The sequence below is a fragment of the Pseudomonas sp. WS 5027 genome (genome assembly GCF_012985695.1).
Classification (GTDB): Bacteria; Pseudomonadota; Gammaproteobacteria; order Pseudomonadales; family Pseudomonadaceae; genus Aquipseudomonas; species Aquipseudomonas hygromyciniae.
Genome location: NZ_JAAQWU010000001.1, coordinates 1 through 646,174, shown reverse-complemented (window position 1 = coordinate 646,174; position 646,174 = coordinate 1). Strand labels below are relative to the sequence as shown.

The window sequence follows — 646,174 nt, the reverse complement described above, 5'->3', positions numbered from 1 at the left end:
GTAAACCGGCAGGACGCCGGTTTAGCCGCGCTGGGCCATGGATGGCCCATCGCGGCGGCCCCCCAAATCAATGTCGGATTACGGGCACACCGAGCCTAGGCGAGGTGCCGAGTGGTGGGGCAAGAGCGTTTTGCTTACTTTTGCGCTGTTCAAAAGTGAGCCGCCGTAAGGGCGGAACCCATACCCGCCGCGACCGCAGCAACGGATATGTACACATACCCAGAAGAGCGAGTTGTGTAGATACTCATGCTGCGATAGCGGTGTATCAGTTGGCAGATAAGTTGCTGACCCACAGCGATCGCAGGCAAGCCAGCTCCCACATTTTGGTCGGCGTATGCCCTACCGCCGCCGATCCTCTCGCGGGCATTTGGCAAACCGTGCCCGGTAGCTGCGGGTGAAGTACGACGGTGACTCAAACCCACAGGCAATGCTCACTTCCAGCACGCTCATACCACTCTGGCGCAGCAGTTTGCGGGCCTTCTCCAGGCGCAGGCCGAGGTAGAAGTTGCTCGGGGTGTCGCTCAGGTGCAGGCGAAACAGACGCTCCAGTTGCCGCCGCGTGACCTTGATCATCTGCGCCAGCGCCAGGGTGCTCAGGGGTGGTTCGGTGTGTTGCTCCATCTCGCCGATCACCTGCACCAGCTTCTGGTTGTTGATCCCGTAGCGCGTGGCGATCTGCATGCGCTGGTGATCCTTGCGCGGGCGGATGCGGCCCAACACAAACTGTTCGGAGACCTGAATCGCCAGTTCCGGGCCGTGGGCCTGGCTGATCAGGTCGAGCATCAGGTCGATGGAGGCGGTACCGCCCGCGCAGGTGATGCGCCGGCGGTCGATCTCGAACAGTTCCTGGGTCACGGCCAGTGCGGGATAGGATTCCTTGAAGGCATCGATTGCCTCCCAGTGCAGGGTCAGGCGGTAGCCGTCGAGCAGGCCGGCCTGGGCCAGGACGAAGCTGCCGGTGTCGATGGCGCCGAGGGTCACGCCGTCATGCTCGAGGCGGCGCAGCCAGTGCTCCAGGGCTGGCGTGACGAACTCCAGCGGTTCGAAGCCGGCGACCACCAGCAAAGTCGCGTCTTTTTTCAGTGGTTCCAATCCGCCGTCAGCGTTGACCGACATGCCATTGCTCGCCAGCACCGCGCCGCCGTCCGCGCTCAGTACGTGCCAACGATACAGCTCGCCGCGAAAACGGTTGGCCACGCGCAGCGGTTCAATGGCAGAGATAAAGCCGATGGCTGAAAAGCCGGGCATCAGCAAAAAATAAAAGTCCTGGGACATGCAAGCGCTCTCGTCAGGCGGGCAGCGTGTGTTGTGTGTACGCCAGTTCAATCGCCCATTCAAGGGCACAGGTCGCTGCAGTGCAAGAGCGGGTCGCCGCCGTGCGTTTTACCGGGCTGCAAGGTGGGTAACTTGGCGACACGGTGCACAAAGACACCGGCCCCCACAATAACGACCTGCCGAGGGATCCATCATGAACCGACTGATCAGCCGCTGCGTGCTCGCGCTCAGCGCCGTCTTGAGCACCAGCCTGTGGGCGGCCGATGCCGCCTCCTGTAAAAACGTGCGCATGGGTGTGGTGAACTGGACCGACGTGATCGCCACCAGCGCCATGACCCAGGTGCTGCTCGACGGCCTCGGCTACACCACCAAGCAAACCAGCGCCTCCCAGCAAATCATCTTCTCCGGCATTCGCGACCAGCGCCTGGACCTGTTCCTCGGCTACTGGAACCCGCTGATGACCCAGACCATCACGCCTTTTGTCGACGCCGGCCAAGTAAAAGTCCTCGACGCGCCCAGCCTCAAGGACGCCCGCGCCACCCTCGCGGTGCCGACCTACCTCGCCGACAAGGGCCTGAAAACCTTCGCCGACATCGCCAAGTTCCACAAAGAGCTGGGCGGCAAGATTTACGGCATCGAGCCCGGCTCGGGGGCCAATACCCAGATCAAGGCGATGATCGCCAAGAACCAGTTCGGCCTGGGCAAATTCCAGCTGGTGGAGTCCAGCGAGGCCGGCATGCTCGCCGCCGTGGACCGCGCCGTGCGCCGCAAGGAGGCCGTGGTGTTCTTCGGCTGGGCGCCGCACCCGATGAACGTCAATGTGCAGATGACCTACCTGTCCGGCAGCGAGGACGCCCTGGGCCCCAACGAAGGCATGGCCACGGTCTGGACCGTGACCACACCGACCTACGCCGAGCAATGCCCGAATGTGTACAGGCTGCTGAGCAACCTGACGTTCACCGCCGCCGACGAGAGCCGGATGATGCAGCCGCTGCTGGAACACAAGGATGCCTTGGAATCCGCCAAACAGTGGCTCAAGGATCACCCCCAAGACCTGCAGCGCTGGCTGGAAGGCGTGACCACCTTCGACGGCAAGCCGGCTGCGGACAACCTGCAACTGAGCAGCAAATAACCTCTTTCGAATCACCGCTTCGCAGCTGATACCGGCTGCGAACGGCATCACTACGCCCGCCTGTAAGGAACCTGCCCCATGAACCACGACGTCATCATCACCTGCGCACTCACCGGTGCTGGCGACACGACCGCCAGAAGCCCACACGTGCCGGTCACCCCCAAGCAAATCGCCGCTGCGGCGGTAGAGGCCGCCAAAGCCGGCGCCACCGTGGTGCATTGCCATGTGCGCGACCCGCAAACCGGCAAGTTCAGCCGCGACGTAGCGCTGTACCGCGAAGTGATGGAGCGCATCCGCGAGGCGGATATCGACATCATCGTCAACCTCACCGCCGGCATGGGCGGCGACCTGGAAATCGGTGGCGGCGAGACGCCTATGGCGTTCGGCCCCAACACCGACCTGGTCGGCCCGTTGACCCGTCTGGCCCACGTCGAAGAACTGCTGCCGGAAATCTGCACCCTGGACTGCGGCACCCTGAACTTCGGCGATGGCGACACCATTTATGTCTCCACCCCGGCCCAGTTGCGGGCGGGCGCCAAGCGCATCCAGGAACTGGGGGTGAAGGCCGAACTGGAGATTTTCGATACCGGCCACTTGTGGTTCGCCAAGCAGATGATCAAGGAAGGCCTGCTCGATAACCCGTTGTTCCAACTGTGCCTGGGCATCCCCTGGGGCGCCCCGGCCGACACCACCACCATGAAGGCCATGGTCGACAACCTGCCGGCTGATGCGGTGTGGGCCGGCTTCGGGATTGGGCGCATGCAGATGCCGATGGCGGCGCAAGCGGTGCTGCTGGGCGGCAATGTGCGGGTCGGGCTGGAAGACAATTTGTGGTTGGACAAGGGCGTGCTGGCGACCAATGGGCAACTGGTGGAGCGTGCCGGGGAAATCCTCAGCCGCCTGGGCGCACGAGTGCTGAGCCCGGCTGAAGGCCGCATAAAAATGGGCCTGACCAAACGCAGCTAATCCCCCTGCCGCAACCAGCTCCCACAGTGAGCCTCTTTAGCACTGGAAATCACCGAACTTCTTTAGGACACCACCATGAGCTTTATCACCGAAATCAAAACCTTCGCCGCCCTGGGCAGCGGTGTCATCGGCAGTGGCTGGGTATCCCGCGCCCTCGCCCACGGCCTGGATGTGGTGGCCTGGGACCCGGCGCCCGGCGCCGAAGCAGCCCTGCGCAAGCGTGTCGCCAATGCCTGGGGCGCCCTGGAACAGCAGGGCCTGGCACCGGGCGCCTGCCAGGACCGTCTACGGTTTGTCGCGACCATCGAGGAATGCGTGCAAGACGCCGACTTCATCCAGGAAAGCGCCCCGGAACGCCTGGAACTGAAACTGGAGCTGCACAGCAAGATCAGTGCAGCGGCCAAGCCCGATGCGCTGATCGGTTCCAGCACCTCGGGCCTGCTGCCCAGTGAGTTCTATGAGAGCGCCACCCACCCGCAGCGCTGCGTGGTCGGTCACCCGTTCAACCCGGTGTACCTGCTGCCGCTGGTGGAAGTGGTGGGCGGCAAACACACCGCACCCGAAGCGATCCAGGCCGCCATAAAAGTCTACGAGTCCCTCGGCATGCGCCCCTTGCATGTGCGCAAAGAAGTCCCGGGTTTTATCGCCGACCGTTTGCTCGAAGCGCTGTGGCGCGAGGCGCTGCACCTGGTCAACGATGGTGTAGCGACCACCGGCGAGATCGACGATGCGATCCGCTTTGGCGCCGGTTTGCGCTGGTCGTTCATGGGCACGTTCCTCACCTACACCCTGGCCGGCGGCGACGCCGGGATGCGGCATTTCATGGCGCAATTCGGCCCGGCGTTGCAACTGCCATGGACATACCTGCCGGCACCGGAACTGACGGACAAGCTGATTGATGATGTGGTCGATGGCACTCGCGAGCAGTTGGGCAGCCATAGCATTGCGGCGCTGGAGCGCTATCGTGATGATTGCCTGCTGGCGGTGCTGGAGGCGGTGAAGACCACCAAGGCCAAACACGGCATGAGCTTCACTGAATAACCCTGTGGGAGCGGGCTTGCTCGCGAAAGCGATGCATCAGCACCGAATGCACCAACTGACACACCGCTTTCGCGAGCAAGCCCGCTCCCACATTTTGACTGCGTACACCTTGGGATTCATGACATGCCTACGCTGACCACCTACACCACCAAAATCATCCCCGACTGGGTCGATTACAACGGCCACCTGCGCGATGCGTTCTACCTGCTGATCTTCAGCTACGCCACCGATGCATTGATGGACACCCTGGGCCTGGACAGCGACAACCGCGAAGCCAGCGGCCATTCGCTGTTCACCCTGGAACTGCACCTCAATTACCTGCACGAAGTGAAGCTGGGCGCCGAGGTTGAAGTGCATACCCAGTTGATCGCCCATGACCACAAACGCCTGCATCTCTATCACAGCCTGCATCGGGTCGGCGAAGCACGGGAACTGGCGGGCAATGAACAGATGCTGCTGCATGTGGACCTGGCCGGGCCACGTTCAGCACCGTTCAGCGAGGGGGTTGCACAGCGCTTGGCGGCAATCAGTGCCGAGCAGGCAGATCTACCCCGGCCCGCCCTCCTCGGTCGCGTCATCGGCCTGCCCCAACGCTAACCCTGTAGGAGCGAGCTTGCTCGCGAAGAACGTCAACGATAACGCGCGCGGCCTGGTTAGACGCGGCGCCCTTGAGTTTTTCGCGAGCAAGCTCGCTCCTACAGACAAGCAGCCATAAAAAAGCCCCGATCAAGCCGTGACAGGATCGGGGCAGAGTGCTGTGTGAGCGTGCGGACTGAGGGTGACCAAACCTTCATGCTGCTTGCTTGAAAACCAGTGTGCCTGCAACCACCCTCGGTAACTGGCCCGAAAACGACCTGCTCATAGTCGTTCCAGCCATTGCGTCATTCAGCCCTTGCCGACCCGCTGGCAGCCCACCAGAATCAAAGGCTCCCCTAACCAGGATGAACGTCATGATGCACGCGGATTTGATTGATCAGGATGACCTGTTGAGCCAACTGCGCTCCCTGGGTTTCGAGGTGTCCAGCGGCGCCACCGCCGAGCAGGCCTGTGAATGCGCAGTGCGCGGCTTGAGTGAAGCGCGGGCCAAGGCGCTCAAGGGCATGGTTGAGCAGATGTACACCGGCAGTGCGACGATTCTGCCGGCGGTGCGCCAGGCGATTGATAAGCAGCTGTTGCCGGCATTGGTGCAGTTCAAGCAGAACTCCGGGGCCTGATACACCGCATTCGCGAGCAAGCCCGCTCCCACACTTGACTGCATTTCAAAGGTGGAACTCGGTCAAATGTGGGAGCGGGCTTGCTCGCGAATACAGACGCCTCGGTCTACAACCTTACACTGGCAAACGTCGACTCATTGCGCGCCTGGCTCAGCGCCGACATCGGCCCGGCCAACGGTGACAACACCAACGCCTGCGGAATCGGCATCATCGCCACTTGCTGGGTGGTGTTGGAGCCTACGCGCTCATCCCGTGGTGGGATGCCGAAGTATTCGCGGTAGCACTTGGAGAAGTGCGGCGTGGACACAAACCCGCATACCGAGGCCACTTCGATGATCGACATTGGCGTTTGCTTGAGCAACTGCCGCGCACGAATCAGGCGTAGCTTGAGGTAGTAGCGCGACGGCGAACAGTGCAGGTATTTCTGGAACAGCCGCTCCAGCTGGCGCCGCGAGACGGCGACGTACACGGCCAGTTCATCAAGGTCGATCGGCTCCTCCAGGTTGGCTTCCATCAGCGCGACGATTTCCTGCAGCTTCGGCTGGTTGGTGCCGAGCATGTGCTTGAGCGGTACGCGCTGGTGATCCTGTTCGTTGCGGATGCGCTCGTAAACGAACATCTCGGAAATCGCCGCCGACAGTTCACGGCCGTGGTCGCGGCTGATCAGGTGCAGCATCATGTCCAGCGGCGCGGTGCCGCCCGAGCTGGTGAAGCGATTGCGGTCGAGGGTAAACAGGCGTGTGCTCATGGACACCCGTGGGAAGGCTTCCTGCATCGACGCCAGGCATTCCCAGTGCACGCTGCAATCAAACCCGTCGAGCAGGCCGGCGCAGGCCAGGGCCCAGCTACCGGTGCATACAGCGCCGAGGCGGCGGGACTGGCGCGCCTGGCTTTGCAGCCACGACACATGTTCACGGGTCACAGTGCGCTGGATACCCACGCCACCGCAGACAATCACGGTGTCCAGGGCCGGGGCTTTGTGCATGGAGCAATCGGGGGTGATTTGCAGGCCATCGCTGGCCCATACCTGGTTGCCGTCGACGCTCAAGGTGGTCCAGCGATACAGCTCGCGGCCAGACAATTGGTTGGCCATGCGCAGCGGTTCCACTGCGGACGCCAGGGAAATCAGCGTGAAATTGTCCAGCAGCAAAAAGCCGATGGATTGAGGCGCACGGTTCTGGGGTTGGGCCCCGGAGTTGAACGACGTCATCGCGGTATCTCCTCACACAAAGCAGGTGATGGCCTCAGGCGAGGCTCTTGTTATTGCGCTCTTCATCCATCAGGAGAGAGGCTTTGGATTGATAGAGCAAATGCCATGCCTAAAGTTGAATAGGTATTCAATAACTCCTGAAAACGACCTGTTGAGGTGTCTATATAAGCCCACGCCCGGCGTGAGGATATGACTCGGAAAAAGCCTACGCTCAGGGTCTGTGAGCAGATCGGTAGCACTTGTGGGAAGGCGCTTTCAGGGCGTAGGAAAAGTGTGTCACCACACGCACAGGTGACGGGTGGTAGGGAGGGAGATCGTTCGCAAGCTACTTATCTGTTTGCGACGCGCTAAAAGGTGGCGATTTTGGTTGGAGTGTTCACTTTATGAGCAGTGTTGTTTGAACTACCGCCATCGCGGCATCGGTACCTACACAACTTTCAGACACTGACGCCCCCCCTGTGGCGAGCGGGCTTGCCCCGCGCTGGGCTGCGAAGCAGCCCCAAAACCAGCCGCTACGGAGTATCTGATACACCGCACTCGGCTTACTGGGGCTGCTTCGCAGCCCAACGCGGGGCAAGCCCGCTCGCCACAGGGGGGGCGTCAGTGTCTGAAATTGTGTAGGTACCGATGCTGCGATAGCGCTATCACCGGTTCAACACTCCACAGCACTCACCGCCAACCCACCCCGCGATGTTTCCTTGTACTTGTCATGCATATCCGCGCCGGTATCGCGCATGGTTCGGATCACTCGATCCAGGGAGATAAAGTGCTGGCCGTCGCCGCGCAGGGCCATTTGCGCCGCGTTGATCGCCTTGACCGCCGCAATCGCGTTGCGCTCGATGCACGGCACTTGCACCAGGCCACCCACCGGGTCGCAGGTCAGGCCCAGGTTGTGCTCCAGGCCGATTTCGGCGGCGTTGCACACTTGCTCCGGGGTCGCGCCGAGAATCTCTGCCAGCCCTGCCGCCGCCATGGCGCAGGCCGAACCGACTTCACCCTGGCAACCCACTTCGGCGCCGGAGATCGAAGCGTTCTTCTTGCACAGGATGCCGATCGCCGCCGCACCGAGGAAGTAATCCACCACATTGGCCTCGGTGACTTGCTCACTGAACTTCATAAAGTAGTGCAACACCGCCGGGATGATCCCCGCCGCGCCGTTGGTCGGTGCGGTGACCATGCGCCCACCGGCGGCATTTTCTTCGTTGACCGCCAGGGCAAACAGGTTCACCCACTCCATGGCGCTCAAGGTCGAGCCGATCACATTCGGCTTGCCCAATTCCTGCAGGCTGCGGTGCAACTTGGCGGCGCGGCGGCGCACATTCAGGCCGCCGGGCAGGATGCCTTCGTGCTTGAGGCCCTGCTCGACACAGTCCTGCATGGCGCGCCAGAGTTTCATCAGGCCACTGCGGATTTCTTCCTCGGAGCGCCAGACCTTTTCGTTGGCCAACATCAATTCGGCGACGCGCAGGTGGTGGGTCTTGCACAACTGCATCAACTCCACCGCGCTGGAAAACTCGTAGGGCAGTTCGGTGCGATCCATATCGGCCACGCCGCTGCGCGCCTGGGCTTCATCCACCACAAAACCGCCCCCCACCGAATAGTAGGTATCGCGATGCAACTCGGTTTGGGCGCCGTAGACCACCAGGGTCATGGCATTGGGATGGAACGGCAGGTTTTCGTCGATCAGGCGCATGTCCCGCGACCATACAAAGGGCACCGGCACGCGGTTGTCCAGCAGCAGCGTCTGCGTCTCGCGCAGGGTCTCGATGCGCCGGCCAATCTGCGACGGATCAATCGCGTCCGGCCACTCACCCATCAGCCCCATGATCACCGCATTGTCGCTGCCATGGCCGATGCCGGTGGCCGACAACGAGCCATACAGCTGAACTTCGACGCGCTGCACCTGTTCCAAAAGAGCACGTTCACGCAAGTTTTGGACAAACAACGCCGCGGCACGCATGGGGCCGACGGTGTGGGAACTGGACGGCCCGATGCCGATCTTGAACAGGTCGAAAACGCTGATAGCCATTGCGCGAAACTCCTCGATAGCACGGGCCAGGCGCAATAACGCCTGGTGGCGGAGCTGCTACGCTCAAGTCGCCCAGATGGCGGCATCATCAAGCTTTCGTTGCGCCGTCCGGCGTCTCACACCGACATACCCATGCTCACCAGCGTCGTCCCCGCGCAATGGGGCGTAATCGCCGTTTTTTGCGGCGCAGATCGAGAAAAAGTGCAGTTTTGACTGTGGAAAAACCTGTATGCGACGTCACCGACACTGGATACGACCATCCCTGTACTGGATACGACGCACCCTGTAGGCGTCAGATTTTCACTGGTACATGATCAGTCTCGACTCGTTTGCAAGGCACCGAGGCTGCACGTTGCTCGCACGCCCCAACTGCAACACTTATAAGCGCGGTCTAGCACCGCCGGAAAAACACCAGGAGTCCAAACCCATGAAAGGTTCCCACCCGTTGTTGTTGGCCGCCATGCTGAGTCTTCCCTTTGCGGCCCACGCTGCTGATCCCGAGCAGTGCAGCACCGTCAACTTCTCCGATGTCGGCTGGACCGATATCACCGTCACTACCGCCACCACCAGCGAGATCCTCAAGGGCCTGGGCTACAAGCCTCGCACCACGATGATTTCCGTACCCGTGACCTACAAGTCCCTGGCCGACGGCAAGAACATGGACATCTTCCTCGGCAACTGGATGCCGACCATGGAGAACGACATCAAGCAATACCGCGATGCCGGCACCGTGGAAACCGTGCGCGCCAACCTGGAAAACGCCAAGTACACCCTGGCAGTGCCACAAGCGCTGTACGACAAAGGCCTGAAAGACTTCGCCGATATCGTCAAGTTCAAGACTGAGCTGGATGGCAAGATTTACGGCATCGAGCCGGGCAATGACGGCAACCGCACCATTCAGACGCTGATCGACAAGGATGCCTTTGGCTTGAAATCGGCCGGTTTCAAGATCGTCGAATCCAGCGAAGCCGGGATGCTCTCCCAGGTCGAGCGCGCCAGCAAACGCGACAAGGCCATCGTGTTCCTGGGCTGGGAACCGCACCCGATGAACACCCGCTTCAAGATGAAGTACCTGACTGGCGGTGATGATTCGTTCGGCCCCAACTATGGCCAGGCCACCATCTACACCAACACCCGCAAGGGCTACTCCGAGGAATGCAGCAACGTGGGCCAGTTGCTGAAAAACCTGGTGTTCACCCTGGACATGGAAAGCACCCTGATGGGTAACGTCCTCGACGACAAAATGAAACCCGATGCCGCCGCCAAGGCCTGGCTGAAGAAGAACCCACAAGTACTCGACACCTGGCTCGCCGGGGTCACCACCCTTGATGGCAAACCAGGACTTGCCGCCGTGAAAGCCTACCTCGACAAGTAATCGCTGACCCTGGGCCGGCGTGCCGGCCCAGGATGTTTTCCCTCTTCGCATGTGGACATTCACTACCATGCTGACTGAACAGAAAATCCCACTAGGCCAGTACATCGCTGCCTTCGTCGAATGGTTGACGCAGAACGGCGCCGATTATTTCGACGCGATCGCATCGACACTGGAAACGATGATCCACGGCGTGACGTTCGCGCTGACCTGGTTCAATCCGCTGGCATTGATCGGTCTGATTGCGCTGCTTGCACACTACATTCAACGTAAATGGGGGCTGACTGTTTTTGTGATTGCCTCCTTCCTGCTGATCCTCAACCTGGGGTACTGGCAGGAAACCATGGAGACCCTGGCCCAGGTGCTGTTCGCCACCCTGGTCTGCGTGGTGATCGGCGTGCCGCTGGGCATTGTTGCCGCGCACAAGCCGATGTTCTACACGATGATGCGGCCGGTGCTCGATCTGATGCAGACCGTGCCGACCTTCGTCTACCTCATCCCGACCCTGACCCTTTTCGGGCTGGGTGTGGTGCCCGGCCTGATCTCCACGGTGGTGTTCGCAATCGCCGCGCCGATCCGCCTGACCTACCTGGGCATCCGCGATGTACCGCAAGAACTGATGGATGCCGGCAAGGCCTTTGGCTGCTCGCGCCGCCAGTTGCTCTCGCGCATCGAACTGCCCCACGCCATGCCGAGCATTGCTGCCGGCATTACCCAATGCATCATGCTGTCGTTGTCGATGGTGGTGATCGCGGCCCTGGTGGGCGCCGACGGCCTCGGCAAACCCGTGGTCAACGCGCTGAACACCGCCGACATTGCCCTGGGCTTTGAAGCGGGCCTGGCGATTGTGCTGCTGGCCATCATGCTCGACCGCATCTGCAAACAACCCGACGCCAAAGTAGGGGGTGATGCATGAGCATTATCCGATTCGACAATGTCGATGTGATCTTCTCCAAAGACCCACGCGAAGCCCTCAAGCTGCTGGACGAGGGGATGCACCGCAACGAAATCCTGAAAAAGACCGGGCAGATTGTCGGCGTGGAAAAGGCCAGCCTGGATATCGAGAAAGGCGAGATCTGCGTATTGATGGGCCTGTCCGGTTCCGGCAAGTCGAGCCTGTTGCGCTGTATCAACGGCCTTAACACCGTGAGCCGTGGCCAGTTGTTTGTGGAGCATGAAGGTCGCCAGATCGACATCGCTTCATGCACACCGGCAGAGCTGAAAATGATGCGCACCAAGCGCATCGCCATGGTGTTCCAGAAGTTCGCCCTGATGCCTTGGCTGACTGTGCGCGAAAACATCAGCTTTGGCCTGGAGATGCAGGGTCGCCCCGAGAAGGAGCGGCGCAAGCTGGTGGACGAAAAGCTCGAACTGGTCGGCCTGACCCAATGGCGCAACAAGAAGCCCGACGAACTCTCAGGCGGTATGCAACAGCGCGTCGGCCTGGCCCGCGCCCTGGCGATGGACGCCGACATCCTACTGATGGACGAACCGTTCTCGGCCCTCGACCCGCTGATCCGCCAGGGCCTGCAGGACGAGTTGCTGGAGCTGCAACGCAAGCTGAGCAAGACCATCGTGTTCGTCAGCCACGACCTCGACGAAGCACTCAAGCTGGGCAGCCGTATCGCGATCATGAAAGACGGCAAGATCATCCAGTACAGCGTGCCGGAAGAGATCGTGCTGAACCCGGCGGATGACTATGTGCGCACCTTCGTCGCCCATACCAACCCGCTCAACGTGTTGTGCGGCCGCAGCCTGATGCGCACCCTGGACAACTGCAAGCGGGTCAACGGTTCGGTGTGCCTGGATCCGGGCGGCGACTCATGGCTGGACCTGGCTGAAGGCAACACCATCCAGGGCGCACGGCAAAATGGCGTAGCGATGAACCTGCAGAACTGGGCGCCAGGGCAAGCCGTGGAAGGCCTGGGGCGGTTGCCGACGTTGGTGGATTCGAATATCGGCATGCGCGATGCGTTGCAGATTCGCTACCAGACCGGCAACAAGCTGGTGCTGCACGACAACAACAGGGTGGTGGGGATTCTGGGGGACAGCGAGCTGTACCACGCCCTGCTGGGCAAGAACCTGGGCTAATAAGGCTTTTTGTAGGAGCGAGCTTGCTCGCGAAAAACGTCAACGATAACGCGTGTTTCCTGAAGGAACCCGGTGCCTGTGAGTTTTTCGCGAGCAAGCTCGCTCCTACATTTGACCGCATTGCCACGTTTGAACAGGCGGTGTCAGTGACGACACCGCCGGCTTTCAACTATCAGCTATAGACACGGCCAAGGAGCTGCCGATGGCTTTCAAACTGATCGAGCACATCCCGGGTGATCTGCTCCTGGGTGAAGCCCATCAGGTCGTATTCCTGACCGCCGTTGTGCAGGTAGACCTCGGCGCGGTAGTAGCGCGCACGCTCCTCGTCCGCCTCGATCGACTCACTCGGCGCCGCCAGGTAACCGTCCAGGCTCACCTCGTAGACAAACGGGTTGCCTTCCATCTCGATCCGCACGCCAATGCAGCGCTTGGATTTACCCAGCAGCGTCTGCACATCCAGCCCTTGGGCGCGCAGGGCCACGGCGGCTTCTTCCAGGGCCGGGGTGACTTTCTTGTCCATGAAGCGCTGCACCACAGCCTGGCTCGGTTGCAGGTCCTGGGCAGTCAGGCGCTCGCTGAAACCACGACGGCCGCGTTCGGCCAATTGCGCCTGCTCCTGTTCGATGGCCACGTCCTGGCGCATGGCCTTGTGCAGACCGAACATAAAGAAGATCAACACCACCGAGAACGGCAGGCCCGCCAACACCACCATGGTCTGCATGGCTTCAAAGTTGCCGGCAAACAGCAAGCCGATGGTCACCAGGGTGATTACCGCCGACCAGAAGATCCGCAGCCAGTGCGGCGCATCCTCATCCACGTTGCCGCCTTTGCACGACAGGTTGGCCATCATCACCGCGCCGGAATCCGCCGGCGTCAGGAACAGCACAAAGCCGACAAAGATCGACACGCCGATCACCACTTTCGACGCTGGGTAGTATTCCAGCAACTGGTAGATCGCCATGGATGGCTGCTCCAGCGCGGTCTTGCCCAGCTCCACGGCACCATGGTTGAGCACCAGGTCCAGGGCCGAGTTGCCGAAGATCGACAGCCACGCCAGGGTAAAGCCCAGCGGGATCAGCAGTACGCCCGCCACCAGTTCACGCACGGTACGGCCACGGGAAATACGCGCGATGAACATACCCACGAATGGCGCCCAGGAAATCCACCAGGCCCAGTAGAACAGGGTCCACAGGCCCATCCAGCGCTCGGACTTCTCGCCATCGCCTTCGTACACGTACAGGTCGAAGGTCTTGAGCACCAGGCCGTTCATGTAGTCGCCGATGTTCTGCACAAAACCGTTAAGCAGGTGCAGGGTCGGGCCAAACAGCAGCACGAAAATCAGCAGGCCGCTGAACAGCACAATGTTCAGGTTGGACAGGCGGCGAATGCCGTTTTCCACACCCGACACAGCAGCGATGGTCGCCACGGTGCTCATCACGATGATCACGATCAGCAGGTTGGTGTTGCTGTGCTCCATGCCGAACAGGTTTTCCAACCCCGACGACACTTGCATCGAACCAATCCCCAGGTTCGTCACCAGGCCCAGCAGGGTCACGAACATGCCGAAGCCGTCCACCGCGTGACCGGCCGCGCCTTTGACCCAACGCTCGCCCATCAATGGGTACAACGCCGAGCGCAGCGCCAACGGCTGGTTATGCCGGTAGGCAAAGTACGCCACGGCCAGGCCGACCAGTGCGTAGATCGCCCAGCCATGCAGGCCCCAGTGCAGGAAGGTCAACTGCAACGCCTGGCGTGCGGCCATGTGGGTGGCGGCGGCGCCTTCAGGCGGGTTGAAGTAGTGGTCCAACGGCTCGGACGCGCCGAAGTACAGCAACGAAATGCCGATGCCCGAAGAGAACAACATGCCGGCCCAGGCGCCGTAGCTGAAGTCTGGAGTGTCGGCCTTGCTGCCCAGCTTCAATTTGCCGTAGGAGGAAAACGCCAGGCCCACCACAAATACCAGGTAGGCGGCGATGACCACCATGTAGTACCAGCCAAAGCTTTTCGAGAGCCAGGTCTGGGCGACTCCCAGCATTCTGCCGGCCTCTTGCGGGGCGATGATCAGAACGGCGGTCAACAACAGGATCAACGCGGTGGAGGTGTAGAACACCCAACCGTTGACCCGCACCTTTTCCGGTGGGGTCTTTATTAGAGAGGCAGAACTCATGGCACAGAGGCTCCGGGCAGTGCGAGAGAGGACACAAGGCAGCGCTTGACCCGCGCCATCGATTTTTCGGCAGTCGACGGACGGGTGTTATAAAGACATCCCGAAAAACCCCGAACCCCAGCGAAGCGCTGTCACGGGCTGTTTCAGGGGTTTTTATGGATGTCAGATGTGCCTGCCTACATGTAGGAAATACCTGTAGGCAGCGACCATTTGTCGCAGATCTTATTCTTTGTTGATTGAACGTTCAATCAAAACAAAATAGACTGGCCCTCAAACCGACGAACGTTTACGCCCGTCGGCAGGCCTAAGGAGAGGTGCTACATGCCCAAGGTCGGTATGCAACCCATACGCCGCCAGCAGTTGATCGAAGCCACATTGACGGCCATCGATCAGGTTGGGATGGGAGATGCCAGCATTGCGCTGATCGCCCGTCTGGCCGGAGTCTCGAACGGCATCATCAGTCACTACTTTCAGGACAAGAATGGCCTGATCGCCGCAACGATGCGGTACCTGATGAATGTGCTGATCGAGAACGTCCACGAACGCCGGCAGGCATTGAAGGAAGACAGCCCACGGGCGCACCTTCAAGTGATTATTGGCGGCAACTTCGACGCCAGCCAGGTCAACGGCCCGGCAATGAAAACCTGGCTGGCCTTCTGGGCCACCAGCATGCACCACCCGTCTTTGCACAGGTTGCAGCGGATCAACGATCACCGCCTGTATTCCAACCTGTGCTGCCAGTTCCGCCGTGTGCTGCCACTGGAAGATGCACGCAGCGCAGCCCGAGGCCTGGCGGCCCTGATCGACGGCTTGTGGTTGCGCGGCGCCCTGTCGGGAGACGCTTTCGACACGGAGCAGGCGCAACGGATCGCTTACGAATACATGGATTTCCAATTGGCCAAGCAGGTGAGTTAGAGCACACATAAACGCTCAACCCCTGAACGGCTACTGAGTGGGCTATGCCCCTCAGTGGTTAACGCCAACCACTTATGCACTTGCGAGGACTTTATGGCCCGTTTCGAACTGCAAAAACTCTACATTGACGGCGGCTACAGCGACGCTGGCAGCGATGCCACCTTCGAAGCCATCAACCCGGCTAACGGTGAAGTTCTCGCCAACGTGCAACGCGCCACTTTCGAAGACGTTGAGCGCGCCGTGGTCAGCGCCGAAAAGGGCCAGAAAATCTGGGCCGCGATGACCGCCATGGAGCGCTCGCGCATCCTGCGTCGCGCCGTGGAAATCCTGCGCGAGCGCAACGATGAACTGGCTGCCCTGGAAACCCTGGACACCGGTAAATCCTTCTCCGAAACCAAGTACGTCGACATCGTCACCGGTGCCGACGTGCTGGAATACTACGCCGGCCTGGTGCCCGCCATCGAAGGCGAGCAGATCCCGCTGCGTACCACTTCGTTCGTCTACACCCGCCGCGAGCCGCTGGGCGTGGTCGCCGGCATCGGCGCTTGGAACTACCCGATCCAGATCGCCCTGTGGAAGTCTGCCCCAGCCCTGGCTGCCGGCAACGCCATGATCTTCAAGCCAAGCGAAGTGACGTCGCTGACCACCCTGAAACTGGCCGAAATCTACACCGAAGCCGGCGTTCCGGCTGGCGTGTTCAACGTCCTGACCGGCAGCGGTCGTGAAGTCGGCACCTGGCTGACCGAGCACCCGCGCATCGAAAAAATCTCCTTCACCGGCGGCACCGACACCGGCAAGAAGGTCATGGCCAGCGCTTCGAGCTCCTCGCTCAAAGACGTGACCATGGAACTGGGCGGCAAATCCCCGCTGATCATTTTCGACGACGCCGACCTGGATCGCGCCGCCGATACAGCCATGATGGCCAACTTCTACAGCTCCGGCCAGGTCTGCACCAACGGCACTCGCGTGTTTATTCCAAAGCACCTGCAGGCCGCCTTTGAAGCCAAGATCGTCGAGCGCGTCGCGCGCATCCGCGTCGGCAACCCAGAAGACGAAAACACCAACTTCGGCCCACTGGTCAGCTTCGCCCACATGGAAAGCGTGCTGGGCTACATCACCAAAGGTAAAGAAGAAGGCGCACGCCTGCTGTGCGGCGGCGACCGCCTGACCACTGGCGACTTCGCCAAGGGCGCGTTCGTGGCACCGACTGTGTTCACTGACTGCACCGATGAAATGACCATCGTGCGTGAAGAAATCTTTGGCCCGGTGATGAGCATCCTCACCTACGAGACCGAAGAAGAAGTGATCCGTCGTGCCAACGACACTGACTTCGGCCTGGCTGCCGGCCTGGTCACCAAGGATCTGAACCGCGCCCACCGCGTGATTCATCAGCTCGAAGCGGGTATCTGCTGGATCAACGCCTGGGGCGAGTCCGACGCCAAGATGCCAGTTGGCGGCTACAAGCAGTCGGGTGTTGGCCGTGAGAACGGCATCAGCTCGCTGAACAACTTCACCCGCATCAAATCGGTACAGGTTGAGCTGGGCGACTACGCCTCGGTGTTCTAACAGAGCCGGGATTCGCCTTTGTGGTGAGCGGGCTTGCCCCGCGCTGGGCTGCGCAGCAGCCCCATCCCGGACACCACTGTTTGACTGACCTGACCATCTCCAAAGAGGGTGCATTTATGTCCCAAGAATACGATTACATCATTGTGGGTGCCGGCTCCGCCGGTAACACCCTGGCGACCCGTCTGACCGAAGACGAAGGCGTCACCGTCCTGCTGCTGGAAGCCGGTGGCCCCGACTACCGCCTGGACTTCCGTACTCAGATGCCCGCTGCCCTGGCGTTCCCGCTGCAAGGCCGCCGCTACAACTGGGCCTACGAAACCGATCCAGAGCCACACATGGACGGCCGCCGCATGGAATGTGGTCGCGGCAAGGGCCTGGGTGGTTCTTCGCTGATCAACGGCATGTGCTACATCCGTGGCAACGCCATGGACTACGACAACTGGGCGAAACTGCCAGGCCTGGAAGACTGGAGCTACCTCGACTGCCTGCCGTATTTCCGCAAGGCCGAAACCCGCGACATCGGCCCCAACGACTACCACGGTGGCGAAGGCCCGGTCAGCGTGACCACGCCTAAAGCCGGCAACAACCCGCTGTTCCACGCCATGGTTGAAGCCGGCGTGCAGGCCGGTTACCCGCGCACCGAAGACTTGAACGGCTACCAGCAGGAAGGCTTCGGCCCGATGGACCGTACCGTGACGCCGAACGGCCGTCGCGCCAGTACCGCCCGTGGCTACCTGGACACCGCCAAGAAGCGCTCGACCCTGACCATCGTCACCCATGCCCTGACCGACAAAGTGTTGTTCGAAGGCAAGCGTGCGGTCGGCGTGCGTTACCTGATCGGTGCCGCCGAAGAACGTGTGGAAGCCCGCGCGCGCAAGGAAGTCCTGGTGTGCAGCGGCGCCATCGCGTCGCCACAACTGCTGCAACGCTCCGGTGTCGGCCCGGCCAAACTGCTGGAAAGCCTCGACATCCCGGTGGTCCACGACCTGCCAGGCGTCGGTGAAAACCTGCAGGATCACCTGGAGCTGTATCTGCAGTACGCCTGCACCCAGCCGGTCTCGCTGTACCCCTCGCTGCTCTGGTACAACCAGCCGGCTATTGGTGCCGAATGGCTGTTCAACGGCACCGGCATCGGCGCCAGCAACCAGTTCGAAGCGGGCGGTTTTATCCGTACCCGTGAAGAATTCGAGTGGCCGAACATCCAGTACCACTTCCTGCCGGTAGCGATTAACTACAACGGCAGCAACGGTGTGAAAGAGCACGGTTTCCAGGCGCACATGGGCTCCATGCGTTCGCCAAGCCGTGGCCGCGTGCAAGTGAAGTCGAAGAACCCACGGGACTACCCGAGCATCCTCTTCAACTACATGGCCACCGAGCAGGACTGGCAGGAATTCCGCGATGGCATCCGCCTGACCCGTGAAATCATGCAGCAGCCGGCACTGGATGCGTTCCGTGGCCGTGAAATCAGCCCGGGCATCGAGGTGCAAACCGACGAGCAACTGGACAAGTTCATCCGCGAGCACGCCGAAACTGCGTTCCACCCGTCCTGCTCGTGCAAGATGGGCACCGACGAAATGGCCGTGGTCGATGGCGAAGGCCGCGTGCATGGCATGCAGGGCCTGCGGGTGGTCGATGCGTCGATCATGCCGATCATCACCACCGGTAACCTGAACGCGCCAACCATCATGATCGCCGAGAAAATCGCCGACAAGATGCGTGGCCGCCAGTTGCCGCGCAGCACCGCCGACTACTACGTGGCCGGCGATGCGCCAGTGCGTGGCAAGCCGTTGCGTGAAGTGGGTCCTAGCGCGCAGTAATCGCTACACCGCAGCGCCCCTTTCGCGGGCAAGCCCGCTCCCACATTTGAATGTGTTCACAAATCAAAATGTGGGAGCGGGCTTGCCCGCGATGAGGCCCGTCCAGCCTACACACACCTTCCCAGACTCTTCCTACACCGCCACACCCTTGATCCCACCCCCTGCGCCGGCCTAATCTAGTCCCTCGCGCAAACGTTTCACCTTCCTACCGACACGCCGGCTTCTGCCTGGCCACGAGGCTTTCTCATGTTTGATGTCGTTTCTTCGAGCAAATGGCCTACCGGCTTCCTGATCAATCCAAACGTTGAGCCGCTGGACCCGAAATGGCTGAAGGAATTCAGCAAGATCCCGGCTGCGGCCGTCAGCGACTGCCTGGGCCGTAACGTCGGTGGCCTGGGCCTCAAGGCCTTCCACGGTAACGCACCGATGCTCGGCAGCGCCCTGACCGTACGTGTGCGTCCCGGTGACAACCTGATGATTCTCAAAGCCATGCAAATGGCCCGCCCGGGCGATGTGCTGGTGATCGACGGCAGCGCCGACCTGACCCGCGCCGTGTTCGGCGGCATCATGCGCGCCATGGCCCTGAAAGCCGGCATTGTTGGCGTGGTGATCAACGGCGCCCTGCGTGACCTCGACGAATGGCAAACCGGCGAACTGCCGGCCTACGCCATCGGCGGCGTACATCGGGGGCCGAGCACCGACGGCGGCGGCGAGATCAACGTATCGATCTCGTGCGCTGGCATGCTGGTAGCCCCTGGCGACCTGATGATCGGCGATGGCGACGGCGTAGTCGCCGCCCCGCGCAGCGAGCTGCCGGAACTGCTGGTGCGCTGCCATGACCTGCTGGCACGCGAGCAGGCTACACTGGCGGCTATCGAAGCCGGCACCCTGGACCCTGATCGTTTTGATGCGATCCTGCGCGCCAAGGGTTGCCCGGTCTAACCTTGTAGGAGCGAGCTTGCTCGCGAAAAACCCAAGAGCGCAGCATTTATCCAGAATGCCCGCGCCATCGTTCGCGACCTTCGCGAGCAAGCTCGTTCCTACAGTGATGAGGGCCTGCGCTGCCCACAAAGAAGGCCCCATGTTCGACGCCCACCCGCAACTCAAACAACATTTCGCCGCTCTGCGCAGCCGCGCCGAGTTTTTCTCTTTGCGCTACGTGCGCGAGTCCGGCCAGTACCTGTCGGTACGCAAGAACGTCGCCGAACCCCCGCACCTGAGCCGCGACGAAGGCGCCATGCTCACCGTGCGCCTTAACGGTGTCGAAGCCTACGCCGCCACCCATGATATTTCCCTGGCCGGTCTGCAAGCCGCGCTGGAGCGGGCCGAAGAGCAAGCCCTTCGCATCAAGCCCCATGCCCTGCTCGACCTGCGCGACCAGCCGGTGTCCAGCGACATCGCCGACTACCTGTCGCCAGATCTCGACCAACCCTTCCCGTCCCTGAGCGACTGCTACCAACTGCTCGGCGCCGAATCGGCCGCTGTGCCCAAGGACGAGCGCCTGGTGAATTGGGAGGTCAGCCTGGGCACCACCCACGTCGAGCAGATTTACCTCAACAGCGCCGGCGCCGAGTTGCGCCAGGCCCAGCGCTTTGTGTTCCCCGGCGTCAACGTCACTGCCTACGACGGCAACGACAGCCAGACCCGCACCCTGGGCGGCAGCAACTTCGGCCAGCAAGGCGGCTTTGAGGTGATCAACCGTTTCGGCCTGGTCGGCGCCGCGCCACGGATTGCCGACGAGGCCCTGCAACTGCTGCTGGCCCCAAACACACCCCAAGGCCCGCGCGACCTGTTGCTGATGCCCGACCAGATGACCCTGCAGATCCACGAATCCATCGGCCACCCGCTGGAGTTGGACCGCATCCTCGGTGACGAGCGCAATTACGCCGGCACCAGCTTCGTCAAGGCCAGCGACTTCGGCCACCTGCAATACGGCTCCAACCTGCTGAACGTGACCTTCGACCCCAACATTCCCGAACAACTGGCCAGCTACGCCCATGACGATGACGGCACGCCCGCCAACAAGCAGTTCCTGATCCGTAACGGCCTGCTGCTCAAACCCTTGGGCGGGGCGCTGTCGCAATACCGCTCGGGCATGGACGGCGTGGCCAACAGCCGCGCCAGCAGTTGGAACCGCGCGCCCATCGACCGCATGGCCAACCTCAATATCGAGGCCGGCGACCAAAGCCTGGCGCAACTGATCGGCGCCATCGAGCACGGCATCCTGATGTCGACCAACCGTTCCTGGTCCATCGACGATGCGCGCAACAAGTTCCAGTTCGGCTGCGAATGGGGCCAGTTGATCGAGAACGGCGAACTCAAGGGCGTGGTCAAGAACCCCAACTACCGGGCGATTTCCGCGCAGTTCTGGCGCAAGCTCAGTGCCGTGGGCGATGCCAGCACCTTCAAGGTGTTGGGCACGCCCAACTGTGGCAAGGGCGAGCCAAATCAGGTGATCCGCGTCGGCCATGCTTCGCCTGCGTGTGTATTCAGCGATGTGGATGTGTTTGGGGGAGACGTCTGATGAATGCTTTCAAGGAACTGGTGGAGTGGCTCAAGCAGGCCATCACCGCCGAGGAACAGTTTCATCTGGGCTACGCGGCGGAGTCGTCCGAATTCGTGCGCTTCAATCACGCCAAGGTACGCCAGGCCGGCCAGGTGCAGCAGGCCAGCCTCAACCTCAAGCTGATCAATGATGGCCGGCATGCCGACCTTGGCATCACCCTCGCCGGATCCCCTGAAGTCGACCGCCAACGCCTGGCCGAGGGCCTGCAGCAATTGCGCGAAACCCTGCCCTTGCTGCCCAAGGATCCTTACCTGCTGCTCAATCACACAGCCTGGCAAAACAAGAGCGATAAGGCTCAGGCGTTGCCGGACCTCGATCAGGTCCTGGCCGAAATCAGCCAGGGCGCCCAAGGCCTGGACTTGGTCGGAATCTATGCCGCCGGGCCGATCAGCCGCGGGTTCGCCAGCTCGTCGGGGGCTTTTGGCTGGCATCAGGCCAATAGCTTCAACTTTGATTTCAGCCTGTTCCATGCCAATGGCGAAGCGGTAAAGGCCAGCTACGCCGGCGATGCCTGGGACAGCGCGGCGTTTGCCCAGCGCTTGCAGCAAGCCCGCGAACAACTGGAGTTCCTCGGTCGCCCCTTGCACACCCTGGCGCCCGGCCAATACCGTGCCTACCTGGCGCCGGCGGCTCTGGAAGAAATCGTCGACATGCTCACCTGGGGCGGTTTTTCTGCGCAGGCCATCGCCAGCAAGGGCAGCCCGTTGCAGCGCCTGTATGCCGGTGACCAGGCCCTGAGCCCGTTGGTGGGGATGAGCGAACAGATCACGGCCTCCCTCAGCCCGGCGTTCTCCCGTGACGGTTATCCGCGCAGCGACGTGACCTTGATCGCCAATGGCCGGGCGCAAGGGCAACTGGTCAACTCACGCAGCGCCGCCGAATACGGTTTGAGCACCAACGGCGCCGATGGCGGCGAATCCCCCAGTGCGCTCCAAATGGCTGCCGGCAACCTGGCCCAGGCCGATATCCTCAAGCAACTTGGCACCGGCCTGTATATCAGCAACCTGTGGTACCTGAACTACTCCGACCAGCCGGCGGCACGCCTGACGGGCATGACCCGCTTCGCCACGTTCTGGGTGGAAGACGGCGAGATCAAGGCGCCGGTCAGCACCATGCGTTTTGACGACAGCGTCTACCACCTGCTGGGGTCGCAGTTGGAAGCACTGACCGCCGAGCGCGAGCTGCGGCTGTCGGCCAGCACCTACGGCGAGCGCAACACCTCATCCAGTTTGCTGCCCGGCGCGCTGGTAAAACGCCTGACCCTGACCTTGTAAACCCTGGGCCGGCTTTGGCGAGGGCAGACTTGTTGTAGTGAAGACGGGCTTGTTGTGGCGAGGGGGCTTGTCCCCCGCTGGGCTGCGCAGCAGCCCCAAAACCAGCCCCCTCGGTCAACCTGACACAACTCGGTGCACCTTACTGGGGCTGCTGCGCAGCCCAGCGGGGGACAAGCCCCCTCGCCACAACAAGCCCGCCCTGACCACAACAAGCGCCTTGGCCACATCAAGCGCCTTGACCACGGTTTAGGCCGGCTCCTACAGGGCAATCCCCTGCATTCTGACGAACCTTCCCTGGCAGCATCCCGTTGGTTGGCGGGCTGTTGTCGACTCTCCAAAAGCTCGTTATAACGGTTAGTGGCATCCCGCCACCTTTCAACCCGCTTGCCTGCAAGCGATGCATGACCTCGCCCGGGATAGGGCGAGCCGGAGCGTTGACATGTACCAAGGAAGTTTTGTCATTGATAAGTTGTTCAAGCACTACAACGTTCACGTAGAGCAACTGGGTAACGATCCGCAACGCAAGACCGTGCTGTTGGTCAACGGCGCGCTGTCCACCACCCGCTCATTCGCCCGCACCAGCAAGTGCCTGGCCGAGCATTTCAATGTGCTGATGTTCGACCTGCCGTTTTCCGGCTATTCGCGCCCGCACAACACTGACCTGGACCTGGTGACCAAGGACGACGAGGTCGAGATCCTGCGGGCGCTGGTGGAGCGTTTCCAGGTCAACCATCTGGTGTCGGCCTCCTGGGGTGGCATCTCGACCCTGCTGACCCTGGCGCGCAACCCGCCTTCCATCGAAAGCTCGGTGGTGATGGCCCTGGCACCCAACCTCAACCAGGCAATGCTCGAATACGTGGAGCGGGTGCGGGTGCTGATCGAGGCCGATGACAAGTCCGCCGTCGGCCACCTGCTCAATGAAACCGTCGGCAAATTCCTCTCCAGCCGGCTCAAGCGCAATAACCATCGGCACCTGTCGACCATGGCCACCACCGAGTACCGCCAGGCGCGCTTTCATATTCATCAGGTGCTGGCCCTGGGCGATGGCAACTACCTGCCGCAATTGCGCCAGATCGAGACGCCGGTGCATTTCCTCAACGGCACCCTGGACGAGTACACCCCGGCCAATGAAGCCCAACTGTTCAAGCACTATGTGGGGCGCAGCAGCTTCGCCAGCGCCGAACACACCGGCCATTTGCTCGACCTGGAGTCGCGGGAGGCGGCACTGGCGGTGCATCGGGCACTGATCGATTTCCTGGTGGGCAAAGACGTAGCCATCGCCGATATAGACGAACCGCCAGTGGGAAAACCGGCCGAGGTTGGCGCATAATCGGCAACACATAGCCTGCTAACAAAAAGGGATCTCATGCCGAATCGTGTCGTGCTCGATGCCAAGACCGCCCGTTGGTTACCCTGGGTGGTAGCGATTGCCTTCTTCATGCAGTCGCTCGACGGCACGATTCTCAACACGGCCCTGCCCGCCATGGCCGAGGACCTGGCGGAAAATCCGCTACGTATGCAGGGCGTGATCATCGCCTACATGCTCACCGTGGCCTTGCTGATCCCGGCCTCGGGCTGGATCGCCGACCGTTTCGGCACCAAGAAGATTTTCTTCGGCGCGATCATGCTGTTCAGCATCGGCTCGCTGCTGTGCGCCCTGTCCAGCAGCCTGACCATGCTGGTGGGCGCGCGGGTGATCCAGGGCCTGGGCGGCGCGCTGATGCTGCCGGTCGGGCGGCTGGTGGTGCTGCGCGCCTACCCGCGCTCGGAGCTGGTGCGGATCATGGGTTTTATCACCATTCCCGGCCTGCTCGGCCCCCTGCTCGGCCCGACCATGGGCGGCTGGATGGTGCAATACCTGACCTGGCACTGGATTTTCCTGATCAACCTGCCGGTGGGCATGCTCGGCTGTTACGCCGTGTGGAAGTTCATCCCCGACCTGCGCGGCAGCGAGCGTACACGCTTCGACAGCCTGGGCTTTTTGCTGTTTGGCGCGGCGATGGTGCTGATCACCATTGCCATGGAAGGCCTGGGCGAGCTGCACCTGCCGCACTTGCGCGTGATGTTGCTGCTGTTCGGCGGCATGGCGTGCCTGGCGGCCTACTGGCTGCGCGCCGGGCATATCGAAAACCCATTGTTCTCACCGGTGCTGTTCAAGACCCGCACCTTTGCCGTGGGCATTCTCGGCAACCTGTTCGCCCGCCTGGGCAGCGGCGCCCTGCCGTTCCTCGTGCCCTTGCTGTTGCAGATCGCCCTAGGCTATTCGCCGTCACAGGCCGGGATGAGCATGTTGCCCCTGGCGGCTGCGGCCATGGTTGCCAAGTCCATCGCCCGGCCGCTGATCGAACGCCTGGGCTATCGCATTGTGCTCACCGGCAATACGTTGCTACTGGGCATGATGCTGGCGAGCATGGGCCTGGTCAGCGAGCAGACGCCGTACCCGCTGCTACTGGCCATGCTCGCGGTGCTGGGGGCGATCAACTCCCTGCAATTTACCGCGATGAACACCGTGACCCTGATCGACCTCGACGATGCCCAGGCCAGCAGCGGCAACAGTTTGCTGTCGGTGGTGGCGCAACTGGCCCTGAGCCTGGGGGTGGCCTGCGCCGGTGCCCTGCTCGGCGGGTTTACCGCCGAGGCCGGTAACGATGGGGTCAATACCGTGCTTGAAGCGTTCCAGTTGACGTTCCTCACGGTGGGCATCATGGCGATGCTAGCGGCGGCGATCTTCCTGCAATTGTCGCCAAAAGACGGCAAAAGGCTGGTCAGCCGCGAGCACGACATCGAGCATTAAGCGGCGTCTCGTCTAGAACTTGCAGGGAAATTCCCACGGGGCTGGTACACTGCGCGACATTTTGTTTTTGCAGAGCCAGTCCCGTGACCACCATCGCCACCGCTTTTAATACTTTGCCGCTCTCCGCCGCCATGCTGGCTAACCTCGACTCGCTGGGTTATGCCGAGATGACGCAGATCCAGGCGCAAAGCTTGCCGGTGATCCTCAAGGGGCTGGACCTGATCGCCCAGGCCAAGACCGGCAGCGGCAAGACCGCCGCCTTCGGCATCGGCCTGTTGAACCCGATCAACCCGCGCTACTTCGGTTGCCAGGCCCTGGTGATGTGCCCGACCCGCGAGCTGGCTGACCAGGTGGCCAAGGAAATCCGCCGCCTGGCCCGCGCCGAAGACAACATCAAGGTCCTGACCCTGTGCGGCGGCGTGTCCCTGGGCCCGCAGATCGCTTCCCTGGAGCATGGTGCCCACGTCATCGTCGGCACTCCGGGCCGCATCCAGCAACACCTGCGCAAGGGTTCGCTGGTGCTGGACGGCTTGAATACACTGATCCTCGACGAAGCCGACCGCATGCTCGACATGGGCTTCTACGATGCCATCGAATACATCATCAGCAAGACCCCAGCCCGTCGCCAGACCCTGCTGTTCTCGGCCACCTACCCGGTGAGCATCAAGCAACTGGCCTCCAAATTCATGCGCGCGCCGCAGCAGGTCAAGGCCGAAGCGTTCCACTCCGACGAGCAGATCGAGCAGCGTTTCTACGAAATCTCCCCGGAAGAACGCATGGACGCGGTGACCAAGGTGCTGTCGCACTTCCGTCCAGCCTCCTGCGTGGCCTTCTGCTTCACCAAGCAGCAAGTGCAGGAAACCGTGGATCACCTGACCTCCAAAGGCATTTCCGCGGTCGGCCTGCATGGCGACCTGGAACAGCGCGACCGTGACCAGGTGCTGGCGATGTTTGCCAACCGCAGCACTTCGGTACTGGTGGCCACCGACGTCGCGGCCCGTGGTTTGGACATCGACTCGCTGGACATGGTGATCAACGTCGAACTGGCCCGCGATTCGGAAATCCACATTCACCGCGTGGGCCGTACCGGTCGCGCTGGCGAAACCGGGATCGCCATCAGCCTGGTAGCGCCGTCCGAAGCGCACCGCGCCCAGGCCATCGAACTGCTGCAAAAAGCCCCGCTGAACTGGGACCAACTGAGCAACCTCAAATCCCAGGGCGGCGCGCCGCTGCTGCCGGTGATGAGCACGTTGTGCATTGCCGCCGGTCGTAAAGACAAGGTTCGCCCAGGCGACATCCTTGGCGCACTGACCGGTGAAGCCGGGATCCCGGGCGCCCAGGTCGGCAAGATTGCGATCTTTGACTTCCAGGCCTACGTGGCAGTGGAACGCAGCGTCGCCAAGCAGGCGTTGCAGCGTTTGAACGACGGCAAGATCAAGGGCCGCTCGTTGCGCGTGCGGATCCTGTAAAGCTCTTCGGTTCAATGGAGATCCAATGTGGGAGCGGGCTTGCTCGCGAATGCGGTGTACCAGTCGCCAGATGGGTTGGCTGACAGTGCGCATTCGCGAGCAAGCCCGCTCCCACATTTTTGATTGCATTTCAAATTAGGTTTTTGTGAGGACACCGTTTTGCGCTCGACCGAAGTTGTGATCATTGGCGCTGGCGCCGCAGGCTTGATGTGCGCGCTGACCGCCGCCGGGCGTGGGCGCAAGGTGATGTTGATCGACCATGCGAACAAGGCCGGCAAGAAGATCCTGATGTCCGGCGGTGGCCGCTGTAACTTCACCAATATGTACACGGAGCCTGCCAACTTCCTCTCGCACAACGCACACTTCTGCAAATCCGCCCTGGCCCGCTATACCCAGTGGGATTTCATCGGTTTGGTGGCCAAGCACGGCGTGCCGTACCACGAGAAAAAACTCGGCCAGCTGTTCTGCGATAACAAATCCAGCGACATCCTCGGCATGCTGCTCGACGAGTGCATCCAGACCGGCGTGAGCCTGCACCTGGACACCTCGATCCAGGAGATCACCAAGCTCGACAGCGGTTATCAGTTGCAGACCACCCTCGGCGAGTTGTGTTGCGAGTCGTTGGTGATTGCCACCGGCGGCCTGTCGATTCCGACCCTGGGCGCCACCGGCTTTGGCTACCAGGTGGCCAAGCAATTCGGCCATGAGTTGCTACCGACCCGCGCAGGCCTGGTGCCATTTACCATTACCGATCAGCTCAAGGAGCTGTGTGGCGAGTTGTCCGGCACCTCGGTCGATTGCCTGGTCAGCTGCAACGACCAGAGCTTTCGCGAAAACATTCTGTTTACCCATCGCGGCCTGAGCGGGCCGGCGATTTTGCAGATTTCCTCGTACTGGGAGCCCGGCGACACGGTTGAGATCAACCTGCTGCCCGACCACGACGCCCACACCTGGCTGCAACAGCAACAGGCCGAGCGCCCCAACAGCGAGCTCAAGACCCTGCTGGGGGAGATCTTCACCAAGAAGATGGCCAACCTGTTGGCCGAGACGTGGTTTGTGTCCAAGCCGATGAAGCAGTACACCCACGCCGAACTGGCGGATATCGCCACTAAATTGGGCAGTTGGCAGTTGGTCCCGGCCGGTACCGAAGGCTACCGCACCGCCGAAGTCACCCTGGGCGGGGTGGATACGCGGGAAGTGTCGTCCAAGACCATGGAGTCGCTGAAAAGCCCCGGCCTGTACTTTATCGGCGAAGTGCTGGACGTGACCGGGCACTTGGGCGGGTTCAACTTCCAATGGGCCTGGGCATCGGGCTATGCGGCGGCGCAGTACGCCTGAGCCCCGCCCTCTAAAACGGTAATGCGATCACCTGTGGGAGCGGGCTTGCTCGCGAATGCGCAGTACCAGTCAACTGATCCGGTGGCTGGCACACCGCATTCGCGAGCAAGCCCGCTCCCACATTTTGATTGGGGTGTGCCAAAAACATTTTTTGCTTATGAATGTGATCGCCACGCTTGCCGTGGCGTCATTACTGGCTCAATTTAGCGGCATTGTCCCGGAAGACCCCAGACTTCATGTCCTCGACCTCGTTCAAGCAGTCCATGCGGCGCCTTTGGGCACTGGATAAGTTCAGTTACAGCGTACGGGTGTTTATCGCCCTCACCGGCAGCATGGCGCTGTGCTGGTATCAGGATGAGATGTCGCTGCTGATCCCGCTGTTCCTGGGGATTATCGCCAGCGCCCTGGCCGAAACCGATGACAGCTGGCAAGGCCGCCTCAACGCCCTGGCGGTGACGCTGGTGTGTTTCAGCGTGGCGGCGCTGTCGGTGGAGCTGCTGTTTCCGTACCCGTGGATTTTCGCCATCGCCATCGCCCTGGCGAGCTTCTGCCTGACCATGCTCGGCGCCCTCGGCGAGCGCTATGGGGCGATCGCCTCAGCGACTTTGATTCTGTCGGTCTACACCATGATCGGTGTGGATCAGCGCGGTGGCGCCGTCACCGATTTCTGGCACGAACCCTTGCTGCTGGTGGCCGGCGCCGCCTGGTATGGCGCGCTGTCGGTGCTGTGGCAGGCGATGTTTTCCAACCAGCCGGTGCAACAGAGCCTGGCCCGGCTGTTTCGCGAGCTGGGGCGTTACCTCAAGCTCAAGTCATCGCTGTTCGAGCCTATTCGCCAACTGGACGTAGAAGCGCGGCGCCTGGAATTGGCCCAACAAAATGGCCGGGTGGTGGCCGCACTCAATGCGGCCAAGGAAATCATCCTGCACCGTGTCGGCAACGGGCGGCCGGGGTCCAAGGTCAGCCGCTACCTCAAGCTGTACTTCCTGGCCCAGGACATCCACGAACGCGCCAGTTCCTCCCACTACCCCTACAACGCGCTGGCCGAGGCGTTCTTCCACAGTGACGTGCTGTTCCGCTGCCAGCGCCTGCTGCGCCAGCAAGGCAAGGCCTGCCAGGCCCTCGCCGAGTCGATCCAGTTGCGCCAGCCGTTTGTCTACGACGCCAGCTTCGCCGAGGCCCTGGGCGACCTGAATGCATCCCTGGAACACCTGCGTATCCAGAGCAATCCGGCCTGGCGCGGCCTGTTGCGTTCGTTGCGGGCGCTGGCGGCCAACCTGTCGACCCTCGACCGCCTGCTCAGTGACGCCAGCAACCCCGACAGCCTGGCCGATGCCAGCGACAGCAGCCTGTTGGACCGTTCGCCGCGCAATCTCAAAGAAATGTGGACGCGCCTGCGCACCCAACTGACCCCGACTTCGCTGCTGTTCCGCCACGCCCTGCGCCTGCCCCTGGCGCTGAGTGTGGGCTACGGCATGGTGCATTTGATCCACCCGTCCCAGGGCTACTGGATCATCCTCACCACCCTGTTCGTCTGCCAGCCCAACTACGGCGCGACGCGGCGCAAGCTCGGTCAGCGGATCGTCGGCACGGCCATCGGCCTGACGGTGGCCTGGGCGCTGTTCGATCTGTTCCCCAGCCCCCTGGTGCAATCGATGTTCGCCATCGCTGCCGGGCTGGTGTTCTTTATCAACCGCACCACCCGCTACACCTTGGCCACCGCCGCCATTACCCTGATGGTGCTGTTCTGCTTCAACCAGGTGGGCGATGGCTACGGGCTGTTCCTGCCGCGCCTGTTCGATACCCTGCTTGGCAGCCTGATCGCCGGGTTGGCGGTGTTCCTGTTCCTGCCGGACTGGCAGGGCCGGCGCCTGAACAAGGTGCTGGCCAACACCCTGACCTGCAACAGCATCTACCTGCGCCAGATCATGCAGCAATATGCCGCCGGCAAGAGCGACGACCTGGCCTACCGCCTGGCCCGGCGCAATGCGCACAACGCCGACGCCGCGCTGTCCACCACCCTGGCCAACATGCTGATGGAACCGGGGCATTTCCGTAAGGAAGCCGACGTGGGCTTCCGCTTCCTGGTGCTGTCCCACACCTTGCTCAGCTACCTGTCGGGGCTGGGTGCGCACCGCGATACCCAACTACCGGCAGACGTGCGTGAACACCTGATCGAAGGCGCGGGCAAGACCCTCGCCAGCAGCATCGACGAAATTGCCACAGGGCTTGCGAACAAACAGCCGATCGCGGTGCAAAGCGATGCCGAGGAAGCGCTGGCGGTAGAGCTGGAGCAAATGCCGGATGAGATCGACGAAGCCCAGCGCCTGGTGCAGACGCAGTTGGCCTTGATCTGTCGGCAATTGGGGCCGTTGCGTACGCTGGCGGCGCATTTGATCAAGGAGACTAGCGCGAGCAGATAGGGCTGTTGTGGCGAGCGGGCTTGTCGGAACGCCGCATCGCCCGCGCTGGGCTGCGAAGCAGCCCCAAAACCAGCCGCTACGTTTTATCTGATACAGCGCATTCGGCTTACTGGGGCTGCTGCGCAGCCCAACGCGGGGCAAGCCCGCTCGCCACAAGGGGGTGTTCGTCATTGCGATGGAGCGCTAAAGCCCCCCTACATCCCATGCTGCTTCAGCAACCGCGCATAACTGCCATCGGCCTTCATCTTGCTGATCTCCCGATCAAACCCGGCAACGATCTGCTCATGCTTGGGGTTTTTCAGGCTGACCAGGATATGCAGGCTGTTTTCGCTCAAGGGTTTGGGCAGGAACTCCACGGCATTGCGCACCCTGGGCGATTCCCGCGCCAGGTAGAAACGTGCGACATATTCATCCTCGACCGTCAGCCTCACGCGCTGGGCAGCCAGCATGCGCACGGCCATGGCGAAGTTATGCACCGGGACTTTTTGCAGTTTTGGATCAGCATCGAACTCCGCCGAATAGGCGTAGCCGCGCACCACCGCGACGGGGTAGTCGTGCAGTTGCTGCAGGTTCTGGAACTCGATGGGATCGGCGCGGCGCTTGATAAAACGCACACGGTTGAGCAGGTATTCGGCGGAAAACTGCCCCAAGTGCGTGCGCGCCTCGTCGTACCAGGCATTGATCAGCACGTCATAACGCCCATCCCCCACGCCCATCAACGCGCGCGCCCACGGCACCTGCTCGAAATCACTGGCATAGCCGGCACGCGCCAGGGCGGTGCTGACGATATCGGTAGCCAGGCCGCCATTGATCAGGGTCGCATCGGTAAACGGCGGCCACGCATCCGCCACCAGGCGCAAGCGTTCCGCGGCCACTGTAGGGCCCAGCAACAGCAATACGATCAAAGCAACGGCACGAGATAATCGCAGCATGCTTATTGTCCTTGCACAGCGGGCAGTTTCTGGCGGGCGATGACGCTGGCGGGAGTACTTCCAGGTTCTGACTGTAGCTTATCGCTCGCGGTGTACAGCAGATTACACAAAGAATCAGGCCGCGAAAGCACTCAATGATGGCAAATTGACGCCACTCACAAAAAACAGGGTTTTCCAAGTGTTTGCACTATCGCCCAAGACAGTCGCCGGCCAGGGCACTACTATTCGGCTCAGGTCTTTAAGCGAGATGGAACGATGACTGTCGATTGGGTTTGCAAGCACCACAATGATCTGGGCAAGGAACAGCTCTATGCCATTTTGCGCCTGCGCTCGGAGGTGTTTGTGGTAGAGCAGAAATGCGTCTACCAGGACATCGATAACCAGGACCTGGAGGGCGATACCCACCACCTGATGGCCTGGCAGGACAATCAACTGGTGGCCTACCTGCGCCTGCTGGATCCGGAGCTGAATGGCGGCGACGTGGTCATCGGCCGCGTGCTCGTGGCCGAGGCTGCACGGGGCAACGGCCTGGGCCACCAGATGCTGAAAGAAGCCCTCAAGCAGATCGACGATATCTGGCCGCAGATGCCGATCTTTCTTTCAGCCCAGGAGCGTTTGCAGAGGTACTACGCAAGATATGGGTTCAAGGTCGAGGGTGAGGTCTACCTTGAAGACGACATTCCACATATTGGTATGCGGCGCGCTTGAGATCGCCATCGCGGGCAAGCCCGCTCCTACATTTGACCGCAATCAACCTGTAGGAGCGGGCTTGCCCGCGATAGCGTCAGACCTGTCACCCCAACCTCAGGGGTAGCCCAACACCTGCTTGACCTGCACCAGGTGGCGCTCGATCCAGCCCCGGTCAATCGCCCCCCAGTCGCGAATCCGATAGCGCCCGGCATGGTTGCGGGCGCCATCTTCCTGCTCGAATTCACAGACGATATCCAGATCCGCCAACGCCGCGATGGTGTCCTGGGCCGTGCGCCGAGGCATGCCCGTCACCTCGGTCAACGCCGGGACACTGCTGGCCAATTGGCTGTCGATCAGGTACGCCACATACAGGCGGCGGTAGAAACTGCTCTTGGTCTTACTCACGTCCATGATCGGTCGCCTTGTGATTAGCACTTGCCCTGCAAGTCGCGATAAGTCAGGTACACCCGCAGGTCGAACTCCACCTGATGGTAGCCGGGCATCATGTATTCGCAGAGTTTATAGAACGCCTTGTTGTGGTCCGATTCCTTGAAGTGTGCCAGTTCGTGGACGACGATCATTTTCAGGAATTGCGGCGCCGCTTCCTTGAACAACGCGGCGATGCGGATCTCTTTCTTGGACTTGAGGTTGCCACCCTGCACCCGCGAGATCGTGGTGTGCAGGCCAAGGGCGCGGTGGGTCAGGTCCAGGCGGTTGTCGAACAGCACCTTGTCGATGGCCGGCGCGTTGCGCAGGTGCTCCTGCTTCAGAGCCTGGGCGTAGCTGTACAGCGCCTTGTCACTCTGCACCGCATGGCGCTCGGGGTAACGCTGCTGCAGGTAGTCGCCCAGTTGATCCTTGGCGATCAATTGGCGTACTTGCTCTTGCAGGGCGGCGGGATAGGCCTGGAGGTATTTCAGCGCAGTCATGGGTTCGAACGGCAGGGGCTTGAGGCCGCCAGTGTAGCGAATTCAGCAGGGGCCTGCGCGTAGCGCGAAACGCTGCGGCCACAGGGAAATCTCTTCGGCGGTCAGGGGCAGGGCCACCAGCGGCCCCTGAATAAACTGGCAGCCATTGGCCTGCAGCCAGTGACATTGCTCAAGGGTCTCTACACCTTCGGCAATCACCAGCAAGCCGAAGTGCCCACACAGTTCGATAATGCTGCGGGCCAGCGCCGCCTCCCGTGGCGAGCCGAGCACGCGGGCCACCAGGCCGGGGTCGAGCTTGAGGGTGTCGAACTCCAGGTCACGCAGATGGGCCAGGGAGCAGTTGCCCGAGCCGAAGTCATCCAGGGCAATACGCACCCCCAGGCGTCGTAGCTGCTTGAGTTGCTTGGTCGACTCTTCAATATTGTGCATCAGGCTTTCTTCTGCGATTTCCACTTCCAGCTGCCGCCCGTGCAGCCCATGTCGCTCCAGTGCCTGCTGCAGTTGAGGTACCAGGTTGGGCATATTGAACTGGCTGCTGCTCAGGCTGACGCTGAGCACCCAGTCGTCGCTCATGACCGAAGCCCAGGCCTGGCGCGCCAATGCCACCTGATGGTAAATCCAACTGCTGAGCTGGCTGATCAGGCGCGCCTCCTCCAGCAAGGGCATGAACAACCCAGGCGGCACGTCGCCCACACTCGGATGCTGCCAGCGCAACAAGGCTTCGACACCGCGCAGGTGCCCGTCCAGCAGGGACACCTGGGGCTGGTACACCAACGTTACCTGCTTGTGGTCGATGGCCTCGCGCACACTGCTTTCAAGCATCAGGCGCGAGCGGGCTCGGCCGTTCATTTCCTGATCGTAATAGCGATATTGCTGACGCCCTGCCCGCTTGGCTTCGTACATCGCGATATCGGCGGCACGCAGCAGGCCGGACAAATCGCGGCCGCAATCGGGGAACGTGGCGATGCCAATACTGACCCCCAGCATGACCTCCAGGCCATCCACCTGCTGGCAGATCGATACCCGCTCGATCAACTGTTCGGCGAGCTTGGCGGCCTGTTCCGCGTATTCCAGCTCCAGCAACGCGACAAACTCATCCCCACCAAGGCGGCCAAGAATGTCACTACTGCGCAGGCACAGTTCCAATTGCTCCGAGACCCAGCGCAGCACCCGGTCGCCGGCGTCGTGCCCCACCGAATCGTTGACCCGCTTGAAACCGTCCAGGTCCATGTACAGCAGCACCATGGCATGCTCGCTGCGCTCGTTGCGCAGCAGGATCGTCTCCACGGTCTGGTAAAAACCACGCCGGTTGAGCAACCCGGTGAGCGGGTCGGTGACGGCCTGGGACTCCAGTTGCTGATGCAAATGGCGCACCTGCGACATGTCTTGCACAGTCACCACCATGGCCCTCTGCTCCGGGGGCAACGGCGCACAGGACATCGCCACCGGCAACTGCTGGCCGGGCGCGGTGCGCAGGATCGCATCATGCAGGCGCCAGGTTTCGCCACGCACGTAGCCGGCGTACAGCTCGCAGCCAAACCAGTCGGGCATATGGGGTTTTTGCAGGAAGCCCAGAAACGCCTGGCCTTGCAACTCGTCCACCGTGGCATTGAGCAATCGTGAAATGGCCGGATTGGCGTAGCTGACTACCCCGTCTTCGCCCACCACCAGAATGCCCTCGGCGGCGTTGTCGAGCACCGAGGCATTAAAGGCCCGAGCCGCCTCCAGATCATGACTCAGACGCTGCAAGGCCCGGCGGTTACGCTGATGCTCCAGCAAGGCCTGGACCTTGGGCTTGAGAATATTCGGGTCAAAGGGTTTGAACAGGTAGTCGATGGCGCCACTGGCATAGCCTTCGAGCACGGCGGCGGGCGATTGCTCATTGGCGCTCAGGAAGATGATCGGCGTCATGCAGGTGCGCTGGCTGCCGCGCATCAAGCGCGCCACTTCAAAGCCATCCATGCCCGGCATCCGCACATCCAGCAGTACCAGGTCGACATCACGCTCCAGTAGCAGCCCCAGGGCTTCCTCGCCGGAGCCCGCCGTCAACACCTGCCAGTCCTCGCGCTGCAGGAGCGCGCGCATGCTGATCAGGTTTTCCGGGTAGTCATCGACCACCAGGAGCACTGAAGAGCCTTCGGCCAGGGTTGGAACGGATTCCATGCTGCATCTCTTCCTTGAGGGTTCGTTCCGGTCAATTTTGAGACAAAACCGGACACTTAATGTGGAGTCACTCTAGCCTTGGATCCCTTAAAGCAGAAGGCACGACGGGAGCATCATTGCGCCAAAGCGCACACAACCGACTAACGGTCAGGCGCTACAGCTCCCGGATTACGGGAAAGATGGCTTTTTGACAGGCTATTGACGCCAATAAACCGCCTAAAAATCATTAACAAACAGTTACCAGCCGCTTATAAAGAACGCGCCACCCCTCGGGCCAAAGCCTTTTGACCCTTCTTTCGTACAGCAAAGGCGCACTCCATGATTGATCTGTCCACCTGGAACCTGAGCATCCCTGTTGGCACTCCACCGGCCACCATCGACACCCCTAAACTGCTCAGCGGCTTCAAGGGCAAGTACTTCCAGGCCGAAGGCAGCAGCGTGCAATTCTGGTCCCCGGTCACCGGCACCCGTACCGAAAACGCGATCTACCCGCGCAGCGAACTGCGCGAAACCTATGCCGATGGGCGGCTGCGCAATTGGACTTACCCTGAAGCCGACAACTACCTGCGCGCCACCCTGGCCATCAACCAGGTGCCGTCCTCGGGCAAGATTGTGATCGGTCAGATTCACGCCTATGACAGCCAGAAACCGCTGGTCAAAGTCGAATACCAGTACAAGGAAAAAACCCAGACCGGCAGCATTGTCGCCAAAGTGCGCATGCGCCCGGATGACAGCAAAGGTCGGGTGATCATCGTGGCCGAGAATGTGCCACTGCAGCGCAACTTCACCTACGTCATCCACCTGAACAAGGCCGGCCTGCTGAGCATTGAAGCCGCCAACGGCCAATGGAACGAACGCCTGGGCGCGGCCTGGGGCAAAAAGCCTTTGTACTTCAAGGCCGGTGTGTATGTGCAAGACAACAGCGGCGACAGCAAAGAGGGCGGCAAAGTGACATTTGCCAAACTGGATATCGATCACAACTGACAGTCCGATCATTCTCACGACGCTTTAGGACAGAACAGCGACCCTGGGTCTCGACTTTTTTGTAGGACAATTCGAGTATGGCGCCGCGCACGCGCAATGCTTCCCTATAAGAAAGTCATGGAGACTCACCAATGCCCTTCACTCGCACCCTACTCGCCCTTTCCATGGGCATGGTTCTGCTGCAAAACCCGGCCTTCGCTGCTCCGCCGTTGTCGATGACCGACGGGGTGGCCCAGGTCAATATCCAGGACAGCAACGCCTGGGTTGAAATCAGCAAAGCCGCGTTCGAACACAACATCCGCACCCTGCAAACCAGCCTCGCCGACAAGTCGAAAATCTGCGCCGTGCTCAAGGCGGACGCTTATGGCCACGGTATCGGCCTGCTGATGCCGTCGGTGATCAAGCTCGGCGTACCTTGCGTGGGCGTGGCCAGTAATGAAGAAGCCCGCGTCGTACGTGAAAGCGGCTTCAAGGGCCAACTGATCCGCGTACGCACCGCCGCGCTGAGCGAACTGGAAGCAGCACTGCCATACAACGTCGAAGAGCTGGTGGGCAACCTCGACTTCGCCGTGCGCGCCAGCCTGATCGCCGAACATCATGGCCGCCCTTTGGTGGTCCACCTGGGCCTGAACTCCAGCGGCATGAGCCGCAACGGCGTGGAAATGACCACCGCCCAAGGCCGACGCGATGCCGTGGCCATCACCAAGGTACCGAACCTGGAAGTGAAGGCGATCATGACCCACTTCGCCGTCGAAGACGCCGCCGACGTACGCGCCGGCCTCAAGGCCTTCAACGAGCAGGCCAACTGGCTGATCAACGTCGCCCAACTGGACCGCAGCAAAATCACCCTGCACGCCGCCAACTCCTTCGCCACCCTGGAAGTGCCCGAGTCTCGCCTGGACATGGTGCGCCCCGGCGGCCTGCTGTTCGGCGACACCGTGCCATCGTTCACCGAGTACAAGCGGGTGATGCAGTTCAAATCCCACGTGGCCTCGGTTAACAGCTACCCCAAGGGCAACACCGTCGGCTACGACCGCACCTACACCCTGGCGCGGGATTCGAAACTGGCCAACATCACCGTGGGCTATTCCGACGGCTATCGCCGGGCGTTCACCAATAAAGGCATCGTGCTGATCAATGGGCATCGGGTGCCGGTGGTGGGCAAGGTGTCGATGAACACCTTGATGGTGGATGTGACCGATGTGCCGAGCGTGAAGAGTGGGGATGAGGTGGTGCTGTTTGGCAAGCAGGGGAATGTGCAGACCACGCAGGCGGAGGTAGAGGATATCAATGGGGCGTTGTTGGCTGACCTTTATACGGTTTGGGGGAATTCAAACCCCAAAATACTGGTCGATAAATAAGCCGAACACCATCCAAATGTGGGAGCGGGCTTGCCCGCGATGAGGGCGTACCAGTCACCCATTTATCGACTGATACACCGCTATCGCGGGCAAGCCCGCTCCCACAATGGTTTGTGAGTGCCTGAAAACCCCTAGTACAACAAAATCAACTCTAGGCAAAGGACACAGCTCTCTTTAGCAGTTAAATATATCTGCCCCCTTTACAGTCAAAATCTCCCTAAAGTTCCACCATTACATTCCTGCCTTGCAATGCGACAGCACTTTGCCACCGAATAAGACTACGGCGTGATGAATTTACTTAAGGCTTGAGCCTCGCGCTATGAAACGAAGGCCCAGCCTTAACCAATGCAAATGCATGCGCGTTGGGCGGCAAGAGCCGACGTCAGGAAAAAGGGGCATCCGAAGAAGGTTAAGTATATACCACTCCCCTCTAATGCGTTTTTCCTAGCATACTTCGACCCCTATACAGTTGGCGATAGCACATCCAACATCACGCCCGATTAAATACTATAGGCACGGAAACCTTTGTCTGCTTATTATAAAGTGTCCCTTCTAGCCTCTTATACTCATAGTCACTAGCTAGCAAAATACATCGTTCATTGCCAAAATCGAAACCAATGCTACTTTCTTGAGACTCGTCAAGCCTGTGATAACCTGACTGCCCAAGAGCAGTTGAAGGCCCACTGTTCTTACCCCAGACACCCGTTATGGAACCGGTGTCATAGTCCGCAAACTTAACAACCACCGTATAATAGGAACCATCAGCAACAGTTTCAGAAATAAACGCTTTCTGAAGAGCTGGATTTTGTTGTCCCGCCATTATTCAACCCTCATAAAAATATAAACAAAAACACGAACAATGAAGCCCAAACAATCTTTATATATCACCACAAAAACTTTTACTTTAATCACTGACAATTTGATCTTTTGACTTATTGAAAACAATCGACGAAATCACTTCATCATTAAACATATTAACCAAATTACCTGTTAACCTATTATATTTATAGTCTGTAGCTACCAACACACACTTCTCAAAAATAAAATTTAGTGTCATATCGGTGGTTGTTCCGTCAGCGGCGCGATGATACCCAGATCGCCCCATAGAATGCCCCAAAAATCGACCTTTACCCCACCTACCTCTTATCACTCCGGCATCATAATCTGCAAAAGTTATGTGAAACGTATAATACGTGCCGTTAACGCCCTCACTAAAATAAGTCCCCTGAAGTGCAGTATTTTCATTTGCCATTTTTTCCACCCTCACCGCAGCTTAAAAATAAATAACAATCAAGACGCCACTCTCTGCCTGACCATACTTAATTTGCAAGACCAACTTTATGTGAACCTTATAAAAATGCACCTGTGAAAAATGACAGTTTTTTATAATTTTTTGAAATAAATCCAAGAGCCAAATCTTGGGTGGCTGACGATAAATATCCTAACGGTGGATGTAACGGTTAAGCCGTGAAAAGCGGTAGACAGACAAAGTGGTGTCGTGCAAACCAGATAGGCTGAGGTAGAGAGATCAATGGAGCTTTGTGGGACGACCTTGACCAGTGGATGGCCAACCACAATGATCAACCGGCTCACAAAGGAAAATGTACCGTGGCTGTGCGCCGCCCCGGACACTTAAGGAAAGAAAGAAAATCTGGCAGGTCAAAATGACCAACTGAATTGGGCCTGACAGTCACGGTCGCAAATCCGGTAACTGTCAGATCAAGTATGGGCTTCTACACCTAAGTGTTTTAGTAGTTTTCGGGGAAGCGCACAGATCCGTTGCCGTACAGGCTTCCATCACCACAACACAGCTTGGGAAGTTACTGAAAACTGTCTCATCTGTGTCCGTGTAAGCTTATTGCGAAACACCTCACCGCCCGATTTATTCTGACCGTGAAGGTGGAAATTATGTTTGCCGAGATCGATTCCGATCAGTGCTGACTCGCTCATGATAATGGCCTCCGAAAACAAAACACCCCGTGAAAGCGTAGCCCTCACAGGGTGTTGGGGGTGACCATCTCATTAACCCGCATCGCTGCGGGTTTCTTTTTAAACGCTTTAGGCTTAGTTCACCTTAGCGTTCAACTCACCTTTCAAATACCGCTGGTACATCGCTTCCAACGACACCGGCTTGATCTTCGAAGCATTGCCGGCAGTGCCGAACGCTTCATAACGTGCGATACACACATCACGCATCGCAGTCACGGTAGCGCCGAAGAATTTACGCGGGTCGAACTCGCTCGGGTTGGTGGCCATCAGGCGACGCATTGCACCGGTGGACGCCAGGCGCAGGTCGGTGTCGATGTTGACCTTGCGTACGCCGTGCTTGATGCCTTCGACGATTTCTTCAACCGGTACGCCGTAGGTTTCTTTGATGTCGCCGCCGTACTGGTTGATGATCGCCAGCCATTCTTGCGGTACCGAGGAAGAACCGTGCATCACCAGGTGGGTGTTGGGGATGCGCTTGTGGATTTCCTTGATGCGGTCGATGGCCAGCACGTCGCCGGTAGGTGGCTTGGTGAATTTGTAGGCGCCGTGGCTGGTGCCGATGGCGATGGCCAGGGCGTCGACCTGGGTGCGCTTGACGAAGTCAGCGGCTTCTTCAGGGTCGGTCAGCATCTGGCTGTGATCCAGCACGCCTTCGGCGCCGATGCCGTCTTCTTCACCGGCCATGCCGGTTTCCAACGAACCCAGGCAGCCCAGCTCGCCTTCTACCGACACACCACAGGCGTGAGCCAGGGCTACGGTCTGTTGGGTGACGCGTACGTTGTAGTCGTAGTCGGTCGGGGTCTTGCCGTCTTCGCCGAGGGAGCCGTCCATCATCACCGAGCTGAAGCCCAGTTGGATCGAGCGCTGGCACACGTCAGGGCTGGTGCCGTGGTCCTGGTGCATGCACACCGGGATGTGTGGGAACTCTTCGATTGCCGCGAGGATCAGGTGACGCAGGAACGGGGCACCGGCGTATTTGCGCGCACCGGCCGAAGCCTGGACGATCACTGGGGAGTCGGTCTTGTCAGCGGCTTCCATGATGGCGCGCATCTGCTCAAGGTTGTTGACGTTAAAGGCTGGGACGCCGTAGCCGAACTCGGCTGCGTGGTCCAGCATTTGACGCATGCTGATAAGTGCCATTGTGTTGTCTCTCCCGGTCGAGGGTCGTTAATCGTGCAAGCCTGCCGTAGCGGCGGCTGCTATTCAAGTTATTGCAGATCAAGGGGTTGAGCCTTGGTCTGCTGAATCGTTATTGCTACTGGGGCTGACCCAAATTCCAATCTGGAACCGAATCATGTGAGAGCTGGCTTGCCTGCGAAAGCGGTGTGCCAGACACCGAATTCGCCAACTGACCCACCGCTTTCGCGGGCAAGCCCGCTCCTACATGAGATCTTCAGTGTTCTGTATTACTGGGCCTTGCAGCCCCGGCCGATCAAATCGTCGGTGGCGACCCAATACACCAGGCCTTCCTCACCCTTTGTGTGAAATGCCAACTGCTCATTGCTATACAGCGCGCCGGAGGCCGCCACGTCTTCCTTGAGGCGATACACCTGGTCGGAGCCGCCGAGGCGCACATCTACCTGCTTGCGGTCGCTATCGACGAACCGCCAGTTCACCTGGGCCTGGCTGTCGCATACCCAGGTGGTCCATGTGTCTTGCTGGGGCTGTGCCTTGTTGAACATGTTCAGGTTGGCGCAACCGGCTAATAAAGCCAGTGCTGCCAGGGCGATAACGCCTTTCATTGCCAATCCTCGAACGGCGGCCTGGGGCCGCCAGTGCTGTCGGTTAGTGAATCAGACCCATCAAGGGCAACCCTGTTCCTTACCTTTGGGCGGGGAATCGTACTTCTCCAGCCTGTCGGGCCCTATGCGCTTGCTGATCACCGGCATGGTCTCCGCCTGCCAGTCGGCCTGGTAGCAGCCCTTGTGCGGCGCAGCCCCTGGGGCCTCTGGCGACTCCTTGGGCGCGCTGCCGCAGCCGGCCAACAGGCCTGCCGCAATCACCAACGCGAATGGCTTGATCATGGGAATGCTCCTTTTCCAGACCCTGGGCCTCAGCCCTTGGCTCGGCTTTCCAGCACTTCAACGGCTGGCAGTACCTTGCCTTCGACAAACTCAAGGAATGCGCCACCACCGGTAGAAATGTAGGAGATCTGCTCAGCAACGCCATATTTATCGATGGCCGCCAGGGTGTCGCCACCGCCGGCAATCGAGAAGGCCGAGCTTTCGGCAATCGCCTTGGCCAGCACTTTGGTGCCGTTGCCAAACTGGTCGAACTCGAACACACCGACCGGGCCGTTCCACAGGATGGTCTGGGAGGCTTTCAGCAGTTCAGCGAAGTTCGCTGCCGTCTGCGGGCCGATATCCAGGATCATGTCGTCAGCCGCCACGTCAGCAATCAGCTTGACGGTGGCTTCGGCGCTTTCGGCGAATTCCTTGGCCACCACCACGTCCACCGGCAGTGGCACGCTGACCTTGGCCGCGATGGCGCGGGCGGTGTCCAGCAGATCCGGCTCATACAGGGACTTGCCTACCGGATGGCCAGCAGCCGCCAGGAAGGTGTTGGCAATGCCGCCGCCAACGATCAGTTGGTTGCAGATCTGGCTCAGGCTGTTGAGCACGTCCAGCTTGGTCGACACCTTGGAGCCGGCCACGATGGCAGCCATTGGCTGGGCCGGTGCGCCCAGGGCCTTGCCCAGTGCGTCCAACTCGGCAGCCAGCAACGGGCCAGCAGCGGCCACCTTGGCGAACTTGGCCACGCCATGGGTCGAACCCTCGGCGCGGTGAGCGGTGCCAAAAGCGTCCATCACAAACACGTCGCACAGCGCCGCATATTGCTGGGCCAGTTCGTCGCTGTTCTTTTTCTCGCCCTTGTTGAAGCGCACGTTCTCGAACAACACGATGTCGCCGGCCGCAACAGAGACGCCGCCCAGGTAGTCGGCCACCAACGGCACTTCGCGGCCCAGGGCCTTGCTCAGGTAATCGGCTACAGGCTTGAGGCTGTTTTCGGCAGAGAACTCACCTTCGGTCGGACGACCCAGGTGGGAGCAGACCATCACGGCCGCGCCTTTTTCCAGGGCCAGCTTGATGGTCGGCAGCGAAGCCAGGATTCGCGCATCGCTGGTGACTACACCGTCCTTGACTGGGACGTTGAGGTCTTCGCGGATCAGTACGCGCTTACCTTGCAGATCGAGGTCGGTCATCTTCAACACGGTCATGGGTCGCAGTTCCTGAATTACTGTTGAGGTTGTTTAGTAGCGATGTGCAGATAGTGCTCTGCTACGTCGAGCATGCGGTTGGCAAAGCCCCATTCGTTATCGAACCAGGCCAGGATATTCACCAGCCTTGGCCCGGAAACACGGGTCTGGCTGGCATCCACGATGGCCGAATGCGGGTCGTGGTTGAAATCACAACTGGCGTGCGGCAACTCGGTGTAGGCCAGCAAGCCTTTGAGCGGGCCGCTGGTGGCGGCGTCACGCAGGATCCGGTTGACCTCGCCGGCATCGGTATCGCTGACGGTCTGCAAGGTGATATCCAGGCACGACACGTTCACCGTCGGCACGCGCACTGCTTTGGCCTGGATTCGCCCGGCAAGTTCCGGCAGCAGGCGTTCGATACCGCGAGCCAGGCCGGTGGACACCGGAATCACCGACTGAAACGCCGAACGGGTGCGGCGCAGGTCTTCATGGTGATAGGCGTCGATCACCGGCTGGTCGTTCATCGCCGAGTGAATGGTGGTAATCGACACGTACTCCAGGCCAATCGCCTGGTCCAGCAGGCGCAACAGCGGTACGCCGCAGTTGGTGGTGCAAGAGGCGTTGGACACCAGCAACTCGTCACCGGTCAGGCAGTCCTGGTTGACGCCGTAGACGATGGTGGCGTCGACATCCGCCTCGCTGGCCATCGGCTGGGAAAACAGCACGCGTGGTGCGCCGGCGTCGAGGAAGCGCTGGCCATCGGCACGGGTGTTATAGGCACCAGAGCATTCCAACACCAGGTCGACGCCCAGCGCCGCCCAGTCGATGCCCTCGGGCGTGGCACTGCGCAAAACCTTCACGCAGTTGCCATTGATATGCAGACAATCGCCGTCGATCCGCACTTCGCCCGGAAACCGGCCGTGGGTGGAGTCGAAGCGTGTCAGGTATTCGATGCTGGCCATATCAGCCAGATCGTTGATCGCAACAATTTCAAACCCGGCCGCCGCCCCTCGCTCGAACAGAGCACGCAAGACGCAACGACCAATTCGGCCGTAGCCGTTGAGTGCAACTTTGTAGGGACGGGGTTGAGGCATGGGGTTCTCGATTACCTTGGGTAATGGGGTGAATGTGCCGCCGCCTTCGCGAGCAAGCCCGCTCCCACAGTTGAAATGCATTCCAAATGTGGGAGCGGGCTTGCTCGCGAAGGCGTCAGTACAGCTACCCCAATCTACAGCCTTAGTCTTCCAGCAGCTCTTCAGCCTGACCCAGGATGTTTTCCAGGGTAAAACCGAACTCTTCGAACAACGCTGGCGCCGGCGCCGACTCACCGTAGGTGGTCATGCCGATCACGCGGCCTTCCAGGCCAACGTACTTGTACCAGTAGTCGGCGTGAGCCGCTTCGATGGCGATACGCGCGCTGACCTGCAACGGCAGGACCGATTGCTTGTAGTCCGCGTCCTGGGCTTCGAACACGCTGGTGCACGGCATGGACACAACACGTACGTTGCGGCCTTGGGCGGTCAGCTTGTCGTAGGCCTGAACGGTCAGGCCCACTTCGGAACCGGTGGAGATCAGGATCAGCTCCGGCTCGCCGATGCAATCCTTGAGCACGTAGCCGCCACGGCTGATAGCGGCGATCTGCGCGTCGGTACGCACTTGGTGCTGCAGGTTCTGACGCGAGAAGATCAGCGCCGAAGGGCCGTCCTTGCGCTCGATCGCGTGTTTCCAGGCCACGGCCGATTCGACCGCGTCCGATGGGCGCCAGCAGTCCAGGTTCGGGGTAGTACGCAGGCTGGTCAGTTGCTCGACCGGCTGGTGCGTCGGGCCGTCTTCGCCCAGGCCGATGGAGTCGTGGGTGTACACGTGGATCACACGCTTCTTCATCAGCGCGGCCATGCGCACGGCATTACGTGCGTATTCCATGAACATCAGGAAGGTCGCGCCGTAAGGCACCAGGCCGCCGTGCAGGGCAACGCCGTTCATGATGGCGCTCATGCCGAACTCGCGTACGCCGTAGTACATGTAGTTGCCGCTGGCGTCTTCAGCCGAGACCCCTTTGCAACCTTTCCACAGGGTCAGGTTGGAACCGGCCAGGTCAGCCGAACCGCCAAGCAGCTCAGGCAGCAGTGGACCGTAGGCATTCAGGGCGTTCTGGCTGGCTTTGCGGCTGGCAATGGTTTCGCCCTTGGCGGCCACTTCAGCGATGTACTCGTCGGCCTTGGCCGAGAAGTCCAGCGGCAGGTCACCATTGAGGCGGCTCTTGAGCTCAATGGCCAATGCCGGGAATTCAGCGGCGTAGGCTTCAAAACGCTGGTCCCACTCCGCTTCTGCAGCGCGACCGGCTTCCTTGGCGTCCCACTCGGCGTAGATATCAGCCGGGATTTCGAACGGGCCATGGTTCCACTTCAGCGCTTCACGGGTCAGGGCGATTTCCGCGTCACCCAGTGGGGCGCCGTGGCAGTCTTCCTTGCCTTGCTTGTTCGGCGAACCGAAACCGATGGTGGTCTTGCAGCAGATCAGGGTCGGCTGCTCGCTTTTACGCGCGGTTTCGATGGCGGTCTTGATCTCTTCCGGATCGTGGCCGTCCACATTGCGGATCACCTGCCAGTTGTAGGCTTCGAAACGCTTTGGCGTGTCGTCGGTGAACCAGCCTTCGACTTCGCCGTCGATGGAGATGCCGTTGTCATCGTAGAAGGCGATCAGCTTGCCCAGGCCCAGGGTACCGGCCAGGGAGCTGACTTCGTGGGAAATGCCTTCCATCATGCAGCCATCACCCAGGAACACGTAGGTGTGGTGGTCGACAACGTTGTGGCCCGGACGGTTGAACTGCGCCGCTAGGACTTTTTCTGCCAGGGCAAAACCCACGGCATTGGCCAGGCCTTGGCCCAGGGGACCGGTGGTGGTCTCCACGCCTGGGGTGTAGCCGAATTCCGGGTGGCCCGGGGTGCGGCTGTGCAGTTGGCGGAACTGCTTGAGATCGTCGATGGACAGGTCATAGCCGGTCAGGTGCAGCAACGAATAGATCAGCATCGAGCCATGGCCGTTGGACAGCACGAAGCGGTCACGGTCGGCGAACGATGGGTTGCTCGGGTTGTGTTTCAGGTAGTCACGCCAAAGTACCTCGGCGATATCCGCCATGCCCATCGGGGCACCGGGATGGCCGCTGTTGGCTTTTTGCACGGCATCCATGCTGAGGGCACGAATGGCGTTGGCACGCTCACGACGGCTGGGCATCGCTGATCTCCTGGGGTTGAATAAAAGAAACGGAAAAAAGGACCGGCATTTTCCCTCAGCCAAGGCCTCAGGGGCAATGACAGATACCGACTTATGTGGGTTTTTCCTGTGGTTTGGACTGCATTGACAGCAAGAACACTTCCCGCCGTTCGTCTAAAGGTTATAGCGCCTGCTTATAACCACCGATTATCGACCAATATCAAAACTTTTTGATATTGGCCTTGCGAGGATTTGACCTCATCACTAGACTGCTGCCCTTATGAACTTACCTGCGCCTTCCATTCGCCCCGACGATTGCGATGAGCTGGCGGCCCTGTGCAAGGCCGGCGGCGATCCGCTGCGCCTGAATGTACTGCGCGCCCTGGCCAACGACTCGTTTGGCGTGCTGGAACTGGCGCGGATCTTTGCCATTGGCCAGTCCGGCATGAGCCACCACCTGAAAGTGCTGGCCCAGGCTGACCTGGTAGCCACCCGCCGTGAAGGCAATGCGATTTTTTACCGTCGCGCCCTGCCCCACAACGATTTGCTGGGTGGCAAGCTGCACGCGGCATTGCTCGAAGAAGTGGACAACCTGGCCCTGCCGGCTGACGTGCAATCGCGCATCGCTCATGTCCACGGGCAACGCGCCGCCGCCAGCCAGGACTTTTTCTCACGGGTGGCGGACAAGTTTCGCGCCCAGCAGGACCTGATTGCCGGGCTGCCTCAATACCGCGAAAGCGTGCTGGCGCTGCTCGACAAGCTGGGCTTCAACCCAGGAGCCACGGCGCTGGAAGTCGGGCCGGGCGATGGCGGGTTCCTGCCGGACCTGGCACGGCGCTTCCACCAGGTGACGGCGCTGGACAACAGCCCGGCCATGCTGGAGCTGGCGCGCCAGCTGTGCGAGCGCGAGCACTTGGGCAACGTCAGCCTGCGGCTGGCCGATGCCTTGAATGATGTAGGGCTGCAAGCCGACTGCGTGGTGTTGAACATGGTCCTTCACCATTTCGCCGCACCGGCCGATGCGCTCAGGCAGATGGCCGGTTTGCTGCAACCGGGCGGTAGCCTGCTGGTAACTGATTTATGCAGCCACAACCAGAGTTGGGCCAGGGAGGCCTGCGGTGATCTATGGTTGGGGTTTGAACAGGACGATCTGGCCCGTTGGGCCACCGCTGCGGGACTCGTTCCCGGGGAAAGCCTCTATGTAGGCTTACGTAATGGTTTCCAGATTCAGGTCCGCCACTTTCAGCGGCCATCTGGCGACACTCACCATCGGTAAATATCAGGAAAACATCGAGATGAGCGAATATTCCCTTTTCACCTCCGAGTCCGTGTCTGAAGGGCATCCGGACAAAATCGCCGACCAGATTTCTGATGCGGTGCTGGACGCCATCATTGCTGAAGACAAGTTCGCCCGCGTGGCGTGCGAGACGCTGGTGAAAACGGGCGTGGCGATCATCGCCGGTGAAGTCACCACCTCGGCCTGGGTCGACCTGGAGCAGATCGTCCGTGACGTGATCACCGACATCGGCTACACCAGCTCCGACGTCGGCTTCGACGGCGCGACCTGCGGGGTGATGAACATCATTGGCAAGCAGTCGCCTGACATCAACCAGGGTGTCGACCGTGCCAAGCCAGAAGACCAGGGCGCCGGCGACCAGGGCCTGATGTTCGGCTACGCCAGCAACGAAACCGACGTTTTGATGCCTGCGCCGATCACCTTCTCCCACCAACTGGTCAAGCGCCAGGCCGAGGCCCGTAAATCCGGCCTGCTGCCTTGGCTGCGCCCGGACGCCAAGTCCCAGGTGACCTGCCGTTACGAAGGCGGCAAAGTAGTGGGCATCGACGCCGTGGTGCTGTCGACCCAGCACAACCCGGAAGTCTCCTACAAAGACCTGCGCGAAGGCGTGATGGAGCTGATCGTCAAGCACGTGCTGCCTGCCGAACTGCTGACCAAGGACACCCAGTTCCACATCAACCCGACCGGCCAGTTCATCATTGGTGGCCCGGTGGGCGACTGCGGCCTGACCGGGCGCAAGATCATCGTCGACAGCTACGGTGGCATGGCCCGTCACGGCGGTGGCGCGTTCTCCGGCAAGGATCCATCCAAGGTTGACCGCTCGGCAGCCTACGCCGGTCGTTATGTGGCCAAGAACATCGTCGCCGCCGGCCTGGCCGAGCGTTGCGAGATTCAGGTTTCCTACGCTATTGGTGTAGCCCAGCCTACGTCGATCTCGCTGAACACCTTCGGTACCGGCAAGATCAGCGACGACAAGATCGTCAAGCTGGTGCGTGAGATCTTCGACCTGCGTCCGTACGCAATCACCACCATGCTCGACCTGCTGCACCCGATGTACCAGGAAACCGCGGCCTACGGCCACTTCGGTCGCACCCCTGAACAGAAGACCGTCGGCGACGACACCTTCACTACGTTCACCTGGGAAAAAACCGACCGCGCCGACGACCTGCGCACCGCTGCCGGCCTGTAATCGCTGCTCGCAACACCCAAGGCCCTGCCCGGTTCGCCCGGCAGGGCTTTTTATTGCCTTAAATTGTAGGAGCGAGCTTGCTCGCGAAAATCTCCAGAACTCCACGGGGCATCAGGCTTCCCGCGTTATTGTCGACGCCCTCGCGAACAAGCTCGCCCCCTACAAGTTCACATTAATTGGATCCAACCCTTGCAGGCCAAATGATGGCCTACTAGAATCCGCGCCCTCCCGAGCGTTCAACCACACTGGATATTGCATTGCGCCCGCTCGGGACAGCCAAGTGCGCAGGCAATCGAACATTGAGGTTTTTCATGCGTATTTCCACGTTCGCCCCTGCCGCCGTCCTGTTCAGCCTGTTCGCCCTGCCAGTGCAAGCCGCTGACCTGAGCGGCCTGACTGGCGCCCTGACTTCCCAACTGGGCGGCGCAACCGGCAACTGCGAAAAACAGAGCCAGGAACTGCAAGCCAAGGTCGATGCCGCCAAAGCCAATGGCGAAGATCTGAAGGTGAAGGCCATGCAGGCTGCACTGGACCAGGTAAACAAAGGTTGCAAAAAAGTCGGCGAGTCCCAAGGCAAGCTCGACGAAGCGTCGCAAAAGCAACAGGCCAAGGCTGACAGCAACGACACCGTGAAAGCCCTGGGCGGTCTGTTCAAGTAAGCAGAAACACCCGGTAAAAAGCCTCGCGCCTGCGGGGCTTTTTTATGGGTGTTTGCTTGCTTTAGGCTGGGCGCCCCCTTCAGAGCAAGGATGCTCATGATGACGCCACGCCTGCTGCACTACCTGCTGTTGATGCTCTTCCCTATCGTCGCCTGGGCACAGGACTGCCCGGACTGGCCAGCCGACAAGGCCCGGGACGAAACAGCCGCCCTGCAACGGCAAATCAGCCTGTGGGATGACAGCTACCATCGGCTCGGCCAATCCCTGATCAGCGATGAGCTCTACGACCAGGCCCGCAGGCGGCTGGAGCAATGGAGGGGCTGTTTTGCGCAGGTGGCATCACCGGCCGACAACCCACTGTCCAGCGCACGGGGCACCATCGCCCACCCCGTCCCGCACACGGGCCTTGAAAAGCTGATCAACGACCGCGCCGTGGAAGACTGGATCCGCACACGCAGCGACCTGTGGATACAACCCAAGGTCGATGGCGTGGCCGTTACCCTGGTCTACCGAGGAGGCCGCCTGGCCCAGGTCATCAGCCGCGGCGATGGCCTGCTAGGCCAGGACTGGACCGCTTCGGCCCGCAGAATCCCCGGTATTGTGCAACGACTGCCCGAGGCCATTGACCTGCTTGTGCAAGGTGAGCTGTATTGGCGCCTTGAGGCCCATATACAAGGCGAGGCAGGCGGCATGAATGCCCGCAGCAAAATCTCCGGGCTGATGAATCGCCAACAACTCAGCGACATCGACGCCGCAGGTATCGGCCTGTTTGTCTGGGCCTGGCCCCAAGGGCCGGCAGACCTCAAGCAGCAATTGGACAGCCTCGCACGCTGGGGTTTTAGCGACAGCCAGCGCTACAGCCAACCTATCGATAACTTCGAACAGGCCCGTCACTGGCGTGCCTTTTGGCATGGTCAGCCGTTGCCGTTCGCCACCGATGGGGTGGTGCTGCACCAAAGCCAGCGCGCCCCGGCCGAACGCTGGCAGGCCAGTACGCCGTATTGGGCTGTTGCCTGGAAATACCCGGTTATCAAAGCCCTGGCCCATGTGCGCCAAGTGCAGTTCAAGATCGGCCGCACCGGCCGTATCACGCCGATCCTGGAGCTGCACCCGGTGCTGCTCGACGACCGCCAGATCAGGCGCGTCAGCATCGGTTCGTTGAAGCGTTGGCAGGCGCTGGATATCCGGCCTGGCGACCAGATATCCATCAGCCTTGCTGGCCAAGTGATCCCAAGGCTCGACCAAGTCATCCTGCGTAGCCACCCACGCGCTGATATCAAGGTGCCCGTCGCGAGTGATTTCCATCACCTGAGCTGCTGGCGGCTGACCCCAGCCTGTGAAGAGCAACTGCTGGCCCGGCTGTCCTGGCTCAGTGGCAAGCAGGGACTGGACCTGCCACATATAGGCCGCGAGACTTGGAACAGTTTGATCCAGGCCGGTCAAATCAGCGGCTTGGTGGATTGGTTGAACCTTGATGAGACAGAGCTTGCTACCATTGACGGATTCGGTGAACGCAGCAGTGCGCGCCTGCTTGCGGGCCTGCGAGTTGCGCGCCAGCGACCGTTCGCACAATGGCTGATGGCGCTGGGGGTTCCACCTACCGCCCGTAACAACCTCGCGGGCGGCTGGCAGGCCCTGGCCGCCCGAGACACTCAAGCCTGGCAGGCCGAAGCGGGAATCGGCCCGGGACGCGCGGCGCAGTTGAGCGCCTTTTTTCGCGACCCTCAGGTGGTGGCCATGAGTGAAACACTACGGGCTGCCGGGATAGACGGCTTTTAGTCCCGGGCCCGCTACATTAACCGGTGCCGGCAGAAATCATCCTGCCCACCTGACAACGATCTTGTTTACTTTGGAGTTTCCATGAAGTTTCTTGCACCGCTTGCCCTGCTGACCGTCACCAGCTTACTGAGCACGCCATTGCTGGCTGCCGAGACTGCCCCGCAACTGACCGGCTGCGCCGCCAAGCGCCAGGCCATCAGCGTGCAGATCGAACAAGCCAAGGCCCACGGCAACAGCGAACAACAAGCCGGCCTGGAAAAAGCCTTGAGCGAAGTCACCGCCCACTGCACCGACGCCTCCCTGAAAAAGGAACGCGAGAACAAAGTGCTGGATGCCAAGCACGAAGTCAGCCGCCGTCAGGCCGACCTCGACAAGGCCATGAAAAAGGGCGACTCCGAGAAGATCAACAAGCGTAAGGACAAGCTCGCCGAATCGCGCAAAGAGTTGCAGCAAGCCCTCGACGACCTGGACAAGTAAGGCGTATTCGACTTTCTTGCCCGATCAGGCTCAATGGTCGCGAAACTGCTTATGACAGGCGCTGCAGGCATCTTCGACTTTCTGCACGGCCGGCCCCAGGTTACTGGCCTTATAAGGCTGTACCTGGCTGGCGATCACCAATTCACCGGTGGCCGCCTCAAGGTTGCGCGCCAGTTCCTGGAACTGCGCCTGTTTTTGCCATACATCGTCCTTGGCGCTGGTGTGATCTTCTTCGCGCACCGTTGGAAAATGCTTCCACGGCTCATGGGACAGGGCGTCGAGCTTGACCGCACCTTCGGCAAATTTCGCCCCGTCGAACGGGATGCGACCGCGCAGCATGCCACCCAGGTCTTCGCCAGTCTTGAGCATCTGCTTGAAAATGGCCTTGCGCTGGCCCAGTGGCGAGTTCGGATCAACGCCACCGCAGGCAGTCAGCGTCAGGCAGGCCAGCAATACAACAGTCAGTTTTTTAAAAGTCATGGTGGCTCAGGGTCACGGGAAACGGCGGCCAGTATCCTCGCCCCGCCCGCAAAGACCAATAGCCCTATTAATAATATGGATGCTTGCGCCATAACCTGCGCGGGCAATCGCCTTGGGAATTTACTTGTATGAATAACCTGTTGAACCCCTGGAACCGCCGACTGGCGTGGGCTCTGCCGATGATCGCGCTGCTCGCCGGATGCGACGGCGGCAACACCCCCGCCCCCACGCCTGCGCCCGAAAAACCCCACGCCGTAGCGACCTATGTCAGCGCCACCTGGGACGCCCTGCCAGTGGTTTCGGACAGCGACCTGCAAGCCGGCTTCGAATCCTGGCGCAGTGCCTGCCAACGCCTGAAGAACGATCCGATATGGGGCACCACCTGCGCTGCAGCGGCCAATGTGCCGGGCAATGCCGGCGATATCCGCGGCTTCCTCAAGCAACAGTTGGACGTCTACGGCTTGCGCTCGGCGGACAATACGCCCAATGGCCTGATCACTGGCTACTACGAACCGGTCTATCCAGGCAGCCTCACCGAAACCAAAACCGCCCATGTGCCCGTGTTTGGCGTACCGGACGACCTGATTATCGTCAACCTCGAAAGCATCTACCCCGAGCTCAAGGGCAAGCGCCTGCGCGGGCGTCTGGAAGGCCGGGTCCTCAAGCCCTATGACGATGCTGGCACCATTAACCAGCAAGGTTCCAGTGCCAAGCCGATTGCCTGGCTGACCCACCCGATGGACCTGCAATTCCTGCAGATCCAGGGCTCTGGCCGCATCCAGCTGGCTGATGGTCGCCAATTGCGTGTGGGCTATGCCGACCAGAACGGGTTCCCTTATCGTCCTATAGGCCGCTGGCTGGTGGAGCAAGGCGAATTGAAGAAAGAAGAAGTCAGCATGGGCGCAATCAGTACCTGGGCCAAGGCAAACCCGCTGCGGATCCCGGAACTGTTGGCGAGCAACCCCAGCTACGTCTTCTTCAGCACCCGCCCCGACAGCAATGAAGGCCCGCGTGGCTCGCTGAACGTGCCGCTGACCGCAGGCTACAGCGTGGCGGTAGACCGCAAGGTCATCCCCCTGGGCAGCCTGTTGTGGTTATCGACCACCCGCCCCGATGGCACGCCGGTCGTACGGCCGGTAGCGGCCCAGGACACGGGGGGTGCGATTGTCGGCGAGGTGCGTGCGGACCTGTTCTGGGGCACGGGTGATGCTGCGGGCGAGTTAGCCGGGAATATGAAGCAGCAGGGCCAGATCTGGATGCTGTGGCCCAAGGGCGCAGCGCTACCCAAAGTGCCGGATACCCCCCTGTAGGAGCCGGCCTGCTATGGCAAGCAGGCTTACTGTGGCAAGGGGGGCTTACTGTGGCAAGCGGGCTTCTGTGGCGAGCGGGCTTGCCCCGCGCTGGGCTGCGAAGCAGCCCCAAAACCAACCGCTACGGAGTATCTGATAGACCGCATTTGACTTACTGGGGCTGCTTCGCAGCCCAGCGCGGGGCAAGCCCGCTCGCCACAACAAGCCCGCTCGCCACAATAAGCCCCCTCACCACAGTAAGCCCGCTCGCCACAGCAAGCTGGCACTGCCTGCGCGCCTTAGATCGAGACGAAGAAGAAGCTGGCAATCAACGCCATGCCCACAAACCACACCAGCGAACGCAAGATCGCCCAGTCCGCCAGGTAGCAGATGATGTACAGCAGGCGACTGGTGATAAACAGCACCGCCAATACGTTGATGGTCACCAGCTCCGCGTTGCCCGCCAGGTGGGCAATGATCACCGCCGCCGCAAACGCCGGGGTCACTTCAAAGCTGTTGAGCTGTGCGCTATGGGCGCGCTTGGCAAAGCCTTCCAGGGTCTCCAGGAAGGCCCGGGGGTCATGGTTCTGCCGGGGCCCGAATTTGCCGCCACTGAACTTGGCCACGCCGGTACACAGGTAAGGCAGAAAAATTGCGATCAACACACACCAGAAAGCGACAGTCATCACTCATTCCTTTTTTGGTTTTATCCGCTGGTTAGAGTTTCATCACGAACATGCCGATCAGCACCAACCCACAGGCTAAGAGCCGGGGCCGGCCGAAAGGTTCTTTCAGGTAGCGCATACCGAACAACACCACCAGGATCACGCTGACTTCCCGCAGCGCGGCGGCCTCGGCAATCGAGCCCAACTGCATGGCCCAAAGCACCAAAGCGTAGCTCAACAACACACACAATCCCACGCTCAGCCCCAACCGCCATTGCGTGCGCCAGAACAGGCTGAACGCCGCACGCTTGCGCACCATGGCCAGTAATGGAAAGGGCCAGGCGCTAAGCAGCGTCAGCCAGACCAGGTAGTCCAAAGGGTGCGACCAACGCCGCAGCGCCTGCCCATCAAGGAAGGTGTAGCAGCCAATACACAGGCCGATCAGCGCTACCACCGGCAACATCGACCACGGCAACCGATCCCCACCACCGCCCTGCCACAACAAGCACAGCATGCCGAACGGGATCAGCAGGATGCCGACAATCTGCTGCGTACTCAGCACCTCCCCGGCAAACACCAGAGTCAACGCCAGCACCACCAAGGGTGATAGACCACGCATCAGCGGGTACACCAACCCCAGGTCGCCGACGCGATAGGCCTGGATCAGCAAGTAGCGGTAAAGCAACTCGAACAGCGCCGAAGCGATGATCCACGGCCAGATTTCCAGGGGCGGCAGCGACACAAATCCCACCGCTAGTAGGACAAACAGCAGCGCGACGCTGTCCATGCAGGCGATCACCAACAGGCGCTCGCCGCTGAATTTGATCAAGGTGTTCCACGTCGCATGCAACAGCGCCGCTACCAGAACAAGGGCCGTCGCCAGCAATGGAACCTCCTTAAAGTGATTCGCGATGTATCAGCACCTATTTATACGAAATATCGTGCGGATGCACCCGCGAAACCTGGGTCTCACTGATCCTTGTCGATCTGCTGCGGATGCCTCGGGTCCGCAGCGTTCTTGCCTGGCAGGCTGCCTTCGCTGCGAATCTGCGCATGGCTGATCAACGCGAAGATAAAGCTGCCGCCGATGATATTGCCCGCCAGGGTCGGTCCGGCAAACACCAGCCAGAAGTCCCGCCACGGCAACTCGCCGGCAAATACCAGATAGGACACCTCTGCCGAACCGACGACGATATGGGTGAAATCGCCCAGGGCCATGAGGTAGGTGATCAGGATGATGATCCACATCTTGGCGCTTTCCATGGACGGGATCATCCATACCATAGTGGCAATCATCCAACCGGACACAATGCCCTTGGCGAACATCTGACCGGTGTCGTTTTCCATGACCTTGCGCCCTATTTCAAGAAAGGCCAGGTCGGTCTTGGTGTCGAAGATCGGCAGGTGCAACATCACATAGGCCACCAGCAAGGTGCCACACAGGTTGCCCACCAGCACCACCGTCCACAGCCGTAACAGGCGCCCGGCATTGCCCAAGGTGGGCTTGCTCATCACCGGCAGCACGGCGGTCAGGGTGTTTTCGGTGAACAGTTGCTGGCGCGCGAGGATCACCGCGAGAAAGCCTGCACAGTAGCCAAAGCTGGCGATCACCTTGAAGGCTTCGCCGTCGGGCAGGCGTGAGTTGAGCAGCCCCATGGCCATCAGCGACAAGCCCATGGTCAGGCCGGCGGCAAGCGCCGACCACCACAGTGCCGCTACGCTGCGCTCCAGCTCCTGGTCGCCCTGGGTGCGGATGATTTCATGCAGCACCGCCGCCCGGGGTGGTTGGTTCTTGTCCACATCCTGCTGCTCTTCCTGCGACAGGTTGGGAGTTTTGCCGTCTTTGTTGGTGGCCATGATGCTCAAGTGTCCAAGGGAAGCCTGTAGCTACGACACGCTGGCGCCATGGCTGTTCAGTGACCCGGCAACTAAAGCGGTAGGCGCCAGGCCTTGGCCATTTCTACTGTGGTCGAGCGCAATGGCTTGGACCAGGGTTTATTACGCGCGCCATAGTGTTCAATGATGTCGTTCAGCACCCGATTGAACTCGGCCGGCGTCGTCGCCTCGGCCAGGTCGCGCGCGGCCCGTTGCAGAAGTTCGACGTTGGCGGCCGGCTGGCCCGCACGGTAGAGGGAGGGGTAAATGACTTCGCGAATGAAGTTGTCGGCCTTTACGGCGATATCCCGCCGCTGCATTTCAGCCAGCGCACTGGCCATGACCTTGGAGGTTGGCGTGGCAGCCCCCTGATGGCGCCTGGCAACCACCTGCAACAGTTGCTGGAAATTATGCTGCCCAGGGGCGTTAAGCCGCCGCCCCAGCCACTCGATATGCTGGGGCCGAGTCACGAGCGCATCCAGGTTACGCAGCGCAGAAAGCAAACCAGGCGTGAAGCCCAAGGTATTGCCTGCCTTGTTGGCCTCGGTAATTGCCGCGTCCAGGGCTTGCAACGCCTGCTGTGCCTGCTTGCGAAAGCGCAACACATTCGCTGCGGCGGGATCCTTTTGGAGCGCCGCTTGCACACTGGCAAGCATTGCGTCGTCCATCGCCAGTACCGCGTCGTCCAATGACCCGAACAAATGCTGCTCACGCACCTTGCTGCGCTGCTCCTGGTGTTGCATCACCGCTTGCCGGGCCTGGACCTGCAAATGCTTTTTCTGCTCGGCGGTCATGGTGAAGTTGACCGTGCCACTGAGCAGGCCACGAAAGTCACCTTTGTCGGACTTGAGCGGCAGCACCACGGTCTGCTGATCAAATTCCTTGAGTCGTTGCTGTTGATAGGCGCCTGCGGCCGTATGAGCAGTGCCTGTCAGTTTGTCGGCAATGCTGCTCATGACGCTGCCGCTCTTTTTCTGCGCCGCAGGAGCCTGGGACTCAAACTTGACGATCAACGACTCCTGCTGGCTCAGCGGGCTCTCGGGAAAGGAGCGCTCGATCACCCCGGGCGCTGGGGTGTTGAGTAACAAACCACCGTCCTGGAAAAAAGTGACTTCACCCCGCGCCTGGAATCCATGGCCTTGCTCGGCAGGGCTTTTGAACAGCACCGGCAAGGAGCCGGAGATATGCGCGGCACGGGCAATGTCCATATCCGGAGTCAGGCTGGCGTTGAACACCACCAACTGCGGGCGGCCATCGAACATGCCGGTTCCCGTGATGTTCAGTTGCTTGATCGCCGGGATATGCCTGCTCAGCACCTCAAGATCACCAAAGGTAGGCGCCCCTCCGGCGCTGAGTCTGTCGGCGATTTTCATCACTTCACCGGGGCGGCTTGCCCTGGGCATGTCGGCGATATGGGCCAGGATCGACTTGCGTGACTCGTTACGGATCATATCTTCGAGCGAGTGCGCCTGGGTTTGCAGGCGCGGCATCATGGTCAGCAGCAATTGGGAAATATTGCCCGCCGGGCCTGGCAGCCGCCCGGCAAGTTTGCCGAGGCTTGCCCCGGCATTTTGCAGCCAGGCCGTCACAGGGTCTTGGCTGTTGAGCAGGCTGGGCAGGTCAATGCAATTTGAGAGCGTGCCAAAGGCCTTGGCCCCCATGCCACTGGCCAGCAGCGCTGCAGAAATCGCTCCGGCAGATGAGCCAGAAATGGTGTTGATGCCCGGCAGCCTCCCGGTTTCTTCAAGCGCCTGCACCATCCCAGGAAAGGCGATGCCCTTGGCCCCACCGCCGCTGAGCACCAGATGGCTAACCGCAGGTGGTGACAGCACCACCTCCACCTGGCCCTTGCTGTCTCGAAACAGGCTCAGCCTTCGGGGGCCGACGCCCTCGACCAAGGGGGTCTTGATGCCTTGGGCGGGGGGTGGCGGCAGTAGCTGCGATGACGACTGCGCGTTGGCAGCCGGGTTGGCGGTCACTTTCATTGCGTGCTCTCTCTACAGGATGTGGCCCTGAGTGCAGAGAAAGCCTGGAAGCGATCCGCCCGGACAGATTTGGTAAATCAAATCAGGCCGGGCCGAGGTTATTCAGAGAGGTTGTCGTCCTGGAACTGATCCTTCACGTACTTGATCTCGGTACGTCCATGGGGGGCCGGCAGGCCGTCTTCGCCGAGGTTGACGAAGACCATTTTTTCCACGGTCAGGATGCTTTTGCGGGTGATTTTGTTGCGCACTTCACAGGTCAGGGTGATGGAGGTGCGGCCAAATTCGGTGGCAGTGATGCCCAGTTCGATGATGTCGCCCTGGCGCGAGGCGCTGACAAAATTGATCTCGGAGATGTACTTGGTCACCACGCGCTGGTTACCCAGCTGAACAATCGCATAGATCGCCGCTTCTTCGTCGATCCAGCGCAGCAGGCTGCCACCGAACAGGGTGCCGTTGGGGTTGAGGTCTTCGGGTTTTACCCATTTGCGGGTGTGGAAGTTCATGTTCACTCCAAAGCGTCTTGCCGAATGATGGGCGCCATCATGGCAGAGCGCCGGCCCAAGCTCTATGCGCCATTGCCTATCACGGCCATGAGCGATCTTCATGAGCCCGACAGAAAGGCTTGGGAAGTCGGGCGCAGGCGGCTATAATCGCCACCGTTTCAAAACGGTCATCTGCGATTGATACCGTTCTCCCGCCACCTGTCCGAGGGGCGCTGCAGCAGGCCCTGGCCTGTCAGGCTCGGATGGGGCGTTGCCCAGCCGGGTTGTCTTGGCTGGATACTAAACGCACAACGGCGCCCATTCGCACACTACGAATGGAGGCTCTTCATGAGCGCTGTAATCACGCCTGCAGGTTTTACCGACTACAAAGTCGCCGATATGTCCCTCGCTGCCTGGGGCCGTCGCGAAACCTTTATTGCCGAATCCGAAATGCCAGCCCTGATGGGTCTGCGTCGCAAGTACGCCGCTGAGCAACCGCTCAAGGGCGCGAAGATTCTCGGCTGCATCCACATGACCATCCAGACTGCCGTGCTGATCGAAACCCTGGTTGCCCTGGGTGCCGAAGTGCGTTGGTCGTCGTGCAACATTTTCTCGACTCAAGACCAGGCCGCTGCCGCCATCGCCGCTGCCGGTATCCCGGTGTTCGCCTGGAAAGGCGAGACCGAAGAAGAGTACGAGTGGTGCCTGGAGCAAACCATCCTCAAAGATGGCGCGCCTTGGGATGCCAACATGATCCTCGACGACGGCGGCGACCTGACCGAGCTGCTGCACAAGAAATACCCGGCCATCCTCGACCGCGTCCACGGCGTGACCGAAGAAACCACCACTGGCGTACACCGCCTGCTGGACATGCTGGCCAAGGGCGAGCTGAAAATCCCGGCCATCAACGTCAACGACTCGGTGACCAAGAGTAAGAACGACAACAAGTACGGCTGCCGTCACAGCCTCAACGATGCAATCAAGCGCGGCACCGACCACCTGCTGTCGGGCAAGCAAGCCCTGGTGATCGGCTACGGTGACGTGGGCAAGGGTTCGTCCCAGTCCCTGCGCCAGGAAGGCATGATCGTCAAGGTTTCCGAAGTTGACCCGATCTGCGCCATGCAAGCCTGCATGGACGGCTTCGAAGTGGTCTCGCCGTTCATCGATGGCGTCAATGACGGCACCGAAGCCAGCATCGACAAAGCCCTGCTGGGCAAGATCGACCTGATCGTGACCACCACCGGTAACGTGAATGTCTGCGATGCCAACATGCTCAAGGCCCTGAAAAAGCGCGCAGTGGTGTGCAACATCGGTCACTTCGACAACGAGATCGACACCGCTTTCATGCGCAAGAACTGGGCATGGGAAGAAGTCAAACCTCAAGTGCACAAGGTTCACCGTACCGGCGCTGGCGATTTCGACCCGCAAAACGACGACTACCTGATCCTGCTGGCCGAAGGCCGCCTGGTTAACCTGGGCAACGCCACTGGCCACCCAAGCCGCATCATGGATGGCTCGTTCGCCAACCAGGTACTGGCCCAGATCTTCCTGTTCGGCCAGAAATACGCCGACCTGTCGCCAGCCCAGAAAGCCGAGCGCCTGACCGTGGAAGTACTGCCCAAGAAACTCGACGAAGAAGTGGCCCTGGAAATGGTCCGCGGCTTCGGCGGCGTCGTGACGCAACTGACCAAGACCCAGGCCGACTACATCGGCGTGACCGTCGAAGGTCCGTTCAAGCCGCACGCCTACCGCTACTGATTTGCCTGCTGCCTGCTCCCCATGTGGGGGCAGGCTTTTGTGGGAGCGGGCTTGCTCGCGAAGGCGGTATGTCAGTCGACGTATCTACTACTGACATACCGCATTCGCGAGCAAGCCCGCTCCCACATTGACGGTGTATGTCTTCCGGTTTTATGAGTTTTCAAGGGTATTACCATGTCCCAAGACCGTCGCTACAGCTTCGAGTTCTTCCCGACCAAGACCGATGCTGGGCATGAAAAACTAATGGCGACTGCCAAGCAGTTGGCCAGCTACAACCCCGATTTTTTCTCCTGTACCTACGGCGCAGGCGGCTCGACCCGTGATCGTACGATCAACACTGTGCTGCAGTTGGAAAGCGAGGCCAAGGTGCCCGCCGCTCCGCACCTGTCCTGCGTGGGCGACAGCAAGGACGATCTGCGTGGCCTGCTGACCCAGTACAAGGCCGCCGGCATCAAGCGTATCGTCGCCCTGCGCGGTGACCTGCCATCCGGCATGGGCATGGCCAGCGGCGAGCTGCGCTACGCCAATGACCTGGTGAGCTTCATTCGTGAAGAAACCGGTGATCACTTCCATATCGAAGTGGCCGCTTACCCGGAAATGCACCCGCAGGCGCGTAATTTCGAAGACGATCTCAACAACTTCGTACGCAAGGCCAATGCTGGCGCCAACAGCGCGATCACCCAGTACTTCTTCAACGCCGACAGCTACTTCTACTTTGTCGAGCGCGTGCAGGCCCTGGGCGTGAATATCCCAATCGTGCCGGGCATCATGCCAATCACCAACTACAGCAAGCTGGCGCGCTTCTCTGACGCCTGTGGTGCAGAAATCCCACGCTGGGTACGCAAGCAGCTGGAAGCCTACGGCGATGACGTCAAAAGCATCCAGGCCTTCGGCGAGCAGGTCATCAGTGAAATGTGCGAAACCTTGCTGCAAGGTGGCGCACCGGGGCTGCACTTCTACACCCTGAACCAGGCCGACCCAAGCCTGGCGATCTGGAACAACCTCAAGCTGCCACGCTGAGGCTGCACCTTGTACCGCCGGCCCGAATTCCTTGCGGGTCGGCGGCACAATAAAAGTTCAGGTTTACCGCCCGCAGATCCCCGATCCAGAGCTTCTCTTTAACCTGAGACAGTCGTAACCTCAGGGTATGCCCGCCATTCTCCAGTTGTTGAGCGCTATTCTTTTCACTTGCCTGAGCCTGACCGCCCATGGCGAGAAACTGCGCATTGTCACCGAACCCTGGGCACCTTACGTCTACGAAGAAAACGGCCAGATGCGCAGGCTCGACTACGAGACCACCGTTATCGTGTTCCAGCGCCTGGGAATCGAGGTGCAATGGCAGTTCCTGCCCTGGAAACGTTGCCTGGCGATGCTCGACCAGGGCCTGGCCGATGGCGCGCTGGATATTTTTCACAGTCATGAACGCGACGCCGCGCTGCTTTACCCCAGCGAACCGCTGTCCCAGGTTGAGTTCGTGATGTTCTACGCCAACGAACGCCCGCATCCGTTCCAGACCCTCAATGACCTCAAAGGGCTGACCATCGGCACCTCCCCCGGCTACCTGTATAGCGCCGGGTTCAGCGAATCCAGCCTGTTTATCCGCGAGCCGGCCCCCAGCCACGAGGCCAACTTCGGCAAGCTGGCCCGTGGCCGGATTGATCTGGTGATCACCGACCGCCGGGTCGGCCAGCATGTGATCAAGGAACTGGGCCTGGAACACCAGGTCACCCAGGCCTCGCCGGTGATCAGCAGCCAGAAGCAATTCCTCGCCGTACGCCGGGGCGCGGGCATGGACCTGCTGGTGCAGCGCTTTGCTGCCGAGCTCAAGCGCTTCAAGCAAGAGCCCGGCTATGCGGCCCTGAGCGCGAAATATGCCGGCGCCAGCGTACAAATACCCCCGGCGCCGCGGCTGGACGACACCGTTGAGCAGCAGGAAAGCAGCGCGCAGTGATTGCTCTGTTATACTCCGGCCTTTCCGCCAGGCTTACGCCCGGCCGCTGTGGTCGTATCACAGGCATCCAACCCCGCTACTGCGCAGCTTTGCAGCCCGCGCGAGCCGCTGGAGTGCCTGCCAGCCCCAGCAGGACCGGACGGGGTTGCGTTCCTCTAAACGCCATTCGCGCCCGGCAAGATTATCCCTTTGGGCCAAGCCCTAACTACAAACAGGATTACTCATGTCCTTTGCTTCCCTCGGTCTCTCCGAGGCTTTAGTCCGCGCCATCGAGGCAGCGGGCTATACCGAGCCTACTCCGGTGCAACAGCGGGCTATTCCCGCCGTGTTGCAAGGTCGCGACCTGATGGTCGCGGCTCAGACAGGTACTGGTAAAACCGGCGGCTTCGCCCTCCCGATTCTGGAGCGGTTGTTCCCCAACGGTCACCCGGACAAATCCCAGCGTCACGGCCCGCGCCAACCTCGCGTACTGGTCCTGACCCCTACCCGCGAACTCGCCGCACAGGTGCATGACAGCTTCAAGCTGTACGCCCGCGACCTGAAGTTCGTCAGCGCCTGCATCTTCGGCGGCGTCGGCATGAACCCACAGGTTCAGGCCATGTCCCGTGGGGTTGACGTGCTGGTCGCCTGCCCTGGTCGTTTGCTCGACCTGTGCGGCCAAGGCAGCGTCGACCTGTCCCACGTGGAAATCCTCGTGCTGGACGAAGCCGACCGTATGCTCGACATGGGCTTTGTCCATGACGTGAAGAAAGTCCTCGCGCGCCTGCCGGCCAAGCGTCAGAACCTGCTGTTCTCGGCAACGTTCTCCAACGACATCACCGCCCTCGCCGGCAAGCTGCTGCACAACCCCGAGCGCATCGAAGTCACGCCGCCCAACACCACGGTCGAGCGTATCGAGCAACGGGTGTTCCGCCTGCCAGCCAGCCACAAGCGCTCGCTGTTGGCCCACCTGATCACCGCCGGCGCCTGGGAACAGGTGCTGGTGTTCACCCGCACCAAGCACGGCGCCAACCGCCTGGCCGAGTACCTGGACAAGCACGGCCTGACCGCCGTCGCCATCCACGGCAACAAGAGCCAGAATGCGCGGACCAAAGCCCTGGCCGACTTCAAGGCCGGCTCCGTACGGATCCTGGTCGCCACCGATATCGCCGCCCGCGGCCTGGATATCGACCAACTGCCACACGTGGTCAACTTCGAGCTGCCAAACGTCGATGAAGACTACGTGCACCGTATCGGCCGTACTGGCCGTGCCGGTCGTTCGGGCGAGGCTATTTCCCTGGTCGCCCCGGATGAAGAAAAACTGCTGAAAAGCATCGAGCGCATGACCAAGCAGAAAATCGCCGACGGCGACCTGATGGGCTTCGATGCCAGCACCGTAGAAGCCGAAAAACCGGAAGTGCGCGAGCGTCCGGATGTGCGTAACCCGCGCAACCCACGTGGTCCCAAGGGCGATGGCCCGAACGGCGGCGGTGGTGGCGGTGGTCGTCGCGACAAAGGCAAGGACAAGGGCGGCAAGGACAAGGCGCCTACCAACGGCCGTGGCGAACGCCCAGCCCGCGAGCAAAAGCCCCGTGAAGGCACCCCGGCCCGCGAACAGCGCCAGCCGAGCCAGCCGCCACGCGCCGCAGCCGACCGCGCACCGGACGAGTTCCTCGACGATGATGTGGATAACTTCGGTAACCGCGTTGACTACGTGCCCCAGGCCAAACCGGCCCAAGGCCGTGGCCGCCGCCCAGGTGCCCCGGCACAGGGCGCCGCCGCAGGTGCTCCGCGCACCGGTGGCCAGCCGCAGGGTCGCCAGAACGGTCCACGCAGCAGCAACGGCGCCACCACTGGCACCCCGCCTGCCAAGCGCAATGGTCCGCGTAACGGCGCTCCGCGTGATGGCCAGGCCCGTCGCGAAGAGTCGCGCAACCGCCGTCCCGCTCGCGATGAACAGCCACGCGCCTCCGAGCCGGCTGTGCAGAACCCGCGCAGCGGCACTACGCCGAAGATCATCCACAAGGAGTCGAAAAGCGATCGCTTCCCGACACCTGAACAGTTGGATCAACTGCCAGGCCGCCCTCGTGGTGAAAAACCAGCGTTGCTGACTCGCAACCGCTAGGTTGTCAAAAGCATAAAAAACGCCCCGTATCCTGCGATACGGGGCGTTTTTTTATGCCTTCAAACTACTGTAGGAGCGAGCTTGCTCGCGAAGATCGTCAACGATGACGCAGACCTGCTGAACGCACGCGGCGCTCATGCGTTCTTCGCGAGCGAGCTCGCTCCTACAGACGAAGGATTACTTCGCTTTTACACCTTCAAAGGTGATGTACAACTCAACTTTGTCGGACTGTGGACCAACGTCCATGCCGTCTTTATGGAAATCTTTGCGACTGATGCTGGTGGTGCCTTCAAAGCCTGCACGGTAGCCGCCCCATGGATCCTTGCCTTCACCCAGGAAAGTAGCCTTGACCACGATTGGCTTGGTGACGCCGTGGAAAGTCAGGTCACCGGTCACATCGGCGGTCAGCTTGCCATCAGCATTTTTGCCGGTTGGCTTAACGCTGGTGGAGACAAACTTGGCGTCAGGGAATTTGCCCGCCTCCAGAAAGTCCTTGCTGGTCACGTGCTTGTCACGCTCAGCATGGTTACTGAAAACACTGGCGGTACGCACATTCACTTCGATTTTGGCATCTTCAGGCTTGGCAGCGTCGAAGCTGAACTTGCCATCCAGATCCTTGAAGGTACCGGTGATGTAGCTGTAGCCCAAGTGGCTGATCTTGAAGTCGACGAAGGCGTGCTGGCCTTCCTTGTCGATCACGTAGTCAGCAGCCATCACCTGACCAGCAGACAGCAGAGCAGTACCGATTGCCAGAGCGGCGAGAGTTTTTTTCAACATACTTTCTATTCCTTGTGAGTCGAGGTTGAACATCAGGCTTTGCGCCCCAGCATACGAACCAGGGTCGCGTCACGATCGATAAAGTGGTGCTTGAAGGCGGCCACGCCATGCAGGCCGGCAAACACCACCAGCACCCAGGCCAGGTACAAATGCACCAGGCCGGCTACGTCTGCCTGGTCCGGTAGACCGGAAACCACGGCAGGAATTTCAAACAGGCCAAACACCGGGATCCCGACACCGTCTGCGGTGGAAATCAGGTAGCCGGCAATCATCACGGCAAACAGCCCGAGATACAGGAACGCGTGGCCAAACGCCGCGCCGATACGGGTCATGCGGCTATAACTGGCCAACGCTGGCGGCGGTGGGCTGAGCAGACGCCAGACAATGCGCACCAGCATCACCGCGAACAGCGTAATGCCGATGCTTTTGTGCAGGTCCGGCGCGTCTTTGCGCCACATGCTGTAGTAGTCAAGGCCGACCATCCACAGGCCCAGCGCAAACAGACCGAACACCACCAGTGCCACACTCCAGTGGATAACAATGCTGACCCAGCCGTAGCGGGTCGATGTGTTTCGTAGTTGCATTCCCCAAATCCCGTAAGAGCCGTGCCCAAGACTAGCGTTTTACCTATCGATATAAAGCGGAAAATTTTGCTGTGAAATATCGATTTATCCGATCTTGAGCCTATGAACACTAAATTAACCAGGGATTAAGGACTATTGAGCACAAACGTGACAGACCGTCCTGCATTTACTGCCAATTCACCGTTCATGGGTTGTGACACAGCCCGCCATTGCATAGGCTTGCGCGATTGTTTTGCCTGCGCAGGTCGTGGCAGCGCTTCGAGGAGACGCAAAGATGGGCTTGAATAACCAGTGGATGCAACGCGATCTCGCCGTGTTGTGGCACCCCTGCACCCAGATGAAAGACCACCAGCAACTGCCGCTGGTGCCGATCAAGCGCGGTGAAGGCGTATGGCTGGAAGACTTCGAAGGCAAGCGTTACCTCGATGCCGTCAGCTCGTGGTGGGTCAATGTGTTCGGCCACGCCAACCCGCGCATCAACCAGCGCATCAAGGATCAGGTGGACCAACTGGAACACGTGATCCTCGCCGGCTTCAGCCACCAACCGGTGATCGAGCTGTCCGAGCGCCTGGTGAAGATCACCCCCGAAGGCCTGACCCGGTGCTTCTATGCCGATAACGGTTCGTCGTGTATCGAAGTCGCATTGAAGATGAGCTTTCATTACTGGCTCAATCGCGGCCAGCCGAACAAAAAGCGCTTTGTCACCCTGACCAACAGCTACCACGGCGAAACCATCGCCGCGATGTCGGTCGGCGATGTGCCGCTGTTCACTGAAACCTACAAGGCCTTGCTGCTGGACACCATCAAGGTGCCAAGCCCGGACTGCTACCTGCGCCCCGACGGCATGAGTTGGGAAGAACACTCACGCAACATGTTCCAGGCCATGGAACAGACCCTGGCAGACAACCACGACAGCGTCGCCGCCGTGATCGTCGAGCCGCTGATCCAGGGCGCTGGCGGCATGCGCATGTACCACCCGGTGTACCTCAAGCTGCTGCGCGAAGCCTGCGATCGCTATGGCGTACACCTGATCCACGACGAAATCGCCGTCGGCTTCGGCCGTACCGGCAGCATGTTCGCCTGTGAGCAGGCGGGCATCCGCCCGGACTTCCTGTGCCTGTCCAAGGCCCTGACCGGTGGCTACCTGCCGCTGGCCGCCGTGGTCACCACCGAAGATGTGTACAGCGCCTTCTACGACGACTACCCGACCCTGCGCGCCTTCCTGCATTCCCACAGCTACACCGGCAACCCGCTGGCGTGTGCCGCGGCCCTGGCGACCCTGGATATCTTCGAAGAAGACAACGTCATCGAGAACAACAAGGCCCTGGCCCAGCGCATGGCCACGGCCACCGCGCACCTGGTGGATCACCCCCATGTCTCGGAAGTGCGCCAGACCGGCATGGTGCTGGCCATCGAGATGGTGCAGGACAAGGCCACCAAGACCGCCTACCCCTGGCAGGAACGGCGCGGCCTGAAAGTGTTCGAGCATGCCCTGGAGCGCGGTGCATTGCTGCGGCCCCTGGGCAGCGTGGTGTATTTCCTGCCGCCGTATGTGATCACCCCGGAGCAGATCGACTTTTTGGCCGAAGTGGCCACTGAAGGCATTGATCTCGCCACCAACAGCACAGTCAGCGTGGCCGTACCGAAAGACTTTCACCCAGGCTTTCGCGACCCCGGCTGATTGAACCCACCCCATTAATCTGGCGCCTGGCCTGCCGCATCGCGGGCAAGCCCGGCTCCCACAGGTTTTGCATTTTCCCGAGAACAGAAATGAGACTGTCCCGTTTTTTCACCGATACCCCGCTAAGCCTTGGCGACCACGAGTTGCCCGAAGCCCAGGCGCATTACATCAGCCGCGTGTTGCGCATGAACGAAGGCGATGCCGTGCAACTGTTCGACGGTTCTGGCCAGGAATTTCGCGGCAGCCTGCTGGAAGTCGGAAAAAAACGCGTGACCGTGCAACTGACCGAAGCCTTCGCCGGCCAGGTGGAATCGCCTTTGCACATTCATCTGGGTCAGGGCTTGTCCCGTGGCGAGCGCATGGACTGGGCAATCCAGAAAGCCACCGAGCTTGGGGTCAACGCCATTACGCCGATCTTCAGCGAGCGCTGCGAGGTGCGCCTCAAGGACGAACGCGCCGACAAACGCCTGCTGCACTGGCGCCAGGTCGCGATCAGCGCCTGTGAGCAATGCGGCCGCTCCACGGTGCCGGTGATTCACCCACCGCTGTTGCTGGCCGATTGGTTGAAACAGGCCGAGGCAGATTTGAAGTTGGTGCTGCACCCGGTGGCCGAGCCGCTGGTGAGCCATGCCAAGCCGTCGAGCCTGGCATTTTTGATCGGGCCGGAGGGTGGCTTGACCGATGGTGAAATCGAGACCGCGCAAGACAATGGCTTCCACGCCGCAAGGTTGGGGCCGCGGGTGCTGCGCACCGAGACCGCGCCCGTAGTCGCGTTATCAGTCGCTCAACAACTCTGGGGCGACTTCTAACCCCACTATGCAAACCCAATCAAACTGTAGGAGCTGGCTTGCCTGCGATGGCGTCATCAAGGTCTGCGCAAGACTTGTGGGCCTCATCGCAGGCAAGCCAGCTCCTACAATTTTTTGATCGGGCGCTCGCCTGTTTATTCCACCGGATCACTCACCGGCTTGGCAATAATCGCCTTCAGCTCGCTGGTCATGGGGAACTCCAGGTTCAAGCCCTTCGGCGGAATCGGCTGCTCAAACCAGCGCTGGTAGATCCCATTGATTTCCCCCGAGCTGTACAGCTCGCCCAGGGTTTCGTTGACCACCGCCAGAAACTGCGGGTCGTCCTTGCGCACCATGCAGCTGTAGATTTCCCGCGACTGCTCCTCGCCCACCACCACCCACTTGTGCGGGTCCTTGGCCTTGGCGCGCTCGCCATAGAGCAACGCGTCATCCATATAGAACGCCACGGCTCGACCCGACTGCAGCATCTGGAACGCCTCGCCATGGTCCTTGGCGCTGATCACCGCCATATCCAGCTTGTGCTCATGGTTGTAGCTCTTGAGGAACCGCTCGTTGGTGGTGCCGGCGGTGGTCACTACGTTCTTGCCGCGCAGGTCGGCAAAGCGCTGGATACCGCTGTCGTTGGCCGTGAGCAACTGGCCCTTCACGTAGATAAAGCCATAGGAAAACGCCACCTGCTTCTGCCGCTCGGCCGTCACCCCGGTGGAACCGCACTCCAGGTCCACGGTGCCGTTGATCACCAGCGGAATACGCGTCTGCGAGGTGACCAGGTTGTACTTCACGTTGAGCTGGGGCACGCCAGTCTTCTGCTGGATGCGCTCGACAATCTTGCTCGCCAGGTCTACCGAATAGCCCATGGGTTTGCCGGTGTTGTCACCGACATAGGAAAACGGCACCGACGCATCGCGATAACCCAGGGTGATGCTCTTGGCATTCGCGACCTTGGCCAGGGTGCCCGTCAGCGGCGCTTCATTGGCCTGGGCCTGGGCCGTCAACAACAGCCCCAGCGCAGTGCCGATCAACGTGATTTTTTGCATTGTTATTCTCCGTTGGTGTTTTTGTTATGGGCGGCGAACAGCGATAACGCTGATTTCCACCAGCACGTTCGGACGTGCCAGCTCCGCCTGCAGGGTGGTGCGGGTCGGTGCCTGGCCGGGCGTCAGCCAGGCGGACCAGACATCATTCATCGGCGCAAAGCCCTCCTGGATGTTCTTCAGGTAAATGGTCGCGTTGAGCAGATGATCCTTGTCGCTGCCGGCCTCGGCCAGTAGCGCGTCAATCTTGGCCAGCACCTCGCGGGTCTGGGTGGTGACGTCCTGGCCTTCGTCCGGCACTTGGCCGGAGAGGAATACCAAATCCTGGAAGGTCACGGCGCCCGACAGGCGACTATTACTGTTGATCCGGGTGATGGTCATTGCACTGTCCTATGCGGCGCGGGGCGCGAGGCCCTGCATATCAATGGAAGGGGGATGCTGGCCGATCAGTTCGGCCAATACCTGGCCGCTGCCACAGGCCAGGGTGAAACCCAAGGCACCGTGGCCAAGGTTGAGCCACAGGTTGCGGTAGACGCTGGCGCCAATCAGCGGCACACCGCTGGGGGTGGCCGGGCGCATGCCGGCCCATTCGATGGCCTGGCTGTAATCACCGGCCAAGGGGAACGTCTCAATGGCTTGGCGCTTGATCAAGGCCAGGCGCTTGGGCTCAAGGCCCGTATCAAAGCCGACGATGTCGACCATCGCCGCCACCCGCAATTGCTCGCCGATCTTTGCGTAAACGATCTTGCGGTCATAGTCGGTGATACTGATTTTCGGCGCGGCGTGCTGTTCGCCAATCGGCACGCTCAGGCTGTAGCCCTTGAGCGGGTACAGCGGCAGTGCGATGCCCGGCAAGGCCAGCTCGGGGCTGCGCACCCCGGCTGCCAGCACCAGGTGCTCCACCGGCATCACCTCGTCGCCCAGCTCGATTGCCTGCACCGTGCCGTTGGCATGGCGGATACCCGTGACCTTGCGCCCCAGCACAAACCGGCAACGGCCCGACGCTTCAAGGCGCGCCGCCAGTTGCTGGCAGAAGCGGTGACAGTCCGCCACTTCTTCATTGGGCGTGTAGATCCCGCCAACAAAATCTTTCGCGCCCAGGGTCGGTTCCAGGCGCGTGCAATCGGCCGCCGACAGCACCTGCTGCTGCAGGCGATCCAGCACTTTGCCCCGGGCATGTTCGAAGGTGTGATGGCTACGAAATGTCACCAGCTTGCCGTTGCGCTGCCAGTCGAAACCGTCCAGCCCGTCTTCTTCGCGCCACTGCTGCAAGATGCCTTGGCTCAAGGTGGCCAGGCGCAACAGGTGGCCGGCGTTGCGCTTGTTGACCGAGGCCCGGCAAGCGCCTAGGAACGCGGCCATCCAGCGCCATTGCGCCGGGTCCAGGCGCGGGCGCAGCTTCAACGGCGAGTCACCGCGCAGTAGCCAGCCAATGGCTTGCAGCGGCACGCCCTTGTCCGCCAGCGGCGCGACGTAGCGATAGGACAACTGGCCGCCATTGGCAAAACTGGTCTCGCTGCCCAGGCTGTCGCGGGCTTCGACCACTGTCACGTCCATGCCGGCGCGCACCAGGGCATAGGCGCTCGCCAAACCGATGACCCCACCGCCAATGATGCAAACCTGCTGAGCCATGTCGATTCCCGAGCCTTGTAATGAGTGTCCAAGGTTAGGGGCAGGTGACAGGCGCCGGACAATGAATAAAGATGGGCCACCTATAAACAAAGGTTATGGACTCGTCATGCGCTTGCGTCATATCGAAATCTTCCAGGCCATCCGCCAGACCGGCTCAGTCAGCGCCGCCGCGCAGTTGCTGCATGTCTCGCAGCCGGCGGTGACCAAGGTATTGCAGCATGCCGAGCTGCAGCTGGGTTTCCCGCTGTTCCTGCGCATACGCGGCAAGCTGCAGCCGACCCCGGAAGCCCTGGCCCTGGAGCGCGAAGTCGATAAGGTCAGCGAATGCCTGCAAGGCGTGCGGCGCCTGGCCCAGAACCTGCGGCGTGCACCCGGCCAAAGCCTGCGCATTGGCGCCACACCGGCCCTGGCTTTGTCATTGTTGCCGCCGGCAATTGGCGAGTGGACCCAGCGCTACCCGGACATCGCCTGCGAGCTGTCCAGCGCCCACAGCCGCGAGCTGGTGCAAAACCTGTTGATGCGCGAGATGGATGTGGCGCTGACCCTCAAGTCCCCAGACCATCCAGGGCTCAAAGCCCAGGCGTTGGCCCACGGCGTACTGGTAGCTCTGGCGCCACAGGGCTTCTGGCCTGCGGCGGAGCGGGGCAAGCCCCTGCCGTTGATGGCCCTGGCAGGCGCGCCGTTGATTGGCCTGTCGAGTGCCGACCCGCTGTCGGCGCGGCTCGACAGCTACCTCGAAGCGGTCGAACCGCCGCCCAAGGTGCGGATCTCGGTGCAGACCTATTCCCTGGCCCGGGCCATGGTGGAGTCCGGCGCCGGCCTAGCGGTGATCGACCCCTTCACCGCCCTGGGCGCATCCACCGACAGCACCTGCATCCGCCCATTGGCGCCACCGCTGCCCATCACCCTGTATGCCCTGACCCGCGCCGATGAACCGCCACCGCATATGTTGGCGAGCCTGCTGAAGATCTTTGGCAGTCGTGCCCAAGAGCAGCTAGACCGCCTCTAAAACACCACAGCTCCCACATTCAGAGCACGTAGCCCATGATCGCCACAAAGTGCAGCAGGCTGCCGCCGATCACGAACAGATGCCAGATCCCATGGGAGTGCCGCAAACGGTGTTCCAAGGCAAAAAAGATAATCCCCACCGTGTACAACACCCCACCCGACGCCAGCCAGATAAACCCATCCGTACCCAGCGCGGCAATCAATGGCTTGACCGCCACCAACACAATCCAGCCCATCACCGCATAAATCACAATCGACAAGATACGCGCCTCGGAGCGCGGCTTGATCTCCTGCAAGATCCCGATCACCGCCAGCCCCCAGACAATCCCGAACAGCGTCCAGCCCCACGGCCCGTTCAGGGTCACCAGGCAAAACGGGGTGTAGCTGCCGGCGATCAGCAGGTAGATCGAAAAGTGATCGACCTTCTGCATGATCGCTTTCTTGCGCCCGCGCACGCTGTGATAAACCGTCGAGGCGCTGTACAGCACCAGCAGCGTAAAACCGTAGATCGCCACACTGACGATTTTCCACGGGCTGCCATCCATGCTCGCCACCACCAGCATCCACACCGCGCCGATAAAGGCCGCCACGGCGCCGAGCAAATGGCTCCAGGCGTTGAATCGTTCTCCGTGATACATATGTCGCCAACCTCCAAAACTGCTGCATCTACCCCGTAAGGCTCAGGCCTGACAGGCCAGAGTGCAAGACCGTTATGACGGTTGCGACGCTTTAAGGGCACAATCGAACGCATTCGAATAAGAGCCATCGCCATGCTGATCGACGAAGAGTTCACCCTCAAGAAGCTGGAAATCTTCCTGGCCTTCATGCGCACCGGCAACCTGGCCCGCGCCGCCGCCGAGTTGCAGACCAGCAATGTCAGCGTGCACCGGGCCATCCACTCCCTGGAAAACGCCCTGCGCTGCCCACTGTTCAAGCACGAAGGGCGCAACCTCACGCCCCTGGAAAGCGCCTACGTACTCGAAGAACGCGCGCAAAAGCTGGTACAGGACGTAGTCGACAGCGTGCGCCTGACCCGCGAAGCCGCCGGTTTCTCCGCCGAACGCTTCAAGCTCGGCGCCCTGTATTCGCTGACGGTCAAGACCGTGCCGCAACTGATCATGGGTCTGAAAATCCGCCGCAGCGAGCTCAATATCGACCTGATCCTGGGCTCCAACGTCGACCTGATGTACAAGCTCAAGAACATGGAAGTCGACGCGATCCTGATCTCCCTCGACGACCAGGCCGTGGAGCCGGACTGCGCGCAGATCCAGTTGTTTTCCGATGATATCTACCTCGCCACCCCCGCCGACTCGCCCTTGGACCGCGAACAGGAAATCGACCTGGCCCAAGTGCGCGACGCCACCTTCATCACCCTGACCCAAGGCTTCGCCACCCACCAGGACGGCGAACGAGTGTTCAAGCAGGCGGGCTTCGAGCCGAAGGTGGCGATGCAGGTCAACGACATCTTCACCCTGCTGAGCATGGTCAGCTCGGGGGTGGGATATGCATTGCTGCCGGGAAGGATTGCGGCGGTGTATGAGAACCGGGTCAAGCTGATCCCGTTGCAGGCGCGCTACCGGCTGCAGCAGCACATTGGCGTGGTGTTCTTGAAGGCCAAGGAGCGCGATCCGAATTTGCTGGCGTTGTTGGCGGAGTGTCGGATGTATGCCAATCGGCAGTTGGCAGTCTGAAAGACCACCATCTCGAGGCGGGCGAATTCTAGCGAGAGTTCGTCGCGAGAAACAATACGGCCCTTTGCTTCGCAACATTTACAGTAAACCCGCACAGCAGCCCCAAAAGACAATATAGGGGCATCTATTTTATGTCCCACCACACATAAATAAAAGCAAGATATAGCCATACTTGAACTCAGTGACTCTCCAAATCACTTCAGAACATATCATGATCTTTCTAACAACAGCACTCGCACGAAATTTGTATTTTCGCGCCTTATGCATGTCAAGCTAAACTTTCAACCCATACTTCATTTCCCTCTCTTTGAATGCTGTGACACCACCCTCCAGTATTTCGCAAACGTGTTGGCGGATACCTTGATTTCTAAGCACCCCATCATCAATCACCTTTTCAAATGAGCACTCTAAACTACCACTAAAATAATCAAAGCGAGGCAAATCAATATCAGCATCAACTTGCTGACCAGCCTGATTCGCAACAACGACACACTCTGCGTCAGCGGCAACAACTAGATTCGCATTATGTGTAACCATAATGATTTGCCTTGCGGATTTTTTGTGCCTAACAAAATCTTTGAGTTCATCATAAATAGTACGATTATCGAGATTATCCTCAGGTTGATCAATCAGTATTGGGTGAGATGAGTTGCTTAAGTGCAGAATGAGATTAAGCAGGACCAACCCACGCTTGCCTGGGGACATTGTAACAATGTCGTCATCTCTATAGCGAACTACGTAGCTTATATAGAAGCAATCACTATAAAGTTTTTTGATCAGATCGATATCCTCAATACCTTTCCTAACTGACGGAACGCTCTGCTTTTTAATTATTTTGGTACGTATGCTTTCTACACGCTCGGCATGCGAGCCTAGAACAAAGTTTAAGCTTCCATCACCCGATAATAAGCCGCTAAGCAAAGCATCTAAATTGCCCCGCCTATCAAACATAAATAGAAACTCGTTAAATCTTTCTTCATTAAACTCTACAACAGCCGAAATATGGAGGCCAGACTCAAACTGGTACTCCGGCTTATCAATCTCTGCAGCGTAGTCTTGATAAGCACACACAAGGCCTTTATAGAGTCCGGCCAATTCCTCCAAGCACTCACTACCAAGCGCCTTTATCGAGTCCTGCCTTTCTAATATCTCATTAAGAGATTTTAACTTAGCCTCCTCATCTGCTAATTTTTTTATCGTAAGATTTGACAGCTCTTGATCAGTGATTTTTATCAGTAACGGCTGGAGACTTTTTTCAATTTCAACGTACTCAAGTGAAATTTTCTTTTTACGACTCTCAATGGAAATGACTCTAGCCATGACCTCCATATTAAATTCAGCAATTGCACCACTCAATTTATTTTCAAGCGAACTTAACGAGCTCATTAAATATGAGGAATCAAACGGAAGCCCCACTTCAGAAATCAGCCCCTCTTTAAAGTCAGTTAATAAAGAGTCAAGCAAAGTCGACGAAACGTTCACCATTTTGGCAGCTGCCGCTTCTACCTTATCAAAGGCCAACCCACGATTATCAAGTGAAGCCTTCCTAGAAACCAAGTACTTATAAGCGTTTTCTTCCGACTCCGTAAAACCGGATTTTTCGCGCAAGGCTTTAATCTCTTGCCGTAGCCTATTGATTTCTAAAACGACTGCAGCCTTGATACCAAACTCTTCTGATTGCTTTGCTAGAGCTTTGAATTTCTCTCTCAGCTCAAAATAATAATCAATCTTTGAGACAATCTCTTTTCCTAAGGAAAGGATCACCCCCTCCTGAAACTCGGAAAACTCTCTAAACCCTTTACTTTGCAAGAGTATATCTTTTACCAAAGAGTTTAGCTGCCCCTTACCGTCCTCCTCTGCCAAGTGATTTATATACAATTGAGGTATATAAGTTATAGGCTTCTTGTCATCGCTATCTGAGAGCTTGCTAACATCACCATTTGACCAAACAACCTCAAAGTCCGCCAAGTCAACCCCACTATAACTTGACGACTTCGAAAGCCGAATTTTACTATCAACTTCATCTCGATTAACCGAGCGCGCGATATGATATAAAAGCAGCGACTTTCCCGATGACTTCCCACCTATTATTGTATTTAGATCTGGATTCAGAACTATCCAGCTATCGCTGAATGTTTTAGACCCCACCTTATTCAAAAACCGCACTCGATCTATAGTTTGGTAGCCGTTTTTTTGTTGCGGAGACAATTCCTGCACAACAACTCTTGAGCTAGGATCATAAACAACCTGTTTTAAACCTTCAAACGTCGGATCGCTTTTAATCCAAGTATGCCTGTTATTGTCTGGCTTGAATAGTTTCTCTTCGGAATGTGCATCAGATCCCCACAAGCACGCTTTAATAGCTCCAAACTCTTTAACAAATCCTACCTTATCCTCGCCACCCAGAAAGAATTTTGCTGTATTGGGATTCGATGAAAATATAAAGTGAGCTTGTTTTATTAAACTCTTACGAAACATGTGCCCCTGAGAATCCCAGCTAACAATGCTAAGATCTTCATCACAAGGAAGAGCAACCAAATGCTTCTCCCTAAACATTGCATTATTACGGAGCAACCTAATTAATGCGTTTTCATCAACAGAGGCATTCATCATTCCAACGAACAGGGCACTACTATACTTCTCAAACTTTGAGTGCTCACCAATTAGCCTCTCACCTAAATCCTCAAGATTCGACCTTGTTAGTGGCCTGTGCTCTAATTCGGCTCCAGCAGACGCATTAAAACAGAACTGTATTTGCGAAATGAAATCGCTTTTTATTTTTTCGATCGAAAGCTCATCAGATAACACAACATGATAATTAACTTTTCTATTCCAGGATAAATCTCGTTCCTTCCCGACCACAAGCCTTGAAATTCTAAACTCTATATTTGGAAAAACTCTTATTTTTTTAATTAGAAAAATAGTTTCATCATCAAACAGTTCTTTTAGCTTCTCGGCATTCTCAAGGTAATCCCGCCTTAATATCTCGTAGCCTTCCGGGAGATAATAATCGGTAATACCTATCACGCTAATATTTTCTTCGATAGCACGATGGAATAGAGCTACCACATATCTGTCCCAATCCTGACCAAACTCGCTTTGTAAAACCGATGCTGGAGTATGGACGTGTAAGTCCCATTTACGCCACTCAGAGCCTCTAGGATACGTAATCAATTTCCATCTCCATTCTGCAGGTCAAGGCCGAATTATTAGCCTTGCGCTTGCTACCATGCTGATCCTGCATGGCACCGAGCCATCAAGGTGGAGATTGACTCAAATAACTCGTTATAAGCAATAGCCCACACTTGGGCCAGGTACTGCCCAAAGCTGCATGAATCCAGCCATCCCTTTAAGCTTCCTCGGGTCGCTGCTCACCAGCGATCTGGCGTGGAATCCCGAGGAGGTCTGGGATCGCAAGCAAGCCAACTCCCACATTTGAATGTATTCACACATCAAAATGTGGGAGCGGCGGTGCGACTTGCCCGCGATGAGGCCCGATCATTCAATCGAAATGTTGTGCCCTACCCCACCAACCCCCGCATCAGCAAAAACAACAACGAAGGCCCCAACAAACACCCCAGCGCCGTATAAAACGCCGCCGTCAGGCAGCCATAGGGCACCAGCTTCGGATCGGTCGCCGCCAACCCGCCGGCCACGCCGCTGGAGGTGCCCATCAGGCCGCCGAAGATCACCGCACTGCGCGGGCTGTTCAGGCCAATCAACGGCGCCACGAACGGGGTCATCACCATCACCAAAATGGCCTTGATCAAGCCCGCCGCAATGGACAGCGCCATCACCTCGGAACTGGCGCCAATCGCCGCCCCGGTCACCGGCCCGACGATATAGGTCACGGCGCCGGCACCGATGGTGGTCAGGCTCACTGCATCGGTGTAGCCAAACGCCATGGCCACGCCCACGCCGGCAATAAATGACGAGCCAACGCCCACAAACAGTGCGAGCACCCCCACGTATCCGGCACGCTTGAGCTCTTCGACGCTTACCCCAAACGCGGTCGCCACAATGGCAAAGTCGCGCAGCATCGCCCCGCCCAGCAGGCCGATGCCCGACAGCAGCGGGATATCCACCACGCCCTTGGAGCCGCCGGTAAACGCACCGCCCACATAGGACAGCACCAGCCCCAGCAGGATCGCGATAGCTGACCCATGCAAGCGGCCTTTGGTGAAGGTGTCGCTGATCCAGTAGGACACCCACATGGTCAGGCCGATCACCGCAAAACCACTGATCAGGCCGTAGCCGGTGATGACTTTCATCAAGGATTCGTACATGGCGCTCACCCTGCCGACTTGGTAGTGACGACTGCATCCGGCTCGCGGTTGCCGATGCGTACCAGCACCGGCACTAGGGCAAATGCCACCACTACCGCACAGGTGCCGGCGAGGATCGCCATGGGGCCGCCACTGATGGCGCCATAGACGTTTTGCTGGGCGGCCATGGCCACCACAATCGGGATATATACCGCCGCCCAGAAGCTCACACCCTGCTCCGACTTGCCGGTAAACAAGCCACGCTTGCCCAGGTAACTGCCAAGCCCGATCAGCAACAACATCGCAATGCCCACCCCACCGACGTTGGCCGGGATGCCCATCCATTGGCCCAGCAGCTCGCCGACAAACAGGCCCGCCAAGGTACACAAGGCCAGAAACGCCACACCGTAAATAATCATGCTGGTAGTCCTCTTGATGCTTGATCGAAATTGTTGTTTTTGTGCTTCGAAAGCCAAGGTCATGCTTTATCGGTGATGGCGGCCCTCCTGTTCCAGCAAGGCCTGCAAGGTGTCCAGGCGCGCACCTTCGAAGGCGATCACGGTGCCCTGTTCAAACACTCGCCGCGCCAGGCCGGTAAGCACCGCGCCGGGAGGCAGTTCAATCTGCAGGCGCACGCCACGCTCATAGGCGCTTTGCACGGTGCCGCGCCAATCGACGACACGGCACATGTTGAAGGCCAGGTCGTCGCGCAACTGTGCGGGATCACGGATCGGCCGCGCCCGGGTGCTGCTCAGGTAAGTGATAACCGGCGCCTTGAGCGTGACCTTGGCGAAGGCCTCGGCCAGTGTTTGCGCAGGCGTATCCAGCAACGCGCAATGGGACGGCACGCTGACGGCCAGGCGCTTGGCCACGCCCTGGCCTTTGACACAATCCGCGACCCGTTGCATGGCGGCATCGCTGCCGGCAATCACGCACTGGTTGTCGGCATTGATATTGGCCAGGTACACCGGTGAATCGGGGCCATGGACTTCGGCCAGCACATTTTCGACGGTGGATAACTCCAAGCCGATCAGCGCGGTCATGCCGTAGCCCTGTGGATAAGCGCGCTGCATCAGCTCACCGCGCAGGCTGACCAGGCGCAGCGCATCGGCAAACCCCAGGGCGCCGGCGATCACGGCCGCCGGGTAAGCGCCGATGGACAGGCCCGCCACGTAATCTGGCGTGTGCTGCAACTGACGGGCGTGGGCTACGCCGGCAATCAGCAGGCACAGTTGCACGGCACGGGTACTGCCCAGAGCTTGCGTCGAGTCGAGCTGGCGCACGTCTTGCGCCAAGGCATCGCTGGCTTCGTCGAGGACGTTGGCGGGCAACTGCTGGAGCATGCCCGGGCGCTGGGCGCCCTGCCCTGGGAACACCAAAAGGCTGCTCATGCCACCGCCTGCCAAGGGTCGCTGACCAGGTGCGCGCCGCTGGCGCTTTTCAGCAGCACCCGCGGCGATGGGCCCGCCCATTCCCGCAAGGCCACCGCGCCATACGGCGTTTGCAGTTGCAGATCCACGGCACACGGCGCAGTGTCCAGCAGCGCCAGCAGATCCTTGGCATCGCCGCGATCAAGGCGCTCGGGGGTGCGCAACAGCAAATCCAGATCGCTCTGGGCATGCAGCGCTTCAATGCCCGTGGCCAACTCGAAACCCGCACTGCCAGTCACGCCCCACACCTCTTGCGCCAGCACCGGCCGCAATTGATCGAGGGCGCGCAACGCCGGCAGATCCCGGGGCGAGATCACCCCGCACAGCGCTTCCGGGGCGACTCGCCGTTGTACCGCAGCTACGGGCATCAATGCGCCAAAGCGCTGCTCACGCAAGCGCCCGCGCACACCCACCGCCACATAGCCCGGCTCGGCCAGCGCCCGGCGCACCACCACCGGCTGCCCGGCACCGATCACCGCCAGTGCCCAGCTCGGTGCGTCAGGCGGCAGATGCGCCGGGGTCATGCCCCAGAGCAAGTCGTGAGCGTTCACCATTGCTCCCGCAGCAGCTCGCGTACATGGCTGGACGCCGCACGGTTGGCAGCGCCCAGGCGCTCCCGCAAATCCCGCACGCCGCTGTTCTGTACGTCCTTGATCGCCTGCACCAGGCAATCACTGACCCGCGCCAGATCGTCGGCCGTCGGTTGTTCAATCTGGCTGACCGTCAGGGTTTCCCAGAGCAGACCGAGGCTGGCATAGCTGTCGATGTCATAGGCCATGGGCGGCACGCTGGCGGCCAGGGCTTCCAGTTCTTCGACGCTGCGCAGGGTCACCCGCGCCGCCGAGGCCTTGCCCATGGCGTGCACCATCACTCCTGGGTCACGCAGGGCAATCAGGCGATTGGCTTGGTAGCCATGGGCAAGAAACGCCCCGGACATGGCCTTGCCCACCAGCAACCCGATCACCGGGTGCCCGGCCAGACGCGCACGGGCATAACTGTCCGCCGCCGCCGCCAGGGCTTGATGAATTCCCAACGCTTCTTCGCGGCGACCATAGGCCTGGCTCGGCACGTCGACAATGGCAATGATCGGGCGCTGATCGCCACTGGCGATGGCTTCATCCACCGCCTTGGCCAAGCCCCAACCTTCCAGCAAACCGACCTCACCCTGGCGTGCGCGGGGGAAGCGGTTGGCAGCATCCGGCACCACCGCGATAAACCGTACGGCTTGCTCGCCGAGCACGCCATCCGCCACTTTCAACGAAGCCGGTAAACCCGCCACCGGCGCCGCACCGGTGCTCAATGCGTTGAACCACTGCAAGCCTCTCATGGGCGTTCTCCCTGATACAGGTCACGAACCGTGGCCGGCTCGATCTGCGGTGCGGCGTCCAGCGCAGCCAGGCGCGCCAGGTAATAATCGGCCTGGCGGCTGCGTTGCGCGGCCGGCAAACCTTGCTGCAACAGTTCACTGATCTGCTGGCGGATCTGCGCTACATCGTCCGCCACATAACGGTCGGCCAAGCCAGTGTTGAAGCGCTGCTCGCCGCCGGTCAGGCTCCAGATAAAGGGCCGATCACGGGAGTCGTATTCTTCAAGGCCGGCTTCCTGCTCGATCACTTGCGGGCCGTTCAGGCCCAGGCGCGCTTCGCGGGTCACCAGCAGGTAGCTGCACAGGCCAGCGGCAATCGACATGCCGCCAAAGCAGCCAACGCTGCCGGCCACCACGCCGATCACCGGTTGGTACTGGCGCAGATCGACAATCGCCGCGTGGATATCGGCAATTGCCGCCAGCCCCAAGTTGGCCTCCTGCAAGCGCACACCGCCGGTTTCCAGCAGCAGCACCGCACGCGTCGGCACGCCCTTGCGGTTGTCCTCGGCGGCCAGTTCCAGGGCCCCGGCGATTTTCGCCCCGCCCACTTCACCGAGGCTGCCGCCCTGGAAGTTGCCTTCGATGGCGGCGATCACCAGCGGCAGGCCGTCGAGAGTGCCCTTGGCGATCACCACGCCATCGTCGGCCTGGGGGACCACGCCTTGGCGGCTCAACCACGGCGACATTACGCGTTGGAACGGGTCGATCAGTTCCCGATAGCTGCCGGCATCGAGCAACGCCTTGGCCCGCTGGCGGGCGCCGAGTTCGACGAAGCTGTGTCGGTTGAGTAAGTCAGTCATGGCCAAGCTCCTCGAAACCTTGTTCCAGGCGCAAGCGCACCACGCCGGGAGTGGCGCCAAAATCGTGGATCTGAATGTTCAAGGCCGGTGGTGTCTGTTCCTGGAAAATCCGCTGGAACAGGTGTTGCCAACGTTGCTCGGCGCCGTTGACCGAGGTTTGCACCTGGATGCTCAAGGTACCCGCCGTGCCCGGTTCCAGCAGCACTTCAAGGTCGCCGGAACCGACGCAACCCACCAGCGCACGGCCTTTGGCCGGCTGCCCGGCGGGAAATTCAAAGGATAGGGTTTCCATCAAAACGCTCCGTCGCAAGACTCGATGCGGTCGATAAACAAGCAGGCGGCCAACAGGTCGGCGGCGCCACCGGGGGAGGCATTGAGTGCCAGCAGTTGTTGGTCCAATTCATTCAGACGACGGCGCCCGGCCAGGCTCGCGCTACCGCCTGCATCCAGTACGGCCTGGGCCCCCAGTTGCATGGCCTGCAGGCCATTGGTGCCGGCGCGGTAGAGCACGCAGGTATCGGCCAGTTGGGTCATGATCGCCAGCAGCGCATCGAGGCGTGCGTTCTGCTCGCCGTGCTGTTGTGCACGACTTGCATGCAATTGCGGCAGGCCCCGTTGCAGCACCGAGGGGAAGCCCAGTTGCGCTTCTTCGCGGGCGCCGCGCACACCATAGCGTTGGGCGACTTGTACGCCATGGCTCAACGGTTGCGGCGCATAGCGGTCGTTGAGCAAGGCTAGGCGCGCGGCGCGCAGGCTCACGGCACTGGCGTTGCGGGAGGTGGGATCCAGCGCGGTGGCAGCCACCAGCAGGCCGAGGGCCCAGATCGCGCCGCGATGAGTGTTCACGCCTTGGGTGGTGATCAGCATCGCTTGCTCACCCTCGCGCCCGATACGGCCGAGGGCTTCGCGCAGTGGCAGGCCGACTTCACCTAACTCGATCGCCGCCTCGGCCATTTCCTTGAACGCCGGCCACAGGGACAGCGCCGAGGCATGCATCAGACCCAAGTGCAGATCGCTGTGAGCGCCATTGCCGCGCCGGTCCACCAGCGCCGGCTTGGGCGACAGGTCCGCTTCGTCGATCAGCGCGTCGACCGCCAGGTCCGCCAGTTGCTCGGCCAGGGTCAGTGTGTGCAGTTTGAGTGCGTGCATTTACCAGCTCCTGAACTTGGCGGGCGGGTTGTACAGGCCACCGGACCAGTCCACCAGGTCGGCCACGCTTTTGGCCGCCAGCAGTTCACGGGTCGCGTCGGTGCGGCGGATGCCGAGGTCTTCGGGCAAGGCGATCAGGCCTTCGCGGCGCATACGCGCAGTGTCCTTGGGGTTGTGGCGCAGACCGATGGCGGTCACCCCGGCTACCGCGGCGATCATCGCCTGGCGTTCTTCCAGGGAGCGCGCCTTGTACAGGTAGGCGATGCCCTCTTCGGTGAGCAGGTGGGTCACGTCGTCGCCGTAGATCATGATCGGCGCCAGGGGCATGCCGCTTTTGCGCGCCACTTCCACCGCGTCGAGGGTTTCGACGAAGGTCGGTTTGCCGCCCTCCTGGAAGGTCTCGACCATCTGCACCACCAGCTTCTTGCCGCGCTCCAGCAGCGCTTCGGGGGCATCGTCGTGACGCATATCGAGCCAGGCCGGGGTGCCGTGGCGGCGCCCACGCGGGTCGTGGCCCATGTTCGGCGCGCCACCGAACCCGGCCAGTCGGCCACGGGTCACGGTGGAGGAATGACCGTCGCCATCCACCTGCAAGGTGGCGCCGATAAACAGGTCCACCGCGTATTGGCCCGCCAGTTGGCAGAACATGCGGTTGGAGCGCAATGAGCCGTCGCGGCCGGTGAAGAACACATCCGGGCGGGCGGCGATGTAGTTTTCCATGCCCAACTCCGTACCGAAGCAATGCACGCTTTCGACCCAGCCGCTTTCGATGGCGGGGATCAGCGTCGGGTGCGGGTTGAGGGTCCAGTTGCGGCAGATCTTGCCTTTGAGGCCCAGGGACTCGCCGTAGGTCGGCAGGATCAGTTCAATGGCGGCGGTGTTGAAACCAATGCCATGGTTCAGCGACTGCACATTGTGTTTTTCGTAGATGCCACGGATCGCCATCATCGCCATCAACACATGCACCGGCTTGATATGCCGGGGGTCGCGGGTGAACAGCGGTTCGATGTAGAAGGGCTTGTCGGCCACCACCACGAAATCCACCCAACTGGCCGGGATGTCCACGCGGGGCAAGTCGCTGACGTCGTCCACCAACTGGTTGACCTGGACGATGACGATGCCATCGCTGAAGGCCGCCGGTTCGATCAGCGCCGGGGTGTCTTCGGTACTGGGGCCGGTGTAGATATTGCCGGCGCGGTCGGCCATGAAGCCGGCGGACAGCACCACGTTGGGGATCAGGTCGACAACCAGCCGTGCATACAATTCGATGTAGGTGTGGATCGCGCCGACTTCCAGCAGGCCGTCTTCGAGCAACTGGCTGATGCGCAGGGATTGGGTGCCGGCGAAGGAAAAGTCGAGCTTGCGTGCGATGCCCTTTTCAAACAGGTCCAGGTGCTCGGAGCGCCCGACGCTGGGCATGATCATGTGCAAGTCATGGAGCACAGCCGGGTCGGCCTTGGCCAGGGAGCGCGAGAGAAAATCGGCCTGCTTCTGGTTATTGCCCTCCAGCACCACACGGTCGCCGGGCAGGATCAGGGCTTGCAGGGCCTCGACGATCCTGTCGCTGGGCAGCACCGCCCCGTCGGCAAACGCCTGGACCAGCCCGAGGCGCCGCTGCTTCTCGTCGCGGCGCCGCGTCCAGCGCGAGTCGGGGGTTATTGTTGTTGTCATGATCGCTCCACGGGTTCGCTGTCGTGGGGCTCACCATAGGAGTGAATCGGGGGGGCATCAATCAAGCTCGGCGGCGAACCGTTACGGCTGGAGTAACGATCCCCCTGTAGGAGCGAGCTTGCTCGCGAAAAACGTCAACGATAATGCAGCGCTATTAGGTAACGCGCGGCGCCTATGCGTCCTTCGCGAGCAAGCTCGCTCCTACAGCCATTCCATACGCTGGCGCCATACGGTCCAGCCCATGGCGATGCCTGCCACAGTATGAAATCCCAGCACCGCCGCCAGGCTCCAGCTCACCAGCCCCCCAATCGCCTGCACGTAGATCGGCACAAGCAGCAGCATCCACCCAAACAACAGGCACGCCCCAAGCTGCTCCCACTTCTTCAACCTACGCAGGTAGGCGACGATGACACAGCCCAACGCGGCGGCCAGGAACACCACCAACAGGCTCGTCACTGCATGTCCTGTCATCACCGGCCAGCCCAGTGACCACAAGGGCAGGCAGACGACCGACAGGCTGAGGGCGCACACCAGAATAAACACAAACACATATTCAAAGATCGTCAGGCCCAGGCCACGGACGAAGCTGCGTGCCTGCTCGCTTTCGTCCTTGGTCGGACCTTCCGAGATCGCCACCGCAAGCAGGCCCGAGCCCAGGCCACCCAGGGTCATGACTACAAAGTTGGTCACAACCCCTTTGATTTCTTTGCCGGTGGCGCTGAGCGTCAGCAGTTCCAGGTACCCCAGAATCAACACCGCACCTACGGTCGTGATCCCAAACCCCAAGAGCTTGCCGCGCCTGGTCGGGTATTTCATCGTCACGCTGGCGGTGATTACCAGCACCACAAGCCACATTATGAAAGCGAAGGTAAACGGGTTGAGGTTATACAGCCGGACAAATACGTCAAATAGCCACATTGCGTTATTGCTTCCACCGAAAGACTCCTTGGGGTTATCGGCGGGTTTGCGTGGGGCTTTATCCGAGAAAGCATTTGAGCTGCGCATCCACATCACTCAACAACGCTTGTGTACTGTCGATAAGTTGCCTTAGCAGCGCCTCGTCCTCATCCATATACCCTTCGTATTCCGCCAGGTTTCGCCGCTCATGACATAACGCAAACAGTCGAACCTGAACCTTTGTGGTATCGGTGGTATGAGTCAGGCATTGGAAGACCAGATAGCGCTTGTCAGAGCGGTAACCTTGCAAGCGCAAGGCAGTCAGTGCGATGGCATGGGCGGCGTTGTAAGCCAGGTCAAAGCGACTCGAAAAGGATAACTGCGCAGTACCCGCGTCCCTTAACCGATCCTTGCCCGAGCGCATCAAACCTTCACATTCCTTGCAATCCGGCGGCTCGGCCTTCAAGCCACCACTACGGAGCAGATTCTCCAGATTGGTTTTGCTGTCCATCCTTGGACTCCACGGGGTTCACCCCAATGAGATTGATCTTTTCTTGCTCCGCGACCCGCCGCACAAAACTGTTCCCGGCAGTCCATTTGCCAATCCAGTCCTCAGGGGTGTAGAGCGTTGGGTTGATGGTGCGGCCCAATTGTTCTTCCAGCGGCATGAGCTGCGCCATGACTTCACTGTAGTCGAGGCTTTCACCGATCAGCATCAGATCTATGTCACTGGATGAGTGCGCCTGCCCCTTGGCAATCGAGCCGTAGATAAAGGCCCAGCTCAACTGCTTGGCGAATGGCGCCAATGCGTTGCGCAGAGGTTCATCCAGGCTCAGGGTCTTGCGCACGATGTTTAGCAACTCAGCGTAAATCGGGCATTGCGGGTTGGCTTGGTAGTGGGTCTGGTTGCCCTGACGGGTCATGCTCAGGACACCCGCCCGTTGCAGGCGCTCCAGCTCACGGGTCAGGCTGCCCTTGCCCACTTGGGCCCAGCGGGCTATTTCATTGGTAAAAAAGCTCTGCTCAGGTTTGCCAAAAAGCAGGCCCAGGACTTTTTGCTGGGTCACGGTAAACAGGGCTGTGCTGAGGGGCAGGGTTTGCATGGCGACGACCAAAGAGTCCCAAAAAGGGAACGATAGGTCCCTTTTTGGGACCGATCAAGTTTTACGTTTTTTTCGATGTCCGACGAAACCTAGGCTCGAAGGCGGCGAGCAACAAGTTCATGGGCGACGAAACCGTGCGGGAAAAAACTGAGCGCATCATGCAGCACGGTCATTGCTACAGGTTTTAGAGGTTGTTGCTCGGAGGTCAGACTAGCCTTTTGTATCCGAACCCTCTTGCCCATAACAGGAAATGAATGTCTAAAGACATACATAAGACCTGGCTTGTGTGGGAACTGGCTTGCCTGCGATGCAGACGCTTTGGTGTGTCAGTTAAACCGAGGGGATGCTATCGCAGGCAAGCCAGCTCCCACACAAGCCAGCTCCCACCTTTGATCTCCATTGGCCGCCGATATTTTGTTCAGGCCAGGCCAGCCTCGACCAGCAGCGCTTCCAATCCCAACAGGTCCGGCACTTTCGCCACCTGCTCGCCGACCTGTACCGCCGCCAGTTCCAGCGGCGACAGAGGTACGTCCACATAACTCAACTGGCTGTCGAGCTTGTAAGAACGGGGGATGCCCTGGATCACCAGCGCAATAAACTTCAATGTGGGCCGCCCACCCAAGGTGTTGAGCACCACAATCCGCGCGCGTTCGCTGACAACACTGGCGCCACCGCACGCCGCTTCAAAGCTGATCAGCGGCAGGTGCTGGTCACGCCAGGTCACTTGGCGCAGGTACCACGGCGGTGCGTCACTGGCCGGTTCGCCGCGCTGGAAGTCGATCAACTCGGCCACCGCGACGTTGGGTAGCAACAGGTGACGGTCGGCCAGGGGCAGCAGCAAGCCGGTGAGTTGACTGGTGCGGTGGTCAACCATGTTTCGGGCTCCAGTAGGCGATGCTTTCGAGCAACACCGACTCTTGATAGGGCTTGCCGAGGTAGTCGTTGACGCCAATCGCCATGGCCCGGTCGCGGTGTTTCTGGCCGGTGCGGGAGGTGATCATGATGATCGGCAGGCGTTTGAGTCGCGGATCGTTGCGCACCTGGATCGCCACTTCAAAGCCATCCATGCGCGGCATTTCGATATCCAGCAACATCAGGTCCGGGGTGTGTTCTTCGAGCAAGGCGATGGCGTCGATGCCGTCCTTGGCGGTCAGCACGTTCATGCCATTGCGCTCCAGCAGACGGCTGGTGACTTTGCGCACGGTCACCGAGTCATCCACCACCAGCACCAGCAAGCGCTGTTTTTTCTGCGGCTCGTTGACCGCCAGCACGCTGTCCGCCGCCTGGGCCGGCAAGGCCGGGGCCAGGGCGCGGATATGCGCCAGCAGGTCGATGATCAACACGACCCGGCCATCGCCAAGGATGGTCGCCCCGGACAATCCTTGCACCGCCGCAAACTGCGGGCCCAGGCCCTTGACCACGATTTCCCGGGTGCCGGCCATGTCGTCCACCTGCACCGCGATGTGCCGCTCGTTGCACTGCATCAGCAGCACCGGCAGCGGCTGGTTTTGCCCCAGCAACTTGGGACGAGCCACGGTGTGCAGCAACTCGCCCAGGTAATACAACTCGTAGCGCTGGCCCGCGTATTCATACACCGGCGGATCCAGTTGGTAATGCCCCTCCAGCTCATTGGGCAATACGCGCACCAGGCCCTGGATGGTGTTCAGCGGAATCGCGTACTGGTCCTCCGCACACTGCACCATCAACGCCCGGTTGACCGACACGGTAAACGGCAGGCGAATGCGAAAATGCACGCCCAGCCCCGGCGTGGAGTCGATCACCATGCTGCCGCCCAACTGGCGCACTTCTTCATGTACCACGTCCATGCCCACGCCGCGCCCGGAAATCTGGGTGATTTTTTCGGCGGTGGAGAAGCCCGGCTGCAAGATGAACTGCAATACGTCGCGGTCGCTGATCTCCATATCCGGGTCCAGCAGGCCCCGCTTGATCGCCTTGCGCCGCACCGCATCCAGTGGCACACCGGCGCCGTCGTCGCGCATATCGAAGATGATGTCGCCGCCTTCGTGGCTCAGGTCCAGGGTGATCCGGCCCTTCTCCGGCTTGCCCGCCAACAGCCGCGCATCCCGCGACTCCAGGCCATGGTCAACGGCGTTGCGCAGCATATGCTCCAGGGGCGCGGCCATGCGTTCCAGCACGTTGCGGTCCATCTCGCCCTCGGCATTGCCGACTACGAACTCCACGTCCTTGCCCAGCTCACCGGCCACTTGCCGCACGATGCGCTTGAGGCGCGGCAGCATGCGCTCGAACGGCACCATGCGCGTGCGCATCAGGCCTTCTTGCAGTTCGGTGTTGATCCGCGCCTGTTGCTGCAACAGGTTCTGCGCGTCCTGGTTACGCTGGTCGAGGGTTTCCTTGAGGTCCAGCAAGTCCGAGGCCGACTCGGACAACGCACGGGACAATTGTTGCAACTGGGAATGGCGATCCATTTCCAGCGGGTCGAACTCTTCGTAGCCCAGGCGCTCGGTTTCGGCGTGCTGGCGACTGACGAGCCGCCCCTGGGTCTCGGTTTCGAGGCGACGCAGTTGGTCACGCATGCGCTCGATGGTGGTTTGCACCTCGGTGAGGGCGCTGCGGGCGTCGTTGACCTGCTGCTCGATACGCCCCCGAAAAATCGAAGTTTCACCGGCGAGGTTGACCAGGTCATCCAGTAGCTCGGCGGATATTTTCACCATGTCCGCGCCCGGCTCGCTGGCCGCCGGCGCTTCGGGTTTGCCGGTGGGCATCGCGACCGGGGCAACCTGGGTTTCGGTGGGCTGGACCAGGCTCTTGATGCGTTCGATCAGACGCTCTACCGAGCCGACCGGCAACCCCGCCGCCACCGCCTCGACCATCTGTGCCAGGCGGTCATGGCAGCCTTGCAACAACGCAAACAGCTCAGCCGTGGGCGCCAGCAGGCCCGCCGAAAGGCCTTCGTAGAGAAACTCCAGTTCGTGGGCCAGATCGCCGATCGGCCCAATCTCGACCATGCGCGCACCGCCCTTGAGGGTATGCAGGTCGCGCAGCAGGGTCTCGACCTCCTGGCGGTTCTGCGGCTCGGCCTGCCAACGCAACAGCGCCGCGCCGGAGCTGTCGAGGATATCGGCCGCTTCTTCGAGGAAGATATCCAGCAGTTCGGGATCGCTGCCTGCACCCTGCGCCTCAGGCGCTACGGGCACAGTTACTGGCGCCGCGTTCTGGCGCACATCGCGCAAACGGTTGATCAAGGCGCTGGAGTCACTCAACGGTTGCTGCTCTTGCAACTGCTCCAGTTGCAAGGCCAGGTGTTCATGGCTGTCCATCAACACTTGGGCCATTTCACCGGAGTAACTGTAGCGCCGGTCCACCAACCCTTCGTAAAGGCTTTCCAGCTCCTGGGCCAGATCGCCCACCGGGCCGATTTCGGCCATGCGCGCGCCGCCGCGCAGGGTGTGCAGGTCGCGTTGCAGGGACGACAGCGGTGCCACGCCGTCGGGTTCCAGCAACCAGCGCTTGAGGGACTGCCCGGCGCTGTCGAGGATATCGACCGCTTCCTCAAGGAAGATCTCGACGATCTCATCATCCACCGCCCAGTCTTGTTGCAACTGTGTGGTGGCCGCGCCCAATTCGGCAATGCTCAGGGCGCGACTGCCATCGCTTTTGATCAGGCCGGTGGCGCTGGGATCGAGCCCTTCATCGAGTAGCTCGCGCAAGGCTTTCATGCGTGCCGGCACCGGGCTGACTTCCTGGCCGGCGGCCAGTTGGTCGAGCATGTTGATCAGCGCTTCATGGGCCAGTTCGGCCTCATGGAAAAACCGCTCGCTGACGGCCAGGCTGCTCTCTTCCACCGCGCCATACAGGTCGAGCAACGCTTCGCACAGCTCATCCATCGGGTGCAGGTCGGCCAGGTGCGCGCCCTCACCCAGGGTGGTCAACTCGTCCAGCAGCGCACTGAGCTCCTGGCGCTCGCCAGGGTGTTGTTGCCAGCGCCGCAAGAGGCTTTCGACGTCGAGCAGGATATCCATGCCCTGGGCCAGGAAGTTGCTGATCAACTGGGGGTCGCGCTTGACCCGCAGGCCCTCGCTCGGGGCGTTGAGGAAGGCTTCGAGCTGGCTGTCGAGACGCGCCTGGGTGCGCTCAATCAAGGACTGCGCGCCGTCGATGGGGGCCAGCGGATCACTGTCCAACTGGCGCAAGCCGCGCTGGAACAGGGCTTCGCCCTCCAGCAGCAGGTCGATTTCATCCAGGTCCAGCGCCAGGCGATGGGCCTTGTACTCGCGGGTCAGGTGGTCCAGCGGACGCGCCAGCTCGGCGATGGGCAAGACCCCCGCCATGTAGGCACTGCCCTTGAGGGTATGCAGGGCACGTTGCAACTCATCGCTGACGGGCAGCGGCATCTGTTCGGTGGCCTGGTGCAAAAACCGATTGAGGCTGTCCAGATGGCTTGACGCTTCGTTGCGAAAAATCTCCAGCAGCAGCGGGTCGAGCGCGCCGTCATCCTGTTCCACGGCTGGCGGTAACGGCGCGCCACTGGCCAGGGCATGGGCGCGTGCGGCAAGGTGGTCGACATCATCGCGCTGGCGCTGGGCGTCGGCGGCAAATTCGGCGATCAAGGTCGGCAACAGCAACAGCACGTCATCGAGCACGGCCTGGACCTCGGCGCCCGGCGCGACCACCCGCTCCAGCACGCGGTTAAGCAGGTTTTCCACGGCCCACGCCAGTTCCGCCAACACTAGGGCACGCACCATGCGCCCGCTGCCCTTGAGGGTATGAAACGCGCGGCGCATGTCGCTCAGGGCGGTCTTGTCTTCGAGGCTGACGGCGCCCCGGGGTATCAGGCGCTGCAGCACTTCCAGTACTTCGGCGGTTTCTTCCAGGAACACTTCGCGCAGTTCGTCGTCCACCGACTCTTCGTCGGCCGGTGGCGGCAGCAAGCTGCCCGGGCGTTGCAGCGCGGGCGGGTTGAGACGCGGGGTCGGGCTGGCCAGCGCCTGCGCCAAGGTGTTGTCCGTTGATTCTTCGCTCGACGCCGACCGTTCCTGGCGCCAAGCCTGCGGGGATTGCACAGGCGCGTAACCCAGCGCCGCGAGGCCTTCAAAGGCGATGTCCAACACCCGCTCGCCGGGCGCGTCCGGGTCCTGGAGCATGCGCTCCAGGTAGTGCTCCAGGCTGCTGAGCACATCGGCAAAATGCTCGAGCTGCGCGGTGGGCGGCGCAGTGTCCTGAACCATCAACTGCTCGTTCACGTAGTCATTGAAGCCACGCATCAGGTTGGCCGCACGGGGCAACGGAATCATCGCCAGGGCGCCGCGCACCTGGGTCAGCAGCTCGGGCAAGGATTCCAGACGCTGTGTGTCCCAGCCTGCATCGAGGCAATCGATGACCAACTCCCGGGCCTGCTTGAGGCACTGGCATGACTCCTTGATCACCAACTGGTGGATCTGGGTCAGGTCGGTGGTGGGCAGGCGGCTGTCTTCGCGACTTTGCGGCTCGACGGTGCCCACCATCCCGGCCAGGGTCGCCTCGACATACAGCAACGCCCCGGCCACATCCATCAACACGGCATCATTGGGCTCGCGCTGCCCTTGGGCCAGGCCCTGGACCACCGCCAACTGGTCGATGATCACTTTGCGCGGCTGGCCAAAGCCGAGCACCGCCAGGGTGTCGGCGATCTGGCGCAGGGGCGCCAACAAGCTGTCCAGGTCCGCTGTGTGCTGGCGGTCGCTGCGTACAAACAGGTCAAGGCGTTCCTTGACCCGCACCAACTCCTCACACAACGCGCCGAGCACCGAGCCCATGGCATTGCGATCCGGGCCGGCCAGGCGCGCGCGCTCGGCATCGACCACGGTGCTGTCGGGCAAGGCTTCATCCAGGCCGTAGCGCTCCTTGAGGCTTTGCATGCGCGGCGTCGGCCGGGTGACTTTGGCGATGTAAAACAGCAGGCTCTTGAGCAGTTGATCCGGCGCCGGGGTGTTGATCCCTTCGATGCCCTGGATCTGCAGGCGCTTGAGCACCTTGTCACAGCTTTTAAGCAGGCTGCGCAACGCCGGGCTATTGGCGATAACGCCGGTGAGCATGCCTTCGGCCAATGCCGAGGTGACTTGCCACAACGCCAGCAACGGCGCGCCGTGGCATAGCGCTTCGAGTTGGGCGAAGACTCGCGCCATGTCTTCCAGGTTGCTGGGGCCATGATCCTCACGCAGCAGCCCGGCCAACCCTTGTTGCAGCATTTGCCGCCACTGCTGCAGTTGCTCGGCAAAATCCGCCGGCGCACGTTGGGCCAGGGCTTCATCCGGCAACGGCGCGATCACCAGCAGTTGCGGGCTGAACAGGCTGGTTTCCGAGAGCAGGCTTTTACCGTGCACGCTGCGCAGGTCGTTGAGCAGCGGCAACACCACCAGAGGCAGGTCGCGCCGCGCGCTGTGCACACGGTCCAGGTACAACGGCAGTTGCCCGAGGGCCTGTTGCAGCAGGCGAATGCCTTCTTCGCGCTGGCTGACATGCCCCGCTTGCAGGGCCAGGGCCAGGTGTTCCATCTCTTCGGCAAGCAGTGCCGCGCCGTAGAACTCGACCATCTGCAGGGCGCCGTGGACCTGGTGAATACCCTCCAGGCACTGCGCGAGGGCCTGCGCGCGGGCGTCGTCGGCAAAGGCGTCCAGCGCCGCACGGGCCTGCTTCAGGGTGTCGGCGATCTCGCCCTTGACCCATTCGAGGGCGACGTAGTCGTGCCGGTCAACCATAACGACTCCCGTCTGAATGGATGAAGAGTGAACGTTCATGTGGGAGCGGGCTTGCTCGCGAAAGCGCTGGGTCAGTCGGCACATTAGGTGACTGATACACCGCTTTCGCGAGCAAGCCCGCTCCCACATTTAGATTGCGGTGGTTTTGAGGGGGCATTTCATTCATTGGGCTTGCGCACGGGCGGCAAGGTGAAGCCCGATACCGAACGGCGCAACTGGCTGGCCATTTTGGCCAGGTTGCCGATGCTCTCGGCGGTGGCCGTGGAGCCCGATGAGGTCTGGCTGGTGATCTGCTGGATCACGTTCATGGTCAGGGAGATCTGCCCCGCCGACGAGGTTTGCTGCTGCGCGGCGTTGGAGATGCTCTGGATCAGCGCGGCCAGGGTCTTGGACACCCCTTCGATTTCTTCCAGGGCCACTCCGGCGTCCTGGGCCAGCCGCGCGCCACGCACCACTTCGGTGGTGGTCTGTTCCATGGAGATCACGGCTTCGTTGGTATCGGTCTGGATCGCCCGCACCAGGTTCTCGATCTGCCGGGTGGCGGCCGAAGAGCGTTCGGCCAGGCGTTGCACTTCATCGGCCACCACTGCAAAGCCGCGCCCGGCATCGCCAGCCATGCTCGCCTGGATCGCGGCGTTGAGGGCGAGGATGTTGGTCTGCTCAGCAATGTCGTCGATCAGGCTGACGATATCGCCAATCTCCTGGGACGACTCGCCCAGGCGTTTGATGCGCTTGGCGGTGTCCTGGATCTGTTCGCGAATGTTGTCCATGCCGTGGATGGTGTTGTGCACCACCTCATTGCCTTTGTTGGCGATCTCCACCGAACGCTCAGCCACGGCCGAGGACTCGGCAGCGTTGGCCGACACCTGGTCGATGGATTGGGCCATCTGGTTGATCGCCGTCGAGGCTTCGGCGATCTGCTGGGCCTGGTGTTCCGAGGCCTGGGCCAGGTGCATGGCGGTGGCCTGGGTTTCCTGCACGGCGCCGGCCACTTCACCGGCGGTGAGGTTGATGGTCGCCACCAGGTCGCGTAACTGGTCCACCGAATAGTTGATGGAATCGGCGATGGTGCCGGTAAAGTCTTCGGTCACCGACGCGGTCACGGTAAGGTCGCCGTCGGCCAGGTCTTCGATTTCGTCCAGCAGGCGCATGATCGCGTTCTGGTTGCGTTCGTTTTTCTCGGCGGTTTCGCGCAACTGGCGATTGGTTTCGCGCACCATCACCAGGCCGATCAGGATGATCGACGCCAGCGCCAGCAAGCCCAGAACATAGCCGCCGATGGTGTCGAGGGTGCGCCCGCCGGCCAGGTTTTCAAAGCCTATGGCCAGGTGCGAGGCTTCATCGAGCAGGGTCTGCGAGAGGCTGAAGATATTGCTCGCCGAAGCGCGCACCTGGAACAGTTGCGGCGAGGTTTCGAGGATTTCATCCACGGAGCCGGAGACAAACTCGAACAGCTCGGCAATCTCCGCCAGGCGCGCACGGGCGTCCGGGTCTTGCACCTCGCTGATCTTCAGGCCAGCGCTGCCCTGGAGCATACCGGCCAGGACCTGGCCAAAGCGGTTGGCATCGCGGCCAAAGGCGTCGGCGGCCTTGACCGCCGTGTCATCCCCCGCCAGCACCGTGTTGACCGCCCCCAGGATGCGCTCGGCCAACAGCGATTGGCGCTGGGCCACGGCCACCTGGCTGGCGGGCGCGCCGCGCTGCAGCAGGATCTCGACTACCTTTTCCGATTCCAGCTGCAATTGCGGCACGGTTTCGGCCAGGGTCGCCGCCACTTGATGCAGGGACAGCACCGTCTGCTCGCTGGCCAGGATCACGTCGGTGTTCTTCAGCAAGGCTTCCCAGTCATGCTGCACGGCGCGCATTTCGCCACGCACGGCGCTTGGCGCAGCGGGCAGGCCGGTGGCCGGGTCGCCTTTTTTCAGGTAGCCCCAGCGCTGGGCAAAATCATTGCGCGCCTCGCTCAACAGCTTGAACGCGGCGGCCTTGCCGGCCGCAGCCTCGGTGGCGTTCTTGGCAATGCGCTGGGACAGCACCCGCAGTTCGCCGGCATGGCCGATGTACTGCTTGTCATAGGTGGACTGGGTGTTGAGGTACGCGAAGTTGGCGAACAGCAGCATGATGAAAATGATCAGCGCAATAAACAGCACGATGATCTGCGAACGGCTACGGGAGGCTTCCTGCGGTTTGACGGGCGTGGCGGTGCTCATGCGGCAACATCCAGAAAGCCCGGGGCCTGGGCCAGGGCGAAAGGGCTGAAGACCTGCCACAGCGGGTCGCCGCTGAACTGGCCTTGGATAAACGCAGCGCTGGCGGCGGGCACACTGGCGGATACCGGGCGCAGCAGGTCCTGGGCAAAATGCTGCAGGCCGACCACTTCATCCACCAGCAGGCCGACAAAGGTGTCTTCGTGTTCAATCACCAGCACCCGGCGCTGCTTGCGTGCGGCCGACAGCTCATAGCCGAAGAACCCGCACAGGTTGATCACCGGCAGCAAGCGCCCGCGCAGGTTGGCCACGCCCCGAACCCAAGGCTTGACCCCGGGCATCAGGGTACAGCGCGGCTCATGCAGCACTTCGGCGACTTCGCCCATGGGCGCCACATACCAATGCCCGCCCAGGCGAAAGCCGATGCCGCTCCAGCTGTGCGAGCGGGTTTCCTGGGACGGCAGATCAGCGGCCAGCAGGCGGCAGCGGCGGTCGATGTCCAGCAGCAGCTCAAAGGCGGTTTGCGACTCGGTCATGGGAGCGTGCCGTCAGAGTTTGAGCACCTTGTTCAGGACCTCAATCAGTTTGTGTTCTTCCACCGGCTTGATCAGGTACTCCTTGGCGCCCTGGCGTGCGCCCCAGATCTTGTCGGTGTCCTGGTCCTTGGTGGTGACGATGATGATCGGGATACCGTTGGTTTCCGGCTCCTTGGACAACTGGCGCGTGGCCTGGAAGCCATTGAGGCCGGGCATGACGATATCCATCAAGACGGCGTCGGGCTTTTCCTGGCGGGCCAGGGCCACGCCATCGGCACCATTTTCGGCCTTGAGGACCTGGTGCCCGTGCTTTTCCAGCATGCCGGTCAGTTTGTACATTTCAGTCGGCGAATCGTCGACGATCAGAACGCGTGCCATGGTTTTCCCCACTACATTGGTTGACGCAAGCCCTGGGGGCTGGGTCAATGTGCTTGTTCTACTGCAGCGAAACCCGGCACATAGGCCTTGATCGCACTCAGCAGTTCTTCCTTGCTGAAAGGCTTGGTCAAAAATTGATCGACGCCGACGATGCGCCCCTTGGCCTTGTCGAACAGGCCATCCCTGGACGACAGCATGATCACCGGGATGGCCTTGAACGCCGGGTTGTTCTTGACCAGAGCGCAGGTCTGATAGCCATCCAGGCGCGGCATCATGATGTCGACAAAGATGATGTGCGGGTGATGGTCAACGATTCTGGCCAGGGCATCAAAACCGTCGATGGCCGTGATGACTTCGCACCCTACGTTCTTCAACAGCGTTTCAGCGGTGCGGCGAATCGTTTTCGAATCGTCGATCACCATCACTTTCAAGGCGTTGGAATGCTGTTCCATATCTGCTCTACCATCGCCACAGCGAATCGGTTTTCGGTGTGTACTGCCGGCTACTGCCTGGGACGAGCGCCAAAACCCTTGCCGTGCAAGGGCCGACACGCCATGGCAGCCTTTTTAGCACAGACTGGGGAGGCAATCTATCGGCCGACCGGCAAGGTGGTTTTTCCTTGACCCACAACAGCCGCAGCGCCACTCTGACGCCACTTTTATGCGCCCTTATTTGCTAGAGGAAATCCCCCATGAGCGTTCGCGTCGGCATTGTCATGGACCCTATCGCCAGCATCTCCTATAAAAAGGATAGCTCGCTGGCCATGCTGCTGGCCGCCCAGGCCCGCGGCTGGACCCTGTTCTATATGGAACAGCGCGACCTTTACCAGGGCGACGGCGAGGCGCGGGCGCGGATGCGCCCTCTGCAGGTGTTTGCCAACCCTGAAAAGTGGTTCGAACTGCAAGACGAGATCGACAGCCCCCTGAGCGACCTGGACGTGATCCTGATGCGCAAGGATCCGCCGTTCGACATGGAGTTCGTCTACTCCACCTACCTGCTGGAGCAGGCCGAACGTGCGGGCGTGCTGATCGTCAACAAGCCCCAGAGCCTGCGCGACTGCAACGAGAAGTTGTTCGCCACGCTGTTCCCCCAGTGCACGCCGCCCACCGTGGTCAGCCGCCGCGCCGATGTGCTGCGTGAGTTTGCCGCCAAGCACGGCGATGTGATCCTCAAGCCGCTGGACGGCATGGGCGGCACCTCGATCTTCCGCCACCGCGCAGGCGATCCGAACCTGTCGGTGATCCTCGAGACCCTGACCGCCCTGGGCACCCAGCAGATCATGGGCCAGGCCTACCTGCCGGCGATCAAGGACGGCGACAAGCGCATCCTGATGATCGATGGCGAGCCGGTGGATTACTGCCTGGCACGTATCCCGGCAGCCGGCGAGACCCGTGGCAACCTCGCGGCGGGTGGTCGTGGCGAAGCCCGTCCGCTGAGCGACAAAGACCGCTGGATCGCCGCCCAGGTTGGCCCGACCCTGCGGGAGAAAGGCCTGCTGTTCGTAGGACTTGACGTAATTGGTGAGCACCTGACGGAAATCAACGTCACCAGCCCGACCTGTATTCGCGAAATAGACAACGCGTTCGGCACCAACATCGGCGAAATGCTCATGGCAGCCATTGCCGACAAGCTACAAGCCAAGTGACATAGAACAGCCGGAGGTCAGCCAACATTGCGCTATCATGCCCCACCTGTGAAACGCGCGATGTTGGTTTTCCTGTTATGACGCTTCCGTCCGACCTGCCCCCCGAAATCAGCCACAGCGGCGTACGCCCGGCTGATCGGCTCGGATTCACCCTATTTCTGGCAGCGCTGATTCATTTGGCGCTGATCCTCGGCCTGGGCTTCACGTTCGTCGAACCCCAGCAAATCAGCAAGACCCTGGAAATCACCCTCGCCACCTTCAAAAGTGAGAAGAAGCCCGAAAAGGCTGACTTCCTGGCCCAGGACAATCAGCAGGGCAGCGGCACCCTGGATAAAAAGGCAGTGCCCAAGACCACCGAAGTGGCGCCCTTCCAGGACAACAAGATCAACAAGGTCACGCCGCCTCCGGTGGCCAAGCCCGAGGTCAAGCAGGCCGCGCCCAAGGCCGCCGTCGCCACCATTGCGCCAAAACCCCAGAAGGCCGTGACCCAGCGCGAAGCCGTGAAGACCGAACCTGCGCCAAGCAAACCCGCCCCCACATTCGACAGCTCGCAACTTTCCAGCGAAATCTCCAGCCTGGAGGCCGAACTGGCTAACGAACAGCAGCTGTATGCCAAGCGCCCGCGCATCTACCGGCTCAACGCCGCCTCGACCATGCGCGACAAAGGCGCCTGGTATAAAGACGAATGGCGCAAGAAAGTCGAGCGCATCGGCAACCTGAACTACCCGGATGAGGCTCGTCGCCAGCAGATCTACGGCAACTTGCGCTTGCTGGTGTCGATCAATCGCGACGGCTCCTTATATGAAGTGCTGGTGCTGGAGTCGTCCGGCCAGCCATTGCTGGACCAGGCGGCACAACGCATCGTGCGCCTGGCCGCGCCGTTCGCCCCGTTCACCGGCGACCTGAACGATATCGACCGCCTGGAAATCATCCGCACCTGGCGGTTTGCCAAGGGCGACCGGCTTTCCAGCAACTGATCAGCCCAACGCTGTAGGAGCGAGCTTGCTCGCGAAGAACCTGAGGCCGCCGCATGCATTCTGACTGCCCGCGTTATCGTTGACGATCTTCGCGAGCAAGCTCGCTCCTACAGCCCAAGCAAACCCGCCAACCGATTTCCTACACATCCCCAGCTTGTCAGTTCGCCCCTCCAACGCCACACTAGCGGACATGAAAAATGTCAGCCCGACTTACCTCAAGCACCAATTCCTGATCGCCATGCCCCACATGGCCGACCCGAACTTTGCGCACACCTTGACCTATATCGTCGAGCACACGGCCAATGGCGCCATGGGGCTGGTGGTCAACCGCCCGCAGGACCTGAACCTGGCCGATATCCTTGAGCAACTGCGCCCGGAGATCGATCCACCTGCCAGTTGCCAGGCGGTGCCGATCTATTTCGGTGGCCCGGTGCAGACTGACCGGGGCTTTGTGCTGCACCCCAGCGGCCCGACGTTCCAGGCAACCGTCGACCTGGATGGCGTGTCGCTGTCCACCTCCCAGGACGTGCTGTTTGCCATCGCCGATGGCGTCGGCCCGCAGCAGAGCCTGATCACCCTGGGTTACGCGGGGTGGGAAGCCGGGCAACTGGAAGAAGAGCTGGCCAACAATGCCTGGCTGACCTGCCCCTTCGATGCCGAGATTCTGTTCAATACCGCCAGCGAGCTGCGACTGAATGCCGCTGCAAAGCAACTGGGGATCAACCTCAACCTGCTGACCAGCCAGGCGGGGCACGCCTGATGGCCTTGCGACTGATCCTCGGATTTGACTACGGCACCAAGCAGATCGGTGTTGCCGTGGGCCAGGTCATCACCGGCCAGGCCCGCGAGCTGTGTACCTTGAAGGCGCAAAACGGCATACCGGACTGGAATCAGGTCGAAGCCCTGATCAAGGAGTGGAAGCCGGACGCGGTGGTGGTCGGCCTGCCGTTGAACATGGACGGCACCCCCAGCGACATGTGCCTGCGCGCCGAAAAATTCGCCCGCCGCCTCAACGGTCGCTACAACCTGCCCTTCTATACCCACGATGAACGCCTGACCACCTTTGAGGCCAAGGGTGAACGTCGCGACCGTGGCGGGCAGAAAGGCAGCTACCGCGACAACCCGGTCGACGCCATTGCCGCCGCCTTGCTGTTGCAGGGTTGGCTGGATGAAAACACCGCTTTATTTGAATCCTGACTGACGCGGCTTGCCGCGTCTTCTTACGTTTGAGCCCGGACTTTGTCAGCGTCACGCTGCCCGAGCCCTTGAAGGAGCCACCATGAGCCTGCCCAATCCCGCCGAACTGATCCGTCAGATGGCGACGAGCCTCACGACCCATCTGCAACACCGCGCCATCAGCGAGCCGCGTTTCATCGGCATCCGTACCGGTGGTGTGTGGGTCGCCCAGGCGTTGCTGCAAGAGCTGGGCAGTGACTCGCCCCTGGGCACCCTGGATGTGTCCTTCTACCGCGATGACTTCAGCCAGAACGGCCTGCACCCGCAAGTGCGCCCGTCTGCGCTGCCCTTTGAAATCGAAGGCCAGCACCTGGTGCTGATTGATGATGTGCTGATGAGCGGCCGCACCATCCGTGCTGCCATGAACGAGCTGTTCGACTACGGCCGCCCGGCCAGCATCACCCTGGTCTGCCTGCTCGACCTCGAAGCTGGCGAACTGCCGATCAGCCCGGATGTGGTGGGTGCAACCCTGTCGCTTTCAGCCCAACAGCGGGTAAAATTGTCCGGTCCCACGCCGCTCGAACTCGAACTGCAAGACCTCGCCCTTTAAACCGCCTTGTAAAGAGTCCCCGCGATGACGCCTCTAGATGCCAAGCGCCCGCTGCAGCTCAACGCTCAGGGCCAGCTGCAACACTTCCTGTCCCTCGACGGCCTGCCCCGCGAATTACTCACCGAAATCCTCGACACTGCCGACTCGTTCCTTGAAGTCGGCGGCCGGGCGGTGAAGAAAGTCCCGCTGCTGCGCGGCAAAACCATTTGCAACGTGTTCTTCGAGAACTCGACGCGCACCCGCACCACCTTCGAGCTGGCGGCCCAACGCCTGTCAGCCGACGTGATCACCCTGAACGTCTCCACCTCGTCGGCGAGCAAGGGCGAAACCCTGCTCGACACCCTGCGCAACCTGGAAGCCATGGCGGCCGACATGTTCGTGGTCCGCCACGGCGACTCGGGCGCGGCGCACTTTATCGCCGAGCACGTGTGCCCGCAGGTGGCGATCATCAACGGCGGCGATGGCCGTCACGCCCACCCGACCCAGGGCATGCTCGACATGCTCACCATCCGTCGACACAAGGGCGGCTTTGAAAACCTCTCGGTGGCCATCGTCGGCGACATCCTGCACTCGCGGGTGGCACGCTCGAACATGCTGGCCCTGAAAACCCTCGGCTGCCCGGATATCCGGGTGATCGCGCCGAAAACCCTGCTGCCGGTAGGCATCGAGCAATACGGGGTGAAGGTCTATACCGACATGGCCGAAGGCCTGAAGGATGTCGATGTGGTGATCATGCTGCGCCTGCAACGCGAGCGCATGGCCGGTGGCCTGCTGCCCAGCGAAGGCGAGTTCTACCGTCTGTTCGGCCTGACTACCGCGCGCCTGGCCGGCGCCAAGCCGGATGCCATTGTCATGCACCCTGGCCCAATCAACCGGGGGGTGGAGATTGAGTCGGCGGTGGCCGACGGCCCGCACTCGGTGATTCTCAACCAGGTCACCTACGGCATCGCGGTGCGCATGGCCGTACTGTCCATGGCCATGAGCGGGCAAACCGCCCAACGTCAATTCGAGCAGGAGAACGCCCAGTGAAGCTCAGCATTCTCGGCGCCCGAGTCATCGATCCGGCCAGTGGCCTGGATCAAGTCACCGATCTGCACCTGGAAGCCGGCAAGATCATTGCCATCGGCGCCGCCCCCAATGGTTTCAACCCGGTCGAGAGCATCGACGCCAAAGGCCTGGTGGCCGCGCCCGGCCTGGTAGACCTGAACGTCGCCCTGCGCGAGCCGGGCTACAGCCGCAAAGGCAGCATCGCCAGCGAAACCCGCGCCGCCGCTGCAGGTGGTGTCACCAGCCTGTGCTGCCCGCCGCAAACCAAACCGGTACTGGACACCTCGGCCGTGGCCGAGCTGATCCTCGACCGCGCCCGCGAAGCCGGTAATTGCAAAGTATTCCCCATCGGCGCCCTGAGCAAAGGCCTGGATGGCGAGCAACTGGCCGAGCTGATTGCCCTGCGTGACGCCGGTTGCGTGGCCTTCGGCAATGGCCTGGAGAGTTTTCGCAGCACCCGCACCCTGTGCCGGGCACTGGAATACGCCGCCACTTTCGATCTGACCGTGATCTTCCACTCCCAGGACCACGACCTGGCCGAAGGCGGCCTGGCTCACGAAGGCCCCACCGCCAGCTTCCTCGGCCTTGCGGGCATCCCGGAAACCGCAGAAACCGTAGCCTTGGCCCGTGACCTGCTGTTGGTGGAACAAAGCGGCGTACGCGCCCACTTCAGCCAACTGACCAGCGCCCGTGGCGTGGCCTTGATTGCCCAGGCCCAGGCCCGTGGCTTGCCGGTGACCGCCGATGTAGCGCTGTATCAGTTGATCCTGACGGATGAGGCGCTGATCGACTTCTCCAGCCTGTACCACGTGCAACCGCCCCTGCGCACCCGCGCCGACCGTGATGGTTTGCGAGCGGCGGTGAAGTCGGGGGTGGTTTCGGCGATCTCCAGCCATCACCAACCCCACGAGCGGGATGCCAAGCTGGCACCATTTGGCGCCACAGAGCCTGGGATCAGCAGCGTCGAACTGCTGCTGCCGTTGGCGATGACCTTGGTGGAGGATGGTTTGCTGGACCTGCCAACATTGCTCGCACGCCTGAGCTCAGGCCCAGCGCAAGCACTGCGCCTGCCGGCGGGCAAGCTGGCAGTAGGTTCGGCGGCAGATCTGGTGCTGTTTGATCCGGCCAGCTCCACCGTCGCTGGCGAGCAGTGGTTGTCCAGGGGTGAAAACTGCCCGTTCATCGGCCATAGCTTGCCGGCGACTGTGCGCTACACCTTGGTGGATGGGCGGATCAGCTACCAGGCTTGATCCAGAACTGAAGCGGGCACAATCAAATGTGGGAGCGGGTTTGCTCACGAAAGCGGTATATCAGTTAACAAATAGGTCGACTGATACACCGCTTTCGCGAGCAAGCCCGCTCCCACAATTAGATCCTCACAAGGCTGGAGCTGATCAGCGACCGCCCAACCGCTCGGCATTGCGGATCGAGATCTGCGTGTTCAGCGTCCAGAAGTCATACAGCACCCCGATCAGGAACAAGCCACCGGTCACCAGGTACAACAGGCCGGTGAGCCATTTGCCCTGATACATGCGGTGCAAGCCAAACACCCCAAGAAACGCCAACAAAATCCAGGCCACGTTGTATTCAATGGGCCCAGCGGTAAAACGCAGGTCGGCTTCGCGGTCCATTGCCGGGATCAGAAACAGGTCGATCAACCAGCCAATACCCAGCAAACCAAAGGTGAAGAACCAGATCGTCCCGGTCACCGGCTTGCCGTAATAGAAGCGGTGCGCCCCGGTAAATCCGAAGATCCAGAGCAGGTAACCGATCATCTTGCTGTGGGTGTCCTGTTGCGAAACATCCTGTCGATAGGTGTTCATGAATGACCTCTTTTACCTCGATAGATAAATATTTCTGGTTTCTTTGTGACTTTTTTACAGGCACCCGACGTACGGCAAATGGTATCGTCCCTTCCCTCAAAGCCTTATGCCACCTGACTTGTGTAGGACAATTGCGACAGTTCGTCGCGGTTTTCCTGATTTTGACGTCAAGGTTCAGTCGACAAACGGCCTGAGAAAGACACTAAAAGCTGTTATAAAGTTGCGCGCAAACCAACAAGAGCCTGCCTTATGCGACCATTTTTAAAGACATGGCTAACCATTTGCCTATTGATGCCACTGGCCGCCCACGCCACCAATCGTGAGCAACGACTTCCGAACGTTAATGGTTTCACCCCTAAAGTTCATGCCACTACCAATTCTGCCAAATCGGTAAAACTCACGGTCAAGCGCCCAGCTCAACTGAGCAAGGCCAACGTTAAAGCAGTTCCCGGCCTGGTAGCGAGCAATAACCAGCAAAGCAGCAAAGTCCTCAGCCGTGCCGTCAACGTGCTCGGTACGCCTTATCGTTGGGGCGGTAGCAGCCCAAGTAAAGGTTTTGATTGCAGCGGCCTGGTGAAATACGCCTTCAACGATGTAGCTGCGGTGGATTTGCCACGCACCTCCAATGCCATGGCCAGTGGCCATGGGCAGAAGGTTGATCGCAAGGATTTGAAGCCCGGCGACCTGCTGTTTTTCAAGCTCAAGAGCCGCCAGGTCAACCATGTGGCCATCTACTTGGGCAACGACCGCTTTATCCACGCTCCGCGCCGTGGCAAGTCGGTCAGCATCGACACCCTGAAAAAGCCGTTCTGGAACAAGAACTACGTGATTGCCAAGCGCGTACTGCCTAAAGAGCAAAACAACCTGCGCATTGTGCAACGCTGATTCAAGGCTCAAATGCGGTAACACATGTGGGAGCGGGCTTACTTGCGAATGCAATAGATCAGCCACCAAAGAGGGTGACTGACACACCGCATTCGCGAGCAAACCCGCTCCCACATTTGATTTTTATTGCCCGCAAGACCTCACATGTCGGTAGGCACCCTCGCCTTCTGCTGCGCCTCTTCCCGGCTGACCAGCCCCTGGCTGACCAACCCCTTCAAGCTCATATCCAACGTCTTCATCCCCAGCGCCCCTCCCGTCTGGATCGCCGAGTACAACTGCGCCACCTTGTCCTCGCGGATCAGGTTACGGATCGCCGGTGTACCGAGCATGATTTCATGGGCCGCCACGCGCCCGCCGCCAACTTTCTTCAATAACACCTGGGACACCACCGCCTGCAGCGACTCCGAGAGCATCGAGCGGACCATGGCCTTTTCCCCCGCCGGGAACACATCCACCAGACGATCCACGGTCTTTGCCGCCGAACTGGTGTGCAGGGTGCCAAACACCAGGTGCCCGGTTTCAGCTGCCGTCAGGGCCAGGCGGATGGTTTCCAGGTCGCGCAACTCGCCGACCAGGATCACATCCGGATCTTCGCGCAGCGCAGAACGCAGGGCGGCGGAGAAACTGTGGGTATCGCGATGCACCTGGCGCTGGCTGATCAGCGCCTTGCACGGCTCATGGACAAATTCGATAGGGTCCTCAAGGGTCAGGATGTGTTGCTGATGGCTGTTGTTGAGGTAATCGATCATCGCCGCCAGGGTGGTGGACGTGCCCGAGCCCGTGGCCCCGGTCACCAGCACCAGCCCCCTGGGCAGTTCGGCGATGCGCCGGAACACATCGCCCAGCCCCAGGGATTCCAGGCTCTGCACCCGGGAGGGAATCGCGCGAAACACCGCGCCCATGCCCCGATGCTGCTGGAACACGTTGGCGCGAAAGCGCGCCACACCGGGCAACTCGAAGGCAAAATCCGTTTCAAGAGATGTTTCGAAATCCTTTTGCTGGTGTTTATTCAGGATCGGGCCGAGCAAGTCCGCTACTTGCGTAGCGCTCAATGAGGGCCAATCGAGTGGCACGACCTCGCCATCGACTCGCATCCTCGGCGCCAACCCTGCCGACAGATGCAGGTCAGAGGCGCCGCGGCTGACGCTTGCGGTCAGCAGTTCAGTGATGTCCATAGGGCTATCCATTTCCAGTAGAATGCCGCGGACTCCATATCCACGGGCGCAACTTGAATGTCGACCATAGCAGACAATATTGGCCTGGTTAGTCAGCGGATCCGTGCTGCGGCCCAGGCCGTGCAACGCGATGAATCCAGCGTGCATTTGCTGGCGGTCAGCAAGACCAAGCCCGCGCAAGCCGTGCGCGAAGCCTATGCCGCCGGGATGCGCGACTTCGGCGAGAACTACTTGCAGGAAGCCCTCGGCAAACAAGCCGAATTAACCGACCTGCCCTTGAGTTGGCACTTCATCGGCCCCATTCAATCGAACAAGACGCGCGCTATCGCCGAGAACTTCGCTTGGGTGCATTCCGTGGACCGCCTGAAAATCGCCCAACGCCTGTCCGAGCAACGCCCGGCCGACCTGCCGCCGCTCAATATCTGCATTCAGGTCAATGTCAGTGGCGAAGCCAGCAAGTCCGGCTGTACACCCGCCGATTTGCCAGCACTGGCCGAGGCGATCCAGACCCTGCCCCGCTTGAAGCTGCGGGGCCTGATGGCGATCCCCGAGCCCACCGACGACCGTGCACAGCAAGATGCGGCGTTTGCGAGGGTGCGTGACTTGCAAGCGAGCCTGAACCTGGGGCTCGACACACTTTCCATGGGCATGAGCCATGACCTTGAGTCGGCCATTGCCCAAGGGGCCACCTGGGTGCGGATCGGTACCGCGCTGTTTGGTGCCCGCGACTACGGCCAGCCATGAAATGGCTGACTTCCATCTGAGTAAGGACCTGTCATGAGCAGCACGCGTATAGCCTTTATCGGCGCCGGTAACATGGCGGCCAGCCTGATCGGCGGCCTGCGGGCCAAGGGCCTGGAAGCTTCGCAGATTCGTGCCAGCGATCCGGGTGCCGAGACCCGCGCCCGGGTGAGCGCCGAGCACGGTATCGAAACCTTCGCCGACAACGCCGAGGCCATCCAGGGCGTCGATGTGATCGTGCTGGCAGTCAAGCCACAGGCCATGAAGGCCGTGTGCGAAGCGCTGCGCCCAAGCCTGGCACCGCAGCAACTGGTGGTGTCGATTGCTGCCGGCATCAATTGCGCCAGCATGAACAGCTGGCTCGGCGCCCAGCCCATCGTGCGTTGCATGCCCAATACGCCTTCACTGCTGCGCCAAGGCGTGAGCGGCTTGTACGCGACTGCACAAGTCAGCAGCGCACAGCGTGAGCAGGCCCAGGAGCTGTTGTCGGCCGTAGGCTTGGCCCTGTGGCTGGACGAAGAACAGCAACTGGACGCCGTCACGGCAGTGTCCGGCAGTGGCCCGGCGTATTTCTTCCTGCTGGTCGAAGCCATGACCGCCGCTGGCGTGAAGCTGGGCCTACCACGGGAAATCGCCGAGCAACTGACTCAGCAAACCGCCCTCGGCGCTGCGCATATGGTGGTGTCCAGCGATGTGGACGCAGCCGAGTTGCGGCGTCGCGTGACCTCGCCCAATGGCACCACACAAGCTGCCATCGAATCGTTCCAGGCTGGGGGCTTTGAAGCCCTGGTCGAAAAAGCACTGGGTGCCGCCGCGCACCGCTCGGCCGAACTGGCCGAACAACTGGGTCAATAAGGAGCCAATATGATTGGTTTGAACACCGCAGCCGTCTACGTGCTGCAAACCCTCGGCAGCCTGTATCTGCTGATCGTGCTGTTGCGTTTTGTCCTGCAACTGGTACGCGCCAACTTCTACAACCCGCTCTGCCAATTCGCCGTGAAGGCCACCCAGCCGCTGCTCAAGCCGTTGCGCCGGGTGATCCCGAGCCTGTTCGGCCTGGACATGTCGTCGCTGGTCCTGGCGATCCTGGTGCAACTGGCGCTGATGGCCCTGACGCTGCTGCTGACCTACGGCACCATGGGCAACTTCCTGCAACTGCTGGTCTGGGCTGTGATCGGCGTGACCGCACTGTTCCTGAAGATTTTCTTCTTCGCCCTGATCATCAGCGTGATCCTGTCCTGGGTCGCGCCGGGCAGCCATAACCCTGGCGCCGAACTGGTCAACCAGATCTGCGAACCGGCCCTGGCGCCGTTCCGCAAGATCCTGCCGAACCTCGGCGGCCTGGATATCTCGCCGATCCTCGCGTTCATGGTGCTAAAGCTCCTGGACATGCTGGTGATCAACAATCTGGCGGCCATGACCATGATGCCGGACATCCTGCGCCTGCTGATCTGACCGGCCCGCACCTGGTATAGATATCTGTGGGAGCTGGCTTGCCAGCTCCCACTTTTTTGTAACTGTGTCTTGAAGTGAATCCATGCAGGCCTTTGCTTGCCGCTAGCCCCCCCGCTCTTTAGACTTACGCCTCATTTAAACGAGAGCAGGGTCGATGCCAGCTGCCTTCCCCCCCGATTCTGTTGGACTGGTCGTGCCCCAAGTGGCGCATTTCAGCGAACCCCTGGCCCTGGCCTGCGGTCGATCGCTGCCGGCCTATGACCTGATCTATGAAACCTACGGTCAGTTGAACGCCACGGCCAGCAATGCTGTGCTGATCTGCCACGCCCTGTCTGGCCATCACCACGCCGCCGGCTACCACAGCGCCGACGAGCGCAAGCCCGGCTGGTGGGACAGTTGCATCGGCCCCGGCAAGCCCATCGACACCAACAAGTTCTTCGTGGTCAGCCTGAACAACCTCGGCGGTTGCAATGGGTCCACCGGCCCCAGCAGCCTCAACCCGGAAACCGGCAAGCCGTTCGGTGCCGACTTCCCGGTACTGACCGTGGAAGACTGGGTGCACAGCCAGGCGCGCCTGGCCGACCTGCTGGGCATCCAGCAATGGGCCGCCGTGATCGGTGGCAGCCTGGGCGGCATGCAGGCCCTGCAATGGACCATCACCTACCCGGATCGCGTGCGCCATTGCCTGGCCATCGCCTCGGCCCCCAAGTTATCGGCGCAGAACATCGCCTTCAACGAAGTGGCGCGCCAGGCAATCCTCACCGACCCCGAGTTCCACGGTGGCTCGTTCCAGGAAGCCGGGGTGATTCCCAAGCGCGGCTTGATGCTGGCGCGGATGGTCGGGCATATCACCTATCTGTCCGATGACTCCATGGGCGAGAAATTCGGCCGTGGGCTCAAGAGCGAGAAGCTCAACTACGACTTCCACAGCGTCGAATTCCAGGTTGAAAGCTACCTGCGTTACCAGGGCGAGGAGTTCTCCGGGCGTTTTGACGCCAACACCTACTTGCTGATGACCAAGGCACTGGACTACTTCGACCCGGCGGCAAACTTTGATGACGACCTGGCGAAGACCTTCGAGGGGGCCAGCGCCAAGTTCTGCGTGATGTCGTTTACCACTGACTGGCGCTTCTCGCCGGCCCGTTCGCGGGAACTGGTGGATGCGCTGATGGCCGCCCGCAAAGACGTGTGCTACCTGGAGATCGATGCCCCCCAAGGCCACGACGCCTTCCTGATCCCGATCCCGCGCTACCTGCAGGCGTTCAGCAACTACATGAACCGCATTACATTGTGAGAAAGCCATGAGAGCCGACCTGGAAATCATCCAAGACTGGATCCCCGCCGGCAGCCGCGTGCTCGACCTGGGTTGCGGCGATGGCGAACTGCTGAGCTGGCTGCGCGACAACAAGCAAGTCACCGGCTACGGCCTGGAAAACGACCCGGACAACATCGCCCAGTGCGTGGCCAAGGGCATCAACGTGATCGAGCAGGACCTGGACAAGGGCCTGGGCAACTTTGCCAGCAACAGCTTCGATATCGTGGTGATGACCCAGGCCCTGCAGGCCGTGCACTACCCGGATCGGATTCTCGACGAGATGTTGCGCGTCGGCCGCCAATGCATCATCACCTTCCCCAATTTCGGCCACTGGCGCTGCCGCTGGTACCTGGCCACCAAGGGCCGGATGCCGGTTTCGGATTTCCTGCCGTACACCTGGTACAACACACCTAACATTCACTTCTGCACCTTCGAGGACTTCGAAGCGCTGTGTGGCGAACGTGAAGCCAAGGTGATCAACCGGCTTGCCGTCGATCAACAGCATCGCCACGGCTGGGCAAGTAAGCTATGGCCTAATCTTTTAGGTGAAATCGGGATTTATCGGGTCAGCAGTCCTGGCCTGACCGATCATCAGATTGCCGTCTAACCATTTTCGAGGAGGACGATCATGAGTCGCCTGGCTATTTTTCTACTCACCGCGTGCCTGGGTGCCAACGCCATGGCCGCCGATGCTATCGACAGCAAACGCCTGAAAGAATTTGGCGATATTACGGTGCACTACAACACCTTCACCTCCACCTTCCTGCAGCCCGAAACAGCTCAGGCCATCGGCGTGGTGCGCGACAAGAACAAGGGTTTGATCAATGTATCGGTGATCAAGGGCGTGGAGCCCGTGGCGGCGCAAGTGACCGGCACGATCAAGGATTTGACCGGCAAGATTGAAAGGCTGAACTTCAAGCAAATCATCGAAAAAGGCGCGATCTACTACCTCGCCACCTATACGGTGCCGCAGCAGGAACACCGCACCTTTACCATCAATGTTGAAACCGGCGGCAAGGCCCACGGTTTCAGTTTCACCCAAGAACTGTTCCCGGCCGAATAATGAACCTGACACAACTCGTACTGGCCAGCCATAACGCCGGCAAACTCAAGGAACTGCAAGCCATGCTCGGCGAATCGGTGCACTTGCGCTCGATCGGCGAGTTCAGCCAGGTGGAACCTGAAGAAACCGGCCTGTCGTTCGTCGAAAACGCCATCCTCAAGGCCCGCAATGCCGCGCGCATTTCCGGCCTGCCGGCATTGGCCGACGATTCAGGCCTGGCCGTGGACTACCTCGGCGGCGCGCCGGGCATCTACTCGGCGCGCTATGCCGACGGCAAAGGCGACGCGGCCAACAACGCCAAGCTGCTTGACGCCCTCAAGGACGTGCCGGACGCGATGCGCGGCGCGCAGTTTGTCTGCGTGCTGGCCCTGGTGCGGCATGCCGATGATCCGCTGCCGATCCTCTGCGAAGGCCTGTGGCACGGGCGCATCCTGCATGCGGCCAGTGGCGAGCACGGGTTTGGCTATGACCCGCTGTTCTGGGTACCGGAGCGCAATTTCTCCAGCGCCGAACTGAGCCCCGCCGATAAGAACCAGATCAGCCACCGCGCCCGCGCAATGGATTTGCTGCGCCAGCGTCTGGGCTTGAAATGACCCACGACACCCCGGCGCTGCCGCTGATTCACGGTGGCGCGCAAACACCTCGGGCGGCCCTGCCCGTGCTGCCGCCCCTGGCGCTGTACATCCACATCCCGTGGTGCGTGCGCAAATGCCCCTATTGCGACTTCAACTCCCACACCGCCAGCAAGGTGCTGCCGGAACAAGAGTATGTCGATGCGTTGCTGGCGGACCTGGATCAGGATCTGCACGCGGTGTATGGCCGCCAGTTGAGTTCGATCTTCTTTGGCGGCGGCACACCCAGCCTGTTCAGTGCTGCGGCGCTGGGCCGACTGTTGGAAGGCGTGGAGCAACGCATCCCGTTTGCCCGCGACATCGAGATCACCCTGGAAGCCAACCCCGGCACCTTCGAGCAAGAGAAGTTCGTCGCCTACCGCAAGCTGGGGATCAATCGCCTGTCCATCGGCATCCAGAGCTTCCAGCAGGAAAAGCTCGAGGCCCTGGGCCGCATCCACAACGGCGACGAAGCCGTACGCGCCGCCGGCATGGCGCGCCAGGCCGGGTTCGATAACTTCAACCTGGACCTGATGCACGGCTTGCCCGATCAGTCCCTGGACGATGCCTTGAGCGACCTGCGCCAGGCCATCGCCCTCAAGCCGACCCACCTGTCGTGGTACCAACTGACCCTGGAACCCAACACGGTGTTCTGGAACCAGCCGCCGGTGCTGCCGGAAGACGACACCCTGTGGGATATCCAGGAAGCCGGCCAAGCCCTGCTCGCCGAGCACGGTTACGCCCAGTATGAAGTCTCGGCCTACGCCCAACCGGGCCGACCTGCACGACATAACCTCAATTACTGGAGCTTTGGCGACTTTATCGGCATCGGCGCCGGCGCCCACGGCAAGCTCAGCCATCCAGACGGGCGCATTGTGCGCACCTGGAAAACCCGTGCACCGAAGGACTACCTCAACCCGGCAAAAAACTTCCAGGCCGGAATGAAAGAGCTGACCAATGAAGAGCTGCCTTTCGAGTTCTTGATGAATGCCCTGCGCCTGACTGACGGTGTTGAAGCCAGGCTTTATGCCGAACGCACTGGCCTGGACCTGGCCAGCCTGGATGAGGCCCGTCGCGAGGCAGAACAAAGTGGCTTATTGCAGGTCGAACCGTCACGCCTGGCGGCCACGGACCGTGGGCAACTCTTTCTCAATGACCTGCTGCAGAAGTTTTTGAGCTGATCGCTCTAAGGAAATCGAATGGATCTGGTACTAGACCTGCTCGCCACCGTATCCCGCTGGAGCCGTAGCAACCTGTCGGAAATCTCCCTGGCACTGGTAGGCTGCCTATTGGTGCTGTTTGGCGCCGATATCAAGGGCTGGGTCGAAGCGCGCCTGGGCAATATCGCCGGCGCCTTGCGCGTACCGTTGATGGCCCTGCTGTGCATGATCGGCAGTGGTGCCGCGCTGATCTACGCCACACCGTGGATTGTACGGGGCTTGAGCCAGTTCAATAACTACAGCCTGGCGCCGGTGCTGTTGGTGGTGCTGGTGTTGATTGGCGTGGTTGCCGACCGCCGCTGACCAAAAGCCCAACACCACAAAACTGTAGGAGCGAGCTTGCTCGCGAAGAACGTTAACGATAACGCAGAGCTATCAGGTAGCCCGCGTCGCCTGTCCGTTTTTCGCGAGCAAGCTCGCTCCTACAGTTGATCGCATTTCAGTCTTCTAGCTGGTCAAGCCAGCTTTTCGAACTTCAAATCCCAAACCCCATGCCCCAATCGCTCGCCACGGCGTTCGAACTTGGTGATCGGGCGCTCGGCCGGGCGTGGCACGCATTGACCATCTTCGGCCAGGTTGCGGTAGCCAGGGGCGACGTTCATCACTTCCAGCATGTACTCCGCGTACGGTTCCCAATCGGTGGCCATGTGCAGGATGCCGCCCACTTTCAGCTTGCTGCGTACCAGTTCCGCGAAGGAGGCCTGGACGATGCGGCGCTTGTGGTGGCGGCTCTTGTGCCATGGATCCGGGAAAAACAGCATCAGGCGGTCGAGGCTGTTGTCGGCGATGCAGCGGTTGAGCACTTCGATCGCGTCGCAGTCATATACCCGCAGGTTTTTCAGGCCCTGGGTCAGCACGCCGTTGAGCAATGCACCCACGCCCGGACGGTGGACTTCCACGCCGATAAAATCTTGCTCGGGCGACGCAGCGGCCATTTCCAACAGGGAATGGCCCATGCCGAAGCCGATTTCCAGGGAGCGCGGGGCTGAACGGCCAAACACCTGGTCGAAGTCCACCGGCGCATCAGCCAGGGGCAGGACGAACAACGGCGTGCCCTGGTCCAGGCCCTTTTGCTGGCCTTCGGTCATGCGCCCGGCACGCATCACAAAGCTTTTGATGCGGCGGTGCTTGGACTCGTCGCCTTCTTCCACGGGGTTCGGCGTTTCGTTTGATTCAGTCATCAATGGCTCTTACTTGATCAGACCATCCAGCGGCGAGGAGGCGCTGGCGTAAAGTTTTTTCGGCATACGCCCGGCGAGATACGCCAGGCGGCCGGCGACAATCGCGTGTTTCATGGCTTCGGCCATCATGATCGGCTGTTGCGCGTTGGCGATGGCCGAGTTCATCAGCACCGCCTCGCAGCCCAACTCCATGGCGATAGTGGCATCGGACGCGGTGCCGACGCCGGCATCCACCAGCACTGGGATCTTGGCTTCTTCGAGAATAATCTGCAGGTTGTACGGGTTGCAGATCCCCAGGCCAGTGCCGATCAGGCCGGCCAGCGGCATGACTGCGATGCAGCCGATTTCGGCCAGTTGGCGGGCGATGATCGGGTCATCGCTGGTGTAGACCATCACGTCGAAACCTTCCTTGACCAAAGTTTCGGCGGCCTTGAGGGTTTCGATCACGTTGGGGAACAGGGTTTTCTGGTCCGCCAGCACTTCCAGCTTCACCAGGTTGTGGCCGTCGAGCAACTCACGGGCCAGGCGGCAAGTGCGCACGGCTTCGATGGCGTCGTAGCAACCGGCGGTGTTGGGCAGGATGGTGTAGCGGTCCGGCGGCAGGATATCCAGCAGGTTCGGTTCGCCCGGGTTCTGGCCGATGTTGGTGCGGCGCACGGCCACCGTCACGATTTCGGCGCCAGAGGCTTCGATAGCCAGGCGGGTTTCTTCCATGTCGCGGTATTTGCCGGTGCCTACCAACAAACGCGACTGGTAGGTACGACCGGCCAGGACGAAGGGCTTGTCGCTACGAACGATGCTCATGGGAAATCCTCGAGTTGGGGTGAGGTTCTGCAGAATTCGGGTAGTTGCCCCAGGGCTAGCCGCCGCCGATGGCGTGGACCACTTCAACCTGGTCGCCTTCAGTGAGGGCGGTTTCGGTGTGCTGGCTACGCGGGACGATATCCTGGTTCAGCTCCACTGCGACGCGACGTCCGGTCAGTTCCAGACGGGTCAGCAGGGCCGCGACGGTTTCACCGTCGGGCAGTTCATAGGATTCGCCGTTCAATTGAATGCGCATGCCACGGGCCGCCATCGTTTTTAGGGGCCAGCATTCTAGCCTGATCGTGACCTGAAGGTCAGCTACAAGCGTCAGGCGGTCAGTTGCAGGCGCCAGGCGGCGAGCCCCAGGCACAGCCAGCCAATCAGGAATGCCAGGCCGCCAAACGGCGTGATGATCCCCAGTTTGCCGATGCCGACGGTGGTCAGCAGATACAGGCTGCCGGAGAACAACAGGATACCGATGCTGAACGACACCCCCGCCCACATCACCAGGCGCCCGGGAACATGCGCGGCCAGCAGGGCCACGCCAAACAACACCAGGGCATGCACCAACTGGTAGGTAACGCCGGTATGGAAAATCGCCAGGTATTCAGCACTCAAGGTTTTTTTCAGACCGTGGGCCGCGAACGCACCCAGGGCCACACCGGTAAAACCGAAAAAGGCAGCCAACATCAGAAAGCCACGCAGCATGAGGAACTCCAGTCAGACTCAAAGGGCCGGGTCTGTATAATGGCCCGCTCAACGGGTTCGGCCAAGCCATCTCTATGCTGCGTGTCCTCTTCAGTCGTTTTCTCAAAGTCGTGAAATGGTTTGTCATCGCCAGCGTTTTGCTGGTGCTGCTGTTTCGTGTCGTCCCGCCACCGTTCACCGCGCTGATGGTCGAGCGCAAGATCGAATCCTGGATCGACAGCGAGCCTATTGACCTGCAACGCACCTGGGTGCCGTGGGATGAGATCTCCGACGACCTGAAATTGGCGGTCATGGCCGGCGAAGACCAGCGTTTCCCGCAGCATTGGGGTTTTGACTTTGGCGCGATCCAGGCCGCCCTGCTACATAACGAGCGCGGCGGCTCGCTGCGTGGCGCCAGCACGTTGAGCCAGCAGGTGTCGAAGAACCTGTTCCTGTGGGCCGGCCGCAGTTATCTGCGCAAGGGCCTGGAAGCCTGGTTTACCGGATTGATCGAGATCCTCTGGCCCAAGCAGCGGATCCTTGAGGTGTACTTGAACAGCGTGGAGTGGGATGAAGGGGTGTTTGGCGCAGAGGCGGCGGCGCGGCATCACTTCGCAGTGAGTGCCAAAGGGCTTTCGCGGCAGCAGGCCAGCTATCTGGCCGCGGTGCTGCCCAATCCGCGGGTGTGGAGTGCCAGCCACCCAACCGCGTATGTGGCGCGGCGGGCGGCTTGGATTCGTCAGCAGATGGGGCAGTTGGGTGGCACGGGTTACTTGAATGAGCTGAACACTACGCGAAAGGCGCCGTGGTCCAACTGATACAGGACGCGACACAAACAAAAATGCCCCGATCTTTCGATCGGGGCATTTTTTTGGCCGTTCGCTGCGTGTTAGGCGGCGATCGACAGTTTTAGCTTGTTCATCGCGCTCTTCTCAAGCTGACGAATCCGCTCGGCCGACACGTTGTACTTTTGCGCCAGGTCGTGCAGCGTGGCTTTTTCTTCTGCCAGCCAGCGCTGGTAGAGGATGTCACGGCTGCGGTCGTCCAGCACTTCCAGTGCTTCGTGCAGGTTGTGGTTGGAGTTGTCGCTCCAATCGGCATCTTCCAGTTGACGCGCCGGGTCGTACCGGTGGTCTTCCAGGTAGTTGGTCGGCGATTGGAAGGCGCTATCGTCGTCCGCTTCGGCGGCCGGGTCGAAGGCCATGTCATGGCCGGTCAGGCGACTTTCCATCTCGCGCACTTCCCGAGGCTCCACACCGAGGCTTTCGGCCACACGGTGGACTTCCTCGTTGTTGAGCCACGCCAGGCGTTTCTTCTGGCTGCGCAGGTTGAAGAACAGTTTGCGCTGGGCCTTGGTGGTCGCCACTTTCACAATGCGCCAATTGCGCAGGATGAACTCGTGGATTTCCGCCTTGATCCAGTGCACGGCGAACGACACCAGACGCACACCCATTTCCGGGTTGAAGCGTTTTACAGCCTTCATCAGGCCGACGTTGCCTTCCTGGATCAGGTCAGCCTGTGCCAGGCCGTAGCCGCTATAGCTACGGGCGATATGTACGACAAAACGCAGGTGGGCGAGCACCATCTGCCGAGCCGCCCCCAAATCCTGCTCATAGTAGAGACTCTCGGCCAGTTCACGCTCCTGCTCGGGCGTCAGCAAAGGAATGCTGTTGACCGTGTGCACATAGGCTTCCAGGTTCGCACCTGGGACCAGAGCATAAGCAGGTTGCAAAGAAGTGGTCATACGAAAAAACCTCCGACTCACATAACTCGTGCAGTTCAGCACTGCGAAAATTGACCGGGAACCGTAGGACAAGTTCCCTATAAACGCTGAAAGGTCAATACAAGCAAAAAGACACTATTTCGGCGCCAGCTCCCTGAGATGGCGTGCGACTGCGATCCATGCACCGATATAACCCAACAACACCGCGCCAAGCAAGAGTGATAGACCATCGGCAGCGGGTACGCCAGCCAGGGCAAAGTCACTGCCATACAAACCGGCCAGGCCGACTACCGCGTCGTTCAGCCAATCCAGGCCAAACGCCAATACGCCCCAGGACAGAATCCCGGCACCGAAGCCATAAAGCGCGCCCATGTACAGAAAAGGACGACGCACATAGCTGTCTGTGCCGCCCACCAGTTTAATCACTTCTATCTCGGTGCGACGGTTTTCAATATGAAGACGAATGGTATTGCCTATCACCAAAAGTAATGCAGAAACCAGCAACACCGTCAGGCCGAAGACAAACCGGTCGCCCAGCTTGAGAATCGCCGCCAGACGCTCGACCCAGACTAAATCAAGCTGCGCCTGTTGTACCTTGGGCAGTTCAGCCAATTTTTGTCTTAATGCTTCAAGGGCCGTCTTGTCGATTTCATTTGGCGTCACCAACACCACGCCCGGCAGCGGGTTCTGCGGCAGCTCCTTGAGCGCCTCGCCCAGGCCGGATTGCTGCTGGAATTCTTCCAGGGCCTGGTCGCGGCTGATGTACTCGGCATCCGCCACGCCCGGCAGGTTCTTGATCTGCTCGCGCAAGGCCTCGCCTTCTGTGGCGCTGGCATCCAGTTGCAGGTACAGGGAAATCTGCGCCGCGCGCTGCCAGGAGCCGCCCAGACGCTCGACATTATTAAGCAGCAACGACAACCCCATCGGCAGGCTCAACGCCACAGCCATTACCAGGCAGGTAAAGAAGCTGCCAATCGGCTGTTTGCCCAAGCGGCGCAGGCTATCCACCAGGCTGGCGCGATGGCTTTCGATCCAGGCGTGCAGCAAGGTGCTGAAATCGGGACCATCGTCTTCGTCGCGTTTCTTTTTCTGCGGTTGCGGATCGGCTGCTTTCGGCGCTACGCGCTCGGAAACTTTAGGGCTGCGTGTGGCACTCATACGCCGGCCTCCCCATCACCAATCAGGCGGCCGCGCTGCAGGGTCAGCATGCGATGGCGCATGCGCGCGATCAATGCCAGGTCGTGACTGGCAATCAGCACGCTGGTGCCCAGGCGGTTGATGTCTTCAAAAACACCCATGATTTCTGCGGCCAGGCGCGGGTCGAGGTTACCGGTGGGTTCGTCCGCCAGCAGCAGGGCCGGGCGATGGACGATGGCGCGGGCAATGCCGACGCGCTGTTGCTGGCCGGTGGACAGGTCGCCGGGATACAGATCGGTCTTGTCCGACAACGCCACGCGCTCAAGGGCCGAATCCACACGCTTGACGATTTCGGCCTTGGACAGGCCGAGAATCTGCAATGGCAGGGCGATGTTGTTGAACACCGTGCGATCGAACAGCAACTGGTGGTTCTGGAACACCACACCGATCTGCCGGCGCAGGAACGGGATTTGCGCATTGCTGATGGTGGCCAGGTCCTGGCCGGCCAGCAGCAGTTTGCCGGTGGTCGGGCGCTCCATGGCCAGCAACAGGCGCAGCAAGGTACTTTTGCCCGCACCGGAGTGCCCGGTAACAAACAAGAACTCGCCACGGCGCACCCGAAAACTCAGCTCATGCAAGCCGACATGCCCGTTGGCGTACCGCTTGCCCACCTGTTCAAAACGAATCATGAACGCTCCCGCTCGGCAAACAGTGCCTGGACAAAGGGTTCGGCCTCGAACGTGCGCAGGTCATCAATACCTTCGCCGACACCGATATAACGAATCGGCAGCCCGAATTGTTTAGCCAGGGCGAAAATAACCCCGCCCTTGGCCGTGCCATCGAGCTTAGTCAATGCCAGGCCAGTCAGTTGTACCGTCTGGTTGAATTGCTTGGCCTGGCTGATCGCGTTCTGCCCGGTACCGGCGTCCAGCACCAACAGCACCTCGTGCGGCGCATCGGCGTCGAGCTTGCCCATCACCCGGCGGACTTTCTTCAACTCTTCCATCAGGTTGTCTTTGGTATGCAGGCGACCGGCGGTATCGGCGATCAGCACATCGATGTTACGGGCCTTGGCGGCCTGCACGGCGTCGAAGATCACCGAGGCGGAGTCGGCGCCGGTGTGCTGGGCGATGACCGGGATCTTGTTGCGCTCGCCCCACACCTGCAATTGCTCCACCGCAGCGGCGCGGAAGGTGTCACCGGCGGCGAGCATGACTTTCTTGCCTTCCAGTTGCAGCTTCTTCGCCAGCTTGCCGATGGTGGTGGTCTTGCCGGCGCCGTTGACGCCTACCACCAGGATCACGAAAGGCTTTTTCTCGGTAATCACCAGCGGCGCTTCCACCGGCTTGAGCATGGCGGCCAGTTCAGCCTGCAATGACTTGTAAAGCGCATCGGCGTCAGTGAGCTGCTTGCGCGCCACCTTCTGGGTCAGGCTCTGGATGATCACGGCGGTGGCTTCGACGCCCACGTCAGCAGTCAGCAGGCGGGTCTCGATGTCTTCGAGCAACTCGTCATCAATGATTTTCTTGCCGAGGAACAGGCTCGCCATGCCTTCGCCGATACTGGCGCTGGTCTTGCTCAGGCCTTGCTTGAGGCGGGCAAAGAAGCCGGTCTTGCTGACTTCGGCAGGCGCTTGGACAGGCTCAGGTACTGCGACAGGCTCGATGACTGCGGGAGCAGCAGCGACCACCACTGCAGCGGGCTCGACTATCAGCGGGGCCGGCTCAGCGACGACGGGCAGCGGCTCGACAGGCTCGGCAATAGCAGGAGCAGGGATCGGCGGCGTCACGTGCTCGGCCTGCACATCCTCGACCAGCGCCACAGGCTCTTCAGCCACCGGCAATGACGGCCATGGTTTTTGCTCTGGCTCTGGCGCAGCTTCCACCACAGGCTGCAAGACCGGCTCGGCCATAGGCAACACCACCGGCGCCTCGGCGACAGCCTCGGCCACCGGCTCAATCGCAGGTTCCGCCTGCAGAACAGGCTCGGGCACAGGCTCAGGTTGGACTTGCGGCTGTTCGACGACGGTTTCCTGCGGCTTTTTGCGCAGCCATCCGAACAGGCCTTTTTTCTCGCCAGCCGCAGCTGGGCTCTTCTTGTCGTCGTTGGAACCAAACATGGAGGACGGCTATCTCACGGTAGCGACGCGCCTAGGTGGCGCCTCGGTAAATAATATTCGATGCGCAACAGACTGTTTTTTAGCCAGCTTGTTCATGCGCAGCATTTTGTGAGGCGTGAATACAGCCTCAACAAATCGATTCAATATAGGACTGAAGCGATAAAATCGGCGAAAAGCGGATTAAAACCGGGGAAACCCACCGATAACTCCATCTTTACGACGACTGGATCCGAAACGATATGACAGCCGCAGTGGCCGCCGCTAATACGGATCAGTATCCTAGCACCTCCTCGCCCGCCGACGCTAAGACCAAGCGGGCAGCCCAACAGGTTTAAAAACGAATGAATGCTCTAGCCCGCCGCGCCGCAGGCCTGCTGCTCAGCACAGTTTGTCTGCCCCTTTCAGCCTTGGCTGCCGACCCACAACCCACCCATGAATTCACCCTGGACAACGGCCTCAAGGTCGTCGTGCGCGAAGACCATCGCGCCCCGGTAGTGGTCTCGCAGGTCTGGTACAAGGTCGGCTCCAGCTATGAAACCCCTGGCCAGACCGGTTTGTCCCACGCCCTGGAACATATGATGTTCAAGGGCAGCTCCAAGACCGGCCCCGGTGAAGCCTCGCTGATCCTGCGCGACCTGGGCGCCGAAGAAAACGCCTTCACCAGCGACGACTACACCGCCTACTACCAAGTACTGGCCCGCGACCGCCTGGGCGTTGCCCTGGAGCTGGAAGCCGACCGCATGGCCACCCTGCGCCTGCCGGCCGACGAATTCAGCCGCGAGATAGAAGTCATCAAGGAGGAGCGCCGCCTGCGCACCGATGACAACCCGATGTCCAAGGCCTTCGAACGCTTCAAGGCCATGGCCTACCCGGCCAGCGGCTATCACACGCCGACCATCGGCTGGATGGCCGACCTGGACCGCATGAAGGTCGAGGAACTGCGCCACTGGTACCAATCCTGGTACGTGCCAAACAACGCCACGCTGGTAGTGGTCGGCGACGTGACCCCGGATGAGGTGAAAACCCTGGCCCAGCGTTACTTCGGCCCGATCCCCAAGCGTGACGTGCCACCGGCGAAAAAGCCCCTGGAGCTGGCCGAGCCGGGCGAGCGCCTGCTGACCATGCATGTGCAGACTCAATTGCCGAGCGTCATCCTGGGCTTTAACGTCCCGGGCCTGGCCACCGCCGAAGACAAACGCTCGGTCAACGCCCTGCGCCTGATCTCGGCACTGCTCGATGGCGGCTACAGCGCGCGCATCCCGAGCCAGCTGGAACGCGGTGAAGAACTGGTGTCCGCTGCCTCGACCAACTACGACGCCTACACCCGTGGCGACAGCCTGTTCACCTTGAGCGCCACGCCCAACCAGCAGAAGAAGAAAACCGTGGCCCAGGCCGAAGCCGGGCTCTGGCGCCTGCTGGATGAACTCAAGGCCAAGCCACCGACCGCCGAGGAGCTGGAACGCATCCGCGCCCAGGTCATTGCCGGCGTGGTCTACGAGCGCGACTCCATCACCAGCCAGGCCACGGCCATTGGCTCCCTGGAAACGGTCGGCCTGTCGTGGAAACTCATGGACACCGAACTTGCCGAGCTGCAAAGCGTGACGCCCGAGGACATCCAGAAGGCCGCTCGCACGTATTTCACCCGCGAACGTCTGAGTATCGCCCATGTCCTGCCCGAGGAGACCACTCATGAGTGATCGCAAAAACAACCGCCTGGTACTGCCCGGCCTGATCGTCGTGACCCTGGTGGCGGCGGTCGCGTTGTATATCGGTCGCCCGGACGACTCCGTTGCGAGCCCGGCACTGGAGCAGGCCAAGTCCAGCAAGACCCTGCAATCCCTGGCAGAACTGGACGGCAAGAACCCGACCAACCGCCAGCTCAACGTGCAGACCTGGAATACCGCCGAAGGCGCCAAGGTGCTGTTCGTCGAGGCCCACGAACTGCCGATGTTCGACATGCGCATCCTGTTCGCCGCTGGCAGCAGCCAGGACGGCAACACGCCAGGCCTGGCCCTGCTGACCAACGCCATGCTCAACGAAGGCGTGCCGGGCAAGGACGTGGGGCAGATTGCCGCCGGTTTTGAAGGCCTGGGTGCCGATTTCAGCAACGGCGCCTACCGCGATATGGCGCTGGTCTCGCTGCGCAGCCTCAGTGCCGCCGACAAGCGCGACGCCGCCCTCACGCTGTTTGACCAGGTGATCGGCCAGCCGACCTTCCCCGCCGATTCCCTGGCGCGGATCAAGAACCAACTGCTGGCCGGCTTCGAGTACCAGAAGCAGAACCCGGGCAAGCTGGCGAGTATCGAGTTGTTCAAGCGCCTGTACGGCGACCATCCCTATGCGCACCCGAGCGAAGGCACGCCTGAGAGCGTTCCGGCTATTACCCAGGCTCAGTTGAAGGCATTCCATGCCAAGGCCTATGCCGCTGGCAACGCGGTGATCGCGATGGTCGGCGACCTGTCCCGGGCCGACGCCGAGGCCATGGCGGCCAAGGTGTCCGCATCGCTGCCCAAGGGCCCGGCACTGGCGAAGATCGCCGAACCGACCGAGCCCAAGGCTGGCCTGGGGCATATCGAGTTTCCATCCAAGCAGACGCACCTGCTGTTCGCACAACTGGGCATCAACCGCGCCGACCCGGACTACGCCGCCCTGTCCCTGGGCAACCAGATCCTGGGTGGTGGTGGTTTTGGCACCCGCCTGATGAGCGAAGTACGTGAGAAGCGTGGCCTGACCTATGGCGTCTATTCGGGCTTCTCGCCGATGCAGGTGCGTGGCCCATTCATGATCAACCTGCAGACCCGCGCCGAAATGAGCGGTGGCACCTTGCGCCTGGTGGAGCAAGTGCTGGCCGACTACCTCAAGACCGGGCCAACGCAAAAAGAACTGGATGACGCCAAGCGCGAACTGGCCGGCAGCTTCCCGCTGTCCACCGCGAGCAACGCCGATATCGTCGGGCAACTGGGCGCCATGGGTTTCTACAACCTGCCGCTCAACTACCTGGAAGATTTCATGAAGCAATCCCAGGCCCTGACCGTAGAGCAGGTCAAGGCCGCCATGAACAAACACTTGAGCAGCGATAAAATGGTGATCGTGACCGCTGGTCCCACCACCGCGCAAAAGCCACTACCGCCCCCCACTGATAAACCTGCCGAGCAGCCGCTCGGGGTTCCGGAGCATTAATGGCCAGTCCATCGCGCCCTAAAAAACCTGTCCATAACGTTCATAACGGTGTGGGCCAACTGCGCATCATTGGCGGCCAATGGCGCAGCCGCAAGCTGAGTTTCCCCGATGTGGTGGGCCTGCGCCCCACCCCGGATCGAGTCCGCGAGACCCTGTTCAACTGGCTCGCACCGTACATCGAAGGGGCCAAGGTACTTGACCCGTTCGCCGGCAGTGGCGCGCTGTTCCTGGAATCCCTGTCCCGTGGCGCCGCCCTGGGCCAAGCCCTGGACGCGAGCAACGTGGCGGTTTCCAGCCTGCGTGAACACTTGGGCACCCTGCGTTGCACCACCGGCCATGTACAGACCGCCGATGCCCTGCGCTACCTGGAAACCCAGGCGGCCAGTGCATTCGACGTGGTCTTCCTCGACCCGCCGTTCAACCAGAACCTGTTGCCAACCGTCTGCGCGCTGCTGGAAGAGCGCCAATGGCTGGCCGATGACGCCTGGGTCTACACCGAAAGCGAAACCGCGCCGTCGACCCTGGGCTTGCCGGGCAACTGGCGCCTGCACCGCGAGCAAAAATCCGGGCGGGTGTATTACGCGCTGTGGCAAAGAACGCTGCCGACCGCTTAAATCGTGGCGAGGAGGCTTGCCGGGACGCCGTATCGCCCTTAAGAGTTGTGTCGAGACCCTTCATCGTGCCGAAACCCTCAGACCGTTTCACCCCAGCCTTCGGCCTCGGTAACCCCCACCTGCAAACGTTGTGGGGCCCACTCTGGCGCCCCACCACCCACCTCGATCGCCAGCGCGAGCGTCTGTGGCTGGAGGATGGTGACTTTCTCGACCTCGACTGGCATGGCCCCCATGACCCGCACACGCCACTGGTGCTGGTGCTGCATGGCCTGACAGGCTCATCCAACTCGCCCTACGTCGCCGGCCTGCAAAAAGCCCTGGCCAGCCAAGGCTGGGCCAGCGTCGCGCTGAATTGGCGCGGTTGTTCCGGCGAACCCAACCTGCTCGCCCGCAGTTACCACTCGGGCGCCAGTGAAGACCTGGCGGCCGCCATCGCGCACCTGCGGGCCAAGCGCCCGCTGGCGCCTCTGTATGCCGTGGGTTACTCCCTGGGTGGCAATGTGCTGCTCAAGCACCTGGGCGAAACCGGTGAAAACTCCGGCCTGCAAGGAGCGGCAGCGGTGTCGGTGCCGTTTCGCCTGGACCAGTGCGCCGACCGCATCGGCCTGGGGTTTTCACGGGTCTATCAAAAGCATTTCATGCGCGAGATGCTCGACTACATCCGGGTCAAGCAGCGCCAGTTCCTGGCGGACGGACGCGAAGAAGCGCTGAAGACCCTGGCCGAACTGGGCTCGCTGGATAAAATGCGCACCTTCTGGGATTTTGACGGCCGCGTCACCGCACCGCTGCATGGCTACCTGAGTGCCGAGGACTATTACCGACGGGCGTCGAGCCGTTACTTTCTAGGGGCGATTCGCACGCCGACGCTGATCATCCAGGCGGCGGATGATCCTTTTGTGTTTGCCCACAGCTTGCCCCTGGCCAGCGAACTGTCGGACTGCATCGAGTTTGAACTACAGGCCAAGGGCGGGCATGTGGGGTTTGTCGATGGTTCGCTGAAGGCGCCTGGCTACTACCTGGAGCGGCGGATACCGCAATGGTTACGGGTAAAACACGGTTAATCATGTAGGAGCGGGCAAGCCCGCTCCTACATTTGATCGGGGATTACCCGCTCAATCGCCGGTAGCAATTTCGCGCTGCGGATCAGTGATCCACTCACTCCACGATCCCGCATACAACTTGCCCAACGGATACCCCGCCAGGCTCAGGGCAAACAGGTTGTGACACGCTGTCACGCCCGAGCCGCAATACGCCACCAACTCATCCGGCGAACGACCTTGCAATTTGTCGGCAAACCGCTGCCGGAGCTGCTCCACCGGCAAAAAGCGCCCATCACTGCCCAGGTTCTCGCTGAACGCCGCACACTGCGCCCCGGGAATATGCCCGGCAATCGGGTCGATCGGTTCCATTTCGCCGCGAAAGCGCGGCAAGGCACGGGCGTCGATCAGCGTCAGGCCCGGCTGGCCCAGGCGTTGTTGCAGGTGTTCGGCATCCAGCAGCAGATGGTTGTCCGGGCTGCCGGTAAAGGTGCCGGACTCGGCGCTCGGCGCATCCAGGCTCAAGGGGAAGCCGGCGCTATGCCAGGCCTTCAGCCCACCGTCGAGGATCGACACGCCGTCGCGCTTGCCCAGCCAGGCCAGCAGCCACCAGGCACGGGCGGCATACGCGCCTGGGCCGTCGTCATACAGCACGATCTCGCTGTCGGCGTTGATGCCCCAGGCCTGCAACTGCTGGACCAGCGCCTGAGGCGCCGGTAGCGGATGGCGACCGGTCACGCCCTTGGTCACCGGCCCGCTGAGGTGGCGCTCCAGGTCCGCATACTGCGCGCCCTCGATATGCCCCTCGGCGTAGCTGCAACGCCCGTAATCCGGGTCTTCCAGGGCAAAGCGGCAATCGAGGATGACGAGGCCTGCGTGCTTCTGGCGTTCGGCCAGTTGTTGCGGGCTGATCAGTTGCGCAAGCGACATAACGGACTCCTGGAAATACGTTCGGGAAAGGGCCTACTTCACTTCTTCCAGTGCCTGACTCAACGGCACGTAAAACTCCTTGAACAACGCGTCCACGGCCTCTTTGGCCTGGGGCGTGATAAACCCTGCCTCCAGCACCAGCACCTGGTACACCCCGCGCTTGATTGCCTCGGCACTCAGGTGTGCGGAGTTCTCGTTGGTGGTGCACAAAAAACGCACCCAGGAGGTAAGGATAATCCAGGCGTTGAGGGTCAAGGCTTCGGTCTGCACCGGGTCCATGTTCAGGATCCCTGCCTCGACAAATCCCCTGTAAATCGCGCCACCCTGGATCAGGCAGCGCTGGGAGAAGCGCCGGTAACCGGTGGCCAGTTCCGGGTCGCTTTCCAGCAGATGCTCCAGATCGCGGTGCAGAAAACGATAGCGCCACATGCCCGCCAGCACCGCCTGCAGGTAGAAACGCTTGTCCTCGACCACCATGGCGCGCCCCTGGGGCGGGCGCAGGAAGCTGTCCACCAACGCTTCGTACTCGCGAAACAGCACCGCGATAATCGCCTGCTTGTTCGGGAAGTGGTAGTACAGGTTGCCCGGGGATATTTCCATATGGGCGGCAATATGGTTGGTGCTGATGCTGCGCTCGCCCTGCTGGTTGAATAGCTCCAGGCTGGTTTGCACAATGCGTTCGCTGGTCTTTACTCGTGGTGCCATGGGGGATCGGCTTCTTGAATCCTGATACAAACATCTTACGGTCTATCCTTGCCAGGATAAAACTGCATGTTGCAGCGAAGGCATTTGACAAAATAGAGTAATGACTCTAAAAACGCAGGTATTCCAATAATAATCGGGAACTGCGTCATGTCTGCCAACGTTGCTTACTTGCAAGATTCCCAGGCGCTGGACCAACTCCAGGACCTGTTCGCTGCCCAGCGCCGCGCCTATGCAGCCAACCCGATGCCACCGGCGGCGCAGCGCCTGCAGTGGCTCAAAGCCTTGCGCGACCTGCTCAGCGATGAGCGTCAGGCGCTGATCGAGGCCATCAGCAACGATTTCAGCCATCGCAGTGCCGATGAAACCCTGTTCGCCGAGCTGATGCCCAGCCTGCATGGCATCCACTACGCCAGCAAACACCTCAAGGGCTGGATGAAACCGTCGCGCCGCGCTGTAGGTATAGCCTTCCAGCCGGCATCTGCCAAAGTGATCTATCAACCCCTGGGGGTCATCGGGGTGATCGTGCCCTGGAACTACCCGCTGTACCTGGCTATCGGCCCGCTGGTCGGTGCGTTGGCGGCAGGTAACCGGGTGATGCTCAAGCTCAGCGAATCCACCCCGGCCACTGGCCAGTTGCTCAAGAACCTGCTGGCGCAAATCTTCCCCGAAGACCTGGTGTGCGTGGTGCTCGGCGAAGCCGAAGTGGGCATGGCGTTTTCCAAACTGCCTTTTGATCACCTGCTGTTCACCGGTGCCACCAGCATCGGCAAGCACGTCATGCGCGCCGCCGCCGAGCACCTGACCCCGGTCACCCTGGAGCTGGGCGGTAAATCCCCGGCGATTGTCTCGGCGGATGTACCGCTCAAGGACGCCGCCGAACGGATCGCCTTCGGCAAGGCATTGAATGCCGGGCAAACCTGTGTGGCGCCGGACTACGTGCTGGTACCCGAGGATCGGGTAGATGGCTTCGTCGCGGCGTACACCCAGGCGGTACGCGGGTTTTATCCGACCCTGGCCGATAACCCGGACTACACCGCAATCATCAACGAGCGACAACTCGCCCGGCTCAATGCTTACGTCAAGGACGCCACCGACAAGGGCGCGACCCTGGTGCCGCTCTACGACCAGGGCCAGGCCCGGCGCATGGCCCATAGCCTGCTGCTGAACGTCAGCGATGAAATGACCGTGATGCAGGACGAGATTTTCGGCCCGGTGCTGCCCATCGTGCCCTATCGCGGGATCGACCAAGCCTTCGCCTACATCAACCAGCGCCCTCGCCCACTGGCGCTGTATTACTTCGGCTACAACAAGGCTGAACAGAATCGCGTACTCCACGAAACCCATTCCGGCGGCGTGTGCCTGAACGACACCCTGCTGCATGTGGCCCAGGACGATATGCCTTTTGGCGGCATCGGCCCCTCGGGCATGGGCCACTACCATGGCCATGAAGGGTTCCTCACCTTCAGCAAGGCCAAGGGCGTGCTGATCAAACAACGCCTGAATGCGGCCAAGCTGATTTACCCGCCGTATGGCAAGGCCATCCAGAAACTGATCCAGAAGCTGTTCGTGCGCTAAAACCGTTATCACTGGGACAACAATAAAAATGAACCCTAGCCTGACTGAATCACCTGCGCTGTCGCGGCGCGGCGTCTTGAAAATCGGCCTGTGCGCCAGCGCCTTCCTGGCGACCGCAGGCCTTGGCGCCAGCCTCAGCGGCTGCTCCAGCAGCACCCCCGCCAGCGGCTTTGCCATGCTGCGCAACAGCGACCTGCCGTTTTTGCGCGCAGTGATCCCGGTGTTGCTGGAGGGCGCGGCAAGCGCCGAGGTCGTGGCGGCGGGTATCGAAGACACGCTGAAAAAACTCGATTACAGCCTGCAGCACCTGTCGCCAGAGATGTTCAAGCTGACCCAACAGTTGTTCGACGTGCTGGGCATGGCCGTCACCCGTGGTCCACTGACTGGCATCTGGGGCAGTTGGGAAAACGCCAGCAGCGAGCAGATCCGCAACTTCCTGCATCGCTGGGAGAACAGTTTCCTCAACCTGCTGCGCATGGGCCAGGGCTCGCTGCTCAAGCTGGTGATCATGGCCTGGTACTTCCGACCCGAGTCCTGGGCCCATTGCGGGTACCCCGGGCCACCGAGGATCTAGCCTGGGTAACCCACGTTGATAGCCACTCCGTAGCCAAAACAATAAGAGAACAAGCTGATGCCCGTACCTGATGTGTTCCGCGATGGCATGGCCCGCGGCTGGAAGACCCATAACGGCGCCGCCCTCGACCAGGACCTGGTGCTGGAAGCCGATGTCGCGATCATCGGCAGCGGCGCAGGGGGCGGCACTACCGCAGAGATTCTCAGCGCCGCTGGCTACAAGGTGCTGCTGATCGAAGAAGGCCCCCTCAAGACCAGCAGCGATTTCAAGCTGCTGGAAGACGAGGCCTACGCCAGCCTGTATCAGGAAGGCATCGGCCGCATGAGCAAGGACGGCGCCATCACCATCCTGCAGGGCCGCGCCGTGGGCGGCACCACGTTGATCAACTGGACTTCGAGTTTTCGTACACCGGACCCAACCCTGTCCCACTGGGCCAGTGAATACGCGGTCAAAGGCCATAGCAGCGCCGAGATGGCGCCATGGTTTGAAAAGATGGAGCAACGCCTGGGCATCGCCCCCTGGGCCCTGCCGCCCAACGCCAACAATGACGTGATCCGTAAAGGCTGCGAAAAGCTCGGCTACAGCTGGCACGTGATCCCGCGCAACGTGCGCGGCTGCTTCAACCTGGGTTATTGCGGCATGGGCTGCCCGGTCAACGCCAAGCAATCGATGCTGGTAACCACCATTCCCTCGACCCTGGAGCAAGGCGGTGAGTTGCTGTACCTGGCCCGCGCCGAACGCCTGAAGTTCAGCGGCGACACCATCACCAGCCTCGAATGCGTGGCCATGGACGCACGCTGCGTAGCACCTACAGGCCGCAAGATCACGGTCAAAGCCAAGCATTACGTACTGGCCGGCGGCGGTATCAATAGCCCGGCGCTGCTGATGCGCTCGGATGCACCCGACCCACACTCGCGCCTGGGCAAGCGCACCTTCCTGCATCTGGTGAATTTTTCTGCGGGGTTGTTCGACGAAGTGATCAACCCGTTCTATGGCGCGCCGCAGTCGATTTACTCTGATCACTTCCAGTGGCAGGACGGCACCACCGGCAAAATGTCGTACAAGCTCGAAGCACCGCCCTTACACCCGGCCCTGGCCAGCACGTTGTTCGGCGGTTACGGCACGCAGAACGCCCTGGACATGAGCCAACTGCCCAAGACCCACGCGATGCTGGCGTTGCTGCGGGATGGCTTCCACCCCGACAGCCAGGGCGGCAGCGTCGGTCTGCGCGGTGATGGCACGCCGGTGCTCGACTACGAGGTCTCGCCCTACGCCTGGGACGGCCTGCGCCGGGCCTTCCACAGCATGGCCGAGATCCAGTTTGCCGCCGGCGCCAAGTCGGTCAAGCCGCTGCACCATGACGCGCGCTACGTCAGCACATTGGCCGAGGCACGCAGCCTGATTGATGGCCTGAACCTGGAACTGCATCGCACCTGCCTGGGGAGCGCCCATGTGATGGGTGGTTGCGCCATGGGTGAAGAACCGAAAAATGCCGTGACCGACAGCCTTGGGCGGCATCACCAGTTGCGTAACCTGTCGATCCACGATGGCTCATTGTTCCCCACCAGCATCGGCGCCAACCCACAATTGTCGGTGTATGGCCTGACCGCACAACTGGCGACAGCACTGGCCGAGCGTCTGAAAACAGCATGAAAAACCGATTATGCGCCCGTGTAGGAGCGAGCTTGCTCGCGAAGTACGTCAACGATAACGCAGCGCTATCAGATAGCCCGCGATGCCTATGGGTTCTTCGCGAGCAAGCTCGCTCCTACAGGGGGTTCATGAGGGTATTCGCGGTGTCTATAGTGCTTTCTTCTGAATAAGTTGACTTGGCCGACCGGGATGGCTGCGATACCATCCGGTTCCCCAACGGACTCCGCCAGGACGACGCGATGAACCGAGTGTTGTACCCAGGTACCTTCGACCCGATTACCAAAGGCCATGGCGATCTGGTCGAACGCGCCTCGCGCTTGTTCGACCATGTGATCATCGCGGTCGCTGCCAGCCCCAAGAAAAACCCGCTGTTTCCTCTAGAGCAACGTGTGGAGCTGGCCCGCGAGGTCACCAAGCACCTGCCCAACGTTGAAGTGGTGGGCTTTTCGACGCTGCTGGCGCACTTTGCCAAGGAACAGAATGCCAATGTGTTCCTGCGTGGCCTGCGTGCGGTGTCGGACTTCGAGTACGAATTCCAACTGGCCAACATGAACCGCCAACTGGCGCCGGACGTAGAGAGCCTGTTTCTCACACCGTCGGAGCGTTATTCGTTCATTTCTTCGACCCTGGTGCGGGAAATCGCGGCATTGGGTGGAGATATCACCAAGTTTGTGCACCCTGCGGTCGCCGATGCGCTGACTCTGCGCTTCAAGAAGTAATGTGGCGAGGGGGCTTGTCCCCCGCTGGGCTGCGAAGCAGCCCCAAAACCAGCGCCTGCAGTCAACCTGGCGTAACTCGGTGGACCTTGTTGGGGCTGCTTCGCAGCCCAGCGGGGGTGCAAGCCCCCTCGCCACAAGCAATCCACTTCAACCGCAGGTCATGCCCGCTCGCACTGCGGGCGCCAATGCGGCACAATTGCGCGCATTAGTTTTCCAGATGCCTTGGCAGAGTGCCCTGGCAGGAGTTTCCATGTCCCTGATCATCACCGACGATTGCATCAACTGCGACGTCTGCGAACCCGAGTGCCCGAACGCTGCCATTTCCCAGGGTGAAGAGATCTACGTGATCGACCCCAACCTGTGCACCCAGTGTGTCGGCCACTACGACGAACCCCAGTGCCAGCAAGTGTGCCCGGTCGATTGCATTCCGCTGGATGAGGCACACCCTGAGACTGAAGAGCAGTTGATGGAGAAGTACCGGTTGATTACCGGCAAGGCCTGAGACCTTGTGGTGGCTGGGCGGGCCTCATCGCAGGCAATCCAGCTCCCACATTTGAAAGTGTCCACAAGTCAAAATGTGGGAGCGGGCTTGCCCGCGATAAGGCCAGCCGCAGCGCCCGCGGTCTTCAGCTCTGGCACTTAGGGCAAAACACACTCGCCCGCTGCCCCAGCATCACATTGCGCAATTCGCTCCCGCAGACCTTGCACGCCTCGCCCCCACGCCCGTAGACAAACAGCTCCTGCTGGAAATACCCCGGCTGCCCGTCGCCGCCAATAAAATCACGCAAGGTCGTACCGCCACGCTCGATAGCGGCCGCGAGGATGCGTTTGATCTCGATCGCCAGCTTCAGGTAACGCCCACGGGAAATGCCCTTGGCTTCCCGGCGCGGATCAATCCCGGCGGCAAACAGCGCCTCGGTCGCGTAGATATTGCCCACGCCCACCACCACCGCGTTATCCATGATGAACGGCTTGACCGCCATGGAGCGCCCACGGGACAGCTGGAACAGGCGCTCGCCGTCAAACAGGTCGGTCAACGGCTCCGGCCCCAGGCGCAGCAGCAACTCGTGGTTATGCGGGTCCTGGCTCCAGAGCATCGCGCCAAAGCGCCGGGGGTCGGTGTAGCGCAGGGCCAGGCCCGATTCCAGCTCGATATCCACATGCTCATGCTTGGCTGCCGGCAGACCGACTTCCACCAGGCGCAGATTGCCCGACATGCCCAAGTGGCTGATCAAGGTGCCGACTTCGGCGTTGATCAGCAGGTACTTGGCCCGCCGCTCCACCAGCACGATGCGCTGCCCGGACAGGCGCACATCCAGGTCTTCGGGGATCGGCCAGCGCAGGCGCCGTTCACGCACCACCACGCGGCTGACCCGCTGGCCTTCCAGGTGCGGCGCAATCCCGCGCCGGGTGGTTTCGACTTCTGGCAGCTCAGGCATATTCGTCTCGCGATAAAAAAGTTAGTGCGCGCCCAATTCGCGGATCGACAACTTCAAGCTCTCGAAGTCGTAGTCCGACAGGCCCACGTAATCCAGGACCAGATGGCCGATGCTTTCCCACTCATGGTCAACCGTCTGGTTGCCCAGTACCCGATAGGACGCGCAGATATGCTCGGCCATTTTCAGGATCGCCAGCAGGTTTTTCAGCGGGCTGTTGCGCGCCGACTCATCGCTGAAAATCGCCAGGGCGTTATGGTGGTTGGCGATGGCGTTGGTCACATGCTCAGGCAGGCGCCAGGACTTGGCGGTGTAATAACCCACCACCGCATGGTTGGTGTGGAACGCGCGGTTCTCGGTGTCGACCACCCGGCAATCAGGCCCGGCCTTGGCGTAGGAATCTTCCAGCACGCTCATGTAGTCCGGGAACCGCTTGAGCATCAGCGGCACACCACAATCGTGGAACAGCCCCAGGGCATAGGCTTCGTCCACCGCCTGGGAGCCGGTGCGCTTGGCCAGGGTCAGGCAGGTCATCGCCACATCCTGGGCGGTGTCCCAGAATCGGTTGAGGGTGACGATAGTGTCATCGCTCATCTCACCCTTAATCGACTGCGCGTTGATCAGGTTGACGATGGAGCGGCTGCCCAGCAGGTTGACCGCGCGCTGGATCGAGGCAATTTTGTTGCTCAAGCCGTAATACGGCGAGTTGACGATTTTCAGCAGCGAGCCGGACAGGCCGGGGTCCTGGGAGATCAACCGCGCAATCACCTCCAGGTCCGGGTCGGGCATGTACTGCTCCATCTGCAAATCCACCATGATTTGCGGTTGAGGCGGCACGCTGATGCCTTGCAGGGCCTGTTGGATCTGTTCGGCGGAAAGCTCTTGGGACATAGGTACATACTCTGGGCTAGGCGGCGATTCTAACCCCGATGGGAACCTGACCGACACCTCAAAAGCCGGATTGGAAACCGAAGCAAAATGTGGGAGCTGGCTTGCCTGCGATGGCATCGCTGCGGTGCGACAGACAGACCAAGTCGCCTGGATCGCAGGCAAGCCAGCTCCCACATGTCCGGCGGCGCGGCCAACAACGACACAACACGGTATACTCCCGCTCTTTTTTCCGGAGCGACGTCATGTCCCTGCCAAGCCTGCGTCTCAAAGCCAACGCCGATCGTCGTTTGCGCAACGGCCACCTGTGGGTCTACAGCAACGAAATCGATGTAGCCGCCACCCCACTCCACGGCTTCCAGGCAGGCGACCAGGCCATCCTCGAAGCCGCCGGCGGCAAGACCCTGGGCATCGTGGCCATGAGCCCGAACAACCTGATCTGCGCGCGCCTGCTGTCGCGCGACATCAAGTTGCCGCTGGACAAGTCGCTGCTGGTGCACCGCCTCAACGTCGCCCTGTCCCTGCGCGACCGCCTGTTCGACAAGCCGTTCTACCGCCTGGTCTACGGCGATTCCGACCTGCTGCCGGGCCTGGTAGTCGACCGTTTCGGCGACATCCTGGTGGTACAGATCGCCTCGGCGACCATGGAAGCCCATAAAGAAGACGTGATCGCCGCACTGACCCAAGTGCTCAAGCCCAGCGGCATCCTGTTCAAGAACGATTCTGCCGCACGCGACGCCGAAGGCCTCAACCGCTACGTCGAAACCGTGTTCGGCCTGGTGCCGGAATGGGTTGCGCTGGAAGAAAACGGCGTGAAGTTCGAAGCCCCGGTGATCCAGGGCCAGAAGACCGGCTGGTTCTACGACCACCGCATGAACCGCGCACGCCTGGCCCCATACGCCAAAGGCAAACGCGTCCTCGACCTGTACAGCTACATCGGCGGCTGGGGCGTGCAAGCCGCAGCGTTCGGCGCCAGTGAAGTGTTCTGCGTCGACGCTTCCGCATTCGCCCTCGACGGCGTCGAGCGCAACGCCGCGCTGAACGGCGTTGCCGAGAAGATGACCTGCATCGAAGGCGACGTGTTCGAAGCGCTCAAGGAACTGAAAGCCAGCGAAGAACGCTTCGACGTGATCGTCGCCGACCCACCGGCCTTCATCAAACGCAAAAAAGACATGAAAAACGGCGAAGGCGCCTACCGCCGCCTGAACGAGCAAGCCATGCGCCTGCTCAGCAAGGACGGCATCCTGGTCAGCGCTTCGTGCTCCATGCACCTGCCGGAAGACGACCTGCAAAACATCCTCCTGACCAGCGCCCGCCACCTGGACCGCAATATCCAGATGCTCGAACGCGGCGGCCAGGGTCCGGACCATCCGGTGCACCCGGCGATTGCCGAGACGCGCTATATCAAGAGCATTACGTGCCGGTTGTTGCCCAATAGCTAAGGCTTCACCCACCCTGTAGGAGCGAGCTCGCTCGCGAAGAACGCCAACGATAACGCAGCGCTACCAGGTAACCTGCGTCGCCTATGGGTTTTTCGCGAGCAAGCTCGCTCCTACAGTGGGCCGTGGCATATTCAGAATTACTGTTTGAACACCCATAGACGCTGGCGCCACCTACCTTTTCTCTTCTAACCACAGAAGAGAACGAAGGAATGTCCACCCCGCAAAATGCGCATCGGCTGCGCGCAGGGCGCTACTCAGAACCTGGAAGAATCTATCTGCTAACCGCCGTGACTCACCAGCGGCAGACAATCTTCAAGGACTGGCGTATCGGCCGCCTACTTGTCAGCGAGTTCAGAAAGGCACATGAAGACGGCGAGGCAACTTCGCTGGCCTGGGTAGTCATGCCTGACCATTTCCATTGGCTGGTCGAATTGCATAACGGCGATTTGCCTAGGCTAATGCAAATCACCAAATCGCGAAGTGCCCGCGCCATCAACCAGGCGAGACGCTCCTTCGGGACGATTTGGCAAAAAGGTTACTTCGACCGAGCACTGCGCAGGGAAGAGGACTTGAAGGTTATGGCCCGCTACATCATTGCTAATCCTTTGCGAGCCGGTCTGGTCGAACACATCGGCCAATACCCACTGTGGGATGCCATCTGGCTTTGAAACGCCTCCCTGTAGGAGCTCGCTCGCGAAGAACGCCAACGATAACGCAGCGCCCCCAGGCAACCTGCGTCGCCTATGGGTTTTTCGCGAGCAAGCTCGCTCCTACAGGAAGACGGTGTAGAATCGGCCCTATTCATCGCCAGTCATCCCCCGGCGGGTTTATGAGCTCAAGGCCAATGCGCACGGCGATCCCGTCACGTTTGCGGCAACTTCCGGACACCAGGGCCATTTTTCGGGTGTTCCAGACGTCAATAGAAGCTCACTCCCCTTTGATTCCTGATTAGCCGCCCGGAGTGCTCCATGCCAGATTACCGCTCGAAAACATCCACCCACGGCCGCAACATGGCCGGCGCGCGCGCACTGTGGCGTGCCACGGGGATGAAAGATGACGACTTCAAGAAGCCGATCATCGCGATTGCCAACTCCTTCACCCAGTTCGTACCGGGCCATGTCCACCTCAAGGACCTGGGCCAACTGGTCGCCCGCGAGATCGAACGCGCCGGCGGTGTAGCGAAAGAATTCAACACCATCGCCGTGGACGACGGCATCGCCATGGGCCATGACGGCATGCTGTATTCCCTGCCGAGCCGCGAGATCATCGCCGACTCCGTGGAATACATGGTCAACGCCCACTGCGCCGACGCCATCGTCTGCATCTCCAACTGCGACAAGATCACCCCCGGCATGCTGATGGCCTCCCTGCGCCTGAACATCCCCGTGATCTTCGTCTCCGGCGGCCCGATGGAAGCCGGCAAGACCAAACTCGCCTCCCACGGCCTGGACCTGGTCGACGCCATGGTCATCGCCGCCGATTCCAGCGCTTCTGACGAGAAGGTCGCGGAATACGAGCGCAGCGCTTGCCCAACCTGCGGTTCGTGCTCCGGCATGTTCACCGCCAACTCGATGAACTGCCTGGTGGAAGCCCTAGGCCTGGCCTTGCCGGGCAATGGTTCCACACTGGCGACCCACAGCGACCGCGAGCAGTTGTTCCTGCAGGCCGGCCGTACCATCGTCGAGCTGTGCAAGCGTTACTACACCGAGAACGATGAGTCGGTGTTGCCGCGCAATATCGCCAACTTCAAGGCGTTCGAAAACGCCATGACCCTGGATATCGCCATGGGCGGTTCCACCAACACCATCCTGCACTTGCTGGCCGCTGCCCAGGAAGCCGAGATCGATTTCGACCTGCGCGACATCGACCGCCTGTCCCGCAACGTGCCGCAACTGTGCAAAGTCGCGCCGAACATCCAGAAGTACCACATGGAAGACGTGCACCGTGCCGGCGGGATCTTCTCGATCCTGGGCTCCTTGGCCCGTGGCGGCCTGCTGCACACCGACCTGCCGACCGTGCACAGCAAGTCCCTGGCCGAAGGCATCGCCAAGTGGGACATCACCCAGACTGACGACGAAGCCGTGCACACCTTCTTCAAGGCCGGCCCGGCCGGGATCCCGACACAGACGGCATTCAGCCAGTCGACCCGTTGGGACACCCTGGACGACGACCGTGAAAACGGCTGCATCCGTAGCGTCGAACACGCCTACTCGCAAGAAGGTGGCCTGGCCGTGCTGTACGGCAACATCGCCCTCGACGGCTGCGTGGTGAAAACCGCCGGCGTGGACGAGTCGATCCACGTGTTCGAAGGTCGCGCCAAGATCTACGAAAGCCAGGACAGCTCGGTACGCGGCATCCTCGCCGACGAAGTCAAAGAAGGCGACATCGTGATCATCCGCTACGAAGGCCCTAAAGGCGGCCCGGGTATGCAGGAAATGCTCTACCCGACGTCGTACCTCAAGTCCAAGGGCCTGGGCAAAGCCTGCGCACTGCTGACCGATGGTCGCTTCTCTGGCGGTACGTCCGGCCTGTCCATCGGCCACGCTTCGCCAGAAGCTGCCGCCGGTGGCGCAATTGGCCTGGTACAGGATGGCGACAAGGTGCTGATCGACATTCCGAACCGCTCGATCAACCTGTTGATCAGCGATGAAGAACTGGCCGCACGCCGGGCTGAGCAGGACAAGAAAGGCTGGAAGCCGGTGGAGAAGCGTCCGCGCAAAGTCACCACCGCCCTCAAAGCCTACGCCCTGCTGGCCACCAGCGCCGACAAGGGTGCGGTGCGTAACAAGGCCATGCTCGACGGCCTGTAAGCCCCGCCCATAAAAATGCCCCGCCAAGTGCGGGGCATTTTTTTGCCTGCTAAAAACACCAGAACACTGAAGATCAAAATGTGGGAGCGTTTAACCTGTTACTGGATTTCATCGGGTTTGACGATCACCCACTTCTTGTCCGCCGTCACCGCCAGCCCTTCTTTGGCCTGGGCCGCAGCGTGCTTGGCGATCATGCCGTTGAGTTGGGTCATGTACTTGTCCTTGCGGTTGATCCACAAGTGAATGCCGCCCTTGGCCACGTCCACATCGTGGAACAGCATGTAGCCGTCGCTGGTGGGGGTGTCGCCACCGACCAATACCGGTTTTTTCCATTCGTCGATGTAGGTGAGGATCGCCGCGTGTTTGCCGGCCATCCAGGTTGCCGGGGTCCACAGGTAGGGGGTCAGCTCCAGGCCCAGGTTGGCTTTTTCGTCGTATTTGCCGGCACTGATCTGCTTGCGGGCGGTGGTCAGCTCGCCGGTCTTGCGGTCCTTGAGCAGGGTGGTGACGCCAATCACGTTCTGCGGCTTGACGTTGTAGCCGTACTTGGGATCCGAGGCGACCATGCGCACCAGTTCTTCAGAGGCCGCCGTCATCACGTACACGTCGATGCCGTTTTCCATCAGCTTGTTGTACAGCTCGGTCTGGCCGGTGAAGATTTTCGGTGGTTGCACCTCCATGTTCTTCACCACGTCGCCTTCAAAGTAGGTGACCGGTACCGGCTTGCCAGAGGCCATCAGCTCATCGACGTAGCCCTTGAGTTCCTTGAGGGTAAAGCCTGAAAACACCTGGGCAACCCACGGGTAGCAAACCATGTCGTCCACTTCGCACAGGCGATAGTAGTAACTGAACAGACTTTCCTTATGGTCGGCGGTGTCTTTGAACGGCATAAGCTTGAGCGACGGGTCGAGACTGTCGCGGGTGATCAGGCCCTTGTTTTCCATGTACGGCAGCAGCGACTCTTCGAGGTCGAAGCGGTAGCTGGTGTTGTCCATGTCAAACACCGCGTAGTTACCCTTGTTGGCGTTGGCGGTGATCATTTCATTGAGTTGCTTGGCGGCGGGGGCCGGCCAGTGTTTCAACTCGGTGGCGGCCATGACCTGGCTGACAAGGCCCAGGCATAGCGCGGCGGCAAACAGTCTCGGCGCGAGCTTCATGTGCGTTTTCTCCCTGAGTGAAAGGCACCCACGCTAGCAAATCTGTATGACAACCCCCGCCACACGCACGACCGACGGCGTCCTGATCCCGTCACCCACGTACACAGGAGCGTCAACGCCTTATTCCAAAAACGACGGTCGCCATTCCATCTTGTTATTAATTCATTAGATATCAAGCTGTTAGGCTTCCCGGTTCGCAATCGCTGGCTCACGCGATTGGCAGCCTTCTACTCGGAGCTTCAATGAATCTGCCACTGATTCTCAACTTACTGGTGTTTCTCGCCCTTTTGCTGGGCCTGGCCCAAACCCGCCGCATCCAATGGAGCCTGGCTAAAAAAGTCCTGCTCGCCCTGGTGCTCGGGGTGATCTTTGGTGTGGTCCTACACACCATTTATGGTGCCGGCCACCCGGTGCTCAAGGCCTCGATCAGTTGGTTCGACCTGGTGGGCAATGGTTATGTGCAACTGTTGCAGATGATCGTGATCCCGCTGGTGTTCGCCTCGATCCTCAGCGCCGTAGCCCGCCTGCATAACGCGGCCTCCCTGGGCAAGATCAGCTTCCTGACCATCGGTACGCTGCTGTTCACCACCGCCATTGCGGCGCTGATCGGTATCGGCCTGACCAACCTGTTCGGCCTCACCGCCGAAGGTCTGGTGGCCGGTACCCAGGAACTGGCGCGCCTGCAGGTGATCCAGAGTGATTACGCGGGCAAGGTCGCCGACCTGAATATCCCGCAGTTGCTGCTGTCGTTCATCCCACAGAACCCGTTCGCCGACCTGGCCCGAGCCAAGCCGACATCGATTATCAGTGTGGTGATCTTCGCCGCGTTCCTGGGCGTTGCAGCGCTGCAACTGCTCAAGGACGACGTGGAAAAAGGCCAGAAAGTGGTCAACGCCATCGACACCCTGCAAGCCTGGGTGATGCGTCTGGTGCGCCTGGTGATGAAGCTGACCCCTTACGGCGTGCTGGCGCTGATGACCAAAGTGGTCGCCAGCTCCAACCTGCAAGACATCATCAAGCTCGGCAGTTTCGTGTTGGTGTCCTACCTGGCGCTGGGGCTGATGTTTGTAGTCCACGGCGTGCTGCTGTCCCTGGCCGGGATCAACCCGCTGCGTTTCTTGCGCAAGGTATGGCCGGTGCTGACCTTTGCCTTCACCAGCCGCTCCAGCGCGGCGAGCATCCCGCTGAGCATCGAAGCGCAAACCCGCCGCCTGGGCATCCCGCAGTCCATCGCCAGCTTCGCCGCCTCGTTCGGCGCGACGATTGGCCAGAACGGCTGTGCCGGCCTGTATCCGGCGATGTTGGCGGTGATGGTGGCGCCGACCGTGGGCATCAACCCGTTGGACCCGCTGTGGATCGCAACCCTGGTGGCAGTCGTGACCCTGAGTTCGGCTGGTGTGGCGGGCGTGGGCGGCGGTGCAACGTTTGCCGCGCTGATCGTGCTGCCGGCCATGGGCTTGCCGGTGGCGTTGGTGGCGTTGCTGATTTCCGTGGAGCCGCTGATCGATATGGGCCGTACGGCGTTGAACGTGAATGGTTCGATGACGGCGGGGGCGATTACCAGCCAGATCATGCAGCAGACCGATAAAGAGCTGCTCAATGCCGATGAGCATCCTGAGTTGGCGCAGGCCTAAAGCCCCTTGTGGTGAGGGGGCTTGTCCCCCGTTGGGCTGCGTAGCAGCCCCAGTAAGCCGAGTGCGGTGTATCAGATACTCTGTAGCGGCTGGTTTTGGGGCTGCTTCGCAGCCCAACGCGGGGCAAGCCCGCTCGCCACAGAGATTTAGGCCTTTTCCCAGACCTCGAAGTTGTACGCCGGCTTGTCGCCTTCTGCCGGATTCTGCACATTCGACACCAGCTTCCACCGGTTCAAGTCAAACTCCGGAAACCACGCATCCCCCTGCGGGCTCAACGCAACCCGCGTCAGATACAGGCGATCCGCCTGGTCCAGCCCTTGCGCATACAGTTGCGCACCGCCGATCAGCATCAGCTCATCCACGCCCTGCTCCAGCGCCCAGGCTTCGGCCCGCGCAACGGCTGCATCCAGTGAAGGAAAAACTTGCGCACCTTCAAGCTTAAGATCGGTCTGACGGCTGACCACAATGTTCAAGCGACCCGGCAACGGTCGACCCAGGGAGTCCCAGGTCTTGCGCCCCATGATGATCGGCTTGCCCAGGGTGGTGGCCTTGAAATATTTGAAATCCCCCGGCAAATGCCAGGGCATGCTGTTGTCGACGCCGATCACGCGGTTTTCACCGAGGGCTGCGATCAGGCTTAAAGGGAGAGTTTTTTTCATGGCAACGAGAATACCAGAGGCGCGGGCCAGGGGTTATGCTCCAGGCTCACTGACACAACAGGACGGCGCGTGACTGCTCTGAACCCCCTGCACAAACTCTGGCTGACGGAAACCGTGCGCCTGCGTGAAGAACACGCTGGCCCCCTGGAAGACCAGGAAGCCAATCGTCTGGCCCGCAGCAATGGCGGCGACCTGCCGACACGCATTCAAAACCGTGCACTGTGGCTGGCCGAGCGCGACGGCCTGAGCGCTGCCCTGCTGCACTGGTTGCAAGGTGCGCGCCTGGCGCTGATCGTGCTGATGGTGCTGGCCGTGGTCAGCGGCGCCGGCCTGGCCTTCGCCGCCCTGGGCAACGGCCTGGCCCCGGTCAATGTGTTCTGGGCCTTGGGCAGCCTGCTGGGCTTGAACCTGATCCTGCTGCTGAGCTGGGCCCTGGGCCTGGTGTTTGCCGGCGAGCACAGCGCCAGCCTCGGCCGCCTGTGGTTGTGGCTCAGCGAAAAATTCGCCCGGGATGCCAAGGCCGCGCAACTGGCGCCGGCGTTGCTGTTGCTGCTGCAACGCCACAAGCTCAACCGCTGGGCGGTCGGCGTGCTGGTCAATGGCCTGTGGCTGCTGGCGCTGTGTAGCGCGCTGGTGATCCTGCTGACGTTGATGGCCACCCGGCGCTACGGCTTTGTCTGGGAAACCACCATTCTGGGCGCCGACACCTTTGTCAGCGTGACCCAGGCCCTAGGCAGCCTGCCCGCCCTGCTCGGCTTCAGCGTGCCGACCTTCGAGATGATCCGCGCCAGCGGCGACTCGGCGCTGAATATCGAAAGCGCCCGTCAGGCCTGGGCCGCCTGGCTGGTGGGCGTATTGCTGGTCTATGGCCTGCTGCCCCGGCTGATCCTCGCCCTGCTGTGCCTATGGCGCTGGAAACGCGGGCGCGCAGCCTTGGGCCTGGACCTCAACCTGCCCGGCTACGCCCACTTGCGCGAAGCCTTGATGCCCAGCAGCGAACGCCTGGGTGTCAACGATGCGGCTCCAGAACAATTGCATCACGTCAGCGGCGGCGCCAGCGAACTGCACAGCGATGGCGCCTTGCTGGTGGCCATCGAACTGGACGATCAACACCCGTGGCCGCCCAAACTGCCGGCCACGGTCAAAAACGCCGGCATCCTCGACAGCCGCGAATCACGCCACAAACTGCTGGAACAGTTGACCCGCTTCCCCCCCGCGCGCCTGGTGATCGCCTGCGATCCACGTCGCTCGCCGGATCGCGGCAGCCTCGCGCTGATCGGCGAACTGGCCCGCAGCGCCAGTGCCACCCGGGTCTGGCTGCTGCAAGCACCACCGGGCCAGGCGCTGGATGCCGAGCGCCTCGGCGATTGGCACACCGCCTTGCAGCAACTGGACCTGCCCTTCGCCGACTGCGCGCCACTTACCTGGCTGGAGACTGGTCATGACTAAACCCCTGAAACTGGCGGTGGTCGGCCACACCAACGTCGGCAAGACCTCGCTGCTGCGCACCCTGACCCGTGACGTGGGCTTTGGCGAAGTGTCCCACCGCCCCAGCACCACCCGGCATGTCGAAGGCGCGCGGTTGTCGGTCGACGGCGAGGCGTTGCTGGAGCTGTACGACACGCCGGGCCTGGAAGATGCCATCGCCCTGCTCGACTACCTCGAGCGCCTGGACCGACCGGGCGAACGTCTCGATGGCCCGGCTCGCCTCGCCCGTTTCCTGGAAGGCAGCGAAGCCCGTCAACGCTTCGAACAGGAAGCCAAGGTGTTGCGTCAATTGCTGGCGTCCGATGCCGGCCTGTACGTGATCGACGCCCGGGAACCGGTGCTGGCCAAATACCGCGACGAGCTGCAAGTGCTGGCCAGCTGCGGCAAGCCATTGCTGCCGGTGCTCAACTTTGTCAGCAGCAGTGACCACCGCGAGCCGGACTGGCGCGAAGCCCTGGCCCGCCTGGGCCTGCATGCACTGGTGCGCTTTGACAGCGTGGCGCCCCCCGAAGATGGCGAGCGGCGGTTGTATGAAAGCCTGGCCCTGTTGCTGGAAAGCTCACGACCACAGCTGGAACGGCTGATCCTCGACCAGGAGGCTCAGCGCCAGGCGCGCCAGCAAAGCGCCGCACGTCTGATCGCCGAATTGCTGATCGACTGCGCCGCGTGCCGACGCAGCGTGGTCACGGAAGATGAACAGCAAGCCATCAGCGATTTGCGCAAGGCCGTACGCCAGCGCGAACAACGGTGCGTCGAAGCCCTGCTTAAGCTGTTTGGCTTCCGCCCGCAAGACGCCGCCGCCAGCGACCTGCCGCTGCTGGATGGACGTTGGGGCGATGATTTGTTCAACCCCGAAACCCTCAAGCAACTGGGGGTGCGGGTCGGCGGCGGGATTGCGGCGGGGGCGGCGGCCGGGGCCGGTGTGGACTTGCTGGTCGGCGGCCTGACCCTGGGCGCCGCCGCCCTCGCCGGAGCCATTGCCGGTGGCGCGCTGCAAACCGCCCGTAGCTACGGCAGCCGCCTGCTGGGCAAGATCAAGGGCCAGCGCGAACTGACCGTGGATGACAGCGTGCTGCGCCTGTTGGCCCTGCGCCAGCGCCAGTTGCTCAAGGCCCTGGACCTGCGCGGGCACGCGGCGATGCACAGCATCAAGGTCGATACACCGCAAGACAAGACCTGGCGCGAAGGCAAGCTGCCCGACGCCCTGCACAAGGCCCGCGCCCATCCGCAATGGTCGTCCCTCAACCCCCATGCAAGGTTGAGCCAGGCCGAGCGCCAGGAGCAGATCGAAACCTTGGCGACCCAGTTGGATGAGACCTGATCCGGCCTAGGCCTGATGCCAGTTCATGGACAGGAACGAGGTGCCTATCGCGCGGATCAGCTCTTTATCGGCATTGTTGGCAATGCCGTTATGATCCACATCGCTGTTGGTGAAAGACTCCAGTACGCCATCACCGTCGCCGTCGTAAGCCGCAGCCTTGTAAATCATGGAGGCCCTGCGCGTGGCGGGATCACACGCATGGAAGGCAAGCGTGACGGCATTGGGCCTGGTGGTTTTTGCATAGTGGGCCACGAACACGTTCAATGAACGCGTCCAATACCCTGCCCGATTGAACCAGCCCAGTTTCAACACCGCTTCGGCGAAGGTCTTGAGCTGATGTTTATCAAGTGTGCTGCTCCCGTCTTGGGTCCATTGCAGATCAATCTCGCCATTGCCCGAGACGTCCACGGCCAACATTTCATCCATCAATTCGTCAGGACCGTCCGGATGCTTTTGATAGAAATGCAGAATGACCGTATCCGCTCGTCCATTACCGCTTATGTCTTGTGCAGTCGCTTTCAGATAGCGCATTGGCGTAGCTCCTTGCGTCAAAGAAGCAGACACCTTAAGACCACGCCAACCAGAGCTCTAGGAGGGAAGTCGGGGAGTACCGTAAGACGCCTCTACACCACCAGTAGCTGTTGAGCCTTGGTTTTGAGCAGCTGCAAATCAATCAGCGGTACGTGCATCTCCTTGGCCTGCTCGTCCCAATGGCGCATGCGCAGACTCACCGCGCACAGCGGGTCCTGCTCGAACGCCCGGGCCTCCTCAGCCGTCATCACTCCCCCCTGGTAGCCCAAGGTGCGGCGGCTGGCCTCGCTCAAGCGAGCGTAATAGTCCGGCTGGCTGAAGGTCAGATAGCGCTTGGCTTGTACGTGATATTCCACGAGTTTCGCCAGGCGCTCGCTGAAGCCGGCACGCCGTAGATAGTCGGCACCCAAGCGTTCATGGCTGACTACGCCGTAGCCGCCCATATTCTCGCCACCCAGCGCGCAGATATGCCCGATATCGTGGAAGAACGCCGCCAACACCACTTCATCGTCGAAGCCCTCGGCCATGGCCAACTGCGCGGCCTGGGACATGTGTTCGATCTACGAGACCGGCTCGCCGATGTAATCGGCAGCGCCGTGCTGTTCGTACAACGCGAAGACTTCGGCGACCACCTGCTCAGCATTCATCACGCCTCTCCCCATAGCTCTGTGATATTGCCCTCGGCCAGCGCCGGCCCCACGCTCATGCCCACGCCGGTATGCATCAAGGCCGCGCTGACCCCGTCGGCGGCGCGCAGGAACGAAAACGGCCCCGGCCCACGGGAACCATAGACGCCCTGCCAGCGTTCCACGACCTGAATCTGGCAGCCCAGGGTGTGTTCGGCCAGTTCGATCATCCAGTTGTCCACCTGTTCGGCGTTGAACGGCGAAGGATCGCTGCCGTAATGGTGGGAATCACCAATGATCAACTCGCCATGGGGCGTCGGGCTGATCAGCAGGTGGATGCCATGTTCGTCCAGGTGCGGTGTGTCGCGCAGGATCTGTGCCTGCACGGCGGCAGCTTGCGGCAAGTCGGCAAAGGCGCCGTAGTGCACGCAGCTCAGGCCGGTCAGCAGCGCATGTTGCAGGTTCAACTCGACCTTGGGCCGAGCGCGCAGCATCTGCAACTGGCAGATTTGCGGTGTGAGTTGGGCGATCTGCTCGGCCAGCAGGGTCTGGTAGTCGTGGCCGGAGCAGACAATGATCTGCTCGCCGCGAAAGCTGCCGGCAGTGCTGTGCAGTTGGCCGGGTTCGATGTCGCGTACCAGGGTGGAGAAGTGAAACTCTACCCGCAGTTCGCGGCGCAGGTAGTCGATCAGCGCCGGCAGCGCCTCACGGGAATACAGTTGCTGATCGTCCAGGCCATGCAGCGCGGCGCGGTGATGGCGGAACTGGCCGCCATACAGATCATTCATCGCGGCGCCTTGCAGCAGGTTGACGCGGTAGCCGTGCTCCTTGGCGCGACCGGCGCAAAAGGCCTCCAGCAAATGCTCTTCGGCTTCGGTGCGGGCAAACAGGTAAGAGCCATTGCGCTTGAGTTGCAGGTTCGCCAGTTGTGCCCACTGGCCCCAGATCTCGCGGCTTTGCCGGGCCAGGTCGAGCATCTGCCCAGGCGGTTGGCCGGTGACCAGGGCCTGGCCGAAGTTACGCACCGAGGCGCCCAGGGGCGTGGCCGTACGCTCGAAGACCTTGACCTTGAGACCGCGCTTGGCGGCGGCGTAGGCGTGGGACAGGCCGAGGATACCGGCGCCGACGATCAGCAAATCGCTGTGGTGTGTCATGGTGTTCGCCCCCCTGTAGGAGCGAGCTTGCTCGCGAAAAACCCGAGGGCGCCGCATGTATTCTGACTGCCCGCGCTATCGTTCACGTTCTTCGCGAGCAAGCTCGCTCCTACAGTTTTAGAAACGGTTGAAGTTATTGTTTTTCCGACTTGCCGTCATAGCGCTTGCGCCATTCAGCCAGGATGTTGTCACGGTTTTTCGAGGCCCAGACAAAGTCATTCTTGATCAGGCGCTGCTCGTAGTCCGCCGGCAGCTCGGTCTGCGGCTTGGCGATTCCCGGTTGGGCCAGGACCGCAAAGTTTTCCTTGTACAGCTCCATCGCCGCCGGGCTTGCAGAGAAGTCGGCTAGCTTCTGTGCCGCTTCCTGGTGGGCCGTGCCCTTGATCACCGCTGTGGCTTCGATATCCCAGCCCAGGCCTTCCTTGGGCAACACGATATCCAGCGGCGCGCCCTGGCGCTTCAACTGCACGGCCGGGTATTCGAAGGAGATACCGATTGGGAATTCGCCGGACGCCGCCAACTTGCAAGGCTTGGAACCGGAGTGCACGTACTGGCCGATGTTCTGGTGCAGGTCATCCATGTACTGCCAGCCCTGCTTCTCGCCGAAGGTCTGCAACCAGGCGCTGACGTCGAGGAACCCGGTGCCGGACGACGCCGGGTTCGGCATGACGATCTTGCCCTTGTATTCCGGCTTGGTCAGGTCCTGCCAACTGATCGGCTTGCTCAGGCCCTGTTTTTCGGCTTCGACGGTGTTGAAGCAGATGGTCGCGGCCCATACGTCCATGCCGACCCAGGCCGGTGGGTTGGCGGCGTCGCGGTAGTTCTTGCCGATCTTGTCCAGGTCCTTCGGCGCGTAGCTTTGCAGCATGCCTTGCTGATCGAGGATCGCCAGGCTGGAGGCCGCCAGGCCCCATACCGCATCGGCTTGCGGGCGCGCTTTTTCCGCCAGCAGCTTGGCGGTGATGATGCCGGTGGAGTCACGCACCCATTTGATCTCGACGTCCGGGTTGGCCGCCTCGAAGGCTTTTTTGTAGGTCTTCAACTGCTCGGCTTCAAGGGCCGTGTACACGGTCAACTCGGTCTTGGCAGCAAAGGCATTCAGGCTGAACGCGGTGAGCACAGCAGCGGCGAGGGCCAGGGGCTTGAACATGGTGCGTTTCCTTTTGGGGGCAGTGTTATTGACCGGGCGCGGTTTGGCGCCAGGCCTGGGAGCGGCGCAACAAGCCGCGTGAGGCCCACGCCAGCAGCAGCGAGACGCCGGCTGAAGTGAACAGAATCAGGGTCGACATGGCCGCCGCGCCGCCAACGTTGCCGGCATCGTCCATGTTCAACACGGCGACTGCGGCGAGGATGGTGTCGGGGCTGTAGAGAAAGATCGCTGCCGACACGGTGGTCATCGCCGAGACAAACAGGTAGCGCAGGATGTCCAACAGGGCCGGTAGGCAGATCGGCACGGTGACCCGCAGGTAATGTCGGTATAGCGGCGCCTTGAGCGATAGCGCGGCGGCTTCGAACTCGGCGTCGAGTTGGCGCAGGGCGGTCGTGGCGGTCATCTGCGCAGTGGTCAAATAGTGCGCAATGGTGCACACCACCAGCAGCGTCATGGTCCCGTAGAGCACATGCAGCGGGTTGCCATTGAGGTTGAAAAAGAACACGTAGCCCAGGCCCAGCACCAGGCCCGGCACCGCCATCGGCACAAAGCTGAGCATGCGCAGCGCCAGGTTGAGGCCTTTTTGCCCCTTGGTCTTTTCCATCAGGTAAGCGCCGGTGAAGATCAGCACACTGCCGATCAGTGCGGTGCAGATCGCCATGGTCAAACTGTTGCGATAGGCCAGCCAGCCGCCACCGGCGGTGTCGTTGAACTGGTAATGGTTGAGCGACAGCGACAGGTTGTACGGCCAGAATTTCACCAGCGACGAATACACCGCCATGCCGAACACCAACAGCAGCACCGCGCAGATCAGCAACACAATCGCCAGGTAGCAGCCATCCCGCAGGCGCGACGGTGCTGGCTGGAACACTTGGGCGCGGCCACTCATGGAATCGCCGTGGCGTCGGCGCAGCCAGGTATCCACCGCAAAACTGAGCAGCGCCGGCAGCAGCAACACCATGCCGATCAAGGCGCCGCGCCCGAATTGCTGCTGGCCGACCACCGCCTTGTAAGCTTCCAGCGCCAGCACTTGATAGTCACCGCCCACTACCACCGGCACGCCGAAGTCGGTGATGGTCAGGGTGAATACCAGGCAGAAGGCGGCGAACACGGCCTGGCGCGTTGCCGGCCAGGTGATACTGCGAAATGCCCGCGCCGGGCTGGCGCCCATGCTCGAGGCAGCATCGAACAGCCGCGCATCCGCCAAAGACAGCGCCGACAGCAGGATCATCAGCGCATGGGGAAAGGTGTAGATCACTTCACCGAGGACAATCCCCCAGAAGCCGTAGATGTTGTCTGACAGCAGGCCGCGCAACATGCCCTGGTTGCCGAACAGATACACCAAGGCGATGCCCGGCAACATCGAGGGCGCCATCAGCGGCAGCAATGACAGGCCACGCCAGATCGTCTTGCCGGGGATCAGCGTGCGTTGCAGGGCGTAGGCAAACAGGTAGGCCAGGGGTACGACAATGGCCGCAACGCTCAGGGAAACCTTCAGGCTATTGCCCAGCAGCCAGTGGAAGTTGGCGCTGGTCAGCAGCTCGCGCGCCGCCACCAGCCCGCCGCCCTGGCCGTCTTCGGCGCTGAAGCCACGCCAGAAGATCGCCAGCAACGGCAGCAGCACGGCGATGCCCAACAGGCACAGCAACAGCACCTTGCCGCCCACTACAAAGATACGGTCGCCGATTTCGGCACGGGAAACCTGGCGAGCCGCGCGGTCGGGTATCGGCAGGGTCATATCAGCGGCCATCTCAGGCAAACACCTGCAGACTGCGCGGCGGCAGCGCGACCCAGATATCCTGGGCGCCCAGGCGCGGCATGGCTTCCGGCGCCAGTTCGGCGAGCAGCGGATGGCCGGGCAACTGGTCCAGTTCAAAGCTCATGCGGCAACGGTTACCAAGGAATGTGATCTCGCGAACCTTGGCCGGAAACAGGTTTTCTTCGTGTACCGGCGGGTTGACGCTGATTGCTTCCGGCCGGCAGAACAGGCGGCCCGAGGCGGCCTTGCCGCTGTCTTCTGCCAGGCGCACGTTCATCCCGCCGACCTGGGCGTGGCTGGCGCTGTTGCGGCTGAACGGCAGCCAGTTGCCCTGGCCGACAAACTCGGCCACGAACGGCGTGGCCGGGCGGTCGTAGATTTCCTGGGGGGTGGCGTACTGCTCGACCTTGCCGTTGTTCATCACGGCGATGCGGTCGGCCATCAGCATGGCCTCGTCCTGGTTGTGGGTGACCATCAAGGTGGTGATGCCCAGGCGGCGTTGCAGTTGGCGCAGTTCGGTACACAGGTGCTCGCGCACCCGGGCGTCGAGGGCTGACATGGGTTCGTCCAGCAGCAGCAGCGACGGGGCCGGCGCCAGGGCACGGGCCAGGGCGACCCGTTGCTGCTGACCGCCAGACAATTGGCCGGGGTATTTCTTTTCGCTGCCGGTCAGGCCGACCAGTTCCAGCATCTGCGCCACGCGCTTGCGCACTTCATCGCGGCCGCTGCCGGTCAGGCCGTAGCCGATATTGGCCTCGACGCTGAGGTTGGGAAACAGCGCGTAGGACTGGAACAGAATGCCGTAGTCCCGCGCCTGGGGTGCCAGTAGGGAAACATCGCGATCACCCAGGTACAACTCGCCGCTGTCCTGGCGCTCCAGGCCGGCGATGCAGCGCAGCAAGGTGGTCTTGCCGCAGCCCGAAGGGCCAAGCAGGCACACCAGCTCACCGGCGGCGACGTCCAGGGACACATGGTCCAGGGCAGTAAAGGCGCCGAAGCGCTTCTGGATACCACGCACCTTCATCGGCGCGCCGGGGTTGAGCTGGGCTGTGTTCATGGTGGCACCTCATCAAACTGATGAAGGCCATGCTAGGGAGCAAATGCGTCCCTGGTGTGGCAGGAAGGCAAAAGCGGGTGATAGTGGTATTGGTGGATTTGGGTAGGGTTATAGCCATGTGGTGTGTGGTCTACCGCCATCGCAGGCAAGCCAGCTCCCACATTTGAATGTATTCGCAGCTTCAAATGTGGGAGCTGGCTTGCCTGCGATGGCGATTTCAAAGCCACCGATAATCTCAGAGCGGCGACATTTCCTGCGCCAACCCGAGAAACGCCGCCGGAAACCGCGCACCTTTGCGCTCTTTAAGGCAGTACAGATACTCAGGAATCTGCGGCGCATTCTCGATGGTCAGTACCCGCAGTTGCGGATCATGGGGCACTTCCTGGCGGGCAATGATGCTGATGCCGATATTGCGCAGCACCGCCTCGCGAATCGACTCGCGGCTGCCGATCTCCAGCAGCGGCCCATAACTCACGCCCGCGCCATCGAGCATTTCCTCGGTCAGGCGCCGGGTGGTGGAGCCCGCTTCGCGCATCAACAGGGTGTGCCCCACCAGCGCACTGAGTGGCACGTGTTCCAGCACGGCCAACGGGTGATTGCGATGCACCGCCAGCACCAACGGGTCGCTGCCCAGTACCCGACGGATCAGGCGCGGGTCTTCCAGCAGTTGCGAGGACGCGGCGACATCCACCCGGTAATCATCCAGCGCTTCGAGCACCTGCTGGGAATTGCCGATTTCTACCGCCACTTCCACGTGAGGCAAGCGTTCGCGAAAGGTCTTCACCAGGTCGAGGATGTAATAGGGCGCCGTCGCGGCGATCCGCAAAGTGCCCTGGACCTGGCCGCTGTTGCGCAGGAAGAACTCGATATCCGCTTCCTGCTGCAACAGCGCCTTGACCATCGGCAGCAGCCGCGCACCCTCGTCACTGACAGTGAGGCGCCGGCCACCGCGATAGAACAGCTCGACCGAGTACTGGCTTTCCAGATGGCGGATCTGGGTGGTCACCGTGGGTTGGCTCAGGCCGAGTTTTTTCGCCGCCTGGGTAATGCTCCCCAGGCGGGCAACCATGTAAAACGCCTTCAGCTCGGCACTCAGCACACCACCCTCTCATCGACTATTTGCGCAACAGGCGCAGACCATTGAACACCACCAGCAGGCTTACACCCATGTCGGCGAACACCGCCATCCACATGGTGGCCATGCCCAGGAAGGTCACCGCCAGGAAGATCGCCTTGATCACCAGCGCCAGGGCGATGTTCTGCTTGAGGATACTCGACGTTTGTCGCGACAAACGTATGAATGCCGGAATCTTGCGCAAATCGTCGTCCATCAGCGCTACGTCGGCGGTTTCGATGGCGGTGTCGGTGCCCGCGGCGGCCATGGCAAAGCCAATCTCCGCACGGGCCAGGGCCGGGGCGTCGTTGATACCGTCGCCGACCATGCCAACCCGGTGGTTTTTCCCGTACAGATCCTCGATGGCCTTGAGCTTGTCAGTGGGTAGCAGGTCGCCTTGAGCCTGGTCGATGCCCACCTGGGCGGCAATCGCCTGGGCGGTGTGGGTGTTGTCGCCGGTGAGCATCAGGGTCTTGATGCCCAGGTCGTGCAACTGCTGGATGGCTTCGCGGCTGCTGTCCTTGACCGTATCAGCCACGGCGAACAGCGCCAGCGGGCCGGATTTGTCGAGCAGCAGCACCACGGACTTGCCTTGTTTTTCCAGGGCGAAGAGTTTTTCTTCAAGGGCCGGCGAACACAGGCCCAGTTCTTCCACCAAGCGGTGGTTGCCCAGGTGATAAACCTCACCGTTGATCTCGCCACGTACCCCGCGCCCGGCCAGGGCTTCGAAGTTATCCACAGCCAGCAGCGCCAGTTTGTTATCCACAGCCGCGTTGGCAATCGCCAGCGACACCGGGTGGTCGGAGCGCCCGGCCAGGCTCGCGGCCAGGGCCGGGGCGTTTTCTTGGGTGGACAGTGTCAGGTAGTCGGTCTGCACCGGCTTGCCGTGGGTGATGGTGCCGGTCTTGTCCAGGGCCAGGTAGTCCAGTTTGTAACCGGCCTCCAGGTACACGCCGCCCTTGATCAGGATGCCTTTGCGCGCGGCAGCGGCCAGGCCACTGACGATGGTCACCGGGGTGGAAATCACCAGCGCACATGGGCAGGCAACCACCAACAGCACCAGGGCGCGGTAGATCCAGTCAAACCAAATGCCGCCCATAAACAGCGGCGGGATTACCGCCACGCCCAGGGCAAACAGGAACACCGCCGGGGTGTAGATTTTCGAGAAGCTGTCGACAAAGCGCTGGGTCGGCGCCCGTGAACCCTGGGCTTGTTCCACCGCGTGGATGATGCGCGCCAGGGTGGAGTTGCTGGCGGCGGCGGTCACCCGGTATTCCAGGGAACCGGCCTGGTTGATGGTGCCGGCGAAGACTTTATCGCCGACGGTTTTCTCGATCGGCAGGCTTTCGCCGGTGATCGGCGCCTGGTCGATGGTGGACTGGCCGGCGGTGACTTCACCGTCCAGGCCAATGCGCTCACCGGGACGTACCCGTACGATGGCGCCCAGTTCAATGACTTTGACCTCCTGTTCGACCCAACTACCATCAGCCTGGCGCACCGTGGCCTGTTCCGGGGTCATCTGCATCAGGCCACTGATGGCGTTGCGCGCACGGTCCAGGGACTTGGCTTCGATCAGCTCGGCCACGGTGAACAGGAACATCACCATCGCCGCTTCTGGCCACTGGCCGATCAGGATCGCACCGGTCACGGCGATGCTCATCAGCGCATTGATGTTCAGGTTGAGATTCTTCAGGGCAATCCAGCCCTTTTTGTAGGTAGTGAGGCCGCCACTGAGGATCGACACCAGCGCCACCAGAGCCACCACCCAGGTCGGTGCGGCGTTGGTGAAATGGATCACCTCCGCCGCCAGGGCGCCAACGCCGGACAGGGCCAGCGGCCACCAGTGTTTCTTGGCTGGTGGCGCGGCGGCAGGCACGCCCTCTTCGACTGGATCAGCCTGCATGCCCAAGGATTTGATGGCCTCGATGATCGGCGCAGTGCTCGGCAAGTCGTGGGTCACGCCGAGGATGCGGTTGATCAGGTTGAATTCCAGTTGCTGCACACCGGCCAGCTTGCCCAGTTTGTTCTGGATCAGCGTCTGCTCGGTGGGGCAGTCCATGGCTTCGATGCGGAATGTGCTCAGGCGCGCGTTGGCGCTGGGCGCTTCGGTCAACGTCACCAGAGAAGGCGCAGCCGCGCCGGAACAGCAGGAGCCGCCATGATCGTGCTTTTGCACAGGCTGCAGTTTTTCGCCGTGATCATGATCGTGATCGTGGTCATGCTTATGCGGGGTGTGAATGGAATCGCTCATTGTCTCGCGTCCGTGAAGGTGCCTGTTGCCAAGTAAAGACCCTGTAGCCACTATAGGGTCAAGCACCCTTTTGGAGATTGCTACGATGAAGATCGGCGAACTGGCAAAACTGACCGACTGCCCGGTAGAAACCATCCGCTATTACGAGAAGGAAGGCCTGCTGCCGCCCCCGGCGCGCAGTGAGGGCAACTATCGGCTGTACACCCAGGCGCACACCGAACGCCTGACTTTTATCCGCAACTGCCGCAGCCTGGACATGACCCTGGAGGAAATCCGCAGCCTGCTGGGCCTGCGCGACAGCCCCCAGGACCAGTGTGAAAGCGTCAATGCGCTGATTGACGAGCATATCCATCACGTCAAGGCGCGGATTGATGGCTTGCTGGCCTTGCAGGCACAACTGATCGACCTGCGCCAGCGCTGTGGCGAAGGGCCGGAGATTGACCAGTGTGGGATTTTGCAGCGGTTGGAGGTCAGTGGGAGTGTGGCGGTCAGTGAGGCGGAGCATTCACATGTGGGTAGAAGCCACGGCCATTAACTAATGTGAACACGGACTAAATGTGGGAGCGGGCTTGCTCGCGAATGCGGCGGATCAGTCAATTAAGATGTCGACTGACACACTGCTTTCGCGAGCAAGCCCGCTCCCACATTTGCCTTAGACCGCCATCGGCGCGGTCATCGGCGCATGGTGCTCATAGCCTTCGAGCGAGAAGTCGCCAGGCTCGACCAACTCCAGCCACTCCGGCTGGTACACCCCAGTCTTGGCAAACTCCGGCACACGCTCGCTGATCACCAGCTTCGGCGCGGCGAATGGCTCGCGCTTGAGCTGTTCGTTGAGCATGTCCAGGTGGTTTTCGTAGACGTGCGCATCACCGATGAAATAGGTGAACCAGCGTGGCGTGTAGCCGGTCAGGCGGCCGATCAGGCTCAGCAGCGCGGCGCCTTCGGTGAGGTTGAACGGCGTGCCCAGGCCCAGGTCGTTGGAGCGGATGTAGAGGGTCAGGGAAATTTCCTTGGTCTCGACATTCGGGTGGAACTGGTACAGCAGGTGGCACGGCGGCAAGGCCATTTCATCGAGCTGGGCGCAGTTCCAGCCGTGGAACAGGATACGCCGGCTGCCCGGGTCCTTGATGATGGTGTCGACACACTGGCGGATCTGGTCGATGGCCTTGTACAGCACCACATAGGCCTGGCCGTCCTCTTCGCCTTCAGCGATTTGGCGATAGCCCTGGGCCAGGGTCTGCTCGATGGCAGCCTGGTTGCTCAACGGGATCTGCTTGTACGCCGGCCACTTGCGCCATTGCACGCCGTAGATCTCGCCCAGGTCATCCTCGCCCTGGCGGAACGGGTTGGCCAGCCACTGCGCGTTTTCGTTAGCGTTCTGGTCCCAGACCTTGCAGCCCAGGGCGCGGAATTCGGCGGCGTTGTTCACCCCGCGCAAAAAGCCGCACATCTCGCCAATCGCTGACTTGAAGGCCATTTTACGGGTGGTGATGGCCGGGAAACCTTCCTGCAGGTCAAAGCGCAACATCGCACCGGGGAAGCTGATGGTGTTCACGCCAGTACGGTTGGCCTGTTTGGTGCCGTTGTTGATGACGTGGGAAACCAGCTCGAGATATTGCTTCATGACATTACCTGTATCGGTGAAGCCGAGGCCCAGAGGCCTCGGCGTTCGAATTTATAGCGCGGTGTTCTTGATCGCCTGCGGGCGATTGTAAGCCCACCAGAGCAAGCCCAGGCCTGCGAGTATCATCGGAATGCTCAGCACCTGACCCATGGTCAGCCAGCCGAACGCCAGGTAGCCCAGTTGCGCATCCGGCACCCGCACGAACTCGACGATAAAGCGGAAGATCCCGTAGAACAGCGCGAACATCCCGGAAACCGCCATGGTCGGGCGCGGTTTGCGCGAGAAGATATAGAGGATCAGGAACAGCGCCACGCCTTCCAGGGCGAACTGGTACAGCTGCGATGGGTGGCGCGGCAGTTGTGCCGGGTCGCTGAACGGCGGGAACACCATGGCCCACGGCACGTCGGTCGGCTTGCCCCACAATTCGGCGTTGATAAAGTTACCGATCCGCCCGGCACCCAGGCCAATCGGCACCATCGGCGCGACGAAGTCCATCAACTGGAAGAATGACTTGCCGTTGCGCCGGCCAAACCACCAGGCCGCGAGCATCACGCCGATAAACCCGCCGTGGAACGCCATGCCGCCCTTCCACACCTCGAAAATCAGGGTCGGGTTGGCCAGGTACGCGCTCAAGTCGTAGAACAGCACATAGCCCAGGCGGCCGCCGACGATCACCCCCATCGACATCCAGAACACCATGTCGGAGAGTTTCTCCTTGGTCCAGGTCGGGTCGAAGCGGTTCAGGCGCCGAGAAGCCAGCAGCCAGGCACCGCCGATGCCGATCAGGTACATCAACCCGTACCAGTGGATTTTCAGCGGACCGATGGCCAGGGCCACCGGGTCGATCTGCGGGTAAGGCAGCATTGCGACTCCTCGTTAAATCATTCGTTATTGCGCACGGACCATGCCGGTGGGCGATTAAGCCTGCGTTACAGCAGTTCGATCAAATGAAGAAGTTCGCCCCCACGCCAAGCAGCCTGGCATGTTAACGGATGGGAGGCATCTGGCCCAACTTCGATACGATGGATAGCCGTCGGTTCTATGGGTAGAGTGAACAAAACACAAAAGGATCGCCTTATGTGCCTGATAGTTTTCGCCTGGAGGCCGGGCCACGCCCAGCCGCTGATCGTCGCGGCCAACCGTGACGAATTCTACGCCCGGCCCAGCCTGCCCCTGGCCCAGTGGCCGGATGCACCGCAGGTTTATGCCGGCCGCGACCAGGAAGCGGGTGGCACCTGGCTGGGGATCGGCGCCGATGGACGGTTTGCCGCGCTGACCAATATCCGTAATCCGCACCAGCCACCGGCGCGCAAGTCCCGGGGCGAGCTGGTGGCACGCTTTCTCAACGGTTCGCTACCGGTTGATGAGTATTTAGCCGATGTTAACGGCAGATCGATTGAATATGCCGGGTTCAACCTGTTGATCGGCACGCGGGACGAGTTGTGGCATTACAACGCCAATGAGTCGACGCCCAAGCAACTGATGGACGGGATCTATGGGTTATCCAATGCAGGCCTGGACACGCCGTGGCCCAAACTGCTCAAAGCCAAGGCCGCGCTGGACGAAGTGCTGGACGATCCGCACCCTGAAGCCTTGCTGGGGATTCTGAGCGACCCGCAGACCGCACCGTTTGCCGAGCTGCCGGATACCGGGGTCGGGCTGGCCACGGAAAGTTTGCTGTCGAGTGTGTTTATCGCCAGCCCCACCTACGGAACACGGGCGAGCACCGCGCTGATTGTGCATGCCGATGGGAGGCGGCGGATGGTGGAACGTAGCTTCGGGCCCCATGGTGGGCGACTCGGCGAGGTAGACATCAACCTGTAGGAGCGAGCTTGCTCGCGAAAAACCTGAGAACGCCGCGGGAATTCAGGCTTCTCGCGTTATCGTTGACGTTTTTCGCGAGCAAGCTCGCTCCTACAGGGTTTTCGTCGCGGTCGGATTGATCATCCGCGCCAACCCGAGGCTTTTCAGGGCCAATTGCAGCGAGCTGTGGATAACTTGCGGATTGTCGATGGTCATCAACTCCGCCAGCAGTTCCTTGGCCTTGCTCAGGTTGATCTGGCGCAGCATCCACTTGACCTTCGGCAAGTTGGTGGCGTTCATCGACAGGCTATCAAAGCCCATAGCCATCAACAGCACCGCCGCTGCCGGATCACCGGCCATTTCCCCGCAGATACTCACCGGCTTGCCTTCGGCATGGGCGTCGCGCACCACGTGTTGCAGGGCTTGCAGCACCGCCGGGTGCAGGTAGTCGTAGAGGTCGGCCACCCGTGGGTTGTTACGGTCCACGGCCAGCAGGTATTGGGTCAGGTCGTTGGAGCCTACCGACAGGAAGTCCACCTGCCGCGCCAGCTCCTTGGCCTGGTATACCGCTGCCGGTATTTCGATCATTACGCCGATCGGTGGCATCGGCACATCGGCGCCTTCATCACGCACTTCGCCCCAGGCCCGGTGGATCAGGTGCAGGGCCTCTTCCAGCTCGTGGGTGCCGGAGATCATCGGAAGCAGAATGCGCAGGTTGTTCAGGCCTTCGCTGGCCTTGAGCATGGCGCGGGTCTGGACGAGGAAAATTTCGGGATGGTCGAGAGTAACGCGGATGCCGCGCCAGCCAAGGAAGGGGTTGTCTTCCTTGATGGGGAAATAAGACAGTGACTTGTCGCCGCCGATGTCCAGGCTGCGCATCGTCACCGGTAACGGATGGAAGGCGGACAGTTGCTCGCGATAGATCGCCAGCTGCTCCTTCTCGCTCGGGAAACGTTGGTTGATCATGAACGGCACTTCGGTGCGGTACAGACCCACCCCTTCAGCGCCACGTTGTTGAGCACGCGCCACGTCCGCCAGCAGGCCAGTGTTGACCAGCAGCGGTACACGGTGGCCGTCGAGGGTCACGCAGGGCAGTTCGCGCAGGGCATCGAGCCCCTGGGACAGCTGGCGCTCCTCCTCGACGATTTCGGCGTACTGCTTGCGCAACACCTCGCTGGGGTTGGTGAAGACCTCGCCACGGTGCCCGTCGACGATCATCGAGATGCCGTCGACCTTGGAGTACGGCAGGTCCACCAGGCCCATTACCGTCGGGATACCCATGGCCCGGGCCAGGATCGCCACGTGGGAGTTGCCCGAACCCAATACCGAGACCAGGCCCACCAGTTTGCCTTCCGGCACTTCGCCGAGCATGGTGGCGGTCAGTTCTTCACTGATCAGGATGGTGTTGTCGGGGTACACCAGGTTGGTGGTGCGGTCTTCCTGCAGGTAGGCCAGCAGACGGCGGCCGAGGTCGCGCACATCCGAGGCGCGCTCGCGCAAGTAGGCGTCGTCCATCAGTTCAAAGCGATTGACGTGATCGGTGACCACCTGGCGCAGCGCGCCCTGGGCCCACTGGCCGGTCTTGATCACGGTCTTGACTTCGTTGCCCAGGGACGCGTCGTCGAGCATCATCTGGTACACGTCGAACAGCGCCCGTTCTTCGGGGCGCAACTGGGTGGCCAGCTTGGTCGACAGGTTGCGCATGTCGGCGCGCACGCCTTCCAGGGCGGTCTTGAACAGTTTGATTTCCGCGTCGATGTCGTCGACGGATTTGTCCGGCACCACGTCCAGGTCGGCCGGGGGCAGCATGACCACTGCGGTACCGACCGCCGCGCCCGGAGAACCCGGCACGCCGACAAACTTGGCCTCCTGGATGCCCTTGCCCTGGCGACCCAGGCCACGAATCGAACCGGTGGCTTCAGCATGGGCGATAACCCCAGCCAACTGCGCACTCATGGTCACAAGGAAGGCTTCTTCCCCTTCGTCGAACTGGCGGCGTTCTTTCTGTTGGATGACCAATACGCCGACAACGCGGCGGTGGTGGATGATCGGTGCGCCGAGGAAGGAGGCGTAGCGTTCTTCGCCGGTTTCGGCAAAGTAGCGATAACGCGGGTGATCGGCCGCGTTTTCAAGGTTCAGGGGTTCTTCACGCGTCCCTACCAGGCCCACCAGACCTTCATTGGGCGCCATGCTGACCTTGCCGATGGAGCGCTTGTTCAAGCCCTCCGTGGCCATCAGCACAAAACGGTTGGTCTCGGGGTCCAGCAGGTAAACCGAGCAGACCTGGCTGCCCATGGCTTCCTTGACGCGCAACACAATAATCCCCAACGCCGCCTTGAGATCCTTGGCGGAGTTAACTTCCTGGACGATCTTGCGCAGCGTATTGAGCATGGCTCGGGGTCGAACTCCGTCGTCAGTCGCGCGCTAAAAGGCGCGGGGCAAGCTCTTTGAGAGCGCGACGATAAACCTCGCGCTTGAATGTCACCACCTGGCCCAACGGATACCAATAACTGACCCAGCGCCAGCCATCGAACTCCGGTTTACCGGTCAAATCCATCCGCACCCGCTGCTCGTTGGAGATCAGGCGCAGGAGAAACCACTTTTGCTTCTGGCCGATGCACAGTGGTTGGCTGTGGGTACGCACCAGGCGTTGCGGCAAACGATAGCGCAACCAGCCTCGGGTACAGGCGAGAATTTGCACATCTTCGCGTTCCAGGCCTACTTCTTCGTTCAACTCGCGGTACAAGGCGTCTTCAGGGGTTTCGTCGGGATTGATCCCGCCCTGGGGAAACTGCCAGGCATCTTGGTTGATACGGCGAGCCCATAGCACCTGTCCGGCATCATTCGTAAGAATAATCCCGACATTTGGACGGAAACCATCGGGGTCGATCACGGCAACAACCTCGCAAACGCATGTCGCCGCATTGTTCCACAAAGCTTGTTGCAGCGGCAACGAGGCTGCTTACCTTATGTGCACTCTTGTGAAAAGACCGTATTCTGGACGCCTTTTTACAGACTTTTCAGCGAGTAACCGCAATGCGCCTGGCTTTATTCGACTTGGACAACACGCTTTTGGGCGGCGACAGTGACCACGCCTGGGGTGATTACCTGTGTGAGCGCGGCATCCTCGATGCCGTTGCCTACAAGACCCGCAACGACGAGTTCTACCAGGATTACCTGGCCGGCAAGCTGGACAACGCCGCGTACCTGAACTTCAGCCTGGAAATCCTCGGCAGCACCGAGATGGCCCAACTCGACGAATGGCACCGCGACTTCATGCGCGACTGCATCGAACCGCTGATGCTGCCCAAGGCGGCTGAACTGCTGGCCAAGCACCGCGCCGCCGGTGACACGCTGGTCATCATCACCGCCACCAACCGCTTTGTCACCGCGCCGATTGCCGCACGCTTGGGGGTAGAAACCCTGATCGCCACCGAGTGTGAGATAGCCGATGGCCGCTATACCGGGCGCAGCACGGATGTGCCGTGTTTCCGCGAGGGCAAGGTGACGCGCTTGAATCGGTGGCTGGAAGAGACCGGGTACAGCCTGGAGAACAGCTATTTCTACAGCGATTCGATGAACGACCTGCCGCTGCTGGAGCAGGTGACTCATGCGGTGGCGGTGGATCCGGATGCGAATTTGCGGGCTGAGGCCCAGAAGCGTGGATGGCCGGTAATCAGCCTGCGCAGCTGATCACCCAAATCCCTGTAGGAGCGAGCTTGCTCGCGAAAAACCTGAGCGCGACACGTTTAATCCGTGGGTACGCGTTATCGTTGACGTTTTTCGCGAGCAAGCTCGCTCCTACAATGGTTTGACGGACGCTAGACCGGCTTGGCGCCCATCAACCCGGCAATCGCCACAAACCCCACCAGGCTGACAATCGCCAGAGCCAGGGTGAACTTCGCGTTGCCCGTACCGCCCAGGCGCAGGCGATTGAGGCGTACCACCAGCCAGAACCAGGCCAGCGCCGCGACGGTGTAGATCACACTGGAGCCCAGGATCCACGTCTGCCCCAATGGCCAGCCGACCAAGTGCACCAGCCACCAGCCGGTGAATGGCATGCTCACCAGGCTTACGCCCATCAACAACCACACAAACAGCCATGGCCGTTGCAATGTAATCGCCGGCCCGGCTGCGCGCTTGCGCCAGCTCAGCACCGCCAGGGCCAGGCCACTGGCCAATAGCAGCACCGTTGCCAGCATGTGGATAGTCTTGAGGGTTGTCAGATATTCCATACTCTCGATTCCTTAAAGGCCGCCCAATCAGCGTAGTCGCTCAACCGAGGAACAGTTGATAGGCCGGATTGTCGCTTTCATCCCAGTACGGGTAGCCAATGGCTTCCAGCGCCGCCGGCACCAGGTGCCGTTCGTTGGCTGGCACTTGCAGCCCCGCCACCACCCGGCCGTCAGCTGCGCCGTGGTTGCGATAGTGGAACATCGAGATGTTCCAGCGGCCGCCCAATTTGTTAAGAAAGTTGAACAAGGCTCCCGGACGCTCCGGGAATTCGAAACGGAACACCACTTCATTGCTGACATGTGCCGCATGCCCACCGACCATATGGCGGATATGCAGCTTGGCCAGTTCGTTCTCGGTCAGGTCCAGCACCGGGAAGCCCTGCTCGCTCAGGCTGGCAATCAATGCGCTGCGCGGGTCGGTTTCCGGGTGGGTCTGCACCCCGACAAAAATGTGCGCCTCGCTGCCGGAGTGGTAGCGGTAGTTGAATTCGGTGATCTGGCGCTTGCCCACGGCCTCGCAAAAGGCCTTGAAGCTGCCTGGGCGCTCGGGGATGGTCACGGCGATGATTGCTTCACGGCCTTCGCCCAACTCGGCGCGCTCGGCCACATGGCGCAGGCGGTCGAAGTTGACGTTGGCCCCGGAATCAATGGCAACAAAGGTCTGGCCGCTGACACCACGGGTCTCCACGTACTTCTTTATCCCGGCCACGCCCAAAGCCCCTGCCGGCTCGGTGATGGAGCGGGTGTCGTCGTAGATATCCTTGATTGCCGCGCAGATTTCATCGGTGCTGACGGTGATGACTTCATCGACATAGTCTTTGCAGATATCGAAGGTGTGCTGGCCGATCTGCGCCACCGCTACGCCATCGGCAAAGATCCCCACGGCCGGGAGTACCACGCGCTCGCCCGCGGCCATGGCGGCTTGCAGGCAGTTGGAGTCGTCCGGCTCGACGCCGATGATCTTGATCTCCGGGCGCAGGTACTTCACGTACGCCGCGATACCGGCGATCAGGCCACCACCGCCGACCGGGACGAAAATCGCGTCCAGCGGCCCCGGGTGCTGGCGCAGGATCTCCATCGCCACGGTGCCCTGCCCGGCAATGGTGTGCGGATCATCGTAAGGGTGAATGTAGACGTAGCCTTTTTCGTCGACCAGTTTCAGCGAGTACGCCAGCGCTTCCGGGAAGGAGTCGCCATGCAGCACCACTTTGCCGCCACGGGAGCGTACGCCTTCGACCTTGATTTCCGGAGTGGTCTTGGGCATCACGATCGTGGCCTTGACCCCCAGCACCTTGGCCGCAAGGGCCAGGCCCTGGGCATGGTTACCCGCCGAGGCGGTGACCACGCCACGCGCGCGTTCTTCGGCGCTCAGTTGGGTCAGCTTGTTGTAGGCGCCGCGAATCTTGAAGGAAAACACCGGCTGCAAGTCTTCACGCTTGAGCCAGACCTTGTTGCCCAGGCGCTCTGAGAGCTGGCGGGCGGTCTGCAACGGGGTTTCCACGGCAACGTCGTAAACGCGCGAGGTGAGGATCTTTTTGACGTACTGTTCGAGCATCGGAAAGCATCACTGGGCGGGTTGGGCAGGGCCGAGGAGTCTAACCCGGCTTTTGGCCGGACGACCACACGAATCCAGAGGTTTTGTTGGGTTATACTCGCGCCCCTCTTTACTCCCCGCCCGTTCCGGAGCCCGCATGACCCAGGATCAACTCAAACAGGCAGTGGCCCAGGCCGCCGTCGATTTAATCCTTCCTAAACTCGACGATAAAAGCATCGTCGGTGTTGGCACCGGCTCCACCGCCAATTGCTTTATCGACGCGCTGGCCCTGCACAAGGGCGCGTTCGACGGCGCCGTGGCCAGTTCCGAAGCCACCGCCGCGCGCCTCAAGGGCCATGGCATTCCGGTGTATGAGCTCAATACCGTGAGCGACCTGGAGTTCTACGTCGACGGCGCCGATGAAAGCGACGAGCACCTGAACCTGATCAAGGGCGGCGGCGCAGCCCTGACCCGCGAGAAAATCGTCGCGGCCGTGGCCAAGACCTTTATCTGCATCGCCGACGCCAGCAAGCTGGTGCCGGTACTGGGCAACTTCCCGCTGCCAGTGGAAGTGATCCCCATGGCCCGCAGCCACGTAGCCCGCGAGCTGGTAAAACTGGGCGGCGACCCGGTGTACCGCGAAGGCGTGCTGACCGATAACGGCAACATCATCCTCGATGTGTTCAACATGCAGATCACCAACCCGGTGGAGCTGGAGACCCAGATCAATGCGATCGTCGGCGTGGTCACCAATGGGTTGTTTGCGGCGCGCCCTGCGGATGTGCTGCTGCTGGGTACCAGTGAAGGCGTGAAAACCCTCAAGGCCTAAGTACACGCAGAACCCCTGTGGGGGCGGGCTTGCTCGCGAATGCAGTGTGTCAGCCAGCAGTTCGGTGACTGGCACACCGCATTCGCGAGCAAGCCCGCTCCCACATTTTTGACCGCGCTCCGTTCGATGGACATGTAACAAAAACGCTACTTTTCGCAGCAGCCTCTCCCCCGCCCGCCCCAATTTGTGCGCCAGGTCACGGCATCTACCGCCGTATCTGGTATCCAATCCGTTACAACTTATAGCCAGGCGACCCTCACTTCCAACAACGCGCCAATTTGCGACCGTCCCACGGAATGAGGCGCGCATTGTGCAATCGGTCCCGCCGAACCACTCCCTCAACCACCTCAAGGAAGACCTTGTGATCAAGCCCCTAGCTCTCGCTGTCAGCGTTGCCTGTGCCCTGCTGTCGACTCAGTCCCATGCCTACGACTACGGCGAGCACGCCAATATCACCCTGGAAAAGCTGATCACCGACTACCCCGGCCGCTACCGAGGCACGGCCAACTTCGCCGGGGCCGCCGACTGGATGCAGAGCCAGATGGGCAGCGCCTATAACATCAGCCGCCAGGACTTCACCTGGAATGGCGGCAGCCGCGCCTCGCAGAACGTCGTGGCCTACGCCGCCGGCACCAAACCGCAATACGTGGTGATTGGCGCGCACTTCGATACCTATTTTGGCCGCCCGACCCTGCAAGGCCTGGACGACAACGGCTCCGGCGCCAGCGTGCTGACCGAAGTGGCGAAGAACCTCGGCGGCCTGCAATTGGAAAACGGCTTGCAGATCGTCGGCTTCGGCGCCGAAGAGGAAGGCCTGCGCGGTTCCCGGGCGTTTGTCGATTCGCTGAGCGCCAGCCAGCGCGCCAATATGCTGGCCATGATCAACCTCGACAGCCTGATCACCGGCGACATGATGTACGCCCACGCCGGCCAGAACAGCACCGCCAACCCGGCCCTGGCGTCGTTGCGCGAGCACACGTTCCAGATAGCCAAGGAATTGAACATCAACCTGTTCACCAACCCCGGCCTGGACGCGAAGTACCCCGCCGGCACCGGTTGCTGCAGTGATGGCGAAGCCTTCGAGGCGCTGAATATCCCGATCCTGTATATCGAAGCCACCAACTGGGAACTGGGCGATCTGGACGGCTACACCCAGACCGACAACCCGGCGATCCCCGGCGGCTCGACCTGGCACGACCCCAAGGAAGACAACAAGACAGTCCTGACCAATGCCTTCGGCCAGGAACGCATCGACCAGCGCCTGCGCGACTATTCGCGCCTGCTCAGCCGCCTGGTGCTGGAGCTGACCAATGCCGACTTGATGGCCTCCACCACCTCCGGCGGCGCGGTTGCGCGCAATATGCAGGACAACCTGCAGCGCCAGCACCAGGCCATGGTGCGTTTGCACGATCGCCGCTGGCTGACGTTGCAATCGGCCAGCCGTGAAGTGGGCAGCTTCGATGGCGAGATCGGCGTGGACGGCGAGTACAACCCGGACAGTGGCTTCGACACCGCTCCCAACCCCGAAGCGCGACGCCTGGGCCTGCATGCACTGGGAGACTATCAACTGAGCAGCAGCTTGAACATCGGCGCCAGCCTCAGCTACCTCAACGGTCGCGACAAACTCGAGCACCGTGGCAAGCTGGAAAGCGACACCTGGCAAGCCGCAGTCTATGCCTTGTTGAACGATGGCGGCCCGACCTGGCTGGCCGGCGACCTGAGCGTGGGCCACAGCAGCTTTGACTCAAAACGCAACCTGGTGATCCAGGCCAATGGCGGCCCCGTGCTGCTTAACCAGCAACTGACTGGCGAGACCGATGCCTTATCCCTGGGCGCCCGCGTGCTTGGCGGCTATGACTTCGACCTGGGTGCGATCAAGACCGGGCCGTTTGCCGGGCTGGATTACAGCCACTCGCGCATCGACAAGTTCCACGAGAAGCAGAACCTGCGCACTGCCCTTGAATATGAAGAACAGTCCTTCGATTCCCTGGAAGCCAGCCTCGGTTGGCGCGTGCGCGGCGCCGTGGCCCTGCCTTACGGCCTGAGCCTGATGCCCTACGGCGACATCGCCTGGGTCAAGGAACTGGCCGACGGCCGCCTGGACGACCTCGACCTGACCGCCCGCGCCGATGGCCAGGCCCGTACCGCACGCCTGGGTTCAGTCGACAAGAGCTTTGGCCGCGCACAGGTCGGCAGCCAATTGGCGATCACCCCGCAGCTTGGGGTGTACGCCGAAGTGAACGGCCGCCTGGGCCACGCCGAAGGCAGCCAGACCGGCTACTCCCTGGGCGTACAGTGGATGTTCTGATCCTTGTAGGAGCGAGCTTGCTCGCGAAAAACTCAAGAACACCGCGCTTAACCAGACACAACGCGTTGGGGTTGACGTTCTTCGCGAGCAAGCTCGCTCCTACAGTGGGTCGGTTTTCTTCTTGAAGACGTAGAACAAGTTCGGCTCACTGACCAGATACAGCGTGCCCTCGTCATCCATGGCAATACCCTCGGCCTGAGGCACGCGCTTCTTCAGGCCATGGCGCCCCTTGAGCAGTGACAGGCTGCTCAAGGGCCGACCGTCGATATCCAATTCCAGCACCAGATACGACTCATCGGACAGCGCCAGCAAGTGGCCGCTGCGCTCATCGTATTGCAGGCTGGACAGGTCGCGCACAAACAGCCCGGCATCGCGCCGGGGGTTGTTGACGACATGGACCGAGTAGGTTTTTTCGGGTTTGAAATGCGGAAACCCATGCACTTCGTAAATCAGCATCGGGTCCCGCTCCTTGGCGACAAACAGGCGCTTGCCCACCGAGTCATAGGCCAGCCCTTCAAACCCTTTATTGCCCTTGAGGTGCACACCCAGGGTCATCTGCTCGGCGTCCGCCGCGTCGAGGAACTGCGTGTCGTCCTCCAGGTGGATCTTGATCAAGCGCTGCTGGCGTTCATCGCTGACCACATAAGTGTTCTCGCTGATGAACTCCACCGCTTCGGCATCGCCAAAACCCACCAGGTTGATACGCCGCAGGATCTTGCCGTCCAGGGACAGCTCGACCAGTTCGGCGTTTTGGTTGGTCACGGTAAACAAGCTCTTGCGCACCGGATCAAAGGTCAGTGCCGACACATCATCGTCCAGGCCGTCGATCACCTGGGCTTCCAGCACCACTTGATAGTCCGCCAGGCCAATGGATCGTTCGTCCACCGGCTGGCGCCAGGTCTGCCAGTTAAACCAGGCACGCTCGAATAAACGAAACTGCTGGGCGACCACGCCCACGGCAACCAGGGCGATCAACAACAGGATAAACAGGGCGGGTTTGGGGCGGGCAAATCGGCGCATGGGGGCTGGCTCAAAGTCAAAACTGGCAAATGAATATCACAGCCATCTGAATTTAAACTTAAACGCAGCGCAGTGTCTGGGGAATGCCGCGCAGAGAGAAGAATCCGACGTAATCAATCGACTATTTCTGTTTCTCGAAGCGGTAGAACAGATTGGGTTCACTGACCATGTACAGCGTGCCGTTTTCGTCCATGGTCACGCCTTCGGCGCGGGGGATCGTATTTTTCAGGCCATTGAAGCCACCAAGCACGGTCATGAAGCTGACTTGCTCGCCTTTTTTGTCCAGCTCCAGCAGCAGGTGGGAGTCGGCGGACAGTACCAACAGGTGGCCGGTACGCGGATCGACACTCAGGGCCGAAAGGTTGCGGATATCCAGCTCGGAGCTGGGCAATTTCTGCTTGTCGCCAGCCAGGGTCTGGCTGCCGTCGCTGGCCCAGGTAAACAGCTGCGCTGGCCGCTCGATACCCAACACCAGCTGTTGATTGCGCTTGTCCCAGGTAATGGCCTCGAATGCCTTGTTCTGGTTCTTGGAGGGGCCCAGGTCGTAGCTCGGGTAGTCTGAGAAATCCAGTTGCCGCGTGTCGGCATCAACCTTGACCAGGGTCACGTTGTGCCGGCGCTCATCCACGATGCCCAGCACGCCGTTTTCCATGACCGTCACGCCTTCCGGGTTGCTCCAGCCCACCAGCGCAATCTTGCGCAGCACATCGCCCTGCAGGCTCAGCTCCACCAGAAACGGGTTCCTGCCCATGACCGCGAACAGGGTCTTGGTCCTGGGGTCGTAGGCCAGATCCGAAGCTTCGTCCTTTTCCATGCCGGGCAACGGCTTGGCGTCGATCACCACCTGATAATCCGGAAGCCAGACGCTCTCCCGACGCTCCATCGGGCTTTCAAACCGCTCCAACACCCACAGCGCGCCCCGGTCATCCCAGTGCATCAACCAGGAAATCCCATACATGACCGCCCCGGCCAGGAACAGCCAGGAGTACCAGCGCATATTCAGGCGCGGGGCGGGTTTCACAGAAGGGAGAGGCACGGCCATGGAGGCATTCCAGATAATCGACTGTAGGTGATAGCCCAGGCTCAGAGCGCCTGCGTGCCATATGGCCAAGGATTATCCGGATGGAGTGTGAAAAAAATGCAAAGCGCCGATTTGCGCAGTACGCACAAATAATCTGTGTACGAGCTTGTGTGGGAGCCGGGCTTGCCCGCGATGCAAGCACCGTGGTGTATCAGGCACACCGCGGTGATGCTATCGCAGGCAAGCCAGCTCCCACACAAGCCGGCGCCTGCAGAGGGATGGGGTTAGCGTACGGAGCTTTCGAAGCGGCTCACGCCGGGCAGTTCCAGCACCAGTTCATCACCCACTTCCAGCGGGCCCACGCCCACAGGCGTACCGGTCAGGATCACATCACCGGCCTGCAGCGAGAAGCAGCCGGCCATGTGCTGGATCATCGGCACGATCGGGTTGAGCATCTGCGCACTGTTGCCGTCCTGGCGCACCTGGCCATTGATGGTCAGGCGAATGCCGATATCGGTCAGATCCGGGAAGGTGCTGCCCACCACGAACGGGGCAATGACTGCCGCACCGTCGAAGGACTTGGCAATTTCCCACGGCAGGCCTTTGGCCTTGAGCTCGGACTGCTTGTCGCGCAAGGTCAGGTCCAGGGCCGGGGCGAAGCCGGAGATGGCGTCCAGCACTTCTTCACGGCTCGGGGTTTTCGACAGGGGTTTGCCGATCAGCACCGCGATTTCAGCTTCGTAGTGCACCGAACCGCGCTCGGCTGGAATGGCAAAGCCGCCTTCCAATGGCACCACGCAACTGCCCGGCTTGATAAACAGCAGGGGCTCGGTCGGCACCGGGTTATCCAGCTCCTTGGCATGTTCGGCGTAGTTGCGCCCGATGCAAACCACTTTGCCCAGCGGGAAGTGGATATTGGTGCCGTCGACGTACTTGTGCTGATAGCTCATGGACCGCTTCCTCTTTCGTGATGGTTAAACAGCGAAGATCTTGCCCGGGTTCATGATCCCGTTCGGGTCGAACACCGCTTTCACTGCCTTCATATATTCGATTTCAACCGGGGAGCGGCTGTAGGTCAGGTAATCACGCTTGGTCATGCCCACGCCGTGTTCGGCGGAGATCGAGCCGTTGTACTTCTCGACGGTTTCAAACACCCACTTGTTGACGGTGGCGCACTTGGCGAAGAACTCGTCCTTGGACAGGTTTTCCGGCTTGAGGATGTTCAAGTGCAGGTTGCCATCGCCGATGTGGCCGAACCAGACGATTTCGAAGTCGGGGTAGTGTTCGCCGACGATCGCGTCGATTTCCTTCAAGAACGCCGGCACTTTCGACACGGTGACCGAAATGTCGTTCTTGTACGGCGTCCAGTGGGAGATGGTCTCGGAGATGTACTCACGCAGCTTCCACAGGTTGTGCAGCTGGGTTTCACTCTGGCTCATCACGCCATCCAGCACCCAGCCCTGCTCGACACAGTGCTCGAAGGTTTCCAGGGCGTGGTTGGCGACTTCTTCGGTGGTGGCTTCAAATTCCAGCAGCGCGTAGAACGGGCATTCGGTTTCGAACGGCGCCGGCACATCGCCACGGCCCATGACCTTGGCCAGGGCCTTGTCGGAGAAAAACTCGAAAGCCGTCAGATCCAGCTTGCTCTGGAACGCGTGCAGCACCGGCATGATCGAGTCGAAGTCGGTGGTGCCGAGCACCATGGCCGTCAGGTTTTTAGGCGCACGGTCCAGGCGCATGGTGGCTTCGACCACAAAACCCAGGGTGCCTTCGGCGCCGATAAACAGCTGGCGCATGTCGTAGCCGGTGGCGTTCTTGATCAGGTCGCGGTTGAGCTCCAGTACATCACCCTTGCCGGTGACAACCTTCATGCCGGCCACCCAATTGCGGGTCATGCCGTAGCGAATAACCTTGATCCCGCCGGCATTGGTGCCGATATTGCCGCCAATCTGGCTGGAACCGGACGAGGCGAAGTCCACCGGGTAGTACAGGCCGTTTTCTTCAGCGACGTTCTGCAATTGCTTGGTGACCACGCCCGGCTGGCACACGGCGGTGCGGTCGGTGAGGTTCACGTCGAGGATCTGGTTCATGTAGTCGAACGACACCACCACTTCGCCATTGGCCGCCACGGCAGCAGCCGACAAGCCGGTGCGCCCGCCGGATGGCACTAACGCCACCTTGTGCGTGTTGGCCCAGCGGACAATAGCCTGCACCTGCTCAATGGTCTTGGGGAAGACGATGGCGGTCGGCGCGGGGGCGAAATGCTTGGTCCAATCCTTGCCGTAAGCCTCCAGGGAGTCGGCATCGGTCAGCACTTTGCCGGGCTCAACCAGGGTCTTTAGCTCATCAATCAGGGCAGGATGGGTCATCGACAGAACTCTCGAACAATTCATGGTCATCCTGAGAACGCTTCACGTCGCAGGAATGAGTGTTTAGCGGGGCGCGTATGCTAGCATACCGCCCCCGCAGGACAGAGCCCAAGGGCGTTTCTGCGGTGACGGCTTTCCTGCCGTCCGGGTCAGCTCTGTGCCCTGATTTACCAATACGTTTCTGTTTGGCGAGTGGCTGTTGTCGTCAGGCAAGGCCCCGCGACGACTCATAGCCTGGCTATGGGGAGGAGCGGCAACGCAGCATGACGGCAACAGACGCCGTCAAACGGGAACAGTATTGGTGAATCAGGGCACATCCGGCGATCCGATTCCCTGCCATTTTTCTCCGGGACACAGGTTTACGCAGATGAGCAAGACTTCTCTCGATAAGAGCAAGATCAAGTTCCTTCTTCTGGAAGGCGTCCACCCATCGGCCGTCGACGTCCTAAAGGCCGCCGGGTACACCAGCATTGAGTACATCACCAGTTCTCTGCCGGAATCCCAGCTCAAGGAAAAGATCGCCGACGCGCACTTTATCGGCATTCGCTCCCGCACCCAGCTGACCGAAGAGATCTTCGATCACGCCAAGAAGCTGGTGGCTGTCGGCTGTTTCTGCATCGGCACCAACCAGGTCGACCTCAATGCGGCGCGCGAGCGCGGTATCGCGGTGTTCAACGCCCCGTACTCCAACACCCGTTCCGTGGCGGAGCTGGTATTGGCCGAAGCCATCCTGTTGCTGCGCGGCATCCCTGAGAAGAACGCTTCCTGCCACCGTGGCGGCTGGATCAAAAGCGCGGCCAACTCCTTCGAAATCCGGGGCAAGAAGCTGGGTATCGTTGGTTACGGCTCGATTGGTACCCAGTTGTCGGTACTGGCCGAAGGCCTGGGCATGCAGGTGTTCTTCTACGACACCCTGACCAAGCTGCCTTTGGGCAACGCCACCCAGGTGTCGAGCCTGACCGAGCTGCTGGGCATGTCCGATATCGTGACCCTGCACGTGCCGGAAACCGCTGAGACCCAGTGGATGATCGGCGAGAAGGAAATCCGCGCCATCAAGAAGGGCGGGATCCTGATCAACGCCGCACGCGGCACCGTGGTCGAGCTCGATGCCCTGGCCGACGCGATCAAGGACAAGCACCTGATCGGCGCCGCCATCGACGTGTTCCCGGTGGAGCCGCGCTCCAACGACGACATCTTCGAAAGCCCGCTGCGTGGCCTGGACAACGTGATCCTGACCCCGCACATCGGCGGTTCCACCGCAGAAGCCCAAGCCAACATCGGCCTGGAAGTGGCAGAGAAGCTGGTCAAGTACAGCGACAACGGTACGTCGGTGTCCTCGGTCAACTTCCCGGAAGTGGCCCTGCCGGCTCACCCTGGCAAGCACCGCCTGCTGCACATCCACCAGAACATTCCTGGCGTGATGATGGAGATCAACAAGGTCTTCGCGGAAAACGGCATCAACATCTCCGGTCAGTTCCTGCAGACCAACGAGAAGGTTGGCTACGTGGTGATCGACGTCGACGCCGAGTACTCGGACCTGGCGCAAGAGAAGCTGCAGCACATCAGCGGTACTATCCGTAGCCGCGTGTTGTTCTAAGGTTTCAAGCGCGCCACAAAAAAGGGAGCCCCGCGGGGCTCCCTTTTTTCGTCTGAACAAATCTTACTTGACGGTAACGGTGATCACTTTTGAAGCTACAGTAGGTTCAAACTGACGGTGAACGTTATCGCCCGCCACCAGTTGCAGGGTGTGCTTGCCTGGGGCCAGGGTCAGTTCGGTCTTGGTTTGCGCCTTGCCGAAGTGGATCACGGTATCGGTGGCCGGGATCGGCTGGCTTGGGTCAGGCAATTGCGCCTGGTCGACCAGCAGGTGGTGATGGCCTGCACCCGGAACTTGTTTGTCGATGGGCTCAAGGTCCATGCCCTTGATGCCAAACTCAACTGTGAAGGTCTTGTCGACCGTAGCGCCATCCTTGGGCGAGACAATAAACACTTCAGCGCCCTTGGGCGCAGGTGTACGTGGGATATCGGCGGCAGACGCCAGCATGGAAGCCCCCAGCAAAAGACTGGCCAGGGTTGCACGAGACAAAATGGCTTTCATTAACTTCTCCAGTTTTTCTGTGAAATCTGTAGGGTTATGACAACTTAGTGACGAAACGTTGTCCAAGGCACTCGACACCATAGCAAAGCGAGCCTGAACCGCGTCTCGCACCTTCGAATTCTTTAGGAGTGACCATGCGTTTTTTGCCTGGCCTGTTACTTGTCCTGCCTTTCTTGAGCCCCTTGGCCCACGCCGAACTGTTTGACGACGTGTTTGACCGTGGGGAGTTGCGTATTGCCCTGGAGGCCGATACGCCGCCCTTCAACTTCAAGGAAGGCGACAAACTCACCGGTTTTGAAGTGGAACTGGGTGAGTTGCTGGCTCGGGAAATGGACGTACGCCCCTCCTTTATCACCACCGACGCCACTGACTTGCTGCCCGGAGTAGAGAGTGGCAAGTACGATGTGGCGATCAACCACATCGCTGTGACTACGCAACTGCAGGATCGTTTCGATTTCAGCGTGCCGTATAGCTATGCCAATGCCCAGATGCTTGCCAACAAGCAGAAAAAAAACCTGTTGAGCGGCCTGAATACACTGACGAGCAGTCAATTTGCCGCCAAGCCCACCGAGGGCGTGGATCTGCACAGCCGCGTCGATGCCAAGGCCACGTTGACCCTGGCCATCCCGTTCCAGAAGGGCAACCCGGCGTTCAAATCGAGCCTGGACAACGCGCTGGAGCGGATCAAGGCCGATGGGCGGCTGACGGCGCTGTCGGAAAAGTGGTTTGAGGCTGACATCAGCAAAGCCACCAAATAACCAATGGGGGGCCAGCATTGTGTGGAGTGGGCTTGTGTGGGATTTAGGTGGGATTTGAAAGTTGGGCCAGGGCCGCAGCCGCCTCGGCCAACTCCAACTCGCTGAACACCTGCACCCCATGGCGCTTGAGCAACGCCGCCGTCACCCCTTCGCCGGTGACTTTCACCCCACTGAAAGTGCCGTCATACGTCAGCAGGTTGCCGCATGACGGGCTATTGGCCTTGAGCACCGCGATACGGATGCCATGGCGCTGCACCAGGGCCAAAGCCTGCCGCGCACCCTCAAGGAAGGCTTCGCTGAAGTCCTCGCCATCGGCGGTCAGCACTTGGGCGCGGCCTTCCCACACAGCTATCCCCTGCCCGCCGGGAATCTCGGCGGACGGTCGTGGCGTAGGCAGGCCCCCAGCGACCTCCGGGCACACCGCAACCACCCGCCCTTCGGCCTGCCAGGCGGCCAGTTGGTCGAACGGCCCGCTGGCGCCACCGTCATAACGTACGCGATGCCCCAGCAGGCAGCGGCTGACCAGAATCTTTTGCATGCTCAAAACGGCTCGCTGCCCCGCCGGCGAAACCAGCCGGTCAGGGACAGGCGCTCGCGGTGGGCGGGCAGGACTTCATGGGGCACTTCCCCCGACAGAAACACCACCAGGCAACCGCCGGTGGGGTCCACATCGTGTTCAATGCCATCCTTGAGGTACATGCGCAACTGGCCGCCATGTTCGGGCAGCCAGTCCTGGTTCAGGTAGACCACCGCCGAGACTATGCGCCGGTCATCATCGCGAAAACGGTCGAGGTGCTTGAGGTAGAACGCTCCCGGCGGGTACATGGCGAAGTGGCATTCAAACTCTTCCAGCCCCAGGAACAGCCCACGGTTCATCGCCAGCCGCAGGCTGTCCATCAACGCCAGGTAGCGGTCGCAGATAGCCGCCTGGCCGGGCTCCAGCCATTGGATATGATCGCCCCGGATCCCCTCGCGAATCTCCTGGGCCGGCCCGCGCCCGACAGCAGCCGGTGCCAATTCACCTTCAGCGGCACGTTTATGGCACTCAGCCGCCAGTTCCAGGGTCAGAGCCTCTGGCAGGAAGATGTTCTGCTGCGACCAGCCTTTCATGGCCAGGTCGTCGACGATGCTTAGCAGCAGCGGGTCATCAGGGGATATTTGCATGGCGCGCATAGTATCCATACGCCTGGCAAACCGACAGCGCCGCCTAGCGCCTAAACACACTTTAGTCAGGTGACTGATAGGACTTCTCGACAAATCCTACGCCCGACACGGACAATAGTGGCCGACTGACAGGAGTCCCTATGCGTCGTTTGTTTTTATCCTTGCTGATGTTCTGCGTGTTGCCCGCCTGGGCAGACAGCCATGACCAGTTGTACGCGGTCGCCGGCTGGCCGGAACAACGCGCGCATTTTAATGACGCCTTGAGTGCCGCCCAGCAGCGCTACCGCAATAGCTTGCCGCCGGCGGTGTACCAGGCGCTGGTGGACAACAGCAATAAACGCTTCGCCCCCAAGGCCATGGATCAGCGCGCCGAAGCCCAGTTGCGCCAGAACCTGGCCGATCCAAAACCGGCGCTGGCGTTTTTCCAGTCGCCTCTGGGACGCAAGATTGTCGCCGCCGAGCTGCTGGCGACCCGTCGCGACCAGTTGGCCAAGAACGCCAAGGGCCTGCCGCAGATCCAGGCCGACGCCACGCGTAGCCTGATCATCGGCCACTTGGCCCAGGCGCTGCCCGCCCGCGAAGCCGGAGCCGAGGTCAGCCTGGCGATTGCCGGTGTGGCAGCGGACAGCCTGAGCCAGATGATCCCCGGCCTGTTGGGCGGCGGTCAGGCGCAAGGCATGCTCAACGGCCAGCGCGAGCGGTTGATGCAGCAGATCGGCAATGACCTGAATAACACCTTGCTGTACGTCTATCGGGATCTGTCGGACCCGGAGTTGGAAGAGTTCGCGACATTTGCCGAATCGCCGGAAGGCAAGGCTTACTACCAGGCAGCGCTGGCGGCGATCCGCGCCGGCCTGGCGGTCGGCCAAAGCACCTCAAGCCTGGCCCCCTGACACCGCCCCCCTGTAGGAGCGAGCTTGCTCGCGAAAAACTCAAGGACACCGCGTTTAACCAGACAGCACGCGTTATCGTTGACGTCCTTCGCGAGCAAGCTCGCTCCTACAGGGGGAGGGTTATTTCAGGTGGTCGGTGAGGAACTTGAAGTATTGCTCGCGGATTTCAGGCAACTCATTCGCCAAGTGATGCCGCCCACGCGGCAACATCAGGACCTGCGGCTGATCGAACTTGCCGCGCAGCACCTGCAAATTGTGCTGCCAGTCCACCGTCATATCCTCCTCGCCCTGCACGATCAACGGCCGCCGCATACTGCGCGGGGCGGCCTCGATGCGCTTGATCCAGCGCGCCAGCGCGCCCACCCAGGCGGTGGGCAGTTGCCGGGGCTGCAGGGGGTCGGCTTCGAGGAACGGACGAAACGCCGGGTCATTGCTGTTATCGCTGAAGCGCCGGGCGATGCCTTTGACGAACGGCTTGAGCAGGTAATAGCTGAGCTGCGACCAGCCCCAGGCACGCGGTCGCACCAGCGGCGACAACAGGAAGGTCTGGCCTTGCGCCGGGCTGTCCGGGCCATGGTTGAGCAGATGGTCCACCACAATCGCCCCGCCGGTGCTTTGCCCGAACAAATGCCAGGGCTTGGGCAGTTGCAGCGCGTCGGCCTGTTCGAACAAGCCGTTCAGCACCTGCTGGTATACCGCGAAATCATCGATGCTGGCGCGCGGGCCACTGGACAGGCCATGGCCCGGCAAGTCGCAGGCAATCACCACGAAACTCTGGTCCAGGCCCCACTCCACCACGCTGCGGTACAGCCCCATGTGGTCGTAGAAACCGTGGAACATAAACAGTGTGGCCACCGGTTGCGCCGGCCACCAGACCTGGCTGACCACCTCGAACCCATGCACCTCGAAGCGCCCCAGGCGACTGACTACCGGCTCTTTGCGCGCAGCCAGGTCCAGCCCATAGAAGCGCTGGTAGACCCTCGCCTCAGCCGAAAGCGGCTGCGCGTCCACCAGGGGCCGCAAGCTTTCGCGCAGATGATCGGGGTCAAAGGTAACGGGCATAAGAACTTCCAGACTAGGGCTTCACAGCATTGAACAGATGAATATCGAGTCGCGATATTCATCTGTCAGGGCAAGCATGGCAAGCTACGCCACCGTCGAGGATTGTTCTGAATGCGAAAGCCCTACCGCAACGCCCTGCTCGCCAGCCTGATCCTGCTGATCTGCGCCGCCGTGCTGTGGGCCGCGTATGACTGGTTCCAGGGCCGCTATCTGCGGGCATTCAGCGAACATACGGCGGTGTTTTCCGGAGACCCGCTGCGCCTGCCGGACGAGCTGGCAGGCCCCGGTCCGATCCGCCTGGTGCACTTCTGGGACCCGGCCTGCCCGTGCAATGTCGGTAACCAACAGCACCTGAGTGAACTGATTGAGCAATACGCGCCCCAGGGCGTGGAATTCTATGCCCTGCAAAAAGCCGGCAGCCACGGCCAATTGCCCGCGACCCTTGGCGCCATGAAAATCCTCACCACCTTGCCCGGCGCCGACCAGGTGCCCGCCAGCCCGGCAGTGGGCATCTGGGACAGCAACGGCAAACTGGCATACTTCGGCCCTTACAGTGAGGGCCTGACCTGCAATTCGAGCAACAGCTTTATCGAACCGATCCTGCAGGCGCTCAAGAGCGGGCGGGCGGTGAATGCGACCCACACCCTGGCGGTTGGCTGCTATTGTTCCTGGCCACAAGGCTAAAAGTCCCACTTCTAATAATAAGGATTGTTCATGAAGCGCGTCTTGTCGGGTCTCGCGGCCCTGCTGGTGTTGATCGCCCTCGGGGCCGGCTGGTATGTCTACAGCAAGCAACCCACCCGCCAGGGCACGTTGGAATTGGCCAACCTGCAAGGTTCGGTCACGGTGCGCTACGACGACCGGGGCGTGCCGCATATCCGCGCCGAGAACGAGGCTGACCTGTATCGCGCCCTGGGTTATGTGCACGCCCAGGACCGCCTGTTCCAGATGGAAATCATGCGCCGCCTGGCCCAAGGCGAGTTGGCCGAGGTGCTCGGCGTCAAGTTGCTGGACACCGACAAACTGTTCCGCAGCCTGCGCATCCGCGAGCGCGCCGCTACTTATGCAGCGCAGATGGACCGCCAGTCGCCGCACTGGAAGGCCCTGCAAGCCTATCTGGACGGGATCAACCAGTATCAGGACCACAACGCCAGCCCCATGGAGTTTGACGTGCTGGGCATCCCCAAGCGGCCGTTCACCGCCGAAGACACCATCAGCATCGCCGGTTACCTGGCCTACAGCTTTGCCGCAGCCTTTCGCACTGAGCCCTTGCTGACTTATGTGCGCGACCAACTGGGCAGCGACTACCTGAAGGTGTTTGACCTCGACTGGAAGCCCAAGGGCGACCTCGGTCTGGCCGCCACCGATTGGCAAGGCCTGAGCGCCATCGCCCGCCTCAGCGAGCAGGCCCTGGCCGACAACGGCCTGCCGCAGTTCGAAGGCAGCAACGCCTGGGCCATCAGTGGCAACCGTACCAAGAGCGGCAAGCCGTTGCTGGCGGGCGACCCGCATATCCGCTTCTCGGTGCCGTCGGTGTGGTACGAGGCGCACCTGTCGGCGCCCGGCTTCGAACTCTACGGTTATCACAACGCCCTGATACCGGTGGCGTTCCTGGGCCACAACAAAGCGTTTGGCTGGAGCCTGACGATGTTCCAGAACGACGACCTCGACCTGATCGCCGAGAAGGTCAACCCGGACAACCCCAACCAGGTGCGCTACCACGACCAGTGGGTCGACATGACCACCAGCGAGCAGCAGATCGCGGTCAAGGGCCAGGCGCCAGTGACGCTAACCCTGCGCCAGTCGCCCCACGGCCCGATCATCAACGACGTGCTCGGCGCCAATGCGGGCACCACACCAATTGCCATGTGGTGGGCCTTCCTCGATACCGAAAACCCGATCCTCGACGGGTTCTACCAACTCAACCGCGCCGACACCCTGGCCAAGGCCCGCCAGGCAGCTGCCAAGGTGCATGCGCCGGGGCTGAACATCGTCTGGGCCAATGCCAAGGGTGATATCGGCTGGTGGGCCGCGGCGCAGTTGCCGATCCGCCCGGCCGGGGCCAATGCCGGGTTTATCCTCGACGGCAGCACGCCTGAGGCTGACAAGATGGGCTTTTACCCGTTCAGCGCCAACCCCCAGGAAGAAAACCCGGCCCGTGGTTATGTGGTCTCGGCCAACGCCCAGCCGGTATCGCCCACTGGCATGCAGATTCCCGGCTATTACAACCTCGCGGACCGCGGCCAACAGTTGAACGCGCAATTGAGCGACAACCAGGTCAAATGGGACCTGGACAACAGCCAGGCCCTGCAACTGGGCACCACCACCGCCTACGGGCCCCGCCTGCTGGCGCCGCTGTTGCCGGTGCTACGTGAAGTGGTCAAGGATCCGGCCGAACTCAAGCTGCTGGAGCAACTGGCCGCGTGGAAAGGTGACTACCCGGTGGAGTCGATCCCGGCCACGCTGTTCAACCAGTTGTTGTTCGACCTGACCGACGCAGCCTTTCGCCCCAAGCTGGGTGACGACATGTTCAAAACCCTGATCACCACCCGCGTGGTCGATGCCGCCTTGCCACGCCTGGCCGCCGCCGCCGATTCGCCGTGGTGGAACGGGCAGCGGGCCGAGACGGTCAAGCGCGCCTGGGACAAGAGCCTGGCCCACCTGAAAACCACCTTCGGCGATGACCCGGCGCAATGGCAATGGGGCAAGGCCCATACCCTGACCCATGGCCATCCGCTGGGCATCAAGAAGCCGTTGGACCAGATCGTCAATGTCGGCCCGTTTGCCTCACCGGGCAGCCACGAAGTGCCGAACAACCTGTCCGCAATCATTGTCCCGGCGCCATGGCCAGTGACTTACGGCCCGTCTACCCGACGCCTGGTCGACTTCGCCGACGCCGCCCACGCACTGACCATCAACCCGGTCGGGCAAAGCGGCGTGCCGTTCGACAAGCACTATGCCGACCAGGCCGAGACCTACATCGAAGGCGGGTACGAGCAGGCGCATTTTGATGAAGAAGAGGTCCAGGCCAATACGCGCGGCACCCTCAAGCTATTGCCCGCCCGGCCCCCACAACAGCCCTGACGAAACGCCATCAAAAATGTGGGAGCGGGCTTGCTCGCGAATGCGCAGTGTCAGTCACCACATGTATAGACTGACACACCGCATTCGCGAGCAAGCCCGCTCCCACAGTTTTAATCTGCGTTGCGCATCCGACCGGGTGCCTGGCCATACGCCTCCTTGAATTTCTTGCTGAACGCCGCCTGGGATTGATAACCCACCCGGGCGGCGATATCCGTCAGGCTCAAGCGCGACTGCTGCAACAGATTGAACGCCAGCTCCATGCGCAACTGGGTCAGCAGCACCCACGGCGATACGCCCGCCACTTTGACAAACGAGCGCATGAACGTGGCCCGGGACATCGACGCCGCGCCGGCCAGGCTGTCGATGGTCCAGTCATGCCCGGGCTCGGTCAGCATCGCCTGCCAGGCGCGGCCCAGGCGTTTGTCGGTGAGCAAGGCAAACGTCCCCGTCAGCGACGCTTGTTGTGCCAGCCAGGTGCGCACCAGCAAGGTGAACAGCGCCACCGACAGCGCATCAATGAACGAGCGCGCACCGAGCCGTTCGCCATCCGCTTCGCTGCGCATCAGCGCAATCAGGGCCGCCAGTTGCCCATCGGCCTGCCATTGCCGACTGGACACCACCAGATACGCCGGCAAGGCCGCGAACAGCAACGACTGGCGATTGTAGTGAAAGCTGCCACAGAGCATCTCCACCTCTGGCTGATCGCCACCCAGGCGATGCACCGTGAGGACACCGTCATCGATCACCCTGGGCAACATCGCCGGCACCGTCGCCCCCTGGCTGCGCAACAGGTGAGTCGCACCGCCGGGCAGCAACAGGATGTCGCCTTCTTCCAGGGTCACTCGTTGCCCGCCCGAAAGCTCGGCGTGGCAGGTGCCACTGACCACAATGTGGTACGGGGCCACGCCCATGGCCTCGGGCGCATGGTCCAGGGCCCAGTCGCCCTGGAACTGGCAACGTACATCGAGGTTGCCGCGCAGGTTGGCCATGGTGATCAGGGTGTCGATAGCGTTCATTTGCGAATATCGGTCAAAAAGTTGAGCGGATCGAACAATACCGCCAAACCTGAACGGCACACACTGGCTTCACACCCAACCCGTTCAGGAGTCATCGTAATGTTCAACAACTGGTCCGACTTGCTGCCTACCGTGAAGAAAGCCTTTGGCACACTGGGCAAGAGCAACCCGAAGATGGTCAAAGCCTACATGGCGCTTGGCGAAGCAGCCGAGGAAAACAACGTCCTGGATGCCAAGACCCGCGAACTGATCTCGATTGCAGTGGCGATCACCACTCGCTGCGACGGTTGTATCGGCGTGCATGCCGACGCCGCGATCAAGGCCGGCGCCACCCGCGAAGAAGTCGCCGCAACGCTGGCCACTGCCATCTCACTGAATGCCGGCGCCGCCTACATCTACTCGCTGCGCGCGCTGGAAGCCTACGACACGCTTAAGCCGGCGCCGCAAAGTTGAGCCGAAACTGCTGCGGCGTCACGCCCAGCCGGCGGTTGAATACACTGCGCATGTGCTGGGCATCGCGAAAGCCGCATTGATAGGCCACGGTCTTGAGCGGCGCGCCGCTGCTTTCGAGCATCACCCGCGCCGCGTCCACCCGTGCCCGCTCGACAAATTCCGCCGGGGTGATCCGCGCCTCCCGGGCAAATACCCGCGAAAAGTTGCGCGCACTCATGTTGGCTGCACGGGCCAGATCAGCAATGCCCAAGTCGCCGGTCAGGTTCGCCAGTACGTACAACTGCACCTGCGCCACGGTCGAATGGGCTTCGGCGTGTGGCATTAGAAACGGGCTGAACTGCGACTGGCCACCGCTGCGCTGGGTAAACACCACCAGGCGCTTGGCCACGCTCAAGGCCACTTCGGGACCGTGGTCCTGGGCCAGCAGATACAGCGACAGGTCGATGCCCGCTGTGACCCCGGCCGAGGTGTAGAGGTTGCCGTCTTGCACGTACAAGCGGTCTGCCTCGACCTGGGCTGAGGGGCACAGGCGCGCCAGGTCCGCTGCGTCGCCCCAATGGGTGGTGACGGTTTTGCCATCCAGCAATCCAGCCCGGGCCAGCATAAAGGCGCCGTTGCAGATCGAACCAAAGCGCCGGGCCCTGGCGCTGGCGTCCTGCAGCCATTGATTGAACCCCGGGCCGAAATCCTCGAAGGGCAACTGCGGGCCGCCGGCTACCAGCAACAGGTCATAGGCTTGCAATGCCTCGCTGTAATGGATGTGGGCCTGCAAGGACAGACCGTTGGAACAGGCGATCTGGCCCTGGACCTGGCCGATGACTTCGAGCTGGTAATGATCCGCAGGCGCCAGGAAGCGATTGGCCTCGCAGAACACGTCCATGGGACCGGTCACATCCAGTGACTGGACGCCGGGGAAGATCAGGATCGCGACGGTCTTGTGCATGGGTAAACCTTATCTGAAACCCTGTAGGAGCCGGCTTGCCGGCGAAAAACCCGAGAACCCCGCTGGGTGCCAGGTACCCCGCGTTATCGTTGACGATTTTCGCTGGCAAGCCAGCTCCTACAGGTGATCGTGTGGATCCTGGCACGAGATGAAGGCACATTGGCCGAGATCGCGCCCCTACGGTTGTGGCTGCCTCGCGGGTGGGCGACCAGACTGCACTCATCAGCGCCAACCCGGCGCCTTCGTGAGGAGCATGACCATGAGCACCACCATCGCCGGCATCAAAATACCCGACAGTGCCCTGGCCAAGGCTACCACCGAATACATCCGCGACATTGAATCCGACCTGCTCTACCACCACTCCCGCCGCGTCTTCCTGTTTGGCGCCTTGAGCGGCGAACGCAAGCAATTGACCTACAACCCGGAGCTGCTCTACGTCGGCGCGATGTTCCATGACCTGGGTCTGGTGGCTGGCCATCGCAGCGACAACGAGCGTTTTGAAGTGGACGGTGCCAACGCTGCCGCCGAGTTTCTCAAGCCCTACGGTTTGAGCGATGACGATATCGAACAAGTGTGGCTGTCCATTGCCCTGCACACCACGCCGGGGGTGCCCAAGCACCTGCGCCCGACCGTCGCCCTGGTGACTGCTGGCGTGGAGATGGATGTGCTGGGCATGGACTACGCCGCGTTTACCCACGTGCAGCGCGAGGCAGTGGTGCATGCGCATCCACGGGGTGAAGGGTTCAAGGAGTGCATCATCTGCGCCTTTGCCGACGGCTTGCGCCATCGTCCGCAGACCACGTTTGGCAACGTGAAGACCGATGTGTTGGTGGATCAAGAGCCGGGGTTCACGCCGATGAACTTTGTCGAGGTGATTCGCCAGTCGCCGTGGACTGCCTAATCAACTTGAAATGCAATCAAATGTGGGAGCTGGCTTGCCAGCTCCCACATTTTGACCGAGTACCGGGCTTTAGACCGGTGCTGGCGCCCGGCGTACATCCGGCTGTTTCCAGCCGTCCGCTGCCGCTTCTTCGATGGCTTGCTGGATGGCTTTCTTGCGCCGCTCTTCAGCGCGACGGCTGAAGAACCACACCAGGAACGTCACCAACGACACCGCCAGCAGAATCAAGCTGGCCACGGCGTTGATCTCGGGCTTGACCCCAAGACGCACCGCCGAGAACACTTCCATCGGCAAGGTGGTCGAGCCCGGGCCCGATACGAAGCTGGCCAGTACCAGGTCATCCAGGGACAGCGCGAACGACATCATCCCGCCCGCTGCCAGTGAAGGCGCGATCATCGGGATGGTGATCAGGAAGAACACCTTCCACGGCCGCGCACCGAGGTCCATGGCCGCCTCTTCGATCGACAGGTCCAGCTCACGCAAGCGCGCCGACACCACCACCGCCACATACGCCGCACAGAACGTGGTGTGGGCGATCCAGATGGTGACGATGCCACGCTCCTGGGGCCAACCGATCATCTGCGCCATGGCCACGAACAGCAGCAACAGCGACAGACCGGTGATCACTTCCGGCATCACCAGCGGCGCCGTCACCAGGCCGCCAAACAGCGTACGGCCCTTGAACTGGCTGATACGGGTCAGCACAAACGCCGCCAACGTACCCAGCGCCACCGCGGCCACCGCCGTGTAGCAGGCGATTTCCAGGGAGCGCGCCACCGAGCCCATCAACTGGGTGTTGTCCAGCAGGCCCACGTACCACTTGATCGACCAACCGCCCCACACCGTCACCAGTTTCGATTCGTTGAACGAATAGATCACCAGGATCAGCATCGGCAGGTAGATGAACAGCAGCCCTACGACCAGCATGAAGCTGGAGAAACTGAAGCGCTTCATACCTTGCCCTCCATCTCTTTGGCTTGGCTGCGGTTAAACAGAATGATCGGCACGATCAAGATCGCCAACATCACCACCGCCAGGGCAGAAGCTACCGGCCAGTCGCGGTTGTTGAAGAACTCTTGCCACAACACTTTACCGATCATCAGGGTTTCCGGGCCGCCCAGCAGTTCCGGGATCACGAACTCGCCCACCACCGGGATAAACACCAGCATGCAGCCGGCGATGATGCCGTTCTTGGACAGCGGCACGGTGATTTTCCAGAAGCTGTTGAAGGTGCTCGAACCCAGGTCCGATGCGGCTTCCAGCAGGCTCTGGTCATGTTTGACCAGGTTGGCGTACAGCGGCAGGATCATGAACGGCAGGTACGAATAGACCACGCCGATATACACCGCGATGTTGGTGTTGAGGATCTGCAACGGCTCGTTGATCAGCCCCATGGACATCAGGAAGCCGTTGAGCAAGCCGTTGTTGCTGAGGATGCCCATCCACGCATACACGCGGATCAGGATCGCGGTCCAGGTCGGCATCATGATCAGCAGCACCAGCACGGTCTGCATCTCTTTGCGCGCACTGGCGATGGCGTAGGCCATCGGGTAGCCGATCAGCAGGCACAAGGCCGTGCTGAAAAACGCCATCTTCAACGAGCCCAGATAGGCGGCGATGTACAGTTCGTCGCCGGCCAGCAGGCTGTAGTTGGCCAGGTTGAGCACCACCTCCAGCTTCTGCTCGATGTAGGTGTAGATCTCCGTATAAGGCGGGATCGCCACGTCGGCTTCGGCGAAGCTGATCTTCAGGACGATGAAGAACGGCAGCATGAAGAACATGAACAGCCACAGGAACGGAATCCCGATGACCACCTGCTTGCCGCTGGGAATTATTCGGTGCAGTCGCCGTTTGAATTTCTTCATGTTCATGAGCGAAGTACCACGCCGCTGTCGTCTTCCCACCACACGTAGACCTGGTCACCCCAGGTCGGCCGCGCGCCACGGCGTTCGGCGTTGGCGACGAAGGACTGCACCAACTTACCGCTCGGCAGTTCGACGTAGAACACCGAGTGGCCGCCCAGGTAGGCAATGTCATGCACCTTGCCGCTGGACCAGTTGTGCTCGCAGGTCGGCATCTCGGTGGTGACCAGCAGTTTTTCCGGGCGAATGGCGTAGGTCACCGACTTGTCTTCCACCGAAGTGGCGATGCCATAACCCACGTAGATATCGCGGTCCAGATCGGCACACTTGAGCACCGCGTGGCCTTCGGCGTCATCCACCACGACTGTGTCGAAGATGTTGACGTTGCCGATGAACTCGCACACCAGGCGGCTGGTGGGGGTTTCGTAGATGTCGATCGGGCTGCCGATCTGCGCGATCCAGCCCAGGTGCATGATCGCGATGCGTTCGGCCATGGTCATGGCCTCTTCCTGGTCGTGGGTCACCATCACGCAGGTCACGCCGACACGCTCGATGATTTCGACGAGCTCAAGCTGCATCTGCGAGCGCAGCTTCTTGTCCAGTGCGCCCATCGGCTCATCGAGCAGCAGCAGTTTCGGGCGCTTGGCCAGGGAACGGGCCAGGGCCACCCGCTGACGCTGACCGCCAGACAACTGGTGCGGCTTGCGCTTGGCGTACTGGCTCATCTGTACCAGCTTGAGCATCTCGGCCACGCGGGCCTCGACTTCGGCCTTGGGGATCTTGTCCTGTTGCAGGCCGAAGGCGATGTTCTGCGCCACGGTCATGTGCGGGAACAAGGCGTAGGACTGGAACATCATGTTGATCGGCCGCTCGTAAGGCGGCATGTCGGTGATATCCACACCGTCGAGGAAAATCCGCCCTTCGGTTGGACGCTCGAAACCTGCGAGCATGCGCAGCAAGGTGGACTTGCCCGAACCCGAACCGCCGAGCAAGGCGAAGATCTCGCCTTTCTTGATTTCCAGGGACACATCGTCCACGGCAATCGTCTCGTCGAACTTCTTCGTGACCCGGTCGATTTTGACCAACACCTTTTTCGGTGTCTGGTCGCCCTCGAGGGCTTTCTTATAGGCGCCGGAGGCAACTGCCATTTACGAAACTCCCAGAAAAAAAGACTGCAGAACGTCCCATACGGACGAACCTTGGATAGTTTGAGCCTTACTTGCCCGTCTTGACCTTGGTCCAGCTACGGGTCATCAAGCGTTGCACTTTCGGGGGTAGCTCGAAGTTGACAAACGTCCGGTCGAGAACCGCCTGCGGTGGATAAACCGCTTCGTCGGTGCGTATCGATTGCTCCATCAGCGTGTCCGCCCCAGGGTTAGGGTTGGCGTAGCCGACGTAATCACTGACCTGAGCGATCACTTCAGGTTGCAGCAAATAGTTGATAAAGGCGTGGGCCTCCTTGACGTTGGTCGAGTCCTTGGGGATCGCCAGCACGTCAAACCACAGGTTGCCGCCTTCTTTGGGAATCGCGTAGGCGATGTTCACGCCCTTGCCAGCCTCGCTTGCGCGAGCCTTGGCCTGGAACACATCGCCGGAGAACCCGGCGGCCACGCAGATATTGCCGTTGGCCAGGTCCGAGATGTATTTGGAGGAGTGGAAGTAGGTCACATAGGGCCGCACTTTCAGGAGTTTTTCCTCGGCCTTTTTATAGTCGGCCGGGTTGGTGCTGTTAGGGTCCAGGCCCATGTAGTTGAGCACCGCCGGCAGCATTTCATCGGCCGAGTCCATGAAGGACACACCGCAACTGGCCAGCTTCTTCATGTTTTCCGGCTCGAACAGCACGGCCCAGGAGTCGATCTTGTCGACGCCCAGTACTTCTTTGACTTTGTCGACGTTGTAGCCAATGCCGTTGGTGCCCCACAGGTAAGGCACGGCGTATTGATTGCCCGGGTCGTTCTTTTCCAGGCGCTTGAGCAGCGTCGGGTCGAGATTGGCGTAGTTGCTCAGCAACGACTTGTCGATTTTCTGGAACGCGCCCGCCTTGATCTGCTTGCCCAGGAAGTGGTTGGACGGCACCACCACGTCATACCCGGTGCGCCCGGCCAGCAACTTGCCTTCCAGGGTTTCGTTGGAATCGAACACGTCATAGATCGGCTTGATGCCGGTGGCCTTTTCAAAGTTGGCCAGGGTGTCGGGGCCGATATAGTCCGACCAGTTATAAACATGCACGGTCGAAGCCGCCTGCACGCTGACTGCCAACGTGAGGCCCGCCCCTACCAGCAAGGCTTTGCGAAATAAAGAAATTGGCAAGTGGAGGTCCTCTTAAATAGTTGGGCCTAAAGTTGTTGCCCGACAACAAAACCGGCGCGCAACTTACCCTCGATAAACCGATCCGGCAAAACTTTCTGTCATTTAATTTTTTGTAGGAGCGAGCTTGCTCGCGAAGGTCGTCAACGATAACGCGGGGCATCAGGCGCCCCGCGGCGCATTTGAGTTTTTCGCGAGCAAGCTCGCTCCTACAGGTTCTTGCTTACTTGCCTGACTTGATCTTGGTCCAGCTGCGCGTCATTTCACGCTGGGTCGCAGCCGGCAAGTCCGCAATGGCGTAGAGCTTGGCTTGCACATCCGCAGGCGGGTAGATGCCTGGGTCGCTGCTGATGTCTTTATCGACCAGTGCGGTGGCTTTCTCGTTACCGTTCGGGAAATGCACGCTGTTGGTGATCGAGGCCATCACTTCTGGCTTGAGCAGATAGTTCAAGAACGTGTAGGCCGCGTCGACGTTCTCGGCATCTTTAGGGATAGCGACCATGTCGAAGAAGCTACCAGCGCCTTCTTTCGGAATGTCGTAGGCCACCTTGACCTTGCCACCGGCTTCAGCCGCGCGGGTTTTGGCCTGCTCAATGTCACCCGAGTAACCCACGGCCACGCAGATGTTGCCGTTGGCCAGGTCGGAGATGTACTTGGACGAGTGGAAGTAGCCAATCGAAGGACGGATTTTCAAGAACAGGTCTTCGGCCTGCTTCAGATCGGCCTTCTTCTGAGTGTCGGTCGGCAGGCCCAGATAATGCAGCGCAATCGGCAGCATTTCGGTTGGCGAGTCGAGGAAGCTCACGCCGCAGCTTTTCAGCTTAGCGATGTTCTCAGGCTTGAACAGCACGTCCCAGGAATCGATCTTGTCCACGCCCAGTGCGGCCTTGACCTTCTCCGGGTTGTAGCCGACGCCGATCGAGCCCCACATGTACGGGAAGGCGTGCTTGTTGTCCGGGTCGCTGACCGACACGGCTTTAAGCAGGGATTTGTTCAGGTTGTCATAGTTAGGCAGCTTGGACTTGTCCAGCTCCTGATACACACCCGCCTTGATCTGCTTGGCCAGGAAGTTGTTCGACGGCACCACCACGTCGTAGCCGGACTTGCCGGCCAGCAGCTTGGCTTCGAGGGTTTCGTTGCTGTCGAAAACGTCGTACACCACCTTGATGCCGGACTCTTTCTCAAAGTTGGCAATGGTGTCCGGTGCAATGTAGTCGGACCAGTTATAGACATGCAGTACTTTACTGTCCGCCTGGGCCGCGCCCGCCATCACGCCCATCAGGGACAAGGCCAGGAGGGTCTTGCCAGCGTTCTTCAAACCTAATGCCTTCATTCGGTCATGCTCCAATTTTTTCTTTTTTGGGCCACATTTTTCTACGTTTCATGGCCCGTCGAAGGGCAACAAAACAGGGCGACAGTCTGGCAAGTTCAGGGGCCGGCTTTCAACCAAAGCCCCGCATTTATCATTGCCCGAATGCAACAGCCGCAAGCCGCTGCATTCTGAGCCTAGCACTTAGCCCTGCAATGCCGCCAAAGTCAGGTCCAGGCACTGGCGAGCCTTGGTCACCAGCTCGTCAATCTCGGCCTTGCTGATCACCAGCGGCGGCGAAATGATCATGGTGTCGCCCACGGCGCGCATGATCAGGCCATTCTCGAAGCAGAAGGTGCGGCAGATCATGCCCACGCCCTTGCCTTCATAACGCTTGCGCGTGACCTTGTCCTGCACCAGCTCGATCGCACCCAACATACCGACACCACGGACTTCGCCCACCAACGGATGATCCGCCAGCTCGCGTAGACGCTTTTGCAAATACGGTGCCGTTTCGTCATGCACGCGGCTGACAATTTTCTCATCGCGCATGATGCGGATGTTTTCCAGGGCCACCGCAGCCGCCACCGGGTGCCCGGAGTAGGTGAAGCCGTGGTTGAAATCGCCACCTTCGTTGAGCACTGCCACCACTTCGTCGCGCACGATCAGGCCGCCCATGGGGATGTAGCCCGAGGTCAGGCCCTTGGCGATGGTCATCATGTCCGGCTTGAGGTCGTAGAAATCGCTACCGAACCACTCACCCGTGCGGCCAAAGCCACAGATCACTTCGTCGGCGACAAACAGGATGTCGTACTTGGCGAGGATTTCCTTGATGCGCGGCCAGTAGGTCGCTGGCGGCACAATCACACCGCCGGCACCCTGGATCGGCTCGGCGATAAAGGCACCGACGTTGTCCACGCCGACTTCCAGAATCTTCTCTTCCAGTTGGTTCGCGGCCCAGATCCCGAACTCTTCAGGGCTCATGTCGCCGCCTTCGCCGAACCAGTACGGCTGGGCGATATGCACGATGCCCGGGATCGGCAAGTCGCCCTGCTCGTGCATATAGGTCATGCCGCCCAGGCTGGCGCCGGCCACGGTGGAGCCGTGGTAGCCATTCTTGCGGCTGATGATGGTTTTCTTGTTTGGCTGGCCCTTGATCGCCCAGTAGTGGCGGACCATGCGCAACATGGTGTCGTTGCCTTCGGAGCCGGAGCCGGTGAAGAACACATGGTTCATGCCGGCGGGGGCAATATCGGCGATGGCCTTGGCCAGTTCCAGCACCGGCGGGTGGGCGGTCTGGAAGAACAGGTTGTAGTAAGGCAGTTGTTTCATCTGCTTGGCAGCGGCGTCAGCCAGCTCGTCGCGGCCATAACCGATGGCCACGCACCACAGGCCGGCCATGCCGTCGAGGATCTTGTTGCCTTCGCTGTCCCACAGGTACACGCCCTTGGCGTTGGTGATGATGCGCGGGCCTTTCTCTTTCAACTGCTTGAAGTCGCTGAACGGTGCCAGGTGATGCTCGTTGCTCAGGGCTTGCCATTCACGGGTTTGCGGGTTGTTGCTGGACATACCAATCTCCAATAGGTAGGTGAAGGTGCGGCGTATCCCGGCCGCACCCGGCGCATCAGACGGCGAAGAGCAGGAATTCCCGCTCCCACGAACTGATCACGCGCTTGAAGTTTTCATGCTCGGCCCGCTTGACCGCGACGTAGCCAGTGATGAATTTGTGACCCAGGTATTTCTCGATGGTCTTGCTGTTTTCCATGCGTTCCAGCGCGTCTTCGATGGTCAACGGCAGGCGCAGGTTGCGCCGCTCGTAACCACGCCCCACAACAGGCGCGCTTGGGCTGATGCCTTCGACCATGCCGATATAGCCACACAGCAGGCTGGCGGCGATCGCCAGGTACGGGTTGGCATCGGCGCCCGGCAAGCGGTTTTCCACGCGACGGTTCTGCGGGCCGGCATCCGGTACGCGCAGACCGACGGTGCGGTTTTCTTCGCCCCACTCCACGTTCACCGGCGCCGAGGTGTCGGGCAGGAAGCGGCGGAACGAGTTGACGTTGGGCGCGAACAGCGGCAGCAACTCGGGGATGAACTTCTGCAGGCCGCCGATGTGGTGCAGGAACAGCTCGCTCTTGGAACCGTCCTCATTGGAGAACACGTTCTTGCCGGTGGCGATGTCGATGATGCTCTGGTGCAGGTGCATGGCGCTGCCCGGCTCACCGGTCATGGGCTTGGCCATGAAGGTGGCGGCCACGTTGTGCTTGAGCGCGGCTTCACGCATGGTGCGCTTGAACACCAGGATCTGGTCGGCCAGGGACAGGGCATCGCCGTGACGGAAGTTGATTTCCATCTGCGCCGTGCCGTCCTCGTGGATCAGGGTGTCGAGGTCCAGTTCCTGCAGTTCGCACCAGTCGTAGACGTCTTCGAACAACGGGTCGAATTCGTTGGCCGCTTCTATAGAGAAGGACTGGCGACCGGTTTCCGGACGGCCGGAACGGCCAATCGGCGGTTGCAGCGGGAAGTCCGGGTCTTCGCAGCGCTTGGTCAGGTAAAACTCCATCTCCGGCGCCACGATAGGCTGCCAGCCTTTGTCGGCGTAGAGCTTGAGGACTTTCTTGAGCACGTTGCGCGGCGACAGCTCGATCGGGTTGCCTTGCTTGTCGTAGGTGTCGTGGATCACCTGGGCGGTGGGCTCGATGGCCCAGGGCACCAGGAACACGGCGTTCTGGTCGGGGCGGCAGATCATGTCGATGTCGGCCGGGTCGAGCAGTTCGTAATAGATGTCGTCTTCGACATAGTCGCCGGTCACGGTCTGCAACAGAACGCTCTCGGGCAGGCGCATGCCTTTTTCGGCAATGAACTTGTTGGTCGGCGAGATCTTGCCCCGGGTGATCCCCGTGAGGTCGCCAATCATGCATTCGACTTCTGTGATCTTGTGGTCTTTCAACCAATCGGTGAGCTGGTCGAGGTTGTTACTCATAAATGCCTCTGGGCTGGGTTTCCTGACATCCATTAAAGGTCAGGCGTTGTTTGACGCGTGTGCGTCTCTTTGTTTCGCCCGCGTTCGGCAGGCATCGCCAAATGCCTGGAAGATCGCGAGGTAGTACGGGTTGGAGCTTACCTGCCATTCAGGGTGCCATTGCACTCCTATTGCAAAAGCCTTGCCCTGTTTGAGCGAAAAAGCCTCGATCAGGCCGTCCGGCGCGGTCGCTTCGACTTGCAGGCCAGGCGCCAGGCGGTCAACGCCCTGGCTGTGGATCGAGTTGACCTGGATCGTGTCCGGCAAACCCAGGCTCGCCAGCACACCGCCCGGGGTGATCGCCACGGCATGCGCCGGGCCGTACTGGACGTCCAGCGGCTGGGTGTCGTCTTCGCGGTGATCCATCATGCCCGGCAGTTCATGAACCTTCTGGTGCAGGCTGCCGCCCAGGGCAACATTCATTTCCTGGAAGCCCCGGCAGATCCCTAGCACCGGGACGCCCGCGGCGATCGCGGCGCGAATCAGCGGCAGGGTGCTCTGGTCCCGTGCAGGATCATGGGCAGTCCCAGGCGCGCTGGCCGGACCGTCGTAATGAAAGGGTTCGATATTGGAAGGTGAGCCGGTAAAGAGAATGCCGTCCAGACCGTCAAGAATATTGGCCGGTTCGAACAGCTCCGCCAGGGACGGAATAATCAATGGCAGGCCCTTGGCAGCGACTGCCACGGCGCGAACGTATTTGTCGCCACTGATGTGATAAGCATGCAGACCAACCTGTTTGGAGCAGGCGGTGACGCCGATTAACGGCAGGCCAGACATGAAGCACCCCGGTATTATTGCTGTTATGGGTTTGAATCGAGCTTAGCCTTGTTCATTTTTTTACACAACACCCCCGTAAAAAATACAACACGGCCCGCTCAAGCCTGCTAGTCCCAAGCCGGTCAAACCGATAAAACTGCCCAAAAAAGCCGCAAAAAAGCCCTCAGGGCGCTTTTTTAGGGCAAAAAAGGCCTCGCTTGACTTCGGCATGCCGTTCGGGTTGACTGAAACCAGAAAAGATCAATGATTGATATTTTTAACAACAAAGGTGTTGCATCATGTCGGTACCCCCGCGTGCCGTTCAGCTTAACGAAGCGAACGCGTTCCTTAAGGATCATCCTGAGGTTCTGTACGTAGACCTTCTAATTGCGGATATGAATGGTGTGGTGCGCGGTAAGCGCATCGAACGCACCAGCCTCCACAAGGTTTACGAGAAAGGCATCAACTTGCCGGCCTCTTTATTTGCCCTGGATATCAATGGCTCGACGGTGGAAAGCACCGGCCTGGGTCTGGACATCGGTGATGCTGACCGAATCTGTTATCCAATCCCCGATACCCTGTGCAATGAGCCCTGGCAAAAGCGCCCTACCGCGCAACTGCTGATGACCATGCACGAACTTGAAGGTGAACCTTTCTTCGCCGATCCGCGCGAAGTGCTCCGCCAAGTTGTAACCAAGTTTGACGATATGGGCCTGACCATCTGCGCAGCCTTCGAGCTTGAGTTCTACCTGATCGACCAGGAGAACGTGAACGGCCGCCCACAACCTCCCCGCTCGCCGATTTCCGGCAAACGCCCGCATTCGACGCAGGTCTACCTGATCGACGACCTCGACGAATACGTCGACTGCCTCCAGGACATTCTGGAAGGTGCCAAAGAGCAAGGCATCCCGGCTGATGCGATCGTCAAGGAAAGTGCCCCGGCGCAGTTCGAAGTGAACCTGCACCACGTCGCCGACCCGATCAAGGCATGCGACTACGCGGTACTGCTCAAGCGTTTGATCAAAAACATTGCCTACGACCATGAGATGGACACCACCTTCATGGCCAAGCCTTACCCGGGCCAGGCAGGCAACGGTTTGCACGTGCATATTTCGATCCTGGACAAAGACGGCAAGAACATCTTTGCCAGCGAGGATCCCGAGCAGAACGCCGCATTGCGTCACGCGATCGGCGGTGTGCTGGAGACCCTGCCTGCACAAATGGCTTTCCTGTGCCCTAACGTCAACTCCTACCGTCGTTTTGGCGCACAGTTCTACGTGCCGAACTCGCCGTGCTGGGGCCTGGACAACCGCACCGTGGCGATTCGCGTACCTACCGGTTCGTCCGACGCGGTACGTATCGAACACCGCGTGGCCGGCGCCGATGCCAACCCTTACCTGCTGATGGCTTCGGTCCTGGCGGGCGTGCACCACGGTCTGACCAACAAGATCGAACCTGGCGCACCGGTGGAAGGCAACAGCTACGAGCAGAACGAACAAAGCCTGCCGAACAACCTGCGTGATGCCCTGCGCGAGTTGGACGACAGCGAGGTGATGGCCAAGTACATCGATCCGAAATACATCGATATCTTCGTCGCCTGCAAGGAAAGCGAGCTGGAGGAGTTCGAACACTCCATCTCCGACCTTGAGTACAACTGGTACCTGCATACCGTGTAAGCGGACTGTGGCAAGCAGGCTTGCTGGTGGTGAGCAGGCTTGTTGTGGCTAGGGCTTGTCTGTGGCGAGCGGGCTCACCACAAACAAGCACTAGCCACAACAGGCCCACTCACCACAGACAAGCACTAGCCACAACAGGCCCACTCACCACAAACAAGCACTAGCCACAACAGGCCCACTCACCACAAACAAACCTGCTCCCCACAACAAGCCCTATCTGTACCGATATGGATCTCTGCGTACAATGCGCTCTGCCTTGTAGGAGACTTCCATGACCACCCGCCCCGCCGCCCCTCGCAAACCCCGCGCCCGCAGCCAGGCTCGGATCGACGCGATCCTCGACGCCGCCCGCACCTTGCTGGCCGCCGAAGGCGTGGCCAGTCTGTCGATCTACAGCGTGGCCGAACGGGCACAGATTCCGCCGTCATCGGTGTATCACTTTTTCGCCAGCGTACCGGCCCTGCTCGAAGCGCTGACGGCTGACGTACACGCCGCATTCCGCGCTGCGCTACAAGCCCCCATCGACCACGACAGCCTGCATCACTGGCGCGACCTGTCGCGCGTGGTGGAGTTGCGTATGCTGACCATCTACAGCAACGACGCCGCCGCCCGGCAACTGATCCTCGCCCAGCACGGCCTCACCGAAGTGACCCAGGCCGACCGCCAGCATGACTTGGAGTTGGGGGATTTGATGCTGCAAGTGTTCAACCGCCACTTTGAAGTGCCGGTGCTGCCGGCGGATGTGGACGTGTTTGCCCTGGCGCTGGAGTTGAGCGACCGCGTGTACGCACGCTCGGTGCATCAACATGGGCAGATCACCCCGCGCATGGCGGAGGAAGGGATGCGGGTGTTTGATGCGTATGTGGGGCTTTATTTGCCGGTGTTTTTGCCTAAGCGATAAGGGTTGTGGTGACTGGGCCGGCCTCTTCGCGAGCAAGCCCGCTCCCACATTCGACCGTATTCCGATGTTGGAAATCGGTCGAATGTGGGAGCGGGCTTGCCTGCGATAGCGGTCTGAAGCCGATCACAGCTTGGCGATCGACACCTCAGTGGACTTCACAAACGCAATCACTTCACTGCCAATCACCAGCTCCAGCTCTTTCACCGAGCGGGTGGTAATCACCGAGGTGACGATGCCGGACGCGGTCTGCACGTCGATTTCCGACAGGACGTCGCCTTCGACGATTTCCTTGATGGTGCCTTTGAACTGGTTACGCACGTTGATCGCTTTGATAGTCATGGTGTTACTCCTTAAGGGACAAGTGAGCTATTGCGCCCAACGCAATTGCGTAGGCAACGGTGAAACAGGTTCCGGCGCAGGCGGGGTGCCGGGCAGTGACAGCACACGGTTGAGCACTTCGGTTTCCAGGGCCGCCAGGCGATGGGAGCCACGGACCCGCGGGCGTGGCAGCTCCACATGCAGGTCGAGACCGATTTCGCCGTCTTCGATCAGGATTACCCGATCGGCAATGGCCACGGCTTCGCTGACGTCATGGGTCACCAGCAACACGGTAAAACCGTGCTTGCGCCACAGGTTTTCGATCAGTTGCTGCATCTCGATGCGGGTCAGGGCATCCAGCGCACCCAAGGGCTCATCCAGTAGCAACAGGCGCGGCTGATGAATCAGAGCGCGGGCCAGGGCCACCCGTTGTTTCTGGCCACCGGACAATGCCGCCGGCCATTCATCGGCACGCTCGGCCAGGCCGACCGCTTCCAGCGCCTCAAGCGCCTGGGGCCGCCAGTTGCCTTTTAGGCCCAGGCCGACGTTATCGATGATCTTTTTCCACGGCAGCAGGCGCGCTTCCTGAAACATCAGCCGCGTGTCTTCGAGCGCTTCGCTCAAGGGGGCAGAGCCTGCAAGCAACTCGCCACTGCTGGCGCTATCAAGGCCGGCCAGCAGGCGCAGCAAGGTACTTTTGCCACAGCCACTACGGCCCACTACAGCCACGAACTGGCCCGCCGGGATGTGCAGGTCAATCTCGCGCAGGACTTCCCGCGCGCCGAACGCCTTGCGCAGCTTGCGCACCGCCAACGGGATGCCCCGCAGCAGGCGTGGAGGTTGTTGAGCGGTCATGCCGTACCTCCTTTATGCACTTGATAGGCCGGATGCCAGCGCAGCCACACCCGCTCCAGGCCACGCGCCGCGAGGTCCGCCAACTTACCGAGTACCGCGTACAACACAATCGCCAGCACCACCACGTCGGTTTGCAGGAACTCCCGGGCATTCATCGCCAGGTAACCGATACCAGAACTGGCGGAGATGGTTTCCGCGACGATCAGCGTCAACCACATAAAGCCCAGGGCAAAACGCACCCCCACCAGAATCGATGGCAAGGCGCCGGGCAGGATCACCTGGCGAAATAGACTGAAGCCGGACAAGCCATAACTGCGCGCCATCTCCACCAGCGCCGGATCGACGTTGCGGATGCCGTGGTAGGTGTTGAGGTAGATCGGGAACAACGTGCCGAGGGCAACGAGGAAAATCTTCGCCGTCTCATCAATACCGAACCACAAAATCACCAGCGGGATCAGCGCCAGGTGCGGCACGTTGCGAATCATCTGCACCGAGCTGTCCAGCAGGCGCTCGCCCCATGTCGACAGGCCAGTGATAAAGCCCAGGGCCAGGCCGATGCCGCCGCCGATCACAAAACCCAGGCCCGCGCGCCAGCCGCTGATGGCCAGGTGGGTCCAGATTTCACCGCTGCTCACCAAGTGCACGCCAGCCGCAATTACCGCGCTGGGGGCCGGCAAAATCCGCGTCGACAACCAGCCTGCCGACACCGACAACTGCCACACCACCAGCAACAGGACCGGCAGCGCCCAGGGCGCCAGCCGATGCAGAATCCGTTGACTATTCATGACGGCGCCTCAGCTCTGCGACGCGGCTTTGGGAAGAATGTCGTTGGCCACCATCTCGCCAAACGGGCTGACGTAACCGGCGCTTTTCGGCAGCTCGGGACGTTCAATATCCAGGTGCGGGAACAGCAATTCCGCAACCCGGTACGACTCTTCCAGGTGTGGGTAACCGGAGAAAATAAAGGTGTCGATGCCCAGGTCTGCGTACTCCTTGACCCGCGCCGCCACGGTCGGCCCATCGCCCACCAGTGCCGTGCCGGCGCCGCCGCGTACCAGGCCGACGCCGGCCCACAGGTTGGGGCTGACTTCGAGGTTGTCGCGACTGCCGCCATGCAAGGCGGCCATGCGCTGCTGGCCCACCGAATCAAAGCGCGCCAGCGAGGCCTGGGCACGGGCGATGGTGTCATCGTCCAGATGGGAGATCAGTTTGTCGGCGGCCTTCCATGCCTCGTCGTTGGTTTCACGCACGATCACATGCAAGCGAATACCGAAGCGCACGGTGCGCCCGAGCTTGGCCGCCTTGGCCCGTACCTGTTCGATTTTTTCCGCCACCGCCGCCGGTGGCTCGCCCCAGGTCAGGACCATTTCCACTTGTTCGGCTGCCAGGTCCTGGGCCGCTTTGGAAGAGCCACCAAAATATAGCGGCGGACGTGGCTGCTGGATCGGTGGGTAGAGCAACTTGGCACCTTTGACGCTGATGTGCTGGCCGTCGTAGTCCACAGTTTCGCCTTCCAGCACGCGCCGCCAGATGCGGGTGAATTCCACCGAGGCCTGGTAGCGCTCTTCATGGCTGAGGAACAGGCCGTCACCGGCCAGTTCTTCTGGATCACCACCGGTCACCAGGTTGAACAGCGCCCGGCCACCGGACAGCCGATCCAGGGTCGCGGCCTGACGCGCCGCCACCGTCGGGGAAATGATCCCGGGGCGCAGGGCAACCAGAAATTTCAGACGCTGGGTCACCGGGATCAGCGAGGCGGCCACCAGCCACGAGTCTTCGCAAGAACGACCGGTGGGGATCAGTACCCCGCCAAAACCCAGGCGATCAGCGGCCTGGGCCACCTGTTGCAGATAACCGTGGTCCACGGCGCGAGCGCCTTCGGCGGTGCCAAGGTAATGGCCGTCGCCGTGGGTAGGCAGGAACCAGAAAATATTGAGGCTCATGGAGTTGTCTCCTGAAGAAGTCGGATTACGGCGCTTTGGCAACGGTCGCAGGTGGCGTCCAGATCACGTCCTTGATGCTCAAGGGCTTGGGAATCAATTTGAGCTGGTAGAAGGTGTCAGCGATTTTCTGCTGCGCGGCGACCACTTCCGGGGTCAGGAACAGCGCACCGTAGCCCTGGCGTTTGACCGAGGTCAGGGTGATGTCAGCCGGCAAGCCGAGCAGCGGCGCAACTTGTTCGGTGACTTCCTGGGGATTGGCCTTGGACCATTCGCCCACGGCCCGCACTTCTTCCACCAACGCCTTGATCACGTCCGGGTGTTTTTCGGTGTAAGGCTTGGTGGCCAGGTAAAACTGATGGTTGTCGGCAATGCCGGTGGCGTCACGCAGGGTGCGGGCTTGCAGTTGTTGCTCGGCGGCCGCCTGGTATGGGTCCCAGATGACCCAGGCGTCGACACTGCCACGTTCGAAGGCGGCACGGGCGTCGGCGGGCGGCAGGAACACGGTCTGTACGTCGGTGTATTTCAGGCCGGCGTCTTCCAGGGCGCGTACCAGCAGGTAATGCACGTTGGAGCCTTTGTTGAGCACGACTTTCTTGCCCTTGAGCTCGGCCACCGATTTGATCGGCGAGCCCTTGGGTACCAGGATGGCCTCGCTGGTCGGCGCTGGTGGTTCGTAGGCGACGTAGAGCAGATCGGCGCCGGCGGCCTGGGCGAACACCGGTGGGGTTTCGCCGGTGACGCCAAAGTCGATGGAGCCGACATTCAGCCCTTCGAGCAACTGCGGGCCACCGGGAAACTCGGTCCACTGCACGTTCACGCCCTGGTCAGCCAGGCGTTTTTCCAGGGTGCCCTTGGCCTTGAGCAGCACCAGGGTGCCGTATTTCTGATAACCGATCCGCAGGGTTTGCGCGGCCTGGGCTTGAACAATGGCGCCGAAGGACACAGCCGCAGCAAACAGTGCGACCAGGCCCCGACGCAAGATGATAGTGCGCATGGCGCTCTCCAAATTGACGATTAGGGTTGTGGCTGCACCTGCTTGGCCGTTGGCGGCTGAGTAAGGTGAGGGATTCTGGTAATGGGGTGTGGCTCAAATGCTCCAGCGAGCACTCAACAAACGTTCATTCAACACATGGGGGTCCAGCGGTTGCGGGCGGCGGGCCATGGCGCTGTAGAACTGCTCCAGGGCTTCGCTCAAGCGTTGTTCAAGGATCGGCACCAACTGCGCCTGGGCACTGCCTTCGCCGTAGGCGATCTGGCTGTCCTCGGCAAAAATCCCGTGCAGCAGCTCCTGGGCTTTGAGTGCCGACAGCACGGGCTTCAAGGCGTAGTCCACCGCCAGCATGTGGGCAATGCTGCCGCCGGTGGCCATGGGCAGTACCACCTTATGGGCCAGGGCGCGTTCCGGCAGCAGGTCGAGGACGGTTTTCAAGGCGCCTGAAAACGAGGCCTTGTACACCGGCGTGGCGATCAGCAAACCATCGGCATTGGCCACCTGGGCCAGCAGGTCGAGGACCTTCGGGCTGTCGAAGCGGGCATACAACAAATCTTCGGCCGGGAAGTCCCGTACCTGATAACTCACCACTTCCACGCCTTGCTGCTGCAACCAGCGCCGGGAGTGATCCAGCAAAACCCCGGAGCGGGAACGCTGACTGGGACTGCCACCAAGTGTTACGACCAGCATCGGGAGTTTCCTTGAGCAAGTGTCGGCGGTTCGCGGTACAGCGATGGCGCCAAGATGGAACAGACCTTATCAGCAGATTTATATATCTATAAATCTTATTTTTTCATTTGTTTATTCTTTAAATGCATATACAGAAGAGCATTCAGCGGGCGAAAAAAAAGGCCGTCGAAACGGCCTGAAAACCCCTGCTATGTGAGCACTGAAATGCGATCAGCCTGTGGGAGCGGGCTTGCTCGCGAATGCGGCGTATCAGTCAGCACATTTCTTGCTGATCCACCGCATTCGCGAGCAAGCCCGCTCCCACATTGGATTCGGGTTAACGATTAGGTTGTGGGGTCAGCCGCAGATACGGCTTGACCGCGCGATAGCCCTTGGGAAAGCGCTGCTTGATCTCTTCCTCATCCTTGAGCGACGGCACGATCACCACTTCATCACCGTCCTGCCAGTTGGCCGGGGTGGCGACTTTGTAGTTGTCGGTCAGTTGCAACGAGTCGATGACCCGCAGGATTTCGTGGAAATTGCGCCCGGTGCTGGCCGGGTAGGTGATGGTCAGGCGAATCTTTTTGTTCGGGTCGATCACGAACAGCGAACGTACGGTCAGGGTGTCGTTGGCATTGGGGTGGATCAGGTCGTACAGGTCCGAGACCTTGCGGTCGGCATCGGCCAGGATCGGGAAGTTGACGAGGGTGTTCTGGGTCTCGTTGATGTCCTCGATCCACTTGTGATGGGAGTCCACCGGGTCTACCGACAGGGCAATGGCCTTGACCCCACGCTTGGCAAACTCGTCTTTGAGCTTGGCGGTGAAGCCCAGCTCGGTGGTGCACACCGGGGTGAAATCCGCCGGGTGGGAAAACAGCACGCCCCAGCTATCGCCCAGCCACTCGTGGAAACGAATCTTGCCGGCGCTGGAATCCTGTTCAAAGTCGGGGGCGATATCGCCCAGTCTGAGGCTCATGGTGTGGCTCCTGATGAGTGCTTATGGGAACCACTGTGCCTGTGCCGATGAGATTTTAAAAAGAATAAATATCCATTTATTTAGACGATAAAGGAATATAAAGCAGTGCGTTGATTGACCAATTTCTGGGCAAAAAAAACCTCGCAATTATCGCGAGGTTTTTTTCTCAACGGCTCTTACAGGAAGCTGTAAGTGTAGTTGAAGATCAGACGAGTCTGGTCCTGATCCTGAATGCCGGTACCGCTACCGCGGTAGGCACCATGACGCAGTGTAGTGCCAAAGCCTTTCAGAGCACCCTGCTGAATGGTGTAGTCGATACGCATATCGCGTTCCCACTCGGACTGGTCACTGCCACCTTTCGCGGATTTGATGTTGTCGCCATGCAGGTAAGCAATCGAGGTTTTCAAACCTGGAACGCCCAATGCAGCGAAGTCATAGGAGTACTGACCGAAGGTGGTGTTTTCACCCGCACGCACGAAGGAGTTGATCATGCTATCGGTGAAGAGGTAGAAGCTGGAACCGCCGGCGCCTTCGTTACGGCCATTGCCGTCAACCACACTGCCCTGGTTCAACCAAACGAAACCGCCGTCATCATTGACACGCTGATGACCGACCATGAACGCACTGCCACCCAGGGAGTAGGTGAACATGGCGCTCCAGGTTTTGTTGTTAACTTCTCCATCGTCCTTGGCGTAACCACCATTGTTGTTGAACTTGTAGCCAGCCTGGCCATTCTTGCCATCGGAGCTACTGTCAAAGTAACGCAGGTCGGTTTTGAACGACTGACCTTCGGTGATCGGGTAGACGTGGACCAGACCCAGGAAGTGTTGCTTATAGAAGTCTTCCAGGTTGGCGTAGTAGTACTGCAATGTCAGGTCTTTAGTGACTTTCCAATCAGCACCGCCAAAGCGGAATTGGTTGCTTTCCTGGGTAGCACCGTTGACGGACAGGCCAGTGCTATTGCTTGAGGCACGCCCGGTGGCGTGTTCAAGTTGACCTGCGTTAAACGTCACATTGTCGATTTCTTTAGAGGTGACAGTGCCGCCTTCAAAGGTCTGAGGCAGCAGACGACCGTCGCTTGCAATCAGAATCGGCAGGTTTGGCGCCAAGGCACCACCCAGGTGGGCTTCGGTCTTAGAGAAGCGGGCTTTTACGTTGGCGCTCGCGCTGCTCCAGCTACTGACGGCCGAACCATCAGTATCGCTTGGAACAAAGGTGTTGCTATTTGGATGATGACCACGGCCACCGTCCAAGTGAATACCGACCAATGCCTGGGCATCGATACCAAAGCCGACCGTGCCTTCAGTGAAACCAGACTGGACGTTGAACTTCAGGCCGGTGGCCGTTTCGCGCTGGTCAGCACCGCCTTCACGCTGATCGTTATCAAAATACAGGGTCCGAGAACTTACGGATGCCTTGGTGTCTTCAACAAAACCAGCGGCGCCAGCTTGCTGAGCCAAAACCCCAGCCGCGACGGCGATCGCCAATGTGTACTTCTTCATGTACCGCTCCTCTCGTTTCTAATTTTTGTAGTTCTTTGGTCTCGGGTCTGACGCCCTCGATCCACAGATGCGCGATTAGCGCCAGATCGTGACTGACAAGTCAATCGTAACCTTGTATGTCTACTACCTTCGTCTAACCGCAGTTGATTTGGTCCCTGCAGGGTAATGAGTTTTTCATACACCCAAAAAGAATTATTTCATCCTTTTTCATACTGTTCAGGAATAACACTTTCCATGGTGCGACGGTCCCGCAGCGGGGTATCGCTCCATAAGCTAATTCCTAAAGGGTATTTGTTGGCCATTTTTTAGATCGTTTAGTGTGAACAGAATCTTGCACACGTCACTCACGATCAAAAAGGCGACGCCATCATGGCCAAACGCGCATCCTCTAGTCAATTTGTTACAGTTTTACTATCACTTACACTTTCTTTTGGCGTACAGGCAGCCAACCTCACTATCGGCTACCAGACCGGCATTGATCCGAGCAAAGTGCCCCAAGCCGACGGCGTCTATGAGCAGGCCATCGGCGAGAAAATCGACTGGCGCCGCTTCAATAGCGGCCCGGAAGTAATCACCGCGATTGCCTCCGGCGATGTGCAGATCGGCAACCTCGGTTCCAGCCCGTTAGCGGCCGCCGCATCCCGCAATCTACCCATCGTAGCGTTCATCGTATCGGCTCAGATCAATGGTTCTGAAGCTTTGGTAGTGCGCAACGGCAGTCATATTGACGCACCCAAGGACCTGATCGGCAAAACCATCGCCACGCCTTTTGTCTCCACATCCCACTACAGCCTGCTCGGGGCCCTGAAACACTGGGGCCTGGACACAAAGCAAGTGAAAGTGGTGAACCTGCAACCGGTGCAAATTGCCGCAGCCTGGAAACGCGGGGATATCGACGGCGCGTTTGTCTGGTCGCCGGCCCTGGGGGAAATCCGCAAGACCGGCAAGACGTTGACCGACGCCGCCGAGGTGGGCCAATGGGGCGCGCCGACGTTCGAGGTCTGGGTGGTGCGCAAGGATTTTGCCGAGAAGCACCCTGAGGTGGTGGCCAAGTTTGCCAAGGTCACCCTGGATTCATTTGCCGAGTATGCGGCGCACAAATCCGAGTGGACGGCGGATTCGGTACCGGTACAGAAGATCGCCCGGTTGACCGGCGCAAACGCTGCGGATATCCCAGAACTGCTGGAAGGCAGCACCTTCCCCGATGCCCGGGCGCAGCAAACCGACGCCTTGCTCAATGGTGGGACAGCCAAGGCCATTGGGGAGACGGCGAAGTTTCTTAAGGAACAAGGGAAAGTAGAGACCGTGTTACCGGACTATTCGGCCTATGTGACCGGAAAATTCATCAAAGAATAAACCCGGACAAAGAATGTGGGAGCGGGCTTGCTCGCGAAGGCGGTGTGCCAGTCAATAAATGTGCTGACTGACACACTGCCTTCGCGAGCAAGCCCGCTCCCACATTAGGTATTGGGTGTACCGAATACCGTGTTTACAGGGTCTTCTCGAAGATCTTCGAATTACGCTGGAAGTTGTACAGCGAAGCCCGCGCCGACGGCAGGCGATCCACGCTGCTTGGCACAAAGCCGCGCTCGCGGAACCAGTGGGCGGTACGGGTCGTCAGCACGAACAGGGTCTTCAAGCCTTGGGTGCGGGCGCGGGTTTCGATGCGCTCGAGCAGCTCATCACCACGGCCGCCATGACGATATTCCGGATTGACCGCCAGGCACGCCAGTTCACCGGCATCTGAATCGGCAATGGGGTAAAGCGCGGCGCACGCGATGATCATGCCTTCGCGCTCCACCACGCTGAACTGCTCGATTTCCCGCTCCAGCACTTCCCGCGAGCGGCGCACCAAAATGCCCTGCTCTTCCAGTGGGCTGATCAGGTCCAGCAAGCCGCCGACATCTTCAATCGCCGCCTCACGCACCAGCTCGAACTGCTCCTGGGCCACCAGCGTACCGCCGCCGTCCCGGGTAAAGAGTTCGGTCAACAGCGCACCGTCTTCGACATAACTGACGATGTGGCTGCGCCCCACGCCCCCACGACAGGCCTCGGCTGCTGCATCCAGCAGTTCGGCCTGGTAGTTGTTGCCCAGGCGTTGCAAATGCGCCGGTACTTGTTGCGGACGCAGTTCGCGCACCAGTCGGCCGTTTTCGTCGATCAGGCCCAGGTCGGCGCCAAACAACAGCAGCTTGTCGGCACCCAGGTCGATGGCGGCGCGGGTAGCGACGTCTTCACAGGCCAGGTTGAAAATCTCTCCGGTCGGCGAATAGCCCAAAGGCGACAGTACGACGATGGAGCGTTCGTCCAGCAGGCGGTTGATGCCCTTGCGGTCGACCCGGCGCACTTCGCCGGTATGGTGGTAATCGATACCGTCCAGCACGCCGATCGGCCGCGCGGTCACCAGGTTGCCGCTGGCCACCCGCAGGCGCGAGCCCTGCATCGGCGAAGACGCCATGTCCATGGACAGCCGTGCTTCGATAGCAATACGCAAGTGGCCGACCGCGTCGATCACGCACTCCAGGGTCGCGGCATCGGTGATGCGCATGCCATCGTGGTAATGCGGGGTCAGGCCGCGAGCGGCGAGGCGGGTTTCGATTTGCGGGCGCGAACCATGCACCAGCACCAGACGCACGCCGAGGCTGTGCAGCAGCACCAGGTCGTGGACGATGTTGCCGAAGTTGGGGTGATCCACACCGTCGCCCGGCAGCATGACCACAAAGGTGCAGTCACGATGGGCATTGATGTAGGGCGAAGCGTGACGAAGCCAATTGACGTATTCGGGCATAAAACCTGGGCCTGTAATAAAAAGCAGCCAAGAAAGGGTGAATCGCTAAACGCACAGCGGGCTGATGGTTATCGTCGGAACAGGCTTGGCGACACGCTCGCTCTCCTTTTAAGTACGGGATGCAATGGGGTTAATTTATGCAGGCTTGAGGCAGTAGTGTTCAATCAATTCCCGCAATAGACGCACTGTAGGCGTCAAGCGTGACATTTCAAGGTACTCGCCCGGCTGGTGGGCGCAGGCAATATCCCCAGGGCCGAGCACCAGGGTTTCACAACCAAGGCGCTGAAGATAAGGCGCTTCAGTGCCGAACGCTACTGCTTCGGCACGATGGCCGGTCAATCGTTCCGCGACCAGTACCAGCTCGGCGTCCTCAGGCTGCTCGAAGGGCGGCACTTCGGGGAACAGCGGCGCATAGTCGATCTGCACCTGATGGCGTTCGGCGATGGGCCGAAGTTTCTGCTGGATGGCGTCGCGCAGTACCTGCGGATCCATGCCGGGCAAGGGCCGCAGGTCGAATTCCAGGGAGCATTGGCCGCAAATGCGGTTGGGATTGTCGCCGCCGTGGATACATCCAAAATTCAAGGTGGGCTGGGGCACGCTGAATTGTGGGTTGCGATACTCCCGCTGCCAGGCCAGGCGCAGGCCACGCAGTTCGCCCATGGCGTCATGCATGGCTTCTAGGGCGCTGTGACCCAGACTCGGGTCCGACGAGTGACCACTGCGCCCGAGGATGTCGATACGTTCCATCATCACGCCCTTGTGCAGGCGGATCGGCTTGAGGCCCGTGGGCTCGCCAATCACCGCAGCACGCCCCAGTGGGCGACCGGCCGCAGCCAGCGCGCGGGCGCCGGCCATGGAGCTTTCTTCATCACAGGTGGCAAGGATCAACAGCGGCTGCTTGAACGGTTGGTCGAGCAGCGGCAGGACTGCTTCGATGGCCAGCGCGAAAAAACCTTTCATGTCGCAGCTACCCAGCCCTACCCAGCGCCCGTCCACTTCCGTCAACTTCAAAGGATCGGTCTGCCATAGCGCTTCATCGTACGGCACGGTATCGCTGTGCCCCGCCAGCACCAGGCCACCGGGGCCGCTGCCGAAGCTGGCGAGCAGGTTGAACTTGCCGGGGCTGACCTGCTGGATCTCGCAGGCAAAGCCCAGGTCGCCGAGCCAGGTGGCGAGCAGATCGATCACCGGACGGTTGGTCTGGTCGAGAGATGCTTGGGTACAACTGACAGAGGGCGCGGCAATCAGAGCGGCAAATTGTTCTTTCATGGACGGTAAAGGCATGCGCTGTCTCTCAACTTCCACAGATGAAACCCATCATAGAACCATCTGCGCTGCACAATAAACCCGTTGCGGCACGTTGCCGGGCTCAGTCCTGTACACTGCACGACCTTGGCAGCCACATATTCCCCCGGCTGCACTCCCGATCCTGGATGTTCCGGCCATGCAAAAAGAAACCGAAATCAAGCTCCGCGTCAGCCGCGAGACCCTCGCCGCGCTGCGTGAGCACCCGCTCCTGAAAAAACGCAACAAAAGTGGCTGGGAACGCCGTGAGTTGATGAACCAGTACTTCGATACCCCCGAGCGTGACCTGGCCCAGGCCAAGGTTGCCCTGCGCCTGCGCAAGGATGGCGACGAAGTGATCCAGACCCTCAAGACCCGCGGCCACAGTGTTGCCGGCTTGTCGGAACGTAATGAATACGACTGGAAACTGCCCAAAGCCAAGCTCGACGTGAAGAAACTCGACGGCGAATGCTGGCCCGAGCAACTGGCCGAGCTGGACAAAAAGACCCTCAAGCCGATCTTCACCACTGACTTCGTGCGCGAACGTGCCGAGATCGCCTGGGGCCGTGGCAAGGCCAAGGTGGTAATCGAAGCCGCCCTGGACCTGGGCCATGTGATTGCCGGCAAGCAGAAGGAAGAAATCTGCGAACTGGAACTGGAACTGCGCGAAGGCGAGCCCGCCGCCCTGCTGGAACTGGCTGCCGAACTGGCCCAGACCCTGGCGCTGATGCCGTGCGATATCAGCAAGGCCGAGCGCGGCTATCGCCTGTTTGACGCCAACAGCTATTCCCTGAGCCTGCCGGCCCCGCAACTGCAACCAGAAATCCCCCTGGACGACGCCTTCGCCGCGCTCACCTGGCATCTGCTGGGCAGCAGCCAGCGCCTGGCCGAGCAGTACCGTTTCAACGGTCACTGGCGCCTGTTGCAGGACTGGGTAGAAAACCTCGCTGAAATGCGTGCCCTGATTGGCAGCCTCGGCCAGGCCGCGCCACGCCAATCCACCAGCGAACTGCGCAGTGCACTCGATGCCCTGCTGGAAGACTGGCGCCCGCTGGTCCAGGCCGGCGAAGACGATGAGGACGTGCGCAAGGCCGCGCCGGAACAGTTCCTCGAAGAATTGACCGACGTGCGCTGGGGCCTGTTCTCACTGAATACTTCGCGCTGGCTGCTGGCCCGCACCTGGACCCTGGACCGTAATGTGCGTGGCAACCGCCAGGGCGCCGCCCAGGTCGCCAACTGGCTGCCGCGCCTGCTGGCCGACGAAGCCGTCGCCCTGCGCCTGCCGCGCTACCAGCAACAGCCCGAAGATCTGGCCGAGCAACTGCCGCGCATCGAGCGTCTGCAGGCTTGGCTGCACCACGCCCGGCACCTGTTGGAGATTGCCGAAGTGGATCGCCTGTACGGTGAACTGAACAAGTTGGCGGCCCTGGCCAACCAACCGATCACTGACGAATCGCTGGATGCGCGGATGCATCAGGTGATTGCGGTGTATCAGAACCGTGCCTGGAAGACTTTGCTGCGTCTGTAAGCGCCCCAGGCTTGTTGTGGCGAGCGGGCTTGCCACAACAAGCCCGGTTGCCACAAGCCGCCGCTCAGCGCAACACTGGCAGGCTGGTGGTGGACTTGATTTCCGACAATGCCACAATCGAATTGACCTCCTGTATCCCCGGCACCATCGACAGTTTCTCAAAGAAAAACCGCTCATACGCCTCGATATCCGAGGTGACAATGCGCAACAGAAAATCCACCGCCCCCATCAGCACATAACACTCCAGCACCTCCGGGAACCCACGAATCGCCTCGGTGAACTCCGTGAAGTTGGAGCGCCCGTGGGCGTTGAGTTTGACCTCGGCAAAGATCTGCGTGTTAAGGCCGATTTTCTTGCGGTCGAGCAACGTCACCTGGGCGCGAATCACCCCCTCCTCCTTGAGCCGCTGGATCCGCCGCCAGCAGGGCGACTGCGATAGCCCGACCTGTTCGGCAATCTGCGCGCTGGAGAGTGACGCGTCTTCCTGGAGCAGTGCCAGGATCCGGCGATCGTAGACGTCCAACTCACTGTGCATAAAAATTCCCTTAAAGCCTTCTTATTCGAATTACTCGATTCATTTATAAGGCATATCACTCAAACATAGATAAGAAATACCCCACACCCCATGTAAAAATTTCTCCAGTCAAATCTGGAGAACGGCCATGCATTCAGTCCCAGCCAACCCCACCACCCGCGTCGATGCCTGGGCTGTCAGCAATAGCCATTGCCAAGCGCACTACCAGATCCTCGCCGAAGCCGAGCCCGATGTGCTGTGCCGGATCCTCAACTACTTCGCCTTGCAGTTCCTCGTGCCGCAACAGGTGAACGTGACACGCGACGATGACCTGCTGCACATCGACGTGGTGATGGACGGCCTGAGCTGGCACCGCGCCCAGGTGATCGGCGAAAAACTTCGTAACCTGATCAGCGTGTGCTCGCTGGAGCTGCAACCTGTTGAATCCACAAGGCTGCAAACCGTACAGGCGGTGGCTCAGTAAAACCCGGCAATAACCCTCTGGGCGACAGCGACCAGGATGGAACTAGCCTTGGCGCTACTGCATGAAACCGCCCAGGAAACCGCCATGTCCGCTGCGCCACAACTCCAGGATCGCAGGCTTTGCCTCGACGAACTGCTGCCTGCCCTCACCGCCCATGGCTTGATCGACACCGCCCTGGCCGAACGCTTGCGGTGTATCCCGACCAATGACCTGCACCCGCTGGAGTTTCTCGCCGGCCAGTCACTGCCCGACCCCGCACGACCCGGCCTCTCGCTGTCGCTGGAACAGCTGACACAGTGGCTCGCCGGTCATGTGGGCCTGCCCTATCTGCGCATCGACCCGTTGAAAATCGATGTGGCGAGCGTGGTTCCATTGATGTCCCACGCCTTCGCCCAGCGCCACCATATCCTTGCCGTCGCCGTCGATCGCGACAGCGTGACCGTGGCCAGTGCCGAACCATACCTGCGTGAATGGGAAACGGGCCTGGCTCATGTGTTGAAACGCTCGATCAAGCGCGTGGTGGCCAACCCCCAGGCGATCCACAGTTGTACCCAGGAGTTCTTCAGGCTGGCCAGGTCGGTCAGCGGGGCCGACCAGACCAACCCCACGGCGCTCCCTGCCGAACAGTTGCTCAACCTCGGTGCCGGCGACCAGGAACCCGACGCCAATGACGCGCATATCGTCAATATTGTCGACTGGCTGCTGCAATTTGCCTTTGGCCAGCGCGCCAGTGATATCCATATCGAACCCGGCGGCGACCAGGGCCGCGTGCGCTTTCGTATCGACGGTTTACTGCACGATGTCTATCAGTTTCCGCCCCAGGTCACGACCGCCGTGGTCAGCCGCCTGAAAAGCCTCGGGCGGATGAATGTCGCCGAGAAGCGCAAGCCCCAGGATGGCCGGGTCAAGACCAAGACGCCCACGGGTATTGAAGTGGAGTTGCGTCTTTCGACCCTGCCCACGGCCTTCGGCGAGAAGCTGGTGATGCGGATTTTCGATCCCCAGGTGCTGCTCCAGGATTTCCAGCAACTGGGGCTTTCAGCCGATGACCTGCAGCGCTGGCAGCACATGACCGCCCAGGCCAACGGTATCATCCTCGTCACCGGCCCCACCGGGTCCGGCAAGACCAGCACCCTCTATACCACCCTGCGGCAACTGGCCACCCGCACCGTGAACCTGTGTACGGTAGAAGACCCCATCGAGATGGTGGAGCCGGCCTTCAACCAGATGCAGGTCCAGCACAATATCGATCTGACCTTCGCCAGCGGCATCCGCGCGCTGATGCGCCAAGACCCGGACATCATCATGATCGGCGAGATCCGCGACCTGGAAACCGCAGAAATGGCGATCCAGGCGGCTTTGACCGGTCATCTGGTGCTGTCGACCCTGCACACCAACGATGCTCCCAGCGCGGTAAGCCGCCTGCTGGAACTGGGCATTCCCCATTACTTGATCAAGGCCACCTTGCTTGGGGTCATGGCCCAGCGTCTCGTGCGGCGGTTATGCCCACAGTGTAAAAGCCCGGTAGCGCTGACCCAGGCGGATTGGCACAGCGCTACCCAGTCCTGCACGCCGCCACCTGTCAACGTCTACCGGGCCAATGGCTGCTCGGAATGCCGCGAGAGTGGCTATCGCGGGCGCATCGGCGTCTACGAAATCATGCTGATGAACGACGGGGCCAGGGCCCTGGTAAGTGCCGACACCGACTTGCAGGCACTGCGCCGCGAGGCGCTCAAGGGCGGCATGCACAGCCTGCGTCTGGCGGGTACGCACAAGGTGGCGGCGGGGCTGACCACCCTGGAAGAAGTGCTACGGGTCACGCCCATGAACGAGTAAACCGTTCTTATCTGCGGCAAGCCCGTTACAATCGACAGACTTCGCGTCACCCGCCACCACCAGACAAGGAATCGTTATGCAGATCGGAACAGTGCTTCTTCTCTTCGTAGGCTTGGCCATCGCCATCCTGTTCATGGGCTTCAAAGTCGTGCCCCAGGGCTACCAGTGGACGGTGGAACGCTTCGGCCGCTACACCAACACGCTCAAGCCTGGCCTGAATATCATCATTCCTGTGATGGACCGCATCGGGCGCAAGATCAACGTGATGGAAAGCGTGCTGGATATTCCGCCCCAGGAAGTGATCACCGCCGATAACGCCACGGTGCAGATCGACGCAGTGTGTTTCTTCCAGGTGGTGAACACCGCCCAGGCGGCCTACGAGGTCAACAACCTCGAACACGCGATCCGCAACCTGCTGCAAACCAATATCCGTACGGTGCTCGGCTCGATGGAACTGGACGCCATGCTCAGCCAGCGCGACGGCATCAACGAGAAGCTGCTGCGTACGGTCGATGAAGCCACCGCACCGTGGGGCATCAAGATCACCCGCATCGAGATCAAGGACATCAGCCCACCTGCCGACCTGATGGCCGCCATGTCCGGCCAGATGAAAGCCGAGCGGATCAAGCGTGCCCAGATCCTCGAAGCCGAAGGCCTGCGCGCCTCCGCCATCCTGACCGCCGAAGGCAAGAAGCAGGCGCAGATCCTTGAGGCTGAAGGCGGTCGCCAGGCTGCGTTCCTGGAGTCCGAAGCCCGTGAGCGTCAGGCTGAGGCAGAAGCCCGCGCCACCCAGGTGGTATCGGAAGCGATTGCCACCGGTAACGTGCAAGCCATCAACTACTTTGTCGCGCAGAAGTACATCGACGCCCTGGGCAAGCTGGCCTCGGCCAACAACAGCAAAGTCATCCTGATGCCGCTGGAAGCCAGCCAGGTTATTGGCGCGGTGGGTGGCATCGGCGAAATCGTCAAGGCCACCTTCGACAACAAGAAAGCCTGAGGCCCGCGCCATGTGGGAATTCCTGCAACACCTGTCGTTCTGGGATTGGCTGGCACTGGGCACGGTGCTGCTGATTCTCGAAGTGTTTGGTGCCGGCGGTTATCTATTGTGGATGGGGATCGCGGCGGCGGCCGTCGGTGTGCTCAAGTTCCTCATTCCGGGGCTTGGGCTGGAGCTGCAACTGCTGCTGTTTGCGGTGCTGTCCATCCTGACGGCGGTGTATTGGTGGAAGCGCCAGCGCAGCAGCGCCAAGGCCAGCGACCAGCCGGGCCTGAACATGCGCGGTTCGGAGCTGATCGGCCGCACCTTTGTGGTGCATCAGGCCATTATCGACGGGCGGGGCAAAATCAAGGTCGGTGATGGCGTATGGATGGTGACGGGGCCTGACGCGTCTGTTGGGGCTCAAGTGCGGGTGATTGGCCAGGATGGTGTGATTCTGCGCATCGAAACTGTTTAGTCAGCCATGGAACTCGACAGGGTTATCTACAATCAAACTGTCCAGATAACCCAGTCGGAGTCACCCATCATGCGTCTCAAATATGCTGTCGCCACCCTCGCCGTGCTTTCCCTCCCAGTTGGATCGGCCATGGCCGACAGCTTCTGGCGTAATGTCATCTCATCGGGCGCCACCACCGGCTCGACGTACCTGACCTTCAAAGACCACAAGCTGGTCGTCGCCGCACAGGACGACGCCGGTAGCTTCGTCGCCAGCGACGGCGGCATCCGTGGCCCTTACCTGGAAGCCGCTATGCAGAAAGTGCGTGCGGACAACCCAGGCCTGAAGGCCACTGACATGGAGTTGGCCAACGCCATCCTGGCGAAAAACGCAGTGGCTGCCGAGTAAATTCGGGGGCATGAAAAAAGCCGCTTTAGAGCGGCTTTTTTTTGCCTGTTTTTCGACGATACGTTTACAGGCGACAGGCTATATTCAGTTCCCCCGTGCGACGATGTCGGGGTTGATTTGAGTTTTTATTCTTGGTCTTTCTCCAGCGGGTACCTTCAACATCATGAGCCAACTGCCTTTCCTGCCGTTTTCAAAACCCACCATTGATGAAGCCACCATTGCGGCGGTCGGTGATGTGTTGCGCTCTGGCTGGATCACCAGCGGGCCAAAGGTCCAGGCGTTCGAAGCACAGTTATCGGAATACTTTGGTGGACGGCCAGTGCGCACCTTCAACTCCGGCACTTGCACCATGGAGATTGCCCTGCGCATCGCCGGGGTTGGTCCAGGGGATGAAGTGATCACCACACCGATTTCCTGGGTAGCGACGGCCAACGTGATTCTGGAGGTGGGCGCCACGCCGGTGTTTGCCGATATCGACCCCGTGACTCGCAATATTGACCTGGTTCAACTGGAAGCCGCTATCACACCGCGCACCAAGGCGATCATTCCGGTGTATCTGGCGGGCCTGCCACTGGACATGCCGATGCTCTACGCCCTGGCCAACAAGTACGGGCTGCGCATCATCGAAGATGCCGCACAAGCGCTTGGGTCCAGCTGGGACGGCCAGAGGATCGGCGCCACCGGGGATTTTGCCTCGTTCAGCTTCCAGGCAAACAAGAACATCACCTCTTGCGAAGGCGGCTGCCTGGTGTTGAACAACGCCGAAGAAGCGCGCCTGGCGGAAAAGTACCGGCTGCAAGGCGTTACTCGCAGCGGCTTCGATGGCCTGGATGTGGATGTACTGGGTGGCAAGTTCAACATGACCGATGTCGCCGCGGCGATTGGTCTGGGCCAATTTGCCAACATCGAGCAGATCACTGCCCATCGACAGGCCCTGGCCCGGCATTATTTCGAGTGTTTTGGCCGTGACTTCGAGGCAACGTACGGCGCGCAGTTGCCGCCTGCCGACTTCGAAAACAGCAACTGGCACTTGTTCCAGTTGGTACTGCCCGAGCGCCGGGACGGCTTGCCTGCCCGCGCTACGTTCATGGAACAGATGCAAGCCCTGGGCGTGGGCATTGGCTATCACTACCCGCCGATCCATCTGCTGAGTTTGTACCGGGCACAAGGGTTCAAGGAGGGCATGTTCCCGGTGGCAGAGAGAGTCGGGCGTTTGATTGTGTCGTTGCCGATGTTTACGGCGATGACCAAGGCAGATGTGGAGCGCGCTGTTGCGGCGGTGAAGCAGGTGCTCAAGCCTTGAGCTTTGTAGGAGCCGGCTTGCCGGCTCCTACACAAGAGGGGTGTTACTCGCCGATGGCGGCCTTATAGCCAGCGGCATCCAGCAGTTTTTCCAGTTCAGCGGGATCGCTTGGCTTGACCTTGAAGATCCAGGCATCGTACGGCATTTCATTGAGCGACTCAGGGGCAGCGTCCAAATCCTCGTTGACCGCAATCACTTCACCCGAAACTGGTGAGTAGATATCCGAAGCGGCCTTCACCGACTCCACGACGCCAGCTGCGTCGCCTGCGGCAAACACCTTGCCCACTTCAGCCAACTCTACGAAGACCACATCACCCAACGCTTCCTGGGCATGATCGGAGATCCCGACGGTCACGGTGCCATCAGCTTCCAGGCGGGCCCATTCGTGGCTTTCGGCAAAACGCAGTTCGGCAGGGATATTGCTCATAGTCTGTGTCCTCAAAAGAAATGTCAGCGGCCATTGGCCTGCCGGAAAAGGTTAGATCAAGGTTTTGCCATGGCGCACGAAGGTCGGCTTGACCACTCGCACTGGGTACCATTTGCCGCGAATCTCTACCTCGGCGCGGTCGGCAGTTGCCATCGGTACACGCGCCAGGGCAATGGATTTGCTCAGCGTAGGAGAGAAACTACCACTGGTGATCTCTCCTTCGCCAACATCGGCGATACGAACCACTTGATGAGCGCGTAAAACCCCGCGTTCCTCCAGCACCAGACCCACCAGTTTGAGCTGTACCCCGGCCTCACGCTCGGCTTCCAGGGCTGCGCGCCCGATGAAGTCGCGGCTGGCGGGTTCCCAGGCGATGCTCCAGGCCATATTGGCGGCCAAAGGTGACACATTCAGGTGGATATCCTGGCCGTAGAGGTTCATGCCGGCCTCCAGGCGCAGGGTATCGCGCGCGCCCAGGCCGATGGGCGAGATGCCCGCGCCCACGAGGTCGTTGAAAAAACCCGGGGCCTGGTCGGCGGGCAGGACGATTTCCAGGCCATCTTCGCCGGTATAGCCAGTGCGCGCGATAAACCAGTCGCCGTCGGCACGGCCCTCGAACGGCTTGAGCTGGTGGATCAACACGCCACGGGACTGGGTGACCAGCTCGGCAATCTTGTGTCGGGCCTGAGGACCCTGGATAGCCAGCATGGCCAGATCCGGGCGCTCACGCATCATCACCTGGTAGCTGCCCAGCTGGGCCTGCATCCAGGCGATATCCTGGTCGCGGGTGGCCGCATTGACCACCAGCCGGTAACCGTCTTCGGTGCGGTAGACAATCATGTCGTCCACCACCCCGCCCTGCTCGTTGAGCATGGCGCTGTACAGCGCATGGCCGCAGCCATGCAAACGATCGACATCATTGGCCAGCAGGTACTGCAGCCACTCCCTGGCCTGGTGGCCCGAGATATCGATCACGGTCATGTGGGAAACATCAAACACCCCGCAGTCACGGCGCACCTGATGGTGTTCCTCGACTTGCGAGCCGTAGTGCAGAGGCATATCCCAACCGCCAAAATCGACCATTTTCGCGCCGAGGGCGAGATGCAGGTCATACAGAGGCGTACGCTGTCCCATGGGTTTCTCCTTCCGGGCGTGGCGAAGGTGCGGACGGTTACCGTCGGGCTACACACCTTGAAATACAAGGCCTGCAGCCACAATCAGCCACCCTGCCCGAAAGAAGGGCCGCACCGAATGCCGCGCATTGTAGCCTCAAGCCGTAGGACTGGCACCTAACCGATTCGTCGCGCCGAACGTCGAATCAGGCCGATGACCGGCAACAGGCCGACCAATACCAGGGTCAGCGCGGGCAAGGAGGCACGCGCCCACTCGCCTTCGCTGGTCATCTCAAAGATGCGCACCGCCAGGGTGTCCCAGCCGAATGGGCGCATCAGCAGGGTCGCGGGCATTTCCTTGAGTACATCGACAAACACCAGCAAGGCGGCGCTCAAGGTGCCTGGCAGCAAGAGTGGCAGATACACTTTGCAAAACAGTCGTGGCCCACTGACCCCCAGGCTGCGCGCTGCTTCCGGCAAGGACGGGCGGATGCGTGCCAGGCTGTTTTCCAGCGGGCCGTAGGCCACGGCCAGGAAGCGCACCAGATAGGCCATCAGCAGGGCCGACAGGCTGCCCAGCAGCAAAGGCTTGCCCGCGCCTCCCAACCAGCTGGAAAGCGGAATCACCCACTCGCGATCCAAATAGCTGAACGCCAACATGATCGACACCGCCAATACCGAACCCGGCAAGGCATAGCCCAGGTTACCCAGGCTCACCCCGGAGCGGATGGCCCGGGTCGGTGCCAGGCGGTTGGCGAACGCCAGCAGCAACGCCACGCTGACGGTGATCAGCGCGGCCATGCCGCCCAGGTAGAGGGTATGCACGATCAGCCCGGCATAGCGCTCGTCGAGGTCGAACCGCCCGCGCTGCCAGAACCAGGCCAGCAGTTGGATCATCGGGATGACAAAGGCACAGGCAAACACCAGGGCGCACCAGCCAGTAGCGGCGGCGGCCTTGAACCCTGCCAGGTGATACAGCGCCTTGCCCCGTGGCCGCTCGTTGCTCGGGCGGCTGGCGCCACGGGCCCGGCGCTCGCCGTAGAGCACCAGCATCACCACCAACAGCAACAGGCTCGCCAGTTGCGCGGCGCTGGACAGGCTGAAAAAGCCGTACCAGGTCTTGTAGATCGCAGTGGTGAAGGTGTCGAAGTTAAACACCGACACCGCACCGAAATCCGCCAGGGTCTCCATCAGCGCCAGGGCCACGCCGGCGCCGATGGCCGGGCGCGCCATGGGCAGCGCCACCCGCCAGAACGCCTGCCAGGGAGATTGGCCCAGCACCCGCGCCGCCTCCATCAGACCCTTGCCCTGGGCCAGAAACGCAGTGCGTGCCAGCAGGTAGACGTAGGGGTAGAACACCAGCACCAACACGATGATCACGCCACTGGTGGAGCGCACGCGCGGCAGGCGCAGGCCCGTGCCGAACCACTCACGCAGCAGGGTCTGCACCGGCCCGGAGAAATCCAGCAAGCCCACGAAGACAAACGCGAGGACATAAGCCGGGATGGCAAATGGCAGCATCAACGCCCAGTCCAGCCAGCGCCGGCCAGGGAATTCACAGAGGCTAGTCAGCCAGGCCAGGCTCACGCCCAGCACGGTTACCCCAACCCCGACCCCCAACACCAGGGTCAAGGTGTTGCCCAGCAGACGCGGCATCTGGGTGTCCCATAGGTGCGACCAGATTTGCGTATCAATGCTTTGCCAGGACAGCAGCAGGACACTCAGCGGCAGCAGCACCAAGGCAGCAACAGTGAAGACCGGTAGGTACCAGCGGCGTTGGGCGGGGTGGGCCAAAAGGAACTCTCAAGCAGTGGATGATTTGGAGGCATGCACAAAACATTGTGGGAGCGGGCTTGTGTGGGAGCTGGCTTGCCTGCGATGCAGACACCTCGGTGTATCAGCGATACCGGGGTGATGCTATCGCAGGCAAGCCAGCTCCCACACAAGCCCGCTCCCACATTAGCTTGGTGGAGCCTTACAAATTGTACTCAGTTCCAGCCTGCACGATCCATCAGGCGAATCGCCTCGGCCTGGCGCTTGCCCGCCACTTCCACCGGCAGGGTGTCAGCCTTGAACTTGCCCCAGCTCGCGACTTCTGCCGAAGGTTCTACCGCCGGGTTGGCCGGGAACTCCTGGTTGACGTCGGCAAAGATTTTCTGTGCCTCAGGCGTGGTCATCCACTCCACCAGGGCCTTGGCGGCTTCCGGGTGCGGGGCGTACTTGGTCAGGCCAATGCCCGACAGGTTGACGTGCACGCCACGGTCGCCCTGGTTCGGCCAGAACAGTTTCACGGCCAGCTTCGGATCCTGCTTGTGCAGGCGGCCGTAGTAGTAGGTGTTGACGATGCCCACATCGCACTGCCCGGCGTTGATTGCCTGCAATACGGCGATGTCATCGGAGAACACGTCGGTGGACAGGTTATTGACCCAGCCCTTGATGATCTCTTCGGTCTTTTGCGCGCCATGGGTCTCGATTAGGGTGGCGGTCAGCGACTGGTTGTAAACCTTCTTCGCGGTGCGCAGGCACAGGCGGCCTTCCCATTGCTTGTCGGCCAGAGCTTCGTAGGTGGTCAACTCGCCCGGCTTCACGCGGTCGGTGGAGTAGGCAATGGTCCGCGCCCGCAGGCTCAAACCGGTCCAGGCATGGCTTGCGGCGCGATATTGCGAAGGGATGTTGGCGTCGATCACCTTGGAGGTGAATGGTTGCAAAATGCCCATCTGCTCGGCTTGCCAGAGGTTGCCACCATCGACGGTCAGCAGCAGGTCGGCGGTGGCGTTCGCGCCTTCGGCCTTGATGCGCTGCATCAGCGGCGCTTCCTTGTCGGTGATGAACTTCACCTGCACCCCGGTTTTCTTGGTGTAGGCGTCGAACACCGGCTTGATCAACTCGTCGATACGAGAGGAGTAGACCACCACTTCGTCAGCCGCCTGGACGGTGGTGCTGGCGATAAGGGTGAGTGCCAGGGCAGTCAGGAGGCGCTTGGGTGCCAACATAGGTGCGGTCTCTCGTAGGAAAAGTGAGCGCAAATGATAAGGACTCACATTTAGCATCTCAACCGAACACTGGGCGGAGGCGTTACGAGATGTTGCATGGTTGGATTCCGGGGTGCGGCAACTAGCCTCAGGCTTTGGCCAGTTCCGGTAGATCCCCGGTCAATCCCAGCGCCTGGCGCACAAATACCGCCTTGGCCTCAGGCATCTGGTCGACCATCTTCAACCCGGCATTGCGCAGCCAGCGCAACGGCAGTTGGTCGGCCTGGAACAACCGTTCAAAGCCCTCCATCGCCGCCATCAGCGCCAGGTTGTGGGGCATGCGCCGGCGCTCGTAGCGACTGAGCACCTTCACATCCGCCAAGCGTTCACCGCGCTCGGAAGCCTGCAACAACACCTCGGCCAACACCGCGGCGTCGAGGAAGCCCAGGTTCACGCCCTGCCCCGCCAATGGGTGGATCACGTGGGCGGCATCGCCAATCAGGGCCAGGCCTTCGGCGACGTAGCGCTTGGCGTGGCGCTGGCGCAGTGGCACGCACAGGCGTGGGTCGGCACTGACCACGCTGCCCAGGCGGCCTTCAAAGGCGCGCTCCAGCTCGCGGCAGAAGCTTTCGTCGTCCAGGGCCATCAGGCGTTCGGACTCGCTCGGCGTGGTCGACCAGACGATCGAACACCAGTCTTCCTGGCCATCGCGCACCAGCGGCAGGAACGCCAGCGGGCCGTGGTCGGTGAAGCGCTGCCAGGCCGTGCGTTGATGCGGTTGGCTGCTGCGCACGCTGGTGACAATGGCGTTGTGCAGGTAATCCCATTCGCGGGTGGCAGTGCCCGTCAGGCGGCGCACCGCCGAGTTGGCGCCGTCGGCGGCGATCACCAGCGGTGCGCGCAGGGTGCGGCCATCGGCCAGGGTCAGCAGCCAGTCATCGCCGGAGCGGCGCATCTGTTCCAGGCGCGCATTGGCCAGCAGGCCTAGGTCGCAGTCGTGCAGGCGGTCGAGCAAGGCGTCCTGGACCACGCGGTTTTCGACGATATGCCCCAACACCTCGGCATGCACACTGGCCGCCGAAAAGTGGATCTGCCCGGTGCCGCTGCCATCCCACACCTGCATCTCGCCGTAGGGGCTGGCGCGGCGGCTGGCGATGCCGTCCCACACGCCCAGGCGTTCGAGGATGCGCTGGCTGGCAGCCGACAAGGCGCTCACCCGTGGTTCAAACGGAGCATCGGCGTCAAATGGCTTGACGCTCAACGGGCTGCCGTCGAGCAGCAGCACTTGCAGGCCACTGCCTTGCAACGCCAACGCCAAGGCGCTTCCGACCATTCCGGCCCCGACAATCAGCACATCTGCGCGCATGTCCATGCTTTATGCCTGTTTCGCTGGCGGCTTGCGCCGCACGTAAAGGGTTTTGTCGACCCGCGCCACCAGGGTGCCGGAGCCGTCGTGAATCTGCACTTGGAGGTGCGGCAAGTATTTATCGCCGCCCTCGGTCTGCCGCCGCACCTCATCCAGCAAGGCCTGGTCGATGGAGAATTCGGCAAACACCGGGCCTTTGCCCGGCGAGATGAAATCGATGCTGGCGGCCTTATCCCAGACGATGTAGTCGCGCCCCAGGTTCTCCATCAGCATCAGCATGTAGAACGGGTCGACCATCGAATAAAGGCTGCCGCCAAACTGCGTACCTACGTAATTGCGGTTGTACCAGCCCAGGCCCATCCGCACCTTCACATGACGAAAGTCAGCGCTCATATGCTGCACGCTGATCCCCGCGCCCAGATACGGCGGGTACAAGGTCATGACCCAACGCAATAACCGCGCCTTGCCCAGGCGCTCGATCAGCCACTTACGCATCAGGACGCGTACCCAGGCCCATGGCCTGCCGGGCGAACCAACGCTTGGCCGGCGGCAACAGGTCCAGGCCCAGCAGGCCGAGGTTACGGCCCATGGCGACCAGCGGTTGGCCGCTGCCGAACAGGCGGGTGACCTGGTCGGAGAAACCCACGGTCAGCTGTTGATCCAGACGCTGGCGTTCGCGGTAAGCCTGCAAGGTCGCCAGGTCGCCCGGCACCGCCGGCCCGGCCAGCAAGGCCTCGGCCAAGGCATAGGCATCACGCAGGGACAGGTTGAAACCCTGGCCGGCAATCGGGTGCAGGCTGTGGGCCGCGTTGCCGAGGATCACCAGGTGCGAGCGCACCTGCTCCTCGGCCTCCACCAGCGTCAGCGGATACAAGTGACGCGCACCAACCTGTTTCAGGGTGCCCAGGCGATAGCCGAACACACCCTGCAACTCACTGAGGAAACTGCGCTCATCCAACTGCGCCAGGCGCTGGGCGTCCATACCGACACGGGTCCAGACCAGCGCGCAACGGTTGTCCGCCAGTGGCAGCAAGGCCATCGGGCCTTCGTCGGTGAAACGCTCGAAGGCCTCGCCGTTGTGGGCTTCACTGGGGGTGATGTTGGCGATCAGGGCGCTCTGGTTGTAAGGCCGTTGCTTGACGCCAATGCCCAACTGCTCGCGCAGCCCAGAACGGCCGCCATCGGCCAGTACCGCCAGGTCGCACTCGATGACGGTTTCATCGTTGAGGGTCAGGCGGTAGCCATCGGCCAGCGGTTCCATACGGCTGACTTCTGCCGGGCAGCGCCAACTGATCACGTCTTTGTCCAGGCCTTGCCACAGGCACTGCCCGAGCCAGGCGTTTTCCACCACATAGCCCAGGGCCGGCACGCCTTCTTCCAGCGCCGACAAACGTGCGGTAGAGAAGCGGCCACGATCGGAAACGTGGATTTGCTTGATCGGCTCGGCACGCCGGGAAATGTCCTGCCATACGCCCAAGCGTTGATAGATCTGCCGGGCACCAAAGGACAGCGCCGAAGAGCGGGCATCGTAGCTGGGCTGATAGCTATCGCCAGGGGCGAAGGGTTCGATCAGCACGATCTTCCAGCCCCGGGCCTTGGCCCCGGCCTGCAACGCCAGCGCCAGGCTGGCGCCCACCAGGCCGCCGCCGATTATGGCCAGGTTGACCCGGCTCATCGGGCGGCCGCCATCAGTGCTTCGATCTCGGCCACGCCTTTGGGTACGCCAACGGTCAGAATTTCACAGCCTTGCTTGGTCACCACCACGTCATCCTCGATGCGCACGCCTATGCCACGCCATTTCTTTGCCACGTTCTGGTTGTCCGGGGCAATGTAGATGCCCGGCTCCACGGTCAGGGCCATGCCCACTTCCAGCACCCGCCATTCGCCGCCGACCTTGTACTCGCCGACATCATGCACATCCATGCCCAGCCAGTGCCCGGCGCGGTGCATATAGAACGCCTTGTAGGCTTCGCTGGCGATCAACTCGTCCACATCACCCTGCAACAAGCCCAACTTCACCAGCCCGGCGGTGATGACTTGCACCGTCGCCTCATGGGCCTGGTTCCAATGCTTGTTCGGCGCGATCTGCGCAAAGGCGGCTTCCTGGGAGGCCAGCACAATTTCGTAGATCGCCTTCTGCTCGGCGGAAAACTTGCCATTGACCGGCCAGGTGCGGGTGATATCGCTGGCATAGCAGTCGATTTCACAACCGGCGTCGATCAATACCAGGTCGCCGTCCTTGAGCAGCGCGTCATTCTGCTGGTAGTGCAGGATGCAACTGTTGCGCCCCGAAGCGACGATGGAGCCATAGGCCGGCATCTTCGCCCCACCCCGGCGGAACTCGTAGTCCAGCTCGGCTTCCAGGCTGAACTCATGCAACCCGGCGCGGCTGGCCTGCATCGCCCGAATATGAGCGGCGCAGGAAATCCGTGCGGCTTCGCGCATGACTTTCACTTCTGCGGCGGATTTATACAGACGCATGTCGTGCAGCAAATGATCCAGGGCAACGAATTCGTTCGGCGGCTGCGCGCCGAGGTGCGCCTTGGAGCGGATCACGTTGATCCACTCCATCAGGTGCCGGTCGAATTCGGCATTGCTGCCCATGGCCGAGTACACCCGGTCCCGGCCTTCGATCAGGCCGGGCAGGATGTCGTCGATATCGGTGATCGGGAACGCATCGTCGGCGCCGTATTCGCGAATCGCGCCTTCGGTGCCGGCGCGCAGGCCGTCCCATAATTCGCGCTCGGCATTGCGTTCGCGGCAGAACAGCACGTATTCGCCGTGAATGCGCCCGGGCATCAGCACAATCACCGCTTCGGGCTCGGGGAAACCGCTCAGGTACTGGAAGTCGCTGTCCTGGCGGTACACATGTTCGACATCACGATTGCGGATCGCCACGGCGGCGGCCGGCAGGATCGCGATGCTGTTGGGTTCCATCTGCGCCATGAGCGCCTTGCGGCGGCGGGTGTATTCCGCTTTGGGGATATGGATCATGGGCAGGTGGGTTCCTCTTAGTGCAGCGACGGCTTGGGCGCTGCGGGCTCAGCAGACTTCTTGGTCTCGGTGAACAGTAGCAGCGGCGCGACACGCAGGTATTCCATGACTTCCATATAGTCGCCTTCACCGTCTTCGGACTCTTCCAGGGCATCTTGCACCTGGGAGATGGCGGCCAGGTCTTGCAACACTTCCTTGGCGTCGGTGCTCAGTTCCAGGCCGCCGGCGTTCACGCCAAAGCCATGGAGGAAGCCCTGGCACCATTGGCCCAGAGCAGCAGCACGCTCGGTGAGTGGCGCATCGTCGGTTGGCAGCAGCAGAACTACAGTGACGTCATCACCGGTCAGCTCGCCTTTAACCATTTCTTGCAAACCGATCAACGCGTTGCGCACGTTTTCGGTAGGCTCGGTTTCCAGCAGTTCAGCCACGTCGGCCAGCCAGTTATCGGCGTCAAAACCGACGCCGGTGCAGCTGCGGCCCAACAGCACGCCATGCAGTTCGGCGGGCGAGCAAGGGTGACCGCTGGTGCTCAGCAGTTTGGAAAAAGCGTCGTACGGGGAATTCTGAATAGGCATGATGAGCTAGGCGCCAGGCGGCGCGATGTCTAGAATGAAGCGCTGTATCCTAGCACCGGCAGACGCACCCGACTATCAAGGGCGTCAGATCGTTTATCCTGCAGTTGCCATTCATCAGACAAATCCAGTGGAACCCAATGGAAGACACCGACTTGCAAGCGCTGATGGCCAGACTCGAATTGCTAATTGCCCGGGTCGAGCAACTAAAGAGTCAAAACGGACTCCTATTAGCTCAGGAAAAGACCTGGCGCGAGGAACGCGCTCACCTCATTGAAAAAAACGAAATCGCCCGGCGTAAGGTCGAATCGATGATTTCGCGCCTGAAGGCCCTGGAGCAAGACTCATGAGTTCAAGCAATAGCGTCACCGTGCAGATTCTCGACAAAGAGTATTCAATCATCTGCCCCCAGGAAGAACGCAGCAACCTGGTGAGCGCTGCACGCTACCTGGATGGCAAGATGCGCGAAATCCGCAGCAGCGGCAAAGTCATTGGCGCCGACCGTATCGCCGTGATGGCCGCGCTGAACATTACCCACGATTTACTGCATAAGCAGGAACGCCCTGACGTACAGGCCAGCGGCTCGACACGCGAGCAAGTGCGTGACCTGCTCGAGCGCGTTGACCTGGTGCTTTCGACCGACCAGGAACCACCCAAGGGCTGATTGCCGCGTCTATTTGGGGTATACTCGCCTCACTCCCTGGCGTGCTTGCCAGTCGGCGATGTCCCTGAGCCGATTCGCACTACCCTGGAAGTTGCACGTTGGGCTGGTGTGCATGTCCGCTAGACGGAAAGCCTTAAAGCCTACTGCATCTTCCACCTTGAACTTTCGGGTTCAAGGGCTAAGTCGACAGCGGTTCTGTCGGGGAGCCTGATTCCCAAACTCAATGCCAGTCTCCGGACTGGCATTGTTGTATGAGCCGACCACCATGACCGAACCTGCGCCACTTTCCCGTCCGCAACTTCGACGCATGTTGCGCAACGCCCGCCGCGCCCTGACGCCGAGCGAGCAGCGCCAGGCCGCCATTGGCCTGTATCGGCAACTGGCACAGCACCCGCTGTTTCGCCGGGCCAAACATATTTCCTTATACCTGCCGACGGATGGCGAAATCGATCCGCGCTTGCTGCTGCGCGCTGCCCAGCGCCGGGGCAAAGCCACCTACCTGCCAGTGCTCAGCGCCTGGCCACGGACCAAGATGGTGTTCCAACGCGTGGGCCCCAGGGAAAAGCTTGTGCCCAATCGCTTTGGCATTCTTGAGCCACGGGTCAATGTCGGGCGCCAGCGCAAGGTCTGGGCCCTGGACCTGGTGCTGCTGCCATTGGTGGGGTTCGATGATGCTGGTGGGCGGCTGGGCATGGGCGGCGGCTTTTACGATCGCAGCTTGGCGTACCTGGCCCGTCGTTCGGCGTGGCGCAAGCCGACGCTGCTGGGGCTGGCCCATGAATGCCAGAAGGTCGAACGACTGGCGCAGGCAAGCTGGGACGTGCCGTTGAATGGCACCGTTACCGATAGACGATGGTATGTCGCAGAGGGGACGCCGCTGGAATCAACGGCGCCAAAATAGCGTCAACGCTTGAAGGTTTGTTGCTGCTGCTGTGCAAATTCAACGGGGGCTTCGGTCTTGTTCGACCATAGGCTTTGCGCATACCCGGTGGTCACGACGCCCAGACCGAACAAAATAACCAAAATCCATAGTAAATCCGGTTTGCGTTTCATCGATTGCCCCCCTTCAGGCATATCACACACGATGACAGCAACGTTCCAAAGTAGTCCGTTCCAGCTGCGTCAAGCTTAAAATCCCGGCATTCTGCGTTAACGTGAACCAACACGCAAACCTTGGCGTCAACCGACCGTCGGTTTGTCATGAAATTGACAGACAACCTGCCCAATCCCCTGCAAAGGAGCAAACCCATGGCCTATTGGCTGATGAAATCCGAGCCCGATGAGCTATCCATCAAGGGCCTGGAAAAACTCGGCGAGGCGCGCTGGGATGGCGTGCGCAATTACCAGGCGCGCAACTTCCTACGGGCCATGGCTGTGGGTGATGAGTTCTTCTTCTACCACTCCAGTTGCCCGGAACCGGGGATTGCCGGCGTAGGGAAAATCATCAAGGCGGCCTATCCGGACCCGACCGCCCTGGAGCCAGACAGCCATTATTTCGATGCCAAGGCCACGCCGGAAAAAAATCCGTGGAGCGCCATCACCGTTGCCCACGTCGAGACCTTCCCTAAAGTCCTCGGGCTGGGCTACCTCAAGCAACAGACCGCCCTGGCCGAAATGCCCCTGGTACAAAAAGGCAGCCGCCTGTCCGTGATGCCGGTGACAGCCGAACAATGGGCGGCGGTAATAGCCCTGCGCTAACCCCTCCAGTACTTCAACACAGCAGGTCAGGTATTCATTTGACCGGTATCAACGGCTATCGGTTACGATCCCGGCAAACTAGGACGCTAACACCGCAGGATGCACCCATGTCGACGTCACATCGCAGTTCGCAATTCTTCGCCTTCCTCCTGATTTTGCTGCTGGTCGCCGCCGGCGGCTTCGGTTATTGGAAGTCCACCCTCGACCGCCTGCCGGAAGGCTTGAGCATGGGCAACGGCCGGCTGGAATCCACCGAAGTGCAGATCGCCAGCAAAATCCCCGGCCGCCTGGCCGAAGTGCGGGTCGATGAAGGCGACAAAGTGCTCAAGGGCCAACTGCTGGCGCGTATCGACACCCGCACCCTGGAAGCCCAGCGTTCCCAGGCTGAAGCCGAAGTGCTGCGCGCCAAGGAAAACTTCGCCGCCGCCGAAGCCAACGTGCAACTGCGCCAGAGCGAAAACCTGCTGGCCAGCCAGGAACTCAAGCGCACCCAGGAACTGTACCGACGCGGTTTCGCCAGCGCGCAGTTGATCGACCAGCAACAGGCACGCCAGAACACCGGCAATGCGGCGGTAGTAGCGGCTCAGGCCCAGGTGAACGCGGTCAAGGCCGCTATCGGTGCCGCCCAGGCCCAGGTGGCGCAACTGACCAGCGAAATCGACGACAGCAGCCTGCGCGCCCCCATCGACGGCATCATCCAGTTGCGCCTGGCTGAACCTGGCGAAGTGCTCGGTGCCGGCGGACGGGTATTGTTGCTGATCGATCCGAACGACCAATACATGAACCTCTACCTGCCCGCCTCGGTCACCGGTCGCCTGACCGTGGGCAGTGAAGCGCGCATCGTGCTCGATGCCCTGCCGGATCAGCCGCTACCGGCGAAAATCAGTTTTGTCGCGGCCAAATCCCAGTTCACCCCCAAAGAAGTGGAAACCCGCGACGAGCGCCAGAAACTGGTGTTTCGCGTCAAGCTGCGCCTGACTCAACCCAGCGCCGTGCCCCAGGCCAAGCCCGGCATGCCCGGCGCCGGCTACGTGCGCACTGCCGACCTGGACTGGCCGGCCAACCTGCAATGAACGGGCTGGCGCTACACGCCACGGGCATCAACCATCACTACGGCAAGCAACAGGCGCTGATCGACATCGCCTTCAGCCTGCCGGCCGGTACCCGCTGCGGGCTGATCGGCCCCGATGGCGCGGGCAAGTCGAGCCTGCTGGGCTTGATCGCCGGGGTTAAAAAGCTCCAGGCCGGTGACTTGCAAGTGCTGGGCGGCTCCATCGAAGACCGCCGCCACCGCAACAGCCTGTACCCGTTGATCGCCTTTATGCCCCAAGGCCTGGGCGGCAACCTGTACCCCGAGCTGTCTATCAGCGAGAACATCCACTTTTTCGCCACCCTGTTTGGCCTGTCCAAAGCCGACTGCGACCAGCGCATGCACAACCTGCTGCTGGCAACCGACCTGGCGCGTTTCGCCGATCGCCCGGCGGGCAAGCTGTCGGGCGGGATGAAGCAAAAGCTGGGACTGTGCTGCGCGCTGATCCACGATCCGGACCTGCTGATCCTCGATGAGCCCACCACCGGCGTCGACCCCTTGTCACGCCGGCGCTTCTGGGAACTGGTGGAAACCGTACGCAGTGAGCGCCCACAACTGACGCTGCTGGTGGCCACGGCCTACATGGAAGAAGCCGAGCAGTTCGAGCACTGCCTGATGCTCGACCGCGGCAAGCTGATCGCCGATGGCCTGAGCCGCGAACTGGCAGCTGTCACGCCTAGCGGCAAGCTGGATGAGGCCTTTACCCATTTCCAGGGCGACAGCGCGCACAACAACCAGCCGCTGGTGATCCCACCCCGGGCGAGCGACAACACCGATATCGCCATCGAAGCCCACGACCTGACCCTGCGTTTTGGCGACTTTACGGCGGTGAACAAGGTCAGCTTCGCCATCGGCCGTGGTGAGATCTTTGGCTTCCTTGGCTCCAACGGCTGCGGCAAGACCACCACCATGAAAGTCCTCACCGGGCTGATGCCGGCCAGCGAAGGCAGTGCCACGCTGCTGGGCAACCCGGTGAACGCCAAGGACCTGGCGACCCGCAAGCGCGTGGGTTTCATGTCCCAGAGCTTCTCGTTGTACGGCGAACTCAGCGTGCGCCAGAACCTGGTGCTGCACGCACAACTGTTCGACTTGCCCAAAGCCGACAGCGGCCCGCGCATCGAGGAGTTGATCCAGCGTTTTGACCTGGGCAGCGTTGCCGAACAACCCTCCGGCGAGTTGCCCCTGGGTTTGCGCCAGCGCCTGTCCCTGGCCGTGGCGGTGCTGCATCGCCCGGAAGTGCTGATCCTCGACGAACCCACCTCCGGTGTGGACCCCGCCGCACGCGACGATTTCTGGCGCTTGCTGGTGGAGTTGTCCCGCGAGCAAGGGGTGACGATTTTCCTCTCCACCCACTTTATGAACGAAGCCCAGCGCTGCGACCGCATTTCGTTGATGCACGCCGGCAAAGTATTGGCCTGCGACACACCGGACGCGCTGCAACAGCAGTTCCACGGCGAGACCCTGGAAGCCGCGTTCGTCACCTGTCTGGAGCAAGCCCAGGAAACCCAGGAAGCCGCCACGCCCAGTGCGACCGTCAGCACGCCAACCACGCCACCCGTCAGCAAACGCGGCTTCAGCCTGACACGCCTGCTGGCAGTAGCCAGCCGTGAAGGTAAGGAGTTGTTGCGCGACAAAGTGCGCATGGCCTTTGCCCTGCTCGGGGCGATTTTCATGATGGTGATCTTCGGCTACGGTATTTCCCTGGACGTCGAGAAGCTTGCCTTCGCCGTATATGACCAGGACCAGACGCCACAAAGCCGCGCCTACCTGGAAGCCTTCCGCAGTTCGCGCTACTTCGCCGAACAGCCGCCAATCACCGATTCGGCTGAGCTGCACCGGCGCCTGCAGCGCTCGGAAATCAAACTGGCCCTGGAAATTCCACCCGGGTTTGGCCGCGATCTGTACGCCGGACGTCAACCGGCGGTGGCCGCCTGGCTCGATGGCGGCATGCCGTTTCGTGCCGAGACCAGCCGTAATTATGTAGAAGCCGTGCACCAGGCCAATCTCCAGCAATTGGTCGAACTCAACAGCGCACCGCTGTCCCAGCCGCCTGCGGCCAAACTGGAAACGCGCTTTCGCTACAACCAGGACGTGGTCAGCGTCAATGCCATCGGCCCCGGCGTGATGGCGCTGATCCTGGCGTTTATCCCGGCCATGCTCACTGCCCTGGGCATCGTGCGCGAGAAGGAGTTGGGCTCGATTACCAACTTCTACGCCACGCCGCTGACCCGCCTGGAATTCCTCCTGGGCAAACAGGCACCGTATCTGGTCATCAGCCTGATCAACCTGGCCTTGCTGGTGGCGATGAATCGCTGGCTGTTCGGCGTGCCATTCAAGGGCAGCGCTCTGACCCTGGCCTTTGGCGGCCTACTGTACGTGCTGGCGACCACCAGCATGGGCCTCCTGATTTCCGCGTTCACCCGCACCCAGATCGCCGCGATCCTCGGCACCATGATCATCACCAGCCTGCCAACCATCCAATTCTCCGGGCTGATCGTGCCGCGCTCGTCCCTGGAAGGGGCAGCCGCGCTGATGGGCATGCTGTTTCCTGCCGGTTACTTTCTGGATGTGGCCGTCGGCACCTTTACCAAAGCCCTGGACTTGCGCCAATTGTGGCCTCAGTGCCTGGCGCTGTTCGGGTTTTTCCTGGGGTTCACCGGGCTGAGCCTGATCATGCTCAAGAAGCAGGAGGCCTGATGCACAAGTTCGCCCATATCCTGCGTCTGGGGTTCAAAGAGCTCACCAGCCTGCGCCACGACAGTGTGTTGCTGTTGTTTCTGTTCTACGCCTTCACCGTCGCCATCTATATGCCAGCGGCCGGCTCGGTGATTGGCGTACACAACGCCAGCGTAGCCTTTGTCGATGAAGACCACGGCTCATTGTCGCGCCAGTTGGCCGAAGCCTTGCAGCCACCGGAGTTCCAGCCCGCCGTGCCACTGGCCTACGACCAGTTGGACAAGGTCATGGACAGCGGCCAGTACACCTTCGTGATCAACGTGCCTGCCAATTTCCAGGCGGACCTGTTGGCCGGGCGCCAGCCAAGCGTACAGGTCAACGTGGATGCCACCGCGATGAGCCAGGCCTTTATGGGTGCGGGTTATATCGGGCGGATTTTCCAGCGTGAACTGCTGACCTACAGTGGCCAGTCTGACGCCAGCCAGCAGGCGCCGGCGACCCTCACCACCCGGGCATTGTTCAATACCAACCTGGAAGGTGGCTGGTTCCTGGCGGTGATCCAGATCGTCAACAACATCACCATCCTCGCCATCGTACTGACCGGCACGGCGCTGCTGCGCGAGCGCGAACACGGGACCCTCGACCATTTGCTGGTGCTGCCGCTGACCGCGCTGGAGATCATGCTGGCGAAAATCTGGAGCAACATGCTGGTGGTGGTGCTGTGCACCTGGCTGTCGCTGGAAGTGGTGGTCAAGGGCATGCTCGGCGTGCCGCTGGCCGGGTCGTTGAGCCTGTTCCTGCTGGTGACGGCACTCTACCTGTTTGCCAGCACCGCGCTGGGCATCTTCCTGGCCACCCTCGCCCGCTCGACGCCGCAGTTCGGTTTGCTGGCGATCCCGGTGATCATTCCGATGCTGCTTCTGTCTGGCGGCAGCACGCCGTTGGACAGCATGCCCGAATGGTTGCAATGGGTGATGCAGGGCTCGCCGTCGACGCATTTTGTGAGCTTGAGTGCGGCGATTCTGTTCCGGGATGCGGGAGTGAGCGTGGTGTGGCCGGACTTGCTGGCGCTAGCGGCGATTGGGTTGTTGTTTTTTGCAGTGGCGTTGGCCAGGTTCAGGAAAAGCCTGGCGTCTTGAGGTGCCCGCAAGGCCGTCATCGCAGGCAAGCCAGCTCCCACATTTTGAGGGTGAACACCGTCAAATGTGGGCACCGGCTTTTCAGCGCGCGCTTTACTGGATGATCAAGTTATTGAACAACAGATCCTCAACCACCGGCTTGCCGGTTTCGTCGTTCATCACTTGTTGGGTCTGCTTCAACGCTTCCTGGCGCAACTTCTCTTTGCCTTCGACACTGCCCATGCTCTCGACAGTCTGCTGGGTAAACAACGCCACCAGTTGGTTGCGAATCAACGGTTCATTGGCCTTGATCGCCGCCGCCGCTTCCGGGCCGGTCACGCGCAGGGCCACATCGGCCTTGTACACCCGCAGTTTCGGGCCGCCATCCAAGGCGTAGTTGCCGACAAAAGGCGGCGTCAGGCTGTAATAACTGACCTTGGGCGCCTCACCTTCCTTGGCTTCTTCGGCATGGGCTGCCATCGGCAACGTCAGGGCCAGCATCAACAGGATCCACGCTTTCACAGTTCATTCCTCACATTCGGTTGCCAGTAGCATAACGCTAGCAAGGCAGAGCACAAGCTTATGGCGACTTATCAGGCCGGGGCATGCTCGTTGACCCGTGACCTTACCCACCTACACTTATCGGCCAATACGCCAAAAGGAATAGTCCGATGAAAGCCGTGCTGTGCAAAGCCTTCGGCCCTGCCGAAACCCTGGTGTTGGAAGACGTCGCCAGCCCCGCGATCAAGAAGAACGAGATCCTGCTGGATGTGCATGCCGCCGGGGTGAACTTCCCGGACACGCTGATCATCGAGGGCAAGTACCAGTTCAAGCCACCTTTCCCGTTCTCGCCGGGTGGCGAAGCGGCGGGCGTGGTCAGCGAAGTCGGGGAAAAGGTCAGCCACGTCAAGGTCGGTGACCGGGTCATGGCGTTGACCGGCTGGGGCAGCTTTGCCGAACAGGTCGCGGTACCGGGCTATAACGTACTGCCGATCCCGCCGAGCATGGACTTCAACACCGCCGCCGCCTTCAGCATGACCTACGGCACCTCGATGCATGCGCTCAAGCAGCGTGGCCACCTGGCGGCCGGCGAGACCCTGCTGGTGCTGGGCGCGTCCGGTGGCGTGGGCCTGGCCGCCGTGGAAATCGGCAAGGCCATGGGCGCCCGGGTGATCGCTGCCGCCAGCAGCGCCGACAAATTGGCCATAGCCAAGGCCGCAGGTGCCGATGAGCTGATCAACTACAGCGAAAGCAGCCTCAAGGATGAAATCAAACGCCTGACCGATGGTAACGGTGCCGACGTGATCTACGACCCGGTGGGCGGCGATCTGTTTGACCAGGCCATCCGTGCCATTGCCTGGAACGGCCGCCTGCTGGTGGTGGGCTTTGCCAGCGGGCGTATTCCTGAGCTGCCAGTGAACCTGGCGCTGCTCAAGGGCGCGGCGGTGGTTGGGGTGTTCTGGGGCTCGTTCGCCCAGCGCCAGCCGCAGGATAATGCGGCGAATTTCCAGCAACTGTTCAGTTGGTATGCCGAGGGCAAGTTGAAGCCGTTGGTGTCGCAAGTGTATCCGCTGGACAACGCCGCCCAGGCGATCAACGACCTGGGGCAACGCAAGGCGGTGGGCAAGGTGGTCGTCCAGGTCCGCCAGTGATTTGAAATGCGGTCAGTGTGGGAGCTGGCTTGCCTGCTCCCACATTTGATCTGCGGTGTTCTGAGGAATCTGATCACGCCTTCTATTTATCTATTCGCGACATGTTCGTAAAAGAACATGCAATTCCTCCCGTTTCCTGTGTTTGCAGATAAGAGGCGATGCTATTTTCGGTAACGAAACTGTAACATTCGCATCCGCAGTCAAAACAAGAAATTTGGAGCTCTTGAATGTTTGCTTTCTTTCGTCCTGCCCCTCATCAGGCACCCCTGCCTGAAGAAAAAATCGACAGTACCTACCGACGACTGCGTTGGCAGATCTTCGCCGGTATTTTCTTTGGCTACGCGGGTTACTACCTGCTACGCAAGAACTTCTCCCTGGCCATGCCATACCTGATCGACGAGGGCTACACCCGTGGTCAGCTGGGCTTGGCCATGTCGGCGATCGCCATTGCCTACGGTCTGTCCAAGTTCCTCATGGGCCTGGTGTCCGACCGCTCCAACCCGCGCTACTTCCTGCCTTTTGGCTTGCTGGTGTCGGCGGGGGTGATGTTCATTTTCGGTTTCGCGCCTTGGGCCACCTCCAGCGTGACCATGATGTTCATTTTGCTGTTCATCAACGGCTGGGCCCAGGGCATGGGCTGGCCGCCGAGCGGACGGACCATGGTGCACTGGTGGTCGCAGAAAGAACGCGGTGGCGTGGTGTCGGTGTGGAACGTGGCGCATAACGTCGGCGGCGGCTTGATCGGCCCGCTGTTCCTGCTGGGCATGGCCTGGTTCAACGACTGGCACGCCGCGTTCTATGTGCCGGCCACCGTGGCCTTGTTGGTGGCGGCCTTTGCCTTCATCACCATGCGCGACACCCCGCAGTCGGTGGGCCTGCCGCCTATCGAGAAGTACAAGAACGACTACCCGGAAGGCTACGACGCCAGCCACGAAGACGAATTCAGCGCCAAGGAAATCTTCGTCAAGTACGTGCTGCGTAACAAGATGCTGTGGTACATCGCCTTCGCCAACGTGTTCGTCTACCTGCTGCGCTATGGCGTGCTGGACTGGGCACCGACCTACCTCAAGGAAGCCAAGCACTTCACGGTCGACAAGTCGTCCTGGGCGTACTTCTTCTACGAGTGGGCGGGGATTCCGGGCACGCTGCTGTGCGGCTGGATGTCGGACAAGATCTTCCGTGGCAACCGTGGCCTGACCGGCATTGTGTTCATGGCCCTGGTGACCGTGGCGACCCTGGTGTACTGGCTCAACCCGCCGGGCAACCCGATGGTCGACATGATCGCGCTGTTCTCCATTGGCTTCCTGATCTACGGCCCGGTGATGCTGATCGGCCTGCAGGCGCTGGAGTTGGCGCCGAAGAAAGCCGCCGGTACGGCCGCAGGGTTTACCGGCCTGTTCGGTTACCTGGGCGGTTCGGTAGCGGCCAGTGCGGCCATGGGCTACACCGTGGACCACTTCGGCTGGGACGGCGGCTTTGTGCTGCTGATCGGCGCGTGCTTGCTGGCCATCGCGTTCCTGATCCCTACCCTGTGGCACACCAATAGCGTCAGCTCGGCGCGTTAATCGCCGCGACGCCTTTGGCACATCGCTTGAGCCGCGCCTCCAGATTCTTGTCTGGCATGGCGTGGCTACGCAGGGCGTTGACGGTCTGCTCGACATAATCGCGAGTAGTGCCGTAACGCCCGCAAGCGCTGGCAAATACCTGGTTCAGCACGCTGTCGGGCAAGTTGCCGGCGTAGCTGGGCAAGTGCCGCTCCAGCACAAAACCCAACGCCTGCACCTGACTGCCGTCTTCAAGCCGGCAACTGAGCCAGTGTGGCCGATACGACGGGTAAGGCATCTCGCGCTGCCACAAGGCATAGAGCGAAGCCTCCAGTTGATCCTCCGGCAGGCGATAGGCAAAGCCGCTGCACGAGCCGCCGCGATCCAGACCAAACACCAGCCCCGGCAACTCCGGCGTACCGCGGTGCTCGTGGGACCACAGGTACAGGCCCCGGTGATAACCGTGGACCCGTGCGCGCAGGCGTTGGGTGGCCGAACACTCGGGACGCCAGATCAGCGAGCCGTAGGCAAACAACCAGACCGGCCCACCCTTGTGCAGGCCCATGGTGGCCTGCATCGAGCTCATCAATTGTTCGTGAGTGAGTTGCGGCCCCAGATCGAGCCGCGGAGGGTAAGCCAATTGCAGAAGTTCGGATTCAATAACGGTCATGGCGGATCGCTTAGGTCTCCTTTCTCGGAAATGAAGAGCTACTACCAGTTATAGGCGACTTTACCGTAATAGAACGCGCCGCTGTAACCGTAAGGCGAAAAAGTGCTATAGGCCAGGTTGCCGCCACTGCTGGCGTAGGCATTGAGCTTTTCCGGGTACTTGTCGGTGACGTTGTCGCCGCCCACGGTGAAGGTCCAGTTGTGCAATTTGTAGTCAGCCGACAGGTCCAGCACCCAGGCGGCCTTGAAGGTCTGGTCGTTGACCTTGTCTGCCTGGTAGCTGGTGAACTCGCCATAGCGCACCAGATTGCTGTGCAGCGCCCAATTGCCGAAGGTGAAATCGTTGCCCAGGCTCAGCTTGTGCTGGGGCGTGGTGTCGCCCAACAAACCGATGCGCTCGCGCCGGTCGACCCGCACCAGATTGGCCCCCAGGCTATCGAGAATGGCCGGGTTGGCCTTCACGTCCGTGACCTTGGTGTGGTTGTAGTTGTAGCCCACGGTGCTGTTCCAGCGGATGCCGTTGTCCAGTTGGTAACGATAGTTGGCCACCAGGTCGACGCCGTCGGTGCTGGTATCGGTAGCATTGGTGAAGTAGCGGGCGGTAGTGTAGTCGATGTTGCCGACACCATTGGCCTGCAGATAGGCGCGCGTCGCCGCGTTAAGGGCCAGGTTGGACGACAGGCTGATGCGGTCGCGAATATCAATACGGTAGACGTCGACCGTCACTGTCAGGTTGTCCGCAGGCTCCAGCACCAGGCCCAGGCTGTAGTTGCGCGACTTCTCGGCCTTGAGGTCTTCGGCGCCGAGCAGGCGCGCCACCTGACTGTTGGCCGGGAAGGTGCCGGCTTCCTGGATGGTGTTGCCGATCAACTGCGACGAGGTGTAGGCAAAGTTCTGCTGGGCCAGGGACGGCGCGCGAAAGCCATTGGAAATGCTGCCGCGCAGGGCCACTTGCGGGGTGAAGTCATAGCGCGCCGACAACGAGCCGCTGACGTTGGAGCCAAAGTCGCTGTAGTCCTCGTGTCGCACCGCCGCCGACACCCCGAGTTTTTCGGTGAAATTGGTTTCCAGGTCCAGGTACTGCGCCCAGTTGTGGCGCGAGGTGCTGCCGGCGTCGGCATCGCGGAAACCGCCAAGGCCCGAGCTGCCGGTCTGGTAGTAGGACGCCGGCTCACCGGCTTCAATCTCATAGCCCTGGTGCAGGTATTCGCCGCCGAATGCCACCGAGACCGGGTACGGCAACCAGCCCAGGTCAAACTCACGGGACAGGTCCAGGCTGAGCTGCTTCTGCTCGTTGCTCAGGGTGCCGTTGTCGAATTTGCGTGGCGTCGCCAGGCCCAGGGAGGTGTTGATGGTTTCGGTGCGCAGTTCGTATTGGTTCTTGCCGTAGTTGGCCGACAGGTCGTAGTGCCAGTCATACGCCAACTGCCCACGCAGGCCGGCCACCAGCGAGGTGTCTTCGAGGCTGCCACGGATCAGCGGCAGGTAGCCATTGGGGTTGAGCGCCGGGAGGTTGTTGGACGCGTTGCTCGCCCGATAGAACGCTGCCGTCTCGCCGCGCCGCTTGCTGTAGCCGCCAAAGCTGTAGAACTCGGTGGCATCGTTGAAGGCGTAACCGGCGTTCAACCACAGCTTGCCTTCGTTGGTCGAGGGTTCGCCCTGGCGGAACACCCGCTGGCCGTAAGTGGTGGAGCCGATGCTGGCTGGGCGGTAATCGTGGCCGGCGCGATTGGTGTAGTCATTGTCGGCACCTTCGGCCGACAGGTTGATAAACCCATTCTCGCCCACGGCCAGGCCGGTGTTGCCGCTGATATTGCGCTGGATCCCGTCACCTTTCTTGTACTGGCCGAACTTGCTGGAAACCGAGCCACCGTGGTCGGTCTGCTTGAGGATCACGTTGATCACCCCGGCAATCGCATCGGACCCGTAGCGAGCCGACGCGCCATCGCGCAGCACTTCGATATGGTCGACCGCCGACAGCGGGATGGCATTCAAATCCGCCGGGGCCGAACCGCGACCAACCGCCCCGCCCAGGTTGACGAAGGCGCTGGTGTGGCGCCGCTTGCCATTGACCAGCACCAGCACCTGATCCGGCGACAGGCCACGCAGTTGTGCGGGGCGCACCAGTTCGGCGCCATCCACCAGGCTGGGGCGCGGAAAGTTGATGGACGGAATCAGCCGCGCCAGTACCGCGCCCAGCTCATCGGAACCGGTGCTGAGCAGGCTTTCGCCGGAAATCACATCAATAGGTGATAGTGACGCGCTGGCCGTGCGCTCTTGGGCGCGGGTACCCGTGACGATCACGGTATCGAGCTTTGGCGTTTCGGCCGTCGCCGCTTCAGCGGCGATCACCGGATTGAATCCCACGGCGGCCAGCAAATTGGCTGACAAAATCGCCGTGTACAGCGCGTGCTTGTTGTAGCTCCCCATAACGCTCCCCTTGGAATCAAAAGTCAGAACGTCAATGCCCTGAGTTCATACGATCGATCCGTGTGGCGGACGGTGGCGGTCATTTACTGGTTATTGGCAGACAGTCGGTGGCCCGATGACATATAGCTTAATGATATTTATCTTGACGAATAAATATCTTTTAAGAATAAGCAAAAGCATAAGCAACAGGCTCCATTCGTCAGGATTACTCCGGAAAATCCCGCTATTTTCAGCGCCCGTTCAGCCTTTGTGGCGAGCGAGCCCTCAAACTAGGCTCGCGTCACGACCCACTTAGCCGCGCATCCACCGACTATCGAGGTCGCCCCATGAAAAACCGACTTTCCGGCCTGCTGCTCCTGGCGCAGGCCACCACCGCCCTGGCCGCCGAAGCGCCGGCCAACGACGACAAAGGCTTCTGGTACGCCCAGACCAGCGTCTATACCCGGCACTTTGCGCCGGATCCCGAGCACAACAACAATCAGGACCTGATCGGCCTGGAGCGTAATGACGCTTCGGGGTGGGTGTATGGCGGGGCGACCTTTCGCAACTCGTTTCGCCAACGCTCGTACTACGCGTACGCAGGCAAACGCTACGACATGAGCGACTATCCGGTGTATTTGAAGCTGACCGGCGGGGCGATCCAGGGCTATCGCGGCAAATACCGTGACAAGATCCCGCTGAACCGCTACGGCGTGGCGCCGGTGATCATCCCATCGGTGGGAACCCACTATGGGCCGGTAGCGGCGGAATTCGTATTGCTGGGGTTCAATGCGGCGATGGTGACCACAGGTGTGCGGTTCTGACACCGACAGACGTGAGTAGACACAATCCCCTGTGGGAACCGGGCCTATGTGGGAGCGGGCTTGCCCGCGAATGCGGTGTGTCAGTCAACACATCCAGCGACTGATTCACCGCTTTCGCAGGCAAGCCCACACACCGTTTGAAGTCAGGCGCGTGGTGCGTAGGCAAACACGTCGGCGCGCATCTGGTGTGCATCCATGCCGGCGTTGACCAGCGCATCCAGCGTGCCGTAAATCATCGCCGGCGAACCACTGGCATAGACATGCACGGCCTTGAGGTCGGTAATGTCTTCGCACACGGCTTCATGCAACAAGCCGCAACGCCCTTCCCAACCGCACAGGTCACTCACCACTTTATGCAGGAACAGGTTGGGCAATTGCTGCCACTGCTCCCAATGCTCCACCTGGTAGAAATCTTCGGGACGACGCACGCCCCAGTACAGATGCACCGGATGCTTGAAACCACTGGCCCGGCAATGTTCGATCAGGCTATGCATCTGCGCCATGCCGGTGCCGGCCGCGATCAACACCAGCGGCCCGTCGGGCAACTCGGCCAAGTGGGTATCGCCAAACGGCAGCTCGACCCGCGCCATCTGGTTACGCTGCAACTGCTCGATCAGGCTGCGGGCGCTGTCTTCGCGCACCAGCACATGCAATTCCAGCTCGCGCCCGGCGTGGGGCGCCGAAGCCAGGGAAAAGGCCGATTTCTCGCCGTTTTCGCGCTCGATCATCAGGTATTGGCCAGCGTGGTAGCGCAGCGCCTTGCCGGCCGGAGCCCGCAGGCGCACGCGCCACACATCGCCACCCAAGTCCACGCACTCGCTCAACTGGCAGGAAAGCTTGCGCACTGGCAACTCCCCCGGCGCCAACACGCCATCCCAGAGCACGATGCAATCTTCCAGGGGCTCGGCGATGCAGGTATAGAACTCGCCATGATCACGCACCTCACCGGCTTGTTGCACCCGACCCTCGACCAACAGGGCCGCGCATACATGGCATACGCCATTGCGGCACGCCTGCGGGCATTCGTAGCCCAGGCGCCGCGCGCCTTCAAGAATCCGCTCGCCCGGCTGCAGGTCGAGGACCGCACCGGAAGGTTGCAGGGTTACACGCATCAATCTATTCCCAATTCTTTCCACATCGCATCGACACGCGCCGTCACGGCTTCATCCTTGACGATTACCCGGCCCCACTCACGGGTGGTTTCACCCGGCCACTTGTGGGTCGCATCCAGACCCATCTTCGAACCCAGGCCCGACACCGGCGAGGCGAAGTCGAGGTAGTCGATCGGCGTGTTATCGATCATCACCGTATCGCGCTTGGGGTCCATGCGCGTGGTGATGGCCCAGATCACGTCGTTCCAGTCCCTGGCGTTGATGTCGTCGTCGGTGACAATAACGAACTTGGTGTACATGAACTGTCGCAAAAACGACCACACACCGAGCATGACGCGCTTGGCATGGCCCGGGTACGACTTCTTCATGGTCACGATGGCCATGCGGTACGAGCAGCCTTCCGGCGGCAGGTAGAAGTCGGTGATTTCCGGGAACTGCTTCTGCAGGATCGGCACGAACACTTCGTTCAGCGCCACGCCGAGGATCGCCGGTTCATCAGGCGGCCGGCCGGTGTAGGTGCTGTGGTAGATCGGTTTGATCCGGTGGGTGATGCGCTCGACGGTGAACACCGGGAAGCTGTCGACTTCATTGTAGTAGCCGGTGTGGTCGCCATACGGGCCTTCATCGGCCATCTCGCCCGGATGAATCACGCCTTCAAGGATGATTTCGGCGGTGGCCGGTACTTGCAGGTCGTTGCCACGGCACTTCACCAACTCGGTGCGGTTGCCGCGCAGCAGGCCGGCAAAGGCGTATTCGGACAGGCTGTCGGGCACCGGCGTCACGGCGCCGAGGATCGTCGCCGGGTCGGCCCCGAGGGCCACAGAGACCGGGAACGGCTGGCCGGGGTGCTTCTCGCACCACTCGCGGAAATCCAGCGCACCGCCACGGTGGCTCAACCAGCGCATGATGACCTTGTTGCGTCCGATCACTTGCTGGCGGTAGATGCCCAGGTTCTGGCGGTCCTTGTTCGGGCCCTTGGTGACGGTCAGGCCCCAGGTGATCAGCGGGCCGACATCGCCGGGCCAGCAGGTTTGCACCGGGAGCATCGCCAGGTCGACATCATCGCCTTCGATGACCACTTCCTGGCATACCGCGTCTTTGACCACCTTGGGCGCCATGGCAATGATCTTGCGGAAGATCGGCAGCTTCGACCACGCGTCCTTCAGGCCCTTGGGCGGCTCGGGCTCCTTGAGGAAGGCCAGCAGCTTGCCGATTTCGCGCAGCTCGCTGACCGACTCGGCGCCCATGCCGAACGCCACCCGGTCGGGCGTGCCGAACAGGTTGCCGAGCACCGGGATATCAAAGCCTGTGGGGTTTTCGAACAGCAGCGCCGGACCCTTGTTACGCAAGGTGCGGTCGCAAATCTCAGTCATTTCCAGGACCGGGGAAACCGGCACCTGAATACGTTTCAACTCTCCGCGCTGCTCAAGTTGCTGCACGAAATCCCGAAGATCCTTGAATTTCATTAACCATGCCACCCGTAAAATAGGCGTACATCGTACCTGCTCTGAGGGCCGCTGGCAGCCCTATCGGCGGCGCAATTGCCCGCCAGGTGCCGTTAAAAACCCCAGGCAAAAAAATGGCGCCCCTCGGGGCGCCATTTTTTCGGACCTGAAACGTCGTATTACTTACGTTTCATCGACAGGAAGAACTCGTCGTTGGTCTTGGTGGTTTTCAGCTTGTCGATCAGGAACTCGATGGCAGCTACTTCGTCCATCGGGTGCAGCAGCTTGCGCAGGATCCACATGCGCTGCAGTTCGTCGTCGGCAGTCAGCAACTCTTCGCGGCGGGTGCCGGAGCGGTTGATGTTGATGGCCGGGAACACACGCTTTTCAGCGATGCGACGGTCCAGAGGCAGTTCCATGTTGCCGGTACCCTTGAACTCTTCGTAGATCACTTCGTCCATCTTCGAGCCGGTTTCAACCAGCGCGGTGGCGATAATGGTCAGCGAGCCGCCTTCTTCGATGTTCCGCGCGGCGCCGAAGAAACGCTTCGGTTTCTCCAGGGCGTGGGCATCGACACCACCGGTGAGCACTTTGCCGGAGCTTGGGATCACGGTGTTGTAGGCACGGGCCAGACGGGTGATGGAGTCGAGCAGGATCACCACGTCTTTCTTGTGCTCGACCAGGCGCTTGGCCTTCTCGATCACCATTTCGGCAACCTGCACGTGGCGGGTTGGCGGCTCATCGAACGTCGAGGCAACCACTTCGCCGCGCACGGTGCGCTGCATTTCGGTTACTTCTTCCGGACGCTCATCGATCAACAACACGATCAGGTGAACTTCAGGATTGTTACGCGCAATGTTCGCTGCAATGTTCTGCAGCATGATGGTCTTACCGGCTTTCGGCGGCGCAACGATCAGGCCACGCTGGCCTTTGCCGATCGGGGCGCACAGGTCGATGACACGACCGGTCAAGTCTTCGGTGGAACCGTTGCCGGCTTCCATCTTCATGCGCACGGTCGGGAACAGCGGCGTCAGGTTCTCGAAGAGAATCTTGTTCTTCGCGTTCTCCGGGCGATCGAAGTTGATCGTGTCGACCTTGAGCAGGGCGAAATAACGCTCGCCTTCCTTTGGAGGGCGGATCTTGCCAACGATGGTGTCACCGGTGCGCAAGTTGAAGCGACGGATCTGGCTCGGCGAGACGTAGATATCGTCTGGGCCGGCGAGATAGGAGGCGTCTGCAGAGCGGAGAAAGCCGAAGCCGTCCTGGAGAATCTCCAGCACGCCATCACCGGAGATTTCCTCGCCGCTTTTCGCGTGCTTTTTCAGCAGGGAGAAAATCACGTCCTGCTTGCGCGAACGGGCCATATTTTCTATGCCCATTTCTTCGGCCAGTTGGAGCAGGTCGGTAATCGGCTTTTGCTTGAGTTCAGTCAGATTCATATAGGAATGACGTAATCATTTATAGAGGGGGGGAATTAAGCTTTTGGCTTAATGAGGCCGCGCCGCAGAGAAGGCGACAGGATCGCGTACTAATCGAAAGGAATGCGTCGGCGACGGCTTGCAGGGGGCAGTGGAGAAACCAGTGCGGGGCCGAATGTACCACCTGAATTTCAGAGCGTCTAGCCCTGCTTTACGAAAAAGCCCCGCAATTTGCGGGGCTTTTTTACGACGCTTAGATGTTGGCGTCGATGAATGCAGCCAGTTGCGACTTGGACAGTGCGCCGACCTTGGTCGCTTCGACGTTGCCGTTCTTGAACAGCATCAGGGTCGGGATACCACGTACGCCGTGCTTGGCCGGGGTTTCCTGGTTTTCGTCGATGTTCAGCTTGGCAATGGTCAGTTTGCCTTCGTAGGTGGTTGCGATGTCGTCCAGGACCGGAGCGATCATTTTGCAAGGACCGCACCACTCAGCCCAGTAGTCAACCAGCACCGGGCCTTGAGCCTTCAGTACTTCGGCCTCAAAGGTCGCGTCGGTGACGTGCTTGATAAGATCGTTGCTCATGGATGTCTCCGGGTTGTAAGCAAAAAAAACGTTGCCCATCATAGCCGCCCTTCCTTCGTTCAGGAAGCCGCCGCTGATTGACTCTTGCTATCGAACGCCATCATTTTGGATATGGCCGGATCAGGAGGCCGCCACCGTCACAAAGATGATCCCTGTGCGCAACGCAGCGTTACGCACGTGTTCCTGCATGGCTTTTTGTGCCGCCGGGCTGCTGCGCCGGGCCAGGGCACGGAGGATCTTGCGGTGCTCCTGCCAGGTTTCCATCGCCCGCTCCGGTCGGATGAACGGTAGTTTCTGGCTTTCCAGGAACACCTCGGCACTGGCGCTGAGGATGTTCACCATCGCCTGATTGCCACTGGCCAACAGGATGCGCTGGTGAAAAGCGAAGTCCAACCGGGCGGCGGCCTCGAAATCACCGGCCTTGAGCTCCCGGCGCATGGCCTGGACATTATCTTCGAGCCAATCCAGTTCCTCGGTGGTCAGCGTCATGGCCGCCAGCCCCGCCGCAAAACCCTCCAGGGCATAACGTAACTGGAAGATATCCAGCGGACTGGCCTGCGCCGTAAACGGCCAGGCCACCCCCTTCATCTCGGCCGCCGGTGGCGCCTGCACAAACACACCCTTGCCCGGTTGCACGCTGACCAGCCCCAGGGCACTGAGCGATGACAAGGCCTCGCGCAACGAGGCACGACTGACCCCCAATTGCATCGCCAGATCCCGCTGCGAAGGCAATGCATCGCCGGGACCGAAGCCCTGCTCCTTGATGAGCTTGCGGATAGCCTGCAAGGCCGCTTCCGGTACGGCTTGGGCGATGGAATTCATGAAAAACCCGAGATTTCAGTCAACAGTGGGCCTAGTTGTAAAGCTATTCTCGGTAGCCGGCAAGCCACGCCCCAAAGGGGCTCGCCCGGTTTTGCCGGCGCTCGAAAAGGGTGCGAAGCGGGACTTGACTGTTCAGACCAGTCAGACCGCTGCACGCCTCGAAAAACCTGCCTTGCAGGCGTTTCAGAGCGCCATGGCACGGGCTATGCACTGGCAACACTCAGAAAATCCCTTCGCCCTTTTCGGAGAGTTGCCATGACCAAGCGTTGCAGCGTCCTGCTCACTGCCTTGTTTGCCAGCCTGATGCTCAGCCAGGCACCTGCCCAGGCCAATGGCCTGGACGATATCGTCGCCCGTGGCACCCTCAAGGTCGCCGTACCCCAGGATTTCCCGCCATTCGGTTCGGTGGGGCCGGATATGAAACCACGTGGCCTGGACATCGATACCGCCAAACTGCTGGCCGAACAACTCAAGGTCAAACTGGAACTGACCCCGGTCAACAGCACCAACCGCATTCCGTTCCTCACCACCGGCAAAGTGGACCTGGTGATCTCCAGCCTGGGCAAGAACCCGGATCGCGAAAAGGTCATCGACTTCTCCAAGGCCTACGCGCCGTTCTATCTCGCGGTGTTCGGCCCGCCTGAGGCGGCTATTGCGAGCCTCGATGACCTCAAGGGCAAGACCATCAGCGTGACCCGGGGCGCCATTGAAGATATCGAGTTGACCGCCGTCGCCCCCAAGGAAGCAACGATCAAGCGTTTCGAAGACAACAACTCGACCATCGCCGCCTACCTCGCCGGCCAGGTGGACTTGATCGCCAGTGGCAACGTGGTGATGGTGGCGATCAGTGAGCGCAACCCCAAGCGGGTGCCGGCGTTGAAGGTCAAGCTCAAGGATTCGCCGGTGTATGTCGGCGTGAACAAAAACGAGCCGGCGCTGTTGGAGAAGGTCAACCAGATCCTGGTCAGCGCCAAGGCTGATGGCAGCCTGGAAAAAAACGCGATGCAGTGGCTCAAAGAACCATTGCCTGCAGATCTCTGAAGCGGAGCTGATTGATGGCCTATCAATTTGACTTTGCGCCGGTGCTGGCCAATACCGACCTCCTGTTGCGCGGCGCGCTGTTCACCCTGGAACTGACCGCCATCGGCGCCATCCTGGGGGTGGCGCTGGGGATTGTCGGCGCCGTGGTGCGGGCCTGGAAAATCCAGCCGTTCTGCTGGCTCTTCGGGGTGTATGTCGAGTTGATTCGCAACACACCGTTCCTGGTGCAGTTGTTTTTTATCTTCTTCGGCCTGCCATCCCTGGGCCTGCAAATTTCCGAATGGCAAGCGGCGGTATTGGCAATGGTGATCAACCTGGGCGCCTATTCCACGGAGATCATCCGCGCCGGTATCCAGGCGATTCCCCGCGGGCAACTGGAAGCGGCGGCAGCGCTGGCGATGACACGTTTTGAAGCGTTTCGCCACGTGGTGCTGCTGCCGGCGCTGGGCAAGGTCTGGCCGGCCCTGAGCAGCCAGATCATCATCGTGATGCTCGGCTCGGCGGTGTGCTCACAGATCGCCACTGAAGAGCTGAGCTTTGCCGCCAACTTTATCCAGTCGCGCAACTTCCGCGCCTTTGAAACCTACGCGCTGACCACGCTGGTGTACCTGTGCATGGCGCTGATGATCCGCCATTTGCTCAATTGGATCGGGCGCCGGTATGTGACGAGGAACAGCCATGAGTGATTTTTCGTTGTGGGACATCGTGCGCAACCTGCTGACCGGCCTGCAGTGGACATTGCTGCTGTCGCTGGTGGCGTTTATCGGCGGAGGGCTTATCGGTTTGCTGGTAATGACCCTGCGCATCAGCAAAAAGGCGTTGCCGCGCAATATTGCCCGCACCTATATAGAGCTGTTCCAGGGCACGCCGCTGCTGATGCAGTTGTTCCTGGTGTTCTTCGGTGTGGCCTTGCTGGGGATCGATATCTCGCCGTGGCTGGCCGCCGCGATTGCCTTGACCCTGTTTACCAGCGCCTACCTGGCCGAGATCTGGCGCGGCTGTGTCGACTCCATTGCCCACGGGCAATGGGAAGCCTCCGCCAGCCTGGCCCTCAACCCTTATGAGCAACTGCGCTACGTAATCCTGCCCCAGGCCCTACGCATTGCCGTGGCGCCGACGGTGGGTTTCTCGGTGCAGGTGGTCAAGGGCACGGCGGTGACGTCGATCATCGGCTTCACCGAACTGACCAAGACCGGCGGCATGCTCGCCAACGCCACCTTCGAGCCCTTCATGGTCTACGGCTTGGTGGCACTCGGTTACTTCCTGCTCTGCTACCCCTTGTCCCTCAGTGCCCGCTACCTGGAAAGGAGACTGCATGCCTCTGCTTAGAATATCCGCGCTGCATAAGTATTACGGCGATCACCATGTGCTCAAGGGCATCGATTTGACGGTCGAGGAAGGCCAGGTGGTGGCGATCATTGGCCGCAGTGGCTCGGGGAAATCCACCTTGCTGCGCACCCTCAATGGCCTGGAGTCGATCAACGACGGGGTGATTGAAGTCGATGGCGAATACCTCGACGCGGCCCGCGCCGACCTGCGCAGCCTGCGGCAGAAAGTCGGCATGGTGTTCCAGCAGTTCAACCTGTTCCCCCATTTGACGGTGGGTGAAAACGTCATGCTCGCGCCCCAGGTCGTGCAAAAAATATCCAAGGCCAAGGCTGCGCAACTGGCGCGGCAGATGCTTGACCGTGTGGGGCTGGGGGAAAAGTTCGATGCATTCCCCGATCGCCTGTCTGGGGGCCAACAGCAGCGGGTGGCCATTGCCCGCGCTCTGGCAATGTCGCCCAAGGTATTACTGTGCGATGAAATCACCTCGGCACTGGACCCGGAATTGGTCAATGAGGTGCTCAGCGTAGTACGCCAACTGGCCAAGGACGGCATGACGCTGATCATGGTGACCCATGAGATGCGCTTCGCCCGGGAAGTGGGCGACAAACTGGTGTTCATGCATCAGGGCAAGGTGCATGAGGTGGGCGACCCAAAAACCCTGTTCGCCCAACCGCGCACCGCGGAACTGGCCAACTTCATTGGCTCGGTGGAACAGCCGGGCTGATACTCACCCCCAGTGGCACCCACTCCACCTGTACCTGCCCTTGGAGGGTGGTTTCGCGGCGCACAGAGAAAGCCCCCTGCGGCAAGTAAGGGTCGATCTCAAGCTCGGCCGATAGCCGTCGGCCTGCCACCGGAACACCCGCCGCCCGGGCGATCATGACCTGCCCGGGCATTAGGCGCTCACCGGCAGCTACGGCCTGCGCGCCCTCGGCGACCAAATCCACCGACCGCCCGTCAACACGGGCGCGGCGGATGCTCAAGGCAAAGGCGCCATCACCGCCAAACCGAAAACCCAGCCCCCCCGCAGGCAGGCCACTGAATCGCAATGCCATGGGGGCAGGGTCTACACACACCACGTTCAGCAACACAGTTCGCCTGCCCAGCGACTGCGCGCCTGCGTGTCCATCCAGCAACTGCCCGAGGCGCAAGACGCCGTAGTCCACCCGAGGCTGGCTCAGCGCTAACTGACACGTCGCGCCGCTGGCCTCACTGACCAACAACGCCATCACGAACAACAGGCACCGGGAGTGGTTGCCCATCGACTTACAATCCACGGCAGGTAGCCGAGGCGGCTTCATACAATTTGTCATTGGAGGGCTCTGGCTCAAGGTTCAGTTGCAGCAGGCAGGGCGTCGTCGAATCAGGCATCTCGACACTCAGGATTTGCTGGGGCTCGCTGTCATTCAGGAATGATCAGCCCTTCGCCCACCACGCTGGTCAGGAAGGCCTTGTCCGGTCCAAACACCGCAGCCCCCTGGGGCAACGCACGTCCACGCTGGTCGCGAGCGGTCAACAGCACACGGCGTGCGCTGACCACCTTGAACTCCACGGTATTGAACGAACCGCGTGCGGCAGCGAGGGTGTGGGTGCCGTTCTTGAGGTCGACATGCCTGGGCAGGGATTGGGTCTGCACCTCAAGGTGGGTGTTGCTGTAGGCCGGCAACCCTGGGATGACCGCATGACCGCGATAGTCGGTCCAGACCGGGCCCTGGGGCGTGGAGACCTTGGCCCCCGCGATATTTCCCACCGACAGCAGGCCGAACGTGTCCTGTACCGCATAGGGCGAAAAAGACACCCCCTGCCCATGGGCGACCACGGCGCCCTGCAGTTGCCCGGTGTAACTGCTGCCTGATGCCTCCCGGCTCATTCCGGCACCGATGCGGGTATAACGGGGCATGACGTCGACCCGCCCGTATACCGATTGCTGGCGTTCACTCAGGTCGCGCTCGGCGCCGACCTCATAATCCACATACTCGTTGACCCGTTCCGACAGCGCGGTGCCGATATCGGAGCGACCGTTGCGCCGACTGGCATAAGAGGTGAGTCGGCGACTCTCACCGAAGGGCACGCTGACTTGCAGGCGCAGCGACACGCCTTCTGAGGGGCGCTCCTCATTGGCCGCGTAACGGCGCTTGCGCCGACGGGAAGGACCTGTCTGGGAGTCGGCGACCAAGGCGACATCAATTTCATTGAATCGCTTGTTCCAAGACGCAAATACATGCTCGGCGCCCTGTCCATCAAACTGCCGGTTGCGCGAATAGCTGAGGGAGAACACGCCCAATCCCGGCTCGGCCCAACTCATGCCGGCGGTGTACTGATGTTGGAAGCGTGCGTCCAGGACATCCCGGGTTGATACCATGCCGGCTTCCAGCACATCACGATAACCCTGGCTCTGGGTGGTGACGCTCAGGTTGATTTCAACCCCCGCTCCCAAAGGGCTGCCCAACGATACGGCGCTGCGCGTCCCGCCCACTCCGCGGACCTTGTCTCGGGAGCGGTTGTGCCGTGCCGCAACCGTGACCCGCTGGAAAAAGACACGACTCAATGTGCCGCCAGCCGCGTGATACTCATCGGTCCCCAGCACGCCGAACCCCAGGGAAGTGCCTGCACCCAGGCCCCAGGTGCCACTGCCCATCGCCACCACCGGCGACTCCTGACCATTGGCGAGGGTTTCCCGCACCTTGCCCAGGGCAAAATCGAAGCCTGGCGCGACGGGCACTTGAGCGCCGAAAGACGCGGCGGGTACCACGAAGCTGCGCTTGCCACCCCGCGTGCCGATAACACTCACGTCCAGGTCACTGGTGCCGTTGAGCAGGGGCAGGCCTGTCAGGCTGAAAGGCCCTTCAGGTACCAGGGTTGAATAAATCAGCACGCCAGACTGGCGCACCTCGACCCTTGCCTGGCTATGGGCCAGGCCTTCAACCACGACGCCGTTGGAACTCCCCAGACGCGCAACGCCATCTGGGAAGAGCTGCAGACCCGAGAGCTGGAGACCGCCAAACACCGGGCTGCGGCTGGAAATCTGGCCCACCTGGAAGGTCGACTGCAAGGCCGCGAAATCTCGCTGGGCATAGGCATACACATGCTCACTACGGCCCCTGCCGTTGTCGGAAACATAGAACTGCCGACTGCGCACCACCCAGTTACCCAGGTTGAATCCCGCCTCGGTATAGGCCGAGACGAAACGACTGGAGCCATCGCGCCCATGGCTGTCGAAGCCCAGCACATCGTAGTTGAGCATGGCGGCTGTACCGCCCTGGCTGAAGCTGCCCGCCTCCCATTCTGGCTCGCGCAGCGATTGCGTGGGCACCACCAGGGACACCTCGTCACTGCCGGGGCGCAACCTGACGATCGTCGCCGGGAACTCACCAAGAAAGTCGTGACACGCCTGGTCAGCCGTCACGCCAGCCTGCAGGACCGCCGACGGCACCCGCAACCCTGCCTTGTCCAGCAACCCGCGGGTAAAACACAGTTGCCCCCGATAGTCGAAACGCGCATCGACCAGCCCCAATGCCGTGCCATTGACCCGCAGCCCGACCACCTGGACCCCTTCGCGAAAGCGTGCGGCGCTGCGAAAGTACTCCGAGATTTTTGGATCAATGCCGTGAGTGGTCAGGGCGGCCAGATCAAACCCGTCGCCCAACTGGATAGCCTGCGCGTCCCCCTGAACCCCGAGCAGGGTTGCCAGCCCCATGAACAGCCCCGAGCAACACGCGCCGCCAGCCCCTTTGCCCACCGCCCGCTCAAATCCCATGGTCGGTGACATCTGCTTGATAACTGTCGACACTGAACCCGTACACCGTCGCGGGCTGCATAACCACCGAGGTGACATCGGACTGCGGCCCGTGGGTATCGACCACCAGTACTTCTCCCGGCAGGACATAGCTGCGCGGCAGGGTCGCCAATTGCTTGCCGGGCAACAGTTGCAACTCCAGCGCCAGGCGCACCACATACGCACTGTCGTTATGGACAACCAGGCCAGTGCCCTGGCGCTTCCACTTCAACAACTCCCAGGGTGCCTGGTGCCTGGCCAACCCTCTGGGGTGCAGGATCAGCGGCAGGTTCTGCCGCAGGGTGATGCCAATGGTCGTACCGCCGGGACTACGCGCCTGGGGAATACCTTCGAAGGACACGCGTTTCAAACGCTGGGTCTTGAGCGGCGTCCCAGCCGTGCTGATAAAACGCACGAGTTGGGTTTCACCTGCCTCGACCCGGGTAATCGGCGGCGTGACGATCAACAGTGGCTCTTGGTCTTCAGCAATGTTTTCAATTACCGAGTGAAGTAACGCAGGCCCAGGGTCGGTGTTCTTGATATTGATCGTCGCTTCACCGTCATCTTCATATAGCACCACGACCGTTGTTTCGGGCTGCATGCCATCGGCGACCGCCACGCCACTTGCGCAAAACAACAGACCCACACACCACAACAGCGTCACACTTGCTTTTAAAAAACAACTCACCGTGGTTTCTCCGCAACGACCCAGACATACAGCAAATAAATAAACAGCCACACAAAAACAGCCGACAAGTTACGAAAGCGTCATGACAACTTCCGTTTCAATATCGGCTGCCTTTATAAGTCCTTAGATGTAACTAAGTACTAAAGTGGCGCGCCCATCCAGCGTGACATCACGGGTTAGGTCCAGGTCCTGCGCCTTGTTGATGACCGCCTTCACCGCAATGACCCCTGTCAATTGGGAAATTGACGCTGGGGTAACGGTCGAACCGTTGCGCCACGAATACTGGCTGGGTGCCTGGGCAACTTTCCCGTCACTGTTCTGCCAGGCGCCGGTGCTGACCCGCATGATGGGGTTCAACACGACACCTGAAGACCTCAGGTCCCTGAGCGTGACCGAGTACCCGCCGGTACGCCGGGACGATACTGCGCCCAGCCCGAAGTTCTGCGCTTCGGTATAGCCAGCACCAAGGATCCCGGTGACCTTGCTGCCTGCCTGCAGGTCGGTCAGGGCCAGGGCGAACTTGGCCGGGGTACTGCCGCAGTTCACGGCCACCGTGGTGGTTTTCTCTTCACGGGGGTTGAAGGCAATCTGGGACAGTTCACCGGAGCGAATGGTCCCGTAGTCGATGATGCCGCCGCCACCCAGGCTCAGATTGCAGGCTGTGGGGGTGATCGTCCCGCGTACTACCAGTTGCGCAACGTTTGTTGCTTGAGCGCCAATACTGGCTGCCAGGCAAATGATGCCTACTGTCAAACCTACTACTTTTTTCATGATCGACCTGTCGTTGGAAAGTGTCAGTCATTATTTATCCGGCCGGAGATTCCGCTCTCCATTACTAGTTCCTCCTTGAAACACAAAGCATAGATAAATAACACCCCGGCTTGATTGCCGAATGACAGTTTCACTCCTCGACCCGCCCAATAAATATAAGACGACACCTTAATCCCTGTGAGACTCGTAAAAAACAACTGTCCTCTTTAACAACGCTTCAAGTAGTCCAGAACAAATTATGGAGCGGCATTGTCAACTTACTCATGTAGGAAACAGCATAAAAATCGCAAGTCGCAAAAAATCTTGAAACTTCCGTCAACGACCTAGAGCGATGTCATCGGCACTACGGAAAATTGCCCTACATTTCCTACAAAATTTGATCGAGAGCAGGGGTAGGACAAATCACCAAGCACTACGCGTTGGCGTCAGCGTTTGATCGTGGCACGATGGCGAGGTTATCGACCGAGATCCCCTAACCATGCCGCAATCCCAAGCCAAGAATCTGTCCCTGATCGCCGCCATCGACCTGGGCTCCAACAGCTTTCACATGGTCGTGGCCAAGGCCCAGAACGGTGAGATCCGCATCCTTGAGCGGCTCGGCGAAAAGGTACAACTGGCTGCCGGAATCGACGACGAGCGCAAGCTCAACGAAGAATCCATGCAACGCGGGCTCGATTGCCTCAAGCGCTTTGCCCAACTGATCAACGGCATGCCTCAGGGCGCCGTGCGTATCGTCGGCACCAACGCATTGCGCGAAGCGCGTAACCGTGGCGAATTCATCCGCCGCGCCGAGGAGATCCTCGGCCACCCGGTGGAAGTCATCTCGGGTCGTGAAGAAGCGCGCCTGATCTACCTCGGCGTTTCCCACACGCTGGCCGATACCCCCGGTAAGCGCCTGGTAGCGGACATTGGCGGCGGCAGCACCGAGTTCATCATCGGCCAGCGCTTCGAACCGTTGTTGCGTGAAAGTCTGCAAATGGGCTGCGTCAGCTATACCCAGCGTTATTTCAAGGACGGCAAGATCACCCCGGCCCGCTACGCCCAGGCGTATACGGCGGCGCGGTTGGAGATCATGAGCATCGAGCATGCCCTGCATCGCCTGACCTGGGATGAGGCCATCGGCTCATCCGGCACTATCCGCGCCATTGGCCTGGCCCTGAAGGCTGGCGGCCATGGCACCGGTGAGGTGAATGCCGAAGGCCTGGCCTGGCTCAAGCGCAAGCTGTTCAAGCTCGGGGATGCCGAGAAGATCGACTTCGATGGCATCAAGCCCGACCGCCGGGCCATCTTCCCGGCGGGCCTGGCGATCCTTGAAGCCATCTTCGATGCCCTCGAACTGCAACGTATGGACCATTGCGACGGTGCGCTGCGTGAAGGGGTGCTCTATGACCTGCTGGGCCGCCACCATCATGAAGACGTGCGTGAGCGCACCCTGGGCTCGCTGATGGAGCGTTACCACGTCGATCTGGAACAGGCGGCGCGGGTCGAGCGCAAGGCGTTGCATGCCTTTGATCAGGTCGCCGAGGATTGGGAGCTCGAAGACGGGGTCTGGCGGGAACTGCTGGGATGGGCGGCCAAGGTCCATGAAGTGGGGCTGGATATCGCCCACTACCATTACCACAAGCACGGCGCGTACCTGATCGAGCACTCCGACCTGGCAGGCTTTTCCCGGGAAGACCAGCAGATGCTGGCGCTGCTGGTGCGTGGTCATCGCCGCAATATTCCCAAGGACAAATTCGCAGAGTTCGGCGCCGACGGCATCAAGCTGATCCGCCTGTGTGCCCTGCTGCGCTTTGCGATTCTGTTCCATCACATTCGTGGCACCCACCAGATGCCGCAGGTCACCTTGCACGCCCGTGGCGATAGCCTGGATGTGGTGTTCCCCGAGGATTGGCTGGAGGAGCACCCACTGACCCAAGCCGATTTTGCCCAGGAGGCCGAGTGGCTGACACGGGTAGGCTTTACCCTGAACGTCCACTGACCTGGCACCACACCGGATGCCTGACCGGCATCCGGTGCGCAACCGCATGACGCCCCTAAACGCCCGACGACTGTGGCGCACCCGGCTCGAAGGCCGGCTCGCGGATAGCCTGGGAAGCCTGTTCATAGCCATAGGCGAGCGAAAGCAACGTGGCCTCGCTGTTGCCCGTACCGCAAAAGTAAAGCGCGGTCGGCATCCCCTCCTCATCCATACCCGAAGGCACCGATATACCGGGGTAGCCTGCCGCGGCGGCGCCGTAGTAATTGTGTGAGTGGAAGTTCGACACGATTGCATCGAGCTTGTGCTCATTGAGCGGCGTGTCGAGAGTGTCCCTGAACGTGGGGAGAACGGACGCCCATAGCGCCTCGCGCTGCTCATCCGTCACTTGCAGGCTGTCGATAAAGCTCAGCAGATCCTGGTCAGGCTCCCCCGGCCGCCTATCGCGCTCATTGAACGCAATCAGCTCGGACAACGACTTCACGGGCAACCCTTCCCTTGTAGCCAGGTATGCTTCCAGTCTTGGTTTGACTCCGGCCAAAAGCGCGTCGTTGTACTGATCGTAGGTCTGCTTCGACACATCGGCATCCAGCGCGCCGATCGGCACCATGACGGCGCCCTTGGACGCCAGTAGTTGGATAGCGTCCTCAAAATGCTTTTTATCCGCGCGCTTGGCCGGGTCCTTGGCGTCTTCTTGCGTCAACTCGGGCACAGGGGTGTAGCCGATGCGCTTGCCCTGCAAGGCATCCGGCTTCAGCCCGGCGGTATAAACCGTTGTTTGCGTCATGGCATTTAGCGCTTCAGCAGCATCGCGTACGTTACGCGTAAAGGTGCCCACCGAGTCCAGCCTCGAACTGGTCATCACCCCTTCGGTACTTACCAGCCCGACCGTTGTTTTCAAACCGAACACACCGTTGAAGGCCGCGGGCGAAATGATCGAACCGTTGGTCTCGACCCCCAACGCCAGTGGGACATGCCCCTGGGCAACCGCCACCGCCGAACCGGAACTCGACCCCGCCACCTGCCCTCCCAGCCGATGCGGATTCAGGGTTTGCCCGCCACGGGAACTCCATCCGTCCACCGGTACGTCGGAGCGAAAGTTGGACAGCTCACTCATGTTGGTTTTGCCCACGATCACCGCACCAGCGTTGAGCAAGTTATCCACAACCTTGGCGTTTTTTTGCGCCGGTGATCCCACCAACGCGCGGGAGCCCGCACTGGTCTGCATTTTTCCACTGGTTTCAAAGACATCCTTCAGAGCGATCGGAACACCATGCAAAAAACCGCGCACGGTACCGTTGGTACGCTCCAGGTCACGCGCCCTTGCCTGCTCACGGGCATCGGGATTGACTTCAAGAAACGCATTGCCACCCTGCAACCCCTGGTCGATATTGGCGATGCTTTTCAACGAATCCTTTACCAGGGATTCTGAAGTGACCGTCGTCTGGCTCATGCCAGACGACATCACCTGCGCGCTGCGGTAATCCTTCGGCGGCGAAATGAACGCCTCAAGAAGCCCCGAACCGCCCACTCCCATTCCTACGACTGGCCCTATCATCGAAAACTCCTCAACTGTCCAGGGCTATCGTCTGATAGCCCGGTGTCAGTCTAGGAATGGGAATAGGCGACTCCCAACCTGGCAAGTCTGAAGCGTCTGTCCGACCGCTCAGTGGTGGATGTAGGCGACCAGCAGGAAAGCGGATAGGCCGCTTCCTCCAAGGCCTGTATCAGCGCACGGTCAATAGCGGGCTGCCCAGCCGCTCCAGCAACGTCGCCTGCGCACTGCGCGGGTTCTGGTTGCCGGTCGGGGTGTTGCGCACATAGCGCCCATCCGACTGCAGGCTCCAGCTGTGGGTGTTATCGGTGAGATAACTCTCCAGCTCCTTCTTGACCCGCATGATCAGTTTCTTGCCTTCCACCGGGAAGCAGGTCTCTACCCGCTTGTCGAGGTTGCGCTCCATCCAGTCGGCGCTGGAGAGGAACATCTGCTCTTCGCCGCCGTTGAGGAAGTAGAACACCCGCGTGTGCTCCAGGAAGCGACCGATGATCGAACGCACGTGGATATTGTGAGACACCCCCGCGATGCCCGGACGCAGGCAGCACATGCCGCGCACCACCAGGTCGATACGCACGCCGGACTGGCTGGCCTTGTACAACGCACGGATGATCTTCGGATCGGTCAGCGAGTTGAATTTGGCGATGATATGCGCCGGCTTGCCATCGAGGGCGAATTGGGTCTCGCGGGCAATCATGTCGAGCATGCCCTTCTTCAGGGTAAACGGCGCATGCAGCAGCTTTTTCATGCGCAGCGTCTTACCCATGCCGATCAACTGGCTGAATAGTTTGCCGACGTCTTCGCACAGCGCGTCGTCGGAAGTCAGCAGACTGTAGTCGGTGTAGAGTTTGGCGTTGCCGGCGTGGTAGTTACCGGTGCCAAGGTGCGCGTAACGCACGATTTCACCGGCTTCGCGGCGCAGGATCAGCATCATCTTGGCGTGAGTCTTGAAGCCGACCACGCCATAGATCACCACCGCGCCGGCCGCTTGCAGGCGGCTGGCCAGTTGCAGGTTGGATTCTTCGTCGAACCGCGCACGCAGCTCGATCACCGCCGTGACTTCCTTGCCGTTACGCGCTGCGTCCACCAGCGCATCGACGATTTCCGAGTTGGCGCCGCTGCGGTACAGGGTCTGGCGCACGGCCAGGACATGGGGGTCCTTGGCGGCCTGGCGCAGCAGGTCGACCACCGGGGTAAACGACTCGAAGGGGTGCAGCAGCAAGATGTCCTGCTTGCTGACCACGCTGAAGATGTTCTCGCTGTTTTGCAGCAGTTTCGGGATCTGCGGAGTGAACGGCGTGTATTGCAGCTCCGGATGGCTGTCCAGGCTGGTGATGCTGAACAGGCGCGTCAGGTTCACCGGGCCATTGACCTGGTACAGCTCGGTCTCGGCCAGGTTGAACTGCTTGAGCAGGTAGTCCGACAGGTGTTTGGGACAGGTGTCCGCCACTTCCAGGCGTACCGCATCACCGTAACGGCGCGAGAACAGCTCGCCGCGCAGGGCGCGTGCCAGGTCTTCGACGTCTTCGGTGTCGACCGCAAGGTCAGCGTTACGGGTCAGGCGGAACTGATAGCAGCCCTTGACCTTCATGCCCTGGAACAGGTCATCGGCGTGGGCGTGGATCATCGACGAAAGGAATACATAGTTATCGCCAGCCCCCCCGACCTCTTCCGGTACCTTGATGATCCGTGGCAACAGGCGCGGAGCAGGGATGATCGCCAGGCCCGAATCACGACCAAAGGCATCGATGCCTTCAAGCTCGACGATAAAGTTCAGGCTCTTGTTCACCAGCAGCGGGAACGGGTGCGTCGGGTCCAGGCCAATCGGGGTGATGATCGGCGCGATCTCGTCACGGAAGTAGCGACGGACCCAGGTCTTGAGCTTGACGGTCCAGTTGCGCCGACGGATGAAGCGCACCTGATGCTTTTCCAGCTCCGGCAACAGGATGTCGTTGAGGATGGCGTATTGGCGATCCACATGGCCGTGCACCAGTTCGCTGATGCGGGCCAGGGCCTGGTGCGGCTGCAGGCCATCGGCGCCGGCCTGTTCACGGGCGAAGGTGATCTGTTTCTTGAGGCCGGCGACACGAATCTCGAAGAACTCGTCCAGGTTGCTGGAGAAGATCAACAGGAACTTCAGGCGCTCGAGCAGTGGGTAGGACTCATCCAGCGCCTGTTCCAGTACGCGGATGTTGAATTGCAGTTGGGACAGCTCGCGATGGATATAAAGGCTGCTGTCATCCAGGTTCGGAATCACGATAGGCGGTGCCGCCACCACCGGCTCAGTAATCACGGCAGGCTGCTCAGGCACAAGCTCCGGCGGGGTTTCGGCCACCTGTTCAACCACCGGGTGAGCGTCTTTTACGGCAACGTCTGTGAGTCCTTCGGTATTCATTGAGTGTTCCTGTGAGGGCTATTGTTGCTCTCTAAGCAATTGGGCGGCACGGGCGGCAAAGTAAGTCAGGATGCCATCGGCACCCGCACGTTTAAAGGCAGTCAGGGACTCGAGGATCACTCCTTCACCCAACCAGCCATTTTGAATCGCAGCCATGTGCATGGCGTATTCACCACTGACCTGATAGACAAAGGTCGGCACCTTGAATTCCTCCTTGACCCTATAAAGGATGTCCAGGTACGGCATGCCGGGCTTGACCATCACCATATCAGCGCCTTCGGCCAGGTCCGCCGCCACTTCGTGCAAGGCTTCGTGGCTGTTGGCCGGGTCCATCTGGTACGAGGCCTTGTTGGCCTTGCCCAGGTTCAACGCCGAGCCGACCGCATCGCGGAACGGGCCGTAGTAGGCACTGGCGTACTTGGCCGAATAGGCCATGATCCGCACATTGACATGCCCGGCCAGCTCCAGCGCCTCGCGGATTGCCTGGATACGACCATCCATCATGTCCGACGGGGCCACCACCTGGGCGCCCGCGGCGGCATGGGACAGCGCCTGCTTGACCAGTGCGTCGACGGTGATGTCGTTCTGCACGTAGCCTTCTTCATCCAGGATCCCATCCTGCCCGTGGGTGGTGAACGGGTCCAGCGCCACGTCGGTGATCACCCCCAACTCCGGGAAACGCTCGCGCAGGGCGCGGGTAGCGCGCTGGGCAATGCCTTCGGGGTTCCAGGCCTCGGCGGCGTCCAGGGACTTGAGCCCAGCCGGCGTGACCGGGAACAACGCCAGCGCCGGGATCCCCAGCTCGACCCACTGCGCGGCCTCTTCCAGCAGCAGATCAATGGTCAAGCGCTCGACACCCGGCATCGACGCCACCGCTTCCCGACGATTTTCACCGTCCAGCACAAACACCGGCAGGATCAGATCATCGACCGTCAGTACGTTTTCACGGACCAGGCGGCGAGAAAAATCATCACGACGGTTGCGGCGCAGGCGGGTTGCGGGAAACAAACGCTGGGCGGGGGTAAAGCTCACGGCAGACTCCTGAGCCCGGCTTGACGGGCGAGCGTGACAGTTATAAGCGGCCATTATGACGAAGGAATGACAGTTGTGCTTACTCATGCGACCGGCATGCGACCTGTAGCCGCATTCGCAGTTTCTGTAGGAAATGTTCACTTCGTGACACATCTCGATACTTTCATGAATGTCCACGAAGGCGTAGGCTGCGCGTTCATTTCGCCAGCACCCAGACAATGCTCCAACAATTTCTGAATGACTTTGGCTACTTTGCCCTCTTCCTGGGGACGTTCTTCGAAGGTGAGACCATTCTGGTTCTCGCGGGCTTCCTGGCGTTCCGCGGATACATGGATATCAACGTGGTGGTGGTGGTCGCGTTCTTCGGCAGCTACGCCGGCGACCAGCTCTGGTACTTCATGGGCCGCAAGCATGGGCGCAAACTGTTGGCGCGCAAGCCACGCTGGCAGTTGATGGGGGATCGGGCACTGGAACATATCCGCCGCCACCCGGATATCTGGGTGCTGAGTTTCCGCTTCGTGTACGGCCTGCGCACGGTCATGCCCGTGGCCATCGGCCTGTCAGGCTACCCGCCGGGACGCTACCTGTTGCTCAACGGCATCGGCGCGGCGATCTGGGCGGCAGCGCTGGGTGCTGCGGCCTACCACTTTGGCGCGGTGCTCGAAGGCATGCTGGGCAGCGTCAAGAAATACGAGTTGTGGGTTCTGGGCGCCTTGCTGCTGCTCGGCCTTGGGCTGTGGCTGCGCCGGCGCATCCGCAACGCTCGCCTGGCCCGAGAAACCTGCGCCGCCGAGAAAGCCCAGCTGGCGCAGGAACAACTGGCCGAACCGAAAAAGCCCGAACCTACGACGCCAACCGAGTAAACCGGCCCCTGCAACAGTAGAGGCCGACGAGGCTAAACAAGCTGTAACTCACCAGCCCCAGCCAGCCCAGCGCGCTGGCCGGCCACAATCCGACCAGCGGCGCCAGCCATACCAGCGGCACATTGAGTGTCAGGCGCAGCAGTTCGGCCTTCAGGGCCCACGGGCGATTCTCCAGGGCCACGCCCAGCGTAAACAAACCCAGCGCCATCACGCCCCAACCCAGCACCAATGCAGGCGATGGCATGCCTTCGCCGAAATTCATCAAATAGCTGCCCAAGCCCACATACGCGGCAAATTGCAGGGCGATGTAAATCTGCTGGTGAGTATCCAGCGGCACCTCGAATTTGCGGAACTGGCTCAGGTCCGGCTTGGCCAGTGGATACTTGGCCTTGACGTCGGCCGGACGCCAACCGGTGCGCATGAACCAGATGCGCAGCTTGTCCCACCCACTTTCGGTACGCCGGGCATCACTCCACAGCTGTGCATAGAATTGCAGGTTGGCCCACAGCGGATTCCAACTGGCCAAAGGTGTGGTCACGCCAAAGATCACCGGCTCGTTTTCGTCTTCTTCCTGGAACGTGCCAAACAAACGGTCCCAAATAATGAACACCCCGCCGTAGTTGCGATCCATGTAGAGAGCGTTCTGTGCATGGTGAGCCCGATGATTGGACGGTGTGACGAAGAACCATTCGAACCAGCCGAGCTTGGGTACATGGCGGGTATGCACCCAGAACTGGTACAGCAGGTTGAGGGACACCACGCTGATAAACACCAGCAGCGGCACACCCACGACGGCCAGCGGCAGATAGAAGATCCAGCTCAGCAAAAAGCCCGTGCTGGTCTGGCGCAAGGCGGTGGTGAGGTTGTAGTCCTCGCTCTGGTGATGCACCGAGTGCGCCGCCCACAGGATATTGCGCTCATGACCGCAGCGGTGCAGCCAGTAGTAGCAGAAGTCATAGAGCACAAAGGCAAACACCCAGGTCCACGCGCTCTGGGTCGGCAGTTCAAACAGCGCCAGGTGCTCAAGGGCGAAGGCGTAGGTCAACAGGCCCACGCCTTTTGTCAAAAGCCCGGTGGTGGTAGACAACACGCCGGTGCTCAAGCTGTTGATGGCATCGGCCACCCGGTAGTTGCGCTCGCCACGCCATCGGTCGGCGAGCAGTTCGAGCACAATCAGGGCAATGAAAAACGGTACCGCGTAAGGAACGAAGTCCATGGGCAAGTCCGGTCGATTATTGTTATATCCAGATTAGGCGTAATGGCCGGATGTCCCATTGGCAATGAGCGACAAATAAGTAGACATTTAACGCCATAAATCAGGAGAAATGCCCATGAGCAAAAAGATTGCAGTGATCCTTTCCGGCTGTGGCGTGTACGACGGCACTGAAATCCACGAAAGTGTGATCACCTTGCTGCGGCTGGACCAGCGCGGCGCCGAGGTCCAGTGCTTTGCCCCGGATATTGCGCAACTGCATGTGATCAACCATCTCACGGGCGAAGAAATGCCCGAGTCGCGCAATGTTCTGGTGGAGTCTGCGCGCATCGCCCGAGGCGAAGTGAAGGACGTTCGCGAGGCCCGCGTGGAGGAGTTCGACGCACTGATCGTGCCCGGCGGTTTTGGCGCAGCGAAAAACCTATCGAACTTTGCGGTCGAAGGCGCCGGCTGCAGCGTCAACCCGGATGTCCTGGCACTGGCCGAAGCCTTCGCCGAAGCAGGCAAGCCAGTGGGGCTGATCTGCATCTCGCCGGCACTGGCGGCGAAAATCTACGGCCCTGGCGTGACCTGCACCATCGGCAACGACACCGACACAGCGGCGGCCCTGGACAAAATGGGCGCCACCCACCTGGAATGCGCGGTAGATGAAATCGTCGAAGACAAGGCGCGCAAGCTGGTGAGCACGCCGGCCTACATGTTGGGCAAGAACATCAGCGAAGTCGCATCGGGGATCAACAAGCTGGTGGACCGCGTGCTGGAACTGACCCACGAGAACGACTGATTCATCTCTGACAGTTCACAGCCTCAGTGTGGGAGCTGGCTTGCCTGCGATAGCATCACCTCGGTTCAACTGACACACCGAGGCGTCTGCATCGCGGGCAAGCCCACTTTTAATCGCTGGCGTCCTTCAGGAAGCCGCCACCCGGCGCTTTTCGGCCAGGCGGCTGCGGCTGTACAGCACCACAATGGCAATAATCGCCACCGCCTGCGCACTCAATGAATACGCATCGGCGTGAATGCCCAGCCAATCGAAGTCAAAGAACGCCACCGGCCGGGTGCCGAAGATGCCGGCTTCCTGCAATGCCTTGACGCCATGCCCGGCGAACACCACCGACAGCGCGCACAGCAGGGCGGCGTTGATCCCGAAGAACAGCGCCAGCGGCAATTTCGCCGAGCCGCGCAGAATGATCCAAGCGAGGCCCATCAGCAGCACCAGCGCCGTGGCACCACCGGCCAACACTGCGTTATGCCCGGCAGGACCGGCCTGCAGCCACAGGGTTTCGTAGAACAGGATCACTTCGAACAATTCACGGTAGACCGAGAAGAACGCCAGGACTGCAAACCCAAAACGCCCCCCACCGCCCACCAGGCTGCTCTTGATGTAGTCCTGCCAGGCAGCCGCGTGACGGCGGTCATGCATCCACACGCCCAGCCACAGCACCATCACGCTGGCGAACAGCGCGGTACAGCCTTCCAGCAATTCACGCTGGGCGCCGCTGACGTCAATGACATACGCCGCCAGCGCCCAGGTCGCCGCGCCGGCTACCAATGCCAGGGCCCATCCGACGTTGACGCTGCGCACCGCCGACTGCTGGCCGGTGTTGCGCAGGAAGGCGAGGATCGCCGCCAGCACCAGGATCGCTTCCAGCCCTTCACGCAACAGGATCAACAAGCCCGAGATATAGCTCAACGACCAGCTCAGGCCGTCGCCGCCCAACAGGCCGGCCGACTCGGTGAGTTTGCCCTTGGCCACATCCAGGCGCTGCTGGACCTGCTCGATTGGCAACCCGTCCTGCAGTGACTGCCGATAGGCCATCAGGGCCTTCTCGGTGTCCTTGCGCACATTGGCGTCGACGTTATCCAGGGAGCTTTCCACCAACTCGAAACCTTCCAGGTACGCGGCAACCGACAGGTCGTAGGCCTGTTCGTGTTCGCCGCTGCGGAACGCCGCCAGGCTCTTGTCCAGCGTGGCCGCGGTGTACTCCAGCAACTGCGCCGGGCCACGCTGGACCTGCGGCGGCTGCGCACGCTGGGCGCGGAACACACGGACAGCGTCCGGCCCTTCGGCGGCCAGCACTTCTTCTGGGGTCTGACGCGCCAGATCGGCCAGATTGAAGGATTTTTCGCTTTTCGCTGCGGCCGGGTCGGCGGTGAAACCGGCGATATAGGTAGCCAGGTCCCAGCGCTGACGGTCGTCCAACTGGTCGGCGAACGACGGCATATCGGTGCCTTCGACGCCCAGGCCCAGGGTGTTGTAGATGCCGTAGAGGCTCAGACGATCCAGGCGCTGCGCATCGCGCAGGTTGGCCGGGGGCGGGGTCATGCCGACACCGGCCGGGCCATCGCCCGCCCCGGCGTCACCGTGGCACACCGAACAATGCTGGGCGTACAGCGGCGCACCGCGGGTCGGGTCCGGGGTAATGGCCGGTGCCTGGCTGACTTCATAGGCCGCCGCCAGTTGCGCCCCCAATTGCCGTGCCTGGCGTGCGACCGCATTGCCGTCCTGATGGCCGGTGACGGCAGCCAGCAGCTCATCGACACCCTTGACCAGGCCCGCGCGCTCAGGCTTGTCGGGCAGCTCTGCCACCAGCCCCTGCAGCACACCGAGAAATTCCACCTGTTCACGGTATTCGGACTCATCGACCACCTTGCCCGCCTCCACCGTCGGCGGATAGTCAGCGCCAATGTAATCCAGCAAATGCAGGGCCTGGGGCGCACCTTCTGCGGTGGCAGCCAGCAGATTGAAGCTGCACGACACCAACGCCGGCAACAACAGCCAGGCGAGAAAACGGGAGGGGGCAGTCATGAATGAATCCCAAATGGAAACAAGAAGTAACATATTGTCGAATGTTAATGGGTTTGACTCAAGACGTTAGTGCTTTGTCCGCCGAAATGACTCACCCAAGTCTTCAATACGCCCGCTGAAAAGCCATTGTTTTGCCAGTAACGAGGCCTATAATGCGCCGCCTTCGTTATCGCGAATCGGCATTTCAGCTCCTCGTTTTATGAGGAATATGTAGGAAAGGCTTTTCCTGCGATTGGTTACTCGGCCCGACCAGCACCTTCGGCCGATTACGCTCAGGGAAGCAGCATTCCAATGGCATCTCGCATCTTCATCGCCCTTGCACTCACTGCGGCCACGCTGCTGTCGGGTTGTTCGATGTTCCGCAGTTACGACACGGAACTGCAAGCCACCAACCAGCAGTTGGCCAGCGGCAATGTGGATGGCGCGCTGACCCTGCTGGAGAAAAACAACAGCAGCGAAGACAAAGACCTTCTCTACTATTTTGAAAAAGGCGAGCTGCTGCGCGCCAAAGGCGACCTGGCCGGTAGCCAGGCGGCCTGGCACCGCGCAGACCTGGTGGTCTACAAGTGGGAAGAGTCGGTGAAGTTCGACACCGAGCGCTATCTGGCGCAGTTCGGCAGCTTCCTGGTCAATGACAAGGTGCGGCGCTACGAAGGCTATGATTACGAAAAAGTCATGCTCACCACCCAGATGGCGCTGAACCGACTGGCGGTCAACGACTTTGACGGCGCACGCACCGAAATCAAGAAAACCCACGAACGCGAATCCGTGATCGCCGAGCTGCGGGACAAGGAATACCTCAAGCGCGAAAACGAAGCCGAGCGCCAGGGCGTGGCCACCCAGTTCAAGGATCTGCGCGGCTACCCGGTGGAGAGCCTCGATGCGCCGGACGTGGTCGGCCTGAAGAACAGCTACCAGAGCGCTTTCAGTCATTACCTGGCTGGCTTCGTCTATGAGGCCCTGGGCGAAAAGGACCTGGCCGCGCCGGGCTATCGCAAGGCCGCCGAATTGCGCCCCAACACGCCGCTGCTGGAACAGGCATTGCTGGATCTGGACGCGTCCAGCGTGGCGGCTGACGAAAGCGACGTGCTGATCGTAGTGCAGAGTGGCCTGGCGCCGGCTCGCGACTCGATCCGCCTGCCACTGCCAATCCCCATCGACGGGCATTGGGTGATCACACCGCTGTCGTTCCCGGTGATCAAGCCAGACACCTCGACGGCCACTTTTGCGCAGATCGGCGTCGATGGCCGCCAGCAGAACCTCACGGCCCTCAACAGCACCACCGCCATGTCACGCCGCGCCCTGCGCGACGACATGCCAGGGATCATCCTGCGCACCACCGTGCGCGCCATCAGCCGTGGTGTGACGCAAAAGAACCTGAACCAGACCAACCCCATGGCCGGCCTGGTGCTGGGCATCGCCTCCGCCGTCAGCGAGGGTGCCGACACGCGCACCTGGCGCACCCTGCCGGACGTCACCCAGGTCACGCGCCTGCGCCTCAAGCATGGCGAGCATCAGGTGAGCCTGCCCAATGCCCTGGGCGGCACGTTGGTGACGGTCAAGGCCGAACAACGCCACCAAGTGATTACCTTGCGCGTGGTCGGCAACCAGGTATTCGCCAGCGGCCTGGCGGCCCATGTGACCGCGAGCAACCCGGCCCAGGCGGTCGCCAGCCTCAAACAACCTTAAGGAGCACGCTATGCGTCATTTCATCCTCGGCGCCCTGGCGCTGATCTTCCTCGCCGGCTGCGCCACCCCGCCACCGGAACCGGGCAGCGCGGCGAGCAAAGTCGTGGTGATGGGCAAGTTCAAGGGCATCGCTGTCGGCGCCATTCGGGTGGCCCGCGAAAACGGCTTCCTGACGGCCAAGGTGCAATTGAGCAACATCACCAGCAGCAACCAGATGATGTATTACCGCTTCGCCTGGCTGGGTGCCGATGGCTTCCCGGTGGGCGACGAAGAAACCTGGAAAGTGCTGAACCTCTACGCCAACCAGGCCACCTTCCTGCCGGCGATCGCCAACCTACCCCAGGCCGCCGACTTCCGCCTTGAAGTCAAGACGCCTTGAACCTGCCCCCTATTCAGTTTTCGAGAGACATTCCCATGTTTGCACGCTTTTCGTTCCTCGCCGTGATCGCCGCCCTGGCCAGCGGCTGCGCTAATACCTCGCCGGTCATCGGCGGCAAAAATATCAGCTACGGCGATACCAAAGCCGTGGAATTGGTGACCAACGAGTTCGGTTCCACCGACCTGCAGATGATCGCCGAAAGCATGACCCGCTCCCTGGCGCAGTCCGGCATTCTCCAGGGCCGCCCGGTGGTGCAGGTGTATGACGTGAAGAACAAGACCAGCGAATACATCGATACCCGCGAGATCACCACCTCGATCAAGACCCAACTGATGAAGACCGGCACCGCCCGCTTCGCCAGCGACAATACTGACATGCAAAGCCAGGTCGACCAGCTCAAGCTGCAAAACCAGAGCGGCCTGTACAAGAAGTCCACGGTCAGCAAGACCGGCAATATGGTCGCGGCCAAGTACCGCCTGGAAGGCTCCATCAGCTCCATCGTCAAGCGCAGCGCCGACTACAAAGACGTGTTCTACAAGTTCAGCCTGCAACTGGTCGACGTCGAAAGCGGCCTGGCCGAATGGATGGACGAAAAAGAAATCCGCAAGACCACGGAGCGCTAAGCCATGCGCCCATGGATCGGCATCATCGCCCTGCTGTGCAGCTTTGGCGCCTGGGCGGCGCCAAAAATCGCCGTGACGGACCTGGCCTACGAGGCGCGAGTGGAGCAATACATCCACGCCGTCGCGGCGAGCAACAACTTCCAGGCCAGCCCCTACAACGCCAGCGGCGCGTCCAGCTACGCCGAGTTTGAAAGCCGCGACAGCTACATCGAACAGGGCGAGCTGCGCAAATTCGGCGGCGATATCAAGGGCGAAATCCTCAAGTCGCGCCAGTTTCAGCTGGTCCAGGGCACGCCCTACACCAGCGAGGCCAAGGGCGATGTGTACGACGTGATTAAACGGATCAAGGCCGGCCACTTCAAAGGCGCCGACTATGTGCTGTTTGGCACCTTGTCGGATATCGACTTCACCCAGGACATCAACGCCCTGGATAACACCAACAGCTATTCAGCGGTGCTGGGGCTGGCGGTCGTGGCGGATTTCAGCCTGATCAACACCCGCACCTACGAGATCACCTCGGCGTTCACCGCCATGGGTGAAGGCCAGGACACCAAGCTGGTGAGCAGTCGCGACGCGCGCGTCAGCCTGAGCCGGCCACGGGTGGTGAAGGAGGTATCGAAAACCTTGGGTGAGGATGTGGTGCGCCAGCTGCAGGAGCAACTGGGCGGCGGCTATCAAGAGCCCGGCCAGCCAGCGTTGCGCAATAACCTGCCAAGGGACGAAGCGCCGAAAATCCTGCGCTGAACCCAAAACCAATGTAGGAGCCGGCAAGCCGGCTCCTACAGTTTTGATTCGGTTTCTTCAGTCAGGCCGTGGCACGGTGCAGGCTGGCGAGGAAACCCGCAGCGCCCACGAACAACCCGGCAAACGTGCGGTTCACGCGCCTCTGCTGCTTGGGCGTGCGCAACAGGCGCAACACTTTGGACGCCAGCCCCGTGTAGCCGGCCATTACGATCATATCCACGCCGATCATCGTCGCGCCGAGGATCAGGTACTGGATCAGCAGCGGCGCCTGCGGGTTCACGAACTGCGGCAGCACCGCCAGCATGAACACCAGGGCCTTGGGGTTGCTGGCGTTCACCAGAAAACCACGGAACATCATCGACATGGGCTTGCCGATGGGGCGCACGGCAGCGTCATCGGTCAGGTCCATGGGCAAGGCACGCCATTGCTTGACGGCCAGGTACACAAGGTAGGCCACGCCGAACCATTTGATCGCGTAGAAGGCGGTAGACGACGCCGCAAGCACCGCCCCGAGGCCGCCAGCAACCACGGCAATCTGCATCGCCAGGCCCAGTTGCAGGCCGATGGCATTCCAGTAACCGCGCACAAAACCGTATTGCAGGCCGCTGGACATCGAGGCGATGGCGCCCGCGCCGGGAGAGAGACTGATGATCCAACTGGCCAGGAAGAAGGCCAGCCATGTGTCGAGCGCCATTGCACACCTCGTAGCAAATTCGTTGTGAGCACTAAGCTAACTCCGACGGCCGAGGGCTGGCTAGAGTTTTTTCAGGATAAGGGGCTGACGTCGCTACCGCGCCAGCGGCGTACCGAACGCTGGAAGAACAGGCTGTTGGGCACTTGCACCACGGCGCTGTCGGTGCCCGCCTCGGCCACTTCGATCAGCGTGGTGTAAAGCAGGTTGATCGCGATCACCCGGCCTTTGACGCCCGGCTTGTCGACGGTATCCACCAACTCCACCACATCGCCCAGGCGAAACGGCCCGACGGTGAAGATCAGGATCGCGCACAGCAGGTTGGACAACACCGACCACATGGCAAAGAACGCCACCGCTGCCACGGCCACAAAGCCCGACAGCGCGGTCCACAGCACAGTGGCCGACACCCCCAGGCGTTCGAGGACGAAGATCAGCGCACTGCCCATGATCAGCCAGCGCAGGCCACCGCGCAGGGGCATCAGCAGTTGCGGCGGGAACGGGTAGCGCTCGCCCAGACGCGTCAGGCCCTTGGCGACGAAGCGCTGGGCCAGGTAGCCTGCCAGCAGGATCAGCAGGATTTGCACGCCGACCCACACCGGTTCGATCCATTGCGCAGGCAGCGGCAGTTGCAAGGCTTCCATCAGGACAGCGCCTCCAACTCCGCTTGCAGGCCTTCCAGCAGTTCGAGGGCTTCCATCCAGGTTTCCTCCAATTGCCCTTCGCGCACCTTCAGCTTGGCCTGTTCGGCCAGCAGGTCGCGCAGTTCATCCTTGCGGGCCGCTTCGTACACCGCACTGTCGCCGAGGCTTGCTTCGATCTTGGCCAGGCGTTCGTGGACCTTGCCCAATTCGGCCTCGAGCTTGTCGGCTTCGCGCTTGTGCGGCGCCAACTGCTGGCGCAGGGCCGCGGCGGCCTGGCGCTGGGCTTTCTTGTCGGTCTTGTCCGGGTTGACCGGGGTGTTGCTGACCGGCGCGTTACGCAGCCGATAGTCAGTCAGCCAACGGGCGTAGTCGTCCAGGTCACCGTCAAACTCTTCGACCTTGCCATCGGCCACCAGCAGGAAGTTATCGGTGGTGCTCTTGAGCAGGTGGCGATCGTGAGACACCACCAGTACCGCACCGCTGAATTCCTGCAGGGCCATGGTCAGCGCCAGGCGCATTTCCAGGTCCAGGTGGTTGGTCGGTTCGTCGAGCAGAAGCAGGTTTGGCCGGTCCCAGGCGATCAGGGCCAGGGCCAGGCGAGCTTTTTCGCCGCCGGAGAAATTCAACACCGGCTCATCGATGCGCGCGCCACGGAAGTCGAAACCACCCAGGAAGTCGCGCAGGGTCTGCTCGCGCTCGGTCGGCGCCAGGCGCTGCAAATGCAGAAGCGGGCTGGCCTTGGCGTCGAGGGAGTCCAGCTGATGCTGGGCGAAGTAGCCCACCACCAGGTTCTCGCCACGGGTCAGGCGTCCGGCCAGGGGTTGCAGCTCGCCTGACAGGTTCTTGATCAGTGTGGACTTGCCCGCACCGTTAGGCCCGAGCAAACCGATGCGCGCACCCGGGGTGAGTTGCAGCTTGACCTTCTCCAGGATGGTTTTGTCGCCATAACCCAGGCGTGCATCCGAGAGGTCCAGCAAGGGGCTGGAGATTTTCACCGACTCGCGGAATACAAAGTCGAACGGCGAATCGACGTGGGCCGCCGACAGCTCTTCCATGCGCTCCAGGGCCTTGATCCGGCTCTGGGCCTGGCGGGCCTTGGTGGCCTGGGCCTTGAACCGGGCGATGTAGCTTTCCATGTGCGCACGCTGCGCCTGTTGCTTCTCGAAAGCCTGTTGCTGCTGGGCCAGGCGTTCGGCGCGGGCCCGCTCGAACGCTGTGTAGCCGCCGCGATAGAGGGTGATTTTCTTCTGTTCGACATGGGCGATGTTATCGACCACAGCGTCGAGGAAATCCCGGTCGTGGGAAATCAGCAGCAAGGTGCCTGGGTAGCTCTTGAGGAAATCCTCCAGCCACAGGATCGCATCGAGATCCAAGTGGTTGGTGGGTTCGTCAAGCAGCAACAGGTCTGACGGGCACATCAGCGCCTGGGCCAGGTTCAGGCGCATGCGCCAGCCACCGGAGAAGTCGGCGACCGGGCGATCCATCTGTTCGTTGGTGAACCCAAGGCCGGCGAGCATCTTGCGCGCGCGTGCGTCGGCGGTGTAGCCGTCGGCACTGTCGAGTTCCGAGTGCAGGCGGGCCTGGGCCGCACCATCCTGGGCTTTCTCGGCCTCGGCCAGGTCGTGTTGCACCTGGCGCAGGCGCAGGTCGCCATCGAGCACGTAGTCGATCGCGATGCGGTCCAGGGTGTCGATCTCCTGGCGCATATGGGCGATACGCCAGTCGGCTGGCAGCAGGCAGTCCCCGGAATCCGGGGTCAGCTCACCGAGCAACAGGGCGAACAACGTGGATTTGCCGGCGCCGTTGGCACCGATCAGACCGGCTTTGTGACCGGCGTGCAGGGTCAGCTCGGCGTCTTCAAGAAGACGTTGCGGGCCACGCTGTAATGTTAGGCTTTGAAGTCGGATCATAATGGCGGCGGAGTCTACCAGCTTCGTTGGCCGCTGGCTTGGGTGTGAACATGTGCGCTGACCTGTGGAGCTTTGCCCTCTCGACCTACGCCCGTGCGGGTGCTGAAGATGCCTACCTGCGCTTGCAGGAGCAAGGGGCGGATGTGTGCCTGTTGTTGTGTGGGTTGTGGCTGGAACAGCGCGGGGTCGTACCCGAACCTGAACGCGTACAGGCGCTGCGAACAATCGCCCAGCCCTGGCAGGCAGATGTAGTGCAGCCTTTGCGCAGGGTGCGCAAACAATGGCGCGCCATGGCGCAGCAGGATGTGGAGCTGGGAGCGCTGCGCGAGCGGGTCAAGGCCCTGGAGCTGGAAGCTGAACGGCAGTTGTTGTTACGTCTGGAGGCGCTGGCACAGAGTTGGCCGACGGGGGAGCAAGCCACGGATCAGGCATGGCTTGAAGCATTGGCGACCGAAGCCGCCAACCTCGACCACGACGCGCTGCATCAGCTGCGCGCCGCGGTCACCGGCACTTAGGAAGCGCTGGTTGGGGTGGTGCCTGGCACTACCGGGGCAGACGTGCTGCTGGGTGCAGGGGTAGCCGCTGGAGCTGCCGGTGCAGCTGGGGTTGCGGGCTTTGCAGCAACTGGCTTGGCGGCTGGCTTTGCAGCAGCAGGTTTGGCCACTGGCTTGGCAGCTGGTTTCGCAGCAGCAGGTTTAGCGGCCGGCTTAGCGGCTGGTTTCGCAGCGGCGGTTTTAGCAACCGGCTTGGCGGCTGGTTTTGCAGCAGCAGGTTTCGCAGCTGGCTTAGCGGCTGGTTTTGCAGCAGCGGTTTTGGCAACTGGCTTGGCGGCTGGTTTTGCGGCAGCAGGTTTCGCAGCTGGCTTAGCGGCTGGTTTCGCAGCAGCAGGTTTCGCAGCTGGCTTGGCGGCTGGTTTTGCAGCAGCGGTTTTGGCAACTGGCTTGGCAGCTGGTTTTGCAGCAGCGGTTTTAGCAGCTGGCTTGGCGGCTGGTTTCGCAGCAGCAGTTTTGGCAGCTGGCTTGGCGACTGGTTTCGCAGCAGCGGTTTTGGCAGCTGGCTTGGCGGCTGGTTTTGCAGCAGCGGTTTTGGCAGCTGGCTTGGCGGCTGGTTTTGCAGCAGCGGTTTTGGCAACTGGCTTGGCGGCTGGTTTTGCAGCAGCAGTTTTAGCAGCTGGCTTGGCGGCTACTTTCGCAGGCGCTTTTTTAGTCGCAGGCTTGGCCGCAACTTTAGCCGAAGCCTTGGCAGCAACTGCCTTGGCCGGTGTCCGAGTGCTCAGGACTTTGGCCACTGCTTCTTTCACACGACCAACGCCCTGGGCCAGTTTCAGGCTCTCTTGGGCATCGCGCTTGAGTTGAAGAATGTAGGTGCGGGTTTCGGATTGACGATCCTTGAGGGCATCGAGCAAGTCCTCAAGTTCTTTCACGGCGCCTTTGGCTTTGGTTTGCGCCTTGGCTTTGCCGGCAGTCGCGGCGTCTTGCAGTTTGATGCGGGATTTATGCAGTTTTTCTTGAGCCTTGCCGCGTTGTTTTTCCAGCTTGGCGAGCAGTTTCTCTGCATCAGCCAAGGCTTGGGAGCAAGCACTTTCCAAGTGTTCGAGCAGGCTGCCCGAGAGTTGTTGGAGCAAGTGCAACGGGGTATTAACAGGCTTCTGTTTGGCCGACATGGTTTACCTCCTGGCTGACGTGGGTGCGGCTCATACTAGCCCTCTGCTCTTACCGCCGCTAGGGCATGTTGACAGTATCGAATGCGTTGCGTTGCACCGCACAAAAATTCTTATCGATATAACGAAAAACCACTCCATTCTTTACCCCTGCGCACTGGCATAATCCACCGCACTTTCGGCTGGAGAATACCCATGTCGCGTTACCTTTTTTTCATCCTGGGTTTGTCGTTTTCGGTGGCCAATGCGAGTGAACCGACGGCGTCCTCAGACCGCCACGACCTGGCCTACAGCCTGGGCGCCAGCCTTGGCGAACGCCTGCGCCAGGAAGTCCCCGACCTGCAGATCCAGGCCTTGCTCGACGGTCTCAAACAAGCTTATCAAGGTAAGCCCCTGGCCCTGGATGACGCACGCATCGAACAGATTCTGGCCGGGCACGAAGCGCAGGCCAGCGGTCAGACACAAGTGCCGCAAAGCGAAAAGGCTCTCGCCGCTGAACAACAATTCCTGAGCACGGAAAAAACCAGGAGCGGTGTGCGCGAATTGGCAGACGGTATTTTGCTCACGGAGTTGGCCCCTGGTAGCGGGAAAAAGCCGGGCGCCAATGATCGGGTTCAAGTGAAGTACGTGGGACGATTGCCGGATGGGGCGATTTTCGACCAGAGCACGCAGCCCCAATGGTTTCGCCTGGACAGCGTGATCAGCGGCTGGCAAAGCGCGCTGCAACAGATGCCGGTAGGCGCAAAATGGCGCCTGGTGATTCCTTCTGCACAAGCCTATGGCGCAGACGGTGCGGGCGAGCTGATCGCGCCTTACACACCACTGGTTTTCGAGATAGAGCTGCTTGCAACCGGTACCTGACCCAATAAAAAACGGTGCGTCATGCGCACCGTTTTTTGTCTTGCCGCTGAGGGTCAGGCCTGGGTTGCAGGCTCTTCCTTGTGGGCGTTGTGCAGCACTTCGATCAGGCAGTCTTCCAGCTCGAAACGCTCATGGAGCAAGCCACCCAGCTCTTTGAATTTCGCGGCAACGCACTTACCCTCGTCGCAAAGATCGTTAAACGCCAGGAGCTTTTCGGTGATGACGTCGATGCGCGGGTAAATGGTCTCGGCCAAGTCCAGGCCACGCTGGTCATCGAAGGCCTCGGCCTCCTTGGTCAGTTGCTCATAGACCCCGAAGTGCCCTGCCGAGACGTAGTCCACCAAGACACCACAGAACTCCTGCAGAGGTGCCTTAGCCAGCGCCTCGGGCTTCTCACCCAGAGCATCAAAGGCCCGAACCAATTCGTGACGTGCCTTCAACCAGCTGTCGATCAGCTTATGCACACCACCCCAGCGTTCCTGAGCATTCTGACAACTTTCCAACATGATGATCTCTTCCCTTATGGGCGGTGCCGCTCTCGCCCGCGCGATACGTCGAGGATAAAGCGGCAAGCGGACAAAGCCGCATCGAACAAACTGTTTCAATAACGCGTGCGGGCCAGATTATGCCCCCATGACTATGCCTTCAAGGTACGCAGACCAGAAAGTTCATACAAGTGTTTAATCCCATCCTACGAACCAACCCAGCCAATCAGTGCTTCAAAAGCCGAAAATTCTGACCGGGCAACAGCCGGGAAAACTGCGTCGCCCCCAGTATGAGCATGGCCACGAAGAACAGTAAGCTCCATTCCGGGATGCTCAAGTCGAACAACGTCCAATTGATTTCCACACAGTCGACGGTGCCCTTGAATGCCAATTGCAGGGCTTGCCCCAGGGACAGGTTTTCGATCATGTATTCCAGGCTTGGCCAGCAGTTGGGGATCTGCTCAGGCGGGATGTTCTGCAATAACACCTGGCGCACCGCTGTCACTGCGCCGAGCAACGCACAGCCCATGCTCGCCGCCCAGTACAGGTAGATGCCCACGCGCCTGGGGCCGTGGATCGCCGCTACCAGGTTGATCAGCGTGAACACCGCAAGCAGGCTGCGCTGGATCAGGCATAGGAAGCAAGGCCGCAAAAGAGCCCCGTATTCCAGGTAAAACGACGCGCCCAACGTCAGCACACCGGCCATGAACGCCAGGAAGAACAAGGAGCGTGAGGGGGCCAAAGACATTGTTTATCCGTAACGCAAGAGATAGGTCGTTACGGTAGAGGAAAGACCTTACCCCTTTCAATACGCGCTGGAGCAGACACTTCCGCGAGATCGCAGGGATATCCCGTCAGAGGACAGGTAACTTTACGTGGCGCTGTGTGGGAAACCACCTCAAGCCCCTGAAATCCGCAAAATCGAGGGGTTTTGAAGGGCTGGTTGCCAGATGCTTCTGAGCCAACCCTTCAAAAAATCCTACGTTAAACCCGTGCAGGCACCGGGAGCGGTGAGGCTAGCAAGCGGCTGTCCAACAGCCCCAGGCCCTCCTGGAACAGTTGATTACTGCGCTCGGTATCACCCAACTGCGCCAGCAATCGCGCCAACTCGGCACAGGCCTCGGGGTTGCGTTGTACTTGCAGGCTGCTTTCCAGATAGTCCCGCGCCTTGCCCCACAAACTGTTTTGCAGGCAGAGCCGCCCCAGTGTCAGCAACAGGCTGGCATCCCCCGGATGGTCCTTGAGCCAGCCTTCGGCGAACTTCAATTGCCGTGCCGAATCGCCCCCGCGCAGTAGGCCATACAACCTGATCAGGTGACTGTCGTACCCGCGTTTGAGCGCAACACGTAAAGCCTCTTCGGCCTTGGCATCGGCGCCCAGCTGGCGCAACTGCTCGGCATAGGCCAGTACCAGTTGGGGCTCCTGGCGCTGGGCCGAGGTCAATTGCTGCCAGGCCCGCTCAAGGGATTGCAGTCCGGCTTCGCCATGTTCTTCACGCTGGACGGCCAGGCTCAGGTTTTCACCCCAGGCTCGGCGCTCCAGATCTGCCAACTCGGTGGCGGGCAACACTTTGTCCTTGCGCAGTTCCGGTAAGAGCCGGATCACCGAAGACCAGTCACCGCGCTGCTGGTGCAGGCGCTGGAGCTGACGCAATACCTGGGCGTTGTGCGGATGACGTTCATGCATGGCCTGCAGCGTCACGAGGGCTGCGTCCGTGTCGCCACGGTCCATCTGCAACTGTGCGTGGCTCAAGGCAACCGCCAACTCGGCCTGGGGCTGACGCTCCAGGGCGCGCTCCAACAGGCTGTCGGACTCTTCATAGCGCCCCTGCTCGTTGGCCGCCCGGGCCGCGCCGAGGTAGTACAGCAATGGCTGGCGCTCGGCTTCCGCCGCGCGGTGCAGGTGCCGCTCGGCACTGGCCCAGCGGCCTTCCGCCAGGTCCATCTGCCCCTGTTCGATAGCCACCTGCACCCGCCGGCTGCGATTGCGCCGCGACCAGGGATTGACCACACCGCCGGACGTTGTCACCAGGCCCAGCAGCACCCGCAGCAGATAGATCGCCAGACCGACGACAAACACCGCCACCAGGGTCGACCACAGGCCGGACTCATAATGCAGCACATGGGGATAGCTGATCAGCACATAACCGGTGTGTTTCGAGATGCCCACCGCCAGCGCCAGAGCGAGGGCAATCGCCAGCACCAGGATCACATAGAAACGCTTCATCGGCTTTACTCCTGGGTCGCCGGCTTACCGGCGGAAGCCTTGGCTTCATCGGCAGACAGATGGCGGCGTTCAAGGTAAGCCTGCACCGCAGACAAACTTGCGGCGAGGTCCGGGGTCACCACCGAGACGGCCTTGGGCTCAAGCTCGGTGATACGCGCCAGCATGGCCTGGCTTTGCGGGTTGTCCTGGTTGAAGTTGCCCTGCAATACGCTGCGCGCCTCGCCCAACGCCCGGGCGTACACCGCCGGCTCGCCATTGAGTGCGGCCCATTGCGCCTGCTCCAGCGCCAGGCTCAGGGCCAGGCGCACCTGGTTCAGGCCTTGGCCTGCCAGCAACGGGCGGATGTTGTCATCGGGGTTGAAATCGATACGGAAGTAGCGGGAGATCTGCTCCCACCACTGGCTCCAGCGACTGTCAGTGTCGGTGCTCGGACGACCCTGAGGGCTCTCTTGCAACTGATATTCCGGGGACACGGCAGCCAGTTGCACCACCTGGTCACGCAGCGCCGCCAGTTGCAGGTACAGCCCGGTGCGGTCTGGCTGCTCAACACTGCGCAAGGCCGCCAGGCTCTTGGCCAACTGCTCGCGGGCGGCGTAGGAACCCGGATCGCTCTGCTCACGCAGGATCTCATCGGCGCCCTGCACCAGCGCCTGGGCACTGTTGATGTCCTGCAACGCTGACAAGCGCAGGCTGGCCAGACGCAGCAAATGCTCGGCTTCGGCCAGGCGCCAGTCCTTGCGGCTGGCCCCCAGTACGGTTTCCAGACGCTGGTTCAGGCGTTGCTGGTCGCCCTGCAATTGCGCCACCAGGCGACGGCGTTCTTCCAGCTCATCAGCACCCGGCAATTGTGCCAGGCGCGCGGCCAATTGCTGCTGCGCCTGCTGGATACCCTGGGACTGTTCATCCAGGGTGCGCACCTGCCCCAACTGTTGCTGGCTGCTCGCTTGCAGGGCCCGGACCTGCCAGAGCCCCCAGCCGCCGGCCGCAACACCGGCGGCACCAAGCAGCAAAGCAAAGACCGCCAGGCCGTTGCCACGGCGAGGCGTAGTGACCGGGGTCTCAACAGGCGCTTCAAGCGCGGGCTGAGCTTCATCTTTAGGCAAGGCTGTTTCGCTCACGTGTCCATCCTTTGCGTTATTAGAGAGTGGGAACGGGCTGGCTCCGTAACGCCACTAGCAAAGCCGCGGCACTGGCACCGCGGCAATCCACAACTTTTTCCGCGCCCGCAGCCCGCGCCATTTCGGCGACTCGTGGGCTGGGCACGAACAACGGCAACTGTGCCACGCGTGGCCAATCGGCACCCGCGAGGCCTTGCAGATGCAAAAAACCCTGCCCACTGCTGACCACCAGGCCGTTCAAGCGTTCCACATTGATGCGCTGGGTGAGCACATCCAGGTCGTAGGCCGGCAAAAACCGACGGTACAACTCCAGATAATCGACACTAGCACCTTGGCCGCGTAAACGCTCAGCCAGCAACTCTCGCCCCCCCTGCCCCCGCAGGATCAATACACGCGCATCGTCAACAGCGACAGCCTCGCGCAACCTGGGCAATTCAAGCAAGGCCTCGCTGTCATCCCCAACCTCGGGGTAGCTCACATCCAGGCCATGGTCAGCCAGAACCTGGGCCGTGGCCGCGCCGACACTGAACCACGGCAAGGCCGGCACCGCTGGCGCGTACTGGTCGAGCAACTGCAGCGCCCGGCGCGCGGCCGGCTTGCTCACCACGATCACCGCACAATAGCGATCCAGGTCCTGAAAAACCGCCTGGTGCTCGGCAGTGATGGGCAAGGGTTGGGTTTCCAGCAATGGCAGGCTGCTGCTGAAGATACCGACTTCGGACAACGAGGCCGCCAGGGCTGCCGATTCCTCGGCAGGCCGCGTCAGCAGCACACGCCAGCCGGTCACTGCGGACCGGCCTCGCCATAGACTTTTTGCAGAATGGCGCCGGCGCCTTTTGCCAGGAGCTCTTCGGCGACCTGCACGCCCAGGCTCGCAGCCTCGGCTTGTGGCCCGCGGGTTTCAGCCGTGAGCAGCAAACCGCCGTCGGGATCACCCACCAGGCCGCGCAGCCAGAGGTTGTCACCCTCAAGTACCGCGTAGCAGGCAATCGGCACCTGGCAGCCACCGTTGAGGTGCTTGTTCAAGGCGCGCTCGGCGGTGACACGCACTTCGGTTGGCTGGTGATCGAGGGGTTTGAGTAGCGCCTGGATTTCCAGGTCTGCAGTGCGGCATTCGATACCGACTGCACCCTGGCCTCCGGCCGGCAGGCTATCTTCGACACTGATGGCAGAGGTGATGCGCTCTTCAAAGCCCAGGCGAATCAGGCCTGCGGCCGCCAGGATGATCGCGTCGTACTCGCCGGCATCCAGCTTGGCCAGACGGGTATTGACGTTGCCCCGCAGGAAGCGGATCTGCAGGTCCGGGCGACGAGTCAGCAACTGGGCCTGGCGACGCAGGCTGGAGGTGCCGACGATGCTGCCCTGCGGTAGCTCATCAAGGGAAGCGTAGGTATTGGACACGAAGGCATCACGCGGGTCTTCACGCTCGCAGATGCAATACAGGCCCAGGCCTTGGGGAAAGTCCATCGGCACGTCTTTCATCGAGTGCACGGCAATGTCGGCTTCATTCTCCAGCAGAGCGGTTTCCAGCTCCTTGACGAACAAACCCTTGCCACCGATTTTCGACAGCGGCGAGTCGAGCAGCTTGTCGCCACGACTGACCATGGGCACCAGGGACACCGTGAGCCCCGGATGGGCTTGCTCCAGGCGGGCTTTGACGTATTCGGCCTGCCACAAGGCCAGGGCGCTTTTACGGGTGGCGATGCGGATTTCGCGAGAGGACATGGATCAATCCGTACTGAATAGATACGGCAGATAATAACAGCTCAGGCAGAACCGCCTTGATTTGAATCAGCAAGTGCGGGGCCTCCCTGGCCGCTGCGCACCGGGATTCGGGGCATGCAGGTCGCTACAGCCCTCGGGCTAAAGCTGCTGCATCATCTTGCGCACGCCTGCGACATGGCGCCGGCTGACGATCAACGCGTCGCCGTTGAGCCCTTTGAGGAACAGCTGGAAGTGCCCCAGGGGTGTGCGTTGCAGGCGTTCGATGCGCTCGCGAGCCACCAGCGCGTTGCGGTGGATACGTACGAAGCGCTCGCCAAATTCGTCTTCCAGGGCCTTGAGTGGCTCATCGAGCAACACTTCACCGTGCTCGTGACGCAGAGTCACGTACTTGTGATCGGCAATGAAATAAATCACCTGATCCACGGGAATCAGCTCGATCCCCTTGCGGGTTCTCGCGCTGATATGGCTGCGCGGGCCGTTGCCACTTTGCGCCGCCGGCTGGGTCAGGGCAGCCAGTTGTACCCGATTGGGCCGCTCGGCTTTCTTCAAGGCCTTGAGCAGCGCATCGGCCGATACCGGCTTGGCCAGGAAACTGACGCCACTTGCCTCCAGGGTCTCGGAGGAGAACTCCTCGTCGGTCGCGCACAACACCAGCGCCGGCGGCGACTCGCGCTCACTCAAGCGGGCGGCGACCTGCAAGCCATCAAGGCCCGGCATGCGGATATCGAGGAGCACCACGTCCGGCTTGAGGCTTTCGATCAAGGCCAATGCCTCGTCGCCACTGGACGCGCTCGGTTCAAGGGCTGTGTATCCCTCGAGCTCACTGACCATACGGCTCAGTCGCTCGCGGGCTTGGGGTTCGTCATCAACGATCAGGACATTCATATTGCGCTGGATTCCTGCGTGAGTCTCGCACAAGGATAGCGTAGACAGGTGCGGTGACTTCCGTCACGGCGATCCACGCTAAGACTAGCGTGAGCGGCAAAAAGTGCCCCGAGAGCGACACCAATATTTACCCGGACCTGTTCAATACCGCCCAAAACCCGATACCGCAGGGCATCGTCATAGGGTTTGCTGATACTCAATATGAACACCCCCTCTACGTTAAGGTTAGCCTGGAGTTCGACCTCATCGCCTGGCATTGGTGCACTGCACCCCTGTCAGTGCAACTGTAGACGCTCACGAAGCCGACATTGCTCAATCGTCAAATATCGTTTCAATAAACACCCTTTGTTTACCTCAGGATCCGCTCGGGTGAAACCCCCGCTTTCACTCCTGCCTCCAGTCTCATCCCGGACGCGGCCAACGGCAAGGCACTTCGCCATCCATCAAACAAATAAAAATGCCGACGCGGCGTATCAACGCCTCCACGGGCAACCCTGTTATTATCGGCGGCACACTTTCATGCCTCTTTTAAGCAGACCACGAGCGAATCCATGAGCACCGACAAGACCAATCAGTCCTGGGGCGGCCGCTTCAGTGAGCCCGTCGACGCCTTCGTCGCGCGCTTCACCGCCTCCGTCAATTTCGACCAGCGCCTCTATCGCCACGACATCATGGGCTCCATCGCCCACGCCACCATGCTGGCCAAGGTCGGCGTGCTGACCGATGCCGAGCGCGACAGCATCATCGATGGCCTGACCACCATCCGTGGCGAAATCGAGGCCGGCACCTTCGACTGGCGCGTGGACCTTGAAGATGTGCACATGAATATCGAGGCGCGCCTGACCGACCGCATCGGCGTGACCGGCAAGAAGCTGCACACCGGGCGTAGCCGCAACGACCAGGTGGCCACCGATATCCGCTTGTGGCTGCGTGATGAGATCGACCTGATCCTGGGCGAAATCACCCGCCTGCAAAAAGGCCTGCTGGAACAGGCCGAGCGTGAATCGGACACTATCATGCCCGGCTTCACCCACCTGCAGACCGCGCAGCCCGTGACCTTCGGCCACCACCTGTTGGCCTGGTTCGAAATGCTCAGCCGCGACTACGAGCGCCTGGTCGATTGCCGCAAGCGCGCCAATCGCATGCCCCTGGGCAGCGCCGCACTGGCCGGCACCACTTACCCGATCGACCGCGAATACACCGCGCAACTGCTGGGTTTCGACGCCGTGGGCGGCAACTCCCTGGATGGTGTTTCGGATCGTGACTTCGCCATCGAGTTCTGTGCAGCGGCCAGCATTGCGATGATGCACCTGTCGCGCTTCTCCGAAGAGCTGGTGCTATGGACCAGCGCGCAGTTCCAGTTCATCGACCTGCCGGATCGCTTCTGCACCGGCAGTTCGATCATGCCGCAAAAGAAAAACCCCGACGTGCCGGAACTGGTGCGCGGTAAAAGTGGCCGTGTATTCGGTGCGCTGATGGGCCTGCTGACCCTGATGAAAGGCCAGCCCCTGGCCTACAACAAGGACAACCAGGAAGACAAGGAACCGCTGTTCGACGCCGCCGACACCCTGCGCGACTCGTTGCGCGCATTTGCCGACATGATCCCGGCGATCAAGCCCAAGCACGCGATCATGCGTGAAGCGGCCCTGCGCGGTTTCTCCACCGCCACTGACCTTGCGGACTATCTGGTGCGCCGTGGCCTGCCGTTCCGTGACTGCCATGAAATCGTCGGGCATGCGGTGAAATACGGCGTAGATACCGGCAAGGACCTGGCGGAAATGAGCCTGGAAGAGCTGCGCCAGTTCAGCGATCAGATCGAGCAAGATGTGTTTGCAGTGCTGACCCTGGAAGGTTCGGTCAATGCCCGTAACCACATCGGCGGCACCGCACCGGCCCAGGTCAAGGCGGCAGTCGCGCGCGGCCAGGCGCTGCTCGCTAGCCGCTAAAAGCATCGCAGGCAAGCCAGCTCCCACCTTTGACCGGGGCCTTCAACCACCTCGGTCAACTGTGGAAGCAGGCTTGTGTGGGAGCTGGCTTGCCTGCGATAGCATCACCTTAGTGTCACTGACACACCGAGGTGCCTGCATCGCGAGCAAGCCCAGCTCCCACACAAGCCCACCCCCAGGTTTATTACTTCTTCGCCGCGACCATCGCCAGAAAGGCCGGCATCGCCGCTTCCTTGTCCGCCGCCACTCGCTGGGCGTTGGGCATGTCTTGCAGCCTCTTCAGCAAAGCCTTGGCCTTCGGAAGCTCAGCCAGCAAATCCAGGCCAAACAGCTTTCCACCGACCGCGCACGCCAAGTCCACGCTGTACATGAAATACAGATCGGCAAGCGTAAAACTCTCCCCCGCCACATACGGCGCAAACTTGCCGTGTCGCCCCAGCGCCGCAATCCCCAACAGCAACTCGGCCCTGGACTTGTCCTTGATCGCCTCTGGCACCGACATGCCAAAGAACGCCTCGGCATAACACGCGCGGGCTGGCAGTTCGATGTACAGCTCGATTTCCCTGCACAACGCCAGCACCTGGGCGCGCTGGAATGCATCACCTGGCAGCAGGGCCGGGCCCGACTGTGTCTGTTCGATGTACTCGAGAATCACGCTGGTTTCGTTGATAAAACCTTTCTCGACCTTCAGCACCGGCACCTTGCCGCGCGGGCTCACCGCCAGGGCTTCAGCGGTTTGCCCGGCATAAAACGGCACTTCTTCAAAGCTCAGGCCCTTTTCCAGAAGCGCCAGCTTGACCATGTTGTAGTAGTTACTGACCGAAAATCCGTAGAGCTTGAGCATCACAAAGCCTCCAGGCCGTGCAGGGGGTTGGCTGGGTAGGTTATAGAACGTGATGCACCGCCTGACCAGCAGCATCACTAGGCTGAATGGGGGTAGACTGGCGCCCTTTCCTGACAGGAGGCTGCCATGAGCGAGCCAACCGATATCGATAACGACGAAGAAGAGTTCGCCGAGTCCACCTTGACCCAGGCGATCGAAAACCAGATCGAAAGCGACAACCCGCCGGCAGCCAAGGCTACGTTCAACAAGCTGACCCTGGTGGGTTACGAGCGTGAAGACATCCTGAACCTGATGGCCCACGTGCTGGCCGTGGAAATCGACGCGATGCTGGAAACAGACCGCCCATTCGATACCGATTGGTATGAAACAGCGCTGCGCGCACTGCCTGAGCTGCCCCCCGAGAAACAGTAACCCTGCCCTTGCTCGCGAAAAACCTGAGCGCGCCGCGGTTATCCAACTGCCCCGCGTCAACATTAGCGCTTTTCCCGAGCAAGCTCGCTCCGACACACTGGACAGTTCGCTCAAGTGCGTTCACCTTAGGCTCTGCTAGCGTCTGACAATTCCTAGAACGTCTGGAGTCCTTATGTCGTATACCCCTGAGTTGGTTGCCGAACTGGAAATCCTTGTACTCTTCCCCCTGGATAGCACCCATGAAGGTCTGAAAGTCCATCAGACCGCTGCTCCCACTGCCATTGCTGCTGCCAAGCGCCTGTTCGACAAAAAACTGATCGATCAGCCAGATGGCGGCTACCTGACCAGCCTGGGCCGGGATGCTGCAGAGCAAGCGCAAACGTTGCTGACGATTCTGACCACCGCGACCACCAAAGAAGCTGCCTGACACTCCGTATCGCCCACGGGATCCTCTGTTCACGGATTCCGCGGGCTTTCCTGCGCGCGCGATGAAATTCTGACGCCAAAAACAAATTCCCTTTAAACCTCCTACGATTCTGTCTGTAAACTCCTACACGGCTGCCCACGCCGGGCCCTGCGAGCCGTTGAGTTCGACATGACCAGTACCCATGAAATCCGCCCTGACTTGGATGAAGGCATTGACCGCAAGGTACTGGCCCAACTGCGCTCGCGCTTCCTGACCCTCAATGCCGGCCGCATGGCCCGGGCCGTCGAAGGCCTGACGCCACGCCAGCAAAGCGTGCTGGCGCTGCTGCCGCTGTTTTTCCACGTCAATCACCCTCTGCTGCCTGGCTATGTCTCGGGCAGCACCCCGGCCGGGCTGTCGAATTTTGAACCCGATGCCCAGGTCCTGGCCGAAGCCCAGCGCCTGACCCGCTCGTTTTCCTACAAACCACGTCACGGCAACCCGCCAACCCCGATCCACGGTCTGTTCCTGATGGGCAGCCTCGGCACGCTGGCCCAGGCCGACCAGAGCGATATGGACGTATGGGTGTGCCACGCCGACGACCTGGACGAGGCCGAGCTGGGTGAGCTGCGCAAAAAATGCCAACTGCTGGAGGCCTGGGCCCTGAGCATGGGCGCCGAAGCGCATTTTTTCCTGGTCGAACCGAACCGCTTTGCACAAGGCGGTCGCGATACCCAGCTCAGTTCGGATGACTGTGGCACCAGCCAGCACTATCTGTTGCTTGACGAGTTCTACCGCACCGCCATCTGGCTGGCTGGGCGCACGCCGATCTGGTGGCTGGTGCCGGTCTACGAAGAAGCGCGCTATGCCGAATTTACCCACGCGCTGATTTCCAAACGTTTTATCCGCGCCGACGAAACCCTCGACCTCGGGCACCTGGCCCATATCCCGCCGGGAGAATTTATCGGCGCCGGCCTGTGGCAGTTATTCAAGGGTATCGAGTCGCCCTATAAGTCAGTACTCAAGCTATTGCTCACCGAGGTGTATGCCAGCGAACACCCTAAGGTGCAGTGCCTGAGCCTGCGCTTCAAACGCGCGGTGTTCGCCAACCAACTGGATCTGGATGAGCTGGACCCCTATATCGTGGTCTACCGCCGCATCGAGGAATACCTGCGCGGCCGCAACGAGCCCGAGCGCCTGGAACTGGTGCGGCGCAGCCTGTACTTGAAGGTCAACCGCAAGCTCACCACCGGCCAGCGTACCATCGGTTGGCAGCGCACGTTGCTGGAACGCCTGGCCAATGAATGGGGCTGGGACCAGCGGCAACTGGCCCTGCTCGATAGTCGCAGCCAGTGGAAAGTGCGCCAGGTCGCGTCCGAGCGCCGGGCCCTGGTCAATGAGCTCAATTACAGCTATCGCTTCCTGACCCAATTCGCGCGTACCGAACAGACCGTGAGCCTGATCAACAAGCGCGACCTCAATGTGCTGGGCCGGCGCCTGTACGCCGCGTTTGAGCGCAAGGCCGGCAAAGTCGAATTCATCAACCCCGGGATTGCCCCGGACCTGGCCGAAGACACGCTGACCCTGGTGCACTCGCCCAACCGCAAGGAGCCGGGCCAGTTTCATTGGGGCTTGTACAACGGCAGCCTGACCGCCCTGGAATGGGAGCACTTTGCGCCGATCAAACGTAGCCGTGACTTGCTGGAGATGCTCACCTGGTGCCATCGCAACGGCGTGATCGACAGCAGTACCCGCCTGGCCCTGCACCCGGGCAGTAGTGACTTGAGCGAATTCGAGCTGTTCAACCTGCTGGGCAGCCTGCAGCAGACCATCGCCCTGCCCTTGGCCATGGTTGATGAGGAGCATTTGCTGCGCACGGCAATACCCGATGAAGTGCTCTTGCTGATCAACGTTGGGGTCGACCCGCTCAAGCACCATCGCGACCTGAATATCCTGATGACCACCGAGCGCACCGACTCCCTGAGTTATGCCGGCGTACGGGAAAACCTGGTGCTGACCCTGGACCAGGTGACGCTCAACAGCTGGAACGAGGTGATAGTCAGCCGCTACGACGGCCCCCATGCCCTGCTCGACTGCCTGCGCGACTACCTGAACCAGCTGCCGCGCAACCAACTGCCACGACTGCGGGTGCGGTGTTTCTGCCACAACCGTGCGCAATTCATCGCCAAGCGCGTGGAAGAGATTTTCGATACCGCGCAAAACCTGCAACTGAGCCAGCTCAACCACCGCTACCTGATCCAGGTGCAGCAGCATTATCACGTCATGGAGCTGGCGCCGGGACAAGCCAATCATGTGTCGCTGCCCAGCCAGCAGGCGCTGGTGGAATATCTCAGCGAAGAATTGGCCAGCTACAGCCCGCTGCACCTGGACCCCATGGCCCTGGAGGACCACGACCTGGCTGCATTGTTGCCCATGGGCCTGCCCGAATGTGTGCAGGTGTTCTACCGTATCAACGAGGGCTTTGCCGAGCTGTACGTACTCGACGAGTTCAACGCCCTCTGGCAGCAGCGCCTGCCGTTTCATGATGAACAGAGCTTGTTGGCGCCTTTGCAGCGCTTCCTGCAATCGATCATCTATCGCCGAGACGCACTGTCACCGCTGGACCCGCAGCAACCTTCAGGGGCCTTGCAGGCGTTGTATTACCAACTGTTGCCATCGGCAGGCGGCCGCGCCCGTCGGGTAGAGCCACGGCCCGCGCCACAGACGCCGGCCAACAAACCGTTCTACGACGTGCAGGCGATTATCGGCAAGGGTTCGCCAGGCCAGGTAGGGATTACCCTGTATTGCAATCAGCGGGAGTTTTCCGAGCTGGAATTTGGCGACCAACTGTTTGCAGTGGTCGCCCAGGAGATCGTTGGGCAGCGTCGGGAAACCGAGCGCTATCGTTGCTACATCACCGACCTGGACCTGTCCGGGCTACTCGGTGATGTTCAAAGCCCAAGCAATCTGTACCTGCGCTACAAGGCCGAGTTGGAGCAGGCGCTCAACCAGGCATTGAACCAGGTTTAGAGGGGAAACGCGCCGCCGTCCTTGGGCTGGCCTTCGACACTCAGCAGCTCAAGCTTGAGGGTCTTGCCGCCGGGAGCTGGCCAATCAATATGCTGGCCGACTTGCAGGCCCAGCAACGCACTGCCCACCGGAGCCAGGATAGAGATTTTGCCTTCGTCGGCATTCGCGTCCTTGGGGTAGACCAAGGTCAAGTGATAGTCCTTGCCGCTGCTCTGCTCACGGCAATGCACGCTGGAGTTCATGGTGACAACACCAGCAGGCACTTCATCGTGGCCAACCACGTCTTCGGCGCGGTCAAGTTCGGCTTGCAGGGCGATGACGCCTGGCAATTTGTCGTCCATACGGTCGATCAGTTGCTCAAGACGTTGCACATCGAGACGGGTGAGGATGATGGAAGGTGCAGTCATGATTGCGGCAGACTCCTTTTTTTCTGCACAAAAAAGCAAAACCCCGCCAGTAAACGGCGGGGTTCTCACGGACCTCGATGAGTTGAGGCGTACCCGGACACTACCACAGCACAACAAATAAACAAGATGGGACGGCCCGAAGGTCAGGCGCCAGCCTTGCGTTGCGCGGCCTGGGCGACGATCACGCGGCGCCGCTGATCGTCAGCGGAGCGCCATTCACGGATGTCTTCCACGTGCCGGAAGCAGCCAAGGCAGACTTTTTGCTCATCCAGCCGACACAAACTGATACAAGGTGACGGCACAGCCGGACTGACATTGCTGAACAGCGGCTTGGGCGGGCGGGCGGGCGCAGGCTGGGTCACGATCAGATCTCGTCGAAATCCAGCTCGACGCCGGCTTGTTCCTGGGTAATGCGCGCAAGCATTTCGCTCAACAGTTCGTCGCTGGTGTCGTGCGACCAGCGATTTTCCTCTTCGTCATAGTCGAAGTGAAAACCTCCAGATCGCGCTGCCAACCACAACTGACGCAGCGGTTCCTGACGACTGAAAATCAACTGGCTACCGTTTTCGAATTTGACGGTCAGCACGCCAGCGGAATTCTCCAGATCCACATCCAGGCCACTCTCGTCGAAAATATCCTCCAGCGCTTGCTGGGTTGCATCGACCAGGTCGTGAAAGCGGGCTTCGGTCAAACTCATGGTGGGAACCTCAAAAAGTGTCTACTCACGCTCAAGCGCCGCACGATACGGAGGCGCCATCATGATTGCAAAGAATACCGATTTCACCCCTTCCAGCCGTGCGAAATATCCCAGACCCATGTGGGCCACTTCACGATAAACTCGGCAAAGCCCCGCCGGACGGGTGCCCCGGCGCATAGGCAAGCTGCCGGGTGGTCGGTATACTCGGGCGCAATTAATGCATATTCAAGGATTTAGCCATGAAGCGCCTGATCTCTTCCCTTGCTGCGCTCGTCGCGGTCGCTTGCCTCGTCAGTGCCTGTGGTCAAAAAGGCCCGCTGTACCTGCCCGATGACAGCAAAGACCCGAATGAACAGGCGCAAACGTCGCAATCCAAAGCGCACAAGCACGACACCAATTAAGGGAACATCATGGACGCTTTTAACTACCGGGACGGCGAGCTGTTCGCGGAAGGCGTGGCGCTGTCCGCGATTGCCGAACGCTTCGGCACCCCGACCTATGTCTACTCCCGTGCCCACATCGAAGCGCAATACCGCTCCTTCACCGACGCCCTCGATGGCGTACCGCACCTGGTGTGCTACGCGGTAAAGGCCAACTCCAACCTAGGTGTACTCAATGTCCTGGCGCGTCTGGGCGCTGGTTTCGACATCGTGTCCCGTGGCGAGCTGGAACGTGTCCTGGCCGCTGGCGGCCAGGCCGACAAAATCGTGTTCTCCGGTGTCGGCAAGAGCCGTGAAGACATGCGCCGCGCCCTGGAAGTGGGCGTGCATTGCTTCAACATCGAATCCACCGACGAGCTGGAGCGCCTGCAAGTCGTAGCCGCCGAGATGGGCGTGCGTGCGCCGATCTCCCTGCGCGTCAACCCGGATGTCGATGCCGGTACCCACCCGTACATTTCCACCGGTCTCAAAGAGAACAAGTTCGGCATCGCCATTGCCGACGCCGAAGACGTGTACATCCGTGCCGCCCAGTTGCCGAACCTGGAAGTGCTGGGTGTGGACTGCCATATCGGCTCGCAACTAACCAGCCTGCCACCGTTCCTCGATGCCCTCGACCGCCTGCTGGCGCTGACCGATCGCCTCGGCGAGTGCGGCATCTACCTGCACCACATCGACCTCGGTGGTGGCGTGGGCGTGCGTTATCGCGATGAAGAGCCACCGCTGATTGCCGACTACATCCAGGCCGTACGCGAGCGCACCGAAGGCCGCGACCTGACGCTGATGTTCGAGCCGGGCCGCTACATCGTCGCCAATGCGGGCGTACTGCTGACTCAGGTCGAGTACCTCAAGCACACCGAATACAAGGACTTCGCCATCGTCGATGCGGCGATGAACGACTTGATCCGCCCGGCGCTGTACCAGGCCTGGATGAACGTCACCGCCGTGACGCCTCGTGACAGCGAAGCGCGCGCCTATGACATCGTCGGCCCGATCTGCGAAACCGGCGACTTCCTGGCCAAGGACCGTGAACTGGCCCTGGCAGAAGGCGATCTGCTGGCCGTGCACTCGGCCGGTGCCTATGGGTTTGTCATGAGCTCCAACTACAACACCCGCGGGCGTACCGCCGAAGTGTTGGTGGACGGTGATCAAGCGTTTGAAGTGCGTCGCCGCGAGACGGTAGCCGAGTTGTTTGCTGGCGAAAGCCTGCTGCCGGAGTAAGCCATGCTGCTGCGTTTTACCAAGATGCACGGCCTGGGCAATGACTTCATGGTCCTTGACCTGGTCAGCCAGCACGCGCACATCCTGCCCAAGCACGCCAAGCTATGGGGCGACCGGCATACCGGCATCGGCTTCGATCAATTATTGATCGTCGAGGCGCCGAGCAACCCGGAAGTGGATTTCCGTTACCGGATCTTCAACTCCGACGGTTCCGAAGTAGAACAGTGCGGCAACGGTGCGCGCTGCTTCGCCCGGTTTGTACTGGACAAGCGCCTGACCGCCAAACGGCAGATTCGCGTCGAGACCAAAAGCGGCATTATCGAGCTGGATATCCGCAGCGACGGCCAGATCAGCGTCGACATGGGCGCTCCGCGCCTGGTGCCGGCCGATATTCCGTTCCAGGCCGATGCCCAGGCGTTGAGTTATCCGCTGGAGGTCGACGGTACCGTGGTCGAAGTGGCCGCCGTGTCCATGGGCAACCCCCATGCTGTGCTGCGGGTCAACGACATCAACAATGCGCCGGTGCATGAGCTGGGGCCGAAGATCGAACATCACCCGCGCTTTCCGGCACGGGTCAACGTCGGCTTCCTGCAGGTCATCGACCGCTCCCGTGCGCAATTGCGCGTCTGGGAGCGCGGCGCTGGGGAAACACAGGCTTGCGGCACCGGTGCTTGCGCCGCCGCCGTGGCCGCGATCAGCCAGGGCTGGATGGATTCGCCCCTGTTGATCGACCTGCCCGGCGGACGCCTGTCCATCGAATGGGCAGGCCCAGGCCAACCGGTGAAGATGACCGGCCCGGCATCCCGTGTATACGAAGGACAGGTCCGTCTATGAGAGCGACTCGCCAATGACCGATAAGCCCCAGGCACCCGCCAAGCAGCCCGAAGGATCCCCTTGCGAAAGCCTGGAGGCAGCGGCCGTCGCCGCTTACCTGGAGGCTAACCCGGACTTCTTCGTCGAGCACGACGAACTGCTGCCAGCCTTGCGCATCCCTCACCAGCGCGGCGATACCGTGTCGTTGGTCGAGCGGCAGATGAAGATCCTGCGCGAGCGCAACATCGAAATGCGCCATCGGCTCTCGCAGTTGATGGACGTGGCCCGCGACAATGACCGCCTGTTTGACAAGACCCGTCGCCTGATCCTGACATTGCTGGATGCTGGCAGCCTGGAAGACCTGACCATTGCCGTCGAAGACAGCCTGCGCCAGGACTTCCAGGTACCGTTTGTCAGCCTGATCCTGTTCAGCGACAACCCGATGCCGGTTGGTCGTTGGGTCAAGGGCAGCGAGGCGCAAACCGCCATTGGTGGCCTGTTATCGGAAGGCAAGACCATCAGCGGCACGCTGCGCGAGCATGAGCTGGACTTCCTGTTTGGCGAAGACCAGCGCGTGCAGATCGGCTCGACTGCCGTGGTCGCTCTCAGCCATCAGGGCTTGCACGGCGTTCTGGCCATCGCCAGCCGCGATCCGCAGCACTACAAGAGCACCGTCGGCACCCTGTTTTTGACCTACATTGCCGAAGTGTTGAGCCGCAGCCTGCCGCGTTTCACCAGCGCCCTGCGCGCGGTGCGCTAGCCATGGAACGACAACTGGACGCCTACTGCGCTCACCTGCGCAGCGAGCGCCAGGTGTCTCCCCATACGCTGGAGGCTTATCGGCGGGACTTGAACAAGGTCTTGGCCTTCTGCGAGAAACAACAGATCGGCAGCTGGAAGGCCCTCGATATCCAGGGCCTGCGCAGCCTGATTGCCCGCCTGCACCAGCAAGGCCAATCCTCGCGCAGCCTGGCGCGCCTGCTGTCGGCGGTGCGCGGCCTCTATCACTACCTCAACCGCGAAGGCCTGTGCGATCACGACCCGGCCAACGGCCTGGCGCCGCCCAAGGGTGAACGCCGCCTGCCCAAGACCCTGGATGCCGACCGCACCCTGCAATTGCTCGATGGCGCGGTCGAGGATGACTTCCTGGCGCACCGCGACCAGGCGATCCTGGAATTGTTCTACTCCTCGGGCCTGCGCCTGTCGGAGCTGACCAGCCTCAATCTCGAACAGCTGGACCTGGCCGACGGCCTGGTGCAAGTGCACGGCAAAGGCAGCAAGACCCGCGTGCTGCCCATCGGCAAAAAAGCCCGCGATGCCCTGCTGATATGGCTGCCCCTGCGGGCCTTGAGCAATCCGCCGGACGATGCGGTGTTTGTCAGCCAGCAAGGCCGACGCCTCGGGCCACGGGCCATTCAGTTACGGGTCAAGGCCGCCGGCGAGCGGGAACTGGGCCAGAACCTGCATCCGCACATGCTGCGGCACTCCTTTGCCAGCCACTTGCTGGAATCATCACAAGACTTGCGCGCCGTACAGGAACTGCTCGGCCACTCGGATATCAAGACCACCCAGATCTACACCCACCTGGACTTCCAGCATCTGGCGACGGTGTACGACAGCGCCCACCCACGGGCCAAACGCGTTAAAGGCGGCGACTCATGAGCATCAAGCTAATCACCTTCGACCTGGACGATACCCTGTGGGATAACGTCCCCGTCATCATCAGCGCCGAAGCATCGATGCGCCAATGGCTGGCAACCCATGCGCCCAAGGTCGGCGACCTGCCCCTGGAGCATTTCGCCAGCCTGCGCCAACAGGTGCTGCAGCGTCATCCCGAGCTCAAGCACCGGATCAGCATCCTGCGCCACCGGGTGCTGATGCACGCTTTTGAAGAGGCCGGTTATCCACAACCGCAAGCCACGGAGATGGCCGATGTGTGTTTTGAAGCGTTCATTCACGCCCGGCACCAGCTCACCGTATTCCCGGAAGCCGAGCCGATGCTTCAAGCCCTGCGCCAGCACTTCCTGCTGGGGGTGATCACCAATGGCAACGCGGATGTACAGCGCGTGGGCCTGGCGGATTACTTCCACTTTGCCCTGAGGGCCGAAGATATCGGCATCGCCAAGCCAGATGCGCGCTTGTTTCAGGAGGCTTTGCAGCGTGGCGGAGTGGATGCCAGTGCGGCAGTGCATATCGGCGATCACCCAGGTGATGACATCGCTGGGGCGCAGCAGGCGGGGCTGCGAGCGGTGTGGTTCAACCCGACTGGCAAAGCTTGGGAAGGTGAGAAATTGCCGGATGCGCAGATTCGTAGCCTGACCGAACTGCCGCAGTTGCTGACCCGCTGGTAATAACACCGACAATCGAATGTGGGAGCGGGCTTGCCCGCGATAGCAGTGTGTCAGCCACGCTTAAAGAGACTGATACACCGCTATCGCAGCATCGGTATCTACACAATTTTGCCGCAGCGCATAAATCCTGGCAGAGAGGGCTGTTGTGGCGAGCGGGCTTGCCACAGGGGAGGTCGTCAGTGTCTGAAAGTTGGGTAGATACCGATGACTATCGCAGGCAAGCCCGCTCCCGCATTTGCTTGCGAAGGCCGGCCGGCATTTGTTTCAGGCATGAAAAAGCCCGCAGCGACGGCGGGCTTTTTCAGCAAGCAAGTAACCGACTCAGATAGGACGGCTGCCGTACTTGTTATCCGGCTTCTTCGGTGGATCTGCTACCACGTTGGCCTCGACTTCCTGCACTTTGCCGCCTTTGGCGAGGAATTCTTCCATCGCTCGGGCCAGCGCATCGCGCTCTTTGTTCTTGGCTTCAACGCTCGGCAACTCGTCAACCGACACAGCAGCCTTGGCCTTGCCCTTGGCGGTCGGGGCCGGCGCGTCATCGCCACCGTCGTCGTCAGCCACGTCTTCGGCAGCCGCCTCAAGACCTTCTTCGGTTTCGTCGTCACCTACTTCGAGGTCGTCGTTTTCCAGATCATCGTCGCTCATGTTCTACCTCATGACTTGCGAAAAGCAGATTAGTTATAGCCCAGCTTCACCATCTGTCGAAGGCTGCCGGAAAAAAATCAACGTCCACCGGATAACCAGTGGCTTATGCCCCGTCACCGTGCAAGGTGGCGAGGGCTTTACGAGCACCGCCATGATCAGGATGCTCGCCCAGATAAACGCTTTGCCATGTGCCCATTGCCAAGTGGCCGGCCTTGACCGGCAAACTCAGTTGGCGACCGATAGGCAGCCCTTGAAATGACCCGGGCCTTGGCCCGCAGGGTGATCAGGGTCTGTCGCCATATACAGTTCTGCGCCCATCGGCGCGCATTCTAGCGCGCTCTGGGAAAAAACAAAGTGCCGAATACGCCTACATGCCTGTAAGACATTCGCACACTGAAAAGTACCGTGTGGATCCGATCACAAACTCGGCACAAAAAACCTCACAAGCCTTCACCATAGGCAAATACCAGACAAAAAAATGCCCGGCAAGCCGGGCATGTTTTTTCATCCGTTATTACAAGTTGTAGCCGCGCTCGTTGTGTTCCGCCAGGTCCAGGCCAACGGCCTCTTCCTCTTCAGTTACACGCAGGCCGATGGTCAAGTCCAGCACCTTGAGAATCACAAAGGTCACGATACCGGTGTAGATCACGGTAAAACCCACGCCCTTGGCCTGGATCCAGACCTGTGCGGCAATATCGGTCACTGTGCCGAAGCCACCCAGGATTGGCGCCGCGAATACGCCGGTGAGAATCGCCCCGACAATCCCGCCTACACCGTGTACACCGAAGGCATCCAGGGAGTCATCGTAGCCCAGCTTGCGCTTGAGGCTGGTGGCGCAGAAGAAGCAGATCACGCCAGACGCCAGGCCGATCACCAGAGCACCCATCGGGCCCACGGTACCGGCGGCCGGAGTAACAGCCACCAGGCCGGCAACCACACCCGAGGCGATACCCAGGGCGCTTGGCTTGCCATGGGTGATCCACTCGGCAAACATCCAGCCCAGTGCTGCTGCAGCGGTAGCAATCTGGGTTACCAGCATCGCCATACCAGCCGTGCCGTTGGCCGCTGCAGCGGAGCCGGCGTTGAAGCCGAACCAGCCGATCCACAGCATTGCCGCACCGATCAGGGTGTAGCCCAGGTTATGCGGGGCCATCGGCGTAGTCGGGTAGCCTTTACGCTTGCCGAGCACGATGCACGCCACCAGGCCAGCCACACCAGCGTTGATGTGCACCACGGTGCCGCCAGCGAAGTCCAGCACGCCCCAGTCCCACATCAGGCCGCCGTTGCCGCTCCAGACCATGTGCGCGATCGGCGCATAGACCAGGGTGAACCAGATGGCCATGAACAGCAGCATGGCGGAGAACTTCATACGCTCGGCGAATGCACCGACGATCAGCGCCGGGGTGATGATCGCGAAGGTCATCTGGAAGGTGATGAATACCGCTTCCGGGAACAGCGCCGCCGGGCCGGTGATGCTGGACGGTGTGACACCCGCCAGGAACGCCTTGCCCATACCGCCGAAGAAGGAGTTGAAGTTGACGACGCCCTGCTCCATGCCAGTGGTGTCGAACGCAATGCTGTAGCCGTAGACGACCCACAGGATGCTGATCAGACCGGTAATGGCGAAGCACTGCATCATCACGGAAAGAATGTTTTTGGAGCGGACCATGCCGCCATAGAACAGCGCGAGGCCAGGGATGGTCATGAACAGCACCAGCGCGGTGGCTGTCAGCATCCAGGCAGTGTCGCCGGAATTGAGGACTGGAGCCGCCACTTCGTCTGCCGCCATGGCCAGGCTGGGCATTACGATGGACAACAGGGCTCCTAGCCCTGCGAATTTACGCAGAGTCATATTGTTTTCTCCTGGGGCGTTGGGGTTTGGCGGCTTAGATTGCGTCGGTATCGGTTTCGCCGGTACGGATGCGAATAGCCTGTTCCAGATTGACCACGAAGATCTTGCCGTCACCGATCTTGCCGGTGTTGGCCGCCTTGGTTATCGCCTCGATAACCCGATCAAGATCCTTGTCGTCAATGGCGACATCAATCTTCACCTTCGGCAGGAAATCGACTACGTATTCCGCGCCGCGATACAGCTCGGTATGACCCTTCTGCCGACCGAAGCCTTTGACCTCAGTGACGGTAATGCCCTGCACGCCGATCTCGGACAGTGACTCGCGTACATCGTCCAACTTGAACGGCTTGATGATGGCAGTGACTAGCTTCATGAAAACTCTCTCCCGAATTGGTGGACTTGCCCCAGGAAAACAAACCCGTCTCAAGTCTAAGCGCAGTGCCTGGCTTTGTAACGCATCGTCGCCTCGGCAATTGCCTTTGCGACGCCAGCTAACCGTTGGTGACGAAACAAGTACCCTGGTCCGTCAGCGCACTGCATTCGTCACAGCGACTGCATCAGTGCATGGGTCATGATCGTCTAAGCAGAAACCTTGCCAGCTCCGTAAAAATCACTGAAATCAATCCGTTGCCCGCTTACGCCCACCAATGGGCCTGTCCGGCAGCCTGGATACGCACAAAAACAGTGCATGCGCATTCGGGCCAATGCGCGAAAAGCGTGCGCCGAGCACTTGGAAAAGACTATAGGCGCTGCGTGATACACTGCCGGCCAACTGTTTTCCGGAATGTTTCCCATGCTCGCGCCCAAAGACCTCCTCGACGCCCTGAGCGGCCACGCCTCTCGCCTGTTCAGCGGTGAAACCCCGCTGCCTCGCAACGAAATCGAAAGCCAGTTCAAGGCGCTGCTGCAAAGCGGGTTCAGCAAACTGGACTTGGTGAGCCGCGAGGAATTCGACAGCCAAATGGTGGTCCTGGCCCGCACCCGTGCGCGGCTGGAGAGCCTGGAGGCGAAGGTGGCGGAGTTGGAAGCGCGGTTGAATCCCAGCGAGCAATAACACGCACTACTTGTAGGAGCGAGCTTGCTCGCGAAAAACCTGGGAACGCCGCGTGCATCCAGATGCCCCGCGTTATCGTTGACGTTTTTCGCGAGCAAGCTCGCTCCTACAGGTGGTTTTCCTGCTGCATGGGATACGTTCTGTAAAACCTGCGCACGGCAGCGCTCACTCCCTCGTCTACCCTTGAAAAACCGCAGCAAGCGGTCGCCCATTTCAAGGAACGAGCATGTCCCTCGCCATCGTCCACAGCCGCGCCCAGATCGGCGTCGAAGCCCCTGCCGTCACGGTCGAAGTGCATATGGCCAATGGCTTGCCATCGTTGACCCTGGTGGGTTTGCCCGAGACTGCGGTCAAGGAAAGCAAAGACCGCGTGCGCAGTGCCATTCTCAACAGTGCGCTGCAATACCCCGCACGCCGCATTACCCTCAACCTGGCCCCCGCCGACCTACCCAAGGACGGCGGGCGTTTTGACCTGGCGATTGCCCTGGGGATTCTCGCGGCCAGTGTGCAGGTGCCAGCGCTGATGCTCGATGATGTGGAGTGTCTTGGCGAACTGGCCCTGTCCGGCGAGGTGCGAGCGGTGAAAGGCGTTTTGCCGGCGGCCCTGGCGGCACGCAAGGCCGGGCGTACGGTGATCGTGCCTCGGGCCAATGCCGAGGAAGCCTGCCTGGCGTCCGGGCTGACAGTAATTGCGGTGGATCATCTGCTGCAGGTGGTGGCGCACCTTAATGGGCAGGTGCCGATTGAGCCGTTCAAATCCGACGGTTTGCTGTACCTGAACAAACCCTACCCCGACCTGAGTGAAGTGCAAGGCCAACTGGCGGCCAAGCGGGCGCTGTTGATTGCCGCAGCTGGCGCCCACAACCTGCTGTTCAGCGGCCCGCCGGGCACCGGCAAAACCCTGCTCGCCAGCCGCCTGCCCGGTTTGCTGCCGCCGCTGAGTGAACAGGAAGCCCTGGAAGTGGCAGCGATTCAGTCGGTGGTCAGCCTCGCTCCGTTGAGCCACTGGCCGCACCGGCCATTTCGCCAGCCGCACCACTCAGCGTCAGGGCCGGCACTGGTAGGTGGCGGCTCGAAACCGCAACCTGGGGAAATCACCCTGGCCCATCATGGGGTGCTGTTTCTCGATGAGTTGGTATTTTGACTTTTTTCTTGAGCTTGTCAAATATCACGAAAAGCCAGCAGGTTCAGTAGGTTAATGTGATGAAAGCACCTCAAATTTCTCTGCCAATCTTCTCTAGTGGTCAACAATACGACTCGTATCCTTTCGAACGCCTAGACGCGCCCACACTGGCGTACCTTCACGCATACGATGAATTCGACGACTACAAGCTGCCTTGCGCCCCCGCCGTCATCAGATGTCTTGAATGCTTTCTCCAGATATCTCAGGAGTTCTTGAATAGGATTTCAAACACACAGGTAAAAAGGATCGCTTCTCGATTTTTGGGTTTCATCAACAGCAATCTAGCTCCAGGGAGCGAGGCAGTCGTCCGAGATCGGTCTAGGTGCGCGATAAGGATTTTAGGGTCTCTAGCGGCATTCAACGGCCTCGAATATCCACATCTGACCCTCGATGAAAAGAGTTTAAATAAATACCGAACAGAATTTTTCAGAGCAGATCTAGATATTTCGAAAATCCAGTACTGGCAAGGCTGGCCGGTAAAAAACAAAAATGGACGAACATCATTTTTACCATTGAGCGGTTTTTTCAGAGCATTTGGGCCTCAGTTTTGTGAGCTTTTATACAATGAGGCCCAACAGTACCTAAATGGTAGAACCCAAACTACTATTCATGGGCTAAAGCAACTCAACGAGTTTTGTGAAATAAACGCAAATCGCTTCAACATTGAAGTGCTGAGATCTGATGTTGCAATGTCGGAGTTTTGGGAAAACTTTGTTATCTACTTTACAGTGGAATTGTACGCAGAAGGAGAGGGACAACGGCTTTCCACCATTGCTACAAATTGGAACGGGGAATTCACGAACTTTGTTACTCAACACCTTGCTACAAGTGGGATCATGAGCACCGGTTTTACTGAGCTGCCGATACTGCCGAAAAGAATGTCAACTCATGGCAACGTAAAAGCCGCCAGAAACGGCAGCGGCTTAGTTCATGCAAAGCTAATTTGCGATATACCACTTCAACTGACTGACACAGAAGCTCTTTATAGAATCTTTGATCAGTTGAAGACTTCAATGGCGTCAATTGAGCAATGGGCTCAGGACGAGATCCTTGATCATGATAGACGCTGGGCCCGGCGCAAATTCGAGTCAGCTTATGGAGTGATCAGAGAAATCAACAAAGCGGGATATAATCAAAGCGATGGAGGTCTCATTAAATGGCAGCGTGACCGAGCTAACTCGAACTGGTACGCCAATGCAGCAAAGAACTTTGAATATCACAATTATGCGTTCCTAATTAAAAGAAGTGCGCAAGTCTTTCCCGAACCTTTAGCTCAGGTCGCACGGGAACTAGGCCTGGTGACGCCTGGATCGCTACAGCCACACTGCATCATGCTTATTTTGAAACATAACAAAATCACTCCAGGCTTTTTAGAAAATCTAGAACTCTTTGATAAAAGTGGAAAGCAAATTGGATTAATTGATGAAGAGTCCGCTCCCAAGCTTGTTGGGTATAAATTCCGGAGGGGTGTCAGATTCGCGGAGATTGTAGTCAACCTCGATAATTATACTGTGGGGGTAGTTAGGAGCATAATTAGAATCACCGACTACGCGAGGAAACACCTACAATCTATTGGAGATAATAATTGGCGATTTCTTTTACTGACTGGACATAAAAGCTTCGGCACAATCAGGCGACCTAAGCTTGCGTCTTATAGCGTTACCATGGGCTTGTTAAACGAGCACGCCGAAAGACTATCAGTGATTAGTAGCATTAATAATCAGGACGCTGTGGAGCTTCTAAAAAGGTCAACTTTAACCGCTGTACGTGCAACTTCCGCAGTGCTCGTTTATCTTGAAACGAGGTGCGCGATAAAAATGTCTGAAGCGCTCGGTCATGCCCGATTGAATCACTCTCTCCTTTCTAGGTATTTGCCGGGTCCAATCTGGGACTTCTTTCAAGAACGCTGGATAAGGCTTTTCCAAGCAGGAATCGTGTTAGAAGCAATGAGGGGAAGCAAAAATATTCTGAAAGCTTCAGACTTTAATTCTCTGGAAGAAATCGAAAATTTTCTTAACAATCACGCATTAAAGTTTAAAGAGCAACCCAAAGATCCCGATTGCGATTCTATTCAAGAGCCGCAGTTACTAATCAGTGTCGACTATAATGTTTTTCGTCAACTATTGAAGCTTGAGCGAAAATCCGTCACTAGCGAGTCCAGCTTAAAAACTCAACTCTGGGCTGACTTAAGCAAGAAAATACTAAGTTACTCGAGAGTGAATCTTGAGGATCGTCCAGACCTTAAATTGGCATTGGAAGAAGCAACTCGCTCACTGGAAAAAACGTTATGAAAAATCATGAGCAATTGGTGGGAGAGCTTGCGTTTCTCAACGACTTATTCCCCAAAAACTTCGAGCGCTACGAATGTAAATGGCTTCAGAACTCATTCGACGACAATATTTGGGCATTTAAATTTGCGCGAAATCTAAGCTTCAAGTTAGACTTCAATGTCAAACTCGAAGATAACAGCTTGCTGACTGCCAAAAAGAACGAAAAACTGCTACTTACTTTTAAGAACTGGATATGCGTCCAATCCACCCCCGCCATGAACAAAGGCGTGCTACCCGACGCCAAAACCGCATATGCTCTTACTCGCAAGGCTTTGCATATCGTAGACTATTTCCTAATCAATACAAAGACATTGCAACTTGCTACTTTCGGGTTGGAAATCTTGACAGAGAATGATGTTAAAAAATTTTTTGCTCAGCTCTCAAGACACAAGAAAGTATCGGAAGCTATCTATCAGTGGACGCATCGAGTCACTGAGTATTTCAGAGGAGTCCTTAACGAAGTCCCTGATAATAGCGAAGTTCAGTTTTGTAATGAAAATCTATTAGCCTACCGCCTCATCCAAGAAAGCAACAGTATTGTTGGTTTTAGCAAAAGTGAAAGCATCCAGATCAAAATCTGGCTGTATAAGAAAAATCTTTACACACGAACTACCAGGTTTGGGTTTCGCCAGGCCACGCCAACCAATAGGCTGTCCGCAAGGATACTTCCAAACACGTTGATCGGATTTAAGATCATATCTTCAATGGACTCACTGAATCTTGATCAGTACGACGGCCTAGCGCGTGAATTTGAGTCTGCTCCGACTCGCACTCAAACAAAATCAAACATGTCTGAGCGTGATTTTTTGAAATACTACCGATGTTTCATGGCCGTTAGCAAGCTCGCCAGGTTGAACTTGGGAGTTCCAGTTACCGCAATAAGCAGCCTAAACCTCAAAGAATTCACTTCACAGTTTGATTTGGAAGCCACCGATCGGTATCGCACAATCCGGCCAAACGCTCTGCTTCCAGCACTGCGCTCTGCCATTGACTTTGTGATTGATCATGGCCCAACACTCTTTAAGGCCGCCTTATCGGTTATGAGCGCCCAAAAAAATAATTCGCGAGGAGTTCATGACGATGCGTTTTCGTCCGAATTGAGCGCTTCCCTTGGAGTCGAGGCAGCTAGGATCGGTATTAAACATTGGTCGCTGAGCGCTCACATAAACTATAACGAACAAAATTACGACTCTAACATGTCGAGAGTATTTGACCGAGATGACTACTTCTCCCGTTTTCGCGGGAATGAAGGCCTGTGGGAGATGCTACGAGTCTACTATGGATCAGCACAGATGATAATCGGTCTATTAATGGCGAGGAGACAAGGCGAGCTAATCGAATTGACGCCATTTAAGTGCTTGGATAAAACAGGCCGATATCTGGTTTTCGCCAATCGAAAATCAGGATACATGTCTTTTAGAGAAACTATTCAGCGTCCAATCCCAGACTTCGCTGCCAATATCATTAAAAATATTTCTTCCTTTCAGAGCCAGTTATTAGAGGCAGGCCTTATCACTCAGTATTACCCCCTATTCACACCGCCGAACAGATTCGCGACGGGACTAAATGCAAGTCTCACGGCCCCTACGTATAACCGCTCACTGGATTTTTTTTGCGACTATTTCGAAACCCCGATGCACAGTGAGACCCAGCGGTATTACTTCCGCCAGCATCAATTGCGGCGAGGATTTGCAATGATGTTCTTCTGGGGTAACGCTCAAGGCGGACTGGATACACTGAGATGGTTCCTGGCCCATACTGACGCGCAACATCTCTACCACTACATCACTGAAACGACGCCAGGGGATGTCCTGAGGGGTGTCAAAGGCGCCTACGTATCCGATCATCTGCTTGACGGCAATTCAGAAACTGGCGGAGCGCTCGAAAAAGCCCTAGCTCAGCATTTTGGCACAAGCAAATTTGATATTCTCGAAACTAGCGAAGTTGAAACCTATATTGAGTCTCTTATCGAAGATGGCAGCCTAACAGTCGAACCTCATTTCTTTGAAGGCGATGACGGGTCCGACTATCAGATTGTTACAATTTTTAGGTGCGTGCATGAATACTAAACACGCGTCTGTGCTAGCACTTTTCAGACTTTTGAATCTACCGCCAGCGCTACAGCCCGAGCCTGGTCTCACCCTGAAAGATGTCGCAAATCAAGCAGCTCTTGCTTCTTATCACAATGCTAAGCTTAGTATAAAAGCTTTTTCGCTGAATACTTTGAAAGCCCATGCTGATAAATATCTCCAAGGTGGATTTAAAGCATTGGACTCGGCAAGACTCGCTGCTTTAGCCATACGTTTAAAAATTGAAGATAAGTCATCGAAAGTCTCCACCAAGCGTAAACCAAGAGCAGCAGAATCCATCGCGGCTTTAAAACTAGAAATTCAAATACTTAATGAAGAACTATTGATTTATTCGGGAGTTCTCAATGACTGCATGGAGCAAGCACGATACTTTGCAAAAAAAACGTCAGACTTGACACAAATCCAACTCTGTGAAAAGCAACAAAGAGAAAGTCTGGACCTTCTAAAATTCATGAGGTCCAGACATGCCTCGTAAACTTTACACACTGACATCTGACAAGCTAGAAATTCCATGGTTTTTCGATGAAGGCTTTATTTACATGTCCGACGCGTCGGCGATACCGATGCTCCGCTATCCTGACGGCTCATGGTGTCATTACTCGAATAACTACATGTACAGCCTCTTTAAAAGAGGCCTCTCCCGAAAAAATGGGGGCGGTACTCTCAAGGCGTATGCTGCAAACGTCAGCCACCTACTACGCTATTGTTTTTCAAACAACATCGACCTTCCGCAAATGACGGATGCACGATTTTCTATGTTCATTCGAACGCTCTCCAGCTTCGACGCACCTTTCTCCAATAGTGAACCCAGGTCCCGGAATAGCGTAATTAATATTGGAAGAAACTGTCTTGGACTGCTCTCGCATGTTGGAAAGATGCGATTCGATGATAACTTCGTATCATCCGATGGAGCGATAAAGGGAGAACGAAAACTGGTGAACATCAAAAACAACGAAAAGGGCACCACTTTTAGTAAATCCTACTGGTTTCACAGGTCATTTCCGGTCCCATCACCGTTAAAAAAACGATTCCCAATATCTGAAGTAAATATCAAAAAACTTACGATCGCAGCAGCTGCGACTGAGGATATTTTCATCCGAAAGCGGCGATTCGCGATGTTGAGACTTTTGGAATCAACTGGCTGCCGGCGGTCAGAACTTGTGGCTATGAAAGTTCAGAGCGTATATTCGGCATTGGGTGAGCAACCCCACCTATTAAGGATGCCCACATCCAAAGGTGGTGGCAACCGCTCGAGTACCAGGCTCGTACCTGTATCCAAAACAGACCTCAAACTGTTGGAAAATTACATAACATACAATCGATCGCCGCTAGTGAAAAAGCTAGGCTTAGAAGATCACGGCACTTTGTTTATCAGCTCGACAACGGGTCAAGCATTGCTCGCAAACACAGTCACCCAAGAAATCTCAACATTGTCTAAGTATGGTGGGATCACTGAGCGGACGTCGCCTCATATGTTTCGCCACCGCTTTATCACTCAATATTTTGTCAAGTTGATTAAACAACATGATCTAAAAAACATTGATGACTGCAGACGGCTTATGATCAACACTGGCGCCCTCAAGCAACAAATACAGCAGATCACTGGGCACAAACTTCTCAGCTCCTTAGATGTGTATATCGATCTGGCGTTCTCCGAACTCACCAACCATATAGAGGTTGTTGACGCGGCCACAAAAGACATGAAGTTGTCATCCTTACAAAGAACACTCCAAATGATGAAAACAGAGCTTAGCGCCTCCAAGCGCGAAAAGGGACTGGCTGAGCTTCTCGAGGTTATTGCAGATGAGCTAAATGACTTACTATAAAACTAAACTGGATAGGGGCTCAGCAATTATCGGATGATGGATATAACGATCTACCATCATGATGGTGTCAGGGTGCGATTTAGGCCCTGTTGAGCCCGGAGGGTATCAGCCTGAAAGCCACCTACTCCCGCGTCGACCCAAGCGTAGGTCAGCCGATGGCTTACCCGAGCACGATTATTCCTCCCAGAGCAGGGGTATCTCTGCAAAAGGTTCAGGTAGGTAAACCTGTGCAGGAAACTGCTGCTCCTTCAGAATGAATCGTCCTTGGTTTTGTAGACACTCTCCAAGCTCGTACGGACTACCCCTCCTTAGGCCATTACTGGTAACGGCCACGTGCCATAGATATCATCGCCAGCTATTCTCGAAAGTGCGAGCTGATGTCGATTTTACAAAACCATCGGAAGACTATGGCGCGCGTGTTGATGCGCTACCTGGTGGACCGCCAGCTGGTACCTCGCGACCTTGCCCAACCCCTGCATATCGTGCTTCCCCGCTGGGACGCCAAACTGGGCGACGCGATCGTTTCTTCATTCTTCTTTCGCGAAGCGCACAAGCTCGGTGCCCGGGTCACTGTGCTCACCGTACCGGAACTGGTCGACCTGCATCGGCTCGATTTCGGCGTCGACCGGGTCATCCCTGTCGCTTGCGCACCCACGCTGACCGGGCTGGGCCCTCTGGTACGGGAATTGGGATCAGTCGATGTGTTTGTCCACCTAGTTGGCCGTATCCAACCCATCGAGATACTGTTCATCCGCTTGCTTAAGCCCGCCCGGGTCTACTCGCTGGATGATGCCTTGCATTGCGTCAGCGGCAAGCTTGGTGAAGCAACCGCGCAGCTCAACGTGGTCGAGCGCTACACCCGGGTCCTGCTCGACCTCGGTGCGACCCGGATCAACCGCGACTATATCGTCCCGCTTCCCGAACGACAGGACGGCAACAACGTCGCGCACATCCTGGTCAACCCCTATGCCAGCCGACCTGATAAAAGCCTTGGGTTCGCCAGAGCGCTCTCGCTGGTCCGTGCCCTGGCGGATGCCTGGCCGCAGCACCATATTGGCATTCTGTGCAGTCCCGCCAGCCGTGCCGAGGCACTGCAGCTCGAGCACGCCATCGCCCGCAGCAACGTCCGGACACTGGTCGAACTGGATACGCCCCGCGCGGTCGCGGGTGCCATCCAGCGGGCCAGAGTTGTTGTCAGTGTCGATACTGCCATCGTGCACATGGCCGTCGGACTGAAGGCGGCATTGGTCGCGATCTATCCGGCCAGCAACTCTTCCAATCCCTGGCTGCCGCCGCTTTCCCCCCATACCCGAGTTGTGTTTAGTCGCCAGGGACCACGTCAGTACCCGCACATCGGCAGGAAAAACATGAACGAATTCTCTGATGTCGACGTGATTCACCCCGTCGCCGAACTGCTCCAAGAGTCGATCGATGCGGCCCTCGCAGTAGATGCGCAAATCGTTTCAGGTCTGGGCGTGGCCACTGGCACGCTGGCCCGCCAGCTGCCCTTGATCAGCCGGTCCTTTCCTGAAGTCGCCGATTGCCATCCGGGCACGCTGAACCTTCAACTGTCACGACCGCTGCGTTTGATCCATCCTCATCACCGCAGCGCTCCGCTGGCTTGGACACCGAGCGGACGTACCAGTGAGGTGTTCGACTTGCTGCGCATCGAGCTGGAATTCGACCACCTTGCCCACCGCGTGCCGGCCTGGCTGTACGTCGCCCATGGCTCGCCACACCGGCAGACCCCGACGGTGCACGAGGTGATCGCGACTCGACTGGAGCTAAACGGGGCCCAACGTTGCCGCGTGCACCTGCCGGCGCATGCGGTGGAACTGGCCTGAACACCTTCAGCCGCAGCGTTCGATCAAACGCTCACTCTCCCCCAGCCAATAGCCACGATCGGGTTCGATATGCAGGAAGATGCGTGACAGCAGGGTACCCTCGCCAAGGAATTCCTCTACCGACTCGTCGCGTGTCACTGTCCGCTTGAACCAGGTGTTGTACAGCTTCAGCAGGCTTACGTCGTGGAGCAGGAAGTCGCTCACTGCAATGTCCGTGCGTCTCATCACCGCGCAACTGTCGAAGTTGTACAGCGGTCGATAACCCGGGTCGCATAACGAGGGCGAAATTGGCACTAGCTGATGCGGCGACCTGGCGACAAGCTCCTTGATCCCTCCCGGGTTGCCCCAGGCATGTGTCTCGACAGCGAGCCCGGTCGCCAGTGCCTCAGCGAGATCGGCGTTTCCCGGCAGTGAGGCGAACAGGCATTCACTGTGCCAGTGCAGTCGCCCGTCGAGTCCCGTCGGGAACAACAGGGAGGTCGGGTCGCGTAGCAGGATGCTGTCCGCGTCGATCCAGGCCCCGCCATGGCGATGAACGTAGGCCATGCGGATGAAGTCGCTCCTGGCGACGATCGCCTCGATCCCCTTGTCCATGCTGAAGGTAAGCGGCTCGAAGCGCCAATCCTTGCCGAGGATAGAAGCATCTATGCAATACTCCAGGCTGTCCGGGGTTAGCAGGGTGAAATTGTCCCCCAGCGCCCGCTGCATGGAGACCAGGGCCAAGGCGATCCACGGCGGCATGCTCTGCCCCGCCGCCGTTTCCCAGTAGCTCACGTAGTTCACACGCACAACGTGGCCCTCTCTGCCGTCACGCCGCCACTGCCCAGCAGTCCGAGGTCCTCCAGGTATTTCCGCAGCAGCGTCAGCGAAGGTATGCATTCGGCCTGGCGCAGGAACTCGTTTCCCAGAGCCGCCTTGTACAGGCGCAACCAATTGGCCGCCGGCACCCGCGCCAGGAATGCCGGCAAGGCTTGGTAGTTGTCCGTCGAAAATAGTAGACGCAACGTGCGCAGGATCGGTTGGTAGTCCTTCGCCCCAAGCAGTTCGGCCAATGTGTCGTCCAGCTGATGGCTGATTTCCACCATGTTCAGGCGCTCCTCGACGGTGGCATCCGTCAGGGCGACCCGCGGATCGATGGCAACCGGGTAGATCGCCTGGAACGAGCGGGCTCCGGCTAGCAGCGACTCACGCAACACCTTGTCGGCGGTCGATCCGGTAACCAGCACATCGTCGCCGAAGATGACGTGCACGCCGCTCCAGCGATAGAAGTTCTCCGAGGGAATCACATGGTCCTGGACAAGATTGACCCGCTCACGCTCTTCAGTACTCAGGCTTGCGTAGTTCTCGCAGGGAGGAGCGATGCGCGGCAGCTTAACGTTGATCAGGGTGGGCAGGCCCATATGGGCGAGCTTGACGTTGATCTCCTCCACCACGATGTCGTAGAGCACGTTGGCCGTCGAAGGCACGTTGCGCCAGCCAGTGGTCATCAGCACCACATTCTCATTGCGCTCCCGCGCGGTGGTGAACAGCCGTGCCCAGTGTGATGCCGGGGCATCCAGCTGCCGCTCCAGATAGTTGATCACCAGGCCGGCGAGAAAACGGATGTCCTTCTGGCTACCGTACTTGGCACGGCTGTAGATGGCCGTCAGCTCGGAGGCGCTTGCGCTACTGCTCATGTCGCGGAATCCGTCGGTGCCGTCGATCGTCAGACAGTTCAGGGCATGACCGCCGAACACCGCAACATAGCTGTCCATATCGATTAGGTCTTGCGCCAGCAAGCCGCCAGCGAACGCGCGCAGACCTCCATTCACGTCCTCCGCCTGCGGCCGGGCCACGGCCTCGCGAAAGCATGCCAGCTGTTCGTCGACAGGCGCCGTGGCGAGTAGTTTCCAGTCATTCGATCGGGAATTCACGGGAAAATCCTTGTATCGGTTCCAGATGACGGGCTGAAGAAGTCCAGTGGCATGTCGATGCGTCGACGCCCTTCGAAGTAGCTGATCCGCTCCAGACCCAGCGGTTGCAGTTCATCGACCAGGGGGCGGATGCCGGCCCCCGCGTCCCGCGGATCGTGGGTGTCGGAACCTATGGTGAACGCCGCGCCATGGGCAATCAGTTGGGGCAGCAGGGGGCGTGATGGATAGCTCCAGACGCCCTGAACCTCACGAGTCGAACCGGGCAACAGGCTCGACTTGCGAATACCCGAGGCATTCAGTTCGTAGGCCACACCATTGCGGGCGAACAGCGGCAGCAGCGGTTCCATCCGGCGCAGCACTACATCCTCCACCACCCCGCGCAGCAGCGTATCGGCGTGCCCGACTGCGTCGAACAGTCCGCACTCCAGCAAGGCTTGCAGATGGGCGAAATAACGGTCGAGAAAGGCCGGTGCGGACAGCCGGGCCAACTCCCAAACCTTAGCCATGGGCTCGCCCGGCAACTCGACGTAGTGGATCGAGCCGATGGCGAAATCCAGCTCGTACCGCGCCTGCAATTCGCGGTTGTAGGCATCCGCACCCGGCATGTAGTCGAACTCCAGTCCGCGCAGGATCTTGATCTGCCCCTGGTGCTCCTGTCGTGCCCGCTCAATATCGGCGAAATAGCGCTCCAGTTCCGCCTCCAGCAGGCGATTGTCGCTGTCCACCGGAAACGGCGCGTGGTCGGTGATGGTGAGGATCTTCACTCCGGCGGCGATTGACGCCCGCACTAGCTCGTCCACCGTACCGACAGCATGCTTGGAATAAAAGGTATGGCTGTGGGAGTCGATCATGCCGGCACCATCCGTTCTAACAGGCCATCGTGATTAGCCAGTTCCTTGACCAGCCAATAGGGGTTATTCGCCTTGCGTAGGATCTTGTGCACCAGCTCAAGGTCGTCGAGACGCGCCAGCAGGTCCCTCAGCGGTTGGCTGTAAAGGGCACGGACCAGGGGGGTGTCGCGTACGTGGCTGGCCAGTCGCTCCCAGCCGATCCGGTCGAAGTGGATATTTCCCAGCCGCTGGTGCTCGATGCCGTACAGGTAGACGTCACCATTAGGTTTCACTGTCAGGTCCATGCCGTTGGCGTGGGGAGGCGGGTTAAGGCTGCCGAGGGTGAAGCGCTTGTTGACCCGGGCTTCGATCGCGTCGATGTAGCCATGCAGGTCCAGGTAACCAGGTGGCGTGTCGGCCGCCGGGTGGACGAGGTTCTTGTAGTCGATGCCGAAGCGTTCCTCGCCGACCACCAGCGTATCTTCCAGGGCATTGCCCGCGACAATCCCGGCGTCGAGGCCCCAGCGCGCCAGTTCCTCCCGTAGGTAGTCGCGGGTGAACTCCCGATCAGTGTCGATCGAGCGAAACGAAAAACTCAGCCCGGCCGGTCTGTTTCGTCGCAGGTAATCCAGACTGAAGCCATGAGCCCGCCATTTCACCTTGTCGATATGGTGGCTGTCCGAACTCAGGCGGATATTGCAGGTGTCGCCGCGGCTGAGCACGATGCGATTGGTGTTGTCATAGAACTCCGCCATCTTCTCGTGGGGAAAGAAGCCGCTTGTGATGAACTCGAAACGCTTGCCGCCCTGGGAAAGCTCAAGAATCTCGTGGAAGACTCTGGCGTTGTTGAGGGGTTCGCCCTCTCCGCTGATAGAGATGCGCTTGACGTCGGGGGCGTTGATCAGCGCCGCCAGGTTCTCCCGGGCGAGGCTCGATAACTCCATACTCATACCCGTCTTGTGCTTGTCGGCGTACATACAGAACGCGCAACCAATGCCGCAGATTTGGGTGATGTCGATGTACAGCAGGTGGCCTTTCAGATCCATCTTTCTTGACTCGTTGCTAGCCTGCGCGAGCGCGCAGGCGTGGGTTGCGCATGACCGGTGGTCACCGGTCGCGTATGTTGGCGCCGACGCCGAATTGATCCAGTTGCCGAGATGTCAACGTGTGCGGAAGGGCTATCTCAGAATCTCAACTAGCCCTCTTTCAACTCGGTTTAGAAACTAAACCTGTATGGAAAATGCCCTGCGACCAAGGGAATGGAAATCCCTTTTCCCCGCAACAACCTGGTCATATACGCGCCCACTTTTTTGCTGCCGTAGATAGCGCTCTGTCCCACATTCTCCACAATTTGCCTTGAAGCCTGAGGGGCTCTGAAAAACCAGCTCGGTCTTTTCCTTGCACACCGGGCACTTTTCAAGAGAGATGATCTCTTCACGTAGAAGCTCCAGAACAAGCCCCTGCTGAGTTGCGTTGGCTGCTATCAAAGCTTTCTTCAATTTATAAAGGTGTTCATCGGACACTGTCTCGCGCACTTCCAGCACATGTGCCTGATGGTCGACATGTAACCCGGGGACTCCCTCAGCCATGGCAAGTACTTTTACTGGGATTTTGGTAAGCGGTTGCCCATATACCTGCAGTACCTTTTGGTACAGCACTCGATCAATTAACTGGCCAAAGCGCTCCACGCAGTACATGTCAGACGGAGAAAGGGCAATCCAGTGTCCGTGATACGCAGACTGATGTGACTCTTGCCCAATAGCCGGCCAAGCAATGAACCTATGTTCGGGCAGTTGCAGGGATTCGTCAGCTAAAGATGCACTGTTCAGCCAAGGCACCACCGAAAGCAAAACCTCCTCAGCAGGAGATCTGCCTTGGGCGACGCTGACAAGGTTCCATTCCAGCCCGCTCTGCTGCAGCCGTATCTTTCTGCCAGCCCATACACCCTCATCTTGCCCATGCAAATACGGACGTAATGCATGGAGTAACACCAGACCGGCATAACGCGAATAGGCATGCGCCAAGTACTGGTTCCGCTTGAATCGTTCCTCAGGAGTTGCTTTTGTACCTACTTTCGTCCTATCCAAAAGCTCCCAAAGAATCGCCAGATGTCGATAATGAGGATCATGGCTGAGAATATTCGTCAGGTGGAGCGCTCCAACGACCTGCGCGTTACGGCTAACCAGCGTATACAAGCCATCTTGTTGCAGGCCCGAAACGGTCTTATGCAGAAGCTGAAGGGTTTTGAGCGTTTTGTTCAGAAGGCTCGACGTCTCACTTGTTGCATTCTGATCAAACGTATCCCCCCAAAGCTTGCAGACCTCGTTAGAAAGGCGGAAATCAATGTCTGCTGATTGGTAAAACTCCAGTGCCTGATTTAGGGTGGCCTGAAGACTCGTCAGGGTCGATAGGCGGCCTCGCAAATGGCTTTCGATCTTTTCCAATAGGCGTGCATAGACGCGGTTCTCGTAGATGCCGTAGTCATCTTCACTAAACCGTGCCAGAACTTTCTTTGGAATTACTCCGCTAAGAGTCTGCCGCTGCCAGCATTCTGAGTGCGATGCCAGGTGCACAAGTGCGCCTTTTGCAAGGCGCCGCGCGCGCGCGATATCAGCAACTTCGTCTTCATAATGAAGGTCTAGGCGCGGACGCTGTGATATTTGATGCAAGTGTCCTCGTTGCACTACATCAAGCAGACGCTCCTCAAACAACAGGAGGTGGATTTGATCATCAATAATCTCAGCAGGCATAAGGGGTGAAATCAACTCCGACCGCTGCTGCATTTCGAGGCTTATAGTCTCGATAGCCTTGAATAGTAAATCCAAGTTGCTGGCTTGAGCCTGCTTGGGCATTACAAAAGACCGCACCTCATCACCCAGTTGGCAACGCTCACCTCCATCCCCCACCAAAATGCCTGAAAACTCTGGTGTATGGCCATTAAAGATCAGGTTGGAAACACTAACTTGATAGCGCCCATGTTCAATAAGCGGTGGCAGCTGACGAAGCCGCTCACCCGACAGTCGATCAAGCCACATCAGCTAAGGCCGTCCAGGCGCCGAATATCTGCATCCAGCAGCTCAAACGATTTGCGCGGATCACCATCAAGGTCAGCCTTAATCCAGAAGGTCTCCAGAGCATCCTTCAGGTCTCTTACTGCACCTACACCTACATTATAGCGGCCGGTAACCTTGCCCGATCGCATGACACGAGTAGACAGTAGATGATCCAAGGCCTCACCGGCCGTGGCTCCAGTTGCCAACATTACTGGAATGAAATCCAGTGCCTGTTTCTCAAATCTGTTACCCCAACCCAGAGCGAACTGATTGCTGAGCTGCTCAGTGAATGCATCCTTGGTCAGCCTTTCCATCAACTCAAGCACCTCCCCTTTCCGCTCAACTCGAGCACGCTCAAAGGCTTGGCGTAAGGAACGATAGGAATAGCTCGCCTTTTCTAATTTTTTTATCTCGAAACGATGATCCTGCTTGGGCAGCGTCATCACATGGGCACGGTCATAGGTCTTATCCGCCAGTTCACTGGTAGTTTCATCGTGGTTGGCCGTACCGATAAACCAGACATTCCCTGGCACCAGGATCTTGCGCCCATCACGAAGCATTGCAGGCGCGTTAGGCAGAGCCGTTTCGGACAGGCTAATCAAACGCTTGTCCTTGTTGTTCTTCTCCATTGCAGAAAGAAATTCGGCAAAATACTGCTCAGGGCGAGACAAGTTCATTTCATCGAGCAGGATGACGTTGCAGGTATCCTGCCACCGCGGTGTCTGAGCCTGGTACAGGGCCTGTAGGCAATCCTTTTCGTAGAAGCGCCGCTCAAAAGCGTTGTAATGACCAAGCAGATCGTCCCGGTCGCGCCAGCCCGCCTGAACAGCAATATCCGTACAGAAGCCGCCCATTGCCTCAGCAAAGGCCTTTGCCAAGCTGGTTTTACCGGTTCCGCTGATACCCTGGAATACATGGAGCTGGCTCATGGCCAAACCACCGAGCAGCACTCGAATGTCTTCGAGGGGATAAAACAGTTCTACGTGCTTTTCAGCCTGGGCAATTCGATGCTGAAGCTCTTCGGCAAATTGCTTGAGGTCCGGCAGTGTTTCTAATTCCATGCTCGCGCGGTATTCCTTATCGGAGTCCATAAGCGACATAGCAGGGAATGGCGTCTGCGTTTTCTGATTGTTAGTTAGCTGTTCAATTCGGCTTTCAAGATCGTCAATATGAACAGCTAGCGTATTTTTATGCTGCTCCAGCACGCGCTTTTCGCGTGCCACAGCTTCCAATTCAGTCGCAGCGACGCGCTTGGTACTTAGTTCACGCCGAACATTGTCCAGCTCAGGCCGCAGCGTTGAAACATCACGTTCAAGATCAGACTTACTGCTGCGCAAGTATTCGTTTTCCCGCAGCAGCTCAGCAGTATCAGACTGATCTAGCGTGCGTTTCAGAGTTCTGTTTTCTTCTCGCAAGCTTGCGATTTGCTCAAGAATCTCTGCGGCTGGACGCTCACCCAGCGCATGTTTGAGATCCTGAATATCCGCCAGCTGCTCACTCAACTCCTCGGCCTTTTTCCAGGCTTTATCACGTTGGCGCTCCATTCTGACTAGCTCTTGAGCATGACTCGCACGCTCTAACTCCATTTCAGCGGCAATGCGCTGCTCAAGGCTACTCTCTGCTGTCTTGATATCCCCCCACTCTCGATTCAATCTGGAGCGATCACGATCAAGGTCTATCTTGCTTTGATTGATTTCATGCTCGCGTTGATCCAGCAGCCTGGTGCGTTCGGCTTCTTCTTCAGTACAGTTGTACTTGATCTCGGCCAAGCGTCTAGCAGACTGGTTGATCTCATTATCAAGCCTGCACTTTTCTTCGTGTATTTGCTGTAGATGAGTCTGATGCAGCTTAGTCAACTGGCGCTGGCGCTCATCAAGCTGACGCAGAGCGTGCTCATTCTGCTCAGCGAAATCAGCCTCCGCGTTTGTCTCGCGCAGCTTCAACGAGCGCTCGATATCCAGCAGCTCGGAATTCTTCCGAGATAGGCTTACTTCCTTGCCTTCCAGTTCTGCTGCCCTGTTCTCAAAAGCACTTTTGGTGCACTCGAAATCAGCCAATTGCGAGGCAAACACCCTCTCTTTTTCTTCACTGGCCAGCACAAGCTTATTGGCCTCATTCCACCGGGCAGAATATTCTTCGTGTAGTTTTTCCTTGAACTTCACAAGCTCTTTGCAAAGCTCCGCAAATTGCTCGATCCACCGAGCGAACTCTTTAGAGCCCTCTGCCTGGAGACGCTCACACACTCTACTTAGCCAGCCTTGGTCAACATCTATATCGAGACTCATGTCGAAAGACAGATAAACCTTGGATGCGCTCTCAAATGACGCACTCCAAACAGACAATTGCTTTTCAACCAATGAGCTCTGAACGCCTGCATTGGTAGCTGCTACAGCTGGCCCCTGTTGCGGGCCATACTTATTCGAAGTCTTCTTTCCCATTACATCCATTCCTTAAAGCGCGCAGTAAAGCTCAGGGCGTACTGGATGCTGTCCAGTGCCATCCGTGTAGTAAGTTGAACAGCTGTTTTTCCAGTAAAACTGCTCTGGCCGTGGCTGCTCTGATTACGCAGATCCGCGAGTTCGAGCAGTGTTGCCAACTGTAGCTCTTGATCACTCAGCATCTTAAGCGGGTGCTGCGCCGAACTAAGAACGCCCACAGCAGCAGCAAAAAGGAGGGTCTTGAGTGAGTCTGATGGGCAGGAGCAGGCCCGGACGACCTGATCGATCTTCTGCCTGGACAATAGCCTGATGACATCCTCGGTAAACGCGGGAATTTTCAGCGCAGAAAGGATTCGCTGATTTAACTTATGATCATGTCTTTGTTGTTTTGGAAGTTGTCCTACTTCGGCAGGATACGTGCGAATCAGCCATTGCATTACGACTTCCAGCAACTTCTGGCATTCCATAATCGCAGCAGCCATCTCATGCTCGCCGCTGTCACCTTGCGAGAGCTTCTCCTTCCGCACCAGAAGTGCCGCTATATAGCGTTTAAGGTCAGGCTGGCGTTCTACCCAGGGATACTCAATCAAGACCTGAAGGTCTGTCTGCTTGTGCAATGACGTCAGCCATTCCTCGACGCTCTGGTTATCACAGCGTGGCACAGCCACCAATGACTCAAGACGTCTAAGCAAATTTGAGTTACGTTCAACCATCTGCTGCAGCGAAGACTGGAGCCACCATGCGTTATCACGCAGCTCAAACGGGTCCTTTACCGACCATAGATCAACCCCTTCGCTGTCCGCCGCAATCCAAACAAAAATCCGCGCAGGTTGAGGTGCATCATCCAAACGTTGCACCCCCTGAAGCTTGACTTGTTTCGGCGACTGGCTGCTTTGGTCGAGCTGCTGGCTTGAGCGAAAGTCTTCACGGTAGTCCCGATAGGTCCTCATCAATGACTCATGATCGAGTTGAGGTAACTCAATCCTGCTGCCTGCAATTAGGAACGGTTTAATCGATTTACCGGTTTTTCTTTCGGCCATGAATTCAGGGTACTTAGCCAAAGGATCCGTTGACTCAATCTGTCTCAGTTCTGCAACTAAACGAGGCCAGAACCTACCGGTTATAGCGTCCTGCAGCAGGTACCCAGACTTCAGGTTGGAAGCGTCCGAATCTTCATCATCTAACAAACGCTCACCCAGCGAGGTCAGTGCATCTGCGTTTGCAACAAGCCACCCGTTACTCACTCCCTGCGCCAAAATCAGCTTGATCAAGGTCCTATGCAACCCGGTGAGTTCAGCAATTACTTCTGATCGGACAGTGCGTGCACGAATCAACCCCAGAACAGCACGCTGGAACAAATTCAGCTGTGGACGCGTAACGTCTGGGTACAAGACCCGATGGACCATCACTGGCCAAAGCACGGGCTTGCAATTTGCTCTCGGCTTTTCTCCGAACTTCAAATAAGTGCCGGTTTCAACGAAGGATGCCATGTTCACCTCCGCACATCTGATAGAAAGCCGCCAGCGCTGGTACTGCCTTTTCTGCTTCTGGAGAAGTTGCCAACGCGGCATCGCCTACACAAATCAGCATTTGCCGCTGACGGCTCATGGCGACGTTCATGCGGTTCGGTAAGCGCAAGAACCCGAATTGGCGATTCAATTGCTTCTCGCGATCTGTCTCTTCATCCTCCGAGATGGAATTTGGCTTTGCCGACTGGTAGGTCCGGACACAGGACAGCAGAACAACATCAAACTCCTTACCCTGGAACGCGTCGACAGAGCCAACACGTAGTCGCTCTTCCAAAGATACAGAGCCATCTCCCCGTACCTTTCTTACCCACTTAAACTGTTCATGCGGCTCGTATGAACCATTGCGCAGTTCCATCAACGGAACATCGTCTATCCGCGACAGAGCAAGCTTTTCCATAATCAGATCGCGCTGAGCTGCGTAGAATGTAATGACGCCAACCGAGAGGCTATCCCCGCCAGCCTGCATGAGCAGTACGACTTCATCAGCTATGCGCTCAGCCTCAATCTCCCGTACACGACTCGTCCCTCTATGCTGATCCTTGCCCAGCGTAACGGGCATATCGATCCACTGACACACTCGGTCACGGTAGTAAGCTTCATGCGCCCCTAGAGCAGCTAAAAATGTTTCATCGAAGGCAAGATCTGCAGCAGTTCGGCCAGAGAACACCTCTCCCATGCCAACAGCCTCGTAGAAGTTTTTACTGACGAAATCACCCAATATCGGATGCATACGGAACTGGGTGTCCAGCATCACAACCCGGCGGAAATTGTCCTTTTTTTCAAGCTCCTGCAGCTTTACTCGCATACGTTCGAACAAGCTGGAGCGGAACGCGACCAGTTGCAGCTCGGTAAGCTGATGTTCCTCTTGCAACTGCCCTTCGATGTCTGGCTCGAGCATATGCGGCAACTGTCGGTCATCACCAACCAAAACAATGCGCCGTTTAGCCATAGCCATCGGTACAAATAGGTCCAAGGGATTTGCACGCGCCGCTTCGTCGACCACTACCGTGTCGAATTCGATTTCGGAACTATCCAACCCTGCTACTGACTTCAGACTTGCCATCTGTTGTCCAGCAGCCTGCTGGCAAGTTGCCCCCACCACCATGGAATACTCGTCAACAACTGCGTGAGCAGCTGTCCGATCAATCGCAAGACTATCGGCAAGCTGCTCCAGCACCCATGCCACGCCCTGCTTCCTTTGACGTAACTTGTCCTCAAGATGCCTGTCAATTTCATCGAGAAGCGTCAATCCTTCAGGGTCAGCTTGGTATTTCAACTCCGCGGGTCGGTAATCCGGCAAGAATTGCTCGAGCAAGCGCGCCTGCCAGACCGCAAGTGCCTGCAAGGAAGGTTCCGGTAGTTGCCGGCTATCCGCAGCTTCCTGCAGCAGTGCCAGTAATTCAGCACCGCAATTCTGGCCATGACGTTTCAGCCAGTTGAGCAGATCCCAGGCGCGATCTGAGCCATCGTCATTGAAAGCCAATACATCAACTCTCAATGCGCGAATGCGCCTCAGGGCTTGCACGTCCGGTCGGCTCTCCGCCGAACTTGGCCCTCGCTGTTGTAACTGTTCGATATAATCTTCGAGCTGACTTTCGAGCTTTGGTGGCAGGACCAGGCCATTGCAATCCAAATCTCGCAACCCGTGCAGAATGCTGCCGAACGCTTCTGCTTGTTGGCTTGGTGATGCGCCAGCAACCCGAGCGAGAGCTAGCTTGTATGACAGATCCCTGATGTGCCCAAGCTCCGGGTACTTGTTGTACTCGATAGCAATCTTTTCTTGCAAGTGAGCCGAATGCCGTTCGAGCCAAGGATCGATGAGAGATTCATCATCTCCAGCTCCGCGCTTACCGCCTACACGCGCACCAGGTAAGCCGTATACATCGCTACGCTCAAGTGCGTTGTCCACAGCATCGTGCTGAAAGCTGCTGATCAGAACCTGCGCAGCAATGTTTTGATCTTGCGCTTCTTCCGCTAATCGACGCTGGAGCGCTGCAATTACTTGCGTCTTGCCCGTACCGGGTGGGCCGATAATGATGGCTAAATCCGGCGTATTCAGCGCGGCATAAAGGGCTTTCTTTTGGTTTTCAGTGGGTTTTCCGCCTTTGAAGGTTTCCTGTGCATAAGGCGTTAGTCCATTAATCGGTCGGCGCCTGGCTGCTGGTACCGGAACGCCTTCCAATAGCCATTTCAGCTGAGGCAGCCGCTTGCCCGAATCAATCGAGCGCTTTGCTGCAAGACGTCGTTTGCCCACAGTGCGATGGCCCGCTAACGAGAGATAAAGCCAACCCTCAGCTTGTTTAGGGCGAACATCGCGCCGGTTTGAAGCAGGCTTGAAGACAACACAATCCTGCTCAAAACGTATAGTGCCACGCGGTGTGCTTACTGCCGTCTTCGCCTCATCAGTAGCCAGTTCTTCCGCCCAGTCGGGGCGCTCGTTACTCAAGTCAACTTGGGTGCTGGTAGTCAATTCGAGGTTGCGCCAACGTTCACGAAACTCTCGGTAGTCATCCTGTGATTTCGGGGTCAGGTGCCATGTGTTTTCCCGGCCATCTTCAACTCCCACGCATTGCACGAAACGCAGCGAGCGCAACGTCTCTGCCACTTTAAGAGCGCCCTGCCACTCTTTGTCGTTGTACAAATTCCATAACTCGAGGTAACTGGCATTATCCCGCAGCGCGGCGTCCAGCAACGCTTGCTGGCTGGCACTGTTGAGTACCGCTGCGACCGAGGCATCACGAAACTCGGACTGACCGACTAGCAAAGAGTAAGCACCATCGCGCCGCACCTGCCGGGTAACGCGCTTGACCAACAGTCCGCGATTCGCGCCTTGCTCTACATCAGCACGCCAGCCCTGGCCGAACAACTGAAAGCCACCCTTGGATGTACTGTTAGCGAAGCGTGCAACCGTGAGCCAGTCGCCCTCAGCAAGCCCTCGCACTAGAAACTTTTCGGCAAACCAACGGCAGGCAAGGTCGATGTTCATCTCCGCAATTTCATGCTTGTTGTAGATATCCTCCACAATGAGCTCGTCGACACCCAGCTCAAGTTGCATGACTGAGACTTCAACCGGCGCGCAGTACTGAACCAACAGCTTCCCGCTCTGCTTGCTGGTGAGTAGCCAGCGAACCTGGTCACGCAAAACAAGTCGGCTAAACAGCCCATAATCCGCTGGTGCACAGTTGACCCTGATGCGCGAGTCTCCCTGAACCGCCAGCCATTCATCCTGGTAGTTCTGAAGGAAAATCGCCTGTCCTGCCTGAAAGTCGTCGATGCGCTCGTCCGTGGAGAGCACCAGAACATCCACGGACAGCATGGGAAAGTCTTTAAATTCCATAAGCCATCACCACCTGAACTGCCAAACGACATGGGACTCTTCAAGCTCGCCCACATGGATCTGATAAGGCTCCACATGCTGCCCACGCAGACTTTCCTTGATACCCTGGTAGCGCTCCAGCGGCTTCATCGCCTCACCACGCTGAAGATGCAACGTGGCCTCTGGTAATGGGTGGATACCCAGCCCCTGCTCGGTGTACTCAATGCGGATATTGTCAGCAGGCCAGCGGTCATAGCTGAACGTCGGCATCAATCGCTTGAGTTCCAGATTACCTCCCGGTTGCAGCCATACCTTGCGCCCGGTCGCGACCCAGTTGCCGGGCTCACAAGACTGCCCCTGATCGCCTTCCACCAGAGCAATGAATTCCTCGAATAGCACCAGCCTGCTATCAGCGGCTTCATCGCAGAAAAAACATGACGTGTCATGGATTGAGTCCAGCTCAACAGGCAACAACGTGCTACCGCCGCAGCTCGCGCAGTCAAAAAGACGTTCATCTATTTCCGTCAGCGCTTCCAGCCACTCCGCCATGCTCGGACGCTCGCTAGCGCGATGCCGGCCCTGCTCGAAACAACGACTAAAAAGTTCGGACAGCCGACTGTGCTCGATAAGCTGAATAGGCAGGTTCGCAAAACACTGATTCGCATCGTCTTGCGATTCATAAATCCAAGGATGCGCACCACGCAGGGCTGCCTCCTCTTCTTCGGGCTCGCCTTCACTAACCAACTCACCCTTGAAGGGGTGGTTGTGTGTAAGTAACTGATAGGAAATAACCGCGAAACTCCAGCTGTCTGTCAGACTGGACAGCAGCGCATCGCCACGGACGATCTCTGGGGCACCATAGTCAGCGGTATGCAAGGTCAGGCCGCTATGCGCTTCGAGACTGATATTGTCGCAATCGATCAACCAGGTTTCCGCATAGGCCGGGTCATCCGAGACGAAGATATTGCTCGGCGACAAATCTCCATACAGCATGCCACGCGCATGCAACTGATTCAGGGTTCTCGCCAACTGGCTCAATATTCGAACACGCCGCCGCAAACCACCCTGATGCAGATAATCGGCAACGGCCTCTTCCTCTGCATTTACAAAGCTGTCAAACAGGCTTTGCAAAGGAACCAAACCGTCCATCAGCTCCATGACATAGCCAAAGCGTGGCTCAGCCAAAAGTACCAAGGGTCTGGCCAGCTTCAGTTCACTAAGATCCTGGCGAATCAACCAGGCGATATGACTGCGCCAACGTTGACGAGCCGGCACATCTTTTTTGGTAAACCCCTTTATAAGAACCTGAGGAAACTGAGTTCGGTAGACAATTCCTTGTCCCCCTCGACTCATCTCTTCCCTCAGCTCATAAGCCGAGCCTTTCGTGTCCTGCACGCGCTTCTGTTGCGCTGTCGTAGTCGCGGTCATTTGCTTCAATCCGTTCTGAAAATTCCAACGATGGACTTGTCATCGCCATGGCGCGGCGTGGACCAGCCATTCAGTTCTCTCGTCAGCCATTGGCGCATACGACGTTTACTGCAGCGCAAGCGGCGCTGGTAAATAGCATCGAAGAAAGGCTCCAACTGCTCAGGAATCAGGTCGTCCGATATGCCGTCAGTCATCAGCAGCACACCATCTCCGGACCTGCTCAAATCAATCTCGGCGCTGTAGCATTCCTGAGAACTAGCCTGCGCCAGAGTAGCGGTCTGATTACAGAAGCCTCCACGTCGGCTTGTCAGAACCCTGAACACCCCCTGACTTCTGACCAACAGCAATCCATCCCCAACCTGACCAACCACACCGCGTCCCGATGCATCTAACTTTGCCCACAGACAGGTTGTTTCGTGTGCCCTGTAACGATCACCGAAGTGCGCCAGCCAGGCATCACGCAGGGTTGAGCCGACCGTTTCATGTGACATTTCTTCTCGTTGACGGGCTAACTGCCTGAACAGTTGTACGGCTTTCTGTGAACCGATATGGCTGAGCGGGCGACTTCCCAGCCCGTCAGCCACAGCTAGACACCAACCACCGCGAATACCTCTGATACAGAAAGCATCCTGATTGGGCGTACCCTCCTGCTGATGCGCGGGGCCTCGCACGGAGGCCCCACCCGCCAACAATCGCATCAGAATTCCCAGTCTTGATCGTCGGCGTTAGGAATCTGCAAAGGCATTGAATGATTAGGCGTAGCCGACTGGCTACGTGCACTGACACTCATGCTCACCGCACGGAAGAAACGGTGGATGTCACGAGCATTCTCGGCGCGAAACAACGGTGCCTCAGGATCGTTGGCGAAATCGCTAAGCATGGCCTCGTCCGCATCAGCGCCAATGGCCATGGCAAAGCGAGTGGCCTTGGATGAGCGCTCGCCATTGACCAAGCGAGCAAGAGGAACTTCCCAATCATCATTGGGATAGCCATCGGATACCAGCACGATAACCGGCGTGTAGACACGGGTAGAGTCTTCGATCATCTGGCTGGCCAACGACAGGGCGCCGCCCAGAGGGGTCATGCCATCTGCAAGCAGCGGCGTGAAACTTTGCAGTTGATGAGCCGGGGTCAATGGCAGGTTCACCTCAGCCTGGCTGCCGCCAAAGGTGATCACACTGACTTGGATCTCAGCACGCAAACGACTTTCGCTGGCAAAGCTGGCGATCATGTCCTTGAGCCCCTTATTCAGGGCCTCGATCTTGCCATCGACCGACATACTGCCGCTGGTGTCCGCCAGCACGATGATCGGCAGTGGGCGAGCAGTTTGGACTTGGAATTTTTTCAGTTCTGACATGTGTACTTTCCTTGTTAACTAATAAGAGACTCTTACCCTTTAGCGCATTTCATGCCAAAAGAATAAAATCCATTAAAATCAATAATTTAATAACTTTTGCGTTAAGAGGAGCCCAGAACAAAAATAAACATACTTATCAATTGGTAAATATATTTATCAAAATCATCAGTAGATTTTCACGCTAAAACCAAGTGCCCGGAGAGCCTTGCTGGTTCGGCCATTACGGGGTGGAACGACTTCCGGCCGGGCCCATCCAACTACCTCAGCGAAGGAGTTCAGGCCGTAACGCGAAATGCCATACTCCGAATCACGACCCGCATGGTAAAGACGCCCCCAAATCTCTTCATTTGGCCCCCCATAAAGCACGTAGTGGAGCAATTGGCGCACATCCCAGCCTTTACGGTTGCGCTGGCGTAGGATCAGCTCTGCGAAGGGATCAACGCGTGAATCCCGATCCAGTGTATTGAGCTCCGGGCGCCCGAGCACCGTCAGGGGAACCTTGATGATATGGTCCATGGTGGCGTGCGTGTTACGACACAGGGTGGCGAACTCTTCGCATGTCAGCGCCATTACTTTGTCTTGCGCCAGTAGAGCACGCACCGTCGGAGCACTATCGTAGAGCGCGTAATCCTCCCTTGAGGGGGCTTCCGGCAGTGATTTCCACCAATTCAGCTCAGTTTCCAGCGCCGCTTGTGGGTTGCCCTTGTTGCGCTGGTGATAGTCCTCGTAGGGTTTATGAAGGCTGTCACCAACGTGGTTGTAGTAATACGCATGCAGGAACTGATCGACCTGCCAGGCTGCTGGAACATCGGCGCTAACCCAGGTGGGGCGATGGTCACCTAGCTGTTGCTGGATGCTTTGCAAAATCCCCAGGGTACTCAACCATTCGTGCTTAAAGGCCTCCTTGCGCCGATCGATTGCTGACTTCTTCTGTACGAAGCTAGGCCCCTCCCATTCGGGATGTTGCCGTTTCTTGATGGCGTCGACATAGACACCTTTGTTCAGGGCATTGAGCCGTTCCATTTCAGCGATGTAATCCGCCGAAATGGGTATGGTCACATCCAGCTCTCGTAGGTATTCGAAGAAGTCCTCCAACTGGTTATCCATGCCGTTGGCGACCAGCTCATCTTCCGAAAGAAAAACCCCCGCCTCGACATTCGTCAGCCAGCCGTTATCCGTGTGGTTGGCTGAGCCGATGTAAGCGCCATAGCCTTTCCACCAGATAAGTTTGGGGTGAAAACAATCCGGGACGAATCGCGTGAAGATGTTGTTCTGTTGATGCCTGAGTAGACGCTTGAGCAACTCCACCGAGACTGGCACCGTATGGTCGTAGCGCATCCACAGGTCCAATCGCAGCTTGTTAGCCACGCAATGCCCAACCAGGTCCTGGGTTAAATCAGAGGCACTGCTGCCGTAAGCCACAGCAGCCAATACGACATCCACCTGAACCTCGGTGGACAGCTCTGGCAGCAGATCGCGTAGGTGCGTTCCGTTAATTCGGTTGGCGATCAGTTTCATGCCGATTCCCTTCAACATATTGGATAACCAGGCTGTTCAACAGCCACTTAGCCGCAGAAATAGGTGAGCTTGACAGATTCGAGGCGCATGGTGACTTCCTTATCTACAACTGCCCTGTAAAAGCTTTTTTGGTTAATGCGCCAAAGGCATTGTTCAGCTCATCACTAGAGCAGGTGATTTTCCCCTCCAGAGAAAGTACGCTTGCCACAATCGAGCTGAATCTATCTTGCTCCGACTTTGGCGGGACCGGCATCGAGAGACCTCTCAAAATTTCAAGATTTATATTTTTTTGAGCGGCTTGTGGCGCGTTTTTTTCAAGGTTTTTTTGTAAAAATCCCAACCAGTGCTGAACGAACTCAACCGTTACTTTTCTGTTGGGTATAAACCCCACCACGCTATCCGGAAAGCAAGCTGGAAATGTCAAAATCCCGGTTTTGGCAATATTGGCAGCGATAGTGATACACAGCGTTCCAGCATCCCATTTTTTGCTCTGTGTCAATCCAAGCTCCGAGTATGTGGATGAGTACTGTTTTATATAGCCTCTCGAATTGGCTACTTCTCCAGTCTGGATTAGAGGATGAATTCCCCCCAGAAGGGCAGGATCATTTCTTGGCCTGTGTTTTGATTTACCTCTGTCTAAAGTACCTACAGACGCGAATGTCTGGGATTCCCACCCTTTCGGATTCGTCACTGGGTCGCCGAACATGTCTAAAAACACGGCTCTAAGGAAGTCATCGGCGAGCTGGATGGCTTCCTGGCGTTTACAGCGGATAGCGTCTGCTTTATTGAGGATGGCGACGATGCGTTTTTGCTCAGGTAGGGGGGGGAGGGGGATTTTGTGCTGCCAGAACAGCTGCATTGAAACTCGCGGCATTTTGGCACCTGCTACCTGCGAACTGACCCAATCTACAAAGCCTTTTGAGCGCAGGTAGTAGGCCAGATACCTACGATCAAGACGCCCAGCATCTGGCAACATCGGGACGAGCTCAGTAGTAGCAAGCCCCTTATCGTCAGGCAATACCACCTTATTTAGATATGGCCGCAGCTTAGAATAAAGAACATGCCTTTCATCAAAGCCATGCGTAGAGGTCCCTGCTACTGAAACAGGCGCGATAATTTTCTGAAGAATTTTTCCTGTATCAGCCTCCACCTGATCTAGATTTAGAGTCCACACGTCATCCGACTCGGCAAAAGTATGCTTGCTAGCCTTCGCTGGTGCAACGTCGCCCAATTTAACTAACGGCCAACTCACAACATCCCCTCCAGTTCATCTAGATTCGCCAGAATCTCCCCCTCCAGCACCTTGAGCCGTTGCAGAATGACCTTGGGGTCTTCGTATAGCTCCTGCTGGTGCAGCACTTCGTTGTAGCGATTGACGGAGAGGTCGTAGTTATTGGCTGCGATAGCCTCGGCCGGCACCACAAAAGCCTTTTTGGTCTTGTCACCGAACACAGTATTGATTGTGCTGCCGCTGATATTGCTTTCAACCATCTGCCGGTAGCGCCGCCACTGGGAAATAGCATCGGGCAGGTCGTTGCTTCCCTCACCCTTCAGTTCTGTACGTTTATCATCCAGAGAATACCCATCGGCCTGTAGGTCATAGAACCAAACCCGTTCGGTGCTCCCACCTTTTGTGAATATGATGATGGCGGTGCTAACCCCTGCATATGGTTTGAACACTCCGCTGGGCAGGCTGACAACGCCTTCGAGCTGGTTGTTTTCGAGCAGTTCCTGGCGTAGTTGCTGGTGAGCCTTGCTGGAGCCAAACACTACGCCATCGGGCACGATCACCGCGGCGCGACCGCCGAGTTTGAGCGAACGCAGAATGTGGGCGACGAACAGCAGCTCGGTCTTCTTGGTCTTCACCAAACCCAGCACATCAGGGTTGGTATTACTCTCATCCAAACTTCCCTTGAACGGCGGGTTCGCTAACACCACGTCAAAGAAGTTCTGTTCCTGCCGTGGGTAATGCTCCTTGATAGATTTGCTCAGGGAATCTTGGTAGCGAATGTTCGCGCCGTTTACCCCGTGCAACATCATGTTCATGCTAGAAACACGTAGCATTGTGGTGTCGAAGTCAAAACCCCAGAACATCTGCGTATTAATGTGCTGACGGTAGGGCTCGAGCTGGTCACCGGTGAAGTGCTGATTGCCATCTTCATCGGTGAAGATACCCGACTCACTGGAGTGCTCGCGGTTGAGGTATTCCATGGTGCGAGCGAGGAAGCCCGCCGTTCCGCAGGAGGGGTCGCAGATCACGTCTGTTGGTTGTGGAGCAATCAGCTCGATCATGGCATCGATAATGTGGCGCGGCGTGCGAAACTGCCCATTGATGCCGGCGGTGGTGAGCTTGCTTAGCAGGTATTCGTAGATATCGCCCTTCACATCGCTCTGAGTCAGCGGCAGGTCGTTGACCATTTCCACGGCAGAGGTCAGTACGGACTCGTTCTTGATCTCCAGGTCGGCGTCCTGCATGTACTCGCTGATATGGCCAAGACCTTCACGCTCACCTCCCTCGCCGTCGGCGCTGCCGAGCTTGGCGAAAAAGGGATAGACCTTCTGTTTGAGGTGCTTGTGCAGCTCCTTTCCACTCATATTGCGGAAATTTTTCCAGCGTAAAAGCTGCCCTTCCGGAGTATTGGGGAAAAGGCGGTCGAAAGCCTTGCCAGTGCGATTGGCTTTGCGCTCAGCCACGTCTTCCTGTATGTCGAGCATACGGGCGAAAATCAGGTAGCTGATCTGCTCGATTACAGTCAGCGGGTTGGTAATACCACCCGTCCAGAACTTTTCCCAGAGCTTGTCGATATCTGTGCGGATTTTACCAGTGAGCATGCGAGGTACTTCTCTAATTCAGAATTTTGGAGATCAGAGCTGGACAGCCAGCTCTTCTTCGGATGATTGTTGAGCGATTATCTGCACAGCTTCGGTTGCCTCTGGAGCTTCGTCGATGGCTTCGACAATCAATGACAGCCGCTCGCTTTCAAAGTCCATGTGAGTAGGCTCCAGCGCCGGCAGAATTTTGCTGACTTTGGCTGAGAGCTTGTTGAAACGCTCAACTTTGCCGTAGAGACCCTGCTTACCGGCTAGAGCCTTGACGGTTTCGTTGTAGTGGTTGCTGACGGTATTAAGCGTGCCGCCCAACTTACCGAGGCGCTCAGCCACAGTGCAGACCTGGTTGTAGATCTCGCCAGCCTTCTCGCTGATTTCCCGCGCCTCGGCGTTGCTGCGTTCGATCATCCAAAGGTTGGAAACCGTGCGCAGGATGGGAATTAGGGTGGTATGCGAGACCAGCACGATGCCCTTCTTGTAACCGTACTCAAACAAATCCTTGTTGTGCTTCATAGCCTCGATATAGGCCGGCTCGATAGGCATGAACATCAGCACAAAGCTGGGGCTGCGCATGCCAACGAGGTTGGTGTAATCCTTGGATGCAAGGTCATCAATATGCTTGCGTACGGCTTTGATGTGGTCGGCCATAGCAAGCTGGTATGTCTCAGGTGACTCAGCGCCGACAGCGCGATCATAAGCGTTCAGTGACACCTTACTGTCGATAATGATGTGCTTACCATCCGGTATCTTTACCAGGTAATCGGTCTGCTTACTTCTACCCTCAGCATCCTTAAAGGCGCTTTGTACCTCGAAGTGTGCTTCTTCGATCAAGCCGCTCATTTCAAGCGTCCTACGCAACTGGGCTTCACCCCAAGCGCCTCGCTGCTGCGAGTCGCCCTTGAGTGCTGAGGTGAGGTTATTGGCCTCTTTGCTCATTTGCAGGCCGATATCAAGAACCTTTTTGATTTCACTATTGAGGCTGGTGTTGCCCTGCTGAGAGGCGTCATGCACGTCGTTGATACGCTTCTGGAAACCCTCGATCTGCTCACGAAAAGGCTTGAGCAGGCCATCGATACTGGCCTGACTGGTATGAGTGAACGTCTTGCCTTTCTCTTCGAAGATTTTGTTGGCCAGGTTTTCAAACTCCTGGGTGAGCGATTTCTTGGTGTCAGACAGTTGTGTCATCTGCTCCTGAAAGTGCTCCTCGCGTTTCTGTAGGGTGGTTTTGAGTTCGGTATGGTCGGAACCGAGCTTATGCAGACGCTCCTGCAACTGGTTGAAAGACTCCATCTGCTGGGCAAGCGTTTGTTTGGTCTCTGCCAGTTGCTCGCGCACTTCTCGTTCGGATGTTTCTAGCGCCTTAGCCCGTTTGCCTTCGCTCGCCAGCTCGTCCTTCAGACAGTCGCGCTCAGTTTGCATGGACGCGTTTTTCGTTTCTGCAGCAGTAAGCCGCTCACGTAGCTCAGCTACCTGCTCTTGAAAGCCCCGCACTTCGGCCTGGGCTGTTTCCAAGCGCTTGGCCGTCTCATGATGATGTTGGTTCGCCTCTTCCAGTTTCAGCTGCAATGCCACGCTTGTGTCTTTGCTAGTTATCAAGTCAGCAGTGAGGCGTGTCGCAGTATCGGCTGCAGCGTGCAGCTGTGTCTGAAGCCTGCCTTGTTCCACCTGCAGGTTATGGCATTGCGCTTCTGCCGCTTTGAGCTGGCCTTGCTGTGCGGTCTGTTGGGTGTCAGCAGACGCTTGGCCTTGCTGTGCCTGTTCTAGCTGCGCAGTCAGCGTGCTGACCTGTCGCCCCTGCCGCAGAGCCGCGATGAAGTAGCCAATTACCGCACTGGCAATGGCGAGCACTACGCTGATCACGATAATTTCCATCGTCCATTGGCTGGCTAGCATGATTGCTCCTAGAGGGCACTTAGCGGGGTAGTTCCGCGCAAAAAGGGTTTGAGCACTGCCACCAACTCGGTGACATCAGTAGGTGCGAAGACGCCGTCGATACCCTCGTGTGAAATGCTGTCGAACGGTGGTTCGTAGAGTTTTTCCACTACGATGCTGCCGTGCTGAGCGATGTAGTTTTTAAGCAGGTTCATGAAACGTACCTGCTGGGCCGTTAGGCTTGGATGGGCATGGAGGAAGCTCTTGAAATGCTCCTCGATGGATTGCGCATCCAGACCGATAATCTCACGCACGGTTAGGTGCAACTGATCGGCCGTGCGACCGTAGAACTCATTGAGCACTGCCAGACTGACGCCAGGGTGGCTCGTGAGGATGGTCGACGTGAGCGTTTTCAGCTCCGGTTCGGCAATGGGTTCGCCCTTGTGGATTTTCTGCAGGGTCAGGTTAGCCGCGAGCATGCCGTCGAGAATGTCCTTGAGGCGACGGCGATAGATCATCGCTTCGCTGGCACCGGCGATGTACACCGCTCGCTCCCCGCCCTGCACGTTGTCATCCCTGGTTTTGGTAGTATCTATGCCGTACCCCGTGCTGGTTCCTGTTTGCCGGTATTTCATGATGCCACGAAGTTCTTTACGCGCGTTTTCAAGTTTGTCGATGCTCGGGTTCTGCCAGAAACCGGCGCTGCGCACTTCGGCAATCAGCACATCCTTCTGACGCACGGCCTGGATGTTGACCGCAAGCTTGTCCAACTCGGCCAGCAGGATGATCTTGCCATCATCGAAACAGCTGGCCTTCTCGACCAGGCAACGCTGGATGCCAACAATCAACTTGTCCAACGCCGTGGCGTGTTTGTCGCGCAGCACTCGGGCCGACATCAGCGGGGCAATGGTATTGCTGAGCAGGTGCTGGGTTTTAGCATCGAAATGTTGCAGCAGATTGGTTTGCTGCAACTGGTGGACGACACGGAGCTCGCGCTTCACCGCCACGCTGTTTTCCGGCAGATCATTGATGTCTGCACGTAGCAGTTCAATGGCTACGTCGAACGCCGCTGCATGACTCTGACGGAGGGCGGCTTGAGCAAGCTCCAGACGAGCTTCGAAAGTGGTTTGCATCAGGGATTTGCCGCCGGTGTCATCCGGCTCCTGGTAATCCTGCTCGAAGAAATCGAAGTTGCCGTAGTGATCGAAGATCAGGAACTCGCTTTTATGTTTACCAGTGCCGAACAGATTAGGCCGCAGACGCGTGCCACGACCTATCATCTGCCAAAACTTGACCCAGGATTTGACAGGCTTGGCGAATACCAGATTGACCACCTCCGGAACGTCGATACCGGTGTCGAGCATGTCTACCGAAATGGCGATGCGGAAGTGGTTATCCGGCTTCTTGAATTCCTTGATTAGGGTGTCCACATGCGGAATGTCGTTGTGGATGACCTTACAAACCTTGGCCCCATACTGCGGGTAGAGCTTGCAGAAGAGCTTTTCCAGATGCTCGGCGTGGTCCTGGCGTTGGGCGAAGACGATGGTCTTGCCGACCAGTGAGCCGGTCTCATCCTTGATGCCGTTGTTAATCAGATTTTCCAGGATAATGCGATCGGTGTCCTCACTGAAAATCTTGCGACCAATGTCCTTGCCAGCAATGGTGGTGCGCTTGGCCTCCTCCTCGCCGAGATCATCTTCAAGCTGCCGCTTCTGTTCATCGCTTAGGTCGTTGTAATGGATTCCTTCGCGCAGGAAGTCGGTAGTGAGATCGCGGACACGGAACGGTGCGAGATAAGGCGGCTCGTTGTTGATGGCGGCATCCAAACCGAATTCGAAGGTTGGATCGGTGGTTTCACAGTCGAAAATATCGAAGGTGTTGCGGCTGATGAACTTCACCGGAGTGGCGGTGAGGCCAACCTGTAGGGCATCGAAGTAATCGAACAGATCGCGGTACTTGTTGTAGATGCTGCGGTGACTCTCGTCAGCAATGATCAGGTCGAAGAAGCCCACATCGAGCTGAGCGAAGCGGTTCATCATGCCCGGGTAGGTTGCGATGTAGATGCGTGCGGTTTGATCCACCTTGTTGGTTTCACCGATCACGCAGCGCGGCTCACTAGGCAGATTCTGCTTAAAGGCCTCATCAGCCTGCACGCGAAGCTCCTTACGGTCGCAGAGAAACAGCACCCGTTTGGCCCAACCAGTGCGCAGAAGCAGCTCGGCCAAGGCAATGGCCACACGGGTTTTTCCGGTCCCGGTGGCCTGGATGATCAGCGCCTTGCGGCGCTGCTTTTGGAAGTGCGCAGCAACAGTCTTGATTGCTTCAATCTGGTAGGGCCGGTCGGCAATGCTTAGCTCCGGGTTGTGCTTTTCCAGCTCGGCGATGCGGTACTGACGCTGGTAGTTCAGGTATTCAAGGCTGTCCTTGCTGTAGAGGCCGTACACCGGGCGATAGGTGTTGTACTGCTTGTCGTCCCAGATGAAGGTTTCGTAGCCGTTGCTGTAGAAAATCACCGGGCGCTGCATGCCCATGCGCTCGAAGCCGTCGGCGTACATACGAGCTTGTTCACGCCCTGCCTGCAGACTGACATTGCCGGACTTCTTGGCTTCGATCACGGCCAGGGGCTGACCGTTGTCACCCCATAGCACGTAATCCGCACGCCCTTTGCCGGACGTGTTTCCGGGGAAGTCGACTTCCACCTCATGGCCGACCTGAGCCGGGTTACTGACATCCCAGCCGGCCTGCAGAAGCATGGCGTCGATCAGCAGTGCGCGGGTCTTGGCTTCATTCCATTGCAGGCTGTCGGCAACCTTCTGACTCTGCTGCTGACGCTTTTGTTGATCTGGCTTGACAAGCTGGTCGAGGTTGCGGGTGCGCTCCTGCTCCAGCTTGTCCATAACTCGCTGCAACTCTTCCTGCTGCTTCTGCAGTTCTTTCTCGTAGTTGGAAACTGATTGCTGAAGCTGACTCAGCGCAGCGGTCGGATCCTTGACCTCAATGAATTCCGGCAGCGCCGCTTGAGTAACGCCGTAGTATTTTACAGCCATGTACTTGGCAAGCTCATGTGCTGCATTCAAAGCCAGCTTGGCATTGCGCAAGTCGCCCTCACCACCATGGGCAGCGTCGTTACCCTGAATACGCAGGAAGTTAATCTGATAAACCAGCGATTTGCTGACGCAATCATTGAACACGGAGTCTTTCACCAACTCATAGAAGCTCGACTGCGGCAGACGCGGCAGCAGTTCCTCTTTGTAGATGGTTTTGGTCAACTCCTCGGCAAAGCTGCGCAAGCGGGTGAGCGCGCTGCCCGGATCGATGTGCAACACCGCCTCGGCAAGGCCAGCCAAGCTGGTCAGCAGCTGGTTGCCGGAGCGAAGGAACTCGAAGTTAACTGATTTCATAAAGGCGATTCTGTCCATATCGATCCTATAGCGAGGACCGTGCCAGTTTTATTCGATGCCGTATTTGTCCATCCAGTTGCTCAGCGTTTGCTGGCTTTTAAGGCCTAGCAGGCTGGCGGCCCGAGTTTTGTTGTTCCCAGTTATCGCAAGCGCCTTACGCATATAGCGGCCCGCAACGACAGAAATTATCTCTTGTATATCAATACCTTGAGAAACATCCACGGCCAATAAGTCGGCTTCCGTCTGCGGTAATTTGAACAATGCCTGTTCGATATCGCTAGCTACTATCAAATCGCCCCGGCACCAGAGAGCAGCGCGGAGCAACGTGGATTGCAGCTCTCGGACATTGCCACGCCAAAGGTGCTGAAGGATAAGGTTTTTTGCATCTGCGGAAATTTTCTTATTGCCGAGACTGGAGTCTTGGCTGGTAATACCATCCAGTAGTTTCTCGGATAGCAAAAGCAGATCGCCCTCCCGCTCCCTGAGCGGTGGGAGATGCAAAACGCCGACGGCGATGCGGTAGAACAGATCTTCACGGAAGCGCCCTTGGGCAACTTCCTGCATTAGATTACGGTGAGTTGCAGTGATCAGCCGCACATTAACCTTAAGCTCTTGGCTGGCTCCCACCGGAATAAAGGTGCCTTCCTGCAACACCCGCAGGAGGCGCACCTGCACATCTGGCGTCAGCTCCCCGAACTCATCCAAAAACAGCGTGCCGCTGTGTGCTCGCTGAAAAACACCCGCTCGATCTGCTACCGCTCCCGTGAATGCACCTTTCAAATGGCCAAACAATGTGGAGTCGATCAGCTCAGGCGCAATGGCGCCACAGTTGACCGCGACAAAAGGCCCCGCAGAACGCGGCCCTGCATTATGAATGGCTCTGGCAAACAACTCTTTACCAGTACCAGTTTCGCCGTAAATCAGTACCGGAACCTGCTTCAGTGCCAGAATCTGCGCCTGCGCCTTGAGCGCCAGCAGGCGCTCGCTCTGCGTGACGATACTGTCGAAGGCGGCATCCACTGGCGCGTCTAGCCCTGCAAGCTGAACGAGCTTATCGGTGCTGATCGCATTAGCCGCCGGGACATACTCAGCCGCGATTTCGAACGGCACCTCAACTTGCTGAACGCCTTGTTCAAGGGAGGATTGGTAAAAAGTTGCCGGGTAGCGAGTCTTACCCAGAAGAATCCATACCGCTTGCATGGCGGGTGTGCCGGGGCTGAGCAGAATAGACAATTGAGCACTTGAAGCACTCAGACGCTTTAAATGCTGATTAGCAGCCTGGTAGATCTCCCCAAAATGAACGGGAGAAGACAATTTTTCATAGTACGCAGTGATCGGCACATCGACCTGATTGCGGAGCCAGGCAAGATAGGGCTCAACGCGCTCCGCGGGATACGAGCAAAGCAACTGGACGCTATCGGTAGGTAAAACTTTTAGCGTGGAAAGAATCGGGCCTGCCTCACCGCCTGAAATTGCGCTGAGATCATTTCCGCCAACCCAGCTGGCCAACACGCGTTGCTTTGTCACCACTGTCCCTGTTCTCCCTTTCGGCCTCTTGCCCATTAGCAGGCTGGGGTAAATTTGCTCTGATTCGCGACGTGGATAGTAATCCATCAGTCGCTTCGGGTCTTGATACGACTCCCAAACAGCAGGCGACAATAGATTTTACCCCTATCGTTCTGGACTTAGCTGTATCGACAAAAAGTCGCTTTCCGAACGGGACATTTGCATAGCTCATCGATCCTGCGAACCTGCAAGCCGCCTGGGACATTCAGAAACAAGTGCGCGAGGATGCCAGCTTCACCAAGGATCATTGATTTGTATTGGTACAGAGCGCGCGAGCTATTCACCTAAAAGTCGCCGCTCCCCCGCGGTTGTCCGCCTATAATTCCATTGAACGGTACCAAAGGAGCGATTGACAATATGACAATGGTCCATGAACGTACCCGCAGCGTTGTCCAAACAGAAGTGTTTCTCCGCGACATTGTCAGAGACGTTACCCTGCCTGAGAAAATGCGGCTTCGAACCGAAGGTCTTCTGCGCCACTACCCCGCACCCAATTACATTTGGCTCGCCGGCAAGCTAGAAGAGCATCGGAAGGCCGAGCTATTTCGGCAGGACGAAAAGCACGGGCCGTTGCCGCCGGTATTAGGAACTTGGTTGACTGTAGAGCCTATGTTCTGCGACGACTCCAGCTCAGCTCCTGCCCCCCCATTCATCCTCGTAACCTAAGGGTATGACCTTGGCGAACCCTGGGGAAAGCGGCGCGCTCATACCATCGAAGGCGTCTGGATTGATGTCGCCCCGGGTAAGTTCGTTGGCGAGCCTGGCCATTCACCTTGATCTAAGGTAGGCCATTTCACTGATTTCCCCTAGCGGCAGCCTATACCCTGAGGCTTCGAGGCCGATGTCAACAGCTCAGTGTTGATGCTTGCCAGCGGAGAAAAAGATCACGGCGGACGTAAGAAATTAGAGAAGCAACGCGCAACGGTCATTTCTGATCGTCATGGCCTTTTGACAATCCCTCAGCAGCCCTTCGACTTCCAGCGAGTATCCCAATAGGTTCGTCAACCTCCGCCTGTGCCGCAGCGTGGATAAAACGCCCAATATCGGGTTTAGAAGCCAGGGTGGCCCTGGCATCTTTGATGAACTGATCTTGCATCAGCCACTTATCTGTTCTGACCTTACGGCGGCCCTTCATTTTCTACCTCGCAGGCCGAATTCACTAGGGCTAGTTATCAATTCGAAGATGCCTCGCCAGTCGCCCGTATCAGCGACCGGACTCCTTAAAAAAGTCGTCCCTAGCAACGATACCAAGATCGCTGGAGTGTTCCGGCGGATCATCGCTGAACATGTGTTCCGCTCGCCGTTGCTCCTTGAGATTTTCCAGTGCCTGGAAGAAGCAACGTTCACAGAGATGGATCTCGTACCGCTCTCCATCATGCAGAGTGCCATATCCCCAGTGCGCTCGTAGCGTTCCGAACTGGTATCCGCTTTCCTCGATGCGCGTTGAGGTGCCACATACGTCGCACTTCACATCGATAACGCTCTCCACCTCTACTGGCCCAGTGATCTTCATTGCCAGCATCTCCATAAGCGGTTGCTGGCTGAGGAAGAGGCTGGCAGCAACGCCTCATGGAGCCGCCAGTGACCCGCTGGCCATTGAGTCTTAGGCTGTACGAGGTTCATTCATCAAGACTCGAGCTGAACAACTCAGGGTATCCGCTGATTGCCAACTCGCGCCGAGGATCACCAGGCTCCGTCGAATGAATGACCTCATCAAGCCACGCTGCGTGGAGCAGCAACCTGGGCTCCGGGTAATGGCGAAGCAGCCGCGCTGCCTCAATGCGGAAAGGTTCAGGAATCTGCTGACTTTTCGAAAGCTCACGCAGGAAATCTCCCGTCTGAATCACACAGCGGGTACGCTCCACCGGCATCGTCATTTGCGCACTCCCACAATAATCGCGCGGGCCAATACTGTAGCCTTGCCTCAAGCAAGACCTTGTCTGTTGCGTGCCGTATAGAAAGGCATCATGAGTTTAGCTCTGCCTAAACGGGAAGCCGTCGGGCCTCTTTACCTATCTGCGAGTCAAAGCGCATAGCCTTCGGTAAGCTGTGATAGCGTGTCCTCTATCAGAAATGCACCAACGGTGGTTGTAAGCATGCCGACAGGACTGTTACCCCAAAAGCGTCGTTTGGGTGCGTTCAGCCAGCGACGTGCTTTGTCCCTGCCGCCAAAGGCAACTCTGCCAAGGCAATCACTCGGGCAACTCTAAACAGTCGATCGCTTTCACTCACCGACAGTAGCTGACGGCGGCTGACGCGCGCATCGAGTGCCCTAAGAGAAATGATGATCTCGCACGCCTCCCGACTGAATGAGCCCGCATCAACGAGCTCCTTCAGAAGCTCCGCTGGGAAACGGGCTTTAACCTTATGGTGGATTGCCAGATCCGCTGCCTGTGCCGGTATTTGCAAGAATGTCTGCAAAAGAACTCTATAGGCCGAAGACGTGCCGACGTTTTCGTTTAGGGCGTGCATATGTTCTCCGCCCGTTTCATCCGATTGATGATCTGCCTCTCAAGGCCATTGACCGGATGGTAGGGCATCGACTGAGAAAGCACACTGACCTGTCGGCATCAGCGTACAGCCGCGTATAGGTGTGGCTCGTCCGAATCGAAAACTCGCTCGGAAAATCGAGGAACGTGTGCATTAAGGCGCTGCTCTGAATACCAGACCTGCCGTGTTTTTCTCCTTCTAAGATCGAGATCACCAAACTTATAGGTGCCCATCGACGTCTTATAAATTACTGCACCCTCATCCGTTTCGATCCCTTGGTAGCAAATTATTTGATCGAGCTCTTCCAGACTCCAGGCATCCCGACCAGTTAGATTCGGTGGGCATAACATCTGCACTGCCATGATGGAGACATCCTGGGCGTGAGCAAGATAGTGCTGAAGCTCGTAGGCGCAACGCACAAGGGCAACTCGATCGCGCTTACCCGTGTGAATTGAGGTAATCGTTGCGAGGAAGCATAGGCCTTCGATCTCACAATGCAGCCCCACACGTACATCGCGGCTCTTATGATCAAGCACGTAAATCACTAGTTACACCATTGCGAGTGAGCCGGCTCGCCTGACACGGCTTAAGGTTGAATAAATCGCCAGCACTTGGCGCGGTACCCTCTCGAAGTGGAGACCCCGTGATACCAGCACTCAGATTGTAAAGTTGATAGCACTACATGAGAAAACGCCCCGATTATACATGTTATAGCTCCGCGATGCGGGGTGTTAAAGCATGGCCTGATAATCTCTTTTGTGGCTGCACGGAAGAGAGATGGAATATCTGCAAGCCCTCGGGCACGTCCTTAGGGAGATTCGAGTCGATGCTGGATTGAGGCGTGAGGATTGCCTCCGCGCATTGAGCCGCGAATATCTGGCCAGTGTTGAGCGAGGCAGCCAAGCGATATCCATAGCAAAATTACGGGCTCTGTGTGAATGTCTAGGGGTGACCCCAAGTCTAGCGCTTTTTGCCGCAGAAGCCCGGCTGGCGGCCTTGAATCTTGAGGAGTATCAAGCAACCCAGGAACGGTTGCTCAAGGAATATGTTGTGAACAAAAAGCTTCGTAACGAAGCCGGTGCTCCTGCTATTCAGGGGGTGCGAGGCAGGCAGGCGGAGATGAACCGCAAGGCAATCCAATCGCTGAAGCTTGAAGGACTGACCAAGATCGAAGTAGCTCGTAAGCTTGGTATCGGTACTACAACCGTTGATAGACATTGGCACTCAGCCAAGGACGATGAGTGATCTAAAGCAGAGAGCTGCTCGAAGATGCCCCCTCCTTGAGCAAACCTCTCAGGTCCCGACTGATTCAATCAGTCGCCCCTTCAGCGCCCCCAGACAGCTGCAGCTAACTCGCCCGAAGATCGATCCGTCACGCGGGAAAAGAGACTCGTACCTCCAGCGGTCAATCAGACGGAAGATATTGTGCGCTCAACTGAGGTGAGCGCTATCACAAAAGCATGATACCTGCGCCTAATCCGTGAGTTTGAAGGACGATTAACGGCGATTGCGCGGCGATGAAACCGGCACACTTGTACTCGGGCCCAAGATCAAACGTGATCCCGACATGCTAACGAGAATCGTCCAATCCTTCGTCAGGCGTCCAGAGCAACCGTGGCCGCCCAGAAATCCACTGCGACCTTCATTTTTGACAATTTTTTCGTGATCCCGGTCTCAAAAAGTAAATTGCCAGAGTTTGATCGCAAAGTGCTTGAGGTGCTGCGCGAGCCGCTGGAGTCCGGGCATATCGTGATTTCCCGCGCCCGCGACCGGGTGAGTTTCCCGGCGCGGTTTCAACTGGTAGCGGCGATGAACCCCTGCCCCTGCGGCTATATGGGCGAGCCCAGCGGGCGCTGTCGTTGCACGCCGGAGCAGATCCAGCGCTACCGCAACAAACTGTCCGGGCCGCTGCTGGACCGCATCGACCTGCACTTGACCGTCGCCCGGGAAACTACCGCCCTGAATCCTGATAAACAGCCCGGCGATGACACCGCCAGCGCTTCCCGACGTGTCGCCCAAGCGCGTGACTATCAGCAACGGCGCCAAGGTTGTGCCAATGCGTTTCTCGACCTGCCAGGGTTGCGTGAGCACTGCAAGCTGGAGAAAGTCGATGAAGGCTGGCTGGAGAGCGCCTGCGAACGCCTGACGCTATCGCTGCGGGCGGCGCATCGGTTGCTCAAGGTGGCACGGACCTTGGCGGATCTGGAGCAAGCAGATGCCATCGCTCGTCACCATCTGGCGGAGGCCCTGCAATATCGCCCGGCTGCGATGACTTGAGCCGAGCTCAGATCCCCTGTAGGAGCGGGCCTGCCCGCGATTGCGCCGGTTCATCCGACATATGCGGCGACTGATACACCGCCATCGCGGGCAAGCCCGCTCCCACAATTGATCGAGGGTGTTTCAACGAAACCGATCCACCTCATGCCGCAACCCCGCCGCCAACGTCTCCAGCTCCCTGGCGGTAATCGCCAGATTCGAGACCACTTCACGCTGTTCACTGTTGGCCAGCGCGATGCTCTGCAGGTTGCTGCTGAGCAAGGTCGCCGTGCTGCTTTGCTCCTGGGTAGCGGTGGTGATTGCGGCAAATTGCTGCCCCGCCGAGCGGCTTTGCTCGTCAATGCGCGCCAGGGCCGAGGCAACGTCGGCATTGCGCGACAAGCCTTCCTGCATCAGCACATTGCCCTGCTCCATGGTGCTGATGGCATTGCCGGTTTCTTGCTGGATGCTCTGGATCATCCCGGAGATCTCATCGGTGGCCTGGCGGGTGCGTGAGGCCAGGTTGCGCACCTCATCGGCAACCACGGCAAACCCACGCCCCTGCTCCCCGGCCCGTGCCGCCTCGATGGCCGCGTTGAGGGCCAACAGGTTGGTCTGGTCGGCAATCGAGGTGATCACGCCGACGATGCCACCGATTTCCTGGGAACGCTGGCCCAGGGTGTTGATCACCGTGGCCGTGCTGTTGAGTGCCGTGGCGATATGCTCCAGGGATGCCGACGCCTCCTGCATCGAGTTGCGGCCAATGCGGGTCTGCTGGGCATTTTCCTGGGCCAGGCGTTCGGTATTGCCCATGTTGTCGGCAATGTTCAACGAGGTGGCGCTGAACTCTTCCACCGCGCCAGCCATGCTGGTGATCTCGCCAGACTGCTGCTCCATGCCTTCATAGGCCCCACCCGACAAGCCCGACAGCGCCTGGGCGCGGCTGTTGACCTCCTCGGCCGCCTCGCGGATGTGCGAGACCATAGTCGACAGGGCCTCGCCCATCTGGTTGAAGCTGCGCGCCAATTGACCGATTTCGTCCTGGCTGGAGACATTCAGCCGCGCACTCAAATCACCGGCGCCCAAGGCTTCGGCCTGGCGCACCAGGTCGCCCAAAGGCTGCAATTTACTGCGCAGCAACCAGACCGCCGCCCCCACGGCCAGCAGCATCGCCAGCACACTGCCGATCACCAGGCGGATACCCACGGCCCAGGTCACAGCACGGATCTCAGCCTTGGGCATGCTCGCCACCACCGACCACGGGCCGCCGTCAAACGGCACGGCAACGCTGTAGAAGTCTTCGCCCCGGTCGCTCCAGAAACGCCCCTGGCCGGGCTTTTGCGCCAACTCCAGGATCACCGGAACCGCCTGCTCCAACGCTTGCACGCCGGCAGGCGGCACCAGCCAGTGCTTTTGCTCGTCCAGCAGCGCCAGCGAGCCGGTCTGGCCAATGCGAAAGCGCTTGAGGTTGGCGAACTGGGCATTCTGGGCATCGGTGTAGTCAAAACCGATAAACAACACCGCAATCACCTTGCCGCTGGCGTCGCTCACAGGGCTGTATTGGGTCATGTAGGAGCGCTCGAACAGCACCGCGCGACCAATGTAGCTCTGCCCGGCGAGCAGGCGCTGGTAGGCTGGGCTCTGGCGATCCAGCACGGTGCCGATGGCGCGGTTGCCGTCCTGCTTGGTCAGGGAGGTACTGATGCGGATAAAGTCTTCGCCGCTGCGCACAAACACCGTGGCCACGCCGCCGGACATCTGTTTGAACTCATCGACCTCGTCGAAGTTGTTGTTGAGCACCGCATCGCCCAGGTAAAGACTCGGGGTCGCTACCCCGGCCACATTCACCGTCTGCTCGGCATGCACACTCAGGCCTGCGCCAAAGCGCTTTTCAAACAGCCCGCTCAAACGCTGGGTGCTCTCGCGCAAGGTGCTGTGGAAGGTATTGAGTTGGTCGGCGAGCAAACGCGCTTCGCTGGCCAGGTGTTCTTCACGGGTCTGCAGGTTGGCCGAATCAAGGGAGCGCAGGGCAAACACGGTGCTGCCGCTGATCACGACAGCCAATATGACCGCCAAGGCGATGCCCAGCTGCGAAGCTATGCGGGCGCGGGGTTGAGACATGACTGCTCCTGGCCGAGGCCCGGATCTTCCTGATCTGATAGCGCTAATCGGCGAATTTCTTGAATTGGGGGCACGCTGAGCCGCAACTAATGGCAGCTGCGACACACCTACTTCGGCGGCCGGGGTCAATACTTGAGCAAATCACAGGGGTATCACTCCAACGCCTTGTTGGCGGGCGCTGCATCGATTCAGTCGAGCTGTTCCACTGCCGGCAGTGCCATGGCCCGCACTTCACTTTGCAGAAAGTCCGACAGCCTGCGCAGGCGCTCACCGCCGGGGCGGGTCTTGGGCCAGACCAGGTAGTAGCTCTCGCCGCTGGCCACCGCAGTAGGCCAAGGCAGGCTCAAACGGCCCTGGGCCACATCCTCGGCGACCATCAGCAGGTCGCCCATGGACACGCCATACCCCCGGGCAGCAGCGATCATGCCCAGCTCCAGCGTATCGAACACCTGCCCACCCTTGATGGCGACGCGGGAGGCCAGCCCCGTGCGCTGCAACCAGCGCCGCCAATCACGCCGGTCCGGCGTGGGGTGCAGCAGCTCGGCGCCGGCCAGGCGTTCCACATCCCAGGGGCCATCGTTAAGCAAGTTCGGAGCGCCCACCGGGATCAGCAATTCAGGAAACAGGTAACTGGCTTCCCAGTCCGCAGGAAAGTGCCCATCGCTCAGCAGGACCGCGCAGTCGAACGGCTCCTGGTTGAAATCCACCTCATCGATGCTCATCCACGCGCTGGTCAACTGCACCTCATTGCCCGGCTGCAGATGCCGGAACCGACTCAACCGCGCCAGCAACCAACGCATGGTCAGGGTCGACGGGGCCTTCATGCGCAAGATGTCGTCCTCGGCATTCAAGGTATGGCAAGCGCGTTCCAGGGCGGCAAAACCCTCGCGCACGCCGGGCAACAGCAGGCGCGCCGACTCGGTGAGCTGCAAGGTGCGCCCGCTGCGCTGGAACAGGCGGCAGGCGAAGTGCTCCTCCAGGGTGCGGATATGTCGGCTGACCGCACTTTGGGTGATGGACAGCTCTTCGGCGGCACGGGTGAACGAGTTGTGCCGGGACGCCGCTTCAAATGCGCGCAAGGCATGCAGAGGAGGAAGGCGACGAGACATGAGGAAAACTCCGACGGCATGATCCGCAAACCCTACCAGAATCATTCTTGCATGAGTTTTAATCATGCGACTGATCGCATTTATCCCTTTGTGCAACGCGCTGAGAGCGCCGAGAATCACCCCCTCTACCCTTTATGCAAATACTGAGCGTGATGACCATGCAGCATCCGGCGCGTACCGAACTCTGGGCCATTCTGCGGCTGTCAGGGCCGTTGATTGCCTCACAGTTGGCGCACATGCTGATGGTGCTCACCGACACCCTGATGATGGCCCGCCTGAGCCCCGAAGCCTTGGCCGGCGGTGGGCTGGGTGCGGCGAGCTACTCGTTTGTGTCGATCTTTTGCATCGGCGTGATTGCCGCCGTGGGCACCCTGGTCGCTATCCGTCAGGGCGCCGGCGATATCGAAGGCGCGACCCGCCTGACCCAGGCCGGGCTCTGGCTGGCCTGGCTGATGGCCCTGGTAGCGGGCCTGCTGTTGTGGAACCTCAAGCCGGTGCTGCTGATGTTCGGCCAGACCGAAACCAACGTGCAGTCGGCCGGCCAGTTCCTGATGATCCTGCCGTTCGCCCTGCCCGGTTACCTGACGTTCATGGCCCTGCGCGGCTTCACCAGCGCCATCGGCAAAGCCACGCCGGTGATGGTGATCAGCCTGTGCGGCACGGTGATCAACTACCTGCTCAACCATGCGTTGATCGAAGGCATGTTCGGCCTGCCCAAGCTGGGCCTGATGGGCATTGGCCTGGTCACGGCGATTGTCGCCAACTGCATGGCCCTGGCACTGTTGTGGTACATCAAATACAACCGCGCCTACGCGGCGTATCCGCTGGGCAAGGGCCTGTTGCGGCCCAACCTGCACTACCTGCGCGAGCTGTGGCGCCTGGGCCTGCCGATTGGCGGCACCTACGCGGTGGAAGTCGGCTTGTTCGCCTTTGCGGCGCTGTGCATGGGAACCATGGGCAGTACGCAATTGGCGGCCCATCAGATTGCCCTGCAAATCGTCTCGGTGGCGTTCATGGTGCCGGCGGGCATGTCTTACGCGGTCACCATGCGCATCGGCTTGCACTACGGCGGCGGGCATTTGCTTGGCGCGCGGTTGGCCGGGCGGGTCGGGATCGCCTTCGGCGCAACGGTGATGCTGGGGTTTGCCATGGTGCTCTGGTTGTTTTCAGACCCGCTGATCGGCCTGTTCCTCGACCATGACGACCCGGCCTTCGCCCAGGTGATCAGCCTGGCGGTCAGCCTGTTGGCGGTGGCGGCGTGGTTCGAGTTGTTCGACGGCGTGCAAACCATCGCCATGGGCTGTATTCGCGGGCTCAAGGATGCCAAGACCACCTTCCTCGTCGGCCTGGGGTGCTACTGGTTGATTGGCGCGCCGGCGGCCTGGTTGATGGCGTTTACCCTGGACTGGGGCCCGACGGGCGTGTGGTGGGGCTTGGCCCTGGGCCTGGCCTGTGCGGCGATTACCCTGACGTGGGCGTTTGAAAGAAAGATGAAGCGGATGATTGCCCAGGAACCGCAAATCGACACGGCCCCACAGCCGAACTGAAGCATGTACTCGGTCAATATGGGAGCTGGCTTGCCTGCGATAGCCATCGGTACCTGCACAATTTTGCCGCAGCGCATAAATCCCGGCAGAGAGGGCTGTTGTGGCGAGCGGGCTTGCCCCGCGCTGGGGCGCGTAGCGCCCCCAATAAAGGAAGAATGCGGTGTACCAGATACTGCGCAGAGACTGGTTTTGGGGCTGCTGCGCAGCCCAGCGCGGGCGATGCGGCGTTCCGACAAGCCCGCTCGCCACAGGGTATCCAGTTTGATGCGCGACAGCGCTACGTCGAAGAGGTAGTGGAGCCTCCCACATTTTTGATTGGGCTTACAAAGTCAGATCACTTCACCCAACAACGCCTGCTGGCTGCTGCCAAATGTCAGGTACTCCACCAATTCCGCAAGCGGTAACGGCTTGCTGATCAGGTAACCCTGGGCCTGGTCGCAGCCAAACAGACGCAACAACGCCAGTTGCTCGGGCGTTTCCACACCTTCGGCCACCACTTCCAGGTTGAGGTTATGGGCCAGGTTGATCATGGCGTGCACCAGTTTGCGGTTCTCCTCGCGCTCTTCCATGCCGCCGACAAAGCTCTTGTCGATCTTGAGTAGGGCAATCGGCAAGCTGTTGAGGTGGACGAAGGACGAAAACCCGGTACCAAAGTCATCCAGGGAAAAGCGCACACCCAGGCGACCCAAGGCGTCCATGGTCTGCTTGACCAGGTCGCTGCGGCGCATCACAGCGGTTTCCGTAAGTTCGAATTCCAGCCACTGCGCCTCCACCCCACGCTCGGCAATCAGCCGGCTCAGGGTCGACAGCAGTTGGCTGTCCTGGAACTGGCGGAACGACAGATTGACCGCCATGTGCAGCGGCGGCAGGCCGCGTTCGCGCAGGTCCTGCATGTCGCGCAGGGCACGGGAAATCACCCAGTAGCCCAACGGCACGATCAGGCCGCTCTGCTCGGCCAACGGCACGAACTCGCTTGGCGGCAACAGGCCGCGCTCGCCATGGCGCCAGCGCACCAGGGCTTCGAGGCCGACGATATGCCCATCGTCCAGGTCCAGGCGCGGCTGGTAATGCAGCTCCAGTTCATCACGGCGCAGCGCCCGGCGCAGTTCGCTTTCCAGGTCGGCGAGGCTGCGGGCGTTGCGATTGATGCGTTCATTGAAGATATGAAAGGTGCAGCCCTGGGTGCTCTTGGCCTGTTGCATGGCGATATGCGCGTGCCACATCAACGGGTCAGCACCGGCCTTGGCGCGGGCATGGGCCACACCGAGGCTGCAGCCGATCAGCAGGCTCTCGCCATCGACCCAGTAAGGTTCGGCCATGGCCTCGATGATGCGCTCAGCCATCCACTCGGCGCGTTGCGGCGCACGGCGGGTGTCGATCAGCAAGGCGAATTCGTCACTGCCCAGGCGCGCCAGTTGGTCGCCGGCTTCGAGCTGGCTCTTGAGCCGCGAAACCACTTGCAAGATCAACCGGTCGCCCGCCTGATGGCCAAGGGCATCGTTGGCATGACGGAAGTTGTCCAGGTCCAGGTGGCCGAGGGCCAGGCCACGCCCGTCGTTTTCCGCCAGGCGCGCGGCCAGCAGGGTCTGGAAGCCCTGGCGGTTGGCGATGCCGGTCAGCGGGTCCTGTTCGGCCAGGCGTTGCAGGGTGTTTTCCAGCAAGCCGCGCTCGCGCACGTGGCGCAGGCAGCGGCGCACCGTGTCCACATCAAACGCACCGTGAATCAACCAGTCACTGGCGCCCAGCGGTGCAACCAGCGGTTCCTGCTCCAGCAGCAATACGGTGGGCAGGCTGCAACGGCCAGGGCCGGGTTGCAGGCTCGGGGTAGTGAGCAATACGGCCGAGCGATCATCGTCGAACAGGCTGCTCACCGACTCCCAGCTTGGTGCACTGATCAGCACGGCACCATCACCCATCGGCACCAGGCACTCGCGCAACAATGCTGCCCACGTAGGCGTATCGGCCAATAGCAGCAAACGCAAGGGTTCGACAGGCGTAGACAAGCTAGCTCCCTAGACTATGCAAGATTTCGTTGGCGGCGGGCATTATGACGTGCAGCCTGATAATGACCAATGATATTGGTTATCAAATACGCGCAGTGCGGCTCTAGATCGAACAATAGACCCAAAAACCCCGCACATCCTGCGGCAAAGTAACAAAAGCGGCAAATTTAGATCGAGTGGTACGTCACACTGTCGTTCAGAGGCAGCAGAATCTTGCCAGCCTGTTAAAATGCCCGCCCTTTTCGCTCAAAGACTCCCAAAACCCTGTATGTCCCGACTCAATCCCCGGCAGCAAGAAGCCGTGAACTACGTCGGCGGCCCTCTATTGGTGCTCGCCGGTGCTGGCTCCGGCAAGACCAGCGTGATCACCCGCAAGATTGCGCACTTGATCCAGAACTGTGGCATCCGTGCCCAGTACATCGTCGCCATGACCTTTACCAACAAGGCGGCGCGGGAAATGAAAGAGCGCGTCGGCACCCTGCTCAAGGGTGGCGAAGGCCGTGGCCTCACCGTGTGTACCTTCCACAACCTGGGGCTGAACATCATCCGCAAGGAGCATGCGCGGCTGGGCTACAAGCCGGGCTTCTCGATCTTCGACGAGACCGACGTCAAGGCCCTGATGACCGACATCATGCAGAAGGAATACGCGGGAGACGACGGCGTCGATGAGATCAAGAACATGATCGGCGCCTGGAAAAACGACCTGATCCTGCCCCCCGAAGCCCTGGAAAACGCACGCAACCCCAAGGAACAGACCGCCGCCATCGTCTACACCCACTACCAGCGCACGCTCAAGGCGTTCAATGCGGTGGACTTCGACGACCTGATCCTGCAGCCGGTCAAGCTGTTCCAGGAACACGCCGACATCCTCGAAAAGTGGCAGAACAAGGTGCGCTACCTGCTGGTGGACGAATACCAGGACACCAACGCCAGCCAGTATTTGCTGGTGAAATTGCTGATCGGTACGCGCAACCAGTTCACCGTGGTCGGCGACGATGACCAGTCGATCTACGCCTGGCGCGGTGCGCGCCCGGAAAACCTGATGCTGCTCAAGGTCGACTACCCGTCGCTGAAAGTGGTGATGCTGGAGCAGAACTATCGCTCCACCAGCCGCATCCTGCGTTGCGCCAACGTGCTGATCTCCAACAACCCCCACGAGTTTGAAAAGCAGTTGTGGAGCGAGATGGGCCATGGCGATGAGATCCGCGTGATCCGCTGCCGCAACGAAGACGCCGAAGCCGAGCGCGTGGCCGTGGAAATTCTCAGCCTGCACTTGCGCACCGACCGGCCCTACAGTGATTTTGCGATCCTGTATCGCGGTAACTACCAGGCCAAGCTGATCGAGTTGAAGTTGCAGCACCACCAGGTGCCGTATCGCCTGTCAGGGGGCAACAGCTTTTTCGGACGCCAGGAAGTAAAGGATCTGATGGCCTACTTCCGGTTGATCGTGAACCCGGACGACGACAACGCCTTCCTGCGCGTGATCAACGTGCCACGCCGGGAGATCGGCTCCACGACCCTGGAAAAGCTCGGTAACTACGCCACCGAACGCAAGATCTCGATGTACGCCGCCACCGACGAAATCGGCCTGGGCGAACACCTGGATACGCGCTTCACCGATCGCCTGTCGCGCTTCAAGCGCTTTATGGACAAGGTGCGCGAGCAGTGCGCCGGCGAAGACCCGATCAGCGCCCTGCGCAGCATGGTCATGGATATCGACTATGAAAACTGGCTGCGCACCAACAGCTCCAGCGACAAGGCCGCGGACTACCGCATGGGCAACGTCTGGTTCCTGATCGAGGCGCTGAAGAACACCCTGGAAAAAGACGAAGACGGTGAAATGACCGTCGAGGACGCCATCGGCAAGCTGGTGCTGCGCGACATGCTCGAGCGCCAGCAGGAAGAAGAAGATGGCGCCGAGGGTGTGCAGATGATGACCTTGCATGCATCCAAGGGCCTGGAATTCCCCTACGTGTTCATCATGGGCATGGAAGAGGAAATCCTCCCACACCGCTCCAGTATCGAAGCCGACACCATCGAAGAAGAACGGCGCCTGGCCTACGTGGGTATTACCCGTGCACGTCAGACCCTGGCCTTCACCTTTGCGGCCAAGCGCAAGCAGTACGGCGAGATCATCGACTGCGCCCCGAGCCGGTTCCTTGATGAGCTGCCACCGGACGATCTGGCCTGGGAAGGCAACGACGACACCCCAACTGAAGTCAAGGCGGTACGTGGTAACACCGCCCTGGCGGATATACGCGCGATGCTAAAGCGCTAGAATCGACTACTTTTTAATCTACTTTCGGCGCCCCTTGCGCCACCAGAGGAAGCTTTTGTGGAAGCACTGCACAAGAAAATTCGCGAAGAAGGCATCGTGCTTTCCGACCAGGTACTCAAGGTCGACGCCTTTCTGAACCATCAGATCGACCCGGCGCTGATGAAGCTGATCGGCGACGAATTCGCCGCACTGTTCAAGGATTCGGGGATCACCAAGATCGTCACCATCGAAGCCTCGGGTATCGCGCCGGCGATCATGACCGGCCTGAACCTGGGCGTGCCGGTGATTTTCGCCCGCAAGCAACAGTCCCTGACCCTGACGGAAAACCTGCTGTCGGCGACGGTGTATTCCTTCACCAAGAAAGTCGAAAGTACCGTGGCGATCTCCCCTCGGCACCTGACCAGCAGCGACCGCGTGCTGGTGATCGATGACTTCCTGGCCAACGGCAAGGCGTCCCAGGCACTGATTTCGATCATCAAACAGGCCGGCGCCACCGTGGCGGGCCTGGGGATTGTGATCGAGAAGTCGTTCCAGGGCGGGCGTGCAGAACTGGACGCCCAGGGCTACCGGGTTGAGTCGCTGGCGCGGGTCAAGTCCCTGGCGGGTGGGGTTGTGACCTTCATCGACTGAAGGTGAGCGAGCACAGTTAAAAATGTGGGAGCGGGCTTGCTCGCGATAGCGGTGGATCAGCCACTCATGAGTTGACTGACAGACCGCATTCGCGAGCAAGCCCGCTCCCACATTGGGTTTGTGGTGGCTGTTAGTGTGCGGTGGCCTTGAGGCCTGCGAGCAGCAAGCGCTGATACAGATCCTCTTTAAACCCCTCAGGCTTATCCAGGCGCATGCGCACCAGATGCTCGGGAAACGCCTCAGGCTCCGGTGCATCCAGCGCCGCCTTGCCCAACTCCAGAATCTCGGTCAGCTTGAATTTGCTCTTGAGCCAGTTCAGCGCGCGCAACAAATCCCGCTCTTCATCGGTGAAGTCACTGCCCAGCGGATACTCCGGGAACAGCCTTGTGTGCCGCGCCTGCACCGCCTGCAAACGCTCGGGGGTGTTGTCGGCAAAGCGCGGGTCGAGCTGGAAGTCCTTGGGCAACTTGCCGGCTTTTTGCGCCTGTTCGATCAAGTCGGCCTGGAACCGTGAGTCGGTGATATTGAGCAACGCCTCGATCACCTGGGCGTCGGTCTGGCCGCGCAGGTCTGCGATACCGTATTCGGTGATCACGATATCGCGCAGGTGCCGTGGAATCGTGCAGTGCCCGTATTCCCAGACAATATTGGAGCTGACCTCGCCGGCCGATTCGCGCCAACTGCGCAGGATCAGGATCGAGCGCGCGCCCTCCAGCGCATGGCCCTGGGCAACAAAGTTGTATTGCCCACCCACCCCGCTGAGCACGCGGCCGTCTTCCAGTTGGTCGGCAATGCCGCCGCCCAGCAACGTGACCATGATCGCACTGTTGATAAACCGCGCATCCACACGCTGCAAACGCTTGAGTTCTTCCTGCCCGTACAGCTCGTTGATATAGCTGATGCGAGTCATGTTGAATTCCAGGCGCTTGGCGTGGGTCATTTCCTGCAGGCGCTGGTAAAAACTGCGTGGCCCGAGGAAGAAACCACCGTGGATCGATATGCCATCGGGCTGCGCCGCATCGTCCAGCAGCCCCGCGTTGGCCTGCTCCTGCGTCGCCACATCCGGGTACACCTTGCGCCGCACAATCCCGGCATCGGCCAGTACCAACAGGCCGTTGACGAACATTTCGCTGCAACCATAAAGGCCCCGGGCAAACGGTTCGACCCCGCCCTCACGACTGATCAGCGGCGCCCATTGGTACACATCCAGGTCGGTGAGCAACTGCCGATACCCCTCGTTATCGGCCTGGCGCGCCAGCAACGCGGCGGTCAAGGCGTCGCCCATCGAACCGATACCAATCTGCAAGGTGCCGCCATCGCGCACCAGGGTGCTGGCGTGCAAACCGATGAAGTGGTCCTGCAAACCCACTGGCATGTTAGGCGTGGAGAACAGGGTGGTGCGGTCTTTTTCGTCGATCAGAAAGTCGAACTGGTCCATGCCCAGTTCGGCATCACCGGGCATGTAGGGCAAATCTTCATGCACCTGGCCGACCACCAGGATGGTCTCGCCTGCCGCGCGGCGCTTGGCGATCATGGGCAACAGGTCGAGGGTGATATCGGGGTTGCAGCTCAGGCTCAGGCGATCCGGGTGCTCACTGCTGCTGGCCACCAATTGCGCCACCAGGTTCAGGCCAGCGGCGTTGATATCGCGGGCGGCATGGCTGTAGTTGCTGCTGACGTAATCCTGCTGGGCCGAGGTGCTATGCAGCAGGCTGCCGGGCTGCATGAAGAACTGCTGCACGTGGATGTTGGCCGGCAGGCTGTCCTTGCGCAGGGCGGCAAGGTAATCCAGCTCGGGATAATCACCGAACACCCGCTCGACAAACGGCTCCAGAAAGCGCTTTTGCAAACCATCACCCAATGGCGGGCGGCCCAGGCTCAACGCGGTGTAGATCGTCAGCGACCGCTCGGGCAGCTTGGCGATACGCCGGTACAAGGCATTGGCAAACAGATTCGGCTTACCCAGGCCCAGCGGCATACCCATGTGGATATGCGCAGGCAGGCGCTCCAGTACGTCATCGACCGCTTGCTCGATTGAACACAACTGCACCATCCGACCCTCCTGACGTTCCGTGATTAGGGGTTGGACCGAGCTTGCCGGGTCTTTGCTGCAATGAACAGCCTTGGCCGGCAAATTGCGGGCACAAAAAAGCCGCTGGTCAGCGGCTTTTTGGCGAAGATCGGTTTATTTCAAACCAGACATCTTCTCGATTGCAGCCTTGAGGTCGTCATCCGAGCAATCGGAGCAGGTGCCTTTAGGCGGCATGGCGTTGATGCCGGTGATGGCCTTGGCCAGGATGCCGTCGAGGCCGCCCTGGTGGTCGGCGCGCTCTTTCCAGGCTGCGGTGTCACCGATTTTCGGTGCGCCCAACAGGCCAGTGCCGTGGCAAGCATTACAGTGCTTGGCGATGATCTCGTCCGGCGTTTTTGCGCCGCCGCCGCCCGCTGTCACAGCGACTTCCATGCCCTTGCATTCCTCACCTTGAATACAGACCTTCCCCACGGGTTCAAGGCGCTTGGCAATATCATCATTGGTCGCAGCTTGAGCGCTGGCAGCCCAAAGGGCCAGTACGGTTGCTGGTACAGCCAGCATTTTCATAATTAGGTTCACGCGTTCACCCTCATGGTGGCTATTCACGCCTGCGGCCACGGTTTCGCAGGCGGCGAAAGTATAACGGTTAGGCCGCCTCACTGAAACAACCCTATTATCCAAGGGGAGATTGAGCATGGCGAAATACAACTACGGGCACCTCTGCAAGGTAGGCAGGGCGCCTCTTCTGTTAAAAGTTCGCGGGTGTGGCTGCGCTGATTAGTCGCGCCGGCACATCGAACGGATTGCGAAAACGGTGCGGCTTGGTGCTTTCAAAGTAGTAGCTATCGCCGGCTTCGAGCACAAAAGTTTCAACGCCCACCACCAATTCCAGACGACCTTCCAGCAGGATCCCGGTTTCCTCGCCGTCATGGGTCAGCATTTCCTCACCCGTATCGGCGCCCGGTGGGTAGATTTCGTTGAGAAACGCAATCGCCCGGCTCGGATGTGCCCGGCCCACCAGCTTCATGGTCACCGCACCATCGGAGATGTCGATCAGCTCATTGGCTTTATAGACGATCTGCGTCGGTTTTTCCTGGAGGATCTCCTCGGAAAAGAACTCGACCATGGACATGGGGATGCCGCCCAGCACCTTGCGCAAGGAGCTGATGGATGGGCTGACACTGTTTTTCTCGATCATCGAAATGGTGCTGTTGGTGACGCCCGCACGCTTGGCGAGTTCACGCTGGGAAAGACCTTTCAGTTTACGGATGGATTGCAGTCGTTCGCCGACGTCCAATGCAGGAGCCTCCTAGGATTCAGGCTTTGTTGTAATTGAGCGTTATCATGGCGACAGCGTTCAGTATTTACAACACTTTGGTCTGAATCCCGCTGGGCTTCATCTGCAGCTGGCGGCTAAGCGCCGGAATAGAGCCGTGGCACACGACGCAGGTTGCAGAAAATCTGATAAGGGATGGTCTCGGCGGCGGTCGCCACATCGCTGGCGAGGATGTTTTTGCCCCACAACTCGACGGTCGAACCCAGACCTGCCTGGGGTACATCGGTCAGGTCGATACACAGCATGTCCATCGACACCCGCCCCAGCAATTGGCTGCGCTGGCCGGCGACCAGCACCGGCGTACCGGTCGGCGCATGCCGTGGATAACCGTCGGCATAACCCATGGCAACCACACCGATACGCATCGGCTTGGGCGTTACAAACCGCGCGCCATAACCCACTGGCTCGCCCGCAGGCAGCTCGCGTACGCAGATGACTTTCGACTCCAGGGTCATCACCGGTTGCAAACGCGCGGCAACCGCCTGGTCTTCACCAAAGGGGGTCGCGCCATAAAGCATGATGCCCGGCCGTACCCAATCACTGGAAACGCTCGGCCAACCCATCACCGACGGCGAATTGCGCAGGCTGACCTGGGCCGCCAAGCCCTGGCGCGCCGCCTCGAAGACCGCGACCTGTTCATCGCTGCTTGTGCAGTCCAGTTCATCGGCGCGGGCGAAGTGGCTCATCAACACGATCTTGGCCACTTTGCCACTGGCCAGCAGGCGCTGGTAGGCATCGTGATAATCCTTGGGATGCAAACCAACCCGGTGCATGCCCGAGTCCAGCTTCAACCACACCGTCAGCGGCTTGCTCAGGCGCGCCTGTTCAATCGCTTCCAGCTGCCACAACGAATGCACCACACACCAGAAGTCATGCTCGATGATCAGCGGCAGTTCATCGGCCTCGAAGAACCCTTCGAGCAACAACACCGGCCCACCAATCCCGGCGGCGCGCAACTCCAACGCCTCCTCGATACAGGCCACGGCAAAACCGTCGGCCTGGTCTTCCAGGGCCTGGGCCACGCGCACGGCTCCATGGCCGTAGGCGTCAGCCTTGATCACGGCGAGGGCCTTGGCCCCGGTCAGTTCGCGAGCCAATTGGTAGTTATGGCGCAGGGCTTGTAGGTCGATCAGGGCACGGGCAGGACGCATGGCGGCAGGCTTCTAGGCGGCGGTGGGAAGAAAAAACCGGTACCGGCCAATAGCGCCGGCACCGGAAGAGGGATCGTTTAAGGCAGAGCGGCCACGACAGACAGCTCGACCAGGATTTCTGGCTCACACAGTTTCGACTCGACCGTAGCGCGGGCCGGGGCGACGCCTTTTGGCAGCCACTTGTCCCATACCGCGTTCATGCCGGCAAAGTCGGCGTCGATGTCTTTGAGGTAGATCGTCACCGACAGCAACCTGGTTTTGTCGGTACCGGCCAGATCCAGCAAACGCTCGATATTGGCGAGGGTCTCACGGGTCTGCTGTTCAATCCCGGCACTCATGTCGTCGCCGACTTGCCCTGCCAGATACACGGTACCGCTGTGGACAACGATCTGGCTCATGCGCTCATTGGTGAGCTGGCGCTGGATTGACATGTTTTGTGGACTCCTGAGGGTTGCCGTAACGGGAAATATCAAGGCCTGCGGCGCTGATCTGCGGGGTTTTCTTGGCCATCAGGTCCGCCAGCAAGCGACCGGAGCCACAGGCCATGGTCCAGCCGAGAGTGCCGTGGCCGGTGTTCAAGAACAGATTCTTGAACGGGGTGGCGCCGACAATTGGCGTGCCGTCCGGGGTGGTCGGGCGCAGGCCGGTCCAGAACGTGGCCTCGCTCAAATCACCGCCCTGAGGATAAAGGTCGTTGACGATCATCTCCAGGGTTTCGCGCCGGCGCGGGTTCAGCGACAGGTCAAAACCGGCTATTTCAGCCATGCCCCCGACCCGGATGCGGTTGTCGAACCGGGTGATCGCAACCTTGTAGGTTTCGTCGAGGATGGTCGAAGTCGGGGCCATCGCCGGGTTGGTGATCGGCACGGTCAGGGAGTACCCCTTGAGCGGATACACCGGAGCCTTGATCCCCAGCGGCTTGAGCAACTGAGGCGAGTAGCTGCCCAGGGCCAGCACGTAGCGATCGGCGGTTTCCAGCTTGCCGTCGATCCACACACCGTTGATACGATCACCGGCGTGGTCCAGGCGCTGAATGTCCTGCTCGAAACGGAACTCCACACCCAACTGTTTGCACATATCGGCCAGGCGGGTGGTGAACATCTGGCAGTCGCCGGTCTGGTCATTGGGCAGGCGCAAGGCACCGGCCAGGATATCCGTGACGCTGGCCAGGGCCGGCTCGACGCGGGCAATGCCGGCGCGGTCGAGCAGCTCGAACGGTACGCCGGACTCTTTCAACACGGCGATATCCTTGGCCGCGCCATCGAGTTGCGCCTGGGTGCGGAACAATTGCGTAGTACCCAGGCTGCGGCCTTCGTAGGCAATGCCGGTCTCGGCGCGCAGTTCATCGAGGCAGTCGCGGCTGTACTCGGACAGACGCACCATGCGCTCCTTGTTCACCGCATAACGGTTGGCCGTGCAGTTACGCAGCATCTGCGCCATCCACAGGTATTGGTCGATATCGGCCGTGGCCTTGATCGCCAGCGGCGCATGGCGCTGCAACAGCCACTTGATGGCCTTGAGCGGCACACCCGGCGCAGCCCATGGCGATGCATAGCCGGGCGAGACCTGGCCGGCGTTGGCGAAGCTGGTCTCCATTGCAACGGCCGGCTGACGGTCGACCACGACCACTTCAAAACCGGCACGCGCCAAATAGTAGGCACTGGCCACACCAATGACACCGCTACCCAAGACCAAAACGCGCATTTTTATATCCTCATCACTGCTTGACCGCTGACGTTTGTTGTTCAGCACAAAGATGTGGGCAGTATAAAAAGCAATGACCAGTGCATTTCACTATATAAGTGCCTATATTTGGCGACAATTCTCGGCAAAAACCCTTTTCACGGAGGAGCATCCCCTATGCGGACCAATACCCAGACCAAGCGGGAGCTGGACAAGATCGACCGCAACATCCTGCGCATCCTGCAGGCAGACGGGCGGATCTCATTTACCGAGCTAGGGGAGAAGGTAGGGTTGTCGACCACGCCCTGCACTGAACGGGTCCGGCGCCTGGAGCGCGAGGGGATCATCATGGGCTACAACGCCCGCCTCAATCCGCAGCACTTGAAGGGTAGCCTGCTGGTGTTTGTCGAGATCAGCCTCGACTACAAATCCGGCGATACCTTCGAAGAATTCCGACGTGCTGTGCTGAAACTGCCCCATGTGCTGGAGTGCCACCTGGTCTCGGGGGATTTCGACTATCTAGTGAAGGCGCGGATTTCCGAAATGGCTTCGTACCGCAAACTGCTGGGCGACATCCTGCTCAAGCTGCCCCATGTGCGCGAGTCCAAGAGCTATATCGTGATGGAAGAGGTGAAAGAGAGCCTGAACCTGCCGATCCCGGATTGATCCAGCTCCCACTTTTTGACCGAGTAGATCAGCTAAACAAGCACCTGCCGCGTCGTCGCCATGTACTCGTGGATCTGCTTCTCGACCCGAGGGTGAATCAGTTCCACCGGCCCACGGTTGTTGGGGCATGGCAGGCTGGGCGTGGTACCAAACAACCTACAGATCAATGGGCGCTCGTCGTACACCGTGCAACCGTTGGGCCCCAGGTGTACGCAGTTCAGCTCATCCATGGCCGCTTCCTGCTCGGCCGCGGTCTTGCGCGGCAGGCGCGACATTTCCTCGGTGGATGTCGTCACCGGTCCACAGCAATCATGGCAACCCGGCACACACTCGAACGAGGGGATCTGCCGGCGCAGCGCGTTGACTTTCTGGCTGTTGCAACTCATCGAAACCCATACCGAACGGCGAATAGGCGTGGATTTTGCCCTAAAAGCCCCGAGTGAGACAGCTTCACCCGACCGCTGTATCCTGCGTCAAATTTTCCAAACACGGATGCTCCCCATGACCGCCAGCGCCCGGCACACCGCTTCCTACTACGCCGCCAGCAGCCTGCCGCAACCCGATTACCCGGTGCTGGCGGGTGAAGTCGTCGCCGATGTGTGCGTGGTGGGCGGTGGGTTTTCCGGGCTGAACACCGCGCTGGAGCTGGCTGAACGGGGCTTCAGCGTGGTGCTGCTGGAGGCCCGCAAGATTGCCTGGGGCGCCAGCGGGCGCAATGGCGGGCAGCTCATTCGTGGCGTCGGCCACGGCCTTGATCAGTTTGCCAATGTGGTCGGCACCGAAGGCGTGCGGCAGATGAAATTGATGGGCCTGGAAGCCGTGGAAATCGTGCGCCAACGGGTCGAGCGCTTCCAGATTGATTGCGACCTGACCTGGGGTTACTGCGACCTGGCCAACAAGCCTCGCGACCTGCAGGGCCTGGCCGCCGATGCCGAAGAACTGCACAAACTTGGCTATGGTCATGAACTGCGCCTGCTGCAAGCCTCGGAGATGGGCAGCGTGATCGGTTCCGACCGTTACGTGGGCGGCATGATCGACATGGGCTCCGGTCACCTGCATCCGCTGAACCTGGCCCTCGGCGAAGCCGCCGCCGCGCAGCAACTGGGGGTCAGGCTATTCGAGCAGTCCGAAGCCGTGCGCATCGACTACGGCCCTGAAGTCAAAGTCCACACGGCCCACGGCAGCGTGCGCGCCAAGACCCTGGTGCTGGGCTGCAATGCCTACCTCAACGGCCTCAACCCCCACCTGAGCGGCAAGGTGCTGCCCGCCGGCAGCTATATCATCGCCACCGAACCCTTGAGCCCGGCCCAGGCCGCCGAGCTGCTGCCGCAAAACATGGCGGTGTGTGATCAGCGAGTCACGGTGGACTACTTCCGGTTATCCGCCGACCGGCGCCTGCTGTTTGGCGGTGCTTGCCACTATTCCGGACGCGACCCTCAAGACATCGCAGCCTATATGCGGCCCAAGATGCTCAAGGTCTTCCCGCAATTGGCCGAGACGAAGATCGACTACCAATGGGGCGGCATGATCGGCATCGGCGCCAACCGCCTGCCGCAGATTGGCCGGTTGGCCGACCAACCCAACGTGTACTTTGCCCAGGCCTATGCCGGCCATGGCCTGAACGCCACCCACCTGGCGGGCAAGCTGCTGGCCGAAGCCATCAGCGGCCAACAGTGTGGGCGCTTCGATCTGTTTGCCCAGGTGCCCCACATCACCTTCCCTGGCGGCAAGCACTTGCGCTCACCGCTGCTGGCCCTGGGCATGCTCTGGCACCGCTTGAAAGAACTGCTCTGACTCACCCGCGCCAGAACGGCTTCAAGCCTTCCTGGCGCGCCTGCTCGGTGCTCAGGCCAATATCGCGTAGTTGCTCCGGGGTCAGCTCCAGCAGGGCCTGGCGCGTGTGGCGACGGCGCCAGAACAGTTCCCAACGGCTCGGATTGCCAGGCGCCAGCCCGGTCAGTCCGCGCTCCTGCCCTGCTTCCAGTTCCTGACTGTGTAACGCCAGCCGCACATCGCTCAAGCCACTCATTGTCCTGCCCCTCATTTGCCTGTTGCCATGAGTGACTAGAATGGATGGGGCGGCAAAACCATTACAGATTCAACCAACTTTTATTAAATACATACAGATACTGCCAACCATGGGCTGAATCCTGTATTTTGCGCCCATCTGTACTGGTCTCTTGGGAGCGACCGCCATGACCCTCTACGTCAACCTCGCCGAACTGCTGGGCACCCGCATAGAACAGGGCTTCTATCGCCCCGGCGATCGGCTGCCCTCGGTGCGTGCCCTGAGCGTGGAACATGGGGTCAGCCTGAGCACCGTGCAACAGGCTTACCGGTTACTGGAAGACAACGGCCTGGCGACGCCCAAGCCAAAATCCGGCTACTTCGTGCCCGTTGGGCGCGAGCTGCCGGCGCTGCCCGCAGTAGGCCGGCCAGCCCAGCGCCCGGTGGAGATTTCCCAGTGGGACCAAGTGCTGGAGTTGGTCCGCGCGGTGCCGCGCAAAGATGTCATACAGATGGGCCGTGGCATGCCGGATGTGCTGTCGCCGACCATCAAGCCCCTACTGCGCAGCCTGGCCCGAGTCAGTCGCCGCCAGGACCTGCCGGGTCTGTATTACGACAACATCTACGGCTGTATGGAGCTACGCGAGCAAATAGCCCGTCTGTCATTGGATTCCGGCTGCCAGCTCGACGCCCAGGACATCGTGATCACCACCGGCTGCCACGAAGCCCTGTCCTCCAGCATCCGTGCGATTTGCGAGCCCGGCGATATAGTCGCCGTCGACTCGCCGAGCTTCCACGGCGCCATGCAGACCCTCAAGGGCCTGGGCATGAAAGCCCTGGAAATCCCCACCGACCCGCTCACCGGCATCAGCCTCGAAGCTCTGGAACTGGCCCTTGAGCAATGGCCGATCAAAGTTATCCAGTTGACCCCCAACTGCAATAACCCCCTGGGCTACATCATGCCCGAGGCACGCAAACGGGCGTTACTGACCCTGGCCCAGCGCTTTGACGTGGCGATCATCGAAGACGATGTGTATGGCGAACTGGCCTACAGCTACCCGCGACCGCGCACCATCAAATCCTTCGACGAAGATGGCCGCGTCCTACTCTGCAGCTCGTTCTCCAAGACCCTGGCCCCAGGCCTGCGGATCGGCTGGGTAGCGCCTGGACGTTATCTGGAGCGGGTGCTGCACATGAAATACATCAGCACCGGCTCCACTGCCACCCAACCACAGATCGCCATTGCCGAATTCCTCAAGAACGGGCACTTCGAACCGCATTTGCGGCGCATGCGTAGTCAATACCAGCGCAATCGCGACCTGATGCTCGATTGGGTCAGCCGCTATTTTCCCGTCGGCACCCGCGCCAGCCGGCCCCAGGGCAGCTTTATGCTGTGGGTGGAACTGCCCGAGGGGTTTGACACCCTCAGGCTCAACCGTGCCCTGGTCGAGCAAGGGGTACAGATTGCCGTAGGCAGTATCTTTTCCGCCTCGGGCAAATACCGTAATTGCCTGCGGATGAACTACGCTGCCAAACCAACGCCCCAGATTGAAGAGGCGGTGCGCAAGGTCGGGGCAACGGCGATCAAGATGCTCGCTGAAGCTGAACAGCAGCAGGACTGACCTTTTGCCAGCAATCACCGTCATATGCCTGTCACCGCCCTGATTCGGAACCTGTCTTCTTGATGAGCCAACGGCTGTTAGCGTTTTTTTTGCTGGGGTTCCTGGCCCTGGGCGGTTGCGCCACCCTGGATGTGCCCCGGGTGCCCAGCGAGGCACTGCCAGCGACGCAGTCCGCCTTTGGGCGCTCGATCCAGGCCCAGGCCGCGCCCTACCAGGGGCGCTCCGGCTTTCGCCTGCTGCCCAACAGCAGCGAAGCGTTCATGGCCCGCGCCGAATTGATCCGCAATGCCCAGACCAGCCTCGACTTGCAGTACTACATCGTCCACGACGGCATCAGCACGCGCATGCTGGTGGACGAACTGCTGACCGCGGCCGACCGTGGCGTGCGGGTGCGCATCCTCCTGGATGACACCACCAGCGACGGCCTGGACCAGATCATCGCCACCCTGGCCGCGCACCCGCAGATCCAGATCCGCTTGTTCAACCCCTTGCACCTGGGGCGCAGCACCGGCGTGACACGGGCCATGGGCCGGTTGTTCAACCTGTCGCTGCAACACCGGCGCATGCACAACAAGCTGTGGCTGGCCGACAACAGCGTGGCGATTGTTGGCGGGCGCAACCTTGGGGATGAGTATTTCGATGCCGAGCCCAACCTGAACTTCACCGATATCGACATGCTCAGCGTGGGGCCCGTGGCCGAGCAACTGGGCCACAGCTTTGATCAGTACTGGAACAGTGCGCTGAGCAAGCCTATCGCCGACTTTATCTCCAGCGCCCCGTCCTCCCGCGACCTGGCCACCGCACGCGGGCTTCTGGAGAGGTCCCTGGCCGAGTCGCGCCAGCAAAACCATGCCCTGTATAACCGCCTGCGCACCTACCAGACCCAGCCGCGCATGGATATCTGGCGCCGGGAGCTGATCTGGGCCTGGAACCAGGCACTGTGGGACGCGCCGAGCAAGGTCCTGGCCAAGGCCGATCCCGACCCACAACTGCTGCTCACGACCCAACTGGGGCCAGAGCTGGAAGGCGTGCACAGTGAGCTGATGATGATTTCGGCCTACTTCGTGCCCGGCCAGCCGGGCCTGGTGTACCTCACCGGCCGCGCGGACGCAGGCGTCGACGTGCGCTTGCTGACCAACGCCCTGGAAGCCACCGACGTGCCGGCGGTGCATGGCGGTTATGCGCCCTATCGCAAGGCGCTGCTGGAGCACGGGGTGAAGTTGTACGAACTGCGTCGCCAACCGGGCGACGGTGGCGGCAGTGGCCCGCACCTGCTGGGCAGCCGCTCGCTGCATGGTTCGGACTCCAGCCTGCACAGCAAGGCGATGATTTTTGATCGGCAGAAGTCGTTTATCGGCTCGTTCAATTTCGACCCGCGTTCGGTGCTGTGGAACACCGAGGTCGGCGTGCTGGTGGACAGTCCCGAACTGGCCGAGCATGTGCGCAACCTGGCCCTGCAAGGGATGGCGCCAGCCTTGAGTTATGAGGCAAAACTTAAGGATGGCCAGGTGGTATGGGTAACGGAAGACAACGGCCAGATGCACACCCTGACCCGCGAGCCGGGCAGTTGGTGGCGCCGGTTCAATGCCTGGTTTGCTACCACCGTGGGGCTGGAGCGCATGCTCTAAGAACCACGAATATCCATTGTGGGAGCTGGCTTGCCTGCGATAGCCATAGGTATCTACACAACTTCGCCGCAACGCCTAAATCCAGGCAGATAGCGCCGTTGTGGCGAGCGGGCTTGCCCCGCGCTGGGCCGCGAAGCAGCCCTAAACCCGGCCATCGCGGTTTATCTGAAGAAACGCGGGGGGTTTTTTGGGGCTGCTTCGCAGCCCAGCGCGGGGCAAGCCCGCTCGCCACGGGGGAGTTCGTCAGTTTCTGAAAGTTGTGTAGATACCTATGCTGCGATAGCGGTGGGTCAGTTGGCCCATTTGCTACTGATACACCGCTATCGCAGGCAAGCCAGCTCCCACAGTTTTGATCGCACTTCCAAGTCAGGCCGGTTGCTCTGCGCCAAACGCGCCTTGGCGCAACAACAGAATCACCAACCCCAAGGCCCCCGCAGCCATCAACCACGGCAACGCATGCCCGCTGATCCACTGGCTGCCAGCCCCCGCCACCAGCGGCCCGATCAGGCAACCAATCCCCCACAACTGGGCAATATGGGCATTGGCTCGCACCAGCGCATCGTCACGGTAGCGCTCGCCGATCAGAATCAACGACAAGGTGAACAAGCCCCCCGCACTGGCTCCGAACAGGACCCATATCGGCCAGATCAGCCAGGTATCGAGCAACGGCGCAATGGCCAGGCTCGACAGCAGCAACAGCACCGCGCAGCCGAGAAACAGGGTGCGCCTGGGCAGGTAGTCGGCCAGCGCACCAATCGGCAATTGCAGCAAGGCATCGCCTACTACCACGGTGCTGACCATCGCCAACGCCACTTCGGCAGTGAAGCCCTGTTGCAGGCAATACACCGGCAACAGCGTCAGAATCATCGCCTCGAACGCGGCAAACAATGCCACCGCCCAGGCAATCGCCGGCAAGCCCCGGCAAAATCCCCATAAATCGCTGAAGGTCACGCTGAAGGCCTCCGCCGTCGGTGCCCCGCTACGCCCCAGCAGCAGGAAGGGCGCAACGATCAACAGCCCGACGCCAACCCAGAAGCCATAGTCATGATCGGTGCCCAGCACGCCGAGCAATAACGGCCCCGACAGCTGGCTCAAGGCGTAGGTACAGCCATACAGCGCCACCAGCCGACCACGCCACTGCTCCACCACCAGTTGGTTGATCCAGCTTTCGCCGAGGATAAACACAATGGTCAGGATCACCCCGATCATCAACCGCAGCACCAGCCACACCGGATAGCTGGGCAAGACCGCGAGCAGACCGATAGAAACCGCCCCGGCCCACAGACACAGGCGCATCAGGTTTGCCGTACCCAGCCAGGAAGCCAGGCGGCTCGACACCTTGGCGCCCAATAACACACCGAACGCCGGCATGGCCGCCATGATGCCGATGGCAAAGTTGCCATAGCCCCAGCTTTCCAGGCGCAGGGACACCAGCGGCATGCTGACGCCCAGGGCGAGGCCGACGCTGAGTACTGAAGCCAGGACGGCAAAGTAAGTCGCCCAACGCATTGCCACGCTCCTGTGGATAACTCATTTATGGACGGTAAAACGAACTGTAGGAGCGAGCTTGCTCGCGAAGAACTCAAGGACACCGCGTTCAACCAGACAGAACGCGTTATCGTTGACGCTTTTCGCGAGCAAGCTCGCTCCTACAAGGGGTCAGCGCGGTTGCTTACAGCTTGATCCAGGTCGCCTTCAGTTCGGTGTACTTGTCGAACGCGTGCAGCGACTTGTCGCGACCGTTGCCCGACTGCTTGAACCCGCCAAACGGCGCCGTCATGTCACCGCCATCGTACTGGTTGACCCACACGCTACCGGCACGCAACGCCTTGGCGGTCAGGTGCGCCTTGGAGATATCCGAGGTCCAGACCGCAGCGGCCAGGCCATAAGGTGTGTCGTTGGCAATGGCTACGGCTTCTTCAGCGCTGTCGAAGGTAATCACCGACAGGACCGGACCAAAGATCTCTTCCTGGGCAATCTTCATGGCGTTGGTCACACCGTCGAAAATCGTCGGCTCGACGTAAGTACCGCCGGTTTCCTGCAGGGTGCGCTTGCCGCCAGCCACCAATTTGGCGCCATCGGCGTGCCCGGCTTCGATATACGACAACACGGTGTTCATCTGCTGGGTGTCCACCAGCGCACCGACGTTGGTGGCCGGGTCCAGCGGGTTACCCGGCTTCCAGCCCTTGAGGGCCTCGATCACCATCGGCAGGAATTTGTCCTTGATCGAACGCTCCACCAGCAGGCGCGAGCCGGCGGTGCAGACTTCGCCCTGGTTGAAGGCGATGGCGCCCGCGGCGGATTCGGCAGCGGCTTGCAGGTCCGGGGCATCGGCAAACACGATGTTCGGGCTCTTGCCGCCGGCTTCCAGCCAGACGCGCTTCATGTTCGATTCGCCGGAGTAGATCATCAGTTGCTTGGCGATCTTGGTCGAACCGGTAAACACCAGGGTGTCGACGTCCATATGCAGTGCCAACGCCTTGCCCACGGTGTGGCCATAGCCCGGCAGCACGTTGAGCACGCCTTTGGGGATACCGGCTTCAACGGCCAGGGCGGCGATGCGGATGGCGGTCAGCGGCGATTTTTCAGACGGCTTGAGAACGACCGAGTTACCGGTGGACAGCGCCGGCCCCAGTTTCCAGCAGGCCATCATCAGCGGGAAGTTCCACGGCACGATGGCCGCCACTACGCCGACCGGCTCGCGGGTCACCAGGCCTAGTTGGTCATGGGGGGTGGCGGCGACTTCGTCGTAAATCTTGTCGATGGCCTCGCCGCTCCAGCTCAGGGCTTGCGCCGCGCCTGGAATGTCGATGCCCAGGGAGTCGCCGATGGGCTTGCCCATGTCCAGGGTTTCGAGCAGCGCCAGCTCTTCGGCATTGGCCTTGAGCAGCGCGGCGAAACGAATCATGGTGGCTTTGCGCTTGGCCGGGGCCAGGCGTGACCAGGCACCCGAGTTGAAGGTGGCGCGGGCGTTTTCCACGGCGCGCTGGGCGTCGGCGACGTCACAGCTGGCAACCGTGGTCAGTAGGCGGCCATCGACCGGGCTGAGGCATTCGAACGTGTCGCCAGAAACGGCGGCGGTATATTCGCCATTAATGTACGCGCGGCCTTCGATCTTCAGGTCCTTGGCGCGTTGTTCCCAGTCGGCACGGGTCAGGGTGGTCATGCGAGTGTCCTCCTCTTATTAAATATAAGGGCCCGGCGTTATCACCAGTTCCCTTCCAAATGCTTGCCCGGCCAGCCAGCTATTCGGTCCGAGGCACCCGCCACCCTAAACCAGCCGCCAGGGATGTTTCAATATATTTGACATAACGGCGGCAAACGCCCTTGCGATGTTCATTTTAATAAACATAGACTTTGGCTCTCCAACCCCAGGCCTAGACGGGATACGTGCATGAACATTCAGGATGTCGTCGATTTCAGCCAGGCGAACACCGCCGCCGAACGCTACCGCCCCGCCGCAGAAAAAATCCTCAAGGGCGACCCCGAGCAGACGCTCTACAACCACTACAACAGTCCGTGCGGCCAGATGAACGCCGGGGTGTGGGAGGGTGAAGTCGGGCAATGGACGGTGAACTACACCGAACACGAGTACTGCGAGATCGTGCAGGGGGTTTCGGTGCTACGCGATGCCGCTGGCAACGCCAAGACCTTGCGCGCCGGCGATCGCTTCGTGATCCCGGCCGGCTTCAGCGGCACTTGGGAAGTGCTGGAGCCGTGCCGCAAGATCTACGTGGTGTTCGAAGAAAAGGCCTGATCGGTCGATTGCGACTTTTCCAAGACGAAAAAAAACCCGCATCGTGAGATGCGGGTTTTTTTCACAAGAAAGAAAACCAATTACTTGATTTTGCCTTCTTTGTAGATCACGTGCTTGCGAACGCGCGGGTCGAACATTTTCTTTTCGAGCTTGTCCGGGGTAGTACGCTTGTTCTTGTCGGTAGTGTAGAAGTGACCAGTACCGGCGCTAGAGATCATTCGAATCAATTCACGCATGATATAGCTCCTTAGATTTTGCCGTCGCGGCGCAGTTCAGCGAGCACGACAGTGATGCCACGCTTGTCGATGATGCGCATGCCTTTGGCAGATACGCGCAGACGGACAAAACGTTTCTCTTCTTCAACCCAGAAGCGGTGATGCTGCAGGTTTGGCAGGAAACGACGACGGGTTTTGTTGTTTGCGTGGGAAATGTTATTCCCAGTCACCGGACCCTTACCGGTAACTTGACAGACTCTCGACATGCCTCAGCCCTCTAAAACCACATGCCCAACCCGGCATGGGTTGGCCGCTTAATCTCTCAGTCATTTGGCGCCAGGCGCCGCGTTTCTTTAAGGGTCTTACCGGCTACACCTACAGTGAAGGAACCGGGCCCCTAGAAAAGAGCGCTGCTTTATACCAGAAAGACCCCAATGCAACAACAGCCGGTGTGTTTTTCCCGCTGTAAATCTCGCCCGAACAGGCCTCAAGCGCTGCCAGGGTGGGCCGCCGTGCTGCCGAACCGCTCGTCGCGCCGAATGATTTATCGCCGCTATTTGTAGGCCAAGGCCCTGGGCAAAATGACCTGAAGTGCCATCAAAACAGTATTTGCCGTAAATGCACAGGCAAAAATGGGCTAGTCATTTACGAATCAGCCCACTACGGTAGGACTTTTCCAGACTGCACTCGCAGATGGGCCTCCGATCTGCAAAGGAAACCGACCATGCGCCTCGCTGCCCTGCCACTCCTACTCGCCCCGCTCTTCCTCGCCCCACTGGCCCAGGCGGCCGGCACGTTGAGCGTCTGCACCGAGGCCAGCCCCGAAGGGTTCGACGTGGTGCAATACAACTCGCTGACCACCACCAACGCCTCGGCGGATGTGCTGATGAACCGCCTGGTGGACTTCGACGCCGCGAGCGGCAAGCTGGTGCCAAGCCTGGCCGATAGCTGGGAAGTCTCGCCGGACGGCCTGACCTACACCTTTAAATTGCACCCGGACGTCAAATTCCACCGCACTGCGTATTTCAACCCAAGCCGCAGCCTCACGGCTGAAGACGTGCGTTTCAGCTTCGAGCGCATGCTCGACCCAGCCAACCCCTGGCACCAGATCGCCCAAAGCGGCTTCCCCCACGCCCAGTCGCTGCAACTGCCAGCGCTGATCAAGAAGATCGACGCCCTCGACCCGCTGACCGTGCGTTTTACTCTGGATCACGCCGACTCCACCTTCCTCGCCGCGCTGAGCATGGGCTTTGCCTCGATCTACCCCGCAGAATACGCCGACAAGCTGCTCAAGGCCGGCACCCCGGAAAAACTCAATAGCCAACCCATCGGCACCGGGCCCTTCGTTTTCGGGCGCTTCCAGAAAGATGCGGTCATTCGCTACAAGGCCAACCCGGATTACTTTGCCGGCAAGCCTGCTGTGGATAACTTGATCTTTGCTATCACCCCGGATGCCAATGTGCGCCTGCAGAAACTGCGCCGGGACGAATGCCAGATCGCCTTGTCACCCAAACCCCTGGATATTGGCGAGGCGCAAAAGGATGCGGCGCTCAAGGCAGAAAAAACCGCAGCGTTCATGACCGCCTTTGTCGCCATCAACAGCCAGCACCCGCCACTGGACAAACCCGAGGTGCGCCAGGCAATCAACCTGGCCTTCGACAAGGCCAGCTACCTCAAGGCCGTGTTTGAAGGCACCGCCGAAGCCGCCAATGGGCCTTACCCAGCCAATACCTGGAGCTATGCCAAGGAGTTGCCGGGTTATCCACAAGACATCGCCAAGGCCAAGGCACTGCTGGCCCGAGCCGGCCTGAGTGACGGCTTCAAGACTACGATCTGGACGCGGCCATCGGGCAGCCTGCTCAACCCCAACCCGAGCCTGGGCGCCCAGTTGTTACAGGCGGACCTGGCCAAGGTCGGCATCCAGGCAGAGATTCGCGTGATCGAATGGGGCGAGCTGATTCGCCGCGCCAAGGCCGGCGAGCACGATCTGCTGTTCATGGGCTGGGCCGGCGACAACGGCGACCCGGATAACTTCCTGACCCCGCAGTTTTCCTGTGCTGCGGTCAAATCCGGCACCAACTTCGCCCGTTACTGCGACCCAGCGCTGGACAAGCTGATCAGCGCCGGCAAGACCACCAACGAGCAAGGCGTGCGCAGCAAGCTGTACCAACAAGCGCAGGCGCAGATCCAGCAGCAGGCACTGTGGTTGCCACTGGCCCATCCGACAGCCTTTGCCCTGACGCGCAAGAATGTCGAGGGGTATCAGGTCAGCCCGTTTGGGCGCCAGGACTTCTCCAAAGTCAGCGTCACCCCCTGACCCGTCCTGTGTAGGAGCCGGCTTGCCGGCTCCTACGAGGGATTGCGCTATATCCAGCCGTACTCAGCCATCGACAGCGGATCACCCTCGCCGACGATGATGTGATCCAACACCCGCACGTCCACAAGATCCAGGGCTTTTTGCAGCACCTTGGTCAATTTTCGATCAGCGATGCTCGGCTCGGCATTCCCGGAGGGGTGGTTGTGGCACAGGATCAACGCCGCCGCGTTGTAGTCCAGGGCGCGCTTGACCACTTGTCGTGGGTAAACCGTGGCGTTGTCGATGGTGCCCTGGAACAACGCTTCGAAGCCCAGCACCCGGTGCCTTGAATCGAGAAACAGGCAGCCAAATATCTCGTGGGGCTGATGGCGCAACAGCGCCTTGAGGTAATCACGCACGGCGACCGGGCTTTCCAGTACCGACTCATTACGCACATGCTCGGCCAGATGGCGCCGGCCCATTTCCAGCACCGCCTGCAACTGGGCAAATTTAGCCGGCCCCAGCCCCAGATGCTGGATGAATATGGCCTGCCGGGCCTCCAGCAGTGCGCGCAGGCTGCCAAACTGCTCCAGCAGATGGCGCGCCAGATCCACTGCGCTTTTACCCGAGACACCGGTGCGCAGGAATATCGCCAGCAACTCGGCATCCGAGAGGCTGGCCGCCCCCAACTCCAAAAGCCTCTCCCGCGGACGCTCCGCCGCAGGCCAATTGCGAATACTCATGGCACCTCCCTGTGCATGTGCGCCGCTGTTGCATGGCGGACGCTGTGTTATCTTAGCCCCTCTTTTTTGCGCGCGATTTCTCCTGGGGAGGGGGGATCGCAACGCCATCACTGAACTGGAAAGGCAAACCAATGCAGCGTCTGTATCGGAAACGCATCGTTCTCGGCGTCGGCGGCGGCATTGCCGCCTACAAGAGCGCAGAGTTGGTTCGCAGGCTCCTGGACCAGGGCGCTGAAGTGCGCGTGGTCATGACCCGTGGCGGCAGTGAGTTCATTACCCCGCTGACCATGCAAGCCCTGTCTGGCCACCCGGTTCACCTGGACCTGCTGGACCCGGCGGCCGAAGCTGCCATGGGTCATATCGAACTGGCCAAATGGGCCGACCTGGTGCTGATCGCACCCGCCACCGCCGACCTCATCGCGCGCCTCGCCCAGGGTATTGCCGACGACCTGCTGACCACGCTGGTACTGGCCACCGACGCTACCGTCGCCATCGCCCCGGCGATGAACCAGGCCATGTGGCGCGACCCAGCCACCCAGGCCAACACCCAATTGCTGCAAAGCCGTGGCCTCAAGGTCTTCGGCCCGGCCTCCGGCAGCCAGGCCTGTGGCGACGTCGGCCTGGGCCGCATGCTCGAAGCCACGGACCTGGCGCTGTGCGCCGCCGAGTGTTTCCAGCACCTGGCCCTGACCGGCAAGCACGTACTGATTACCGCCGGCCCGACCCAGGAAAACATCGACCCCGTGCGCTACATCACCAACCATAGCTCAGGCAAAATGGGCTTCGCCCTGGCTGAAGCCGCGGTTGAGGCAGGCGCGCGCGTGACCCTGATCACCGGCCCGGTGCACCTGCCAACCCCGGACCGGGTCACCCGCATCGACGTAGTCAGCGCCCGTGACATGCTCGCGGCCTGTGAGGCGGCGATTCCCTGCGATGTGTTTATCGCTTCGGCAGCGGTCGCAGACTACCGCCCGGAAGTAGTTGCGCCGCAAAAACTCAAGAAAGACCCTACAAGCGGGGACGGCCTGCTCCTGCAAATGGTCCGTAACCCGGACATTTTGGCCACCATCGCCACCCGCGCAGATCGTCCGTTCAGCGTCGGTTTCGCCGCCGAAACCGAAAACCTGCTGGACTACGCCGCACGCAAACTGAAAGACAAAAACCTCGACCTGATCGTTGCCAATGATGTCGCCAACCCGAGCATCGGCTTCAACAGCGAGGAAAACGCCTGCAGCGTGATTGACCGCGAGCTGCATGCAACCCTTTTCGCCCAGACCAGCAAGGGCAAGATTGCCCGCCAACTGATCTCTTTTATCGCCCAACGGCTGAACCAGGTTTAATTTCCATGCACGCTTTGCAAGCCAAGATCCTCGACCCCCGCATCGGCAGCGAATTCCCACTGCCGGCCTACGCCACACCGGGCTCCGCCGGCCTGGACCTGCGCGCCATGCTCAAGCAAGACACCGTCCTTGAGCCGGGCCAGACCCTGCTGATCCCCACTGGCCTGTCGATCTACGTCGGCGATCCCGGCCTGGCCGCACTGATCCTTCCGCGCTCGGGCCTGGGCCACAAACACGGTATCGTCCTGGGCAACCTGGTAGGCCTGATCGACTCCGACTACCAGGGCGAACTGATGGTCTCGTGCTGGAACCGTGGCCAGACCGCCTTCAACATCGCCGTCGGCGAGCGTATCGCCCAACTGGTGCTGGTACCGGTGGTGCAGGCGCATTTCGAACTGGTGACCGAGTTTGACGAAACCCAGCGCGGCGCAGGCGGTTTCGGGCATTCCGGCAGCCACTGATTACGCTCAGGCATGCCGGGCTCCGCGTCCGGCATGCCCCGATGGCATTTTCGCAGCACGAACTCTAGGCCAAAAACGCCGTCTTACACTTCAGTTTGAGCCTGCCGGTCGCCATATTCAGGCCTGTCCGCCCCGTATCAATGGAGTTTCCCCAGTGATGAGCAACTCAGCCCCAGTCGCACCGACGTTTCCCGACAGCATTTTCCGCGCCTACGACATCCGTGGCGTCGTCCCGAAAACCCTGACCGCCGAAACCGCCTACTGGATCGGCCGCGCCATTGGCTCCCAAAGCCTGGCCCAGGGCGAGCCTAACGTCTCTGTGGGGCGTGACGGCCGCTTGTCCGGACCCGAGCTGGTGGAACGCCTGATCCAGGGCCTGGCCGACAGCGGCTGCCATGTCAGTGACGTAGGCCTGGTGCCGACGCCGGCGCTGTACTACGCCGCCAACGTGCTGGCCGGCAAGTCGGGCGTGATGCTCACCGGCAGCCACAACCCATCGGACTACAACGGCTTCAAGATCGTGATCGCCGGCGACACCCTGGCCAACGAACAGATCCAGGCCCTGCACACTCGCCTGAAGACCAATGACCTGACCAGCGGCAAGGGCAGCATCACCAAGGTCGATATCCTCCAGCGCTACTCCGATGAAATCACCCGTGACGTCAAGCTTGAGCGTCGCCTGAAGGTCGTGGTGGACTGCGGCAACGGCGCCGCTGGCGTGATCGCCCCGCAACTGCTCGAAGCCCTGAACTGTGAAGTAATCCCGCTGTTCTGCGAGGTCGATGGCAACTTCCCCAACCATCACCCGGACCCGGGCAAGCCTGAGAACCTGGTGGACCTGATCGCCAAGGTCGAAGAAGTGGGCGCCGATGTCGGCCTGGCCTTCGATGGCGACGGCGACCGCGTGGGCGTGGTGACCAACACCGGTAGCATCGTGTTCCCCGACCGCCTGCTGATGCTGTTCGCCCGCGACGTGGTAGCGCGCAACCCCGGTGCCGAGATCATCTTCGACGTCAAATGCACCCGGCGCCTGACACCGCTGATCAAGGAATACGGTGGCCGCCCACTGATGTGGAAGACCGGTCACTCGCTGATCAAAAAGAAAATGAAGGAAACCGGCGCCCTGCTGGCTGGCGAGATGAGCGGCCATGTGTTCTTCAAGGAACGCTGGTTCGGTTTTGACGACGGCATCTATAGCGCCGCCCGCTTGCTGGAGATCCTCAGCAAGGAAAAATCCAGCGCCGAGGATCTGTTCGAGACCTTCCCGAACGATATTTCTACGCCGGAAATCAATATCCATGTGACCGAAGAGAGCAAATTCAGCATCATTGACGCACTGCACGATGCGCAATGGGGCGAAGGTGCCAACCTGACCACCATTGATGGTGTGCGAGTCGATTATGCCGAAGGCTGGGGCCTGGTTCGTGCGTCCAACACCACTCCGGTGCTGGTCCTGCGTTTCGAGGCGGATACCGAGGCCGAGTTGCAGCGCATCAAGGACGTGTTCCACGCCCAGTTGAAACGTGTTGCCCCTGATCTCCAACTACCGTTCTGATTATTTGCCCCGGAGCCCTGAATGACCCTCGAACGCGAAGCCGCCGCCAACACCGCCAAGGTCCTTTCCGAAGCGCTGCCTTACATTCGACGCTACGTCGGCAAGACGCTGGTGATCAAGTACGGCGGCAATGCCATGGAAAGCGACGAGCTGAAAACCGGCTTTGCCCGCGACATCGTGCTGATGAAAGCCGTCGGGATCAACCCGGTGGTGGTCCACGGCGGCGGCCCGCAGATCGGTGACCTGCTCAAGCGCTTGTCCATCGAGAGTCATTTCATCGACGGCATGCGCGTCACCGATGCGCAGACCATGGACGTGGTGGAGATGGTCCTTGGCGGCCAGGTGAACAAAGACATCGTCAACCTGATCAACCGTCATGGCGGCAGCGCTATCGGCCTGACCGGCAAGGACGCCGAACTGATCCGCGCGAAGAAGCTCACCGTGACCCGCAAGACCCCGGAGATGACCCAGCCGGAAATCATCGACATCGGCCAGGTAGGGGAAGTGATCGGCATCAACACCGACCTGCTGAACCTGCTGGTCAAGGGTGATTTCATTCCGGTCATCGCGCCGATCGGCGTGGGTGCCAACGGCGAGTCCTACAACATCAACGCCGACCTGGTCGCCGGCAAAGTAGCCGAGGCCCTGAAGGCCGAGAAACTGATGCTGCTGACCAACATCGCCGGCCTGATGGACAAGGAAGGCAAGGTGCTGACCGGCCTGACCACCCAGCAAGTCGACGATTTGATCGCCGACGGCACCATCTACGGCGGTATGCTGCCGAAGATCCGCTGCGCACTGGAAGCCGTGCAAGGTGGCGTAGGCAGCTCGCTGATCATTGATGGACGGGTGCCGAACGCAGTGTTGCTGGAGATCTTTACCGATACCGGCATGGGCACGCTGATCAGCAATCGCAAGCGTCCTTAAGCACCAGAAAACAAAAGGCCCCGCTCAATCAAATTGAGCGGGGCCTTTTGTTTGCACGCGATCCAAATGTGGGAGCGGGCTTGCTCGCGAAAGCGGAGTGTCAGTCACTGAATATGTTTCTGACCTACCGTATTCGCGAGCAAGCCCGCTCCCATAGGGTTCGGTATCAGACGCCGAATTGCTCTCGGTATGCACGAACAGCCGGCAAATGCTGCTTGAGCTGTGAGTCGTCTTCGAGGAACTGCAATACCTGGTTCAGCGACACAATGCTGACCACCGGAATACCAAAATCACGCTCCACTTCCTGGATCGCCGACAACTCACCGTTGCCACGCTCCTGGCGGTTCAGGGCAATCAGCACGCCAGCGGCCTTGGCGCCGTCCTGGGACGCAATGATCTGCATCACTTCACGAATCGCGGTGCCAGCGGTGATCACATCATCGATGATCAGTACATCACCGGTCAGCGGCGCGCCGACCAGGCTGCCGCCTTCGCCATGGGCCTTGGCTTCCTTGCGGTTGAAGCACCACGGCAGATCCCGGTCGTGATGTTCTGCCAGGGCCACTGCGGTCGCGGCGGCCAGCGGAATACCTTTGTAGGCCGGGCCGAACAGCACATCGAAGGAAATACCGCTTTCAACGATGGCAGCAGCGTAGAAACGCCCCAGTTGCGCCAGGGCAGAACCCGAGTTGAACAGGCCGGCATTGAAGAAGTATGGGCTGGTGCGCCCGGACTTGAGGGTGAACTCACCGAAGCGCAAAACCCCGCGATCGATGGCAAAACGAATGAAATCGCGTTGATACGCCTGCATGAAAAAAGCCTCAGATACCACGGATTTAGCTAAATAGGTAGACGGCGTGTATCATACACGCACGCGATTTTTGGGGCCATTTATGCGGATCATCAGTGTGAACGTTAATGGTATTCAGGCTGCAGTCGAGCGTGGTTTGCTCAGTTGGCTGCAAGCCCAGAATGCCGACGTCATCTGCCTGCAGGACACCCGCGCCTCCGCCTTTGAACTGGACGACCCAGCCTTCCAACTGGATGGCTACTTCCTTTATGCCTGTGATGCCGAAGTCCCTGCCCAAGGTGGCGTGGCTCTGTATTCACGGTTGCAACCCAAGGCGGTCATCAGCGGCCTCGGCTTCGAGACAGCCGATCGCTACGGGCGCTACCTGCAAGCCGATTTCGACAAAGTCAGTATTGCTACCTTGCTGCTCCCTTCGGGGATGAACGGCGATGAAGACTTGAACCAGAAGTTCAAGCTAATGGACGATTTCGCCCGTTATCTGGATAAACAGCGACGCAAACGTCGCGAGTACATTTATTGTGGCTCGTTGTACGTGGCGCAACAGAAGCTGGATATCAAGAACTGGCGTGACAGCCAGCAATCCCCGGGTTTCCTGGCGCCGGAACGGGCCTGGATGGACGAGATTGTCGGCAACATGGGCTATGTAGATGCCCTGCGCGAAGTCAGCCGTGAAGGCGACCAGTACAGCTGGTGGCCGGACAACGAACAGGCCGAGATGCTCAACCTGGGCTGGCGTTTTGACTACCAGCTGCTGACCCCCGGCCTGCGCCGGTTTGTCCGCAGCGCACGTCTGCCTCGTCAACCGCGCTTCTCGCAACACGCGCCGTTGATCGTGGACTACGACTGGACCTTGACCATCTAAGGTCAATATCCAGGCACAAAAAAACCGACATCGCTGTCGGTTTTTTTGTGGGCGATCATTATTTGATCAATCGCCATGTGAGCGGGTAACGGTAGGCAATGCCTTTATTGGCCTTGACCCCGCCGATGATGGTCAACACCAGCGCGGCGATCACCAACACCACCATCAGCAGGAAGCCGATCACCACGAACCCCAGGACAAAGCAGACCAGCCATGCAATAGCCACGGTCAGCTGGAAGTTCAGCGCTTCCTTGCCCTGGTCATCGATCAATGGGTCCATGTCCTTCTTCACCTGCCACAGGATCAAAGGCCCCAGCACACTGCCAAAGGGGAACACCAGGCCAAGGAACGCCGCGAAGTGACAGAGCATGGCCCACTGGCGCACTTCCTTGTTCTGGGCTGACACGGGAAGCTGGTTGTCACTCATGGCGTTACTCCTTGAGGCCGGTTTCAGTCAGCCAGTGCGGCGTTCTGCAGTTCGAAGATTTCGCTCATGCCTTTCTGGGCCAGGGCCAGCATGGCGTTCAGGTCTGCCGGCTGGAACGGCGCGCCTTCGGCGGTGCCCTGCACTTCGATGAACCCGCCGGTGCTGGTCATGACCACGTTCAGGTCGGTCTCGGCCGCCGAGTCTTCCAGGTAGTCCAGGTCCAGCACAGGCTCGCCCTGGTACATGCCCACCGATACAGCTGCAATCATCTGCTTGAGCGGGTCGCCGCCTTTCAGGCCGCCGCGCTTCTTGATCACTTTCAGCGCATCGACCAGGGCCACCATGGCGCCAGTGATGGACGCGGTGCGGGTGCCACCGTCGGCCTGGATCACGTCGCAGTCGACGTACAGGGTCACATCGCCCAGCTTGGACATGTCCAGCGCAGCGCGCAGGGAACGGCCGATCAAGCGCTGGATTTCCAGAGTGCGACCGCCCTGCTTGCCACGGCTGGCTTCACGCTGGTTACGTTCGCCGGTGGCGCGCGGCAACATGCCGTATTCGGCGGTCAACCAACCCTGGCCCTGGCCTTTGAGGAAACGCGGCACGCCGTTTTCAACGCTGACGGTGCAGATGACCTTGGTATCGCCAAACTCGACCAGTACAGATCCCTCGGCGTGTTTGGTGTAGTTGCGGGTGATGCGGATCGAGCGGAGCTGATCGGCAGCGCGACCACTTGGACGTTTCATAGGGGATACCTGTACTAAGGACGAAAAACTGCCGAGCATTATAGAGCCGCAGGCCGCTTCGCGGCACTGCTAATAAATTCGGTTACTAAAGGGCTGCCCTGGCACCCCTTGTCACAGCCAGCATTTGGGGGCGCTTGCCCCGTTGCGCTACAATCCTGCGCCTTCGCAGCCAGTCGGCTTCAATCTACCCACCAGCCCGCCCATTGGCGGGACTGTATCGCGAGGTACCTCCATGGTGCATAGCATGACCGCCTTCGCCCGCGTCGAAAAAGCCGGCGCCCAAGGCACCCTGAGCTGGGAATTGCGCTCGGTCAACAGCCGCTACCTGGAGCCGCACCTGCGCCTGCCCGAGTCCTTTCGCGACCTTGAAGGCGCAGTGCGCGAAGCGCTGCGCGCCGGTATCTCCCGCGGCAAGCTGGAGTGCACCCTGCGCTTTACCGAGGAAACCACTGGCAAGCCGCTGCAGGTTGACCGCGAGCGCGCCGCGCAGCTGGTCGCTGCCGCTGAAACCATTGCCAGCCTGATCAAGCAGCCGGCGGCACTGAACCCACTGGAAGTCCTGGCCTGGCCAGGCGTACTGGTGGCCGACGCCACTGACCCTCAGGCACTGAACGCCGAGGCCCTGGCCCTGTTCAACCAGGGCCTCAAGGAGCTCAAGGCCGGCCGTGAGCGCGAAGGCGCCGAACTGGCCCGGCTGATCAATGAGCGCCTGACCGCCATCGAAGACGACGTCGTGACCCTGCGCGAGCTGGTGCCACAAATGCTGGCCACCCAGCGCCAGAAAGTCCTCGACCGCTTCACCGACATGAAGGCCGACCTCGATCCGGTACGCCTGGAACAGGAAATGGTTCTGCTCGCACAAAAAAGCGACGTCGCCGAAGAACTCGACCGCCTGAGCACCCATATCCTGGAAGTGCGCCGCGTGCTCAAGTCGGCCGGTGCCGCTGGTCGGCGCCTGGACTTCCTGATGCAGGAACTCAACCGCGAAGCCAATACACTGGGCTCCAAAGCCTTCGACCCGCGCAGCACCCAGGCTGCGGTCAACCTCAAAGTGTTGATCGAGCAAATGCGCGAACAAGTACAGAATATTGAGTAAGGCAACTCCCATGACCCACAGCACCGGCACCCTGTACATCATTTCCGCCCCCTCGGGCGCGGGCAAAAGCAGCTTGGTCAAGGCCCTGACTGACACCAACCCGGAGATCCGCGTATCAGTCTCCCACACCACCCGCGCCATGCGCCCCGGTGAGGTGAACGGTGTGAACTATCACTTCGTCGAGCGCAGCGAGTTCGTGAAGATGATCGAGCACGGTGACTTCCTGGAGCGCGCCGAAGTGTTCGGCAACCTCTATGGCACGTCCCAGAGCCACCTGCAGCAGACCCTGGACGAAGGCCACGACCTGATCCTGGAAATCGACTGGCAGGGCGCCGAACAGGTCCGCCAATTGATGCCCAAGGCACGCTCGATCTTTATCCTGCCGCCGTCCCTGGAGGCCTTGCACCAGCGCCTGACCAACCGCGGCCAGGACAGCGACGAGATCATCGACGGGCGCATGCGCGAAGCCGTCAGTGAAATGAGCCACTATGTGGACTACGACTACCTGATCATCAACGACGATTTTGCCCACGCCCTGGACGACCTGAAGGCGATTTTCCGCGCCAATCAGCTCCAGCAAAAACGCCAACAGCAGCGTTTTGGCAAATTGTTGGCCGAACTGCTCGGTTGAATGGCTCTTCCCAAAACCGCTGCAAGGGCCTTACATTGGCACTTGTAGCGTGTTTGCCGGGGCCTGCGGAAAATCAGCGCTTCCCTAAACGCTGGTGATTTTTTAAACTGTTGAGTCCGCTCGCCCAACCGGGCAGCGCGCATCTTGCATTCGCTCCGAGGAATACCATGGCCCGCGTAACCGTTGAAGACTGCCTAGAACACGTGGATAACCGCTTTGAGCTGGTCATGCTCTCTACCAAGCGTGCCCGTCAATTGGCCACTGGCGGCAAAGAGCCGTTGCTCAATTGGGAAAATGACAAGCCTACCGTGATGGCCCTGCGCGAAATCGCTGCCGGCGTGATGAGCTATGACTACATCGCCAGCGCTGAAATCGTTGAAGACGAACCGCTGTTTGCAGCGTTCGAGGACGAGTCCAACGAGGCCGTCTAAGCCTATGCCTGGTCGACGTAGCACGGCGCGGGGTCACAGCCTTCGGCAGGAGTTAACACTTTGCCGAGTATAGACGCCCTCGCCGATCGCTTATCGACCTACCTCGGTACCGACCAGGTCAACCTGGTCCGCCGAGCGTATTTCTACGCCGAACAAGCCCACGACGGCCAACGCCGCCGCAGCGGCGAGGCGTATGTCACCCATCCTCTTGCGGTGGCCAATATTCTTGCCGACATGCACATGGACCATCAGAGCCTGATGGCCGCGATGCTGCATGACGTGATCGAAGACACCGGCATCGCCAAGGAAGCGCTCAGTGCGCAATTTGGCGAAACCGTGGCCGACCTGGTCGACGGGGTCAGCAAGCTGACCCAGATGAACTTCGAGACCAAGGCCGAGGCCCAGGCCGAGAACTTCCAGAAAATGGCCATGGCCATGGCCCGGGATATCCGGGTGATCCTGGTCAAGCTGGCCGACCGGCTGCACAACATGCGCACGCTGGAAGTGCTGTCCGGTGAAAAACGCCGGCGCATCGCCAAGGAAACCCTGGAAATCTACGCGCCCATCGCCAACCGGCTGGGCATGCATGCCATTCGTATCGAATTCGAAGACCTTGGCTTCAAGGCCATGCACCCGATGCGCTCGGCGCGCATCTATCAGGCGGTCAAGCGCGCCAGGGGCAATCGCAAGGAAATCGTCAACAAGATCGAAGAGTCCCTGAGTCATTGCCTGGCAATCGACGAGATTGAAGGCGAAGTCAGCGGGCGGCAGAAACATATCTACGGCATCTACAAGAAGATGCGCGGCAAGCGTCGGGCGTTCAACGAGATCATGGACGTGTATGCGTTCCGGATCATCGTCGACAAGGTCGATACCTGCTACCGCGTGCTGGGCGCTGTACATAATTTGTACAAACCCCTGCCAGGACGTTTCAAGGACTACATCGCCATTCCCAAGGCCAACGGCTATCAGTCGCTGCATACCACACTGTTCGGTATGCATGGGGTGCCGATCGAGATCCAGATCCGCACCCGGGAAATGGAAGAGATGGCCAACAATGGCATCGCTGCCCATTGGCTGTACAAATCCAGCGGCGACGAGCAGCCCAAAGGCACCCATGCCCGCGCCCGCCAGTGGGTCAAGGGCGTGCTGGAAATGCAGCAACGTGCCGGCAACTCCCTGGAATTTATCGAAAGCGTGAAGATCGACCTGTTCCCGGACGAGGTCTATGTGTTCACGCCCAAAGGCCGAATCATGGAGCTGCCCAAGGGCTCCACGGCGGTCGACTTTGCCTACGCGGTACACACCGACGTCGGCAACAGCTGCATCGCCTGTCGGATCAATCGTCGCCTGGCCCCGCTGTCGGAGCCGTTGCAAAGCGGCTCCACCGTGGAGATCGTCAGCGCACCGGGGGCCCGTCCGAACCCGGCGTGGCTCAACTTCGTAGTCACCGGCAAGGCACGTACCCATATCCGCCATGCGCTGAAGCTGCAACGCCGGTCCGAGTCCATCAGCCTGGGTGAACGCCTGCTGAACAAGGTACTCAACGGCTTTGACAGCTCCCTGGAGAAGATCCCCGCCGAGCGCGTGCAGGCGATCCTCCACGAGTACCGCCAGGAAACCATCGAAGACCTGCTCGAAGATATCGGCCTGGGCAACCGCATGGCTTACGTCGTCGCCCGTCGCCTCCTGGGCGAAGGCGAGCAGTTGCCAAGCCCCGAAGGCCCGCTGGCCATTCGCGGCACCGAAGGCCTGGTCCTCAGCTACGCCAAGTGCTGCACGCCGATCCCGGGCGACCCGATTGTCGGGCACCTGTCCGCCGGCAAAGGCATGGTGGTGCACCTGGATAACTGCCGCAATATCAGCGAAATCCGCCACAACCCGGAAAAATGCATCCAGCTGTCATGGGCCAAGGATGTGACCGGCGAATTCAACGTCGAACTGCGAGTGGAGCTGGAGCACCAGCGCGGGCTGATCGCCCTGCTGGCCAGCAGTGTCAACGCCGCCGACGGCAATATCGAAAAAATCAGCATGGACGAACGCGATGGTCGCATCAGCGTGGTCCAACTGGTGGTCAGCGTGCACGACCGTGTGCACCTGGCCCGCGTGATCAAGAAACTGCGTGCCCTGACCGGGGTTATCCGCATCACTCGCATGCGCGCATAACGCCCCCCTATAGCCCGGACATTACAAGGAGTCATTCATGACCAAGACTGTTATCACCAGCGACAAGGCACCTGCCGCCATCGGTACTTACTCCCAGGCGATCAAGGCGGGCAACACCGTCTACATGTCCGGCCAGATCCCACTGGATCCAAAGACCATGGAGCTGGTTGAAGGCTTCGAAGCGCAGACCGTACAAGTCTTCGAAAACCTCAAGTCGGTAGCCGAAGCAGCGGGCGGTTCGTTCAAAGACATCGTCAAATTGAACATCTTCCTCACCGACCTGAGCCACTTCGCCAAGGTCAACGAGATCATGGGCAAGTACTTCGAACAACCTTACCCAGCCCGCGCCGCCATTGGCGTTGCCGCCCTGCCCAAGGGTTCGCAGGTTGAGATGGACGCGATTCTGGTCATCGAGTAATACATTCGGCGCAACCCTAGGGGTTGCGCCGACTTCGTTTTAAAAGGATTTCGTAATGCGCAAAGCGCTCGTTGCCTCCACGCTGCTCACCCTGTTCCTTGGCGGCTGCGCCAGCAATCCTGCCGCCCGGGATGTGAGCGGCACCTGGATCAACCAGGTCGCCATCGATGCGGCGTCCAAGGGCGGCCCTTTGCGTGAAGCTCTGCAGGCCTATGGTCCGAACCTCGAATGGGAGGTCAATACCCGGGCCAACCAGGCACGTTACTTCAACGGCTTTGAACGCCCTGAAGGCAAGCTGGAAGGCGAAAAAGCCGGCACCTGGAATGTCGATTTCTACGGCAGCTCAACCACCGAACTCAAGCGTGATGGCAAGCAGTTGCTGCAAGTGGCCAACGACAATGAGCCCGAGCAGCTGTTTGACCGCCCTAAAGACCCAGCCCCCGAAGGCGCGCCCCTAGGCGCCAACTTCGAACGGGCGCTGTACTCGGCCTATATGGGCGGTAGCTGGAAAATCACCAGCGGCAGCGGCCTGGGCGAGACCGTACAGTTCCAGGCCAACGGCCAAGTCACCGGCCTGCCCGGCGCGGACCAATACTCACTGTGCCTGGCCGGCGATTGCGCCTCTATGAGCGGTGGCTACGACAGCATCTGGCTGCAAAAGAGCGGCCAGGGCAACCCGTGGATCTTCAGCCGCAATGACAAGCAACTGGAGATTTTCCAGGCGATCAATACGTCCCAGGCCGATGAAGTGCCTTCGTTTACCCCCGGGCCGCGCCAGTGGTTGCTGGAAAAACAGTAACCTAGATGTGTGAGCGAGCAAACCCGCTCACACATTTTTGACCGCGTTTCAGCCTTTGAGAATAGCGGCGTAGCCTTCGCGATAACTGGGATAGGTTGGCGTCCAACCCAGGGCCTTGGCCCGCGCATTGCTGCACTGCTTGCTGCCCGCGCGCCGCACGCTGGCGTCTTCGGCCCATTCGGTCACCCCAAGGTACTCACGCAGCCAGCCCACGACTTCAGCCAGCGGCGCAGGCGCGTCATCGACGCCGATATAGACCTTGTCCAACGAACCGCCCTGCTCTACATGTCGCAGCAGAAAAGCCAACAACCCTGCCGCATCATCGACATGTATCCGGTTGCCATATAAAGGTGGCTCAACCGCCACGCGATAGCCCTGGCGCACCTGGCTCAACAACCATTCACGGCCAGGCCCGTAGATACCGGTCAAACGCACGGCCGTGGCCGGGATACCACTGTTGAATGCCACTTGCTCGGCTTCCAGCATCACCTGCCCGGAATAGCCGACGGCCTGAGTGGGCGAGGTCTCATCGACCCATTCACCATTTTGCTGCCCATAGACGCTGCTGCTGGACACAAACAACAGCTGCTTGGGCTGCTGGCCATAGTCGCCAAGCCACTCCAGCACATGCTGCAAACCCTCGACGTAGGCCTTGCGATAGCCCGCTTCGTCATGGTCGGTGGCGGCTGCGCAGTACACCAGGTAATCCACACCACCGATCGGCCAGGTGTCAGGACAATCCTTTTTGAACAGGTCGCCGGCAATCCCGATCACCCCTTCCGGCAGGCGCGAGACATTACGCCGCAGACCATGCACCTCCCAACCCGCAGCTAGCAATTGACTCGCCAGCCGACTACCTACATCACCACAACCGGCAATCACCACAGAAGGCGCAGACATCACAAAACTCCGTTCCCAAAGGTCTAGATTAGCCCTCACAGGTGACCAGCGGCCAGAAAAAGCACAAATAAAGTTACTGTATTACTTCTGTTAACAAGAATTACTTGCAATAATAACCGCCCATTTGTCCTCGGCCGTCCTCCGGCCTGGCAGGACAACTACTTATTTTCAACTCTTAGGTCCGGCCAGCATGACACGCAATAACCTCCCCGCTTCGCCAACCAAGCCTCACAGTCCATCCCGCGCCTGGCGTGCGATTGCTGCGGTGCTGTTCAGCGCCCTGCTGGCTCCGACCGCCGCGTTCGCCGATGCCACTGCTCCGGCGACCCCACCTGCCGCTACCGCACCAGCCCCGGCTGCGGCCGCCGCACCTGAGCAAAATGCCGCCGTACCAGGTGCCCCGGCTGCCGCACCTGCCGCCACCGACCCGGTCGCCACCGAGGGTGTGACCCCGCAAGATGAAACCGGCGTGGTCCTGGAAGAAGACAACACTCTGGGCATGGCCCACGACCTGTCCCCGTGGGGCATGTACCAGAACGCCGACATCATCGTGAAGATCGTGATGATCGGCCTGGCCATTGCCTCGATCATCACCTGGACCATCTGGATCGCCAAAGGCTTCGAGCTGCTGGGCGCCAAACGCCGCCTGCGCACTGAAATCGCCAACCTGAAAAAAGCCACCACCCTTAAAGAAGCCAGCGAAAGCGCGGCCATCAAGGGCACCCTGGCGCACCTGCTGGTGCACGACGCGCTGGAAGAAATGCGCCTGTCGGCCAACACCCGCGAAAAAGAAGGCATCAAGGAACGTGTCAGCTTCCGCCTCGAGCGCCTGGTAGCGGCCTGCGGTCGCAACATGAGCAACGGCACTGGCGTGCTGGCAACCATCGGTTCTACCGCGCCGTTCGTCGGTCTGTTCGGTACCGTGTGGGGCATCATGAACAGCTTCATCGGCATCGCCAAGACCCAGACCACCAACCTCGCCGTCGTCGCCCCCGGCATCGCCGAAGCCTTGCTGGCAACTGCGCTGGGCCTGGTCGCCGCGATTCCTGCGGTGGTGATCTACAACGTATTCGCCCGCTCGATCGCCGGCTACAAGGCCCAGGTGTCGGATGCTTCGGCAGAAGTTCTGCTGCTGGTCAGCCGTGACCTCGATCACTTGCCTACCGAGCGCAGCTCGCAACCGCACATGGTGAAAGTGGGGTAATCGGCCATGGGCCTGCATTTGAATCAAGGTGACGACGAGCTCGTCGAGAACCACGAAATCAACGTCACGCCGTTTATCGACGTGATGCTGGTGCTGCTGATCATCTTCATGGTGGCAGCACCCTTGGCCACGGTGGACATCAAGGTCGACCTCCCCGCCTCCAGCGCGAAACCCGCGCCCCGGCCGGAGAAACCGGTGTTCCTCAGCGTCAAGGCTGACCAGCGCCTGTTCCTGGGCGAAGAAGAAGTCAAATCCGAAACCCTCGGCGCGGTGCTCGATGCCCGCACCCAGGGCAAGAAAGACACGACGATCTTCTTCCAGGCCGACAAGGGCGTGGACTACGGCGACCTGATGAGCGTGATGGATGCCCTGCGGGCCGCCGGCTACCTCAAGGTCGGTCTGGTCGGACTTGAGACGGCAGCCAAAAAATGATCACGACGCGCCACAAACTGACGCGTTATGGCACCAGCCTCGCCGTCGTGCTGGGCGTCCACGCCGTCGCGATCATCCTCGCGTACCAGTGGTCGGCGCCACATATGGTGCAGTTGCCACCAGCGGCCATGGTCATCGACCTGGCGCCGCTGCCGGCACCACCGCCTCCGGCCCCGCCGAAGGTGGTGACGCCTCCACAACCGCCAGCTCCGGTGGAAGAGCTGCCATTGCCGAAACTGGCAGAGGCCCCCAAGCCGACGATTTCCGTGCCCAAGCCGGTCAAACCCAAGCCTAAGCCACAGCCGCCCAAGCCTGAGAAGAAGATCGAGCCGCCCAAGGAGAAACCTTCCGAGGATCCGCCAAGCGAAAGCCCGGCGAATAATGCACCTTCGGAAAAATCGGCTCAGCCGCAACCCGGCCCTTCGCCGGCGCAGATCGCGGCCAAGGCAACGTGGGAAAGTACGCTGCTCGGTCACTTGGCGAAGTACAAGAAGTACCCGCCAGGCGCCCAGGCCCGTGGCAAGGAAGGCTTGAACCGCTTGCGGTTCGTGGTGGATGCCGAAGGTAAGGTGCTGTCCTATGAACTGGTGGGCCGCTCCGGCAACGCCGATCTGGACCGCGCTACCCTGGAGATGATCCGTCGCGCCCAGCCGCTGCCCAAGCCACCGGCCGACATGTTGAAAAACGGCAGCATCGAAATCGTTGCGCCGTTTGTCTACAACATCGAGAAACGCCGCCGCTGACCCAGTCGGAGCGGGCTTGTCGGATCGCGGCGGTGCGGCGATCCGACAAGCCCCCTCCCACATTCAGGACCCGCTTCAGCGTTAAGCAAAATCCCCCGCACAAACCGCTCAATCCCCACTCTAGTTCTGATAACGTGCGCCTATCGATTGCAGCCGGTATGCTTGGCCCGCAACCTCATGGACGCCCGCTATGACTCTTACAGAATTGCGTTACATCGTGACCCTCGCCCAAGAGCAACACTTCGGCCATGCCGCCGAACGTTGCCATGTCAGCCAGCCGACGCTGTCGGTGGGCGTGAAGAAGCTTGAAGACGAACTCGGTGTGCTGATTTTCGAGCGCAGCAAAAGCGCCGTGCGCCTCACCCCGGTAGGCGAAGGCATTGTGGCCCAGGCCCAAAAGGTGCTGGAGCAGGCCCAGAGCATTCGTGAACTGGCCCAGGCCGGCAAGAACCAGCTGACTGCCCCGCTCAAAGTCGGCGCGATCTACACCGTCGGCCCGTACCTGTTCCCGCACCTGATCCCGCAACTGCACCGCGTCGCGCCGCAGATGCCGCTGTATATCGAAGAAAACTTCACCCACGTACTGCGCGACAAACTGCGTAACGGTGAGTTGGACGCGATCATCATCGCCCTGCCGTTCAATGAAGCCGACGTGCTGACATTGCCGCTCTACGACGAGCCGTTCTACGTGCTGATGCCCGCCTCCCACCCGTGGACCCAGAAAGACACGATCGACGCAAGCCTGCTCAACGACAAGAGCCTGCTGCTGCTCGGTGAGGGTCATTGCTTCCGCGACCAGGTCCTGGAAGCCTGCCCGACCCTGACCAAGGGCAACGATGGCGCCAAGCACACCACCGTCGAATCCAGCTCCCTGGAGACCATTCGCCATATGGTGGCGTCCGGCCTGGGTATTTCGATCCTGCCGTTGTCGGCCGTGGACAGCCATCACTACGCCGCAGGCGTGATTGAAGTGCGTCCACTCACCCCGCCCGTGCCGTTCCGCACCGTGGCGATTGCCTGGCGCGCCAGCTTCCCGCGCCCCAAAGCGATCGACATCCTCGCCGACTCAATCCGCCTGTGCTCGGTGGCCAAGCCGCCTGCTGCGAGCTAAGCAAGCGTATGACTGAGCTTTCGCAGGTGTCGGTGACGGCACTCAAGGGTGTCGGTGAAGCCATGGCCGAGAAACTGGCCAAGGTTGGCCTGGAAAACCTCCAGGACGTGCTGTTTCACCTGCCCCTGCGCTATCAGGACCGCACCCGCGTAGTGCCCATCGGCCATCTGCGCCCTGGGCAGGATGCCGTGGTCGAAGGCACCGTCAGCGGTGCCGATGTGGTGATGGGCAAGCGCCGCAGCCTGGTGGTGCGCCTGCAGGACGGCACCGGCGGCCTGAGCCTGCGCTTCTACCATTTCAGTAACGCGCAAAAGGAAGGCCTCAAGCGTGGTACCCGTGTGCGTTGCTACGGCGAAGCCCGGCCGGGCGCGTCGGGCCTGGAAATCTACCATCCGGAATACCGTGCCATTACCGGCGACGAACCGCCTCCGGTAGACACCACCCTCACCCCCATCTACCCACTCACCGAAGGCCTGACGCAACAGCGCCTGCGCCAGTTGTGCATGCAGACCCTGACCCTGCTCGGCCCGCAGAGCCTGCCCGACTGGCTGCCGCAAGAGCTGGCCCGCGACTACCAATTGGCGCCCCTGGCTGACGCGATCCGCTATCTGCATCATCCTCCGGCCGATGCCGATGTGGATGAGCTGGCCCTGGGGCATCACTGGGCCCAGCATCGCCTGGCCTTCGAAGAGTTGCTGACCCACCAACTGTCCCAGCAACGCCTGCGCGAAAGCATGCGTTCCCTGCGTGCCCCGGCGATGCCCAAGGCCACGCGCCTGCCCGCGCAGTACTTGGCCAACCTCGGTTTTGCGCCGACCGGCGCGCAGCAGCGCGTAGGCAATGAAATCGCCTACGACTTGAGCCAGAAAGAACCCATGCTGCGCCTGATCCAGGGCGATGTTGGCGCCGGCAAGACCGTGGTCGCCGCCCTGGCCGCGCTGCAGGCCCTGGAGGCCGGTTACCAGGTGGCGCTGATGGCGCCGACCGAGATCCTCGCCGAGCAGCACTTCATCACCTTCAAGCGCTGGCTCGAACCCCTGGGCCTGGAAGTGGCGTGGCTGGCGGGCAAGCTCAAGGGCAAGAACCGCACGGCCGCCCTGGAGCAGATCGCCGCCGGCGCGCCGATGGTGGTCGGCACCCACGCGCTGTTTCAGGATGAGGTTAAATTCAAGAACCTGGCCCTGGTGATCATCGACGAGCAGCACCGTTTCGGCGTGCAGCAACGTCTGGCCCTGCGCGAAAAAGGCGTGGGCGGGCGAATGAACCCGCACCAGTTGATCATGACCGCCACCCCGATCCCGCGCACGCTGGCCATGAGTGCCTACGCCGACCTCGACACCTCGATCCTCGACGAGCTGCCGCCGGGCCGGACGCCCGTCAACACGGTGCTGGTCACCGACACCCGCCGCGTCGAAGTGATCGAGCGCGTGCGCGGCGCCTGCGCCGAAGGGCGCCAGGCCTATTGGGTGTGCACGCTGATCGAAGAGTCCGAAGAGCTGACCTGCCAGGCCGCCGAAACCACCTACGAAGACCTCACTAGCGCCTTGGGCGAGCTCAAGGTCGGGCTGATCCATGGGCGCATGAAGCCTGCGGAAAAAGCCGCGGTGATGGCCGAGTTCAAGGCCGGCAACCTGCAACTGCTGGTGGCGACTACCGTGATTGAAGTCGGCGTGGATGTACCCAACGCCAGCCTGATGATCATCGAAAACCCCGAGCGCCTGGGCCTGGCGCAACTGCACCAGCTACGCGGCCGTGTCGGCCGGGGCAGTGCCGCCAGCCACTGTGTGTTGCTCTACCATCCGCCGCTGTCGCAGATTGGCCGCCAGCGCCTGGGGATCATGCGCGAGACCAACGACGGCTTCGTGATTGCCGAAAAAGACCTGGAACTGCGCGGCCCCGGCGAGATGCTCGGCACCCGCCAGACCGGACTGCTGCAATTCAAGGTGGCCGACCTGATGCGCGACGCCGACCTGTTGCCCGCCGTACGCGACGCCGCCCAGGCCCTGCTGGAGCGCTGGCCGCACCACGTCAGCCCGCTGCTGGATCGCTGGCTGCGCCACGGCCAACAATACGGCCAGGTCTGACCCCGCGCCCCTGTAGGAGCGAGTTTGCTCGCGAAGAACGCCCAGGCGCCACGGATATGCCGGTGCCCCGCTTAATCGTTAAGGTTCCTCGCGAGCAAGCTCGCTCCTACAGTAACGGGGACCGCCAACACCATCACAAACCACAGTTAGACACCCCTGCGCCGGACCAAGCTGGTTATACTCCAAGCAAATGTAGGAAATTGGATCCGGCCATGTCAGAAGTTGCCCACGCCACAGCCCCGCCGACCGCACCCACGGTCATTCGGGACCTGCTCGCAAAACTCGCCGTCAGTTACAAGGAAGTCGCCGAACACCCAGGCCTGAACCCAGCGCGCAAGGTTCAAGCGGTACTGCTCGATGACGCCGTGGGCGCCCTGATGGTGCTGTTCCCCCAGAGCCAGCTGCTGGATCTCAATCGCCTGACCGAATTGACCGGCCGCAACCTCACCGCCGTGGCTCCGGAACGCCTGGAGCGTATGCTCGGCAAACACAGCCTGAGCCTGCTGCCTGGCCTGCCACCGCTGACCAGTTCACCGTGCCTGTACGAAGAAAGCCTGCTGCGCGAGCCGACTTTACTGGTGCACTCGGGCGAAGCCACGGTGCTGCTGGAGATCTCCAGCGAAGACTTCAAGTGCATGCTGAACAAAGCCAGTGCGGCCAAATTCGGCGAGCCCTTGAGCAGCATCCGGCCCAACTTCGACCGCCCCAACGACGACCGCGACGAGATCTCCCAAGCGATGCAGGCGTTTACCGCCCGGCGCATCCAGCAACGCCTGGAGGCCACCATCGAGATCCCGCCGCTGGCCGACACTGCGCAGAAGATCATCAAGCTGCGGGTCGACCCCAACGCGACCATCGACGACATCACCGGCGTCGTGGAAACCGACCCGGCCCTGGCCGCGCAAGTGGTGAGTTGGGCGGCATCGCCGTACTACGCCTCGCCGGGCAAAATCCGCTCGGTAGAGGACGCCATTGTGCGCGTGCTGGGCTTCGACCTGGTGATCAACCTGGCCCTGGGCCTGGCGCTGGGCAAGACCCTGAGCCTGCCCAAGGACCATCCGCAACAGGCCACGCCTTACTGGCATCAGTCGATCTACACCGCGGCAGTGATCGAAGGCCTGACCCGCGCCATGCCCCGCGCCCAGCGCCCGGAAGCCGGCCTGACCTACCTGGCGGGCCTGCTGCACAACTTTGGCTATCTGTTGCTGGCCCACGTCTTCCCGCCGCACTTCTCGCTGATCTGCCGGCACCTGGAGGTCAACCCGCACCTGTGCCACAGCTATGTCGAGCAGCACTTGCTGGGGATCAGCCGCGAGCAGATCGGCGCCTGGCTGATGCGTTACTGGGATATGCCGCAAGAGCTGTCCACGGCCCTGCGCTTTCAGCACGACCCAAGCTACGACGGCCAGTACGCCGAATACCCGAACCTGGTGTGCCTGGCCGTGCGCTTGCTGCGCGGGCGCGGGATTGGCTCCGGGCCTGAAGCCGAGATTCCGGACGAGCTGCTGGAGCGCCTGGGCCTGGACCGCAGCAAGGCAGAGGATGTGGTGAGCAAGGTGCTGGATGCTGAGGTGTTGCTGCGGGAGTTGGCGTCGCAGTTCAGCCAGGGGTAAATCTGGCGTCTGTTGTATCGCTATCGCGAGCAAGCCCGCTCCCACATTCGACTGCATTCCAAAGGTAGAACCCGGTCAAATGTGGGAGCGGGCTTGCTCGCGAAGAGCTCACCTCGGTCTGACTCAAGCCCTACTTCTTTTTCTTCGGCTTCAAATACTTGGTCAACCCCTGGAACCACATCACCAGCGCCGGGTTGCCCTTGATCTGGATCGACTTGTCCTGAATCCCCGTCATGAACGCCAGTTGCTTGTTCTTCGCCTGCATCGTGGCGAAGCCGTAGGCGGCGTCTTTAAAGGCAATGGCGAACGCAGGCTCCGGGTGGACACCCGAGCGGCTGGTGATGCGCTGGTCTTTGACGATGAAGTGACGGGCAACCTTGCCGTCGAGGGTCTGCAACTGGAACGCCAGGTTCTTGTCACCCAACTGCTGTTGGAACGCGGGGTTGTTGCGGCTGGCTTTGGCCATCATCAGGCCCAGCACCCACAGGAGAAAACGAAATTTCATGCACACGGCCTCAGTGTAATTATTGGGTGGCCGCAGCAGTTTAACGATTTGTGCGCGGAACGCTACCGATCTCCCGCGTTAGCAGGAGATCGGCTGGCGTTTACCGCTTATAGCAACAACTTGGCTTAAACGTTAGGGCAAGGTACCGGCGCCCAGTCGGCCAGGTTTGGATCGCGGCAGGTGCCTTCGATCTGTGCTTTACCGGCGCTGGCCACTTGCTTGCTTTCAGTCTGCTTGACCTTGGCGGTCTGGATGCTTCTCTCGGTGCTCACCGCTTCCGTCGGCACCTTGGGCAGTGGCGGACGCTTGGTCACGACTTTGCCGGTGGACTTGCCTTTCTTCGCCGGCACCACGGCCGGAGCGGTATCTGCGGTGGCCACGGTCACCACATCATTACGCTGCACGCCCACCTGTTGCAGGTCTTTCTCGTAGGCCTGGGTGTAGTTGTTCAGGTCTTCGCTGGCCTTGCCGTTGACCGCGACGATCAGGTCATTGGACTCCTTGAGGCCGGCGACAATTTCCGCCAGGCGCTTGCGGCCTTCGGTGTCGTTGACGGTCTTGGCCTTGCGATCGGCCACCAGCTTGGTGAATGCGCTCTGGTAGCACTGCTGGGACGCCTTGGCATACGCAGTGCTGCGGTCGATGTCGGAGGCGCTTTTGTTGAAGTCGGTGGCGTAGGACGCGATGCGCTGGTTGTCATCGCTGATCTGCTTCTGGCGCTCGGTGTAGTAACCCGCCGCACCGCCTGCCAGGGCACCGCCCGCCGCGCCAATGGCGGCGTTGCGACCACGCTTGTCCGAATCGCCGGTCAAGGCGCCCAGCAACGCACCACCCGCCGCGCCGAGGGCGGCTCCGGTGACGACCGACTTGGTCATGTCCGAATCTGTGGCGCGCAGGTGCTGCACGGGCTCATAGCAACTGGGGTAGTACTCGACCTTGGTGCTCGACGCGACCTTGGAGGCCGGCGACGTGGCGCAACCAGTCAACACGGTGCTGAAACCAGCCGCGATGAGCAGCAAGTGACGCTTGGAAACCGCCTTACGGGAAAAAAGCATAGGTGTGTTCTCTTTTAAGTTTGACTTGCCCAGCACGGCCCATGCCGCCTGAGTCCCTTCCAAGCTCGCCAGCGTGCGAGCGATCAAGACCGCTGACCGCTCGCTGCGAGCAATTCCTTCAAAATCGTTGCCGGGTCGGCTCGCTGTTGTTTGCGATAGTTACCGACATGGCGAACGAACAACGTCGCGCGCGTCATCAGGCTCTTGCCCAATACCGGCTTGCGCTCCAACTCTTGCTTGACCCTTTGAAACTGCGCCTGGATCACCGCATCGGTGTAGCGCGTGCCAGTGGCCAAGTTGTCGATATAGATCGCCACCGCACCGTCCAGCGCACTGCGGCCATTGGCGATGGCGGTGGCGAACAGCTGCGCGCTGGCCTCGTCCTTGGCGTCCAGGGACTGCTGGCGACTCTTCTGCAGATTGATCAGGCGGATGTTGTAGTTATTGATGGTCTCGGCCACCAGGGCGGCAGACTGGATCAGGTTGCCGGCCGCCTCCTCACGCTGCTGGGCAATCAGCGACACATTGCGCTTGAGCTCTTCGTTGACCAGCCCCAACTCGGCCTGCAGCCGTGGGTCGACGCTGGCGGCGATGATGCTGTCCAGGCGCTTGGTCGGGTCCTGGGCGTCGTCGATGGCATCGGTCAACGCCGCCAGGCGCCCTTCTTTCTGCCACTGCGCAAACAATTCGTTGTAGCGCGAACGCGGTGCCGACAGCGCACCAATCGCTACGCGAAAACCGGTGGTCTCGTTGCTTTGCTCGGTGCCATCGGCGCCAAACAACGGGTACTCGCGGCGCATGCCGGTGAACAACGTGCCCTCGCCTTCCAGGTAGTTGCCGCCCTTGACGATAAAGCCGCCATAGGTGCCCTGGCGGCGGCCGGCATGGACCAGTTGGAACGATTCCTGGACCATCTCGGCGGCGTTGCCGATCACATCGAACATGCCGATTGGGTTCGGCAACTTGGTGCCGATAGGCATCAGCCGTGCGGCCTGGCCGGTGCCGCCGGCGACCTGATTGAACACCGCCCAATCGCCCAGCGGGCCATCGCTGTCGCTGCCCTCGATACGCCGAGGGAACAGCCGGCCTTCGAGGTCCTGACGGCTCACCGCCTGGCCGCCGCGTGCGGCGAATTCCCATTCCACTTCGGTGGGTAGCCGCACAAAGCCCAGGCCGCCATCCTCTGCCGAAGATCCGCGACCACTGACCGGCAACAACTCACGGTGATGTTTCATCAGCCAGGCGCTGTACACCGCCGCAAAGCGCTCGGCTTCAAACCGCGACAGCTTGACCTTGGGCAGGCGCCCGGCCATGCCTTCAGGCACCTCGCACGCCGGGGCTGGCTCGCCGCTGGCCAACGACTGGGCCTGGGCCATGACCTGGGCGTACTGGCGCGCGGTCACTTCGTACTTACCGATAAAGTAGAGCATCGGCTTGAGCGGGGTCTTGGCGTCGGTCTTGGGCATCAGCGGCGCGATGACCTTGTTCCAGCCCTTGGGCAAATCCTTGAGCGTGAATTGGCCGTTGATGAAGTCGCGGCGATAGCCGGAGATAAACGACTGCTTGTAACCGGCCTCGCCTTCGCTGAACGGGTAGCCGAGGCTGACTTCACGGTCGTCCAGGGTGCCCTGGGCCAGGACATAGGCGTAGCGAAACACCATATTTCCCGCACATGGCAGCGGCAGGCTGACGTCATCGGCCAAAGGCTTGGGGTTGTCCAGCTTGTCGCCGGCCTCATCGGCCCAAGCCGCAGAAGCCAGGCTCAGCGCCACGGCGGCGCCCAACAACTTATACATCTCTGATTCCCTCGCAAGCCTGAATACGCGCCACACGCCACCCACCACACGCGGCCGCCACGGCGCTGACGCCGAGCACCGCGACCAGCGCCAGGGCGTAATGCCGCACCAGCAGGTGGCTGGCGTATTCGCCCGGCACCTGCACGAATAATCGATTCAAACCGGCCTCGGCCAAGCCATACAGGCCGGCACTGAGCAGCGCGGCAAACCCCGCGCCGTAGAGCGCCTGCAGCGTCACGAACAGCAACAGCGCGCCCGTGGAAAACCCCAGCAGGCGCAACACCGACAACTCCCGACGCTTGCGCGCCACGGCGGCCAACGCCCCGGCGAAAATCGCCGCAAACGCTCCCGCCAGGGCCAAGCCGGCGATGATCCAAAACACGATCGACAAGTTACGGCTCAACGACTGCACCTGGGCGATGCTCAGCGCCTGGGTCGAGACCAACAGGTTCTGCGCGGCGAAATGCACCCGCAGCGGCTCTACATCACTGAGGCTGCGCGCATACAAACGAAACGCCGGATACACCCGCTGCGCGCCCTCGCCTGCCGCGTCGCCGGGCCAACCCAGCGCCGATACCGCAAGGCCATCGCGGTAATCTTCCGCCGCTTCCAGCAGGCTCAAGCCGGCAAACAATCCATCCCGGGCGAATGCCTCCAGGGGCAATACCGCCAGCACCTGCAGGCGCGTGCCCTGGACCTCGACACGCCCGGCCACTTGCCGCGCAAAGCGGGTTTGCAGCCAATCCCCTGGCCGCGCCGCGAGCTTCTCGGCGGCGGTGTGGCTCAGCACGATCTGGTCCAGGCCTACGGGCACGGGCAGACCGCTCAGCAACGGGTCACCCGGCGCGGTTGGCAACATTTCCAGGGTCAACGCACCCACCTGAGCCGTGGCCGCGATCTGCCGCGTGCGCGGGATGGCAAACGCCACATCGCGGCGCTGACCAAGCTGCTCGACAAAGTCGCGGCTGAATCGACCACCGCCCAATGGAATGATTTCCCGGGTCGCGGGGTCATTCTCCAAGCGCTCGGTCAGACTGCTGACCAGTCCGAATTTGAGGCCGAACAACACCAGCAACGGCGCGATCACTGCCACCAGCGCCAGTACCGAACAGGCCGACAACCAGCCATCGTTGCGGTAATCCTGCCAAGCGAGGGACGCCACCAAAGGAATGCTCATCAGCACGCCTCCCCGAGGGTCGCGGTGACTCCGCCGTCGCTGTCGCGCTGGCAACTGATGCGCCGCACCTGTAAGCCACTGGCGCGGGCCAGGGGTTCGTCGTGGGTGGCAATCACACAGGCGGCGCGATGTTCGCGGGCCTGGGCCAGCAGCGCCTGCATGACGCGCTCGGCATTCAGGGGGTCAAGGGATGCGGTCGGCTCATCCGCCAACAGAAATTGCGGTACATGGGCCAGGGCACGGGCGCAACTCACGCGCTGACGTTGGCCCACCGATAACGCCGCAGGTTTCTTGGTCAACTGGTCGCTGATTTGCAACTGCTCGGCCAGGCGCGCCACGCTGCCATCGTCCTTAAGCCCCAACAGTTGCCGGGACAGGGCGATATTGCCGCGCACATCGAGAAAATCCAGCAGGCCGCCGGTCTGCAGCACATAACCGAGGTGCCGGCTACGCAACCCGGCCAATGTGGATTGCTGATTGCCCCGCCACAGACCGCCGATATCCAGTTGATTGAATTCGAACCGGCCCACCTGGTCCGGCGCCAACACCAATGCCAGCAGGTCCAGCAAGGTACTTTTGCCACAACCGCTCGGCCCGACAATTGCCAATTGCTCACCTGCACTCAGGTGCAGCGCCGGGATCACCAGGCTATAGCGCTGGCTACCGAGGCCCCGGCTCTTGTGCACCGCGTTCAGGTTCAGCATCAAGGCAGCGTCGACAGCGGCACGCGGTACAACGCATCGCCCGGCTCGGCATCACCGAAACGGACCCAGTTGGCCACATCGTTATGGAAGGTCTCATAGAGGCGGATTTTCGAATCCAGCTCGTCGATAAAGTCTTCCTGTTCGGCCACGCTCAACGACAGCCACAGGTCCTGAGTCATGTTCAGGGACTTGCTGCGGTACGGCAGGCCTTCCAGGTATTCGCCGAGGATGCCGCCATCGGCGAGGTTGCCGCCCTTGCGCAAGGCTTGCGGGTCACGGCTCATATAGGCCGAAGCGCTGGCGATTTCCTGGAAGAAATCCTTGGGTGAAGTCTGGGTCTTGCGCGCCGCATCGACGATCAATTTGAGCGACTGCTGCAAGTCGTTGAGCTGCAACTTGGTGAGCATCACGCAGACCTGGAACGCCGGCAGCGCGGGGTTGGTCAGGTCGCGGTCGGCGGTCCAGGCGCTGACCAACTGCGGCGCCTGGCTCGCGCCTTTGTGGCCGAGGAAATCCATGTGCATGGCATAGCCGACGGCGGCGGATTTGTCCGCCAGGCTTGGCGCGTTGCTGAGCAACGGCACCGGCTGCGGGGTGTTGCTGCGCACCTGGTGCACCAGGTTGGCGAACACCGTGCCGATCTCATCGACCCGCTCGCCCAGCTTACGCACATCGCCGCCCGGCACTGCCGTGTACAGGTCGCCAATCCGCGGGTTGGCGTCGGCGGTCAGGGTGCGGTACTGGGACTCGGCGCCGCCATGGGTTTTCTTGCCGGCGTCGGTGCGCAAGTGCAGGGCATAGATCTTGATCTGCTTGCCCAGCGCGGCCTGGCGCACTTCGGCTTCGTTCATTTGGGTAGCGGCGAACGGGTCGTTCTTGCGCAAGGCGCCGGCATCGGTCACCAACAGGATCAGGCGACCGCCATAACCGGACCAGTCCATGCCTTCCACCGCCTGCATCACCCCGGCAAACGCATCTTCATTGAACGAATGGCTGGACACGGTGGAGGCCTTGACCTGCCGCGCCATATCGAGAAAACGCTGGGGGTCGCGACCCTGATCAAGGGTGATCAAGGTCTTGGCCACGTATTCCAGGCCCGGGGTTTTCTTCACGCTGCTGCGAAAGCCGACCATGCCGAAACTGACGCTGTCCAACTCGCCACGCTCGGCAATGCGGGTTTGCAACTCGTGGACGACGTCGCGTACTTGGTCGATATACGGCTGCATCGACACGGTGGTGTCCACCACCAGCACCACGGCGGTGCGGAACGCATCGGCATTCGCGCTGATCACCGGGGTCGCCGGTTTGGCAGCGGCACTGCCGGGGTCGATGGACGCCACATTGAGCAACTGCACCGGTTGGCCATTCTCGTCGAAGCTCTCTTTGGCGTCGAAGATCGGCAACAGGTAGAACTGGTTCTGCGGCACGGCGCTGGCGGCGGGTTCCAGGGCCAGGACCTGCTGATTGTCGTCGGGGTTTTTCTGCGCCTTGAGCAGCAGGTTTTTTGCAGCAGCAGGATCCGCCAGGAGTTTTTCCACCTCGCCGGCCTGGCGCAGGAACATCACCGGCGCACGCCCCGAACGCTCGGTGAACTTGAGGACCAGGCTCTGCTTCCAGTCGCTGACTTGCGCGGCCGGTAACCAGCCGTCGCTGCGCCCATCGGTGGCGGCGCCGACACGCAGCCACGGGCTGCCGTCGATATCCTTGCGCTGGTACACATAGAGCACGGAAAACGCCGGCAACGCCTTGCCCGGTGCGCCGCCCGCCGCGCTGGAGAGCTTGGCGCCGGGCTTGCTCAGGACCCGCTGAAACAGGGTTTTCTTGCCGGCCATCAGCAAGGGACGCTGGCCGCCGTCGAGATCGGCTGCCACCGGTTTAACGGCAACCGGCGTAGCAGGTACAACAGCAGCAGGCGGCGGCGCAGGGGCGTCGTCACTCAGCCACCAGTAACTGGCGCCACCGATGGCCAGAGCAACCGCCACTGCCACGGCGGCCAATGCCAGCACCGGGCCACGCCGCTGCTCGGAAACCGCACGCGGCGACGTCGGAGTCACCACCGGCTGGCGCACCGCTTGCGGCTGCGCAATGGCGCTGGGCACTTCGATGGACACCGGGGTCAACCCGGCCAGGTCGTTGGCGGGGCGAATCAAGGTCGCCTCCAGCGCTTCTTTCGGTGCCTCCAGTGGCAGTTGATCCAGCGCCAGCAGCAGCGCGGCGGCATCCGGGAAACGCTGCGCCGGGTCCTTGGCCAGGAGCTTTTTCAGCACCTCTTGATAACGACCATGGTGCAGCGGCAATTCCGGCAGGGGTTCGGTCAGGTGCGCCAGGGCCGTGGAGAGTGCGTCGGTGCCACGATAAGGCAACTGGCCGACGAGGATTTCATAGAGCACCACGCCGAGGGCGTACAGGTCGGCGCGGCCGTCGATTTCCTGGCCGCGCGCCTGCTCCGGGCTCATGTAGCTGGGGGTGCCCACGGCAAATCCGGCCTGGGTGAACTGCGTGCGGTCATCCAGGGACTTGGCGATACCAAAGTCCGACAGCACCGCCGTGCCATCGGCGCGAAACAGGATGTTCGCCGGCTTGACGTCGCGGTGTACCAGGCCCTGGGCATGGGCGTAACCCAGTGCCGAGGCGATCTGACGGATATACACCAGCCCCTGCTCCGGCGTCAGGCCGGCGGCAATGCGCTCCTTGAGCGTGCCGTTGGGCAAGTACTCCATGGCCATGTAATACAGCTCGCCGACATTGCCGATGTCGTGGATGGTCACCGTATGCGGGTGCGACAGCCGCGCCAGGGTCTTGCCCTCGCGCAGGAAACGCTCGCAGAAGCTCGGGTCGGCAGCCAGCGCAGCAGCCATGACCTTCAACGCCACCTTGCGCTCCAGCGAGCGCTGGGTCGCCAGGTACACGCTGGCCATGGCGCCTTCGCCGATTTCGCCGTCGATGTCATAGCCGGGGATGATCAGGGTCATGGCGACACCTTCACGACAAGGGTGGTGATGTTGTCGGGTGCACCACGGTTGAGCCCCAGGTGCACCAGACTGCGGGCGATTTCGTCGGGCTGGGCATGGCTCAACACGTCGCGGATCTCGTGGTCTTCGACGGTCTTGTTCAGGCCATCGCTGCACAGCAGGTAACTGTCACCGGGGGCGATCAACAGGTCGACCACCGACAGCTCCAATTGCGCCTCCACACCAATGGCACGGGTGACGATATTGGCCCGGGGATGCACCCGCGCATCGGCCTCGCTGAGCAGGCCACTGTCCTGCAGGTCCTGGACATAGCTGTGGTCGCGGGTAATGCGCTCCAACTCGCCATCGCGCAGGCGATACAAGCGGCTGTCACCGGCCCACAGGCATACGCCGCGCAGGCCGCGTGCAGCCAGCACCACCACGGTGCTGCCCATCATGGTCACGCCACGGTTGGCGGTTTCTTCACGCACGGCCGCGTTGACCCGGGTCAGCTCGGTGCGCAGCGCCGCCGTGTATTCGTCCAGGGAGCGCCCCACGGGAAGGCTGCGCAGGCTGTCGACGATCAAGCTGCTGACGTAATCCCCCGCCGCATGCCCACCCATGCCATCGGCCACCACCCACAGGCGGTTCTCCGGCAGGTCCAGGCACGCGTCTTCATTGACCTGGCGCACCATGCCCACATGGCTTTTGCTCGCGGATTTGTACGTCGACCCCATCTACACCACACCTTCTTGTCCGAGCAGAAATTGCGCAAAATCGCCGGTGGCAGGCAAACCCTGACACCGCAGCAAACCGGGGGAAATACGTTGTGAACCACGGCCCCACCACAGGCTGGCGCCTTCGCAGGCCTGTTCGGCGAGGGCGGTCATGCGCCCATGGGGCACGGTGGCGGCGACCCGCTGCAGGCCGGCGAAGCGGCTGTCCAGGGCGCGCGGCTCAGTGGCCGGCAAGCCCAGGCGCTCAACGCCATCGCTGAACCCTTCGAACGTGGCGCCGGGATCCAGGGTGCTGAGCAACAACTCCTCGGCCTGCTCGAACCAGGCGTCCGGGCCGCCCACCAGGGACGCTGGATTGGCGTCGTGATCCAACAACGCGACCACCGCCAGCGGGAAATACCGCCCGACCCGATCAATGCTCGGCATCACCACACCCACCGCCGCATCCGGCCCGCATACACCCGGCGCCAGCACAAAACGCCACAGCGGGCTGACCAGGTACACGTTGAGCCAATCGCCGCCCAAGCTGTGTTGACTGGCCAGCAGGCCGGCGGCCAGCCAGCTGTCCCAGGGGCCGATAAAACTCTGGGGCAAGGCGCGGCTGACAAAGTCCCCGCGACTGGCCAACTTGCCGTAGAAACCCAAGGTGGTCATAACCGCTCCGGCAGGCTAAACCCGCTCAACACACGGCTCTTGAACGGGTTGAAGGCGCTGTTGGCGCGCAGTTCATAGGCGATGCTGGCGCCGTCGACCCGCAGACGCAGGTTGAAGCGGTCGGGCGAATTGCCGGCGGAAAGCTCCGATTGCTCCAGCAGGCGGAACCACGCCCACGGACCATCCAGGGTCACGCCCGAACGTCCGCTGGCGGCTGGCGGCATGATCGAGATCCGCACCCCGCCACTGCTGCCTGGATTCGGCCATTGCATTGCCACTGGGCGGCTCGGGCCGTGGTCGTAGCTCAGTTGCTGGCCGTCGAGGTCGAGCAGGAACTGGGTGATGGTCGCGTCCATCGCCACCGGCTTGAGCTCGAAACGCACGATAGGCTGCGTGCCCCCGGCGCGGAAAAACGCATCGCGAATGGTCGCCGCACGCTGGAAGGTTTGCAGCACACCCGGCGCGATCCCGAGCTTCTGCGCCGCCCCCGGCTGCCAGCGCCAGGTCTGCGCGGAGGTGTCGACGTACGGTTGCAGGTATTTGCGGAAGTAGTTGTCCATCACCCCGCCCACCCCGAAGAACTGGCCGAAGTCGTCCAGAGTGGCATCGCGGGCACTGCCCGGGGACATCGGATAACGCCCGGCCAGGGACTGGCGATACACATTGACCACTTCGCTGACCCAGGCCGCATTCAGTTGATTGCGTACCCCGCCCATCATGCCGTTGGTGGTGGAATTGACCACCGACTTGACCATGCCCTGCACCAATGGCGGCTGGCGTTCGGCATTCAGGCTGACCCGGGTGGCGGCGGCAGCGGCCTGGTTCTTGGCTTCGCCGAGCAACGCATCGCCACTGGCGCCGACCATGGCGCTGACCTGCACATACAGCGCATTCATATCCGCCAGCAGGCCGTCGATGGCCGCCGGCTCGCCTTCGCTCTTGGCAACGATGCTGTTGAGTTCGGCAAAGTGCGCAGTCACCGGATCTTCACTGAGGGCCGGTGCGCTGGCCGTCGGTTGTGCCTCGCCGAGCAGGCTGCCGAGGCGCTCCTTGAGCTTGTCGACACCGCCCTCCACCGGCACGCCCTTGGCCGCCAGTTGGCGCTCTTCAGCCTGCAGATCGGTTTCCTTGGCCACCGCCACCAGCAGCTTTTTCAGCGGCGAGGTCGGACCGGAGATCACCCGCAATACGTCGGCCGCCTGGGCCACACTGGTGATGGGCACAAAGTCGATATCGGCGAGCAAGGCGTCCCACTGGCGCTGATAGTCCTGGAAATACAGGCGCCGCACATCGGCGGCAAGGCTTGCCACGTTCTGTTGATCCGCCGGCGCCTGGCCCAGCACCCACTGCTCTTCAGCCAGGGTGCCGGCCTGGTTCAGGCTGGTCAGCAAAAAGCCTTGGCGATAGCCCTTGGCGGTAAACAACCCACTCAATGGTTCGCCCAGCGGCTTGCCACTTTTGCGGCTGAACACCAGCGCGGCATCGCGGCCAGCAGCTTCGTTGATGCGAAAATCCGTCACGCCTTCGGGCAGCTTCTGGCGCTTGACGCGGTCGTACACGCGCTGGGCCACCGGCAGTTGTTGCAGTTGCCGGCGCAAATCGTCGATCAACCGTGGGTCAAGCCGCGCATTCGGCGGATGGCGGTCGAACAGCGCCTGCAGGTGACCGCTGAGTGCCTGGCGTTGGTCGGCGGGCAGGTCGCGTGGCAGGTTGCGATCCCAGTCCAGGGCGATCCAGGCCTTGATGAAGTCCGGGTCGTAATGCTCGCTGTCAGCCAGCATCAGGTAGGCCTTCAAGCCTTCGTAGAGGAAGTCGGAATTGCCGCCGCTGTGCAGTTGCTCTTCGATGCGCGTCACCAGGCGTGGCGCGAACACCGCGATCAGCAGCTTGCGATAGACACTGGCCGACTCGGCTTCGAGCATGTCGCCCTGATACAGGCCCAGGCCTTCGGACCAGCTTGGCGAATCGCCCGCCAGGTTCTTCACCGCGTTGAGCAGCGGCAACACGGCCAGCACCTCGCGCTGTGCCGGGCTCAGGCTCTGCACGGCCTGGCCCAGTGGCGCGACCTTGTGGTCGACCTGGGCGATGTACGCCTGGTTCGCGCGATAACTCACCCACCACAGCGTACTGACCACCAACACCACTGCCACGGTGGCGGCCAGGACGCCACGGGCCAGCCATTTGCGACGCCGCTCGACCTTCGGGTTGACCCCCACCAGGCCACGCTCGGCAAAGGCTACGGCGCTGAACAGCTTTTCGATGAAGTAACTGCGCCCGGTGCCGCTCTGACGCGCCAGGTGCTGGCGGTCGAGGTTCATGCTCTGGGCCATGGCGCCGATCAGTCGATCGATCGGGCTGCCTTCCTGGGTACCGCTGGTGAAATAGACGCCGCGCAGCAGCACGCGCTCTTCAAACGCATTGGGCTTGAATACGCCTTCGAGGAAGCCTTGCAGGCAATCCTTCAACGCACCGAATTGCTGCGGGAAGCCGTAGATCAGGTCGCGCCGCGCCGGGTCGCGTTCCTGTTGCAGGCGCTCCACCAAGCGCTCGTTGAGGCGCTGTTCCAGGCCGGCGAATTCGCTTTGCAAATGGGCCAACGGGCTGTCGCTGTGCTTGCCGTCGTCCAGGGCAAAGGTCATGCCCCACACCTGGGCGCGGTCTTCCTTGCTCAGGTTGTCGAAAAACTCCATGAAGCCCGGCACCAGGTCGAGCTTGGTCAGCATCAAATAGATCGGAAAACGCACGCCCAACTGGGTGTACAACTCCTGGATGCGCAGGCGGATTGCGGCAGCGTGGGCGGCGCGCTCGGCGTCGCTGCCCAGCAGCAGGTCCGAGAGGCTGATGGCGATAAAGGCGCCATCAATCGGGCGGCGGGCGCGCTGCTTTTTCAGCAGGTCGAGGAAGCCCAGCCAAGCGGCTTTATCCACTGTGGAGTTGCTGTCCTGGGTGGTGTAGCGCCCGGCGGTGTCGAGCAGCACGGCTTGATCGGTAAACCACCAATCGCAGTTGCGCGTACCGCCCACGCCACGCACCGCGCCGGCACCCAACTGGGCGGCCAGGGGGAAATGCAGGCCGGAGTTGACCAGCGCGGTGGTCTTGCCCGAGCCCGGAGGGCCGATGATCACGTACCACGGCAACTCGTAGAGGTTGCGCCGCTCGTCACCGCCCAGCTTGGCTTTTTTCAGCAGTGCCAGGGCTTCGTCCATGCGCTGGCGCAGGGTGGCCAGTTCTTCAGCGGTGGCAACGCTATTGGGGTCGGCCGGGGTTTCGGCGGCCAGGCTGCGCATCACTTCGGCGGCCTGACGGCGGGCCTGGATGAGGCGAAACACGCGGTAGGCGATCCACACCGCGAACACCAGGATGATCAGTGCCCAGCGCCGGCCTTCGGGGACCAGCACGTCGAGCAACGGCCCGACAAACCAGATGATCAGTCCCAGGGCAATCAGGCCCAGCACAGGGATCACCCAGCGAATCATAAAACTGAAAAACGCCTTCACTCGACGCCCTCCGCCAATACGGTGATTTCAACCCGACGATTGCGGGCACGGCCTTCGGCTGTGGCGTTGGTCGCCACCGGCTCGGTATCGCTGCGCCCTTCGGCGCTGAAACGCTCGCCCTGGCCGGTCTTGGCCGCGAGAATCTCCAGTACCGACTTGGCCCGCGCTTCGGACAAGGCCCAGTTGGACGGGAAACGCAGGGTGGCAATCGGTCGGTTATCGCTGTGCCCGGTCACGCGCACCTGGCCCTTGACCTTGCGGATGGCATCGGCGATGCGCAGCATCAGGGGCTGGTAGTCATCGACAATGCTGGAGCTGGCCGAGGCGAACAGCTCATCGCCACGGATCGTCACCACGGAGCGGTCGACGGCATCTTCCACTGCGACCCGGCCCGCCTTGATGTCTTCCACCAGAAAGCCCGCCAGGCGCGGGCGCTCGATGATTTTCGGCTGCGCCACCGGGCGGTCGATGGCCTGCACCGGGATTTCCCCCAGGGCATGGATGTTCTTGAACACCGGTTCGGCATCCGACGCCAGCTTCAGGCGCAGGCCAAACAACAGGGCCAGCAACAAGGCCAGGCCGATAGCCACGGCGATCCACGGCGGCATGAATTGCGCCAGGCGATCACGGGCCACGGTCACGCCGCGCCAATGGGGCGACAACTCGCGCTCATGTTCGCCACGGGCGCTGCGAATCGCCGCCGCCGTGCGTTCGCGCAGCGCTTCCAACTGGCTGCGCCCGTCGTTCATCACCCGGTAGCGGCCTTCAAAACCCAGGCACACGCACAGGTACAACAGCTCCAGCAAATACAGGCGCTCGCGTGGGCTTTGCAGGCAGTGATCCAACAACTGGAAGACCTTTTCGCCGCCCCAGGCTTCGTTGTGCACGGTGATCAACAGGCTCTGCTTGCCCCAATCACTGGCGCTGCCCCACGGCGTGCTCAGCACCGCTTCATCGAGGGCGGTGCACAGCGCGTAGCGCGCCAGCAGCACCTCGTTACGGGCCACACCGGCCGCCTCGGCACGCTCTTCGAACTGGCGCAGGTAGGCCAGCAACTGCGCACGCAGGCTTGATGGCGCGGGATGGGCGATGGTGTTGCGCAGGCGCGTCAGCAGCGCCAGCAACGGGCCGGCGGCGCTTTCCAGGGGGTTGAGGCCCTGGCTTTTGCCGGTGAGGATCGGCGCCGCCGGCATCGACAAAGGCGCCGGTTCTGCGCGTGCAGGCTCCGGCGCACGGCCACCCGGGCGCGGCATGAACTGGGTGCGGTCGTCATCATTGGGATGCATCGCGGATTATCCTCGGATCGCCCAGAAGGCCAGGCTCAAGCCCGGAAACTGCCCGGCGATATGGAAGGCAAAGCCACCGGAGTGGATCAACTGCTGCCAGTGTTCGCTGCCGCGGTCCAGTTCGTAGTAGGTGGAGCCTGCGTGATACGGGATCTGGCGTGGCGCCACCGGCAACGGCAGCAGGCCGATGCCCGGCAGTTGCAGGTTGACCAGGTCGCGGATGTGCTCCACCGAGCCGACCTTGCTCTGCTGGCCGAAGCGCGCACGCAGGGTTTCGCCCGGCACATCGGCACGTACCACGAGGATGAAGCTGGCGCTGTCGATCAGGGTTTTATCCGCCAGCATTGCCACGTGCACGCCGTAGGCTTTCTCGACAATCGGGATCGGCGTGGCCTTGCTGTCGATCAGCATCGACAGCGCCTCGCGCAGGGCCTGCATCACCGGGGCGAAGCTGAGGGCCAGGTCGTCATGCTGGTAGCGCGGGTACTCCTCAGGGCGCCGCCCCGAGGTGGAGAAGGTCGAGAACTCGCCGGCCAGGCTTACCAACTCACTGAAGAAACGCTCTGGATGCAGCGGGCTCAACTGGCTCAGGTGCTGGATCAGCGGCTGGGCGCGGTTGACCAGTTGCAGCAGCATAAAGTCGGCAATCTCTGAAGCACCACCGGAGCCCGAAGCCACCACGCGTCCAGCCAGGGCTTCGCCGCGCTGGTGCAGCAGGCCCAGCAGTTCGCTGCGAAACGCCGTCAGCGGTTTACTCGCCGCCACATCGAGCACCGGAGGGATGTAGCTGTCATCCAGCACCAGTGCGCGGTCGGCGCGCTTTTCCTTGATGCGTACCAGGCCGATGGCGGCGTAGTCGCTGATGCCATCGGCGGCGGTGAGCAAGCGCAAGGCACGGGAACCGACGGCCACCGGTGCGCGGTTTTCAAAGGGTGCGTTGTCATCCCGCACCTCGCGCACCTGGCTCAGGTAACGCGCAGCGCCCAGGGGCTCGCCTTCGTCTACCGTGTCGCGGGCGCCGGCGCGCTTGAGGGGCAAGGCCAGGTACACCAGGCCGTCACGCAGGTTGTCGTCGATATTCAACGGGCTCGGCGCCAGGTCGTCCTGGGGAATATTGAACGGCGTGCCATCGGGCAACAGGCCACGGGCCGAGACAATGGCCAGCTTGCCCTGGGCCAACAGACCCTGGTCGATCAGCAGTTCGGAAAACCCCCAGGCACCGGCCGACAGCGGACGGCTGCGGGCATCGATCAGGTTTTCCAGGTAACGGTCATGCTGCTGGAAGTGCTGCGTTCCGATGAACATGCCTTCCGACCAGACCACGCGATTGTTCCAGGACATGGGGGCTCCGATTGCTTCTTATTGGGCAGGGCTGGATGGGGTAACGCTGAGGTGCGCACGTACGGCGCGCACATCAAGGCTGATCTGGTATTCACTGGCTTGGCGGGGCGGCACGCTGAGGACCGTGCGCCATTGCGCACGGTCCAGTTCGCGATAACCCACCAGCAGGCCGATCTGCCGGGTGGCCGGATCGAGGTCGCGCTGGATGCTCAATTGCTGGCCGGGTTGGATCACCACTTCATCCTGGTCCAGCAGGTCCAGGCCGAGGGTCGACTGGGCGCGATCCGCCAGGGCGAAGTAGTCGGCACGGCTGAAGGTCGCGGCGTTTTTCAACTCGAAAATCCGTACCCGCACCGGCGCTGGCTGGCCCGCTGTACCGGGGTTGAGACCGCTGATGGCATGGAAGTGCAGCTCGACACTGGCAGTGTCGATTTGTGCCTCTGGCGCCGGCGGCGCAGCATCCTTGGCACAGGCCGTCAGCAGCAACAGGCTGGCGGCTGCGAGTAAAAACCTGGAAATCATCCTGCGTCCTCAATGACGTATGTGGCTGTCCGTTGTTCCAGTTTCAGCGCCGCTGGCGTGCGCTGTGTGCTTCATAGGCCCGGCTGAATTCACGGCCGAACAGGTCCTGGAAATCCTCCTGGGCCTCACGGGAAATACTGTTGTAGAGCTCGGTGAACTGTTGCCAGTACTGGGCCTGGCGCGAACCGTTGAACAGGCTCGACAGCCCGCCAGGCTTGCCCATGCGCTCTTCCAGTTGAGCGGGTTCGAAGCGTGTCAGCAGATGTTTGATGGCCGCTTCGACACCGGCCATCACCGCCAGTTGGTGGGCCCGCAGGTCGTCGAAACTGTCGCGCACGGCCAGGTCCGGCGCCATAAACGCTTGGTTGCCGTGGCGAAGCAGCAGCAGTAACGCTTCGTCGGCATTCGGGGCGAATTTCAACGGATTGTTTTCCACCGGCTGGATCGTCGTCTGCTGCATGCGGAACTCGCCCTTGAGGCTGCTGCGCGCACGTAATACGTCGATCAGGCCTTCGACCATCAGCCGGTAGCTGCGGCCGATACTTTCCATCTGCGCCTCGGCCTGGGCCTTGTCCAGGCGCAGTTGGTCAAGACCGGCACCGCGCAGGAAGGCTTGCAGCAAGTCGGGTTGGTGGGCGTCGGTTGTCGGGAGCGGGGGCTCGACCGCAGGTGGCTCAGGCGGCGCGATGGGCGGTGGCGTGCTGAGCGGCGGCGCGGGTGTTTCGCCAAGCAGGTCCCAGTCTTCCGGAATCACCGAGCCCGGGGTCGCCGTTTTCTCGGGCACAGGCACGATAACGGCGACGGGCGGGCGGAAATCATGCTGCTCAGCCGGCACATGGTCAGGCTGGCTGGGCGGTGGCACGGCCGTGGGCGTGAGGAAATCGAACAGGTCCGGCAGCGTGTCCATCGACGACGCGCCCTGGAACTGCGGTGCGATCACCGGAGTGGTTGGCAGCGGCGTGGCCACGCCCGCCCCCTGGCGCCCCATGAGGGCTTCGAAACTGTTGGAGCCGTCGGTGGCGAAAGGCTGGGCGCCTGTCACGTTCACCCCGGAATCAATCCGTGCCTGGATCTCGTAATCGCCGATCCGGATCAACTCCCCATCTTGTAATGGCTCACTGTTTCCCCGGCGCAAACGAATACCGGCGTTAACCAATTCCACACCATTGGTACTGTTATCGGTTAGATAGTAACGGCCATCTTTGTATTGAATAACGCAATGTTGCGCGGAGACCAAACGCTCTGGATCAGGCAATATCCAGTCATTTTCACTAGAGCGGCCAATTGCCATCACTCCATTATCCATGGACTTTTCCGGACATTGACCTGGGGTGATCTTGTGATAACTAGTGATAGTCAAACACAGTGACATCTTGCCTCCTTGCTGAACCTCACGCGCGGGCGGCCCAAGGGAAGTACCTTCCCAAGCGCGTCTCGGCAAATCCTTTAAACAGCCTTAGAAACCTGCTTTTACCAGCATGATCGCTGATTTTAACCGACATATGTGACAAAAATCCTCAGACGGTGCCTACTTTGACCCACGGGTCGCACAGGTTGTTAAACACCGCACATCTGTCACACAGAGCGAATAGCTTACCTTGACAACGCATAACTACTACACCAAAAATGCACAACTTCTTGAAGATAAGTAGTGGCACATTGAAATCAATGTGCTGGCCTGACCAAGAAAACATGCCGATAAATTGCGCAACTAAACCACGCAACTAACGCATGCACTGCCCGAGACTAAAGGGCCGATATGGAGATCGAATTTAGTGGATGTGCCGTTGCTGCTCACCGCCGTTTCCGCGACTTCGCCGTGTGGCGAAGACTTGGAATATGACGCGGACTTCCTGCACTTGGAGCGTGCTGCCCAGGGTCAACCCGAGCGCAGCATGGGCGACGCTATTTTGCCCGCCGAGCCCCCAGACTGGCGCAGCATCCAGCAACAAAGCCTGGATCTTCTGCAGCGCAGCAAAGACCTGCGCATCACCCATTTTTTGCTGCAAAGCTCCCTCGCCCTGCAAGGCGTCGGCGGGCTGGCCAGCGTCCTGACCCTGATCAGCGAACTGCTCCAGCAATACTGGGCCGACCTGCACCCGCGCCTGGATGCCGATGACGACAACGATCCCACCGTACGCATCAACGCCCTTGCCGGATTGACCTGCGACACGAACATCCGCTTGCTGCGCGAAAGCGTGCTTACGCGCTCGCGAGCGTTCGGCCCCGTGAGCCTGCGTGGGGCCCTGAACGCCAGCGGCCTGCAAAGCTTTCCCGGCGAACACCTCGGCACCGAGCAACTGGCCGGCGCCTTCCTCGATAGCGACCCGCAGGCGTTGCAAGCCACCCATACAGCCCTAGTCGAGGCCCGCGCGGCCTGTGAAAACATCGAAAAATACGTCAGCGAGCAAGTCGGTTCCGCCCAGGGCGTGGACCTCGGTGCACTCAAGCACCTGCTCAAGCAGGCCCTGCAGATTTTCAACCAGTTCGCTGCGCAGAGCGGCGACAGCCGTGAACCCGAGGTGGTCAGTGACGACAGCCACGCCTCGGTCGAACACGCTGGCGCCCCTGCAGCCCCGCGCAATACTGGCGAGATCGCCAGCCGCGACGAGGTGCTGCGCGACCTGGATCGGATCCTTGCGTACTACACCCGGCACGAGCCTTCCAGCCCACTGCCGGTGCTGTTGAACCGGGCGAAAAACCTGGTGCACGCCGATTTTGCGGCCATCGTGCGCAATCTGATTCCCGACGGCATGTCCCAATTTGAAAACCTGCGTGGCCCGGACGGCGAGTAAGTCGCCAGGCTTTGCAGTAACAACACCGTCGCTCAAGCGACCAGGAGCAGCAACGTGGCGAAGCAAAGTTCTCAGAAATTCATCGCGCGCAACCGTGCGCCTCGAGTGCAGATCGAGTACGACGTCGAGCTTTACGGCGCCGAGAAAAAGGTCCAGCTGCCCTTCGTAATGGGTGTGATGGCCGACCTCGCCGGCAAGCCCGCCGAACCTCTGGCGCCGGTAGCGGATCGCAAGTTCCTTGAAGTGGACGTCGACAACTTCGACTCGCGGCTCAAGGCCATGCAGCCGCGCGTGGCATTCCACGTACCCAACGAGCTGACAGGCGAAGGCAACCTGAGCCTGGATATCACCTTCGAAAGCATGGACGACTTCAGCCCCGCTGCCGTGGCGCGCAAGGTCGACTCGCTGAACCAATTGCTGGAAGCCCGTACCCAACTGGCCAACCTGCTGACCTACATGGACGGCAAGACCGGCGCAGAAGAAATCATCATGAAAGCGATCAAGGACCCGGCATTGCTGCAGGCCCTTGCGAGCGCGCCCAAACCTGCTGGGGACCAGTAATCATGACCGACAATACCGCCCGCGAAGGCACCCAGAACCTGGGTACCACCCAAGAAGCCAGCGAGTTTGCGAACCTGCTGCTGCAAGAGTTCAAGCCCAAGACCGAACGGGCCCGCGAAGCCGTCGAGACCGCCGTGCGCACCCTGGCCGAACAGGCCCTGGCGCAAACGGACCTGGTGTCCAACGACGCGATCAAGTCGATTGAGTCGATCATCGCCGCCATCGACGCCAAGCTCACCGCCCAGGTCAACCAGGTTATCCATCACCCGGATTTCCAGCAGCTGGAAAGCGCCTGGCGCGGCCTGCACTACCTGGTCAACAACACCGAGAGCGATGAGCAACTGAAGATTCGCGTGCTCAATATCTCCAAGACTGACTTGCACAAGACCCTGAAGAAATTCAAGGGCACCGCGTGGGACCAGAGCCCGATCTTCAAGAAGATGTACGAAGAAGAATACGGCCAGTTCGGCGGCGAACCTTACGGTTGCCTGGTGGGCGATTACTACTTCGACCAGTCGCCACCTGACGTGGAACTGCTGGGTGAGCTGTCGAAAGTCTGCGCCGCGATGCACTCGCCGTTCATCGCCGCCGCATCGCCGACCGTGATGGGCATGGGCTCGTGGCAGGAGCTGTCGAACCCACGGGACCTGACCAAGATCTTCACCACCCCGGAATACGCCGGCTGGCGCTCGCTGCGTGAATCGGAAGACTCGCGCTACATCGGCCTGACCATGCCGCGCTTCCTCGCACGCTTGCCGTATGGTGCCAAGACCGACCCGGTGGAAGCCTTCGCCTTCGAAGAAAACACCGACGGCGCCGACAGCTCCAAGTACACCTGGGCCAACGCCGCGTACGCGATGGCGGTGAACATCAACCGCTCGTTCAAGCACTTCGGCTGGTGCTCACGCATCCGTGGCGTGGAGTCCGGCGGTGAAGTGGAAAACCTGCCGGCTCACACCTTCCCTACCGATGACGGTGGCGTGGACATGAAGTGCCCGACCGAAATCGCCATCAGCGACCGCCGTGAAGCGGAGCTGGCGAAGAACGGTTTCATGCCGCTGCTGCACAAGAAAAACACCGACTTCGCCGCATTCATCGGCGCCCAGTCGTTGCAGAAACCGGCCGAATACGACGACCCGGACGCCACCGCCAACGCCAACCTGGCCGCACGCCTGCCGTACCTGTTCGCCACCTGCCGTTTCGCCCACTACTTGAAGTGCATCGTGCGCGACAAGATCGGTTCCTTCAAAGAGAAGGACGAGATGCAGCGTTGGTTGCAGGACTGGATCCTCAACTATGTCGACGGCGACCCGGCGCATTCCACCGAAACCACCAAGGCCCAGCACCCATTGGCTGCCGCCGAAGTGATCGTGGAAGACGTCGAGGGCAACCCGGGGTACTACAACTCCAAGTTCTACCTGCGCCCGCACTATCAGCTCGAAGGGCTGACCGTGTCGCTGCGCCTGGTATCGAAACTGCCTTCGGCAAAAAGTGCGTAAAAAATCGGGACTGGCTCGCTCCCTGTAGGAGCGAGCTTGCTCGCGAAAAACTTGAAGGCGCTGCGTTCATCCAGGATGCCCGCGTCACCGTTGACGACCTTCGCGAGCAAGCTCGCTCCTACAAGGGTCGGCGGCGTAAACAAATATCGTGGCTCAGACCACACAGGGAGAAAACATGGCTGTTGATATCTTCATCAAGATCGGCGACATCAAGGGCGAGTCCATGGACAAGGCCCACAAGGACGAAATCGACGTGCTGAACTGGAGCTGGGGCATGGCCCAGTCCGGCAACATGCACGTTGGCGGCGGCGGCGGCGCGGGCAAAGTGAACATCCAGGACCTGTCGCTGACCAAGTACGTGGACAAGGCTTCGCCTAACCTGATGATGCATTGCGCCAGCGGCAAGCACATCGACAAGGTCAAGCTGACCGTGCGCAAGGCCGGCGGCGAAAGCCAGGTCGAGTACATGATCATCAACCTCGAAGAAGTGCTGATCACGTCCCTGAGCACCGGCGGTTCGGGCAGCGATGATCGCCTGACCGAAAACGTCACCCTGAACTTTGCCCAGGTGATGGTCGACTACCAGCCGCAGAAAGCCGACGGCACCAAGGACGGCGGCCCGATCAAGTTCGGCTGGAATATCCGTTCCAACACCAAGCGTTGATACGAAGACCCCTGGCGCAACGCGCCGGGGGTTTTGGTGCTTGCTCGAATTTCGACCTTCCTCTTTTCGGTATCTGAGTCATGGCCAAACCTTCGTTTATCAATTTGTGGGCAAACTACCCCACAACATCAACACCCTGTGATGGTCCTTGGGACAACCAATGCGCCATCCGTATGAGCATCACGCTTAACGCCGAAAAAACCATCAAGGTAAACAAATCGACGTATAGCGAACCCAAATGCGCGCATGACCACGCCCGAGGCGCGGAGTCACTGGCTAACTGGCTGTGGCGTCATCATCTAGGTCGCCCAACCATTCTTACGGGCAGCGCCGAGGACCGCCGTACGCTTTACCAAAAAACCGGAATTATTTTCTTCAAAGATTGTTTTGCCCGGATGGGCCAATCTCTGGAAGCTCGTACCGGCGACCATATTGACCTATGGAATCGAGGTTCAGTAACAGGTGATTTCGCCGACCAGGCGCACCGGTCCCGACAGGTCTGGTTTTGGGAGTTGAAATGATCAAACGCACCCTGCAATGCATACTCTCTGTGAGCATGCTGTTGAGCCTGAATGCCTGTGCGGAGCAAGCTCAACAAATCGACGCCACCCAATCAAACCCCGAGGTGGTGGTGGTTGGAGGTCAACGACTGACCTTGGAGAATCATGCACAACGCTGTGCATTGCGAAAGCCTGACCAGAGCCTGTTGACCCTGGATATGCCTTGGCCTTGCCATCTAAGCGTCGACCGCAAGGACCAGCCAAGGGTCGAGACCTTTAACAATGCACAGATCATCATTGTGCAGCACTTTGCACCAGAACCTGCACCGAGTCAGGAGTGTCGCTCTCAGTATCAAGCCATCAGACATATTGAGGGTCGCTTAGAGGCGTCTATGGTTGCCAACGGAGGTCGTTGTCTGCTTGGGGCTATGGACCAGAAAAACTTCGTGGCACTCTTTACGTGGTAACCGAAATCGCCACCCGCGACCGCCTGCAACCGTCCCTGCTGGACCGGTTGACCGACGACGAGCCGAGCAATCCCAAGGAAAGCGCCGACAAGCGCGTGCTGTCCCTGACCCAGCTCAAAGCCTCGGTGCTGCGGGACCTGGCGTGGCTGCTCAATACCACGTCGCTACTCAATGCCGATGCCACGCTGCACACCCCGGCCGGGACGTCGGTGATCAATTACGGCCTGCCAGCGCTGGCGGGCAACAGTGCGTCGAGCGTCGATATCAATGCACTGGAAGCCTTGATCTACCAGGCGATTGCCACCTTTGAGCCACGCATCCTGCGCCACACCCTGCGGGTCAAGGCGCGTGTGGCCCATGGCGAGATGAATCACAACGCCTTGAGCTTCGAGATCGAAGGCGACCTGTGGGCCCAGCCGGTGCCCTTGCGCCTGCTGCTGCAAACCGACCTGGATCTGGAGTCTGGCCATGTACGCGTGGTCAACGCCGACCAGCGGAGGCGCCCATGAACCCGCGCCTGCTGGAGCTGTACAACCAGGAACTGCACCACGTGCGCGAAAGCGCCGCAGAGTTCGCCAAGGAATACCCGAAGATCGCCAGTCGGCTGACCCTGTCCGGTATGGACTGCGCCGACCCGTACGTCGAGCGCCTGCTCGAAGGCTTCGCGTATCTCACCGCCCGGGTGCAGCTCAAGCTCGATGCCGAGTACCCGACCTTTACCCATAACCTGCTGGAAATCGCCTACCCGCACTACCTGGCGCCGACCCCGTCGATGACCGTGGTGCAATTGCAGGCCGACCCCGATGAAGGCTCCCTGGCCAGCGGTTTTGCCCTGCCCCGCGATACCGTGTTGCGCGCCGCTCTGGGCCGCGAAACCCAGACCTGCTGCGAGTACCGCACCGCACACCCGGTGACGCTGTGGCCGTTGCAGGTCAGCCAGGCCGATTACTTCGGCAACCCGTCCGCCGTGCTTGGGCGCCTGGCCGCTAGCGAGCCCAAGGCCAAGGCCGGTTTGCGCCTGACCCTGCGCACCGGCGCCGAGCTGCCATTCAACAGCCTGGCCCTGGACAATCTGCCGTTGTACCTGAGCGGCGCCGATGAGCAGCCGTTCCGCCTCTACGAGCAATTGCTGGGCAATGTTTGCGCGGTGTTTGCGCGCCAACCCGGCGGGGACTGGGTGGAGCGCCTGCCGCAGGACGCACTGCGTTCGCGCGGGTTCGACGATGCCGATGCGGCGATGCCCGTGGTATCGCGAGCCTTCCAGGGTTACCGCTTGCTGCAGGAATACTTCGCCCTGCCCCACCGCTACCTGTTCGTCGAATTCGCCGAACTGAGCCGCGCCGTACAACGCTGCGATGGCCAGGAACTGGAGCTGATCGTGCTGTTCGACCGCCACGATCCCAGCCTGGAAGGCAGTGTTGGCGCCGCGCAGTTCGTGCCCTTCTGCACCCCGGCGATCAACCTGTTCCCCAAGCGGGTGGACCGGATTCACTTGTCCGAGCGGGTCAACGAACACCATGTGATTGCCGACCGCACCCGGCCCATGGACTTCGAAATCCACTCCCTGAGCGCCATCACCGGCCACGGCACCGGGCCGGAGCAACCCTTTTTGCCGTTCTACGCCGTGCGTGATCCATCGCGCTACGGCCGCGACCAGTCTTACTACAGTGTGCGTCGCGAGCCGCGAGTCTTGTCCAGCGACCAGCGGCGCAATGGCCCGCGCTCTACGTATGTGGGCAGCGAGACCTTTGTCAGCCTGGTGGACAGCCAGCAAGCGCCCTACCGCCATGACCTGCGCCAATTGGGCGTGACCGCGCTGTGCACCAACCGCGATCTGCCGTTGTTCATGAGCGTGGGCAACGGCAAGACTGACTTCACCCTGGCCGACAGTGCCCCGGTGCTGGCAGTGCGCTGCGTCGCCGGGCCCAGCCGACCGCGCGCCAGCCACGCCCATGACGCCAAGGCTTGGCGCCTGATCAGCCAGTTGTCGCTCAACTACCTGTCCCTGAGCGAAGGCCAGGGTGCCGCCGCGTTGCGTGAACTGCTGCGCCTGTATGGCGACAGCAACGACGCCGCCCTGCAATTGCAGATCGAGGGCCTGCGCGAGGTCAGCAGCAAAGCGGTGACACGGCGCCTGCCGATGCCCGGCCCGATCGTGTTTGGCCGTGGCCTGGAAATCACCCTGGAATTTGATGAAAACGCGTTCCGCGGCACCGGTGTATTCCTGCTCGGAGCAGTGCTGGAACGATTCCTGGCGCGTTACGTGTCGATCAACAGTTTTACCGAGACGGTGATTCGTACCACCGAACGCGGCGAGATCATGCGATGGAAAGCCAAGCCCGGACGGCGTCCGACCCTGTGAGTACCCTGGATGCGATGCATCAGGAGCCCTGGGAATATGACTTCTTCCAGGCGCTGCGCCGTATCGAGTGCGAATCGCCCCACCTGCCGCGCCTGGGGCATTCCCTGCGCCTGGCCGATGACCCGTTGCGCCTCGGGCAACAGGCTGACTGCACGTTCGCCCCGGCGACCCTGGCGTCGGTCAATCCCGGCGGTGACGGCACGCCAGCGCGCCTGGAGCAGTTCTTTTTCGGCCTCGGTGGCCCCAATGGGCCGTTGCCGCTGCACATCACCGAATACGTGCGCGAACGCCAACGCAATAACGCCGACAGCACCAGCAAACGTTTCCTGGATGTGTTCCACCACCGCCTGTTGACCCTGTTTTATCGGGCCTGGGCCGAGGCGCGGCCGACCGTCAGCCACGACCGGCCCGACGATGATTACTGGTCTGCACGCCTGGCGGCGCTCAGCGGGCGCGGTATGCCCAGCCTCCTCGACCAGGGCCTGATCCCCGATACCGCAAAACTGCACTACAGCGGCCACCTCTCGGCGCAAACCCGCTACCCGGACGGTTTGAAGGCGATTCTCGGCGAGTATTTCGGCCTGCCGGTGGAGATTGAAGAGTACGTCGGCCAATGGCTGGAGCTGCCCGAGCGCAGCCGGGTCAGCGTGAGTGCCCATCAGCTGGGCGTGGATTTTTGCCTGGGCAGCCATGTGTGGGACCGCCAGCACAAGTTCCGTATTCGCCTCGGGCCCCTGACGCTCGACGACTACATGGGCATGTTGCCCGGCAGCCAGCCGTTCAATGAACTGGTGGCCTGGGTCACCGAATACCTGGGCCACGAACTGGACTGGGACCTGAACCTGATTCTTCAACAACCGCAAGTGCCGCCGTTGCAACTCAACGGGCAGTTCCGGTTGGGTTTCAACACTTGGCTCGGCCAACCCGGGCAAGACGCCAACGACCTAATCCTGGCCCGGCATTACGCCGATCAAGCCACCACCTCAAGGAATCCAGAGCATGGGTGAAATCAGTCGTGCCGCACTGTTCGGCAAACTCAACAGCGTGGCCTACAAGGCCATCGAAGCCGCCACGGTGTTCTGCAAATTGCGCGGTAACCCCTACGTGGAACTGGCCCACTGGTTTCACCAGTTGCTGCAACTGCAGGACTCGGACCTGCATCGCCTCATCCGCCAATTCAACATTGAGCCGGCACGGCTGGCCCGTGACCTCACCGAGGCGTTGGACCGCCTGCCCCGTGGCTCGACGTCGATCACCGACCTGTCGTCCCATGTGGAAGAAGCCGTGGAACGCGGCTGGGTGTACGGCAGCCTGATGTTTGGCGAAAGCCAGGTGCGCACCGGCTACCTGGTGCTGGGCATTTTGAAGACGCCGAGCCTGCGACATGCGCTGCTGGGTTTGTCTGGGGAGTTCGACAAGATCAAGGCCGAGGCCCTGAGCGAGCGCTTTGATGAATATGTCGGTGATTCGCCGGAAAACGCCCTGAGCGCCAGCGATGGTTTCAATGCCGGTGCCGTGCCGGGCGAAGCCAGCGGCGCCATGGCCCCGAGTGCCATGGGCAAACAGGAAGCCCTTAAGCGTTTCACCGTGGACCTGACCGAACAGGCGCGCAACGGCAAGCTCGACCCGATCGTGGGGCGTGACGAAGAGATCCGCCAACTGGTGGACATCCTGATGCGTCGGCGCCAGAACAACCCGATCCTCACCGGTGAAGCCGGGGTGGGCAAGACGGCGGTGGTCGAAGGCTTTGCCCTGCGCATCGTTGCCGGTGATGTGCCTCCTGCGTTGAAAGACGTGGAGCTGCGCAGCCTGGATGTGGGCCTGCTGCAAGCCGGCGCCAGCATGAAAGGCGAATTCGAACAGCGCCTGCGCCAGGTCATCGAAGACGTCCAGGCCTCGCCAAAACCGATCATCCTGTTTATCGACGAAGCCCACACCCTGGTAGGTGCCGGGGGCGCCGCCGGCACCGGTGATGCGGCCAACCTGCTCAAGCCGGCCCTGGCCCGTGGCACCTTGCGCACCGTGGCCGCCACCACCTGGGCCGAGTACAAGAAGCATATCGAGAAAGACCCGGCGCTGACCCGCCGTTTCCAGGTGGTGCAAGTGGCCGAGCCGTCGGAGGACAAGGCGCTGCTGATGATGCGCGGCGTGGCCTCGACCATGGAAAAGCACCACCAGGTGCAGATCCTCGATGAAGCCCTGGAAGCCTCGGTCAAGCTGTCCCACCGCTATATCCCGGCGCGCCAGTTGCCGGATAAATCCGTGAGCCTGCTGGACACCGCTTGCGCCCGCGTCGCCATCAGCCTGCACGCGGTGCCGGCAGAAGTGGATGACAGCCGTCGCCGTATCGAAGCCCTGGAAACCGAGCTGCAAATCATCGCCCGCGAGCATGCCATCGGCATCGCTATTGGCGCACGCCAGAGCAACAGCGAAGCCTTGCTGAGTGCCGAACGCGAGCGCCTGGCAACCCTGGAAAGCCGCTGGGCCGAAGAAAAGACCCTAGTAGACGAGTTGCTCGCTACCCGCGCGACCCTGCGCGAGAAAGCCGGCGTTGTCGACAGCGGCAACGACGAGTTGCGTGCGAAACTGGTGGACCTGCAACAGCGCCTCAGTGCCCTGCAAGGTGAAACCCCGCTGATCCTGCCGACCGTGGATTACCAGGCCGTGGCCTCGGTGGTCGCCGACTGGACTGGCATCCCGGTGGGCCGCATGGCGCGCAATGAACTGGAGACGGTGCTCAACCTCGACCAGCACCTGAAAAAACGCATCATCGGCCAGGACCATGCCTTGCAGATGATCGCCAAGCGCATCCAGACCTCCCGCGCCGGCCTCGACAACCCAAGCAAGCCGATTGGCGTGTTCATGCTGGCCGGCACCTCGGGCGTGGGCAAGACCGAAACCGCCCTGGCCCTGGCCGAAGCCATGTACGGCGGCGAGCAGAACGTGATCACCATCAACATGAGCGAGTTCCAGGAAGCCCATACCGTGTCCACCCTCAAGGGCGCGCCACCGGGCTATATCGGCTATGGCGAAGGCGGCGTGCTGACCGAAGCCGTGCGGCGCAAACCCTACAGCGTGGTGCTACTGGACGAGGTGGAAAAAGCCCACCCGGACGTGCATGAGATTTTCTTCCAGGTGTTCGACAAGGGCGTGATGGAGGACGGCGAAGGCCGGGTGATCGACTTCAAGAACACCTTGATCCTGCTCACCACCAACGCCGGCACCGAGCTGATTTCCCACGTCTGCAAAGACCCGGCAAACGTGCCCGATCCCGAAGACATCGCCAAGGCCCTGCGCCAGCCGCTGCTGGAGATCTTCCCACCGGCCCTGCTCGGGCGCCTGGTGACGATTCCGTATTACCCGCTCAGTGATGTGATGCTCAAGGCGATTACCCGCCTGCAACTGGACCGCATCAAGAAGCGCGTGGAGAACACCCACAAAGTCGCCTTCGACTACGACGACACGGTGATCGACCTGATCGTCTCGCGCTGCACCGAAACCGAAAGTGGCGGGCGGATGATCGACACCATCCTCACCAACAGCCTGCTGCCGGACATGAGCCGCGAGTTCCTCACGCGCATGCTCGAAGGCAAGGCGCTGGCAGGGGTGCGAATCGGCACGCGGGATAACGAATTGCACTACCAGTTCAGCGACACCGAATAACCTGACGAAGTGCTATCCAAATGTGGGAGCGGGCTTGCTCGCGAATGCGGTGAGTCAGTCACCGGATGTATCAACTGATACACCGCACTCGCGAGCAAGCACGCTCCCACATTGGATTCGGTTTCTTCAGTTATTAAGACACTTACGGGACAACCGATGCTTTTCAACCAAGCCTCACGCCTGGCCAAGATCACCAGCCCTCTGGGCCCGGATGTGCTGTTGCTCAATGAAATGGGCGGCGACGAAGAGTTGGGGCGGCTGTTCAGCTACGAGCTACAACTGAACTCGCTGGATGCCAACATCGACCTCAACCAGTTGCTGGGCAAGCCGATGAGCGTGGGTCTGCAACTGGCGGACGGCGGCGAGCGGTATTTCCATGGGATCGTCGCGCGCTGCAGCCAGAACATCGACCAGGGCCAGTTCGCCAGTTACCAGGTGACACTGCGCCCGTGGCTATGGCTGCTGAGCCGCACCTCCGACTGCCGGATTTTCCAGAACCTGAGCATCCCGCAGATCATCAAGCAGGTGTTCCGCGACCTGGGCTTTTCCGACTTCGAAGACGCCCTGAGCCGGCCGTATCGCGAGTGGGAATACTGCGTGCAGTACCGCGAGACCAGCTTCGATTTCGTCAGTCGCCTGATGGAACAGGAAGGCATCTACTACTTCTTCCGTCACGAGCAGGATCGCCATGTGCTGGTGCTGGCCGATGCCTATGGCGCCCACACCACGGTGCCCGGCTACACCTCGGTGCCCTACTACCCCAAGGACGAGCAGCAGCGCGAACGCGACCATATGCACAACTGGCACCTGGCGCAGCAAGTCCAGCCCGGCTCCCTTGAGCTCAACGACTATGACTTCCAGCGCCCCAGCGCCAGCATCGACGTGCGCTCGGCCATGCCGCGCCCGCACACCGCCGGTGACTATCCGCTGTACGACTACCCCGGCACCTACGTCAAAAGCGAAGACGGCGAACACTACGCACGCACCCGTATCGAAGCCCTGCAAACCCTGCATGAACAAGTGGAGTTCAGCGGCAACGCCCGGGGCCTGGGCTCCGGTCATCTGTTCAGCCTCACCGGCTTCAGCCGCCGCGACCAGAACCGCGAATACCTGATCCTCGCCGCGCGCTACTACATCACCCAGGAACGCCTGGAATCCGGTGGCGGCGCGGCGTCGGCGCAGTTCGACAGCAGCCTGACCTGCATCGACGCACAACAGAGCTTCCGCCCACTGGCCAACACCCATCGGCCCATCGTCAAAGGCCCGCAGACCGCGCTGGTGGTCGGGCCCAAGGGCGAGGAAATCTGGACCGACCAATATGGCCGGGTGAAGGTGCATTTCTATTGGGACCGCCACGACCAGTCCAACGAAAACAGCTCCTGCTGGATTCGCGTCTCGCAATCCTGGGCCGGCAAGAACTGGGGCTCGATGCAGATCCCGCGCATCGGCCAGGAAGTGATCGTGAGCTTCCTGGAAGGCGACCCGGATCGGCCGATCATTACCGGGCGGGTGTACAACGCCGAACAGACGGTGCCCTACGACCTGCCGGAAAACGCCACCCAGAGCGGGATGAAGAGCCGCTCCAGCAAGGGCGGCAGCCCGGCGAACTTCAATGAAATCCGCATGGAGGACAAGAAGGGCCTGGAGCAGTTGTACATCCATGCCGAGCGCAATCAGGACATCGTGGTGGAGGTGGATGAAAGTCACTCGGTGGGGCATGACCGCAACAAGAGCATTGGGCACAACGAGACGGTGACTATCGGTAACAACCGCTTGCGCATCGTCAAGCAGGAAGACGTGCTCTCGGTGGGCCAGAAGAAGACCGATAGCATCAGCCAGAGTTATGTCATTGAGGTCGGCGAAAACCTGCGCCTGGTGTGTGGGCAAAGCATCCTTGAGTTGAACGCCAGCGGGCAGATCAACCTCACTGGCGTGCAAATCAGCTTCTACGCCAGCGGCGATGCCGAGTTCAACACCGGCGGCGTGCTGCACCTCAACAACGGCGGCGGGCCTGGCGCCACACCGGATGGCCAGGGCATAAAAACCAGCATCGACGCCAACATCAAAGCCGCGTTCCCCACGCCCAAAAGCTCCTGACGAGACCTGTTTGCCATGACGTATCGCATCAACGAATTCCAGTTCCAACTACCCGCCGCCGAGCTGCAGGACGCGACGATCAATATCCTCAAGTTCCCGGAACTGGGGACGTCACTGATCGTCAGCCGCAGCTTGCTGGCGCAAGGTGAAACCTTGCACAGCAACTTCGACGACCAGCTCAAGCGCCTGGAAAAACAGGTGCAGGACTTGCGCTGCCTACCCAGCGTGCCGGTGCGCCTGGGCGCCACCCAGGAGATCGAAGGGATCGAACTGCGCAGCCAGTTCAGCAAGGGCAACGACAAGGTCTTCCAGTACCAGTTGGCCCTGGTGCTGCCGGGTACGCGCAAGATGCTCGCCTTGAGCTATGTGAAGGCCGACAAACTCGGCGATGCCGAAGCGGCGCACTGGGCGACTATCAAAAATTCGCTGTCGTTTGACGTGCCTGCGTGATGGGTATCTTGCATGTCTGACGCGTTATGGGCCGCCCGCCTGGGCGATGCGATGGAACACACCTCGATGATGGCCGACATTCTCGGCGGCGTGCTGGAGGTGGCGGCGAACATCGCGATTACCGCACTGGCTACGGCGGCGGTGGTGGCCGCCACCGGGATCACCGTTGTCACGGGCGGGTTGGGGTGCTTCCTGCTGGGCGCGGTGGTCGGCGTGGTCGTGGGCCTTGCGATGAGCAAGAGCGGGGCCGACAAGGGCCTGAGCAATTTGTGCGAGGGCATCGGCAACGCCCTGTTCCCTCCGACGGTGCAGGCCAATATCCTCACCGGCTCCGTCGACACGCTCACCAATAACATCCCCGCTGCCCGCGCGGCCGGGGCGGTTGTTTCCCATGTGGCACCGGCCGGTACCGAGCTGGAAACGCCGGCGCCGGAAGAAGAAGCCAGCTACTTGGACATGGCGGGTGAGTTCTTCTCACAGATGTGGCGCCCCACCGTGGCTTCGCCTGCGCCAGGCACGGAGACCAAGCCCGAAGACCTGGTGCTTTGCATGAAGCACCCACCGATGCCGCCGCAGTTCATGGCCGAAGGCTCGGACAAGGTGACCATCAACGGCCAGCCCGCCGTGCGCAGCGGCGACCGCAGCACCTGCGATGCGAAGGTGGTGTCCTCCGGGCTGATCTCCTCCAACGTCACCATTGGCGGCGGTTCGGTGGTGGTACGCGAGATTCGCAGCGGCAAGACCCCGGGGGTCGGGCTGGCAGTGACGGTGCTGCTGATGCTCAAAGGTGGCAAGGGCAAGTTTTTCAGCAAACTACCTTGCATGCTGGCGGGCGGTGCCGCGTCGATGGCCGTCAGCAGCGCCATGGGCGCAGCGGCCAACGCGGCCATGGGTTCCTCGAACCCGGTGCATGCGGCTACCGGCGCCAAGGTGCTGGGCGATGACCAGGAACTGGATTTCGTCCTGCCCGGCCTGTTGCCGATCGATTGGCAGCGCTTCTACAACAGTCGCGACGAACGCCGTGGCAGCCTGTTCGGCACGGGCTGGAGCGTGCCGTATGAAGTGTGCGTCGAAATCCAGCCCCATCCCGAAGGCGGCGACACCCTGGTCTATACCGACGAACAGGGCCGGCCCATCGATATGGGCGCCATCCCCTTGGGCGGCGCAGTGTTCAGTGCAGGTGAAGGGCTTGCTGTACGGCGCCACCGCGATGGGCCGTTACTGATTGAAAGCGACGACGGTATGTATCGCCTGTTCGAAGCCACCCCGACAAACCCGTCGCGGCTGCGCCTGAGCCAACTGGGTGACCGCAACGACAACCGTATCTACCTTGATTATGACGACGCAGGACGCCTGATGCGGCTGCGCGACACGCTTGATCTGGTGCAGGTCGAACTGATCCGCGACCCGCTGCACGTGGCCCGCCTCGAGCGCGTGTACCCCGATCAACGCCGCGAAGTACTCGCCAGCTACGGCTACGACGCCATGGGCAACCTGGCCGAGGTACGCGATGCCAGCGGCCAGGTGCAACGGCGCTTTGCCTACGACACCGGGCAGCGCATGGTGGAGCACCAGTTGCCCAGCGGCTTGCACTGCTTTTATGAGTGGGCCCTGATCGAAGGCCTGGAATGGCGCGTGGTCAAGCATTGGACCAATGAAGGCGATGCCTACCGGTTCGACTATGACTTGCAGGCCGGCACCACACGCATTACCGACAGCTTGCAGCGTGTCAGCACACGACACTGGAACAGCCAACACCAGATCACCCTCTACAGCGACAACCTCGGCCAGACCTGGCAGTTCGAATGGAACGACGAGCGCCAATTGCTCAACGCCACCGACCCACAGGGTGGCCGCTATGCCTACAACTACGACGAGGCCGGCAACCTCATCGGCGAAACCGACCCCCTGGGGCGCAGCGACTCTACGTTATGGCTGGAACACTGGGCCCTGCCGCTGGTGCAAACCGACGCCGCCGGCAACAGTTGGCGCTACCGCTATGATCAACGCGGCAACTGCACCGTCGCCATCGACCCGCTGGGCCATGTCACCCGCTATCGCTATGACGCCCACGGCCAAGTCGTCGAGATCATCGACGCCACGGGCAAAAGCAAAAAACTGCGCTGGAACCCATTCGGGCAACTGCTCGAGCACATCGATTGCTCGGGGTACCCGACCCGGTTCAGCTACAACGACCAGGGCTTTTTGCAAGTCATCACCGACGCCCTCGGCGAACGTACCCAATTCCACTACGACGCCCAGGGCCGCTTGCTCAGCAGCCAGTTACCCGACGGCCGTAGCGAGCAGTACCAGCGAGATATCAGCGGCCAACTGACCGCTTACACCGACCCGGCCGGCCACACCACGTGCTATCAACACAACCGCCGCGGCCAGGTGCGCCAGCGCACCGACGCCCATGGCCGGCAGGTGCAGTTTGGGTATGACAGCTTTGGTCGGCTGCAGGCGCTGGTCAACGAGAACGGGGAACGTTACCGGTTTGCCTGGGATGATGGGGATCGGTTGACGGAGCAGCAAGATCTCGACGGCAGCGCCAAGCGTTACAGCTACGACCGTCTGGACAACGTCACCACCGTGACCGCCCTGGCGGCGCCTTACGGCACGGGCCTGGCCGTGGTTCCCGAGACGCCGCCCGCCCCCATCGTGCATCGACTGGAACGCGATGCGGTTGGCCGATTGATCACCAAAACCACCGACGATGGTCGTACCGACTACACCTACGATGCACTAGACCAGCTTACGGACGTGTCCTTCACCGACCTACAGGGCAATACCCAAGCCTTGAGCTTTGCCTATGACGCAGTAGGCCAATTGCTCGCCGAGCGCAGTCCGGCCGGCGAGCTGCAACACCACTACGACGAACTCGGTAATCTGATCCAGAGCCAATTGCCGGACGGCCGCTGGCTCAATCGTCTGTACTACGGCAGCGGCCATCTGCATCAGATCAACCTCGACGGTCAGGTCATCAGCGACTTCGAGCGCGACCGCCTGCACCGCGAAGTACTGCGCACCCAAGGCCAGATCAGCACCCGCAGCGAGTACGACCGCAGCGGCCGCCTGCGCGCGCGCCAACGCCGTCACACCAGCCAACCAGCGTTGGTGCCGGCGGCGGTACAGAAGCACTTCGAATACGACCCCGCCGACAACCTGATCGGCAAACTCGACCAGCAGCCCTCCACGCAGCATCGCCAACTGCTGCACTACGACGCCACCGGCCGCATCATCGCAAGCCAGGACAGCCTGCACGGCCAGCGCGAAACCTTCGCCTACGACGCGGCCGCCAACCTGCTGGACGGCCCACAGTCCGGGGCCGGGCTGGTGGTACATAACAAGCTGCTGACCTATCAGGACAAACGCTACCGCTACGATGCCTTTGGCCGGATGATCGAAAAACGTAGCGGCGCCCGTGGCGTACAACACTTTGCCTACGACGCCGAAAGCCGGCTGATTGAAGTGCGCAATGAAGGCGGTAGCGTGGTGCGCATGGCCTACGACCCCCTGGGCCGGCGCATCGGCAAGACAGAACATGGCAGCAATGGTTATCCGCTGAGCGAAACCCAGTTCATGTGGGACGGCTTGCGTCTGTTACAGGAGCAAAAGCACAGCCAGACCAGCCTTTACGTCTATGAAGACGAAGGCTACCAACCCCTGGCCCGCGTCGATGGCATCGGGGCGCTGCAGAAAATTCGCTATTACCACAACGACCTCAATGGCTTGCCGGAGCAACTGACCGAGGCTGATGGGCACACCCTCTGGCAGGCGACTTATCGGGTGTGGGGCAATACCGTGGAAGAGGTGCGGGAACCGTACTTCATCGAAGAGCAGAACCTGCGGTTTCAGGGGCAGTACCTGGATCGGGAGACGGGGCTGCATTTTAATACGTTCAGGTTTTATGATCCGGATGTGGGGCGGTTTACTACGCCGGATCCGATTGGGTTGGCGGGTGGGATCAATACTTACACCTACGCCGATAATCCTTTTGGCTGGGTCGATCCATTAGGGCTCACTCCCTGCGGTGGCAGCGGAAAAGTCCACGGCAACAGCCACGCAAGCAAAAACCCTAACCATGTCTATGTCATCGTTGATACGAAAACCGGGCGAATGATGAAGCCTGGCATCAGCGGACGTCCGCTGAACAAAAATGGCACTTCTCCCCGTGCAAACCAACAGGTCAACGCGCTTAACAAGCCTCAAGCTGGGCGTTATAAGGCAGTGATAGTAGAGAAAAATAAAACTCGACTTCAAGCCAAGGCTACCGAGCAAAAAATTACAGATAAACATGCAGCAAGAAACAACGGGAATATGCCTTCACCGATTCACAAAAATCCTTTGCCACAGGTTGACACGAGAGATGGCTACCTTAAATTATACGGCACGCCTGATAACCGCTAGTTTTTCCAAGCGAGCATAGCAATGAGTCTGAAGATACTTACTCTACAAGAAAGTGACGAAGCCGCTCTAACAATGGGCGTTCGCATCCGTCATTTAAGCCACCACATCACCCAGATATTCATGGAGTTCCTGCCTAAAATTGATATAAATGGCAGCAGTAAAATAGTTGTTTCACTAGGCCCACGTGGCGATGAGGACTTGTTCGACAACGTACTAGGGTCAACAAATATTTTTGTAGAAAGCTTTGACTTCAAGAATTTTCTATCTTTGAGCCGTCTCAGCCAAGATATAGAACTACTGGAAGAGTTACGGCGCGCGCTAATTGTAATCGCCACAAAAAAAGAAAGTAACGATGCGACCTTAGAACTAATAAATCAAACTGCTGAAAAAGTCTTAAGAACTAACTTTCAACTGGAAAACTCAATTAAAAAACTTTCAAAAACAAGCAAAAACAAAAAGCATAAAATCAATGTTTTTAGAGTTCTTAATGCAGAGGTAGGTGAAAGTTGGTATTGCCAAGATCAGCTCTTTCCAAAAAATAAAATCTGGATGCATGAGCCTCCTGGATTTATTGATCGAAGTGATCTTTTCAAAACTGCTGAGTTCGGTGAAAACAGTTACCTAATCAAAAACAGGTTAGGTAAAATCGTTTTTGAACTTCCGCTCTAAAAAGCAAAATGGACAAAAGGGTACAGGCATATTCAATAGATTTTTAATAAAACTTAATCTGTTCCCTTTACCTTGTATGGGAAACTCTAAAAGGAGCTAAAACCAAATCCGAATTCGAGCAAGGTTTGAAGACACTCATCCTTGAACTCAGCGGCGGAAAAACTTTCCCACTGGCCAAATAGGAGACCGCAATGAAAGACATTTTATTCATACTATTAAACGAATACAAAGACAAATACCCTGAACTAATATCATTGGCAGAACATACACACAAAACCAAAAAATGGGGTATGGGAGTCATGCCTTCATATAATCCGGCACCGTACACCTGCGAATTACAAGGATGCAAACCCGGGCGCTTACTTAAAAAACTCGGAGCCGGCTAAAGACAGGCAGTGCTATTTCTTAGACGAAAACGACAATTTTATAGCCGAAATACAATACGCCAAATATGTAAAATTTAAAAGCCAATGGATTGTATACAGGAGGTTTTTTATTAACGAACCGAACCGCATTATAGAACTATCATTCGGCAGCAACTTCGAAGACAGCACAGAGGCCAATCTTGATTCAGCTTCTATTATTACGTATACACGCTATCATCCAACAGCGCGCTATACCTTACTCAATACAGGCGAGTACGTCGAAATTTTCTACAAATACGATGCCGACACAATATCTTCAATAACTGAAAACATATGGCGAGAAACTTTTACAACTAGACACTATGAAATAAAGAGCACGAATGATGATTTGACGATTCTTGAAATACTTCCGAACAATAGCAAAATCCCAATATACCCAGAAAGCTAAACTAACTATGCCAGCCTTCTCGTCCTGACTTGGAATTTTTATGCCTCTTGACTTTATGGCAGCAGAAAATCAGAAAGACATTAATGAGAACACTCCAGTTTTTTGCTTGAGGGAATCTACCCATGGCGCTCTTATGGACGCATCAGCACCAAGAAAAAACTTCCCAAAGACGCACAAATTTTCTGATTATTACGCTGACACAAGTATTCTATTCGGCGAAATTCCACCTTTAGTGACTGAAATCGAAAAAGCGATAAAATTAAAAAATTTAAACTCCAGCGAATTGAAAGACCTAGTCAAGTTTCTTCAAAGTGCTTATAGCAAAAAACTGAATGTTTTTATTTATTGCGACTAACCCAATTCATGACGGTTCTGAAAGCACCTAAGCCCGGCGATTTATTTTACATACCGGCCCTCAATGCAAACGATGAACCGGGCTTCGTGATCGCCCGCTACATTGAGCTCATACCACCAGCGCTCGGCCATTTGATCGAGGTGTTCGCCCATTTTTATACACAGATCCCTGCCTCTATCGAGGAAGTAGACATGTCGCGCCGATTATTCAGGCCGATATTCTGCAGCATGCGCTTTTCGGGTATTCCACGCTGGAAAATACTTTTCAGTGATCCCGGGTATAAAAAATCCGACTCCCATTACGACAAAATCCAATTCGCCTTTGAAAGGCGAATCTGGATGGGTGGTACCAGCCATCCAGCGACCGCAGAACAACTTTCGGGGATAGAGCCGTCCATTTGCTGGCGAATGGACCATATTGTTTTTCGCGTTATTGCTCATCTACGAGGAGCCATCGAGGAAAACGCATGCATGGAGCACTTTGACTTACCGGAAGATTTGCGGGTTGATAGCAGCGTTGCCCTCGACCGGGTAAACAAGGTAGCGCACAGCATGCAGTTGCTGTTCAAGAGTAAATAACAATGGGCGACTGGAATGTACAACCGTGGGCCAACGATGAAGCCGCAGACTGGTTTCACAGTTTTTGGGAGAACCATGATTTCGCTGTTCTGATTGATGAAATCAATGACTTTGATCCCAACGAAGAACGTTACGACAGTGTCAGGGCCGCCAGCTATCTTTTACAAACCCTGGGGATCGCCTATGTATGGCCGTCAGCACATCAGGAGGCCCTCAAACCACTGCTGGTGAAAGCCATATCGATCTTGTCCAACATGATAAATCCCCCTGATGAAAGCTGGGGCTTTCTGGATATGTGGGGTCATTCCCCTAGCGTGATTGAAAGCGTGAGAATGCAAATAGAAGCGCTTGAAGCCCGCCTGGGCGACTTGGCGACCTAGAAAAGAGACACGGATTACCTTCATCGCCCAAGAACCGGCCCCAACAAAAATGGGCACCCGACCCAGTCGGCGTGCCCATTTTTCATACCTCCCCGCCTCCCTTCGAGACGGTGCCGTGCTTACGGGTTGACGCTGTCTTTGAGCGACTTACCCGGTTTGAACGCTACGGTGTTGCTCGCCTTGATTTTCACCGGCTCGCCGGTTTGCGGGTTTTTGCCGGTGCGGGCGCCGCGGTGGCGCTGCAGGAAGGTGCCGAAACCAACCAGGGTGACGCTGTCTTTGCGGTGCAATGCGCCAGTGATTTCTTCAAGAACGGCGTTGAGGACGCGGTTGGCCTGTTCTTTGGTCAGGTCTGCTTTTTCTGCAATGGCGGCTGCGAGTTCTGGTTTACGCATAGGTGAAGCCTCTTTGACGGTTTTTTGTTGTTATGTCCGTGCTGCTCTCTGCTGGAGCAGCGCCAAGGCGCCGCAGGCTCTACTCTGCGGCAGACGGGAGTGAGGATGGCATGCCATTGGTGCCTGCGCCAGTCTCGCAGCGACCTTTCTAAGGGGAAGAAGGTGCCTATTGCGACAGAACGACCAGTATTTACGCCAGCAGTGGCGGAAGTTCTTTATTCAGGGCCAGTTTTTCCATGACTGCCGTGCCGGTAAGCGCGTAGCCCAGCAGACGGCCGCTGGCGTCGCGGCACAAGGCTTTGATGTCGCCGCCCTGCCCTTCGACGCTCCACACGCCTTCAGTGCCCCGTGGCGGTGGCGAGACCACCAGCGGGCACGCCGGGGTTTTCACCGTGACCGGCATCGGCCCGTAGTTGACGGCCGTGGCGTTGCCCACCAGGGTTTGGGCCAGGGCGCGGGCGCAGCTCATCAGGGGCATGACGTACAGCAGGTTCAGGCCATCGACCTCGGCGCAGTCGCCCAGGGCGTAGATATTGGCGTGGGAGGTCTTGAGGTGGCGGTCGACCATGATCCCACGGTTGATTTGCAGGCCGGCCGCAGCCGCCAGGTCCACCCGTGGACGCAAGCCAATGGCGGAGACCACCAGGTCGCATTCGATTACCGTGCCATCGGACAGGTGGGCTTCCAGGCCGTCAGCCGTGCGCTGCAGGCGGTTGAGCACCGGCCCCAGGTGGAAGCGCGCACCGAGGCCTTCGAGCCCGGCCTGCACCGCTGCAGCCGCTGCCGGGTGCAGCAGGGTCGGCATGACTTGCTCGCAAGGCGCCACCAGGTCGATGGTGTAGCCGCCGAGGATCAGGTCGTTGGCAAACTCACAGCCGATCAGGCCAGCGCCCAATAGCAGTACGCGGCGCTTGCCGGCGGCGGCGTGGCGAAAGCGCGCGTAGTCTTCCAGGTCGTTGATCGGAAAAATCAGTTCAGCGGCATCGCCCTCGACCGGTACCTGTACCGTCTGGGCGCCCCAGGCCAGGATCAGGTCGCGGTAGGCCACCGCCTCCTCGCCAATCCACAGGCGCTTATGACCAGGATCGATGCCGCTGATACGGGTATGGGTGCGCACTTCGGCCTTGAGTTGCTCGGCCATGGCGCCAGGGGTCGCCATGCTCAGGCCATCGGCATCCTTGTTTTTGCCAAAGCCGGTGGAGAGCATGGGCTTGGAGTAGGAGCGCCCGTCATCTGCGGTGATCAGCAACAGCGGGGTTTCGCTGTCGAGCTTGCGAAACTCCCGAGCCAGGTTGTAACCGGCCAAGCCCGTACCGATGATCACGACAGGTGCGCTCATTCCATTCTCCTTGTAGTACGTTTCTTAAATTCAGCGAATCAACCGATTTCGATCATTTCGAAATCCATTTTGCCGACGCCACAGTCCGGGCACAGCCAGTCTTCCGGGACGTCTTGCCACAGGGTGCCTGGGGCGATCCCATCATCCGGCCAACCGTCCTTCTCGTCATAGATCAGGCCGCAGACTACACATTGCCACTTCTTCATTACTTGCTTCCTCAGGGTCCAGGCTTACTGGCCGACAGTCGATAGATCCAGCATTGCCGTCCGGCTCAGGGCGTTTTGTACTGATCGGGGCGCCCAGATGCAAGCACGTTCGGCCCAATGTCCCGGCGCAGCCCGGCAAAAATTCGGGTGACCATGGTAAGCTCGGCGCCTCATTAACTGCCAATAATGACTCCCCGTGCCGCATTCGATTGCCGTTCCCGATGCTTGCCAATGGTTGAACCAGAGCCTTCTGCACCCTCTGCCCGCACCTCCTGCCCTCGACTGGCTGTTCGACGAGGGCTCGCTGACCCGCCGCCTGACGCACCTGTCCAACGATGGTTTCAGTGTTACGCCACTGTTCGAAGGCTGGCAGCCCCTGCGAGACGACGAATGCGCCGCCCTCGACCTGCCAGCCGCCAGTATCGGCTGGGTCCGCGAGGTGTATTTGCGCGGTCACGGCCAGGCCTGGGTGTTCGCCCGCAGCGTAGCGGCGCGCAGTGCCTTGCAGGGCGACGGCTTGCATATGGATGAATTGGGCAGTCGTTCCCTGGGTGAGTTGCTGTTTTGTGACCAGGCATTCACCCGCCAGGCCATCGAAGTCTGCCACTACCCACGCGCCTGGCTGCCGACGGCAGATCAGGCCAATGGCTTGTGGGCGCGGCGCTCGCGCTTTGATCGCGGCGCGTTGAGTGTCTTGGTGGCGGAAGTGTTCCTGCCGAGCCTGTGGCAAGCAGTGCACCAATCTGTGGAGAATTGCTGATGTATCAGCGCCTGCTCAAATCCCTGGACCATCTGAACCCACGGGCCTGGGACTTCGTTCAATTGACCCGGATGGACAAGCCCATCGGCATCTATCTGCTGCTGTGGCCCACCCTGTGGGCGCTGTGGATCGCCGGCAAGGGCTCGCCGTCGTTGAGCAATATCGTGATTTTTGTCTTGGGCGTGACACTGACCCGGGCAGCGGGCTGTGTGATCAATGACTGGGCTGACCGCAAGGTCGACGGCCATGTGAAGCGCACCGCGCAACGCCCGCTGGCGAGCGGCAAGATCAGCTCCAAAGAAGCTTTGGTGTTCTTTGCGGTGCTGATGTCCATCAGTTTCCTGCTGGTGCTGCTGACCAACGCCGCCACCATCTGGCTATCCCTGGGCGGCCTGGCGCTGGCTGTCAGTTATCCGTTCATGAAGCGCTACACCTATTACCCGCAGGTGGTGCTGGGCGCGGCGTTTTCCTGGGGCATGCCCATGGCGTTTACCGCCGAGACCGGCAGCCTGCCGGCCATTGCCTGGCTGCTGTATATCGCCAACTTGCTGTGGACGGTGGCGTACGACACCTATTACGCGATGACCGACCGCGATGACGATCTGAAAATCGGCGTCAAATCCACCGCGATCCTGTTTGGCGATGCCGACCGGATCATCATCCTCACCCTGCAGGGGCTGGCGCTGCTATGCCTGCTGCTGGCGGGCTCGCGCTTCGAACTGGGTGGCTGGTTCCATCTGGGGCTAGTGGCGGCGGCAGGGTGTTTTGCCTGGGAGTTCTGGTACACCCGGGATCGGGACCGGATGAAATGCTTCAAGGCGTTTTTGCACAACCATTGGGCGGGATTGGCGATTTTTGTCGGGATTGTGGCCGACTACGCCTTCAGGTAATGCCCTGTACCTTGTAGGAGCCGGCTTGCCGGCTCCTACAGGGGAGCTCAGGGCTTGGCGATCTTCCAGGCACCATCCATTTTGCCGTCGCCGGTTGCATCGCCGGCCTTCTTGTCGGCAATGAAGGTATACAACGGCTTGCCGTCATAGGCCCACTGGCTGGTGTTGTCGTCACGGGTGATGACGGTCCACTTGCCCATTGGCTTATCGGTGGACTCGGCCTTCAACGGTGGCCAGTTGGTAGCGCACTTGTCATTGCAGGCAGACTTGCCATCAGCATCCTTGGCAAAGGTATAGAGCGCCATCCCCTTGTGATCCACCAACATCCCGTCTTTAGTCATGGCTGGATCCGCCGCAAGAGCCAGTGTCGGCAGCGTCAACGCCGCCGTGACCAGCAGGGCTTTCCAGGAAAAAATACGTTGATTCATCAGAACCTTCCTTTTGCGGTTGTCAGGATTCGGACTCAAAGCGTAGTTCAGGACTCGGCCGATTGCGCAGGCCAGTAAAATACTGTCACACGACTGCAATAATTCCGTTATCTAATGCGGCGCAAGACAGTTAAATGACAAGAGGACTTAGCATGGTTGGCAGGAGCATTCTGATCGTTGACGACGAAGCGCCCATTCGCGAAATGATCGCCGTTGCGTTGGAAATGGCCGGCTATGACTGCTTGGAGGCGGAGAACTCCCAGCAGGCCCACGCCATTATCGTCGACCGCAAACCGGACCTGATCCTGCTGGACTGGATGCTGCCCGGCACCTCCGGCATCGAGTTGGCCCGGCGCCTCAAACGCGATGAGCTGACCGGCGATATCCCGATCATCATGCTCACCGCCAAGGGCGAAGAGGACAACAAGATCCAGGGCCTGGAAGTGGGCGCCGATGACTACATCACCAAGCCGTTTTCCCCACGGGAACTGGTCGCTCGCCTAAAGGCCGTGCTGCGCCGCGCCGGGCCGACCGATGGTGAGGCTCCGATTGAAGTCGGCGGCCTGCTGCTGGACCCGATCAGCCACCGCGTGACCATCGACGGCAAGCCGGCCGAGATGGGCCCGACTGAATACCGCCTGTTGCAGTTCTTCATGACCCACCAAGAACGCGCCTACACCCGCGGCCAACTGCTGGACCAGGTGTGGGGCGGCAACGTGTATGTCGAGGAGCGCACCGTGGACGTGCATATCCGCCGCCTGCGCAAAGCCTTGGGCGATGCCTACGAGAATCTGGTACAAACCGTGCGCGGTACCGGTTATCGGTTTTCCACCAAAGGCTGAGCCAGCCCTAACCAGACTTAACAGCCGACAAGGACGCATGTTCAAGTGAATCAAAACTGGCATGGCACCCTGATCCGCCACATGCTCCTGCTGGTCACCGGCTGCCTGTTGGTCGGCCTGATCAGCGGCTACTACGGCTGGAGCCTGGCCATCGGCCTGGGCCTCTATCTGGGCTGGACCCTCAAGCAATTGCTGCGCCTGCACGAGTGGCTGCGCCAGCACACACCCGATGAAGCGCCACCCGACGGCTATGGCCTGTGGGGCGAGGTGTTCGACAGCATCTACCACCTGCAACGCCGCGACCAACGGGTTCGTGGCCGCCTGCAAGCGGTAATCGACCGGGTCCAGGAGTCGACCGCGGCACTCAAGGACGCGGTGATCATGCTCGACAGCGACGGCAACCTGGAATGGTGGAACCGTGCCGCCGAAACCCTGCTGGGCCTGAAGACGCCCCAGGACAGCGGCCAGCCGGTGACCAACCTGGTGCGCCATCCGCGCTTCAAGGAGTACTTCGAGCAGGACAACTTCGAAGAGGCCCTGGAAATCCCGTCGCCCACCAACGACCGGGTGCGCATCCAGCTGTACCTCACGCGCTACGGCAACAACGAGCATTTGATGCTGGTGCGCGACGTCACCCGCATCCATCAGTTGGAGCAGATGCGCAAGGATTTCGTCGCCAACGTCTCCCACGAATTGCGTACGCCCCTGACAGTGATCTGCGGCTACCTGGAGACGCTGCTGGACAACGTCGAAGAGGTCAACCCGCGCTGGAGCCGCGCCTTGCAGCAAATGCAGCAACAAGGCTCACGCATGCAGACCCTGCTCAACGACCTGTTACTGCTGGCCAAGCTGGAAGCCACCGACTACCCCTCGGACAACCATCCCGTGGCCGTACAGAGCCTGCTGCAGACCATCAAGAACGATGCCCAGGCGCTGTCCGGCGAACGCGGCCAACACATCACCCTGGAAGCCGACCCGTCGGTGCTGCTCAAGGGCAGCGAGGGCGAGTTGCGCAGTGCTTTTTCCAACCTGGTGTTCAACGCCGTGAAGTACACCCAGGACAAAGGAACGATCCGCATCCGTTGGTGGGCCGATCACCAGGGTGCGCACCTGAGCGTGCAGGATTCGGGGATTGGTATCGACAGCAAGCACTTGCCACGCCTGACCGAGCGTTTCTACCGCGTCGACTCCAGCCGCAACTCCAACACCGGCGGTACCGGGTTGGGCCTGGCGATCGTCAAGCATGTGCTGTTGCGCCATCGGGCCCGCCTGGAAATCAGCAGCGTACTGGGCCATGGCAGCACCTTTACCTGCCACTTTGCGCCGACCCAGGTCACCCGTTCGCTGGAAATCGCGACGAAGGAATAATCTAAAGCTATCCCCATTCCCTGAAGCTACTGTCAGAACCTGACGAACTCCCCCTGTGGCGAGCGGGCTTGTCGGAACGCCGCATCGCCCGCGCTGGGCTGCGAAGCAGCCCCAATGAGCCCAATGCGGTGTATCAGATACTCCGTAGTGGCTGGTTTTGGGGCTGCTTCGCAGCCCAGCGCGGGGCAAGCCCGCTCGCCACAACAGCCCTATCTGCTTGGTTCTATCGCAGGCAAGCCCGCTCCTACATAAGCCCAATGCAGCATGCATTCACGGCCCCACCCGGCAGGCGCCACTAGGCAAGCGCCCCGTCAGCCGCTACATTGCGTGACTTGTGCCCGCCCTTGAGGCACAGCCATCACCCTTTTTGAATACACGGAACCCGCAAAACCCCATCATGGACCCTTCCCCTGGTATCACCCTCGCGACACTCTTCGCCGACTTCGGCATGATTCTTTTTGCACTGATCCTGGTACTGCTCAACGGTTTCTTCGTTGCTGCGGAATTTGCCATGGTCAAACTGCGCTCCACCCGGGTCGAGGCCATCGCCCACACCAACGGCTGGCGCGGGCAGATCCTGCGCACCGTACACAGCCAGCTCGACGCCTATCTGTCGGCCTGCCAGCTGGGCATCACCCTCGCCTCCCTGGGCCTGGGCTGGGTCGGCGAGCCGGCTTTTGCGCACATCCTGGAGCCGTTGCTGGGGGCCATGGGCGTCGAGTCGCCTGAAGTCATCAAGGGCGTGTCGTTCTTCGCCGCCTTCTTCGTGATTTCGTACCTACACATCGTGGTCGGTGAGCTGGCGCCCAAGTCCTGGGCCATTCGCAAGCCCGAGTTGCTGTCGCTGTGGACCGCAGTGCCGCTGTACCTGTTCTACTGGGCGATGTACCCGGCAATCTACCTGCTCAACGCCAGCGCCAACGCGATCCTGCGCATCGCCGGCCAGGGCGAGCCCGGCCCCCATCACGAGCACCATTACAGCCGCGAAGAGCTCAAGCTGATCCTGCACTCCAGCCGTGGCCAGGACCCGAGCGACCAAGGCATGCGCGTGCTGGCCTCGGCCGTGGAAATGGGCGAGCTGGAAGTGGTGGACTGGGCCAACTCCCGGGAAGACCTGGTGACCCTGGACTTCAACGCCCCGCTCAAGGAAATCCTCGCGCTGTTCCGCCGCCACAAATTCAGCCGTTACCCGGTGTATGACGCCGTGCGCGGTGAGTTTGTCGGCTTGCTGCACATCAAGGATTTGCTACTGGAACTGGCGGCCCTGGATCATATTCCCGAGTCGTTCAACCTGGCCGAGCTGACCCGCCCGTTGGAGCGCGTGTCGCGGCACATGCCGCTGTCGCAGCTGCTGGAGCAGTTCCGCAAGGGCGGCGCGCACTTTGCCCTGGTTGAAGAGGCCGACGGCAATATCATCGGCTACCTGACCATGGAAGACGTGCTGGAAGTGCTGGTGGGCGATATCCAGGACGAACACCGCAAGGCCGAGCGCGGCATCCTCGCCTATCAGCCGGGCAAGCTGCTGGTGCGTGGCGATACGCCGCTGTTCAAGATCGAGCGCCTGCTGGGCATCGACCTGGACCATATCGAGGCCGAAACCCTCGCCGGCTTGATCTACGACACCCTGAACCGGGTGCCGGAAGAGGAAGAAGTGCTGGAGGTTGAAGGCCTGCGGATCATCATCAAGAAGATGAAAGGCCCGAAAATCGTGCTGGCCAAGGTGCTGATGCTCGACTAGGGCACACCCTCTGTAGGAGCGAGCTTGCTCGCGAAGGGCGTTAACGATAACGCGGGGATCCTGACACCCGGCAGCGCCCTCAGGTTTTTCGCGAGCAAGCTCGCTCCTACAAAAGCCTTACCGCGTGCCCAACGCAAAGTTGGGCAACGCCTGTACCGGCTGCGTGAACTCATACGGGATCGACACCCACCCCGCCCCCGTATCGCGCTGCACCACAAAATGCAGGTGTGGCCCGCTGCTGTTGCCGGTATTGCCCGACAGCGCCAGCGGGCTGCCCACCGCCACCCGCTGTCCATCCCTGACGCTGACCGACCCTTGCTTGAGGTGCAGATACACGCCCTGAGTGCCGTCATCGTGCAATACACGCACGAAGTTGCCCGAGGGATCACTGCCCCGCCCCGATTGGCTGTTCTCTGTCTTCACTACCACCCCGCCCCGCGCTGCGATGATCGGCGTGCCTTCGGGCATGGCGATGTCCATGGCGTAGCGGCTCTTCACATCGGAGTGACTGAACGTCCCTCCAGGGCCTTGGGTCAGGCGAAACGGCCCGCCGCGCCAGGGCAACGGGTAGCGCTGCAACTGCGCTGGCCGCAGATTACGCAGCGGCTGGGGATCAAGCACCTGGCGCTTGACCGGCACGGCACGGCGCTCCTGGAACACAAACGCCTGGGCGCCTGGGGTCTTCTGGTCGCTGAAGAACACCACGCCACGGGCATCGGTGGAACGATAGAGGGTCATGGCCAGGGTCGATGACGCGACTGCACACAGGCCACAAAACAGCAAAAAACGCACAAGCATCGGATAAACCTGCCAGGTATGACTGACCGGCAGGCTAGCAAGGGTTCATGACAATGTTGTGTGGACCGGCTCCCCTGTAGGAGCCGGCTTGCCCGCTCCTACAGGGGTCAGGGGGTTGGTTCAGGCACCCGGCACAAAATGCTTCTGCGCTGTGCCTCGGGCGATCAGCCGGGAGATGTAGTCGAGTTTCTGCGCGTCCTGATCGATAAAGCGGAAGGTCAGTTGCAACCAGTCGCTGTCGGGACGCGGCTCGTAGGCGACGATGGCATGCAGGTAGCCATTGAGGCGGGCGGTTTCGGCGTTCTCGCCTTGTTCAAGGTCGAGCACCGCGCTTTCCAGCACTTGGGGCAGGACGTCGCCACGGCGCACCACCAGCAACGCCTCCTTGATGCTCAGGCCCTTGATCACGCATTGCTGGGTACCACTGGACAGGCGCAACTGGCCCTGGCCACGCCCACTGGCGGCCGACGGCGCGGCGGCGGCCTGCACGGGCGGGCTGTTGAGCAGGCCTTTGCTCGGCGCGGCGACCGGGGCTGGCTTGACCGCTTCGGGCTTGCCGCCGGTCAGGGCGCTGAGGGAGTCGTTGCCAAAGGCCGAGTTCATCTTGGTCGGTGCGCTGGCCAGCAAAGCGTCGAGGCGCCCGATCTTGTTCAGGGCCTGCTTGACCTTGTTCAGTAACTGCTCGTTGGTGAACGGCTTGCTGACGTAGCCGGAGACGCCGGCCTGGATGGCCTGGACCACGTTTTCCTTGTCGCCACGGCTGGTGACCATGACAAACGGCATGGACTTGAGCTGCGGCTGTTCGCGGCACCAGGTCAACAATTCCAGGCCCGACATTTCCGGCATTTCCCAGTCGCACAACACCATGTCGAAGGTTTCGCGCATCAGGATGGCCTGGGCCTTTTTGCCGTTTACCGCATCTTCAATCTTGATACCGGGGAAGTAGTTACGCAGGCACTTCTTCACCAGGTCGCGAATAAACGAGGCGTCATCCACCACCAACACACTGACTTTACTCATCGACCCTTCATCCTCTCAAAACCCCGGCAAGCAAAACGCTTAACTGATGGCATTTTGCCAAAAACTTGTCAGTCACGCCGGGACTTTATGGCTGCCCGCAGCGCAAAACTCATACGCCACAAACGCAAACGCCCGACCAGAGGCCGGGCGTTTATTTCTCGGGCAATCTTACTTATCGTCAGATTCGTCCGGAACATTAGGGATTTGATCGGCCGTGCCTTCAACTTCGGCTTTCATGCGCTTGAGGCCCATGTGCCGCACGTCGGTGCCGCGTACCAGATAAATGACCAATTCCGAGATATTACGCGCGTGGTCGCCGATCCGTTCCAGGGAGCGCAGCACCCAGATGATGCTCAACACCCGCGAGATAGAGCGCGGGTCTTCCATCATGTAGGTCGCCAGTTCACGCAGGGCGGTCTTGTACTCACGGTCGATGATCTTGTCGTACTGGGCCACCGACAACGCCAGGTCGGCGTCGAAACGGGCAAAAGCATCCAGCGCATCGCGCACCATGTTGCGCACCTGGTCGCCGATGTGGCGCACTTCGACGTAACCGCGCGGCGCTTCGCCTTCTTCGCACAACTGGATGGCGCGACGGGCGATTTTGGTGGCTTCGTCGCCGATACGCTCCAAATCGATCACCGACTTGGAAATGCTGATGATCAAACGCAGGTCGGACGCCGCCGGCTGGCGACGGGCGAGGATGCGCAGGCATTCCTCGTCGATGTTGCGCTCCATCTGGTTGATCTGGTCGTCGATCTCGCGCACTTGCTGGGCAAGGCCCGAGTCGGCCTCGATCAGCGCGGTCACCGCATCGTTGACTTGCTTCTCCACCAGCCCGCCCATGGCCAGGAGGTGGCTGCGCACTTCCTCAAGCTCGGCGTTGAACTGCGCGGAGATGTGGTGGGTAAGGCCTTCTTTGCTAATCATGTTGGCGTCCTTGGAGCGTCCGGTAAGGTGCGGAGAACCGCAGCGTCAGTGCAATCAGAACCACAGCTTCCTAGCCGTAGCGACCGGTGATGTAGTCTTCGGTCTGCTTCTTCGCCGGATTAGTGAACAGGGTATCGGTATCGCCAAATTCCACCAGCTTGCCCATGTACATGAACGCGGTGTAGTCGGAAACCCGCGCCGCCTGTTGCATGTTGTGGGTCACGATGACGATGGTGAACTTGGACTTGAGCTCGTAGATCAGCTCTTCGACTTTCAGCGTCGAGATCGGGTCGAGTGCCGAGCACGGTTCGTCGAGCAGCAGTACTTCCGGCTCCACGGCGATGGTACGGGCAATCACCAGACGCTGCTGCTGGCCGCCGGACAGGCCGAGGGCCGATTCGTGCAGGCGGTCCTTGACCTCGTCCCACAGCGCCGCGCCTTTAAGGGCCCACTCGACCGCTTCGTCGAGGATGCGCTTTTTGTTGATGCCCTGGATGCGCAGGCCGTAGACCACGTTTTCGTAGATGGTCTTGGGGAACGGGTTGGGTTTCTGGAACACCATGCCCACCCGACGACGCAGCTCGGCCACGTCTTCGCCCTTGCGGTAGATGTTGCTGCCGTAGAGGTTGATCGCGCCTTCCACACGGCAACCGTCCACCAGGTCGTTCATGCGGTTGAAGGTGCGCAGCAGCGTGGACTTGCCGCAGCCCGACGGGCCGATAAAAGCGGTCACGCGCTGCTTGGGGATGTTCATGCTGACATCGAACAGTGCCTGCTTCTCACCGTAGTACAGGCTCAGGCCCGGGACTTCGATGGCTACGGTTTCTTCGGCCAGGCTCAGGCTTTGCTTGTCGCGACCCAGGGCTGACATGTTGATGCCGTGGGAATGGGTTTCATGTTGCATGGGATGCTCCCTGTGCTACCAATTCGTTTCGTTGAACCGCGGCTTCATAGTGAGCCTTGCGGTTTACCTCAAATCTGTTTCCAACTCGGTTCCCTGTGGGAGCGGGCTTGCTCGCGAAAGCGTCAGGTCAGAGACACCGCATTCGCGAGCAAGCCCGCTCCCACACTGGGTCCGCGTTCATTTCAATCAGCTATCCAGCGCTTTGTACTTCTCGCGCAGGTGGTTACGAATCCATACCGCCGACAGGTTCAGCGTGGCGATCACCAGCACCAGCAGGAACGCGGTGGCGTACACCAGCGGGCGAGCGGCCTCGACGTTGGGGCTCTGGAAGCCGACGTCGTAGATATGGAAGCCCAAGTGCATGATCTTCTGGTCCAGGTGCAGGTACGGGTAGTTGCCGTCCAGCGGCAGCGACGGCGCCAGCTTCACCACACCCACCAACATCAGCGGCGCCACTTCACCGGCGGCACGGGCCACGGCGAGGATCATGCCGGTCATCATCGCCGGGCTGGCCATGGGCAGGACGATTTTCCACAGCGTTTCCGCCTTGGTCGCGCCCAGTGCCAGGGAGCCTTCGCGCACGGTACGCGGGATGCGTGCCAGGCCTTCTTCGGTGGCCACGATCACCACCGGTACCGCCAGCAGCGCCAGGGTCAGCGAGGCCCACAACAGCCCCGGCGTACCGAAGGTCGGTGCCGGTAGGGCTTCGGGGAAGAACAGACGGTCAACCGAACCACCCAACACATAGACGAAAAAGCCCAGGCCGAACACGCCGTAGACAATCGCCGGGACACCCGCCAGGTTGTTCACCGCGATACGGATGATGCGGGTCAAGGTGTTCTGCTTGGCGTATTCACGCAGGTAGACCGCCGCCAGTACGCCGAACGGGGTCACGATCATCGCCATGATCAGGGTCATCATCACGGTGCCGAAGATCGCCGGGAAAATCCCGCCTTCGGTGTTGGCTTCCCGTGGGTCATCGCTGAGGAATTCCCAGACCTTGCTGAAATAGAACCCTATCTTGGTCAGGGTGCCCATGGCGTTCGGCTGGTAGGCGTGCACCACGTGGCCGATGTTGATTTCAAGCTCTTTGCCGTTGGCGTCGCGGGCCGTGAGGCTGTCGCGGTTGAACTGGGCGTGCAGGTCCGTCAGGCGTGCCTCGATGGCCTGGTAACGCGCATTCAGCTCCGCGCGGTCGGCATCCATGTCGGCCTGGGCGGCGGCGTCGAGCTTGCCGCTGAGCTCCAGTTTGCGACCGTGCAGACGGATACGCTCAAGACCTGCGTTGATCGCGCCAATATCGCTCTTCTCAAGGGTCTTGAGGTCGGCGGCCAGCTTGTTCACCCGCTCAACCCGCGCCTGCAGCTCTGGCCACGCAGCCTCGCCTTCGGCGACGACTTTGCCATCCTGCTTGACGTTGACCAGGGTGCCGTAGAAGTTGCCCCACTCACGGCGCTCGATGGCCATCAATTCCACAGGCGTGGTCTGGTCGGTCAGCCACTCGCCGACGATCCACGTGAAGTCGTTGCCGTTCAAGTCACGGTTGCCGACCTTGATCAGCTCACGGGTCATGAACTCCGGACCTTCGTCCGGTACCGGCAGGCCGGCACTTTTCAGGCGCTCGCGCGGCACTTGTTCTTTCTGTACCACTTCGCCGATGACGATGTGGTTGGCCTGGCCCGGCACGTTGTAGTTGGCCTGGATCAGGTCAGCCGGCCAGAAGTGACCCAAGCCGCGCACAGCAATCACAGCCAGCAAACCAATGGTCATGATGACCGCGATGGCCACCGCACCACCGCTGATCCAGACGCCTGGGGCGCCGCTCTTGAACCATCCATTCAGGGAGTTCTGTTTCACAGACTTCTACCTTTCTTAAAGCGACGAGTATTTCTTGCGCAGACGCTGACGGATCAGCTCGGCGAGGGTGTTCATGATGAAAGTGAACAGCAGCAGCACCAGCGCCGAGAGGAACAGCACACGGTAGTGACTGCCGCCCACTTCCGACTCGGGCATTTCCACCGCGACGTTGGCTGCGAGCGTTCGCAGGCCTTCGAACAGGTTCATTTCCATGACCGGGGTGTTACCCGTGGCCATCAACACGATCATGGTTTCACCTACCGCACGGCCCATGCCGATCATCAGCGCCGAGAAAATCCCCGGGCTGGCAGTCAGCAACACCACGCGGGTCATGGTCTGCCATGGCGTAGCGCCCAGGGCCAGGGAACCCAGGGTCAGGCCACGCGGCACGCTGAACACGGCGTCTTCGGCGATGGAGTAGATGTTCGGGATCACCGCAAAACCCATGGCCAGACCGACCACCAGTGCGTTGCGCTGGTCGTAAGTGATGCCAAGGTCGTGGGAAATCCACATGCGCATGTCGCCACCGAAGAACCAGGTTTCCAGGTACGGGCTCATGTACAGCGAGAGCCAGCCCACAAACAGGATCACCGGGATCAGGATCGCGCTTTCCCAGCCATCCGGAACCCGCAGGCGGATCGACTCAGGCAGGCGGCTGAAGATGAAGCCGGCCAGCAGGATGCCAATGGGCAACAACATCAGCAGGCTGAAAATCCCCGGCAAGTGCCCTTCGACATACGGCGCCAGGAATAGGCCGGCGAAGAAGCCGAGGATCACCGTGGGCATCGCTTCCATCAGTTCGATCACCGGCTTGACCTTGCGGCGCAGGCTCGGGGCCATGAAGTAAGCGGTATAGATAGCCGCGGCGATGGCCAGTGGGGCAGCCAGCAGCATGGCGTAGAACGCGGCCTTGAGCGTACCGAAAGTCAGTGGCGCCAGGCTCATCTTGGGTTCGAAGTCGCTGTTGGCGGCGGTCGATTGCCAGACGTATTTAGGCTCGTCGTAGTTTTCGTACCAGACCTTGCTCCACAACGCGCTCCAGGACACTTCCGGGTGCGGGTTGTCGAGCCCCAGCGGCTGCAGCTTGCCGCCGGCTTCGACGATCACGCGGTTGGCCCGTGGCGACATGCCAAAGATGCCCTGGCCTTCGACCACCGGGTCGACCAGCAAGGTACGGTGCGCGGTGCTGTGGAACACCCCGAACTTGCCGGAGGCATCCAGGGCGACGAAGCCTTTGCGACGCTCTTCGGCGGTGATTTCAACGATAGGCGTGGTGCCCATCTGGAAGGTGCGGATCTGCTTGAAACGTTGCTCGCCATCCGGGTCGCGGGCCATGAACCACTGGGCCAGGCCGCCCTTGGAGTTACCGACGATCAACGAGATGCCGCCCACCAACTGGGTGCTGGCGGTGATTTCGGCGTTGCCATCTTCCAACAATTTGTAGCGACCGTTGAGGCTGTTGTCCCGCAGGCTGAACACATCGGCCAGGGCGCGACCGTTGATCACATACAGCCATTGCTGGCGCGGATCGACGAAGATCGCTTTCACAGGCTCAGTCATTTGCGGCAGTTCGATGCGCTTCTGCTCGCTGACGACTTCGCCGGTCATCATGTTTTCTTCGCGGCTCACCGACAGCACGTTCAGGTGCGAACCGGCAGAACCGGCAACGACCAGCGAGCTGTCAGTGGCATTCAGGGCCACATGCTCCAGCGGTCGACCGGCCTCGTCGAGCACCATCGGCGTTTCACCGTAGGGGTATTCGATCTCGGGCGAAATGGTCTTCTTGCCGTCCGGGTAGGTCACTTTATAGGAGTGACGGAACACCAGGGACTGGCCATTGGACAGGCCGAGGATCACCAGCGGGCTGCCGGGCTGGTCTTCACCAATGGACACCACGCTGGCGCCGGCTGGCAGGGCCAGGTCGACACGCTTGAGTTCAGCCCCGGTATCGACACTGAAGAACAATGCCTGGCCCTTGTCGGAAACCCGCATGGCGACCTGGTTCTGTTCTTCCATCGAGATCAGCAACGGCTTGCCGGCATCCTGCATCCAGGCAGGAGTCAGGGCCTCATCCTTGGTCAGGCTGGCACCCTGGAACAGCGGCGCGACCACATAGGCCAGGAAGAAGAAAATCAGGGTGATAGCGGCGAGAACGGCAAGACCGCCGACCAGCACGTACCAACGGGTCAGGCGATCCTTGAGCGCGCGGATGCGGCGCTTGCGTTGCAGCTCAGGCGTATTGAAGTCAATGCGCTTGGGGGGAGAAGTCGTCGTCATGGTGGAATTGGCCAGATCATTCATGCGCACACCCTAGCGATCCTGTATGACAGAAAGATGACAATGCAGTGACGCAAAAAATCCGCCGCGTAGCAGCGCTAGCAGCGGACCGAAAAATTAGGGATTTCTATAGGAGCGAGCTTGCTCGCGAAAAACGTCAAGGCACCGCGTTGATCCAGAACGGCGCGTTATCGTTAACGCCTTTCGCGAGCAAGCTCGCTCCTACAGAAAAGGCCGGTTTTGCCCGGCCCCGTAGCTTATTTACCTTCTTTCAGACCCAGCTCAGCCAGGGTCTTTTCGACCACTTTAGCTGGCAGTGGGATGTAGCCGTCTTTCACTACAACTTCCTGGCCCTGTTTGGACAGAACCAGTTTCACGAACTCGGCTTCCAGCGGAGCCAGAGGCTTGTTCGGGGCTTTGTTGATGTACACGTAGAGGAAGCGCGACAGCGGGTACTTGCCGTTCAGGGCGTTCTCTTCGGTGTCTTCGACGAACTCGCCGCCTTCTTTCTTGGCCAGGGCCACGGTTTTCACGCTGGCAGTCTTGTAGCCGATGCCCGAGTAACCGATACCGTTGAGCGAAGAGCTGATGGACTGCACGACCGAAGCCGAGCCTGGCTGTTCGTTGACGTTAGGCTTGTAGTCACCTTTGCACAGGGCTTCTTCCTTGAAGTAGCCGTAGGTGCCGGATACCGAGTTACGACCGAACAGTTGCACCGGCTTGTTGGCCAGGTCACCGGTCACACCCAGGTCGCCCCAGGTCTTGACGTCCGCCTTGGCACCGCACAGACGCGTCGACGAGAACACGGCATCGACTTGAGCCATGGTCAGGTGCTTGATCGGGTTGTCTTTGTGTACGAATACAGCCAGGGCGTCCACGGCCACCGGGATAGCAGTTGGCTTGTAGCCGTACTTCTGCTCGAAAGCCTGCAGTTCGTTGTCCTTCATTTTGCGGCTCATCGGGCCCAGGTTAGCGGTGCCTTCGGTGAGTGCAGGCGGCGCGGTGGAAGAACCGGCGGCTTGAATCTGAATGTTGACGTTCGGGTATTCTTTTTTGTAGTTCTCGGCCCACAGAGTCATCAGGTTGGCCAGAGTATCGGAGCCGACACTGGACAGGTTGCCCGACACACCAGAGGTCTTGGTGTAGGCCTTGATCGCAGGGTCAACAGCGGCGACCGCGTTGGCAGTGGCTACGCCAGCAGCGACAAAAGTCATTGCCGCCATCAAACGCTTCAGTTTCATGCCTTACTCCTAGCAGATAGGGATAGTTGGATCGGGGCCAAGTATCGGTAGGCCATGTGAACACTCTATGTCTGGAATATGACAATTAGATGAAAGGCCAGCATTGGCAGGAAAAGCAGATGCGGGAGGGAAACTGAGTAAATGCGGGGACGAAGCGAGGAATTGCGTTGATTCAGAAACACACCGTAATCGTTGCAAGCACCGGCTTGACGGCAATGGGGTCTTGGACGCCATCGCCGACAAGCCGGCTCCTACAGGGGACTTGCCAGGTTCAGCGCCCGCGTTTCCACAGGTATGCACCCACCAGCATCCCCATGGTGCAGATCACCGCCACGTAATATGCCGGGCCCATGGGGCTTTCTTTCATCAGCAGGGATACCACCAGCGGCGTCAGACCACCGAACACGGCGTAGGCGACGTTGTAGGAAAACGACAGGCCGCTGAAGCGCACCACCGGCGGGAACGCCTTGACCATCACGTAGGGCACTACGCCGACCACGCCGACGAACAGGCCGGTGAGGGTATACAGCGGGAACAGCCAGTCCGGGTGGTCCAGCAGGCTGTGATACAGCGTCCATGAGGTCGCGAACAGCAACGCGCAACCGGCGATCAGTACGCGCCCGGCGCCGAAGCGGTCAGCCAGTGCGCCGGAGAGGATGCAGCCCAGGCTCAGGGTGACGATCGCCAGGCTGTTGGCCTGCAACGAGACCGTCGGGCTGAAGTGGTAGATAGTCTGCAGCACGGTCGGGGTCATCAGGATCACGACAACGATGCCCGCCGACAGCAGCCAGGTCAGCAGCATCGACAGCACGATGGCGCCACGGTGGTCACGCAGGACCGCGCGCAATGGCAGCTCGGCGGCCAGGGTTTTGCGCTGCTGCATCTCGGCGAAGATCGGGGTTTCGTGCAGCCAGCGGCGCAGGTACACCGAAAACAGGCCGAATACACCGCCCAACAGGAACGGGATCCGCCAGGCGTAATCCGACACCTGCTCCGGGGTGTACAGCGTATTGATCGCGGTGGCCACCAGCGAACCCAGGAGGATCCCGGCGGTCAGGCCGCTGGTCAGGGTGCCGCAGGCGTAGCCGATATGCCGTGGCGGTACGTGCTCGGACACAAACACCCACGCCCCCGGCACTTCGCCACCAATCGCCGCGCCCTGAATCACGCGCATCAGCAGCAACAGGATCGGTGCCCACAGGCCAATCTGCGCGTACGTCGGCAACAGGCCCATGATCAGGGTCGGTACGGCCATCATGAAGATGCTCAAGGTGAACATCTTCTTGCGCCCCAGCAGGTCGCCGAAGTGCGCCATGATGATCCCGCCCAGCGGACGCGCCAGGTAGCCGGCAGCAAAGATGCCGAAGGTCTGCATCAGGCGCAGCCATTCGGGCATGTCGGCAGGGAAGAACAGCTTCCCGACCACAGTGGCGAAGAACACGAAGATGATGAAGTCGTAGAACTCCAGCGCGCCGCCCAGGGCGGACAGCGACAGAGTCTTGTAGTCGTTGCGGTTCAGCGGTCGTGCGGGCGGCGCAATGCTTGAAGGCACTGTGGTCATGGCAAGGCTTCTCTTATTAGGTCAGATCAGGAATCCGCAACAGCGTGGGTTTGCGCCTGGCAGGTCCGGCAAGATAACAAATTGCCCGGAAAAGCACAGTCTAAACACCTGCAGTGCGGTTGACGCCGACTCGCAAAGTCACCCCCTTGCGAGGCCCGCCTGTTCCCTCTTCGAATTATTGTCGGGGACCGAAAACGCCCGCAAATACTGGGGTGCAGGATTCAAAAGAAACAATGGTCAAACCCCTCAAGTTGCATGACTGTTTTGGCCATTTTTTTGACGCCTGTAAAGCCATGTAGATAGATGTACAAAATGCAGACCCGGTGGTCGTCGTGCAGGCTATCGACCGATATACTGCCTGCCTTGCACCGGCATATCAGTGGAAGTTGCGCGAAAACGTCGTTGGCACCGGCCAGCCGATTTCGCAGAGTTTCCCTTAAGGCGCCTTTCGAAAAACGTGACGAACGTAGTATGTTCGGGGCTGAATCGTTTTTCCAAGACGGCTATTCACCGATTACATAGTCCAAGAGTCACGGGTCAGAGGCACCCCCGGCATGATCGAACTCGAACAAGAAGATCCTATCCCGCAAGGCGATCTCGCCCTGCAAATCACCGCACTCCCCCGTGAAACCAACGGTTTCGGCGATATTTTCGGCGGCTGGCTGGTAGCGCAGATGGACCTGGCCGGCACGGCAATGGCCAGCAAGGTCGCCGGCGGCCGTGTGGCTACCGTAGCGATCGATCGCATGGCTTTCCTGGTTCCAGTGGCGGTGGGCGCGCAGTTGTCCTTCTACACCCAGGCCCTGGAAATCGGCCGCAGCTCGATCCAGATGATGGTCGAAGTGTGGAGCGATGACCCGCTGTCCAGCGAATGGCGCAAAGTCACCGAGGCGGTGTTTGTGTTCGTCGCCATTGATGGCAGCGGCCGCACCCGCTCGGTTCCGTCGCGGGCGCGTTAAACCACGCGACGGTTTGGCGGTCCATTGCCCCATTGCCTGTCATTAAGAGAGCCTTGTATGCCTACGCCCCACCTTGAAACCGTGAAAATGGATGAGCTGGACTGCTGGCGCATCCGCCACAACGGCGCCGAAGTGCTGGTGGCCCAACAGGGCGCGCACGTCTTCAGTTACCAGCCGGCCGCTGCAAAACCGGTGATCTGGCCCAACGACAAGGCGGTCTTCAAGCAAGGCAAAGGCATCCGTACAGGCGTGCCGGTGTGCTGGCCGTGGTTTGGTGTGTTCGAGCGCAATCCACAAAGTGTCAAGGCGATGCGCCAGAGCGATCATCCGGCCGGCGCCCATGGTTTTGCGCGAACGGCTAACTGGACCCTGGTCGGCGTCGAAGACAATCGGGTTGAGCTGGCACTCATTGCGCCGGCTGGCGGCTTCCCTGGCTGGCCGCATCAGGTCGATCTGAAAATGAGCCTGCTGCTCGACGACCAGTTGCATATCCACCTGACCAGCCACAACCGCGGCACCGACACTGTGACCATCAGCCAGGCGCTGCACAGCTACTTCGCCGTCAGCGACGTGCGCAGGGTGCAGGTCGAAGGCCTGGATGGGCTGGACTATATCGATACCGCCGACGGCTGGGTGACCAGGCAACAGCTTGGGCCGCTGCACTTTCGCGCCGAGACCGACCGTATCTACCTCGATACGCCTGCACAGCTGAACATTATCGATAAAGACTGGCAGCGTCAGATCCAGCTCACCAGCGAGGGGTCAAAATCGACCGTGATCTGGAACCCATGGACCGAGCGGGCCAAGGCTTTCGATGATATGGCCGACGACGGCTGGCAGGGCATGCTGTGCATCGAGACGGCCAATGTGCTGGACGATGTGGTGATGCTGGCACCGGGTGCGAGCCACACCATGGGCGTGAGCATCACCAGCCTGCCCCTGTAACCCAATCGAAATGTGGGAGCACGCCCGCTCCCACAAGGGGTTTTGTGGCGTTGGTTATAGATCCGACTCCTTCACCACCCGCACCACCCCCGCATCCAGCGCATACGCCGCATCCGCCAGGTCGTTGTTGACCGTCTCCACCTTCAACGTGCCGGTGACCCACAGCGGTGTGTAGATATCATCGAGCTTCAAGCCCTTGGGATAACGCACCAACACCAACTGGTTTGGCGGTGGCGGCGGCACGTGGATGCACGCGCCCGGGTAAGGCACCAGGAAAAACAGGGTGCTGCGACCCTTGGCGTCGGTTTCCAATGGCACCGGGTAGCCACCCAGGCGGATGTGTTTGCCATTCATGGCGGCCACGGTCTTGGTCGAATACATCACGGCCGGCAAGCCCTTGCTCTGCTTCAAGCCACCTTTTTCGGTAAAGGTGCCCAGGGCTTCAGGGGAGTTGTGGTCGATATCCGGCATTTGTTCGAGGGCCTTCTGATCCGACTTGGGCATCAGTTCCAGCCAATCGGTTTCCGGCAGCTCAGCGGCGTGGGCCAGGCTTGAACCCAGCAAAAGGACAATCAACAGGAGGCGGCGCATGAAGGGGCTCGGCAAATAAATACAGTGCCGGCATTCTAGCCCTCTGCGCCTGCGCAGCGCAGAGGGCTTGTCGCTAAATCATTTCTTTTTCAGCAGACCGTAGATCACCAGCAACACAATGGCACCGACCAACGCGCCAATGAAACCCGCGCCCTGGCCTGCCTGGTAGATACCCAGCGCCTGACCGCCATAGGTCGCCGCCAGGGAGCCGGCGATACCCAGCAGGATGGTCATGATCCAGCCCATGCTGTCGTCGCCTGGTTTCAGGAAACGCGCCAGCAGGCCGACGATCAAACCGATAAAGATGGTCCCAATGATACCCATGGCATTTCCCTCTGAATGAAAGTTAGCTGAAGCCTAGTCAGACTTTGGCATCCTGCAATCAGAGGATGGCGGTCACCAATGGTTCCCGCCAGCCCGTGGGTTATTGCGCTGCGATCAGCGCCTGCACCTTGGCAATCTGCACGTCGAGTGTCGCGCGGTCCTTGCAACGCAAGTTGGCGTGACCGACTTTGCGCCCGGCCTTGAAGGCCTTGCCATAGTGATGCAGATGGCAGTCATCAATCGCAATGACCTGTTCCACCGGCGGCACCACGCCAATGAAGTTGAGCATCGCGCTCTCGCCGACCTTGGCCGTGGAACCCAGTGGCAAGCCCGCTACCGCCCGCAGGTGGTTTTCGAACTGGCTGCACTCGGCGCCTTCGGTGGTCCAGTGCCCGGAGTTGTGCACGCGCGGGGCGATTTCGTTGGCCTTGAGGCCACCGTCGACTTCAAAGAACTCGAATGCCATCACGCCGACATAATCCAGTTGCTTGAGCACTCGGCTGGAATAGTCTTCGGCCAAGGCCTGCAACGGGTGATCGGTGCTGGCCACGGACAGCTTGAGGATGCCGCTGTCGTGGGTGTTGTGCACCAACGGATAGAAGCGGGTTTCGCCATCACGGGCACGTACGGCCACCAGCGAGACTTCACCGGTGAACGGCACGAAGCCTTCCAACAGGCAGGCGACGCTGCCCAGTTCGGCGAACGTACCGACCACATCGGCTTCGGTGCGCAGCACTTTCTGGCCCTTGCCGTCATAACCCAGGGTGCGGGTTTTCAGCACTGCCGGCAGGCCGATGCTGGCGACGGCGGCGTCCAGGTCTGCCTGGGACTGGATATCGGCGAACGCCGGGGTCGGAATGCCCAGGTCCTTGAACATGCTCTTTTCGAACCAGCGGTCGCGGGCGATGCGCAGCGCTTCGGCGCTCGGGTATACCGGCACGAATTGCGACAGGAACGCCACGGTCTCAGCCGGCACGCTTTCGAACTCGAAGGTCACCAGGTCTACTTCATCGGCCAGTTGGCGCAAGTGGTCCGGGTCGCTGTAGTCCGCCCGCAGGTGTTCACCCAGGGCCGCCGCACAGGCGTCCGGCGCCGGATCAAGAAACGCGAAGTTCATCCCCAGCGGAGTACCCGCCAAGGCCAGCATGCGACCCAGTTGGCCGCCACCGATTACACCGATTTTCATCAATCAACAACCTCAGGCGATGCGTGGGTCTGGATTGTCCAGGACGCTGTCAGTCTGCTCGGCGCGGAATTTCTTCAGGGCCGTGTGGAACTGTGGATGCTTGGCGCCCAGAATACTGGCGGCCAGCAACGCGGCGTTGATCGCGCCAGCCTTGCCGATCGCCAGAGTCGCCACCGGAATTCCGGCAGGCATCTGCACGATGGACAGCAGCGAATCCACGCCAGAGAGCATCGACGACTGCACCGGCACGCCGAGTACCGGCAAGTGGGTCTTGGCCGCACACATGCCCGGCAGGTGGGCTGCGCCACCGGCACCGGCGATAATCACCTCGATGCCACGGGATTCTGCTTCATCGGCATACTGGAACAGCAGGTCCGGCGTGCGGTGGGCCGAAACCACCTTCACTTCAAACGCAATGCCGAGTTTTTCCAGCATATCGGCGGTGTGGCTAAGGGTGGACCAATCGGACTTGGAGCCCATGATCACGCCAACCAATGCACTCATCGTCGTGCCTCTTCTCTCTGGGCGCCCGCAGGCGCGTCAAAAAACAACAAGCCACGCGGGAAATCCGGCGTGGCTTGTTGTACGAATTAAGGCCGGTTGGACCGGCCGAAGGCCGCGCAGTATACCGTAATAATGCAGATAAACAGCCCCTGGGAACGACCATCTGTCTCGCCTGGTTGAAGCCTTCAGTCCTGACTCACAGATCAACAAATCAAACGCCCAGATGAAGCAAAACATCTTCGCCGCTTTTGCTTCTTTTATTCGCCGCTTGAAGAAAAGCACTACAGCGTTCAACTACTCGTCGCCACGAAAAACAACACCACCCTCCTTATTATATTAACCACTACGCAACGTGATATTCACAACTAAACAAGGTAGTAAGGGTGACTGACATGAGCATAACTGAACAGCAAACAGTATTTATACCGCCACCGGCCAGTATCACAACGATGAGCGCACCCTTTGCGGCGATTACATTGCAGAGCCTGCACGAAAACGCCGTGCATACAATGAGCAGCCCTTTCAACTTTTCGGCAGAGGCTTTCAACTTACTGAAAAAAACCATCGCGCCTTTCTTGAACGAAGAAACGCTGAATGACATTTTCTTTCTACCGCCCCTGGCGCTATCACCTCAAAAACCAACACCCAATCGCAATACCCTAAGGCATCTTTTTGAGTCACTGGCATTTATCAACCAACCCCCGACCTCTTATAACGACGCCTGCCATTTTTTTTGTCATAAAAATGGCCAACTGCACAAACTTCCACCCGCCTTCCAGCAAGCCGTAAAGAAAGCGATATTTGAGCTTCAGGGTATTGAGTTCTATCTGGACCGCATCGATAGTTTCTGGTCAGCCGAACACGAAAACTACCCAATCACAAACAAGGAGTATATGGCCAGGTCAATGGCCACTCAGTTGCAGTGCGTAAACTTGATAAGAAGCCAGGACATGTCGCTGAGCCTGGAGAGTGTGGATCTGCTGCTACGCCTTGCGCACCTCAACATAACGCCCAGAGCTTATTTCTACACAGTGGCGCTCACTCAACCGGAATACGCTGCCCACATCCCGCTCATCGGCGCTTTTTTGATTACGCGCAACGCCGAAGATCAGGGCGATCACGTGAATCCGTGCGTGCTGTATCTACCCGGAGTGAAACTGCAGCAGTTTGACTCGATCGCCATGATGAAAACCTATCTGGCCACCCACCTGATAAACCCCATCGCACCACAAAACCCTTTACCCGCCTGCATCGCGCTACGCCAGCACACGACCCTTGGGGATCTGATCGGTCGCGGGGCATTAGATCTACAGCACATCAACCTCTCGCCCTTTTCAATAACCCCCGGTTTTTTCAACGATCACCTCCAGTTGCTGATCGATAAACACAAACAAGACATCACCTACCTTTGGTCCCAGCCAGAACGCCTCACAGCCGCCGCCACGAATCAACGACCGTTTGAGCCGCGCTACCCTTCAAATCGCAGCGCCTTTGAGTTTTTCAGTGACTGCGTAATAAACCGCGCCATTCCCGCAGTGACCGCCTGGCGTGAGAGCCAGCGCCCCGCTGTGGAGCCCGAGGACAAGCCAACATCGTTAAAACCCATAAAGCTACATTTTATTTATCATCAAGACCTGGAGGATTCCCGGCTGCTATCGGTGTCCAACTTACTGTCTGCATTCCTTCTGAAACCGCCCACTTTACCGTTAATGAAACAAGGCTTTTTCTCTTGGATAGTTACCGAGCTTGAACATATTTCAGGGCGCAAAGTTGAGCTGATTGAAATAGATAAAAAGAGCGCACCTGAACTCTACACTTTTGACTATATTTCAACGTCAGAGCAGGATGCGATTGATCGCTGGGAGCAGGCAGTCATCGCGTTTATTGAAAGAACATCGCAGCCCACTTCACCACTCGACAAATTCATATTGCTCACCCGTCATAGCGTCGTCCCAGACAATGTACTCGGCGTTACCTATCATAAAGGCCAGTTTGCAATAGCCTGTGCAATGAGCCGCATGACCCCCGCCCACGAAATAGGCCACATGCTCGGCGCAAAACATGAGGCAGGCGCCATAATTTACGACGGCTGGTGGAGCGAGACGATTATGAGATCGCAATACCAACGCTCAGTGTGGCGCGCCGATACCTATCGCTTCAGTGATGAAAACAGAGAGCACATCCAGGCTTATCTCAGTCAATTCGAATAACCAAGCCTGCGTACAGCCAATAGGGGTGAAGGGGCGTTCAGGCGGCCCTCAACCATTCAGCCAGCAGGACTTGCCGCCCCGCCTTCCAGCTTGCGCCACAACAACCGCACGTTGGCCTTGCGCACCAATGCGCAGCGATACAGGCGAATCTCCAGCGGCACATGCCACTGCGTCCCGCCGCATACCACCAGCTCACCGCGCGCCAGTTCGGCGCGCACACTCAACTGTGGTACCCAGGCAATCCCCAAACCTTCCAGGGCCATGCTTTTGAGGCTGTCGGCCATCGCGGTTTCGTAAATCGTGGTGAAGCGCAGGGCACGCTGGCGCAATAGCAGATTGACCGAACGCCCGAGAAACGCGCCCGCACTGTAGGCCAGCAGTGGCACGCTGCCCTCGCCTTCCAGGTCAAACAACGGCTTGCCATCGGCATCGGCGGCGCACACCGGAAGCATTTCGGTGTTGCCCAGGTGCAGCGACGGGAAAATGTCCGGGTCCATCTGCATCGCGGCATCCGGGTCGTAGAACGCCAGCATCAGGTCACACCCGCCCTCCCGCAGCGCATGCACCGCGTCGCCGACGTTGGTGGCCACCAGGCGCGTGGCGATGTTCAGCCCTTCGTTGCGCAATTGCGCGATCCAGCGTGGGAAAAAGCCCAATGCCAAAGAGTGAGCGGCAGCCACTTGCATGACCTCGCCCTGGCCGCCTTCGAGGTGATGCAAATGGCGCAGCACTTCGCCCAATTGCTCGACCACCGTGCGCGCGGTGACCAAAAACAACTGCCCCGCCGCGGTCAGTTCGACGGGCGTGCGCGAACGGTTGACCAGCGTCAGCCCCAGGGCCGCCTCAAGGCTGCGGATACGTCGACTGAAGGCCGGCTGGGTGACAAAACGCCGTTCCGCCGCCTGGGAAAAACTGCGCGTGGCCGCCAGGGCGCTAAAGTCTTCCAGCCATTTGCTTTCAAGGTTCATCTGATTCTCCAGGGCATGCACCATTTTGGCACACACGCCCGCCATGATAACCGGGTCACACCTACATTATGCCGTTTGTGCATAGGCCAGTGCTTAATAGCATTGGCCCAAAAACTTCCACAAGCCTAGCATTCACAGCGTTCCGGCCTAGCCCGGGTCCATATCGAGATGATTTCCGTCATGTCCTCCGCTGCATCATTCCGCACAGAAAAAGACCTGCTTGGCGTACTTGAAGTACCTGCTCAAGCGTATTACGGCATCCAGACCCTGCGAGCCGTGAATAACTTCCGTCTCTCCGGCGTTCCGATTTCGCATTACCCGAAATTGGTGGTCGGTCTGGCAATGGTCAAGCAAGCCGCCGCTGATGCCAACCGCGAGTTGGGCCAGCTCAGCGAAGCCAAGCACGCTGCCATCAGCGAAGCCTGCGCCCGCCTGATCCGCGGCGACTTCCACGAAGAGTTCGTGGTGGACATGATTCAAGGCGGCGCTGGCACTTCAACCAACATGAATGCCAACGAAGTCATCGCCAACATCGCGTTGGAGGCCATGGGCCACAACAAGGGCGAATACCAATACCTGCACCCCAACAACGACGTGAACATGGCGCAGTCGACCAACGACGCCTACCCGACCGCGATCCGCCTGGGTCTGCTGTTGGGCCATGACGCGCTGCTGGCCAGCCTCGACAGCCTGATCCAGGCGTTCGCCGCCAAAGGTGTCGAGTTCGGCCACGTCCTGAAAATGGGCCGCACCCAACTGCAAGACGCCGTGCCGATGACCCTCGGCCAGGAATTCCGCGCCTTCGCCACCACCCTGGGTGAAGACCTGGCACGCCTGAAAACCCTGGCTCCGGAGCTGCTGACCGAAGTCAACCTGGGCGGCACCGCCATCGGTACCGGTATCAACGCCGACCCGCGCTACCAGGCCCTGGCTGTACAACGCCTGGCCACCATCAGCGGCCAGCCGCTGGTACCGGCGGCCGACCTGATCGAAGCCACCTCCGACATGGGCGCTTTCGTGCTGTTCTCCGGCATGCTCAAGCGTACGGCGGTGAAGCTGTCGAAGATCTGCAACGACCTGCGCCTGCTGTCCAGCGGCCCACGTACCGGGATCAACGAGATCAACCTGCCAGCGCGTCAGCCAGGCAGCTCGATCATGCCCGGCAAGGTCAACCCGGTGATCCCGGAAGCCGTGAACCAGGTAGCGTTCCAGGTCATCGGTAACGACCTGGCCCTGACCATGGCGGCCGAAGGCGGCCAGCTGCAACTGAACGTGATGGAGCCGCTGATCGCCTTCAAGATCTTCGACTCGATCCGCCTGCTGCAACGCGCCATGGACATGCTGCGCGAGCACTGCATCGTCGGCATCACCGCCAACGAAGCCCGCTGCCGCGAGCTGGTGGAGCACTCCATCGGCCTGGTCACTGCGCTGAACCCGTACATCGGCTATGAAAACGCCACCCGCATCGCACGTATCGCCCTTGAAAGCGGCCGCGGCGTGCTGGAACTGGTGCGCGAAGAAGGCTTGCTCGACGACGCCATGCTCGACGACATCCTGCGCCCGGAAAACATGATTGCCCCGCGTCTGGTGCCCTTGAAGGCCTGAACGCATGTAGCACCGCTCACCAGGTTGAGGGACTAGACACCTCTCACCCTTTTGAGGGCTTGAAGACTTGCTCTTCAGGCCCTTTTTTTTGCCTGTTTTTTAACGCCTGCCCCCTTGTAGGAGCGAGCTTGCTCGCGAAGATCGCCAACGATGACGCCGGCGTCCTAAAAAAACGCGGTGCCTGGGCGTTTTTCGCGAGCAAGCTCGCGCCTACAAGGGTGAACCGGTTCAGCCCTTTGCCCGCCTACCATTCCTCGCCCAGTTGCGCTGCTTGCAGACGGCTGGCGCGCAGCTAGGTATAGTGCCGCCCCTCTTCGCATGCACGGCCGCCAGCCGCATGCGAACGCCGAACTAATAACAACCCGCGACTTGGAACCGGGACGACCACTCGCCCCACCTATCGTGCTGTCTGCGAAATGGGTTGGAGTCGAGCCGTCCGGCTTTTGCTTTTACAAAAAACAGCGAGGAATACTCCATGCTAGAAGTCATTAACGACTTCCTCTCAGGAAAAGTACTGATCGTGCTCATTGTCGGGCTCGGTGGTTACTTCACGATCCGCTCGCGTTTCGTTCAGTTTCGTCACTTCTTTCACATGTTCGCGGTGTTTCGCGACAGCCTGAAAAGCAGCGCCGGCCAACTCAGCTCGTTCCAGGCGCTGATGCTCAGCCTGGCCGGGCGGGTGGGCGCCGGTAACATCGCCGGCGTCGGCATTGCCGTGACCCTGGGCGGCCCGGGTGCTGTGTTCTGGATGTGGGTCACCGCGCTGGTGGGCATGTCGTCGAGCTTTATCGAGTGCTCCCTCGGCCAGCTCTACAAACGCACCGACGCCGAAGGCACCTACCGTGGCGGCCCGGCCTATTACATCCAGCACGGCCTGCAAAAACGCTGGCTGGGCATGGTGATGGCGTTCCTGCTGCTGGTGACCTTCGGGTTCGCCTTCAACGGCCTGCAAGCCCATGCCGTGACCCACTCGCTGAATAACGCCTTTGGCTTCGACACCACCTACACCGGCCTGGCGCTGGCGGTGTTGCTGGGCCTGGTGTTTATCGGCGGGATCAAGCGCATTGCCTCGATCGCCGACCTGCTGGTGCCGGTCAAGACCCTGGTGTACATCGCCGTGACGGTCTACGTGATCGTGCTGCAATTCGACCAAGTACCGGCCATGCTCGCGACCATCGTCAAGAGCGCCTTCGGTCTGGACCAGGCCTTCGGTGGCCTGGTGGGCAGCGCGATCATCATGGGCGTCAAACGCGGCGTGTTCGCCAACGAAGCAGGCCTGGGCAGCGCGCCCAACGTAGCAGCCGTGGCCTCGGTGGAACACCCGGTCGCCCAGGGTGTGGTGCAGGCGTTCAGCGTGTTCCTCGACACCTTTATCATCTGTACCTGCACCGCACTGCTGATCCTGCTTTCGGGCTTCTACACCCCAGGCTTTGAAGGCGACGGCATTGCCCTGACCCAGAACTCCCTGGCGGCGGTGGTGGGTGACTGGGGGCGGATGTTTATCTCGGTGGCCCTGGCGTTGTTCGTGTTCACCTCGATCATGTACAACTACTACCTGGGTGAGAGCAACCTGCGCTTTTTGGTGGGTAACAACCGCAAGGTCCTGATCGGTTATCGCGCGTTGGTGCTGGTCCTGATTTTCTGGGGCTCGATCGAGAACCTGAGCACGGTGTTCGCCTTCGCCGACATCACCATGACCATGCTGGCGTTCGTCAACCTGTTCGCCCTGGCGTTCCTGTTCAAGATCGCCATGCGCATCCTCAACGACTACGACAACCAGCGTGCGGCGGGCATCAAGACCCCGGTGTTCGACTCCAGCCAGTTCCCCGACCTGGACCTGGACCGCAAAGCCTGGCCGGCCAACCCGGTGCAGCCTGAGCCCACCGCTCAAGCAACCGCGCCACTGAACGCCCAAGTGCAACGCTGAGCGTAGACAGATGACACGCCGCCCGGCCTTGGGCATGCTCTGGGCCCGGCGGCGTTTTTCGTTCAGGAGATTCTTCGATGTCCAAAGCCAATCACATCATGGTGCTCTACACCGGCGGCACCATCGGCATGCAGGCCAGCGCCAACGGCCTGGCGCCCGCTTCGGGTTTTGAAGCGCGCATGCGCGAACAACTTGCCCACCTGCCAGCGCCCACTTGGCGTTTCAGGGAAATGGCACCGCTGATCGACAGCGCCAATATGACGCCCGCCTACTGGCAGCGCCTGCGCAGCGCAGTGGTCGAGGCCGTGGACGAGGGCTGCGACGCTGTATTGATCCTGCATGGCACCGACACCCTGGCCTACAGCGCGGCGGCCATGAGTTTCCAATTGCTGGGCCTGCCGGCGCCGGTGGTGTTCACCGGCTCGATGCTGCCGGCCGGCGTGCCCGACAGCGATGCCTGGGAAAACGTCAGCGGTGCCCTGGCGGCGTTGGGCGAAGGCCTGGCACCGGGTGTGCACCTGTTCTTCCACGGCGCACTGATGGCGCCGACCCGCTGCGCGAAAATCCGCAGTTTTGGTCGGCATCCGTTTGCCGCGTTGCAGCGCAACGGTGGCGGGGCCAAGGCCCAGGCGCTGCCTGCCGCCCTGGACTACCGCCAGCCCAAGGCCCTGGCCAATGTCGGCGTGTTACCGCTGGTGCCGGGCATTGATGCCGGGCAACTGGATGCACTGCTCGACAGCGGCATTCAGGCGCTGGTGCTGGAGTGTTTTGGCAGCGGCACCGGGCCGAGCGATAACCCGGCGTTCCTCGCCAGCCTGCAACGTGCGCAGGATCGGCAGATCGTGGTCGTAGCCATCACCCAATGCCATGAAGGTGGCGTGGAACTGGACGTGTATGAAGCGGGCAGCCGCTTGCGTGGGGTCGGTGTGTTGTCCGGTGGTGGCATGACCCGCGAAGCCGTGTTCGGCAAGCTGCAGGCCCTGCTCGGCGCCGGACTGCCCAACGACGAAGTACGGCGCCTGGTCGAACTGGATCTGTGCGGCGAACTGAGTTGAGCGGCATATAACTTGCTCCACTTCCAGCCATCCCCTGGCTGGAAGTACCCATGCTGCACTCCCACCTCACCACCCTCAATGCCGTTTCCCTGGTGCTCAGCACCTTCAAGGCCGAAGGCTTGCCCGCCGAAGCACTGCTGGCCGGCAGTGGTATCTGTGCGGCGGACTTGAGCCGCGCCGACACACGCATCACCACGCACCAGGAGATGCAGGTGTGCGCCAATGCCGTGGCCTTGCAGCGCGATATCGGGCTGATCGTGGGACGGCGAATGCACGTATCGGCCTACGGCATGCTCGGCTATGCCCTGCTCACCAGTGCCACTTTCGGTGACGCTTTGCGCCTGGCCCTGCGTTATCCGGCGCTGTTGGGAACACTGTTCGAACTGAGCCTTGAGGAAGATGGCGAGCGGATCTGGTTCACCGCCAGCGATTACCGAGAGAACCCGGCGCTGGCCGCCTTCAATGTGGAGCTGTGCCTGGGGTCGCTGAAGGTGATCTGCGACGACCTGCTCGGCCACCCGCTGCCCTTGCTGGGCGCCCGTTTTGAGCATGCTGCGCCGGATTATCAAGCACGCTACGCCGAGTGCTTCGACTGCCCGTTGCAGTTCCAGGCCACTGCCAATGCGTTCGCCTTTGACCAACGCTGGCTCACCCAACCTTTGCCCCTGGCCGACACCGTAACCCACCGCGCCATGGCCGAGCGCTGCCGCAAACAGAACACCGAATTCACCGGGCGCGAGGCCTGGCTGGGGCGGGTCCGCCAATTGCTCACGGCGCAACTGCACGCCGCGCCCGGGCTCGACGGCCTGGCCCAGCAGATGAACTGTTCGCCGCGCACCCTGCGCCGGCGCCTGCATGACCTGGGCTGCAGCTACCAGGAGCTGCTGGACGAACTGCGCTTCGAGCGCGCCAAGCAACTGTTGGCGCAAGACCAGTGGCCGATCTATCGGATCGCCGAGGCCCTGGGGTTCAGCGAGACGGCAAGCTTGCGCCACGCGTTTGTGCGCTGGAGCGGCGTGGCGCCGAGCCAATTTCGCCCATGACGCCCCATGAAGGGGCGAATTGCGGACAGACAATCTGGCCATATTTATCCCCTTTTGGCCGCTCCTGCCGTTCTCCAAACCGGTGTACCCCGCAACACTGCAAGGCATCCCAACCCGCCTGCGGAGAACAACAAAAATGCTGACGATCTACTCGGACGATCACCACCTGCACCACGGCCGTTGCGAATTGATGGACGGGCAATTGATGCCCTGCTTTGAAATGCCCTCGCGCGCCGACCACGTGCTGCAGCGGGTCAAGGACCGTGAGCTGGGCCCGGTGCAAGCGCCGCATGACTTTGGCCTGGCGCCACTGCAACGCATCCACAGCCGCGACTACCTCGAGTTCTTCCAGGGTGCCTGGGCCCGCTGGGTCGAATTCGGCCAGGACGGCGATCTGCTGCCCTACACCTGGCCCGCCCGCACCTTGCGTCGCGTGTTGCCCACCAGCCTGCACGGCCAACTGGGCTATTACAGCTTCGACGGCGGCGCGCCGATTACCGCCGGCACTTGGCAAGCGGCCTACAGCGCGGCGCAGGTCGCGCTCACGGCGCAACAGGCGATCCAGCAGGGCGCCCACAGTGCCTTTGCGTTGTGCCGACCACCAGGGCATCACGCCGCCGGCGACTTGATGGGGGGTTATTGCTACCTCAACAACGCCGCGATCGCCGCCCAGGCTTTTATCGACCAGGGCCACAAAAAGGTCGCGATCCTCGATGTGGATTACCACCATGGCAACGGCACCCAGTCGATCTTCTATGAGCGCAGCGATGTGCTGTTCACATCGATCCATGGGCATCCTGAGGCTGAGTTTCCGTTTTTCCTCGGTTATGCCGATGAGTTGGGCGAAGGTGCCGGCGAGGGCTTCAACTTCAATTACCCGCTGGCGGCCGGTTCTGCCTGGGACACCTGGAGCGCTGCACTGGAACAGGCCTGCCACAAGATCGAGGGCTATGGCGCCGAGATCATCGTGGTGTCCCTGGGCGTGGATACGTTCAAGGACGATCCCATCTCGCAATTCAAGCTCGACAGCCCGGACTACCTGGCCATGGGCGCGCGTATCGCCCGCCTGGGCAAACCGACGTTGTTTGTGATGGAAGGCGGCTACGCGGTGGCAGAAATCGGCATCAATGCCGTCAACGTTCTCGAAGGTTTTGAGGGGCCAGCCCAATGAACATGCTCAAGTCGCTTGTGCTCTGCGCCGCCGTGCTCAGCACCGCCGCCCACGCCGAAGAAAAAACCCTGCGGGTCTACAACTGGTTCGACTACATCACGCCCAAGGCCCTGGAAGATTTCAAGGCGCAGAACCCGGCGATCAAACTGGTGTACGACATCTTCGACACCAACGAAGCCCTGGAAGCCAAGCTGCTGACCGGCAACTCCGGGTATGACGTGGTGGTGCCGTCCAATGTGTTCCTGGCCAAGCAGATCGAGGCCGGGGTGTTCCAGGCCCTGGACCGCAGCCAGTTGCCCAGCTGGAACCACCTCGACCCCAAGCTGATGAAACTGATCGAGGCCAACGATCCGGGCAACAAACACGCGGTGCCCTACATGTACGGCACCATCCTCATCGGCTTCAACCCGGACAAGGTCAAGGCCGCCCTGGGCGCCGATGCCCCGGTGGACAGCTGGGACCTGATCTTCAAGCAAGAGAACATCAGCAAGCTCAAGCAGTGCGGCGTCGCCTTGCTGGATTCGCCGTCCGAGATCCTGCCCCTGGCCTTGCAGCACCTGGGCCTGGACCCCAACAGCAACAAGCCTGCGGACTATGAAAAAGCCCAGGCCCTGCTGCTGAAAATCCGTCCCTATATCACCTACTTTCATTCATCCAAGTACATGGCCGATATCGCCAACGGTGACATCTGCGTCGCCGTCGGCTACTCCGGCAGTTTTTCCCAGGCCGCCAACCGCGCCAAGGAAGCCAACAATGGCGTGACCGTCGACATGCGCCTGCCCAAGGAAGGCGCGCCGATCTGGTTCGACATGCTCGCCATTCCCAAGGGCGCGCAGAACCCACAGGACGCCTACACCTTTATCAACTACCTGTTGCAGCCCCAGGTGATTGCGCCCATCAGTGACTTTGTCGGTTACCCCAACCCCAACAAGGACGCCACCGCGCAGGTTGCCCCGGCCATACGCAACAACCCCAACCTGTACCCCACCGAGGCCGCCATGGCCACGCTCTATACCCTCAAGCCCCTGGACAGCAAGGCAGAACGCGCCCGGACCCGCGCCTGGACCAGGATCAAGTCCGGCACCTGAGGTTGCCCCTTTGCAGCCCGTTCCCGTGCCAGGGAGCGGGCTGCAACTATCTACCGTCATCGCAGCGCCTGCGGTCAGTACCTTGCGCATATCAAGGCCTGTCTGCCAAGGAGCTGAAGATGCCCAATCCATCAACCCCCGCTAACCACAACACCCCCAACAATAGCCCGCCCAGTATCTACGACCTGCTGACCCAACTGACCACCGGCCCTTCGAGTCGCGACGTGGCTGCAGCAACCTTGCGCGCCGCCCTCAAGGAGCAATACCCGCTGCTGGATATCGACCCGGACCTGGCAGTGGTCGTCACCCCACGCTGGTCTATCACCGCCACCGAGATGCGGCCGGTTGAACCGATCTTCGAGTCACTGACCAGCATTCTGGCGCGCCAGGCGCTGTCACCAGAACCGGTGGAATATATCGACGGCGAACATTTCCTCACCCTGACGCCCTCGGCAGAGCCACCCGTTCACCTGCCGGTGAAAATCGACGCCATCGCGCGCCTGATAAACGAGCTGTCCGGCCTGCTGTCCAGCGCTTTTCAAGAGCAGCAACTGGACTACTGGAATACCTCCAATACCGGCACCGGCCCACGCTGGAAAACCCTCTCCAACATGTTGCGCAAAGTCTGGAATGTCACGGAGTACGAAGGCTGGAGCGAGGAGGAATGCGCGATGGCCAGAACGCTCTTCCATTACCCCGACCACGCCACGCGCACCGCACAGGACTCATACAAATCCCGCGCCTATCTGATTGATATCGATACCCAGAGCAACAACCAGACACGCCATTTGGGCCTCTCGAGCATTGCGGTCTTGATCGGCGAGCATGAGCAACGCCCAATGATTCTGATGCACTCGCTGACCGATGGTTACCAGCGCCTTGACTCCCTCCAGCAACTCGAGCAGATCCTACCTGCCAAGCTGAGCCGTACTCACCCCGACCTGTCCTTGCATTGGCGCCTGTACGAGCCTTCCGGAAACTATTTCGACAGTCAGGCCAGCGCCTTGATCGCCATGCAGATCAGGATGATTGGCTCTCTGCTAGAACCCAACACCCAGGGCAGCGAAGACGCTGACGATCCAAGCCCGATCATCGACCGCATCCTGCCGGGCGTTGAAGAGTTGAGCGATCACACCCTGTCCAATATCCGCCAGATCCACGAGCGCATTCCCCCGTGGCTGGCCGGCGCCTCGGACCTGGACGTGTCCCTTTACAGCCGACTGTTGGTGGACCTGGCCGAGCTGCACACGCATAACCAAGGCCGCTTGTTCAACGACGGCATTGCCCCCATCCGCACCTATGCCCGACAACAATTGCAGAGCCGCATTGAGGCCGATCGCGAGGGTGCCGATCTTGAGATGGACGACATCGAGATCGTTATCGAAAGCCCGCAGGTCTGGGGCACATTTGTCGTGCCCGGTCCCAACACCCTGACACGCCGCCCCCTGATAGATCTGGCGCTGGAAAACCTGACCGGCCTTCCCACAGGCGAGGCCAGCGTGCTCTACAAAGGCCGTCCGGCACCCGAGTGGCTGCCCTACCGCTACCTCAAGCAAGTGATCGAAGACCTCGACATCGGCAAGCATTACCCGGCCTTGATCAAACAGACACTGCTGGACGACCCGCAGCAATCCAAGAGCCGCCAGACGCTGTACGCCATGCACCTGCGGGTGCAATTACCCCTGCTGGCTCTGCAGTGCAAGGTTCAGCACAAGCATGGCATCGACAACCTGGGCTTTCGCTACGTCGCCGCAGCCATGCAAGTCGAGCCTCATGATCGCAAGGTCGATGGGCAGGACATCGTCTTCCGCGCGCTGGGGTTTGTGCCGACACTGCGTCCCAGCAACGAACAGGACATCGTCGCCAACATGTTTGTGATCGGTCCCCAGGATCACACTCGCGGCCCGTGCCTGTTGTATCGGCCGTTGCTGACGCCGTCGCTCATTCAATTCCCGTCCCGGCAAAATCTGCTCTACGCCATCAAGCATGACCACGACCTGCGCGAGTCGGTACTGGCCTGGCTGCCGGAGGGCGCACGCTTCAACTACGCCGAATACGTGTTCCCCTATAAATTGCCGTCGCCCTGGACAGTGGTAAGGGGGCTGATCGAGTCGCAGACCCTGTTGTACATGAGTGGTCCCATCGCCTTGAGCGATGAGGTGCTGGGCAATGACACGCTGCACACCCTGTTCACCGCCAATGCCAACGCGCTGGTCGAACTGGCGACCCGGCAATCGGTGTCCAACGTGCAAAAACGCTGGGCGTCATACCGCCAGGCGGCCTGGCAGATTTTCAGTGCGGTGTTGCCTTTTTTCGGGCGCACGCTGGGAATCGCGGCGTGGATCTGGCAAATCATGGACGACTTGCAGGCCATCGAGCAGGGCCAGGAGTCCGACGACCCACAGGCGTCCTGGGCCGCCGAGGCCGACCTCTTGCTGAACCTGGGCATGGCGCTGATCCTGCACGTCGCCCTGCGTCATCCGCCCGGGCAAGTCGAACCGCTCAAACGTCTACCGACAACGCCAGCGGTGCCGGTCGACAACCCCGTCGAGACGCCGCGTAAGATCGAGGTGATCCAAAAACCCAACCTGACCGAAACCGAGTTGCACGCCCAGCACCAAAGCCCCCTGTACACCAGCGGTGCCTTGAACAGCCTCCCCACACGGCTGGAGGCAACGCTCGACAGTTTCAAAGTCAACCGACCCACAGGGCTGCAAGCCCAGAACAAGACACCCGGTCCCCATCTGCACCTCTATCCGCTGGGGGAAAAGTGGTATGCCCAAGTGGCCGAGCGCTGGTTCGAAGTCAGCGTCGACAGCAATGACAATGTGCTTATCGTCGACCCCACTACGCCCTCGCGCACCGGGCCATTGCTGCAGTCCAACCTGGCTGGTCAGTGGTTTGTCGATACCCGCCTGCGCCTGCGCGGGGGCGGCTTCAGAAACCGCCGACGCGCTGCCCAGGCCGACAAACCTTCGCGCATCAGCGACCTCCAGGACCAGCTCCACCGCTTTGACGCCACCGAAAATCTCCGGCAATCGCAAATCCACACCGCTTACACCGAGATCGGCACCGGCGCAGGGCCCTCCACCGGCGAACGCCGCCAGGCCTTCATCGACAAGGCAGACGCGCGCAGGGAGGAATACGAAGTGCCGATCCGTCAACTGCGATCCCTGAACATTATCGACACCGTGCCCAATTATCAGGGCTTCATGATCGACTACCTGAACAAGCAGTTGCTGCTGACGCGCTCTGTCATCGCCGAACGCCTGGAACCGTTTCGCAACCTGCTGTCATCGACCTTGGGCGTGATCGAACCCGAGGGTGCGCCAGACCCCCAGGCGCAAGCCGAAAAAGCGCAGACCATGTCGACCATGACCCTGGACATGATCCAGCGCCTGGAATACATCGACACCCGCTTTCGCCAACTGGAAAACCTGGGGGTCGAAGGCGCCCGGGTCATCCACGCCACGATGCAGGCTCTGCCCAACATCGCCCTGACGGACCTGAAGGCTTACAACATCACGCTGCAGCGCTATCTGTGCATCAAGGAGGGCAGTGGCGAGGCCTTTGTCGATGCGCGTGCACGCCTGCATGACATCAGCGAGGCGGCGGACGTGCACATCCAAAGCCTGATCGAAATGGCCAGCACCCTCAGTGAAAGCTCCCTGGATGAGCGCATCGAAGCGCTCAACAGCCTGCTCGACCAGTTTGCAATCAACGACCAGCGTTTGCTGGACCTGCACGCCGAGCATCCGGAGCAGGTGCTACGCGAGCCACTGGAAAGCCTGCGCCAGCAAATCGACGAGTTCGCCCGGCGGGCGGAGCAGAATCTGGCGCAATGCTTGCGCGAAAGGAAAGCCCTGGAACCCAAGCCCGGCACCTCCAAGGTTGCACAAACACCGAAAAAGAAAATCATCAAGACCCGCTTCGACGGCGTGGTGGTGGGCGAACCTCGGGAAACCCAAAGCGATCTGGTGGATGTGAAGGAGCCCATGACGGGCAAGGTGCTCGCCACTTTCCACGAAAAAACCCCGGGGGTCTGGGTCGAGCGCGAGCAGCAGGCCAGCACCTCGCGGCCGCCTGCGGCGGTGGACCTGGGCATCAGCATCAACGCGGGCAAAAGCGTGCTCGAAGGCGAACCGGAGGCGACCCAACGCATCATCTCCCACTCAAAAAAAGCCGGGCGGATCCCGGTGGAAATTGAAGAGATGTTCCACCAGTACGCCGCCCGCCTGGAGCGGGCTGTCAGCACCATTGAACAGGCCCTCACCGAGCTCAATCTGACCGAAAGTGACCGCCCTTCCGCAGCCACCCTCAACAAGCAGCTCAACGACGCGGCCGAGCGCCTTTACGAACAGGGCACGCAGACGCGCATCAGCATGACCAAACAACAGCCGCCCACCGCCGCCCGGGTCGAATGGCTGTACGACAAAGGGCTGGTGGAAATCGCCAAGGTCGTCAACCGCCGTCGCCTCAAAGGCCCGGGCAAGAACTACCTGGACGAATACCAGGTGCGCGACCCTCAAACCCACGAGGTGCTGTGGTACGCGCACTTTCACTACGGGTCGCCGCAAGCGGCGCTGGCTGACTACACCGCCGGGCATCTGAAGACCCGTGAGCAGCAGAAACTCGGCGGCGCCTTCCAGACCACGGGCACCAATGACCGTGACCAGATCGCGATTTATCGCAGCGAAATCCGCTTGCCATTGGCCAACAAGCTGTTTTTCAACACCTGACCCTCAGTCGGCCCGCCAGGCCTTGCGCAACCGCACCAGGGCCTGGGTGATGGCCCCTTCGGGCACGGCGGCAAAACCCAGCACCAGGCCGGCACGCTGGTCTTGGGGCTCAGGGGAGTCGGGTAACCAATAGCTGCTCAAGCCGTTGATTTCGACATCGGCGTTGGCAGCCTGATCCAGCAATTGCCGCTCCCGGGCCAGGCTGTCCACCCGCACGGTCAGGTGCAGCCCCGCCGTGACAGCGGGCAGGCTGCCCATGCCGGGCACCCCCTGCGGCCAGCCCGCCAACAGGGTATTGCGCCGACTCAACGCAGCACGACGCATGCGCCGGATATGTCGCTGGAAATGCCCGCTGGCCATAAATTCGGCCATGACCGCCTGGGTGCTGACTTCCGAATGGCGCACATCCACCGCACGGCGCCGGGCGAACGCGTCCACCAGCCCCGGCGGCAATACCAGATAACCCAGGCGCAACGCCGGAAACGCAACCTTGCCGAACGTGCCGACGTACAGCACCCGACCACTGCGATCCAGCGCGGCCAAGGGCGCCAGGGGGGCGCCGCTGTAGCGGTACTCGCCGTCGTAATCATCCTCGACAATCCAGCCGTCGTTGCGCTCGGACCAGGCCAGCAACTCCAGGCGCCGCGCCAGACTCATGACCACCCCCAGGGGGTATTGGTGGGATGGCGTGACGTAAACCACGCGATTGCTCCCCAACGCGTTGCAGTCGATACCTTCAGCGTCCACCGCCACACCTTGCATCTGTGCGCCCGCAATGGCGAAGGCGTGCCCGGCGGCGCGGTAGCCGGGATTTTCAATCGCCACACCATCTCCCGGCCGCACCAGCAACTGTGCACAAAGGCTGATTGCCTGTTGCGCGCCACTGGTGATTACTATTTGCGCAGCGCTGCACTGCAAGCCCCGGGCGTTGCGCAAGTAGGCGGCGATCAATACGCGCAGGCGCTCATCGCCGGCCGGGTCGCCATAGCACAGTTGCTGCAAGTCCGGCTTGCGCCAGAAAGCCGCATTCAGCTTGGCCCAGACGTCAAAAGGGAACAGGTCAAACGCCGGCACACCCACCCGAAAAGCCCGGGGCGGTCCACTGGGAGGCAGGGGTAAATGGTGGGTTTGCAAGCGATCCAAAGCCGGGCTGTGGATAACTTTTTTGCGGGAATTTGCTTCCGAAACGGTATCAATTGTGGATAAGGCTGGGGATAAGCCTGTTGAAAACCCTGTGGACAGTTTTGTGGATAATTTTTCCGGCAACTGCGCCACATACGTGCCATCCCCTACCCGGCCCTCGATAAAACCTTCGGCATACAGCTGATCGTAGGCTCGCACCACACTGTTGCGGGAAATCCCCAGCGCCGCCGCCAGATCGCGGCTGGCTGGCAGCCGCGTGCCGCTGACCAGGCGCGCATCCAGGACGCGCTCGCGCAACGCCAGATAAAGCTGGCGCGTCAAGCCCTGCCGGCGGTCCAGCTCAATGCCTGCCGGGTTGAAAGACAGCGGGGGCGCGATGGGCGACATGGCGACAGCTCCGGCATTGGTCCTATGAAATGAGCACAAGATGGCTCTTACAACGAACCATTAGCCTGCCTAGGATGCTGGCATTCGCCAAGGAAAATCTCCATGTACACACCCCGCGCCTTCGCCCTCGACGATTTGCCCGAACTGCACCAACTGATCCAGCACACCCGCCTGGCCCAGTTGGTGACCGTTGGCGAACAGGGCCTGCAAGCCAGCCACCTGCCGTTACTGCTCAAGCCCGATGAAGGACCCCATGGCACCCTCTACGGGCACCTGGCCAAGGCCAACGGGCAATGGCAAGACCTGCAGCGCGGCGGCCAGGCGCTGGTGATTTTTGCCGGTGCCGAAGCCTATGTCAGCCCGAGCTTTTACCCGGCCAAGGCGGAACACGGCAAAGTGGTGCCGACCTGGAATTACCTTGCAGTCCACGCCTACGGTCAAGCCGATGTGTTCACCGATGCCGAGCGCTTGCTGGCCCTGGTCAGCGCCCTGACCGACCGCCACGAATCGGCGCGCGCGCAGCCGTGGAAAGTCAGCGACGCCCCGGCCGACTACATTGAGGGCATGCTCAAGGCCATCGTCGGCTTCGCCCTGCCCATTGAGCGCTTGCAGGGCAAGCGCAAACTCAGCCAGAACCGCAGCGCGGCAGACATCGCCGGTGTGCGTGACGGGCTGGCCGCCAGCATCGATGTCCGCGACCAGACCCTCGCCCGATTCATACCCCAAGGAGGCCCCCATGAACCCAATTGAAATCCGCCCGGTCAGCGCTGCCGATCACGCCGCCTGGTTGCCGCTGTGGCAGGCCTACCTGCGCTTCTACAACACCGAGCTGCCAGACGCAGTCAGCGCCAGTACCTGGCAACGCCTGATCGACCCCAACGAGCCGACGCATTCGGCCCTGGCCTGGCAGGACGGCAAGGCGCTGGGCATGGTCAATTTCATCTACCACCGCTCCAACTGGAGCATCGAGAATTCCTGCTACCTGCAGGATTTGCTGGTAGAACCGGCGCAACGCGGCAGTGGGATCGGCCGTAAACTGATCGAATTCGTCTACACCACCGCCAAGAGCGATGGTTGCTGCAAGGTCCATTGGTTGACCCACGAGAGCAATGCCACGGCGATTGCGTTATACGAACGCATTGCCGAGCGCCCTGGTTTTATCCAGTTTCGCAAAGGCCTCTGAACCCAAGGCCTCAATACAACTCCCCTGTGGCGAGCGGGCTTGCCCCGCGTTGGGCTGCGAAGCAGCCCCAAAACCAGACGCTACGGTGAGTCAGATACACCGCATTCGGCTGCCTTTGGGGCTGCTTCGCAGCCCAACGCGGGGCAAGCCCGCTCGCCACAACAGCAAAACTCTGTAGACACCTATGCCTTTAAGGAGAACAGCATGTCGACTTCACTTGCAGACTGGAAAGGCGTCGCGGCGCCCAGCACTCAACTGATCGAGGGGCGCTTTATCCGCCTGGAAAAACTCGACCCGTCCCGCCACGCCGATGGCCTGTGGCAAGCCCTGCACGGCCCCGGCGCCGATCCCAAGCTGTGGGACTATTTGCCCTACGGCCCGTTTACCGAGCGCGCAGCCTTCGATGCCTGGCTGAACAATCACGCACTCAACAGCGACCCGTATTTTTTCAGCGTGATCGACCGTGCCAGCGGTGAGGTACAAGGCATTCTGAGCCTGATGTCCATCGTCCCGGCCCAAGGCCGCATCGAAATCGGCCACGTCACCTTTGGCGCCCCGATGCAGCGCTCACCGAAAAGCACCGAAGCGGTCTACCTGCTGGCCAGGCATTCCTTTGAACTGGGCTACCGCCGCCTGGAATGGAAGTGCAACAACGCCAATGCCCGCTCCAAATACGCAGCCGAACGCCTGGGCTTCAGTTTTGAAGGGGTGTTCCGCCAGCACATGGTGGTCAAGGGACAGAACCGCGATACGGCGTGGTATTCGATTTTGGATGGCGAGTGGCCGGCGGTGGGTGCCGGGTTTGAGGCGTGGCTTGCCGACGCCAACCAGACGACTGATGGGCAGGTGAGAAGCCTGGTTGAATGCCGGGCCTGATCCAGCGCCAAGGGCTCTGTACGACGCGGCTAAGCTTCAGCCCAGCGAACGCCGCACCCTGACCACCCCCATCTGCAAGCCGAACGGACGGAACACAGCGTTTAACGACTTGAGCGTCTGATTGCCCTCGCCATGCTCGATATGCACCAGCGTGCGCACGGAAATCTTGCACATCCTGGCAAATTGGCTCTGGTGCAGGCCCGTGACTTCAACGCGAAGGCGGCGTACCGCTTCGCCGATTTGCAGGGTGCCTTGGGCCAGGCCCTGCTCGATGCCCTGGATCAACAGGGCGCGTGTATCCATGCTGACAGTCATCGCAGCCCCCATTGCTGTAGACGTTGATCCAGTTTGCCGAGCGCGATCGCGGGGTGCTTCCAGGTGTCCTGGGGCAAACCACTGTCCACCAGGATGTCCGGCAACGCCCGCAAGTGTTCGGCGTCGGCGCGTAACCGTTCAAAGGCTTGTTGCGGATCGACCAGGCCGTCCATTGCGCTGCATACTCCTTGCCAGTCAATTTCACCGGCCACTTCCAGGCCTCTGGGCCACTTGGTGGTGCGGGTGATGCCCTCGGTATCCATGACCATGGGGGCCAAGTCATAAATCGGCGCCAGACGCATGGAGCCACGCTCGCGGATAATCGAAGTGTTACGCCCGTGGTTATCCGAGTTGCCGAGGATTTTGTTGAGCAAGTCACGCCGCAAATACTCGGCGACCAAATCCGCAACGCCGTGCCCCTGACCAACCTGTCGCCAGTGTTCGGCAAGCATCTGCACGACCTCCAGATGATCCATATAACTGCCCGGCGTAATAACCCCCGCCAGTGAATAGATCGACTCGACGGCCAGCCGCTCGACGCCCGCTGGCGTGACGTTACGGTCAAAACGCTGCATCCACAGGCTGGGTTTGTGCGCCTCTTCCAACGCCAGCCCTTGGGCGGCGACGGTTTCGATACCCAGCGCCTGGAGCGCCTTGTAGTAGTGAAATTCGCTCCTGAGGATCGCTTGGTCGTTGAGGGTCGCGCCATTGCGGGCAAACTTTATAAACCAGTGTTGGGCGACCTCGGCGTCGGGAAGAACAGCGTCCGGATAGAGCAGGCCGTCGCGATTCTCGGCCATCAACAACTTCGGCGCTTCGCCGCCCGCCCCGGTCGCGCCACCGATGGCTGCGCCTTGCTCATAGGCGTATTCCAGGAAGCCATTGTCGCGACTGACCACATCGTGACGGCTGAAGCCCACGGCGGGCCTGACACCCAATGCCTCGACGGACTCCTTGATCCGCAGGTTGCCAATAGGCGACGGTGTGCAGCGGCCCAGTAGAAACAAATCGACGCTGACATCGTCCGGCTTGTCGGCGCCCATTCGCTGCATCAGGAAGCGTTTCGCCGCACCCGCCGGTGCAATGTCATGCAGGAAGGCGGGAGCCGCCTTGAGGAAGGTGACATCCCAACCCAGAGGAAACCGTCCACTCACCGCAGAACAAAAACCTTGTTCAATGTCGCCCAGGTGTTCAACGAGATAGTCCTGCCGATAGTGAAACCGACAGGGTCCATCAAAACCTTTTTGAGGCTCGGAAAACTCCAGCCGCATTGCGTCGTGCCAGTGGCCGGCATTAAAGATTTGCAACATCAGGGAGTAAATGGTTTCCGTTGGCAATTTAATGCACCTTCGCCGAGTGAGACGGACTTAATTACGCAATATAGTGCATACGTGGCCTACAGGCTTGCTCTATTTACGCAATAAAATGCATTCATTGCGTTTTAATTGGATTGGAACTGCAATTAAATGCAAATGAGGCCACCTACGTTAAACATGCGCGCATTCGGCCCAGACTAGAGACATCTCCCGCGCACTACGCATACCGCTGCTGACAGTTATACGCTCGCCGCCTCGCTAAATTCCCGGCCTCACATATCAGAGGCTGGGACCTTATGCCCTACACATCCACGCGACTTGCCCTTGTCATCACCTTTGCGCTGAACACCATCAGCATTCCCATGGCCACAGCACGCGGGGATATGGAGCCGCCCAGCGACAGCGCACGGGAACGCCCCGACCCCGCTACTGCCTTTTACTTTGCCGATCACGCCACCACCAGCAACGGCCGCAGCGTAGCCCGGGTGCTGGACAACGCCGTGGATCGGTTGATGGAGTCGGACTGGATGAGCGATCGGGATCTGGACCTGATCGCTCATGACGAGGAATATTTCAACGACCTGGCCCCCGGCAGGATAGGCGCGGTGCTTGAACAACTGGCCGCCAGCCAGAATGCCAACCTGGGCAGCGCCACCCAGAACAGCTTGGTCCCGCTGCACGCCAGCCTGCTGGCGGCCATGCGCGAGGGGAGCGGCGATGCCCCTGGGCGTTTCTGGTTCCAGGGCCTGGGCAGCGGCGCCAGCCTGGGTGGGCAGCACGGCAGCGCCGGCCTGCAACAACGTAACCGAGGCCTGGTGCTGGGTGCCGATTGGGCGGTAGACCATGCCTGGCGCGTGGGCGTCATGGGCGCAAAATCCACCAGCGACTTGAGTGCCAAACGCTTCAAGGCCGGGCTGGACAGCTGGCACCTGGGGGCTTACGCGATGCGCGAGGACGGGCCGCTGGCGCTGCGCCTGGCAGCAATCCATAGCAGCCACGCAGGCCAGAACAAACGCAGTGTCGATTTTGATTTCATCGACCATCGCGAGCAGCTCAAGGGCAAGTACACCGCGCAAAGCCAGACTATTTTCAGCGAGCTGGGCTATCGCGTGGACCACGGCAGTTTCACCGTCGAACCGTTCGCCGGCGTAGGCTATCAGCGCTATCACCGCGAACGCTTCAAGGAAAAAGGCGGGCTTAGCGCCCTCAACGTCGGCGAGCAAACCCAACAGAATCTGAGCACCACCTTCGGCCTGCGCATGAGCAGCCTCTATGCGCTGGATAACCAGATGAGCCTCAAGCCTTACGTCAGTGCGAGCTGGAAGCATCTGTACGGCGATGTTGGCAGCAGCGTGCGCCAGTCCTCCGCGTGGGTGGACAAGAACGATTTCAACAGCGACTTCACCATCCAGGGCACCTCCCTGAACCGTGACAGCCTGGCGCTGCAGGCCGGGCTGGGGCTGGCGGTGTCGGCCACGCAGAGCGTCGGCGTGACCTACACCGGCGACCTTGGCGCCCGCAGCACCAGCCAGGCGGTCATGGGGCAATGGACCTTGAGTTTCTAAATTGCGCGCAAAAAAAAGGGGGCACATGCCCCCCGAGGATTAAGCGGTAGTGTCGAAGGCTGTGTATCAGCCTTCGATTTCGATCAGGATTTCACCCGGGTTGACCCGGTCGCCCTTGGCCACATGAACGGCGCTGACCTTGCCGGCGATGGCTGCCTGCACTTCGGTCTCCATCTTCATCGCTTCGGTGATCAGCACGGCCTGGCCGGCCTTGACCACGTCGCCTTCCTTGACCAGTACATCCACGATATTGCCCGGCATCGCCGTGCTCACATGACCTGGCGCGCTGGCCTGCTTGCGCTTGCTGGTGCCGCCGCCGACGAATTCGTTGAGTGGTTCGAACACCACTTCTTCCGGCATGCCGTCAATGGACAGGTAGAAGTGGCGCTTGCCTTCGGCCTTGACGCCGACACCGGTGATATCGACGCGGTAGCTCTCGCCGTGCACGTCGATGACGAACTCGGTCGGCACGCCTTCACCGCCCGCACGGGCCACGCCGCCGGCTTCAGGGATTGGCAACAGCACTTCAGGGGCCAAGGTGCCGGCATCGCGCTCTTCGAGGAACTTGCGCCCGATATCGGGGAACATGGCGTAGGTCAGCACGTCTTCTTCGGACTTGGCCAGCGCGCCGATTTCGCCACGCAGCTTGGTCATTTCCGGCTTGAGCAGATCGGCCGGGCGCACGTCGATCACGTCTTCGCTGCCGATGGCCTGGCGCCGCAGTTTCTCGTCAACGGTACCCGGCGCCTTGCCGTAGCCGCCTTGCAGGTAGAGCTTCACTTCGTTGGTGATGGTTTTGTAGCGCTCGCCGGCCAGCACGTTGAAAAACGCCTGGGTGCCGACGATCTGCGAGGTTGGCGTCACCAGCGGTGGGAAGCCGAGGTCTTCGCGCACCCGTGGGATTTCGGCCAGCACTTCGCTCATGCGGTTGAGGGCGCCCTGCTCTTTCAACTGGTTGGCCAGGTTGGAAATCATCCCGCCCGGTACCTGGTTGACTTGCACACGGGTGTCGACGGCGGTGAATTCGCTTTCGAACTGGTGGTACTTCTTACGCACGGCGTAGAAGTACAGACCGATTTCCTGCAGCAGCTCCAGGTCCAGGCCGGTGTCGAATTCGCTGCCTTTGAGGGCCGCGACCATCGACTCGGTGCCCGGGTGGCTGGTGCCCCAGGCGAAGCTGGAGATGGCGGTGTCGATATGGTCGGCACCGTTTTCGATGGCCTTGAGTTGGCACATCGCGGCCAGACCAGCGGTGTCATGGGAGTGGATAAAGATCGGCAGGCTTTGCTCGGCCTTCAGCGCCTTGACCAGTTCGCCGGTGGCGTACGGGGTCAGCAGGCCGGCCATGTCCTTGATCGCCACCGAGTCGCAACCCATGGCTTCCATTTGCTTGGCCTGGGCCACGAATGCCTCGATGGTGTGCACCGGGCTGGTGGTGTAGGCGATGGTGCCCTGGGCGTGCTTGCCCGCCGCTTTCACCGCTTCGATGGCCACACGCAGGTTACGCACGTCGTTCATGGCGTCGAAAATGCGGAACACGTCGATGCCATTCACAGCGGCCTTGGCGACGAAGGCTTTGACCACATCGTCGCTATAGTGGCGGTAGCCCAGCAGGTTCTGGCCACGCAGGAGCATTTGCAGGCGGGTGTTAGGCAACGCGGCGCGCAGTTTGCGCAGGCGCTCCCACGGGTCTTCTTTCAAGAAACGTACGCAGGCGTCGAAGGTCGCGCCGCCCCAGACTTCCAGGGACCAGTAGCCGACTTTGTCGAGCTTGTCGCAGATCGGCAGCATGTCGTCAGTGCGCATGCGGGTCGCCAGCAACGATTGGTGGGCGTCGCGCAGGATGGTGTCGGTTACGAAGATTTTCTTAGACATTGGAATGTTCCTCACAGGCCTGCGTGGGCGGCAATGGCGGCGGCGATGGCCAAGGCCAGCTCTTCGGGTTTGCGCTTGATCGAGTAGTTGGTCAGCTCAGGATGGCTTTCCACAAAACTGGTGTTGAACTGGCCGCTGCGGAATTCCGGATTGCGCAGGATTTCCTGGTAGTAGGCGGCGGTGGTCTTCACGCCTTGCAGGCGCATGTCGTCCAGGGCACGCAGGCCGCGGTCCATGGCTTCTTCCCAGGTCAACGCCCACACCACCAGTTTCAGGCACATGGAGTCGTAGAACGGCGGGATGGTGTAGCCGGTGTAGATCGCCGTATCGGTCCGCACACCGGGCCCGCCGGGGGCGTAGTACCGGGTGATCTTGCCGAAGCTGGGCAGGAAGTTGTTCTTCGGGTCTTCGGCGTTGATGCGGAACTGCAACGCAAAGCCACGGTGCTGGATATCTTCCTGTTTTACCGACAGCGGCAGGCCGGACGCGATGCGGATCTGCTCGCGGACAATGTCGATCCCGGTGATTTCTTCGGTGATGGTGTGTTCCACCTGCACCCGGGTGTTCATCTCCATGAAGTACACCTCGCCCTCGGCGAGCAGGAACTCCACGGTGCCGGCGTTCTCGTAGCCCACAGCCTTGGCCGCACGCACCGAAAGGTCGCCGATGTAGGCGCGCTGTTCCGGGGTCAGCTGGGGGCTGGGAGCGATTTCGATAAGTTTCTGGTTACGGCGCTGGATCGAGCAGTCGCGCTCGAACAGATGCACCACGTTGCCAAAGCTGTCGCCGAGGATCTGCGCCTCGATGTGCTTGGGATTGACGATGCATTTTTCCAGGAACACTTCCGCCGAGCCGAAGGCCTTGGTGGCCTCGGAGATCACGCGGGGGAAGGCTTGCTCAAGTTCTTCACGGCTGTTGCAACGACGAATGCCGCGACCGCCACCACCGGAGGTGGCCTTGAGCATCACCGGGTACCCGATGCGGTCACCTTCGGTCAGCGCTTCGGCGATGTCGGCAACGTTGCCTTCGGTGCCGGGAGTGACCGGTACACCCGCCTTGATCATGCTGCGGCGCGCTTCGGTCTTGTCGCCCATGCGGCGAATCACTTCGGCCGATGGACCAATGAATTTGATTCCGCGTTCGGCGCAGATATCCGCCAGCTCGGCGTTTTCCGACAGGAAGCCGTAGCCGGGGTGCAACGCGTCGCAGCCGGTTTCCACCGCCAGGTTCACCAGCTTGCGCGGGTTCAGGTAACCGGCCAGGGGCTCGGCACCAATGCTGTGGGCCTCGTCGGCGCGCTTGACGTGCAAGGCATGCCGATCAGCGTCGGAATAGACCGCCACCGAACGAATACCCATTTCGGCACAGGCCCGCACGATGCGGACGGCAATCTCACCACGGTTGGCGATCAGGATCTTTGTTATCACTTGGAAATTCCCTTGAGCCGATTGCTGCGTTCATCGACCTGCTAGACCAGGTCGGCGCGTGACCAAATGTTTCAAGTCAGTCGCGAGACACACACTATGCGCACTTAAGGATTAACAAAAATCAATAATTATTGGGTTGTGTATAAGCAAAGACTTATAGTTGATCGCACAAACCCCGGCGAGCCCTTTTGAATTATGCGTAAGTCATTGATGCGTATGACATTGCGTCAATTACAGATCTTCAATGAAGTCTGCGATTTACGTTCCTACAGCCGCGCTGCCGAAGAAATGTCCCTCACCCAACCGGCAGTCAGCCTACAAATTCGCCAGCTCGAAGAGCTGGTCGGCCAGCCACTGTTCGATTACGTGGGCAAAAAGCTCTACATGACCGAAGCCGCCGAAGCCCTGCAACGGGCCAGCCGGGATATTTTCGGGCGCCTGGAAAACCTCGATATGCAGCTCTCGGACATGCAGGGCTCGCTGCAGGGGCAATTGAAGCTGGCGGTGGAGTCCAGCGCCAAATACTTCGTGCCGCACTTGTTCGCCGCCTTCAAGCGCCAGCATCCGGAGGTGCAGTTGCACCTCACGGTGGTCAACCGCGCCCAGGTAATCCGCCGGCTGTCGGACAACCGTGATGACCTGGTGATCATGTCCATGGTGCCCCAGGATATGGGCCTGGAATTCCTGCCGTTTCTCAATAACCCGATTGTGGCGGTGGCCCCACCGGACCATCCCCTGAGCCTGCAAGGACCGCTGCGCCTGCAAGATCTGGAGCCTTATACGCTACTGCTGCGCGAGCCGGGTTCCGGAACACGCCTGGCCTGCGAGGAATACTTCAAGGAAAAGCGCGTGCACTTCACCCAGACGGTGGAAGTGGCCTCGGCCGAGGCACAGCGCGAGTGCGTGGTGGCGGGGTTGGGGGTGGCGCTGTTGACGCGCCACGCCCTGAACCTGGAACTGGCCACCGGCGGGCTCAAGGAACTGCCGGTGGAAGAGCTGCCGCTGTACCGCAGTTGGTGCCTGGTGCAGGCCAAGGCCAAGCGCCTGTCACCGGTGGCCCATGCGTTCCTGGGCTTTATTCGCAGTGAGCGGGTGCAGATCAGCGCCCTGGCTGAACGCTTCGCTGGGCAGCCGCGGGTGCCTGCCAGTGCAGCTCCGGGTAGTCACTGATGCTCTGTAGCAGTTGACGCTGCTCGCAGCGATCTTCAATTGCACGGCGGAACGCCATGCGGCGCTGGTCTTCCTGCTGACGACGGGTCTTGACGGTGCTGGTGCTGTCTTCGTAGGGCCGGGCCATTTCGAGTCTCCCAATGCGAGTACGGGGAGTTCAGGATGGGCGCGGGGGATGACGGTTTGGCGGCGCGGGGGTTACAGGACGATGAATACTGACCTGTGGTGAGCGCGCTTACTGTGATGAAAAGGTTTGTTGTGGCGAGCGGGCTTGTCGGAACGCCGCATCGCCCGCGCTGGGCTGCGTAGCAGCCCCAAAACCAGGCAACCAGGGATGTCTGATACACCTCATTGTTCTTGAATAGGGCTGCTTCGCAGCCCAGCGCGGGCGATGCGGCGTTCCGACAAGCCCGCTCGCCACAACAAGCCCACTCAGCTCAACGGGCACGTTTGCCAGGGGTTCGAGTCAGTCGTCGAGAGCTTTGACGGACTTGGGCGACAACCGCAGGCTGCGCAAGCTGCGCTTGACGCTTTTGAGGTGGTTGACCAGGCTCGGGCCACGGGCCATTGCCACGCCCATGGCCAGCACGTCGATCACTACCAGGTGGGCGATACGCGAGGTCAGCGGGGTGTAGATTTCGGTGTCTTCGTGCACATCAATCGCCAGGTTGACCGTGGACAGCTCGGCCAATGGCGTCTGGCTCGGGCACAGGGTGATCAGCGAAGCACCGCTCTCACGCACCAGGTTGGCGGTGATCAGCAAATCCTTGGAACGACCCGACTGGGAAATACAGATCGCCACGTCGGTGGGCTTCAACGTCACCGCCGACATCGCCTGCATGTGCGGGTCGCTGTAGGCCGCCGCTGTCAGCAGCAACCGGAAGAATTTGTGCTGGGCATCCGCCGCCACCGCGCCGGACGCACCAAAGCCATAGAACTCCACACGCTGGGCCTGGGACATGGCGGTCACGGCTTTTTGCAGCTCGATCGGGTCGAGCTTCTCCCGCACTTCCATCAGGGTGTGCAGGGTGGTGTCGAAAATTTTCAGGCTGTAGTCGGCGACGGAGTCGTCTTCGTGAATCGCGAACTGGCCGAAGCTGGCACCGGCCGCCAGGCTCTGGGCCAATTTCAGCTTCAAGTCCTGGAACCCCGAGCAACCGATGGCGCGGCAGAAGCGCACGATGGTCGGCTCGCTGATGCCCACGCTGTGGGCCAGGTCAGCCATGGAACTGTGCATCACGGCCGCAGGGTCAAGCAGCACGTGATCGGCAACCTTGAGTTCCGATTTGCGTAACAGGTGGCGCGACTGGGCGATATGTTGCAACAGGTTCAAAGGGCAGGACTCTTGTTATTGGCAGACGCCAGGGATGTAGCAAGCTTGTAGTTATACTACAAGAATTGTTGATTTGCCCGTTCGATACATCACTAAATCGCCCTACTGCCCCCTGAATCAGCGGGCATATGCGATGTAGCACCTGATGGCGCCTCACTGGCAGTCAGGAAAATCTGCATTTCTTCGTAACAAATCCGCCAACCCTTCGGCCTCGATCGGCCGACTGATCAAATAGCCCTGCACTTCATCGCAGTTTTCGGCGCGCAGGAAATCCAACTGCTGCTGATCCTCCACGCCCTCGGCGACCACTTTGAGTGCCAGGCCATGGGCCATGGCGATGATCGCCCGAGTAATCGCCAGGTCTTCGCGCCCCTGGCCCAGGCCCCGAATAAAGGTCTGGTCGATCTTCACGTAATCCACCGGGATGCGCTTGAGGTAACTGAGGGACGAATAGCCGGTGCCAAAGTCGTCAATGGCCAGTTTCACCCCCAGGTCACGCAACTGCTGGAAGGTGGCGATGATGTGCTCGACGCTGTCGAGCAGTTGGCTCTCGGTCAGCTCCAGCTCCAGGTACTGGGGGGCCAGCCCGGTTTCGTCCAGCACCTGGCGCACCAGACTGACCAATTTGCCCTGGCGCAACTGGTGCACCGACAGGTTGACCGACACGCGGATCGGCGCCAGGCCCTGACGCTGCCATTCACACGCCTGCCAGCAGGCCTGACGCAACACGAATTCGCCCAACGGCACGATCAACCCGGTTTCTTCTGCCAACCCGATGAAATCACCGGGCGGCACACTGCCCCATTGCGGGTGGTCCCACCGCACCAGTGCCTCGGCGGCGTTCATCTTGCCGGTGGCCAGGCACAGCTTGGGTTGATAGAACACCTTCAATTGGCGCTCATCGATAGCCTTGCGCAGTTGGTTTTCCAGCTGCAGACGCTCAAGGGTGCTGGCCTGCAGGCTGTCGGTATAGAACTGGAAGTTATTGCCGCCCAAATGCTTGGCGTGCTGCATGGCCATGTTCGATTGACTGACCAATGCGGAAATTTCCCGCGCGTTATCCGGTAACAGGCTGACACCGATTGAGGCACTGACCACCAACTCATGCCCCTCCACTGCCACCGGCACCCGCAGCTTGGCCAGCAGTCGGGTGGCCACACGCGCCAAGCTCGACAAGCTGCCATAAGCGTCGAACAACACCGCGAATTCGTCGCCGGACAAGCGCGCAATGGTGTCGGCCTCCGGTAATGCGTTGATCAGGCGCCTCGCCATTTTTTGCAGCAACTGGTCGGCGACCTCATGACCCAGGCTGTCATTGAGCAGCTTGAAGCGGTCCAGGTTGATATGCAGCAACGCCAGGCTGCGGCCGCCCTGGCGCACCCGTTGATGGGCTTCGCGCAGGCGCTCGCGGAACAGCGAGCGGTTGGCCAGGCCGGTCAGTTCGTCGTAATGGGTGAGGTAGCGCATGCGCTCCTCAGACTCGCGGCGCGCCGACAGATCGGCGAAGAAGCCCACGATATGACTGACATTTCCCCGAACATCACGCACCACGCTCAGTTGCAGCCATTGCGGGTACAGCTCGCCGTTCTTGCGTGCCTCTACCAGTTCGCCCTGCCAACTGCCGTGGCTCAGCAAGGCCTGGCGAATCACCGGGAAGTGTCGGCGCGCATCGCGGCTGCACGGCAATTCCACGACGTTGCGCCCGAGCATGTCGTCAATATCAAAGCCGGTGACGCGGCTGAACGCCTGGTTGACCGCAATCAGCACATATTCCGGGTCCAGGATCACAATGCCTTCGCTGGCCGCCTCGAACACCGTGGACGCCAGCCGCAACTGCTCCTCCACCGCCTTGCCGGCGCTGATATCGCGCCGAGTACCGAGCATGCGCGTCACACGTCCACTGGCGGTACGCTCCACGGCCCGCCCGCGATCTTCGATCCACACCCAGCGCCCGTCACCGTGGCGCACGCGGTACTCCACCTGATAGTCCTCGCTGCGACCTTTCAAGTGCTCCACCAACGCACGCTTGAGCAGTGGCAAGTCGTCCGGGTGCAGGCGCGGCTTGAGATCGCGCAGCATCGCCGTGACGTACTCCGGCTCCAGGCCGAACAGTTCTTTGAGCTGAGTGTGATGGACTTCATCGGTTTGCAGGTTCCAGTCCCACAAGCCCAGCTCACTGGCCTGCAAGGCCATGGCCAGGCGCGCCTCGCTTTTGCTCAGGGCGAGACTGGCGGCGTCCAGTTGCTGGCCACGCTGTTCGACGCGGTGTTGCAGGCCGATGTGGGCCTCGCGCAACTCCTGCTCGACCTGGCGCCGCTGCTCGACCTCGCGCACCAGGTCCTGATTCAGCTGCTCGCTACGCTGGCGGGCCTGCTGCAGGTGCTCGATCAGGGCCTGGTTTTGGAAGCGCCGCAGCAAACCACGCTGGATCAGACGATTGACCTGCCATGCCACCAGGCTCAAGGACGCCAGCAGGATCAGGCCCAGGTAACTCCAACCCTGCAATTGCGGTTCGCCGCTGCACAATAGATAGAGGATGGTGGGGACCAGGCAGGGCAAGGCAAACGACAAAAACGCCGGCATGCTCACCGCGTAGGCCACGCTGGCCGATAAGGTGGCCGCGCCAATCAGGCCAAACACCCAGGCCTGCAGCACGAAGCTGTCCAGTGGCACCAGGGCTATGGCCGCGCTCGCCAGGGTCAGGCCACTGGCCGCCGAGCCCAGCATGAACATCCGTCGCCAGATCGGCTGCGCCTGCCGGCTGGGCAGGGCGCTATCGAAGGCCGCCACCTGGATCACGCGCAACGCCACGAGGGCCAGCAACCACACCAGCCAACTGCCGACTTGCACATAGCGCTGCGGGCTCCAGAGCAACCAGGCGCAGACCAGGCCGTTAACCAGCATCAATAAGGTGGGCAGCAACGAACCTTGGTACAACAGACGCGTGCGCTCGACCGCCATCTCCATGGCGTAGTGCTTGCGGACAACCTGCGCCGGCGCGAGAGAAGGTCCAGGCAGGTCAGTGCTGAGGGTCATAGGCAGTGTTCTTATAATGGTGAGCCCGAAACGTCGACGGAGCATACACAAGCAGGCGTGCAGACCAAACTGCTCTGGATCATAAAAATCCGCGAATAAACCCGCGCAAACCTTTGGCCCAGAGGGGCTGAACAAGACAGGGCGCGGGCTGCAGGCGATGACTTACCGGTCATCCCTGTGGATCGATTATTTGCCGATTGTAGATCGCCGCTGTTTTTTTGTGCCGACCATCCGGCAATGGGATTTGCCCCCCTTCCCCCGGCACCCTAGAATGCGCCGATGCGCGATGATCTCTCCCTTTTGCTGAACTCCCTCAACGATGCCCAACGCCAGGCCGTAGCAGCCCCCGTTGGCCGTCAGTTGGTCCTGGCCGGTGCTGGCTCCGGTAAAACCCGAGTGCTGGTGCACCGTATCGCCTGGTTGATCCAGGTCGAGAACGCGTCCCCACATTCCATCCTGTCGGTGACCTTCACCAACAAGGCCGCTGCCGAGATGCGCCACCGCATCGAGCAGTTGATGGGCATCAGCCCGGCCGGGATGTGGGTCGGCACCTTCCACGGCCTGGCGCACCGCTTGTTGCGGGCCCACTGGCAGGAAGCGGGCCTGGCCCAGACATTCCAAATTCTCGACAGCGATGACCAGCAACGCCTGGTCAAGCGGGTGATCCGCGAGCTGGGCCTGGATGAACAACGCTGGCCGGTGCGCCAGGCCCAATGGTTTATCAACGGCCAGAAAGACGAAGGCCTGCGCCCGCAACATATACAGGCCAGTGGCGATCTGTTCCTGGCCACCATGCGCAGCATTTATGAAGCCTATGAAGTGGCCTGCCAGCGTGCCGGGGTCATCGACTTCTCCGAACTGCTGCTGCGGGCCCTAGACCTGTGGCGCGATAACCCGGGTTTGCTGGCCCATTACCAGAAGCGCTTTCGGCACATTCTGGTGGACGAGTTCCAGGACACCAACGCCGTGCAGTACGCCTGGTTGCGCCTGCTGGCCAAGGGCGGCGACAGCCTGATGGTGGTGGGTGACGACGATCAGTCGATCTACGGCTGGCGCGGCGCGAAAATCGAGAACATCTACCAGTATTCCGACGACTTCCCGGATGCCGAGACCATTCGCCTGGAGCAGAACTATCGCTCCACGGCGGGCATTCTCAAGGCCGCCAACGCCTTGATCGCCAATAACACCGGGCGCCTGGGCAAGGAATTGTGGACCGATGGCGGCGAAGGCGAGGCGATCAACCTGTACGCGGCCTTCAACGAGCACGACGAAGCGCGCTACGTGGTGGAAACCATTGAAAGCGCCCTGAAAACCGGGCTGGCCCGCAGCGATATCGCCATTCTGTACCGCTCCAACGCCCAGTCGCGGGTGCTCGAAGAGGCCTTGCTGCGCGAGCGTATCCCGTACCGCATCTATGGCGGCCAGCGCTTCTTCGAACGCGCAGAAATCAAGAACGCCATGGCCTACCTGCGTTTGCTGGAAGGGCGCGGCAACGACGCGGCGCTGGAACGGGTGATCAACGTACCGGCACGGGGCATCGGCGAGAAAACCGTCGAGGCGATCCGCGAGCATGCGCGTCACAGCGATGTGTCGATGTGGGAAGCCATGCGCCTGTTGATCGCCAATAAAGGCCTGACAGGCCGCGCTGCCGGGGCGTTGGGTGGGTTTGTGGAGTTGATCGACAACCTCGCCGCCAAGTGCCTGGAAATGCCGCTGCACCTGATGACCCAGACGGTGATCGAGCAGTCCGGCCTGATCGCTTATCACGAAGCGGAAAAAGGCGAGAAAGGCCAGGCCCGGGTAGAAAACCTTGAGGAACTGGTCAGCGCCGCCCGCGCTTTCGAGAACAGCGAGGAGGATGCCGACCTGTCGCCACTGGCGGCGTTCCTCGGCCACGCGTCTCTGGAAGCCGGCGATACCCAGGCCGACGAACACGAAGACAGCGTGCAGTTGATGACGCTGCACAGTGCCAAGGGCCTGGAATTCCCCTACGTGTTCCTGGTGGGCATGGAAGAAGGACTGTTCCCGCACAAGATGAGCCTGGAAGAGCCCGGCCGCCTTGAGGAAGAACGCCGCCTGGCCTACGTTGGCATTACCCGGGCGATGCAGAATCTGGTGATGACCTACGCCGAGACTCGTCGCCTGTATGGCAGCGAGACCTACAACAAGGTGTCGCGTTTCGTACGGGAAGTGCCGAAGGGGCTGATTCAGGAAGTGCGCTTGTCCAATAGCGTCAGCCGACCGTTCGGCGGGGGCCAGCAGCAGAACTCCAGCAGCATGTTTGCCGGTTCGGAAATTCCCGAAACCCCGTTCAGCCTTGGCCAGCAGGTCAGGCATGCGATCTTTGGCGAAGGGGTGATCCTCAACTTCGAAGGCGCCGGGGCCCAGGCCCGGGTGCAGGTGAACTTCGCTGAAGGCAGCAAGTGGCTGATGATGGGTTACGCCAAGCTCGAAGCGGTCTAAAGCCTGCCCTGTGTAGGAGCGCGGGCTTAATCGTCAACGATAACGCGGGCATTCTGAATGAGCGTGGTGTCTTGGGTTTTTTCGCGAGCAAGCTCGCTCCTACACTGTGTAGGAATACCTCCTACGGAGCATTCGGATCAGACCTTACGCAAAAGCCCGAAACATTATGTCGCTAGCCACTGTCAGTACACCTGTGCAACATGGCGCGCGTGCAATCCACAAATGGGAATTCCCTTTATGAAACGTTTTCTTAGCATCGCCATGGCGTTGTGCATCGGCCTGACGATGAGCCTCGACGCCAACGCCAAACGCTTCGGTGGCGGTAAAAGCTCCGGCGCAGCGCCGAGCCACCAGACCAGCCAAATGGCCCCCGCCGCTGGCGGCATGGGCGGAGCGGCAGCCACCGCGGGTGCAGCCGGTGCCGCGGGCGCTGCTGCCAAGGCCGGCGGTGCTTCGCGCTGGTTGGGCCCTCTGGCCGGTATCGCCGCCGGCGGCCTGCTCGCTTCCATGTTCATGGGCGGCGGCTTCCAGGGCATGCAGATCTTCGACATCCTGATCATGGCGGTCATCGCCTTTGTGATCTTCCGCTTTATCGCCGCCCGCCGCCGCAAGCAGCAGGAGCACCTGGCTCCAGCCGGCGCGCCGATGCAGCGTGAAGTGTTCGAGCAAAAGCCTGCCATGGGTTCGATCTTTGGCGGTTCGGCGGCACCTGCTGCTGCCGCTCGTCCGGTAATCAATGCGCCAGCCTGGTTCAACGAAGAACGTTTCGTCGAAGCGGCCCGCAACCACTTCCAGTCCCTGCAGCAACACTGGGACGCCAACGAAATGGACAAGATCGCCGAGTTCGTGACCCCGCAATTGCTGGAGTTCCTCAAGCGCGAACGTGCCGAACTGGGTGACGGCTTCCAGTCGACCTACATCGACGACCTGCGTGTGCAGCTTGAAGGTGTGGATGATCGCGCTGACAAGACCATCGCCACGCTGACCTTCAGCGGTACGTCGAAGACTTCGCGCTTCGACCAGGGCGAAGTGTTCAGCGAAAGCTGGAACATGGAACGTCCACAAGGCGAAAACCAGCCTTGGCTGGTCGCCGGTATCCGCCAGAACGGCTGATCCGCAAAGGCCTACAGCCTGCTGTAACGAACACCCCGGTCTTGTGCAGTGCTTTAAGAAGCCTGCACAGCCGGGGTGTTTTTTTGCCGGCGGAAAAATCGGCATGCTGCGTATTGCCCAGCCGCAAAGCCTGGCTGGATGTGGTCCCCAGCCTGACGGTCAAGTACAACAAGGTCGTCAGCAATGTTGACTGGCTTTATTCCTACGACAAAAACAGCATCAGCCTAAAGCTGGAAAGGCAGTTTTAACCGGCTTCACCGGGTTTTCTATTTCGCGGTTGCACTTATAGCGAGCTACTGTATAAAACGCCCCTATAACCGCGCCATCTAGCATGAGGATCCCGGCCGTGGAAGAAGTTATCGAACAATTGCGTGAAGCCAACGAACCGGTACCGGTTCCTCTGGAACTGCCCGACGAAGACCAGTTGGTGGAAGTCGAAGAACAGCTGTTTATCAACATCCCGTTTGTGTTCAAGGAATTCCTGCTGACCGTCAGCGATGTGGTGTATGGCAGCCTGGAGCCTGTGACCATCACCGACCCCCAGTCCCACACTTATCTGCCGGAAGTCGCAGCCAATGCCTGGGATATGGGCGTGCCTCGCGAGCTGATCCCGATTTGCCAGGACGGTGACGATTACTACTGCGTTGAAGAAGACGGCACGGTGGTGCTGTGGTCCGGCGAAGAAGAGCTGGTCACCGAAGAGTCCTGGGAATCGGTGTGGCACTGGGCGCGGGATGTGTGGCTGGAAAGCTGATGTCACAAAACCTGCGGATTGCCCGGATACCCTTGTAGGAGCCGGCAAGCCCGCTCCTACAGTGAATCGTTCGGCAAATGATCGGGGTCAGTGCTCCGGCGTGTCCTTGTGGTTATCCAGGGTCTCCAACAAGGCCACTTGCATGCGCGTATGTATCCGGATGAACCAGCGCCAGAGCACTGCGGCCACCGCAGCCGTGACCACGGCAATCAACACCAGCAGCTTGTTGGTCGGCAGGATACTGGCCGACAGGGCCGCCAATAGCAGGAAGATCACCAGCAGCGAGAGGATCGGGATCAGTTCGGCAATCACCCGTCGCACGCGCTGGGTATGACGCCCGGCCATTTCCGGCTTCACGCTCATCTCCGCCAGCAACATCGACAGCGCCTTGAGCTTGCGATACGCGGCGATCAAAAATGGCAGCGACAGCAACAACGCACCGCCCCAGATCAATGCCTTCTGCCAACTCGGATCACTGATCCAGCCTTCCAGATACCCACCAATACGTGCCGCGAAGAAACTGCCGGTAAAGAAAATCGCCACCACCAGCGCCAGGTTCACCCCTACCTGCAGGATGATCTTGCGGATCATCGACGCCAGCATCGCGCCCTCGCCTTGGGGCGAAATACTGCGCAGCCATTCGCCATACATGCCAAAAACCCGGCTCAGGCGCTGCGGCATCACCGCCGCGATCTTCAATGACAACGGGTCGGCGCCACGGATCAGGTACGGCGTCAGCAGCGTGGTAATCGCGGAAACCGCCACCGCCACCGGGTAAAGAAAGTCGCTGGTGACCTGCAAGGTCATCCCAAGCGCCGCAATGATGAAAGAAAATTCGCCAATTTGTGACAGGCCCATCCCGACCCGCAACGAAGTCCGGCCGTCATTGCCGCCGATAAACGCGCCAAGGCCACAGGACAGCATCTTGCCCAGCACCACGGCTACGGTAATGACCGCAATCGGCCAGGCGTATTGCAGCAGGATCTGCGGGTCGATCATCAAGCCGATCGCCACGAAGAAAATCGCGCTGAACATGTCGCGAACCGGCTCGATCAGACGCTCGATTTTCAGCAACTGCCGGGATTCGGCCATGATCGCGCCGATCAGGAAGGCGCCCAGTACCATGCTGTATTCGAGCTTGACCACCAGCAGGCAAAAACCAAAACACAGGCCCAGGACGGTGATCAACAGCATCTCGTTGCTTTCGAATTTGGCCACGTAGGCCAGCAGCCGAGGCACCAGCAGAATGCCGATCACCAGGGCCACGATCATGAACAGCGAGAGCTTGCCCACCGTGGAAAACACCTCGCCGGAACTGACCGTGCCGCTGACGGCGATGCTCGACAACAAGGCGATGATGCCGATGCCCAGAATGTCTTCGACGATCAGCACGCCAAAGATCAGTTGGGCAAAGCGCTGGTTTTTCATCTTCAGGTCGTTGAGCGCCTTGACGATGATGGTGGTTGAGGAAATTGCCAGGATCGCGCCGAGGAAGAGTGAGTCCATGGTGTTCCAGTCGAACCATTGACCAATTTCGTAGCCAATCCAGATCATCAGGATGATTTCGAGGAAGGCCGCGATAAACGCCGTGGCGCCGACCTTGAACAGCTTGCGAAGGCTGAACTCCAGGCCCAGGCAGAACATCAGGAAGATCACCCCCAACTCGGCCAGGGTCTTGATGGTGTCTTCATCGTGGATCAGGCCAAACGGCGGCGTGTGCGGGCCAATGATGAAGCCGGCGACGATGTACCCCAGGACGACCGGCTGCTTGAGACGATGGAACAGGATAGTTACCACCCCTGCCACGAGCATGATCACGGCCAAGTCCTGGATAAAGCTGATGGCGTGCATGGCGAGGGGCTCCTTGAAGGTACTGCCACTGTCCCGATTTCCACGCGGCCGCTACCACGGCGCGCAATGTGCGGAAGGAAAAGTCGGCCTTAATCGTAAGAAATGCCCTTGAAATGGGCTTTTCCAAGGGTAACACCGCGACTTCCGGCAGAAAGCCGGTGCAATATATGGAAACAGATCGTCTTGGGCGTGACGGCAAACCCCGTCCCGGCGTCCCGTAAGGGATGGCGCTGTAATGAATCCAGCATCCGCAGAGGTGCCCCCCAACCAATGCCTACAACCGTGAGTGTGCTATGGAACCCGGAAACGCCCAGCTGTCGATGACGGTATTGATGACCCCTGACATGGCCAACTTCTCAGGTAATGTCCACGGTGGCACCCTGCTCAAGTACCTCGACGAAGTGGCCTACGCCTGCGCCAGCCGTTATGCCGGCCGCTATGTAGTCACGCTGTCGGTGGACCAGGTGATTTTTCGCGAGCCGATCCATGTCGGCGAACTGGTGACGTTCCTGGCCTCGGTCAACTACACCGGCAACACCTCGATGGAAGTGGGGATCAAGGTTGTCACCGAAAACATCCGCGAGCGTTCGGTACGCCATACCAACAGTTGCTTCTTCACCATGGTCGCGGTCGACGACGACCGCAAACCGGCCGCCGTTCCCGCGTTGCAACCACAGAACAGTGAAGACAAGCGTCGGTTTATCCAGGGCAAACAGCGCCGGCAGATTCGCCAGGAGCTGGAGAAGCGCTACCAAGAGATCAAGGCCGACGTGTAAACCCAATCAAAATGTGGGAGCGGGCTTGCTCGCGAAGACGGTGTACCAGTCAGCACATGTATTGACTGATACACCGTCTTCGCGAGCAAGCCCGCTCCCACATTGGGTTGGTGGTGTTAGAGGCTGATCGGCGTGGCTTCGAAACGTACGCGCGGATGGGCGATGCGGTCCTGGGCCCGCACCAGTTCCAACTCGTAACTGGCGCACGCTTGGGTTTCCAGCAGGACTTCGTGCACAGCCGCCGCGGTGAACTCAAAGGCCGCCAGCAGGCTGTCGCCCAGCAGCACCCGCGCCAGGAACAACCCTGAGGTCAAGTCGCCCACTCCCACCGGCTGGCGCGGGAATGCCAGCAGCGGTCGACGCAGGTGCCAACTGCCTTCGGCAGTCACCAGCAGCATCTCGAAACCGTCCGCCAACTTGCCCGGGTAATCCAGGTGCTTGACCAGGACCGCTTTGGGTCCTCGCGCCAGCAGGGCTCGCGCCATCCCCAGGCAATCGAACAGCGACTGCGGTTTACGCCCGGAGAAACTGTCCAGCTCCAATTGGTTGGGGCACAGGAAGTCAGCCATAGACACCGCTTCGTCCAGCAAAAAATCACTGACTTCCTGGGGCACGATGCAGCCTTTTTCCGGATGGCCCATCACCGGGTCACACAGATACAGCGCCTTGGGGTTGATCGCCTTGATGCGTGCCACACCGGTCAGGATCGCCCGGCCCTGGGCGGCGCTGCCCAGGTAGCCGGACAGCACTGCATCGCAGTTGCCCAGTTCGCCAATCGCCGCGATCCCCTCTACCAGAGCTGGAATTTGCTGCGGCGCCAACACTTCTCCCGCCCACTGGCCATACTGGGTATGGTTGGAGAACTGTACGGTGTTGAGCGGCCAGACATTCACCCCGACCCGCTGCATGGGAAACACGGCAGCGCTGTTGCCGGCATGGCCAAAGACCACATGGGACTGGATCGCAAGCAGATGAGGCGTACGTTTCATGCAGGGGACTTCCGTAAAACCGTTAAATTCTGGCCGCGCAGTATGCGACTAAAAGCAGCCTGTACGACAGACCGGAGACACAGTTAAGCTGGCCTTACTTCGTTGGAGCAAATCGCATGCTGACCCTGGGAAATATTTTTGTGCTGATGCTGCTGGCGGCGGCTGCCGCCTGGGTGTGGCACAACCACGGCCTGCGCGAGCGCGCGCTGGAGAGGGTCAAACAGCATTGCGCCAAGCTCGATATCGAACTGCTCGACGGCGCCGTGGCCTTGAAACGCATCGGTTTCGTCAAGGACGCCAATGGCCGTCGACGTTTGGCACGGGTCTACAACTTCGAGTTCACCGTGACCGGCGAAGCCCGCCATCCCGGCACCATCACCCAGTTTGGTGCCCACAGTGCGCAGATCGAACTGGCGCCCTACCCGTTTGAAATAAAGACGCCACCGCCCAGTGCCGAAGTGATTGAACTGAGCCAGTGGCGCCAGGAGCACAGCAAGACCCGTCACTGACGGCAGTTGGCCAAGGCTGTTTGCAGCCTGACCGCATCCTGGGGCTCACTGAAAATCAACTCGATACGCGAGTCCCGGCGCCATTCGCTGGGCTGCCAGGCGAGGGTGGAGTTATCCACAGCGTTGGCCGAGACCCAGCCGCCGGCACTGTGGATAACCAATTTGGCGCGCTGCCAGCCCAGGCTCTCCAGCCATTGCCGGACTTTGCAGGTGTCGAACTGCTGGCTCGGATGCCAGCGCCAACCGATGCTCCACGCACCCGCCTGGGCCTGGTGCAGGCAAATCGGTACGCAGGGATCGTTCCACACAGCCTGGATCTGCCCCAGCCCCTTGGGTGTCTCGAAGTTATCCACAGCCATCCCCGCCTGAGCATCAAGCCCCGGCAGCCGGGCCAATGGCAGCTGCGCCTGTCGGGTCCAGAAAATCTCGCAAGCCGGCAGCGACCTTTCAATCTCACCGCGTTGTGCGGCATCCAACCCTTCATCCTTGTTCAGCACCAGCAGCCCGGCACTGGCCAGGGCTTCACGCTGGGACTCGGGCAATGACCTGCCCGCCGCCAAAGCCTGGGCGTCGAGTACCAGCACACAAGGCTGGACGGCCAGCACGGTTTGCCAGGGCACCTGGCGCAACTGCGCAAGCAATTGCGCCGGATGGCCAAGCCCCGAGGGCTCGATAAACAGCCGGTCAGGCTTGGCCTTACGCAACAATCGACCCAGGCCTACCTGGAACGGCGCGCCATTCACGCAACACAAGCAGCCGCCGGCCACCTCACCGAGGGCGATGCCGTCGTCATCCTGGGTCAGCAGTGCGGCATCCAGGCCAATCTGCCCGAACTCATTGATCAACACCGCCCAGCGTTCGTGGGGCGGACGCTGGGCGAGCAGGTGCTTGATCAGGCTGGTCTTGCCCGCGCCCAATGGCCCGGCAATTACATGGGTGGGAATATTTTGCAGCATGCTGGGCATCATTCTGACCGTGTAGAGAGCCTTGATCCTACCCGGTTATGCCAGCCAATCCAGCGTCAGAATCAGCCGTCGCTCATTGGCGGCCAACGCCGGCGAGCGATGAATCAAGCCGTAGCCTTCATTGCCACGCCACTTTTCGCCCTTGAGCAGGGCGACTTCACCACAGTGGATCTGCTCGATGTGCTCACTGGGTTGCGCATCTGCCTGGCTCAACTGGCGACGGTCCATTACCCCTTCGCGCAGCCACTGACTACCGATGCCGGCATAGGTTGTGATCAAGCGCACTGGCACATGATCGACATGAAAACGCGGGCACATGGCCTTGTCCAGCAGCCTCAGCCGCACGCCAATGCGCTTGGCCCCCAACAGACAGGCAAAGGCGCTGACCAGCCATGCCACATCGGCGATAAACCCGTCGTAACCTTCAAGATCACGACAGCCTGCGGCCAGGCCCAGCAAGTTGGGCTCAGCCTCTTCGCTGTCCAACTCCACCACCAGCGATTCAGCAAGCGGCTCGTTCAGCGAGACCAGCAAGGCGCCAAACTCGGCGATATGCAGTGGCAACTGGCGCTGCCACAGCGCCAGGTTCACACCATTGTCGAGGATGTCGGCCAGCGCCAGCGGGGTTTGCCCACGGGTCTGGCGAATGACCGGACGCAGTTGAATCACAGGTGCCAGCATCAGGCGGCTGCCTCCTCGTACCAAGGGCCAAAAGGATCGACCAGCAGGCGCCAACCTTCGACGCCCAGAGCCATTTCATCGTCGGTCAGCAGGCACCCATCCAGTTCGGTGCGCAGTTGCGCAAAATCGATGTTCTGCCCGATAAACACCAGTTCCTGGCGGCAGTCGCCGGTGCTCAGTTGCCAGTTACCCATGATCGCCGCGACGCTTTCCTGGTCTTCGGGCCATTGGCTCTTGGGCACAAAACGCCACCAGCGACCGGCAAAACCATGGCGCATCAGGCCACCGGCCTGGGACCAACTGCCGGCGTCGCGGTGCTTGCTGGCCAGCCAGAAAAAACCTTTGGAGCGCAGCAGCTTACCGTTGGTCCACGGGCGGTCGATAAAGTCGTAAAAGCGCTGGGGATGGAATGGCCGGCGCGCCCGATAAGTCGTCGAGGCGATGCCATATTCCTCCGTCTCCGGCACATGTTCGCCACGCAACTCCTGCAACCAGCCAGGCGCCTGGGCCGCGCGCTCGAAGTCAAAACGCCCGGTATTGAGGATCTCGACCAGCGGCACCTCGCCCATCACCATGGGAATGATGCGTGCCTGGGCATTCAGGCGTTCCAGGATCGCCACCAGTTCTTCACGTTCGTGGCTGCTGATCAGATCGATCTTGCTGATAAGGATGACGTCGGCAAACTCGATCTGTTCGATCAGCAGGTCGGTGATGGAGCGCTCATCGTCCTCGCCCAGGGTTTCGCCCCGGGACGCCAGGCTTTCAGCGGCCTGGTAATCGAGCAGGAAGTTCATGCCGTCGACCACGGTGACCATGGTGTCGAGCCGTGCGATATCCGCCAGGCTCTGACCATTTTCATCGCGAAAGGTGAAGGTTTCGGCCACCGGCAGCGGCTCGGAAATGCCGGTGGATTCGATCAGCAGGTAATCGAATCGCCCTTCCTTGGCGAGCTTTCCTACTTCGACCAGCAAATCTTCGCGCAAGGTGCAGCAGATGCAGCCGTTGCTCATCTCCACCAGTTTTTCTTCGGCGCGATTGAGGCTGACGTCGCGCTGGACTGCAGCCCCGTCAATGTTGATTTCGCTCATATCGTTGACGATCACCGCCACCCGCAGGTTTTCGCGGTTGCGCAGGACGTAATTGAGCAGCGTGCTTTTACCGGCGCCGAGAAATCCGGACAGCACGGTAACGGGTAGTCGGTCGGTCATCAGGTGTTCCTCATCAGGTTGGCCAGTCAAATCGCCCGTTGATGGCGTTCGCGCAGCTCTTCACGTTCTTTGGCTTCGATACACAGGGTGGCCGTGGGCCGCAGCAACAGGCGCTTGAGGCCAATCGGCTCGCCCGTCTCGCGGCACCAGCCGTATTCACCACGAGCGAGGTGCTCAAGGGCTTCGTCGATCTTGTCCAGCAGCTTCTTTTCTCGCTCCAGCAGGCGTAGTTGCCACTGGCGCTGTTCTTCGGCGGCGCCGACATCGGCCGGATCGCTATTGGGCTCCTGCTCGCGCAGCACCATGAACTCGGCATCGATGCGCGTTTGCAGGTCAGAGCGCTGGGCCAACAACAGCTCACGGAAAAAGGCTTGCTGGGCCTCATTCATGTAATCAGCGGGCGGCTGGGCGAGCAGGTCTTGTTCAGTCATGAGGGAGGTTCACGGGTCAGTCTGTTTTATGATGTTATAGTATAACAACACAAATAAGCCAATCCCGCTTATCCGTTACGACGAAGGGCGCAATCCTTGAGCCCGTCCATGTCCCGAGAAGCCTTATGAGATACCTGTTGTGCGGCGTGTTGCTGCTGGTGGCGAGTCAGGCCAGCGCCCAAGTGCCGAGCCAGTTGGCCACCTGCACCCGCAGCGCCACCCTGCTGGCCTGCGTCGATGCCCAGGGCAACGCCTACAGTGTCGCGACCGCCGGCAACACCACGTATTTGCGCGGGTTCGAGGTAGTCGGCAAACGCTACTGGGCGCAGACCAACAGCCGCTATGGCCAGTTGACGTTCTTTACCGGGCTGGCCTCCGACGGCGAGGCGTGGGTTGGCTATACGCGGCGGGTGGGTTGGACCACCATCAACCGGTTTTCCAGCTCCGGCGGCTCCAGCGCCAAGTTCACTTGCAGCCGGATCAGTGGTTGCTAGGCCTAGCCTTTGTGCCGCTCCTGGGCCCAGGCCATATAGCTGTTGATCGAAAAATAATCGTCGAGTGAATTGTTATACTATAACATGCTGATTTATCACCAACGATGGACCTGCTTATGAATGCGCTGACTCTGCCGGATATCGCCGCGCAGGCTTCTCGCCAAGCCTTGCCACTCGACTGGGTTGGCATGTGCGGTATTGCCCTGCCCATCCTGCTCGACGGCACGCGTTTGAGCGCCACGGCTGATGCAGGGGTGAGCCTGGACGACGGCGAGGCGCGCGGCATTCATATGTCGCGGTTGTACCTGGCGCTGGAAATGCTGGAGCAACAAGACCTGCAACCAGCACTGCTGCGTCAGGTACTGCAGCGTTTCCTCGACAGCCATGAAGGCTTATCGCACAGCGCGTACCTGCGGATTCATACCGACTTGCTGCTTAAACGTCCTGCGCTGGTCAGCCCACTAGCCGGCTGGAAGAGCTATCCGGTGAGCATCGAAGCGCGCCTGGAAAAGCAGATGTTCCACGTGGAACTAAAAATTGACGTTACTTACTCCTCAACTTGCCCATGCTCGGCTGCCCTCGCCAGGCAGTTGATTCAGCAGCAATTTATCAATGACTTTGCCACTACAACGCTGCAACACGAAGACGTGCTGGCCTGGCTTGGCAGCGCCAAAGGTATCGTTGCCACGCCACACAGCCAGCGCAGCAGTGCGCAGTTACGGGTGCATTTACAGCCTGGCCAACCAACGCTGCCGCTGACTGATTTGATCGACCGCGCCGAAGCAGCCCTCGGCACCGCCGTACAGACCGCCGTCAAACGTGCCGATGAGCAAGCCTTCGCCTTGGCCAACGGGCAGAACCTGATGTTCTGTGAAGACGCCGCCCGCCGCCTGAACCTGGCGCTGCAATGCTCGGACGCCGTGCAAGCCTTTCAACTCAAAGTCATCCACGCCGAAAGCCTGCACGCACACGATGCCGTGGCCGAAAGCCGCTGGGCGAGGGCCATCGCGTGATCCGCTGTAACGCCTTGCGCTGGGGCGCCCCAGGCCAACCGCTGACGCCGGCCATTGATATCGAACTGGGCAAAGGCAGCCTGACCGCTGTTATCGGCGCTAACGGGTCGGGTAAAAGCAGTTTGTTGAAAGTCATCGCCGGCCTGCAAAAGCCCCTGGCCGGCAAAGTCACCCTGGATGTTCCGCGGCGCGGCGGCCTGTCATACCTGGCGCAACAGCAACACCTGGACCGACAATTCCCCATCAGCCTGCAAGAGCTGGTAGCCGCCGGCCTATGGGGCACAAAGCACTCCCCGCAGCAACGCAGCCAGCGCCTGCAAACGGCGTTGGAAGACTGGTGTCTCACCGGCCTTGAGCAGCGCCCCTTGATGGCCCTGTCCGGTGGCGAACTGCAACGCGCCCTTCTCACCCGCCTCAGCCTGGCCCAAGCACCGGTGTTGTTGCTGGATGAACCCCATGCCGCACTGGATGAACAAGGCCAGGCACTGCTGTGGAAACATATCCACGCCTGGCATGCCGAAGGCCGCACCTTAGTAGTGGTCTGCCATGACTTGGCCGCTGTACGCCAACATCTGCCGCAGGCACTGCACATCCATAGCAGCGGCTGCGTGCTCGCACCCAGCACACAGCTGATCCTGCAACAACCACAGATGCAGGTCGCCTGATGCACCTCGCCGCCCAACTGTGGATGCCCTTCAACGACTTCGTGTTTATGCGCCGCGCCCTGCTCGGTGGCCTGCTGCTGGCCTGTAGCACCGCGCCGCTGGGGGTGTTCCTGATCCTGCGGCGTATGAGCCTGATCGGCGATGCGGTGGCCCACGGCATCCTGCCGGGCGCCGCACTGGGCTTCTGGTTTGCCGGCCTGAGCCTGCCAGCACTGACCCTTGGAGGCCTCGGCGCCGGCTTGGGCATGGCCGGCCTCGCCGCGTGGATCACCCGTCGCACCGGCCTGCGCGAAGACGCCAGCCTGGCTGCGATTTACCCGATTTCCCTGGCCGCCGGTGTGCTGATCCTCGGCCTTGCCGGCAAGCGCCTGGACCTGCTGCACCTGCTGTTCGGCTCGGCGCTGGCGGTAGACGGCCCGACATTGACCGGCATGCTGTGGGTGTCCAGCTTCAGCCTGATCGCCATGGCACTGATCTACAGGTTGCTGGTGCTGGACACCCTCGACCCACTGTTCTTGCAAACCGTCAGCCGCCTTGGGCCTTTGGCCCACGGCGTGTTCTTGACCTTGGTAGTGCTGAACCTGGTGATTGGTTTCCAGGCCATCGGCGCCTTGATGGTGGTCGGCCTGATGATGTTGCCCGCGGCAGCGTCACGCTTCTGGAGCCGGCGGCTGCCGATGTTGATTGCCGTCTCGGCCATGCTGGGATGCCTGTCGGTATGGATCGGCCTGTTGCTGTCGTTCTACTACTCGCTGCCCAGCGGCCCGGCAATTGTGCTGGTAGCTGGCGGCTTGTACCTGCTGTCCGTGGTGTTGGGGCCGGTACATGGCTTGCTGCGCCGCCCGCCCTTGCTTACATCCCAATGAGGTCTTTTCCGATGCGCGCTCTACTCGTGCTGTTCAGCGTCTTGCTGCCGCTGTCGTTCGCAACCGCCCAGGACAAGCTCCAGGTGGTCACCAGCTTCAGCATTCTCGCCGACATCACCCAGCAGGTCGGCGGGGAGCATATCCAGCTCAGCAATATGGTCGGCCCCGACGCCGATGCCCATACCTACGAGCCGTCCCCGGATGATGCCAAGGCGCTGCTCAAGGCCCGTGTCATCATCAAGAACGGCCTGGGCTTCGAGCCATGGCTGGATCGCCTGATTACCAGTACCCAGACCCAGGCCACAGTGGTCAACGCCAGCAAAGGCGTGATCGCTCGCACGCTGGAGGAAGGCGGCGATAAGATCCCCGATCCCCATGCCTGGCATAACCTGGCCAACGCCGAAATCTACGTCAGCAACATCACCCAGGCATTGATCACCGCCGACCCGGCCAACAAGGCCGACTATCAACACAACAGCCAGGCGTACCTGCAAAAAATCTACCGCCTGCTAGCCGAAGCCAAGGCCAAGTTTGCCGCGCTGCCTGCGGGCAATCGACGTATCGTCACCTCCCATGACGCCTTCGGCTACCTGGGCCAGGCCTACGGTATCGACTTCATGGCGCCCCAGGGTTTATCCACCGAGCGCGACCCATCGGCGGCCGAAGTCGCCACGCTGATCACCCAGATCCGCCAGGCCCACGTCAAAGCGGTGTTTATGGAAAACATCAAGGACGCACGCCTGCTCAAGCAGATTGCCGAGGAAAGCGGCGCCCATATCGGTGGCACGTTGTACTCCGATGCACTGGCTGCCAAAGGCCCGGCCAGCACATTCACCGGATTGTTTGAATACAACCTCAACACTTTGTACGACGCCTTGGGCACCCCATGACACTGTCGATGCTCGAGTTGGAAGCCGCGCCCATAGGCAGCCGCTTCCCCCTGGCCCAAGTACTGGATGCCTTACCGTGGAACCGCGACGGCCTGATCGCGGCCATCGCCCAGCAACACCGCAGCGGCGAGGTTTTGATGCTGGCCTGGATGAACCGCCAGGCCCTCGACGAAACCCTCGCCAGTGGCCGTGTCTGCTACTGGTCACGCTCGCGCCAGCGATTGTGGCGCAAAGGCGAAAGCTCAGGACACATCCAACAGTTGATCGAAGCGCGCCTGGATTGCGATGGCGATGCCGTACTCCTGATCGTCGATCAACAAGGCCCGGCCTGCCACACCGGGCGCCCGACCTGCTTCTACAACGCGATTGAACACGACCAGGTGCATATCCTCACCGCGCCCCTCAAGGAGCCTGCAGCATGATCCGCAAGAACCCTTCCGGCGATCTGCCGGTCATTGCCGAGTCGGCCTACGTCGATAAAACCGCAATCATCTGCGGCAAAGTGATCATCGGCGAAAACGTATTTGTCGGCCCCTATGCGGTGATCCGCGCCGATGAAGTCGACGCCACCGGGGATATGGACCCGATCACCATCGGCGCCAATTCCAATATCCAGGACGGTGTGGTGATCCACTCCAAATCCGGCGCGGCGGTGACCATCGGCGAATTCACTTCCATTGCCCACCGCTCGATTGTCCACGGCCCCTGCACTGTCGGCGACCGGGTGTTTATCGGCTTTAACAGCGTGCTGTTCAACTGCGTGGTCGGCGACGGCTGTGTAGTACGGCACAACTCGGTGGTCGATGGCCGTGATTTGCCCGCTGCGTTCTATGTGCCATCCACCACACGCATTGGGCCCAACACCGACTTGTCGCAGTTCCCGCCAGTGAGCGTCAGCGCCTCGGAGTTTTCCGAAGACGTGGCGCGCACCAATGTCGACCTGGTGCGCGGCTATAAAGCCCTGCAAAACGAGTTCTGAACATGAGCCGCTTGCTGATCCGCAACGCCCGCCTGGTAAATGAAGGCCGGGAATTCGACGCCGACTTGCTGGTCGCCAACGGCCGTATCGAGAAAATCGCCAACAGTATCCAGGGGCAAACGGCTGACACCGAGATCGATGCCCAAGGCCAATGGCTGCTGCCGGGCATGATCGACGACCAAGTGCACTTTCGCGAACCCGGCGCCCCGGACAAAGGCAGTTTCTACAGCGAGTCTCGCGCGGCGGTGGCCGGTGGCATCACCAGTTTCATGGACATGCCCAACACCCAGCCCGCGACCCTGACCCTGGAAGCACTGGCAGACAAGAAACGCCGCGCGGCGCTGCACTCGGTGGCCAACTATGGGTTTCACTTTGGCGTCAGCAACGACAACCTCGACACCGTGGCGGCCCTCGATCCCCGGCAGGTCGCCGGGGTCAAGGTGTTCATGGGTGCCTCCACCGGCAATATGCTGGTGGATGATCCAAGGATTCTGGAGCGCCTGTTTGCCGAGGTACCGACGATTCTCCTGGCACACTGCGAGCACACGCCCAGCATCCAGGCCAACGAACAACGGCTGCGCGATCGCTTCGGCGAGCAGATCCCCGCGGTGGCCCACCCGCTGATCCGCGACGCCCAAGCGTGTTATCGCTCCTCATCCCTGGCCGTGGAACTGGCGCGCCGCCATGACACGCGTCTGCATGTGCTGCACCTGACCAGTGCCCGGGAACTGTCGTTGTTCGAAGACAAGCCGCTGGCCGAAAAACGCATCACCGCCGAAGTGTGCCTGCATCACCTGCTGTTCGATGATCGTGACTACGCGCGCCTGGGCCATCAGATCAAATGCAACCCGGCGATCAAGACCCGCGCCGACCGGGATGCCCTGCGCCTGGCATTGCTGAGTGATCGGCTGGATGTGATCGGCACCGACCACGCACCGCATACCTGGGAGCAAAAACAGCGGCCGTACCGTGAGGCGCCGGCGGGGTTGCCCCTGGTGCAGCATGCGCTGCCAGCCTTGCTGGAGTTGGTGGCTGACGGGCTGTTGCCATTGACTGTGCTGGTGGCGAAAACCAGCCATCGCGTGGCCGACCTGTTCGCCATTCCTGACCGGGGTTATCTGCGCGAGGGCTACTGGGCCGACCTGGTGCTGATCAAACCCGAGCCAGAAGGCAAGCCGGTAAGCAGCCAGCCGATCCTCGCACGTTGCGGCTGGACGCCATTTGCCGAGCGCAGCTTTCGCCACAGTGTCACTACCACATTGGTATCAGGGCATTTGGCCTGGCATGACGGTCAGGTGATCAACAGTTGCCAGGGATTGCCCCTGCACTTTTTGCGCTGACCCGAATGTGTAGGAGCCGGCAAGCCGGCTCCTACAGGGGGCTTCAGGCGCGAGGTTTTACCGTGCCGCAGTCGCTGCCCAACCATTGGGCCTGAGTATCGAGACTGCCGTTCTGCTGGATACCGGTGGCGTTGAAGGTGCCGTTGACCGAGGTGGTGAATGCCTTCTGGCTCTGGAAGGTGGCCACGCCAGTGCCTTGGGCTTTGGGGCAACTGAAACGGAATTTCCACTGGTTGCCGGTCTTGTCGGTCACCTCTTGCTTGCAACCCGATTGTGGGTCGGTCAGCGGGATGGCGTCGGAGGCCACCTGGGCCGGCGTCAGGCACACCTGCACGCCTTTGCCGGCCATGGTAATGCCTTGTTTTTCCAGCATGGCGCGCTGTTCCGGAGTCATCTGTTGCTTCAGTTGACCGAGGATCAACGACAAATCCGGCAGGTTCTGGTTATCGACTTTCATGTTGCTGGTGGTCAGTTCCCACAAACCCGGCACCAACATCTGCGCCTGCGCCGCCACCGGCAGCGTCAAACCAACAACCATGGCCAAACCAAGCAGACGAGCATTCATCAGGTAACTCCTGGGTAATTGTCGGCGTTAGACGTCGCAAAGCGGTCGGCGTTGCACGCTCAATAAAATAGCGACAATCGCTGCCGAACATGGTCTGTTACGCATTGGATTGTCAGGAGTCATGTTGTCCATGGATTTCTTCGGCCCGCACTTGCTCGGCTACTTCATCGCCACCCTGCATTTTCTCGGCTCCCTCGCGGCCCTGCACGCGGTGCTGACCGTTCGCACCGCCCAAGGCTCGATTGCCTGGGCGCTGTCGCTGATGTTCATGCCTTACCTGACGCTGATCCCCTACCTGATCTTTGGCCGCAGCAGCTTCGATGCCTATATCCAGGCCCGTCGCCAAGCCAACCAGGAAATGCACAAGGCAATTACCGAGCTCAACTGGCGCCCCTGGGTCGAAGAAGCCCTGGCCGCGCGCAACTCCCATGCCTATGCCTCCCTGCGTGCCATGCCCAAGCTGGGACGCATGCCGTGCCTGGCCAATAACCAAGTGCAGTTACTGGTCAATGGCGACGCAACCTTCAGCGCTATCTTCGACGCCATTCGCGCTGCCAAGACGGCCGTGCTGGTGCAGTTCTTCATCATTCATGACGATGAACTCGGGCGCCAGCTGCATAGCCTGCTCAAGGCCAAGGCCGCCGAAGGCGTGGCCATCTACGTGCTGTATGACCGCATCGGCAGCCACTCCCTGCCCCACCGTTATGTGCAATCGCTGCGCGACGCCGGGGTGCAGATCAAGGCGTTTGCCACCCGCAGCGGCTGGTTCAATCGCTTCCAGGTGAATTTCCGCAACCATCGCAAAATTGTCGTGGTCGATGGCCTGACCGGTTTCGTCGGCGGGCATAACGTCGGCGACGAATACATGGGTAAGAAACCCCCGCTCGCCCCCTGGCGCGACACCCATGTGCAAGTCAGCGGCCCAGTGGTGGCCTGCCTGCAGGAGTCGTTTGCCGAAGACTGGTTCTGGGCCGCGCGTGAGCTGCCGCCGCTGATCCTGCCCGACACCTATGCCGATGACGGCGTACTCTGCCAATTGCTGGCCAGCGGCCCGGCGGACCCGTATGAAACCTGCTCGCTGTTTTTCGTTGAAGCCATTCATGCGGCGACTGAGCGGGTGTGGATCACCAGCCCGTATTTCATCCCCGACGAAGCGGTATTTGCGGCGCTGCGCCTGGCAGTGTTACGTGGCGTGGACGTGCGTCTGCTGCTGCCGTCACGCCCCGACCATCGCATTGTCTACGCCGCATCCAGCCTGTACGCGATTGAAGCGGTCCGCGCCGGGGTCCGGGTGTTCCGCTACAAGCCGGGTTTTTTGCATCAGAAAGTGGTGCTGGTAGACGGCGAAATCAGTGCCATCGGCAGTGCGAACCTGGATAACCGTTCGTTCCGCCTCAACTTTGAAGTGATGTTGCTGACGGTCGATGCAGCCTTCGCCAGCGAAGTGGAACACATGCTGCTGGACGACTTTGCCCAGGCCCACGAAACCAGCCAGGAAGAAAGCCAGCAGACCCGCCGCCTGCAGCAATTGGGCATGCGGGTGGCGCGGCTGATTTCCCCGATCCTTTAGCCAACACCAAACCAAATGTGGGAGGCCCCACTACCTCTTCGACGTAGCGCTGTCGCGCATCAAACTGGATACCCTGTGGCGAGCGGGCTTGCCCGCGATGCAGACTCCGCGTTCTTTCAGTTAACGCGCGGTGATGCAATCGCAGGCAAGCCAGCTCCCACACAAGCTCAGATCCCACATTTAGTCTTTCAGAGGGGGCAACAGTCTCAGCGGTACAGATCCTCCCGCGTCCACGGCAACTCATGACTGCCATCGGCATGGGGTTTGACCGCCAGGATCTGGTGCAGGTTGATCCAGCCCCGGGCAAACGCATACGCGCAACCTGCCAGGTACAGGCGCCAGATGCGCAATGCCTGGGCCGGAACCATTTTCGCTGCCGCCTCCAGGTTGTCTTCCAGGCGCTCGCTCCAGTGATCCAGGGTGCGCGCGTAATGCAGGCGCAGGCTTTCCACGTCGACCACTTCCAGGCCGACTTCGCTGATTTCAGCGCTGATCATCACCAGGTGCGGCAGTTCGCCATTGGGGAACACGTAACGCTCGATAAAATCCCCCGCGCCACGCCCCACCGGGCGGCCATCGGTATGTTTGGCGGTGATGCCATGGTTGAGCACCAGGCCACCTTCGCGCACGGCGCCGAACAGGGTCTGGCAGTACTGCGCCAGGTTGGCGTGGCCGACGTGTTCGAACATGCCGACGCTGACCACTTTGTCGAACCGCCCGTCCTGGGGCAGGTCGCGGTAGTCGAGCAACGCCAACTCCACCTGGTCCTCCAGGCCCTCGGCGAGCACCCGCTCCCTGGCCAATTCCAGTTGTTCCTTGCTCAGGGTGATACCGAACACCTTGACCCCAAACTCACGCGCCGCGTAACGCGCCAGCCCACCCCAGCCGCAACCGACATCCAGCAGGTACTCCCCAGGCTGCAGGCGTAGCTTGCGGCACAGGTGGCGGAATTTGTCTTGTTGGGCCTGGTCGAGGGATTCACTGCCGGTCTCGAAGTAACCGCAGGAATAGGCCATGTCACGGTCCAGCCACAGCTGGTAGAACTCGTTCGACAGGTCGTAGTGGTAGGAAATCGCGGCGGCATCCGTGGCCTTGTCGTGGATAGAGCGCACCGGTCCGGCATGCTCATCGTCCTCGACCAGGGCGTGGCTCAGTTCGTCACACACCCGGATTACATCGCTGATGGAGCCTTCCAGCTCCAGTTTGCCTTCGACGAAGGCAGCGCCCAGGGAATCGAGCGTGGGATGGGTCAGTTGCGTCACCATCACCGGGTCCTTGACCACGATAGTGACGCTGGGCTCCGGGCCCAGGTTGAACTCATGGCCATCCCAGAGTCGCAGACGCAGCGGTAGCTGAAGATTCTGTAAGGCCGGTGGAAGTTGCGCGAGCATGAGTAGTCCCCCCTTGTTTCAGACGTCTGAAATGAGGGTAGACCATCCACAAAAAAGTAGCTGGCTATCGATTTAATAGCCGCTTTTTATGGTGCCCGACGTTGCAGCAAACCGTCTTGAACCCACTGTTTCAACCACGTGACAGCTTGCAGCGGCGCGCCCTCTTGGTAAGTGACTGCCAATTCGGCGCACAGTTCTGAAAAAGTCCATCCCTGGTCGGCCATCCCGGCCAACGCGTACGCCTCGGCAGGCTCCAGGCTGCGGTAGCGACATACCTGCTGGTCACGCCAGATCAGGCATACCTCGGCCTGCTGCAACGCCAGGCTGCCGGGAAACGCAGCCTGCGCCTTGACCGCACGCCAGATCTGCAGACTGTTGAAGCGGCACAACACCTGCTGCACCGCCGGTCCCCACTCGACCTGCAACAACGGCCAGGCCTCGGGAGCCAGCCGAGCCATGTCTTCCAGGACCAGCGGCTGGCCCGCAGGCGCATCAAACGCCAGGGTGAAGGCCCATTCCAGGCGCGCCAGCTCGGCCAACGGTGCACTTTGTGCGGCGACCAGATACTCGCCGATAAAACCTTCAAACCGCTGCCCCAGCCAGCGCAAACTGAAATGCGCCGAGGGATAACGCTGTACATAAGCGGCCACCAGCCCGGCAAATTCATCATCCCCCAGCCAATGCCACACGGCCGGGAAATCCCCCTGCATCACTTCCAGCAAACGGGCCCGATAGGCGTTGTGGTAGATCGCAAGGCCAGTGTCGATGTCCAGCGTCGGGCCACCAATCAAGGTGCTGGCAAAGCCGCTGTCGTCGGCGTCTGCCAATAGATGCCGTTCAAACGCCAGTTGCCAATCGATCAGGCGCATAGCGACCTCCGGGCCAAAGCGCCAGCCCCCAGCTCACGGGCCTTGGCCAATTCGTCGAGTAGCTCGGCAAACGGCGGGAAATGATCATCGCGCTCCAGCAACGTCGCCACCGGCCCCAAGTGCTCCAGGGTCTGTTGAAACAACTGCCACACCGGATCGCATACCGGATGGTCATGGGTATCGACCACATAGTCGCCGTAGTCCATATGCCCGGCCAAATGCAGCTGGCGGATGCTGTGCGGCGGCAGGTTGCGGATAAAGGTCCAGGCATCGAAACCGTGATTGCGCGAGCTGACATACACGTTGTTGATGTCCAGCAGCAGTTCGCAACCACTGAGGTGGCTCAAGGCGTTGAGAAATTCCCACTCGGTAAAGTCATCGGCCTTTGAGCGCACGTAGCTGGAGACATTTTCCAGCACCAGCGGCCGCTGCAGAACCTCCTGCACCTGCAGCACGCGGCCAGCGACGTGGTAGAGGCTTTCCTCGGTGTAGGGCAGCGGCAACAAGTCATGCAGTTGATGGGCGTTGCCACGGCTCCAGCACAGGTGATCGGAGACCCACGCCGGTTTGACCCGGTCGGCCAATTGCTTGAGTTGCTTGAGGTAGTCCATATCGAGGGCATGGGGCCCGCCGATGGACAGGGACACGCCATGCATCACCAACGGATAGCGCTCGGCGATGGCGTCCAGGTAGTACAAGGCTTTGCCGCCCTGGACCAGATAATTCTCGGAGACGATTTCGAACCAGTCCACCTGCGGCGACTGCTCGATGATCTGCTGATAGTAATTGCTGCGTAACCCCAGGCCGTAGCCCAGGCAAGGAACCGATACCGACATGACGAACTCCTGGAAAGTGTCCGCAGCGACGTGCACACCGCTGCAGGATCACGTACTCGCGGTTATTCGCCGACTTTGCCGCCAGCTGCATCGCAAGCAGCCTTGGTCATCGTCTTGAAACCGTGCCCCTTGCAGACGGCCTGGCCTTTACAGGCGTTTTCAGCAGTCTTGCAGTCGTTCATGCCTTTGCAGGAGGTCACGCCATAGCAATGTACATTCGCTTCATCAGCCGCCTGGACCTGGGTCGCGACACCGGCAAACATAGTGGCGGCAGCAATGGCCAGGGCAGCACCGGAAACGGCGTTCTTGAAGTTCATTATGGTAATCCTCATAGGTCTGTAGGGCGCCGGCTGAACGGTTTGTTCAGTCCCGACACAGCACTAGAGTGAGGTGCCTGCTGGGCGTTACAGCGTGATCGACATTTTTATGTGCCGCCGGCGGGCACTAGTGCCCACGGCGATTTATCGTCACACTCGCACCAGCTTTTTCGCGGGATCACGGACAAGGAAGCGTCACTCTCATGATTTCGATCTATCAGCTCAAACCGCGTTTTCAAAACCTGCTGCGCCCCCTGGTCCAGCGCCTGTACGACAACGGCACCACCGCCAACCAGATCACCGTACTGGCGGGAATCGTGTCGCTGCTGGTAGGCCTGCTGGTGGCGGGTTTCGCCGGGCATGCCTGGGTGTTCGTGTTGATCCCGCTGTGGATGATCCTGCGCATGGCCCTCAATGCCATCGACGGCATGCTCGCCCGAGAGTTTGGTCAACAGTCGCGCCTGGGCGCCTACCTCAATGAACTGTGCGATGTGATCGCCGACAGCGCGCTAATCCTGCCATTCGCGCTGATCTCCGGCGTCAGCCTGGCGCCGGTGCTACTGGTGACGCTGCTGGCGGTGTTCAGTGAATATGCGGGCGTGCTTGGGCCGATGGTCGGTGCATCGCGGCGCTACGACGGGCCCATGGGCAAGAGTGATCGGGCGTTCGTCCTCGGCGTGCTGGCCACCGGCGTGGCACTGGGCTGGCTCGGCGCCGGCTGGGTCGATGGCGTGATGTGGCTGGTGGCTGCATTGCTCGCCTATACCCTGGTCAATCGAGTGCGCCAGGGCCTTGAAGAACAACTAGAAACCCCTCCGACGGCATAAGGATCTTGCGATGCGCGAACAGCAACAGCACACCTTCAGCACCCATGACGGGGTAGAGCTTTTCTATCGGCACTGGCCCGCGACCACCGCGACCGGGCCTGAGCCCCGCCAGGCGATCCTGCTGTTCCATCGGGGCCACGAGCATTCTGGGCGTATTGCGCACCTGGTGGATGAACTGGACCTGCCGCACTTCGATTTCTTCGCCTGGGACGCCCGTGGCCACGGCCAGTCCCCCGGCGCGCGTGGCGACAGCCCGAGCTTTGCCACCAGCGCACGGGACGTGCAGACGTTCTGCGACCATATCGGCGCAGCCTATGGCATCGAGCCAGAAAACCTCGCCGTCATCGCCCAAAGCGTCGGCGCGGTGATTGCTGCCACCTGGGTCCACGACTACGCCCCCAACATCCGCGCCCTGGTGCTTGCCTCCCCGGCATTCAAGGTCAAGCTCTACGTACCCTTCGCCCGGCCAGGCCTGGCGTTGATGCGGCGTTTTCGCGGCAATTTTTTCGTCAACAGCTACGTCAAGGCCAAGTTCCTCAGCCATGACCCCGAGCGTGTCGCGTCCTACGACACAGACCCGCTGATCACCAAGGCGATCTCGGTGAATGTGCTGCTGGGCCTGTACGAAGCGGCCGACCGCGTAGTCGCCGATGCCCAGGCGATCCAAGTGCCGACCCAACTGCTGATCTCCGGCTCGGACTTTGTGGTGCATCGCAAACCCCAGCAACAGTTCTTCGAGCGCCTGGGCAGCCTGAAAAAAGAACTGCACATCCTGCCCGGCTTTTTCCACGACACCCTCGGCGAACGCGACCGTGCCGTGGCGCTGGTCAGTGCCAGGCGTTTTATCCTGCAAAACTTCGCCCACCCGCTGGACCGCGCCAGCCTGCTGGATGCCGACAAGATCGGCGCGACCTGCGCCGAATCCGAATCCCTCGCTGCGCCACTGCCGCACAACTCGCTACGTGACCTGTACTGGCGCATGACCCGCGCCAGCATGGGCCTGGGCCGCCAGTTGTCCGAGGGCGTGAAGCTGGGCTTCGACACCGGTTTCGATTCCGGCAGTACCCTGGACTATGTCTATCGCAACAAGCCCACCGGCAAAGGTGCGCTGGGGCGGATGATCGACACCAACTACCTGAACTCCATTGGCTGGCGCGGGATTCGCCAGCGCAAACTGCATGTCGAAGAATTGCTGCGCCTGGCCATGGTCAAGCTGCGGGATGACGGGCGTGAGGTGCGCATTGTCGACATCGCCGCGGGGCATGGTCGCTACATTCTGGAAGCCTTGCAGGGCGTTTCTCCATTGCCGGAATCGATCCTGTTGCGCGACTACAGCGATATCAACGTGCGCGACGGTGGCGCGCTGATTCGCGAGAAAGGCCTGGGAGATATTGCGCAGTTCGTCAAAGGTGATGCCTTCGACCGGGCAGACCTGGCGGCGCTGGCGCCCAAGCCGACACTGGCAGTGGTGTCGGGGCTGTACGAGCTGTTTGCCGATAACGCCATGGTCGGTGGCTCCCTCGCCGGCCTGGCCGAGGCCGTGGAACCCGGTGGGTACCTGGTATACACCGGCCAACCGTGGCACCCGCAACTGGAACTGATCGCCCGCGCCCTCACCAGCCATCGCCAGGGCCAGGCCTGGGTGATGCGCCGTCGCAGCCAGGCGGAAATGGATCAACTGGTGGAGGCGGCGGGCTTTCGCAAGATCACCCAGCGTGTGGATGAGTGGGGCATCTTCAGCGTCTCGCTGGCGCAGAAGATCTGAGCATGCGCGAACCCGGTCTCTTCAAACCAGCGCTGCTGTGGCTGCTGCTGTTGGCGCCGCTGTTTTTCAGCACCTACGGCTTTGCCACGTGGGTGACCAGCCAGCGCAGCGACGTCGGCACCCTGGTGTTCGGCTGGGAAACCCATATCCCGTTCTGGGCCTGGACCATCGTGCCCTACTGGTCGATCGACCTGCTCTATGGCTTCTCCCTGCTGCTGCCCAACAGTCGCCATGAGCTCAAGCAACATGCCCTGCGCCTGCTGAGTGCCCAAGTGATTGCGGTGAGCTGCTTCCTGCTCTGGCCGTTGCGCTTCACCTTTGAGCGCCCGGAAATGGACGGCGTGTTTGGTTGGCTGTTCGCGGTGCTGGCGGGGTTTGATAAACCGTTCAACCAGGCGCCTTCGCTGCACATCGCCCTGCTGGTGATCCTGTGGGTGATGTTCCAGCGGCATAGCCAAGGCCTGTGGCGCTGGCTGGTGCATGGCTGGTTCGCACTGATCGGCATTTCGGTACTGACCACTTACCAACATCACTTTATCGACTTACCCACAGGCGCCCTGGCCGGCTGGCTGTGCGTGTGGCTATGGCCGGTGGATCATCCAAGCCCGCTGCTTAATGCGCGCCTGGCCAAAGATCCGAAACGTTGGCGCCTGGGTTTGCGCTACGCCGTGGGCGCCCTGCTGCTGGCGACAGCGGCCTTTACCTGGGGCGGCGCCTGGCTATGGCTGTGGTGGCCGGCCGTCGCGGTGTTGCTGGTGGCGCTCAACTATTGGCTGTTGGGTGCCGCAGGCTTTCAGAAACGTGCCGATGGCCGACTCAGCCCGGCGTCCCGCTGGCTGTACGCGCCTTATCTCGCGGCGGCGTGGCTCAACTCGCGGCTATGGACACGTAAACACCCACAACCCGATCTGATTGTGGATAACGTATGGCTGGGGCGAATTCCGACGACAGCGCAGCTGAGTTCATTCAATGCCGTGGTCGATCTGTGTGCCGAACTGCCGCTTTATCCACAAGGTCGCGCTTACCATGCCCTGCCCGTCCTCGACCTCACCGCCCCCACACCTGCGCAGTGCCTGGAAGCGGCCCAAGCCATTGAGCGCTTGCGCAAACACGGGCCTTTGCTGGTGTGCTGCGCCCTCGGCTACTCCCGCAGCGCCAGTGCCGTGGCGGCATGGCTGCTGCACAGCGGGCGCGCCAGCACGGTGGATGAGGCACTGACTATTATTCGTACAGCACGGCCGGATGTGGTCCTGCACGCCCATCACCGTCAAGCCTTGGGAGAACTGCCTTATGCCCGCTGATATGCAACTCCAGGTGGTCGCCAGCCTGCTGCGTCGTGGACGTTCGCTGGATCAGTTATCCACAGGCCTGACCTTGCTCGGGGTGTTGTTCGGCCTGGCGCAACTGTTGATGGTCAGCATCACGCCAATCTGCCTGCTGCTCAGCCTGTGGATGATTGTCCTCGGGCTGCTGCAAAAGTACTGGGCGCTGCGGGTGGCCTTTGACGCCGACTTGTTTGCGCTGATGGCCAAGGACATAGAGCGCACCGGCGAACTGGACCAGACCTTGCAAACCCTGGGCCTGCAACCCGCCAACCGCGCTAGCCGGCCATGGACCGAGCGTCGGCGTGGCGCCCTCAAATTGCTGCGCAAACAGGCCTATCTGCTGGGCGCGCAAGTGTTACTGACATTGGCCGTCATCCTGGCCAGCCCATGGCTGCCCTTCGCCGGATAAGGAATCCTCATGTTCGAACCCGTGGTCGCAACCCTGATTACCTCCATGGCCCGCACAGTGACCGGCGCCCGCAGCTTGTGGCTGGGCTGCGCGCCAGAACCCGTGCAGCGCATCTACTTTGCCAACCACAGCAGCCACGGTGACTTCGTGCTGCTCTGGGCCTCGTTGCCGCAGAACCTACGCAAAGCCACGCGCCCGGTGGCCGGCACCGACTACTGGAACAAGAGCGCTTTGCGCCGCTACATCATCAACCGGGTGTTCAACGGGGTGCTGATCGACCGCGAGCGCAAAGACCCTGTGGATAACCCCTTGCAGCCGATGCTCGAAGCCCTGGAGCATGGCGACTCGCTGATCATTTTCCCCGAAGGCACGCGCAACCTGGAGGATGGCCTGTTGCCATTTAAGAGCGGCCTGTATCACCTGGCAAAAAGTTACCCACAGGCACAACTCATCCCGGTGTGGATAGCCAACCTCAACCGCGTGATGCCCAAGGGCCGTGTACTGCCGCTGCCACTGTTGTGCACCACCAGCTTCGGCGCCCCGCTGCAACTGCAGGACGGTGAAGACAAAGCCCTGTTCCTCGCCCGCAGCCGCGACGCCCTGCTCGCCCTCGCCCCGGAGCATTCCTGACATGGATAGCCAAACCCTGATGTTGTTCGGCGGCATCGGCATGATTCTGGTGCTCGCCTCGCTGATCGGCCTGATCCTCAAGCTGCAAACCCGTGGCACACCCAACGCGGTGATCGACAACCTCAACGCCCGCATCAATGCCTGGTGGGTGATGGTGGTGGTGATCGGCATCGCATTCTGGCTTGGGACTGGCGCGGTGATCCTGTTGTTCTACGCCGTGTCGTTCTACGCCCTGCGCGAATTTCTCACCCTCACACCCACCCGCCGCAGCGACTACCCGGCGCTGGTGGCTGCGTTCTATCTGGCCCTACCCCTGCAATACCTGCTGATCTACTTTGACTGGTACGGCCTGTTCTCGATTTTCATCCCGGTCTACGTATTCCTGCTGCTGCCCATCCTGGCCTCGCTGGGCGGCGACAGCACGCACTTCCTGGAGCGGGCGTCGAAAGTACAGTGGGGCCTGATGATCGCGGTCTTCTGCGTATCCTTCGTCCCCGCCCTGCTGACCCTCGACATCGTCGGCTACGAGGGCCGCAACCTCTTGCTGATCGCCTACCTGGTGATCGTGGTGCAACTCTCGGACGTGTTGCAGTACGTGTGCGGCAAACTGTTCGGCAAACACAAGATCGCGCCCAACCTGTCACCGTCGAAAACCGTCGAAGGCTTTATCGGTGGGATCCTGCTGTCATCCCTGATCGGCGCAGCGCTGTGGTGGACCACCCCGTTCAACCCTTGGCAGTCCTTCCTGATTGCGCTGCTGATCAACTTGCTGGGCTTTGCCGGCGGGATTGTGATGTCGGCGATCAAGCGCGACCGAGGCGTGAAGGACTGGGGGCATATGATCGAAGGACACGGCGGGATGCTGGATCGGCTGGATTCGGTGTGTTTCGCGGCGCCGATTTTCTTTCATCTGGTGCGGTATTGGTGGACCTGAGTCACACCTATCTAAAGGCTAACGACGTTCAAATGTGGCTGCGGGCTTGCTCGCGAAAACGTGATGTCAGGCACCATCTGTTTGGCCGAATCTCCAGGCTGTTCGGCATTCCTCGCGTTATGTCTTAACATAGCCGGTTGCCGAAAGAACCGTCATGGCCATGACCATGGAGGGCTTCCGCCCTTTTCGACTACAAATAAGTGTGCTGAAGATGAACAAGCCTTTCATTTCGCTGTGCCCTGAAATTACTCGGGCGCACGCGCTGACGCTGATGGATTGGTTGGAGGATGAGCGCGTCACCTGCTATCTGAGCGATTCGCCTGATGTCTCCCGCTCCATCGAGCACGCCATCGATCGGACTCAATTGCCGATCCTGACCCATCTATTCAACCAGGGTGGCCGATTCTTCATGGCCTATGACCGGCATGACGCCCCGGTGGGCTTTGTCCGTCTCATCAAGACCGGCTCAAATTGCGAGATCGTCCTGGTCATCGGAGACAGCGACAAATGGGGCCGAAACCTTGGCGCCCGCACGATTCGCGAAGGCATGAAACTGGCCTTCCTCGACATGCGGGCCAAGATGCTCATCGCCAAAATCCACCCGGACAACACGCGCTCGCTGAACGCCTTTCTGCGCTGCGGCTTTGTGCTTGAGAGCGAAACGCCGACATTGAAGTCGTTTTCAATGACGGCGGGGCGCTATCGCCAGTTCTTGCGCGAAGGTAGCGCTGGCGACTCCACAAGGATCTATATCACTGAAATCGACAAGGCCAGGCTCGAGAGTCTAATCGTGCTCGAGCAAGGCCCGGCCATTGTTGAACTCGAACATGAGCTTGAGCGAGCCATTGTCGTCAAGCCGCAGCAAGTGGCGTGCAATGTCGTCACGATGAACTCTAGAGCCTTGCTGCAGTTGGACGACGAAGAGATCGAAGTGGCCCTGGTCTACCCCGAAGATGAGGACAGCAGCGCAGGGAAGCATTCCGTGTATTCCGACATCGGCGCCGCCATCCTGGGCTATCAGGAGGGAGACGCCATCGACTGGCGAATTTCTGATCGGACCCGCCGGATTGAGATCAGGAAAGTGCTTTACCAGCCAGAGGCTGCGGGCGACTTCCACCTATAAACGCGCCTTTTGCTCAGTGTTCGTCCTTCAGGCGCGAGGATCTCCAAAATCAGCAGGGATAACGAGAGAAGGACGTCGTTTGGAGCCCACAGAGGCTCCAAACGGGACAGCTTTTAATACCTAGAGACAGCTTTACTCAACCGTCACCGACTTGGCCAAATTACGCGGCTGGTCAACGTCCGTGCCCTTGAGCACCGCCACGTAGTACGACAGCAACTGCAGCGGGATGGTGTAGAGAATCGGCGACAAGGTGTCATGGATGTGCGGCATATTGATGACGTGGGTGCCTTCACCGTTGGTCATGCCGGCCTTTTCATCGGCGAACACGATCAGTTGGCCGCCACGGGCGCGCACTTCCTGCAGGTTGGACTTGAGCTTCTCCAGCAGTTCATTGTTCGGCGCAACGGTGACCACGGGCATGTCGTCGTCTACCAGGGCCAATGGGCCGTGCTTGAGCTCACCGGCCGGGTAGGCTTCGGCGTGGATATAGGAAATTTCCTTGAGTTTCAGGGAGCCTTCCATTGCCACGGGGTATTGCGCGCCACGACCGAGGAACAGGGTGTGGTTCTTGTCGGCAAACAGTTCGGCGACTTTCTCTACAGTGCTGTCCATGGCCAGGGCTTCGCCTAGGCGGGTCGGCAGGCGGCGCAGTTCTTCTACCAGGGTGGCTTCGACGCCCTCGGCCAGTGTGCCGCGGACTTGGCCCAGGGACAGGGTCAGCAGCAACAGGCCCACCAACTGGGTAGTGAAGGCCTTGGTGGAAGCTACGCCGATTTCGCGACCAGCCTGGGTCAGCAGGGTCAGGTCGGACTCACGCACCAGGGAGCTGATGCTGACGTTGCAGATCGCCAGGCTCGCCAGGTAGCCCAGCTCTTTGGCATTGCGCAGGGCGGCCAGGGTGTCGGCTGTCTCGCCGGACTGGGAGATGGTCACGAACAGGGTGTCGGGCTGCACCACCACCTTGCGGTAGCGGAATTCGCTGGCCACTTCGACCTGGCACGGGATGCCGGCCAGTTCTTCCAGCCAGTAACGGGCGACCATGCCGGCGTGGTAACTGGTACCACAGGCGACGATCTGTACATTGCGCACTTTGGCGAACAGCTCGGCGGCTTGTGGGCCGAAGGCATTGACCAGCACCTGGTGCTGACTCAGGCGTCCTTCCAGGGTGCGTTGCACCACGGCCGGTTGCTCGTGGATTTCCTTGAGCATGAAGTGGCGGAACTCGCCCTTGTCGGCGGCTTCGGCACCATCGCGGTATTGCACGGCTTCGCGCTCGACGGAGTTGCCGTTGACGTCCCAGATCGCCACGCTTTCACGGCGGATGTCGGCGATATCGCCTTCTTCCAGGTACATGAAGCGGTCAGTGACCTGGCGCAGGGCCAGTTGGTCGGAAGCCAGGAAGTTTTCCCCCAGGCCCAAGCCAATCACCAGCGGGCTGCCACTGCGGGCGGCAACCACACGATCCGGTTGGCTGGCGCTGATCACGGCCAGGCCGTAGGCGCCATGCAGTTCCTTGACCGTGGCCTTGAGGGCGGTGGTCAGGTCACTGTAGTCCTTGAGCTTGTGGTTGAGCAGGTGGGCGATGACTTCGGTGTCGGTGTCCGAAGTAAAGACGTAGCCCTGACCCTTGAGTTGTTCGCGCAGCACTTCGTGGTTTTCGATGATGCCGTTGTGCACCACCGCAATGTCACCGGAGAAGTGCGGGTGCGCATTGCGCTCGCACGGTGCCCCGTGGGTCGCCCAGCGGGTGTGGGCGATGCCCAGACGGCCCGCCAGGGGCTCACCGGCCAGGGCCTGTTCCAGTTCACTGACTTTGCCTGGGCGACGCATGCGCTCAAGCTTGCCCGCGTTGCTAAAGACCGCCACGCCGGCACTGTCGTAGCCACGGTATTCGAGGCGCTTGAGGCCTTCGAGCAAAATGGCGGTAACGTTTCGTTCAGCGACTGCGCCTACAATTCCACACATGGTTTCTCTCCTAGATGACTGCCGCGCAAATCAGCGTAATGCCGCGGGCTTGAATCTGGTCGCGGGCCTCAAGCGGCAGGCGATCATCGGTAATAAGGGTATGGACGCTGCTCCAGGGCAGTTCCAGGTTGGGAATCTTGCGGCCGATCTTGTCGGATTCGACCATCACCACCACTTCACGGGCGACTTCGGCCATCACTCGGCTCAGGCCCAGCAATTCATTGAAGGTGGTGGTGCCGCGCTGCAGGTCGATGCCGTCAGCGCCGATAAACAGTTGGTCGAAGTCATAGGAACGCAGCACTTGTTCTGCGACCTGGCCCTGGAACGAGTCCGAGTGCGGGTCCCAGGTCCCGCCGGTCATCAACAGCACCGGCTCATGCTCCAACTCACTCAGGGCACTGGCCACATGCAGGGAGTTGGTCATCACCACCAGGCCGGGCTGATGCCCCAGTTCCGGGATCATCGCGGCGGTGGTGCTTCCGCTGTCGATGATGATCCGTGCATGTTCACGCAGGCGTTTGACCGCCGCCCGGGCGATGGCGCGCTTGTGCACGGAAATGGGCTGGGCAGGATCGCCGACCAGTTCCTGGGGCATGGTGATTGCGCCACCGTAGCGACGCAGCAGCAAGCCGTTACTTTCCAGCGCGGCGAGGTCCTTGCGGATGGTCACTTCGGAGGTTTCGAAACGCTTGGCCAGTTCGTCAACGCTCACTTCACCCTGCTCGGTGAGCAAGGTGAGGATGTTGTGGCGTCTTTGCGGTGTGTTTCGTTTCGACATGGTGATGATAAGTTTCGTTTCGAAAGATAACGAAGGCAATCAAAACCTATTGACGGGAAATCGTCAAGCGGCGGGTGCACTTTTTTGAAAACAACATAGATCCAATGTGGGAGCGGGCTTGCTCGCGAAGGCGGTGCATCAGATACACGTTCAGTGACTGACACTCCGTCTTCGCAAGCAAGCCCGCTCCCACATTGGAGATTTATTGCCTGGGAGGTTGTGGATAACTCAGGTCTTTTTGATTTTGACCGGGCGTTTCCAGCCGTCGATGTTGCGTTGGCGGGCGCGGGCCACACCTAGCTGCAAGTTATCCACATCCTGATTGATGGTGGAGCCTGCGGCCGTGCTGGCACCGTCGCCCACCTTCACAGGAGCAACCAGTGAGTTATTGGAGCCGATGAATACATCTTCACCCAGCACGGTCTGGTGCTTGTTGGCGCCATCGTAGTTGCAGGTGATGGTCCCTGCGCCGATGTTGGTGCGCGCCCCGATAACGGCGTCGCCCAGATAAGTCAGGTGACCCGCCTTGGCGCCCTCGCCCAGGTGGGCGTTTTTCAGTTCGACAAAGTTACCCACATGGGCCTTGGCCTCCAGCACGCTACCAGGGCGCAACCGGGCGAACGGCCCGGCATCGCTGCCCTCACCCATCACCGCACCGTCGATATGGCTATTAGCCTTGATCACCACGCCTTTACGCAGGGTGCTGTCCTTGATCACGCAGTTGGGGCCAATCACCACGTCGTCTTCGATGATCACGCGACCTTCGAGGATCACGTTGATATCGATCAGCACATCACGCCCCACGGTAACCTCACCGCGTACATCGAAACGCGCCGGATCACGCAGCGTGACACCTTGGGCCATCAGGCGGCGGCCTTCGCGCAGTTGGTAGTGCCGCTCCAGCTCCGCCAGTTGTTTGCGGTCGTTGGCGCCCTGCACTTCCATCGGGTCATGGGGCTGCTCAGTGGCGACCAACAGGCCATCGCTGACGGCCATCTCGATGACGTCGGTGAGGTAGTACTCGCCCTGGGCGTTGTTGTTGGACAGGCGGCTCATCCAGTCCGACAAATGCGCTGCCGGCACCGCGAGAATCCCGGTGTTGCCTTCGGTAATTGCCCGTTGGGCCTCAGTGGCGTCCTTATGCTCGACGATGGCTGTGACCTTGCCGTCGGCATTGCGCACGATACGGCCGTAACCGGTCGGGTCTTCCAGCTCGACGGTGAGCAACCCCATCTGGCCAGGCACCACGTGTTTGAGCAAGCGCTGCAGGGTTTCTACTTCGATCAGCGGGACGTCACCGTAAAGGATCAGCACAGTGTCAGCCTTGATGAACGGTACGGCCTGCGCGGTGGCATGACCGGTACCCAATTGCTTGTCCTGCAATACGAAATTCAAGTCGTCGGCGGCCAGCCGCTCACGCACCGCGTCGGCGCCGTGGCCAATCACTACGTGGATACGCTGTGGCTCCAATTGCCGGGCGCTGTGGATAACATGGCCAAGCATGGAGTTGCCAGCAACCGGGTGCAGTACCTTGGGCAGGGCTGAACGCATGCGAGTGCCCTGGCCTGCGGCGAGAATGACGATTTCAAGAGACATGAATGGCTACCAATCCTGGGCGGTCCGGCTTCAGACCAAAGAAGTGTTTTGCAAAAAAAGAAAAAGGGTAGCCGAGGCTACCCTTTTTAATCAATCGCGCATGAAGCATGACGGCGTGGCCGCTTACTTCTTGCGGATCTGCTGGAGCGTGCGCAGCTGGGCTGCAGCCTCGGCCAGACGGACTGCAGCAGCGCTGTAGTCGAAGTCTGCACCTTTTTCGTTCAGCGCCTTCTCGGCAGCCTTGACGGCTTCCTGAGCGGAGGCTTCATCCAGGTCGCCAGCACGTTGCACGGTGTCGGCAAGTACCTTGACCATGTTCGGCTGAACTTCGAGGAAACCACCGGAGATGTAAAACACCTCCCGTTCCCCGCCTTGCTTGGTCAGCGTGATCGGACCTGGCTTCAAGCTGGTGATCAGCGGTGCGTGGCCCATGGCGATACCAAGATCACCCAGGTCACCGTGCGCTGTCACAAACTCCACCAGACCGGAGAAGATTTCCCCTTCCGCGCTGACGATATCGCAATGGACTGTCATAGCCATCTGATTGCCTCAACCTGATGAGCGCCCGTTGCCGGGCGCCTGGATTACAGTTTCTTGGCTTTCTCGATCGCTTCTTCGATGCCGCCGACCATGTAGAACGCTTGTTCTGGCAGGTGGTCGTAGTCACCGTTGAGGATGCCTTTGAAGCCAGCGATGGTGTCTTTCAGGGAAACGTATTTACCCGAGGCACCGGTGAAGACTTCAGCCACGAAGAACGGCTGCGACAAGAAGCGCTGGATCTTACGAGCGCGGGATACCAACTGCTTGTCGGTTTCCGACAGCTCGTCCATACCCAGGATCGCAATGATGTCCTTCAGCTCTTTGTAGCGCTGCAGCACGTACTGAACGCCGCGAGCGGTGTCGTAGTGCTCCTGGCCGATCACGTTCGGGTCCAGCTGGCGCGAAGTCGAGTCGAGTGGATCGACCGCTGGGTAGATACCCAGGGAAGCGATGTCACGGGACAGTACGACGGTGGCGTCCAAGTGGGCGAAGGTGGTCGCTGGCGACGGGTCGGTCAAGTCATCCGCAGGTACGTATACCGCTTGGATCGAAGTGATCGAACCTTCCTTGGTCGAAGTGATACGTTCTTGCAGAACGCCCATCTCTTCAGCCAGGGTCGGCTGGTAACCTACTGCAGAAGGCATACGGCCCAGCAGTGCGGATACTTCAGTACCGGCCAGGGTGTAACGGTAGATGTTGTCGACGAACAGCAGAACGTCGTTACCTTCGTCACGGAACTTCTCGGCCATGGTCAGGCCAGTCAGTGCTACGCGCAGACGGTTACCCGGCGGCTCGTTCATCTGACCGTAGACCAGTGCCACTTTGTCCAGAACGTTGGAGTCCTTCATCTCGTGGTAGAAGTCGTTACCCTCACGAGTACGCTCACCCACACCGGCGAACACGGAATAACCGCTGTGCTCGATGGCGATGTTACGGATCAGTTCCATCATGTTTACGGTTTTGCCTACACCGGCACCACCGAACAGACCAACTTTACCGCCTTTGGCGAACGGGCAGACCAGGTCGATAACCTTGATGCCGGTTTCCAGCAGGTCGTTGCCGCCAGCTTGCTCGGCGAACGAAGGTGCTGGACGGTGAATGCCCCAACGCTCTTCGGTGTCGATCGGGCCAGCTTCGTCAATCGGGTTGCCCAGTACGTCCATGATCCGGCCCAGGGTCGCTTTACCGACCGGTACGGAGATGGCAGCACCAGTGTCGACAACGTCCAGACCGCGCTTCAAGCCTTCGGTGGAACCCATCGCAATGGTACGAACTACGCCGTCGCCCAGCTGCTGCTGAACTTCCAGAGTAGTTTCCGCGCCTTGTACTTTCAGCGCGTTGTAGATGCTCGGTACGCTGTCGCGTGGGAATTCCACGTCGATAACGGCGCCGATGATTTGAACGATACGTCCGCTACTCATAGCTGGATCCTCTGAATATTTGAACCGTTAAACCGCGGCAGCGCCGCCGACGATTTCCGAGATCTCTTGGGTGATCGCAGCCTGACGCGCCTTGTTGTAGATCAGCTGCAAATCGCTGATCAGATCACCGGCGTTGTCGGTAGCGTTTTTCATCGCGATCATCCGCGCCGCTTGTTCAGCTGCGTTGTTCTCGACCACCGCCTGGTACACCTGCGACTCCACGTAGCGCACCATCAAGCCGTCAAGCAGCTCTTTGGCGTCTGGTTCGTAGAGGTAGTCCCAGTGGTGCTTGAGTTCCTGATCCGGGGTCGCCACCAGTGGAATCAATTGCTCCACGGTTGGCTGCTGGGTCATGGTGTTGATGAACTTGTTGGATACCACGGACAGGCGGTCGATCCGGCCTTCCAGGTACGCATCCAGCATCACCTTCACACTGCCGATCAAGTCATTGATCGACGGCTCTTCACCCAGGTGGCTGATAGCTGCAACGACGTTACCGCCGAAGTTGCGGAAAAAGGCCGCACCCTTGCTACCAACAACACACAGATCAATCTCGACGCCGTTTTCGCGGTTTACCGCCATGTCCTTGACCAGGGCCTTGAACAGGTTGGTATTCAAACCACCGCACAAACCACGGTCACTGCTCACTACCACATAACCTACACGCTTGACGGCGCGCTCGATCATGAACGGGTGGCGGTATTCCGGGTTGGCGTTGGCCAGATGCCCAATTACCTGGCGGATACGCTCCGCATAAGGACGGCTAGCCGACATGCGCATTTGTGCCTTGCGCATTTTGCTGACCGCCACTTTCTCCATGGCGCTGGTAATTTTTTGCGTGCTTTTGATGCTCGCAATCTTACTGCGAATCTCTTTTGCGCCTGCCATGTAACACCTATCAGGTTAGCAAGCGGGAGCCTTGCGGCTCCCGCTGCGGCTTACCAGGTTTGGGTGGCCTTGAACTTCTCGATACCAGCCTTCAGGCCAGCGTCGATTTCGTCATTGAAGTCACCCTTCACGTTGATCTTGGCCATCAAATCGGCGTGATCTCGGTTGAAGTAAGCAATCAGCGCTTGTTCAAAGCTGCCGACCTTGGCGATTTCGACGTCAGTCAGGAACCCACGCTCAGCGGCATACAGCGACAGCGACATGTCAGCGATCGACATTGGCGCGTATTGCTTCTGCTTCATCAGCTCGGTAACGCGCTGACCATGCTCAAGTTGCTTACGGGTCGCTTCGTCCAGGTCAGAAGCGAACTGGGCGAATGCCGCCAGTTCACGGTACTGAGCCAGAGCGGTACGGATACCACCGGAGAGCTTCTTGATGATCTTGGTCTGAGCGGCACCACCCACACGGGATACCGAAACACCGGCGTTCACAGCAGGACGGATCCCGGAGTTGAACATGGCCGATTCCAGGAAGATCTGACCGTCGGTGATGGAAATCACGTTGGTCGGAACGAACGCGGAAACGTCGCCAGCCTGGGTTTCGATGATCGGCAGTGCGGTCAGGGAACCGGTTTTGCCGGTCACTGCGCCGTTGGTGAACTTCTCTACATACTCTTCGGATACGCGGGATGCGCGCTCCAGCAGACGGGAGTGGAGATAGAACACGTCGCCTGGGTAGGCTTCACGGCCTGGTGGACGGCGCAGCAGCAGGGAAATCTGGCGGTAAGCCACTGCTTGCTTGGACAGATCGTCATAAACGATCAGCGCGTCTTCACCGCGGTCGCGGAAGAATTCACCCATGGTGCAACCGGAGTACGGTGCCAGGAATTGCAGCGCAGGAGACTCCGAAGCACTGGCAGCCACGATGATCGTGTTGGCCAGGGCGCCGTTTTCTTCCAGCTTGCGAACCACGTTGGCGATGGTAGATTGTTTCTGACCGATCGCTACGTAGACGCAGAAAATGCCGCTGTCTTTCTGGTTGATGATCGCGTCGATCGCCAGAGCGGTCTTACCGATCTGACGGTCACCGATGATCAGCTCACGCTGGCCACGGCCGACTGGGATCATGGCATCGACAGCCTTGTAGCCAGTCTGTACAGGCTGGTCTACCGACTTACGCCAGATCACGCCTGGAGCAACTTTCTCGACCGCGTCGGTCTCGGTGTTGCCCAGTGGACCTTTACCGTCAACAGGGTTACCCAGTGCGTCGACAACGCGACCCAGCAGTTCCTTACCAACCGGAACTTCGAGGATGCGGCCAGTGCACTTGGCGCTCATGCCTTCAGCCAGACTGGTGTACGCGCCCAATACAACGGCACCTACGGAGTCTTGCTCCAGGTTGAGAGCCATACCGTAGACGCCGCCCGGAAACTCGATCATCTCGCCGTACATTACGTCGGCCAGACCGTGAATCCGCACGATGCCGTCAGATACGCTGACGACAGTGCCTTCGTTACGGGCTTGGGAGGTCACATCGAGCTTGTCGATGCGGCCCTTGATAATTTCACTTATTTCGGAAGGATTGAGTTGCTGCATTGCTCTGCTGCCCCTTCAAACTCAAGATTTCAATGCTTCGGCAAGATTCGCGAGTTTGCCGCGAATCGAGCCATCGATAACCAGGTCGCCGGCGCGAATGACAACACCCCCAATGAGGGATGGGTCTTCCGCAACTTGCAGGCGCACTTCCCGGTCGAGTCGTGCACTGAGAACCTTGGCGAGTTTGTCTTGCTGTTCTTGGTTCAATGCAAAAGCACTGGTCACTTCAACGTCTACCGACTTCTCTTGCTCGGCCTTGTACAGGTCGAACAGAGCGGCAATCTCCGGCAAAAGCGGGAGACGGTCGTTTTCGGCAACGACGTGGATGAAGTTCTGCACTTTCACATCAAACTTGTCGCCGCACACGTCAATAAACGTGGCGGCCTTGTCTGCGCTCGTCAGTCGCGGGGCCTTGAGCACGCGCTGCATGGTGTCGTCTTGCGACACTGCTGCAGCCAGGCCGAGCATGGCTGACCAAGAGGCCAGCTGCTGGTGGGCCTGGGCGTGCTCGAAGGCTGCCTTAGCGTAAGGTCGGGCCAACGTGGTCAATTCTGCCATGATCGCCCTCGCTTAAATTTCAGCAGCCAGTTTGTTTACCAGCTCCGCGTGCGCGTTTTGATCGATTGTGGCACCCAGGATCTTCTCAGCACCGCCGACGGCCAGAGCACCCAGTTGGGCACGCAGCGCATCTTTGACACCATTCAGTTCCTGTTCGATCTCGGCCTGAGCCTGAACCTTCACACGGTCAGCGTCGATACGGGCTTTTTCAACAGCCTCTTCAACAATCTGGTTACCGCGTTTCTTGGCTTGCTCAATGATTTCAGCTGCCTGAGCCTTCGCTTCGCGCAGTTGCTGACCCGCTTTATCTTGGGCCAACTCCAGGTCGCGAGCTGCTCGTGCGGCAGCGTCCAGTCCATCCGCGATCTTCTTCTGACGTTCGTGCAAAGCCGCGATGACCGGAGGCCATACGAACTTCATGCAGAAAACAACAAAAATCAAGAACGCTAAGGACTGACCAATAATGGTTGCATTAATGTTCACGCCAATACCTCGCTCGTTCGTTGCACAACACACCAATCACTCGAAAAAACGAGTGATTAACCGGCGAGTTGACCAACGAAGGGGTTCGCGAAGGTGAAGAACAGAGCGATACCAACACCGATCATGGTCACGGCGTCGAGCAGGCCGGCAACGATGAACATTTTAACTTGCAGCATTGGAACCATTTCTGGCTGACGCGCGGCGCCTTCCAGGAACTTGCCGCCCAACAGGCCGAAACCAATGGCAGTACCCAGGGCGCCCAGGCCGATCAACAGTGCAACAGCGATAGCGGTTAGACCAACTACAGTTTCCATCTTTCCTCCCGACTTTTACGTCGTATGGTTTAGGTTTTTTAGATTTTAAAGCGGTAAAACAAATCGTTTCATAGCCCTGGTGGGCCACCTTCCCGTTTGACCGGGAAGGACATCAGACTAGTCGAGACTGGTCTTAATGGTTCTCTTCGTGCGCCATCGACAGGTAGACGATGGTCAGCATCATGAAGATAAACGCCTGCAGGGTGATGATCAGGATGTGGAACACAGCCCACGCCCACTGCAGAACAATGCCCAGGCCGCTAAGCCAGAGCAGGCCGCTGCCGAACATCACAGCGATCAGGATGAACACCAGTTCGCCGGCATACATGTTGCCGAACAGTCGCAGAGCCAGGGAAATCGGCTTGGCGATCAGGGTGACGAATTCCAGCAGGAAGTTCACCGGGATCAGCAGGGCTTGAACGAAGATGTTCTTGCTGCCGAAAGGGTGCAGGGTCAGTTCGCCGATGAAGCCGCCGATGCCCTTGATCTTGATGCTGTAGAAGATGATCAACGCGAACACCGACAGGGCCATGCCCAGGGTAGCGTTCGGGTCAGTGGTCGATACCGCGCGGAATGGGATGTGCGGGTCGCCGGAGATCAGGATGGCCAACTGAGGAATCCAGTCAACCGGGATCAGGTCGACGGCGTTCATCAGGAACACCCAGACGAAGATGGTCAGTGCCAGCGGTGCAATCACCGGGCTACGGCCATGGAAGCTGTCTTTCACGCTGCCATCGACGAATTCGACCAATACTTCAACGAAGTTCTGCAAAGCACCTGGCTGACCGGAAGTCGCCTTCTTTGCCGCCATGCGGAAAATCAGGACGAAGATCAGACCCAATGCGACCGACCAGCCCAGAGTATCCAGGTGGAAAGCCCAGAAGCCCATTTCTTTGGCTTCTGCTGCGGAGTGGGCAAAGCCCCAGCCGCCGTTGGGAAGCTGACCGAAGGTCAGGTTCTGCAAGTGGTGCTGGATATAGCCCGAAGCGGTTGTTTCTGCCATGGTTGCCTCAAACGCCCTAAGGTTTCGAAAGTCTTGTTTTCATTAGCAGGGGAGCGAACCAGCTGACCAGTTGGGTCAACACGAAGACGCCGAATACAGCTAGCGGCGCCAATGGCTTCACACCTGCAAAGGTCAGTGCAAACAGCACTGCCGTCAAAATCAGTTTCCCTGCCTCGCCGGCATAAAAGGACCGGACGATAGCCTGGGCTGCTCGGGCGCCGGAAAACCGAAAGGCCCTGTGAGCAAAATACATATTGGGCAGCAAGGCTATCAGGCCTCCGCAGAGTCCTGAATATCCGGCTACGACCCCATGCCAGTACCAAAGCGCCAATGCGGCGATCAGCAAAATGACAAATTGGGCCAATAAAACCGGAAAAACGGCCAAGCGATGGAACGGCAACGTGTTTGGCGTGCGGGTTTCCATCACTCTCGCTCCTCAATGGTCGGCTGCCGGAAATCAATAACTTGGCATAATTTGTGCCGACAAAATGCGCGCAGAGTATAGGGGCGGTTCTGCCCCTATTCAACTGCCGGGTAGTGATTTCCGACTGCACGCTACATAAGCAAATGTTTCAGCGGATGTGGGAAAGAACGCCCTGAAGCTCATCAAGGGAGTTATATCCGATAACCAATTGCCCTTTACCCTTCTTACCGTGGCGAATTTGCACCGCAGAGCCCAGCCGCTCGGCCAGCCGCTGCTCAAGGCGCGCAATATCCGGATCAGTTTTGGTGGTTTCAACCGGTGCAGGTTTGCCACTGAGCCACTGGCGAACCAGGGCCTCGGTCTGACGAACGGTGAGACCTCGTGCGACAACGTGTCGCGCCCCTTCAACCTGTTGATTTTCCGGCAACCCGAGCAAAGCGCGGGCATGACCCATTTCCAGGTCGCCGTGGGACAGCATGGTCTTGATCACTTCCGGAAGCGCGATCAGGCGCAACAGGTTGGAAACCGTGACACGGGATTTGCCCACCGCATCGGCCACTTCCTGCTGGGTCAGCTTGAATTCCTGCTGCAAGCGCTGCAAGGCGATGGCTTCCTCAATGGGATTGAGGTCTTCGCGCTGGATATTCTCGATCAACGCCATGGCAATGGCGGTTTCATCCGGCACATCGCGCACCATCGCCGGGATGGTTTCCTGACCGGCCTGCTGGCTGGCGCGCCAGCGGCGTTCGCCGGCGATGATTTCAAACCGACCGCCGCCAATGGGGCGCACGACAATCGGCTGCATCACGCCCTGGGCCTTGATCGAATTGGCCAACTCTTCCAGCGCCTGCGGGTCCATGTCCCGGCGCGGCTGGTACTTGCCACGCTGGATCAGGTCCAGCGGCAGGTGTTGCAGCTCACGGGAGTCGGCCTGCACCGCCTGTTCTTCCAGCGAAGTGACAGTCGGACCACTCAGCAGTGCATCCAGTCCACGTCCGAGACCTCGTTTCTTGACGGCCATGGGGATTCCTTAAGTTGGCTGGGCTGCAGCGGTGCGTGAGTTGCGGCGTTGGCGACGAACCATCTCGCCGGCCAGCGCCAGATAGGCAATGGCACCACGGGATGACTTGTCGTACGCCAGCGCGGGCATGCCATAGCTTGGCGCTTCGGCCAGGCGGATGTTACGCGGGATCACCGTGTCGTAAAGCTGGTCGCCAAAGTGTTCCTTGAGCTGCGCCGACACGTCGTTCATCAGGCTCAGGCGCGGGTCATACATGGTCCGCAGCAGGCCTTCGACTTTCAGGTTCGGGTTGAGCAATTCGGCAATACGCTTGATGTTATCCACAAGGTCGCTCAAGCCTTCGAGCGCGAAGTACTCGCACTGCATGGGGATAATCACCCCATCGGCAGCGACCAATGCGTTGAGCGTCAGCATCGACAGAGACGGCGGGCAGTCGATCAAAATGTAGTCGTAATTCTCGCGGATTGGCGCCAGGGCGCTGCGCAGACGGCTTTCTTTCATCTGCATTTCCAGCAGCACCACTTCCGCCGCGGTCAAATCGCGGTTAGCCGGCAGCAGTTGATAACCGCCGTGCTCGGAATAGTGCATGGCCTGGGCCAGGTCGCACTCGCCAATCAGCAAGTCGTAGACCGAGTTTTCCAGGCCGTGTTTATCCACACCGCTACCCATGGTGGCGTTGCCCTGTGGATCGAGATCGATCAACAGCACCCGACGCTTGGTAGCGACCAGGGATGCTGCGAGGTTGATGCAGGTGGTGGTTTTGCCCACGCCACCTTTCTGGTTCGCTATCGCGAATACCTTAGCCATTCTTGCTTGTGTTCCCAATCATGCCGTGCGGCGCAGTATCAGCAGATGGCGTTGGCCTTGGCAACCGGGTACGGCCAAGGCGTGTTCGCTATCGAGGTGGAATTCTGCCGGCAATGCTAACAGCTCGTCGCTTGGATGAACGCCCTTCATTGCCAGCCAACGAGTGTTCAGGTCGCCCAGGTGCCGGGTCCAGTTGCTGAAGTTCTCCATGCTGCTGAACGCCCTGGAAACAATTCCGTTGAAGGGCAGTTCAGGAGTGAAGGCTTCGACGCGGCTGTGGATAACTTGCAGGTTGTCCAGCTTGAGTTCGAGTTTGACCTGAGTCAGGAAGCGGGTTTTCTTGCCGTTGCTGTCCAGGCAAGTCACTTGCGACTCGGGAAACAGGATAGCCAGCGGGATGCCAGGCATGCCCCCGCCACTGCCAACGTCCAGCCAGCGCCCGTTTTCGATGAATGGCATCACGCTCAAGCTGTCGAGCAAATGCCGCGAGACCATTTCGTCCGGATCGCGCACCGCAGTGAGGTTGTAGGCCTTGTTCCACTTGATCAATAGGGCCAGATAGCCCAACAGCAATTCGTGCTGGGCTTCGGTCAAGTGCACGCCCAACTGGCGTGCACCTGTGGATAACTCTTCGGCGTGTTGCGAGGTGACCAACGAACTCAAGCGCTTTGCTCCAACTGACGGCCCGCGCCGCGTTTTTTCAAATGAATCATCAACAGCGAAATGGCTGCCGGAGTGACTCCCGGGATACGGGAAGCCTGGCCCAAAGTCTCGGGGCGAGTTATCCCCAGCTTGCTTTGAATCTCTTTCGACAGCCCGGAGATCCCGGTGTAATCGATATCTACAGGCAGCTTGGTGTCTTCACTGGCGCGCAGCCGAGCGATCTCGTCCTGCTGACGGTCAATGTACCCGGCATATTTGGTCTTTATTTCGACCTGCTCGGCCACCTGTGGATCTTCTGCGCCGCCACCGGTCACTTCGACCAGACCAGCGTAGTCGATTTCCGGACGGGACAGCAGGTTCAACAGGTTGTACTCGTGGGTCAACGGCGTGCCAAATTTTTCGGCAATGGCATCACCCTGCTCAGTGCCCGGGCGCACCCAGGTACTTTTCAGGCGTTGCTCTTCCAATTCGATGCTTTCGCGTTTTTTGCAGAACGCTGCCCAACGCGCGTCATCGACCAGGCCCAGCTCGCGACCTTTTTCGGTCAGGCGCAGGTCGGCGTTGTCTTCGCGCAGGATCAGGCGATATTCGGCCCGGGAGGTGAACATCCGGTACGGTTCCTGGGTACCCAGGGTAATCAGGTCATCAACCAACACCCCGATGTACGCTTCATCGCGACGCGGGCACCAGCTGTCTTTGCCCTGGGCGCGCAATGCCGCGTTGGTCCCGGCCAGCAAACCTTGGGCGCCGGCTTCTTCGTAACCGGTCGTGCCGTTGATTTGCCCAGCGAAGAACAGACCGCCAATCACTTTGGTTTCCAGGCTGTACTTCAAGTCCCGGGGATCGAAGTAGTCATATTCGATGGCATAGCCCGGACGCACGATATGGGCGTTTTCCATCCCGCGAATCGACTGCACGATCTGGATTTGCACATCGAACGGCAGGGAAGTGGAAATCCCGTTCGGGTAAAGCTCGTGGGTGGTCAAGCCTTCCGGCTCGATGAAGACCTGGTGGCTTTCCTTGTCGGCAAAGCGGTGGATCTTGTCTTCGATCGACGGGCAATAGCGCGGGCCGATGCCCTCGATCACCCCGGAATACATCGGCGAACGGTCAAGGTTGGCCGCGATGATTTCGTGGGTGCGCGCATTGGTGTGGGTAATCCAGCAACTCACCTGTTTCGGGTGCTGTTCCTTGGACCCCATGAACGACATCACCGGAATCGGCGTATCCCCGGCTTGCTCGGTCATCACCGAAAAATCCACAGAACGCCCGTCGATACGTGGCGGGGTCCCGGTTTTCAGGCGACCGACACGCAGTGGCAGTTCGCGAAGGCGATGAGCCAGGGCGATGGACGGCGGATCGCCGGCGCGACCACCCGAATAGTTCTGCATCCCGATGTGGATAAGTCCACCAAGGAAGGTACCCGTGGTCAACACCACGGATTCTGCGAAGAACCGCAGGCCCATTTGCGTGACAACTCCGCGCACCTGGTCCTGTTCGACGATCAGGTCATCCGCTGCCTGCTGAAATATCCACAGGTTGGCCTGGTTTTCCAGGGTTTCACGCACCGCGGCCTTGTACAGGATGCGGTCGGCTTGTGCCCGAGTTGCACGCACGGCCGGGCCTTTGCGGCTGTTGAGCACGCGAAATTGAATACCACCTTTGTCGGTAGCCATGGCCATCACACCGCCAAGGGCGTCGATTTCCTTGACCAGGTGGCTTTTGCCGATCCCACCGATGGCGGGGTTGCAACTCATGGCACCGAGGGTTTCCACGTTGTGCGTCAGCAACAGGGTTTTGACCCCCATGCGGGCTGACGCCAGTGCTGCCTCGGTACCGGCATGACCGCCGCCGATGACGATCACTTCAAAACGGGAAGGGAAATCCACCACGCACCTCGTGCCTGCTTATGTAGGTAATCAGGAATTGTCTGTTGAAAGAGTTTTGGAGCTATGGCGGCAAGTATAGGGACTTAGCCCTTCCTAAAGAACCCTTTGCACAAAATTTAACCAGCTGTGGATGAATCACAGACAATAGAAATTAAAAGAGAGAAGTTTATTAAATCTTTGTTTTTATGTTTATTTCTACTGAGCCTACTTTCTGTGGATAGATTTCTACAGGCCTTTATTTACGTGCTGTACAGAGATTCAAAAGTCTGTGGTTAGGTGGCAAGGAGGCCCTTGGATAAGTGCTTTAAGCCTGTGGATTAAACAGGTGGTTATCCACAGAGGGGTTTTTACTCAGGTTTCAAGCCCTGTTATCAACTGGGCACAGGGGTGGTTATTCACAGGGCTTAATCCACAGAAAAGCATCAGCCGCGGCAAATTTCGCCCACGGCAAGGCCACCTCGGGGAAAGGTTACTGTCAGAAAATGCGCGGGAGTGTCCTGGAACGGACAAAACAGACAGGCACGAATGGCCTGTCTGTGAATAACGAAGGGTTATTTACCGATGCAGAAACTGGAAAAGATCCTGCCGAGCAGATCGTCGGAACTGAATGCCCCGGTAATCTCCCCCAGAAGCTGCTGTGCCTGGCGCAAATCCTCAGCCAAAAGCTCTCCAGCCCCTGCCAGGGTCAACTGCGCACGGCCATGCTCAAGGGCCGCACTCGCATGGCGCAGGGCTTCCAGATGCCTGCGGCGAGCACTGAAGCTGCTTTCCGAGGTCTGTTCGTAGCCCATGCAGGCCTTGAGATGATCGCGCAGCAGCTCCAGGCCATCGCCGGCAGACTTGGCGCTGAGGCTGATGGTGACATGGCCATCGTCGCTGACCTCCAGGGCAATTGGCTCACCAGTGAGGTCCGCCTTGTTGCGAATCAGCGTGACTTTGGCCGGATCGGGCCGCTGTTCGAGGAATTCTGGCCACAGGGCAAAAGGATCAACTGCCTCAGGCGCAGTGGCATCCACTACCAACAGCACCCGATCCGCCTCACCGATGGCCTTGAGCGCCCGTTCCACGCCGATTTTTTCCACCTGGTCATCGGTATCACGCAAACCGGCGGTATCAACCACGTGCAGCGGCATGCCATCAATGTGGATATGTTCGCGCAGGATATCCCGGGTGGTACCAGCAATCTCGGTGACAATGGCCGCTTCACGCCCCGCCAGTGCGTTGAGCAAGCTGGACTTGCCGGCGTTGGGCCGGCCGGCAATCACCACCGTCATGCCATCGCGCAGCAATGCCCCCTGCCCGGCTTCCTTCAAAACTGTGGATAACTCGTCCCGCACTTTATCGAGCATGGCCAGGACATGGCCATCGGCGAGAAAGTCGATTTCTTCTTCCGGGAAATCAATTGCCGCCTCGACATAGATACGCAAACTGATCAATTGCTCGGTGAGGTTATGCACACGCAGCGAAAATGCCCCCTGCAACGAGCGCAGAGCATTGCGTGCGGCCTGTGCAGAACTGGCCTCGATCAGGTCGGCGATGGCCTCGGCCTGAGCCAGGTCGAGCTTGTCATTGAGGAACGCCCGCTCGCTGAATTCACCCGGCCGGGCCAGGCGGCAGCCCAATTGCAGGCAGCGCTGCAGCAACATGTCCAGCACGATAGGGCCGCCATGGCCCTGCAGTTCCAGCACATCCTCGCCGGTGAACGAGTTCGGCCCGGGGAAATATAGGGCCACGCCTTCATCCAGCACCTGGAGGTCTTCACCAAGAAAAGGCCCGTAATGCGCATACCGGGGCTTCAGCTCGCGCCCGCTGATAGCCTTGGCGGCAATGCCGGCCAGCGGTCCGGAAATTCGAACGATACCGACACCGCCCCGGCCCTGAGCGGTGGCGACGGCAGCGATGGTTTCACGAGGAGCGCTCATCAGCGGTTTCCCAGACAAAAGTGACAGAATGCAAAACGCCCCACGAGGGGGCGTCTTGAGTGGTTATCCACAGAGTAAGTTACGCCTCGGCTTTTTTGGTAGCCGCTTCGATCTTACGTGTGATGTACCACTGTTGAGAGATCGACAACACGTTGTTGACCACCCAGTACAGAACCAGACCAGCCGGGAACCACAGGAAGAAGAAGGTGAAGATGATTGGCATCATTTTCATCACCTTGGCCTGCATCGGATCCGGAGGTGTCGGGTTCAGACGCTGCTGGATGAACATGGTCGCGCCCATGATGATCGGCAGGATAAAGAACGGGTCCTTGATCGACAGGTCAGTTATCCACAACATGAACGGCGCCTGGCGCATTTCCACGCTTTCCAGGAGTACCCAGTACAGCGACAGGAACACCGGCATCTGTACCAGAATCGGCAAGCATCCACCCAACGGGTTGATCTTCTCTTTCTTGTACAGCTCCATCATGGCTTGCGACATTTTCTGCCGATCGTCGCCATGCTGTTCTTTCAGGGCAGCCAGTTTCGGTGCAACAGCACGCATACGGGCCATCGACTTGTAGCTGGCGGCTGACAGTGGGAAGAAAATCCCTTTGATCAGCATGGTCAGGAAGATGATCGACCAGCCCCAGTTACCGACGATGCTGTGGATATGTTGCAGCAACCAGAAGATTGGCTGGGCAATGAACCACAGGATGCCGTAATCCACAGTCAGTTCCAGACCTGGGGATAACTCCTTGAGTACTGCCTGGCTTTTTGGACCGGCATACAGAGTAGCGCTGGTTTCAGCCTTGGCACCTGGAGCAACGGTCAACGCCGGGCCAGTAAAACCGATGATGTAGTTGCCCTGGTTGTCCTTGCGGGTCTGAACCAGGTTGGCTTCGCCTTTGTTCGGGATCCAAGCAGTTACAAAGTAGTGTTGCAGCCAGGCTACCCAACCACCTTGCACCGTTTCTTTCAGCGCGCCCTTGTCGATATCTTTCATCGACACTTTTTTGTACGGCTCGTTACTTGTCCACAGGGCAGCGCCCAGGTAAGTCGCGGTGCCAGTGGCAGTGCTGGAAGACGGATCGGAGCTGCCATCACGCTTGAGCTGGGCAAACAGGTTGCCAGTCCAGGCCTTTTCGCTGGTGTTGTCGATCAGATAAGTGACTTTCAGATCGTACAAACCGCGAGTGAAGCTGAAGCGCTTGATGTAATTGACGCCGTCGTGACTGAATTTCAGGTCGACGTTCAACTGGTTTTGGCCATCAGCCAGTTGATAAGTCTTCTGTTCGGTCGAATAAACCGGACGACCGGTAGCACGAGCATCAGGACCATCAGTGCCAGTCAGGCCGCTTTGCGCCAGATAAACACGCTCGCCACCGTTATCGAACAACTGGAATGGAACATCCGGATGGTCTTGGCGACGTGGATACAGTGGCAATTTCAGCTGGGCAATATCGCCGCCCTGTGGATCGATCGCCAAGTCCAGCACATCCGTCTTGACGTGGATGAGGTCTTTATTGGTGATGACCGCGTTGTCTACAGGGGTGCTGGTATCGGCATTCGCGCTGGGTACATCGGCACTGGCGGAAGCATTGTTACCCAACGGTGCATCTGCAATAGCAGGAGCAGACTGATTGGTAGCAACATTCTGAGTCGGCAGGGCAGCCTGGCCATAGTCCTGGTTCCATTTCAGAACCATAACGTAGGACACGATTGCCAGGGCGACGATCAGGATCGTGCGTTTAATATCCATGATTACTCGGCCATCGAAGAAGAACGGGAGGTAGGGATAGGCGGAACCGGGTCATAACCACCGGGATTCCACGGATGACAGCGACCTAAACGACGAAAGGTCAACCAGCCACCGCGCAGAAGGCCATGATTTTCTATGGCTTCATACGCGTAGCAGGAACAACTGGGGTAGAAACGACAGTGGCTGGCCATCAGCGGACTAATGGCATAACGGTAAAACTGGATCGGAACGAGGGCCAGTTTACGCATCAGTGCTGTCTACCCCTACAGTTTCGGGGCTGACTGCTGGGGTCGGCTTGCTGGTGCGAGCCAAACGTTTCCAGAGCTTGCCGAAATGCTGAATCAATTCGGGGTTTTCTACGTCCCCCAAGCCTTTGCGCGCGACGATAACAATATCCCAACCAACCAGAGTCTCCTGGTGGAGGCGAAACGATTCGCGCATCAGACGCTTGAGGCGATTGCGCTCAACGGAGAGCTTTACGCTCTTCTTGCCGATCACCAACCCGAGACGGGGGTGATCCAGATCGTTGTTACGCGCAAGGAGCAGGAGATTTTTCCCCGGAACCTTGCCGGTGGGGGAGTCAAAGACTGCCTTGAAGTGCCGGGGGGTTAGCAGACGCTTTTCCCGACTGAAGTCCTGACTCACCACCAGTACCGGATTATCAAACTGCCAGACGCGCACGACCTTTGGCGCGGCGACGCGACAGGACAGCACGGCCGTTCTTGGTAGCCATGCGAGCACGGAAACCGTGGGTACGGGCGCGTTTGATGGTGCTTGGTTGGAAAGTACGTTTCATGGCGTGTTACCTGGTTCGTCCACAACGGGCCGGAATGGCCCCCGTTTTAAGAGACCGGGGATTCTAGAGAAAGCAAGCCTCTAGGTCAATTTCCAACCAGCTATTCCTTCAATTAGATATCTGGAGGCCCTGGGACCGATTCCGTGAGGTTCGGCTTTCACGAGCAATGCCATAGATATAAAAATAAAGAAGGAAGTTATTTAAAGCTTTTCTGTAAAGCTTATAAAAGCTAGGGAGCCGATCATCTGTGGATAACTACCTTAAGCCCATATTCCACGTGCTGTACAGAGAATGACAACTTGGGGGAGAAGCGGTGCTCTGCCTGTGCTGCACTGTCGGATAAGCTGTGTGTGGAATGGCTACTTATCCACAGGCCAGTTACCCACAGACTTTCGACCCCACTTGTACAACGAGCTTAGGGGCGCTTATCCACAGAGCTTATGCACAGACCATTTGTCGCCTTTTTTACGGTTAAGGCATTGATTCTTGGCGGTCTGTGAGCAACCTACATGTGGATAAGTGGGCCGCTCGCCGCTACAATGGCGGCTGTTTTTGCCTCACCGGCTTTCAACTTAGGGGATATCCGTGTCAGTGGAACTTTGGCAGCAGTGCGTGGAGCTTTTGCGCGATGAGCTGCCTGCCCAGCAATTCAACACCTGGATCCGTCCACTACAGGTCGAAGCCGAAGGCGACGAGTTGCGTGTCTACGCACCCAATCGTTTTGTTCTCGACTGGGTCAACGAGAAGTACCTGAGCCGCGTTCTCGAATTGTTCGACGAACATGGCAATGGAATGGCTCCAGCGCTCTCCTTATTAATAGGCAGCAAACGCAGCTCCGTACCTCGTGCTGCACCGAATGCGCCGCTTGCCGCCGCCGCGTCGCAAGCCCAGGCTGCCGCGGCCCCGGTCAATCATGCACCGGCTCCTGCTGCGTCTATGCCGACGAAATCCGCCGCGCAGAAAAACGCGCCAGTAAGCGAAGAGCCATCCCGCGACAGCTTCGACCCGATGGCAGGCGCCAGCTCCCAGCAGGCGCCGGTACGTGCCGAACAGCGCACGGTCCAGGTTGAAGGTGCGCTCAAGCACACCAGTTACCTGAACCGCACCTTTACCTTTGAAAACTTCGTCGAAGGTAAATCCAACCAGCTGGCCCGCGCTGCGGCCTGGCAGGTGGCCGACAACCCCAAGCATGGTTACAACCCGCTCTTCCTTTATGGCGGCGTTGGCTTGGGTAAGACGCACTTGATGCACGCTGTGGGTAACCATCTATTAAAGAAGAACCCGAATGCCAAGGTTGTGTACCTGCACTCGGAGCGCTTCGTGGCCGACATGGTCAAGGCGTTGCAACTCAATGCGATCAACGAATTCAAGCGCTTCTATCGCTCCGTCGATGCGCTGCTGATCGATGACATTCAATTCTTCGCGCGCAAGGAACGTTCTCAGGAAGAGTTTTTCCACACGTTCAACGCCCTGCTTGAAGGTGGCCAGCAGGTCATCCTCACCAGCGATCGCTACCCCAAGGAAATCGAGGGCCTGGAAGAACGCCTCAAATCGCGCTTCGGTTGGGGCCTGACCGTTGCGGTAGAGCCGCCGGAACTGGAAACCCGGGTTGCGATCCTGATGAAAAAGGCCGACCAGGCGAAAGTCGATCTGCCTCACGACGCTGCATTCTTCATCGCCCAGCGCATTCGCTCCAACGTGCGTGAGCTCGAAGGCGCGCTCAAGCGTGTCATCGCTCACTCGCACTTCATGGGCCGCGATATCACTATCGAGTTGATTCGCGAATCCCTCAAGGACCTGCTGGCGTTGCAAGACAAGCTGGTGAGTGTGGATAACATTCAGCGCACCGTGGCCGAGTACTACAAGATCAAGATTTCCGACCTGCTGTCCAAGCGCCGCTCGCGCTCGGTAGCGCGTCCGCGTCAGGTGGCCATGGCGCTCTCCAAGGAGCTGACCAACCACAGCCTGCCGGAAATCGGCGATGTATTTGGTGGTCGCGACCACACCACGGTCTTGCACGCGTGCCGCAAGATCAATGAGCTTAAGGAATCCGACGCGGATATTCGCGAGGACTACAAGAACCTGCTGCGTACACTGACAACTTGATGAACACCAGCGCAGCTTATTAAGGCAAGGGACTAGACCATGCATTTCACCATTCAACGCGAAGCCCTGTTGAAACCCCTGCAACTGGTCGCAGGCGTCGTCGAGCGCCGACAGACCTTGCCGGTACTTTCCAACGTACTGTTGGTTGTTGAAGGCCAGCAGCTGTCGTTGACCGGTACCGACCTGGAAGTCGAACTGGTTGGTCGTGTACAGCTGGAAGAACCCGCCGAGCCCGGTGAGATCACCGTGCCTGCGCGCAAGCTGATGGACATCTGCAAAAGCCTGCCCAACGACGCACTGATAGACATCAAGGTCGATGAGCAGAAGTTGGTGGTCAAGGCCGGGCGCAGTCGTTTCACTCTGTCGACCTTGCCGGCCAACGACTTCCCGACTGTGGAAGAAGGCCCGGGTTCGCTGACCTGCAGCCTGGAGCAAAGCCGCCTGCGTCGTTTGATCGAACGCACCAGCTTCGCCATGGCCCAGCAGGATGTGCGCTACTACCTCAACGGTATGCTGCTGGAAGTCTCCGAAGGCATCATTCGTGCCGTGGCCACTGATGGTCACCGCTTGGCTATGTGCTCGATGAAGGCTGATATCGGCCAGCCGGATCGTCATCAGGTGATCGTGCCGCGCAAAGGTATCCTGGAGCTCGCGCGTCTGCTCACCGAGCCGGACGGTAACGTCAGCATCGTCCTGGGCCAGCATCACATCCGTGCTACCACTGGTGAGTTCACCTTCACTTCCAAGCTGGTAGACGGCAAGTTCCCGGATTACGAGCGCGTGCTGCCCAAAGGTGGCGACAAACTGGTGATCGGTGATCGTCAGGCCCTGCGTGAAGCGTTCAGCCGTACCGCGATTCTTTCCAACGAAAAGTACCGGGGTATTCGCCTGCAATTGGCCAACGGCCAGCTGAAAATCCAGGCCAACAACCCGGAACAGGAAGAAGCGGAAGAAGAAGTGGGCGTCGACTACAACGGCGGTTCCCTGGAAATTGGCTTCAACGTGAGCTACCTGCTGGACGTGCTGGGTGTGATGACTACCGAGCAGGTGCGTTTGATCCTCTCGGACTCCAACAGCAGCGCCCTGGTGCAAGAATCCGATAACGACGACTCGGCTTACGTTGTTATGCCGATGCGCCTGTAATCATGTTCAGCAGAAGCTAGATGTCCCTCAGTCGCGTCTCGGTCACCGCGGTGCGCAATCTGCACCCGGTGACCTTCTCCCCCTCCCCCCGCATCAATATCCTCCACGGCGCCAACGGCAGTGGCAAAACCAGCGTGCTGGAAGCCATTCACTTGCTGGGCCTGGCTCGTTCCTTTCGCAGCGCCCGCCTGCTACCGGTGATTCAGTACGAGCAATTGGCGTGCACCGTATTTGGCCAAGTTGAACTGGCGCAAGGCGGGCACAGCAGCCTGGGGATATCTCGTGATCGCCAGGGGGAGTTCCAGATCCGTATCGATGGGCAGAATGCGCGCAGTGCGGCGCAACTGGCGGAAATTCTGCCACTGCAATTGATCAACCCCGACAGCTTTCGCTTGTTGGAAGGTGCACCAAAAATCCGTCGGCAGTTCCTCGATTGGGGAGTGTTCCACGTGGAACCGAGGTTCATGGCCACTTGGCAGCGCCTGCAGAAGGCCCTGCGGCAGCGGAACTCATGGCTGCGGCATGGTACACTTGACGCCGCTTCGCAAGCGGCCTGGGACCGTGAACTGTGCCTGGCCAGCGACGAAATAGATGAATACCGCCGCGCCTATATCAAAGCCTTGAAACCAGTCTTTGAACAGACCTTGAGTGAGTTGCTAGAACTCGAGGGGCTGACGCTGAGCTACTACCGTGGTTGGGACAAAGAGCGTGACTTGAGTGCAGTACTCGCCACCTCTTTGCAACGGGATCAGCAAATTGGCCACACCCAGGCAGGACCGCAACGCGCTGATTTGCGCCTTAGATTAGGGGCACATAACGCAGCGGATATCTTGTCCCGTGGTCAGCAGAAGTTAGTGGTCTGCGCGCTGCGTATCGCCCAGGGGCACTTGGTTAGCCAAGCCCGGCGCGGTCAATGTATTTATCTGGTGGATGATTTGCCGTCCGAACTGGACGAGCAACACCGCCGCGCGCTATGCCGCTTGTTGGAAGACTTACGCTGCCAGGTATTTATTACCTGTGTAGACCACGAATTATTGAGGGAAGGCTGGCAGACGGAAACGCCAGTCGCTTTGTTCCACGTGGAACAAGGCCGTATCACCCAGACCCACGACCATCGGGAGTGAAGGCATGAGCGAAGAAAACACGTACGACTCGACCAGCATTAAAGTGCTGAAAGGTTTGGATGCCGTACGCAAACGTCCCGGTATGTACATTGGCGACACCGATGATGGTAGCGGTCTGCACCACATGGTGTTCGAGGTGGTCGACAACTCCATCGACGAAGCTCTCGCCGGCCATTGCGACGACATCAGCATCATCATCCACCCGGATGAATCCATCACCGTGCGCGACAACGGTCGCGGCATTCCGGTAGATGTGCATAAAGAAGAAGGCGTATCGGCGGCAGAGGTCATCATGACCGTGCTCCACGCCGGCGGTAAGTTCGACGACAACTCCTATAAAGTCTCCGGCGGTTTGCACGGTGTAGGTGTGTCGGTGGTAAACGCCCTGTCGGAAGAACTGATCCTGACTGTGCGCCGCAGTGGCAAGATCTGGGAACAGACCTACGTGCATGGTGTACCTCAGGCACCCATGGCGATCGTTGGTGACAGCGAAACCACCGGCACCCAGATTCACTTCAAGCCTTCGGCTGACACCTTCAAGAATATCCACTTCAGCTGGGACATCCTGGCCAAGCGGATTCGTGAACTTTCGTTCCTCAACTCCGGTGTGGGTATCGTCCTCAAGGACGAACGCAGCGGCAAGGAAGAACTGTTCAAGTACGAAGGTGGCCTGCGTGCGTTCGTTGAATACCTGAACACCAACAAGACTGCGGTCAACCAGGTGTTCCACTTCAACATCCAGCGTGAAGACGGCATCGGTGTGGAAATCGCCCTGCAGTGGAACGACAGCTTCAACGAGAACCTGTTGTGCTTCACCAACAACATTCCTCAGCGCGACGGTGGTACTCACCTGGTGGGTTTCCGTTCGGCACTGACACGTAACCTGAACACCTACATCGAAGCCGAAGGTCTGGCCAAGAAGCATAAAGTCGCCACCACCGGTGACGATGCCCGTGAAGGCCTGACTGCGATTATTTCGGTCAAGGTTCCGGATCCGAAGTTCAGCTCCCAGACCAAAGACAAGCTGGTTTCTTCTGAAGTGAAGACCGCTGTTGAACAGGAAATGGGCAAGTATTTCTCCGACTTCCTGTTGGAAAACCCTAACGAAGCCAAGTTGGTTGTCGGCAAGATGATCGATGCGGCACGGGCTCGTGAAGCGGCGCGTAAAGCCCGTGAAATGACTCGCCGTAAAGGTGCGCTGGATATCGCTGGCTTGCCGGGCAAACTGGCGGACTGCCAGGAGAAGGACCCTGCCCTCTCCGAACTGTACCTGGTGGAAGGGGACTCTGCTGGCGGTTCCGCCAAGCAGGGTCGTAACCGTCGCACCCAGGCGATCCTGCCGTTGAAGGGTAAGATCCTCAACGTCGAGAAAGCCCGTTTCGACAAGATGATTTCCTCCCAGGAAGTCGGCACCTTGATCACCGCCCTGGGCTGTGGCATTGGTCGCGACGAGTACAACATCGACAAGCTGCGCTACCACAACATCATCATCATGACCGATGCTGACGTCGACGGTTCGCACATCCGTACCCTGCTGCTGACCTTCTTCTTCCGTCAGTTGCCGGAGCTGATCGAGCGCGGCTATATCTACATTGCCCAGCCACCGTTGTACAAAGTGAAAAAGGGCAAGCAAGAGCAATACATCAAAGACGACGACGCCATGGAAGAGTACATGACGCAGTCGGCCCTGGAAGATGCCAGCCTGCACTTGAACGATGAAGCCCCAGGGATCTCCGGTGAGGCGCTGGAGCGTCTGGTAAACGACTTCCGCATGGTGATGAAGACCCTCAAGCGTTTGTCGCGCCTGTACCCTCAGGAACTGACCGAGCACTTCATCTACCTCCCGGCCGTCAGCCTGGAGCAGTTGGGCGATCATGCAGCGATGCAGGATTGGCTGGCCCAGTACGAAGTACGCCTGCGCACCGTTGAAAAGTCTGGCCTGGTTTACAAAGCCAGCCTGCGTGAAGACCGTGAACGTAACGTTTGGCTGCCAGAGGTCGAACTGATCTCCCACGGCCTGTCGAACTACGTCACGTTCAACCGCGACTTCTTCGGCAGCAACGACTACAAGACTGTGGTTACCCTGGGTGCGCAACTGAGCACCCTGCTGGACGACGGCGCTTATATTCAGCGTGGCGAACGCAAGAAGCAGGTCAAGGAGTTCAAGGAAGCACTGGACTGGTTGATGGCAGAAAGCACCAAGCGCCACACCATCCAGCGATACAAAGGTCTGGGCGAAATGAACCCGGATCAGCTGTGGGAAACCACCATGGATCCAGCGCAGCGTCGCATGCTGCGTGTGACCATCGAAGACGCCATTGGCGCGGACCAGATCTTCAACACCCTGATGGGTGATGCGGTCGAGCCACGTCGTGACTTTATCGAGAGCAATGCCTTGGCAGTGTCCAACCTGGACTTCTGATAACGCATTTGCGAACAAAAAAGGCCAACGTTTTTAACGTTGGCCTTTTTTATTACCCTTTTTTAAATGCTCCACGTGGAACATCGGCTATGCGGTAGCTGCCGTCACGCTCTCCAAGCGATAGCCATAACCATAGATGGTCAGCAACTGCCAACCCCTTTCCGGAGTCAGTCCAAGCTTGTTTCGCAGCCGATAAATATGGGTATCCAAGGGCCGTGAAGACACCATTTCTTCATGGGTCCAGAACCGCTCATAGAGATACTCCCGTGACAGCGGCCGGGCCAGGTTGGCGAACAGGCAGCGTGCCAGGCGGTATTCCCTTTCGGTCAGGTTGATGGGATCACCGGCGCGGCTGACGGTCAGCTCGGCATCGTCGAAAGTCAGGTCGTTGAAAACCAGCACTTCCGAGGCAGCAGATTTCTGCAGGCCGTGACGGCGCAGGACGGCACTGACCCGTGCCTTCAGCTCGTTGGGGCGAAACGGTTTGCTGACATAGTCATCTGCACCGCTGTTCAGGGCCAGGACGATATCGCTCTCGGCGTCGCGGCTGGTAAGCATGATTACGGGAGGTGGCGCCTCCATGTGCTCACGGGTCCAACGCAGGATCGCGATACCGCTCAGGTCCGGCAACTGCCAGTCGAGTACCAGCAAGTCGAAGGTTTCTCGGCGCAGTTGGCGCAGCAAGTCTTCGCCACGCTCGAAGCAATGCAGCGTCCATGGCTGCTCCGAGGCAATTGGGATTTGTCGCAGAGTCTGTTCCACCCGCCGCAATTCGGCAGGTTCGTCATCCAGTATCGCGACACGCATGGCAGGGTCCTTTCTTTTTGAAGAGTGTTGCAGCGGTTAAAGAGAGCGTATGGGGTCACCGTCGAATCTGAACAATTATGGTCAGTTTCTCAAGCTCCCTGCATCTCTCGGTACGCTGATATCAAATAGCCCTAAGGCCGTTAAACATCGCGTACCCAACTGGAAAGATACCGGCTCAAGCCCCTCAGGAAAAGGATCAATGGCAATCAGGTTTTATGCGCTGTCGGGACAGGTGAGTCTCGTGCAGAAGGTCAGAGTGTGGGGAAAGATGTTAGTGCTGGTTGCGGCAACAGTTTTTGGCACGGAGATGGTGGATGCGTGTAGTCCCGCGCTGGCACCTCTTAACGAAACGTCGGTGTACGCCGAATCCGTAGACGGCCTCGGTTACGCCGCTGGACTCAGGGAAATTGATGCCCCACAGGCCTTTCAACACGGTAGCGTGCTTGATCAGGACCAACGGTGGATCTTCTAAATCTGAACAAATGTAGCGCTGCGCCCCTATGCACCACTCTTGTAGGTAAATTCTCTTTCGCTGAGTGACACATGGAGGGCGTGCGCGGGAAGCGCTCTCGATACACGGACGTATCATCTGTAGTCCGCAGTACGCTACGGGCTGCTGTCGGAGGGATGTGAGGGACAGTATTTCTTCGATGTACATCCGGTTCGGCCTCGTCGATCCGGCAGACACAGGGATGTGTCACCTTTTCTAGCGGCTCATCCCTGCCACTCCGGCTATCGAGTTCGATGCGTCATCGGGTATCGTAGGCGAGATTCAAGGTCCTGCCGCCGCAAGACGCTTTCTGAATGTGCAGTCTGACGGACCTTTAGAACTAGAACCTTGATGAGCGCCATGACCCTCTTTCCTCGCCGCAATTGCCTTTCCTCACTATTCGGTTCAAGCCTGGCCCTGGCGCTTGTGATCAACAGTTCCCAAGTTCTAGCCAAGCCTGCCCCAGTGCGTGCGCCCTACGTAGATGACAACCTGATGTGCCGTGCACAGCCGTTGCCGGCAGTCGTCCAGCACCTGAACGGTGAAGCCTGGAAGCTCGATGCCAAGGGGCGCCCCAGTGTGTTGGAAGAAGGCATGCTGATTGATGAGCAGGAAAGCGTAAAAACCTCGCCATCGGCCTTTGTCAGCTTGTTGCTAGGTGATGGTTCGCGGATTGTCCTGCCCTCCAGCTCCGAGGTGCGTTTGCACCTGGTGGAAGAACAGGCGATCCCTCAGGTGATCCTGCAACAAGGGCAAGTGGAAGCCTACGTACTCAAGCGTGCCAGCGACTATGACCGTTTTCAGATCGTGACCCCGGTGGGCGTACTCGGCGTACGCGGTACGCACTTCCGTGTGCGTAACGATGATCAGCAATCGGTTGTCGAAGTGCTCAACGGCCAGGTGGCCGCCAGCCGCAGCGAGTCGCAACCGCAGGGCAAACAGCTGAAGAAAAAACCGCAGACGGGCCCGGTAGAAGGTGAGTTGAAGGTTGGTGCTCGACAAGGGGTGCTGCTCAAGCCACAGGGCGAGTTGAAGACGGTCGACTTGCTGCCTGCCCCGCGCCTGATGGGCCAGGACGGCCAGAAAGGCGATGCGCCGGTCTGGACATTGTTCCTGCACCCGCAACCGGGGGCTCAACGCTACCGCGCCCAGGTGGCTACCGATAAAACCTTCATGAATATCAAGCAGGAAAACTTCTCCAGTGAGCCGCGCTTGAGCTTCACTGGACTCAAGGCCTCGTTCTATCACGTTCGCGTGTCGGCCTTCGATGACCAGGGACTGGAAGGGGAAACAGGCACTTATGACATCTTCTATTACCCACCTGCCACCCGTGTGCAGTAGCACCGCGGCGTTTGGACGATGAAGTGGTGGCGCCGGGCTGAACAGCGTCAGCCGAGCCAGGCCCAGCGCCTGTTCAATGGGCTGGTCAGGGAATGGCTGTGGATCAGCCTGCTACTGCTGCCGATGACGGCCTTGCTGTCGCTGAGCCCTGGCCTGTCCCTGAATAACCTGTTGTACGACAGCTTGCGGCGCATGGCGCCGTTGCCGGTGGACCCGCGCATTCTGTTGGTGAGCATTGATGACATGAGTCTCAGGGAGCTTGGCCAATGGCCCTGGTCGCGGCGCTTGCATGCCGACCTGATCGACCAGTTGAGTGCCGCCAAACCTGCCGGGATCCTGCTTGATGTGATCTTCAGCGAACCGGCGCGCGAGCCGGCCAACGATCAGCGCCTGGCCCAGGCGATCTGCAATGCCGGCAACGTGCTCCTGCCGTTGATTCGCGAAGGCACACCGCGCCTGGGGCAACCCCTCACGCAAATTCTCCCCGTGCCGCCACTGCGCGATTGTGCCAGGGCAGTGGGTCATATCAACGTGGAAGCTGACAGCGACGGTATTGTGCGCAGTCTCTACCTGCGGGAAGGGCCGCCAGGGCAAATGGTCCCGCAGTTGGCGTGGCTGGCCTTCGAGCTGACCGGGCAACACGCCGATATGCCAGGGCTTTCAGCGTCTTTTGAAGCAACCGATTGGCAACGGGACAACGCCATCCGCATTCCGTTTATCGCCGCCGATAATGGCTTTCCCAGCGTGCCCTATGTCAGCGTCCTGCGCGGTGAAGTCCCCGCCCAATTGTTGCGTGATCGGATCATCCTGGTGGGAGCCACCGCGCCGGGCATGGGCGATCGCTATGTGACGCCGCTTTCGGCCAGCGTCGGTACCACCCCGGGTGTCGAGATCCAGGCCAATATCCTCAACGGCCTGCTGCAAGGGCGCAGCATTACAGTGTTGCCTGGCTGGCTGGCCACGCTGTTTTCCACCTCCCAGGTGGCATTGCTGCTGGGTCTGTTGCTGTTGCGTCCGCGCTATGCGCTATGGCTGAGCCTGGGTTGTATGGGGGGCGCCCTCCTCGCTTCCTGGGGCTTGTTGCGCCTGGGTCTCTGGTGGTCGCCAGCAGCCACATTGATCGGCATGTTGCTGGGCTACCTGATCTGGAACTGGCGTCGCCTGAGCGTAATCCTGGCCTATTTCGGCTGGGAGTTGGCGCGCCTCGACAGTGAACCCAAGGTGCTGCCGGAACGCCGTCGTGCCGCCGTCAGCAAGGGTGACGTGTTGCAGGGCCGAATCGTGGCCCTGGAGCAAGCGGTCAGCCGTACCCGCGATACCCGGCGTTTTATGGCCGATGGCCTGGAGTGCCTGCCGGTCGCTACGCTGATTACCGATCCCACGGGCGAGATCCTGCTGGCCAATCGCATCGCCCGTGATGTGTTTGGCAACGAACTGATTGCGGAGAACCTGCTGCAGCAACTGGCGGCATTGGGCTACCCGCCCCTGCAAGGCGAGGTCAGTACACCGTTGTCAGCCTTGGAAATCGTCGAGTTCCGCGACACCCAGCAACGCAGCCTGCGCCTGGAATTGGCTCCGTTGTTACCGGCCGACGGTGATGTAGCGTTGGGTTGGCTGTTGAGCCTGACTGACCTGAGTATCGAACGTGATGCCCAGCAGCAACGAGAAACCCTGCTGCGGTTTCTCTCCCATGATCTGCGGGCGCCCCACTCGGCCATTCTGGCGTTGCTGGATGTGCAACGGCATGAGGCTTCGGACGTCTGGCAGGTATTTACCCAGATCGAACAGCAAGTGCGGCGGGCACTGAGTTTGACTGAGTCGTTCGTTCAATTGGCCAAGGCCGAGTCCGACGGTTACCAATTTGAGCCCAGCCTGTTTGCCATGCTGGTGCTCGATGCGTTTGACCAGGTAGCGCTGCTGGCCCAACTGAAAAAGATCCAATTGGTCCACGACCTGGACGAGGCGGGTGAGGACATGGTCCTGGCAGATCAATCACTGCTGACTCGTGCCTTGTTCAACCTTATGGAGAATGCGATCAAGTACAGCCCATCCGGTACCACGGTTACGGTGCGTCTCGAACGTAACGGTCAATGGTTGGCCTGTCATATTCAGGACCAGGGCCCCGGCATCGCGGCCCAGGAGCTGCCTGAACTGTTCAACCAATACCGACGTTTTGCTTCGGCCCAGGGCAGCGAAGGCCTTGGGCTGGGCCTGACCATGGTCAAGGCGGTGATGGACCGCCACGGGGGGCGGATCGAGTGTGCGAGTGTGGTCGGGCAAGGCACGGTTTTCAGCCTGCAGTTGCCGATGTGGGAAGAGTAAACCGCTGTGCATAAAAAACCGGCCGCAATGGCCGGTCTTCAACGGTCGAAAAAACTTATGCACGTTTTTCGGTGTTTTATTAGCTTAAGAAATATGTAATTAAATCATAAGCCTACAAGCCAAAAACTGCATTTTGCCAACAAACCGTACACAGGTTATCCACAGAACGTCAGGTCACCGCACGGTCTTCGGCAACCGGCAGTGGCGGCAGCGAACCCATGGCCCGTTGCTGCGCTTCATTCCAGGCTGCAGCGCGGTCATTGAGCGCGGCAATTGCACGTGGCCCTTCTCCTTCGGCATACATCGGCTCGCCGATCACCACAGTGATGGTGCCCTTGCGCTTGGCCCAGCCTTCCTTGGGCCAGAACTTGCCAGCATTGTGGGCAATCGGCAGCACGGGCAGATTGGCGTTGACCGCCAATGCCGTACCGCCACGGGAGAACTTGCCTACAGTGCCAAAGGGGACGCGGGTGCCTTCAGGGAAGATCAGTACCCAAACGCCGTCCTTGAGCAACTCGTCACCTTTCTTGGCCACATGCTTGAGCGCGGCCTTGGGGTTGTCGCGGTCGATGGCAATCGGGCGCAGCATGGCCATGGCCCAGCCAAAGAACGGTACGAACAGCAGCTCACGCTTGAGCACCTGGCTCAGGGGCGAGAAATACGCAGAAAGAAAGAAGGTTTCCCAGGTGCTCTGGTGGTTCGACAGGATCACGCACGGCTGGTCCGGGACATTATCGGCGCCCTTGACCTCGAAACGGATACCCAGGAACACCTTGGTCAGCCACAACGCGCAGCGGCACCAATAGACATTGATAAAGCGATAGCGCGCCTTGAATGGCAAAAAAGGCGCAATAAAAAAGCTCAGGGTGCACCAGAGAAACGAACTGGTGCCCAGCAGCAGGTAAAAGAAGAAGGTTCTGATGGCCTGCAAAATCGACATGGCAGCATTTACCGTTGCGGGACAACGCCCGCCTGTTAAAAGTGCACTCCCGAACAATCCTTGGTCAGGAAGTCGAGGGCGACTAGTTGTTGATAAGTTCTGCGGCAACCGCCGCCAGATCGTCAAAAATCAAGGTGCCAACCGGCAGGTTTTTCGCCTGGGTCTTTTCGCCTTTCCCGGTCTTTACCAAAACTGGCTGAGAGTCGACGGCTTTGGCCGCCTCCAGGTCACCGAGACTGTCCCCGACGAACCATATCCCAGCCAGGGGCACCTTGTAATGTTCTGAAATGATTTTCAACATGCCAGGCTTGGGTTTGCGGCAATCGCAGCCCTCGTCAGGCCCGTGGGGGCAGTACACCACCAGCCCCACCTCACCGCCCTGCTCTGCCACCAACGCGCGCAGGCGCGCGTGCATGGCGTCCAGGGTGGCGATGTTGTAGTAGCCGCGGGCGATGCCGGACTGGTTAGTAGCAATGGCTACCGTCCAGCCGGCCTTGCTCAACTGCACGATGGCCTCGATCGAGCCGGGCAGCGGGATCCACTCCTCTACCGACTTGATGTAAGCGTCGGAGTCGTAGTTGATTACCCCGTCCCGATCGAGAATCAGCAGTTTCAACATGATCAGCTCAGCGTCGAAATGTCAGCGATATTGACGAACAAGCCGCGCAGGCGCGCCAGCATGGCGTAGCGGTTTTTCCGCACGCCGGCATCTTCGGCATTGATCATCACCGCTTCGAAGAACGCATCCACCGGTTCACGCAAGGTGGCCAGGCGCGCCAGTGCTTCGGCGTAGTTGCGTTCGGCGATCAGCGGCTTCACTGCGTTTTCTGCCTTGGCGATGGCCGAGTTCAGCGAGAACTCCTTGGCATCGGCAAACAGGCCAGGATCGACCTCGGTATTGCCCAGGCCTTCGGCCTTGCTCAGCAGGTTCGACACACGCTTGTTCACGGCGGCCAATGCATCGGCTTCCGGCAGCTTGCGGAAGGCCTGTACGGCTTGCACACGCTGGTCGAAGTCCAGTGCCGAACCCGGTTGCAGGGCACGCACCGACAGGTAGACGGAAACGTCCACGCCTTCGTCTTCGTAGCGCGCACGCAGGCGGTCGAACACGAACTCCAGCACTTGCTCGGCCAGGCCGGCTTGCTTGACCTTGGCGCCGAACTGACCCACTGCAAACACCACGGCCTGGGTCAGGTCGAGGTCCAGCTTCTTGTCGATCAGGATGCGCAGCACGCCCAGGGCGGCACGGCGCAGGGCATAGGGGTCTTTGCTGCCGGTGGGCAACATGCCGATACCGAAGATACCGACCAGGGTGTCCAGCTTGTCAGCGATCGCTACGGCCGCGCCGGTCAGGGTGGTCGGCAGCTCGGCGCCAGCACCGCGCGGCATGTACTGCTCGTTCAATGCCAGGGCGACGTCTTCAGGCTCGCCGTCATTGAGCGCGTAGTAGTAACCGGCAACACCTTGCATTTCCGGGAACTCGCCGACCATCTCGGTGGCCAGGTCGCATTTGCACAACAGGCCCGCGCGAGCGGCCAAGGCAGCATCGCCGCCAATGCGTGGCGCGATGTAGGCCGCCAGCTTGGAAACCCGCACAGCCTTGTCGTAGACGCTGCCAAGCTTCTCTTGGAACACCACGTTCTGCAGGCGCAGGTTGAAGTCTTCGAGCTTCTGCTTCTTGTCTTGCTTGAAGAAGAACTCGGCGTCGGTCAGGCGCGGGCGCACGACTTTTTCGTTACCGGCGATGATCTGCTGCGGGTCCTTGCTCTCGATGTTGGCCACGGTAATGAAACGCGGCAGCAACTTGCCGTCCACATCCAGCAGGCAGAAATACTTCTGGTTGTCCTGCATGGTGGTGATCAGGGCTTCTTGCGGCACATCCAGGAAGCGCTCTTCGAACGAGCACACCAGCGGCACCGGCCACTCGACCAGCGCGGTTACTTCGTCGAGCAGGCTTGGCGGCACGATGGCGGTGCCTTCCTGCAAACGGGCCAGCTCTTCGGTGCGCTTGCTGATCAGCTCGCGACGCTCATTGGCATCGGCCAGCACATAAGCTGCACGCAGATCGGCGGCATAGTTCGCTGGCGAGGTGATGCGTACGGCTTCTGGATGGTGGAAGCGGTGCCCACGGGAATCACGACCAGCCTTCTGGGCGAGGATGGTGCAATCGATGACTTGATCACCGAGCAGCATTACCAACCATTGGGTCGGACGGACGAACTCTTCCTTGCGTGCCCCCCAGCGCATGCGCTTGGGGATCGGCAGGTCGTTCAGGGAGTCTTCAACGATGGTCGGCAGCAGGCTGGCGGTCGGCTTGCCCTTGATGACCTGGTTGAAGCGCAGTTTCGGGCCGCTCTGGTCGATCTCGCTCAGCTCGACGCCGCACTTCTTGGCAAAACCAAGGGCCGCTTGAGTCGGGTTGCCTTCGGCATCGAAAGCGGCCTGGCGTGGCGGGCCGTCGAGGTTGATGTTGCGATCCGGCTGCTGGGTTTCCAGCGCGGTCAGCAACACCGCCAGGCGACGTGGCGCGGCGTAGACCTTCTTGGCTTCAAACTTCAGGCCGGCAGTCTGCAGGCCTTTTTCGATACCGGCCAAAAATGCGTCGGCCAGGGTGTTCAGGGCCTTGGGTGGCAGCTCTTCGGTGCCCAGTTCAACCAGGAAATCTTGAGCACTCATTGTGCAGCCTCCAGCTTAGCCAACACTTCATCACGCAGATCCGGGGTTGCCATCGGGAAGCCCAGCTTGGCGCGAGCCAGCAGGTAGGCTTGGGCGACGGAGCGCGCCAGGGTGCGTACACGCAGGATGTATTGCTGGCGCGCAGTTACCGAGATGGCACGGCGGGCGTCCAGCAGGTTGAAGGTGTGGGATGCCTTCAGGACCATTTCGTAGCTCGGCAACGGCAGCGGTTGATCCAGTTCGATCAGGCGCTTGGCTTCGCTTTCGTAGAAGTCGAACAGCTCGAACAGTTTCTCGACGTTGGCGTGTTCGAAGTTGTAGGTCGACTGCTCCACTTCGTTCTGGTGGAACACATCACCATAAGTCACTTTGCCGAACGGGCCGTCAGCCCATACCAGGTCGTAGACCGAGTCCACGCCCTGCAGGTACATGGCCAGGCGTTCCAGGCCGTAGGTGATCTCGCCGGTCACTGGGTAGCACTCGATGCCGCCCGCTTGCTGGAAGTAAGTGAACTGCGTCACTTCCATGCCGTTGAGCCAGACTTCCCAGCCCAGGCCCCAGGCGCCCAGGGTTGGGGATTCCCAGTTGTCTTCGACGAAACGGATATCGTGGACCAGCGGGTCCAGGCCGACATGTTTCAGCGAGCCCAGGTACAGCTCCTGGAAGTTGTCCGGGTTTGGCTTGAGGACTACCTGGAACTGATAGTAGTGCTGCAGACGGTTGGGGTTTTCGCCGTAGCGGCCGTCAGTCGGGCGACGACTGGGCTGCACATAAGCGGCGTTCCAGGTTTCCGGGCCGATGGCCCGCAGGAATGTTGCGGTGTGGAAAGTGCCGGCGCCTACTTCCATATCGTAGGGCTGAAGTACCACACAACCTTGCTCGGCCCAGTATTGCTGGAGGGCGAGGATCAAGTCTTGGAAGGTACGCACGGCTGGCGTAGGCTGGCTCACAAAATTCACCTGTTACTTGGGCTGCGATTTAAAGGGCGGGAGTATACCCGATTCGGCCCCGCCACCACTCCCTGGAGCCTTATGCCACGCTGCTTTTGGTGTTCTGAAGATCCGCTGTACATGGCTTATCACGATCAAGAGTGGGGAACGCCGCTGCGCGATGCGCAGGGTTTGTTCGAGTTGCTTTTGCTCGAAGGGTTCCAGGCGGGCCTGTCCTGGATCACCGTTTTACGCAAACGCGAGCATTATCGAAAGGTCTTGTTCGGTTTTGATCCCCAGCGCCTGGCGCAGTTGAGCGATGCCGAGATTGAGCAGTTGATGCTCGACCCTGGCATCGTGCGCAACCGCTTGAAACTCAATGCCACCCGGCGCAACGCCGCAGCCTGGCTGGCGCTGGAGGACCCGGTGGGGTTGCTCTGGTCCTTTGTCGGCGGCGTGCCCAAGGTCAATCATTTCAAGGATCGCAGCCAGGTCCCGGCGATTACGCCAGAGGCCGAAGCCATGAGCAAAGCCCTCAAGAAAGCCGGCTTCACGTTCGTCGGGCCGACCATCTGCTACGCCTTCATGCAGGCCTCGGGCATGGTCATGGACCACACCCAGGACTGCGACCGTTACGCGGACTTGGTCAACGCCGGGTAGAATGGCGGCTTTGCGCACCACACACGATCAGGAGTGACTTGTGGAAAAGTTAAAAGGCGCCTTGCTGGTAGGCGCTCTGCGATTGTTTGCCCTGCTGCCCTGGCGCGCCGTGCAAGCCGTAGGTTCAGCCATTGGCTGGATCATGTGGAAAACCCCCAACCGCTCCCGCGATACGGTGCGGATCAACCTCTCCAAGTGTTTCCCCGACATGGACCCGGTCGAGCGTGAGCGCCTGGTCGGCCAAAGCCTGATGGACATCGGCAAGTCCCTGACCGAAAGCGCCTGCGCCTGGATCTGGCCGGCCCAGCGTTCCATCGACCTGGTGCGCGAAGTCGAAGGTCTGGAAGTGCTGCAGCAAGCCCTGGCCTCGGGTAAAGGCGTGGTCGGCATCACCAGCCACCTGGGCAACTGGGAAGTGTTGAATCACTTCTATTGCAGCCAGTGCAAACCGATCATTTTCTACCGCCCGCCCAAGCTCAAGGCGGTGGATGACCTGCTGCGCAAGCAACGCGTGCAGTTGGGCAACCGGGTGGCGGCGTCCACCAAGGAAGGCATCCTCAGTGTCATCAAGGAAGTGCGCAAGGGCGGCCAGGTGGGGATTCCCGCTGACCCGGAGCCGGCGGAGTCGGCCGGGATCTTCGTACCGTTCTTCGCTACCCAGGCGCTGACCAGCAAGTTCGTGCCGAACATGCTCGCCGGCCATAAGGCGGTGGGCGTGTTCCTGCATGCCCTGCGGCTGCCGGATGGCTCGGGTTACAAAGTGATCCTGGAAGCGGCGCCCGAGGACATGTACAGCACCGACACGGCCACGTCCTGTGCGGCGATGAGCAAGGTGGTGGAGCGTTATGTGGGCGCTTACCCGAGCCAGTACATGTGGAGCATGAAGCGCTTCAAGAAACGCCCGCCGGGCGAGGCGCGCTGGTACTGATTCGCGACTGATTCAAGGTCGATGCAAAACCAATGTGGGAGCGGGCTTGCTCGCGAATGCAGAGTCTCAGTCACTGAATGTGTAGCTGATACACCGCATTCGCGAGCAAGCCCGCTCCCACATTTTTGGTTCCGGTTAAGCCTGGCGGTCGAGTTTCTTCAGGAACACCGTCATCTCTTTTTCGGCCTGCTTGTCGCCATGGGCCTGGGCCGCTGCAATCCCCTGCTCCCACGCCTGTCGCGCTGCAGCGTGATCACCCAAACCTGCATGCGCCTTGCCCAACAACTTCCACGCCGCCGAATACTTCGGATCAAACCCGACGCACTTGCCTAGATGCTCGGCGGCCTTGGCATTGTCCTTCAAGTCCAGATAACCCTTGCCCAAGCCAAAGCGCAGCAGCGAGTTATCCACACCCTTGGCGAGCATTTTTTCCAGGGATTCGAGCATGTCGGTCTCTCCGTCAGATCAGAAAAAGCTCAACCCCACGTGGAACAACTTCTCCACATCGCGGATATGTTTTTTATCCACCAGGAACAGAATCACATGGTCGCCAGTAGCGATCACCGTGTCGTCGTGGGCGATGATCACTTCTTCATCCCGAATGATCGCGCCAATGGTGGTGCCCGGTGGCAAGCCAATATCGCGAATCGCCCGGCCAATCACCTTGCTCGACTTGGAGTCCCCGTGGGCAATCGCCTCGATGGCTTCCGCCGCGCCCCGGCGCAATGAGTGCACGCTGACGATATCGCCGCGCCGCACGTGGGCCAGCAAGGTGCCGATGGTGGCCAATTGCGGGCTGATGGCAATGTCGATATCGCCGCCCTGGATCAGGTCCACATAGGCGGGGTTGTTGATGATGGTCATCACCTTCTTCGCCCCCAGCCGCTTGGCCAGCAGCGACGACATGATATTGGCCTCGTCGTCGTTGGTCAGGGCCAGGAAGATATCGGCGTCGGCGATGTTCTCTTCCATCAGCAGGTCACGATCCGAAGCGCTGCCTTGCAGTACGACGGTGCTGTCGAGGGTGTCGGACAAATGCCGGCAGCGTGCCGGGCTCATCTCAATGATCTTCACCTGATAGCGGCTTTCGATGGCCTCGGCCAGGCGCTCGCCGATCTGCCCGCCGCCGGCGATGACGATGCGTTTGTAGCTCTCGTCGAGCCGGCGCATTTCGCTCATCACTGCACGGATGTTGGCCTTGGCGGCGATGAAGAATACTTCGTCGTCGGCTTCGATCACCGTGTCGCCTTGAGGCAGGATTGGCCGGTCGCGGCGGAAAATCGCGGCCACGCGGGTTTCCACATTCGGCATATGTTCACGCAACTGGCGCAGTTGCTGGCCCACCAGCGGCCCGCCGTAGTAGGCCTTGACCGCCACCAGTTGCGCCTTGCCTTCGGCGAAGTCGATCACCTGCAGTGCACCGGGGATTTCGATCAGGCGCTTGATGTAGTGGGTGACCACCTGCTCCGGGCTGATCAGCACGTCCACCGGAATCGCGTCGTTGTCGAACAGGCCGGCGCGGGTCAGGTAGGCCGCTTCACGCACTCGGGCGATCTTGGTCGGGGTGTGGAACAGGGTGTGGGCGACCTGGCAGGCGACCATATTGGTCTCGTCGCTATTGGTCACCGCCACCAGCATATCGGCGTCGTCGGCGCCGGCCTGACGCAGCACGGTGGGGAACGAGGCACGGCCCTGGACCGTACGGATATCCAGGCGATCGCCCAGGCCGCGCAGGCGTTCGGCGTCGGTGTCGACCACGGTAATGTCGTTGGCTTCACTGGCCAAATGCTCGGCCAGCGTACCGCCGACCTGCCCTGCGCCAAGGATGATGATCTTCATCCGGTCACTCCCTTAAAAACCATTCAACCGCGTGCCGCGGCAATCTTGATCAGCTTGGCGTAATAGAAGCCATCGTGCCCGCCTTCCTGCGCCAGTAGCTGGCGGCCATGGGGCTGCTTGATGCCCGCCGTGGTGGCAATGTCCAACTCCCGCGCGCCACTGGTGCGGGCAAGGAAGGCTTGGATCACCTCGGTATTCTCGGTCGGCAAGGTCGAGCAGGTGGCGTAGAGCAGGATGCCACCGACTTCCAGTGTCGGCCACAGCGCGTCCAATAGCTCGCCTTGCAGCACAGCCAGGGCGGCGATGTCGTCGGGTTGGCGGGTCAGTTTGATATCCGGGTGGCGGCGGATCACCCCGGTGGCAGAGCACGGTGCGTCGAGCAGGATGCGCTGGAACGGCTTGCCATCCCACCAGGTGGCGGTGTCGCGCCCGTCGGCGGCAATCAGTTCGGCGTCCAGGCCCAGGCGTGCGAGGTTTTCGCGCACGCGCACCAGGCGCTTGGCTTCCAGGTCCACGGCTACCACGCCGGCCAGGCCAGGTTCGACTTCCATGATGTGGCAGGTCTTGCCGCCAGGCGCGCAGCAGGCGTCCAGCACCCGTTGGCCGGGCGCGAGGTCGAGCAGGTCGGCGGCCAGTTGCGCGGCTTCGTCCTGCACGCTGATCCAACCTTCGGCAAAGCCTGGCAGGCTGCGCACATCGCCTGCCGTTTCGAGGACGATACCGTCCTGGCTGTACACACAGGCGCTGGCGTTGATGCCGGCATCTGCCAGCAGCGTGAGATAGGCATCGCGGCTGTTGTGGCGGCGATTGACCCGCAGGATCATCGGCGGGTGCGCATTGTTGGCGGCGCAGATGGCTTCCCACTGCTGGGGCCAGAACGCCTTGAGGGACTTTTGCAGCCAGCGCGGGTGTGCGGTGCGCACTACCGGGTCGTGTTCCAGTTCGGCCAGCAACCCCTCGCTTTCGCGCTGGGCGCGGCGCAGCACGGCGTTGAGCAAGGCCTTGGCCCAAGGTTTTTTCAGCTTGTCGGCGCAGCCCACGGTTTCGCCGATGGCGGCATGGGCCGGCACGCGGCTGTAGAGCAACTGGTAAAGCCCCACCAGCAGCAGCGCCTCGACGTCGGCATCGGCCGCCTTGAACGGCTTTTGCAGCAACTTGGCCGCCAGCGCCGATAGACGCGGCTGCCAGCGGGCGGTGCCAAATGCCAGGTCCTGGGTGAAGCCGCGATCACGGTCTTCGACTTTATCCAGTTGCACCGGCAACGAGCTGTTCAGGGAAGCCTTGCCATTGAGCACGGCGGCCAGGGCCTTGGCGGCGGCCAAACGCGGGTTCATCAAGCGTCCACTCCGAGGATGATGCCGGGGGCAAATTTCTCACGGCGGCTGTTGAACAAGTCGCTGAAGTTAAGCGCCTTGCCACCGGGCAATTGCAGACGGGTCAGACACAAGGCCTGCTCCCCGCACGCTACCAACAGGCCTTCCTTGCTGGCACCGATGATTTCACCGGGCGCCCCATGGCCTTCGGCCAGGTTGGCGGCGAGGACTTTCAAGGCTTCGCCATTGAGGGTGCTGTGGCAGATCGGCCACGGGTTGAAAGCGCGGACCAGGCGTTCCAGCTCCACGGCCGGGCGACTCCAGTCGATGCGCGCTTCATCCTTGTTCAGCTTGTGGGCGTAGGTGGCGAGGCTGTCGTCCTGCACTTCGCCTTCCAAGGTGCCAGCGGCGAGGCCGGCAATCGCCTCGACCACCGCAGGCGGGCCCATCTCGGCCAGGCGGTCGTGCAGGCTGCCACCCGTGTCTTGTGCGGTGATGGGCGTGGTGACCTTGAGCAACATCGGCCCGGTGTCCAGGCCGGCTTCCATGCGCATCACGGTCACGCCGCTTTCAGCGTCACCGGCTTGCACCGCGCGCTGGATCGGCGCGGCACCGCGCCAGCGTGGCAGCAGCGAGGCGTGGCTGTTGATACAACCCTGGCGCGGGATATCCAGCACGGCTTGCGGGAGGATCAGGCCGTAGGCCACTACCACCAACAGGTCCGGCTTCAGCGCGGCCAGTTCAGCCTGGGCCTCGGCGTTGCGCAGGGTGGGCGGTTGCAGCACGACAATGCCGTGCTCCAGTGCCAGTTGCTTGACCGGGCTGGGCATCAGTTTTTGCCCACGGCCGGCCGGCCGATCCGGCTGGGTGTACACCGCGACGATTTCATAAGGGCTGGCAAGCAGGGCCTTGAGGTGTTCGGCGGCAAATTCGGGGGTGCCGGCAAAAACGATGCGCAGTGGCTCGGTCATGGGAAACGTCTCACAAAAGAAAAAGGCTTGCCGGAGCAAGCCTTTGGAAGAAGGGAATCAAGCTTGCTGGCGATGCTTCTTTTCCAGTTTCTTCTTGATCCGGTCGCGTTTGAGCGTGGACAGGTAATCGACAAACAGCTTGCCGTTGAGGTGGTCGCACTCGTGCTGGATGCACACTGCCAGCAGGCCTTCGGCAATCAGCTCGAAGGGCTTGCCGTCACGGTCCAGAGCCTTGATCTTGACGCGCAGGGGGCGTTCGACGTTCTCGTAGAACTCCGGCACCGACAGGCAGCCTTCCTGGTATTCGCCCATCTCGTCGGTCAGTGGCTCGAACTCGGGGTTGATGTACACCATCGGTTCGCTGCGATCTTCGGACAGGTCCATGACCACCACGCGCAGGTGCACATTGACCTGGGTCGCGGCGAGGCCGATGCCCGGGGCTTCATACATTGTTTCAAACATGTCATCGACCAACTGACGGACCTTGTCGTCCACTACGGCCACCGGTTTGGCGATAGTGCGCAGGCGCGAGTCGGGGAATTCGAGGATGTTCAAAATAGCCATAAGCGTAATTGCTGCACATGTGAGGTAAAGGCAAATCGGCCTCGGGACAACCCGCACGACCGGTGTGAAACGCTCGCAGGCCGCGAAGGCCAAGGCAATTCACGCGAACCGACATAATAAAGGAGATTGCCCCCATGAGGAAATCGCTACTCGTCTTCAAAACGGGGTGCCCGGTTGGGCGGTGATAACCCGTTGCAATAATTAGCCTGCTACAGAAGTTACCAACAGAGTTATCCACAGCTTGTTCCTGATCAAGGATGATCATATGTCAGTAATCCATACCCCGGATATTTCCCCCGCCGAGCTGGAGGCCCGCCTGCGTTTGCACCGCATGCCGCAGCTGGGTCCCAGGCGTTTCAAGACATTGATCGAGGCCTTTGGCTGCGCCTCGAAAGCCATCGGCGCGCCGGCCAGTGCCTGGCGTTCCCTGGGGTTGCCGGCGGCCTGCGCCGAAGCCCGGCGCAGCGTGCAAGTGCGCGATGGCGCCAGCGTCGCATTGGCCTGGCTAGAGCGCCCGGCCCAGCATTTGCTGATGTGGGACCAGCCCGACTACCCTGCCTTGCTGGCCGAGCTGGACGATGCGCCACCGTTGTTATTCGTGGCCGGCAGCCCCGCTATCCTGGAAAAACCGCAGTTGGCCATGGTCGGCAGCCGCCGCGCTTCCCGGCCCGGAATGGATACGGCGGCGGCCTTTTCCCGCAGCCTGGCAAGCGCCGGTTTTGTGATTACCAGCGGCCTGGCCCTGGGCATCGATGGGGCGGCCCACCAGGCTGCATTAGATGTCGGGGGGCAGACTATCGGCGTGCTGGGCACCGGCCTGGAAAATTTTTATCCACAGCGCCACCGCCGACTCGCCGAGGCGATGATTGCCCAGGGCAGCGCGGTGGTTTCCGAGTTCCCGCTGGACGCCGGTCCCCAGGCCGGCAACTTCCCACGGCGCAACCGCATTATCAGTGGCCTGTCCCTGGGCGTGCTGGTGGTGGAGGCCAGCGTCGCCAGCGGCTCGCTGATCACTGCGCGGCTGGCGGCCGAGCAGGGGCGTGAGGTCTACGCAATACCGGGGTCGATTCATCATCCAGGGGCCAGGGGCTGCCACCAACTGATCCGTGAGGGTGCGGTGCTGGTGGAAACCATCGAGCACATCCTCGAAGGACTGCGCGGCTGGCAGGCGTTGTCGCGGCCCGCACCGGTGGCGGTGACCCATCCGCTGGTGGCGCTGTTGCACGCGGCACCCCACACCAGCGAAAGCTTGGCCATCGCCAGCGGTCAGAGCCTGTCCCAGGTGTTGGCCAGCCTTACCGAGCTGGAACTGGAGGGCCGGGTGATCTGCGAAAGTGGCCGCTGGCTTGCGCGCAGTTAGGTTTTGTAACGAAGATCGGTAAACTGCGCAGAGCTTTAGTCCGGAGAGTGAGTAATGGTCAACAGGTGGCGTGTGCAAGAAGCCGCACGAGAAATTCGCGCAGGCGCGGTGATTGCCTATCCGACCGAGGCCGTGTGGGGCCTGGGCTGCGACCCGTGGAACGAAGAGGCGGTGGATCGCTTGCTGGCGATCAAGGGCCGGTCGGTGGATAAGGGGCTGATTCTGGTCGCCGACAATATCCGGCAATTCGACTTTCTGTTCGAGGATTTCCCCGACACCTGGATCGACCGTATGGCCAGTACCTGGCCGGGGCCCAATACCTGGCTGGTGCCCCATCAGGATCTGCTACCTGAATGGATTACCGGTAAGCACGACACCGTGGCATTGCGGGTCAGTGATCATCCGCTGGTACGGGATCTGTGTTCGCTGGTGGGGCCGCTGATTTCCACCTCTGCCAACCCACAAGGCCGGCCGGCGGCGCGCTCGCGGATCCGGGTGGAGCAGTATTTCCGTGGGCAGGTGGATCGGGTGCTGGGTGGCAGCCTGGGTGGGCGCAAGAACCCGAGTTTGATTCGGGATCTGGCCACGGGTGAGGTTCGGCGCCCGTCCTGAGACCGTGGTGCCGCCATCGCGAGCAAGCCCGCTGCCACATTCGAACGCATTCCCATGTTGGAAATCGGTCGAATGTGGGAGCGGGCTTGCCCGCGATGGCGGCATTCCAAGCAGCCGAAATGTTACGGCAGCAAAATGGTCGACCCAGTCGTCCGCCGCCCCGACAACTCCACCTGCGCCTTCGCCGCCTCCGCCAACGAGTAACGCTGGTTGATATCAATCCGCACCTTGCCGCTTTCGATCATGCCAAACAGATCGTCAGCCATGGCCTGCAGGTTCTGCGGATTGTTGGCGTAGGTCGCCAGCGTCGGCCGGGTCACGTACAGCGAGCCTTTCGCCGCCAGAATCCCCAGGTTCACCCCGTCCACCGCACCCGATGCATTACCGAAACTCACCAGCAGACCACGGGGCGCCACGCTGTCCAGCGAGGCGAGCCAGGTGTCCTTGCCGACGCCGTCGTACACCACCGGGCATTTTTTGCCGTCGGTCAGTTCCAGCACCCGCTGTGGGACGTTTTCCGTGCTGTAGTCGATGGTTTCCCAGGCGCCGAGGGATTTGGCCAGGGCGGCTTTTTCCGGTGAACTGACCGTACCGATCAATTTCACACCCAGGGCCTTGGCCCATTGGCAGGCCAGGGAACCGACGCCACCGGCAGCGGCGTGGAACAGGATGGTTTCCCCGCCTTTCAACTCATAGGTCTGGCGCAGCAGGTACTGCACGGTCAGGCCCTTGAGCATGGCGCCAGCGGCCTGTTCGAAGCTGATCGAGTCTGGCAGGTGCACCAGGTTGGCGGCCGGCAACACATGCAGCTCGCTATAGGCACCCAGCGGGCCACTGCCGTAGGCCACGCGATCGCCAACCTTGAATTGTGTGACTTCGCTGCCCACCGCCTCCACCACCCCAGCGCCTTCTGCGCCCAGGCCTGAAGGCAAGGCTGGCGGTGCATACAGGCCACTGCGAAAGTACGTGTCGATAAAATTCAGGCCAATGGCCTTGTTCAATACCCGAACCTGCTGTGGGCCGGGCTGCGCGGGTGTGTAGTGCACATACTCAAGTACTTCGGGGCCGCCATGGGCGCTGAACTGGATACGTTTGGCCATCTGCTCTGTCCTCAAGTCTGTTTCGCGAAAGGCTCCTATCGGACTCCTCTGCTTGATCTTCGTCAACTGTGGCAGCGCCCGGCGCGGTGGTATCCTGTGCGCCCATTTGCCGCCGACGCCCAATGGCCTCGCGTAGCTTTGCCCGATTCAAGGTGATGCCATGACTACCCGCACCGAGGCTGTTAAAGCCTACCTGCTCGACCTGCAAGACCGCATTTGCAGCGCCCTGGAAACCTTTGAGGCGGATACGCGCTTTATTGAAGACGCCTGGACTCGCCCAGCCGGCGGCGGTGGCCGCACGCGGGTAATTGAGAACGGGGCGGTGATCGAGAAAGGCGGCGTCAACTTTTCCCATGTATTCGGCAGCGGCCTGCCACCGTCCGCCAGTGCCCACCGTCCGGAGCTTGCCGGTCGTGGTTTTGAAGCCCTCGGCGTGTCACTGGTGATCCATCCGCATAACCCGCATGTACCGACTTCCCACGCCAATGTACGATTTTTCATCGCCGAGAAAGAAGGTGAAGAGCCTGTCTGGTGGTTCGGTGGCGGCTTCGACCTGACGCCCTACTACGGCAACGAAGAAGACTGCGTCCACTGGCACCGCGTGGCTGAGCAGGCCTGCGCACCGTTTGGCGCGGACGTCTATTCGCGCTACAAGGCCTGGTGCGACAGCTACTTCCACATCAAGCATCGCAACGAGCCCCGTGGGATCGGCGGCCTGTTCTTCGATGACTTGAACGAGTGGGACTTCGACACCTGCTTCGCCTTTATGCGCGCCATTGGCGATGCCTACATCGATGCCTACCTGCCGATCGTCCAGCGTCGCCAGGCGCTGGCCTATACCGAGCAGCAACGCCAGTTCCAGGAGTTCCGCCGTGGGCGGTACGTGGAGTTCAACCTGGTGTACGACCGTGGCACGCTGTTTGGCCTGCAATCGGGCGGGCGCACCGAGTCGATCCTGATGTCGCTGCCACCGCAAGTGCGCTGGAGCTATGACTGGAAGGCTGATGCCGGCAGCGAAGAAGCGCGCTTGACCGATTATTTCCTGCAAGACCGTGACTGGCTCGGCCTTGCTGCGCCCCAGGCGGCCAGCTGATGGATCGCTATGTGGTGTTCGGCAACCCCATCGGCCACAGCAAGTCGCCGCTGATCCATCGCCTGTTTGCCGAGCAGACGGGCGAGGCGTTGGACTACAGCACTCTGCTGGCGCCGCTTGAGGATTTCACCGGCTGCGCCCGGGAATTTTTCCTGCATGGGCGCGGCGCCAACGTCACGGTGCCATTCAAGGAAGAGGCCTACCGCCTGGCCAACGCCCTGACCGAGCGCGCGCAACGCGCAGGCGCGGTGAACACCCTGAGCAAGCTGGCCGATGGCAGCCTGTTGGGTGATAACACCGACGGTGCTGGCCTGGTGCGCGACTTGAGCGTCAACGCGGGCTTGAGCCTGGCGGGCAAGCGCATCCTGCTGCTCGGTGCCGGTGGCGCAGTGCGTGGGGCGTTGGAGCCACTGCTGGCGCAACAGCCGGCCTCGCTGATCATCGCCAACCGCACCGTGGAAAAAGCCGAATTGCTGGCCGAACTGTTCGATGACCTGGGGCCGGTGTCTGCCAGTGGCTTCGACTGGCTGAGTGAGCCGGTGGACTTGATCATCAACGCCACCTCCGCAAGCCTGTCAGGCGATGTACCGCCAATTGCCAGCAGCCTGATCGAACCGGGCAAGACCTTTTGCTACGACATGATGTATGCCAAGGAACCGACGGCCTTCTGCCGCTGGGCCACAGAACACGGCGCGGCAGTGGCGATGGATGGCCTTGGCATGTTGGTGGAGCAAGCGGCGGAAGCCTTCTACCTGTGGCGCGGCGTGCGCCCGGATTCGGCGCCGGTGCTGGCCGAGCTGCGGCGCCAGTTGGCAACCCACTGATTTCAGGCCGCTGAAGATCAAATGTGGGAGCAGGCAAGCCAGCTCCCACAGTTTTTGAGCGAATTCAGTCTTCGAAATGGATGGGGCACTTGTCGGCCCCTTCCAGCTTTTTCAATTCTTCCACCACCTGCGGTCGCGCCCGGCGCAACGTCAGGCTGCGCCCCAACCCGCGCAACCGGCGGGCTTCCTGGTGCAGCATCTCCACCCCGGAATAGTCGATAAAGTTGATCTGCTGCGCCTCGATCACCACCCGTTGACCTTGCAGGCGCTGCAAGCGCACTTGCAGGTAGTGGCTGGCGCCAAAGAAGATCGAGCCGCCGACCCGCAGCACATCGTCGTCACCGTCACGCCACTGTTGCACCCGTGGCTGCGAGGTGCGCTTGAGGTAGAAGAACAGCGACGCCAGCACCCCTGCATAAATCGCCGTTTGCAGCTCTAGCAGTAAGGTGGCCAGGCATGTCAGGCCCATCACCACAAACTCTGCACGGCTGACCCGCCACAGTGCGCGAATGCCCCGATGATCCACCAGGCCCCAGCAGATCAGCAGGATGCTGGCGGCCATGCTCGGGATCGGAATGTGCGCGATCAGCACCGCACCGAACAGCGCAAACAGCGCGACCCACAACGCCGAAAACACCCCCGCCAGCGGCGAACAGGCGCCAGCCTCGTAGCTCAGGCCCGAGCGGGTGAAGGAGCCTGCCGACAGGTAGCCGGAGAAAAATCCGCCAACGATATTGGATAAACCCTGGGCACGTACTTCCTGATTGGCGTCGAGCACTTGCTGCGAACGCGCCGACAGCGAGCGGGCAATCGACAGGCTGGTCACTAACCCCAGCATGCCCACTGCCACGGCGCTGGGCAGCAGGCGCAGGATCATATCCAGGTCCAGCGGCAACGGGCTGAACGGCGGCAGTTGGCCGACAAATGAGCTGACCCGCGCCACATGCCCGAACATGGCCGGCCACGCCCACGCCACCAGGCTGCCGAGGACCAAGGCAATCAACAAGCTGGGCCAGCGTGGCACGCAGTACTTGAGCAGCGCGCCTACCAGCAAGGTGGCGAGCCCGAGGGCCAGTGACGGGCGATCCCATTCGCCGCCGTGGTCGATCAGCGCCAGCAGGGTGTTGAACGCCGTGCCCTGGCTGGGCAGGTCGAGCCCCAGCAGGTTGGGCAGTTGACCCAGGGCAATGACCGCCGCCGCGCCAAGGGTGAAGCCGAGGACTACGGAATGGGAGACGAAATTGACCAGCGCGCCAAAGCGCAACATGCCCAACAGCCATTGGAAGACGCCGGCGAGCAAGGTCAGCAACAGGATCAAGGTGATGTAGTCCTGCGACCCGGGCACCGCCAGCGGGCTGATGCTGGCGTAAAGCACGATGGAAACCGCCGCCGTCGGGCCGCAGATCAAGTGCCAGGACGAGCCCCACAGGCAGGCAATCAGCACCGGAATGATCGCCGCATACAGGCCGTATTCGGGAGGCAGGCCGGCGATCAGGGCATAGGCGATCGATTGCGGCAAGGCCAGCACTGCGCCGCTGAGGCCGACCAGCGCATCCCGGCCGACGCTGGCGCGGGTCTGGCGCGGTAGCCAGCGCAGGAATGGAAGCAGAGTGTGGGGCCGGGACATGGATCGCTCGAAATACTGTAGGAGCGAGCTTGCTCGCGAAGATGGATAACGATAACGCGGGCTGTCTGAAAAAACGCGGCGTTTTCGAGTTCTTCGCCGGCAAGCCGGCTCCTACAGAGTGATAGGAAGACCTGTAGGAACCAGGGCAATAGTTAGAGTTTGGCTTTGACCGCCGCCAATGCATCCTGGCCATCGAGGGTTTCAACCCCATCCAGCCACTTGTCCAATACCGCCCGGTTGGCCTTGATCCACGCCTTGGCCGCTTCGCTATTGCTGACCTTGTTGTTCACCACCTCGGCCATGATGCTGTTCTCCATATCCTGGGTAAACGTCAGGTTGGTCAGCAGCCTGGCCACATTCGGGCACGCCTGTGCATAACCTTTGCGGGTCAGGGTGTACACGCTGCCGGTGTCGCCGAAGTATTTTTCCCCGCCCTTGAGGTAGCGCATCTTCAACTGCACGTTCATCGGGTGCGGTGTCCAGCCGAGAAAGGTGACGAAACGCTCGCGCTTCACCGCCCTGGACACTTCGGCCAGCATCGCCTGCTCGCTGGACTCGATCAGCTTCCACTGGCCAAGGTCGAAGTCGTTCTTCTGGATGATTTCCTTTAGCGAAAGGTTGGCCGGCGCGCCGGACCCGATGCCATAGATCTTCTTGTCGAACTTGTCGGCGAATTTATTCAGATCGGCAAAGTCATGCACGCCGGCCTCCCACACATAGTCCGGCACCGCGAGGGTGAACTCTGTGCCTTCAAGGTTCTTGGCCAGTTGCACCACATCGCCATTGGCCACGAACTTGTCGTAGAAGCCCTGATGCGCTGGCATCCAGTTGCCCAAAAACACGTCCACCTGGCCGTCCTTGAGCCCGCCATAAGTGATTGGCACCGCCAGGGTATCGATCTTGGCCTTGTAACCCATGCCACTGAGTAAAAAGCCGGTGATGGCATTGGTGGCGGCAATGTCGCTCCAGCCGGGATCGGCCATCTTCACCGTCTCGCAACGGGCGTCGGCATACACGTGGGTAGCACTGAGCAACAACACGGCACTCACGACTGTGGATAACTTTTGCATGGCCTTCCCCTTAATGGATTTATTGGTTTTGGCAGGGTTGTGGATAACGAGCCTTGCGCTCCAGATCGTCGAGGTCGATATGGTTGCGCATGTATTGCTGGCTGGCGTCGACCAGCGGCTGGTGATCCCAGCTCTTGAGTTTGCCCACCGCCAACGCTTCGCATACCAGACGCCGGCGGCGCTGACTGGCAAGCACTTGCTGGTGGATCGCGGGCATGTCCCATTTTGCCCGCGCCTCGGCCAGGAAGGCCTCGAACAGCGTGCGATGGGCTGGCGACTGACTGAGTTCTTCCTGCTCACGAGGGTCGTGGTGAACATCGAACAACAGGCAGGGATCGTCCTCGCTGTAGATGAATTTGTAGGCGCCCCGGCGAATCATCATCAGCGGGCCGATGGTGCCTTCGGCCATGTATTCGCCAAACACTTCGTCATGCCCGCCCTGCCCTAGCAAGTGCGGGACCAGTGAGCGGCCGTCCAGGGGCAGGTTGGCGTCCAACTCACCGCCGGCCAACTCCACCAGGGTCGGCAACAGGTCGGCGGTGGACACCGCCGCACTCACCCGCCCGGCCTTGAATTGCCCCGGCGCACTGACCAGCAGCGGCACCCGTGCGGCCATTTCAAACCAGTGCATTTTGTACCAGAGCCCACGCTCGCCGAGCATGTCGCCGTGGTCGCCAGAGAACACGATGATCGTGTCTTCGGCCAGGCCAGTGTCTTGCAAGGTTTGCAGGAGCTTGCCGACATTGCTGTCGATGTAGCTGCACGCCCCGAAGTAGGCACGCCGTGCATCGCGGATCTTATCCACAGGCAGCGGCTTGTCCCACAGGTCATACACCTTGAGCAGACGCTGGGAGTGCGGATCCAGGTCGGCCTGGGCCGGCGTTGTAGGCATCGGGATGTCGTTATCGTCGTACAGATCCCAGAACGGCTTGGGAATGGTGTACGGGTCGTGGGGATGGGTCATAGACACCGTCAGGCAGAACGGCTGGTCGCCGTCCTCGCGAATATGGTCGAACAGGTATTGCTGGGCCTTGAACACCACCTCTTCGTCGAAATCCAGTTGGTTGGTGCGCACACATGGGCCGGCTTGCAGCACCGACGACATATTGTGATACCAGGTGGGGCGCACGTCGGGCTCATCCCAGTTCACCGCCCAACCATAGTCGGCGGGGTAGATATCGCTGGTGAGGCGCTGTTCGTAGCCGTGCAGTTGGTCCGGCCCGCAGAAATGCATCTTGCCCGACAGCGCCGTGCGATAGCCGAGGCGGCGCAGGTAGTGGGCGTAGGTCGGTACATCGGCGGGGAAATCCGCCGCGTTGTCGTAGGCGCCGATCTTGCTCGGCAACTGGCCGCTGACCAGGGTAAAACGCGACGGCGCACACAGCGGGCTGTTGCAGTACGCGGCGTCGAACACCACGCCTTGGGCGGCCAGGCGGCTGAGGTTGGGCAGTTTGATTGGCGAAGGACCGTAGAACGGAAGCAACGGCGCGGCCATTTGATCGGCCATGATGAAAAGAATGTTCTTGCGCTTCATGGTTTCCCGGCATTCCATAGTCAATGTTTATGCGAATGAGCATGCAGGCCATGTAAAACGTGGTAAAGCCCATGAAAAGCAATGTCTAGGATAAGTACCATTTATGTATGGAGCCCTGGGAAATCTGTCGCTGGACCTGCTGCGTGCTTTTGAAGCCGCCGCCCGTCATCGCAGCTTCACGGCAGCGGCGATGGAGCTGGGCACTACCCAGCCGGCGGTCAGCCAGCAGATCAAACGCCTGGAGGAACAGCTGGCGGTGCGTCTGTTCGACCGTATCTACCGGGGCATCGAATTGACGGATGCGGGCATGTTGCTGTTCGAACACGTCCAGGCCGGCTTGCAGAGCATCAACACGGGCCTGAGCACGATCACCCAACAGGATCAGCATGAAGTGCTGCAAGTGGCCACCGACTTTGCCTTCGCCGCCTATTGGTTGATGCCGCGCCTGCATCGCTTTCACGAAGCCAACCCGCAGGTGGATGTGAGCCTAGTCACCAGCGAGCGCAATCACGCGACCTTGCGCAGCGATATCGACGTGGCGGTGCTGTTTGGTGACGGTCGTTTCAAGCAGGGCGACAGCCAGTGGCTGTTCAACGAAGAAGTGTTTCCGGTGTGCAGCCCGCAACTGCTCAAGGGCCGCACCACGCCGTTGTCGTTGCAGGGCCTGCAAGAGTTGCCGTTGCTGCACCTGCGCCAGGAAAACAACAGCCAGTGGTTCGGCTGGAACGGGGTATTTCGCGAGCTGGGGATCACCGCCGCACCGACTCCGGGGCCGCTGCGTTTCGACAATTACACCCTGCTCATCCAGGCGGCGATTGCCGGCCAGGGCGTGGCCATTGGCTGGCGCCACCTGGTGGATAACCTGCTGGAGCAAAACTGGCTGTGCCGGCCGATTGGCGACACGGTGATCTCGCGCTTTGGGTATTACGTGGTATTGCCCCAGCGCAAGCGGCGTGGGCAGTTGATCGAACGGTTTGTCGACTGGCTGGCGGCCGAGCAGGCCAGCAGCCTGATGCCGCCCCATTGAGAGCATCTTGTGACAAGGGGACAAGCCCCCTTGCCACAGAGTTGCCTCATCGCTGAGCCTCCCAGGCTTGGCCTGCCGTCGATTGCGGTCTAGGATCGGCCGATCAACGAGGCCGGAGCCAGTCATGCAACGTATCAAGGGCTATCACGCCCATATCTACTTCGACGCCAGCACGCTCGACCAGGCGCGCAAGCTCTGCGAAGACGCGGCGGCCATCTTCCCGGTGCGTATGGGGCGCATGCATGAGCGGCCGGTGGGCCCGCATCCGGACTGGAGCTGCCAGTTGGCGTTCGACCCGCAGTACATCGGCGTGGCGTTGCCGTGGTTGGCCCTCAATCGCAATGGTTTGGTGGTGTTTCTGCATCCGGATACCGGCGATGACCTGAAGGACCATACCGACTACGCGATCTGGATGGGGGCCATGCGTCCGTTGGACTTGTCTATTTTTTAACCAGTTCCAGTCGGTCGAATCCTCACGTTCATGTGCGAAGAAAAGCACGGGGACGTGGGGATTTTTTCTGCATTGTTCCACTATATGGGACATGTATTTATATATTGAGATATTCCGGGCCTTAGGTTTATAGTCGGCCATCTGCCACATTTCAGGTGAAGCGATGCCGGCGCAATTGATCGCGCTCGATTGGGGAACCAGTTCCCTTCGTGCTTATAAACTCGGCCGCGATGGCCAGGTCCTCGAACAGCGCTCGCTGGCGTCGGGGATCATGCATTTGCCCAGCGAACCGCGATTGATTGCCGGCGTTCAGTGCAGCGATGGTTTTGAGCTGGCCTTTGATGCCGCGTGCGGCGACTGGCTCGACGCGCAGCCCGATCTGCCGGTAATCGCCTGCGGCATGGTCGGCAGCGCCCAGGGGTGGGGCGAAGCGGCCTATCGCCATACGCCGGTCGACGTCGCCAGCCTTGGCCTGGCGCTGCACAAGGTGCGCAGCCTGCGCGGTGTGGATGTGCATATCGTGCCCGGCGTGATCGAGCAGGTCGGCTTGCCCAACGTGATGCGCGGCGAAGAAACCCAGGTGCTCGGCGTGCTGCAAGGCCTGCCGGCCAGCGCTGGATTATTGATCGGCTTGCCCGGCAGCCATTCCAAATGGGTCGAGGTGGTCGACGGCTGCATCACCCACTTCGACACCTTCATGACCGGTGAGCTGTTCGCGGTGCTGAGCACCCACAGCATTCTCGGGCGTACGCAAAAGATCGCCGGGCAGTTCCAGGCCGAGGCCTTTGACCGAGGCGTGCGCGTGGCGCTTTCACCGGATGGCCAGCGCGGTGTGCTGTCGACGCTATTCAGCGCGCGCACCCTGGGGCTGACCGCTGAACTGGCTGCCGAGCAGCAGCCGGACTACTTGTCGGGCCTGCTGATCGGCCATGAACTGGCCGGTTTGCCCGAACGTACTCGTAACACGCCGATCATCCTGGTGGGCGCCGCCGCCCTTTGCGCCCGCTATCAACGTGCCCTCGCCCTGTGTGGTTTCAGCCAAGTCAGCCTCGCGCAACAAGCGACCGAGCGCGGCCTGTGGCAATTGGCGCTGGCCGCCGGGCTTACTCAACCTGCAATCGAGGCCTGACATGCTCAAGCAAGCACTCACACACAACGGTTTGATCGCGATCCTGCGGGGCCTGCGCCCGGATGAGGCTGGCGCTGTCGGCCAGGTGCTGTACCAGGCAGGGTTGCGGGTGATCGAAGTGCCGCTCAACTCGCCCGATCCCTACACCAGCATCCGCACCCTGCGTGAGACGTTGCCCGCCGATTGCCTGATCGGCGCCGGCACGGTGCTGACGCCCGAGCAGGTGGAACAGGTGAAGGCGGCCGGTGGCCAGGTCATCGTCATGCCCCACAGCGATGCCAAGGTGCTACGTGCGGCAAAAGCCGCGGGCCTGTACCTGTCGCCCGGGGTCGCGACGCCCACCGAAGCCTTTGCCGCCCTGGCTGAAGGCGCCGATGTGCTGAAGCTGTTCCCCGCCGAGCAAATGGGGCCGGCGGTGGTCAAGGCCTGGCTGGCAGTGTTGCCGGCCGGCACGGTGCTGCTGCCGGTGGGCGGGATTACCCCGGACAACATGCAAGTGTTCGTCGACGCCGGGGTCAAGGGGTTTGGCCTGGGCTCCGGGCTGTACAAGCCCGGCATGACGGTCGAGCAGGTGGCGAGCCGTGCCCAGGCGTATGTCGCTGCCTGGAACGCCCTGAACTGAGTGTGCCTGGCGATCCAGGCGCTGCATCCGACAAGAGAGAACAAGAAGATGAAAATCACCAAACTGACCACCTTTATCGTGCCGCCGCGCTGGTGCTTCCTCAAAGTGGAAACCGACCAGGGCGTGACCGGTTGGGGCGAGCCCGTGGTTGAAGGCCGCGCCCACACCGTGGCGGCTGCGGTCGAAGAACTGTCTGACTACTTGATCGGCAAAGACCCACGCAATATCGAAGATATCTGGACGGTGCTGTATCGCGGCGGCTTCTACCGTGGTGGCGCGATCCATATGAGTGCGCTGGCGGGCATCGACCAAGCGCTGTGGGACATTAAGGGCAAGGCCCTCGGTGTGTCCGTCAGCGACCTGCTGGGCGGCCAGGTGCGGGACAAGATACGCGTCTATTCGTGGATCGGCGGCGACCGCCCGGCCGACACCGCCCGTGCGGCCAAGGAAGCCGTGGCCCGTGGGTTTACAGCGGTCAAGATGAACGGCACCGAGGAGCTGCAATTTCTTGACACCTTTGACAAGGTCGACCAGGCCCTGGCCAACGTCGCCGCCGTGCGCGATGCGGTCGGCCCGAATGTCGGCATCGGCGTGGACTTCCATGGTCGGGTCCACAAACCCATGGCCAAGGTGCTGATGAAAGAGCTGGACCCCTACAAGCTGATGTTTATCGAAGAACCGGTGCTGAGCGAAAACTACGAAGCGCTCAAAGAACTGGCGCCTTTGACCAGCACCCCGATTGCCCTGGGTGAGCGGTTGTTTTCGCGCTGGGACTTCAAGCGTGTGCTCAGCGAAGGTTATGTCGACATCATCCAGCCGGACGCGTCCCACGCCGGCGGTATCACCGAAACCCGCAAGATCGCCAACATGGCCGAAGCCTACGACGTGGCCCTCGCCCTGCACTGCCCGCTGGGCCCGATTGCCCTGGCGGCATGCCTGCAACTGGACGCGGTTTGCTACAACGCGTTTATCCAGGAGCAAAGCCTGGGCATTCACTACAACGAAAGCAACGACCTGCTCGACTACGTGCGCGATCCGGGTGTTTTCGACTACGACCAGGGCTTTGTGAAGATCCCCAACGGGCCGGGGCTGGGGATTGAGATCAACGAAGAATACGTGATCGAACGGGCCGCCATCGGCCATCGCTGGCGCAACCCGATCTGGCGGCATGCCGACGGCAGCTTTGCCGAGTGGTGACAACGCGGTCCATGTGGGAGCTGGCTTGCCTGCGATAGCGATGTTGAATGTTCCACCGCCATCGCAGGCAAGCCAGCTCCCACCTTTAACAAGGTTCCCACAGTTAGATAGCCGTCAACCGACCTCAATAAACATAATAAGAGGCTCCCCCCATGCACCCTGAAACCCTCACCGGGCAGGCGTCTTTAGTGACGCCCAGCCGCAAGCGCTACTTCATCATGGTCCTGTTGTTTATCACGGTGGTGATCAACTACCTGGACCGCAGCAACCTGTCGATTGCCGCGCCGGCCCTGACCAGCGAGCTGGGCATCGACCCGGTGCATGTGGGGCTGATTTTCTCGGCGTTCGGCTGGACCTACGCCGCCATGCAAATCCCCGGCGGCTGGTTGGTGGACCGGGTGCCGCCGCGCATCCTTTACACCGCCGCCCTGCTGCTTTGGTCCATCGCCACGGTGATGCTGGGATTTGCCGCCAGCTTCATCGCCCTGTTCGTGTTGCGCATGGCGGTGGGCGCCCTGGAAGCACCGGCCTATCCGATCAACAGCCGGGTGGTCACCAGTTGGTTTCCCGAGCGTGAGCGTGCCACGGCCATTGGTTTCTACACCTCCGGGCAGTTCGTCGGGCTGGCGTTCCTCACCCCGGTGCTGGCTTGGTTGCAGCACCACTATGGTTGGCACATGGTGTTTATCAGCACCGGCGCGGTGGGCATTCTCTGGGCGCTGGTGTGGTATGCGGTGTACCGCGAGCCACGCGACTTCAAGGGGGTCAATAGCGCGGAAATCGAGCTGATCCGCGCAGGCGGCGGGCTGGTGGACCTGGACGCGCAAACCGCCAAGCGCAAGGCGCCGTTCAGTTGGGTCGACCTGGGTATCGTCCTGACTAAACGCAAACTGTGGGGCATCTACCTGGGCCAGTTCTGCCTGAACTCGACCCTGTGGTTTTTTCTGACGTGGTTCCCGACCTACCTGGTGAAATATCGCGGCATGGACTTCATCAAGTCCGGCCTGCTCGCGTCGCTGCCCTTCCTCGCGGCGTTTGTCGGGGTGTTGTGTTCCGGGCTGTTTTCCGACTGGCTGATCCGCCGGGGCGCCTCGGTAGGCTTTGCGCGCAAGTTGCCGATCATCAGCGGCTTGCTGATTTCTACGGCGATCATCGGCGCCAACTTCGTGGATTCGACGCCGCTGGTGATTGCGTTCCTGGCGGTGGCGTTTTTTGGCAATGGCCTGGCGTCGATTACCTGGTCGCTGGTCTCGACCCTGGCTCCGGCGCGGCTGTTGGGGTTGACGGGTGGGGTGTTCAACTTCATCGGCAACCTGGCGGCGATCACCACGCCGATCGTCATTGGCTTTTTGGCCACGGGCGACTCGTTTGCGCCGGCGATTACCTACATTGCGGTGCTGGCGCTGTTGGGAGCGCTGTCCTACATATTGCTGGTGGGTAAGGTCGAACGTATCGAGCTGAAGGAATAAAGCTGTTGTAGGAGCGAGCTTGCTCGCGAAAAACGTCAAGACACCGCGTTCATCCAGGATGCTCGCGTTATCGTTGACGGTCTTCGCGAGCAAGCTCGCTCCTACAAGGGGTGGGGATTATTTACGGGCGTTGCGTACACCTTCCGACAAGGCTGCACACAGGCTCAACACCCCATCAATCGCTTGCTGGTCGTTGCTGGCATTGGCGATATGGTCGATCAGTGCCGAACCCACCACCACACCGTCCGCCAGGCGGGCGATGGCAGCGGCTTGTTCCGGGGTGCGGATGCCAAAGCCGATGCTGATCGGCAGGTCGGTATGCCGGCGCAGGCGGCCGACGGCCTCTTCGACGTGTTCCAGGGTGGCGGCACCGGCACCGGTTACACCGGCAACCGACACGTAGTACACAAAACCCGAGCTGCCGTTGAGTACCGTGGGCAGGCGTGCATCGTCGGTGGTTGGCGTGGTCAGGCGGATAAAGTCGATGCCCGCGGCCTGGGCCGGGTCGCACAGTTCGCTGTTATGTTCCGGCGGTATGTCGACCACGATCAGGCCATCGACGCCGGCTTCTTTTGCGTCAGCGATAAAACGTGGCACACCGTACATGTGGATCGGGTTGAAGTAGCCCATCAATACCAGTGGCGTATCGCTGTTGTCCTTGCGGAACTCGCGCACCATCTGCAGGGTTTTCACCAGGTTCTGCTTGGCGCCCAACGCCCGGATATTGGCGAGCTGGATCGCCGGGCCATCGGCCATCGGGTCGGTGAAGGGCATGCCCAACTCGATCACATCGGCGCCGGCTGCCGGCAAGCCCTTGAGGATCGCCAGGGAGGTGTCATAACCCGGGTCGCCAGCGGTGACGAAGGTCACCAGGGCGGCGCGGTTTTTTTCCTTGAGTTGCGCAAAGCGGGTTTGCAGGCGGCTCATCAGTGTTTCTCCTGCTTGGCGGTTTCCATATGGTGCATCACGGTCTGCATGTCCTTGTCGCCACGGCCTGACAGGTTGACCACCATCAGGTGATCCTTGGGCAGGGTCGGGGCGCGCTTGAATACTTCAGCCAGGGCGTGGGCGCTTTCCAGTGCCGGAATAATCCCTTCCAGGCGACAGCATTTGTGAAAGGCGTCGAGGGCTTCGTCGTCCGTCACCGAGGTGTACTGGACGCGGCCGATATCGTGCAACCACGCGTGCTCAGGGCCGATGCCGGGGTAATCCAGGCCCGCGGAAATCGAGTGGGCGTCGATGATCTGGCCATCGTCGTCCTGCAACAGGAAGGTCCGGTTGCCGTGCAGCACACCCGGTACGCCGCCGTTGAGGCTGGCGGCGTGCTTGCCGGTTTCGATGCCGTAGCCGGCCGCTTCAACGCCAATGATCTCGACACTGGTGTCATCGAGGAACGGGTGGAACAGGCCCATGGCATTCGAGCCACCGCCGATGCACGCCACCAGGCTGTCCGGCAGGCGGCCTTCCTGGGCTTGCAACTGAGTGCGGGTTTCCTTGCCGATCACCGCTTGGAAGTCGCGCACCATTGCGGGGTACGGGTGCGGGCCGGCGACGGTGCCGATCAGGTAGAAGGTGCTGTCGACGTTGGTCACCCAGTCGCGCAGGGCTTCGTTCATCGCATCCTTGAGGGTGCCGGTGCCGGCAACTACCGGGATCACTTCGGCGCCCAGCAGCTTCATGCGGAATACGTTGGCCTGCTGGCGCTCGATGTCGGTGGTGCCCATGTAGATCACGCACTGCAGGCCAAACCGCGCGGCAACGGTGGCGGTGGCCACGCCGTGCATGCCGGCGCCAGTCTCGGCGATGATGCGTTTCTTGCCCATGCGCCGTGCCAGCAGGATCTGGCCGATGCAGTTGTTGATCTTGTGCGCGCCGGTGTGGTTCAGCTCTTCGCGCTTGAGGTAGATCTTGGCGCCGCCGCAGAATTCGGTCAGGCGTTCGGCGAAATACAGCGGGCTTGGGCGTCCGACGTAATCGCGCTGGAAGTAGGCCAGTTCTTCGTTGAAGGCCGGATCGATCTTCGCCGCTTCGTATTCGCGGGCCAGGTCTAGGATCAACGGCATCAGGGTTTCCGCCACGTAGCGGCCGCCGAACGCGCCAAACAGGCCGTTGGCGTCAGGGCCGTTGCGTAAATCGGTCTGGGACTGAGTCATGGGACGCTCCAGGAAGAAAGTATGGGAGAGGCAATGACGGCCACTCTACCTCTGACGCTGCACGGTGAAAACCGATAAGATCGCCGCAACCTGTCAGGAAAACTCACAGATGAATCGAGACCTTCCGCCCCTTAATGCCCTGCGTGCGTTCGAAGCCACTGCCCGCCTCAACAGCGTCAGCCAGGCCGCAGAGCAATTGCATGTGACCCACGGCGCCGTCAGCCGACAACTGAAAGTGTTGGAAGAACACCTGGGTGTGAGTCTGTTCGTCAAGGATGGGCGTGGCATTAAACTCACAGATGCCGGCGTGCGGCTGCGCGATGCCAGCTTCGAGGCGTTCGAGCGCTTGCGCGATGTGTGCGGGGAGTTGACCCAGAGCAGCGTCGACGCGCCATTTGTCCTCGGCTGCTCCGGCAGTTTGCTGGCGCGCTGGTTTATTCCACGGCTCGGGCGTTTGAATGCGGACTTGCCGGACTTGCGCCTACATCTATCGGCGGGCGAAGGCGACCTTGATCCACGGCGGCCGGGCCTGGACGCCCTGCTGCTGTTTGCCGAGCCACCATGGCCTGCGGATATGCAGGTATACGAACTGGCCAGCGAGCGCATTGGCCCGGTAATGAGCCCGCACTTTGCCCATTACGCCGCGCTGCGCCAGGCGCCTGCGCAGGCCTTGTTGGACGAGGCTTTGTTGCACACCACCTCACGCCCGCAAGCCTGGCCCAACTGGGCGCAGCACCATGGCATCGACGCCGGAGCGTTGAAGTACGGCCAGGGTTTTGAGCATTTGTATTATTTGCTGGAGGCGGCCGTGGCAGGCCTGGGGGTGGCGATCGCACCGCAACCGCTGGTGGCGGAGGATGTGCGCGCCGGTCGCCTGGTTGCGCCGTGGGGCTTTAGCCAGACCCCGGCGCAACTGGCGTTGTGGCTACCCAAGCGCGCCGCGGATGGGCGCGCCCGGCAGTTGGCGCAATGGCTCAAGGCTGAGCTGGCGCGCCAACCGGTTTAATCACCGCGTTTGCACAGCAGGTAAGCCGCCAGCAGGCCCAGTGCGCCAACGGCAACGCCAGCGGTGGTCCACGGGTGCTCCTGGGCATAGTCACGGGTGGCAACCCCGGTTTCGCGGATTTTGACTTTGCTTTCTTCGTAGGCATCGCTGATCAGGTGGCGCGAATGCTTCAGCGCGCTCTCAGCGTTGGCTTTGAGGGCCTTAAGGGTTTTGCGCGACTCGTCGGATGCATCGTCCTTGAGGCTCTCAAGGGATTTGAGCAGGCTCGAAATCTCGGCTTCCATGCTTTCCAATGACGCTTTGCGTAAAGAGGTGTTGGCCATGTGGGCTCTCCTGGAGTGAATGAGTAACGTGTGTTGATTCCGACTGCGGGGGTTTCAGAAAGTGCAGTAAATCTGAACTTTCAAGTGAGAAGGGTCGCCAGAAGCAGTACGAAGAATCACTGCTAGGCTTTATTCATCGACCCAGGAGAGCACTCATGACTGATCATCACACCTATAAGAAAGTCGAACTGGTGGGCTCGTCCCCAACCAGCATCGAGGACGCCATCAACAATGCCCTGGCCGAGGCCAGCAAGAGCATCAAGCACCTGGAGTGGTTTGAGGTGACCGAAACCCGCGGTCACATCAAGGATGGCAAGGCCGCGCACTTCCAAGTGACCCTCAAGGTGGGCTTCCGTATTGCCAATAGTTGACGGGGTTGGTTGAACTTGCACGCTGGCCGATTGCCATAACCTGCGCTACACCCCGTGGGCGCCGATACGTGTGTGTCGGCGTACATTTTTTGATCAGCGCAAGGAAAGTAACGGATGAAAAAGTTTCTGTTAGCGGTAGGTTTGTTGAGCCTGGCAGGTACAGCCCTGGCGGCTGGCAAGCCTTGTGGCGAGCTGAAAAGCGAAATCGACGCCAAGATCCAGGCCAATGGCGCTTCCGGGTACACCCTGGAAATCGTGGATAAAGGCACTGCAACCAACGGCGAAGTGGTCGGCAGTTGCGAAGGCGGTACCAAGGAAATCGTCTACAACCGCGGGTGATCCCGTGTGCCAGACATAAAAACCGACGCCAAAGCGTCGGTTTTTTTGTGCCTGTGGGTCAGCCTTTCATCACTTGCGCCAGCAGCTCGTAGGAATGAATCCGATCAGCATGCTCGTACAGGTCGCAGGTAAAGATCAGCTCATCGGCACCGGTCTGCTCGACCAATACCTCCAGCTTGGCGCGTATCTTCGCCGGGCTTCCTACCATCGCCAGGCCTAGGAAACTGCCTACCGCGTCCTTCTCATGGGGCAGCCACAGGCCGTCCATGCTCTCGACCGGCGGGCGTTGTACCAGGCTTTGCCCACGCATCAGCGCGAGAATTCGTTGGTAGACCGAGGTGGCCAGGTAATTGGCCTGCTCATCGGTATCGGCGGCTACCAGGGGTACGCCGAGCATCACGTAGGGCTTGTCGAGTACCGCCGAAGGCTTGAAGTGATTGCGATAGACGCGAATCGCCTCATGCATCATGCGCGGTGCGAAATGGGAGGCGAAGGCGTAGGGCAAACCGCGCTCACCGGCGAGTTGCGCGCTGAACAAGCTGGAACCGAGCAGCCACACCGGGACGTTGGTGCCGGTACCTGGTACCGCAATCACCCGTTGATCGGGGGTGCGCGGGCCCAGATAGGCCATCAACTCGGCCACATCTTCGGGGAAGTCATCGGCACTGCCGGAGCGCTCGCGGCGCAGGGCGCGGGCGGTCATCTGGTCGGAGCCAGGTGCGCGGCCCAGGCCCAGGTCGATACGGCCGGGGTACAGGCTTTCCAGGGTGCCGAACTGTTCAGCGATCACCAGCGGTGCATGGTTGGGCAGCATCACGCCGCCTGCGCCGACCCGGATGGTCGAGGTGCCGCCGGCCAGGTAGCCCAGCAGCACCGAAGTCGCGGAACTGGCGATGCCATCCATATTGTGGTGCTCGGCCACCCAGAAACGGGTGTAGCCGAGTTTTTCCACGTGCTGGGCCAGGTCCAGGGAATTGCGCAACGACTGTGCCGGGCTGCCATTGGCGCGCACCGGTACCAGGTCGAGGGTCGAGAACTTCACATCGGACAGTGGTTTCATAAGCCTGCTTCTCCTAAGGGCGCAGGCTTGTGACGAACCAAAACCTGCCGCTTCATGTGCATGCTCTATGCAATGTGGGCATATACCCGAGATTCAATAGCGGGCATGAAATTTCCTACTTGCCTGCTTGGTTTTTCCGACAGGGTGAACTTTGCCAGAGGTTCTATCCTCAGAACCTTACTGATGCACAACCACTGCTTGGGAGAACGCTATGAGTATTGTGAAAAAAGCCTCCGCACACTGGGAAGGCGACCTGAAAACCGGCCTGGGCTCCATCTCCACCGAAACCGGCGTACTGCGCGAAGCCCCCTACGGCTTCAAGGCCCGTTTCGAAGGTGGCAAGGGCACCAACCCTGAAGAACTGATCGGCGCAGCCCATGCCGGCTGCTTCTCCATGGCCTTTTCCATGATTCTCGGCGATGCCGGGCTCAAGGCCGACAGCATCGATACCCATGCAGAAGTGACCCTGGACCAAGTAGACGGTGGTTTTGCGATCACCGCCGTCCATCTGATCCTCAAGGCCAAGATCCCCGGCGCAAGTCAGGCGCAGTTCGATGAGCTGAGCAAAAAAGCCAAGGAAGGATGCCCGGTGTCCAAAGTGTTGAACGCCACCATCACCCTGGATGGCACCCTCATCAACTGATCTGCGCAGATCCAATGTGGGAGCGGGCTTGCCCGCGAGGGCGGTAGGTCAGGCAACAAATGTATTGGCTGACCCACCGCCTTCGCGAGCAAGTCCCCTCCCACATTTTGTTGTGCGTTAAATCAGAACTCGCGTTTCGCAAATGTGGTCTCATACCCATGCAGCCTTTGGCGCACACCCGTGCGCAGTGCATTTAGGGAGCTTCACACATGAAACGTTTTGCCTTGGCGATTATCTGCGGTGCTTTGGCCACGTCGGCGCTGGCCGCGCCGAAAGACTGTGAAGAACTGAGGAAAGAGATCGAAGTCGACCTACAGGCCAAGGCGATCCCGTCCTACACGCTGGAAATCATCACCGCCGAAGAAGCCAAGAATCACGATGAAGCCATGATCGTGGGCTCCTGCGAAAACGGCACCAAGCGCATCATCTACCAGCGCAACAATGACTGATCAGGGAATACAGTTGACGCTGCGTTCCTCTGCCAGCAACTGACGTTGTGCGTTATACAGCCGGATATTCGGGGTGAAGCCCAGCGAACGCCCTTCCAGGCGATAGCGCTGACCGGCCTCGAACTGGTCGTATTGCAGGGTGATAAAACACGTGCGCTCCTGGGGCTGGTTCAACCCGCCACCCAGGCCTGCGCCGGCATACACTTCAAAATCAAAACGCACCATCAACTCATGGCTGCCCGGTGGCACCTGGAAGTAGCGCCCATCGTCGAGGGCTTTGCCGTCCAGGCGTTGCGCCATTACCAACTTGGCGCCCGGCGTCGGGGTGGCGAAATCGACCCAGGCTTGTTGCGGGTCGGCCGGCGGGATCGGGGTGGAGGTGCAGGCGCTGAGAAAAATCGCCGCCAAGGGAAGCAGGAGCTGACGCATAGTGAGCCCTCAAGCGTAGGAATCGTATGAGCATACCCCCTGCAAGCCAGTTAGTCTGGCAGGCCAATGACTCTGGAGCGGTTTGAAATGGTGCGGCGTTTATTGGCGGGGTTGGCGTGTGTGGTGCTCGGCGGCTGCTCCAGTGTCAGCTATTACAGCCAACTGGCCAGCGGCCAATGGCAGTTGCTGCGGGCGCGGGAGCCGGTGGCCGAGGTGATCGCCGATCCGACAAGGCCGCAAGTGCTGCGCGAGCATCTGGCGCAATCCCAGAAGGCACGCACCTTCGCCAGCCAACAACTGCACTTGCCTGACAACCAGAGCTACCGCCTGTACGCCGATATCGGTCGGCCTTACGTAGTCTGGAATGTCTTCGCTACATCAGAGTTTTCCTTGTTACCCCAGAACCATTGCTTCCCGATCGCCGGGTGCGTGGCCTATCGCGGTTATTACAGCCAAGGTGCCGCACGGGGCGAGGCTGCCTTGTTGCAACTGCGCGGCATGGATGTTTCGATTGGTGGGGTCGAGGCCTATTCCACGTTGGGCTGGTTTGATGACCCGATCATGAATTCGATGATGCGCTGGGGTGAAGAGCGCCTGGCCACGGTGATTTTTCACGAGCTGGCGCACCAGCGTTTTTATGTGAAGGACGACACCGAGTTCAATGAGTCGTTTGCCACCTTTGTCGAGCAGGAAGGCACCCGGCAATGGCGCGCGGCCCGTGGCCTGGCGCCTGCGAGCGAGGCGACCTTGCAGCAGCGCGACCAGTTTACCCAGTTGATCCTCGACACCCGCACCCGCTTGGAACGCCTGTATGCGCAGCCGTTGGCCGCAGATGCAATGCGTCAGGCCAAGGCAGACGAGTTCGAGCGTTTGCGCCGTGAGTATCGGCAGTTACGCGACAGTCAGTGGGCCGGCGACAAGCGGTATGACGCCTGGATCAATCAACCAATGAACAATGCGCGGCTGTTGCCGTTTGGTTTGTATGACCAGTGGGTGCCGGCGTTTGCGGCGTTGTTTTGCCGGGAGGGAGGGGATTGGCTGAAGTTCTACAGTGCTGTGGAACAGTTGGGTGGGTTGCCGGTTGCGCAGCGTAAATTGGCGTTGAAGCAGTTGGTCGGTGGCGGCCTTTAGGGCCTCATCGCAGCATAAGTATCTACACAACTTTCAGAAACTGACGAACTCCCCTGTGACGAGCGGGCGATGCGGCGTTCCGACAAGCCCGCTCGCCACAACAGCCCTATCTGCTTGGCTTTATGCGATGCGGCAAAATTGTGTAGATACCGATGCTCATCGCAGGCAAGCCAGCTCCCACATTTGACGGTGTTCACACATCAACATGTGGGAGCGGGCTTGCCCGCGATAGCCATCTCAAACCCGCCGCAAAAACGCCTGATGCATCTCGTCCAACGTCTCAAAATGCCAGCGCGGTTCTTCGGCACTCAACTCCTCAAAACTACCAAACCCATACCCCACCGCCGCCGCATCCAACCCGTTGCTGCGCGCGCCGATCAGGTCGTGCTTGCGGTCACCGATCATCAAGGTGCTGGCCGGGTCCAGGCCTTCTTCGTGCATCAAGTGGGCGATCAATTCGACCTTGTTGGTGCGGGTACCGTCCAGCTCACTGCCGTAGATCACTTTGAAGTGCTTGGCGAAATCGAAATGCCTGGCGATCTCCCGGGCAAACTCCCACGGCTTGGAGGTGGCCACATACAACTGGCGACCCTGGCCATTCAATTCTTCGAGGAGTGGCATGACCCCGTCAAACACGCGGTTTTCATAGAGCCCGGTGACCTTGAAGCGCTCGCGATAGAAATTCACCGCCTCCCAGGCGCGGGCCTCGTCGAAGTCGTAGAACTGCATAAAGGCCTGCAGCAGCGGCGGGCCGATAAAGTGTTCCAGCTTGCTCAGGTCTGGCTCATCGATACCCAACTTGCCCAAGGCGTACTGGATCGAACGGGTGATGCCTTCCCGTGGGTCGGTCAGGGTGCCGTCCAGGTCAAACAGGACAGTCTGGTAATCCAGGGTCATTGGTCGAATCCTTCTGCCAGGTGCAGGTCCTTGAGCTTCACGTAGTTCGCGGCGCTATAGGTGAAAAAGGCGCGTTCCTTGTCAGAAAGCGCACGGATTTGTTTTACCGGGCTGCCCACATACAAAAAACCGCTTTCAAGTTTCTTGCCCGGCGGCACCAGGCTGCCCGCACCGATGATCACATCGTCTTCAACCACCGCGCCGTCCATCACAATGCTGCCCATGCCGATCAGGATGCGACTGCCGACGCTGCAGCCATGCAGCATGACTTTATGGGCGATGGTCACGTCGTCGCCGATCAGCAACGGGAAACCGTCCGGATTGAACGGCCCGGCGTGGGTAATGTGCAGCACGCAGCCGTCCTGCACGCTGGTGCGCGCACCGATGCGGATGCGGTGCATGTCGCCGCGAATCACCGTCAGCGGCCAGACCGAACTGTCGGCGCCGATTTCAACATCGCCGATCACCACCGCCGAAGCGTCGACGAAAGCCCCGGCGCCGAGGGTTGGCGTGTGATTCTGATAGGTGCGAAGGGTCACGATAGCCTCTCTCTGTTTGGTTGATAGCTGCGGTGGACGTTGATTGTAATTAAGATGGCCCCATCTTTGTCTTACCTGTTTCTTCAGCCAAGGTGCCAACCGTGAGCGCGAACAACCCTCTTTTGCAGTCCTACGACCTGCCGCCGTTCTCGGCGATCCGTGCCGAGCACGTCCAACCGGCCATCGAACAGATCCTGGCCGACAACCGCGTCGCCATCGAAGGCATCCTGCAAAGCCAGGGGAAAAATCCGACCTGGGCCGGGCTGATCCTGGCCATGGACGAGCTCAACGACCGCCTGGGCGCGGCGTGGAGCCCGGTCAGCCACCTGAATGCCGTGTGCAACAGCGCCGAGTTGCGCGAAGCCTACGAGGCCTGCCTGCCGGCACTGAGCGCCTATTCCACCGAGATGGGTCAGAACCGTGAGCTGTTCCAGGCCTTCGAAGCCCTGGCCAACAGCCCGGAAGCGGCTGGTTTCGACGTGGCGCAAAAAACCATTCTGGAGCACGCGCTGCGCGACTTCCGCCTGTCGGGTATCGACTTGCCGCCTGAGCAGCAGAAGCGCTACGCCGAAGTGCAAAGCAAATTGTCCGAACTGGGCAGCAAGTTCTCCAACCAGTTGCTCGACGCTACCCAGGCGTGGACCAAGCACGTCACCGACGAAGCCACCCTGGCCGGCCTGACCGACTCGGCCAAGGCGCAAATGGCCGCTGCGGCCCAGGCCAAAGGCCTCGATGGCTGGCTGATCACCTTGGAGTTCCCTAGCTACTACGCGGTGATGACCTACGCCCACGACCGCACCTTGCGCGAAGAAGTCTACGCGGCCTACTGCACGCGCGCGTCGGACCAGGGTCCGAATGCCGGTCAGAACGATAACGGACCGGTGATGGAACAGATCCTCGACCTGCGTCAGGAACTGGCCCAACTGCTCGGCTTCGCCTCCTTCTCCGAGCTGAGCCTGGCGACCAAAATGGCCGAATCCAGCGACCAGGTACTCAGTTTCCTACGCGACCTAGCCAAGCGCAGCAAGCCATTTGCCACCCAGGACCTGCAGCAGCTCAAGGCCTACGCCGCCGAACAAGGCTGCGCCGACCTACAAAGCTGGGACAGCGGTTTCTACGGCGAAAAGCTGCGTGAACAGCGCTACAGCGTGTCCCAGGAAGCCTTGCGCGCCTACTTCCCGATCGACAAAGTGCTGGGCGGGCTGTTTGCCATTGTCCAGCGCCTGTACGGCATTGAGATCGCCGAGCAGAAAGGCTTCGACACCTGGCACCCGGATGTTCGTCTGTTCGAAATCAAGGAAAACGGCCAGCACGTCGGCCGCTTCTTCTTCGACCTGTATGCCCGCGCCAACAAGCGTGGTGGTGCGTGGATGGACGGCGCCCGTGATCGCCGGCGTACCGCGGCAGGTACCCTGCAAAGCCCGGTGGCCAACCTGGTGTGCAACTTCACCCCGGCCGACAGCGGCAAGCCTGCCCTGCTGACCCACGATGAAGTCACCACCCTGTTCCACGAATTTGGCCATGGCCTGCACCACCTGCTGACCCGCGTCGAACACGCGGGCGTGTCCGGCATCAACGGCGTGGCTTGGGATGCGGTGGAGTTGCCGAGCCAGTTCATGGAGAACTGGTGCTGGGAGCCGGAAGGCCTGGCGCTGATTTCCGGTCACTACGAAAGTGGCGAAGCACTGCCCCAGGACCTGCTGCAAAAAATGCTCGCGGCGAAGAACTTCCAGTCCGGCCTGATGATGGTGCGCCAGCTGGAGTTCTCGTTGTTCGACTTTGAGCTGCATGCCACCCATGGCGATGGCCGTAGCGTGGCCCAGGTACTTGAAGGCATCCGTGACGAAGTGTCCGTGATGCGTCCACCTGCCTACAACCGCTTCCCCAACAGCTTCGCGCATATCTTCGCCGGCGGTTATGCTGCGGGGTACTACAGCTACAAGTGGGCCGAAGTGTTGTCGGCGGATGCCTTCTCCAAGTTTGAAGAAGACGGCGTGCTCAATGCCCAAACCGGTCGTGCCTTCCGCGAGGCGATCCTGGCCCGTGGTGGTTCCCAGGCGCCGATGGTGTTGTTCGTCGACTTCCGCGGACGCGCACCGTCGATTGACGCACTCTTGCGCCACAGCGGCCTGAGTGAGGACGCGGCAGCATGAGTGACGGGCCTGTGATCACCAAAAAGCAATTTATCGCCGGCGCCGTGTGCCCGGCGTGCAGCGAGCCGGACAAGTTGAAGATGTGGACCGAGGACAACGTGCCCCATCGCGAATGCGTGGCCTGTGGCTATACCGACACGCTCAACGACCAAGGTTTGTCGGTGCCCAAGGAATTGGGCACGCGGGTCAACACCTCGGCGTTGAAAGCACCAGCGGATCCCAAGGTGCAGGCGGTGCAGTTCTTCCCTAATCCGAAGCTGAAAAAAGACTAAAGAAGCTACGCCAACCACTGTAGGAGCGAGCTTGCTCGCGAAGATCGTTAACGATAAAGCGTTCATTCTGAATGAACGTGGCGTCCTTGAGATTTTCGCGAGCAGGCTCGCTCCTACATTTTTTTGCGCGCATTTCTCGAATTTCCTGGCTGAAACGATTCCTTCATTACTTAGCCTGCTATCATTTGTAACTATTCATTGCTATCAAAACGACAAGCCGCTCCATGAAGCGACTGCTCAAACCCGTGACCACATGATGAGGTGCCACCATGTCTGATCAAGATCGAGACAACCCCCGGCGTGACTTTTTGCGCAAATCCTTGACCTTGATCCCGGTGGTCACGGTTGCCAGTACCGGCCTTGGCGGCTCGATGCTGATGGCCACGCCCGAACCTGCCCAGGCCAGCCCGGCCAAGGCACCCGCTAGCGAAAAGGCCTACGAGCCCAGCTACTTCACCGCCGAGGAATGGGCGTTTATCAACGCCGTCGTCGCACGCTTGATTCCTGCCGATGCCCAAGGCCCAGGCGCCCTGGAAGCCGGCGCGCCGGAATACATCGACCGCCAGATGAACACCCCCTACGCCAGCGGCGCCCTGTGGTTTATGCAAGGCCCGTTCAATGCCGACGCGCCGCCCGAGATGGGCTGGCAGAGCAAGCTGGTGCCCAAGGAGATCTATCGCCTGGGTATTGCTGCCACGGATTCCTGGTCGAAAGCCTTCAACGGTAAAACATTTGCCGGGCAAGACAGCGCTACCCAGGATGATTTGCTGCGTCGCCTGGAGGCGGGCGGTGCCGAAGCCGGCGAGCATTTCGCGGCGGTCCCACCGAAGATTTTCTTCAACTTGTTGCTGCAAAACACCAAGGAGGGGTTCTTCTGCGACCCGATCCACGGCGGCAACAAAGGCATGGTCGGCTGGACCATGATCGGCTTCCCCGGCGCCCGCGCCGATTTCATGGATTGGGTTGAACGCAACGAGCAATACCCCTTCCCGGCTGTTTCCATCCGTGGCGAGAGGGCATAAGCGTGGCGACCATCATGAAGAAAGTCGATGCAGTGATCGTCGGCTTCGGCTGGACCGGCGCGATCATGGCCAAGGAGCTGACGGAAGCGGGTTTGCACGTGGTAGCGCTGGAGCGCGGCCCGATGCAGGACACCTACCCGGACGGCAATTACCCACAAGTGATCGACGAACTGACCTACAGCGTGCGTAAAAAGCTGTTCCAGGACATTTCCAAGGAAACCGTGACCATTCGCCATAGCGTGAATGACATCGCCTTGCCCAACCGGCAGTTGGGCGCGTTTTTACCGGGCAATGGCGTAGGCGGTGCGGGCCTGCACTGGTCGGGTGTGCATTTTCGGGTGGACCCTATCGAACTGCGCATGCGCAGCCACTATGAAGAGCGCTACGGCAAAAACTTCATTCCCAAGGACATGACCATCCAGGACTTCGGCGTCAGCTACGAAGAGCTGGAACCGTTCTTTGACTACGCCGAAAAAGTCTTCGGCACCTCCGGCCAGGCCTGGACCGTAAAAGGCCAGTTGGTGGGTGAAGGAAAAGGCGGCAACCCTTATGCGCCAGATCGCTCCAGCCATTTCCCACTGGAGTCGCAGAAAAATACCTACTCGGCGCAGCTGTTCCAGAAAGCCGCCGCTGATGTGGGCTACAAGCCCTATAACCTGCCATCGGCCAATACCTCGGGGCCCTACACCAACCCTTACGGCGCGCAGATGGGGCCGTGCAACTTCTGCGGGTTTTGCAGCGGGTATGTCTGCTACATGTACTCCAAGGCATCGCCCAACGTGAATATCCTGCCGGCCCTGCGCCAGGTGCCGAATTTTGAGCTGCGGCCAAATTCCCACGTGCTCAAGGTCAATCTCGACAGCACCAAGCGCAAGGCCACCGGCGTGACCTACATCGACGCCCAGGGCCGCGAGGTTGAGCAACCGGCGGACTTGGTGATTCTCGGCGCCTTCCAGTTCCACAACGTGCGCCTGATGCTGCTCTCGGGCATTGGCAAGCCCTACGACCCGATCACGGGTGAAGGGGTGGTGGGCAAGAACTTCGCCTACCAGAACATGGCCACCATCAAGGCCTACTTCGATAAAGACGTGCACACCAACAACTTCATCGGTGCCGGCGGCAATGGCGTGGCGGTGGACGATTTCAACGCCGACAACTTCGACCACGGGCCCCATGGCTTCGTCGGTGGCTCGCCGATGTGGGTCAACCAGGCGGGCAGCCGGCCGATTGCCGGTACCTCCAACCCACCGGGCACGCCGGCCTGGGGCAGTGCGTGGAAACGCGCCACGGCCGATTACTACACCCACCAAGTGTCGATGGACGCCCACGGCGCCCATCAGTCCTACCGAGGCAATTACCTCGATCTGGACCCGGTTTACCGGGATGCCTACGGCCTGCCGCTGCTGCGCATGACCTTCGATTGGCAGGAAAACGACATCAAGATGAACCGCTTCATGGTCGAGAAAATGGGCAAGATCGCCGAAGCGATGAACCCCAAGGCGATTGCCGTGCTCGGCAAAAAGGTCGGCGAGCACTTCAATACCGCGTCCTACCAGACCACTCACCTCAACGGTGGCGCGATCATGGGTACCGACCCGAAGACCAGCGCGTTGAACCGCTACCTGCAGTGTTGGGATGTACACAACGTGTTTGTCCCTGGCGCATCTGCTTTCCCACAAGGCCTGGGCTACAACCCTACGGGCCTGGTGGCGGCGTTGACCTATTGGTCGGCCCGGGCGATTCGCGAACAGTATCTGAAAAACCCCGGCCCGCTGGTTCAGGCATAAGGAGCGACGACCATGAAAGCATTTGTTATCGCGACCCTGGCCCTGTTCGGCAGTTGCTCGGTGAGCGCGGCTGAAACTGACCTGATCAAACAAGGCGAATACCTGGCCCGTGCCGGCGACTGCGTGGCCTGCCATACCGCCAAGGGCGGCAAGCCGTTTGCCGGTGGGCTACCGATGGAAACCCCGATCGGCGTGATCTACTCCACCAACATCACCCCGGACAAAACCGGCCTGGGGGATTACAGCTTTGAAGACTTCGACAAGGCCGTGCGCCATGGCGTCGCCAAAAGCGGTAGTACCCTTTACCCGGCGATGCCCTACCCGTCTTATGCACGTGTCAGTGAAACCGACATGCAGGCGCTGTATGCGTACTTTATGAAAGGCGTGGAACCGGTCGCTCAACCGAACCGGGACAGTGATATCCCCTGGCCCTTGAGCATGCGTTGGCCCCTGGCGGCGTGGCGTTGGATGTTTGCGCCCGAGGTGGCGGACTATCAGGCCGAGGCGGGTGCCGACCCGGTGATCAGCCGTGGAGCGTATCTGGTGGAGGGGCTGGGACACTGTGGCGCCTGCCACACCCCACGGGCCCTGACCATGCAGGAAAAGGCTCTGAGCGCGTCTGATGGTGCGGCGTTCCTGTCCGGCAGTGCGCCGTTGGAAGGCTGGATCGCCAAAAGCCTGCGCGGCGACCACAAGGACGGTCTGGGCAGTTGGAGCGAGGAGCAACTGGTGCAGTTTCTCAAGACCGGTCGCAGTGATCGCAGCGCGGTGTTTGGCGGTATGAGCGATGTTGTAGTCCACAGCATGCAATACATGTCTGAAGACGACCTGACAGCTATCGCCCGTTACCTCAAGAGCCTGCCGGCAGTAGACCCCAAGGATCAGCCGCACCAATACGACAAGCAGGTGGCCGAGGCGCTGTGGAAGGGCGATGACAGCAAACGGGGAGCTGCGGTGTACATCGACAACTGCGCGGCCTGCCACCGTACCGACGGCCATGGCTACACCCGGGTGTTCCCGGCGCTGGCGGGCAACCCGGTGTTGCAGACGGCAGACGCCACGTCGCTGATAAACATTGTGTTGAATGGCGGCACCCTGCCGGCCACTCACGCCGCGCCTTCGACCTTCACCATGCCGGCGTTTGCCTGGCGCTTGTCGGATCAGGAAGTGGCGGATGTGGTCAGCTTTATCCGTGGCAGCTGGGGTAACCAAGGCGCGCCGGTGAAGGCCGGTGAAGTCGCCGACCTGCGTAGCAGCGATAAACACAGCACCTCGGGCGACGACCTGGGGCAAGTGACGTCGAGTCACTGATTCAGGCTTTGCCGCCCAACGGCACTGGTCAGATACGTTGCGTCTCGATACTGTATATAAAAACAGTATCGAGGCGTTTTCATGTCCACTCCTTTGCCGCCACGTGGGCGCGGCACCGCCACTAACCTGCACAATCGCTTCGCACCCACGGTCAGTGTGGCCGAGGACGATGGCTGGTATCAGGAAGTACCGCCGACCCAGGGCACCGACGTGCGCATCGAGACGGCGAAGACCATCATCACTCGCAACACTTCGCCGGACCTGCCGTTCGACCGCTCCATCAACCCTTACCGGGGCTGTGAGCACGGTTGTATTTATTGTTATGCGCGGCCCAGCCATGCCTATTGGGACATGTCCCCGGGCCTGGACTTTGAAACCAAGTTGATCGCCAAGAGCAACGCCGCCGAGGTGCTGGAGCAACAGTTGTCCAAGCCTGGCTATGTGTGCGCGCCGATTAACCTGGGTTCCAACACGGATCCTTACCAGCCCATCGAGCGCGAGTACAAGATCACCCGGCAAACCCTGCAAGTGCTGCTGCGCTATCGCCACCCGGTGACTATCGTGACCAAGGGTTCGTTGATCCTGCGTGACCTCGACCTGCTCACGGAACTGGCCCGCCAGCGGTTGGTGGCGGTGATGATCAGCCTTACCAGCCTGGACGATGAACTCAAGCGCATCCTGGAGCCCCGCGCGGCGGCGCCCAAGGCGCGGCTGCGGGCGATCCGGGTGATGCGCCAGGCGGGCATCCCGGTGGGCGTGTTGTGTTCGCCGATGATTCCGATGATCAACGACAGCGAACTGGAAAGCCTGCTCGCCGAGGCCCATGCCGCCGGGGCCCAGAGTGCGGCCTATATGATGCTGCGCCTGCCCCTTGAGGTGGCGCCGCTGTTCGAGGAATGGTTGGCAGCCCATTATCCGCAGCGGGCGGCCCATGTGATGAGCCTGGTACGGCAGGTGCGCGGTGGCGAAGTCTATGACAGCCGCTTCGGTGTACGCATGCGCGGTGAGGGGCCGTTTGCCGATCTGCTGGCGCAACGATTTGCCAAGGCGATCAAGCGTTTGGGGCTGGACCGACGGGAAGGGTTCAACCTCGATTGCAGTGCATTCTGTCCGCCCGGCAGGCAGCTGGCTTTGTTGTAGACTGATACAAATGCGCGCACTGCCGAGCCAGGGTGGTCGCGTTTTGATATCACTGAAACCCGCGATCTAGAGCGGTTGATTCAGTTTGAGTTAAGTTTCGGCAGGTACCTTGTTCACCGAGTGACTGATGGGTCGGAGGCGCTGGCTGGGTGGTTTCCATGTGTGAATCCCAGCGATTGCGCGTCGGCCTGAACTGCAAGGCTCCCTGCTCCAACCACGAGGATGAATCATGAGTGACAAGGATAAACAGCCGTTGGCTGCGTCGGCTTCAGCCACCCACGAGGCGGAGTCCGCCGATGCAGCGCTGCAGCACATAGTTGATGGCTTTTTGCATTTCCATAACGAGATCTTTCCCCAGCAGGAAGAGCTCTTCAAGAAACTCGCCACGGCCCAGAGCCCTCGGGCGATGTTTATCACCTGTGCCGACTCGCGCATTGTTCCGGAACTGATCACCCACAGCTCCCCGGGCGATTTGTTCGTCACCCGTAACGTAGGTAACGTCGTGCCGCCCTATGGGCAGATGAACGGCGGTGTATCCACGGCCATCGAGTACGCGGTGCTGGCCCTGGGCGTGCAGCACATTATCGTCTGCGGCCATTCCGATTGTGGCGCGATGCGGGCGGTGCTCAACCCCCAGAGCCTGGAAAAGATGCCCACGGTCAAAGCCTGGCTGCGCCATGCCGAGGTCGCCAAGACCATGGTCCAGGACAACTGTGATTGCGCCAATGAAGGCGAAAGCATGCAGGTGCTGACTGAAGAAAACGTCATCGCCCAGTTACAACACTTGCGCACCCACCCTTCTGTGGCTTCGCGCATGGCCAATGGTCATTTGTTTATCCATGGCTGGATCTACAACATCGAGACCAGCGAGATCAAAGCCTACGATGCGGACCAGGCCACGTTCCTGCCGCTGAACGGTTGCGGACCGATCCCTTCGGCGACGCCCAAAGCGCGCTTCTAAAACAATCCCCTGCCGGGTAATGCGATGGCTGCCATGGATGCAGCCAGGCCTTGCCACGCCCGGCGAATGCCTCGGGAGAGTCATCATGCGTGCAGCTCAATTAAAAACAGTGCTGCCACGGGAGCTGTTGGCTTCGGTGGTGGTGTTTCTGGTGGCCTTGCCCCTATGCATGGGGATCGCCATTGCCTCGGGCATGCCGCCGGCCAAGGGCCTGATCACCGGGATCATCGGTGGTCTGGTGGTGGGTTGGCTGGCCGGCTCGCCCCTGCAAGTCAGCGGCCCGGCGGCCGGACTGGCGGTGTTGGTGTTCGAACTGGTGCGCCAGCACGGGATGCTGATGCTTGGGCCGATCCTGCTGTTGGCGGGCTTTCTGCAACTGGTGGCCGGGCGGCTACGCCTGGGCTGCTGGTTCCGGGTGACGGCGCCGGCGGTGGTCTACGGCATGCTGGCGGGGATCGGGGTGCTGATTGTCCTGTCGCAAGTGCATGTGATGCTCGACGGAGCGCCCAAACCCTCGGGGCTGGATAACCTGGCGGGCTTCCCCGCCGCAGTGGTCCAGGCCATTCCCAGCCTGGGTGGCGGGCTCGGTTGGCAAGCTGGCCTGCTGGGTTTGGCGACCATGCTGGTGATGTGGTTGTGGGACCGGTTTCGCCCGCAGAAGCTGCGCTTTGTACCCGGTGCATTGCTCGGCGTGGGCCTGGCGACCGCGACCAGCCTGATGCTGGCCTTGCAGGTCAAGCGCGTGGAAGTGCCAGAAAACCTCGCCGATGCCATCGACTGGCTGCGCCCCAGCGACCTGCTGAACCTGGCCGATCCCAACCTGTTGATCGCCGCCTTCGCCGTAGCTTTTATCGCCAGCGCCGAAACGTTGCTCTCGGCGGCGGCTGTGGATCGAATGCACAACGGCCAGCGCTCGGACTTCGATAAGGAATTGTCCGCCCAGGGTGTAGGCAACATGTTGTGTGGTCTGGTGGGCGCATTGCCCATGACCGGTGTGATCGTGCGCAGCTCGGCCAACGTCCAGGCGGGTGCGACCACGCGTTTGTCGGCGATGTTCCACGGTCTCTGGCTGCTGGCCTTCGTGTTGCTGCTGTCGAGCGTGCTGCAAAGCATTCCGGTGGCGAGCCTGGCGGGTGTACTGGTGTATACCGGGATCAAGTTGGTGGACCTCAAGGCTTTCCGTGGTCTGGCGCGCTATGGCCGGATGCCGATGTTCACCTACGCCGCCACGGCCCTGGCGATCATCTTTACCGACTTGCTGACCGGTGTGCTGGTGGGCTTCGGCCTGACCCTGGTGAAGCTGGCGTGGAAGGCTTCACGCTTGAAAGTCAGCCTGATCGACCTGCCCCAGGACGGTGAAATGGAGTTGCGGTTGATAGGAGCGGCGACCTTCCTCAAGGTGCCCGCATTGACCCAGGTATTGGCGACAGTGCCGGCGGGAACCACCGTGCATGTGCCGCTCAACAACTTGAGTTACGTGGACCATTCGTGTCTGGAGCTACTGGAGGAATGGGGTCGGGCCAATGCGGCCAAGGGCTCGAAGTTGGTGATCGAGGCGCGCGGGTTGAAGCGTCGGTTGGAAGGGCGGATACGCACCACGACCCGGATCGGCTCTGCCCCGTCAGTGGTCTGACGAAACCGGATAAAAAAGTGGGAGGGGCTTGTGTAGGAGCGAGCTTGCTCGCGAAAAACTTACAGGCGCCGCATTCATTCAGTAAGCACGCGTTATCGTTGACGTTTTTCGCGAGCAAGCTCGCTCCTACAGAAGGCCAATCTAGGCCGGCTGATCCAGCTCCAACTCCACACCCAGTTGGCGCGACAGGCATGGCCAGCGCTTCCACGCGGCTTCCGTCGCCGGGCTCTTGAGCTGCTCGCGATAGGCCTCGACGGACTCCAGGGCAAAGCTCTCTTCGTTGAGCATCTCATCCACCGCCAGGTGCACGGCTTCATCCAGCTGATTGGCGAAATTTTCGCCGATCAACTGGTGGGCAATCACATTGGCAACGGTGGTGTCCGCCGGAATCAACGGTTGGCCGAAGTGCTTGATATACAAATCGTTCACTTCTTCCACCAGCCGGTGGGCCAGGTAGGCCTCGTCCAGCAGGCCGTTCAGGCCTTCATGGGCGGCCAGGATGGCGGGTGGCTGGAGAAAGAAATGCTCGGCGATTTTCAGCACCGGCTTGATCTGGCTTTCAATCCCGGCTTCCCGAGCCACGTCGTTGGCGGCATCCAGCAGGTCCGGAACCTGATCGATGTAGGCGGTGACGAAGCGTGTCATCACGGCATTACGATCACCCTCGGCCAGGGAAATGGCCGAGTGCAGGTGCGGTAACTTTGCGTCCAGCTGTTTAGCCAAATGGCCGGTGGACGCTTCGTGTTGATGGGCACGGGAAATCTGCTCGCGCAATGCGGCGGTGTTCATGAAAGCTCCAGGAATACGGGCGTAGGAAAGGGATTGCATAAGGTAGCTCGTTTATACGAGCTCCTAAGACGCATTTGTCATAATTATTTCATGGTTATGCGCCGCTGTTATATCGAAATGCCATCGTTCGTCGGATAGGCCCTGAATCTCCTGGCCGGCCAGCGCCGTTCGTCTCTTTTTACTGATTTGCCCCCACACATTGCGGGGTCGCAGTCGCTGTCTATACTCGGGTTTGTACGCAATTAGCTGATGACGCCCGACTGCATTAGGCAGGCAAGGCTTGGCGGATGTAAGCAGTTTGGAAGCCGCCCCCTTGGCCGCAGGTGCAAACCGGCGGGATAACAAGAACGATAAGGGGAACCCGCAATGACGCGACATCCACATGTTTGGATGGGCTTACTCTTGTGGTCAGTATTCAACCAGGCGCAAGCCGCCTGGACAGTGAATATGGCACCAGGGGCCACTGAAGTCAGTCACGCTGTGTTCGACCTGCACATGACCATTTTCTGGATCTGTGTGGTGATCGGCATCATCGTGTTTGGCGCCATGTTCTGGTCGATGATTTTGCATCGGCGCTCCACGGGACAGGTGGCGGCCAAGTTCCACGAAAGTACCACGGTCGAAATTCTCTGGACCGTCGTGCCCCTGCTGATCCTTGTCGCCATGGCTATTCCGGCGACCAAGACCCTGATCAACATCTACGACAGCAGTGAATCGGATATCGATATCCAGGTCACCGGCTATCAGTGGAAGTGGCACTACAAATACCTGGGCCAGGACGTCGAGTTCTTCAGCAATCTGGCCACCCCCGCCGAACAGATCCATAACCAGGCCACCAAAGGCGAACACTACCTGCTGGAAGTCGACCAGCCGCTGGTGCTGCCGGTGGGCGCCAAGGTGCGCTTTTTGGTGACGGCCGCCGACGTGATCCACTCCTGGTGGGTGCCGGCGTTTGCGGTCAAGCGCGATGCCATCCCCGGTTTCGTCAACGAGGCCTGGACCCGGGTCGAGAAGCCCGGCATCTACCGTGGCCAGTGCGCAGAACTGTGCGGCAAGGACCACGGCTTCATGCCCATTGTGGTCGAGGTCAAGTCCAAGGCCGACTACGAAACCTGGCTCGGTGAGCGCAAGGAAGAAGCTGCCAAGCTCAAGGAGCTGACCTCCAAAGAGTGGACACTTGATGAGCTGGTAGCCCGTGGCGACAAGGTCTACCACACCACTTGCGTGGCCTGTCACCAGGCCGAAGGCCAAGGCCTGCCGCCGATGTTCCCGGCGCTCAAGGGCTCGAAAATCGCCACCGGCCCTGCGGCAGATCACCTGAGCATCGTGTACCACGGCAAGCCTGGTACGGCGATGGCGGCCTTCGGCAAGCAACTGTCGGAAGTCGATATTGCGGCGGTCGTGACCTACGAACGTAACGCCTGGGGCAACAACAAAGGCGACATGGTCACGCCTAAAGACGTGCTGGCCATCAAACAGGCGGAAAGCAAATGAACCTCTTCATTGCGTATGCCCTGAACCGCCCCGCCCATCCGCTTGCAGGAGAACGGCCATGAGCACTGTGATCGACGACCACGGTCATGCCGCTGACCACGCCCATGGCCCCGCCAAAGGCCTGATGCGCTGGGTGCTGACGACCAACCACAAAGATATCGGGACCATGTACCTGTGGTTCAGCTTCGCCATGTTCCTGCTCGGCGGCTCGTTCGCCATGGTGATCCGTGCCGAGTTGTTCCAGCCGGGGCTGCAAATCGTCGAGCCGGCATTTTTCAACCAGATGACCACCATGCATGGCCTGATCATGGTGTTTGGCGCGGTGATGCCGGCATTTGTCGGCTTGGCCAACTGGATGATCCCACTGATGATCGGCGCGCCGGACATGGCCCTGCCCCGCATGAACAACTTCAGCTTCTGGCTGCTGCCGGCGGCGTTCCTGCTGCTGGTCTCGACCTTGTTCACCCCTGGGGGCGGGCCGAACTTTGGCTGGACCTTCTACGCCCCGCTTTCCACCACCTACGCCCCGGAAAGCGTGACGTTCTTTATCTTCGCCATCCACCTGATGGGTATCAGCTCGATCATGGGCGCGATCAACGTGGTCGCCACCATCCTCAACCTGCGTGCGCCAGGCATGACCCTGATGAAGATGCCGCTGTTCGTCTGGACCTGGCTGATCACCGCGTTCCTGCTGATCGCGGTAATGCCGGTCCTGGCCGGTTGCGTGACCATGATGCTGATGGATATCCACTTCGGCACCAGCTTCTTCAGCGCTGCCGGTGGTGGTGACCCGGTGTTGTTCCAGCATGTGTTCTGGTTCTTCGGCCATCCCGAGGTGTACATCATGATCCTGCCGGCCTTTGGTGCCGTCAGCTCGATCATCCCGACCTTCTCGCGCAAGCCGCTGTTCGGCTACACCTCGATGGTCTACGCCACGGCGAGCATCGCGTTCCTGTCGTTTATCGTGTGGGCGCACCACATGTTCGTGGTGGGCATTCCGTTGGTGGGCGAGTTGTTCTTCATGTACGCCACCCTGCTGATCGCCGTGCCCACCGGGGTCAAGGTGTTCAACTGGGTCAGCACCATGTGGCAAGGCTCGCTGACCTTCGAGACGCCGATGCTGTTTGCCGTGGCCTTTGTGATCCTGTTCACCATCGGCGGCTTTTCCGGGCTGATGCTGGCCATTGCCCCGGCGGATTTCCAGTACCACGACACCTACTTTGTGGTGGCGCATTTCCATTACGTGCTGGTGCCTGGGGCGATCTTCGGGATTTTCGCCTCGGCCTACTACTGGTTGCCGAAATGGACCGGCCATATGTACGACGAAACCCTGGGCAAGCTGCATTTCTGGCTGTCGTTCGTAGGGATGAACATGGCGTTCTTTCCGATGCATTTCGTGGGGCTGGCCGGCATGCCGCGCCGGGTGCCGGACTACAATCTGCAGTTCGCCGACTTCAATATGGTGTCGTCGATTGGCGCCTTTATGTTCGGTGCCACGCAGATTTTCTTCCTGTTTATCGTGATCAAGTGCATCCGTGGCGGCAAGCCGGCGCCGGCCAAGCCGTGGGATGGCGCCGAAGGTCTGGAGTGGAGCATTCCTTCGCCAGCGCCGTACCACACCTTCACCACGCCGCCGGAGGTCAAATGAACAGCTGGTTTCCTCCTGTAGGAGCGAGCTTGCTCGCGAAGGGCGTAAACGATAACGCGGGTTGCCTGAATAAACGCGGCGCGCTGTGGTTTTTCGCGAGCAAGCTCGCTCCTACAGAACCGTCACGCGGAGGTGGCCGTCATGGCTGATTCCGTGCCCCTCAACCGCCTGGTCACGCGCCTGCTGATCCTGGTGCTGGCGATGTTCGCCTTTGGCTTCGCCCTGGTGCCGATCTACGACGTGATGTGCAAGGCCTTCGGCATCAACGGCAAGACGGCCGGGCAGTACGAAGGCTCACAGGTAGTCGATCCGTCGCGCCAGGTGCGGGTGCAGTTTCTGTCGACCAATGCCATCGATATGGTCTGGGAATTCCACTCCAAGGCCGACGAAATCGTGGTCAACCCTGGCGCGGTCAACGAGATGGTATTCGTGGCCTTCAACCCCAGCGACAAGCCGATGACGGCCCAGGCGATTCCGAGCATTTCCCCGGCCGAAGCGGCGATGTACTTCCACAAGACCGAGTGTTTTTGCTTCACCCAGCAAGTGCTGCAGCCGGGGGAGCGCATCGAGATGCCAGTGCGCTTCATTGTCGACCGCGACATGCCCAAGGATGTGAAGCATTTGACCCTGGCGTACACGCTGTTCGATATCACTGCGCGCCAACCGCCCGTGGCTGTCCATACCGGCGGCTAGGCTTGCCTGCGGGCTCGATTAGGAGAGCGGATACATGTCGACTCATGATACGTACTACGTACCAGCGCAAAGCAAATGGCCAATAATTGCCACGTTTGGGCTGTTGATCACCGTGTATGGCCTGGGTGTGTGGTTCAACGACCTCAAGGCGGCCCGCCCGGAATCCCACGGCCCGTTGATCTTTTTCGTCGGCAGCCTGCTGCTGGCCTACATGATGTTTGGCTGGTTTGGCGCGGTGATCAAGGAAAGCCGTGCCGGGTTGTACAGCGCGCAGATGGACCGCTCGTTTCGCTGGGGCATGACGTGGTTCATCTTTTCCGAGGTGATGTTTTTCATCGCGTTCTTTGGCGCGCTGTTCTATGTGCGGCATATGTCGGCGCCGTGGCTGGCCGGCGAAGGCTCCAAGGGCATTGCGCACATGCTGTGGCCGAATTTCGAATTCGCCTGGCCGCTGCTCAACAACCCTGACCCCAAGCTGTTCCCGGCGCCTGAAGGCACGATCAGCCCTTGGGGCTTGCCGCTGGTCAACACCATCTTGCTGGTGAGCTCCAGCGTGACCATCACCATCGCCCACCACGCCTTGCGCAAGGGCCATCGCGGTGCGCTGAAAATCTGGCTGGCGATCACCGTGTTGCTGGGGTTGGCGTTTCTCGGCTTCCAGGCTGAGGAATATATCCACGCCTATAAAGAGCTGGGCCTGACACTGGGCTCCGGGGTGTATGGCGCGACCTTCTTCATGTTGACCGGCTTTCACGGCGCCCACGTGACCATCGGCACGATCATTTTGTTCGTGATGCTGATGCGCATCCTCAAGGGGCACTTCAATGCCGAGCATCAGTTCGGTTTCGAAGCGGCCAGTTGGTACTGGCACTTCGTGGATGTGGTGTGGATCGGTTTGTTTTTCTTCGTTTACGTGCTGTAGCGACTTACCAGGGGGCGTGGGAAACCAGTTGGCCGCTGAAGAATCCCCAGGTGATCAGCGCCAGGGTGATCACGGCCAGCACCACACGCACGGTCAAGGCTGTGACGAGGCGATTGGAGTGGCCCTCGTCCTTGACCAGAAAGAACAAGCCACTGAACAGGCTCACAACGGTAGCGATCAGCATCAGGGCAATAGCGGCTTTGAGCATGGTCAGGCTCCAGGGCTCTTTTTTTGAGGGGCGGGCAATGAGATTCAGTATAGCCAGCGCAGCACCCACCTTCGCGGTAACGCCATGAAACGCTTTCGCCCCGGGATTGCGCCGACCCTGGTGGTGTTGGTGCTGCTACCGCTGATGGTGTTCCTGGGCTTTTGGCAATTGTCCCGTGGCCAGGAAAAACAGGCGCTGCTGCAGAGTTACGCCGAGCGCCGGGCGGCGCCGCCTATCAGTGTTGATCAGTTGGATGTGTTGGCTGATCCGGCTTTTCGCCGGGTGCAGTTACGCGGGCAGTTCGATGCCGGGCACAGCGTGTTGCTGGATAACCGCATGCGTGACGGCAAGGCCGGCGTCGAGTTGCTGCAACCCTTTCATGACCAGGCCAGCGGCCAGTGGCTGTTGCTCAATCGCGGCTGGCTGGCGTGGCCGGATCGGCGCACGCCGCCGGCCTTCACCACGCCCGACCAGCCTTTGAATATCAATGCCTGGGTGTATGTGGCGCCGGGCGAGACGTTCCAGCTGCATGCCGACCCGGCAGCCGCGCAATGGCCGCGTTTGCTGACGGCGCTGCATCCACAGGCACTGTGGGCCGAATTGGATCGCAGCGGGTTTGCCTTTGAGCTGCGGGCCGAAGCCGGGCCTGCAACCTATGAAACCCAATGGCCGGTAGTGGCCATGGGCCCGGAAAAACACCTGGGGTATGCCGTGCAGTGGTTCGCCATGGCGCTGGCGCTGCTGGGCCTTTACCTCTACCTCGGCTGGCACAACGCAAGGGAGAAGCACCATGGGAGCGGCCATGAATCCACTCAACATGTCTGATACGCCAGCGGCACCCGATCGGCGCAAGGGGCGCTGGCAACTGATCCTGATCCTGCTGATGGTGATCGGCCCGATGGTGCTGGCGACCCTGATGTACAAGTTGCAGTTCTGGGTGCCGGACAACCGCAGTGATCATGGCGAGATGATCGGCAATGGCCAGACCCGCGCCGATATCGGCGTGCAGGCCGACGAGCAGCGCTGGCAATTGCTGGTGACCGCGCCCGCAGCCTGCGCCACTGATTGCCAGCAATTGGTCTACCTCGCGCGCCAACTGCAGATCGGTCTGGGGCGTGATGCGTCCCGCGCCAGCCATGCCCTGGCCAGTGCGCAGCCGGTCAGCGCCGAGTATGAGGCCAAGCTCAAAGCCGAGTATCCGCAGTTGCAGCGTTTCCCCCTGGACCTGCCGACCTTCAAGCAAAACGCTGCCGCGCCCGGCGATGCACAGCTATGGATCGTCGACCCTCACGGCAACCTGGTGCTGCGCTATGACGCGCAGGTCAAGGGTAAGGATCTGCTTAACGACCTGCGCCACCTGCTGAAACTGTCGAATATCGGATAAGGGCATCGTCATGGCCAAACCTGGATTTCGCCTCGCGCTGTTTGCCACCCTGTTGGCGCTGATTGTCGTGCTGCTCGGCGCCTACACCCGCCTGACCCATGCCGGCCTCGGTTGCCCGGACTGGCCGGGTTGCTACGGCTTTATCAGTGTGCCTAAAAGCGAGGCCCAGTTGGCCCATGCCGAGCTGCATTTCCCGGATACGCCGGTGGAGGCCGACAAAGGTTGGAACGAGATGATCCACCGCTACGCCGCGGGCACCCTGGGGCTGCTGATCACGTTGCTGGCCGCTCGCGCCTGGAGCCATCGCCGGCATGCGGGGCAACCCTTGAAGCTGCCGCTGTTCCTGCTGGCGGTGGTCTTCGCCCAGGCCGCCTTTGGTATGTGGACGGTGACCCTCAAGCTCTGGCCGCAGGTGGTCACCGGGCATTTGCTGGGCGGGTTTGCGACCTTGAGCCTGCTGTTTTTGCTGACCTTGCGGTTATCCGGGGTGTTGCCGGCGCTGATCGTGCCCCGGCGCTTGCAGTATTGGGCCACGGCCGGCCTGGTGCTGGTGATCGGGCAGATCGCCCTGGGCGGGTGGGTCAGTTCCAACTATGCGGCGGTGGCCTGTATCGACTTGCCGACCTGCCATGGCGAGTGGTGGCCGGCGGCGGACTTTGCCAATGGCTTTCACCTGACCCAGCATATCGGCCCCAACTATCTGGGCGGGCAGCTGGACAGTGATGCGCGCACGGCGATTCACCTGACCCATCGCCTGGGTGCGCTAGTGGTCACCGTGGTGCTGTTGGGGCTGGCCTGGCAGCTCAAGACGGTGGGCATGACCCGCCTGGCGGGCCTGCTGCTGGTCGCCCTGGCCGTGCAGATCGGCCTGGGCCTGAGCAATGTGTACTTTCATTTGCCGCTGCCGGTGGCGGTCGCCCATAACGCCGGCGGTGCAGCGCTGTTACTGACCCTGGTGCTGGTCAATTACCACGCCCGTACCAGCCTGGTGCGGGTTCGCCATCAAGTGCCGTTCGGTTGGCGCTTCAGCCCGCGCAAACACGTTTCGGGCCTGATCACCCTTAAAGGAGAGATGCCATGGCGACCTTGATTGGCGAGCGTCCCGGCCAGGCTATCTGGCGCGACTACCTGGAGCTGACCAAGCCCAAGGTGGTGGTGCTGATGCTGATCACCTCGCTGGTGGGCATGTTTCTCGCCACCCGCGCCGGGGTGCCGTGGGCCGTACTGATCTTCGGCAATCTGGGGATTGCCCTGTGCGCTGGCGGCGCCGCAGCGGTCAACCATGTGGTGGACCGGCGCATTGATGCGCTGATGGCGCGTACTCACAAGCGCCCGCTGGCTGAAGGCCGGGTTTCCCCGGTCGCCGCGCTGACATTTGCCCTGGCGCTGGCGGTGGCCGGGCTGGGTTTGTTGCTGGCGTTTACCAACCCATTGGCGGCCTGGCTGACATTGGCCTCGTTGTTGGGCTATGCGGTGATCTACACCGGCTTTCTCAAGCGCGCGACGCCGCAGAATATCGTGATCGGCGGCCTGGCCGGCGCGGCGCCGCCGTTGCTTGGTTGGGTGGCGGTCACCGGCCATGTGAGCGCCGAGCCATTGCTGCTGGTACTGATCATCTTCGCCTGGACCCCGCCGCACTTCTGGGCCCTGGCCATTCATCGCAAGGAGGAATACGCCAAGGCCGATATCCCGATGCTGCCGGTGACCCACGGCGAGCACTACACCAAGGTGCATATCCTGCTCTACACCTTCGCGCTGCTGGCGGTGAGCCTGATGCCCTATGTGATCCATATGAGCGGGCTGTTGTACCTGGGCTGTGCGCTGGTTCTGGGCGCACGCTTTCTGCAATGGGCCTGGGTGCTGTACCGTGGCAGTCGGCCGCACGCGGCGATCAATACCTTCAAGTACTCTATCTGGTACCTGTTCCTGCTATTTATCGCCCTGCTCGTAGACCATTACTTATTGTTGAACCTATGACTCGAACTCAAAAAACTGTCTTTATCCTGGTGGCCATCGTGGCGTTGGTCATGGGCCTGACCGTCAATAAAGTTTTGTCCGGCAAGGGCCAGGGCGACCCAACGGCGTTGATCGACGCGGGCATTATCCTGCTGCCGCAAAGCCGCCAACTGCCGCCTGTGACCATGACCAACCAGGACGGCCAGCCAGTGCTGGTCAATGAGTTGAAGGGCAAGTGGAGCGTGCTGTTCTTCGGCTACACCTTCTGCCCGGATATCTGCCCGACCACCCTCGCCCAACTGCGCCAGATCAAGAGTGAGCTGCCCAAGGACGTGGTGGATAAGTTGCAGGTGATCCTGGTCAGCGTTGACCCCCATCGCGATACCCCGACCCAGCTCAAGCAATACTTGGGCTACTTCGATCCGCAATTTGCAGGGCTTACCGGGGCGAATGTGGAGGATGTGCAGAAGGTGTCGAATGCCGTGAGCATTCCGTTCATCCCGGCTGATACCAGCAAGCCGAACTACACGGTCGACCACAGCGGCAACCTGGCATTGATCGGCCCGGATGGCACCCAGCGTGGGTTTATCCGTGCGCCGTTGAACAACCAGAAGCTGGTGGCGCAGTTGCCGGGGTTGTTGCAGCGTAACTAGTTCTGGAGCAAATCCAGCCGACAACCCAGATCAACTGTGGGAGCTGGCTTGCCTGCGATAGCGTCAGGTCAGCCAGCCTTTTGGTCGCTGATCCACCGCTATCGCAGGCAAGCCAGCTGCCACATTCGATCTCCAGTGTTTTGGAGATAGTGCTCGATCAGAACGCCGGCAGAATCGCGCCTTTGTACTTCTCGTTGATGAATGCCTTCACTTCTGGGGTGTGCAGGGCTTTGACCAGCTTCTGCACCGCGTCCGAATCCTTGTTGTCCTCGCGGGTCACCAGGATGTTGACGTAAGGCGAGTCGTTGCCTTCGATCGCCAGGGCATCCTTGGAAGGGTCCAGCTTGGCTTCCAGGGCGTAGTTGGTGTTGATCAGCGCCAGGTCGACCTGGGTCAGCACGCGTGGCAGGGTGGCGGCTTCCAGTTCGCGGAATTTCAGGCCCTTTTCATTGCCGGTGATGTCCTTGATGGTCGACAGGATATCGGTCGGGTTCTTCAAGGTGATCAGGCCCTTGTTGGCCAGCAGCAACAGCGCGCGGCCGCCGTTGGTGGCGTCGTTGGGGATGACCACGTTGGCACCGTTCGGCAGTTCGGCCAGGGTCTTGTACTTGCTGGAGTATGCGCCCAGCGGCTCCAGGTGTACGCCGGCCACGCTCACAAGGTGAGTGCCCTTGGCCTTGTTGAACTCATCCAGGTACGGCTGGTGCTGGAAGAAGTTGGCGTCCAGGCGCTTTTCGGCCACTTGTACGTTGGGCTGTACGTAGTCGGTGAACACCTTGACCTTCAAGTCCACGCCTTGCGCGGCCAGGGCCGGCTTCACGAACTCAAGGATCTCAGCGTGGGGCACCGGCGTGGCGGCGACCGTCAGGGTCTCGGCGGCATGGGCGGAAAACGCGGCAACCGCGGCGAAAGCAACCAGTAGTTTTTTCATCCAACAAGCTCCTTGTTCGGGCATCTGCCGGCGGGGCCGGCAATGGCCGTTATTTTCGAGAGTAGTGTGTCACCAGCTTATCGCCGATGGTTTGCAGAATCTGTACCAGCACAATCAACATCACCACGGTGACGACCATCACGTCATCCTGGAAACGCTGGTATCCATAACGGATCGCCAGGTCGCCCAGGCCGCCGGCACCCACCACACCGGCCATGGCGGTGTAGCCCACCAGGGCAATGGCGGTCACGGTGATTGCCGCAATGATGCCGGGCTTTGCCTCGGGCAACAGCGCCTTGGTGATGATCTGCCGGGTGGTTGCACCCATGGCCTGGGTCGCCTCGATGATGCCGCGATCGACCTCGCGCAGGGCGGTTTCCACCAGCCGGGCGAAGAACGTCGAGGCGCCTACCACCAGCGGCGGAATCGCACCGGCCACACCAAGCGACGTGCCCGTGAGGAACACCGTCGTCGGGATCATCACAATCAGCAAAATGATAAACGGCAAGGAACGGATGGCGTTGACCACGAAGGCCAGGGCGGCATAGGTGGTCTTCTGCTCCAGCAACTGGCGTGGGCTGAACAGAAACAGCAGGATACCCAGCGGCAGGCCCACCAGTACGGTGAAAAACAGCGAAGTGCTGAGCATCAGCATGGTGTCGCTGGTGGCCACCCAGATATCAGCCCAGTCGACGTTGTCGAAATAATGCAGTAACACGTCCATTAACGCAGGACCTCCATGTGCACATCGGCTGCGGTGAAGCGCGCGAACGCCGCTTCCATGTCACCGCCGGTGATGGCCAGGGTCAGTTGCCCGTAAGGGGTATCTTTGATGTGGTCGATGCGACCGGCGAGGATGCTGTAGTCCACACCCGTTTCGCGGGCGACGGTACCCAGCAATGGCGCGTAGGTCGCTTCGCCCTGGAATGTCAGGCGCACGATGCGGCCCGGTACATGGGCGAACACATCGCGCTGCTCGCCTTCATCGACCTGCTCGGCTTCCTGCACAAAGCGCTTGGTGGTCGGGTGCGTGGGGTGCAGGAACACCTGGGCGACCGGACCCTGCTCGACAATCACGCCGGCATCCATTACTGCGACCTGGTCGCAGACACGGCGGATCACGTCCATTTCATGGGTGATCAGCACGATGGTCAGCTTCAGCTCGCGGTTGATCTCGGCCAGCAACTGCAGGACCGAGGCCGTGGTCTGTGGGTCAAGGGCGCTGGTGGCTTCGTCGCACAGCAGGATTTTCGGTTTGGTGGCCAGGGCGCGGGCGATGCCGACGCGCTGCTTCTGGCCGCCGGACAACTGCGCCGGGTACTTCTTGGCGTGGTCGGACAGGCCAACCCGGTCCAGCAGTTCCGCCACGCGCGCATCAATCTCGCGGCGCGACAACTCACCGGCCAGGGTCAGCGGCAGCGCCACGTTATCGGCGACGGTCTTGGAGGCCAGCAGGTTGAAGTGCTGGAAGATCATCCCGACCTGTTGCCGGAAACGACGCAGGCCGTTGGCATCCAGGGCGGTGACTTCTTCGCCGTCGACGTTGATCTGGCCGCCCGAAGGCTCTTCCAGGCGATTGATCAGGCGCAGCAGGGTACTTTTTCCCGCGCCGGAATGGCCAATCAGGCCAAACACCTGGCCGTTCTCGACGCGCAGGCTGGTGGGATGCAGTGCGGGGATTTCCTTGCCGGCGACCCGGTAGGTTTTATGGACGTTATGAAACTCGATCACGTAGCGAACCTTGTGGGGCGCATTGAAAAGGGATCAGCGGTTAGCCGGGCGCGCATTTTAGCCTGTCCGTATAGTGTTTCTTAGCATTTATTTCGTATTCAACCAGCGATTTGGCAATAACGCGATCAAAGGTCATAAAAAAGGAACGGTAAAAAATCCCGTCAGTCACTACTTAAGCAACTCGATTTCCCGGGTGCCGTGCCCGGGGTTTTGCTCCAACGAGCCAGGGACCGCTCTGGCCTATGCAAACGAGGAGTTTTGTCTGATGAGTACCAAGAAACCCGCCATGACGCCCAAGAGCGAGCTTGCTGGCACCGATACCCTGGACCGTGGCAACACCAATGCCAAGCTGCAAAGCCTGGAAAAATCCCGCTCCGATGCCACGGGCCAGGCGCTGCGCACCAATCAGGGGGTGAAAATCTCCGATAACCAGAACACCCTGAAAGCCGGTGCTCGCGGGCCTTCGCTGCTGGAAGATTTCATCATGCGTGAAAAAATCACGCACTTTGACCATGAGCGTATCCCGGAGCGCATCGTGCACGCCCGCGGCACTGGCGCCCATGGCTACTTCCAGACTTATGAAAACCATTCGGCGCTGACCAAGGCGGGTTTTTTGCGTGACCCTGGCCATAAAACCCCGGTGTTCACGCGTTTTTCCACGGTGCAGGGCCCGCGTGGCTCGGGCGATACGGTACGTGATGTGCGCGGCTTTGCCGTGAAGTTCTTCACCGACGAAGGCAACTTCGACTTGGTGGGCAACAACATGCCGGTATTTTTCATCCAGGACGCGATCAAGTTCCCTGACTTCGTGCATGCGGTAAAACCTGAGCCGCACAACGAAATTCCTACCGGCGGCTCGGCCCACGACACGTTCTGGGATTTTGTCTCGCTGCAGCCGGAATCGGCGCACATGGTCATTTGGGCAATGTCCGACCGCGCCATTCCAAAAAGCCTGCGCAGCATGCAGGGTTTTGGCGTGCATACGTTCCGCCTGGTCAATGCCGAGGGACAATCCAACTTCGTCAAATTCCACTGGCGGCCGACGGCGGGTACCTGCTCCCTGGTGTGGGATGAGGCGCAGAAGCTGGCGGGTAAAGATACCGATTACCACCGTCGCGACCTGTGGGACGCCATCGAGATGGGCGATTACCCGGAATGGGAACTGGGGGTGCAGATTATTCCCGAGGATAAGGAGCATGCCTTCGACTTCGATATCCTCGACCCGACCAAGCTGATTCCCGAAGAATTGGTGCCCATCACCCCGCTGGGCAAGATGGTGCTCAATCGCAACCCGGATAACTTCTTCGCGGAAGTCGAGCAGGTCGCCTTCTGCCCAGGCCATATCGTGCCGGGTATCGACTTCTCCAATGACCCGCTGCTGCAAGGTCGGTTGTTTTCCTACACCGATACGCAGATCAGCCGTCTAGGTGGCCCGAATTTTCATCAGTTGCCGATCAACCAGCCGCTGACGCCACTGCATAACAACCAGCGCGATGCCATGCACCGCAGCACCATCGACAAGGGTCGTGCCGCTTACGAGCCGAACTCCATCGACGGCGGCTGGCCGAAAGAAACGCCACCGGCGGCGCAGGACGGCGGTTTTGAGTCTTACCCGGAGCGCATCGATGCGCACAAAATCCGCGAGCGCAGTGAGTCATTCAGCGATCACTTTTCCCAGGCGCGCCTGTTTTTCAACAGCATGAGCAAGCACGAGCAGGAGCACATCATCGCGGCCTACAGCTTTGAGCTGGGCAAGGTCGAGCGTGAGTTTATCCGGGCGCGCCAGGTCAACGAGATCCTGGCCAACATCGATCTGGAGCTGGCCAAGCGCGTGGCGCAGAACCTGGGCCTGCCGGTGCCGAAAAAAGGCACCGTGCCAGTGCGCAAGACCGCGCCAGAGCGCTCGCCGGCCTTGAGCCAGGCCAACCTGCTGCCAGGGGGGATCAAGACGCGCAAGGTGGCGATCCTGGCGGCCAATGGTGTTGATGGTGCAGCCATCGCGGCGTTGAAAAAGGCGCTGGCCGCAGAAGGTGCCCATGCCAAATTGCTTGGGCCGACCTCGGCGCCGGTAACCACGGCCGATGGCAAGAGCCTGGCGGTGGATGCCTCGATGGAAGGCTTGCCGTCAGTGGCATTCGACGCGGTGTTTGTGCCGGGTGGGGCGAAGTCGATCCAGGCATTGAGCGGCGATGGCGTGGCGTTGCATTACCTGCTGGAGGCCTACAAGCATTTGAAGGCGATTGCGTTGGCTGGTGAGGCCAAGCAGTTGCTGGCGGTGTTGAAGCTGGAGGCGGATGCGGGGTTGATTGTTGGCGGGGATGCCAAGGCGTTGAAGGCGTTTATTGCGGCGATTGCCCAGCATCGGGTTTGGGAGCGCGAGCCTCGGGCCAAGGCGGTTCCAGCTTAAGTTTTTGGTTGTTTGATAGGGCGCCATCGCGGGCAAGCCCGCTCCCACATTTGAAATGTATTCCAATGTGGGAGCGGGCTTGCCCGCGATTGGGGTCAGTGCGCTTTACGCGGAATCAACACAACCTGCGCCGGAATATGCTTGAGGATCTGCCGGTGAATCTTCAGTTCGTACCCTGAATCAATCCGCTTCACTCGTTTGCTCAGCAACGTGTTCAGCCACGGGTAATCCTCGGTGCGCGGCACCTGGATGCTCACATCACACTGGTAATTCACCACGTCGGTGGCGATGGCATCCAGTTGATGGCGCAATTGCTGGATATCCGTGAGGTTCAGCGCAACCGTGGTGCTTTCGGCAGCGGGGTCGATGACCTTGGCCGGTGGCTTGGCTTCGGCGGCCTTGAGGGCGGCTTCGGCTTTATCCAGCTCGGCTTTGCGCGCATGAGCGATGGCGCTGTTGACCCCGCCAGTCAGCGCCGGAGCCTTGGGCATCAAGGAGCGGGCACGGCTCAAGGCAGTGGCGGCGGCGTTGACATCCCCTTTTTGCAGGACGATCTGGCTGCGCTGCAGATAGGCTTCGGCCAGTTGGCGCTGATAAGGCTCCAGCGCCGGGTCGTCGGGCGACTGGGCTTGCAGGGCGGCGAGTTGGTCTTCGGCGGTGGCCAGCTCGCTGCTGGCCAGGTTTTGTTCCAGCTGTGCAATGGCCGCAGCGCGCGCGTCCGGAACCTCGGGGGCGACGGGCGGGGTGCTTTGGCAGGCGCCCAGCAGCAGGGAAAATGCGGCAAGGAGCAGATAACGGGAGGTGAACGGCTTCATTCCTGCGACTCTCTAATTGCGCAAAAAGCGAGCAAGTCTACACCCCTCGACGGGGCAGGACAAAACTCAGCAGAAACAGTGCGGCGGCCGTGACCACAATCGACGGCCCGGCCGGGGTGTCCTTGAACCAGGACAGCGCCAGGCCACCACACACGGCAAGCATCCCCAGCAAACTGGCGCCGACCGCCATCTGTTCCGGTGAACGTGCATGACGCTGGGCGGCGGCGGCGGGGATGATCAACAGCGACGTGATCAACAATACGCCGACAATCTTCATTGCGACAGCAATCACCACGGCGATCAGCAACATCAGGGTCATGCGCAGCGCCGGCACGGGCAAACCTTCGACGGTGGCCAGTTGTTCGTGCACGGTAATTGCCAGCAGCGGTCGCCACAGGGCCACCAGCAGGATCAATACCGCCGCGCTGCCGCCGAGAATCCAGGCCAGGTCCGTGGGGCTGATCGCCAGCAGGTCGCCGAACAGATACGCCATCAGGTCGATGCGCACTTCATGCATAAAGCTCAGGACCACCAGGCCCAGGGACAGGGTGCTGGGTGCGAGGATCCCCAGCAGCGTGTCCGAAGCCAGGGGCTGGCGCTGTTGCAGGGTCACCAGCAGCACAGCGAGCAGCAGGCAGCCAACGGTCACGGCGATGGTCGGGCTGACGTCCAGCAAAAAGCCCAGGGCTACGCCGAGCAGGGCCGCGTGGGACAAGGTGTCGCCAAAATAGGCCATGCGCCGCCAGACCACGAACGAGCCCAGCGGGCCCGCCACCAGCGCCAAAGCCAAGCCTGCAAGCAGGGCGTAGAGCAGAAAATCAGCCATGCTTGCAGCTATCTCCGTGGACGTGGGTATGAGGGGCAGCCGGATCGGCAACCACGGCGCCATGCAGGTCATGGGCGTGGTCGTGATGATGGTGGTAGATCGCCAGGCTCTGGGCATTCTTGCCGAACAGCTCGACGAAAGCCGGGTCGCCGCTGACCTGCTCCGGGTGGCCGGAGCAGCAGACGTGGCGGTTGAGGCATACCACCTGATCGGTGGTGCTCATTACCAGGTGCAGGTCATGGGAGACCATCAGCACGCCGCAGCCGTGACGGTCGCGCAGGCGGGTAATCAGGCTGTAGAGCTCGGCCTGGCCGGCGACGTCGACGCCCTGTACCGGTTCATCGAGCACCAGCAGTTCAGGTTCGCGCAGCAGGGCCCGGGCCAGCAGCACACGCTGCATTTCGCCACCGGAGATGCTTTGTACCGGGCTGTCGATGACCTGCTCGGCCCCGACTTCCTTGAGCGCAGCCAGGGCGCGGGTGCGGTCCACGCCGGGCACCAGGCGCAAAAAGCGCAGCACCGAAAGCGGCAAGGTCGGGTCGACGTGCAGTTTCTGCGGCATGTAGCCGATGCGCAGCTTGGGCTTGCGCCAGACACTGCCGCTGTCGGGCTTGAGCAGGCCCAATACCGCACGCACCAGGGTGGTCTTGCCGGCGCCGTTGGGGCCGATCAGGGTAACGATCTGCCCCGGTTCGACGCTCAGGTGAATATTGTCCAGCACGTTCTGGCCGGCGAACGTGACGCCGACCTGTTCCAGGCGGATTAGCGCAGTGCTCATCAAGCCCCCTGGCAGCCCGAGCAGATGCCCACCACTTCGACGGTCTGCCCTTCGACCCGAAAGCCCACATCGCTGGCACTCTTGATGATCGCATCGCTGATGCTTTTTTGTTCAAGCTCGATGGCGGCGTGGCATTCGCGGCAGATCAGGAATTGGCCTTGGTGTGCATGTTCCGGGTGGTTGCAGCCGACAAAGGCGTTCAACGAGGCGATGCGGTGCACCAGACCATTTTCCAGCAAGAAGTCCAGCGCACGGTACACCGTTGGCGGCGCGGCGCGGCGGCCGTCCTGCTCGCTGAGCACGCCGAGAATGTCGTACGCGCCCAGGGGCTTGTGGCTCTGCCACACCAGTTCCAGCACCCGCCGGCGCAGGGCGGTCAGGCGCAGGCCTTGGCGTGCGCACAGGGCGTCGGCCTCTGACAGTGCGTTGTGGACGCAGTGAGAGTGGTCGTGGGGACGGCTGGCAAGCGGTGTTTTAGGCATGAGCGGCGACAGATATTTGTGAGAGACGTTATTATGTTACCCGTTCCTGTCGCCTTGAGTGCTCATCGTGTCCCGACTTTTTGCCGTTTTTGTCGTATTTGTCACCAGTTTATTGATTGCCGGGGCTGCCCAGGCCGAGGTTCGGGTGCTGACCAGCATCAAACCGTTGCAGCTGATTGCCGCCGCGGTGCAGGACGGTGTGGCGGTGCCAGAGGTGTTATTGCCGCCGGGAGCCTCGCCCCATAACTATGCATTGCGCCCATCCGACGTACGGCATGTGCAATCGGCAGATCTGCTGTATTGGATCGGCCCGGACATGGAAGGCTTCCTGCCAAGGGTGCTCAAGGGGCGTAGTTTGCCGACGGTCGCGGTGCAGGAATTGCCGGGGCTGAAGTTGCGTCATTTCGGCGAAGATAACCACTCCCATGGCGAAGAAGCCGACGACCATGATCACGATCATCGTCCGGGAAGCCTGGATGCTCACCTGTGGTTGTCGCCGGTCAATGCGCGGGTGATTGCTACAAAAATGGCGGCGGACTTGAGCGCGGCCGATCCGGCCAACGCAGCGCGCTACCAGAGCAACCTGCAAGGGTTCGATGGCCGACTGGATGCCTTGGATGTGCGCCTCAAGGCGCGCCTGGCGGGTATCGCCGGTAAACCTTACTTCGTGTTCCACGAAGCCTTCGACTACTTTGAAGATGCCTATGGCCTCAAGCATACCGGCGTATTCAGCGTGGGCGCCGAGGTGCAGCCCGGCGCCCAGCATGTGGCGGCGATGCGCACGCGCTTGCAGGAAGTGGGCAAGACCTGTGTGTTCAGCGAGCCGCCATTGCGCCCGCGCCTGGCCGAAACCCTGGTGGCGGGCCTGCCGGTGAAACTGGCGGAATTGGATGCCCTGGGCGGCTACACCCCGGCAACCGCTCAAGGCTATGAGCAGTTGCTGGAGAAGCTGGGTAATGATTTGGCTGGATGCCTGGAATCACTGTAGGCACAGCGCCAAACCAATGTGGGAGCGGGCTTGCTCGCGAATGCGGTGTTTCAGTCACCCGCTACTTGGCTGACACACCGCATTCGCGAGCAAGCCCGCTCCCACATTTAGAGGGCGAGCGGCAGCTGGATCGCAACGTGCTGACGCTGCTCCAGCCGCTGCTGGAACTCCACCGGATCGTGAATCAACACGTCCTGTCCGGCAAACGTCTCTGCGGCAATCAGGCGTGACAGCCAGAACCGCACACAAGCTACGCGCAACATCGTCGGCCACAGTTCGGCTTCCTTGGTGCTGAACGGCCGTAGTGCCGCGTAGGCTCCCAGCAGTGCCCGTGCGCGGTGTCCATCAATTACGCCAGCGTCGTCCGAGCACCAGTCATTCAGGGCAATCGCCACGTCGTACAGCATCGGCCCGGAGCAGGCGTTGTAGAAGTCGATCAACCCGGTCAGATGGGTGCCTTCGAACATCGCGTTGTCGCGAAACAGGTCGGCGTGGATGTTGGCCCGGGGCAGTGTGAGGATGTGGGCCTTGTGCTGCTGGATTTCATCCAAGGCCGCTTGCAGCAGGCTCTGTTGCTCAGCATCGAGGTGCGAGATCAACTGCGCGCCTTCGTCGAGCATCCAATCCAGCCCGCGATCGGTCTTGCGCTCCAGCACCTTGTCGCCCTGGGTGGCCAGGTGCAGGTGAGCGAGCAACTCACCCACTTGCACGCAGTGCTGGGTGTTGGCGTCCTTGATGTGCTTGCCCGCCAGGCGCGGTTGCAGCAGCGCCGGCTTGCCTGCCAATTCGCGCAGGGCCACGCCTTCGGTGGTGCGCAGGGCATAGGGCACGGGCAGGTCGGCGTCGTGGAGTACGTCCAGCAGTTTGATGAAGAACGGCATTTCGTCCACGGGGCCGCGTTCAACCAGGGTCAGGACATATTCGCCCTGTTCCAGGCTGATAAAGAAGTTGGTGTTTTCGCTACCAGCGGCAATCCCCTGGAAATCGAGCAGGCGGCCGAGCCCATAAGGGGCGAGAAAGGTTTCCAGCTCGGGCCGAGCCAGGGGGGTGAACACAGACATGGTTAAAACTGCCAGTACGGGCGCCGCGGGCCGCAGCGCCGATTAAAATTAAGAAATCATTTCCATTCGAAGATCTTCCATGACGGGATCAGCATATCCGGCTGGTCCGAGCGGATGAAGTTGGCATCGGTTCCGTCCGCGCGCACCAGAAAATACGGGGGCGCGCCTTTGGGCGTTACCTTGATGGCATACAGGAAGCCATTTTGGCGGTACTCCTGGATGGTTTTATCGCCTTCCGTGCGAATGGTGACTTCCGGATCCCCCGAGGGAGCGTCGTCTGCCGCCATGGCAGCCATCGGAGCGAGTGCAATCAAGCCGGTCAACAGCAGGCGATTGAATGTACGCATGATAACCTTGTCCCTTTGTTGTCATTGGTCCGGCTATTCTAGCGCCTGACCCGCCGAAAAGGTTGATCCTGCTCATGAGCCAAGCCCCCCTCGTCCTGGTGGACGGTTCTTCATATCTGTACCGCGCCTTCCACGCGCTGCCGCCGCTGACCACGTCCAAAGGCCTGCCGACCGGTGCGGTCAAGGGCGTGTTGAACATGCTCAAAAGCCTGCGCAAGCAGTACCCGGACAGCCCGTTCGCGGTGGTGTTCGACGCCAAGGGCGGGACATTTCGCGATGACATGTACGCCGAATACAAGGCCAACCGCCCGAGCATGCCTGATGACATGCGCGTGCAGATCGAGCCGCTGCACCAGAGCGTGATTGCCTTGGGCTTCCCGCTGCTGTGTGTCGAAGGCGTTGAGGCGGACGACGTGATCGGCACCCTGGCCCGCAGCAGCGCAGCCGCTGACCGCCCGGTGGTGATTTCTACCGGTGACAAGGACATGGCGCAACTGGTCGACGGGCACATTACCTTGGTCAACACCATGACCGGTAGTGCGATGGACATCGACGGCGTTAAGGAGAAATTCGGCGTCGCTCCCGAGCAGATCATCGACTACCTGGCACTGATGGGCGATTCCTCCGACAACATCCCAGGCGTTCCGGGGATTGGTCCTAAGACTGCTTCGGGCTTGCTGGTAGGTGTGAACGGCGGCCTTAAAGAGCTTTACGAGCAGCTCGATATTGTTCCGACTTTGCCGATTCGTGGGGCCAAGACCCTGCCGGCCAAGTTGGAAGAACATAAAGAGATGGCATTCCTGTCCTACCAGTTGGCGACCATCAAGGTCGACGTGCCACTGGATGTCGGGCTGGAAGATTTGCACCTGATCGAACCGGACCGCGAGAAGCTGCTGGAGCTGTACACCCTGCTGGAGTTCAAGAGTTGGATCGATGAGATTCAGCGCGATGCCAAGCGGGTCGAGCTTAAGGCTGCTGCCGACGTAGCACCGGTGCAGTCTTCGGCTGAGCCTGAGGCCGCAGAGACGCTGGCACCGGTCCAAGCGCAGTACGAAACCATCCTCGACCAGGCCCGTTTTGACGTCTGGCTGAAAAAGCTCAATGACGCGCAGTTGATTGCCTTCGATACCGAAACTACTGGCGTCGATGCCCAGCAGGCGCAACTGGTGGGGGTTTCGTTCGCCGTACAGGCCAATGAAGCGGCCTACATCCCGCTGACCCATTCCTACATCGGCGTGCCCGAGCAACTGGATCGCGATACGGTACTGCTGGCCTTGAAGCCGCTGCTGGAAGACCCGCAAAAGCTCAAGGTCGGCCAGCACGCCAAGTTCGACATGAATATCCTGGCCAATTGCGCCATCGGCGGCGACCCGGCACACGGCATCACCGTGCGCGGCATCGCGTTCGACACCATGCTTGAATCCTACGTGCTGAATTCCACCGCGACCCGCCACGACATGGACAGCCTGGCCAAAAAGTATCTGGAGCATGACACCGTCAGTTTCCAGGACATTGCCGGCAAAGGCGCCAAGCAACTGACCTTCGACCAGATTCCTCTGGAACAGGCCGGCCCTTACGCCGCCGAAGACGCCGATGTGACCCTGCGCCTGCACCTGGCACTGCACGCACAACTCGCGGCACTGCCGAGCCTGGCCAGTGTGCTGACGGATATCGAGATGCCATTGGTGCCGATACTGGCACGCATCGAGCGTCAGGGCGCGTTGGTGGATGCCGCACTGTTGGGCGTGCAGAGCATCGAGCTGGGCAACAAGATGGTGGAACTGGAGCGCCAGGCGTATGAGATCGCCGGCGAGGAGTTCAACCTCGGCTCGCCCAAGCAGTTGGGAGCGATCCTCTACGAAAAGCTCGGGCTGCCGGTATTGAAGAAAACCGGCAAGGGCCAGGCCTCGACCGCCGAAGAAGTCTTGGCCAAGTTGGCCGAAGATGACTTCCCGCTGCCTAAGGTATTGATGCAGTACCGCAGCATGAGCAAGCTCAAGAGCACCTACACCGACCGCTTGCCAGAGCAGATCAACCCGCGTACCGGGCGGATCCACACCTCTTACCACCAGGCCGTGGCGGCCACCGGGCGCTTGTCGTCCAGTGACCCGAACCTGCAGAACATCCCGGTGCGTACCGCCGAAGGCCGGCGGATCCGCCAGGCATTCATCGCGCCCAAGGGTTACAAGCTGCTGGCGGCGGACTATTCGCAGATCGAGCTGCGGATCATGGCGCACCTGTCCAAGGACGAGGGCTTGTTGAACGCGTTCCGCGACAACCTTGATGTGCACACGGCCACGGCGGCTGAGGTGTTCAAGGTCGAGTTGAGTGAGGTCACGTCTGACCAGCGTCGCAGTGCCAAGGCGATCAACTTCGGCCTGATCTACGGCATGGGCGCGCAGAAGCTGGGCAAGGACATCGGTGTCGATACCAAGACCGCCAAGGCTTATATCGATGTGTACTTCGCCCGTTACCCAGGGGTGCGCGAGTACATGGAGCGCACCCGCGCCCAGGCTTCCGATCAGGGTTACGTGGAAACCCTGTTCGGGCGCCGGCTGTACCTGCCGGACATCCACTCCAACAAACCCCAGGAGCGCGCGGGCGCCGAACGTACCGCGATCAACGCGCCGATGCAGGGCACGGCCGCCGATATCATCAAGAAGGCGATGGTCAAGGTCGACAACTGGCTGACAGAGTCGGGGCTGGACGCCAAGGTCATCCTGCAAGTGCACGACGAACTGGTGGTCGAGGTCCGTGAAGACCTGGTGGCCGAAGTCAGCGAGAAGATTCGAGAGCATATGAGCGGTGCTGCGAAACTGGACGTACCGCTGCTGGTTGAAGTTGGGGTGGGTGATAACTGGGACGAAGCGCACTGATCATACGGCGTTGCTGCGGCATCAAGTCGCAGCAACGCCTATAGGTCGGAAACCGCTGACGGTTATTTCCAATAGTTTTCGCGGGCGCCGGAACTTAACCCATGAAAAGTCACTCAGAGTTACTGAATGGGTGGTGAAGCCCTTCAATGCTCCTATGTTGTGTTAAGTGTTGGCAGATATCTGGACCCCGCCCTAGCGGTCCGGAGTACTTAGATCCCGAACTTCCTCTCCCCATACGAAGTTCGGGATTTTTTTTGCCCGCAACAACGTCACTCGGCGATTTCTGCACCCTTGTCCGCCAACTCCATCCAGCCTGCCAGCACGGTATAGGCGTCTTCCAGGCCCATGCGCTTGGGCGCCGAGAACAGCTGGATGGTGATCGCATCACCCCAACCCTTACGGATTTCGGCCTGCACTTTGAGCAAGGTGTTCTTGGCGGCGCCGTAGGTCAGCTTGTCGGCCTTGGTCAGCAAAATGTGCATCGGCATGCCGCTGGCAACCGCCCAATCGAGCATCAACAGGTCGAAATCGGTCATTGGATGACGGATGTCCATCATCAGGATCAGACCTTTCAGACTCTCGCGGCCACCCAGGTAAGCCTCCAGGTGACGCTGCCAGTGCAGCTTCAGTGGGATAGGTACTTTCGCGTAACCGTAGCCCGGCAGGTCGACCAGACGCCGATCATCGTCTAGCTTGAAGAAGTTGAGCAGCTGTGTGCGACCTGGGGTTTTCGAGGTGCGGGCCAGGCTGGCATGGGTCAGGGTGTTGAGCGCGCTGGACTTGCCAGCGTTGGAGCGCCCGGCGAAGGCCACTTCAAAGCCTTCGTCGTCGGGGCATTGGTCGACTTTGGCGGCGCTGAGCATGAAGGTGGACTGTTGGCACAGACCGAGGATGGGGTTCTTGAGTTGCATGGGATTTCCGATGTGGGCGGTGCCGGGAATGGGTGCGGCAAGTAGTGTCGTTCCCGTTTCAGTAGCGCCAGTATATAATGCCGCAGATTTTGTGTGTGCTTTGTCCCAGCGAAGGATGAAGTTCACGGGAGCGATAGACCTTTATTGCGCATTAGAACGCAAAACGCTTCCAAACCCTGAAAAGGTCGACGTATGACCAAGTGGCTGCTAGCTGTCGGTGTCCTGGTACCACTTTACAGTGCGCAGGCTACACAGGATCCGGAAGCTATGTACAACCGCGTTTGCGTGGCTTGCCATGCCGGACAGTTGCCAACGGCCCCCAAGCGGGGTGACCAGGCAGCCTGGGCGCCGAGACTGGCGCAAGGCATGGATACGCTGGTGCAGCACGTGACCCAGGGGTTCAAGGCGATGCCGCCGCGTGGTTTGTGCATGGAATGCCGTGCCGAGGATTACCAGGCCATCATTCTTTTGATGAGCGAGTAGACCCGGTTCATAACTCTATAACCTTTAGCCGTAATTGGATTAGCTGATGAACAAATTGATCGTGAGTCTGCTGTTGACCTTGGGCATCACTGGTGTTGCCCATGCTGCAGGTGACGCTACTGCTGGCCAGACAAAGGCCGCCGTATGTGGTGCCTGCCATGGACCGGATGGCAACAGCCCGGCGCCCAACTTTCCAAAGCTGGCGGGCCAGGGTGAGAGATACTTGAAGAAGCAGATGCACGACATCAAGGACGGCAAGCGAACGGTCCTGGAAATGACCGGCATGCTGACCAACCTCACCGATCAGGATCTGGAAGATATCGCGGCGTATTTCGCCAGCCAGACCGGCAGCGTGGGTGCTGCCGATAAAGCGCTGGTCGTGCGCGGCGAAGCACTCTTCCGTGGCGGCAACCTGGAAAAAGGCCTGCCTGCCTGTACTGGCTGCCACTCCCCGGATGGGTCGGGTAATGCTGCAGCAGGCTTTCCGCACCTGGGTGGCCAGCACGCCCAGTACATTGCCAAGCAATTGACCGATTTCCGCAAGGAAGAAGCCGGCCGTGTCAACGATGGCGATGCCATGACCATGCGCACCATCGCCCGCAAACTGAGCGATGAAGACATTGCAGCGGTAGCCAGCTACATCCAGGGCCTGCATAAGTAAGGCGCGGATGACCGGACGTTGCCCGTGCAACGTTAACGCTCGATTAATCCGTCGATGCAAGCATAAAAAGGGTGGCTGAGGCCGCCCTTTTTTGTGGCCGCTACCGTTACACTAACGAACTCATGCCCGTGTAGACCTGTCATAAAAAAGGTCGCGCGAGGCGACTTTATTTGTCCAGGAGTAAAGCATGCGTAATCTGATCCTCAGCGCCGCTCTCGTCACTGCCAGCCTGTTCGGCATCACCGCGCAAGCCGCCGACGTGCCGCTTGAAGCGGGTAAGACCTATGTTGAATTGGCCAATCCGGTGGCCGTTTCGGTGCCGGGCAAGATCGAAGTCGTAGAGCTGTTCTGGTATGGCTGCCCGCATTGCTACTCTTTTGAGCCAACCATCAATCCATGGGCCGAGAAGCTGCCTTCGGATGTGAACTTCAAGCGCATCCCTGCCATGTTCGGCGGCCCTTGGGATGCCCACGGCCAGATGTTCCTGACCCTGGAAGCCATGGGTGTGGAGCACAAGGTCCACAATGCCGTGTTCGAAGCTATCCAGAAGGATCGCAAGCCGCTCACCAAGCCTGATCAAATGGCCGACTTCCTCGCCACCCAGGGCGTGGACAAGGACAAGTTCCTCGCCACGTTCAACTCCTTCGCTATCCAGGGCCAGATCAAGCAGGCCAAGGAACTCGCGCAGAAATACGGCGTGCAAGGCGTTCCAACCCTGATCGTCAACGGCAAATACCGCTTTGACCTCGGCTCCACCGGTGGTCCTGAAGCGACCCTCAACGTTGCCGACCAGTTGATCGCCAAAGAGCGCGCAGCCAAGTAAGGGGCTCGCCATGCGTCGCTGGGGTACAGAACGAGTCGTTGGCCTGCATGATCCGCAGGTCAACGAACACCATCTCGCGTCCACCGGCCTGCCGGCGGACAGCCGGCTGCGCTTGCTGAGCTTCAATATCCAGGTCGGCATCAGTACCGAAAAATACCGTCACTACCTGACCCGTGGCTGGCAGCATTTGCTGCCCCACACGGGGCGGGCCGGCAATCTGCAAAAGATTGGCGACCTGCTGGGCGACTTCGACCTGGTGGCCCTGCAGGAGGCCGATGGTGGCAGCCTGCGTTCGGGCTACATCAATCAGGTCGAGCATCTGGCCCAGCTTGGTGCATTCCCCTATTGGTACCAGCAACTCAATCGCAACCTCGGTCGTCTGGGCCAGCACAGCAATGGTGTGCTCAGCCGCTTGAAACCGTGGGCGATCGAGGATCACCCTTTACCCGGCCCAAAAGGGCGCGGGGCAATTCTCGTGCGTTTTGGCGAAGGCCCCGAGGCGCTGGTGGTGGTCATGATGCACCTGGCGCTGGGGGCGCGTACCCGAACCATGCAGTTGGCCTACATCCGTGAGCTGATTGGCGATTACAAACACCAGGTGCTGATGGGGGACATGAACACCCACGCCAGTGACCTGTTGGAGAATTCCCCGTTGCGCGACCTCGGGCTGCTGGCGCCGCAGGTCGAAGCCACTTTCCCCAGCTGGCGCCCGCAACGCTGTCTTGACCACATCCTGTTAAGCCCGACCCTGACCCTGGAAAGCGTGCAGGTGCTGGCCCAACCCATTTCCGATCACCTGCCGGTCGCGGTAGAGATTCGTCTGCCGGGTTCGCTCACGGCTGATGCATTACCCGCGTTGAGCCCTGGCCCTCGCGGATCCCTTGCATGAGCGACGAAGCCCAGCGCTGGAAAGAGAAATACCTGTTAAGCATCGAGCAGCAAGAAAAGCTCGAGCGGCGTTGGGCTGCGCGCCTCGACTTGCTGCGCCGTGGGCTGGTGCGCAGCACGCTGGCGGCCGAAGGCACGGATCGGGCTGTCGACCAGTGTATGAAAGAGATGCGCGATGTGGTGCGCAGCGATGACATGGACGCCGCGCTCGCCGCTCTGTTGCCGCGCCTGGAAAAGGCCGTGCTGGATTCCGAGCAGCGCCGTGAAACGCGGGTTGATCAGATCAGTACGGCGCTGACCGCGTTGGTAACGCAATTGCAGGCGCTGCCCTTGCCGCGGGAAGTCAGTCGCCCGCTGAAGAATTTTGCCAAGCAGTTGGACAGCCGTGTCGGCCAGGCGCGTGAGATTCCCCTGCTGCTCAGTGAGTTGAGCGGGCTTCAAGGGCAGGCCCTGAGCAATCTTGAGTCGGATGACGAACCTGCTCGCCCAGGCCTGTTGCAGCGCCTGTTTGGTGGCAAGGAGACAGGTACAGAGGTTGAGCCGGTTGAATCCGCTGTTTCCCCGGCCGCCCGGCCAAACCCTGCAGTAGAAGCCAGCCCGGCCGCCCAGGCGGTTGAGGATGCTCCGGAACTGGCACAGGCGCTGCGTGCCTTTGCGCCACAAGCCCAGGCCCCGCAGCGCCCGGTGCCGGAGGTCACGCCTGTAGCGATGACTGTTGCGCCCGGGATTGATATCGAAGAGCGCGTGGCAACAGCGCCGCAGGCTGCTACGGCCCGGTTGTTGCCCGTTGAGATGCCTGCCGTGGTTGTCGAAACACTGGAGCAGCGCCAACCCGTCGAAGTCATTCTTACCCCGCAGCCTGAACCTGCGCTTGCAGTGGCAGCAGCGCCGCAGGCCGAGCCAGAGGCGCCGCAGCCGACGGCGATCGGCAGCCTGTCGTTACCGCCGGTGCTGGATGATGAATCGGTAGACATTGATCCTGACGCGATGGATGGCGAGGTGCTGTACGCCCTGCCCGACTCGCCTGAGCCATCCTACAGTTCCGTCGCCAAACATATCGAAGACACCCTGCTCGGCCTGTTGGGCGACCTCGACCTGCCCGAGCATCATCGACCCCAGGCCGAAGCCATGCGCGAACGCTTGGCTCACGGGTTGAACTGGTACGAACTGCTGCCGATTCTCGATGACCTGGCAGTATTGATGCTGGCTATTACCGATAGCGGCCAGCATGAGTTCGAAGCCTACCTCAAGCGCCTCAACGAACGGCTGGAAACCTTCCAGAGCAATCTGCAAGCGGCCAGCGATGGGCACGCCGACAGCCGTAGCGCCGCGCGTGAGATGGATACGCAGATCCGTGAGCAGATGGACGGCTTGCAAAGCAGCGTCCAGGACGCGGCTGATCTCGATGACCTCAAGCAAGTGCTGGAGAGTCATCTTGAGGGGCTGCTGGGCGCCATGGACGAGCATCAAAAGCAGCGTGACCAGCGCGAACATGAAGTGGCCGCACGGCTGCAGGGGTTGGCCGAACGGGTGGCGAGCATGGAGCAGGAGGCCCAGGGTTATCGTGATCACCTCGAGGTCCAGCGCCAGAAAGCGCTGATCGACCCGCTCACCGGCTTGGCCAATCGGGCAGCCTGGAGCGAACGCCTGGAGTATGAGGTCAATACCTGGCATCAACAGGGCAACAGTCTGTCACTGGCGATGCTGGACCTTGACCACTTCAAGCGCATTAACGACAGCTACGGCCATCTGGCGGGCGACAAGGTGCTGAAGATCATCGCCAATGTGTTGAGCAAACGCCTGCGGCCGACGGATTTCATCGCGCGTTTTGGCGGAGAGGAGTTTGTCTTGCTGATGCCGGATTCGGCGCTGGGCGATGCGCTGGAACTCGGCGAACGCCTGCGGGCAGCAATTGAGGCGTGCCCGTTTCACTTCAAGGGCGAGCGGGTGACCATCACCATGTCCATCGGTATGGCGCAGTTCCAGCCCGGCGAGCGCAGCGACCTGGCACTCAAGCGCGCGGACGAGGCGTTGTATCGGGCCAAGGCGGCGGGACGCAATCAAGTGCAGGCGGCCTGAAAAGTTGTTCCATTTTGTAAGCCAGCCGCTGATCGGCAAACGGTACGTTACACTGTTGCATTATTGTCTTTAGCGTACTGCCTGTTGCCATGAAATTTCTAGTTGCTGCTCTGTTGTTCCTTACGCTCGCCGGCTGTGCGAGTGGCCCGCGCCTGGATACCAGCCACCCGTCGGTGAATTTCGATAACCGTATCCAGTTCGTCGTCCTGCACTACACCGCTACCAACCTTCAAGGTTCGCTGGCGCTATTGACCAAAGGCCAGGTCAGCAGCCACTACCTGATTGGCGACGACGCCCGTGCGACCATCTATAAGCTGGTGGATGAGGGCAAGCGCTCCTGGCATGCCGGGGAAAGTGAGTGGATGGGGCGTACCTGGCTCAACTCCAGTTCCATTGGTATCGAGATCGTCAATCCGGGCTACCGCGATACACCTACCGGGCGTGTCTGGTACCCGTACTCCGAAGCGCAGGTTCAGTCCCTGGTGACCTTGCTCAAGGACATCAGCCAACGTAACCGGATCAACCCTAAGTTCATTATCGGTCATAGCGATATCGCTCCCGGTCGCAAACTCGATCCGGGCCCCTTGTTCCCGTGGAAGCGCCTGGCGGATGAAGGCTTGGGTATCTGGCCCGAGGCCCAGGCGGTTGCGCGGTATCAGGTCGAGTACGCCAGGCAGTTGCCAAGCATTACCTGGTTCCAGGAAGAGTTGGCACGCTTGGGGTATTCCACGCCGCAGACCGGCGAGCTGGATGTGGCGACGCGGCGTGTGCTGGCCGCGTTCCAGATGCGCTTCCGGCCGGCTCTGTTCGACGGCACCCCGGATGCGCAAAGCGCAGCGATCCTGCGGGTATTGAACCACCGCTAAGCGCAGACCCCCTGTGGGAGCGGGCTTGCTCGCGAATGCGGTGTATCAGTCAACATATCCATCACTGATCCACCGTATTCGCGAGCAAGCCCGCTCCCACATTTGATCTTCGCTGCTTTGGGCATTGCGTTCGCTTAACTGAACGGCATTAGGACAAGCCCGCTTGCCACGACAGGCTTTTAGTTACAGCGGCAACGCCATATAGAACTGCGTACCCTGCCCTGGCCGGGAATAAACCCCCATGCGGCCACCGTGCAACTGCACGATCTCCTTGCACAGCGCCAGCCCCAGGCCGGCGCCGCCTTTCTTGCGACCTACCTGCACAAAAGGCTCGAAAATCCTGCCTTGCTGGCCGTAGGCGATGCCTTCGCCATTGTCCTCGACGCTGATGATCAGCCGTTCGCCATGGCGCCGCGCCTGCAGGCGAATCTGCCCGCCTTCGCTGGTATGGCGCAGGGCATTGCCGAGCAGATTGTCCAGGACCCGTTCCAATTGCGCCTGGTCGGCATGCAGCCTGGGCAGTTGCGCTTGTGCTTCAACCAGCAGGTCGATGTTTTGCGCATTCGCCAGTTCGGCAAAACGCGTACGGGCATGTTCAAGCAGATCATTGATGTCGCAAGGCGCCAGGGTGAGTTTTTGCAGGCCGTTCTGGTAGCGCGAAAAGTTGAGCAGGTCGTTGATCAACTGCATCAGGCGCTGCATTTCTTCGTTGACCGTATTCAACAGGTCGGCTTCGCGGGACTCAGGGGGGAACTTCGCCCTTTCCTGGAACAGGCCGAACGCCATGTGCATGCCGGTGACTGGCGTACGCAATTCATGGGAGGCGCGCAGTACAAATTCGCTGCGCACCCGTTCGAAGGCCCGTTGCTCGGTAACGTCGTGTAGCACCATCACGGCGCCGAGAATATGCCCTTGGTGGTGGCTGACGGGCGTCATGCTGTAGGTCAACAGGCGCGATTCGCCCTCGACTTCCACTTCCAGGTCGTCAGGTGCGCGTTCCAGGTTGCCGCCACGCAGCACCAGATGCAGTTGCTCATCGAGTTCGGGGCGTTGCAACGCATCACCCAGGCCCTGCCCCAGGCGGCTCTCGTCCCAGCCCAACTGGCGCTGGGCGACCGGGTTGAGGTGTTCCAGGCGCCCTTGGCGATCGATCATTAGCAACCCGTCGTCGATGCTGTCGAGTACGGCCTGCAAGCGTTGCTGGCCGGCGAGCAATTCGTCGACATTGGTTGCCTGATGCTGACGCAGGGCTTCGGCCATGATGCCAAAGCGCCGGGTCAGTTGGTTCATTTCGGCCGCCGAAGAAATCGGCAAGGTGACATCAAAATTCCCCTGGCCAATTTTATCGGCAGCCTTGGCCAGGGCTTCGATGGGCCCGCCAAAGCGCCGGGCAATGCCATGGGCGGTGATGAAGCCGATGATCAGTACCGCCAGGCCCACCAGCCCAAGCAGCCCGGCAATCCACAGGGCGCGTTCGCGAGACTGGCTTTCGGTGTCACTGATGTTTTCCAGTGCTCTTTTATGTTCGCTGATCAGCCCATTGCGCAAGACGTTGAAGCTGGTGGTGAGTTTTTCGTTATTGCGCAGGGATGGCGGCGTACTTTCATTTTCTTCGAACGCTTCGAAGAACGTCAGGTAATCGGCCTTGGCCTGAGAGAAACCGCCGACCCTGGCGACACTCTTTTCCTGGGCGATGCCCTCGTCCAACAGCTTGAAGTACTGTTGCTTGGCCTTGTTCAGCGCCACGGGGTCAGGGGTGTCGTTGAGCATCAGAATCAGCTGGTCACCCAGGCTCTGGCGCAGCTTGAGCCCCAGGTCCAAGGTTATGAAGTTGCTGCGGATCAAAGATTCCTGGGTCTTGGCCATTTGCATGACACTCACCAGCCCCAGCAGCAACCCGAGCAGCGCCACGGTGATCAGCGCAGAAATGCTCAGGAACAGCCGCGTGCGCAGTTTCATCGCCAGCTTCATAAGGTACAGCTCACAAGTTGTACTGCTTGCGTTTGCGATACAGCGTCGACGCATCGATGCCTAGGGTTTTGGCCGCCTGGTCCAGGGTGTCGCTGGTGGCCAGAACGGCGCCGATATGGGCCTTTTCCAGTTCATCCAGGCTCAACGCCGCACCGATGCGTGGTGAATTATTGGTCGGCTGCTCGGCCATTCCCAGATGGCTGATTTCGACCTTCTCTTGGGCACAGATGATGCTCGCCCGTTCCACGACGTTGCGCAGTTCGCGGATATTGCCCGGCCAACGGTAGTTCAGCAGGGCTTCACGGGCCTCATCGCTAAAGCCGCGAGCAGGCCGCGCATACTCTTTGACGAAGCGCGCGAGGAAGCGGTCGGCGAGGGCGAGGATATCTTCGCTGCGTTCGCGCAGGGGCGGCAGGTGCAAGGTGATGACGTTGAGGCGATACAGCAAGTCTTCGCGAAAACGCCCGTCGCGCACCATGTCTTCCAGGTTCAGGTTGGTCGCCGCCAGGATTCGTACATCGGCGCGTCGGGTGACCGGGTCGCCGACCCGTTCATATTCCTTGTCCTGGATAAAGCGCAGCAACTTGGGTTGCAACGTCAGGGGAAAGTCGCCGATCTCGTCGAGAAACAGGGTACCGCCATCGGCTTGGTTGACCCGGCCCAAGGTGCTTTCGCTGGCGCCAGTAAAGGCGCCGCGGCTGTGGCCGAACAGTTCGCTTTCCATCAGTTCGGCAGTCAGAGACGGGCAGTTGATAGTGACGCAGGACTTCTTCGCCCTTTTGCTCCAGCCATGAATAGCCCGGGCCAGTTCACCTTTACCAGTGCCGGACTCGCCGAGGATCAGGATATTGGCGTCGGTTCCGGCCACTTGGCGGGCGGTCTCCAGCACTACCATCATCGACGGGCTATGGGAGTCGAGGCCATCCTTGGGTTGGCGCACTTCGCCTTCCAGTGCTTCCAGGCGCGCCGACAGTTGGCGTACCTCCAGTTGCTTGGCGGTGGCCAGGCGCAATTGGTCCGGGCTGCAAGGCTTGACCAGGTAATCGGCCGCGCCTGCCTGGATCGCATCCACGGCCGTATCGACGGCCGAATGAGCGGTGACGATCACCACACGCATCCAGGGAGCCTGGATACGCATCTGCGCCAATACATCCAGGCCATTGTCTTCGCCCAGGCGCAGGTCCAGGAAGCACAGGTCGAACACTTGGCGTTGCAACAGTGCATCGGCCTGGGCCGCGCTGTTGGCGGTGGCCACGGTATAGCCTTCATCTTCCAGGCAGTAACGGAAGGTGCGGAGGATTGCGGACTCGTCGTCCACTAAAAGAATGCGGCCTTGAAGTTCCTTGGCTGATTCCATCTGTCCCGCGCTCCTTAAAATAAGAATGATTGATCTTGGTTAGTCCCGGAATAATCGGGCAAGTTGCATGGTTTATTCTGATTGATTAAAAGCCCTATCGCGCAGCTATCTGAGACCCTTCCTACGTATATGCCTAGGCAGCGCGTTTTGGCCCTTCTTGACCCTTCGGCAGTCCTACAGCTCGCTCCGATCCCTCGATCCGACCAATGACCATCGTGCATTTCGCACGGTGAGGATAGGCGCATCGTGCAGGATGCTGTTGGGAAGAAACTCGTTGATATTGTAAGTGTCTGATTTTATTGATTTTTATCTGATTAAAAAACTGGCATGCACTCTGCAATACCTCTCCTACAAGCGTGATAACGAACAAAACACCATGCGGGAGATATTCAGGATGACTCGCCAAAGCCTCAAGCCATTGCGTGTATCGCCACTGCGCCTTCAACAGGGTCTGTTCGCCAGCCTCGCCTTGATGGTGACCTTGATCGGTGGTCAGCAATTGCAGCATTGGCAGGAGAGCCAGCAGTCCGCCCCGCAGTTCGAACGCGCACCCATGACGCAGACCCATTTCCGTTCCGTTGGCAGCAGCAGTGCTGACGTCACAGCCCCACGCATGATCGCGGTTGAACAGGACATTGCCCTGTATGACGAACCGGTCCAGGAACGTTGGGTGTTCTAGGCACGAACCTGCCGCCCCGTTGGGTGCGACAGGATGGCTACACAGCAGTCACTTCTATAGACGCGAAAGGAGAATCACCATGTTGAGTTGGGCAATCACATTCCTGATCATTGCCATTGTGGCTGCAGTCCTGGGCTTCGGTGGTATCGCGGGCACCGCTACGGGTATCGCCAAGATTCTCTTTGTCGTTTTCCTGGTGATGTTCATCGCTTCCTTCTTCTTTGGCCGTCGCGGTCGAGGCTGAACATGGCCAACTTGTCTTTCAAAACCCTTGCTGCCGCCCTGCTGTTGGGCGGCAGTAGCCTGGCCATGGCTGCCAATGACGGCCAGGCGCGGGCCAGTGAGCTGCTCAGTTCCGACCCGCAATATCGCGAAACCTGGCAGGGCGTGGTCAAGAAGGAAGAGCGTCTGCCGGAATGGGTAATCAACCTGTCGGGCACGTCTGAGCAAATGAATGCTTTGACGGAAGACGGTGACGGGTATTTGGTAGGGCCACTGTGTGAAACGGCCGATACCTGCCTCAATAAACGTCTGATCGTGGCGTTCCGCATGGACAAGGACAAAGCCTACGCGATGTTGGTCGAAGTTCCTGCCGGGCTTCCGGCGGACAAGTCGCCAACACGGCATGCGGACTATCGTTTCATCGGTAAGCCCGATGAAGGCATGCAGAGGTTGCTGATGGAGCAACTGAAGAAAGATCCGAATTGGTACTAGGCCCGTCTGCGGGCCTCACCAACATGGAACCAGGCCAACTGCCTGTTTCCGTTTGCACCGCCGCCTGATGGCGGTGCATGACCAGGGGGCCGGGTTGCTCTGATCAAGGTGGATCGGCGCGACCTACGGGTACAGGGAGTGCCTGCGCAAGGGCCGGGTCAGGAAAAAGCTGCGACGCAAGTCCGCAGGCAGTTATGGCCTGACGGACTTGCGGCGGGCTTGATAGTGCTCACTAGGCGCTTATGCCGCCTATAGCTGAAAAATTCCCTTCTGCTTCACCACAACCGTTTCGCGGTGTTACATCGCGACCATCTATCGAGAAAGTTTGCCCTCGGCCAGACGCGTTTTTCGATGGTATGCGTAGGAATTTTCACGAGTTTTTTCCGCACGACAAAAAAGCCTAACGTCCCTAGGCGAGCCTGAAATGGCCGGTTAACGGCATGTATGCCTGACAAAATGTCGCATTCGAACTGACCAAACAGACAGTTTTATTTGCAAAAACTCATGCCGATTCGGCATGGGGTAGGCGTTTACGGCATTAGACTATGCCCCCCCGCATGGGAATAGTTGCGCCTTTTTTCGCTTGCCAGTAAGCCATATCGGCCATCTGCGGTGACCTTCTACGGAGGCTGATGCTCACACTTTTTCGCTCCCGGGCGTTCCAGCTGGCGCATCTGCCTGAGTCCACTTGAAACAAGGGTAATGACATGAAGAAGGCAAAACTAAGCCTCGCCTGGCAGATCCTCATCGGTCTGGTGCTAGGGATTGCAATCGGTGCTGTACTCAACCACTTCAGTGCCGAAAAAGCCTGGTGGATCAGCAACGTGTTGCAGCCGGCGGGCGATATCTTTATCCGCCTGATCAAGATGATCGTGATCCCGATCGTGATTTCGTCGCTGATTGTCGGAATCGCCGGTGTAGGTGACGCGAAAAAGCTCGGTCGGATCGGTGTAAAGACCATCGTTTACTTCGAAGTGGTCACTACCATTGCGATTGTGGTCGGTCTGCTATTGGCCAACCTGTTCCACCCCGGTGCCGGGATCGACATGAGCACCCTGGGTACGGTGGACATCTCCAAGTACCAGGCGACCGCCGCCGAGGTGCAGCATGAGCATGCGTTCATCGAGACCATCCTCAACCTGATCCCATCGAACATCTTTGCCGCTGTTGCTCGTGGCGAGATGCTGCCGATCATCTTCTTCTCCGTGCTGTTCGGTCTGGGCTTGTCGAGCCTCAAGCCGGACCTGCGCGAACCCCTGGTCACAATGTTCCAGGGCGTGTCCGAGAGCATGTTCAAAGTCACCCACATGATCATGAAATACGCCCCTATCGGTGTATTTGCCCTGATCGCCGTGACCGTGGCCAACTTCGGCTTCGCCTCGCTGCTGCCTCTGGCCAAGCTGGTGATCCTGGTCTACGTCGCCATCCTGTTCTTTGCCTTCGTGATTCTTGGCCTTATCGCCCGCCTGTTCGGCTTCTCGGTGATCAAGCTGATGCGCATCTTCAAGGATGAGCTGGTACTGGCCTACTCCACCGCCAGCTCTGAGACCGTGCTGCCACGCGTGATCGAGAAGATGGAAGCCTACGGTGCGCCGAAAGCCATCTGCAGCTTCGTGGTGCCGACCGGCTACTCGTTCAACCTCGACGGTTCAACCCTGTACCAGAGCATCGCAGCAATCTTTATTGCCCAGCTGTATGGCATCGACCTGTCGGTTGGCCAGCAACTGATGCTGGTACTGACCTTGATGGTCACCTCCAAAGGTATCGCCGGTGTACCGGGCGTGTCCTTCGTGGTACTGCTGGCGACCCTGGGCAGCGTGGGCATCCCATTGGAAGGCCTGGCGTTCATCGCCGGTGTCGACCGCATCATGGACATGGCGCGTACTGCCCTGAACGTGATCGGCAATGCCCTGGCCGTGCTGGTCATCTCGCGCTGGGAAGGCATGTACGACGATGCCAAGGGCGAGCGCTACTGGAACTCCCTGCCACACTGGCGGACCAAGACTGCGCTGCCGGCTGGCGAGACCAGCCAGGGCTGATCCCTGCTTGAATCGCACAAACCCCGGTTAATCCGGGGTTTGTCGTTTCTGCCAGCCCCGCTATCATTCGCCACATATTTAAAGGGGTGTGACTGATGCTCAATGGCCTGTGGCTTGGCTTCTTTGTCGTGGCAATGGTATCGGCGCTGGTGCAATGGCTGGTGGGCGGTAACGCCGGGATCTTTGCGGCGATGGTGGAGAGTATCTTCGCCATGGCCAAGCTGTCGGTGGAGGTGATGGTACTGCTGTTCGGTACCCTGACATTGTGGCTGGGCTTCCTGCGCATCGCCGAAAAGGCCGGGATCGTCGAGTGGCTGGCCAAGGCCCTGGGCCCACTGTTCCTGCGGTTGATGCCGGAAGTGCCGGCCGGTCACCCGGCCATCGGTTTGATCACCCTCAACTTTGCCGCCAACGGCCTGGGCCTGGATAACGCGGCGACGCCGATCGGCCTCAAGGCCATGAAGGCGCTGCAAGAGCTCAACCCGATCCCCAACACCGCGACCAACGCGCAGATCCTGTTCCTGGTGCTTAACGCGTCCTCTCTGACCCTGCTGCCGGTGACGATTTTCATGTACCGCGCCCAGCAAGGCGCGCCGGACCCGACCCTGGTGTTCCTGCCAATCCTGCTGGCCACCAGCGCCTCGACCCTGGTGGGCCTGCTGTCGGTGGCGCTGATGCAGCGCCTGCGCCTGTGGGACCCTGTGGTGCTGGCGTACTTGATCCCCGGCGCGTTGGTGCTGGGCGGCTTCATGGCCTTGCTGGCGACAATGTCGGCCACGGCCCTGGCGGGCTTGTCCTCGATCCTCGGCAACCTCACGCTGTTTGGTCTGATCATGCTGTTCTTGCTGATCGGCGCGTTGCGCAAGGTCAAGGTCTACGAGGCGTTTGTCGAAGGCGCCAAAGAGGGCTTTGACGTCGCCAAGAACCTGCTGCCGTATCTGGTGGCGATGTTGTGTGCGGTCGGTGTACTGCGCGCTTCCGGAGCACTGGAGTTTGGCCTGGAAGGCATTCGCCATCTGGTGGCCTGGACCGGCCTGGACACGCGCTTTGTCGACGCCTTGCCCACGGCAATGGTCAAGCCCTTCTCCGGCAGTGCGGCGCGGGCGATGCTCATCGAAACCATGCAAACCCAAGGCGTGGACAGCTTCCCGGCGCTGGTGGCGGCGACGATCCAGGGCAGTACCGAAACCACCTTTTATGTACTTGCGGTGTACTTTGGCTCGGTGGGCATCCAGCGCGCGCGGCATGCGGTGGGGTGTGCGTTGCTGGCGGAGTTTGCTGGCGTGGTGGCGGCGATTGCCGTTTGCTACTGGTTCTTTGGCTAAGTTTCAGACCGCAATCGCAGGCAAGCCAGCTCCCACATTTTGATTTGTTTACACAGTCAAATGTGGGAGCTGGCTTGCCTGCGATGAGGCCCTCAGCGTTTAGGTGCTGTATTGCCCTGCGCCAACACCCAATCCACCACCTGCTTGTTCAACTGATCTCCCGCCAACCCAAACCCGGCCACCACCGCTGGCACTTGGGTATCACTCACCGGCTGGCGCACTTCAAAACGCTTGGCAGCCACGATCCGTTGGTCACTGCCGCGCACCAATCGCGCATCCAGCCGGATCACCACCTCCACCGCACTGCCGCGGTACTCGCTCTGGAAGGCCTGCAACTGCCCGCCCAGTTCCAGGTCCGCCTGTAGATTGGTGTCATCAGTGCTCAACAAGGCCACCCGGCCATCGCGCTGGAAGCCGTCCAGCAGGCGGTTGCGCAACAGTACCGGCGCCGGATCGCTCCAGCGGGACTGGGCATAGCTGCTGATCAAATCGCCCTGAGGCACCACGGCAATGCGCGGGCTGTCGAGGAATTCGCTGGCTTGCGGTTTGGCCAGGCGCAACGACCAGGCTACCGGGTTGCCGTGGGCCGTCACTTGGGCGGTGGGCAGGCGATAGACGTTGGAAGGGTCGGCCTTGGGCAGGATCGAGCAGGCACTGACCAGCGCCAGGGCCACCGGAACGATCATTTTATAAGCACGCTTCATGGCGTGAACTCCTTGTTCTTGTCACTGCCCAGCAGGTAGCCGCTGGGGTTGGCTTCCAGGCGGCGGGAGATGGCGCGCAAGGAGCCGAGGGTGTCGCGCAGCTCGCGCACGGCAGGCGCCAGTTCGTTGAGGCCCTGCATGCCGCTGTTCAGGGAATCCTTGTTGTCGCTCAGCAAGCTGTTGATGGTCGCAGTACTGTGTTCCAGGGAGCGCATGGCCCCTTCGGCGCTGCCGAACATCTGCTTGCCCTGGTCGTTGAGCAGGCTATTGGCGTTGCGCATCAACGCGGTGGTCTGCTCCAGCGTGGCGCCGGCCTGTTTGCTGACCTGGGCCAACTGCTGCATCACCATCTTGATATCGCCGCGCTGCTCGGCGATGGCCCCGGTGGTTTGCTCCAGGTGCGCCAGGGTGCCGCTCAGGCGGTCGACGTTCGCGGGCGAGAACATGCGGTTGGCGTTGTGCAGCAGCAGGTTGATGCTGGTCATCAGGTCATTGCTGTTGTTCAACAGCCGGGCAATGGGCGATGGCGAGGCGGTGATCTGCGGCAGGTTGCCGTTCTTGCCCTTGAGCTCGGGGCTCTGTGGGGTGCCGCCGCTGAGCTGGATGATCGAAGTCCCGGTGATGCCGGTCAGCGCCAGCTTGGCCTGGGTGTCTTCCTTGATCGGCGTCTGGCCGGCCAGGCGGATACGGGCCAGTACGCGGCGCGGGTCCTTGGGGTCCAGGCGCAGGCTGGTGACGTCACCGACCTTGATCCCGCTGTACTGCACCGCGCTGCCCTGGGACAGGCCGCTGACCGCTTCGTTGAAGATCACTTCGTAATCCTGGAACGCGCTGTCGACGCTGGATTTGGCCAGCCACAGGCCGAACAGCATGGCGCCGACCACGACTATCACGCTGAACAGACCGATCATCACATGATGGGCTCGGGTTTCCATGTCATACCTCGTTGAGCTGTTGAGCGGCATCCAATGCCGCGCGGCCCCGGGGGCCATGAAAGTATTCGTGAATCCAGGCGTCATCGGTTTCCGAGACAACATTGATGGCATCGGCCACCAGCACCTTTTTCTGCGCCAGCACCGCCACGCGATCGGTGATGGTGTAGAGCGTGTCGAGGTCGTGGGTGATCAGCAGCACGCTCAGGCCCAAGGCATCACGCAGGGTCAGGATCAGTTGGTCGAATGCCGCCGCGCCGATAGGGTCGAGGCCAGCGGTCGGTTCGTCGAGAAACAAAATGTCCGGGTCGAGGGCCAGGGCACGGGCCAGGGCCGCACGTTTGATCATCCCGCCGGACAGCGAAGACGGGTATTTGTCGGCCGCCGACAACGGCAGCCCGGCCAGCGCAAGCTTTACCGCCGCCAGATGCTCGGCATCGGCGCGGCTCAGGCCGGCGTGTTCGATCAGTGGCAGGGCGACGTTTTCTGTGACCGTCAGTGAGGAAAACAGCGCGCCTTTCTGGAACAGCACGCCGAAACGCCGTTCCACCAGGGAGCGTTCGTGTTCTGACAGGTTCGACAGGTTCTGCCCGAATACCCGCACTTGGCCTTCGCTGGGCTGACGCAGGCCGATGATGCTGCGCAGCAGCACCGACTTGCCGCTGCCCGAGCCGCCAACCACGGCGAGAATCTCGCCCTTGTACAGATCCAGATCGAGGTTTTCATGCACGCTCTGCGGGCCAAAGCGGTTGCACAGGCCACGGACTTCGATCACCGCCTCGCCGGGCGCTCGTTGTAAACGGCTCACCAGCCCATCTCCATAAAGAACAGTGCGGCTACCGCGTCGAGCACGATCACCACGAAAATCGATTGCACCACTGCGGAGGTGGTGTGGGCGCCGACCGATTCGGCGCTGCCGCTGACCTTGAAGCCTTCCAGGCAGCCAATGGCCGCGATCAGGAAGGCGAAGAACGGCGCTTTGACCAGGCCCACCAGCAGATGCTGGACGCCAATGTCCGATTGCAGCAGCGAGAGGAACATCGCCGGTGAGATATCCAGGGCCACGGCGCACACCACGCCGCCGCCGATAATCCCCGAAATCATGGCGAGAAAGGTCAGCATCGGCAGCGCCACCAGCAGCGCGAGGACGCGCGGCAGCACCAGCAGCTCCATGGGGTCCAGGCCCATGGTGCGGATGGCGTCGATTTCTTCGTTGGCCTTCATCGAGCCGATTTGCGCGGTGAACGCACTGGCGGTGCGGCCGGCCATCAGGATCGCGGTGAGTAGGACGCCGAACTCCCGCAGGAAGGAAAACGCCACCAGATCCACGGTGAAAATGCTCGCGCCGAAACTTTCCAGCACCGTGGCGCCGAGAAACGCGACCACCGCACCCACCAGAAAGGTCAGCAAGGCGACGATGGGCGCGGCATCGAGCCCGGTCTGTTCGATATGCGCCACCATCGGCGTCAGGCGCCAGCGCTTGGGCCGGAATACGCCGCGAGCGAAGGTCTCGAGAATCAGGCCGATAAAGCCCAGCAGCGTCATGGCGTCCTGCCAGACGGCATCCACCGCGCGGCCTATGCGTGCCAAAAGCTGGATGCCGGCATTTTGCTGCGGCTCTTTGACCGGCACGCAGAAATCACTCAGGGAGCGGTAGACGGTCTTGAGCAGTGCGCGGTCGGCAGCGGGCAGAGTGCAGTCAGTTTGTTCGGCCGAATGTTCAATGCGCTCCGGGCCCAGTAGCTCTACCAGCAACGAGGCGCCGGCGGTGTCCAGTGCGCCCAGGCCGTTGAGGTCGACGTGGGTGCTGGCGTCGTACTGGCCGTCGAGGCTTGCCGAGAGTTTTTTCAGGGCGCTGTAGTGGGCCAGCGTCCAGTCCCCGGTGACCCTCAATCGGGGCGGTTGGGTGGACGTGTCCAGGTGGGCATTGCCTGCCGCTGTGCTACTGGTCATAAGCTCCGAGCTTGTTTGGCTGTTCCACAGTTGCTATGTAATAGCACGATCCGTCCTACTTAGGCGTGTCCGTTTGTGCGGTGTCAGTGACTTTAAAGCGCAACACGCCGATCACCTGGCCGTCTTCGGTCAGCACCCGCACTTGCCAGCGGCCCACGGCATTTGCTGGGAAGTTCTGTTTGTGGGTCCAGGCCCGGTAGCCTTCCTTGCGCCCGCCATGAATGTCCAGGGCGATGCGGTCGACCTCTTTGCCGTTGAACTGCCACACATGGTAGATGCGTTCGTCCAGCCCGCGCGGTGCGTTGATTGCGGTGTAGGCATACAAGCCGCTGCTGCGTAGTTGGCTGGCGCTGACTTCCTTGAGGTCATCGCCGGGGGTGCGGTCCTGCAATTGGGTGCTGATTGCCACTTCGGTCATCCACAGGGTGGCTGGCGGTACCCAACTGCGCAGGAACCATCCCGCGCAACCAATCGTCGCCGTCACGCCCAGCAGCATCAGCCAACCCTTGACGCTGCGCAGCGGCAGGCTCACGGCCAGGCTGGGGATCGACAAGGCCATTGCCACCCCCAGCGCGAGCTTGTAACTCTCGGCGGTGGTCAGGTGCAGGATGATCGGCAGCGCGGTGAGTAAGGCGGCAAATAGGGTCAGGGTGTGCAGTGCCAGAAACAGCGAACGCTTGGGCGCCAACCATTTGTAGTACAGCGGGTCAGTGATCGAGACCAGTGCGGCGGCGCCCAGCAAACCGGTGAAAACTGCCTGGCTGCTGTTCCAGGTGGTGGTGACGAAAAAGAACGGCAGGACAAAAAACAGGCTTTCCTGATGGATCATCTGTGTGGCGTAGCGCAGCAGCGGTTCGGGGATCTCCCGCTTGAAAACCTTGCTGAACAACTGGGTGAAGCTGTTTTCCAGCATCAGCCACAGCCAGCTCACCAGCATGATGATCGCGATCCAACTGGCCATGCCTTGTTGGCGGTCCACCAGGATAAAGCTGCCCACCCCCGAGATAAAACCGCCGAGTGCGATCACCCCTGGGTAGCGCTTCATCAGTTCGAGGATGCGCTGGATGAGATGGGTCAGGTTTGGCATTCGGCAGTTCGCAGTCTTTGTAGGAAAAAATCCCAGACAGAATAACGTCTTAGCCCGTTGATAGGCGTGTCATTGCACAATTGCTTTGCGATAACGGCGCAGCCCAATCAGCACAATGGTGATCAGCCCCAGCGCGCCTGCGGCGATCCAACCCAGGGCATCGTAACTGAGCAGCGGTTTTTCGATGCGCCAGTAGCTGGTTTGGTTGAGCAACTGGCGCATGGCCTGGTTGGCTTGTGCCAGGCTCACCGCCTTGATGCGCTTGGCCGGGTCGCTGAGGCGCCCGTCGGCGTAGTCGGCCAAGGCGCCCCAGTAGTAGTCGGCGAGCGCGCTATTGCCCTGCACGGCCCAGGCCTGGCGGTCGATGGCGGCTTGTTGCAGGCGATTAAAGGTGGCCGGGTCGAGGCCGTCCTCAAGCAGCTTGGTCTTGATGCTTTCGAGGACGTGTTCGGCCGCGGGCAGGTTATCGCGGTCGAGGTCGGCGTTGAGGCTCATGAAGCCCACGCCGCCCAGCACTTCGCGCTCGCTCCGTGGGCCGTAGGACAGGCCATGCTGCAGGCGCAACTGACGATACAACGCCCAATCGAGGTAGTCCTTGAGCAGGTCGTAGGTGGCATCGTGCTGCTCGTCCAGCATGGGCTCGGGGAACAACCAGTGCAGCTTGGCGCCATCGCCGACCCAGCCACGGATCAGGTCACGATGGGTCGCTGCGGCGCCAAGGGTTTGCGGCAAGGCTCGGTGTTCGCTGGGATCTACCGGCTCGAGTTGGCCATAGGTGCGCTCCAGATAGGCCGGCAGCAGTTTGTCGAGGTCGCCGACGATGATCAGGGTCATGTTGTTGGGGGCGTACCAGGCCTGGCGCACGCTCTCCAACTGGGCGCGGGTCAGGTGCTCGACTTCGGCGCGTTCGGCGCATTTGAGGCCCAGTTCCACCGCCAGTTGGTTGCTGGCGTTATGGCCCAGGTCCTGGCGATCCAGCAGGCGTTGCAGGTGTGAATAGTGACCACCGTCTTCGCGCTCCACCACCTGTTTGGCGGCGTTGATTGCGGCATCGCTCAGTTCGGTTCGGGTCAGGATCGCCTTCAGCAGGTCCAGCACCTTGCGCTGGTTACGCGCCGGGGCCTCGACGACGAAAGTGGTGTCGGCATTGCTGGTGTAGGCGTTCCACTCCCCGCCCAGGGCCTGCATCTGTTCCTCCAGCTCGCCTTCGCCGCCGCCATCGATGCCGCTGAACAGCAGGTGTTCCAACAGGTGCGGTAGTTCTTTGTCTTCGCAACTAAAGTCATCCAGGCCCACGCCGACTACCAGGCGGATCGCCACGTGCCCGCGCTCGGTGCCCGGCTTGAGCAGCAATTGCAGGCCGTTGGGCAACATATAGCCTTCGACCTGCAAGCGATCAAAGGCAAAGGCGTGGGCCGAGCCTATGAGCAGGCAGGCGAATAACAGGCGACGCATAACGGGGTTCCTGGGGAGTAATAACGGCTGAAACTGGCTTTTTGTGGGAGCGGGCTTGCCCGCGATGGCGGAGTGTCAGTCAACGGTTTTATCAACTGACCCACCGCAATCGCGGGCAAGCCCGCTCCTACATTGGGTCGGCGGTATTTTTAACTGACTCCCCAGGCGCGTGGTCGTTCAGGGCGAATGGGTGATGTCGGCAATATTGTCCACCGCCAACGCACCGGTCTCGGAGGTTTCCAACACTACATAAGCACTGCTGCAAAACAACGAGTTCAAGCGTTTCATGTCGGCAATCAGCTCCAGGTGCAGGGAGCTGGTCTCGATGCTTTGCACGATCTTGCGTTGCAGGCGGCTGACATGGGCGTGGGCCAGGCGCCGCTCCTGGGCGCGGAAGCGGCGCTTCTCGCGCAGCAATTGGCGGGCGCTTTCCGGGTCGGCGCTGAGGAACACCGACAGGCCCAGGCGCAAGTTGGAGATCAACTGGCTATGCAGGCCGGCCAGTTCTTCGAGCCCGACTTCGGAAAACGAGCGACGCTGGGAGGTTTTCTGCTGCTGGACCTTACGCAACATACGCTCGATCAAATCGCCGGCCAGCTTCAGGTTGATCGACAGCTCGATGATCTCGGCCCAGCGCCGGCTGTCGTGTTCGCTGAGATCTTCACGGGGCATTTGCGCCAGGTACAGCTTGATCGCGCTGTAGAGCGCTTCAACATCGTCACTGAGGCTGCGCATTTCCTGGGTGATGGCGGTTTGTTTACCGCGCAGCACTTCCAGCATTGCGGTCAGCATGTTGTCGATCAAGTCCCCCAGGCGCAGGGTTTCCCGCGCGGCGTTGGCCAGGGCCAGGCTCGGGGTGGTCAGCGCCGTCGGGTCGAGATGACGGGGCTTGGCCAGGCCGTTGGCCTCCGGGCGTTCCGGCAGCAACCAGGCACACAGGCGCGCCATCGGGCCGATGGTGGGCAGCAGGATCAGGCAGCGGGTGACGTTGTAGAGCAGGTGAAAGGTGATGACCATGCCTTGGGCGCTGTAGTCCAGGGTGTCCATCCACAGCACCAGCGGGTCAAGGACGGGAATGATCAGCAGCAGGCCGATCAGCTTGTACAGCAGGCTGCCCAGGGCCACTTGGCGGCCGGCGGCGTTTTGCATGCTGGTGCTGAGGAACGCCAGTACGCCGCTGCCGATATTGGCACCGATCACCAGGCCGATGGCCACATGCAGGCCAATCACCCCGGCACCGGCCAGGGTCGCGGTCAGCAGTACGGCGGCCAGGCTGGAGTAGGAAATCATCGCAAACAGCGCGCCGACCAGGGCATCGAGCAGGATGTCACCGGTCAGCGAGGCGAACAGCACCTTGACGCCCTGGGCATGGGTAATCGGCCCGGCGGCTTCGACTATCAGTTGCAGGGCGAGAATGATCAGGCCCAGGCCGATACCGACCCGGCCCATCTGCCCGGCGCGCGTCTGTTTGCGCGACAGGAAGAAGATCACCCCAAGAAAGATCAGCAGCGGCGACAGCCACGACAGATCCAGGGTCAGCACCCGCGCCATCAGTGCGGTACCGACATCGGCGCCGAGCATGGTCGCCAGGGCGGGCGTCAGGCCCATCAGGCCCTGGCCGACAAACGAGGTCACCAGCATCGCCGTGGCGTTGCTGCTTTGCACCATGGCGGTGACCAGGATCCCGGCAATGAACGCCAGCCAGCGCCTGGCCATGTTCTGCCCGATGACCTGGCGCAGGTTGGAGCCGTAGACCCGCAGGATGCCGGTACGGACGATGTGCGTGCCCCAGATCAGCAGGGTCACGGCGGAAAGAAGATTGAGCAGGGTCAGCATGCTCGGCCCCCTGTATTGAGTCGTGCTCCAAGTGGAGCAAAAAGTGCCGCGTGCCGTTTTGTGTTGTGTACTTAAGCTGTAGTTGGCGAACGGCCTGTGCGCCAGCATCGCATAGCTAAAGTCGGCTTTGAAACAAAACTGTCATGAAATCAGCTTTTTGCAGGCGCCTGAAACGACTGTAGGAGCGAGCTTGCTCGCGAAGACCTCAAGGACAGCGCGTGAAATCAGGCAGCACGCGTTACCGTTGACGTTTTTCGCGAGCAAGCTCGCTCCTACAGGTATTGCCCGCGGATTATTGGCCCGGAATGTCCTTGCGCAGTTTCACTGGATCCTGCTGTTTTTTCTTCTTCGCGATGGCGGTACGCATCTTGATGTTGACCGCTTCTACCGCCAGGGAGAACGCCATGGCGAAGTACACGTAGCCTTTTGGCACATGCACGCCGAAGGATTCGGCGATGAGCACCGTACCCACCACCAGCAGGAACGACAGCGCGAGCATTTTCAGCGACGGATGCTTGTCGATGAACGCGCTGATGGTGCCTGCAGCCAGCATCATCACCAGTACTGCAACGATGATCGCGGCGACCATGACCGGTACGTGGGAAACCATGCCCACGGCGGTAATCACCGAGTCCAGGGAGAACACGATATCGATGATCGCGATCTGGATGATGGTGTAGATGAACTTGCCACCCTTGCCTGTCGGCTCGTCGTGGGTTTCGTCTTCACCTTCCAGGGCGTGGTACATCTCCTGGGAGCTTTTCCATAGCAGGAACAGGCCACCGAAGAACAGGATCAGGTCGCGACCGGAAATACCCTGGTCGAATACCACGAACAGGTCGGCGGTCAGTTGCATGACCCAGGTGATCGACAGCAGCAACAGGATCCGGGTGACCATGGCCAGGGCCAGGCCGAAGATCCGGGTGCGTGCCTGCATATGCTTGGGCATGCGGCTGACCAGGATCGAAATCATGATGATGTTATCGATACCCAGGACGATCTCGAGAGCCGTCAAGGTGAAGAAGGCAATCCAGATCTCCGGATTGGTCAGCCATTCCATATGTGTTCCTTTGCGCGAGTGTTAGACCGCGCCGGAGGTAGGACCGGCGCAGTGGGTTGTTACGATTATAGAGTGCTGAACAGTGGGAATGTGCCCAGCAACAATGCGGCGACCATTATGCACAGGCACACCAGCACTGCCCACTTCAGGGTGAAGCGCTGGTGATCGCCAAATTCGATACCGGCCAGGGCTACCAGCAGGTAAGTCGACGGCACCAGCGGGCTGAGCAGGTGAACCGGTTGGCCAACAATCGAGGCACGTCCCATTTCTGCGGCGGTGATGCCGTAGTGGCTGGCGGCTTCGGCCAGTACCGGCAGCACGCCGTAGTAGAACGCATCGTTGGACATGAAGAAGGTGAACGGCATGCTCACCAGCGCGGTGATTACCGCCAGGTACGGGCCAAGGGCTTCAGGGATGACTGCCAGCAGGCTCTTGGACATGGCGTCGACCATGCCGGTGCCCGACAGAATGCCGGTGAAGATGCCGGCGGCGAAGATCAGGCCGACCACGGCCAGCACGCTGCCCGAGTGGGCGGCAACGCGGTCTTTCTGCTGTTGCAGGCACGGGTAGTTGACGATCATCGCGATACTGAAGGCCACCATGAACAGCACCGGCAGCGGCAACAGGCCGGCGATCAGGGTGCACATCAGGGCCAGGGTCAGTGCACCGTTGAACCAGATCAGTTTCGGGCGACGGGCATCTGGGAACTGCGAGACGCTGATTTCGCTGTGGTCGATTTCATCGCCTTGCAGGTGCAGTACGCCAAGACGGGCGCGCTCGCGCAGGCCGTACATATAGGCAATCACCAGGATGGCCACTACGCCGGCGGCCATGGCTGGGATCATCGGTACGAAGATATCCGATGGATCCACGTGCAGGGCACTGGCGGCGCGGGCGGTCGGGCCGCCCCAGGGGGTCATGTTCATCACGCCACCGGCGAGGATGATCAGGCCGGCCATGATTCGCGGGCTCATGCCGATGCGCTTGTACAGCGGCAGCATGGCGGCCACGCAGATCATGTAGGTGGTGGCGCCGTCACCGTCCAGGGACACCACCAGCGCCAACACGGCAGTACCGACTGAGACTTTCAGCGGGTCGCCCTTGACCAGCTTGAGGATCTTGCGCACGGCCGGGTCGAACAGGCCGGAGTCGATCATCAAGGCAAAGTAGAGGATGGCGAACATCAGCATCACGCCAGTGGGCGCCAGCTTGGTGATGCCTTCGAGCATCATCGGGCCGATCTTCGGCGCAAAGCCACCGAACAGCGCGAACAGGATAGGCACGATGATCAGGGCGATCAGCGCCGAGAGGCGCTTGGTCATGATCAGGAACATGAACGTGATGACCATGGCAAAGCCAAGGAAAGTCAGCATAGGAATACTCCAGGCGTAGCGCGGCTAGGGAATGGCGAACCGGATTGGGGTCAGCGCAGAACGAAAAGCGCGAGGCGTACGGGAGGAGTCGGGAAAAACAGGCGGGTACGAGCGGACATCAGCATCACCATTGTTGTTGTTAATTGGGCCCCTGGGCATAAAGACGCTCAGGTTGGCCAACCGGTCTATTGCCGGTAGTGAGGGCGATCCTAATCGCGAAAGCTTTCAGCCAGCTTTCGCTGGAAAAACAGGTCTCAGGTGGATGAGGTTCACTGTAGGAGCGAGCTTGCTCGCGAAGGTCGTGAACGATAAGGCGCGTTTGCGGGGTAAACGCGGTATGTTCGGGTTTTTCGCGAGCAAGCTCGCTCCTACAGTTTTAAGGCAGTTGCAGCCCACCGGCCGCCTTGTGCAAGGCGCGCAGGTGTTCGCCGACCTGTTTGAGATTGGCCTCGCAGGCGGCAATTTCTGCAGCCCGCGAAGGCTCCAGCAGCACCCTCACCTCTTTATCCAGATCGCCGGTCAACGATTGCAGCTGCTTCTGGCGCAAGGCGCTTTCTGATTCCAGGCGCTGCCATTCCTTGGGTTGGGGCAATCCATAACCGCTGCTGCCGAGCAGTTCCGCCGGACGGCTGAGGAAGCCGCTGTTGGCGAGGATCTGCTGCAACGTGGCATCGGCCTTGGCCATGCCGCCGTTCTTCAGTTCGCGGGCACCGAGGTAACGTTGCTTGACCTCGTCCTGGGCGAGCATCAGTTGCTTGCGAAAGCTGGCCTGTTCCAGCAGCAGCAAGGCGGCGCTGGTACGCAGGTCGGCCTTGTCGAACCACGCCCGGCGTTGCTCGGCGCTCAAGGACAGCCAGTCTTCGACCTGGGTCTGCGGGATCGGCAGATGTTTCTTCAACACCTCGAACATCGCCTGGTAGCGCTCGCGGAAGGAGTCGAAGTGATAGCCCAGGCGCAAGGCCTCACGGCGGTCGTCCAGCACGCTGGTGTCGGCCAGCCCGCGGGCCTTGAGCACTTCCAGCAAACCGTTGGGGGTGATGTTGTCCAGGGCTGTCAGCCGCGGGTTGGCGCTGCCGCTGCGCAGCAGTTTCAGGCCTTCGACGGCGCAGTTATTGGAGAGGAAGTAGTAATTGCCGTCGTAGCTCCAATGCATCTCGGCGGCGTGTTCGACGGTGTCGTTGATCTCTTGACGCGTGAGGATCAGGGGGACTGAAGCCAGGCCGCGCAGTTCGGTCTTGGTGTATTCGTCAATCACCTGGGCCAGGGGCAGTACGAACAGGCGTGATGGGTATTTGCCTACCAGGCCGTCCCAACTTGAAAGCTGCACGTCGCCGACGAACGCGCGATAGGACAACACCAGGTGCTGGTCCAGGTCCAAGCGGCAATCCGGGCCACGGGGGCGGCCAGGGGCACAGATCACCAGGCGCAGCATGCTGTGGCCCCAGCGGCTCACCAGGTTCTGGTTGGCTTCGGCCAGCAGGTAGTCGATGGCGTATACGCGCTCGGGGTCGACCTGGCCCAGGGGTGTCTTGGCAAAATCGTTACCGGCGTTGAGAAAGGCGAAGGTGTTGGCGCAAGCGTCCTTGGCTGGCGGGGCCCAGCCGAAGTGTTGTTGGTAGTAACGGTATAGCGCGGGACGGCGGCAGGCGTAGCTCGGGTCGAGGAGGAAGTACTCCATGTTGACCGCGACGAATTCCTTGGGGTTGGTGATTTCATACAGGTCCGGGCTGCGGGCCACTTGCCGATTGTGCTGCTCGCGCTCGCCACGGCGGCCGACGTATTGCGGCCAGCCGGCCAGGTCAAGCAAGCGTGGATCGTCGCTGAGGGTGAAGCGCCGGTCATTCTGGCCCCGGCATTGATCGGGCAGGCCAACCAGGCCGGTGATGTTGTTCTGGCGGCTGCAGCGCTGGATCAACGAGCGCTGGTCCTTGGGCCACAGGCGCGCGCGATCATAGATATGGGTCAGTTCATGCAGAACGGTCGCGAGCAGTTCTCGGCGCACGGTGCGGTGGGGGCGCTGGGTCTGTTGGGTGGCGGCGGTGCCGTCAGTCAGACTGGCCAGCAGTTTGCGGTTGAGGTCCAGTTCAGAGACCAGCGACGCCTGGCCGTAGGCGTTGGCGGGCATGTCATCGGTCCAGCCGACATCGATGCGCCGGTCCAGTTGCTCGATGAAGCGCGGCGGCAGTGCCTGCATCGCTTCATCCAGCAATGCCTGGCTGGCCTGCTGTTGGGCTGGGCTCAAACCGTCGGCCTTGAGCCGCAGTTGCAGGCTGGCCTGGGCGGCGCTGGCAGCCAGCAGTACCGTCGCAGCCAATAGCCAGGCGGTGAAGCGCCTCACAATGCGAGGATGGCTTCGGCGAGGACCTGGTCGCTGGCGTCGCGGGCTTCTGGCACGCGGGTTCGCAGGGTGTCGAAGGCGGCTTCCAGTTGCGCGCCGCGGATATCGCCATTGCTGGCGACAAAGCTGGCCGCGTCATCGTGGGCGGCGCGCACGACTTTGGAGTCACGGATGGAGGTGGTGGTGTCCGAGGTGAAATCAATGGTGCGGCCGAAGGCACGAACAATGATGTTACTGGTGGCCACGAGGGTTTGTGCCTGGGCGATATCTGCCAGCAGGAACAGGCCGAGAGCAGCTGCGATCAACGGGCGACGCATGGAATGACTCCAGAAGGTAAAGATGATTATTGGACGAGAATTGCCTGGGCCAGTTCAAGGTCACTGGACTTAAGTTTTGGCTCGGTGCGACGCAGGTAATCCAGCGCGCTCTCCAGCCGGGCGCCCCGCCATTGGCCGTCAGTGGCAATAAACACAGCAGCGTCATCCTGGGCTGCGAGTATCAATTTACGATCGAACGGCGCCGAGGTCACTTTACTGGTGGCATAAGCGCTGGCGACGACGCCTTGGGTGGACAGATCAAAGGCCTGGGCCGGAGCGGCGCCGCAGATGGCAAGCACTGTAGGAGCAATCAATAAACGGTATGAAAAAGCCATGGGACTCGACAACTGAAAACGAGCGCCAAGGCTAGCGTAATGCCCGGGCGAGAGCCAGCGAACAGGCAGGCTACTGTAGGAGCGAGCTTGCTCGCGAAGAACCTGAGAGTGCAGTGTTTTAGCAGTGAGCCCCGCGTTATCGTTCGCGATCTTCGCGAGCAAGCTCGCGCCTACAGTGAGTCAAGGTCAGATGGCGAGGATCGCCTGGGCCAACTGAACGTCAGTGGCGGCATTGAGTTGTGGCGCCTGTTGGCGGATCTGTGCCAGGGCGCTTTCCAGCTTCACGCCACGGATGGCGCCTTCGCTGGCGACGAAGCTGGCGGCATCGTCACGTGCAGCGCGCACGACTTTATTGTCGCGCAGGGAGGATGTGGCATCGGAGCTGGCGTCGGAAGTGGCTTTGAGCGCGCCCACGATCGAGTCGGTGGTCACGATCAGGCTGGTGGCGCTGGCATTGGTAGCAACGGCAAGCAGGGCTGCAGCGCTTAGCAAACGAAGACGGGACATGGGGTGACTCCTGTGTATGGGACGAACTTATGGCGCGATAGTAGCTGGCGCCTATCTGTTCGGGTAGTACGCAGTGGGAAGTCGGTGCCCGGAAAGACTCAATCAACCGGTAAAAATCAATCGCCACTTAATTGTACTGGCAGTTTTTAATATTATTTAAACTGTACTGTTTGGCGTGATGAAGAAGACGGTCACGCTACTTTTTCGTCCTCCCAGAAACAACAAAACCCGCCTCCGGTTACCCGGGGCGGGTTCTGCTACAACAATTCGGGGTGCTGGCGGTGGACCCGTTAGGTCAGGGCCAGCGGGCGCTAAATCAGCGCCAGAACGGCTTGCTCAGCTCTTCGTAGCGTTGAGCTTCGCTGATCCCGGCATCGGCCAGCAGACGCGAGTCCAGGCGAGCCAGTTGATGGCGGCTGGAGATGCGGCGCTGCCACAACATCAGGTTGGCGATAACGCGCAGAGGCAGGGAAGCCTGGGTGTTGACAGCTTTATCTTCGAAGAACAGTTCGGAACTGAGTGTACGTTCCATGATGACATCCTTCCGCTTGTGGCGGGATTAGGTAGTGGTTTAACTGATGCCAATGATCCTCCTCCGGCGCAAGACTCTCTAGATACAGTTCACCTGTATTGTGAGGGGCCAGTTAACTGTTTATAGGGGCTGTACTGTACAGAAATGGGGCAACTGTACCTGTCGGCACTGATTTGGTGCGTTTTAGGTATTGTTGGAAGGATTTGTAGGGTTTTACGGTAGGAAATGACCGGTACAGCAGTACAGTTTTTTTCATAAGAGCCATAAGCAGATCCGGGCGAATGCAACTGTGTTTGCGTCCGCCCGGATCTGTGTTGATCAACCTTTGAGCATATGCCCGGTTTCTTCCAGGTTGATGTGCCAACTCAGGGCTTCGCGCAGAATATGCGGAGTGTGCCCGCCGATGGCGCAGGCGGCGGTGTAGTAGTTGTTGAGGGCGTCGCGGTAGTCAGGGTGTACGCAATTATCGATGATCACCCGTGCCCGCTCCCGTGGCGCCAGGCCGCGCAGGTCGGCCAGGCCGATCTCGGTCACAAGGATGTCGACGTCATGCTCGGTATGGTCCACATGGCTGACCATCGGCACCACGCTGGAAATCGCCCCGCCTTTGGCAATGGACTTGGTGACAAAGATCGCCAGGTGCGCGTTGCGGGCGAAGTCCCCTGAGCCGCCGATGCCGTTCATCATCCGCGTACCGCAGACGTGGGTGGAGTTGACGTTGCCGTAGATGTCGAATTCCAGCGCGGTGTTGATACCAATGATGCCCAGGCGGCGCACCACTTCCGGGTGATTGGAAATTTCCTGCGGGCGCAGCACCAGTTTGTCCTTGTAGCGCTCCAGGTTGCCGAACACGTCGGCATTGCGCCGCTCCGATAAGGTGATCGAACTGCCGGAGGCAAAGCTCAGCTTACCGGCGTCGATCAGGTCGAAGGTCGAATCCTGCAGCACTTCGGAGTACATGGTCAGGTCTTCGAAGGGCGACTCGATCAGGCCGCACATCACCGCGTTGGCGATATTGCCAATACCGGCCTGCAGCGGGCCGAGCTTGTTGGTCATGCGCCCGGCGTCCACTTCCTGCTTGAGGAAGTTGATCAGGTGATTGGCGATCGACTGGGTGTCGCTGTCAGGCGGCGTAACCGTGGAAGCGGAGTCAGCCTGGTTAGTGATGACGATGGCGACGATCTTCTCTGGCGGGATCGGGATCGCAGTGCTGCCGATACGATCATCTACCTTGACCAGCGGGATCGGCGTGCGGGTTGGGCGGTAGGTCGGGATATAGATGTCGTGCAGACCTTCCAGGTTCGGGTTGTGCGCCAGATTGATCTCGATGATCACCTGCTTGGCAAAAATCGCGAAGCTGGCCGAGTTGCCCACAGAGGTGGTCGGCACGATATGGCCTTGCTCGGTGATGGCCACGGCTTCAATCACCGCGATGTCCGGCAGCTTGAGCTGGTTGTTGCGCAACTGTTCGACGGTTTCCGACAGATGCTGGTCGATAAACATGACTTCGCCGGCATTGATGGCCTTGCGCAGGGTGCTATCGACCTGGAATGGCATGCGGCGCGACAGCACGCCTGCTTCGGTCAGTTGTTTGTCCAGGTCGTTGCCCAGGCTGGCGCCGGTCATCAGGGTGATTTTCAGGGGCGAAGTCTTGGCGCGTTCGGCCAGGGCGTGGGGCACAGCCTTGGCTTCACCGGCGCGGGTAAAGCCGCTCATGCCGACGGTCATGCCGTCCTCGATCAGGGCGGCAGCATCGGCGGCGCTCATGACCTTGTTCAACAGCGAAGGCAAGCGGATACGATCACGGTACATGGATTGTTATCTCGGGCAACGGAGGCAAGGTGGGCAGTCTAGTGATTTCAAAGGTTTTCGTCCCGCTACCATGGTCGAATGCCAGGTGGCGATTTAGAGCCTTTGGTCGGGTTTTTCCCGTTAATAAAAAACCCCAGCCTACGGGAGGCCGGGGTTTTGGGTATTGCGCTGGAGCAGTGTTTATTCGACGGCCTTGACCATGTCTTCGATGACCTTCTTGGCATCGCCGAAGACCATCATGGTCTTGTCCAGGTAGAACAATTCGTTATCCAGGCCAGCGTAACCGCTGGCCATCGAGCGCTTGTTGACGATGATCGTCTTGGCCTTGAAGGCTTCGAGAATCGGCATACCGGCGATCGGCGATTTCGGATCGTTCTTGGCGGCCGGGTTGACCACGTCGTTGGCGCCGAGCACCAGCACCACGTCGGCCTGGCCGAACTCGGAGTTGATGTCTTCCATCTCGAACACTTGGTCGTAAGGAACTTCTGCCTCGGCCAGCAGCACGTTCATGTGACCAGGCATGCGGCCGGCAACCGGGTGGATCGCGTACTTCACGGTGACGCCGCGATGGGTCAGCTTCTCGGTCAGCTCTTTAAGGGCGTGTTGCGCCCGCGCTACCGCCAAGCCATAGCCCGGCACGATGATCACGGTGTCGGCGTTGGTCAGCAGGAAGGTGGCGTCGTCGGCCGAACCGGACTTCACCGGGCGCGCTTCTTTCGAGCCCGCTGGCCCTGCCGCATCCGGCGCGTTGCCGAAACCGCCGAGCAGTACGTTAAAGAAGGAGCGGTTCATCGCCTTGCACATGATGTACGAGAGGATCGCGCCGCTTGAGCCCACCAGGGAGCCGGCGATGATCAGCATCGAGTTGTTCAGCGAGAAGCCGATCCCCGCTGCAGCCCAGCCGGAATAGCTGTTGAGCATCGAGACGACCACCGGCATGTCGGCGCCGCCAATCGGGATGATGATCAGCACGCCCAGCACAAAGGCCAGGGCCAGCATCACGGCGAAGGCAGTGAGGTTGCCGGTGAACATGAACACCAGGCCCAGGCCTAGAGTGGCGAGGCCCAGCACCAGGTTGAGCTTGTGCTGGCCGCCGAACTGTACCGGTGCGCCCTGGAACAGACGGAACTTGTACTTGCCCGACAGCTTGCCGAAGGCGATCACCGAACCGGAGAACGTAATGGCACCGATGGCTGCGCCGAGGAACAGTTCCAGGCGGTTGCCCGCAGGAATCGCGTCGCCCAGTTGTTTGACGATGCCCAGGGACTGCGGCTCGACCACTGCGGCGATGGCAATGAACACTGCGGCCAGGCCGATCATGCTGTGCATGAAGGCGACCAGTTCCGGCATCTTGGTCATTTCTACGCGCTTGGCCATGATCGAGCCGGCAGTGCCGCCGATCAGCAGGCCGACAATCACATAGCCAATGCCGGCAGTGGCAAGCTCTGCACCGAGCTTATAGATCAGGCCAACGGTGGTGAGCACTGCCAGGGCCATGCCGAGCATGCCGAACAGGTTGCCGCGTCGGGACGTGGTTGGGTGCGACAGGCCTTTAAGGGCCTGGATAAAGCAGATCGACGCGATCAGGTAGAGCGTCGTCACGAGGTTCATGCTCATTACTTCTGCACCTCTTCTTTAGCCTTGGGCGCTTTCTTCTTGAACATCTCAAGCATCCTACGGGTAACCAGGAAACCGCCGAACACGTTAACGGCAGCCAGGGCCACAGCCAGGGTGCCCATGGTCTTGCCCAGCGGTGTGACGGTGAGTGCAGCCGCGAGCATGGCGCCGACGATCACAATCGCCGAGATTGCGTTGGTCACCGCCATCAATGGCGTGTGCAGTGCGGGGGTGACGTTCCAGACCACGTGGTAACCGACATAAATCGCCAGCACGAAGATGATCAGGTTGTAGATACCGGGGGAGATAAGCTCTTCCATCGTCTGAATCCCTGCTTAGGCGTTTTTGCGGATGACTTGGCCGTCGCGGCACATCAGGCACGCGGCGACGATGTCGTCTTCGAGGTTGATTTCAAACTGCCCTTCCTTGGTGAAGACCAGCTTCAGGAAGTCCAGCAGGTTGCGCGCATACAGGGCCGAGGCATCGGCAGCGACGGCACCGGCAAGGTTGGTCGGGCCACAGATGGTCACGCCATTTTCCACCACCACCTGGTCGGCGACGGTCAGTGGGCAGTTGCCACCCTGGGCTGCGGCCAGGTCGATCACTACCGAGCCTGGCTTCATCTGGGCGACGGTTTCGGCGCTCAGCAAAGTCGGGGCCTTGCGACCCGGGATCAGGGCGGTGGTGATGACGATATCGGCTTGCTTGGCGCGCTCATGCACGGCCAGGGCCTGGCGCTGCATCCAGCTGGTGGGCATGGGGCGTGCGTAACCGCCGACGCCAACGGCGCATTCGCGCTCTTCGTCGGTCTCGTAGGGCACGTCGACGAACTTGGCGCCGAGGGACTCAATCTGCTCCTTCACGGCCGGGCGTACGTCGGATGCTTCGATAACTGCACCCAGACGTTTCGCCGTAGCGATCGCCTGCAGGCCGGCAACGCCGGCGCCGAGGATCAGCACGCGGGCGGCTTTCACCGTGCCAGCGGCGGTCATCAGCATGGGCATGAAGCGCGGGTAGTGATGGGCCGCCAGCAGTACCGCCTTGTAGCCGGCAATGTTGGCCTGGGAGGACAGCACATCCAGGCTCTGCGCACGGGAGGTGCGCGGGGCGGCCTCCAGGGCGAAGGCAGTGATGCTATGTTCGGCCAGTCGGGTGATGGTTTCGTTGCTGAACGGATTGAGCATGCCCACCAACACGGTGCCGCTTTTAATCAGCGTCAGCTCGCTGTCGCTGGGAGCGACCACCTTGAGAATCAGCTCGGCGCCAAACGCGTCGCTGGCACTGCCAATGGTTGCGCCTGCCGTTTCATAGGCACTGTCGACGACGCTGGCTTTGATACCTGCACCGCTTTGTACAGTGACCTTATGGCCCTGGCCGATCAGCTTCTTGATGGTTTCCGGGGTTGCAGCAACCCGCGTTTCACCGGTCTGGGTTTCGAGAGGAACACCAATGTGCACGTCAAATCTCCTGCATGATCTTTTTGCTTTTGATTTTTGTAAAAAGGCCAGTGCACCGCGAGTGGCGCAACTGGGGCGGCCGATCAGCACGACCCCGCTGAAATGACAGCAGGGCGCGGCATTTTGCAGGCGAACTTTACGGCCTTCAAGGGATTATGACGGGTGACGAAAAATTAACTACAAGTCACCCTGTGACTGATTGTCGCAATACGCGGGAATAACCTCTTGGAATACAGGTGTTTAAAGGCTTATGGCGGGAAAAGACGATTTTCGCAATTGCCGACATGAATGGTCGGTCATGGGCTGTGAATAACCGCTGGAGAGCGGATAACTATTGGCCTGCAGGCCGTTTTTCATTGGATCAGTACAGTCTGTGTAAAGGCGACATATATTTATATCTGTAGGGCTATTAATTTCTTGACTACAGGGTCAGCAAAGGCGGAAGAGTGCCTAGAACTGGTGGCTGTAGCGCTGTGCCTGATCAACCAGCCAGTCTCGAAAGGCGTGCAGTGATGCGGATTCGACCTTTCTCTCTGGAATCATCAGGTAATAGGCCTTACTGCTGGTCAGGGCCTGTTGGTTGGCAATCACCAACTGTTTCTCGCTCAGTTCCCGCTGAATAAGAAACGGTGGGATCAAGGCAATTCCCATGTCGTGCATGGCGGCCTGGGACAGCATGGAGAATAGCTCGTAACGTGGGCCTGTCATGTCGCGGGGGATGTTCAATTGATGTGCGTTAAACCACTGGCGCCAGGCGTAGGGCCGTGTGGTTTGCTGGAGTAGCGGCAGTTCGGCAATTTCCTCTGCGCTGAAGTGCGAGCGCTGCCCCAGCAGCCGTGGGCTACAGACGGGCAGCGGGTTTTCGCCCATCAACCTGTGGGATTCGGTGCCGGACCAGTCGGCATCGCCGAAATATACGGCGGCATCGAACTCCGTGTCAGCGAACAGGAACGGGCGGGTCCGGTTGGTCAGGTTTACCGTGACTTCCGGGTGCTGCTGCTGGAAGTCCTTGAGGCGTGGGATCAGCCATTGGGTGCCGAACGTGGGCACCACTGCCAGTTCGATCACATTGGCGCCTTGCTGGCCCATCACTGACAGGGTGTCGCGTTCCACGGCGTCGAGTTGTGTCGCCACCCGCCGGCTATACGAAAGCCCGGCTTCCGTGAGTTTTACCCCGCGTCGCGAGCGCCGAAATAGTTCGACACTCAAAAACTCCTCAAGGCTGGCGATCTGTCGGCAGATCGCGCCCTGGGTAATGGAAAGCTCCTGCGCAGCCTTGGTAAAGCTCTCGTGGCGGGCCGCCGCTTCAAAACTGACCAAGGCTGTGGTGCTGGGGATCTTCCTGCGCATGTACCGTACCCTCACTAATAAAAGGCGGTTTTGCCCTTCTCAATCGCTACGGAGTGAGAAATTAGCACAAGGCTATGCAAAAACCTCGTTTGCCCTCCTCGCCTACCCGGCCTAGGCTCCATGCACGACTTTTGATTTACTTCGCGAGGACTCACTCATGGGCGGTAAGGCAAGCTTCAACTGGATCGATCCACTGTTGCTGGATCAGCAGCTCACCGAAGAAGAGCGCATGGTGCGCGACAGTGCCGAGCAATTCGCCCAGGACAAGTTGGCGCCGCGTGTGCTTGAAGCCTTCCGTCATGAAAAGACCGATCCTGCGATTTTCCGCGAAATGGGCGAGACCGGGCTTCTGGGCGCGATGATTCCCGAGCAGTACGGCGGCAGTGGCTTGAACTATGTCAGCTACGGCTTGATTGCCCGTGAAGTGGAGCGTGTCGACTCTGGCTATCGCTCGATGATGAGTGTGCAGTCCTCCCTGGTGATGGTGCCTATCAATGAGTTCGGCACTGAAGCGCAAAAACAGAAGTACTTGCCCAAGCTGGCCTCGGGTGAGTGGATTGGTTGCTTCGGCCTGACCGAGCCAAACCACGGATCGGACCCGGGCGCGATGATTACCCGGGCGCGCAAGGTGGATGGCGGCTACAGCCTGACCGGCAGCAAAATGTGGATCACCAATAGCCCGATTGCCGACGTGTTTGTGGTCTGGGGCAAGGATGACGCCGGCGACATCCGTGGTTTTGTCCTGGAGAAGGGTTGGAAAGGCCTGAGCGCACCGGCGATTCATGGCAAGGTCGGTTTGCGAGCCTCGATCACCGGTGAAATCGTCATGGACAACGTTTTCGTTCCTGAAGAAAACATCTTCCCCGATGTGCGCGGCTTGAAAGGTCCGTTTACCTGCCTGAACTCGGCACGCTACGGCATCTCCTGGGGCGCCTTGGGGGCTGCGGAGTTCTGCTGGCACACGGCGCGCCAATACACCCTTGATCGCCAGCAGTTCGGGCGCCCACTGGCTGCCACGCAGTTGATCCAGAAAAAGCTCGCGGATATGCAGACCGAGATCACCCTCGCCTTGCAAGGCTGCCTGCGTCTGGGGCGAATGAAAGATGAAGGGACCGCGGCGGTGGAGATCACCTCGATCATGAAGCGCAACTCCTGCGGCAAATCCCTGGATATCGCCCGTATGGCTCGCGACATGCTTGGTGGCAATGGCATCTCCGATGAGTTCGGGATTGCCCGGCACCTGGTCAACCTGGAAGTGGTGAATACCTACGAAGGCACGCATGACGTCCATGCGCTCATCCTCGGGCGCGCCCAGACTGGTATCCAGGCGTTCTATTAATAGGAGTTTGACCATGGGCGCGCTATCGCATCTGCGGGTGCTGGATTTGTCACGGGTGCTGGCGGGGCCTTGGGCTGGGCAGATTCTTGCCGATCTCGGCGCTGAGGTGATCAAGGTCGAGAGGCCTGGTAGTGGTGACGATACCCGCGCCTGGGGGCCGCCCTTCCTTAAGGATGCTTATGGTGAGAACACCAGTGAAGCGTCCTACTACCTATCGGCCAATCGCAATAAGGAGTCGGTGACTATCGACTTCACCCGACCGGAGGGGCAAAAGCTGGTCCGGGACCTGGCGGCAAAGTCGGATATCTTGATCGAGAATTTCAAGGTGGGCGGCTTGGCGGCGTATGGCCTGGACTATGAGTCGCTCAAGGAACTCAATCCTGAGCTGATTTACTGCTCTATCACCGGGTTTGGCCAGACGGGGCCTTATGCGGCACGAGCTGGTTATGACTTCATGATCCAGGGGTTGGGTGGCTTGATGAGCCTGACGGGGCGCCCCGAAGGTGATGAAGGGGAAGGTCCGGTCAAGGTGGGCGTGGCGCTGACCGACATTTTGACCGGGTTGTACTCTACGGTGGCGATTCTGGCGGCTATGGCGCACCGCGATCATGATGGTGGCGGTCAGCACATCGATATGGCGCTGCTGGATGTCCAGGTTGCCTGTCTGGCCAATCAGGCCATGAATTACCTGACGACGGGTGTGTCGCCCAAGCGGCTGGGTAACGCGCATCCGAATATCGTTCCGTATCAGGACTTTCCCACAGCTGACGGCGATTTCATCCTGACCGTGGGCAATGACGGACAGTTTCGCAAGTTCGCCCAGGTCGCTGGGCAGCCGCAGTGGGCTGACGATCCGCGGTTTGCGACGAATAAGCTGCGAGTGGCCAATCGGGCGGTGCTCATTCCATTGATTCGCCAGGCAACCGTATTCAAGACCACGGCCGAGTGGGTGTCCCAACTGGAGCAGGTGGGTGTCCCCTGTGGGCCGATCAATGATCTGGCGCAGGTGTTTGCCGATCCTCAGGTGCAGGCGCGCGGGTTGGCTATAGAGTTACCGCACCCGCTTGCGGGCAAGGTGCCGCAGGTGGGAAGCCCCATGCGGCTGTCCAAGACGCCGGTGGAGTATCGCAGCGCGCCGCCTCTCCTGGGCGAGCATACGGCTCAGGTACTCAGCCAGGTGCTGGGGCTGGGGGCGGCTCACGTGGCGGCGTTAAAGGAAGCTGGGGTTATATGAGGTGTTTCTTCTATATAGAGGGGTTATATGGAAGAGGCTGGTTGTTTTTTAATCGATCGTAACTAATTGATAGAAAAGCAAAATCAAAGGTTGACGGCGAATTCTAGAGGTCTATAATTCGCCCCACTTCCGGCGCAGTCGAAACGGAAAACTCCTTGGTAAACAATGAGTTATGCAGTTTTCGGCAGTGGGTTGCTTCAGTTCATCGAAGCCAAAAGGAAGTTGAAAAGAGGTGTTGACAGCAGCGTGTAACGCTGTAGAATTCGCCTCCCGCTAACGAGAGATCGGAAGCGCAAGTGGTTGAAGTTGTTGAGAAAATCCTCGAAAACTTCTAAAAATAACCACTTGACAGCAAATGAGGCTGCTGTAGAATGCGCGCCTCGGTTGA

Annotated in this window: 592 protein-coding genes, 1 other RNA gene, 12 pseudogenes and 1 riboswitch; of the genes and pseudogenes, 283 read left to right on the top strand and 322 right to left on the bottom strand. The window is 60.4% G+C overall.

Annotated elements, in window-relative coordinates; genetic code table 11:
- Positions 1-339: 339 nt before the first annotated feature.
- Positions 340-1,275: a GlxA family transcriptional regulator gene (locus tag HBO09_RS02975; RefSeq protein ID WP_169991562.1), complete on the bottom strand. Its 936-nt coding sequence runs from the start codon at positions 1,273-1,275 to the stop codon at positions 340-342.
- Between the two features lie 193 nt (positions 1,276-1,468).
- On the opposite strand from HBO09_RS02975, the gene HBO09_RS02970 reads away from it, so the two are divergent.
- From HBO09_RS02970 to HBO09_RS02950, 6 genes and pseudogenes are all read left to right on the top strand, one after another.
- Positions 1,469-2,407, top strand: a complete 939-nt coding sequence (locus HBO09_RS02970) for a choline ABC transporter substrate-binding protein (RefSeq protein ID WP_169991560.1) — start codon at positions 1,469-1,471, stop codon at positions 2,405-2,407.
- A gap of 78 nt (positions 2,408-2,485) precedes the next feature.
- Positions 2,486-3,373 (top strand): 3-keto-5-aminohexanoate cleavage protein, encoded by an 888-nt coding sequence (locus HBO09_RS02965; RefSeq protein ID WP_169991558.1) that lies wholly within the window; start codon positions 2,486-2,488, stop codon positions 3,371-3,373.
- 75 nt (positions 3,374-3,448) lie between these two features.
- Complete coding sequence (locus HBO09_RS02960; RefSeq protein WP_169991556.1) at positions 3,449-4,414, top strand: L-carnitine dehydrogenase; 966 nt, start codon at positions 3,449-3,451, stop codon at positions 4,412-4,414.
- A gap of 123 nt (positions 4,415-4,537) precedes the next feature.
- Positions 4,538-5,011 (top strand): thioesterase family protein, encoded by a 474-nt coding sequence (locus HBO09_RS02955; protein ID WP_169991554.1) that lies wholly within the window; start codon positions 4,538-4,540, stop codon positions 5,009-5,011.
- A gap of 16 nt (positions 5,012-5,027) precedes the next feature.
- Positions 5,028-5,114 (top strand): annotated as a pseudogene (locus HBO09_RS28770) (outer membrane lipoprotein carrier protein LolA); the annotation flags it as partial.
- A gap of 250 nt (positions 5,115-5,364) precedes the next feature.
- Positions 5,365-5,628 (top strand): hypothetical protein, encoded by a 264-nt coding sequence (locus tag HBO09_RS02950; protein ID WP_029300669.1) that lies wholly within the window; start codon positions 5,365-5,367, stop codon positions 5,626-5,628.
- Positions 5,629-5,734: 106 nt separating this feature from the next.
- On the opposite strand, the gene HBO09_RS02945 is transcribed toward HBO09_RS02950, so the two are convergent.
- Positions 5,735-6,838, bottom strand: a complete 1,104-nt coding sequence (locus HBO09_RS02945) for a GlxA family transcriptional regulator (RefSeq protein ID WP_029300670.1) — start codon at positions 6,836-6,838, stop codon at positions 5,735-5,737.
- 652 nt (positions 6,839-7,490) lie between these two features.
- Positions 7,491-8,867 (bottom strand): L-serine ammonia-lyase, encoded by a 1,377-nt coding sequence (locus HBO09_RS02940; protein WP_169991552.1) that lies wholly within the window; start codon positions 8,865-8,867, stop codon positions 7,491-7,493.
- 427 nt (positions 8,868-9,294) lie between these two features.
- Between HBO09_RS02940 and HBO09_RS02935 the strand changes: the two genes are divergently transcribed.
- From HBO09_RS02935 to choV, 3 genes are all read left to right on the top strand, one after another.
- Positions 9,295-10,242 carry a choline ABC transporter substrate-binding protein gene (locus HBO09_RS02935; protein WP_169991550.1) on the top strand — a complete coding sequence of 316 codons (948 nt, stop codon included), beginning with the start codon at positions 9,295-9,297 and terminating at the stop codon, positions 10,240-10,242.
- Between the two features lie 67 nt (positions 10,243-10,309).
- Positions 10,310-11,155 carry a choline ABC transporter permease subunit gene (gene choW, locus HBO09_RS02930; RefSeq protein ID WP_032858679.1) on the top strand — a complete coding sequence of 282 codons (846 nt, stop codon included), beginning with the start codon at positions 10,310-10,312 and terminating at the stop codon, positions 11,153-11,155.
- Positions 11,152-12,330 carry a choline ABC transporter ATP-binding protein gene (gene choV / locus HBO09_RS02925; RefSeq protein ID WP_169991548.1) on the top strand — a complete coding sequence of 393 codons (1,179 nt, stop codon included), beginning with the start codon at positions 11,152-11,154 and terminating at the stop codon, positions 12,328-12,330. Before choW ends, choV begins: the two co-directional genes overlap by 4 nt.
- Positions 12,331-12,502: 172 nt before the next feature.
- Here the strand turns inward: choV and HBO09_RS02920 are convergent, their stop codons facing one another.
- Complete coding sequence (locus HBO09_RS02920; protein WP_232545555.1) at positions 12,503-14,440, bottom strand: BCCT family transporter; 1,938 nt, start codon at positions 14,438-14,440, stop codon at positions 12,503-12,505.
- Between the two features lie 378 nt (positions 14,441-14,818).
- On the opposite strand from HBO09_RS02920, the gene betI reads away from it, so the two are divergent.
- The 11 genes from betI (at position 14,819) to yccS (ending at position 30,659) form a co-directional block, all read left to right on the top strand.
- Positions 14,819-15,412, top strand: a complete 594-nt coding sequence (gene betI / locus HBO09_RS02915; RefSeq protein WP_032858683.1) for a transcriptional regulator BetI — start codon at positions 14,819-14,821, stop codon at positions 15,410-15,412.
- A 93-nt stretch (positions 15,413-15,505) separates the two neighbouring features.
- Complete coding sequence (gene betB, locus HBO09_RS02910) at positions 15,506-16,978, top strand: betaine-aldehyde dehydrogenase (protein ID WP_169991546.1); 1,473 nt, start codon at positions 15,506-15,508, stop codon at positions 16,976-16,978.
- Between the two features lie 116 nt (positions 16,979-17,094).
- Positions 17,095-18,795: a choline dehydrogenase gene (gene betA, locus HBO09_RS02905; RefSeq protein ID WP_169991544.1), complete on the top strand. Its 1,701-nt coding sequence runs from the start codon at positions 17,095-17,097 to the stop codon at positions 18,793-18,795.
- 246 nt (positions 18,796-19,041) lie between these two features.
- Positions 19,042-19,737, top strand: coding sequence for an RraA family protein (locus HBO09_RS02900; protein ID WP_169991542.1), 696 nt, complete (start codon positions 19,042-19,044; stop codon positions 19,735-19,737).
- Positions 19,738-19,876: 139 nt separating this feature from the next.
- Positions 19,877-21,319 (top strand): TldD/PmbA family protein, encoded by a 1,443-nt coding sequence (locus HBO09_RS02895; RefSeq protein ID WP_169991540.1) that lies wholly within the window; start codon positions 19,877-19,879, stop codon positions 21,317-21,319.
- Positions 21,319-22,635 (top strand): TldD/PmbA family protein, encoded by a 1,317-nt coding sequence (locus tag HBO09_RS02890; RefSeq protein ID WP_169991538.1) that lies wholly within the window; start codon positions 21,319-21,321, stop codon positions 22,633-22,635. Before HBO09_RS02895 ends, HBO09_RS02890 begins: the two co-directional genes overlap by 1 nt.
- 439 nt (positions 22,636-23,074) lie before the next feature.
- Entirely contained in the window at positions 23,075-23,965 is an 891-nt protein-coding gene (locus HBO09_RS02885) for an alpha/beta hydrolase (protein ID WP_169991536.1), read from the top strand.
- Between the two features lie 36 nt (positions 23,966-24,001).
- Positions 24,002-25,429 carry a multidrug transporter subunit MdtD gene (mdtD, locus tag HBO09_RS02880; RefSeq protein WP_169991534.1) on the top strand — a complete coding sequence of 476 codons (1,428 nt, stop codon included), beginning with the start codon at positions 24,002-24,004 and terminating at the stop codon, positions 25,427-25,429.
- Between the two features lie 131 nt (positions 25,430-25,560).
- Positions 25,561-26,898 (top strand): ATP-dependent RNA helicase DbpA, encoded by a 1,338-nt coding sequence (dbpA, locus tag HBO09_RS02875; RefSeq protein ID WP_262381167.1) that lies wholly within the window; start codon positions 25,561-25,563, stop codon positions 26,896-26,898.
- A 159-nt stretch (positions 26,899-27,057) separates the two neighbouring features.
- The gene (locus HBO09_RS02870) at positions 27,058-28,236 is read left to right on the top strand and encodes an NAD(P)/FAD-dependent oxidoreductase (RefSeq protein ID WP_169991529.1); all 1,179 of its coding nucleotides are present in this window, start codon (positions 27,058-27,060) and stop codon (positions 28,234-28,236) included.
- 236 nt (positions 28,237-28,472) lie between these two features.
- Positions 28,473-30,659, top strand: a complete 2,187-nt coding sequence (yccS, locus tag HBO09_RS02865) for a YccS family putative transporter (RefSeq protein ID WP_169991527.1) — start codon at positions 28,473-28,475, stop codon at positions 30,657-30,659.
- Between the two features lie 194 nt (positions 30,660-30,853).
- Here yccS and HBO09_RS02860 read toward each other — a convergent pair whose 3' ends face one another.
- The gene (locus tag HBO09_RS02860) at positions 30,854-31,591 is read right to left on the bottom strand and encodes a transporter substrate-binding domain-containing protein (protein WP_169991525.1); all 738 of its coding nucleotides are present in this window, start codon (positions 31,589-31,591) and stop codon (positions 30,854-30,856) included.
- A gap of 255 nt (positions 31,592-31,846) precedes the next feature.
- Here HBO09_RS02860 and HBO09_RS02855 point away from each other — a divergent pair, with 255 nt between their 5' ends.
- Positions 31,847-32,299: a GNAT family N-acetyltransferase gene (locus HBO09_RS02855; RefSeq protein ID WP_169991523.1), complete on the top strand. Its 453-nt coding sequence runs from the start codon at positions 31,847-31,849 to the stop codon at positions 32,297-32,299.
- A gap of 96 nt (positions 32,300-32,395) precedes the next feature.
- Here the strand turns inward: HBO09_RS02855 and HBO09_RS02850 are convergent, their stop codons facing one another.
- Genes HBO09_RS02850 through HBO09_RS02840 form a run of 3 tightly spaced genes read right to left on the bottom strand, consistent with a single transcriptional unit; the run spans position 32,396 to position 35,373 of the window.
- Positions 32,396-32,692, bottom strand: coding sequence for a winged helix-turn-helix domain-containing protein (locus tag HBO09_RS02850; protein WP_169991521.1), 297 nt, complete (start codon positions 32,690-32,692; stop codon positions 32,396-32,398).
- A gap of 17 nt (positions 32,693-32,709) precedes the next feature.
- Positions 32,710-33,210: a M48 family metallopeptidase gene (locus HBO09_RS02845; RefSeq protein ID WP_169991519.1), complete on the bottom strand. Its 501-nt coding sequence runs from the start codon at positions 33,208-33,210 to the stop codon at positions 32,710-32,712.
- Between the two features lie 42 nt (positions 33,211-33,252).
- Positions 33,253-35,373, bottom strand: a complete 2,121-nt coding sequence (locus HBO09_RS02840) for an EAL domain-containing protein (RefSeq protein WP_169991517.1) — start codon at positions 35,371-35,373, stop codon at positions 33,253-33,255.
- Positions 35,374-35,691: 318 nt separating this feature from the next.
- Between HBO09_RS02840 and HBO09_RS02835 the strand changes: the two genes are divergently transcribed.
- Positions 35,692-36,357, top strand: a complete 666-nt coding sequence (locus HBO09_RS02835) for a polysaccharide lyase family 7 protein (RefSeq protein ID WP_169991515.1) — start codon at positions 35,692-35,694, stop codon at positions 36,355-36,357.
- 131 nt (positions 36,358-36,488) lie between these two features.
- On the top strand, positions 36,489-37,718 hold the full coding sequence (alr, locus tag HBO09_RS02830; RefSeq protein ID WP_169991512.1) for an alanine racemase: 1,230 nt from the start codon (positions 36,489-36,491) through the stop codon (positions 37,716-37,718).
- Between the two features lie 490 nt (positions 37,719-38,208).
- Here the strand turns inward: alr (HBO09_RS02830) and HBO09_RS02825 are convergent, their stop codons facing one another.
- From HBO09_RS02825 to tkt, 9 genes and pseudogenes are all read right to left on the bottom strand, one after another.
- Positions 38,209-38,538 carry a hypothetical protein gene (locus HBO09_RS02825; RefSeq protein ID WP_169991510.1) on the bottom strand — a complete coding sequence of 110 codons (330 nt, stop codon included), beginning with the start codon at positions 38,536-38,538 and terminating at the stop codon, positions 38,209-38,211.
- 84 nt (positions 38,539-38,622) lie between these two features.
- On the bottom strand, positions 38,623-38,970 hold the full coding sequence (locus HBO09_RS02820) for a hypothetical protein (RefSeq protein ID WP_169991508.1): 348 nt from the start codon (positions 38,968-38,970) through the stop codon (positions 38,623-38,625).
- A gap of 534 nt (positions 38,971-39,504) precedes the next feature.
- Positions 39,505-39,668 (bottom strand): annotated as a pseudogene (locus HBO09_RS28765) (IS110 family transposase); the annotation flags it as partial.
- Positions 39,669-39,782: 114 nt separating this feature from the next.
- Positions 39,783-40,847, bottom strand: a complete 1,065-nt coding sequence (gene fba, locus HBO09_RS02815; protein ID WP_029297347.1) for a class II fructose-bisphosphate aldolase — start codon at positions 40,845-40,847, stop codon at positions 39,783-39,785.
- 266 nt (positions 40,848-41,113) lie between these two features.
- Positions 41,114-41,449 (bottom strand): MliC family protein, encoded by a 336-nt coding sequence (locus HBO09_RS02810; RefSeq protein WP_169991506.1) that lies wholly within the window; start codon positions 41,447-41,449, stop codon positions 41,114-41,116.
- A gap of 60 nt (positions 41,450-41,509) precedes the next feature.
- Positions 41,510-41,731 carry a hypothetical protein gene (locus tag HBO09_RS02805; protein WP_169991504.1) on the bottom strand — a complete coding sequence of 74 codons (222 nt, stop codon included), beginning with the start codon at positions 41,729-41,731 and terminating at the stop codon, positions 41,510-41,512.
- Between the two features lie 29 nt (positions 41,732-41,760).
- Positions 41,761-42,924, bottom strand: coding sequence for a phosphoglycerate kinase (locus HBO09_RS02800; protein WP_169991502.1), 1,164 nt, complete (start codon positions 42,922-42,924; stop codon positions 41,761-41,763).
- 17 nt (positions 42,925-42,941) lie between these two features.
- Positions 42,942-43,997: an erythrose-4-phosphate dehydrogenase gene (epd, locus tag HBO09_RS02795; protein ID WP_169991500.1), complete on the bottom strand. Its 1,056-nt coding sequence runs from the start codon at positions 43,995-43,997 to the stop codon at positions 42,942-42,944.
- 142 nt (positions 43,998-44,139) lie between these two features.
- Positions 44,140-46,137, bottom strand: coding sequence for a transketolase (tkt, locus tag HBO09_RS02790; protein ID WP_169991498.1), 1,998 nt, complete (start codon positions 46,135-46,137; stop codon positions 44,140-44,142).
- A gap of 259 nt (positions 46,138-46,396) precedes the next feature.
- Here tkt and HBO09_RS02785 point away from each other — a divergent pair, with 259 nt between their 5' ends.
- From HBO09_RS02785 to HBO09_RS02765, 5 genes are all read left to right on the top strand, one after another.
- The gene (locus HBO09_RS02785; RefSeq protein WP_169991496.1) at positions 46,397-47,392 is read left to right on the top strand and encodes a metalloregulator ArsR/SmtB family transcription factor; all 996 of its coding nucleotides are present in this window, start codon (positions 46,397-46,399) and stop codon (positions 47,390-47,392) included.
- Between the two features lie 19 nt (positions 47,393-47,411).
- Positions 47,412-48,602, top strand: a complete 1,191-nt coding sequence (gene metK / locus HBO09_RS02780) for a methionine adenosyltransferase (RefSeq protein ID WP_029297363.1) — start codon at positions 47,412-47,414, stop codon at positions 48,600-48,602.
- 311 nt (positions 48,603-48,913) lie between these two features.
- Positions 48,914-49,261: a DUF1090 family protein gene (locus tag HBO09_RS02775; protein ID WP_070993955.1), complete on the top strand. Its 348-nt coding sequence runs from the start codon at positions 48,914-48,916 to the stop codon at positions 49,259-49,261.
- 96 nt (positions 49,262-49,357) lie between these two features.
- Positions 49,358-51,040, top strand: a complete 1,683-nt coding sequence (gene ligB, locus HBO09_RS02770) for an NAD-dependent DNA ligase LigB (protein WP_169991493.1) — start codon at positions 49,358-49,360, stop codon at positions 51,038-51,040.
- Between the two features lie 81 nt (positions 51,041-51,121).
- Positions 51,122-51,517 carry a DUF1090 domain-containing protein gene (locus HBO09_RS02765; protein WP_169991491.1) on the top strand — a complete coding sequence of 132 codons (396 nt, stop codon included), beginning with the start codon at positions 51,122-51,124 and terminating at the stop codon, positions 51,515-51,517.
- Positions 51,518-51,547: 30 nt separating this feature from the next.
- Here HBO09_RS02765 and HBO09_RS02760 read toward each other — a convergent pair whose 3' ends face one another.
- Positions 51,548-51,997, bottom strand: coding sequence for a cytochrome c (locus tag HBO09_RS02760; RefSeq protein ID WP_090292295.1), 450 nt, complete (start codon positions 51,995-51,997; stop codon positions 51,548-51,550).
- Between the two features lie 128 nt (positions 51,998-52,125).
- On the opposite strand from HBO09_RS02760, the gene HBO09_RS02755 reads away from it, so the two are divergent.
- Entirely contained in the window at positions 52,126-53,307 is a 1,182-nt protein-coding gene (locus HBO09_RS02755) for an MltA domain-containing protein (RefSeq protein ID WP_169991488.1), read from the top strand.
- Positions 53,308-53,585: 278 nt separating this feature from the next.
- Here HBO09_RS02755 and HBO09_RS02750 read toward each other — a convergent pair whose 3' ends face one another.
- The 5 genes from HBO09_RS02750 to HBO09_RS02730 all read right to left on the bottom strand — a co-directional run bounded on the left by HBO09_RS02750 (position 53,586) and on the right by HBO09_RS02730 (position 58,314).
- The gene (locus HBO09_RS02750; RefSeq protein WP_057960859.1) at positions 53,586-53,972 is read right to left on the bottom strand and encodes an MAPEG family protein; all 387 of its coding nucleotides are present in this window, start codon (positions 53,970-53,972) and stop codon (positions 53,586-53,588) included.
- A gap of 31 nt (positions 53,973-54,003) precedes the next feature.
- The gene (locus tag HBO09_RS02745; RefSeq protein ID WP_169991486.1) at positions 54,004-54,837 is read right to left on the bottom strand and encodes an EamA family transporter; all 834 of its coding nucleotides are present in this window, start codon (positions 54,835-54,837) and stop codon (positions 54,004-54,006) included.
- 83 nt (positions 54,838-54,920) lie between these two features.
- Positions 54,921-55,808 carry a formate/nitrite transporter family protein gene (locus HBO09_RS02740; RefSeq protein ID WP_169991484.1) on the bottom strand — a complete coding sequence of 296 codons (888 nt, stop codon included), beginning with the start codon at positions 55,806-55,808 and terminating at the stop codon, positions 54,921-54,923.
- Positions 55,809-55,879: 71 nt separating this feature from the next.
- The gene (locus HBO09_RS02735; protein ID WP_169991482.1) at positions 55,880-57,811 is read right to left on the bottom strand and encodes a patatin-like phospholipase family protein; all 1,932 of its coding nucleotides are present in this window, start codon (positions 57,809-57,811) and stop codon (positions 55,880-55,882) included.
- A gap of 98 nt (positions 57,812-57,909) precedes the next feature.
- Positions 57,910-58,314 carry a hotdog domain-containing protein gene (locus HBO09_RS02730; RefSeq protein ID WP_038444074.1) on the bottom strand — a complete coding sequence of 135 codons (405 nt, stop codon included), beginning with the start codon at positions 58,312-58,314 and terminating at the stop codon, positions 57,910-57,912.
- 198 nt (positions 58,315-58,512) lie between these two features.
- Positions 58,513-58,620, top strand: a riboswitch (S-adenosyl-L-homocysteine riboswitch).
- A gap of 21 nt (positions 58,621-58,641) precedes the next feature.
- On the opposite strand from HBO09_RS02730, the gene ahcY reads away from it, so the two are divergent.
- The 4 genes from ahcY (at position 58,642) to HBO09_RS02710 (ending at position 64,106) form a co-directional block, all read left to right on the top strand.
- Entirely contained in the window at positions 58,642-60,051 is a 1,410-nt protein-coding gene (gene ahcY, locus HBO09_RS02725) for an adenosylhomocysteinase (RefSeq protein WP_169991480.1), read from the top strand.
- A 174-nt stretch (positions 60,052-60,225) separates the two neighbouring features.
- On the top strand, positions 60,226-61,071 hold the full coding sequence (gene metF, locus HBO09_RS02720) for a methylenetetrahydrofolate reductase [NAD(P)H] (protein ID WP_029297387.1): 846 nt from the start codon (positions 60,226-60,228) through the stop codon (positions 61,069-61,071).
- A gap of 127 nt (positions 61,072-61,198) precedes the next feature.
- The gene (locus tag HBO09_RS02715) at positions 61,199-62,002 is read left to right on the top strand and encodes a transporter substrate-binding domain-containing protein (protein WP_169991478.1); all 804 of its coding nucleotides are present in this window, start codon (positions 61,199-61,201) and stop codon (positions 62,000-62,002) included.
- Positions 62,003-62,225: 223 nt separating this feature from the next.
- Positions 62,226-64,106 carry a DEAD/DEAH box helicase gene (locus HBO09_RS02710; RefSeq protein WP_169991476.1) on the top strand — a complete coding sequence of 627 codons (1,881 nt, stop codon included), beginning with the start codon at positions 62,226-62,228 and terminating at the stop codon, positions 64,104-64,106.
- Positions 64,107-64,283: 177 nt separating this feature from the next.
- Here the strand turns inward: HBO09_RS02710 and HBO09_RS02705 are convergent, their stop codons facing one another.
- Together HBO09_RS02705 and HBO09_RS02700 are read right to left on the bottom strand one after the other, a co-directional pair.
- Entirely contained in the window at positions 64,284-64,883 is a 600-nt protein-coding gene (locus HBO09_RS02705) for a YceI family protein (protein WP_169991474.1), read from the bottom strand.
- 32 nt (positions 64,884-64,915) lie between these two features.
- Positions 64,916-65,467, bottom strand: a complete 552-nt coding sequence (locus HBO09_RS02700; protein WP_092231075.1) for a cytochrome b — start codon at positions 65,465-65,467, stop codon at positions 64,916-64,918.
- 274 nt (positions 65,468-65,741) lie between these two features.
- Here HBO09_RS02700 and HBO09_RS02695 point away from each other — a divergent pair, with 274 nt between their 5' ends.
- Together HBO09_RS02695 and HBO09_RS02690 are read left to right on the top strand one after the other, a co-directional pair.
- Positions 65,742-67,148, top strand: coding sequence for an adenosylmethionine--8-amino-7-oxononanoate transaminase (locus HBO09_RS02695; protein ID WP_169991472.1), 1,407 nt, complete (start codon positions 65,742-65,744; stop codon positions 67,146-67,148).
- Between the two features lie 89 nt (positions 67,149-67,237).
- Positions 67,238-67,957, top strand: a complete 720-nt coding sequence (locus HBO09_RS02690) for a 16S rRNA (uracil(1498)-N(3))-methyltransferase (RefSeq protein WP_169991470.1) — start codon at positions 67,238-67,240, stop codon at positions 67,955-67,957.
- Between the two features lie 134 nt (positions 67,958-68,091).
- Here HBO09_RS02690 and HBO09_RS02685 read toward each other — a convergent pair whose 3' ends face one another.
- From HBO09_RS02685 to HBO09_RS02675, 3 genes are read right to left on the bottom strand one after another with little or no spacing between them, the layout of a single operon-like run.
- Positions 68,092-68,994 (bottom strand): transporter substrate-binding domain-containing protein, encoded by a 903-nt coding sequence (locus HBO09_RS02685; protein ID WP_169991468.1) that lies wholly within the window; start codon positions 68,992-68,994, stop codon positions 68,092-68,094.
- A 24-nt stretch (positions 68,995-69,018) separates the two neighbouring features.
- The gene (locus HBO09_RS02680) at positions 69,019-69,372 is read right to left on the bottom strand and encodes a RidA family protein (RefSeq protein ID WP_169991466.1); all 354 of its coding nucleotides are present in this window, start codon (positions 69,370-69,372) and stop codon (positions 69,019-69,021) included.
- A gap of 9 nt (positions 69,373-69,381) precedes the next feature.
- Entirely contained in the window at positions 69,382-70,623 is a 1,242-nt protein-coding gene (locus HBO09_RS02675; RefSeq protein ID WP_169991464.1) for a D-amino acid dehydrogenase, read from the bottom strand.
- Between the two features lie 106 nt (positions 70,624-70,729).
- On the opposite strand from HBO09_RS02675, the gene HBO09_RS02670 reads away from it, so the two are divergent.
- Positions 70,730-71,632: a LysR substrate-binding domain-containing protein gene (locus tag HBO09_RS02670; RefSeq protein WP_169991462.1), complete on the top strand. Its 903-nt coding sequence runs from the start codon at positions 70,730-70,732 to the stop codon at positions 71,630-71,632.
- 19 nt (positions 71,633-71,651) lie between these two features.
- Here the strand turns inward: HBO09_RS02670 and HBO09_RS02665 are convergent, their stop codons facing one another.
- Positions 71,652-72,269, bottom strand: a complete 618-nt coding sequence (locus HBO09_RS02665) for a hemolysin III family protein (protein ID WP_169991460.1) — start codon at positions 72,267-72,269, stop codon at positions 71,652-71,654.
- A gap of 132 nt (positions 72,270-72,401) precedes the next feature.
- Between HBO09_RS02665 and HBO09_RS02660 the strand changes: the two genes are divergently transcribed.
- A complete protein-coding gene (locus HBO09_RS02660) occupies positions 72,402-73,322 on the top strand; it encodes a LysR substrate-binding domain-containing protein (RefSeq protein ID WP_169991458.1) in 921 nt (306 codons plus the stop codon).
- Positions 73,323-73,595: 273 nt separating this feature from the next.
- On the opposite strand, the gene HBO09_RS02655 is transcribed toward HBO09_RS02660, so the two are convergent.
- The 19 genes from HBO09_RS02655 to pilG all read right to left on the bottom strand — a co-directional run bounded on the left by HBO09_RS02655 (position 73,596) and on the right by pilG (position 96,292).
- A complete protein-coding gene (locus tag HBO09_RS02655; RefSeq protein WP_169991456.1) occupies positions 73,596-76,496 on the bottom strand; it encodes a TrlF family AAA-like ATPase in 2,901 nt (966 codons plus the stop codon).
- A 347-nt stretch (positions 76,497-76,843) separates the two neighbouring features.
- Positions 76,844-77,608, bottom strand: coding sequence for a malonate transporter subunit MadM (gene madM / locus HBO09_RS02650; protein WP_169991454.1), 765 nt, complete (start codon positions 77,606-77,608; stop codon positions 76,844-76,846).
- A 5-nt stretch (positions 77,609-77,613) separates the two neighbouring features.
- Positions 77,614-78,006, bottom strand: a complete 393-nt coding sequence (madL, locus tag HBO09_RS02645; RefSeq protein WP_169991452.1) for a malonate transporter subunit MadL — start codon at positions 78,004-78,006, stop codon at positions 77,614-77,616.
- Positions 78,007-78,072: 66 nt separating this feature from the next.
- Positions 78,073-78,978, bottom strand: a complete 906-nt coding sequence (gene mdcH / locus HBO09_RS02640) for a malonate decarboxylase subunit epsilon (protein WP_169991450.1) — start codon at positions 78,976-78,978, stop codon at positions 78,073-78,075.
- Entirely contained in the window at positions 78,975-79,571 is a 597-nt protein-coding gene (locus HBO09_RS02635; RefSeq protein ID WP_169991448.1) for a malonate decarboxylase holo-ACP synthase, read from the bottom strand. The genes mdcH and HBO09_RS02635 overlap by 4 nt, the downstream gene beginning before the upstream one ends.
- Positions 79,565-80,344, bottom strand: coding sequence for a biotin-independent malonate decarboxylase subunit gamma (gene mdcE / locus HBO09_RS02630; protein WP_169991446.1), 780 nt, complete (start codon positions 80,342-80,344; stop codon positions 79,565-79,567). Before mdcE ends, HBO09_RS02635 begins: the two co-directional genes overlap by 7 nt.
- On the bottom strand, positions 80,341-81,183 hold the full coding sequence (locus tag HBO09_RS02625) for a biotin-independent malonate decarboxylase subunit beta (protein WP_169991444.1): 843 nt from the start codon (positions 81,181-81,183) through the stop codon (positions 80,341-80,343). Before HBO09_RS02625 ends, mdcE begins: the two co-directional genes overlap by 4 nt.
- Positions 81,176-81,475 carry a malonate decarboxylase subunit delta gene (locus HBO09_RS02620; protein WP_169991442.1) on the bottom strand — a complete coding sequence of 100 codons (300 nt, stop codon included), beginning with the start codon at positions 81,473-81,475 and terminating at the stop codon, positions 81,176-81,178. Before HBO09_RS02620 ends, HBO09_RS02625 begins: the two co-directional genes overlap by 8 nt.
- A complete protein-coding gene (locus HBO09_RS02615; RefSeq protein ID WP_169991440.1) occupies positions 81,475-82,332 on the bottom strand; it encodes a triphosphoribosyl-dephospho-CoA synthase in 858 nt (285 codons plus the stop codon). The genes HBO09_RS02620 and HBO09_RS02615 overlap by 1 nt, the downstream gene beginning before the upstream one ends.
- Complete coding sequence (gene mdcA / locus HBO09_RS02610) at positions 82,333-84,003, bottom strand: malonate decarboxylase subunit alpha (protein ID WP_169991438.1); 1,671 nt, start codon at positions 84,001-84,003, stop codon at positions 82,333-82,335. It lies immediately after the preceding gene.
- Positions 84,004-84,204: 201 nt separating this feature from the next.
- Positions 84,205-84,846 carry a hypothetical protein gene (locus tag HBO09_RS02605; RefSeq protein WP_169991436.1) on the bottom strand — a complete coding sequence of 214 codons (642 nt, stop codon included), beginning with the start codon at positions 84,844-84,846 and terminating at the stop codon, positions 84,205-84,207.
- Positions 84,847-84,979: 133 nt separating this feature from the next.
- Positions 84,980-85,411 carry a hypothetical protein gene (locus HBO09_RS02600; RefSeq protein WP_169991434.1) on the bottom strand — a complete coding sequence of 144 codons (432 nt, stop codon included), beginning with the start codon at positions 85,409-85,411 and terminating at the stop codon, positions 84,980-84,982.
- Positions 85,374-86,003, bottom strand: a complete 630-nt coding sequence (locus tag HBO09_RS02595) for a nucleotidyltransferase domain-containing protein (protein WP_169991432.1) — start codon at positions 86,001-86,003, stop codon at positions 85,374-85,376. The genes HBO09_RS02600 and HBO09_RS02595 overlap by 38 nt, the downstream gene beginning before the upstream one ends.
- A gap of 418 nt (positions 86,004-86,421) precedes the next feature.
- Positions 86,422-86,877 carry a chemotaxis protein CheW gene (locus HBO09_RS02590; RefSeq protein WP_169991430.1) on the bottom strand — a complete coding sequence of 152 codons (456 nt, stop codon included), beginning with the start codon at positions 86,875-86,877 and terminating at the stop codon, positions 86,422-86,424.
- Positions 86,870-92,719, bottom strand: coding sequence for an Hpt domain-containing protein (locus HBO09_RS02585; RefSeq protein WP_169991428.1), 5,850 nt, complete (start codon positions 92,717-92,719; stop codon positions 86,870-86,872). Before HBO09_RS02585 ends, HBO09_RS02590 begins: the two co-directional genes overlap by 8 nt.
- Before the next feature lie 158 nt (positions 92,720-92,877).
- Positions 92,878-94,929 (bottom strand): methyl-accepting chemotaxis protein, encoded by a 2,052-nt coding sequence (locus HBO09_RS02580; RefSeq protein WP_169991426.1) that lies wholly within the window; start codon positions 94,927-94,929, stop codon positions 92,878-92,880.
- Positions 94,926-95,462 (bottom strand): chemotaxis protein CheW, encoded by a 537-nt coding sequence (locus HBO09_RS02575; protein ID WP_169991423.1) that lies wholly within the window; start codon positions 95,460-95,462, stop codon positions 94,926-94,928. Before HBO09_RS02575 ends, HBO09_RS02580 begins: the two co-directional genes overlap by 4 nt.
- 12 nt (positions 95,463-95,474) lie before the next feature.
- Complete coding sequence (gene pilH, locus HBO09_RS02570; protein WP_169991421.1) at positions 95,475-95,840, bottom strand: twitching motility response regulator PilH; 366 nt, start codon at positions 95,838-95,840, stop codon at positions 95,475-95,477.
- Positions 95,841-95,884: 44 nt separating this feature from the next.
- Complete coding sequence (pilG, locus tag HBO09_RS02565) at positions 95,885-96,292, bottom strand: twitching motility response regulator PilG (protein ID WP_032858786.1); 408 nt, start codon at positions 96,290-96,292, stop codon at positions 95,885-95,887.
- 239 nt (positions 96,293-96,531) lie between these two features.
- Here pilG and gshB point away from each other — a divergent pair, with 239 nt between their 5' ends.
- From gshB to HBO09_RS02530, 7 genes are all read left to right on the top strand, one after another.
- Positions 96,532-97,485 carry a glutathione synthase gene (gene gshB, locus HBO09_RS02560; protein ID WP_029300457.1) on the top strand — a complete coding sequence of 318 codons (954 nt, stop codon included), beginning with the start codon at positions 96,532-96,534 and terminating at the stop codon, positions 97,483-97,485.
- A 77-nt stretch (positions 97,486-97,562) separates the two neighbouring features.
- Entirely contained in the window at positions 97,563-98,462 is a 900-nt protein-coding gene (locus HBO09_RS02555; protein ID WP_169991419.1) for an energy transducer TonB, read from the top strand.
- Between the two features lie 190 nt (positions 98,463-98,652).
- A complete protein-coding gene (locus tag HBO09_RS02550; RefSeq protein ID WP_169991417.1) occupies positions 98,653-99,222 on the top strand; it encodes a YqgE/AlgH family protein in 570 nt (189 codons plus the stop codon).
- Positions 99,222-99,659, top strand: coding sequence for a Holliday junction resolvase RuvX (gene ruvX / locus HBO09_RS02545; RefSeq protein WP_005792259.1), 438 nt, complete (start codon positions 99,222-99,224; stop codon positions 99,657-99,659). The genes HBO09_RS02550 and ruvX overlap by 1 nt, the downstream gene beginning before the upstream one ends.
- Before the next feature lie 82 nt (positions 99,660-99,741).
- On the top strand, positions 99,742-100,248 hold the full coding sequence (gene pyrR, locus HBO09_RS02540) for a bifunctional pyr operon transcriptional regulator/uracil phosphoribosyltransferase PyrR (protein ID WP_029300467.1): 507 nt from the start codon (positions 99,742-99,744) through the stop codon (positions 100,246-100,248).
- Positions 100,249-100,272: 24 nt separating this feature from the next.
- Positions 100,273-101,277 carry an aspartate carbamoyltransferase catalytic subunit gene (locus HBO09_RS02535; RefSeq protein WP_038444135.1) on the top strand — a complete coding sequence of 335 codons (1,005 nt, stop codon included), beginning with the start codon at positions 100,273-100,275 and terminating at the stop codon, positions 101,275-101,277.
- Entirely contained in the window at positions 101,274-102,545 is a 1,272-nt protein-coding gene (locus HBO09_RS02530; RefSeq protein WP_169991415.1) for a dihydroorotase, read from the top strand. The genes HBO09_RS02535 and HBO09_RS02530 overlap by 4 nt, the downstream gene beginning before the upstream one ends.
- A gap of 144 nt (positions 102,546-102,689) precedes the next feature.
- On the opposite strand, the gene HBO09_RS02525 is transcribed toward HBO09_RS02530, so the two are convergent.
- Positions 102,690-103,118 carry a TM2 domain-containing protein gene (locus tag HBO09_RS02525; RefSeq protein ID WP_169991413.1) on the bottom strand — a complete coding sequence of 143 codons (429 nt, stop codon included), beginning with the start codon at positions 103,116-103,118 and terminating at the stop codon, positions 102,690-102,692.
- A 249-nt stretch (positions 103,119-103,367) separates the two neighbouring features.
- Here HBO09_RS02525 and HBO09_RS02520 point away from each other — a divergent pair, with 249 nt between their 5' ends.
- On the top strand, positions 103,368-104,003 hold the full coding sequence (locus HBO09_RS02520) for a C40 family peptidase (RefSeq protein ID WP_169991411.1): 636 nt from the start codon (positions 103,368-103,370) through the stop codon (positions 104,001-104,003).
- Positions 104,004-104,143: 140 nt separating this feature from the next.
- Here HBO09_RS02520 and HBO09_RS02515 read toward each other — a convergent pair whose 3' ends face one another.
- On the bottom strand, positions 104,144-105,178 hold the full coding sequence (locus HBO09_RS02515) for a type IV pilus twitching motility protein PilT (protein ID WP_169991409.1): 1,035 nt from the start codon (positions 105,176-105,178) through the stop codon (positions 104,144-104,146).
- Between the two features lie 57 nt (positions 105,179-105,235).
- Here HBO09_RS02515 and HBO09_RS02510 point away from each other — a divergent pair, with 57 nt between their 5' ends.
- The 9 genes from HBO09_RS02510 to HBO09_RS02470 all read left to right on the top strand — a co-directional run bounded on the left by HBO09_RS02510 (position 105,236) and on the right by HBO09_RS02470 (position 111,886).
- Positions 105,236-105,922 carry a YggS family pyridoxal phosphate-dependent enzyme gene (locus tag HBO09_RS02510; RefSeq protein WP_169991407.1) on the top strand — a complete coding sequence of 229 codons (687 nt, stop codon included), beginning with the start codon at positions 105,236-105,238 and terminating at the stop codon, positions 105,920-105,922.
- Positions 105,923-105,955: 33 nt separating this feature from the next.
- Complete coding sequence (gene proC / locus HBO09_RS02505) at positions 105,956-106,774, top strand: pyrroline-5-carboxylate reductase (RefSeq protein WP_169991405.1); 819 nt, start codon at positions 105,956-105,958, stop codon at positions 106,772-106,774.
- Between the two features lie 9 nt (positions 106,775-106,783).
- Positions 106,784-107,374 (top strand): YggT family protein, encoded by a 591-nt coding sequence (locus HBO09_RS02500; protein ID WP_038444147.1) that lies wholly within the window; start codon positions 106,784-106,786, stop codon positions 107,372-107,374.
- A gap of 154 nt (positions 107,375-107,528) precedes the next feature.
- Positions 107,529-108,668, top strand: a complete 1,140-nt coding sequence (locus HBO09_RS02495; protein ID WP_169991403.1) for a homoserine O-acetyltransferase — start codon at positions 107,529-107,531, stop codon at positions 108,666-108,668.
- A 7-nt stretch (positions 108,669-108,675) separates the two neighbouring features.
- Entirely contained in the window at positions 108,676-109,296 is a 621-nt protein-coding gene (metW, locus tag HBO09_RS02490) for a methionine biosynthesis protein MetW (protein ID WP_003213768.1), read from the top strand.
- A gap of 21 nt (positions 109,297-109,317) precedes the next feature.
- Entirely contained in the window at positions 109,318-109,752 is a 435-nt protein-coding gene (locus tag HBO09_RS02485; RefSeq protein WP_169991401.1) for a DUF4426 domain-containing protein, read from the top strand.
- Positions 109,749-110,345 (top strand): RdgB/HAM1 family non-canonical purine NTP pyrophosphatase, encoded by a 597-nt coding sequence (gene rdgB / locus HBO09_RS02480; protein WP_169991613.1) that lies wholly within the window; start codon positions 109,749-109,751, stop codon positions 110,343-110,345. Before HBO09_RS02485 ends, rdgB begins: the two co-directional genes overlap by 4 nt.
- Entirely contained in the window at positions 110,342-111,544 is a 1,203-nt protein-coding gene (hemW, locus tag HBO09_RS02475) for a radical SAM family heme chaperone HemW (RefSeq protein ID WP_262381160.1), read from the top strand. The genes rdgB and hemW overlap by 4 nt, the downstream gene beginning before the upstream one ends.
- Positions 111,545-111,562: 18 nt before the next feature.
- Positions 111,563-111,886 (top strand): DUF3392 domain-containing protein, encoded by a 324-nt coding sequence (locus HBO09_RS02470; protein WP_029300493.1) that lies wholly within the window; start codon positions 111,563-111,565, stop codon positions 111,884-111,886.
- A gap of 152 nt (positions 111,887-112,038) precedes the next feature.
- Here HBO09_RS02470 and trmB read toward each other — a convergent pair whose 3' ends face one another.
- From trmB to HBO09_RS02450, 4 genes are all read right to left on the bottom strand, one after another.
- Complete coding sequence (trmB, locus tag HBO09_RS02465; protein ID WP_029300750.1) at positions 112,039-112,764, bottom strand: tRNA (guanosine(46)-N7)-methyltransferase TrmB; 726 nt, start codon at positions 112,762-112,764, stop codon at positions 112,039-112,041.
- Positions 112,765-112,773: 9 nt separating this feature from the next.
- On the bottom strand, positions 112,774-113,568 hold the full coding sequence (locus HBO09_RS02460) for a thiazole synthase (RefSeq protein ID WP_017845016.1): 795 nt from the start codon (positions 113,566-113,568) through the stop codon (positions 112,774-112,776).
- Positions 113,569-113,623: 55 nt separating this feature from the next.
- Positions 113,624-113,824, bottom strand: coding sequence for a sulfur carrier protein ThiS (thiS, locus tag HBO09_RS02455; RefSeq protein WP_162947777.1), 201 nt, complete (start codon positions 113,822-113,824; stop codon positions 113,624-113,626).
- 71 nt (positions 113,825-113,895) lie between these two features.
- Positions 113,896-114,276 (bottom strand): DUF423 domain-containing protein, encoded by a 381-nt coding sequence (locus tag HBO09_RS02450; RefSeq protein WP_169991399.1) that lies wholly within the window; start codon positions 114,274-114,276, stop codon positions 113,896-113,898.
- Between the two features lie 74 nt (positions 114,277-114,350).
- Here HBO09_RS02450 and mtgA point away from each other — a divergent pair, with 74 nt between their 5' ends.
- Complete coding sequence (gene mtgA, locus HBO09_RS02445) at positions 114,351-115,073, top strand: monofunctional biosynthetic peptidoglycan transglycosylase (RefSeq protein WP_169991397.1); 723 nt, start codon at positions 114,351-114,353, stop codon at positions 115,071-115,073.
- Positions 115,074-115,144: 71 nt separating this feature from the next.
- Here the strand turns inward: mtgA and rpoH are convergent, their stop codons facing one another.
- The 4 genes from rpoH to ftsY form a co-directional block, all read right to left on the bottom strand.
- Positions 115,145-115,999, bottom strand: coding sequence for an RNA polymerase sigma factor RpoH (gene rpoH / locus HBO09_RS02440; protein WP_169991395.1), 855 nt, complete (start codon positions 115,997-115,999; stop codon positions 115,145-115,147).
- Between the two features lie 114 nt (positions 116,000-116,113).
- Positions 116,114-117,136 carry a permease-like cell division protein FtsX gene (ftsX, locus tag HBO09_RS02435; protein WP_029300742.1) on the bottom strand — a complete coding sequence of 341 codons (1,023 nt, stop codon included), beginning with the start codon at positions 117,134-117,136 and terminating at the stop codon, positions 116,114-116,116.
- The gene (ftsE, locus tag HBO09_RS02430) at positions 117,133-117,804 is read right to left on the bottom strand and encodes a cell division ATP-binding protein FtsE (protein WP_003213784.1); all 672 of its coding nucleotides are present in this window, start codon (positions 117,802-117,804) and stop codon (positions 117,133-117,135) included. The genes ftsX and ftsE overlap by 4 nt, the downstream gene beginning before the upstream one ends.
- Positions 117,801-119,234 (bottom strand): signal recognition particle-docking protein FtsY, encoded by a 1,434-nt coding sequence (ftsY, locus tag HBO09_RS02425; RefSeq protein WP_169991393.1) that lies wholly within the window; start codon positions 119,232-119,234, stop codon positions 117,801-117,803. Before ftsY ends, ftsE begins: the two co-directional genes overlap by 4 nt.
- Positions 119,235-119,575: 341 nt before the next feature.
- Between ftsY and HBO09_RS02420 the strand changes: the two genes are divergently transcribed.
- The 4 genes from HBO09_RS02420 (at position 119,576) to HBO09_RS02405 (ending at position 124,089) form a co-directional block, all read left to right on the top strand.
- Complete coding sequence (locus HBO09_RS02420; protein WP_169991391.1) at positions 119,576-120,931, top strand: pitrilysin family protein; 1,356 nt, start codon at positions 119,576-119,578, stop codon at positions 120,929-120,931.
- On the top strand, positions 120,924-122,414 hold the full coding sequence (locus HBO09_RS02415) for a pitrilysin family protein (protein ID WP_169991389.1): 1,491 nt from the start codon (positions 120,924-120,926) through the stop codon (positions 122,412-122,414). The genes HBO09_RS02420 and HBO09_RS02415 overlap by 8 nt, the downstream gene beginning before the upstream one ends.
- Complete coding sequence (gene rsmD, locus HBO09_RS02410; protein ID WP_169991386.1) at positions 122,414-123,028, top strand: 16S rRNA (guanine(966)-N(2))-methyltransferase RsmD; 615 nt, start codon at positions 122,414-122,416, stop codon at positions 123,026-123,028. Before HBO09_RS02415 ends, rsmD begins: the two co-directional genes overlap by 1 nt.
- 65 nt (positions 123,029-123,093) lie before the next feature.
- Positions 123,094-124,089: a hydrolase gene (locus HBO09_RS02405; RefSeq protein ID WP_169991384.1), complete on the top strand. Its 996-nt coding sequence runs from the start codon at positions 123,094-123,096 to the stop codon at positions 124,087-124,089.
- 51 nt (positions 124,090-124,140) lie between these two features.
- Here HBO09_RS02405 and HBO09_RS02400 read toward each other — a convergent pair whose 3' ends face one another.
- Both HBO09_RS02400 and HBO09_RS02395 read right to left on the bottom strand, forming a co-directional pair.
- Positions 124,141-124,995 carry a sulfurtransferase gene (locus HBO09_RS02400; RefSeq protein WP_169991381.1) on the bottom strand — a complete coding sequence of 285 codons (855 nt, stop codon included), beginning with the start codon at positions 124,993-124,995 and terminating at the stop codon, positions 124,141-124,143.
- A gap of 33 nt (positions 124,996-125,028) precedes the next feature.
- The gene (locus HBO09_RS02395) at positions 125,029-125,700 is read right to left on the bottom strand and encodes a TetR/AcrR family transcriptional regulator (protein WP_029300622.1); all 672 of its coding nucleotides are present in this window, start codon (positions 125,698-125,700) and stop codon (positions 125,029-125,031) included.
- Positions 125,701-125,847: 147 nt separating this feature from the next.
- Between HBO09_RS02395 and HBO09_RS02390 the strand changes: the two genes are divergently transcribed.
- The 5 genes from HBO09_RS02390 (at position 125,848) to HBO09_RS02370 (ending at position 130,723) form a co-directional block, all read left to right on the top strand.
- Positions 125,848-127,275: a coniferyl aldehyde dehydrogenase gene (locus HBO09_RS02390; protein ID WP_169991379.1), complete on the top strand. Its 1,428-nt coding sequence runs from the start codon at positions 125,848-125,850 to the stop codon at positions 127,273-127,275.
- A 28-nt stretch (positions 127,276-127,303) separates the two neighbouring features.
- A complete protein-coding gene (locus HBO09_RS02385) occupies positions 127,304-127,849 on the top strand; it encodes a hypothetical protein (protein WP_057960896.1) in 546 nt (181 codons plus the stop codon).
- 57 nt (positions 127,850-127,906) lie between these two features.
- Positions 127,907-129,502 (top strand): GMC family oxidoreductase, encoded by a 1,596-nt coding sequence (locus HBO09_RS02380; protein ID WP_169991377.1) that lies wholly within the window; start codon positions 127,907-127,909, stop codon positions 129,500-129,502.
- A 239-nt stretch (positions 129,503-129,741) separates the two neighbouring features.
- Complete coding sequence (gene coaD / locus HBO09_RS02375; RefSeq protein ID WP_003176711.1) at positions 129,742-130,221, top strand: pantetheine-phosphate adenylyltransferase; 480 nt, start codon at positions 129,742-129,744, stop codon at positions 130,219-130,221.
- Between the two features lie 250 nt (positions 130,222-130,471).
- A complete protein-coding gene (locus tag HBO09_RS02370; protein ID WP_003213796.1) occupies positions 130,472-130,723 on the top strand; it encodes a YfhL family 4Fe-4S dicluster ferredoxin in 252 nt (83 codons plus the stop codon).
- 124 nt (positions 130,724-130,847) lie between these two features.
- On the opposite strand, the gene mutM is transcribed toward HBO09_RS02370, so the two are convergent.
- Positions 130,848-131,660, bottom strand: a complete 813-nt coding sequence (gene mutM, locus HBO09_RS02365; RefSeq protein WP_057440389.1) for a bifunctional DNA-formamidopyrimidine glycosylase/DNA-(apurinic or apyrimidinic site) lyase — start codon at positions 131,658-131,660, stop codon at positions 130,848-130,850.
- A gap of 21 nt (positions 131,661-131,681) precedes the next feature.
- Positions 131,682-132,494: an HDOD domain-containing protein gene (locus tag HBO09_RS02360; RefSeq protein WP_169991609.1), complete on the bottom strand. Its 813-nt coding sequence runs from the start codon at positions 132,492-132,494 to the stop codon at positions 131,682-131,684.
- Between the two features lie 296 nt (positions 132,495-132,790).
- Here HBO09_RS02360 and HBO09_RS02355 point away from each other — a divergent pair, with 296 nt between their 5' ends.
- The 3 genes from HBO09_RS02355 (at position 132,791) to ilvD (ending at position 136,797) form a co-directional block, all read left to right on the top strand.
- Positions 132,791-133,987 (top strand): class I SAM-dependent rRNA methyltransferase, encoded by a 1,197-nt coding sequence (locus tag HBO09_RS02355; protein WP_071490392.1) that lies wholly within the window; start codon positions 132,791-132,793, stop codon positions 133,985-133,987.
- Between the two features lie 209 nt (positions 133,988-134,196).
- Positions 134,197-134,655, top strand: a complete 459-nt coding sequence (locus HBO09_RS02350) for a transposase (protein WP_169991375.1) — start codon at positions 134,197-134,199, stop codon at positions 134,653-134,655.
- 300 nt (positions 134,656-134,955) lie between these two features.
- A complete protein-coding gene (ilvD, locus tag HBO09_RS02345; protein ID WP_169991373.1) occupies positions 134,956-136,797 on the top strand; it encodes a dihydroxy-acid dehydratase in 1,842 nt (613 codons plus the stop codon).
- Between the two features lie 98 nt (positions 136,798-136,895).
- On the opposite strand, the gene HBO09_RS02340 is transcribed toward ilvD, so the two are convergent.
- Positions 136,896-137,894 (bottom strand): haloacid dehalogenase-like hydrolase, encoded by a 999-nt coding sequence (locus tag HBO09_RS02340; protein ID WP_169991607.1) that lies wholly within the window; start codon positions 137,892-137,894, stop codon positions 136,896-136,898.
- 302 nt (positions 137,895-138,196) lie between these two features.
- Between HBO09_RS02340 and HBO09_RS02335 the strand changes: the two genes are divergently transcribed.
- Positions 138,197-139,588: an L-cystine transporter gene (locus HBO09_RS02335; RefSeq protein WP_169991371.1), complete on the top strand. Its 1,392-nt coding sequence runs from the start codon at positions 138,197-138,199 to the stop codon at positions 139,586-139,588.
- Between the two features lie 146 nt (positions 139,589-139,734).
- Here HBO09_RS02335 and HBO09_RS02330 read toward each other — a convergent pair whose 3' ends face one another.
- Complete coding sequence (locus HBO09_RS02330) at positions 139,735-140,247, bottom strand: dihydrofolate reductase (RefSeq protein WP_169991369.1); 513 nt, start codon at positions 140,245-140,247, stop codon at positions 139,735-139,737.
- A gap of 69 nt (positions 140,248-140,316) precedes the next feature.
- Here HBO09_RS02330 and HBO09_RS02325 point away from each other — a divergent pair, with 69 nt between their 5' ends.
- Positions 140,317-141,696 carry a DUF2868 domain-containing protein gene (locus HBO09_RS02325; protein ID WP_169991367.1) on the top strand — a complete coding sequence of 460 codons (1,380 nt, stop codon included), beginning with the start codon at positions 140,317-140,319 and terminating at the stop codon, positions 141,694-141,696.
- Entirely contained in the window at positions 141,689-143,056 is a 1,368-nt protein-coding gene (locus HBO09_RS02320) for a DUF3482 domain-containing protein (RefSeq protein ID WP_169991365.1), read from the top strand. Before HBO09_RS02325 ends, HBO09_RS02320 begins: the two co-directional genes overlap by 8 nt.
- 6 nt (positions 143,057-143,062) lie before the next feature.
- Here HBO09_RS02320 and HBO09_RS02315 read toward each other — a convergent pair whose 3' ends face one another.
- The 8 genes and pseudogenes from HBO09_RS02315 to HBO09_RS02280 all read right to left on the bottom strand — a co-directional run bounded on the left by HBO09_RS02315 (position 143,063) and on the right by HBO09_RS02280 (position 152,698).
- Positions 143,063-143,587 carry a hypothetical protein gene (locus HBO09_RS02315; protein ID WP_169991362.1) on the bottom strand — a complete coding sequence of 175 codons (525 nt, stop codon included), beginning with the start codon at positions 143,585-143,587 and terminating at the stop codon, positions 143,063-143,065.
- 92 nt (positions 143,588-143,679) lie between these two features.
- A pseudogene (locus tag HBO09_RS02310) lies at positions 143,680-144,234 on the bottom strand (phosphonate degradation HD-domain oxygenase).
- Entirely contained in the window at positions 144,234-145,367 is a 1,134-nt protein-coding gene (locus HBO09_RS02305; protein ID WP_169991360.1) for a TIGR03364 family FAD-dependent oxidoreductase, read from the bottom strand. The pseudogene HBO09_RS02310 and the gene HBO09_RS02305 overlap by 1 nt, the downstream one beginning before the upstream one ends.
- Positions 145,368-145,500: 133 nt before the next feature.
- On the bottom strand, positions 145,501-146,517 hold the full coding sequence (locus HBO09_RS02300; protein WP_169991357.1) for a putative 2-aminoethylphosphonate ABC transporter substrate-binding protein: 1,017 nt from the start codon (positions 146,515-146,517) through the stop codon (positions 145,501-145,503).
- A 25-nt stretch (positions 146,518-146,542) separates the two neighbouring features.
- Complete coding sequence (locus tag HBO09_RS02295) at positions 146,543-148,267, bottom strand: putative 2-aminoethylphosphonate ABC transporter permease subunit (RefSeq protein ID WP_169991355.1); 1,725 nt, start codon at positions 148,265-148,267, stop codon at positions 146,543-146,545.
- Position 148,268: 1 nt separating this feature from the next.
- Complete coding sequence (locus HBO09_RS02290; protein WP_029289373.1) at positions 148,269-149,333, bottom strand: putative 2-aminoethylphosphonate ABC transporter ATP-binding protein; 1,065 nt, start codon at positions 149,331-149,333, stop codon at positions 148,269-148,271.
- A 235-nt stretch (positions 149,334-149,568) separates the two neighbouring features.
- Entirely contained in the window at positions 149,569-150,432 is an 864-nt protein-coding gene (locus tag HBO09_RS02285) for a LysR family transcriptional regulator (protein WP_169991353.1), read from the bottom strand.
- A 16-nt stretch (positions 150,433-150,448) separates the two neighbouring features.
- On the bottom strand, positions 150,449-152,698 hold the full coding sequence (locus tag HBO09_RS02280) for a heavy metal translocating P-type ATPase (RefSeq protein WP_169991349.1): 2,250 nt from the start codon (positions 152,696-152,698) through the stop codon (positions 150,449-150,451).
- An 85-nt stretch (positions 152,699-152,783) separates the two neighbouring features.
- On the opposite strand from HBO09_RS02280, the gene cadR reads away from it, so the two are divergent.
- Entirely contained in the window at positions 152,784-153,233 is a 450-nt protein-coding gene (cadR, locus tag HBO09_RS02275) for a Cd(II)/Pb(II)-responsive transcriptional regulator (protein WP_169991347.1), read from the top strand.
- Between the two features lie 117 nt (positions 153,234-153,350).
- On the opposite strand, the gene HBO09_RS02270 is transcribed toward cadR, so the two are convergent.
- Together HBO09_RS02270 and lgt are read right to left on the bottom strand one after the other, a co-directional pair.
- On the bottom strand, positions 153,351-154,322 hold the full coding sequence (locus tag HBO09_RS02270) for a thymidylate synthase (protein WP_169991344.1): 972 nt from the start codon (positions 154,320-154,322) through the stop codon (positions 153,351-153,353).
- 51 nt (positions 154,323-154,373) lie between these two features.
- On the bottom strand, positions 154,374-155,186 hold the full coding sequence (gene lgt, locus HBO09_RS02265; RefSeq protein WP_169991341.1) for a prolipoprotein diacylglyceryl transferase: 813 nt from the start codon (positions 155,184-155,186) through the stop codon (positions 154,374-154,376).
- A 213-nt stretch (positions 155,187-155,399) separates the two neighbouring features.
- Between lgt and HBO09_RS02260 the strand changes: the two genes are divergently transcribed.
- On the top strand, positions 155,400-156,146 hold the full coding sequence (locus HBO09_RS02260; protein WP_169991338.1) for an NRDE family protein: 747 nt from the start codon (positions 155,400-155,402) through the stop codon (positions 156,144-156,146).
- Between the two features lie 90 nt (positions 156,147-156,236).
- Here HBO09_RS02260 and ptsP read toward each other — a convergent pair whose 3' ends face one another.
- Positions 156,237-158,516: a phosphoenolpyruvate--protein phosphotransferase gene (gene ptsP, locus HBO09_RS02255; RefSeq protein WP_169991335.1), complete on the bottom strand. Its 2,280-nt coding sequence runs from the start codon at positions 158,514-158,516 to the stop codon at positions 156,237-156,239.
- Between the two features lie 22 nt (positions 158,517-158,538).
- Positions 158,539-159,018, bottom strand: coding sequence for an RNA pyrophosphohydrolase (locus HBO09_RS02250; RefSeq protein WP_003176750.1), 480 nt, complete (start codon positions 159,016-159,018; stop codon positions 158,539-158,541).
- Between the two features lie 143 nt (positions 159,019-159,161).
- Between HBO09_RS02250 and HBO09_RS02245 the strand changes: the two genes are divergently transcribed.
- On the top strand, positions 159,162-159,818 hold the full coding sequence (locus HBO09_RS02245; RefSeq protein WP_169991332.1) for an HAD family hydrolase: 657 nt from the start codon (positions 159,162-159,164) through the stop codon (positions 159,816-159,818).
- A gap of 128 nt (positions 159,819-159,946) precedes the next feature.
- Here HBO09_RS02245 and HBO09_RS02240 read toward each other — a convergent pair whose 3' ends face one another.
- Together HBO09_RS02240 and ilvA are read right to left on the bottom strand one after the other, a co-directional pair.
- On the bottom strand, positions 159,947-160,360 hold the full coding sequence (locus HBO09_RS02240) for a DUF2269 family protein (RefSeq protein WP_169991330.1): 414 nt from the start codon (positions 160,358-160,360) through the stop codon (positions 159,947-159,949).
- A 40-nt stretch (positions 160,361-160,400) separates the two neighbouring features.
- The gene (gene ilvA, locus HBO09_RS02235) at positions 160,401-161,915 is read right to left on the bottom strand and encodes a threonine ammonia-lyase, biosynthetic (RefSeq protein WP_169954967.1); all 1,515 of its coding nucleotides are present in this window, start codon (positions 161,913-161,915) and stop codon (positions 160,401-160,403) included.
- 136 nt (positions 161,916-162,051) lie between these two features.
- Between ilvA and rpiA the strand changes: the two genes are divergently transcribed.
- Complete coding sequence (gene rpiA / locus HBO09_RS02230; RefSeq protein ID WP_076963671.1) at positions 162,052-162,723, top strand: ribose-5-phosphate isomerase RpiA; 672 nt, start codon at positions 162,052-162,054, stop codon at positions 162,721-162,723.
- A gap of 361 nt (positions 162,724-163,084) precedes the next feature.
- Positions 163,085-165,031, top strand: a complete 1,947-nt coding sequence (locus HBO09_RS02225) for an autotransporter domain-containing protein (protein ID WP_169991328.1) — start codon at positions 163,085-163,087, stop codon at positions 165,029-165,031.
- 99 nt (positions 165,032-165,130) lie between these two features.
- Here HBO09_RS02225 and HBO09_RS02220 read toward each other — a convergent pair whose 3' ends face one another.
- From HBO09_RS02220 to HBO09_RS02205, 4 genes are all read right to left on the bottom strand, one after another.
- Positions 165,131-166,051: an SdiA-regulated domain-containing protein gene (locus tag HBO09_RS02220; RefSeq protein WP_169991326.1), complete on the bottom strand. Its 921-nt coding sequence runs from the start codon at positions 166,049-166,051 to the stop codon at positions 165,131-165,133.
- Between the two features lie 121 nt (positions 166,052-166,172).
- Positions 166,173-167,093: an SdiA-regulated domain-containing protein gene (locus tag HBO09_RS02215; protein WP_169991324.1), complete on the bottom strand. Its 921-nt coding sequence runs from the start codon at positions 167,091-167,093 to the stop codon at positions 166,173-166,175.
- A 263-nt stretch (positions 167,094-167,356) separates the two neighbouring features.
- On the bottom strand, positions 167,357-168,022 hold the full coding sequence (locus HBO09_RS02210; RefSeq protein ID WP_169991322.1) for a fumarylacetoacetate hydrolase family protein: 666 nt from the start codon (positions 168,020-168,022) through the stop codon (positions 167,357-167,359).
- Between the two features lie 24 nt (positions 168,023-168,046).
- Positions 168,047-169,441, bottom strand: a complete 1,395-nt coding sequence (locus tag HBO09_RS02205) for an FAD-binding oxidoreductase (protein WP_169991320.1) — start codon at positions 169,439-169,441, stop codon at positions 168,047-168,049.
- A gap of 367 nt (positions 169,442-169,808) precedes the next feature.
- On the opposite strand from HBO09_RS02205, the gene serA reads away from it, so the two are divergent.
- Positions 169,809-171,038: a phosphoglycerate dehydrogenase gene (gene serA, locus HBO09_RS02200; RefSeq protein ID WP_029289418.1), complete on the top strand. Its 1,230-nt coding sequence runs from the start codon at positions 169,809-169,811 to the stop codon at positions 171,036-171,038.
- 63 nt (positions 171,039-171,101) lie between these two features.
- Here the strand turns inward: serA and HBO09_RS02195 are convergent, their stop codons facing one another.
- Entirely contained in the window at positions 171,102-171,539 is a 438-nt protein-coding gene (locus tag HBO09_RS02195; RefSeq protein WP_038444251.1) for a DUF4399 domain-containing protein, read from the bottom strand.
- A gap of 134 nt (positions 171,540-171,673) precedes the next feature.
- Here HBO09_RS02195 and HBO09_RS02190 point away from each other — a divergent pair, with 134 nt between their 5' ends.
- Positions 171,674-172,297, top strand: coding sequence for a transporter substrate-binding domain-containing protein (locus tag HBO09_RS02190; RefSeq protein WP_169991318.1), 624 nt, complete (start codon positions 171,674-171,676; stop codon positions 172,295-172,297).
- Between the two features lie 43 nt (positions 172,298-172,340).
- Here HBO09_RS02190 and HBO09_RS02185 read toward each other — a convergent pair whose 3' ends face one another.
- A complete protein-coding gene (locus tag HBO09_RS02185; RefSeq protein ID WP_169991316.1) occupies positions 172,341-172,835 on the bottom strand; it encodes a DUF523 domain-containing protein in 495 nt (164 codons plus the stop codon).
- 2 nt (positions 172,836-172,837) lie between these two features.
- Positions 172,838-173,470 carry a 2OG-Fe(II) oxygenase gene (locus HBO09_RS02180; protein WP_169991314.1) on the bottom strand — a complete coding sequence of 211 codons (633 nt, stop codon included), beginning with the start codon at positions 173,468-173,470 and terminating at the stop codon, positions 172,838-172,840.
- A gap of 131 nt (positions 173,471-173,601) precedes the next feature.
- On the opposite strand from HBO09_RS02180, the gene HBO09_RS02175 reads away from it, so the two are divergent.
- Positions 173,602-174,354, top strand: a complete 753-nt coding sequence (locus HBO09_RS02175) for a DUF2059 domain-containing protein (protein WP_169991312.1) — start codon at positions 173,602-173,604, stop codon at positions 174,352-174,354.
- A gap of 120 nt (positions 174,355-174,474) precedes the next feature.
- On the opposite strand, the gene HBO09_RS02170 is transcribed toward HBO09_RS02175, so the two are convergent.
- Complete coding sequence (locus tag HBO09_RS02170; protein ID WP_169991310.1) at positions 174,475-175,416, bottom strand: alpha/beta hydrolase; 942 nt, start codon at positions 175,414-175,416, stop codon at positions 174,475-174,477.
- Between the two features lie 111 nt (positions 175,417-175,527).
- Between HBO09_RS02170 and HBO09_RS02165 the strand changes: the two genes are divergently transcribed.
- Positions 175,528-176,100 carry a DUF6436 domain-containing protein gene (locus tag HBO09_RS02165; RefSeq protein WP_169991308.1) on the top strand — a complete coding sequence of 191 codons (573 nt, stop codon included), beginning with the start codon at positions 175,528-175,530 and terminating at the stop codon, positions 176,098-176,100.
- A 30-nt stretch (positions 176,101-176,130) separates the two neighbouring features.
- Positions 176,131-178,500 carry a penicillin acylase family protein gene (locus HBO09_RS02160; RefSeq protein ID WP_169991306.1) on the top strand — a complete coding sequence of 790 codons (2,370 nt, stop codon included), beginning with the start codon at positions 176,131-176,133 and terminating at the stop codon, positions 178,498-178,500.
- Between the two features lie 110 nt (positions 178,501-178,610).
- On the opposite strand, the gene HBO09_RS02155 is transcribed toward HBO09_RS02160, so the two are convergent.
- Positions 178,611-179,516, bottom strand: coding sequence for an AraC family transcriptional regulator (locus HBO09_RS02155; RefSeq protein WP_169991304.1), 906 nt, complete (start codon positions 179,514-179,516; stop codon positions 178,611-178,613).
- Positions 179,517-179,615: 99 nt separating this feature from the next.
- Between HBO09_RS02155 and HBO09_RS02150 the strand changes: the two genes are divergently transcribed.
- Positions 179,616-179,969 carry a carboxymuconolactone decarboxylase family protein gene (locus HBO09_RS02150; RefSeq protein ID WP_028618364.1) on the top strand — a complete coding sequence of 118 codons (354 nt, stop codon included), beginning with the start codon at positions 179,616-179,618 and terminating at the stop codon, positions 179,967-179,969.
- Here HBO09_RS02150 and HBO09_RS02145 read toward each other — a convergent pair.
- Entirely contained in the window at positions 179,947-180,912 is a 966-nt protein-coding gene (locus HBO09_RS02145; protein ID WP_169991302.1) for a GlxA family transcriptional regulator, read from the bottom strand. The genes HBO09_RS02150 and HBO09_RS02145 overlap by 23 nt on opposite strands.
- Before the next feature lie 259 nt (positions 180,913-181,171).
- On the opposite strand from HBO09_RS02145, the gene HBO09_RS02140 reads away from it, so the two are divergent.
- Positions 181,172-181,813 (top strand): HD domain-containing protein, encoded by a 642-nt coding sequence (locus HBO09_RS02140; protein ID WP_169991300.1) that lies wholly within the window; start codon positions 181,172-181,174, stop codon positions 181,811-181,813.
- A gap of 69 nt (positions 181,814-181,882) precedes the next feature.
- Here HBO09_RS02140 and HBO09_RS02135 read toward each other — a convergent pair whose 3' ends face one another.
- The 4 genes from HBO09_RS02135 to HBO09_RS02120 form a co-directional block, all read right to left on the bottom strand.
- A complete protein-coding gene (locus HBO09_RS02135; protein WP_057440425.1) occupies positions 181,883-182,767 on the bottom strand; it encodes an ABC transporter permease subunit in 885 nt (294 codons plus the stop codon).
- A complete protein-coding gene (locus tag HBO09_RS02130; RefSeq protein ID WP_169991605.1) occupies positions 182,764-183,645 on the bottom strand; it encodes an ABC transporter permease subunit in 882 nt (293 codons plus the stop codon). The genes HBO09_RS02135 and HBO09_RS02130 overlap by 4 nt, the downstream gene beginning before the upstream one ends.
- Positions 183,646-183,680: 35 nt before the next feature.
- Positions 183,681-184,823, bottom strand: a complete 1,143-nt coding sequence (gene potA, locus HBO09_RS02125) for a polyamine ABC transporter ATP-binding protein (protein ID WP_029289449.1) — start codon at positions 184,821-184,823, stop codon at positions 183,681-183,683.
- A 67-nt stretch (positions 184,824-184,890) separates the two neighbouring features.
- The gene (locus tag HBO09_RS02120) at positions 184,891-185,985 is read right to left on the bottom strand and encodes a polyamine ABC transporter substrate-binding protein (protein WP_169991298.1); all 1,095 of its coding nucleotides are present in this window, start codon (positions 185,983-185,985) and stop codon (positions 184,891-184,893) included.
- Between the two features lie 124 nt (positions 185,986-186,109).
- Between HBO09_RS02120 and HBO09_RS29155 the strand changes: the two are divergent.
- Positions 186,110-186,211, top strand: a pseudogene (locus HBO09_RS29155) (outer membrane lipoprotein carrier protein LolA); the annotation flags it as partial.
- On the opposite strand, the gene HBO09_RS02115 reads toward HBO09_RS29155, so the two are convergent.
- The 4 genes from HBO09_RS02115 to HBO09_RS02100 form a co-directional block, all read right to left on the bottom strand.
- The gene (locus HBO09_RS02115; RefSeq protein WP_169991603.1) at positions 186,206-187,300 is read right to left on the bottom strand and encodes a polyamine ABC transporter substrate-binding protein; all 1,095 of its coding nucleotides are present in this window, start codon (positions 187,298-187,300) and stop codon (positions 186,206-186,208) included. The pseudogene HBO09_RS29155 and the gene HBO09_RS02115 overlap by 6 nt on opposite strands.
- Positions 187,301-187,495: 195 nt before the next feature.
- Positions 187,496-188,860 carry an aspartate aminotransferase family protein gene (locus tag HBO09_RS02110; protein WP_169991296.1) on the bottom strand — a complete coding sequence of 455 codons (1,365 nt, stop codon included), beginning with the start codon at positions 188,858-188,860 and terminating at the stop codon, positions 187,496-187,498.
- A 55-nt stretch (positions 188,861-188,915) separates the two neighbouring features.
- On the bottom strand, positions 188,916-190,274 hold the full coding sequence (locus HBO09_RS02105) for a glutamine synthetase family protein (RefSeq protein ID WP_029289457.1): 1,359 nt from the start codon (positions 190,272-190,274) through the stop codon (positions 188,916-188,918).
- A gap of 39 nt (positions 190,275-190,313) precedes the next feature.
- On the bottom strand, positions 190,314-191,090 hold the full coding sequence (locus HBO09_RS02100) for a gamma-glutamyl-gamma-aminobutyrate hydrolase family protein (RefSeq protein ID WP_169991294.1): 777 nt from the start codon (positions 191,088-191,090) through the stop codon (positions 190,314-190,316).
- A 278-nt stretch (positions 191,091-191,368) separates the two neighbouring features.
- Here HBO09_RS02100 and HBO09_RS02095 point away from each other — a divergent pair, with 278 nt between their 5' ends.
- Both HBO09_RS02095 and HBO09_RS02090 read left to right on the top strand, forming a co-directional pair.
- Complete coding sequence (locus tag HBO09_RS02095; protein ID WP_057440427.1) at positions 191,369-192,745, top strand: glutamine synthetase family protein; 1,377 nt, start codon at positions 191,369-191,371, stop codon at positions 192,743-192,745.
- A gap of 271 nt (positions 192,746-193,016) precedes the next feature.
- Positions 193,017-193,646, top strand: a complete 630-nt coding sequence (locus tag HBO09_RS02090) for a TetR/AcrR family transcriptional regulator (protein WP_029289463.1) — start codon at positions 193,017-193,019, stop codon at positions 193,644-193,646.
- A 123-nt stretch (positions 193,647-193,769) separates the two neighbouring features.
- Here HBO09_RS02090 and HBO09_RS02085 read toward each other — a convergent pair whose 3' ends face one another.
- The 8 genes from HBO09_RS02085 to HBO09_RS02050 all read right to left on the bottom strand — a co-directional run bounded on the left by HBO09_RS02085 (position 193,770) and on the right by HBO09_RS02050 (position 200,900).
- Entirely contained in the window at positions 193,770-193,985 is a 216-nt protein-coding gene (locus HBO09_RS02085; RefSeq protein WP_003213899.1) for a TOBE domain-containing protein, read from the bottom strand.
- Positions 193,986-194,012: 27 nt separating this feature from the next.
- Positions 194,013-194,819, bottom strand: a complete 807-nt coding sequence (gene ssuB / locus HBO09_RS02080; RefSeq protein WP_169991292.1) for an aliphatic sulfonates ABC transporter ATP-binding protein — start codon at positions 194,817-194,819, stop codon at positions 194,013-194,015.
- Positions 194,816-195,604 carry an aliphatic sulfonate ABC transporter permease SsuC gene (gene ssuC / locus HBO09_RS02075; protein WP_169991290.1) on the bottom strand — a complete coding sequence of 263 codons (789 nt, stop codon included), beginning with the start codon at positions 195,602-195,604 and terminating at the stop codon, positions 194,816-194,818. The genes ssuB and ssuC overlap by 4 nt, the downstream gene beginning before the upstream one ends.
- A gap of 9 nt (positions 195,605-195,613) precedes the next feature.
- Positions 195,614-196,762 carry an FMNH2-dependent alkanesulfonate monooxygenase gene (gene ssuD, locus HBO09_RS02070; RefSeq protein ID WP_169991288.1) on the bottom strand — a complete coding sequence of 383 codons (1,149 nt, stop codon included), beginning with the start codon at positions 196,760-196,762 and terminating at the stop codon, positions 195,614-195,616.
- Positions 196,763-196,787: 25 nt separating this feature from the next.
- Positions 196,788-197,756 carry a sulfonate ABC transporter substrate-binding protein gene (locus HBO09_RS02065; protein ID WP_169991286.1) on the bottom strand — a complete coding sequence of 323 codons (969 nt, stop codon included), beginning with the start codon at positions 197,754-197,756 and terminating at the stop codon, positions 196,788-196,790.
- Between the two features lie 93 nt (positions 197,757-197,849).
- Positions 197,850-198,443 carry an NADPH-dependent FMN reductase gene (gene ssuE / locus HBO09_RS02060; protein ID WP_038444301.1) on the bottom strand — a complete coding sequence of 198 codons (594 nt, stop codon included), beginning with the start codon at positions 198,441-198,443 and terminating at the stop codon, positions 197,850-197,852.
- A gap of 316 nt (positions 198,444-198,759) precedes the next feature.
- Positions 198,760-199,398 (bottom strand): peroxiredoxin, encoded by a 639-nt coding sequence (locus HBO09_RS02055; RefSeq protein WP_169991284.1) that lies wholly within the window; start codon positions 199,396-199,398, stop codon positions 198,760-198,762.
- Positions 199,399-199,574: 176 nt separating this feature from the next.
- Positions 199,575-200,900 (bottom strand): OprD family outer membrane porin, encoded by a 1,326-nt coding sequence (locus HBO09_RS02050; RefSeq protein ID WP_169991282.1) that lies wholly within the window; start codon positions 200,898-200,900, stop codon positions 199,575-199,577.
- A 369-nt stretch (positions 200,901-201,269) separates the two neighbouring features.
- On the opposite strand from HBO09_RS02050, the gene tauA reads away from it, so the two are divergent.
- The gene (gene tauA, locus HBO09_RS02045) at positions 201,270-202,256 is read left to right on the top strand and encodes a taurine ABC transporter substrate-binding protein (protein ID WP_169991280.1); all 987 of its coding nucleotides are present in this window, start codon (positions 201,270-201,272) and stop codon (positions 202,254-202,256) included.
- Between the two features lie 133 nt (positions 202,257-202,389).
- Here tauA and argA read toward each other — a convergent pair whose 3' ends face one another.
- A complete protein-coding gene (argA, locus tag HBO09_RS02040; RefSeq protein WP_032858930.1) occupies positions 202,390-203,688 on the bottom strand; it encodes an amino-acid N-acetyltransferase in 1,299 nt (432 codons plus the stop codon).
- Positions 203,689-203,823: 135 nt separating this feature from the next.
- Complete coding sequence (argE, locus tag HBO09_RS02035; RefSeq protein WP_169991278.1) at positions 203,824-204,972, bottom strand: acetylornithine deacetylase; 1,149 nt, start codon at positions 204,970-204,972, stop codon at positions 203,824-203,826.
- Positions 204,973-205,132: 160 nt separating this feature from the next.
- Here argE and HBO09_RS02030 point away from each other — a divergent pair, with 160 nt between their 5' ends.
- Positions 205,133-206,500, top strand: a complete 1,368-nt coding sequence (locus HBO09_RS02030; RefSeq protein WP_169991276.1) for a CYTH domain-containing protein — start codon at positions 205,133-205,135, stop codon at positions 206,498-206,500.
- Positions 206,501-206,564: 64 nt separating this feature from the next.
- On the opposite strand, the gene HBO09_RS02025 is transcribed toward HBO09_RS02030, so the two are convergent.
- Positions 206,565-207,035 (bottom strand): Lrp/AsnC family transcriptional regulator, encoded by a 471-nt coding sequence (locus tag HBO09_RS02025; RefSeq protein ID WP_029289490.1) that lies wholly within the window; start codon positions 207,033-207,035, stop codon positions 206,565-206,567.
- 127 nt (positions 207,036-207,162) lie between these two features.
- Here HBO09_RS02025 and HBO09_RS02020 point away from each other — a divergent pair, with 127 nt between their 5' ends.
- The 6 genes from HBO09_RS02020 (at position 207,163) to HBO09_RS01995 (ending at position 212,478) form a co-directional block, all read left to right on the top strand.
- Positions 207,163-207,498, top strand: a complete 336-nt coding sequence (locus HBO09_RS02020; RefSeq protein WP_169991274.1) for a hypothetical protein — start codon at positions 207,163-207,165, stop codon at positions 207,496-207,498.
- An 84-nt stretch (positions 207,499-207,582) separates the two neighbouring features.
- Positions 207,583-209,334 (top strand): GspE/PulE family protein, encoded by a 1,752-nt coding sequence (locus HBO09_RS02015; RefSeq protein WP_169991601.1) that lies wholly within the window; start codon positions 207,583-207,585, stop codon positions 209,332-209,334.
- Between the two features lie 76 nt (positions 209,335-209,410).
- A complete protein-coding gene (locus HBO09_RS02010) occupies positions 209,411-210,331 on the top strand; it encodes an SPFH domain-containing protein (RefSeq protein ID WP_027608388.1) in 921 nt (306 codons plus the stop codon).
- Positions 210,332-210,341: 10 nt separating this feature from the next.
- On the top strand, positions 210,342-210,788 hold the full coding sequence (locus HBO09_RS02005) for an NfeD family protein (RefSeq protein ID WP_169991272.1): 447 nt from the start codon (positions 210,342-210,344) through the stop codon (positions 210,786-210,788).
- A 69-nt stretch (positions 210,789-210,857) separates the two neighbouring features.
- Positions 210,858-211,175 carry a DUF2388 domain-containing protein gene (locus HBO09_RS02000; RefSeq protein ID WP_029289499.1) on the top strand — a complete coding sequence of 106 codons (318 nt, stop codon included), beginning with the start codon at positions 210,858-210,860 and terminating at the stop codon, positions 211,173-211,175.
- A gap of 163 nt (positions 211,176-211,338) precedes the next feature.
- On the top strand, positions 211,339-212,478 hold the full coding sequence (locus HBO09_RS01995) for a DegT/DnrJ/EryC1/StrS aminotransferase family protein (protein ID WP_169991270.1): 1,140 nt from the start codon (positions 211,339-211,341) through the stop codon (positions 212,476-212,478).
- Positions 212,479-212,521: 43 nt separating this feature from the next.
- Here the strand turns inward: HBO09_RS01995 and gcvH are convergent, their stop codons facing one another.
- The 9 genes from gcvH to HBO09_RS01950 all read right to left on the bottom strand — a co-directional run bounded on the left by gcvH (position 212,522) and on the right by HBO09_RS01950 (position 221,924).
- Positions 212,522-212,905: a glycine cleavage system protein GcvH gene (gene gcvH / locus HBO09_RS01990; protein ID WP_169991268.1), complete on the bottom strand. Its 384-nt coding sequence runs from the start codon at positions 212,903-212,905 to the stop codon at positions 212,522-212,524.
- Positions 212,906-212,956: 51 nt separating this feature from the next.
- Positions 212,957-214,039, bottom strand: coding sequence for a glycine cleavage system aminomethyltransferase GcvT (gcvT, locus tag HBO09_RS01985; protein WP_169991266.1), 1,083 nt, complete (start codon positions 214,037-214,039; stop codon positions 212,957-212,959).
- 155 nt (positions 214,040-214,194) lie between these two features.
- On the bottom strand, positions 214,195-215,811 hold the full coding sequence (locus HBO09_RS01980; protein ID WP_169991264.1) for an iron ABC transporter permease: 1,617 nt from the start codon (positions 215,809-215,811) through the stop codon (positions 214,195-214,197).
- A gap of 194 nt (positions 215,812-216,005) precedes the next feature.
- Entirely contained in the window at positions 216,006-217,010 is a 1,005-nt protein-coding gene (locus tag HBO09_RS01975) for an extracellular solute-binding protein (protein ID WP_169991262.1), read from the bottom strand.
- 127 nt (positions 217,011-217,137) lie between these two features.
- The gene (locus tag HBO09_RS01970) at positions 217,138-218,355 is read right to left on the bottom strand and encodes a 2-octaprenyl-3-methyl-6-methoxy-1,4-benzoquinol hydroxylase (RefSeq protein WP_169991599.1); all 1,218 of its coding nucleotides are present in this window, start codon (positions 218,353-218,355) and stop codon (positions 217,138-217,140) included.
- 9 nt (positions 218,356-218,364) lie between these two features.
- Entirely contained in the window at positions 218,365-218,850 is a 486-nt protein-coding gene (locus tag HBO09_RS01965) for a DUF4442 domain-containing protein (RefSeq protein WP_169991260.1), read from the bottom strand.
- The gene (gene ubiH, locus HBO09_RS01960; RefSeq protein WP_169904852.1) at positions 218,843-220,030 is read right to left on the bottom strand and encodes a 2-octaprenyl-6-methoxyphenyl hydroxylase; all 1,188 of its coding nucleotides are present in this window, start codon (positions 220,028-220,030) and stop codon (positions 218,843-218,845) included. Before ubiH ends, HBO09_RS01965 begins: the two co-directional genes overlap by 8 nt.
- Entirely contained in the window at positions 220,027-221,349 is a 1,323-nt protein-coding gene (gene pepP, locus HBO09_RS01955) for a Xaa-Pro aminopeptidase (RefSeq protein WP_169991258.1), read from the bottom strand. Before pepP ends, ubiH begins: the two co-directional genes overlap by 4 nt.
- 17 nt (positions 221,350-221,366) lie before the next feature.
- Positions 221,367-221,924, bottom strand: a complete 558-nt coding sequence (locus HBO09_RS01950) for a YecA family protein (protein WP_017739071.1) — start codon at positions 221,922-221,924, stop codon at positions 221,367-221,369.
- Between the two features lie 137 nt (positions 221,925-222,061).
- On the opposite strand from HBO09_RS01950, the gene HBO09_RS01945 reads away from it, so the two are divergent.
- From HBO09_RS01945 to HBO09_RS01930, 4 genes are all read left to right on the top strand, one after another.
- The gene (locus tag HBO09_RS01945; protein ID WP_169991256.1) at positions 222,062-222,271 is read left to right on the top strand and encodes a TIGR02449 family protein; all 210 of its coding nucleotides are present in this window, start codon (positions 222,062-222,064) and stop codon (positions 222,269-222,271) included.
- Positions 222,268-222,585, top strand: coding sequence for a cell division protein ZapA (locus HBO09_RS01940; RefSeq protein ID WP_029289530.1), 318 nt, complete (start codon positions 222,268-222,270; stop codon positions 222,583-222,585). Before HBO09_RS01945 ends, HBO09_RS01940 begins: the two co-directional genes overlap by 4 nt.
- A 30-nt stretch (positions 222,586-222,615) precedes the next feature.
- Positions 222,616-222,794, top strand: a non-coding RNA gene (gene ssrS / locus HBO09_RS01935) — 6S RNA.
- A gap of 56 nt (positions 222,795-222,850) precedes the next feature.
- Positions 222,851-223,486 (top strand): 5-formyltetrahydrofolate cyclo-ligase, encoded by a 636-nt coding sequence (locus HBO09_RS01930; RefSeq protein WP_169991254.1) that lies wholly within the window; start codon positions 222,851-222,853, stop codon positions 223,484-223,486.
- Positions 223,487-223,488: 2 nt separating this feature from the next.
- Here HBO09_RS01930 and HBO09_RS01925 read toward each other — a convergent pair whose 3' ends face one another.
- A complete protein-coding gene (locus HBO09_RS01925; protein WP_092231272.1) occupies positions 223,489-223,638 on the bottom strand; it encodes a hypothetical protein in 150 nt (49 codons plus the stop codon).
- Between the two features lie 195 nt (positions 223,639-223,833).
- Here HBO09_RS01925 and HBO09_RS01920 point away from each other — a divergent pair, with 195 nt between their 5' ends.
- From HBO09_RS01920 to HBO09_RS01905, 4 genes are all read left to right on the top strand, one after another.
- Positions 223,834-224,283, top strand: coding sequence for an EVE domain-containing protein (locus tag HBO09_RS01920; protein WP_169991252.1), 450 nt, complete (start codon positions 223,834-223,836; stop codon positions 224,281-224,283).
- A gap of 107 nt (positions 224,284-224,390) precedes the next feature.
- Entirely contained in the window at positions 224,391-225,356 is a 966-nt protein-coding gene (locus HBO09_RS01915) for an HlyD family efflux transporter periplasmic adaptor subunit (RefSeq protein WP_169991250.1), read from the top strand.
- Positions 225,353-228,070 (top strand): ribosome-associated ATPase/putative transporter RbbA, encoded by a 2,718-nt coding sequence (gene rbbA / locus HBO09_RS01910; RefSeq protein ID WP_169991248.1) that lies wholly within the window; start codon positions 225,353-225,355, stop codon positions 228,068-228,070. The genes HBO09_RS01915 and rbbA overlap by 4 nt, the downstream gene beginning before the upstream one ends.
- Positions 228,070-229,188, top strand: coding sequence for an ABC transporter permease (locus HBO09_RS01905; RefSeq protein ID WP_169991246.1), 1,119 nt, complete (start codon positions 228,070-228,072; stop codon positions 229,186-229,188). The genes rbbA and HBO09_RS01905 overlap by 1 nt, the downstream gene beginning before the upstream one ends.
- A 93-nt stretch (positions 229,189-229,281) precedes the next feature.
- Here the strand turns inward: HBO09_RS01905 and HBO09_RS01900 are convergent, their stop codons facing one another.
- Entirely contained in the window at positions 229,282-229,689 is a 408-nt protein-coding gene (locus tag HBO09_RS01900) for a flagellar basal body-associated protein FliL (protein ID WP_029289542.1), read from the bottom strand.
- 149 nt (positions 229,690-229,838) lie between these two features.
- Between HBO09_RS01900 and HBO09_RS01895 the strand changes: the two genes are divergently transcribed.
- Positions 229,839-230,819, top strand: coding sequence for an NADPH:quinone oxidoreductase family protein (locus HBO09_RS01895; protein WP_169991244.1), 981 nt, complete (start codon positions 229,839-229,841; stop codon positions 230,817-230,819).
- Between the two features lie 227 nt (positions 230,820-231,046).
- Entirely contained in the window at positions 231,047-232,384 is a 1,338-nt protein-coding gene (glpT, locus tag HBO09_RS01890; protein WP_169991242.1) for a glycerol-3-phosphate transporter, read from the top strand.
- Here the strand turns inward: glpT and HBO09_RS01885 are convergent.
- Positions 232,368-233,033 (bottom strand): gamma-glutamylcyclotransferase, encoded by a 666-nt coding sequence (locus tag HBO09_RS01885; protein ID WP_169991240.1) that lies wholly within the window; start codon positions 233,031-233,033, stop codon positions 232,368-232,370. The genes glpT and HBO09_RS01885 overlap by 17 nt on opposite strands.
- Before the next feature lie 41 nt (positions 233,034-233,074).
- Entirely contained in the window at positions 233,075-235,462 is a 2,388-nt protein-coding gene (locus tag HBO09_RS01880; protein WP_169991238.1) for a TonB-dependent receptor, read from the bottom strand.
- A 326-nt stretch (positions 235,463-235,788) separates the two neighbouring features.
- On the opposite strand from HBO09_RS01880, the gene HBO09_RS01875 reads away from it, so the two are divergent.
- Positions 235,789-236,265: a sn-glycerol-3-phosphate transporter gene (locus HBO09_RS01875; protein WP_070994021.1), complete on the top strand. Its 477-nt coding sequence runs from the start codon at positions 235,789-235,791 to the stop codon at positions 236,263-236,265.
- Positions 236,266-236,408: 143 nt separating this feature from the next.
- On the opposite strand, the gene HBO09_RS01870 is transcribed toward HBO09_RS01875, so the two are convergent.
- From HBO09_RS01870 to HBO09_RS01850, 5 genes are all read right to left on the bottom strand, one after another.
- Positions 236,409-237,377 (bottom strand): CDP-6-deoxy-delta-3,4-glucoseen reductase, encoded by a 969-nt coding sequence (locus HBO09_RS01870; RefSeq protein WP_169991235.1) that lies wholly within the window; start codon positions 237,375-237,377, stop codon positions 236,409-236,411.
- On the bottom strand, positions 237,377-238,843 hold the full coding sequence (gene ubiD, locus HBO09_RS01865; protein ID WP_038444369.1) for a 4-hydroxy-3-polyprenylbenzoate decarboxylase: 1,467 nt from the start codon (positions 238,841-238,843) through the stop codon (positions 237,377-237,379). The genes HBO09_RS01870 and ubiD overlap by 1 nt, the downstream gene beginning before the upstream one ends.
- A 158-nt stretch (positions 238,844-239,001) precedes the next feature.
- A complete protein-coding gene (gene rho, locus HBO09_RS01860; RefSeq protein WP_003176825.1) occupies positions 239,002-240,261 on the bottom strand; it encodes a transcription termination factor Rho in 1,260 nt (419 codons plus the stop codon).
- A gap of 232 nt (positions 240,262-240,493) precedes the next feature.
- Positions 240,494-240,823, bottom strand: coding sequence for a thioredoxin TrxA (gene trxA, locus HBO09_RS01855; protein ID WP_169991233.1), 330 nt, complete (start codon positions 240,821-240,823; stop codon positions 240,494-240,496).
- A 120-nt stretch (positions 240,824-240,943) separates the two neighbouring features.
- Complete coding sequence (locus HBO09_RS01850; protein ID WP_169991231.1) at positions 240,944-241,645, bottom strand: FadR/GntR family transcriptional regulator; 702 nt, start codon at positions 241,643-241,645, stop codon at positions 240,944-240,946.
- Between the two features lie 255 nt (positions 241,646-241,900).
- Between HBO09_RS01850 and HBO09_RS01845 the strand changes: the two genes are divergently transcribed.
- From HBO09_RS01845 to HBO09_RS01830, 4 genes are read left to right on the top strand one after another with little or no spacing between them, the layout of a single operon-like run.
- Positions 241,901-242,686: a transporter substrate-binding domain-containing protein gene (locus tag HBO09_RS01845; RefSeq protein WP_169991229.1), complete on the top strand. Its 786-nt coding sequence runs from the start codon at positions 241,901-241,903 to the stop codon at positions 242,684-242,686.
- Between the two features lie 14 nt (positions 242,687-242,700).
- The gene (locus tag HBO09_RS01840; RefSeq protein WP_169991227.1) at positions 242,701-243,372 is read left to right on the top strand and encodes an amino acid ABC transporter permease; all 672 of its coding nucleotides are present in this window, start codon (positions 242,701-242,703) and stop codon (positions 243,370-243,372) included.
- The gene (locus HBO09_RS01835; RefSeq protein WP_169991225.1) at positions 243,365-244,015 is read left to right on the top strand and encodes an amino acid ABC transporter permease; all 651 of its coding nucleotides are present in this window, start codon (positions 243,365-243,367) and stop codon (positions 244,013-244,015) included. Before HBO09_RS01840 ends, HBO09_RS01835 begins: the two co-directional genes overlap by 8 nt.
- Positions 244,002-244,739, top strand: coding sequence for an amino acid ABC transporter ATP-binding protein (locus tag HBO09_RS01830; protein WP_169991223.1), 738 nt, complete (start codon positions 244,002-244,004; stop codon positions 244,737-244,739). The genes HBO09_RS01835 and HBO09_RS01830 overlap by 14 nt, the downstream gene beginning before the upstream one ends.
- Here the strand turns inward: HBO09_RS01830 and HBO09_RS01825 are convergent.
- The 4 genes and pseudogenes from HBO09_RS01825 to HBO09_RS01810 all read right to left on the bottom strand — a co-directional run bounded on the left by HBO09_RS01825 (position 244,711) and on the right by HBO09_RS01810 (position 249,249).
- On the bottom strand, positions 244,711-245,277 hold the full coding sequence (locus tag HBO09_RS01825) for a hypothetical protein (protein WP_178120150.1): 567 nt from the start codon (positions 245,275-245,277) through the stop codon (positions 244,711-244,713). The genes HBO09_RS01830 and HBO09_RS01825 overlap by 29 nt on opposite strands.
- A 4-nt stretch (positions 245,278-245,281) precedes the next feature.
- A pseudogene (locus tag HBO09_RS01820) lies at positions 245,282-247,712 on the bottom strand (fimbria/pilus outer membrane usher protein).
- Between the two features lie 49 nt (positions 247,713-247,761).
- Positions 247,762-248,409: a fimbria/pilus chaperone family protein gene (locus HBO09_RS01815; protein ID WP_346266399.1), complete on the bottom strand. Its 648-nt coding sequence runs from the start codon at positions 248,407-248,409 to the stop codon at positions 247,762-247,764.
- Positions 248,410-248,601: 192 nt separating this feature from the next.
- Positions 248,602-249,249 carry a DUF1120 domain-containing protein gene (locus HBO09_RS01810; protein ID WP_169991221.1) on the bottom strand — a complete coding sequence of 216 codons (648 nt, stop codon included), beginning with the start codon at positions 249,247-249,249 and terminating at the stop codon, positions 248,602-248,604.
- A gap of 478 nt (positions 249,250-249,727) precedes the next feature.
- Between HBO09_RS01810 and ppx the strand changes: the two genes are divergently transcribed.
- A complete protein-coding gene (gene ppx / locus HBO09_RS01805) occupies positions 249,728-251,230 on the top strand; it encodes an exopolyphosphatase (protein ID WP_169991219.1) in 1,503 nt (500 codons plus the stop codon).
- Positions 251,231-251,285: 55 nt separating this feature from the next.
- Here the strand turns inward: ppx and HBO09_RS01800 are convergent, their stop codons facing one another.
- The 3 genes from HBO09_RS01800 to hemB all read right to left on the bottom strand — a co-directional run bounded on the left by HBO09_RS01800 (position 251,286) and on the right by hemB (position 256,209).
- Entirely contained in the window at positions 251,286-252,692 is a 1,407-nt protein-coding gene (locus HBO09_RS01800; protein WP_169991595.1) for an amidase family protein, read from the bottom strand.
- A 262-nt stretch (positions 252,693-252,954) separates the two neighbouring features.
- Positions 252,955-255,177: a polyphosphate kinase 1 gene (ppk1, locus tag HBO09_RS01795; protein WP_169991217.1), complete on the bottom strand. Its 2,223-nt coding sequence runs from the start codon at positions 255,175-255,177 to the stop codon at positions 252,955-252,957.
- Between the two features lie 18 nt (positions 255,178-255,195).
- Positions 255,196-256,209, bottom strand: a complete 1,014-nt coding sequence (gene hemB / locus HBO09_RS01790; RefSeq protein ID WP_070994028.1) for a porphobilinogen synthase — start codon at positions 256,207-256,209, stop codon at positions 255,196-255,198.
- Between the two features lie 218 nt (positions 256,210-256,427).
- On the opposite strand from hemB, the gene HBO09_RS01785 reads away from it, so the two are divergent.
- Positions 256,428-257,072 carry a DedA family protein gene (locus HBO09_RS01785; RefSeq protein WP_169991215.1) on the top strand — a complete coding sequence of 215 codons (645 nt, stop codon included), beginning with the start codon at positions 256,428-256,430 and terminating at the stop codon, positions 257,070-257,072.
- On the opposite strand, the gene HBO09_RS01780 is transcribed toward HBO09_RS01785, so the two are convergent.
- Entirely contained in the window at positions 257,053-258,288 is a 1,236-nt protein-coding gene (locus tag HBO09_RS01780; protein ID WP_169991213.1) for a sterol desaturase family protein, read from the bottom strand. The two genes, HBO09_RS01785 and HBO09_RS01780, sit on opposite strands and share 20 nt — an antisense overlap.
- Before the next feature lie 115 nt (positions 258,289-258,403).
- On the opposite strand from HBO09_RS01780, the gene elbB reads away from it, so the two are divergent.
- On the top strand, positions 258,404-259,069 hold the full coding sequence (elbB, locus tag HBO09_RS01775; RefSeq protein WP_169991211.1) for an isoprenoid biosynthesis glyoxalase ElbB: 666 nt from the start codon (positions 258,404-258,406) through the stop codon (positions 259,067-259,069).
- Between the two features lie 126 nt (positions 259,070-259,195).
- On the opposite strand, the gene HBO09_RS01770 is transcribed toward elbB, so the two are convergent.
- Positions 259,196-261,094: an FTR1 family protein gene (locus HBO09_RS01770; protein WP_169991209.1), complete on the bottom strand. Its 1,899-nt coding sequence runs from the start codon at positions 261,092-261,094 to the stop codon at positions 259,196-259,198.
- Positions 261,095-261,385: 291 nt separating this feature from the next.
- On the opposite strand from HBO09_RS01770, the gene HBO09_RS01765 reads away from it, so the two are divergent.
- The 4 genes from HBO09_RS01765 to HBO09_RS01750 are packed head-to-tail and all read left to right on the top strand — an operon-like array spanning position 261,386 to position 264,529.
- On the top strand, positions 261,386-262,783 hold the full coding sequence (locus HBO09_RS01765; protein WP_169991207.1) for a hypothetical protein: 1,398 nt from the start codon (positions 261,386-261,388) through the stop codon (positions 262,781-262,783).
- Between the two features lie 10 nt (positions 262,784-262,793).
- On the top strand, positions 262,794-263,162 hold the full coding sequence (locus HBO09_RS01760) for a YcfL family protein (RefSeq protein ID WP_029289599.1): 369 nt from the start codon (positions 262,794-262,796) through the stop codon (positions 263,160-263,162).
- A gap of 35 nt (positions 263,163-263,197) precedes the next feature.
- Positions 263,198-263,785: a penicillin-binding protein activator LpoB gene (gene lpoB, locus HBO09_RS01755; protein WP_029289601.1), complete on the top strand. Its 588-nt coding sequence runs from the start codon at positions 263,198-263,200 to the stop codon at positions 263,783-263,785.
- A 3-nt stretch (positions 263,786-263,788) separates the two neighbouring features.
- Positions 263,789-264,529 carry a penicillin-binding protein activator LpoB gene (locus HBO09_RS01750; protein WP_169991205.1) on the top strand — a complete coding sequence of 247 codons (741 nt, stop codon included), beginning with the start codon at positions 263,789-263,791 and terminating at the stop codon, positions 264,527-264,529.
- A 61-nt stretch (positions 264,530-264,590) separates the two neighbouring features.
- On the opposite strand, the gene HBO09_RS01745 is transcribed toward HBO09_RS01750, so the two are convergent.
- From HBO09_RS01745 to HBO09_RS01735, 3 genes are all read right to left on the bottom strand, one after another.
- Positions 264,591-265,223 (bottom strand): LysE family transporter, encoded by a 633-nt coding sequence (locus HBO09_RS01745; protein WP_169991203.1) that lies wholly within the window; start codon positions 265,221-265,223, stop codon positions 264,591-264,593.
- Positions 265,224-265,294: 71 nt separating this feature from the next.
- Entirely contained in the window at positions 265,295-265,864 is a 570-nt protein-coding gene (locus HBO09_RS01740) for a mechanosensitive ion channel family protein (protein WP_169991201.1), read from the bottom strand.
- A complete protein-coding gene (locus tag HBO09_RS01735) occupies positions 265,864-267,774 on the bottom strand; it encodes an ATP-binding cassette domain-containing protein (protein ID WP_169991199.1) in 1,911 nt (636 codons plus the stop codon). Before HBO09_RS01735 ends, HBO09_RS01740 begins: the two co-directional genes overlap by 1 nt.
- 50 nt (positions 267,775-267,824) lie before the next feature.
- Between HBO09_RS01735 and HBO09_RS01730 the strand changes: the two genes are divergently transcribed.
- Complete coding sequence (locus tag HBO09_RS01730; protein WP_169991197.1) at positions 267,825-268,289, top strand: TIGR02444 family protein; 465 nt, start codon at positions 267,825-267,827, stop codon at positions 268,287-268,289.
- On the opposite strand, the gene HBO09_RS01725 is transcribed toward HBO09_RS01730, so the two are convergent.
- On the bottom strand, positions 268,286-269,437 hold the full coding sequence (locus HBO09_RS01725; protein WP_170060846.1) for an AlgP family protein: 1,152 nt from the start codon (positions 269,435-269,437) through the stop codon (positions 268,286-268,288). The two genes, HBO09_RS01730 and HBO09_RS01725, sit on opposite strands and share 4 nt — an antisense overlap.
- A 192-nt stretch (positions 269,438-269,629) precedes the next feature.
- Between HBO09_RS01725 and HBO09_RS01720 the strand changes: the two genes are divergently transcribed.
- Entirely contained in the window at positions 269,630-270,295 is a 666-nt protein-coding gene (locus HBO09_RS01720; protein WP_169991193.1) for an FKBP-type peptidyl-prolyl cis-trans isomerase, read from the top strand.
- 53 nt (positions 270,296-270,348) lie between these two features.
- Here HBO09_RS01720 and rsd read toward each other — a convergent pair whose 3' ends face one another.
- From rsd to HBO09_RS01685, 7 genes are all read right to left on the bottom strand, one after another.
- Complete coding sequence (rsd, locus tag HBO09_RS01715; protein ID WP_169991191.1) at positions 270,349-270,801, bottom strand: sigma D regulator; 453 nt, start codon at positions 270,799-270,801, stop codon at positions 270,349-270,351.
- 205 nt (positions 270,802-271,006) lie between these two features.
- Complete coding sequence (locus tag HBO09_RS01710) at positions 271,007-271,528, bottom strand: disulfide bond formation protein B (RefSeq protein ID WP_169991188.1); 522 nt, start codon at positions 271,526-271,528, stop codon at positions 271,007-271,009.
- A gap of 236 nt (positions 271,529-271,764) precedes the next feature.
- Positions 271,765-273,006, bottom strand: coding sequence for a heme biosynthesis protein HemY (locus tag HBO09_RS01705; RefSeq protein ID WP_169991186.1), 1,242 nt, complete (start codon positions 273,004-273,006; stop codon positions 271,765-271,767).
- 5 nt (positions 273,007-273,011) lie between these two features.
- On the bottom strand, positions 273,012-274,124 hold the full coding sequence (locus HBO09_RS01700) for a uroporphyrinogen-III C-methyltransferase (RefSeq protein ID WP_169991184.1): 1,113 nt from the start codon (positions 274,122-274,124) through the stop codon (positions 273,012-273,014).
- A gap of 19 nt (positions 274,125-274,143) precedes the next feature.
- On the bottom strand, positions 274,144-274,911 hold the full coding sequence (locus HBO09_RS01695) for a uroporphyrinogen-III synthase (RefSeq protein WP_169991182.1): 768 nt from the start codon (positions 274,909-274,911) through the stop codon (positions 274,144-274,146).
- Complete coding sequence (gene hemC / locus HBO09_RS01690) at positions 274,908-275,849, bottom strand: hydroxymethylbilane synthase (protein ID WP_169991180.1); 942 nt, start codon at positions 275,847-275,849, stop codon at positions 274,908-274,910. Before hemC ends, HBO09_RS01695 begins: the two co-directional genes overlap by 4 nt.
- A gap of 138 nt (positions 275,850-275,987) precedes the next feature.
- The gene (locus tag HBO09_RS01685; RefSeq protein WP_169991178.1) at positions 275,988-276,734 is read right to left on the bottom strand and encodes a LytTR family DNA-binding domain-containing protein; all 747 of its coding nucleotides are present in this window, start codon (positions 276,732-276,734) and stop codon (positions 275,988-275,990) included.
- Positions 276,735-277,285: 551 nt separating this feature from the next.
- On the opposite strand from HBO09_RS01685, the gene argH reads away from it, so the two are divergent.
- On the top strand, positions 277,286-278,680 hold the full coding sequence (gene argH, locus HBO09_RS01680; RefSeq protein WP_029289628.1) for an argininosuccinate lyase: 1,395 nt from the start codon (positions 277,286-277,288) through the stop codon (positions 278,678-278,680).
- 184 nt (positions 278,681-278,864) lie between these two features.
- Here the strand turns inward: argH and HBO09_RS01675 are convergent, their stop codons facing one another.
- On the bottom strand, positions 278,865-279,524 hold the full coding sequence (locus HBO09_RS01675) for a glutathione S-transferase (RefSeq protein ID WP_169991176.1): 660 nt from the start codon (positions 279,522-279,524) through the stop codon (positions 278,865-278,867).
- Between the two features lie 126 nt (positions 279,525-279,650).
- On the opposite strand from HBO09_RS01675, the gene HBO09_RS01670 reads away from it, so the two are divergent.
- The 3 genes from HBO09_RS01670 to HBO09_RS01660 all read left to right on the top strand — a co-directional run bounded on the left by HBO09_RS01670 (position 279,651) and on the right by HBO09_RS01660 (position 283,371).
- Entirely contained in the window at positions 279,651-279,935 is a 285-nt protein-coding gene (locus HBO09_RS01670) for a hypothetical protein (protein WP_029289632.1), read from the top strand.
- A gap of 172 nt (positions 279,936-280,107) precedes the next feature.
- The gene (locus HBO09_RS01665) at positions 280,108-280,362 is read left to right on the top strand and encodes a TIGR02647 family protein (protein WP_029289634.1); all 255 of its coding nucleotides are present in this window, start codon (positions 280,108-280,110) and stop codon (positions 280,360-280,362) included.
- 168 nt (positions 280,363-280,530) lie between these two features.
- Positions 280,531-283,371 carry a class I adenylate cyclase gene (locus HBO09_RS01660; protein WP_169991174.1) on the top strand — a complete coding sequence of 947 codons (2,841 nt, stop codon included), beginning with the start codon at positions 280,531-280,533 and terminating at the stop codon, positions 283,369-283,371.
- Here the strand turns inward: HBO09_RS01660 and rnk are convergent.
- The 3 genes from rnk to cyaY form a co-directional block, all read right to left on the bottom strand.
- Positions 283,368-283,778 (bottom strand): nucleoside diphosphate kinase regulator, encoded by a 411-nt coding sequence (gene rnk, locus HBO09_RS01655; RefSeq protein ID WP_169991172.1) that lies wholly within the window; start codon positions 283,776-283,778, stop codon positions 283,368-283,370. The genes HBO09_RS01660 and rnk overlap by 4 nt on opposite strands.
- A 143-nt stretch (positions 283,779-283,921) precedes the next feature.
- A complete protein-coding gene (locus tag HBO09_RS01650; RefSeq protein WP_169991170.1) occupies positions 283,922-284,140 on the bottom strand; it encodes a DUF1289 domain-containing protein in 219 nt (72 codons plus the stop codon).
- Between the two features lie 2 nt (positions 284,141-284,142).
- Positions 284,143-284,475: an iron donor protein CyaY gene (cyaY, locus tag HBO09_RS01645; RefSeq protein WP_169991168.1), complete on the bottom strand. Its 333-nt coding sequence runs from the start codon at positions 284,473-284,475 to the stop codon at positions 284,143-284,145.
- 239 nt (positions 284,476-284,714) lie between these two features.
- On the opposite strand from cyaY, the gene HBO09_RS01640 reads away from it, so the two are divergent.
- Genes HBO09_RS01640 through HBO09_RS01615 form a run of 6 tightly spaced genes read left to right on the top strand, consistent with a single transcriptional unit; the run spans position 284,715 to position 289,297 of the window.
- Positions 284,715-284,876, top strand: coding sequence for a lipoprotein (locus HBO09_RS01640; RefSeq protein WP_032856894.1), 162 nt, complete (start codon positions 284,715-284,717; stop codon positions 284,874-284,876).
- Positions 284,877-284,885: 9 nt separating this feature from the next.
- Positions 284,886-286,133, top strand: coding sequence for a diaminopimelate decarboxylase (lysA, locus tag HBO09_RS01635; protein WP_169991166.1), 1,248 nt, complete (start codon positions 284,886-284,888; stop codon positions 286,131-286,133).
- A gap of 3 nt (positions 286,134-286,136) precedes the next feature.
- Complete coding sequence (dapF, locus tag HBO09_RS01630) at positions 286,137-286,967, top strand: diaminopimelate epimerase (protein WP_092232087.1); 831 nt, start codon at positions 286,137-286,139, stop codon at positions 286,965-286,967.
- Positions 286,968-286,980: 13 nt separating this feature from the next.
- The gene (locus tag HBO09_RS01625; RefSeq protein ID WP_169991164.1) at positions 286,981-287,706 is read left to right on the top strand and encodes a DUF484 family protein; all 726 of its coding nucleotides are present in this window, start codon (positions 286,981-286,983) and stop codon (positions 287,704-287,706) included.
- Positions 287,707-287,708: 2 nt separating this feature from the next.
- On the top strand, positions 287,709-288,608 hold the full coding sequence (xerC, locus tag HBO09_RS01620) for a tyrosine recombinase XerC (protein WP_169991162.1): 900 nt from the start codon (positions 287,709-287,711) through the stop codon (positions 288,606-288,608).
- Positions 288,605-289,297 (top strand): HAD-IA family hydrolase, encoded by a 693-nt coding sequence (locus HBO09_RS01615; RefSeq protein WP_169991160.1) that lies wholly within the window; start codon positions 288,605-288,607, stop codon positions 289,295-289,297. The genes xerC and HBO09_RS01615 overlap by 4 nt, the downstream gene beginning before the upstream one ends.
- Positions 289,298-289,618: 321 nt before the next feature.
- Here the strand turns inward: HBO09_RS01615 and sutA are convergent, their stop codons facing one another.
- The 4 genes and pseudogenes from sutA to glnK form a co-directional block, all read right to left on the bottom strand.
- A complete protein-coding gene (gene sutA / locus HBO09_RS01610) occupies positions 289,619-289,942 on the bottom strand; it encodes a transcriptional regulator SutA (protein WP_169955390.1) in 324 nt (107 codons plus the stop codon).
- 103 nt (positions 289,943-290,045) lie between these two features.
- Positions 290,046-290,183: pseudogene (locus tag HBO09_RS01605) on the bottom strand (YjbQ family protein); the annotation flags it as partial.
- A 273-nt stretch (positions 290,184-290,456) separates the two neighbouring features.
- A complete protein-coding gene (locus tag HBO09_RS01600) occupies positions 290,457-291,794 on the bottom strand; it encodes an ammonium transporter (protein ID WP_029289659.1) in 1,338 nt (445 codons plus the stop codon).
- 34 nt (positions 291,795-291,828) lie between these two features.
- Positions 291,829-292,167: a P-II family nitrogen regulator gene (gene glnK, locus HBO09_RS01595; RefSeq protein WP_002555808.1), complete on the bottom strand. Its 339-nt coding sequence runs from the start codon at positions 292,165-292,167 to the stop codon at positions 291,829-291,831.
- Positions 292,168-292,587: 420 nt separating this feature from the next.
- Between glnK and HBO09_RS01590 the strand changes: the two genes are divergently transcribed.
- Positions 292,588-292,848, top strand: coding sequence for an accessory factor UbiK family protein (locus HBO09_RS01590; RefSeq protein WP_169991158.1), 261 nt, complete (start codon positions 292,588-292,590; stop codon positions 292,846-292,848).
- Here HBO09_RS01590 and HBO09_RS28760 read toward each other — a convergent pair.
- A pseudogene (locus HBO09_RS28760) lies at positions 292,843-292,946 on the bottom strand (outer membrane lipoprotein carrier protein LolA); the annotation flags it as partial. The gene HBO09_RS01590 and the pseudogene HBO09_RS28760 overlap by 6 nt on opposite strands.
- A gap of 128 nt (positions 292,947-293,074) precedes the next feature.
- Between HBO09_RS28760 and HBO09_RS01585 the strand changes: the two are divergent.
- From HBO09_RS01585 to HBO09_RS01560, 6 genes and pseudogenes are all read left to right on the top strand, one after another.
- A pseudogene (locus HBO09_RS01585) lies at positions 293,075-293,983 on the top strand (YifB family Mg chelatase-like AAA ATPase); the annotation flags it as partial.
- A gap of 68 nt (positions 293,984-294,051) precedes the next feature.
- Entirely contained in the window at positions 294,052-296,322 is a 2,271-nt protein-coding gene (locus tag HBO09_RS01580) for a hypothetical protein (RefSeq protein ID WP_169991156.1), read from the top strand.
- Positions 296,319-298,430, top strand: a complete 2,112-nt coding sequence (locus HBO09_RS01575) for a hypothetical protein (RefSeq protein WP_169991154.1) — start codon at positions 296,319-296,321, stop codon at positions 298,428-298,430. The genes HBO09_RS01580 and HBO09_RS01575 overlap by 4 nt, the downstream gene beginning before the upstream one ends.
- Entirely contained in the window at positions 298,420-298,926 is a 507-nt protein-coding gene (locus HBO09_RS01570; RefSeq protein WP_169991152.1) for a hypothetical protein, read from the top strand. The genes HBO09_RS01575 and HBO09_RS01570 overlap by 11 nt, the downstream gene beginning before the upstream one ends.
- Complete coding sequence (locus HBO09_RS01565) at positions 298,916-300,277, top strand: site-specific integrase (RefSeq protein ID WP_169991149.1); 1,362 nt, start codon at positions 298,916-298,918, stop codon at positions 300,275-300,277. Before HBO09_RS01570 ends, HBO09_RS01565 begins: the two co-directional genes overlap by 11 nt.
- Before the next feature lie 377 nt (positions 300,278-300,654).
- Entirely contained in the window at positions 300,655-302,121 is a 1,467-nt protein-coding gene (locus tag HBO09_RS01560) for a glycosyltransferase family 9 protein (RefSeq protein WP_169991147.1), read from the top strand.
- A 6-nt stretch (positions 302,122-302,127) separates the two neighbouring features.
- Here the strand turns inward: HBO09_RS01560 and HBO09_RS28620 are convergent, their stop codons facing one another.
- The 17 genes from HBO09_RS28620 to HBO09_RS01475 form a co-directional block, all read right to left on the bottom strand.
- Positions 302,128-302,910: a glycosyltransferase gene (locus tag HBO09_RS28620; RefSeq protein ID WP_169991145.1), complete on the bottom strand. Its 783-nt coding sequence runs from the start codon at positions 302,908-302,910 to the stop codon at positions 302,128-302,130.
- On the bottom strand, positions 302,901-304,034 hold the full coding sequence (locus tag HBO09_RS01550) for a hypothetical protein (RefSeq protein ID WP_169991143.1): 1,134 nt from the start codon (positions 304,032-304,034) through the stop codon (positions 302,901-302,903). The genes HBO09_RS28620 and HBO09_RS01550 overlap by 10 nt, the downstream gene beginning before the upstream one ends.
- Positions 304,031-304,885 (bottom strand): histidinol-phosphatase, encoded by an 855-nt coding sequence (locus HBO09_RS01545; RefSeq protein ID WP_169991141.1) that lies wholly within the window; start codon positions 304,883-304,885, stop codon positions 304,031-304,033. Before HBO09_RS01545 ends, HBO09_RS01550 begins: the two co-directional genes overlap by 4 nt.
- Positions 304,882-305,910, bottom strand: coding sequence for a radical SAM protein (locus HBO09_RS01540; RefSeq protein ID WP_169991139.1), 1,029 nt, complete (start codon positions 305,908-305,910; stop codon positions 304,882-304,884). Before HBO09_RS01540 ends, HBO09_RS01545 begins: the two co-directional genes overlap by 4 nt.
- A 177-nt stretch (positions 305,911-306,087) precedes the next feature.
- The gene (locus HBO09_RS01535) at positions 306,088-307,899 is read right to left on the bottom strand and encodes a hypothetical protein (RefSeq protein WP_233101128.1); all 1,812 of its coding nucleotides are present in this window, start codon (positions 307,897-307,899) and stop codon (positions 306,088-306,090) included.
- Positions 307,899-310,355, bottom strand: a complete 2,457-nt coding sequence (locus tag HBO09_RS01530) for an AAA family ATPase (RefSeq protein ID WP_169991136.1) — start codon at positions 310,353-310,355, stop codon at positions 307,899-307,901. Before HBO09_RS01530 ends, HBO09_RS01535 begins: the two co-directional genes overlap by 1 nt.
- The gene (locus HBO09_RS01525; RefSeq protein ID WP_169991134.1) at positions 310,355-311,845 is read right to left on the bottom strand and encodes a hypothetical protein; all 1,491 of its coding nucleotides are present in this window, start codon (positions 311,843-311,845) and stop codon (positions 310,355-310,357) included. The genes HBO09_RS01530 and HBO09_RS01525 overlap by 1 nt, the downstream gene beginning before the upstream one ends.
- Positions 311,829-315,221: an AAA domain-containing protein gene (locus tag HBO09_RS01520; protein WP_169991132.1), complete on the bottom strand. Its 3,393-nt coding sequence runs from the start codon at positions 315,219-315,221 to the stop codon at positions 311,829-311,831. Before HBO09_RS01520 ends, HBO09_RS01525 begins: the two co-directional genes overlap by 17 nt.
- 6 nt (positions 315,222-315,227) lie before the next feature.
- A complete protein-coding gene (locus HBO09_RS01515; protein WP_169991130.1) occupies positions 315,228-316,628 on the bottom strand; it encodes a lipopolysaccharide kinase InaA family protein in 1,401 nt (466 codons plus the stop codon).
- Between the two features lie 5 nt (positions 316,629-316,633).
- Entirely contained in the window at positions 316,634-317,326 is a 693-nt protein-coding gene (locus HBO09_RS01510; protein ID WP_169991127.1) for a PP2C family serine/threonine-protein phosphatase, read from the bottom strand.
- Positions 317,326-317,985, bottom strand: a complete 660-nt coding sequence (locus tag HBO09_RS01505; RefSeq protein WP_169991125.1) for a VWA domain-containing protein — start codon at positions 317,983-317,985, stop codon at positions 317,326-317,328. Before HBO09_RS01505 ends, HBO09_RS01510 begins: the two co-directional genes overlap by 1 nt.
- 165 nt (positions 317,986-318,150) lie before the next feature.
- Entirely contained in the window at positions 318,151-319,503 is a 1,353-nt protein-coding gene (locus HBO09_RS01500) for a phospholipase D family protein (protein ID WP_169991123.1), read from the bottom strand.
- 103 nt (positions 319,504-319,606) lie between these two features.
- Positions 319,607-320,755, bottom strand: coding sequence for a restriction endonuclease subunit S (locus HBO09_RS29150; protein WP_169991120.1), 1,149 nt, complete (start codon positions 320,753-320,755; stop codon positions 319,607-319,609).
- Positions 320,752-322,335, bottom strand: coding sequence for a class I SAM-dependent DNA methyltransferase (locus HBO09_RS01490; RefSeq protein WP_169991118.1), 1,584 nt, complete (start codon positions 322,333-322,335; stop codon positions 320,752-320,754). The genes HBO09_RS29150 and HBO09_RS01490 overlap by 4 nt, the downstream gene beginning before the upstream one ends.
- Positions 322,336-322,368: 33 nt before the next feature.
- Positions 322,369-324,225 carry a DNA recombination protein RmuC gene (gene rmuC, locus HBO09_RS01485; protein WP_169991116.1) on the bottom strand — a complete coding sequence of 619 codons (1,857 nt, stop codon included), beginning with the start codon at positions 324,223-324,225 and terminating at the stop codon, positions 322,369-322,371.
- A gap of 8 nt (positions 324,226-324,233) precedes the next feature.
- The gene (locus HBO09_RS01480) at positions 324,234-327,605 is read right to left on the bottom strand and encodes a DEAD/DEAH box helicase family protein (protein WP_169991590.1); all 3,372 of its coding nucleotides are present in this window, start codon (positions 327,603-327,605) and stop codon (positions 324,234-324,236) included.
- A gap of 48 nt (positions 327,606-327,653) precedes the next feature.
- Complete coding sequence (locus HBO09_RS01475) at positions 327,654-329,219, bottom strand: sigma 54-interacting transcriptional regulator (protein WP_233101132.1); 1,566 nt, start codon at positions 329,217-329,219, stop codon at positions 327,654-327,656.
- A gap of 309 nt (positions 329,220-329,528) precedes the next feature.
- Between HBO09_RS01475 and HBO09_RS29145 the strand changes: the two genes are divergently transcribed.
- Positions 329,529-329,837 carry a BPSL0761 family protein gene (locus tag HBO09_RS29145; RefSeq protein ID WP_346266398.1) on the top strand — a complete coding sequence of 103 codons (309 nt, stop codon included), beginning with the start codon at positions 329,529-329,531 and terminating at the stop codon, positions 329,835-329,837.
- Positions 329,838-330,096: 259 nt separating this feature from the next.
- Here the strand turns inward: HBO09_RS29145 and HBO09_RS01470 are convergent, their stop codons facing one another.
- The 6 genes from HBO09_RS01470 to HBO09_RS01450 form a co-directional block, all read right to left on the bottom strand.
- On the bottom strand, positions 330,097-330,306 hold the full coding sequence (locus HBO09_RS01470; protein WP_169991114.1) for a hypothetical protein: 210 nt from the start codon (positions 330,304-330,306) through the stop codon (positions 330,097-330,099).
- Positions 330,307-330,375: 69 nt separating this feature from the next.
- The gene (locus HBO09_RS01465) at positions 330,376-330,684 is read right to left on the bottom strand and encodes a hypothetical protein (protein ID WP_169991111.1); all 309 of its coding nucleotides are present in this window, start codon (positions 330,682-330,684) and stop codon (positions 330,376-330,378) included.
- Between the two features lie 106 nt (positions 330,685-330,790).
- Positions 330,791-331,048, bottom strand: a complete 258-nt coding sequence (locus tag HBO09_RS01460) for a BPSL0761 family protein (RefSeq protein WP_169991109.1) — start codon at positions 331,046-331,048, stop codon at positions 330,791-330,793.
- Between the two features lie 146 nt (positions 331,049-331,194).
- Positions 331,195-331,314, bottom strand: coding sequence for an antitoxin Xre/MbcA/ParS toxin-binding domain-containing protein (locus tag HBO09_RS28745; RefSeq protein WP_233101136.1), 120 nt, complete (start codon positions 331,312-331,314; stop codon positions 331,195-331,197).
- On the bottom strand, positions 331,311-331,643 hold the full coding sequence (locus HBO09_RS01455; protein WP_233101133.1) for an antitoxin Xre-like helix-turn-helix domain-containing protein: 333 nt from the start codon (positions 331,641-331,643) through the stop codon (positions 331,311-331,313). Before HBO09_RS01455 ends, HBO09_RS28745 begins: the two co-directional genes overlap by 4 nt.
- A gap of 98 nt (positions 331,644-331,741) precedes the next feature.
- The gene (locus HBO09_RS01450; protein WP_169991107.1) at positions 331,742-332,206 is read right to left on the bottom strand and encodes a hypothetical protein; all 465 of its coding nucleotides are present in this window, start codon (positions 332,204-332,206) and stop codon (positions 331,742-331,744) included.
- Positions 332,207-332,438: 232 nt separating this feature from the next.
- Between HBO09_RS01450 and HBO09_RS01445 the strand changes: the two genes are divergently transcribed.
- Both HBO09_RS01445 and HBO09_RS01440 read left to right on the top strand, forming a co-directional pair.
- Positions 332,439-332,906 (top strand): helix-turn-helix transcriptional regulator, encoded by a 468-nt coding sequence (locus tag HBO09_RS01445; protein WP_169991105.1) that lies wholly within the window; start codon positions 332,439-332,441, stop codon positions 332,904-332,906.
- 438 nt (positions 332,907-333,344) lie between these two features.
- A pseudogene (locus tag HBO09_RS01440) lies at positions 333,345-333,938 on the top strand (ATP-binding protein); the annotation flags it as partial.
- Positions 333,939-334,061: 123 nt separating this feature from the next.
- On the opposite strand, the gene HBO09_RS01435 reads toward HBO09_RS01440, so the two are convergent.
- Positions 334,062-336,038, bottom strand: a complete 1,977-nt coding sequence (locus HBO09_RS01435) for a methyl-accepting chemotaxis protein (protein WP_169991103.1) — start codon at positions 336,036-336,038, stop codon at positions 334,062-334,064.
- A gap of 188 nt (positions 336,039-336,226) precedes the next feature.
- Entirely contained in the window at positions 336,227-337,147 is a 921-nt protein-coding gene (locus HBO09_RS01430; protein WP_169991101.1) for a LysR substrate-binding domain-containing protein, read from the bottom strand.
- A gap of 152 nt (positions 337,148-337,299) precedes the next feature.
- Between HBO09_RS01430 and HBO09_RS01425 the strand changes: the two genes are divergently transcribed.
- On the top strand, positions 337,300-338,694 hold the full coding sequence (locus tag HBO09_RS01425) for a NorM family multidrug efflux MATE transporter (RefSeq protein ID WP_169991099.1): 1,395 nt from the start codon (positions 337,300-337,302) through the stop codon (positions 338,692-338,694).
- 329 nt (positions 338,695-339,023) lie between these two features.
- Here the strand turns inward: HBO09_RS01425 and HBO09_RS01420 are convergent, their stop codons facing one another.
- On the bottom strand, positions 339,024-340,697 hold the full coding sequence (locus HBO09_RS01420) for a bifunctional diguanylate cyclase/phosphodiesterase (protein WP_169991097.1): 1,674 nt from the start codon (positions 340,695-340,697) through the stop codon (positions 339,024-339,026).
- A gap of 268 nt (positions 340,698-340,965) precedes the next feature.
- Between HBO09_RS01420 and rep the strand changes: the two genes are divergently transcribed.
- Complete coding sequence (rep, locus tag HBO09_RS01415) at positions 340,966-342,975, top strand: DNA helicase Rep (protein ID WP_029289758.1); 2,010 nt, start codon at positions 340,966-340,968, stop codon at positions 342,973-342,975.
- A 57-nt stretch (positions 342,976-343,032) separates the two neighbouring features.
- Positions 343,033-343,605, top strand: coding sequence for a xanthine phosphoribosyltransferase (locus HBO09_RS01410; protein ID WP_029289761.1), 573 nt, complete (start codon positions 343,033-343,035; stop codon positions 343,603-343,605).
- Positions 343,606-343,735: 130 nt separating this feature from the next.
- On the opposite strand, the gene HBO09_RS01405 is transcribed toward HBO09_RS01410, so the two are convergent.
- From HBO09_RS01405 to dadA, 6 genes are all read right to left on the bottom strand, one after another.
- Positions 343,736-345,658 (bottom strand): acetyl-CoA hydrolase/transferase family protein, encoded by a 1,923-nt coding sequence (locus tag HBO09_RS01405; RefSeq protein WP_169991095.1) that lies wholly within the window; start codon positions 345,656-345,658, stop codon positions 343,736-343,738.
- A gap of 132 nt (positions 345,659-345,790) precedes the next feature.
- Positions 345,791-346,204 carry a c-type cytochrome gene (locus tag HBO09_RS01400; RefSeq protein ID WP_092232109.1) on the bottom strand — a complete coding sequence of 138 codons (414 nt, stop codon included), beginning with the start codon at positions 346,202-346,204 and terminating at the stop codon, positions 345,791-345,793.
- Positions 346,205-346,385: 181 nt separating this feature from the next.
- Positions 346,386-346,934, bottom strand: a complete 549-nt coding sequence (locus HBO09_RS01395; protein WP_029289768.1) for a cupin domain-containing protein — start codon at positions 346,932-346,934, stop codon at positions 346,386-346,388.
- A 116-nt stretch (positions 346,935-347,050) separates the two neighbouring features.
- Positions 347,051-348,124 carry an alanine racemase gene (alr, locus tag HBO09_RS01390; protein ID WP_169991093.1) on the bottom strand — a complete coding sequence of 358 codons (1,074 nt, stop codon included), beginning with the start codon at positions 348,122-348,124 and terminating at the stop codon, positions 347,051-347,053.
- Positions 348,125-348,201: 77 nt separating this feature from the next.
- On the bottom strand, positions 348,202-348,555 hold the full coding sequence (locus HBO09_RS01385) for a RidA family protein (RefSeq protein ID WP_029289772.1): 354 nt from the start codon (positions 348,553-348,555) through the stop codon (positions 348,202-348,204).
- Positions 348,527-349,828 carry a D-amino acid dehydrogenase gene (gene dadA / locus HBO09_RS01380; RefSeq protein WP_029289774.1) on the bottom strand — a complete coding sequence of 434 codons (1,302 nt, stop codon included), beginning with the start codon at positions 349,826-349,828 and terminating at the stop codon, positions 348,527-348,529. The genes HBO09_RS01385 and dadA overlap by 29 nt, the downstream gene beginning before the upstream one ends.
- A 156-nt stretch (positions 349,829-349,984) precedes the next feature.
- Here dadA and HBO09_RS01375 point away from each other — a divergent pair, with 156 nt between their 5' ends.
- The gene (locus HBO09_RS01375) at positions 349,985-350,473 is read left to right on the top strand and encodes an Lrp/AsnC ligand binding domain-containing protein (protein WP_003206849.1); all 489 of its coding nucleotides are present in this window, start codon (positions 349,985-349,987) and stop codon (positions 350,471-350,473) included.
- A gap of 32 nt (positions 350,474-350,505) precedes the next feature.
- Here the strand turns inward: HBO09_RS01375 and HBO09_RS01370 are convergent, their stop codons facing one another.
- The gene (locus HBO09_RS01370) at positions 350,506-350,859 is read right to left on the bottom strand and encodes a YkgJ family cysteine cluster protein (RefSeq protein ID WP_029289779.1); all 354 of its coding nucleotides are present in this window, start codon (positions 350,857-350,859) and stop codon (positions 350,506-350,508) included.
- A gap of 115 nt (positions 350,860-350,974) precedes the next feature.
- Between HBO09_RS01370 and HBO09_RS01365 the strand changes: the two genes are divergently transcribed.
- Complete coding sequence (locus HBO09_RS01365) at positions 350,975-352,267, top strand: FAD-binding oxidoreductase (RefSeq protein WP_169991091.1); 1,293 nt, start codon at positions 350,975-350,977, stop codon at positions 352,265-352,267.
- Between the two features lies 1 nt (position 352,268).
- Here the strand turns inward: HBO09_RS01365 and HBO09_RS01360 are convergent, their stop codons facing one another.
- Positions 352,269-352,502, bottom strand: a complete 234-nt coding sequence (locus HBO09_RS01360; protein WP_169991089.1) for a DUF1127 domain-containing protein — start codon at positions 352,500-352,502, stop codon at positions 352,269-352,271.
- A gap of 166 nt (positions 352,503-352,668) precedes the next feature.
- Here HBO09_RS01360 and HBO09_RS01355 point away from each other — a divergent pair, with 166 nt between their 5' ends.
- Together HBO09_RS01355 and HBO09_RS01350 are read left to right on the top strand one after the other, a co-directional pair.
- A complete protein-coding gene (locus HBO09_RS01355) occupies positions 352,669-354,102 on the top strand; it encodes a PLP-dependent aminotransferase family protein (RefSeq protein ID WP_169991087.1) in 1,434 nt (477 codons plus the stop codon).
- 62 nt (positions 354,103-354,164) lie between these two features.
- Positions 354,165-355,730: a phospholipase D family protein gene (locus HBO09_RS01350; protein WP_169991085.1), complete on the top strand. Its 1,566-nt coding sequence runs from the start codon at positions 354,165-354,167 to the stop codon at positions 355,728-355,730.
- Positions 355,731-356,096: 366 nt separating this feature from the next.
- Here the strand turns inward: HBO09_RS01350 and HBO09_RS01345 are convergent, their stop codons facing one another.
- Together HBO09_RS01345 and HBO09_RS01340 are read right to left on the bottom strand one after the other, a co-directional pair.
- Positions 356,097-357,239 (bottom strand): MFS transporter, encoded by a 1,143-nt coding sequence (locus HBO09_RS01345; RefSeq protein WP_169991083.1) that lies wholly within the window; start codon positions 357,237-357,239, stop codon positions 356,097-356,099.
- A gap of 163 nt (positions 357,240-357,402) precedes the next feature.
- Positions 357,403-358,896, bottom strand: a complete 1,494-nt coding sequence (locus HBO09_RS01340) for an aldehyde dehydrogenase (protein ID WP_029289792.1) — start codon at positions 358,894-358,896, stop codon at positions 357,403-357,405.
- A 228-nt stretch (positions 358,897-359,124) separates the two neighbouring features.
- Here HBO09_RS01340 and HBO09_RS01335 point away from each other — a divergent pair, with 228 nt between their 5' ends.
- Complete coding sequence (locus HBO09_RS01335; protein ID WP_169991081.1) at positions 359,125-359,487, top strand: cupin domain-containing protein; 363 nt, start codon at positions 359,125-359,127, stop codon at positions 359,485-359,487.
- An 80-nt stretch (positions 359,488-359,567) separates the two neighbouring features.
- On the opposite strand, the gene rpmG is transcribed toward HBO09_RS01335, so the two are convergent.
- Positions 359,568-359,723 (bottom strand): 50S ribosomal protein L33, encoded by a 156-nt coding sequence (rpmG, locus tag HBO09_RS01330; RefSeq protein WP_003176906.1) that lies wholly within the window; start codon positions 359,721-359,723, stop codon positions 359,568-359,570.
- An 11-nt stretch (positions 359,724-359,734) separates the two neighbouring features.
- Positions 359,735-359,968: a 50S ribosomal protein L28 gene (rpmB, locus tag HBO09_RS01325; RefSeq protein WP_007920377.1), complete on the bottom strand. Its 234-nt coding sequence runs from the start codon at positions 359,966-359,968 to the stop codon at positions 359,735-359,737.
- A gap of 458 nt (positions 359,969-360,426) precedes the next feature.
- On the opposite strand from rpmB, the gene HBO09_RS01320 reads away from it, so the two are divergent.
- Entirely contained in the window at positions 360,427-362,019 is a 1,593-nt protein-coding gene (locus tag HBO09_RS01320; RefSeq protein ID WP_169991079.1) for an ABC transporter substrate-binding protein, read from the top strand.
- A gap of 47 nt (positions 362,020-362,066) precedes the next feature.
- On the opposite strand, the gene radC is transcribed toward HBO09_RS01320, so the two are convergent.
- Complete coding sequence (radC, locus tag HBO09_RS01315; RefSeq protein ID WP_169991076.1) at positions 362,067-362,741, bottom strand: DNA repair protein RadC; 675 nt, start codon at positions 362,739-362,741, stop codon at positions 362,067-362,069.
- 131 nt (positions 362,742-362,872) lie between these two features.
- Here radC and coaBC point away from each other — a divergent pair, with 131 nt between their 5' ends.
- The 4 genes and pseudogenes from coaBC (at position 362,873) to argB (ending at position 367,024) form a co-directional block, all read left to right on the top strand.
- Complete coding sequence (coaBC, locus tag HBO09_RS01310; RefSeq protein ID WP_029289805.1) at positions 362,873-364,081, top strand: bifunctional phosphopantothenoylcysteine decarboxylase/phosphopantothenate--cysteine ligase CoaBC; 1,209 nt, start codon at positions 362,873-362,875, stop codon at positions 364,079-364,081.
- Between the two features lie 5 nt (positions 364,082-364,086).
- Complete coding sequence (gene dut / locus HBO09_RS01305; protein WP_029289808.1) at positions 364,087-364,542, top strand: dUTP diphosphatase; 456 nt, start codon at positions 364,087-364,089, stop codon at positions 364,540-364,542.
- Positions 364,543-364,690: 148 nt separating this feature from the next.
- Positions 364,691-366,097 (top strand): annotated as a pseudogene (locus tag HBO09_RS01300) (phosphomannomutase/phosphoglucomutase); the annotation flags it as partial.
- A 21-nt stretch (positions 366,098-366,118) separates the two neighbouring features.
- Complete coding sequence (argB, locus tag HBO09_RS01295; protein ID WP_029289812.1) at positions 366,119-367,024, top strand: acetylglutamate kinase; 906 nt, start codon at positions 366,119-366,121, stop codon at positions 367,022-367,024.
- A gap of 166 nt (positions 367,025-367,190) precedes the next feature.
- Here argB and pyrE read toward each other — a convergent pair whose 3' ends face one another.
- On the bottom strand, positions 367,191-367,835 hold the full coding sequence (gene pyrE, locus HBO09_RS01290) for an orotate phosphoribosyltransferase (protein WP_169991072.1): 645 nt from the start codon (positions 367,833-367,835) through the stop codon (positions 367,191-367,193).
- Between the two features lie 82 nt (positions 367,836-367,917).
- On the opposite strand from pyrE, the gene HBO09_RS01285 reads away from it, so the two are divergent.
- Positions 367,918-368,697: an exodeoxyribonuclease III gene (locus HBO09_RS01285; RefSeq protein ID WP_029289816.1), complete on the top strand. Its 780-nt coding sequence runs from the start codon at positions 367,918-367,920 to the stop codon at positions 368,695-368,697.
- A gap of 58 nt (positions 368,698-368,755) precedes the next feature.
- On the opposite strand, the gene HBO09_RS01280 is transcribed toward HBO09_RS01285, so the two are convergent.
- Positions 368,756-369,124, bottom strand: a complete 369-nt coding sequence (locus HBO09_RS01280; RefSeq protein ID WP_169955413.1) for a DUF4870 domain-containing protein — start codon at positions 369,122-369,124, stop codon at positions 368,756-368,758.
- A 23-nt stretch (positions 369,125-369,147) separates the two neighbouring features.
- Entirely contained in the window at positions 369,148-369,870 is a 723-nt protein-coding gene (gene rph / locus HBO09_RS01275) for a ribonuclease PH (RefSeq protein ID WP_057961002.1), read from the bottom strand.
- A gap of 232 nt (positions 369,871-370,102) precedes the next feature.
- On the opposite strand from rph, the gene HBO09_RS01270 reads away from it, so the two are divergent.
- From HBO09_RS01270 to HBO09_RS01245, 6 genes are all read left to right on the top strand, one after another.
- On the top strand, positions 370,103-370,966 hold the full coding sequence (locus HBO09_RS01270; protein WP_169991070.1) for a YicC/YloC family endoribonuclease: 864 nt from the start codon (positions 370,103-370,105) through the stop codon (positions 370,964-370,966).
- A 10-nt stretch (positions 370,967-370,976) separates the two neighbouring features.
- A complete protein-coding gene (gene gmk, locus HBO09_RS01265) occupies positions 370,977-371,597 on the top strand; it encodes a guanylate kinase (protein ID WP_169991068.1) in 621 nt (206 codons plus the stop codon).
- 167 nt (positions 371,598-371,764) lie between these two features.
- Positions 371,765-372,028 (top strand): DNA-directed RNA polymerase subunit omega, encoded by a 264-nt coding sequence (rpoZ, locus tag HBO09_RS01260; RefSeq protein WP_032856811.1) that lies wholly within the window; start codon positions 371,765-371,767, stop codon positions 372,026-372,028.
- A 60-nt stretch (positions 372,029-372,088) separates the two neighbouring features.
- Positions 372,089-374,194: a bifunctional GTP diphosphokinase/guanosine-3',5'-bis pyrophosphate 3'-pyrophosphohydrolase gene (gene spoT, locus HBO09_RS01255; protein ID WP_032856810.1), complete on the top strand. Its 2,106-nt coding sequence runs from the start codon at positions 372,089-372,091 to the stop codon at positions 374,192-374,194.
- Positions 374,195-374,231: 37 nt separating this feature from the next.
- Positions 374,232-374,612, top strand: a complete 381-nt coding sequence (locus tag HBO09_RS01250; RefSeq protein WP_025130815.1) for a RidA family protein — start codon at positions 374,232-374,234, stop codon at positions 374,610-374,612.
- A gap of 55 nt (positions 374,613-374,667) precedes the next feature.
- Complete coding sequence (locus HBO09_RS01245; RefSeq protein WP_169991066.1) at positions 374,668-375,411, top strand: hypothetical protein; 744 nt, start codon at positions 374,668-374,670, stop codon at positions 375,409-375,411.
- A 48-nt stretch (positions 375,412-375,459) separates the two neighbouring features.
- Here the strand turns inward: HBO09_RS01245 and HBO09_RS01240 are convergent, their stop codons facing one another.
- On the bottom strand, positions 375,460-376,311 hold the full coding sequence (locus HBO09_RS01240) for an SDR family oxidoreductase (RefSeq protein WP_169991064.1): 852 nt from the start codon (positions 376,309-376,311) through the stop codon (positions 375,460-375,462).
- A gap of 190 nt (positions 376,312-376,501) precedes the next feature.
- On the opposite strand from HBO09_RS01240, the gene exbB reads away from it, so the two are divergent.
- The 6 genes from exbB (at position 376,502) to HBO09_RS01210 (ending at position 383,498) form a co-directional block, all read left to right on the top strand.
- Positions 376,502-377,515 (top strand): tonB-system energizer ExbB, encoded by a 1,014-nt coding sequence (gene exbB, locus HBO09_RS01235; protein WP_169991062.1) that lies wholly within the window; start codon positions 376,502-376,504, stop codon positions 377,513-377,515.
- 6 nt (positions 377,516-377,521) lie between these two features.
- Positions 377,522-377,947, top strand: a complete 426-nt coding sequence (exbD, locus tag HBO09_RS01230) for a TonB system transport protein ExbD (protein ID WP_029289838.1) — start codon at positions 377,522-377,524, stop codon at positions 377,945-377,947.
- Entirely contained in the window at positions 377,944-378,690 is a 747-nt protein-coding gene (locus HBO09_RS01225) for an energy transducer TonB (protein ID WP_029289840.1), read from the top strand. Before exbD ends, HBO09_RS01225 begins: the two co-directional genes overlap by 4 nt.
- Before the next feature lie 190 nt (positions 378,691-378,880).
- Complete coding sequence (locus HBO09_RS01220; protein ID WP_057444217.1) at positions 378,881-379,801, top strand: hydrogen peroxide-inducible genes activator; 921 nt, start codon at positions 378,881-378,883, stop codon at positions 379,799-379,801.
- Between the two features lie 8 nt (positions 379,802-379,809).
- Positions 379,810-381,885: an ATP-dependent DNA helicase RecG gene (gene recG, locus HBO09_RS01215; protein ID WP_057961010.1), complete on the top strand. Its 2,076-nt coding sequence runs from the start codon at positions 379,810-379,812 to the stop codon at positions 381,883-381,885.
- A 212-nt stretch (positions 381,886-382,097) separates the two neighbouring features.
- Positions 382,098-383,498, top strand: coding sequence for an aminoacyl-tRNA deacylase and HDOD domain-containing protein (locus HBO09_RS01210; protein ID WP_169991060.1), 1,401 nt, complete (start codon positions 382,098-382,100; stop codon positions 383,496-383,498).
- A 130-nt stretch (positions 383,499-383,628) separates the two neighbouring features.
- On the opposite strand, the gene HBO09_RS01205 is transcribed toward HBO09_RS01210, so the two are convergent.
- From HBO09_RS01205 to tagH, 13 genes are all read right to left on the bottom strand, one after another.
- The gene (locus HBO09_RS01205; RefSeq protein ID WP_169991058.1) at positions 383,629-384,003 is read right to left on the bottom strand and encodes a helicase; all 375 of its coding nucleotides are present in this window, start codon (positions 384,001-384,003) and stop codon (positions 383,629-383,631) included.
- Between the two features lie 125 nt (positions 384,004-384,128).
- Positions 384,129-385,058: a type VI secretion system-associated lipoprotein TagQ gene (tagQ, locus tag HBO09_RS01200; RefSeq protein WP_169991055.1), complete on the bottom strand. Its 930-nt coding sequence runs from the start codon at positions 385,056-385,058 to the stop codon at positions 384,129-384,131.
- 83 nt (positions 385,059-385,141) lie between these two features.
- Positions 385,142-386,854: an SUMF1/EgtB/PvdO family nonheme iron enzyme gene (locus HBO09_RS01195; protein WP_169991053.1), complete on the bottom strand. Its 1,713-nt coding sequence runs from the start codon at positions 386,852-386,854 to the stop codon at positions 385,142-385,144.
- On the bottom strand, positions 386,847-388,031 hold the full coding sequence (locus HBO09_RS01190) for an ABC transporter permease (protein WP_169991051.1): 1,185 nt from the start codon (positions 388,029-388,031) through the stop codon (positions 386,847-386,849). The genes HBO09_RS01195 and HBO09_RS01190 overlap by 8 nt, the downstream gene beginning before the upstream one ends.
- Positions 388,031-388,735, bottom strand: coding sequence for an ABC transporter ATP-binding protein (locus HBO09_RS01185; RefSeq protein WP_169991049.1), 705 nt, complete (start codon positions 388,733-388,735; stop codon positions 388,031-388,033). Before HBO09_RS01185 ends, HBO09_RS01190 begins: the two co-directional genes overlap by 1 nt.
- Positions 388,735-391,707 carry a serine/threonine-protein kinase gene (locus HBO09_RS01180; protein WP_169991047.1) on the bottom strand — a complete coding sequence of 991 codons (2,973 nt, stop codon included), beginning with the start codon at positions 391,705-391,707 and terminating at the stop codon, positions 388,735-388,737. The genes HBO09_RS01185 and HBO09_RS01180 overlap by 1 nt, the downstream gene beginning before the upstream one ends.
- Positions 391,704-392,423 carry a protein phosphatase 2C domain-containing protein gene (locus HBO09_RS01175; RefSeq protein ID WP_169991045.1) on the bottom strand — a complete coding sequence of 240 codons (720 nt, stop codon included), beginning with the start codon at positions 392,421-392,423 and terminating at the stop codon, positions 391,704-391,706. Before HBO09_RS01175 ends, HBO09_RS01180 begins: the two co-directional genes overlap by 4 nt.
- Positions 392,424-393,077, bottom strand: coding sequence for a type VI secretion system-associated protein TagF (gene tagF, locus HBO09_RS01170; protein ID WP_169991043.1), 654 nt, complete (start codon positions 393,075-393,077; stop codon positions 392,424-392,426).
- Positions 393,074-396,574, bottom strand: coding sequence for a type VI secretion system membrane subunit TssM (gene tssM, locus HBO09_RS01165; RefSeq protein WP_186352625.1), 3,501 nt, complete (start codon positions 396,572-396,574; stop codon positions 393,074-393,076). Before tssM ends, tagF begins: the two co-directional genes overlap by 4 nt.
- Positions 396,571-397,860 (bottom strand): DotU family type VI secretion system protein, encoded by a 1,290-nt coding sequence (locus HBO09_RS01160; RefSeq protein ID WP_169991041.1) that lies wholly within the window; start codon positions 397,858-397,860, stop codon positions 396,571-396,573. Before HBO09_RS01160 ends, tssM begins: the two co-directional genes overlap by 4 nt.
- A 6-nt stretch (positions 397,861-397,866) precedes the next feature.
- Positions 397,867-399,201: a type VI secretion system baseplate subunit TssK gene (gene tssK, locus HBO09_RS01155; protein WP_169991039.1), complete on the bottom strand. Its 1,335-nt coding sequence runs from the start codon at positions 399,199-399,201 to the stop codon at positions 397,867-397,869.
- A gap of 18 nt (positions 399,202-399,219) precedes the next feature.
- Positions 399,220-399,723, bottom strand: coding sequence for a type VI secretion system lipoprotein TssJ (gene tssJ, locus HBO09_RS01150; protein WP_169991037.1), 504 nt, complete (start codon positions 399,721-399,723; stop codon positions 399,220-399,222).
- A gap of 43 nt (positions 399,724-399,766) precedes the next feature.
- Entirely contained in the window at positions 399,767-401,095 is a 1,329-nt protein-coding gene (gene tagH, locus HBO09_RS01145; RefSeq protein WP_169991035.1) for a type VI secretion system-associated FHA domain protein TagH, read from the bottom strand.
- 403 nt (positions 401,096-401,498) lie between these two features.
- Here tagH and tssA point away from each other — a divergent pair, with 403 nt between their 5' ends.
- The 18 genes from tssA (at position 401,499) to HBO09_RS01055 (ending at position 421,986) form a co-directional block, all read left to right on the top strand.
- On the top strand, positions 401,499-402,518 hold the full coding sequence (gene tssA, locus HBO09_RS01140; RefSeq protein ID WP_169991033.1) for a type VI secretion system protein TssA: 1,020 nt from the start codon (positions 401,499-401,501) through the stop codon (positions 402,516-402,518).
- 54 nt (positions 402,519-402,572) lie between these two features.
- Positions 402,573-403,079 carry a type VI secretion system contractile sheath small subunit gene (gene tssB, locus HBO09_RS01135; RefSeq protein WP_010207547.1) on the top strand — a complete coding sequence of 169 codons (507 nt, stop codon included), beginning with the start codon at positions 402,573-402,575 and terminating at the stop codon, positions 403,077-403,079.
- Between the two features lie 2 nt (positions 403,080-403,081).
- Complete coding sequence (gene tssC, locus HBO09_RS01130; protein ID WP_169991031.1) at positions 403,082-404,578, top strand: type VI secretion system contractile sheath large subunit; 1,497 nt, start codon at positions 403,082-403,084, stop codon at positions 404,576-404,578.
- A 175-nt stretch (positions 404,579-404,753) separates the two neighbouring features.
- Complete coding sequence (locus tag HBO09_RS01125; protein ID WP_169991028.1) at positions 404,754-405,242, top strand: type VI secretion system tube protein Hcp; 489 nt, start codon at positions 404,754-404,756, stop codon at positions 405,240-405,242.
- Between the two features lie 80 nt (positions 405,243-405,322).
- Positions 405,323-405,763, top strand: a complete 441-nt coding sequence (locus tag HBO09_RS01120; RefSeq protein WP_153837344.1) for a type VI secretion system amidase effector protein Tae4 — start codon at positions 405,323-405,325, stop codon at positions 405,761-405,763.
- Positions 405,760-406,209, top strand: coding sequence for a hypothetical protein (locus tag HBO09_RS01115; protein WP_169991026.1), 450 nt, complete (start codon positions 405,760-405,762; stop codon positions 406,207-406,209). The genes HBO09_RS01120 and HBO09_RS01115 overlap by 4 nt, the downstream gene beginning before the upstream one ends.
- Positions 406,203-406,718, top strand: coding sequence for a type VI secretion system baseplate subunit TssE (gene tssE / locus HBO09_RS01110; protein WP_029289885.1), 516 nt, complete (start codon positions 406,203-406,205; stop codon positions 406,716-406,718). The genes HBO09_RS01115 and tssE overlap by 7 nt, the downstream gene beginning before the upstream one ends.
- The gene (tssF, locus tag HBO09_RS01105; protein ID WP_169991024.1) at positions 406,715-408,571 is read left to right on the top strand and encodes a type VI secretion system baseplate subunit TssF; all 1,857 of its coding nucleotides are present in this window, start codon (positions 406,715-406,717) and stop codon (positions 408,569-408,571) included. Before tssE ends, tssF begins: the two co-directional genes overlap by 4 nt.
- The gene (gene tssG, locus HBO09_RS01100; protein ID WP_169991022.1) at positions 408,535-409,578 is read left to right on the top strand and encodes a type VI secretion system baseplate subunit TssG; all 1,044 of its coding nucleotides are present in this window, start codon (positions 408,535-408,537) and stop codon (positions 409,576-409,578) included. The genes tssF and tssG overlap by 37 nt, the downstream gene beginning before the upstream one ends.
- The gene (tssH, locus tag HBO09_RS01095) at positions 409,571-412,234 is read left to right on the top strand and encodes a type VI secretion system ATPase TssH (protein ID WP_169991020.1); all 2,664 of its coding nucleotides are present in this window, start codon (positions 409,571-409,573) and stop codon (positions 412,232-412,234) included. Before tssG ends, tssH begins: the two co-directional genes overlap by 8 nt.
- 156 nt (positions 412,235-412,390) lie before the next feature.
- On the top strand, positions 412,391-414,331 hold the full coding sequence (locus tag HBO09_RS01090) for a type VI secretion system Vgr family protein (protein WP_169990974.1): 1,941 nt from the start codon (positions 412,391-412,393) through the stop codon (positions 414,329-414,331).
- 15 nt (positions 414,332-414,346) lie between these two features.
- Complete coding sequence (locus tag HBO09_RS01085) at positions 414,347-414,781, top strand: DcrB-related protein (RefSeq protein WP_169990971.1); 435 nt, start codon at positions 414,347-414,349, stop codon at positions 414,779-414,781.
- Between the two features lie 12 nt (positions 414,782-414,793).
- Complete coding sequence (locus HBO09_RS01080; protein WP_169990968.1) at positions 414,794-419,191, top strand: RHS repeat-associated core domain-containing protein; 4,398 nt, start codon at positions 414,794-414,796, stop codon at positions 419,189-419,191.
- Between the two features lie 21 nt (positions 419,192-419,212).
- Positions 419,213-419,860 carry a hypothetical protein gene (locus HBO09_RS01075; protein WP_178120147.1) on the top strand — a complete coding sequence of 216 codons (648 nt, stop codon included), beginning with the start codon at positions 419,213-419,215 and terminating at the stop codon, positions 419,858-419,860.
- A gap of 191 nt (positions 419,861-420,051) precedes the next feature.
- Positions 420,052-420,246 (top strand): hypothetical protein, encoded by a 195-nt coding sequence (locus HBO09_RS01070; RefSeq protein WP_169990965.1) that lies wholly within the window; start codon positions 420,052-420,054, stop codon positions 420,244-420,246.
- Between the two features lie 467 nt (positions 420,247-420,713).
- A complete protein-coding gene (locus HBO09_RS01065; RefSeq protein ID WP_169990962.1) occupies positions 420,714-421,028 on the top strand; it encodes a hypothetical protein in 315 nt (104 codons plus the stop codon).
- An 8-nt stretch (positions 421,029-421,036) separates the two neighbouring features.
- Entirely contained in the window at positions 421,037-421,606 is a 570-nt protein-coding gene (locus HBO09_RS01060) for an Imm26 family immunity protein (RefSeq protein ID WP_169990960.1), read from the top strand.
- A 2-nt stretch (positions 421,607-421,608) separates the two neighbouring features.
- The gene (locus HBO09_RS01055; protein ID WP_169990958.1) at positions 421,609-421,986 is read left to right on the top strand and encodes a hypothetical protein; all 378 of its coding nucleotides are present in this window, start codon (positions 421,609-421,611) and stop codon (positions 421,984-421,986) included.
- A gap of 119 nt (positions 421,987-422,105) precedes the next feature.
- On the opposite strand, the gene HBO09_RS01050 is transcribed toward HBO09_RS01055, so the two are convergent.
- The 3 genes from HBO09_RS01050 to HBO09_RS01040 all read right to left on the bottom strand — a co-directional run bounded on the left by HBO09_RS01050 (position 422,106) and on the right by HBO09_RS01040 (position 423,926).
- Positions 422,106-422,381 carry an HU family DNA-binding protein gene (locus HBO09_RS01050; protein WP_003213368.1) on the bottom strand — a complete coding sequence of 92 codons (276 nt, stop codon included), beginning with the start codon at positions 422,379-422,381 and terminating at the stop codon, positions 422,106-422,108.
- 190 nt (positions 422,382-422,571) lie between these two features.
- Positions 422,572-423,720, bottom strand: coding sequence for an FAD-dependent oxidoreductase (locus HBO09_RS01045; RefSeq protein WP_169990956.1), 1,149 nt, complete (start codon positions 423,718-423,720; stop codon positions 422,572-422,574).
- A gap of 38 nt (positions 423,721-423,758) precedes the next feature.
- On the bottom strand, positions 423,759-423,926 hold the full coding sequence (locus tag HBO09_RS01040) for a rubredoxin (protein WP_003213373.1): 168 nt from the start codon (positions 423,924-423,926) through the stop codon (positions 423,759-423,761).
- Between the two features lie 196 nt (positions 423,927-424,122).
- On the opposite strand from HBO09_RS01040, the gene HBO09_RS01035 reads away from it, so the two are divergent.
- Both HBO09_RS01035 and ubiA read left to right on the top strand, forming a co-directional pair.
- Positions 424,123-424,686, top strand: coding sequence for a chorismate lyase (locus HBO09_RS01035; protein ID WP_169990953.1), 564 nt, complete (start codon positions 424,123-424,125; stop codon positions 424,684-424,686).
- Complete coding sequence (gene ubiA / locus HBO09_RS01030) at positions 424,686-425,576, top strand: 4-hydroxybenzoate octaprenyltransferase (protein WP_169990951.1); 891 nt, start codon at positions 424,686-424,688, stop codon at positions 425,574-425,576. The genes HBO09_RS01035 and ubiA overlap by 1 nt, the downstream gene beginning before the upstream one ends.
- A 47-nt stretch (positions 425,577-425,623) precedes the next feature.
- Here the strand turns inward: ubiA and HBO09_RS01025 are convergent, their stop codons facing one another.
- Positions 425,624-426,004: a hypothetical protein gene (locus HBO09_RS01025; RefSeq protein WP_169990949.1), complete on the bottom strand. Its 381-nt coding sequence runs from the start codon at positions 426,002-426,004 to the stop codon at positions 425,624-425,626.
- Positions 426,005-426,156: 152 nt separating this feature from the next.
- On the opposite strand from HBO09_RS01025, the gene phoB reads away from it, so the two are divergent.
- The 4 genes and pseudogenes from phoB to HBO09_RS28740 form a co-directional block, all read left to right on the top strand.
- Positions 426,157-426,846, top strand: coding sequence for a phosphate regulon transcriptional regulator PhoB (gene phoB / locus HBO09_RS01020; RefSeq protein ID WP_003176964.1), 690 nt, complete (start codon positions 426,157-426,159; stop codon positions 426,844-426,846).
- Positions 426,847-426,927: 81 nt separating this feature from the next.
- A complete protein-coding gene (gene phoR / locus HBO09_RS01015; RefSeq protein ID WP_178120164.1) occupies positions 426,928-428,214 on the top strand; it encodes a phosphate regulon sensor histidine kinase PhoR in 1,287 nt (428 codons plus the stop codon).
- Positions 428,215-428,611: 397 nt separating this feature from the next.
- Positions 428,612-429,952 carry a hemolysin family protein gene (locus HBO09_RS01010; RefSeq protein ID WP_169990944.1) on the top strand — a complete coding sequence of 447 codons (1,341 nt, stop codon included), beginning with the start codon at positions 428,612-428,614 and terminating at the stop codon, positions 429,950-429,952.
- 24 nt (positions 429,953-429,976) lie between these two features.
- Positions 429,977-430,063 (top strand): annotated as a pseudogene (locus tag HBO09_RS28740) (outer membrane lipoprotein carrier protein LolA); the annotation flags it as partial.
- 6 nt (positions 430,064-430,069) lie between these two features.
- On the opposite strand, the gene HBO09_RS01005 reads toward HBO09_RS28740, so the two are convergent.
- From HBO09_RS01005 to HBO09_RS00970, 8 genes are all read right to left on the bottom strand, one after another.
- Positions 430,070-430,750, bottom strand: coding sequence for a M23 family metallopeptidase (locus HBO09_RS01005; protein WP_169990942.1), 681 nt, complete (start codon positions 430,748-430,750; stop codon positions 430,070-430,072).
- 120 nt (positions 430,751-430,870) lie between these two features.
- A complete protein-coding gene (locus tag HBO09_RS01000) occupies positions 430,871-431,770 on the bottom strand; it encodes a response regulator (RefSeq protein WP_070996696.1) in 900 nt (299 codons plus the stop codon).
- 168 nt (positions 431,771-431,938) lie between these two features.
- The gene (gene phoU, locus HBO09_RS00995; RefSeq protein WP_029289933.1) at positions 431,939-432,700 is read right to left on the bottom strand and encodes a phosphate signaling complex protein PhoU; all 762 of its coding nucleotides are present in this window, start codon (positions 432,698-432,700) and stop codon (positions 431,939-431,941) included.
- A 70-nt stretch (positions 432,701-432,770) separates the two neighbouring features.
- Positions 432,771-433,604, bottom strand: coding sequence for a phosphate ABC transporter ATP-binding protein PstB (gene pstB / locus HBO09_RS00990; protein ID WP_029289934.1), 834 nt, complete (start codon positions 433,602-433,604; stop codon positions 432,771-432,773).
- A 186-nt stretch (positions 433,605-433,790) separates the two neighbouring features.
- A complete protein-coding gene (gene pstA / locus HBO09_RS00985) occupies positions 433,791-435,461 on the bottom strand; it encodes a phosphate ABC transporter permease PstA (RefSeq protein ID WP_169990940.1) in 1,671 nt (556 codons plus the stop codon).
- A 15-nt stretch (positions 435,462-435,476) separates the two neighbouring features.
- Entirely contained in the window at positions 435,477-437,510 is a 2,034-nt protein-coding gene (locus tag HBO09_RS00980; RefSeq protein WP_169991580.1) for an ABC transporter permease subunit, read from the bottom strand.
- Between the two features lie 485 nt (positions 437,511-437,995).
- Entirely contained in the window at positions 437,996-438,979 is a 984-nt protein-coding gene (locus HBO09_RS00975) for a phosphate ABC transporter substrate-binding protein PstS (protein WP_169990938.1), read from the bottom strand.
- 271 nt (positions 438,980-439,250) lie between these two features.
- A complete protein-coding gene (locus tag HBO09_RS00970; RefSeq protein WP_169991578.1) occupies positions 439,251-440,531 on the bottom strand; it encodes an MFS transporter in 1,281 nt (426 codons plus the stop codon).
- A 563-nt stretch (positions 440,532-441,094) separates the two neighbouring features.
- Here HBO09_RS00970 and HBO09_RS00965 point away from each other — a divergent pair.
- Both HBO09_RS00965 and HBO09_RS00960 read left to right on the top strand, forming a co-directional pair.
- Positions 441,095-441,499, top strand: coding sequence for an acyl-CoA thioesterase (locus HBO09_RS00965; RefSeq protein ID WP_003176975.1), 405 nt, complete (start codon positions 441,095-441,097; stop codon positions 441,497-441,499).
- A 57-nt stretch (positions 441,500-441,556) separates the two neighbouring features.
- Positions 441,557-442,444, top strand: coding sequence for a D-hexose-6-phosphate mutarotase (locus HBO09_RS00960; RefSeq protein ID WP_169990936.1), 888 nt, complete (start codon positions 441,557-441,559; stop codon positions 442,442-442,444).
- Positions 442,445-442,498: 54 nt separating this feature from the next.
- On the opposite strand, the gene HBO09_RS00955 is transcribed toward HBO09_RS00960, so the two are convergent.
- The 4 genes from HBO09_RS00955 to purE all read right to left on the bottom strand — a co-directional run bounded on the left by HBO09_RS00955 (position 442,499) and on the right by purE (position 445,049).
- A complete protein-coding gene (locus tag HBO09_RS00955) occupies positions 442,499-443,035 on the bottom strand; it encodes a DUF3299 domain-containing protein (RefSeq protein ID WP_169990934.1) in 537 nt (178 codons plus the stop codon).
- Positions 443,036-443,113: 78 nt separating this feature from the next.
- Positions 443,114-443,359: a GlsB/YeaQ/YmgE family stress response membrane protein gene (locus HBO09_RS00950; RefSeq protein WP_029289950.1), complete on the bottom strand. Its 246-nt coding sequence runs from the start codon at positions 443,357-443,359 to the stop codon at positions 443,114-443,116.
- Between the two features lie 100 nt (positions 443,360-443,459).
- On the bottom strand, positions 443,460-444,545 hold the full coding sequence (locus tag HBO09_RS00945) for a 5-(carboxyamino)imidazole ribonucleotide synthase (RefSeq protein WP_169990932.1): 1,086 nt from the start codon (positions 444,543-444,545) through the stop codon (positions 443,460-443,462).
- Positions 444,546-444,557: 12 nt separating this feature from the next.
- Entirely contained in the window at positions 444,558-445,049 is a 492-nt protein-coding gene (purE, locus tag HBO09_RS00940; RefSeq protein ID WP_169990930.1) for a 5-(carboxyamino)imidazole ribonucleotide mutase, read from the bottom strand.
- A 392-nt stretch (positions 445,050-445,441) separates the two neighbouring features.
- Here purE and HBO09_RS00935 point away from each other — a divergent pair, with 392 nt between their 5' ends.
- Positions 445,442-447,259 carry a hypothetical protein gene (locus tag HBO09_RS00935; protein ID WP_169990928.1) on the top strand — a complete coding sequence of 606 codons (1,818 nt, stop codon included), beginning with the start codon at positions 445,442-445,444 and terminating at the stop codon, positions 447,257-447,259.
- A gap of 56 nt (positions 447,260-447,315) precedes the next feature.
- Here HBO09_RS00935 and HBO09_RS00930 read toward each other — a convergent pair whose 3' ends face one another.
- Positions 447,316-448,227 (bottom strand): LysR substrate-binding domain-containing protein, encoded by a 912-nt coding sequence (locus HBO09_RS00930; RefSeq protein WP_169990926.1) that lies wholly within the window; start codon positions 448,225-448,227, stop codon positions 447,316-447,318.
- Positions 448,228-448,407: 180 nt separating this feature from the next.
- Between HBO09_RS00930 and aspA the strand changes: the two genes are divergently transcribed.
- The 8 genes and pseudogenes from aspA (at position 448,408) to HBO09_RS00895 (ending at position 460,855) form a co-directional block, all read left to right on the top strand.
- The gene (aspA, locus tag HBO09_RS00925) at positions 448,408-449,832 is read left to right on the top strand and encodes an aspartate ammonia-lyase (protein ID WP_038444539.1); all 1,425 of its coding nucleotides are present in this window, start codon (positions 448,408-448,410) and stop codon (positions 449,830-449,832) included.
- A gap of 92 nt (positions 449,833-449,924) precedes the next feature.
- Positions 449,925-450,047: pseudogene (locus HBO09_RS28735) on the top strand (outer membrane lipoprotein carrier protein LolA); the annotation flags it as partial.
- A gap of 260 nt (positions 450,048-450,307) precedes the next feature.
- On the top strand, positions 450,308-451,759 hold the full coding sequence (locus HBO09_RS00920; RefSeq protein WP_029290000.1) for an alanine/glycine:cation symporter family protein: 1,452 nt from the start codon (positions 450,308-450,310) through the stop codon (positions 451,757-451,759).
- Positions 451,760-451,836: 77 nt separating this feature from the next.
- Complete coding sequence (locus tag HBO09_RS00915) at positions 451,837-452,814, top strand: asparaginase (RefSeq protein WP_169990924.1); 978 nt, start codon at positions 451,837-451,839, stop codon at positions 452,812-452,814.
- A gap of 50 nt (positions 452,815-452,864) precedes the next feature.
- A complete protein-coding gene (locus HBO09_RS00910; protein ID WP_169990922.1) occupies positions 452,865-453,857 on the top strand; it encodes an AraC family transcriptional regulator in 993 nt (330 codons plus the stop codon).
- A 136-nt stretch (positions 453,858-453,993) separates the two neighbouring features.
- Complete coding sequence (locus HBO09_RS00905; protein WP_169990920.1) at positions 453,994-455,028, top strand: histone deacetylase family protein; 1,035 nt, start codon at positions 453,994-453,996, stop codon at positions 455,026-455,028.
- Positions 455,025-456,116 (top strand): polyamine ABC transporter substrate-binding protein, encoded by a 1,092-nt coding sequence (locus tag HBO09_RS00900; protein ID WP_169990918.1) that lies wholly within the window; start codon positions 455,025-455,027, stop codon positions 456,114-456,116. The genes HBO09_RS00905 and HBO09_RS00900 overlap by 4 nt, the downstream gene beginning before the upstream one ends.
- 119 nt (positions 456,117-456,235) lie before the next feature.
- Complete coding sequence (locus HBO09_RS00895) at positions 456,236-460,855, top strand: DUF6543 domain-containing protein (RefSeq protein WP_169990916.1); 4,620 nt, start codon at positions 456,236-456,238, stop codon at positions 460,853-460,855.
- A gap of 3 nt (positions 460,856-460,858) precedes the next feature.
- Here HBO09_RS00895 and HBO09_RS00890 read toward each other — a convergent pair whose 3' ends face one another.
- The gene (locus HBO09_RS00890) at positions 460,859-462,385 is read right to left on the bottom strand and encodes a PLP-dependent aminotransferase family protein (protein ID WP_169990914.1); all 1,527 of its coding nucleotides are present in this window, start codon (positions 462,383-462,385) and stop codon (positions 460,859-460,861) included.
- A gap of 102 nt (positions 462,386-462,487) precedes the next feature.
- Between HBO09_RS00890 and HBO09_RS00885 the strand changes: the two genes are divergently transcribed.
- The 3 genes from HBO09_RS00885 to HBO09_RS00875 all read left to right on the top strand — a co-directional run bounded on the left by HBO09_RS00885 (position 462,488) and on the right by HBO09_RS00875 (position 464,444).
- Entirely contained in the window at positions 462,488-463,135 is a 648-nt protein-coding gene (locus tag HBO09_RS00885; RefSeq protein WP_169990912.1) for an FMN-binding negative transcriptional regulator, read from the top strand.
- Positions 463,122-463,568: a GNAT family N-acetyltransferase gene (locus HBO09_RS00880; protein ID WP_169990910.1), complete on the top strand. Its 447-nt coding sequence runs from the start codon at positions 463,122-463,124 to the stop codon at positions 463,566-463,568. The genes HBO09_RS00885 and HBO09_RS00880 overlap by 14 nt, the downstream gene beginning before the upstream one ends.
- Before the next feature lie 204 nt (positions 463,569-463,772).
- Positions 463,773-464,444: a GNAT family protein gene (locus HBO09_RS00875; RefSeq protein ID WP_169990908.1), complete on the top strand. Its 672-nt coding sequence runs from the start codon at positions 463,773-463,775 to the stop codon at positions 464,442-464,444.
- A 36-nt stretch (positions 464,445-464,480) separates the two neighbouring features.
- On the opposite strand, the gene HBO09_RS00870 is transcribed toward HBO09_RS00875, so the two are convergent.
- Entirely contained in the window at positions 464,481-464,759 is a 279-nt protein-coding gene (locus HBO09_RS00870; protein ID WP_029290025.1) for a helix-turn-helix transcriptional regulator, read from the bottom strand.
- Entirely contained in the window at positions 464,756-466,069 is a 1,314-nt protein-coding gene (locus HBO09_RS00865) for a HipA domain-containing protein (RefSeq protein WP_262381163.1), read from the bottom strand. Before HBO09_RS00865 ends, HBO09_RS00870 begins: the two co-directional genes overlap by 4 nt.
- Before the next feature lie 302 nt (positions 466,070-466,371).
- Between HBO09_RS00865 and HBO09_RS00860 the strand changes: the two genes are divergently transcribed.
- Positions 466,372-467,640, top strand: coding sequence for an autotransporter outer membrane beta-barrel domain-containing protein (locus HBO09_RS00860; protein ID WP_169990906.1), 1,269 nt, complete (start codon positions 466,372-466,374; stop codon positions 467,638-467,640).
- Positions 467,641-467,706: 66 nt separating this feature from the next.
- Here the strand turns inward: HBO09_RS00860 and oadA are convergent, their stop codons facing one another.
- Positions 467,707-469,515, bottom strand: coding sequence for a sodium-extruding oxaloacetate decarboxylase subunit alpha (oadA, locus tag HBO09_RS00855; RefSeq protein WP_169990904.1), 1,809 nt, complete (start codon positions 469,513-469,515; stop codon positions 467,707-467,709).
- 11 nt (positions 469,516-469,526) lie between these two features.
- On the bottom strand, positions 469,527-470,942 hold the full coding sequence (locus HBO09_RS00850; protein WP_029290035.1) for an acetyl-CoA carboxylase biotin carboxylase subunit: 1,416 nt from the start codon (positions 470,940-470,942) through the stop codon (positions 469,527-469,529).
- A 195-nt stretch (positions 470,943-471,137) separates the two neighbouring features.
- Between HBO09_RS00850 and HBO09_RS00845 the strand changes: the two genes are divergently transcribed.
- Positions 471,138-472,112, top strand: coding sequence for a LysR family transcriptional regulator (locus HBO09_RS00845; RefSeq protein WP_169990902.1), 975 nt, complete (start codon positions 471,138-471,140; stop codon positions 472,110-472,112).
- Here the strand turns inward: HBO09_RS00845 and HBO09_RS28730 are convergent.
- From HBO09_RS28730 to HBO09_RS00835, 3 genes are all read right to left on the bottom strand, one after another.
- On the bottom strand, positions 472,042-472,239 hold the full coding sequence (locus HBO09_RS28730) for a hypothetical protein (RefSeq protein WP_240344233.1): 198 nt from the start codon (positions 472,237-472,239) through the stop codon (positions 472,042-472,044). The genes HBO09_RS00845 and HBO09_RS28730 overlap by 71 nt on opposite strands.
- Before the next feature lie 339 nt (positions 472,240-472,578).
- Entirely contained in the window at positions 472,579-473,445 is an 867-nt protein-coding gene (hexR, locus tag HBO09_RS00840) for a transcriptional regulator HexR (RefSeq protein ID WP_029290040.1), read from the bottom strand.
- Between the two features lie 153 nt (positions 473,446-473,598).
- A complete protein-coding gene (locus HBO09_RS00835) occupies positions 473,599-476,481 on the bottom strand; it encodes an EAL domain-containing protein (RefSeq protein WP_169990900.1) in 2,883 nt (960 codons plus the stop codon).
- Positions 476,482-476,760: 279 nt separating this feature from the next.
- Here HBO09_RS00835 and uvrD point away from each other — a divergent pair, with 279 nt between their 5' ends.
- The 4 genes from uvrD (at position 476,761) to HBO09_RS00815 (ending at position 480,811) form a co-directional block, all read left to right on the top strand.
- Complete coding sequence (gene uvrD, locus HBO09_RS00830; RefSeq protein WP_169990897.1) at positions 476,761-478,944, top strand: DNA helicase II; 2,184 nt, start codon at positions 476,761-476,763, stop codon at positions 478,942-478,944.
- Between the two features lie 237 nt (positions 478,945-479,181).
- Positions 479,182-480,057 (top strand): Tim44 domain-containing protein, encoded by an 876-nt coding sequence (locus HBO09_RS00825; protein WP_169990895.1) that lies wholly within the window; start codon positions 479,182-479,184, stop codon positions 480,055-480,057.
- Entirely contained in the window at positions 480,024-480,305 is a 282-nt protein-coding gene (locus HBO09_RS00820) for a surface lipoprotein assembly modifier (protein WP_262381151.1), read from the top strand. The genes HBO09_RS00825 and HBO09_RS00820 overlap by 34 nt, the downstream gene beginning before the upstream one ends.
- 98 nt (positions 480,306-480,403) lie before the next feature.
- On the top strand, positions 480,404-480,811 hold the full coding sequence (locus HBO09_RS00815) for an SMI1/KNR4 family protein (protein WP_169990893.1): 408 nt from the start codon (positions 480,404-480,406) through the stop codon (positions 480,809-480,811).
- An 87-nt stretch (positions 480,812-480,898) separates the two neighbouring features.
- Here HBO09_RS00815 and HBO09_RS00810 read toward each other — a convergent pair whose 3' ends face one another.
- Positions 480,899-482,662, bottom strand: coding sequence for a cation:proton antiporter (locus HBO09_RS00810; RefSeq protein WP_169990891.1), 1,764 nt, complete (start codon positions 482,660-482,662; stop codon positions 480,899-480,901).
- A gap of 293 nt (positions 482,663-482,955) precedes the next feature.
- On the opposite strand from HBO09_RS00810, the gene HBO09_RS00805 reads away from it, so the two are divergent.
- Positions 482,956-483,438: an acyl-CoA thioesterase gene (locus HBO09_RS00805; RefSeq protein WP_029290061.1), complete on the top strand. Its 483-nt coding sequence runs from the start codon at positions 482,956-482,958 to the stop codon at positions 483,436-483,438.
- Positions 483,439-483,554: 116 nt separating this feature from the next.
- Here HBO09_RS00805 and pdxY read toward each other — a convergent pair whose 3' ends face one another.
- Complete coding sequence (gene pdxY / locus HBO09_RS00800; RefSeq protein WP_169990889.1) at positions 483,555-484,427, bottom strand: pyridoxal kinase PdxY; 873 nt, start codon at positions 484,425-484,427, stop codon at positions 483,555-483,557.
- A gap of 116 nt (positions 484,428-484,543) precedes the next feature.
- On the opposite strand from pdxY, the gene HBO09_RS00795 reads away from it, so the two are divergent.
- Entirely contained in the window at positions 484,544-484,936 is a 393-nt protein-coding gene (locus tag HBO09_RS00795) for a DUF3301 domain-containing protein (protein ID WP_029290064.1), read from the top strand.
- Here HBO09_RS00795 and HBO09_RS00790 read toward each other — a convergent pair.
- From HBO09_RS00790 to dksA, 4 genes are read right to left on the bottom strand one after another with little or no spacing between them, the layout of a single operon-like run.
- The gene (locus HBO09_RS00790; RefSeq protein ID WP_169990887.1) at positions 484,930-485,892 is read right to left on the bottom strand and encodes a CobW family GTP-binding protein; all 963 of its coding nucleotides are present in this window, start codon (positions 485,890-485,892) and stop codon (positions 484,930-484,932) included. The two genes, HBO09_RS00795 and HBO09_RS00790, sit on opposite strands and share 7 nt — an antisense overlap.
- A gap of 45 nt (positions 485,893-485,937) precedes the next feature.
- The gene (locus tag HBO09_RS00785; RefSeq protein WP_169990884.1) at positions 485,938-486,582 is read right to left on the bottom strand and encodes a DUF1826 domain-containing protein; all 645 of its coding nucleotides are present in this window, start codon (positions 486,580-486,582) and stop codon (positions 485,938-485,940) included.
- Positions 486,582-487,790 carry a zinc metallochaperone GTPase ZigA gene (zigA, locus tag HBO09_RS00780; RefSeq protein WP_169990882.1) on the bottom strand — a complete coding sequence of 403 codons (1,209 nt, stop codon included), beginning with the start codon at positions 487,788-487,790 and terminating at the stop codon, positions 486,582-486,584. The genes HBO09_RS00785 and zigA overlap by 1 nt, the downstream gene beginning before the upstream one ends.
- Positions 487,791-487,816: 26 nt before the next feature.
- A complete protein-coding gene (dksA, locus tag HBO09_RS00775) occupies positions 487,817-488,221 on the bottom strand; it encodes an RNA polymerase-binding protein DksA (protein WP_169990880.1) in 405 nt (134 codons plus the stop codon).
- 125 nt (positions 488,222-488,346) lie between these two features.
- Between dksA and HBO09_RS00770 the strand changes: the two genes are divergently transcribed.
- The 8 genes from HBO09_RS00770 (at position 488,347) to HBO09_RS00735 (ending at position 494,468) form a co-directional block, all read left to right on the top strand.
- A complete protein-coding gene (locus HBO09_RS00770; RefSeq protein ID WP_169990878.1) occupies positions 488,347-488,715 on the top strand; it encodes a glutamine synthetase in 369 nt (122 codons plus the stop codon).
- 116 nt (positions 488,716-488,831) lie between these two features.
- On the top strand, positions 488,832-489,728 hold the full coding sequence (gene folE2, locus HBO09_RS00765) for a GTP cyclohydrolase FolE2 (RefSeq protein WP_169990876.1): 897 nt from the start codon (positions 488,832-488,834) through the stop codon (positions 489,726-489,728).
- The gene (locus tag HBO09_RS00760) at positions 489,725-490,393 is read left to right on the top strand and encodes an ATP-binding cassette domain-containing protein (protein ID WP_169990874.1); all 669 of its coding nucleotides are present in this window, start codon (positions 489,725-489,727) and stop codon (positions 490,391-490,393) included. Before folE2 ends, HBO09_RS00760 begins: the two co-directional genes overlap by 4 nt.
- Positions 490,393-491,259 (top strand): metal ABC transporter permease, encoded by an 867-nt coding sequence (locus HBO09_RS00755; protein WP_169990872.1) that lies wholly within the window; start codon positions 490,393-490,395, stop codon positions 491,257-491,259. Before HBO09_RS00760 ends, HBO09_RS00755 begins: the two co-directional genes overlap by 1 nt.
- Positions 491,260-491,270: 11 nt before the next feature.
- On the top strand, positions 491,271-492,149 hold the full coding sequence (locus tag HBO09_RS00750; protein WP_169990870.1) for a metal ABC transporter substrate-binding protein: 879 nt from the start codon (positions 491,271-491,273) through the stop codon (positions 492,147-492,149).
- Positions 492,146-492,571 carry a phosphoribosyl-AMP cyclohydrolase gene (gene hisI / locus HBO09_RS00745; RefSeq protein ID WP_169990867.1) on the top strand — a complete coding sequence of 142 codons (426 nt, stop codon included), beginning with the start codon at positions 492,146-492,148 and terminating at the stop codon, positions 492,569-492,571. The genes HBO09_RS00750 and hisI overlap by 4 nt, the downstream gene beginning before the upstream one ends.
- Positions 492,568-493,128 (top strand): DapH/DapD/GlmU-related protein, encoded by a 561-nt coding sequence (locus HBO09_RS00740; protein ID WP_029290088.1) that lies wholly within the window; start codon positions 492,568-492,570, stop codon positions 493,126-493,128. The genes hisI and HBO09_RS00740 overlap by 4 nt, the downstream gene beginning before the upstream one ends.
- Positions 493,129-493,130: 2 nt before the next feature.
- A complete protein-coding gene (locus tag HBO09_RS00735) occupies positions 493,131-494,468 on the top strand; it encodes a dihydroorotase (protein ID WP_169990865.1) in 1,338 nt (445 codons plus the stop codon).
- A 43-nt stretch (positions 494,469-494,511) separates the two neighbouring features.
- On the opposite strand, the gene HBO09_RS00730 is transcribed toward HBO09_RS00735, so the two are convergent.
- Entirely contained in the window at positions 494,512-495,033 is a 522-nt protein-coding gene (locus HBO09_RS00730; protein WP_169990863.1) for a DUF3617 domain-containing protein, read from the bottom strand.
- 130 nt (positions 495,034-495,163) lie between these two features.
- Between HBO09_RS00730 and cls the strand changes: the two genes are divergently transcribed.
- Positions 495,164-496,603, top strand: a complete 1,440-nt coding sequence (cls, locus tag HBO09_RS00725; protein WP_169990861.1) for a cardiolipin synthase — start codon at positions 495,164-495,166, stop codon at positions 496,601-496,603.
- A gap of 206 nt (positions 496,604-496,809) precedes the next feature.
- On the opposite strand, the gene cfaB is transcribed toward cls, so the two are convergent.
- The 4 genes from cfaB to HBO09_RS00705 all read right to left on the bottom strand — a co-directional run bounded on the left by cfaB (position 496,810) and on the right by HBO09_RS00705 (position 500,016).
- Positions 496,810-497,994 carry a C17 cyclopropane fatty acid synthase CfaB gene (gene cfaB / locus HBO09_RS00720; RefSeq protein WP_169990859.1) on the bottom strand — a complete coding sequence of 395 codons (1,185 nt, stop codon included), beginning with the start codon at positions 497,992-497,994 and terminating at the stop codon, positions 496,810-496,812.
- 86 nt (positions 497,995-498,080) lie between these two features.
- Entirely contained in the window at positions 498,081-498,863 is a 783-nt protein-coding gene (locus tag HBO09_RS00715; protein WP_169990857.1) for a DNA-binding domain-containing protein, read from the bottom strand.
- Complete coding sequence (locus HBO09_RS00710; RefSeq protein WP_169990855.1) at positions 498,854-499,699, bottom strand: DUF692 domain-containing protein; 846 nt, start codon at positions 499,697-499,699, stop codon at positions 498,854-498,856. The genes HBO09_RS00715 and HBO09_RS00710 overlap by 10 nt, the downstream gene beginning before the upstream one ends.
- 62 nt (positions 499,700-499,761) lie before the next feature.
- Entirely contained in the window at positions 499,762-500,016 is a 255-nt protein-coding gene (locus tag HBO09_RS00705; RefSeq protein WP_169990853.1) for a hypothetical protein, read from the bottom strand.
- 203 nt (positions 500,017-500,219) lie between these two features.
- On the opposite strand from HBO09_RS00705, the gene HBO09_RS00700 reads away from it, so the two are divergent.
- The 7 genes from HBO09_RS00700 (at position 500,220) to HBO09_RS00670 (ending at position 507,029) form a co-directional block, all read left to right on the top strand.
- On the top strand, positions 500,220-500,843 hold the full coding sequence (locus HBO09_RS00700; protein WP_169990851.1) for a CDP-alcohol phosphatidyltransferase family protein: 624 nt from the start codon (positions 500,220-500,222) through the stop codon (positions 500,841-500,843).
- A 10-nt stretch (positions 500,844-500,853) separates the two neighbouring features.
- Positions 500,854-502,608, top strand: coding sequence for a bifunctional alpha/beta hydrolase/class I SAM-dependent methyltransferase (locus HBO09_RS00695; protein WP_169990849.1), 1,755 nt, complete (start codon positions 500,854-500,856; stop codon positions 502,606-502,608).
- A 2-nt stretch (positions 502,609-502,610) separates the two neighbouring features.
- The gene (locus tag HBO09_RS00690) at positions 502,611-503,909 is read left to right on the top strand and encodes a phosphatase PAP2/dual specificity phosphatase family protein (protein WP_169990847.1); all 1,299 of its coding nucleotides are present in this window, start codon (positions 502,611-502,613) and stop codon (positions 503,907-503,909) included.
- Positions 503,899-504,342 carry a hypothetical protein gene (locus HBO09_RS00685; RefSeq protein WP_169990845.1) on the top strand — a complete coding sequence of 148 codons (444 nt, stop codon included), beginning with the start codon at positions 503,899-503,901 and terminating at the stop codon, positions 504,340-504,342. Before HBO09_RS00690 ends, HBO09_RS00685 begins: the two co-directional genes overlap by 11 nt.
- 9 nt (positions 504,343-504,351) lie before the next feature.
- Positions 504,352-504,972: a lysophospholipid acyltransferase family protein gene (locus tag HBO09_RS00680; protein ID WP_169990843.1), complete on the top strand. Its 621-nt coding sequence runs from the start codon at positions 504,352-504,354 to the stop codon at positions 504,970-504,972.
- 1 nt (position 504,973) lies between these two features.
- Positions 504,974-505,906, top strand: a complete 933-nt coding sequence (locus HBO09_RS00675; RefSeq protein ID WP_169990841.1) for a phosphatidate cytidylyltransferase — start codon at positions 504,974-504,976, stop codon at positions 505,904-505,906.
- Between the two features lie 154 nt (positions 505,907-506,060).
- Positions 506,061-507,029: a bifunctional GNAT family N-acetyltransferase/nucleoside diphosphate kinase regulator gene (locus tag HBO09_RS00670; protein ID WP_169990839.1), complete on the top strand. Its 969-nt coding sequence runs from the start codon at positions 506,061-506,063 to the stop codon at positions 507,027-507,029.
- 132 nt (positions 507,030-507,161) lie between these two features.
- Here the strand turns inward: HBO09_RS00670 and glmS are convergent, their stop codons facing one another.
- The 21 genes from glmS to rpmH form a co-directional block, all read right to left on the bottom strand.
- A complete protein-coding gene (gene glmS, locus HBO09_RS00665; protein ID WP_169990837.1) occupies positions 507,162-508,994 on the bottom strand; it encodes a glutamine--fructose-6-phosphate transaminase (isomerizing) in 1,833 nt (610 codons plus the stop codon).
- A 10-nt stretch (positions 508,995-509,004) separates the two neighbouring features.
- On the bottom strand, positions 509,005-509,772 hold the full coding sequence (locus HBO09_RS00660) for a DeoR family transcriptional regulator (protein WP_076964405.1): 768 nt from the start codon (positions 509,770-509,772) through the stop codon (positions 509,005-509,007).
- Positions 509,773-510,000: 228 nt separating this feature from the next.
- A complete protein-coding gene (gene glmU, locus HBO09_RS00655) occupies positions 510,001-511,368 on the bottom strand; it encodes a bifunctional UDP-N-acetylglucosamine diphosphorylase/glucosamine-1-phosphate N-acetyltransferase GlmU (RefSeq protein ID WP_169990835.1) in 1,368 nt (455 codons plus the stop codon).
- A 123-nt stretch (positions 511,369-511,491) separates the two neighbouring features.
- On the bottom strand, positions 511,492-511,908 hold the full coding sequence (locus HBO09_RS00650; protein WP_003195825.1) for a F0F1 ATP synthase subunit epsilon: 417 nt from the start codon (positions 511,906-511,908) through the stop codon (positions 511,492-511,494).
- Between the two features lie 44 nt (positions 511,909-511,952).
- Complete coding sequence (gene atpD, locus HBO09_RS00645; protein WP_015886645.1) at positions 511,953-513,329, bottom strand: F0F1 ATP synthase subunit beta; 1,377 nt, start codon at positions 513,327-513,329, stop codon at positions 511,953-511,955.
- Positions 513,330-513,356: 27 nt separating this feature from the next.
- Positions 513,357-514,217 (bottom strand): F0F1 ATP synthase subunit gamma, encoded by an 861-nt coding sequence (gene atpG / locus HBO09_RS00640; RefSeq protein WP_029290134.1) that lies wholly within the window; start codon positions 514,215-514,217, stop codon positions 513,357-513,359.
- Positions 514,218-514,267: 50 nt separating this feature from the next.
- A complete protein-coding gene (gene atpA / locus HBO09_RS00635; protein WP_029290137.1) occupies positions 514,268-515,812 on the bottom strand; it encodes a F0F1 ATP synthase subunit alpha in 1,545 nt (514 codons plus the stop codon).
- Positions 515,813-515,833: 21 nt separating this feature from the next.
- Positions 515,834-516,370, bottom strand: a complete 537-nt coding sequence (locus HBO09_RS00630) for a F0F1 ATP synthase subunit delta (protein ID WP_057439298.1) — start codon at positions 516,368-516,370, stop codon at positions 515,834-515,836.
- 12 nt (positions 516,371-516,382) lie between these two features.
- A complete protein-coding gene (locus HBO09_RS00625) occupies positions 516,383-516,853 on the bottom strand; it encodes a F0F1 ATP synthase subunit B (RefSeq protein WP_008439543.1) in 471 nt (156 codons plus the stop codon).
- A 56-nt stretch (positions 516,854-516,909) separates the two neighbouring features.
- A complete protein-coding gene (gene atpE / locus HBO09_RS00620; protein WP_002555987.1) occupies positions 516,910-517,167 on the bottom strand; it encodes a F0F1 ATP synthase subunit C in 258 nt (85 codons plus the stop codon).
- 133 nt (positions 517,168-517,300) lie between these two features.
- Positions 517,301-518,170, bottom strand: a complete 870-nt coding sequence (gene atpB / locus HBO09_RS00615; RefSeq protein WP_049710820.1) for a F0F1 ATP synthase subunit A — start codon at positions 518,168-518,170, stop codon at positions 517,301-517,303.
- 16 nt (positions 518,171-518,186) lie between these two features.
- Positions 518,187-518,594, bottom strand: coding sequence for a F0F1 ATP synthase subunit I (locus HBO09_RS00610; protein ID WP_010565865.1), 408 nt, complete (start codon positions 518,592-518,594; stop codon positions 518,187-518,189).
- 148 nt (positions 518,595-518,742) lie between these two features.
- The gene (locus tag HBO09_RS00605; RefSeq protein WP_169390057.1) at positions 518,743-519,615 is read right to left on the bottom strand and encodes a ParB/RepB/Spo0J family partition protein; all 873 of its coding nucleotides are present in this window, start codon (positions 519,613-519,615) and stop codon (positions 518,743-518,745) included.
- 9 nt (positions 519,616-519,624) lie between these two features.
- On the bottom strand, positions 519,625-520,422 hold the full coding sequence (locus HBO09_RS00600) for a ParA family protein (RefSeq protein WP_005792605.1): 798 nt from the start codon (positions 520,420-520,422) through the stop codon (positions 519,625-519,627).
- 18 nt (positions 520,423-520,440) lie between these two features.
- The gene (gene rsmG, locus HBO09_RS00595) at positions 520,441-521,085 is read right to left on the bottom strand and encodes a 16S rRNA (guanine(527)-N(7))-methyltransferase RsmG (protein WP_169990833.1); all 645 of its coding nucleotides are present in this window, start codon (positions 521,083-521,085) and stop codon (positions 520,441-520,443) included.
- Positions 521,082-522,974, bottom strand: coding sequence for a tRNA uridine-5-carboxymethylaminomethyl(34) synthesis enzyme MnmG (gene mnmG / locus HBO09_RS00590; RefSeq protein ID WP_029290183.1), 1,893 nt, complete (start codon positions 522,972-522,974; stop codon positions 521,082-521,084). Before mnmG ends, rsmG begins: the two co-directional genes overlap by 4 nt.
- A gap of 551 nt (positions 522,975-523,525) precedes the next feature.
- Positions 523,526-524,896 carry a tRNA uridine-5-carboxymethylaminomethyl(34) synthesis GTPase MnmE gene (mnmE, locus tag HBO09_RS00585; protein WP_169990831.1) on the bottom strand — a complete coding sequence of 457 codons (1,371 nt, stop codon included), beginning with the start codon at positions 524,894-524,896 and terminating at the stop codon, positions 523,526-523,528.
- 79 nt (positions 524,897-524,975) lie between these two features.
- Positions 524,976-526,658: a membrane protein insertase YidC gene (yidC, locus tag HBO09_RS00580; protein ID WP_169990829.1), complete on the bottom strand. Its 1,683-nt coding sequence runs from the start codon at positions 526,656-526,658 to the stop codon at positions 524,976-524,978.
- A 2-nt stretch (positions 526,659-526,660) separates the two neighbouring features.
- Positions 526,661-526,906 carry a membrane protein insertion efficiency factor YidD gene (yidD, locus tag HBO09_RS00575; protein WP_010465488.1) on the bottom strand — a complete coding sequence of 82 codons (246 nt, stop codon included), beginning with the start codon at positions 526,904-526,906 and terminating at the stop codon, positions 526,661-526,663.
- Positions 526,899-527,303 carry a ribonuclease P protein component gene (gene rnpA / locus HBO09_RS00570; RefSeq protein WP_308936377.1) on the bottom strand — a complete coding sequence of 135 codons (405 nt, stop codon included), beginning with the start codon at positions 527,301-527,303 and terminating at the stop codon, positions 526,899-526,901. The genes yidD and rnpA overlap by 8 nt, the downstream gene beginning before the upstream one ends.
- 16 nt (positions 527,304-527,319) lie before the next feature.
- Positions 527,320-527,454, bottom strand: a complete 135-nt coding sequence (rpmH, locus tag HBO09_RS00565) for a 50S ribosomal protein L34 (protein ID WP_003213577.1) — start codon at positions 527,452-527,454, stop codon at positions 527,320-527,322.
- A gap of 585 nt (positions 527,455-528,039) precedes the next feature.
- Here rpmH and dnaA point away from each other — a divergent pair.
- Genes dnaA through gyrB form a run of 4 tightly spaced genes read left to right on the top strand, consistent with a single transcriptional unit; the run spans position 528,040 to position 534,249 of the window.
- On the top strand, positions 528,040-529,560 hold the full coding sequence (dnaA, locus tag HBO09_RS00560; RefSeq protein WP_169990827.1) for a chromosomal replication initiator protein DnaA: 1,521 nt from the start codon (positions 528,040-528,042) through the stop codon (positions 529,558-529,560).
- A 39-nt stretch (positions 529,561-529,599) separates the two neighbouring features.
- The gene (dnaN, locus tag HBO09_RS00555) at positions 529,600-530,703 is read left to right on the top strand and encodes a DNA polymerase III subunit beta (RefSeq protein WP_057439291.1); all 1,104 of its coding nucleotides are present in this window, start codon (positions 529,600-529,602) and stop codon (positions 530,701-530,703) included.
- A 20-nt stretch (positions 530,704-530,723) separates the two neighbouring features.
- Positions 530,724-531,827, top strand: a complete 1,104-nt coding sequence (gene recF / locus HBO09_RS00550) for a DNA replication/repair protein RecF (protein ID WP_169990825.1) — start codon at positions 530,724-530,726, stop codon at positions 531,825-531,827.
- 4 nt (positions 531,828-531,831) lie between these two features.
- Entirely contained in the window at positions 531,832-534,249 is a 2,418-nt protein-coding gene (gene gyrB / locus HBO09_RS00545) for a DNA topoisomerase (ATP-hydrolyzing) subunit B (RefSeq protein WP_032857164.1), read from the top strand.
- A gap of 87 nt (positions 534,250-534,336) precedes the next feature.
- Here the strand turns inward: gyrB and HBO09_RS00540 are convergent, their stop codons facing one another.
- Positions 534,337-535,056, bottom strand: a complete 720-nt coding sequence (locus tag HBO09_RS00540) for a response regulator transcription factor (RefSeq protein WP_169990822.1) — start codon at positions 535,054-535,056, stop codon at positions 534,337-534,339.
- A 199-nt stretch (positions 535,057-535,255) separates the two neighbouring features.
- Here HBO09_RS00540 and HBO09_RS00535 point away from each other — a divergent pair, with 199 nt between their 5' ends.
- From HBO09_RS00535 to HBO09_RS00525, 3 genes are all read left to right on the top strand, one after another.
- Positions 535,256-535,528, top strand: coding sequence for a hypothetical protein (locus tag HBO09_RS00535; protein ID WP_169990820.1), 273 nt, complete (start codon positions 535,256-535,258; stop codon positions 535,526-535,528).
- A gap of 369 nt (positions 535,529-535,897) precedes the next feature.
- A complete protein-coding gene (locus tag HBO09_RS00530; protein ID WP_169990817.1) occupies positions 535,898-536,887 on the top strand; it encodes a FecR domain-containing protein in 990 nt (329 codons plus the stop codon).
- An 18-nt stretch (positions 536,888-536,905) separates the two neighbouring features.
- Positions 536,906-539,209, top strand: a complete 2,304-nt coding sequence (locus tag HBO09_RS00525) for a CHASE2 domain-containing protein (RefSeq protein WP_169990815.1) — start codon at positions 536,906-536,908, stop codon at positions 539,207-539,209.
- Between the two features lie 169 nt (positions 539,210-539,378).
- Here the strand turns inward: HBO09_RS00525 and HBO09_RS00520 are convergent, their stop codons facing one another.
- The 4 genes from HBO09_RS00520 to glyQ all read right to left on the bottom strand — a co-directional run bounded on the left by HBO09_RS00520 (position 539,379) and on the right by glyQ (position 543,775).
- Entirely contained in the window at positions 539,379-540,149 is a 771-nt protein-coding gene (locus HBO09_RS00520) for a lysophospholipid acyltransferase family protein (protein WP_169990813.1), read from the bottom strand.
- A gap of 82 nt (positions 540,150-540,231) precedes the next feature.
- Entirely contained in the window at positions 540,232-540,771 is a 540-nt protein-coding gene (gene gmhB, locus HBO09_RS00515) for a D-glycero-beta-D-manno-heptose 1,7-bisphosphate 7-phosphatase (protein ID WP_169991572.1), read from the bottom strand.
- The gene (gene glyS / locus HBO09_RS00510; RefSeq protein WP_169990811.1) at positions 540,771-542,825 is read right to left on the bottom strand and encodes a glycine--tRNA ligase subunit beta; all 2,055 of its coding nucleotides are present in this window, start codon (positions 542,823-542,825) and stop codon (positions 540,771-540,773) included. Before glyS ends, gmhB begins: the two co-directional genes overlap by 1 nt.
- Positions 542,822-543,775: a glycine--tRNA ligase subunit alpha gene (gene glyQ / locus HBO09_RS00505; RefSeq protein WP_003213601.1), complete on the bottom strand. Its 954-nt coding sequence runs from the start codon at positions 543,773-543,775 to the stop codon at positions 542,822-542,824. Before glyQ ends, glyS begins: the two co-directional genes overlap by 4 nt.
- Positions 543,776-543,856: 81 nt before the next feature.
- Between glyQ and tag the strand changes: the two genes are divergently transcribed.
- Positions 543,857-544,414 (top strand): DNA-3-methyladenine glycosylase I, encoded by a 558-nt coding sequence (tag, locus tag HBO09_RS00500; protein ID WP_169990809.1) that lies wholly within the window; start codon positions 543,857-543,859, stop codon positions 544,412-544,414.
- Between the two features lie 40 nt (positions 544,415-544,454).
- The gene (locus HBO09_RS00495) at positions 544,455-545,342 is read left to right on the top strand and encodes a lysophospholipid acyltransferase (RefSeq protein ID WP_169990807.1); all 888 of its coding nucleotides are present in this window, start codon (positions 544,455-544,457) and stop codon (positions 545,340-545,342) included.
- Positions 545,343-545,477: 135 nt separating this feature from the next.
- On the opposite strand, the gene HBO09_RS00490 is transcribed toward HBO09_RS00495, so the two are convergent.
- From HBO09_RS00490 to def, 5 genes are read right to left on the bottom strand one after another with little or no spacing between them, the layout of a single operon-like run.
- A complete protein-coding gene (locus tag HBO09_RS00490; protein WP_169990806.1) occupies positions 545,478-545,789 on the bottom strand; it encodes a hypothetical protein in 312 nt (103 codons plus the stop codon).
- A gap of 18 nt (positions 545,790-545,807) precedes the next feature.
- Positions 545,808-547,181, bottom strand: coding sequence for a Trk system potassium transporter TrkA (gene trkA / locus HBO09_RS00485; protein ID WP_029290222.1), 1,374 nt, complete (start codon positions 547,179-547,181; stop codon positions 545,808-545,810).
- Positions 547,182-547,204: 23 nt separating this feature from the next.
- On the bottom strand, positions 547,205-548,515 hold the full coding sequence (gene rsmB, locus HBO09_RS00480; protein ID WP_169990805.1) for a 16S rRNA (cytosine(967)-C(5))-methyltransferase RsmB: 1,311 nt from the start codon (positions 548,513-548,515) through the stop codon (positions 547,205-547,207).
- Positions 548,515-549,465 (bottom strand): methionyl-tRNA formyltransferase, encoded by a 951-nt coding sequence (gene fmt / locus HBO09_RS00475; protein ID WP_169990804.1) that lies wholly within the window; start codon positions 549,463-549,465, stop codon positions 548,515-548,517. The genes rsmB and fmt overlap by 1 nt, the downstream gene beginning before the upstream one ends.
- A 57-nt stretch (positions 549,466-549,522) precedes the next feature.
- Positions 549,523-550,029, bottom strand: a complete 507-nt coding sequence (gene def, locus HBO09_RS00470; RefSeq protein ID WP_029290229.1) for a peptide deformylase — start codon at positions 550,027-550,029, stop codon at positions 549,523-549,525.
- 265 nt (positions 550,030-550,294) lie between these two features.
- Here def and dprA point away from each other — a divergent pair, with 265 nt between their 5' ends.
- Complete coding sequence (gene dprA, locus HBO09_RS00465; protein WP_169990803.1) at positions 550,295-551,389, top strand: DNA-processing protein DprA; 1,095 nt, start codon at positions 550,295-550,297, stop codon at positions 551,387-551,389.
- Between the two features lie 54 nt (positions 551,390-551,443).
- Positions 551,444-552,001 carry an L-threonylcarbamoyladenylate synthase gene (locus HBO09_RS00460; protein WP_169990802.1) on the top strand — a complete coding sequence of 186 codons (558 nt, stop codon included), beginning with the start codon at positions 551,444-551,446 and terminating at the stop codon, positions 551,999-552,001.
- 122 nt (positions 552,002-552,123) lie between these two features.
- Here HBO09_RS00460 and HBO09_RS00455 read toward each other — a convergent pair whose 3' ends face one another.
- A complete protein-coding gene (locus HBO09_RS00455; RefSeq protein ID WP_169990801.1) occupies positions 552,124-553,101 on the bottom strand; it encodes an NADPH:quinone reductase in 978 nt (325 codons plus the stop codon).
- 160 nt (positions 553,102-553,261) lie between these two features.
- Between HBO09_RS00455 and hemF the strand changes: the two genes are divergently transcribed.
- Together hemF and aroE are read left to right on the top strand one after the other, a co-directional pair.
- Entirely contained in the window at positions 553,262-554,194 is a 933-nt protein-coding gene (hemF, locus tag HBO09_RS00450) for an oxygen-dependent coproporphyrinogen oxidase (protein WP_169990800.1), read from the top strand.
- Positions 554,194-555,018 (top strand): shikimate dehydrogenase, encoded by an 825-nt coding sequence (gene aroE, locus HBO09_RS00445; RefSeq protein WP_169990799.1) that lies wholly within the window; start codon positions 554,194-554,196, stop codon positions 555,016-555,018. Before hemF ends, aroE begins: the two co-directional genes overlap by 1 nt.
- A gap of 64 nt (positions 555,019-555,082) precedes the next feature.
- Here aroE and HBO09_RS00440 read toward each other — a convergent pair whose 3' ends face one another.
- The 3 genes from HBO09_RS00440 to betC all read right to left on the bottom strand — a co-directional run bounded on the left by HBO09_RS00440 (position 555,083) and on the right by betC (position 559,249).
- Positions 555,083-556,645: a SulP family inorganic anion transporter gene (locus HBO09_RS00440; protein WP_169990798.1), complete on the bottom strand. Its 1,563-nt coding sequence runs from the start codon at positions 556,643-556,645 to the stop codon at positions 555,083-555,085.
- A 152-nt stretch (positions 556,646-556,797) separates the two neighbouring features.
- A complete protein-coding gene (gene choX / locus HBO09_RS00435) occupies positions 556,798-557,715 on the bottom strand; it encodes a choline ABC transporter substrate-binding protein (protein ID WP_169990797.1) in 918 nt (305 codons plus the stop codon).
- Between the two features lie 19 nt (positions 557,716-557,734).
- Positions 557,735-559,249 carry a choline-sulfatase gene (betC, locus tag HBO09_RS00430; RefSeq protein WP_169990796.1) on the bottom strand — a complete coding sequence of 505 codons (1,515 nt, stop codon included), beginning with the start codon at positions 559,247-559,249 and terminating at the stop codon, positions 557,735-557,737.
- Between the two features lie 103 nt (positions 559,250-559,352).
- Here betC and HBO09_RS00425 point away from each other — a divergent pair, with 103 nt between their 5' ends.
- From HBO09_RS00425 to HBO09_RS00400, 6 genes are all read left to right on the top strand, one after another.
- A complete protein-coding gene (locus HBO09_RS00425; protein ID WP_169990795.1) occupies positions 559,353-560,276 on the top strand; it encodes a LysR family transcriptional regulator in 924 nt (307 codons plus the stop codon).
- Between the two features lie 124 nt (positions 560,277-560,400).
- Entirely contained in the window at positions 560,401-560,727 is a 327-nt protein-coding gene (locus HBO09_RS00420; RefSeq protein ID WP_169990794.1) for a DOPA 4,5-dioxygenase family protein, read from the top strand.
- 163 nt (positions 560,728-560,890) lie between these two features.
- Entirely contained in the window at positions 560,891-561,856 is a 966-nt protein-coding gene (locus HBO09_RS00415) for a 2-dehydro-3-deoxygalactonokinase (RefSeq protein WP_169990793.1), read from the top strand.
- 1 nt (position 561,857) lies between these two features.
- Complete coding sequence (locus HBO09_RS00410; RefSeq protein WP_092232355.1) at positions 561,858-562,478, top strand: 2-dehydro-3-deoxy-6-phosphogalactonate aldolase; 621 nt, start codon at positions 561,858-561,860, stop codon at positions 562,476-562,478.
- Positions 562,479-562,526: 48 nt separating this feature from the next.
- Positions 562,527-563,675 carry a galactonate dehydratase gene (dgoD, locus tag HBO09_RS00405; RefSeq protein ID WP_032857121.1) on the top strand — a complete coding sequence of 383 codons (1,149 nt, stop codon included), beginning with the start codon at positions 562,527-562,529 and terminating at the stop codon, positions 563,673-563,675.
- A gap of 152 nt (positions 563,676-563,827) precedes the next feature.
- The gene (locus tag HBO09_RS00400) at positions 563,828-565,144 is read left to right on the top strand and encodes an MFS transporter (protein WP_169990792.1); all 1,317 of its coding nucleotides are present in this window, start codon (positions 563,828-563,830) and stop codon (positions 565,142-565,144) included.
- A gap of 117 nt (positions 565,145-565,261) precedes the next feature.
- Here the strand turns inward: HBO09_RS00400 and trpA are convergent, their stop codons facing one another.
- Entirely contained in the window at positions 565,262-566,071 is an 810-nt protein-coding gene (trpA, locus tag HBO09_RS00395; protein ID WP_169990791.1) for a tryptophan synthase subunit alpha, read from the bottom strand.
- On the bottom strand, positions 566,071-567,297 hold the full coding sequence (trpB, locus tag HBO09_RS00390; protein ID WP_154908008.1) for a tryptophan synthase subunit beta: 1,227 nt from the start codon (positions 567,295-567,297) through the stop codon (positions 566,071-566,073). The genes trpA and trpB overlap by 1 nt, the downstream gene beginning before the upstream one ends.
- A gap of 109 nt (positions 567,298-567,406) precedes the next feature.
- Here trpB and HBO09_RS00385 point away from each other — a divergent pair, with 109 nt between their 5' ends.
- Positions 567,407-568,303: a LysR family transcriptional regulator gene (locus HBO09_RS00385; protein WP_169990790.1), complete on the top strand. Its 897-nt coding sequence runs from the start codon at positions 567,407-567,409 to the stop codon at positions 568,301-568,303.
- Here HBO09_RS00385 and HBO09_RS00380 read toward each other — a convergent pair.
- Positions 568,300-568,626 (bottom strand): DUF883 family protein, encoded by a 327-nt coding sequence (locus HBO09_RS00380; protein ID WP_169990789.1) that lies wholly within the window; start codon positions 568,624-568,626, stop codon positions 568,300-568,302. The two genes, HBO09_RS00385 and HBO09_RS00380, sit on opposite strands and share 4 nt — an antisense overlap.
- Positions 568,627-568,781: 155 nt before the next feature.
- Between HBO09_RS00380 and HBO09_RS00375 the strand changes: the two genes are divergently transcribed.
- A complete protein-coding gene (locus tag HBO09_RS00375) occupies positions 568,782-568,997 on the top strand; it encodes a dodecin (RefSeq protein WP_029290270.1) in 216 nt (71 codons plus the stop codon).
- Between the two features lie 114 nt (positions 568,998-569,111).
- Positions 569,112-569,336: a DUF1161 domain-containing protein gene (locus HBO09_RS00370; protein WP_169990788.1), complete on the top strand. Its 225-nt coding sequence runs from the start codon at positions 569,112-569,114 to the stop codon at positions 569,334-569,336.
- A 58-nt stretch (positions 569,337-569,394) separates the two neighbouring features.
- On the opposite strand, the gene HBO09_RS00365 is transcribed toward HBO09_RS00370, so the two are convergent.
- The gene (locus tag HBO09_RS00365) at positions 569,395-570,396 is read right to left on the bottom strand and encodes an LLM class flavin-dependent oxidoreductase (protein WP_169990787.1); all 1,002 of its coding nucleotides are present in this window, start codon (positions 570,394-570,396) and stop codon (positions 569,395-569,397) included.
- A 211-nt stretch (positions 570,397-570,607) separates the two neighbouring features.
- Here HBO09_RS00365 and HBO09_RS00360 point away from each other — a divergent pair, with 211 nt between their 5' ends.
- Both HBO09_RS00360 and HBO09_RS00355 read left to right on the top strand, forming a co-directional pair.
- On the top strand, positions 570,608-571,039 hold the full coding sequence (locus tag HBO09_RS00360) for an OsmC family protein (RefSeq protein ID WP_169990786.1): 432 nt from the start codon (positions 570,608-570,610) through the stop codon (positions 571,037-571,039).
- Between the two features lie 209 nt (positions 571,040-571,248).
- On the top strand, positions 571,249-571,488 hold the full coding sequence (locus HBO09_RS00355; protein WP_169990785.1) for a DUF1161 domain-containing protein: 240 nt from the start codon (positions 571,249-571,251) through the stop codon (positions 571,486-571,488).
- Here HBO09_RS00355 and HBO09_RS00350 read toward each other — a convergent pair whose 3' ends face one another.
- On the bottom strand, positions 571,489-571,917 hold the full coding sequence (locus HBO09_RS00350) for a hypothetical protein (RefSeq protein ID WP_169990784.1): 429 nt from the start codon (positions 571,915-571,917) through the stop codon (positions 571,489-571,491).
- 87 nt (positions 571,918-572,004) lie between these two features.
- Here HBO09_RS00350 and HBO09_RS00345 point away from each other — a divergent pair, with 87 nt between their 5' ends.
- Complete coding sequence (locus HBO09_RS00345; RefSeq protein ID WP_169991570.1) at positions 572,005-573,048, top strand: aminopeptidase; 1,044 nt, start codon at positions 572,005-572,007, stop codon at positions 573,046-573,048.
- 237 nt (positions 573,049-573,285) lie between these two features.
- Here the strand turns inward: HBO09_RS00345 and HBO09_RS00340 are convergent, their stop codons facing one another.
- Both HBO09_RS00340 and HBO09_RS00335 read right to left on the bottom strand, forming a co-directional pair.
- Entirely contained in the window at positions 573,286-573,945 is a 660-nt protein-coding gene (locus HBO09_RS00340) for an HAD family hydrolase (protein WP_169990783.1), read from the bottom strand.
- Entirely contained in the window at positions 573,942-574,484 is a 543-nt protein-coding gene (locus tag HBO09_RS00335) for a gamma carbonic anhydrase family protein (RefSeq protein WP_169990782.1), read from the bottom strand. Before HBO09_RS00335 ends, HBO09_RS00340 begins: the two co-directional genes overlap by 4 nt.
- 101 nt (positions 574,485-574,585) lie before the next feature.
- Between HBO09_RS00335 and prlC the strand changes: the two genes are divergently transcribed.
- From prlC to HBO09_RS00295, 8 genes are all read left to right on the top strand, one after another.
- Complete coding sequence (prlC, locus tag HBO09_RS00330) at positions 574,586-576,637, top strand: oligopeptidase A (protein WP_169990781.1); 2,052 nt, start codon at positions 574,586-574,588, stop codon at positions 576,635-576,637.
- Positions 576,634-576,909 carry a YheV family putative zinc ribbon protein gene (locus tag HBO09_RS00325; protein ID WP_057439263.1) on the top strand — a complete coding sequence of 92 codons (276 nt, stop codon included), beginning with the start codon at positions 576,634-576,636 and terminating at the stop codon, positions 576,907-576,909. The genes prlC and HBO09_RS00325 overlap by 4 nt, the downstream gene beginning before the upstream one ends.
- 269 nt (positions 576,910-577,178) lie before the next feature.
- Entirely contained in the window at positions 577,179-577,931 is a 753-nt protein-coding gene (locus HBO09_RS00320; RefSeq protein WP_169990780.1) for a gluconate 2-dehydrogenase subunit 3 family protein, read from the top strand.
- A gap of 2 nt (positions 577,932-577,933) precedes the next feature.
- Positions 577,934-579,718, top strand: coding sequence for a GMC family oxidoreductase (locus HBO09_RS00315; protein WP_169990779.1), 1,785 nt, complete (start codon positions 577,934-577,936; stop codon positions 579,716-579,718).
- Between the two features lie 12 nt (positions 579,719-579,730).
- The gene (locus HBO09_RS00310; RefSeq protein ID WP_169990778.1) at positions 579,731-581,029 is read left to right on the top strand and encodes a cytochrome c; all 1,299 of its coding nucleotides are present in this window, start codon (positions 579,731-579,733) and stop codon (positions 581,027-581,029) included.
- An 81-nt stretch (positions 581,030-581,110) separates the two neighbouring features.
- Positions 581,111-582,169, top strand: a complete 1,059-nt coding sequence (locus HBO09_RS00305) for a PA0069 family radical SAM protein (protein WP_169990777.1) — start codon at positions 581,111-581,113, stop codon at positions 582,167-582,169.
- Positions 582,170-582,398: 229 nt separating this feature from the next.
- Entirely contained in the window at positions 582,399-583,130 is a 732-nt protein-coding gene (locus tag HBO09_RS00300) for a carbonic anhydrase (RefSeq protein ID WP_169990776.1), read from the top strand.
- Between the two features lie 85 nt (positions 583,131-583,215).
- Positions 583,216-584,763, top strand: a complete 1,548-nt coding sequence (locus tag HBO09_RS00295; RefSeq protein ID WP_169990775.1) for a SulP family inorganic anion transporter — start codon at positions 583,216-583,218, stop codon at positions 584,761-584,763.
- Between the two features lie 141 nt (positions 584,764-584,904).
- Here HBO09_RS00295 and HBO09_RS00290 read toward each other — a convergent pair whose 3' ends face one another.
- Entirely contained in the window at positions 584,905-585,552 is a 648-nt protein-coding gene (locus HBO09_RS00290) for a hypothetical protein (RefSeq protein ID WP_169990774.1), read from the bottom strand.
- Positions 585,553-585,918: 366 nt separating this feature from the next.
- On the opposite strand from HBO09_RS00290, the gene coxB reads away from it, so the two are divergent.
- The 4 genes from coxB to HBO09_RS00270 all read left to right on the top strand — a co-directional run bounded on the left by coxB (position 585,919) and on the right by HBO09_RS00270 (position 590,309).
- Entirely contained in the window at positions 585,919-587,046 is a 1,128-nt protein-coding gene (gene coxB, locus HBO09_RS00285) for a cytochrome c oxidase subunit II (protein WP_169990773.1), read from the top strand.
- Between the two features lie 58 nt (positions 587,047-587,104).
- Entirely contained in the window at positions 587,105-588,694 is a 1,590-nt protein-coding gene (gene ctaD / locus HBO09_RS00280; RefSeq protein WP_038444815.1) for a cytochrome c oxidase subunit I, read from the top strand.
- 141 nt (positions 588,695-588,835) lie between these two features.
- Positions 588,836-589,387 (top strand): cytochrome c oxidase assembly protein, encoded by a 552-nt coding sequence (locus HBO09_RS00275; RefSeq protein WP_029290315.1) that lies wholly within the window; start codon positions 588,836-588,838, stop codon positions 589,385-589,387.
- Between the two features lie 34 nt (positions 589,388-589,421).
- Positions 589,422-590,309 (top strand): cytochrome c oxidase subunit 3, encoded by an 888-nt coding sequence (locus HBO09_RS00270; RefSeq protein WP_169954106.1) that lies wholly within the window; start codon positions 589,422-589,424, stop codon positions 590,307-590,309.
- A gap of 4 nt (positions 590,310-590,313) precedes the next feature.
- On the opposite strand, the gene HBO09_RS00265 is transcribed toward HBO09_RS00270, so the two are convergent.
- Positions 590,314-590,517 (bottom strand): twin transmembrane helix small protein, encoded by a 204-nt coding sequence (locus HBO09_RS00265; protein WP_017528731.1) that lies wholly within the window; start codon positions 590,515-590,517, stop codon positions 590,314-590,316.
- 84 nt (positions 590,518-590,601) lie between these two features.
- Between HBO09_RS00265 and HBO09_RS00260 the strand changes: the two genes are divergently transcribed.
- The 5 genes from HBO09_RS00260 to HBO09_RS00240 are packed head-to-tail and all read left to right on the top strand — an operon-like array spanning position 590,602 to position 594,510.
- Positions 590,602-591,342 (top strand): SURF1 family protein, encoded by a 741-nt coding sequence (locus HBO09_RS00260; protein ID WP_169990772.1) that lies wholly within the window; start codon positions 590,602-590,604, stop codon positions 591,340-591,342.
- A complete protein-coding gene (locus tag HBO09_RS00255; protein WP_169990771.1) occupies positions 591,308-591,901 on the top strand; it encodes a hypothetical protein in 594 nt (197 codons plus the stop codon). The genes HBO09_RS00260 and HBO09_RS00255 overlap by 35 nt, the downstream gene beginning before the upstream one ends.
- Before the next feature lie 10 nt (positions 591,902-591,911).
- A complete protein-coding gene (locus tag HBO09_RS00250) occupies positions 591,912-592,991 on the top strand; it encodes a COX15/CtaA family protein (RefSeq protein ID WP_169990770.1) in 1,080 nt (359 codons plus the stop codon).
- A complete protein-coding gene (gene cyoE, locus HBO09_RS00245; RefSeq protein WP_169990769.1) occupies positions 592,979-593,878 on the top strand; it encodes a heme o synthase in 900 nt (299 codons plus the stop codon). The genes HBO09_RS00250 and cyoE overlap by 13 nt, the downstream gene beginning before the upstream one ends.
- A complete protein-coding gene (locus HBO09_RS00240) occupies positions 593,875-594,510 on the top strand; it encodes an SCO family protein (RefSeq protein WP_029290329.1) in 636 nt (211 codons plus the stop codon). Before cyoE ends, HBO09_RS00240 begins: the two co-directional genes overlap by 4 nt.
- Positions 594,511-594,667: 157 nt before the next feature.
- On the opposite strand, the gene HBO09_RS00235 is transcribed toward HBO09_RS00240, so the two are convergent.
- The 3 genes from HBO09_RS00235 to HBO09_RS00225 are packed head-to-tail and all read right to left on the bottom strand — an operon-like array spanning position 594,668 to position 597,172.
- Complete coding sequence (locus HBO09_RS00235; protein WP_169990768.1) at positions 594,668-595,441, bottom strand: MetQ/NlpA family ABC transporter substrate-binding protein; 774 nt, start codon at positions 595,439-595,441, stop codon at positions 594,668-594,670.
- 49 nt (positions 595,442-595,490) lie between these two features.
- Positions 595,491-596,165, bottom strand: coding sequence for a methionine ABC transporter permease (locus HBO09_RS00230; protein WP_029290333.1), 675 nt, complete (start codon positions 596,163-596,165; stop codon positions 595,491-595,493).
- On the bottom strand, positions 596,165-597,172 hold the full coding sequence (locus tag HBO09_RS00225; RefSeq protein ID WP_169990767.1) for a methionine ABC transporter ATP-binding protein: 1,008 nt from the start codon (positions 597,170-597,172) through the stop codon (positions 596,165-596,167). The genes HBO09_RS00230 and HBO09_RS00225 overlap by 1 nt, the downstream gene beginning before the upstream one ends.
- A 235-nt stretch (positions 597,173-597,407) precedes the next feature.
- Between HBO09_RS00225 and katE the strand changes: the two genes are divergently transcribed.
- Positions 597,408-599,579: a catalase HPII gene (katE, locus tag HBO09_RS00220; protein ID WP_262381161.1), complete on the top strand. Its 2,172-nt coding sequence runs from the start codon at positions 597,408-597,410 to the stop codon at positions 599,577-599,579.
- Positions 599,580-599,674: 95 nt separating this feature from the next.
- On the opposite strand, the gene HBO09_RS00215 is transcribed toward katE, so the two are convergent.
- Genes HBO09_RS00215 through HBO09_RS00200 form a run of 4 tightly spaced genes read right to left on the bottom strand, consistent with a single transcriptional unit; the run spans position 599,675 to position 602,492 of the window.
- The gene (locus tag HBO09_RS00215) at positions 599,675-600,394 is read right to left on the bottom strand and encodes a PA5502 family lipoprotein (protein WP_169990766.1); all 720 of its coding nucleotides are present in this window, start codon (positions 600,392-600,394) and stop codon (positions 599,675-599,677) included.
- A gap of 37 nt (positions 600,395-600,431) precedes the next feature.
- Complete coding sequence (znuB, locus tag HBO09_RS00210) at positions 600,432-601,220, bottom strand: zinc ABC transporter permease subunit ZnuB (protein WP_029290341.1); 789 nt, start codon at positions 601,218-601,220, stop codon at positions 600,432-600,434.
- Positions 601,213-601,998 (bottom strand): zinc ABC transporter ATP-binding protein ZnuC, encoded by a 786-nt coding sequence (znuC, locus tag HBO09_RS00205; protein ID WP_169990765.1) that lies wholly within the window; start codon positions 601,996-601,998, stop codon positions 601,213-601,215. Before znuC ends, znuB begins: the two co-directional genes overlap by 8 nt.
- A complete protein-coding gene (locus tag HBO09_RS00200) occupies positions 601,998-602,492 on the bottom strand; it encodes a Fur family transcriptional regulator (RefSeq protein WP_169991566.1) in 495 nt (164 codons plus the stop codon). The genes znuC and HBO09_RS00200 overlap by 1 nt, the downstream gene beginning before the upstream one ends.
- 46 nt (positions 602,493-602,538) lie before the next feature.
- On the opposite strand from HBO09_RS00200, the gene HBO09_RS00195 reads away from it, so the two are divergent.
- Positions 602,539-603,468: a zinc ABC transporter substrate-binding protein gene (locus HBO09_RS00195; protein ID WP_169990764.1), complete on the top strand. Its 930-nt coding sequence runs from the start codon at positions 602,539-602,541 to the stop codon at positions 603,466-603,468.
- Between the two features lie 107 nt (positions 603,469-603,575).
- On the opposite strand, the gene HBO09_RS00190 is transcribed toward HBO09_RS00195, so the two are convergent.
- Together HBO09_RS00190 and HBO09_RS00185 are read right to left on the bottom strand one after the other, a co-directional pair.
- A complete protein-coding gene (locus HBO09_RS00190; protein WP_169990763.1) occupies positions 603,576-604,529 on the bottom strand; it encodes a homoserine kinase in 954 nt (317 codons plus the stop codon).
- A gap of 56 nt (positions 604,530-604,585) precedes the next feature.
- Entirely contained in the window at positions 604,586-604,876 is a 291-nt protein-coding gene (locus HBO09_RS00185; RefSeq protein ID WP_017528747.1) for a DUF2782 domain-containing protein, read from the bottom strand.
- 74 nt (positions 604,877-604,950) lie between these two features.
- On the opposite strand from HBO09_RS00185, the gene polA reads away from it, so the two are divergent.
- Complete coding sequence (gene polA / locus HBO09_RS00180) at positions 604,951-607,752, top strand: DNA polymerase I (RefSeq protein WP_169990762.1); 2,802 nt, start codon at positions 604,951-604,953, stop codon at positions 607,750-607,752.
- Positions 607,753-608,021: 269 nt separating this feature from the next.
- On the opposite strand, the gene yihA is transcribed toward polA, so the two are convergent.
- Positions 608,022-608,663, bottom strand: coding sequence for a ribosome biogenesis GTP-binding protein YihA/YsxC (gene yihA, locus HBO09_RS00175; protein WP_032862650.1), 642 nt, complete (start codon positions 608,661-608,663; stop codon positions 608,022-608,024).
- A gap of 192 nt (positions 608,664-608,855) precedes the next feature.
- Here yihA and HBO09_RS00170 point away from each other — a divergent pair, with 192 nt between their 5' ends.
- From HBO09_RS00170 to HBO09_RS00145, 6 genes are all read left to right on the top strand, one after another.
- On the top strand, positions 608,856-609,146 hold the full coding sequence (locus tag HBO09_RS00170; RefSeq protein WP_169990761.1) for a c-type cytochrome: 291 nt from the start codon (positions 608,856-608,858) through the stop codon (positions 609,144-609,146).
- A 46-nt stretch (positions 609,147-609,192) separates the two neighbouring features.
- Positions 609,193-609,807 carry a cytochrome c4 gene (locus tag HBO09_RS00165; RefSeq protein WP_169990760.1) on the top strand — a complete coding sequence of 205 codons (615 nt, stop codon included), beginning with the start codon at positions 609,193-609,195 and terminating at the stop codon, positions 609,805-609,807.
- Between the two features lie 187 nt (positions 609,808-609,994).
- Positions 609,995-610,630, top strand: coding sequence for a thiol:disulfide interchange protein DsbA (gene dsbA, locus HBO09_RS00160; protein WP_169990759.1), 636 nt, complete (start codon positions 609,995-609,997; stop codon positions 610,628-610,630).
- Positions 610,631-610,640: 10 nt separating this feature from the next.
- Positions 610,641-611,519, top strand: a complete 879-nt coding sequence (locus HBO09_RS00155) for an endonuclease/exonuclease/phosphatase family protein (RefSeq protein ID WP_169990758.1) — start codon at positions 610,641-610,643, stop codon at positions 611,517-611,519.
- On the top strand, positions 611,516-613,597 hold the full coding sequence (locus HBO09_RS00150; protein ID WP_169990757.1) for a diguanylate cyclase: 2,082 nt from the start codon (positions 611,516-611,518) through the stop codon (positions 613,595-613,597). Before HBO09_RS00155 ends, HBO09_RS00150 begins: the two co-directional genes overlap by 4 nt.
- Before the next feature lie 89 nt (positions 613,598-613,686).
- Complete coding sequence (locus HBO09_RS00145; RefSeq protein ID WP_169990756.1) at positions 613,687-614,463, top strand: N-acetylmuramoyl-L-alanine amidase; 777 nt, start codon at positions 613,687-613,689, stop codon at positions 614,461-614,463.
- 183 nt (positions 614,464-614,646) lie between these two features.
- Here the strand turns inward: HBO09_RS00145 and HBO09_RS00140 are convergent, their stop codons facing one another.
- Both HBO09_RS00140 and algB read right to left on the bottom strand, forming a co-directional pair.
- A complete protein-coding gene (locus HBO09_RS00140; RefSeq protein WP_169990755.1) occupies positions 614,647-616,434 on the bottom strand; it encodes a KinB sensor domain-containing domain in 1,788 nt (595 codons plus the stop codon).
- 10 nt (positions 616,435-616,444) lie between these two features.
- Positions 616,445-617,791, bottom strand: coding sequence for a sigma-54-dependent response regulator transcription factor AlgB (algB, locus tag HBO09_RS00135; protein WP_032862658.1), 1,347 nt, complete (start codon positions 617,789-617,791; stop codon positions 616,445-616,447).
- A gap of 394 nt (positions 617,792-618,185) precedes the next feature.
- Between algB and HBO09_RS00130 the strand changes: the two genes are divergently transcribed.
- From HBO09_RS00130 to HBO09_RS00110, 5 genes are all read left to right on the top strand, one after another.
- Positions 618,186-618,470, top strand: a complete 285-nt coding sequence (locus tag HBO09_RS00130) for a hypothetical protein (RefSeq protein ID WP_169990754.1) — start codon at positions 618,186-618,188, stop codon at positions 618,468-618,470.
- 79 nt (positions 618,471-618,549) lie between these two features.
- A complete protein-coding gene (locus HBO09_RS00125) occupies positions 618,550-618,714 on the top strand; it encodes a DUF1328 domain-containing protein (RefSeq protein WP_003170804.1) in 165 nt (54 codons plus the stop codon).
- 2 nt (positions 618,715-618,716) lie between these two features.
- The gene (locus HBO09_RS00120; RefSeq protein WP_169990753.1) at positions 618,717-619,184 is read left to right on the top strand and encodes an inhibitor of vertebrate lysozyme family protein; all 468 of its coding nucleotides are present in this window, start codon (positions 618,717-618,719) and stop codon (positions 619,182-619,184) included.
- Between the two features lie 707 nt (positions 619,185-619,891).
- On the top strand, positions 619,892-621,223 hold the full coding sequence (gene gltP, locus HBO09_RS00115; RefSeq protein ID WP_029290382.1) for a glutamate/aspartate:proton symporter GltP: 1,332 nt from the start codon (positions 619,892-619,894) through the stop codon (positions 621,221-621,223).
- Between the two features lie 95 nt (positions 621,224-621,318).
- On the top strand, positions 621,319-622,548 hold the full coding sequence (locus HBO09_RS00110) for a spore maturation protein (protein ID WP_029290384.1): 1,230 nt from the start codon (positions 621,319-621,321) through the stop codon (positions 622,546-622,548).
- A gap of 92 nt (positions 622,549-622,640) precedes the next feature.
- On the opposite strand, the gene HBO09_RS00105 is transcribed toward HBO09_RS00110, so the two are convergent.
- From HBO09_RS00105 to HBO09_RS00015, 19 genes are all read right to left on the bottom strand, one after another.
- On the bottom strand, positions 622,641-623,252 hold the full coding sequence (locus HBO09_RS00105; protein WP_169990752.1) for an ABC-type transport auxiliary lipoprotein family protein: 612 nt from the start codon (positions 623,250-623,252) through the stop codon (positions 622,641-622,643).
- Positions 623,249-624,187, bottom strand: a complete 939-nt coding sequence (locus HBO09_RS00100) for an MlaD family protein (protein WP_169990751.1) — start codon at positions 624,185-624,187, stop codon at positions 623,249-623,251. The genes HBO09_RS00105 and HBO09_RS00100 overlap by 4 nt, the downstream gene beginning before the upstream one ends.
- Before the next feature lies 1 nt (position 624,188).
- Positions 624,189-624,992, bottom strand: a complete 804-nt coding sequence (locus HBO09_RS00095) for an ATP-binding cassette domain-containing protein (RefSeq protein ID WP_169990750.1) — start codon at positions 624,990-624,992, stop codon at positions 624,189-624,191.
- Entirely contained in the window at positions 624,989-626,137 is a 1,149-nt protein-coding gene (locus HBO09_RS00090) for an ABC transporter permease (protein ID WP_169990749.1), read from the bottom strand. The genes HBO09_RS00095 and HBO09_RS00090 overlap by 4 nt, the downstream gene beginning before the upstream one ends.
- Before the next feature lie 55 nt (positions 626,138-626,192).
- Positions 626,193-627,224 (bottom strand): DUF5924 family protein, encoded by a 1,032-nt coding sequence (locus HBO09_RS00085; protein ID WP_169990748.1) that lies wholly within the window; start codon positions 627,222-627,224, stop codon positions 626,193-626,195.
- 69 nt (positions 627,225-627,293) lie between these two features.
- Entirely contained in the window at positions 627,294-628,679 is a 1,386-nt protein-coding gene (locus tag HBO09_RS00080) for an insulinase family protein (RefSeq protein WP_169990747.1), read from the bottom strand.
- A 177-nt stretch (positions 628,680-628,856) separates the two neighbouring features.
- Positions 628,857-630,515, bottom strand: a complete 1,659-nt coding sequence (locus HBO09_RS00075) for a Na/Pi cotransporter family protein (RefSeq protein ID WP_169990746.1) — start codon at positions 630,513-630,515, stop codon at positions 628,857-628,859.
- A gap of 292 nt (positions 630,516-630,807) precedes the next feature.
- Positions 630,808-631,575 (bottom strand): TerC family protein, encoded by a 768-nt coding sequence (locus HBO09_RS00070; RefSeq protein ID WP_169990745.1) that lies wholly within the window; start codon positions 631,573-631,575, stop codon positions 630,808-630,810.
- A gap of 65 nt (positions 631,576-631,640) precedes the next feature.
- Positions 631,641-632,948, bottom strand: a complete 1,308-nt coding sequence (locus HBO09_RS00065) for a CitMHS family transporter (protein WP_070995498.1) — start codon at positions 632,946-632,948, stop codon at positions 631,641-631,643.
- A gap of 376 nt (positions 632,949-633,324) precedes the next feature.
- Positions 633,325-635,286 carry a DUF4105 domain-containing protein gene (locus HBO09_RS00060; RefSeq protein WP_169990744.1) on the bottom strand — a complete coding sequence of 654 codons (1,962 nt, stop codon included), beginning with the start codon at positions 635,284-635,286 and terminating at the stop codon, positions 633,325-633,327.
- Positions 635,283-635,603: a DUF2388 domain-containing protein gene (locus tag HBO09_RS00055; protein ID WP_029290409.1), complete on the bottom strand. Its 321-nt coding sequence runs from the start codon at positions 635,601-635,603 to the stop codon at positions 635,283-635,285. The genes HBO09_RS00060 and HBO09_RS00055 overlap by 4 nt, the downstream gene beginning before the upstream one ends.
- 26 nt (positions 635,604-635,629) lie before the next feature.
- Positions 635,630-635,938 (bottom strand): DUF2388 domain-containing protein, encoded by a 309-nt coding sequence (locus tag HBO09_RS00050; RefSeq protein WP_169991564.1) that lies wholly within the window; start codon positions 635,936-635,938, stop codon positions 635,630-635,632.
- A 186-nt stretch (positions 635,939-636,124) separates the two neighbouring features.
- A complete protein-coding gene (locus HBO09_RS00045) occupies positions 636,125-636,445 on the bottom strand; it encodes a DUF2388 domain-containing protein (RefSeq protein WP_169990743.1) in 321 nt (106 codons plus the stop codon).
- A gap of 316 nt (positions 636,446-636,761) precedes the next feature.
- On the bottom strand, positions 636,762-636,977 hold the full coding sequence (locus HBO09_RS00040; protein ID WP_007911656.1) for a DUF1127 domain-containing protein: 216 nt from the start codon (positions 636,975-636,977) through the stop codon (positions 636,762-636,764).
- 318 nt (positions 636,978-637,295) lie between these two features.
- Entirely contained in the window at positions 637,296-638,789 is a 1,494-nt protein-coding gene (locus HBO09_RS00035) for an acetyl-CoA hydrolase/transferase family protein (protein ID WP_169990742.1), read from the bottom strand.
- A gap of 180 nt (positions 638,790-638,969) precedes the next feature.
- Positions 638,970-640,406 carry an NAD(P)(+) transhydrogenase (Re/Si-specific) subunit beta gene (locus tag HBO09_RS00030; protein WP_029290421.1) on the bottom strand — a complete coding sequence of 479 codons (1,437 nt, stop codon included), beginning with the start codon at positions 640,404-640,406 and terminating at the stop codon, positions 638,970-638,972.
- Positions 640,406-640,726: an NAD(P) transhydrogenase subunit alpha gene (locus HBO09_RS00025; protein WP_003233786.1), complete on the bottom strand. Its 321-nt coding sequence runs from the start codon at positions 640,724-640,726 to the stop codon at positions 640,406-640,408. The genes HBO09_RS00030 and HBO09_RS00025 overlap by 1 nt, the downstream gene beginning before the upstream one ends.
- Positions 640,727-640,741: 15 nt before the next feature.
- Entirely contained in the window at positions 640,742-641,863 is a 1,122-nt protein-coding gene (locus tag HBO09_RS00020) for a Re/Si-specific NAD(P)(+) transhydrogenase subunit alpha (RefSeq protein WP_169990741.1), read from the bottom strand.
- A gap of 450 nt (positions 641,864-642,313) precedes the next feature.
- The gene (locus HBO09_RS00015; RefSeq protein ID WP_169990740.1) at positions 642,314-643,213 is read right to left on the bottom strand and encodes a LysR family transcriptional regulator; all 900 of its coding nucleotides are present in this window, start codon (positions 643,211-643,213) and stop codon (positions 642,314-642,316) included.
- A 157-nt stretch (positions 643,214-643,370) separates the two neighbouring features.
- Between HBO09_RS00015 and HBO09_RS00010 the strand changes: the two genes are divergently transcribed.
- Both HBO09_RS00010 and HBO09_RS00005 read left to right on the top strand, forming a co-directional pair.
- The gene (locus HBO09_RS00010; RefSeq protein ID WP_029290432.1) at positions 643,371-644,552 is read left to right on the top strand and encodes an acyl-CoA dehydrogenase; all 1,182 of its coding nucleotides are present in this window, start codon (positions 643,371-643,373) and stop codon (positions 644,550-644,552) included.
- 13 nt (positions 644,553-644,565) lie between these two features.
- Positions 644,566-645,786, top strand: coding sequence for a CaiB/BaiF CoA-transferase family protein (locus HBO09_RS00005; protein WP_169990739.1), 1,221 nt, complete (start codon positions 644,566-644,568; stop codon positions 645,784-645,786).
- 197 nt (positions 645,787-645,983) lie between these two features.
- On the opposite strand, the gene HBO09_RS28645 is transcribed toward HBO09_RS00005, so the two are convergent.
- Positions 645,984-646,174 (bottom strand): hypothetical protein (locus HBO09_RS28645; RefSeq protein WP_222933991.1); only part of this gene is annotated, 191 nt, incomplete at its 5' end.

Coding starts and splice junctions, on each gene's coding strand:
- HBO09_RS02975 (WP_169991562.1), bottom strand. CDS start 1,275: ATGTCCCAGGACTTTTATTTTTTGCTGATGCCCGGCTTTTCAGCCATC.
- HBO09_RS02970 (WP_169991560.1), top strand. CDS start 1,469: ATGAACCGACTGATCAGCCGCTGCGTGCTCGCGCTCAGCGCCGTCTTG.
- HBO09_RS02965 (WP_169991558.1), top strand. CDS start 2,486: ATGAACCACGACGTCATCATCACCTGCGCACTCACCGGTGCTGGCGAC.
- HBO09_RS02960 (WP_169991556.1), top strand. CDS start 3,449: ATGAGCTTTATCACCGAAATCAAAACCTTCGCCGCCCTGGGCAGCGGT.
- HBO09_RS02955 (WP_169991554.1), top strand. CDS start 4,538: ATGCCTACGCTGACCACCTACACCACCAAAATCATCCCCGACTGGGTC.
- HBO09_RS02950 (WP_029300669.1), top strand. CDS start 5,365: ATGATGCACGCGGATTTGATTGATCAGGATGACCTGTTGAGCCAACTG.
- HBO09_RS02945 (WP_029300670.1), bottom strand. CDS start 6,838: ATGACGTCGTTCAACTCCGGGGCCCAACCCCAGAACCGTGCGCCTCAA.
- HBO09_RS02940 (WP_169991552.1), bottom strand. CDS start 8,867: ATGGCTATCAGCGTTTTCGACCTGTTCAAGATCGGCATCGGGCCGTCC.
- HBO09_RS02935 (WP_169991550.1), top strand. CDS start 9,295: ATGAAAGGTTCCCACCCGTTGTTGTTGGCCGCCATGCTGAGTCTTCCC.
- choW (WP_032858679.1), top strand. CDS start 10,310: ATGCTGACTGAACAGAAAATCCCACTAGGCCAGTACATCGCTGCCTTC.
- choV (WP_169991548.1), top strand. CDS start 11,152: ATGAGCATTATCCGATTCGACAATGTCGATGTGATCTTCTCCAAAGAC.
- betI (WP_032858683.1), top strand. CDS start 14,819: ATGCCCAAGGTCGGTATGCAACCCATACGCCGCCAGCAGTTGATCGAA.
- betB (WP_169991546.1), top strand. CDS start 15,506: ATGGCCCGTTTCGAACTGCAAAAACTCTACATTGACGGCGGCTACAGC.
- betA (WP_169991544.1), top strand. CDS start 17,095: ATGTCCCAAGAATACGATTACATCATTGTGGGTGCCGGCTCCGCCGGT.
- HBO09_RS02900 (WP_169991542.1), top strand. CDS start 19,042: ATGTTTGATGTCGTTTCTTCGAGCAAATGGCCTACCGGCTTCCTGATC.
- HBO09_RS02895 (WP_169991540.1), top strand. CDS start 19,877: ATGTTCGACGCCCACCCGCAACTCAAACAACATTTCGCCGCTCTGCGC.
- HBO09_RS02890 (WP_169991538.1), top strand. CDS start 21,319: ATGAATGCTTTCAAGGAACTGGTGGAGTGGCTCAAGCAGGCCATCACC.
- HBO09_RS02885 (WP_169991536.1), top strand. CDS start 23,075: ATGTACCAAGGAAGTTTTGTCATTGATAAGTTGTTCAAGCACTACAAC.
- mdtD (WP_169991534.1), top strand. CDS start 24,002: ATGCCGAATCGTGTCGTGCTCGATGCCAAGACCGCCCGTTGGTTACCC.
- dbpA (WP_262381167.1), top strand. CDS start 25,561: ATGCTGGCTAACCTCGACTCGCTGGGTTATGCCGAGATGACGCAGATC.
- yccS (WP_169991527.1), top strand. CDS start 28,473: ATGTCCTCGACCTCGTTCAAGCAGTCCATGCGGCGCCTTTGGGCACTG.
- HBO09_RS02860 (WP_169991525.1), bottom strand. CDS start 31,591: ATGCTGCGATTATCTCGTGCCGTTGCTTTGATCGTATTGCTGTTGCTG.
- HBO09_RS02855 (WP_169991523.1), top strand. CDS start 31,847: ATGACTGTCGATTGGGTTTGCAAGCACCACAATGATCTGGGCAAGGAA.
- HBO09_RS02850 (WP_169991521.1), bottom strand. CDS start 32,692: ATGGACGTGAGTAAGACCAAGAGCAGTTTCTACCGCCGCCTGTATGTG.
- HBO09_RS02845 (WP_169991519.1), bottom strand. CDS start 33,210: ATGACTGCGCTGAAATACCTCCAGGCCTATCCCGCCGCCCTGCAAGAG.
- HBO09_RS02840 (WP_169991517.1), bottom strand. CDS start 35,373: ATGGAATCCGTTCCAACCCTGGCCGAAGGCTCTTCAGTGCTCCTGGTG.
- HBO09_RS02835 (WP_169991515.1), top strand. CDS start 35,692: ATGATTGATCTGTCCACCTGGAACCTGAGCATCCCTGTTGGCACTCCA.
- alr (WP_169991512.1), top strand. CDS start 36,489: ATGCCCTTCACTCGCACCCTACTCGCCCTTTCCATGGGCATGGTTCTG.
- HBO09_RS02825 (WP_169991510.1), bottom strand. CDS start 38,538: ATGGCGGGACAACAAAATCCAGCTCTTCAGAAAGCGTTTATTTCTGAA.
- HBO09_RS02820 (WP_169991508.1), bottom strand. CDS start 38,970: ATGGCAAATGAAAATACTGCACTTCAGGGGACTTATTTTAGTGAGGGC.
- fba (WP_029297347.1), bottom strand. CDS start 40,847: ATGGCACTTATCAGCATGCGTCAAATGCTGGACCACGCAGCCGAGTTC.
- HBO09_RS02810 (WP_169991506.1), bottom strand. CDS start 41,449: ATGAAAGGCGTTATCGCCCTGGCAGCACTGGCTTTATTAGCCGGTTGC.
- HBO09_RS02805 (WP_169991504.1), bottom strand. CDS start 41,731: ATGATCAAGCCATTCGCGTTGGTGATTGCGGCAGGCCTGTTGGCCGGC.
- HBO09_RS02800 (WP_169991502.1), bottom strand. CDS start 42,924: ATGACCGTGTTGAAGATGACCGACCTCGATCTGCAAGGTAAGCGCGTA.
- epd (WP_169991500.1), bottom strand. CDS start 43,997: ATGCCTCAACCCCGTCCCTACAAAGTTGCACTCAACGGCTACGGCCGA.
- tkt (WP_169991498.1), bottom strand. CDS start 46,137: ATGCCCAGCCGTCGTGAGCGTGCCAACGCCATTCGTGCCCTCAGCATG.
- HBO09_RS02785 (WP_169991496.1), top strand. CDS start 46,397: ATGAACTTACCTGCGCCTTCCATTCGCCCCGACGATTGCGATGAGCTG.
- metK (WP_029297363.1), top strand. CDS start 47,412: ATGAGCGAATATTCCCTTTTCACCTCCGAGTCCGTGTCTGAAGGGCAT.
- HBO09_RS02775 (WP_070993955.1), top strand. CDS start 48,914: ATGCGTATTTCCACGTTCGCCCCTGCCGCCGTCCTGTTCAGCCTGTTC.
- ligB (WP_169991493.1), top strand. CDS start 49,358: ATGATGACGCCACGCCTGCTGCACTACCTGCTGTTGATGCTCTTCCCT.
- HBO09_RS02765 (WP_169991491.1), top strand. CDS start 51,122: ATGAAGTTTCTTGCACCGCTTGCCCTGCTGACCGTCACCAGCTTACTG.
- HBO09_RS02760 (WP_090292295.1), bottom strand. CDS start 51,997: ATGACTTTTAAAAAACTGACTGTTGTATTGCTGGCCTGCCTGACGCTG.
- HBO09_RS02755 (WP_169991488.1), top strand. CDS start 52,126: ATGAATAACCTGTTGAACCCCTGGAACCGCCGACTGGCGTGGGCTCTG.
- HBO09_RS02750 (WP_057960859.1), bottom strand. CDS start 53,972: ATGACTGTCGCTTTCTGGTGTGTGTTGATCGCAATTTTTCTGCCTTAC.
- HBO09_RS02740 (WP_169991484.1), bottom strand. CDS start 55,808: ATGGCCACCAACAAAGACGGCAAAACTCCCAACCTGTCGCAGGAAGAG.
- HBO09_RS02735 (WP_169991482.1), bottom strand. CDS start 57,811: ATGAAAGTGACCGCCAACCCGGCTGCCAACGCGCAGTCGTCATCGCAG.
- HBO09_RS02730 (WP_038444074.1), bottom strand. CDS start 58,314: ATGAACTTCCACACCCGCAAATGGGTAAAACCCGAAGACCTCAACCCC.
- ahcY (WP_169991480.1), top strand. CDS start 58,642: ATGAGCGCTGTAATCACGCCTGCAGGTTTTACCGACTACAAAGTCGCC.
- metF (WP_029297387.1), top strand. CDS start 60,226: ATGTCCCAAGACCGTCGCTACAGCTTCGAGTTCTTCCCGACCAAGACC.
- HBO09_RS02715 (WP_169991478.1), top strand. CDS start 61,199: ATGCCCGCCATTCTCCAGTTGTTGAGCGCTATTCTTTTCACTTGCCTG.
- HBO09_RS02710 (WP_169991476.1), top strand. CDS start 62,226: ATGTCCTTTGCTTCCCTCGGTCTCTCCGAGGCTTTAGTCCGCGCCATC.
- HBO09_RS02705 (WP_169991474.1), bottom strand. CDS start 64,883: ATGTTGAAAAAAACTCTCGCCGCTCTGGCAATCGGTACTGCTCTGCTG.
- HBO09_RS02700 (WP_092231075.1), bottom strand. CDS start 65,467: ATGCAACTACGAAACACATCGACCCGCTACGGCTGGGTCAGCATTGTT.
- HBO09_RS02695 (WP_169991472.1), top strand. CDS start 65,742: ATGGGCTTGAATAACCAGTGGATGCAACGCGATCTCGCCGTGTTGTGG.
- HBO09_RS02690 (WP_169991470.1), top strand. CDS start 67,238: ATGAGACTGTCCCGTTTTTTCACCGATACCCCGCTAAGCCTTGGCGAC.
- HBO09_RS02685 (WP_169991468.1), bottom strand. CDS start 68,994: ATGCAAAAAATCACGTTGATCGGCACTGCGCTGGGGCTGTTGTTGACG.
- HBO09_RS02680 (WP_169991466.1), bottom strand. CDS start 69,372: ATGACCATCACCCGGATCAACAGTAATAGTCGCCTGTCGGGCGCCGTG.
- HBO09_RS02675 (WP_169991464.1), bottom strand. CDS start 70,623: ATGGCTCAGCAGGTTTGCATCATTGGCGGTGGGGTCATCGGTTTGGCG.
- HBO09_RS02670 (WP_169991462.1), top strand. CDS start 70,730: ATGCGCTTGCGTCATATCGAAATCTTCCAGGCCATCCGCCAGACCGGC.
- HBO09_RS02665 (WP_169991460.1), bottom strand. CDS start 72,269: ATGTATCACGGAGAACGATTCAACGCCTGGAGCCATTTGCTCGGCGCC.
- HBO09_RS02660 (WP_169991458.1), top strand. CDS start 72,402: ATGCTGATCGACGAAGAGTTCACCCTCAAGAAGCTGGAAATCTTCCTG.
- madM (WP_169991454.1), bottom strand. CDS start 77,608: ATGTACGAATCCTTGATGAAAGTCATCACCGGCTACGGCCTGATCAGT.
- madL (WP_169991452.1), bottom strand. CDS start 78,006: ATGATTATTTACGGTGTGGCGTTTCTGGCCTTGTGTACCTTGGCGGGC.
- mdcH (WP_169991450.1), bottom strand. CDS start 78,978: ATGAGCAGCCTTTTGGTGTTCCCAGGGCAGGGCGCCCAGCGCCCGGGC.
- HBO09_RS02635 (WP_169991448.1), bottom strand. CDS start 79,571: ATGGTGAACGCTCACGACTTGCTCTGGGGCATGACCCCGGCGCATCTG.
- mdcE (WP_169991446.1), bottom strand. CDS start 80,344: ATGAGAGGCTTGCAGTGGTTCAACGCATTGAGCACCGGTGCGGCGCCG.
- HBO09_RS02625 (WP_169991444.1), bottom strand. CDS start 81,183: ATGACTGACTTACTCAACCGACACAGCTTCGTCGAACTCGGCGCCCGC.
- HBO09_RS02620 (WP_169991442.1), bottom strand. CDS start 81,475: ATGGAAACCCTATCCTTTGAATTTCCCGCCGGGCAGCCGGCCAAAGGC.
- HBO09_RS02615 (WP_169991440.1), bottom strand. CDS start 82,332: ATGCACGCACTCAAACTGCACACACTGACCCTGGCCGAGCAACTGGCG.
- mdcA (WP_169991438.1), bottom strand. CDS start 84,003: ATGACAACAACAATAACCCCCGACTCGCGCTGGACGCGGCGCCGCGAC.
- HBO09_RS02600 (WP_169991434.1), bottom strand. CDS start 85,411: ATGGACAGCAAAACCAATCTGGAGAATCTGCTCCGTAGTGGTGGCTTG.
- HBO09_RS02595 (WP_169991432.1), bottom strand. CDS start 86,003: ATGCAAACCCTGCCCCTCAGCACAGCCCTGTTTACCGTGACCCAGCAA.
- HBO09_RS02590 (WP_169991430.1), bottom strand. CDS start 86,877: ATGGTTGACCACCGCACCAGTCAACTCACCGGCTTGCTGCTGCCCCTG.
- HBO09_RS02585 (WP_169991428.1), bottom strand. CDS start 92,719: ATGGTTGACCGGCACGACTACGTCGCCCTCGAATGGGTCAAGGGCGAG.
- HBO09_RS02580 (WP_169991426.1), bottom strand. CDS start 94,929: ATGAGCACCGCCACGCCCGTCAAACCGCAGGAAGCCTCCCGTAGCCGT.
- HBO09_RS02575 (WP_169991423.1), bottom strand. CDS start 95,462: ATGACCGAGTCGCAAACCGCCTTTGAGCTGCTGCTGGACATCGACCGC.
- pilH (WP_169991421.1), bottom strand. CDS start 95,840: ATGGCACGCGTTCTGATCGTCGACGATTCGCCGACTGAAATGTACAAA.
- pilG (WP_032858786.1), bottom strand. CDS start 96,292: ATGGAACAGCATTCCAACGCCTTGAAAGTGATGGTGATCGACGATTCG.
- gshB (WP_029300457.1), top strand. CDS start 96,532: ATGAGCGTTCGCGTCGGCATTGTCATGGACCCTATCGCCAGCATCTCC.
- HBO09_RS02555 (WP_169991419.1), top strand. CDS start 97,563: ATGACGCTTCCGTCCGACCTGCCCCCCGAAATCAGCCACAGCGGCGTA.
- HBO09_RS02550 (WP_169991417.1), top strand. CDS start 98,653: ATGAAAAATGTCAGCCCGACTTACCTCAAGCACCAATTCCTGATCGCC.
- ruvX (WP_005792259.1), top strand. CDS start 99,222: ATGGCCTTGCGACTGATCCTCGGATTTGACTACGGCACCAAGCAGATC.
- pyrR (WP_029300467.1), top strand. CDS start 99,742: ATGAGCCTGCCCAATCCCGCCGAACTGATCCGTCAGATGGCGACGAGC.
- HBO09_RS02535 (WP_038444135.1), top strand. CDS start 100,273: ATGACGCCTCTAGATGCCAAGCGCCCGCTGCAGCTCAACGCTCAGGGC.
- HBO09_RS02525 (WP_169991413.1), bottom strand. CDS start 103,118: ATGAACACCTATCGACAGGATGTTTCGCAACAGGACACCCACAGCAAG.
- HBO09_RS02520 (WP_169991411.1), top strand. CDS start 103,368: ATGCGACCATTTTTAAAGACATGGCTAACCATTTGCCTATTGATGCCA.
- HBO09_RS02515 (WP_169991409.1), bottom strand. CDS start 105,178: ATGGACATCACTGAACTGCTGACCGCAAGCGTCAGCCGCGGCGCCTCT.
- HBO09_RS02510 (WP_169991407.1), top strand. CDS start 105,236: ATGTCGACCATAGCAGACAATATTGGCCTGGTTAGTCAGCGGATCCGT.
- proC (WP_169991405.1), top strand. CDS start 105,956: ATGAGCAGCACGCGTATAGCCTTTATCGGCGCCGGTAACATGGCGGCC.
- HBO09_RS02500 (WP_038444147.1), top strand. CDS start 106,784: ATGATTGGTTTGAACACCGCAGCCGTCTACGTGCTGCAAACCCTCGGC.
- HBO09_RS02495 (WP_169991403.1), top strand. CDS start 107,529: ATGCCAGCTGCCTTCCCCCCCGATTCTGTTGGACTGGTCGTGCCCCAA.
- metW (WP_003213768.1), top strand. CDS start 108,676: ATGAGAGCCGACCTGGAAATCATCCAAGACTGGATCCCCGCCGGCAGC.
- HBO09_RS02485 (WP_169991401.1), top strand. CDS start 109,318: ATGAGTCGCCTGGCTATTTTTCTACTCACCGCGTGCCTGGGTGCCAAC.
- hemW (WP_262381160.1), top strand. CDS start 110,342: ATGACCCACGACACCCCGGCGCTGCCGCTGATTCACGGTGGCGCGCAA.
- HBO09_RS02470 (WP_029300493.1), top strand. CDS start 111,563: ATGGATCTGGTACTAGACCTGCTCGCCACCGTATCCCGCTGGAGCCGT.
- trmB (WP_029300750.1), bottom strand. CDS start 112,764: ATGACTGAATCAAACGAAACGCCGAACCCCGTGGAAGAAGGCGACGAG.
- HBO09_RS02460 (WP_017845016.1), bottom strand. CDS start 113,568: ATGAGCATCGTTCGTAGCGACAAGCCCTTCGTCCTGGCCGGTCGTACC.
- thiS (WP_162947777.1), bottom strand. CDS start 113,824: ATGCGCATTCAATTGAACGGCGAATCCTATGAACTGCCCGACGGTGAA.
- HBO09_RS02450 (WP_169991399.1), bottom strand. CDS start 114,276: ATGCTGCGTGGCTTTCTGATGTTGGCTGCCTTTTTCGGTTTTACCGGT.
- mtgA (WP_169991397.1), top strand. CDS start 114,351: ATGCTGCGTGTCCTCTTCAGTCGTTTTCTCAAAGTCGTGAAATGGTTT.
- rpoH (WP_169991395.1), bottom strand. CDS start 115,999: ATGACCACTTCTTTGCAACCTGCTTATGCTCTGGTCCCAGGTGCGAAC.
- ftsX (WP_029300742.1), bottom strand. CDS start 117,136: ATGAGTGCCACACGCAGCCCTAAAGTTTCCGAGCGCGTAGCGCCGAAA.
- ftsE (WP_003213784.1), bottom strand. CDS start 117,804: ATGATTCGTTTTGAACAGGTGGGCAAGCGGTACGCCAACGGGCATGTC.
- ftsY (WP_169991393.1), bottom strand. CDS start 119,234: ATGTTTGGTTCCAACGACGACAAGAAGAGCCCAGCTGCGGCTGGCGAG.
- HBO09_RS02420 (WP_169991391.1), top strand. CDS start 119,576: ATGAATGCTCTAGCCCGCCGCGCCGCAGGCCTGCTGCTCAGCACAGTT.
- HBO09_RS02415 (WP_169991389.1), top strand. CDS start 120,924: ATGAGTGATCGCAAAAACAACCGCCTGGTACTGCCCGGCCTGATCGTC.
- rsmD (WP_169991386.1), top strand. CDS start 122,414: ATGGCCAGTCCATCGCGCCCTAAAAAACCTGTCCATAACGTTCATAAC.
- HBO09_RS02400 (WP_169991381.1), bottom strand. CDS start 124,995: ATGTCGCTTGCGCAACTGATCAGCCCGCAACAACTGGCCGAACGCCAG.
- HBO09_RS02395 (WP_029300622.1), bottom strand. CDS start 125,700: ATGGCACCACGAGTAAAGACCAGCGAACGCATTGTGCAAACCAGCCTG.
- HBO09_RS02390 (WP_169991379.1), top strand. CDS start 125,848: ATGTCTGCCAACGTTGCTTACTTGCAAGATTCCCAGGCGCTGGACCAA.
- HBO09_RS02385 (WP_057960896.1), top strand. CDS start 127,304: ATGAACCCTAGCCTGACTGAATCACCTGCGCTGTCGCGGCGCGGCGTC.
- HBO09_RS02380 (WP_169991377.1), top strand. CDS start 127,907: ATGCCCGTACCTGATGTGTTCCGCGATGGCATGGCCCGCGGCTGGAAG.
- coaD (WP_003176711.1), top strand. CDS start 129,742: ATGAACCGAGTGTTGTACCCAGGTACCTTCGACCCGATTACCAAAGGC.
- HBO09_RS02370 (WP_003213796.1), top strand. CDS start 130,472: ATGTCCCTGATCATCACCGACGATTGCATCAACTGCGACGTCTGCGAA.
- mutM (WP_057440389.1), bottom strand. CDS start 131,660: ATGCCTGAGCTGCCAGAAGTCGAAACCACCCGGCGCGGGATTGCGCCG.
- HBO09_RS02355 (WP_071490392.1), top strand. CDS start 132,791: ATGTCCCTGCCAAGCCTGCGTCTCAAAGCCAACGCCGATCGTCGTTTG.
- HBO09_RS02350 (WP_169991375.1), top strand. CDS start 134,197: ATGTCCACCCCGCAAAATGCGCATCGGCTGCGCGCAGGGCGCTACTCA.
- ilvD (WP_169991373.1), top strand. CDS start 134,956: ATGCCAGATTACCGCTCGAAAACATCCACCCACGGCCGCAACATGGCC.
- HBO09_RS02340 (WP_169991607.1), bottom strand. CDS start 137,894: ATGGCCGCCACCGAGTTGAAACACTGGCCGGCCCCCGCCGCCAAGCAA.
- HBO09_RS02335 (WP_169991371.1), top strand. CDS start 138,197: ATGAATCTGCCACTGATTCTCAACTTACTGGTGTTTCTCGCCCTTTTG.
- HBO09_RS02330 (WP_169991369.1), bottom strand. CDS start 140,247: ATGAAAAAAACTCTCCCTTTAAGCCTGATCGCAGCCCTCGGTGAAAAC.
- HBO09_RS02320 (WP_169991365.1), top strand. CDS start 141,689: ATGACTAAACCCCTGAAACTGGCGGTGGTCGGCCACACCAACGTCGGC.
- HBO09_RS02315 (WP_169991362.1), bottom strand. CDS start 143,587: ATGCGCTATCTGAAAGCGACTGCACAAGACATAAGCGGTAATGGACGA.
- HBO09_RS02305 (WP_169991360.1), bottom strand. CDS start 145,367: ATGACACACCACAGCGATTTGCTGATCGTCGGCGCCGGTATCCTCGGC.
- HBO09_RS02300 (WP_169991357.1), bottom strand. CDS start 146,517: ATGTTCAAGCCCCTGGCCCTCGCCGCTGCTGTGCTCACCGCGTTCAGC.
- HBO09_RS02295 (WP_169991355.1), bottom strand. CDS start 148,267: ATGGCCGCTGATATGACCCTGCCGATACCCGACCGCGCGGCTCGCCAG.
- HBO09_RS02290 (WP_029289373.1), bottom strand. CDS start 149,333: ATGAACACAGCCCAGCTCAACCCCGGCGCGCCGATGAAGGTGCGTGGT.
- HBO09_RS02280 (WP_169991349.1), bottom strand. CDS start 152,698: ATGAGCGATTCCATTCACACCCCGCATAAGCATGACCACGATCACGAT.
- cadR (WP_169991347.1), top strand. CDS start 152,784: ATGAAGATCGGCGAACTGGCAAAACTGACCGACTGCCCGGTAGAAACC.
- HBO09_RS02270 (WP_169991344.1), bottom strand. CDS start 154,322: ATGAAGCAATATCTCGAGCTGGTTTCCCACGTCATCAACAACGGCACC.
- lgt (WP_169991341.1), bottom strand. CDS start 155,186: ATGCTGCCTTACCCGCAGATCGACCCGGTGGCCCTGGCCATCGGTCCG.
- HBO09_RS02260 (WP_169991338.1), top strand. CDS start 155,400: ATGTGCCTGATAGTTTTCGCCTGGAGGCCGGGCCACGCCCAGCCGCTG.
- ptsP (WP_169991335.1), bottom strand. CDS start 158,516: ATGCTCAATACGCTGCGCAAGATCGTCCAGGAAGTTAACTCCGCCAAG.
- HBO09_RS02245 (WP_169991332.1), top strand. CDS start 159,162: ATGCGCCTGGCTTTATTCGACTTGGACAACACGCTTTTGGGCGGCGAC.
- HBO09_RS02240 (WP_169991330.1), bottom strand. CDS start 160,360: ATGGAATATCTGACAACCCTCAAGACTATCCACATGCTGGCAACGGTG.
- ilvA (WP_169954967.1), bottom strand. CDS start 161,915: ATGCTCGAACAGTACGTCAAAAAGATCCTCACCTCGCGCGTTTACGAC.
- rpiA (WP_076963671.1), top strand. CDS start 162,052: ATGACCCAGGATCAACTCAAACAGGCAGTGGCCCAGGCCGCCGTCGAT.
- HBO09_RS02220 (WP_169991326.1), bottom strand. CDS start 166,051: ATGCGCCGATTTGCCCGCCCCAAACCCGCCCTGTTTATCCTGTTGTTG.
- HBO09_RS02215 (WP_169991324.1), bottom strand. CDS start 167,093: ATGGCCGTGCCTCTCCCTTCTGTGAAACCCGCCCCGCGCCTGAATATG.
- HBO09_RS02210 (WP_169991322.1), bottom strand. CDS start 168,022: ATGAGCTATCAGCACAAGTACGTCGACGGCACCAATATCCACTTCCCG.
- HBO09_RS02205 (WP_169991320.1), bottom strand. CDS start 169,441: ATGACCCATCCTGCCCTGATTGATGAGCTAAAGACCCTGGTTGAGCCC.
- serA (WP_029289418.1), top strand. CDS start 169,809: ATGAGCAAGACTTCTCTCGATAAGAGCAAGATCAAGTTCCTTCTTCTG.
- HBO09_RS02195 (WP_038444251.1), bottom strand. CDS start 171,539: ATGAAAGCCATTTTGTCTCGTGCAACCCTGGCCAGTCTTTTGCTGGGG.
- HBO09_RS02190 (WP_169991318.1), top strand. CDS start 171,674: ATGCGTTTTTTGCCTGGCCTGTTACTTGTCCTGCCTTTCTTGAGCCCC.
- HBO09_RS02185 (WP_169991316.1), bottom strand. CDS start 172,835: ATGCAAAAGATTCTGGTCAGCCGCTGCCTGCTGGGGCATCGCGTACGT.
- HBO09_RS02180 (WP_169991314.1), bottom strand. CDS start 173,470: ATGCGCGCCATGCAAATATCCCCTGATGACCCGCTGCTGCTAAGCATC.
- HBO09_RS02175 (WP_169991312.1), top strand. CDS start 173,602: ATGCGTCGTTTGTTTTTATCCTTGCTGATGTTCTGCGTGTTGCCCGCC.
- HBO09_RS02170 (WP_169991310.1), bottom strand. CDS start 175,416: ATGCCCGTTACCTTTGACCCCGATCATCTGCGCGAAAGCTTGCGGCCC.
- HBO09_RS02165 (WP_169991308.1), top strand. CDS start 175,528: ATGCGAAAGCCCTACCGCAACGCCCTGCTCGCCAGCCTGATCCTGCTG.
- HBO09_RS02160 (WP_169991306.1), top strand. CDS start 176,131: ATGAAGCGCGTCTTGTCGGGTCTCGCGGCCCTGCTGGTGTTGATCGCC.
- HBO09_RS02155 (WP_169991304.1), bottom strand. CDS start 179,516: ATGAACGCTATCGACACCCTGATCACCATGGCCAACCTGCGCGGCAAC.
- HBO09_RS02150 (WP_028618364.1), top strand. CDS start 179,616: ATGTTCAACAACTGGTCCGACTTGCTGCCTACCGTGAAGAAAGCCTTT.
- HBO09_RS02145 (WP_169991302.1), bottom strand. CDS start 180,912: ATGCACAAGACCGTCGCGATCCTGATCTTCCCCGGCGTCCAGTCACTG.
- HBO09_RS02140 (WP_169991300.1), top strand. CDS start 181,172: ATGAGCACCACCATCGCCGGCATCAAAATACCCGACAGTGCCCTGGCC.
- HBO09_RS02135 (WP_057440425.1), bottom strand. CDS start 182,767: ATGAAGCGCTTCAGTTTCTCCAGCTTCATGCTGGTCGTAGGGCTGCTG.
- potA (WP_029289449.1), bottom strand. CDS start 184,823: ATGGCAGTTGCCTCCGGCGCCTATAAGAAAGCCCTCGAGGGCGACCAG.
- HBO09_RS02110 (WP_169991296.1), bottom strand. CDS start 188,860: ATGTCCAGCAACAACCCGCAAACCCGTGAATGGCAAGCCCTGAGCAAC.
- HBO09_RS02105 (WP_029289457.1), bottom strand. CDS start 190,274: ATGAGTAACAACCTCGACCAGCTCACCGATTGGTTGAAAGACCACAAG.
- HBO09_RS02100 (WP_169991294.1), bottom strand. CDS start 191,090: ATGTCTGGCCTGCCGTTAATCGGCGTCACCGCCTGCTCCAAACAGGTT.
- HBO09_RS02095 (WP_057440427.1), top strand. CDS start 191,369: ATGTCGGTACCCCCGCGTGCCGTTCAGCTTAACGAAGCGAACGCGTTC.
- HBO09_RS02090 (WP_029289463.1), top strand. CDS start 193,017: ATGACCACCCGCCCCGCCGCCCCTCGCAAACCCCGCGCCCGCAGCCAG.
- HBO09_RS02085 (WP_003213899.1), bottom strand. CDS start 193,985: ATGACTATCAAAGCGATCAACGTGCGTAACCAGTTCAAAGGCACCATC.
- ssuB (WP_169991292.1), bottom strand. CDS start 194,819: ATGACCGCTCAACAACCTCCACGCCTGCTGCGGGGCATCCCGTTGGCG.
- ssuC (WP_169991290.1), bottom strand. CDS start 195,604: ATGAATAGTCAACGGATTCTGCATCGGCTGGCGCCCTGGGCGCTGCCG.
- ssuD (WP_169991288.1), bottom strand. CDS start 196,762: ATGAGCCTCAATATTTTCTGGTTCCTGCCTACCCACGGCGACGGCCAT.
- HBO09_RS02065 (WP_169991286.1), bottom strand. CDS start 197,756: ATGCGCACTATCATCTTGCGTCGGGGCCTGGTCGCACTGTTTGCTGCG.
- ssuE (WP_038444301.1), bottom strand. CDS start 198,443: ATGCTGGTCGTAACACTTGGTGGCAGTCCCAGTCAGCGTTCCCGCTCC.
- HBO09_RS02055 (WP_169991284.1), bottom strand. CDS start 199,398: ATGAGCCTCAGACTGGGCGATATCGCCCCCGACTTTGAACAGGATTCC.
- HBO09_RS02050 (WP_169991282.1), bottom strand. CDS start 200,900: ATGAAGAAGTACACATTGGCGATCGCCGTCGCGGCTGGGGTTTTGGCT.
- tauA (WP_169991280.1), top strand. CDS start 201,270: ATGGCCAAACGCGCATCCTCTAGTCAATTTGTTACAGTTTTACTATCA.
- argA (WP_032858930.1), bottom strand. CDS start 203,688: ATGCCCGAATACGTCAATTGGCTTCGTCACGCTTCGCCCTACATCAAT.
- argE (WP_169991278.1), bottom strand. CDS start 204,972: ATGCCTTTACCGTCCATGAAAGAACAATTTGCCGCTCTGATTGCCGCG.
- HBO09_RS02030 (WP_169991276.1), top strand. CDS start 205,133: ATGCAAAAAGAAACCGAAATCAAGCTCCGCGTCAGCCGCGAGACCCTC.
- HBO09_RS02025 (WP_029289490.1), bottom strand. CDS start 207,035: ATGCACAGTGAGTTGGACGTCTACGATCGCCGGATCCTGGCACTGCTC.
- HBO09_RS02020 (WP_169991274.1), top strand. CDS start 207,163: ATGCATTCAGTCCCAGCCAACCCCACCACCCGCGTCGATGCCTGGGCT.
- HBO09_RS02015 (WP_169991601.1), top strand. CDS start 207,583: ATGTCCGCTGCGCCACAACTCCAGGATCGCAGGCTTTGCCTCGACGAA.
- HBO09_RS02010 (WP_027608388.1), top strand. CDS start 209,411: ATGCAGATCGGAACAGTGCTTCTTCTCTTCGTAGGCTTGGCCATCGCC.
- HBO09_RS02005 (WP_169991272.1), top strand. CDS start 210,342: ATGTGGGAATTCCTGCAACACCTGTCGTTCTGGGATTGGCTGGCACTG.
- HBO09_RS02000 (WP_029289499.1), top strand. CDS start 210,858: ATGCGTCTCAAATATGCTGTCGCCACCCTCGCCGTGCTTTCCCTCCCA.
- HBO09_RS01995 (WP_169991270.1), top strand. CDS start 211,339: ATGAGCCAACTGCCTTTCCTGCCGTTTTCAAAACCCACCATTGATGAA.
- gcvH (WP_169991268.1), bottom strand. CDS start 212,905: ATGAGCAATATCCCTGCCGAACTGCGTTTTGCCGAAAGCCACGAATGG.
- gcvT (WP_169991266.1), bottom strand. CDS start 214,039: ATGGGACAGCGTACGCCTCTGTATGACCTGCATCTCGCCCTCGGCGCG.
- HBO09_RS01975 (WP_169991262.1), bottom strand. CDS start 217,010: ATGTTGGCACCCAAGCGCCTCCTGACTGCCCTGGCACTCACCCTTATC.
- HBO09_RS01970 (WP_169991599.1), bottom strand. CDS start 218,355: ATGCGCGCAGATGTGCTGATTGTCGGGGCCGGAATGGTCGGAAGCGCC.
- HBO09_RS01965 (WP_169991260.1), bottom strand. CDS start 218,850: ATGCGTAAGTGGCTGATCGAGCGCCTGGGCAAGGCGCGGTTATTGCGT.
- ubiH (WP_169904852.1), bottom strand. CDS start 220,030: ATGAGCCGGGTCAACCTGGCCATAATCGGCGGCGGCCTGGTGGGCGCC.
- pepP (WP_169991258.1), bottom strand. CDS start 221,349: ATGATCCATATCCCCAAAGCGGAATACACCCGCCGCCGCAAGGCGCTC.
- HBO09_RS01950 (WP_017739071.1), bottom strand. CDS start 221,924: ATGCCTATTCAGAATTCCCCGTACGACGCTTTTTCCAAACTGCTGAGC.
- HBO09_RS01945 (WP_169991256.1), top strand. CDS start 222,062: ATGGAAGACACCGACTTGCAAGCGCTGATGGCCAGACTCGAATTGCTA.
- HBO09_RS01940 (WP_029289530.1), top strand. CDS start 222,268: ATGAGTTCAAGCAATAGCGTCACCGTGCAGATTCTCGACAAAGAGTAT.
- HBO09_RS01930 (WP_169991254.1), top strand. CDS start 222,851: ATGACCGAACCTGCGCCACTTTCCCGTCCGCAACTTCGACGCATGTTG.
- HBO09_RS01925 (WP_092231272.1), bottom strand. CDS start 223,638: ATGAAACGCAAACCGGATTTACTATGGATTTTGGTTATTTTGTTCGGT.
- HBO09_RS01920 (WP_169991252.1), top strand. CDS start 223,834: ATGGCCTATTGGCTGATGAAATCCGAGCCCGATGAGCTATCCATCAAG.
- HBO09_RS01915 (WP_169991250.1), top strand. CDS start 224,391: ATGTCGACGTCACATCGCAGTTCGCAATTCTTCGCCTTCCTCCTGATT.
- rbbA (WP_169991248.1), top strand. CDS start 225,353: ATGAACGGGCTGGCGCTACACGCCACGGGCATCAACCATCACTACGGC.
- HBO09_RS01905 (WP_169991246.1), top strand. CDS start 228,070: ATGCACAAGTTCGCCCATATCCTGCGTCTGGGGTTCAAAGAGCTCACC.
- HBO09_RS01895 (WP_169991244.1), top strand. CDS start 229,839: ATGAAAGCCGTGCTGTGCAAAGCCTTCGGCCCTGCCGAAACCCTGGTG.
- glpT (WP_169991242.1), top strand. CDS start 231,047: ATGTTTGCTTTCTTTCGTCCTGCCCCTCATCAGGCACCCCTGCCTGAA.
- HBO09_RS01885 (WP_169991240.1), bottom strand. CDS start 233,033: ATGACCGTTATTGAATCCGAACTTCTGCAATTGGCTTACCCTCCGCGG.
- HBO09_RS01880 (WP_169991238.1), bottom strand. CDS start 235,462: ATGGGGAGCTACAACAAGCACGCGCTGTACACGGCGATTTTGTCAGCC.
- HBO09_RS01875 (WP_070994021.1), top strand. CDS start 235,789: ATGAAAAACCGACTTTCCGGCCTGCTGCTCCTGGCGCAGGCCACCACC.
- HBO09_RS01870 (WP_169991235.1), bottom strand. CDS start 237,377: ATGCGTGTAACCCTGCAACCTTCCGGTGCGGTCCTCGACCTGCAGCCG.
- ubiD (WP_038444369.1), bottom strand. CDS start 238,843: ATGAAATTCAAGGATCTTCGGGATTTCGTGCAGCAACTTGAGCAGCGC.
- rho (WP_003176825.1), bottom strand. CDS start 240,261: ATGAATCTGACTGAACTCAAGCAAAAGCCGATTACCGACCTGCTCCAA.
- trxA (WP_169991233.1), bottom strand. CDS start 240,823: ATGAGCAACGATCTTATCAAGCACGTCACCGACGCGACCTTTGAGGCC.
- HBO09_RS01850 (WP_169991231.1), bottom strand. CDS start 241,645: ATGAATTCCATCGCCCAAGCCGTACCGGAAGCGGCCTTGCAGGCTATC.
- HBO09_RS01845 (WP_169991229.1), top strand. CDS start 241,901: ATGACCAAGCGTTGCAGCGTCCTGCTCACTGCCTTGTTTGCCAGCCTG.
- HBO09_RS01840 (WP_169991227.1), top strand. CDS start 242,701: ATGGCCTATCAATTTGACTTTGCGCCGGTGCTGGCCAATACCGACCTC.
- HBO09_RS01835 (WP_169991225.1), top strand. CDS start 243,365: ATGAGTGATTTTTCGTTGTGGGACATCGTGCGCAACCTGCTGACCGGC.
- HBO09_RS01830 (WP_169991223.1), top strand. CDS start 244,002: ATGCCTCTGCTTAGAATATCCGCGCTGCATAAGTATTACGGCGATCAC.
- HBO09_RS01825 (WP_178120150.1), bottom strand. CDS start 245,277: ATGGGCAACCACTCCCGGTGCCTGTTGTTCGTGATGGCGTTGTTGGTC.
- HBO09_RS01810 (WP_169991221.1), bottom strand. CDS start 249,249: ATGAAAAAAGTAGTAGGTTTGACAGTAGGCATCATTTGCCTGGCAGCC.
- ppx (WP_169991219.1), top strand. CDS start 249,728: ATGCCGCAATCCCAAGCCAAGAATCTGTCCCTGATCGCCGCCATCGAC.
- HBO09_RS01800 (WP_169991595.1), bottom strand. CDS start 252,692: ATGTCGTCTGGCATGAGCCAGACGACGGTCACTTCAGAATCCCTGGTA.
- ppk1 (WP_169991217.1), bottom strand. CDS start 255,177: ATGAATACCGAAGGACTCACAGACGTTGCCGTAAAAGACGCTCACCCG.
- HBO09_RS01785 (WP_169991215.1), top strand. CDS start 256,428: ATGCTCCAACAATTTCTGAATGACTTTGGCTACTTTGCCCTCTTCCTG.
- HBO09_RS01780 (WP_169991213.1), bottom strand. CDS start 258,288: ATGGACTTCGTTCCTTACGCGGTACCGTTTTTCATTGCCCTGATTGTG.
- elbB (WP_169991211.1), top strand. CDS start 258,404: ATGAGCAAAAAGATTGCAGTGATCCTTTCCGGCTGTGGCGTGTACGAC.
- HBO09_RS01770 (WP_169991209.1), bottom strand. CDS start 261,094: ATGACTGCCCCCTCCCGTTTTCTCGCCTGGCTGTTGTTGCCGGCGTTG.
- HBO09_RS01765 (WP_169991207.1), top strand. CDS start 261,386: ATGGCATCTCGCATCTTCATCGCCCTTGCACTCACTGCGGCCACGCTG.
- HBO09_RS01760 (WP_029289599.1), top strand. CDS start 262,794: ATGCGTCATTTCATCCTCGGCGCCCTGGCGCTGATCTTCCTCGCCGGC.
- lpoB (WP_029289601.1), top strand. CDS start 263,198: ATGTTTGCACGCTTTTCGTTCCTCGCCGTGATCGCCGCCCTGGCCAGC.
- HBO09_RS01750 (WP_169991205.1), top strand. CDS start 263,789: ATGCGCCCATGGATCGGCATCATCGCCCTGCTGTGCAGCTTTGGCGCC.
- HBO09_RS01745 (WP_169991203.1), bottom strand. CDS start 265,223: ATGGCGCTCGACACATGGCTGGCCTTCTTCCTGGCCAGTTGGATCATC.
- HBO09_RS01740 (WP_169991201.1), bottom strand. CDS start 265,864: ATGGAAGCCTTGCAACTGCCGCTGCCTGCGCAATGGATCGAACCGGTG.
- HBO09_RS01735 (WP_169991199.1), bottom strand. CDS start 267,774: ATGATCCGACTTCAAAGCCTAACATTACAGCGTGGCCCGCAACGTCTT.
- HBO09_RS01730 (WP_169991197.1), top strand. CDS start 267,825: ATGTGCGCTGACCTGTGGAGCTTTGCCCTCTCGACCTACGCCCGTGCG.
- HBO09_RS01725 (WP_170060846.1), bottom strand. CDS start 269,437: ATGTCGGCCAAACAGAAGCCTGTTAATACCCCGTTGCACTTGCTCCAA.
- HBO09_RS01720 (WP_169991193.1), top strand. CDS start 269,630: ATGTCGCGTTACCTTTTTTTCATCCTGGGTTTGTCGTTTTCGGTGGCC.
- rsd (WP_169991191.1), bottom strand. CDS start 270,801: ATGTTGGAAAGTTGTCAGAATGCTCAGGAACGCTGGGGTGGTGTGCAT.
- HBO09_RS01710 (WP_169991188.1), bottom strand. CDS start 271,528: ATGTCTTTGGCCCCCTCACGCTCCTTGTTCTTCCTGGCGTTCATGGCC.
- HBO09_RS01705 (WP_169991186.1), bottom strand. CDS start 273,006: ATGAAGCGTTTCTATGTGATCCTGGTGCTGGCGATTGCCCTCGCTCTG.
- hemC (WP_169991180.1), bottom strand. CDS start 275,849: ATGTCCTCTCGCGAAATCCGCATCGCCACCCGTAAAAGCGCCCTGGCC.
- HBO09_RS01685 (WP_169991178.1), bottom strand. CDS start 276,734: ATGAATGTCCTGATCGTTGATGACGAACCCCAAGCCCGCGAGCGACTG.
- argH (WP_029289628.1), top strand. CDS start 277,286: ATGAGCACCGACAAGACCAATCAGTCCTGGGGCGGCCGCTTCAGTGAG.
- HBO09_RS01675 (WP_169991176.1), bottom strand. CDS start 279,524: ATGCTCAAGCTCTACGGATTTTCGGTCAGTAACTACTACAACATGGTC.
- HBO09_RS01670 (WP_029289632.1), top strand. CDS start 279,651: ATGAGCGAGCCAACCGATATCGATAACGACGAAGAAGAGTTCGCCGAG.
- HBO09_RS01665 (WP_029289634.1), top strand. CDS start 280,108: ATGTCGTATACCCCTGAGTTGGTTGCCGAACTGGAAATCCTTGTACTC.
- HBO09_RS01660 (WP_169991174.1), top strand. CDS start 280,531: ATGACCAGTACCCATGAAATCCGCCCTGACTTGGATGAAGGCATTGAC.
- rnk (WP_169991172.1), bottom strand. CDS start 283,778: ATGACTGCACCTTCCATCATCCTCACCCGTCTCGATGTGCAACGTCTT.
- cyaY (WP_169991168.1), bottom strand. CDS start 284,475: ATGAGTTTGACCGAAGCCCGCTTTCACGACCTGGTCGATGCAACCCAG.
- HBO09_RS01640 (WP_032856894.1), top strand. CDS start 284,715: ATGAAGCGCCTGATCTCTTCCCTTGCTGCGCTCGTCGCGGTCGCTTGC.
- lysA (WP_169991166.1), top strand. CDS start 284,886: ATGGACGCTTTTAACTACCGGGACGGCGAGCTGTTCGCGGAAGGCGTG.
- dapF (WP_092232087.1), top strand. CDS start 286,137: ATGCTGCTGCGTTTTACCAAGATGCACGGCCTGGGCAATGACTTCATG.
- HBO09_RS01625 (WP_169991164.1), top strand. CDS start 286,981: ATGACCGATAAGCCCCAGGCACCCGCCAAGCAGCCCGAAGGATCCCCT.
- xerC (WP_169991162.1), top strand. CDS start 287,709: ATGGAACGACAACTGGACGCCTACTGCGCTCACCTGCGCAGCGAGCGC.
- HBO09_RS01615 (WP_169991160.1), top strand. CDS start 288,605: ATGAGCATCAAGCTAATCACCTTCGACCTGGACGATACCCTGTGGGAT.
- sutA (WP_169955390.1), bottom strand. CDS start 289,942: ATGAGCGACGATGATCTGGAAAACGACGACCTCGAAGTAGGTGACGAC.
- HBO09_RS01600 (WP_029289659.1), bottom strand. CDS start 291,794: ATGACTCTGCGTAAATTCGCAGGGCTAGGAGCCCTGTTGTCCATCGTA.
- glnK (WP_002555808.1), bottom strand. CDS start 292,167: ATGAAGCTAGTCACTGCCATCATCAAGCCGTTCAAGTTGGACGATGTA.
- HBO09_RS01590 (WP_169991158.1), top strand. CDS start 292,588: ATGCTCGCGCCCAAAGACCTCCTCGACGCCCTGAGCGGCCACGCCTCT.
- HBO09_RS01580 (WP_169991156.1), top strand. CDS start 294,052: ATGAAAGCACCTCAAATTTCTCTGCCAATCTTCTCTAGTGGTCAACAA.
- HBO09_RS01575 (WP_169991154.1), top strand. CDS start 296,319: ATGAAAAATCATGAGCAATTGGTGGGAGAGCTTGCGTTTCTCAACGAC.
- HBO09_RS01570 (WP_169991152.1), top strand. CDS start 298,420: ATGAATACTAAACACGCGTCTGTGCTAGCACTTTTCAGACTTTTGAAT.
- HBO09_RS01565 (WP_169991149.1), top strand. CDS start 298,916: ATGCCTCGTAAACTTTACACACTGACATCTGACAAGCTAGAAATTCCA.
- HBO09_RS01560 (WP_169991147.1), top strand. CDS start 300,655: ATGTCGATTTTACAAAACCATCGGAAGACTATGGCGCGCGTGTTGATG.
- HBO09_RS01545 (WP_169991141.1), bottom strand. CDS start 304,885: ATGATCGACTCCCACAGCCATACCTTTTATTCCAAGCATGCTGTCGGT.
- HBO09_RS01540 (WP_169991139.1), bottom strand. CDS start 305,910: ATGGATCTGAAAGGCCACCTGCTGTACATCGACATCACCCAAATCTGC.
- HBO09_RS01535 (WP_233101128.1), bottom strand. CDS start 307,899: ATGTGGCTTGATCGACTGTCGGGTGAGCGGCTTCGTCAGCTGCCACCG.
- HBO09_RS01530 (WP_169991136.1), bottom strand. CDS start 310,355: ATGGGAAAGAAGACTTCGAATAAGTATGGCCCGCAACAGGGGCCAGCT.
- HBO09_RS01525 (WP_169991134.1), bottom strand. CDS start 311,845: ATGGCATCCTTCGTTGAAACCGGCACTTATTTGAAGTTCGGAGAAAAG.
- HBO09_RS01520 (WP_169991132.1), bottom strand. CDS start 315,221: ATGGAATTTAAAGACTTTCCCATGCTGTCCGTGGATGTTCTGGTGCTC.
- HBO09_RS01515 (WP_169991130.1), bottom strand. CDS start 316,628: ATGACCGCGACTACGACAGCGCAACAGAAGCGCGTGCAGGACACGAAA.
- HBO09_RS01510 (WP_169991127.1), bottom strand. CDS start 317,326: ATGCGATTGTTGGCGGGTGGGGCCTCCGTGCGAGGCCCCGCGCATCAG.
- HBO09_RS01505 (WP_169991125.1), bottom strand. CDS start 317,985: ATGTCAGAACTGAAAAAATTCCAAGTCCAAACTGCTCGCCCACTGCCG.
- HBO09_RS01500 (WP_169991123.1), bottom strand. CDS start 319,503: ATGAAACTGATCGCCAACCGAATTAACGGAACGCACCTACGCGATCTG.
- HBO09_RS01490 (WP_169991118.1), bottom strand. CDS start 322,335: ATGCTCACTGGTAAAATCCGCACAGATATCGACAAGCTCTGGGAAAAG.
- rmuC (WP_169991116.1), bottom strand. CDS start 324,225: ATGCTAGCCAGCCAATGGACGATGGAAATTATCGTGATCAGCGTAGTG.
- HBO09_RS01480 (WP_169991590.1), bottom strand. CDS start 327,605: ATGAAATCAGTTAACTTCGAGTTCCTTCGCTCCGGCAACCAGCTGCTG.
- HBO09_RS01475 (WP_233101132.1), bottom strand. CDS start 329,219: ATGGATTACTATCCACGTCGCGAATCAGAGCAAATTTACCCCAGCCTG.
- HBO09_RS29145 (WP_346266398.1), top strand. CDS start 329,529: ATGACAATGGTCCATGAACGTACCCGCAGCGTTGTCCAAACAGAAGTG.
- HBO09_RS01470 (WP_169991114.1), bottom strand. CDS start 330,306: ATGAAGGGCCGCCGTAAGGTCAGAACAGATAAGTGGCTGATGCAAGAT.
- HBO09_RS01465 (WP_169991111.1), bottom strand. CDS start 330,684: ATGAAGATCACTGGGCCAGTAGAGGTGGAGAGCGTTATCGATGTGAAG.
- HBO09_RS01460 (WP_169991109.1), bottom strand. CDS start 331,048: ATGACGATGCCGGTGGAGCGTACCCGCTGTGTGATTCAGACGGGAGAT.
- HBO09_RS01455 (WP_233101133.1), bottom strand. CDS start 331,643: ATGCACGCCCTAAACGAAAACGTCGGCACGTCTTCGGCCTATAGAGTT.
- HBO09_RS01445 (WP_169991105.1), top strand. CDS start 332,439: ATGGAATATCTGCAAGCCCTCGGGCACGTCCTTAGGGAGATTCGAGTC.
- HBO09_RS01435 (WP_169991103.1), bottom strand. CDS start 336,038: ATGTCTCAACCCCGCGCCCGCATAGCTTCGCAGCTGGGCATCGCCTTG.
- HBO09_RS01430 (WP_169991101.1), bottom strand. CDS start 337,147: ATGTCTCGTCGCCTTCCTCCTCTGCATGCCTTGCGCGCATTTGAAGCG.
- HBO09_RS01425 (WP_169991099.1), top strand. CDS start 337,300: ATGACCATGCAGCATCCGGCGCGTACCGAACTCTGGGCCATTCTGCGG.
- rep (WP_029289758.1), top strand. CDS start 340,966: ATGTCCCGACTCAATCCCCGGCAGCAAGAAGCCGTGAACTACGTCGGC.
- HBO09_RS01405 (WP_169991095.1), bottom strand. CDS start 345,658: ATGGTGCAGTTGTGTTCAATCGAGCAAGCGGTCGATGACGTACTGGAG.
- HBO09_RS01400 (WP_092232109.1), bottom strand. CDS start 346,204: ATGAAAATGCTGGCTGTACCAGCAACCGTACTGGCCCTTTGGGCTGCC.
- alr (WP_169991093.1), bottom strand. CDS start 348,124: ATGCGTCCTGCCCGTGCCCTGATCGACCTACAAGCCCTGCGCCATAAC.
- HBO09_RS01385 (WP_029289772.1), bottom strand. CDS start 348,555: ATGTCAATCCAGCGCCAGCTCACCAATGAGCGCATGAGCCAGATCGTT.
- dadA (WP_029289774.1), bottom strand. CDS start 349,828: ATGCGCGTTTTGGTCTTGGGTAGCGGTGTCATTGGTGTGGCCAGTGCC.
- HBO09_RS01375 (WP_003206849.1), top strand. CDS start 349,985: ATGCGGACCAATACCCAGACCAAGCGGGAGCTGGACAAGATCGACCGC.
- HBO09_RS01370 (WP_029289779.1), bottom strand. CDS start 350,859: ATGAGTTGCAACAGCCAGAAAGTCAACGCGCTGCGCCGGCAGATCCCC.
- HBO09_RS01365 (WP_169991091.1), top strand. CDS start 350,975: ATGACCGCCAGCGCCCGGCACACCGCTTCCTACTACGCCGCCAGCAGC.
- HBO09_RS01360 (WP_169991089.1), bottom strand. CDS start 352,502: ATGAGTGGCTTGAGCGATGTGCGGCTGGCGTTACACAGTCAGGAACTG.
- HBO09_RS01355 (WP_169991087.1), top strand. CDS start 352,669: ATGACCCTCTACGTCAACCTCGCCGAACTGCTGGGCACCCGCATAGAA.
- HBO09_RS01350 (WP_169991085.1), top strand. CDS start 354,165: ATGAGCCAACGGCTGTTAGCGTTTTTTTTGCTGGGGTTCCTGGCCCTG.
- HBO09_RS01345 (WP_169991083.1), bottom strand. CDS start 357,239: ATGCGTTGGGCGACTTACTTTGCCGTCCTGGCTTCAGTACTCAGCGTC.
- HBO09_RS01340 (WP_029289792.1), bottom strand. CDS start 358,896: ATGACCACCCTGACCCGTGCCGACTGGGAACAACGCGCCAAGGACCTG.
- HBO09_RS01335 (WP_169991081.1), top strand. CDS start 359,125: ATGAACATTCAGGATGTCGTCGATTTCAGCCAGGCGAACACCGCCGCC.
- rpmG (WP_003176906.1), bottom strand. CDS start 359,723: ATGCGTGAATTGATTCGAATGATCTCTAGCGCCGGTACTGGTCACTTC.
- rpmB (WP_007920377.1), bottom strand. CDS start 359,968: ATGTCGAGAGTCTGTCAAGTTACCGGTAAGGGTCCGGTGACTGGGAAT.
- HBO09_RS01320 (WP_169991079.1), top strand. CDS start 360,427: ATGCGCCTCGCTGCCCTGCCACTCCTACTCGCCCCGCTCTTCCTCGCC.
- radC (WP_169991076.1), bottom strand. CDS start 362,741: ATGAGTATTCGCAATTGGCCTGCGGCGGAGCGTCCGCGGGAGAGGCTT.
- coaBC (WP_029289805.1), top strand. CDS start 362,873: ATGCAGCGTCTGTATCGGAAACGCATCGTTCTCGGCGTCGGCGGCGGC.
- dut (WP_029289808.1), top strand. CDS start 364,087: ATGCACGCTTTGCAAGCCAAGATCCTCGACCCCCGCATCGGCAGCGAA.
- argB (WP_029289812.1), top strand. CDS start 366,119: ATGACCCTCGAACGCGAAGCCGCCGCCAACACCGCCAAGGTCCTTTCC.
- pyrE (WP_169991072.1), bottom strand. CDS start 367,835: ATGCAGGCGTATCAACGCGATTTCATTCGTTTTGCCATCGATCGCGGG.
- HBO09_RS01285 (WP_029289816.1), top strand. CDS start 367,918: ATGCGGATCATCAGTGTGAACGTTAATGGTATTCAGGCTGCAGTCGAG.
- HBO09_RS01280 (WP_169955413.1), bottom strand. CDS start 369,124: ATGAGTGACAACCAGCTTCCCGTGTCAGCCCAGAACAAGGAAGTGCGC.
- rph (WP_057961002.1), bottom strand. CDS start 369,870: ATGAAACGTCCAAGTGGTCGCGCTGCCGATCAGCTCCGCTCGATCCGC.
- HBO09_RS01270 (WP_169991070.1), top strand. CDS start 370,103: ATGGTGCATAGCATGACCGCCTTCGCCCGCGTCGAAAAAGCCGGCGCC.
- gmk (WP_169991068.1), top strand. CDS start 370,977: ATGACCCACAGCACCGGCACCCTGTACATCATTTCCGCCCCCTCGGGC.
- rpoZ (WP_032856811.1), top strand. CDS start 371,765: ATGGCCCGCGTAACCGTTGAAGACTGCCTAGAACACGTGGATAACCGC.
- HBO09_RS01250 (WP_025130815.1), top strand. CDS start 374,232: ATGACCAAGACTGTTATCACCAGCGACAAGGCACCTGCCGCCATCGGT.
- HBO09_RS01245 (WP_169991066.1), top strand. CDS start 374,668: ATGCGCAAAGCGCTCGTTGCCTCCACGCTGCTCACCCTGTTCCTTGGC.
- HBO09_RS01240 (WP_169991064.1), bottom strand. CDS start 376,311: ATGTCTGCGCCTTCTGTGGTGATTGCCGGTTGTGGTGATGTAGGTAGT.
- exbB (WP_169991062.1), top strand. CDS start 376,502: ATGACACGCAATAACCTCCCCGCTTCGCCAACCAAGCCTCACAGTCCA.
- exbD (WP_029289838.1), top strand. CDS start 377,522: ATGGGCCTGCATTTGAATCAAGGTGACGACGAGCTCGTCGAGAACCAC.
- HBO09_RS01225 (WP_029289840.1), top strand. CDS start 377,944: ATGATCACGACGCGCCACAAACTGACGCGTTATGGCACCAGCCTCGCC.
- HBO09_RS01220 (WP_057444217.1), top strand. CDS start 378,881: ATGACTCTTACAGAATTGCGTTACATCGTGACCCTCGCCCAAGAGCAA.
- recG (WP_057961010.1), top strand. CDS start 379,810: ATGACTGAGCTTTCGCAGGTGTCGGTGACGGCACTCAAGGGTGTCGGT.
- HBO09_RS01210 (WP_169991060.1), top strand. CDS start 382,098: ATGTCAGAAGTTGCCCACGCCACAGCCCCGCCGACCGCACCCACGGTC.
- HBO09_RS01205 (WP_169991058.1), bottom strand. CDS start 384,003: ATGAAATTTCGTTTTCTCCTGTGGGTGCTGGGCCTGATGATGGCCAAA.
- tagQ (WP_169991055.1), bottom strand. CDS start 385,058: ATGCTTTTTTCCCGTAAGGCGGTTTCCAAGCGTCACTTGCTGCTCATC.
- HBO09_RS01195 (WP_169991053.1), bottom strand. CDS start 386,854: ATGTATAAGTTGTTGGGCGCCGCCGTGGCGCTGAGCCTGGCTTCTGCG.
- HBO09_RS01190 (WP_169991051.1), bottom strand. CDS start 388,031: ATGAGCATTCCTTTGGTGGCGTCCCTCGCTTGGCAGGATTACCGCAAC.
- HBO09_RS01185 (WP_169991049.1), bottom strand. CDS start 388,735: ATGCTGAACCTGAACGCGGTGCACAAGAGCCGGGGCCTCGGTAGCCAG.
- HBO09_RS01180 (WP_169991047.1), bottom strand. CDS start 391,707: ATGACCCTGATCATCCCCGGCTATGACATCGACGGCGAAATCGGCGAA.
- HBO09_RS01175 (WP_169991045.1), bottom strand. CDS start 392,423: ATGGGGTCGACGTACAAATCCGCGAGCAAAAGCCATGTGGGCATGGTG.
- tagF (WP_169991043.1), bottom strand. CDS start 393,077: ATGACCACCTTGGGTTTCTACGGCAAGTTGGCCAGTCGCGGGGACTTT.
- HBO09_RS01160 (WP_169991041.1), bottom strand. CDS start 397,860: ATGCATCCCAATGATGACGACCGCACCCAGTTCATGCCGCGCCCGGGT.
- tssK (WP_169991039.1), bottom strand. CDS start 399,201: ATGTCCTGGAACAATCGCGTGGTCTGGTCGGAAGGCATGTTCATCGGA.
- tssJ (WP_169991037.1), bottom strand. CDS start 399,723: ATGATTTCCAGGTTTTTACTCGCAGCCGCCAGCCTGTTGCTGCTGACG.
- tagH (WP_169991035.1), bottom strand. CDS start 401,095: ATGTCACTGTGTTTGACTATCACTAGTTATCACAAGATCACCCCAGGT.
- tssC (WP_169991031.1), top strand. CDS start 403,082: ATGACCGACAATACCGCCCGCGAAGGCACCCAGAACCTGGGTACCACC.
- HBO09_RS01125 (WP_169991028.1), top strand. CDS start 404,754: ATGGCTGTTGATATCTTCATCAAGATCGGCGACATCAAGGGCGAGTCC.
- HBO09_RS01120 (WP_153837344.1), top strand. CDS start 405,323: ATGGCCAAACCTTCGTTTATCAATTTGTGGGCAAACTACCCCACAACA.
- HBO09_RS01115 (WP_169991026.1), top strand. CDS start 405,760: ATGATCAAACGCACCCTGCAATGCATACTCTCTGTGAGCATGCTGTTG.
- tssF (WP_169991024.1), top strand. CDS start 406,715: ATGAACCCGCGCCTGCTGGAGCTGTACAACCAGGAACTGCACCACGTG.
- tssG (WP_169991022.1), top strand. CDS start 408,535: ATGGAAAGCCAAGCCCGGACGGCGTCCGACCCTGTGAGTACCCTGGAT.
- tssH (WP_169991020.1), top strand. CDS start 409,571: ATGGGTGAAATCAGTCGTGCCGCACTGTTCGGCAAACTCAACAGCGTG.
- HBO09_RS01090 (WP_169990974.1), top strand. CDS start 412,391: ATGCTTTTCAACCAAGCCTCACGCCTGGCCAAGATCACCAGCCCTCTG.
- HBO09_RS01085 (WP_169990971.1), top strand. CDS start 414,347: ATGACGTATCGCATCAACGAATTCCAGTTCCAACTACCCGCCGCCGAG.
- HBO09_RS01080 (WP_169990968.1), top strand. CDS start 414,794: ATGTCTGACGCGTTATGGGCCGCCCGCCTGGGCGATGCGATGGAACAC.
- HBO09_RS01075 (WP_178120147.1), top strand. CDS start 419,213: ATGAGTCTGAAGATACTTACTCTACAAGAAAGTGACGAAGCCGCTCTA.
- HBO09_RS01070 (WP_169990965.1), top strand. CDS start 420,052: ATGAAAGACATTTTATTCATACTATTAAACGAATACAAAGACAAATAC.
- HBO09_RS01065 (WP_169990962.1), top strand. CDS start 420,714: ATGCCTCTTGACTTTATGGCAGCAGAAAATCAGAAAGACATTAATGAG.
- HBO09_RS01060 (WP_169990960.1), top strand. CDS start 421,037: ATGACGGTTCTGAAAGCACCTAAGCCCGGCGATTTATTTTACATACCG.
- HBO09_RS01055 (WP_169990958.1), top strand. CDS start 421,609: ATGGGCGACTGGAATGTACAACCGTGGGCCAACGATGAAGCCGCAGAC.
- HBO09_RS01050 (WP_003213368.1), bottom strand. CDS start 422,381: ATGCGTAAACCAGAACTCGCAGCCGCCATTGCAGAAAAAGCAGACCTG.
- HBO09_RS01045 (WP_169990956.1), bottom strand. CDS start 423,720: ATGAGCGCACCTGTCGTGATCATCGGTACGGGCTTGGCCGGTTACAAC.
- HBO09_RS01040 (WP_003213373.1), bottom strand. CDS start 423,926: ATGAAGAAGTGGCAATGTGTAGTCTGCGGCCTGATCTATGACGAGAAG.
- ubiA (WP_169990951.1), top strand. CDS start 424,686: ATGTATCAGCGCCTGCTCAAATCCCTGGACCATCTGAACCCACGGGCC.
- HBO09_RS01025 (WP_169990949.1), bottom strand. CDS start 426,004: ATGAATCAACGTATTTTTTCCTGGAAAGCCCTGCTGGTCACGGCGGCG.
- phoB (WP_003176964.1), top strand. CDS start 426,157: ATGGTTGGCAGGAGCATTCTGATCGTTGACGACGAAGCGCCCATTCGC.
- phoR (WP_178120164.1), top strand. CDS start 426,928: ATGCTCCTGCTGGTCACCGGCTGCCTGTTGGTCGGCCTGATCAGCGGC.
- HBO09_RS01010 (WP_169990944.1), top strand. CDS start 428,612: ATGGACCCTTCCCCTGGTATCACCCTCGCGACACTCTTCGCCGACTTC.
- HBO09_RS01005 (WP_169990942.1), bottom strand. CDS start 430,750: ATGCTTGTGCGTTTTTTGCTGTTTTGTGGCCTGTGTGCAGTCGCGTCA.
- HBO09_RS01000 (WP_070996696.1), bottom strand. CDS start 431,770: ATGAGTAAAGTCAGTGTGTTGGTGGTGGATGACGCCTCGTTTATTCGC.
- phoU (WP_029289933.1), bottom strand. CDS start 432,700: ATGATTAGCAAAGAAGGCCTTACCCACCACATCTCCGCGCAGTTCAAC.
- pstB (WP_029289934.1), bottom strand. CDS start 433,604: ATGCAACATGAAACCCATTCCCACGGCATCAACATGTCAGCCCTGGGT.
- HBO09_RS00980 (WP_169991580.1), bottom strand. CDS start 437,510: ATGCAGGATGCCGGCAAGCCGTTGCTGATCTCGATGGAAGAACAGAAC.
- HBO09_RS00975 (WP_169990938.1), bottom strand. CDS start 438,979: ATGAAACTGAAGCGTTTGATGGCGGCAATGACTTTTGTCGCTGCTGGC.
- HBO09_RS00965 (WP_003176975.1), top strand. CDS start 441,095: ATGATCGAACTCGAACAAGAAGATCCTATCCCGCAAGGCGATCTCGCC.
- HBO09_RS00960 (WP_169990936.1), top strand. CDS start 441,557: ATGCCTACGCCCCACCTTGAAACCGTGAAAATGGATGAGCTGGACTGC.
- HBO09_RS00955 (WP_169990934.1), bottom strand. CDS start 443,035: ATGCGCCGCCTCCTGTTGATTGTCCTTTTGCTGGGTTCAAGCCTGGCC.
- HBO09_RS00950 (WP_029289950.1), bottom strand. CDS start 443,359: ATGGGTATCATTGGGACCATCTTTATCGGTTTGATCGTCGGCCTGCTG.
- HBO09_RS00945 (WP_169990932.1), bottom strand. CDS start 444,545: ATGAAAATCGGTGTAATCGGTGGCGGCCAACTGGGTCGCATGCTGGCC.
- purE (WP_169990930.1), bottom strand. CDS start 445,049: ATGAGTGCATTGGTTGGCGTGATCATGGGCTCCAAGTCCGATTGGTCC.
- HBO09_RS00935 (WP_169990928.1), top strand. CDS start 445,442: ATGAGCATAACTGAACAGCAAACAGTATTTATACCGCCACCGGCCAGT.
- HBO09_RS00930 (WP_169990926.1), bottom strand. CDS start 448,227: ATGAACCTTGAAAGCAAATGGCTGGAAGACTTTAGCGCCCTGGCGGCC.
- aspA (WP_038444539.1), top strand. CDS start 448,408: ATGTCCTCCGCTGCATCATTCCGCACAGAAAAAGACCTGCTTGGCGTA.
- HBO09_RS00920 (WP_029290000.1), top strand. CDS start 450,308: ATGCTAGAAGTCATTAACGACTTCCTCTCAGGAAAAGTACTGATCGTG.
- HBO09_RS00915 (WP_169990924.1), top strand. CDS start 451,837: ATGTCCAAAGCCAATCACATCATGGTGCTCTACACCGGCGGCACCATC.
- HBO09_RS00910 (WP_169990922.1), top strand. CDS start 452,865: ATGCTGCACTCCCACCTCACCACCCTCAATGCCGTTTCCCTGGTGCTC.
- HBO09_RS00905 (WP_169990920.1), top strand. CDS start 453,994: ATGCTGACGATCTACTCGGACGATCACCACCTGCACCACGGCCGTTGC.
- HBO09_RS00900 (WP_169990918.1), top strand. CDS start 455,025: ATGAACATGCTCAAGTCGCTTGTGCTCTGCGCCGCCGTGCTCAGCACC.
- HBO09_RS00895 (WP_169990916.1), top strand. CDS start 456,236: ATGCCCAATCCATCAACCCCCGCTAACCACAACACCCCCAACAATAGC.
- HBO09_RS00890 (WP_169990914.1), bottom strand. CDS start 462,385: ATGTCGCCCATCGCGCCCCCGCTGTCTTTCAACCCGGCAGGCATTGAG.
- HBO09_RS00885 (WP_169990912.1), top strand. CDS start 462,488: ATGTACACACCCCGCGCCTTCGCCCTCGACGATTTGCCCGAACTGCAC.
- HBO09_RS00880 (WP_169990910.1), top strand. CDS start 463,122: ATGAACCCAATTGAAATCCGCCCGGTCAGCGCTGCCGATCACGCCGCC.
- HBO09_RS00875 (WP_169990908.1), top strand. CDS start 463,773: ATGTCGACTTCACTTGCAGACTGGAAAGGCGTCGCGGCGCCCAGCACT.
- HBO09_RS00870 (WP_029290025.1), bottom strand. CDS start 464,759: ATGACTGTCAGCATGGATACACGCGCCCTGTTGATCCAGGGCATCGAG.
- HBO09_RS00865 (WP_262381163.1), bottom strand. CDS start 466,069: ATGTTGCAAATCTTTAATGCCGGCCACTGGCACGACGCAATGCGGCTG.
- HBO09_RS00860 (WP_169990906.1), top strand. CDS start 466,372: ATGCCCTACACATCCACGCGACTTGCCCTTGTCATCACCTTTGCGCTG.
- oadA (WP_169990904.1), bottom strand. CDS start 469,515: ATGTCTAAGAAAATCTTCGTAACCGACACCATCCTGCGCGACGCCCAC.
- HBO09_RS00845 (WP_169990902.1), top strand. CDS start 471,138: ATGCGTAAGTCATTGATGCGTATGACATTGCGTCAATTACAGATCTTC.
- HBO09_RS28730 (WP_240344233.1), bottom strand. CDS start 472,239: ATGGCCCGGCCCTACGAAGACAGCACCAGCACCGTCAAGACCCGTCGT.
- HBO09_RS00835 (WP_169990900.1), bottom strand. CDS start 476,481: ATGACCCTCAGCACTGACCTGCCTGGACCTTCTCTCGCGCCGGCGCAG.
- uvrD (WP_169990897.1), top strand. CDS start 476,761: ATGCGCGATGATCTCTCCCTTTTGCTGAACTCCCTCAACGATGCCCAA.
- HBO09_RS00825 (WP_169990895.1), top strand. CDS start 479,182: ATGAAACGTTTTCTTAGCATCGCCATGGCGTTGTGCATCGGCCTGACG.
- HBO09_RS00810 (WP_169990891.1), bottom strand. CDS start 482,662: ATGCACGCCATCAGCTTTATCCAGGACTTGGCCGTGATCATGCTCGTG.
- HBO09_RS00805 (WP_029290061.1), top strand. CDS start 482,956: ATGGAACCCGGAAACGCCCAGCTGTCGATGACGGTATTGATGACCCCT.
- pdxY (WP_169990889.1), bottom strand. CDS start 484,427: ATGAAACGTACGCCTCATCTGCTTGCGATCCAGTCCCATGTGGTCTTT.
- HBO09_RS00795 (WP_029290064.1), top strand. CDS start 484,544: ATGCTGACCCTGGGAAATATTTTTGTGCTGATGCTGCTGGCGGCGGCT.
- HBO09_RS00790 (WP_169990887.1), bottom strand. CDS start 485,892: ATGCTGCAAAATATTCCCACCCATGTAATTGCCGGGCCATTGGGCGCG.
- HBO09_RS00785 (WP_169990884.1), bottom strand. CDS start 486,582: ATGCTGGCACCTGTGATTCAACTGCGTCCGGTCATTCGCCAGACCCGT.
- zigA (WP_169990882.1), bottom strand. CDS start 487,790: ATGACCGACCGACTACCCGTTACCGTGCTGTCCGGATTTCTCGGCGCC.
- dksA (WP_169990880.1), bottom strand. CDS start 488,221: ATGACTGAACAAGACCTGCTCGCCCAGCCGCCCGCTGATTACATGAAT.
- HBO09_RS00770 (WP_169990878.1), top strand. CDS start 488,347: ATGAGATACCTGTTGTGCGGCGTGTTGCTGCTGGTGGCGAGTCAGGCC.
- folE2 (WP_169990876.1), top strand. CDS start 488,832: ATGAATGCGCTGACTCTGCCGGATATCGCCGCGCAGGCTTCTCGCCAA.
- HBO09_RS00755 (WP_169990872.1), top strand. CDS start 490,393: ATGCACCTCGCCGCCCAACTGTGGATGCCCTTCAACGACTTCGTGTTT.
- HBO09_RS00750 (WP_169990870.1), top strand. CDS start 491,271: ATGCGCGCTCTACTCGTGCTGTTCAGCGTCTTGCTGCCGCTGTCGTTC.
- hisI (WP_169990867.1), top strand. CDS start 492,146: ATGACACTGTCGATGCTCGAGTTGGAAGCCGCGCCCATAGGCAGCCGC.
- HBO09_RS00740 (WP_029290088.1), top strand. CDS start 492,568: ATGATCCGCAAGAACCCTTCCGGCGATCTGCCGGTCATTGCCGAGTCG.
- HBO09_RS00735 (WP_169990865.1), top strand. CDS start 493,131: ATGAGCCGCTTGCTGATCCGCAACGCCCGCCTGGTAAATGAAGGCCGG.
- HBO09_RS00730 (WP_169990863.1), bottom strand. CDS start 495,033: ATGAATGCTCGTCTGCTTGGTTTGGCCATGGTTGTTGGTTTGACGCTG.
- cls (WP_169990861.1), top strand. CDS start 495,164: ATGGATTTCTTCGGCCCGCACTTGCTCGGCTACTTCATCGCCACCCTG.
- cfaB (WP_169990859.1), bottom strand. CDS start 497,994: ATGCTCGCGCAACTTCCACCGGCCTTACAGAATCTTCAGCTACCGCTG.
- HBO09_RS00715 (WP_169990857.1), bottom strand. CDS start 498,863: ATGCGCCTGATCGATTGGCAACTGGCGTTTGAACGGCATCTATTGGCA.
- HBO09_RS00710 (WP_169990855.1), bottom strand. CDS start 499,699: ATGTCGGTATCGGTTCCTTGCCTGGGCTACGGCCTGGGGTTACGCAGC.
- HBO09_RS00705 (WP_169990853.1), bottom strand. CDS start 500,016: ATGAACTTCAAGAACGCCGTTTCCGGTGCTGCCCTGGCCATTGCTGCC.
- HBO09_RS00700 (WP_169990851.1), top strand. CDS start 500,220: ATGATTTCGATCTATCAGCTCAAACCGCGTTTTCAAAACCTGCTGCGC.
- HBO09_RS00695 (WP_169990849.1), top strand. CDS start 500,854: ATGCGCGAACAGCAACAGCACACCTTCAGCACCCATGACGGGGTAGAG.
- HBO09_RS00690 (WP_169990847.1), top strand. CDS start 502,611: ATGCGCGAACCCGGTCTCTTCAAACCAGCGCTGCTGTGGCTGCTGCTG.
- HBO09_RS00685 (WP_169990845.1), top strand. CDS start 503,899: ATGCCCGCTGATATGCAACTCCAGGTGGTCGCCAGCCTGCTGCGTCGT.
- HBO09_RS00680 (WP_169990843.1), top strand. CDS start 504,352: ATGTTCGAACCCGTGGTCGCAACCCTGATTACCTCCATGGCCCGCACA.
- HBO09_RS00675 (WP_169990841.1), top strand. CDS start 504,974: ATGGATAGCCAAACCCTGATGTTGTTCGGCGGCATCGGCATGATTCTG.
- HBO09_RS00670 (WP_169990839.1), top strand. CDS start 506,061: ATGGCCATGACCATGGAGGGCTTCCGCCCTTTTCGACTACAAATAAGT.
- glmS (WP_169990837.1), bottom strand. CDS start 508,994: ATGTGTGGAATTGTAGGCGCAGTCGCTGAACGAAACGTTACCGCCATT.
- HBO09_RS00660 (WP_076964405.1), bottom strand. CDS start 509,772: ATGTCGAAACGAAACACACCGCAAAGACGCCACAACATCCTCACCTTG.
- glmU (WP_169990835.1), bottom strand. CDS start 511,368: ATGTCTCTTGAAATCGTCATTCTCGCCGCAGGCCAGGGCACTCGCATG.
- HBO09_RS00650 (WP_003195825.1), bottom strand. CDS start 511,908: ATGGCTATGACAGTCCATTGCGATATCGTCAGCGCGGAAGGGGAAATC.
- atpD (WP_015886645.1), bottom strand. CDS start 513,329: ATGAGTAGCGGACGTATCGTTCAAATCATCGGCGCCGTTATCGACGTG.
- atpG (WP_029290134.1), bottom strand. CDS start 514,217: ATGGCAGGCGCAAAAGAGATTCGCAGTAAGATTGCGAGCATCAAAAGC.
- atpA (WP_029290137.1), bottom strand. CDS start 515,812: ATGCAGCAACTCAATCCTTCCGAAATAAGTGAAATTATCAAGGGCCGC.
- HBO09_RS00630 (WP_057439298.1), bottom strand. CDS start 516,370: ATGGCAGAATTGACCACGTTGGCCCGACCTTACGCTAAGGCAGCCTTC.
- atpE (WP_002555987.1), bottom strand. CDS start 517,167: ATGGAAACTGTAGTTGGTCTAACCGCTATCGCTGTTGCACTGTTGATC.
- atpB (WP_049710820.1), bottom strand. CDS start 518,170: ATGGCAGAAACAACCGCTTCGGGCTATATCCAGCACCACTTGCAGAAC.
- HBO09_RS00610 (WP_010565865.1), bottom strand. CDS start 518,594: ATGGAAACCCGCACGCCAAACACGTTGCCGTTCCATCGCTTGGCCGTT.
- HBO09_RS00605 (WP_169390057.1), bottom strand. CDS start 519,615: ATGGCCGTCAAGAAACGAGGTCTCGGACGTGGACTGGATGCACTGCTG.
- HBO09_RS00600 (WP_005792605.1), bottom strand. CDS start 520,422: ATGGCTAAGGTATTCGCGATAGCGAACCAGAAAGGTGGCGTGGGCAAA.
- mnmE (WP_169990831.1), bottom strand. CDS start 524,896: ATGAGCGCTCCTCGTGAAACCATCGCTGCCGTCGCCACCGCTCAGGGC.
- yidC (WP_169990829.1), bottom strand. CDS start 526,658: ATGGATATTAAACGCACGATCCTGATCGTCGCCCTGGCAATCGTGTCC.
- yidD (WP_010465488.1), bottom strand. CDS start 526,906: ATGCGTAAACTGGCCCTCGTTCCGATCCAGTTTTACCGTTATGCCATT.
- rpmH (WP_003213577.1), bottom strand. CDS start 527,454: ATGAAACGTACTTTCCAACCAAGCACCATCAAACGCGCCCGTACCCAC.
- dnaN (WP_057439291.1), top strand. CDS start 529,600: ATGCATTTCACCATTCAACGCGAAGCCCTGTTGAAACCCCTGCAACTG.
- recF (WP_169990825.1), top strand. CDS start 530,724: ATGTCCCTCAGTCGCGTCTCGGTCACCGCGGTGCGCAATCTGCACCCG.
- gyrB (WP_032857164.1), top strand. CDS start 531,832: ATGAGCGAAGAAAACACGTACGACTCGACCAGCATTAAAGTGCTGAAA.
- HBO09_RS00540 (WP_169990822.1), bottom strand. CDS start 535,056: ATGCGTGTCGCGATACTGGATGACGAACCTGCCGAATTGCGGCGGGTG.
- HBO09_RS00535 (WP_169990820.1), top strand. CDS start 535,256: ATGGCAATCAGGTTTTATGCGCTGTCGGGACAGGTGAGTCTCGTGCAG.
- HBO09_RS00530 (WP_169990817.1), top strand. CDS start 535,898: ATGAGCGCCATGACCCTCTTTCCTCGCCGCAATTGCCTTTCCTCACTA.
- HBO09_RS00525 (WP_169990815.1), top strand. CDS start 536,906: ATGAAGTGGTGGCGCCGGGCTGAACAGCGTCAGCCGAGCCAGGCCCAG.
- HBO09_RS00520 (WP_169990813.1), bottom strand. CDS start 540,149: ATGTCGATTTTGCAGGCCATCAGAACCTTCTTCTTTTACCTGCTGCTG.
- glyS (WP_169990811.1), bottom strand. CDS start 542,825: ATGAGTGCTCAAGATTTCCTGGTTGAACTGGGCACCGAAGAGCTGCCA.
- tag (WP_169990809.1), top strand. CDS start 543,857: ATGCCACGCTGCTTTTGGTGTTCTGAAGATCCGCTGTACATGGCTTAT.
- HBO09_RS00490 (WP_169990806.1), bottom strand. CDS start 545,789: ATGCTCGAATCCCTGGAAAAAATGCTCGCCAAGGGTGTGGATAACTCG.
- trkA (WP_029290222.1), bottom strand. CDS start 547,181: ATGAAGATCATCATCCTTGGCGCAGGGCAGGTCGGCGGTACGCTGGCC.
- rsmB (WP_169990805.1), bottom strand. CDS start 548,515: ATGAACCCGCGTTTGGCCGCCGCCAAGGCCCTGGCCGCCGTGCTCAAT.
- fmt (WP_169990804.1), bottom strand. CDS start 549,465: ATGACCGAGCCACTGCGCATCGTTTTTGCCGGCACCCCCGAATTTGCC.
- def (WP_029290229.1), bottom strand. CDS start 550,029: ATGGCTATTTTGAACATCCTCGAATTCCCCGACTCGCGCCTGCGCACT.
- dprA (WP_169990803.1), top strand. CDS start 550,295: ATGTCAGTAATCCATACCCCGGATATTTCCCCCGCCGAGCTGGAGGCC.
- HBO09_RS00460 (WP_169990802.1), top strand. CDS start 551,444: ATGGTCAACAGGTGGCGTGTGCAAGAAGCCGCACGAGAAATTCGCGCA.
- HBO09_RS00455 (WP_169990801.1), bottom strand. CDS start 553,101: ATGGCCAAACGTATCCAGTTCAGCGCCCATGGCGGCCCCGAAGTACTT.
- hemF (WP_169990800.1), top strand. CDS start 553,262: ATGACTACCCGCACCGAGGCTGTTAAAGCCTACCTGCTCGACCTGCAA.
- aroE (WP_169990799.1), top strand. CDS start 554,194: ATGGATCGCTATGTGGTGTTCGGCAACCCCATCGGCCACAGCAAGTCG.
- HBO09_RS00440 (WP_169990798.1), bottom strand. CDS start 556,645: ATGTCCCGGCCCCACACTCTGCTTCCATTCCTGCGCTGGCTACCGCGC.
- choX (WP_169990797.1), bottom strand. CDS start 557,715: ATGCAAAAGTTATCCACAGTCGTGAGTGCCGTGTTGTTGCTCAGTGCT.
- betC (WP_169990796.1), bottom strand. CDS start 559,249: ATGAAGCGCAAGAACATTCTTTTCATCATGGCCGATCAAATGGCCGCG.
- HBO09_RS00425 (WP_169990795.1), top strand. CDS start 559,353: ATGTATGGAGCCCTGGGAAATCTGTCGCTGGACCTGCTGCGTGCTTTT.
- HBO09_RS00420 (WP_169990794.1), top strand. CDS start 560,401: ATGCAACGTATCAAGGGCTATCACGCCCATATCTACTTCGACGCCAGC.
- HBO09_RS00415 (WP_169990793.1), top strand. CDS start 560,891: ATGCCGGCGCAATTGATCGCGCTCGATTGGGGAACCAGTTCCCTTCGT.
- HBO09_RS00410 (WP_092232355.1), top strand. CDS start 561,858: ATGCTCAAGCAAGCACTCACACACAACGGTTTGATCGCGATCCTGCGG.
- dgoD (WP_032857121.1), top strand. CDS start 562,527: ATGAAAATCACCAAACTGACCACCTTTATCGTGCCGCCGCGCTGGTGC.
- HBO09_RS00400 (WP_169990792.1), top strand. CDS start 563,828: ATGCACCCTGAAACCCTCACCGGGCAGGCGTCTTTAGTGACGCCCAGC.
- trpA (WP_169990791.1), bottom strand. CDS start 566,071: ATGAGCCGCCTGCAAACCCGCTTTGCGCAACTCAAGGAAAAAAACCGC.
- trpB (WP_154908008.1), bottom strand. CDS start 567,297: ATGACTCAGTCCCAGACCGATTTACGCAACGGCCCTGACGCCAACGGC.
- HBO09_RS00385 (WP_169990790.1), top strand. CDS start 567,407: ATGAATCGAGACCTTCCGCCCCTTAATGCCCTGCGTGCGTTCGAAGCC.
- HBO09_RS00380 (WP_169990789.1), bottom strand. CDS start 568,626: ATGGCCAACACCTCTTTACGCAAAGCGTCATTGGAAAGCATGGAAGCC.
- HBO09_RS00375 (WP_029290270.1), top strand. CDS start 568,782: ATGACTGATCATCACACCTATAAGAAAGTCGAACTGGTGGGCTCGTCC.
- HBO09_RS00370 (WP_169990788.1), top strand. CDS start 569,112: ATGAAAAAGTTTCTGTTAGCGGTAGGTTTGTTGAGCCTGGCAGGTACA.
- HBO09_RS00365 (WP_169990787.1), bottom strand. CDS start 570,396: ATGAAACCACTGTCCGATGTGAAGTTCTCGACCCTCGACCTGGTACCG.
- HBO09_RS00360 (WP_169990786.1), top strand. CDS start 570,608: ATGAGTATTGTGAAAAAAGCCTCCGCACACTGGGAAGGCGACCTGAAA.
- HBO09_RS00355 (WP_169990785.1), top strand. CDS start 571,249: ATGAAACGTTTTGCCTTGGCGATTATCTGCGGTGCTTTGGCCACGTCG.
- HBO09_RS00350 (WP_169990784.1), bottom strand. CDS start 571,917: ATGCGTCAGCTCCTGCTTCCCTTGGCGGCGATTTTTCTCAGCGCCTGC.
- HBO09_RS00345 (WP_169991570.1), top strand. CDS start 572,005: ATGGTGCGGCGTTTATTGGCGGGGTTGGCGTGTGTGGTGCTCGGCGGC.
- HBO09_RS00340 (WP_169990783.1), bottom strand. CDS start 573,945: ATGACCCTGGATTACCAGACTGTCCTGTTTGACCTGGACGGCACCCTG.
- HBO09_RS00325 (WP_057439263.1), top strand. CDS start 576,634: ATGAGTGACGGGCCTGTGATCACCAAAAAGCAATTTATCGCCGGCGCC.
- HBO09_RS00320 (WP_169990780.1), top strand. CDS start 577,179: ATGTCTGATCAAGATCGAGACAACCCCCGGCGTGACTTTTTGCGCAAA.
- HBO09_RS00310 (WP_169990778.1), top strand. CDS start 579,731: ATGAAAGCATTTGTTATCGCGACCCTGGCCCTGTTCGGCAGTTGCTCG.
- HBO09_RS00305 (WP_169990777.1), top strand. CDS start 581,111: ATGTCCACTCCTTTGCCGCCACGTGGGCGCGGCACCGCCACTAACCTG.
- HBO09_RS00300 (WP_169990776.1), top strand. CDS start 582,399: ATGAGTGACAAGGATAAACAGCCGTTGGCTGCGTCGGCTTCAGCCACC.
- HBO09_RS00295 (WP_169990775.1), top strand. CDS start 583,216: ATGCGTGCAGCTCAATTAAAAACAGTGCTGCCACGGGAGCTGTTGGCT.
- HBO09_RS00290 (WP_169990774.1), bottom strand. CDS start 585,552: ATGAACACCGCCGCATTGCGCGAGCAGATTTCCCGTGCCCATCAACAC.
- coxB (WP_169990773.1), top strand. CDS start 585,919: ATGACGCGACATCCACATGTTTGGATGGGCTTACTCTTGTGGTCAGTA.
- ctaD (WP_038444815.1), top strand. CDS start 587,105: ATGAGCACTGTGATCGACGACCACGGTCATGCCGCTGACCACGCCCAT.
- HBO09_RS00275 (WP_029290315.1), top strand. CDS start 588,836: ATGGCTGATTCCGTGCCCCTCAACCGCCTGGTCACGCGCCTGCTGATC.
- HBO09_RS00270 (WP_169954106.1), top strand. CDS start 589,422: ATGTCGACTCATGATACGTACTACGTACCAGCGCAAAGCAAATGGCCA.
- HBO09_RS00265 (WP_017528731.1), bottom strand. CDS start 590,517: ATGCTCAAAGCCGCTATTGCCCTGATGCTGATCGCTACCGTTGTGAGC.
- HBO09_RS00260 (WP_169990772.1), top strand. CDS start 590,602: ATGAAACGCTTTCGCCCCGGGATTGCGCCGACCCTGGTGGTGTTGGTG.
- HBO09_RS00255 (WP_169990771.1), top strand. CDS start 591,308: ATGGGAGCGGCCATGAATCCACTCAACATGTCTGATACGCCAGCGGCA.
- HBO09_RS00250 (WP_169990770.1), top strand. CDS start 591,912: ATGGCCAAACCTGGATTTCGCCTCGCGCTGTTTGCCACCCTGTTGGCG.
- cyoE (WP_169990769.1), top strand. CDS start 592,979: ATGGCGACCTTGATTGGCGAGCGTCCCGGCCAGGCTATCTGGCGCGAC.
- HBO09_RS00240 (WP_029290329.1), top strand. CDS start 593,875: ATGACTCGAACTCAAAAAACTGTCTTTATCCTGGTGGCCATCGTGGCG.
- HBO09_RS00235 (WP_169990768.1), bottom strand. CDS start 595,441: ATGAAAAAACTACTGGTTGCTTTCGCCGCGGTTGCCGCGTTTTCCGCC.
- HBO09_RS00230 (WP_029290333.1), bottom strand. CDS start 596,165: ATGGACGTGTTACTGCATTATTTCGACAACGTCGACTGGGCTGATATC.
- HBO09_RS00215 (WP_169990766.1), bottom strand. CDS start 600,394: ATGAAGCCGTTCACCTCCCGTTATCTGCTCCTTGCCGCATTTTCCCTG.
- znuB (WP_029290341.1), bottom strand. CDS start 601,220: ATGGCTGATTTTCTGCTCTACGCCCTGCTTGCAGGCTTGGCTTTGGCG.
- znuC (WP_169990765.1), bottom strand. CDS start 601,998: ATGAGCACTGCGCTAATCCGCCTGGAACAGGTCGGCGTCACGTTCGCC.
- HBO09_RS00190 (WP_169990763.1), bottom strand. CDS start 604,529: ATGTCTGTGTTCACCCCCCTGGCTCGGCCCGAGCTGGAAACCTTTCTC.
- HBO09_RS00185 (WP_017528747.1), bottom strand. CDS start 604,876: ATGCGTACATTCAATCGCCTGCTGTTGACCGGCTTGATTGCACTCGCT.
- polA (WP_169990762.1), top strand. CDS start 604,951: ATGAGCCAAGCCCCCCTCGTCCTGGTGGACGGTTCTTCATATCTGTAC.
- yihA (WP_032862650.1), bottom strand. CDS start 608,663: ATGCAACTCAAGAACCCCATCCTCGGTCTGTGCCAACAGTCCACCTTC.
- HBO09_RS00170 (WP_169990761.1), top strand. CDS start 608,856: ATGACCAAGTGGCTGCTAGCTGTCGGTGTCCTGGTACCACTTTACAGT.
- HBO09_RS00165 (WP_169990760.1), top strand. CDS start 609,193: ATGAACAAATTGATCGTGAGTCTGCTGTTGACCTTGGGCATCACTGGT.
- dsbA (WP_169990759.1), top strand. CDS start 609,995: ATGCGTAATCTGATCCTCAGCGCCGCTCTCGTCACTGCCAGCCTGTTC.
- HBO09_RS00155 (WP_169990758.1), top strand. CDS start 610,641: ATGCGTCGCTGGGGTACAGAACGAGTCGTTGGCCTGCATGATCCGCAG.
- HBO09_RS00150 (WP_169990757.1), top strand. CDS start 611,516: ATGAGCGACGAAGCCCAGCGCTGGAAAGAGAAATACCTGTTAAGCATC.
- HBO09_RS00145 (WP_169990756.1), top strand. CDS start 613,687: ATGAAATTTCTAGTTGCTGCTCTGTTGTTCCTTACGCTCGCCGGCTGT.
- HBO09_RS00140 (WP_169990755.1), bottom strand. CDS start 616,434: ATGAAGCTGGCGATGAAACTGCGCACGCGGCTGTTCCTGAGCATTTCT.
- algB (WP_032862658.1), bottom strand. CDS start 617,791: ATGGAATCAGCCAAGGAACTTCAAGGCCGCATTCTTTTAGTGGACGAC.
- HBO09_RS00130 (WP_169990754.1), top strand. CDS start 618,186: ATGACTCGCCAAAGCCTCAAGCCATTGCGTGTATCGCCACTGCGCCTT.
- HBO09_RS00125 (WP_003170804.1), top strand. CDS start 618,550: ATGTTGAGTTGGGCAATCACATTCCTGATCATTGCCATTGTGGCTGCA.
- HBO09_RS00120 (WP_169990753.1), top strand. CDS start 618,717: ATGGCCAACTTGTCTTTCAAAACCCTTGCTGCCGCCCTGCTGTTGGGC.
- gltP (WP_029290382.1), top strand. CDS start 619,892: ATGAAGAAGGCAAAACTAAGCCTCGCCTGGCAGATCCTCATCGGTCTG.
- HBO09_RS00110 (WP_029290384.1), top strand. CDS start 621,319: ATGCTCAATGGCCTGTGGCTTGGCTTCTTTGTCGTGGCAATGGTATCG.
- HBO09_RS00105 (WP_169990752.1), bottom strand. CDS start 623,252: ATGAAGCGTGCTTATAAAATGATCGTTCCGGTGGCCCTGGCGCTGGTC.
- HBO09_RS00100 (WP_169990751.1), bottom strand. CDS start 624,187: ATGGAAACCCGAGCCCATCATGTGATGATCGGTCTGTTCAGCGTGATA.
- HBO09_RS00090 (WP_169990749.1), bottom strand. CDS start 626,137: ATGACCAGTAGCACAGCGGCAGGCAATGCCCACCTGGACACGTCCACC.
- HBO09_RS00085 (WP_169990748.1), bottom strand. CDS start 627,224: ATGCCAAACCTGACCCATCTCATCCAGCGCATCCTCGAACTGATGAAG.
- HBO09_RS00080 (WP_169990747.1), bottom strand. CDS start 628,679: ATGCGTCGCCTGTTATTCGCCTGCCTGCTCATAGGCTCGGCCCACGCC.
- HBO09_RS00075 (WP_169990746.1), bottom strand. CDS start 630,515: ATGCTGACCCTGCTCAATCTTCTTTCCGCCGTGACCCTGCTGATCTGG.
- HBO09_RS00070 (WP_169990745.1), bottom strand. CDS start 631,575: ATGGAATGGCTGACCAATCCGGAGATCTGGATTGCCTTCTTCACCTTG.
- HBO09_RS00065 (WP_070995498.1), bottom strand. CDS start 632,948: ATGCTGACTTTCCTTGGCTTTGCCATGGTCATCACGTTCATGTTCCTG.
- HBO09_RS00055 (WP_029290409.1), bottom strand. CDS start 635,603: ATGCGTCGCCCGTTGATCGCAGCTGCTCTCGGCCTGTTCCTGCTGGCA.
- HBO09_RS00050 (WP_169991564.1), bottom strand. CDS start 635,938: ATGGCTTTTTCATACCGTTTATTGATTGCTCCTACAGTGCTTGCCATC.
- HBO09_RS00045 (WP_169990743.1), bottom strand. CDS start 636,445: ATGTCCCGTCTTCGTTTGCTAAGCGCTGCAGCCCTGCTTGCCGTTGCT.
- HBO09_RS00040 (WP_007911656.1), bottom strand. CDS start 636,977: ATGGAACGTACACTCAGTTCCGAACTGTTCTTCGAAGATAAAGCTGTC.
- HBO09_RS00035 (WP_169990742.1), bottom strand. CDS start 638,789: ATGTACCGTGATCGTATCCGCTTGCCTTCGCTGTTGAACAAGGTCATG.
- HBO09_RS00030 (WP_029290421.1), bottom strand. CDS start 640,406: ATGAGCATGAACCTCGTGACGACGCTCTACCTGATCGCGTCGATCTGC.
- HBO09_RS00025 (WP_003233786.1), bottom strand. CDS start 640,726: ATGGAAGAGCTTATCTCCCCCGGTATCTACAACCTGATCATCTTCGTG.
- HBO09_RS00015 (WP_169990740.1), bottom strand. CDS start 643,213: ATGCGCAGGAAGATCCCCAGCACCACAGCCTTGGTCAGTTTTGAAGCG.
- HBO09_RS00010 (WP_029290432.1), top strand. CDS start 643,371: ATGGGCGGTAAGGCAAGCTTCAACTGGATCGATCCACTGTTGCTGGAT.
- HBO09_RS00005 (WP_169990739.1), top strand. CDS start 644,566: ATGGGCGCGCTATCGCATCTGCGGGTGCTGGATTTGTCACGGGTGCTG.